The sequence below is a fragment of the Achromobacter sp. ESBL13 genome, assembly GCF_036668755.1.
GTDB lineage: Bacteria > Pseudomonadota > Gammaproteobacteria > Burkholderiales > Burkholderiaceae_B > Achromobacter.
In genome coordinates this window covers 735,608-1,658,353 of record NZ_JAZEVT010000001.1, presented here as the reverse complement: position 1 = coordinate 1,658,353, position 922,746 = coordinate 735,608, and the positions used below count along the sequence as shown (strand labels likewise).

General features: G+C 64.7%; 785 protein-coding genes, 12 pseudogenes and 1 other annotated feature (2 of these 798 only partly in view). Of the genes and pseudogenes, 405 read left to right on the top strand and 392 right to left on the bottom strand.

All coding sequences use genetic code 11. The features are described from left to right. The 4 genes in view from V6F88_RS07385 to V6F88_RS07370 are tightly spaced (at most 2 nt apart) and all read left to right on the top strand, a layout consistent with a single transcriptional unit that may run on beyond the window. Window positions 1–275 carry the final stretch of an FGGY family carbohydrate kinase gene (locus V6F88_RS07385; protein ID WP_332608656.1) on the top strand. Its footprint begins 1,267 nt before the window's first position, so the window shows 275 of its 1,542 coding nt (coding positions 1,268–1,542); the start codon falls outside the window, past its left edge; its stop codon occupies window positions 273–275. Then, on the top strand, window positions 272–1,951 hold the full coding sequence (locus V6F88_RS07380; RefSeq protein WP_332608655.1) for a glycerol-3-phosphate dehydrogenase/oxidase: 1,680 nt from the start codon (window positions 272–274) through the stop codon (window positions 1,949–1,951). Before V6F88_RS07385 ends, V6F88_RS07380 begins: the two co-directional genes overlap by 4 nt. Then, window positions 1,948–3,510 carry an FAD-binding oxidoreductase gene (locus V6F88_RS07375; RefSeq protein WP_332608654.1) on the top strand — a complete coding sequence of 521 codons (1,563 nt, stop codon included), beginning with the start codon at window positions 1,948–1,950 and terminating at the stop codon, window positions 3,508–3,510. Before V6F88_RS07380 ends, V6F88_RS07375 begins: the two co-directional genes overlap by 4 nt. A gap of 2 nt (window positions 3,511–3,512) precedes the next feature. After that, on the top strand, window positions 3,513–4,097 hold the full coding sequence (locus tag V6F88_RS07370) for a glycerol-3-phosphate responsive antiterminator (protein ID WP_332608653.1): 585 nt from the start codon (window positions 3,513–3,515) through the stop codon (window positions 4,095–4,097). A 27-nt stretch (window positions 4,098–4,124) separates the two neighbouring features. Here the strand turns inward: V6F88_RS07370 and V6F88_RS07365 are convergent, their stop codons facing one another. Continuing rightward, window positions 4,125–5,342, bottom strand: a complete 1,218-nt coding sequence (locus tag V6F88_RS07365) for a hypothetical protein (protein ID WP_332608652.1) — start codon at window positions 5,340–5,342, stop codon at window positions 4,125–4,127. A 176-nt stretch (window positions 5,343–5,518) separates the two neighbouring features. Between V6F88_RS07365 and V6F88_RS07360 the strand changes: the two genes are divergently transcribed. The 3 genes from V6F88_RS07360 (at window position 5,519) to V6F88_RS07350 (ending at window position 7,416) form a co-directional block, all read left to right on the top strand. Further along, on the top strand, window positions 5,519–6,082 hold the full coding sequence (locus tag V6F88_RS07360; protein WP_332608651.1) for a cytochrome b: 564 nt from the start codon (window positions 5,519–5,521) through the stop codon (window positions 6,080–6,082). A 98-nt stretch (window positions 6,083–6,180) separates the two neighbouring features. Continuing rightward, window positions 6,181–7,038 carry a 3-deoxy-8-phosphooctulonate synthase gene (kdsA, locus tag V6F88_RS07355; RefSeq protein WP_332608650.1) on the top strand — a complete coding sequence of 286 codons (858 nt, stop codon included), beginning with the start codon at window positions 6,181–6,183 and terminating at the stop codon, window positions 7,036–7,038. A gap of 69 nt (window positions 7,039–7,107) precedes the next feature. Then, window positions 7,108–7,416: a carbohydrate isomerase gene (locus tag V6F88_RS07350; RefSeq protein ID WP_332608649.1), complete on the top strand. Its 309-nt coding sequence runs from the start codon at window positions 7,108–7,110 to the stop codon at window positions 7,414–7,416. On the opposite strand, the gene V6F88_RS07345 is transcribed toward V6F88_RS07350, so the two are convergent. Beyond that, entirely contained in the window at window positions 7,413–7,907 is a 495-nt protein-coding gene (locus V6F88_RS07345; protein ID WP_332608648.1) for a GNAT family N-acetyltransferase, read from the bottom strand. The two genes, V6F88_RS07350 and V6F88_RS07345, sit on opposite strands and share 4 nt — an antisense overlap. A gap of 98 nt (window positions 7,908–8,005) precedes the next feature. On the opposite strand from V6F88_RS07345, the gene V6F88_RS07340 reads away from it, so the two are divergent. After that, a complete protein-coding gene (locus V6F88_RS07340; protein ID WP_332608647.1) occupies window positions 8,006–9,637 on the top strand; it encodes a PqiB family protein in 1,632 nt (543 codons plus the stop codon). Between the two features lie 109 nt (window positions 9,638–9,746). Next, entirely contained in the window at window positions 9,747–10,004 is a 258-nt protein-coding gene (locus V6F88_RS07335) for a hypothetical protein (protein ID WP_332608646.1), read from the top strand. Window positions 10,005–10,077: 73 nt separating this feature from the next. Here the strand turns inward: V6F88_RS07335 and V6F88_RS07330 are convergent, their stop codons facing one another. The 3 genes from V6F88_RS07330 to V6F88_RS07320 form a co-directional block, all read right to left on the bottom strand. After that, the gene (locus V6F88_RS07330; RefSeq protein WP_332608645.1) at window positions 10,078–10,386 is read right to left on the bottom strand and encodes a hypothetical protein; all 309 of its coding nucleotides are present in this window, start codon (window positions 10,384–10,386) and stop codon (window positions 10,078–10,080) included. Between the two features lie 141 nt (window positions 10,387–10,527). Further along, window positions 10,528–11,973, bottom strand: coding sequence for an MFS transporter (locus V6F88_RS07325; RefSeq protein WP_332608644.1), 1,446 nt, complete (start codon window positions 11,971–11,973; stop codon window positions 10,528–10,530). A 120-nt stretch (window positions 11,974–12,093) separates the two neighbouring features. Beyond that, complete coding sequence (locus tag V6F88_RS07320) at window positions 12,094–12,681, bottom strand: TetR/AcrR family transcriptional regulator (protein ID WP_332608643.1); 588 nt, start codon at window positions 12,679–12,681, stop codon at window positions 12,094–12,096. Between the two features lie 96 nt (window positions 12,682–12,777). Here V6F88_RS07320 and V6F88_RS07315 point away from each other — a divergent pair, with 96 nt between their 5' ends. Together V6F88_RS07315 and V6F88_RS07310 are read left to right on the top strand one after the other, a co-directional pair. Next, window positions 12,778–13,968, top strand: coding sequence for an MFS transporter (locus tag V6F88_RS07315; RefSeq protein ID WP_332608642.1), 1,191 nt, complete (start codon window positions 12,778–12,780; stop codon window positions 13,966–13,968). Between the two features lie 75 nt (window positions 13,969–14,043). After that, a complete protein-coding gene (locus V6F88_RS07310) occupies window positions 14,044–14,442 on the top strand; it encodes a RidA family protein (RefSeq protein ID WP_332608641.1) in 399 nt (132 codons plus the stop codon). A gap of 12 nt (window positions 14,443–14,454) precedes the next feature. Here V6F88_RS07310 and V6F88_RS07305 read toward each other — a convergent pair whose 3' ends face one another. After that, window positions 14,455–15,366, bottom strand: coding sequence for a LysR family transcriptional regulator (locus V6F88_RS07305; protein ID WP_332608640.1), 912 nt, complete (start codon window positions 15,364–15,366; stop codon window positions 14,455–14,457). Window positions 15,367–15,486: 120 nt separating this feature from the next. On the opposite strand from V6F88_RS07305, the gene V6F88_RS07300 reads away from it, so the two are divergent. After that, window positions 15,487–16,641, top strand: coding sequence for a DSD1 family PLP-dependent enzyme (locus V6F88_RS07300; RefSeq protein ID WP_332608639.1), 1,155 nt, complete (start codon window positions 15,487–15,489; stop codon window positions 16,639–16,641). An 85-nt stretch (window positions 16,642–16,726) separates the two neighbouring features. Beyond that, window positions 16,727–16,999 (top strand): hypothetical protein, encoded by a 273-nt coding sequence (locus V6F88_RS07295; protein ID WP_332608638.1) that lies wholly within the window; start codon window positions 16,727–16,729, stop codon window positions 16,997–16,999. 22 nt (window positions 17,000–17,021) lie between these two features. On the opposite strand, the gene V6F88_RS07290 is transcribed toward V6F88_RS07295, so the two are convergent. Next, entirely contained in the window at window positions 17,022–17,324 is a 303-nt protein-coding gene (locus V6F88_RS07290; protein WP_046805836.1) for a DUF2513 domain-containing protein, read from the bottom strand. A 124-nt stretch (window positions 17,325–17,448) separates the two neighbouring features. Between V6F88_RS07290 and V6F88_RS07285 the strand changes: the two genes are divergently transcribed. From V6F88_RS07285 to V6F88_RS07265, 5 genes are all read left to right on the top strand, one after another. Next, complete coding sequence (locus V6F88_RS07285) at window positions 17,449–17,847, top strand: hypothetical protein (RefSeq protein WP_332608637.1); 399 nt, start codon at window positions 17,449–17,451, stop codon at window positions 17,845–17,847. A gap of 95 nt (window positions 17,848–17,942) precedes the next feature. Next, on the top strand, window positions 17,943–18,263 hold the full coding sequence (locus V6F88_RS07280) for a hypothetical protein (protein ID WP_046805804.1): 321 nt from the start codon (window positions 17,943–17,945) through the stop codon (window positions 18,261–18,263). 370 nt (window positions 18,264–18,633) lie between these two features. Continuing rightward, window positions 18,634–18,837: a cold-shock protein gene (locus V6F88_RS07275; protein ID WP_006220190.1), complete on the top strand. Its 204-nt coding sequence runs from the start codon at window positions 18,634–18,636 to the stop codon at window positions 18,835–18,837. Window positions 18,838–18,971: 134 nt separating this feature from the next. Continuing rightward, window positions 18,972–19,535: a DUF924 family protein gene (locus V6F88_RS07270; RefSeq protein WP_332608636.1), complete on the top strand. Its 564-nt coding sequence runs from the start codon at window positions 18,972–18,974 to the stop codon at window positions 19,533–19,535. Between the two features lie 332 nt (window positions 19,536–19,867). Further along, complete coding sequence (locus V6F88_RS07265; RefSeq protein WP_006225311.1) at window positions 19,868–20,074, top strand: cold-shock protein; 207 nt, start codon at window positions 19,868–19,870, stop codon at window positions 20,072–20,074. Between the two features lie 113 nt (window positions 20,075–20,187). On the opposite strand, the gene V6F88_RS07260 is transcribed toward V6F88_RS07265, so the two are convergent. Then, window positions 20,188–20,733, bottom strand: coding sequence for a TIGR00645 family protein (locus tag V6F88_RS07260; RefSeq protein ID WP_332608635.1), 546 nt, complete (start codon window positions 20,731–20,733; stop codon window positions 20,188–20,190). A gap of 263 nt (window positions 20,734–20,996) precedes the next feature. Here V6F88_RS07260 and V6F88_RS07255 point away from each other — a divergent pair, with 263 nt between their 5' ends. From V6F88_RS07255 to lon, 5 genes are all read left to right on the top strand, one after another. Further along, a complete protein-coding gene (locus tag V6F88_RS07255) occupies window positions 20,997–21,752 on the top strand; it encodes a M48 family metalloprotease (RefSeq protein ID WP_006220185.1) in 756 nt (251 codons plus the stop codon). Window positions 21,753–21,916: 164 nt separating this feature from the next. Continuing rightward, window positions 21,917–23,227, top strand: a complete 1,311-nt coding sequence (tig, locus tag V6F88_RS07250; RefSeq protein WP_046805800.1) for a trigger factor — start codon at window positions 21,917–21,919, stop codon at window positions 23,225–23,227. Window positions 23,228–23,231: 4 nt separating this feature from the next. Further along, window positions 23,232–23,885 (top strand): ATP-dependent Clp endopeptidase proteolytic subunit ClpP, encoded by a 654-nt coding sequence (gene clpP / locus V6F88_RS07245; RefSeq protein WP_006220183.1) that lies wholly within the window; start codon window positions 23,232–23,234, stop codon window positions 23,883–23,885. Window positions 23,886–23,986: 101 nt separating this feature from the next. Then, a complete protein-coding gene (gene clpX, locus V6F88_RS07240; RefSeq protein ID WP_046805799.1) occupies window positions 23,987–25,285 on the top strand; it encodes an ATP-dependent Clp protease ATP-binding subunit ClpX in 1,299 nt (432 codons plus the stop codon). 209 nt (window positions 25,286–25,494) lie between these two features. Next, window positions 25,495–27,945: an endopeptidase La gene (gene lon / locus V6F88_RS07235; protein WP_332608634.1), complete on the top strand. Its 2,451-nt coding sequence runs from the start codon at window positions 25,495–25,497 to the stop codon at window positions 27,943–27,945. Between the two features lie 193 nt (window positions 27,946–28,138). Here lon and lexA read toward each other — a convergent pair whose 3' ends face one another. Continuing rightward, window positions 28,139–28,786 (bottom strand): transcriptional repressor LexA, encoded by a 648-nt coding sequence (gene lexA, locus V6F88_RS07230; RefSeq protein ID WP_046805797.1) that lies wholly within the window; start codon window positions 28,784–28,786, stop codon window positions 28,139–28,141. A 159-nt stretch (window positions 28,787–28,945) separates the two neighbouring features. Continuing rightward, the gene (locus V6F88_RS07225; RefSeq protein WP_332608633.1) at window positions 28,946–30,145 is read right to left on the bottom strand and encodes an amino acid aminotransferase; all 1,200 of its coding nucleotides are present in this window, start codon (window positions 30,143–30,145) and stop codon (window positions 28,946–28,948) included. A 76-nt stretch (window positions 30,146–30,221) separates the two neighbouring features. On the opposite strand from V6F88_RS07225, the gene uvrB reads away from it, so the two are divergent. The 11 genes from uvrB to V6F88_RS07170 all read left to right on the top strand — a co-directional run bounded on the left by uvrB (window position 30,222) and on the right by V6F88_RS07170 (window position 39,856). Continuing rightward, the gene (gene uvrB / locus V6F88_RS07220) at window positions 30,222–32,351 is read left to right on the top strand and encodes an excinuclease ABC subunit UvrB (protein ID WP_332608962.1); all 2,130 of its coding nucleotides are present in this window, start codon (window positions 30,222–30,224) and stop codon (window positions 32,349–32,351) included. A gap of 261 nt (window positions 32,352–32,612) precedes the next feature. Next, window positions 32,613–33,104 carry a low molecular weight protein-tyrosine-phosphatase gene (locus V6F88_RS07215; protein ID WP_046805835.1) on the top strand — a complete coding sequence of 164 codons (492 nt, stop codon included), beginning with the start codon at window positions 32,613–32,615 and terminating at the stop codon, window positions 33,102–33,104. Window positions 33,105–33,296: 192 nt separating this feature from the next. Further along, window positions 33,297–33,839, top strand: a complete 543-nt coding sequence (iscR, locus tag V6F88_RS07210; protein WP_050445292.1) for a Fe-S cluster assembly transcriptional regulator IscR — start codon at window positions 33,297–33,299, stop codon at window positions 33,837–33,839. Window positions 33,840–33,860: 21 nt separating this feature from the next. Next, the gene (locus V6F88_RS07205) at window positions 33,861–35,072 is read left to right on the top strand and encodes an IscS subfamily cysteine desulfurase (RefSeq protein WP_046805794.1); all 1,212 of its coding nucleotides are present in this window, start codon (window positions 33,861–33,863) and stop codon (window positions 35,070–35,072) included. A 33-nt stretch (window positions 35,073–35,105) separates the two neighbouring features. Further along, a complete protein-coding gene (iscU, locus tag V6F88_RS07200) occupies window positions 35,106–35,510 on the top strand; it encodes a Fe-S cluster assembly scaffold IscU (RefSeq protein ID WP_006220174.1) in 405 nt (134 codons plus the stop codon). Between the two features lie 2 nt (window positions 35,511–35,512). Continuing rightward, on the top strand, window positions 35,513–35,836 hold the full coding sequence (iscA, locus tag V6F88_RS07195) for an iron-sulfur cluster assembly protein IscA (protein WP_332608632.1): 324 nt from the start codon (window positions 35,513–35,515) through the stop codon (window positions 35,834–35,836). 3 nt (window positions 35,837–35,839) lie between these two features. Further along, a complete protein-coding gene (hscB, locus tag V6F88_RS07190) occupies window positions 35,840–36,352 on the top strand; it encodes a Fe-S protein assembly co-chaperone HscB (RefSeq protein WP_332608631.1) in 513 nt (170 codons plus the stop codon). 72 nt (window positions 36,353–36,424) lie between these two features. After that, the gene (hscA, locus tag V6F88_RS07185) at window positions 36,425–38,287 is read left to right on the top strand and encodes a Fe-S protein assembly chaperone HscA (RefSeq protein WP_332608630.1); all 1,863 of its coding nucleotides are present in this window, start codon (window positions 36,425–36,427) and stop codon (window positions 38,285–38,287) included. Window positions 38,288–38,296: 9 nt separating this feature from the next. Next, window positions 38,297–38,638: an ISC system 2Fe-2S type ferredoxin gene (gene fdx / locus V6F88_RS07180; RefSeq protein WP_046805791.1), complete on the top strand. Its 342-nt coding sequence runs from the start codon at window positions 38,297–38,299 to the stop codon at window positions 38,636–38,638. After that, complete coding sequence (gene iscX, locus V6F88_RS07175) at window positions 38,638–38,832, top strand: Fe-S cluster assembly protein IscX (protein WP_046805790.1); 195 nt, start codon at window positions 38,638–38,640, stop codon at window positions 38,830–38,832. The genes fdx and iscX overlap by 1 nt, the downstream gene beginning before the upstream one ends. 133 nt (window positions 38,833–38,965) lie before the next feature. Further along, entirely contained in the window at window positions 38,966–39,856 is an 891-nt protein-coding gene (locus V6F88_RS07170) for a methylglyoxal synthase (protein ID WP_332608629.1), read from the top strand. Window positions 39,857–39,864: 8 nt separating this feature from the next. On the opposite strand, the gene V6F88_RS07165 is transcribed toward V6F88_RS07170, so the two are convergent. Next, window positions 39,865–40,800, bottom strand: coding sequence for a LysR family transcriptional regulator (locus tag V6F88_RS07165; RefSeq protein WP_332608628.1), 936 nt, complete (start codon window positions 40,798–40,800; stop codon window positions 39,865–39,867). Window positions 40,801–40,927: 127 nt separating this feature from the next. On the opposite strand from V6F88_RS07165, the gene V6F88_RS07160 reads away from it, so the two are divergent. From V6F88_RS07160 to V6F88_RS07150, 3 genes are read left to right on the top strand one after another with little or no spacing between them, the layout of a single operon-like run. Beyond that, a complete protein-coding gene (locus tag V6F88_RS07160) occupies window positions 40,928–41,899 on the top strand; it encodes a Bug family tripartite tricarboxylate transporter substrate binding protein (protein ID WP_332608627.1) in 972 nt (323 codons plus the stop codon). A gap of 23 nt (window positions 41,900–41,922) precedes the next feature. Further along, window positions 41,923–43,164, top strand: coding sequence for a CaiB/BaiF CoA transferase family protein (locus tag V6F88_RS07155; RefSeq protein ID WP_442880255.1), 1,242 nt, complete (start codon window positions 41,923–41,925; stop codon window positions 43,162–43,164). Continuing rightward, on the top strand, window positions 43,161–43,934 hold the full coding sequence (locus V6F88_RS07150; protein ID WP_332608625.1) for an enoyl-CoA hydratase/isomerase family protein: 774 nt from the start codon (window positions 43,161–43,163) through the stop codon (window positions 43,932–43,934). The genes V6F88_RS07155 and V6F88_RS07150 overlap by 4 nt, the downstream gene beginning before the upstream one ends. A 109-nt stretch (window positions 43,935–44,043) precedes the next feature. Here the strand turns inward: V6F88_RS07150 and V6F88_RS07145 are convergent, their stop codons facing one another. Continuing rightward, complete coding sequence (locus tag V6F88_RS07145) at window positions 44,044–44,847, bottom strand: enoyl-CoA hydratase/isomerase family protein (protein ID WP_332608624.1); 804 nt, start codon at window positions 44,845–44,847, stop codon at window positions 44,044–44,046. 281 nt (window positions 44,848–45,128) lie between these two features. On the opposite strand from V6F88_RS07145, the gene V6F88_RS07140 reads away from it, so the two are divergent. From V6F88_RS07140 to V6F88_RS07105, 8 genes are all read left to right on the top strand, one after another. After that, entirely contained in the window at window positions 45,129–45,953 is an 825-nt protein-coding gene (locus tag V6F88_RS07140) for an ABC transporter ATP-binding protein (RefSeq protein WP_332608623.1), read from the top strand. Beyond that, entirely contained in the window at window positions 45,953–46,831 is an 879-nt protein-coding gene (locus V6F88_RS07135) for a branched-chain amino acid ABC transporter permease (protein ID WP_046805786.1), read from the top strand. Before V6F88_RS07140 ends, V6F88_RS07135 begins: the two co-directional genes overlap by 1 nt. A 3-nt stretch (window positions 46,832–46,834) precedes the next feature. Beyond that, the gene (locus V6F88_RS07130; RefSeq protein ID WP_332608622.1) at window positions 46,835–47,872 is read left to right on the top strand and encodes a branched-chain amino acid ABC transporter permease; all 1,038 of its coding nucleotides are present in this window, start codon (window positions 46,835–46,837) and stop codon (window positions 47,870–47,872) included. Between the two features lie 47 nt (window positions 47,873–47,919). Next, the gene (locus V6F88_RS07125) at window positions 47,920–49,101 is read left to right on the top strand and encodes an ABC transporter substrate-binding protein (RefSeq protein WP_332608621.1); all 1,182 of its coding nucleotides are present in this window, start codon (window positions 47,920–47,922) and stop codon (window positions 49,099–49,101) included. Window positions 49,102–49,165: 64 nt separating this feature from the next. Then, entirely contained in the window at window positions 49,166–49,960 is a 795-nt protein-coding gene (locus V6F88_RS07120; RefSeq protein WP_046805831.1) for an ABC transporter ATP-binding protein, read from the top strand. 11 nt (window positions 49,961–49,971) lie between these two features. Continuing rightward, the gene (locus V6F88_RS07115; RefSeq protein ID WP_442880198.1) at window positions 49,972–51,813 is read left to right on the top strand and encodes an AMP-dependent synthetase/ligase; all 1,842 of its coding nucleotides are present in this window, start codon (window positions 49,972–49,974) and stop codon (window positions 51,811–51,813) included. Then, complete coding sequence (locus V6F88_RS07110) at window positions 51,810–52,964, top strand: thiolase family protein (RefSeq protein ID WP_332608619.1); 1,155 nt, start codon at window positions 51,810–51,812, stop codon at window positions 52,962–52,964. The genes V6F88_RS07115 and V6F88_RS07110 overlap by 4 nt, the downstream gene beginning before the upstream one ends. A 6-nt stretch (window positions 52,965–52,970) precedes the next feature. Then, window positions 52,971–53,615, top strand: coding sequence for a TetR/AcrR family transcriptional regulator (locus tag V6F88_RS07105; RefSeq protein ID WP_332608618.1), 645 nt, complete (start codon window positions 52,971–52,973; stop codon window positions 53,613–53,615). Here the strand turns inward: V6F88_RS07105 and V6F88_RS07100 are convergent. From V6F88_RS07100 to V6F88_RS07075, 6 genes are all read right to left on the bottom strand, one after another. Beyond that, window positions 53,612–53,932, bottom strand: coding sequence for a preprotein translocase subunit TatB (locus V6F88_RS07100; protein WP_332608617.1), 321 nt, complete (start codon window positions 53,930–53,932; stop codon window positions 53,612–53,614). The two genes, V6F88_RS07105 and V6F88_RS07100, sit on opposite strands and share 4 nt — an antisense overlap. A gap of 36 nt (window positions 53,933–53,968) precedes the next feature. Continuing rightward, window positions 53,969–55,492, bottom strand: a complete 1,524-nt coding sequence (gene lysS, locus V6F88_RS07095) for a lysine--tRNA ligase (protein WP_046805780.1) — start codon at window positions 55,490–55,492, stop codon at window positions 53,969–53,971. Window positions 55,493–55,502: 10 nt separating this feature from the next. Further along, on the bottom strand, window positions 55,503–56,258 hold the full coding sequence (locus V6F88_RS07090) for an SDR family oxidoreductase (RefSeq protein WP_332608616.1): 756 nt from the start codon (window positions 56,256–56,258) through the stop codon (window positions 55,503–55,505). Between the two features lie 43 nt (window positions 56,259–56,301). Continuing rightward, a protein-coding gene (gene prfB / locus V6F88_RS07085) for a peptide chain release factor 2 (protein WP_100856261.1) occupies window positions 56,302–57,406 on the bottom strand; the annotation gives its coding sequence in 2 pieces (ribosomal slippage) (window positions 56,302–57,324 and window positions 57,326–57,406; 1,104 coding nt in all). 141 nt (window positions 57,407–57,547) lie between these two features. Continuing rightward, window positions 57,548–59,248 carry a single-stranded-DNA-specific exonuclease RecJ gene (gene recJ, locus V6F88_RS07080; RefSeq protein WP_332608615.1) on the bottom strand — a complete coding sequence of 567 codons (1,701 nt, stop codon included), beginning with the start codon at window positions 59,246–59,248 and terminating at the stop codon, window positions 57,548–57,550. Beyond that, the gene (locus tag V6F88_RS07075; protein WP_332608614.1) at window positions 59,230–60,174 is read right to left on the bottom strand and encodes a hypothetical protein; all 945 of its coding nucleotides are present in this window, start codon (window positions 60,172–60,174) and stop codon (window positions 59,230–59,232) included. Before V6F88_RS07075 ends, recJ begins: the two co-directional genes overlap by 19 nt. 178 nt (window positions 60,175–60,352) lie before the next feature. On the opposite strand from V6F88_RS07075, the gene V6F88_RS07070 reads away from it, so the two are divergent. The 4 genes from V6F88_RS07070 to V6F88_RS07055 all read left to right on the top strand — a co-directional run bounded on the left by V6F88_RS07070 (window position 60,353) and on the right by V6F88_RS07055 (window position 65,620). Beyond that, on the top strand, window positions 60,353–61,585 hold the full coding sequence (locus V6F88_RS07070; protein WP_332608961.1) for a lipoprotein-releasing ABC transporter permease subunit: 1,233 nt from the start codon (window positions 60,353–60,355) through the stop codon (window positions 61,583–61,585). Then, window positions 61,578–62,282, top strand: coding sequence for an ABC transporter ATP-binding protein (locus tag V6F88_RS07065; protein WP_046805775.1), 705 nt, complete (start codon window positions 61,578–61,580; stop codon window positions 62,280–62,282). The genes V6F88_RS07070 and V6F88_RS07065 overlap by 8 nt, the downstream gene beginning before the upstream one ends. A 48-nt stretch (window positions 62,283–62,330) precedes the next feature. Next, a complete protein-coding gene (locus V6F88_RS07060) occupies window positions 62,331–63,149 on the top strand; it encodes a TatD family hydrolase (protein ID WP_332608613.1) in 819 nt (272 codons plus the stop codon). A gap of 209 nt (window positions 63,150–63,358) precedes the next feature. Beyond that, window positions 63,359–65,620, top strand: coding sequence for a TonB-dependent receptor domain-containing protein (locus tag V6F88_RS07055; protein WP_332608612.1), 2,262 nt, complete (start codon window positions 63,359–63,361; stop codon window positions 65,618–65,620). On the opposite strand, the gene V6F88_RS07050 is transcribed toward V6F88_RS07055, so the two are convergent. Continuing rightward, complete coding sequence (locus V6F88_RS07050; protein WP_332608611.1) at window positions 65,610–67,064, bottom strand: sensor histidine kinase; 1,455 nt, start codon at window positions 67,062–67,064, stop codon at window positions 65,610–65,612. The genes V6F88_RS07055 and V6F88_RS07050 overlap by 11 nt on opposite strands. Beyond that, complete coding sequence (locus V6F88_RS07045; protein WP_332608610.1) at window positions 67,064–67,777, bottom strand: response regulator transcription factor; 714 nt, start codon at window positions 67,775–67,777, stop codon at window positions 67,064–67,066. Before V6F88_RS07045 ends, V6F88_RS07050 begins: the two co-directional genes overlap by 1 nt. Before the next feature lie 211 nt (window positions 67,778–67,988). Between V6F88_RS07045 and V6F88_RS07040 the strand changes: the two genes are divergently transcribed. Genes V6F88_RS07040 through V6F88_RS07020 form a run of 5 tightly spaced genes read left to right on the top strand, consistent with a single transcriptional unit; the run spans window position 67,989 to window position 73,783 of the window. Then, complete coding sequence (locus tag V6F88_RS07040) at window positions 67,989–70,010, top strand: ligand-gated channel protein (protein ID WP_332608609.1); 2,022 nt, start codon at window positions 67,989–67,991, stop codon at window positions 70,008–70,010. A gap of 58 nt (window positions 70,011–70,068) precedes the next feature. Further along, on the top strand, window positions 70,069–71,019 hold the full coding sequence (locus V6F88_RS07035) for a siderophore ABC transporter substrate-binding protein (RefSeq protein ID WP_332608608.1): 951 nt from the start codon (window positions 70,069–70,071) through the stop codon (window positions 71,017–71,019). A gap of 31 nt (window positions 71,020–71,050) precedes the next feature. Continuing rightward, window positions 71,051–72,043 (top strand): ABC transporter permease, encoded by a 993-nt coding sequence (locus V6F88_RS07030; RefSeq protein ID WP_332608607.1) that lies wholly within the window; start codon window positions 71,051–71,053, stop codon window positions 72,041–72,043. A 25-nt stretch (window positions 72,044–72,068) separates the two neighbouring features. Continuing rightward, complete coding sequence (locus V6F88_RS07025; protein ID WP_332608960.1) at window positions 72,069–73,028, top strand: iron chelate uptake ABC transporter family permease subunit; 960 nt, start codon at window positions 72,069–72,071, stop codon at window positions 73,026–73,028. Next, window positions 73,025–73,783 carry an iron ABC transporter ATP-binding protein gene (locus V6F88_RS07020; RefSeq protein ID WP_332608606.1) on the top strand — a complete coding sequence of 253 codons (759 nt, stop codon included), beginning with the start codon at window positions 73,025–73,027 and terminating at the stop codon, window positions 73,781–73,783. Before V6F88_RS07025 ends, V6F88_RS07020 begins: the two co-directional genes overlap by 4 nt. A gap of 26 nt (window positions 73,784–73,809) precedes the next feature. Here V6F88_RS07020 and V6F88_RS07015 read toward each other — a convergent pair whose 3' ends face one another. The 6 genes from V6F88_RS07015 to V6F88_RS06990 all read right to left on the bottom strand — a co-directional run bounded on the left by V6F88_RS07015 (window position 73,810) and on the right by V6F88_RS06990 (window position 81,428). Next, window positions 73,810–75,027, bottom strand: coding sequence for an MFS transporter (locus tag V6F88_RS07015; protein ID WP_332608605.1), 1,218 nt, complete (start codon window positions 75,025–75,027; stop codon window positions 73,810–73,812). Window positions 75,028–75,127: 100 nt separating this feature from the next. After that, window positions 75,128–77,254, bottom strand: coding sequence for a 5'-nucleotidase C-terminal domain-containing protein (locus tag V6F88_RS07010; RefSeq protein WP_332608604.1), 2,127 nt, complete (start codon window positions 77,252–77,254; stop codon window positions 75,128–75,130). Window positions 77,255–77,350: 96 nt separating this feature from the next. Continuing rightward, window positions 77,351–78,178, bottom strand: a complete 828-nt coding sequence (gene thiM / locus V6F88_RS07005) for a hydroxyethylthiazole kinase (protein WP_332608603.1) — start codon at window positions 78,176–78,178, stop codon at window positions 77,351–77,353. 97 nt (window positions 78,179–78,275) lie between these two features. Beyond that, on the bottom strand, window positions 78,276–78,992 hold the full coding sequence (locus tag V6F88_RS07000; protein WP_046805764.1) for an IclR family transcriptional regulator: 717 nt from the start codon (window positions 78,990–78,992) through the stop codon (window positions 78,276–78,278). 17 nt (window positions 78,993–79,009) lie between these two features. Next, window positions 79,010–79,906 carry an NAD(P)-dependent oxidoreductase gene (locus V6F88_RS06995; protein ID WP_332608602.1) on the bottom strand — a complete coding sequence of 299 codons (897 nt, stop codon included), beginning with the start codon at window positions 79,904–79,906 and terminating at the stop codon, window positions 79,010–79,012. 67 nt (window positions 79,907–79,973) lie between these two features. Continuing rightward, window positions 79,974–81,428: an aldehyde dehydrogenase gene (locus V6F88_RS06990; RefSeq protein WP_442880194.1), complete on the bottom strand. Its 1,455-nt coding sequence runs from the start codon at window positions 81,426–81,428 to the stop codon at window positions 79,974–79,976. A gap of 171 nt (window positions 81,429–81,599) precedes the next feature. Between V6F88_RS06990 and V6F88_RS06985 the strand changes: the two genes are divergently transcribed. From V6F88_RS06985 to V6F88_RS06855, 27 genes are all read left to right on the top strand, one after another. Further along, window positions 81,600–82,568, top strand: coding sequence for a tripartite tricarboxylate transporter substrate binding protein (locus V6F88_RS06985; RefSeq protein WP_332608601.1), 969 nt, complete (start codon window positions 81,600–81,602; stop codon window positions 82,566–82,568). A 100-nt stretch (window positions 82,569–82,668) separates the two neighbouring features. Then, window positions 82,669–83,649, top strand: a complete 981-nt coding sequence (locus tag V6F88_RS06980; RefSeq protein WP_332608600.1) for a Bug family tripartite tricarboxylate transporter substrate binding protein — start codon at window positions 82,669–82,671, stop codon at window positions 83,647–83,649. A gap of 45 nt (window positions 83,650–83,694) precedes the next feature. Next, window positions 83,695–85,242: an acyl-CoA carboxylase subunit beta gene (locus V6F88_RS06975; RefSeq protein ID WP_332608599.1), complete on the top strand. Its 1,548-nt coding sequence runs from the start codon at window positions 83,695–83,697 to the stop codon at window positions 85,240–85,242. 20 nt (window positions 85,243–85,262) lie between these two features. Further along, window positions 85,263–86,624, top strand: a complete 1,362-nt coding sequence (locus tag V6F88_RS06970) for an acetyl-CoA carboxylase biotin carboxylase subunit (protein WP_332608598.1) — start codon at window positions 85,263–85,265, stop codon at window positions 86,622–86,624. A 72-nt stretch (window positions 86,625–86,696) separates the two neighbouring features. Continuing rightward, window positions 86,697–86,909, top strand: coding sequence for an acetyl-CoA carboxylase biotin carboxyl carrier protein subunit (locus V6F88_RS06965; RefSeq protein WP_332608597.1), 213 nt, complete (start codon window positions 86,697–86,699; stop codon window positions 86,907–86,909). Between the two features lie 7 nt (window positions 86,910–86,916). Beyond that, complete coding sequence (locus V6F88_RS06960) at window positions 86,917–89,004, top strand: 3-hydroxyacyl-CoA dehydrogenase NAD-binding domain-containing protein (protein WP_332608596.1); 2,088 nt, start codon at window positions 86,917–86,919, stop codon at window positions 89,002–89,004. Between the two features lie 64 nt (window positions 89,005–89,068). Further along, complete coding sequence (locus V6F88_RS06955) at window positions 89,069–89,467, top strand: Zn-ribbon domain-containing OB-fold protein (protein ID WP_332608595.1); 399 nt, start codon at window positions 89,069–89,071, stop codon at window positions 89,465–89,467. Continuing rightward, window positions 89,467–90,639, top strand: a complete 1,173-nt coding sequence (locus V6F88_RS06950; protein WP_332608958.1) for a thiolase — start codon at window positions 89,467–89,469, stop codon at window positions 90,637–90,639. Before V6F88_RS06955 ends, V6F88_RS06950 begins: the two co-directional genes overlap by 1 nt. Window positions 90,640–90,675: 36 nt before the next feature. Then, a complete protein-coding gene (locus tag V6F88_RS06945) occupies window positions 90,676–91,368 on the top strand; it encodes a 3-oxoacid CoA-transferase subunit A (RefSeq protein ID WP_332608594.1) in 693 nt (230 codons plus the stop codon). Continuing rightward, on the top strand, window positions 91,358–92,029 hold the full coding sequence (locus V6F88_RS06940; protein ID WP_332608593.1) for a 3-oxoacid CoA-transferase subunit B: 672 nt from the start codon (window positions 91,358–91,360) through the stop codon (window positions 92,027–92,029). The genes V6F88_RS06945 and V6F88_RS06940 overlap by 11 nt, the downstream gene beginning before the upstream one ends. Window positions 92,030–92,140: 111 nt before the next feature. Continuing rightward, a complete protein-coding gene (locus V6F88_RS06935) occupies window positions 92,141–92,536 on the top strand; it encodes a hypothetical protein (protein ID WP_332608592.1) in 396 nt (131 codons plus the stop codon). After that, a complete protein-coding gene (locus V6F88_RS06930; protein ID WP_332608591.1) occupies window positions 92,533–93,381 on the top strand; it encodes an alpha/beta fold hydrolase in 849 nt (282 codons plus the stop codon). Before V6F88_RS06935 ends, V6F88_RS06930 begins: the two co-directional genes overlap by 4 nt. Window positions 93,382–93,430: 49 nt before the next feature. Continuing rightward, entirely contained in the window at window positions 93,431–94,603 is a 1,173-nt protein-coding gene (locus V6F88_RS06925; RefSeq protein WP_332608590.1) for an ABC transporter substrate-binding protein, read from the top strand. 18 nt (window positions 94,604–94,621) lie between these two features. Then, complete coding sequence (locus V6F88_RS06920) at window positions 94,622–95,491, top strand: branched-chain amino acid ABC transporter permease (protein WP_332608589.1); 870 nt, start codon at window positions 94,622–94,624, stop codon at window positions 95,489–95,491. Between the two features lie 3 nt (window positions 95,492–95,494). Then, window positions 95,495–96,469 carry a branched-chain amino acid ABC transporter permease gene (locus V6F88_RS06915; protein WP_332608588.1) on the top strand — a complete coding sequence of 325 codons (975 nt, stop codon included), beginning with the start codon at window positions 95,495–95,497 and terminating at the stop codon, window positions 96,467–96,469. Continuing rightward, complete coding sequence (locus V6F88_RS06910; RefSeq protein ID WP_332608587.1) at window positions 96,466–97,248, top strand: ABC transporter ATP-binding protein; 783 nt, start codon at window positions 96,466–96,468, stop codon at window positions 97,246–97,248. Before V6F88_RS06915 ends, V6F88_RS06910 begins: the two co-directional genes overlap by 4 nt. Further along, window positions 97,235–97,948: an ABC transporter ATP-binding protein gene (locus V6F88_RS06905; RefSeq protein ID WP_332608586.1), complete on the top strand. Its 714-nt coding sequence runs from the start codon at window positions 97,235–97,237 to the stop codon at window positions 97,946–97,948. Before V6F88_RS06910 ends, V6F88_RS06905 begins: the two co-directional genes overlap by 14 nt. A 14-nt stretch (window positions 97,949–97,962) precedes the next feature. Further along, a complete protein-coding gene (locus tag V6F88_RS06900; RefSeq protein ID WP_332608585.1) occupies window positions 97,963–98,778 on the top strand; it encodes an N-acyl homoserine lactonase family protein in 816 nt (271 codons plus the stop codon). Window positions 98,779–98,959: 181 nt separating this feature from the next. Further along, entirely contained in the window at window positions 98,960–99,400 is a 441-nt protein-coding gene (locus tag V6F88_RS06895) for an ester cyclase (RefSeq protein WP_332608584.1), read from the top strand. Window positions 99,401–99,523: 123 nt separating this feature from the next. Beyond that, window positions 99,524–100,483, top strand: coding sequence for a Bug family tripartite tricarboxylate transporter substrate binding protein (locus V6F88_RS06890; RefSeq protein WP_332608583.1), 960 nt, complete (start codon window positions 99,524–99,526; stop codon window positions 100,481–100,483). A 60-nt stretch (window positions 100,484–100,543) separates the two neighbouring features. Continuing rightward, complete coding sequence (locus tag V6F88_RS06885; RefSeq protein WP_332608582.1) at window positions 100,544–101,308, top strand: SDR family NAD(P)-dependent oxidoreductase; 765 nt, start codon at window positions 100,544–100,546, stop codon at window positions 101,306–101,308. Window positions 101,309–101,317: 9 nt separating this feature from the next. Continuing rightward, on the top strand, window positions 101,318–101,848 hold the full coding sequence (locus tag V6F88_RS06880) for a VOC family protein (RefSeq protein WP_332608581.1): 531 nt from the start codon (window positions 101,318–101,320) through the stop codon (window positions 101,846–101,848). Window positions 101,849–101,908: 60 nt separating this feature from the next. Continuing rightward, complete coding sequence (locus tag V6F88_RS06875; RefSeq protein WP_332608580.1) at window positions 101,909–102,937, top strand: LacI family DNA-binding transcriptional regulator; 1,029 nt, start codon at window positions 101,909–101,911, stop codon at window positions 102,935–102,937. A 25-nt stretch (window positions 102,938–102,962) separates the two neighbouring features. Further along, window positions 102,963–103,469, top strand: coding sequence for a 2,4'-dihydroxyacetophenone dioxygenase family protein (locus V6F88_RS06870; RefSeq protein ID WP_046805743.1), 507 nt, complete (start codon window positions 102,963–102,965; stop codon window positions 103,467–103,469). 16 nt (window positions 103,470–103,485) lie between these two features. Next, window positions 103,486–104,280 carry an SDR family NAD(P)-dependent oxidoreductase gene (locus V6F88_RS06865; RefSeq protein WP_332608579.1) on the top strand — a complete coding sequence of 265 codons (795 nt, stop codon included), beginning with the start codon at window positions 103,486–103,488 and terminating at the stop codon, window positions 104,278–104,280. Window positions 104,281–104,423: 143 nt separating this feature from the next. After that, the gene (locus tag V6F88_RS06860) at window positions 104,424–105,179 is read left to right on the top strand and encodes a ComEC/Rec2 family competence protein (RefSeq protein ID WP_332608578.1); all 756 of its coding nucleotides are present in this window, start codon (window positions 104,424–104,426) and stop codon (window positions 105,177–105,179) included. A gap of 191 nt (window positions 105,180–105,370) precedes the next feature. Continuing rightward, the gene (locus V6F88_RS06855) at window positions 105,371–106,141 is read left to right on the top strand and encodes a GNAT family N-acetyltransferase (RefSeq protein WP_332608577.1); all 771 of its coding nucleotides are present in this window, start codon (window positions 105,371–105,373) and stop codon (window positions 106,139–106,141) included. A gap of 526 nt (window positions 106,142–106,667) precedes the next feature. Here V6F88_RS06855 and V6F88_RS06850 read toward each other — a convergent pair. Then, entirely contained in the window at window positions 106,668–107,657 is a 990-nt protein-coding gene (locus V6F88_RS06850; RefSeq protein WP_332608576.1) for a hypothetical protein, read from the bottom strand. A gap of 650 nt (window positions 107,658–108,307) precedes the next feature. Between V6F88_RS06850 and V6F88_RS06845 the strand changes: the two genes are divergently transcribed. The 4 genes from V6F88_RS06845 (at window position 108,308) to V6F88_RS06830 (ending at window position 113,773) form a co-directional block, all read left to right on the top strand. Further along, window positions 108,308–108,805: a hypothetical protein gene (locus V6F88_RS06845; protein WP_332608575.1), complete on the top strand. Its 498-nt coding sequence runs from the start codon at window positions 108,308–108,310 to the stop codon at window positions 108,803–108,805. An 888-nt stretch (window positions 108,806–109,693) separates the two neighbouring features. After that, entirely contained in the window at window positions 109,694–111,073 is a 1,380-nt protein-coding gene (locus tag V6F88_RS06840; RefSeq protein ID WP_332608574.1) for a clostripain-related cysteine peptidase, read from the top strand. A gap of 7 nt (window positions 111,074–111,080) precedes the next feature. Beyond that, entirely contained in the window at window positions 111,081–112,922 is a 1,842-nt protein-coding gene (locus V6F88_RS06835; RefSeq protein WP_332608573.1) for a hypothetical protein, read from the top strand. A gap of 41 nt (window positions 112,923–112,963) precedes the next feature. Continuing rightward, a complete protein-coding gene (locus tag V6F88_RS06830) occupies window positions 112,964–113,773 on the top strand; it encodes a hypothetical protein (RefSeq protein ID WP_332608572.1) in 810 nt (269 codons plus the stop codon). 179 nt (window positions 113,774–113,952) lie between these two features. On the opposite strand, the gene V6F88_RS06825 is transcribed toward V6F88_RS06830, so the two are convergent. Then, on the bottom strand, window positions 113,953–114,939 hold the full coding sequence (locus V6F88_RS06825) for a DUF4238 domain-containing protein (RefSeq protein WP_332608571.1): 987 nt from the start codon (window positions 114,937–114,939) through the stop codon (window positions 113,953–113,955). Between the two features lie 732 nt (window positions 114,940–115,671). Here V6F88_RS06825 and V6F88_RS06820 point away from each other — a divergent pair. Beyond that, entirely contained in the window at window positions 115,672–117,063 is a 1,392-nt protein-coding gene (locus V6F88_RS06820; protein WP_332608570.1) for a hypothetical protein, read from the top strand. Window positions 117,064–117,520: 457 nt separating this feature from the next. On the opposite strand, the gene V6F88_RS06815 is transcribed toward V6F88_RS06820, so the two are convergent. The 7 genes and pseudogenes from V6F88_RS06815 to V6F88_RS06790 all read right to left on the bottom strand — a co-directional run. Continuing rightward, the gene (locus tag V6F88_RS06815; RefSeq protein WP_332608569.1) at window positions 117,521–117,991 is read right to left on the bottom strand and encodes a hypothetical protein; all 471 of its coding nucleotides are present in this window, start codon (window positions 117,989–117,991) and stop codon (window positions 117,521–117,523) included. Next, window positions 117,946–118,266 (bottom strand): transposase, encoded by a 321-nt coding sequence (locus V6F88_RS27900; RefSeq protein WP_442880191.1) that lies wholly within the window; start codon window positions 118,264–118,266, stop codon window positions 117,946–117,948. The genes V6F88_RS06815 and V6F88_RS27900 overlap by 46 nt, the downstream gene beginning before the upstream one ends. Window positions 118,267–118,542: 276 nt before the next feature. Then, window positions 118,543–119,523, bottom strand: coding sequence for a phospholipase D-like domain-containing protein (locus V6F88_RS06810; protein WP_332608568.1), 981 nt, complete (start codon window positions 119,521–119,523; stop codon window positions 118,543–118,545). 283 nt (window positions 119,524–119,806) lie between these two features. Further along, window positions 119,807–120,040, bottom strand: coding sequence for an integrase core domain-containing protein (locus V6F88_RS06805; protein ID WP_332608957.1), 234 nt, complete (start codon window positions 120,038–120,040; stop codon window positions 119,807–119,809). Window positions 120,041–120,067: 27 nt separating this feature from the next. Then, window positions 120,068–120,276 (bottom strand): annotated as a pseudogene (locus tag V6F88_RS06800) (integrase catalytic domain-containing protein); the annotation flags it as partial. Between the two features lie 99 nt (window positions 120,277–120,375). After that, a complete protein-coding gene (locus V6F88_RS27895; protein WP_442880254.1) occupies window positions 120,376–120,465 on the bottom strand; it encodes an IS3 family transposase in 90 nt (29 codons plus the stop codon). Window positions 120,466–120,510: 45 nt separating this feature from the next. After that, window positions 120,511–120,884: pseudogene (locus V6F88_RS06790) on the bottom strand (transposase); the annotation flags it as partial. 650 nt (window positions 120,885–121,534) lie between these two features. Between V6F88_RS06790 and repC the strand changes: the two are divergent. Then, window positions 121,535–122,422: a replication protein C, IncQ-type gene (gene repC, locus V6F88_RS06785; RefSeq protein WP_332608565.1), complete on the top strand. Its 888-nt coding sequence runs from the start codon at window positions 121,535–121,537 to the stop codon at window positions 122,420–122,422. Window positions 122,423–123,233: 811 nt separating this feature from the next. Here repC and V6F88_RS06780 read toward each other — a convergent pair. The 4 genes from V6F88_RS06780 to V6F88_RS06765 form a co-directional block, all read right to left on the bottom strand. Beyond that, the gene (locus V6F88_RS06780; RefSeq protein ID WP_332608564.1) at window positions 123,234–124,631 is read right to left on the bottom strand and encodes a hypothetical protein; all 1,398 of its coding nucleotides are present in this window, start codon (window positions 124,629–124,631) and stop codon (window positions 123,234–123,236) included. Window positions 124,632–124,771: 140 nt separating this feature from the next. Beyond that, window positions 124,772–125,002, bottom strand: a complete 231-nt coding sequence (vapB, locus tag V6F88_RS06775) for a type II toxin-antitoxin system VapB family antitoxin (protein WP_332608563.1) — start codon at window positions 125,000–125,002, stop codon at window positions 124,772–124,774. A 137-nt stretch (window positions 125,003–125,139) separates the two neighbouring features. Beyond that, entirely contained in the window at window positions 125,140–125,574 is a 435-nt protein-coding gene (locus V6F88_RS06770) for an NIF family HAD-type phosphatase (protein ID WP_332608562.1), read from the bottom strand. A gap of 248 nt (window positions 125,575–125,822) precedes the next feature. Then, window positions 125,823–126,479 (bottom strand): hypothetical protein, encoded by a 657-nt coding sequence (locus V6F88_RS06765; RefSeq protein WP_332608561.1) that lies wholly within the window; start codon window positions 126,477–126,479, stop codon window positions 125,823–125,825. A 594-nt stretch (window positions 126,480–127,073) separates the two neighbouring features. Here V6F88_RS06765 and V6F88_RS06760 point away from each other — a divergent pair. Further along, window positions 127,074–127,298 carry an antitoxin MazE family protein gene (locus tag V6F88_RS06760; protein ID WP_332608560.1) on the top strand — a complete coding sequence of 75 codons (225 nt, stop codon included), beginning with the start codon at window positions 127,074–127,076 and terminating at the stop codon, window positions 127,296–127,298. 68 nt (window positions 127,299–127,366) lie between these two features. On the opposite strand, the gene V6F88_RS27890 is transcribed toward V6F88_RS06760, so the two are convergent. The 5 genes from V6F88_RS27890 to V6F88_RS06745 form a co-directional block, all read right to left on the bottom strand. Further along, complete coding sequence (locus V6F88_RS27890; RefSeq protein ID WP_442880253.1) at window positions 127,367–127,825, bottom strand: transposase; 459 nt, start codon at window positions 127,823–127,825, stop codon at window positions 127,367–127,369. A gap of 684 nt (window positions 127,826–128,509) precedes the next feature. Beyond that, window positions 128,510–129,649, bottom strand: a complete 1,140-nt coding sequence (locus tag V6F88_RS27885) for a TnsD family Tn7-like transposition protein (protein ID WP_442880189.1) — start codon at window positions 129,647–129,649, stop codon at window positions 128,510–128,512. 1 nt (window position 129,650) lies between these two features. Next, complete coding sequence (locus tag V6F88_RS06755) at window positions 129,651–131,288, bottom strand: ATP-binding protein (protein ID WP_332608559.1); 1,638 nt, start codon at window positions 131,286–131,288, stop codon at window positions 129,651–129,653. Further along, window positions 131,285–133,399: a hypothetical protein gene (locus V6F88_RS06750; protein ID WP_332608558.1), complete on the bottom strand. Its 2,115-nt coding sequence runs from the start codon at window positions 133,397–133,399 to the stop codon at window positions 131,285–131,287. Before V6F88_RS06750 ends, V6F88_RS06755 begins: the two co-directional genes overlap by 4 nt. Beyond that, the gene (locus V6F88_RS06745) at window positions 133,399–134,097 is read right to left on the bottom strand and encodes a TnsA endonuclease N-terminal domain-containing protein (RefSeq protein ID WP_332608557.1); all 699 of its coding nucleotides are present in this window, start codon (window positions 134,095–134,097) and stop codon (window positions 133,399–133,401) included. The genes V6F88_RS06750 and V6F88_RS06745 overlap by 1 nt, the downstream gene beginning before the upstream one ends. Before the next feature lie 344 nt (window positions 134,098–134,441). On the opposite strand from V6F88_RS06745, the gene V6F88_RS06740 reads away from it, so the two are divergent. The 7 genes from V6F88_RS06740 to V6F88_RS06710 all read left to right on the top strand — a co-directional run bounded on the left by V6F88_RS06740 (window position 134,442) and on the right by V6F88_RS06710 (window position 142,750). Further along, on the top strand, window positions 134,442–134,732 hold the full coding sequence (locus tag V6F88_RS06740; RefSeq protein ID WP_332608556.1) for a DUF6471 domain-containing protein: 291 nt from the start codon (window positions 134,442–134,444) through the stop codon (window positions 134,730–134,732). A 65-nt stretch (window positions 134,733–134,797) separates the two neighbouring features. Beyond that, entirely contained in the window at window positions 134,798–135,139 is a 342-nt protein-coding gene (locus V6F88_RS06735) for a hypothetical protein (RefSeq protein WP_332608555.1), read from the top strand. A gap of 505 nt (window positions 135,140–135,644) precedes the next feature. Next, window positions 135,645–136,817 (top strand): hypothetical protein, encoded by a 1,173-nt coding sequence (locus V6F88_RS06730; protein WP_332608554.1) that lies wholly within the window; start codon window positions 135,645–135,647, stop codon window positions 136,815–136,817. An 88-nt stretch (window positions 136,818–136,905) separates the two neighbouring features. Continuing rightward, window positions 136,906–139,056, top strand: a complete 2,151-nt coding sequence (locus tag V6F88_RS06725) for a ThiF family adenylyltransferase (protein WP_332608553.1) — start codon at window positions 136,906–136,908, stop codon at window positions 139,054–139,056. 20 nt (window positions 139,057–139,076) lie between these two features. Continuing rightward, window positions 139,077–139,859 (top strand): hypothetical protein, encoded by a 783-nt coding sequence (locus tag V6F88_RS06720; protein ID WP_332608552.1) that lies wholly within the window; start codon window positions 139,077–139,079, stop codon window positions 139,857–139,859. A 63-nt stretch (window positions 139,860–139,922) separates the two neighbouring features. Next, a complete protein-coding gene (locus V6F88_RS06715; protein WP_332608551.1) occupies window positions 139,923–140,924 on the top strand; it encodes a ComEC/Rec2 family competence protein in 1,002 nt (333 codons plus the stop codon). A gap of 341 nt (window positions 140,925–141,265) precedes the next feature. Beyond that, window positions 141,266–142,750: a hypothetical protein gene (locus V6F88_RS06710; RefSeq protein ID WP_332608550.1), complete on the top strand. Its 1,485-nt coding sequence runs from the start codon at window positions 141,266–141,268 to the stop codon at window positions 142,748–142,750. A gap of 1,137 nt (window positions 142,751–143,887) precedes the next feature. Here V6F88_RS06710 and V6F88_RS06705 read toward each other — a convergent pair. Next, window positions 143,888–144,349 (bottom strand): hypothetical protein, encoded by a 462-nt coding sequence (locus V6F88_RS06705; protein WP_332608549.1) that lies wholly within the window; start codon window positions 144,347–144,349, stop codon window positions 143,888–143,890. An 870-nt stretch (window positions 144,350–145,219) separates the two neighbouring features. On the opposite strand from V6F88_RS06705, the pseudogene V6F88_RS06700 reads away from it, so the two are divergent. Next, window positions 145,220–147,124 (top strand): annotated as a pseudogene (locus tag V6F88_RS06700) (DNA internalization-related competence protein ComEC/Rec2); the annotation flags it as partial. A gap of 76 nt (window positions 147,125–147,200) precedes the next feature. Here the strand turns inward: V6F88_RS06700 and V6F88_RS06695 are convergent. The 5 genes from V6F88_RS06695 to V6F88_RS06675 form a co-directional block, all read right to left on the bottom strand. Further along, window positions 147,201–148,865, bottom strand: a complete 1,665-nt coding sequence (locus tag V6F88_RS06695; RefSeq protein ID WP_332608548.1) for a four-carbon acid sugar kinase family protein — start codon at window positions 148,863–148,865, stop codon at window positions 147,201–147,203. Next, window positions 148,862–150,139 (bottom strand): ribulose-bisphosphate carboxylase large subunit family protein, encoded by a 1,278-nt coding sequence (locus V6F88_RS06690; protein WP_332608547.1) that lies wholly within the window; start codon window positions 150,137–150,139, stop codon window positions 148,862–148,864. The genes V6F88_RS06695 and V6F88_RS06690 overlap by 4 nt, the downstream gene beginning before the upstream one ends. An 80-nt stretch (window positions 150,140–150,219) precedes the next feature. Beyond that, complete coding sequence (locus tag V6F88_RS06685) at window positions 150,220–150,759, bottom strand: VOC family protein (RefSeq protein WP_332608546.1); 540 nt, start codon at window positions 150,757–150,759, stop codon at window positions 150,220–150,222. 72 nt (window positions 150,760–150,831) lie between these two features. Further along, the gene (locus V6F88_RS06680; protein ID WP_332608545.1) at window positions 150,832–152,712 is read right to left on the bottom strand and encodes a TRAP transporter large permease; all 1,881 of its coding nucleotides are present in this window, start codon (window positions 152,710–152,712) and stop codon (window positions 150,832–150,834) included. A gap of 9 nt (window positions 152,713–152,721) precedes the next feature. Then, a complete protein-coding gene (locus V6F88_RS06675) occupies window positions 152,722–153,741 on the bottom strand; it encodes a TRAP transporter substrate-binding protein (RefSeq protein ID WP_332608544.1) in 1,020 nt (339 codons plus the stop codon). Window positions 153,742–153,853: 112 nt separating this feature from the next. Between V6F88_RS06675 and V6F88_RS06670 the strand changes: the two genes are divergently transcribed. The 3 genes from V6F88_RS06670 to V6F88_RS06660 all read left to right on the top strand — a co-directional run bounded on the left by V6F88_RS06670 (window position 153,854) and on the right by V6F88_RS06660 (window position 157,147). Beyond that, window positions 153,854–154,915, top strand: a complete 1,062-nt coding sequence (locus tag V6F88_RS06670) for a LacI family DNA-binding transcriptional regulator (RefSeq protein ID WP_332608543.1) — start codon at window positions 153,854–153,856, stop codon at window positions 154,913–154,915. A gap of 101 nt (window positions 154,916–155,016) precedes the next feature. Next, window positions 155,017–155,478, top strand: a complete 462-nt coding sequence (locus V6F88_RS06665) for a MarR family winged helix-turn-helix transcriptional regulator (protein WP_332608542.1) — start codon at window positions 155,017–155,019, stop codon at window positions 155,476–155,478. 118 nt (window positions 155,479–155,596) lie between these two features. Beyond that, on the top strand, window positions 155,597–157,147 hold the full coding sequence (locus tag V6F88_RS06660; protein ID WP_332608541.1) for an MFS transporter: 1,551 nt from the start codon (window positions 155,597–155,599) through the stop codon (window positions 157,145–157,147). Window positions 157,148–157,237: 90 nt separating this feature from the next. Here the strand turns inward: V6F88_RS06660 and V6F88_RS06655 are convergent, their stop codons facing one another. The 9 genes from V6F88_RS06655 to V6F88_RS06615 all read right to left on the bottom strand — a co-directional run bounded on the left by V6F88_RS06655 (window position 157,238) and on the right by V6F88_RS06615 (window position 167,817). Further along, a complete protein-coding gene (locus tag V6F88_RS06655) occupies window positions 157,238–158,515 on the bottom strand; it encodes a nitrate- and nitrite sensing domain-containing protein (protein ID WP_332608540.1) in 1,278 nt (425 codons plus the stop codon). Between the two features lie 16 nt (window positions 158,516–158,531). After that, window positions 158,532–159,305 carry a uroporphyrinogen-III C-methyltransferase gene (gene cobA / locus V6F88_RS06650; protein WP_332608539.1) on the bottom strand — a complete coding sequence of 258 codons (774 nt, stop codon included), beginning with the start codon at window positions 159,303–159,305 and terminating at the stop codon, window positions 158,532–158,534. A gap of 24 nt (window positions 159,306–159,329) precedes the next feature. Beyond that, entirely contained in the window at window positions 159,330–161,093 is a 1,764-nt protein-coding gene (locus V6F88_RS06645) for a protein kinase domain-containing protein (protein ID WP_332608538.1), read from the bottom strand. A 24-nt stretch (window positions 161,094–161,117) separates the two neighbouring features. Then, window positions 161,118–161,930, bottom strand: a complete 813-nt coding sequence (locus V6F88_RS06640) for a formate/nitrite transporter family protein (RefSeq protein ID WP_332608537.1) — start codon at window positions 161,928–161,930, stop codon at window positions 161,118–161,120. Between the two features lie 47 nt (window positions 161,931–161,977). Then, complete coding sequence (gene nirD, locus V6F88_RS06635) at window positions 161,978–162,340, bottom strand: nitrite reductase small subunit NirD (protein ID WP_332608536.1); 363 nt, start codon at window positions 162,338–162,340, stop codon at window positions 161,978–161,980. Next, window positions 162,340–164,922, bottom strand: a complete 2,583-nt coding sequence (gene nirB / locus V6F88_RS06630; protein ID WP_332608535.1) for a nitrite reductase large subunit NirB — start codon at window positions 164,920–164,922, stop codon at window positions 162,340–162,342. The genes nirD and nirB overlap by 1 nt, the downstream gene beginning before the upstream one ends. 416 nt (window positions 164,923–165,338) lie before the next feature. Next, on the bottom strand, window positions 165,339–166,022 hold the full coding sequence (locus tag V6F88_RS06625) for a photosystem II biosynthesis protein (protein ID WP_442880185.1): 684 nt from the start codon (window positions 166,020–166,022) through the stop codon (window positions 165,339–165,341). A gap of 24 nt (window positions 166,023–166,046) precedes the next feature. Then, window positions 166,047–167,129, bottom strand: a complete 1,083-nt coding sequence (locus V6F88_RS06620) for a flavodoxin family protein (protein ID WP_332608534.1) — start codon at window positions 167,127–167,129, stop codon at window positions 166,047–166,049. 52 nt (window positions 167,130–167,181) lie between these two features. Beyond that, window positions 167,182–167,817, bottom strand: coding sequence for a helix-turn-helix domain-containing protein (locus V6F88_RS06615; RefSeq protein WP_332608533.1), 636 nt, complete (start codon window positions 167,815–167,817; stop codon window positions 167,182–167,184). Between the two features lie 163 nt (window positions 167,818–167,980). Between V6F88_RS06615 and V6F88_RS06610 the strand changes: the two genes are divergently transcribed. Then, window positions 167,981–169,144: an NAD(P)/FAD-dependent oxidoreductase gene (locus V6F88_RS06610; RefSeq protein WP_332608532.1), complete on the top strand. Its 1,164-nt coding sequence runs from the start codon at window positions 167,981–167,983 to the stop codon at window positions 169,142–169,144. 101 nt (window positions 169,145–169,245) lie between these two features. Here V6F88_RS06610 and V6F88_RS06605 read toward each other — a convergent pair whose 3' ends face one another. Continuing rightward, entirely contained in the window at window positions 169,246–170,133 is an 888-nt protein-coding gene (locus tag V6F88_RS06605) for a LysR family transcriptional regulator (RefSeq protein WP_332608531.1), read from the bottom strand. A 187-nt stretch (window positions 170,134–170,320) separates the two neighbouring features. Between V6F88_RS06605 and V6F88_RS06600 the strand changes: the two genes are divergently transcribed. Continuing rightward, window positions 170,321–171,979, top strand: coding sequence for a GMC family oxidoreductase (locus V6F88_RS06600; protein ID WP_332608530.1), 1,659 nt, complete (start codon window positions 170,321–170,323; stop codon window positions 171,977–171,979). A gap of 19 nt (window positions 171,980–171,998) precedes the next feature. Here V6F88_RS06600 and cfa read toward each other — a convergent pair whose 3' ends face one another. Continuing rightward, on the bottom strand, window positions 171,999–173,186 hold the full coding sequence (gene cfa, locus V6F88_RS06595; RefSeq protein ID WP_332608529.1) for a cyclopropane fatty acyl phospholipid synthase: 1,188 nt from the start codon (window positions 173,184–173,186) through the stop codon (window positions 171,999–172,001). A 330-nt stretch (window positions 173,187–173,516) separates the two neighbouring features. Here cfa and V6F88_RS06590 point away from each other — a divergent pair, with 330 nt between their 5' ends. The 3 genes from V6F88_RS06590 (at window position 173,517) to greB (ending at window position 175,998) form a co-directional block, all read left to right on the top strand. Continuing rightward, window positions 173,517–174,452: an alpha/beta fold hydrolase gene (locus V6F88_RS06590; RefSeq protein WP_219990366.1), complete on the top strand. Its 936-nt coding sequence runs from the start codon at window positions 173,517–173,519 to the stop codon at window positions 174,450–174,452. Between the two features lie 70 nt (window positions 174,453–174,522). Further along, window positions 174,523–175,368 carry a 3',5'-nucleoside bisphosphate phosphatase gene (locus V6F88_RS06585; RefSeq protein WP_332608528.1) on the top strand — a complete coding sequence of 282 codons (846 nt, stop codon included), beginning with the start codon at window positions 174,523–174,525 and terminating at the stop codon, window positions 175,366–175,368. 81 nt (window positions 175,369–175,449) lie between these two features. Then, window positions 175,450–175,998 carry a transcription elongation factor GreB gene (gene greB, locus V6F88_RS06580; protein WP_046806947.1) on the top strand — a complete coding sequence of 183 codons (549 nt, stop codon included), beginning with the start codon at window positions 175,450–175,452 and terminating at the stop codon, window positions 175,996–175,998. Window positions 175,999–176,274: 276 nt separating this feature from the next. On the opposite strand, the gene V6F88_RS06575 is transcribed toward greB, so the two are convergent. The 3 genes from V6F88_RS06575 to V6F88_RS06565 all read right to left on the bottom strand — a co-directional run bounded on the left by V6F88_RS06575 (window position 176,275) and on the right by V6F88_RS06565 (window position 179,196). After that, a complete protein-coding gene (locus tag V6F88_RS06575) occupies window positions 176,275–177,303 on the bottom strand; it encodes a DctP family TRAP transporter solute-binding subunit (RefSeq protein ID WP_332608527.1) in 1,029 nt (342 codons plus the stop codon). A gap of 64 nt (window positions 177,304–177,367) precedes the next feature. Next, entirely contained in the window at window positions 177,368–178,666 is a 1,299-nt protein-coding gene (locus V6F88_RS06570; RefSeq protein WP_332608526.1) for a TRAP transporter large permease, read from the bottom strand. Beyond that, window positions 178,663–179,196, bottom strand: a complete 534-nt coding sequence (locus tag V6F88_RS06565; RefSeq protein ID WP_332608525.1) for a TRAP transporter small permease — start codon at window positions 179,194–179,196, stop codon at window positions 178,663–178,665. Before V6F88_RS06565 ends, V6F88_RS06570 begins: the two co-directional genes overlap by 4 nt. A gap of 362 nt (window positions 179,197–179,558) precedes the next feature. Between V6F88_RS06565 and purL the strand changes: the two genes are divergently transcribed. Further along, entirely contained in the window at window positions 179,559–183,608 is a 4,050-nt protein-coding gene (gene purL, locus V6F88_RS06560) for a phosphoribosylformylglycinamidine synthase (protein ID WP_332608524.1), read from the top strand. A gap of 87 nt (window positions 183,609–183,695) precedes the next feature. Here the strand turns inward: purL and V6F88_RS06555 are convergent, their stop codons facing one another. Beyond that, complete coding sequence (locus V6F88_RS06555) at window positions 183,696–184,604, bottom strand: LysR substrate-binding domain-containing protein (RefSeq protein WP_332608523.1); 909 nt, start codon at window positions 184,602–184,604, stop codon at window positions 183,696–183,698. A 284-nt stretch (window positions 184,605–184,888) separates the two neighbouring features. Here V6F88_RS06555 and V6F88_RS06550 point away from each other — a divergent pair, with 284 nt between their 5' ends. Further along, window positions 184,889–186,517 carry a methyl-accepting chemotaxis protein gene (locus V6F88_RS06550; protein WP_332608522.1) on the top strand — a complete coding sequence of 543 codons (1,629 nt, stop codon included), beginning with the start codon at window positions 184,889–184,891 and terminating at the stop codon, window positions 186,515–186,517. 339 nt (window positions 186,518–186,856) lie between these two features. Here V6F88_RS06550 and V6F88_RS06545 read toward each other — a convergent pair whose 3' ends face one another. Both V6F88_RS06545 and V6F88_RS06540 read right to left on the bottom strand, forming a co-directional pair. Next, window positions 186,857–187,843: a Bug family tripartite tricarboxylate transporter substrate binding protein gene (locus V6F88_RS06545; protein ID WP_332608521.1), complete on the bottom strand. Its 987-nt coding sequence runs from the start codon at window positions 187,841–187,843 to the stop codon at window positions 186,857–186,859. Window positions 187,844–187,862: 19 nt separating this feature from the next. Then, window positions 187,863–188,816, bottom strand: a complete 954-nt coding sequence (locus V6F88_RS06540) for an alpha/beta fold hydrolase (protein ID WP_332608520.1) — start codon at window positions 188,814–188,816, stop codon at window positions 187,863–187,865. A gap of 122 nt (window positions 188,817–188,938) precedes the next feature. On the opposite strand from V6F88_RS06540, the gene V6F88_RS06535 reads away from it, so the two are divergent. From V6F88_RS06535 to V6F88_RS06475, 13 genes are all read left to right on the top strand, one after another. Next, complete coding sequence (locus tag V6F88_RS06535) at window positions 188,939–189,856, top strand: LysR family transcriptional regulator (protein ID WP_332608519.1); 918 nt, start codon at window positions 188,939–188,941, stop codon at window positions 189,854–189,856. A gap of 154 nt (window positions 189,857–190,010) precedes the next feature. Beyond that, the gene (locus tag V6F88_RS06530; protein ID WP_046806938.1) at window positions 190,011–191,480 is read left to right on the top strand and encodes a M20 family metallopeptidase; all 1,470 of its coding nucleotides are present in this window, start codon (window positions 190,011–190,013) and stop codon (window positions 191,478–191,480) included. Next, complete coding sequence (locus tag V6F88_RS06525; RefSeq protein WP_332608518.1) at window positions 191,477–192,034, top strand: DUF1415 domain-containing protein; 558 nt, start codon at window positions 191,477–191,479, stop codon at window positions 192,032–192,034. Before V6F88_RS06530 ends, V6F88_RS06525 begins: the two co-directional genes overlap by 4 nt. Before the next feature lie 34 nt (window positions 192,035–192,068). Continuing rightward, window positions 192,069–192,263, top strand: coding sequence for a hypothetical protein (locus V6F88_RS06520; protein WP_332608517.1), 195 nt, complete (start codon window positions 192,069–192,071; stop codon window positions 192,261–192,263). Between the two features lie 166 nt (window positions 192,264–192,429). Further along, a complete protein-coding gene (locus V6F88_RS06515; RefSeq protein WP_332608516.1) occupies window positions 192,430–193,728 on the top strand; it encodes a cyclopropane-fatty-acyl-phospholipid synthase family protein in 1,299 nt (432 codons plus the stop codon). Beyond that, window positions 193,725–194,576, top strand: coding sequence for a DUF1295 domain-containing protein (locus V6F88_RS06510; protein ID WP_332608515.1), 852 nt, complete (start codon window positions 193,725–193,727; stop codon window positions 194,574–194,576). The genes V6F88_RS06515 and V6F88_RS06510 overlap by 4 nt, the downstream gene beginning before the upstream one ends. A 2-nt stretch (window positions 194,577–194,578) precedes the next feature. Beyond that, window positions 194,579–195,664, top strand: coding sequence for an SAM-dependent methyltransferase (locus V6F88_RS06505; RefSeq protein ID WP_332608514.1), 1,086 nt, complete (start codon window positions 194,579–194,581; stop codon window positions 195,662–195,664). 15 nt (window positions 195,665–195,679) lie between these two features. Continuing rightward, on the top strand, window positions 195,680–196,252 hold the full coding sequence (locus V6F88_RS06500) for a lipocalin family protein (protein WP_332608513.1): 573 nt from the start codon (window positions 195,680–195,682) through the stop codon (window positions 196,250–196,252). Between the two features lie 351 nt (window positions 196,253–196,603). Continuing rightward, window positions 196,604–197,698, top strand: coding sequence for a TRAP transporter substrate-binding protein (locus V6F88_RS06495; RefSeq protein WP_046806934.1), 1,095 nt, complete (start codon window positions 196,604–196,606; stop codon window positions 197,696–197,698). Between the two features lie 156 nt (window positions 197,699–197,854). Next, window positions 197,855–198,517 (top strand): TRAP transporter small permease subunit, encoded by a 663-nt coding sequence (locus V6F88_RS06490; protein WP_332608512.1) that lies wholly within the window; start codon window positions 197,855–197,857, stop codon window positions 198,515–198,517. A 2-nt stretch (window positions 198,518–198,519) separates the two neighbouring features. Next, complete coding sequence (locus V6F88_RS06485) at window positions 198,520–200,181, top strand: TRAP transporter large permease (RefSeq protein ID WP_332608511.1); 1,662 nt, start codon at window positions 198,520–198,522, stop codon at window positions 200,179–200,181. Window positions 200,182–200,412: 231 nt separating this feature from the next. Then, on the top strand, window positions 200,413–201,408 hold the full coding sequence (locus V6F88_RS06480; protein ID WP_332608510.1) for a Bug family tripartite tricarboxylate transporter substrate binding protein: 996 nt from the start codon (window positions 200,413–200,415) through the stop codon (window positions 201,406–201,408). A gap of 9 nt (window positions 201,409–201,417) precedes the next feature. Further along, window positions 201,418–202,743 carry an acyl-CoA thioester hydrolase/BAAT C-terminal domain-containing protein gene (locus tag V6F88_RS06475; protein WP_332608509.1) on the top strand — a complete coding sequence of 442 codons (1,326 nt, stop codon included), beginning with the start codon at window positions 201,418–201,420 and terminating at the stop codon, window positions 202,741–202,743. Here the strand turns inward: V6F88_RS06475 and V6F88_RS06470 are convergent. Together V6F88_RS06470 and V6F88_RS06465 are read right to left on the bottom strand one after the other, a co-directional pair. Beyond that, a complete protein-coding gene (locus V6F88_RS06470; protein ID WP_332608508.1) occupies window positions 202,730–204,031 on the bottom strand; it encodes a UDP-N-acetylglucosamine 1-carboxyvinyltransferase in 1,302 nt (433 codons plus the stop codon). The two genes, V6F88_RS06475 and V6F88_RS06470, sit on opposite strands and share 14 nt — an antisense overlap. 123 nt (window positions 204,032–204,154) lie before the next feature. Next, window positions 204,155–205,300, bottom strand: coding sequence for an MFS transporter (locus V6F88_RS06465; RefSeq protein ID WP_332608955.1), 1,146 nt, complete (start codon window positions 205,298–205,300; stop codon window positions 204,155–204,157). Window positions 205,301–205,668: 368 nt separating this feature from the next. On the opposite strand from V6F88_RS06465, the gene V6F88_RS06460 reads away from it, so the two are divergent. Beyond that, complete coding sequence (locus V6F88_RS06460) at window positions 205,669–206,289, top strand: TetR/AcrR family transcriptional regulator (protein WP_332608507.1); 621 nt, start codon at window positions 205,669–205,671, stop codon at window positions 206,287–206,289. Window positions 206,290–206,420: 131 nt separating this feature from the next. On the opposite strand, the gene V6F88_RS06455 is transcribed toward V6F88_RS06460, so the two are convergent. The 4 genes from V6F88_RS06455 to V6F88_RS06440 all read right to left on the bottom strand — a co-directional run bounded on the left by V6F88_RS06455 (window position 206,421) and on the right by V6F88_RS06440 (window position 210,382). Continuing rightward, window positions 206,421–208,523: a DUF4034 domain-containing protein gene (locus tag V6F88_RS06455; protein ID WP_332608506.1), complete on the bottom strand. Its 2,103-nt coding sequence runs from the start codon at window positions 208,521–208,523 to the stop codon at window positions 206,421–206,423. Window positions 208,524–208,636: 113 nt separating this feature from the next. Continuing rightward, on the bottom strand, window positions 208,637–209,104 hold the full coding sequence (locus tag V6F88_RS06450; RefSeq protein ID WP_332608505.1) for a hypothetical protein: 468 nt from the start codon (window positions 209,102–209,104) through the stop codon (window positions 208,637–208,639). A gap of 72 nt (window positions 209,105–209,176) precedes the next feature. Further along, on the bottom strand, window positions 209,177–209,659 hold the full coding sequence (locus V6F88_RS06445) for a nucleoside deaminase (protein WP_332608504.1): 483 nt from the start codon (window positions 209,657–209,659) through the stop codon (window positions 209,177–209,179). Window positions 209,660–209,752: 93 nt separating this feature from the next. Continuing rightward, window positions 209,753–210,382, bottom strand: coding sequence for a hypothetical protein (locus V6F88_RS06440; protein ID WP_332608503.1), 630 nt, complete (start codon window positions 210,380–210,382; stop codon window positions 209,753–209,755). Between the two features lie 283 nt (window positions 210,383–210,665). Here V6F88_RS06440 and V6F88_RS06435 point away from each other — a divergent pair, with 283 nt between their 5' ends. Next, on the top strand, window positions 210,666–211,307 hold the full coding sequence (locus V6F88_RS06435) for a glutathione S-transferase family protein (protein ID WP_332608502.1): 642 nt from the start codon (window positions 210,666–210,668) through the stop codon (window positions 211,305–211,307). 137 nt (window positions 211,308–211,444) lie between these two features. On the opposite strand, the gene V6F88_RS06430 is transcribed toward V6F88_RS06435, so the two are convergent. Beyond that, window positions 211,445–212,038, bottom strand: coding sequence for a BPSL1445 family SYLF domain-containing lipoprotein (locus V6F88_RS06430; RefSeq protein WP_332608501.1), 594 nt, complete (start codon window positions 212,036–212,038; stop codon window positions 211,445–211,447). 145 nt (window positions 212,039–212,183) lie between these two features. Between V6F88_RS06430 and V6F88_RS06425 the strand changes: the two genes are divergently transcribed. After that, a complete protein-coding gene (locus tag V6F88_RS06425) occupies window positions 212,184–212,453 on the top strand; it encodes a hypothetical protein (RefSeq protein ID WP_332608500.1) in 270 nt (89 codons plus the stop codon). Between the two features lie 22 nt (window positions 212,454–212,475). Here V6F88_RS06425 and V6F88_RS06420 read toward each other — a convergent pair whose 3' ends face one another. The 6 genes from V6F88_RS06420 to V6F88_RS06395 all read right to left on the bottom strand — a co-directional run bounded on the left by V6F88_RS06420 (window position 212,476) and on the right by V6F88_RS06395 (window position 219,957). Next, window positions 212,476–213,297 (bottom strand): DUF6708 domain-containing protein, encoded by an 822-nt coding sequence (locus tag V6F88_RS06420; RefSeq protein ID WP_332608499.1) that lies wholly within the window; start codon window positions 213,295–213,297, stop codon window positions 212,476–212,478. Window positions 213,298–213,307: 10 nt separating this feature from the next. Continuing rightward, on the bottom strand, window positions 213,308–216,208 hold the full coding sequence (locus tag V6F88_RS06415; RefSeq protein WP_332608498.1) for a T6SS effector BTH_I2691 family protein: 2,901 nt from the start codon (window positions 216,206–216,208) through the stop codon (window positions 213,308–213,310). A gap of 340 nt (window positions 216,209–216,548) precedes the next feature. Beyond that, window positions 216,549–217,757 carry an MFS transporter gene (locus tag V6F88_RS06410; RefSeq protein ID WP_332608497.1) on the bottom strand — a complete coding sequence of 403 codons (1,209 nt, stop codon included), beginning with the start codon at window positions 217,755–217,757 and terminating at the stop codon, window positions 216,549–216,551. Between the two features lie 107 nt (window positions 217,758–217,864). Then, window positions 217,865–218,839: a SphA family protein gene (locus V6F88_RS06405; protein WP_332608496.1), complete on the bottom strand. Its 975-nt coding sequence runs from the start codon at window positions 218,837–218,839 to the stop codon at window positions 217,865–217,867. A 195-nt stretch (window positions 218,840–219,034) separates the two neighbouring features. Next, window positions 219,035–219,364, bottom strand: coding sequence for a YciI family protein (locus tag V6F88_RS06400; RefSeq protein ID WP_332608495.1), 330 nt, complete (start codon window positions 219,362–219,364; stop codon window positions 219,035–219,037). A 92-nt stretch (window positions 219,365–219,456) separates the two neighbouring features. Continuing rightward, a complete protein-coding gene (locus tag V6F88_RS06395) occupies window positions 219,457–219,957 on the bottom strand; it encodes a hypothetical protein (protein ID WP_332608494.1) in 501 nt (166 codons plus the stop codon). A gap of 272 nt (window positions 219,958–220,229) precedes the next feature. Between V6F88_RS06395 and V6F88_RS06390 the strand changes: the two genes are divergently transcribed. The 3 genes from V6F88_RS06390 (at window position 220,230) to V6F88_RS06380 (ending at window position 222,157) form a co-directional block, all read left to right on the top strand. After that, complete coding sequence (locus V6F88_RS06390) at window positions 220,230–220,817, top strand: TetR/AcrR family transcriptional regulator (protein WP_332608493.1); 588 nt, start codon at window positions 220,230–220,232, stop codon at window positions 220,815–220,817. Between the two features lie 135 nt (window positions 220,818–220,952). Then, a complete protein-coding gene (locus V6F88_RS06385) occupies window positions 220,953–221,468 on the top strand; it encodes a hypothetical protein (protein WP_332608492.1) in 516 nt (171 codons plus the stop codon). A gap of 65 nt (window positions 221,469–221,533) precedes the next feature. Beyond that, a complete protein-coding gene (locus tag V6F88_RS06380) occupies window positions 221,534–222,157 on the top strand; it encodes a hypothetical protein (protein ID WP_332608491.1) in 624 nt (207 codons plus the stop codon). A 23-nt stretch (window positions 222,158–222,180) separates the two neighbouring features. Here the strand turns inward: V6F88_RS06380 and V6F88_RS06375 are convergent, their stop codons facing one another. Beyond that, entirely contained in the window at window positions 222,181–223,080 is a 900-nt protein-coding gene (locus tag V6F88_RS06375) for a LysR family transcriptional regulator (protein ID WP_332608490.1), read from the bottom strand. A 114-nt stretch (window positions 223,081–223,194) separates the two neighbouring features. Between V6F88_RS06375 and V6F88_RS06370 the strand changes: the two genes are divergently transcribed. Beyond that, a complete protein-coding gene (locus V6F88_RS06370) occupies window positions 223,195–224,070 on the top strand; it encodes an aldo/keto reductase family oxidoreductase (protein WP_332608489.1) in 876 nt (291 codons plus the stop codon). Window positions 224,071–224,118: 48 nt separating this feature from the next. Here the strand turns inward: V6F88_RS06370 and V6F88_RS06365 are convergent, their stop codons facing one another. The 6 genes from V6F88_RS06365 to V6F88_RS06340 form a co-directional block, all read right to left on the bottom strand. Then, window positions 224,119–225,693 carry a serine hydrolase gene (locus tag V6F88_RS06365; RefSeq protein WP_332608488.1) on the bottom strand — a complete coding sequence of 525 codons (1,575 nt, stop codon included), beginning with the start codon at window positions 225,691–225,693 and terminating at the stop codon, window positions 224,119–224,121. A 7-nt stretch (window positions 225,694–225,700) separates the two neighbouring features. Beyond that, complete coding sequence (locus tag V6F88_RS06360) at window positions 225,701–226,822, bottom strand: hypothetical protein (RefSeq protein ID WP_332608487.1); 1,122 nt, start codon at window positions 226,820–226,822, stop codon at window positions 225,701–225,703. Window positions 226,823–226,905: 83 nt separating this feature from the next. Further along, entirely contained in the window at window positions 226,906–228,051 is a 1,146-nt protein-coding gene (gene ampH, locus V6F88_RS06355; RefSeq protein ID WP_332608486.1) for a D-alanyl-D-alanine-carboxypeptidase/endopeptidase AmpH, read from the bottom strand. A gap of 150 nt (window positions 228,052–228,201) precedes the next feature. Beyond that, window positions 228,202–229,116, bottom strand: a complete 915-nt coding sequence (locus V6F88_RS06350; RefSeq protein WP_332608485.1) for a GAF domain-containing DNA-binding protein — start codon at window positions 229,114–229,116, stop codon at window positions 228,202–228,204. 136 nt (window positions 229,117–229,252) lie between these two features. Continuing rightward, a complete protein-coding gene (locus V6F88_RS06345) occupies window positions 229,253–230,536 on the bottom strand; it encodes a M20 aminoacylase family protein (protein WP_332608484.1) in 1,284 nt (427 codons plus the stop codon). An 8-nt stretch (window positions 230,537–230,544) separates the two neighbouring features. Continuing rightward, on the bottom strand, window positions 230,545–231,528 hold the full coding sequence (locus tag V6F88_RS06340; protein WP_332608483.1) for a Bug family tripartite tricarboxylate transporter substrate binding protein: 984 nt from the start codon (window positions 231,526–231,528) through the stop codon (window positions 230,545–230,547). 108 nt (window positions 231,529–231,636) lie between these two features. Between V6F88_RS06340 and V6F88_RS06335 the strand changes: the two genes are divergently transcribed. Continuing rightward, window positions 231,637–232,644 carry a LysR family transcriptional regulator gene (locus tag V6F88_RS06335; RefSeq protein WP_332608482.1) on the top strand — a complete coding sequence of 336 codons (1,008 nt, stop codon included), beginning with the start codon at window positions 231,637–231,639 and terminating at the stop codon, window positions 232,642–232,644. A gap of 14 nt (window positions 232,645–232,658) precedes the next feature. Here V6F88_RS06335 and V6F88_RS06330 read toward each other — a convergent pair whose 3' ends face one another. After that, complete coding sequence (locus V6F88_RS06330; RefSeq protein ID WP_332608954.1) at window positions 232,659–233,189, bottom strand: GNAT family N-acetyltransferase; 531 nt, start codon at window positions 233,187–233,189, stop codon at window positions 232,659–232,661. Between the two features lie 262 nt (window positions 233,190–233,451). Here V6F88_RS06330 and V6F88_RS06325 point away from each other — a divergent pair, with 262 nt between their 5' ends. From V6F88_RS06325 to V6F88_RS06315, 3 genes are all read left to right on the top strand, one after another. Then, on the top strand, window positions 233,452–233,703 hold the full coding sequence (locus V6F88_RS06325; protein WP_332608481.1) for a hypothetical protein: 252 nt from the start codon (window positions 233,452–233,454) through the stop codon (window positions 233,701–233,703). Window positions 233,704–233,856: 153 nt separating this feature from the next. Continuing rightward, on the top strand, window positions 233,857–234,285 hold the full coding sequence (locus V6F88_RS06320) for a DUF2231 domain-containing protein (RefSeq protein ID WP_332608480.1): 429 nt from the start codon (window positions 233,857–233,859) through the stop codon (window positions 234,283–234,285). Continuing rightward, window positions 234,282–235,760, top strand: coding sequence for a PQQ-dependent sugar dehydrogenase (locus V6F88_RS06315; RefSeq protein WP_332608479.1), 1,479 nt, complete (start codon window positions 234,282–234,284; stop codon window positions 235,758–235,760). Before V6F88_RS06320 ends, V6F88_RS06315 begins: the two co-directional genes overlap by 4 nt. A gap of 13 nt (window positions 235,761–235,773) precedes the next feature. Here the strand turns inward: V6F88_RS06315 and V6F88_RS06310 are convergent, their stop codons facing one another. After that, window positions 235,774–236,439, bottom strand: a complete 666-nt coding sequence (locus V6F88_RS06310) for a bleomycin resistance protein (protein ID WP_332608478.1) — start codon at window positions 236,437–236,439, stop codon at window positions 235,774–235,776. Here V6F88_RS06310 and V6F88_RS06305 point away from each other — a divergent pair. Next, window positions 236,438–237,460 (top strand): MerR family transcriptional regulator, encoded by a 1,023-nt coding sequence (locus V6F88_RS06305; protein ID WP_332608477.1) that lies wholly within the window; start codon window positions 236,438–236,440, stop codon window positions 237,458–237,460. The genes V6F88_RS06310 and V6F88_RS06305 overlap by 2 nt on opposite strands. 23 nt (window positions 237,461–237,483) lie before the next feature. On the opposite strand, the gene V6F88_RS06300 is transcribed toward V6F88_RS06305, so the two are convergent. Then, entirely contained in the window at window positions 237,484–238,482 is a 999-nt protein-coding gene (locus tag V6F88_RS06300; RefSeq protein WP_332608476.1) for a hypothetical protein, read from the bottom strand. Between the two features lie 597 nt (window positions 238,483–239,079). Between V6F88_RS06300 and V6F88_RS06295 the strand changes: the two genes are divergently transcribed. The 4 genes from V6F88_RS06295 to V6F88_RS06280 all read left to right on the top strand — a co-directional run bounded on the left by V6F88_RS06295 (window position 239,080) and on the right by V6F88_RS06280 (window position 243,469). Further along, window positions 239,080–240,225 (top strand): muconate/chloromuconate family cycloisomerase, encoded by a 1,146-nt coding sequence (locus V6F88_RS06295; RefSeq protein ID WP_332608475.1) that lies wholly within the window; start codon window positions 239,080–239,082, stop codon window positions 240,223–240,225. Between the two features lie 59 nt (window positions 240,226–240,284). After that, window positions 240,285–241,220: a catechol 1,2-dioxygenase gene (gene catA, locus V6F88_RS06290; protein WP_332608474.1), complete on the top strand. Its 936-nt coding sequence runs from the start codon at window positions 240,285–240,287 to the stop codon at window positions 241,218–241,220. Between the two features lie 155 nt (window positions 241,221–241,375). Continuing rightward, entirely contained in the window at window positions 241,376–242,674 is a 1,299-nt protein-coding gene (locus V6F88_RS06285; RefSeq protein WP_332608473.1) for an MFS transporter, read from the top strand. Window positions 242,675–242,689: 15 nt separating this feature from the next. After that, entirely contained in the window at window positions 242,690–243,469 is a 780-nt protein-coding gene (locus V6F88_RS06280; protein WP_332608472.1) for a 1,6-dihydroxycyclohexa-2,4-diene-1-carboxylate dehydrogenase, read from the top strand. A gap of 81 nt (window positions 243,470–243,550) precedes the next feature. On the opposite strand, the gene V6F88_RS06275 is transcribed toward V6F88_RS06280, so the two are convergent. Beyond that, window positions 243,551–244,756, bottom strand: coding sequence for an MFS transporter (locus tag V6F88_RS06275; RefSeq protein ID WP_332608471.1), 1,206 nt, complete (start codon window positions 244,754–244,756; stop codon window positions 243,551–243,553). A 332-nt stretch (window positions 244,757–245,088) separates the two neighbouring features. Between V6F88_RS06275 and V6F88_RS06270 the strand changes: the two genes are divergently transcribed. Together V6F88_RS06270 and V6F88_RS06265 are read left to right on the top strand one after the other, a co-directional pair. Then, window positions 245,089–245,673: a GTP cyclohydrolase II gene (locus V6F88_RS06270; RefSeq protein WP_332608953.1), complete on the top strand. Its 585-nt coding sequence runs from the start codon at window positions 245,089–245,091 to the stop codon at window positions 245,671–245,673. A gap of 40 nt (window positions 245,674–245,713) precedes the next feature. Further along, window positions 245,714–246,268 (top strand): dihydrofolate reductase family protein, encoded by a 555-nt coding sequence (locus V6F88_RS06265; RefSeq protein WP_332608470.1) that lies wholly within the window; start codon window positions 245,714–245,716, stop codon window positions 246,266–246,268. A 100-nt stretch (window positions 246,269–246,368) separates the two neighbouring features. On the opposite strand, the gene V6F88_RS06260 is transcribed toward V6F88_RS06265, so the two are convergent. The 6 genes from V6F88_RS06260 to V6F88_RS06235 form a co-directional block, all read right to left on the bottom strand. After that, window positions 246,369–246,899 (bottom strand): hypothetical protein, encoded by a 531-nt coding sequence (locus V6F88_RS06260; protein WP_332608469.1) that lies wholly within the window; start codon window positions 246,897–246,899, stop codon window positions 246,369–246,371. A 38-nt stretch (window positions 246,900–246,937) separates the two neighbouring features. Continuing rightward, the gene (locus V6F88_RS06255; protein ID WP_332608952.1) at window positions 246,938–247,837 is read right to left on the bottom strand and encodes a YihY/virulence factor BrkB family protein; all 900 of its coding nucleotides are present in this window, start codon (window positions 247,835–247,837) and stop codon (window positions 246,938–246,940) included. Between the two features lie 100 nt (window positions 247,838–247,937). Next, window positions 247,938–249,242, bottom strand: coding sequence for an erythromycin esterase family protein (locus V6F88_RS06250; RefSeq protein WP_332608468.1), 1,305 nt, complete (start codon window positions 249,240–249,242; stop codon window positions 247,938–247,940). Further along, window positions 249,226–249,906, bottom strand: coding sequence for a protein-L-isoaspartate(D-aspartate) O-methyltransferase (locus V6F88_RS06245; protein WP_332608467.1), 681 nt, complete (start codon window positions 249,904–249,906; stop codon window positions 249,226–249,228). Before V6F88_RS06245 ends, V6F88_RS06250 begins: the two co-directional genes overlap by 17 nt. Window positions 249,907–250,702: 796 nt before the next feature. Next, window positions 250,703–251,551 carry a nickel/cobalt efflux transporter gene (locus V6F88_RS06240; protein ID WP_332608466.1) on the bottom strand — a complete coding sequence of 283 codons (849 nt, stop codon included), beginning with the start codon at window positions 251,549–251,551 and terminating at the stop codon, window positions 250,703–250,705. Between the two features lie 9 nt (window positions 251,552–251,560). Then, on the bottom strand, window positions 251,561–251,839 hold the full coding sequence (locus V6F88_RS06235) for a metal-sensing transcriptional repressor (RefSeq protein WP_332608465.1): 279 nt from the start codon (window positions 251,837–251,839) through the stop codon (window positions 251,561–251,563). Window positions 251,840–251,968: 129 nt separating this feature from the next. Between V6F88_RS06235 and V6F88_RS06230 the strand changes: the two genes are divergently transcribed. The 3 genes from V6F88_RS06230 to V6F88_RS06220 are packed head-to-tail and all read left to right on the top strand — an operon-like array spanning window position 251,969 to window position 254,533. Next, on the top strand, window positions 251,969–252,937 hold the full coding sequence (locus V6F88_RS06230) for a chromate resistance protein ChrB domain-containing protein (protein ID WP_332608464.1): 969 nt from the start codon (window positions 251,969–251,971) through the stop codon (window positions 252,935–252,937). A gap of 25 nt (window positions 252,938–252,962) precedes the next feature. Then, window positions 252,963–254,162, top strand: coding sequence for a chromate transporter (locus V6F88_RS06225; RefSeq protein ID WP_332608463.1), 1,200 nt, complete (start codon window positions 252,963–252,965; stop codon window positions 254,160–254,162). 20 nt (window positions 254,163–254,182) lie between these two features. Further along, window positions 254,183–254,533 carry a rhodanese-like domain-containing protein gene (locus V6F88_RS06220; protein ID WP_332608462.1) on the top strand — a complete coding sequence of 117 codons (351 nt, stop codon included), beginning with the start codon at window positions 254,183–254,185 and terminating at the stop codon, window positions 254,531–254,533. A 59-nt stretch (window positions 254,534–254,592) separates the two neighbouring features. Here the strand turns inward: V6F88_RS06220 and V6F88_RS06215 are convergent, their stop codons facing one another. From V6F88_RS06215 to V6F88_RS06185, 7 genes are all read right to left on the bottom strand, one after another. Then, complete coding sequence (locus tag V6F88_RS06215) at window positions 254,593–255,702, bottom strand: NAD(P)/FAD-dependent oxidoreductase (RefSeq protein WP_332608461.1); 1,110 nt, start codon at window positions 255,700–255,702, stop codon at window positions 254,593–254,595. After that, window positions 255,699–257,090, bottom strand: a complete 1,392-nt coding sequence (locus V6F88_RS06210) for an FAD/NAD(P)-dependent oxidoreductase (protein ID WP_332608460.1) — start codon at window positions 257,088–257,090, stop codon at window positions 255,699–255,701. Before V6F88_RS06210 ends, V6F88_RS06215 begins: the two co-directional genes overlap by 4 nt. Continuing rightward, the gene (locus V6F88_RS06205; protein ID WP_332608459.1) at window positions 257,081–257,377 is read right to left on the bottom strand and encodes a (2Fe-2S)-binding protein; all 297 of its coding nucleotides are present in this window, start codon (window positions 257,375–257,377) and stop codon (window positions 257,081–257,083) included. The genes V6F88_RS06210 and V6F88_RS06205 overlap by 10 nt, the downstream gene beginning before the upstream one ends. Beyond that, the gene (locus tag V6F88_RS06200; RefSeq protein ID WP_332608458.1) at window positions 257,374–259,077 is read right to left on the bottom strand and encodes a thiamine pyrophosphate-dependent enzyme; all 1,704 of its coding nucleotides are present in this window, start codon (window positions 259,075–259,077) and stop codon (window positions 257,374–257,376) included. The genes V6F88_RS06205 and V6F88_RS06200 overlap by 4 nt, the downstream gene beginning before the upstream one ends. After that, complete coding sequence (locus tag V6F88_RS06195) at window positions 259,074–260,807, bottom strand: hydantoinase B/oxoprolinase family protein (protein WP_332608457.1); 1,734 nt, start codon at window positions 260,805–260,807, stop codon at window positions 259,074–259,076. Before V6F88_RS06195 ends, V6F88_RS06200 begins: the two co-directional genes overlap by 4 nt. 11 nt (window positions 260,808–260,818) lie before the next feature. Further along, a complete protein-coding gene (locus tag V6F88_RS06190) occupies window positions 260,819–262,894 on the bottom strand; it encodes a hydantoinase/oxoprolinase family protein (protein WP_332608456.1) in 2,076 nt (691 codons plus the stop codon). 129 nt (window positions 262,895–263,023) lie between these two features. Further along, window positions 263,024–263,968: a LysR family transcriptional regulator gene (locus V6F88_RS06185; protein ID WP_332608455.1), complete on the bottom strand. Its 945-nt coding sequence runs from the start codon at window positions 263,966–263,968 to the stop codon at window positions 263,024–263,026. Window positions 263,969–264,098: 130 nt separating this feature from the next. Between V6F88_RS06185 and V6F88_RS06180 the strand changes: the two genes are divergently transcribed. After that, a complete protein-coding gene (locus tag V6F88_RS06180) occupies window positions 264,099–265,070 on the top strand; it encodes a Bug family tripartite tricarboxylate transporter substrate binding protein (protein WP_319301730.1) in 972 nt (323 codons plus the stop codon). Window positions 265,071–265,161: 91 nt separating this feature from the next. Here the strand turns inward: V6F88_RS06180 and V6F88_RS06175 are convergent, their stop codons facing one another. Further along, on the bottom strand, window positions 265,162–266,448 hold the full coding sequence (locus V6F88_RS06175; RefSeq protein ID WP_332608454.1) for an MFS transporter: 1,287 nt from the start codon (window positions 266,446–266,448) through the stop codon (window positions 265,162–265,164). A gap of 60 nt (window positions 266,449–266,508) precedes the next feature. On the opposite strand from V6F88_RS06175, the gene V6F88_RS06170 reads away from it, so the two are divergent. Beyond that, complete coding sequence (locus V6F88_RS06170; protein ID WP_442880251.1) at window positions 266,509–267,498, top strand: AraC family transcriptional regulator; 990 nt, start codon at window positions 266,509–266,511, stop codon at window positions 267,496–267,498. 96 nt (window positions 267,499–267,594) lie between these two features. Here V6F88_RS06170 and V6F88_RS06165 read toward each other — a convergent pair whose 3' ends face one another. Next, a complete protein-coding gene (locus tag V6F88_RS06165; protein WP_332608452.1) occupies window positions 267,595–269,073 on the bottom strand; it encodes an FAD-dependent oxidoreductase in 1,479 nt (492 codons plus the stop codon). Window positions 269,074–269,120: 47 nt separating this feature from the next. Between V6F88_RS06165 and V6F88_RS06160 the strand changes: the two genes are divergently transcribed. Next, window positions 269,121–269,603: a MarR family winged helix-turn-helix transcriptional regulator gene (locus V6F88_RS06160; RefSeq protein WP_332608451.1), complete on the top strand. Its 483-nt coding sequence runs from the start codon at window positions 269,121–269,123 to the stop codon at window positions 269,601–269,603. A 55-nt stretch (window positions 269,604–269,658) separates the two neighbouring features. Here V6F88_RS06160 and V6F88_RS06155 read toward each other — a convergent pair whose 3' ends face one another. Beyond that, on the bottom strand, window positions 269,659–270,402 hold the full coding sequence (locus tag V6F88_RS06155) for an SDR family NAD(P)-dependent oxidoreductase (protein WP_332608450.1): 744 nt from the start codon (window positions 270,400–270,402) through the stop codon (window positions 269,659–269,661). Window positions 270,403–270,521: 119 nt separating this feature from the next. Further along, window positions 270,522–270,914 carry a YkvA family protein gene (locus V6F88_RS06150; RefSeq protein ID WP_332608951.1) on the bottom strand — a complete coding sequence of 131 codons (393 nt, stop codon included), beginning with the start codon at window positions 270,912–270,914 and terminating at the stop codon, window positions 270,522–270,524. A gap of 148 nt (window positions 270,915–271,062) precedes the next feature. Here V6F88_RS06150 and V6F88_RS06145 point away from each other — a divergent pair, with 148 nt between their 5' ends. Beyond that, window positions 271,063–272,691, top strand: a complete 1,629-nt coding sequence (locus tag V6F88_RS06145; protein ID WP_332608449.1) for a PAS domain-containing sensor histidine kinase — start codon at window positions 271,063–271,065, stop codon at window positions 272,689–272,691. Between the two features lie 67 nt (window positions 272,692–272,758). Here the strand turns inward: V6F88_RS06145 and V6F88_RS06140 are convergent, their stop codons facing one another. The 3 genes from V6F88_RS06140 to V6F88_RS06130 all read right to left on the bottom strand — a co-directional run bounded on the left by V6F88_RS06140 (window position 272,759) and on the right by V6F88_RS06130 (window position 278,326). Next, entirely contained in the window at window positions 272,759–275,470 is a 2,712-nt protein-coding gene (locus tag V6F88_RS06140; RefSeq protein ID WP_332608950.1) for an autotransporter family protein, read from the bottom strand. Window positions 275,471–275,687: 217 nt separating this feature from the next. Next, a complete protein-coding gene (locus tag V6F88_RS06135) occupies window positions 275,688–277,661 on the bottom strand; it encodes an alkyl/aryl-sulfatase (protein ID WP_332608448.1) in 1,974 nt (657 codons plus the stop codon). Between the two features lie 326 nt (window positions 277,662–277,987). Continuing rightward, window positions 277,988–278,326 (bottom strand): hypothetical protein, encoded by a 339-nt coding sequence (locus V6F88_RS06130; RefSeq protein WP_332608447.1) that lies wholly within the window; start codon window positions 278,324–278,326, stop codon window positions 277,988–277,990. Between V6F88_RS06130 and V6F88_RS06125 the strand changes: the two genes are divergently transcribed. The 17 genes from V6F88_RS06125 to V6F88_RS06045 all read left to right on the top strand — a co-directional run bounded on the left by V6F88_RS06125 (window position 278,303) and on the right by V6F88_RS06045 (window position 311,326). After that, window positions 278,303–279,268 (top strand): hypothetical protein, encoded by a 966-nt coding sequence (locus tag V6F88_RS06125; protein ID WP_332608446.1) that lies wholly within the window; start codon window positions 278,303–278,305, stop codon window positions 279,266–279,268. The genes V6F88_RS06130 and V6F88_RS06125 overlap by 24 nt on opposite strands. A gap of 150 nt (window positions 279,269–279,418) precedes the next feature. Then, window positions 279,419–280,567, top strand: a complete 1,149-nt coding sequence (locus V6F88_RS06120) for a formylglycine-generating enzyme family protein (protein WP_332608445.1) — start codon at window positions 279,419–279,421, stop codon at window positions 280,565–280,567. Window positions 280,568–280,627: 60 nt separating this feature from the next. Further along, complete coding sequence (locus V6F88_RS06115; protein ID WP_332608444.1) at window positions 280,628–281,608, top strand: AAA family ATPase; 981 nt, start codon at window positions 280,628–280,630, stop codon at window positions 281,606–281,608. 23 nt (window positions 281,609–281,631) lie between these two features. Further along, window positions 281,632–282,597, top strand: coding sequence for a DUF58 domain-containing protein (locus tag V6F88_RS06110; protein ID WP_332608949.1), 966 nt, complete (start codon window positions 281,632–281,634; stop codon window positions 282,595–282,597). Next, complete coding sequence (locus tag V6F88_RS06105) at window positions 282,594–283,094, top strand: DUF4381 domain-containing protein (RefSeq protein ID WP_332608443.1); 501 nt, start codon at window positions 282,594–282,596, stop codon at window positions 283,092–283,094. Before V6F88_RS06110 ends, V6F88_RS06105 begins: the two co-directional genes overlap by 4 nt. Beyond that, window positions 283,081–284,109: a VWA domain-containing protein gene (locus V6F88_RS06100; RefSeq protein WP_332608442.1), complete on the top strand. Its 1,029-nt coding sequence runs from the start codon at window positions 283,081–283,083 to the stop codon at window positions 284,107–284,109. The genes V6F88_RS06105 and V6F88_RS06100 overlap by 14 nt, the downstream gene beginning before the upstream one ends. Further along, window positions 284,094–285,608 (top strand): VWA domain-containing protein, encoded by a 1,515-nt coding sequence (locus V6F88_RS06095; protein ID WP_332608441.1) that lies wholly within the window; start codon window positions 284,094–284,096, stop codon window positions 285,606–285,608. Before V6F88_RS06100 ends, V6F88_RS06095 begins: the two co-directional genes overlap by 16 nt. Then, window positions 285,605–287,074: a hypothetical protein gene (locus V6F88_RS06090; protein ID WP_332608440.1), complete on the top strand. Its 1,470-nt coding sequence runs from the start codon at window positions 285,605–285,607 to the stop codon at window positions 287,072–287,074. Before V6F88_RS06095 ends, V6F88_RS06090 begins: the two co-directional genes overlap by 4 nt. Next, window positions 287,071–288,099, top strand: a complete 1,029-nt coding sequence (locus V6F88_RS06085; protein WP_332608439.1) for an HAD family hydrolase — start codon at window positions 287,071–287,073, stop codon at window positions 288,097–288,099. The genes V6F88_RS06090 and V6F88_RS06085 overlap by 4 nt, the downstream gene beginning before the upstream one ends. Window positions 288,100–288,151: 52 nt before the next feature. After that, the gene (locus V6F88_RS06080; RefSeq protein ID WP_314355844.1) at window positions 288,152–289,786 is read left to right on the top strand and encodes an arylsulfatase; all 1,635 of its coding nucleotides are present in this window, start codon (window positions 288,152–288,154) and stop codon (window positions 289,784–289,786) included. Window positions 289,787–289,860: 74 nt separating this feature from the next. After that, entirely contained in the window at window positions 289,861–292,410 is a 2,550-nt protein-coding gene (locus V6F88_RS06075) for a fused MFS/spermidine synthase (protein ID WP_442880178.1), read from the top strand. 140 nt (window positions 292,411–292,550) lie between these two features. Beyond that, window positions 292,551–303,722: a VCBS domain-containing protein gene (locus V6F88_RS06070; RefSeq protein ID WP_332608438.1), complete on the top strand. Its 11,172-nt coding sequence runs from the start codon at window positions 292,551–292,553 to the stop codon at window positions 303,720–303,722. Window positions 303,723–303,738: 16 nt separating this feature from the next. Further along, the gene (locus V6F88_RS06065; RefSeq protein ID WP_332608437.1) at window positions 303,739–305,262 is read left to right on the top strand and encodes a TolC family protein; all 1,524 of its coding nucleotides are present in this window, start codon (window positions 303,739–303,741) and stop codon (window positions 305,260–305,262) included. A gap of 22 nt (window positions 305,263–305,284) precedes the next feature. Beyond that, window positions 305,285–306,046 (top strand): efflux RND transporter periplasmic adaptor subunit, encoded by a 762-nt coding sequence (locus tag V6F88_RS06060; protein WP_332608436.1) that lies wholly within the window; start codon window positions 305,285–305,287, stop codon window positions 306,044–306,046. A 5-nt stretch (window positions 306,047–306,051) separates the two neighbouring features. Further along, window positions 306,052–307,389: an efflux RND transporter periplasmic adaptor subunit gene (locus V6F88_RS06055; RefSeq protein ID WP_332608435.1), complete on the top strand. Its 1,338-nt coding sequence runs from the start codon at window positions 306,052–306,054 to the stop codon at window positions 307,387–307,389. 18 nt (window positions 307,390–307,407) lie between these two features. Beyond that, window positions 307,408–309,504 (top strand): site-2 protease family protein, encoded by a 2,097-nt coding sequence (locus V6F88_RS06050; protein ID WP_332608434.1) that lies wholly within the window; start codon window positions 307,408–307,410, stop codon window positions 309,502–309,504. A gap of 118 nt (window positions 309,505–309,622) precedes the next feature. Then, on the top strand, window positions 309,623–311,326 hold the full coding sequence (locus tag V6F88_RS06045) for a sensor domain-containing diguanylate cyclase (RefSeq protein ID WP_332608433.1): 1,704 nt from the start codon (window positions 309,623–309,625) through the stop codon (window positions 311,324–311,326). A 33-nt stretch (window positions 311,327–311,359) separates the two neighbouring features. On the opposite strand, the gene V6F88_RS06040 is transcribed toward V6F88_RS06045, so the two are convergent. Beyond that, entirely contained in the window at window positions 311,360–312,277 is a 918-nt protein-coding gene (locus V6F88_RS06040; protein ID WP_332608432.1) for a LysR substrate-binding domain-containing protein, read from the bottom strand. A 174-nt stretch (window positions 312,278–312,451) separates the two neighbouring features. Here V6F88_RS06040 and V6F88_RS06035 point away from each other — a divergent pair. Beyond that, window positions 312,452–312,961, top strand: a pseudogene (locus V6F88_RS06035) (sugar ABC transporter); the annotation flags it as partial. Further along, window positions 312,956–313,807: an MBL fold metallo-hydrolase gene (locus tag V6F88_RS06030; RefSeq protein ID WP_332608947.1), complete on the top strand. Its 852-nt coding sequence runs from the start codon at window positions 312,956–312,958 to the stop codon at window positions 313,805–313,807. The pseudogene V6F88_RS06035 and the gene V6F88_RS06030, both read left to right, overlap by 6 nt. Here the strand turns inward: V6F88_RS06030 and V6F88_RS06025 are convergent. From V6F88_RS06025 to V6F88_RS06015, 3 genes are all read right to left on the bottom strand, one after another. After that, window positions 313,804–314,133: a hypothetical protein gene (locus V6F88_RS06025; RefSeq protein ID WP_332608431.1), complete on the bottom strand. Its 330-nt coding sequence runs from the start codon at window positions 314,131–314,133 to the stop codon at window positions 313,804–313,806. The two genes, V6F88_RS06030 and V6F88_RS06025, sit on opposite strands and share 4 nt — an antisense overlap. A 29-nt stretch (window positions 314,134–314,162) precedes the next feature. After that, window positions 314,163–314,606 (bottom strand): DUF695 domain-containing protein, encoded by a 444-nt coding sequence (locus V6F88_RS06020; protein ID WP_046806342.1) that lies wholly within the window; start codon window positions 314,604–314,606, stop codon window positions 314,163–314,165. Between the two features lie 90 nt (window positions 314,607–314,696). Beyond that, entirely contained in the window at window positions 314,697–315,605 is a 909-nt protein-coding gene (locus V6F88_RS06015) for a LysR family transcriptional regulator (RefSeq protein WP_332608430.1), read from the bottom strand. A gap of 120 nt (window positions 315,606–315,725) precedes the next feature. On the opposite strand from V6F88_RS06015, the gene V6F88_RS06010 reads away from it, so the two are divergent. Both V6F88_RS06010 and V6F88_RS06005 read left to right on the top strand, forming a co-directional pair. Next, the gene (locus tag V6F88_RS06010; protein WP_332608429.1) at window positions 315,726–316,823 is read left to right on the top strand and encodes a mandelate racemase/muconate lactonizing enzyme family protein; all 1,098 of its coding nucleotides are present in this window, start codon (window positions 315,726–315,728) and stop codon (window positions 316,821–316,823) included. Between the two features lie 185 nt (window positions 316,824–317,008). Beyond that, window positions 317,009–318,001, top strand: a complete 993-nt coding sequence (locus V6F88_RS06005) for a Bug family tripartite tricarboxylate transporter substrate binding protein (protein WP_332608428.1) — start codon at window positions 317,009–317,011, stop codon at window positions 317,999–318,001. A 131-nt stretch (window positions 318,002–318,132) separates the two neighbouring features. On the opposite strand, the gene V6F88_RS06000 is transcribed toward V6F88_RS06005, so the two are convergent. Further along, entirely contained in the window at window positions 318,133–319,125 is a 993-nt protein-coding gene (locus V6F88_RS06000; protein WP_332608427.1) for an AraC family transcriptional regulator, read from the bottom strand. 161 nt (window positions 319,126–319,286) lie between these two features. Between V6F88_RS06000 and V6F88_RS05995 the strand changes: the two genes are divergently transcribed. Further along, entirely contained in the window at window positions 319,287–320,042 is a 756-nt protein-coding gene (locus tag V6F88_RS05995; protein WP_332608426.1) for an SDR family NAD(P)-dependent oxidoreductase, read from the top strand. Window positions 320,043–320,054: 12 nt separating this feature from the next. Here V6F88_RS05995 and V6F88_RS05990 read toward each other — a convergent pair. The 3 genes and pseudogenes from V6F88_RS05990 to V6F88_RS05980 form a co-directional block, all read right to left on the bottom strand. Then, window positions 320,055–320,300: pseudogene (locus tag V6F88_RS05990) on the bottom strand (alpha/beta fold hydrolase); the annotation flags it as partial. A 6-nt stretch (window positions 320,301–320,306) separates the two neighbouring features. Further along, on the bottom strand, window positions 320,307–320,699 hold the full coding sequence (locus V6F88_RS05985) for a VOC family protein (RefSeq protein ID WP_332608425.1): 393 nt from the start codon (window positions 320,697–320,699) through the stop codon (window positions 320,307–320,309). Window positions 320,700–320,837: 138 nt separating this feature from the next. Continuing rightward, window positions 320,838–321,221, bottom strand: a complete 384-nt coding sequence (locus V6F88_RS05980) for a cytochrome c (RefSeq protein ID WP_332608424.1) — start codon at window positions 321,219–321,221, stop codon at window positions 320,838–320,840. 231 nt (window positions 321,222–321,452) lie between these two features. Here V6F88_RS05980 and V6F88_RS05975 point away from each other — a divergent pair, with 231 nt between their 5' ends. Beyond that, entirely contained in the window at window positions 321,453–322,187 is a 735-nt protein-coding gene (locus V6F88_RS05975; protein WP_332608423.1) for an SDR family oxidoreductase, read from the top strand. Here V6F88_RS05975 and V6F88_RS05970 read toward each other — a convergent pair. From V6F88_RS05970 to V6F88_RS05960, 3 genes are read right to left on the bottom strand one after another with little or no spacing between them, the layout of a single operon-like run. Further along, window positions 322,122–323,075: a LysR family transcriptional regulator gene (locus V6F88_RS05970; protein WP_332608422.1), complete on the bottom strand. Its 954-nt coding sequence runs from the start codon at window positions 323,073–323,075 to the stop codon at window positions 322,122–322,124. The genes V6F88_RS05975 and V6F88_RS05970 overlap by 66 nt on opposite strands. A 50-nt stretch (window positions 323,076–323,125) precedes the next feature. Then, the gene (locus tag V6F88_RS05965; protein WP_332608421.1) at window positions 323,126–324,829 is read right to left on the bottom strand and encodes a putative bifunctional diguanylate cyclase/phosphodiesterase; all 1,704 of its coding nucleotides are present in this window, start codon (window positions 324,827–324,829) and stop codon (window positions 323,126–323,128) included. Window positions 324,830–324,887: 58 nt separating this feature from the next. Continuing rightward, window positions 324,888–325,463 carry a TetR/AcrR family transcriptional regulator gene (locus V6F88_RS05960; protein WP_332608420.1) on the bottom strand — a complete coding sequence of 192 codons (576 nt, stop codon included), beginning with the start codon at window positions 325,461–325,463 and terminating at the stop codon, window positions 324,888–324,890. 202 nt (window positions 325,464–325,665) lie between these two features. Between V6F88_RS05960 and V6F88_RS05955 the strand changes: the two genes are divergently transcribed. Next, the gene (locus tag V6F88_RS05955; protein ID WP_332608419.1) at window positions 325,666–327,075 is read left to right on the top strand and encodes an amidase; all 1,410 of its coding nucleotides are present in this window, start codon (window positions 325,666–325,668) and stop codon (window positions 327,073–327,075) included. 78 nt (window positions 327,076–327,153) lie between these two features. On the opposite strand, the gene V6F88_RS05950 is transcribed toward V6F88_RS05955, so the two are convergent. Continuing rightward, window positions 327,154–327,939: an SDR family NAD(P)-dependent oxidoreductase gene (locus V6F88_RS05950; protein ID WP_332608418.1), complete on the bottom strand. Its 786-nt coding sequence runs from the start codon at window positions 327,937–327,939 to the stop codon at window positions 327,154–327,156. 9 nt (window positions 327,940–327,948) lie between these two features. Beyond that, complete coding sequence (locus V6F88_RS05945) at window positions 327,949–328,935, bottom strand: Bug family tripartite tricarboxylate transporter substrate binding protein (protein WP_332608417.1); 987 nt, start codon at window positions 328,933–328,935, stop codon at window positions 327,949–327,951. Window positions 328,936–329,200: 265 nt separating this feature from the next. Between V6F88_RS05945 and V6F88_RS05940 the strand changes: the two genes are divergently transcribed. Next, entirely contained in the window at window positions 329,201–330,166 is a 966-nt protein-coding gene (locus V6F88_RS05940; protein WP_332608416.1) for a Bug family tripartite tricarboxylate transporter substrate binding protein, read from the top strand. 260 nt (window positions 330,167–330,426) lie between these two features. Here V6F88_RS05940 and V6F88_RS05935 read toward each other — a convergent pair whose 3' ends face one another. Next, window positions 330,427–331,278, bottom strand: a complete 852-nt coding sequence (locus tag V6F88_RS05935; protein WP_332608415.1) for a class I SAM-dependent methyltransferase — start codon at window positions 331,276–331,278, stop codon at window positions 330,427–330,429. Between the two features lie 119 nt (window positions 331,279–331,397). Between V6F88_RS05935 and V6F88_RS05930 the strand changes: the two genes are divergently transcribed. Continuing rightward, window positions 331,398–333,458, top strand: coding sequence for a transcriptional regulator (locus V6F88_RS05930; protein WP_332608414.1), 2,061 nt, complete (start codon window positions 331,398–331,400; stop codon window positions 333,456–333,458). Between the two features lie 79 nt (window positions 333,459–333,537). On the opposite strand, the gene msrA is transcribed toward V6F88_RS05930, so the two are convergent. From msrA to V6F88_RS05905, 5 genes are all read right to left on the bottom strand, one after another. Then, entirely contained in the window at window positions 333,538–334,245 is a 708-nt protein-coding gene (gene msrA, locus V6F88_RS05925) for a peptide-methionine (S)-S-oxide reductase MsrA (RefSeq protein ID WP_332608413.1), read from the bottom strand. Window positions 334,246–334,281: 36 nt separating this feature from the next. Beyond that, on the bottom strand, window positions 334,282–334,788 hold the full coding sequence (msrB, locus tag V6F88_RS05920; RefSeq protein WP_332608412.1) for a peptide-methionine (R)-S-oxide reductase MsrB: 507 nt from the start codon (window positions 334,786–334,788) through the stop codon (window positions 334,282–334,284). 74 nt (window positions 334,789–334,862) lie between these two features. Then, window positions 334,863–335,219 (bottom strand): pentapeptide MXKDX repeat protein, encoded by a 357-nt coding sequence (locus V6F88_RS05915; RefSeq protein ID WP_332608411.1) that lies wholly within the window; start codon window positions 335,217–335,219, stop codon window positions 334,863–334,865. Window positions 335,220–335,260: 41 nt separating this feature from the next. Then, complete coding sequence (locus tag V6F88_RS05910; RefSeq protein ID WP_332608410.1) at window positions 335,261–336,052, bottom strand: molybdopterin-dependent oxidoreductase; 792 nt, start codon at window positions 336,050–336,052, stop codon at window positions 335,261–335,263. A 10-nt stretch (window positions 336,053–336,062) separates the two neighbouring features. Next, complete coding sequence (locus V6F88_RS05905; protein WP_332608409.1) at window positions 336,063–336,692, bottom strand: cytochrome b/b6 domain-containing protein; 630 nt, start codon at window positions 336,690–336,692, stop codon at window positions 336,063–336,065. Between the two features lie 145 nt (window positions 336,693–336,837). Here V6F88_RS05905 and V6F88_RS05900 point away from each other — a divergent pair, with 145 nt between their 5' ends. Together V6F88_RS05900 and V6F88_RS05895 are read left to right on the top strand one after the other, a co-directional pair. Continuing rightward, window positions 336,838–337,566: a response regulator transcription factor gene (locus V6F88_RS05900; protein ID WP_332608408.1), complete on the top strand. Its 729-nt coding sequence runs from the start codon at window positions 336,838–336,840 to the stop codon at window positions 337,564–337,566. Next, entirely contained in the window at window positions 337,563–339,035 is a 1,473-nt protein-coding gene (locus V6F88_RS05895; RefSeq protein ID WP_332608407.1) for a sensor histidine kinase, read from the top strand. Before V6F88_RS05900 ends, V6F88_RS05895 begins: the two co-directional genes overlap by 4 nt. Window positions 339,036–339,082: 47 nt before the next feature. On the opposite strand, the gene V6F88_RS05890 is transcribed toward V6F88_RS05895, so the two are convergent. Together V6F88_RS05890 and V6F88_RS05885 are read right to left on the bottom strand one after the other, a co-directional pair. Next, window positions 339,083–340,240 (bottom strand): NAD(P)H-dependent flavin oxidoreductase, encoded by a 1,158-nt coding sequence (locus V6F88_RS05890; protein WP_332608406.1) that lies wholly within the window; start codon window positions 340,238–340,240, stop codon window positions 339,083–339,085. A gap of 108 nt (window positions 340,241–340,348) precedes the next feature. Further along, a complete protein-coding gene (locus V6F88_RS05885; protein WP_332608405.1) occupies window positions 340,349–341,077 on the bottom strand; it encodes an IclR family transcriptional regulator in 729 nt (242 codons plus the stop codon). A 255-nt stretch (window positions 341,078–341,332) separates the two neighbouring features. Between V6F88_RS05885 and V6F88_RS05880 the strand changes: the two genes are divergently transcribed. From V6F88_RS05880 to V6F88_RS05860, 5 genes are read left to right on the top strand one after another with little or no spacing between them, the layout of a single operon-like run. Beyond that, window positions 341,333–342,271 carry a hydroxymethylglutaryl-CoA lyase gene (locus V6F88_RS05880; RefSeq protein ID WP_332608404.1) on the top strand — a complete coding sequence of 313 codons (939 nt, stop codon included), beginning with the start codon at window positions 341,333–341,335 and terminating at the stop codon, window positions 342,269–342,271. 42 nt (window positions 342,272–342,313) lie between these two features. Further along, a complete protein-coding gene (locus V6F88_RS05875) occupies window positions 342,314–343,519 on the top strand; it encodes a CaiB/BaiF CoA transferase family protein (protein WP_332608403.1) in 1,206 nt (401 codons plus the stop codon). Further along, window positions 343,516–344,502, top strand: a complete 987-nt coding sequence (locus tag V6F88_RS05870) for a Bug family tripartite tricarboxylate transporter substrate binding protein (protein ID WP_332608402.1) — start codon at window positions 343,516–343,518, stop codon at window positions 344,500–344,502. The genes V6F88_RS05875 and V6F88_RS05870 overlap by 4 nt, the downstream gene beginning before the upstream one ends. 40 nt (window positions 344,503–344,542) lie before the next feature. Then, window positions 344,543–345,541 carry a Bug family tripartite tricarboxylate transporter substrate binding protein gene (locus tag V6F88_RS05865; protein WP_332608401.1) on the top strand — a complete coding sequence of 333 codons (999 nt, stop codon included), beginning with the start codon at window positions 344,543–344,545 and terminating at the stop codon, window positions 345,539–345,541. Window positions 345,542–345,563: 22 nt separating this feature from the next. Then, window positions 345,564–346,463, top strand: coding sequence for an SMP-30/gluconolactonase/LRE family protein (locus V6F88_RS05860; RefSeq protein WP_332608400.1), 900 nt, complete (start codon window positions 345,564–345,566; stop codon window positions 346,461–346,463). A gap of 118 nt (window positions 346,464–346,581) precedes the next feature. Here V6F88_RS05860 and V6F88_RS05855 read toward each other — a convergent pair whose 3' ends face one another. The 3 genes from V6F88_RS05855 to V6F88_RS05845 form a co-directional block, all read right to left on the bottom strand. Then, complete coding sequence (locus V6F88_RS05855; protein WP_332608399.1) at window positions 346,582–347,970, bottom strand: tripartite tricarboxylate transporter permease; 1,389 nt, start codon at window positions 347,968–347,970, stop codon at window positions 346,582–346,584. Further along, a complete protein-coding gene (locus tag V6F88_RS05850) occupies window positions 347,967–348,461 on the bottom strand; it encodes a hypothetical protein (RefSeq protein ID WP_332608398.1) in 495 nt (164 codons plus the stop codon). Before V6F88_RS05850 ends, V6F88_RS05855 begins: the two co-directional genes overlap by 4 nt. A 93-nt stretch (window positions 348,462–348,554) precedes the next feature. Then, a complete protein-coding gene (locus V6F88_RS05845; RefSeq protein WP_332608946.1) occupies window positions 348,555–349,841 on the bottom strand; it encodes a hydroxymethylglutaryl-CoA reductase, degradative in 1,287 nt (428 codons plus the stop codon). A 147-nt stretch (window positions 349,842–349,988) separates the two neighbouring features. Between V6F88_RS05845 and V6F88_RS05840 the strand changes: the two genes are divergently transcribed. Continuing rightward, on the top strand, window positions 349,989–351,392 hold the full coding sequence (locus tag V6F88_RS05840) for an aminotransferase-like domain-containing protein (protein ID WP_442880176.1): 1,404 nt from the start codon (window positions 349,989–349,991) through the stop codon (window positions 351,390–351,392). Between the two features lie 50 nt (window positions 351,393–351,442). On the opposite strand, the gene V6F88_RS05835 is transcribed toward V6F88_RS05840, so the two are convergent. The 5 genes and pseudogenes from V6F88_RS05835 to V6F88_RS05815 all read right to left on the bottom strand — a co-directional run bounded on the left by V6F88_RS05835 (window position 351,443) and on the right by V6F88_RS05815 (window position 356,361). Further along, window positions 351,443–352,237 (bottom strand): anaerobic ribonucleoside-triphosphate reductase activating protein, encoded by a 795-nt coding sequence (locus V6F88_RS05835; RefSeq protein WP_332608396.1) that lies wholly within the window; start codon window positions 352,235–352,237, stop codon window positions 351,443–351,445. After that, on the bottom strand, window positions 352,203–352,403 hold the full coding sequence (gene nrdD, locus V6F88_RS05830) for an anaerobic ribonucleoside-triphosphate reductase (protein WP_332608395.1): 201 nt from the start codon (window positions 352,401–352,403) through the stop codon (window positions 352,203–352,205). Before nrdD ends, V6F88_RS05835 begins: the two co-directional genes overlap by 35 nt. Before the next feature lie 74 nt (window positions 352,404–352,477). Continuing rightward, window positions 352,478–354,187 (bottom strand): annotated as a pseudogene (locus V6F88_RS05825) (ribonucleoside triphosphate reductase); the annotation flags it as partial. Window positions 354,188–354,403: 216 nt separating this feature from the next. Further along, window positions 354,404–354,754: a DUF3325 domain-containing protein gene (locus tag V6F88_RS05820; RefSeq protein ID WP_332608394.1), complete on the bottom strand. Its 351-nt coding sequence runs from the start codon at window positions 354,752–354,754 to the stop codon at window positions 354,404–354,406. Then, the gene (locus V6F88_RS05815; RefSeq protein WP_332608393.1) at window positions 354,751–356,361 is read right to left on the bottom strand and encodes a PepSY-associated TM helix domain-containing protein; all 1,611 of its coding nucleotides are present in this window, start codon (window positions 356,359–356,361) and stop codon (window positions 354,751–354,753) included. Before V6F88_RS05815 ends, V6F88_RS05820 begins: the two co-directional genes overlap by 4 nt. Window positions 356,362–356,597: 236 nt before the next feature. Between V6F88_RS05815 and V6F88_RS05810 the strand changes: the two genes are divergently transcribed. Beyond that, window positions 356,598–357,212: a hypothetical protein gene (locus V6F88_RS05810; protein WP_332608392.1), complete on the top strand. Its 615-nt coding sequence runs from the start codon at window positions 356,598–356,600 to the stop codon at window positions 357,210–357,212. A gap of 10 nt (window positions 357,213–357,222) precedes the next feature. Beyond that, window positions 357,223–359,610, top strand: coding sequence for a catalase (locus V6F88_RS05805; protein ID WP_332608391.1), 2,388 nt, complete (start codon window positions 357,223–357,225; stop codon window positions 359,608–359,610). Window positions 359,611–359,827: 217 nt separating this feature from the next. Here the strand turns inward: V6F88_RS05805 and V6F88_RS05800 are convergent, their stop codons facing one another. Together V6F88_RS05800 and V6F88_RS05795 are read right to left on the bottom strand one after the other, a co-directional pair. Further along, window positions 359,828–360,808 carry a Bug family tripartite tricarboxylate transporter substrate binding protein gene (locus V6F88_RS05800; RefSeq protein ID WP_332608390.1) on the bottom strand — a complete coding sequence of 327 codons (981 nt, stop codon included), beginning with the start codon at window positions 360,806–360,808 and terminating at the stop codon, window positions 359,828–359,830. A 29-nt stretch (window positions 360,809–360,837) separates the two neighbouring features. After that, on the bottom strand, window positions 360,838–362,220 hold the full coding sequence (locus V6F88_RS05795) for a M20 family metallopeptidase (protein ID WP_332608389.1): 1,383 nt from the start codon (window positions 362,218–362,220) through the stop codon (window positions 360,838–360,840). Between the two features lie 111 nt (window positions 362,221–362,331). Between V6F88_RS05795 and V6F88_RS05790 the strand changes: the two genes are divergently transcribed. Both V6F88_RS05790 and V6F88_RS05785 read left to right on the top strand, forming a co-directional pair. Further along, complete coding sequence (locus V6F88_RS05790; RefSeq protein WP_332608388.1) at window positions 362,332–363,240, top strand: LysR family transcriptional regulator; 909 nt, start codon at window positions 362,332–362,334, stop codon at window positions 363,238–363,240. 90 nt (window positions 363,241–363,330) lie between these two features. Continuing rightward, window positions 363,331–363,693, top strand: a complete 363-nt coding sequence (locus V6F88_RS05785; protein WP_332608387.1) for a hypothetical protein — start codon at window positions 363,331–363,333, stop codon at window positions 363,691–363,693. A gap of 143 nt (window positions 363,694–363,836) precedes the next feature. Here V6F88_RS05785 and V6F88_RS05780 read toward each other — a convergent pair whose 3' ends face one another. The 3 genes from V6F88_RS05780 to V6F88_RS05770 are packed head-to-tail and all read right to left on the bottom strand — an operon-like array spanning window position 363,837 to window position 371,201. After that, window positions 363,837–367,001, bottom strand: coding sequence for an efflux RND transporter permease subunit (locus V6F88_RS05780; protein ID WP_332608386.1), 3,165 nt, complete (start codon window positions 366,999–367,001; stop codon window positions 363,837–363,839). Further along, the gene (locus V6F88_RS05775; protein WP_332608385.1) at window positions 366,998–370,069 is read right to left on the bottom strand and encodes a multidrug efflux RND transporter permease subunit; all 3,072 of its coding nucleotides are present in this window, start codon (window positions 370,067–370,069) and stop codon (window positions 366,998–367,000) included. Before V6F88_RS05775 ends, V6F88_RS05780 begins: the two co-directional genes overlap by 4 nt. 7 nt (window positions 370,070–370,076) lie before the next feature. Then, window positions 370,077–371,201, bottom strand: a complete 1,125-nt coding sequence (locus tag V6F88_RS05770; RefSeq protein WP_332608384.1) for an efflux RND transporter periplasmic adaptor subunit — start codon at window positions 371,199–371,201, stop codon at window positions 370,077–370,079. Between the two features lie 282 nt (window positions 371,202–371,483). Between V6F88_RS05770 and V6F88_RS05765 the strand changes: the two genes are divergently transcribed. Further along, window positions 371,484–372,425 carry a molecular chaperone DnaJ gene (locus V6F88_RS05765; protein ID WP_332608383.1) on the top strand — a complete coding sequence of 314 codons (942 nt, stop codon included), beginning with the start codon at window positions 371,484–371,486 and terminating at the stop codon, window positions 372,423–372,425. Between the two features lie 27 nt (window positions 372,426–372,452). Here the strand turns inward: V6F88_RS05765 and V6F88_RS05760 are convergent, their stop codons facing one another. Continuing rightward, window positions 372,453–373,700, bottom strand: coding sequence for an NnrS family protein (locus tag V6F88_RS05760; RefSeq protein WP_332608382.1), 1,248 nt, complete (start codon window positions 373,698–373,700; stop codon window positions 372,453–372,455). Window positions 373,701–373,963: 263 nt separating this feature from the next. On the opposite strand from V6F88_RS05760, the gene V6F88_RS05755 reads away from it, so the two are divergent. The 22 genes and pseudogenes from V6F88_RS05755 (at window position 373,964) to V6F88_RS05650 (ending at window position 405,739) form a co-directional block, all read left to right on the top strand. Then, complete coding sequence (locus tag V6F88_RS05755) at window positions 373,964–375,214, top strand: MFS transporter (protein WP_442880249.1); 1,251 nt, start codon at window positions 373,964–373,966, stop codon at window positions 375,212–375,214. 8 nt (window positions 375,215–375,222) lie between these two features. Then, window positions 375,223–376,608 (top strand): NarK family nitrate/nitrite MFS transporter, encoded by a 1,386-nt coding sequence (locus V6F88_RS05750; RefSeq protein ID WP_332608380.1) that lies wholly within the window; start codon window positions 375,223–375,225, stop codon window positions 376,606–376,608. Between the two features lie 146 nt (window positions 376,609–376,754). Continuing rightward, on the top strand, window positions 376,755–380,516 hold the full coding sequence (locus tag V6F88_RS05745) for a nitrate reductase subunit alpha (RefSeq protein WP_332608379.1): 3,762 nt from the start codon (window positions 376,755–376,757) through the stop codon (window positions 380,514–380,516). Beyond that, entirely contained in the window at window positions 380,513–382,081 is a 1,569-nt protein-coding gene (narH, locus tag V6F88_RS05740) for a nitrate reductase subunit beta (protein WP_332608378.1), read from the top strand. Before V6F88_RS05745 ends, narH begins: the two co-directional genes overlap by 4 nt. Window positions 382,082–382,097: 16 nt before the next feature. Then, window positions 382,098–382,766 (top strand): nitrate reductase molybdenum cofactor assembly chaperone, encoded by a 669-nt coding sequence (gene narJ / locus V6F88_RS05735; protein WP_332608377.1) that lies wholly within the window; start codon window positions 382,098–382,100, stop codon window positions 382,764–382,766. Then, on the top strand, window positions 382,763–383,446 hold the full coding sequence (gene narI, locus V6F88_RS05730; protein WP_332608376.1) for a respiratory nitrate reductase subunit gamma: 684 nt from the start codon (window positions 382,763–382,765) through the stop codon (window positions 383,444–383,446). Before narJ ends, narI begins: the two co-directional genes overlap by 4 nt. Before the next feature lie 24 nt (window positions 383,447–383,470). Continuing rightward, the gene (locus tag V6F88_RS05725) at window positions 383,471–384,268 is read left to right on the top strand and encodes a peptidylprolyl isomerase (RefSeq protein WP_332608375.1); all 798 of its coding nucleotides are present in this window, start codon (window positions 383,471–383,473) and stop codon (window positions 384,266–384,268) included. A 41-nt stretch (window positions 384,269–384,309) separates the two neighbouring features. After that, window positions 384,310–385,359, top strand: a complete 1,050-nt coding sequence (gene moaA, locus V6F88_RS05720; RefSeq protein ID WP_332608945.1) for a GTP 3',8-cyclase MoaA — start codon at window positions 384,310–384,312, stop codon at window positions 385,357–385,359. A 16-nt stretch (window positions 385,360–385,375) separates the two neighbouring features. Beyond that, entirely contained in the window at window positions 385,376–386,035 is a 660-nt protein-coding gene (locus V6F88_RS05715; protein ID WP_332608374.1) for a carbonic anhydrase, read from the top strand. Further along, window positions 386,032–386,529: a molybdopterin-guanine dinucleotide biosynthesis protein B gene (gene mobB, locus V6F88_RS05710; protein WP_332608373.1), complete on the top strand. Its 498-nt coding sequence runs from the start codon at window positions 386,032–386,034 to the stop codon at window positions 386,527–386,529. The genes V6F88_RS05715 and mobB overlap by 4 nt, the downstream gene beginning before the upstream one ends. A 139-nt stretch (window positions 386,530–386,668) precedes the next feature. After that, the gene (locus V6F88_RS05705; RefSeq protein WP_332608372.1) at window positions 386,669–388,681 is read left to right on the top strand and encodes a type IV pili methyl-accepting chemotaxis transducer N-terminal domain-containing protein; all 2,013 of its coding nucleotides are present in this window, start codon (window positions 386,669–386,671) and stop codon (window positions 388,679–388,681) included. A gap of 12 nt (window positions 388,682–388,693) precedes the next feature. Beyond that, a complete protein-coding gene (locus tag V6F88_RS05700) occupies window positions 388,694–389,368 on the top strand; it encodes a response regulator transcription factor (RefSeq protein WP_332608371.1) in 675 nt (224 codons plus the stop codon). Between the two features lie 501 nt (window positions 389,369–389,869). Next, window positions 389,870–390,409: pseudogene (locus V6F88_RS27880) on the top strand (ESPR-type extended signal peptide-containing protein); the annotation flags it as partial. A gap of 63 nt (window positions 390,410–390,472) precedes the next feature. Then, complete coding sequence (locus V6F88_RS05690) at window positions 390,473–399,043, top strand: hypothetical protein (protein ID WP_332608369.1); 8,571 nt, start codon at window positions 390,473–390,475, stop codon at window positions 399,041–399,043. A gap of 104 nt (window positions 399,044–399,147) precedes the next feature. Beyond that, window positions 399,148–399,609 (top strand): DUF4019 domain-containing protein, encoded by a 462-nt coding sequence (locus tag V6F88_RS05685; RefSeq protein ID WP_332608368.1) that lies wholly within the window; start codon window positions 399,148–399,150, stop codon window positions 399,607–399,609. A 90-nt stretch (window positions 399,610–399,699) separates the two neighbouring features. Next, the gene (ubiU, locus tag V6F88_RS05680; protein WP_332608367.1) at window positions 399,700–400,716 is read left to right on the top strand and encodes a ubiquinone anaerobic biosynthesis protein UbiU; all 1,017 of its coding nucleotides are present in this window, start codon (window positions 399,700–399,702) and stop codon (window positions 400,714–400,716) included. Continuing rightward, entirely contained in the window at window positions 400,713–401,606 is an 894-nt protein-coding gene (locus V6F88_RS05675) for a U32 family peptidase (RefSeq protein WP_332608366.1), read from the top strand. Before ubiU ends, V6F88_RS05675 begins: the two co-directional genes overlap by 4 nt. Next, window positions 401,603–402,022: a ubiquinone anaerobic biosynthesis accessory factor UbiT gene (ubiT, locus tag V6F88_RS05670; protein WP_332608365.1), complete on the top strand. Its 420-nt coding sequence runs from the start codon at window positions 401,603–401,605 to the stop codon at window positions 402,020–402,022. Before V6F88_RS05675 ends, ubiT begins: the two co-directional genes overlap by 4 nt. Before the next feature lie 154 nt (window positions 402,023–402,176). Continuing rightward, window positions 402,177–403,526 (top strand): MFS transporter, encoded by a 1,350-nt coding sequence (locus tag V6F88_RS05665; protein ID WP_332608364.1) that lies wholly within the window; start codon window positions 402,177–402,179, stop codon window positions 403,524–403,526. Continuing rightward, window positions 403,523–404,542 (top strand): histone deacetylase family protein, encoded by a 1,020-nt coding sequence (locus tag V6F88_RS05660; RefSeq protein ID WP_332608363.1) that lies wholly within the window; start codon window positions 403,523–403,525, stop codon window positions 404,540–404,542. Before V6F88_RS05665 ends, V6F88_RS05660 begins: the two co-directional genes overlap by 4 nt. 120 nt (window positions 404,543–404,662) lie before the next feature. After that, entirely contained in the window at window positions 404,663–405,580 is a 918-nt protein-coding gene (locus V6F88_RS05655) for a LysR family transcriptional regulator (RefSeq protein ID WP_332608362.1), read from the top strand. Between the two features lie 24 nt (window positions 405,581–405,604). Beyond that, window positions 405,605–405,739, top strand: a complete 135-nt coding sequence (locus V6F88_RS05650; protein ID WP_332608361.1) for a hypothetical protein — start codon at window positions 405,605–405,607, stop codon at window positions 405,737–405,739. Window positions 405,740–405,872: 133 nt separating this feature from the next. Here the strand turns inward: V6F88_RS05650 and V6F88_RS05645 are convergent, their stop codons facing one another. Together V6F88_RS05645 and V6F88_RS05640 are read right to left on the bottom strand one after the other, a co-directional pair. Further along, a complete protein-coding gene (locus V6F88_RS05645) occupies window positions 405,873–408,272 on the bottom strand; it encodes an ABC transporter permease subunit (RefSeq protein WP_332608360.1) in 2,400 nt (799 codons plus the stop codon). A gap of 63 nt (window positions 408,273–408,335) precedes the next feature. Then, complete coding sequence (locus V6F88_RS05640; protein WP_332608359.1) at window positions 408,336–409,361, bottom strand: amino acid ABC transporter substrate-binding protein; 1,026 nt, start codon at window positions 409,359–409,361, stop codon at window positions 408,336–408,338. Window positions 409,362–409,530: 169 nt separating this feature from the next. On the opposite strand from V6F88_RS05640, the gene V6F88_RS05635 reads away from it, so the two are divergent. Then, window positions 409,531–410,670 carry an aminotransferase class V-fold PLP-dependent enzyme gene (locus V6F88_RS05635; RefSeq protein ID WP_332608358.1) on the top strand — a complete coding sequence of 380 codons (1,140 nt, stop codon included), beginning with the start codon at window positions 409,531–409,533 and terminating at the stop codon, window positions 410,668–410,670. 38 nt (window positions 410,671–410,708) lie between these two features. Further along, window positions 410,709–412,004 (top strand): O-acetylhomoserine aminocarboxypropyltransferase/cysteine synthase family protein, encoded by a 1,296-nt coding sequence (locus V6F88_RS05630; RefSeq protein WP_332608357.1) that lies wholly within the window; start codon window positions 410,709–410,711, stop codon window positions 412,002–412,004. Here the strand turns inward: V6F88_RS05630 and V6F88_RS05625 are convergent. After that, complete coding sequence (locus V6F88_RS05625) at window positions 412,001–412,951, bottom strand: AraC family transcriptional regulator (protein WP_332608356.1); 951 nt, start codon at window positions 412,949–412,951, stop codon at window positions 412,001–412,003. The two genes, V6F88_RS05630 and V6F88_RS05625, sit on opposite strands and share 4 nt — an antisense overlap. A gap of 304 nt (window positions 412,952–413,255) precedes the next feature. On the opposite strand from V6F88_RS05625, the gene V6F88_RS05620 reads away from it, so the two are divergent. The 5 genes from V6F88_RS05620 (at window position 413,256) to V6F88_RS05600 (ending at window position 418,105) form a co-directional block, all read left to right on the top strand. Beyond that, window positions 413,256–413,810 (top strand): carboxymuconolactone decarboxylase family protein, encoded by a 555-nt coding sequence (locus V6F88_RS05620; protein WP_332608355.1) that lies wholly within the window; start codon window positions 413,256–413,258, stop codon window positions 413,808–413,810. Beyond that, complete coding sequence (locus V6F88_RS05615) at window positions 413,807–414,943, top strand: acyl-CoA dehydrogenase family protein (protein ID WP_332608354.1); 1,137 nt, start codon at window positions 413,807–413,809, stop codon at window positions 414,941–414,943. The genes V6F88_RS05620 and V6F88_RS05615 overlap by 4 nt, the downstream gene beginning before the upstream one ends. A 50-nt stretch (window positions 414,944–414,993) precedes the next feature. Next, complete coding sequence (locus V6F88_RS05610; protein WP_332608944.1) at window positions 414,994–415,791, top strand: ABC transporter ATP-binding protein; 798 nt, start codon at window positions 414,994–414,996, stop codon at window positions 415,789–415,791. 32 nt (window positions 415,792–415,823) lie between these two features. Further along, window positions 415,824–417,014 (top strand): ABC transporter substrate-binding protein, encoded by a 1,191-nt coding sequence (locus V6F88_RS05605; RefSeq protein WP_332608353.1) that lies wholly within the window; start codon window positions 415,824–415,826, stop codon window positions 417,012–417,014. A 290-nt stretch (window positions 417,015–417,304) separates the two neighbouring features. Beyond that, window positions 417,305–418,105, top strand: coding sequence for an ABC transporter permease (locus V6F88_RS05600; protein ID WP_442880173.1), 801 nt, complete (start codon window positions 417,305–417,307; stop codon window positions 418,103–418,105). A gap of 213 nt (window positions 418,106–418,318) precedes the next feature. Here V6F88_RS05600 and V6F88_RS05595 read toward each other — a convergent pair whose 3' ends face one another. Further along, complete coding sequence (locus tag V6F88_RS05595) at window positions 418,319–418,888, bottom strand: surface-adhesin E family protein (RefSeq protein WP_332608352.1); 570 nt, start codon at window positions 418,886–418,888, stop codon at window positions 418,319–418,321. Window positions 418,889–419,032: 144 nt separating this feature from the next. Between V6F88_RS05595 and V6F88_RS05590 the strand changes: the two genes are divergently transcribed. Next, the gene (locus V6F88_RS05590; RefSeq protein WP_332608351.1) at window positions 419,033–420,355 is read left to right on the top strand and encodes a hypothetical protein; all 1,323 of its coding nucleotides are present in this window, start codon (window positions 419,033–419,035) and stop codon (window positions 420,353–420,355) included. Window positions 420,356–420,428: 73 nt separating this feature from the next. Here the strand turns inward: V6F88_RS05590 and V6F88_RS05585 are convergent, their stop codons facing one another. Further along, complete coding sequence (locus tag V6F88_RS05585; RefSeq protein ID WP_332608350.1) at window positions 420,429–421,118, bottom strand: GntR family transcriptional regulator; 690 nt, start codon at window positions 421,116–421,118, stop codon at window positions 420,429–420,431. A 120-nt stretch (window positions 421,119–421,238) separates the two neighbouring features. On the opposite strand from V6F88_RS05585, the gene araD reads away from it, so the two are divergent. The 3 genes from araD (at window position 421,239) to V6F88_RS05570 (ending at window position 424,887) form a co-directional block, all read left to right on the top strand. Next, the gene (araD, locus tag V6F88_RS05580) at window positions 421,239–422,969 is read left to right on the top strand and encodes an L-arabinonate dehydratase (protein ID WP_332608349.1); all 1,731 of its coding nucleotides are present in this window, start codon (window positions 421,239–421,241) and stop codon (window positions 422,967–422,969) included. Window positions 422,970–423,074: 105 nt separating this feature from the next. Then, window positions 423,075–423,785, top strand: a complete 711-nt coding sequence (locus tag V6F88_RS05575; RefSeq protein ID WP_175129380.1) for a ribonuclease activity regulator RraA — start codon at window positions 423,075–423,077, stop codon at window positions 423,783–423,785. Between the two features lie 112 nt (window positions 423,786–423,897). Further along, a complete protein-coding gene (locus V6F88_RS05570) occupies window positions 423,898–424,887 on the top strand; it encodes a Bug family tripartite tricarboxylate transporter substrate binding protein (RefSeq protein WP_332608348.1) in 990 nt (329 codons plus the stop codon). Between the two features lie 80 nt (window positions 424,888–424,967). Here the strand turns inward: V6F88_RS05570 and V6F88_RS05565 are convergent, their stop codons facing one another. Continuing rightward, window positions 424,968–425,954, bottom strand: a complete 987-nt coding sequence (locus tag V6F88_RS05565) for a Bug family tripartite tricarboxylate transporter substrate binding protein (RefSeq protein WP_332608347.1) — start codon at window positions 425,952–425,954, stop codon at window positions 424,968–424,970. A gap of 204 nt (window positions 425,955–426,158) precedes the next feature. On the opposite strand from V6F88_RS05565, the gene V6F88_RS05560 reads away from it, so the two are divergent. After that, the gene (locus V6F88_RS05560; RefSeq protein WP_332608346.1) at window positions 426,159–427,058 is read left to right on the top strand and encodes a LysR family transcriptional regulator; all 900 of its coding nucleotides are present in this window, start codon (window positions 426,159–426,161) and stop codon (window positions 427,056–427,058) included. 14 nt (window positions 427,059–427,072) lie between these two features. Here the strand turns inward: V6F88_RS05560 and V6F88_RS05555 are convergent, their stop codons facing one another. The 6 genes from V6F88_RS05555 to V6F88_RS05530 form a co-directional block, all read right to left on the bottom strand. Beyond that, window positions 427,073–428,011, bottom strand: a complete 939-nt coding sequence (locus V6F88_RS05555; protein WP_442880247.1) for a hypothetical protein — start codon at window positions 428,009–428,011, stop codon at window positions 427,073–427,075. A 56-nt stretch (window positions 428,012–428,067) separates the two neighbouring features. Then, window positions 428,068–428,859 (bottom strand): bestrophin-like domain, encoded by a 792-nt coding sequence (locus V6F88_RS05550; protein ID WP_332608345.1) that lies wholly within the window; start codon window positions 428,857–428,859, stop codon window positions 428,068–428,070. Continuing rightward, the gene (locus V6F88_RS05545; protein WP_332608941.1) at window positions 428,856–430,433 is read right to left on the bottom strand and encodes a sensor domain-containing diguanylate cyclase; all 1,578 of its coding nucleotides are present in this window, start codon (window positions 430,431–430,433) and stop codon (window positions 428,856–428,858) included. The genes V6F88_RS05550 and V6F88_RS05545 overlap by 4 nt, the downstream gene beginning before the upstream one ends. Window positions 430,434–430,580: 147 nt before the next feature. After that, complete coding sequence (locus V6F88_RS05540) at window positions 430,581–431,075, bottom strand: hypothetical protein (RefSeq protein ID WP_332608344.1); 495 nt, start codon at window positions 431,073–431,075, stop codon at window positions 430,581–430,583. 42 nt (window positions 431,076–431,117) lie between these two features. Then, entirely contained in the window at window positions 431,118–432,305 is a 1,188-nt protein-coding gene (locus V6F88_RS05535; RefSeq protein ID WP_332608343.1) for a hypothetical protein, read from the bottom strand. Window positions 432,306–432,429: 124 nt separating this feature from the next. Further along, window positions 432,430–433,317 (bottom strand): hypothetical protein, encoded by an 888-nt coding sequence (locus V6F88_RS05530; RefSeq protein WP_332608342.1) that lies wholly within the window; start codon window positions 433,315–433,317, stop codon window positions 432,430–432,432. 517 nt (window positions 433,318–433,834) lie between these two features. On the opposite strand from V6F88_RS05530, the gene V6F88_RS05520 reads away from it, so the two are divergent. Then, window positions 433,835–434,227, top strand: a complete 393-nt coding sequence (locus V6F88_RS05520; RefSeq protein WP_332608340.1) for an HVO_A0114 family putative DNA-binding protein — start codon at window positions 433,835–433,837, stop codon at window positions 434,225–434,227. Here the strand turns inward: V6F88_RS05520 and V6F88_RS05515 are convergent. Then, the gene (locus V6F88_RS05515) at window positions 434,203–435,561 is read right to left on the bottom strand and encodes an MFS transporter (protein WP_332608339.1); all 1,359 of its coding nucleotides are present in this window, start codon (window positions 435,559–435,561) and stop codon (window positions 434,203–434,205) included. The genes V6F88_RS05520 and V6F88_RS05515 overlap by 25 nt on opposite strands. Window positions 435,562–435,671: 110 nt before the next feature. Beyond that, on the bottom strand, window positions 435,672–436,562 hold the full coding sequence (locus V6F88_RS05510; RefSeq protein WP_332608338.1) for a LysR family transcriptional regulator: 891 nt from the start codon (window positions 436,560–436,562) through the stop codon (window positions 435,672–435,674). Between the two features lie 101 nt (window positions 436,563–436,663). On the opposite strand from V6F88_RS05510, the gene V6F88_RS05505 reads away from it, so the two are divergent. Further along, window positions 436,664–437,995 (top strand): arylsulfatase, encoded by a 1,332-nt coding sequence (locus V6F88_RS05505; RefSeq protein ID WP_332608337.1) that lies wholly within the window; start codon window positions 436,664–436,666, stop codon window positions 437,993–437,995. A gap of 39 nt (window positions 437,996–438,034) precedes the next feature. After that, window positions 438,035–439,024: a tripartite tricarboxylate transporter substrate binding protein gene (locus V6F88_RS05500; protein ID WP_332608336.1), complete on the top strand. Its 990-nt coding sequence runs from the start codon at window positions 438,035–438,037 to the stop codon at window positions 439,022–439,024. 153 nt (window positions 439,025–439,177) lie between these two features. Here the strand turns inward: V6F88_RS05500 and V6F88_RS05495 are convergent, their stop codons facing one another. From V6F88_RS05495 to V6F88_RS05485, 3 genes are all read right to left on the bottom strand, one after another. Then, complete coding sequence (locus V6F88_RS05495; RefSeq protein ID WP_332608335.1) at window positions 439,178–441,940, bottom strand: decarboxylase; 2,763 nt, start codon at window positions 441,938–441,940, stop codon at window positions 439,178–439,180. A gap of 96 nt (window positions 441,941–442,036) precedes the next feature. Then, window positions 442,037–443,725, bottom strand: a complete 1,689-nt coding sequence (gene aspT, locus V6F88_RS05490) for an aspartate-alanine antiporter (RefSeq protein ID WP_332608334.1) — start codon at window positions 443,723–443,725, stop codon at window positions 442,037–442,039. 230 nt (window positions 443,726–443,955) lie between these two features. Next, on the bottom strand, window positions 443,956–444,522 hold the full coding sequence (locus tag V6F88_RS05485; RefSeq protein ID WP_332608333.1) for a hypothetical protein: 567 nt from the start codon (window positions 444,520–444,522) through the stop codon (window positions 443,956–443,958). Window positions 444,523–444,844: 322 nt separating this feature from the next. On the opposite strand from V6F88_RS05485, the gene V6F88_RS05480 reads away from it, so the two are divergent. Beyond that, window positions 444,845–445,690, top strand: coding sequence for a DUF4189 domain-containing protein (locus V6F88_RS05480; RefSeq protein WP_332608332.1), 846 nt, complete (start codon window positions 444,845–444,847; stop codon window positions 445,688–445,690). Window positions 445,691–445,712: 22 nt separating this feature from the next. On the opposite strand, the gene V6F88_RS05475 is transcribed toward V6F88_RS05480, so the two are convergent. The 3 genes from V6F88_RS05475 to V6F88_RS05465 form a co-directional block, all read right to left on the bottom strand. Beyond that, window positions 445,713–446,714, bottom strand: a complete 1,002-nt coding sequence (locus V6F88_RS05475; RefSeq protein WP_332608331.1) for a Bug family tripartite tricarboxylate transporter substrate binding protein — start codon at window positions 446,712–446,714, stop codon at window positions 445,713–445,715. Between the two features lie 97 nt (window positions 446,715–446,811). Further along, window positions 446,812–447,867: a hydroxyacid dehydrogenase gene (locus V6F88_RS05470; protein WP_332608330.1), complete on the bottom strand. Its 1,056-nt coding sequence runs from the start codon at window positions 447,865–447,867 to the stop codon at window positions 446,812–446,814. A gap of 129 nt (window positions 447,868–447,996) precedes the next feature. Further along, window positions 447,997–448,896, bottom strand: coding sequence for a LysR family transcriptional regulator (locus tag V6F88_RS05465; protein ID WP_332608329.1), 900 nt, complete (start codon window positions 448,894–448,896; stop codon window positions 447,997–447,999). Window positions 448,897–449,079: 183 nt separating this feature from the next. Here V6F88_RS05465 and V6F88_RS05460 point away from each other — a divergent pair, with 183 nt between their 5' ends. The 3 genes from V6F88_RS05460 to V6F88_RS05450 all read left to right on the top strand — a co-directional run bounded on the left by V6F88_RS05460 (window position 449,080) and on the right by V6F88_RS05450 (window position 451,973). After that, window positions 449,080–450,270, top strand: a complete 1,191-nt coding sequence (locus V6F88_RS05460; RefSeq protein WP_332608328.1) for an alpha-hydroxy acid oxidase — start codon at window positions 449,080–449,082, stop codon at window positions 450,268–450,270. Between the two features lie 175 nt (window positions 450,271–450,445). After that, a complete protein-coding gene (locus V6F88_RS05455; protein WP_332608327.1) occupies window positions 450,446–451,294 on the top strand; it encodes a hypothetical protein in 849 nt (282 codons plus the stop codon). Between the two features lies 1 nt (window position 451,295). Next, window positions 451,296–451,973 carry a hypothetical protein gene (locus V6F88_RS05450; RefSeq protein WP_332608326.1) on the top strand — a complete coding sequence of 226 codons (678 nt, stop codon included), beginning with the start codon at window positions 451,296–451,298 and terminating at the stop codon, window positions 451,971–451,973. A 16-nt stretch (window positions 451,974–451,989) separates the two neighbouring features. Here the strand turns inward: V6F88_RS05450 and V6F88_RS05445 are convergent, their stop codons facing one another. Next, window positions 451,990–452,916 (bottom strand): LysR family transcriptional regulator, encoded by a 927-nt coding sequence (locus V6F88_RS05445; protein ID WP_332608325.1) that lies wholly within the window; start codon window positions 452,914–452,916, stop codon window positions 451,990–451,992. A 91-nt stretch (window positions 452,917–453,007) separates the two neighbouring features. Between V6F88_RS05445 and pcp the strand changes: the two genes are divergently transcribed. From pcp to V6F88_RS05380, 13 genes are all read left to right on the top strand, one after another. Next, window positions 453,008–453,655 carry a pyroglutamyl-peptidase I gene (gene pcp / locus V6F88_RS05440; protein ID WP_332608324.1) on the top strand — a complete coding sequence of 216 codons (648 nt, stop codon included), beginning with the start codon at window positions 453,008–453,010 and terminating at the stop codon, window positions 453,653–453,655. A gap of 16 nt (window positions 453,656–453,671) precedes the next feature. Next, window positions 453,672–454,574, top strand: a complete 903-nt coding sequence (locus tag V6F88_RS05435) for an alpha/beta fold hydrolase (protein ID WP_332608323.1) — start codon at window positions 453,672–453,674, stop codon at window positions 454,572–454,574. 88 nt (window positions 454,575–454,662) lie between these two features. Further along, window positions 454,663–455,592, top strand: coding sequence for a TauD/TfdA dioxygenase family protein (locus V6F88_RS05430; RefSeq protein ID WP_332608322.1), 930 nt, complete (start codon window positions 454,663–454,665; stop codon window positions 455,590–455,592). Next, window positions 455,589–456,608 (top strand): Bug family tripartite tricarboxylate transporter substrate binding protein, encoded by a 1,020-nt coding sequence (locus V6F88_RS05425; RefSeq protein ID WP_332608321.1) that lies wholly within the window; start codon window positions 455,589–455,591, stop codon window positions 456,606–456,608. The genes V6F88_RS05430 and V6F88_RS05425 overlap by 4 nt, the downstream gene beginning before the upstream one ends. A 186-nt stretch (window positions 456,609–456,794) precedes the next feature. Further along, the gene (locus tag V6F88_RS05420; RefSeq protein ID WP_332608320.1) at window positions 456,795–457,658 is read left to right on the top strand and encodes a transporter substrate-binding domain-containing protein; all 864 of its coding nucleotides are present in this window, start codon (window positions 456,795–456,797) and stop codon (window positions 457,656–457,658) included. 157 nt (window positions 457,659–457,815) lie between these two features. Then, complete coding sequence (locus tag V6F88_RS05415; protein WP_332608940.1) at window positions 457,816–458,667, top strand: transporter substrate-binding domain-containing protein; 852 nt, start codon at window positions 457,816–457,818, stop codon at window positions 458,665–458,667. A gap of 104 nt (window positions 458,668–458,771) precedes the next feature. After that, window positions 458,772–460,019, top strand: a complete 1,248-nt coding sequence (locus V6F88_RS05410; protein ID WP_332608319.1) for an aminotransferase class I/II-fold pyridoxal phosphate-dependent enzyme — start codon at window positions 458,772–458,774, stop codon at window positions 460,017–460,019. Further along, a complete protein-coding gene (locus V6F88_RS05405) occupies window positions 460,016–460,753 on the top strand; it encodes an amino acid ABC transporter permease (RefSeq protein WP_332608318.1) in 738 nt (245 codons plus the stop codon). Before V6F88_RS05410 ends, V6F88_RS05405 begins: the two co-directional genes overlap by 4 nt. Further along, entirely contained in the window at window positions 460,743–461,621 is an 879-nt protein-coding gene (locus tag V6F88_RS05400; RefSeq protein WP_442880171.1) for an amino acid ABC transporter permease, read from the top strand. Before V6F88_RS05405 ends, V6F88_RS05400 begins: the two co-directional genes overlap by 11 nt. After that, window positions 461,608–462,438 (top strand): amino acid ABC transporter ATP-binding protein, encoded by an 831-nt coding sequence (locus tag V6F88_RS05395; RefSeq protein ID WP_332608317.1) that lies wholly within the window; start codon window positions 461,608–461,610, stop codon window positions 462,436–462,438. Before V6F88_RS05400 ends, V6F88_RS05395 begins: the two co-directional genes overlap by 14 nt. Window positions 462,439–462,503: 65 nt before the next feature. Beyond that, complete coding sequence (gene metC, locus V6F88_RS05390) at window positions 462,504–463,718, top strand: cystathionine beta-lyase (RefSeq protein ID WP_332608316.1); 1,215 nt, start codon at window positions 462,504–462,506, stop codon at window positions 463,716–463,718. 165 nt (window positions 463,719–463,883) lie between these two features. Beyond that, window positions 463,884–464,234, top strand: coding sequence for a VOC family protein (locus V6F88_RS05385; protein WP_332608315.1), 351 nt, complete (start codon window positions 463,884–463,886; stop codon window positions 464,232–464,234). A gap of 9 nt (window positions 464,235–464,243) precedes the next feature. Further along, window positions 464,244–465,173, top strand: coding sequence for a CysB family HTH-type transcriptional regulator (locus tag V6F88_RS05380; RefSeq protein ID WP_332608314.1), 930 nt, complete (start codon window positions 464,244–464,246; stop codon window positions 465,171–465,173). 273 nt (window positions 465,174–465,446) lie between these two features. Here V6F88_RS05380 and V6F88_RS05375 read toward each other — a convergent pair. The 8 genes and pseudogenes from V6F88_RS05375 to V6F88_RS05340 all read right to left on the bottom strand — a co-directional run. Continuing rightward, a pseudogene (locus tag V6F88_RS05375) lies at window positions 465,447–466,256 on the bottom strand (hypothetical protein); the annotation flags it as partial. Between the two features lie 173 nt (window positions 466,257–466,429). Next, the gene (locus V6F88_RS05370) at window positions 466,430–467,263 is read right to left on the bottom strand and encodes a VRR-NUC domain-containing protein (RefSeq protein WP_332608313.1); all 834 of its coding nucleotides are present in this window, start codon (window positions 467,261–467,263) and stop codon (window positions 466,430–466,432) included. 26 nt (window positions 467,264–467,289) lie between these two features. Beyond that, on the bottom strand, window positions 467,290–468,348 hold the full coding sequence (locus V6F88_RS05365; protein ID WP_332608312.1) for a type VI immunity family protein: 1,059 nt from the start codon (window positions 468,346–468,348) through the stop codon (window positions 467,290–467,292). A 357-nt stretch (window positions 468,349–468,705) separates the two neighbouring features. After that, window positions 468,706–470,277: a type VI immunity family protein gene (locus tag V6F88_RS05360; protein WP_332608311.1), complete on the bottom strand. Its 1,572-nt coding sequence runs from the start codon at window positions 470,275–470,277 to the stop codon at window positions 468,706–468,708. Further along, entirely contained in the window at window positions 470,274–471,113 is an 840-nt protein-coding gene (locus V6F88_RS05355) for a VRR-NUC domain-containing protein (RefSeq protein WP_332608310.1), read from the bottom strand. Before V6F88_RS05355 ends, V6F88_RS05360 begins: the two co-directional genes overlap by 4 nt. Before the next feature lie 10 nt (window positions 471,114–471,123). Continuing rightward, window positions 471,124–472,692 carry a type VI immunity family protein gene (locus V6F88_RS05350; RefSeq protein WP_332608309.1) on the bottom strand — a complete coding sequence of 523 codons (1,569 nt, stop codon included), beginning with the start codon at window positions 472,690–472,692 and terminating at the stop codon, window positions 471,124–471,126. After that, on the bottom strand, window positions 472,689–473,522 hold the full coding sequence (locus V6F88_RS05345; protein WP_332608308.1) for a VRR-NUC domain-containing protein: 834 nt from the start codon (window positions 473,520–473,522) through the stop codon (window positions 472,689–472,691). Before V6F88_RS05345 ends, V6F88_RS05350 begins: the two co-directional genes overlap by 4 nt. Beyond that, entirely contained in the window at window positions 473,522–476,224 is a 2,703-nt protein-coding gene (locus V6F88_RS05340) for a type VI secretion system Vgr family protein (RefSeq protein ID WP_332608307.1), read from the bottom strand. Before V6F88_RS05340 ends, V6F88_RS05345 begins: the two co-directional genes overlap by 1 nt. Window positions 476,225–476,446: 222 nt before the next feature. Between V6F88_RS05340 and V6F88_RS05335 the strand changes: the two genes are divergently transcribed. Then, window positions 476,447–478,657, top strand: coding sequence for a rhodanese-like domain-containing protein (locus V6F88_RS05335; protein WP_332608306.1), 2,211 nt, complete (start codon window positions 476,447–476,449; stop codon window positions 478,655–478,657). Between the two features lie 54 nt (window positions 478,658–478,711). Here the strand turns inward: V6F88_RS05335 and V6F88_RS05330 are convergent, their stop codons facing one another. From V6F88_RS05330 to V6F88_RS05300, 7 genes are all read right to left on the bottom strand, one after another. Then, window positions 478,712–479,860 carry a GGDEF domain-containing protein gene (locus tag V6F88_RS05330; RefSeq protein ID WP_332608938.1) on the bottom strand — a complete coding sequence of 383 codons (1,149 nt, stop codon included), beginning with the start codon at window positions 479,858–479,860 and terminating at the stop codon, window positions 478,712–478,714. Window positions 479,861–479,936: 76 nt separating this feature from the next. Beyond that, window positions 479,937–481,496: a 3-deoxy-D-arabino-heptulosonate 7-phosphate synthase gene (locus V6F88_RS05325; protein ID WP_332608305.1), complete on the bottom strand. Its 1,560-nt coding sequence runs from the start codon at window positions 481,494–481,496 to the stop codon at window positions 479,937–479,939. Window positions 481,497–481,751: 255 nt separating this feature from the next. Then, window positions 481,752–482,240: a GlcG/HbpS family heme-binding protein gene (locus V6F88_RS05320; RefSeq protein ID WP_120157497.1), complete on the bottom strand. Its 489-nt coding sequence runs from the start codon at window positions 482,238–482,240 to the stop codon at window positions 481,752–481,754. A 122-nt stretch (window positions 482,241–482,362) separates the two neighbouring features. Continuing rightward, window positions 482,363–482,992, bottom strand: a complete 630-nt coding sequence (locus tag V6F88_RS05315) for a response regulator transcription factor (protein ID WP_332608304.1) — start codon at window positions 482,990–482,992, stop codon at window positions 482,363–482,365. After that, window positions 482,989–484,437: a sensor histidine kinase gene (locus tag V6F88_RS05310; protein ID WP_332608303.1), complete on the bottom strand. Its 1,449-nt coding sequence runs from the start codon at window positions 484,435–484,437 to the stop codon at window positions 482,989–482,991. The genes V6F88_RS05315 and V6F88_RS05310 overlap by 4 nt, the downstream gene beginning before the upstream one ends. Window positions 484,438–484,582: 145 nt before the next feature. Continuing rightward, a complete protein-coding gene (locus tag V6F88_RS05305; protein ID WP_332608302.1) occupies window positions 484,583–485,746 on the bottom strand; it encodes an HPP family protein in 1,164 nt (387 codons plus the stop codon). A gap of 137 nt (window positions 485,747–485,883) precedes the next feature. Further along, on the bottom strand, window positions 485,884–486,330 hold the full coding sequence (locus V6F88_RS05300) for a MarR family winged helix-turn-helix transcriptional regulator (protein ID WP_332608301.1): 447 nt from the start codon (window positions 486,328–486,330) through the stop codon (window positions 485,884–485,886). 246 nt (window positions 486,331–486,576) lie between these two features. On the opposite strand from V6F88_RS05300, the gene V6F88_RS05295 reads away from it, so the two are divergent. Continuing rightward, window positions 486,577–488,280 (top strand): chloride channel protein, encoded by a 1,704-nt coding sequence (locus tag V6F88_RS05295; RefSeq protein WP_442880246.1) that lies wholly within the window; start codon window positions 486,577–486,579, stop codon window positions 488,278–488,280. 129 nt (window positions 488,281–488,409) lie between these two features. Here the strand turns inward: V6F88_RS05295 and V6F88_RS05290 are convergent, their stop codons facing one another. Then, window positions 488,410–489,303, bottom strand: a complete 894-nt coding sequence (locus V6F88_RS05290) for a LysR family transcriptional regulator (RefSeq protein ID WP_332608299.1) — start codon at window positions 489,301–489,303, stop codon at window positions 488,410–488,412. A 137-nt stretch (window positions 489,304–489,440) separates the two neighbouring features. On the opposite strand from V6F88_RS05290, the gene argC reads away from it, so the two are divergent. Then, window positions 489,441–490,373, top strand: a complete 933-nt coding sequence (gene argC / locus V6F88_RS05285) for an N-acetyl-gamma-glutamyl-phosphate reductase (RefSeq protein ID WP_332608298.1) — start codon at window positions 489,441–489,443, stop codon at window positions 490,371–490,373. 153 nt (window positions 490,374–490,526) lie between these two features. On the opposite strand, the gene V6F88_RS05280 is transcribed toward argC, so the two are convergent. Next, entirely contained in the window at window positions 490,527–491,426 is a 900-nt protein-coding gene (locus tag V6F88_RS05280; protein ID WP_332608297.1) for an MBL fold metallo-hydrolase, read from the bottom strand. Between the two features lie 116 nt (window positions 491,427–491,542). Beyond that, complete coding sequence (locus tag V6F88_RS05275; RefSeq protein ID WP_332608296.1) at window positions 491,543–492,454, bottom strand: LysR family transcriptional regulator; 912 nt, start codon at window positions 492,452–492,454, stop codon at window positions 491,543–491,545. A gap of 167 nt (window positions 492,455–492,621) precedes the next feature. Here V6F88_RS05275 and V6F88_RS05270 point away from each other — a divergent pair, with 167 nt between their 5' ends. The 4 genes from V6F88_RS05270 to V6F88_RS05255 are packed head-to-tail and all read left to right on the top strand — an operon-like array spanning window position 492,622 to window position 497,144. After that, window positions 492,622–494,331 (top strand): AMP-binding protein, encoded by a 1,710-nt coding sequence (locus tag V6F88_RS05270; protein WP_332608295.1) that lies wholly within the window; start codon window positions 492,622–492,624, stop codon window positions 494,329–494,331. A gap of 37 nt (window positions 494,332–494,368) precedes the next feature. Further along, window positions 494,369–495,682 (top strand): MFS transporter, encoded by a 1,314-nt coding sequence (locus V6F88_RS05265; protein WP_332608294.1) that lies wholly within the window; start codon window positions 494,369–494,371, stop codon window positions 495,680–495,682. Continuing rightward, complete coding sequence (locus V6F88_RS05260) at window positions 495,679–496,833, top strand: thiolase family protein (RefSeq protein WP_332608293.1); 1,155 nt, start codon at window positions 495,679–495,681, stop codon at window positions 496,831–496,833. The genes V6F88_RS05265 and V6F88_RS05260 overlap by 4 nt, the downstream gene beginning before the upstream one ends. Next, entirely contained in the window at window positions 496,830–497,144 is a 315-nt protein-coding gene (locus tag V6F88_RS05255) for a zinc ribbon domain-containing protein (protein ID WP_332608292.1), read from the top strand. Before V6F88_RS05260 ends, V6F88_RS05255 begins: the two co-directional genes overlap by 4 nt. A gap of 4 nt (window positions 497,145–497,148) precedes the next feature. On the opposite strand, the gene V6F88_RS05250 is transcribed toward V6F88_RS05255, so the two are convergent. Both V6F88_RS05250 and V6F88_RS05245 read right to left on the bottom strand, forming a co-directional pair. Then, entirely contained in the window at window positions 497,149–498,003 is an 855-nt protein-coding gene (locus V6F88_RS05250) for a TlpA disulfide reductase family protein (protein ID WP_332608291.1), read from the bottom strand. After that, the gene (locus V6F88_RS05245) at window positions 498,000–498,389 is read right to left on the bottom strand and encodes a hypothetical protein (protein ID WP_332608290.1); all 390 of its coding nucleotides are present in this window, start codon (window positions 498,387–498,389) and stop codon (window positions 498,000–498,002) included. Before V6F88_RS05245 ends, V6F88_RS05250 begins: the two co-directional genes overlap by 4 nt. Window positions 498,390–498,718: 329 nt before the next feature. On the opposite strand from V6F88_RS05245, the gene V6F88_RS05240 reads away from it, so the two are divergent. The 6 genes from V6F88_RS05240 to V6F88_RS05215 all read left to right on the top strand — a co-directional run bounded on the left by V6F88_RS05240 (window position 498,719) and on the right by V6F88_RS05215 (window position 504,304). After that, window positions 498,719–499,513 (top strand): amino acid ABC transporter substrate-binding protein, encoded by a 795-nt coding sequence (locus V6F88_RS05240; protein WP_332608289.1) that lies wholly within the window; start codon window positions 498,719–498,721, stop codon window positions 499,511–499,513. Window positions 499,514–499,534: 21 nt separating this feature from the next. Next, entirely contained in the window at window positions 499,535–500,188 is a 654-nt protein-coding gene (locus V6F88_RS05235; RefSeq protein ID WP_006219374.1) for an amino acid ABC transporter permease, read from the top strand. A gap of 40 nt (window positions 500,189–500,228) precedes the next feature. After that, window positions 500,229–500,981: an amino acid ABC transporter ATP-binding protein gene (locus V6F88_RS05230; protein ID WP_332608288.1), complete on the top strand. Its 753-nt coding sequence runs from the start codon at window positions 500,229–500,231 to the stop codon at window positions 500,979–500,981. Between the two features lie 49 nt (window positions 500,982–501,030). Continuing rightward, window positions 501,031–501,648, top strand: a complete 618-nt coding sequence (locus V6F88_RS05225; protein ID WP_332608287.1) for an ABC transporter ATP-binding protein — start codon at window positions 501,031–501,033, stop codon at window positions 501,646–501,648. Then, on the top strand, window positions 501,639–502,439 hold the full coding sequence (locus V6F88_RS05220) for an ABC transporter permease (RefSeq protein ID WP_332608286.1): 801 nt from the start codon (window positions 501,639–501,641) through the stop codon (window positions 502,437–502,439). The genes V6F88_RS05225 and V6F88_RS05220 overlap by 10 nt, the downstream gene beginning before the upstream one ends. A gap of 227 nt (window positions 502,440–502,666) precedes the next feature. Further along, window positions 502,667–504,304 carry an ArnT family glycosyltransferase gene (locus tag V6F88_RS05215; protein ID WP_332608285.1) on the top strand — a complete coding sequence of 546 codons (1,638 nt, stop codon included), beginning with the start codon at window positions 502,667–502,669 and terminating at the stop codon, window positions 504,302–504,304. 197 nt (window positions 504,305–504,501) lie between these two features. Here V6F88_RS05215 and V6F88_RS05210 read toward each other — a convergent pair whose 3' ends face one another. Beyond that, entirely contained in the window at window positions 504,502–506,730 is a 2,229-nt protein-coding gene (locus V6F88_RS05210) for an NADP-dependent isocitrate dehydrogenase (protein WP_332608284.1), read from the bottom strand. Between the two features lie 605 nt (window positions 506,731–507,335). Here V6F88_RS05210 and ilvA point away from each other — a divergent pair. Then, entirely contained in the window at window positions 507,336–508,901 is a 1,566-nt protein-coding gene (gene ilvA, locus V6F88_RS05205) for a threonine ammonia-lyase, biosynthetic (RefSeq protein ID WP_332608283.1), read from the top strand. 86 nt (window positions 508,902–508,987) lie between these two features. Here the strand turns inward: ilvA and V6F88_RS05200 are convergent, their stop codons facing one another. The 11 genes from V6F88_RS05200 to kdgD (V6F88_RS05150) form a co-directional block, all read right to left on the bottom strand. Further along, a complete protein-coding gene (locus V6F88_RS05200; protein WP_332608282.1) occupies window positions 508,988–509,974 on the bottom strand; it encodes a hypothetical protein in 987 nt (328 codons plus the stop codon). Between the two features lie 143 nt (window positions 509,975–510,117). Then, window positions 510,118–510,375 carry a PAAR domain-containing protein gene (locus V6F88_RS05195; protein WP_219990216.1) on the bottom strand — a complete coding sequence of 86 codons (258 nt, stop codon included), beginning with the start codon at window positions 510,373–510,375 and terminating at the stop codon, window positions 510,118–510,120. 34 nt (window positions 510,376–510,409) lie between these two features. Beyond that, the gene (locus V6F88_RS05190) at window positions 510,410–511,519 is read right to left on the bottom strand and encodes a hypothetical protein (RefSeq protein WP_332608281.1); all 1,110 of its coding nucleotides are present in this window, start codon (window positions 511,517–511,519) and stop codon (window positions 510,410–510,412) included. Further along, the gene (locus tag V6F88_RS05185) at window positions 511,519–514,236 is read right to left on the bottom strand and encodes a T6SS effector BTH_I2691 family protein (protein ID WP_332608280.1); all 2,718 of its coding nucleotides are present in this window, start codon (window positions 514,234–514,236) and stop codon (window positions 511,519–511,521) included. The genes V6F88_RS05190 and V6F88_RS05185 overlap by 1 nt, the downstream gene beginning before the upstream one ends. A gap of 291 nt (window positions 514,237–514,527) precedes the next feature. Beyond that, the gene (locus V6F88_RS05180; RefSeq protein ID WP_332608279.1) at window positions 514,528–515,268 is read right to left on the bottom strand and encodes an amino acid ABC transporter ATP-binding protein; all 741 of its coding nucleotides are present in this window, start codon (window positions 515,266–515,268) and stop codon (window positions 514,528–514,530) included. Window positions 515,269–515,309: 41 nt separating this feature from the next. Next, window positions 515,310–516,413, bottom strand: coding sequence for an amino acid ABC transporter permease (locus V6F88_RS05175; RefSeq protein ID WP_332608278.1), 1,104 nt, complete (start codon window positions 516,411–516,413; stop codon window positions 515,310–515,312). Window position 516,414: 1 nt separating this feature from the next. After that, window positions 516,415–517,578, bottom strand: a complete 1,164-nt coding sequence (locus V6F88_RS05170; protein ID WP_332608937.1) for an amino acid ABC transporter permease — start codon at window positions 517,576–517,578, stop codon at window positions 516,415–516,417. Window positions 517,579–517,608: 30 nt separating this feature from the next. Further along, window positions 517,609–518,817, bottom strand: coding sequence for an aminotransferase class I/II-fold pyridoxal phosphate-dependent enzyme (locus tag V6F88_RS05165; protein WP_332608277.1), 1,209 nt, complete (start codon window positions 518,815–518,817; stop codon window positions 517,609–517,611). 107 nt (window positions 518,818–518,924) lie between these two features. After that, complete coding sequence (locus V6F88_RS05160; protein WP_332608276.1) at window positions 518,925–519,941, bottom strand: amino acid ABC transporter substrate-binding protein; 1,017 nt, start codon at window positions 519,939–519,941, stop codon at window positions 518,925–518,927. A gap of 442 nt (window positions 519,942–520,383) precedes the next feature. Further along, window positions 520,384–521,112 carry a FadR/GntR family transcriptional regulator gene (locus V6F88_RS05155; RefSeq protein WP_046807055.1) on the bottom strand — a complete coding sequence of 243 codons (729 nt, stop codon included), beginning with the start codon at window positions 521,110–521,112 and terminating at the stop codon, window positions 520,384–520,386. Window positions 521,113–521,406: 294 nt separating this feature from the next. Next, window positions 521,407–522,321 (bottom strand): 5-dehydro-4-deoxyglucarate dehydratase, encoded by a 915-nt coding sequence (gene kdgD, locus V6F88_RS05150; RefSeq protein WP_046807056.1) that lies wholly within the window; start codon window positions 522,319–522,321, stop codon window positions 521,407–521,409. A gap of 274 nt (window positions 522,322–522,595) precedes the next feature. Here kdgD (V6F88_RS05150) and V6F88_RS05145 point away from each other — a divergent pair, with 274 nt between their 5' ends. From V6F88_RS05145 to V6F88_RS05125, 5 genes are all read left to right on the top strand, one after another. Then, window positions 522,596–523,582, top strand: a complete 987-nt coding sequence (locus tag V6F88_RS05145) for a Bug family tripartite tricarboxylate transporter substrate binding protein (protein WP_332608275.1) — start codon at window positions 522,596–522,598, stop codon at window positions 523,580–523,582. A gap of 225 nt (window positions 523,583–523,807) precedes the next feature. Further along, window positions 523,808–527,236 carry a response regulator gene (locus V6F88_RS05140; protein ID WP_332608936.1) on the top strand — a complete coding sequence of 1,143 codons (3,429 nt, stop codon included), beginning with the start codon at window positions 523,808–523,810 and terminating at the stop codon, window positions 527,234–527,236. Window positions 527,237–527,271: 35 nt separating this feature from the next. Further along, window positions 527,272–528,111 (top strand): CheR family methyltransferase, encoded by an 840-nt coding sequence (locus V6F88_RS05135; RefSeq protein ID WP_332608274.1) that lies wholly within the window; start codon window positions 527,272–527,274, stop codon window positions 528,109–528,111. Further along, window positions 528,108–528,734: a chemotaxis protein CheB gene (locus tag V6F88_RS05130; RefSeq protein ID WP_332608273.1), complete on the top strand. Its 627-nt coding sequence runs from the start codon at window positions 528,108–528,110 to the stop codon at window positions 528,732–528,734. The genes V6F88_RS05135 and V6F88_RS05130 overlap by 4 nt, the downstream gene beginning before the upstream one ends. 20 nt (window positions 528,735–528,754) lie before the next feature. Continuing rightward, window positions 528,755–529,903, top strand: coding sequence for a hybrid sensor histidine kinase/response regulator (locus tag V6F88_RS05125; protein WP_332608272.1), 1,149 nt, complete (start codon window positions 528,755–528,757; stop codon window positions 529,901–529,903). A 50-nt stretch (window positions 529,904–529,953) separates the two neighbouring features. Here V6F88_RS05125 and V6F88_RS05120 read toward each other — a convergent pair whose 3' ends face one another. The 5 genes from V6F88_RS05120 to kdgD (V6F88_RS05100) form a co-directional block, all read right to left on the bottom strand. Then, window positions 529,954–532,344 (bottom strand): TonB-dependent receptor, encoded by a 2,391-nt coding sequence (locus tag V6F88_RS05120; protein ID WP_332608271.1) that lies wholly within the window; start codon window positions 532,342–532,344, stop codon window positions 529,954–529,956. A 136-nt stretch (window positions 532,345–532,480) separates the two neighbouring features. Further along, window positions 532,481–533,476: a FecR family protein gene (locus V6F88_RS05115; RefSeq protein ID WP_332608270.1), complete on the bottom strand. Its 996-nt coding sequence runs from the start codon at window positions 533,474–533,476 to the stop codon at window positions 532,481–532,483. Further along, a complete protein-coding gene (locus V6F88_RS05110; protein ID WP_332608935.1) occupies window positions 533,473–534,084 on the bottom strand; it encodes a sigma-70 family RNA polymerase sigma factor in 612 nt (203 codons plus the stop codon). The genes V6F88_RS05115 and V6F88_RS05110 overlap by 4 nt, the downstream gene beginning before the upstream one ends. Before the next feature lie 260 nt (window positions 534,085–534,344). Further along, entirely contained in the window at window positions 534,345–535,928 is a 1,584-nt protein-coding gene (locus tag V6F88_RS05105; protein WP_332608269.1) for an aldehyde dehydrogenase (NADP(+)), read from the bottom strand. A gap of 62 nt (window positions 535,929–535,990) precedes the next feature. Beyond that, complete coding sequence (gene kdgD, locus V6F88_RS05100; RefSeq protein WP_332608268.1) at window positions 535,991–536,905, bottom strand: 5-dehydro-4-deoxyglucarate dehydratase; 915 nt, start codon at window positions 536,903–536,905, stop codon at window positions 535,991–535,993. Window positions 536,906–537,154: 249 nt separating this feature from the next. Here kdgD (V6F88_RS05100) and garD point away from each other — a divergent pair, with 249 nt between their 5' ends. From garD to V6F88_RS05070, 6 genes are all read left to right on the top strand, one after another. Continuing rightward, window positions 537,155–538,738 (top strand): galactarate dehydratase, encoded by a 1,584-nt coding sequence (gene garD, locus V6F88_RS05095; protein ID WP_332608267.1) that lies wholly within the window; start codon window positions 537,155–537,157, stop codon window positions 538,736–538,738. Window positions 538,739–538,818: 80 nt separating this feature from the next. Continuing rightward, complete coding sequence (locus V6F88_RS05090; protein ID WP_332608266.1) at window positions 538,819–539,868, top strand: SMP-30/gluconolactonase/LRE family protein; 1,050 nt, start codon at window positions 538,819–538,821, stop codon at window positions 539,866–539,868. A 120-nt stretch (window positions 539,869–539,988) separates the two neighbouring features. Beyond that, window positions 539,989–540,993 carry a Bug family tripartite tricarboxylate transporter substrate binding protein gene (locus V6F88_RS05085; RefSeq protein ID WP_332608265.1) on the top strand — a complete coding sequence of 335 codons (1,005 nt, stop codon included), beginning with the start codon at window positions 539,989–539,991 and terminating at the stop codon, window positions 540,991–540,993. Between the two features lie 134 nt (window positions 540,994–541,127). Further along, window positions 541,128–541,466 (top strand): hypothetical protein, encoded by a 339-nt coding sequence (locus V6F88_RS05080; protein ID WP_332608264.1) that lies wholly within the window; start codon window positions 541,128–541,130, stop codon window positions 541,464–541,466. Between the two features lie 140 nt (window positions 541,467–541,606). Further along, on the top strand, window positions 541,607–542,572 hold the full coding sequence (locus tag V6F88_RS05075) for a helix-turn-helix transcriptional regulator (RefSeq protein WP_332608263.1): 966 nt from the start codon (window positions 541,607–541,609) through the stop codon (window positions 542,570–542,572). A gap of 133 nt (window positions 542,573–542,705) precedes the next feature. Beyond that, window positions 542,706–543,800, top strand: coding sequence for a cyclic nucleotide-binding domain-containing protein (locus V6F88_RS05070; RefSeq protein WP_332608262.1), 1,095 nt, complete (start codon window positions 542,706–542,708; stop codon window positions 543,798–543,800). 35 nt (window positions 543,801–543,835) lie between these two features. Here V6F88_RS05070 and V6F88_RS05065 read toward each other — a convergent pair whose 3' ends face one another. From V6F88_RS05065 to V6F88_RS05045, 5 genes are read right to left on the bottom strand one after another with little or no spacing between them, the layout of a single operon-like run. Further along, on the bottom strand, window positions 543,836–545,494 hold the full coding sequence (locus V6F88_RS05065) for an MFS transporter (RefSeq protein WP_332608261.1): 1,659 nt from the start codon (window positions 545,492–545,494) through the stop codon (window positions 543,836–543,838). After that, window positions 545,481–545,891 (bottom strand): DoxX family protein, encoded by a 411-nt coding sequence (locus V6F88_RS05060; RefSeq protein WP_332608260.1) that lies wholly within the window; start codon window positions 545,889–545,891, stop codon window positions 545,481–545,483. Before V6F88_RS05060 ends, V6F88_RS05065 begins: the two co-directional genes overlap by 14 nt. Beyond that, window positions 545,888–547,777: an amidohydrolase gene (locus tag V6F88_RS05055; RefSeq protein WP_332608259.1), complete on the bottom strand. Its 1,890-nt coding sequence runs from the start codon at window positions 547,775–547,777 to the stop codon at window positions 545,888–545,890. Before V6F88_RS05055 ends, V6F88_RS05060 begins: the two co-directional genes overlap by 4 nt. Then, complete coding sequence (locus V6F88_RS05050; protein WP_046807071.1) at window positions 547,770–548,066, bottom strand: XapX domain-containing protein; 297 nt, start codon at window positions 548,064–548,066, stop codon at window positions 547,770–547,772. The genes V6F88_RS05055 and V6F88_RS05050 overlap by 8 nt, the downstream gene beginning before the upstream one ends. A 12-nt stretch (window positions 548,067–548,078) precedes the next feature. After that, window positions 548,079–548,732, bottom strand: coding sequence for a hydrolase (locus V6F88_RS05045; RefSeq protein WP_332608258.1), 654 nt, complete (start codon window positions 548,730–548,732; stop codon window positions 548,079–548,081). Between the two features lie 545 nt (window positions 548,733–549,277). Here V6F88_RS05045 and V6F88_RS05040 point away from each other — a divergent pair. From V6F88_RS05040 to V6F88_RS05010, 7 genes are all read left to right on the top strand, one after another. Then, a complete protein-coding gene (locus V6F88_RS05040; RefSeq protein WP_332608257.1) occupies window positions 549,278–550,093 on the top strand; it encodes a transglutaminase family protein in 816 nt (271 codons plus the stop codon). Between the two features lie 85 nt (window positions 550,094–550,178). Next, on the top strand, window positions 550,179–553,472 hold the full coding sequence (locus tag V6F88_RS05035) for a transglutaminase family protein (protein WP_332608256.1): 3,294 nt from the start codon (window positions 550,179–550,181) through the stop codon (window positions 553,470–553,472). 50 nt (window positions 553,473–553,522) lie between these two features. After that, window positions 553,523–556,114, top strand: coding sequence for a circularly permuted type 2 ATP-grasp protein (locus V6F88_RS05030; protein WP_332608255.1), 2,592 nt, complete (start codon window positions 553,523–553,525; stop codon window positions 556,112–556,114). A gap of 18 nt (window positions 556,115–556,132) precedes the next feature. Beyond that, window positions 556,133–557,053, top strand: coding sequence for a transglutaminase family protein (locus V6F88_RS05025; protein WP_332608254.1), 921 nt, complete (start codon window positions 556,133–556,135; stop codon window positions 557,051–557,053). Beyond that, complete coding sequence (locus V6F88_RS05020; RefSeq protein ID WP_332608253.1) at window positions 557,050–558,192, top strand: zinc-binding metallopeptidase family protein; 1,143 nt, start codon at window positions 557,050–557,052, stop codon at window positions 558,190–558,192. Before V6F88_RS05025 ends, V6F88_RS05020 begins: the two co-directional genes overlap by 4 nt. 108 nt (window positions 558,193–558,300) lie before the next feature. Beyond that, the gene (locus tag V6F88_RS05015) at window positions 558,301–558,447 is read left to right on the top strand and encodes a hypothetical protein (RefSeq protein ID WP_332608252.1); all 147 of its coding nucleotides are present in this window, start codon (window positions 558,301–558,303) and stop codon (window positions 558,445–558,447) included. Next, the gene (locus V6F88_RS05010; RefSeq protein ID WP_332608251.1) at window positions 558,444–559,181 is read left to right on the top strand and encodes a 4'-phosphopantetheinyl transferase family protein; all 738 of its coding nucleotides are present in this window, start codon (window positions 558,444–558,446) and stop codon (window positions 559,179–559,181) included. The genes V6F88_RS05015 and V6F88_RS05010 overlap by 4 nt, the downstream gene beginning before the upstream one ends. 44 nt (window positions 559,182–559,225) lie before the next feature. On the opposite strand, the gene V6F88_RS05005 is transcribed toward V6F88_RS05010, so the two are convergent. The 14 genes and pseudogenes from V6F88_RS05005 to V6F88_RS04940 all read right to left on the bottom strand — a co-directional run. Further along, window positions 559,226–560,725, bottom strand: coding sequence for an aldehyde dehydrogenase (locus tag V6F88_RS05005; protein WP_332608250.1), 1,500 nt, complete (start codon window positions 560,723–560,725; stop codon window positions 559,226–559,228). Continuing rightward, on the bottom strand, window positions 560,722–562,017 hold the full coding sequence (locus tag V6F88_RS05000) for a Zn-dependent hydrolase (protein WP_332608249.1): 1,296 nt from the start codon (window positions 562,015–562,017) through the stop codon (window positions 560,722–560,724). Before V6F88_RS05000 ends, V6F88_RS05005 begins: the two co-directional genes overlap by 4 nt. A gap of 14 nt (window positions 562,018–562,031) precedes the next feature. Further along, entirely contained in the window at window positions 562,032–563,771 is a 1,740-nt protein-coding gene (locus tag V6F88_RS04995) for a thiamine pyrophosphate-binding protein (RefSeq protein ID WP_332608248.1), read from the bottom strand. Continuing rightward, window positions 563,768–564,697, bottom strand: a complete 930-nt coding sequence (locus V6F88_RS04990) for an HpcH/HpaI aldolase/citrate lyase family protein (RefSeq protein WP_332608247.1) — start codon at window positions 564,695–564,697, stop codon at window positions 563,768–563,770. Before V6F88_RS04990 ends, V6F88_RS04995 begins: the two co-directional genes overlap by 4 nt. After that, window positions 564,694–565,977 (bottom strand): TRAP transporter large permease, encoded by a 1,284-nt coding sequence (locus tag V6F88_RS04985; protein WP_332608246.1) that lies wholly within the window; start codon window positions 565,975–565,977, stop codon window positions 564,694–564,696. Before V6F88_RS04985 ends, V6F88_RS04990 begins: the two co-directional genes overlap by 4 nt. A gap of 4 nt (window positions 565,978–565,981) precedes the next feature. After that, a complete protein-coding gene (locus V6F88_RS04980) occupies window positions 565,982–566,461 on the bottom strand; it encodes a TRAP transporter small permease (RefSeq protein ID WP_332608245.1) in 480 nt (159 codons plus the stop codon). Then, window positions 566,461–567,402 carry a TRAP transporter substrate-binding protein gene (locus V6F88_RS04975; RefSeq protein ID WP_442880245.1) on the bottom strand — a complete coding sequence of 314 codons (942 nt, stop codon included), beginning with the start codon at window positions 567,400–567,402 and terminating at the stop codon, window positions 566,461–566,463. The genes V6F88_RS04980 and V6F88_RS04975 overlap by 1 nt, the downstream gene beginning before the upstream one ends. 122 nt (window positions 567,403–567,524) lie before the next feature. After that, window positions 567,525–568,778 (bottom strand): lactonase family protein, encoded by a 1,254-nt coding sequence (locus tag V6F88_RS04970; RefSeq protein ID WP_332608243.1) that lies wholly within the window; start codon window positions 568,776–568,778, stop codon window positions 567,525–567,527. Then, on the bottom strand, window positions 568,775–569,596 hold the full coding sequence (locus V6F88_RS04965) for an ATP-binding cassette domain-containing protein (protein ID WP_442880244.1): 822 nt from the start codon (window positions 569,594–569,596) through the stop codon (window positions 568,775–568,777). The genes V6F88_RS04970 and V6F88_RS04965 overlap by 4 nt, the downstream gene beginning before the upstream one ends. Window positions 569,597–569,622: 26 nt before the next feature. After that, a complete protein-coding gene (locus tag V6F88_RS04960) occupies window positions 569,623–570,621 on the bottom strand; it encodes an ABC transporter ATP-binding protein (protein WP_332608241.1) in 999 nt (332 codons plus the stop codon). A gap of 4 nt (window positions 570,622–570,625) precedes the next feature. Beyond that, a complete protein-coding gene (locus V6F88_RS04955; protein ID WP_332608240.1) occupies window positions 570,626–571,504 on the bottom strand; it encodes an ABC transporter permease in 879 nt (292 codons plus the stop codon). After that, the gene (locus V6F88_RS04950) at window positions 571,501–572,418 is read right to left on the bottom strand and encodes an ABC transporter permease (RefSeq protein WP_332608239.1); all 918 of its coding nucleotides are present in this window, start codon (window positions 572,416–572,418) and stop codon (window positions 571,501–571,503) included. The genes V6F88_RS04955 and V6F88_RS04950 overlap by 4 nt, the downstream gene beginning before the upstream one ends. A gap of 173 nt (window positions 572,419–572,591) precedes the next feature. Then, on the bottom strand, window positions 572,592–574,097 hold the full coding sequence (locus V6F88_RS04945) for an ABC transporter substrate-binding protein (protein ID WP_332608238.1): 1,506 nt from the start codon (window positions 574,095–574,097) through the stop codon (window positions 572,592–572,594). A 283-nt stretch (window positions 574,098–574,380) separates the two neighbouring features. After that, window positions 574,381–575,124 (bottom strand): annotated as a pseudogene (locus tag V6F88_RS04940) (FadR/GntR family transcriptional regulator); the annotation flags it as partial. Between the two features lie 379 nt (window positions 575,125–575,503). Here V6F88_RS04940 and V6F88_RS04935 point away from each other — a divergent pair. From V6F88_RS04935 to V6F88_RS04905, 7 genes are all read left to right on the top strand, one after another. After that, a complete protein-coding gene (locus tag V6F88_RS04935) occupies window positions 575,504–577,849 on the top strand; it encodes a molybdopterin-dependent oxidoreductase (protein WP_332608237.1) in 2,346 nt (781 codons plus the stop codon). A 260-nt stretch (window positions 577,850–578,109) separates the two neighbouring features. Then, entirely contained in the window at window positions 578,110–579,609 is a 1,500-nt protein-coding gene (locus tag V6F88_RS04930; RefSeq protein WP_332608236.1) for an ABC transporter substrate-binding protein, read from the top strand. Then, entirely contained in the window at window positions 579,596–580,543 is a 948-nt protein-coding gene (locus V6F88_RS04925; protein ID WP_332608235.1) for an ABC transporter permease, read from the top strand. Before V6F88_RS04930 ends, V6F88_RS04925 begins: the two co-directional genes overlap by 14 nt. Then, window positions 580,540–581,484: an ABC transporter permease gene (locus tag V6F88_RS04920; RefSeq protein WP_332608234.1), complete on the top strand. Its 945-nt coding sequence runs from the start codon at window positions 580,540–580,542 to the stop codon at window positions 581,482–581,484. The genes V6F88_RS04925 and V6F88_RS04920 overlap by 4 nt, the downstream gene beginning before the upstream one ends. Beyond that, window positions 581,481–582,467, top strand: a complete 987-nt coding sequence (locus tag V6F88_RS04915; RefSeq protein ID WP_332608233.1) for an ABC transporter ATP-binding protein — start codon at window positions 581,481–581,483, stop codon at window positions 582,465–582,467. Before V6F88_RS04920 ends, V6F88_RS04915 begins: the two co-directional genes overlap by 4 nt. 167 nt (window positions 582,468–582,634) lie before the next feature. After that, entirely contained in the window at window positions 582,635–583,717 is a 1,083-nt protein-coding gene (locus tag V6F88_RS04910) for an ABC transporter ATP-binding protein (protein ID WP_332608232.1), read from the top strand. 26 nt (window positions 583,718–583,743) lie between these two features. Then, window positions 583,744–584,211 (top strand): YybH family protein, encoded by a 468-nt coding sequence (locus V6F88_RS04905; RefSeq protein ID WP_332608231.1) that lies wholly within the window; start codon window positions 583,744–583,746, stop codon window positions 584,209–584,211. 48 nt (window positions 584,212–584,259) lie between these two features. Here V6F88_RS04905 and V6F88_RS04900 read toward each other — a convergent pair whose 3' ends face one another. The 13 genes from V6F88_RS04900 to V6F88_RS04840 form a co-directional block, all read right to left on the bottom strand. Beyond that, window positions 584,260–585,507: a T6SS immunity protein Tli4 family protein gene (locus V6F88_RS04900; RefSeq protein ID WP_332608230.1), complete on the bottom strand. Its 1,248-nt coding sequence runs from the start codon at window positions 585,505–585,507 to the stop codon at window positions 584,260–584,262. A gap of 139 nt (window positions 585,508–585,646) precedes the next feature. After that, window positions 585,647–586,894, bottom strand: coding sequence for a T6SS immunity protein Tli4 family protein (locus tag V6F88_RS04895; RefSeq protein WP_332608229.1), 1,248 nt, complete (start codon window positions 586,892–586,894; stop codon window positions 585,647–585,649). Then, window positions 586,891–588,711: a PGAP1-like alpha/beta domain-containing protein gene (locus tag V6F88_RS04890; protein ID WP_332608228.1), complete on the bottom strand. Its 1,821-nt coding sequence runs from the start codon at window positions 588,709–588,711 to the stop codon at window positions 586,891–586,893. Before V6F88_RS04890 ends, V6F88_RS04895 begins: the two co-directional genes overlap by 4 nt. Before the next feature lie 80 nt (window positions 588,712–588,791). Then, entirely contained in the window at window positions 588,792–590,039 is a 1,248-nt protein-coding gene (locus V6F88_RS04885) for a T6SS immunity protein Tli4 family protein (protein ID WP_332608227.1), read from the bottom strand. Beyond that, window positions 590,036–591,847 carry an esterase/lipase family protein gene (locus V6F88_RS04880; RefSeq protein ID WP_332608226.1) on the bottom strand — a complete coding sequence of 604 codons (1,812 nt, stop codon included), beginning with the start codon at window positions 591,845–591,847 and terminating at the stop codon, window positions 590,036–590,038. The genes V6F88_RS04885 and V6F88_RS04880 overlap by 4 nt, the downstream gene beginning before the upstream one ends. Continuing rightward, a complete protein-coding gene (locus V6F88_RS04875) occupies window positions 591,844–594,429 on the bottom strand; it encodes a type VI secretion system Vgr family protein (RefSeq protein ID WP_332608225.1) in 2,586 nt (861 codons plus the stop codon). Before V6F88_RS04875 ends, V6F88_RS04880 begins: the two co-directional genes overlap by 4 nt. A gap of 102 nt (window positions 594,430–594,531) precedes the next feature. Then, a complete protein-coding gene (locus tag V6F88_RS04870; RefSeq protein WP_332608224.1) occupies window positions 594,532–595,497 on the bottom strand; it encodes an alpha/beta hydrolase in 966 nt (321 codons plus the stop codon). A 236-nt stretch (window positions 595,498–595,733) separates the two neighbouring features. After that, a complete protein-coding gene (locus V6F88_RS04865) occupies window positions 595,734–597,680 on the bottom strand; it encodes an ABC transporter ATP-binding protein (protein ID WP_332608223.1) in 1,947 nt (648 codons plus the stop codon). After that, complete coding sequence (locus V6F88_RS04860; protein WP_332608222.1) at window positions 597,677–598,579, bottom strand: ABC transporter permease; 903 nt, start codon at window positions 598,577–598,579, stop codon at window positions 597,677–597,679. Before V6F88_RS04860 ends, V6F88_RS04865 begins: the two co-directional genes overlap by 4 nt. Before the next feature lie 124 nt (window positions 598,580–598,703). Next, window positions 598,704–599,687, bottom strand: a complete 984-nt coding sequence (locus V6F88_RS04855) for an ABC transporter permease (protein ID WP_332608221.1) — start codon at window positions 599,685–599,687, stop codon at window positions 598,704–598,706. Further along, window positions 599,684–601,297: an ABC transporter substrate-binding protein gene (locus V6F88_RS04850; RefSeq protein ID WP_442880243.1), complete on the bottom strand. Its 1,614-nt coding sequence runs from the start codon at window positions 601,295–601,297 to the stop codon at window positions 599,684–599,686. Before V6F88_RS04850 ends, V6F88_RS04855 begins: the two co-directional genes overlap by 4 nt. 80 nt (window positions 601,298–601,377) lie before the next feature. Beyond that, window positions 601,378–603,111 (bottom strand): hydantoinase B/oxoprolinase family protein, encoded by a 1,734-nt coding sequence (locus V6F88_RS04845; protein WP_332608219.1) that lies wholly within the window; start codon window positions 603,109–603,111, stop codon window positions 601,378–601,380. Continuing rightward, a complete protein-coding gene (locus tag V6F88_RS04840; RefSeq protein WP_332608218.1) occupies window positions 603,108–605,225 on the bottom strand; it encodes a hydantoinase/oxoprolinase family protein in 2,118 nt (705 codons plus the stop codon). The genes V6F88_RS04845 and V6F88_RS04840 overlap by 4 nt, the downstream gene beginning before the upstream one ends. A gap of 257 nt (window positions 605,226–605,482) precedes the next feature. On the opposite strand from V6F88_RS04840, the gene V6F88_RS04835 reads away from it, so the two are divergent. After that, entirely contained in the window at window positions 605,483–606,064 is a 582-nt protein-coding gene (locus V6F88_RS04835; protein ID WP_332608217.1) for a DUF4202 domain-containing protein, read from the top strand. Window positions 606,065–606,162: 98 nt separating this feature from the next. On the opposite strand, the gene V6F88_RS04830 is transcribed toward V6F88_RS04835, so the two are convergent. Genes V6F88_RS04830 through V6F88_RS04820 form a run of 3 tightly spaced genes read right to left on the bottom strand, consistent with a single transcriptional unit; the run spans window position 606,163 to window position 609,701 of the window. Beyond that, complete coding sequence (locus V6F88_RS04830; protein ID WP_332608216.1) at window positions 606,163–607,005, bottom strand: ProQ/FinO family protein; 843 nt, start codon at window positions 607,003–607,005, stop codon at window positions 606,163–606,165. Between the two features lie 49 nt (window positions 607,006–607,054). Then, complete coding sequence (locus V6F88_RS04825) at window positions 607,055–608,533, bottom strand: hypothetical protein (protein ID WP_332608215.1); 1,479 nt, start codon at window positions 608,531–608,533, stop codon at window positions 607,055–607,057. Between the two features lie 25 nt (window positions 608,534–608,558). Beyond that, window positions 608,559–609,701, bottom strand: a complete 1,143-nt coding sequence (locus V6F88_RS04820) for a metallophosphoesterase (protein WP_332608214.1) — start codon at window positions 609,699–609,701, stop codon at window positions 608,559–608,561. Window positions 609,702–609,901: 200 nt separating this feature from the next. Between V6F88_RS04820 and fhuE the strand changes: the two genes are divergently transcribed. Continuing rightward, window positions 609,902–612,115 (top strand): ferric-rhodotorulic acid/ferric-coprogen receptor FhuE, encoded by a 2,214-nt coding sequence (fhuE, locus tag V6F88_RS04815; RefSeq protein ID WP_332608213.1) that lies wholly within the window; start codon window positions 609,902–609,904, stop codon window positions 612,113–612,115. Between the two features lie 19 nt (window positions 612,116–612,134). Here fhuE and treY read toward each other — a convergent pair whose 3' ends face one another. Genes treY through glgA form a run of 8 tightly spaced genes read right to left on the bottom strand, consistent with a single transcriptional unit; the run spans window position 612,135 to window position 631,537 of the window. Next, window positions 612,135–614,957 (bottom strand): malto-oligosyltrehalose synthase, encoded by a 2,823-nt coding sequence (treY, locus tag V6F88_RS04810; protein WP_332608212.1) that lies wholly within the window; start codon window positions 614,955–614,957, stop codon window positions 612,135–612,137. Next, complete coding sequence (gene malQ, locus V6F88_RS04805) at window positions 614,954–617,215, bottom strand: 4-alpha-glucanotransferase (protein ID WP_332608211.1); 2,262 nt, start codon at window positions 617,213–617,215, stop codon at window positions 614,954–614,956. The genes treY and malQ overlap by 4 nt, the downstream gene beginning before the upstream one ends. Continuing rightward, entirely contained in the window at window positions 617,212–619,011 is a 1,800-nt protein-coding gene (treZ, locus tag V6F88_RS04800; RefSeq protein WP_332608210.1) for a malto-oligosyltrehalose trehalohydrolase, read from the bottom strand. The genes malQ and treZ overlap by 4 nt, the downstream gene beginning before the upstream one ends. Beyond that, on the bottom strand, window positions 619,008–621,119 hold the full coding sequence (gene glgX, locus V6F88_RS04795; protein ID WP_332608209.1) for a glycogen debranching protein GlgX: 2,112 nt from the start codon (window positions 621,117–621,119) through the stop codon (window positions 619,008–619,010). Before glgX ends, treZ begins: the two co-directional genes overlap by 4 nt. Window positions 621,120–621,123: 4 nt before the next feature. After that, window positions 621,124–623,331, bottom strand: coding sequence for a 1,4-alpha-glucan branching protein GlgB (glgB, locus tag V6F88_RS04790; protein ID WP_332608208.1), 2,208 nt, complete (start codon window positions 623,329–623,331; stop codon window positions 621,124–621,126). Continuing rightward, window positions 623,328–626,717: a maltose alpha-D-glucosyltransferase gene (gene treS, locus V6F88_RS04785; protein ID WP_332608207.1), complete on the bottom strand. Its 3,390-nt coding sequence runs from the start codon at window positions 626,715–626,717 to the stop codon at window positions 623,328–623,330. The genes glgB and treS overlap by 4 nt, the downstream gene beginning before the upstream one ends. A gap of 15 nt (window positions 626,718–626,732) precedes the next feature. After that, window positions 626,733–629,951, bottom strand: coding sequence for an alpha-1,4-glucan--maltose-1-phosphate maltosyltransferase (locus tag V6F88_RS04780; protein WP_332608206.1), 3,219 nt, complete (start codon window positions 629,949–629,951; stop codon window positions 626,733–626,735). A 17-nt stretch (window positions 629,952–629,968) separates the two neighbouring features. After that, window positions 629,969–631,537: a glycogen synthase GlgA gene (glgA, locus tag V6F88_RS04775; protein WP_332608205.1), complete on the bottom strand. Its 1,569-nt coding sequence runs from the start codon at window positions 631,535–631,537 to the stop codon at window positions 629,969–629,971. A gap of 333 nt (window positions 631,538–631,870) precedes the next feature. Between glgA and V6F88_RS04770 the strand changes: the two genes are divergently transcribed. Next, complete coding sequence (locus tag V6F88_RS04770) at window positions 631,871–633,640, top strand: thiamine pyrophosphate-requiring protein (protein WP_332608204.1); 1,770 nt, start codon at window positions 631,871–631,873, stop codon at window positions 633,638–633,640. Window positions 633,641–633,806: 166 nt separating this feature from the next. Next, window positions 633,807–634,208, top strand: a complete 402-nt coding sequence (locus V6F88_RS04765) for a PRC-barrel domain-containing protein (protein WP_046805720.1) — start codon at window positions 633,807–633,809, stop codon at window positions 634,206–634,208. A gap of 37 nt (window positions 634,209–634,245) precedes the next feature. On the opposite strand, the gene V6F88_RS04760 is transcribed toward V6F88_RS04765, so the two are convergent. Genes V6F88_RS04760 through V6F88_RS04740 form a run of 5 tightly spaced genes read right to left on the bottom strand, consistent with a single transcriptional unit; the run spans window position 634,246 to window position 639,091 of the window. After that, complete coding sequence (locus V6F88_RS04760; protein ID WP_332608203.1) at window positions 634,246–635,004, bottom strand: alpha/beta hydrolase family protein; 759 nt, start codon at window positions 635,002–635,004, stop codon at window positions 634,246–634,248. Beyond that, the gene (locus V6F88_RS04755; RefSeq protein ID WP_332608202.1) at window positions 634,991–636,127 is read right to left on the bottom strand and encodes a DUF3182 family protein; all 1,137 of its coding nucleotides are present in this window, start codon (window positions 636,125–636,127) and stop codon (window positions 634,991–634,993) included. Before V6F88_RS04755 ends, V6F88_RS04760 begins: the two co-directional genes overlap by 14 nt. Then, the gene (locus V6F88_RS04750; RefSeq protein WP_332608201.1) at window positions 636,124–637,128 is read right to left on the bottom strand and encodes a lysylphosphatidylglycerol synthase domain-containing protein; all 1,005 of its coding nucleotides are present in this window, start codon (window positions 637,126–637,128) and stop codon (window positions 636,124–636,126) included. The genes V6F88_RS04755 and V6F88_RS04750 overlap by 4 nt, the downstream gene beginning before the upstream one ends. After that, window positions 637,125–638,327: a cardiolipin synthase ClsB gene (clsB, locus tag V6F88_RS04745; protein ID WP_332608200.1), complete on the bottom strand. Its 1,203-nt coding sequence runs from the start codon at window positions 638,325–638,327 to the stop codon at window positions 637,125–637,127. The genes V6F88_RS04750 and clsB overlap by 4 nt, the downstream gene beginning before the upstream one ends. Beyond that, on the bottom strand, window positions 638,324–639,091 hold the full coding sequence (locus tag V6F88_RS04740) for an endonuclease/exonuclease/phosphatase family protein (RefSeq protein WP_332608199.1): 768 nt from the start codon (window positions 639,089–639,091) through the stop codon (window positions 638,324–638,326). The genes clsB and V6F88_RS04740 overlap by 4 nt, the downstream gene beginning before the upstream one ends. A 328-nt stretch (window positions 639,092–639,419) precedes the next feature. Here V6F88_RS04740 and V6F88_RS04735 point away from each other — a divergent pair, with 328 nt between their 5' ends. Beyond that, window positions 639,420–640,148: a ribonuclease activity regulator RraA gene (locus V6F88_RS04735; RefSeq protein WP_332608198.1), complete on the top strand. Its 729-nt coding sequence runs from the start codon at window positions 639,420–639,422 to the stop codon at window positions 640,146–640,148. 181 nt (window positions 640,149–640,329) lie between these two features. On the opposite strand, the gene V6F88_RS04730 is transcribed toward V6F88_RS04735, so the two are convergent. Beyond that, window positions 640,330–640,548 (bottom strand): hypothetical protein, encoded by a 219-nt coding sequence (locus V6F88_RS04730; RefSeq protein WP_332608197.1) that lies wholly within the window; start codon window positions 640,546–640,548, stop codon window positions 640,330–640,332. Window positions 640,549–640,558: 10 nt separating this feature from the next. Beyond that, window positions 640,559–640,942 carry a hypothetical protein gene (locus tag V6F88_RS04725; RefSeq protein WP_332608196.1) on the bottom strand — a complete coding sequence of 128 codons (384 nt, stop codon included), beginning with the start codon at window positions 640,940–640,942 and terminating at the stop codon, window positions 640,559–640,561. 233 nt (window positions 640,943–641,175) lie between these two features. Between V6F88_RS04725 and V6F88_RS04720 the strand changes: the two genes are divergently transcribed. After that, entirely contained in the window at window positions 641,176–641,661 is a 486-nt protein-coding gene (locus V6F88_RS04720; protein WP_332608195.1) for a DUF2946 family protein, read from the top strand. A gap of 261 nt (window positions 641,662–641,922) precedes the next feature. Continuing rightward, window positions 641,923–643,488, top strand: a complete 1,566-nt coding sequence (locus V6F88_RS04715; protein ID WP_332608194.1) for a PepSY-associated TM helix domain-containing protein — start codon at window positions 641,923–641,925, stop codon at window positions 643,486–643,488. On the opposite strand, the gene V6F88_RS04710 is transcribed toward V6F88_RS04715, so the two are convergent. Continuing rightward, on the bottom strand, window positions 643,464–644,123 hold the full coding sequence (locus tag V6F88_RS04710) for a GntR family transcriptional regulator (RefSeq protein WP_332608193.1): 660 nt from the start codon (window positions 644,121–644,123) through the stop codon (window positions 643,464–643,466). The genes V6F88_RS04715 and V6F88_RS04710 overlap by 25 nt on opposite strands. 153 nt (window positions 644,124–644,276) lie before the next feature. Here V6F88_RS04710 and V6F88_RS04705 point away from each other — a divergent pair, with 153 nt between their 5' ends. The 7 genes from V6F88_RS04705 (at window position 644,277) to V6F88_RS04675 (ending at window position 651,042) form a co-directional block, all read left to right on the top strand. After that, a complete protein-coding gene (locus V6F88_RS04705; protein ID WP_332608192.1) occupies window positions 644,277–645,059 on the top strand; it encodes a LamB/YcsF family protein in 783 nt (260 codons plus the stop codon). 8 nt (window positions 645,060–645,067) lie between these two features. Beyond that, window positions 645,068–646,765, top strand: a complete 1,698-nt coding sequence (locus V6F88_RS04700) for a 5-oxoprolinase/urea amidolyase family protein (protein WP_332608191.1) — start codon at window positions 645,068–645,070, stop codon at window positions 646,763–646,765. Window positions 646,766–646,780: 15 nt separating this feature from the next. Next, the gene (locus tag V6F88_RS04695; protein ID WP_332608190.1) at window positions 646,781–648,517 is read left to right on the top strand and encodes an acetyl/propionyl/methylcrotonyl-CoA carboxylase subunit alpha; all 1,737 of its coding nucleotides are present in this window, start codon (window positions 646,781–646,783) and stop codon (window positions 648,515–648,517) included. Between the two features lie 180 nt (window positions 648,518–648,697). Continuing rightward, entirely contained in the window at window positions 648,698–649,129 is a 432-nt protein-coding gene (gene arsC / locus V6F88_RS04690) for an arsenate reductase (glutaredoxin) (RefSeq protein WP_332608189.1), read from the top strand. Between the two features lie 417 nt (window positions 649,130–649,546). Next, complete coding sequence (locus V6F88_RS04685) at window positions 649,547–649,744, top strand: hypothetical protein (RefSeq protein WP_442880160.1); 198 nt, start codon at window positions 649,547–649,549, stop codon at window positions 649,742–649,744. Window positions 649,745–649,822: 78 nt separating this feature from the next. After that, complete coding sequence (locus tag V6F88_RS04680) at window positions 649,823–650,356, top strand: DUF421 domain-containing protein (protein ID WP_332608188.1); 534 nt, start codon at window positions 649,823–649,825, stop codon at window positions 650,354–650,356. Between the two features lie 116 nt (window positions 650,357–650,472). Next, complete coding sequence (locus V6F88_RS04675) at window positions 650,473–651,042, top strand: DUF4142 domain-containing protein (protein ID WP_442880159.1); 570 nt, start codon at window positions 650,473–650,475, stop codon at window positions 651,040–651,042. A 37-nt stretch (window positions 651,043–651,079) separates the two neighbouring features. Here V6F88_RS04675 and V6F88_RS04670 read toward each other — a convergent pair whose 3' ends face one another. The 3 genes from V6F88_RS04670 to V6F88_RS04660 are packed head-to-tail and all read right to left on the bottom strand — an operon-like array spanning window position 651,080 to window position 655,063. Next, window positions 651,080–651,448, bottom strand: coding sequence for a hypothetical protein (locus V6F88_RS04670; protein ID WP_332608187.1), 369 nt, complete (start codon window positions 651,446–651,448; stop codon window positions 651,080–651,082). Between the two features lie 4 nt (window positions 651,449–651,452). Then, window positions 651,453–653,972, bottom strand: coding sequence for a cbb3-type cytochrome c oxidase subunit I (locus tag V6F88_RS04665; protein WP_332608933.1), 2,520 nt, complete (start codon window positions 653,970–653,972; stop codon window positions 651,453–651,455). Between the two features lie 59 nt (window positions 653,973–654,031). Continuing rightward, complete coding sequence (locus V6F88_RS04660; RefSeq protein ID WP_332608186.1) at window positions 654,032–655,063, bottom strand: cytochrome c oxidase subunit II; 1,032 nt, start codon at window positions 655,061–655,063, stop codon at window positions 654,032–654,034. Window positions 655,064–655,242: 179 nt separating this feature from the next. Here V6F88_RS04660 and V6F88_RS04655 point away from each other — a divergent pair, with 179 nt between their 5' ends. Together V6F88_RS04655 and V6F88_RS04650 are read left to right on the top strand one after the other, a co-directional pair. Further along, entirely contained in the window at window positions 655,243–655,665 is a 423-nt protein-coding gene (locus V6F88_RS04655) for a c-type cytochrome (protein WP_332608185.1), read from the top strand. Beyond that, window positions 655,662–656,561: a c-type cytochrome gene (locus tag V6F88_RS04650; protein ID WP_332608184.1), complete on the top strand. Its 900-nt coding sequence runs from the start codon at window positions 655,662–655,664 to the stop codon at window positions 656,559–656,561. The genes V6F88_RS04655 and V6F88_RS04650 overlap by 4 nt, the downstream gene beginning before the upstream one ends. 13 nt (window positions 656,562–656,574) lie before the next feature. Here V6F88_RS04650 and V6F88_RS04645 read toward each other — a convergent pair whose 3' ends face one another. The 13 genes from V6F88_RS04645 to ku all read right to left on the bottom strand — a co-directional run bounded on the left by V6F88_RS04645 (window position 656,575) and on the right by ku (window position 671,499). After that, entirely contained in the window at window positions 656,575–657,417 is an 843-nt protein-coding gene (locus V6F88_RS04645; protein WP_332608183.1) for a symmetrical bis(5'-nucleosyl)-tetraphosphatase, read from the bottom strand. A gap of 27 nt (window positions 657,418–657,444) precedes the next feature. Continuing rightward, complete coding sequence (locus tag V6F88_RS04640; protein WP_332608182.1) at window positions 657,445–657,702, bottom strand: DUF1488 family protein; 258 nt, start codon at window positions 657,700–657,702, stop codon at window positions 657,445–657,447. 85 nt (window positions 657,703–657,787) lie between these two features. Further along, on the bottom strand, window positions 657,788–658,423 hold the full coding sequence (locus V6F88_RS04635; RefSeq protein ID WP_332608181.1) for a UdgX family uracil-DNA binding protein: 636 nt from the start codon (window positions 658,421–658,423) through the stop codon (window positions 657,788–657,790). 13 nt (window positions 658,424–658,436) lie between these two features. After that, entirely contained in the window at window positions 658,437–659,279 is an 843-nt protein-coding gene (locus V6F88_RS04630) for a BON domain-containing protein (RefSeq protein ID WP_332608180.1), read from the bottom strand. Between the two features lie 224 nt (window positions 659,280–659,503). Next, the gene (pdeM, locus tag V6F88_RS04625) at window positions 659,504–660,205 is read right to left on the bottom strand and encodes a ligase-associated DNA damage response endonuclease PdeM (protein WP_332608179.1); all 702 of its coding nucleotides are present in this window, start codon (window positions 660,203–660,205) and stop codon (window positions 659,504–659,506) included. Beyond that, window positions 660,186–662,651: a ligase-associated DNA damage response DEXH box helicase gene (locus V6F88_RS04620; protein ID WP_332608178.1), complete on the bottom strand. Its 2,466-nt coding sequence runs from the start codon at window positions 662,649–662,651 to the stop codon at window positions 660,186–660,188. Before V6F88_RS04620 ends, pdeM begins: the two co-directional genes overlap by 20 nt. Then, a complete protein-coding gene (locus V6F88_RS04615; RefSeq protein ID WP_332608177.1) occupies window positions 662,648–664,258 on the bottom strand; it encodes an ATP-dependent DNA ligase in 1,611 nt (536 codons plus the stop codon). Before V6F88_RS04615 ends, V6F88_RS04620 begins: the two co-directional genes overlap by 4 nt. A 36-nt stretch (window positions 664,259–664,294) precedes the next feature. Beyond that, window positions 664,295–665,419, bottom strand: a complete 1,125-nt coding sequence (locus tag V6F88_RS04610) for a DNA ligase-associated DEXH box helicase (protein ID WP_332608176.1) — start codon at window positions 665,417–665,419, stop codon at window positions 664,295–664,297. A gap of 175 nt (window positions 665,420–665,594) precedes the next feature. After that, window positions 665,595–666,272, bottom strand: coding sequence for a glycosyltransferase (locus V6F88_RS04605; protein ID WP_332608175.1), 678 nt, complete (start codon window positions 666,270–666,272; stop codon window positions 665,595–665,597). Then, window positions 666,269–666,868 carry a class I SAM-dependent methyltransferase gene (locus tag V6F88_RS04600; RefSeq protein WP_332608174.1) on the bottom strand — a complete coding sequence of 200 codons (600 nt, stop codon included), beginning with the start codon at window positions 666,866–666,868 and terminating at the stop codon, window positions 666,269–666,271. The genes V6F88_RS04605 and V6F88_RS04600 overlap by 4 nt, the downstream gene beginning before the upstream one ends. Next, complete coding sequence (locus V6F88_RS04595) at window positions 666,856–667,971, bottom strand: acyl-CoA dehydrogenase (RefSeq protein WP_332608173.1); 1,116 nt, start codon at window positions 667,969–667,971, stop codon at window positions 666,856–666,858. Before V6F88_RS04595 ends, V6F88_RS04600 begins: the two co-directional genes overlap by 13 nt. Further along, complete coding sequence (ligD, locus tag V6F88_RS04590) at window positions 667,968–670,514, bottom strand: DNA ligase D (protein WP_332608172.1); 2,547 nt, start codon at window positions 670,512–670,514, stop codon at window positions 667,968–667,970. Before ligD ends, V6F88_RS04595 begins: the two co-directional genes overlap by 4 nt. Window position 670,515: 1 nt before the next feature. Beyond that, a complete protein-coding gene (gene ku, locus V6F88_RS04585; RefSeq protein WP_332608171.1) occupies window positions 670,516–671,499 on the bottom strand; it encodes a non-homologous end joining protein Ku in 984 nt (327 codons plus the stop codon). Between the two features lie 423 nt (window positions 671,500–671,922). Between ku and V6F88_RS04580 the strand changes: the two genes are divergently transcribed. Genes V6F88_RS04580 through V6F88_RS04570 form a run of 3 tightly spaced genes read left to right on the top strand, consistent with a single transcriptional unit; the run spans window position 671,923 to window position 674,752 of the window. Continuing rightward, window positions 671,923–673,272 (top strand): APC family permease, encoded by a 1,350-nt coding sequence (locus tag V6F88_RS04580; RefSeq protein WP_332608170.1) that lies wholly within the window; start codon window positions 671,923–671,925, stop codon window positions 673,270–673,272. Between the two features lie 59 nt (window positions 673,273–673,331). Then, entirely contained in the window at window positions 673,332–674,237 is a 906-nt protein-coding gene (locus tag V6F88_RS04575; RefSeq protein WP_332608169.1) for an SAM-dependent methyltransferase, read from the top strand. Between the two features lie 50 nt (window positions 674,238–674,287). Then, complete coding sequence (locus tag V6F88_RS04570) at window positions 674,288–674,752, top strand: Rrf2 family transcriptional regulator (protein ID WP_332608168.1); 465 nt, start codon at window positions 674,288–674,290, stop codon at window positions 674,750–674,752. Window positions 674,753–674,755: 3 nt separating this feature from the next. On the opposite strand, the gene V6F88_RS04565 is transcribed toward V6F88_RS04570, so the two are convergent. The 5 genes from V6F88_RS04565 to ydiK all read right to left on the bottom strand — a co-directional run bounded on the left by V6F88_RS04565 (window position 674,756) and on the right by ydiK (window position 679,822). Further along, window positions 674,756–676,063: a type II toxin-antitoxin system HipA family toxin gene (locus V6F88_RS04565; RefSeq protein WP_332608167.1), complete on the bottom strand. Its 1,308-nt coding sequence runs from the start codon at window positions 676,061–676,063 to the stop codon at window positions 674,756–674,758. 12 nt (window positions 676,064–676,075) lie between these two features. Then, window positions 676,076–676,420: a helix-turn-helix transcriptional regulator gene (locus tag V6F88_RS04560; RefSeq protein ID WP_332608166.1), complete on the bottom strand. Its 345-nt coding sequence runs from the start codon at window positions 676,418–676,420 to the stop codon at window positions 676,076–676,078. A gap of 136 nt (window positions 676,421–676,556) precedes the next feature. Then, window positions 676,557–677,681 carry a S66 peptidase family protein gene (locus V6F88_RS04555; protein WP_442880155.1) on the bottom strand — a complete coding sequence of 375 codons (1,125 nt, stop codon included), beginning with the start codon at window positions 677,679–677,681 and terminating at the stop codon, window positions 676,557–676,559. A 123-nt stretch (window positions 677,682–677,804) separates the two neighbouring features. Further along, the gene (locus V6F88_RS04550; protein ID WP_104145503.1) at window positions 677,805–678,530 is read right to left on the bottom strand and encodes an RNA pseudouridine synthase; all 726 of its coding nucleotides are present in this window, start codon (window positions 678,528–678,530) and stop codon (window positions 677,805–677,807) included. A 146-nt stretch (window positions 678,531–678,676) separates the two neighbouring features. Further along, window positions 678,677–679,822, bottom strand: a complete 1,146-nt coding sequence (gene ydiK / locus V6F88_RS04545) for an AI-2E family transporter YdiK (RefSeq protein WP_332608165.1) — start codon at window positions 679,820–679,822, stop codon at window positions 678,677–678,679. Between the two features lie 247 nt (window positions 679,823–680,069). On the opposite strand from ydiK, the gene V6F88_RS04540 reads away from it, so the two are divergent. After that, window positions 680,070–680,267 (top strand): hypothetical protein, encoded by a 198-nt coding sequence (locus V6F88_RS04540; protein WP_332608164.1) that lies wholly within the window; start codon window positions 680,070–680,072, stop codon window positions 680,265–680,267. Window positions 680,268–680,434: 167 nt separating this feature from the next. Here V6F88_RS04540 and V6F88_RS04535 read toward each other — a convergent pair whose 3' ends face one another. Beyond that, on the bottom strand, window positions 680,435–681,496 hold the full coding sequence (locus V6F88_RS04535) for a DNA-binding protein (protein ID WP_332608163.1): 1,062 nt from the start codon (window positions 681,494–681,496) through the stop codon (window positions 680,435–680,437). Window positions 681,497–681,777: 281 nt separating this feature from the next. Between V6F88_RS04535 and V6F88_RS04530 the strand changes: the two genes are divergently transcribed. Both V6F88_RS04530 and V6F88_RS04525 read left to right on the top strand, forming a co-directional pair. Beyond that, complete coding sequence (locus V6F88_RS04530) at window positions 681,778–682,857, top strand: site-specific integrase (protein WP_332608162.1); 1,080 nt, start codon at window positions 681,778–681,780, stop codon at window positions 682,855–682,857. Between the two features lie 126 nt (window positions 682,858–682,983). Then, window positions 682,984–684,534, top strand: coding sequence for a sensor domain-containing diguanylate cyclase (locus tag V6F88_RS04525; RefSeq protein WP_332608161.1), 1,551 nt, complete (start codon window positions 682,984–682,986; stop codon window positions 684,532–684,534). Window positions 684,535–684,701: 167 nt separating this feature from the next. Here V6F88_RS04525 and V6F88_RS04520 read toward each other — a convergent pair whose 3' ends face one another. Beyond that, on the bottom strand, window positions 684,702–684,965 hold the full coding sequence (locus tag V6F88_RS04520) for a hypothetical protein (RefSeq protein ID WP_332608160.1): 264 nt from the start codon (window positions 684,963–684,965) through the stop codon (window positions 684,702–684,704). A 9-nt stretch (window positions 684,966–684,974) separates the two neighbouring features. On the opposite strand from V6F88_RS04520, the gene V6F88_RS04515 reads away from it, so the two are divergent. After that, window positions 684,975–686,006 carry a porin gene (locus tag V6F88_RS04515; protein ID WP_332608159.1) on the top strand — a complete coding sequence of 344 codons (1,032 nt, stop codon included), beginning with the start codon at window positions 684,975–684,977 and terminating at the stop codon, window positions 686,004–686,006. Window positions 686,007–686,109: 103 nt separating this feature from the next. Here the strand turns inward: V6F88_RS04515 and V6F88_RS04510 are convergent, their stop codons facing one another. Continuing rightward, window positions 686,110–686,742 (bottom strand): fused MFS/spermidine synthase, encoded by a 633-nt coding sequence (locus tag V6F88_RS04510; protein WP_332608158.1) that lies wholly within the window; start codon window positions 686,740–686,742, stop codon window positions 686,110–686,112. Window positions 686,743–687,053: 311 nt separating this feature from the next. Further along, on the bottom strand, window positions 687,054–687,206 hold the full coding sequence (locus V6F88_RS04505; protein WP_162941212.1) for a hypothetical protein: 153 nt from the start codon (window positions 687,204–687,206) through the stop codon (window positions 687,054–687,056). Window positions 687,207–687,720: 514 nt separating this feature from the next. Here V6F88_RS04505 and V6F88_RS04500 point away from each other — a divergent pair. Both V6F88_RS04500 and V6F88_RS04495 read left to right on the top strand, forming a co-directional pair. Then, window positions 687,721–688,323 carry a TetR/AcrR family transcriptional regulator gene (locus tag V6F88_RS04500; protein WP_332608157.1) on the top strand — a complete coding sequence of 201 codons (603 nt, stop codon included), beginning with the start codon at window positions 687,721–687,723 and terminating at the stop codon, window positions 688,321–688,323. Continuing rightward, window positions 688,320–688,799, top strand: coding sequence for a nuclear transport factor 2 family protein (locus tag V6F88_RS04495; RefSeq protein WP_332608156.1), 480 nt, complete (start codon window positions 688,320–688,322; stop codon window positions 688,797–688,799). Before V6F88_RS04500 ends, V6F88_RS04495 begins: the two co-directional genes overlap by 4 nt. Window positions 688,800–688,896: 97 nt before the next feature. On the opposite strand, the gene V6F88_RS04490 is transcribed toward V6F88_RS04495, so the two are convergent. Then, window positions 688,897–689,382 (bottom strand): MarR family winged helix-turn-helix transcriptional regulator, encoded by a 486-nt coding sequence (locus V6F88_RS04490; RefSeq protein WP_332608155.1) that lies wholly within the window; start codon window positions 689,380–689,382, stop codon window positions 688,897–688,899. 122 nt (window positions 689,383–689,504) lie between these two features. Between V6F88_RS04490 and V6F88_RS04485 the strand changes: the two genes are divergently transcribed. After that, the gene (locus V6F88_RS04485; RefSeq protein ID WP_332608154.1) at window positions 689,505–690,674 is read left to right on the top strand and encodes an MFS transporter; all 1,170 of its coding nucleotides are present in this window, start codon (window positions 689,505–689,507) and stop codon (window positions 690,672–690,674) included. Between the two features lie 42 nt (window positions 690,675–690,716). Here V6F88_RS04485 and V6F88_RS04480 read toward each other — a convergent pair whose 3' ends face one another. Next, window positions 690,717–691,061, bottom strand: coding sequence for a SelT/SelW/SelH family protein (locus V6F88_RS04480; RefSeq protein ID WP_332608153.1), 345 nt, complete (start codon window positions 691,059–691,061; stop codon window positions 690,717–690,719). Window positions 691,062–691,207: 146 nt separating this feature from the next. Between V6F88_RS04480 and V6F88_RS04475 the strand changes: the two genes are divergently transcribed. Both V6F88_RS04475 and V6F88_RS04470 read left to right on the top strand, forming a co-directional pair. Further along, window positions 691,208–692,404 (top strand): multidrug effflux MFS transporter, encoded by a 1,197-nt coding sequence (locus V6F88_RS04475; RefSeq protein ID WP_332608152.1) that lies wholly within the window; start codon window positions 691,208–691,210, stop codon window positions 692,402–692,404. A gap of 54 nt (window positions 692,405–692,458) precedes the next feature. After that, on the top strand, window positions 692,459–693,253 hold the full coding sequence (locus tag V6F88_RS04470) for an enoyl-CoA hydratase (protein ID WP_332608151.1): 795 nt from the start codon (window positions 692,459–692,461) through the stop codon (window positions 693,251–693,253). Here V6F88_RS04470 and chrA read toward each other — a convergent pair. Further along, complete coding sequence (chrA, locus tag V6F88_RS04465) at window positions 693,250–694,506, bottom strand: chromate efflux transporter (RefSeq protein WP_332608150.1); 1,257 nt, start codon at window positions 694,504–694,506, stop codon at window positions 693,250–693,252. The genes V6F88_RS04470 and chrA overlap by 4 nt on opposite strands. A 206-nt stretch (window positions 694,507–694,712) precedes the next feature. On the opposite strand from chrA, the gene V6F88_RS04460 reads away from it, so the two are divergent. Further along, window positions 694,713–695,192, top strand: coding sequence for a carboxymuconolactone decarboxylase family protein (locus V6F88_RS04460; RefSeq protein ID WP_332608149.1), 480 nt, complete (start codon window positions 694,713–694,715; stop codon window positions 695,190–695,192). A gap of 28 nt (window positions 695,193–695,220) precedes the next feature. Here the strand turns inward: V6F88_RS04460 and pdxR are convergent, their stop codons facing one another. After that, entirely contained in the window at window positions 695,221–696,642 is a 1,422-nt protein-coding gene (pdxR, locus tag V6F88_RS04455) for a MocR-like pyridoxine biosynthesis transcription factor PdxR (protein WP_332608148.1), read from the bottom strand. A 116-nt stretch (window positions 696,643–696,758) separates the two neighbouring features. Here pdxR and V6F88_RS04450 point away from each other — a divergent pair, with 116 nt between their 5' ends. The 3 genes from V6F88_RS04450 (at window position 696,759) to V6F88_RS04440 (ending at window position 698,495) form a co-directional block, all read left to right on the top strand. After that, window positions 696,759–697,205: a GNAT family N-acetyltransferase gene (locus V6F88_RS04450; RefSeq protein WP_332608147.1), complete on the top strand. Its 447-nt coding sequence runs from the start codon at window positions 696,759–696,761 to the stop codon at window positions 697,203–697,205. Continuing rightward, complete coding sequence (locus V6F88_RS04445; RefSeq protein ID WP_332608146.1) at window positions 697,202–697,819, top strand: FMN-dependent NADH-azoreductase; 618 nt, start codon at window positions 697,202–697,204, stop codon at window positions 697,817–697,819. The genes V6F88_RS04450 and V6F88_RS04445 overlap by 4 nt, the downstream gene beginning before the upstream one ends. A gap of 265 nt (window positions 697,820–698,084) precedes the next feature. After that, a complete protein-coding gene (locus tag V6F88_RS04440; RefSeq protein ID WP_332608145.1) occupies window positions 698,085–698,495 on the top strand; it encodes a hypothetical protein in 411 nt (136 codons plus the stop codon). Between the two features lie 95 nt (window positions 698,496–698,590). On the opposite strand, the gene V6F88_RS04435 is transcribed toward V6F88_RS04440, so the two are convergent. Together V6F88_RS04435 and V6F88_RS04430 are read right to left on the bottom strand one after the other, a co-directional pair. Further along, window positions 698,591–700,147 carry a TerC family protein gene (locus V6F88_RS04435; RefSeq protein WP_332608144.1) on the bottom strand — a complete coding sequence of 519 codons (1,557 nt, stop codon included), beginning with the start codon at window positions 700,145–700,147 and terminating at the stop codon, window positions 698,591–698,593. A gap of 392 nt (window positions 700,148–700,539) precedes the next feature. Then, window positions 700,540–700,965 (bottom strand): hypothetical protein, encoded by a 426-nt coding sequence (locus tag V6F88_RS04430; protein WP_332608143.1) that lies wholly within the window; start codon window positions 700,963–700,965, stop codon window positions 700,540–700,542. Window positions 700,966–701,080: 115 nt separating this feature from the next. On the opposite strand from V6F88_RS04430, the gene V6F88_RS04425 reads away from it, so the two are divergent. The 4 genes from V6F88_RS04425 to V6F88_RS04410 all read left to right on the top strand — a co-directional run bounded on the left by V6F88_RS04425 (window position 701,081) and on the right by V6F88_RS04410 (window position 706,319). Then, on the top strand, window positions 701,081–701,875 hold the full coding sequence (locus tag V6F88_RS04425) for a gluconate 2-dehydrogenase subunit 3 family protein (RefSeq protein WP_332608142.1): 795 nt from the start codon (window positions 701,081–701,083) through the stop codon (window positions 701,873–701,875). Then, window positions 701,868–703,634, top strand: a complete 1,767-nt coding sequence (locus V6F88_RS04420; protein ID WP_332608141.1) for a GMC family oxidoreductase — start codon at window positions 701,868–701,870, stop codon at window positions 703,632–703,634. Before V6F88_RS04425 ends, V6F88_RS04420 begins: the two co-directional genes overlap by 8 nt. Before the next feature lie 2 nt (window positions 703,635–703,636). Continuing rightward, window positions 703,637–704,566 carry a c-type cytochrome gene (locus tag V6F88_RS04415; RefSeq protein WP_332608140.1) on the top strand — a complete coding sequence of 310 codons (930 nt, stop codon included), beginning with the start codon at window positions 703,637–703,639 and terminating at the stop codon, window positions 704,564–704,566. A 144-nt stretch (window positions 704,567–704,710) separates the two neighbouring features. After that, window positions 704,711–704,763: a sequence feature (sul1 is cis-regulatory element that is thought to sense ions involved in sulfur or methionine metabolism; They are found in Alphaproteobacteria), on the top strand. A 92-nt stretch (window positions 704,764–704,855) separates the two neighbouring features. After that, the gene (locus V6F88_RS04410) at window positions 704,856–706,319 is read left to right on the top strand and encodes a SulP family inorganic anion transporter (protein WP_332608139.1); all 1,464 of its coding nucleotides are present in this window, start codon (window positions 704,856–704,858) and stop codon (window positions 706,317–706,319) included. A gap of 9 nt (window positions 706,320–706,328) precedes the next feature. Here the strand turns inward: V6F88_RS04410 and V6F88_RS04405 are convergent, their stop codons facing one another. After that, a complete protein-coding gene (locus V6F88_RS04405) occupies window positions 706,329–707,420 on the bottom strand; it encodes a DUF748 domain-containing protein (RefSeq protein ID WP_332608138.1) in 1,092 nt (363 codons plus the stop codon). Between the two features lie 98 nt (window positions 707,421–707,518). Between V6F88_RS04405 and V6F88_RS04400 the strand changes: the two genes are divergently transcribed. Next, on the top strand, window positions 707,519–707,929 hold the full coding sequence (locus tag V6F88_RS04400) for a hypothetical protein (protein WP_332608137.1): 411 nt from the start codon (window positions 707,519–707,521) through the stop codon (window positions 707,927–707,929). 73 nt (window positions 707,930–708,002) lie between these two features. Here the strand turns inward: V6F88_RS04400 and V6F88_RS04395 are convergent, their stop codons facing one another. Beyond that, window positions 708,003–708,908 carry an EAL domain-containing protein gene (locus V6F88_RS04395; RefSeq protein ID WP_332608136.1) on the bottom strand — a complete coding sequence of 302 codons (906 nt, stop codon included), beginning with the start codon at window positions 708,906–708,908 and terminating at the stop codon, window positions 708,003–708,005. Window positions 708,909–709,202: 294 nt separating this feature from the next. On the opposite strand from V6F88_RS04395, the gene V6F88_RS04390 reads away from it, so the two are divergent. Together V6F88_RS04390 and V6F88_RS04385 are read left to right on the top strand one after the other, a co-directional pair. Next, entirely contained in the window at window positions 709,203–711,335 is a 2,133-nt protein-coding gene (locus V6F88_RS04390) for an FUSC family protein (protein WP_332608135.1), read from the top strand. 112 nt (window positions 711,336–711,447) lie between these two features. Then, entirely contained in the window at window positions 711,448–712,284 is an 837-nt protein-coding gene (locus tag V6F88_RS04385) for a universal stress protein (protein WP_332608134.1), read from the top strand. A 35-nt stretch (window positions 712,285–712,319) separates the two neighbouring features. Here the strand turns inward: V6F88_RS04385 and V6F88_RS04380 are convergent, their stop codons facing one another. From V6F88_RS04380 to V6F88_RS04370, 3 genes are all read right to left on the bottom strand, one after another. Next, window positions 712,320–713,276, bottom strand: a complete 957-nt coding sequence (locus V6F88_RS04380; RefSeq protein WP_332608133.1) for a 2-hydroxyacid dehydrogenase — start codon at window positions 713,274–713,276, stop codon at window positions 712,320–712,322. 235 nt (window positions 713,277–713,511) lie between these two features. Further along, window positions 713,512–713,664, bottom strand: coding sequence for a DUF3309 domain-containing protein (locus V6F88_RS04375; RefSeq protein ID WP_006219570.1), 153 nt, complete (start codon window positions 713,662–713,664; stop codon window positions 713,512–713,514). Between the two features lie 50 nt (window positions 713,665–713,714). Next, window positions 713,715–713,876 (bottom strand): hypothetical protein, encoded by a 162-nt coding sequence (locus tag V6F88_RS04370; RefSeq protein WP_162941210.1) that lies wholly within the window; start codon window positions 713,874–713,876, stop codon window positions 713,715–713,717. 201 nt (window positions 713,877–714,077) lie between these two features. Between V6F88_RS04370 and V6F88_RS04365 the strand changes: the two genes are divergently transcribed. Further along, complete coding sequence (locus V6F88_RS04365; RefSeq protein ID WP_332608132.1) at window positions 714,078–715,163, top strand: DNA topoisomerase IB; 1,086 nt, start codon at window positions 714,078–714,080, stop codon at window positions 715,161–715,163. Here the strand turns inward: V6F88_RS04365 and V6F88_RS04360 are convergent. Beyond that, window positions 715,149–715,415, bottom strand: a complete 267-nt coding sequence (locus V6F88_RS04360) for a hypothetical protein (protein WP_332608131.1) — start codon at window positions 715,413–715,415, stop codon at window positions 715,149–715,151. The genes V6F88_RS04365 and V6F88_RS04360 overlap by 15 nt on opposite strands. A 148-nt stretch (window positions 715,416–715,563) precedes the next feature. Between V6F88_RS04360 and V6F88_RS04355 the strand changes: the two genes are divergently transcribed. Beyond that, complete coding sequence (locus tag V6F88_RS04355; protein WP_332608130.1) at window positions 715,564–715,896, top strand: four-helix bundle copper-binding protein; 333 nt, start codon at window positions 715,564–715,566, stop codon at window positions 715,894–715,896. Between the two features lie 80 nt (window positions 715,897–715,976). Beyond that, the gene (locus V6F88_RS04350; protein ID WP_046807596.1) at window positions 715,977–716,318 is read left to right on the top strand and encodes a DUF883 family protein; all 342 of its coding nucleotides are present in this window, start codon (window positions 715,977–715,979) and stop codon (window positions 716,316–716,318) included. A 30-nt stretch (window positions 716,319–716,348) separates the two neighbouring features. On the opposite strand, the gene V6F88_RS04345 is transcribed toward V6F88_RS04350, so the two are convergent. Then, the gene (locus tag V6F88_RS04345) at window positions 716,349–716,525 is read right to left on the bottom strand and encodes a CsbD family protein (protein WP_332608129.1); all 177 of its coding nucleotides are present in this window, start codon (window positions 716,523–716,525) and stop codon (window positions 716,349–716,351) included. Window positions 716,526–716,697: 172 nt separating this feature from the next. Between V6F88_RS04345 and V6F88_RS04340 the strand changes: the two genes are divergently transcribed. Then, window positions 716,698–717,588, top strand: coding sequence for an SDR family oxidoreductase (locus tag V6F88_RS04340; protein ID WP_332608128.1), 891 nt, complete (start codon window positions 716,698–716,700; stop codon window positions 717,586–717,588). Between the two features lie 73 nt (window positions 717,589–717,661). Here the strand turns inward: V6F88_RS04340 and V6F88_RS04335 are convergent, their stop codons facing one another. Further along, window positions 717,662–718,252 carry a hypothetical protein gene (locus V6F88_RS04335; RefSeq protein ID WP_332608127.1) on the bottom strand — a complete coding sequence of 197 codons (591 nt, stop codon included), beginning with the start codon at window positions 718,250–718,252 and terminating at the stop codon, window positions 717,662–717,664. A 142-nt stretch (window positions 718,253–718,394) separates the two neighbouring features. Here V6F88_RS04335 and V6F88_RS04330 point away from each other — a divergent pair, with 142 nt between their 5' ends. Together V6F88_RS04330 and V6F88_RS04325 are read left to right on the top strand one after the other, a co-directional pair. Further along, a complete protein-coding gene (locus tag V6F88_RS04330) occupies window positions 718,395–718,664 on the top strand; it encodes a hypothetical protein (RefSeq protein ID WP_332608126.1) in 270 nt (89 codons plus the stop codon). A 61-nt stretch (window positions 718,665–718,725) separates the two neighbouring features. Next, complete coding sequence (locus tag V6F88_RS04325) at window positions 718,726–719,034, top strand: DUF378 domain-containing protein (protein ID WP_332608125.1); 309 nt, start codon at window positions 718,726–718,728, stop codon at window positions 719,032–719,034. A 12-nt stretch (window positions 719,035–719,046) separates the two neighbouring features. Here the strand turns inward: V6F88_RS04325 and V6F88_RS04320 are convergent, their stop codons facing one another. Then, a complete protein-coding gene (locus tag V6F88_RS04320; protein WP_332608124.1) occupies window positions 719,047–719,292 on the bottom strand; it encodes a hypothetical protein in 246 nt (81 codons plus the stop codon). A gap of 132 nt (window positions 719,293–719,424) precedes the next feature. Between V6F88_RS04320 and V6F88_RS04315 the strand changes: the two genes are divergently transcribed. Continuing rightward, window positions 719,425–719,808, top strand: a complete 384-nt coding sequence (locus V6F88_RS04315; protein WP_332608123.1) for a hypothetical protein — start codon at window positions 719,425–719,427, stop codon at window positions 719,806–719,808. Window positions 719,809–719,820: 12 nt separating this feature from the next. Here V6F88_RS04315 and V6F88_RS04310 read toward each other — a convergent pair whose 3' ends face one another. Continuing rightward, a complete protein-coding gene (locus V6F88_RS04310) occupies window positions 719,821–721,203 on the bottom strand; it encodes a sigma-54-dependent transcriptional regulator (protein ID WP_332608122.1) in 1,383 nt (460 codons plus the stop codon). A 261-nt stretch (window positions 721,204–721,464) separates the two neighbouring features. Between V6F88_RS04310 and V6F88_RS04305 the strand changes: the two genes are divergently transcribed. Together V6F88_RS04305 and V6F88_RS04300 are read left to right on the top strand one after the other, a co-directional pair. Then, on the top strand, window positions 721,465–722,409 hold the full coding sequence (locus V6F88_RS04305; RefSeq protein WP_332608931.1) for a sigma-54 interaction domain-containing protein: 945 nt from the start codon (window positions 721,465–721,467) through the stop codon (window positions 722,407–722,409). A 143-nt stretch (window positions 722,410–722,552) separates the two neighbouring features. After that, a complete protein-coding gene (locus V6F88_RS04300; protein ID WP_442880151.1) occupies window positions 722,553–724,007 on the top strand; it encodes an RNA polymerase factor sigma-54 in 1,455 nt (484 codons plus the stop codon). Window positions 724,008–724,228: 221 nt separating this feature from the next. On the opposite strand, the gene V6F88_RS04295 is transcribed toward V6F88_RS04300, so the two are convergent. Together V6F88_RS04295 and V6F88_RS04290 are read right to left on the bottom strand one after the other, a co-directional pair. Beyond that, complete coding sequence (locus V6F88_RS04295) at window positions 724,229–724,585, bottom strand: hypothetical protein (protein WP_332608120.1); 357 nt, start codon at window positions 724,583–724,585, stop codon at window positions 724,229–724,231. A gap of 279 nt (window positions 724,586–724,864) precedes the next feature. Beyond that, on the bottom strand, window positions 724,865–727,870 hold the full coding sequence (locus V6F88_RS04290) for a PAS domain S-box protein (RefSeq protein ID WP_332608119.1): 3,006 nt from the start codon (window positions 727,868–727,870) through the stop codon (window positions 724,865–724,867). Window positions 727,871–728,358: 488 nt separating this feature from the next. Between V6F88_RS04290 and V6F88_RS04285 the strand changes: the two genes are divergently transcribed. The 6 genes from V6F88_RS04285 (at window position 728,359) to V6F88_RS04260 (ending at window position 736,932) form a co-directional block, all read left to right on the top strand. After that, window positions 728,359–728,679: a flagellar transcriptional regulator FlhD gene (locus V6F88_RS04285; RefSeq protein ID WP_332608118.1), complete on the top strand. Its 321-nt coding sequence runs from the start codon at window positions 728,359–728,361 to the stop codon at window positions 728,677–728,679. Between the two features lie 277 nt (window positions 728,680–728,956). Beyond that, window positions 728,957–731,080 carry a type VI secretion system Vgr family protein gene (locus V6F88_RS04280; RefSeq protein WP_332608117.1) on the top strand — a complete coding sequence of 708 codons (2,124 nt, stop codon included), beginning with the start codon at window positions 728,957–728,959 and terminating at the stop codon, window positions 731,078–731,080. Between the two features lie 2 nt (window positions 731,081–731,082). Beyond that, complete coding sequence (locus tag V6F88_RS04275; protein ID WP_332608116.1) at window positions 731,083–732,057, top strand: hypothetical protein; 975 nt, start codon at window positions 731,083–731,085, stop codon at window positions 732,055–732,057. Continuing rightward, complete coding sequence (locus V6F88_RS04270) at window positions 732,054–734,834, top strand: toxin VasX (RefSeq protein WP_332608115.1); 2,781 nt, start codon at window positions 732,054–732,056, stop codon at window positions 734,832–734,834. The genes V6F88_RS04275 and V6F88_RS04270 overlap by 4 nt, the downstream gene beginning before the upstream one ends. Further along, window positions 734,828–735,871, top strand: coding sequence for a hypothetical protein (locus V6F88_RS04265; protein ID WP_332608114.1), 1,044 nt, complete (start codon window positions 734,828–734,830; stop codon window positions 735,869–735,871). The genes V6F88_RS04270 and V6F88_RS04265 overlap by 7 nt, the downstream gene beginning before the upstream one ends. Window positions 735,872–735,882: 11 nt before the next feature. After that, entirely contained in the window at window positions 735,883–736,932 is a 1,050-nt protein-coding gene (locus tag V6F88_RS04260; RefSeq protein WP_332608113.1) for a hypothetical protein, read from the top strand. Here V6F88_RS04260 and V6F88_RS04255 read toward each other — a convergent pair. Next, a complete protein-coding gene (locus V6F88_RS04255; RefSeq protein WP_332608112.1) occupies window positions 736,920–738,188 on the bottom strand; it encodes an MFS transporter in 1,269 nt (422 codons plus the stop codon). The genes V6F88_RS04260 and V6F88_RS04255 overlap by 13 nt on opposite strands. 106 nt (window positions 738,189–738,294) lie before the next feature. Between V6F88_RS04255 and V6F88_RS04250 the strand changes: the two genes are divergently transcribed. Together V6F88_RS04250 and V6F88_RS04245 are read left to right on the top strand one after the other, a co-directional pair. Beyond that, on the top strand, window positions 738,295–739,206 hold the full coding sequence (locus V6F88_RS04250) for a LysR family transcriptional regulator (protein ID WP_332608111.1): 912 nt from the start codon (window positions 738,295–738,297) through the stop codon (window positions 739,204–739,206). Between the two features lie 135 nt (window positions 739,207–739,341). Then, window positions 739,342–740,991 carry a mucoidy inhibitor MuiA family protein gene (locus tag V6F88_RS04245; protein WP_332608110.1) on the top strand — a complete coding sequence of 550 codons (1,650 nt, stop codon included), beginning with the start codon at window positions 739,342–739,344 and terminating at the stop codon, window positions 740,989–740,991. Between the two features lie 31 nt (window positions 740,992–741,022). On the opposite strand, the gene V6F88_RS04240 is transcribed toward V6F88_RS04245, so the two are convergent. Beyond that, complete coding sequence (locus tag V6F88_RS04240; protein WP_332608109.1) at window positions 741,023–742,240, bottom strand: EAL domain-containing response regulator; 1,218 nt, start codon at window positions 742,238–742,240, stop codon at window positions 741,023–741,025. Window positions 742,241–742,555: 315 nt separating this feature from the next. Between V6F88_RS04240 and V6F88_RS04235 the strand changes: the two genes are divergently transcribed. Beyond that, window positions 742,556–743,689, top strand: coding sequence for a 3-deoxy-7-phosphoheptulonate synthase (locus tag V6F88_RS04235; RefSeq protein ID WP_332608108.1), 1,134 nt, complete (start codon window positions 742,556–742,558; stop codon window positions 743,687–743,689). 62 nt (window positions 743,690–743,751) lie between these two features. Here V6F88_RS04235 and V6F88_RS04230 read toward each other — a convergent pair whose 3' ends face one another. Further along, window positions 743,752–744,990 (bottom strand): FAD-dependent oxidoreductase, encoded by a 1,239-nt coding sequence (locus V6F88_RS04230; protein WP_332608107.1) that lies wholly within the window; start codon window positions 744,988–744,990, stop codon window positions 743,752–743,754. A 208-nt stretch (window positions 744,991–745,198) separates the two neighbouring features. On the opposite strand from V6F88_RS04230, the gene V6F88_RS04225 reads away from it, so the two are divergent. The 7 genes from V6F88_RS04225 (at window position 745,199) to V6F88_RS04195 (ending at window position 753,286) form a co-directional block, all read left to right on the top strand. Continuing rightward, on the top strand, window positions 745,199–745,684 hold the full coding sequence (locus V6F88_RS04225; RefSeq protein WP_332608106.1) for a hypothetical protein: 486 nt from the start codon (window positions 745,199–745,201) through the stop codon (window positions 745,682–745,684). Between the two features lie 342 nt (window positions 745,685–746,026). Continuing rightward, on the top strand, window positions 746,027–746,746 hold the full coding sequence (locus V6F88_RS04220; protein WP_332608105.1) for a response regulator transcription factor: 720 nt from the start codon (window positions 746,027–746,029) through the stop codon (window positions 746,744–746,746). Window positions 746,747–746,765: 19 nt separating this feature from the next. Then, window positions 746,766–747,635, top strand: a complete 870-nt coding sequence (locus V6F88_RS04215) for an HpcH/HpaI aldolase/citrate lyase family protein (RefSeq protein ID WP_332608104.1) — start codon at window positions 746,766–746,768, stop codon at window positions 747,633–747,635. A gap of 401 nt (window positions 747,636–748,036) precedes the next feature. After that, window positions 748,037–749,668: an ATP-binding cassette domain-containing protein gene (locus V6F88_RS04210; protein ID WP_120155490.1), complete on the top strand. Its 1,632-nt coding sequence runs from the start codon at window positions 748,037–748,039 to the stop codon at window positions 749,666–749,668. 110 nt (window positions 749,669–749,778) lie between these two features. Continuing rightward, complete coding sequence (asd, locus tag V6F88_RS04205; RefSeq protein ID WP_046806279.1) at window positions 749,779–750,648, top strand: archaetidylserine decarboxylase; 870 nt, start codon at window positions 749,779–749,781, stop codon at window positions 750,646–750,648. A 262-nt stretch (window positions 750,649–750,910) separates the two neighbouring features. Continuing rightward, window positions 750,911–752,065, top strand: coding sequence for an alpha-hydroxy acid oxidase (locus V6F88_RS04200; protein WP_332608930.1), 1,155 nt, complete (start codon window positions 750,911–750,913; stop codon window positions 752,063–752,065). A gap of 51 nt (window positions 752,066–752,116) precedes the next feature. Next, window positions 752,117–753,286, top strand: a complete 1,170-nt coding sequence (locus V6F88_RS04195; RefSeq protein WP_332608103.1) for a metallophosphoesterase — start codon at window positions 752,117–752,119, stop codon at window positions 753,284–753,286. 232 nt (window positions 753,287–753,518) lie between these two features. Here the strand turns inward: V6F88_RS04195 and V6F88_RS04190 are convergent, their stop codons facing one another. Then, complete coding sequence (locus V6F88_RS04190) at window positions 753,519–753,989, bottom strand: Lrp/AsnC family transcriptional regulator (protein WP_332608102.1); 471 nt, start codon at window positions 753,987–753,989, stop codon at window positions 753,519–753,521. A 92-nt stretch (window positions 753,990–754,081) separates the two neighbouring features. On the opposite strand from V6F88_RS04190, the gene V6F88_RS04185 reads away from it, so the two are divergent. Then, window positions 754,082–755,278: an MFS transporter gene (locus V6F88_RS04185; protein WP_332608101.1), complete on the top strand. Its 1,197-nt coding sequence runs from the start codon at window positions 754,082–754,084 to the stop codon at window positions 755,276–755,278. A 24-nt stretch (window positions 755,279–755,302) separates the two neighbouring features. On the opposite strand, the gene V6F88_RS04180 is transcribed toward V6F88_RS04185, so the two are convergent. Continuing rightward, window positions 755,303–756,124, bottom strand: coding sequence for a MetQ/NlpA family ABC transporter substrate-binding protein (locus tag V6F88_RS04180; protein WP_332608100.1), 822 nt, complete (start codon window positions 756,122–756,124; stop codon window positions 755,303–755,305). A 108-nt stretch (window positions 756,125–756,232) separates the two neighbouring features. Between V6F88_RS04180 and rocF the strand changes: the two genes are divergently transcribed. Next, on the top strand, window positions 756,233–757,198 hold the full coding sequence (gene rocF / locus V6F88_RS04175; protein WP_332608099.1) for an arginase: 966 nt from the start codon (window positions 756,233–756,235) through the stop codon (window positions 757,196–757,198). Between the two features lie 124 nt (window positions 757,199–757,322). Here the strand turns inward: rocF and V6F88_RS04170 are convergent, their stop codons facing one another. Beyond that, window positions 757,323–758,063, bottom strand: a complete 741-nt coding sequence (locus tag V6F88_RS04170; protein WP_332608098.1) for an IclR family transcriptional regulator — start codon at window positions 758,061–758,063, stop codon at window positions 757,323–757,325. A gap of 228 nt (window positions 758,064–758,291) precedes the next feature. Here V6F88_RS04170 and V6F88_RS04165 point away from each other — a divergent pair, with 228 nt between their 5' ends. Continuing rightward, a complete protein-coding gene (locus V6F88_RS04165) occupies window positions 758,292–759,500 on the top strand; it encodes an ABC transporter substrate-binding protein (protein ID WP_332608097.1) in 1,209 nt (402 codons plus the stop codon). Window positions 759,501–759,564: 64 nt separating this feature from the next. After that, window positions 759,565–760,626, top strand: a complete 1,062-nt coding sequence (locus tag V6F88_RS04160; protein ID WP_332608096.1) for an alcohol dehydrogenase — start codon at window positions 759,565–759,567, stop codon at window positions 760,624–760,626. A 62-nt stretch (window positions 760,627–760,688) separates the two neighbouring features. Here the strand turns inward: V6F88_RS04160 and V6F88_RS04155 are convergent, their stop codons facing one another. Together V6F88_RS04155 and parS are read right to left on the bottom strand one after the other, a co-directional pair. Next, on the bottom strand, window positions 760,689–761,201 hold the full coding sequence (locus tag V6F88_RS04155; protein ID WP_332608095.1) for an RES family NAD+ phosphorylase: 513 nt from the start codon (window positions 761,199–761,201) through the stop codon (window positions 760,689–760,691). Then, window positions 761,198–761,683: a type II RES/Xre toxin-antitoxin system antitoxin gene (gene parS, locus V6F88_RS04150; RefSeq protein WP_332608094.1), complete on the bottom strand. Its 486-nt coding sequence runs from the start codon at window positions 761,681–761,683 to the stop codon at window positions 761,198–761,200. Before parS ends, V6F88_RS04155 begins: the two co-directional genes overlap by 4 nt. Before the next feature lie 214 nt (window positions 761,684–761,897). On the opposite strand from parS, the gene V6F88_RS04145 reads away from it, so the two are divergent. After that, on the top strand, window positions 761,898–762,275 hold the full coding sequence (locus V6F88_RS04145; RefSeq protein WP_332608093.1) for a DUF423 domain-containing protein: 378 nt from the start codon (window positions 761,898–761,900) through the stop codon (window positions 762,273–762,275). Between the two features lie 105 nt (window positions 762,276–762,380). Then, complete coding sequence (locus V6F88_RS04140) at window positions 762,381–763,289, top strand: DMT family transporter (RefSeq protein WP_332608092.1); 909 nt, start codon at window positions 762,381–762,383, stop codon at window positions 763,287–763,289. 103 nt (window positions 763,290–763,392) lie between these two features. Here the strand turns inward: V6F88_RS04140 and V6F88_RS04135 are convergent, their stop codons facing one another. Continuing rightward, window positions 763,393–764,031 (bottom strand): glutathione S-transferase family protein, encoded by a 639-nt coding sequence (locus V6F88_RS04135; RefSeq protein WP_332608091.1) that lies wholly within the window; start codon window positions 764,029–764,031, stop codon window positions 763,393–763,395. A gap of 3 nt (window positions 764,032–764,034) precedes the next feature. Next, window positions 764,035–765,210 carry a PQQ-dependent sugar dehydrogenase gene (locus V6F88_RS04130; protein ID WP_332608090.1) on the bottom strand — a complete coding sequence of 392 codons (1,176 nt, stop codon included), beginning with the start codon at window positions 765,208–765,210 and terminating at the stop codon, window positions 764,035–764,037. Between the two features lie 137 nt (window positions 765,211–765,347). On the opposite strand from V6F88_RS04130, the gene V6F88_RS04125 reads away from it, so the two are divergent. Then, a complete protein-coding gene (locus V6F88_RS04125) occupies window positions 765,348–765,962 on the top strand; it encodes a glutathione S-transferase family protein (protein ID WP_332608089.1) in 615 nt (204 codons plus the stop codon). A gap of 108 nt (window positions 765,963–766,070) precedes the next feature. On the opposite strand, the gene V6F88_RS04120 is transcribed toward V6F88_RS04125, so the two are convergent. Beyond that, window positions 766,071–767,021, bottom strand: a complete 951-nt coding sequence (locus V6F88_RS04120) for a LysR family transcriptional regulator (RefSeq protein WP_332608088.1) — start codon at window positions 767,019–767,021, stop codon at window positions 766,071–766,073. Between the two features lie 120 nt (window positions 767,022–767,141). On the opposite strand from V6F88_RS04120, the gene V6F88_RS04115 reads away from it, so the two are divergent. Genes V6F88_RS04115 through V6F88_RS04105 form a run of 3 tightly spaced genes read left to right on the top strand, consistent with a single transcriptional unit; the run spans window position 767,142 to window position 770,355 of the window. Further along, window positions 767,142–768,122 (top strand): Bug family tripartite tricarboxylate transporter substrate binding protein, encoded by a 981-nt coding sequence (locus tag V6F88_RS04115; RefSeq protein WP_332608087.1) that lies wholly within the window; start codon window positions 767,142–767,144, stop codon window positions 768,120–768,122. Window positions 768,123–768,128: 6 nt separating this feature from the next. Further along, window positions 768,129–769,610 (top strand): N-acyl-D-amino-acid deacylase family protein, encoded by a 1,482-nt coding sequence (locus tag V6F88_RS04110; RefSeq protein WP_332608086.1) that lies wholly within the window; start codon window positions 768,129–768,131, stop codon window positions 769,608–769,610. A 1-nt stretch (window position 769,611) separates the two neighbouring features. Beyond that, window positions 769,612–770,355, top strand: a complete 744-nt coding sequence (locus V6F88_RS04105) for an aspartate/glutamate racemase family protein (protein ID WP_332608085.1) — start codon at window positions 769,612–769,614, stop codon at window positions 770,353–770,355. 77 nt (window positions 770,356–770,432) lie between these two features. Here V6F88_RS04105 and V6F88_RS04100 read toward each other — a convergent pair whose 3' ends face one another. The 7 genes from V6F88_RS04100 to proC form a co-directional block, all read right to left on the bottom strand. Continuing rightward, on the bottom strand, window positions 770,433–771,134 hold the full coding sequence (locus tag V6F88_RS04100) for an ABC transporter ATP-binding protein (RefSeq protein ID WP_314355651.1): 702 nt from the start codon (window positions 771,132–771,134) through the stop codon (window positions 770,433–770,435). Next, window positions 771,134–771,901: a high-affinity branched-chain amino acid ABC transporter ATP-binding protein LivG gene (gene livG, locus V6F88_RS04095; protein ID WP_332608084.1), complete on the bottom strand. Its 768-nt coding sequence runs from the start codon at window positions 771,899–771,901 to the stop codon at window positions 771,134–771,136. Before livG ends, V6F88_RS04100 begins: the two co-directional genes overlap by 1 nt. Beyond that, a complete protein-coding gene (locus tag V6F88_RS04090) occupies window positions 771,898–773,133 on the bottom strand; it encodes a high-affinity branched-chain amino acid ABC transporter permease LivM (protein ID WP_162941207.1) in 1,236 nt (411 codons plus the stop codon). The genes livG and V6F88_RS04090 overlap by 4 nt, the downstream gene beginning before the upstream one ends. Then, a complete protein-coding gene (gene livH / locus V6F88_RS04085; RefSeq protein ID WP_050728699.1) occupies window positions 773,133–774,059 on the bottom strand; it encodes a high-affinity branched-chain amino acid ABC transporter permease LivH in 927 nt (308 codons plus the stop codon). Before livH ends, V6F88_RS04090 begins: the two co-directional genes overlap by 1 nt. Window positions 774,060–774,249: 190 nt before the next feature. Then, entirely contained in the window at window positions 774,250–775,365 is a 1,116-nt protein-coding gene (locus tag V6F88_RS04080) for a high-affinity branched-chain amino acid ABC transporter substrate-binding protein (RefSeq protein ID WP_332608083.1), read from the bottom strand. Between the two features lie 472 nt (window positions 775,366–775,837). Further along, on the bottom strand, window positions 775,838–776,392 hold the full coding sequence (locus V6F88_RS04075) for a queuosine precursor transporter (RefSeq protein ID WP_332608082.1): 555 nt from the start codon (window positions 776,390–776,392) through the stop codon (window positions 775,838–775,840). Continuing rightward, window positions 776,389–777,222 carry a pyrroline-5-carboxylate reductase gene (gene proC, locus V6F88_RS04070; RefSeq protein ID WP_332608081.1) on the bottom strand — a complete coding sequence of 278 codons (834 nt, stop codon included), beginning with the start codon at window positions 777,220–777,222 and terminating at the stop codon, window positions 776,389–776,391. The genes V6F88_RS04075 and proC overlap by 4 nt, the downstream gene beginning before the upstream one ends. 193 nt (window positions 777,223–777,415) lie before the next feature. Here proC and ugpB point away from each other — a divergent pair, with 193 nt between their 5' ends. From ugpB to V6F88_RS04050, 4 genes are all read left to right on the top strand, one after another. Next, window positions 777,416–778,729 carry a sn-glycerol-3-phosphate ABC transporter substrate-binding protein UgpB gene (gene ugpB / locus V6F88_RS04065; RefSeq protein WP_332608080.1) on the top strand — a complete coding sequence of 438 codons (1,314 nt, stop codon included), beginning with the start codon at window positions 777,416–777,418 and terminating at the stop codon, window positions 778,727–778,729. Between the two features lie 199 nt (window positions 778,730–778,928). Beyond that, window positions 778,929–779,810: a sn-glycerol-3-phosphate ABC transporter permease UgpA gene (gene ugpA / locus V6F88_RS04060; protein WP_046806304.1), complete on the top strand. Its 882-nt coding sequence runs from the start codon at window positions 778,929–778,931 to the stop codon at window positions 779,808–779,810. Between the two features lie 21 nt (window positions 779,811–779,831). After that, the gene (ugpE, locus tag V6F88_RS04055) at window positions 779,832–780,683 is read left to right on the top strand and encodes a sn-glycerol-3-phosphate ABC transporter permease UgpE (protein ID WP_046806305.1); all 852 of its coding nucleotides are present in this window, start codon (window positions 779,832–779,834) and stop codon (window positions 780,681–780,683) included. A gap of 49 nt (window positions 780,684–780,732) precedes the next feature. Further along, on the top strand, window positions 780,733–781,821 hold the full coding sequence (locus tag V6F88_RS04050; RefSeq protein ID WP_332608079.1) for a sn-glycerol-3-phosphate import ATP-binding protein UgpC: 1,089 nt from the start codon (window positions 780,733–780,735) through the stop codon (window positions 781,819–781,821). Window positions 781,822–781,988: 167 nt separating this feature from the next. On the opposite strand, the gene V6F88_RS04045 is transcribed toward V6F88_RS04050, so the two are convergent. Next, the gene (locus tag V6F88_RS04045; protein ID WP_332608078.1) at window positions 781,989–783,116 is read right to left on the bottom strand and encodes a branched-chain amino acid ABC transporter substrate-binding protein; all 1,128 of its coding nucleotides are present in this window, start codon (window positions 783,114–783,116) and stop codon (window positions 781,989–781,991) included. 371 nt (window positions 783,117–783,487) lie between these two features. Here V6F88_RS04045 and V6F88_RS04040 point away from each other — a divergent pair, with 371 nt between their 5' ends. Next, entirely contained in the window at window positions 783,488–784,084 is a 597-nt protein-coding gene (locus V6F88_RS04040) for an RBBP9/YdeN family alpha/beta hydrolase (RefSeq protein WP_120157478.1), read from the top strand. 170 nt (window positions 784,085–784,254) lie between these two features. On the opposite strand, the gene V6F88_RS04035 is transcribed toward V6F88_RS04040, so the two are convergent. The 5 genes from V6F88_RS04035 to V6F88_RS04015 form a co-directional block, all read right to left on the bottom strand. Continuing rightward, window positions 784,255–784,755, bottom strand: a complete 501-nt coding sequence (locus V6F88_RS04035) for a Dps family protein (RefSeq protein WP_046804920.1) — start codon at window positions 784,753–784,755, stop codon at window positions 784,255–784,257. Window positions 784,756–784,965: 210 nt separating this feature from the next. Further along, entirely contained in the window at window positions 784,966–785,916 is a 951-nt protein-coding gene (locus V6F88_RS04030) for a LysR substrate-binding domain-containing protein (RefSeq protein WP_046804921.1), read from the bottom strand. An 81-nt stretch (window positions 785,917–785,997) separates the two neighbouring features. Continuing rightward, entirely contained in the window at window positions 785,998–788,088 is a 2,091-nt protein-coding gene (gene recG, locus V6F88_RS04025; protein ID WP_332608077.1) for an ATP-dependent DNA helicase RecG, read from the bottom strand. Window positions 788,089–788,127: 39 nt separating this feature from the next. Beyond that, window positions 788,128–788,514 carry a Rid family detoxifying hydrolase gene (locus V6F88_RS04020; protein WP_046804923.1) on the bottom strand — a complete coding sequence of 129 codons (387 nt, stop codon included), beginning with the start codon at window positions 788,512–788,514 and terminating at the stop codon, window positions 788,128–788,130. A 109-nt stretch (window positions 788,515–788,623) separates the two neighbouring features. Then, window positions 788,624–789,538, bottom strand: coding sequence for a LysR family transcriptional regulator (locus tag V6F88_RS04015; protein WP_332608076.1), 915 nt, complete (start codon window positions 789,536–789,538; stop codon window positions 788,624–788,626). A 96-nt stretch (window positions 789,539–789,634) separates the two neighbouring features. Between V6F88_RS04015 and V6F88_RS04010 the strand changes: the two genes are divergently transcribed. Genes V6F88_RS04010 through V6F88_RS04000 form a run of 3 tightly spaced genes read left to right on the top strand, consistent with a single transcriptional unit; the run spans window position 789,635 to window position 792,385 of the window. Further along, window positions 789,635–790,993, top strand: coding sequence for an acyclic terpene utilization AtuA family protein (locus V6F88_RS04010; RefSeq protein ID WP_332608075.1), 1,359 nt, complete (start codon window positions 789,635–789,637; stop codon window positions 790,991–790,993). Next, window positions 790,990–791,376 carry an AtuA-related protein gene (locus V6F88_RS04005; RefSeq protein WP_332608074.1) on the top strand — a complete coding sequence of 129 codons (387 nt, stop codon included), beginning with the start codon at window positions 790,990–790,992 and terminating at the stop codon, window positions 791,374–791,376. Before V6F88_RS04010 ends, V6F88_RS04005 begins: the two co-directional genes overlap by 4 nt. Before the next feature lie 43 nt (window positions 791,377–791,419). After that, window positions 791,420–792,385, top strand: a complete 966-nt coding sequence (locus V6F88_RS04000; RefSeq protein WP_332608073.1) for a Bug family tripartite tricarboxylate transporter substrate binding protein — start codon at window positions 791,420–791,422, stop codon at window positions 792,383–792,385. Between the two features lie 79 nt (window positions 792,386–792,464). Here V6F88_RS04000 and V6F88_RS03995 read toward each other — a convergent pair whose 3' ends face one another. Beyond that, window positions 792,465–793,241, bottom strand: a complete 777-nt coding sequence (locus tag V6F88_RS03995) for a ferredoxin--NADP reductase (protein ID WP_006219651.1) — start codon at window positions 793,239–793,241, stop codon at window positions 792,465–792,467. Between the two features lie 263 nt (window positions 793,242–793,504). Between V6F88_RS03995 and V6F88_RS03990 the strand changes: the two genes are divergently transcribed. The 3 genes from V6F88_RS03990 (at window position 793,505) to V6F88_RS03980 (ending at window position 797,114) form a co-directional block, all read left to right on the top strand. Continuing rightward, a complete protein-coding gene (locus V6F88_RS03990) occupies window positions 793,505–794,548 on the top strand; it encodes a Fe(3+) ABC transporter substrate-binding protein (protein ID WP_332608072.1) in 1,044 nt (347 codons plus the stop codon). 113 nt (window positions 794,549–794,661) lie between these two features. Beyond that, window positions 794,662–796,332 (top strand): ABC transporter permease, encoded by a 1,671-nt coding sequence (locus V6F88_RS03985; RefSeq protein ID WP_120155452.1) that lies wholly within the window; start codon window positions 794,662–794,664, stop codon window positions 796,330–796,332. 5 nt (window positions 796,333–796,337) lie between these two features. Continuing rightward, the gene (locus V6F88_RS03980; RefSeq protein ID WP_332608071.1) at window positions 796,338–797,114 is read left to right on the top strand and encodes an ABC transporter ATP-binding protein; all 777 of its coding nucleotides are present in this window, start codon (window positions 796,338–796,340) and stop codon (window positions 797,112–797,114) included. A gap of 87 nt (window positions 797,115–797,201) precedes the next feature. Here V6F88_RS03980 and V6F88_RS03975 read toward each other — a convergent pair whose 3' ends face one another. From V6F88_RS03975 to V6F88_RS03965, 3 genes are all read right to left on the bottom strand, one after another. Next, window positions 797,202–798,179, bottom strand: coding sequence for a Bug family tripartite tricarboxylate transporter substrate binding protein (locus tag V6F88_RS03975; protein WP_332608070.1), 978 nt, complete (start codon window positions 798,177–798,179; stop codon window positions 797,202–797,204). A 178-nt stretch (window positions 798,180–798,357) separates the two neighbouring features. Next, window positions 798,358–799,263, bottom strand: a complete 906-nt coding sequence (locus V6F88_RS03970) for a pirin family protein (protein ID WP_332608069.1) — start codon at window positions 799,261–799,263, stop codon at window positions 798,358–798,360. A 102-nt stretch (window positions 799,264–799,365) separates the two neighbouring features. Beyond that, window positions 799,366–800,064, bottom strand: coding sequence for a pirin family protein (locus V6F88_RS03965; RefSeq protein WP_046804933.1), 699 nt, complete (start codon window positions 800,062–800,064; stop codon window positions 799,366–799,368). A gap of 178 nt (window positions 800,065–800,242) precedes the next feature. Here V6F88_RS03965 and V6F88_RS03960 point away from each other — a divergent pair, with 178 nt between their 5' ends. Beyond that, window positions 800,243–801,157 (top strand): LysR family transcriptional regulator, encoded by a 915-nt coding sequence (locus tag V6F88_RS03960; protein WP_332608068.1) that lies wholly within the window; start codon window positions 800,243–800,245, stop codon window positions 801,155–801,157. A 79-nt stretch (window positions 801,158–801,236) separates the two neighbouring features. Here V6F88_RS03960 and ntrC read toward each other — a convergent pair whose 3' ends face one another. The 5 genes from ntrC to rdgB form a co-directional block, all read right to left on the bottom strand. After that, the gene (gene ntrC / locus V6F88_RS03955) at window positions 801,237–802,739 is read right to left on the bottom strand and encodes a nitrogen regulation protein NR(I) (protein ID WP_332608067.1); all 1,503 of its coding nucleotides are present in this window, start codon (window positions 802,737–802,739) and stop codon (window positions 801,237–801,239) included. Further along, window positions 802,739–803,803, bottom strand: a complete 1,065-nt coding sequence (glnL, locus tag V6F88_RS03950) for a nitrogen regulation protein NR(II) (RefSeq protein WP_046804936.1) — start codon at window positions 803,801–803,803, stop codon at window positions 802,739–802,741. Before glnL ends, ntrC begins: the two co-directional genes overlap by 1 nt. A 191-nt stretch (window positions 803,804–803,994) precedes the next feature. Continuing rightward, the gene (glnA, locus tag V6F88_RS03945) at window positions 803,995–805,407 is read right to left on the bottom strand and encodes a type I glutamate--ammonia ligase (protein ID WP_006219661.1); all 1,413 of its coding nucleotides are present in this window, start codon (window positions 805,405–805,407) and stop codon (window positions 803,995–803,997) included. A gap of 184 nt (window positions 805,408–805,591) precedes the next feature. Then, entirely contained in the window at window positions 805,592–806,812 is a 1,221-nt protein-coding gene (gene hemW, locus V6F88_RS03940) for a radical SAM family heme chaperone HemW (RefSeq protein ID WP_332608066.1), read from the bottom strand. An 18-nt stretch (window positions 806,813–806,830) separates the two neighbouring features. Next, window positions 806,831–807,454: an RdgB/HAM1 family non-canonical purine NTP pyrophosphatase gene (rdgB, locus tag V6F88_RS03935; RefSeq protein WP_332608065.1), complete on the bottom strand. Its 624-nt coding sequence runs from the start codon at window positions 807,452–807,454 to the stop codon at window positions 806,831–806,833. Window positions 807,455–807,657: 203 nt separating this feature from the next. On the opposite strand from rdgB, the gene V6F88_RS03930 reads away from it, so the two are divergent. Further along, on the top strand, window positions 807,658–809,505 hold the full coding sequence (locus V6F88_RS03930) for an EAL domain-containing protein (RefSeq protein WP_332608064.1): 1,848 nt from the start codon (window positions 807,658–807,660) through the stop codon (window positions 809,503–809,505). A gap of 165 nt (window positions 809,506–809,670) precedes the next feature. On the opposite strand, the pseudogene V6F88_RS03925 reads toward V6F88_RS03930, so the two are convergent. After that, window positions 809,671–811,104, bottom strand: a pseudogene (locus tag V6F88_RS03925) (methyl-accepting chemotaxis protein); the annotation flags it as partial. A gap of 239 nt (window positions 811,105–811,343) precedes the next feature. Here V6F88_RS03925 and V6F88_RS03920 point away from each other — a divergent pair. Beyond that, entirely contained in the window at window positions 811,344–812,504 is a 1,161-nt protein-coding gene (locus tag V6F88_RS03920; protein WP_104143913.1) for an acyl-CoA dehydrogenase family protein, read from the top strand. Between the two features lie 29 nt (window positions 812,505–812,533). Further along, complete coding sequence (locus V6F88_RS03915; RefSeq protein WP_332608063.1) at window positions 812,534–813,907, top strand: MmgE/PrpD family protein; 1,374 nt, start codon at window positions 812,534–812,536, stop codon at window positions 813,905–813,907. A gap of 85 nt (window positions 813,908–813,992) precedes the next feature. On the opposite strand, the gene rph is transcribed toward V6F88_RS03915, so the two are convergent. Then, window positions 813,993–814,727 (bottom strand): ribonuclease PH, encoded by a 735-nt coding sequence (rph, locus tag V6F88_RS03910; protein ID WP_046804942.1) that lies wholly within the window; start codon window positions 814,725–814,727, stop codon window positions 813,993–813,995. Between the two features lie 180 nt (window positions 814,728–814,907). On the opposite strand from rph, the gene V6F88_RS03905 reads away from it, so the two are divergent. The 3 genes from V6F88_RS03905 (at window position 814,908) to V6F88_RS03895 (ending at window position 818,173) form a co-directional block, all read left to right on the top strand. Continuing rightward, window positions 814,908–815,840 carry a YicC/YloC family endoribonuclease gene (locus tag V6F88_RS03905; RefSeq protein ID WP_332608062.1) on the top strand — a complete coding sequence of 311 codons (933 nt, stop codon included), beginning with the start codon at window positions 814,908–814,910 and terminating at the stop codon, window positions 815,838–815,840. 149 nt (window positions 815,841–815,989) lie between these two features. After that, complete coding sequence (locus V6F88_RS03900) at window positions 815,990–816,886, top strand: LysR family transcriptional regulator (protein WP_332608061.1); 897 nt, start codon at window positions 815,990–815,992, stop codon at window positions 816,884–816,886. Window positions 816,887–817,006: 120 nt separating this feature from the next. After that, window positions 817,007–818,173 (top strand): NAD(P)/FAD-dependent oxidoreductase, encoded by a 1,167-nt coding sequence (locus tag V6F88_RS03895; RefSeq protein WP_332608060.1) that lies wholly within the window; start codon window positions 817,007–817,009, stop codon window positions 818,171–818,173. Window positions 818,174–818,200: 27 nt separating this feature from the next. On the opposite strand, the gene V6F88_RS03890 is transcribed toward V6F88_RS03895, so the two are convergent. Beyond that, entirely contained in the window at window positions 818,201–819,760 is a 1,560-nt protein-coding gene (locus V6F88_RS03890) for an amino acid permease (RefSeq protein WP_046804946.1), read from the bottom strand. Window positions 819,761–819,892: 132 nt separating this feature from the next. Next, window positions 819,893–821,443, bottom strand: a complete 1,551-nt coding sequence (locus tag V6F88_RS03885; protein WP_442880148.1) for an AMP nucleosidase — start codon at window positions 821,441–821,443, stop codon at window positions 819,893–819,895. 382 nt (window positions 821,444–821,825) lie between these two features. Here V6F88_RS03885 and V6F88_RS03880 point away from each other — a divergent pair, with 382 nt between their 5' ends. Continuing rightward, a complete protein-coding gene (locus V6F88_RS03880) occupies window positions 821,826–822,422 on the top strand; it encodes a C40 family peptidase (protein WP_332608059.1) in 597 nt (198 codons plus the stop codon). Window positions 822,423–822,525: 103 nt separating this feature from the next. Here V6F88_RS03880 and V6F88_RS03875 read toward each other — a convergent pair whose 3' ends face one another. Then, window positions 822,526–823,296, bottom strand: a complete 771-nt coding sequence (locus tag V6F88_RS03875) for an SDR family oxidoreductase (protein WP_332608058.1) — start codon at window positions 823,294–823,296, stop codon at window positions 822,526–822,528. A gap of 227 nt (window positions 823,297–823,523) precedes the next feature. On the opposite strand from V6F88_RS03875, the gene V6F88_RS03870 reads away from it, so the two are divergent. From V6F88_RS03870 to V6F88_RS03850, 5 genes are all read left to right on the top strand, one after another. Then, a complete protein-coding gene (locus V6F88_RS03870; RefSeq protein ID WP_332608057.1) occupies window positions 823,524–824,234 on the top strand; it encodes a c-type cytochrome in 711 nt (236 codons plus the stop codon). Beyond that, window positions 824,231–825,235, top strand: a complete 1,005-nt coding sequence (locus V6F88_RS03865) for a c-type cytochrome (protein WP_442880146.1) — start codon at window positions 824,231–824,233, stop codon at window positions 825,233–825,235. The genes V6F88_RS03870 and V6F88_RS03865 overlap by 4 nt, the downstream gene beginning before the upstream one ends. 114 nt (window positions 825,236–825,349) lie before the next feature. Further along, entirely contained in the window at window positions 825,350–825,982 is a 633-nt protein-coding gene (gmk, locus tag V6F88_RS03860; RefSeq protein WP_332608056.1) for a guanylate kinase, read from the top strand. A gap of 44 nt (window positions 825,983–826,026) precedes the next feature. Continuing rightward, the gene (gene rpoZ, locus V6F88_RS03855; RefSeq protein WP_006219679.1) at window positions 826,027–826,230 is read left to right on the top strand and encodes a DNA-directed RNA polymerase subunit omega; all 204 of its coding nucleotides are present in this window, start codon (window positions 826,027–826,029) and stop codon (window positions 826,228–826,230) included. Between the two features lie 21 nt (window positions 826,231–826,251). Then, a complete protein-coding gene (locus V6F88_RS03850; protein ID WP_046804951.1) occupies window positions 826,252–828,546 on the top strand; it encodes a RelA/SpoT family protein in 2,295 nt (764 codons plus the stop codon). 25 nt (window positions 828,547–828,571) lie between these two features. On the opposite strand, the gene glnQ is transcribed toward V6F88_RS03850, so the two are convergent. The 3 genes from glnQ to glnH form a co-directional block, all read right to left on the bottom strand. After that, window positions 828,572–829,300, bottom strand: a complete 729-nt coding sequence (gene glnQ / locus V6F88_RS03845; RefSeq protein WP_332608055.1) for a glutamine ABC transporter ATP-binding protein GlnQ — start codon at window positions 829,298–829,300, stop codon at window positions 828,572–828,574. Beyond that, on the bottom strand, window positions 829,297–829,953 hold the full coding sequence (glnP, locus tag V6F88_RS03840; protein ID WP_332608054.1) for a glutamine ABC transporter permease GlnP: 657 nt from the start codon (window positions 829,951–829,953) through the stop codon (window positions 829,297–829,299). Before glnP ends, glnQ begins: the two co-directional genes overlap by 4 nt. 91 nt (window positions 829,954–830,044) lie before the next feature. Beyond that, the gene (glnH, locus tag V6F88_RS03835; RefSeq protein ID WP_332608053.1) at window positions 830,045–830,797 is read right to left on the bottom strand and encodes a glutamine ABC transporter substrate-binding protein GlnH; all 753 of its coding nucleotides are present in this window, start codon (window positions 830,795–830,797) and stop codon (window positions 830,045–830,047) included. Between the two features lie 167 nt (window positions 830,798–830,964). Here glnH and V6F88_RS03830 point away from each other — a divergent pair, with 167 nt between their 5' ends. Beyond that, a complete protein-coding gene (locus tag V6F88_RS03830) occupies window positions 830,965–831,999 on the top strand; it encodes a C45 family peptidase (protein WP_332608052.1) in 1,035 nt (344 codons plus the stop codon). Between the two features lie 36 nt (window positions 832,000–832,035). Here V6F88_RS03830 and V6F88_RS03825 read toward each other — a convergent pair whose 3' ends face one another. The 3 genes from V6F88_RS03825 to nudC form a co-directional block, all read right to left on the bottom strand. Beyond that, the gene (locus V6F88_RS03825; RefSeq protein ID WP_332608051.1) at window positions 832,036–835,662 is read right to left on the bottom strand and encodes a hydantoinase B/oxoprolinase family protein; all 3,627 of its coding nucleotides are present in this window, start codon (window positions 835,660–835,662) and stop codon (window positions 832,036–832,038) included. Between the two features lie 80 nt (window positions 835,663–835,742). After that, window positions 835,743–836,252 (bottom strand): winged helix DNA-binding protein, encoded by a 510-nt coding sequence (locus tag V6F88_RS03820; RefSeq protein ID WP_332608050.1) that lies wholly within the window; start codon window positions 836,250–836,252, stop codon window positions 835,743–835,745. 157 nt (window positions 836,253–836,409) lie between these two features. After that, the gene (gene nudC / locus V6F88_RS03815; protein WP_332608049.1) at window positions 836,410–837,180 is read right to left on the bottom strand and encodes an NAD(+) diphosphatase; all 771 of its coding nucleotides are present in this window, start codon (window positions 837,178–837,180) and stop codon (window positions 836,410–836,412) included. A 279-nt stretch (window positions 837,181–837,459) separates the two neighbouring features. On the opposite strand from nudC, the gene V6F88_RS03810 reads away from it, so the two are divergent. From V6F88_RS03810 to V6F88_RS03795, 4 genes are all read left to right on the top strand, one after another. After that, window positions 837,460–838,434 carry a TRAP transporter substrate-binding protein gene (locus tag V6F88_RS03810; protein WP_332608048.1) on the top strand — a complete coding sequence of 325 codons (975 nt, stop codon included), beginning with the start codon at window positions 837,460–837,462 and terminating at the stop codon, window positions 838,432–838,434. Between the two features lie 7 nt (window positions 838,435–838,441). Beyond that, window positions 838,442–838,942: a TRAP transporter small permease gene (locus V6F88_RS03805; RefSeq protein WP_046804960.1), complete on the top strand. Its 501-nt coding sequence runs from the start codon at window positions 838,442–838,444 to the stop codon at window positions 838,940–838,942. Beyond that, complete coding sequence (locus V6F88_RS03800; protein WP_046804961.1) at window positions 838,935–840,236, top strand: TRAP transporter large permease; 1,302 nt, start codon at window positions 838,935–838,937, stop codon at window positions 840,234–840,236. The genes V6F88_RS03805 and V6F88_RS03800 overlap by 8 nt, the downstream gene beginning before the upstream one ends. A 384-nt stretch (window positions 840,237–840,620) precedes the next feature. Then, window positions 840,621–841,691 carry a porin gene (locus V6F88_RS03795; RefSeq protein WP_332608047.1) on the top strand — a complete coding sequence of 357 codons (1,071 nt, stop codon included), beginning with the start codon at window positions 840,621–840,623 and terminating at the stop codon, window positions 841,689–841,691. 96 nt (window positions 841,692–841,787) lie between these two features. Here V6F88_RS03795 and V6F88_RS03790 read toward each other — a convergent pair whose 3' ends face one another. The 7 genes from V6F88_RS03790 to V6F88_RS03760 all read right to left on the bottom strand — a co-directional run bounded on the left by V6F88_RS03790 (window position 841,788) and on the right by V6F88_RS03760 (window position 849,221). Next, entirely contained in the window at window positions 841,788–842,594 is an 807-nt protein-coding gene (locus V6F88_RS03790; RefSeq protein WP_332608046.1) for a putative hydro-lyase, read from the bottom strand. Window positions 842,595–842,632: 38 nt separating this feature from the next. Continuing rightward, window positions 842,633–843,982: an amidase gene (locus V6F88_RS03785; protein ID WP_332608045.1), complete on the bottom strand. Its 1,350-nt coding sequence runs from the start codon at window positions 843,980–843,982 to the stop codon at window positions 842,633–842,635. Between the two features lie 91 nt (window positions 843,983–844,073). Continuing rightward, a complete protein-coding gene (locus tag V6F88_RS03780) occupies window positions 844,074–844,757 on the bottom strand; it encodes a DUF2848 domain-containing protein (protein WP_332608044.1) in 684 nt (227 codons plus the stop codon). A 116-nt stretch (window positions 844,758–844,873) separates the two neighbouring features. After that, window positions 844,874–846,157, bottom strand: a complete 1,284-nt coding sequence (locus V6F88_RS03775; protein ID WP_332608043.1) for a TRAP transporter large permease — start codon at window positions 846,155–846,157, stop codon at window positions 844,874–844,876. Further along, window positions 846,154–846,774 carry a TRAP transporter small permease subunit gene (locus V6F88_RS03770; RefSeq protein ID WP_332608042.1) on the bottom strand — a complete coding sequence of 207 codons (621 nt, stop codon included), beginning with the start codon at window positions 846,772–846,774 and terminating at the stop codon, window positions 846,154–846,156. The genes V6F88_RS03775 and V6F88_RS03770 overlap by 4 nt, the downstream gene beginning before the upstream one ends. Before the next feature lie 82 nt (window positions 846,775–846,856). Continuing rightward, window positions 846,857–847,903, bottom strand: coding sequence for a TRAP transporter substrate-binding protein (locus V6F88_RS03765; protein WP_332608041.1), 1,047 nt, complete (start codon window positions 847,901–847,903; stop codon window positions 846,857–846,859). A gap of 412 nt (window positions 847,904–848,315) precedes the next feature. Next, the gene (locus V6F88_RS03760) at window positions 848,316–849,221 is read right to left on the bottom strand and encodes a LysR family transcriptional regulator (protein WP_046804968.1); all 906 of its coding nucleotides are present in this window, start codon (window positions 849,219–849,221) and stop codon (window positions 848,316–848,318) included. Between the two features lie 67 nt (window positions 849,222–849,288). Here V6F88_RS03760 and V6F88_RS03755 point away from each other — a divergent pair, with 67 nt between their 5' ends. Both V6F88_RS03755 and fabV read left to right on the top strand, forming a co-directional pair. After that, complete coding sequence (locus V6F88_RS03755; RefSeq protein ID WP_332608040.1) at window positions 849,289–850,245, top strand: DMT family transporter; 957 nt, start codon at window positions 849,289–849,291, stop codon at window positions 850,243–850,245. 133 nt (window positions 850,246–850,378) lie between these two features. Further along, entirely contained in the window at window positions 850,379–851,569 is a 1,191-nt protein-coding gene (gene fabV / locus V6F88_RS03750; protein ID WP_332608039.1) for an enoyl-ACP reductase FabV, read from the top strand. Between the two features lie 49 nt (window positions 851,570–851,618). Here the strand turns inward: fabV and V6F88_RS03745 are convergent, their stop codons facing one another. The 3 genes from V6F88_RS03745 to V6F88_RS03735 form a co-directional block, all read right to left on the bottom strand. Beyond that, entirely contained in the window at window positions 851,619–851,924 is a 306-nt protein-coding gene (locus V6F88_RS03745; RefSeq protein ID WP_332608038.1) for a hypothetical protein, read from the bottom strand. Window positions 851,925–852,126: 202 nt separating this feature from the next. Continuing rightward, the gene (serB, locus tag V6F88_RS03740) at window positions 852,127–852,843 is read right to left on the bottom strand and encodes a phosphoserine phosphatase SerB (RefSeq protein WP_332608037.1); all 717 of its coding nucleotides are present in this window, start codon (window positions 852,841–852,843) and stop codon (window positions 852,127–852,129) included. Window positions 852,844–852,855: 12 nt separating this feature from the next. After that, window positions 852,856–853,764: a LysR substrate-binding domain-containing protein gene (locus tag V6F88_RS03735; RefSeq protein WP_332608036.1), complete on the bottom strand. Its 909-nt coding sequence runs from the start codon at window positions 853,762–853,764 to the stop codon at window positions 852,856–852,858. Window positions 853,765–854,009: 245 nt separating this feature from the next. Here V6F88_RS03735 and V6F88_RS03730 point away from each other — a divergent pair, with 245 nt between their 5' ends. From V6F88_RS03730 to V6F88_RS03720, 3 genes are read left to right on the top strand one after another with little or no spacing between them, the layout of a single operon-like run. Continuing rightward, window positions 854,010–855,086: an ABC transporter ATP-binding protein gene (locus V6F88_RS03730; RefSeq protein ID WP_332608035.1), complete on the top strand. Its 1,077-nt coding sequence runs from the start codon at window positions 854,010–854,012 to the stop codon at window positions 855,084–855,086. A 13-nt stretch (window positions 855,087–855,099) separates the two neighbouring features. Beyond that, on the top strand, window positions 855,100–856,746 hold the full coding sequence (locus V6F88_RS03725) for an ABC transporter permease (RefSeq protein ID WP_332608034.1): 1,647 nt from the start codon (window positions 855,100–855,102) through the stop codon (window positions 856,744–856,746). Window positions 856,747–856,771: 25 nt separating this feature from the next. Next, window positions 856,772–857,755 (top strand): ABC transporter substrate-binding protein, encoded by a 984-nt coding sequence (locus V6F88_RS03720; RefSeq protein ID WP_332608033.1) that lies wholly within the window; start codon window positions 856,772–856,774, stop codon window positions 857,753–857,755. Window positions 857,756–857,788: 33 nt separating this feature from the next. On the opposite strand, the gene V6F88_RS03715 is transcribed toward V6F88_RS03720, so the two are convergent. Continuing rightward, window positions 857,789–858,466 carry an ABC transporter ATP-binding protein gene (locus V6F88_RS03715; RefSeq protein ID WP_332608032.1) on the bottom strand — a complete coding sequence of 226 codons (678 nt, stop codon included), beginning with the start codon at window positions 858,464–858,466 and terminating at the stop codon, window positions 857,789–857,791. Here V6F88_RS03715 and V6F88_RS03710 point away from each other — a divergent pair. Then, entirely contained in the window at window positions 858,465–859,115 is a 651-nt protein-coding gene (locus V6F88_RS03710; RefSeq protein ID WP_332608031.1) for an arylesterase, read from the top strand. The two genes, V6F88_RS03715 and V6F88_RS03710, sit on opposite strands and share 2 nt — an antisense overlap. A gap of 53 nt (window positions 859,116–859,168) precedes the next feature. Here V6F88_RS03710 and V6F88_RS03705 read toward each other — a convergent pair whose 3' ends face one another. Further along, a complete protein-coding gene (locus tag V6F88_RS03705) occupies window positions 859,169–861,133 on the bottom strand; it encodes a SurA N-terminal domain-containing protein (protein WP_332608030.1) in 1,965 nt (654 codons plus the stop codon). A 366-nt stretch (window positions 861,134–861,499) separates the two neighbouring features. Here V6F88_RS03705 and V6F88_RS03700 point away from each other — a divergent pair, with 366 nt between their 5' ends. The 3 genes from V6F88_RS03700 to V6F88_RS03690 all read left to right on the top strand — a co-directional run bounded on the left by V6F88_RS03700 (window position 861,500) and on the right by V6F88_RS03690 (window position 864,566). Next, window positions 861,500–862,792: a M20/M25/M40 family metallo-hydrolase gene (locus V6F88_RS03700; RefSeq protein WP_332608029.1), complete on the top strand. Its 1,293-nt coding sequence runs from the start codon at window positions 861,500–861,502 to the stop codon at window positions 862,790–862,792. Between the two features lie 120 nt (window positions 862,793–862,912). After that, a complete protein-coding gene (gene ugpQ / locus V6F88_RS03695) occupies window positions 862,913–863,662 on the top strand; it encodes a glycerophosphodiester phosphodiesterase (protein ID WP_332608028.1) in 750 nt (249 codons plus the stop codon). A 13-nt stretch (window positions 863,663–863,675) separates the two neighbouring features. Further along, window positions 863,676–864,566: a 23S rRNA (adenine(2030)-N(6))-methyltransferase RlmJ gene (locus V6F88_RS03690; RefSeq protein ID WP_046804976.1), complete on the top strand. Its 891-nt coding sequence runs from the start codon at window positions 863,676–863,678 to the stop codon at window positions 864,564–864,566. A 119-nt stretch (window positions 864,567–864,685) separates the two neighbouring features. Here V6F88_RS03690 and V6F88_RS03685 read toward each other — a convergent pair whose 3' ends face one another. The 3 genes from V6F88_RS03685 to V6F88_RS03675 all read right to left on the bottom strand — a co-directional run bounded on the left by V6F88_RS03685 (window position 864,686) and on the right by V6F88_RS03675 (window position 867,479). Further along, window positions 864,686–866,122: a dihydrolipoyl dehydrogenase gene (locus tag V6F88_RS03685; protein WP_332608027.1), complete on the bottom strand. Its 1,437-nt coding sequence runs from the start codon at window positions 866,120–866,122 to the stop codon at window positions 864,686–864,688. A 248-nt stretch (window positions 866,123–866,370) separates the two neighbouring features. Beyond that, window positions 866,371–867,099, bottom strand: a complete 729-nt coding sequence (locus tag V6F88_RS03680; protein ID WP_050730296.1) for a glutathione peroxidase — start codon at window positions 867,097–867,099, stop codon at window positions 866,371–866,373. Between the two features lie 179 nt (window positions 867,100–867,278). Beyond that, window positions 867,279–867,479, bottom strand: coding sequence for a heavy-metal-associated domain-containing protein (locus V6F88_RS03675; RefSeq protein WP_332608026.1), 201 nt, complete (start codon window positions 867,477–867,479; stop codon window positions 867,279–867,281). A gap of 161 nt (window positions 867,480–867,640) precedes the next feature. On the opposite strand from V6F88_RS03675, the gene V6F88_RS03670 reads away from it, so the two are divergent. Continuing rightward, entirely contained in the window at window positions 867,641–869,920 is a 2,280-nt protein-coding gene (locus V6F88_RS03670; RefSeq protein ID WP_332608025.1) for a heavy metal translocating P-type ATPase, read from the top strand. Window positions 869,921–869,936: 16 nt separating this feature from the next. Beyond that, window positions 869,937–870,329: a Cu(I)-responsive transcriptional regulator gene (gene cueR / locus V6F88_RS03665; RefSeq protein WP_332608024.1), complete on the top strand. Its 393-nt coding sequence runs from the start codon at window positions 869,937–869,939 to the stop codon at window positions 870,327–870,329. A gap of 150 nt (window positions 870,330–870,479) precedes the next feature. Here cueR and rlmD read toward each other — a convergent pair whose 3' ends face one another. The 10 genes from rlmD to surE all read right to left on the bottom strand — a co-directional run bounded on the left by rlmD (window position 870,480) and on the right by surE (window position 880,385). Continuing rightward, entirely contained in the window at window positions 870,480–872,054 is a 1,575-nt protein-coding gene (rlmD, locus tag V6F88_RS03660) for a 23S rRNA (uracil(1939)-C(5))-methyltransferase RlmD (protein WP_332608023.1), read from the bottom strand. A gap of 119 nt (window positions 872,055–872,173) precedes the next feature. Then, complete coding sequence (locus V6F88_RS03655) at window positions 872,174–873,430, bottom strand: MFS transporter (protein ID WP_332608022.1); 1,257 nt, start codon at window positions 873,428–873,430, stop codon at window positions 872,174–872,176. Window positions 873,431–873,527: 97 nt separating this feature from the next. Further along, window positions 873,528–874,451, bottom strand: a complete 924-nt coding sequence (locus tag V6F88_RS03650) for a LysR substrate-binding domain-containing protein (RefSeq protein WP_332608021.1) — start codon at window positions 874,449–874,451, stop codon at window positions 873,528–873,530. 59 nt (window positions 874,452–874,510) lie between these two features. After that, a complete protein-coding gene (locus V6F88_RS03645) occupies window positions 874,511–874,858 on the bottom strand; it encodes an Imm51 family immunity protein (protein WP_332608020.1) in 348 nt (115 codons plus the stop codon). 315 nt (window positions 874,859–875,173) lie between these two features. After that, window positions 875,174–875,926, bottom strand: a complete 753-nt coding sequence (locus tag V6F88_RS03640) for a TorF family putative porin (RefSeq protein ID WP_104143884.1) — start codon at window positions 875,924–875,926, stop codon at window positions 875,174–875,176. Between the two features lie 406 nt (window positions 875,927–876,332). Then, window positions 876,333–876,965 (bottom strand): hypothetical protein, encoded by a 633-nt coding sequence (locus V6F88_RS03635; RefSeq protein WP_332608019.1) that lies wholly within the window; start codon window positions 876,963–876,965, stop codon window positions 876,333–876,335. Between the two features lie 198 nt (window positions 876,966–877,163). Continuing rightward, window positions 877,164–877,943 carry a 3'-5' exonuclease gene (locus V6F88_RS03630; protein ID WP_046804987.1) on the bottom strand — a complete coding sequence of 260 codons (780 nt, stop codon included), beginning with the start codon at window positions 877,941–877,943 and terminating at the stop codon, window positions 877,164–877,166. Continuing rightward, the gene (locus V6F88_RS03625) at window positions 877,940–878,800 is read right to left on the bottom strand and encodes a peptidoglycan DD-metalloendopeptidase family protein (protein ID WP_332608018.1); all 861 of its coding nucleotides are present in this window, start codon (window positions 878,798–878,800) and stop codon (window positions 877,940–877,942) included. Before V6F88_RS03625 ends, V6F88_RS03630 begins: the two co-directional genes overlap by 4 nt. 17 nt (window positions 878,801–878,817) lie before the next feature. Continuing rightward, window positions 878,818–879,642, bottom strand: coding sequence for a protein-L-isoaspartate(D-aspartate) O-methyltransferase (locus tag V6F88_RS03620; RefSeq protein ID WP_332608017.1), 825 nt, complete (start codon window positions 879,640–879,642; stop codon window positions 878,818–878,820). Then, the gene (gene surE / locus V6F88_RS03615; RefSeq protein WP_332608016.1) at window positions 879,627–880,385 is read right to left on the bottom strand and encodes a 5'/3'-nucleotidase SurE; all 759 of its coding nucleotides are present in this window, start codon (window positions 880,383–880,385) and stop codon (window positions 879,627–879,629) included. The genes V6F88_RS03620 and surE overlap by 16 nt, the downstream gene beginning before the upstream one ends. 180 nt (window positions 880,386–880,565) lie before the next feature. Between surE and plsY the strand changes: the two genes are divergently transcribed. Next, a complete protein-coding gene (plsY, locus tag V6F88_RS03610) occupies window positions 880,566–881,210 on the top strand; it encodes a glycerol-3-phosphate 1-O-acyltransferase PlsY (RefSeq protein WP_332608015.1) in 645 nt (214 codons plus the stop codon). Here the strand turns inward: plsY and tsaD are convergent, their stop codons facing one another. Continuing rightward, a complete protein-coding gene (tsaD, locus tag V6F88_RS03605) occupies window positions 881,211–882,242 on the bottom strand; it encodes a tRNA (adenosine(37)-N6)-threonylcarbamoyltransferase complex transferase subunit TsaD (RefSeq protein WP_332608014.1) in 1,032 nt (343 codons plus the stop codon). 111 nt (window positions 882,243–882,353) lie between these two features. On the opposite strand from tsaD, the gene V6F88_RS03600 reads away from it, so the two are divergent. Further along, window positions 882,354–883,646, top strand: a complete 1,293-nt coding sequence (locus tag V6F88_RS03600) for an NCS2 family permease (RefSeq protein WP_332608013.1) — start codon at window positions 882,354–882,356, stop codon at window positions 883,644–883,646. Between the two features lie 54 nt (window positions 883,647–883,700). On the opposite strand, the gene V6F88_RS03595 is transcribed toward V6F88_RS03600, so the two are convergent. Then, complete coding sequence (locus tag V6F88_RS03595; RefSeq protein WP_332608012.1) at window positions 883,701–884,960, bottom strand: hypothetical protein; 1,260 nt, start codon at window positions 884,958–884,960, stop codon at window positions 883,701–883,703. Between the two features lie 319 nt (window positions 884,961–885,279). On the opposite strand from V6F88_RS03595, the gene V6F88_RS03590 reads away from it, so the two are divergent. Together V6F88_RS03590 and V6F88_RS03585 are read left to right on the top strand one after the other, a co-directional pair. Continuing rightward, window positions 885,280–886,302: an LLM class flavin-dependent oxidoreductase gene (locus tag V6F88_RS03590; protein ID WP_332608011.1), complete on the top strand. Its 1,023-nt coding sequence runs from the start codon at window positions 885,280–885,282 to the stop codon at window positions 886,300–886,302. Between the two features lie 172 nt (window positions 886,303–886,474). Beyond that, window positions 886,475–886,849 carry a thioredoxin family protein gene (locus V6F88_RS03585; RefSeq protein WP_332608010.1) on the top strand — a complete coding sequence of 125 codons (375 nt, stop codon included), beginning with the start codon at window positions 886,475–886,477 and terminating at the stop codon, window positions 886,847–886,849. Window positions 886,850–886,909: 60 nt separating this feature from the next. Here the strand turns inward: V6F88_RS03585 and V6F88_RS03580 are convergent, their stop codons facing one another. The 17 genes from V6F88_RS03580 to V6F88_RS03500 form a co-directional block, all read right to left on the bottom strand. Continuing rightward, the gene (locus tag V6F88_RS03580) at window positions 886,910–887,497 is read right to left on the bottom strand and encodes an IMPACT family protein (RefSeq protein WP_332608009.1); all 588 of its coding nucleotides are present in this window, start codon (window positions 887,495–887,497) and stop codon (window positions 886,910–886,912) included. Window positions 887,498–887,532: 35 nt separating this feature from the next. Then, window positions 887,533–888,363, bottom strand: coding sequence for an ABC transporter substrate-binding protein (locus V6F88_RS03575; protein WP_442880144.1), 831 nt, complete (start codon window positions 888,361–888,363; stop codon window positions 887,533–887,535). A 101-nt stretch (window positions 888,364–888,464) separates the two neighbouring features. Then, on the bottom strand, window positions 888,465–889,238 hold the full coding sequence (locus tag V6F88_RS03570) for an ABC transporter permease (RefSeq protein ID WP_046804996.1): 774 nt from the start codon (window positions 889,236–889,238) through the stop codon (window positions 888,465–888,467). Then, window positions 889,235–890,233, bottom strand: a complete 999-nt coding sequence (locus V6F88_RS03565) for an ABC transporter substrate-binding protein (RefSeq protein WP_332608008.1) — start codon at window positions 890,231–890,233, stop codon at window positions 889,235–889,237. Before V6F88_RS03565 ends, V6F88_RS03570 begins: the two co-directional genes overlap by 4 nt. A 79-nt stretch (window positions 890,234–890,312) precedes the next feature. After that, the gene (locus tag V6F88_RS03560; RefSeq protein ID WP_332608007.1) at window positions 890,313–891,083 is read right to left on the bottom strand and encodes an ABC transporter ATP-binding protein; all 771 of its coding nucleotides are present in this window, start codon (window positions 891,081–891,083) and stop codon (window positions 890,313–890,315) included. 122 nt (window positions 891,084–891,205) lie between these two features. Beyond that, on the bottom strand, window positions 891,206–892,435 hold the full coding sequence (locus tag V6F88_RS03555; RefSeq protein WP_332608006.1) for an MFS transporter: 1,230 nt from the start codon (window positions 892,433–892,435) through the stop codon (window positions 891,206–891,208). Between the two features lie 238 nt (window positions 892,436–892,673). Then, entirely contained in the window at window positions 892,674–894,278 is a 1,605-nt protein-coding gene (locus tag V6F88_RS03550; RefSeq protein ID WP_332608005.1) for an ABC-F family ATPase, read from the bottom strand. 79 nt (window positions 894,279–894,357) lie between these two features. Then, window positions 894,358–895,398 carry an LD-carboxypeptidase gene (locus tag V6F88_RS03545; RefSeq protein ID WP_332608004.1) on the bottom strand — a complete coding sequence of 347 codons (1,041 nt, stop codon included), beginning with the start codon at window positions 895,396–895,398 and terminating at the stop codon, window positions 894,358–894,360. Continuing rightward, window positions 895,395–895,886, bottom strand: a complete 492-nt coding sequence (gene tadA, locus V6F88_RS03540) for a tRNA adenosine(34) deaminase TadA (RefSeq protein WP_314355684.1) — start codon at window positions 895,884–895,886, stop codon at window positions 895,395–895,397. The genes V6F88_RS03545 and tadA overlap by 4 nt, the downstream gene beginning before the upstream one ends. Before the next feature lie 10 nt (window positions 895,887–895,896). Beyond that, window positions 895,897–896,745: an HAD family hydrolase gene (locus tag V6F88_RS03535; protein WP_332608003.1), complete on the bottom strand. Its 849-nt coding sequence runs from the start codon at window positions 896,743–896,745 to the stop codon at window positions 895,897–895,899. 147 nt (window positions 896,746–896,892) lie between these two features. Beyond that, window positions 896,893–897,405 (bottom strand): hypothetical protein, encoded by a 513-nt coding sequence (locus V6F88_RS03530; RefSeq protein ID WP_332608002.1) that lies wholly within the window; start codon window positions 897,403–897,405, stop codon window positions 896,893–896,895. A gap of 279 nt (window positions 897,406–897,684) precedes the next feature. Continuing rightward, window positions 897,685–898,026 (bottom strand): monovalent cation/H(+) antiporter subunit G, encoded by a 342-nt coding sequence (gene mnhG / locus V6F88_RS03525; RefSeq protein ID WP_332608001.1) that lies wholly within the window; start codon window positions 898,024–898,026, stop codon window positions 897,685–897,687. After that, window positions 898,023–898,310: a K+/H+ antiporter subunit F gene (locus V6F88_RS03520; RefSeq protein WP_332608000.1), complete on the bottom strand. Its 288-nt coding sequence runs from the start codon at window positions 898,308–898,310 to the stop codon at window positions 898,023–898,025. Before V6F88_RS03520 ends, mnhG begins: the two co-directional genes overlap by 4 nt. After that, the gene (locus V6F88_RS03515) at window positions 898,307–898,789 is read right to left on the bottom strand and encodes a Na+/H+ antiporter subunit E (RefSeq protein WP_332607999.1); all 483 of its coding nucleotides are present in this window, start codon (window positions 898,787–898,789) and stop codon (window positions 898,307–898,309) included. The genes V6F88_RS03520 and V6F88_RS03515 overlap by 4 nt, the downstream gene beginning before the upstream one ends. Continuing rightward, window positions 898,789–900,420 (bottom strand): monovalent cation/H+ antiporter subunit D, encoded by a 1,632-nt coding sequence (locus V6F88_RS03510; RefSeq protein ID WP_332607998.1) that lies wholly within the window; start codon window positions 900,418–900,420, stop codon window positions 898,789–898,791. Before V6F88_RS03510 ends, V6F88_RS03515 begins: the two co-directional genes overlap by 1 nt. Beyond that, window positions 900,417–900,761: a Na+/H+ antiporter subunit C gene (locus tag V6F88_RS03505; protein ID WP_332607997.1), complete on the bottom strand. Its 345-nt coding sequence runs from the start codon at window positions 900,759–900,761 to the stop codon at window positions 900,417–900,419. Before V6F88_RS03505 ends, V6F88_RS03510 begins: the two co-directional genes overlap by 4 nt. Then, window positions 900,761–903,676 (bottom strand): monovalent cation/H+ antiporter subunit A, encoded by a 2,916-nt coding sequence (locus tag V6F88_RS03500; protein ID WP_332607996.1) that lies wholly within the window; start codon window positions 903,674–903,676, stop codon window positions 900,761–900,763. The genes V6F88_RS03505 and V6F88_RS03500 overlap by 1 nt, the downstream gene beginning before the upstream one ends. 556 nt (window positions 903,677–904,232) lie before the next feature. Between V6F88_RS03500 and V6F88_RS03495 the strand changes: the two genes are divergently transcribed. Further along, window positions 904,233–905,219 (top strand): Bug family tripartite tricarboxylate transporter substrate binding protein, encoded by a 987-nt coding sequence (locus V6F88_RS03495; protein WP_332607995.1) that lies wholly within the window; start codon window positions 904,233–904,235, stop codon window positions 905,217–905,219. Between the two features lie 399 nt (window positions 905,220–905,618). Then, window positions 905,619–906,485 (top strand): annotated as a pseudogene (locus tag V6F88_RS03490) (hypothetical protein); the annotation flags it as partial. Between the two features lie 202 nt (window positions 906,486–906,687). On the opposite strand, the gene V6F88_RS03485 reads toward V6F88_RS03490, so the two are convergent. After that, on the bottom strand, window positions 906,688–907,569 hold the full coding sequence (locus tag V6F88_RS03485; protein WP_332607994.1) for a DMT family transporter: 882 nt from the start codon (window positions 907,567–907,569) through the stop codon (window positions 906,688–906,690). Between the two features lie 237 nt (window positions 907,570–907,806). On the opposite strand from V6F88_RS03485, the gene V6F88_RS03480 reads away from it, so the two are divergent. Continuing rightward, window positions 907,807–908,508, top strand: coding sequence for a hypothetical protein (locus V6F88_RS03480; RefSeq protein ID WP_332607993.1), 702 nt, complete (start codon window positions 907,807–907,809; stop codon window positions 908,506–908,508). Here the strand turns inward: V6F88_RS03480 and V6F88_RS03475 are convergent. The 3 genes from V6F88_RS03475 to V6F88_RS03465 all read right to left on the bottom strand — a co-directional run bounded on the left by V6F88_RS03475 (window position 908,447) and on the right by V6F88_RS03465 (window position 913,629). Continuing rightward, window positions 908,447–911,074: an AAA family ATPase gene (locus V6F88_RS03475; RefSeq protein WP_332607992.1), complete on the bottom strand. Its 2,628-nt coding sequence runs from the start codon at window positions 911,072–911,074 to the stop codon at window positions 908,447–908,449. The two genes, V6F88_RS03480 and V6F88_RS03475, sit on opposite strands and share 62 nt — an antisense overlap. Next, on the bottom strand, window positions 911,071–912,195 hold the full coding sequence (locus V6F88_RS03470) for a metallophosphoesterase family protein (protein WP_332607990.1): 1,125 nt from the start codon (window positions 912,193–912,195) through the stop codon (window positions 911,071–911,073). Before V6F88_RS03470 ends, V6F88_RS03475 begins: the two co-directional genes overlap by 4 nt. A 132-nt stretch (window positions 912,196–912,327) precedes the next feature. Continuing rightward, window positions 912,328–913,629: a D-amino acid dehydrogenase gene (locus tag V6F88_RS03465; RefSeq protein ID WP_332607988.1), complete on the bottom strand. Its 1,302-nt coding sequence runs from the start codon at window positions 913,627–913,629 to the stop codon at window positions 912,328–912,330. 134 nt (window positions 913,630–913,763) lie between these two features. Here V6F88_RS03465 and V6F88_RS03460 point away from each other — a divergent pair, with 134 nt between their 5' ends. From V6F88_RS03460 to V6F88_RS03435, 6 genes and pseudogenes are all read left to right on the top strand, one after another. Continuing rightward, complete coding sequence (locus V6F88_RS03460; RefSeq protein WP_046805042.1) at window positions 913,764–914,231, top strand: winged helix-turn-helix transcriptional regulator; 468 nt, start codon at window positions 913,764–913,766, stop codon at window positions 914,229–914,231. A 182-nt stretch (window positions 914,232–914,413) separates the two neighbouring features. Further along, window positions 914,414–915,109: pseudogene (locus V6F88_RS03455) on the top strand (DUF502 domain-containing protein); the annotation flags it as partial. 149 nt (window positions 915,110–915,258) lie between these two features. Further along, on the top strand, window positions 915,259–915,504 hold the full coding sequence (locus tag V6F88_RS03450; RefSeq protein WP_046805016.1) for an RNA-binding S4 domain-containing protein: 246 nt from the start codon (window positions 915,259–915,261) through the stop codon (window positions 915,502–915,504). A gap of 41 nt (window positions 915,505–915,545) precedes the next feature. Beyond that, window positions 915,546–916,121 carry a restriction endonuclease gene (locus V6F88_RS03445; protein ID WP_332607985.1) on the top strand — a complete coding sequence of 192 codons (576 nt, stop codon included), beginning with the start codon at window positions 915,546–915,548 and terminating at the stop codon, window positions 916,119–916,121. Window positions 916,122–916,158: 37 nt separating this feature from the next. Continuing rightward, window positions 916,159–916,536, top strand: coding sequence for a DUF2784 domain-containing protein (locus tag V6F88_RS03440; RefSeq protein ID WP_332607983.1), 378 nt, complete (start codon window positions 916,159–916,161; stop codon window positions 916,534–916,536). Between the two features lie 26 nt (window positions 916,537–916,562). Further along, window positions 916,563–917,528, top strand: a complete 966-nt coding sequence (locus V6F88_RS03435; protein ID WP_332607981.1) for a tetratricopeptide repeat protein — start codon at window positions 916,563–916,565, stop codon at window positions 917,526–917,528. A gap of 144 nt (window positions 917,529–917,672) precedes the next feature. Here the strand turns inward: V6F88_RS03435 and V6F88_RS03430 are convergent, their stop codons facing one another. Beyond that, on the bottom strand, window positions 917,673–918,800 hold the full coding sequence (locus V6F88_RS03430) for an acyl-CoA dehydrogenase family protein (protein WP_332607979.1): 1,128 nt from the start codon (window positions 918,798–918,800) through the stop codon (window positions 917,673–917,675). 246 nt (window positions 918,801–919,046) lie between these two features. Between V6F88_RS03430 and V6F88_RS03425 the strand changes: the two genes are divergently transcribed. Continuing rightward, window positions 919,047–919,943 carry an NAD(P)/FAD-dependent oxidoreductase gene (locus tag V6F88_RS03425; protein ID WP_332607977.1) on the top strand — a complete coding sequence of 299 codons (897 nt, stop codon included), beginning with the start codon at window positions 919,047–919,049 and terminating at the stop codon, window positions 919,941–919,943. Between the two features lie 359 nt (window positions 919,944–920,302). After that, window positions 920,303–920,965 (top strand): arylsulfatase, encoded by a 663-nt coding sequence (locus V6F88_RS03420; protein WP_332607975.1) that lies wholly within the window; start codon window positions 920,303–920,305, stop codon window positions 920,963–920,965. A 118-nt stretch (window positions 920,966–921,083) separates the two neighbouring features. Here the strand turns inward: V6F88_RS03420 and V6F88_RS03415 are convergent, their stop codons facing one another. Further along, a protein-coding gene (locus tag V6F88_RS03415) for an ABC transporter substrate-binding protein (protein WP_046805022.1) crosses the window boundary here: on the bottom strand, window positions 921,084–922,746 show its 3' portion. The gene runs 68 nt beyond the window's last position; only the last 1,663 of its 1,731 coding nucleotides appear in the window; the start codon falls outside the window, past its right edge; the stop codon is at window positions 921,084–921,086.

Here is a 922,746-nt window from a genome sequence, read left to right as displayed (position 1 = left end):
TTCAAGCGGACTTGATCGGCATTCCCATACGCCGCATGCAGGAGGCCGACCGCGCCAGCCTGCGCGGCATCGCGTACCTGGCGGGCTCGTCCGGCCTGTTGTGGCCTTCATTGCACGAGGCGTGCAAAACCATCGTGACCGACGCCGTGTTTCAGCCTGCCGTTGACGCCGACGAACGCCGCCGCCGCCGCGCCCTGTGGCACGCCCGAGTGGGCTCGGAATTGGGCCACGTCAAACAGTTCAAGCAAGACAACCAGGAGGCATTGCACAAATGATCGGGTGGCTATCCAGAAAGCCCAGGAAGGACCGGGCCGACATGACCAGCACCGAACCCCTGCGCCTGAACCGGCACGAACAGCTGGATCGCTTGGGCAGCGAGCAGTTCGACATCCTGATCGTGGGGGGCGGCATCACCGGCGCCTATGCCGCGCTGGACGCCGCCTTGCGCGGCTATCGCGTGGCGTTGATCGAAAAGGATGATTTTGCTTCGGGCACCTCGTCCAAATCCTCGAAGATGGTGCATGGGGGCTTGCGCTATATCGAACAGGGCAACCTGGGTTTGGTGCGGCATTCCCTGCATGAACGCCAACGGCTGCGGCGCAACGCGCGGCATCTGGTGCAGCGGCTGCCGTTTCTTTTTCCCATCCTGGAACGCGACGGGGTTTTCGACAAGCGCTTGTCCAAGGCGTTTGAAAGCCTGCTGTGGACGTATGACGTGGCCGGCGGATGGCGCGAAGGCATCCTGCACCAGAAGCTGACGGCGGCCGAAGTGCTGTCGCATTGCCCCACGTTCAAGGAAGACGGCCTGCTGGGTGGTTTCCTGTATTACGACGCCCGCGTTGACGATGCGCGCCTGACGCTGACGGTGGCGCGCACCGCCGCCTTTCACGGCGCGGCGGTGGCCAATCATGCCAAGGCGGTCGAGGTCACGCGTGACACGCACGGCAAGGTAGATGGCGCGATCATCCACGCGGATAACAAAGAAATCCGCGCGCGCGCCCGAGTCGTCATCATGGCGACGGGCGTTTGGCTACGCGACTGGACCGGCGCGAAAAAGGGCGATGAACCCGTCCTGCACGTGCGCCCGGCCAAGGGTGTGCACGTGGCGGTGCCCTGGATAAAGGTCCGCAACGACTGCACGGTGACCATTCCCGTGCCGGGTCGCAGCCGTCGCGCCACGATCACGCGCTGGGGCGACGTGTCATACCTGGGTACCACCGACGAAGACTACGAAGGAAACCTCGACGACGTGTACTGCACGCGGCGCGAACTGGACTTCCTGCTGGAAGGCGCGCGCTCGGCGCTCAAAACCGATCTGCAAGCCGAAGACGTGGTGGGCAGCATCGCCGGCTGTCGCCCGCTGGTGGCGCCGCCCGGGGGCAAAACGCTGGAGATCAAGCGCAACCACGAAATTCGCGTGTCCGGCGACGGGCTGGTGACGATCGTGGGCGGCAAACTGACCACGTCGCGGCATATGGCGGAACAGACCATTGACGCCGCGCAACAGGTGCTGGGGCAGCGCAATGCCTGCCAGACCAAGAAGGCCTATCTGCTGGGCGCCGCCGGCTACGACCCGCAAGCCATCGTGGCCTCTGGCGGCCTGTCGGCGCATCTGGGTGAACGCTATGGCACCGAGGCGCGTTTTGTCAGCGACTTGATGCAGGCGTCGCCGGCTTTGGTGACGCCGATTGTCGACGGCTTGCCCTATACCGAAGCCGAGGTGCTTTACGCGGTGCGTCACGAAATGGCCGGCACCGTTGAAGACGTGTTGGCCAGGCGCATGCGCACGCGCCTGATGGCGCGCGACGCGTCCGCGCTTGCCGCCGGCCGTGTCGGACAGATCTTGCAGGCGGAACTCGGTTTGCCGCCCGCCACCATCGCGCAGCAGGTGAACGACTACCTGGCTGCCATCAAGCACGAAAAATCCATACTCATGGGAGACGAACAATGATCAGCAAAGAAGCCATCAAGCGCGGCTACAACCGTGGTAATTACGTCGTGGGCGCACACACGCCGCCTGCCTATGCCGCCACCTTGACGGACGCAGGCGCCGGCACCGAACCCGGCCTGCAAAGCGACCCCGTGCGCGTCACCGAAGCGCAGGTCGATGCCCTGCGGCATGTCGCCGACAACGTCATGACGGCCACGGCCGACGTCGTGGCCTGGACGCGCGATTGGTGGGCGGGGTCCATGGTGTCCGAAACCGGCGGCAAGCCCGCGACGCCGCAGGCGGTGATCGTGACGGTGTCGTCGGTGCAGCAGGTGCAGGCGGTCATGCGTTACGCCAACGCCGAGGCCATCCCGGTCACGGTGTCGGCGGGGCGCAGCAATGTCACGGGGGCCGCCTTGCCCGTGCGCGGGGGCATCGTGCTGGACGTATGCCAGTTGAACAAGCTGATCGGCGTGGACCGCGAAAGCCAGATCGTGGAAGTCGAAGCGGGCATGTTCGGCGACGTCTTTGAACAGACCATCCAGAATGAATACGGGCTGACGATGGGCCATTGGCCGTCGTCGTTCGGCATCAGCACGGTGGGAGGCTGGGCGGCTTGCCGGGGGGCAGGGCAGCTGTCCACGCGCTACGGCAAGATCGAAGACATGGTGTTCGGCATGGACGTCGTGCTGGCCGACGGCAGCCTGATCACGGTGGGCGGCTATTCCCGCGCGGCGGTGGGCTCGGACCTGCAGCAGCTTTTCATCGGCTCTGAAGGCACGCTGGGCGTAATCGTGCGGTTGCGACTCAAGCTGCATCGCTTGCCTGACTATGGCCGCGCCATCGCGTACGGTTTCAAAACGTTTGCCATCGGCCTGGACGCGTGCCGCGAGATCATGCAGCGCGGCGCCAACCCTGCCGCCTTGCGCCTGTATGACGAGCTGGAAAGCGGGGTGCAGTTCAATCGACCCGACCTGAACGTGCTGCTGGTGGCAGACGAGGGCGCGCGCCAGATCGTGGACGCCGTCATGCAGATCAGCGAAGGCGTCTGCGTAGAACTGGGCGAAAAGCTGGACGGCGATGCCATCTTTGAACGCTGGCTGGAAACGCGCTATCTGACCGGCAAAAGCGCCGAGGGCTTCAAGCGCAGCCCGGGCTTCGTGGCGGACACGCTTGAGATGTCGGGCCGCTGGAGCGACCTGTCCGCCATTTACAGCGAGGTGGTGGCGGCGGTGAACGCGGTGCCCGGCACGCTGGCGGGCTCCGCGCACCAGTCGCATGCTTACGTCGACGGGGCCTGCCTGTATTTTTCGCTGCGTGGCGACGTCGAGGTGGAGCGGCGCGCCCAGTGGTATCGCGCCGCATGGGATGCGGCCAACGCCGTGCTGATTAAATACAATGCGGCGCTCAGCCATCATCACGGCGTGGGCCTGCTGCGGGCGCCTTACATGCAGGAATCGTTGGGTAGCGCTTTCAACGTGCTGCTTGCGGTCAAGCGCCAGCTGGACCCGCAGAACATACTTAATCCCGGCAAGCTGGGCTTGAGCGATCAACGCCATTACGGTCAGGAAAGTCGATAACCATGGATAGGTCATTTGGGGCATGCCTGGCGCGTCATCCGGTCATTGCGACGCTTTATGGGCTTGAGCAAATCAACACGTTCGTGGGCAGCGTGGCCGAGATCGGCATCGTGGCCAACGTTGAATTGCGCAAGCTGGCGCCGGTCATCGCCACCTTGAACCGCGCGGGCAAATTCGCAATCGTCAATATCGACAGTTGCGAAGGCCTGTCGCAGGACAAGGGCGGGGTGGAATACCTGGCCGACATCGGTGTGGCCAGCCTGGTTTCAACCCGCGTGGCTACCATTCAGCGCGCCAACCGGGCGGGTATGGTCACGATGCAAAAGGTGTTCGTGACCGACCGTTCCACCTGGCCGCGCAGCGTCAAGGCGCTGGAACAAAGCGACCCCAACCTGGTGCAATTGATGCCTGCGCCGATGCTGGCGCACATGGCCGCCCAAGACCTCAAAGCCCTGCCGCCCATCGTGGCGTCGGGCTTTGTCTGCAACCAGGCGGATATCGCGTCGGCGATGAAGCATGGCGCGGTAGGGGTGTCGACCAGCGATCCACAGTTGTGGAGCCTGGAGGGCCGGCAGCTCAAGAGCTGAAAAAGCGGGTCATGCACCCTACCGACCCTACGGCACTTCGTCCAGCTGCGCGATTTGCGCGTCTTCCGGGAAGCCCTGCGTGCGGTAGCGCGCCGGGTAGCCCTCTTCACGCGCCAGCAGCGGTTCCAGCAGGTGCGCGGCCTGTTCCCATGACACGACGCGCACGTCGCCCATGTTGTCCTCGGCGTCCGGGCGCACCAGCGCAAGGCGGTCTACCTTGGGCAGCGACGTATCCACGCCGCGCGTCCACGACGCCAGCGAAAACGACATGACAGGCTCGTCGTCGCTGGTGAACAGGTTGTAGTTCGCCACGAAAATGTCCTTGCCCTGTTCTTCGTGGATATGGTCCAGCGCCGCCTTCTGCGCGTCGTATTCGGCTTTGTCCAGCAGGCGCTCAAGGTGCTCCAGACGTTGCGCCAGCGCGGCGTCGGTCGGCACGTATCGCAGGGCTTGTCGGTCTTCGTAGTGGTACATGTGCGCGCTGACCGATCGGCCTTGCATGAGCGCCTGATGAGCCAGTTCCACCATGTTTGACAAGCCGACTTCGTCGTTGTCGCCGGCCACCAGCAGCACGTCGCGTGTGGGCACCATGAATACCGGCCGGCCCCGCACCGGCACGCGTTCAATCATGTCGGGCAGCAGCGCGCGGCTGATGTCGTAGCCGTCTGCCCAGGCGCCCCGATAGACGCCGGCAGCAGTCTCGACAAAGTCGTCGGGCGCGTCGCGCAGGTTGTCGATGGCAACCGCCAGGGCCTGGTCGAACGTTAATTGCCACGCGGCCTCGGGGCCGTTGGTCAGAGTGGAAATGGCGTCCGGGTGGTCCAGCGCCAACAGCACCACGCAATCCTCGCCAAAGGGCAGGTAGGCAGGATGGAACGCGGAATCGTCGCCTTCGGTGCGCACATGGTGCAGGCGTACGTCTTCCAGGGCGGTGCGGCTGCGGATAACGGCCCGCAGCATGGGGCGCGCCACCGTAGCCTGTTGCGGCGTCGACTGCTTGCTGCTGGCCAGGGCCGAGACAAAACCCTGCAACGCTCGCTGCTGCTGCGCGCCCCGGGTGTTGTAGTAAACGTGATAAGCGTTGTGCAGGTTGAAGAACGAACCTTCGCCCAGCAGCAGGCGGAATTCATCGGCCTTGTAGGTCAGGTCGCCCTCGAAGCCTTGCTTGCGAGCCGCCGCCACGAACAGTTTGGCGAATTGATCCGGCGTAGGCCTGCGCCGGAACAGCGTGTCTAAAAAACCCATGTGCCCGCCCTGAGTCAGATGCCGGACGACGCTTTAGCCGTCCACGACGGGTCATTGTGGCCACGGTTCCGGGTTGCGTCCAGTGATAACGCTGCATCGTGGGGCGTGCATGCTCAGGACACCGTAAGTCGGAAGTCAATACGCTCGCGGGTTACCTTCAGACTCAAATCCCTACGATGACGACGTCCCCCTTGCAGGCGAATTACTCCGGCCGATCTCACTATGACCGCACCTCGATCGCATTGCATTGGCTGACGGCGTTGCTGGTCGTGGGCCTGTTCGCGCTGGCCGAGATCTGGAGCTTTCTGCCGCGCGGCACCCCGACCCGTCGCCTGCTGCAATCGCTGCACCTATCGTTCGGCTTGCTGTTTACCGCCGTATTCGTGCTACGTGTGGTGTGGCGTTCGACCGGCGGCCGGCGCCTGGCGCCCGCTGCCACCGGCTTGATGGGCCTGGCTAGTACAGGCGTACACGGGCTGTTGTACCTGTTGATGGCGGCGCAGATCGTGCTGGGCTTTCTGTTCCGTTGGGCACAGGGCGAACCGTTTGCTTTCTTTGGATTGTTCGACGTGCCCCGGTGGATTGCGATCGACCGCGATCAGCGCCACTTCATCGGGGGGCTGCACGACACGGTAGCGTGGACGATCATCGTGTTGGCCTTGGTGCATGCGCTGGCGGCGTTGGTTCACCATTACGCCTTGCATGACGGGGTGTTGCGCCGGATGCTGCGCAGCCGCTGAGCGCGGCGGGAAAAAACGGGCGGTCAGGTGAAATCGAGGCGGGGCAGGTTGTACATTACGCACTGTCACCTGCCTTATTTCTACAGGATTTTCCCATCATGACCGCCCCAGAAGTCGTAATTTCCTCGTCGATCCACTGCGCCAATGACCGCCCCTTTGTGCTGTTTGGCGGCATCAACGTGCTGGAATCCCTGGATCTGGCGCTGCGCGCGTGCGAAGAATATCAACGCGTGACCCAAAAGCTGGGCATACCGTACGTGTTCAAAGCGTCATTCGACAAGGCCAACCGGTCTTCCATCCATTCCTACCGGGGCCCCGGCCTGGAAGAGGGCATGAAGATCTTCGAAGCCGTCAAGAAAGAGTTCGGCGTGCCGGTCATTACCGACGTGCACGAACCCTGGCAGGCGGCGCCCGTTGCTGAAGTGGCGGACATCCTGCAATTGCCGGCCTTCCTGGCGCGGCAGACGGATCTGGTGGTTGCCCTGGCCAAGACGCAACGCATCGTCAATATCAAGAAGCCGCAGTTTCTCAGCCCGACCCAGATGCTGAACATTGTTGAAAAGTTCACGGAAGCGGGTAACGACAAGCTGATCCTGTGCGATCGCGGCACCAGCTTCGGCTACGACAACCTGGTGGTCGACATGCTGGGTTTCGGGGTGATGAAAAAAGTGTCGGGCAATCGCCCCTTGATTTTCGATGTGACGCATGCGTTGCAGCAGCGCTCCGCGCTGGATGCCGCATCGGGCGGGCGCCGGGAGCAGGTGGCCGAACTGGCGCGCGCCGGCATGGCGGTCGGCCTGGCCGGGCTATTCCTGGAAGCGCACCCCGACCCGAAAAACGCCAAATGCGATGGTCCCAGCGCGTTGCCGCTGGACAAGCTTGAACCCTTCCTGACCCAGCTCAAGCAGCTGGACGATCTGGTGAAATCCTTTGCGGACATCGACATCGAACCCTGACGTGGGCGGGCATGCCGTCAACGCCAACTTGCTATACGATCCTGGCCACACCATTTCAGGGAGGCCCGGATGTCTTTTTACGTAATCGTCGCTGTTCGAAAAGAGCCCATCAGCGGGCACATCGCCTATGTGCGCTGGGGCCAGGCTGAACGCGGCGTGCCGGGCTGGGTCACCGAGCCGGTCACGGCGTCGGCGTCCGAGGTGATCGACGTGATCAAGGATGGGGCGGACGTGGAAACCGCCTTCAGCGTGGACGGCACCAGCGTTGCGCTGCGCCCCGTCCGAGTGCTGACCACCGACGACGGCCATGAGCTGCTGGCGTCCGTGCCGGTGCCCAGTTCCACCCTGCACACGCTGTTCGACCTGCCTGAGTTCTAGGCGGGCTGGCGCCGGCCTTCGGCGAAGCTTTTCAGCGCGTCGTCCGTCAGGCGGTAACGCACCCACTCATCCAGCGGCACCGCGCCGATCGATACATAAAAGTCGATCGCGGGCTTGTTCCAGTCCAGCACGCTCCATTCCAGCCGCCCACACCCGTTGGCCACCGCTTCTTGCGCCAGGTGACGCAGCAGGTCGCGCCCGGCGCCGATGCCGCGATGTTCAGGGGTGATGTACAGGTCTTCCAAGTAAATACCGTTCTTGCCGAGCCAGGTGGAATAGCTGTAGAAATAGACCGCGTACCCGATCGGTTTACCGTCCGCCAGGCACATCAGCGCCTTGGCGGGCGCCTGCGGGGCAAAAAGGGTACGGGCGACGTCGTCCGCGCTGGCAATCACTTCGTGCGCGGCGCGTTCGTACACGGCCAGTTCAGTGATGAAGGCATAGATCTGGGCCGCGTCCGAGGGCATGGCGGGGCGGATGGCGATATTCACGTTGACTTCCTCCAAATAGGAGGGCCATGCTACCCGCTATTCCAGGCGCTTGCTGACGGGCGATCGGGTCTGACGCGTACACGAAGGAGACATCCTCGATGGCTGAGTCTGGTTCTGCCGCAGCTAGCACGCCGCCGCGCAAGGGGCGCCGCGTTTCCTGGATCTGGCTGGTTCCGGTGGTGGCCGTCATCGGCGGATTGCTGCTGGTGGTGCAGGCCTGGTTGAATGCGGGGCCTACGGCTACCGTCCACTTCCAGACCGCCGAAGGACTGGAAGCGGGCAAGACGCAGGTCCGATACAAGGAAGTCAACGTCGGCCTGGTTGAACGCGTCAACCTGAACGAGGACCGCACGGGCGTAGTGGTCACGATTCGCGTGGACAAGGACGCCGCCAACCTGTTGCGCGACGGCACGGTGTTCTGGGTGGTGCGCCCGCGGCTGACGCTTAGCGGGGTGTCGGGCCTGGGGACGCTGTTGTCCGGCTCGTATATTGGCCTGGACCCGGCCGGCGGCCACGGCAAGGACGGCGCGCGCGGCGAGCGTAAAAGCGAATTCACCGGCCTGGAAGTGCCGCCCGAGGTCGCGCAGGACCGGGCGGGAAAGCGCTTCACGCTGCACGCGAACGACCTGGGCTCGCTGGATGTCGGCTCACCCGTGTACTACCGCCGAATCGCCGTGGGGCAGGTGGTGAATTACCGGCTGGCCAAGAACGGCGATGGGGTCGATGTGCAGGTGTTCGTCGACGCGCCGAACGATGCCTACGTCAATGAGAGCACGCGCTTCTGGAATGCCAGCGGCGTCGACTTCAGTGTGGACGCGCGTGGTTTGCAGATGCGGTCGCAATCGCTGGTGTCGGTGATTATCGGTGGCGTGGCGTTCGATACATTGGACCAACAGGTACGCCAACCCGCATCGGCGGGGGCCGCCTTTCCACTGTTCTCAAGCGAGGAGTCGGCCCGCGCGCAGCCCGATGGCGCGCCGCTGCGCGTACGGATGCGTTTCGATCAGTCCGTGCGCGGCCTGGTGGTGGGGGCGCCGATCGACGCGTATGGCGTCACGGTGGGCAAGGTGGACGCCATCGACCTGGACTTCGATCAGACGGCCAAGCAGTTCTACGCGCTGGTCTCCGCCACGCTGTACCCCGAGCGCCTTGGCGCGGAGACATTCCATCAGATCAAGAATTTTGCCGGTCCAGACGTGGAACATCCCAGCGGCAGATTGATGACCGCCCTGGTGGCCCGAGGCACGCGGGCGCAGCTGCGCATCGGCAATCTTCTGACCGGCCAGTTATATGTCGCGCTGGCGGAATTTCCTGATGCGCCCCAAGCCACATTCAAGATGGAGGATCGACCCTTCATCCCCACCGTGCCCAACAATCTTGACCAGCTGCAACAGCAGTTGAACAGCATCCTGACCAAAGTCGAAAAGGTGCCGTTTGACGCCATCGGCGCGGAATTGGCTGGAGCGCTTCGGGGGGCGTCGCGGCTGGTCAAAAGGTTGGATACGCATCTGGCCCCAGAGGCGCAGGCCGTGCTGCGTCAGGCAAACCAGTCGCTCGCGGCGGTAGGCGCGTTGCTGGCCCCCGAATCCGCCTTGCCGGTAAATACCGACACAGCGCTGCGCGAGTTGGGCCGCGCGGCGCGTTCGCTGCGGCAGTTGGCGGATTATCTTCAGGCCCATCCCGACGCGCTGCTGCACGGCAGGGCGCCGGATGCGCCGCCCCGTCGGTAGTCAGGACACCGGCGCGGCCTGGCCGTTGGGCATGACACTTGCTGGGGGTCTTGCACGAACGGTTGCAGCATTGCAGCCGTCGGTGCGGTATCCGAGGGGGGACCACCGAATGGATCATAGTGAAATGATGGCCCGCATGATTTCTCAGCCGGTAGCGCCGGACCAGCTGGACGGCTGGGACGGCGTCTTGTCCGCGTATGCGGACTGCCTGTTGCGGGTGCAGGCCAAGCTGACCGACGCGGACGTCAGCCGCTTTCTGGATGTGGGCGCCTTGGTTTTTCGTTCGTGTTGCCAGGACGATGCACGCCTGCGGTGGACGGCCGAGGAATTAGCTTCGTTTCACCGCAAGCCGGAATGCGGCGCGTAGGCCCTGACACCAAAGCGCTGACACCACAGCGCTGACAATCAAGCGCTGAAATCGAACGCTAGGCACAACGCGTTCAGTACAAGCATTGGCTAAGCGCGAATTTACGTCCAAATGCGTGGACTTCGTCACCGTCCACCGACGCCGCCACATCCCAGTGGCCGCCGCGCGTCACCAGAAACGACTGCCCAGTCAGCGCATGCCGTAATGCAAAGCGCCAGAAGGCGGGTTCAGACCCGATAGGTTCCAGGTCATGGGGCCCTATCATCAGCCGGGTGGGTCGGGGGGTGGCGCCCAGCGACCACCGCACCGCAATCGCCAGGAAGGCGAACCGCGCGGACATCGACGACGGTTGAACGCAAAGGACTCGAATCTTGTTGCTCATGGGCGCCACCTTCTGCAGGTGCTTGTGAGCGTAGCAAAGACGCGCGTGACCTTCCATACCGCCTTTGCTGTATTTCGGCTGCAATAGTCCGATGAATGGCGGCATCGCGCGTGTGTGCGTGATGCCGCTGACCCGCCTGCGTCAGGCCGGCGCAGGCGCTGCCTGCCGAGTCACCCGGGGCAGCAGGACCAGCGCCAGGGCGGGCATCAACGCAAACGCCGCGAACAGCCAGCGGGCGGCATGCCGAGCCCCTTCGACACCGCCTGGGTCGGCAAGCCCCGCGCTATTGACAACCACCCCGGCCAGCGCCGCCGTTACCGCCGCCGCGTACAGCTGCACGGTGGTAATCGACGAAGACGTCAGCGTCTCTTCGCCTTTGGGCGCCGCGTTGAAGACTTTGGTCAGCAGATGCGGCCAGGCCAGCCCAATGCCGAATCCCACCCCGGCCAGCGCAACGATGTACGCGCCCAGCCCAACGGGGGACGCCAGCAGCGCCGGCTGCGGCGTCATGATTCCCAGGCCGATCAACGACGCCAGGATCACGATAGGGCTGATGCGGATCAGCCTGTCGGCGGCGCGACCCGCCCGGGTGGCGCTGGGCATGGCGGCCAGCGTCCAGCCGGCGCCCATGGCAGCGGTCAGGTAGCCCGCCTTTAACGGCGACATGCCGTGGATGACCTGCAGGAAGTAGGGCACGAATATCTCGGTGGCGATGGCGGCCACCACCAGGCACATCGTCGCGTACAACGCGCCAAGCGGCGCACGCAAGCTATAAGCGCCGGTGGGAAGCAGCCGATAACGCGCGCGGGCGTCGACGCGGGCGATCAGCAGGGCGACGATGAGCCCCGCCGCAATGCCCGCCACGTTCCACCCAAGCTGCGTCGACAAGCTGGCCAGCGTGACGGCGATCACCGATACGACCAGCAACGCCAGCGTACGCAGCGGCAGCGCCGAGCGCGGCGCGGGAGGTACCGACGCCCGCCCGCCGACCTTGAATGCGACGATCAACGCCAGCAGCGCGGCAACCGGCAACAGCGCCCAGAACGCCAGGCGCCAATTCCCGGCCTGCGCGAATATTCCGCCGATGGCAGGCCCGGACAGCGTGGCAACCCCCCACATGCAAGACACCAGGGCCATGGCGCGCGACCACAGCGGTGCGTCGAACACCAAACGGATCAATGCGTAGCTCAACGCGAAAAGAACGCCGCCGCCCAGCCCCTGCACGCTGCGTCCGGCCAGCAGTACCGGCATGTCGGAAGCCGTTGCGCAGATGACGGCCCCGGCGCTGAACACGGCCACGGCAAACAGGTAGGCGCTACGCGGCCCCAGCGTTTCGATCAGCTTGGCCGACAGCGCGGATCCGATGATGGACGTCACCACGAACAGCGTCGTGTTCCATGCGTAGTACTCCAACCCGCCGATGTCCCGGATCACCGTGGGCAGGATCGTGGTGACGATATAGACGTTGATCGCGTGCAGCGCGACGCCTCCCGCCAGGGCAATCGACCGCAGGGCATTGGCGCCTTGCAACAGATCGGCCCACGAAGCGCTGGGCGCGGCGGGCTCAGGGGTAGGGCGGGTGGGCACAGGTGTTCCGATATATAAACAAGTAAAGGCTTTGATAATACGTGTGTGGCGAGAAAGGCACAACGCGAAACCGGCGCATCCTTGCCGCCTGTGCAGGCGCGGAGCCGAAGCCTGGCCGTATCAACGACGCCGGGGCAAACCGCGCAGGATCAAGTCCAGGGTGTGAAGCGCGTCGTCAAGGCGGTTCGATTCGCCGGCCGCACCGGCGATCCATAACGCGCTGTCGGTCAGTCCGCCATTAATGAAGTTAGCCAAGGCCCAGGGGTCGGCGTGCTCGATCAGACCGTCGTCAATCAGTTGCTGAAGCAACGCCGCCATCGACGCAATGCACTGCGATTGCGCCGCGTTCGGCCCCGCGCCCAGCACCGCCGGGGCGTCTTGCAACACTATCCGCCGAATGGCCGGTTCAGTTGCCATCCGCAGATATGCGCGGCAACGCTCGCGCAGCGCTGTCCATGCGTCGGCGGCCTGACCCGAAATATCGTTCAAGCGGCGGTCCATATCGTCATCAATCTGTTGGACCACCGCTGCAAGCAAACCCTGTTTGTCGTTGAAATGGTGATACAAGGCTCCTCGCGTCAATCCCACCCGGGCGGTCAGATCGTCCATGGACGTTGCGGCATAACCCACGTGTTCAAACGCGTGGCGGGCGGTGGCAAGCAGCTTGGCGCGAGTCGCCTCGATCATTTCCGCGCGGGTGCGGGGCATGTGCGTCTCCCATGACATACGGTGCGCAGGTTAATTGACATACGGAATGTATGTGAATAGCATCCGCCTGTCCACCCAATCAGCAAAAGGTCTTCGGTGTCCAATCCGTATCGTGAGTTATTCAACGCGCCAGGCGCCCTGGGTTTCGTGCTGGCCGGCGCTATCGCCCGCCTGCCTTTGCCGATGATCGGCATCGGCATCATCACGATGCTGTCGGAAGTGCGGGGCGCTTACGGCATGGCGGGCGCCGTTGCCGCCACCTTTGCGTTGGCGACCGCATTGCTGGCCCCGCGCATTTCGCGGCTGGTGGATCGCCATGGGCAAGGGCGTGTGCTGCCGGTTGCAGCGGGCGTATGCGTTGCCGCATTGATTGGATTGTCTGCCTGCGTGCAGTGGAACGCGCCGGATTGGACGCTGTTCCTGTTTGCCGCGCTGGCGGGCTCGTTGCCCAGCATGCCGGCGATGATTCGTGCCCGTTGGACCGAGATCTTTCGCGACCAGCCGCAACTGCGCACCGCCTATGCGCTGGAGTCGGTGGCCGACGAGGTCAGCTTCATCCTGGGCCCGCCCTTGGCCGTGGGCCTTAGCGTGGCCTTGTTTCCGCAAGCGGGGCCGCTGGTGGCCGCGTTGCTGTTGGCGGTGGGAGTGACGGCATTCGTCTTGCAGCGCGCCACGGCGCCCAGCGTGCAGGCCGTCCCGGCGGGGCGGCAGGCCTCGGTATTGCGCATGCCGTCCATGTGGGCGCTGGTGGCCATGATGGCGGCGATGGGCGTCATCGTGGGCACCATCGACGTCCTGAGCGTTGCCTTTGCCCGCGCTCAGGGCGTGCCGGCGGGCGCGAGCCTTGTGCTGTCCGCCTATGCGCTGGGTTCGTGCGTGGCGGGGCTGGTGTTTGGTGTCATGAAATTTCAGATGCCGCTGGCCCGCCTGCTGTCGATCGCGGCGGCCGTGACGGCATTCACAACGTTGCCGTTGCTGCTGGTGAACGACCTTGTGACCTTGGCGCTGGGCGTGTTGCTGGCCGGGCTGTCGTTTGCCCCCACCATGATCATCGCGATGGCGCTGGTGGAAAGCAGCGTGCCGGGCCAACGTCTGACGGAAGGGCTGACCTGGCTGGTCACCGGGCTGGGGGCCGGGGTCGCGGCGGGTGCGGCGATAGCGGGCTGGGTCGTGGATCACCACGGGGTGCAAGCCGGGTTCTGGACGGCTACGGTGGCAGGCGCGATCGTATTGCTTGTGGCATTGCCTGGCGGTCGCCGGCCAGTTGTGGCGGATGTCGCGCTGTAAACCGACGCAAACCGACGCATCGCTAGAATTGGGGCTCCGGTGCGCTGTGGGGGCGCGCCGTTCACAGGAGCACGCATGTCCAGAACCGTTGTTAATCCCGATACCGTTTTCAACACCGTCCAGTACGGATTCAGCCAGGCGGTCATCGTGACCGGGCAACGCAGAATGCTGTTGTCGGGCCAGGTCGGCGTAGACATTAACGAGCGCACCGTCGGCCCCGGGCTGCAAGAACAAACTGAAGCCGCGCTGGACAATATCGAACGTGTGCTGGCCGCCGCGGGCGCCACCCTGGCGCAGGTCATCATGCTGCGCATCTACATCTGCGAAACCGCGCGAGAGGATCAGGAAGTGATCGCCCAGGCGCTGCGCGACCGTTTTCCGAAAGACCCGCCGCCGTCCTCATGGGTCATCGTCAGCGGGCTGTCGCTGCCGGAATGGCTGGTGGAGATCGAAGCGGAAGCCATGCTGGATTGACGTGGGCCGCGGCTAGGGCTTGTCGCGCCAGGGCGTCGCAGCGAAGGCTACGCGCAGATGCGCCAGGAACGCGGCAGTACGAGCAGACTGCTCATGGCGCGACTTGACCAACGCCACGACATTGGCGTCCGGCAAGCTCCAGCCCGCCAGCAGGGGCACCAGCGTACGCGCCTTCAGGTGTTCCGCCACATCCCATTCCGAACGCGCAACGATGCCGTGCCCGGCCAATGCCCACTGCACGGCGGCCGCGCCGGTGTTGCTGGACAGCACGGGCGATACGCGCACGCCCACGGCGGGGCCTCTGCCGCGCTTGAATCGCCATAAGGTCACGTCTTCGTCGTTTTCACGCAGCGCGATGCAGTCATGGTCGCGCAGGTCCTCGGGTTTGGCTGGCGCGCCATGGCGCGCCAGATACGCGGGCGACGCGCACAGGATGCGGCGGTTGGGCGCCAGGGGGTAGGCCACCAGCGTCGAGTCGCGCAGCTCACCGATGTGGATCATGACGTCCCAGTTATCGGCTGCCAGACGCGGAGGGCCGTCAGACAGCGTCAGGCTTGCGGTGATGTTGTCGCTGGTTTTTCGAAATTCAGCCACCAGCGCGGCAACGTAGCGCTGCCCAAAGCCCAGCGGCGCCACAACGCGCAAATGCCCCGCCACCACGCCCCGGCGGCCGGCCAACTCATCGGCCAGATCGCCGAGTTCGCCGCAGATTTGTCCTGCGCGCAACGCCAATAAACGACCTTCGTCGGTCAGTGCGGTGCCTTTGCCGGATCGGTTTACCAGCCGGACGCCCAGACGCTTTTCCAATGCATGCAACCGTTGCGTTACGGCCGGGGGCGTCACGTCCAGCGCCCGGGCGGCCTGCGCAAGCGAGGGCGTGGCCGCAAGGCTCATGAAAAATCGTAAGTCGTCCGTCGTGATCATTCAGTCTCGGCTTAATGAAAAATTAAGCTGTCATTAAACACGCGCGGGCCGGGTCGCGCCATACTCGGTCGACCGATTCAGAATATTCCGGATCGACTACGCCTTTTTCGAGACCCGCTCATGACACCCGCCAGCCTTCCCGTTACCCTCGACAGCCTTGAAACCCCGTGCCTGCTGTTGGATGAAACGCGCATGACGCGCAACATCCAACGGCTGGCCGCGTTGATGGCCAGCCACGGCGTGCGACTGCGCCCACACCTGAAAACGCCCAAGTCCATCGAAGTGGCGCGTCGGGTGATGAGCGGCCCCCACGGGCCGGCCGCTGTCTCGACCTTGCAGGAGGCAGAGCAGTTTGCGGCGGCCGGTGTCACCGATCTGCTCTACGCGGTAGGCGTGTCGCCGGGCAAGCTGCCGCGCGTGCTGGCGCTGCGCCAGCGCGGCGTGGACCTGACGGTGGTTGTCGACAGCCTGGATGCGGCGCGCGCGGTAGCGGCGCAGGCGCAAGCCAGCGGCAGCGGGATACCGGCGTTGATCGAAATCGATTGCGACGGCCACCGGGCTGGGGTGCAGCCCGGCAACGCCGAGCAACTGCTAGCGATTGCGCGGGTGCTGCACGCGGCGGACAGCCTGCGCGGCGTCATGACCCACGCCGGCGAATCCTATGGCTGCCGCAGCGTCGACGCCATCGCTGACATGGCCGAGCAAGAGCGCGCCGCCGCGGTGGGCTGCGCCCGGACGATCCGTGAGGCAGGGCTGCCGTGCCCGGTCGTCAGCGTGGGATCGACGCCCACCGCCCATTTCGCGCGCAACTTGGACGGCGTGACGGAAGTGCGCGCGGGCGTGTATGTGTTTTTCGATCTGGTGATGGCGGGCTTGGGCGTCTGTTCAATGGACGACATCGCCGCATCGGTGCTGACCACGGTGATCGGACACCAGCCCGACAAGGGCTGGATATTGGTCGACGCCGGGTGGATGGCCATGTCGCGCGACCGCGGCACCGCCAAGCAGGCCGTCGACCAGTTGTACGGCGTGGTCTGCGACGTAAACGGAAACGTCTACCCCGATCTGCTGTTGGCCGAAACCAACCAGGAGCAGGGCATCATCAAGTTGCGCACGGCAAGCGATGCCCGCCTGCCGGATCTGCCGCTGGGTACCAAGCTGCGCATCCTGCCTAACCACGCCTGCGCGACATGCGCCCAGCACGACGCCTACGAAGTCGTCCGGCCCGGCGAGCCCGGCGTGGTGGCGCACTGGGAACGGTTTCGCGGCTGGTGAATCGGGGTCCCGGCAGGTGAATCGGCGTCCTATAAGGGGCCGCCTATAATGCGCACGCCTCAACGACTACGGGGGAGACGTTCGCATGCAGTACGAATATTTGTTCTGGTCCATGGCCGCGATGGTGGCGGCCGCGCTGATCGGCGGTTCGCTTTGCGGCCGCCTGCGTTCGGTCAAGCAAGTGCTGCTGGGCGTGCTTGCCCTGGCCTTGGCCATTTGCGTTGCCGTTGTGCTGCTATCGCACCACGGCGGCTTTGGCGACTTGTCGGCGATGCTGTCCATCGCCGCCTTCATGTTCAGCCTGGTGATCGGCACCGCGGCATCCCTGCTCACGCGGCGCATCCTGCAACGCCGCTGAGCCTTTATCTGTAGTCTTTACTTCACTCTTCGGCGTCGAATTCCTCGGCGTCGTCTTCGTCGTCCTCATCCTGCTCCAGCGCGTCGTATCCCTTCCAGGTAATACGCCAGCGCGCGGCACCGGCATTGGCGGCGGTTTCGCTCACTTGCTTGACCAGGCCGGCATCGGCCAACAGGTCCAGGTGATGCGCAATGACTTGCAAGCCCTGTTCTTCAGGGTGCGGCGCCAAGGCGGCATTCTTGATGTCGTGCGTGCTCAAGTTGGGGCCGGGCGCGTCGCGCAGGGCGCCCAGGATCGTGACGACCAAGTCGAAATCGCGTTGCATGATGTTCACCGTAAGAAAAATAGTAGGCTGACAATAGCAGAGTTCCGTGGCGTGGATGCGACGGTGCGCAAGGCCGGGTTACAGTCGATGGTTCTCGACAACCGACACTTACCTACAGAACTTTATGAAGAAACCCGCTGAACGCGATTGCCTTGCGGTGATCCCCGGTTATACGGGCCAGGCCGCCAAGCTCTACCTGACGCGTGGCGAAGACGAGCGCATCGAAGGCGTGACGATTTTCGACCTGCTTGGCCACGTCAAGCAACAAGGCGACGCCGATTCCGCCGCCGCCTGGATCGGCCAATGGCTGGCCCAGGAAGCCGACAACCGCAGGGCGCGCCGCACGCAGCTGCAGGCGCAGATGTTCATCTGCAAGCTCACCGGCGATGACAAGAGCGCGTTCCTGGCCGCTCAGAAGCCGCTCATCCGTGTTCTGACCGATGCCGGGGTGCGCTGCCGTAGCGTAGCGGCTACGTCGGGGGCCGCTCGCCAGTCGCTGGGACCAAATGTCAAAAAACATTAGGCGAAGGCTGTTATAGTCGCGCCTGGGCGTGAGATTGCACCTTCACGGTGCGTGCGTCCAAGCGGGCCCAGCCCGCTGATCAAGGAAGATTGAACATGGAAATAGTAAGTCGGCACCTTGCCGACGTAGAGGGCGGCGTCGAGCTGCTCACGACGCTGGATGGCGAGCCCATCAGCGTCTACGTGGTGGTGGGCGTAACCGATCTCAATGCGATCGCTGACATCGTCCCCATCGAAAAAGTCGAAGCCGGAGCGGATATACACGCTTCAAATGTCGACAATGTTGATAATGCGCAAGAACAAATCGACCAGGTCCTGGAAAATATGAATCCCGGCGACGTGGCGGTTTTCCTTTGCTCGGGATCCGATGCTTTTGGCGCGGCTCTCGATCTGTTGGGTTTACCTATCGACCAGTAAGCCTGACGGCAAACCAAAGTGCTGATCCGAATGACGTATGAAAGACGTATGCGTTAAGACAGCATTTATATAAGCCCCGATTGTTTTTTTATTTTGTATGGGTGTTTACACCTATGCAGGGACAAGTTTTGCCTATGAAAACGTGCAAATTTTCAACGCAGTTTCTCTTTGTTGCATTATTGGCACGTATTTTTTAGGATTATGTTGACTTGTGAGGGGAACATAACGATAGTGTCGGCACACGATCACAAGCGTTGCGATTTTCGTTCAGTGCCGTGCCTTTTCCGGCTCAGCGTTATTGTTCTACTGTCCCCTCCTTGATTGATTCGTGACCTCCGGGCATTTGCCCATTATCTCTAGGAAATACAGTATGGAAACCGGCGTCGTTAAGTGGTTCAATTCGGAAAAAGGCTATGGCTTCATCACCCCGGAAGCGGGTGGTAAGGATCTGTTCGCTCACTTCTCCGAAATCCAGGGTTCTGGCTTCAAGTCTCTGGAAGAGAACCAGCGCGTCAGCTTTGTGACGGCCAATGGCCCCAAGGGCCCGCAAGCCACGAAGATTCAGGTCCTGTAAAGGTCTGAGTTCTCGCAAAAAAGCCCCTTCGGGGGCTTTTTTTGTTTTTGCGGCGCGGTATTCTGCACCTGCTGGTATGGCCACACCCCCCCCGCGCATGCCTGTGCCGCCTCTATGCCCTCAGGACCGTTTCCATGACTGCTTCCTCGCCCGTACCCTTAACTACACAAGCGACCGACGTCGTGGCCTTCTGGGCCGATGCAGGGCCGCAGCAGTGGTATCGGAAAAGCGATGCATTCGACGCCGAGTTCCGGCAGCGCTTCGAGACGGCGCATTGGGCTGCCGCATCGAGGCAGCTTGATGCTTGGCAGGAAGATGCCGATGGCGCGCTGGCCTTGATGATCTTGCTGGACCAGTTTCCACGTAATGCGTATCGCGGTACGGCACATATGTTTGCCACCGACCCGTTGGCGCAGTATTTCGCTGAACGGGCGATCGCGGCAGGGCACGATCTGGCAGTGCAGCCGGCAATGCGGCAGTTCTTTTACATGCCGTTCGAGCATTCGGAAAGCCTGGCCATGCAAAACCGTGGCGTCGCGCTGATGGAGCCGCTGGAGCCGGATACGCTGCGCTGGGCCATCTTGCATCGGGACATCATCAAGCGCTTTGGCCGCTTCCCGCATCGCAATGCCGTGTTGGGACGACAGACCACTCAGGCCGAACATGAATTCCTGGCTGCAGGCGGATTTGCGGGTTGATGGGCGTTAGCGACGCATGCGCTGGCGCGTGGGTATCGGGCATCGGGTATCGGGTATCGGGCATCGGGTATCCGCATGTATCTTTTCATACCAAGGTGAAAATATTCATCTTTATGTGACCGGCGCCTGTGAACTAACACGGCGCCCGCGTCGACCATTCGCATATTTGACGTTTTTCCGGGTTCACCAATACACTGGGTTCAGCGAGATTTTCAAGCGACGCGGTCTGCGTCAACTTGTCGCCGTCAGTGGTGCTGCGGTTGCTTCCTCTCCCATCCTTGATGATCTGGCGCCCCGCGAGAAATCGCATCTTTTAGGTTCAAGGACAATCCATGGCAACCGGCATCGTTAAGTGGTTCAACGCCGAAAAGGGTTACGGCTTCATCATGCCCGACGACGGCAGCAAAGACCTTTTCGCCCATTACTCCGAGATCCGCAGCGAAGGCTATAAATCGCTGCAGGAAAACCAGCGCGTAACCTTCGAGGTCGGTACCGGTCCCAAGGGTCCCAGCGCCAAGAACATCAAGGTCGCGGCCTGACGCTTTGCGGGTAGCGCGCCGGGTGCGCCCGGTGTTCGGCCCATAAAAAAGCCCCCACACGCAACGTGTGGAGGCTTTTTTTTACGACAGCGACAGGCGTTGTCGCCCGTGCCTTAGTGCTTGTGCGCGGCGGGAGTCGACAGCTTGTCGACCAGCGCAATACCCAGCGCCGACAGTATGAACAATGCGTGGATGATGGTTTGCCACATGACGCCGGCTTCGGTGAAGCGCGCGTTCGGCGTGCCAATCGTGCCGGCTTCGATGAACGTGCGCAGCAAGTGGATGGACGAGATGCCGATGATCGCCATCGCCAGTTTCACTTTCAGCACGCTGGCGTTCACATGGCTTAGCCATTCCGGTTGATCCGGGTGGTTCTGCAAGCGCAGCCGCGACACGAAGGTTTCGTATCCGCCAACGATCACCATGACAAGCAGGTTCGAGATCATGACCACGTCGATCAGGCCCAACACCAGCAGCATGATTTCCATTTCGCCAAAGCTGTTGGCGTGGGTGAGCAGGTGCCATAGCTCTTTCAGAAAGAGCATGACGTAGACGCCTTGCGCCACGATGAGCCCAAGGTAGAGCGGCAATTGCAGCCAGCGCGAACTGAAGATCAAACTGGGTAAGAGGCCCAGGCGGGGAGGGGAGGGTTCAATCATGTTGGGTGCGAGCCATTTGTTGTTTGCGATAAAAGCGCGGCGGCAATTCTAACAACGCCAAGACGACGCCGGCAGCAGATTTTTATGACAAAGCCGAGTCGTGTCTTCACGGTCAGCTAGCACTTCTGCGCCCGGTCTGCCCGACTTTTATGTAAGCGAAACTGCCATTTGCGAAACTCTGTGGCGAAACGCTTAGAGCGCTTTGGGCATATATAGAATTGCCGCCTCGCTCGCATAGAGTCAGTCAAGAGGAGTTTGTTCCCATGAAGATCCGCTACACCGTTGCCGCGTTGACCGTCGCGCTTGCCCCTTATTCCGCGTCGCATGCCTTCGACATCGGCGGCCTGGTGGGCGCCGGCAGCAAGGTTGTGCAAGCTGCCACCCTGAGCGACGCCGAAATCAAGACCTTGTCGGACAAGGCGTGCGCGCAAAGCGATTCCCAAGAAAAGATTGCCGCGCCCGGCAGCAAGTACGATGCGCGTCTGCAGAAGATCGCCAAGGCGCTGGGCGGCACCGTCAATGGTCAGAAGGCCAACTACAAGGTCTACATCACCAAGGACGTCAATGCCTGGGCCATGGCCAACGGCTGCATCCGCGTCTATAGCGGCTTGATGGACATGATGACGGACGACGAAGTCATGGGCGTGGTCGGCCACGAAATCGGCCACGTTGCGCTGGGCCATAGCAAGAAGGCCATGCAAACCGCCTACACCGTGTCCGCCGCGCGCGATGCCGCCGGTGCCGCGGGTGGCGCCACGGTCGCAGCCCTGAACTCGTCCCAGCTGGGCGACCTGACCGAAAAGTTCATCAACGCGCAGTTCTCGCAATCGCAGGAAAGCGCTGCGGACGACTATTCGTTCGATCAGTTACAGGCCAAGAAGCTCAACACCCGCGGCCTGGTCACGGCTTTCCAGAAGCTTGCCGAGCTTGATGGCGGCAAGAGCGATATGATGAGCTCGCACCCGTCCTCGGCCAAGCGCGCTCAACACATCGAAGATCGCATCGCCAAGGCCAAATAAGGCGTCAAAGCGACGTTCGCCTTCCCTTTTCGGGCGGAAAACGGGGCGCGAGTATCCGGGCAAATCCGGGGCTCGCGCCCCTTTGCGTCAGGGTTCCGGAAGTTTCCGGTAAAATGGCGCGTTTATCCGCCCGTAATCTCATCTCTCGGAAAATAGGTCTTTTAATGCAGCCTGTGGTTGAAACCCTCTCCGGCCTGGAGCGCCGTGTTGATCTGGCCGTCTCGGTGGCCGACGTCGAAAAGGAAGTCCAGGCGCAATTAAAGCGCGTGGCTCGCACCGCCAAGGTCCCCGGCTTCCGCCCGGGTAAAGCTCCGCTCGCCATGCTCGAGCGTAGCCATGGCCCCAGCATCCGCTACGACGTGATCAATAGCCAAGTTGGCCGTGCCTTCGAACAAGCCATCGACGGCGCCAAGCTGCGCGTCGCTGGCGCCCCGAACCTCGAACCCAAGACTGAAGGCGTTACCGACGATACGCTGGCGTTCACCGCCACGTTCGAGGTCTACCCTGAAGTCGCCGTGCCGGATCTGTCGGCTCTGGCTGTCACCCGCTACGAAACCGCCGTCACCGACGCCGAAGTTCAACAAACCCTGGACGTTCTGCGCAAGCAGCGCGCCACGTTCGAAGCCCGTGAAGGCCGCGCCGCGCAAGATGGCGACCGCGTCACGCTGGACTTCGCCGGCACCATCGACGGCGTGCCGTTCGAAGGCGGCAAGGCCGAAGACTTCCCGTTCGTGCTCGGCCAAGGCCGCATGCTGCCGGAATTCGAAGAAGCCGCTCGCGGCCTGAAGGCTGGCGAAACCAAGGTCTTCGAACTGAAGTTCCCGGATGACTACCAAGGCGTGGAAGTCGCCGGCAAGACCGCCGAATTCACCATTACCGTCAAGGAAGTGGCTGAAGGCGTCCTGCCCGAACTGAACAGCGAATTCGCCAAGTCCCTGGGCCAAGCCGAAGGCGACGTCGAAAAGCTGAAGGCCGACATCCGCAGCAACATCGAGCGCGAAGTCAAGGTCCGTTCGGCTGGCCGCACCAAGTCCAGCGTCATGGACGCCCTGGTCGAAGCCGGCAAGTTCGACGTGCCGAAGGCTCTGGTCGACAACGACGTTCAAGGTCGTGTCGCCGCTGCCCGCGAAGAGCTCAAGCAGCGCGGCATCCCCAACGCCGAGTCCGTGCCGATCCCGGCTGAAGCTTTCTCGACTGAATCCGAACGCCGTGTCCGCCTGGGCCTGCTGGTGTCGGAACTGGTCAAGCAAGCGCAGTTGCAAGCCAAGCCCGAGCAAGTTCGTGCCCGCATCGAAGAATTCGCGGAAAACTACGAACAACCCGCTCAGGTTGTCAGCTATTACCTGGCAGACCGCCAGCGTCGTGCTGAAATCGAGGCTATCGTGCTGGAAGACAATGTCGTCGCGCACGTTCTGGAAAAGGCTAAGGTCACCGAAGAAAAGGTGCCTTTCGATCAGTTGATGGGGATGGCGTAACACTATGCAGAGATTCACCGATTTCTATGCGGCAATGAATGGCGGGTCTTCGGTGACCCCCACCGGCCTGGGCTACATTCCCATGGTTATCGAGCAGTCGGGGCGCGGCGAACGCGCCTACGACATCTATTCGCGTCTGCTCCGCGAACGGCTCATTTTCCTGGTGGGTCCGGTCAATGACGCAACGGCCAACCTGGTTGTGGCGCAGTTGCTGTTCCTGGAATCGGAGAATCCTGACAAGGACATTTCCCTGTACATCAACTCGCCTGGCGGGTCGGTGTATGCGGGAATGGCCATTTTCGACACCATGCAGTTCATCAAGCCGGACGTGTCGACCCTGTGCACCGGCCTGGCGGCCAGCATGGGCGCGTTCCTGCTGGCGGCTGGCAAGAAGGGCAAGCGTTTCACGCTGCCCAACTCCCGGATCATGATCCACCAGCCGTCCGGCGGAGCCCAGGGCCAAGCGTCCGACATTCAGATCCAGGCTCGCGAGATCCTGGACCTGCGCGAACGTCTTAACCGGATCCTGGCCGACAACACCGGCCAGTCGATGGAGCGAATCGGCCTGGACACGGAACGTGACAACTTCATGTCCGCCGAAGATGCGGTATCGTATGGATTGGTGGACAAGGTGATGAGCTCCCGCTCGGAAGGCTGACTTCCAGGCTGATCCGAACCCGCTGCCACCAAGTTTGAGTAAGCGCATGCGCCGGGCCCGTTACCGGTCTGGCGCATCTTTACCTGAGATACGAAACAAATATGCCTGAAAAAAAGGGATCGGCAGACGCAAAAGTGCTGCATTGCTCGTTTTGCAATAAAAGCCAGCATGAAGTCCGCAAGCTGATCGCGGGTCCGTCGGTGTTCATCTGTGATGAATGCATAGATCTGTGCAACGACATCATCCGCGAGGAAGCGCAAGCGACCGCGCGCGCGGCGATTCGTTCCGAACTGCCCACTCCGGCCGAAATCAAAACCTTCCTCGATCAGTACGTCATTGGGCAAAACTCGCCCAAGCGCATGCTGGCCGTGGCGGTTTACAACCATTACAAGCGCATTCGTCACGGCGAGATCAAGGGTGACGAAGTCGAGCTCTCCAAGAGCAACATCATGCTGATCGGGCCCACGGGCTCCGGCAAGACGCTGTTGGCGCAGACGCTTGCGCGCATGCTGAATGTGCCTTTCGTCATGGCTGACGCCACGACGCTGACCGAAGCCGGCTATGTCGGTGAAGACGTCGAGAACATCATCCAGAAGTTGCTGCAGAACTGCAACTACGAAGTCGAGAAAGCGCAGCGCGCCATTATCTACATCGACGAAATCGACAAGATTTCCCGCAAGTCGGACAACCCGTCCATTACGCGCGACGTTTCCGGCGAAGGCGTGCAGCAGGCGCTGCTCAAGCTGATCGAAGGGACGGTTGCTTCGGTGCCCCCGCAAGGCGGGCGCAAGCATCCGAACCAGGACTTCGTGCAAGTGGACACGACCAACATCCTGTTCATCGTGGGCGGCGCCTTCGATGGTTTGGAAAAGGTCATCCGGGACCGTACCGAAAAGTCCGGCATCGGTTTCTCGGCCTCGGTGCGGGCCAAGTCCGAGCGCGGTGTCGGCGAGCTGTTCTCGGAAGTCGAACCCGAAGATCTGATCAAGTTCGGCTTGATCCCGGAACTGGTCGGTCGTCTGCCCGTGGTCGCCACGCTGGACGAGTTGGACGAAGCGGCCTTGGTTCAGATTCTGACCGAACCCAAGAACGCGTTGCTCAAGCAGTTCCAGAAGCTGTTCGCCATGGAAGGTGCCGAGCTTGACCTGCGTCCGGCGGCATTGAAGGCGATCGCCCGCAAGGCGCTGAAGCGTAAGACGGGTGCCCGTGGCTTGCGTTCGATCATCGAACAAACGCTGTTGGACACCATGTACGAGCTGCCTTCTCAGGGCAATGTAAAGCGTGTGGTCGTCGACGAGAACGCAATCGAAGGCGAGGGCAAGCCCTTGCTGATCTACGCGGACGAAGCCGGCGAATCCGACAAGCCGGAACGTGGAGAAGTCCGCGACGCCGCAGCCTGATATTTCAAAAAAGCCCGTTCCTGTAACGGGTTTTTTTGCCGTAGGAGTGCCCTCCGGGGCATTTTTTTTTGCCTTTTGCCTATCCGGCAGCCGGGATCTTGAATTTTCGGCTATTGTTCCCATAACAGACGTAACTGACGCGGATAGCCCGGGTACTCTCTCCCAGGCTCCCCGTCCCCGATACGCCGAGTCATACCGAGGAACCTCCTATGTCTGCCAGCCAGACCCTGCCTTCCGACCCGATCGACCTGCCTTTGCTCCCACTTCGCGACGTCGTGGTGTTCCCGCACATGGTCATCCCGCTGTTCGTCGGCCGTCCGCGCTCTATTCGCGCGCTCGAGGTTGCGATGGAAGCGGGCAAAAGCATCATGCTGGTGGCCCAAAAATCCGCCGGCAAGGATGACCCCACCCCCGAAGACGTCTACGAGATCGGCTGCGTTGCCGGCATCCTCCAGATGCTCAAGTTGCCCGACGGCACCGTTAAGGTTCTGGTCGAAGGCACTCAGCGTGCCCGCATCAACAGCATCGAAGATGCCGATTCGCATTTCACCTGCCAGGTGACGCCGATCGAGCCGGACGCCATGCAGGGCTCCGAAACCGAGGCCCTGCGCCGCGCGATCGTTGCCCAGTTCGAACAGTACGTAAAGCTCAACAAGAAGATCCCCCCGGAGATCCTGACCTCGTTGGCCGGCATCGACGATGCGGGCCGCCTGGCTGACACGATCGCCGCGCATCTTCCGCTGAAGCTCGAGCAGAAGCAAAAAATGCTCGAGATCGTCGGCACGTCTGAGCGCCTTGAAGGTCTGCTTACCCAGCTGGAAACCGAGATCGACATTCTTCAGGTCGAGAAGCGGATTCGCGGCCGCGTGAAGAAGCAGATGGAAAAGAGCCAGCGCGACTACTACCTGAATGAGCAGGTCAAAGCCATTCAGAAGGAGTTGGGCGAAGGCGAAGAGGGCGCGGACATCGAAGAGCTTGAAAAGAAGATCATCGCTGCCCACATGCCCAAAGAGGCGCGCAAGAAGGCCGATGCTGAGCTCAAGAAACTCAAGCTGATGTCGCCCATGTCGGCCGAAGCCACCGTGGTGCGCAACTACATCGATACGCTCATCAACCTCCCCTGGAGGAAGAAGAGCAAGATCAACAACTCGATCGCCAACGCCGAGACGGTGCTGGACAACGACCATTACGGTCTGGAAAAGGTCAAGGAACGCATTCTTGAATATCTTGCCGTGCAGCAGCGCGTTGACAAGGTCAAGGCGCCGATCCTGTGCCTGGTCGGCCCTCCGGGCGTCGGCAAGACCTCGCTGGGGCAGTCCATTGCCAAGGCCACGAACCGCAAGTTCGTGCGTATGGCGCTGGGCGGCGTGCGTGACGAGGCCGAGATCCGTGGCCATCGCCGTACGTACATCGGTTCTATGCCCGGCAAGATCGTGCAGAACATGTCGAAGGTTGGCGTGCGCAATCCCTTGTTCCTGCTTGACGAGATCGACAAGCTGGGCATGGATTTCCGCGGTGACCCCTCGTCGGCGCTGCTTGAAGTGCTGGACCCGGAACAAAACCACACGTTCCAGGACCACTACATCGAGGTCGACTTCGACCTGTCCGACGTCATGTTCGTCGCCACCAGCAACACGCTGAACATCCCGCCGGCCCTGTTGGACCGTATGGAAGTTATCCGCCTGTCCGGTTACACGGAAGAGGAAAAGATCCATATCGCTCGCGACCATTTGCTGCCTAAGCTGATGCAGAACAACGGCGTGAAGGACAACGAGCTGACGGTCGATGACAGTGCGCTGCGCGATATCGTTCGCTACTACACCCGGGAAGCCGGTGTGCGCGCGTTGGAACGTGAAGTGGGCAAGATCTGCCGCAAGGTCATCAAGCAATTGCTGACCCAGAATGATCGCGCCAAGGCCGAAGGCAAGACCCTTGAGGTCAAGCCGGTCAACGTCACGGGCGACAACCTGAGCGACTATCTGGGCGTGCGCCGCTACACCTTCGGGATGGCCGAGAAGGAAAACCAGGTGGGTCAGGTGACCGGTCTGGCTTGGACCGAAGTGGGTGGCGATCTGCTGACGATCGAAGTTGCCGACATGCCGGGTAAGGGCGTGATCCAGCGTACGGGTTCGCTTGGCGACGTGATGAAGGAATCGGTGGAAGCGGCTCGCACGGTAGTGCGGTCCCGCGCTCGCCGCCTGGGCTTTGCCGACAGCGTGTTCGAAAAGCACGACATGCACGTACACGTTCCCGAAGGCGCGACGCCCAAGGACGGCCCGTCCGCGGGTATCGCGATCACGACGGCCATGGTTTCGGCGCTGTCACGCATTCCGGTGCGCGCCGATGTCGCCATGACTGGCGAGATCACGCTGCGCGGCGAAGTGCTGCCTATCGGCGGCCTGAAGGAAAAGCTGCTGGCGGCACACCGTGGTGGTATCAAGACGGTCTTGATTCCCGAGGAAAACGTCAAGGACTTGGCGGAGATCCCCGATAACGTCAAGAACCAACTTGAGATCGTGCCGGTCCGCTGGATCGACAAGGTGTTGGAGCTGGCGCTGGAGCGTCTGCCGGAACCCCTGGCCGAGGAAGAAGCCGTCAAAGACGCGCTTGTGACGAAGCCGGCCGAGCCCGGCTCGACGGATCCGGTTCTGAAGCACTGATCGCCTGTCACGGCAGGGCGCCCGCAATATGTGGCGCCCAAACAAAAACCCCGCCAACATGTGGCGGGGTTTTTTTTGGGTTTCGATGGGGCCTTGGTTTTGGCGATCCCGGTCGCTAGGGCCGGGGCTGTTGCGATGCCAAGGCTATGGCTGGGCTAGGCCGCAGACAGTGCGCGAGACGACCCCTGCTGCGTCAGTGCAATGCGTGCGTACGGATCAAACCGACGGCGATGCCTTCCAGCGCGAACTCCTGGTCTGCTTCAACGATGATGGTCTGAAAGTCCGGGTTTTCCGGCAGCAGTTCGATATGCCCATTGGTGCGTTGCAGGCGCTTGACCGTCACGTCGTCGCCTAAGCGTGCCACGACGATTTGGCCGTTGCGCGCTTCCGAGGCCTTCTTCACCGCAAGCAGGTCACCTTCCAGGATGCCCGCATCCCGCATGCTCATGCCGCGCACCTTCAGCAAATAATCAGGCGCCTGGGCAAACAGGTGTGGGTCGACGCCGACCTCGCGTTCGACGTGTTCGGCCGCAAGGATCGGGCTGCCTGCCGCGACGCGCCCGACCAACGGCAGCAGCAACTGCGCCAATGAAGGTATGGCCAGAGACGTCTGTGACTGGGAGGGCCCATCTTTCAAGCGTATGCCGCGCGAAGCGCCGGCGGTAAGCTCGATAGCACCCTTGCGGGCTAATGCCTTAAGGTGGTCTTCTGCCGCATTCGGTGAACGGAAACCAAGGGCCTGGGCGATTTCGGCGCGCGTCGGCGGAAAGCCGGTGCGCGTGACGGTCTGCCGGATGAGGTCCAGGATTTGTTGCTGGCGATCGGTGAGTTTGCTGGCCATGGCGATGATCCGGTATGAGCGGACTGTACATATATACAGCGCCATTCTGGGGGACGTAGCGCAAAAAAGCAAGCTGGCGCCAGGCCCAAAAAGCAAAACGGAGCCAAAGGGCTCCGTTTCGTCATTGCGGGCCGCTGGCGGCCCGCGCAGGCAAGGGTTTTACAGCACGGCGGCGATGCCAGCAGCGACCTTGTCAATGTTGCCGCTGTTCAGCGCGGCGACGCAGATGCGGCCGCTGGACACCGCGTACACGCCATGCTCTTCCCGCAGACGATCCACTTGAGCCGACGTCAGGCCCGAGTACGAAAACATGCCGCGTTGCTGCAGGACGAAGCTGAAGTCCTGCTTGGCACCATGTTCCTTGATCTTTTCGACCAGTTGCTTGCGCATCAGGCGGATGCGGTCGCGCATGCCGGCAAGCTCTTCTTCCCACATGGCGAAGAGTTCCGGCGTGTTCAAAACTGTCGACACCACCGTGCCGCCGTGCGTCGGCGGGTTGGAATAGTTGGTGCGAATAACGCGCTTGAGCTGGCTCAGGACGCGGCCCGCCGCTTCCTTGCTGCCTGCCACGATCGTCAGGGCGCCGACGCGTTCGCCATACAGCGAGAACGACTTCGAGAACGACGAGCTGATGAACATCGTCATGTCCAAGTCGGCGAACATGCGCACGACAGCGGCGTCCTCGGTCAGGCCCTCGCCAAAGCCCTGGTAGGCGATGTCCAGGAACGGAACCAGGTTGTTTTCCTTCACAACCGCGGCGATCTGCTTCCATTGCTCGGGCGTGGGGTCCACACCGGTCGGGTTGTGGCAGCACGCGTGCAGCACGACGACGGTCTGCGCCGGGGTAGCCTTCAGGTCCGCCAGCATGGCTTCAAAATTCAGGCCGCGAGTGGAGGCGTCGTAGTACGAATACGTGCCCACTTCAAAGCCGGCGCGCTCGAAAAGGGCGCGGTGGTTTTCCCAGCTGGGGTTGCTGATCAACACTTTGGAAGAGGGCAGCAATTGACGCAGGAAGTCGGCCCCGATCTTGAGCGCGCCGGTGCCGCCCAGCGCTTGGGTGGTCAACACGCGACCCGCTGCGGCCAACGCGGAATCCTTACCCAACAACAGGGCTTGAGCACCCTGGTTGTAGCCGGCGATGCCTTCGATGGGCAAATAGCCGCGGGCGGCGGCCGCTTCGATGCGGGCGGTTTCGGCTTTGCGAACGGCGCCCAGCAGGGGGATCCGTCCCTGGTCGTCGTAGTACACGCCCACGCCCAGGTTGACTTTACCCGGACGCGTGTCCGCGTTGAATTGTTCGTTCAGACCAAGAATGGGGTCGCGCGGCGCGAGTTCGACGGAATCGAAAAGGTTGCTCATGGGACTCTGATGAGGATGGGTGGACGCAGTACGAGGTGCTGTGGATAATGGGGGGTTTACCCTGGAACAGTCTAGCATGCCAAACAGTCCAATAGACCCGAGCGGCGCGGGAGATCTGGCCCAGAATCTCGCTGGAAATGCCGTCGTACCAGTATCGGCTGATGCGCCGCCGGTTGCGGGCGCGGAACCGCGCTTTGTCGAGTATCCCGACAGCCCCTTCCAGCTGTTCCAGCCTTATCCTCCAGCCGGCGATCAACCCACCGCGATCGACGGGCTGACCCAGGGTATCGAAGACGGCCTGATGTTTCAGACGCTGCTGGGCGTGACCGGCTCGGGCAAGACCTTCACCATGGCGAACGTCATTGCGCGGCTGGGACGCCCTGCGTTGGTGCTGGCTCCGAACAAGACGCTTGCGGCGCAGCTATATGCCGAAATGCGCGAGTTCTTTCCGAAGAACGCGGTCGAGTATTTCGTTTCGTACTACGACTATTACCAGCCCGAGGCCTATGTCCCAACGCGCGACCTGTTTATTGAAAAGGATTCGTCCATCAATGAGCACATCGAGCAAATGCGTCTGTCGGCCACAAAGAGCCTGCTCGAGCGCCGGGATACCATTATTGTCGGCACGGTGTCTTGCATTTACGGCATCGGCAATCCCGGCGATTATCATGCGATGGTTCTGATTCTGCGTAGCGGGGACCAAATCTCGCGCCGTGAGATCCTGGCGCGTCTGGTTGCCATGCAATACACCCGCAACGATGCCGAGTTCACTCGCGGGGTGTTCCGGGTCCGTGGCGAAACCATCGACATCTTTCCGGCGGAAAGCGCCGAGCTGGCGCTGCGCCTGACGCTTTTTGACGACGAGATCGAGAGCCTTGAGCTGTTTGATCCGCTGACCGGCCGCATTCGGCAAAAGCTGCCCCGGTTTACCGTGTATCCGGGGTCGCATTACGTCACGCCGCGCGATACCGTGCTGCGGGCGATTGAAACGATCAAGGTGGAACTGCGCGAGCGCGTCAAGCGCTTTGTCGACGATGGCCACTTGGTCGAAGCGCAGCGTCTTGAGCAGCGCACGCGGTTCGATCTGGAAATGCTGCAGGAATTGGGCTTTTGCAAGGGCATCGAAAACTATTCCCGCCACCTGTCCGGCGCCGCGCCCGGCGAACCGCCGCCCACGCTGATCGATTACCTGCCGTCCGACGCGCTGATGTTCATCGATGAAAGCCACGTGACCATCGGCCAGCTCAGCGCCATGTATCGCGGCGACCGGTCGCGCAAGGAAACGTTGGTGCAATATGGGTTCCGGTTGCCTTCCGCGATGGATAACCGGCCTCTCAAGCTAGAGGAATTTGAAGCGCGGATGCGCCAATGCGTGTTCGTGTCGGCCACCCCCGCGGCGTACGAGAAAGAACACGCGGACAACGTCGTCGAGCAGGTCGTTCGGCCCACCGGCCTGGTCGATCCGCTGGTCGAGGTTTTGCCAGCCCGCACCCAGGTGGACGATCTGCTGGGCCAGATCAAGACTCGGGTTGCGGTAGGCGAGCGGGTTCTGGTCACCACCTTGACCAAGCGCATGGCCGAAGATTTGACGGACTTCCTTAGCGAACACGGCGTTAAGGTGCGCTACTTGCACTCGGACATCGATACCGTCGAACGAGTGGAAATTCTGCGCGACCTGCGCCTGGGTACGTTTGACGTGCTGGTGGGCATCAACCTGCTGCGCGAGGGCCTGGATATTCCCGAGGTTTCGCTGGTGGCAATTCTTGACGCCGACAAGGAAGGCTTCCTGCGGTCCGAGCGCAGCCTGATCCAGACGATCGGCCGCGCGGCCCGCAACTTGAACGGCCACGCCATCCTCTATGCAGACCGTATTACGGATTCAATGCAGCGCGCGATGGAGGAAACCAGCCGTCGGCGCGCCAAGCAGCTGCAGTTCAATATTGACAACGGCATAACGGCGCGTGGCGTCCGCAAGGCCGTGCGCGAGCTGATCGACGGCATCGTCGCGCCGGTACAGCACGACGCCCTGGAAGCCGCGGTGCCAGCTGAATTCCTGAAGGACGAGAAGGCTTTGGCGCGCGAGCTGAAGCGCTTGGAAAAGCTGATGATGGACCATGCGCGAAACCTGGAATTCGAGCAGGCCGCCGCAGCCCGCGATGCACTGACCGCGCTGAAGCAGCGTGTGCTTCTTGATGGGGCCGTGTAAACGACCGCGCCGCGCAAATTGTCTTGGGATGGCCTGACAGCTAGCTGACACGACGCTGAAAATGGTGCGCGGGGCGATTGATATGCGCGCGCGGTTGGAAAGGGCGCTTGGCGGTCATTGGGAGTAAAGGCCGGGTGTTTAGAATCCGAAGTAACTCGTTGATATAAAGGCAATTTATGAGTGAGAACCTCGCCCTTTGCTCATTTGTTTCTTTGCAAAAAAAGCTTGCCTTATCTCGGGTTTTCCCTCACACTTACTCCCATGATGACCAAGGTACTTTTCGTTTGCATGGGCAATATCTGTCGCTCGCCGAGCGCAGAGGGCGTGTTTCGCCATTTGGTGAATGACGCGGGTTTGAGCGACGTTGTTCGCATCGACTCCGCGGGCACGCATGCGTTTCATATCGGCGAGGCGCCTGATGCCCGGGCGCAGGCTGCGGCGCGTAAACGCGGCTACGAGATCACGCACTGTGAGGCCCGTCAGGTCACCGCGGAAGATTTCCGCGACTTCGATCTTATCCTGGCGATGGATTGGGACAACCTGTCTGCGATGCAGCAGCAGTGCCCCAAGACCTATCAGCACAAATTGATGCTGCTGATGCGCTTCGCCAACGAGTTTGAAGAGGCCACTGTGCCCGATCCTTACTACGGCGGCGCGGATGGTTTTGGGAAGGTTCTCGATTACTTGGAAGACGCCTGCCAAGGTGTCCTGGAATTGGTCCGCAAGCGCGCTACCCAGTACCAAGCGGCCTGACCGCTTTTCCGTAGAGCCGCCCACAGCGCGGCTCTTGGGGTACAGGGCAACGAAAAAACCGCGCAACAGCGCGGTTTTTTCTGGTCAGGAGCCATACCAAATTAGTCGGGAATAGGCTATACTTGACCCAATTACTCGGGTATTGACCGCTGGATTCGCTGGCGGCCATTGCCGAATCACAGGGAACCCACCATGCGGCTAACTACCAAAGGGCGTTTCGCCGTGACTGCCATGATCGATCTCGCCATGCGCCAGCATAGCGGCCCGGTCACTCTTGCGGCCATCAGCCAGCGTCAAAACATCTCGCTTTCCTATCTGGAACAGCTGTTCGGGAAACTGCGTCGCCACGAACTCGTGGACAGTGTGCGCGGCCCGGGTGGCGGTTATTCGCTTGCGCGCCTTGCCCGCAACGTGACCGTCGCGGACATCATCTTTGCAGTGGACGAACCGTTGGACGCCACCAGCTGTGGCGGCAAGCGCGACTGTACGAGCGGCAATGACGGCAAACCCGGCAAGTGCATGACGCACGAGCTCTGGGCGACGTTGAATCGCAAGATGGTCGATTACCTGGATTCGGTGTCCCTGCAAGATCTGGTTGATCAGCAGCGCGTGCGCCAATTGCAGGAAGCCAGCAATCAAGCGCAAGCCTGCGCAGTGCGCGTCAATCGGGTGGGCGGCGCCAATGCCGCTGCCAATTCCCCGACCACGGCCGTCGCGGCTAATGCCACCGTATAAGCAGTATCAGGAGTTGTAGACATGACCACCCGTCCGATTTATTTTGATTATTCGGCCACCACCCCCGTCGACCCGCGTGTCGTGGACAAGATGGTGCCGTGGCTGTACGAGAATTTCGGCAATCCGGCATCCCGCAGCCATGCGTATGGCTGGGACTCGGAAGAAGCCGTCGAACGCGCCCGCGAAGAAGTCGCCAAGCTGGTCAACGCCGATCCGCGCGAGATCGTCTGGACTTCTGGCGCAACCGAATCGAACAACCTTGCCATCAAGGGCGCTGCGAATTTCTACGCGGAACGCGGCAAGCACGTCATCACCGTCAAGACCGAGCACAAAGCGGTGCTTGACACCTGTCGCGAGCTGGAGCGCCAGGGATTCGAAGTCACCTACTTGAACGTGAAGGACGACGGTCTGATCGACCTGGACACGTTCAAAGCCGCACTGCGCCCCGATACGGTGCTGGTCTCGGTGATGATGGTGAACAACGAAATCGGCGTGATCCAGGATATTGAATCGCTTGGCGAAATCTGCCGCGAAAAAGGCATTATTTTCCACGTCGACGCCGCTCAGGCGACAGGCAAGGTGGAAATCGACCTGCAAAAGCTGAAGGTTGATTTGATGTCGTTTTCGGCGCACAAGACGTACGGTCCGAAGGGTATCGGCGCGCTGTATGTGCGTCGCAAGCCGCGCATCCGCATCGAAGCGCAAATGCACGGTGGCGGCCACGAGCGCGGTTTCCGCTCGGGCACGCTGGCCACGCACCAGATTGTTGGCATGGGCGAGGCTTTCCGCTTGGCGCGCGAAGAAATGGGTACCGAGAACGAGCGCATCCGCATGCTGCGCGATCGCTTGTGGAATGGCCTGTCGCAGATCGAAGAGGTCTATCTGAACGGCGACATGGATCAGCGCGTGCCGCACAACTTGAACGTCAGCTTCAATTATGTTGAAGGCGAGTCCCTGATCATGGCGATCAAGGAACTGGCCGTTTCCAGCGGTTCAGCTTGCACGTCGGCTAGCCTGGAACCGTCGTACGTGTTGCGCGCCCTGGGCCGCAATGACGAATTGGCCCACAGTTCCATCCGTTTCACGCTCGGCCGCTTCACGACCGAAAAGGAAGTGGACTACGCCATTGAATTGCTCAAGAGCCGCGTCGGCAAGCTGCGCGATATGTCGCCGCTGTGGGAAATGGCCAAGGAAGGCATTGACTTGAACACCGTGCAGTGGGCCGCGCACTAAGCGCCCGCGCCAAGAAATACGTGGAGAAATAACATGTCTTACAGCACCAAAGTTCTGGATCACTACGAAAACCCGCGCAACGTCGGTTCTTTCGACAAGTCGGACGAATCGGTTGGCACCGGCATGGTCGGCGCACCCGCCTGTGGCGACGTCATGAAGCTGCAGATCAAGGTCAATGAAGCCGGCGTGATCGAAGACGCGCGTTTCAAGACCTACGGCTGCGGTTCCGCCATTGCGTCCAGCTCGCTTGTGACCGAATGGGTTAAGGGCAAGACGCTGGATCAAGCGATGAACATCCGCAACACGCAGATCGCCGAAGAGTTGGCGCTGCCGCCGGTGAAGGTGCACTGCTCCATCCTGGCCGAAGACGCTATCAAGGCCGCGGTGCAGAACTACAAAGAGAAGCATTCGGCTCCGGCCGAAGCGGTGGCAGGCTGATCATGTCCGTTACCCTGACCCAACAGGCTGCCTCCCACATCGGCCGCTACTTGCAAAAGCGCGGAAAGGGTATCGGCTTGCGGCTCGGCGTTAGGACGACGGGCTGTTCCGGCATGGCCTACAAGTTGGAATATGTGGACGACTCGGCGCCGGAAGACGTCGTGTTTGAAAGCTTCGGCGTAAAGGTCTTCATTGACCCCAAAAGCCTGGCTTACCTGGACGGAACCGAGCTCGATTACGCCCGGGAAGGCCTGAACGAAGGCTTCAAGTTCCGCAACCCCAACGAGAAGGCGACCTGCGGCTGCGGCGAGTCGTTCACGGTGTAAGTCTTGGCTGTAGACGACCACTTCAGCCTGTTCGGCTTGCCGGCCCGTTTCGACCTGGATGCGCAAGCACTGGAAACGTCGTGGCGAGGCGTCGCGGCGCAGGTGCATCCCGATCGCTATGCCACCGCCAGCCCCGCCGAACGCCGCGTCGCCATGCAATGGGCGGCGCGCGCCAACGAGGCGTACCGCGTTTTGCGTGATCCGTTGCTGCGCGCCCGCTATCTGTGCGAACAGGCGGGCGTGGATTTGCAGACCGAGAGCAACACGTCCATGGACACCGCCTTCCTCATGCAGCAGATGACGTGGCGCGAGATGCTGGACGACGCGCGTGACGACGCTGACGCGCTGGCGACCCTGAACACGGAGCTGGACGAGGCCCGCGTGTCGATGCGCGCCACGCTCAAGCGCCTGCTGGACGATGAGCACGACCACGCTGCTGCGGGCCTAAAGGTACGCGAATGGATGTTCGTGGAAAAACTGGCGCAAGAGCTGGCGCACGCCCAGCCCGCTGGATAGCCAACGCTGCGTTGTGGCGCCCCTGCTTCGGGCGCCTCTACACCGCCGCCAACTGACCAGAAAAAATAGATCATGGCCTTATTGCAGATATCCGAGCCCGGTGAGTCGCCCGCGCCGCACCAGCGCAAGCTGGCGGTGGGGATCGATCTGGGCACTACCAATTCCCTCGTTGCGGCGGTGCGCAGCAGCGTTGCGGAAGTGCTGCCCGATGCGCAGGGCCATGCCTTGCTGCCGTCGGCGGTGCGCTACCTGCCTGATGGAAAAGTCACCACGGGCCGCGAACCGCTTGCGCAGCAAGCCGAAGACCCTTTGAATACCGTGGTGTCCGTGAAGCGATTCATGGGCCGTTCGCTGGAAGAGGCGCGCGCCACGCGTGCGCCGTATGAATTCGTGGACGCGCCCGGCATGGTGCGCATCCGCACGGTGCAGGGCGATTTGAGCCCCGTCGAAGTGTCGGCGCAGATTCTGGCGGTGCTGCGTCAGCGCGCCGAAGACGTATTGGGCGATGACTTGGTGGGCGCGGTGATTACCGTGCCCGCTTACTTTGACGACGCCCAGCGCCAGGCAACGCGCGACGCCGCGCGGCTTGCCGGGCTGAACGTGCTGCGCCTTCTGAACGAACCGACGGCTGCCGCCATCGCCTATGGCCTGGACCACGCATCGGAAGGCGTTTACGCCGTCTATGACCTGGGCGGCGGTACCTTCGATATTTCCATCTTGCGGCTGACGCAGGGCGTTTTCGAAGTGATCTCCACCGGCGGCGACACGGCGCTGGGTGGCGACGATTTTGATGCGTTGATTGTCGATCACGCCGTGGCCAAGCTGACGGCCGGCGAGTTTTCCGCCGCTGACCGGCGCGGTTTGTTGATGGCTGCGCGCACTGCGCGTGAAGCCTTGTCCAGCGCGGACAGCGCGACGCTGAAGCTGGCGTTGGCCGACGGTCGCAACGTGGATCTGGTACTGACCCGCGCCGAATTTGAAACCTTGGCGCAGCCGCTTATCGAACGCACGCTGGATTGCGCGCGCCGCGCGTTGCGCGACGCATCGCTGAAACCGGCCGACGTGAAAGGCGTGGTGATGGTGGGCGGCGCGACGCGCATGCCTGTCGTGCGAGCCGCGGTGGCGAAGGTGTTTGGCACGGAGCCCCTGACCGACCTGGATCCCGATCAAGTCGTCGCGCTGGGCGCGGCGTTGCAGGCGAATCTGCTGGCCGGAAATCGCGCACCAGGTGAAGACTGGTTGCTGCTGGACGTGATTCCGCTGTCGCTGGGTCTGGAAACCATGGGCGGGCTGGTTGAACGGGTGATCCCGCGCAACAGCACCATTCCCGTGGCGCGCGCCCAGGAGTTCACCACGTTCAAGGACGGCCAGACCGCCATGAGCATTCATGTGGTGCAGGGCGAACGTGATCTGGTGGCGGACTCCCGTTCCCTGGCTCGCTTCGAACTGCGCGGTATTCCGCCGATGGTGGCGGGCGCCGCGCGCATCCGCGTGACGTTCCAGGTGGATGCCGACGGCCTGCTCAGTGTGACGGCGCGCGAGCAAAGCACGGGCGTCGAGGCCGCCGTGTCGGTCAAGCCGTCTTACGGATTAAGCGACGACGAAATTGCCCAGATGCTGGCCGACAGCGTGGCGCAGGCCGATACCGACGCCCGCGCCCGCATGTTGCGCGAGCAGCAGGTCGACGCGCGCCAGTTGGTGGAATCCGTGCAGGCAGCGCTGGCGGTTGACGGCGACTTGCTGGACGCCGACGAGCGCCGCCGCGTTGACGAATGCCTGCAAGCCGCCATCGACGCGCAAGCTGCCGACGATGTGGACACCGTGAAGGGCGCCGTGCAGGCCTTGTCGGCTGCCACCGACGATTTCGCCGCGCGTCGCATGGACCGCAGCATTCGCGCCGCCCTGGCGGGTCGAAAACTTGATGAGATTGCCTGATAAGACGCTATGCCGAAACTGACTGTATTGCCTCATCCCGACTATTGCCCCGAAGGCGCCGTGATCGAGGACGCACCCAAGGGCGTGTCGATCTGCCGCATTTTGCTGGACAACCACATCGACATCGAGCACGCCTGCGAACTGTCGTGCGCCTGCACCACCTGTCATGTGGTCATCAAGCAGGGCTATTCCGCATTGGAAGACGCGACGGACGACGAAGAAGACTTGCTGGACAAGGCCTGGGGCCTGACGCCCACGTCGCGCCTGTCGTGCCAGGCACTGGTGACTGACGCTGATCTGACGGTTGAAATTCCGAAGTACACCATCAACCATGCCAAAGAGGGCCATTGATGAAGTGGACCGATACCTACGACGTTGCCGCGGCCCTGGTCGACGCGCATCCTGACGTGGACCCCAAGACGCTGCGCTTCACGCAGCTGCGCGAATGGGTCATGGCCTTGCCCGGTTTCAACGACGACCCCGCCCACTGTGGCGAAAAAATCCTTGAAGCCATCCAGATGGCCTGGATCGACGAAGCGGACTGACCGCATCAAACAAAAACGCTCCCGGACGGGGGCGTTTTTGTTTGCGCGGCCGTCGTTCCGCCGTGCCGCCGTCAAGCGGCCACGTTATCATCAAGGATCCGTACGTTGTGTTCCACCTTGTCCGAGTCTACTGATGCCCGCTGCTCCATTGCGCTTTGGCCTGGCCGCCAACCGGCTGCACCACGAAACCCCCGATGCCGCATTGTTCACCTGGTTGCGCGCGTGCTCGTCCACGATACGTGAGCTAGGAGTCCAGCTGCACACCGTCGGCCGCACCCATGACGCCATCGTGCGCGAAGGCATGTTGCAAGGCTACAGCGGGCTGATCCGGTATCCCTACGGGCGCGAAGGCGGCCTGATGAAGCTGGTGGCACGCGTGACCGAAGGGCGCGACGGGCAGGCGCCGTTTGACGGCGCCATCTATCTGATTGATCCGGTGGATCCGTCGTCGATTTTCCCCGAAGCGTTGGCGTTGAAGCGTCAGTGCATCACGCATGGCCGGCCCTTTATTTCCACCGTGGCCGGCGCCATCGAATGGATGGAAGTGGAACGCGTGCATGCCGGGTTGGCGCCTGATGCGTCCGTCTCGCGCCTGTTCAACTTCACGGGCCAGACGCTGGCCATGATCGCGCACGATGCGCTCAAAGACGAGATGGTGGCGTTTGCCAGCGAGCATTTCGACGTGTTGTCGCAATTTGCCCGCCGCGTGGCGACGGGCACCACAGGCGGCCGGCTGAACGAATTGGCTTGGTCGCGCGGCTGGCCCAAGGATACGCCGTGGGTGCACCGCTACCTGAGCGGTCCGCTGGGCGGCGATGCGCAGATTGCCGAACTGGTGCTTGAACACCAATGCCAGCGCGTGATCTTTTTCGAAGACCCGCACGTGGCCCGCCAGCACGAGGCCGATATCCAGCTGCTTGAGCGTGCCGTACGCGTGGTAACGGAATCCGCCACTTGCGCAACCTCGCCGACCGTGGCGCGGCGCTGGGCGCAAGCGGTTGAAAAGCGCGTCGGCCTGATCTGACGCGCGTGCTAACCGGGCAAGCCGCCATCGACGATGATCCGGCTTACCCGATCGGCCACGGCGGTGGCGGCCATGGACAGCGGCAGCACATCCGAGCGGCATAGAAATACCGGACGCGTCAGGCGCGGCGTTTTTATCCGGTGCAACGATACCTCCTCGCGCATCGCTTCTTTGCGCACGGCTTCATACGACAGGATGGTGTGCGCCAGCCCGGCTTGAACCAGCTCTATCAATTGCGGTATTGCGTTGGCCTCGGCAATGACGCGAAACGCCGTGCGCTCTTGCTGCTGATACTTGTCCAGCAGCCGGCGCAAACTATGTGGATTGCCGGGCAGAACCAGCGGTAGTTTGGCCAACGCGCTTAGGCCCATCGTCGGTAGCGCGGCCAAGTGCCCGGACCACGCTTTTGCGCCGCCGCGAGTGGCCGGGGGCGACACCACCACCAATTCCTCATCGATCAGATGCTGAAAGCGCAGGTCCACGGCCGCATCGTCGCTGAACGTCAGGCCCAGGTCGGCGTGTCCGGAGCTGACGAAGCCGGGTATGTATCCGGTGCTGGATTCTATGATCTTCAAGTAGACGTCGGGCCAGGCCTGGAGGCTGAATCGCAGCAGGGGCACGGCCACCAGCTTGGCCATGGACATCGACATGGCCAAAGACACCGTGCCGCGCGGGGCGGCCTGATCTTCGCGCACATCGGCGCGCGCTGCGTCGATGCGTCCCAGTATCTCGCGGGCGTGCGACAACAGCCGCGCGCCGGCGGCGGTGGCGGTGACGCCGCGCGATGTACGGTGCAACAGCACCACGCCCAGATCTTCTTCCAGGTTGCGGATCAGCAGGCTAAGCGCGGGCTGGGCAACGTGCAGCGCCGCCGCCGCCCGGCTGATCGAGCCGGTGGACACCACCGCGACAAAGCACTGCATTGCACGAATCGACATCGACATTCAAAGATCCTGGCCGGGGTTATCTATAACAATTTTATGATATCGCGCATATAAAAACGGTATTTCTCATATAACTGCCCGCTTTGCATAATGCAGCCGCCACCATCGAAAAACACAAGGAGACATCATGGCGCTGATGAAAGCACTGGCCACCGCGATTGCCGCGACGGTTCTGGCCGCACCCGCGGTCGCGGATACCTGGCCGTCCAAACCCATTACGTTGCTGGTGCCGTTTTCCGCAGGCGGTCCGACGGACTTCATCGCGCGCCTGGTGGCTGATCCGCTGTCGCGCGAATTGGGCCAGCAAGTCATCGTGCAAAACAAGCCGGGCGCCAGCGGCAATGTCGGTTATCAAAGCGTGCTGAACGGGCCTGCCGACGGCTACACGCTGATGCACAACACCGTTGGCATGCAGGCGATCAACCCGTTGATGTATCCCAGTGCCAAGATGCAGCCGCTGACGGATTATGTGCCCATCGGCACGACCGGCGCCATGCCGAACCTGCTGGTGGCCAACCCCGAGCGCACGCCGGTCAAGACGCTGGCCCATCTGGTCGAGCGTGGGCGCGCGGCGCCTCATGGCCTGAGCTACGCGACGTTTGGGCCGGGCAGTTCGCCGCACGTGTATGGCGCGCTGCTGCAGAAGTTGGCGAAGTTTGACGCAGTGGGCGTGGCGTACAAAGGCAGCGCCAACGCCGTAACCGACGTGATCGGCGGGCAGGTGGATTTCCTGTTCGACAGCATGTCGACCAGCATCGGACAGGTGCAGGCGGGCAGGCTGCGGGCCTTGGCCATCACGTCGGGCGCGCGGTCGCCGCTGTTGCCGGATGTGCCCACGTTGAAAGAGGCCGGCTACGCCGGGCTGGATCTGAAATTCTGGTTCTCGCTGCAAGTGCCGGCAGGCACGCCGCCTGAAGTCGTGACCAAGCTGCGCACCGCCGTGGCCAATGTGGTGGCCAGCGAGGCCTACCGCAAGGCCATGCAGGAACGTGGCGCCGAAGCGTTGTCCGTGTCGCCGGCTGAACTCGACGCCTTCTTCAAGCGTGAAACGGCTCAATGGACCGATGCCGCCCAGGCCGTGGGATTGAAGGCCGAATGATGAATAAGCCATCTGCTACGCGCATGACGCCGCTGAAAGACATTACGGTGCTGGATTTAAGCAAGGTGCTGGCCGGCCCCCTGTGCGGCCAGTATCTGGGCGAGCTGGGCGCGCGCGTCATCAAGGTTGAACCCGTGGGCACCGGCGACGACACGCGTGCCTGGTTGCCGCAGGACGCCGGACAATCCGCCACGTTCCTGGCCGTGAATCACAACAAGCGCAGCCTGGCCGTTGACTTGAAATCCGACGCGGGCAGGGCAGTGGTGCATCGGCTGGCCCAGCAAGCGGATGTGGTGTTGCAGGGCTTCGGCGGCAAGACCGCCGCGCGCCTTGGCGTCGACTACGACACGCTGGCCCAACTGAATCCGACGCTGATCTATTGCGAAATCTCAGGGTATGGCCGTGAAGGCCCGATGGGTGACGAGCCCGGCTATGACGTGATGCTGCAAGCCTTTAGCGGCATGATCAGCACCATGGGCGAGCCGGGGGGCAACTTTGCCCGCGCCAGCTTTTCGCCGGTGGACCTGGGCACCGGATCATTCGCGTTAAGCGGCATTCTCGCGGCGCTGCTCCAGCGTGCGCAGACGGGGCAGGGCCAGTACCTGGACGTGTCGTTGCTGGACACCTCGTTGGGCTTGATGTCGTACATGGCGCAGAACTATTGGCGCACGGGCCAGGTTCCGCGTCGCATGGGCACCGGCCATCCGGCGATGTGCCCGTATCAGGCGTTTCGTGCGGCGGATGGCGACTTGATGCTGGGCGTGGGCAATGACGCGCAGTGGCAGCGCTTTTGCGCCGTTGCCGGCTTGCAGGACAAGGTGAACGATCCCGAATTTGCCAGCAACGCCGCGCGCGTGCGTAACTTCGAGGCGACTGTGGCATTGGTGCAGGCGCGGATTGCGACTCGCACGGTGGCCAACTGGATTGCCGCGCTAAAGCCCGCGGGCATCGCGTGTTCGGCTATCCACACGCTGGATCAGGCGCTGTCGCACCCGCAGGTGGCGGCGCGGGAACTCATCGTCAGCAGCCAGCATCCGGTCCTGGGCACCGTCCATAACGTGGGGCTGCCCGTGCGATTCGGCAGGCAGCCGCGCCATGCCGCCATGCCGGCGCCGCTGCTGGGACAGCACAGCCGCGAGATTCTGGCAGACTTGGGTTACACGCCCGACGACATCGACGCCTTGCTTGCCGCCGGCAGCGTGCAGGAAGCCGCTCGGCAAGCCCCCCAGGCGTCGCCCCACACTGCACCCGGAGAACCAACGTGACCTATCTACGCTACGAAGTGCGCGACCGGATCGCCGAGATTCACCTGTGCCACGCGCCGGTCAACGCGCTGGATGTGGACATGCTGGATGCGTTGATCGCCGCGCTGGAACGCGCCAATGCCGATGCCGATGTGCGCGCGGTACTTCTGGCCAGCGATCTTCCCGGCCGCTTCTGCGCGGGGCTGGACATGAAGAAACTGATGGCCAGTTCAGCCGGCGCAATCCATGCGCTGTTGACCCGGCTGTACGTCAAGCTGTACGACGCGCAATTCAATCTGACCAAGCCGTCGATTTCCGTGGTGTCGGGCGCCGTGCGCGGCGGCGGCATGACGGTGGCCATTTCCAGCGACATGATCGTGGCCGCCGACAACGCCACGTTCGGCTATCCCGAAATTGATGTCGGCGTGCTGCCCGCCATCCACTACGCGCATCTGCCTGCCATCGTGGGCAAGCATCGCGCATTCGATCTGCTCTTTACCGGCCGCACATTCAGTGCGCAGGAAGCGCACGCGCTGGGCCTGGTGGCGCGCGTTGAAGAAGAAGCGCAGTTGCTGGCGCAGGCGCGCCAGTTGGCGCATTCGTTGGCTAGCAAGCCGCCACAGGTGTTGGCCATGGGCCGCCGCGCGTTCGTGTTTGCCAACGACAACGACTACCGCCGCAAGCTGGCCACCGCCGTCGAGGTGTTCTGCAACGCCGCGGCCACGCCGGATGCCGCTGAGGGTCTGTCGGCCTTCGTCGAAAAGCGTGCTCCGGTGTGGAAGCAGGGGTAGGGAACAACAACGGCGCTTAGGCCTCATGTGCGGCGTGTAGACATGCGGGACCTCACGTAGCTGACATGCACGCCGCGCGCCGCGCACCACCCCGAACGTCAAGCCCGAACTATTGCCCCTTGAACTGGGGCGGGCGCTTTTCACGGAACGCGCGTACGCCCTCGGCAAAGTCCCCACGACCCGCCGAATCCAAAAAGCGCGCCGTCTCCTCGGCCAGCTGCGTCTCCAAGGTGGCGTGCTGCGCGCTACGCAACAGATCCTTCGCTCCCGCAATACCATGGGGCGCGTGCCGCGCCAGTTCCTGGGCATAGCGTGCACCGGCCTCGGCCAAATCCGAAGCGGGCACGCTGCGGTTAAGCATGCCCCATGCCAACGCATCGCTTGCCGTGAACGCATCGTGTCGCAACAGCAGGTCCAGCGCACGCCGCGCGCCCAGCACGCGAACCAGCCCATGCGTCATGCCAGCGTCGGGCGTTGCGCCCAGCTTCAGGTACGCGGTCATGAAACGCGTGTCGTTATCGGCGATCGCCAGGTCGCAGGCCAGCACCAGCGACAAGCCCGCGCCCGCCGCGACGCCATGCGCTTGTGCCAACCAGATCTTGTCCATGCGTGCGATGCGCGCGATGAAATCATTCAGCGGCGTGAACAGGTCTTGCAAGGTGGCGCGCACCTGCGCCGCTTCGCCCGTGAACATGCTGATGTCGCCGCCGGCGCAAAACGCCTTGCCCGCCGCGCGCAACCGGACAACGCGGATATCCTTCTGCGTTTCCAGCCACTGCGCCGCCCGTTGCAAGTCGCGCGCCATGGCGACGTCGATGGCGTTAAGCGTGTCGGGTCGGTTCAGCGTGACGGTGGCAAGCGTGCCGTCCGCCTCCAGCAGCAGGGAATCGAACGTGGGAAGTTCCTGGGTCATGGCGTGTCTCCGTTATCGGGTAAGTACCAGCTGTCGATCCAAAAACCGCGATGCTATGGTCTGAACCGAGCGCTTGCTTGGTTTTGTTTTAAGCAGGCCTAGCGTAACGCATAGCACTGCCGCATAGCACTGCCGCATTGAACGATTTTCCGGCGCTGGATTGGCGTAGGTAAAGACAGGTTCGTTGCATCGCCTGCCTGGCGGGTCGCCCGATTCATCGCCCAAAAAAATGTCCGCCACAAGGCGGCAAATAACTTCGCGATCAATCAGCGAGGAGACAAATGGTGGATCAGTCGGAACACGCTCCCTTGCTGGAGGTGGATGGCGTTACCTTGGCGTTTGGCGGCGTAAAAGCGCTGACGGGCGTGGGCTTCCGGGTGGCGCCCGGCACCATCACCACCGTCATCGGCCCCAACGGTGCGGGCAAGACGTCGCTGTTCAACACCATTTCCGGTTTCTATAAACCGGCTGCCGGCCAGATCCGATTTGAAGGCCGCGACATCAGCCGAGTGGCGGCACCCGAGCGCGCGCGCATGGGACTGGCGCGCAGCTTTCAGAACATCGCGTTGTTTCGCGGCATGACCGTGCTGGACAACATCAAGCTGGGCCGTCACGCGCACCTGCGCACCAACGTGCTGGATGCGCTGTTCTACCTGGGCCGCGCACGGCGCGAAGAGATGGCGCTGCGGGCCGACATCGAAGAACGCATCATCGACTTTCTTGAAATCGATCACATCCGCCATGCGCCCGTGGCGGCGTTGTCCTATGGGTTGCAAAAGCGCGTGGAACTGGCGCGCGCGCTGGCCATGCAACCCAAGGTGCTGATGCTGGACGAACCCGTGGCGGGCATGAACCGCGAAGAAACGGATGACATGGCGCGCTTCATCCTGGATGCTCGCACCGAGTGGGGCGTGACGGTGCTGATGGTTGAGCACGACATGGGCATGGTGATGGACCTGTCGGATCACGTCGTGGTGCTGAACTTCGGCCAGGTGATTGCCGACGGCACGCCCGCCGCGGTGCAGGCCAACCCCGAAGTCATCAAAGCCTATCTGGGCGCGGGGGATGTGGGCGACCTGCGCCGCCGCCTGCGGGAGGCCGCGTGATGGATGCGCTGTTCTTCCTTGAGGTAACGCTGGCGGGACTGGGCAGCGGCGGCTTGTACGCACTGGCCGCGCTGGCGTTCGTCATCGTCTACAAGGCCACGCGCGTGGTGAATATCGCCATCGGCGAATTCCTGATGCTGGGCGCCTATGTGTTCTACGCGTTTGCCACCGGCATGCAGTGGCCGATCTGGCTGGCGATTGTGGGCGCGGTTGTGGTGTCAGGCGCCTTGGGCGCGCTGGTGGAACGGCTGACGATACGGCCGATGCTGGGCGAAGCACCCATCTCGGTATTCATGGTGACAGTGGGCCTGGCCTCGATTCTGGTGGGCGTGGTGGAACTGATCTGGACAGCGGATCAACGGCGCTTGCCGGAATTCATGCCGCGTTCTCCCGTGATGATCGGCGAGGCCTTTGTTGCGCCCAAGGTGTTCTACGGATTCTGGGTGGCGGTGGTGCTGGCGCTGTTGGTGCTGGTGGTGTTTCGCTACTGGCGCGGCGGCGTGGCCCTGCGCGCCACGGCGTCCGACCAGGGCGCCGCGTATGCAATGGGCATCAACGTCCCGCGCGTGTTTTCGCTGGCCTGGGTAGCGGCCGGCGCACTGGCCGCGGTGTCGGGCGTGATCGTGGGCGCCATCGGAGGCATCTCTTCGTCGATGGGCGTGTTCGGCCTGTCGGTGCTGGTGGTCGTCATCGTGGGCGGCCTGGACAGCGTGGCGGGGGCGCTGGTGGGCGGCGTCTTCATCGGCTTGCTGGAAGCCTGGGCAGGCGCCTATCTGGGTGGCGAATTCAAGCTGCTGGCCACTTTCATCGTGCTGGTCGTGGTGCTGATGGTCAGGCCCTACGGCTTGTTCGGCACCCGTGAAATCGAGAGGCTCTGACCCATGCGCATCGCGACCGCGAAACAGACATATCTGGCCGACGAAGCCCTGTTCGATACGCGCACCCAGCATGTGTGGCTGGCGTTGCTGGCGGCTTCGCTGGTGTTGTTCCCGTTCGTGGCGGACGCGTACTGGCTGTACCTGGCCTGCCTGGTGGCCATCAATATCGCCAGCGCCACGGGCTTGAATATCCTGACCGGCTACACCGGGCTGGTCAGCCTGGGGCAAGCCGCCTTCATGGGGCTGGGCGCATACACGGTGGCCGTGATGGAATTGCGCCTGGGCACGCCGGTGCTGGTCAATCTGCTGGGCGGCGGCCTGGTCGCCATGCTGGGGGGGCTGCTGGTGGGCATCCCGTCGTTGCGGGTCAAGGGCTTGTACCTGGCCATCGCCACGATCGCCGCGTCGTTCATTGCGCATTTCATCTTTGCCAACTGGCAATTCACCGGCGGCACCACGGGCTTGCAGGTGCCGCCGGCGCGCTTGCTGGGCGTGGACCTGGATACGTCGTTCAAGATCTACTGGCTGATCGTGCCGGTGACGATATTGATGGTGCTGGGCGCCGCAAACCTGTTTCGCACCCGCATCGGCCGCGCCTTCATCGCCATCCGCGACCGCGATATCTCGGCCGAAGTGCTGGGCATCCACCTGCTGCGCTACAAGCTGCTGTCGTTCGGGCTGTCGTCTTTCTATGCGGGTGTGGCAGGCGGCTTGTGGGCGTACTTCTTTCGCGTGGTCACGCCCGAGAGCTTTCCGCTGATCATGTCGATCTTCTTCCTGGCCGCGATCATCGTGGGCGGCATGGGGTCTATCCTGGGCGCCATCCTGGGCGCGGTATTCATGACGATGGTGCCCGAATTGCTCAAGCTGATCGTCGGCTGGCTGCCCGTGGGCGGCGACGCGCTACGTTTGGTATCGCCGGTGCGCACCATTGTTTTTGGCCTGCTGATCGTGGGCTTCCTGATCTTCGAGCCGCATGGGCTCGCGGAAATCTGGCGCCGCGTGCGTCGCTTCTTCCACCTGTGGCCATTCCGGACCTGAACGCGGTTGGCCGTTTGCATGATCCAAAAGACCCAAGGAGACACACCATGAAGCGCATCCGGATAGGCAGCGGTTTATCGAGGTTGTTGGCCCCGCTGGGCCTGGCGGCGGCAATGGCGGCGGCACCCGCCGCGCACGCTGCCGACGACCTGGTGCTGGGCGGGTCAATTCCCTTGAGCGGCGTGTTCGCGTTCGCCGGCCAGGGCATCCACGCGGGCATCACGGACTACGTGAAGATCGTCAACGAACAGGGCGGCATCAAGGGGCGCAAGCTGCGCTACGTGCCGGAAGACACGGCGTACAAGGTCGATGCGTCGGTGGCGGCATTCAAGAAGATCACCAGCCAGAACAAGGTGAATTTCTACTACGGCGATTCCACCGGATTTTCAAAGACCATCAACGCTGAATTGAACCGCACGGGCGACATCCTGATGACGGGCGCGTCGTTCGCCACCGAGCTGAACGACCCCGCCAAGTATCCGGCTCAGTTCATGCTGGGGCCCGACTACACCGAAATGTTCGGCATCCTGCTGCGCTATATCGCCAAGGAAAAGCCGGGCGCGAAAGTGGCGTTTGTGTATTCCGACACCGAGTTCGGCCGCGACCCCATTGTCAGTTCGCGCGCGGTGGCTGAAAAGCTGGGCTTGAAGGTCGCGACTGAAATCATGACGCCGCCGGGCAGTGTGGACGTGTCCACCGAAGTCATCAAGCTGCGCCGCGCCGACCCTGACTTCACGATCTTCCACGGCTACGTGCTGGCGCCCATTCCCGAATTCGTGGGGCAGGGCAAGCGCATGGGCTTGAAGACGCGTTACATGGGCACGTTCTGGACGATGGACAACTCCACCGTGATGCAGATGGGCGAAGACGCCGAGGGCTTCATGGGCGTGATGCCGTATCGCTACTACTACGACACCGAGGGCGATGCGCCGATGCTCAAGAAGATCCGCGAGATGCGCCCGCAGTATCAAAGTACCGGCTACATGCAGGGCTTCCTGGCCGCGATGCTGTTTTCTGAAGTGGCCAAGCGCACGCTGGACGCCGGCAAGGACCTGACGAGCGCCAACATGAAAGCCGCGCTGGACGGCATCAAGGACTTCGACACGGGCGGGCTGATCGGCGTGCCCATCACCATCAAGGGCAATTCCATACCGGTGGGCCGCATCTATCGCGCCGATGTGAAGCAAAAGCAGATGGTGCCCGCGTCTGACTGGATCGTGCTCAAGTGAGGCGCCCGTGACTTTGGCCCCTGACGCGCACACGGCATCGGCCGGCACCGCCACGCCCGCGGCGGTGCTGGACATCAACAATATCGAAGTCGTCTACAACAAGGCGGTGCAGGTGCTGCGCGGCCTGTCCCTGTCGGTGCCGGCCGGCAACATCGTGGCGCTCTTGGGCAGCAATGGCGCGGGCAAGTCCACCACGCTCAAGGCCGTGTCCGGCTTGCTGGACCTGGAAGACGGGGCGCTGGTGCGCGGCCACATCGTGTTCAACGGCGGCGATACCCGGGGCGCCAAGCCGCAAAACCTGGTGCGATCGGGCCTTGCGCACGTGATGGAAGGGCGCCGCGTATTCGAAGACCTGACCGTGGAAGAAAACCTGGTGGCGGCCACTTACGCGCTGACGGGCCGGCCCGGCGCGCGGGTGGACTTCGACCTGGTCTACGGCTACTTTCCGCGCCTGTTCGAGCGGCGGCGCGGGCTGGCTGGCTACTTGTCTGGCGGTGAACAGCAGATGCTGGCCATCGGGCGCGCGTTGATCGCGCAGCCGCGCCTGATGCTATTGGACGAACCCTCGCTGGGCCTGTCGCCGATGCTGGTCGAGAACATTTTTTCCATCATCGCGCGCATCAACGCCGAGCAGGGCGTGTCGATGTTGCTGGTCGAGCAGAACGCATCGGTGGCGTTGGCGGTGGCTCACTACGGCTACATCATGGAAACCGGCAAGGTCGTGATCGACGGCTCGGCCGACAAGCTGGCGGCCGACCCCGACGTGCGCGAATTCTATCTAGGCGTGGGCGGCACGGGCGAGGCGCGTGGGTTTCGCGATATCAAGCACTACAAGCGCCGCAAGCGCTGGCTGTCATGAAGGACAAGGCCATGGTTGCGTTGATCGATCCCGCCGTCTGGCCCGAACTGACCCTGCCGCAGATGTTGCGCGAGCAGGCGCGGCGCAACCCCACGGCCATCGCCATCCGGCAAAAGGACTTTGGCATCTGGAAGCCGCTGTCGTGGTCGGACTACTGGCAGCGCGCCTGCCGGGTGGGCCTGGGGCTGCGCGCCCTGGGCTTGGGGGTGGGCGGGCGAGTTGCCATCGTGTCGGAAAACCGCGTGGAATGGCTGCTGACGCAGCTGGGCGCGGGCGCCGTGGGCGGCGTGGCGGTGGGCGTGTATTCGACCAGCCCGGCCGAGGAAATGGGCTATGTGCTTGAACACGCCGACGTCGAACTGGTGGTGTGCGAAGACCAGGAGCAAACCGACAAGGTGCTGCAAGTGGCCCACCGGCTGCCCTTGCTGCGCCGCATTGTGATGATGGAGACCAAAGGCCTGCGGTCATACCCGCCCGCCGACCGCGCGCGCATCGTGGCCTTTGCCGAGGTCGAAGCCGACGGCGCGCGTCGCGAGGCGGTGGAATTTCCCGCGCTGAACGCCGCGCTGGATGCACAGCGGCTGGATGACACGGGGTTGATGATCTATACGTCGGGCTCTACCGGCAAGCCCAAGGGCGCCATGCTCAGTTACCGCAACATGCGCGGCGTGGCGCCGGGCATCGCGGACCGGTTGTCGATGGATGCGGCCAGCGTGCATCTGTCGTATCTGCCGTTATGCCATGTGGCCGAACAAATGCTGTCTACCTTCGTGCCCCTGTACCTGGGGTCGCAGGTGAACTTTGGCGAATCCATTCGCACCGTGCAGGAAGACCTGCGCGAAGTGGCGCCGACGATCTTCCTGGGCGTGCCGCGCATCTGGGAAAAGTTGCACGCCTCGATCTCGATCAAGATGCAGGAAGCGGGGCGCCTGCAACAGTGGTTGTACCGGCGGGCGCTGGCGCGCTGTTCGCCGTTCCTGGAAAAGTCGCGCGCGCGGTACAGCGCAAGTGAACGGCTGACGCATGCGCTGTGGTACTGGCTGGTGCTGCGCGCCTTGCAGAACTTCATCGGCTTGCGCCGCGTGCGCGTGGCGATGACCGGCGCGGCGCCCATCCCGCCCGACGTGGTGCGCTATTTCCGCACCCTGGGGGTGCCGTTGCTGGAAGTCTATGGCCTGACGGAATCCGCCGGCATGATCTTCGGCCAGCACCCCGATCGCGTAAAAGGAGGCACGGTGGGTGAGCCGATCTTGGGCGTGGAATGGAAGATGGGCGAGGCCGGCGAATTGCTGGTGCGCGGCGACATGGTGTTCCAGGGGTATTACAAGAACCCGGACGCCACTGCCGATACGGTGCGCGACGGCTGGCTGCATACGGGCGACGTGGTGGCGGAACAGGACGGCCGAGTGCGCATCGTGGATCGCCTGAAAGACATCATGATCACGGCGGGCGGCAAGAATCTGACGCCGTCCGAAATCGAAAACGCCGTCAAGGGCAGCCCCTATGTGAAGGAATGCATCGTGATCGCGGATGGGCGCAAGTTCGTGACCGCGCTGATCCAGCTTGAATTCGACACGGTAGGCAAGTGGGCCGAGTCGCGCCGCATTGCGTTCACGCATTTCCGGTCGCTGGCGGAATCGCCCGAGGTGCGCCAGCTGGTGCAGCAGGAAGTGTCGCGCGCCAACGCCGGGCTGGCGCCCGTGTCGCAGATCAAGCGCTTTCACCTCTTGACCAAGGAACTGGATCATGACGACGGCGAGGTCACGGCAACGATGAAAGTGCGCCGGGCCAGCATCTATCGCACGTACGCGAATGAAATCGAAAGGCTCTACGTTGAGGAGACGATGGCATGAATGACGCCGTGATCGTGGAGGCGGTTCGCACGCCGTTTGGTCGGCGTGGCGGATGGTGGGTCGATACGCGGCCCGATACGTTGCTGGCGCAGACGGTGGACGGCCTGCTGGCGCGTGCCGGCTTGCCGGGCGACAAGGTCGAGGACCTGATCGCGGGCTGCGTCAGCCAGGCGGGCGAGCAGGGCGCGAACGTGGGGCGGCTGGCGGCGCTGCTGTCCGGCCTGCCGCAAACCGTGCCGGGCGTGACGTTGAACCGCATGTGCGGCTCCAGCCAGCAGGCGGTGCACATGGGCGCGCAGGCCATCGCGGCGGGCGACATGCGTTACGTCGTCGCCGGCGGTGTTGAAAGCATGAGCCGCGTTCCGATGTTCCTGGACGTCACCTTGGGGCAGGGCGATTTCAAGGGCTTTGAATCATTGAACCCGGCGCTGTTGGAACGCCATGCGCTGATCCACCAGATTGAAAGCGCCGAGCGCATTGCCGATCACTGGAAACTGTCGCAGGCGGACATGGATGATTGGGCGCGAGAAAGCCACGCACGTGCCTGGGCCGCCGCGCGGGCCGGCCTGCATGCGGAATTGTTGGCCGGCCCGCAAGAGGCGGCGCATCGGGACGAAGGCATCCGGGAAAAGACGGACGCGGCCCGCATGGCTGCCATGGCGCCCGCGATGCGGGCCGCTGGCCAGGGCGGCGTCACCGCCGCCAACGCCAGCCAGCTGGCCGATGGGGCCGCGGCAGTGTTGCTGGCGGATCGCGACACCGCGTTGTCCGACGGGCTGCGGCCGCGCGCCCGATTCTTGGCTCGCGTGGTGGTCGGATCCGACCCGGTCATGCAGCTGACCGGCGTGATCCCGGCGGCGCGTCAGGCCTTGGCGCGTGCCGGCTTGGCGCTGGAAGACATCGACTGGATCGAAATCAACGAAGCCTTCGCCAGCGTGGTGCTGGCGTGGCAGCGCGAGGCGGGTGCCAAACCGTCACGCGTGAACCCGTGGGGCGGCGCCATCGCGCATGGCCATCCCCTGGGCGCCACCGGCGCCGGGCTGATGGCCAAGATGCTGGCGGGGCTGGAAGCGACCGAGGGCGAAATCGGCATGCAGCTGATGTGCATCGGCCATGGCATGGCCACGGCCACCATCATCCAAAGGCTGTGATCGGCCATGAACAAGACCGCGGCCGCTGCGCCGCGCGAAGAGGGCGTCGATTCCGAACGCCGCCGTGAACTGGTGCTGACGGCCGGCAGGCTGTTCTGCAAGCACGGCTACGAACGGACGACGGTGCGCGAACTGGCGCGCGCCGTGGGCTTGCAATCGGGCAGCCTGTTCCATCACTTTCGCAGCAAGGAAGAAATTCTGGTGGCGGTGATGAACAACGGCATCCAGGAAGTGATCGACGGGGGCGAGCGCGCGCTGGCGCACTACGACGCGCCGGCGGACCGGCTTGCCGCCCTGTTTCGCGTGCACATGTGGAGCATGTTGCAGGGCGCGGGCGGCGATGCGATGAATGCGCTGGTGTACGAATGGCGCAGCTTGTCCGCGCCCAGCCAGTCGGCGGTCAAGGCCTTAAGCGATCGCTACGAGGCAATGTGGCAGTCGGTGGTGGCAGATGCCGTTCAATCAGGCCTGATCCAGGGCGACGCGCGCGTCATCAAGCGCTGCGTGCTGGGGGCGATGAACCTGACGGTGCAGTGGTACAAGCCTGGCGGCCGTCTGGCGCCGGCGGCTTTCATCGATGCGATGTTGTTGGCGTCGTTGCCGGCGTTGCCGGAAGGCGCAGGCGCGTGGCCGCTGAATGCCGCCGCCTAGCCGCGACGCTTCAGGAATGCCGCCACGGCGCACGCCACCCCCAAGGCCAGCAGGCAACCGGAGACGGGCAGCAGGAAGTCGGCTTCGCCGTGATAGCCGCCGCCAGTGACGCCGCCGGCCACGCCGCCCATCCACAACAGCGCCGTCAAGATCGCGGCCACCACGGAGATCGCGGTGGCGATGCATAGCGCAATGAACACCGGGCGGCGTGGCCGCACAGGCGCGTAAGTCGCGCCCGGCAGGACGCGGCGGGGTTGCTTGATCCAATAGACCAGCCCCGCCACGACCAGCAGCAGCATCAGGATCTTGAAGATCACGACGCCGTCCCGGTGGTTGCCTGCGCGGGCGCGACCTTAGTCTTCACGACGCAGGTGCGGGAACAGGATCACATCGCGGATGCTGGGGCTGTCAGTCAGCAGCATGACCAGGCGGTCGATGCCGATGCCGCAGCCGCCCGTCGGAGGCATGCCGTATTCCAGCGCGCGGATGTAGTCCGCGTCATAGAACATGGCTTCTTCGTCGCCCGCGTCCTTGGCTTCGACTTGCGAGCGGAAGCGCTCGGCCTGGTCTTCGGGGTCGTTCAATTCCGAGAAGCCGTTGGCGATTTCGCGGCCCGTCATGAACAGCTCGAAGCGCTCGGTGATGCCTTCGCGCGTGTCGGAAGCGCGCGCCAGCGGCGACACTTCGACCGGGTAGTCGATGATGTAGGTGGGGTTCCAGAGCTTGGCTTCGGCCGTCTCTTCGAACAGCGCCAGTTGCAGCGCGCCCAGGCCGGCGCGCGACAGCACGGGGCCGTCGGCGTCCGCGCCCAGCTTCTTCAGTTCAGCGCGCACGAAGACCGGGTCATCCAGCTGTGCCTGCGTGTAGCCCGGCGCGTACTTCAGGATGGCTTCGCAGATGGTCAGGCGGTCGAACGGCTTGGACAGGTCCAGCTCGCGTTCCTGATACGTCAGCACGGCGCTGCCCGTGGCCGAGATGGCGGCCTGGCGGATCAGTTCTTCCGTGAAGTCCATCAGCCAGCGGTATTCCGCATAGGCCGCGTAGAACTCCATCATCGTGAATTCAGGGTTGTGACGCGGGCTGACGCCTTCGTTGCGGAAGTTGCGGTTGACTTCGAACACGCGTTCGAAGCCGCCGACAATCAGGCGCTTCAGGTAGAGCTCGGGCGCGATGCGCAGGTACATTTCCATGTCCAGCGCATTGTGGTGCGTGACGAAGGGCTTGGCCGCCGCGCCGCCCGGAATCGGGTGCAGCATCGGCGTTTCCACTTCCAGGAAGCCGGCGTTCAGCATGAACTGGCGGATGCTGCCCACGGCCTTGCTGCGCGCTTCGAACGTGCGGCGCGTGGCGTCCGTCATGATCAGGTCAACATAGCGCTGGCGGTAGCGCAGTTCCTGGTCGGCCACGCCGTGGAACTTGTCGGGCAGCGGGCGCAGCGACTTGGACAGCAGGCGGGCGGTGGCGGCGTGCACCGACAATTCGCCCTTGTTGGTCTTGAAGACCGACCCTTCGATCGCGATGATGTCGCCGATGTCCCATTGCTTGAACGCGGCGTAGTTGTCTTCGCCCAGCGTGCCACGGTCTAGGTAGATCTGGATGCGGCCGGTGCTGTCTTGCAGCGTGGCGAAGCTGGCCTTGCCCATGACGCGCTTGAGCATCATGCGGCCGGCCACCTTGACGGTGACGCCGGCGGCGGCCAGGGCTTCCTGTTCCTCGCCGTCGTACTTGTCGTGCAGCGCGGCGGCGCGGGCGTCCGGAACGAAATCGTTCGGGTACGCAACCCCGGTTTCGCGCAGTTTGGCCAGCTTGGCGCGCCGTTCGGCGATCAAGCGGTTTTCATCCTGGGCGGGTGCCGGAGCGGTCGAGTGGTCGGTCATGGTAAGGGGATCAGTCGTAATTGCGGATGTCGTCGATGTCGGTCGTGCCGAAATCTTCGCGATCCAGGTAGGCAAGGATGCGGGCGGCCACATTGGCGGGCGAAGCGAGCTTGCCCGTGGCGTGGAAGTCCTGGAACTTGGCCAGCGCCGGGAAGCTGTCGGGGTCGCTGGAACGGATGGCGACCTGCATGTCGGTGTCGACGATGCCGGGGGCCAGCGCGACGATGCGCGCGCCGTCGGCGCCTTGTTCCTGCTTGACCACGCGCGTGTACATGTCCAGCGCGGCCTTGGTGGCGCAGTAGACGCCCCAGCCGGCGTTCGGGTTGCGGCCCGCGCCGGACGAAATGTTCAGCACGCGGCGGTCACCGGCAAGGTCTTCGACGGCGGCCAGAAAGCGCGCGGTCAGCAGCATGACGGCGGTGACGTTCAGGTTGAAGGCGGCGGTAATGGCCGCGCTGTCGATCAGGGCGTCGGTGCCGGCCACGGGATGCACCGTGCCCGCATTGTTGATCAGCAGATAGCGCTTGGCATCGCGCGGCAGCGCCGCGCAGATGCGTTCAGCCGAGGCTTCGGCCGCTTTCAAGTCCGAGAGGTCCACGGACAGCTGTTCCAGCTGCACATCCTGCGACCGCGCGTAAGCGGCCAGTTCGGGGTCTTCGCGGCGCGCCAGCGTGATCAGGCGGGTGCCCGGCTTGGCCAGGCCGCGCGCCATGGCGGCGCCGATGCCGCGCGAAGCGCCGGTAAGGATTGCGATGGTGTCAGACATTCGTGGACCTCTGGGTACGGTTAGCGGAAGTATCGCGACAGACTTAAACGCCTTGCTTCAGGCTGGCCTGGATGAAGGGATCCAGGTCGCCGTCCAGCACTTTCTGCGTGTTGGAGATTTCAACGTTCGTGCGCAGGTCCTTGATGCGGCTTTGGTCCAGCACGTACGAACGAATCTGGTGGCCCCAGCCCACATCGGTCTTGGAGTCTTCCAGCTTCTGCTGCTCGGCCATGCGGTTGCGCATTTCCAGTTCGTAGAGCTTGGACTTCAGCATCTGCATGGCTTCGGCGCGGTTGCGATGCTGCGAACGGTCGTTCTGGCACTGCACCACGATGCCCGTCGGGATGTGCGTCAGGCGCACGGCGGAATCGGTCTTGTTGATGTGCTGACCGCCCGCGCCGGACGCGCGGTAGGTGTCCACGCGCAGGTCGGCGGGGTTCACTTCCACTTCAAACGACTCATCGACTTCCGGGTACACGAAGACGCTGGCGAACGACGTGTGGCGACCGCCGGACGAGTCGAACGGGCTCTTGCGGACCAGGCGATGCACGCCGGTTTCGGTGCGCAGGTAGCCGAAGGCGTATTCGCCTTCCATCTTGATGGTGGCCGACTTGATGCCCGCGACGTCGCCTTCGGATTCTTCCAGGACTTCGACCTTGAAGCCCTTGCGCTCGGCGTACTTGAGGTACTGGCGCAGCAGCATCGATGCCCAATCCTGCGCCTCGGTGCCGCCGGCGCCTGCCTGGATGTCCAGGAAGCAATTGAGCGGGTCGGCCGGGTTGGAGAACATGCGGCGAAATTCCAGGTTTTCAAGCTTTTCCTGGAACGCGTCGGCGTCCTTTTCGATGGATTCAAGGGTGGAATCGTCGTCGTCGGCCTCGGCCAGTTCAAACAATTCGTTGGCGTCGGCCAGGCCCGTGCCAAGACCGGTAAGCGTTTCCACCACGTCTTCCAGGGCTTTCTTTTCACGGCCCAGGTCCTGGGCGTGCTTGGGGTCGTTCCAGACCGCCGGGTCTTCGAGCTCGGCGTTTACAACGTGCAGGCGTTCAGCTTTGGCATCGTAGTCAAAGATACCTCCGTAGAGCCTGTTCGCGCTCCGCGTAATCGGCGAGGCGGGCTGCGAGCTGGTTCTGACGTTCGGCTTCCATGATGATCCTGTCCTGATGACTTTTGTGCGAAACCTGGCATTTTACCGTGGTTGCGGCAACTACGCGGACGCGTGTTGCAACAGGGGGGGACGGATCGCCGGTTTGGAAGCGATCGTGCCGGCGTCGGCTTCCCCCCGGGCTTTACCCCGCGTGCTCGATCACCAACTGCACCGACACCATGCCGTTCCACACGTTCTGCTCCAGGCGGTACGCCGCCTGGATGTGTTCAGGCAGCGACTGGTCGTGGCCGAACCAGATCGCGTCAAAGCGCTGGTGGCCGCGTTCCAGGGACAGCTTCAGGTGCTTTTCGCCGACCAGACGCTGGTTGCGTACGGTGAATTCGTCCAGGAACAGGGGGGCGGCAAAGCCCGCGCCCCAGACCTGCTGCTGCAACATGCCGGCGATTTCGGCGTTGGCGTAGCCGGACTCCAGTGACCCGTCGGTTTCAATGACCGGTTCGAAGGTGTCGCGGCCGGTCAGCTCGCGCACGGCGGCGTCGAACGCGGGCGCGAAGGCGGGGAAGTCGGCGCGGCCCAGCGTCAGGCCGGCCGCCATGGCGTGGCCGCCAAACTTGCGGATCAGGTTGGGGTGGCGCTTGGACACAAGGTCCAGCGCGTCGCGCAGATGCACGTCGGGAATGGAGCGGCCCGAGCCGCGGATTTCGTCATCGCCCGCCGGTGCGAAGGCCAGCGTGGGGCGCCAGAACTTTTCTTTCAGGCGCGAGGCCACCAAGCCCACCACGCCCTGGTGCCAGCCGGGGTCGAACACGCAGACCGTGGCGCCCGCCGCCGCATTGGGCGCTTCCATGGCGGCCAGCGCCTGCTCGCGCATTTCGGCTTCGATCGTGCGGCGTTCGCGGTTGATGTTGTCGAGCTCGCGCGCCATTTCCAGCGCTTGCGCTTCGTCGTCCGTCGTCAGGCAGGCAATGCCCAGGCTCATGTCGGCCAGGCGGCCCGCCGCGTTGATGCGCGGGCCCAGCGCAAAGCCCAGGTCGAAACCATTGGCGCTGCGCGGTTCGCGGCCGGCCACGGCAAACAGCGCGCGCAGGCCGGGTTGCAGCCGGCCGCTGCGCATGCGTTGCAAGCCCTGCGTGACCAGCAGGCGGTTGTTGGCGTCCAGCTTGACCACGTCGGCAACGGTGCCCAACGCCACCAGGTCGGACAGCGCATCCAGGCGCGGGCCGCCATCGGGCGGGTAGACGCCACGGCGACGCAGCTCGGCGCGCAGCGCCAGCATCATGTAGAAGATCACGCCCACGCCCGCCAGGTTCTTGGACGGGAAGCCGCAGCCAGGCTGGTTCGGGTTCACGATGGCCAGCGCGTCGGGCAGGGTGTCGCCGGGCAGGTGGTGGTCGGTGATGACCACGCCGATGCCCGCGTCGTTGGCGGCGGCCACGCCGTCCACGCTGGCGATGCCGTTGTCCACGGTGATGATGATGTCGGGCTTGCCGCTGCGGTGGCGCACGGCCAAGTCGACCACGGCGGGCGACAGGCCATAGCCGGTTTCAAAGCGGTTGGGCACCAGGAAGTCGACGTCGGCGCCCATGGCGGACAAGGCGCGCAGCCCGACCGCGCAGGCGGTGGCGCCGTCGCAATCGTAGTCGGCCACGATCAAGAGCTTCTTGCCGGCCTGGATGGCGTCGGCAAGAACACCGGCGGCGTGCGCGGAATGGGTCAGGCCGGCGGGCGGCAACAACGACGGCCACGCCAGCTTGGTCTGATCAGGATGCGTGACGCCGCGGGCGGCCCACAGGCGAGCCAGCAGGGGATGGATGCCCGACGCTTCCAGGATGCGGCAGGCGTCCAGGTCGGCGTGGCGAGTCGTTAAGCGGGGTGAGACCACCAGGCGCTCCAGTTTTTCTTGGGCGCGGGCAGCAAGCCCAGCAGGCCCCCGCGCGGTTTCAGGGTCAGGGCGACTTGGCGGTCGTCGCCCAGCAGCAGCAGTTCGGCGGGCGTGTCAGGCATGCCCTGCTTGCCCGCCAGGGGACGCAAATGCTGCGTATCGAGTTCGGTCAGGGCGTCAAGCCAGGCGGCCCAATCGCCCGCGCGCTGGGGCGCGTCAAGGCCGGTCAGCACGCGTTCGGGGCCGGGCGCGGCCACCGGCCAGGGCGTACCGCCGCCGTAAAGCCATAGCGCATTGACGGGCGGCAGGCCGCGCGCGGCGCGCTCGTCGTTGACGGGGTGTTCGTGCCACGCCATCTGTATTTCATTCAGCAAACGCCGCCACGGCCGCGTTTCCGCGTCCTGGCGCCACCATTCATTCAAGCGATGCCCCGCCACGACCAGTGGCGATGCCGTCCGCGGCCGCAGCCCGTCGGGCAAGGTCAGCCGCCAGCGCTGCGGGGACAGCGGCTGGACGGAAAAGCCGGTGCCGTCGAACAGCGGCTGCGCCGTGTCCAGCAAGGCGGCGGATTCTTCGGGGCGCAGATCCATCTGGCCGGGGTCCAGCAGATTGGCCTGGTCCGCGCCCAGGGCAAGGTGGACCAGCTCGGCCAGCCACACGGCCTGGCCGGCCGGGGCCTGGTCTGCGGCCAGCAACGGACCCAGGCCCGCGCCTTGCAGCAGGCCGGGCTCGGGCCGGTAGCCCGCGCGGGTCAGTTGCCACGATTCAAAGGCCGTGCAGCCGGCGGCACGCACATCAAAGGGGGCGGCGCGGGCGGTGCCGGCCAGCAACCAGCGGTGCAGCGTGGGGGCGCGTTCGGGCAGCAGCTTGGCCAGTTCGGCGGCAACGGGAAGGGCGGGCAGGGCGCCCGGAATGACGATCAGCATGGCCGCGATTGTAGTCCGCCCGGGCGGCGGGAACTAAGCGGCGGTGGCGGCTGCCATAGGTTGACACGGCTGGTCGTGGAACCGCACATCCGCGGCGCGATTTCCAGGCCGTTAATGCCATAATGCGCACGTGCTGAAAATACCCTACGAACTCTGGATAGGCGCCCGCTATGCCGGGATGGCCCGAATCCGCCAGCGACGCGGGCGCCGCGATCGCTTCATCTCCTTCATCGCCGCCAGCTCCATGGCGGGCATCGCGCTGGGCGTTGCCGCCTTGATCGTGGTGCTATCCGTGATGAACGGTTTCCAAAAAGAAGTGCGCGACCGCATGTTGTCGGTGCTGCCGCACATCGAACTCTATATTCCCGGCGCCTTGCCCGAACAGGTGCTTGAGCGCTGGCAGCAGTTCGCCACCGCCGCCGAGCAAAACGCCCAGGTCAAGGCCGGCGCGCCCTTCGTGGCGGCGCAGGGCATGCTGGTGCGGGGGCAGGCGTTGCGCGGTGTGCAGGTGCGGGGTATCGACCCGGCCACCGAAGGCAATGTGTCGGACCTGCCTCGCCAGATGGTGTCGGGCAAGCTGACCGATCTTAAAGCCGGTGGCTTTGGCGTGGTGCTGGGCAACGAACTGGCCGACGGGCTGGGCGTGAAAGTGGGCGACACGCTGTTGATGATGGCGCCGCAAGGCTCGATCAGCCCAGCGGGATTTGCGCCGCGCATGCGCCAGTTCACCGTGGTGGGCGTGTTCTCGTCCGGCCACTATGAATACGATTCGTCGCTGGCGTTTGTCGATAACCAGGACGCTGCCCGCGTGTTCCGTGAAAGCGGCACGGCCGGCGTGCGGCTGCGCATTGCCGACATGCAGAAGGCGCCCGAAGTTGCCAACGAACTGAAGAAGGTGCTGCCGCCCTACGTGATGGCCAGCGACTGGTCGCGCAACAACCGCACCTGGTTCGCCGCCGTGCAAACCGAAAAACGCATGATGTTCCTGATCCTGGCGCTGATCGTGGCGGTGGCCGCGTTCAACCTGCTGTCGTCGCTGGTGATGGCCGTGAAAGACAAGCAGTCCGACATCGCCATCCTGCGCACGCTGGGCGCGGGGCCGGGCGAAGTGGCGCGCATCTTCCTGGTGCAAGGCGCGATGATCGGCGTCATCGGCACCCTGCTGGGCGTGGTGGGCGGCATTGCCATTGCGTACAACGTGGATGTGATCGTGCCGTTCATCGAGCGCATGCTGGGCGTGCATTTCCTGCCGCGCGAAGTCTATTTCATCAGTGCGTTGCCGTCCGACCCGCAAATGGGCGACATCGCCACCATCGGCCTGACGTCGCTGGTGCTGTCGTTGCTGGCGACGCTGTATCCCAGCTGGCGCGCCTCGCGTCTGCAACCGGCACAGGTGCTGCGCCATGATTAAGATTCCAAACGCAGACGCCCTGACGCCCGCGTTGCAGGCCGAGAACATCGTCAAGTACTACGACGAAGGCCCCGCCCGCATCGACGTGCTCAGCAACGTCAGCCTGTCGGTGGCGCGCGGTGAGATGGTTGCCATCGTGGGCGCTTCCGGCTCGGGCAAGAGCACCTTGCTGCACATCCTGGGCTTGCTTGACGTGCCCACCAGTGGCTCGGTGTCCGTTGACGGCAAATTGGCCGTGGGTTTGTCCGAAGCCAAGAAAAGCGCCGTGCGCAACAGCAGCCTGGGCTTTGTCTATCAGTTTCACCATCTGCTGCCGGAATTCTCGGCGCTGGATAACGTGGCCATGCCGCTGATCGTGCGCCGCGAAACCCGCGACAAGGCTCGCGCCGCCGCGCGCGAAGTGCTGGCGCTGGTGGGCCTGGCCGCGCGCGAGGACCATTTCCCGGGCCAGTTGTCGGGCGGCGAACGCCAGCGGGTGGCCCTGGCGCGCGCGCTGGTCACGCGACCTGTTTGCGTGCTGGCCGACGAACCCACCGGCAACCTGGACCGCAACACCGCGCACAAGATGTTCGAACTGTTGACGCGCGTGAACCAGGAATCGGGCACGGCATTCGCCATCGTTACGCATGACCCGGAACTGGCCGCCCGTGCGGACCGCCAACTGCTGATGGAAAACGGCCGGCTGGTGTCGGGGTAGCAGGGCCATGCTGGTGGCGCGCATAATGGCGCCTAGGAGACCCCGCCCATGCTGATCGACACCCACTGCCATCTGGACGCTGCCGAGTTCGACGCCGACCGCCAGCAGGTAGCCGACCACGCATGCGAAGCCGGCGTGGGGTCCATCGTGATCCCCGCCGTCGAACGCGCCAACTTCTCCGTGGTGCAGGCGCTGGCCGGGCAGATCGCCGGGGGCGCTTACGCGTTGGGCATCCACCCGCTGTACGTGCAACGCGCCAACGATGCTGACCTGGACGTTCTGCGCCACACCATCAAGCAATGCCTGGGCGACCCCCGCTTTGTCGCCATCGGCGAAATCGGCCTGGATTTTTTCGTGCCCGAGATTGCCACGGGGGAACCGCGCGAACGCCAGGAACGCTTTTATGCCGCGCAGCTGGCCATGGCCGCCGAGTTCAAGCTGCCGGTGCTGCTGCACGTGCGCCGTTCGCAAGACATCCTGCTCAAGTACCTGCGCCGCCATGGTCCCGTTGGCGGCATCGCGCATGCCTTCAATGGCAGTGCGCAACAGGCGCAAGCATTCATCGACCACGGTTTTGCCTTGGGTATGGGCGGCGCCATGACCTACGAGCGGGCCTTGCAGATTCGTCGCCATGCGGCGGATGTGGACTTGTCCCACCTGGTGCTGGAGACCGACGCGCCCGATATCCCGCCCGCCTGGCTGCACCGGCCGCAGCGCCGCAATCGGCCGGGTGAGCTGCCGCGCATCGCCGCTGTGCTGGCCGAACTGCGCGGCATCACGCCCGCCCAGGTCGCGCACGCCACCACCGCCAACGCCATGCGCGTCCTGCCGCGGCTGCCCGCCGCCATCCTGGCCGGCGACAACTGAACGCGTCCCCGCATGATGCCGCCGGAAGGCGGCATTTTGTCGTCTGGATACATCAAAGATCCAAGAAATTTCTTAAAACTTTCTAAAAACTGAATTAAAGCTGACAAAAAGTTGAATCACATATTGGGAATGCCTATCATTGCCGTTCACTGAAATTCCCAATCAGCGCTCTGCGCGCCACCCGCCTTGGGTGGTTGTCCCGATTCCCCATGTCGACTCAGAAAAGCACTAAAGACTTCGTCGCGTTCCGTCCTTCCCGTCCTTCCACCCGTCCTGGCTTCCGTTTGCTGCCGCTGGCGCTGGCCATCACCGCGTCATGCGCGGCGCACGCGCAAAACACGGCCGGCGCCATGGAAGACACCATGGGCGTGGCACAGCTGGACACCGTGGTGGTAACGGCAGCCGGCTTCGAACAGGAAATCAAGAACGCGCCGGCGTCCATTTCCGTCATCACGCGCGAGCAGCTGGAGACGCGCCCGTTTCATAACCTGGCCGATGCGGTTGCCGACGTCGAAGGCGTGACGGTCGAGCGGGGCGGCAAGGCAGGCGGCATGAACATCAGCATCCGTGGCCTGCCCAGCGACTACACGCTGGTGCTGGTTGACGGCAAGCGCCTGAACCAGAACAGTTCGGGGGCACGTCCCAACGGCTTTGGCGATGTCGACACCAACTTCATCCCGCCGATGGCCGCCATTGAACGCATCGAAGTCGTGCGCGGCCCCATGTCCACGCTGTACGGGTCGGACGCGATGGGCGGCGTCATCAACATCATTACGCGCAAGGTCAGCCAGGACTGGACCGGCCAGATCACGCTGGACGGCACCGCGCAAGGGGACAACACCTACGGCAACAACTATGGCGCGGCCTTCTACCTTAGCGGCCCCATCAAGACCGACAAGCTGGGCCTGACGCTGCGTGGCGGCCACTACCGCCGGCTTAGCGCCAACGGCAGCTACCCGGTCAACCAGGCCGAATACAACAGCGGCAATTACACCGGCGACATCGCCAGCTTTTCCGGCCTGGGCGACAGCACGCAACAGAACGTGGGCCTGCGCCTGGCGCTCACGCCCAACCGCAACCACGACGTGCTGTTCGACGTGGACAGCAACTGGCAAACCTATGACAACGCCAACGGCGAACTGGGCACGCTGAACACCAGCATCGCGCCCAATCGCCAGGGCGGCGGCTACGACCCGGAAATGGAGTTCAACCGCCAGCGTTATGCGCTGACGCACCTGGGCCGCTACAGCGGGTCGGTCAGTTCCGATACCAGCTTCGTCTATGACACGACCGAAACCATCGGCCGCACCAACCCGATGAACGCGCCGCGCCGCCCGACCGATGGCGACAAGCGCGACCTGGAATACGACAACTGGGTGTTCGACACCAAGTGGACGATGCCGCTGTTCAATGAACGCCATAACCTCACGGTGGGCGGCCAATGGCGCGAACAGCATTTCAAGGACACGCTGGTGTCCGCGCCGCTGGACCAGCGCCAGTACCAATGGGCGTTGTTCGCCGAAGACGAATGGCGCATCGTGGACGACCTGGCCCTGACGGCGGGTGCGCGCTACGACCGCAACGAGCAATTCGGCGGCAAGTGGAGTCCGCGCGGCTACCTGGTCTGGAACGCGACGCCGATGTGGACGGTGAAGGGGGGGGTCAGCAAGGGCTACAAGACGCCCGACATCAACCTGATGACCGACGGCATCATCGGCCTGGGCGCGCAAGGCACCATGCCGCTATTGGGCAATTCCCAGCTGAAGCCGGAAAGCAGCACCGCGTCCGAATTGGGCCTGCTGTTTGACGATGGGGAAGGCCTGTCGGGCAACCTGACCGCGTTCCACACCAAGTTCAAAGACAAGATCGACAGCCAGAACGTGCCCAACTGCCTGGCGGTGGGTGGCCCGGCCGCGGGCTGCCTGGACCTGGGCGTGTGGGAACGCAACGGCATCCCGGTGGCCAATTTCTCGCAACGCGTGAACGTCGACACCGCGACAATCCAGGGTTTCGAGCTGGGTGGACGCGTGCCGCTGGGCGGCGGCGTGTCGTTCAACGGCAACTACACCCTCACCGCCAGCGAGGTGACCTCGGGCGCCAAGCAGGGCCAACCGCTGGGCTCGCAACCGCGCCACGCACTTAACCTGGGCCTTAACTGGCGCATCAACGACCAGTTCAACGTGTGGGCGCGCGGCGAATACCGCGCCAAGCAGTTCAACGATATGGATTGGGAAAAAGAACAGGTGTTCTACAACCCGTACTGGCTGGCCAGCACGGGCGGCTCATACGTCGTCAATAAGAACGTGACCTTGTCGGCGTCGGTGTTCAACTTGTTCGACAAGAACTTCGTGAACTACGGCCCGACCCAGGTAGGCGCAACGCCCCCGGCCGCCAACGCCAACTGGACCAATTCCTATCGGCAGGTGCTGGAAGGGCGCCGCTTGTGGGTGTCGGCCAACATCACGTTCTGATCGGGGGCGGGGAGCCAGGCAGCGGAACAGGCAGTGGAACAGGCGCCTGAGCGGGCAGCGGATGCGGCACTTCAATGCGCACCGCCAGCCCGTGCGGCGACACGTTCCGCGCCGCTATCCGGCCCTTGTGCGCGGCCACGGCGGCCTGGGCAATCGACAGGCCCAGGCCCGCTCCGGAGCCCGGCGTCTTGGCGCCCGAGGCCGCGCGAAAGAACGGTTCGAACAACGATTCCAGATCCTCCGGCGACACGCCGGGCCCTCGGTCTTCAATTTCCACGCAGGCGTAATTCGCGTTCTGTATCAGCCGTACGCGGATGGCGCTGTGCGCCGGCGCGAAACGCAGCGCGTTGCGCATGACGTTTTCGATGGCGCTGGACAAGCTGTCGCGCTCGCCGGTGATCAGCACCGGCGGCGGCGGTTCCCAGACGATGCGCACTTGCAGCGTGGTCGCTTCAAAGCGGGCGTCTTCAACCACGGCGCTGACGATATCGCCCAGGTCCAGGGTGTCGTTCGGTTCGGGCAGCGCGCCCAGCCGCGCCAGCCGCAACGTGCTGCCCACCAGCGCGTCCAGCCGTTCGCATTCCCGTTCGATACGGTCCAGCTGCACGTCCTGGCGTTCGTCCTTGCGCCGCGCCAATTCGCTGGCCAGGCGCAGGCGCGCCAGCGGAGATCGCAATTCGTGCGCGATGTTGTGCAGCAGTTGTTCGCGCGTATCCACCACCGCTTTCAAGCGGTCGGCCATGGCGTTGAAGTCGCGCGCCAACAGGCCAAGTTCGTCCTTGCGGCCGGCCAGCTTGGCCGGCGTGTGGGCGCCCAGATGGCCGGCCGCCAGCGCCTGCGTGGTGTGACGCAGCTGCGTCAAGGGCGCCGTCACGTGGCGGGTCAGCGCCCAGCAGAACGGGGCCGTCACCGCCAGGGCGAACAGCAGCAAGGCTAGCGCCACGGGTGACAGGCCCAGGACTTCCCAGTGCGATGAATCGAACGGCAGGAACAGCATCAACAGTTCGGTCCCGTCCGGCAGCACCAGCAGCTGCGGCTGCCACCAAGACACGCGCTGAACAGACGGATCGGGTTGCGTCAGGTCCGCCGGCACGGGCCGGTCGGGCGCCGCGCGGTAAGCGCTTAGCCAGTCATGCATGCGCGCGGGCAGCGTGCGGCCCAGGATTTCACGGTCGTCCGTGTCCAGGATGTAGATCTTCAGCGCGGAATAGCGCTGGTCCATCGCTTGCACCCAGCGTTCCAGGCCGTCTTTGCCATGGATGCGCGCCACCTGGGCGGCGTCGTGCGTCAGACTGCCCGGGTTCAGGCCGTCCAGCGAATTGATGCGATACCAAGCCACGGCCGCCGTGAACAGCATGCCGCACACCAGGATGATGGCCATCGCGGACCAGAAGGTCAGGAACGCGCGCCAGAACAGTGACCGCGTCGGCAATAACCAGCGCATCAGGCCGCGCCCGCCAGCACGTAGCCCAGGCCGCGCAGATTGCGGATCGACAGCGTGCCGTTGGCCTGATCCAGCCGCAGCTTCTTGCGCAGCGCGCTGATGTGCGTGTCGATGCTGCGGTCATAGCGGTCGGGCCGCCGGCCCAGCGCATACATGCCGATCTGTTCGCGGGCCACGACCTGGCCGGGCGCGCGCATCAACAGTTCCAGGATGCGTTGTTCGGCACCGGTCAACAGCACCTCTTCCGCGTCCAGGCAGGCGCGCCCGGAGGCCGGGTCCAGCGACAGCGCGCCCAGCGTCAGGCTGGGCTTGGTGGTTTCAGGCACCTCTTCAAAGCGACGCATCACGGCGGTGATGCGGGCCTTGAGCTCGCGCGGGCTGAAGGGTTTGGCCAGGTAATCGTCGGCGCCGAATTCCAGGCCAAGCACGCGGTCGGTTTCGCCGCCGTGCGCCGTGAACATGATGACGGGGCGGCGCGAGCGCTGCCGATATTGCTTGAGCAGGTCCAGGCCGCTGCCGTCCGGCAGCATCAGGTCCAACAGGATCAGGTCGTAGTCGTCCTGCGCCAGCAGGGCCAGCCCCTGCCTGCCCGTATGCGCCAGGGTCAGCACGCAATGGTTGGGTTCAAGGTATTCACGCAGCATCTGCGCCAGTTCGACGTCGTCGTCGATGAGCAGGATGCGGCGCGCTACCGCTGATTGGGAGAAGAGCATCCGTGGTGTGTTCCGCACCCGGTAGTTTGGCCGATGGCCGCCCGCCGAAGTGTCAAGAAGTCTGAAGAAGATAAAAGTTGCGGAAAGGTGTTTGCCCGGTTCCGAAAGCCTCAATTCTAATATGAGAATAGTTTTCATTAAGAAATAAGAGGCAGCGCCGAGGTCACACGCGGGGTGCGGCAGGGCGCTGGTACGGGAGAAAACAAGCATCATGAGCAGCAACGATCTGGCCTTGGGCGGCCGTGTTTTGACATCGCGCACGCAGCTGGCCGCGGCATTGTGCGCGGCCGGCCTGGGCATGGCGCCGGCCGTTTCGTGGGCGCAGGCCGCCAGTGAAGCCAAGACGCTGGACACCGTGGTGGTCACGGCCAGCGGCTTCGAGCAGCAGATCCAGGACGCGCCGGCTTCCATCAGCGTCATCACCCGCGAAGACCTGGACAAGAAGTTCTACCGCGACGTGAATGACGCACTGATCGACGTGCCGGGCGTGATCGTTACCGGCGGCGGTGACCGCCAGGACATCAGCCTGCGTGGCATGGGCCCGCAGTACACGCTGATCCTGATCGACGGCAAGCGCCAAAGCTCGCGCGAGACCCGCACCAATTCCGACTCCGCCGGGGTCGAAGGCGGCTGGACGCCGCCGCTTGCCGCCATTGAACGCATTGAAGTCGTGCGCGGCCCGATGTCATCGCTGTACGGGTCGGACGCCATGGGCGGCGTCATCAACATCATTACCCGCAAGGTGCCCAAGGAATGGCACGGTGAAATCCGGATGGACACCACCATCCAGGAAAGCAATAAGTCGGGCGATATCTACCAGGGCAACTTCTACCTGGCCGGCCCCATCAAGAGCGACCTGCTAGGCCTGCAAATCTACGGCCAGGCCTCGCAGCGCGACGAAGACAATATCGTTGATGGATTCCGCAAGCGCAATTCCGACAGCGTCACCGCCAAGCTGGCGCTGACGCCCAACCGTGATCACGACATCGTGCTGGAAGCGACCACGATGCGTCAGAAAATCCAGGAAACGCTGGGCAAGACGGTCGCGCCCCTGGCGCCGGGCGAGGCTTGCGCGCGCACCGGTTGCCCCGCCTCGGCGCAGAACGACTACCGCAGCAACAAGTGGGCGCTGTCGCATACCGGCCGCTGGGGTTGGGCGGTGTCGGACAGCTATGTGCAGGAAGAAGAATTCGACAACCGCTCGCGCCAGATGAAGGTCAAGAACCTGAACCTGCAAACCAGCTGGACGCTGCCGCTGGGCTCGCACATGCTGACGCTGGGCGGCACCTACCTGAGCCAGCGCCTGAACGACCAGACCGGCAACCAGCTGTCGGGCGGCCCCAACAAGATCGACCGCTACCAGTGGGCGCTTTTCGCCGAAGACGAATGGCGCCTGACCGAAAAGTTCGCCGTCACCGCCGGCCTGCGCATGGACGAAGACGAGAACTTCGGCACGCACTTCAGCCCGCGTCTGTATGGCGTGTGGCACCTGGCCGACCGCTGGACCCTGAAGGGCGGCGTGTCCACCGGTTTCCGCGCGCCGGACCTGCGCCAGACGGTGGCGGGCTGGGGCCAGGTCAGCCGGGGCGGCAATATGTACGGCAACCCGGACCTGACGCCCGAGAAGTCGGTCACGGAAGAAATCGGCCTGCTGTACGACGATGGCGCAGGCTTTAACGCCGGCGTCACGCTGTTCAACAACGACTTCAAGGACAAGATCACCCGCGTGGCGTGCCCCTTGTCGCAATGCACCGAAGGCCCCAACCAATTCGGCTCCAACCCCACCACCTACATGAACGTGGACAAGGCGGTGTCGCGCGGCGTGGAAGCCAGCATGAAGCTGCCGCTGGCGCGTGACTGGTCGCTGACCAGCAGCTACACGTTCACCAAGTCGGAACAGAAGTCGGGCCAGTACAAGGGCGAGCCGCTGAACCAGCTGCCCAAGCACCTGTTCACCACCACGGTGGACTGGCAGGCGTCCGATGCGCTGCAAGCGTGGGCGCGCGTGAACTATCGCGGCAAGGAAAGCCAGCCGACCACGGGCGCATCGTCGTCATCGGTGGTGGCGCCGTCCTACACCTTCGTGGACATGGGCGCGTCGTACGCGGTGAACAAGACCGTGTCGGTGTATGCCGGCATCTACAACCTGTTCGACAAGCAGGTCACGTATGACGATTACGAATACGTCGAAGACGGCCGCCGTTACTGGCTGGGCGTGGGCGTGAAATTCTGATCGCGATGAATGAACAGGGGGGCGATTCCTGCTTCCCCGCGAAGCCAAAGAGGTACGTATGACGATGCAGCAAAACACCGGCCGTGGCCGACGCCGGCTGATGAAGGCAGGCGCCGCGCTGGCCCTGTCCGCCGCCTTTGGCGCGTGCATGGCGCAAGCCACCGTGCCGGTCAAACACGCACGCGGGCAGACGAGCGTGCCGGCCAAACCCACCAAAACCATCGTGATGGACATGGCGGTGCTGGACACCCTGCACGCGCTGGACGTGGAAGTGGCCGGCGTGCCCACGGCCGCCAAGCTGCCACCGCAGCTGGCGCAATATGCCGACCCGCGCTACCTGAAGGTCGGTTCGCTGTTTGAGCCCAACTATGAGGTGATCCATGCGGCGCAGCCGCAGCTGATTGTCGTGGCCGGCCGCTCCGCGCCCAAGTACGACGAGCTATCCAAGCTGGCGCCCACCATCGACCTGACCGTCGACCCGCGCGACCTGGTGGGCAGCGTGACTCGCAACACCGAAACGCTGGCCGCCATCTACGGCAAACAGGCGCAAGCGCGCCAGAAGCTGGATGCCTTGCGCGCATCGATTTCCGCGCTGCACGGCCAGGCCGCTTCGGCCGGCACGGCGTTGGTCATCCTGACCACGGGTGGCAAGATGAGCGCCTACGGCCCGGGCTCGCGCTTTGGCGTCATTCATGATGCATTCGGCATCAAGCCGGCGGCAAAGGGACTGAACGTGTCCAACCACGGCCAGGCCATCTCGTTCGAATTCATTGCCGAGACGAACCCCGACTGGCTTTTCGTGATTGACCGCGATGCCGCGATCGGCCGCGAAGGCGTGTCGGCCCAGCGCATGCTGGACAACGACCTGGTGCGCGCCACCGCCGCGTGGAAGAACAAGCGCGTGGTGTATCTGAACGGCTTTAACTGGTACCTGCTGGGCAGCGCCGGGCTGACGGCCATGCAGCAGAACGTGGACGACATCGCGGCCGCGCTGGCGCCGCGAAAGTAAGCAGCATGGGTTGGGCAAAGGAAGGGCGCCGATGACCTGGCGGCGCATGATAAGCGGGTGGGGTGGCCTGACGGTGGCGGTGATGGTGCTGTTGGCGCTGTGCGCGGTTAGTGTCGGCCTGGGGGCGGGCACGCTGTCCGTCTCGGCGCTGTGGGGCAGCGGCGAAGAGGCCGAGCGCGCCTGGCGCCTGCTGATGGTCAGCCGCGTGCCCCGCACGCTGGCCCTGCTGCTGGCCGGCATGGCGCTGGCGGTGGCGGGCCTGATCATGCAGATGCTGGTGCGCAATCGCTTTGTGGAGCCCACCACGGCCGGCACCGTCGAATCGGCCACGCTGGGCATCCTGGTTATTACCTTGCTGGCGCCCGACACGCCGGTAATCGGCAAGATGATGGCGGCCACGGCCTTTGCACTGGCCGGCACCTTGCTGTTTTTGGCCTTGCTGCGCCGCGTGCCGCTGCGCACGCCGTTCATCGTGCCGTTGATCGGCCTGATCCTGGGCGGGGTCATCCACGCAGCCACTACCTTCATTGCCTTTCGCTTTGATCTGCTGCAATCGCTGCACGCCTGGACCACCGGTGATTTCTCGGGCGTGCTGCGCGGCCGCTATGAATTGCTGTGGATCGGCTTTGCGCTGGCCTGCGCCGCCTATGCTGCCGCCGACCGCTATACGGTCGCCGGCATGGGCCGCGAATTTGCGTCCAACCTGGGCTTGAACCACGCGCGCCTGACCTTCGTGGGCCTGCTTATCGTGTCCGCCATTTCGGCCGTGGTGGTCGTCACGGCGGGCGGCATACCTTTCCTGGGCCTGATCGTGCCCAATGCCGTCAGCCTGGTGCTGGGCGACAACATGCGTCGCTCCCTCCCATGGGTAGCCTTGCTGGGCGGCGTCTTCGTGCTGGCCTGCGACATCATCGGGCGGCTGGTGATCCACCCTTACGAAATCCCGATCGGCACCGTGGTCGGCGTCGTCGGCAGCATTCTGTTCCTGTGCCTGCTGCGTTTGAAAAGGACTCGTCTTGGCTGATCCGGCTATCTTGCCCGCCGTGCAGATGCGTGCACGCTCACCGCAGCGCGCGCGGCTGCTATGGCTGTCCGCCGTGGCGCTGGCCTGCGTGGTGGCGTACCTGAGCCTGGGCGCCAATGGCCAGTGGTCGTTCGTGATTCCGTTTCGTGGCGGCAAGCTGGTGGCCATGGTGCTGGTGGCGTATGCCGTGGCCGTGTCGTCCGTGCTGTTCCAGACCATCACGCACAACCGCATCCTGACGCCCGCCATCATGGGCTTCGATGCGCTGTACCTCTTGATTCAGGCGGTGGTCGTGTTCGGCTTCGGCCAGGCCGCCACGGCGGCCCATCATCCCGTGGCGGCCTTCATGCTGGAAGTGTGCGCGATGACGGCGTTTGCCTGCCTGCTGTTCCGATGGCTGTTTTCAGACGCGGTGCGCAGCCTGCACCTGATGATGCTGGTGGGCATTGTGTTCGGCCTGCTGTTTCGCAGCCTGTCCAATTTTGTCGTGCGGCTGATCGATCCCAACGAATTCCTGGTGCTGCAAGACCGCATGTTCGCCAGCTTCAATGCCGTGCGCGTGTCGCTTTTGCCGATTGCCATGGCGGCGGTATGCGCGGCCACGCTGGTGATCTGGCGGCTGCGCCACCGCTACGACGTGCTGGCGCTGGGGCGGGACATTGCCGTGAACCTGGGTGTGGACTACCGCCGCAGCCTGCTGCTGACGCTGGGTGCAATCGCGGTGCTGGTTTCGGTGTCCACCGCGCTGGTGGGGCCGGTCACCTTCTTCGGCCTGCTGGTCAGCAACCTGGCGTACCAGGCGATGGGGTCCGACAAGCACCGCTACACCGTGCCGGCGGCAACCTTGCTGGGCGTCATCTTTCTGGTTGGCGGGCAAACGTTGCTGGAACGCGTGCTGGGCTTGAACACCACCGTCAGCGTGGTGATCGAATTTGTGGGCGGCGTGATGTTCCTCGCCCTGATCCTGCGCAAGGGGCGCCGATGATAGAAATAGACAAGGTCAGCAAGCAATACGGCGACAGCGTGGTGGTGGATGACGTCACGCTGCAACTGCCCGCCAACGGCGTCACCGCCATCATCGGTCCCAACGGCGCGGGCAAGTCCACGCTGCTGTCCATGGTGAGCCGCCTGCTGCCCGCATCCGCCGGGCGCATCCACGTGGACGGCCTGGACGTGATGCGCGCGGACAGCCGCGAGCTGGCGCGCCGCCTGTCCATCCTGCGGCAAGACAACCACCTGCCACTGCGCTTGACCGTCCGCGACCTGGTGGCGTTTGGCCGCTATCCGCATACGGGTGGGCGGCTGACGCTAACCGACAAGACCCACATCGACCGCGCCCTGGCGTATCTGAACCTGGAACCCCTGGCGGACCGCTATCTGGATGAAATGTCAGGCGGGCAGCGCCAGCGGGCGTTTGTGGCGATGGTGCTGTGCCAGGACACGCGCTACGTGCTGTTGGACGAACCGCTGAACAGCCTGGACATGATGCACGCGGTGGCCATGATGGGCACGTTGCGCCGCGCCGCCGACGAGCTGGGCAAGACGGTGGTGCTGGTGCTGCACGACATCAATTTCGCGTCCAGCTATGCAGACCGCATCGTCGCCATGCGGCAGGGGCGGGTGGCGTATCAAGGCACCCCGGCCGAACTGATCCGGCCCGAGGTGCTGAGCCCGCTGTATGAATTGCCGATCGACGTGCACGAGATCGGCGGCAAGCGCATCTGCGTGTATTACCGCTAAGGGGCGTTGCGCGGCTCGCAACGACCCTACGCGGATTCCGCGCTGGCGGTAAGCCCGGCCTGCCGCCTGGCGCGATGGCGGCGTTCCAGCATCACGGCCCACAGCCACAAGGGCATGCTGCCGATAGCCAGCAAACTGCCCACCCAACCCGTCGACGTCCAGCCGTAGCCCGCCGCGATGGCCAGGCCGCCCAGGAAAGGCCCCAGCGCATTGGCGGTATTGAAGGCGGAGTGATTCAGCGCGGCGGCCAGGCCCTGGGCATCGCCCGCCACGTCCATCAGGCGCGTCTGCAACACGGTGCCCAGCGCGCCGCCCACGCCCACCAGGAACACGTTCAGCGTGATCAGCCAGACGTTGTGCGCCATCAACGGAAACAGCGCCAGCACCACGGCCGACCACACCAGCAGCAGCCCGGCCGTGCGCATCACGGCGCGGTCGGCAAACACCGGCACCACCATGTTGCCCACCGTCAGCCCCACGCCGAACGCGCTCAGCACGAAAGGCACGGTGGAGGGCGCTACCTGCGTCACAGCGGTCAGCGTGTCGGCCAGGTAGGTGTAGATGGAGAACAAGCCGCCAAAGCCCACCGCACCGATCGCCAGCGTGATCCAGACCTGACCGCGCCCCAGTGCGCTCAGCTCGCGCAGCGGGCTGGCCTTGTGGTCGGCCGGCGTATCCGGCGCGTAGATGGCCACGCTGATCATCGTCAGCACCGCCAGCAGTGACACCAGCCCGAAGCTCCAGCGCCAGCCGATTACCTGACCCAGCCAGTTGGCCAGCGGCACACCAACGATGGTGGCCACCGTCAGCCCCAGGAACACGCGCCCGACGGCCATGGTGCGGCGGTTTGCCGGCACCAGCGAACTGGCCACCAGCGACGCAATGCCAAAGTACGCGCCATGCGGCAGCCCGCTAAGAAAGCGGAAGAACAGCATCCAGTGATAATCCGGCGCAATCGCGCTCAGGCCGTTGCCAACGGCAAACAAGCCCATCAACGCAATCAGCAGGCGGCGGCGCGGCATCCTGGCGCCCAGCACGGCCAGGATCGGCGCGCCAACCACCACGCCCAGCGCATAAGCGCTGATGACGTGGCCGGCCGTGGGCGCGTCGATGCCTAGGGATTGGGAAAAATAGGGCAGCAGGCTCATCGTGGCGAACTCGGTGGTTCCGATGGCGAAGCTGCCCACAGCAAGGGCAAGCAGCACCAGCGCGGGGCGGTGCTGCAAGGAAGCAGGGTGAGACATGGGGATGGCTAGGGGTGAGTCGAGGAATGTTGCAACGCAACAGCCGTATTGTAAGCACCCCTGGCTGTCATCTACATGTCTACGCGGCCCACCGGGTCGTCTACCGCGCCAGATCCACCGCGTAGCGCGACAACTGCGTCGTGGCGTCCGGGGTGGCATCAAACACGCTGACATTGGTAACGCCGTGCGCCGCCGCCATCGGCAGGGTGCCCGGCACCGACCAGAACACCACCGGGCCGGCCAACGCGCTTAGCGGCTTGAAGCGCCAGCTGCGGTCCAGGCCATAGGTGGCCAGGTCCAGCGTCGGATTTTTCTTGATGAAGCTGATCAGCACGTCGCGGCTGGCGTCCGGCGCTTGCAGCACGATGTCCCCCTTGCCGCCCGCCAGGCCGGGAAAATCACCGCCACCGCTGGCGCGGTAGTTGTTGGTGACCACCAGGAACTGCGCGGCCAGATCCAGCGGCGCACCCTGGTAGCTCAGGTTCGAAATACGCGAACCCTTGGGCCGGCTGACATCGATCTCGTACCTCAGCGCATTGCCCGGCGCATAGAGCACATCGAAATTGAAGGTGGGAAACGTCGTGTCGACCAGGTCTTGCGGTGCGACCTGCGCGGGGTCGATCTGCTTGAACTGTTCGGCCGTCTTTTCCAGCCACTGGCGGACCGTGTCGCCCGTAACGCGCACCACCTGCAAGGTGTTCGGGTACAGGTACAGGTCGGCCGCGTTGTTGATGGCCACGTTGCCTTGCTTCACGAAGGTGAAGTCGCCCGGGCCATTGCGCCCGCCCTTGAACGGCGCGGCGGCCGACAGGATGGGCAGGGCGCCGTAAGCCGGATTGTTCTTGGCGATATAGTCCTTCAGGTAATCGATCTGCGCCATGTTCACGATTTGCAGCGCCGATACGTCGCCCGTCAGCGCGTAGTAGGTTGCCATGTCGAACTGGCTTTGGCCGATCGGCGTCTTCACGTAGTCGATGGTGGCGGCATGCTCGTCTTGCACCAGCTGCTGCACGGCGGTGTCCGGCGCCACGTAGGTGGCCGGCGTCGAGCCGCTTTGCGCCGTCAGGCGCGTGGCAATGCGCTGCACCGTGGTCGCGTCCTGTTGCACGCGCCACCCCTTGTCGTACGCCAACTTCAGCGTGATCTGACCCAGGTTGTTGCCCCACTGGCCCGCCTGCACGGCGGGCACGCCGTTGACCAGGCCGCGCACCGGGTCTACGCCCGGCTGGCCGGCAAACGGCGACGTGGCGCTGGCGTCCGGAAACAGCAGATGCTGGTGGCCGGTGATCAGCGCGTCGATGCCAGGCACCTGGCTCAAATAGCCCGCGCCGTTCTCCATGGCCGGGTCGTACGCCGTCTTCATGTCGATGCCGCCGTGCGCCAGCGCCACGATGATGTCCGCGCCCGCCGCCTTCATCTCGGGCACGTAGCGCTGCGCGGTTTCCTTCCAGCCCGTCACCTGCACATGGCCTTCCAGATTGGCCTTGTCCCATTGCAGGATGGGCGGCGGGGCAAACCCGATTACGCCCACCTTGAACGGCACGTCTATCGTCTTGCCGCCCGCGTCCGTCGCCTTGAAAGTCTTGTCCAGCAACACCCAGGGCTTGAAGATGGGTTGCTTGCTGGCGGCCGACACCACGTTGGCCGATACAAAGGGGAAGGCCGGCGCGGCGCAGTTCCTGGCGCCGGTGGGGTTGGTCTTGGCGGTGCCCTTGCCGATGCCCGCCAAGCCGAAGTCCACGTTCGTGATCTGCGACAGATAAGGCAGGCCGTAGTTGAATTCGTGATTGCCCATCGTGCCCGCGTCGTAGGCCAGCAGGTTCATCTGCTTGTAGATCGCGATCATGTCCGAACACTGCACCGGCGCCACCAGCGCCTGATAGTCGGACAGGGCGGTGCCCTGGATGGTGTCGCCGTTGTCGAACAGCAGCGAGTTTGCGTGCTGCTTGCGGGCGTTGGCGATCAGCGTTGCGCTGCGGTCCACGCCATAGCTCTTGTCTTCGGCCAGCTTGTAGTAGTCGTAGCCCAGCACGTTGGCGTGCAGGTCGGTCGTCGCCAGAATCGCCACTTCCAGCGCGGCGCCTTGCGGCACGCTGGCAACGGGCGGCGTGACTACGCCCGCGTCATCGTCATCATCGTCATCGCCGCCGCAGGCGGTCAGGCCCGCCAAGAGCGCAACGCTGGCGGATACCGCGAATAGTTTTCGTACGTGGGGCTTCACCGTCATTCCTCCGTGTCTTGAAGGAATCCGAGTGTGAGGATGGTGTGTGACCTGGGCGTGACACCAAAAGACGCCGGGTATGCAAATCGGGTAAGCAGCGTCCTACCGCAGCGGTGAGGCTCTTGTCAGGCTGTCGGGTTCCAGCGACGCCAGCGCATCCAGGAAGCGCCACGCGAATGAGCCCGGGCCTTCCGCCAGCGCGCCCGCGCGTGCGCCCGCGATGGCAAAGCAAGACAGGGCGGCAACGGCCGCCACGTACGGGTCTTCTTTGGAAACGGCGGCAAAAGCGCCCACCAGCGCCGTCAACGCGCAGCCGGTGGCGGTGACGCGCGGCATCAGCGGCGAGCCGCCCGTGACGTGCACCGAACGTTGCCCATCGGTGACGTAATCCGTTTCGCCCGTCACGGCCACCACGGCGCCATGGGTGATGGCAATGGCACGTGCCGATTGTTCCGCCTGCGCCACGGCGTCGCGCGCGTCCACGCCCTTGCCGGCGCTTTGGCCACCCGCCAACGCGATGATTTCCGACGCGTTGCCGCGCACGATAGTCGGTTGCAAGCCCAGCAATTGCCGCACAGCGTCGCGCCGGAAAGCGGTGGCGTGGTGCGCCACGGGGTCCAGCACCCACGGCACGCCGGCCTGCCGCGCCGCCGCCGCCGTCAACAGCATGCTTTCCAACCACGGCGCGGACAGCGTGCCGATGTTGATGACCACCGCGCCGGCCATGCGCGCGAATTGCGGCGCCTCGTCGGTGGCGTGCACCATGGCGGGCGACGCGCCCATTGCCAGCAGCACATTGGCCGCGATGTTCATGGAAACGAAATTGGTCAGGCATTGCACCAGCGGCGCATCGTGCCGCAGCGCCGTGTACCGGTCTTGGCAGGCGCGTGCCAAGGCGGCGGTGTCGGGGTCGATGGAAGATTCAGCCATGCCTAAAGGTCCTTGCTACGCGTTCCGATGGATCGGCGTGTGTTCTGGCGTTGCCCGGCACGCTGTCAATCGAGTCTCGTCGCGACCGTTCGCCACCTTACTTCGCGGACGGCCAGCGTCCGCCCAGGGCGCGCGTGGCGTCGGCCGCCGCTTCCTGCACCAGCTTGGCCATTTTCTTGACGGCCGCGGGTGAATAACGTTCTTTAGGTCCAGACAAGGAAATCGCGCCGCAGATGTCGCCGTCGGGGCCGAATACCGGGCTGGCCACCGCCGCGCAGTTCGGGTCGCGTTCGCCCATGGACGTCAGCATCAGGCCGACTTCGGCGGGAGACTTGCCGTCGACCAGATAAGCGGTCAGCAGCCTGCCCGCCGCGCCCTTGTCCAGCGGCAGCAGGTCACCGACACGGATACGATCCAGCGTGGAATGGTGCGAGTCCACGCGTAGCACGCAGGCGCGTGAATTGGCGTCGTGGTAGACGTGGAACGACGCGCTTTCAGTGCCCTTATCGACCAGGGCTTGCAGTAGCGGCAGGATGGTTTCGGTCAGCCGGTAAGTGGCCTCGTACGCGCGCCCCAGATGGTGGGCATAGGGGCCCAGCGAATAGCGGCCGTCGGCGCGGCGCACCACCAGCGCCACTTTTTCAAGCGAGGCAATCAGCCGCAACAGGGTGCTTTTGTAGAACCCCGTGGCTCGGGAAAGGTCGGCAAGCGTGATGGGCTCGGTGCGTTGTGCAACGGCCCCGACGATGGTCAGGGCGCGTTCGACGGCGGCGACGCCGTCAGTGGAGTTGTCCTGAGTAGGGGTGCGACTCATTGGAATGGTAGGGATGATTAGGCATGGGTTCCCGACTCCGGATCGATCACCCGGCTGATGACCGGGAAATAGCGGTTGCCATGGCCCTGGGCCAACGCGGCGCTGAACCAGTGGTCAACGTTGCGGGCGCCCAGCGCTTGTACGCCGGTTTGTTCCGCCAACGCCAGCGCGTAGCGCAGGTCTTTGCGGGCATAGTCCACGGGGAAGGCTTTTTCGGGAAATTCACCGGGCAGAATAGCCTTTAAGCCGTGGTTGCGCAACGCGAAGCTATCCGCCGAACCGCGCGTGAAAGTCTCCAGCAATACCTGCGGGTCCACGCCGGAACGCCGTGCAATTGCGCGCGCTTCCGACAACGCCACCACGGTTTCGAACAACACCATATTGTTCAGGATCTTCACCACCTGGCCGCTGCCGACGGGGCCGCAATAGGTGATTTCGTTGGCGAAGGTGGACACCAGCGGCTTGACCTGCTCAAACGTCGATGTCTCGCCGCCGATCATCACGGACAGCGTGCCGGCCTCGGCGGCGGCGCGGGTGCGGGCAACGGGGGCGTCGATAAACGTCGCGCCCTTGGCGGCAAATTCACTGGCCAAGTCACGCGTCACATCAACGGGCGACGTGCTCAGGTCCACGATCAGCTGGCCGCTGCGCGTATTGGCCAGCAGGCCATCGGCCGCGCGCGCCAGCTGTGCCACGACTTCGCCGGACGGCAACGACAGGAACACGACGTCGCAGTCGCGCATGATCTGCTGGGCCGTCGCGCCCTGGACGCCATGCGGGGCCAGCCGCTGCAAGGGCGCGGCATCGGTGTCGCAGCCCAGCACGGGCACCCCGCCCTTGGTGGCCAGGTTGCGGCAGATGGGTTCGCCCATGACACCCAGGCCGATGAAGCCGGCTCGTTGAAATTCAGACATGTGGATGGTCTCCGAAGTAGGGGCCGTCGTCGCGGCCCTGGAAAGAATGCGTACAGGCGCCTTCGGCTTACATGCCGAAGTAGATGCCTTTGGATTGTTGGTACAGACGCAGCCCGCTGACGCCTTTTTCGCGCCCGATGCCGCTTTGCTTGAAGCCGCCGAACGGCGTGGATATCGACAATTGCTTATACGTGTTGATCCACACGCTGCCGGCTTCCAGGCGCCTGGCCACGCGCCACGCGCGCCGGTAGTCCGCCGTCCATACGCCGGATGCCAGGCCGTAGACGCTGTCGTTGGCCTGGTCGATCAAATCGTCTTCGTCCTCGAAGGTCAGCGCGCACAGGACCGGGCCGAAGATTTCTTCGCGCACCACGTGGGCATCGCGCGCCAGCCCGCCCAGGATGGTCGGTTGATAGAACGCGCCCGCTTGCAGCGCGTCGTTGTCCGGCCGCTGCGCGCCTAGCAGCACCTGCGCGCCGTCGCGCTTGGCGGATTCGACCATGCCTTCGATCTTGTCGCGATGGCCGAACGATGCAATCGGGCCCATCTGCGCGCCCGCCGCATCAGGCAGATCGACGTTAAGCCGCGCGGCGCGCGCCACCAGTTTTTCAATGAACGATTCCGCGATGCCGCGCTGCACGTACAGCCGCGAGCCCGCCACGCAAGACTGCCCGCTGCCTTCAAAAATGCCGCCGATCACGCCGTCTATCGCCGCGTCCTGGTCGGCATCGTCGAAGACGATGTGCGGCGACTTGCCGCCCAGTTCCAGCGCCACGGGCATCAGCTTTTCAGCGGCGGCATGGGCAATGGCCCGACCGCTGGCGGTGCCACCGGTGAACGACACCATGCGCACGCCCGGATGTTCCACCAGGCGACGGCCCACGGTGGCGCCCAAGCCGGTGACCACGTTCAGGATGCCGGGCGGCAAGCCGGCTTCCAGCGCGATGCGGCCCAGCGCCAGGGCAGGCGACGAGGTCACTTCGGAAGGCTTCAGGATCACGGCATTGCCGGCGGCCAGCGCGGGCGCAACCTTCTGCGCTTCCATCGTCAGCGGTGAGTTCCACGGCGTGATCGCCACGACCACGCCATACGGCTCGTAATGCGTCATGGACAGGTAGTTGCCGCGCGCCGGCGTGACCTCCGCGCCCAGTGTTTCGCACACGCCCGCGTAGTAGCGGAAGGTGGCCGCCGCGCTGGCGACCTGCGTTTTGCATTCCGCCCAGACCTTGCCGTTTTCAATCATCTGCAAGCGCGCCAGCAGTTCCGAATGCTGTTCGATGCCATCGGCAATGCGGCGCAGGATCGCGGCGCGCTGGTGCGGCAGCATGTCGCGCCAGGCAGCCTGGCGCACTGCCTTCCAGGCGGTATCCACGGCCTGGTCCACCTGCGCGTCCGACGCGGCGCTGACCAAGTAGTTCTGCGCGCCCGTGGCCGGGTTGGTGGACGCGAATGCCGCGTCTTGCCGGGCGATCCATTCACCGCCGATCAGCATGGATTTAAGGGTTTCCGATGATTCGGACATGACGTGATGTTCCTCTCTTGATGGGATTTTCCGGCGCGTCCGATGGCGGCCGGTGTGCATTTATTCGTTGACAGTCGCTGGCCGAAAAAATATAAAATAGAATACGCGTTCTGTCTACAGGAACGGCAAGAATAAACAAACCGTCATTCAAAGACAAGAGGAGACAACTCGATGCACCGCAATGTCTTGTGCGCGCTGGCATGTGCCACGGCGCTGTTTGCGGGAACGGCGCACGCCGATTCCTATCCGTCAAAACCCGTGTCGATGATCGTGCCGTATCCGGCCGGCGGCGCCACCGATGTGGTGGCGCGCGCGGTTGCGGAAAAGCTGACGCAGTCGTGGGGCCAGTCCGTCATCGTTGAAAACCGCGCGGGCGCCGGCACCACCATCGGCGCCAGTTCAGTGGCGCGTGCGCCGGGCGATGGCTACACGCTGTTCATGACCACGTCCGCCCACACGATCAGCGGCCATCTGTACAGCAAGCTGAACTACGACCCGGTCAAGGACTTTGCCCCTATCACGCTGGTCACCAAGGTGCCCCTGGTGCTGGTGGTCAACCCCGCCGTCCCCGCCAAGACATTGCAGGAATTTTTGGCCTACCTGAAGCAGAACAGCGGGTCGGTCAACTTTGCGTCTCCCGGCAACGGCACCGCGCAACACCTTAGCGGTGAGCTCTTCAAGATCGCTACGCAGTCGGGTATCACGCACGTGCCTTACCGGGGTGACGCGCCGGCCTTCACGGACCTGGCCGGCGGTCAGGTGCAGATGATGCTGGCCACGATTACGTCGGCGCTGCCCTTGATCGAATCCGGCAAGCTGCGCGCACTGGCCGTGGCCAACGGCACGCGCGTGCAGGCGCTGCGCAATGTGCCGACCTTTGCCGAAGCGGGCATGCCCGGCTTCGAGGCCGCGACGTGGTTCGGGCTGCTGGCCCCGGCATCGTTGCCGCCGGCCCAGGCGCAACGCATCTATGAGGACGTGTCCAAGATCGTGGCAACGCCCGCGATGCAGGCGCGTATCGAAAGCCTGGGCGGCGAAGTCGTCAACAGCACCCCGCAGGCCTTCGCCGCCTTCATGTCCAGCGAGCAGGACAAGTGGGGCCGCGCCGTCAAGGCGTCCGTCGCCGTCGCCGCGCAGTAACCACAACGCCAGGCACGGAGCCTGGCCCAGCAACGCGTCCGTAGCCACGCGCCGATGCAGCGCAAGGCACGGATTCGGGCAATAACGGAGGAGACCCATCATGACCTTTTCAAAATGGCTGGCAGCAAGCGCGTTCGTGTTGTCCACGGCGGCGCCCCTTGCGGCAAGCGCCGCCGACTACCCCAATGCGCCGGTGAAGTTCGTGGTGGGCTTCAGCCCCGGCAGCACCATCGACACGGTGGCGCGCATTGTCGGCGAAGCCTTGTCCGCGCGAATGAAGCAGACGTTCGTCGTGGACAACAAGACGGGCGCCAACGGCATGATCGCGGCACGCGCCGTCGCGCAGGCCAAGCCGGACGGCTACACCATCCTGGTCAGCAATTCCAGCTCGATCACCGTCAATCCCTTGCTCTACAAGGATCTGCAATACGACCCCTTGAAGGACTTTGCCCCGGTCACCACGGTGATGTCGGTGCCCTTCATCCTGACCATCAACGCCGAGAACCCCCGCGTCGCGGGCGTGACCGACGTCAAATCGCTGGTGGCGCTGGCCAAGCGCAATCCCAATACGGTCAGCTATGGCTCGGCCGGCAACGGCAACCTGATGCATCTGGCGGGCGCGCAGCTTGCCGCCATGTCCAACGTGCAGATGCTGCACGTGCCGTATCGGGGCGCCGCGCCGATGGAAGCCGGCCTGCTGTCCAAAGAGGTCGACTTCGGCTTTGACACCTTGTCCGGCGTGCCGCTTATCAAGTCGGGCAAGTTGCGCGCGCTGGCGGTCTCGTCCGCCGACCGCTGGCACGACCTGCCGGACGTGCCCGCCGTGTCCGAGCTGGGCTATCCCGGTTTCGACATCTCGTTCTGGGTCGGCATCTTTGCGCCGGCGGGCACGCCGCAGACGGTGGTGGACCGGCTCAACCGGGAAATCGCAGCGGTAACCCAGGACCCCGAGGTGCGCGCACGGCTGGCGGCGCAGGGCAATCCGCTGACGCAATCGCCGCAGGCTTTCCGCCAGAAGATCGCCGAAGAACTCACGCAAAACGAAGCGCTGATCAAGCGCGCCAACATCAAGATCGATTGACCGGGCGGCAACCGCCGCCTCGGCAACGGGCAGGGAGGAGCACACGTGTCCTGGGACAAAGAACTGCAAGAATTGGCGCTGCGCAAAGAACTGGCGCAGCGCATGGGGGGCGAGGCCAAGGTGCGCCGGCATCAAGAAGGCGGCAAGCTGCCGGTGCGCGAACGCATTGCGCGCATGGTCGATGCCGAATCGTTTCGCGAGGTGGGCGCGCTGGCGGGCAGCGGGGAATACGACGCCGAAGGCCGCTTGATCGACCTGACGCCATCGAACCTGCTGATCGGCCGCGCCAAGGTCGAAGGCCGGCCGGTGGTGGTGGCGGCCGACGATTTCACGGTGCGCGGGGGCGCCAACGACGGCGCGGTGGGCGACAAGCTGGTCGAGGCCGAGCGCATGGCGCATGACCTGCGGCTGCCGCTATTGCGGCTGGTGGATGGCACGGGCGGCGGCGGGTCGGTGCGCAATATCGAGATCAAAGGCCACACCTTGCTGCCCAAGCTGCGCATGTGGCCGCTGATGGCGCAGAACCTGGCCACGGTGCCGGTGGTGTCGCTGGCCCTGGGGTCGGTGGCGGGCCTGGGCGCGGCGCGCGTGGCTGCCAGCCATTACGCCATCATGGTGCGCGAGACCTCGCAGCTGTTCATCGCCGGGCCGCCGGTGGTGGCGCGCATCGGCCAGACGCTGGACAAGAACGAACTGGGCGGCAGCGACATCCATACCCGCAACGGCGTGGTGGACGACGAAGCCGATTCGGAAGCCGACGCCTTCGCCATGGCCCGGCGCTTCCTGTCTTACCTGCCGCGTTCGGTGCATGAATTGCCGCCGCGCGCGACTGGCAGCGCTATCGCGTCGGCCGGCCAGGACTGGCTGCGCCAGGCCATCCCCGCCGACCCGCGCGCCGTCTACAAGATGCGACCCATCGTGTCGGCCTTGATGGACGAGGGCTCGTTCATGGAGATCGGCAAGCGCTGGGGCAGGGCGGTCATCACGGGGCTGGCGCGCATCGACGGGTGGCCGGTGGCGGTGTTTGCCAGCGACCCCTATCACTACGGCGGCGGCTGGGACGGCCCGGCCGCCGAGAAGTTCACGCGCTTGCTCGACCTGGCCGAAACGTTTCACTTGCCGGTCGTGAACCTGGTGGATGTGCCCGGTTTCCAGATCGGCCTGAACGCCGAGAAGGCCGGCGCCATGCGCTACGGCGTGCGCGCGCTGACGGCGGTGGCGCAGTCCACCGTGCCCTGGTGCTCGATCATTGTGCGCAAGGCCTTTGGCGTAGCGGGCGGCGGCCACCAGAGCGCGGGCCGCTTCAATTTCCGCTATGCATGGCCGTCGGCCCAATGGGGATCGTTGCCGGTCGAAGGCGGCTTGGAAGTGGCCTACAAGGCCGAGATCGAAGCCGCCGCCGACCCCCAGGCCAAGATGCGCGAAATCGAAGCGCGCGTGCGCGGCCTGACCTCGCCGTTTCGCAGCGCCGAAGCTTTCGTCGTGGAAGACATCATCGATCCGGCCACCACGCGGCAGGTGCTGGAAGAGTTCATGGAAGTGGTCGCGCCCCTGCGCGAACCCGGCCCGCGCGCCTTTGGGTATCGGCCATGACGGCGGGCTTGGGGCGCAACATGAAAAGAGTCATCGTCGCCAATCGGGGCGCTGTCGCCCGGCGGGTCATCCGTGCGCTGCGCGCGCTTGGCCTGGAATCGGTTGCCGTGTATTCCGAGGCGGATCGCGATCTTCCTTATCTGCGTGAAGCAGACGTGGCCGTTCCCATCGGGCCGGCGCCCGCCGCGCAAAGCTATCTGAACCGCGACACGCTGCTGCGCGTGGCGCGCGAGACGGGCGCTGATGCACTGCATCCGGGTTATGGCTTCCTGTCCGAAAACGCGGACTTCGCCCAGGCCGTGGAATCGGCCGGCATGATCTTCGTGGGCCCGTCGCCACGCTGGATACGAATGCTGGGGCACAAGACGCGGGCGCGCGATGCGATGCGGGCGCTGGGCATGCCCATGGCCGCCAGCAGTGCCGTATTGGGCGCCGACCCCGGCGCCGTGCGTCATGCGGCCCAGGACCTGGGCTACCCGGTGCTGATCAAGCCGGCCTCCGGTGGTGGCGGCATCGGCATGATTCCGCTGCACGGCGCGCAGGACGTGGAACCCGAATGGGCGCGGGCGCGGCAGATCGCCGAGCGCAGCTTTGGCGGATCGGACCTGTATCTGGAAAAACTGCTGGTCAACCCGCGCCATGTGGAATTCCAGTTTCTGGCGGACCGCCACGGGCAAGTGCGCTGCCTGTATGAACGCGACTGCTCTACGCAGCGGCGGCACCAGAAGGTATTGGAAGAAGCGCCCGCGCCGGGGCTGGACCGAGACTTGGTGGCCGACATGGCCGCAAAGCTGGAGGGCATGTTGTCGACGTTGGGATACGACGTGATCGGCACCGTCGAGATGCTGTACACGCCCGAGTCCGGCTTTTCGTTCCTGGAAATCAACACCCGCCTGCAAGTCGAACACGCTGTGACGGAAGCGGTTACGGGCATCGACATCGTGGCCGCGCAACTGAGGCTGGCGGCGGGCGAGCGCATGGGCAGCGTATTGGCGCGGGTGCCGCCCTTGCAAGGGCATGCGCTGGAGGCGCGCGTCTACGCGGAAGACCCCGTGCGCTTCCTGCCGTCGCCGGGCGTGCTGCGCGCGTTTGCGCCGCCCGCGCTGCCCGGCGTGCGAGTCGAGACGGGCTACGCAGAGGGTTGCCGCGTGTCCAGCCACTACGACCCGATGCTGGCCAAGGTGATCGCGCATGCCGCCACGCGCGACCAGGCGCTGCTGTTGTTAAAGCAGGCGCTGACGCAGTTTCAGGTGGACGGCGTCAAGACCAACATTCCCTTCATCTTGCGCGTGCTGGACGACCCGGGCTTTGGCGCGGGCCAGGTGTCCACCGGCATGGTGGCCCGCATTCTGGACGCGACGCGCGCGGCGCAGGCGGCGTGAACCCCAAGCAGCAGCCAGGGCATTGACCGCTTTGGCAACGTGGACCGAACTGAAGTATTCAAGGAGACAACAATGTTCAAAGTAGAAACCCCCGTGGTGGGCCGAGTGGTTGCCGTCAGCGTGCGTCCCGGGCAGCGCGTGGACGCCGGCGATAGCGTCATCAAGGTGGAGTCGATGAAGATGGAAATTCCCGTCGAGTCCGAACGCGCGGGCATCGTCGCGCGCGTGCTGGTGGGCGAGGGCGACGAGGTCGGCGAAGGCCAGGTTGTGGTCGAGCTGGAGTAACGCCGCCATGCTGATCCATACGGAACGAACCGAGGCGGGCCGGGTCGCGATGCTGCGCTTGTGCAACCCGCCGGTCAACAGCTTGAGCGCGGCCTTGCGCAGCGAATTGCAGGTCGGCATCAACGACGCGCTTCAGGACGCGGAAGTTCGCGCGCTGGTCTTGATCGGGGACGGCGGCTTCTTTTGTTGCGGGGCCGAGATCCGCGAATTCAATACCCCCATGTCGACGCGCGAACCGACACTGCGGTCCCTGATCGCGTTGATCGAAGGGGCATCCAAACCCGTCGTTGCGGCAATACATGGCGCCGCCTTGGGAGGTGGGCTGGAGTTGGCGTTGGGTTGCCATTACCGGATCGCGCTGGAAGGCGCGTCGCTAGGCCTGCCCGAGGTGAAGCTGGGCGTGTTGCCCGGCGCCGGCGGCACGCAGCGGCTGCCCCGTATCGTGGGCGTCGAGCGCGCACTGACGATGATTGCGCAGGGTGACCCTGTCGACACCCGAACCGCCCTGGACTGGGGCCTGCTTGATGCGGTCGTGGCCGACAATCTACCGGAACGCGCCGCTGCCTATGCGCGGACGGCGGCCGACGCGCCCCTGGCGGGGCGCAACGTGGGCGCGCGGCAGGTGCGTGCGCCGCAAGACCCGGGCGTGTACGAGCATGCCCGCGAACAGGCCGCCCGCCGCTATCGTGGCTGCGTGGCGCCGCTGGCGTGCATCGACTGCGTGAAAGCCGCCGCCCACAGCACGCTGGAAGACGGCCTGGCGCTTGAACGCGAGCACTTCCTGACATTGGTCAACGGCAGCCAGTCCCAGGCGCAGCGTCACCTGTTCTTTGCCGAGCGCGCCGCCGTCAAATTGCCGAAGGAGTGGACGGCCACAGCGGGCATCGCCACCGTGGGCGTGGTCGGCGCGGGCACGATGGGCGGCGGCATCGCGATGAGCCTGGCCAACGCCGGGCTGGAGGTCGTGCTGGTCGAACGCGATGCGCAGGCGCTGGAGCGCGGCTGGTCGGCGATCCGCAAGAACTACGCCGCGACGGCCGCCAAGGGCAAGCTGACGGCGGCGCAGGTGGACGAACGGCAGGCGCGCGTCCACCCGTCGCTGGATATGGACGACCTGCGCGATGTCGATCTGGTGATCGAAGCCGCGTTCGAGGACATGGACGTCAAGCGCCAGATCTTTACCGCGCTGGACGCAGTGTGCCAGCCGCGGGCGATTCTGGCGTCGAACACGTCGCGCCTGGATATCGACGAGATTGCCGGCTTTACGCGCCGGCCCGCGCAGGTGCTGGGCATGCACTTTTTCAGCCCGGCCAACGTCATGCGCTTGCTGGAGGTGGTCAACGGCCGCCAGACGGACGGCAACGTCATCGCCACGGTGTTCCGGCTGGCGCGCCGGATGGACAAGCTGCCGGTGCTGGTGGGCGTATGCGACGGCTTCGTCGGCAACCGCATGGTCAGTCCGTACACGCGCGAGGCGCATTTTCTGCTGGAAGAAGGCGCGTCGCCATCGCAGGTTGACGGCGCCTTGCAGCGTTTTGGGTTGGCCATGGGGCCGCTGCGCATGGCGGACATGGCGGGTCTGGACATCAGCTGGGCGTTTCGCAAGCGCACCGCATCGACCCGGCCGGCGCACCTGCGCTATTCGCGCGTGGCCGACAGCCTGTGCGAACAAGGGCGCTTTGGGCAGAAGACGGGCGCCGGCTTTTATCGCTACGCAGCGGGCAGCCGAGAACCTTTGGATGACCCGCGGGTGCTGGCGTTGATCGAGGCATGCGCCCGGCAAGACGGCATCGTGCGACGCGACATTACGGACGAAGAAATCGTGCAACGCACGATGTACGCGCTGGTCAACGAAGGCGCCCGCATCCTGGAAGAGGGCATCGCCCGCCGCGCTTCCGATATCGACGTTATCTACGTCAACGGCTACGGCTTTCCGGCGCATCGGGGCGGCCCGCTGTTTTATGCCGACCAGCAAGGCTTGCCAAATGTGCTGGCCACCATCCGCCGCTTTCACGATCAACACGGCGAACTTTGGCAGCCCGCCCCGTTATTGGAACGCCTGGTGGCGCAGGGCAAGCGCTTTGCGGGCTTGTAAATCGTTGGCCCGCCGCATCGTGATATCGCGCGCGGCGACACAGAACAAATAGAAGGAGACAGCAATGGATACGGAACAAGCCGAAGCCCAGTCGCGGGGGCCGCAGGAACAGTACTTTGCCGCGTTGGCCCAGGGCCGCTTTCAAATTCAGCGCTGCGCGGCATGCAAGCGGCATCAGTTCTTTCCCCGCACCCTATGCGTGCACTGCGGCGCGACCGACCTGGCGTGGACGGACCCCGCCGGCACCGGCACGGTCTATTCGTTCAGCATCGTGCGGCGCAAGCCGGAAGCGGGCGGCGACTACAACGTGGCGCTGATCGATCTGGACGAGGGCGTGCGCATGATGAGCCGGGTGGACGGCGTGCCGTTGGAACGGCTGCGGATCGGCATGCCGGTCAAGGCGCGGGTGTTGCTGGAAGCGGCCCAGCCGCGGGTGGTGTTCGAGCCCGTGGAGGCCGCATGATGACGCTGGAATCACTGCGGGGCCGCGTCGCCATTGCCGGGGTCGGGCACGCGGGCCTGGGCGAAGCACACGGCTACACCGAAATGGAAGTGCTGGCCCAAGCCGCGTCGCGCGCCGTGGCCGATGCGGGCCTGACGATGCAAGACATCGACGGGCTGGCCACATGCAGTTCGTCGGCCACGATGTGGAGCATGCCCGTTGCCGAATACCTGGGCCTGCGTCCGCGCTATATCGAAGCCACGATGCTGGGCGGCTCCAGTTTCGTCTCGCACCTGCTGCCCTCGGTGATGGCATTGGCGTCGGGGCAGTGCAATGCGGTGCTGGTCTGCTATGGCAGCACGCAAAAGACCGCCACGTTCGGCCGCAAGGAAGGCGTCAAGGCGCGCACGTTGCTGGACCCCCAACCCTTCGAACATCCGTATTCGCCGCTACAGCCCGTGACGTCCTACGCATTGGCCGCCGCCCGCCACATGCATCAATACGGCACAACCCGCGAACAGCTGGCCGAAGTGGCCGTCGCGGCGCGCGCTTGGGCGGCGCTGAACCCCGAGGCCGCGATGCGCGACCCCTTATCGATCGACGACGTGCTGCGTTTGCGCCCCGTCTCGGATCCATTGACGGTGCGCGACTGCTGCCTGGTCAGCGATGGCGGCGGCGCCTACGTGATGGTGCGCGCCGACCGCGCCCGCCAGCTGCGGCAGCCGCCCGTGTACGTGTTGGGCAGCGCCACGGCGGTGTGGAACCGGCAGATTTCCTCCATGGAAGACCTGACCGTGACGGCAGCGGCGGAATCCGGCAAGCGCGCGCTGGCCATGGCCGGCTTGAACGTGGCGGACGTGGACGTGGCCGAGCTTTATGACGCCTTCTCGATCAACACGCTGCTGTTCCTGGAAGACCTGGGCTTTTGCAACAAGGGCGAAGGCGGCGCCTTTGTTCAGGGCGGCGGCATTGCGCCCGGTGGGCGTCTGCCGGTGAACACGAACGGCGGCGGCTTGTCGTGCGTGCATCCCGGCATGTACGGCATTTTCCTGGTGATAGAAGCCGTGCGTCAGCTGCGGGCGCAGGCGGGCGAACGACAGGTGGCGGGCGCGGATATCGCGCTGGTGCACGGTAACGGCGGCACCTTGTCCAGCCAGTCCACCGCCATCCTGGGCGGTCCGTCCACGCGCTGACGCCGGCCTTGCGCCATCCTTAGAAAAGGGATTTTCATGCTGGACAAAACAGTGGATACGCTGGCCGCCGCGGTGGCCGGCGTACAAGACGGCGCGGTGATTCTCATCGGCGGCTTTGGCGCCTCGGGCGTACCGACCGAACTGGTCTGCGCGTTGCTTGGGCAAGGCGCGCGCGATCTGACCATCGTCAATAACAACGCCGGCAATGGTGAACATGGCCTTAGCCAATTGGTGCGAGCCGGGCGCGTGCGCAAGATGATCTGCTCTTTCGCGCGTTCGTCGGATCGCAAGAAGCCGAACGCCGCCGCCTTCGCCGAGGCCTACCACGCAGGCAAAATCGAGCTTGAATGCGTGCCACAGGGCACGATGGCCGAACGCATGCGCGCGGCGGGGGCGGGGCTGGGCCCGTTCTTCACGCCCACGGCCTACGGCACGCCGCTGGCCCATGGCAAGGAGACGCGCGTGATAGACGGCGTTGGGTACGTGCTGGAAGCCCCGTTGAAGGGCGACTTTGCTTTCGTCAAGGCGCGCACGGCGGACCGCTGGGGCAATCTGGTGTACCGCTATGCCGGGCGCAACTTCGCGCCGGTGATGTGCATGGCGGCCACCACCACGGTGGCGCAGGTGGACAGCATCGTGGACCTGGGCGCCATCCCGCCCGAACACGTCATGACGCCGGGAATTTTCGTTAAACGAGTGGTGCAGGTGGAGCGCGATCATGGAATATGAAAAGCTGAATCGACGCCAGATTGCGCGCCTGGTGGCGCAGGACATTCCGGATGGCGCCTATGTGAACCTGGGCATCGGCATTCCGACGCTGGTGTCGGCCTTTTTGCCGGCCGACCGCGACGTGATCCTGCACACCGAAAACGGCATCGTCGGCATGGGGCCCGGCGACCCCGACGCGCCGCTGGACCTGGACCTGATCAACGCCAGCAAAGAAGCGGTGACCTTATTGCCGGGTGCATCCATCACCGACCACGTGGTGTCGTTCGCCATGATGCGCGGCGGCCATCTGGACCTGACGGTGCTGGGCGCATTCCAGGTGTCCGCGCGCGGCGACCTGGCCAATTGGGACACCGGTGCGCCGGGCACGATTCCGGCCGTGGGCGGCGCGATGGACCTGGTGGCCGGCGCGCGCCAGGTCTACATCACGATGGACCACGTTACCAAGGACGGCCAGCCCAAGATCGTGCGCGAATGCAGCTATCCGCTGACTGGCGCGGGCGTGGTCGACCGCATCTATACCGACCTGGCCATCATCGATGTGCTGCCGGATGGCATGCGAGTGAACGCGATGGTGGCCGGGCTGCGCTTTGACGCCTTGCAGGAGCTGACGGATTGCCCGCTGACGCTGGCGGACGATTGGCGGGCGCTGTCGCCTGAATAACCTTCGGCTCGTACTTCCCCGTGTTGACACGGGAAGTTTTCGATACTTAGAATGTTCTTATAGAAAGAATACACGTTCTGTACATAAGAACGACCTGAGCGGGAAGAGACAATGGAAAACCACGCCTTGCCAGCGCAACACGCGTCGGACGCGCAGCTTGCGCATCGATTCCGTAGCCGCGCGTTGTCGTTTTCACGGCCGCGCCAGGTCGATATGGACCTGCTGCTGCGTGTGGGCGATGCGCCGCTGCTTGTTCGCATCCGCGACGGCCGGGTTACCAGCGCCGACGCGCCCACCGCGCCGCTGCCTTCCTGCGACGTATCGCTGCGCGCCTCTGCCGCCGCCTGGTCGCGCTTCTGGCAAGCCGTGCCGGATGCGGGCTGGCATGACATCTTTGCGTTGAGCAAACGCGGCGAGCTGTCTATCGAAGGCAAGCTGCAACCCTTGATGGCGCACTTGCAGTTCGTCAAGGATCTGCTGGCAACGGGCCGCGAGGCGCACGCATGAACGCCGCCCTGGAACCCATCGTTGGCCGTTATGTGCACATCGACATCGCCGGCAAGCCTTGCCGTGTTTACTTCGAAGAAGCGGGCGAGGGCATCCCGCTGGTCTGCCTGCACACCGCCGGCGCCGACAGCCGCCAGTACCGCCACATGCTGTGCGATGCGGACATCACGTCGCGTTATCGCGTCATTGCGTTCGACATGCCATGGCATGGCAAGTCGTACCCGCCGGCCGGCTGGCAGGACGAGGAATATCGCTTGTCCACCGAGCGTTACGTGGAAACGGTCATGGCGTTCTGCCAGGCGCTGGCGCTGGATCGCCCGGCGCTGATCGGCTGCTCGATCGGCGGGCGCATTGTGTTGCAGCTGGCGCATCAGCACGCCGAACGTTTTCGCGCGTTGATCGGCGTCGAAGCGGCTGATTTTCAGCAGCCCTGGTACGACACGTCGTGGCTGCATCGCGGCGACGTCCATGGCGGCGAGGTTTGCGCGGCCTTGGTATCGGGCTTGGTGGCGCCGCAGTCACCGGCCGTCTATCGCCACGAAACCTTGTGGCAATACATGCAGGGCGGCCCCGGCGTGTTTCGCGGCGACCTGTATTTCTATCGCGTCGACGGCGATTTGCGGGGTCGGCTGGACGGCATCCGTGCCGATCATTGCCCGCTGTATTTGCTGACGGGGGAATACGACTTTTCGTGCACGCCCGAAGACACCTTGCGCACTGCCGCCGGCATTCCGGGCGCGCAGGTCACCATCATGCGCGAATTGGGGCATTTCCCCATGAGCGAAAACCCACAGCAGTTTCGCGGCTACATCCTGCCGGTGCTGGACGCCATCGCCCGCCTATAGCCCGGCATCAACGACGGGCAGGCACTGCCCGCGACTCACAGGAGGCATCATGCGTTATCCGATCATTCTGGCCGGCATCTTTGCGCTGGCCGCGGTTCCCGCCGTCAAGGCGCAAGAGGCACAGGGCACGCTGAAGCTAGGCGCCTTGGTCACGCTGTCCGGCGCCGGCGCTGCCTGGGGGCAGGGCATGAAGAACGCCGCCGAGATCGCGGCGGACCAGGTGAACGAGGCGGGCGGACTGGACGTGGGCGGCAAGAAGTATCGCGTGCAGGTGGTGGCCTATGACGACAAGTACCAGGCCAACGAAGCCGTTACCGTAGCCAACCGCCTGGTGTTCGAGGACAAGGTGCGCTATGTGATCGGCCCGGTGGGATCGGCGCCCGTGCTGGCGATCCAGCCCATGACGGAAAAGAACAAGGTAATCGTGATGACCCTGGGCTTTACCGCGAAGGCGCTGGCCGCCGACAAACCCTTTACCTTTCGCCCCAACGTGACGACCGCCGAGGTGTCGCAGCCGCAGATCGACTGGCTGGTCAAGTCGCAAGGTTTGCGCAAGGTGGGTGCGCTGTTCCCCAACGACGAAACCGGGCAGCAGATTGCGCTGGACCTGGAAGCTGCCTACAAAAAGGCTGGGGCGGCCTTGTCCGTCAAGGAATTCTTCGAACGCGACCGCGTCGATTTCGTGCCCGTGCTGACGCGCATGATGGCGCGCGGCATCGACGCCATCGAACTGGACGGCAACTCGCCGACCACCGCCGGCTTGATCGTGAAGCAGGCGCGCGAACTGGGCTTTGAAGGACGCATCGTGCGTACTGGCGGCCCGGCCACGCAGGAAATCGTCAACGTGGCCGGCAAGGCGGCTACCGAGGGCATGTTCGTCCATACGCCGATCGATCCCGAGCTGCCCGCTACCAAGGCCTACGCCCAGCGGTATGCCGCCAAGTACAAGCACGCGATGAACGGCTTCAGCCCCGCGTTTTATGACGGCACCAACATGCTGTTCGAAGCCATGCGCCGCGCCGGCACCGTGGAAGATACCGACCGCGTTCGCGTTGAACTGGAAAAGTTGGAAGGTTTTGAGGGATCCCTGGGCAAGCTCAGCTGGACGGGCAAGGCCATGTACGGCATCAACCATCAGTTGAACGCGCCGTTCTACGTGGCCGAGGTCAAGGATGGCCGCGAGGTCATCCGCGCGCGCTGCACCGTCGAGGGATGCCGCTAGCGCGGCGGGGGATGCCACGTGGATTGGAGCATTTTGCTGACGCAGGCCACGATCAACGGTTTGATCGTGGGGTTGCTGTATCTGTTGATGGCGGTGGGCTTCACGCTGGTGTTCGGCGTGATGCGGATGGTGAACTTCGCCCATGGCGAGTTCTACATGCTGGGCGCCTTTGGCGCCTATTACCTGACGACACAGGCGGGTTTCTCGTTCCTGCCCGCCGTGGCGCTGACCTTCGCGTTGGCGGTGGCCGGCGGCGCGGTGCTGGAATGGGGTGTGCTCAAGCCGTTTCGCCGGGATGAGCTGAACGGCATGATCGCCACCATCGGCCTGGCGATGATCCTGCAAAACCTGGCCTTGATGTTCTTCGGCCCCGACCCCTTGTCCATGCCCGCCGTCGCCCAGGGCACGGCCCGCATGGGCAAGCTGGTCGTGCCCTTGTCGCGCGTGTACGTGGTGGTGTTCGCCTTGCTGGCGCTGGCCTTGCTGTATGGCTTCCTGCGTCACTCGCGGCCGGGCCGCGCGCTGCGCGCCGTGGTCGAGGACTTTGAGATTGCCGGCATCCAAGGCATCCGCTCGCGCATCTATTACCCGCTGGGCTTTGGCCTTGGGGTAGGGCTGGCGGCGGTGGCGGGCGCGCTGATGGCGCCATTGTTCTCGGTGTCGCCATTCGTGGGCGCCACGCCGCTGCTCAAGGCGTTCATCGTGGTGATCCTGGGTGGGCTGGGCAGCATCCCCGGCGCGGCTTTCGCGGGCCTGGCGCTGGGCCTGGCGGAAAGCTATGGCAGCCTGCTGTTCGACAGCAGCACGGCGGACATGCTGATTTTCGCCGTCGTGATCGTGATGTTGGTCGTGCGGCCCAAGGGCTTGCTGGGCCGGGGGGAGGCATAAACCATGACGGACCTTTCACTTGATGCAGCCGTGACGCGGCCCGCGCCATTACGCTGGCTGTTGTGGGCGGCGTTGGCCGTGGCCGCGTGCACGCCGTGGTTTGCCGGGCCGTTCGCGCAACATCTGGCGGTGCTGACCTGCCTAAATGTACTGATCGTCAACGGCTTGGCGCTGATTGCGCGTTGCGGGCAGTTGTCCTTGGGGCACGCGGCCTTCGTGGCGGTGGGCGCGTACGGTTCGGTGCTGGCCGCGCGCCACCTGGGGTGGAGCTTTCTGCCGTCCACCTTGGTGGGCGTGGCGTTGACGGCGGGCGTGGCGCTGATATTGGGCGCGATCATCCTGCGCTTGAAGGGCGTTTATTTTGTACTGGTGACATTTGCGTTCGGGGAGCTGGTGCGGCTGATCTTGCTGGACGGCTCGTCCTGGTCGGGTGGCGCGAACGGTGTCGCCAGCATCCCGCCGGCCGCGCTGGCCGGTATCGTGTTCGATACGCGGGCCAGTTTTTACGGCCTGGCGCTGTGCGTGGCCCTGGGCTCCGTCGCGCTGTTGAGCGCGGTGGCAAGGCAGCCATTCGGCCACGCCATCGACGCCGTGGCCGAAAACCCGGCCCTGGCCGAATCCACCGGCCTTAGCGTGCACCGGATTCAGCTGTGCGCTTTTGTGGCCGGTTGCGCGCTGGCGGCGGTGGGCGGCGCCTTGCAGGCGCGTTACGTGGGCTACGTGTCGCCCGAGTCATTCAACGCCAGCATATCCATCGGCTTCATCATCATGCTGGTCATCGGCGGCCGCCGCTCAGTATGGGGCGGGCTGATCGGCGCCATGGTGCTGACGCCGCTGCCCGAGCTGTTTCGCGGGGCGGTGCAAACGCAGCACATTTTTTACGGCGCGGCGCTGATCCTGATCCTGCGTTTTCTGCCGGCGGGCCTGGCCGGCTTGCCGGGGCCGTGGCAATCGCGTCGGCACAAGGAGTTTCCATGAACCCACCTTTATTGCAGGTGCAGGGCTTGTCGCGCAGCTTTGGCGGCTTGGCGGCCTTGCGCAACGTCAGCTTCGCCATCGCGCCGGGCGAAATCGTGGGCTTGATCGGCCCCAACGGCGCGGGCAAGACAACGGCCTTCAACGTCATCAGCGGCACGATGCCGCCGTCATCGGGCTCGGTGCATTTTGACGGCCGTGACATTTCGGGCGGCCCGCCCAGCCGCGTGGTGGTGAGGGGGCTGGCCCGCACGTTTCAATCCACCTCGACCTATCCCGAGGCCACCGTGGCCGATAACATCCGGCGCGGCATGCTGTCGCGCATTCAACATTCCTGGCTGCGTCGCCTGGCCGGGCGTAACCAGGACTTGTTGCCCGCGTCGGAGGTGGCGCGGGAAGTGGACCGGCTTCTGGTCCTGCTTGAGCTGCAAGAGTGGCGCGACGCGGCGGCCGGATCGCTCGCCTACGGCTTGCAGAAAAAACTGGGCATCGCCGTTGCGCTGGCCTGCCGGCCGCGCATGTTGTTGTTGGACGAGCCGGCGGCGGGGCTGAACCATGAAGAATGCAACGAGCTGGGGCGGTTGCTGCGCCGCCTGCAATCCGAGGAAGGGTTGACGATGCTGCTGGTGGAACATCACATGGCGCTGGTCATGGAACTTTGCCATCGCATCGTGGTGCTGGTGCAGGGAGAAAAAATCGCCGAAGGCACGCCTCAAGCCATCCGCGACAACCCCGCCGTGATCGAGGCCTATCTGGGAGCCCCCGACTATGCCCATGCTTGACGTCCAGGAACTGAAGGTGCGCTACGGGCCGCTGGAGGCGGTGCGCGGCATCAGCTTCACAGTTGAACCCGGCCAGATCGTTGCGTTGGTCGGCTCGAACGGCGCGGGCAAAAGCTCTACCTTGAAGGCACTGATCGGCTTGGCGCCTGCCTCGGGCGGACGCATTGTGTTTGACGGGAAAGACATCGCGCGGCAGGGTTCGGCGGCGCGGGTATCGGCCGGCTTGTCCTTGTCGCCGGAGGGGCGGCGCTTGTTCGGCCGCATGACCGTGCTGGATAACCTGATGGCCGGCGCGCATGGGGTCAGGTCGCGCAGCCGCGTCCGCGCGCGGCTGGAAGAGATCTACGCGCTGTTCCCGCGTGTGCAGGAACGGCGTGCACAGTTGGCGGGATCGTTGTCGGGTGGCGAGCAGCAGATGGTGGCCATTGGCCGCGCGCTGATGGCGCAACCACGCTTGCTGATGCTGGACGAACCATCGTTGGGCATCGCGCCCAAGGTTGTGGCCGAAATCGCGGACGCCATTCAGCGCATCAACCGCGACAGCGGCATCGCCATCGTCCTGGTCGAGCAAAACGCGCGGCTGGCGCTGCGCCTGGCGCATCATGCCTATGCGTTCGAACATGGCGAGGTGGTGCGCAGCGGCAAGGGCGCCGAACTGCTGGCCGACCCCTTTGTGCAGAAAGCCTATCTGGGCATATGAAGAGAGCCTTGGCGATGCAGAACGTTCTTCCTGAATACGAAATCCACGCCATCCGCTACGCCCGGATGCCGCGCCAGAGGCGCGACAACTTCCTGGGTGGCGATCCGCACGACGGCGACATGCCCATGGACTTCTACGTGTGGCTGATACGCGGCGCGGGCCGGGTTGTGCTGGTAGACACGGGGTTCAATGCCGACATGGCGCGCCTGCGCCGGCGCGAATTGATCCAATGCCCCATCGCGGCCCTGGCGCCGCTGGGCGTGCAGCCCGAAGACGTGCAGCACGTGGTGCTGACCCACCTGCATTACGACCACGCGGGCAATCTGGATCTGCTGCCGCGGGCGCGCTTTCATGTGCAGGACGACGAGCTTGACTATGCCACCGGCCGCTGCATGTGCTTTGAACCGCTGCGGCATGCCTACGCGGTGGAAGACGTGGTCGCGCTGGTGCGGCGGGTGTATGACGGCCGGGTGCAGTTTCATGACGGCGACAGTACGTTGTTGCCGGGGATTGAACTACTGCATATCGGCGGCCACACGAAGGGCCTGCAAGCGGTGCGCGTGCATACGGCACGCGGCTGGGTGGTGCTGGCGTCCGACGCCAGCCATTACTACGAAAACATGGGGCAGGGCAGGCCGTTTCCCATCGTCTACAACACGGCCCAGATGCTGTCGGGATACGGCAAGCTGTTTGGCGCGGCGCAATCCGAGCAGCATGTGGTGCCCGGGCATGACCCGTTGGTGCTGGATCGGTATCCGAAGTGGCAGGGGTCGGCGCACGTGGTGATGCTGCATTGCCAAGCTCTGCCTGGGGTAGCGCAGCAGCCGTAACAACGTTCGACGCCACGGCCCCAACCGTTCAAGCCATCCCTTGCGCGCAGCCCGGTTCCTAGCATCGCCTCGTCGAAGCAGGCTGCGTTATCGTTTCCACTAATTATCGTAATCCCTAGCTTTTTATGGGCGAACACCCCGTCCATAATTTGCGGAAACGTTTCCACAAAAAGGGACTTCCATGAGTACCGAGTTGCAGGCTGCACGCGTCAAGACCGTCGTTGACCACATGGCGCTGGAATGCGTTCAAGAATGGGACAAGGTCATCGACACCTTCGAACACCCCCGATACGAGATGCACTCCAGCGGTGCGGTCTTTGACGGCCACAGCGAGGTCATGGGGTATTTCGAGTCGTCGCGCGCCTCGTTTCCCGACTTGAAGAACGAGATCATCGCGGTGGCCGCCGCCGACGGCACGGACATTGTCCTGGTGGAATTCTGGCTTTCCGGCACGCATGCCGGGCCGTTCACCGTTGACGGCAAGACGTACGAGCCGACGGGACGCCAGTTTCGCGTTCGCATGGCGGCCACCTTCGAATTCGCGCCTAATTCGGCCAAGGTGATCTGCGAGCGTCCGTACACCTGTCAGAACGCCAAGCTGCGTTCCCTTGGGTTGCTGTAGCGGTAGCAGTAGCGGTTGCGCCGTTCAGGAGGCGGGCAACCTGGTAAGGCCAATGCGTTCTACAGAAAAAACCGGGCAGGCCGGTCAGGCGCTGCACCCGGGGATAAATCCGAGGAGACAACAATGAAGAAGCTGTCCGTTGCAGCCGCGCTGCTGACCGTGCTGGGCATGGGCGCCGCCCATGCCGACGACTACCCCAATCGCCCGATCCGCATGCTGTTGCCGTTCTCGGCCGGCGGCGGCGGCGACACCTTGGGCCGGATCCTGGCAGAGCGGTTTTCAGCAGAACTGAAGCAGCCCGTCATCGTCGAGAACAAGCCCGGTGCCGGTGGCACGATAGGCATCGCCGCCGTGGCCCGCTCGGCGCCGGACGGCTACACGATCACCATTGGGGGGATGACGACGCACATCCTGTCTCCGTCGGTCTACAAGGACCTGCCGTACGACCCGATCAAGAGCTTTACGTCGCTGGGCGCCATCGGCAATTCGGCCATCATGGTGGTCGCGAACAACAACTTTCCGGCCAACGATATTGACGGGCTGAAGAAACTGGCGGAATCCCGCAAGGACCCCATCCAATACGCAAGCTGGGGCATCGGCTCAACGGGTCACTTCTGTGGCGAGGTCATGGTGCAGAAGGGCAACCTGAAGATGCAGCACGTGCCCTACAAGGGCACCACGCAGATCATGACGGACATCATGGGCGGGCATATCGACCTGGGTTTCGTCGACATGGCCACCGCCACGCCGATGGTCACGCAGCACAAGGTCAAGGGGCTGGCCGTCTGTACCAAACGTTCGCCCAGCGTGCCCGAAGTCCGCAGCTACAAGGAACAGGGCATCGACTTTGATCGCGATTTGAATTGGGCGATGTACGTGCCCGCCGGCACGCCCCAGCCCATCGTCGACCGACTGTCCGGGACCTTGGAAAAGGTGCTGAAAGAACAGGAAGTGATCGACAAACTGCTGGGGCTTGGCATTTCGGCCCAGTACGTTGCCGGACCCGCCCACCAGAAGGCAAACATGGCCGACATCGAAGCCTGGCGCGTGGTGGCGAAAGAAGCCGGCATTACGCCGCAATAGACGGTTCCTTGGCTGTGGCAACGAGCCATCGCGTTGCCCCCTTACCTGCACGAGACATTCATGAAACTGCTTCAAGACCGCGTGGCCGTCATCTCGGGGGCCGCGCACCCCAAAGGCATCGGTAAAGCCACCGCAAAGCTCTTTCTTGAACATGGCGCACGCGTGGCAATCCTGGACGTTGACGAGGCACGCATACAGGAAAGCGCGGCGGACCTGGGCGGCCCGGCGGCTAAGTTGCTTGCGCTGGCTTGCGACGTGGGTAGCGACGAGCAATGTCGCGCCGCCATCGACAAGGTGGCCGCCTGGTCCGGCGGGGTGATCGACGTGCTGGTGAACAACGCGGCAATCACGCAGAAAGCCACGTTCCGCGACATCACCCCCACCGACTTCGAACGCATCCTGCGGGTCAACCTGATGGGCGTGTTCAACCTGAGCCAAGCGGTCATCCCCTTCATGGTTCAGCGCGCCGGGGGAAGCATCATTTCCATTTCGTCGCTGTCGGCACAGAACGGCGGCGGCATCTTCGGTGGTGCCCATTACTGCGCCGCCAAGGCGGGGGTGCAGGGCATTACCCGCGCCATGGCCAAGGAATTCGGCGAACACAAGATCCGCGCCAACGCGATTGCGCCGGGCCTGATCACAACGGACTTTTCGCGCACCGGACGCTCGGATGAAAGCAAGGACGACGCCGCGCAAGTGTGGCCGCTGCGTCGCGCCGGACGCCCACACGAAATCGCGGGCGGCTGCCTGTTCCTGGCCAGCGAGCTTTCCAGCTACATCACCGGCACGACGTTGGATATCAACGGCGGCGCCCACATGAATTAAGGAACATCAATGAGCAAGCTTTTTGGCGGCGTCCGGCAAGTGGGCTATGTGGTCCGCGACATTGAAAAGGCCATGCGCCACTGGTCCGAGGTGCTGGGCGTCGGGCCCTGGTTCTACAAGGAAGAGGTCGGGACTACTGAATTCCGATATCGCGGCCAGGTCTCGCAACCACCGCGCCTGTCGATTGCATTGGCCAATTCCGGCGACCTGCAAATCGAGCTGATCCAGCAACGAGACGAGGCGCCATCGCTTTATCTGGATTCCCTGCGTGCAAACGGGGAATGCGCGCAGCACGTGGCGTTCTGGACGCTGGACAACTTCGACGAGTTTTGCGACCGGCTGCGTGGCGGTGGCTACGAAGAAGGGCACGGCGGAAGGATGGGCCTGCGCGGCCGCTTCGCGTACTTCGTGCATCCTGATTTGCCCAGCGGCATGATCGAAGTGTCTGAAATGAAAGGCGGCAAGGGCGAATATTTCGACGAGATCAGAAGGGCGGGAGAAACCTGGGATGGGTCCGCGCCGATACGCCCGCGCACCTAGCCAGCCCAGCGCCGAAGACGGTGTATGTTAGCCACTTCCGGCACAGACAAAACCAACATCATGAAAGACCGAAGCACCCGAATCACCATACGCGACGTCGCCAAGAAAGCGGGGGTATCCCTGGGCACGGCATCGCGCGCGCTGAACCGCACAGGCCGTGTCAGCGAAGCCGCCATCGTGGCGGTCGAGCAGGCGGTACGCAGCCTGGACTATCGCCCGGACGCCGTGGCCAGAAGCCTGCGCACGAAGTCCTCGGGCGTGATCGGGCTGCTGGTGTCCGACCTGGCCAACCCGCTGTACGCCCGCATCATCACCGCAACCGAGACCGCGCTACAGGCCGAAGGCTATTCGTTGCTGGTGGCCAGCACGCATAACGAAAGGCGTCGCGAAGCGTCGCTGATCGACATCTTTCGCGGCCGGCGTGTTGACGCGTTGATTTTGGGCCCGTGCGAAAAAGAATCCGCCGACCTGATCGACAAGCTGTCTCAAGAAGTTCCCGTTGTGGCGCTGGACCGGGAGTTTGGCGACGTGTCCGTCGGTATCCATGTGGATCATGCAACGGGGGCGTTCCAGGCGACCCAGTATCTGCTGAACCTGGGCCACACACGGATTGCGCTGCTGACGCCGGGTACGGATTTGCGCACCGGCAAAGAGCGTATCGCGGGCTTTCGCCAAGCATTCAAAGAGCGCGGCATGGTTGCTGACCCGGCGCTGATCCGGGCGGAACAGTCCGCCATGCAGTTTGCGTTTTCCGAGGCGATGTCGCTGTTATCGCACGCGAATCGACCCACCGCGTTTGTATGCCTGGGAACCAGAATTTTGTCCGGCGTGCTGCAAGCACTGCGCCATACCGGAGACGCGGTGCCCAACGATATCAGCGTGATCAGTATTGGCGACACCGATCTGTCTCAGCTGTTCAGCCCGGCCATCACCTCGCTTAGTTGGGACCTTGAGGCGGTGGGCACTTGCGCGGCACAACTGGTCCTAAAGCAACTTGATCGCCAGAGCGCGCCCGCGCAAGGCGATCGCATCGTTATCAAGACGCAGCTGATATTGCGCGAATCGTGCGCGCCCGCAGCGCCGTCTTGACCCTACACCCTAATCAGGAACGCTCATGACACTACCGTACACCGTCACCCATCAAGATCGCCTGCTGACCGTCAACATCGAAGACGGCGTCCAGCTGCCAGGCGCCGCCCCGGGCTCGTCGATCATTCCGTTGTTCCTGGATCGGGAAAACGGCGTGTGGGTGCTGTACGGCAAGTTCGCGCCGGGCACCCGCCTGCCCACGCACTTTCATACCGGCGTCGTTCACTTCTACACCACCAAGGGGCAGTGGAACTATCTGGAATATCCCAACGACGTGCAGACCGCCGGCAGCTATCTGTACGAGCCGGGCGGCTCCGTTCACACCTTTTCAGTACCCGAGGACGCCAAGGAGCCGGCCGAAGGATTCATGGTCGTTTTCGGCGCCAACATCAACTTCATCGACGGCCAGTTCGCCAACATCCGCGATGCCGGCGCCATCGAGGATTCGATTATCGACGCGGCCAAGAAGGCCGGCTTGCCCATCCCTCGCTATATCCGCCCCAAGGGCGGCGCCGAGTTCACGCGCGACTGATCGGAGGGGGCGGGTCATGCGATTGGCATCAAAAGTGGCGCTGGTAGCCGGCGCCGGAACGTTAAGAAACTCGTTTTCCACCGCCGATCAGGTGGGCAATGGCGCAGCCTGTGCGATTCGCTTCGCCCGCGAAGGCGCGACGGTCATCTGCACCGACCGGTCCTTGGCCGCCGCGCAAGAGACCGCCCAGCAAATTCGATCGGAAGGCGGTGTGGCGGAAGCCATCGAGCTTGACGTCACGGATTCGACGCAAATCGCGCGGGTGGCGCAAGACGTGGCATCGCGCTTTGGCGGCATCGATATCCTGCACAACAATGTCGGCATCGAGATCCAGGGCGACCTGCTCGCCGTGCAAGACGACGAGTGGGACCGCGTCATGACAGTCAACGTGCGCGGCTCCATGGCGATGGCGCGCGCCTTTCTGCCGCAAATGAAGGCGCGCGGCGGCGGGGCCATCATCAACGTGTCGTCAACGGCAAGCCTGAAATGGAGCCCGATGCAATTCCTGTCGTACAGCACGGCAAAAGCGGCCGTCAACCACATGACGCGGGTCATCGCCCGTCAGTACGCGGCGGATCAGGTGCGGTGCAACTGCATCATCCCCGGCATGATCCGCACGCCGCATGCGGACGCGCTGTATGCAAGCAGCGAGGCGGCGCAAGAAGGGCATAAGGCTCGGGACGCCAGGTGCCCGATGGGGCGCCAGGGCAGCCCGTGGGATATTGCAAACGCGGCGCTGTTTCTGGCGTCTGACGAGTCGGCTTATGTCACAGGGTGTTTGATGGTGGTGGATGGGGGGTCAAGTTTGTGAGCGGCTTGCGTGGCAGGGCGCCCGCTTGCGGCAAACCGAGGCGGATAAAAACGTTCATTCGGTGATTGGCTTGCGGCCGGCTTGTCCTACGCTTCTGGTTTCAGGAGGCGGACATCACCGGTCGTTCTTTTTGCCTGGCGTTCGTGGGCGGCGCGGCGTGGGTGCAGTGCTTCCCGGTATTGCCCGGCGCCTTCGTTCTGTCGCTGATAGGCGTTGCTGCCGTCGTTGTGGCCGTCGTTTCGGCCGTCGTTTCGGCCGGCGTTGCGGCTGCGGATCGCCTGCGATGCCGCGCCGGTTCTTTGCGCGTTGTCTGTGCTCTTGTGCTGGGCCTTTGCGCCGGCACGCTTAACGCGTGCCTTCAAGCGCACCTGCGCCTTGACGATTCACTGGCGGACTTGCATCAGGACCAAGTCTCCCGCCTGACCTTGCGCGTAGCCGAGCTGCCGGACGGCGATGACCGGCATCATCGCTTCATCGCCGAACGAGCCGAGCCCGCGCGCCCGGGCATTCCGTCTCGCATCCAGGTCACATGGCAAGCGCCGCCGGGGGCGACGGCCCCGCTGCCCGCACTGCTGCCCGGCCAGGTCTGGCGCATGGCGCTTGTGTTGCGGCGACCGCATGGCGTACTGAACCCGGCAGGGCCGGACGCGGAAGGGCGCATGTTCGCTCGGGGTTTGCGGGCGGTGGGCACGGTGCGTGGGCGGCCGCAGTTGTTGGATGACAAGCCTTGGGCGTCGGCGGGGGTGGCCATCGAACGGGCGCGACACCACGTGCGCGTGGGTCTGCGGCAAGCCTTGGGGCAACACCGTTACGCACCGGTGTTGATCGCACTGGCCATTGGCGACCAAGCGGGCGTGGCGCTGGTAACGGACATTAAAGTCCTGCGCCGGGGACTCTAGTTAAATCAATCACTTGTGAAATTTTGCTTCTCATAGATGACAATAACGTTCTGCGCTGAGAGCGTTCGCCAACGCACAATAAAGTTCTGCGATGGAAGGGAACTGGCAGATTGCTGTCGGCCGGAACGGCAACGCGTGATCAGATGGAGTGTGTTAGAAGAAGGCTGGTGCCTTGTTGCTCGGAGCTGCAAATGAACTCACGAATACACGGGATGATCAGGTCGGCTACGGACCAGGATATGGAGTTGATTGGGCGGTGGTTGCTGGAGGCAAGCCGCTCCGGCGTAGATTCGCTCTGGCCGAACTGGAGACTGACGCAAAAGGTCCATGCGAAAGAGAAAGACGTTCGAGTCTTCGTCGAAGGCGAAACGGGGGAGCCTGTAGCTTATTTTTGGGGCTCGCTTAATACTTCCGATAGCATCCTTGATGTGAGGCCATCGCATCGAGGAAGGGGAGTTGGACGTCTCGTCGTGGACCACCTGATAGAAGAGTCTAGATCACTAAGGGAGCCCCTGCTGCATATAACATGCTCGCCTGAATCGTCAGAGCATTTCTGGAATAAGATGGGGTTCACCACCGAACATGCTGGCGGCTCTATCTGGGCTTCGCGTGTTATCGAGATTCCAATTAAGCTTCCGGAAGCGGGCAAGCAGCGCGATATCACTGTGCGATTCTTCGATGATGCCGGCGCTTACGGAGATGCGCGTGCGCTCTCTGAGTACGCAGTTCGCGGGTTGGAGGATGAGGCCGGGACGATCCATCTACCCCGCATTCTGGCCTGCTATGAGCCTAGGGGTTCCAGCGCGCTTTACGTGGAGATATCCATGAGACGTCCCGACGAGTTGCTTATCTTGCACAAGAGTAAGTGCAGGAATCAAGCGGCGGTCACGCTAGGCGTCGAAGATTGTCTCAATGGCTACTGTGTGGCTCAAATCCGGCTGGGATCGAATTTCATCAGTTAGCAGTGCATTGTAGGTTGGTATGTTCCGCAGCCTCCAGCATCCTCTGGAGTGTGTTATTGCTGCTTGAGCGCGCCGCCGTCTGCCAGATTGCATATAGTTAGGGCCACTCGAGGTTTAACCGCGGCATAGCTGATGCACAAGCCGCCGCGCTCCCTAGCCAGGCGGGCGGACCATGGTCACGCTCAGCGCGCCAGTGGGGTGGTAGTTGTCATCCTAGTGCTGGCATGATCCGTCGTTCAAGGCCCAGGGCTCACAGCAGGATGGTGGCTCTTTACATGTGTCAACGCCATAGACAGCGGCTCAGTACCAATCTGAGTCTCAGAGCTAACGTCAATCTGACCGAAAAATGAAGAAAGCCACTCCTAAGAGTGGCTTTCAGATAAAGCAGATCAGTAGGCTGTTACACCGTCGCGATGGCCGTTACTGTCCGGATGTTCCATCACCGTACCGACAAAGTATAGAGCAGCGGGGAGCAATTAGCAACCTTCTTCTCGTCGGCTAAGGATCTCTGTTGAGAGACGAAGGACTACGAGCTCCCGTAGACGGTCACGTACTCATCTCTAAGCAGATCAAACTTCTGGCCAATTTGCTCTGAGTACTCCTTCGCCATTTGCTCATACGCACTGAAGTACGTTGCTTGGGACTGCATCATTGACACCTGTTGTCTTAGCTGAGCAAGCTCCCACTCCTGTTTTTTTAGGTCTTCACGGGCTGCTAAGAGGTTAGCCGTGTCCCTCAAGCGAGGTTCCGAATTCACCCCATGCATGAGTGCTGATAATAGATTAGCCCTATCCTTATGCTCGAGACGAGTGCGAAAACCGGTATCGCGGCCGATCGCCTTGTTATTCCATTGGACGAGTGGAGCGATGATCCGCGTAGGGGCGATTGTTTCGATCATGCTCGTAACCGCCCAGCTTTGCTTATTGTAGTGAACCATTGATGCTAGAGAGCCGGTGACCTCCACAGACGAGTTGTCACCGGGTCTTGGGGATACAGATGAAATTGGAATAGCCTGGATTACAGGATTCATCCCGTACGAACTGACTCGGTTAATTATAGCCAGTCGTCGTTTAGGCATGCTGCCGTATTGCAAGGAGTCCGCGTACCGCTTATTGGTACGAATGTCGCTGTTGATCTTGCCGACGGCGAGAGGATGGCCATACTCAACTTCGACAAGGGCGTATCTGTGTAGAACATTTGATATCGTCTTGCCCGGTGTCTTCAGGATATTGCTCAGGTACTCTCCACGAAGCAACTGTGGGCTAGGTTCGACGAAAACCTCAAAGGTCTGTGAGCTTCCTGGGCTTGGTTGGCCAACGACCACTCGAACAACCTTCCAGCGATACTCGGCGTGCGCCAAGAACTTTTTCGTGATGAAAATAGGTGAGTTTGCGTCTGGATTCCTGGGAATTAGCACCTCTCCTATATGCTCGTGCGTCTCCTTGCCCAGCACTTCGGCCGCATGTGTGTCCGTCACGTGATCGTAGGTTTTTCTCTTGTACAGGACGATAATCATTTGGTACCGGTTGCAGTAGCGTTCTAGTTGTGCAAGCTCTAAGTGAAGAAATCACGTTTAGAGTGAACCATAATGATATTGCACAATTCGCGAATTGTGCGCGTCGAGCCGAGCCAGGCGCTACAAGGCACGTCAGTTGGCTGCTGTCGCGGCGTTTGAAGAAGCGGTTTCGCGTATTGCGCATGGCGGCATCGCATAAGCTCCCCCCCTTCAGGTAGGCACCGGCCGAAAGAATTTCGGAACCCCCATGAGTCAGAGACGCCTTTGAAGAAAAGCAGATTTGCAGAGTGCCAGAATGTTGCCATGTTGAAGGAGAGCGATGCCGCATGCCGGTCGCCGAACTGTGCCGCAAACATGGCTCCGGCAACGCCACGTACTATCTGTGGAACAGCAAGTATTCGGGTGTCCGGCGTTGCAGCGGCCTCGAGAGCTGAAGGCCGAGAACGCCATGCTCAAGCGTATGTTTGCAGACTTGGCGTTGCAGAATGCGGCCATCAAGGGCATCCTAAGCCGAAAATCCTGATACCGCCGGAGAAGCGCGAGGTGGTGCAAGAGCGAGTGCAAGCCAGGCGTGTTACACGCGCGCTGGTCACATTGCCGGCCCTTCGCAGGCCGCGCACTACAAAACGCCGACTCGGGAATCTAACGAGATGCTGAAGTCACTGATGCCCTCATTGCCACTGTCATTCGGCATGGACGCTGTAGATTCCGGAAGTGCTTTACAGGCTGCGGCTGGACGGTCGCTGCAAAAAAAAGCGCGTTCATCGGATGTGCTGCGATATGGGCTTGAACTTGCCTCCGTGCAGCAAGAAGCGTATTCGAGCGGTCTCAACAGCCTTTGGATCCGACCGCGGGACGAGGCGAATTGGGAATGCTTGGCCTTCGAGGTTCGCATGTACATCCCTTCCGCTCCTGATGTGCGTCTTGAGCAGCTTGATCGATTGCTATGGGCCTATCCTGACGCAGTACGCATGGACAACGGCCCGGAGATGAATCCCCGACGCCTTTACCGAATGGGCCCGCTGCCAAAGTCATTTCGATCCGCCATATCCTATCTGGCAAGCCGAAACAATAAGCCTTTATCGAGCGCTTCAACCGCACATATCGCACCAGAGTGCGCGATGCAAGCTCGCAGCGAACTAAGTTAAGAACTAAAAATGACACCTACGTAACAGCAAATATTCCGCTATGCCAAACCCATCGGGCGGCCATCTTAGGCGGCATTCCCGATTGCATCTTAATTCGTCTTGGTCCCGAAGACCGCGCATTGCCCGGGCAGTGGGAAGGTGACCTTATTTCGGGAGCAAATCAGCGCCTCATTGTTATGATCGACACCACAAGCACCCAGTTCACCATGCGTTGCAGGATCGAGGGCAAGGGGGCCGAAATCGTCACTCGATCCCTTGTTGAGCATATGCGCCTGCTTCCTCTGCTCAACTAAGAAAAGTTTAACCTGGGAGCGCGGGGTTGGGTTGTCAGCGCACAGGCACTATTGCTACAAATATGGTCGTTTACTTCTACGATCCGGGCAGCCCCTGGCAGCGAGGCGTCATTGAAAATACGAATGGCCTTGACTCTTGTACTTTCCAAAAGGAACAGGCGTGGAAGTTTTACGAGTGCCAGCTTGATGAAATTGGTGCCAAGCTAAACTCCTGCCCCAGAAAAAAGTTTGGGTTCAAGAACCCAGTTCAACCGCTGGGCACAATGTTGCGCTGGCCGTCTCAATCCAAAATTATTAAAAACGGCGGATTGAAAACGGGGCGATACATTATCTATATTTTCGCCAAAGACACCCTGTCTAGGCGACTAGAAATCCTGTCAATGTTCTTCACCCAGAGAGATCCTACGCCACCGCGTATATGGATCTCTTAGTGAGCATATCGATTTTAGACCTACACGTTAAGCGTAGTAATTTCCATACCCAATTTCGGGTATGCGCATCACGTCCAAGGTGTTTAAACTTGCCATCAGGATAATTAAAACGACGCTAAAAAAATAATAGGTAAGTCCGCGCAGAGTTCATAAAGGTGGAGCAGATGAATTCTTCCTCAGTGCGAAATTTGCGGTGTATCCTCTTTGGAGTGACGCTAGGGCTTGGTTTGGGCGGTTGTGCTGCTCAACCAAGTCTTGAAAGAGAGTGGACCGTCATGGTCTATATGAATGCGAAGAATAACCTTGAACCCTACTCGTTACCAAATTTCTACAGCATGGCAGCGGTAGGAAGCACGCAGCAGGTTAGCGTACTCGCGCAGTTGGGCAGACCATCGTCTAAAAAATACACAAATGTGGATGGGAACTGGTCTGGCGTATTGCGATTTCTTGTCAAGAAGGGCAGCAGACCTATACCGGAGCAGGCACTGGTCGACGTGGCTAAGGTTGGTGAATCGACTGACATGGGGGAACCACTCGCATTAACACAATTCATCCAATGGTCGAAGAAGACGCATCCGGCCAAGCGTTATATGCTTGTCATCTGGAATCACGGACAAGGATGGCGATTTCAGCTTGCAGCCGACGAAGCATTAAAGCAGCTTTCTTCGCGCAGCCAGCCATCTCAACAGCAAATAAATCTGGTCGCGCCGGATACCCCTGCGGTCGGTGGCTACCGTGCGGTTTCTAGTGACGACGACACCGGCAATATTCTGTTTAATCGTGAGGTTCAGGATGTAATCGCTTCAGAGTTCGCTGATTCAAAGCTCGATGTTCTAGGCTACGACGCGTGCCTAATGGCTATGATAGAGACAGCATACGGAGTGGTGCCTTCAGTGAATGTAATGATCGGAAGTGAGGAGCTTGAACCCGGCACTGGTTGGCGCTATTCAACATGGCTTAACAAGCTTGTAGCTAAGCCCGGCATGAATGCGGAAGAACTGTCGAAGGCCGTTGTCGAGTCCTATCGGCAGGAATATCGGGATGAACACCTCACAACTCTGTCTGCCATTCGTCTCTCTGCGGTTCCCGTGCTCGCGGAGAGCCTCAGCGACTTCTCTAACGCCGTTCGGACGGCAGGCAAGGTCGAGTTGCAAGCGCTTCGTGAAGCGAGGGCCGACATTGAGTCCTATGGGATGTCCATTACCCCTCCACTACGGACTTCCGTAGACCTCGCGGCGCTCTTGAAAGCTTACGAAAGTAAAACCAAAAATGGGCTTCTAATAGAAAAGTCCGAAAGGGTCCGCGCCCTTTTGGCCGAGGCTGTTGTCAGCAACTACGCAAGCGCACGAAGCCAGTACCCAACAGAAAAAGGCGAAAAGCCTTACGGATCAGAAGGCTTGGCCATCTACTACCCGGAATCGTCATCCGCCTTTTATGAAGATTTCTTTCATACAGGATACTTAAAACAAAACAAAGACAGACCGGTGGATTTTGTTCAGCACGAAACTTGGGCAGATTTGTTGTATGAACTGCTAGGTATATAGGAAAAAAATGGCTTTCTGCGCACGCGCCGTTATTCATGCCCTCATGGCAATGGGTGCGCTTTCAGATTTAACATTTGCGCAAACTGCCACTCCTGTTTCTGCCGATAAGTTCCGAGACTTAACTATGCCGTTCGATGATCGGCTGGTGAATTATTTCTTTGGCGCTGCCAAGCCCCCAACCGGCGAGACGGTCGAGTTGAGGGCCAAAGGTCCAATTTTGCTGCATATAGGCCGTTTTAATAGGCTCCCCACTGGAGCTCGAGTAACACTGCGAGTCAAAACTTTAAACGGATTAGAACTCGCCCGTTGGGTAACAGAAATGGATCCAGAGCGCTGGTACATCCGTCAGATCGATCTTCCAGATAAAGCACATTTGCTCGAGATAACCATCGTGGACTGGGCCGAAGGAGGGCCCACTGAGCGCCACCCTTTCACGCTCATCCTAGAGGCTTGGCCGCTCTCGGGCAACTCCATCCTAGAGTTGCCAATGCAGAATGATTCACGGGAAAGTACAGATCCGCAATTTTTGACCTCCCTCCCGCCGACCTGCAAGATGGTTTCAGTCTCATCAAAGCGTGTCGACTATATCGAGAGATTTTCCGAAGCGACGCTTTCTGGGCTCCCTGTCGGTGTGCCGGTGCAAAGGATCTTCTCGGCAGGAGGCTATTTACTCATATCTCCACCAATCGGTATGGCGGCGGACAATAAATTGACCATTCGCCTCAGTGTGAAACACCCGGATGACGGGCCATACGTGGAGGTCTGCCCTGCGACAGAGTTTTTCGGAGGATCTATTGAGTCCCTTGAGGCTGCGCTGCCAACCCACGGACCCAATTCGCTTTGGCGGGTAGAGTTAACAATCGCCAAACCCCTGCCTGCGGCTGAAAAGACGAAAATCTGGCTAACTCGCGAACGCACTTTTTCTCTCTTTCCAGATGAGCCTGGCTGGGATGATGTGTTCGGTTTAACCTGCTTTGACAGAAGAACCAACTTTGTTGGGGTGTCACAAACAACCAATCCGTTCGGTGGGCGGACCAAACTGAAAGTCCTGGTGCCCGCCGTCGGCTCAGTTCCAATCGGCATCGACGAGCGTGCGGCTGCGGAAATAGCCATTTTACAGGCAGCCTCCTTGTGGGTCTACTCTTGCGTTGCGTGCCGAAATGACAACCTCGCTGTCATTTCGATCAATGACAAAACCTATGTATCCTCAAATCTCTACACGGCGGTCGGTCCGCCTCGAGGTACTGAAGATTCCCCGTTCGAGCCGCTCGATAGGGAAGAATCACTCAAAAACTTCCTCGGTAATTCCCGAATTGGGGTCGGGACTTGGAGCTTACAGTACCTTCATGTGAAGAATCCTAATAAGGAATTCGCCCAGCTTTGTTCCGCTAATACAAGCGACAAGACACCTACGCTTAAGCGCGTGCAGGAGGCTATATGTACCGACACAGTTCGGCCTGATAATACCGCCAACATCCGAATTAACTTTAAAATGCGAGAGACCGCATGTGGAAATGATCCTAACATCGTCGGCTGCCGAGCGGACCATGAGCTCACGCAATACAACGTCCGCGATTATCGATTCATTTCGCAGCGGAGCGGCGTCAGCATTGGGTCTGGGCCAACTGAAATAGACCTTTTACAGGCAGTACTTCATGAAATGGGACACTGGATTGGCATTGACCATCTGACGGGAGGGGAGTCCATCATGACGTCATCGCTCGAGCAGGCTCGATGCATCGATTTCCAAACGGTAAAGGTTTTGGCCGAGCAGGTTTACGACAATAATGGGCCTCCCAAGGTGGTTTTGCCACAGGCGCTCACCTTACGCAAGAAGCCTTCGAAGTAATGAGTCGGAGGGAGGCGCGGCCCGAACCAAGGATCTCGACAATGAAGCGATCAATCTTCACGCCAACTTGCCTCTCAGTGCTACTTGGGCTTCTAGGGGGATGCGGTAGCCACATCCCTCCAAAATACTCGGATGGACGGTATGTCCCACCGCCGAGCAAACGGGCACTTCAAATTGATCTAACGATTTCGCCCTGCAACGCGGAACAGGTTTCTAAGTCTGCAATCGCTACAGCCTTGGTGGCAACGCTAGCCGGCGCAGTGATAAATCAGACCTATGACACATTCGTCAATTGGTTTGATGAGAAAAAGGCAAACATGTCCGTATCCTCCACTGGAGTGGCGACAACCAGTCTCCTCGACAATAGCCGCCTCAAACGGTGTCTGGTGCTAACTCGAGCAAATTCTATGCAAGCGATGTTTTCCATAGACCCGACAACGTCAGGCGGGTATTGGCATATGACACCTTACTCTCTCAAGTTTTCAAGTTCCGAAGCCAAGGAAGAGCCCGAGGGAGAAAAGTCAATCGTGGCGGACATTCAGTTCGCTACGCCAGGCACTGACGGGACCATGATGACATTCTTCCAGGGAACGTTCGACTTGGGTATACGAACGGCTAGCCCGCAAGTGCTGATGGTAGAGGCATTTGTGGGACAAGACAGCGGCCCATTTGGGCTGCCAAAAGTGCCGGCGAGTGACAGTGATGTGACGATCAAGATTACGGCGTCTCTGGCGGAGTTGGGAGAGGGGCGAGACTGGATTCGAGGTGTGACCGATTCACTCCGCGAAAAGGAAAACCGCGAGAAGATTCTGAAGCCGATCCTAGACGCATTGGAAAAAAAGACGCCATAGCTTCGATCACGGCACGCCGAGTGGGAGATACAAAGCTTGGGCCTATCCGTAATTTTGTGTGCGATGCGTATCATGAGGACTACGTAAGCAGCCCTGCAAGTTGCGTCGGCTGATAGACGATCGGAGCAAGTGACTACTCTCAGGTAGATGATTAGCCCAGTTACTAGAGTAGTCAAGCTTCAAGAGACTTTGAAGCTTGACGTCCATGCGCGAGTTCTTGCTCCGGTCGCTTCAACCAGACTAGATATCAGAGCCCGACTTCGCCCGAGGATGAATTCCTGAGCATCAGACGCGATCTTCAAATTAATACGTCGGACCATGTCACGATCCGCTGGGCGTCGCCTAATCCCCTCTCCCAAGCCGTCAGCGACGAGACAAACTTCACAACTCAGCGGCATTACTTTAGCCGTGTGAGGTTTTCCGAATCCGGTTGGGCCAGGCTTATCGAGTGACATCAGCACCACTGGATTGTCTCCTGTGACGAAGGACTTTCCTTCTGGTGCGCGCAACGCCGTTATCCGGGAGTCCCACAATATCTGGCAGATGCGTGGCATCAAACGTAGCAGGGCGGGCAATACCGAGTGGGTTTCATACACGATATCATAATCGTCCGAATGTACCCGCTCGAATAGTTCTTCCGCGGAGACGTCTTGAATCTCGATTAGTTCGGCCTCTAACCAACGCCGGGTTTCTTCAAGCGATGAATACTTGCGTCGGAGTTCTCTGATCTTAAGATCGCCTGCGAGCGCCCGATAAGAGCGAATCAGATCATGGGACCGACAGAACGCAGCGCCCCAGAAGAAGCATATCCAGAAGCGTTCCTCTTCTTTGATGTCCTCACCGCGAAGTAATTTTTCGATGGCGGGGGCTGACTTGTCCTCGACCACCCCGAAGAAGTGCTCCACCTTGTAATCAAGATTTCCATGTGCGCCGGGAAGGGTGTAGAGGTTTTCCAAGTATCCGACCCTGCCAGGATCAGATTTATGGATGCGATTGGTCCGGAGTAGGTATGCCCAAAAAAGTCCGTCATCTCCGCGGAACCGTGCTTGATAGCTCGTGGGAACAAAGTGCTGTTTAACAGGCTTCTGTGGATTGCGGTCTTTGCGCTCTACAAGCTGCTGGATGGTCTCTTCCACCCGGGAAAAGAAAGCATGTCGTGGGTCCATTAACTCTCCGGGCGGTCGGCTCAGTGGAGGTAATTCTTTGCTCTGTGCGGCCTAAGGATATCTTAAGGATTGGATTCTCCTGATGTGTTTGGCCACATGGCTTCGGGGCCGGGCCTGCTTAAGGGGAGGCGTCGTACTCCATGCGGGTATCTGCCCTGTCCTCCCCGATTCACGGGCAGAGGTGCAATACAGATGAAACATCCCCGGCAGACCAATGCTTTGTTCAATTCAGCAGTAGAGCGGTGGGCTAATTGCCCAGCCGCTCTCTTAGCCGCTCAACTAACTTCGGTGGGTTGTCGTTCCTGGCATAATATCGGCATAATTAGTTACTTGTCTTTGAGTTCCGGGAGCCTACGATGGTTGAACTGACGACAGCCCATATTGCTCACGCTGCGCCCGCAATCATTGCGTTCGTTGTGGGTATGGCAGTTATTATTGCTGCCTTTCGGCCCGTAAAATCAATTTTTGGATACCACCTGCGGCCAATTGAAGTGGCTTTGGCTCTTGAGAGTCGTGAAACGACGCTGGCGAAAATTCCATTTCGGTCATGTGGGCGGTACCGCTTCCTGCGGGACTTTTCGGCTGTTCGTGTGCCTTGGGCGCCTAACTATGGTCGAGGCAGGTGGTTGGGGAAAATATCAAGGGGTGATCGAGCTGGCTATAAGATGATCAAGCGCAGGGGATGATTTCGCTGCGACTGATTTTTGGTTAAACGCAACGCCTGGATATTTAATGTCGGAAAACAAGAAGAATGCGTTTGTGACTGAGGTCCAGTTCATTATGGACGAATGCATGCGTCTGGGCCCGAAAGTGTCGAGCTCCAGCAACCTCAAACAGATTCCTAGAGATGATTACCTGTTCACACTTCCGCATCCAGCTGGCCGTGGAGAGATGATCTGCGGCAAAGCGGCGGCGCAAGCTGTTGGAAGGCTCGCAGACGAGGCAGCTCGACGAAGCGGTATTACGGGCCAGGTCGACCGAGATACGATTCGAAAACCGCTTGAAAGGTTGTTAGTTTCCCGGTTTTTTAACGAAAATCGGGCGGTCGACGTTATGCAGGTGGATCGAATTTTGGCCAGCGCCGCGAAACAGGCGAAATCCAATCTTGCGACGATTGTGCACCTGATCCCATGCCATTTAATGCGCGGAGGTGAACCCGATGAGCTTGTCTTTGGGCCAGTAAAGTTCATGAACAGGTCTGGCTTCAGAAAGCTGATTTTGGATGCGCAGAAAATCACACGAAATAGTGCTAGGACTGAACTTGAACTTAGGCGGCGCGAGTTGCTGCCGAGAGCAATTCGCTACTACCGCCATTTTGAGTGGGTGGCGCAGGTCGAAGTCACTGGTTGTGACGTGCAGACCTCCGCAGATGTCGCAACTAACGCTGTCGTTGCTGCACTAGATTGCCTGCACGTTCTGCTCGGACCGGAAAATACCGACAGAATGCAAGTAGGAGGGGTAGGCTTAAGCAGGGATATCCGCGCGAAATTAACAATTTCGGGGGCAGGTGCTATTGAGCCTTCCTTGTCGTATGCACCTTTTGGTCACGTTGAATATCAAGAGGGCTGGTCAGATATTCTGAAGTCTGATCATATTATAGAGATGATGCGATTATGTGGTATTGCGCTAGAGGCTGCAACCACCCCAAATCTACAGAGGCCTTTGAGTCGAAGGTTTCTGGACGCAGTGCAATGGTTTGGCGAAGGTTGTCGCGATGACAGCCCCTCGACTCGTACCATCAAGTTCATGACTTCGGTAGAGCGGCTTCTGACCACGGGTGAGCATGACGACATTGCAGGGACGCTCGCTGAGCGAACTGCAAACTTGTGCTTTTCTCAAGATGAAAGCCGCGATCAATGGCGGGAAAAGACTGCGCGCGCGTACGATTACCGCTCGCGACTAGTGCATGGCTCGATGTCGCCTCGGCATCCCGATATTTGGCGTGGAGCCCACCTCTCCGGCGAGGTATCGTTAGCGGTTCTTCGGAACGCACTGCGGCACTTTGGGGAAGCGGGATTTACATCGACAAAGTTGACCGAAAAGCGGCTGGCCCAGTGGTTTGGAGACGTCGCGGAATGGGCGCAGCGGTGCGAGTCATCATTTCCCTCAGAACTAGGTCAATGATCATGCGTTTCCCCTTCGCTCTGCATCATCCTCCTCCGGTCGGCGCACAAAGACGCTGTGGTAATGCGGCCGTATCGTACTCGCAGAGAGGAGCCGGCACTGTCTATCCGAACATCGTGAGCAGCAGCACCCAGTCTCCTAGCTTCGGATAGTGGCTGCACATCAAACCAATCAGGAAGGGACCCGCATAGTGTCAAAGGAAAAGGGGTGATTAGCGGGGCTGTCGTCGGCCCGCCCCGCGGTCTCTAATGCCAAAAATGCAGCGGTCAGTGGTTCGAATAGGCCTTTTTCCGCTTGGTCGGGCTAGAGCGGTTTTCAGGTGAGATCATAGAGGAGGGTCACGTATCTATGGCTGGTCCTCTACCCGATTGTGGATGTTCCGGGTTTTTCGGGGAAAATCTCGGACTAACCGACTGACTGACTGACGGTCGAGCCGAGGCCTTGCCGCTCGCGGTGGCTACACCTGCTTCTCTCCCGCTTTACCTTTGCTGGGATGTTCCACGAAGCAGACCTGCGCGCCCAGTGTTTTCATCGTTTCTGCCAAATTTCGGTCACCGGTTAGTAAAACCAAACCGTTCTTCAACGCGTGCTCACCAATTAAGGCATCCTCGACATTGTTTGCCTTTGGTTTGGTCGCATTCATGGCGGTTAGTATCGCCTGAAACGTCTTGCCGTCGGACCACCTCCACCGTCCAAATCCAAGCCCCTTCGCGCCAAAAACGAAGCTTTCAGCTGGCTGAATCTCGTCAACCCAAACTTGAACCAGGTTGTGTAGCTCCGCATTTCGCTCGACGTCCTTGCTAGCTTGTAGCTCCGCTGCTTGAACCGGCGAAATGAAGAACTTCGCAGGTTGGAACGCTGAAAGATCAAACCCAAAGTTCCTTATCCAGTTAAACACCTGCGTATCGATTGCATACGCCTTTTCCATGACCTCTCCTCGCATATTTCCTCACCGGTTTTTGCTAGCTCCTCCGTCACTATCTCGGCCTTGAGGTTCTCCCCGACGTACATCCTGCACAGCCGTTCGTTATCGGCCTTCAGTTCCTTCATGAGCGTCAACTGCGATATGTCCGTCGCTTCGCACTTTGAACTCCACTTGTAGAACGTGGCTGAACTGATGCTCAGCTCAGGATTGGCAAAGCTAGCCTCCGCGCGCTTAATGGCTTCATTGATCTGGCGATCCGTAAATCTCGACTTTGCCACCCGGTAGAACTCCTCAACTAGAAAGTTCTACGTCTGACTACATGGATTTTAATGGGGGATTATCCCCTACAGACAAGCGCCAATGATTAGAACTCTATTCGTTGAAGGATGTGGCTAGCCACGGTGGGTGCAGGCTGTGGCCTCTCCAGATCCCTTCATGACTCGAATCGCGCATATGCTATGAGAGTTTTTTGTCAGGTCGGCTTCGATGTGCCCTACAACGCATTAAATCAGGTGGCGCGGTACGCGTCACCTGCGTTCTGTACTTATATTTAATCAACGATGATTTCTAATGATTGAGTTTATAAATCCGTAGTCATCATCGTAGATGATGTCGGGAATGACTTTTCGATAATACATGTCTCGCCAAAATATATTTATCCCGAACTCTTGTTGTTCATCCCACTCAAGATGCTCATTTGCATTTAACAATGATACGGAGCCAATGGCATGAATTGGATGTTTGCTTCTGGATATAAAGTGATTTTTTATTTGGGCTGTTTTTTCAAATTCTTGAGTAACTTCTGAAAGCATTGTTTGTTTGTCGTAAATGATGTCCTGATCATAATCAGACTCGTATTTCAATCCTAAGTAGCTGTGGAGATGATTTTCATGGTGTTCACCTAAAAGAGTGCCGTGATCATGGGTCAGGCAAATATTCCATATCTCGATCAAAGAATCATCGTATTTGCCACTTTCGTGCCCTAATATTCCTAAGTTATACGAGGAGGCTCTGCATTGGTTATAATCATAGTTAGATAAACACTGGATTTTATTATTCTGCGCGAATTCGCTGAAATAGTTCTTTAAATCCTGAAATTCAGTTAGAAAGCTTTTGACAAGTCTGAAGTCGTGTTCGATTACTACCAGATTCTCAAAATGTCTTCCTGCATTTCTTGACCAGTTGAAGCTGCCGGTAATTATTTTGGAGTCATCAATAATGCAAAATTTATTGTGCATTAAAGCGCCATGCCTAGCTCTCACAGGATATAAAGTTGTTGAATGAAGTGGTGCCTGAAAATATCTTCTATTTAGATAATCATCGTTATAGATCACTTCAACGCTAATGCCTCTGCGCGTGAGCTGATCAAAAATAGGTGCATACTTTTGCCAGCGAATCCATGCCACGCAAATTTTCACAGATTCTTTAGCCTTCATGAGCTCTTGCTGAATTTGAAAGCCGATATCTTCAAAGTATGCATTAGTGGTGATTGCGCGCATTGATTTATCTGAAATGTAGCTAAATTTAGATGGCATGGAAAATTGTTCGTCGTTCTTTTAAGAATAAATCTAACCACTATGATGAAGGTGAGCAATCGCAAGAATCTTTAGGTAAGCCTAAAGATCTCCAGATATACCCCTTTTGTGAGACGCCAAGTGCCAACGGGGGGAATGTTTGTTTCTGGCCGTAATCGGCTCCCCCGGAATGGACCGCCTCAACCCGTTGACGATTGCTTTCCACTCGCCCGGGGGACAATTATCGGTTCAGAATTCCTGACCTGCCCCCAGACTTAGTATGGCACCGACATAGAGTCCAGGGTTACAAACCGTTGTTGCCGATGCGCCTTGCAAATTGCTCCGGCGTTAAGTATTCCAGCGCGCTATGCGGGCGTTCGGTGTTGTACTCGACGCGCCAGTCTTCGATCAAGGATTTGGCTTGGCGCAGCGACATGATCCAATGCTCATTTAGGCATTCATCGCGGAATTTTCCGTTGAAGCTCTCGATGTATGCATTCTTTACGGGCTTGCCTGGTCTGATGAACGACAGCTTCACGCCGACCTGATAGGCCCAAGCGTCCAAGGCCCTGCCGGCAAACTCCGGGCCGTTGTCCACGGTGACGGATTTGGGCAGCCCACGCAGTTCCGCAAGCCGTTGCAGCACCTGCGCCACCCGCAATTCCGGCAATGATGTTCGACCTCGATGGCAAGACACTCGCGCGTGTAGTCATCGACGATGTTCAAGCACCGGAACCTGCGGCCATAGGCCAGACCGTCGGACACGAAGTCCATCGACCAGCTCTGATTCGGCGCTGTCGCAACGGGCCGAACTACCCGTTTTGCGGGCGCGATACGCTTACGCACGCTCAAGCCTGCCTGGCTGTAAAGCCGCTAGACCCGCTTGTGATTCGTCTGCCAGCCTTCTCGGCGCAGCAGAATATGGATGCGCCGATAACCGTAGCGTCGCTTGAGCGCTGCCATCTCCTTCATGCGCTTGGTCAATGCCACATCGCCCGTACGCTTACTTTCATAAGCGAATAGCGACCGGGAAATGCCTACCAGCCCGCAGGCCCGGGTGATACCCATGCCGCGCTCGGTCATCAACGTTCTGACCGCTTCGCGTTTGGCCTGCGGGCTTGCTACTTTCGGCTCAAAAGATCCTGAAGCGCAGCCTTGTCCAGCATCGATTCAGCCAACAGCTTCTTGAGCTTGTTGTTCTCTTGCTCCAGCTCCTTCAGTCGCTGGGCGTCCGAGACGGTCATTCCGCCGAACTTCGCCTTCCAGTTGTAGTAGATGGCCTCCGAGATCCCGTGCTTGCGGCACAGTTCGGCCACCTTGGCCCCTGCCTCGGCCTCCTTCAGCACCCCGATGATCTGTTCTTCCGTAAATCGTTTCTTCATCGCCGTTCCTTTGTGAACGGACTCTACATCGATTTCGTACTAACCACGGGGAGCAGGTCAGGGCGGGCAAAGGCTGGGGCCGCATCAATGCCAACGTGTAATTGGCCAACGTAGCGTGCTTGCTGACCAACGATCTTGTGTCGTACGTGACGGGGACCGCGATCAGTGTGGACGGGGAGTTGTGTCCTGTACTGTAAGCACCATGTTTGCTTCAGGCACTTTGTCGCGACTTCTCGACCAACCACCAATCTGTGCATGCGCGCCAGATATCCGCTTCATCCTGCTGGCATATTCCTACACTTATATGAGTGCCGGTGGACGGCACTAACCGGATTGGATACGCCGTCTCCGAGTATCCAAAGGGCATTCGCATAGGTAGCAAGGTCATAGCTCCGGGTAACCGTTTGGGACCTAGGATGTCAAATGTACATGCAGCAAAGTGGCTCGCCGCGGCAGAGTGGCTCCACGCTCTTACCGATGCGCCGAGACTGTTGGAATTGGAATTTCGCCACGCCCATTGTGTGGCAAATCCGACCTAGCGCTTTCCACGCCTTTGGATATGTTCCTCAATTGGTTAGCGCTTTCGACACCGTCAAAACGTCCATCAATAGGGGGCGTGCATGACTGCTCGGCCCCTTTCATATGCGCGAATGGCTCAACCCTTCGTCCATGCGCCGCTGTTTCGAAGCTTCGCCAAAGGCGAGCAGGCGCGGTACAAGCTTGATGTTACTTACCAGTACACGTTGCGGGACGGTAGCAGTTCGACGTACCGTTTTTGGGGCCCGGAACCATTGGGAGCAACTGATTTGCTTGTTCTGCAAGGGCTGGTCGCAGTGGCTACCGGGCGTTTATCCATGCCGGGCGGTGTCAAGCAGATGCTGCGAGACGGTCGGTCGCAGCGTGCGCATCTCGTTCTGACCGAGGACGCCTACACCGAACGAACGGTCGCGGCCCGATTCGTTCTATATGGCTTCGCGCTTGCGCTCGGATATTCCAGCCCAAGTGGGTCAACGCTAGAGCGGTTGCGACGTTCCATTGAACGGATGAGCGCAGTCACTGTGCTCGCCGCATCTCCTAAGTTTCGAGGGTCCTTCCACCTTCTCTCTGGGTATGTTGAAGACAGTGCCACTGGAGAAGTAGTCGTTGGACTAAATCCCCACCTTACAGGCTCGGTGCTAGCACGGACGGGGTACCTCAGGGTCAATTTTGACGAGGTACGAAAATTGAAGACCGACGCAGCGCGACTGATCCATAGTCGCCTCCACTGGATAAATCAGGGGGACAGCCGAGTGGTAGGGGTGTCAACCCTGTCTGAGTATGTGTATTGCGGCGCGCCCGCCTCGGGCTCCGCGCTGTCCAATCGCAAGGCAACGATCCACAGGGCCATGCAGGAGTTAGATGAACTTGGTTGGGGTATCAATAGGCTGGATGCGGCGCAATACAAGATTGCTCGACCAGCTCGGAAGTCAACAGCACAGCGCTCGCGCACTCTAGCAGCGACTGGCCGAACGGTGAACTGGTCACTGGCCGAACAGTGAAATTCAACTGGCCGAACGGTGAATTATGACTGGCCGAACGGTGAAGTCCCATTTCCAGAACACTGTCAATTAGAGGGAGTTTTGGGAAGCTCGTAACGCGATCAAAGTTAGTTCAAAGTTCTTTCTATGAACTTTTTTTTGATCAAGAGTGCCGTCGCTCGAGCCCGGTTCCGCGGGTGGTTCGGCACGGTGTATCGCGGCGCTTCTTAGCCTGCGGATGAGTTCTCCGGCTGTCCTGTTCCGATCTATTTGCTTGATCTCCGGCTCGCCAGGGAACCAGTGTTGGCGCGTGACGTGCATTTCATGCGGACAGCGCCGCTCTGCGTGCGCGACGTCGCAACGTACACGATCAAGGTGGCGCTGATGTTCTCCCCTTGGAACGGGAGCCATCTGCCAGGCTACGAAGCTTCGTCATATGCTGCATGTACCACGAGCCCACACGCACTCCGAGGCAATCCGCGTTGTCTCGAAGGCTCGAGCACGTGATCCCGAGGGAAACGGTGTTGTGTCGTGCAAAGCGTGGGCACATTCCTCGTTGGCAAGCATGTTCGATGCGCAAAGGCCGGTTAGCTCGTCACATGTCGCAGGTTGTCACAGCGGTGCCGGATTTGCTGAGACCGGTCGATGCTTACTGTTAGGCCGTAGCGAACCGGCAGATGGGCGGGAGCCGCGGTTACGAGCAGCAGTAGGGCGCCGCTATCCTTTGGTGGAGCAGCAAGCTCGAGATCGCGTGCTCAGAAGCTCCGAGGCGCTCATATGACGAAAAGCACAAGTCAGCTCAGCCGCCCCAGCCTATGAAAAGCCAACCTTTTCACTCTTGCGCCGAGTTGTCGCCATCGCCGGAGTCATCGACCTCATTACGTTGCGCCAGCGGCACGTATCGTTCGAGAGGCGCTTTCCATCCAAGGAAGATATCCAAAGGATTGTGTGTGCCGACGAATTCACGAGCGAGTCCTACCCGGAGAAATACCGCCTGACGATCGGCCTCGGGCAGGGCAGTTGCACGATCCTCGATACCCTGAAAGAACTGCTCCAGACTGAAGGCCCTTACCCAGGCTTGAATGACTTGCTCAAGTTCGTCGCGGCTATCTTTGATGGACTGAGCTTCACGACGCTGGTCTTCCTCTTGCCGGCGACGCTTTTCTGCCGCGAGCCATTCCTGCTGGCGTATTCCCGCCTGCCGTTTCGCTTCCGCCAACTTCTCCGTGACGGTTGCGATCGAGCTCTTGAGAGTTTTGATGATTCGGGGGATATCTGACGCTGGGCTGTGCGTCTTGGTTTCCTGGAATGTCGTTGACCACGAGACGTTCCACTGTGGTGCATAGACAACTAGCCTCAGTCGGCCGGACGGCAGGTCATGGGTGCTCGTCCAAGTATGGTCGACGTGGCGTCTGGATGCTTTGGGCGCTACATACTCTGATTCGCGGACGTACTTACCGTTGACGTACCGCACTGCGACGGACTTGGTCATCTCCACAATGGACAGCCCGAAGGCGAGTGCGTCGATGTAGACGACCGTGGGGCGCTGGGGAGACCAGAGGCGACTATAACCATAAGGATCGTGTTTGTGGCCCTTCCGTGTTGGCTCTTCCTTTTCGTAGACCGATTCGCGGCGAAGCTTCGCATCAGGAGGCGCGATGACCACTCGATAGCCTGCCGATTCCAATGCATTAAACAAGTCGTTTGCGAAGCCGAGAGCCTTGTCGATCCCGGTATTGGACGCGGTGACGTCGACCAGCAACTTCTTATATGGCTTGAGATGTTCGCTTTCTTTCACCTCGCGACCGGCGAGAAAAAGCTCCTTCGCGCCAAGGATCAAGCTGTGGGTGCCAGTGACGCGGTGGATGGGACGTGGAGCGCGGGCTCGAGGTTCGGTTGCCGGATGAGGCTTTGTCGCGGGCGGCGTGGGAAGTCCATCTTTGCGCGACCACGCCATCTGATCACCTGGCCGGGGTTCAGGAAGTGATGGCGCCTTTGCTGCCTTGCCGACCGCCAGCTTCGCCCAGTAACCGCGTTCTGGACGAGGGACGCGTAGCGCAGTGCATACACGCGCCAAGTAACTGCTCGAAACCTGAAACTTGTCGGCGACCTTGGTCATTGGGATTGTCCAGACCAGATCGTAGAGTTCTTCCCGGGTAACCACGCCAGTTTCCACCGTCATCATTCCTAATCTGACCTGCTCCGCGCGTGAGGCGCAGGTACCTTCCATGACCGGCTCCGATTTCCGGGGCGGCGCCTTGGCCGTCTTCACACCGCATTGAGGCAATGGCTAAACGGCCGCTCGAGTTCGTCCCCGCATTAAGCCCATTTGATCGAACGACCAATCGCCAAATTTGGCGCCTCCGGCCTTCAGACCGGGTTTCGCTCTTGGTCTTCAGGTTGGTCACGCTGCGTCATGAAATCGGGAGTCACACCCTCCGCCTCGAACCAGCTATCCCATGATTCGCCAACAGGGCTTATGACCCGGGTCCGACCAATCGCCACGATATTGACAATTTTTACACCCTCCGGAAATGCAACGGTCCTGGGCAGCCATATGGCCTGGCTACCGCTACTTCGAAAAACGATACCCTGCTCCACAGCACAATCCTCGAAAATGACAAACGAAGCTTCCGACGGCGAGTCACCGGACGGGCATGTCACTGGGACCTCCCTGCACGCAGGTAGCGACTCTGACCAATCGGCCCGCGATTGAGACGCCTGGAGCTCATTTGTGGCTACGGCCTTAGCCGTAATTGCAGCTTTTCAAGCACCTTCACAAGTTCAGTATCAGAAGCTTCATATGGATGGGCAAAGTTATCAATGCAAATCCATTGAGCAAGCTGTCCAGGGTGTACGTACGCCTCAAAGTCGTCCACGAGCAGGCACTCTTCAATAGCAGCATCGCGGATCAGCGCCAGATCTTTTGTGGCGCCAGTCCACGACACATACTCAAGTTGGGCAAACCAAGCCGGGGCGGCACGCTCCTGGATAAGCTCGCCGGCTATCGCGCGAAACCGTGGCTCGTTCACCGTGGTGAACATTACGATGCGGGGAAACAGCTCTCGGCAACGCTCTAGAAAGGTGAAAAGGCCAGGACGCGGAATCTGGCTCACCGCGTTCGAGATGAGCGTGCCTTCCAAGTCGAGAGCTAGTACGGAAGGGCGTGGCATTGGGTAGGATAGTCCGGAGCGGGAGACGTTGCGAGAGTTGTTGAGGCAGGGGTGAAGGCTATCGAATCAGGAAGGCCATCGCGAAAAAGAGGAACGCTATTAAGTCGGCGGCCCATAGACAGCGCGTGAGAGGCCAGCGTGATCGATCCGCCGACGCCGCCTTTCTCGGACCCGGGCCGAGTGGTCAGAGTCGCTGTCGGTGTAGACGATCTACATAATGTGGGCCGCCTTGCGCGCTGTCGCTGACATCAACTATCAGAACCTTGAACGTCTGGAAGCTCTGCTCGGATGATAGCGAGAGCCTCCCGCATTTGATCGGCCGCGGACAACAGTCTCAATACGGCGCTCCAATACTCGGCCCCTAAGTCGCCATCCCGGTTGGCTAAGTCGTTGAGCACCCGCTTCGCAAGCGTCAGGTCCACGGGTTCGAGGGACGAAAAGCTCTCTGCACCCTGGTGAGCCGCTCTGCGCTCGAACAGCCAAGACCTAATGGCAGCCTCCGCGATCGTGCTTCCAGTTGCGTGGTGGCCGCCGATATTGCAGGCGTACCCCTCTGGCGTTTGGGCGACGTCAGCCTTGGTGACGTTAACGAGCTCGGCTCCAACTTCTTCAATCATCGCCGCGAGGTCGCGAAGTTGGACCACCTCTGGTCCTTCGCTGATCACATGTACAGTGCCACTATTCAGCTCCACATAGGCGAGCGCTTTGTCTCCGAGGCTGAGAGCAGGGATCCCTCTAGCTTCAAGAGCAGCGAAAAGCAGCGACGCTCCGCTTAACCCGCTGGGCCCTTGAATGGGCTGAACGGCGAGACCGTCTGCTGTGAGCCGCTTGAATGCTGGCCTAGCCGGCACCGCTGTCAGCCCAGCTAGGGTCTCCTGAAGGTCGGCTAAAAATTTCGAGGACACTGGCACACGAAGCCTCATGGATCCGTTAATCAGTCTAGCTTGAGTGTAAATCCGAGCAGGGTAAGTCGCGAAATGCGATTTACCCTGAGTGTCGATGCTTTTGATTTTTTTCGCAGAGCGATGGCCTCTTCGCGGCGCAGCGATTGGGGCTCCTGGCACAGTAGAAGCCAGTCGCCGGGCTAACGCCCCGCCATTTAGCTGGCGCCTCAATGCGGTGCGGGCATGGATTCGGCGTCGCTACGGTAGTGGGAGCCAGTCATGGCAGCGATGTGCGTCTTACACCGCGCGATGAGCTGTCCGAGCAGCAAGCTGCGTTGGTTATCCGGTCTCGCCCAAACGAGGCGGCACATTTTTTCAGGTTGCAGGGCGCTACTGGGGCCACACGCGGACTGCCTTGAAACGACTCTATCAGGCGCTTCATCTCCGCAGCAGCTAGTACGCTCCGAGGGACTCGAGGCCACCTCGCTGTAGGACCGACGAGCCCACGGGAATGGGTTGTCCCTAGTAGGATCGATGTGCTGCTGGAGTCTAGTCGCGTTGCATGTAACGGTACCTCAGCGCAAAATTACAAGTAATGCGACCATGAGGTTGTTCATGAAGACATCGATCATCAACGCCCGAGTGCAAAAGCTCAAGGACGCGCGACGCATGGCAGGCTTGCGGCTCGTGCGGATTTGGGTGCCTGACACCCGGCGACCGGGGTTTGCCGAGGAGTGCCGGCGCCAAAGCCTTGCGATAGCCTTATCTGACAAGGCCGACGCGCAGTTGGAGCGCCTAATGGATGATGCCGCTGCCGAGGTTGATGGCTGGAGGAAATGATGAACACGCCCTGAAGATCGTGCAGGGCGTGACCATTGTGATGGAAAATCCTGTACTGACGCGGCTAGCTAAGCCTCTCCGCGAGCCTTCTGCAAGTAGTCAAGGATCTTCAGCAGTGAACCGTCTGCGCAGAGCTCCCTAAATCGCGTATTGGCAATCGAAAATGGCACGTTAGGCGCTTCGGGAGAGGGATGGCGCCACGCATGCCCATGAGCGATCTTACTCAAGATCGCGTCCAGCACATGGCGAGGGTTGTGCTTCGTTCGCGCATGTGCTCCTTTCCCTTGAAGCAGGGGGAGCACGCGGTCCCATTCTTGATCTGTAAGGCTTGCTAGGCCAGCCCTGTTGATAGGGACGACAAGATCTCGACAAGAAAACTTGGGCGATCCAGTCGCGATGGGTGTGCTCCGGAACCGAAACGTCTTGTCTTTTTCGAGCAAAGTATCTCGCGCACGAGTGTGAACGGCAATCAGTTCTAACCTCGTCACGAACAACGTGCGTCCAATTGCATGTCCTTGCGCACTCATTTGCAGGTCGCCGGCGGGTGGGTCCAGGTCAATTCGACCTTGCATGGCGTACTTGTGGACGCTCTGACAGCAGTCTCTTGCTGAGCGGGATAGTTGGAGCCAGCGAAGCGGTTCGCTTATTAGCGGACCTGCGTCGGTGTCGCTAAGGCTTTTTTGAAGCCCAGCATCATGGACCACGTGGCGTGGTGTCGCCGCAGAGTAATCTACATAACTTAACAGGTCTACGTTGCCGGGGCTGAAGACCGCAGGCAAGACGTGACTGTTAGGTCGAAACATCGCTCGCATCAGTGCCAAAGCCGGAATATAGACAGTCCGACGTTCCATGCGTGCAGCGAACACTTGATGGTTCGATGCGATTGCTGGCTCTAAACTAGCCGCGCCGAAGGCCTCCAAGTATTGGTAAGTTGGCACTCGTTTCCAAGAAGATGGATCGGTCAGAAGCGAACTGCCTTCACTGGCGGGCTTGGAAGGTAGCCCATGTTTTCTCAATGAAGCCAGGTCTGCGAACATGACGTTTCCTGTTCGCTCAATTATCTGCACTCGAAGTCCACCTTCGGTGCTAATGCCACACGCCCATTCCATCTGCTCGCTCCTTGTCATCAGAGCGTATAGGGCGAAACTCAGAAAAAGTGGCCTTAGATCTTCACATTACGATAGCTACGTTTCCCGGCAGGAAGGGATTGATCACCGTATCCGGGGCCGGCGTCCCGTTTGACGGATGGAGTCGGCCGACGCCTTGAACGCCTTTAGCCAAGCAACGAGGCGGGGGAACATCACTTTGTTGTGCTTATATTGAGAAAGCATGCCCGTGGGCTTGAGCAGATCGGCCACAGCCGTTCTCTTTCCCTCGGCCCGATGCTTGGCAAGTTCGTCTGTCATAGTTCTGATTGCCGCAGCCTCGACGGCTTTCCAGTCTCGCAGTTTCGGCCCCTTCATATGGGCAGTCGAACTCCTCAACGATCTCGCCGCGCTCTCAAGGAAGACCGTCAGCAACACGTGTTTAAGTGGTGGGCAGTTCTCGGCAGCTGGCTGCAAGAGGAGAGCGGGCCAAGGCCTTGAACTCGACGGCATACCGCAGCCAACCGAGTGCAAGAACTCCGAACCGTAGAAGCTGGCCAAATCTGCGGAGATCGCCGAGCCAAGCAACTGAGTGCTTGATATGCCGTAACCCAGATCGCGCGCCCGTTGCCTGTAAGCTTGTTTGACTTGAGGCAGGCGTAGGCTTCGATCATTGCACGCAAAGGCCGACAACTCCGCTATCCGACATATGACCTCGAACGGTATTCCCTTCGGAGTTTGAATCTTATGGCAGGGTGCGGCCGCGGGCTCCGGGACGCAAGTTCCAGGACGAACACTAAACGTGCTGCTTCTGAGCATGCACATATGCTTCAAGCAGACGTAGGTGCAGGGCAACTGGTGATGCCTGTGCCAGTATGACAGTCCGAAGTCTCGTAGATCGTCCCGACAGCACCGCGGACACAGTCGCAATTGCGATGTGCCTTGAATAGCGTTCTTCGACAGCGTGGCCAATGATCTGCCTGGCTGCGGACCGGACAAGACGGCGCGCGATACTTTCTCCTTCTGAGCCGGATCCATAAAGCAAATGGTGTACGGAAACAAGGTGTGTAGAAAAAGCAAGGTCTGCATAGACAGTCCGAACGTCTCGGAAACCATGATGTGGTTGGTCATGACGAAGGACTGGTTCGAGATCTTGGCCCCGGTGACGGAGGGCAACAAGCGTTTTAGAGGAATTCCCGTTTCTCTGCATGCCCGATGGATCATGCTGCCGACCACCTCTTCAGGATATGGTCGGAGCAGGTGCATATCAGAGTTCCAGGATGTCTGCTAGGTTTGGAGCCATGCCAAACTCAACAAGCTTGTCCATGACCTTCGTATGCTCTGCCGTAGCATGCGCGACCGCACGTCGGTAGTCATTTGGCCTAGAGTCGAATCGGTCTGCTGCTAGTGTTGCTGCACTCTTGGACAATGATGACTTCCTCGGTGCCTTGCGAGGTTTGATCGCGGCTGCGACGGCTTGTATACCTTGAGCCAAGTTCATTGATGGGTCAGCTTGTGCGACGGACTGGGAAAGTTGCTCTGCCATGTCACCGTCAAGCCCCATGGCGGCCATCCCTGCTGCAAGTCGAGGCGCAAAGGTTGGATCGTCCGCTTTTACCGCGTATAGGGGAGATTTCTTCAATGCCAGGTTCCGGCTTACCTGCTCCAGGTGCGCTTGCAAGTTCAATGGTGCGATGTCGTCGTAGGCCATAAGACTCTCAGGGCTGTCCGATCTCAACGCCTCGATCATGGGGTGCATAAGCTTAAATTCAGACGCGAAGACCTGAAGGATCAACTCTGGTGTGAGCCTCTCGGTGCCGTGCTGAATCGCGCGAGCCTGGGCTGATACAAACAGCTTGATTGCCAAGTCGATGATGCCCTGGGAGCATTCGTAGAGAACATGCTGGAAGTCCTCATCAAGTTGCACCGGGTTTTTCACCCATTGATAGCTCCATAGCACCTCCAAGAAGCCTTCCCAATCGCTAGGCTCCGAAACTGAGCCGCGACGCAGGCGATCCCAAGGGGCAATAGAGTGCCCGCTTGATCGCCGAGCTTGACGGAAATCTTGGGTGAGTACTTTTGCCGCTTTGTTTGTGCCAATGAACAAGATAGGAACGTTCAGGTCGTTGCATGCCGACACCAGCTCAGTCATGACCGTTTGAGCGCCTTTACGAGCGTTCGCCAGGTTTTGGACTTCGTCACAGATCAGAAGCCCCACAAGGTGGATGTTCATCAAGCGTGCCACATTGCGCATGAGGGTGTCGGACCCCGCGCGTCCTTGTTGGCTGTACATCCGGTGGTACTCCGCACCAGGGATGATTTCATCCAGCTTATGCAGAATCCCTTGGGCGAGTCCCTTGATGGACGATCCGTCGCTTGGCATCTCGATATGCAGGTGCGGGACCTGATAAATGTTCAGCTCAGGATGGAAGATGACCTGCGGAATGCCCGCGCACCATCGCCTCACCGTTGTCGTCTTGCCCATGCCAGAGATACCGATCAGCGCGGCAGACCTTTGAGGCGTGATTGAAGTCGTCGTCTGCCTGAAGGTCGCCTGGGCCGGCGCCGCTTGATTGAGTCGGTTGAAGATGTTTGCGTGGCCAGCTGTTCTTGGCGCCCGGCCGACGTAGCCCATGCGCAGAAGCCCATCAAGAGCCCGACAGAGCTCGAGGTGGTTGTTCATTGGCACCATGAAGTTCGCGAGGCCTTCGAGCATCATCAATCGTTCGTGGTTGGCCCATTTCCGCTGCTCTGGATCAAAGTCGGGCCTGAGCATAAGCGCAGCGATGAGTTCATCGTCCGTCATCGACGCGGGCAGCGCTTCGATCAGCGGGTTGCCACGGTACGCGGGGATTCGCTGCTCTTTATAGGTCGCGACTGTGACTCGAGGATCAGAGGTGTTCAATTTTCAGTTCCTGGGTTCAGCTCTGCCATCATCTGGCGGCGAATTTGGGCGATCCTGGTGGCAGTCGGATCTGCCTGGTCCATCTTTGTCTTTGCCAAGGGCACAACGTTGTCGGGCGATTGCGAGAACTGTGTACCGGGTTGGCTATCGGACAAGCGAGCGGTGTCACGGCGTTCGTCAATCCGTTCGATATGCCGAGATTCTTTGGTGTCTGCGCGGCGGTATGTGCGGGACACGGTCCCGATAGCCTTCAACTGCTTCTTTGCAGCCTCGACAGTAGGCTTGGTAACTTTGCGAAAGTTGTAGCTGCTGTGCAGACGGGCTTCAGCGGATTGAGCGTGGACGGCGGCCTTTAGCTTTGTGAAGTACGCCACTTCCGAGAAGCTCATGCCCGTATATTCGGTACTGCGCGCTGTCAATTTTGCGATAACGTGTGGATCCTTGGAGGTAGGGTGCCGGACGTAGATCTCGTCCACGAGCCTGGGATCGGACAAAACGTCGACCACAAATCGGCGTTGACGTGCGTTTTCGAACCACTTTTGGTCGATCGCGGTGCTGCACGTGTAATACAGGTCATTGAACGAGATTCCCTCAGCCGTCACCACAGCTTGCCCTTTGGCCAGCAATGAGCGGCGTACAAACGAGTGCTCATACGTTCTGAGCTGTCCGGCTCGTGTAGCCACGCCGTGATTCCAAAGATCGATAGGGTTGGGGTCGACCCCGTCGATCAACTCATTTGGAGTGAGTTCGTAGCCGCTGATCGCGCGACGGTTGTGATGAACGATGGCATTCAGCATAAGGTTGCCAAAGTCATTCACCGTGAGGCAGGCATCCTTGTCGTACCGCTTTCCGCGCCTTTTGGTCGCATTCGACGGTGGATCATATGCAGGGGCCACAGTCCTGAGTTGGTTATGAGCTTGCCGAAAGCCACACTCGACAAGCGGCTTGTGATCAGGACGCTTGCTAGGAAGGTTGGCAATGGTGCTGTGGACTCCTTCAACGATGCTGTTGCTCGATTGACTGATCATGTCGCCCCTATCAGCAAGAAACGCTGAAGGAAACACTTGATGTGCTGGCCAATCGCTTTCGTTGTATTCAACGCCATAGCGTTGGCATAGCCGACGCTTGTCTTCTGAAATGCTGAGAACCGCTTGCATCGCACCAACCCAAGACGCGTTTTCCAAGCCGAAATAGAAGCCCACGATCAACCGCGACTTCCGATCGACGATCAAGTAGATGGTCGGCTTGCCAATGATGGCCCTTACGTCCTTGCTCGACACCAGGTAGATGTCGCCGATGGTGCTGTCGATTTCGTAGTAGTGCCCAACTCCGAGGCAGTCTTCCAGGACCGTTCCCAGCTTCTTGCGGTGGTCCCGCTCGAAGTCCTTGTCGCCGAGGCGTCCCCGTAAGCGGGTTTCGATGTTATAGGCTTTCTTTACGAAGTGGCTGAGCTGCTTTTGGCTCGGACGTTCTCCAATCGGGTTGATGTGGGTGACCTGGTTCCCGTCGGAGAAGAAATAGTGCTTTTCGAGCAGTGTCATGTAGGCGTCCACCATGGTTACGCGCTGATCCTTAAGATACCGAGACTCAATCACCGACCGGAAATTGGCCAAATCGCTAGAGCACAACTGATACGTATCAATGCCAGATTTCGAGGGACGACCTCGCCGGGAAGTGAGGCCTTCCGTGGAAGACCGCCCCGAGTTTTGATAGTCGGGCAGCAAAGCCATCTTGTTTTGCCCGCGGGTCCAGTAGCGCCGTAAGTCCTTATACAAGGTGCCCTCCGCACATCGTTCCCTCTTGGCGTGATCCTTAATTGCTTGGTTGCGTGAGGAGGGGCAGAAGAGCGAATCGCCGGCAGCATCCAGTAGGCGCATCAGGCGTGCGTAGGCTCGCTCACAACGCTCTCTGCGCGCCGGAGATGCCTCTGCATAAAGCGGAGGGTCTTCCGGCAGCTTTGAAAGGTTCCTGATGTCGCCATGGGCGATTGCAACCGGCCAAGCCGTAGGCGCATCAATGTCAATGCACCAAGCCTCATCGGATCCCTGGCCGATTGTGAGCAGCCGGTACCGATGACCATCGAGCTGAAAGATGTTGTTCGCAAACAGCATTACGCCTTCCTTGCGACGATATGAGAGCGAACTGGCAGGCTTGGACTGAAGTTGGTTACCGGTTCGCGGGCGAGGATGCTGACGTTCAAGTCGGTGCTGAGCATTCGTGCCTGAAGCAGCATTCGGGCCACGCGCAAACCGGCACCGCGGCATTGCCCGTGGGCGTCATCGAACTGAGCGCAGTATTCGGCTAGAGACATAGATCCGACGGCGGGGCGAAGCTGAGAGAGCTCATTGAGCATGGCGTCCTTGAGGGACTCGTACACGCCCGCGCGTTCCTCTACTTGACCCTCGGTTAAGCCACTGTCCCGGATCCATACCAAGTTGTTCACGACGGCCTTGGGGATGTTCGAGCGGTAAACCAAGTGATGATCGATTTCGATCCTCTCGAAGTAGGTTCGCTGGATCTCGAGCTTTTCGATGGATCGAGGATCTTCGGCTTCGTCGTCAGCCTTGGCGTTGATGGCGATGAGCGTACTCGCGTCTTGAGCCGTCGATACCGTCAGCATGAAGTCGACGGTCATGACCGTTGCTACGTGGGTGCCGGGATAGGTCGGATGGGCAATTTGAAGCTCGTGCGCGATACTCTGCGTCACCTCACGGTCCAATGGATATTGCTCACGGATATCCCGCACGTTGGACGACCATTCGGCGGCCAAGAAGATGTCGTGTTCGATATCTGAGAGAAGGTGATGCACTCTGCCAGTCTTGGGGCTCCATACCCGGCGCGATCGGCCCAGGCTACTTACGTCCTTAACCTCAATCCACGGTCGATAGGACGCACCAGTTCCCATGCCGCGCTTTTCAGCGGTCCATCGCTTAATCTTCTCTTCCGTCCACTGGTGCTTCCCCATGGCCCAAACCTCACAGCTAACCTAAGACTGTCGTATAGTTGGGTAGGTACCCCATAAATCGGGGAGCCACTACTCACGAAGAATGTTCATCATATACGATGAATTTCCAGCGTCGACCCCTCGGAGTCGGCTTTGTCGCGTCTACACCCACAGCACAGGTTGTTTGAATGGTTTTGGCCCGGGTAAAAATGGACTGGGAGGATCGTGCGCGTCGTATCCTGCGGATCGAACTCGCCAGGGCTGGCGTCAGTTACAAAGAACTCTCTCGTCGTTTGGAGGCCCTGGGCGTCGATGAGACTCATATGAACCTGTCCAACAAGGTTGCGCGCGGGAGATTCTCATTTGAGTTTTTCCTGAAATGCATGCGCGCGCTAAATGTCCGCAGCGTGGAGCTCAGCGAGATTTATGCGCCCCTCCAGACAAACAGCGGCAATCAATCGTTGGAGCCGGAGGTGTCGGGCCCGCAGATGGATAGTTAGGCTGCTGACCCCATTTCGCGTTGACCCTAGACGAGCCTTCTGTGCTGGTGCGCGTACGACAATGTATGACGACCACCACGGGCAGACCGACACAAGAAGAAGATAAGCTCGACCACGCCCATGCGTGCGCTTATGTAGCGCATGTGAAACCCGAACCGATCAACCCTGGGCTTTGCCAGGCCGCCTGCGCGAAAGGCGTTGGCCGGGCGCAGGACGTCGTCGCATGGCGAAGTTTGCGGTTCCCCGCCCTAGCTTCGGATCCGTTCGCGTTTGTGTGCCGTGGCTTCGCGCTGCGCGCTGTCGACTTCATGCCGCTCGACCCGGTCAGCAGCGTTTGCGCCGAGCCGCCGCTCTTACCCGTGATGAACTCGACTGCCAACCATAGCGACGGGTACTCGCTGCGATGACCTTGCGTGAGGCGAGACGCGCGCTCGTGCGCTTCCTGGGAAATCTTGTTCGCATTGTTCTTGCTCGTGGCTCCCATTCGCTCAAGAGGTATAGCCACCGCAAAACTCGCGGGGATCCGGCACACACGGGTGCCAAACAATCACTGTGGAGAGGCATCGGCTGCCTAAGCGCGTGCAGACGGCCGGCGCAATCCGTCGCCGTTTCAGTGTGAGCGATCCCGTTTACGTCACTCCAGCAGCCTGTCTCGCAATCGAAGAGGACAGATCATCGTAGCCTCGGATTATCCATTTAATGGATCTTTTCATTTATGAAATCCAAAGCTACTGGTTTGATAGTGGTCAGAAGATACTTCGAAATATCACGATCATGGCTGACTTAATCAGTAACTAATTACGCTCATATGATAGTTTCGGAAATTATCTGAAAATCTATATTTAGTGGTTGACTTGGGCTTACACGCTACATATAGTGGTTGAATGTTCTTCACGGCAGACGCACACAGTCATGACTTACAAGCATGTTGTAAAGTTTTATCCTGTTGGTAACGGGGATACATCTCAAATTGTTCTTGAGAACCAACGTCGCATCTTGTTTGATTTCTGTCACCGAGGTGAGTGCGCTGAAGATCCTGATCGGCCAGAAATTAATCTGAAGGCGGTGCTTAAGGATGAGTTGGCGCAGGCTGAGCTCGACTATTTTGATGTGGTTGCCTTTACCCATGCGGATAGGGACCACATACAAGGCAGCACCGAGTTTTTTTGGTTGGAGCATGCAAAGAAGTATCACGGTGAAGGGCGCATCAAGATAAAGCAGCTTTGGGTGCCAGCGGCAATGTTGTTGGAGAAAGCTGACAATGATCACCAAAGTGAAGAGTTCGTCTTGCTTCGCCAGGAAGCGCGCCATCGCCTCTTGGAAGGGGAGGGCATTTTGGTGTTTTCGCAGCCGCAAGAGTTGATGGACTGGCTCGAGCCCCTGTTGGAGGCCCGCGGTGAAGCTCCTAGCGCTCGAGACCATCTGTTTGTGGACGCCGGGACGATCGTTCCGGGCTTTTCGCTGTCCAATGACCAGGTCGAGTTTTTCTGTCACTCACCGTTCATCGAGCACTGCGATACCAAAGACATCATCCGTAATAGCGCTGCCCTTGTGTTCAATGTGCGATTTGACGTCGGACACGGAAGCCGGGTGGATTACCTCGAGGTGGGCGATGCGGATTGGGAAGACCTTGAGAAGATAGTGCGGATCACGCGCTACCACGGCAACGAAGACCGGCTGCGGTGGGATCTGTTTAATATCCCTCATCATTGCAGCTACAAGTCGCTGAGCGATGAGAAAGGGGAGAAGGAAACCACGCCGAAGCCGCTGGTGGAGGATCTCCTGAAGCTTGGCAATGCCGGTGCTTATATCGTCAGTTGCAGCAAACCAGTTCCCGATGAGCGTTCCATGTATTCGGAGAAACAGCCTCCGCACATTCAGGCGCGTAAAGCGTATCAGCGGTACTTGGACGAGGTAGGCGGTAGGCGCTTCTTGGTGACCATGGAAGAGCCTAACGCATCCAAGCCCCAGCCGATCTCTTTCGAAGTAACTAAGCAGGGCGTGGCGATGCTCAGAGCTGCGACCCTTGGGGCACCTGCCATCATCGCCTCGACGGCGCCCAGGGCTGGACGCACTCGTGGCTGATTTTTACGAATTAAGCGCTCTACAGGATGTAGACCCGTCAGGGATTAGTTTGCCGCGATTGGCCAAACTCCTCCCGGTTGTCCGAGCTGTGTCCAACGTCACTTTACTGAAGGTGATGGCAAGTCCAGCGGGGGCGACCGAGCGACACGAGTGTCTAGTCGTTGATATTCGATGCGATGACGTTCCCAATCGCAATGTGCCGGGCATTCGTTATGTAGAGCGCTTGGCGATCATTGAGCCGGAGCAGCCCGATGCACGCCTGGATGTTCGTGTGCTCAGAAAGGATTTCCCTGCCCTGATGCACATGAATCAGACGTTGCCGGGTGAGCCGGGGAGCCTTTGCCTATACAACGAAGATGAAAGGGCGGTCCGTCGCTCCTGGACTCCCCAGAACTTCCTTCGACGGATAGAGTGGTGGCTGAACCAGAGTGCGCGGGAGTCGCTTCATCCTGCTGATCAGCCGGTGGAGCAACTCTTCTTTGTCACGAAGTTCGAGCTCATCGTATCTCCGGACTTCCCTGCGACGCCCGAAGAAGCGCGTGGCAGATACTCGCTGCATAAGCTAGCCGAGCGCAAAGATGGGGCTCAGACCTTTGCTTTGGTGCCTGCCAGCGCCGATGCCGCAGCTAGCTTATTCAACCTAGCCATCACGTTGCCTCCGATCGTTCACGGCATCGTTGAGTTAACTCCGGCTTCGCTTGGAATGCTTGCGGATCTTATGCAAGCTAGAGCCGCGGACCTAGTTACCCCTCTGCGACATGCACTAAGTGAACTCGTACCAGAGGGTAAGGGAATGCGTAGGCCTAAGCAGCGACGCTTAGCTTCGTTGCTACTGACGACTCCCATACTTCGAGCAGAGGGCGAGCAACCGTCCGCTTGCGACTTACGGGCATATATGCTTGACGTCGATGTGTTTGATCTTGCGCTGCAACTAGGCGCTTGCATTGAGCTCAATGGGTCGTTATACAGAGCTACGGGCGTGGAGCCGGATCCCGCATTGGAGCAAAAGTGGCGAGCGCACCATATCTTCCCGTTTGAGGTCTTGCGTAGTCCGTCACGCGATACTTTGCGCGATTTCTCTGGCATTGCTGATGAAGGCCCCAAAGGGACGATAGTTGGTGCGGGCTCCCTGGGCAGTGCGATCCTGCATCTCTGGTCCAGGCAGGGCTGGGGAGAGTGGACCGTGATCGATAACGATCACATTCGTCCCCACAATCTTGCACGCCACATCGCGTATGACGTGAACTGCGGTATCCCGAAGGCCGATGTCGTTGCTAGTTTGCTAAACGGTGCGGTACCCCATGGCGCGCAAGTGACGCCCATTGTGGAAGACATAAATCCGCTGACGGCCGACCGGGCGAAGGGGCTCTTCGGTGAGTCCGAGGTTGTCATCGACGTATCCACGGATCTCGATTTCCCAAGATCTTCCAGCTTTATTGACGGCTTGCCTCGACTCGCCTCGGCGTTCGTCACTCCGGACGGAGCGGCGTCTGTGCTGTTGGTGGAGAGCGCTGATCGCGCCCTACGGCTGCGATCCCTGGAAAGCCAGTATTACAGAGCTCTGCTGGCAGAAGAGTGGGGTTCAAGCCTGTACGGAAATGTCCCTCGTAAGCTGTGGAGTGGTGCGAGCTGCCGCGATATATCACTGGTTTTGTCGTACGCCAAGGTGTCTCTCCACGCTGCGAACTTGGCTGAGCAGATTCCGGCCTGCCTTCAAAATCCTGCCCCCAGGATCTTGATCTGGCAGAGACACCCCGCCGGAGAGATGACGGTGCATGAGATCGCCACGGGCGCAGAAGAAATCAAGCGCATCGGCTCGTACCAAGTAAGCATCGACGCTCAACTGATAGTGCAATTGCGAGCAATGCGAACTGCATGTTTGCCAAATGAGACTGGCGGCATTCTCCTGGGCTATCACGACTTCAATCAAAACATGATCGTGATCGTCCAGGCCCTTCCTGCCCCTCCAGACAGCATCTCGACCCCAAACAGCTTTATTAGAGGCTCAGTCGCCTGCCTCGAAGCTGTCGAGGACGCTGCCAAGCGTACCGCAGGTGTAGTTGTCTACGTTGGCGAGTGGCATAGCCATCCCAAAGGCCATAGTGCAAGACCAAGCCACACCGACATCAATCAGATCACGATCTTGGCACAAAGCATGGCCGAAGACGGCTTGCCCGTGCTCCAACTGATTGTGGGCGATGGTGACTACTCAATTTTGCAGATGCAGATTCAGCACTGAAATTTCGATATGAGAGCCAAATGATGGGGATGATTGATCTGGTCAAGGATCCATACGAGCGCAAAGCACGTGTGATGCCTGGCCTTTTAGTGGTTCTTCCTATTCTTGTTCCACTTGTCAGTGTCTATGGGCCTCGACACGCGATACTTACTGCCGTGCTTGGTGTGCTGGGCGGTTGCGGCGCCATCTATACGCTGGCCAGTGTCGCTCGTATGCGAGGCAAGGACGTCGAAGAGAAGCTTGTCAAGCGTTGGGGAGGGCTTCCCACGACCATATCGCTACGACATCGTGACACCCGCTACGACTCAATTACCAAGGAACGCTATCACCGTCTGGCGGAGTCCAAGCTTGGTATTCCCATTCCGACTGCCGAGGAGGAAGCGATTGAGCCTGCAAAGGCCGATCAGATGTACGCAGGAGTGGCAGTCAAGGTGAGGGAGGATACGCGTAACGACAAGGCGCTGTTACTGAAAGAGAACATCTCATATGGGTTTCACCGAAACTGCCTTGGTATGAGGATGCCAGGTGTCATAACCAGCATCGCCGGCATTGCCTATGGACTGATCGCTGCGGGCGTGCTGACAGTGGAACCATACGCATGGCATCCCGCTCGTCTTGCGGATCCAGGCCTTCCCGGCGGGCTGACCGTTGCCATCTCAGCGGCGCTCCTGTGGGCGTGGCTCTTCCACTTCAATGCCAGGGCGGTTCGACGGGCAGGTGATGTATACGCTGATCGCCTATTCGAGGCGATGTCGCGACTGCCAACAAAGCGCGCTAAGAAAGCGGCCTCGAACGCTGCGTGATCGATCAGGGGCTTGATAGGTCTGGCGACTGACTATCGTCCATTCTAAGAGGAATAAGAAGAAATGGCCCGTGTACACATCCTCAACGTCTCTCCCGGCGACTGCACGCTGATTCAGCACAACTCCGGCCGCGTTACAGGAATCGACGTTTGCGGCGGGAATCTGGAAGTGCGACAGCAAGCTGCGGCCCTAGAAGCCCGGGCAAGTACGATGATCACGGAGGTAGCCCGGCTAGGCAACTACCGCATGTGTGAGCGGCCATCGAATCCAATCAACTACATCCAAACGTACGGAATCGGACGCTTGTTCCGGTTCATACTCAGCCATCCTGATATGGACCACATGGACGGCTTGGCCGCTCTTCAAGAAAAGGTCGGGATTCTAAATTTTTGGGATTCCGGCGCGCGCAGGGCCGCGCCGGACTTCGAAGGGTTCTTCCGATTCAAGAAAGAAGATTGGGACGTGTACGAGAGGATAATTGCTAACGGAGCTTCCGGAGTTCTGACAGCGAAGCGAATCGCAGGCGATAGCTTCGCATTCGCAAATAGAAGTGAGGAAGAAGGCAGCGCGGGGGATGGTCTGTACATACTGGCTCCCAGCAAGGACTTGCTGTGCGATCCCGATGAAAACGACGATGTCAATGAAGCCTCATACGTCATCGAATACCTGAGCGGTGGCAACCGCATGATCTTCCCTGGTGATGCGCACGATGCCTCTTGGGACCACGTCATACGCAACAATGCCAAGTCGAAGGGGCAGTGCTCCTTCATGCTTGCGCCGCATCACGGACGTCATTCTGACCGTTCGTACGACTTCCTCGACTTTTATCGGCCAAAGCTGACTGTACTCGGGTGCTCCCCGAGCAAATTTATTGACTACGATCAGTGGAGGCGTCGCAACTTGGAGATACTCACCAGCAATCAAGCTGGGAACATCGTTTTGGAGATACATGAGGGCTATTACGATGTGTTCATTGAGAACGAGGAATTCGCCCGCGATCATGGTGGGGACGTCGCGCGTTGCAGTAAGGAAGGGTTCCACTTCTACAAGAGCGTTTACTCATAGCCTAGGTTGGCTATGTCGTGGGTCTGTCAGTTCTCCGGGTGGCTGGCTCAATGGGGAAGCTACTTTTCTTTGTGCGACCTAAGGGTATTAGGAATTGGCGTTCGCCTGAGGTGTGTGGGCCACACATCAACGGGGCAAGTCCATCGGCGCAAATTTGTTCCGGCCTAGCATTGCTTTAGAGTTCCGGCTCTCTGCTATGGAGAGGTGTCGTACGACAAACGCGGTTTCTGACTTGAGGCGGTATTTTTGTCCGTTGATTGTGAAATACGCGTTCCTTCTGGCGAGCTATGGTGGCGAATGGACGACTACCGAATAGAGCCCACACAGGGAGCCAGAAATTCATGAGCAAAGAGCGTATTGAGACCAATCCCCACAAGTTCTGGATGACCACGTGTGGGTTGGATACGTATGGTCGCAGCAAGGACCATGCGCGCTTGGATACTCCGTGGAACGCTTTCACCGAGGATAAGACAGGCCTTGTGAACTCAATTTGGGTGGATAGAGTCGTTTCTGTTTTCGACACAGAGAAGGGACATGAACGGCAGTTCGTGATTCTCGGCGCCAAAGTTAGCAGTTGGAAGGGGCTGGCCGTCAAGCATGGGGAAGAGGCGCAGAGGAATCTGGAGATAGCCCGAGCGGCCAGGATTCCGGTCTATGGATTTGAAGTTGAGCCAAAAGATCCATCCTCAGGCCGTGATGACCGCGGCATTAAGCATTTCTGGCTGGATAGAGTGCACCTCCTGCATCCTGTATACGGGATAAGCGGAATGGATCTGAAAGACCGCCTCCAGATCGATTCCGCATTTCGCGAGCACATCCAAAATAGCGATGTGGAAGACATGCTTAGTACTGGACATCTCTTCGAGTTGCTCGAGCCGCGGGGGGATGTGCCGGGAGCGGCACAAGATGGTTTTGAGGAAGACGATCTAGACGCCGAGCCTGAAAGTCTGGGCTGGATAGAGGAGACCGCGCGTAAGATCTTGCCAGTGCTGGTTGAGCATGTGCTGAGGCAGCGCGACGACGTACTTGTGCCCCTTACGTATAAGGAGTTGGCACAAAGGATTGGTCGCTTCGACAAAAACGGTCGTCCTTGGCCCCGTGGTCTAGGCAAAGTACTAGGCAGGGTCACTTCACTGATCAGCGCGGCAGCGGTGAGGATGATGGACAGCCCACCATTCCTTACGACGATTGTGGTGCTCTCCCAAGGCCAATACAAAGGCCTGCCATCCCATGGCATCAAGGGAACGTGGATGGGTTACGACTTGCTCAATGCGGCGGACAAGCGAGCAAAGGTCACGAATGAGTACTCGAAGATTCTTGAGTTTGGAAGTCGTTGGCTCGAGGTACTACGGCTGACTGGTCTTGAGGTCGCGTCTGTCGAGATTGAAGCTAGTGTTGGTAACTCGAGTTCAGGCGGGGGCGGCGGTTGGGGTGGGGGAGAGTCAGCACAACACAAGGCGCTGAAGGAGTACGTGGTAACTCATCCTGAGCAGTTCGGCGCGGGGCCCGATTGGTTTGTTGAGCCGGAACATGATCTACGTTCCGGGGATGTCATCGATGTCGTTTTCAAGTCGGAGCATCTCTGGATCGGCGTCGAGGTGAAATCTCGAATCTCCGATGGCGGCCCAATAGACTACGAACGCGGGGTTTACCAAGCTATCAAGTACGCAGCGGTCTTAGAAGCCCAAGCTCGAGTTGATCATCCAGGGAACCCGCCTGCGGTCCGTATCATTCTTGCGGTGGAGACTGTGTTGCCATTGAAGAGTCGACAGCTCGCTATCGATCTGGGCGTGGAGTACCTCGAGCGCGTTTCATCTGCAAGCTAACGTAGCCGCATGGGTAAAGCGAAGATCCGCAGGTGGGGTACATCTCCGATGGCGCAAGGTGCGTGCGCATTCGTTTATCACTACCTGGCTAGCCCCAGTTAGGGGCTGTTCGGTAGATCTACACGCCTCTGGAGTGCCTCAATGGCCGCAAACAGCCCGGTGTCGGATTCTTCAACTGGTGGGGGCAACGGGAGCATCACCGATCGACTCCGATATCGCATATCATTTCACCGGGCCCGTTCCAGACTCCATGCGGGCAGACATCAACGTAATGTCTATGTGGCGCTGTATGGACAGGGGCGGGTTCGGCCATCCCCTATGTGTAAGGCTACGTAGACCTTCCCGAGAGAGTTTCGAGCGCTTGCGCCACGACGCAGGGGACAAGCAGCGCCGAAGGATGGCCGAGTGATGTTCCCTCCGTTCGTGAACTTCATCGCGAAACCTTCCATCAATTCAGCGTCATAAAATACTTGTGAAGGAGTCCGCGGTCATAGCGAAAATTAAGCACCGCATGGTGCACGCCAGCGTCTCATCGCCAATGCCAGCGATAGGGAAATTGCAACTCAGTAGAATTTCGCAGTTGTCAGGTCACCACGAATCGTAGACGTGCTTCCACTGGCGTCTCTCAGGCGAAATCGGTTTGTGATGTTTGGCCGCAGCATTTGCAGCGCAGGGTGATAAACGCTTTGTTCTTCATCGCAGATCATCTGCCGCCGCCCAGAAACTAATGGGACTTGATTACTATCGGAAGTACCGAAGCGGGTCTTGTGCGGGAGTAGCTATACATAACTACTCTTCAAGGATTCCAACTATGAAAGCCTGCTCACAAAATGCTGATCTGGCGCCGATTGCACACCACTTGGCCCAGATTATCGATGCCTCCGCCGGTGACTATCCTCTGGTTTCAATGTCCGGGCAGGACGATCGAGCCGACTGGACTTGGATGTACGCCAATCTAATGGTCTCAGTGGCGGTTGGCGCCGAACTGCCCGTGCTTCTGACTGTCGTTGACTCAAGTTGCGTTGCCGTTCAAGTCAGAACGTCGGGCCAAGCGATCGCTGTGCTAAGGATGACTGAGAGCATCCGACAAAAGCGCGCGTCGCCGTATATTCAGTTGGAAGAGCGTCCCGTCTCAGGCTAAGAAGGGAACGTGCGGTCCATCGCGGCAATGACATACTTATGCGGTGTGGCATAGGCACCCTCGAGCCAACGGCGGTCTACGTCTACGTAATCGGCTTTGATGAACTCGGTAGGGCCGGGTTCCTTCTTGCGCGCGGGCTTGCGGTAGGTCAGCCGTAGAAAAGTAAAGTCTGGCTCGCTTTCTATCCACAGATCGCGAAGCGTGCGATATCTGTCATCGAATCGAAAACGTAGCCACTCTGGGCGGTGCACCGCTGCGACACCAGTGGGCGGCGGGAAGTCGCAGGTTGCCAGGCAGACGTACGGTAGCTGCCACTCTTCCAGGTTGCGCTGATTCCAGAGCTCCGTCGTGTCAGCTGAGCGAAGAAAGCCGATGAGCGTGTGGATGTCGGCGTAGGGGGCGACATCGCGAATGTAGCCCCAGTGTTTTTGCCAGTTGGCAAAGAAGGACGCCCGCAACGCTGCTCCTTTGGTCGGATCCGGGTGTGTAGGGGAGAGAATTTCATACCTCCCACTTCCTCCGGATTTTATTGGGCAGAACGTTCCGGGGCTGGGGTCGTGCCCCCAAGTGGGCACTACGTTGGGACTATCTTCACCAACTGTGTGAAGCGGCACTTTGCATATAAGACAGCGAAGCTGTGGGCGATTACGAAGCTCTCCATGAGCGTCCCGCTTTGGGCCGTACTCAATCTTGTAGGTGTCCACAGTGAGGTTCTTACGAACCCTAGGGTCGTATGCGTATTCCAATGGTCGTTCCTATTCCTTCTGTGTTCAGCTGGCAGCACCGCGCTGAAATACCCGCCAACTTGGGTAGTCAATGAATGCAAGCGACAACGGTCGCGGGAGCCAGCCGGGGCCAGCTTTGCACACCTAGCACTCGTACCGAAATCACTGCACAGACAGAGTAAGCGAACCGACTAAGCGCTAATTGATGTAGTTAGTGGCTCGAACTGCGCTAATTCAGAGAATTTCGACAACGCGCTGAGTGATCATCGCCCCGCGTGTCCATGGCAGTGAGCGATGGACAATAGGCCGCTTGAGCGCCCAGCGTAGATCTCTATTGTCGATGCGCAAATCCGGCGCAGAACTATTTGTTCGAAACAGGGCTCGCCCCTCTGACCGTGCTCTTAAGACGCAGCATCAGGTTGTGCCTGGTCGCTGACCACGCCTGGAGGAGCGCAAACAACCTGATCGACTTGCTACAGGAGCGCAGATCTTTATTGTTCGGCCTCAAATGCGGATTTGAGGGCTCCAGCGCAGAACTATTTGTCGGAACACCCCCAGCGCAGAACTATTTGTCTGGGCGCAGAACTTTAATGTCTGTGACCAGCGCGCGATGACTGGCGCATCTTCAACCGCAGCGGCATTACGCATCTGGTATCGATCAGTGGCATGCACGTGACGTCTATCGCGGGTATCGCGGGCGTGCTGGTGGCGGCGGGGTGGCGGCGGGCGCGATGGCGTGGGACGGGCTTGCCGGAATTCGTGCCGTCGCGCGTGGCCGGCGGCGCGGCGGCGGCAGTGGTGGCGCTGCTGTATTGCCTGCTGGCGGGATGGGGCGTGCCGGCCCGGCGCACGTTCTTCATGTTGTCGGTGGTGCTGGCGGCGGTGATGTCGCGGCTGCCGCTCACGGCGGGCAGGGTGTTGGCGTGCGCTGGGGCGGGCGTGGTGGCGTTGGACCCGTGGGCGCCGTTGTCGGCGGGGTTCTGGCTGTCTTTCGGCGCGGTGGCGATATTGCTGCGCATTGCCGAGCTGCCGTTTGATGCCGAGGCGGGCTGGCGCCGCCGTTGGGCAAGCCGGTTGGCGCAAGCCACGCGTTTGCAGCTGCTGGTCACACTGGGCTTGACGCCGCTGCTGGCGTTTCTGGTGTATCAGGTATCCGTCGGATCGCCCCTGGCCAATGCCGTGGCAATTCCGTCGGTGACGTTCATCGTCACGCCCTTGGCGTTGCTGTGCGCGGCGCTGTCCGTGTTGCCCGGTGCGCAGGCGGTGGCCGCGTGGGTCGGCCAGGTGGGGTTGGCGGCGTTCGACTACACCATGGCCCCGGTGGCGTGGGTAGGCAATGCTGATTGGGCCAGCTTTGCCGTGGCGGCGGCGCCTTGGCCTTGGCTGCTGGTCGCGGTATCCGGCATGGTATGGGCTTTGCAGGTGCGCGGCTGGCCAGCGCGACACCTTGGCTGGGTCTGCATGCTGCCCCTGCTGTGCTGGCGGCCGGACAAGCCCGATCCCGGCCATTGGCGCATGACGGCCCTGGACGTGGGGCAGGGCAGCGCCATCCTGGTCGAAACGGCAACGCAGACCCTGCTGTTCGATGCCGGCCCGCGCCATTACGGCGGCAGCGACGCGGGCGATCGAGTCGTGGCGCCGTTCATGCAGGCGCGCGGTATCGATGTGCTGGATGTGCTGGTGCTGTCCCACGCCGACCAAGACCACGTCGGCGGCGCGCGAGCGGTGCTGGCGGCGGTACCGGTGCGGCGTAGTTATGCGTCATTTGATGTGGCGGCGTTTGTACGGCGGGATGCCAGTGTGTGGCCGGTGGTGGGGACGGTGGGCGGGACGGTGGGCGGGACGGTAGGTGGGAGGCGGGGCTGGACGGTAGGCGGGGCGGCGGGAGGGACGGTAGGCGGGACGGAGGGTGGGACGGAGGGAGGGACGGCGGCTGGGACGGAGGGTGGGACGGTGGGTGGGACGGCGTCGGGTGCGGCGTCGAGCCAAGCGCCGCCCGGCACGCCGTCCACGCTGCCCGATCGTAGGTTGCGCTGCCGCCGCGACGACTCCTGGGAGACGGACGGCGTGCGCTTCACCTTTCTGCATCCCACCAACGGCGGCAACGGCGAACCGGTGGACCGGAACGCGGACAGCTGCGTGTTGTTCGTACAGGGAGCCAGCCATTCCCTATTGCTGACAGGCGACATCGGCGTGGCGCAGGAACGCGAACTCGTCGCACGCGGGGTGCCTAAAACCGATGTGGTGCTGGCCCCGCACCACGGCTCAGCCTCGTCATCCGGGCGCGACTGGGTACGCGCCGTGCAAGCCACTCATGCCATTGCGCAAGCGGGCCATCTAAACCGTTTCCGCCATCCCGCCCCGGCGGTGGAGCGGCGTTGGCTAGCGGCGGGGGCGGTGTTCTGGCGTAGTGACCGGGACGGCGCGGTGATGGCTCTATCCACTGCAAACGGTCTGTCGGTTTGGTCGCAGCGTGGTGACGGTGCGCGCTACTGGCATGGGCGATGACTGTCGGCTAAGGCGCGATAGGCAAGCGCGTGGGGACGGTTAGACGCGGACCGCAGCCAGTCTAGCCGCCGCTGTGCTACCCCACACCCATCACCAACCGATCAAACAAATCGTCCCCGCCCATCTGTCCGCCCTTAAGCATCAACTCCACACCATCCACCACGGAGTTGTCGCTGCGCGCAACGCTGACGGTGACGCCGGGCGCCAACACACATCGGAACTGCAAACCCCACAAACCCAGCGCCAGCGTGGCTTGGCTTGATGTGTCGCCGCCGGCGATGCCGACCCGTGCAAGCCGGGTTCCCGCTTGCGCGCTGGCGGTGATGATGGCGGCGGCAAGCTGTGCGGTGGCGCGGGCGGCACTGGCGGCCTGGCCGCTGGTAACGGCTTGGTCCGGGCGGTCGGTGTGGACGAGCACGTTGTGTCCTTGCGCCAAGGCTGCGGTCGCCAGGCGGACTTGCTCTGCCACGTAGGTGGGTGATTCCAGCAGCGCTTGTACTTTCAGCGGCTGGTGCGTGTAGCGGGTGCTGGCGGCAATCTGCCGCGCGGTGACGGGTGACAAGCTGCCGGCCATGACAAGCACCGGGCCGGAGGCGGCGGGGAGCGGTGCCTCGCCACTGGGTAAAAAGGCAGCGGCATCGCGGCCGGCAATCTTGCCACGATGCTCTGCCGTCGTTCCATCGGGTCCAGCCAGCCCGTGGTTACGCTGAAACACGCTTGCGTCGCGCTCGAACGCCGCTGCGCGCGCCAGCGCCTGCTGTACGCTGCTTGGGCCAACCGCCAACAATGGCGCACTTGCCGCCGCGCGCCAGATCAGGCGGCCAATCACGGCGAGTTGCTCGTCGTCCGTCACGTCGAACAGGACCGGGCCGTCACTGGTGTTGATCAGGTCGTCGATCCAGGCATCCAGTTGGGCGACGTCGTTCGCACCCATCGCACCCGTCGCACCCATCGCACCCATCGCACCCGTCGCACCCATCGCACCCATCGCACCCATCGCACCGATCGCACCAGGTGCACCAGGCGCACCGGACGCACCCGACGCACCGGCATCCCCAGCACCCCGCAAACGCGGATACGCAATATGCGGCACCGACCGAATCCCCTCCAGCCCTTGCGCGGCCAGATGCCGTCGTAAGTCCGCCTCATGCATCGGCGTGACCGGGTGCTGGCTCATCACCGGATGCCGGTCAATGCGATACACCTCCGGCGCTGCCCCAGCGCGGGCGAACAATTGCGCAAAGCTGCAATAGCGTCCGATGCTGGGTTGCCCGCCCACAATCGGTACCAGCCGGTTCGGCAGGTGTCGCCGCAGTTCGCGGATGGCGACGCCGATGCTGCCGACGTGCGGGGCGCTGTCGAAGGTGGAACAGCACTTGTAATGCAGCACGCGTGCGCCGGTGCCGGCCATGAAGCGGCCGACAGAACGTAGTTCCGTTTCCATATCGGTGGGGGACATGGCGCGCGCGGCGCCCGCGATGCCGATGGCGTCCAGCGGGCCGGCGCGGCGCAGTTGTTCGGGCGTGGGCACGCCCAGGAACAGCAAGCCGCGCAGGCCAGCGCGCGCGACTTCGGCCAGCGTGTCGGTGGCGCCGGTGAAATCGTCGCCGTACCAGCAGATGCTTGGTGCGGTCAGCCTGCCTGCGGCATTTGCGCTGCTCGCGTCATCGGCATGGCCTGGGCCGTCGTGATCTTTGGCGCTGCCCGCCCCACTGCCAGCGCTAACAACCCCCGCAGTCATGCCCGCCCACCAAAAAATTCCAACGCCCGCTTCAACTCGGGCGCGTTCCGCGCAACGTCGTCCAACGCCTGTCCATCCCGCACCGCCTGCCACGCTTGCCGAATGCTCTGCACGCCCGCTGCCGGCCCATCCGGGTGCGCCAGAATTCCACCACCGGACATGAACATCAAATCATCGGTGCGCACGGCCGCCCACGTGGCGGGCACGGTGCCGGCCCATTGGCCGGACGAGAACGCGGGCATGACCGGGTCGTCGATGCCGGGCGTGAGCGAGGCCAGGCAGTCGCGCGCGGATTCCACGACTTCGCTGTCTTCCTGCGCGAACTTGCCTTGCAGGCCGTGCACGTGCATATGGTCCACGCCGGCCAGACGCCACAGGGTTTGATACGCCTGAAAGCCGATGCCCAGCAAGGGCGCGCGTGACAAGGCGCCGAAGCCGTTGCGATGGCCGTGCAAGGCCAGCGGCGTGCTGCGGCGCAGGGTCTGGATGGCGGAAAAGCCGCACCAGTTCAGGCTGGCCATGACGCAGGTGCCGCCCTCGCGTTCGATCAGGTCGGCGTGGCGGCGCATGGCATCGGTTTCGTCGCTGATGTTGAACGCCACCATCACTTGGCGGCCGGTGCGTTCGCGGTGGGCGCGCACTACCGCCATGACGGCGGCGACGCGTTGCGCCAGCGGCGCGTGCGCGGGGTTGGCGCACACCTCGTCGTCCTTGATGAAGTCCACGCCGGCCGCGCACAGCTGGGCGACCAGATGCGCGGTCTGCTCGGGCGACAGGCCCACGTTGGGCTTGATGATGGTGCCTACCAGCGGTCCCGTTGTCACACCCGTCAATTGGCGCGTGCCGGCGATGCCTACTTGCGGCATGTCGAATTGGGCGCGGTAGTTGGCGGGCAGCTCCATGCTTTCCAGGCGCAGGCCGGTGACTTCGCCCAGGTCGTACAGGTTGCCACCGACGGTGGCTGCCAGCGTGGGCAAGTTGGCGCCTACGTTGGCCACGGGAAAGGCGATGCGGACGCGGGCGCGCTGGTACTTGCCCGGCATGCCGCCCGCTTGGCGTGCCAGCCAGGCGTTGGGCAGGCTGGGCGTGTCGGTGGTGTCCAGCAGGTCGATGGATTCAATGCGCGCGCGGGCCCGGGCGCGCAGCTCGTCGGTTTCGCCTTGCACGCGGGTGAAGGTGCCGCAGGACTGCTCGCCCGCCATCACTTCGGCGACCCGTGCGGGGTCCATCGGGGTTTCGATCAGGTAGGTCGCGCTAAAGGACTGGGAATTCATAGGCTTGGGAATTCAAAGGTGGCGGCGGGCGGCAATGTTGGGTCAGCAAGGGACAGCAGGCACCGGCAGGCGTCCGCAGATCAAAGGCGCGACAAATCCGGGAACGGGCGGACCGGGTCCTTGCCGTCCCAGCCGTTGGCGCTTTCTCGGATCAAGTCGAACAATCGGCCCTTGGGGCCAGCCACTTCCGACAGTTCGATGACGGTGCCCGGGTGGTATTCGGTGTCGAAGTAGATGAAGCGGCCTTTCTCGCCGACTTCGCCGCTCATCTTGGGCTTGAAGCCCTGGGCCAGCAGGCGTTCCAGATCGGCGTCGTAGCTTTCGGTCCAGTAGGCCACGTGTTGCAGGCCGGTGCGGCCGGCTTGCAGGAAGTCGCGGTACATCGACGGCACGTCGTTGCGCGTCTGGATCAGTTCAACCTGCACGAAGCCGGAGTTGGCCAGCGCCACGGAATTGTGCGGCTGGTGGCTTTCGCCGTCGTACTGGTAATTGACGATCGGCACGCGCGGGTTGTAGTACCACGGGCCCACACCCAGCGTGTTGCTCCAGTACTCCATGGCGGCTTCGATGTTGTGCACCACATAACCGAGTTGGCGGATTTCGCCCAGGAAACGACTCATGATGGATCTTTATAAAAGGAAAACGAAGAGGGGGGAGGCGGCCCGACGCGGATCTGCGCGGGCCGCGTCGGGTCACAGGAAGCCGATGGAGAACCAGGGGAAGGCCGCCACGATGATCAGGCCGATCAGCAGCGCCGCAACGTAACCCCAGATGGGGCCGATGCCCTCGTTGGGGTCGACGCGGCTGATGGCGCAAGCGCCGTAATAGCCCACGCCGAAGGGCGGCGCGAACAGGCCGATGCCCATGGCGAAGATGACGACCATTGCGTAATGCACTTCGTGCACGCCGGCCTGCACCGCGATCGGGAACAGCAGGGGGCCGAACAGCACGATGGCGGGTATGCCTTCCAGCACGCTGCCCAGGATGATGAACGCCACGATGGACACGGCCAGAAAGCCGTAGCTGCCGCCGGGCATGCCGGCCATCAACTTGGCCAGATCGCCCGAGAAGCCGGACTGCGTCAACGCCCACGCCATGGCCGTGGCGCAACCCACGATCAACATGATGGCGCCGGATAGCGAGGCGGTTTCGATCAGCATGGGGCGCAGGCGCGCCCAGTCGAAGCGGCGGTAGATCAGGATGCCGATCAGCGCGGAATACACGATGCCGATGGTGGACACTTCGGTGGCGGTGGCCACGCCTTCGACCACCGCCGCGCGGATGACAAACGGCAGGGCCACGGCGGGCAGGGCGATCACGAAAAAGCGGCCGATCTCTTTGAAGCTGAAACGTTGCACCAGGCTCAGGTCTTCGCGGCGGTAACGCCACCACACCACCGAGCACAGCGCCAGGCCCAGCACCACGGCCGGCAGCAGGCCGCCCGTGAACAGCGCGGCAATCGACACGCCGGTAACCGAGCCGATGGTGATCAGCACAATCGACGGCGGTATGGTCTCGGTCTGCGCGCCCGTGGCGGACAGCAGCGCCACCAGGTCGCCCGGCTTGGCGCCGCGCTTGCGCATTTCCGGGAACAGCACAGGGGCGATGGCCGCCATGTCGGCGATCTTCGAGCCCGAGATGCCCGACACCAGATACATCGCGCCGATCAGCACGTAGGACAAGCCGCCGCGCACATGGCCCAGCAGGCTGGCCAGGAACTGGATCATGGCGCGCGCCATGCCGGTCATCTCGATCAACGACCCCAGGAAGATGAACAGCGGCACGGCCAGCAGCATCAGGTGCGACATGCCTTCATCCAGCCGGCCCACCATGACTTCCATGGGCGTGTTGGTCGTCAACGCCAGGTACGAAAACGTGGCCAGCGCGAACGAGAACGCAATCGGCACGCCCGAGAACACGGTGGCCGCGACGATGCCCACGAAGAAGATCACCAGGTTCAGCTTGCCCAGGCCCTTGAACATGGGCTGCGCCAACCAGAACAGGGCAACCACCACGGCCACGCCGGCCAACGCCACGAGCACATGGCGCAGCGGCTGCGTGCGCAACAGGCGCAGCAAGGCCACCACGCCCATCAGCGCCATGCCCACGGGAATGGCGGCGGCGCGCCAGGCGTTGGACAGTTCCAGCGCGGGCGTGATGATGAAGTGTTCTTCGTGCGCGTATTCGATCGCGGGCGACAGGATCAGCACCAGGAAGGCTAGCGACGCGGCCAGCGCCGCCGTCTCCAGCTGCGCGCGCCGGGCCGGGCTGACGTTGTTGACCAGCGCCGTCATGCGCATGTGTTCGCCGCGCCGCAGCGCAACCACGGCGCCCAGCATCGACAGCCACAGGAACAGGATGGAAGCCAGTTCGTCGGACCAGACCAAGGGGCTGTGGAAGGCGTAGCGCGCGACGACACCCGCGAACAGCACGCAGATCTCGACCAGCACGATGGCGGCCGCAACGTGCTCGACCACGCCGCCCAGCACGCTGTCCAGCGCGTTGGCGGCGCGCCGCAAGGGGTTGGCCGGCAGCATCGGGGTGGCGGCGTGGGGGGCGGACAAGGAAGACATGGCGCGACCTCAGGCCAGCTTGCCGACGCTTTGTTCCAGCAGCGACCAGGCTTCGTTGCCGAAGCGGCCCTGCCATTCCTTGTAGAAGCCTGCGGTGCGCAGCGCCTGGCGGAAGGTGTCCGGGGCCGGCTGGTTGAATTTCAGGCCCTTGGCTTCCAGGTCGGACTGCACCGACGCGTTCAGCTTCTTGATGTCTTCACGCTGTGCCAGGCCGGCTTCGTTGATGCCGCGCGCAACGATGGTCTTCAGGTCTTGCGGCAGGCCTTCCCACATGCGGCCGTTGGCGATGAACCAGTAGCCGTCCCAGATGTGGTTGGTCAGCGAACAATACTTCTGCACTTCGTAAAGCTTGGCCACCTGGATGATGGGCAGGGGGTTTTCCTGCGCGTCAACCACCTTGGTCTGCAACGACGAATACACCTCGCTGAACTGCAAGCTGGCGGGCGCGGCGCCCAGGCCCTTGAACATCGAGATGGGCAGCGAGCTGACCGGCACGCGGATCTTCAAGCCGTCCATGTCGGCGGCCGTGGTGACGGGCGCCTTGCTGCTGGTGGTTTGGCGGAAACCGTTGTCCCACATCTTTTCAAACGCGTAGAGCTTGCGCTGCGCGATGGCGGCGCGCACGTGCGCGCCCAGCGGGCCGTCCATGGCACCCCAGACCTGGCTGTAGTCCTTGAACGCGAAGCCCACGGCATTGATGGCGGCCACCGGCACCAGCGTGGCGATGACCAGCGCCGACGGGGTGAAAAAGTCGATGCCACCCGAGCGCACTTGCGCCAGCATGTCGGTATCGCCGCCCAGCTGGTTGTTCGGGAAAATCTTGATGTCGACGCGGCCGTTGCTTTCTTTCAGGATGCGGTCGGCGGCTTCTTGTGCTCGGATGTTCAGCGGGTGCGTTACCGGCAGGTTGTTGCCGTACTTGAGCGTGTAGTCGGCCGCGCGGGCGATCAGCGGGAATCCGCCGGCCAGGGCAACGGCGGGCACCGCGCAAAGGCGGCGCAGAACACTACGGCGTGTCAGCAGCTTCATGGTTGTCTCCAAAATCGGTTTTATGATGTTTTTTGATGTGCCACAAAAGCGCCATAACCATGCGGCAGACTGGACAATAGTGAATTGACGCTATCATCGTCAAACCTTATTCATGATGGTTTTTGATGTGAATAGAATGTCGCCCGACCGCAAGCTAGCCCGTTTGGCCGATGTGGCCGCACGGGCCGGCGTGTCCACCGCCACCGCCGATCGTGTGCTGAATCGCCGGCCCGGCGTGCGCGCCAACACCGCCCAGAAGGTGTTGAAGGCCGCCATGGAACTGGACTATCTGCCCGAACAGGATTTGGCCGCCGCCTTGCCCGCCGAGCCCATGCGGCTGGTATTCCTGCTGCCGCGCGGCAGCAACCGGTACTTGCGCATGCTGGGCGACACCGTCAGCTATGCGCATGAACACTTCGGCCCGCTGAACGCCAAGTGCCAGATCGAATACGTTGAAAGCTTCAACCCCGACGCGCTGGCCCAGGCGCTGGCCAAGCACGGCAAGCGCGCCGACGGCATTGCCTTCATGGCGCTGGAACATCCCGTGGTGCGCGAAGCCGTCAACACGCTGGCGCAGCAGGGCGTGCCCACGGTGACGCTGATTTCGGACCTGGCCAACAGCGCGCGCACGGCTTACGTGGGGCTGGACAATCGCGCCGCCGGGCGCACGGCGGGTTACCTGATTGCGCGCTTTGTCGGCCCGCGCGCGGCGCACGTGGCGCTGATTGCGGGCTCGCGCCATTACCGCGCGCACGAGGAACGCGAAAGCGGCTTCTTGCAGCTGTATGCCGAACAGTTCCAGGCGATGCAGGTGGTGGATCTGCGCGAAGGCTATGACGATGCGCAGCGCAACTACGAGCAGACGCGGCAGTTGCTTGAGCAATATCCCAACCTGGCGGGCATCTACAACATCGGGGGCGCGTCGGACGGCGTGGCGCGCGCGTTGAAAGAGGCCGGCTTGCAGCATCGGGTGGTGTTCATCGGCCACGGGCTGACGCCGGACACGCGCTCGCTGTTGATCGACGGGACCATGGACGCGGTCATTACGCAAAGCCCGATGGAAGCGCTGATGAGCTGCGTGCGCATCTTCGGCAATCTGCGCGACAAGCGCAGCCCGATGAACGGCGTGGAACTGGCGCGCAGCCAGGTGATTTTTCGGGAAAACCTGCCATGAGAAAAGTTTGCTTCAACAGGCTTGCTATTTAACTGCCTAGGCAGATAAAATCCGCTATCGGTAATCGCCATCGCCATCCCCACCCCCGCCCCGAGACAACCATGGCCACCGCTAAACCCGCCGTGCTGGACCGCTTCTACACCGGTGAACTCGGATTCATGATCACGTCCGTGCGCGGCAGCATTCACGATGCGCTGGAGCGCGAGCTGGCGCCCTTTGACCTGACGACCCCGCAGTACGTGGTGCTGAACTGCCTGGCCAAAGGGTGGGGCCGCACGCTTAGCGATTTCTGCCGGGTGCTGGCGTATGACTCGGGCGCGATGACGCGGCTGCTGGATCGGATTGTGGCCAAGGGCTTTATCCGCCGCGTCGAAAACGAATCCGACCGGCGCAGCTACCTGATCGAATTGACCGAACAGGGGCAAGCCGCATTGCCGCAGGCGCTGGCCGCTACGGAAGTCGCCATGCGGCGCCTGTTGGCCGGCTTTTCGGAAGCGGATGCCGAGACGCTGCACAAGCTGTTGTCGCGCGTGTTGATGAATGCGCAGGCGGACGAGGCGTAGGTAGCCCGTACGCAGCGACCCGTACGCCGCGACCCGTAGGCCCTTTTTCCCTTTTCATTTTTTTATCCATTTATCTGCCTAGGCATATACAGCCTGGGCATAAGAATAAACCACAGCCATGCATGCCTTTTCCAGCGACGCGCCATCCAGCCCCCGAATTCCTCCTGCCTTGCTGGCCACCATCGGCGCGCTGACGTTCATCGACTTTCTGCAAAACGGCATGGTCACGTTTGCCGCCACGCCCATCATGGGGGAAATCGGCGCCAGCCCCGAGGAATACACGTCCGTTGCCGTCATCTACGCCTGCGTTGCCGTGGTGATGATTGCGTTGCAAGGCTGGCTGGTGCATCACCTGGGCTTGCGCCGGTATTTGCTGGCGTCGCTGGGCGCGGCGGCGGCGGGGGCCGCGGTGTGCGCGATGTCTCGGGGCGAGGCCGGCTTTCTGCTGGGCCGTGTGCTGATGGCGACCGGGTGCGCGGCCATGCTGACGTCGTCCCGTTTGACGGTAAACCTGATCCCGCCGGGGCCCGCGCGCTTTCATGGCATCAAGGCCCTGGCCACGGGCCTGTGCACCGGCACGGCGCTGGGGCCGTTGCTGGCATCGGCGGCGGTGGACCATGATGGCTGGCCGCTGATGTTCTGGCTGGTGGCCGGCCTGTCGCTGCTGGCGATGTGGCCGGTGGCGCGCGCCATGCCGGGCAAACAGGCCGGCGCCACGGTGGCGGGGCAGGCGCGCTTGGTGCCGATTGCGGCGTTGGGCGTGGGCGGCTTTCTGCTGCTGCATGCGTTGCAGCGGTCCTACTACGACTTTTTCAGCGACCGCCATCGGCTGGTGCTGTTCGCCCTGGGCGGCCTGCTGGCACTGGCGTATTTCGTCCGCGCCGAGACGCGCAACGGCGCGCCGCTGCTCAAGTTGGGCGGCATGAAAGAGGTACGCTTTCTGTGCGGCCTGGCGCTCTTCATGTTCTGTTATCTGATGTTGGGCGCCAACGGCTACCTGGTGCCGCAGATGCTGCAACGCGCGCTGGGCCTGTCGTGGGCCAACACGGGCATGTTCTTCGCGATGGGCCTGGGGGCGGGCGTGCTGACCTTTGCGGTCATGGCGCAACTGCTGCCGCGTTGGCCGTCGCCGCGCAAATTCTTCGTGGCCGGTTTTGTCGCGCTGGCGGCGTTCAGTGTGCTGATGTCGCGGCTGACGCCAACGGCTGATCCCTGGGCCGATGTGCTGCCGGCGCTGGCTTGCTATGGCGTCTTCATCATGATCTTGATGCCCGCCACCGCCATGAACACGTTCACCGGGCTGACGCACGACCCAGCGGTGTTCGCGCATGCGCAGCAGGTCAAGAACATGCTGGCGCAAGTGGGGCAGGCGCTGGGCATCATGGCGGCCACCGTCGGGCAACAGTGGTTGACCTCGAAGCACTACAACGTCCTGGAAGCGAGCGTGGCGGCCGGTAACGCCAATTTCGAAGCGGCCAAGACGGCGTTAAGCAGCGTGTACGGCGCGGTGGCAGATCCGGCGCAGGCGCAGCGTATGGCGCTGGCGCGCATCGCGCAATTGGTGGATCAGCAATCGACGCTGCTGGCTAATCTGGATCACTTCCGGGCCCTGGCCGTGTTGGCGGTAGCCGGCGTGCTGATCAGCTGGACGCAGCGGGTGTTCCGATAACGCGGCTGTTCCGATAACGCGGGTGTTCCGATAACGCGGCCGTTCCGGTAGCGCGCCTGTTTCGGCAGCACAGCCGTTCCGACCCGGCCGTCAGTTCGACCCCAGCTGCCCGATCACCTGCCGCGCGACATCGGCCAGGGACAGGCCGCCGTCCATGGCTGCGCGTTGCAGGCGTTCATGGGCGGCCTGCTCGGTCAGGCCGTATTGGTTGATCAGCAGACGCTTGGCGCGGTCGATGCGCTTTCTTTCTTCCAGCGCGCCGCGCACGGAGTTCAAGGCGTCGTCAGTGCGCTGCATGTGCAGCGTCTGCTCGCGCATCATTTCAAGAATGGATCGCTCCAGCACGCTGCCCACGCCATCGGCGGGCGGCGTGTCCAGCGGCCGGCTTTGCACGCTGAACACCATGCTGGGGGCGCGACCGCTGGCGTGGTCGGCGTAGCGCGACAGCAGCAGTTGTCGGTCGTCCAGTTCCTGGCGGGTTTCAACGATGCGGCGTTCGCATTGCCGCGCCAGCGCCTGCGCCAACAGGCTTTCTACGTCGCGCATGGCATCGATGCGCGCGGTGCACAGTTCAAACCACAGCTCGGCCAGCGTGCCATCCACGCGCTGGTCGGCGGACGTGCGCTGCGCCATGTCGCGCAGGCGCTCGACCGGCTGGCCCTGCTGCTGGATGCTTTCCCAGCGTTGCAGCGCCGCCGCTTCGGCATATTGCGCGTAGATGTCGAAGCTGCGCGCCTGGTGCGCGGCCAGTCCCAGCATGCGGGCCTTCTGCGGGTCGGTGAAGAAACCGTTGGTAAAGCCGATGACCCCGGCGGCCCGTTCCTGGCCGCTAAGTTCCTTGCCCTGCATGAAGTTAAGCAGCGCCACCAAAAGCCGCGTCACGCCCGGGTCCAGCGCCGAGTCCGCGGCTTCGAACACCACGGCCAGCAGGCTGCTGATGATCTGCGTGTAGCGGGCGTCGGCGTCGTCGGCGGGTAGCGACACGTCGCGCACCTGGCGGCGCAGCGCCGGCAATTCGTCCAGCCGAAACAGCGCGAAGGCGATGCAGTTAAGCAGGCGCGCCTTGTCGCCGGCGTGGGGCGCGGTGGCGGCCGGCCCGTCTAGAAAACGGCGCACGTCCGTTTCGACGCGGGCGGCCTCCTGCACCAGCCCGGTCAGCGTCCGGGCCTTGCCGTCCCGCGGCACGCCGTTCTTTGCGCTACACAGCGTCAGGTTGGAATAGCCGCGTTCTTTTTGCAGCGCGTGCACCAGCGCGCTGACGTGCACCGCCAGCTCGCACGTGATGGCCAGGCTTTCCAGGCCGTGCAGTTCACTGCGACGCGCGGCAAGCAGGAAACGCAGCGGGGGTGGGATGTGGCGTTCAACCATAAGGGCAAGGGGGTGATCAGGCGCAGCGGCGCATCGGCGGTTCGGCGGCTTGCGGCAGGGGGGTATCAACCACATCAAGCACGTGGCATGCCGCGACGTGGCCGATGACCAGCACGGCGGGGCTGCGCAGCTCAAAGGCCGTGGCGTCGGACGTCATGCTGGACAGTGTCGAGCGGCATTCACGTTGATCCGACAACGACGCGCGTTCGATCATCGCCACGGGCGTGTCGGGCGCCATGCCGGCTGCCAGCAACTGGCTGCTCATGTCGTGCAATTTGGCTACCCCCATATAGACCACCAGCGTCGTGCCGCTTTGCGCCAGCCCCGTCCAGTCAGGCGTGGCGCCGTCCTGGGAATGGGCGGTGATCAGTGTAACGCCCTGGGCCATGCCGCGTTGGGTCACTGGGATGCCGCAAGCGGTGGCGGCGGCCAGCCCGGCCGTGATGCCGTTGACGATTTCACAGGCCACGCCATGGTCGCTAAGCCATTGGGCTTCTTCGCCGCCGCGACCGAAAATGCAAGGGTCTCCGCCCTTTAGCCGCGCTACGCGCAGCCCTTGGCGGGCATAGCGCAGCATCAGGCGCTGGATGAATTCCTGCGGGGTCGAACGGCAGCCGCCGCGCTTGCCCACATAGACCAGCCGCGCCTGCGGGCAGTAGTCCAGCACTTGCGGGTTGACCAGGTCATCGACCAGGACGACGTCGGCTTGCCCCAACGCCCGCACGGCTTTGATCGTAAGCAGTTCGGGGTCGCCGGGGCCGGCGCCGATCAGCCAGACGGAAGGATTCATGATGGGCTCCAGGGGATGCAGGATTCAGCGATCAAGCAAAAGAAAAATAACGACGACGAACTGGACCAGGCACAGGCCTTTCCAGAACGCCAAAGGGTTGCGTTCCAGCAGCGGCAGCCGTTCGCCCCGGCGCGCGGCATCGGGGGGATGGCGCAGCGCATGCGTGAATTCCGATAGCTCGGACGTACGCAGCGCGGGGTCGGGGTGCAGCGCCCGGCTTAGCACGCCGTCGATCCAGGCGGGCAGTTCGCGGTCACGGTCCAGCACCGATACATACGTCAGCCGCATCTGTGCGGCGCGGCTGCGCGCGCGCGCCACGTCGGCGCCATAGGGCAGCCGGCCGGACAGCATCTGGTAGAGCATGGCGGCCAGGGAATACAGGTCGGATCGCGGCGTGCCCGCCTCGCCCAAAAAGTACTCAGGCGCGGCGTATTGGGCGGTGCCCAGCATGGCGGGCGGGTCTTCGCCCTGCGCGGCGGCATCCCACAGCCCCGCCGCCTGGGTCGAGCCCAGGTCGATGATGCGCGCCACGCCGTCGTCACCGATCAGCACGTTGTCGGGCCGCAGGTCCTGGTGCACGATGTCCAGCCGATGAAACGATTGCAGGCCACGGGCAACCTGTTCAATCAGCGTCACCGCCTGCGCCAGCGTGGGGCGCGGGTTTTCGGCCATCCAGCGCGTCAGCGTGCGCCCGGGCAGGTATTCGCTGACCGTATACAGCGTGCGGCGCTCGCGCGGCATGGCCCAGGCGCGCACGACGTGGCGGCTGTCAATGCGGCGGGCAATCCATTCCTCGGTCAGCAGGCGTTCCAGATACGCCGGGTCATGCCGCAAGTCCAGCGACGGAACCTTGATAACCACCGCGTCGCCGCTGTCGATGTCGTGTGCCAGATAGACGTGGCTGCGGTGGCTGGCGTGCAGCTCGTCCTGGATGCGAAAGCCCTCGAATTCCATGCCGGCCGCCAGCAGCGGCGGGCAGGGCAGGTTCAGGCTGTATCTCGCCAGTGCAAAGGCGCGGCGTGGGGGCAGGGCGTCGATGCGGACGATCTGCGCGGTCAGGTTGTCGGTGCTGCCGCGTTCCAGCGCCCGTTGCGCCAGGCGGCGCGCCGCCGCGTCCAATGCGTCGGGGTGCGCCGCGATGGCCTGGGCCACGTCGTCCGCATTGATATGTTCGTAGACGCCGTCGGTGGCCAGCAGAAAGACGTCGCCGGCTTCCAGCGGCTGCGTGTGGTAGTCCACTTCCAAGTGCGGCGCCAGGCCCAGCGCGCGGCCCAGATAGCTTTTGTCTTGCGATATCCACACGCGATGGTCGTCGGTCAGCTGCTCCATCACGCCCGCGCGCAAACGGTAGATGCGCGCGTCGCCAATGTGCAGGATGTGCGCGGTGGTGGCTTTCAGCACCATTACCGTCATGGTGCAGACATAGCCGCGATCCGCGTCGCGCGGCTGGTCGGCGTGATGGCGTTGGCGCGTTTGCCCGTGCAGCCAGCTGTTGGCCGCGCTTAATACCTTGTGCGCCGACTTTTTCACCGACCAGGTTTCCGGCGTGCAGTAATAGTCTTCCAGAAAGCTCGCCACCGCCGTTTCGCTGGCGATGTGGCTGACCTGGCTGCTGCTGATGCCGTCGGCCAGCGCAATGGCGACGCCCTTGGTGTGCAGCAAGGGCTCGCCCGGCACGCACAGGCCGTGAAAATCCTGGTTGACGGGTTTGACGCCCGGCTCGGTGTGCTGGCCCACCGCCACCTGCAACGTAGCGGCGGTGCTTGGGCCGGGTTCGCGGCGGTCCATTACGGTGGGCGTCCCGCGGCGCAATCAGTTGAAGCGGCGCTTGGGCGCGGTCTTCATGTGCGTGGTGTACAGCGTCAGGCCGGTCAGCGACAGGCCGCCGATCAAGTTGCCCAGCACCACGGGGATTTCGTTCCAGATCATGTAGTCCATGATGGAAAAATTGCCGCCCATGATCATCGCCGACGGGAACAGGAACATGTTGACGATGGAGTGTTCGAAGCCCATCGCAAAGAACAGCATCACGGGCATCCACATGGCGATGACCTTGCCGCTGACCGACGTCGAAATCATGGCGCCGACCACGCCCAGCGACACCATCCAGTTGCACAGCACGCCCCGGATGAAGATCGTCAACATGCCGCCGGCGCCGTATTCCTTGTAGCCCAGCGTGCGGTTTTCGCCGATGTGCGCAATGACTTCGCCGACCTTGTTGGGCGGCACGGAAAAGCCGTAGGTAAACACAATCGACATCAACACAGCCACCGTCAGCGCGCCCAGGAAATTGCCGACAAAGACAACGCCCCAGTGCTTGAGGATGGCCTTCGCGGTCACGCCAGGGCGCTTGTCGAACAGTGCCAGCGGCGTCAGCACAAACACGCCGGTCAACAGGTCAAAGCCCATCAGGTACAGGATGCAGAAGCCCACGGGAAACAGCGCCGCGCCCAGAATGGGGGAACCGGTCTGCACCGTGACGGTCACCGCGAACACGGCGGCAATGGCCAGGATGGCGCCCGCCATGAAGGCGCGGATCAGGACGTCGCGCGTCGCCATGTAGATTTTCGATTCGCCGGCGTCCACCATCTTGGTGACGAATTCGGAAGGGACCAGGTAGGACATGATTTACCTATTGCGTTGATGACATGAAAAAAGAAGCGGGGGCGGCGTCAGGCGATTTCAACGGTGTCGCCGTTGAACCGGGCCTGCCAGGTGCGCAATTGCTGTTCGGGGTATTGCACGCAGCTGCCGTCAATCAGCCGGAAGTGCTGCTTGTAGAGCGGCGAGGCCACAACCAGGCTGCCGCCCAGATGCGCGACCAGCCCGCGCCCGATGACGTTCGCGCCCGACTTGGGATCGCGGTTTTCAATGGCGTATAAATCCGGGCCGTCGGCATCGGGCAGGTAGAACAAGGCAATCTGCCGGCCGTCCAGCAAGACGACCACGCCGGAGTCGGCAACCAGGTCATCGCGGGTGCAGACCGCGCGCCAGGCCGGTGCTTGGGGGGCGGGGGCGGGGGCTAGGGCGTTCATCAGACGATCTCCTCGGCGATGGGGATGACGCGCGCCGCCGGGCGTGTGGGCAAGGACGCCGAGGCGGCCGGCGCGGGGCGGGGTTGGCCGCGTTCTTGAACGAATTGAATGTCGGGGTCGCCGCCGCGCTCATTGACGAAGGTGCGGAAGCGCTTGAGTTTTTCGGGGCTGCTGACGGTGTCGGCCCATTCGCATTCGTAGCGGTCCACCACCAGCTGCATCTGCGCTTCCAGCTCGGCGCCCAGGCCCAGGCTGTCGTTCAGCACCACGTCCTTCAGATAGTCCAGCCCACCTTCCAGCGACTCGCGCCAGACGGACGTGCGTTGCAGCTTGTCGGCGGTACGGATGTAGAACATCAGCACGCGGTCGATCATGCGGATCAGCGTGGCGTCGTCCAGGTCGGTGGCGAACAGTTCGGCGTGGCGCGGACGCATGCCGCCGTTGCCGCACACGTACAGGTTCCAGCCGTTTTCCGTGGCGATGACGCCGATGTCCTTGCTTTGCGCCTCGGCGCATTCGCGGGTGCAGCCCGACACGGCGAACTTCAGCTTGTGCGGCGAACGCAGGCCCTTGTAGCGGTGTTCGATGTCCAGCGCCATGCGCACGCTGTCCTGCACGCCGTAACGGCACCACGTGCTGCCCACGCAGGACTTCACCGTGCGGGTGGACTTGCCGTAGGCGTGGCCGGTTTCGAAGCCGGCGGCGATCAGTTCGCTCCAGATGTCCGGCAGCTCGTGCAGCTGCGCGCCGAACAGGTCGATACGCTGGCCGCCCGTGATCTTGGTGTACAGCTTGTATTTCTTGGCGACGGCGCCGATGGCGATCAGGCCGTCGGGCGTGATCTCGCCGGCCGGTATGCGCGGCACCACCGAATAGGTGCCGTTCTTCTGCATGTTGGCCATGAAGGTATCGTTGGTGTCTTGCAGCGGCACCAGGCGCGGTTCCTGGATGGGGCGGTTCCAGCACGACGCCAGAATCGACCCCACGGCGGGCTTGCAGATGTCGCAACCGACGTGCCCCTTGCCGTGGCTGGCCAACAGTTCTTCAAACGTTTCGATGCCGCCGACCCGCACGATGGCGTAGAGCTCCTGGCGGGTATAGGCAAAGTGTTCGCACAGGCTCTTGTCGACGGTGACGCCTCGACCGGCCAGTTCGTGTTCCACCACTTGCTTGAGCAGCGCGGCGCAACCGCCGCAGCCCGAGGCCGCCTTGGTGCAGCTTTTGACGCCGGCCAGGTCGGTGCAGCCGCCGTCGATGGCGGCGCTGACGGCACCCTTGCTGACGTTGTGACAGGAGCAGATCGTGGCGGTGGCGGGCAGCGCATCCACGCCCAGGGCCGGCACGGCGCTGCTGGCGGGCAGGATCAGGCTGGCCGGGTCGGGGGGCGGCGCGATGCCGTTCTGCGCGTATTGCAGCAGCGTGTCGTAGTAGCGGTTGTCGCCCACCAGCACCGCGCCCAACACGCGCTTGCCGTCGGCTGAAACCACCAGCCGGCGATAGCTGGCGCCGGCTTCGTCGATGTAGCGGTAGCTGCGTGCGCCGGGCGTGGCGCCATGGGCATCGCCGATGGAACCGACGTCCACGCCCAGCAGCTTGAGCTTGGTGGACATGTCGGCGCCGGTGAAGGGCTGTTCCGGCGCGCCGCACAACTCGGCGGCGGCGATGCGCGCCATCTGGTAACCCGGCGCCACCAGCCCGAACACGCTGCCGTTCCAGGCGGCGCATTCGCCGATGGCGTAGATGTTTTCATCGCTGCTGCGGCAATGGTCGTCTATGGCCACGCCGCCGCGTTCGGCCAGCGCCAGGCCGGCGCGGCGCGCCAGCGACACCTGCGGGCGGATGCCGGCCGAAAACACAATCAGGTCGGTTTCCAGCGGCGCGCCTTCAGCAAAGCGCATGCGATACCGATACTGCGTGCCGGGCTTGATGTCTTGCGTGGCGCGCGACAGGTGCACGCCCACGCCCAGCGCTTCAATGCGCGCCTTGAGCGCCGCGCCGCCTTCCTCGTCCAGCTGCACCGGCATCAGCCGCGGCGCGAACTCCACCACGTGCGCTTCCAGGTTCAGCGACTTCAAGGCGTTGGCCGCCTCCAACCCCAGCAGGCCGCCGCCCACCACCACGCCGCGACGCGCCCCTTGGGCGGCCGCGCGGATCAGGTCCAGGTCGTCGATGCTGCGATACACCAGGCGCGACGCGCCCTCGGCGCCGGCAATGGGCGGCACGAACGGATAAGAGCCCGTGGCCAATACCAGCTTGTCGTAGCCGACCCGCCCATTGGCCGTGACCACTTCGCGCGCGTGGCGGTCGATGTCCAGCACCGGTTCGCCCAGGTGCAGCGTCAGCCCGTCGCGCTCATAAAAGGCGGCCTCGCTCATCGACATGGATTCGGCGTCGCGCCCATTCAGGTATTCGGACAGATGCACGCGGTCGTAGGCGCGGCGCGTTTCCTCGCCATAGACGTGGATGCGATAGCGCTCCAGCGCGCCGCGCGCAATCAACTGTTCGACGCAATGGTGGCCCACCATGCCGTTGCCGATGACAACCAAGGTCTGCAAGGATGCGGGAGTGGCCGTTGCTTTCATGATTTCCCCAGGCTTGTGGTTTGGGTTTCAAAAGACAAAAAGCGCCCTGGACCTGTCGGTCGGGGCGCCTTTGCCGGTACTGCTTAAATTGTGTCGCGGGCCTTTTGGGGCCTGCATGGACACTTAAGCAAAGACCATGCCAGGATGGAAAAGAATGGCCGCGCGCGGCGTGATTGCGCGTTGTGTCATAGGGGAAAAGGGCGTGGAAGCGCGGGCGCACGGGCGGGTCGGGCGATACGCGCTTCGTCGCGCCGGGCCGCGCGGTGCGTCAAAGCGGTGCAAGCTGTTGTGCACCGCGCACTGCTTTGGCGCGGCGCAGCATGCTTGGGCAGCGGTGCTGCCCGGCCAGCAGGGGGGGCAGTGGTCGTCAGTGGCCATCGGTGACTATCAGCGGCGTCGGTCGCGGCCAGTGACGGTCAGTGGCCGGCGTCTTTACCGGCGCGCAATGCGCCGCGCCGTACGCGCAGGCTGCCACGCACGGTGGTCTTCGCGCCCCTGACGGACTTCGACCGGCGCGACTTGGTTCCCTTGGGGCGGTCGCTGCGTGCCTTGGCGCGCGCGCGTGCCGTGCACGCCGCCGCCAATGCCAGCAGCTTGTCTTCGTCCAATTGTTCGGCGTCCACCAGTTGTTCGTCCGCGCCCTTCAAGGCAATCAGCAGTTCGTCCAGCTTCAGGTGCAGCGCGCGGCCGTCCTTGTTCTGGCTTTGCTGGATCAGGAACACCATCAGGAACGTAACGATGGTGGTGCCGGTGTTGATGACCAGCTGCCAGGTTTCGGAATAGCCGAAGACCGGGCCGGTAACCGCCCAGACGATCACGGCGCACAACGCCATCCCGAACGCCATGGGCGAGCCCGCCCAATGCGTGACGCGCGCGGCAAAATGATCGAAGAATTTCGAGAAGGCGCTCGACTTCGGCACGGGTTGGGGCTGCTTTCCCGGCTTGTCGCTTTGCTTATCGCTTTGCTTATCGCTTTGCTTATCGCTTTGCTTGTCGCTTTGCTTATCGCTTTGCTTATCGCTTTGTTGTCGTCCCGTCTTCTTCGTTTGCACATCGTTCTGCATGAGCATCACCTGCGAGTCCTCATCCTCTGAATTCATCTACGAAACATTTACCGCGGGCGCCTACTTCGGCCGCGGGTCGTGCAGCCCCGTATCGGGCGGGGTCAATTCACCGGCGCGCAGCCGCGGCAGGCAATGCGCCATGGCCCGCGCAACGTTGCGCACTTCTTCCTGCACCGCCGTGTCCTTGTCCAGGTCGGCGTGGCTGGTGGCGTAGGGCTCGTAATAGCCGATGTACCGGTCCAGCCGGGCCATCGAGCCCGCATCGACCAGGCCCATCCAGTCCAGCCAATCGCTCAAGGCGCGGCGCTGGCCTTCGATGCCCGCCACGTCGCCGTGGACCACCAGGCCATAAGCCCGGCCCGCCAGGTGTTTTGGATAAGGCCAGCCGGCCAGTTCAATGGCCTTGGCCTTGGCCGCGTCCTTGCCGGACGTCGTGGTGGGATCGGGGTTGCCGCCGTCGGCGCACACCAGCCGGTCGATCATCAGCTTGAGCGGGCTGGGGGACTGATACCAGTACGTGGGCGCCAACAGAATCACGCCGTGCGCCGCCACCCACTGTTCGTAGATGTCGTTCATGGCGTCGTTGTCCTGGCCCAGCGAATGGTTGGGATAGCAGCTGCACGGCCAGTGACACAGCGGCATGGCGGTAGACACGCAGCCTTTGCACGGGTGGATCTGATATTGGTATTCGGACGTCAGCCGGCTCAGGTCCAGCAGGTCGGCCTGGACGTGGGCGGCCTTCAGCTCGGCGCAGACGATCTGCGCCAGACGCCACGTTTTGGACACCTCGCCCGGACAGGTGCCGTCATTGCGCGATGCGCCCACCACCACCAGCACGCGCGACGGCGTGTCCGGGCGGCGCTGCTTTTGTGCGGCTTGCGCGAGGCGGTCGCGGGCGTCTTTCCATTCCACCGACAGGTCGTAGTCGGGGTCGGCATAAGCCGCGCCGGCTTTAACCGTGATGGGCGCCTTGCGGCCGCTCTGATAGGCGTCCCACGCAATGGCTTCCAGCCGGTCCAGCGCCGCTTGCTCGGGCTGGAAGGCGGGGTCATAGAAGCGGCGCATGAAGCGCAGCCGAAAGGTGTCGCGCGAAAGGCGGCCGGTGTATTGACCGGTGCGCACATCGGGCTTGGGTGCGGTCATGAAACTCTGCCTGCGTACAGTGACGCATGGCGAGCAGCAAGCCGCGTGCCTGTCAGAGGCCGGGCGTCATCACCACCATGATCTCGGCCGGCCGGGCGCTGCGCGTTAAATAGACGTGCCCCACGCCGCTGTCGAAATAGGCCGTGTCGTGCTTGGCCAACACCAGCGATTCCCCATTTTCAAAGCGAATTTCGATTTCGCCTTCCAGCACCACCAGGAATTCCTGGCCGGCATGGCGCATGTAGTCATCGAATTCCGACGCGTCGCGCGCGAGGATGCGGCCGTACATGGGCGTCATGCTGCGCTGGGGATACTGGCCGGCCAGCAGTTTGTAGTCGTAGGCGCCGGTCATGTAACCGGGCGATTCGGCCAGGGTGCAGCGCAGGGCGGAAGGCGCGGGGCGGCCTTCTTCGGCAGGGGTGACGGGCCCGAACAACTGGGCGATATCGACTTCCAGCGCGCGCGCCACGGCGGCGAACTTGGCGTAGCTGATCGACACCTGCCCCAGTTCCATCTTCGACAGGGTGGACAAGGCCACGCCGGTCAAGGCCGATAGTTCCTTCAACGTCATCGAACGCGCCCGGCGCAAGCCCCTCAGCCGGACGCCCAGGCTGGTGCGATCGGCCAGGATATTGCTGGCGGGCGAGGCGGCAGGGGGCGCGGAGGCGGGCGGGGGGATGAGGGGCATGTCGGTGCTTTCCCTAGGCGTCAGGGCCAAGCGCGAGGCTGGCCGGTTTTTTTCGTTGACGGATATTTTGTCATATCCGAGAATTCTCAAATCTGAGAAATATCTGATTCGTACATTGATTCGTACATTGACTCGTACATTGACTCGTACGTGGGGACTGCAAGTGGAACACGCATCGAAGGCCCGGCAATTTGACGTGGTGATTGTAGGCGCGGGCATTGCCGGCGCATCGTTGGCGTATCGGCTGACCGCCGAAAAACCGGGGCAGACGCGGGTCATCCTGCTGGAGCGCGAGCCGCAGCCCGGCTACCACTCCACCGGCCGCTCGGCCGCGATGTTCATGGAAACCTACGGCACGGCGCAGATCCAGGCACTGACGCGCGCCAGCCGTGCGTTTTACGAGAACCCTCCGGCGGGCTTCACCGAACATGCTTTGCTGCAAGAACGCGGCTGCCTGTACATCGCCGATGCCGAGCAGCGCGACACGCTGATGCAGGGCTATGAGGCAGCCACGGCACAGGCGGGCAACGTGCAGTTGCTGGATGCCGCAGCCGCCATGGCGCGCGTGCCGTGTATCCGCCCCGAAGCGGTGGCGGGCGGCGCCCTGTTCGAAGCCGACGCGCGCGACCTGGATGTGCATGCGCTGCACCAGGGCTTTCTGGCAGGGGCGCGGCGGCAGGGCGCGGTACTGCATTGCAATGCCGAGGTGGAATCCGGCCAGCGGTCGGATGACGGTGTGTGGACGTTGCACCTGACGGACGGCTCTACGTTGGAGGCAGGCGTGGTCGTCAATGCGGCGGGCGCGTGGGCCGATGACCTGGCCAGGCGCTGCGGCGTGGCGCCTGTGGGCTTGCAGCCATGCCGGCGCAGCGCCTTCATTTTTGCGCCACCTGAGGGCGTGGATTGCAGCGCGTGGCCTGCCGTGGTGGGCATCGACGAAAGTTTCTACTTCAAGCCGGACGCGGGGCAGTTGCTGGGGTCGCCCGCCAACGCGGACCCGGTCGCCCCGCACGATGTGGTCGCCGAAGAACTGGACGTGGCCACCGGCATCTATCACATCGAATCGGCCACCACGCTGACGATCCGGCGGCCGTCCCATGTGTGGGCCGGGCTGCGTTCGTTCGTGCCGGACGGCGACATGGTGGTGGGCTATGACGTGAACCGGCCCGGGTTTTTCTGGCTGGCGGCGCAAGGCGGTTACGGCATCCAATCGGCGGCGGGCGTGTCGGCGATGGCGGCGGCGTTGCTCGCCCGCCAGCCGCTGCCCACGTGGCTGGTGGACGAAGGCGTTGCGCCGTCGTTGATGGCGCCGGGCAGGCTGCGCTAGCGCGGCCGGGGGTGCGGCCGGGAGTTGTGGCCGGGGCGCGGCCGGGAGTTGCGGCCGGCGTTGCGGCCGGCGTTGCGGCTGGGCGGCCGCTTTGCGACCGACTACCCGAACGCGGCCCTGACTGCCGTGAAAGCCGCCGCCACCAGCGGATCGGCGCGGCGGGTGGCTTGCGTGATGAATGACAGTTCCGCCTGGATCGCCAGGCCGGACAGCAACAGCAGCCCGTTCGCCTGGGATTCGCGCAGCGCGATGGAATCGCGCACCAGCGACAGCCCCACGCCCGAGCGCACCAAGTCCAGCATCGACGCTTCCTGATCCACCTGCGCGACGGCGTTCGGCGTAACGCCCAGCGCATCGAACCTGGCGGCCAGCAGGCGATGGTGAACGGAATCGGGCGGCGTCCAGATCCACGGCAGCGCGGCAATGTCCTGCCATCCACGCCCCGCCACCTGCGCGCCCCATCCCTTGGGCGCCACCACGTAGTAGGTGAAGGTGGCCAGCGGCAACACGTCCAGCAGCGGTGGGCCGCCCGTGGCCCCGGCCGGCCCCAGAAAAAACCCCACATCCAATTCGCCCGCGCGCACTTGGCGGCCGACCGACCCGGACATGCCGTGGCGCAGCGTGGGGCGGATTTTTGGATAGTGCTCCATCAGGTATTGCAGCGTGGCCCCCAGCCGCAGGAACTCCGGGTCCAGAATCGTGCCCATGCGCAGTTCGCCTTGCACGGTATCGCGCAGGGCGCCGATGGCGCGCTGGAAGTCTTCCATGGCGTCCAGCACGCGCTGCGCCGCGGGCAGCAGCGCGCGCCCGTCGGCATTGGGCGCCAGCCCCTGGGCGCTGCGCGCAAACAGCGTCAGGTCCAGCGATTCCTGAAAGTTCTTCAGTTGCAGGCTTAGCGCCGGTTGCGTCAGGTGCAGGTGTTCGGCCGCGCGGGTCAGATTGCCTTCGCGCGCCACGGCGGCAAAGGTGCGTAGATGCTTGAGGTCCATGGCGCCGTCCGAAATGGGATGAGCATTATTAAAGTTGCTTATAAACCGAATTTCAACATTTCATTGGACAGCGGCGGGCGGCTGCGCCAGAGTCTCGCCAGATGCCCGGCGTGCGTGGCAACGCCGAAGCCGGGTCGGCTCAATGTGGCGGCAGGCGCAAACCCCGCCAAGCAGATAAGAAGAGCTTATGGAGACATACGACATCGTCATCGTGGGCGCGGGCTCGGCCGGCTGCGTGCTGGCCAACCGGCTCAGCCAGGACCCCGGCACCCGCGTGCTGCTGCTGGAAGCCGGTGGCCGCGACAACTATCACTGGATCCATATCCCGGTGGGCTATCTGTATTGCATCGGCAACCCGCGCACCGACTGGATGTACCGCACGGTAAAAGAGCCGGGCCTGGGCGGCCGGTCCCTGATCTACCCGCGCGGCCGGGTGTTGGGCGGGTGCTCGTCCATCAACGGCATGATCTACATGCGCGGCCAGCGTGAAGATTACGAGGACTGGGCCGCGCTGTCGGGCGACCCGGCCTGGGGCTGGGACCAGGTGTTGCCGGTGTTCAAGCGCAGCGAAGACCACCACCGGGGCGCCAATGAATTTCACGGCGCGGGGGGCGAATGGCGGGTCGAGGCGCAGCGCTTGCGGTGGGACATCCTGGAAGCCTTCGCCCACGCGGCTGAACAGGAAGGCATCCCGCGCGTGCAGGACTTCAACCGGGGCGACAACTTTGGCAGCGGCTATTTTGAAGTGAACCAGCGCAGCGGCTGGCGCTGGAATACGGCCAAGGCGTTTTTGCGCCCGATTCGAAAGCGGCCCAATCTGCATGTGATGACGGGGGCGCAGGCCGAGCAGCTGGTGTTTGAAGGCAAGCGCTGCGTGGGCGTGCAGGTGCGCGTCCAAAGCCAGGGGCAGGGCAAAGGGCAGGGCAAGGGCGAGCCGCGCCTTATTACCGTGCGCGCGCGGCGCGAGGTGGTGATGGCGGCCGGCGCGGTCAACACGCCGCATCTGCTTGAACTGTCCGGCATCGGCGAACCCGCGCGCCTGCGCGAAAGCGGCATCGCGCTGCGCCATGCCTTGCCGGGCGTGGGCGAAAACCTGCAAGACCATCTGCAATTGCGCGTCATTCTGAAGGTGAATGGCGTGAAGACGCTGAACCGCATCGCCGGCTCGTGGCTGGGCAAGGCGGGTATCGGCCTGGAATACCTGCTGCGCCGTAGCGGGCCGATGAGCATGGCACCGTCGCAGCTGGGCGCGTTCGCCAAGTCAGACCCGGGCCAGGCGCGCGCCAACGTGGAATTTCATGTGCAACCCTTGTCGCTGGGCGCATTTGGCGAACCGCTGCACGCCTTCGACGCCTTCACGGCCAGTGTTTGCAACCTGCGGCCGACCTCGCGCGGCAGCGTGCACGCGCAGGGCGCGGCGGGCACGCCGGGGGCGGCGGCGCCTGTCATTGCCGCCAACTACCTCAGCACCGAGGCCGACGTCCAGGTGGCGGCCGATTCCATCCGATTGGTCCGCCGCATTGCCGCCGCGCCGGCATTGCAGCGCTATCGACCCGAAGAATGGCTGCCGGGGCCGGACTACCAAACGGACGCGCAACTGCGCGAGGCGGCCGGCAAGATCGGCACCACGATCTTTCACCCGGTGGGCACGTGCGCAATGGGCAAGAACGCGGACAGCGGCGCGGTGGTGGATGCGCGCCTGCGCGTGTTCGGCCTGGAGGGGTTGCGCATTGCCGATGCATCGGTGATGCCGCTGATCACCTCGGGCAACACCAATTCGCCCACCATCATGATCGCGGAGCGCGCCGCCGACATGATCCGCGAGGACGCCGACATGTGGCGCTAGGTGGGCGAATGGCGCCGCGTCAGCGCAGCGAGCGATACACGTCCTGGCGCTGCGGGTGCGTCAGGATCACTTGCCACAGCTGCCCTTCGCGCGACCGGAAGAACCCGGCGCAACACATCAAATAGTATTTCCACATGCGGTAGAAGCGCGTGCCGTAACGCGATTGCAGCGACGGCCAGGCGCGTTCAAAGCGGTCCCACCAGGCCATCAGCGTGCGGTCGTAGTCGGTGCCGAAGTTGTGCCAGTCTTCAACAATGAAGCGGTGTTCGACGGCGCTGGCGATTTCGCGCGCGGACGGCAGCTTGCCGTTCGGGAACACATAGCGGTCGATCCACGGGTCGGTGCTTTGGCTGGTGGCCGCGATGCCGATGGTGTGCAGCAGGAAGATGCCCTCTGGCGACATCAAGCGCTGCACGTTGCTGAAGTACGTGTCGTAGTTCTTGGGCCCCACGTGTTCGAACATGCCCACCGATACGACCTTGTCGAAGTTGCCTTGCAGGTCGCGGTAGTCTTGCAGCAGCAGCTGCACCGGCAGGCCCTTGACGCGTTCCTGCGCCAGCGCCAGCTGCTCTTTCGATACCGTTACGCCGGTGACCGACACGCCGTAGTTCTCGGCCGCGAACTTGGCCAACCCGCCCCAGCCGCAGCCGATATCCAGCAGCGTTTCGCCGGGCTTCAATTGCAGCTTGCGGCAGATCATGTCCAGCTTGGCCAGTTGCGCGTCTTCCAGCGTCTGGGCGTTTTCCCAGTAGGCGCAGGAATAGATCATGCGGCTGTCCAGCATGGCTTCGAACACGTCGTTGCCGGCGTCGTAATGCTGTTCGCCCACTTCAAAGGCGCGGTGCTTGGATTGCAGGTTGAACAGCTTGTGCCGCAGGTGTTCGGCAATCAGCTTGATGCGCGCGACGCCTAACGCGGCCGAGCCCATGTCGGCGCGCAGCAGGCGGGTGAATAGCTCGTCGAGCCGTTCGCAGTCCCATTCGCCATCCATATAGGATTCGCCCAGCCCCAGCGACCAGCTGGCGAAGACGCGTTCGTACATATGTTTGTCATGTACCTGGATGTCCCACGGGCGCGTGCCGTTGATCTGCACGTCGGCGCGGGACAACACGTCTTGAAGCACTTTGGGGGGTTCGGGGGGCGGGGGGCTGACGTCGGGCGAAGTATGGTCGGCGGTCAGCGGAGAGACAGGACTGCTTTGCTGCATACGGACTCCATATCAATTTTGGGATGACTGATCTGGCAATGCCTGAAGCTCATAACTCTGGCCCCAACGGGCGGCCGGTTCCAATTGAATGAATGGATCGGCTTGATAGCCAACGGCACTCCGTGCCGTGAAAACCGGGGGGCACCAATGAGAATGGGGTGATCGTAGCGAGGCGCGGGCGCAGTGTCCAGCGTGCGGCACCCGGTCAAATCCCGAGTGGGCGGCGGCGCAACTGTCGTGCGTTTGTCCGCTTGGCGCGATTACACTAGTGCGCCTTGGTGAACCGCCGTTTCGGCGCGCGCCGATTCGTTCGATACGTGGAGCCTTTACATGGTGGACGCCAGCCTGCAACCCCGTTTGGAATTCGTCACCTGCGCCAGCCCGGCGGGCTTGCACCGGATGGCCTATTGGGAATGGGGCGACCCCGCCAATGACCAGGTGCTGGTCTGCGTGCACGGCCTGACGCGTAGCGGCCGGGATTTTGACGTGCTGGCCCGCCGCCTGGCGTCACGCTACCGCGTCGTGTGCCCCGACGTGGTGGGCCGTGGCCGGTCGGACTGGCTGGCCAACCCCGCCTTCTACACCGTGCCGCAGTACGTGTCCGACATGGTCACGCTGCTTGCGCGGCTGGCGCCGGCCCGGCTGGCCTGGGTGGGCACGTCGATGGGCGGCTTGATCGGGTTGGCATTGTCGGGCGCCGCCGTATTCGCCGGCGCCATGCAGGCGATGCGGCCGCACGCGGGCATGCTGCCGCCCGGCCAGGGCATCCAGCTGGACAAGCTGGTATTGAACGATGTGGGCCCGCGCCTGGAAACGGGCGCCTTGTCGCGTATCGGCCAATACGTCGGTCAGCCGGGCGAATTCGCCACGTTTGAAGAAGCGGTGGCCACCATGCGCGCCAATTCCGAAACCTTCGGCCCGCACACCGACGCGCAATGGACCGAGCTGGCCCGGTTCCTTTACCCGGAGTTCGGTGGCAAATGGGTCAAGCACTACGACTTGGCGCTGGCCCAGGCGCTGGCCGCGCAAACGCCTGACGAATTGGCCGCCGGCGAACAGATCCTTTGGCGCTCGTATGACGCCACGCCGTGCCCGATCCTGATCGTGCGGGGTGAAAAGTCCGATCTGCTGACCCGTGCCACGGTTGACGAAATGCTGAAACGCAATCCGCGCGCACAAGCGCTGGAAGTGCCGGGCGTGGGGCACGCGCCCACCTTGATCGCCGATAGCCAGGTAGAGCCGGTGGCGGCGTTCCTTCTGGCTTGAACGTCCGCCGTGCGATTACGGGGACGGCACGGCGCTATTCAGCGCGCCGGGCCTTCTCTACAATAGCCCGATGACATCGCCCACCCTGAACATCGATCTGCACTGCCATTCCACCGTGTCCGACGGCGCGCTGGCGCCTTGCGACGTGGCGCAGCGCGCGCACGCCAACGGCGTCGACGTCTGGGCGTTGACGGATCACGACGAGGTAGGCGGGCTGGCCGAAGCCGCCAGGGCGGCCCAGGACCTGGGCATGCGGTTTTCCACCGGCGTTGAAATTTCGGTCACGTGGGCGGGGCTGACGGTGCACATCGTGGGCTTGCAGTTCGACCCGAACAACGCCGACCTGATCGCCGGACTGCGCCAGACCCGCTCGGGCCGCGCCGAACGCGCCAAGCGCATCGGCGACAGGCTGGCCGACATGGGCATGCCGGGCGCTTACGAAGGCGCGCTGCCATTCGCCGGCAACCCCGAACTGATCAGCCGCACCCACTTTGCGCGCTACCTGGTTGAAGCGGGCTACTGCCCGGACGTGCAAACCGTATTCACCAAGCACCTGGGCGACGACCGCCCCGGCCATGTGCCCATGCAATGGGCCACGCTGGCCGAAGCCGTGGGCTGGATCCGCGGCGCGGGCGGACGCGCGGTCATTGCGCACCCGGGCCGCTATAAGTACACGCCGCTGCAATTCGCCGCGCTGTTCGACGAATTCTTGCAGTTGGGCGGCGAGGGCATCGAAGTCACCACCGGCAGCCACACCGTCGAAGAAGCGCGCCAGTATGCCGAGGTCGCGCGCCGATACGGCTTCCTGGCATCGCGTGGGTCTGACTTTCACAGCCCCAAGGAAAGCCGGATCGACCTTGGCCGCCTGCCGTCGCTGCCGTCCGACCTGAAGCCGGTCTGGCACGATTGGTTTTGACGGGGGCGGCCGACGCCGCCCCGTCTGCCAGCCCCCACTAATGTGATTGCGCCATCACGGCGCCAGTGCTTGAGCATCGCCATGAATAAAGCCTTTGTTAAAGAGTCCGATAACGAGGACGACGACGACCTGCCGCAAGCCCAGGCTTTGCCCGTGGGCACCAAGAACTACATGACCCCCGAGGGCTACGAACGCCTGCGCGCCGAACTGACGCACCTGATGAACGTCGAGCGTCCGTCGGTGGTGCAAGTGGTGTCGTGGGCAGCGTCCAACGGCGACCGCTCTGAAAACGGCGACTATCTCTACGGCAAGAAGCGACTGCGCGAAATCGACCGCCGCATGCGCTTTTTGACCAAGCGGCTGGACATCGCCGAAGTGGTCGACCCGGCCTTGCAGCCCAACCGCGACCAGGTCTTCTTCGGCGCCACGGTGCTGTATAGCGACAAGGCCGGCGAAGACCACACCGTCACCATCGTGGGTGTGGACGAGGCCGAGCCGCTGGCCGGCAAGATCAGCTGGATTTCGCCGGTGGCGCGCGCGCTGATCAAGGCCAGGGAAGGCGACACGGTGGTGCTGCGCACGCCCGGTGGCATCGAAGAGCTGGATATTCTGGAAGTGCGCTACCCGTAGGCGCGACGGGCCGAAAAAGGAAAAAGCGGGGAAAGGGCAGAAGGGCAAAAGGGCAGAAGGGCAAAAGGGCAGAAGGGCAAAAGGGCAACAGGGTCCGCGCGCAAACCCGAACATTGCCCGCCGCCCAAAAAGGAAACAGGCGCCAGCTTTTGACTGGCGCCTGTTTGGTTGGGAGGGCTCTGACGTCCCTGCCTCGGTTTGGCGGCTTGCGCCGCCGTTCCCCTGGGGCTTGCTGCTTAAATCGATGCGTTGGCGTTGGCTTTAGCCAGGTGCGCCTTACTTCTTACGCGCGGTAATGGACTTTTCGGCCATGTTGACCAGGTCTTCGCCGATCTGTTTCTTCCACTTGTCGTACACGGGTTGCGTGACCTTGGCGAAGGCGTCGTGTTCGGCCTTGGACAAGGACGTCACGGTCACGCCGTGGCCTTCAATTTCCTTCAGCAGCGACGGGTCTTCCGGCGTGACGCCCTTGCGCGCGATCACGATCTGCTGCTTGCCGGCGTCCAGCGCGGCCTGGCGCACGATGTCGCGGTCCTTTTCCGACCACGAATTCCACACTTCGCGGTTCACCACGAAAATCAACGGATCCGCCACGTAGTTCCACAGCGTCAGGTACTTCTGGCCCACCGTGTACAGCTTGGAACCCGTGTAGATCGACAGCGGATTTTCCTGCCCATCGACCGCGCCGCTGGCCAGCGCCGGCTGCGCGTCGGCCCAGCTCATCTGGGTGGGGTTGGCGCCCAGCGCGGTGAACGTGTCGATGTACAGCGGCGAACCCACCACGCGCAGCTTCATGCCCTTCATGTCTTCCGGCTTCTTGATGTCGCGCTTGGAATTGCTGAGCTGGCGGTAGCCGTTTTCGCCCCAGGCCAGCGGCACGACGCCGGCCTTTTCAATCAGCTTGAACATCTCGCGGCCCACGTCGCCTTGCACCAGCGCGTCGATGGCGGCGTAGTCGGGCATCAGGAAGGGCAGCGAGAACAGGTTCAGCTGCTTGACCTGCGGCGACCAGTTGATAGTGGAGCCCACGGCCATGTCGATCACGCCCTGGCGGATGGCGGTGAATTCGCGCGTCTGGTCGCCCTGAACCAGCGACGTGCCCGGGTACACCTTGATGTTGATGCGGCCATCGGTGCGCTCGCGCACCAGCTTGGACCAGATCTCGGCGCCCTGGCCCCACGGGAAGGTCGTGCCCACCACGATGGACAGCTTGTATTCGGGCTTGTAGTTCTGCGCGTGCGCCGGCGTTATGCCGACCACGGCGGCGGCGCACAGCGCGGCGCCGATCAGGTTGCGTAATTTCATGGGGTGTCTCCTCTCTTTGCGAGTGTGTTTGTTGTTTGTTGATCGTTGTGCTGCAACCTGCTCTTCAATAGCCCAGCTTTTTCGGCAACCACAGCGCCAGTTGCGGAAACACCAGCACCGCCACCAGCACCAGGAACATCGCGCCCAATAGCCACACCACCCAGCGCACCGTGGACTCCATCGGCACGCGCGCAATGCGGCACGACACCATCAGGTTCACGGCAAGCGGCGGGGTGAACTGGCCCAGCGCCACCTTCAAGGTCAGGATCACGCCGAACCACACCGGGTCCCAGCCGTAAGCGTTGGCAATCGGCATCAGCAACGGCACGAAGATCAGGAAGATGGAAATGCCGTCCAGGAACATGCCCACCGTCATCAGCAGCAAGATCAGCAATGACAGCACGCCCCATTCGCCCAAGCCGGAATTGACGATGGCGTTGGTGATCGGGTCGATCACGCTAAGCGTGGACAAGGCCCACGCAAAGATGCCGGCCAGCGTCACCACCAGCATGATCACGGCAGACAGCTCGGCCGCCTCGCGCAAGATGGTGTACAGGTCGCGCAGCTTGATGGTGCGGTGGATGAAGCCGCCCACGAACAAGCCGTAGAACACCGCCACGACCGCCGCCTCGGTGGGCGTGAACCAGCCCAGGCGCATGCCGCCCAAAATCAGCACCGGCGCGGCCAGGCCCCATGACGCTTCACGCAGGCTGGCCCAGAACGGCGGGCGCGGCAAGTGTGCTTCCAGCGCGCCCATCTTGTATTTGCGCGACAGCCAGACGGCCGGAATGATTAGCGCGAAACCCGCCAGAATGCCGGGAATCATGCCCGCCGCGAACAGGGCCGGCACCGACGCGCCGGGCACCAGCACGGAATAGATGATGAAGGCGACGGACGGCGGAATCAGGATGTCGGTGGCGGCCCCGGCGGCCACCACCGCCGCCGAGAACGAGCCCGGGTAGCCGGCGCGCGACATGGCCGTAATCATCACCGCGCCCACCGCCGCCGCGCACGCCGGGCCTGAACCCGAAATGCCGCCCAGGAACATGGCCACCGCAATCGACACCAGCGGCAGCATGCCCGGGCCCCGGCCCACGATGGCAATCGCAAAGTCCACCAGCCGCTTGGCCACGCCCGAACGGTCGAAGATGGACCCGACCAGCACGAACATGGGGATGGCCAGCAGCGGGTATTTGGCCAGCCCGGCGTAGAAGTTCTGGGGCACGGTCAGCAGGCCATACCAGGGCGTGTCCAGGTTGGACAGCACGATGGCGACGGTGCCGCCGATGCCCAGCGCCACGCCCACGGGCACGCCGATCAGCATCAGCACAATGAAGACAACGAACAGCAGGGTGGCGATCATTTCGTGTCGGCGCCCCGGGCAATGCGGCGCAGGGTGCCCAGCGTGCGCAACGATATCGCCGCGGCCATCACGGGCAGCCAGATCGAATACCACCAGGTGGGCACGCCGATGGCTGGCGATGTTTCTTCGTAGATGAATTCGTCGGACACCAGCTTGACCGACAGCACCGTCAGCAGCACGAAAAAGGCCAGCACGCAGCCGTTGGAAATCAGCGCCATGATGCGCTGGCGCCGGGGCGAGCCGCTGTCCGCCAGGATTTCAATGCGGATGTGGTGGTTGCGCACGAACGCCACGCTGCCGCCCGCCATGGTCAGCACGATCAACAGGAACACGGAGATTTCCTCGGTCCACGCGAATGACTGGTCGGTGAAGTAGCGCACCAGCACATTGGCGAAGGTGATCAGCGCCAGCGCCGCCAGCAGGATGACGGCCAGCCAGTCTTCGATGGCAAGCGGCACCTTGACGGCGGGATCGGATTCAACGGGGATGATCGGTTCGACGGGTTCGGCGGGGGCTTCAGGGCGGGACATGGGTGCGGCGACGGCAGGGCGCTTGGCGCGTTCTAGTCATGGGGTCGCTGCATCCTACCGTCGGCCCGCGGGCGCCGGTCTTCGTGTTTTCCCGTGGTGCGGGGCCGCAACAACATGCTGCGTTGCGTCAGAGCCGCCCACCACTTGCGCCCGCGCGCCACGTGTCGCCATCGATAAGGCGCGATGACAAGCAGGCTTTACCGCGATATTGCCATGCACCATTTTTGTGCCAAGACGTCGGAATTCTTTTGTAACATCGGGCGAAATGTCCGCTTGGCAAGCTTCTTGAACAACAGCTCCGGGAAAACCCCCTAAACAGGTAAAATCACTTTTTGCACCCATCCTTATACGGCGCCCGCATCGTGTCCCTAGTTCAGCATCTGCCTGGTTCCTCCGTCCTGTCCTCCTTTCGTCGCGATCGCCTGTTGGCGCAATTGAAGGAAGCCGGCCTGCCGGTGGCCGACATCTCCGCTCGCTACGAGCACTTCGTCAGCACCGACGCCGCCTTGACGGCCAAACAGCAGCAACACCTGACCCAACTGCTGGATTACGGCACCCCCAGCACAGCCGACGCCCCGGCCAAGAGCCTGTCGCTGCTGGTCATTCCGCGCCTGGGCACCATTTCCCCGTGGGCCAGCAAGGCCACCGATATCGCCCACAATTGCGGCCTGTCGTCGGTGCACCGCATTGAACGCGGCGTGCGCTATGTCATCACCCCCGAACGCGGCCTGCTTGGCACCAAGTCGTTTGACGACGCCATGCTGGCGCGCGCGGCCGACTGCCTGCACGACCGCATGACCGAAACCGTGGTCGACGCCAACTTCGACGGCCAGGCGCTGTTCCAGACGCTGGCCGGCAAGCCGATGCGCACGGTGGGCGTGCAGGCTGATGGCGTCAAGGCGCTGGCCGAAGCCAACGTGTCCTTGGGCCTGGCCCTGTCGGAAGACGAAATCGAATACCTGGCCAAGTCCTTCACCGACCTGGGGCGCGACCCCACCGACGTGGAACTCATGATGTTCGCGCAGGCCAACAGCGAACACTGCCGCCACAAGATCTTCAACGCCGAATGGGTCATCGACGGCCAGTCGCAACCGAACACGCTGTTCGGCATGATCCGCGCCACGCACAAGGCGCAGCCGGAAGGCACGGTCGTGGCGTATTCGGACAACGCCGCCATCATGGAAGGCGGCCCCGCGCAGCGCTTCCAGGCCGGCGTGCCCGGCGTCACGGGGCAGGGCGCTGACGGCGCCAGGTACATCCGCCGCGACACCACCGTGCACACCTTGATGAAGGTGGAAACGCACAACCACCCGACCGCGATTGCCCCGTTCCCGGGCGCATCCACCGGCGCGGGCGGCGAGATCCGCGACGAAGGCGCCACCGGCCGGGGCTCCAAGCCCAAGGCCGGGCTGACCGGCTTTACCGTGTCGCACCTGCGTTTCGACGACGCGCTGCAACCCTGGGAAGCCGACCACCACGGCCTGCCCGAGCGCATCGCCTCGCCCTTGTCCATCATGATCGACGGCCCCATCGGCGGCGCCGCGTTCAACAACGAATTCGGCCGCCCGAACCTGCTGGGCTATTTCCGCTCGTTCGAGCAGACGGCGGGCGGCACGCGCTGGGGCTATCACAAGCCCATCATGATCGCGGGCGGCCTGGGCAGCATCGATGCCGGCCTGACCCACAAAGACGTGATTCCCCCCGGCGCGCTGCTGATCCAGCTGGGCGGCCCGGGCTTCCGTATCGGCATGGGCGGCGGCGCCGCGTCCAGCATCAGCATGGGCAGCAACTCGGCCGAACTGGACTTTGATTCCGTCCAGCGCGGCAACCCGGAAATCGAACGTCGCGCGCAGGAAGTCATCGACCGCTGCTGGCAGCAGGCCGAAAACAACCCCATCATCGCCATCCACGACGTGGGCGCGGGCGGCTTGTCCAATGCCTTCCCGGAATTGGTCAACGACGCCGGCCGTGGTGCCATCTTCGACTTGAAGCGCGTGCCGCTGGAAGAATCAGGCCTGTCGCCCGCCGAAGTCTGGAGCAACGAATCGCAGGAACGCTACGTCCTGTCGATCCTGCCGAAAGACCTGGAACGCTTTGACGCCATCGCCCGCCGCGAACGCTGCCCGTACGCGGTGGTGGGCGTGGCCACTGAAGAACGCCAGCTGCGCGTGGTGGACGGCGAGGGCCTGCCCGGCCTGGACACGATCCGCCCGCAAGGCGAAGCCGAAGTGCGCCCCGTGGATGTGCCGATTGACGTCATCCTGGGCAAGCCGCCGCGCATGACGCGCGACGTGCGCCGCCTGCCGGGCGTGTCCGCGCCGCTGGATCTGGCCGGCATCGACCTGACCGAAGCCGCTTACCGCGTGCTGCGTCACCCGACGGTCGCCAACAAGTCCTTCCTGATCACCATTGGCGATCGCACCGTGGGCGGGCTGTCCAGCCGTGACCAGATGGTCGGCCCGTGGCAAGTGCCGGTGGCTGACTGCGCCGTGACGCTGGCCGATTACGAAGGCTTCCGTGGCGAAGCCATGTCGATGGGCGAACGCACCCCCATCGCCATGCTGGACGCCCCGGCGTCCGGCCGCATGGCGGTTGCCGAAGCCCTGACCAACCTGGCCGCCGCCGACGTGGCGCGCCTGGAAGACATCAAGCTGTCCGCCAACTGGATGGCCGCTTGCGGCGTGGACGGCCAGGACGCCGCGCTGTATGACACCGTGTCCGCCGTCAGCGAACTGTGCCAGGCCACCGGCCTGTCCATCCCCGTGGGCAAGGATTCCCTGTCCATGAAAACGTCCTGGGAACAGGACGGCGAGCAGCGCCAGGTGGTGGCGCCGGTGTCGCTGGTGGTCACGGCGTTTGCGCCCGTTGCCGACGTGCGCGCCAGCCTGACCCCGCAGCTGCGTACCGATGCCGGTGACAGCGTGCTGATCCTGATCGACCTGGGCCGTGGCCGTCACCGCATGGGTGGATCGATCCTGGCGCAGACGTACAACCAGATCGGCGAAACCGTGCCGGACATCGACGCGCCGCAGGACCTGCGCGCGTTCTTCATCACCATCCGCACGCTGGCCGAAGCCGGCACCATCCTGGCCTACCACGACCGTTCCGACGGCGGCCTGTTCGCCACGCTGACCGAAATGGCCTTCGCCGGCCGCACCGGTATTTCCGTGAACCTGGACATGCTGACGTTCGATCCGCAATCGGCGGATTGGGGCGACTACAAGATTCGCCCCGACCAGGTGAAGGTGCAACGCGAAGAACTGACGCTGAAGGCGCTGTTCTCGGAAGAAGCCGGCGCCGTCATCCAGGTGCCCGCCGCACAACGCGACGCGGTCATGCAAGTGCTGCGCGGCGCGGGCCTGTCGGCCCACTCGCACGTCATCGGCGGCCTGAACGGCGCCGACGAAGTCGAGTTCTACCGCGACGGCAAGAAGGTCTGGGGCCAGCCGCGTGCCGAGCTGGGCCGCGCCTGGAGCGAAGTGTCCTACCGCATCATGGCCCGCCGCGACAACCCGGCTTGCGCGCAAGCCGAGCTGGACGTCTGGAACGATACGACCGACCCCGGCATGAGCCCGAACGTGTCGTTCGACCCGCAAGAAGACATCGCCGCGCCCTTCATCAATACCGGCAAGCGTCCGCGCGTGGCCATCCTGCGCGAGCAGGGTTGCAACAGCCAGGTGGAAATGGCCTGGGCGTTCGACACCTCGGGCTTCGAAGCCATCGACGTCCACATGACCGACCTGCTGGCCGGCCGCGTGGACCTGGCGCAGATGCAAGGCCTGGTGGCCGTGGGCGGTTTCAGCTACGGCGACGTGCTGGGCGCCGGCGAAGGCTGGGCGCGCACCATCCGCTTCAACAGCCAGTTGTCGGATCAGTTCGCCGCGTACTTCGCGCGTCCGGATACGTTTGCGCTGGGCGTGTGCAACGGCTGCCAGATGATGGCGGCGTTGGCCCCGATGATTCCGGGCGCCGAGCACTGGCCGCGCTTCACGCGCAACCAGTCGGAAAAGTACGAAGCACGCCTGTCGATGGTGGAACTGGCCAAGTCGCCGTCCATCTTCTTTGCCGGCATGGAAGGCGCGCGCATTCCTGTCGCGGTTGCGCACGGCGAAGGCTTTGCCGACTTCTCGCAGCAGGGCGATGCCAGCCGTGTGCTGACCGCCGCGCGCTACATCGACAACCGTGGACTCGCTACCGAAGCCTACCCGTTCAACCCGAACGGCAGCCCCGGCGGCCTGACTTCCGTCACCACGGCTGATGGCCGCTTCACGGTGATGATGCCGCACCCGGAACGCGTGACCCGCAACGTCATGATGTCGTGGGCGCCCGAGAAATGGGGCAATGCTGATCAGGGCGGTACGTACAGCCCATGGATGCGCATCTTCCGTAATGCGCGCGTCTGGCTGAAGTAAGCCGGGGCGGCGGCGCCGCCGCCACCACGCGATGACAAGGACGGGCCATGGCCCGTCCTTTTTGCTGGGCCAAGCCCGCAGTGGCGCTCAGGACGCAGCGGCCCGCAGGGTGACCGCTTCGCGTTCAAACTGGCTGGCCAGCTCTTCCGCCGCGGGCGTCAACGGCTGCGATGTGCGTTGCAAGAGCCCGATCACGTAGTCGGGCAACGGGTCGGTGATGGGCACGATATCCAGTTGTTCGCGCAGCATCCCGGTGGCGATCAACGTGGTCGGCAGCAGCGCCATACGGTCGCTGTTGGCCACCAGCGCCGCCGTGTCGATCACCCCATCCGTATGCATGTCCACGCGCGGCGTACCCAGGCCCGCCCGCGAGAAAACGTCATACACGGACGCGCCGGGTTGGCCGGGCGGCCCCGCCACCGCGAACACCACGTCGCGCAGTTCCTGCATCGCCCGGGCTTGCCGCAAGGGATGGTTGCGGCGCGCCGCGACCACCAAGGGGCAGGTCAGCAAGGCGCGCGCGGTCAGGTTTGGATCGGCTTGGTCGGTATTGACGGGGCAGATGGCGAAATCCAGTTGCCCGTCGCGCAGCAGCGGCATCAGGGAATGGTAAAGGCCGCTGCGGCAGTGCAGTTCCACCTCGGGGTAGCGCTGCCGAAAGCGTTGAATCGCCGACGGCGCCAGCAGCACCGAGGCGGCCGCCGAAATGCCGTATTGAACGGTACCCAGCCGTTCGCCCCGCATCTGGGCCATGGTGTCGCGGGCGCGCTTGGTCTCGTGAACCAGGTATTGCGCGTGGGGCAAGAAGCGCTTGCCGTAGTCATTGGGCCGCATCCCCTTGGCATGCCGGTCGAATAATGACAAGCCCAGCGTGCGTTCAAGACGCCGCAGGGACTTGGTCATTGCCGGTTGGGTTTGTCCGGTGGCGCGGGCTGCCGCGTGCACGCTGCCATGTTGCGTGACGGCAAGAAAATCGAATACCTGCTGCAACTTCATGTTGATGCCCCCCTATTGCTCAGTCGAGCTTGCTGAAAGGTCCCCGGCTACTCATCCAAAGTGCTGACCGACCGTAGTTCATTAGCTGTCAAGGTAGCAAGCAAGAGCGCGGTCTGGGGTGGGGCGGGACCCATGCGGATCCAACGGGGGCGCGGCCTGCGGGGCAATCGAGGCCCGCGTGGCATTCCCCTTTGACAATCTTTTGTAACGTAATGAGATATTTAACTTTTCGTTGCAACCTGCCGTAAACCCGTAGAGCGTAATGCAACCCGGAGTGGCTTTTCATGTTCAAGAACCTAAGTATTCGCGCAATCCTGACGACCGCATTGGGCGTCTTTTTCGCGCTTTTCCTGTTGACCGGCGTGGCCGTCTATCAACAATTGACGTCCAACCGCACGTCTATCGAAGTGCTGCTGGACACCAACCTGGTACGCGCCAACGCGGTGGATGGCGCGGGCGCCGAACTGCTGCGCGCCCGCCTGGTGCTGCTGGCCGCGCAGAGCGCACTGCTGGAAGGCAAGTCCATCGACAACATGGCAAGCATGCAGCGCCTGGATGGCTATACCAAGAAGGCGTCTGATTTGATCGACGCCGCTCGCAAGCTTCCAGAAACCACGGAAGTGGGTAAGCCGCTATTCGACGGCGCGCTGGCCGCGTACGACGTCTATGTGCGTGACGCGATTGCGCCGATGGTGGCGGCCATTCGCGCGGGCAAGCCGCAAGACGCCAGCCGCCTGAACCTGGAAAAGGTCACGCCGCTGGGCATCCTGTTCACCCAGGCCATCCAGAAGTACGTGGACTACGCCGACGACGTGGGCCAGCGTGTGGCGCGCGAGGCGTCCACGCGCATCAATGGCGCGATCGTGGTGCTGATCTGTCTGCTGGTGGTGGTGGCAGTGCTGGTGGTCAGCTTGTACGCGATCTTTGCGCGTTCGGTGTTCCGTCCGCTGCACGAGGCCGGCCGCTTGTTCGACCGCATTGCGGGCGGTGACCTCAGCAACCGTATCGAGCAGCGGGGCAATAACGAAATCGGCGTGCTGTATGCCGCCGTCAAGCGCATGCAGGACAGCTTGTCGCGCACCGTGTCGGCCGTGCGGCTGGGCGTGGAAGAAATCCACACCGGTTCGCGCGAGATCGCGGCGGGCAACATCGACCTGTCGTCCCGCACCGAGCAGCAGGCCGCGTCGCTGGAAGAAACGGCCGCCAGCATGGACGAGCTGTCGTCCACGGTGAAGAACAACGCCGACAGCTCGCGCAGCGCATCGCAATTGGCGTCGGCGGCCTCGGAAGTGGCCACGCGCGGCGGCAAGGCCGTGGGCGACGTGGTGGGCACGATGCGCGGCATCGCGGACAGCTCCAAGCGTATCGCCGACATCGTGGGCGTGATCGACGGCATCGCCTTCCAGACCAATATCCTGGCGCTGAACGCGGCGGTGGAAGCGGCGCGCGCGGGCGAACAGGGCAAGGGTTTTGCGGTGGTGGCCAGCGAAGTGCGCGCGTTGGCGCAGCGCAGCGGCCAGGCCGCCAAGGAAATCAAGGGCTTGATCGACGAGTCGGTGCAGAAGGTGTCGATCGGTTCGGACCAGGTGGAAGCCGCGGGCGCCACCATGCAGGAGATCGTGACGTCGGTGCGCCGCGTCACGGACATCATCAACGAAATCTCCAGCGCGTCCGAAGAGCAGTCGCAAGGCATTCAGCAGGTGAACCAGGCGGTGTCGCAGATGGACAGCGTGACGCAGCAGAACGCGGCGCTGGTCGAGCAGGCGGCGGCATCCGCCGCGTCGCTGGAAGCCCAGGCGCAACGCCTGCGTGAAGCGGTGGCGGTGTTCAAGCTGCAATCCGGCGGGCAGGTGATCGATGCGGACGCCGCTGCGTTGGGCCGCAATGGAGAACCGGCGCTGCTGGGCGCCTGAGCTGCGGGGGGTATTTGGGAGGGGGGCGCCTAGCCGGGGCGCCTAGCCGGGGGCGCCTAGCCGGGGGCGCCTAGCCGGGGCGCCTAGCCGGGGCGCCTAGCCGGCGTCGCCTAGCCGGGGGCGCCTAGCCGGCGTCGCCGAGCCGGGGGCGCCAAGCCGGGGCGCCTAGCCGGGGCGCCTAGCCGGGGGCGCCTAGCCGGGGGCGCCTAGCCGGGGGCGCCGAGCCCGGGGCGCCGAGCCCGGAGCGCCGAGCCGGGGCGCCGACCCGGAGAGGCCGACGGCGACACCGCCGTCGGCCAATAAGAAAAGCGCCCCTCGGGGCGCTTTTCTCATTTCGTCTTACTGATCCAGCTGAATATTGGCGTCCGCCGCGACGTTCTTCCACTTCTTCACGTCGCTGGCGATCACTTGCTGGAACGCGTCCGACGAACCCGCCACCACCGTGCCGCCCAGGCTGGCCAGCTTGGCCTTCACTTCCGGCGTGTTCAGCGCCTTGACCGAGGCGTCGTGCAGCGCCTTCTTCACATCATCCGGCAGGCCCTTGGGCGCCAGCAAACCGTTCCAGGCGTTGGCTTCGTAGCGCGGCAGGCCGGCTTCCTTGAAGGTCGGCGTGTCGGGCAGTTCGGGCGAACGCACGTCGGCCGCGATGGCGATGGGCCGGATCTGCCCGCCCTTGATGTACGGCAACGACGCCGGCACCGGTTCCCAGATCATCGACACCTGGCCGCTGATCACGTCGGTGAACGCCGGGCCCGCGCCACGGTAGGCGATGTGCATCAGCTTGGCGCCGGTCATCGACTTCATCAGTTCCATGGCCAAATTGCCCAGGCCGCCCGCGCCGGACGAGGCGTAGGTGAACTTGTCGGGGCTGGCCTTGGACGCGGCGATCAGCGCGTTCAGGTCGGTGGCGGGAAAGTCCTTGGTGACGCTCAGCACGCCGGGCACCGTCACCAGCTGCGTGATGGCGGTGAAGTCCTGCACGGCGTCATACGTCAGCGACTTGTACACGGCCGGGTTGGTGCCGTGGGTGCTGGACGACGCCAGCAGCAGGATGTAGCCGTCCGGCGCGGAGTCTGCCACGAAGCGCGTGCCGATCGAACCGCCCGCGCCGGCCTTGTTTTCAACGACCACGGTGGCGCCCAGTTCGGTACCCAGCTGCGCGGCGAACACGCGGCCGATGATGTCGGCGGTGCCGCCCGGTGCAAACGGCACGATCAGGCGCACGGGCTTGGCGGGGTAGGCGGCTTGTTGGGCCGACGCGGCGCCGGCGGCCAGCGTGGCGCCGGTCAGCAATGCAAGCGCGATGGTGGTTTTCTTGAAAGTCATCAGTGTCTCCAGGCGAAGGTTAGTCGAGGCTGCGAGCGAGCCAATCGACGATCAATTCGGCGATCTGGTCGCTATTGCGGTCCAGCATGCAGAAATGGGAATTGCCGGCGATGCCGGTGGCGGGCAGGTCCAGCACGTCGGCGCGCTGGCCGGCCGCGCGCAGCGCCGCCCAGTACGCGTCGGTTTGCGCGCGGTAGCGCTGCCAGGTGTCGTCGGCGCCGAAGTGGTCGCCCCACACCAGCAGTTGCGGGGGCAGGCCGGGGGCGGCGGCGGCGGGCGTGCCGGTGGGTTCAAGGGCCACCACGGCGCGTACCGTGCTGGCGTATTCCTGGGCCAACTGCGTGGCGTATCCACCGCCCTGGCTGTGGCCGACCACGATGCACGGGCCGGTAAGGTCCAGCAGGGCGCGGTAGGCGTCCAGCGCCATCTCGCCATGCGTCAGCCAGCGCGGCACGAACTGCTTGGCGAAAGTGTCGAAAGCATCAACCGGGAATTGCTGCGCGGGATACGCGCGGCGCGGCTGGCCGGCCGGCGCATAGCCGGCTTCCGAGCCGATGCGGAACAGACGCCACGCCTCTTCCTTGGACCGAAAGATGGGCGCGCTGTCGTACACCTGCGGGTACATGGCCCAGGACGCGCGGCCCCGTTCGGGCGCATCGGACACGAACACGTCATAGCCCGATTGCAGCAGCCGCCACAGCCAGCCCTGGCGTCCGTCCGGCGTGCTTTCCCATTGCGCGCCCGTCATGCCGCCGCCGTGCCAAAGCAGCACGGGGTAGGGATGGCGCGGCTGGGCCAGCCGGTATTCCTGCACGTACAGCTGGCCGACGGGGTAGCCGCCGTTCATGTCGATCAGGCGGGGCGCGTTGTCGACGACCTGCAATTGCTGCATGGGCACGCCGCCGGCCACGGCCTCGGCGCCGCCCACGAAATGGCTGCGGATGGACTTGAGCAAGACGGGGGAGTCGGGCATCAGGGTTTTCCAGAAGTCGATGCCGGGATGTTAGTTGCCAGATGTTTCTGCCTTGTGCAAAATGCGCAACGCCTGTGCCGAATCGGCACAGATGAATCACCGCTTGCCCGGAGAAGAACCCGATGGACACCAAATGGCTGGAAGACTTCGTGGCGCTGTCGAAGTCGCGCAATATGTTCCAGGCCGCCGAGGCGCGCAGCGTGACGCACCCGGCGTTCGGGCGCCGTATCAAGGCGCTGGAGGAATGGGCGGGCGTGCCGCTGGTGGAACGCGGCCATCAGGTGTCGACGCTGAACGCGGCCGGGCGCAGCATGCTGGCGGCGGCGATTGATGTGCTGGACATCCTGCGCGACACGCGCCAGGCGCTGCAAAAGCCCGAGCAGGAACGCAATCGGAAAATCACCATCGCGTCGGGCAAGACGCTGGCGCATTCGGTGCTGCCCGGCGTGATGGCCCGCGTGCAGCAGGGCATGGCCGCGTTTCAGCTCAAGGTGGTCACCACCACGCTGAACTACGGGGTGGACATGCTGGCCGACGGCGAAGTGGACTTTCTGCTGTGCCATGCGCACGAGCCGCTGTACGCAAAGATCGACAACCCCGGCTACCGCTGGCGCCGAGTGGGCGCCGACAAGCTGGTCGCCGTCAGCGCGCCGGTGGCGGCGGGCGGCCGGCACCCGCGCTATGCCGTGCCCAAGCTGCCGTCCGATCCGCCCGTGCCATTTTTGGCCTATGCCGACAGCATGTCGTTGGGACGCATCCTGGATGATCGGCTGCGGGGGCTGTGTTTGATCGGGCAGTTGCAGACGATGTACGAATCGGACCTGGCCGACGCGCTACACGCCATGGCGCGCCAAGGCTTCGGGCTGGCCTGGCTACCGCACACGTTGATCGAATCGGACCTGCGCGCCGGGACGCTGGTGCGCGCGGATAGCGCCCGCAATGACATCCATATGGAAATCCGAATTTATCAATCGGTAGACAATGCCAAATCCCTGGCGCGCGATGTGTGGGGGCGTATCGAGGCGTACGCGGCACGATGACGGGCTTGGGGCGGGGCGACGCCGGGTGGGCTGCAATAAATGAGGGCGAGCCGGGGCCGCCTTCGCCTCGCCCGCGCCCCGCGATGCCGGCCGCGGGCATAAAATACCGGATTACCCCCATCCCGCACCCACGCACCCTACAGGATTCCGCGCCATGAACGCCCGTATCCCCGACGACGCACTGCCGCCCACCCTTGATCCCGACGCCCTCCAGGCGTTTGTCGACGACAAATGGGACAACGAGATCATCCCCGCGCTGACCGACTACATCGCCATCCCGGCCAAGAGCCCGGCGTTTGATGCCGACTGGGAAAAGAACGCGTTCATCGAGCGCGTGGTGCGCGATGCCGCCGCCTGGGTCGAAGCGCAGAAGGTCTCTGGCCTGAAGCTGGAAGTGGTGCGCCTGCCGGGCCGCACCCCCGTCATCTTTTTTGACGCGCCCGCCACGCGCAGCGACAACGGCGACACCGTGTTGCTGTACGGCCACCTGGACAAGCAGCCGGAATTTTCGGGCTGGCGCGCGGGCCTGGGCCCATGGACGCCCAAGTACGAAGACGGCAAGCTTTACGGCCGTGGCGGCGCGGACGACGGCTACGCCGTGTACGCCTCGCTGACCGCCATCATGGCGCTGGACAAGCAAGGCATTCCGCGCCCGCGTTGCGTCGGCATCGTGGAAACCTGTGAGGAATCGGGCAGCTACGACCTGCTGCCCTACGTGGACGCGCTGCGCGACCGCCTGGGCAACGTCGCCCTGGTGGTGTGCCTGGATTCGGGCGCGGGCAACTACGACCAGCTCTGGATGACCACGTCGCTGCGCGGCATGGTGTCGGGCACGCTGGAAGTGCAGGTGCTGGACGAAGGCGTGCATTCGGGCGATTCCAGCGGCGTGGTGCCGTCGTCGTTCCGCATCCTGCGCCATCTGCTGGACCGCCTGGAAGACAGCGCCACCGGCCGCCTGCTGCCGCAAAGCCTGCATTGCGAAATTCCCGCCGAACGCGTGGAACAGGTGGCGGCCACCGCCCGCATTCTGGGCGACGAAGTGTGGCGCCGTTTCCCCTGGAGCTGCGGTGCCGAGGGCGGCTTTGTGCTGCCGATGACGACCGAGCCCGAACAAGCGTTGCTGAACCGCACGTGGCGCCCGACCTTGTCGGTGACCGGCGCCGAAGGCCTGCCGCCGCTGTCCAGCGCCGGCAACGTGCTGCGCCCGCGCACCGCGTTCAAGCTGTCGCTGCGCCTGCCGCCGCTGATCGACGCCGTGGCCGCCTCGCAGGAAATCAAGGAACTGCTGGAAGCCGACGCGCCTTACAACGCCAAGGTCATCTTCAAGGCCAACGAAGGCGCCGCCACCGGTTGGAACGCCCCGGCGTCCGTGCCGTGGTTGACGCAGGCGCTGGACGCCGCCTCGCAGCAGTACTACGGCCAGCCTTGCGGCTATATCGGCCAGGGCGGCACGATTCCGCTGATGAGCATCCTGCAAAAGGGCTTCCCGAAGGCGCAGTTCATGGTGTGTGGCGTGTTGGGGCCCAAGTCCAACGCGCACGGCCCCAATGAATTCCTGCACGTGCCCTATGGCAAGAAGCTGACGGCCGCCGTTGCGCAAACCATGGCGGCCATGCCGGCATGATTTCGACTTCCGACGCTTATGCCAACGTGGTGGCTGAAACCCGCCACTGGCTGACGCAGGCCGTGATCGGCCTGAACCTATGCCCGTTCGCCAAGGCGGTTCAGGTCAAGGACCAGATCCGCTTTGCCGTCAGCGACGCCACCGACGCCGAAGGGGTGCTGACCGACTTGCAGGACGAGCTTGCCCTGCTGGCCGAGACCGACCCCGAGAAGATCGACACCACCTTGTTGATCATTCCCGACGCGTTGGACGACTTCCTGGATTTCAACGATTTCGAGGACCTGTCCGACCGCCTGCTCAAGCGCATGCGCCTGGTGGGCGAATTGCAGGTGGCCACGTTCCACCCGCAGTTTCAGTTTGCCGACACCAAGCCCGACGATATCGAGAACTACACCAACCGCGCGCCGTACCCGATCCTGCACCTGCTGCGGGAAGACAGCATCGACCGCGCGGTGGAGTCGTTTCCGGACGCCTCGGAAATCTATGAAAAGAACATCGACACGATGAATAAGCTCGGCCTGGAAGGCTGGAAAAAGTTGATGAGCAAAGCCTAGGCATCCCTTTCGCCCCGACAACGCCGGCCGCATCGTGGCCGACGTGGCCTATGGCGCCGATGCGCGCCAGCGCCTGGATATCTACGCGCCACCCGGCGTGCGGAACCGCCCGTCGCGGTCTTCTTCTATGGCGGCGGACACCACGGTCAACCCCCATCGCAATACCGAAGGCCTGTCCGCCGCCTTGCAGGCCGCCCGGGTGCCCGTGACGCTGCGGGCGGCCCCATAGCGCGGTCAAGTAGCGCAGGGGGCGCATTCCCGCCAGCTGCTGCGGGTTTTCCCCGATGAATCCAATGCGTCCTGGCCTACGTATATACGGCATCCACGCACGCAGCCGGGAATTGCGACGCCCACCGAAACCCCTGCGTTTAACCCTCCGAACCAGGAGAAGACCGATGAGATCCCCCTCTGACTCCGAGCGCCTGGCGCTGGACAAGGCTTGCGCGCCGCAGGCCGCGCAGCCCTTGTCGCTGACCGAGCGCCTGTTGCGTCGGCGCTTGCTGGGCCAACTGGGGCCATTGCAAGACGGGCGACTGGTGATTGACGACGCAATGGGCAGCGTCGAACTGGGCGGGCAGGGCGCCTGGGCGGGCCGCCCGTTGCGCCTGCGCGTGCGCGATCCGGCGTTCTACCGCGCCATCGCCGCCAACGGCAGCGTGGGCGGAGGCCAATCGTATGGCGACGGCCATTGGCAATGCGACGACCTGACCGGCCTGATCCGCCTGTTGGTGCGCAACCGCGGCCTGCTCGACGGCATGGAGCGTGGCGTGGCGCGGTTGGGCGGCGTGGCGATGCGGGCCTTGCACGCGTGCCGGCGCAACACGCGCGCCGGCAGCCGCCGCAACATTGCCGCCCACTACGATCTGGGCAACGACTTTTTCAGCCTGTTCCTGTCGCACGACATGATGTATTCGTCAGCCATGTGGGCGGGCGAGGACGACACGCTGGAGCAGGCGTCCACCCGCAAACTGGACGTGATCTGCCGCAAATTGGACCTGCAACCCGGCCAGCATGTGGTCGAGATCGGCACGGGGTGGGGCGGTTTTGCGCTGCACGCGGCGCGCCACTACGGCTGCCGCGTCACCACCACGACGATCTCGCGCGAGCAGCACGCGCTGGCCACCGAACGCATCCGCCGCGCCGGCCTGCAATACCGCGTGGACGTGCTGCTGCAAGACTATCGCGACCTGCACGGCCAGTTCGACAAGCTGGTGTCCATTGAAATGATCGAAGCGATCGGGGCCGACTACTTGCCCGCCTACTTCGGCAAGGTGGGGCAACTGCTCAGGCCCGATGGCGTGGCGCTGATCCAGGCCATCACCATCGAAGACCACCGCTATGCGCAGGCGCTCAAGGCGGTGGACTACATCAAGCGGCATATCTTCCCGGGCAGCTTCATGCCGTCCATCCAGGCAATGCTGCAAGCCAAGACGCGCGCCAGCGACCTTAGCCTGGTGCATCTGGAAGACTTTGGCCTGTCTTACGCGCGCACGCTGAAAGCGTGGCGCGAGCGCTTCATGGGCAACCTGGATGCGGTGCGGGGGCAGGGCTTTGACGACCGCTTCATCCGCCTGTGGGAGTTCTATCTGGCCTACTGCGAAGGCGGCTTCCGCGAACGCGCCATCGGCGTGTCGCACCTGCTGTTGGCCCGGCCCGGGGCCACGCCGGCATCGGCGCGGTGGACGGCGCCATGACTTCCGGCATGCTTTCCGCCATGCCGTTCGCCATGCTTGCCCTCATGCAAGCCCTCATGGTGGCCGCCGTGGCCGTGCTGCTGATGGCCGGCGGCTGGCTGTGGCAGCGGCGCCATGACAACGCGGGCATTGTTGACGCGATGTGGGCATCCGGCATGGCCGCGGCCGCCGTCCTGCTGGCCTTGACCGGCCCCGGCGCAGCCACCCCGCGCGTGCTGCTGGCCGTGTTGGGCGGCATCTGGGCGGGACGGCTGGCGCTGCACATCTGGAAGCGCGTGCGCCATGGCGAAGAAGACGGCCGCTACCGCGCCCTGCGCGCCCACTGGCACGGCAGCCAGGGCAAGTTCGCGCTGTTCTTCCTGGCGCAGGCGGGTCTGGTCGTCTTCATGTCCTTGCCCTTCATCGCGGTGGCCGCCAACCCCGTGCCCGGCATGACGCCCTGGGCGTGGCTGGGCGTGCTGGTGTGGGCGGTGTCGGTGGCGGGCGAAACCGTGGCCGACCGCCAATTGGACGCCTTTCGCGCCGACCCGGCCAACCGTGGCCGCACCTGCCGTGTCGGCCTGTGGCGCGTATCGCGGCACCCCAACTACTTCTTTGAATGGTTGCACTGGTTCAGCTACGTGGCGTTGGCGGCGGGCAGCAGCCTGGCATGGCTGGCGTGGGTGGGCCCCGTCGCCATGTACCTCTTCCTGCGCTGGATCAGCGGCATTCCGTACACCGAGGCGCAAGCGCTGCGCAGCCGGGGCGAAGACTATCGCCGGTACCAACGCACCACGCCGATGCTGTTTCCGTGGTTTCCGAAGCGCGATTGCGCCGCGCATCACCGCACACCGACTCCAGGGGAATAATCATGAACGCCGCCGCTTTGACTGAATCCCGCCTGGCTTCCGACCGGGCCGCGCCCGGACTGCTGGGCCTGGCTGAACGCGGCCTGGTGCCCGATGCGCTTTTGCGCCTGGGCATCCGGCGCCTGTGCACGCAGCGCCTGCGCGACGAAACCGCCGGGGGCCCCGCCGCCCAGGCGCGGCGCTATCACCAGCTGATCGATGAACTGCGCGCCAGCCCCGTGGCCATTCACACCGACGAAGCCAACGCCCAGCACTACGAATTGCCCGCGGAATTCTTCACGCTGTGCCTGGGCCGGCAGTTGAAGTATTCCGGCTGCTACTACGCCACGGGCCGCGAAACGCTGGACCAGGCCGAAGCCGCCATGCTGGAGCTCTATGGGCTGCGCGCCGAACTGGCGGACGGCCAGCGCATCCTGGAACTGGGGTGCGGCTGGGGTTCGCTGACCCTGTGGATGGCCGAACGCTACCCGACGGCGCGCATCACCGCCGTGTCGAACTCCGCCTCGCAGCGCCAGCACATCCACGCGCAATGCCGCGCGCGCGGGCTGGACAACGTGGATGTCATCACCTGCGACGTCAACACCTTGCAACTGCATCCCCAGACCTTCGACCGCTGCGTGTCCGTGGAAATGTTCGAGCACATGCGTAACTACCAGGCTCTGCTGGCGCGCATCGCGTCATGGCTGCGTCCGGGCGGCAAGCTATTTGTCCACCTGTTTGCGCACCGCACCCTGATGTACCCGTTTGAGACCGAAGGCGACGACAACTGGATGGGCCGGCATTTCTTCACGGGCGGCATCATGCCGTCGGCCGACACCTTGCTGTGGTTCCAGGGCGACCTGCGCATTGAAGCGCGCTGGCTGGTTGACGGCAGCCACTACCAGCGCACCGCGAACCACTGGCTGGCCAACCAGGACGCCCATCGCGCCGACGTGCTGACCGTGCTGGAAAAGGCTTACGGCGCGCCGCTGGCTCGCCTGTGGTTCCACCGCTGGCGCATGTTCTGGATGGCGTGCGCCGAATTGTTCGGCTATCAGAACGGGCAGGCCTGGATGGTGGCCCACTACCGCTTTGCGCGGCCAGACTGAAGGAGGGCACCGCCCATGCGCAAGACCTTATGTGTTGCCGGGATGGCGGCGCTTGCCGCCTTGACGGGCTGCGGCAGCCCCACGCCGATGCCGCCCGTGGCGCAGGTGGACATCGCGCGCTTCATGGGCGACTGGTACGTGATCGCCGGCATTCCGACCTGGCCCGAGCGCGCGTCGTTCAACGCGGTGGAAACCTATGCCTTGCGGCCCGACGGCGGTATCCAGACTACGTTCCGGTATCGCCACGGCGGCTTTGACGCCAAGGTGAAGACGATGCGGCCCGAAGGCACCGTCCAGCCCGGCACCGGCAACGCCGTGTGGGGCATGCAATTCATTTGGCCGATCCAGGCGGAATACGTCATTGCCTATGTGGACGATGCCTACCAGCAGACGATCATCGGCCGCAGCAAGCGCGACTACGTCTGGATCATGGCGCGCACGCCCACCTTGCCGGATGCCGACTATGCGCGCCTGGTCGACAAGGTGCGCAAGCTGGGCTACGACCCGGCACTGCTGCGCCGCGTGCCGCAGCAATGGCCGGAGCCGGGGCCCGAGCCCCGCACGTATCCCGATGCCGGCAAGGGTTAGGGCGCGGCTGCGGAAGGCGTGCCCCGCTAAATATTTTTTGGTTATATAAACCGGCTGTTTTATTTGCCGCCCGCGTGCGCCGCCGGGCATCTGATCCGGTCCTCATACCCGTGCAGAAGGCGACGGCATGGGCCGCAAAGCCGTGCTGGTCATACCAGTGATGCGTCGCATAAAAATTTCACGAAACTTACGGCAAGGGTTTTCCCGCTACGTCCCGGGATTATTTTTCCCATAGCATCGCACCCAAAATCAAAAGCGCGACCATTTGTTACCCATGGGATCGCGCCCACGGGGCTCCACCAATTCGCCCCAGGATCCGGAAAAGAACTTTATCCAAGTTGGGAGACTTGCATGCAACGCCGTTCGTTTTTGAAGAAAGCCACCTTGGGAGCCGCTGCCGGCGGCGCCACCCTGGCGGTGCCCGCCATCGCGCAGGAAGCCCCCACGCTGAACTGGCGCCTGGCGTCCAGCTTTCCCCGCAGTGCCGACGCCATTTTCTCGGGCGGGGAAAGCGTCGCCAAGTATGTGTCGGAAGCCACGGGCGGCAAGTTTTCCATCCGCGTGTTCCCGGCCGGTGAAATCGTGCCCGCGCTGCAAGTGCTGGACGGCGTGCAAAACGGCACGATCGAATGCGGCCACAGCGCGTCGTACTACTACTACGGCAAGGATCCGGTCCTGAGCTTTGACGCCGCCGTGCCGTTCGGCCTGAACACCCGCCAGATGAATTCGTGGATGCGCCACGGCGACGGCCTGTCGCTGCTGCGCGACGTCTTCAAGACCTACAACATCGTCAACTTCCCCTGCGGCTATACGGGTACGCAGATGGGCGGCTGGTTCCGCAAGGAGATCAAGACGGTGGATGACCTGAAGGGCCTGAAGTTCCGCGTCAGCGCGTTCGCGGGCGCGGTGCTGTCGCGCCTGGGCGTGGTGCCGCAGCAGATCGCCGGCGGCGACATTTACCCGGCGCTGGAAAAGGGCACCATCGACGCGGCCGAATGGATCGGCCCCTATGACGATGAAAAGCTGGGCTTCAACAAGGTGGCCCCGCATTACTACTACCCGGGCTGGTGGGAAGGCACGCTGCAAGTGTCGCTGTACGTCAACCAGGACGCCTACAACAAGCTGCCCAAGCACTACCAGGCCATCCTGGCGCAGGCATCGGCCGCGGCGACCAACGACATGATCGCCAAGTACGACGCCGAGAACCCGGCCGCCCTGCGCCGCCTGATCGCCCAGGGCGCCAAGCTGCAATCGTTCCCCAAGCCCGTCATGGACGCGTGCTTTGCGGAATCGGTCAAGCTGTACGACGAAATGAGCGCCAAGAACCCGGTGTTCAAGAAAGTCTACGAAAGCATGAAGAACTTCCGCGACAACGAACTGCCCTGGTTCCGTGTTGCCGAAGGCAGCTATGACAGCTACATGGGCACGATCAACCGCGGCAAGTAAGCCCCGGCCGCTTGCGCCCAAGGCGCGCGGGGATGTGCCGCATCCCCGCGCGCTTGCCGGATTTTTGCCTCTGTACTTTCGCCCCTGTCCCTGTCTGTCTCTCCTCAAGTTGCACATTGACCGCGCGTAATTCCCGCGCCGGTCCGGATATCCAACATGAATGCCCTATTAGCCCTATCCCGTTTGATCGATGCGATCAACACGGTGGTCGGCCGGTGCGTGACGTGGTTGACGCTGGTCGTCGTCCTGGTCAGCGCCGGCAACGCCGTCGTGCGCAAGGTCTTCCAGATCAGCTCCAACGCCTGGCTGGAAATGCAGTGGTACCTGTTCGGCGCCATCTTCCTGCTGGCCGCCGGCTACACGCTGCTGCGCAACGAACACGTGCGCGTGGACGTGCTGTCCTCGCGCCTGTCGCGCCGCAAGCAGATCTACATCGACATCTTCGGCGTCATCTTCTTCCTGATGCCGGCCTGCCTGCTCATCACCTACCTGTCGTGGCCGGTGTTCATGGATTCGTTCGTAACGAATGAACAGTCGTCCAATACCGGCGGCCTGATTCGCTGGCCGGTCAAGCTGCTGATTCCCGTCGGCTTCGCCTTGCTGGTGTTGGCGGGCCTGTCGCACCTGATCAAGTGCGTGGGTTTTTTGATGGGCAAGTGTCCGGACCCCGGCGCGCGCGCCAGCGAGATTTCCGCTGAAGAAGCCCTGGCGCTGGAAATTGCCGAAGAAGCGCGCGTGCGTGAAGAACGCGCGTTGGCGGCGCAAGCCGGGCAGGCGCCAGGCGGCGCCCGCGACCAACACGGACAGGACGGACGCTGACCATGGAATTCTTGACTGCAAACATGGCCCCCATCATGTTCGCCACCCTGGTGGTGTTCCTGTTGATGGGCTTTCCCGTGGCTTTCGCGCTGGCGGCCAACGGCATTCTTTTTGCGTTGATCGGCATTGAACTGGGCCTTTTGAACGCGGCGTTGTTCCAGGCCTTGCCGCAACGCATCTTCGGCATCATCTCCAACGACACCTTGCTGGCGGTGCCATTCTTTACCCTGATGGGCCTGGTGCTTGAACGATCAGGCATGGCCGAGGACCTGCTGGAAACCATCGGCCAGCTGTTCGGCACCGTGCGCGGGGGCCTGGCCATCGCGGTGGTGTTCGTGGGCGCGATGCTGGCGGCCACCACGGGCGTGGTGTCGGCTTCGGTGATTTCGATGGGGCTGATCTCCTTGCCCATCATGCTGCGCTATGGCTACGACCGCAGGCTGGCCAGCGGCATCATCGCCGCGTCCGGCACGCTGTCGCAGATCATCCCGCCGTCGCTGGTGCTGATCATCCTGGCCGACCAGCTGGGCCGCTCCATCGGCGACATGTACCGTGGCGCCATCGTTCCGGGCTTCCTGCTGGCCGGCACCTACGTGGTGTTCGTCATCATCAAGTCGTACCTGCAGCCCGATTCGGCGCCGGCGCTGCCGGAGGAAGCGCGGTCCTTTCACGAAGCCAACGGCACGCGCGGCGGCCGTTCGCTGCTGGTGCTGATGGTGATCTCGGCGTTGTCCGCGTACTTTGTCGGCCAATACATCGAAGCCGATACGGCGCCGGTGGACGAGCAGATCGTGCTGTCGCTGCTGATCTGGGGGCTGACCGCCTTCATCATTGCCGGCGTCAACAAAGTCTTCAAGCTCGGCATGCTGTCGGCACTGGCCGAACGGGTCACCTTCGTGATGATCCCGCCGCTGTTCCTGATCTTCCTGGTGCTGGGCACGATCTTCATCGGCGTGGCCACGCCGACCGAAGGCGGCGCCATGGGCGCGGTGGGCGCCATCATCATGGCGATGATTCGTGGCCGCCTGACGCTGAACCTGATGAAGCAGGCCATGGACACCACCACCAAGCTGTCCACCTTCGTGGTGTTCATCCTGGTGGGTTCGACGGTGTTCGGCCTGACCTTCCGGGGCGTCAATGGCGATTTGTGGGTGGAACACCTGCTGATCAGCCTGCCGGGCGGTGAGCTGGGCTTCCTGATTGCCGTCAGCGTGCTGACCTTCGTGCTGGCCTTCTTCCTGGACTTCTTCGAACTGGCCTTCATCATCGTGCCGCTGCTGGGGCCAGTGGCCGACAAGCTGGGCATCGACCTGATCTGGTTCGGCGTGCTGCTGGCCGTCAACATGCAGACCTCGTTCATGCATCCGCCGTTTGGGTTTGCGCTGTTCTACCTGAGGTCGGTGGCGCCCAAGGATAGGTACAAGGACAAGGTCACGGGGCGCATGATCGAACCCGTCACCACGGGCCAGATCTATCGCGGTTCCATCCCGTTCATCGTGATTCAGCTGGCGATGGTGGCGGCCGTGATGGCGTTCCCTGGTCTGGTTATGCACTACAAGAGCGACGAGGCGCAGGTGGATTCCAGCAAGGTGAAGATCGAGGTGGATACGTCCTACGGCACCAGCACCTATGGGGGTGACGATCCGGGGGCGGATTTCAAGTAGCGGATCAGAATGCCGGCAGCGATGCCGGCATTTTTCTTTTGGGGATATCCCTAAATGGCGGTCCAAAGGTATTGCATACAAGATACCGTCATTGTGACCGCCGCCGTTCGGCGCGCGGCCTGTGCGCCTTTCCCCGTTTCCTGTGTCCGGCCACGCGGCGTCTTGTCGACGCGCGCGCGGACGGTGCTGCATTGCCTTGTCTTTGGCCCTTGCCCCCCGCTGGAGAGTCGTATGAATGTGTCCCGCCGCCATGCCCTGGCCGCGCTTGCCGCGCTGCCCCTGATGTCGCTGACCTCGCGCCATGCGTGGGCCCAGACCGCGTTTCCGACGCGCCCCGTGCGCCTGCTGGTGGGCTTTGCGCCCGGCGGCCTGACGGACATTGCCGCCCGCGCGCTGGCCGAGCGCATGGGCAAGACCCTGAAGCAGAACGTGGTCGTGGAAAACCGGCCGGGCGGGCAGGCAATCATCGCCACCGTGGCGGTGGCGCGCGCCGAACCCGACGGCTACACGCTGGGCTTTGCCGGCACCAACGGCATGATCCTGAACCCCTTGCTGTACAACAACCTGCCGTACCAGCAGTCGGATTTCAAGCAGCTGGGGTCAATGGGCAAATCGCCCATGCTGTTGATCGTGCACCCCGACCTGGGCGTGAATACCGTGCAGGAATTCATTGCGCTGGCCAAGAAAAAGCCCGGTGACATTACCTGCGCCCATGCCGGGCGAGGGGTCATCAACCACCTGGCGTTGCTGCACTTCCAGTCCAAGACCGGCACGCAGTTTCAAGACGTGCCGTACAAGGGCAGCGGCCCCGCGCTGCTGGACCTGATGGCCGGCACGGTGCAGAGCACGTTCGACTTTCCCACGTCGGCCTTGGCCAACATCAAGTCAGGCAAGCTGAAGGTGCTGGCCGTGACCGCCGACAAGCGCCTGTCCAGCCTGCCCGATGTGCCCACCATGAAAGAGGCGGGCGTTGACGGCTTCGAGCTGTACACGCGCATGATGATTTCCGGCCCCGCCGCCATGCCCGCGGACGTGGTCAAGGTGCTTGAGAACGCCGTGCGCGAAGGCACGCGCGACCCCGGCCTGATCCAGCAATTCGCCGAGCAGGGCGTGGCCGTGGAGTTCACCTCGTCGGCGGACCTGGACAAGGTCATTGCCGATGAATCCGCCATGTGGGCCCAGGTCATCAAGGCCAACGGCGTGCCCAAGACCGATCTGAAAGCGTAAGGACGCACCGTGACCGACCAAGCCCGCATTACCGTCAGCCCCGAAATTGCCCTGATCGACGTCGCCCGCGACATCCGCATCGAGGGCTTTCCGGCCTATGCCTTCATCACCGTCCGCGCCAGCATGCAGATGTGCGGCGCGCCGTGGCGGTCGCAAGCCGTGTTCGTGGCCGGCCACGACGGCAGCCTGGACCTGGGGCGCGACAGCCCCGTGTCGGGCAGCTACGCCGAGCCGTCCGCCATGGGCCTGGTGTGGTCCATGGTGTGCGAAGACATGAGTCGCGTGGTGTTTCCGCCGGATCGCACCGAGCCGCTGGTCATCCAGATCGACGCCACCGACGGGACGCACCATGCATCGGCGCAGCTGGTGCAGGACTTTCTGGAAGAGGGCGTCACGCACCGCGCGGTGCGCGAGCAGGTGGGCGGCATGACCGTTTCCGGCGAACTGTATACGCCGGCGGGGCCGGGCCCGCACCCGCTGGTCATCTACATGAACGGGTCGTCGGGCGGCGTGAACGCCCCGCGCGCCGCGTTGTTTGCCGCGCGCGGCTTCCAGTGCCTGGCGCTGGCCATCTTCAACTACGACGGCCGGCCGAAGTATCTGAACGACATGCCGCTGGAATATTTTGAACACGCGCTGCGTTGGGCGCATGCCGAACTGGCGCCGCGCGACGGCTTCGTGGCGTTATCGGGCATCAGCCGTGGCGGCGAGACCTCGCTGCTGGTGGCCTCGCACTATCCCGATTTGGTCAGCGCGGTGGCCGCCTATGTGCCGTCGCCGGTCATGCACGGCGTGGTCAGCGCGGGCTCGCCCGGCACGGGCCGCAATGCGCAGGTGTGGACCAAAAACGGCGAACCGCTGCCGCATCTGTGGCAGGACAACGCCAGCGCCGATTGGGAAGCCGCCTACGCGTCCGAGCCGCCGTATCGGCAAACCCACGCCTTTCTAAGCGCCACGCGCGATGCGGCGGCGGTCGAACGGGCGCGCATTCCGGTCGAGAACTATCCCGGCCCGGTCATGCTGATCAGCGCGTCCGACGACGGTTTCTGGCCCAGCACGGCGTATTCCGAAATGGTGATGCGCCAGCGCCAGGCGCACGGTCTGCCCACGTTCCACCACGTGTGCATGGGGGCGGGGCACCATGTGCATTACCCGTACCTGCCGGCCACGCTGATCAGCAAGCCGCATGCGATGTCGGGCCTGCTGCTGGACGCGGGCGGCACGCCGGCCGCGAATGCGGCGGGCAACGAGGGGTCTTACCTGGCGGTGCTGGAATTTCTGAACCGCGCGGCGGGCACGCCCACCGACGGTACAGGGGCCACTATTCCTCGGTAGCCCATTCCACCTGCACGCCCAGGCTGCGCAGGTTTTCCACGAACCGCGGATGCGCGCGACGAATCGGCGTCGCGTTGCGGATCTCGGAACGCCCCTCGATGCTGCTGGCGACCATGAACAGCGCGATCGCCACGCGGATGATGTAGGGGCTTTCCACCACGGCCGGCGTCAGCGGCATGCCGCCGAACGTCACCACGCGATGCGGGTCCGATGAAAACACGTGCGCGCCGAATTTGGACAGTTCGCCCGTCCAGCCCAACGCGCCGTCGTAGACCTTGTTCCAGAACATGGCGTTGCCTTCGGCGCACACGCCCAGCGCGATGAAGATGGGCAGCAGGTCCACCGGAAAATACGGCCACGGCGCGGCTTCCACCTTGGTCAGCACGTTGCTGGTGAAGGGCGTTTGCACCTTCAGCGGCCCGCTGCGCAGCGCGCGCGACCAGCCGTCCTTGTGCTCGATCGTGACGCCGAACTTGGCGAAGGTGCGGTCGATCAGCGGGAAGTTGCCCGGCGTGCGGTTGCGCACCACGACGTCGCCGCCCGTGATCGCGCCCAGCGCAAGGAACGTGGTGATCTCGTGGAAGTCTTCTTCAAAGGTGAACTCGCCGCCGCCCAGCGTCGCGCCACCGCGCACGGTCAGGCGCGACGTGCCGATGCCGTCGATATCGGCGCCCATCATCACCATGAAGCGGCAGAATTCCTGCACGTGCGGTTCGGACGCGGCGTTGGTCAGCGTGGATTCGCCTTGCGCGGCGGCCGCGCACAGCACGAAGTTCTCGGTGGTGGTGACCGATGCGTAATCCAGCCAGTGGTGCGTGGCCGTCAACGGCCCGCTGCTGCGCACCAGCAACGACCCGCTGGCGCGTTCGACTTCACCGCCGAACGAACGGAAGATGTCCACGTGCGGATCGATTTCGCGTACGCCCAGCGTGCAGCCCTTGACGTTGTCTTCCAGCCGCGCCACGCCAAAGCGCGCCAGCAGCGGCGGCACCAGCATGATCGACGAGCGCATTTCTTCGGGCAGACGATGTGACGTGGCGTCGAACGTGGTGTGGTGGTGATGCAGGCGCAGCGTGCGGGTGCTTTCGTCCAGCGCCACTTCGCTGCCCAGCGTGCGAAAGATGTCCAGGATCTTGCGCACATCGGTAATGTCCGGCACGCCATGCAGCGTCAAGGGCTGGTCGGTCAACAGCGTGGCGCACAGAATCGGCAGCACCGCGTTCTTGTTGGCCGAAGGAATGACGCGGCCGCGCAGGGGCGTGCCGCCGTGGACGATAAGGTTGGACATGGGGAGAGGGCGGCCGGAGAGCGGACGAAAAGCAAGAAGTGGCGGGAATTGTACTGGTACGCCCCGACGTGGGCCCGCCCGCCGGGAGATCAAACGTATCAAACTGCAATCGGCATGGCGCGGCTAGTGCCCCGCCACCAACGCGCCCGACGTCCGCAATCCGGGCCGGAACGCATGGGCGTGCGCGCCCCGCGCAATCAAGAAAGCGATGCCGATCAAGGCCACCAGCGCCCACGGGAACGCGGCAACACCCCAGGCGCCAAGCAGCAAGCCGCCCACGACGCCGGCCGAGGCAATTGCCCCGTTCCAGGCCACCACGTTCATGGACAGGGCCACATCCGCGCCGTTGCCCGCCGCATCGGCCAGCGCCGTTTGCAACAGGGTGGCGGCGCCGCCGAAGCTTACGCCCCACACCGCAACGCCCAGGTAAACAATGGCCGGGGTGGCAGGCGCCACGCCAAACACCAGCGCGGTCACGCCGAACGCGGCCAGGCTGGCCAACACGGTGGCGCGCAAATGGCGGTCCACCAGTTTGCCGGTGAGCCAGATGCCGGCCAGCGCCGCCGTGCCGAACACCAGCAACACCAGGTCCACGCGCTTGCCCAGCCCGGCGGCCGCGACAAATGGCGCGATGTAGGTATAGAGAATGTTGTGCGCCAGCATCCACGCGATCACCACGGCCAGCACCGGCCGCACGCCCGGCGTCAGGAACACGCGGCGCAGCGGCATCCGTTCGTGGGACGCCTGGCCGGGGTAGTCGGGCACCTTGGCCAGCACCCAGGCAATAAGCACCAGGGTCAGCGCGGACATGATCCAGAACGCCATCCGCCACCCCACCGTGGACCCTAGCAAGGTGCCCAGCGGCACCCCGAGAGACAGCGCGATCGGCGTGCCGACCATCGCCAATGCCAATGCGCGCCCCTGTTGCCACGGGGCCACCATGCGGCGCGCGTAGCCCGCGATCAGGCTCCATGCCAGCCCGGCCGCCACGCCGGCGAAGAACCGCGCGATTAGCGTCAGCCAATAGTCGGTGGACAGCGCGGTGGCGGAGTTGAAGGCCAGGAAGCCGATGATGGTCATCAGCAGCACGGTGCGGCGGCGCCAGCCGCGCGTGGCGATCGTCAGCGGGATGGCGGCCAGCAGTGATCCCAATGCGTAGGCGGTCACCATCTGTCCGGCCCATGCCTGGCTTACGCCCAGCCCGGCGCTGATCTGGGGCAGCAGCCCGGCGGGCAGGGTTTCGGTGACGATGCAGATAAAGCCGGTCATGGCCAGGGCCAGCAGCCCCGCGACGGGCAGGCGGTCGGGCGCGGTCGGCGCGGGCGTTAGGGTCGGGGAGGTCACACGAAAGTCCTTTTCTTGGCCGGGCAGGCAGGCCCGGCGGTCGTTGTTCGGGAGGGGGGCGTCGGGTCAACGGCGCAGCGGAAGCGATCGATATATATGTACCGATTGATATAAATGTAGAGGCACCGCTTTCGCGTTGTCAACGACTTTTGTATCGATTAGTATTGATGTCGCGTATTTCGAGTGGCGTATTTCAGGTCGCGTATTTCGAGTGGCGTATTACAAGTGGCGTATTTCAAGTGGCGTATTTCAAGTGGCGTTCTACGCACGTCGCTATCAATGGAGGCACCGGCATGGCGCAAATGGGCAGGCCACGCGCGTTCGACCGCGAGCAGGCGGTGGATCAGGCGCTGCATTTATTTTGGGAACAGGGCTATGAATCAACGTCGCTGAGCCAGCTGAAAGCGGGCATCGGCGGCGGCATTTCCGCGCCCAGCTTCTATGCGGCGTTCGGCTCGAAAGAGGCGCTGTACCAAGAGGCGGTTCAGCGCTACCTGGATACGTACGCGCGCGTCACGGAGAGCCTGTGGGATGACACGCTGGCTCCGGCCCAGGCCATTGAACTGGCGCTGCGCCGCTCGACCAAAATGCAGTGCGAACGCCACCATCCCAAAGGCTGCATGGTGGCGCTGGGCGTCATGAGCGCGCCCACGCCCGAGCACGCCGCCGTAACGCTGCCGTTGACGCAGTCGCGCCAGCGCACGTACGCGGGCTTTGTCCGATGCGTGGAACGCGGCATCGCCAGCGGCGAGCTAGACCCCGCCACGGACGCCAAGGCGCTGGCCACGGTGTTCAACAGCTTTCTGTTGGGCGTGTCGATCGCGGCGCGCGACGGCGTGCGCCACGCGGTGTTTGACGCCGCCATCACGCAGCTGATGCGGCAGTGGGACGTGGCGCGTGCGCAGGCGGTCTGAGCCGAGTGAAGCGGTCCGGGGCGACATCCACAGATCCCAGGCGACACCAAGAGATCTGAAGCGAGCTTAAGCAACCTCAAGCAACCTGGACGCAAGACGATGCGCCCATCTCAGACCATCGCGTTTGTCGTCTAGCCGGGGAGGCCGCCACCATCGCCGTCATCGCCGGCAAACGTCAGCTTGCGGGAACGGTCGTCCATGCCGGCGCGGTCGCGGGCCAGGCGGCGGCGCAAGCGCCATCCCCCAAACCAGCCGCTGTCGTCGTTGATCTCGGCGCTAAGGCGTTGCAGGTATTCGTCATCGGGCGACAAGGCCAGCGCACGCGCGATCCACACGTGCGCCAGATAGCCGTTGGCCTCGCAGCCACGGCCTTCCAGGAAGGCGACGGCGTAGCTGCGGGCGGCGGTTTCGCGGTCGCCGTCGTGGTCCTGGTTCCACATCCAGGGCAGCACGCTGTCCAGCGCGGCGCGCTGGTCTTCATCCGAACCGCTGTGCATCAGCATCAGCCAGCTAAGGTTGCGGGCCGCCATGGCTTCCATGCGCGAGCCCCGATCGGCCACGCGCCAATTGTTTTCCAGCCAGCCGCGGTACGTCTGGTATTCGTGCGCCGCAATGTCGCGGCCTTCGTCGATGGCGGCGTAAGCCAGGTTGTTGCGCGCGATCCGGTCGCCCGCTTCGGCGGCCTGCGTCAGGAAATTCCTTGCGGCGGCTTTATCGATGCCCGGGTAGTCGGGGTCGATCTTGCCCGCATACAGCTCGCTAAGCGACATCAGAGCGTCGGCGCGCTGGCGCCGGGCGCCTTCCTGCCACAGGAACAGCGCGGCCTCGGGCGACACGTCGCCCCACAGGTTGCGGCCCAGTTGCGCCAGGTTGAAGGCCCGGTCCTTGCCGTCCAGCGCAAAGCCGCGTTCCAGCAGCGCCTGGGTGTTCAGTTCGTCCACCTGCAAGCCAAACAGGCCGAACTTGCTGCCTGCCGCCGCCAGCAAGACGGCTTCCACGTCGTCGCCCCAGTGCGCGCCACGCGTCAGAACCAGCGGGAACAGGCGCTGCGCGTCCGGCATGCCCTGAAACCACACGCAGGCCTGCAAGGTGAACAGCACGCCGGGATAGGCGTCGTCCGCCAGATCGATTTTGGCGGGCGCCACGGCGCATGCGCGCGTCAACAGCGCATACGCGTGCTGCAATAACCCCGCATTCCAGTGCACGTCGCCGTTGTCGTCTTCGCGGCGCGCGCGTGCCGTCTGGAAGTTGGCGTAGTGGCACAGCGCGCGGCTTTGCAATTCGGCGGACACGTCCAGCGTCAACCATTGTTCGAAGGCGTCGCAAAAGGCCGCGTTGCGTTCGTCGTCATCGACTTCCGGGTAGAAGGCGGGGTAGCCCAGATAATCCAGTTCTTTGTAAAACCGCAGCTCTTCGCGCTGTGCGTCGGTCAGGCCGGCGCAGACCGGGCCGTCGATGAACGCCTGCATATCGGCGTGGCTGCCGTTCCATCGCGGGTACAGAAAGTACAGGTAGCTGATCAGCGCGCTAAGGTCGTTCGGGCGCAGCGCCAGCGACGTGCGCAGCCAATAGGTCTTGGGGTCGTCCTTGTCCTGGGGTGCGCGCGGGGGCAGGCCCTGGGGCAGCGTGGCCGGCAGTTCGGCCAGCCCCATGCCGCTGTGTTCTTCCAGCAGGCGCAGCGCCTGTTCCCAAACGTCGGGCGCCCAGCTTGCCTGCAAGCCCGCGTGGGACGCCGCCGCGTTGCTTTCCAGCAGGTCGGCCAGCCAGTCCGGCTCGCCCAGGTACGCGCACACCCGCATGGTGCGCTGCACGGCCACGACCGGGCGCTCGTGCAAGGCCATGGCGTGCAGGAATGCCGCCACGGCGTGGTCGCGCGCCATCATTGCGCCGGCCCACTGCTGATCGTTCACATAGTCGGCGGTGTTGCTGCCGCGTATGACGCCGGCGATGCTTTCCCATTGATTGCCGTAGGCCAGATGGGCGTGATACGACGCCGGTCGCGCGTCGCGCCAGGCGCGCACGCGGGCCAGGTTGTCGGCGGGCGCGCGTTGCGGATCGCTGATGACGTCCAACATCCACCGATACCCATGGCTTTCGCCGTCGCTGTCCAGCCAGCGCAAGGCGGCGGCTTCCAGTAGGGCGTCCAATTCGTCGTACTGGCCGGCGTCAAGCCATTCGCGCAGTTGCGCGCGGCGCGCAAGCAGGGTGTCGATCGTGTCGTTGGATGGGGTCATTCGCTACGGCAGAGTGGGTTCAGGAAATGGCGAACCCGGCGCGGCCGCGCGGAGGGCATGGCGCTTCGGGCCGCTGTCTTTGACAACGTAACAACGGCACCTTGGCCGGATAGTTAAATGGTGGGCGCGGCGGGAGGCGGGTTTCTGCGGATCAGCATCGTGCCCAGGATGGTCAGCGCCAGGCCGCCGCCGACATAGGGCAGCCCAAATATCAGGGCCCAGAAAAACAGCGCGGTGTTGGCGTCGTTGGCCGCTTGTGCGCCGGCGGTGGCCGCCTGGTGCGCGCCGAAGTCCATGGTCAGCAACGTGGCGGGAATGGTCAGCATCAACGCCACGCCAAGCACCACGAAGCCCCAGCCGATCAGACGGCGCAGGTCGGCAATGCGGGCCAGCAACACCGCCGCCACCACGGTGATCAGCAGCCAGGCCGCAGTGCCGACGTACATCATTGTGTCGCTGTCGGCCGCGTTCGGATCGGGCAAGCCGGCCAGCAAAAGGGGCAGCAGGACGCCATAACTGACCTTGCCGATCAGCAGTCCCAAGACGATGCTGACGATCCATTTAACGCTGTTGGCGGGCATGCGGGATTCCTTCGGTTTCGGTGTGGGCGCGCGTGTTGTTGCGCCCGCTGTGCAGCGCCGGGTGCCGCGCTACTACGCGCGGCGGCGCAGCTTTTCCTGATGCAGCTGCCTGACCTGTTCGGCGAATTCGGCAACGGGGCCATCGACCGCGACGCCGTCAATGACCTCTTGGATCGCCAGGGGCCTCACGCGCGACGGCGCCACGCCCCATTCCTGCATCCACTGCCGATATTGCTGCGACGAGCTGGCATAGACGATGCGGCCCAGCCCCACCCAGCCATGCGCGGCCGAACACATCGGGCAATGTTCGCCCGACGTGTAGACAGTGCAGGATGCGCGTTCCGCCGCCGGCACATTATTGGCGGCCCAGCGCGCGATCTCGAATTCGGGATGCTGCGTGTGGTCGCCGCCTGCAACGTGGTTGTGGTCTTCAAACAGCACCTGGCCTTGGGCGGACACCAGTACCGAGCCAAAGGGCTCGTCGCCCGATTCCAGCGCCTGCCGCGCCAGCGCCACGCAACGCGCCAGATGCTGCTTGTCGTGTTCATCGATCATGCGAAACCTCTTTGGTGTGCGGTGCAGGGGGTGGAAGACGCCGGAATGTCGGGGCGCGCTGACGCCTCAATGGCGTCGATGCCGTCCATGGCGTCAATAGTAGATATCAACGTAATCGGTCAGGCGGCCGCAGCTTTCCATCTGCTGCAAGCGCCAGTACTTGCGCTTGCCGGTGGCGCGAAATTCATAGTCGCCCGTGCGCTCGCAGCGGCGGCCTTTCTCGGGGGCGTCCAGGATCAGGATGGTGCCGCGAAAGACAAAGCGGTCGCTGTCGATGGACACGATCTCGCCATTGATCTTCAAGGTGCCTTCGAAGTTGGCCTGCGTGCCGTCGATGCGCACGACGTCATTGACGTCCTTGGCGCTGAGCTGGCCGCGATCAGCCGACCACAGCCATTGCACGGTGACGCCGCTGTTGTTCAGCAGGCGCTCGTAGGCGGTCTGGTTGCGAATTTCCGTCTTGGTGACCGGCGCCAGGGCCGTCGCGCTGTTTTGCTGCGCGGGCGCCGGTGCTCGCGCCGGGGTCTGGATCCGTGTCTGGGGCTGGGCCGCCGCACCGTTTTGCTGCGCCGGCGAATGGGCGCGCACCGCGTCGCCTTGCGCCGCGATCATCGGCGATGCCGTGGCCAAGGCCAGGCCGAACGCCAGCGGCAGGATGCGGGACAGGCGTTGAGTGCGCTTGGCGGGGTTCATATCGCAAGCAGGCGTCTTATGCATGTTCATGAAAAGTAGGGGCCTCAGGACGGTCGCCACGGACGTGGGCGGCCACGGGCGCCTAAATTAGCACGCTGCTTGCATCTGGTAATTGCTGATCGTGCAGGTTGTGTATCTATCCGTTAGCAGGATGCGCGAAAGGTGTATGCGGTGGCGCAGGGGGGGGGCGCGGGCTGGCGTGGGTTGGTGTGGGTTGGCGTCTCGGCGCGTGGACGCTGGCGCTGTCGATACCGGCAAAGCGGCGTAGAGTGGCAACGTTGCTTTTCGGCGCTACCCTTTCTAAAGGACTTTCATGCTGACCGTGCACCATCTGGGTAAATCGCAGTCCGAACGTATCGTGTGGCTGTGCGAAGAACTTGCCATGCCCTACAACCTGAAGGTCTACGACCGGGACGCCAACACGCGCCTGGCGCCGCCCGAATACAAGGCCTTGCACCCGCTGGGCACCGCCCCGATCATCACCGATGGCGACACCGTGCTGGCCGAGTCCACGGCTATCGTCGAATACATCCTGGCCCGGTATGGCGACGGCCAACTTACCGTGCCGCCCAGCGACCCGGCCTATGCCGACTACCTGTACTGGTTCCACTTCGCCAACGGCTCGCTGCAACCGGCGCTGATGCGCAACATGGTGCTGGCCCGCGCCGAGGTGCCCGCCGACAAACCCGTGGCGCAGTTTGCCGACGCACGCCGCCAACAGGCGCTGGCGCTGATCGACAAGCAATTGGGCAAAACGCACTACCTGGCGGGCAATGTGCTGACGGCCGCCGACATCGTCGCGGTGTTTTCGCTGACCACGATGCGGCTGTTCTATCCCTACGACCTGTCGCCGTATCCAAACATCCTGGCGTACCTACAGCGCATCGGCGCGCGGGACGCGTACCGCCACGCCATGAAAAAGGGCGATCCGGACATGGAGCCGATGTTGGCTTGATCGGCTTGGTCGGCTTGATAAGGGAAAGGCGATGGCGACGGGCACCCAGGCCAGGCGCCGTGCCATCGCAGGTCAGCAGATGAGTGGACCCTGGCCACCATGCCGTTTACCGCAGCGGCAGGCGGCCAGTCATGCGATTACAGGGTCAACGGCGATATCTTGCTGCCGTCGATTGACACGCCCGCCATCAGCCCGCCATTGTTCAGCACAAAGCCAACGATGGGCTGCTGGGCGGTGTACGAATCAATTGCCCCGTTGGCGCCGATGTTGGCCACGGCAACGGTGGCGTCCGCCCCGATCGTCCAGCCGCTGCTGGCGCGGAACTTGGCCAGTGCGTCATCCGTCATGAAAAGCAGCACCATGGCCTTGGACTGCGCGCCCGCCTGAAAGCCGATCGAGCCGCCTGTGATGCTGTAGTAGTTGGTGTCCTGGCCATTCACGCGCAGAACGCCCGAGCCGTGTTCCGCACCCACGATGAAGCTGGCGCTGAGCACCGCGGGAAACACCAGCACGCCACGCGCGCGTTGTACCAACTGCTTGGACTGCGGGGACGCCGCGTACAGCTGGGTCAGTGTGGCGGTGGCGGCCGTATTGAGTTCTTGCCGTTTTTCGGCGGCAGTGGCGGTCGCCTTGGGGCCATTCGTCGTGCACCCCGCGAACAGCACGCTTGCCACGCCCAGCGTTACCGCCGCCAGCGTGGTCCTACGCCATGTTGAAGAGATCTTGTTCATATGCGCTTCCTTTTTAGGTTGCAGACGGGTTTGCAGACGAGTTTGCCAACGCGCTGCAAGGTTCCTGACGAACTTCTGACCACTCACATCGGGATGTCTCCCTGGCAGCAGATTACTCTCGTTAGGCGCGGTTTAACATCGCGATATGTTCCTGCTTATTCTTCTTTGGGTCGTGCTGGCGGTGGTGGTGGGCGTCATGGCGGCCGGCCGTGGCCGTCGCGGCATCGGCTGGACGGTGCTGGCCGTCCTGATCAGCCCGCCGTTGGCGGGTGCTTTTCTGCTGACCCTGCCAGACCGTTCACCCCGTGCGCGTGTACCGGTGGCGCCGACGCATATCGATTGCCCGCGCTGCTCGGGGCGCATTCTTCGCGACGCACGGGTGTGCCGGCATTGCGGGGGAAGTGTGGGGGGATAGGGCTGGCGGGGCAGGCCGGTTTTCAGGTCCGCGATTCCGCATCCATGTCGGCCGGCCATTGCACTATTGGCGCCAAGCGCAGGGCCAGATTCAACGGCGGCACTCTGTTCGGGTCGTTGAATGTTACGACGGCGGGCAAAGCGCCGGGTCCGTGCTGCATATAGGCGCGGACATAATCCCACGAGCTGCCTTCGTCCTGGCCAACGCTTAAGGGAAACCGGTCAATCACCTGGTTAGTGCCCGGCTTGACGACCGCGATCGACACGCCCCACGTAATGATCAGGCCGCCTTGCCCGGTGGCGCCACGTTGCCGCCAAACTTCGGCGCGCAGGTCGGCCCAGTGATACGAATTTGTGGTGACGTACCAGCGGGCGAAAGGGTTCCACCAGAGGTAATGGAAGCGGTAGACGTATATCTTGCGGCGCAAGCGATTGAAGCGGATGGGCTCGTCGCGGGGGATGGAGATATCGACCCGAATCATGGTCATGGTCCACCACAACATCGCGATGGCGGTGGCCGCAATTTCCAGCGGAAATCCCATTTCAGACGTCGCCAGGATGTATAGAGAGAAGGCCAGCCACGTAATACCCAGTGGGGACAAGGCCAACAGCAGCCCCCGCATTTTGTGCGTCTTGCGGCTTAGCTCCAGGCAAGTGCCGTTCATAGAATTAATGACGGGAATTTCATTGGCGCGGATCGGTGTTGATGAGTCTTCATCGGGTCCGCTCAGGTCATGGAGCCATCCGCGATGCGGGGGGGCAAGAGCGGGCCTATTTACGTCATGAATCCCGTTTCGTTTTAGCAATACCGACTCCGGCAAGAAATAACGTTTGTGTGTTGGCATTTATTTGCCGTTAGCGCTGCGCAGTGGCTGTGATTTCGCCGTAGAGGCTGGCATCGGCTGTGTCGGGCCAGTACCTGATTTTGAGCGTCGCGGATTCAATGTCTGCGTCGTCCAGGTCTAGTAGGATTGTCCCGCCAATTAGCGGCAGCGCCGCGGTGGGGCGGTGAGTGGCGGCCTCGTCGACGTGGTATCCCGGTGGCTTGGAGACGGGGGATACTTGTCCAAGTGACGGAGCCCTGTGCTGCTCTGCAATAACGACTTCTTCAGGGGTGTGCCTTTTCAAACCCAGCAACATGGCATATCCAGACCGTTCTGCGAACCAGACAGGGAGGGTGATCCGGTAATCAAGCGCCGTTCCCCAGTGCATTCCGCTACCGATCACCAGCGCGGTCGACAGTCTGGGCTTGAGATGAAATCCAAAGCTTGTTTCTACTCCCAGCAAAGCCGCGTTCAGAGCGCCGATTGCAGTATCTTTGTCTGCGTCGGCCAGCACGCCTTTGTCGATTGCAACCTGTGGATCAGAGTAGGCGAGAACGGAAGCGCCGGTTCTCGCAGCGTTCCACCATACGGCCGGGTTCTCGTCATGGTTGCCAAAATAGCAACGGCGCGCCCATTGTTCGATGGAAGTGGACCTATTTCTTTTCGCATTTTCCGAAGCGGCGTAGGCGAGCAGACCCAAGACGATCGCCCATCCCAACGGACCAAGGAGCGATGACGCCCCGGCTAGTGCTGCGTACGCTGCGACCCATCCGGAAAGTATGGCGAGCCCGCTGGCAAAGAAGTAACGGTTGCGGGCGATGACATCGCCGGATCGCCCCGCTCGTAAAGCGGCAGAACCGAACTGCAGCCCTTCCACGACGCCCGACAGTGCACTCGTCACCCCACCAAACCGAATCAGTCCCTTGCCCAGCGTCAACGCGTTCGTAGCGCGTGCTTCGGCGATGGCGGCCTTTTCCATCGCCTGCACCACGCTTCGTATTCCCATGCCCGTCGCCTCAATGGCCACGCCCATTGCGCCCATCGCGCTTGCCGCAACGCCCGCGACGGCTTCCGGGTATTGGTCACCCAATGCGAGCTCCAGCTCTTGCAGGCTGCTTTTCAGCGCATCCTGCTGGAAGAACAACGCGCCCATGGACAACGCCACATCCAGGTTCGCCATTCCGCGCATACCCACGAAGGCCCCATGTGCTCGGAGCTTTGCATCGGCTGTCGTGGTGCGTAATTGCCCGGCTATCGCCTGCGCCTTTGGTTCCAGTCCGCCCACGCTTACCAGCACGCTGCGCCAGCCGGCTTCCATGGCGTTTGCACCGGCTTCGGACACCGCGGTCAATTTCTCTTTTAGCCCTTCCGCCGTGTCCGCAATCCAGAACGTGGCTTTGAATACCTGGTGCTGCGCCGGTCCAGGCAGGGTCAGCATGCCGCTGAATATCAGCGCCCGAGCCTTCTTGCCGGCTTCCTGCGCGGCCTTGTCGTATTCCTGGCGCATCTGGTGGGTAAGCAATTCCTGATATTCCCCAAGCGTCAGTTCAATCTCCACGCGGAGCATTTGGGTGCGCTCATACAGCAGCAATGCGGCTTGATGAACGGTGGAGGCCACGGGCGAAAACTGCTCTTGCGTCCGTGCGTCCATCGTCAACACGGCGTTGATCATCGCGCCTTGCAGTTGGCCCGCCGCGTCCCTTACGGTGCTGCGTAGATACATCTCACCTTCCTGCGAGGCCATCACGTCTTTGATGGCGGCATATAGCTTGCCGGAATCATTGGCCTTGAAGCCTTCCGTAAAAGTGGGACGCAGGCCTTCAAGCAGGCGGGCGTTCTTGGCTAGTAGCGCCTGGTACAGAATGCTGTCGGGGTTTTCCAGCAAGGCCTTCCACAGCTGCTGCGTGGGGCCAAGATCTCCGCCATCAACCGGGGGCGCTTCGCTGGGGCCGCCGTCCAGGCATGCCGCCACCATCTTGGTGTACGCCGCCGCCGAGTGCGGATCGGTAGCCGAGTAGTCGTACCGTGCGATGCGCAGCCAAGCCAGAGATTGCAGCCATGCGACATAGCGGGCCGCCATCGTATCTATCAATCCTTGCCGACGCTGCCATTCCTTATCGTGCATGTCCTGAAACTGCTTGCGACGCGGCTCGCTGTAGCGTTGTTCCAGGCGTTGGTGATAATCAGCCGTGATGCGCCTGGCCGCGATTTCCGTTTCGCGTGGGACATCCACCGGCGGCAAATGGGAACGCGTGCCCAGAACCGGATGGTCATTGTGTTGTCGGCGGTATTCGATCTCTTTTTCGACTTCCTGTACCGCTTGCGTCTGTGCCCAGGTCTTCTCCAACTCTCTGATCTGCACCAGCGCCGCCGATGTGAACAGTAGATACTGCCGTTCGGCATTGCCCGCCCATGCGAGCCGGTCGTTAGTCAACAAATGGCGTTGTTGATTGAATTCCAACACCGCGCCCACCGGATCGGGCAACGCCAATACCGGCACACCTTGCGGCAGCGCCTGCGCCTTGGCGATGCCGTCCACATAGTCATTCAGCGGCACGAATCTGGGGGTACGTGTGCGCACCGCATGCCGGCTGCCGAAATCCTCGCCGTCGTAACGGTATTCCCACACGTGATCGGTCAGAAACCCATCCGCGTCGGCGGTGACTTGATACGCGTGCCAGATTTCCTGATCCAGCAGCACATACACAAACCCTTCGCGCAGTACGCGATAGTTGCCCGGCTGCATATCGATGCGTACGCGGTCTTGTTCGGGATCGAAGGGGGACGGCCCCTGCGGCAATGCCGCCTCGCGCAGCAACAGAATCGGCATCCCGCTGCGCTCGCACGCGCGGCAAGTACCGACCGGCACCGCCATGGTTTCCAATACCGCCAGCCGCGCCTGATAGGCGAACGAACCCGCATGCGAACCCATGATGCAACTTCCCTGGTTGGCCTAACGCGAACACTCGGGCGTCGATCGGCACTGCCGTCAAACGCCCGCGCCGGCTGCCGGCGATTGTTCATGAAGCCATGCGCCGGGCCAGTTCAATACCGGGGTAATGCAATAACCGTGCCACGGGAGTGGGGGTAAGAAGATAGACCCGCTTTATCAACGGCTTACGCGAAAAATGGTGCTCCGCGTCTAAGGCAAAATCCGCCGCCGCCCAGAAAAACCCCAGTTTTCCACAACAAAGCGAGCCAGATACGACCCGATCCCAAAGAATCCTCGTCTTATCAACGGCTTACTGCGGGCCAAATTTGGCCCGATCGGGTCAGATGTGGCCCGGCCGTACGTTTCGCCGCAAGCGCTCCGCATACACGACAAGCGGAATTGCGCACGCTGCGCACGCTGCCATGACCATGAAGCCGCCGGGCGCATAACCGCGATACAGCGCGCCGCCCAATTGGATGCTGGCGAACATGAATACCCCGCCGGACAACAGCGTGTACAGGGCGATGGCCGACGTTTTGCGCGCGGCGGGCACGTGTCGCGTGATGTACCACATGATGGCTGCGTTGTTGCCGGCCAGCGTGAAGCACTGCAACAGTTGCAAGGCGCCGATCAGGGTGGGGTCCGTCGTGATGGACAGGCCCGCCCAGCGGATGGCGGACATGACGGCTGACGCCAGGATCAGCCACTGTGCCCCGGTGCGCGCCAGGATCTTGGGCGCCAGGAAGAAGAACAGCACTTCGCTGCCGACGCCAAGCACCCACAGCAACGAGATCAGCGCGGTCGACAGGCCGCTGGCCGTCCAGTAGAGCGTGGAATAGGAATACAGGAACCCATTGCTGGCCTGCACCAGCGAGGCGGCGGCGATACACATCAGCAACGGTCGATCGCGCACGACTTCCAGCATGGGCAGGCGCGCGCGTGGCGCCGCCCCGACGTTCGCCGTGGCTACGTTAGCGTCGGGCCCAGGCTGCGCCGCCTGCGGCAACAGCCGGACACAAGCCAGGCACGCCACGATCAGCAGAATCGACAGCCACATCACCCAGTTGGCATCGAAGGTCTTGATCAGATATCCACCTGCCACCGTCACCGTCGCAAAACCCAGCGATCCGCACGCCCGCATGATGGTGTACGAATTGCCCTGCGCGCGGCCGCTGGCGATGGCCATGCGGTCCATCAGCGGCAGCACCGCCGGAAACACCGCGTTCAAGAGCAGGGTGACGCCCAGCAGCCAGCCCGGCGCGTGCATGAACGGATAGCTGATGAACAGCAGCAGCGACGCCGCCAACGCGGATGCCATCAAGGCGTGCGCGCGGCCCGTCTGGTCGGCCACGTGCGCGACCACCGGCGTGGACAAAATCTTGGGCAGGAACGACGTGGCGACGATCAGGCCAATCATTGCCGGGTCCAGGCCACGGCCGGCTAGCCAAAGGGGAAGGAAGGGGATGCTGACGCCCTGCAAGCCGTAATACAGGAAATAGAATCCGTGCAACGCGATGGCGCCTTGTCTGGCGTCGGGATTGCCGCGCATAGCGATGGGTGAGTCTGATAGGGACGAAGCGGCGTAGCATACTCCTGCGGATCCGTCGTGCAAGGACCCGGCCGACTGGGTCCATGCGCCGGCGTTGCCAGCAAGTTTCAGAACACCAAGGTCGCGGTGGCCATGGCCGTGCTATTGCTGTCCAGCCTGTTTTTGCTGCTGATGGTGGGCACCCAGCGCAGGCTCAGCGACAGGGATCGCTTGTCCGCCAGCTTCCTGTCGTACGTAACGATGGGCCCCAGCGCCCAATCGTGGCCCTTGAAACCGTTGAGCCGGTCGGCCGTTGGCCCGGTGTCGTTGCCTAGTTGTTGCTGGGTCCCCAACACCAGCCCAGCGCTGATGCCGTTGCTGAAGGTCTTGCGGCCCATGACGTCCCAGCTGAAGACGGGCGCGTTCTGGTAGTCCGTGGCGTTGTTGCGGGTGTAGAACTGCACGGCGGCGACGGTATCCAGCTGATAGCCGGATTCCGGAAAGATCTTGGTGTAGGCCACCTGGGGAATGAACGTCCAGTTGTTCAGACTGGGGTTGGCCATGTCCTTGGCGTTGTATTTGCCGGTAGGGGCCCAGATGTTCAGACTTAGCGCCATGTGCGAGGTTTGCGAGAAATGGTAGCCCGCGATAACCGGCGTGAAATACAGGTCGAACAGGCCCGAGGCTGTGTCGGTCTCGCCTATGGACCTGCCACCCGCGCCGGTCACCTTGGAATTGACCTTTGTCCAGACGTACGGCAGCGTGAAGCTGGACGCGAAGTTCCAGCGGCCCGGCCCCGTGTCCCAGGTCTTGAGCACGGTGGCCAGCGTGAACGCGACCTTGGCATCCAACCCTAACGAGGTGCGTCCGCTTACCGGCACCTCGCGGCTGCCGCCGATGGTGCCGTCCAGGTACAGCTGCGACAGGTTGACGGCCCAGATGGGTTCGGGTGACACGATGCCCGCATTGGGCTGCACATTGGTGCCCGTGACCTGACGGCCCAGCGCGCCTTCGGTGGCAAAAGCCGCGCCGGGCAGGGCCAGCAGCACCACCACGGCAGAAGCCACCGCATTGCGAGCAACCCATGTTGCGGCATGATCCATGTTGCTGTGCTCCGTTAAGAATTACCCAGACCGCAAAGACATGCCCCGAACGGCTGCAATAACCCGGGCGATGGCCGATAGTAATATGCGCAAATTGTCGGGGGAAGTAGAGATAATCCGGCCCGGTCTGATCTGGTCCGTGGCGGCTGGCAAGAAGCCGTTGCCGCGAACCCGCCCAGCGTGGCAGGTGATGCGCTAGGCCGGTTCCAGCGGCCAGACTTCGACCACGCCGTGCGCCACCGCGCACGGTGTTTGCGACACGATGGCGATGGCCTCGGCCAGGTCCGCGGCTTCGATGATGGCAAAGCCCGCCAGGGGCAAGGGCGACTGCAAGTACGGGCCGTTCGTGATTTCTACCCCGGCCGCGCCGGTGTTGCGCACCTGCACCGGCGCGCCCGCTATGCCCATCAGCACGCCTTCTTTCTGCAATCGCGCGTCGTGTGCGTGCGCGGCGTCTCGCAAGGCGACCGGAGTGCGGTCGTAACCCGCTTGATCGCCATATCCTATCGTCACGAATTTAGGCATCAGAAGTCCTTTACGGATGGGGTATGAAACGCCGAACGGGGATGCCGAAATGCACCGCTAATCGCCGATACGCCGACTGCGGGAACGCTCCATCAGCCCTGTTTGCCGAAGCCGCCACTGGCCCATTCGGATGCGCGCTGCACGGTCAGTTTGTACGTCGGCGGCACGTTGACCTGGGCCAGTTGTTCGCCGGATTCATCGTACGCGCTTAGCACGGCGTAAGGCTCGTCTTCGTCGGGCACGATGTCCAGCTTGACCGTCAGGCGGCCCGCCTCGGCGTCGATCTTCACGCTTTTGTGCAACGTGGCATGCAACTGCTGCTCATGGCGGCGCAGCACTTCGTTGGCGGTCTTGACCAGGGTGATGAAGGCGGGCGAGTCAAGCGGCTTGGGGTTTTTCTTGTCGCGGCCCATGGTCCACGGCCCGACCAAGGCCGGCTCGGATTGGCCGTCCATCGTCATTTCGACGGCCCAGCCGTCGTCTTCTTCATTCTTGATGACCCGGGCGGTCCAGCCGTCATCGCGCCAAAGCCTGGGCTCCTGTTCCTTGCGGTCTTCGGGGCTGTCCGGGTCGGGTAGGCGGGTGTCGTTCACTGCGGTGTTTCTCCAGGATTTCTGGGCGCGACGTCCAAAATTTTGTCGGCCCCCCGGCACTGTAGCCTAACGAACGCGTGCGGTCCTGGGGGCGGGATGTTCGAAGCACGCCGGGCAAGAGCGGGTGCGCGCGGCGCCCGATCGCCTGTTGACACGAGTGTATCGGCACGAAATTGTTGACTCCCAACCGACCAACTAGTAGATTGGCAGCCATACGTGCCCCTGGTGAGTATTCCAGTAGCGGCCTACCCGTAAACCGAATTTGGAAGTCCATGAGTTTGGAACTCTCGCCCAAGGCCCTTGAAATCGTCGAGCAGACGCGACTGCTGCTGGCCGCCGGCGGCTATCACGGCTTCAGCTATGCCGATGTGTCCGCACGCGTCCACATCGGCAAACCCAGCATCCACCATCATTTCCCCACCAAGGAACACTTGGTCCTGAGCGTGGTGATGGTGCATCGCGAACAGGCGCGCCAGGGGCTGGCCAAGCTTGACCAGCATGTTGAAGACCCGCAAGCGCGCTTGACGGCCTACACGGAATACTGGGCCAAGTGCATCCGCGAGGGCACGATGCCCATGTGCATATGCGCCATGTTGGCCGCCGAGGCGCCCTTGATTCCCAGCGCCGTCGCCGCTGAAGTCCGCGCCTATTTTGCCGAGCTGGCAGCCTGGATCGGCTCGGTGCTGGCCAGTGGGGCGGCAAAGGGCCAGTTCCACTTGCGCGACAAGGTCGAGGCCGAAGCGCAGGCTTTCATGTCGATGGTGCATGGCGCGATGTTGACGGCGCGTGCCTTCGGCGACCCCAAGGTATTCGAATCGATTGCACGCGCGGCCATCAAGCAGTTGAGCGCGGCGGCCTGACGGTGGGATAAGCGCACCTCGGGGTGCGCGCCGTTGACCGTCAACCCCCGCATTCGCAGTGCCGCTTTATCCCGCTTTTTTTTGCACTGATTGCCGACCAACTAGTCGGTTTGTTTCCTGTCTGGAGTTCTTGCCATGCCACATCCTATTTCCACCTTGGGCGCCGCCCACACCCTCATCAGCCTTGTCCCCGCCGTTGGAGGCCTGTACAGCTTTGCGCGGTATCAAGGCATCGACCCCGCAACGCGCACGGGCAAGCTTTATCTGGGCGGGCTGGTATTGGCGGTGCTGACGTCGTTCGGGCTGTCCAGCTCTGGTGGCTTCAACGCCGGGCACGCGTTGGGAATCCTGGCGTTGCTGGCCGTGTCGGGGGCGTTGCTGGCGCCGCGATTGTCCTGGCTGGCGCGGTCGCGTCCCTATCTGTCGCAACTGGGGTTTTCGTTCAGCTTTTTCTTGATGTGGGTGCCCGGAATCGCCGAAACGCTGACGCGCCTGCCCGTTTCGCATCCGCTTGCCGAAGGCCCGCAATCGCCCCTGGTGCGCGGCGCGTTGGGGGTGTGGTTGGCGATTTTCGTGGTGGGCTCGGCGGCGCAGTTGCTGTGGATGGCAGCCCAACGCCGCATGCCCGCCAAAGCCGCCGGGCGACCGTAGCGCTGCAACCTAAGACGACATTGCCGGGCACGACCCGTCGCCCACGCATCCCCAAGGAGGCTGCCATGATTGCCCGTGCTATTGATCCGACCGGCCAGGTCCGTATTGCCGATACTCAGCGTCCATACGTTCAAAACCGCGACATTGTGGACCCTTACCGCAGCGAACGCCTGCGGGCGCAAACGCGTGCCGCGCCTCCGACGCAACCGCCTCTGTCGCCCTACGCGCGGATTCAAGCCGTGCAGGGATCGGCTGCGATGGCGGCTGGGGCGCCCCTCGCGCGCGCCGCCCATCGACCCGCCAGCGTTGATGCCGCTCGGCCCACCGCGTCCGTCGACGCGATGCGGGATCAATACACTGCCCATTGCCTTAAAAACGCCATCCAGGCCTACCACGATCAGCAAGCCCGGCTGGATGCGCGTTCCGTCGCGGCCAATCGCAAGCTGCGCGACGAGCAAACCGCCTTGCAAGCGCGGGCTGACGCGGCGCATGACTTGGGCACGATCCAGGGCCTGCTGCCGTACCAGGCCTATCGGTTCGCCGCTGGCGTGATGGCGGTGTTGCCGCCGCCTTTTACCGTGGCAGCGGGCATGCCGCTGTTAATGGTCGGGCCGGTCGGTACCGCCGCAAAACCGCGCCACAGTACCGACGACGCGTCCGGGGGCGCGGCTCCCTATCCAAGTTCGTGAGGGGTGCTCATTGCAGGTTTCCGCTACCAACGCACGGTTTGGACGAAGTCGACGAAAGCGCGCAACGGCGCCGGTAGATAGCGGCGCCCCGGGAAGTAGAGCGACGGGCCGTTGAAGCTGGGCCACCAGCGTTCCAGCACGGGCGCGAGCTCGCCACGATCGATGTAGGGTTGCAGCCATTCCTCAAAAAGGTAAACCACGCCGGTGCCCGCAACGGCCGCATCCACGGCAAGGTCCGCCGCCGCGCCCAGGCCCACGATCAAGGGGCCGGTCACGTCCACCGTGACGGTTTTGCCCTGTTGCTCGAAGTCCCACGAGGGCATGGCGCCACTGGAAAAACGCCCGCGCAGGCAGATGTGCTTGCGCAGATCTTCAGGGCGACGCGGGCGCCCATGGTTGGCCAGATACGCGGGCGACGCCGCGACGGCCATGCGCTGGCGCTTGGGGCCGATCGGAATGGCCACCATGTCCTGGTCCATGCTTTCTTCGTAGCGAATACCCGCATCGCAATCCGATTGCAGCAGGTCCACAAAGCGGTCCTCGACAACGACCTCAAGGCAGATCTCCGGGTAGGCGGCCAAGAATGGCGGCACGATGCGCGGCAGCACCAGCTTGGATGCCGCCAGCGGCACATTCAGCCGCAGCCTGCCCGCCGGCCGATCACGAAAGTGGTTGGCCACGTCCAGCGCCGATTCCACCGCGTTGAGCGCGGGCGTCAGCTGTTCCAGCAAGCGCTGTCCGGCAACCGTCAGCGCCACGCTGCGCGTCGTTCGGTTAAGCAGCCGCAGACCCAGCCGCGTTTCCAGCCGGCGCACCGCCTCGCTCAATTGCGATGCGCTGGCCCCGGTCATGCGCGCGGCGCCACGAAAGCCGCCATGCGTGGCAACGGCAACAAAGGCGCTGATGTCTTGAAGGTCGACCACGGCGTTTCTCGATTGTTCGGATTTCCGCACAAGCTGTGCGATTGTGCCCGATTGTCGCACGGCCAATCCAGGCCTAGACTGGCTGCATTCACCCCCCGTTCAAGGAATACCCCCATGACCCAAGCCCAACAAGCCGGCACCTATCGCCTGGCCGAATTCAACGTCAACCGCCTTGGCTACGGCGCCATGCAACTGGCCGGCCCACACGTGTACGGTCCGCCCAAGGACAAACAACAAGCCATTGCCGTCCTGAAGGAAACCGTGGAACTTGGCATCAACCACCTGGATACCAGCGATTTCTACGGGCCGCATATCACGAATCAACTGATCCGCGAAGCACTGCATCCGTATCGCGACGACCTGGTCATCGTGACGAAAGTGGGGGCGCGACGCGGCGCCGATGCGTCCTGGATTCCCGCCTTCTCTGCCGCTGAACTGGAATCGGCCGTGCACGACAACCTGCGCAATCTGGGGCGGGACGTGATGGACGTCGTTAACCTGCGCTTGATGTTCGACGTGGCGGGCCCGGCGGAAGGGGACATCGAAGCATCCATGACCACGATGGCCGAACTGCAACGCAAGGGACTGGTGCGTCACATCGGCCTTAGCAACGCCACCGCGCGGCAAGTGGAGCAGGCGCGCGGCATTGCCGACATCGTTTGCGTGCAGAACCAATACAACCTGGCCCATCGCGGCGACGGCGCGCTGATCGATGCACTGGCCCGCGACGGCATTGCCTACGTGCCGTTCTTCCCGCTGGGTGGTTTCTCGCCGCTACAGTCGGCGGTGTTGTCGGACGTGGCGAACAAGGTGCAAGCCACGCCGATGCAGGTGGCGCTGGCCTGGTTGCTACAGCGTTCGCCCAACATCTTGTTGATTCCGGGTACGTCGTCGGTGAAGCACCTGCGCGAAAACGTCGATGCCGCCGCGTTGCGCCTGAGCGACGATGACATCCGGGCGCTGGATGCCATCGCGCCGGAACCGCGCTGATGGGCGGATGCGCGGCATTGATGCCAGCCCAGGCACCCAGCCCGCGCGCTATTGACGGGTCCAGCGGCCCAATCCGGCATCGTCATAGAACTTGATGGCGAAGCCGGCGGCACGGCCCTGGTCCATCTGGAACACCAGCGACGCCCGCGAAGCGACCAGTTCCGCTTCGCCCACGGGCGAAAAAGCATAAGTGTCGCCATCCCAGTGCGTGAGCGGAAAGCGCATTGCGCGCGGGCCTAGAACCAGCGTCAGGCCATCGTCGGCCTGTTCGATCCGCGCCGCGCCGTAGTACGGATTGTCAAAGCCGCCGGCGTAGGCGGCCACGGCTTGTGCGGGTGTCGGCTTGGCCGGTTCAACCTTGCCGGAAAGGTCCGCCTGCGGTTCAAAAAAGCCCTTCATCGCCCCGTGATAGGCCGCGTACCAGTCCCGTGTCGGCTTGCCGTAAAGCGCCGTATCGGTAAACGCCGCCGCTACGGATTCGGCCGCGCCGATGGGCGCGCCATTGGTCAGCACCACAATGCCGATGCCCGCCGACGGCACGATCTTGAAGGTCGTGCCCGTGCCCATCAGGAAGGCACCCGAATGCCCCATCGACGGCCGGCCGCCCAGTTCGGTGTTGACGTTGAAGCCATAGCCATAGAAGCCTGAACGCGAATTCAGATCGTGGGCACGCGCGGAAAACGCCTGGGCGGTCAGGGCGGGCAGCAGCGCGCCGGGGGCGATAAGCCTCTTGCCCTGATATTGGCCGTCGGCCAGCAGCAGCTTCAGCCACTCGGCCATGTCCATGACGGTGGACGACGCGCCGCCGGCGGGCGCCTGCTGGTCCGCATTGCGCTGGCCCAGCGGCACGAACTTGCCCTGTTGGTAGCCATGCAGAACCGCGTGATTGGCGTGCGCCATGAAGTCGTCGAAGCGATAACTGGTGGCCTGCATGCCCAAGGGCTTGAACAGCCGTTCGTCAGCCAGCTTGTCCCACGGGCGGCCCGCTGCCCTGGCCACGGCGTTGGCGCCGATAGTCGTGCTGAAGTTGGCGTAGTGATAGGACGTGCGAAAGGGATCCAGTGGCAATTGCCGCAAGCGCGTGATGACGTCGGCCTGCTTGTACCCCAGGTCTTCCAGGTCGTCACCCGCAGTGCCCGGCAGCCCCGACCGGTGCGCAAAGAAGTCGCCGATGGTGGCGTGCCGGGACACATAGGCGTCTTGCAGGCGGAAGTCCGGCAGGTATCGGGCCACGGGGTCGGCCCACGCCACGGTGCCCTGGGACACCTCGATCGCGGCCACCGTTGCCGACAGTGACTTGGAGATGGATGCGATCTGGAACACCGTGCTTGCGTCCACGGGCGCGTTCTTGCCGACCTCGCGCGTGCCCCAGCCGCGTACCAGCACCGTCTTGCCGTCCACCACCACGGCCACGGCCATGCCCGGCACCCCGCTGCGCGTCATGATGTCTTGCACGATGCCCGGAAGCGCCTGGACGGCGTGTTGCACGCTGCCTGAGGGAATGGCCACGACGTCCGCCGGCGGGCTGGCCGCGCTGTCGATCGGTACGGGCTGCGCCCACGCCCCGGAACCGCCAAGCGCCAAGGCGCATGCCCAGGCCGGAAATAGTGTTTTGCTTGTCATGGTGCCCTCAGAATCCCGCCTGGTAAGCGATGCGAAAAACGCCTTGGTTGATACGAATGGCCTGGTCGCGCTGGTGCGTCAACCCCGCCTGCACAATGAAGCCCAAGGGCGTCACGTAGGTCAGGGCGCCCGATAGCGCCCAATCGACGTCGTCCTTGAGCCCGTAGCGCGCTAGTTTTTGTTCGCTGCCCGATAGCCCGCGCACGGCGGCTGTGGCGGTCAGTTGCCAGCGGTCGCGCGACAGCGACACCGACGTCACGCCGTTGCCGTTTGCCACCGGCGCGCCTCGAAAGGCGGTGGCATAGGTGGCCTCGTTGAACCAGCCCAGGCTCCACGCGTTGCCCAGCGGCGTGTCATAGCGCAGGCGGGCCGACACGGTGTTGGCGCTTTTTCCCTGGGACGGGTCCATGTACAGCCTGCCCGCATCCACGCCGCCCGACAGGCGCTCCAAACCCGGCAGGTCGCGGAAGTCATAGGACACGATGAAGGACTTCATCTGGTCGCTGAAGGCGGGCGGTGCGTCCGTGCGGATGAAGCCATCGTCCAGGCTCAGGCGGCGGTTCAGCGCCGTGTCGTCACGCTTGAACAGCACCGCCGCCACGGAATGCGCGCCTTGGCCAGGCGTGTCCAACGTGTAGCGTCCGCCCAAGCCGATCGATCCGCGAAACTCCGAGTTGTCGTTAAAGCCGGTGTACACGCCGTCGATGACATGCCAGGCATCCCCGAAGCCCAGGTCCATCTTGCCGGCATACAGCGCATAGTGATCGGCCGTATAGGCGGCGAACAGGTTGTCCATATCGACGCCCAGGTCGGAAAACGCGTTGTCCTTTGTTTCGTTGTCGGCCGAGTTGAACGTGGCCTTGGTTCGGATGGAAAATTCGCGCGTCAGTTGCAAGACCAGGGCAGCCTCGGCGGTGGGCTGCACGCTGCTCCAATGGGATCGCGGGATCTGGCCGCTGTCGTCCTTGATGCCGAAAAAGCCGGTGTAGCCGGTCATCAGTAGAAAGCGGCCGTTCAGTTGCGGGTACTGACTGTCGCCATCGCCCAATTCGCTATAGGGCGTCAAGAAAATCTCGGTCTTGAAGATGTCTCTGGCATCTTGCGCCGACGCCGTGTGCGCGACCAGCATGGCAAGCATCCCGAATAACCCAGACAACCCGCACACCGCGGCGTGGATCGGCGGCACGGCGGGCTGCACCGACTTCAACCCGATCACCGCGCCAACTCGGCCGCCAATGTGCGTACTTGCGAATGGATGTTCTCGAACATGGCGAAGTTGACGCGGCTGGCCACCACGAAAATGCCCAGATCCCGGTTCGGCGACAGCACCGCATAGCTCATGAAGCCCCCCAGCCCGCCGCTTTTGCCCAGCAGCAACGGCGCTCCATTGCGCGGCAACGTCGCCACCCAGCCCAAGCCCATGCCGTCGGCGTCGGTCACTTCGGTGCCCACCACTGACTTCAGCCCGTCATACGGCAGCCACATCAGGTGGTCCAGCGCGAACGCTTCTTTGGCCTGCCTGGCGCCGTCCAGGTGCCAGCGCATCCATCGCGCCATATCGCTGGCCGACGAATAAATGCCCGCGCTGGCATACATCACGTCGGGCACCGTTGCGTTCGCGTCAGGCTTGCCGAACGGGTCCAACCCCGTCATCAACCGCTTCTTTTGCGCATCGTTAAGCACGTTGGTGGTATCCACCAAGCCCGCCGGTCGGGTCACTTCGTTGGCCAGCACCGTTGAATAGTCCGTGCCCGCCGCCTTGGCCAACGCGTCGCCCAGCAAGCCGAAACCCAGGTTGGAATACAGCGTGGTGGTGCCGGGTACATAGGCCGGCTTGTTGGCGCTCATCCATTTCCAGTAATAGGCGCGGTCAAACGCGGCGTAGGGGTTGTCTGACGGCTTGGCGTCCGGGTTGGGCAATTCGCGCGGCAGCCCGCCAGAATGCGTGGCCAGATCCAACAGGGTGATCGGACGGCCGTGGGATTGAAGGTGGGTGCCGTCCGGTGCGTACTTGGCCAGCGGGTCCGTCAGTTTGAGTTTGCCCTTGGCGGCCAAGGACGCCAGCACATCGGTGGCGAAAACCTTCGAGACGGACGCGATCCGGAAGACGGAATGTTCGTCGGGTTCGACCCCGTTGCCCGGCGCCGTCTCGCCATAGCCCTGGATCACGACATCGTCGCCGCGTACCACCGCGATGATGACGGCGGGGGCGCCCGAATTCAGATAGAGCTGCATGCCGGCCATCGACACGGCGTCCTGTAGCGCGGGGTCGGCGGCGTTGGCTGGGGCGGTGCCCAGCGCGCACGCGACGGAAAACGCCAGGGAGGTGAAGCGCGAAACAAAGCGGGACGCCAGCATGCCGATCCTGTAGAAAAAGCGGCGGGGAACGGGGGTTCCTCCGCATGCCGAGATAATCCCAAGAACTTGGCGAACGGTCTTCTGTGTCAGGACGAAACAACATGCCGGCATGACGAACGACATCCGCCGGTGCACGGCAGGGGCGGGCTTTCAGATCCCCATGCGCTCGCGCAGCAGCTTGCGGTACGACCGGGATACCGGCCAGTGGCTGTCTACCGACCGCATGCGGATCAGCCACTTGTCGACGCTTCTGCGGTCCACGTCCATGACATGTAGCGCGTTGGCAATGGCGGTGCGGTGCACACGAAAGAAGGTCTTGTCCGGCAGCAGGGTGCACCACATGCCCAGCGCGCGGGAATCCAGCACCATCGAGCCGTCGTCCAGCCAGATCTCGCTGTAATTGCCGGCCGAGCGCACGCCCACGATGGCGTCGGGCTGTACGCCTCGGACCACGCCGCGCATGGTCAGATAGATGACGGCGGTCGTGCCGTCGTAGAGGGCGCGCCGGTCATCGCGGCGGTTGGCGTACTTGGCTTGCCCGATCAGGTTGGCGCATTGATATACGGCCCGAACTTCTTGCGGGGACCACGTCCTGTGCTGCACGGTGGTGTCGAAACCGATGATGCCGTAGAGCTTTCCGTCATGAAAGACCGGCACGCTGAGCACGCTTTTATTACCCTGACGCTGGAATTCCATCTGGATCGGCCGCGCGGTACGCGGCAGGTCGTTGATGTCATGAATGGCCACGGCCAAGCCTTTCACCATGAACCGGTGCAACCAGGCGATCAGGGTCGTCGGCACATCCTGCAATTGCTCAACGAAGGGCTGCGTCTGGCCGCGGCACCATTCGTGCGTGTTGCGCAGGCGTAGCAGGTCGGGGCGGTATTCGATCATCCAGGCGCGGTCTGCGTCCGAGGTCTCGCCCATGAAGGCCAGCAGATCCGCGATGGCGTCATTGACGGGGCGCTTGAGCAGGGCCATCGCGCATTGGTACAACCAGTCCGAGGGCGGATAGCCGTCGAGATACGTAGCATTGTGCGTTGCGTACTGACCAGCATCTTTCACACGCAGTTCCCCCGGCGGCCGGATCGCCTGTCCTCGCGCTGGCTGCGCCGCGCGCCCTGGGGCGATTTTCACCTTGCCCGCCGGGAATGACAAGAGAGCGGGGCACGCGTAACGTGCCCAAGCCCCCGGCCGGCTTCTAGCCCGTGTTCCGCGCCAGGAACCGCTGCGCCAGGCGCACGAAATACGCGGCCCCCAGCGGGATCGCTTCATCGTTGAAGTCATACGACGGGTTGTGCAAGCGGCAAGGCCCGGGCCCATGCCCTGCGTCCCGATGCGCACCCGCGCCGTTGCCCAGCAGCACGTAGCAGCCCGGCCGCTCGTTCAACATGAAAGAGAAATCCTCGGACCCCATCAGCCGCGCAAGGTCATCCGACACGCAGTCATCGCCCGCGACTTCGCGCATGACCTCGACCGCAAAGCGCGTCTGTTCGGGGTCGTTCACCAGCGAGGGATAGCAGCGTTCGAACGTCAGCGTGGCCGTGCAGCCGAACGTGGTGGCGGCGCCGCCGGTGATTTCTTCGATGCGCCGCTGGATCATGTCCAGCGTGTCGTCGCGGTGCGTGCGCACCGTGCCGCCCAGCCACGCCGCTTGTGGGATGACGTTGACCGCGTCGCCGCCGTGGATCTGCGTGACGGATAGCACCGCCGGTTCGTCGGGTGCGCGGTTGCGCGAGATCACGGTTTGCAGCGCCAACAGGATGTGGCCGGCGCAGACTAACGGGTCGACGCCCAGTTCCGGCTGCGAGGCGTGCGCGCCCTTGCCGGTGATGTCGATGCGAAAGCGGTTGCTGGACCCCATGAAAGGCCCGGCGCGCACGCCGAAGCTGCCCACGGGCAGGTCGGGCCAGTTGTGCAGCGCGAATACGGCATCGCAGGGAAAACGTTCGAACAGGCCGTCTTCGATCATGGCGCGCGCGCCGGCCTGGCCGCCTTCTTCGGCGGGCTGGAAGATGCAGTGGATGGTGCCGTCGAACTGCGCGTGCCGCGCCAGGTACCAGGCCGTGGCCAGCAGGATGGCGGTATGGCCGTCGTGACCGCAGGCGTGCATGCGGTTGTCGTGTTGCGACTTGTGCGCGAAGGTGTTGGCTTCGGGCATTGCCAGGGCGTCCATGTCGGCGCGCAGGCCGATGCGGCGCGCGCCCGTGCCGCGCGTCAGCGTGCCGACCACGCCGGTGCCGCCGATGCCCGTCGAAACCTGCCAGCCCCAGGCGGCCAGTTCGCGGGCGACAAGCGATGCGGTGCGGTGTTCTTCAAAGCCGATTTCCGGATGCGCGTGCACATCGCGGCGGATGGCGCGAAACGCCGGGTTGGCGGTAATGGTTGCAAGTATCTTGGCGGTGTCGGCGGTGTCGGCGGTGTCGGCGCTGTCGGCAATGCCGGTGTTGCGGTGGCCGGCGCCAGGGTCTTGGTGCGTGGTCATGCGGTTCCTCAAGGCTGCGTCGGAAGGTTCAGGGCGCGCAACGCGGTGACGTCGTCACGGATGCGGGCATCGAAGCTGGCTTTGTCGTAGGCGGTTGCCGATTCCATGCCCATGGCCAGTACGCGTTCTCGCACCTCGGGCTTGTCCATCACGGCGGCAAGCGCGTCGCGCACGCGTTGCAGGCGCTCGGGCGGCACGCCCCTGGGGGCCAGCACGCCCACCCAGCCGACCATCTCCATGCCCTTGACCGTCTGGCTTTCGTTGATGGTGGCCAGGTCGGGGTAGGCCGCCAGCCGCTGGCGGCTGATCACGCCCAGCGATTTGATGCGGCCTTGTTGCAGATGCGGCAGCGCGGTGGGCGGCGCCATGACGGCCAGGTCGATCTGGCCGCCCAGCAGGTCATTGATCAGCGGCGACGCGCCCTTGTACGGCACATGCAGCATCTTGGTGTCGGTGCGGCGTTGCAGGTCTTCAACCACCACCTGCTGGAACGTGCCCTGGCCCGGGCTGCCGTAGCTAAGGCTTTCCGGCGCGGCACGCAGCGCCTGCACGACCTGGTCGATATTTGATTGGGGAAGATCCTTGCGGGCCACCAGGATCAGCGGCGACGTAAACACCAGCGAAACCGGGTCGAAATTGTCGGTGCCATACCGCAGGTTGCGATTGACCAGCGGCTGCAAGACCACGTCGTTGATGCTGCCGGCCAGCAGCGTCGTGCCGTCGGGCTTGGCCTGCGCGACGCGGCCGGCGCCAATCGCGCCGCTGGCGCCGCCCACGTTCTCAATGACCACGGTCTGGCCCAGGCGTTCGCTCAGTTGCGGGGAAATCGCCCGCATCACGGCGTCAATCGACCCGCCGGCGGGGAAGGGGATGACGATGGTGAGCGGCTTGTCGGGCCAGGTTTGCGCTTGCGCGGGGGCAAACGTGGCTGCCGCGACCAAGGCGGCGGACAGCGCGGCGCGAACCCGCGCGCGACGGAAAAAGTGCAGCATTTCGAACCCCTTGTTTTGTTGGTGTCAGGCCGCTATTGCGCCTTGAATAGCTATACTTGAAAAGTGAAATATCAATGAAAGATATGCCGTTTAGGAATAGCTAAACCCATGCGTACCGCTACCGCCACCGCCACCGCCACCGCCACCGCTACCGCCACCGCCACCCTCGGCAGCCCGTCCTCCGCGGCCACGCTGTTTAATCGCCTGATCGCGCGCACCCGGCTGCGGCATTTGCAGCTGATCGTGTTGGTGGCTGAATTGGGCAGCGTGCAGCACGCTGCCGCGCAGATCGGCCTGACCCAATCGGCCGCCACGAAGATGGTGCTGGAAGTAGAGCGCGTGCTGGAAGCGCGCCTGTTCGAGCGGCACGCGCGCGGCATGCGGCCCACCTTTGCCTGCCGGGACTTGCTGCCTTTGCTGCGCAATGTGATGAACAGCCTGACCGGTTGCGCAGAGTCCTTGGCGGCGGCGGGCGCGGGCTTTGAAGGGACCGTGCGCGTGGGCGCAATCACTGCCGGCGTCAGCGGCGTCATCAACCCCGCGCTGCCCGAATTCTTTGCCAGGCAGCCGCAGGTTCGTCTGGAATTGTTCGAAGACGCGCTGCCGGTATTGCTGGGTCGTTATGCAGATGGCGAACTGGACTTTCTGGTCGCGCGTGAACCCGCGCAGCTGGCGCCCGATTCCCAGTTCCAGGCGTTGCTGGCCGACATCTGCGTGGTGGCCTCGGGCCCCGGGCACCCGCTGCTGGGCCGCCGCAATCTGCAACCCGCCGACCTGCTGGCCTACCCGTGGGCCAGCCCGCCGCTGGATAGCCAGACCTACCGCGCGTTCGAGGCGCTGTTTGCCGAATGCGGGGAACTGCCGCCCCTGCAACCGCTCAGCACGCGTTCATTTGCCACCATGGTGCATTACCTGCGCGCCAGCCAGGCACTGATGATGGGCCCCTTGAGCTTCGTGCGCGAAGGCCTGGATTCCGGCGCGCTGGCGCGGCTGGACTGCACGCTTGCCGACACCTTGCCGCCGCTGGGCCTGGTCAGCCGTACCGAACCGCGCAACCGCAGCGTGGCGGCTTTCCAGGCGCATCTGCTTGAGGCGCATGCGGCCCGCCGCCCCTGATTGCCGCGCGTTTGCTACGGGATAACCGAGTAAATGGACGCGGGCACCGGCCCCCCATGCAGTTGCAGCCGATTGCGCGCGGTGCATTCGTACTGCGCGCCCACCTTGCGCGCCACCGCCTCGCTTGCCGCGTTGCCCTCTGCAATCACGATCTCGACACGGTGCATGCCCAGGGTGTCAAAGGCGTAGGGCAGCATCGCCAGCACCGTGCGATGCGCAACGCCTTGCCGTTGGGCGGACTGCCGAACCCAGTAGCCCAGATTGCAGAACAGGTTTTGCTGATTGATCGCGTTCAGCCCCACGCCGCCCAGCAACTGACCAGTGTCTTCAGAGAACACGCCGAACTCATATCCCGTGTGCGCGTCACGGCTGCCACGGCACATCGCAAACCAGTCCAGGGCGTTTTGCTTGGAAAACGAAGCCGTGCACCACGGCATCCAGCGGCCGACCGTATCGACGGATTCCCGCGCGGCTTCCGCGAAATCGCGGGCGTCGGTATCGTGGAATTCACGCAAGAGTAGGCCTTGGAAAACGACGGGCTGCATGATCATCAGGGCGGGGCGATTGAATGGATGGGGCATTATCGCCGGATGATTGCGGTTTGCGATTGCGGCTCGCGATTGCCGTTTGCGATTGCGGCTTGCGGGGCGCCGTCGGCGACCGCTGTCCGCTGACGCAGGCGGGCATTGCGAGTAAGGTAGCGGTTAGCGCGCTTTCATACGCCGCGCTTTCCCACGCCACGCTCTTACACTTTAAGGCCCGATTGCCCGGCACGTCACCTGTGCCGCCAGCAGGAAACCGATCATCATGAAGATTCTTCGTTTAGCAGCACGGCCCGCCATTGCCGCGTTTTGTGTCGCGGCAATGGCCGCTTGTACGAGTCAGCCTGCGCGGCAAAGCGATATGGATTATCGCAGCCGGCCGTCTTCCACGACGAAGGCCGCGAATGGCAACCCGGGTTCGTCGGGCCAGCGCCTGACCATACAGTCCGGTGAAGGCGAAAGGTTGAGTCTGCCCTGGTTCATCCAGGACACGCAGGACTGGGTCAACAGCAATTGACCGCCCCGGGGCCGCTACGACGCGCGGCGCACCACCCATTTCTGAACAAGCCCAGCCCCACGCTGGGCTTTTTGTTGTAGGGCCAGGAACGGCAATTGCTGCCGCCGTCGATGTTTCCGCGCGCGAGTCCGCTACTTCAAGAGGCGATCAGACGTGACCCAATTTATCGAAAACAGATATGCCCTGACCGTGCACCCCGTGCCGGCAGTCTTCCTGGCGGGCATGTTCCCGTGGTTTCTAGGCGCTGCGCTGGCTGATGCGGCCTATGCGCAATCTTTTCACATCCAGTGGAATAATTTCGCGTCGTGGCTGCTGATCGGCGGCCTGGTGTTCGGCGGCATCGCGCTGCTGTTCGCCATCGTGGATCTTTTCCGGGCCTATCAGCGCGCACGCGGCATTGTTCCGTACACCGTCGTGCTGTTGGCGACCTGGGTGCTGGGCATTATCAACGCCTTGATCCACGCCCGCGACGCCTGGGCGAGCATGCCGCTGGGCTTGATCCTGTCGGTGATCGTGGCGGTGCTTGCGTGCGCCGCGATCTGGCTGGGCTTTCGCACGCCGCACATCAGAGGGGCCAAATGAAACACGCCAGCTTGCTTGCCGTTATCCCGCTTGCCGCCGCAGCCGGAATCTGCCTGGCCCAGGGGCCGTCGTCCCAGGTGGGCCCCACGCCAGACCTGCCCAAGCCCGAGCAGGGGCTGCTGCCTGAAATGGTTATCGCCAAACCCGCCGACTGGGGCGACAAGACGCCCACGGTGCCCGAAGGCTACAAGATCACCGCCATCGCCAAGGACCTGAAGATACCGCGCCAGACGCTGGTATTGCCCAACGGCGACATCCTGGTGGCGGAGGGCAGGGGCGGCAATGCGCCCAAACTCAAGCCCAAGGACATCATTGCCGGCATCATCAAGGCCCGTGGCACCACCCCGGTAAAGGGCGGCAACCGCTTGACTTTGCTGCGCGATGCCGATGGTGACGGCACCTACTCGGCTTCAACGTTCGCGGAAAACCTGGATGCGCCCTATGGGCTGGCATTGATCGACAACAAGCTTTATGTCGCCAACCAGGGCGCCCTGGTGCGCTTTGACTACCAGCCAGGCCAGACCCGGGCCAGCGGCCCGCCTGAAACCGTGACCGAATTGCCCTCCGAGATCAACCACCACTGGACCAAATCCCTGGCCGCCAGCGCGGACGGCCAGCATCTGTATGTGGGCATCGGCTCTAACAGCAACATCACGGAACGCGGCATGGACGCGGAAGCGGACCGCGCCCGCATCTGGCAAATCAATGCCCGCACGGGCGAACGCAAGGTGTACGCCACCGGGCTGCGCAATCCCACCGCGTTGACGATTGAGCCGGGCTCCGGGCAGTTGTGGGCGGTGGTGAACGAGCGCGACGAGATCGGTCCCAACCTGGTTCCCGACTATCTGACCGCCGTGCAGGCAGGCGCTTTCTACGGCTGGCCGTATAGCTACTGGGGGCAGAATATCGACGACCGCGTCCGCCCACAAAACCCGGAAAAGGTGGCGGCCGCCATCAAGCCGGACTACGCCTTAGGGTCGCATGTGGCGGCCCTGGGCGTGGATTTCTCGTCCGAGGCGATGGGCGCAAAATTCGCGAATGGCGTGTTCGTCGGCGAACACGGCAGCTGGAACCGCAGCGACCCGGTAGGCTACAAGGTGGTCTTCGTGCCGTTCCGCGACGGGCGTCCGTCCGGCCCGCCGGAGGATTTTGTGGCGGGGTTTCGCGATAGCGACGGCACCACACGCGGCCGCCCCGTGGGCGTGACGGTAGACCCGAAGGGCGCGCTGATCGTGGCTGATGACCTGGCAAACATGATCTGGCGGATCACGCCGACGTCCGGAGCAGGGGCGGGTTCGGCCGCAGGCAAAGGCGCGGGCGCAGGCGCAGGCGCAGGACCAGGCGCAAGCCCCAGCCCCAACCCCAGCCCCAGCCCAAGCCCAAGCCCAAGCCCCAGCCCAAGCCCAAGCCCAAGCCCAAGCCCAAGCCCAAGCCCAAGCCCAAGCTCTTCGCAGCCACCCGCCGCGCCGCAATAAGGCCGGCGTCAGGTCAAGCCGCCGCCGCTACAGATGGCGCGTCAGTCGCCACCGGCCGGTCGCCTATCCACTCGGAAAAACGCAGCAGATAGCCATCGGGGTCCTGCACCAGGAATTGCTGGACCCCGATTTCGATCTGTCCGTTTCGATACCAGCGTTGCTGCATCGTCCGGTACATCCGCCAGTCCGCCGCCAGCAGCCGTTCGTATAACGGCCCGATGGACTTCACCTTGATCTCAAAATTCACGCCCCGGCCCAAAGGCGCTTGCAGCGGCGCGGTGATCCATCCATCCTCTCCCCGGATCTCGTCCAGCATGAATTGCGCGCCGTCCCGATCCAGAAAAACAAAACCTTCTTCTTCGCGCTGGTAGACGACCTCGAATCCACACAGGTCGATCCAGAAACGCCGGCTTTGCGCCATGTCCCGAACCATCAGCTCCGGGACCAGGCGCGCTCGGTACGATTTATCTTCCATCGTCTCTCCTGCCGTCTTTATTCGTTGGGCGCCCATGATATCGCCCGGCGGCGTTGCGGGGTCGGCCCCGGTGTGTCGTATCCGGCACGCTTCTGCGTCCGGCAGCACATAACACCCATGTCGCCACAGGACTTGCGGCGCCGCTTGACCCTCACGTAACGTGATGGCCCAGAGTTTGGCCTGCGCATTCGAAGGAGGAAACATGCAGCTGACCGTAGGAGAACTGGCAAAGCGTAGCGGGCTGACCGTGCGCACGCTTCACCACTATCACGCGATTGGTTTGCTGATGCCTTCAGCGCGCGCCGACAACGGCTATCGCCTGTACGGTCGCGACGAAATTGCCCGTCTGCATCAGATTCAGGCATTGCGTCGCTTCGGATTGGCGTTGGCGGAAATCGGCGCCTACCTGGACCAGCCCGGCGCTCCCTTGGCGGACGTGATCTCTCGGCAGATTGCCATGCTGGACCGTCAGATGCAGCAGGCCGCGTGCTTGCGCGAACGCTTGGCGCAACTGCACGGGCAGTTGACGGACGGCACGGAGCCCGAGCTGGCCGATTGGCTAAAAACTCTGGAAATGATGACTATGTACGATAAATATTTTTCGCCTGAAGAACTGGCGCGCCTGCCCCTGTACACGCGTGGGCCGGACGGCGACCCGGACTGGCTTGCGTTGGTTCAGGAAGTGCGGCAGCAGATGGAGCAGGGCGTGGCGCCCGAGGACGCCAAGCCACGCGAGCTTGCCCGGCGCTGGATGGAACTGCTGCTGCGCGATACCAACGGCGATCCGCGCTTGTTGGTGAAGCTCAATCGCATGCACGAGCAGGAACCCGGCATGCAGACGCACGTCGGCATTTCCAAAGCCATGCGCGACTATGTGCTGCGCGCCTTCTCGGAAAGCAAACTGCTGATCTACGAAAAAAACCTGACGCCGGATGAAGCCCGGTTCATGCGCGAACATTACGGCGACCGGATTTCGGAATGGCCGTCGCTGATCGCGGAGGTCCGAAACGCCATCGATGCGGGCGTGGCGCCCGATTCGGAAACCGGCCAGGCTCTGGCGCGGCAGTGGCTGGAACTGTTCAGTTCGTACGCGGGCAAGGACCCGGCCACACACGCCAAGTTCCGGCAGGCGTTGATGACCGAGCCCGAGTTGACCGCCGGCACCTGGGCCGACGACGCGACGCTGGCGTTCATGCGGCAGGCGATGGGGGCGCTGGCCAAGTAAGCCAAGCCCCAGCCGTTCCGGTGCTAGCCCGGCGGGCGCGGTGTTACCAGCTTGATCTCGTCGATCTGGCTGGCATAGCTGGCGCCTTGCAGCAGCAGCACCGTTTGCGGGTTGCCCTGGCGCCGGTCGATCCATTGCGATTGGGTCCCCGGCGTCTTTTTGCGGAACTGGATGTCGTAATCGGCGGCGGCGTTGTCGTAGGGCAGGCGCACGTCGATCCAGCTTTCGCCCAGCAGGCGGTTGACCGTGCGACGGCTATCGCCGATTTTCAGGCCGACGATGCTGCCCGTGAACGGCGCGCGCACGGTGATGGTGTCCACCTTGCCGGCAAAGTCGAACAGCAGTTCCAGGCCGCGATCCGGAAAGTCCAGCTTGGTTTTGCCGGACTTGCCCGCGGGCACCGGCATGGCTGTGGTGCCAAAGGCCGTTTGCACCTGGCTGATCGAATCGCCCAGCCACACGCCCAGGCCAGTCGTGGCCAGCGTATCGTCGCCCGCGCCTGCCGGTTTGTCGCCAAAGCGTTCGCGATAGGCGGCGGTTTGCACGGCCAGGTTGGCGCGGTCGCGCAGAACGTCGCCGGCCAGCCAGTTGCTCATGAAGTCACGCATCGGCTCGCCTTGGCAGTCAAAGCGGTCCGACGCGTTGCGCGCCGCCAGTTGCTGCGCCTTGTCGACGTAGCGCTTGTCCTTATCGGTCAGCAGCGCCGGGATCTCGTCCGGCACGAAGCGTTTGCCGGGGTTATTGCACTTTTCCGCATACAGGTTGTAAAGCGTGGCGTTGGCATGGATACGCGCCAGCGACGTGGCGATGTCATCGCGCAGCAGCACCTGGCTGACCGTGGCCGCGCGCTGTTCCGTGCGCGCCCGCACGTCCTTATCCAGCTCGCCGGCCAGGGATTTCGGGCGCGGCTCGCTGGGGCCGAACAGCCGGCTTTGCAGGTTTTCAATCGACTGGCCGACGTTGACGTTGTACAGGCCGGCGCTTTGGCCGATCTGGAAAATGCACAGCAGACCCGCCGCCACGCACAGCACCGTGCGCGGCCACCCGCGCGCGGGCTCGCCGTACGAGCCGTCGTTTTCAGCATCTTTGCCGCCATCACCAAACCGGCAATAGCCAGGATCAGGCCCAGGAAATTGAAACGGGTGTCCTGCACCACCATGCCGTTCACCGATGCCTGCTGGGTCGTCCCCATGAACAGCCAGAAAGGCAGCATGCCCAGAATCAGCGCGAAGATCGGGCGCCGCAATCGATGCCAAAGGCCGGGGGTGTTCTGACTCATATCGCAGGGTCTCTCTGTCTTGGTTTCGAGGACCCGCATTATCAACTGGATCGGCGTCACCGTTTTTTTCTCCAACGTCAGCGGTGTGGTTTGGCATATCAAAAAGGTATGGGGCGCCAGGGCGGGGCACGTAGGAATCTTGCGTTCAAGCCCGCATTTTTGCTGATGGTAAACCCGCATGGGCAGGGTAGTGCCGTCGCTGCGATGAAGGCGGTGCACCAGAGGTATTCCGCCATATATACCGGCAGGGTATCAATGTGGACATTCAAAGTATTGGACGCAAAAAGCACGTCGGCCCTATAAATCCCCATCCCCACCCTTAACCATTCCTGTGCCGAACATGTCCGCAGCAACTATCGAACGCATCGAAACGTCTCTCGTCGACCTTCCGACCATACGCCCGCACAAGCTGTCCGTGGCCACGATGTACGGGCAGACGCTGATGCTTGTTCGCGTGGTGTGCAGCGATGGCGTGGTGGGTATCGGTGAAGGCACCACCATTGCCGGCATGGCGTACGGGCCGGAAAGCCCCGAGGCCATGAAACTGGCGATCGACGCCTATTTCGCGCCCGCCATGATCGGCCAGGACGCCACCCGCATTCAGACGCTGATGGCGCACGTGGGCAAGCTGGTCAAGGTGAACCACTTTGCCAAGAGCGCGCTGGAAACCGCGTTGCTGGACGCCCACGGCAAGCGCCTGGGAGTGCCCGTCAGCGAATTGCTGGGCGGGCGCCGCCGTGACCGCCTGCCGGTGGCCTGGGCGCTGGCCTCGGGGGATACCGCCCGCGACATCGCCGAAGCCGAGCAGATGCTGGACACGCGGCGCCATCGAAATTTCAAGCTCAAGATCGGCAGCCGGGACCCGAAGGTCGACATCCAGCACGTGGCCGATATCAAGAGCGCGCTGGGCGACCGGGCCTCGGTGCGGGTAGACGTCAACATGGCATGGAGCGAGACGCAGGCCGCGTGGGCCATCCCCGCGCTGGCGCAAGTGGGCTGCGAACTGGTCGAGCAGCCCGTGGCCAGCGCCGTGTCGCTGGCGCGGTTGATGCGCCGCTTTCCCGTGGCGTTGATGGCGGACGAAGTGCTGCAAGGCCCCGAAAGCGCTTTCGAGATCGCGCGCGGGCACGGCGCGGATGTGTTCGCCATCAAGATCGAGCAGAACGGCGGCCTGTTTGCCGCCCAGCGCGTGGCCGCGATTGCCGATGCCGCGGGCATTGAGCTGTACGGCGGCACGATGCTGGAAGGCGCCGTCAGCACGATTGCCGCCGCGCACCTGTTCACCACCTTTGCGCAATTGCAATGGGGCACGGAATTGTTCGGCCCCTTGCTCATCACCGAAGAGATCCTGACGCAGCCGCTGGATTACAGCGACTTTGAGCTGACCGTGCCCAACGGCCCCGGCCTGGGCATTGAGCTGGACGAAGCGCGCATCAAGCGGTTTACGCGTGACGGGCTGATCAAGGTGACCGACAAACGACATTGAGCGCGGGCGTTGTTCGCCGCGTGCAGCGATACCAAGCAATACCAAACGGAGACAAAACCATGAGCCTCAACATCTTTAACAGCAAGGAAGTCCAGGACCTGCTGACCGCCGCCTCGAACGTGGAAGGCGCCGAAGGCACCCCGCGTTTCAAGCAGATCGTGCACCGCCTGTTAAGCGATCTGTTCAAGGCCATCGACGATCTGGACATCACACCGGACGAGGTCTGGGCGGGCGTGAACTACCTGAACAAGCTGGGCCGTGACGGCGAAGCCGCGTTGCTGGCGGCCGGCTTGGGCCTGGAAAAGTACCTGGACATCCGCATGGACGAAGAGGACAAGCGGGCGGGCCTGGACGGCGGCACGCCGCGCACCATCGAAGGCCCGCTGTACGTAGCCGGTGCGCCGCTGCGCGACGGTGTGTCGCGCATAGATCTGGACCCGGACGCCGCCGCCGGCCCGCTGGTGATCCGAGGCGTGGTTACCGACACCAACGGCGCGCCACTGGCCAATGCGGTCGTGGAATGCTGGCACGCCAATTCCAACGGCTTCTATTCGCACTTTGATCCCACCGGCGCGCAAACCGATTTCAACCTGCGCGGCGCCGTCAAGACCGGCCCCAATGGCGAATACGAATTCCGCACCTTGATGCCGGTCGGCTACGGCTGTCCGCCGCAGGGCGCCACGCAACAACTGCTGGACTCGCTGGGCCGCCACGGCAACCGCCCCGCGCACGTGCACTTCTTTGTCAGCGCCGACCAGCACCGTAAGCTGACCACGCAATTCAACATCGAAGGCGACCCGCTCATCTGGGATGACTTTGCCTATGCCACGCGTGAAGGCCTGATTCCGCCCGTGGTGGAAAAGACCGGCGGCGACAAGCTGGGCCTGAAGGCCGATTCCTACAAGGAAATCGAATTCAACTTTGCATTGACCAGCCTGTTGCAAGGCAAGGACAACCAGATCGTCAACCGCCTGCGCGCCAGCGCTCAGGCGTAATCGCCAGGCCTCACGCGGCGACGCGCGAGGCCTTTTTCACCGCATTGCAGTCTTGACCACATACCAATAACGCATAACGCATCAAGCGAAATCACGAGGGGACTTTCATGTCGGCAGCTACGTTATCCATACCCAGTTTGATCGATAAGAATCGAATGAGCGCCTTTCAATGGCGCGTCTTGATTCTGTGTTTTTTGATTGCCTTGTTCGACGGCTTTGACACCCAGGCCATGGCCTTTACCGGCCCCGCCATTCTGGTGGCCTTCAAGCTTCAGTCGGGCGAACTGGCGCCGATTCTTACCGCCGGCATCGTGGGCATGACCGTGGGCGCCATGCTGCTGGGCCTGGTGGGCGACCGCATCGGCCGACGGCCGGCCGCCCTGGTGGGTGTCGCCGTGTTTGGTGTGGCAACGCTGCTGACCGCGGGCGCCACTGAAACGTGGCAGATCCTGGCGCTGCGCTTCATCGCCGGTTTGGGCATGGGCGGCTGCACCCCCATCGTGCTGGCGCTGGCCGCCGAGTATGCCCCGGCGCGCTTGCGCGGCACCGTCATCACCGGCGTGCTGCTGGGGCTGCCGGCCGGCGCCATGCTGGGCGGCCTGCTGGCCGCGCGCATGCTGCCCGTGATCGGCTGGCAAGGCATCTTCATCGTCGGCGGCGTTGCGCCGTTGCTGTTGCTGCTTGCGCTGTTTGTGCTGCTGCCCGAATCGCTGCAATTCAAGGCCATGCGCGGCGATGCCGCCGGCCAAAGCTATGTGGCCCGCATCCTGGCCAGGATTTCCGGCCAGCCGCTGCCTGCCGGCACGCGCTTCACCGTGCCGGAAGACGCCACGATCCGCGCCAGCGTCAAGGCGTTGTTCGCCGATGGCTATGCGCGCAAGACCATCGCGATCTGGTCCATCTATCTGCTGAACTGGGTGGCGTGGTTCATGCTGCTGTCGTGGTTGCCCACCGTGCTGAAGGCCGCCGGCCTGCCCGCCGACCAGGCGCCCATGGGCACGTTCACCGTGAACCTGGTGTTCATCGTCTGCGCGATTCCCTTGTCCTACCTGATGCCGCGCGTGCCGACGCGTTCGTTGCTGATCGCCATGTTCGTGCTGGGTATCGCGGTGTCGTTGGGCCTGGGCTACGCGGGCACCGACTGGACGATGGTCTTCATTCTGGTGGGGGCTGCCGGCCTGGGCATCGGCGGTCAGCAACTGGCGCTGAACTACCTGGTGATTGGCGCTTATCCCACCGCGCTGCGCGCCACGGCCACGGGCTGGTCCATCGGCGTCGGCCGCGCCGGCGCCATCATCGGCTCGGCCATCGGCGGCAGCTTCCTGGGCTGGTTTGGCCCGTCGGGCTTCTTCCTGGCGCTGGCCGTTCCGTTGGCGGGCGCCTTGCTGGCCGTGCTGCTGGTCGACACGAAAACGTCGCGGCCGGTGCCAGGCGAACTGTCGCGCGCTCACTAAATAAAAAGGCGTTTCATGAACCGTTTTGAAGATCAGATTGCATTGGTGACCGGCGCCGCCCAGGGTGTGGGGCGCGCGACGGCGCGGCGACTTGCCGCCGAGGGCGCCAGCGTGGTTCTTGTTGACCGCGCCGCCGACCTGGGCGCGGCCGTGGCCCGCGAGATCCGCGAGGCGGGCGGCTGCGCGTCCTTCATCAGCGCCGACCTGGAAACCCATGCCGGTGCGCAGGCAATGGTGGAGTACACGCTGGACACCCACGGCCGCATCGACGTGTCGGTGCACAACGTGGGCGGCACCATCTGGATGAAACCGTTTTGGGAATACACGCCCGACGAGATGCAGCGCGAGGTCAACCGTTCGCTGTGGCCCACGCTGTGGTCGTGCCGTGAGGTGATCCCGGTGATGCGCAAGCAGGGCCGGGGCGCCATCGTCAACGTAGGCTCGAACGCCACGCGCGGCATCTATCGCGTGCCGTATTCGGCGTCCAAGGGCGGCGTGCACGCCGCCACGGTTTGCATGGCGCTGGAGCTTGCTGAAAGCGGCGTCCGCGTTAACTGCGTGTCGCCCGGCGCACTGGACAACGGCGTGCGCGCCATCCCGCGCAACACCGAGCCGCCGTCGGAACAGGACCAGGCGTGGCAACGCGAGATGTACACGGACTGCCTGGCGACCACCCCGATGCACCGCATGGGCAGCATGGAAGAAGTTGCCGCCGCCATCTGCTTCATGGCGGCCCCGGAAGCGTCGTACATCACGGGGCAAGTCATGTACGTGGCGGGCGGGCATATCGGGTAGGGCGGTCAACGCGGCGGCATTGCTTGTCGCCGGTCGGGTACCGGATACGACGCGTGGCAAAGGGGCGGGGAATTGCTTCTGCTATTTTTCCGGCTTCCTCGGCATGACCGGTATGAAGCCAGGCCAAAAGCAGGCCAAACCCAATAGCGGGCCCGGCAGCAGATACCAGGCGACGTTGACGCCCAGGCTTGGAAAGCTGTGCGTCACCAGCGTGATTGAGAACACGGTAATCAAAAACCCGATGCTGTTTTGTATCGCCAGTGCTCCGCCCACCAGCTCCGGCGGGCAAGCGCGTGCCGATATCGCAGAGAACTGCGCGGAATCGGAGACGACCGTCAAGCCCCACAGCAGCAGCATCGGAAGGCAAAGTGCCATGCCGAAGGGCCTGGCAAAGGGATAGGCCAGGCACATCAAGCCGGATATGCCTAACGACGCCGCCGCCACAAGCGGGCTACCTACGCGCTGGCTCAACCTGCCGCCGATGATGCTGCCCAATGCGCCGATACCAATAATGGAAAACGACAGCGCGGGCGCCAGCGCCCGGCTTGAATCGGCCGCGGCATCCGACGTGCGGATCAGGTCCTGCACAAAAAAGGGAACCAGGGTCCAAAACGCGTACAGCTCCCACATGTGCCCGAAGTAGCCCAACGCCGACGCACGAAACTGCCTGCCCTTGAAGGCGTTAAGGGCCGCGCCCCATCCGATGCGCGACGCTTTCGCACGGGGCAGATACGGTCCGTCGCCCAAGGCCTGAACCAACGCGCCGCCCGCGATGGCCAGCAGACTGGACGCCAGCACCACCTCGTGCCAAGACAGGGCGCCGCCGGCCCGCACGGCCTGGGGCAGGGCGGTGCCCAGCGTCAGCATGCCCACCAGTAGTCCCAATGTTGACCCGGCGGCGGTCTGGGTCCAGCTGATAACCATTTTCATGCCCAGGGGATAGATGCCCGCCAGGCAGACGCCAACCGCAAAGCGTAGCGCCAGGCCTTGGCTGAAATCCGACGCGACCAGGGCAAAGCAGGCGTTCAGGATGGCGCCCAGATAACAGGCGCCGGCGAACAGTCGGCTGGCCGGGTAGCGGTCCGCCACGCCGCTGGCAGCCAGGAACAGTGTGCCCAGGATAAAACCGACCTGGGTTGCGCCCGTCAGTTGGCCGAACTGGGCGGTGCTAAGCGCCCATTCGGCCGAAAGGCTGTCCGCCGCGCTATTCGGGCTGAACCACAACGACGTACCGCATAGTTCGGCCACGACGATCAGCGCAAGCGGGTAGCGAAGCAACACGTTCATGGAAGCTCCCGCTTTCGGTGCGGACCCGGGTCAGGGACAGGGCTGGGGTAGGGGTCAGGGGTCGGGCCAAGGCCGACGCCCGGGTCGGGTTACGGTAAGAATCTACGCCGATCCCGCCCTGAACGTGAATAAAAATCCCCTGATCGCCCCACCGCCCGCCGCGCCGTCCGGTGCCGCCTGGCTTTGCGCGCCGGCTTTTGGGGGAAGGCGGCGGGTATACAATCGTCGCCAACCCTTTAACACGTGAGTTCCCCGTAGTGAGCGACACATCAAATTCCCCCACCGCCGCCTTGCTGGATGGGGCCACAGTGCGGACGGAGGTGTGCTTGCCGATGCGGCTGCTGGACGGGCGGGACGTCGAGGCGCAGGTTTACACCTTTCATGGTCTTGCCGACGGCAAAGAGCACATCGCCCTGAAGTTCGGCAAACCGGGCGCCACGCCCCTGGTGCGGCTGCATTCCGAGTGCCTGACCGGCGACGTGTTCGGTTCCCTGCGCTGTGATTGCGGCCCGCAGCTGCACGAAGCCCTGCGCCTGCTGAACAACGAAGGCGGCTACCTGCTGTACCTGCGCCAGGAAGGGCGCGGCATCGGCCTGTATTCCAAGCTTGATGCGTACCGCCTGCAAGAGCAGGGGCGCGATACCTACGCCGCCGACCGCGAGCTGGGCCACGGCACGGACGCCCGCGACTACACGGCCGCCGCGCAGATGCTGCGTGCCTTGGGGCTTGGCCGTATCGAACTGCTTAGCAACAATCCCGACAAGTCGTCGCAACTGGAGCAGCACGGCATTCAGGTGGAAAGCCGGCTGACGGGCGTCCACGCCAACCCCCATAACGTCGGCTACCTGCGCGCCAAGGCCACGCAGACGCATCACGTGCTGGCGACGATCCTGCCGAATTTTCCGGTCGGCGCTTAACGCTTAACGCTTAACGCTTAACGCCAGAACCGAAGTGGGAATGCTGACCTTCGCTTTCAACCTCACCCTTGACGGCTGCGTGGACCACCGAGAAGGCATCGTCAACGACGACACGCACGCCTTCTTCACCCGGCTGATGGACGAGTGCGGGGCGATGCTGTGGGGCCGCGTTACCTACGAAATGATGGAAGCCTACTGGCCGGCGGTCGCCCGTGGCGACGTGGACGCAACACCGGCGATGCGCGAGTGGGCCATCAAGCTACAGGCCAAGCCGAAATACGTGGCGTCCCTAACGCGAAAAGACTACCCGTGGGCCAACAGCCACCACATCGCGGAAGACATGCAAACCGGCATACAGAAGCTGAAGAACGCAACGCCCGACGGCGTACTGCTGGGCAGCGGGCAACTGGCGGCAGAGCTGGACCGGCTGAACCTGATCGACGAATATCGATTCCTGGTGCACCCGGTAATCGCGGGGCACGGCCCCACCCTGTTCCAGCGCGGGCTGCCCGGTTCGCGACGGCTTGAGTTGATCTCGGCCAAGCCGCTACATGGCGGCGCGGTCGCCATGCACTACCGGCGCGCGCTGACGTAGAACGCGCGGCGTAGCGGCCTGCACCCGTGCCATGCCGCCGTCAACGAAAAGCTCGGTGCCATTAACGAAGCTCATGCCAAACATCGCTTGCGCGTGTTGGTTAACTGGCTGATGGAGCATCTTCCGGCGCGGTTGCGGCAATAAACCCGGCCTGCTGTAGCCGCCACTTTGGAATCTGGTATTCAAAGCCGGCGGCCTCCAGCGTTTGATACTGCCCGAACCAAGGCGCCACATACCGCTCGATATTGTCCGGCAGCGCGTCCAGCCATACGCGTAGATCGCCAGGCTCGCACAGCGCCACCGGCGCGCCACTGGCAAACGTGTCTTCCGAGACCAGGCCCTTTCCGGGAACCAGATAGGCGCGGCGATATAGGCGACCCTTGTCCCAGACCTCGGGCGGCACATAGACCGGCCAGCCACCGTCATGCGGCACGGAAACGTAAACGCCAAGGGAGACCAGCTGCCGATTCTCGAACGAATCTTTGTAGCGGTTCAGGGTCAATCCCTGTTCCACCTCGCTCACCATGTGCCACAGGCAACGCTTACGCTTCTTGCGCCAACCCGCGAACGCGGGAAGAGGGCGCAACACATCCATGAATCCGTCTTCAATCAGAGCGAAATCGAGCGGCATTGGTAGGGTTCGGTTGAGGGGCGGTAAGGCCGCATATCCTAGCCGATTCGATCTTCGCGCGCCTGTCGACCGGCGGGCGTGGCAGGAATGTGATCTCGGCGGGATCCATGGGTTTCGGCATAAACGCGGGTAAATTCCGCGCCCAGTAGAAATACCTGCGCCGCGTAATAAACCCAGATCAGCACGATCACCAGCGACCCCGCCGCAGCGTACGACGAGGCGACGGATGCCTTGGCCATGTAAAGGCCGATCAGGAACTTCCCGATTTCGAACATCACGGCGGTGACGAACGCGCCTGCCCATACGTCTCGCCACGCGACCGAGACCTGGGGCATAAACCGGTAGATCATCGCAAAAAGCAGGGTAAGTATGCCCAACGTGATTGCCTCGTTGACCACTTGAAGAAGCACCCCCCAACCCGGGATGCCGCCGCCCACCCAACTGCCCAGTGCTGCCAGCAATGTGCTGACGACAAGCGACACGAGCAATAGAAACGCCAATGTCAAAATCAGGCCAAATGAAAGCAGACGCGCGCGGATCAACGCCCAAATGCCGGACTGCTTCTTGGCGTTGACCTTCCAGATGCGGTCCAGCGCGCTTTGCAGTTCCGAAAATACCGTCGTCGCCCCAATTACCAACATCACGACGCTGATCACGGTAGCCGCAATGCCTTGGGCGGGTTCTTGCGCGCCCAATACGACGCTTTCCACCGCCTTGCCGCCCTCGGCGCCGACCATGGCGCTGACTTGGTCCAACAACTGTCCCTGCGCGGCTTCGCGGCCCCAAAAGAACCCGGCGATACCGATAACGATAATAAGCAGTGGCGCCAGCGAGAACACCGTGTAGAACGCGATAGCGGCGCCCATGCTGGGTGCATAGTCATCCAGCCAGTTCGTCACCGTTTGCTTAACTAACGCATAGAACCGTTTGATAGCCATTTTTTGCACTCCCAGCACATGCCGCAGCGTGTAGCAAGTGGCGTGCCGGTCTTGTATCAAGTGCACCTTTGCCTGAATCCGGGATCCCAGAGGGCGGTCCTTAGCCGGACGCGGGCCCTGCCTGGCCCAGCGGCCCTGGCAGCGGTTCGACCGCGCGCGTCTGGTCCATCCATAGGTACGCGTCGAACTGCTGGGGCAATGCAGCCAACGCGTAATGGCTTTGCCGCTCGGTCTGGGGTCGGTAGATGACACCGATGAAGCGTTCCAGACGGGGTGTCTCCAAGGTTTCGCGCAGATCTGCGTTCGCATTGCGCAAGTCCAGCATGAACCTTGGGATGGCGGTCTGATGCATCCGGCGTTCATAGCTTTCCGCCAGCGACGGCCGCACGCTCATCACTTCCATCGGGCCGTCCCAGTCGTTGGCCGCTGCCACGGTGCCGGTGTGTGTGCCCATCCCGATCGAGATGGCCGCGTCGCCAAAGCGTTCGCGGCATAGTTGGCCGATGTTGATTTCCGCCCGGTCCCACCCCATTTCCGTGGCCGCCGCGATGCCGATGTGAGAGTTGTGCGCCCACACGATGGCGCGCGAGCGGGGGCCGTGTACGCGCAGCGCGTTCTCCAGGGTTTCGAACATATGGGTATCGCGCAGGTTCCAGCTTTGGGCCGATCCGTAATACATGGCGCGGTAATAGCGTTCTGCCGAGGCGACCAGCCGGGCGTTCTGCTCCGCGTCAAAGAACCGCGCGCTGTCGCGTCCGGCGTAGTCCAGGCGCTTTTCCAATAACTCGCGTAGTTGCGACAGAACGGCCTTTTCGCAGTCTTCGTGCCGGCGCGTCAGCACCGCCATGCCATAGGCGGCCGGGTCCTGTTGCCACGGGTCCAGGCAGCTGTAGCGCTGGCGGGCGATGTGCGCGGCTTCGCGGTCGGTGTTGTCCAGGTAGGTCAGCACGGCGGCCATGGACTGCGCCAGGCTGTAGATGTCCAGCCCGTAGAAGCGGGTTTGCCGCGCGGGCGGCAGGCTGGCGTTGTGCTCGGCCAGCCATCGCACAAAATCGGCCACGTCCGTATTGCGCCACATCCAGGTGGGAAAGCGTTCAAAGGCAGGGTGGGGCGTGCCCACGGACCCCTGGCCGCCGACCATCCGGTCTACCGCCGCCGCGTCCGGCCAGTCGGCCTCTACCGCCACGATGTCGAAGCCATGTTCGCGGATCAGGTGCCGCGTGATCGCAGCCCGTGTCCGGTAAAAGTCCGACGTGCCGTGGCTTGCCTCGCCCAGCAGCACGACGCGAGCATCGGCGTACTTGTCGAACTGGCGCAGAAACTCCGGGTTGTCCGCATCCGTCCACGGCAGTGCCGCCGCGCGCAACTGGCCCAACATGGCTTCATCATCAGGGGTTTGGCGCATGGTCGTTGTCTCCTTCTGAATGCCAGGCCTGCTTACCGATCAGCGGCACGAAGGCAACCATTCCAAGGGACTGTTCCCGATAGTCCGTGTCGGCTTCGCGCCACAGGCGGATAAGGTGCTGCGGGCCGGAAGAGGGGCCGACCGGCATGATCAGCCGGCCGCCGATGGCCAGCTGTTCACGCCAGGCCGGGGGTACGTAAGGGCCGGATGCCGCCGCAACGATGGCATCAAAAGGCGCGCGGGACGGCAGGCCCAACGTGCCGTCGTCCACGTGCACGATGACGTTGTCGCAGCCAAGCCGTTGCAGTTGCTCGCGCGCCTTCAGCGCCAGGCGTTCGTGCCGTTCGACGGTGTGGACGACCTGCACTATGCGCGCCATCACGGCCGCGGCATAGCCGGATCCCGTGCCAATCTCCAGCACGCGGTCACTCGGCCGCAGCATCGCCGACTGCAACATCAACGCCACGATGTAGGGCTGCGAAATGGTTTGCCCGCACTCGATGGGCAGCGCGCCATCGTCGTAAGCCAACGCGCGCGTGTTGTCCGGCACGAAGGCGTGGCGCGGTACCCGGCGCATGGCGGCCAGCACGGCGGGGTCGTGCACGCCACGGTCGATGAGTTGGCGCTGCACCATGTTTTCACGCAGGTCTTCATAGTCTTGCATGACGCCCGTCCCTAACGCGGGCAGGCGCTATGCGCTGCCCCATCAACGGTCAGCAAAGCCCGTGCCGACAAAATCCGGCCCACGCCGGGGCACGCCGTTTGCTGCGGCGCCGTTGCCAGGCGGGGCCCACGCAGACCGGGCCCGCCGTGGCGCCCCTGGCGGCAAATACACCGCAGCAAGCACAAGGAGAACGACATGCCCAAATCACCTACGACGTCCGACTCGTCCACGTTTGAATCGTCCACGTCCAACTCACCCCGGCGCCCATCCCCGCAGGGCGACAACAGCGCGGGGCTCCCGCCGGAGGCCGACTCACAAGGCTACGAGCACGTGCATTCCGGACGACGCGCGGCGGGACATGGCGGCGGGGCGCTGGACGGCAGCGAGGACGGGGGCCTCAACCCCGGCAAGCCGGCGGACGCCTACAGCGGCGGCGGGAGCGGCCACGAGTCCCAGGCGTCTCAGCAGCGGGAAGCAAACGAAGAGCTTGAGAGCCGCAACGGCCCGGATGTGCGTAAGGGATGATTGAAGAAGGGCGGCGAAGGCCGACCGATTTTTTCAAAGGACGGTAAATTGAGCCCGGGCGCCGTTGACGGCTTTCGACTTGATACAAGGCCGGGCCGCAAAAGGCCGAAGCGCTGCGCCGGGTTTTCTCTTTGACGAGCGACGCCCTTGGTACGTGCCAATAAGCGGAGCTGATGTTATTCGGAATGCTGGCGCGACTGCGTTTTCCCGCGCCCGGCATCTTCCGGCCCAAAGCGAATTCTGTTGGACGCCGCGGCTCCGGACGAGGCCCCTATCCCCGGATGCCCAGCCATCCAGTCATCCCCACATAAACGCCCACGGCAATGATCAGCAGGCTGGACAGATAGGGTGCGCGTTGGGCAACCGCGTTGAACCACGGCGCACGTTTGTTGACTTGGCGAACGCTTAACGCCGCCACCGCTCCGACCGTCACCAGCGTGATGGCCAGGCCGATCGAGAAGCACAGCACCAGCACGGCGCCCAGCGTGAACTCCTTGAGTTGCAGGCACAACAAAAGCACGGTGATTGCCGCCGGGCATGGGATCAGCCCGCCGGTCAGGCCGAACAGGGCGATTTGCCAGTTGGTGACGTTCCGGTTCGTGAAGCGCCGCCGAATGTCATTGGCATGCGCAAGCTGGTGAGCATCCTGGTATCCCTCGTTCGCCACCTCCAGGCCTGGCGGAGGTTCGTGATCATGGTGGTGGTCGTGATCATGGTGGTGGTCGTGATCATGATGATGGTCGTGATCATGATGATGCCCATGGCCGCCACCATGCTGGTCGCGCCAGGTTCGCCAGAACATCCATGCCGCGATCAGCACGATGATTATTCCGGATGCCAGCTGGAAATACGGCTCCAGTTCGTCGGCCGCCACGCCACGCCAGAGATACATGCCGCCCAGGCCGATCCCCCACACGATCGCCGTGTGCGAGAGGGTCGCGGTGATGCCCAGCAGCACCGCCTGCGACACCGATCCCCGGATCGCGACGATGAAAGCCGCCATCATCGTCTTGGAATGGCCGGGCTCCAGCCCGTGCAGGGCGCCCAGCAGGATGGCGCTGGGAATGAACAGCCAGGCGTGCGATGCACCCTGGGCGATCAGATCGGAAAACGACAGCATGGGTCGTCCTTAGAGGTACTTGGTGATTTCTTTGAACTCGTCGATCGCGCGCTGCCGGTCCGCGTCAAGCTCGCCCACCGCGTCCTGCAGACAGTGGTCGATGTGGTCTTGAATGAGGACTTTCTTGGCCTGGGAAATGGCGCGCTCGACCGCGTGCAGCTGCTGCGCAAGCTCCAGGCAGGGACGGTGTTCTTCCATCATCGACAAAATGCTGCGCAAATGGCCTTCCGCCCGCTTGAGGCGTTTGGCCACGGCATCGTGATGATGGTGGGGATCGGGATTTTTCATGCGCGAATCATATCCCCCCCGGGAGGATGCTTCGGCAGAAACCCTGTCGCAATCAGGGCAAACAAAAAAACCGTTGTAGCGATCTCTACATGATTGCAGAGATCGCAACGTCTTCTTATTCTGCTTCCCATGGACACCGCGCTTGCATCCTCTTGGCTTCTGCTTATCGTCAGCCTGCCCACCGGCGGCGCCACGGCGCGCATGCGCATCTGGCGCAAGCTCAAGGCCCTGGGCTGCACCGCCTTGCGCGACGGCGCCTATCTGCTGCCGGCGCATGCCCAGCAAGCCGCGGAATTGGCCCACCTGGCCACCGAGACGAATGAAGAAGGCGGCCAGGCCTGGCTGCTGCGGGTCCAGCCCCGGGACAACGACGAATCCGCCTCGTTCCAGCAGCTGTTCGACCGCTCGGCCGACTACGACGCCTGGCTGGCGGAACTGGCCCAGGCGCGCCAAACGCTGGCGGGTTTGAATGCGGCGCAACTGAACCGCCTGTTGCGCCGTCACGAACGCAGCTACCTGGCGTTGCGCCAGATCGATTTTTTCCCGGCCGACGCCTCGCTACGCGCCCAGGCGCGGCAGCGTGATTTCGCCAACGCCATCGAATCCCTTCTGTCGCCCGGCGAACCTCATGTTGCTCAACAGGGAAGCATCGCGCGCCGCGATCCCGTGCATTACCAGGGCCGGCTTTGGGCGACCCGGCGTCATGTCTGGGTGGACCGGGTCGCCAGTGCCTGGCTGATCCAGCGCTTCATCGACCCGTCCGCGCGCTTTCTTTGGATCGAGACCCCGGCCGACTGTCCGCCTGATGCCCTGGGTTTTGACTTTGACGGCGCTACCTTCACACACGCGGGCGATAAGGTGTCGTTCCAGGTGCTGCTTGCCAGCTTTGGACTGGAAGACAACCGGGGCCTTGCACGTCTGGGCGCATTGGTGCATGGGCTTGACGTCGGTGGCGCCGCCGCGCCGGAAGCCGCCGGTTTCGAGGCCATGCTGGCCGGCGCGCGCAAGCGCCTGCCCCACGACGATGCCGTGTTAGCCGAAGTCGGCACCGTACTGGATTCCCTGTACGCCCATTTCTCCGGTGGGCGTCAGACATGACCGACCCTTGTCCAAGAGCGCGACCGTGAATCCCTCTGAAGAATCCGCCCGCGACCTTGCCGCGACGTTTGTCTCGCAGCCCAGCTATACCCTTTGGCAACTAGCCTGCTATTTCGTCCGACTGGGGACCGTGGGTTTCGGCGGGCCTGTTGCCTTGGCCGGCTACATGCACCGCGATTTGGTCCAGGCCAGGGGCTGGATCACGGACGGGGATTACAAGGAAGGTTTAGCGCTTGCCCAATTGGCGCCCGGTCCGCTGGCCGCGCAGCTTGCCATCTACCTCGGCTACGTGCATTACCGCATTCTTGGCGCCACGCTGGTGGGCATCGCCTTCGTCCTGCCGTCGTTCGTCATGGTCGTTGCGCTGGGCTGGGCATACGTGCGGTTCGGTGGCCTGGCCTGGATGCAAGCGGTGTTCTACGGCGTGAGCGCAGCCGTGATCGGCATCATTGCCATCAGCGGCTACAAACTGACAACCAAGAGCGTGGGCCGGGACAGGCTGTTGTGGGCCATCTATCTGGTGCTGGCTGTCGTCACCGTTATCACCGAGTCCGAAATAGCCTGGCTGTTCCTGGCGGCCGGCCTGCTCGTCTGGTTCAGGCGCGCGCCGCCCCAGTGGCTGAAGTCCGGTCACCTGTCGGCAGCGGCCGGCATGTTCGGGCCAGCGGGCACGGCGCTAGCGACGCTGGATTGGCCGCTGCTCTGGCAGATCGGATTGTTCTTTGCCAAGGCGGGCGCTTTCGTTTTTGGTTCCGGCCTGGCCATCGTGCCGTTTCTCTATGGCGGCGTGGTCACCGACTTTCACTGGCTTGACGACAAGCAGTTCGTCGATGCCGTAGCGGTGGCCATGATCACGCCTGGCCCCGTTGTCATCACGGTGGGTTTCATCGGCTATCTGGTTGCCGGTTTTCCCGGCGCTTGCGTGGCGGCGCTGGCCACTTTTCTGCCTTGTTATTTGTTCACCATCGTCCCAGCACTTTATTTTAAAAAGTACGGAAAGCTGCCCGGTGTCCGCGCGTTCGTCGATGGCGTGACGGCCGCGGCCATCGGCGCGATCGCGGGCGCAGTCATCGTTATCGCCCGACGCACGATCGTCGATATGCCGACACTGATGTTGGCGCTGGCCGCGATGCTGTTGCTGTTGCGGTTCAAAAAACTGTCCGAACCGATGATCGTGACGGGCGCGGCGCTGATCGGCCTGGCGATTTATCCGCTGATGCATTAAGCCCGCTCAAGGAGCCCATCATGCAAAGCATATCCATCCCCGAACTTGCGCTCTGGCGCAACGCCGGATTTCCCCATACGTTGATAGACGTGCGACGCAGGCCCAGGCGCAACGCCGATGGGGTGGCGATCCCGGACGGCCAATGGCTTGACCCCGCTTTGTGGCTGGACTGGAAAGACACGATAGCAAGCACGCAGGCCGTGGTCATCTATTGCGCCGAAGGTCACGAACTTAGCCAAGGGCTGGCGGCCACCCTTCGGGCGATGGGCATCGACGCCAGATATTTACTGGGCGGGATACAGGCTTGGCGTGCTGCCGGACAGCGCGTGGAATCGATCGAATTTCACGACCAGCACGCCAGTAGCGCGTGACCATCGTTCCTGTGCGCGAACAGCGCCGCGTCGCGCCAGACCGCGCCTTTGCACTTGTTCTAGCGCGTCCATCTGGCCGGGGAAAAGCGATCCGCCATCAAAAGGCCGCCTCGGTCCAAAGCCATGTCGGCAAGGACCTCGCCCACGGCGGGCGCGATTTGGAATCCTCCGCCCGAGAACCCAAAACCGTGCAGAAGCCGCGGCACTGTGGCGCTGAAGCCGATGACGGGATTCTTGTCGGGAAAGTATCCTTCGATGCCGGACCAGCAGCGGATGATGCTGGCGCGGGCAAGAGCCGGCAGGATAGCCGGGGCGGTGCGGCCGAGCTCGGCCAGGGCGGCAGGGCCAGGGCGGCTGCGGTCGCCGGGCAGGGCGTGCCCGTAGCCGCCACCCATGACGAAATTGCCGCGCGCCACTTGCCTTGCGTAAAAGCCCCCGCCTTCAACGCCCAGCGAAACGCCGATCTGTCGCGTAAGCGGTTCGGTGACGAGCATGGTGGGATATTTGACCTGCAAGGGTAAGACGTCGCCGAACCAGCCGGCAACGACGGCGCCCCAAGCGCCGGCTGCATTGATCACCGTGCCGGCTCGGATCTGGCGGCCATCCGCCGCGGTCAGCAGGAAGTCGCCGGCCTGCGTGTCCGCATGGGCTATGGCGCACTGCTCCAGCAGCAGGGCGCCGGCACGCGCGGCGGCGTGGGCGAAGGCGGGCGCGACCAGGCGGGGGTTGGCCTGGCCGTCCTCGGGGCACAGCGAGCCGCCGACGACGTCAGGCGCAAGCGCCGGAAAATGCCGGCGCAGCGCCGCGCGATCCAGGACGTCAAGGCCCAGGTCGAAGTCACGGACCTTGTCGCGATACGCGACCAACTTGTCCAGGTCGGCCTGCGAGCGGGCAAGCTTGAGATGTCCGGTGCGCACATATTCCGCGTCGGTGCCGATCAATTCGGGCAACCTTGCCCAGATGCCGTGCGCGCGCTGGGCAAGGTAGAGCTGTTCGATGTTGCGGCCCTGGCGGCGCACGCCGCCGAAGTTGACGCCGCTGGCGCGCGCGCCGCACAGGCCGCGTTCGATCAGGACGGTGGCGACGCCGGCGCGCCGCAAGGCAAGAGCGGCGCTGGCGCCGACCAGGCCGGCGCCGATGACGGCGACGTCGGTGTGCAACCGGGTCATGACGGGTCCTTGCCCAAGACGGCGAACGGCAGCGGCTTGACGGGCGCCTGTCCTCGCATCCGGCCAACGGCCGACAGCGGAATCCGCCGGCACTCCGCCAGCAGTTCGGCGGCGCCGCCCTGGCACATGCGGCCCTGGCACAGGCCCATGCCGATGCGGGTCAGGGCCTTGAGGCGGTTGAGATCATCGACGGCGTATTGCCGGGCGGCAGCGCGCAGTTCGCCGGCGCGCACTTCCTCGCAGCGGCAGACGATGACGCTGTCATCGCAGCCGGCGCCCGTGCCCGACAACGGGAAGGCGCGGTTCAGCCCTTGCCGGAAGCGTGCCAATGCGGCCTGCTTGCGGGCAAGCCAGCGCAGTCTTGCGGCATCCACGCGCATGCCGCTGTCGGCCAGCATGGCAAGCGCGCCGCGCTCGCCGGAAAGCTCCGCCAGCATGGCGCCGCCGATGCTCGCGCCGTCGCCGGCCAGGTAGACGCCGGATACCGTGCTGCGGCCGTCGGCGTCGCGCCGGGGCAGCCACACGCGCTGGGCCGCGTCGAAGTCGAAGGCGCAGTCAAGCAGGTCCGCCAGCTGGGTTTCGGGGCGCAGGCCGTGGCCGACCGCCAGCGCGTCGCACGCGAAGTCGCGCTCGGCGCCGCCGATGCGCGCGCGCACGCCCTCGACGCGGGTCATGCCTTGCGCGGCGAGCAGGCTGGCGGAATGGTGCACGGGTACGCCGTGTGCGCGCAGCCAGCCCAGGTAGTACAGGCCCTTGGCCAGCGTGCCGGGCTGGTTCAGCAGCGCGGGCAGGGCGCTTGCCTGCGCGGCCAGGGGCGCGCTGTCCAGCACGGCCCGCACCTGCCCGCCGGCGCGCGCGTACTGATAGGCAACGAGATACAGCAGCGGGCCGGTGCCCGCGAACACGATGCGCGGCCCCAGCAGGCAATGCTGACCTTTAAGCGCGATCTGGGCGCCGCCCAGCGAGAAGACGCCGGGCAGGGTCCAGCCGGGAAAGGGCAGGACGCGGTCGGTGGCGCCGGTGGCGATAAGTAGGTGCGAGTAGCGCAGCCCATCAAGTTCGCCGTCACGCACCAGATCCAGGTGCCCGGGCGTGGCGTTCCAGACGGCCGTCCGGGCGCGGTAATCGGCCTGCCCGCGCAGTTGGGCGCCGGCCGCGTGGATGGCGGCGGCGCGCTTGTGTTCAAAGCCATAGCGTTGGCGCGCGCTGCCGCGCGGCACCAGGTTCTGGCGGTAGATCTGGCCGCCGGGCAAGGGCGCCTCGTCAATGATGACGGGCCGCACGCCATGATGCAGTAGCGTTTGCGCGGCGCGCACGCCGGCCGGCCCGGCGCCCACCACCACCATCCGCGGCGGGGTGCTAGCCGAAGATAACGGGTTCATGGGCATGCTCCGGGCAGGGTGTCCACCAGTGCCATGCCATCCTCGGCGAAGGTGGAACAGGCGCGCACGCGCTGGCCGCTGGAGAGATGCACCCAGCAGTCCTGGCAGGCGCCCATCAGGCAGAAGCCCGCGCGCGGCGCGCCCGCGCCCAAGGTGGTGCGCAACCGGTCGCCGGCCAGCAGCAGCGCGGTCAGCACGGTGTCACCGGGCTGTGCGGCTATCGGCTGGCCGTTCCAGGTCAGGCGCAGGGCGGGCCCGGCCAGCGGCGCGACGCGGCGCAGCAGGGCAGTCATGCGCGTGGCTCCGTGGCGCCCGCCTTCACGGCCCGCATCTGCGACAGGGTGCGGTCGGGCAGGATGATGTCGGCGTCGTACACCAGATCCAGGATGGCCGGCAGCCGGCGCTCGCGGGCGTAGGCCAGCGCGGCGTCGTAGGCCGGTGCAAAATCCTTGGTGGACGCGACCCGGCGGCCGAAGGCGCCATAGCTTTGCGCCAGCAGGGCGAAGTCGGGATTGATCAGGGTCGTGGCCAATGCGCGGCCAGGGTAGGCCCGTTCCTGGTGCAGCCGGATGGTGCCGTAGAGCCCGTTGTTGAACACCAGGATGACGATGCCCAGCTGATGCTGCACGGCGGTGGCCACTTCCTGCACGGTCATCTGAAAGCAGCCGTCGCCGGCAAAGCAGATGACCGCGGCGTCGCGGTCATGCAGCTTGGCGGCAATGGCCGCCGGCAGGCCGTAGCCCATGGCGCCCACGGCTGGGGCCAGCTGACTGCGCAAGCCCTTGAAGGCGATGTGCCGATGGGCATAGAGCGCGTAATTGCCCGCGCCCACGGTGACGCAGGCGCGGGCCGGCAGCGAGGCCGCGACATGGCGGGCGGCTGCGTTCAGGTCGAGCGGACCGGGGGTGGGCGGCAGCGCCGGCGCCGGGGCCGCGGCATGCAAGCCGCGACGACGCGCCTGCCAGCCGGGCGTGGGCGCGAGTTCCAAGGCGGCCTGGGCAAAGCCGTCGATGCTGGCGGCAATGCCCAGCGCCGGCGTGCTCAGCCGGCCGATCTCGTTGGCGTCGGGGTGGATGTGCACCAGGGTCTGGCGTGGCGTGGGCGAGGCGATCCATTCGTAGTTCAGCGTGGTCGGTTCGCACAAGCGCGTACCCAGCGCGATGACAAGGTCGCTGTCCATGACCACGCGTTTCTGGTGCGCGGGCATGCTGGCGCTGACCTGTCCGACAAAGTTGGGATGGTCGTTGTCAAACAGCTCCAGCCGTCTCCAGGCGGTGGCGACCGGCAGGTCAAAGCGCAGGGCGAAGTCGCGTATTGCCGTGCGCGCCGCGTCCGACCAGCGCGAGCCGCCCAGCAGCAACAAGGGTTTGGCTGCGGCCTCTATCATCTGCCGCAGCCGCTGCATGTCGGTGGGCGTGGGGCAGGCCTGCGGCGTCGCGGGCGGCGCGGCCAGCGGCACGCTGGTCAGGCAGGCCAGCATGTCCTCGGGCAGCGCCAGCGCCACGGGGCCAGGCCGCCCGCTGGTGGCAACGGCCCACGCGCGCGCCAGGTATTCCGGGACCCGGTCGGCGCGCTCGATCTGCGCCACCCATTTGGCCAGCGGCGCGTACATGGCGCGATAGTCCACTTCCTGGAAGCACTGGCGGTCGGCGGTATCGCCACCGACCTGGCCGATGAACAGGATCATGGGCGTGGAGTCTTCACGGGCGGTGTGCACGCCGATGGCCGCGTTGGTGGCGCCGGGTCCGCGCGAAACGAAGCAGATGCCGGGTTGGCCCGTCAGCTTGCCGTGCGCCTCTGCCATATAGGCCGCGCCGCCTTCCTGGCGGCAGACTATGGACTCGATCGCGTCGCGCCGCGCGTACAGGGCATCGATGCAGGGCAGGAAGCTCTCGCCGGGCACCATGAAAACCCGGCGTACGCCAAAGGCCTGCAATTGCGCGATCAGGGCTTCGCCGCCGCTGCGCGGCGCGGCTTGTGCAGGGCAGGTCATGCGTTTTCCTGTTCCAGGGCGCGGGCCACGCGTTCGGTCCCGTAGTCGCGCTCGGCGGCGGCGCGGCTGACCTTGCCACCCACGATGTCGCGGCGGATATCCGCCAGGCTTCGCTCGGCCGGCACGCCATAACCGCCGCCGCCTGGCGTTTCCAGACGCACCGAGACCCCCGCCGGCAGGGCGTGGCCCGAGATCTTGTTTGGCAGGCGTTGTTCGTCGGCGCGGCCCGGGTTCTGGATCAGGCGCGATGTGCCGCCGGTCAGGCCGCCATCCAGCCCGGCCGCGCCGAACAGCGCCGCGTCGCAACGGATGGTGCAGGCCAGTTGGTCGTGCAGCGAGCGGATCTGGCGCGCGATGCCCATGCCGCCGCGGTACTTGCCCGCGCCGCCCGTGTCGTTGACCAGCGCGTATTCGTCGACCAGCAGGGGGTACTCGATCTCCAGGGCCTCGGCGGGCAAATTGGACGTGTTCGTGACGTTGACCTGGATGCCGTCCATGCCGTCGCCACGTGCGCGCCCGCCCGCGCCGCCGCCCAGCGTTTCAAGATAGACGAAGGTGCCCTTGCCGTCGCGCATGGGGCCCGAGAACAGCATCGACGGCATGACGTCGTTGGACGAGGCCATGCCACGACCGGGCGGCAGCAACTGGCCCAGGGCGCCGATCACGGTGCCGGCCACGCGTTGCGCGGTGGTCACGCGCGCGCCCACCGCGGCGGGAAACACGGGGTTGGTGATCGTGCCCTCGGGTGCGCTGATGGTGATGGGCTGGAACAGGCCATTGTTGGGCATCAGCTCGGGGTCAAGCATGGCCTTGACGGCAAAATACACGCTGGCGTTAAGCGCGCTGGCCGGCAGGTTGAAAGCGCCGCGCGCCTGCTTGCCGGTGCCGGTAAAGTCCACGTGCAACTGGCCGCCCCGCGCGTGTACGTTGGCCTGGATCACCACCGGGTCACCGCCCATGCCGTCGTCGTCCATGCGTTCGGTAAAGGACGCGCTGCCTTCGGGCAACTGGGCGATGCGGTTGCGCAGCCGTCGCTCGGTGTAGCGCAGGATGCCATCGATGGCGGACAACACCGTCTCCAGTCCGGACTGCCGTACCAGTTCCAGCATCAGCCGCGCGCCCTTGTCATTGGTGGCAATCTGCGCGCGGATATCATGCATGCGGTTGTCCGGCTCGCGCGTGTTGTGCGCGATCATTTCCAGCAGGTCCAGGTCCAGTTCCCCTTGCCGCACGATACGCATGGCCGGCAGGCGGATGCCTTCCTCCCACACGGTCTTCAGGTGATGCGAGGTCGAGCCCGGCACGGCCCCGCCCACGTCCGTGTGATGGCCGATGTTGGCGGCAAAGAAACGCAGCACGCCGTCGCAGAAAATGGGCGATACGACGGTGATGTCCGGCGCGTGGGTGCCTCCGGCCAGATAGGCGTCATTGCACAGGAAGGCGTCGCCGGGGCGGATGCCGGCGACGCCGTAGCGGCGCAGCACGGCGTCGATGCCGCCTGACAGCGAGCCCAGGTGCACCGGCACGTGGGCGGCCTGGGCCACCAGTCGGCCGGCGGCGTCGAACAGCGCCACGGAGCAGTCTTTGCGCTCTTTGATGTTGCTGGAAAAGGACGAGCGGATCAGCGTGTTGCCCATCTCTTCCGTGATGGACAGCAGGCGGTTGCTGAAGACCTCCATCTCGATGGGGTCGAAGGCGTCGGTATCGGCGGCAGTCGGTGCGGTGGTCATGTCGGTTTGCCTTAGGGGTTGAGAGTGACGACAAGGTTGCCGTAGTCGTCGGCGCGCGCTTGCTGGCCGGGCAGGATCACGGTGGTCGAACTCATTTCCTCGATGACGGCCGGCCCGTCGACAGGCGCGCCCGTCGGAAGCAGGGCGCGGCGGTAGATGGGCGTGTCGGCCCAGCCGGCGTTTTCGAAGTACACGGCGCGGCGCTCCTTGACCGCGCCCGCCAGGCTGGCGCCGCCGGCCACGTGGGCGATCGGCGCGCGCGGCACCAGGCCCACCGCGCGCACGCGGCAGTTGACGATCTCGACCGAGCGGCCGGTGGCGTCGTAGCCATACTCGCGGATGTGGGCCGCGCTGAAGGCGAGCACAAAATCGGCCAGCGGCAACAGTCGCATGCCCTCCAGCGGCACCGGGATCTCAAAATTCTGGCCCTGGTAGCGCGCATCGATGACGGCCGTCAGGCGCTGGGCGGAACCGCCCACGCCTTCGCCCGCCAGCCACGCCCGAGCCTTGCCGGCCAAGCTGTCCAGCGCCTGCTGCACCGCCTGCCAGCCCGCGTCGTTGGCGCTGGCCATCAGCGTCTGGACGAAGTCCATGGAAATGTCCGACAGAAGAATGCCGCGCGCGCACATGGTGCCGGGCTCCTGCGGGATCAACAGGGTGCCGATGCCACAGTCGCGCGCCAGCTCGGCCGCGTGCAGGCCGCCGGCGCCGCCAAAGGCGCACAGCGCAAACTTGCGGATGTCGTGGCCACGCTCGGTCGACACCGCGCGCACCGCCCGGGCCATGTTCGAGTTGGCGATGCGCAGGATGCCGTAGGCCGCCTCTTCCAGGCTGATGCCCAGCGGGCCGGCCACTTGTTCCTGAAGCGCGGCGCGCGCGCGTTCGGCATGCACGGCCATCCGGCCCTCAAGCAGCGCCACGGGATTCAGGCGCCCCAGCACGACGTGCGCATCCGTCAGCGTGACCGCCGTGCCCCCGCGGTTGTAGGCAATCGGCCCGGGCACGGCCCCGGCGCTTTGCGGGCCCACCTTCAGCGCGCCCGCATCGTCGATGCGCGCGATGCTGCCGCCGCCGGCGCCGATGACATGCACGTCGACCATCAACGTCTTCACCGGATAGTCGGCCACCAGGCGGCTGGAGGTGAACAGCGGCTGCAATTCGGCCACCAGCGACACGTCGGTGCTGGTGCCGCCTACGTCGAACGTGATCAGGTTGTGAAAACCGGCCGCCCGTCCAAGCTCGGCCGCGCCGATCACACCGGCGGCGGGCCCGGACACGCAGGTCCGCACCGGCGCGGTCAGCACCGATTCCACCGACATCAAACCGCCGTTGGAATGCACTGTCGTCGGAGCCACTTTCACACCCATGCCTTGCACCGAGTCGACCAGGTTGCGCATGTAGGCGGCCATGCGTGGGCCAACGTAGGCGTTCAGCGCCGTGGTCGACATGCGCTCGTACTCCCGAAACTCCGGCAGGATTTCGCTGGATACGCTGAGGTACACGCCCGGCAGGTGTTCGGCCAGAATCTCACGCGTGCGGCGCTCGTGGGCATCATTGCGGTAGCTGTGCATGAAGCAGATGGCGACCGCTTCCACTTGCGCGGCGGCGAGCTGGCGCGCAACCGAGACAACCTCGTCCTCGTCCAGCGCCTGTAGCACGCTGCCGTCGGCGGCCATGCGCTCGCCGATTTCGAAGCGCCACTCGCGCGGCGCCAGCGGCTCGGGTTTGATGACGTTGTAGTCATACAGGTGCGGACGGGTCTGCCGGCCGATCTCCAGCACGTCGCGAAAGCCGCGCGTGGTCACCAGCGCGCAGCGTGAGCCGCGGCGTTCGATCACCATATTGGTGGCTACGGTCGTGCCGTGGCCCACATGCGCCAGCTCGTCGCCCGAGATCCCGTGTTCGCGCATCAGGTGCGCCAGGCCGGTCTGGATGGCCTCGGACGGGTCATGCGGCGTCGAGGGCACCTTGAAGTACGAGAGCTCGCCGCTATGCTCGGCCAACAGGGTGAAATCAGTGAAGGTTCCGCCCACGTCGAAGCCGACGCGGAAACGGCGCTCGCCGGGAAGGGATGCAGTCTGGGTCAACGCTGGTCTCCAGGAAGCCGGCGCGGACGCGCGCCGATGCTAGGGTGACCCGAATCTTATCGACGCTGCATCATTCCTTCTAATCAAAGATTTGCATTGATAATCATCACATCGGTGAATGACGTCGAATCAGTAAGCGTGCGACTCGGCGCCCTGCGCCGGATCGAACAACATCCCTTGCGCCTTGCATACCTTCAGGATTTCTTCGCGCAGCCAGCGGTGCGAAGGCAGGTTGTCGGAACGCTCGTGCCAGATCAGGTTGACCGTGCGCGGAATGAACGGGAAGGGCGCTTCGATGGCTTCAAGCTGGTGGCTGTGCGGGCTGTTGCGCACGGCGTTGACCGGCACTACGCAGATCAGGTCGGTCTCGGCGAGCAGGCGCGGGGCCAGCGCGAATTGATTGATTGTCAGCACCGCATTGCGCTTGTAGCCATGGGCGGCCAGTTCGTGGTCGACCAGCGCCGAGGTGCCCAGCAAGCTGACGACCAGATGGCGGGCGCGCAGGAAGTCGTCCAGCGTGAAACGTGGCAAGGACAACAGCGGGTGTCCCTTGCGCATCGCGCACACATAGGTCAGCGTCTCAAGGGGCAGGGTACGCAGCGACGAGCCGAAGTTCGAGTACACGCCGGCGGCCATATCGACTTCGCCCTTGTCCAGCAGCGTGGCGGTGTTGTCCAGCGAATAGGGGTGCAGGTGAATGCGGATGTTTGGCGCCACCATCTGTTGTTCAACGAACAGCGGCCGGATGACCTGATCGGCCACGTAATCGGACATGGCCAGCCGAAACACCGCCTCGGAACTTGCAGGGTCGAATTCGTTGCGCTCCAGGGTCTCGGCGATGCGGGCGAGCGCGTCCCGTATGGGAGGCCACAGCAATTCGGCGCGCTGCGTAGGCAGCACGCCGCCCTGCACCTTGATGAACAACGGGTCTTTCAATGTCAGGCGCAGCCGGTTGATGGCGTTGCTTACCGCCGGCTGCGTCATGTGCAAGGCGAAGGCCGCCCGCGTGACGTTGCGCTCGGTCATGACGGCGTCGAAAATGCGCAGCAGGTTCAGGTCGATGGCGTCGAGCACGGTATCCCCACATCGTTATCAGTAATGTTGATGACGTTTTATTTTAATTGTTGATTGGTCATATAACACCGTACCGCTTAACCTTGCCCGAGTTCCTGCGCAGTTCACATGCAACTTGGGTAATCAATCGATGATAAAGAACCTGAAGTTTCTGACCGCCGCCTGTGTGGCAGCCCTGGCTGCCTCGTTTCCGGCCGCTGCGGACAACTATCCCAGCAAGCCCATCACCATCATCCTGCCGTATGCCACCGGCGGTTCCGCCGACATGCTGGCGCGTTTTGCCGCCCAGGCCGTCCAAAGCGAGCTGGGGCAGCCCGTCATCGTTGAAGCCAAGCCGGGTGCCGGCGGCGTGCTGGGCACCGAGCATGTGGCCAGGGCAGAGCCCGACGGCTACACATTGGCCCTGACCGCCAGCGGCACGATGGCAGTCAACCCCTACGTCTACAAGCTGCGCTACAAGCCCCTGGAAGATTTCAAGCAGATCACGGTGCTGGTGGACCTGCCTTTCGTCGTGGTGACGAACAACGCGTTTCCCGCGAAGACGCTCCAGGAATTTATCGATTACGGCCGTCGCAATCCCAACAAGATCACGTTCGGAAATGCCGGCCTGGGCACCCAGCAGCATCTGACACAGCTGATGTTCGCCCGCGCGGCGGGCATCCAGATCAACATCGTGCCCTACAAGGGAAGCAGCCCGGCGATGAACGACCTGCTGGGCGGCCACATCGACGCGGTCCTGGACAATACCGGCGTGCAGACCCCGTTCATCAAGGCCGGCAAGGTGCGGCCGCTGTTCGTCACGAACCCCGAGCGCGTAGCGGCGCTGCCTGACGTGCCTACCGCGCCGGAAGCCGGGATGCCGGGCTTTTCCGCCGTGGCCTGGTTCGGCCTGGCGGCGCCCAAGGGCACCCCGGACGCCATCGTTGAAAAGATTCAGGCCGCGATCGCGCGGGAGTTCGCCAAGCCCGAGATGAAGCAGCGCCTTTTGGACCTGGCCATGATCCCTCGCGCTTCCACGCCCGCCGATACCAGCCAACGCGTCAAGGCGGACCTGGAGGCATTCGGCAAGATTGCCAAGGAAGTGGATTTAAAGCCGATGTGAGTTCAGCGCGCAATGCGCGCGCGGGCGCATTGAGGTGCGGATCAGTAACCCAAAGCCGCGTCCGCGCAACCGCGAGCAAAGGGGGCAAGGATCAGGCCGCGGTGTCGGGCCCATGCGACGCATGCGGCCTATGTGACCCATGCGATCCATGCGGCCCATTCGACCCGTGCGGATAGGCCCCTCTTACGCGCATCCAGATGAACAGGCCGGCCAGCAGCATGAGACAGCCTCCCGCAATGAAAACGCCCTCGATGCCTGTCAGGCTGAACATTGCACCGCCTGCCGCGGCGCCCATGGCGATGGAGGACTGCACCGACGCTACGACCATCCCGCCGGCACTTTCAGCCTGATCCGGCACGGCGCGCGCGACCCAGTTTGACCATGCAACCGGCACGCCACCGAACGCGAGACCCCATGCCGCAACCAGCGCTGCCTGACCCGATATGGACGCAGGAAAAAGCGCCATCGCCAAGGCACTGCAACCGACCAGGGCCGGCATGAGGGCCAAGGTCACAGATAAGCTGCGCTGCATCAGCCAGCCTGCGAGCATGGTGCCTACGAAATTCGCAACGCCAAAGCCAAGTAGCATCAGCGCCAGGCCGTTCGTTCCCACGCCGGTAGTGCTTTCCACGAACGGCCGGATATAGGTGAAGAGGGCGAAATGGCCCGTATGCGCCAGAATGCAGCCGAACATGCCTAGCGCGATTCCGGGCCGCAACAGAACGTCCAAAATCGTTCTGAGCCGGGCGGGACGGCGCGGCGCCATCCTCGGTAACGTGAACCATTGGAATGCCAGGGTCAATACCCCCACCGCCGCGGCGGCGAGAAAAGCGCTGCGCCATCCAAACTGGCCACCAAGATAGCTACCCAACGGTACGGCGACCACGGTCCCCACGGCAATGCCGCTGAAGATGATGGATAACGCACGCGGCAAGAGTGCCGTCGGTACCAATCGCATGGCGACAGCCGCCGCCATGCTCCAGAACCCTCCTAAGGCGACGCCAAGCAGAACGCGCATCAAAAGCAGCACCCACATGTCCGAGGACGCCGCGACCAGCAGGTTAGACACGATCATTAAAGTGGAAAAGCCCAGCAGCACGGTACGGCGATCCAGGCCGCGGGTAAGACCAGGCACGAGCAAGCCCGCGAAAAGCGCCACCACCGCAGTGACCGTCACAGCCTGTCCCGCCATAGCCTCCGATACGTGCAGAGCGGCTGCCATGGGCGTCAGGAGGCTTGCCGGCAGATACTCCGCGGTCAAAAGGCCGAATACACCCATCGCCAGCGAGAACACCGCTGTCCATGCGGCTGACACCGGCTCAATGTCCACCGGGCTGGCTGCCCCTTCGGGGTTGGAAACATCAACAACACGACGCATTGCATTCATCCTAGAAAATCAGTGAGTGCAGTCTAGGACTTGTACTTGGGATGATCTATGATGCTGCGTACTGAGTTTTTGATAGAAAATCCGATGTTGACCTCGCAGGATTACGCCCTTCCTCCGCACTTGATCAGTGAGTTGCTTGCCGGAATGCGTCTGCGCGGGGTGCGTTACCGGCGGGTGCAGACAGGGCCTAGTTTTGGACTGAGCGTTGACGCGATGGCCGGCCACGGTTTCTTCTATTACCTGGCGGTGGGCTCGGCCGTACTACGTACCGCCGAGGGCGGCTTGCAGGAATTGAGTGCCGGCAATGCGGTGTTTCTGCCTCATGGGCAAGCTCATCAATGGCTTTCCGCCGAAGGCGCGGACTTGCAGGATATCGATACGCTGGAAGCCGCCTTGATCGGCAATTCCGTCACCGACGTGGATGCGTGTCCCAGTACCAGCAGCGTACCCAGCGCAATCTTCTTTTATGGTTGCATGGAGTTCGACCTTGGCGGCATGCGGGCCTTGGGGCAACTGATGCCGGATGTCATGTGCGTGAACGCCGACAGCGACCGCTTTCCCGGCATGGTCCCAATCCTGTCCGCGATGAAAGGCGAGATCTGTTCCAGACGCGTGGGGTTCGCGGACATTCTGGCGCGACTCGCCGAAGTGGTCGCCGCGATGATTGTCCGGGGATGGATCGAGTGCGGTTGCGACAATGCCTCCGGCCTGGCCGCAGCGTTGCGGGATCCACGGCTTGCGCGGGCCATCCTTGCCTTGCATCGCCAACCCGCCCGGGATTGGAAATTGGCTGAGTTGGCGGGCGAGTGCAATATTTCTCGTTCTGTTTTTGCCGAGCGATTTCATGCCACGGTCGGAACGCCACCGTTGCGCTATGCCAACGAGTTGAAGATGCGTCTTGCCAGGCAATGGCTGACGCACGACAGGATGCCGATCGACACGGTAGCCGAGCGCCTGGGCTATACGTCGCAGGCAGCATTCAGCCGTGCGTTCAAGCGTGTTACCGGTCTGCCCCCGGGCGCTAGCCGAGACGCGCGCTGAACTTCCATGAACTTCCCCCCGAGGCGGGGGCGCGGTGTCCTGCCCGGCGCGGCCCGGCAGCCTGTCCGCCTTGCCGGCACGACGCCAGAGTCCCTGTCACCGAGATTTGCAGTACCCATCCAAGTGCGCTTGCAGTGCGGCGGCGCTATCCCTGGCAAAGACACCGGCCAGATATCCGTCCGGCCTGACCAGCGCGGCGGCGCCCTTGGCCAGACCGTAGAAGCGGGCGAACTGGTCCAGAGAATCTTCCATTTCCAAGCCGGGTCCGATGCCGTGGATGTGCAAGCCGGCGCGCGGCGGAAAGGCCGAGGGCCCGTTGACCAGCAAGGTCCAGTGCGTGCCCTTGAACAGCTTGAACAGACGCGTTGGGCTGCCGCCCGCGCCGCGCACAACGGCATCGGGCGCGCGACTGCCCGGCTCAAGTCGGCTGTCGGCTAGCAACGGAAGCGAAAGCGGCGACGTTGGATAACCGATGTCCAGCTGCTGCACTTCACGGGTCCGCCTGTTGTCCCCGGTCTTGAAACCCGCAAGCAGCCGTGTGGACAGGCCAAGCACGTCCGCCGCCACGGGACGGCGTTCGGCTTCGTAGGTTTCCAGCAGCGCCTCGGGCGCGCCGGCGATCACGGCCGCCAGCTTCCAGCCCAGGTTGTAGGCGTCTTGCACGCTGGTGTTCAAGCCTTGCCCGCCGGTGGGCGGATGGACATGCGCCGCATCGCCGACGAGGAACACGGGGCCATCCCGGTAATGATCTGCCAGCCTGGCATTCATGTTGTAGGTCGAAGACCAGGCAACGGAATGGACGGTGATGTCCGTGCGCGCGGTGTGCAGGGCAACGCGTTTTGTCAGCGCGGCAGCGGACAGATCGACATCGCCCTCAAGAGGGACCGGGGCCTGGATCTGGAACAGGTCGGTGCCTGCAAGCGGGCAGATGGCCAGGGGGCCCGCGCCATTACCGTTGAACTGGTGCCACCTATCGCGCGACAAGCCTTCCAGCACGACATCGGCCACGATGGCGCGCACCCCTAACGTCTTGCCCGGAAAGCCGATGCCCAGGTGGCTGCGTACCGCGCTGCGCCCGCCGTCGGCGCCCACCAGATAGCGGGCGTGTAGCCTCTGTTGCCCGTCCGGGGTGGCCAGCACGGCTTCGATGCCGTCGGCGTTGACCTCCATCCCGACCAGCTCAACACCAAACTCGGGCGCATGGCCCAGTTCCACCAGCCGCTCTCGCATGATCGCTTCGGTCTTGAACTGCGGAACCATCAACGGAAGCGGATAGGGCTCGGCGGGCGTAGGATCGGCAACCGTTGTCACTGCCTGGTCCACATGGCTGCCGTCGGCCGAGTATTTGCGAATCGTGGGGTAGATGCCACCGGCGGCCATGGCCCGGTCCAGGACGCCCAGGTCTTCAAAGACCTCCTGGGTGCGCGGTTGAATGCCCTTGCCGCGCGAGCCTGGAAACGGGGAAGGCAGTTTTTCGATAAGGGCAAAGCGCACGCCGCGCCGCGCCAGTTCTATTGCCAAGGTCAGGCCGGCAGCGCCGGCACCGCAGATCAGGACGTCAACGGGGTTACGCATGTCGCTCTCCAAGTATGTGTAATATGCACACATTAAGAGGACAGTCTATGGTCACCAAAAAGAAAGTGCAAGATACACATATCTCGGCGCAGCTGAAGGATTTGCATCGGTCCTTGATCACGATCGTGAGCGTGATGAACCGCCCCAGGAACGACGAACGGCTGATCGCGGAAGCCGGCGTGCAGCTGGACCAGGCGCTGTTTCGCCTCTTGGTGGTGATTGAACGGGTGGGACCGATCGGCGTGGTGGATCTGGCGGACCGCCTTGGCAGGGACTACACGACGATTAGCCGCCAGGTCGCCAAGCTGGAACGCATGGGGATGGTGATTCGGCACGAGAACCCGGACGACCGCCGAATGCGCGAAACGGTAGTGTCATCCGAGGGCAAGGCCGTGACCGACAAGCTTGATCAGGCGCGCGAGCGTCTGGCACGGGACATCTTTCAGGACTGGGCGGCCGAAGACATCACGGACTTGGTGCGTCTGATGCGCAAGTTCGCAGAGGCGCTGGAACGGGGTACAGAGGGTTGAGGTGGCGAGCAGTTAAGGCATGAAGGGCGTCATGCGTCCCCCACGCCACGCCACATCACGTCAGATTCAACCCGCCATCCGACAGCAGAATTTCCCCAGTCAGATAGTTCGACTCAATCAGCATCGACACCGCCTGCGCAATATCCTCCGGCTGCGCGGCGCGTTGCATCGGTGCGCGTTCGCGCCATAACTGCTGGGCTGCGGTCCAGTCGGCGGTCAAGGGCGTATCGACCAAGCCCGGCGCGATCGCGTTCACGCGTATATCCGGGGCGAGCGAGACCGCCAGCAAGCGCGTGACGTGGTTTAGCGCCGCTTTCGTTGCGGCGTAGGGGATAGACGCTCCTTTGGGACGAACGCCTGCATGCGAGCTGACGTTGACCACGCAGGCCGGTGTGCCGGTTGCGGCGGACGCGCGCAGTGCGGCCTCGGCCAGCGCGATGATACGGAACGGCGCGATGACATTGACTTCGTGCAACTCGCGCCAGATGTCGGGGGTTGCTGCTGCCATATCCGCATGCGGCACCACGTGGCTGATGCCCGCGTTGTTCACGACGACATCCAGGCGGCCCCATTGCGCCACGGCTTCATGCACCAGGCGAATCCGGTCCGCGTCTTGGGCAAGATCGGCTTGCACATAAGCCGCCAAACCCAGTTCGCGCGCCATGGAGATGCCAACGTCCACCGAGCTGCGCGAGTGCAGAACGACGGCGTAGCCGTCTTTGGACAGCCGGCGCGCAATGGCGGCGCCGATGCCTGACGTTGAGCCGGTGACAAGAGCAACACGTTGTGCGGTGGGCATAGAGAAGTCAAACGAAAGGGAGGACTGGAGTTTACATACCACTGCGGTGGCTTACGCCGGGACTGCGCTATCGGCTATGCCGAGCTCACGGCCACCCTGGTCCTCACGCAGCCACTGCATTAATGCCGATGGCTGAAAAACTGCCACGCTGCCACGCCCGCGATCAACCAGATGACCACTATCAACGTGGCTCCGACCCAACTGCTTGGTTTCGCCTTCTTTGCCAGTAACCACGCTTCTGCCTGGCTTCTGCATTCCAACAACACGTCGGTCGGCAATAGCTTGATGCTCAACCAAATGAAGGCGGGCAGTAATAAAAGATCATCGACATACCCCAGCACCGGGATGAAGTCGGGTATCAGGTCGATAGGGCTTAGCGCATAGGCCACGACAAACAGCGCCAGTGCCTTCGCATACCAGGGGGTGCGGGGATGCTTGCCGGCAAACCAGAGCGTGATGCCGTCTCGTCGAATCCGCTTGGCCCAGATCTTCAGGCGATCAGTCACGTTCATAAGGCGGGTTTGAATTGCGTTGAAATGGGCGTCGGGGTTGTCCCCGTTTTCGATAGTGCGGACAGCGCGTACGATCACGAAACTACAGCGCTAAGACGGCGTCCCCGCGCGGGAATGCCGTCAAATTTACGATCATTTTTAAACCAGCATGAAACAGTCACCCTCAGACTTTCCCGAACAAGACCGCTATCGGCTTCTGGTGGATGCCGTAATGGACTACGCGATATATCTCCTGGACGCAAAGGGGCGGGTCAGCAGTTGGAACCCTGGCGCCGAGCGTTTCAAGGGCTATATAGAAGAGGAAATCATCGGTCAGCATTTCTCCGTCTTTTACACCGAAGAAGACCGCGCCGCCGGGGTGCCCGAACGGGCGCTGGAGACGGCTAGAAAAGAAGGACGTTTCGAGGCGGAAGGCTGGCGCGTACGAAAAGACAGGACTCGCTTCTGGTGCAGCGTTGTCATCGACCCGGTTCATGATGACAATGGCCGGCACGTGGGCTATGCAAAGATCACGCGCGACGTTACCGAGCAGAAGAGACATCGGGAAGAACTTCAAGCCGCCCGCGATGCCATGCATCACGCACATCGCATGGAGGCAATTGGGCGTCTGACCGGCGGCGTTGCGCACGACTTCAATAACTTCTTGACCGCGATCCGGTTCTCGGCCGAATTCCTGAAAAGATCGCGCGAGATGCCCGCATCCCTGATGCGTTATGTCGGGATCATTTCCGACACGACCGAGAAGGCCGCGCAACTCACGCGCCAACTCTTGGCATACGGAAAAAAGCAGCCGCTCAAACCGCACGTGTTTGACGTGCGTGACAGCTTGTCATCGCTTCGGCAGTTGGTTGAAGCGTCTGTAGGGTCGTCCATCGCCTTGTCCTACGAGATAGGCCCGGGAAACACCACCGTCTATGCCGACCCGGCACAGTTTGAATCGGCGCTGTTGAATCTGGTGATCAACGCGCGAGACGCGATGGCCGCGGGCGGTCGTCTGACTATTTCCGTGTGCGAGGCAGATCGGGGGCCGGCGCCGGGCCGAAGTCCGAATGCAAACGCGGAACACGCAACACACGCTACACACGCCCCACACGCGGCGCACGTTGCAGTGGCGGTCAAGGACACTGGCATCGGAATCGATGACGAGGTCGCTAAACATATATTCGAACCGTTTTTCTCGACCAAAGGCCAACACGAGAATTCGGGTCTGGGCCTTAGCCAGGTACAGGGGTTTGTGCAGCAGTCCGGCGGCGATGTCGAGGTCCGCAGCCGCGTGGGGCAGGGGACCACGTTTACGCTTTATCTGCCGGCCGTCGAGCCCACTGCAAAAACCGAATACGACAGCCATCAGCAGGGCCACGACCCGCAGGTTCGGAATCGGATCTTGCTGGTCGAAGACAACCGCATGGTGGGCGAGGTGGTGCACAGGATGTTGAAGGACATGGGTCAGGACGCGACCTGGGTCCTTGATGCGGAAGCCGCGCTGTCGCACCTGGCGCAGCACGGGGCCTCCTGTGATATCGCGATTCTGGACGTGGTCCTTCCTGGAATGAACGGCGTTGAGCTGGGGCGCCGTGTTCGAGAGCAATGGCCCGATATACGGATCGTGCTTGCCAGCGGATACAGCGACGCCATCTGCGGGCAAGCGGTCGCCCCGTTTCCCGTCATGCAAAAGCCGTACTCAATCGAAACGCTGACGCGCGTCCTGCATGCGAAAGACCTTGATAGCGTAGGACGTGCCGACGCAAGAAGCGTTATCTTGCCAAGCGGTTCCTGATGCGCCGCGCCTTTTTTACGGGCGCCAGCGCATCGGCCGTCGCGTCCATTGCGCCAAGGGTCAATGGCTAGAACGTCATTCTGAATCCCGCGGTGGCGGTGACGATGTAGCTGCCCGAGAAATCCGCGTCGGCGTCTAGCTGGCCGTAGATGGCATAGCGGTCGCCCCAACCGTAATTTGCGCCGGCTCCCAGGCCGCCCCAGGTTCGCGCCATGCGGCTGGTCGCGGGCACGCCGGCCACGCCCACACGGGTGCCGTCCAGGAATTCGTGTTTTACGTTGACGATGCCATAGACGCTGGATTCCCGATTCACGCCGCCCGTTTGCCAATTGCTTTGGTAGTCCAGTGCGATACCAAGGCGGGCGAGCAGGCTGTCGCCCTTTTCGCTTTCAACGCGCGCGCCGAACTTGTCGTTGAAGCGATTGAAGCGAGTCGATGCGTAGGTCAACTGTGCCTGCGGGACCAGGGCCAGTCGTTCGTTCAAACCGAATGCCTTGCCCGCTTCCACACCCAGCCCGTAGCTGTTCGCCTGGCTGCCCCCCTTGAGCTTGCCGGCCAGCCGTGAATTCAAATCGCTGTCGAACCAGGTGGCCTGGGCCTGGGCGTCGATATACAGGCCGTCCTTGCCGTACCACGTCAACGTGGGTGTCAGTCCATAGGCGGTGGTGTCGATCGTGCCGTTGCCAACCGCCGAGGACACATGCGTGTCGGCCTTGCCGTAGTTAAAGGCGATGCCGCCCACCAAACGGGCGCCCTGATCCTGGCCGGCCAGGATACGGTCGACACCGAACTGCGCCTTCCAGCTGTCGATATCCTGGCGTGCGTCCGTGGTGGACGTGGAAGGCTTGAGTCTGCTGGTGGTGCTTTCCACGCGGCTCCATACGCCGTTGCGACCCACGTCCGCCGAGTCGTAAAGGCGATTGCCGACCCGTTGGCGCAGCGTAGGCATCCGGCTCAAATTAAGCAGCGTGTTGGCATAGGCTTCATAGACGGGCACGCCGGGCTGATAAAGCAGGGGAGGGGCAATGCCCGGCGATCCGCCGCCGACCGGAGGCGTGCCGGGGGCGGTGGCGGGTGTGCCGGGGCCGATGGGGGGAATTGCGGGATCGCTCAGCGACGACCGCAGATACCACCCGCCGTCGCCGGCGTCCTGTTGCAGCACATAGCCATAGGCGCCGGCCACCAGGGCAGGGCGTCCCTGAATGACGTAGTCGCCATTAGCCAGGTTGAACTGCCCCGCCGAGATGCCATTGACCTGCACCACCTGTATGCCTCGTTGAGTTGCCGCGCCAGTGCCTCCCATGTTCTGCACGGTGACCGGTGTCGCGCCCGCCGTGTCGCCGGTGATCACCAGCTTGTCGGTTGGCGAGCTATCGCCACCAAGCTGCGTGCGCACCTCCAGGTTGCCGCCCTGCGCAATGTAGTTGCCGGCGATGGTCAGGACGCCGAAGCCGCTGCGCGGCCCCGGGGCGATGGTGCCCTGGTTGGTCGTCGCGCCCACGCGTCCCGTGCCGGTCAGCCGCGCCGCCGTCAGCACGTTCACCGGGCCGCCCAGCACACCATCGACTTGCAGCGTGCCGGCCCGGACATCGGTGATGCCTGTGAAGGCGCTGCTATCGCCCGACAACGTAAGCCTGCCGGCGCCCAGCTTGTTCAGGCTGGACGTTCCGGAGAACGCGGTCATCACGCCCACCTGGTAGCCGTTGGTGTCGAAAGAGGCGCCTTCGATTCCGATTGCCTGCGTCAGGAATCCATTCAGGAAGTTGGCCTTGTCACGCCGCGCGCGCAGGACGCCGCCATCCAGGTTGAACGTGGCGCTGCCCGCACCCTTGACGACCGAGCCGGTTTCAAGCACGCCGCGGCCGCTGGCATCGCCGATGAGGTTCAGCGTACCGGTGGCGGTGCCCGCGACGGTCAGCCACGTATCGCTGGCGGCGACGGCCAGACCGCCCTTTTCGATGGTCAGTGTTCCTGTGCCTGCCGAACCGATTTCGATACGGTCGCTTGCGGTCAGCGTCGAGATATTGGCCGTTGTGCTGGATACGGTCACGGTTCCGACGCCGCTCGCGCCCGTGCCGATGTAAACCGTTGCGGCGGCGCCGGGGGAAGACGAACCGACGGTGCGCACGGTCGCGCCCTCAAGAACGCGTAGCTCGCCAACGCTGTCCAGCCCCACATAGATATTGTTGGAAGGGTCCCAGACGGATGTCGGCCCCGATACCGTCACGCTGCCCTCGCTACCGGCGATCCAGCCGATCACCCCTTGGCCGCTATGCACGGCGCCGCCATTGTCGATACGCAAGGTGCCTTTGCCGGACGCGCCGATCAGGAGCGGGCTGCTTGCGGGAATGTCCCACGTCGAACCCGGCCCGGACACCAGCACATTGCCCACGCTGCCGTTTTGCCCGCCGATAGTGCCTGAAAGGCTTTGCGCGGTGCCCCCGTTCAGAATGTTCAATGTGCCATTGCTGCCGGAATCCGAGCCGATGTATACGTCACCCAGGCTGGTCCAGGTGGATGCAGCGCCACTGCCGTCCCGGCCTGTCACGGTCAGGGTACCCACGCCACCGTTGACGTTGCCAATAAAGGCCCAATCGTTCAGCACGGAGCCGCCATCGCTGATGGTCAACGTTCCGGCAAGGGCATCGCCAACAAATAGATCACCTCCGACGACCCAGTTCGGCGTCTGGACCGTGCCGGGTTGCACATCGCCGGTGCCGGATACCGATTGAGCGTACGCGGGGGTCCCGAAGGTGGACGCGCACGCGACCAGGACGATCCATTTTCCGCGTGCGGTGCCATTGCATTTCTTGTCGACCAAGATGACTCCTTCAGGTGGGTACGAATGACACGCTGTGGCAACGGCAAGCGGGCCGCTGGACTTAATAGGTATTTACCCACCCACATACGGGTGCGATGCGAAGGCCCAGGCCGTCGGCAAAAACAAAGAGGCCGACGCAGGTATGCGTCGGCCTCTTCATCCCGTTGTCGGGGACTTACGGCGTCACAATGTTGAACCAGAATTCAAAGTCGTCCAGCGACCCGAACACATCGTTCAGCTTCGCCTGATCGCCCGTAACCTTGACGTCGCCCTTGGCAAGCGCGTCCTTCAGCGTGGTCTGCTTGAGCATGATGTCGTTCAGCGTATTGCGGGTCAGCGACACGCTGGCGCTGGGTTCCTTGGCCAGCTTGCCTTCGGTGTGGTTCAGCACGCTATTGACCATCTCAAGCGTGTACTGCTGCTTGGTGTCGGTGAAGTCCACATTCAGCACGACATGTTTGCCGTCGGCTTTTTCACGATTCAAGCGGACCGCGAAATAGTCGAACAACATGTCCAGCGTCATGGCGCGCACGGTGTCGGGGCTGGCGGTGTCGGGCACGGGCAGCTTCTTCACGCCTTCGCGCAATTCCTTGGCGCCGGTCAGATAAAAATTGCGCCACGGGCCGCTTTCCGCCTGGTATCCCATCTGTTCCAACGCGTCGGCTTGCAGGTCGCGTGCCGCCTGGTTTTTCGGGTCGGCAAACACCGCGTAGTTCACCACCTCGGCCACCCAGCGGTAGTCGCCCTTGGCGTAATACTCGCGGGCCTTCTTCAGCAGCGCGTCCGTGCCGCCCATCATGTCGACATAGCGCTTTGCGCCTTCTTCGATGGGTAGCGTGTGCAGCGTGGCGGGGTTGCCGTTGAACCAGCCCAGGTACAGCACGTAGGTGGCGCGCACGTTGTGGTTCAACGAGCCGTAATAGCCCCGGTTGGAGAACTTATCGGCGATAGCCTTGGGCAGCTTGACCTGTTCGGCGATTTCTTCCTTGTTGTAGCCCATGTTGGCCAGCCGCAAGGTCTCGTCGTTGATGTACCGGTACATGTCGCGCTGCGTGGCCAACTGTTCCTGCACGTCTTTCTTGCCCCACACCGGCCAGTGATGCATGGCGTACATGACTTCCACGTCGTCGCCCCACATGGCCAAGGCTTCGTTCAAATACTTGGACCACGCCAGCGGGTCACGAATCTTGGCGCCGCGCAGCGAATACGTGTTGTGCAGGGTGTGGGTGGAATCCTCTGCCGTATTCAGCGCCTTTTTTTCCTTGATGTAATACAGCATTTCGGCGGGCGCCTCGCTGCCCGGCGCGTACAGGAACTGATACGTCAGGCCGTCGATGGTGCGCGTTTCGCCCGTCTTTTCAATGATGTCGGTGGGAGGAATCAAGGTCACCGTACCCGCCGACGTGGTGGTGCCCAGACCGGCGCCCACCTGGCCCGTTGTGCTGGGCGGCAGCAGGTTGCCATACATGTAGCTGGCGCGCCGGCTCATGGCGGTGCCGGCCATCACGTTCTCGGCCACGGCATGTTCCAGAAAGCCCAGCGGGGCATAGATCTTGACCTTGCCGGCCTTCACGTCGGCTTCATCCACAACGCCGCGCACGCCGCCATAGTGGTCGACGTGGCTGTGGGTGTAGATCACCGCGACCACGGGTTTTTTCGGGCGATGCTGGTAATACAGATCAAGTGCCGCCTTGGCCGTCTCGGTGGAAATCAGCGGGTCCATGATCGTCAGGCCGTCTTTGCCTTCGACGATCGTCATGTTGGACAAGTCCAGGTTGCGCACCTGATAGATGCCGTCCGTCACCTGGAACAACCCCGAAATGTTCAGCAGCTGCGATTGCCTCCACAGGCTGGGGTTGACGGTATCGGGCGCGTCGGAGCCTTCCTTGATGAAGTTGTACTTGGTCGGGTCCCACACCACATTGCCCTGGGCGCCTTTGATCATGGCCTGGGGCAGCGGGGCGATGAAGCCCTTGTGCGCCAGTTCAAAAGACGTCTTGTCCGAAAACGGCAGCGCTTTCAGAAGCGCGGCATTGGCTTGTTTGGTGGCGTCTTCGGCGGGTTTTGGGGCCTGTTGTGTCCAGGCAGACGTGGAGGTGGCAAGAAATAATGTCGTCAACGCGGCTGAAGCCAGGCGACTGCCCTTCATTTGCTTCTTTGGGGGGTAATGGGCCGACGACGGGGCATTCGCAGTGCTAGTGAGCTTCATGATGACGACATCTCCATACATTCAAATGGGCGAACCGGCGTACAACACGGGGTTCTGTCAGGCAACAAGGTCACGCAACTTCGTAAGGCAGCGATCTAGCCTACACAAAAAACAGTAAGGAAAAAACTAAATTCTCATTTCCCGCGCGACCCGGCCACGCATAGCAACGCCTTGCAATTGCGGCGTCGTGCGTGCGATATTCACGCGAAGCCTCGGGCAGTATTTGGGCGATTCATTTTTACTCGCAGGGCCGAACGTTGCTGTAATCAACGACGCGTTTCACGGGTCGACGCCGCAGTCAGTGTTTTACGGGAGTCGGAATGGATCGGCAGCCAATGGATCAGCGCAAAACGGATCAGGGCGGAATGGATCAGCGGAAGGCGGCCGGCGCGCTTGATCGGTTTTCCCTTGTGCGTGACGACTTCTTCTATCGCCTTCAACGCAGATTGGGCTTGATCCCCGCCAGCGGCGATGGCTTCATGAGGCGCGCCGTTGCCTATGCGTTGATCGCGTGGCTTCCCCTGGCGATCGCCGCTTGGCTCGCGGGCACCGCCATTGAACCGCTGGGAAATAATGAGCCCTTGCTTGGCCACATCGGCATCCATGTACGCTGCCTGGTTGCCATCCCGTTGCTGGTGCTGGCCGAGGGCATTGCGCAAAAATTGATTCCACTGGGCTTGCGTGAGTTCAAGCAGTCCGGGCTGGTTGACGGTGAACTGGCCGCCAGATTCGATCACGTGCTGCTGGGCGTGCTGAACCTGCGAAATAGAATTTCGCCCTGGATCGTCATTGCCGTGTTCGTCGCCACCTGGGTGATCGTGTTGTTTTTTTCGCCCGACGGCGACGAAATCCGCTGGGCGGATTCCGGTAGCCCCAGCCTGAATTTTGGCGTCTGGTGGCTGCTGCTGGTGACTCGGCCTATTTTCTCGATCTTGTTGCTGGCCTGGGTCTGGCGGCTGATGCTGCTGGGCTTGCTTCTGTACCGGATCGCGGCCCTGCCATTGAAGCTGGTTCCCAGCCATCCGGATCGCCTGGGTGGTCTGGGCTTTCTGACTCGGCTTCCGGTGGTTTACGGCCCTTTTCTGCTGTCGGTCTCGGCGGTGGTGGCGGGTGTCTGGGCGCATCAGGTCCTTTATCACGGCGTGACGGTTCCTTCGCTTTACGGGCAGATCGCGGCGTTGCTGGTGGTGCTGACGGTCATCGGCCTTGCGCCGCTGCTGGTGTTCACGCCGTTGTTGCTACGCGTCAAAAGGCAGGCCCTTCTGGACTATGGCGCGTTTGTGACACGACACGGGCGGGCGGTTCACGAAAAGTGGATCGAGAAGAAAAATGTGCCTGACCATCCCATGCTGGACGCGCCTGAACTGGGCCCGGTGGCCGACGTGCAAGCCATATACCAGGCCGTCGCGTCGATGCGGGGCGCGATTATCAATAAGTCGGTCTTGATAAAGATTCTGGCGCCCGCGGCGTTGCCCATGTTGATGCTGATTTCGATGCAATGGCCGCTGAAAAGCACACTGACGAAATTGCTATTCACATTGCTGTAGTCATCGTGGGTTACCGAGCGATGCGCTCACTTTTTGTATCAATCATCTGGTGTTTTCCCTTTGGTGAAATTATCGACATCAGGCAAAAGATCGTGGAGTATTGAGTAATTCCGCACCCGCATTTCGTATCCATAGCAGTACGGAGGGCACGTGAAGCCGCAACTGAAAGTCGGATTGACAATGGCCGGTGTCCTCCTTGGCGCCAGTGCCCTGGGCGCCTATGTCGCGGGTGTAGGCGTCACGCCAAAGCCGGCGGCCGTGGTTGCCACGCTGGGTGACGGCAAGCAGGGGCCGGCCGGCATGGCCTGGATTCCACCCGCCCAATTCCTCATGGGCAACGACCACAAGCTGTCGCAGCCGAACGAGGTTCCTCCGCATAGCGTTCGGGTAAGCGGCTTCTGGATGGACGCCCATGACGTCACCAACGCGGAATTTCGCCGATTCGTCCAGGCCACCGGCTACGTGACGACGGCCGAGCAAAAGCCCAAATGGGAAGACCTGAAGGTCCAGCTGCCCCCTGGCACGCCGCGCCCGGATGACAGCCAGCTTGTGCCGGGCGCCATGGTGTTTGTGGGAACCGAGGCCGAAGTCTCGTTGCGTGATTACAGCCGCTGGTGGCGCTTCGTGCCCGGCGCCAGCTGGCGCCAACCGCAAGGCCCGGGCAGCAACATCGACGGCAAGGACGACCACCCGGTGGTCCAGGTGTCGTACGAGGACGCGCAGGCGTATGCCAAGTGGGCCGGCAAACGCCTGCCCACCGAGGCGGAATGGGAGTTCGCCGCGCGCGGCGGCCTGGAGCAGGCCACCTATGCCTGGGGCGACGAACTAAGTCCCAAGGGCAAACCCATGGCCAACATCTGGGACACGCAGCAACAGCAGCCATTCCCGGTCGTCAAGGATGAAAAGATCCAGGTTGGCACGACGCCGGTGGGCTCGTTCCCGCCCAACGCATACGGCCTTTATGACATGGCGGGGAACGTCTGGCAGTGGACGGCCGACTGGTATCGGGCCGACGCATTCCGCATCCAGGCGCAATACCGGCAGCCACCGCAAGATCCCGCCGGACCCGCCGACAGCTTCGACCCCGACGACGGCAACGTCCCGGCCTCCGCGCCAAAGCGCGTCACGCGCGGCGGCTCTTTTCTGTGCAGCGATACGTACTGCATCAGCTACCGGGCCAGCGCGCGCCGTGGCAACGACCCCATGAACGGGATGTCGCACCTGGGCTTTCGCACGGTGATGTCCGTCGAACAATGGAAGCAGGCGCAAAGCCGACCGGGACAAGTCGCCAGCCGTTGAACCCTTGCCAGGGCAGTCCCGGCAAGCCGTACCCGTTTGCATTTGACGATAGGGACAAGCATGGCGCAGCGCGATGGAATTTTGGCGTTGGAAGCGGCGATTTCTCGGGAGGTCTTGGGGCAGGCAGCGGTAATACGCCAGATGTTGATCGCGTTGGTGGCCGACGGCCATGTGTTGCTTGAAAGCCTGCCCGGGCTGGCGAAGACGCGCATGGTCAAGGCCTTGGCCGCCCATCTGGCGGCGGACATGAGCCGCATCCAGTTCACGCCGGACTTGCTGCCGTCGGACATTACGGGTGCCGATGTGCTGCAACAGGACGCCGAAGGGCGCAATCACATCGCCTTCCAGGCCGGGCCGCTGTTCGGCAACCTTATCCTGGCCGACGAAATCAACCGCGCGCCGGCAAAGGTGCAATCCGCGCTGCTCGAAGCGATGGAAGAACGGCAGATCACCGTCGGCGGCAACACGCGGAAAATGCCCGCGCTGTTCATGGTGCTGGCCACGCAAAATCCGATTGAGCAAGAGGGTACGTACCCGTTACCCGAGGCGCAGATGGACCGCTTTCTGATGAAGATCAAGCTGGACTATCCCGGCGCCGAGGATGAAATGGCGATGCTGGCACTGCTGCGCGGCACGCCCGGGGACATCGTTGAAAGCGAGGGCAGCGACACCGCCCGCATTTCCCAGGAAACGTTGTTCGTCTGCCGGGCAGAGGCGGCCGCGGTACACGTGCCCCCGGCGGTGGACCGATATACGGTGGACCTGGTGAACGCCACGCGGCGCCCGGCCGACTACGACGCGGATCTGGGCCGCTGGCTTCAAGTCGGCGCCAGCCCGCGCGGCGCCATTGCCCTGGACCGGGCCGCGCGCGTGCATGCGTGGCTGGAAAATGCCGACTTCAGTACGCCGGACGACGTGCGCGCGGTGGCCCACGCGGTGCTGCGCCATCGCTTGCATCTGTCGTACGACGCGGTGGCGGACGGGGTTACCGCTGACCACGCTATCGACCGCGTCCTGGACGTTGTTGCCGTGCCGGCATAAAGGTCGCCATGAACCCGGTCGCCATGAACCGCGCGCCCCATCCGGTCTATCCGCCCTTGTCCGAGCTGATCGCGCTTGAGGCGGCGGCAAGCGGATTGTCGTTCGGGGCTAACCAGCCGATCAGCAGCGTGCTTGCCGGCCCGCACGGGTCGCGGTTGCGGGGCAGGGGGCTGGATTTTGCCGAGCTGCGCCGCTACGTCGCCGGCGACGACATGCGGCGCCTGGACCTGCGCGCATCGCTGCGCTACGGCAAACCCTTCGTACGCTCGTATTCCGAAGAGCGGGACCGCCCGGCGATCGTCGTCGTCGATCAACGCATGAGCATGTACTTCGGATCGGTGCGTGCCTTCAAGTGCGCCGTGGCGGCGCGGCTTGCGGCCATCGCGGCATGGATCGCCTATCGGGCGGGGGACCGTGTCGGCGGCCTGGTGTTCGACGACGCCGGGGTCAGGGCATTCAAACCCTTGCGCAGCCGAGACCGGGTTTGTGCATTGCTTGCCGAAGTCGCGCGGGCGAATGCCGACCTGTCCGCGTCGCGTCCCGATGCGCCCGCCACCGAAGGCTTGAACCGCGCGTTGCGCGGTGCGTTGCTGACCGCGCCGCACGATTGCCTGGTGTGCGTCATCAGTGATTTCGCCGGCGCCGACGAGCAGACGCTGCGCACGCTGCGCCTGCTGGCTGCGCACAATGACGTGCTGGCCATGCTGGTGTTCGACCCGATGGCGCAGCAGCTGCCACAGCGCGGACGGATGGTGGTTACGCAAGGCGAACTTCAGTTGGAAGTCGCGGTGGGCAGCCAGCGCCAACGCGAGCCGCTGGCGCATTTCTTCAGCGACCGGCTTCGTCAGGTAGCCGACCTGCTGCGCCGCAGCCGCGTGCCATTGCTGTCCATCGACACGGCGCAAGAAGAACTGCCGCAGCTGCGTCGCGAACTAGGCAAACAGGCCACGATGCAGGCCGCGCCGCCGCGACAAGGAGCGCCAGGATGAGCGACGCGCTGCCAGGCTTGGACCAGTTGCGCGAGCTGCCCTTGCCGGCAGCCGTGTCCTACTGGCCTCAGACGTGGGGATGGGCCGTGCTGGCCGTCTTGGCCCTGCTGGGCGGGGCATGGGCGGCAGCGGCTGTCTGGCGCGACCGTCGCCGCAATCTGTACCGCCGACAGGCGCTGCAAGCGCTGCGGCGGCTTGAGCAAGAGGCCGCGAACAATCCCTTGGCGGCGCGCGGCCTGCCTGCGCTGCTTAAGCGCACGGCGCTGGCCGCCCAGCCGCCGGCAGCGCGCGCCGCCGTGGCCTCGCTTGGCGGCGACGCCTGGCTGGCCTACCTGGAACGCGCCGTGCCGCGCGCGTTTCCCGAGGGCTCGCCGGAACTGATGCGCGTATTGGCGTACGCGCCGGACGAGACGGTGCGCCGACTGGACAGCGCAACGCTTGCGCAGCTGATCCGCGCAAGCCGCCAGTGGATGGTGAAGCATCATGTGGCGGCTTGAATATCCGTGGTTGCTTGCGGCCGCGCCGTTGGCGCTGGCCGCCTATCGCTGGTTGCCCGCCTATGTGCAGCAGCGCAACGCGCTGCGCGTGCCGTTCTTCGATTCCGTCGCCAGCATTACAGGGCAGTCCCCAACGCGGCCGGGTGTGCGGGCCAGCGGGGGCCAGCTCTGGCTGAATGTGGCGGTGTGGTTGCTGATGGTGTTGGCGCTGGCGCGTCCGCAATGGGTTGAACCGCCGCTGACGCATACCGAAGCAGTGCGCGATGTCTTGCTGGCCGTGGACATTTCGCAGTCGATGGACACGGCGGATTTCCGCAACGCCCAGGGCCAACCGGAATCCAGGTGGAAAGCCGTGAAAACGGTGGTGGCGGACTTCATCGCCAAACGGCCGGACGACAGGCTGGGGCTGATCGTCTTCGGCACCAGCGCCTATCCGCAGGCGCCGCTGACGGGCGACCACATTGCACTCAGTCTGTTGCTGGACCGGACGGCCGTGGGCATGGCCGGCCCCAACACGGCCATTGGCGATGCCATCGGTCTGGGCATACGGATGCTGGATGCCGCGAAGGAACGCGACAAGGTGTTGATCCTGCTGACCGACGGCAATGACACCGGCAGCGCCGTACCGCCCGCGCGCGCGGCCGCATTGGCGGCCCGGCACCAGATCATCGTGCATACCATCGGCATCGGCGATCCCGCCGCGACAGGCGAAGACCGGGTTGACTTCGGCGTGCTGGAATCCATTGCCCGCGCCACCGGCGGGCAGTTCTTCAAGGCCCAAGACCTGGCCAGCCTGCAATCGGTGTACGACACCCTGGACCGCATCACACCGCAAGAGGTCAAGACGTTGCGGCATCAGCCCAAACGCGATTATTTCTGGCTGCCGCTGGGGCTGGCGCTTTGCCTGTTGATGATCTGGCACGGCGTGGCCGCCCTGTCCGGATGGCGCTTGCAACGCGCGCAGGCCCCGCCGCAAGGGCAGGCGGGAACGGGGGGCGCATGGACATCGACTTAAGCGCTTTCCATTTCCTGCGGCCTTGGTGGCTGCTTGGCTTGCTGGCGGCGGCGTTGGCGTGGTGGCTGCGGCGCGGCGAAGGGGATGCCGCCGGGCGCGCAAGCCGGATTTCACCCGAGCTGTTGCCGTATCTGATCGTGCGGTCACCGGGCAGCCGGGGCCCGCGCCCAATCGATGCGTTGGCGTTGATTCTGGCCATCGGTTCGGTCGCGGCCGCGGGCCCCGCGTGGCATCGCGACCAACCGGAGTTTCTGGACAATGTGGCGCCGCTGATCGTGGCCGTTGCCTTGGGGCCATCCATGGACGGCGCGGATGTGCCGCCCACGCGGCTGGAAGCCGCCAAGCTTCTGATTCGCGATCTTGCCGCCCGCCGCGCCGGCGCCAAAACGGGTCTGATCGCCTACTCGGGCACCAGCCATCTTGTGCTGCCGCCCACGGACGACACGAACCTGCTGGACCTGTTTACCCAGGCGTTGGCCTCCGACCTGATTGGCGCGCCAGGGCGCGACGCGGCAGGCACGATCGCCCTGGCCGCGCAGGTGCTGAAGGCCGAACGGGCAGGGGGCACATTGCTGTTGCTGACCGACAGCGCGGACGCCGGCAGCGTGGATGCGGTACGCCAGCGCGCCCAGGCAGCGTCCGACTTGCAGGTGCTGGTGATGGCGGTGGGGCAATCGGGCTTGGACAAGGACGCGTTGCAAGCCTTGGCGCGCGCGGCGGGCGCGCCGCTTGGGAGTCTGTCCGCCACGCCGGACGACCTGGACTGGATCACGCTGCACGCCCAGCAGCATTTCCAGGCGGTGCAAGACGCGCAGTCTGGCGCCATTCACTGGAAGGATGCCGGCTATTGGCTCTGCTGGCCACTGGCGCTGCTGGCGTTGCTGGCGGTGCGGCGCGGTTGGAACGTGGCGTGGACGGCCGCCGTCCTCATTGCCGTCTCGGTGGGGCTGCCGGCCGAATCGCGCGCCAGTCCATTGGCCGACGCTTTCCTGACGGCGGACCAGCAGGGGCGGCTGGCATTCGACAACGGCCGTTATGAAGAGGCCGCCGCGCTATTCCAGGATCCGTACTGGAAGGGGCGGGCCGCCTACCAGGCGGGTAGGTACGCCGACGCACTGGCCGCTTTTTCCAAGCTGGAAACGCCCGAAGGCGCCTTCTACGTGGCCAATACCCAGACACGCCTTCGGCAATATGACGCCGCGCTGGACGCCTACGACCGTGCCCTGCAATTGCGCCCCGGGTGGGAGGCCGCCATGGTCAACCGGGGCATCGTCCAGCGGCTGCTGGCGGCGATGGGCCAGGAACAGCAGGGCCAACAGGCCGAGCCGCCGGATCAGACCGTTGCCGACAAGACGGCAAAGGCCGGCAAGATGGTCGACGCACCCACCGCACGGGCCGCGTCCGAAGACGTGTGGTTACGCAACCTGAGTTTGTCGCCGACGCGTTTCCTGCGTGGCCGGTTTGCCGTCGAAGACGCGGCGGCGGGTGGGCGCCCATGAGCAGCGTGCACCGGATCCTAACGTTGCTGGCGGGGTCTGCCACCCGCTGGTTTGGCCTGCCTGGCGTGTCGATGTCCGGCCTGCTGGGATTCGTCGGCCTGATAGGCCTGATGGGCCTGATGGGGCTGATGGGGCTGCCGGGCGTCGCGGCCGCGCAAGACACGCCGGCCTTGCGCGTCAGCGCCACCTTGCAAGCGCCCGCCGACGTGCGCGTGGGCGCGACGTTGCGCTTGCAGCTTGAAGTGCTGACGCCAACCTGGTTTACGCAACCGCCGGTATTGCCCGCGCTGGATATCCCGGGCGCCCTGGTGACGGCTCCGCAAGGCGAGGGCGAACTGGTCCGCGATACCGTCGGCGGCGTGTCCTATAGCGGCCTGCGCTATACGTATGTGATCAGCCCAACGGCGCCGGGCGCCATGCAAGTACCCGCCTTGTCGGTAACGGCCAAGGTCGGTCCAGGCGGCCAGGTGGCATCCGGGGTAAGCAAACCCGTTTCCTTTTCCGTGCAGGCGCGGACGGCGAGCGCCGGTCAGGCGGTGGCGGCGGGAAAAATGGACGTGACGCAGGCGTTCTCGCTGGCCCCCGACCCGCTGATCGTGGGCGGACGGATCACGCGGGCCGTGACTCAGCGGGCCGAAGGCGTGCAGGCGATGTTGCTGCCCGCCGTCGCCCTGCCGGACATACCCGGCTTCAAGCGCTACCCGCGCGAGCCGGAAGTAACCACCTTGGACGACGGCCGTGGCGGCTTTGTCGGCGGCCAGCGGATCGACCGCGCCGATTACGTCGCGCAGCAGGCAGGCGCGTTCCGGCTGCCGCCGCTGACCGTCAGATGGCGCGACGGCGCAACGGGGCAACTCGCCAAATCCGAACTGCCCGGGCGGGATGTCACGGTGGCGTCAGCGCCCACCGTCACGCCGCCGTTTTCGCTGGCCGAAGATCTGGCCCGATTGCGCCATGGGCTGCGCTGGGTGATTCCCAGCGCGTGGCTGGCATGGTCGGCGGGGCTGCTGGCGGCCTTGGTCGGGCTTAGTCTTACGTGGCCCTGGTGGCAGCGCCTTGCCGTCGCCTTGCGCGCCCGTGCCGCGCGCGCGGCCGCCGCGCGCCGCGCAAGCGAAGCCTGGCATTGGCGGGCATGGCGGCGTGAAGCGCGCACGCAGTCGCCCGAGCTTGGCGCTTTCTATCGATGGCTGCGCGTGGCTGCCGGCGCGCGCGACCTGCGCGCGGCGGTGGCGCCCCTGGGCGCGGGCGCGCGGCAGACGGCAGCGACCGTGCTGCAAGACGTTTATGGCGCGCCGCAAGCCGTGCCGGCATGGCGCGGTCTGCTGGCCAAGTCATCGCTTCAGTGGAGAAAAGCTTGGCGGGGCAGGCAAAAGCCAGCCCCGGCGCATGGCTTACCCCAGGAGTTGAACCCGGCCCATGCAGGGCGAACAGCAACTGCGCAAGATGCGCAAGGACGCGAACGATGAAGCAATCAACTGAAAAACGGCAGGGCTGGGCGACATGGCTGGCGGTTGCGACCCTTGCGCTGTTGACGGCATGCGCCTCGCCACAGAAGGCGTCGCCGCCGCAAGCCGAGCTGCCTTCATGGAGCGACGGACCGTCGCGCACCGCTATCGTGGACTTTGTGCAGGCGGTGACGAAGCCGGGCAGCCCGGACTTTGTCGAGGCCGAGGAACGCATCGCGGTGTTCGATAACGACGGCACGTTGTGGTCCGAACAGCCCTTGTACTTCGAGGTGCTGTTTGCGCTGGACCGGGTCAAGGAAATGGCGCCCGCGCACCCGGAATGGGCCAAGCGCCAGCCGTTCAAGGCGGCAATCGAAGGCGACAAAGCGGCCTTGGCCAAAGCGGGGCAGTCGGGCTTGCTGAAGATCGTGGGGGCAACGCACACCGGCATGACGGTGGAGGACTTCACAAAAAGCGTGACCCAGTGGACGGCAACGGCGCGGCATCCGCGCTTTGAGCAGCCCTATACCTCGATGACGTTCCTGCCGATGCGCGAACTGCTGGAATACCTGCGCGCAAATGGCTTCAAGACCTACATCGTGTCGGGTGGCGAAACCGAGTTCATGCGTCCTTGGGCACAGGCCGCCTACGGCGTGCCGCCGGAACAGGTCATTGGCAGCGGCTTTGCCACCACCTTCGAAATGCGCGGCGACAAGCCGGTGCTGTGGCGTCAAGGCAAGCTTGATTTCAACGACGATGGCCCGGGCAAGCCGGTAGCCATCCAACGCTACATCGGCCGCCGCCCGCTACTGGCCTTCGGCAACTCCGATGGCGATCTTCAAATGTTGCAGTGGACCACCGCCGGCGCGGGCAAACGCTTTGCCGGCATCGTCCACCATACCGACGCGCAGCGCGAGTGGGCCTACGACAGGGACTCCAGCATCGGGCGCCTGGACCGCGCGCTGGACGAAGCCCAGCGCAGCGGATGGACGGTGGTTGACATGAAGACGGAGTGGAAACGGATATACGACTTTGAAAAGCCTTGAGCAAGCGTGACCTGGGAGCACATGGCCCTGTTGGGCAAGGAGAGCAGTCATGATGAAAGCAAGACGATGGTTGGGCGCGGCGCTGGTGGCCGCGAGCGGGCTTGCGGTGATGGGCGGCGCTTATGCGCAGTCCCAGAATACGCAGTCGACCTCGCAGGGCCAGGCGTCCGGTAAAAAGCCGAACATCCTGGTCATCTTCGGGGATGACGTGGGGCAGGCCAACATCAGTGCCTATACAAGAGGGGTGGTCGGCTACAGGACGCCGAATATCGACCGCATTGCCAACGAAGGCGCGATCTTCACCGACTACTACGCCGAGAACAGTTGCACGGCGGGGCGGTCAACGTTCATCACCGGCCAATCGGCCCGGCGCACGGGCTTGTCGAAGGTGGGCATCCCCGGCGCGCCCGTGGGCTTGCAGGACCGCGACATCACGATTGCGCAAGCTTTGAAGGGCCAGGGCTACAACACCGCGCAATTCGGCAAGAACCACCTGGGTGACCGCGACGAATACCTGCCGACCAAGCACGGCTTCGACGAATTCTTCGGCAATCTGTATCACCTGAACGCGGAAGAAGAACCCGAGCGCCCGTACTTCCCGAAAAATCCCACGGACCCGGTGATCAAAAGCTACATGCCGCGTGGCGTGATCAAAGCGTCAGCCGACGGCAAGATCGAGGATACCGGCGCATTGACCACCAAGCGCATGGAAACCATTGATGACGAAACCGTCGGTGCGGCGCTGGATTACCTGGACAAGCATGGCAAGGCCGACAAGCCGTTTTTCGTGTGGATGAACACCACCCGCATGCACCTGTTCACGCACATTCGGGATGCACACAAGGGCAAGAGCGGCATGCCGGGCAACGACTATGCCGATGGCATGTGGGAGCATGACCAGGACGTTGGCAAACTGCTGAAAAAGCTGGATGACCTGGGCATCGCCAAGGACACCATCGTGATCTACACGACGGACAACGGGCCCAACCAATTCAGTTGGCCCGACGCCGCTACCACCCCGTTCCGCAGTGAAAAGGACACCAACTGGGAAGGTGCCTTCCGCGTTCCGGCGATGATCCGCTGGCCGGGCCATATCGAGCCCGGCACGGTCAAGAACGACATCGTCTCGGGGCTGGACTGGTTCCCGACGCTGTTGGCCGCCGCCGGCAACGAGGGCGTCAAGGATCAGCTGCTGAAAGGCTGGCGTCCCAACGGCGCCAACCGCGACTTCAAGGTGCACCTGGACGGCTATAACCAATTGGCCTACCTGACGGGCAAGAGCGACAAGAGCGCGCGCGAAGACTTCTATTACTTCAACGATGACGGCCTGTTGGTTGCCATGCGGTTCGAAAACTGGAAGGTCGTTTTCTGCGAACAGAAGTCGCCGGGTGGCTTTGCCGTGTGGAAGGAGCCGTTTGTGTGCCTGCGCGTGCCCAAGGTGTTCAACCTGCGCATGGACCCGTACGAACGCGCCGACGTCGTTTCCGATCAGTACAACGATTGGCTCACGAAGAACGCGTATCTGGCATTTATCGGGTCCGCCAAGGCAGGGGAATTCCTGCAAACCTTCATTGACTGGCCGCCCAGCCAGAATCCGCCCAGCTTCAGTACCGATCAGGTGCAGAAGGAAGTGGACAAGAAAATCGAGGAGTACTTCGAGCAGCAAGCGAAAAAGCAGGGCAAGTAAACGCTGAGGGTCGGGCGCGGTGTTATCGCCGCGCCCGACGCCGGCATTGGGTGGATTGACTTGAGGACATCACAATGAATGCATCCGCGCGCCCCATGGCGGCGATTCCCGCGGCAGGCGCGGCGTTGCTTGCCCGGACGACCCTGTGGCCCGCGGCCTTGCTATTAGCCTTGTCCGGCGTGGCGTCATTGATTTTCCAGATTCTGTGGATCAAACAACTGTCACTGATCGTCGGCGTGGAGGTGCACGCCATCGCGGCTGCGGTTGGCGCGTTCTTCTTGGGGCTGGCGGCGGGCAGTTGGGTGCTGGGACGACGGGCCGATCGGTCCGCGCGCCCGTTCCTGATGTATGCGGGCATTGAAGCCGCCATTGCGGCGCTGGGCGTGGGGGTCACCATCACACTTGGGATGGGGGCGCCGGCCTTTGCGCACGTTGAAGCCTTCAGCCCCTTGCTGGCCTGGGTGGCCGTCGTGTTCGTTGTAGGCATTACGCCGTTTTTCATGGGCGGCACCTTGCCGGTCCTGCTGCGTGCGACAGGCGCCGGAAGAATCAGCCGGGCGGGTGCCACGCTCTATGCCGCGAATACGGGCGGCGCAATCGTCGGGGCATTGCTTCCGGCTTTTTTCCTGATTCCCGCAATGGGCGTGCAAGGCGCGTCCTGGGCGGCCGCCGGCCTGAACCTGCTTGCCGCGCTAGGGGCGTGCGCGCTGCACCGGAAAGCCCCGCTGCCCGCCGCCGATGCTGCGCCGCCCGTCGTGAGCGCGCCGGCGCCTGCCATGCCTCGCGACGCGCGCGTGGCCTTGGGGCTGTATGCGGTCGCGGGGGCGGTGGCCATGGGCTACGAAGTGCTTTGGTCGCAGATGGCGGTGCCGTTCATGAGCACGCGCGCATTCGCGTTTTCAATCGTGCTGGCCGTCTATCTTGTGGGCTTGGCGGCAGGCTCGGCGCTGTACGCGCGCTGCGAACGGTGGGTGGGTGACCCGTGGCGGGTCTTCGGACTGCTGGTGGCGGGCGCCGGCCTGATTGCCCTGGTCGAACTGGCGCTGCTGGGCCGCTGGCTGGTCAGCGCGCAAAGCGTGGCCGAATCGACCGTCCTGCGCTGGACCGAAAGCAATATGGCCGGCATGGCCGCCCGGTTCGCGGTGGCGGCAAGCGCGCTGGTCCTCTTGCCGACGCTGCTGCTGGGCGCGGCATTTCCCGCCGTGTTGCGCATTGCCGTGCCCGCCGAACGCCGCGGGCAGGGCGCGGGGGCGGTACTGGCCTGGAACACGCTGGGCGGCATCGCGGGCACGGCATTGACCGGGTTTCTGCTGCTGCCCTACCTGGGCACCGTGCGCAGTCTGGCGCTGCTGACGGCCGTTGCCTGCTGCGTTGGCGCCACGGCGATATGGCGCGCGCCATCCTCGTCGCCGATGGTAAGGGGCCTGAGCGCGGCATTCGTGGGCGCCGCCATGATCCTGGGCGTGGCGATGCCGGTTGACCATCTGGCACGTCTGCTGCCGGGGGCACAAGGCGCGGAACTGGTCTTTTACGAAGAGAGCCACGGCGGCACCGTCGCGGTGGTAGAGCAAGGCAAGGGCGATCGGCGCTTCCGCCGCTTGTACATCCAGGGCGTGTCCAATTCCGGCGACGCGATGCCGTCGCTGCGCTATATGCGATTGCAGGCGCTCTTGCCGTTGATCGTGCATGCCGGCGAGCCCCGTTCCGCGCTGGTGATCGGCTACGGCACCGGCATCACGGCGGGCGCGCTGTCTCGCTATCCCGGCCTGGACCGCAGAGTGGTCGCCGAGTTGCTTCCCGGCGTGCTGCACGCCGCGCCGCTGTTCCAGGGCAGCTATGGCGCCTCGACCGATCCCGGCCTGGAAATACGCCTGAACGATGGGCGGCGCGAACTGTTGCGCAATACCGAACGCTACGACCTCATCACGCTTGAACCGCCTCCGCCATCGGCGGCGGGCGTGGTCAATCTGTACTCGCAGGATTTCTACACGCTGGCGGCGGCGCGGCTGAACCCGCGTGGCATCGTGGCGCAATGGCTGCCGCTCCCCACGCAGAATCTGGACGACACCCGCGCGCTGGTCGCAAGCTTCATCAATGTATTTCCGCACGCCTCGCTTTGGACGACGGAGTTTCATGAAATGCTGATGGTGGGTTCGATGGAGCCGTTGCCGTTGGACGCCGCGCGGATTGCCGAACGCTTTGCCCAACCGAAAGTGAAGGCGGCGCTGGCGGAAGTCGGGGTCGCGTCGCCGGCAGCGCTGCTTGCCACCTGGGTAACGGACCGCGCTGGCCTGGTCAACTTCGCGGGCTCAACGCCCGCCGTCACCGATGACCGGCCGGCAATCGAATACGCGACCTGGGTGCGGCCAAGAGAGGTCATTCACACGTTGCCCGCCTTGCTTGCCCAACGAACACCGCCTTCGCTGGTAGCGGCCGATGCCGAAGTAACGCGGGCGATCGACCGCGAGCGCGGCGCATTGGACCTGTTCTACGCAAGCGCCTTAGCGGCCTACCAAGGTGATCGCGAGGGCTGGGCCCGCAGCGACGCGGAGCTGGCGGCGGCAAGCGAAGGCAACGCCTATTTGCGCTGGTTTACCGGTGCGAAAGCGGGGCGGGTTCGATGATATTTCTTGACACGAATATTGGGGGCGAGAGTATTCTGAATTGCTACAGAACGAGTACGCATCCGATGTTCGTGTCCCGCCCGATGGCGCGACGCAGGTGACCGCGCCGCTAAGCACCCCGATCTTGAGGGAGACAGAGCATGCAACAGGAAGACCGTCCGGCGTTCTATCCGACCTCAAGAAGCTTGGCGCTTGAGCCTCGCTTGTTGTTCGACGCAGCGGGTGCAGTGGCGGCAGAACAACAGCACAATGCCCAGCCCGACGCGTCTCATGCCGACGCGGCTTCCACCGATACACCCGCCGCCAAAAGCGTGCTTGTTATCGACGCACGCGTAAGCGGCGCGCAGGCGCTTGCCGACAGCGCCACGCCGGGCACAAAAGTCGTGGTAGTGGACGCCGCGCGCGACGGCGTCGCCGCGGTGCAGGCCGCGCTGGATGCCCTGGGGCAAGTGGACTCCATCCAGATCCTGGGGCACGGCACGCCCGGCCAGATGATGCTGGGCAGCAGCGTGCTGTCGGCACAGTCGGCCGATACGCTGCGCACCGCCGGCTGGGGCTCCCATTTAAGTGCCAACGCCGACATCCTGCTCTATGGGTGCGACACGGGCCAGGGCCAGGCGGGCGCGGCGCTGATGACCACCATGGCGACCATGACGGGAGCCGATATCGCGGCGTCCACCAACGACACCGGCAGCGGCATGCAGGGCGGCGACTGGCTGCTGGAGACGTCAACCGGTCCCATCGAAAGCCGATTGGCCGTCGACGCCGCCGCGCTGGCCGCCTATCAAGGGTTGATGGCCAACGCCGACCCGACATCGACCGTCAACGGATCGTCCGCCGACATCCTCTTGGGTAGCGACGCACTGATCCAAGTGACGATGACCAATCCGTCGACCCAAACCGGGTATGCGCCGTTCATCGATGTGTTGCTGCCCACGACGGGTTTCGACGGTGACGATGGCGTCAGCTTCGTGTCCGCCAGTGCGCTGGGCATCAATCTTGTCAGCCACGTTGTGACCTTCGGCGCGGACGGCACGGCCTTGCATCCGCTGGCGCGCGATGCCAACGGCAATGCGCTGGTGATCCGGGCGTCAGACTACGGCTACCGCGCCGGCGATCAACTCGTGGTGCTGGAGCTGCCCTTTGCGGGCTTCGGCAAGGACCAGCCCGCCATTGTGGTCGACATCAAGTTGCACATGAGCGACCTGGCCGACGTAAACAAAGACCACATTGTCAGCCTGCGCAGCGGCTTTCAATATGGCAACGACGCGCTGGACAACCCGCAGCAAGACCCTTCCATCCTGGAGGCGTCGTTTGACACCTACGCGCTGCGCTCCACGCCGCTGACCGTGACGCAGACGCTGGACATGGTGGAAGGCGAAACCGTTACCGGCCAGAATTTTCCGCACACGTTGACCGTGACGGCCACCCCCGCACCGGGCCAAACGGTGCAGAACCTGGTGTTGAATCAGACGCTGCCCGATACGATCCGCGTGCAGAGCATCACCCCGGATGCGGGGGGCGTCATTACGCGCCTGGTGCTGGCGGACGGCACCGAGCTGACGTCACAGTTTGCCATCACGGCGGCCTTGTCGACATCGCCCTATCTGAGGGCCTATACGGTCAGCTACGCCAGCCTGTCCGCCCCGGCCGACACCCTGGTGAAGTTCTACGTGGCCCAGACGGATGCCGCCGGCGTTGCGGTGCTGGACCCGCTATCGGGCGATAACCGCACGATCGACATCGGAAGTCCCACCGTGGCCGGCGGATGGCATCCCCTGGACCCGCGCGACGTGCCTGCGCCGCTGCCGCTGCTGCCCGTCGTGGACATCGGCGACCCGGCAAGCTTCGTCGCCAAATCCATCACCCTGCACAAGACTGCGGGCATCGCGGTGGACCAGGGCATTGCCGGCCTGTCGCCGGGCGATACGCTGGGCTTTCGGTACGACATTGCGCTGTCCGATTACTTTGCCTTTGGCAAGACCGTGTTGGGGCAGGGGCAGCTTTCCGTGACCGACATGCTGGGCAACGGCATGACCTTTTCCGGCCAGCCGGTGCTGACCTTCACGCAAGACGGGCAGGTCTATTCCGTGGCGCTGGTCTACACGCTGGGCGCGAAGACGGCCGCCGGCACGCCAATCACGTTCGACATTGCCGCGTCGCTGCGCAATGCGGGCCTGCCGCTGGAAATCCTGGCGGGCGATATCGCCAGCAACGGCACGCAGCAGGGCGCGACGCGCGCCACGGTCAACTATCAGGCGCGGGTCGATCAGGCATACCAAGGGACCTATCCGCAGGCCGAAATCAACGAGGGCGATTCGTTGGGGAACAGCGCGGTGCTGGAGGGCACCGTCGTGCAGAATCGCGTGAACCTGGGCGGTAGCGAGAGCGATGGGTCCGATGTGACACTGACCATTCCCACCGGTGCCGTCGATATCGGCGTGTTCCAGGTCAACGGCAACATCGTGTCGCCGTCCTACGAGCTCAAGCCGGGCGACGTGGTGACCTTCCGCCTTAGCTACGACCTGCAAACCGGCGACTACGAAAACCTGAAGTTGACCGCATACCTGCCCTTGCCGCTGTTCAACACAAGTGGCGCGTGGTCCCAAGGCATCGGGGACCACAACTGGTCATATGGTTTGAATGACAGCCACCCGGGCACCGTGCAATCGGTCACGGCCGCGGCGGGCGATTCGCTTGTGTTCGACTTTGGCAACTACGCCATGCAGGCCGACCCCACGGGCCAGAATCGTATCGAAGTCCTGTTCACCTTACGCGTGACGGACCAGCCGTTTGCCGACCAGCGCTCCATTACCGTGCTGGGCCAATCGAACCAGCTGACGACGATCGGTCAGCAGCAGCTGGTCAGCAGCGATACCGTATTGATTCAATCCGTGGCCGAGCCCGTGTTGTCGATCACGCACGGCGTGGTTGCGTCCACGGGCGGCACCGTCACCGGCACGACGGGCACGTGGTCGAACGCGGGGTCGGGGGGGCCGGCCTTCACGGGTTCGGTCACGGACCTGACGGCGCTTGAAGGCACCGTGGCCGGCATGGACGCCGGTGACGTCGTACGCCTGGCGACCGGCATCGAGAACACCGGCGGCGGCGGGGCATTCGACGTCGGTACGACGGTGCAACTGCCGGCGGGTTTGGGCTTTCTGGGGGGCAGCCTGGCTGGCGCCAACCTGCTCGTGGCGCGAGGCGACGGTACCGTGTTGCAGCTGAATGTGGACTATGTCGTCAACGGCAACGCCATCACGTTTCTGGATGCCGGCGGGCAAGCGTCGCTGCTGGCGGGCCGCAACGGCTCGGCGGCGGATACGGCGGGCAGCAATATCGTGGTCATCACCTATGACACCGTCGCCAGCGCGTCGGTGGCCGCCAGCCAGAACCTGCGCAGCACCGCCGTGCTGACCCGCTACGCCAGCACCAACAACGGCGCCGACTTCACGCCCACCGACCTGGCGGACACGGCCGACGCCGCCGTTGCCGCGCCCACCGTGGAAAAGGTCTTTGCGGGCGGCAGCCTGGACCCCACCGATTCCAGCGCGCCGCACACCAGCGGCAGCGATCTGGTGGTGGGTGAACGCATGCTGTACGACATCATCGTGACCTTGCCCGAAGGTCAAACCCAGAATCTGCGGCTGGACGACCTGATTCCGGCCGGGATGGCGCTGGATACGAGCTTCGGCACGGGCGGCTACCTGCTGATCACGTCGCGGTCCGGCAGCACGGCGCTTAGCGCGGACTTTGCCGGCGTGGTGGCGGTGGCCAGCGTGGGCGGCATTGGGGGCACGGCTGGCACGGACGGTACCGATGTGCGCATGTCCTTCAGCGCCAGTTCCGCCGCCGGCAACAACAACGCGGCCGACAACCGCTTTGTGATTCGCGTGGCGCTGCTTGCGGTGAACGCGCCATCCAATCAAGCGGGCACGCTGCTGATCAACGACGCGCGGCTGACTTACACCGACCCGGATGGCGACACGCCCAATGGCGTCACGCCCGCCGATCGCAACGTGGCGGCGCAGGGCGCTTTGCCCACCGTCACCATTGTTGAACCGACGCTAAGCGTGACCCAAACGGCGGTCAGCACCGGGTCAAGCGTCGGGGTGGACCGCGGCGACACGCTGACCTATACGATCACTATCAGCAATGGCACGGCGGCAAGCGATGTCGACGCGTTTGACGTGACCTTGCGCGACGTGCTGCCCACCGAGCTGAGCGACGCGCAGATCATCGGCGTAACGCTGTATACCGGCGCCACCATCACGGGTTCCGGCGATTTCATCATCCAGAACGGCGAACTGCGCACGGCGGACGGCAGCAAGCTGGATATCCCGAAAGGCGGCGCGGTGGTGTTGCGCGTTACCGGCACCCTTAATGCGCTGACCGGCACCCAGGGCTCGGTCGACAACCAGGTCAGTGTGCAGTGGACCAGCTTGAATGGCGCGGCGGCCGGAGAGCGCACGGGCGTTGACGGCGTGGTTGCCAGCGGCGTGCTGAACGACTATCAGCTGAGCAACACCTTGTCCGAGCGGGTCGCGGCCGACGCCACCATCAGCCACGTGGGCGGGCTGACGGACACCGCCGCCGGCACGCCTTCCACCGCCGACCCGCAAGACGTGGCGGTGGGCGAGATCATCCATTACCGGGTCGCCTTCGTGGTGCCGGAAGGCACGGACCCCGCCGCCGCCATACGCGTGCTGCTGCCGCAAGGCCTGACGTTCATGAACGACGGCACGGCCACGCTGGGCTTCATTGCCGACAGCGTGGGCGGCGTGGCGGGATTGCAATCGACGCTGGCTGGATTGATTGCGTCCGGCAGCGTCGCCATTAACGGCGGCCTTACCGACGAAAGCCAAAGCCTGCTGGCGCCCGACCTGTCCGGCACCCGCGCGACCGGTGTCATCAATCAGGCCAACATCAACACCAGTGACCCGCGCGCCGTCGTGCTGCAACTGGGCACACTGGTCAACGCCAACAACGACGCCGATTTCGAGGTGATTTATTTCGAGTTCAACGTGCGCGTGGATAACGCCTCGGGCGTGGCGGCGGGCCAGCAGTTGGCCGTCAAGGCCGATTTCCTGAGTGGCGGCGAAGTGCGCACCAGCACGGATTCCGCTGTCGAACGCGTGGTGGAACCCAAGATCGACAATCTGGATAAAACGGTCACCGCGTTCGATCCGGGCGTGGCCGGCGCCACGGGCCGAGCCTCCTACGCCGTCACCTTCGGCAATACGGGCAGCGCCGTCGCCTATGACGTCGCGTTGACCGATACCTTGCCCTCGGGCGGATCGAATCTGACGGTGCAGGGCTTGACGATCGACGGCGTCGTGTACGCGCCCGGTGCGTATCCGGCCGGGGTAACCGTGACGGTGGCGGGCGATACCGTCACCGTCACGATGGACCGGCTGGCCGTCGGCCAGACCGTCAGCCTGGTCTATACCGCGGACTTGCCCAACAACGTGCTGTTGGCCGACACGCAGGCGCGCGTGGCTTACACCAGCTTGCCCGACAGTTTTCAAAGCTATGCGGGCACGTCGGTTGGCGTGGCCGGCACGACCGGCGGCGAACGCACCGGCGCAGGGGCCGCGCCGAACACCTATCTGGACAGCGACGCCGCCGGGGTCAGCCTTATCAGCGGCGTGTTGTGGAACGACACCGATAGCGCTACCGGCAGCACCACGCCGGACGGTCCGGGCTTGCAAGGCCAGGCCGTCACCTTGACCTGGGGCGGCGCGGACAACGACCTGGCCACCGCCGCCGACAACCGCGCGTGGACGGTCACCACCGATGCCAACGGTTACTACCATTTCGGCGTGTTGGGCGCCGGCGTCTTCCGCGTGGACGCCGCCCCTGGCATTACCTTGGCGCCGCCCGTGGGGCAATTGAATGTCCGTATCGATAGCGATGGCGGCACGCCTTTGGCGCAGGTAAGCGCACAGTTTGGTGACTTGGGCGCAAGCACCGCCGGCAACATCGGCTATGTGGAACGCAACGACGCGCCCACGGTGACGCCGGCCGCCGCGCAGGCCGTGGACGAAGACACCACGCTGCTGATCCCGGGCGTCAGCGTGGACGACCCGGATTCCGGAACGGGCCTGATCCGCGTGACGTTGACCGTGGGGCAGGGCGGATTGAACCTGGCCCTGGGCGGTGCAACGGTGGTGGCCGGGGCCTTGAACAGCCGCACGGTTACCTTGCAAGGCACCAAGGGCGACTTGAACTCGGCGCTGGCCACCTTGGCCTATACGCCGTCCGCGAACTACAACGGCGACGACACGCTGGTGATCCGGGTAGACGACCAGGGCCAGCGCGGCGACGTGGATGGCGATGGGGTGCCCTTCGAAACGGGCGACGACAACCTGAGCGCAGCGGCGACGGTAGCCATCACCATCAACCCGGTGAACGACGCGCCGCAGGGCGTGAATGACACCGCTGAGGCCGTCGAGGCGGGCGGGGCCGCGAACGGCACACCGGGGGTGGACCCGCGCGGCAATGTGCTGTCCAACGACACCGATGTCGATATCCAGACGAACCAGGACGTGCTGGCCGTCACGTCCATCTCGCAGGGCGGTTCGACGGAAACCGTTGCCGCTGGCACCACGGCCGTGCTGGTTGGCGTGTACGGCGAACTGCACATGGATGCACTGGGCGGCTACCAGTATGTGCTGAACAACGACAGCGCGGCGGTTCAGCAACTGCTGGCCTCCAGCGCGCCGCTGACCGAGAGCTTCAGCTATACCTTGCGCGATATCGGCGGCCTGACGTCATCCGCCAGCCTGACCATAACGATTCGCGGCGCGAACGACGCCCCGGATGCGCAGCCCGACACCGCCGCCATCACGGAAAAGGGCGGCACGAATAACGACAGCGGCGGCGGCCCGGTAAGTGGCGAAGTGCTGTCGAACGATTCGGACGTGGATCTGGGCGATACGCGTACCGTGACGCTTGCGCGCCCGCTGCTGTCCACCGGTTTCGGGGCCTTGGTCACGGTGGCGCCCGGCACCACGCGCGACGATGCGGCGCCGGTGACAGGCCGCTACGGCACCCTGACGCTGGGCGCGGACGGCACATACGCGTATGTGCTGGATGACGCCAATCCGCAAGTCCAGGCCTTGAACGCGGGCCAGACGCTGACCGAGGTGTTCCAGTACGCCGTGACCGACGCGGGCGGCTTGAACGCGGTAGCGACCCTTACCATCACCATCAACGGCGCCAACGACAACCCGGTCGCGCGCGACAACGTGGCCGACGGCTACACGGCTCGCGTGGATACGGCCAACGGCACCGTCATTGGCACGCCCGTGAACCCGGCGGGCAATGTCATTCTGGATGAACGCGACGCCGGAACAAGCGGTGAGGTCGATAGCGATGTCGATAACGACGTTGCCGGCGACACCGTCAGCCAGATCCGCCTGTCGGGCGGCGTCGACCAGGACCTGACCGGCCCCGGCCAGGTGCAGGTGATTGGCCAGTACGGCACCTTGTTCATCGGCCCGGACGGCACGTATCGCTACGAAATCAACAGCCTGAGTCCGGCCCTGATCGCGCTGAATCCCGGCGAGACGGCCACCGAGAATTTCATCTACACCTTGCAGGATGCCCAGGGCGGCAAGTCGTCAGCCACCCTGGCTATCGTGATCCATGGGGTGCAGGATCAGCCGGTAGCCAGCGACATCATCGGTGTGGCCGTCGAAGCGGGCGGTGTGACAAACGGCCAACCCGGCCTGGACGCATCGGGCGACGTCACGCGTAACGACACGGACCCGGATGGCGATACGCTGACCGTAGTCGGTATCCGTACCGGCCGGGAGGCAGCGGGTGGCGGCGGCACCGGCACCATTGGCCAGGAACTGACGGGCTTGTACGGCAAGCTGGTCCTGGGCGCGGACGGCCGCTACACCTATGAACTGAATAACGACGACCCCGCCGTGCAGGCCCTGCGCACGGCGGGCGACACCCTGGTCGACTATTTCACCTATACCGTCAGCGACGGCACGCTGTCCGACACCGCCGAACTGCGCATCCGCATCGTCGGCCGCAACGACGCGCCGGACGTCAGGAACCAGACGGGCGAGGCAGTGGAAGCGGGCGGCACGAACAACACCAGTGGCGGCCAGGAGGCGTCCGGCAACGTGCTGGACGATGCCGAAGACGTGGACAGCGGCGACACCCTAACCGTCACCGGCGCGCGCACCGGCGCGGCCGGCCCGCCGGTGGTCGACGGCCCCGGTGGCGTGATGACCGTCGTGGGCGCCTATGGCACCCTGACGTTGCGGCCTGACGGCAGCTATGCCTATGCGGTCGACAACAACAATCCGCTGGTACAGGCCCTGGCCCCCGGCCAGAGCTTGAGCGAGACCTTCAGCTATCAGGCGACCGACGCCGGCGGCCTGTCCGACGTGGCCGAACTGACCATCACGATCCGCGGTGCGAATGACGCCCCGACGTCCGACAACGAAACCGCCTTTGCCCAAGAGAAGGGCGGCACGGCCAACGGCACCGGCGGGCTCGACCCCACCGGCAACCTGCTGGATGCGGGCGACACCGACCCCGACGACGGCGACGCCTTGCGCATCAGCGGCTTTCGCACCGGTGCGCTGTCCGACGGCGGCGCGATGAGCAACGCCGCCGGTAGCGAGCTGGTCGGCTTGTACGGCACCTTGCGCGTGAACGCAGACGGCAGCTACACCTATACCGTCAACAATGATCTGACCGCCGTGCAGCAATTGCGTTTAAGCACGCAAACGTTGATCGACACCTTTACCTTTCGCGTGTCGGACACGGGCGGGCTGTTCAGTGACTCGCAACTGACCGTGACCCTTCGCGGCGCGAACGATGCACCTGTCGCCACGCCGGATACCGGTTCGGCCCAGGAAGCAGGCGGGGTGAACAACGGCACCGGCGGGCAGGCGGCCAGCGGCAATGTGCTGGGCAACGACAAGGATGTGGACGCGGGCGACACGCTGAGCGTGGCGGCGGTCGTCAACAGCAGCAACGCAGCGGGCGTGATCGGCGGGGATTCGGCCGGTTTGTACGGCACGCTGCGCCTGGGGGCCGATGGCACGTACACCTACGCGGTCAACGATTCGCTGGCCGCCGTGCAGCAACTGCGCGCCGGGCAATCGCTGCAAGAGACCTACACCTACACCGTGCAGGACGCGGGCGGCTTGACCCACACGGCCGTGCTGACCATCACCATTGCCGGCCGCTACGACACTCCCCAGGCGGTTAACGACACCGACACGGCCACGGCGGGTTCGTCGGTGGTGGCGCCCATTGACGCAACCGGCGAAGTTCTGGGTAACGACCTGGACGTGGATGCGGGCGACACCAAGGCCGTGAACGGCATCCGTGCCGGCACGGAAAGCCCGATGCGTCCGCTGGTCAGCGTGGGCGGTGCGCCCGTGCGCGTGAACGGTCAGTACGGCTGGTTGGAGATCGGCGCCGATGGCCGCTACACCTACCACGTGGATTCCAGCAACGAGCAGGTCGCGGCGCTGGCGGCGGGCGAGCAGCTCGTGGACGCGTTCACCTACCGTGTTGTCGACGGTGGCGGCCTGACGGATCTGGCGCAGCTGGACATCACCGTTATCGGCGTGAATGACCCGCCCGTGGCGGCGCCCATCGTGGGAGTCGCCGTTGAACAAGGCGACGTGACGGGCCGATCCGGCGGGCGCGACGCCAGCGGCGACCTCACGCGTAACGACGTGGATGTCGAAGGCCGGACGCTGACGATTACGGAAATACGCACGGGGCTCGCGGGTGGCGCGGGCACGGCAGGAATCGTCGGCGTGCCCTTGCAAGGCAGATACGGCACCTTGCTGGTATTGGCGGACGGTACATACCGGTACACGCTGGACAACAGCCTGCCCGAGGTCCAGGCGCTGCGGACCTTGCGCGACACGCTGATCGACACCTTCACCTACACCTTGACCGACGACCAGGGCGCAAGCGACCAGGCGTCGATCGGCATCCTGATCCTGGGCCAGAACGACAAGCCGGTGGCGCTGCCCGATCAAGCCATTGCCATCGAGGCGGGCGGCCGCGACAACGGCGCCGCGGGGCTGGATCCCACGGGTAACGTGTTTGCCAATGACACGGACGTGGACGCAGGCGACACCCAGACGGTCTCCGCCGTTCGCACCGGTGGCCTGGGCGACCCGGGCGTGCCGGGGCAGGTGGGTGGAATCACGGCCGGCCTGTACGGCACGTTGACGCTGGCCGCCGACGGCACTTACCGCTATGTCGTGGATAACAACAACGCGCGCGTCCAGGCGCTACGCACAAACGGCGAAACGCTGACAGAGGTGTACACCTACACGCTGACGGACACCGCCGGCGCGTCGGTGCAGGCCACATTGACCATCACCCTGCGTGGCCAGGACGACACGCCGGTTGCGCGCGACGACACCGCCAGCGTCAATGATGTAAGCGGGCCCCCCGTCACGCAGGGCAACGTGCTGGCCAATGACAGCGATGTCGATGCCAACGAGCAACTGACGGTGGTAGGAGTGCGCACGGCGGGCGAGGGCGGCTCTGCCGTTGTCGCCGGACAGATCGGTCAACGGCTGGCGGGCCGGTACGGTTTCCTGACCTTGAACGCCGACGGCAGCTACACCTATGAAATCGATCTGAGCAACCCCGACGTGGAAGCCGCGCGCGGACAGGGGCCGCTCTTGCGCGACGTCTTCGTCTATACCGTGAGCGACCGGGGCGGTCAGACGGATTCGGCGCTGTTGACTATTACGCTGGACATGGACGCCATCTACGTCGCCAGCGCCGACCCGCATGCGCTGATTCGCGAGTACGGCCCGCCCGGGCCGTTGTCCGACCTGACGCTGGACCCGGCGGTCTACGTCACCCCTGCTGTGCGCGACGCCTTGCTGCTGCACCAATGGCTGGATGCGCTGGTGCGCGGCGAGCGTCCGGGGATGGCGCTGCCGCCCGAGATATCGCTGGAATCATTGGCGGACGGCCTGGCGCAAGACGGCGTGCCGCTGTCGCTGACCGGCACCATCGAAGCCTTGCAACGCTTGTCGCGCTACGAGGACGCGCGGATGCAGGCGCGTCACGGCGCGGTTTCGCTGTCCGCGGATGGCTTGTTGCCGGACGTGTCGGTGTTTGCCCGCAAAGAACTGGAAATGCAGCGGCTGCACAAGCCCGTTCCGCAGGACAAGGCACCGGCACAACAAGAGGCGCCGGCACAAAAAGAGACCCCGAATTCGGGCTCGTTCAGTGATCAGATCAACCGGCTGGTGTTGCGGCAGACGTTGAACGCCACACCGACCACGCCGCAACGGTGAAGACGGAGCACGCGGGATGAAACTGAAGCAGAACCGACGTTACTCAGGCGCTATCGCCACTATTGCCATCCTGGGTCTGACGGCGTGCTCGTCGCCGCAGACGCCGCAGGCCTTCAGCCGCGACGAAGTCCGCCAGCGCGTGGAAGACGATCGCAAGCAGATGTACGCCGATCAGGAACCCATCACACGGCCGCTTACGTTCTATGATGCCGCCGCCCGTGCACTGAAATACAACCTGGACTACCGGCTCAAGCTCATGGAGACGGCGTTGTCGCGCAACCTGGTCGATGTGACGCGGCACGAGATGCTGCCCCGGCTGGTGGCGTCCGCCGGCTACACGTCGCGGTCAAATGATTCGGGCGGCACGTCCGTGGGGATCGAAGACGGTGAGGTCAGCCTGCGCCCCTCGACGTCGGAACAGCGCTATCACCGGTTGGCCGACCTGGAGCTGACGTGGAGCACCCTGGATTTTTTCGTCGCCTATGAACGCACGCAGCAAAAGGCGGATCAGGTGCTGATGGCTGAAGAGCGCCGCCGCAAGGTGATCCAGAACGTTCTGCAAGATGTGCGCAACGCTTACTGGCGCGCGTTGGGCGCGCAGCGCCTGATCGCCGCGGTGGACACCTTGACCGTACAGGCGCGCAACGGCATCAAGTCTGCTCAGGAAGCCGAGACGCGGGGGTTGTTGCCACGTCAGCAGGCGCTAGCCTATCAGCGCGCGCTGCTGGACGCGGTGGGCCTGCTGGCCACGCGCCGGCAAGACCTGGAGCTGGCGCGCGCCGAGTTGGCGGCGCTGATGTCGTTGCCGCCCGGCACCGAATTCCAGGTGGCGGACGACGCCGAGGAGAAGATTCCCCCGCCCAGTTTCGATATCGCCGCCCTGGAGCGCCTGGCGCTTGAGAACCGCCCGGAAATCATGGAGGAGTGGTATCGCAAGCGCGTCACGGATAACGACATCAAAATCGCCAAGGCGGAACTCTGGCCCAACCTGAGCCTGACCTTGGGCACGCATTACGATTCCAACGACTATCTGTACAACAACAGCTGGTCGTCGGTGGGGCTGCGCATCTCGTGGAACCTGCTGAACATCCTGAAGGCGCCCGCCTTGCAGGCTGCCGGCGAAAACCAGAGCAAGGTGGCCGACCTGCGCCGCATGGCCTTGTCGATGGCGGTTCTGACCCAGGTGCGGGTCGCGGCCCAGCGCTATTACCTGGCGCGCGAACAGCTGGACTTTGCGGATCAGAGCATGCAGGTGGATGGCCGCCTGCGCGACTACGCCAAGGCCAGCGCCAGTATTTCAGCCGACTCAAAACTGGAATTCCTGCGCGCGGACGCGCGGTGGCTGTTGTCGCAGTACCAGCGCTATGCGGCCTATTCGGATGCGCAGGCGGCATGGGGTCGCTTGTACAACTCGGTGGGCCTGGACGTGATGCCGGAAACCATCGCCAGCCACGATCTCAGCACGCTTGCCACGCAAATCGAACAGACCATGCAAGGCTGGCAACGATCAGCGCTGCAAGCCATGAGCACGCCTCAATGAATGCACCCCAGAAGATGCACCCATGAAGATGTCCCATGCAAGTTGTAGCGCCGTGGCCGCGGTGCTGTTGATGTCGTGCGCATCGGCGCAACCCCTTCCCCCCATCGCGGGCCAGAACGACCCAAACGCCATTCGGGTGCTGCTCACGGCCAATCCTGAAAGCACGATTTCCGCCCCGATGACGGGTCGCCTGGAAACCCTGGACGCGTCGCTGGGCCAGACGGTGGCCAAGGACGCGGTGCTGGTCCAGCTGGAATGCGCGGAACCCAAGGCCCGGCTGCGCATGGCGAACGCGGAATTGGCGGGCGCGCGGGAATCGCTGAAAGCCAAAGTGGGCTTGCGCAAGCTGGATGCGGCGGGAGACACCGAAGTCAACCTGGCCCGCGCCGCAACCGACCGCGCGGCCGCCGCTACCGCGCTGGCGCAGGCGCAAGTGGACTATTGCGTGGTGGGCGCGCCCTATTCCGGCCGGGTCGCCAAGGTATACGTGCGTCCGCACGAAAGCGTGGCGGCGGGCGCGCCGCTGGTCGACCTGGTGGGGGACGGCCCGTTGAAGGTGCGCCTGAACCTGCCTTCGCGATCCTTGCGCGACGTCAAGATCGGCACCGAATTCCAGATCGACGTCAGTGAGACCGGCAAAACGTACCGCGCGCTTGTCTCCGCGATCAACGCGCGCGTGGACGCCGTGGCGCAGTCGATCGAGCTGGAGGCACAGGTGCGCGACCCCGCCGGCGAACTCCTGCCCGGCATGAGCGGCATCGCCGATTTTTCGTTGCCGCGCTGAACACGATGCAGAACGATCTATTGCTGTTGCTGCAACTGGCGGAAGTGGAGGGGCTGGCGCGTCAGGCGGATAGCGTGCAACAGTTGAGCTTTCATATCGCCAATGACGCGCATCCGCTGCTGGCTTACCGGCAGGCGCTGGTCTATGCGGACGACGGGCACGACTGGAAACTGCTGAACATATCGGCGCTGGTTTCCGCGGATGAGCAATCCCCCTACATCGTCTGGCTCGCCGCCGCGCGCAAATGGCTGCGCCAGCGTACGGCGGGCGGGCAGGCGCAATGGATCGAGGCGCCCGCCGAGGGCGAGGCCAGCACGCTGATCCGCGATGGCTGGCGCGAATGGTGGCCGGCCGGTGTGTGGGCCTTGCCGCTGAAAACGCGTAACGGTGCGGTATTGGGTTGGGCGCTGTATCTGATGGAGCAGGCGCCCAGCGCCGGGCAAAGCACGGTCATGAGCCGGTTGTGCCAAACCTGGGCCTATAGCTGGGAATTGCTGGAGCGCGGTCGACGGCCCATGCGTCGGCCCTGGAAGCGGCGGCTACGCTACGGGGTCGCGCTGTTGCTGTTGGGCCTGTGCCTGATGCCCGTCAGGCAAAGCGCGTTGGCGCCGGCCGAAATTACCTCGTTGGATCTGCAAGTGATCAGCGCGCCGCTGGACGGCGTGGTCAAGACCGTGCACGTCAGCCCCAACCAAGCCGTCAAGGCAGGGCAGCCGCTGTTTTCACTGGACGACACCACGCTGCGCAACCGGCTTGACGTGGCGACCCAGGCGGTCGGCGTGGCGGATGCGGAGCTGATGGCGGCGCGGCAGACGGCGTTTCGCAGCGAAGACAGTCGAGCCCGCGTGACCACGCTGCTTAGCCGGGCCGAAGAAAGACGCGCGGAATTGGAATCCGTTCGATCGCAATTGCAACGGCTGGACGTGACGGCGCCGCGCGACGGCATTGCGGTCTTCGCCGACATCAACGATTGGCTGGGCAAGCCCGTGGTAACCGGCGAACGCATCATGCAATTGGCCGACCCGCGCCAGCCCGCCATGCTGATTCAGCTACCCGTGGCGGATGCCTTGTCGCTGGAAGTCGGCGCGCCCGTGACGCTATTCCTGACCGTGAAGCCGTTGGACCCGCTGGCCGGCAAGATTATCGAAACCAGCTACCAGTCCGCGCTGACGCCCGAGGGTGTGCCCAGCTATCGGCTGCGCGCCAGCATTGACGCGGCCGACGCGCAAGACGCGCGCATCGGGCTGAAAGGCACCGCACGCATTCGCGGCGGCCACTCGTTTTTGGGCTACGAGGCGATCCGCCGGCCGCTGGCGGCGCTGCGCGCCTTCACGGGTCTGTAGCGCGGGCCAGGGCGCAACATGGATGATCCCCTCGCCCAGCCGCTTGCGCCCCTGCGGCAAGACTTGCGGCTATTCGCGGGTGCACCGTATCCGGATGGCAGCCCGGCGTGGATTATTGAAGATCCGGTACGCAACCGGCATTTCAGGATCGGCTGGCTGGAATTCGAATGTCTGGCGCGCTGGCATCTGCTTCCGGCCGACATGCTGGAAGACATCCGCAAGCAAACGCCCTTGCAGCCCGACGGCGCGCAGGTCCTGCAATTTGCCGGCTTTCTGCATCACAACCAGTTGCTGCGCCCGCATCCCGGCCGCAGCCAGGCCATGGCCGCCGCCGCGCCTGGCCGCGAATGGCTGACAGCCAACTGGTGGTTGCACCATTACCTGTTCTTTCGGATCCCGCTGGTGCGCCCCATGTATCTGTTGCAGCGTCTGTACCCCTATCTGCGCTGGCTGTTGCGGCCGGCAACGGCATGGACGATAGGGGCGCTGACACTGCTGGGCCTGTTCCTGACCGTGCGGCAGTGGGACACGTTCCGCCACACGCTCTTTGAATCGGTTTCGTGGGAAGGGGCGCTGGGCTTTGCCTGCGCGCTGGCGGTCGCCAAGACGCTGCATGAACTGGGCCACGCTTTGATGGCGACTCACCTGGGGGTGCGCGTCGGGCACATGGGCGTGGCGTTCCTGGTGATGTGGCCGATGCTGTACACGGACACCAGCGAATCATGGCGCCTGGCCGACCCGCGCAAACGCCTGATGATCGCCAGCGCCGGCATCATCACCGAGCTTGCCATCGCGGGGCTGGCGACCTTGGGCTGGGCGCTGCTGCCGCCCGGCGTGCCGCGCCAAGCTTGCTTTTATCTGGCCACCACCAGTTGGATATTGTCGTTGGCGTTGAATGCCAGCCCCTTCATGCGCTTCGACGGCTACTTCATCCTGTCAGACTGGCTGGACATGCCCAACCTGCACGAACGCGCCAGCGCCCTGACGCGCACCGCAATCCGGCGCCGGCTTTGGGGCTGGCAAGACCCGTGGCCGGAGGCCTTGCCGGCCCCGGTCCGGCGCAGGCTGATCCTGTTTGCATGCGTCACGTGGGTGTATCGCCTGATCGTTTACTTCGGTATTGCGCTGGCCGTATATCACTTGTTTTTCAAGGCATTGGGGCTATTCCTGTTTGCCGTGGAAATCGCCTATTTCATCGTGCTGCCGTGCTGGCGGGAGGTCAGGGTGTGGATGCAACGACGGCAGGACATCAAGCGTTCGCGACGGTGGCTGGTGCCGCTGGGGTTGCTTCTTGTGCTGGCGTGGCTGGCCATACCGTGGCCTACCGGGGTCCGCGCGGCGGCCTTGGCTCGAAGCATCACGTTATGGACGGCGTATGCGCCGGCGCCCGCTGTCATCAAAGCGGACCATCCGCCGGGTACCGTCAAGGCCGGCACGCCATTGGTGGTGCTGGACCGCCCGGAACTTGCCAGTGAAGCGCGGGCGGCGCAGGCAGGTGTGGCGGGGCAGTCGGCGCGCTTGACCGGGTTGTTGGGTCAAAGCACCGGGCTGGACCAGCGGGCGGCCGCCATTGAAGCACTGGCTCAGAACCGGGCCACCGTACGCGCCGTGGCCGCCGAGCAAGACAAGCTGATGCTCGCCGCGCCCATGGACGGGCTGTGGGTGGATACCCCGGCAGAACTGCGGGCCGGCACCTGGGTCGGCACCAAGCAAGCATTGGGCCGGCTGGTGGACCCCACACGCTGGGTGGTGGACGCCTACGTGGGCGAGTCCGACATCCATCTGCTTTCCGTGGGCGGCCCCGGCTGCTTTTATCTTGAGGACACGCCAACGCGCTACTGCGGCCATATCCGCACGATTGCTCCCGCGCGCACGCAGCAACTTAATGCGCCGATGCTGGCCACGCCGCATGGCGGGCCGATACCGTCGGTGCAAAAACAGGGGGCATTGATGGCGGAAGACGCGTTGTACCGCGTCATTCTTGAGATAGATGGGCCGATGCCGGCCGTGATGGAACGGCGCGGCAAAACGTACTTTGAAGGCGCCGAACGCAGCCGGCTGCTGCACTGGATGCGGCTGCTGGCCAGTCTGGCCGTCAGGGAAAGCGGGCTATAGCGCGACCATTTGCGGTGCACGGCGGGCCGACCGATGCAAATCCGGCGCGGGTTGTGACAAAATGTCAGGCACGCGGACCCGGCTGTACCGGGATATCCCATCCTGACCAGGCTCAGAAATGCCAGTTATCGGTGATTCGACATCAGCCCGACCCCCTGGCGATGGCACGAGCCGGACGCAGCGCGAACCCGAGCGCTCGCTGGACCGGCTGACGCGCCTGGCCCGGCGCTTGTTCAATGTCGACATGGTGGTGATGGCATGGGCCGGGGCCGACGCCGACGCGGCCGCTGCCGGCGGCTGGCGGGCGGTGGACGGCGCGCTCTTCGGAGATGTGCAGCGTTGGTCTGTCGAGTGGCCCGTGCATGCCGCCGACGGGCGCACGCTGGGTGTATTGCGGCTGCTGCACGGACAGGCGCGCGATTTTTCCGACCAAGACAAGCGCGCCTTGAATGACCTGGCCGGCCTGGCGGCCACGGCCATCGAACAGCACGACGCATTGCCTGGCGACCGCGCCGATGAAGGCACTTGGCGCGAAGAAGCCCGCAAGCTGTCGCTGGCCATCGCCGGCAGTGGCACCGGCGTCTGGGACCGCAACGTGATCACCGGCGACATCACCTATTCGCCCGGCTGGAAGGCGTTGCTGGGCTATAGCGAGTCGGAACTCTCCACGCGCATCGAGGACGCCTACACCCGTCTGCACCCCGACGACCTGGACTACGTGCGCGCCGCCATGCAGGACCATTTCGACGGCAAGACCGACAGCTACGAAGTCGAGCACCGCATCCGCTGCAAAGACGGCAGCTACAAGTGGATTTGCAGCCGGGGCAAAGTGATCAGCCGCGACGAGACGGGCAGGGCGCTGCGCATGATGGGCACGACCACGGACATCAGCGCGGTGCGCGCCATGTCCGACCGGCTCAAGCGAACGGCGGACCTGGTCGTCAACCTTACCGACGCCGTGCCCGGCCTGGTCTTCCAGTGTCGTCCGGCGGCCGAGGGCGGCGCGTGGTTTTCCTATGTCAGCGCGGGTATCCGGGATATGTTCGAGCTGACCGCCGATGACGTCCTTGCCAGCTCCACCGCCATCGAACAACGCATCCATCCCGACGACCTGGCCGCCTATCGCGCGTCGCTGCACAACGCCGCCGCCGCGCTGACGCCATGGCATCTGGAGTTTCGCGTCTGTCTGCCGCGACAGGGCGTGCGGTGGCGGCAAGGCGACGCCAGCCCGCGCCCGGACGTCGACAACGGCGTGGTGTGGCACGGCTTTGTCACGGACATCACCGACCGCAAGCGCGCCGAATTCGAACTGCGCGAGCTTGCCGCCACGGACGCGCTGACGACCCTGCCCAACCGCCGCCATTTCATGTCGCGTATCGCCGCCGAGCTGACCCGGATCAAGGGCCACGGCGGCCTGGGTTCAGCGGTGCTGATGTGCGACCTGGATCACTTCAAACACATCAACGACACCTGGGGCCACGCCATCGGCGATGGCGTGCTTCAGCATTTTGCGAACATGCTGCGCGGCCAGCTGCGCGACACCGACCTGGTGGGGCGCATCGGCGGCGAGGAATTCGCCGTTGTCCTGCCCGATACCGACATCGACAGCGCGCACCGTTTCGCGCAACGCGTCCAGCGCCGGATCGCCGACGTGCCGTATTCAACAGGCGGGCGCGATATACCGTTGACGGTCAGCATAGGCATATCCGCGCTGCATACGAAGGACGACGATGCCGAGCTGGCGCTCAGCCGCAGCGACCGCGCGCTGTATTACGCCAAGCAACGCGGGCGCAATCGAATTGAATCGGTGTTGTTCCGGTAGGACAAGGGATAGCAGCGGGATGACGCGCTGCGATTACGATGCCAGGCCCTGCGCTTCCTGAACCAGCCATGTCGCGAATGCCTGGACTGGCCCTGCGCTTAATTCGACCGGCTCGGGCAGTACCAGGCAGAAGGTCTTGGCGACCGCTTTGCTCTCGGGCCAAGGCGCGACCAGTTGGCCTTGTTCCAGTTCTGCCTCGATGTATAGGCGGGGCACCAGTGCAACCCCCAGACCGGCGATGGCCGCCGCGATCAGCATGGCATGCAGGTCGTAGCGCGCGCCCACTGCGGAATTGGTTAACTCGATGCCGGCCTCTTGAGCATACCGCTGCCAGGCGTCCGGATTCTGCCGCCGATGCAGGCGTGGCAGATCATTCAATGACAAGTGCGCGCCGGTGTTCATGCTGGCGCCCATACCCGCATCCGCGAGCAGGGCCGGGCTGCACACGGGCAACAGCACTTCTTCCAGCAAGGGATGCAAATGCATACCGGCCCAGGCGGGATGCTCGAAATGGATGGCGGCGTCGAAACCGCTGCCGGCAAGAATGAAGGGGTCCAACCGTTCGGCAATATGCACGGTTATGTCGGGATGGCTATTTTGGAAACGCTTTAGCCGAGGAATAAGCCAGCGCGTGGCGAATGTGGGGCTGGCGGCAATATCAATCGTCCCACCCTGCACGGGCTGCCCCATCAAATAAAGGCTGTCCCGTTCCAGCCGATCCAGCGTCTGGCGAACTTGCACGGCGTATCGCACGCCATTGGGCGCAAGCCGAACCCGGTTTCCCACGCGCTCAAACAGGGCAACGTTTAAAAACGCTTCCAGCCGGGCGATCTGCCGACTGATTGCGCCTTCGGTCAGCGCTAATTCCTGGGCCGCCCGGGCAAAGCTGCCATGGCGCGCGGCCGCCTCGAAAGCAAGTAGCGCGGAGTTGCTTGGAATCTTGCGTCGCATGAATGTGTCTTGCTTTGGGCTGTCGTTCTAGGTGCTGCAATCAGCTTGATGAAAAGTCAATGAAGACTGACTTTATATCGCTATATGCGCGGTAAATGGCAGCTTAGCATTACGTCCATGCAATGAAACGGCCGGCTTGCCGCAGCGGCCCCGTCTGTCATGAAGGACATTCTGATGATCTATACCGTGGAGTGCAGCTTTGCCGATCCCCACAGCGAAGCCGAGTGGAACCGCTTCTACAGCGTCGATAAACTGCCCGCGCTTATTTCGGTGGCCGGCTTTCACACGTCGCAGCGCTTCAAGGCAATAAGCCGGGGGTGCCCCGTCTATCTGGCCTTGCACACGATCGACGGGCTGGAGGTGCTGACGGGAGACGAGTATCGCCAGAAGGGCGGCGGCAATTTCGCGAAGTGGCAGCAGCACATCACCGATTGGCACCGCAATCTGTACGACGGTATCGGCGTTGCACCGGCCGTCAATAAAGACGAACTGCTTGTGCTGTGTGCAACCGGCGCCGAGCCCTTGATACAGATGGGCCTGACCCCGTCGGCCATGCACGCAGTGGCGCTGGAGAAGTTTCCGCAGCACCGCTGGATGGCCACGATGCCTGCGCGAAAGGCGCCGCCCGTCGAGTGCCTGGCTGAAGGGGTTTACCTGTACTCGCCGATCACAGAACAACTGACCGGTTCGCGGGCCGTTTGCCCCTTTCCAAGCCAGCAAGCCGGGGCGTACACGGTCACCGCAATCAGCGACGGCTACCTGAGCGCCAGCCTGAGCCTGCTGTCCAATATCGACGCCGGCGAAGCCGACAAAATGCAGCACGATGCTGGCGCCACGGACCCTGCCGCCGTGCATATCAACTGCTATCTGGTACGCGGCGCCGGCCGCACCATTCTTATCGACGGTGGCGCGGGGGGCATTAAACAATGGGGCGGCCGGCTGCACGCCAATTTGCGGCTGGCGGGCGTTGAACCGGGCAGCGTCGACACCATTCTGCTTACCCACGCCCATCCCGATCATGTGGGCGGCCTGGTGGACGCCGAAGGGCAAATTGCATTTCCCAATGCGCAAGTGCTGGTCCATCAGCAAGAGCTTGCATTCTGGCAGGACGACGCAAACCTAAGTCGCGCCACTGAGCGCGCGCGCGGCAACGTTCTGATTGCGCGTCAAGTGTTCGACGGCTATCGCGAGACGCTAAGCACGTTCAAAGACGGGCAGGTGTTGCCGGGGATTCGCGCGATGCCGTTACCCGGCCACACGGATGGGCATACCGGATATCTGTTTGAATCCGCGAACCAAAGCCTGCTGGTTTGGGGAGACATTGTCCATTTCCCTCATATCCAGATTGAACGGCCGGACGTGTCGATTGCGTTCGATCAGGATCCTACGCTGGCCGCCGCCACGCGCTCGCGGCTGCTGGACATGGTCAGCTCAGAAGAACTGTTGATCGCCGGGATGCACTTGGGGGAATTGGGCTTTGCGCGCATACGGCAAAGCCGCGGACGCTACGGCCTGGATTATGAAACTTAAAGCATGACGCGGACGACAAAGCGGTTGCTGTTGTCCATCCACGCCTTGCCTGTCAGCCATCGCTGCCAACCCAGCTTGCATTGACGTCGTTGTAGGTCTTGGCGCGTTTGCCCGTCAGCATGCTCATTTGTGAAGCCGTACATCCGGCAAGCAGCGCGGGCAGAACAACAAGCAATGCAAGTTTTTTCATTTTGACCGGTACCCGACAGTTCGGTTATTGACGTTGATGGCTCTACAGCTTCGACGTGATAGTTCGACGTGATATTGAATTCGCGCGTCAAGTTATCAGAAAGCTTGCCGCCTTGCCGTAAAACAGGCAAACGCAAGGGCATATGCTGCCCAGGCGGCCGGACGATCAGTGAATCTGGTCCGAGCCTTGCGGCTGCAATTGCGACAGCCCCTTCCAATCAGGATCCTTGAACACGCGCAGATTGATGGGATAGGCCGGATGCCCGGCCAGGCATTCATTGAACGCCTGCATAAACGCGTCGACGTCATTCGTGTAGTAACGCCACTCTTTCGCGTGATTGCCGGTCAAGCACGCCACCGGCACACCGACGCTGGAATTCTCGAATCCGTTTTCGACGGCTTCTTCAAAATTACTGGTCGACTTCTTGTCTTCGTCATTAGGCATGCCGGATTCAATGCCCGTATACGGCCAGGAGATAATGATCAGGTTGTCGTTGACCTGGCGATCAGGCGCCGGCGGCAGGCCCGTTCGGAATCGCACGACGATTGACAAACCATTGATGCGGGATTCACCCACTGCCCACTGATCGCCTGGAAAAATGCTGCTCATTAAATGAATTCCTGTGCTGGGATCGAACTGATTTGTTCGACACTTCAAGCCCGGAAGTCTATCGCAAGCTGTTTATTGCGGCTGCCGTCACTAGGCCCCGCTACCCGCCAAACGGCTTTGGGCCTGCTGCGCCAAACCGTCTCGCAGCACCTGCGCCGGCCCGCTCATGTCGCGGTCGCGCGACCACACCACGGCAAGCACCGGATCTTCCAGTGACAGCAACCGGCGGGTGACCAGGCCCTGGCGTTCAGCGTAGTGCGCGCCCAGGCTTTCAACGATGGCCACGCCCAGGCCCTCTGCCGCCAAAGCGCAGGCGGCCGACGATTGCGCCACCTCGATAATCGGCCGATAGGGAAGTCCGCGCGACTCCAGCGCATGGCGCGTGGCGCGGCCGGCGGGCAGGGCGGGTGCCAGCACAATGGGGCCGGCGGCGGCTACGTCTTCCAGCGCCATAACCGGCCGACGCGCCCAAGCATGGTTCTTGGGCATGACCGCATGCAAGGCCAAGGGTGCCAGCCGCAGGCTGCTGACGCGGGCGATGTCCGACGGCGCGCCGATGATGATGCCCAGATCGATGCGGTGGTCCACGGCCATTTCGATGATCTCCAGGGCGGTGCCCGCGCGAATGGTCACCGCCACGGCGGGATGTGCGCGGCGCATGCCTGCCATGGCCGCCGGCAGCAGGCTGGACGCGGCAATGGCCACCGCGCCCACGTCCAGCCGCGCCAGCGCGCCTTGCCGAATGTCCACGGCCAAGCGGTCGACGGCCTCGATGCCGGCCAGGGCGTTGAGCACTTCGGGGATCAGTGCGCGCCCCTGGCTGGTGAGGTGCAGGCGGCGGTTCTCGCGGCTGAACAGTGCAAAGCCCAGCCGCGTTTCCATGTCGCGCAACAGCGCGCTGGCGGCAGGCTGCGTCATGTTGACCGAGGCGGCCGCGGCGGTGACGGTGTCGTGCCGATACATGGCGCGCAGCAGCAGCAATTCTCGCCGGTGGAACATATGAATTTCATATGGAAATAGTCAATTCATCTATTTGACCATATGAAGAAGCCGCCGCCAGAATAGCCGGATCGTCTCCCGCCGTGTACCCATTGCGGTTCATTCATCACTATGCCGACCATGCCCGCTAACACCATTGTCTCTGTCGACTGCATTCCGCTACGCCTGCCGTTTCATCACTGGAGCCCGTCGCCGTTGTTCGCCGGCCGTCCGCGCGACAAGCTGGACAGCGCGCTGGTGCGTGTGCAAACCGAGGACGGCACGGTGGCCTGGGGCGAATCGTATTGCGTGGAACCGCGCGCCTTGACGGCGATTTTCCAGACCCTGATCGCCCCGCTGGCCTGCGGGCGCGATGCGGATGACGACACCTTGCTGCCCGGCATGCAACGCACGCTGCACAACCTGGGTCGGTCCGGCCCCGTGGTGCACGCGCTGGCCGGCCTGGACATTGCGCTGTGGGACCTGCGTGCCAAGCGCGCCGGCGTGCCGCTGCACCAATTACTGGGCGGCAAGCGCCGCGAACGCGTGCGCGTCTATGCGTCATTGCTTCAGTACTACGGCAACGCTGAACGGCTGGATGCCGTCACGACGCGCGCCTTGAACGAGGGCTATACCGAGATCAAGTTGCATGAGCGCACCGCCGATGCGCTGGCTGCCGTGCGCCGCAGCGCGGGGCCGGCCGTGCCGATCATGGTGGACACAAACTGCGCGTGGCTGCCGGACGAGGCCGAGTCCGCCATTGCCGCCATGCTTGCGCATGATCCGTTCTGGATCGAAGAGCCGCTTTGGCCGCCGGAAGATGACCATGCGCTGGCTCGCTTGAAGCACGCCTGCAATGTGCCGCTGGCCGTGGGCGAGAACGCCGCCAGCGCCATGGACCTGGAACGCGTCGCGGACAACGAGGCCGCGCAGTATGTGCAGCCCAGCGTCATCAAGCTGGGCCTGACCGCCGCGTGGCGCATCGCGCAGAAGTGCGCGCAAACGAGCGTCGTCTGCGCACCGCAGGTGGCGTTCTTTGGTCCGGGCTTTCTGGCCAGCCTGCATGTGATCGCCGCGCAGCAGACCGAGGTATCGCTGGAACGGCTGTACGTGGAACTTGCCCACGTGCCCTATGCGCACAGCGTGCCCATTGCCGATGGTTGGGTCCACGTGCCGGACGGGCCGGGGCTGGGCGCGGACCCGGAAGCGGCACTCGCCGAAGGACGGTACAGCGCCTGACACGACGTGCGTGATACGGCGCCCCTGATACGAAGCTCCTGATACGAAGCCCCTGATACGAAGCCCCTGATACGAAGCTCCTGATACGAAGCCTCTGATACGAATCCCGTGATACGCATCCCCTGATACGACGATAAGGCGGGCCCAAAGAGGCCGCCTCGAACATATTCCTGGAGACAAACCCCATGCACCCCTCGCGCAGAGCGTTCCTGATCAACGGCATGGCCATGGCAACGGGCGCGGCAGTCCTGCCGTGGACGTTCGCGGCGCGCGCCGCGCAGTATCCCGACAAGCCGGCCCGCCTGATCATCCCGTACCCGCCGGGCGCCGCCACCGACACCCTGGGCCGCATGGCGGGGCAGGTATTCGCGGACGCACTGGGCCAACCCTTCGTCGTGGAAAACCGGGGCGGGGGCGGCACTACGATCGGCACGCGCGCGGTAGCGGTCTCCGCGCCGGACGGCTACACCATCGGCATGGTCGACTCCACATTCACCATCAACCCCGGGCTACTGGGCGACCGCCAGCCCTACGACGCCATCAAGGATTTTGCACCGGTCTCGCTGATGGCGACCGCGCCGTTCGTCATGGTGGTGCATCCGTCCGTCAAAGCGACCGACGTCGCATCCTTTGTCGCGTTGGCCAAGGCGCAGCCGGGCACGCTGTCATTCGGATCGGCGGGCGTGGGCAGCGGCCCGCACCTGGCGGGCGAGCAGCTGCGCCAGCAGGCCGGCGTGGACGTGCTGCACGTGCCGTACCGTGGCGGCGGCACCATCATCACGGACCTGCTGGGCGGCCAGGTGCAGTTCGCCTTCGCCACCGTTCCCACGCTGCTGGAACACATCAAAGGCGGGCGCCTGAGAGCCCTGGCCGTCACCAGCCCCCAGCGCGCCAGCCAGCTACCCGACGTGCCCACGTTCACCGAGGCTGGGCTGCCGGGCGTGGACATTTCGCCATTGTTCGGCGTCATTGCACCGGCCGGCGTGCCGGAACCGATCATCCAGCGTCTGTCTGCAACACTGGCCGAATCCGTGCGCAACGGCGCGCTGCGTGACAAGCTGGCGGGGCTGGGCTTTCAGCCGGTGGGCAGCACGCCGGCGGAATTCGCGCAGCGAATCCGCGACGATGTGGCGAAGTGGACGGCGGTGATCCAGCGGGGCGGGATCAAGGCAGAGTAGGGGGGACGTGGGCATTGCGCTTGATGTTGCGGCGATGCATGCGCCTGTCGGCGCTCAGTTGATGAATCCCTAAGACGGTACGGGCCTGCCCAAGCGCTTCCTATGTGGCTGGCCCCCGCCTGAAAAGCCATTCAACCACTGCCGGCCGCAATGCCGGGCTGGGCGGTATCCACCTGCGCGCGGGCCTCGCGGATACTGCGTCCCGGCGGCTGACCGAACATACGCGCGTACTCTCGCGTGAACTGGTTCACGCTTTCGTAGCCGACGGCATAGGCCGTGGTGCTGATCGCGGCGCCTTGCGCAAGCAGGCGTCGGCGTGCTTCCAGCAGGCGTAGCTGCTTCTGAAATTGCAGCGGGGTCAGCGTGGTGATGCTGCGAAAATGCGTATGAAACGCCGACAGGCTCATGCCGGCGGCATGGGCGAGCGTTTCAACGGGCAAGGGCTCCGTGTATCTCTTGCGCAGGATTTCCACGGCGCGCGCAATTCTGTGGGCGTGGCTGTCGGTGACACCCAGCGCGCGAATCGCGCCGCCATGTCGCCCGACCAGTAGCCAGTAGTGCAATTCGCGCACCAACTGGCGGCCCAGCACGGCGATGGGGCCGGGCCGGTCCAGCAATCTAAGCAGGCGTAGCGCTGCCTCGGCCACATCGGCTTCGGTCGTGTCCACGCGCACGGGGTGCTGCGGCTCGGTCGGCAGCGCGTTCATGTCGCTGAGCAGATCCGTGATCACGCCCGCGTCCAATTCCATGACCAAAGCGTAGTAAGGCGCGGCCGCACTGGCTGCGGTGATCTGGCTGATGGTTGGCACGTCCATCGTGATCAGCAAGGATTCGCCCGCGCCAAATTCATAAGTTCGGGCGCCCATCGTCACCCGCTTGCGCCCTTGCAGCACCAGCGCAACCAGCGGTTTGGTGATGGCGTAGTCAAGCGGGGAAGGGGTGGCTTCGCGCAGGATGACCACACCTGCAACGGGCGTGGCCGCGATGCCTTCGCTGTTGACGTGGGCATCGGCATAGCGCGCTGCCACGTGCCGCAAGGCTTCTGTCACGCCGGCATGCCCGGATGCGTCGGCCGCGCGCACGCCAGGTCCGGCAGATTGGGTGGATTGGGCAATCGAGTCCATGGTTCAGGCAAGAACGCGTAGGGGATGCTGTCGGGAAATTGTATGCCCGGACATCAACGTTTTTCTACGAAAACAGAATCAGGCAAGTCGTCAACATGATCGAGCAACCCGTTTCGGGCAGCAACTTCTACGCTGGGGCTTCAACCATTCAGGGGCACTTCATGACGACTATTTCTCTGGTTACCGGCGCCAGCCGAGGGCTGGGCCGCAATACCGCACTCAGCATCGCCCGCCACGGCGGCGACGTCATCATCACTTATCGCGGCGACAAGGCAGCCGCCGACGCGGTGGTTGCCGACATCGCAGCGCTTGGTCGCAAGGCCGTCGCGCTGCAATTGGACACGAGCCAGGTGTCGTCCTTTACTGCCTTCGCAGCCGCCGTGCGCACGGCGTTGGACGGCATCTGGGGCCGCGACAGTCTCGATCACCTGATCAACAACGCCGGCCACGGCGAGATGGCGGACTTTGCGTCCACCACCGAAGCGCAGTTCGACGCGCTTTTTGCGGTGCACGTCAAGGGCGTGTTCTTTCTTACCCAGGCCTTGCTGCCGGTGCTGGCGGACGGCGGGCGCATCGTCAACTTGTCGTCGGGCCTGACCCGCGTATCGTTCCCCGGTTTTTCAGCCTATGCCGCCGCCAAGGGCGCCGTGGAAACGCTGACGGTGTACATGGCCAAGGAACTGGGCAGCCTTGGCATCACCGCCAATGCCGTTGCCCCAGGCGCGATCGAAACCGATTTTCTAGGCGGCGCGGTGCGCGACATGCCCGACTACAACAACGCCTTCGCCAATATGACCGCGCTGGGCCGGGTAGGTCTGCCCGACGACATCGGCCCGATGATCGCCAGCCTGTTGGGGCCTGACAACCGTTGGGTTAACGGCCAGCGCATCGAGGTATCGGGCGGACAATCGATTTAAACCCCTGCGCCGCTACTGCGACGTCGTCAGGAAGCCGCCAATCAAGCCGACCGTGGCGTCGGGGCTCGCTTCCATCAGCCAGTGCCCGGCCCCGGGCACGACTTCCCCGCGCACGTTGGTCGCCGCATTGCGCATGACGATCGCCATGTTGTCGCCAAAGGATTTTTCTCCGCCGATGGCCAGTACCGGCATGGCCAGCTTGGTTTTCGACAACGCGACGTTGTCGGCGACGTCGTGCTTGGCGATGGCGTTGAACTGGCGGTCTCAGCCTTGCACAGGCGTACACAACTCGACCAACATGCCGTCGGGGCAGCGCAGGTAAGACACCACCTGACCCCAAGGTTTGGCGGTCGGGGCGCTTAGCTCTGTTGCGCCCCGCGACAAGGCCCGGGCATGGGCGGCGGCCACGTCATCCGTCACAAACGCCACCTCCATGCCCAGCGGCTTGGCCGACGCCGACGCTTCGACGTGCCCGGTGGCGAAGTTCATTGCCCCCAATTCATGCGCCGCGAACGCCAGCGTGGTGGCGCCCGTATCAAGCTCACCGTAGGTTTTTGACTCGTGCAGGAACCGCACCGGAAAACCGAACGCGCCTTCAAAGAACGACAGGGATGCCGCCACGTCAGGCACATAGATGATGGTGTAGCCAAACTTCATGAGGTGTGTCCTTGAAAGCGCTGGGCTAGGGGGGGCGAGCATACTGGAACAGAATAGGCAGTGCTGCTTTCAGACGGGTATTCGACGGAAGACCGCCCGTACTCGATGTCGAGTAATGACGCCGACGTCAACGCACTGTTAACGGCTTTTCGAAATCACGCCCGTCATGTATTTATTCAAATCGCGAAAGTCCTGAACCGTCCAGGCGTGCGGTGCAATTTTTACCCCGTTCTCTCGCAGCGTCCTCGGAATCAAGTCGCCATTTGGCCGCAAGATCACCGATGAAACGATGACGCCCGGATATTCTTGAAGACGTTTTTTGAACGCCGCAGTGGTCAGGTCGGGGGTGGGGGGATTACTTTTCTGGGCCAATGGCCCGGTGCCCTTGATATCGGCCCCGTGGCACATGGCGCATCGCTGCGTGAAAAGGTTCTTGCCATTGACGTTCTGTGCCATGGAAAGTGGTGCTTGAGTCAGCGCTGCAACGGCTAGCGCAGCAATGCAGATTGCCTTGGATGTCATGTGATCTTGGTGTGGGGGCAGTGCAGATTCGGAAGGCGCCGGATATCTAGAGCGGCCGCGCGTCATGGCGGGCTGCCGTGGCGGGCGGCATTATCGCAGACGGCATGGATTAAAGCGTGTGCCGCGTCCACATAGAACAGCCGATACCCCCATCGGACATTCCTGCTGGCCCGCCGCGCGGTATGACGAGAACATCGTTCATTTCCAAACCTTTACTCAAAGGAAATGAGCATGACCAACCCTCTTGCAGGACAACGCATCGTGGTCGTCGGCGGCGGCTCGGGCATGGGCCTGGCCCTAAGCGCCCGGCTGCTGAGCATGCATTGCGACGTCGTGATCGTGGGCCGATCGCGCGACAAACTGGACGCCGCGGCCACGCAGTTGCAAGCGTTTGGCGAGCCGCGCGTGTGTCAGGCGGACGTGACCCGCGAAGCGCAGGTGCAGCGGCTGTTCGAAGACATCGGCCACGTGGACCACCTGGTCTGCACCGCCGCCGACATCCGGGGCGCCTACGAGCTGCTGCCCGACCTGGCCCTGGACGCGCTGGACCGGGCGATCCGCTCGAAAGTCGTCGCGCCCATCTTGCTGGCCAAGCATGGCGCCGCACGGATGCCGGCGCACGGTTCAATCACGCTGACCTCCGGTATCGCCGCCTATCGACCCCGGCCCAAGGGCGTGGCCGTGGCGGCGATCAATGCCGCCTTGGAAGGGGTGGTGCGCGCGATGGCGGTCGAGCTGGCGCCGTTGCGCGTCAACGCGGTGTCACCGGGATGGGTCCGCACGCCGATCTGGAACGATGTGGCGGGCGCCGACAGTGACGCGTTGCTGGCGTCGATGGCCGAGCGGCTGCCGGTGGGGCGGGTGGGCACCGGCGACGATATCGCCGACGCCATCCTCTTCCTACTTGGCAACGGCTACACGACCGGCACCGTGCTGCACGTCGATGGCGGGCATCGGCTGGTCTGAGCCCAGGGTCGCAAGCCCGATCATCTGGATGAAGGCGGCAGTCTGGCGCGTGGGTTCGCGGTGCAGGGTAAGCAGGCAGATGGGCAGGCCTGCTCCCTGTGTGGCCAACGGCCGCCATACCGGCTGCGACGCCGTGACGGCCGCGCCCAAGGCCATCCTGGGCAGGATCGATATTCCCAGGCCGGCGGACACCATCTGCATCAAGGCCGGTACGCTGTCGGCCTCGCCCCGAACGCGGGGCCGCATGGGGGCGTCCTGCAACAGGGCCTCCAGGTATTCCCGATACCGGCAGCCCTGCATCGTGACGATCAGCGGGTAGTCGGCAAGCGCGTGCGGGGGGATTTCGGTTGCGTGCGCCAAGGGATGGCCGGGCGGCAACACGACGCCCGGCCTGTCCCGGGCTATGGTCTCCACGCGGAGCCTGGCGTTGTCGGCCGGCCAGCCGTGCACCAGCCCCAGGTCGGCCGTTGCGTCCAGCACCGCCTGCGCGGTGTCCGAGGAATTTCTTTCCTGGACCGCAACCTGGGTGGCGGGATACAGCTCGGCAAGCTCCAGCAGTTGCGGAACCAGCACGCTGGTGCACAAGGTTTGCGGCGCGGCCACGCGGATAGTGCCCCCCGGATCATCGACGTTGTCGCGAACCTGCCGGAACGCTTCATCGGCCAACGCAAGCAGCTCGCGGGCGCGCGAGGCCAGCCTTTCCCCCGCCGCCGTCAGTTGCAAGCGGTTGTTCTGGCGAATGAACAGCGCGTGACCCACGCTGTCTTCCAGTGCGCGCACCTGCTCCGTCACGCTGGGCTGCGACAGGTGCACGCGTTTGGCGGCTTGCGTGAAGTTCAACGTCTCTGCTGCGGCAATGAAAATCTTCAGCTGTCGTAGTTGGAACATGGGGTGGTCGCGGAGGGATAGGGGAAGGGGGCGGCGGCGCGTCGGCGGTGTCACGCGCGCCGCATGAATTCCAGGAAAGCCTCGGCGGTCAGCGGTCGGCTGATCAGATAGCCTTGAATGCAGTCACAGCCCGCGTCTTTAAGCGCATCGGCCTGGTGTTGGTGTTCCACGCCTTCGGCGATGGTCTTCATGCCCAGCGCGCGGGCAAGGCCGACAATGCTTCGGATGACCGCAGACGCTTTCTCTGACGCCAGCAATTCCCGCACGAACGATCTGTCGATCTTTAGCGCGTCCACGGGAAGGCGGACCAGGTAGCTAAGGCTGGAGTAACCGGCGCCAAAGTCATCCAGCGATGTGGATATGCCGGCGCCTTTCAGCGTAGCCAGCACCGATGTGGCCATATCGATATCGCCCAGCAGGCCATCTTCCGTGATTTCGATATCCAGCAGGGCGGGGCAGACGCGGTGCCGCCGGGCGGCATCAAGAATGCGATCTGCCAGGCCGGCGTCCAGCAGTTGCCGGGGCGACACGTTCAGGCTGGTCCTGGGCACGGTTACGCCCAACTGTTGCCATACGGCGATATGGCGGCAGACGGCATCGAACAGCCAATCGGCCAGCTGGCCCTCGTAGGAAGAATCAAGCAGCAACGCCAGAAACGCGTCCGGCGTCAGCAAGCCGCGTTGGGGATGACGCCAACGAAGCAGCGCCTCGACGCCGGCCAGGGAGCCGTCGGTCAAGGCAATCTGCGGCTGGAAATGCAGTTCGAACTGGTTGCTTGAAAATGCGGCACGAAACTCCGAGCGCAGTACCACGCGCTCGCGCATGCCCCGGTCCAATGCCGCGTCATACATGCGAACGTGCAGCCCGCCGGAGGACTTTGCGGCGTACATGGCGGTATCCGCCTGGCTCAGCAATGCCTCGGCGGATTCAGGTTTTTCTCCAAGCAGCGCGATACCAATGCTGGCAGAAAGCAATAGCGATCGGCCGCCCGTTTCAAACGGCGCCGCAAGCGTGTCCAGCACTGCCTGCGCACAGGCGTGCGCCGCGTTTTCGGTGGTGTTGCGCAACACCAGAACAAACTCGTCACCGCCTACCCGCGCGGCAAAACAAGTGGGCTCGACCAGGGTGTTCAGCCTGTGGGCAAATGCGCGCAGCATCGCATCGCCGACGGCATGGCCGAATGCGTCGTTGACGTCTTTCATGTGGTCCAGATCGATAAACAGCACCGCTACGCGAGCGCTATTCCGGGCGCCTTTCAACGTGGCGTCGGCGACCGCGCCGGATAGCGTTTCCATGCATTTGCGCCGATTCGGTAAACCGGTCAGATAGTCGTGACCGGCTTCGAATTCCAGTTGTGCCGCCTGCTCTTGTTCGCGCGTGACGTCGCGAAACAGCACCGTGATGCCTTCATCGTGGCGAAACGATCGCGCTTCGAACCAGGTGCGCAGCGGGGCGTAATAAGCGGTGTGGCGACCGGGGACGCCCGTGGCCGCCGTCTGCTGGTAGATCCGGTAATAGCCCGAGTCCACCAGGTCCGGGTAACACTGCCATATGTCGCGCCCCAGCAGGTTGTGCCTATCCTGCTGCAAGTAGCGTTCGGCGGTGTCGTTCAGGTAGGTAAAACGCCACGACTTGTCTATCGACATGAAGCCGTCGCTTAGGCTGTCCAGCATTTCCGCCAGATGTTCCGGCGCGGGCTGGCGCGCGTCGGCGGTGGGCGGTTGGGCGGGGTGTGGGGCGGGGCGTCGTGCCATTGTTGGACCTTCGTTCGCGTCGGACTAGCCAATCATTCCTGTTTCGCAAACCACATCGTCATGCCGGCAACAGCCCGGCCGACCGATAGCTGGCAATCAGCGCATCAAACAGCGCAATGTCGGCGCGACCGCGCGCCATCAGCTGGGCGCCGGCGACTGCCGCGTAAATGGCGCGCGCCCGTCCTTCGGCCTCGTTGGCGGGCACGATGCGCGCCGCTGACAGGCCCTGGGCCAGCCAGTCGACGTTGACGTCCGCAAACGCCTGGACCTCTTTCTTTACCGCTTCGGGCAAGTCGTCGTATTCGGCGGCCATGAAACTGCTCAGGCACATGCGGTTGTCGCTTTCGAGCGACTTGCGGAAGGTTTCGGGATAACGGCGCAGGCAATCGAGCGGATTGTCGCAGGTGGCGGACAGCGCTTGCAGGGCCTCGGCTGAATCCTGCCAGTACCGTCGTGCCACGGCCGCCGCAAGATCGGCCTTGCTGGGGAAGTGGTGGTAGATGCTGGCCCCCTTCATGCCCACGTCCTGCGCCAGGTCGCGCATGTTGAGCCCGCCATAGCCATGCGCCTGGACGATTTTGGTGGCGGCGGCGACAAGCCTGTCGCTGGAGCTTGCGCCTGCGGGATTCTTCAAAGTGACTGCCTCAACGAAGTTTAGGGTTGACGATACAAATTATGCCGCTTAAAGTCCAACCTAACAAACGTTAGGTAGCGCAACGCTTGTTGTAGCCCATCCACGGATCCATCACGCCCGGGCCAACTAACAATCGTTCGTTAGGCTTTCCGCCGATGACGGCAATCCTGTCTTTCATTCCCACTTTCAACCAGGAACACGCATGAACTCGGAACTTCTTGAAAACGACGCAACAGGGCTGGCCGCCCTGACTCGCAACCGCCAGGTATCGCCCGTTGAAGTGATGCAGGCGCACCTTGATCGCATCGATGCCGTGGATAAAAAGGTGAACGCTGTCGTCACGCTGGCGGGCGATGCGCTCAAGCAGGCCAAGGCCGCCGAAGCCGCCGTGCTGGCAGGCCGGCCGCTGGGCCCGCTGCATGGCGTGCCGTTTACCGCCAAGGATTCGATTGACACCGCCGGAGTCATGACGCAACGGGGTTCGCCCATTTTCCGGGGGCGGCTGCCGAAGACCGACGCAACCAGTGTGGCGCGCCTGAAAAGCGCGGGCGGCATTCTGCTGGCGAAAACGAATCTGCCTGAATTTTCATACTGGATTGAAAGCGACAACCTGCTAAGCGGTCGTTCCAACAACCCCTGGGATCTTGAACGCACCCCAGGCGGTTCAAGCGGGGGGGAATCCGCGGCGATTGCCGCGGGCATGTCGCCGCTGGGCTTGGGCACCGACCTGGCCATCTCGGTACGGGGGCCCGCCGCCCAGACCGGCATCGTGTCCTTGAAGGCGACGCACGGCCGCGTGCCCATGACGGGCATCTGGCCGCGAGCCCCGCGCCGCTTCTGGCACGTGGGACCCATGGCGCGCAGCATCCGCGACCTGGCGTTGGCATTTTCGCAATTGTCCGGGCCGGACGGGATGGACGCCTTCTCAAGTAGCGCCGCTCCATTTGATGCGGGCCTCGGCGCATCGCCCGGCCGCGCACTGCGGGTCGGCTGGATGGTGGGCCCGGGTTTCGGCCCCGTCGACCCCGAGGTCGCGGGCACCGTCCGCGCGGCGGCCGAAGCGCTCAAGGACGCGGGTTGTGTGGTGGAACCGGTGGGCATTCCCGCCCTTGAACGCGACTTTGCGCTAGACGTGTTCAACCGCCTTCACGTCATGGAAATGAAACCGGCATTCGCAGAGGCCACCGCGGGGCGTGGCTTGGACGAGGTGTACAAGATGGCCAGGACGATGCTTGCGCTGCCCGATACGTCGATGCAGGACTATATCGATGCCGAGCAGGCCGCCGAGCGCTTGCGCGACGGATACGCCGAGTACTTCACGAAGTACGACGCGCTTATCACGCACGTGTTGCCCATTCCCGCGCACAAGCATGGTGTGGATACGTTCACCATCGACGGCCAGACCGTGGACGCCACGTATCTTCAGGGCGCAACCGTCCCGCTCAATGTCACGGGCCTGCCCGGCGTCTCGATGCGGTTTGGGACCAGCAAGGAGGGGATGCCGATCAACGTGCAGCTGGTTGGCAGCTGGCACGCCGAGTCGACCATTCTTCATCTGGCGGCGCAGCTGGAATCGCTTAGCCCGGTTCGTGGCCTGCGTCCCGCCCTCTAAGCCGGCACGGCGCTGAACGCGCGCCAGGCAAGCTCGTGGGGGCGACGTGCCGTTGGCTGCCCGCCGCCACGCCGACGCTCAGCCCGCATACAGATTCGTCAGCGATGCTTTAAGAAAGCCGCCGTCCACCACGATGTCCTGCCCATTCACATAGTGCGATGCGTCGCTGGCCAGAAAGGCCACGGCGCCCGCGATGTCCGAGGGAAGGCCGATGCGTCGCGCGGGGATGTGGGCAACGCGTTTTTGCAGCACGGCGTCGTCGCGGTAGTGCGGTTCCGACAGCGGGGTACGGATCATGCCCGGGCTGATGGCGTTGGCGCGTATGCCCAGGGGGCCCCATTCCACGGCCATCTGCCGGGTCAGCGCTTGCAGGGCGGATTTGGTCGAGCCGTAGGCGCCGACTCGCGTGGGCGTGTGGGCAGAGATTGACGCCACATTGATGATGCTGCCCGCCTGTTGATCGCGCATCAGCGGAAACAGCTGCTGTGCGCACAACAACGCGCCGCGCAGGTTGACGCGAAAGATGCGGTCCCATAAATCGATCGGGAACGCCTCCAGCCCCACGGGCGCGGCGCTGATGGCCGCGTTGTTGACCAGTATGTCGCAGCGCCCGAAGCGCTGCGCCACCTGCGCGGCCATCTCCGCCACCGCGTCCGGCTCTGAAATATCACAGCGCACGTTCAGCAGCCCGTCCGCCCGGGCGTCGGCGTGGCCCGCGTTGACGTCCACCTGCACGACGGCCGCGCCCATCGATTGCAGTTGCCGGCAGATGGCCAGGCCGATGCCGCCGCTGGCGCCTGTGACCACGGCCACGCGGCCTTGCAAGGCGTCGACCGCAAAAGGCGTATTGAAAGAGGTGTCCATGCGCGCCGCCTACTTGTTCTTCAGGTCGGCCACTTGCGCCAGGCCTTGCCAGATGACCGCGTCGCGCTTGATCGATGCCGCGAATTCCTTGGCGGAAATGTCCGCGGGAATGATCATGTTCTGGCCTTCGATTTTTTCGCGGACGTCGGCAGTGTGCTGTGCGCGATAGATCTCTGTGTTAAGCCGGTCGATGATCCGCGGCGGCGTGCCCGCCGGCGCAAAAACGCCGTACCAACCGTCGGCTTCAAATTTGTAGCCTTGCTCGGCCAGCGTCGGCACATCCATCGTGGCGGGCCAGCGGCGCGAACCCGTCTGGCCCAGGGCGACCAACTTGCCGCTGCGCATGAACGGAATCGGCGAGGCGATATCCATGAACCCGACGCTGATGGTGTTGGCGATCAGGTCGGTGCTTTCCGTGACCAGTTGCTTGTAAGGAACATGCGGCATGTCCAGGCCGTAGTGGGCCTTGATGCCTTCCATGGCCAGGTTGCCGGATGAACCCGTGCCCCACGAACCGTACGCCAGCTTGCCGGGGTTGGCCTTGGCATAGGCAACCATGTCGGCCAGGTTCTTGAAGCCGGTGCTGGGGTTGGCGACCAGCAGGATGCCCGCCGCGCCGACCTGCGCAATCGGCAGCAGGTCTTTGTCCGGGTCGTAAGGCAGCGAGGGAAGCACCACCGGGTTCAGCAAAATGGCGGACGAGGGCGCCAGCAGCAAGGTGTAGCCGTCGGGCGCCGCCTTGGCTACCGTGTCGCACGCAATCATGCCGTTGGCGCCGGGCTTGGATTCCACGACGATGGGCTGGTTAAGCGCCTTGGACAACGGGGCGGCGATCAAGCGGGCAAAAATGTCGCCGCCGGCGCCGGGGGACCCGGCGACTACCAGACGGATAGGGCGGTCGGGCCAATCGCTGGCGGCGGCCAGGGCGTTGACGCCCAGGCCCATCAGCACGCCGCCCAGCAGGATGGCTCGCCGTGTGGGAAGGGGGTGGGTCATGGCTAGTCTCCGGAATATTGGAATTGATGTTTTCAATTCACTTTGATTTGTCAGGAGCTCTAAATTCTAGGTAGCTGCACCGGCTTGGCTATAGCTGAAGCCGCAGATCTGAACTGCATGAATCGGAGGAGTCGCGGGCATGGCCGATGGCGGCGCGCGGTGCCGGCGTGCTGCGTTTTTTGCAGAAGACATCTTCGAATTCTGACGGAATGGATGGGGGGGGGCTGGATACACTTTCACGGGGACAACTGAAGAAGAGCAAGCCATGCCTTTCACGATTCGCCGCCGTCTGCTGCTGGCAGGCGCGGTGTGCAGCGCACTGTTTTCCTTTGCGGCCGCCGCGCAAACGGCGTATCCGGACAAGCCCGTGCGGCTTGTGGTCCCGTATCCGCCGGGGGCCGCTACCGACGCCATCTCGCGCGCGTTCGCCCAGCAGCTTGGGGCAATCATGGGGCAGCCGGTGGTGGTGGAAAACCGGCCGGGCGCCGGCTCGGCCATCGGCATCATGGCCGTCAAGAACCGGCCCGCCGACGGCTACACCCTGCTGGTGCATGCCGAGGGTTTTTACAGCGCAAAGTTGACGACGCCCGGCGCGAGCTACGAGTTTTCGGACTTCGACATCCTGGCCCCGCTGGCCCAAAGCAGCTACGCCTTCATCGTGCCGGCCGATCGCGGCTGGAACACCTTGCAGGACCTGAAAGGGACGAAGCGCGAAATGGACATCGGCATTGCGGACCTGGGCATCGGCACCTATTCCACCTTGGCGGCCAGGCTGGCAGCAAGCCTGGGCACGCAATACCGCCCGATTCCCTTCAAGGGCGGGGCCGAAGGGCTGACGGCAATTCTGGGCGGTCAGATCGACGGCTACTTCACCACGATCGGCACCACGCAAACCGTCAAGGACAATCCCCACGTGAAGGTGCTGGCCTACACCGGGCGGCCGGGCAGCGCGAGCCATCTGGCGGGGGTGAAGACGTTTTCCGAGCTTGGTGTGCCCGACATGGTGTTTCACAGCAGCTATAGCGTGGCGGTGCGCAGCGGCATCCCCGAGCCCGTGCGTACGCAGTTGGCCCGCTTCGTCAGGCAGGCCGCGACGTCAACGGCGATGGACAAGGCGCGGCAGGATCTGTATCTGGACGGCTACAGCGGCAGCCTGGACGACTACAAGCAAGAGCAACTGCGCTTGTCGGCGGAGTTCGAGGCCAGCGCGAAAGCGCGCAAGCGCGACTGATCGCGCCGGCACATCTTTGCCGGATAACAGCGGGCACATAGACCCAGCAGGCGCGCGGGCAGGCGTATGATTTCAGGCGGAGGACCAGCACCGGCCTGGCGGCGGGCGTCAAGCCCGCGCGCCAGCTTTGCATGCCACATGCTTCGCATCGCCCCGTCTGCCCGCCACGCGGATGGGAAGGAAGGCGTCGCGCCATGGACCATCTGCTTGCTGTCCGCCCGGCTAGTCCCTGCGCCACGGGGCTTCGGGCAGTGTCCCCGTCACTGACGGGTGATCACGATTTCCAGGTATTCACTGGGCACCACCACCCCGGCGTCGCCAGAGCGATTGAACCGGTCTATTTGCGCTATCAGGTCGCTTTCCAGGGCGGCTTGCGCGGCGGGCTCCAGCATGGAGAACGCCTTGAGGACCGGTCCGTAATAGCTTTTGAAGACTTGCAGCCAGTGCGCCGGCGAGCGATATCGGAAAACGAAGTGTCGCGGTTCCGCCTGGATCGCCTTGGCATGTGCGCCGAACATCTCGTCGATACGCGCGCGGGTGCCCCACAGCGCGGGCGATTTGACGCCGGCCGGCGGGGGGACGTGCTTGCCGATCGTCTTGAAAATCTGTCCCACGAAGCCCTCCGGCGTCCAGTTGGCCATGCCGATCTTGCCGCCTGCACGGCAGACACGGACCAATTCGGCGGCGGCCCTGTCCTGGTCGGCCGTGAACATCACGCCGAAGGTGGACATGACGGCGTCGAAGCTGCCGGGCGCGAAAGGCAGGGCTTCGGCGTCGGCTTCCTGAAACTCGATCTTCAGCCGTTCGGCGGCGGCGCGTTCGCGAGCTCGGCTCAACAGCGCGGGCACATAGTCGGTGGCGACGACCTCGCACCAACGCCGCGCCGCTGCCAGCGACGCATTGCCGTTACCGGCCGCCACATCCAGCACTTTTTGCCCGGCGCGCACATCCATGGCCTCGCACAGTTGTTCGCCGACGATCTGAAGCGTGGTGCCGACCACGGCATAGTCGCCGGAGGACCAGGTGGCTTGCTGGCGGGTTTTCACGGCCGCCAGATCGGGCGGCGCGGCTGCCGGCGCAAGAGGAACGGCGGCAATATCGGTTGGGGACATAGCTTGACTCCATTGACACAAGGTGAAGGCGCGGGCGGATATCGCCGACGCGGTGCCGAGGCGCGGGCGAAAGGCTGTTCGGGTAGCGCGCGATCGGGACTCAACCGTAGAGCGGGCGCGTGGAGGCCAACGTGGTAGCCAGCGTGGAATTCGAGGCGACCGGGGGGGAGGGTATTCCCCAGAGCGGCGCCATTCATATACAACTGCTGGGGCCGATGGCGATCCGCCGCGCGGGCGTGGCCCTGCCGCTGCCGCCATCGCGCAAGCTGCGCGCGCTGGTGGCATACCTGGCGCTGGCCACGCACCCGGTGTCCCGGGCATATCTTTGCGAACTGCTCTGGGACCTGCCGAACGATCCGCGCGGCGAGCTTCGTGGGTGCCTCAGCAAGGCGCGCGCGTTGCTGGACGACGCGGACCAACGCCGCGTGCAGGCCGCGCAAGACAGCGTGATGCTGAACCTGCGCGACTGCCACGTGGATGTGGTCGACATTGAAGGGGCGATGCGGCAGGGCATCGGCAACGTGGGCGTGGAACCGTTGCGCGCGATGGCAGCGCTGTTCGTCGGGGAATTCCTGGAGGGGCTGCACATCCGGTCCTGCCCGATGTTCGATAGCTGGCTGGTGGCGCAGCGGCGGCGGTTCCGGTCATGCCAGGCCGCGGTGTTGGAACATTTGGCGGCGCTGCTGCCGGACGGCTCTGAAGAGCGCTACGACTGCCTGGACAAATGGTTGCGCCTGGCGCCGTTCGATCGCCACGCGCACATGCTGATGCTGCAATCGCTCAGCGCGCGAAACCAGCTTCGCGAAGGCGAAGAGCACGTGGCCGCCGCGATTCGCGCGTTTGAAGACGAAGGGCTGGACTGGCGACCGTTGCGCGATGCGTGGGGCCAATTGAGGCGGCAATTGGGGCGGACGCCATCCGACCCGCCTGAACCGCCGGCTGGCTTGCGCAGGGCGGTGCTTGCCGAGCAGGCAGAAAGCAGCAAGGATCACACCGGTCGTGCCTCGATTGCCGTGATGCCGTTCGCGGACGCGTCCGCACCTGGCGGGGTGCGGGGCGGCCTGGGCGATGGCCTGGCTTACGACATCATCACGCGATTGGCAAAGCTGCGTAGCCTGTTCGTCATTGCGCAGGGAACCGTGTTTGCCCTGGATCAGCGCAGCGTGGGGCCGGAAGAGGCCGGCCGAACGCTGAATGTGGACTTCGTGGTCAGCGGCTTGCTGCGACGGCACGCCAATCGCATCATTGTTGACGTGGCGCTGGTCGAGGCGCGCACCGCGCGTATCGTTTGGGCGGAAACGTTCGATCACGCGATGGACGACGCCTTTGTGGCGCTGGACGACATCGGCAACCGGATCGTCGCCTCGGTCGACATCGAAATTGAATCCGCCGAGCGCGAGCGCGCCATCCTTACGCCGCCGAATTCGCTGGACGCCTGGTCGGCCCATCATCGCGGCCTGTGGCACATGTACCGGTTCAACCAGGCGGATAACGCGCGGGCAAGGCATTTCTTCGAGTTGGCGCTGCGGCTGGATCCCACGTATTCGCGGGCGTACGCTGGGCTGTCGTTCACGCATTGGCAGGACGCATTCCAACGTTGGGGCGACCAGAATTCGGCGGTCGACCTGGCGTACCAAGCCGCGGGCCAGAGCCTGATTGCCGACGACCGGGACCCCGCGGCGCATTGGGCCATGGGTCGGGCGCTGTGGCTGCGCGGGAGCCAGGAGCCATCACTGTCGGAATTGCAGCGCGCCGTGGACCTGAGCCCGAACTTTGCGTTGGGCCACTACACCTTGGGTTTTGTCCATTGCCAATCGGGCGACGCGCAGGCGGCGATTGGCTCTGCCGATCATTCGCGCCATCTGAGCCCCTTCGATCCCTTGATGTTCGGCATGCTGGCGGTTCGCGCGCTGGCTTTGGTGCGGTTGGGCCGGGTCGCCGAGGCCGCCGACTGGGCGGTCAAGGCGGCCATGCGTCCCAACGCCCACGTGCACATCCTTGCTATCGCCGCGCATTGCCTGGCACTGGCCGACAGGCAGGACGAGGCGCGGGCGTTTGTGGCGACGATACACAAGGCGAACCCCGCTTACGGCATTTCAAATTTTCTGGACGCGTTCCGCCTGACGCCCGACACGCAAGCCCTGTTCAAGAATGCCGCCAGGCGAATCGGCTTCGAGTGACGCACGCAGAATGCACGCGGGCCTGCGCGCCACCATCGGACATTGGCAGCGCGCGGGCGCCCGAATCTTCGGCCCGGGCTTACTTCCCGTTCGCGCCCACCAGCACCGGCTTGTCCCGATACTTCTGGGGGAAGGTCTTCGCCAGATTTTCCACCTTGGGCACGTCGTTCAACACGATGTACATGCTGTTGGGATTGCGCACCAGGTAATCCTGGTGATAGCCCTCGGCCGGGTAGAACGCTTGCAACGGTTCCACGGTGGTGGCCAGCGGCTTGGAATACACGCCGGTCTTGTTCAGCTGCGCGATATACGCTTCGGCCACCTTGCGCTGCCCGTCATTCGCCGGGAACACCGTGGAACGATATTGCGTGCCACGGTCGGGGCCCTGGCGGTTCAGTTGCGTGGGGTCGTGCGCGACGGAAAAATAGATTTGCAGGAGTTGCCCGTAGCTGACCTGCTTGGGGTCATAGGTAACTTCCACCGCTTCGGCGTGGCCCGAGCGGCCGCTGCTGACGGTGTCGTAGTTGGCCGTGTCGGCCTTGCCGCCGGCGTAGCCCGAGACGGCGTTGCTGACGCCTTTGACATGTTGGAACACGGCCTGCACGCCCCAGAAGCAGCCGCCGGCGATGACGGCTTTTTCTTGCGTGGCGGCGGCGGGCGCTTCGTCGACAGACGGGGCGGGGATGATGAACGCGGTTTCGGCGGCGCGGGACGCGCCCGCGCCCGCCGCCAGCAGGCCGCAGGCGGCGGCAAGGGCGGCGCAGAATTTTTTGGCTTGGAAGTTCATGGTCAGAGGGTTCCTGGAAAGGGGAGCCGGCGCGCCTCAACCCTGTGCGGCAAAGGTCATGGCGACGCCGTTCATGCAATAGCGCAAGCCGGTGGGGCGGGGGCCGTCGTCGAAGACGTGGCCCAGGTGCCCACCGCAGTTGGCGCAGTGCACGGCGGTGCGGACCATGCCAAAGCCGGTGTCGCGGGTTTCGCCCACGGCGTTGGGCAGCGGCTGCCAGAAGCTGGGCCAGCCGGTGCGGCTGTCGAATTTGGTGCTGGACGAGAACAGGTGCTGCTCGCAGCCGGCGCACGAAAACGTGCCGGTGCGGTGTTCGTCGTTCAGCGGGCTGGTGTAAGGGCGTTCGGTGCCTTCGCGGCGCAACACCTGGTATTGCGCGGGCGTCAGCCGGGCGCGCCATTGCGCGTCGGTCAACGCATAGGGAAAGGACGCGGCGGTGCTTGGGCCGGCCGAGGCGTTGCGCGGGGTCAGCCAGGGGGCAAGACCCGCGGCAAGCGCGGCGGCGCCGCCCAGCGTCAGGAAGTGTCTGCGGTTCAAAGTCATGGCGTGGCTCCGTCAAAAATGCGGCATGCCGGGCGCGGGCCTATTCGGCGGCCCGCGCGCGCGGCCTGCTGCGCTTACTTGCTCATTCCGTCCTTGGACATCGAATCCTTCTTCATGCCGTCGTGCGACATGCCGTACTTGGACATGCCGCCTTTGGACATGCCGTCCTTCGCCATGCCGTCCTTGGCCATCCCGTCCTTGGCCATCCCGTCCTTGGCCATGCCGTCTTTCGCCATGCCGTCCTTGGCCATCCCATCCTTTGCCATGCCATCCTTGGCCATGCCGTCCTTGGACATCGAGCTCTTGCTCATGCCGTCTTTGCTCATGCCGTCTTTGCTCATGCTGTCCTTGCCCATGGTGTCGGCGGCGTGCGCGGCGACGGCGCCGAATGCCAGGCACAGGGAGAAAGCGGCGGTGGTGATTTTCTTCATGATGCGTTCCTTTGATGGAGGGGGTAAGACAGGAATTTCACCTAGCTTCCGCCGAACCAGTTATAGCCCTGGTCCTCCCAGTAACCGCCTGGGTAGGTGTTGGTGACAAAAATGGCCTGTATGTGCTTGGGGTTCTTGTAGCCAAGCTTGGTAGGCATGCGCAGCTTCACGGGGAAGCCGTACTCGGGGGGCAGCGTCTTGCCGTCGTAGGTCAGCGCCAGGATGGTCTGCGGGTGCAGCGCCGTGGGCATGTCGATGCTGGTGTAGTAGTCGTCCGAACACTTGAAGCCCACGTACTTGGCGGTCAGGTCCGCGCCCACGCGTTTCAGAAAGGTGGAGAAGGGCACGCCGCCCCATTTGCCGATGGCGCTCCAGCCTTCCACGCAAATGTGCCGCGTGACCTGGTCGACCTGGGCCATGGCGCGCAGTTCTTCCAGGCGCCATTGGCGCTTGTCGGCCACCATGCCGGTCACTTCCAGGCGGAACGATTCCTCGTCCACGTGGCGCACTTCGTCAATGCCGTAATACGCGTTGAAGGGAAACGGCCGGGTAATCATGGATTCCGGATAGGTGGGCGCGAGCTTGTTCGGGTCGAACAGCCAGCCTTGCACGCGGTCGTTAAAGCGCGAGACCGACGTCAAGGCCTTTTCCACGTTTTCATCATCGGACAGCGAACACCCGGACAACATCGCCACGCCACCCAGCGTCAGGCTGTTGCGCAGGAAGGCGCGGCGCGACGGCTGCTCGACGCGTCGGGCAAGCAGGTTCCTGGCTTCTTTCAGAATGGCCGCGCCGTCCAGGCCCAGCAGAGACAAGCGTCTTTTTTGGCTCACGTCGGGCTCCTTATTTGCCGCGGATCATGGCGATCAGGCTACGGGGCACCAGCGCCACCATCACCAGGTGCACGGCCACGAACGCCACCAGCAGCGCCATCGCAAAAAAGTGGATGCGGCGGGCGAATTCATAGCCGCCCATCAGGTCGCGCAGCACGCTAAATTGCACCGACTTCCACAGCACCAGGCCCGACAGCACCAGCACCACAATGTCAACCATGACGAACAGGTAGGCCAGCTTCTGCACCTGGTTGTAGTGGCGCAGGTCGTTGTGCGACAGCTTGCCGTGCAGCGCGGCGCTCAGGTCCGTGGCCACGCCACGCGGGCTGACGGGGAAGAATTTGCGCCGCAACCGGCCGGTGGCCAGGTTCAGCGTCAGGTACAGCAGGCCATTGACAAACAGCAGCCACATGCCGGCAAAGTGCCATTGCAGCGCGCCGCCCAGCCAGCCGCCCAGGGTGATGTTGTTGGGAAAGGCAAAGTCGAAGAACGGGGCGGCGTTATAAATGCGCCATCCGCTCATCACCATCAGCACCACCGCCAGCGCGTTCAGCCAGTGCATCACGCGCAGCCAGCCGGGGTGGATGACGCCGGGTGGCCGGGCGGCGGGGGAAATGTGGGGGGCGGGGCTTGCCAACATGGCGGGTCTCCGGGGCGGGGTGCTGTCGTTGGAGCCATTCTTGTCCCTGGCCGATATCGAAGTCCTCACGCAAACTTAAAAAAATTGTGATAACTGGCCGCCGTGGATTGGCGACAATGGCGATATTCCTACCCCCGAGCCGCCCATGGACACGCCCCGCCGCGTTTTGATTGTCGAAGACGACGCCCACATCGCCGAATTGCTGCGCCTGCACCTGCGCGACGAAGGCTACGAGGTGGAACACGCCGCCGACGGCAACGACGGCATGCGCCGCCTGGAAGAGGGCAATTGGGACGCGCTGGTGCTCGACCTGATGCTGCCCGGCATCGACGGCCTGGAAATCTGCAAGCGCGCGCGGGCCATGGCGCGCTACACCCCCATCATCATCACCAGCGCCCGGTCGTCCGAAGTGCATCGCATCCTGGGCCTGGAACTGGGCGCCGACGACTATCTGGCCAAGCCGTTTTCGATGCTGGAACTGGTGGCGCGCGTGCGGGCCTTGCTGCGCCGAAGCAGCGCCATCGAACGCAATGCGCGCATCGACGCCGGCAGCCTGGCGGTGCACGGCGTGTCCATCGACCCCATCGCGCGCACGGTTGACGTCGATGACCGCCGCCTGGATCTGACGCCGCGCGAATTCGACCTGCTGCATTTTTTTGCGCGCCACCCCGACAAGGTGTTTTCCAGGATGGATCTGCTGAATCACGTCTGGGGGTATCAGCACGAAGGCTACGAACACACCGTCAACACGCATATCAACCGGCTGCGCACCAAGATCGAAGCCGACCCGTCCGACCCGCGCCGCATTTTGACGGTGTGGGGCAGGGGCTATAAATTCGCCGCGGGACCGGGCGCTGCCGGAGGCCCGACATGAAACGATTCACCCTGACCCAACGCCTGTCCGCCGTGTTTGCGTTGCTGCTGCTGGCGTGCTGCGGCGCGTCGGCGTGGTTGCAGATCGCCGCCAATTCCCGCTACGAACAAGAGGTGGTGCAGCGCCTGTCCAGCGGCTTGGCGCAGCACATCGCGGGCACCACGGAATTGATGGATGCCAACGGCTGGAAGCCCGACGCCGTGCGTTCGCTGTTTGACATGCTGATGGCGGTGAACCCGGCCGTGGAGGTCTATCTGCTGTCCAACGACGGGCGCATCGTGGGCGATGCCGCGCCGGCGGGCCTGATCAAGCGCGCGCAGGTGGACCTGGCCCCGGTCAAGCATTTGCTGGCGGGCGGCATGCTGCCGATTGTGGGCGACGACCCGCGCAGCCAGGACGGCCAAAAGGTGTTCAGCGCCGCGCCCGTGCGCGTAGGCGGGCAGGAAAAGGGCTACGTATACGTGGTGCTGCAAGGGCAGGCGCACGACGCGCTGGCCATGTCGGTATCGCGTAGTTCCGTGTTGCGCACCACGCTATGGTCGATTGCGCTGGTGGCGTTGTTGGGGCTGGTGGCGGGCTTGACGGCGTTTGCGCTGATCACGCGGCCGCTGCGCGAATTGACGCGGGCGGTGCGCGCGTTTGAAGGCGACGATGGCAAGGCGCTGGCCGCGCTGGCACGGCCGGGCGATGACACCGACACCAGTCAGGACGAGATCTCGGTGTTGCGCCGCAGCTTCGTGCAGATGGGCCGCCGCATTTCCGACCAATGGCGCGAACTGACGCGGCAGGACCAGCAACGGCGCGATCTGGTGGCCAATATCTCGCACGACCTGCGCACACCGCTGACGTCGCTGCATGGCTATCTGGAAACGCTGCGCCTGAAGGACGAGACGCTGAACATCAGCGAACGCCGCCGCTATCTGGACATCGCGCTGGGGCAAAGCCGCAAGGTGGGGCGTCTGGCGCAAGAGCTATTCGAACTGGCGCGGCTGGAGTCGGGGCTGGTAAGGCTTGAGCCTGAAACGTTTTCGCTGCCGGAACTGGTGCAAGACGTCATGCAGAAGTTCGAGCTTGCCGCCGAAGCGCGCCAGCAACAGCTAAGCACCGACATTCCGCAGGCGCTGCCGCTGGTGCGGGCGGACCTGGGCCTGATCGAACGCGTGCTGACGAACCTGCTGGACAACGCCATCCGGCACAGCCCGCCCGGCAGCCGCATCGACTTGCAACTGGGCGTGGCGCAGAACCGGGTGCAGGTGCAGGTCAGCGATACGGGCACGGGCATTCCGCAAGAGTTGCGCACGGGCTTGTTCACGCGCGCGTCGGCGTTGAACCGGGGGCCGCGCGATGGCGGGGGCTTGGGGCTGGTGATCGTGCAGCGCATCCTGCAACTGCACCAAAGCGAGATCCGGCTGGTGGAACGCCCGGAGCCGGGCGCGGTGTTCCAGTTTGATCTGTCGGCGGCGCGATAGGGCGCACGTCCCGCTGCCCCTTGACGCCTCGCCATTCAATCGGCGGCCTACGCCGCTGCCGGCATCTGCCCATGCAGCAGGTAGTCCATCAGCTCGCGCACCGAACGCATCGCGCTGCCGAACGGCAGCTTGGACGCACCCCTGAAAAACAACCCCCGGCTGACTTCGCCGCGTAGCGCCGCGGCCAGCTTCAGGTCAATGCAGAACTGCCCAAAGCGTGACAGGCCATCGCGCAGGCCGCATTGCGTCAGGCAGTCCATGCGCTGGCTGCAACGGCGCGGATCGCAGCGCGTGCCGGCTTGCAGCGTCTTTTCCTGGCGCAGATAGCGTGTCAGCCACGGCGTGGCGACGGCGCGCGCGGGCAGCCCGGCCACGCTGGTGAATTCGGCCAGCTCGGCCGGGTCGGCATCAATCAGCACCCGCTTGAAATTCTCATGCGCATCGCCCTCCTGCGTGACGGCGAACGCGGTGCCTACCTGCACGCCGTCGGCACCATGCGCCAGCCAATGCCGCACCTGGTCGTGGCTGCCCACGCCGCCGGCCACGATCAGCTTGGGCGCGTCTTGACCCAGTTGCAGTTCACCGAACAGCGTGTGGCATTCAGCCAGTACGCGCTGGAAATCAAAGCGTTCGTGGTGGAGGTCGTCCAGCCGCGCCGCGCCCAAGTGGCCGCCCGCATAGCCGGGATGCTCGATCACCACGGCGTCGGCCATGCGGCCTTTCTTCATCCATTTTTTCAGCACGACGGCCACGCCGCGCGCCTCCGACAGAATCGGCACCAAGGCCACGTTCGGAAAATCGGCCGTCATTTCCGGCAGGTCCATGGGCAGGCCCGCGCCCATCACGATGGCCTGCGCGCCGCTTTCGCAGGCCTGCCGCACCAGCGCCGGATGGCCGCGCACGGCCTTCATGACGTTCACCGCCACCAGGCCCCGGCCTGCCGCCGTATCCAGCGCGGCGCGCACTTCGCGGTCCAGTGCAAGCAGGTTGACGCGGTCGATCAGGTCGCGGTCATTGCACTTGTCTGTCTGCTCAAGCAGGTCGGGATGGTGATGGCGCAAATCGATGCTGGCGATGGTGCCCACCGCATTCTGGCTGGCGACGGCTCCCGCCAGCCGATGCGCGGACACGCCGACGCCCATGCCGCCCTGCACGATGGGCAGCAGTTCGCGGCCGGCGAGTTTGAGTGATTTGAACCACGTCATGTTTAAAGCCTTTCCTCTGGTCAAGTGGACAGAGGCTAGAGCAAGGCATGACGGGTCGCCTTGCGCAGGATCAAGCGGCGGGCAATGGCGCCCGTGGCGCGGTGGGGATCACCCCACGCGGCCCGTCAGGCGGCGCGCGGCGTTCAGCACGTGGCTTAGGTGGTCAGGGTTGTAGCGGTGCGCGGGCGCGGTCAGCGTCACGGCCGCTGCGATGCCGCCCGACAGCAGGAACACTGGCGCCGAAATGCCCGCCACTTCGTTCAGGCGGTCGCCCATTGCCGCGAAATAACCGTCCTGGCGGATGCGCGCGTATAGCGCTTGTTCCGGGCCGGGCGCGTTGCCCAGGATATCGTCGAACGCCGTCAACACGCGCCCGCCGCTGCCGCGTTCCAGCGGCAGCAGATCGCCCGCGCGGATGTGGTCGCGCACCGGGTGAGGCGAATCCACGCGATACAGGCACAGGCGCGCATCGCCTTGGCGCACGTGATACGCCGCGCTTTCGCCGGTGGCCGCAACCAGGTCGCGCAACACCGGCACCACCACATGTTCAAGGGAAAACGACGCGGAATAGATCCCATGCAAACGGGCCACCTCGGGGCCCAGCGCATAGCGGCCGTCGTCCAGCCGCTGGATCCATTGCGCGTGCTCCAGCGAGGCCAGCAGACGCAGCACGGTGCTTTTGTACAGGCGGGTCCGTTCGGCAAGTTCGCCCAGGGACAGCGTGCGATCGCTGGGCGTGAACACGGCCATCAGGCTCAGCGCGCGGTCGACGGCCGCCACGCCGCCGGCGGCGGCATCGGCATCGGCAACGGATTCGGTTGCGGCTTTACGTGGCATGGCGAACCTGCGCGGTGATGGCCGGGCAACGCGCCAAGGCAAAGGGAAGGGCGATCGGCATATTCCATCCTTTAGAACGACAGGCGCCGCCATTGTAGGCACAGCGCGGTGCGGCAACGTGCCTCCTTCCCGGGCCCCCGCCGTAATTTCCACCAGGCAACACGCTTGACAGCACTTTTCGCATCGTCTTTAATTCCACAAGAAAGAACAACATTCTATAAGATAGAACTTATAAAACCATAAGGAGACATCGTCATGACGGACCCCAGCCACAACGACGCGCAGGTGCTGATCAGCGAAGTCGGCCCGCGAGACGGCTTGCAGTCCGTGTCGGCCACGATGGCGACCGAGGACAAATTCCGGTGGATCGACGCGCTGGTCGCAGCCGGCGTGCGTGAAATCGAAGTGGCTTCTTTCGTGCCCGCGCGCTTGTTGCCGCAAATGGCCGACGCCGCCGAAGTCGTGGCCTATGCCGCGCGTATTCCGGGGCTGACGGTGATGGCGCTGGTGCCCAACCTGCGCGGCGCCGAGGCCGCGCTGCGGGCCGGCGTGCACAAGCTGACCATGCCGGTTTCGGCCAGCCGCGCGCATTCCCTGGCCAACGTGCGCAAGACCCCTGAAGACATGGTCGAACAGGTGCGCGCCATTGCCGCGCTGCGCGACGAACTTGCGCCCGCCGTCAAGCTTGAAGCCGGCATCTCGACCGCGTTCGGTTGCACCCTGCAAGGCCTGGTGCCGGAAGACGAGGTCATCCGGCTGGCCGCGATGTGCGTGGCGGCGGGCGCCGATGAATCGGGCTTGTCGGACACCGTTGGCCATGCCAACCCGGCGCAGGTGCGCCGTTTGTTCCGCCGCTTGCGCGCGGAACTTGGCGCCCAGGCCGGCGCCGCGCACATGCACAACACGCGGGGCCTGGGCCTGGCCAATTGCCTGGCCGCCTGGGACGAAGGCGTGCGCACGTTCGACAGTTCGCTGGGTGGCTTGGGCGGCTGCCCCTACGCGCCCGGCGCGTCGGGCAATGTCGTCACGGAAGACCTCGTCTTCATGTTCGAGGCCATGGGCGTGCGCACCGGCATCGACCTGGAAAAGATCATCGCGGCGCGCCAGCCGCTGGCCGCCGGCCTGCCCGGCGAACCGCTTTACGGCATGACGCCCGACGCGGGCTTGCCCCTGGGCTTTGTTCAGGCGCGCTAACGCCATCCGTTCATCCATTTTTGTAATCAAGGTGCATCACCCATGACTAGCCGTGCAATGTCCCGCCTTCCGTATGAAGGCATCCGCGTCGTCGAATTCACCCACATGGTGATGGGGCCGACCTGCGGCATGCTGCTGGCGGACCTGGGCGCGGAAGTGATCAAGGTCGAGCCGATAGGCGGCGACACCACGCGCCGCCTGCTGGGCTCGGGCGCGGGCTTCTTTCCCATGTTCAACCGCAACAAGAAAAGCATTGCGCTGGACCTGAAGCAGCCCGAAGGGGTAGAAGCCGCCTTGCGCCTGATCGACACCGCCGACATCGTCAGCGAGAACTTCAAATCTGGCGTGATGCAGAAGCTGGGCCTGGACTACGCCACGCTGAAGGCGCGCAACCCCCGGCTGATCTACGTCAGCCACAAGGGCTTCTTGCCCGGCCCCTACGACAACCGCACCGCGCTGGACGAAGTGGTGCAGATGATGGGCGGGCTGGCCTACATGACCGGTCGCGCCGGCGACCCGCTGCGCGCGGGCTCCAGCGTGAACGACATCATGGGCGGCATGTTCGGCGCAATGGGCGCCATGGCCGCGCTGGCCCAGCGCGAGCACACCGGCGTGGGCACCGAAGTACAGGCCTCGCTGTTTGAGAACAACGTGTTCCTGGTGGGCCAGCACATGATGCAGTACGCCATGACGGGCCGCGCGCCCGCGCCGATGCCCACCCGCATTTCCGCGTGGGCGGTGTACGACGTGTTCACCGTCAAGGACGGCGAGCAGATCTTCCTGGCCGTGGTCAGCGACAAGCAGTGGGACATTTTCTGCCGCGCCTTCGGCCTGGAGCAATGGCTGTCGGACCCGCGTCTAGCCACCAATAACGACCGGGTACGCGCGCGGGAATGGCTGATGCCGCTGCTGCGTTCGCACCTGGCGGGCCATAGCGCGGCGGCGCTGGCCGCGCGCTTTGAAGAAGAAGGCTTGCCCTTTGCGCCCATCACCCGGCCCGAGCAGCTGTTTGACGACCCGCATCTGAACGCCACCGGCGGGCTGGCGCCCATCACGCTGCCCGACGGGCGCGAGAGCTTCGTGCCGCTGGCCCCCCTGACGCTGGACGGGCAGCAACCCCCCATCCGCTTGCAGCCGCCGGCTGTGGGCGAACACACCGACGCGCTGTTGCGGGCGGTGGGCTATCGCGACGACGAGATCGCGGCCTTGAAGGCAAGGCGCATAACAGAAGGAGACCAACCATCATGATCGCTCTGACCCGACGCTCGTTTTTGGGCGCAACGCTTTGCGCGGCCGCGCTGCCGCTGCGGCTGCATGCCGCGTCCGCCTATCCCGACGGCCGGCCCATCCGGCTGATCGTTCCGTACACGCCGGGCGGCGGCACCGATTCCGTGGCGCGCGCTATCGCGGCCAAGATCACGGGGGCAGCCGGTTGGTCCGTGGTGGTGGAAAACCGCCCCGGCGCGGGCGGCAATATCGGCATGGACTACGTGGCCAAGACGCGCCCCGACGGCTTCATGCTGGGCCTGGGGCAAACCGCCAACCTGGCGATCAATCCGGCGCTGATGCCCAAGATGCCCTTCGATGCCGCCAAGGATTTCGCGGCCGTCGCGATGGTGGCGTCGTTGCCGGTGGTGCTGGTCGTGAAGGCCAACGCGCGCTGGAACACGCTGGCCGACCTGGTCAAGGAAGCCCGCGCGCAACCGGGCGCCATCAAGCAGGCGCTGGCCGGCTCGGGCACCGTGGGCCATCTGGCGGGCGAGCTGTTGGCGTATCAAGCCAAATTCCAGGTGCTGAACGTGCCGTACCGGGGCGCGGCGCCGGCGCTGAACGACCTGTTGGGCGAGAACACCGACTACATGTTCGCCACGCCCCAAGCCGCGCAGGAAATGCTGAAAGGCAAGGTGCTGCGCCCCTTGGCCGTCACGTCGCGCGAACGCCTGTCGATCCTGCCCGACGTGCCCACTGTGGCGGAATCCGGCTTCGACGGCTTCGAGGCCGTGGACTGGAAGGCGCTGGTGGCCCCCGCCGGCACACCGCCCGAGATCATTGCCCAGGTCAACGGCGTCGTGGAAAAGGTGCTGGCCGACCCGGCCACCATCGCCATGTTCACGGCGGAAGGCAGCAAGCCGATGGGCGGGTCACCCCAGTCCGCGCAGCAATACATCTTGAATGAACAACAGAAGTGGGCGCGCTTGATCCGCGAAGCCAACATCCAGACCGCGGCGTAATACGGACGCGGGGCCACAGGAGCCAACAGGAGACAACATCATGACTACGCTTTTCACGCGTGGCGCCGCCTTGCGCCGCGTGCTGCTTGCCGTTACGGCGGCGCTGGCCTGGGTGCCGGCGCACGCGGCCGACGACGCGGCCAACTGGCCCGACAAACCCGTGCGCCTGGTCGTTCCGTATTCCCCCGGCGGCACGACGGATTACGCCGCGCGGCAAGTGGCGCAAAAGCTATCCGAGGCCACCGGAAAAACCTTTATCGTGGACAACAAGACCGGGGCGTCGGGAACCATCGCCACGCAGGAAGTGGCGCGGTCCGCGCCCGACGGCAGCACGTTCCTGGTCACCGACACCACTTACACGATGCTGCCGCTGTTGTTTTCCAAGCTGCCTTGGGATTATCAGAACGACCTGATCCACGTCAGTGAAATCATCGAAACGCCCTTGGTGCTGCTGGTTCCCGAGAAGTCCCCGTACAAGACGATGGACGCGTTGATCGCGCAGGCCCGCAAGGCGCCCGGCACGCTCAATTTCGGGTCGGGCGGGCAGGCCAGCTCAACGCACCTGGCCGCCGAGATGTTCAAGAGCGAAGCGAAGGTGTCGTTGACCCATATTCCGTATCGCGGCGCGGGCGCGGCGTTGTCCGACCTGATGGCCGGGCAGATCGACCTGTTGATCACAGCCGCGCCCACCGCCATCCCCCCGGTGCAGGGCGGGCGGGTGCGGGCGCTGGCCGTCACTGGCGCGACCCGGCTTGCCGCATTGCCGGATGTGCCGACCTTCGCGCAGGCGGGGCTGCCGTCGTATCAGGTGTTGAACTGGTTTGGCCTGGCCGCGCCCAAGGGCACGCCGCCGGCCATCGTCAACAAGATGAACCAGCTGGTGACACAGGTAATGAGCGAGCCCGCCATGCAGGAAAACATGGCGCGGCAGGGGGCGCGCCATCGGTCCCTGCCCGTGGCGCAGTTTGGCGCCTATGTGCAGGACCAGGTGCGCCTGTGGGCTGACGTGGGCAAACGCGTGGGCATCAAGCCCGAGTAACACGGACAGGAGAGAAGTCACCATGTGGAATATGAACTTCGCGCCGCCGGAGGTGATTGAAGCGCGCGTCATCGCCGCCATGCCCGGCGCGTTACGGCTCCCTCGGCGCAGCGCCTGGGCCGACGCCAACAAGGCGGGGCATATCGTGGATTGCTTTCTTGAGGGCCCGGTGTTTGACGCCGACGGCGCGTTGTACGTAACGGACATTCCGCATGGCCGCATCCTGCGCGTGGACGGCGACAACGACTGGTGCGTGGTGGCCGAAACGGGCGGCTGGCCCAACGGCCTGGCGCGCCATCGCGATGGCAGCCTGTGGGTGGCCGATTACCGGCTTGGCATTTTGCGATGCGACCCGGTCACGGGCCAGGTCGATACCGTGCTGGGTGAGCGCAACAGCGAATCCTTCAAGGGCGTGAACGATCTGGTGTTCGACCGCGCGGGTCGGCTGTACTTCACGGACCAGGGGCAGACCGGGCTGCACGATCCCCATGGCCGCGTGTATCGCTATGAACCGGCCAGCGGCCGCCTGGACCTGCTGCTGGCCAATGCGCCCAGCCCGAACGGGATTGCGCTGGACGCGAATGAACAGGTGCTGTTCGTGGCCGTGACCCGTGCCAACCAGGTGTGGCGCGGCCCGTTGATGCGCGACGGCTCGCTGTCGAAGATGGGGGCGTTTCGCACCTTCTTCGGCACCAGCGGGCCGGACGGGCTGGCCAGCACGCCGTCGGGCGGTTTGCTGGTGGCGCATGCCAGCCTGGGCGGCGTCTTCGTGCTGAACGCGGGGGGCGAAGTCAGCCACTTTTTGAAAAGCCCGATTGCCGGCAGCACGGTGACCAATGTGGCGATACGCCCCGATGGCGGCGCCGTCGTCATGACGGAATCCGCAACCGGGGCGATTCTTGAAGCGCCGTTGCCGGCGTAACGGGATTGGCGGCAACGCGATGGCGGGATCGGGGGATCAGGGAATCAGCCTCTCAGTCTCTCAGCCGATCCTTCGATCCCCGCAAACACGCCATGCCCAGAATTACGCCACCCCACCATCACGCCATCAACTTCACGATGGCCGGCACCGACAGCACCGCCGTGTAATAGCCCATGAACTGCACGCCGGTGTTGAACCCGAACAGGCGCGACAGCAGGCCGCCGAACAGGCCCATCGTCAGGATAACCAGCAGGCCCAGGAACTGGCCTTCCCAGATGCTGATCACGATGATCAAGCCCACGAACGTGGCGATGATGGCTTCGTGGCTGACGCGGCGCGACACGAACAGCGCGGCGCGGCGCGCGAAGTTCATGGCAAACGGGTAAGACACCACGGCCGCCAGCAGCACGGCCAGCATGCCGTAGCCCAGGAATTCCCAGTGGTTCAGCAGGTTGTGCAGGTTGTGCGTCTGGCCGGTAGCCGCGTCCACCGTGAAGCGGGGCGGGGCGTTGAACAGCGGCGCGGCCGGTCCCGCCGCCACGGGGCTGAGCGGCAAGCCAAAGGCAATCAGCGGAATCAGCGCTTCGGCGATGTAGGTGGCTTCGGTGACGCCGTTGCGGGCGGACAGCACGGTGGTCAGCCGGTGGTACGCGTGCTTGATGCGCGAGCCCACCAGCTCGCCCAGCACCACCGTCATGGCGACGGGGCTGAACACGAACGTGGCGCTGGAGATGGCGGCGGTGGCCAGCGTCCAGCGGGTCTGCGTGCGGTCCATGACCTTGAGCGGGTTGGGGAAATAGCCCGACCAGCCCTTGACGTCGGGCGCCAGCGAAAACGTGCGCACCTTGTCGCGCATCATCTTTGCGCGGCCCATCGGTGAAATCACGGTGAACAGGTCGGCAATCAGCGGGCCGATGGCAATGCCCAGGAAGTAGCTGATGCTGAGCTTGACGCCGTACTTGGCCGTCAGGCTTTGCAGGGCGATGATCACCACCACGAAGGGCACCAGCAGTGCCACCGCCGCCCAGCGCCCGGCCGAGAAATAGGCGATCAACACGGCGGCGGCCAGAAAGATCCACGGCGCCGACTTGGTGATGGCCGCGCCGAACGGCGCCAGCAACACGGCGAACAGCACGGCCAGCGGCACGGCCACGAAGGCGGCCACGATGGCGCCGGACACCATCTTGCGCAGCGCAATGTGCGGCACGCCCAGCTTGCGCAGCATGTTCGCGTCTTGCAGCAAGGGTGTCGCCAGCGTGTCGCCCGGGATGCCCAGCAGCGCGGTGGGCACGGCATGCGTCATGTGCTTGGCCACGGCGCCTGCCAGAAAGAAGGTGAACACGCCGGCGGGCGGCACGCCGAGCAGCACCACCAGCAAGGTCAGCGGGGCAAGCGTGGTGGTTTCGTCGGTGCCGGACACCAGGCCGATGGCGGCGAACACCACCGCGCCCAACAGGCCCATGGCGGCCGCCACCATGATTTGTTCAAGCAGGATCGGGTCGCTCATGCCAGCGCCTCCTTGGAAGCGCCTTGCGGCAAGGCCGTGGCGGGGGCCGTGGTGGGGTCGGTGGCGGACGCGGGCGGAAGTTCGGTGAACAGGTCGTACAGACCCAGCTCTTTCAGTTCGCGGACCACGGGTTCGGGCAGGTCGGCCAGCGAGCCCAGCCCGCCCGGCTGGTCCGCCAGTTCGGCCAGCACTTCGGCGCGCCAGGCCGGGTCGTGCGTCGAGGTGTGCTCGATGACTTCACGCTTGGGCGGGAACAGGCGCGCGCAGATCACGCCCGCGATCACGCAGCCGGCCAGCCCGGCCAGCATGGCGTAGGCGTGCGCCAGTTCGGGCGACGCCACGATGCCGCGTAGCCAGCGGCTGGCGGCAAAAAATCCGGTGACGCTGATGGCGATGCCGATGCCGATGGCCCACGCCAATTGGCGCAGGTCGACGGTGTCGCTCCATACCTCTGCCAGGCGCCAGGATGGCGCGGGCGAATTTGGTTCCATGTCTCTCTCCGTTGAGGGGCGGGCGGCGCGGTCGGGGCCGCGCACGCCTCTGTTCTTATTGCTCTGTGCGGCTTACTGCTTGCTGCTTGCTGCTTACTGCTTGCGCAATTCCTCCAGCAAGGCCAGCGCGCGGTCGGTGCGCACGTCTTTTTCCTGCGCCATGCGCTTGGCCACGGCGTCGATCTCGGCACCCACGGCGCCCGCCACCAAAGCGATGTTGCGCGCATGCAGCGCCATGTGGCCGCGCTGAATGCCTTCGGTGGCCAAGGCGCGCAGCGCGCCCAGATTCTGCGCCAAGCCCACGGCCACCGCCACCTGGCCCAGCTCATCCGCCGAGCGCACGTCCATGATCTTCAACGCCAGGCGGGCCAGCGGATGCGTCTTGGTCGCGCCGCCCACCAAACCCACCGGCATGGGCATTTCGATGGTGCCAACCAAGGCGCCGGACGTGTCTTTCTCCCATTGCGTCAGGGAGGTATAGCGGCCCGAACGCGCGGCATAGGCGTGCGCGCCGGCTTCCACCGCGCGCCAGTCATTGCCGGTGGCGACGATGACGGGGTCGATGCCGTTCATGATTCCCTTGTTGTGCGTTGCGGCGCGGTACGGGTCCACGGCGGCAAACGTGTAGGCGTCCAGCACGCCTTCGATGATCTCGGCGCCGCTGCGTTCCTTGGTGTCCAGCACCTGGGGCGTCAAGCGCACGCGGGCGCGTGCCAGCCGCAGGTCAGCCAGGTTGGACAGGATGCGCAAGCGCACCGAACCGCCGGTGATCGTTTCCACCAGCGGGGCCACGGCTTCGGCCATGGTGTTGACGGTGTTGGCGCCCATGGCGTCGCGCACGTCCACGATCAGGTGCAGCACGATCATTGGGCCGCGCGGCGTATCGGGGAACACATGCACGTCTATGTCCTGGCAGCCGCCGCCCAGTTCGATCAGCACCTTGTCGCGGCTGTTGGCCAGGGTCAGGATGCGCTCGCGTTCGCGCAGCAGCGCCAGCCGCGCGCCATGCGGGTCGGTCAGGCCCAGCACCTGCACCTGGGCCCGCATCAACGGGCGGGTGCTGGACGTTTCAAAGCCGCCGCTCTCGCGCGCCAGCTTGGCCATGTAGGACGCCGCCGCCACCACCGACGGCTCTTCCACCGCCATGGGCACCAGCACGTCGCGCCCATTGATCTGGAAGTTGCCGGCCACGCCCATCGGCAGTTCAAACGTGCCGATGACGTTTTCGATCATGCCGTCGGCGCGGTCCAGCGCCAGCGCGCCGGGCCGGGCCAGCAGTTGCTGTTCTTCGGGCGTCAGCGAAGCGGCTTTGGCGATGGCGCCAAGGCGCTCGGCGGGGGTCAGTGCGCGGAAGTTGGGTAGGCGTGAATCGGCCACGATGGCAGGTCTCCGTATTGGTGTTAGGTGGCCTGATTCTAGGTAAACTGTACCGCTATTGAGAGGTACAGTTTTGCCAAACAGTACCATCGCACTGCACCAATTTTGGGCGGCGCCGGACGCAAGAATGCACCTATGGAAGATTCAGGCATGACCGGAAGACGGCCGCGCGCGGCGCCCATCGCCGAGAGCTTGGCCAAGCTGATCGGGCAGCAGATTGCCGATGGCGTGTACCGGCCCGGCGACAAGCTGCCGTCGCTGCGCGAGCTATCGCAGCTGCATCGCTACGCCAAGAACACGGTGGTGGTGGCGTTTGAAATGCTGGTGGCGCGCGGCTTGGTGGAACCGCGCCGCGGCTCCGGTTTTTTCGTGCTGGACGGCGACTACGCGCGCAAGGCGGCGGATGAAGAACCGGGCCAGCTAAGCCGCGCCATGGACATCGTCTGGCTGATGCGCGAACAGCTCAAGACGCAGCCCGATGCGGTGCAGGCGGGCGACGGCTTTCCGCCCGTGGAATGGCTGGCCGACATGCGCATGGACCGCTATCACCAGAAGGTGGTGCGCACCGGTCTGGGCGCCTTGTTCCGCTATGGCAGCCGCTTTGGCTATGCGCCGCTGCGCGAAAGCCTGGTGCGCAAGCTGGGCGACGTGGGGGTGAACGTGGCGCCGTCGCAGTTGGTGCTGACGCATGGCGCGAACGAGGCCATGGACCTGGTGATCCGCTACTTCGTGCCGCCGGGCGGCACGGTATTGGTCGACAACCCGGGCTATTACCCGTTGTTCGGCAAGCTGAAGCTGGCGGGCGTGCGCATGCTGGGCGTGCCCCGCTTGCCGGACGGCCCCGACGTGGCCGCGCTGGAAGCCTTGTTGCAGCGCGAGAAGCCGCGCCTGTTCTTCACGCAATCGCTGGCGCACAACCCAACCGGTTCCGATATTTCTTTGGCCAAGGCGTACAAGGTGCTGCAACTGGCCGAGCGCCATAACCTGATGATCGTCGAGAACGACGCGCTGGCGGACTTCAAGCCCACCTCGGCCGTGCGGCTGTCGGCGCTGGACCAGCTGGAACGCACGATCTACATCGGCAGCTTTTCAAAGTCGTTTTCGGCGGCGTTGCGGGTGGGCTTTATCGGCTGCAACGCGGCCTTGGCCAGCGACCTGGCCGACCTGAAAGCCCTGGTGCACGTCAGCAGTTCGGAATATTGCGAACGCATGGTGGACGTGATGCTGCGCGAGGGGCATTACGAACGGCATCTTGCGCGCTTGCGCCAGCGGCTGGAAGCGGCCACGGGCAACGCCTTGCAGGTGCTGGATTCGCTGGGCGCGCAGGTCTTTGCGCGGCCGTCGCGGTCGATGTACCTGTGGGCGGCGTTTCCCGGCGTGGATGATTCCCTGACGCTGGCCGCAGAGCTGATGCCGGAGAAGGTCATCATGGCGCCGGGCCGCGTGTTCAGCGTGGACCCCACGGCGGTGTCGCCGTGGTCGCGATGCAATGTGGGCGCGATCGGGTCACCGCGCTTTCACGCGACGTTGGCGGCGGCGTTGGCGCGGCGGTGATGGGGGGCGCGGTGGCGGCGAGGCAAAGGTGATATGGCGGCGATGTGGCGTCAGCGATACGCAAAGCCCTCAAACAGCTGCCCCATGCGCGCCTGCGCCCGAGTCGTCAGCGCCCGCGCCGGCGGCGTGCCCGGCGAACTGCGCGCGGCCTGCACGGCAAAGCGCCGCACGCCACGGCGGGCCAACGCATCGGCCAGTGCCAGCAGCCGCGTTTCGTCCAGCCAGTCCGGATGCCAGGTAATCCGGCATTCAAATGCTTTGCCGGCCGACAGCAACTGCGTCAGGCACGCCATCGCGGGGCGTTGCGAATCCCGCCGACCGGTGATGTCGTCGTACCCTTGCGCGTCGGCCTTGATGTCCAGGCCTACCCAATCCAGATGGCGCAAGACGTCTGCCAGACGCAGCGGGTAAATGCCCGCCGTATGCAGCCCGACCCGATAACCCATGCGACGCACATCGCGGATCAATGACGGCAGGCGCGGTTCGGATAGCGGCTCGCCGCCCGAGAACACCACCGCATCCAACAAGCCCGCACGACTTTCCAGGAACGACCGGGCATCGCGCCAGTCGTAGCGGGCCGTGCGGGTTTGCAGTTCGGTGTTGTGGCAGTAATGGCAACGCCACGGGCAGCCGGAAATGAAGACGACCGCCGCCAGTTGCCCCGGCCAGTCCACGCTGGAAAACGGTACCAGGCCGCCGATGGCGGGCGCGTGCCGGGGCAGCGCTTCGGCCACCGGCCGCGGCGGCGCGCAGTAGGCGGGCCGGACGGCCAGCCTGCGCGTGCCGGGCGGCGTTTGTGCCGGTGCGCCCTCAGGCGCGTTGCTCGACGAAGAAGCGGCGTTCATTGAATTCGCCTTGTTTGCCGGTGTTGAAGGAAGCAACGGGGCGGTGATACCCCATTACGCGGGTCCAGACTTCGCAGCGCACGCGCCGGCTGTCGTCCAGCGACAAGGCGGGGCCATCGTCAGCGGTGGCCGCGGGGGCGCGGGGGGGCAGGGTCAAGGTTTGCATCAGGAAACTCCTTGCATCGGTAAAAGGTTGAAGATCAACGCTTGCGATCAAGCATCGAGGTCAAGCATCAAGCATCACGTCGCCGCGCAGCATGCGGCCTGTTTGGCCAGCAGTTCGGCATCGCACTTGGGACAAAACTCGTGGTGCCCGGCCAGATAGCCGTGGTTGGGGCAGATGGAAAACGTGGGCGTGACGGTGATGTACGGCAGCCGGAAATTCGACAGCGCGCGGCGCACCAGCTGCTTGCACGCCTGCGCCGACGAGACGGCCTCGTTCATGTACAAGTGCAGCACGGTGCCTCCGGTGTATTTGCCTTGCAGCGTTTCCTGCAATTGCAGCGCGTGAAACGGGTCGTCGGTATGGCCCACCGGCAGCTGGCTGGAATTGGTGTAGTACGGCTGCGCGTCGGTGCCTGCCTGCAAGATGCCGGCAAAGCGCTTGCGGTCTTCGCGCGCGAAACGGTACGTGGTGCCTTCGGCGGGCGTGGCCTCCAGGTTGTACAGGTGCCCTGTCTGTTCCTGGAATTCGGTCATGCGGGCGCGCACGCGGTCCAGCAATCGCACCGCCAGCGCGTGGCCGGCCGGTGTGGTGACATCGTCGGCATCGTTCGTGAAGTTGCGGATCATCTCGTTGATGCCGTTCACGCCCAAGGTGCTGAAGTGGTTGCGCAGCGTGCCCAGGTAGCGGCGCGTGTACGGGTACAGGCCTTCGTCGATATAGCGTTGCACCACGGCGCGCTTGGTTTCCAGGACGTCACGGCCCAAGTCCAGCAGGGTGTCCAGGCGCTGCATCAAGCGGCCTTCGTCGCCCTGGCAGGTGTAGCCCAGCCGCGCGCAATTGACCGTCACCACGCCGACGGAACCGGTCTGCTCGGCGGAACCGAACAGGCCGTTGCCGCGCTTGAGCAATTCGCGCAGGTCCAGTTGCAGGCGGCAGCACATCGACCGCACCATGTGCGGCTCCAGATCGGAATTCAGGAAATTCTGGAAGTACGGCAGGCCGTAGCGCGCCGTCATTTCGAACAGGCGGTCGGTGTTGGGATGGTCCCAATCGAAATCCGGCGTGATGTTGTAGGTGGGAATCGGGAAGGTGAACACGCGCCCCTTGGCGTCGCCGGCCATCATCACTTCGATGTAGGCGCGGTTGATCATGTCCATTTCGTGTTGCAGGTCGCCGTAGGAAAACGGCATTTCCTCGCCGCCCACATAGGGCACTTGTTCTTGCAGGTCGGCCGGGCAAGTCCAGTCGAAGGTCAGGTTGGTGAAGGGCGTTTGTGTGCCCCAGCGGCTGGGCACGTTCAAGTTGAAGATCAGTTCCTGCATGGCCTGCTTGACGTCGGCGTAGGTCATGGCGTCGCGCCGGATGAAGGGCGCCATGTAGGTGTCGAATGAACTGAACGCCTGCGCGCCGGCCCATTCGTTTTGCAGCGTGCCCAGAAAGTTGACGATCTGGCCGATGGCCGCCGACATATGCTTGGGCGGCGTGGATTCCACCTTGCCGGGTACGCCGTTGAAGCCTTCGGTCAGCAACTGGCGCAACGACCAGCCGGCGCAATAGCCGCTAAGCATGTCCAGGTCGTGAATGTGGAAGTCGCCATCGCGATGCGCCTGGCCGGCCTCGGGCGTGAAGACGTGCGAAAGCCAGTAGTTGGCCGTGACCTTGCCGGCCACGTTCAGGATCAGGCCGCCCAGGCTGTAGCCCTGATTGGCGTTGGCGTTGACCCGCCAGTCGCGCCGATCCAGGTATTCCTCCATGGCGCTTTCCACGTCCACGAGCTTGGCGCGGTCGAAGGCCACGGGGGGGACGTCGCGAGGAAGAGGGGGCTGAAGAAGCATTGCTGACACCATATGTAGTAGGGTGTCAAAACTCTATCACCACATATGGTGGGCAAAGCGGTTTTTTGCGCTGGACGGCGGCGCGATGTCAGGCCGGCTTGATACGGGTCAAATGCACGGGCGGCAACGGGCAAATCGCAATGTTGCCGTGTCGGGCGCGGGGCCTCAGAAGCCGATGCCGATACCCACCAGTGAAATCGCCATCGCCAGCGCGGCGGTGCGGGCGGCGGGGCGCGGCGCCCAAGACAGCATGCCGACCCATAGCAACGCACCGGCGGACAGCCAACCCAGCCACGCCACGACGCCCACCGTGTTGCCCCACAGGCCCACGCAAGGCAGCAGGGCCAGGGCCAACAGCAGCGCGCCGGCGCCACGCAGCACGCGGGTGTGACCGGCCGACGGGTCGCGTCCCCACACCTGGTCATAGTGACGCGGCATGGCCAGGCTTAGGCACGCCATGCCGGAATAGGTCAACAGCAATGCCATCGCAATGCCGAATAGGTCGTTCGTGTTCATGCCGCGGCCTTGTGATTCGCGCGAGGGGTGCGCTGGGCAGGCGCGGATTGCGGCTTCTTCCACAACCGGATCGCCGCCCACGCGGATAGTACGCCAAAGGCGACGGCGGTCAGCTCAACGCCCGCGCTTTCCCAATCGCCACGGCCGATCTGCGCCACGGCGTGGTCGCCCAACGTGGCGAACGACACCAGCGGCAGCAGCAGGCACAGGGCAGACAGCAAGCCTAGCTGCGTGATCCACGCGGCGCGCGGGCGAGTCAGCCACGCGTGCGCCAACATCAACGCCCACAAGCCGAAAAAGCAGCGCAGTTCCCACAGCGCGCGGTTTTCCAGTGCAACAGGCAATAGCCGATTGGCCCAGAAAAAGCCGATGCACGCCACCGCCAGTCCGGCCAACGCGGCCACGTTCAAGCCTTCAAACAGCCGGTATATGCGCGCCGTGGCGGCGCCGAATTCATCGCCCGCCTTGGCGCGCCGTTTCGCCATGAACAGCACGGCGCCCGTGCCCATCATCGCGGCGCCGGCCAGGCCGCACACGAAGTACAGCCACTTCATGGCCGGCCCGCCAAATGGCGCCATGTGCAGGTCATTCATCACCTGGCGCACCACCGCCGGCGCGCCGCCGTTGACGCCGCCTGCCGGGCGCATGCGCAGCACCTGGCCGGTGGTGCCCTGGAATTCGACCATGCCGGTTGTGGCGCTGATGTTGCGCTGTGCGTCGCCGGCTTCGTTCCAGCCGTAAACGGCGATGCGCATCGAGGTGTCTTCGGGGTTCTGGATGACGACGGCGCGGGCGCTTTGGCCGATCATGGCTTCGGCGCGCGCCACCATCGGTTCCAGCGGCGGCATGGCCATGGCCTGGCCCGAGCGCAGCGGTTTTTCCTCGCCCTGCATTTCGGCCAGATACAGGCGCATGGCATCCATGCCGGCGCCGTAATGGGCGGCGACCGGCGCGGGCATCAGCTGCGCGCTGGATATCACGATGCCGGTATAGGCAATCATGAATTGAAAGGGCAGCGTCAATACGGCCACCGCGTTGTGCGCATCCAGCCACGACCGCTGGCCCTTCTTGGGGCGGAAGGTGAAAAAGTCCTTGAAGATGCGTTTGTGCGTGACCACGCCGGACACCAGCGCCACCAGCATCGCCATCGTGGCAAACGCCACCACCCACAGGCCGAAGCGGCTTTCATGCAGCATGTAGTGGAAGTTCACGAAGTGCGTGCCGCCCAGCGTGGCGCGGCCTTCGTCGTCGTGGTGATCGGCAAGCTCGGCGCCCGTCACCGGGTCCAGTTCGGCCTCGGCGTACATGCCGTTCTCGTCAAACCAGTAAACCGACAAGCCGTTGTCATGGCCCCGGTTAACCGGCCAGAACTCCCACATGCCCGCGCCCGCGTGGTGTTTGGCCATGTAGTCCACCGCCAGGTCCAGCCGGCGCGCGCGGTCCACCGGCGTGCTGGCCTGGGACGCCGACGCGGCTTCGGCGGCCTGGTGCTCGGGCGTCATCCAGTGGGTGATGGGTTCGGCGAAAAGGGCAAGCGAACCGGTCAGGAACACCGTGTACAGCAGCCACGAAAACCATAGGCCGACCCAGGTGTGCAACCAGGCCATTGACAGGCGGAAACCGGATTTCAGAGGGGGCCTCTTGTTGTGGATTGCCGCCACGAGCGGGCTGGCAAGGATCTTGTATTGAGAATGGTTCCAATTCTAAGCGAATCGGGGACGTTGTTGTGGTGCGTTATGGCGTCGGATGGGCACGACGCTTGCTGAAGGACCGTTTCATGCTGGCAGGTGCGCGCTCGCGGGCCAGAGCCGGCATTGATCCCCATGGACACAAGGAGCCCCTGATGAAACGCAAAGCGGCAGACGCCAAACAAATCAATGAATTGCTTTACCAGGCCCTGGAAACCGAGATCGGCGGCTTGACGGTGTATGAGACCGCCGTGTCCTGTGCCGTGAATGAAGACCTGAAGAAAGAGTGGAAGGAATACCTGGAAGAAACGCGGACGCACCAACGTGTGCTTTTGACCGTGTTTGAACAACTGGGACTTGACCCCGCGCAGCAGACGCCGGGCCGCGAGGTGGTGCGCCACCTGGGGGAATCGCTGGTCAAGGCCATGAAGATGGCCATCAACGCCGGCGACCCTGACGCCGCGCAACTGGTGGCGACCGAATGCGTGGTGCTGGCCGAAACCAAGGACCATTCCAACTGGTCGCTGATCGGGCTGCTGGCCGACCAGCATTCCGGCAAGGAAGCCGCCATCTTGAAGCAGGCCTATGACGCGGTGGCGCTGGACGAAGAGCATCACCTGTATCACACGCAGGGCTGGTCGCGCGAACTGTGGGTGGAATCGTTGGGCCTGCCCGCCGTGCTGCCGCCGCCTGAAGAAGTCAAACAAGTGAAATCCGCCATTGGCGCGTCGCGCGCCGAGCAGGCCCGCGGCGAAATGCTCAAACACTAGGAGAGCCTTGATGGCAAGCAAGAAACCCGTAAACAAGGGCGCGGCCGGCGCCGTCGACACCGCCTATATGAATACCGACAGCGGCCCGGCCGCCGGCCCCGCGGGCAAACCGGTACACCCGGCGCTAAAGCGCGCGGCCGCCGTGGGCGCCACGGTTGCATCCCTGCCGCACAACGCCAACAAGGCCGCCGAGTACGGCGAGGAAGGCGCGCGCTGCCCCTATGCCGGCGCGCACACGACGCCGCCGGACCCGTCCGTGGGCGCCAGTTCGTTGTCGGAATCGGAAGCCAACGCCAAGACGGGCGATGCCGCCGAACCCGGCGTCAACGCGGTGGATGGCCGCCTGGGTCGCGTGCGCGCCGATGGCAGCGGCCAGGTGCTGACGACCAACCAGGGCGTGCCGATTGCCGACAACCAGCATTCGCTGAAAGCCGGCCTGCGCGGCCCCGCCTTGTTGAAAGACTTCATCCTGCGTGAAAAGATTACGCACTTCGATCACGAGCGCATTCCTGAACGCATCGTGCACGCGCGCGGTTCAGCGGCGCACGGCTACTTCGAATGCTATCGGCCGTTGACTGACCTGACCGCCGCGTCGCTGTTCGCTGAAAAGGGCAAGCGCACGCCGGTGTTCGTGCGCTTTTCCACGGTAGCCGGCGAACGCGGTTCCAAGGACACGGCGCGAGACGTGCGCGGCTTTGCCGTCAAGTTCTATACCGACGAAGGCAACTGGGACCTGGTGGGCAACAACATGCCGGTGTTCTTCATCCAGGACGCGATGAAGTTCCCTGACCTGGTGCACGCCGTCAAGCCGGAGCCGCATCACGGCATGCCCCAGGCCGCGTCGGCGCACGACACGTTTTGGGACTTTGTGTCCCTGATGCCGGAATCGACCCACATGCTGATGTGGCTGATGTCCGACCGCGCCATTCCGCGCAGCTACCGGATGATGCAGGGTTTTGGCGTGCACACGTTCCGCTTCGTGAACGCGCGCGGCGAATCGCGGCTGGTGAAATTCCACTGGACGCCGATCCTGGGTACGCATTCGCAAGTTTGGGACGAGGCGGTCAAGGTGTCCGGCGCCGACCCGGACTTCCACCGCCGCGACCTGTGGGAAGCCATCGACGCGGGCAAGGGCCCTGAGTGGGAACTGGGCGTGCAGATCTTCACGGAAGAACAAGCCGACAGCTTCAGCTTCGATGTGCTGGACGCCACCAAGATCGTGCCGGAAGAACTGGTGCCCATCGTGCCGATCGGCCGCATGGTGCTGGACCGCAACCCGGACAACTTCTTTGCCGAGACCGAGCAGGTGGCATTCTGCACGGCGCACGTGGTACCGGGCGTGGACTTCACCAACGACCCGCTGCTGGCCGGACGCATCCATTCCTATGTGGATACGCAGATCTCGCGGCTGGGCGGCCCGAACTTCCACGAAATTCCCATCAACGCGCCCGTGGCGCCGGTGCACAACAACCAGCGCGATGGCATGCACCGCCAGGCGATTCATCGCGGTCGCGTGGCGTACGAGCCGAACTCGTTGGCGGGCGGGTGTCCGTTCCAGGCCGGCATGGAAGGCTATGTGCCGTTTCCCGAGCCGATCGCGGGCGACGAATTGCGCGGCCATCCCGAAAAGTTCGCCGAGCACTACAACCAGGCCACGCTGTTCTACAACAGCCAGACCGAATGGGAAAAGCGCCACATCGTGCACGCGTTCTCGTTTGAACTGAGCAAGGTGACGGTGCCCGCCATTCGCCAGCGCATGGTGGCGTCGCTGCGTAACGTGTCTGATGAATTGGCGCAGGGTGTGGCCGATCAGCTGGGCATGGTCTTGCCCGACCCGCTGCCGCGCGCCATTGCACAGCCCCCCAAGCCGGAGGTCGAGGTGTCGCCCGCGCTGTCGTTGACGGCAAGGCCGGGTGACGGCAACGTGGCCACGCGCAAGGTGGCGATTCTGGTGGCCGAGGGCGTGGACGAAGGCGCCGTGTCGGCCGTGGCCGACGCGCTGATCCAGGCCGGCGTGGTGGTGCGCTTGGTAGGCCAGCGCATCGGGCCGGTGCAGTCCGAAGGTGGCGGCATGCTGGATGCCGACGCGTCGCTGGACAACCACCCGTCCACGCTGTTTGACGGCGCCGTGGTGCCCGGGGGCGACGCCGCCGTAGCGCGCTTGCAAGCGGACGGCCGCGCGCTGGAATTCCTGCGCGATGCCTTCCGGCATGGCAAGACGTTGTTGGGGTTGGGGCGCGGCGGGCAGCTGTTCGGCTCGGCGGGGATCGCGCCCGATGAGGCCGACGAAGGGTTGTTGATGGGCGGCGGCGCACCCGCGAAAAGCGCAACGGCGTTCATCAAGGCGCTGGCCAAGCATCGGCACCCCGAACGGGAAACGATGCCGCCCATGGTCTGACGCCGACTGTTTTGCAGGCCGCGTGTGCGGCCTGCATCGGCGCCTGGTCATGCACGCTTCGCTGCGTGCATGATCAGGCGTTTTTTTTGCGGTCGTGGTTTGTGGTGTCAGCCTTGGCGTGGCGTGGCGTGGCGTGGCCGGCGTGGCGAGGCGTCCTGGTGCGGTGCGTTGCGGTGCGGCTCTGATGTTGTCGCCTTGCCGCCCGGTGTCTTGTCGTCTATTCCAGCTTGATATCGGCGCGCCTGGCCACGGCGCTGAATGTCTGCACTTCTTCTTGAATCCGGTCCTTGAACGCTGGTCCCGGCAGGAACACCGGTTCCAGCGCCAGGTCCGACACCGCCTTCTTCACCTGCGGGTCCTGCATGATCTGCGCGACCGCGCGGCTCAACGTGTCGATCACGGGCGCGGGGGTATGGGCGGGCGCCGCCAGCGCGTACCAGCCCACGAACGACACTTGGGGAATCCCGGCTTCCGCGAAAGTCGGCACGTCCGGCATTTGCGGCACGCGGTGTTCGCCCGTGACGGCCAGCGCCCGCACCTTGCCCGCGCGCACCTGCGGCGCGGCGGATGACACCGTGTCCACGCCCAAGGACACTTCGCCGCCAATCATCGCGGTGATCAATTGCGCGCTGCCCTTGTAGGGCACCGGCACCATCTTCGCGCCGGCGGCCTCGGCAAACATTTCGCCCGCCAGATGCGGCGCCGAGCCCGGCCCGAACGTGCCGTACATCAGCCCGCCCTTGCTGCTTTGCTGCTTGGCCAGCGCCGCCGCTTCCTGCACGGTGTTGGCCGCCAGGCCGTTTTGCGCCAGCAGCACCACGGGCGCCATGGCGACGATGCCCACGTGCTCGAAGCTGCGAATGGGGTCGTAGGGCAGCGACGGTTTCAGCGCGGGCAGGACGGTGTACGTGGTGCTGCCCGACAGCAGCAACGTGTAGCCATCGGGCTGGGCGCGCGCCACGACGTCCGCCCCGATCACCGTGGACGCGCCGGGCCGGTTTTCCACGATCACCGACTGGCCCAGGCTGCCCGACAGCTTGTTGGCAAGCAGCCGCGCCACGGCATCGGTCGCGCCGCCGGGCGTGAACGGCACCACGATCTTGATCGGCTGCTCGGGGTAGGCGGCATGGGCGCCGCCCGCATAAGCGGCGGCGGCAAGGTTGAACGCCATCACGGCGGCACAGAATCTAGCGGTCATGGCAACGCTCTCGGTAATGAAACGGTCGGTCAGGCAGGAACGGCTTCGCCCAGGTCCCAGTACAGGCCGGCCATGATGGCCAGCCCTTCGCGCGCCACGCTACCCAGCAAGTGCTCATTCGGGGCATGCTGCGCGCACGCGGGGTACGAATGCGGCACCCACAATGTGGGCAGGCCCAGCAGGTCGGCGAAGATCTCGTTGGGCAGCGAACCGCCCAGGTTCGGCAGCAGCGCGGGGCGCTTGCCGGTTGTGCGTTCCAGCGATGCCGCCGCCCAGCGCACCCACGCGTTGTCGGGCGACAAACGCGTGGCGCCGCCTTGCATGCCCACGCGCACCTGCACGTCTTCAAAGCCGCCTTGGCGCAGGTGCTGGCGCACATGCGTTTCCAGGGCGCGCCAATCGGTGCCTACCACGAAGCGCAACTGGCACCACGCCACGGCCTCCGGGGGAATCGCGTTCACGGGCTTGGCGGGGTCGCCCGCGCCAAAGGTCAGCACGTCCAGGCTGTTCCAGCCGAATACTTTTTCAGGCGCGGTCAGCCCGGGCTCGCCCCACCAGGCGTTGATGTCGGGGTCGTCTTCGCCACCGCCTACCTCAAGATCCGCCAACGCCTCGCGCACGGCCTGGGGGATGGCGGGCGGACGCAGCGCCGGCACGGTAATGCGGCCACGCGCGTCCACCAGGGTGCCGATGGCGTGCATCAGGACGATGGCGGGGTTGGCCAGCAAGCCGCCCCAATTGCCGGAGTGGTAGCCACGCTCACGCGTGCGCAGCTTCAATTCAAAATTGACCGCCCCGCGTGATCCCATGAAAAGGGTGGGGCGCGACGCATGCAGACGCGGGCCGTCGCTGGCGATGAACACGTCGGCCGCCAAGGTGTCGCGCTGCGCGTCGCAGAACGCGGCCAGGCCGGGCGAACCGGCTTCTTCGCCGGTCTCGATCAGCCAGGTGACGTTGAACCCCAGCTTGCCGCCGCGCGCGGCGATCACCTGCCGCAGCGCTTCCAGATTGATGCTGTGCTGGCCTTTGTTATCGGCCGTGCCCCGGCCATACCAGCGGTCGCCGTCCACTTGCAACTGCCAGGGGTCGCGGCCCGCTTCCCACTTGGCCGCATTGCCGCGCACCACGTCGCCATGGCCGTACATCAGCACGGTGGGCAGCCCGGGCGCCTCAACGCGGCGCGCCACCAGAATGGGCAGGTCCACGCCGTCGGGGTTGGGATGCACTTCACAGGTAAAGCCCATGCGGTTAAGCACCGGAATCAGATCCTGATTCAGATAGGCGTGCTGCATCGGCGCCTGCTCCGGCACCTCGCTTTCCGTGGCATAGGCGACGCGACGCGCCAGGGCGGCTTCAAGGGTGCCATTGTCAAAGGCTTCAACGGCTTGCTGGACGGCTTGTTCGCGGTTCACGACGGCACTCGAGACGAAGGAGGCACAAAGTTATTACGCATCGGTACATGCCACAATCAGATAATTAGCATCTTTGCATTGCCTTTTTGGCATGCATCGCACGGAGGCGGGATGATTTCGTTGGGGCTGCGGTACTTTCTTGAGGTCGCGCGTAGCGGCTCGATCGCCGGCGCGGCGGCGTCGCAGCACGTGGCGGCATCGGCGGTCAGCCGTCAGATCGCCAAGCTGGAAGATGCCTTGGGTGTTGCGCTGTTCGAACGTCAGGCGCGCGGCATGGAACTTAGCGAGGCCGGCCGCCAACTGGCCGCGTACGCCAACGCTGCCGCGCTGGAAGCCGAGCGCGTCACGTCCGAGATCCGCCAGCGCGGTCATGTCGGAGACGTCACGATCCGCCTGGCCTGCACCGAAGGCTTCGCCCATCACTTCCTGCCCCTGTGCATGGCGCAATTCAAGCGCGAGCGGCCCGAAGCGCGCTTTCATCTATACGTGGAGCGCCCCGAAGAAGTCAGCCGCCACATTCTTGAAGGCTTGGCACAGATGGCGCTGCGCTACACCACCGCGCAAGACGACCGCTTGAAAACCGAGTTGCTGACCCGCGCACCCGTCTACGCCGTAATGTGCCGCCAGCACCCGCTGGCCGGCCGCCGCAGCATCGGCATGCGTGACCTGGTCCACTATCCGCTATCGGTGGGCGACCACGGCACCACCGTGCGCCAGCTGTTCGACGCCGCCTGCGCCAACGCGGGCCTGCACATCGAACCGGCCTACGTCTCAAACCACTCCGCCGCCTTCCTGCCAATGCTGCCCGGCAGCCAGATCGTCGCCTTGTCCGGCTACCTGACGCTGATGGGTCAATTGGGCGAAGGCGGCCTCGTCGCCGTGCCCTTCACCAACCCCGAAATGCGCCAACGCAGCATCCAGGTGCTGACCCTGCAAGGCAGGACGCTACCGCAACTGGCCCGCGAATTCCTGGCCTTCATGTCCGACCGCCTGACCGCCGCGCCACGGTGGCCGGAGTAGTGGGTTGTTTGAATGGGGAAATGTGTTTGGCGATTAGCTGCCCAGCTAAACAACGCAAACAAGCTAAAGCGCGCCCGGATTCCAATGGTCGTGGCCGACACGTTAAGCCCCGGGGCAAAAGCCATGCTGCGCGAGCGGCGCATCGGCTACTTCGAACCGGACGGATGCCTTTACTTCCGATGGCGTACGTGGCTTGTGAATATCGAACGCCCGAAACGCGTGCCGTCCCGGACGCGGGCGATGCCGCTGTTTAGCGGATCGCGCGAGAACGTCGTACACGCATTGCTCATGTCGCGGGGTAGCTGGATCGCGGGCCAGGAATCGCTTTACGGCGCATTCGGCAGTCTGAAGTCATCGTTGCGACTGGTCGGCGGACTGGTGCCGCGCTATTTGACCCCGGCTTCGCCTCCCGAAGTCCCGCAACATGCCGGCACTTCGGCGTCGCGCCGTTAGTGGCGATGGCGAGCGCGTGTCGGCACTGACGGTCAAATACGCGAATGTCCTCCGAACGCGTCCGCTTTGCGGACGTGCCGGCCTTTGTCGCCATCGGGCAACCGATGCAGTAAGACCCGCTGCGGCCTCGGCGCATGTTGCCGTCAGGTGGTGCGCTTTCGCCCCGCACCCCCCAGCTTCACCCGCAGCCGTTCCAATGCCAGATACACGATCGGGGTCGTATACAGCGTCAGGAACTGGCTGATCATCAGGCCGCCGACGATGGCGATGCCCAGGGGGCGGCGCAGTTCCGCGCCTTCGCCCATGCCCAGCACCAGGGGCAGGGCGCCCAGCAGGCCGGCCAGGTTGGTCATCACGATGGGGCGCAGGCGCAGCATGGCGGCGCGGTGGATGGCGGCGCGGGGAGTCAGGCCTTCGCGGCGTTCCAGGCTGAGGGCGAAGTCGATCATCAGGATGGCGTTTTTCATGACGATGCCGACCAGCAGGAACAGGCCCAGCAACGCGATCAAGGTGAATTCGATGTTGGCGATGCGCAGCGCCAGCAGCGCGCCCACGCCGGCGGACGGCAGGGTGGACAAGATGGTCAGCGGGTGCAGGGGGCTTTCGTACAGGATACCCAGCACCAGGTAGATGGCGACCAGCACGGCCAGGATCAGCCAGGGCTGGTCTTGCAGGCTTTGCTGGAAGTTACGGGCGTCGCCGCCCAGGCGTGTCTGGATGGTGGACGGCACCATCAGCTTGGCCATGGCGGCGTCGATGGCGGCCAGGCCTTGTTCCAGCGACACCCCGGGCGCCAGCGAAAAGCCCACGCCGACGGCCGCGAACAGGCCGTCGTGGTAGACGCGGTCGTTGACCAGCCCGTTGTCGTAGGTGGCGAAGGCGGTCAGCGGGATGCGCGTGCCGTCGGCCGCCACCACCTGCACCTGCTCCAGCACTTCGGGGTCTTCGGTGTAGCGCGGGTCCAGCTCCAGCACCACGCGGTATTGGTTCATGGCGTCGTACAGGGTGGCGACCTGGCGTTGGCTGAACGAATTGCTGAGCACGCTGCTGATCGTGTCCATATCCACGCCCAGCCGTTGCGCGGCGGCGCGGTCGATGTTGATGACGACCTGCTGCGTGGCGCCGTCGCCTTGGGCGTCCACGTCGCGCAGTTCGGGAATGTCCTGCATGGCCTTGGAGATCTTGCGCGCCCAGTCGCGCAGCGCGGGCACGTCGCTGGCCATGATGGCCAATTCGTGGTCGCCGGAATTGCCGAAGCCGCCGGGCATGCGCAGGTCCTGGTCGACGTTCAGGAAGAACATGCCGCCGGGCACGGGGGGCGCGTGGGTACGCAGCCAGTTGATGACGTCGGTGGACGATACGCCGCGCTCGGCGGCGGGCTTCAGGCGAATAAGGAAGAGTGAATTGCTGATGCCCAGGCTGCCGCCGTTGTAGCCGATGACGTCCTGCACAGCCGGATGCTTAAGCACCAGCTGGCGGTATTGGTCAATCTTGGGTTGCATGACCTGGAACGAAAAGCCATCGTCGCCGCGCACGAATCCCACCAGTTGGCCGGTGTCTTGCACGGGCAGAAAACCCTTGGGAGCTTCGACGTACAGATACACGTTCAAGCCGACCACGGCGGCTAGCAACAACAGGGTCAAGCGCGCATGCCCCAGCACGCGAGCAAGGGACCGGCCGTAGGCATCATGCGCGCGGGCGAAGGCCGATTGCAGGCGCGACGGGCGCGACTGGGGCGATCTGGACGACTGGGGCGATGGGGCCGAATGGGCCGTTTGGGCCGTTTGGGCCGATTGGGCCGATTGGGCCAATTGGCCCGGTTGGCCCGAGGGTTGATCCGCGCGCAGCCAGCGCGCGCACAAGGCCGGGATGATCGCCACGGACACCACCAGCGAAATCACCGTGGCGGCCACCAGCGTGATCGAAAATTCCCGGAACAGGCGTTCGACCAGTCCGCCCATGAACAGGATCGACACGAACACCACGCTTAGCGCCACCGTCATGGCGACCAGCGTGAAGCCCACTTCGCGCACCCCGCGCAACGCCGCCTTGCGCGGCGACAGGCCGCGTTCAAGGTGCCGCGAGATGTTCTCCAGCACGACGATGGCGTCATCCACCACCAGGCCGGCCGCGACGATCAGCGCCATCAGCGACAGGTTGTTCAGCGAAAAGCCCCACGCGTGCATGACGGCGAAAGTGGCGATCAGGCACACGGGTATCGCCACGCTGGGTATCGCCGCCGCGCGCGCATTGCCCAGGAACAGCCACACCACCAGGATGACCAGCGCGGTCGCCAGGCCCAGCGTGACGTGGGCCTCGCGCAAGGTGGCGTTGATGCCGGGCGAGCGGTCCAGCGCCACCGTCAGGTCCACGTCGGCCGGCATCAACGCGCGCAGGCCGGGCAGGGCGGCGTTGATGGCGCCGATGGTCTCGATGATGTTCGCGCCCGTCTGGCGGCTGATGGTCAGCACGACGGCCGGGTTGTGGTTGTGAAAGCCGCTGCTGTAGCGGTTTTCGACGGAATCGCTGACGCGCGCCACTTGCGCCAGCCTGATCACCGCGCCATCCGCGTGGCGCACGATCAGGCGGCCGTATTCATCCGCGCGGCGCGGCTGCTCGGGCGTGCCGACTTCCCAGCGCTGGCCGGCCGCGTCCAGCTGGCCTAGCGGGCGCATGGGCGCGGCGTTGGCGATGGCGTTGCGCACGTCGTCCAGCGCCACGCCGTAATGGGCCAGCGCGTTGGGGTTCACCTGCACGCGCACGGCGGGCAGCGAACTGCCGCCCAGCGTGACTTCGCCCACGCCGTTGATCTGCGACAGTTTTTGCGCCAGCACCGTCGAACCCAGGTCATACAGCTGGCCGGCCGGGCGCGTGGCGGAACTCAGGGCCAGCGCCATGATGGGCGCCTGTGACGGGTTGACCTTGCGGTAGCTGGGGCTTTGCGGCATGCCCGCGGGCAGTTCGCCGCGCGCGGCGTTCAGCGCGGCCTGCACGTCGCGGGCGGCTTCGTTGATGTCGCGGTCCAGCTCGAACTGCAACTGCACGCGCGTGGCGCCCTGGTTGCTGGACGAGGTCATGGCGCTGACGCCCGCGATGCTGCCCAGCGCGCGCTCCAGCGGCGCGGCCACCGTGCTGGCCATGCTTTCCGGGCTGGCGCCGGGCAGCTCGGCGCGCACCTCGATGGTGGGAAAATCCACCTGGGGCAAGGGCGCCACGGGCAACAGCCGCCACGCCACCGCGCCCAGCAGCGTTAACGCCAGCGCCAGGAACAGGCAGGCGACGGGGCGATGCAGCAACGCGCGGATCATGCGTTACGCCCGTCGGGGCTCACATCGACCCGGCGCCGCTGCCCCAGCCGGTGAAAGAACAGATAGACCGCAGGCGTGGTGAACAGCGTCAGCACCTGGCTGACCAGCAGGCCGCCCACCATGACCCAGCCCAGGGGCTGGCGCAGTTCGGCGCCCGACCCGGTGGCCAGCATCAGCGGCAGCGCGCCGAACAGCGCGGCCAGCGTCGTCATCAAGATTGGTCGCAAGCGCAGCAGCGCGGCTTCGCGGATGGCGTCCCGCGGCGTCAGCCCGCGCGTGCGCTCGGCTTCCAGCGCAAAGTCCACCATCATGATGCCGTTCTTCTTGACCAGCCCGATCAGCAGGATGATCCCGATGACCGCAATCAGGTCCAGTGGCCGGCCGGTGATCAGCAGCGCCAGCAAGGCGCCCACGGTGGCCGACGGCAGGGTGGACAGGATGGTGACGGGGTGGATGGCGCTTTCATACAGCATGCCCAGCACCAGGTACATCGTGACCACCGCCGCCAGCATCAGCCACAGCGTATTGGACAAGGACGCCTGGAACGCCGAGGCCGCGCCTTGCAGCCGCAGTTCCACGCTGGGCGGCAGGGCGATGTCGGCCTTGGCGGATTCAATGGCGGCAATGGCGTCGCCCAACGACCCGCCCGGTGGCAGGTTGAACGACAGGTTCACCGCCGGAAATTGCGACAGATGGTTGATCGCCAGCGGCACCGCGCGTTCGCTGACCGTGGCCAGCGCCGACAGCGGAATTGCCTGCCCGTCCTCGGTTTGCAGGTGGATGCGTTCCAGTGCCTCGGGCCCCAGCGCCAGGCTGCGGTCCACTTCCAGCACCACGCGGTATTGGTTCGACTGCGTGAACAGCGTGGCCACCTGGCGCTGGCCGAACGCGTTGTACAGGGCCTGCACCACGTCGTCCATCGTGACGCCCAGGCGCGCGGCCGTATCGCGCGACACTTCCAGGTAGGCCTGACGGCCGTTGCCTTGCAGGTCGGACGACACCTCGGCCAACGCGGGCGACTGCGCCAGCCGCTGCGTCATCGCCTGGCTCCATTGCGCCAGCAGCGCGCTGTCTGGCGAGGTCAGGCTGAATTGGTATTGCCCCCGGCTGACACGGTCTTCGATATTCAGTTCCTGCACCGGCTGCAAGAACAGCGAGATACCGTGCACGTCGCGGGCTCTGGCGTCCAGCCGCGCCATGATGTCCGCCAGCGGCGCGCTGCGTTGCGCCCAGGGCTTCAGGTTGATCAGCAGGCGGCCCGTGTTCAGCGTGGCGTTCATGCCGTCGATGCCGATGAAGGACGACAGGCTTTGCACATCGGGATCGGCCAGCAGCGCCCGAGCCACGGCTTGCTGGCGGCGCGACATGGCGTCAAACGAGGTGCTTTGCGTGGACTGCGTCACGCCTTGCAGCACGCCGCCGTCCTGCACCGGGAAGAAACCCTTAGGTACCGCCAGGTACAGCAGGCCAGTCAAGGCCACGGTGCCAAGCATCACCATCAACGTCGGGCGCTGGTGGCGCAGCGTGACGTCCAGCCAGCCCGCGTAGCGCGCCTGGACGCGGTCCAGCAGGCCGGGGCGCGATTGCACGTGCGCCGGCAGCAGCCGCGCGCACATCATGGGCGTGAGCGTCAGCGATACGGCCAGCGATATCAGGATGGCCACGGCCAGGGTGATGGCGAATTCACGGAACAGCCGGCCCACCACGTCTTCCATGAACAGCAGCGGGATCAGCACGGCAATCAGTGACAAGGTCAGCGACACCAGGGTGAAGCCGATCTGCCCGGCGCCTTTCAGCGCGGCCGACATCGGGCTGTGCCCCTGTTCCCGATACCGCGCAATGTTCTCCAGCATGACGATGGCGTCATCCACCACGAAGCCCGCGCCGATGGTCAGCGCCATCAGCGTCAGGTTGTTGGTGGAAAAGCCCGCCAGGTGCATGAAGCCGAAAGTGCCGATCAGCGATAGCGGCACGGCCAGGCTGGGGATCAGGGTGGCGGGCAGGTTGGAGAGGAACAGGAACGTGACCAGCACCACCAGCCCCACGGCAAACACCAGTTCCCATTGCACGCCGCGCACCGACGCACGGATGCTTTCGGTGCGGTCGGTCAGGATGCGCACCTGCGCGGCGGCGGGCAGGCTGGCCGTCAGTTGGGGCAGCAGCGCCTTGACCTGGTCGGCCACGGCAATCACGTTGGCGCCCGGCTGGCGTTGGATATTGACCAGCACGGCCGGCTGCTTGTCGACCCAGGCGGCCAGGTAGCGGTCTTCGGCGCCGTCTTCAATGGTGGCGACCTGGCCCAGCCGCACCGGTGCGCCGTTCTTCCAGGCCACGATCAGTTCGCGGTATTCGGCGGCGCTTTGCAGCTGGTCGTTCGCGTCCATGATGACGGAGCGCACCGGCCCGTCGAAGCTGCCCTTGGGCTGATTGGAATTTGCCTTGGCGATGGCTTCCTGCACGTCGGACAGTTGCAGCCCGCGCGCCGCCAGCGCCATCGGGTTGACCTGCACGCGCACGGCCGGCCGCTGGCCGCCGGCCAGGCTGACCATGCCCACGCCCGACAGCTGCGACAAGCGCTGCGTCATGCGCGTGTCGACCAGGTCATACACGGTGGGCAAGGGCAGGGAATCCGAGGTGACCGCCAGCGTCAGGATGGGCACGTCGGCCGGGTTGACCTTGCGGTAAACAGGCGGCGTGGGCAAATCGCCCGGCAGCAGCGAACCGCTGGCGCTGATGGCCGCCTGCACCTCTTGTTCCGCCACGCCCAGCGACACGTCCAGCGAAAACTGCAATGTGATGACCGAAATGCCGCTGCCGCTGGTGGACGACATCTGCTTTAAGCCCGGTATCTGCCCAAAGCGGCGTTCCAGCGGCGCGGTCACGGCGCGCGCCGTCACGTTCGGGCTGGCCCCCGGGTACGGCGTGGTGACCTGGATGATGGGGTAATCGACCTGCGGCAGCGCGGCCACGGGCAGCATGCGCCACGCCAGGATGCCCGACAGCAGCAGGGCGATCATCAGGAAAGACGTCGCGACCGGACGCAGGATAAAGGGGCGTGACAGGCTCATGCGCGGTTCAAGTCAGGGGTTCTACGATCTGGACGTTGCGGCCATCATGCAGGCGGTCCACGCCTTCGACCACCACGCGCTCGGCCGGCGCCAAACCGGCTTGCACGACGATATGGCCCGCGTTGGCGGGGCCCAGTTGCAACACGCGGCGCGTGGCGCGCGCGTCCTGGCCAATGACGAAGACGAAGGCTCCTTCCGAGCCATACTGCACGGCCGCCGATGGAATGGTGACCACGTTGTCTTGCTGGACCAGCGCCAGCCGGATGTTCACGAATTGATTGGGAAACAGCGATTCGTCGGTGTTGTCGAAACGGGCGCGCAGCCGCACGGTGCCGCTGCCGGTCTGGACGCGGTTGTCCAGGGCTTCAAGCGTGCCTTCGGCCAGCAGCCGGCGGTCGTCGGCATCCCAGGCTTGCACGCGCAACACGTCCGTTCGCGCCTGCGCCTGGCGCAGCAGGTCCAGCCGCGTTTCCGAAATGCTGAACAGCGCCGAAATGGGGGCGGTCTGCACCAGCGTGGTCAGCCCGTCGGCATCGTTGGCAAGCACATGGTTGCCGGCGTCGACGCGGCGCAGGCCGATGCGGCCATCGTGCGGGGCAGTGATGCGCGTCAGCCCCAGCCGCCGCTGTGCCTCGGCCACCTGTGCGCGGTTCAGTTCGCGCTGCGCAATGTAGGCGCGCACCTGCGCCTGGGCGGTGTCCAGTTGCTGCCCCGCCACGGCTTCCTGGCGCGCCAAGGTGCGATAGCGCTGTAGATCGGCCTGGGCGTTATCCAGCAGCGCCTGTGTGCGTGCCCGTTCGCCTTCGGCCGCCGCCAGCGCGGTTTGATAGGGGCGCGGGTCGATCTCGGCCAACAGCTGGCCGCGCACCACGGCCTGACCCTCGGTGTAATGCAGGCGCACCAGTTCGCCGTCCACCTGGCTGCGCAGCACGACGTGGGTCAAGGGCGTGATGGTGCCCAGCGCATGCAGGTCGCGTTGCAGCGGGCCGACGCGGGCCGGCGCCACACTGACCGCAACGGGAATCTGGTTGTATTCGGGTGGACGCGGCGCGGCGGGACCGCTTTGGGTTTTCCACCACATGGCCAGCGCCGCGACCAAGGCAAGTACCAGCACGGTTGCCGTCAGGATCACGCGGCGCCGTGATCGGGCGACGGGTGGAGGAGGGGCGTGGGCGGAGGCGCGCAGGGGGGCAGGGCCCGCGGCGGGGGGCAAAGACATCGGGACTGCCAAATAGAGGTTGCGCTGACGTTGCGAAAGACGTGGCGAAGGGGTTGCGGACGGGGTGTGCCGGACAGCCGAGATTCTATATTAATAATAATGATTAGCGTTATTAACTGAAAAATCCAAGAGGGGTTTGCCCGAATCGTTTAGAGTGGCGGCTACTTTCATTACCCGGTTTGCAAGGAGCAGGTCATGGGCCAACATTCACTGGAAACCCCGCGTCAGTTATTCGAGCGGCTACAGGCACGGCTGGAAACGGAACGCGGCCGCCTTGATCAATGGCAGGCGGTAGAGGCCGAGTACCAGCGCAAGTACACGGAAGGCCTGGCGCCGCTGGAAAAGAAGCTGCACGAATTGCGCATGAAGCTGGTGCTGTGTTTTGACCACGCGCACAAGAACATGGGGCTGTCCAAGGCCGAGCGCGAATTCGTGTCCGAGCTGGTGACCGAGTTCTCGGCCGAATTGCTGCTGCTGGACGCCAAGGGCGAATTGCCGGCCGGTTGCGATGCCGACAAGCTCAAGGCCCTATATAAAAAGCACAGCGGCCTGGACTACGACGAGGCGGCCGCCGACGAATCGGAAGACGCCAAGGCGGAACTGATCGAGGCGCTGGAGCTGGACCCCGACACCGATCTGTCGACCTTCACGCCGACGCAACTGCTGCGCATCATTCAGGACCAGTTCGAAGACGACGAAGCCGAAGACCTGCTGGCCTTGGCCCGCGCCGCCCTGCGCAACACCACGCCCAACGCGGTGGCGTGGCAGGCGATGCAGGACGAAGAAGCGGCGCGGCGCAAGCAGGGCACACCGGATTTGACGCCGCTGGCGGACGTGTCCGACGACGGCCTGCCGCAAGCCAACGCCGCGCTGCAAGCGCAGCTGGACGAAGTGCTGCATCAAGCCAGCTACGCCGAAGAAGGCTTCAAGCTGCGCTACGACCTGGACCCGTTCGCCTCGTTTGACCCCGAGACCGTGCTGGAAGAACTGGACGATGACATCGTCGACATCCAGGACTACATCGGCGAACTGGAACACGAAGTGATGCAGTTCTCGGATCAGGCGCTGCTGAAGGCGTGGCTGAAGGCCATGCGCCGCGAAGTCGAGGCGATCGAACGCCGCGAAGGGCGCGACTAAGCGGGCAGGCGGGGCGGGCCGCCCCGCTTAGACCCGCGGCCGGGCGGCCGGCATCACACGCATCATCGGCGCCGCCGGCTTGGCGGCGTCGGCGCGTGGGCGGATCATCAGCGGGAAGAAGCGCCACAGGTACAGGCCCATCGCCAGTACCCAGGCGCTGGTGGCGGCATGCAGCAGGCCGGTGCTGGCCACGCCGGGCCACAGCGCCGCCAACCGCAGCAGGGCTGCCACGATGACCAGCACGAAGCTGGCTACCATGCAGCGGTCGGTTTGCAAGGGCCTGCCCAGGTGACCCAGCGCGGTGCGCGTCACCATGCCCACGATCAGTACTGAAAAGCCCGCCACGCCGATCACGTGCGCCGGCCACGCCAGCCGGACGACCATGCCCGCCAGTTGCGCCGCGCCCACCAGCAGGCCCGCGCCCAAACCGACATAGCCGGCATACAGAATCCACAGCAGCGGCACGCGCCGCACGGCCCAAGGCTTCCACGACATCCATTGCCATAGCGCGATCAAGCCCGTGGCCGCCAAGGCCACCGCGGCCAGACGCGGCTGCCCGCCCAGCAAACCGGCAATGGCCGCCACGCCCGTGCCCAATTGCCAGTGACCGCTGCGGGTCTGTGCGGGAATATCCAGGCCCGCCACGGCACGCTTGGCGAAGAACGGAATCACCCGACGCGCAATCAGCAGCGTCAGCACCGCCATGCACAGCAGGCCGGCGTTGAAGTAGCGCATTACCGCCAGATAGTCCCCTTGCGCGGCGGCCCATGAATACAGCGCGTTGGTGGCGGCCAAGCCCAGCATCAAGACCGGCACGCCCGCGTTGCGCTGGTTGCGCGTAATCCAGACAGCGCGGCCCAGGGCGGCGGCGCCCCATACGAAAAATCCCAGGTCCGCCACGATGGCAACCACGTACGCGGGCCTGCCGGGCGTGAGGTAGCCCACGCGCGCGACCACCCATAACAGGCACAAGAGCGCCAGCGCGTTGCCGCGCAGCGGGTTCTTGCCCGTCCAGTTGGCGCCGGCCGTCAGCAGAAAGCCCACGGCAATCGTGGCGACGAACCCCCACAGCATTTCATGCGCATGCCAGAACACGCCGGCCATCAGCCCGGTGATGCGGCCCGGCGCATGCACCCACAACCACACCGATATCAACGCCCACAGGCAGCCGGCCAGATACAGCGGCCGGAACCCCATTTCGGTAAAGGCGCGCCACTGCGGGCGAGGGCGGCGGGGTGGCGCGGCGGGTTCATCGATGGTCAGCAACGAGGGCATGGCGGTCTGCGCTTTTTTTGAAGGTGTATTGGTGAAGATGTATTGGCAATACATATTAATCCTGGGGCTGCGCCGGGCATAGGCCAACGCTTGATCCAGCGCAAACGCGCGCGTGGAACCCGGGTGACTAGGCACATCGGCGTGCCCCGAATGGTCGGCCGGCGAATGGTCGCCGGCGCAGCGCGTGCCTAGGCTAGCGCCATGTCTTCGTGAGTAAAGCGAGAGTAACCATGACAGCAGCAACAACCCCGTTCGGCAGGCCGATGCGGGTCCTGATTTCCAGCACGTTCGCCTTCACCATCTGCTTCGCGGTATGGATGATCTTCGCGGTGCTGGGCATACCCATCAAGGCGCAACTTGGCCTTTCCGAAACGCAATTCGGCCTGTTGGCCGCCATGCCGGTGTTGACCGGTTCGCTGGTGCGCGTGCCCCTGGGCATCTGGACCGACCGCTACGGCGGCCGGCCCGTGTTCTTCATCCTGATGCTGTTGGCGGTGGTGCCGATCTGGCTGCTGTCCTACGCCACCGAGTACTGGCAATTCCTGGTGCTGGCGTTGTTCGTTGGCCTGACGGGCGGCTCGTTCTCGGTCGGCACGCCGTATGTGGCGCGCTGGTTTCCGCGCAACAAGCAGGGCCTGGCCATGGGCGTGTTCGGCGCGGGCAACTCCGGATCGGCCATCACCAAATTCGTGGCGCCCGCGTTGATCGCGGCGGCCGGCGGCGCCTGGGTCGTCGTGCCGCAGGTGTACGCGGTGGCGCTGCTGGTCACGGCGGTGCTGTTCTGGATGTTCTCGGCGTCGGACCCGTCGCACCGCGTGACCCAACGCGCCACGCTGTCGGCGCAATTCGCCATGCTGCGCGACCCGCGCGTCTGGCGCTACTGCCAGTACTACTCGGTGGTGTTCGGCGGCTACGTCGCGTTGGCGCTGTGGATGACCAAGTACTACATCGGCGAATACGGCTTCGACATGAAGCTGGCCGCGCTGCTGGCCGCCTGCTTCTCGTTGCCCGGCGGCGTCTTGCGCGCGATGGGCGGGTGGATCTCGGACCGCTACGGCGCCTACAAGACCACGTGGTGGGTGATGTGGGTGTGCTGGGTCGCGTTCTTCCTGCTGAGCTATCCGCAGACCCAGTTCACCGTCATGACCACCGGCGGCCCCCGGCAGTTCGGCATAGCGTTGGGTCCGGTGACCTTCACCGTGCTGCTGTTCGTGGTCGGCATCGCCATGGCCATCGGCAAGGCATCCGTCTTCAAGTTCATCTCGGACGAGTTCGGCGAGAACATCGGCGCGGTGTCCGGCATCGTGGGCCTGGCGGGCGGCATGGGCGGCTTCGTGTTGCCCATCCTGTTTGGCGTGCTGCTGGACCTGACCGGCGTCCGGTCCAGCGCCTTCATGCTGCTGTACGGCACCGTCTGCGTGTCGCTGATCTTCATGCACTTCAGCTTCCGCCCTGAAAGCGCGGCGCTGGGGCGGGCGTCGCTGACGGCCCCGCAACCCATTTCCTCCAAATAGAGGCTCCTATGTCCACACAAGTCCTGACGCGTTGGGAGCCGGAAAACCCCGGCTTCTGGAAGCAGACCGGCGCCCGCGTCGCCAACCGCAATCTTTGGATCTCGATTCCCGCGCTGATGCTGGCGTTCAGCATCTGGATGCTGTGGAGCGTGGTCGTCGTCAACCTGGACCGCGCGGGCTTCATGTTGTCCAAGAACCAATTGTTCTGGCTGACGGCGCTGCCCGCGCTGTCGGGCGCCACCTTGCGCATCTTCTATTCGTTCCTGGTGCCCGTGTTCGGCGGACGCAAGTGGACGGCGATCTCGACGGCGTCCTTGCTGGTGCCCGCGTTGGGCATGGGCTTTGCGCTGCGCGATCCGACCACGTCGTTCCCGACGCTGCTGATCCTGGCGCTGTTGTGCGGGCTGGGCGGCGGCAACTTCAGTTCCAGCATGGCAAACATCAGCTTCTTTTTCCCCAAGGAAAAGAAGGGCCTGGCGACGGGGCTTAACGCCGGCATCGGCAACCTGGGCGTGTCGCTGGCGCAGTTCGTCGTGCCCGTGGTGATTTCGGTGGGTGTCTTTGGCGTAGCCGGCGGCGCACCGCGGGAAATCACCGTCAATGGCGCGTCGCAGAACCTGTGGCTGCAAAACGCCGGCTTTATCTGGGTGGTGCCGATCGCCATTGCGGCCATCGCGGCATGGTTCGGCATGAACGACATCGCCGACGCGCGTGCGTCCTTCGCCGACCAGGCGGTGATATTCAAGCGCAAGCACAACTGGTTGATGTGCTGGCTGTACGTGGGCACGTTCGGCTCGTTCATCGGGTTTTCGGCGGGCTTTGCCATGCTGACCAAGACGCTGTTTCCCGACGTCAACCCCATGGCGTACGCGTTCCTCGGGCCGCTGGTGGGTTCGTTGACGCGGCCCGTTGGCGGCTGGGTGTCGGACAAGCTGGGCGGCGCGCGCGTCACGCTGGTCACCTTTGCCGGGATGATCGCTGCGGTGCTTGGCGTGATGCTCTTCCTGCCCATGGCGGGCCAGGGCGGCAACTTCAACGGCTTTCTGGCGATGTTCATCGTGCTGTTCGCGCTGACGGGCGTGGGCAACGGCTCGACGTTCCGGATGATCCCCGTGATCTTCCTGCGCGAACGCACGCAGGCGGCAGCCGGCAAAGGCCCCGAGGCGCATAAGCGCGCACTGGGCGAAGCGGCCAAGGAATCGGCGGCGGTGTTGGGCTTTTCCGGGGCCATCGGCGCCTACGGCGGCTTTTTCATCCCGCGCAGTTTCGGCACGTCGCTGGAAATGACGGGCAGCGTGCAGGCGGCGCTGTTTTGCTTCATCGGCTTTTACGCCACGTGCATGGTGATTACGTGGTGGTTCTATGCGCGCAGGAACGCGCCGGTGCCTTGCTGAACCAGACGCGCGGCGCGTGACTAGTCACTCTGCCGCGCCCGGGTTGGCCCTCTGGCGAATGGTCGGGGGACGGACCCCGCCCTACAGTGAAACCAGCGCAACGATTGCAGTACGCGCCGCCGACGCGGCGCTCTTGGAGAAACACAATGAGTCACTTCCTGGACCGGTTGAAGTTCATGTCCCGCGTTAAATCCACCTTTGCCGACGGCCACGGCGAAACGGTCAATGAAGACCGCAAGTGGGAAAACGCCTACCGCGCCCGCTGGCAGCACGACAAGGTGGTGCGGTCTACCCACGGCGTGAACTGCACGGGCTCGTGCTCGTGGAAGGTCTATGTCAAGAATGGCCTGATCACCTGGGAAACGCAGCAGACCGACTACCCGCGCACGCGGCCCGACCTGCCCAACCACGAGCCGCGCGGCTGTCCGCGTGGCGCCTCGTACAGCTGGTACGTCTATTCGGCACAGCGCGTGAAGTACCCGATGATCCGCGGCCGCCTGATGCAGATGTGGCGCGAAGCCCGCAAGACGATGGACCCGATTGCTGCCTGGGAGTGGATCAGCCAGGACCCGGTGCGCGCCAAGCGCTACAAGTCCATCCGCGGCCTGGGCGGCTTTGTGCGCGCCGATTGGGACACCGCCACCGAGATCATTGCCGCCGCCAACGCGCTGACCATCAAGAAATTCGGCCCCGACCGTGTGATCGGCTTTTCGCCGATTCCCGCCATGTCCATGGTCAGCTACGCCGCCGGCGCGCGTTACCTGAGCCTGCTGGGCGGCGCATGCCTGAGCTTCTACGACTGGTACTGCGACCTGCCGCCCGCCAGCCCCCAGATCTGGGGCGAACAGACCGACGTGCCGGAATCGGCGGATTGGTACAACTCCACCTACCTGATGGTGTGGGGCTCGAACGTGCCGCAGACCCGCACCCCCGATGCGCACTTCTACACCGAAGTCCGCTACAAGGGCACCAAGACCGTGGCCGTGTCCAGCGACTTCGGTGAAATGGTCAAGTTCGGCGACATCTGGCTGGCGCCCAAGCAAGGCACCGATGCCGCGCTGGCCATGGCGATGGGCCACGTCATCTTGAAAGAATTCCACCTGTCGGCCAACCCGTCGCCGTACTTTCGCGACTACGTGCGCCGCTACACCGACATGCCCATGCTGGTGTTGCTGAAGCCGCGCGAGGGGTTTTACGCACCCGACCACTTCCTGCGCGCCTCGCACCTTGACGGCGCGTTGGGCGAACAGAACAACCCCGACTGGAAGACGCTGGTGCTGGACGCGCACAGCGGCAGCCTGGTGGCGCCTAACGGCAGCATCGGCTTTCGGTGGGGCGAGGGCGCGGTCAACGACGGTGAAAAGGTCGGCCGCTGGAATCTGGAATCCCGCAATGGCGGCAACGGCCAGGCCATCGAACCCACCCTGAGCCTGCTGGACCAAGGCGCGGAAACGGTCGGCGTGGGTTTTCCGTACTTTGGTGGCGAGCACGACGACGTGCTGGTGCGCAACGTGCCGGCCCGCCGCATCCGCCTGGCCGATGGCACGGACGCGCTGGTCGCCACGGTGTATGACCTGCAAATGGCCAACTACGGGCTGGACCGTGGGCTGGGTGGCGCCAACGTCGCCACGTCCTACGACGATGACGTGGCCTACACGCCCGCCTGGCAGGAAAAGCACACCGGCGTGCCGCGCGCGCAGGTCATCCAGGTTGCGCGCGAATTCGCGCAGAACGCGCACGACACCGAAGGCAAGTCGATGGTGATCGTGGGCGCCGGCCTGAATCACTGGTACCACATGGACATGATCTACCGCGGCATCATCAACATGCTGATGATGTGCGGTTGCGTGGGCAAAAGCGGCGGCGGCTGGGCGCATTACGTGGGCCAGGAAAAGCTGCGCCCGCAGTTCGGCTGGGCCCCGCTGGCCTTTGCGTCCGACTGGGTGCGCCCGCCCCGCCAGATGAACGGTACGTCGTTCTTCTACGCGCACACCAGCCAGTGGCGTCATGAAAAGCTGAACGTGCAGGAAGTGCTTGGCCCCACCGCCGACCGCGCCAAGTACGGCGACCTGTCGATGATCGACCTGAACGCGCGCGCCGAACGCATGGGCTGGCTGCCGTCGGCCCCGCAGCTGCGCACCAACCCGCTGGACCTGGTGGCCCAGGCCGACGCCGCCGGCAAGGACCCCATTGCGCACGCCGTGGAACAACTGAAGTCCGGCGCGCTGCGCATGTCGTGCGAAGACCCGGACGACCCGGCCAACTTTCCGCGCAACATGTTCGTGTGGCGCTCCAACATCCTGGGTTCCAGCGGCAAGGGCCACGAGTATTTCCTGAAATACCTGCTGGGCACGCAAAACGCCGTGTTTGGCGACGAAGCCGCCGCCATCAAGCCCACCGAGGTCACCTATCAGGAAGACGCCGCCGAAGGCAAGCTGGACTTGCTGACGGTGCTGGATTTCCGCATGAGCACCACCTGCCTGTACGGCGACATCGTGCTGCCCACGGCCACCTGGTACGAAAAGGACGACCTGAACACGTCCGACATGCACCCCTTCATCCACCCCTTGAGCGAAGCCGTGCAGCCGCTGTGGGAAAGCAAGACCGATTGGGAAATCTACAAGCTGCTGGCCAAGAAGTTCAGCGAGATCGGTGGCCCCTACCTGGGCAAGCGCCGCGATCTGGTGCTGACCCCGCTGATGCACGACACGCCGGGAGAGCTGGGCCAGGCCTTTGAACCGCGCGACTGGAAGCTGGGCGAGTGCGATCTGGTGCCGGGCAAGACCGCGCCGTCGATGACGGTGGTTGAGCGCGACTACAACGACATCTATCGCAAGTTCACGTCGGTGGGCCCCTTGCTGGACAAGCTGGGCAACGGCGGCAAGGGCATCAACTGGAACACCGAGCACGAAGTGCACGAGCTGGCCGGCATCAATGCCAGCGTGGGCGAGGCCGGCGTCAGCCAGGGCCGCCCGCGCCTGGACACCGCCATCGACGCGGCGGAAATGATCCTGACCTTTGCGCCCGAAACCAACGGCCACGTGTCGGTGAAGGCCTGGCAAGCGCTGGGCAAGATCACCGGACGCGACCACACCCACCTGGCCGTGGGCCGCGAGCACGACAAGATCCGTTTCCGGGACATTCAGGCGCAACCGCGCAAGATCATTTCGGCGCCGACGTGGTCGGGCCTGGAAAGCGAAGAGGTCAGCTACAACGCGGGCTACACCAATGTGCACGAACTGATTCCGTGGCGCACGCTGACCGGCCGCCAGCAGTTCTACCAGGACCACCGCTGGATGCTGGACTTTGGCGAAGGCTCGTGCGTGTACAAGCCCGCCATCGACACCAAGACGGTGGCGCCCATGCTGGGCAAATATCCCAACGGCGAAAAGGAACTGGTGCTGAACTGGCTGACCCCGCACCAGAAGTGGGGCATTCACAGCACCTATTCCGACAACCTGCGCATGCTGACCTTAAGCCGTGGCGGCCCCCACGTGTGGGTGTCGGAAACCGAGGCCAAGCAGGCCGGGCTGGTGGACAACGACTGGGTTGAAGTCTTCAACGTGAACGGCACGCTGACCGCGCGCGTCGTGGTCAGCCAGCGCGTGCCCGTGGGCATGTGCCTGATGTACCACGCGCAGGAAAAGATCGTGAACGTGCCCGGCGCGGAAACCAGCGGCAAGCGCGGCGGCATCCATAACTCGGTCACGCGCACGGTGCTCAAGCCCACGCACATGATCGGCGGCTACGCGCAGCAGGCCTACGGCTTCAACTACTACGGCACCGTGGGTGCCAACCGCGACGAATTCGTGGTGCTGCGCAAGATGAAGAAGGTGGACTGGCTGGAAGGCCCGCTGGTCGAGGATCCGGCTGAACAAGCCACGCAACAAGAAGAGAAGCAATCATGAGGATACGCGCCCAAATCGGCATGGTGCTGAACCTGGACAAGTGCATCGGCTGCCACACGTGTTCGGTCACCTGCAAGAACGTCTGGACCAGCCGCGACGGCGTCGAATACGCCTGGTTCAACAACGTGGAAACCAAGCCCGGCATCGGCTACCCCAAGGAATGGGAAAACCAGGACAAGTGGAAGGGCGGCTGGAAACGCACCGCCGCCGGCAAGCTGGAACCGCGCCAGGGCGGCAAGCTGCGCATCCTGGCCAACCTGTTCGCCAACCCGAATCTGCCGGCCATCGACGACTACTACGAACCCTTCACCTTCGACTACGAACACCTGCAGAACGCGCCGCTGTCGCAAACGCCGCCCACCGCGCGCCCCGTGTCGGTGCTGACCGGAAAGAAGATGGACAAGATCCATTGGGGGCCGAATTGGGAAGATGACCTGGGCGGCGAATTCAGCGCGCGCAGCCGCGATGCGTTGTTCGAAGGCGTGCAGAAAGAGATGTACTCGACGTTCGAGAACACCTTCATGATGTACCTGCCGCGCCTGTGCGAACACTGCCTGAATCCCGCCTGCGTGGCCAGCTGCCCGTCGGGCTCGATCTACAAGCGCGAAGACGACGGCATCGTGCTGGTGGATCAGGACAAATGCCGGGGCTGGCGCATGTGCATCTCGGGCTGCCCGTACAAGAAGATCTACTACAACTGGAGCAGCGGCAAGGCCGAGAAGTGCACGTTCTGCTATCCGCGCATTGAAGCCGGCCAGCCGACCGTGTGCTCGGAAACCTGCGTGGGCCGCATCCGCTACCTGGGCGTCATGCTGTACGACGCCGACCAGATCGAACGCGCCGCCGCCACCGCCAACGAACAGGACCTTTATGAATCGCAGCTGGACCTGTTCCTGGACCCGCATTCCCCAGAGGTGATCGCCGCCGCGCGTGAACAGGGCATACCCGAATCGTGGCTGGAAGCCGCGCGGCAGTCGCCCGTCTACAAGATGGCCGTGCAGTGGCGCGTGGCGTTCCCGCTGCATCCGGAATACCGCACCTTGCCGATGGTCTGGTATATCCCCCCGCTGTCGCCCATCCAGACGGCGGCCGAAGCGGGCCAGATGCCGCAGCGCACCGTGGGCAAGAGCGCGATGATCCCGGACGTGTCCAGTCTGCGCATTCCCGTGCGCTACCTGGCCAACCTGCTGACGGCGGGCAAGGAAGCGCCCGTGTTGCAGGCGCTGGAACGCATGTTGGCGATGCGCGCCTACAAGCGCTCGGAAACCGTGCATGGCGAACGCGATACGGCGCTGCTGGAACAGGTGGGGCTGTCCGAGGAAACGGTGCAGGACATGTACCAGATCATGGCCATTGCCAACTACGAAGACCGCTTCGTCGTGCCCAGCAGCCACAAGGAAATCGTGGAAGACAGCTTCAACGAAAAAGGCAGCTGCGGTTTTACCTTCGGCAACGGCTGCTCGGGCGGCGTGTCCGAAGGCACCTTGTTTGGCCGCAAGCCGCAGGGCAGCGAAATCTTTATCGAAATGCCCAAATCCCGCAAGAAGGCCGCCCAGGCGCGCTAGGACAGGAGAGAACACCATGACGCACTACCGCTTGCTTTCCGCCTTGCTCAGCTACCCCGAGCCCGACTTGCTTGACGCGCTGGGCGAGGTCGAGGCCGCGTTGGCCGACGACCCCGACGCCGAAGAGGCCCTGCAACCGCTGGTCGCCTATCTGGCCACCAACGACCTGATCACCGTGCAGGAAAACTACGTTGCCACCTTCGACCGCAACCGCTCGCATTCGCTGCACCTGTTCGAACACATGCATGGCGAAAGCCGTGACCGCGGGCAGGCCATGGTTGACCTGCTGGATACCTACCGGCAGCACGGCTTTGAGCCGGTTGTGTCCGAGCTGCCCGACCATGTGCCGCTGTTCCTGGAATTCCTGGGCGTGATCGATCCGGCCGATGCGCAAGACCTGCTGGACGAGGCCATCCACGTGCTGGCGGCGATCGGTGCGCGGCTGGCTCGTGGCGACAGCCCGTACGCGGGCATCTTTCAAGTGCTGCGCGCGGCCGCCCGCGTGGTGCCGCGCGAGCAGACCGACGCGCCCGTGCGCGACATGGACGAAGCCATGGAAACGTTTGGCGTCAGCGCGGACGGCGTGGAACCGTTGCTGCGGCCGTTCGCGGGCGATGGCGCACAAGCCGTGCGCTTCTATCCCCGCGCCAACCCCCCCATTCGTGCTCAGGACGACGCATCATGAATACCCTGAATCAATTCCTTTTCGGTATCTATCCCTACATCGCGCTGACCGTCTTCCTGCTGGGCAGCCTGGCGCGTTTCGAGCGCGAGCAATACACCTGGAAAACCGATAGTTCGCAGCTGCTGCATCGCGGCCAGCTGCGGCTGGGCAACATCCTTTTCCACGTCGGCATCCTGGGCTTGTTCTTCGGCCATCTGGCCGGCCTGCTGACGCCGGTGGCGGTGTGGGACACGCTGGGGGTGTCGCATACGCTCAAGCAAACGGTGGCCATGGTGGCGGGCGGCGTGATGGGCGGGCTGTGCCTGATCGGCCTGCTGATCCTGATCCATCGCCGCCTGACCGACCCGCGCATCGCTCGCACCACGCGGCCGGGTGACAAGCTGCTGCTGCTTTGGATACTGGTGACCTTGCTGCTGGGCCTGTCGACCATCGCGTTGTCCGCCGGTCACATGGACGGCGAAATGATGGTGCGCCTGATGACCTGGGCCCAGCACATCGTGACGTTCCAGGGCGACGCCGCCAGCCACATCGCCGGCGTGCCGCTGCTGTTCAAGGCGCATCTGTTCATGGGGCTGACGCTGTTCGTGATCTTCCCGTTTACCCGGCTTGTCCACGTCTGGAGCGGCTTTGCCTCGCTGGGCTATCTGGGCCGCGCCTGGCAACTGGTGCGCCCACGCTGAAACCGTCTGAACCAGGAGCCCAACATGCCTGTCATCGTCAATGGCGTCGAACTGAACGACGCCGATCTGGAACGTGAACTGCCGCTGCATGCCGACACCAGCAACCCCATGCGGCACGCCATCACGGCGCTGGTCCTGCGCCGGGTGTTGCTGGACGAGGCGCGGCGGCTGGACGTCAACAACGCCGATTTCGATGACGCCGGCGACAGCGCCATCGGCGACAACGAAGACGCCATCATCACCGCCTTGCTGGCCCGCCGGGCCGCCTCGCCCGTGGCGGACGACGCCGCCTGCCGGCGGTTCTATCACGCCAATCCGCAGCGCTTCATGGTCGGGGAGCTGGTCGAAGCCGATCACATCCTTTTCCAGGTGACACCCGACGTCAACCTGGACATGCTGCGCGCGCATGCCAACGCGGTGCTGCAAGATTTGCTGGCCGATCCGTCAAGCTTTGCCCAGGTGGCGCGCGAGCAGTCCAACTGCCCGTCGGCGGCCGTGGGCGGCAGCCTGGGCCAACTGGGCCGGGGCGACACCGTGCCCGAGTTCGAACGCGCCGTGTTCGCGCTGCCGTCGGGCGGCTTGTTGCCGCAACTGCTGCACACGCGGCACGGCTTGCACATCGTGCGGGTCACGCGCCGTATCGAAGGCCGCATGCTGCCCTACGAACACGTGGCGCAGCAGATCGCGGCGGCGCTGTCGGCCATGAGCCAGGACACGGCCTGGCGGCAATACACCAAGCTGCTGGTGGATAAGGCGGACGTGCAGGGCATCGACCTGCAAGGCAGCGAGGCGGATCGCGTGGTCGGCGAGAGAGCCGCGTGATGGTGATGGACGGCCCCACGGTAATGGACGACTCCGCGGCAATGGACGACCCCGCCGCCGTCCGCGACTTGCGCGCGCTGACCGACGGCTTTGGCCGACGCATCGACTACCTGCGCGTGTCCGTCACCGATCGCTGCGACCTGCGTTGCAGCTACTGCCTGCCCAAGGATTTCAAGGGCTTTGAAACGCCAGCCAACTGGCTCACCCACGCCGAGATGGCGCGGCTGATCGGGCTGTTCGTTGCGCTGGGCGTCGGCAAGGTCCGGTTGACGGGCGGCGAGCCGCTGCTGCGTCGGGGCGTGGCGGACCTGGCCGCCGCCATCGGCGCCATGCCCGGGGTGTCCGACCTGTCGGTGTCCACCAATGGCACGCAGCTGGCGCGTCATGCGCGGGCGCTGCGCGCGGCGGGCGTGACGCGGCTGAACGTCAGCCTGGACACGCTGGATGCAGACGCCTTCAGCAGGATCACCGGGCGCGACTGCCTGACGGACGTGCTGGCCGGCCTTGCGGCGGCGCGCGACGCAGGCTTTGCGCCCATCAAGCTCAATAGCGTCGTGCACGCGGCCACGCCGCAAGCGCACGTGCGGCGGCTGCTGGATTACGCCGTGGCGCAGGGCTTCGTGCTGCGCCTGATCGAGCCGATGCCGATGGGTACGTGCGGGCAAGGCATGCGGCATACGGACTTGAACGCGCTGGGCGCCACGCTGGCCGCCGAGGCAGGGCTCATCCCGGCCATGCCGGTAGCGGGCGGGGCGTCGGGGCAGGGCTCAGTCAGGCAGGCGGGCTCCGGCCCCGGCCCCGCCCGTTACTGGACAGCCGGCCATGGCGCGCCGGTGCTGGGCGTCATTACCCCGATGTCGCGCCATTTCTGCGCGGCCTGCAACCGCGTCCGCCTGGGTGTGGACGGCACCTTGTATCTGTGCCTGGGTCAAGAGGACCAAGTGCCCTTGGGCCGCATGCTGCGCGCCGGCGCGACCGACGCCGAGCTGACGCGCGCCATCCTGGCCGGCATCGCCAGCAAACCAGAACGCCACGACTTCCAGGAAAAGCCGGAACGCATCGTGCGCTTCATGGCGCAGACGGGCGGCTGAAGGGCGAGGAACAACCATGCGCGACATCGAACGATTCATCGACGGCTTCCAACGCTTTCAACAGCAGTACTACGAAGACGCGCCCGCGCTGTGCCGCCACCTGCGCGACGGGCAGCACCCCAGCACCTTGCTGATCGGTTGCTGCGATTCCCGCGTCGACCCGGCCATGTTGCTGGGCTGCGACCCTGGCGACATCTTCGCCGTGCGCAACGTGGCCAACCTGGTGCCGCCCGCCAGCGCGGATCGCGGCCTGCAAGGCGTGCTGGCCGCGATTCAATTCGCGGTTGAACAGTTACGAGTCAGCCGCATCATCGTGCTGGGCCATGCACATTGCGGCGGCATCCGGGCGCTGATGGAACAGCGCACCCGCAGCGACGGCGAAACTGATTACCTGGAACGGTGGATGGATATCGCCGAGCCGGCCCGCGACCGGGTGCTGCGGCAGATGCCCGCCGCCACCGACGCCGAACGGCGGCGCGCGTGCGAGCAGGCGTCCATTCTGATTTCGCTGCGCAACCTGGACGACCTGCCTTTTGTGCGGCGCGCGGTGGCGGCGGGCAGCCTGACGCTGCACGGCTGGTACTTCGATCTGGTGGCCGGGGCATTGCTGGCATACTCGCCCCGGGCGGATGCGTTTCTGCCCATTGTCTGTCCCTTGTTTTCGGAGCACGCATGAGCCCAGTTTTCGGTATCGCCGGCCGGTCCGGCAGCGGCAAGACCACTCTTATCGAGGCGATGCTGCCGCTGTTGGCGGCGCGCGGCCTGCGCGTGAACGTCATCAAGCACAGTCATCACGACTTTCAGATGGAGCCGCCCGGCAAGGACAGCGCGCGCTTTCGATCGGCCGGCGCGCAGGAAGTGATGGTGGCCTCGCCATATCGCTACGCCATCGTGCATGAATTGCGCGACACGCCCGAGCCCACGCTGGACGAGCAACTGGCGCGGTTGTCGCCCGCCGACCTGGTGCTGGTCGAAGGCTTCAAGCAGGCCGCGATTGCGCGCATCGAAGTCTATCGGCCCGCCCTGGGAAAGCCACCGTTGCATGCGGAAGACGGCGGTTTTCTGGCGGTTGCCACCGACGCTGCCCTGGATACCGCCTTGCCATGCCTGCCGCTGAACGACCCCGCGCGGGTGGTGGACTTCCTTTGCGACCAACTGGGCCTGCCCTGAAGGCGAATACACTAGCGACCGCGCGGGACGCACGGCAGGCATTGCAGGCATCGCAAGTCCCGCATCGCAAGTCCCGCATCGCAAGTCCCGCATTGCAAGTCCCGCATCGCAAGTCCTGCATCGCCCTGATCCGATCACCATGACGACTTCTCCGTCCACCGCCGGTACCGCCACCTCGACGGACAGTGGCGCCAACGCCCGCACTGCCGCCAACGCCCGCACTGCCTCCCCGGACGCCGACGCCGACGGCCTGCCGTCCCCCCGGCACCGGCTGTCCACGCGCATCGTCGCCAGTTCGCTGGCCGCGCTGGTGGTCGTGCTGTCGATGATCGGTTGGACGCTGTGGCTGTCCTGGCAGCTGGAAGGCGCGGGCGCCGCCATCAACGACACCGGCAGCCTGCGCATGCGCGCCAACCGCGTTGCGGTCGAGCTGATGCGCCCGCAAGCCGGCCGCGAAGCGCGCAGCCAGGAACAGATGGCCGAAATGGACGACACCATTTCCCGCCTGGCGCGCGGCAACCCGGCGCGCCCGCTCTTCATCCCCAATAACGAAGCGATCCGCACGCAATGGCATGACGTGGCCAACTATTGGCACGACGTGATGAAGCCCGCGGCATTGCGGGCGCTGGCGCAGCCGGATGCGGCCATCTATTTACAGACGCTGCCGGAATTCGTGACGCGCGCCGACACGCTGGTGCGCATGATCGAGCAGGACAACGCCGGCAAGACCACGGCGTTGCGGCTGTCGCAAGGCGTGCTGGCCGCGATTGCCTGCGCCGGCACGCTGGCGATGATCTATCTGCTGTACCTGTGGATCATCGCGCCGGTGCTGCGCTTGCGCGATGGTCTGCAACGCATGGCCGACCGCGATTTCAGCACCCGCCTGCCCGTGGAAAGCGAAGACGAATTCGGTGTGCTGGCGCGCGGCTACAACCGCATGGCCGACCAGCTGCAAGACCTGTACACCGGGCTGGAAACGCGCGTTGAACAAAAGACGGCGCAATTGGCCGCGCAAAACCGCGACATCGGCGCGCTGTACGACATGGCCGCTTTCCTGAACCAGCCCAACGACATCGAAGCCATGTGCGACGGCTTCCTGCGCCGCGTCATGTTGCAATTCGACGCCGACGGCGGCAGCATCCGCGCGCTGGACCCCGACAATGAAAAGCTGAACCTGGTGGTGTCGGTGGGCCTGTCCGACGCGCTGGTGGAATCCGAACACTGCATGAAGGTGGACGACTGCTATTGCGGCGTGGCCACGCGCCAGGCGGGCGTCGTCGTCATCCAGGATTTTCGGCATTCCCCCCCCGACATGGATTTGAACTGTGTGCGCGATGGCTTTGCCAGCGTGGCGGTCTTTCGCATCGTGACGCGCGACGAAGTGCTGGGCTCGTACTCGCTGCATTTCCGCCAACAGCGCCGGCTGGCGCCGTCCGATTCGCAGCTGCTTGAAACGCTGGGCCAGCATCTGGGCGTGGCGCTGGACAACCGCCGCCTTAGTGCGCAGGCCCGGCAACTGGCCGTGGTTCAGGAACGCGGGCTGGTCGCGCAAGGGCTGCACGACAGCCTGGCGCAAGGGCTGAATTTCCTGAATCTGCAATTGCAGATGCTGGACGCGGCCGTCAAGCGCGGCGACGAAGACGAGGTGGCTGAAATCTTGCCGCTGCTGCGCACCGGCGTCGACGAAAGCTATCAGGACGTGCGCGAACTGCTGAACAACTTCCGCACCAAGCTGGGGCAGGGCGACCTGCAAGCCGCTATCGAAAGCACCGTGGATCGTTTTCGCCGGCAGACCGGCATCGACACCGCGTTGCGCGTTGAGCGCGGCGAAGGCGCGCCCTTGCCGCCCGACCAGCAACTGCAAGTGCTGTTCATCCTGCAAGAAGCGCTGTCCAACGTGCGCAAGCATTCCGAGGCCAGCCGCGTGGACGTCACGGTGGGCAACGACCGCGACTTCAGCCTGCACATCGTCGATAACGGCCAGGGCTTCGACCCCGCCGACGTGGCGGCGCGCGGCGACGCGCACGTGGGCCTGCACATCATGCAAGAGCGCGCGGCCCGCATGCGCGCCGTGATAAAACTCGAATCGCAGCCCGGCGCCGGTACGCGCGTCATGCTGACCTTGCCCGGCAGTGAACGCCAGGCCGCCTGACCTTTATTGACCATGCCCATCCGTATTCTGCTTGTCGATGACCACACCCTGTTCCGTTCCGGCGTGCGCCTGCTGCTGCAACGCCAGCCCGACTTTGAAGTCGTGGCCGAAGCGGGCGACGGCGTGGAAGGCATCAAGCGCGCCAAGGAATTGCAGCCCGATGTGATACTGCTGGACTTAAACCTGCCCGGCTTGTCCGGCCTTGAAACGCTGCAACTGCTGACGCAGGATCTGCCGTCTTGCGCCGTCATCATCCTGACCGTGTCTGAAGAAGCCGACGAACTGGGGCAGGCCTTGCGCGATGGCGCGCGGGGCTATCTGGTCAAGAACATCGACGCCGACGTGCTGACATCCGCCATTCGGCGCGCGGCGCGGGGCGAATCGGTCATCGCCGAGAGCATGACGGCCAAGTTGGTCGATCAATTTCGCGGCCAGGCCACGCAAGCGGCGCAGGCCGCGCAAGGCAAGGGCGTGGCCGAGCGCCACCGCCTGACCGCTCGCGAAACGCAGATCGTGCAATGCCTGGCGCGCGGCGCCAGCAACAAGGTCATCGCGCGCGAGCTGGACGTCAGCGAAAGCACGGTAAAGATCCACGTGCAGAACGTGTTGAAGAAATTGAACCTGACCAGCCGGGTGCAAGTGGCCGTCTATGCGGTGGAACACGGCCTGTATTCCGAAGAAGAATGACGGCAGCGTCACTAAACAATGACGGCCCTGAAATATTGAATCTAAGACGAGATTCAATACTAGTACGACGGGATTATCCCGATTCCTCCCAGTTCATATAAATAAGATCTCAAGGGGCTGGCATACCGAATCCGATTCGGTATCGCCGGGTGGCCCGTCCATTTTTTCATCGTTCCGCCATGCCCGTCCGGGGCATCGTCAACGGGCAGAACACTTTCCCGATATTGCCTCTATTGCTGCGTGCTGCTGAACCGGTGCGAGGCGAATCATTTGCGCGCGGTTGCTTTTCGAGCAATTCGTTTTTGCCATCTGATTATTCAGATCGAATTTATACGAGGTTTCACGCGCTAGCGACAAAACACAAGTCGGATTAATTCCTTTCACTAGGATTCGTGACAGAAATGTCTGAATTTGCTGGGAAAAATCCTCTGATTCTTACTAGAAGAATCAGCGTCGCATTTACTGCTGGCGAATCGCGAAATTCGTCAATGGAGATTGGCCGTGAACAAAATCTATAGCCTCGTTTGGAACCGTGTGACCGGTGCATGGGTCGTCGTGTCGGAATTGACGAAATCCCGTGGGAAATCCAATCGGGGCGCCCGTCAGGCCGCCTTGCGCAGGGCGGGGGGCATTGCGGCGCCATTGATACTCGCGGCGGCAATGGGAGGCTCGGTCTGGGCAGGCACCGCCGTCCAGGGCATGGCTGTTAACCCCATCACAACGGGCGGACTTACGCCCGCCTCGGTCGATGCGAACTCCATTGCCATCGGCGGCGGGTCCGGGGCAACCGCAACGAACGTCAGTATCGCCATCGGCGACGTGTCGATTGCCACGGGGTCCAACTCCATTGCGATAGGGCGCCTTTCCTCAACGACCGGCAACAATGCGACGGGTGTGGGCTCGCAGTCCTCCGCCACCGGCATCGGCGCGACGGCATTCGGGTCCAGCGCGAACGCGGGGGCGAACAACACCTTGGCGGTGGGTGCGGGGTCCACCGCTTCCAATACCGGCGCGACGGCCTTGGGGCAAGGCTCGACGGCGTCGGGCAACAGTTCCCTGGCGGTGGGCACGGGGTCGACAGCGCTTGGCGCAGGCTCGGTATCCATGGGGCTGAATACAACGGCAAGTGGCAATAGCACCGTCGCCCTGGGCCAATTGGCCAGCACCGGCGCGGGCAATGCCGTATCCATCGGCGTGTCGTCGACCGCAACCGCGACCGGCGCGGTGGCGTTGGGCGCGGGCGCCGCCTCTAGCGGCATCGGCTCGATTGCCACCGGCGTCAATGCGCAGGCGTTAAATCAGAATTCACTGGCGATCGGGTCCAGCGCGGTTGCAGGCGCGACCGTTGGTGGCCCGATCAACGACACGGCAATCGGCAACAACGCGCAAGCCAGCGGCGGCAGTTCCCTGGCCGCGGGCAATGGCGCGCGTGCCACCGCCGCGGGCGCGGTCGCGCTGGGCGGCAACGCCACGACCGGCGCTTCTTCAGCCGCCATCAACGGCATCGCTATCGGCGGGCAGTCTTCGGTGACTGCCGTGGCAACGTCGGGCATCGCGGTGGGCCGTGATGCACGCGCAATCGGAGCATTCGGCATTGCCATAGGCGATGGAGCCAGGTCCAACGCCACCGGCCAGAACGTGGCGATCGGGTCGGCGGGCACCTCGGCCAACGCCGCCACGGTGAGCGGCGGCGCGGTGGCCATCGGACGTCAGCAAAGCGCGACGGGCGACGGCGCCGTGGCAATCGGAGACCCGAACACGGCCACCGGCACGGGCGCGGTCGCCGTCGGCGCTGACAACAGTGCGACCGCAATCGGCGCGCTGGCGATCGGCAACGCAAACTCGGCGGTCACGCCGGGGGCGGTGGCGCTGGGGGCGGGATCGCAGGCGCACGGCGGCAACGGCGCATTCGGCGCGGGTTTCTCGTCCAATGCCTCGGGACGCGGCGCGGTCGCCATCGGCAACACCAACCCGGCAACGGGGCAAGGCGCAGTCGCCATCGGCGACTTGAACGTGGCAACGGGGCTGGCATCCATCGCCATGGGTTCGGGTTCGCTTGCCACATCAGCCAGCACCATCGCGCTGGGCTATCAGGCCGCCGCGACATCGGGCCAGGCCGTCGCCATCGGCTATCAAACCGTGACGGCGGGCGCCAACAGCGTCACGGTCGGCTATCAAAGCAGTGCGGCCGGGTCGAATTCGGTGGCGTTGGGCGCCAATGCCTTCGCCACGGGCACCTCGTCGGTCGCGATCGGCCGGGGCGCCATTGCCCAAGGGCTGGAAGACACCTTCATCGGCGTAGGCGCGGGCACGGGAACCCTGGCCAGCCGTGGGCAGAACACCGCCATCGGCGCGTACGCGGGATCGCTGGCTACGGGCGAGGGCACCACCGCCATCGGGCAGGACGCAGGCCAAAGCGTGTCGGGCGACGACAACCTGGCAGCCGGCCGGGGCGCGGGCAGCAACGTCACGGTGGACCGCACGGTGGCGCTGGGATATCTGGCCAACACCAACATCGCAAACTCCGTGGCCCTGGGCAGCAATGCGTCCACCACGGCGGCACTGTCCACCAGCACGGCCGGCATGACGTCTTACGGCAGTAGCACGATCAGCGGCAACACCTACAGTTTCGGGGGGGGCCAGGGTTCGCCCACCGGGGTGGTCAGCGTGGGCGATGCGGGCTCTGTGCGCCGCATTCAGCGCGTGGCGACGGGCCTGCTCAGTTCAAACAGTACCGACGCGGTCAACGGCTCGCAGCTGTACGCCGTGGCGCAGCAAATCTCCGCCGGTGCGCCCACCCCTACCAACTACTTCAACGCCAACTCCACGGTGACGGGCGCGGGCAGCAATACGCGCGCTAACTCGGGCGCGACCGGTACGGACGCCGTGGCCGTGGGCGCCAGCGCCGCCGCCACCGGGGTGAACGACATGGCGTTCGGCAAGACGGCCACGGCGGGGGCGGGCAACGCCATCGCCATCGGCGTGGGCGCGCAGGCGACGGGCATCGCCTCGATTGCGTTGGGCGCGGGTGCGACATCGGCAGTGCCGGGCGGGGTTGCGCTGGGCACGAACGCGGTGGGCTCGTCCAACGTGCAGACAAGCGGCCTGGTGTCGCCCAGCACGGCGGGGCCCATCGCGGGTATCGCGTTCGACAACACCTCCAACATGGGTGCGGGTGCCATTTCCGTCGGCACGGCCACGGGCAAGCGTCAGATCAAGAACCTGGCGGATGGCTCGGACCTGACGGACGCCGTCACGGTGCGGCAGATGACGGCCGTGACCAGCGCGGCCAACACGGGCATGAACAACGTGGGCACCAGCGTGGCCACGAACCTGGGCGGGGGGGCGACCTACACCCCGGCGTCCGGCACCATCGGCCCGCCGACCTACAACGTGCAGGGCACGTCCTACACCAACGTCGGCACCGCGATAGGCGGGCTGAACACGGCCGCGACCAACCTGGCCACCGGCAAGATCGGCCCCTTTGTGGCGGACAACAGTGTGACGACCGTGCAGGCGGTATCCTCCGGCGCCAGCGCGGCGGCGGGCGGCTTTGGCGCGTCGGCCACCGGCGCGGCCTCTACCGTGGTGGGCAGCCAGTCGACCGATAACGCGGTGGCCAACTCCGCCATCCTGGGCCAAGGCGCGTCGGTTACGGCGGGCCTGACCGGCAAGAACGTGGCGCTGGGCCAAGGTTCGACGGCGACGATCGGGTTGCAAGCCGGCTATTCCTCGTTCGGGCTGGCGGCGGCGCAGAACTCCGCCGGCGAAGTGTCGGTGGGCACGGCGGGCAGCCGTCGAAAGATCACCAACGTGGCGGCCGGCAGCGCATTGACCGACGCCGTGAACGTGGGCCAGCTGAGCGGCGCGGCCTCCAACGTAGGCACCAGCGTGGCCACCGGCCTGGGCGGCGGTGCCACCTACAACAGCACGGCGGGCACGGTCAGCGCGCCCGGCTACACGGTGCAGGGCACGGCGTACACAAACGTGGGCGCGGCATTGGCCGGTGCGAACACCGCGCTGACCGGCCTGGTAACCGGCAAGACCGGTGGGCTTGTCTCGGACAACAGCGTGACGGCGGTTCAATCGCTCGCCTCGGGCGGGAACAGCAGCGCAGCGGGCTTCGGTGCGTCGGCCACCGGGGCGGCGTCCACCGTTGTGGGCAATTCGGCCACGGATAACGCGGTTGCGAATTCCACGGTGCTGGGTCAGGGCGCTTCGATCACGACGGGGCTGAGCGGATCGAACGTGGCGTTGGGTCAAGGTTCCGTGGCAACGACCGGATCCGAAACGGGCTATACGGCAATTGGTTTGGCGGCCACGCAAAACTCCAGCGGCGAAGTGTCCTTGGGCACGTCGGGTGCCGAACGCAAGATCACGAATCTTGCAGCCGGCAGCGCCGCCACGGACGCCGTGAACGTCGGGCAACTGACGGGCGTATCGAACGCGGCAACCTCAGGGCTGAACACGCTTGGCACCAGCTTGGCGTCCAACCTGGGTGGCGGATCGGCATTCGATGCGACAAGCGGTACCGTGACCGCGCCAAGCTATGGCGTGCAGGGCACTACGTACGCCAACCTGGGCGGCGCCATTGGCGGGCTGGACACCGCGGTCACCGGACTGGACTCCGCAGTTACCGGCCTGGACTCCGCAGTTTCCGGGCTGGACTCGGCGGTTACCGGCCTCGACTCCGCAGTGGCGGGGCTGAGCAGCGGCAACATCGGGCCCTTTGTGTCGGACAACAGCGTGACGACGACGCAAGCCGTCGCGTCGGGCGTTGATGCGTCGGCGGGTGGGTTTGGGGCGTCGGCGACCGGCGCCGCGTCAACGGTCTTGGGCAATTCCGCGACGGATAACGCGGTGGCCGATTCCACCGTCCTGGGGCAAGGCGCGTCGATTACTGCGGGCTTGACGGGTTCCAACGTGGCGTTGGGTCAAGGTTCCGTGGCAACGACCGGATCCGAAACGGGCTATACGGCAATTGGTTTGGCGGCAGCGCAAAGCTCCAGCGGCGAAGTGTCCTTGGGCACGTCGGGCGCGGAACGCAAGGTCACGAATCTTGCAGCCGGCAGCGCCGCCACGGACGCCGTGAACGTCGGGCAACTGACGGGTGTATCGAACGCGGCAACCTCAGGGCTGAACACGCTTGGCACCAGCTTGGCGTCCGGCCTTGGCGGCGGATCGGCATTCGATGCGACAAGCGGTACCGTGACCGCGCCAAGCTACGGCGTGCAGGGCACTACGTACGCCAACCTGGGCGGCGCCATTGGTGGGCTGGACACTGCGGTCACCGGACTGGATTCCGCGGTTACCGGCCTGGACTCGGCAGTTTCCGGGCTGGACTCGGCAGTGGCCGGCCTGGACTCCGCAGTGGCGGGGCTGAGCAGCGGCAACATCGGGCCCTTTGTGTCGGACAACAGTGTGACGACGACGCAAGCCGTCGCGTCGGGCGCTGATGCGTCGGCGGGTGGGTTTGGGGCGTCGGCGACCGGCGCCGCGTCAACGGTCTTGGGCAATTCCGCGACGGATAACGCGGTGGCCGGTTCCACCGTCCTGGGGCAAGGCGCGTCGATCACGGCGGGCTTGACGGGTTCCAACGTGGCGCTGGGTCAAGGCTCGACGGCAACGAACGGATCCGAAACCGGCTACACCGCAATCGGATTGACGGCCACGCAAAGCTCCAGCGGCGAAGTGTCCTTGGGCACGTCGGGCGCGGAACGCAAGGTCACGAATCTTGCAGCCGGCAGCGCCGCCACCGATGCCGTGAACGTCGGGCAACTGACGGGCGTATCGAACGCGGCAACCTCAGGGCTGAACACGCTTGGCACCAGCCTGGCGTCCGGCCTTGGCGGCGGATCGGCGTTCGACCCGACAAGCGGTACCGTGACCGCGCCAAGCTACGGCGTGCAGGGCGCTACGTACGCCAACCTGGGCGGCGCCATTGGTGGGCTGGACACCGCGGTCACCGGCCTCGGCTCGGCGGTCACCAGCCTGGACTCGGCGGTTACCGGCCTGGACTCGGCGGTTACCGACCTGGACTCCGCAGTTACCGGCCTGGACTCGGCAGTTTCCGGCCTCGACTCCGCAGTGGCGGGGCTGAGCAGCGGCAACATCGGGCCCTTTGTGTCGGACAACAGCGTGACGACGACGCAAGCCGTCGCGTCGGGCGTTGATGCGTCGGCGGGTGGGTTTGGGGCGTCGGCGACCGGCGCCGCGTCAACGGTCTTGGGCAATTCCGCGACGGATAACGCGGTGGGCGGTTCCACCGTCCTGGGGCAAGGCGCGTCGATTACTGCGGGCTTGACGGGTTCCAACGTGGCGCTGGGTCAAGGCTCGACGGCAACGATCGGATCCGAAACCGGCTACACCGCAATCGGACTGACGGCCACGCAAAGCTCCAGCGGCGAAGTGTCCTTGGGCACGTCGGGTGCGGAACGCAAGATCACGAATCTTGCAGCCGGCAGCGCCGCCACGGACGCCGTGAACGTCGGGCAACTGACGGGTGTATCGAACGCGGCAACCTCAGGGCTGAACACGCTTGGCACCAGCTTGGCGTCCGGCCTTGGCGGCGGATCGGCATTCGATCCAACGACCGGCACAGTCAGCGCGTCGACTTACGGCGTGCAAGGCAACACGTACTCCGACCTGGGCAGCGCCATCGGCGGGCTGGATTCGGCGGTCAGCACGATCGGCAGCGGCAAGGGCGGGCCGTTCGTATCCGACAACAGCGTCACCACCGTCCAGGCCTTGGCGTCGGGCGCGGACAGCGCAGCGGGCGGGTTCGGCGCGTCGGCAACGGGGGATGCGTCCACCGTCATCGGCAACCAATCCACCGACAACGGCGTCGCGGCATCCACCATCCTGGGTAACGGCGCCAGTGTTACGACGGGAATCACGGGTTCCAACGTGGTGTTGGGACAGGCCTCGACGGCAACCCTGGGCGCACAAAGCGGCTACGCGGCGTACGGCTTGAGCAGCCCGCAACGTTCCGTGGGCGAAGTGTCCTTCGGTTCGACAGGCGCCGAGCGCACGCTCACCAACGTGGCGGCGGGCAGCGGCGATACCGATGCCGTCAACGTCGGCCAGTTGAAGGGCTCGGCGGCGTTGCTGGGTGCAAGCGTGGCGACCGGTCTGGGGGGCGGATCGGCCTTTGACCCCGCCACGGGTTCGATCAGTGCGCCCACCTACACCGTGCAGGGCAATACGTACACGACGCTGGGCAACGCGATTGGCGGGCTGGATGCCACCGTGTCCAACATCAGCAGCGGCAAGTCGGGGCCCTTTGTGGCGGATGCGTCGGTCACCACCGCGCAGCCCGTGGCAGCGGGCGCCAACAGCGCGGCGGGCGGCTTGGGCGCACTGGCGGCGGGCGCGGCGTCCGTCGTGCTGGGCAACCAGGCTAGCGACAACGGCGTGGCCAATTCCACTGTGCTGGGCCAGGGCGCAACCATCAATGCCGGCTTGACCGGCGCCAACGTGGCGTTGGGCCAGGGGTCGGTAGTGTCGATGGGCGCGCAGAACGCGTATGTGGCCTTTGGTTTGGCCGGCACGGTCAGCTCGGCGGGTGAAGTCTCGGTGGGCTCGCCCGGCAACCTGCGCAAGCTGACCAACGTGGCGCCGGGCAGCGAGCTGACCGACGCGGTCAACGTGCGCCAATTGCAGACGCTCAACACGCGCCTGGGCCAAGTTAACTACGACGCCCTGATGTGGGACCCCACATCCAATGGCGGCGTGGGCGCGTACACCGCCGCGCACGGCAGCATCGGCGGGCCCAGCATCATCACCAGCGTGGCGCCGGGCGTACTCAGCGCAAGCAGTTGGGACGCCGTGAACGGGGCGCAGCTGTTCGCCACCAACGAAGCCATGATGCAATTGGCCAGCACGGTAAACAACAACGCCGGCTCGCTTGACCCGATCGTCAACGGCCAGGGGTCGCGCTACGAGCGCACTAACGACAACGGCATGGTGCAAGGCAACGCGTATGCGCGGGGGCAGGGCGCCACCGCCATCGGCTACAACGCACAGGCCGACGGCGCGGGCAGCCTGGCCATGGGCGCCAACACGCAGGTGACTGTGGATGGCGGTGTCGCCATCGGCGAAGGCTCCATCTCGGATCGGGCCGCCGTGACACGCGCCGCGACGCGTGCCGTGGCACCGGGGGCGTTCTCGGTGGGCGCGCCGGGCATGCTGCGACAGGTCATCAACGTGGCCGACGGCACCCAGGCCCAGGACGCCGTGACGGTGCGCCAGTTGCAAGGCGCCATCGCATCGGTCGCGGTGACGGGCACCCAGTACTTCCACGCCAACAGCACGCTGGTGGACTCGCTGTCCGTCGGCACGGACGCCATTGCCGTCGGGCCCCAGGCGGTGGTGAACGGGGACGCTGGCATCGGCATCGGCCTGACCGCGGAAGTGGACAGCACCGCCATCAACGGCATCGCGATCGGGTCTTCGGCGCGTTCCTCGCTGGACTCGGCCGTGGCCTTGGGCACATCGGCACTGGCGGGCGGCTCGCGGTCGATGGCCTTGGGTGCATCGGCAAGCGCCGCGGGCGATCGGGGCGTGGCGCTGGGTGCGGCCGCCAGCGCCTCCGGAAATGACTCCCTGGCGCTGGGCTCGGGCGCGCAAGCATTGCAAGCGGGCGACGTGGCGCTGGGTGCGAATGCGGTGGCCGACATGGGCGCGGCACCGGCCTACACGGGCAAGTACTCCGGCGTGTCCAACACCATCGCCGGCACGGTGTCCTTGGGCACGGCGGGCGCCGAACGCACGATCAGCAATGTGGCCGACGCGCAAAACGCCACTGACGCCGTGAACCTGCGGCAACTGGATGGCGCGGTGATACAGGCCAACCAGTACACGGATCAGCAGATCGCCACCGTCAATAGCGGTTTGACGCAAGGCGGCAGCGGCATGTTCCAGGTGAACCAGGCCAGCGCCACACCGGCGCCCACGGCCACCGGCGCGGACGCCACGGCGGCCGGCGCGGGCGCGGTCGCCTCGGGCAGTGGCAGCACCGCATTGGGCAACGGCGCCGAAGCCCGTGGCGCCAACTCGGTGGCGTTGGGGGCGGACAGTACCGATGGCGGACGCGCAAACGTCGTGTCCGTCGGTGCGGCCGGCACGGAACGTCAGGTGACCAACGTGGCGGCTGGTACGGCGCAGACGGACGCGGTCAACGTGCAACAGCTGGACGCCGCCAAGCAGGGGTCTGTGCAGTACGCCACCACGCCGGGCACGGACGCGGTGGATTACTCGCGCGTCACGCTGGGCAACGGCGGTGCGCCGGTCACGCTCGGCAACGTGGCCGATGGCGTGGACAACCACGACGCCGTCAACGTGCAACAGTTGAACGAAGGGCTGGGCGGCGCGTTGCAGCAGTCCAACGCCTACACCGACGGCAAGTTCCAGAACCTGCGCAACGACGTTGACCGCTATCGCCGGGATGCGGCGGGCGGCACGGCCACGGCGTTGGCCGTGGCGGGCCTGGCGCAAGCCTACGCTCCGGGGCGCGGCATGTTCTCCATCGCCGGCAGCACGTATGACGGGCAGCAGGGCTTTGCGATGGGCCTGTCCACCGTGTCGGCCAGCGGCAGCTGGGTCTACAAGCTGTCCGGTTCCACCAACACGCGCGGTACGTATGGCGCGGTGATCGGAGCAGGCTATCAGTGGTAAGGGAACGTCGGCCTGCCGGAACGATTTTCCGGCAAGCCGGTGGGCTTGGGCTCGTGCTGTGTGCTTGTGCCAATGCGGTGTTTATCTTTTTACAGTGAGGACTTATGCGACAACAAACTCTGATTTCTTGCGGCTTGCGCGTCGGCCTGTTCAGCGGCGCCCTGTTGCTGGCGGCGCCTGCCCTGGCGGCCGATCCGTCGCTGGACAGCGCGGTGACGGCGGCCCGGCAATGGGCGTCGATGTCGGATAGCGGCGCCACGGACAAGATGTGGAGCGCCAGCAGCGACATCATGAAAAAGCAAGTGGACAAGCAGGGTTGGTCCGAATACCTGAGCCAGCTGCGCAACCAGGTGGGCCGCCACACGAAGCGCGAATGGCTACAGGTGGTGCGGGTGTCCGACCCGGCCGACCTGCCGCAAGGGCAATACGTGAACGTCATCTTTGAAACCAAGTTCCTTAACATGCCCGCCACCGAAACCGTATCGATGGTGGCAAGCAAGAACCGCTGGGTGCCGATGGGATATGTGGTGCGCAAGATTGCACCGGACGGGCAGACTCCCATGTAAGCCGGCCGCCGCGCCCGTGGCCCGTCCAGCCGGGCCATGTTTTGATTTGCGACAAGGCCCGCGTGTGCGCCGGACTCTAGACTGCCGGGCATGGATACGACTTCCCATCCCCTGGAATTGGTGGCGCCCGCCGGTAGCCTGGCGGCGCTGACCGCCGCATTGGATGCCGGCGCCGATACCGTCTATCTCGGCCTGCGCAACGCCACCAACGCCCGCAATTTCGCCGGGCTGAACTTTTCTGAAAACGACATACGCCAGGGCGTCGAGCTTGCGCATCGGCGCGGACGACAGGTGCTGTTCGCCATCAACACCTTTGCGCAGCCGGGCAGGGCAGGCGAATGGCACGCGGCGGTGGACGCGGCGCACGCCTTGGGCGCCGACGCGGTCATCATGGCCGACCCGGGCCTACTGGCCTACGCCAGCGACCGCTATCCCGACCTGCGCCTGCACTTGTCGGTGCAGGGGTCGGCCACGCACGCCGACGCCATCGAACTGATGAAGGAACAATTCGGCATCCGCCGCGTGGTGTTGCCGCGCGTGCTGACCCTGGCCGAAGTGGCGCGCATCTGCGCCAACGTCAGTGTTGAAGTCGAAGTGTTCGGCTTCGGCAGCCTGTGCGTGATGGCAGAGGGCCGTTGCCTGCTGTCGTCCTACGCCACGGGCGATTCGCCCAACAACAAGGGCGTGTGCTCGCCCGCCCACGCGGTGCGCTGGGTGGAAGAGAACGGCCGCATGGACGCACGCCTGTCGGGCATTTTGATCGACCGCTACGAACCCGGCGAACCAGCCGCGTACCCCACGCTGTGCAAGGGCCGTTTCGAGGTGGACGGCCGCGCCGATCACGCCTTGGAAGAACCCACCAGCCTGAATGCCATCGGCCTGTTGCCACGGTTGGCGCAGATGGGCGTGCGCGCCATCAAGATCGAAGGCCGCCAGCGCAGCCCGGCCTACGTGGCGCAGGTGGTCGCCACGCTGCGCGCCGCGCTGGACAGCGCGCAGGCCGACCCCGCGCGCTATGCCCCGCTGCCCAAGTGGAACGCCTTGCTGGCGCGACACGCGGAAGGATCCCAAGTCACTCAAGGCGCATTTGAACGGCCATGGAAATGAACGCAAAACAATTTCAGATTTCTGTCGGGCCGCTGCTGTACTACTGGCCCCGGCGCGACACGCTGGACTTCTACGCCGCGCTGGCCGACGGGCCGGCCGACATCCTTTATGTTGGCGAAACGGTCTGTAGCCGCCGCCATGAACTGCGCGCGGACGACTGGCGCGACCTGGCCCACGATCTGCGCGCGGCGGGCAAGACGGTGGTGTTGTCGGGTCGCACCCTGATCGAGACCAGCGCCGAAGCCGGCGCGTTGAAGAAGCTGTGCGCCCAGGACGACTTCATGATTGAAGCGGGCGAGCTGGGCGCGGTCCGGCATTTGGCCGGGCGGCCTTTTGTGGCGGGGCCGCACGTCAACGCGTATCACGGCGGCACGCTGCAATGGCTGGCGCAGCAAGGCGCCATCCGCTTCGTGGCGCCGCTGGAGATGGATGGCGAAACGCTGGCCAGGCTGCTGCAAGAGCGGCCCGTGGGGCTGGGCGCGGAAACGCTGGTGTGGGGGCGCATGGCGCTGGCATTTTCGGCACGCTGTTTTACCGCGCGGCACTTTCGCCTGAAGAAAGACGAGTGCGGATTCCGCTGCATTGAACATCCGGACGGTCTGGACATGCGCACCCGGGAATCGCGCGAATTTCTCAGCATCAACGGCATCCAGGTGCAGTCCGCCGCGTGCCTGGATCTACTGGCGCAGGCAGGCGAACTGGCGCGAATGGGGGTGGACGTCTTGCGCGTCAACCCGCAGTCGGCGGGTACGCACGAAGCCATTGCCGCGCTGGATGCCATACGCCATGGCCGCATTGCGCGGAACGTACAGCCGCCCGCCGGTATCGGACGATGCAATGGCTATTACCACGGCCGCTCGGGCATCGAACTGCTGGAGGCAGCGGCATGACGGTGTCGATGCGCATTCCCGCCATGTTCAGCGCGTTGGGCCGCCGCGTGCCGCCACCGCTGGCGTCGCTGCACATGGTGGCGGGGCTGGAACTGGCGCGCCGCTTCAAGTGGCTGGCGCCGCCCGCCGAGCTGGACGGCCGCACGTTTGCGATCACCATCGAGGACCTGGGCGTGCGTGCCGGCTTCTGGGTGCAAGGCGGCGCCTTCCGTCCAACATGGCGGCGCGCGCCAGCCGATCTTGAACTGGGCGCGGCGCTGGCGGACTTCATCAGCATGGCGCGCGGCGACACCGACGCCGATACCTTGTTCTTTCAACGGCGCCTGCGGATATCCGGCGACACCGAACTGGGCCTGATCGTGAAGAACTGGCTGGACGCCGCGCCGCGCCCGGCGTGGATGCGCGCGGCGGTATAAGGCCTTGGGCAGGCTCGTAGACCTGCGAAAACTAAGGGTTTCCACTCATTAGGCAGACTAATTCAGAGGATAAGAAATAAGAATTTTTCTTATGGCGGGGCCGGGGCTATAACGATTGGCTGATAGACCTCAACCTACGTAAGAGAGATAAACCATGAGGGGAAATTCCGTGACGGGCCACCAGCCGGTGCGCGCGTCGACCGCCGCTTTTGTCGGCACCATGATCGAGTGGTACGACTTCTACATCTACGCCACCGCCGCCGCGCTGGTGTTCGGCAAGTTGTTCTTCCCATCGGCCTCGGGCTTTTACGGCACCTTGGCCGCGTTCGGCACGTTTGCCGTGGGCTTTTTTGCGCGGCCGCTGGGCGGCGCCATCTTTGGTCACATCGGCGACAAGATCGGCCGCAAGAAATCCCTGGTGATCACCTTGGTGATGATGGGCTCGGTCACGGTGCTGATCGGCCTGTTGCCCACTCACGCGTCCATCGGCGTCTGGGCGCCCGTGCTTTTGATCCTGCTGCGCATCGTGCAGGGCATTGCCGTGGGCGGTGAATGGGGCGGGGCGGTGCTGATGGCGGGCGAGCATTCGCCCGACAAAAGCAAGCGCACGTTCTTTGCATCGTTTGCCCAACTGGGTAGCCCCGCCGGCCTGATTTTGTCGATGCTGATGTTCAAGCTGGTCACCGGGCTGGATGACGAGGCGTTCCTCAGCTGGGGCTGGCGCGTGCCGTTCCTGTTCTCGGCCGTGTTGCTGGTGGTGGGATTCGTGATTCGGCTTAGCGTGAACGAATCGCCCGACTTCGTGGCCGAACAGGCCGCGCAGGCCACGCGCGCCAAGTCCGCCGCGCTTGCAGGCGCCCAGCCCGCGCAGGCGCCGCTGACGCAAGTGCTGCGCGGCGCGCCGGGCTTGCTGGCACTGGCCGTGGGCGCCAATGTGCTGGGCATTGCCGGCTTCTATTTCACCAACACGTTCATGATTGCCTACACCACGCAGTACGTGGGCCTGAACCGCGCGGTGATCCTGGACTGCCTGCTGGTGGTGTCGATCATGCAGTTCTTCATCACGCCGCTGTCGGCGTACATCGCCAGCCGCGTGGGCAACCTGCGCTTTCTGGGCGCCATGGCGTTTGCGTCGATCTTCACGCCCTATGCGATGTTCAACCTGGTCGACCAGGGCTCGCTTACCAGTATTACGCTGGGGGTTGGCGTGGCGGTACTCTTCATGGGCGCCTATTACGCCGTGATCGCCGGCTACGTCAGCGACAGCTTTCCCACCCGCATCCGCTACACCGGCATTTCGATGGCGTATCAGTTGTCGGGCGCCATCTTCGGCGGTTTGACGCCGTTGCTGGGCACGGTGCTGGCCGAGAATTTCAAGGGCCAGTGGTGGCCGCTGGCGATGCTGTTTTCGGCGATCTCGTTGCTTTCCCTGGTTTCCGTTTTGCTGCTGGGCACTGTCGGCCAGCGCACCCAGAATTTTCAACTGAAGGATCAGCAAGCATGAAGGCATTTTTTCACGACGACCAGAAGCTGCATCATCCCCAGACCTATTTCTCACGCGGCAAGATGCGCACGCCGCAAGAAGTGCCCGCCCGTCTGGACGGCCTGGTGCAGGCGGCGCAAAAGCTGGGCTTTGACGTGCAGGCGCCGGCCGACCATGGCGCGGGCGCCTTGGCGGCGGTGCATTCGCTGGACTACCTGCGCTTTTTGCAAGACGCGCATGCCGACTGGATGAAGCTGCCGGGCGACTGGGGCGGCGAAGTGGTGTCGAACGTGTTCGTGCGCGAACCCAACGCCTTGCGCGGCGTGCTGGCCAAGGCCGGGCGTTACCTGGCGGACGGCAGTTGCCCCGTGGGGCCGCACACCTGGCAGTCGGCCTATTGGGCGGCGCAGTGCGCGGTGGCGGGTGCCGAAGCCTTGCTGGCCGGTGACCAGCATGCTTATGCCATCTGCCGCCCGCCTGGCCACCATGCGCGGCGCGATGCGGCCGGCGGCTTTTGCTATCTGAACAACGCGGCCATCGCGGCGCAGCGGCTGACGTCGAAGTTTTCCCGCGTGGCCATCCTGGACACCGACATGCACCACGGCCAGGGCATTCAGGAAATCTTCTACGAACGCAGCGACGTGTTGTACGTGTCGATCCACGGCGACCCTGAAAACTTCTACCCGGTGGTCGCCGGCTTTGAAGACGAGCGCGGCGCGGGCGAAGGCTACGGCTACAACATCAACCTGCCCATGCCGCACGGTTCCAGCGAATCGGTGTTCTTTGACCGGCTGGCGCAGGCGCGCCGCGCCATCGAACTGTTCCAGCCGGACGCGCTGGTGCTGTCGCTGGGTTTCGACATTTTCGAGAAAGACCCGCAGGCTATGGTCAGCGTTACGGAAGACGGTTTCGAGCGGCTGGGCGGTGAGGTCGGGGCGCTGCGCCTGCCCACGCTGATCGTGCAGGAAGGCGGCTACTATATCGACGGATTGGAATCCAACGCGTCGCGCTTCTTCGCGGGGCTGACCGGCGTCTGAAACACGGGGCATCGGCGGGGCCGGCGTGGATTCCACCCGGCCTTTTTTTGATCTTGCCCCTACGCCATGCCCCAGCCGCCCGCCCGCACTGTCCCGTCACAACCGCTTGCCCCTGAACGCATGGACTGGAACCTGCTGCGCACCTTCATGTTTGTCGTGCAAGAGCGGGGCGTGGGGCGCGCCGCGCAAGCGCTGCACCTGAGCCAACCGGCGGTCAGCCAGGCGCTGAAGCGGCTTGAAGAGGCGGTGGGCGGCTTGCTGCTGCACCGGCGCAATGGCGAATTCCGTCTGACCGGGCTGGGCGATGAAATCTACGCCATTGCCCGCGACATGTACGGCACGATGGCGCGCATTGAAAATGCCGCCACGCAAGACCGCGCGGAAATCGCCGGCACCTTGCGGCTGCTTGTCATGAGCAAAGTGCAAAGCCCCGCTTACGACGATTTTCTGGCGCAGTTTCATCGGCGCTATCCCAAGATTGAATTCCACGTGGACGTGCTGCCCAGCGCCGCCATCCTGGACGCCCTGGCCAAGCGCGTGCCCGCCCTGGGCATCTGCCTGTGCCGTAAGCCGGTTGACGCGCTGGAAAGCCGGTTGTTCCTGCGGCACCACTACGCGGTGGTTTGCGGCCGTCACCATCCGCTGTTTTCCAAGCCGCGCGTCAATCTTGAAGATCTGATGGATCAGAACTTCGTGTGCTTTGCCAGCGACCAGATCGGCGATACGCTATCGCCCTTGACGATCTTTCGCGATCAGCAGGGGTTTACCGGCCGCATCGTAGGCACGTCGCCCAATATCGAAGAGATACGCCGCATGGTGGTGGCGGGCATCGGCCTGAGCTTCCTGCCCGAACACCTGATCCGCCAGGACGTCATGAGCGGCGATCTGCGGCGGCTGCCGCCCGCCGAGTCGGTGGCCGAGATCGATGTGTTCCTGACGTGGCACAAGCAACGCAAGCTGAGCACGGTGGAAGTCGCGTACCTGAGCGCGTTCGACCGTTTCCTGAACCGCATTCCGCTGGATTCGCGCGCGGGGTGAACACGCCGGCAATAAGGAAAGCGCATGACCACGGCAACGTCCGGCCAAAGCGGCCAGGAACCCACCGCATCCGAAAAGATCGATGCGCAAGGCGACACCATCAGCGAGCCGGCATTCAAGGCGCTGATCCTGGCGGCGGCCCCGAAGAACGCGCGCTAGCCCGGGGCTGGCGGCTGCACTGATCCGGGCACCAAACTCGGTACTAAAGCCCGCGCCAAACCCACACCAAACCCGCGCCAAACCCGCACCAAACCCGCACCAGACCCGCACCAAACCCGCACCGAACCCCGTCCTAACCCCCGCGCGTTTCCATGCGCCGCGCCACGCGTGACAGCGCCAGGCTGGCGCCGAAGTACCCCAGCGCCACCGCCAGGTAGACCTCGACGTGATAGGGCCGCCAGTCGGTGCCGGCAACCAACGCCTTGGCCGCTCCCAACACGTCGAAGACGCCGATGATACTGACCAGCGAGGTGTCTTTGACCGCGCCCACGAACACGCCCAGGGCCGCTGGCGCGGCGATGCGGCGAGCTTGCGGCCAGATCACCGTGGCATAGGCGGTGAAGGGCCGCATGCCCAGTGCGCGCGCCGCCATCATCTGGCCGGGTGGAATCGCCTGCAACGCGCCGCGCAGCACTTCGGCCAACAGGCACGCGGTGTGCAAGGTCAGCGCGGCCAGCGCCATGCTGAACTTGGACACGTTGCCGCCCAGCAGCATGGGCAACACGAACGAGGCAAACAACAGTTGCGTCACCAGCGGCACGCCGCGCACCGCTTCGATCAGCCCGGCGGCCGCCAGCGATCCGGCCCGGCTGCCGGACCGGCGCAGCAGGGCCAGGGCAAACGCCAGCGGCACGGCGGCGGCGAGCGCGGCAACGGCCAGTATCAGCGTGACCAGCAAGCCGCCCCACCGTTGCGGCCCGATAGGATTGCCGCCCCAAGGCCAGCCGGACAAGGCGGAAACGGCGATGGCCAGCAACGTCAGAAGTAACCCCGGCAGCAACCCCGGCAGCAACTTCCCCACCAAGTCCGCCAGCCGCCGTGGCTGCGGCCCCCGCAGCAACCTCGGCAGCAAGCCCCGCAGCCACCCGGCCCGAAGGCGCGCGGCCAAGCCCTGTGCGCCCAGCGTCAACGCGATGCCTGCCACCAGTGCCGCGCACGCCACCAGCGCGGCGCCCCGGTCGCCCGGAGCCATCGTTCCGAAGACCAGCAACGGCAGGTTTTCGCGCACGGCTGCCCAGCATGCGCCGGCGGCGCGGGCGCAGGCGGCGGGCTCGCCCTGCCAGGCCGCGCCCAGCACGGCCCAGTCCAGCAATGCCCACACCGCCATCGCAAGCGCCAGGGTGCTTGCCACCGTCATGGAAAGCCGGAATCCGAAGATCAATGCCGCCTGGATTGCCGAGGCGTACGTTGCCCTTGTCGCCAAGTTCAATGGCGCCGTGATTGCCGATGCAGAAGCCTGTGCTGTTGCCCACGCCGCCAGCCCTTTCAGCGTGGCAGCCCCCCGCCTGCCGCGCCGGCGTCGGCCGTCATTGCTGGCGTTCCAACGGGGGCGATCACCCAGGCGCGGCCCGTGTGTGTCGCCCGGCCCATGCCGTGCGTGGCGCGCGTTCCAGGCCGACAGGCCGCCGCCTACCAGCAGCGCCAGGCCCAGGTAAAGGGCCAGCGCCAGCGTAATGCCCTCCAGCGCAAGCCCCGTCTGCGTGATGGCCGTGTTGATGACGGCCATCAATTCCTGGTAGCCGATGGCGATGGCCAGGGTGCTGTTCTTGATCAGCGCCAGGCACTGGTTGGCGTAGGGCGGCAGCGCCACGCGCACGGCATACGGCGCGATCACGCGCTGCATCACGGCGCGCGGCGTCAAGCCCATGGCCTGGCCGGCTTCGACCAGCCCCAGCGGCACCGCGCGCACGGCGGCACGCACGATGTCGGCGATGTAGGCGGCGTGAAAGACCACCAGCCCGATCAGCAGCGCCACGAATTCGATGCTGGGCTGCCAGCCCCCATGCAGCCCCAAGCCGCGCCTGACCGGCAGGTCAATCTGCACGGCGGGCAGCAGCGCCCACGCAAAGAACGCGGCAACCGCTGGCGCCGCATACACCGCGCGCGGGCAGGCGCGGCGTCGCGCCCAGGCGGTCAGCGCCAACGCGGCCAGCCCCACGGCAGCATAGGGCAGCCAGCCGTGCAAGGCAGGCAAGGCCAAGCCGCGATTGGACAGCAGCACGGACGGCAACGGCGCCCAGGCTTGCCTTGCATCCGGCAGCCGCAACAGCAGCCCATACCAGACGAACAATTGCAGCAACACCGGCGTGTTGCGCAGCGGGGCGATGATGGCCGCCGCAGCGCGCGCCGCCCACGGCTTGGCGGATAAGCGCATCAGTCCCAGCACGATGCCCAGCAACGTCGCCAGCGCAATTGCCAGCACTGCCACGGTCAGCGTGTTGCCCAGGCCCGCCGCGATCGACATCCAGTAAGGATCGTCGGGCGTGACGCTCAACAGGCTTTCCGAAATGCGAAAGCCCGACGGCTGAAGCAGGAAGCCGAACCCGCCTTGCACCCCGCGCGCGGCCTGCACGCCTTCGATGTGCGCAAGCAGCACGGCGGCCATGCCGCCCAGCACCAGCGTCCATGCCAGCGTGGGCAGCCAGCGGCGCAGGAAGCCGGGCGGCGGATAGGGAAGTGTGGTTGCAGTCATTGAAGTCTTGCCCATGCAAAAGGCGGGCCCATGGCCCGCCCGCCGCGTTCAGTGGTTAGCGCTTTACTGGAATGGCGGCGAATACAGCAGCCCGCCCTGGTTCCATTGGGCATTCAGGCCACGTTCCAGTTTCAGCGGGGTGGCGGCGCCCAGGTTGCGGTCCCACACTTCGCCGTAGTTGCCCACGGCCTTGATGGCGTTTCGGGCCCAGCCTTCGTCCAGGCCGAAGCTCTTGCCGATGCCCGGGTCCACGCCTAGCAGGCGGCGCACCTGCGCGTCGCTGCTTTGCGATTGGGCGTCGGCATTGGCCGACGTCACGCCCAGTTCTTCGGCGGCCACCAGCGCGTTGACCGTCCACCGCACAATGGCGGCCCAGTTGGGATCGTCCTGCCGCACGAAGGGGCCCAGCGGCGACTTGTTGATGCGTTCGGGCAGGATGACGAAGTCGTCCGGCTTGGCGGCGCGCGCGGCGCGGCTGGCGGCCAGCGTGGACGCGTCCGACAGGTACACGTCGCAGCGCCCGGCGTAGAACGCCTGTTCCAGCTCGACCAGGTTTTCAATCACCACGGGCCGATACGTCAGCTTGTTCTTCTTGAAGTAATCGACCAGGTTCTGTTCATTGACGGTGCCCGGCTGCACGCAGACCTGCGCGCCTTCAAGCTCGGTGGCGCTTTTGACGCCCAGCTTGCGCGGCACCAGAAAGCCCTGGCCGTCGTAGAACACGATGCCGGCCGACGCAATGCCCAGGCCCGCATCGCGGCTGGACGTGATGGTGGTGTTGCGGTTCAGCACGTCGATTTCGCCTGACTGTAGCGCGGGAAAGCGTTGCTGCGAACTCAACGGCACGAAGCGGGTTTTGTTCGCATCGCCCAGCACGGCGGCGGCCAGTGCGCGGCAAAGGTCGGCGTCCAGGCCGGTCCAGCGGCCGTCCTTGTTCGCGATGGACAAGCCGGCCGACCCTTGGCTGACGCCGCATACCAGTTCGCCGCGCTTCTTGATGGTATCGACGGTGCCTGCCTGCGCCACGCCCGCCGCCGCCGCCACCGCCACCGCCACGCCCGCCGTCTTCCAGAGTTGAATCAATCGCATGCCGTTCCCGTATCGTATGTATGCAAGAAGGGCATGAATTCTAGGGGTGCGCCCGCGATATCCGAGCGACTGTATCGTCATATCAATATAAGAACTAAGCCTTATCCAGATGCGCATCGGGTCCCTAGAATTCGGCGACACCACGTTGCAATCCACAGGAAGGCCGCGCATGAGCTGGCAGGACGAATTCAGACAGTTATTTCCCATCACGCGCGACAAGGCCTACGCCAACATCGCCTACACCAGCCCGCTGTCGCCCAAGGTGGCCGCTGCGGTGGCACAGTTCTTTGAGGGCATCACACACGCCCGCAGCGACAAGCCGCAATGGCTGCGCGATGCCGACGCGTTGCGCGTGCGCCTGGCACGGCTGATCGGCGGCGACGCCCGGCGGCTGGCATTCACCAAGAACACCACCGAAGGTTTGAACACCGTGGCGCAGGGCCTGGCGTGGCAGCCCGGCGACAACTTGATCGTGGATGATCAGGAACACCCCACCAATGCCTTGCCGTGGTTGAACCTGCGCCGTCACGGCGTGCAGGTGCGCGTGGCGGCGGCGTCGTCGCATCGCTATACGGTGGACGATTTATGGCAGCACGTGGATGCGCGTACCCGCCTGATCGCGGTGTCATGGGTGCAGTACGGCACCGGCCTGCGTACCGACATTGCCGAGCTGGGCCGGCGCTGCGCACAGCGCGGCATCTGGCTGGTGGTTGATGGCATCCAGGGGGCGGGGCTGCTGCGCGCGCGCGTCGATGAATGGCAGGTGGACGCCTTTGCCTGCGGTGCGCATAAAGGCATGCTGGGGCCGCTGGGCGTGGGCCTCTTGCATGTGTCGGAAAAATTATTGAACGCGCTGGACCCGCTTTACGTGGGGCCATCCGGCGTCACCACCCTGGATAAGTCCGGCCTGCAATGGCAGGTGGGCGTGGCGGATGCGGGCGATGCGCGGCGCCTGGAAACGGGCAACCTCAACTATCCCGGCATCGCGGGTTGGGCGGGTGCGCTGGACCTGATTGAAGGCGCCGGCCCGGACCGCATCGAACCCTGGGTGCTGGAACTGTCGCACGCGCTGCACGACGGACTGCGGGCGCAGGGCGTGGCGGTGGTATCGCCGTCCGACCCCGAATTGCGCAGCACCACCACGGCCCTGCGCGTGGCGGACCCCGCCGCGGCGCTGGCGCATTTGGCGCGCGCCGGTGTGGTGGCCAGCGTGGTGGAGTATGGTTACGTGCGCTTGTCTGTCGGCGCCTATAACAATCACGCGGACATCGACCGTATCCTGAGCGCCACGCGCGCCCTGGCGGCCTGATCCGCAACATCGAATCAACGACATCCCTGGAGAGACACATGACTGACCCGAAGAAGCCCAACTGGCGCCTGGAAACCGTGGCCGTGCATGGCGGCTACCGGCCTGATCCGACCACGCGCGCCGTCGCCGTGCCGATCTATCAAACGGTTGCCTACGCGTTCGACGACACGCAGCATGGCGCCGACCTGTTCGACCTGAAGGTGCCGGGCAACATCTATACCCGCATCATGAACCCCACGACCGACGTGCTGGAGCAGCGCGTGGCGGCCCTGGAAGGCGGCATCGCCGCGCTGGCGCTGGCCTCGGGCCAGTCGGCCGTAACCTACGCCATCCTGACCATCGCGGAAGCGGGCGACAACATCATTTCGTCCAGCACGCTGTATGGCGGCACCTACAACCTGTTCGCGCACACGCTGCCGCAATACGGCATCACCACGCGCTTTGCCAGCCCCGGCGACCTGGCCGCCTTCGAAGCGCAGATCGACGACCGCACCAAGGCCATCTTCGCGGAATCGGTCGGCAACCCGCTGGGCAACATCACCGACATCGCCGCGCTGGCCGACGTCGCGCACCGCCATGGCCTGCCGCTGATCGTGGACAACACCGTGCCGTCGCCATACCTGCTGCGCCCCATCGAACACGGCGCCGACATCGTGGTGCAATCGCTGACCAAGTACCTGGGCGGCCACGGCACCAGCCTGGGCGGCGCCATCATCGACTCGGGCAAATTTCCGTGGGCCGAGCACAAGGCCCGCTTCAAGCGGCTGAACGAGCCGGACGTGAGCTACCACGGCGTGGTCTACACCGAGGCGTTCGGCCCGGCTGCCTACATCGGCCGCGCGCGCGTCGTGCCGCTGCGCAACACGGGCGCGGCGATCTCGCCGTTCAACTCGTTCCAGATTTTGCAAGGCATCGAAACGCTGGCGTTGCGCGTGGATCGCATTGTTGAAAACGCGGTCAAGGTCGCCAACTTCCTGCGTGAGCATCCGAAGGTGGAATGGGTGAACTACGCGGGCCTGCCCGACCACCCCGACCACGCGCTGGCGCAGAAGTACCTGGGCGGCAAGGTGCCGGGCCTGTTCACGTTCGGCGTGAAGGGCGGCCGCGACGCCGGTGCGCGCTTCCAGGATGCGCTGCAACTGTTCACGCGGCTGGTCAATATCGGTGATTCCAAGTCGCTGGCGACGCACCCGGCATCCACCACGCACCGCCAGCTGAATCCCGAAGAGCTGCAAAAGGCGGGCGTGCGCGAAGAAACGGTGCGGTTGTCGATCGGCATCGAACACATCGACGACCTGATCGCCGACCTGGAACAAGCGTTGGCGCAGGTCTAAGCGCCGCCCGGCGGGCGCTTGCGCAGGGCCGAGGGCGCAATGCCCTCGGTGCGCTGAAACACCCGGCTGAACGCGGCCTGCGATTGGTACCCCACACGCTCCGCCGCATCCTGTATGCCCATCCCCTGGCTCAGATAGCGACGCGCCACGCGCATGCGCAGCAATTGCAGCAGTTGCGCGGGCGTGGTGCCGCTTTGCAGCGTGAAGCGCCGGTGGAACGTGGCCTTGGACATATGCAGACGGTCGGCCATGTCCTGCATGCTCCAGGGCGCGGCCGGTTGCGCCAGAATGGCTTGCAGCAGGCTGGCCATGGCAGGGTCGCGCGCCAGCACGAACAGCCCATAGGCTTGGCGGTCGTGCAAGGCCAGATGGCGCAGCATGAAGAAGATCAGCAGATCGGTCAGGCGTTCAAGCACCACGGGCGAGCCGCCGGGCGTGGGTGCGCTGGCGGCGGTTTCGGCCAGGATCAGGTCGAACACGCCGCGCGCGGTGCGAAAGCGCTCGTCTTGGGCACGCAGCACCAGGTAATCGGGCAGCGTGTCGGCCAACAAGTCGGCCAGCCCGGGCCGGAATTGGAAGAAGCCGCAAGCAAGACCCGTGCCGTCGGCCTGCCGGGGCAGCAGCGGTTCCATGGCGCGGCACAGCGCCGCGCCGGGCCCGGGCGCGTCAAGCGGCGTCAGCGCATGCGGAATATCCCGCAGGAAAAATATGCCGTCGCCGGCGGCAAGCGTCAGCCTGTCCAGCTCGGCGCCTTGGCCGTCATGCACGGCAACCCGGCAGCGGCCATGCAAAATCAAATGAAAGCTGGCGCGCGCGCGGCCGCTGGTGCTGGCCGACCAATTGCCGCAATACTGGCCCAGGTGATACAAGCTGGATTGCACTTCCAGGCTGGACAGAAGCAGCGCGTCGACAGCGGCTTGATCGGTGGGGGAGGCGTCGTTGGGCAAGATGGGCAGGCGTGGCGGTGGGGGGGTGACTATGGCGGTGCCTGTGGGGCAAGCGGGATCTGATCCGGTTCGGTGACCGTCGCAGTTTCGGCGGATGATGTCGGCTTGGAATCGACACGGTAACCGGACTGCAAGCGGGAGCCGCGTCGGACGCGAACGCGGGTGCGGGTTTGGTTATAAGCGCATAGCTGAAAGTCGATAAGATCTAGCATCAAGTTGCGATCTTCGCGCATTGTCGCTTGTGGCCGGGCGCCCGCACAATACTGTTTTCAACGTTGTCTTGAACGACACCCAGGAGATCTACATGGCCCGTTTGCCCGTCCATACCGCGCAAAGCGCTCCCGAACCCACGCGCGCCGCGCTGGCCGCCGCGGAGCAGGGCGCGGGATACCTGTCCAATCTGCTGGGCGTGCTGGCCAATGCGCCGGTGGCGCTGGAAGCCTATCAAACCCTGTCGCAACTGAACGCGCGCGCCGGCCTTACCTTGCAGGAACGCGAAGTGGTGCAACTGGTGGCGGGCACGCGTCACGGCTGCACGTTTTGCGTGGCGGGCCACACCGCCATCGCCCGCAACAAGGCGCGCCTGTCGCCCGAAGTTGTCGATGCGCTGCGCGCGCAAGGCGTCCTGCCCGACGAACGCCTGCAAGCGCTGGCGGCGTTCACCGAAGCGGTGATCGAAACGCGTGGGCGTGTCAGCGACGACGCACTACAAGCGCTGCGCGATGCCGGTTATACGGACGGCAACGCGCTGGAAGTCATTGTTGGCGTGGGGCTGGCCACCATCTGCAACTTTGGCAATAACCTGGCGCAGACCCCGCTGAACGAGCAGCTGCGCGACTACGCCTGGAGCGGCGCATGACGGCGGCGCAAGCCTTCAGCAACAACGCAGGCCAGCGCGTGCCGGACGATCTGGCCGCGTGGCTGGCCGAACATGCCGACGCCCTGGACGACGGCACCCAGGACGCCGCCAGCGTGTTGCCCAAGCTGGCGCAGGCCGGCATCTTTCGTATCGGCGTGCCGCAAGCGCAGGGCGGGCTGGCCGGCACGGACATCGGTGACGCCATCGAAGCCGTGTCGCAAGTGGCCGAATATTCGGTCGCCAGCGCCTTCGTGGCGTGGGGCCAGCGCGTCTTTATCGAATACCTGTTGCGCAGCCCGAACGAGGGGCTGGCGCAACGCTGGTTGCCCGCGCTGTTGTCGGGCGAACAAGCCGGCGCCACCGCGCTGTCGAACGCGATGAAGTTCTTGTCGGGCATTGAATCGCTGCAAATCAGCGCGCGCGAAGACGATGGCGCCTGGGTGCTGGATGGCCGCATGCCGTGGGTAACCAATCTGCGGCCCCAGGGCTTTCTGGTGGCGGCCGCCGTCAGCGCGCCCGACGGCACGCCGGCGGTGGTGGCGTTGCCGCACGATATCGCGGGGCTGGTGCGCAGCGCGGACCTTTCCCTGATGGCCTTGCAGTCCAGCAATACGGCGGCGCTGGAGGTGCAGGGCGTGCGTATCAAGCCGGAATGGCTGATCCACCCTGACGCGCGCCAATATCTGCCCGGCGCCCGGCCGGCCTTTGCGGGGCTGCAATGCGGCTTGTCTATCGGCCTGGCGCGGCGCGCCTTGCAGACGGCGGCGCAAAGCGGGCAGGGGCAGGCGTCGCGTGGCATCCTGGGCGAACCGCTGGCGGCGTTGGGCGCGCAGGTAAAAGCACTAAGCGCAAGCCTGATCGACGGGGTGCGCAGCGGGCGCTTCGTGACCGAGCCCTGGGCGTTGTTCGAAATCCGCATCGCACTGGCCGAGGCCGCGCAGCAGGCGGTGCAACTGGAACTGCAAGCCAGCGGCGGCGCGGCGTATCTGAAGCCGGCGGGCGCCGGCTTTGCGCGGCGCTGGCGCGAGGCGGCGTTCCTGCCTATCGTCACGCCCAGCCTGGTGCAGTTGAACACCGAATTGGCCAAGCGCCGGGCCAAGCTGGCGGCCGAAGCGGCCGGGGTTACGGCATGACGGCGGGCGAGCCACGGGTGCACCTGACGGCGGACGCGCTGCCGACGCGCATGACGGCGGATGCGCCGCCGGTGTTGCAGGCGCGCGGCCTGGCCCTGCGTTATCCCGCCGCGCCGGCGGCGGTCTTTGAAGCGGTCGACCTGGACCTGGCGCGCGGCGAAGTGGTGGCGGTGCTGGGCGCCAGCGGCGCGGGCAAGTCCAGCCTGCTGCGCGTGCTGGCGGGCCTGCAAGCGGCCACGGCGGGATCGCTGCTGATGGAAGGCGCGCCGCTGACCGGCGTGCACCCGCGCGTGGCGGTGGCGTTTCAAGACCCCAGCCTGTTGCCGTGGCTGTCCCTGGAACGCAATGTGGCGTTCGGGTTGGACTTCAAGCATCAACCGGCGCTGACGGACGCGCAGCGCCGGGCGCGCGTGGATCAGGCCATCGACGAAGTCGGCCTGTCGCATGCGCGCCATCTGCGTCCCGCGCAGTTGTCCGGTGGCATGGCGCAGCGCACCGCCTTGGCGCGTTGCCTGGCGCGCCAGCCGTCGGTGCTGCTGCTGGACGAGCCGTTCGGGGCGCTTGATGAAGTCACGCGCGGCGACATGCAAGTGCTGCTGCGCAAGGTCGTCGCCGACTTCCAGACCGCCGCCGTCCTGATCACCCACGATATCGACGAAGCCCTGGTGTTGGCTGACCGCATCGTGCTGCTGGGCGGCGCGCCCGGCCGTATCCTGGGCACGTGGCAGGTTGACCTGCCACAGCCGCGCGCCGACCTGTTGCCTGAAATGGGCGCGCTGCGCCTTGAAATCCTGACCCGCTTGCGCAGTGCGCTGCGCGCGGGTCATGTTGCGGCTGTACCGGCCTGACCGGATTCCGATTCCCAAGCAAGGAGTGTTTGATGTGCCTGGAACACATGTCGCGTCGCGACTGGTTGAAACTCTCGGCCCTGCTGACGGCAGGTGGCGCAACGTCCTTGCTATCGGCGTTCAACGCCCGCGCGCAGACCGAGCCGGATGCGCCCGTGCGCATCGGCTACCTGCCCATTACCGACGCCGCGCCGCTGCTGGTGGCGCATAACAATGGCTTGTTCGACAAGGCCGGCGTCAAGGCCGAAAAGCCCACGTTGCTGCGCAGCTGGGCGCAAGTGATCGAAGCGTTTATTTCCGGGCAGGTCAACGTGGTGCATCTGCTGTCGCCGATGACCGTGTGGGCGCGCTTTGGCAGCCAGGTGCCGGCCAAGGTCGTGGCATGGAACCACGTGGGCGGGTCGGGCCTGACCGTGGCGCCCGCCGTCAATAGCGTCAAGGAACTGGGCGGCAAGACCGTCGCCATTCCGTTCTGGTATTCCATCCACAACGTCATGCTGCAATACCTGCTGCGCGAAAACGGCCTGACGCCGGTGGCGCGCAAGGACGGGTCGGTGGGCGCCAATGAGGTCAACCTGGTCGTCATGGCGCCGGCCGACATGCCGCCCGCGCTGGCGCAGAACCGCATCGCCGGCTACATCGTGGCCGAGCCGTTCAATGCGCTGGCCGAAACGCTGGGCGTGGGCAAGGTATTGCGCTTTACCGGCGACGTCTGGCGCAACCACGCGTGCTGCGTGGTGTTCATGCACGAGCGCGACCTGGAACAGCGGCCGGCGTGGTCGCAGAAGGTGGTGGACGCCATCGTGCAGGCGCAGCTGTGGATTCGCGATCATCGCGCCGAAACCGCGCAACTGCTGTCCAAGGAAGGCATCAACCGCTACACGCCGCACGCCTTGCCAGCGCTGACGAAGGTGCTGGCGCCGCCCGCGTCCGACCGCGAGCAGTACCTGGCCAGCGGCGCTATCCGCCATGCCGATTGGGATGAGCGGCGCATCGACTTCCAGCCGTATCCGTTTCCCAGCTACACCGAAGAACTGGTGCGCCGCCTGCGCGACACGGTGATCGAGGCCGACCGGGGCTTTCTTGCCGACCTGGACCCGGCGCGCGCGGCGCGCGAGCTGGTGGACGACCGCTACGTCAAGCGCGCCATTGAATCCGTGGGCGGCCTGAGCCGCTTCGGCTTTCCCGACGCCTACAGCCGGACTGAAATGGTGCAGGCGTGACGGCACGGGAATCGCTTGCCGGCGGGGCGGTGGACGGTATGGCAAAAACGGCACAACCGGCACAAGCGGCGCAAGCGGCACAACCGGCACAAGCGGCACAAGCGGCACAAGCGGCACAACCGGCTCAACCGGCTCAACCGGCTCAACCGGCTCAACCGGCACAAGCGGCACAAGCGGCACAAGCGGCACAACCGACACAAGCGGCACAAACCGGGCACACCGGGCACACCGGGCACACCGGGCACACCGGGCACACCGGGCACACCGGGCAAGCGCCACAACCGCCGTCCGTGACGTCCACGACGCGGGCCGCGCGGACGGGTCGCGCCGGCGCGACGGCCCTAGGCCTGGGCGCGCGATGCGCGCTGGGCCTGGGGGGCCTGGCGGCGCTGCTGGCGCTGTGGTGGTTGGGCACGGACGTGCTGTCGCCGGCCGGCGGCATGGCGCGGCGTTTTTCGCCCGGCGCCACGTTCATCAGCCTGGCCGAATTGCTGACGGCGTCCGACCTGCCGATGCACATCCTGGTCAGCCTGCGGCGCATCGGCGTGGGCCTGGGGTTTGCGCTGGCCATCGGCGTGCCGCTGGGCCTGGCAATCGGCAGTTGGCGCCGCCTGGAAGCCACGGTGTCGCCCGCCATGCAGTTCTTGCGGATGATCTCGCCCTTGTCGTGGATGCCGATTGCCGTGATGGTGTTCGGCGTGGGCGACGATCCGGTGTATTTCCTGCTGACCTTCGCTGCCGTCTGGCCCATCGTGCTGAACACGGCGGCCGGCGTGCAGCAGTTGGACCCGCGCTGGTTACAGCTGGCGCAAAGCGTGGCGGCCACGCGTTGGGAGACCTTGCGCAGCGTGATCCTGCCGGGCGTGCTGGGCCACATCCTGACGGGCGTGCGCCTGGCCATCGGCATTTTGTGGATCGTGCTGGTGCCGTGCGAGATGCTGGGCGTGTCGGCGGGGATGGGGTATTTCATCCTGGACACGCGTGACCGGCTGGCCTATTCCGAGCTGATGGCGATGGTGCTGATGATAGGCGTGCTGGGTTTTCTGCTGGACGCGGCGGCGCGCGGCTTGTATCGCTACTGGCGCGGCTAGGGCCGGCTAGGGCGCAAGCCGGGCGCAGGAAGGGCGCAAGCCGGGCGCAGGTAGGGCGCAGGTAGGGCGCAGGTAGGGCGCAGGTAGGGCGCAGGTAGGGCGCAAGCCGGGCGCAGGTAGGGCGCAAGCCGGGCGCAGGTAGGGCGCAGATAGGGCGCGAGCAGAGCGAAGTTCGTGATGCCGCTGCGCGGCAAGTTCGGCGCTCGGCGCCCGTCACTTGCGCGCGTTCTTGCCCGGCGTCGGGCAGACCACGCCGCGCAGCTTGCGTTGCACCGGGTCGCGCGCGACCGGTGCATTGTGGATGCCCGCCACGGGTATCGATTCCACCAGCGCGCCGGTGGCGTTGTTGCCGGCGTAATGCTGGGTCTGCGTCACGGTGTAGGTGTTGGCGCTGCAATTCAAGATGATGGGTTGCGAGACCGACGCGTACGGCTGGCCGTTGGTCTCCGACACGCGCGGCTGCGCGTAGAACCAGGCCACGGTCACCGCCATCACCACCGGCCGGTCGGACATGGGCGCGATGGATGCGCTGTCGTAGAACACACCGGGCATGGCTTGCGGATCCAGCGGCGTCCAGACCGGGTCGCCGCCAAAGGTCATGCCGGATACGCCCAGGTCGCGCGGCACGATGTTGACGGCGCAGGCGTCGGCGGGGATGGGATCGCCTTCGCGTACCGTCACCGCCGCGCAGACATCGGGCGCGAGGGCCTGTGCGGGCTGCCCCCAGGCCGCTGCCCCGAAAACAAGCAGCGCGAGGGTAAACGGGGCAAGCCTTGCAATCATGTGCGGGTTCCGTGTATGGCCGGTGCGGCGTAAGAGTATGTCACGCCAGTATAGAGAACGTTGCGCAACGCGCTATAGTTTCGCCCATTCTCTAAATACCCCTGACCAAATGGTTGGTCTTCATCCCCAGTATGTGTTGTCGCCATGAACCTTAGACTGCTTGCCGGCGGCGCCGCGATCGCCGTCGCGGCGGTCCTGGGCTATGGCATCTATCAGCTGGTGCCGATGGGCCAGCCGCTGACCCGCAGCGAAGTCATCGGCGAGTTGAACGGCTTGCCGCTAGCCGCGTCCTCGCGCGTGACGCTGCAACGGTTCGGTGAACGCCAACTATTGATTGGCCAGCGCCTGGTCGGCGCCAAAGACCTTGCCAGCCTGGAACGCGCGCCGCTGCTGGACGCGCAACTGCCCGGCTACGACGCGCGCCAGCCGCCGCCGTGGCAGTTGGCCGACACGCGTAATCTGATCTATGGCGGGCAGGGCACCGGCGTGTTCGAGCTGCTGGGGTCGGTTCGCGGGGATACCGGCGTCAGCGTGATCGGGGCGCCGGGTGGCGGCACGCTGTATCTGGTCACCGCCGCGCCGGCTTTGACCGGGCGGGGCGACCCCCCGGCCGGTTGGGACACGCTGCGTTCAGATGATCTGGGCAAGAGCTGGACATACGCACCCGACATCATTCTGGGCGGCAGCCGGCAGTACACCGTATTCCTGACCAGCCAGCGCGTCATCGCGCTGGAACGCCACGAGTCCGGGCAGCGCCTGCTGGTCAGCGAAGACGGCGCCCGCCACTGGGCAGCCACGCGGCTGGACGAACAAGTCTGGCCCGACGCCAGCGCGTTTGATCGCGCCTTTCGCGAAGCGGCCGAACGCCCCGGCAACCCGCGCGCGGACGACCAACTGGCTTATGACTGGTCCCTTTATCCGCTGGACGATAAGCACGCCGTGGGCTGGAGTTGGCGCACGCGGGTCAGCCTGAACGCGTCCAACAGCAATGAAGTGCTGGAAACGCGGCGCTTTGAAGTGGAATTCCAGGACGGCGCGCCGCCCGGCTTTCGCGTCACGCAGGGCGTACCGCCCGTGCCCGCGCCAGCCCCGGACGACCTCTACACGCGCGACCAGGCCGTGTTTGAAACCCAGGGCGACGCCATTTATGAACTGGACAAAGCCGACCGGTCATGGCGGCGCCGGGCCGAATCGCCCAGCGTGCAAGGCACGCCAAGCTGGATCGGCGACGCCTGGTTCGGCCCCAACGCCTGGGTCATCAAGACCTACGCCGACCATTTGCTGTCGTTCAACGAATACACCAAGACGTATTTCTACACGCGCGACCAAGGCAAGACCTGGCGCCCGTTTCAAATGCCGCAGGACGTGGAAACCGGTCTGATCGGGCTGGACTTGTCCGGCGACGGCCTGTTGTCACTGGCCGAGCGCGACGGCAAGACGGTGATCCGGCGGTATCCGCTGGACTAGGCGCCGGCCCCGCCGCGTTGGCAATCGGGCCGCGGCACCGGCGCCGCTGCGCTACCGCCTTGCGCCCGTGTCGTTATTGCTCCAGCACGTATTCCGGATACCGCTTGCATATCTCGGCCACCTGACTCAGCGTGCCGGACAGATGCTCGCGCAGCACGCGCTGCGCGCCGGCCGGGTCCTGCGCCACGATGGCGTCCAGCAGGCGTTGATGGTCGTCCATGATGCGTTCCGCCTTGCCCGCCTCGGGCAGGTGCAGGCGGCGCAGACGGTCCAGGTGCCCGCTGTAGCGCTGTTCCAGTTCCCACAGGTTGTGCACGCCCGCGGCCGTATGCATGTCGCGGTGAAACGCCTGATCGGCGTTGATGAATTGCTGGTATTGCCCGCTGGCGTGGCTGGCGTGCTGCAAGTCGATGCTGGCTTGCAGGCGCTGGTGCAGGATGGGGTCGGGCCGCTGCGCCAGCAAGTACACGATTTCAAGCTCCAGCGACTGGCGTAGAAAATGCGCCTGGCGGGCAGCCGGAATATCGATGCGGCTGACCACCGTGGTGTGCTGCGGATAGATTTCCACCAGCGCTTCTTCGGCCAGCCGCATCAGCGCGTCGCGAATCGGCGTCTGGCTCAGGCCATACGTTTCCGCCAGCGTCACGCGGGACAGGGGCGCGCCGGGGGCGAGTTCCAGCGACACGATCTGTTCGCGTAGATGTTCGAAGACCTGGGGCGCCGCGTGGCGCGAACGGTCCAGTCTTAGCTTGGGGGTTTGCATCGCGGATCTGGCGGGGTACGGGGTAAAGCCCGCAGTGTAGCGGGTTTCCACCTAGCTGACGCACTAATGTATTAGTGTTTAAATGGCCCCATCCCCACCACGCCTTTCTTTTATTCGCCCATGAAACGTACCTACGAAAGTCTGCGCAGCGCCGCCTGGATGGCCAAGGACGACCTGCGTTCGTTCGGCCACCGTTCACGCATGATGCAGATGGGCTACGGCCCCGATGACTGGGTCGGCCGGCCCATCATTGCCATCATCAACACCTGGTCGGACCTGAACCCCTGTCACAGCCACTTCAAGCAGCGCGTCGAAGACGTCAAGCGCGGCGTGTTCCAGGCGGGCGGCTTTCCGGTCGAGCTGCCGGCGATTTCGGTGTCGGAATCGTTCGTCAAACCCACCACCATGCTGTATCGCAACTTCCTGGCCATGGAAACCGAAGAGCTGCTGCGCAGCCACCCGGTCGATGGCGCGGTGCTGATGGGCGGCTGCGACAAGACCACCCCGGGCCTGTTGATGGGCGCCATTAGCGCCGGTCTGCCGTGTGTGTACGTGCCCGCCGGCCCCATGCTGCGCGGCAACTGGAAGGGCAAGATCCTGGGCTCGGGCTCGGACGCCTGGAAGCTCTGGGACGAACGCCGCGCCGGTAAGATCACGCAAGAACAATGGACCGAGGTGGAAGGCGGCATCGCGCGCAGCTACGGCACCTGCATGACGATGGGCACGGCCAGCACCATGACGGCCATTGCGGAAGCCATCGGCATGACGCTGCCCGGCGCCTCGTCGATTCCGGCGGCCGACGTCAACCACATGCGCATGTCGTCCGAATGCGGCCGCCGCGTGGTCGAGATGGTGTGGGACGACCTGACCCCGCAGCGCATCCTGAACATGGCCTCGTTCAAGAACGCCATCAACGTGGCCATGGCCATGGGCTGCTCGACCAACGCCATCATCCACCTGGTGGCCATGTCGCGGCGCGCGGGCCACGCCGTCGGGCTGGAAGACTTTGACGCCGCCAGCCGCAAGGTGCCCGTCATCGCCAACATCCGGCCCAGCGGCGACACCTACCTGATGGAAGACTTTTATTACGCCGGCGGCCTGCCCGCGTTGATGACGCGCCTGGAAGGGCACCTGGACCTGTCGGCCATGACGGTCACGGGCAAGACGCTGGGCGAGAACATCGCGGGCGCCGAGGTCTACAACGACGACGTGATCCGCAAGCTGGACACCGCTATCTACGACGAAGGCGCGCTGGCGGTCTTGCGCGGCAACATCGCGCCGGACGGCTGCGTCATCAAGCCCAGCGCCTGCGCCCCGCAGTTCTTGCAGCACACCGGCCCCGCGCTGGTGTTCGACGACTACCCCAGCATGAAGGCGGCGGTCGATGACGAGAACCTGGACGTCACGCCCGAACACATCATGATCCTGCGCAACGCCGGCCCGCAAGGCGGCCCGGGCATGCCGGAATGGGGCATGCTGCCGATCCCGACCAAGCTGGTCAAGCAGGGCGTGCGCGACATGCTGCGCCTGTCGGACGCTCGCATGAGCGGCACGAGCTACGGCGCCTGCATCCTGCACGCGGCGCCCGAGTCCTACGTGGGCGGCCCGCTGGCGTTCGTCAAGACGGGTGACCTGATCACCGTCGACGTGCCGGCGCGCAGCATCCACCTGAACATCAGCGACGAAGAATTGGCCGCGCGCCGCGCCGCCTGGACGCCGCCGCCCAAGCGCTATGAACGCGGCTACGGCTGGATGTATTCCAAGCACATCCTGCAAGCCAACGACGGCTGCGATTTTGATTTCCTGGAAACCGAGTTCGGCGCACCCGTGCCCGAACCCGAAATCTTCTAAGCGCAACGGCGGGCCTTTGCCCGCCGCGTAGTGCCTTGTTCCGCCACGCCTTTTCGTCTTCGTTTTTTGTTGTCCGCATTTTGACCCGGAGCCATCGTGTCCCAAATGAATCCCGAAACCCGTGCCCGCCTGTCCGGCATCAGCACGGCCACCTTGTGCACGGCGCTGTTCAAGCGCGGCCTGCGCAACCAGTTCATCCAGGATGTGCGTCCGCTGAACGCCAACCTGCCCAACATGGTCGGCCCGGCGTTCACGCTGCGCTACATCCCGGCCCGTGAAGACCTGAACACCATCAAGGTGTTCGAAGACCGCTCGCACCCGCAGCGCGTGGCCGTTGAGACCTGCCCGGAAGGCGCGGTGCTGGTCATGGACAGCCGCAAGGACGCGCGCGCCGCGTCCGCCGGCTCCATCCTGGTGACGCGGCTGATGAAGCGCGGCGTGGCCGGCGTGGTGACCGACGGCGGCTTTCGGGATTCACCGGAGATCGCCGAGCTGGGCTTTGCCGCGTATCACCAGCGCCCCTCGGCACCCACCAACCTGACCTTGCACCAGGCGCTGGACATCAACGCGCCCATCGGTTGTGGCGACGTGGCTGTGTGGCCGGGCGATATCGTCGTGGGCGACCGCGAGGGCGTGGTGGTGATCCCCGCGCATCTGGCCGATGAAATCTCGATTGAAGCCGTGGAAATGACCGCGTTCGAAGACTTCGTAACCAGCCAGGTGCAACAGGGCGCGTCCATCCTGGGCCTGTACCCGCCCACCGACCCGGGCACGAAAGACAAATTCGCCGCGTGGCGCAAAGAGCAGGGTCGGTAACGCGACAGGCCGACAAGCCGAACCATCAAGTCAAGGCCACCGAGCCTTGCCGCCGGCCACGCGGCCGGCGACCCCATACCTATAAGCAATAAGTCAAGGCAGGAGACAAACCATGAACATGCAACGACGCAGTGCGTTGGCCGCGCTGCTGGCGGGCGCCGTCCTCGGCACGCTGGCCGCACCGGCAAGCGCCGCCGACTGGCCCGCGCAAAAGCCGATTTCCTATGTGGTGCCCTTCACCGTGGGCGGGTCCACCGACGTGGTCGGCCGCGTGCTGGCCCAGAAGCTGGGCGACCGCCTGCACCAGAACGTGATCGTCGAAAACAAACCCGGCGCGGCCGGCGGCATCGGCGCCACATATGTGGCCAAGGCGGCGCCCGACGGCTACACCTTGTTCGGCGGCACCATCAGCACGCACGCCATCAACGCCAGCCTGTACAAGAACTTGAAGTACGACCCGGTCAAGGATTTCGAACCCGTTTCGCTGATCGCGTACCTGCCCAACGTGTTGCTGGTGGACCCGAACCTGGGCGTGAATTCGGTGGCCGATTTGATCGCGCTGCTCAAGCGCGACCCCGCCAAGCGCACGTTCGCCTCGTCCGGCGCGGGCACGTCCACCCACCTGGCGGGCGAATTGTTTTCCAGCATGATCGGCGTGCCGCTGACGCACGTGCCGTACAAGGGCACGCCGCCGGCCATGGTCGATGTGTCGTCGGGCGCCGTGACCTTCATGTTCGACCAGATGACCGCCGCGCTGCCGCTCTTGCAAACGGGCAAGCTCAAGCTGCTGGCCGTCACCACCAAGGACCGCATTTCGCTGGCGCCCAACGTGCCAACCATGCAGGAAGCCGGCGTGCCGGGCTTCCAGATGGCGTCCTGGCAGGCGGTCTACGCGCCCAAGGGCACGCCCAAGCCGATCCTGGACAAGCTGGCGGCCGAGATTGCCATCATCCTGAAAGAGCCCGACGTGCAGGAAAAGCTGGGCAAGACCATGGGCATGGAACTGGTCGGCAGCACGCCTGACCAGCTGCGCGCCTTGATGGCCACCGAGATTCCGCGCTGGGCGGAAGTGGTGAAAAAATCCGGAGCGACGGTGGAATAAGCCATTTGCTCGGATGGCAAAACGCCCACGGACGCGACAAGCGGCGTGGGCGTTTTGTTTTGGGCGGGACGCGGCCCCGTTCAGTTGATCTTGATATTGCGTTCCTTCACCAACGTCTTCCACTGCGCCGTTTCCTTGGCCAGGTGGTCGCGCAACGCGTCCGGGGTGCTGCCGATCGACTCCGCGCCGATGGAATCCAGGGTCGCCTTCACCTTCGGTTCAGCCAGCGCGTGGCGCATGGCTTCGTTCAATTTCGCCACCACCTCGGGCGTGGTGCCGGCCGGCGCAAAAGCCGCAAACCACGGCATCAGTTCATAGCCCGCCACGCCCGCCTCTTGCAGCGTGGGCACATCGGGCAGGGCGGCCGAGCGCTTGGCGGTCGTGACGCCCAGCGCGCGCAGCTTGCCGCTGGCAATGTGCGGCTTGGCCGACGTGATGCTGTCGAACATATAGTCCACCTGGCCGCCCAGCAAGTCGGCAACGGCGGGGCCGCTGCCCTTGTACGGCACGTGCAGCATGTCCACGCCGGTCATCGACACGAACAGTTCCCCCGCCAGGTGAATCGATGTGCCGACCCCCGCCGAGGCGTAGGTGTAGTGGTTGGGCTGCGCGCGGGCTTTCGTGATGACGTCCTGCACGCTGGTCGCGCCCGTGCGCGCCGGGTTGGTCACCAACACGTTGGGCACGACCGCCAGCAACGAGATCGGCGCAAAGTCCTTGATGGGGTCGTAGTTCAGGTCCGCGTACAGCGCGGGGTTGACCGCCATGCCGTTGGCCACGATCAGGATCGTGTAACCGTCCGGTTTGGCGCGCGCCACGCCGGCCGCACCGATGTTGCCGCCCGCGCCCGCGCGGTTTTCCACGATGACCGAGGTATTGAGCTGCTTGCTCATCGATTCGCCCAGCGTGCGCGCGATGCTGTCCATGGCGCCGCCGGGCGGGAACGGCACCACCCACTTGATGGGATGGTCGGGGTAGCTGTCAGCCAGCGCGGCGGACGCGCCGCCCATCAGCGACAGGGCCACGACGGCGCGGGCTAAGGGTTTGATCACATGGCGCAGGCGCATGGTTGTCTCCGTGATGCTTGGTTTATTCAGGACGCGCTCTTGTCCGGTGGCGCGGCTTTGGTTTCGTGTGGGGCAATGCCCCGTGTGCTGGATTCATACTTTTCCAGCCGAAGGGCCAGCAATTTGCGCAGTATGGCTTGTGCTTTTCCTTGGCGTCCAAGACTATATGGGTTTCCATTCATACCTTTCCAGTCTAGGTGTCCCATGCAGCTCAGGCACTTGCGTTATTTCCAGGCCGTGGCCGAAGAGGGCAGCTTCACGCGCGCCGCCGCGCGATTGCATATCGCCCAACCGCCCCTTAGTCGGCAGATCCGCCAGTTTGAAGACGAGCTGGGCGTGGTGCTGTTCGAACGCACCACGCGCGCGCTGCGCTTGACCGAAGCCGGCCGGTTCTTGCTGGAACAGTCACGGCTGTTGACGGCGCGCCTGGAAGAAGTGCTGGAAGGCACGCGCCGCCTGGGCCAGACCCAGCGCCGCTGGTTCGGCATCGGGTTTGTGCCGTCGACGCTGTATGGCTTTGTGCCGGAACTGATCCGCCAGTTGCGCAGCGCCGACCCCCAAGTGGAAGTGGGCCTGACCGAGATGACCAGCCTGCCGCAGATCGAAGCGCTGAAGGCGGGGCGGATCGACCTGGGCATCGGCCGCATCCTGCTGGACGACCCGGCCATCGAACGCCGGGTGCTGATGACCGAACCGCTGATGGCCGCCGTGCCCTTGCATCACCCGCTGGCCGGCCTGACCAGCGTATCCGTTGACCGCCTGGCGCAAGAGCCCTTCGTGCTGTATCCCGCGCGCCCACGCCCCAACTTCGCCGATCACGTGCTGGGCCTGTTTCGCGCGGGCGGCCACGCGCTGCAAGTCGTGCAAGAGGCCAACGAATTGCAGACGGCGATCGGCCTGGTGGCGGCGGGCCTGGGCGTGTCCGTGGTGCCGGCGTCGGTTCAGCGTTTGCAGCGTCAGGACGTGGTGCACGTGCGCATCGAGGGCGATGGCTTTGTGTCGCCCGTGATCGCCAGCTATCGCAAGGACGACGGGTCGGAGTTCCTGGCGCATGCGCTTGAATTGGCGCAGTCGTTGGCCCTGGATAGCGTGGCGGCTGCGTAGCCGCCTTGCGCGCGTCAGAAGCTGACCGCCAGCCCGACGGAGAACCCCGACACGTTGGTGCCGAACACATAACGGCCTACCAGACGGGTGCGGGTGATGATGACGTCGTACGCGCTGGAGTCCAGCTCCAGCCCGGCGCCCACCGACGTCAGCCGGTCAAACCCCAGCACCCCGCGCTGGTCGCCCAGGAATTCCGAGTGCGTCAGCTCCAGCACATAGCGCAGCGGGCGTTGCAGCATGGTGAGGCCCGTGGGCGCCCGGTAGCGCGCCCACAGGTTGGCGGATTGCGCGATGGCGTTGCCTTGGACGGCGGCCGAACTGGCAAAGCTCTTCAGGCGGATGTCCGAATAGCGCAACTCCACGTCCACTTCGTAGCCCGGCCGGTAATGTTCGTAGTCCAGCATCAAGGATCCGCCCAGGCCGTAGGCGTTCAGCGATCCGCGATCCAGGAAGGTGACGTCCTTGTCCGTCTGGCGGCCCACGTACCAGCTTGCCGCGCGCAGGTCGCTGGTGACGTTGCCCAGCGCGATGTTGAAGATCGGCCGCAGCTTCAGCTCATCGGTCAGCTTGAAGTCCCAACCGATGCCGCCGGTGGCCGACAGGCTGTTCCATTTGGTGGGGATATTGCGCGTTTCGGTGCCCTGGGTGGCCACAAAGGTGGGGTCGTAGCGGCTGCCGGCCAGCACGCCTTCCAGATAGATCGGCACGGAATCGGAAATGGTGTCGCCGCCACCCAGCTGCGTCATGAAGAATTCGGTGGACCCGGACGTCGAGCCGCCTTTGCTGCCAATAGACAGCGAACTGGTGGTGATGTCGGGCACGATGGAAAACGACATCAGGGCCAGCACCCCGTTGGCGCGTTTTTGCAGGTCGTCCTGGCTCAGGCGCAGTGTTTGCGCGGCGGCGTCCGGCGCGGCCCCGCAGCTGGCCGCCGCAACGACGCAGGCCGACACGCCGGCACGCAAGCGCGGCGCGCGAATCTTGGGCGCGCGAATGACGGTCGCGCGAATCACGGGCGCGCTCCGGATGGCTCGCCGCCCATCGCCTGGCGCTGCGCCATCAACAGAACGTCGCTTTGGTCGATGCGTATCACGCCGATGCGCGGAAATTCAAAGTCGACAATGATGTACAGCGCCGCCGTCATGACCAGCGCATAGATGATCTGGTGCAGCAGCGTGTCGCGATGCGCGGTGGCCAGGTTCAGACCGATCAGGCAGGCGCACACCAGTGCCAGGAACCCCAGGAACACATACGTCATCGCGGGCGGATGCACCTTTTGCGCCACCGTTTGCGCGGTGGACACGTCGAACATGTCGTTGACCGCGCCGATGTACGACGCCGCGAACGGCGGCACCGCGTTCCTGGCGGCCGACATCGACGTCTTCCATATTTCGTTCTGCAAGGCGGACGCCTTGGCCGCGATGGCGTCGCGCTGATTCAGGTCGGCCACGTGCCGGTAGTAGTTGATGCGCTCGTCCACATAGCGGCGAAACTGGTCGCGCAGCGGCGGCTGGTCGGGCGCGTTCAGCATGTCGATGCGCAGCCAGGCGGTGCCGATGGCGTTGACCTCTTGCACCAGCAGGTTGCGGCGATCGGCCATGCGCTGGGCCGCGCCCGAAAACGTGAAGGCGATCAGCAAGCCCAGCAGCGCGAATACCGACGCTTCGATCGCCGCCGACCCGGCACGGCTTTTCTCGTCCATGTCGTGCCGATGGCCCAGGTAGCGGCCGACGCGGATCGCGCCAAGCAGAAGAAAGAAAAATACGGCTGCACACAATGCAAGAATCAATGAATAGCTCACGTTGCCACCTTGCCTTCGGGGTTGGTTGTCTGGACGTGCCGGGTATTCCATCGGGTAACGCGGTTGCGCCCGTTTTGTTTGGACGCGTACAAAGCCTGGTCGGCGCAGGTAACGGCGGCTTGGGCCGATGGCGCGTCTTGCGGCCACAAGGCCAGCCCCACGGACACCGTCACCTGGCCCACGCCGGGCGGCATGTCGGTGCGCGCAACGCCGGCGCGGATGCGCTCGGCCGCGGCCAGGGCCACGGCCTCGGTGGCGTCCGGAACGATCACCACGAATTCCTCGCCGCCCACCCGAAACGGCCGGTCTTGCTGGCGCACGCTGGCGCTCAAGGTGCGCGCCAGCGCGATCAGGACCCGGTCGCCAGTGGGGTGGCCGTGGGTGTCGTTGATCTGCTTGAAATGATCGACGTCCAGCGCAATGATCGCGAAAGCGGTGCCGGCGGCCACCCGTTCATCCAGCCGCAACCGCATGGCGCGGCGGTTCATCAGACCCGTCATCGGGTCCGTCAGCGATTCGGTATTCAGCCTGCCCACTTCGTGCCGGTGCTGCGCCAGCCTGTCCGCCAGCGCGGTGCGCAAGGCATCCGCCTCGGCGTACCAGGCGCGTGGCCCGTTGGACGTCAGCCCCGGGGAGTCGGCCGCGACGGGGGTGGCCAGCGCGCGGGTCAGGCGAGTCAGCGGGCGGGCGATGGCGTAGGCCAGGGCGCTGACCGCGATCAGGGTCAGCAACACGGTCGGGATGGCCAGCCGCAACGATTCGTAGAGCAGCGCCTTCAATGGCGACAGCGCGTGGTCCAACGGCCGCTGCACGACCACCGCCCATTTGCCTTTGCCCAGAGGCGCATAGCCGGTCAACAGGACATGGCCGTCCGCGTCTGTCACCTGGGCCGAGCCGGGCGCCGTCATGGTCGGCGTGCCGGCGGGCGTATTGCCGGGCACGATGGCCAGCGGCGTGTTGGCGTCGCGGCTGTAAAGCGCCTGGCCCGCGCTGTTCACCAGATACACCTGTGTGCCGTCGTCGTATGGATGCTGGCCGATTAGCTTGTCGATCTGGCTGCCGCGTTCCAGGATCACCACGGCCGCAAGCGCGCCACCATCGGGAAGGGGATTCACCAGCGTCAGCGTCGCGTGCCCGCCGTCGGGCTGGCAGCAGGGCCGGACCCATTCCCCGATGCGACGTTCCGTAACGCGCAGATCGTCCAGGCTATGGATGGCGGCCAGCGCGTTGGGGCTGTTGGCGCCGCGCGCCGTAACCGTGCCCTGCGCGTCGGCCAGCAGTATGGTGGAAACCCCTTCGATTCTTGAGGCCAGGCGGGCAAGTTCGGTTTGCCGGGCCGCCCCGGACAGGTCGCCGGCGGTAAACGCGTCGGCGCCCACGTCCAGCTGGCGGTGGACGGCGGCAAGGTACAGGGTGATGACTTCGGAAAGTTTCTGGGCGTACGCCCGGTTCGATTCCAGCGCGTTGCGCACGGCTTGCGCCTTCTGGACCTGATAACCGGCGACCAACGCGTTGGCGAAGCCCACCGCTACGCTGAGCACGGCCAGCGCAATCAAGACCGCCAGCAAGCTCACTTTCCTTTGTGTCGCCATGTCGTTGGACAGTCCTGGTCTGCTGCCGCAGGATTCGGGTGCGCCGCCGTTCTGCTGAACGACGGTGCGGGCGGATTAGTGAAATCCGCGAATGCAGAATAACGAAGTCTCTTTGGTTTTTCCAGGCTTTCAGTTTGTGGCCGGTGCTTTTTTCGGGCGCACGCCTAAAAACAGAACGGAACCCACAACGGCCGCCACCAGGCCGGGCAGGGCGCCGATCTGCAAGGAATCACCGATGGAACGCAGCCGGTCCACGCCGGTAAGCTGCAACATGAACACGAAGCCGTACAGCGCGCCGGCGCCGCATACGGCCGCGAACACCGGCCAGCTGGGCGCTGACCGTTTCAGCGCGCCCGCCGTCATGCCGCAACACAGGGCGGGCAGGCCGCCCAACAAATACGCCGCTTGAACGCCTTCCAGATTTTGCAGGCTGTCCGGAATTTTGACGACCAGCGGCACGACGGCCAAGCCAATCAGCGGCCCGATCGCGGCATACAGCACCGCACCGGTCAACACGCGTAATCCAAGCACGCGATACGCCTCGGCCGGACGCGGGCGCGCGACCCGATAAACGAGGATGGCCGCCGTCATTACGGCCGGAAAACCGAGCAGGAAAAGATTCATCGCGCGATTGTTGCACGCGCCGTTTGGATCCGACCAGGGCCTTCAGGCGGCGATGGCCCAGGAGGTGTCGGGGCCGGGGCATTCCGGCAGCGCGATGTCGCTATGGCCCGGCCGCACCCAGCGCACCCGCTCGCGCGTTGCATCAATGCAGCCGCCGTCGGCATACACGCCTTGCGGGTCGCGGATGCGCGCCATGCGCGACATGACGGCGGCGGTGGCGGCGGGGTCCGCCAGGGTCTGCCGGACTCGGTCGCGTACGATCTCTTCGTCCATGCGGGGGGTGCCGGCCTCATCACGGAACAGGCCGTGACGCCAGTGAAAAATCTCCACGCACTTGGAGGTCAGGGTGTAGGGGCGGCCGCGTTCCCAGAAATTGTTGAACAGGCCGTTGCCCAGATAAAACACCCACGACCCTTCAAAGCCTTCCACGTCGGACGATGCCGCGTCGGGGTTGCGGAACCACAGGCGGTCGCCGGGAACATAGAAGCGTTGCGGCAGCGGCGCGTCCATCGACCCGTACTCGTGCAGGAACGCCTCATGAAAGCGCCCCGACATGACGGCGCGCGTTTCCCATTGGCGCTGAAGCCGGCGCCCAAGTTCAGGGTTGGCCTGCTGTAGCTCCTGCGCAATGCCCAGCACGGTCACGTATTCCGTCGCGCGATAGCAGGAAAACGCGTACCGCTGACCCGACGCATCCGGCTGTGTAGCCTTCAGCAGGCCTTGGATCAAGGATCGCCCGGGCAGCACGGTAAAGCCGCGCGCTTCATCGTAGGTCCAGTAATCGTCCGGGCGCTCGGCATGCTCGGTATCGAAGGCCAGCGCGGTCTTGCGCGCGGCCTGCACGATGTAGCGGCGGATGCGCACCGCCGACTGCAATTCGGCCACATCGGGAAAGGTGAACGCCACCGGGCTGGCCAGCATGGCCAGCAGGATTTCGCAGTCCAGGTCGGCGTCGTGGGTCTCGGTGCGCAGGCCCAACTGCCGCGCGAACTGCGTGGTGTCGTCGTTCGGGGCGTATGCCCGGGCAAAGGCATGGTGCAACCAGGCGTGGGCGCCGGGCCAGGCGCCGGTCAAACCCGCACAGTTCGCTGCATGGCGCAGGCCCGCTTGCGTCAGGAACTGCGTCAGCTCATGCAGCGCTGTTCCTGCGTGGTGAAAATCCGGGGATTCAATGCGTATTCCGCCCCGCTGCTGGGAAACCAAAGCCTGCTGCAAAAACCGCATGAACATCCAACCCGAAAAGCGGAATAAATTCCATGCGGAAATTGTAGGCAGGCGGGCTTAATACCACCTGTACGAAAGCTGTATTGCAGCTGTATTGCGGCGGGGTTGCCCGGGGCGCAGGGGGGCGCCCTTACTTGACGACGTACGCCTTGGTGGCCGGGTTGAAGACATAGGCCGTGATGTCGGACGCGCCCAGCTGCCGGGTCTTGTTCGGGCCCGAAATCGTGGTGCCGCTGGGTCTGACGGTAACGGTGGGCATGTCCTGCTTGCCATCGTTGGAGAACACCAGCTCGCCCTTGCTGGACGTGCACGGCATGACGTCGCCGTCGGCGCAGGCCGCGCTGTTGTCCTCGCCGGTCAGCAAGCTGCCCACGTAGGTCCAGACGTGGCCGTCCACGTCTTCCTTGAGCCGCTGGGGGTTGAAGACCAGCAGCGCGTAGCCGGTGCTGGTGATGCCATTGTCGAAACTGGTGGTGGGCACGGCCAGCAGCAGCCTGCCGGCGGGCGTGCGGAATTCCAGCGGCTTGCGGCGCGTGTCCACGTCTTCACCGCGCTCGTACGCGCCGAATTCACCGATGGTGGGCTCCATGCCGCGAAACTTCCACGGGCGTTCAGCGGCGGGGTCTGTCAGTACGAATGTCACTTCGGTCAGGTTGACCCGGGTGCCCGGGCCGACATCGTCTTCGCCCGGCTTGCCGTAACGGTCCGCCGTGTCCCACGCAAAGCCGGTGTAGTAATGCGTACCCTCGGATTCGAAGGCGTGCCCGAACCAATAGGTCGCGACGCTGCCGTTGGCCACTTCGTAAGTCGTCTCACCCTTGCCGTCAACGTCGTAGATGGCGTAGAGCATCGTGGGCACATCCGGCGGCGCCACCTTGGCCGCGGCGGCTTCGGATATCGGGGCGGGCGCGTCGTTCGCGGCCAAGGCGGGCGACGCCGCCAAGGCCACGCTGGCGGCGGCAAGCAGGCTTGCCAGGATGCCGCGAACGGGCAAATTGGCCTTCGAAGAGGGTGTCATAAAGGTCGCGCTTTCCTTTTGTGTTCTTGGAATGCAAAGGCGGGATGGGCAGACGGGTTACCCACGCGGCAAGCCGGAAACCCCCATGCCCCACCGCGTGCGCTGGCGAGTATAAGGGCACGCGTTTACCCCTAGGCTTCACGATATTTCAGGTATTTCTTATAAGTTACAACTCGGTCGGGCATCTGTTGGCAAAGTAGCCAACGGCGGGTATGTTGTCTGAATTGCCAACACGACGGGCCGGTATGCCTTATGAAAGCTCAACTCATCATCAGCGACAAGAGCATTGATGAAGACTTTGGGATCTTGCAGATCGTTATTTGGAAGGTGCCCGACCCCGTCCCGCCCACGACACACGGCAAGTATCGCCTTGCCTATATCCGCGAAGGAAACGCGTCGTCGGTTTTGACGACGAGCGTGGCAAAGGCGATCACAAGCATGTCGGAGACCTGGAGCCTGCCTATCGGTTTACGACCATCGAGCAGTTGCTGGAAGACTTTTCTAAGGAAGTCGAGAAATGGAGGGAATGACAATGGACCGGACTTTAACCATCACGATCGACCAGGATTGGCGGGCGTTTCTGGCAGATGCGGGGCGCCGTGCCAAGCAGGGTCTGGCGGCCGGGGGCTACCAGGGCGAACGGCTCAACTTCGAATCGCCAGCGGCATTTTTCGGCCAACTTACGGAGTTGCGTTGGAATATCGTCAGGGAAATGCTGGGCGCGGGACAGGTCGGCATCCGCGAACTGGCGCGGCGTTTAGGGCGCGATGTCCGGCGTGTCCACGGGGACACCAAGGCGCTGGTTGACTTGGGTCTGCTGGAAAAAGCCGACGACGGTTCCGTGATCTGTCCGTTCGCCGACATCCATATCGACATGCACCTGACTCAGAACTTCCCCGCCGCGGCTTGAGCCGGGGCAACGTAGGGATCGGGGGTGGCGGATAGCACCGGTTCGGCGGCGTCGGTGCCTGGGACGACGTTGGTCAGGTCCTCGGTCATTTCGTGGTCCAGCGCGCCTTGCACCAGGTCTTCGGTGACGCGCATTTCCACGCCGGCCGGGGACATCTGCGCGGCGGCGGCGAAGGGGGCGACGGGGGCGGGGGCGGGGCGCTCGCCGCGTCGCCACACAAAGAAGGCCAGCAGGCCCAGGTTCAGGGCCGTAAAGCACCAGAACAGGCCGGCGGCGCCAAACCTGTCCATGACCTGTGCGATCGCCAGCGGGCTCAGGGCGGAGCCCAGGGAATTGATCAGCAGCAGGCCCTGGATCATGCGCACCAGCGCGTCGGCGGGCGCGCGGTCGGCGGCGTGGCTGACGGCTACCGGATAGATCGCGAACACGCCGCCGCCCAGCAGGAACAGCAGCACCATCAGCAGCGGCGACCCGGCCGGCAGCAGCAGGATCAGCAGGCTCAGAATCGTGCAGAACACCGCCAGGGCGATCAGCACCACCTGGCGGTCGCGCAGGTCGGACCAACGGCCCACGGGATATTGCAACACCATCGCGCCCAGGATTACCGCGCCCATCATCTTGCCCACCTCGGCCACGTCCAGGCCGATGCGTTGCAGGTATAGCGGCAGCAGCGTGTACACGGCGGCGATCGCCACGCCGGATCCAAAGCAACCCATCACGCCCGTCGGCGTCATGCGGATCAGATGCTGCGGCATCAGCGGTTCAACGCGTTCCACCAACGGTGAGATGCGCGGAATGATCACCATCGGCATGACGGACAACGACGCCAGCAGGCCCGCGATCATGAAGGGCGCCATGTCGCCTAGCTGCGTGATGGCGCCCAGTTGTACCTGCCCCAGCATGCCCGAGCCATACAGCGCAATCATGTACAGCGCCAGCAGGCGGCCGCGCATCTTGGGGTCGCCGCCCAGCAGCAACCAGCTTTCCACCACCAGGAACACGCCCACGCAGGCCCAGCCATTGATCAGGCGCAGCACGAACCAGGCGGTGGGGCCGTAGATCAGGCCCTGCAACAAGACGGTGACGGCGATCAGCGAGGCAAAGCTGCTGTAGGCGCGGATGTGGCCGATACGCACGATCAGGCGGTCGTTGAAGATCGCGCCCAAGGTCAGGCCGATGAAGTACGACGACGAGACCAGGCCGATGACGGTGGCCGATTCGCCGGCTGCGTCCAGGCGCAGGGAGGTCAGGGAGGAAATGAACGCGTTGCCGATACAGACAACGAACAAACCGAGTAGCGGCCCAAGGACCAGGGCCAACAACTGCCGAAACATGAAATTCTCAAGGCGGGAAGCTAAGCGATGCGGCGCAACGGCCGAAGGCAAGGAGGGGGGGCGGGGCGATTGTAGCGATATCGCCGCCCATGCGCTTGCCAGCCGCTACATCAGGCCCCCGCCAGCACCGCCCGGCGAAATTCTTCCATCAGCGGAGACCAGGTGGTGCCGCGCCGTGAGATCAGGGCAATGCTGCGCCGTAACGGCGGGCCCAGCGCCACCGGCAGCGCCACCACGTCGGCGCTTGCGGCCAGTGCGCTTTGCGGCAGGACGGCCAGCAGCTCGGCGTCCGCCAAAATCTTCAGCGAACCCTCGGAAAAATGTTCCACTTCCAGGACCGCCGCCGGCAACGCCAGGCCGGCCTCCGCGAAACGCGCGTCCAACATCTGCCGTGCAACCGAGGTCGGGCGCGGCAGGATCCAGCGTTGACCCGCCAGTTCGCGCAGCGGGACGCGGGCCTTCGCGGCCAGGGGATGGCGGCTGCCTGCCGCCACGCACAGCGGGTCTTCGAACATGATTTCGTGGTGCAGGGTCGGCGGGCCGTCGGCGTAGATCGGCGTCACGGCCAAGTCCAGCTTGCCGCTTTCCACTTGCGCGTTCAGATCATCCGACAGACCTTGCACCAGTTGCACGCGCAGCGCGGGCCGGCGCGGCAGCACGCGCTTCAGGACGGGCATGACCACGCTGTCCACCGTGGCGCCGGTGGCGCCCACGCGCAGCAAGCCGGCTTCGCCCACGCGCAGTTCCATGGCGTGGCGCACCGCGTCGCGGTATTCGGCCCACAGCCGCTTGGCGTGCTGCAAGAAAACCGTGCCTTCGGAACTAAGCGCCAACCCCCGGCCGTGCCGCTGCATCAAGGCCAGCCCGGTGTCGGCTTCCAGCCGCCGCAACGACTTGGACAGCGCAGGCTGGCTGACGCCGCACGCCGCCGCCGCGCGTTCCAAATGGCCGTGCTCGACGGCAGCCAGGAAATATTCGATATCACGCAGGGATAGATTCATGAACGTCAGGAATGCCAGAACACACTTTCTGGAATATTACGCGGGGCGGCCAACCCTAGAATCCGGACATACCCCAGACCGATACATAGAGAGCCGCGCGTATGCCGAACCGCCCCAACATCGTTTTGATCGTCGCCGACAACCTCGGTTGGGGCGAGCTGGGTTGCTACGGGGGCGGTGCACTGCGTGGCGCGCCCACACCCAACATCGACCGCCTGGCCACCCAGGGCCTGCTGCTGCACAACTTCAACGTTGAAAGCGACTGCGTGCCAACGCGGTCGGCGTTGATGAGCGGGCGGCACCCGATCCGCACCGGCTGCCTGCAATCGGTGCCGCCGGGCTTGCCGCAAGGGCTGACCCGCGACGAGATCACGCTGGCGCAGCAACTGTCCGGCCAAGGCTATGCCACCGCCCATTACGGCAAATGGCACCTGGGCGATATCCCGGGGCGCTACCCGTCGGATCGCGGCTTCGACCACTGGTATGGCATCCCACGCACCACCGACGAAAGCCAGTTCACGTCATCCATCGGTTTTGATCCCAGCGTGGCCGAGCTGCCCTACATCATGGAAGGCCGCGCCGGGCAGCCGTCCAGCAATGTGAAGCTGTATGACCTGGACAGCCGCCGTGGCATCGACGCGGATCTGGTGCAGCACGCGCAGGCGTTCATGCGCGACAACGCGCGCGATGGCCGCCCATTCTTCCTGTACCTGCCGCTGGTGCACCTGCACTTTCCCACGCTGCCGCACCCGGACTTCGCGGGCCGCACCGGCGCGGGCGACTTCGCCGATTCCATGGTGGAAATGGATCATCGCGTGGGCCAGATCATGGACGAAGCCGACCAGCTTGGCCTGGCCGACAACACCGTCTTCATCTTTTGCAGCGACAACGGCCCGGAATATCGCCGGCCCTATCGCGGCACCGCCGGCCCCTGGAGCGGCACCTATCACACCGCCATGGAAGGCAGCCTGCGCGTGCCGTTCGTCATCCGCTGGCCGGGCAAGGTCAAGCCGGGCCAAGTGTCGAACGAGATCGTGCACGTGACGGACCTGTACACGACCTTGTCGCGCATCGGTGGGGCCACGGTGCCGACCGACCGGCCGATCGACGGCATCGACCAGACCGATTTTTTCACCGGCGAGCGCCCGGACTCGGCGCGGCAAGGCTTTCTGTTCTACATCAAGAACGAATTGCGCGCGGTGAAATGGCGCGACTGGAAGCTGCACTTTTATTGGGAGCCCGAGGTCAACGAAGGCAAGGGCAAGCTGGAATCTCCGTATCTGTTCAACCTGAAGCAAGACCCCAAGGAAGAAAGCGATATCTTGATTTTCAATACGTGGGTGCTCGGGCCGATGCTCAAGATGGTGCAAGCCTTCAACGCGTCTTGCGCGCAGCACCCCAACACCACCCCCGGTCGGGCTGACGGGGAATGAACGGCCCGCGATAGACGGCGCCAAGCACAAGGGGAAGTCATGAAGTTCGTCAATCGTTGCGCCATCATTCATCGCGCCATCGCGGCGGCCGGCCTGGCCGGCGCCGCTGCCTTTTCCGGGGCCGCGTCCGCCCAAGCCACGCTGCCCTGGCCGGCCAAACAGATCAACTGGATCGTGGGCTTCGTTCCCGGCGGCACGGCAGACGTGCTGACGCGGGTGGCCGCGCAAGACCTGACGCAGCGCACGGGCCTTACGGTCGTGGTCGAGAACAAGCCCGGCGCTTCCGGCGCGATCGCGCTTCAGATGGTGGCCCGAAGCAAACCCGGCGACGGCTATCTGATTACCGTGCCCGGCCCGCTGATCTATCCCACCCCGCAGCCGGCCATCGGCAAGGAACTGGCGCCGGTGATGTTGATGGCGCAGGGGCCGATGGTGGTCGTGGGCCCGGCGCAGCGCGCCTTGCCGGGCTTGGCCGACGTGCTGGCCGATGCGCGCCGGCATCCCGAAAAGTGGAGCTACGGCAGTTCCGGCAACGGCACATCGCAGCATCTGGCGGGCGAATTGCTGAATCAGTACGCGGGCACGCACATTGTGCATGTGCCGTACAAGGGCGGCGGCCAGGCCGTGTCGGATGTGGCGGGCGGGCAGATTCCGCTGGCCATTCTTGGGTCGTCGCCGGTATTGCCGCAAATCAAGGCCGGCACGCTCAAGGCCTACGCCGTGACCACGCGCGCGCGGCTGGATGCCTTGCCCGATGTGCCCACCGTGGCGGAATCCGGCTTTGCGGGATACGAAGCCAGTCAGTGGTTTTCGGTGGCCGCCTCGCCCGGTATCGACAAGGCGGTGCTGGATCAGTTGAACGCCGCCTTACAGCAAACCGTGCAGTCCGACGCGTTCAAGACGGCGGTCGAGAACGCGGGCATGATCGCGGCGGGCGGCTCGCGCGCGGACTTGCAGCAGTTCATCGCAAACGACAGCGCCAAGTGGCAGAAGCTGCTGGACAGCGGTGCGATCAAGCTGGCGAACTGAGGCCATTCGCCGTGCCACAAGCGGGCGCGGGGAAGCGCCCGGTTGCGATTGGTGCTGCCATTGCTGCCGTCATTGCTGCTGCCATTGCTGCTGTCATTGCGACTGTCATTGGCGCTGCCCCCGCCACGTCCGCTACGTTGCCACTACCACCGCTTAACGCTGGCCTGCGCCCGTGCGCGGGTTGATGGCCGACAGGCGGATCAGCTTGATACCGCGCGCCGCGTGATAGCCGTGGATTTCCTTCACATCCAGCTTGCGCATGAACTCGATGGTGCTTGAATCGATGACCTGTCCCGGCACCATGATGGGAAACCCCGGCGGATACGGGATGACGAAGTTCGCGGATACCAACTCCGGGCCGTTGGCCAGCCGCTCGTCCAGGGCGGGGCTGGTCAAGGGCAGGTACTCGCATTCCGCTTCGTCGTAGGCGGCGAAAAACGCGGTGCGCATGTCGCCTTCCGCCGTTCTGCTGGCGGGATTGTCGCGATAGCCGTCATGAAACCGGCTGAAGTTGGGCAGGCTGGGAACGTCATGCATCAGGGCTTTGACCCGGGCGTCGAACTCCGGCCTGCCGGCCCCGTTGTCGGCGCCGAGGCGGGCATCGACCTCCTCTGAAATTTCAAGCAGCACCTTGATCAGCGCGGCGACATCGCTGCGGGTGTTGTTGATATTGCTTTGCAGCAGCACGCTGTTGCGCGAGGTCTTGTTCAACTGGATGTTGTATTTGGACGCCAGCAGATTCTTAAACGCCGTGCCGTCGAACCCCGCCGTGCCGCACACCAGCGTCAGGCGGGTCGGGTCCAGGCAGAATTCGTCATCCTTCAAGGCTTTCACGGCGGTCAGCCAATTGGCTCCGGGTTGCAGGTAGTCGACAAAGCCGGATGCGCGGAACCCGTCCGGGATCATTTTGTCGGCGCCCAGCACGCTGAAGTAACGGGAAATCAGCGGATGGCTGGCGACTTCGCGGCGGATGGCCAACGCGACCTCGATTGCGCGCATCACCAGTTCATAGCCTTCCAGCTCCATCTGGCGGCGAGCGACGTCCAGCGACGCAATGATCTGTGCATTGGGCGAAGTCGATGCATGGATGAACACGGCTTCGTGAAAGGCGGAAATATGATGTTCGTAGTCTTCGTCGCGGACCGCCACGATGGACCCTTGCCGCAGGCTGGACATCGATTTGTGTACCGAGTCCGTTTCGTACACGCGTATCCGCATGGTTTCCGGGTTGGGCACCAGTTCGCGTTCCAGCAGACGCGGGTCCTTGGGGTCCAGCTCGTCGCCCAGCTCTCGCACCTGCGCCTGCCAGGCGGCTGTGGCTGCCGGGTCGTCGCGCCATTGTTGCAGGGCGGCCGCCGCGCCCATGGCCGTGCGCGGGCGCAGAAAGGGCGACCACCGGGCAAAGCCGAACCAGGCTTCGTCCCACAAAAAGATCAGGTCCGGCTTGATGGCCAGGCATTCGGCCATGACCCGGCGCGTGTTGTAGATATGTCCGTCGAACGTGCAATTGGTCAGCGTCACCATGGCGACTTTGTGCAGCCGCCCCTCGGCCTTCAGGTCCAGCAAAGCCTGTTTGATGGTGCGCAGCGGCACCGCCCCATACATCGAATATTCCGTCATGGGAAAGGCTTCGACGTACAGCGGTTGCGCGCCGGACAGCACCATGCCGTAGTGGTGCGACTTGTGGCAGTTGCGGTCCACGATGACGATGTCGCCCGGCTTGGTCACCGCCTGATAAACCATCTTGTTGGACGTCGACGTGCCGTTGGTCACGAAGTACACGTGGTCCGCGCCCACGGCGCGCGCGAACTTCTCCTGCGCCACCTTGATGTTGCCCGTGGGCTCCAGCATGCTGTCCAGCCCCCCGGTGGTCGCCGACGTTTCAGCCAGGAACAGGTTCAGCCCGTAGAACTCGCCAAAGTCGCGGATCCAGTTGGATTTGATGATGGACTTGCCGCGCGCGATGGGCAGGGCGTGGAACGTGCTGATGGGGCGGTTCGCATAGCGTTTCAGATTGTCGAAATGCGGGGTGGCCTGGCGGTCGCGCACGCCTTCCAGAATGTTCAGGTGCACTTCCATGGGCTCTTCGGCCTCATAGAACACCCGGCGGATGCAGTCGGCGGCCGGGTCGCCGGCAAGTTGTTCGACCTTGCGATCCGTCAGCAGGTAGATATCCAACTCGGGCCGGATGTTGGCAATGAAGCGGGCCAGCTTGACGCCCGCTTGCCGCGTGTCGTCCGGCTGCGTATCCAGATGCTGGTAGGCCGCCAGAAAATCGCGCAGCAGCGGGGCTTCGTGGGTGGATGCAAAAGGCACGCCTTCGTAGATCACCACGGCTTCGATCTTGCCGTTCATGATCGTGGCAAGCAGGGCGTCTTCCACGCTGCCGACTAGAACGGGCTCATAGATCAGGCCATCGTCGGGTCGACGGAACTGGCGAATCTCTTGGCAAATGGCCGCCGTTCGCGACGCTGACATCGGCGTCACGAACAGGGTTTCGAAATAGGGCTGACGCCCGCCGTTCTCGCCCAGCCCCGCCGGTAGGCGGTCGGGGGCGTCGTACGAGGCGTCTTCGGCTACGTTCCACTCCGCGGCGTCATAGCGGTAGCTGCCCGACAGCATCGCGTTGCTCATGCGCAGTATCAGGCGCGCCGCGCCCATGGCGTCGCCCTCGGCCAGGCGCTCATCCAGCGCGCGCAGCAGCTGCGCGCCGGGATAGGCAAAGTAGGTCTCCATCGGGCGCAACGCGGCCAACGCCTCTTGCACGGCCGTGGCCGCGCTGCGCCCGTTGCCGCCACGCGCTTGCGCCGCCCAGGCCTGCGCCTTGGCGTTCATGTCGCGCCACCGATCCATGCGCGCGGCCGAATTCGAAAACAGATGGTCCAGATCGCTGCCGTTGGTTTCACGGTTCATCATGGTGTACCCCTGGCGTTGCAAGGCGCGAAGCGCCCCGCGAATACGCAGAAAACGAAGAAGGCGGACAAAGAGTGGGCGTCGGGATGGGCGGCTTTTTCAGGAAAGCAGCATGATCACGATCATTCCCCAGATGGTCAGCAAGGTGTTGCCGACTGCGTAGGTGACCGTATAGCCCAGCCCCGGGACCTGGCTCTTGGCGGCTTCGCACACCATGCCGAGCGCGGCGGTGGTGGTGCGCGCGCCGGCGCAGATGCCCAGGATCAGCGCCGGATGAAAGCGAAACACAAACTTGGCCAACAACATGCCGACGACCAGCGGCACGGCCGTGGCGAAAATGCCCCACAGGAACAGGCTGATGCCCAGTTTCTGCAGGCCCGCCACAAAACCCGGCCCGGCGGATATGCCGACCACGGCAATGAACACGTTCAGGCCCACCGAATTCATGAACCACAGTGTCGGTTCCGGTATGCGTCCAAAGGTGGGATGAACGGCGCGAAACCAGCCGAACACAATGCCCGCGATCAACGCGCCACCCGCGGTGGAAAGCGTCAGCGGAATGCCGCCGACATCGATCACGATCGCGCCAATCAACGCGCCGGCGGTGATGGCCAGCGATACAAACGCCACGTCCGTCACTGTCGTGGGCCGATCCACATAGCCCAGTTCCTTGGCGGTGATATTGATGTCTTGCGTGCGCCCGACCACGGTGATGACGTCGCCCCGGTAGAGCTGCGTTTTGGGCAACACGGGAATCTGCGTTTCGGTGGGGCCGCGCCGGATCTTTTTAAGAAACACGCCGCGCGCGCCCGGCCACCGCGCCAATTCCTCCAGCCGTTTGCCGTCCACCTTTTTGTTCGAGACGTAGATGTCCACGCCTTCGGTCTTGATGTTGAGCAGCTCGGGGTCTTCGACTTCGCGCCCGCTGGGGCCCAGGCGCAGAATCATCTGATCGCGCTTGCCGCCGATGACCACCACGTCGCCCGCCTGGATAAGCGTGGCCTGGTCCACTTCCATGATGTCGCCGTCACGCCGTATGCGCTCGATGAATGCGCGCACGCCTTCGCGGGTGCCGGCTTCAAGCTCACCGACTGATTTACCGATGAACGGACTTTCGGGCGCCACGGAATAGGCCCGCATCTCGAATTCGTGCCACTCGGTGGCGCCTTGCGCGGCGTTGCCCGCACCCAGCATTTTTTCGTATTCCTGACAGGCCGCCACCAGATCGATGCCCAACAGTTTCGGGCCGATCTGCGCCAGGATGATGGCCGAGCCCACGGTGCCGAAGATGTAGGTCACCGCGTAGGCAATGGGCATGGCGTCCAGCAAGGCCTGGGTTTCTTCAGGCGACCGGCCCAGGCGGTTGATCGCGTCGGTAGCCAGCCCCATCGACGCCGAGATGGTCTGCGAGCCGGCCAGCAAGCCGGCGGCCGAGCCCAGGTCATATCCGGCAATGATCGCGGCGACGGCCGCAGAGCCTAATGAAAGCAGCGCCATGACCACGGCGAAGATGGCCTGCGGCAGGCCGTCCTTGGCGATGCCCCGCACAAACTGCGGGCCGACCCCGTAGCCGACCGCGAACAGGAACATCAGGAAGAACACCGATTTGACGTTGGGCGAGATCTTCACGCCCAGGATGCCGATGACGATGGCGACCAGCAAGGTCGCGGTCACAGCCCCAAGGCTGAATCCCTTGAAGCTCTTTCCCCCGATCCAGTAACCGATTCCCAGCGCCAGGAATATGGCGATTTCCGGATAAGCCTTAAGCGTAGAAACGAACCAGTCCATGGTCTTCTCCTCGAAGGGGCCACTAGATGATCTTGCTTCGTACAAACGCGGGCATACTGGCCTGCTGCGCTGCAACGGACGCGGCGGCGGGCATATCCGGCAAATCTAATCGCGGAAAAAAACGCGCGCCATACTCAGTCTTGGGTATGGCGCGGGCTGGGCGCGGGGCGCCTCGTTGCGGGGAGAGTCGGCGCAGGCGGCCGCCGGCAAGGCGGGCAGGCGCTTGCGGCTTACTTCACCACGTAGTTGTTCGCTTCCGCTTCACCCGACCACTTGCGCAGCGCCGCGATGAATTCCGGGCACACGTTGCCGTCTACGCTGGTGCTGGTGATGATGCTGTTTTCCATGCGCATCAGCACGGTGCATTCATACACGCGGGTGCGGTTTTGATAGTGGCCCGTGCTGTTGGTCTGAAAAACAGGCGTGGCGGCGGAGGTGTTGGTGGCGGGAATCATGCCCACCACTTGCTGGCTTGTGCCCGTGGTGACCCACTCGGTGTAGGGCGCCGCCTGGTAGTCGGACCATTCCAGTTCCATGGTGTTGCCCACCGCGCGCTTCTTGGATGGCTCGCCCAAGGCGGCGATGGCGTCGTTGATGGACCGGCCTTCCATGTTCTTGGCCACGTTCACGCTGGGCGAGAACGACAGGCCGGACTTGAACACATTGCCTAGCGACGGCAAACCCGAGCTACCGCCGTCAGGCATGGGCGCGCAGCCCGACAAGCCCAGGGCGGCGGCGATCAGGGTGGCCGGCAACAGCATTTTGCGGCGGGTCGAACAATGCAAGGGCGACGTCATGGTGGGCGGTCGGTGTTCCGTGGCAAGGGTCCGGTCGGCGTTTGCGGCCGGCGGGGAGTCGGGGATAACGCAGTCTGATTGTTTCTCTTCGTGACAGGCGGCCGGGGGGTGCGGGCAAGGCATCTGGCCGTCGGCGCGGGGCGGAGCGCCGATATGCGTAAGAAAAGTTCGACATTTTTACCGGAAAACGGGGCCAGCAATCTCATCACGGCATGTGAAATTTGTTACTCAATATGCCTGGAAGGCGGCAAATCTGGGGGACGGAGCCCGGCCGCTCTTTGCTAACATCGTCCCCGCTTCGCTCCCGGATTCCTTTCTTTCATTGACCACGACGATGATGCCTGCCCGCTTTCACCGATTGATCCGCGCTGCATTCGCCGCTATCGCGTTGCTGGCCGGTTTGGCTACAAGCCCCGCGTACGCCGACAAGCAGTTTGGCGGCGTCGCCACCGATGGCAATCACGACAAAACGTACTGGACCCTGCCCGAAGCGTCGCAAAAGGACGCCGAGGCCTCGTCGCTGGCCGAGTGCCGGCGCCAGGGCGGCAAGGACTGCAAGAAGTTGAACTGGTTTTCGGACAGCTGCCTGGCCTATGCGCGCAACTCGCGCCAGGATCTGTTTCCGGGCAACAGCGTGTCGTCCGAACTAGCCGCCAAGAAAGCCATGCGCCGCTGCACCGCGGGCAGCCCCGACGGCAAGTGCCGCCTGGTGACGCTGCCGTATTGTGTGGGCCCGGGCTACAGCGCCGCCGACCTGCAAGGCGCCAAGCGCGCCAAGCCCGCCGATGTGGAAGCGTTGTCCGCCAAGGTAAATGACCGCCAATACTGGGGCGCCGTGGCCGAAGGGGCCGACGGCGGCCTGGTCTATTCGGACGGCTACCCGAAAGAAGACGATGCCGTCTCGACGCTGCTGAAGTGGGAAGAATGCAAGGACTGCCGCAAGGTGCTGACCTATAAGGACACCTGCGTCGGCATGGCCTGGGTGAAGGGCAGCGAAGGGCGTGGCACGCGCTTCACGGCGCTGAACCCCGACCCCGTTGCCGCGCGCGAGCAAGCTCGCACGGCATGCTCGGCCAAGACCGGCGCACCGGCCTGCGTGGCAATGCTGCGCTGCTCGGGTCGCGCCTACATCGACGGCTACCCCGGCGAGGACGTGAAGCCCAAGTAAGCAGTCGGGGCGAAGCAAGACATCACTTATCCAGCCACGGCGCTTCCTTCCACAGCTTCTGGAATTCCGCCTCGCCGTTCGTCAATTCGCCGGCGTAGTCCGCGGGCGGCAGGTAGCGCAAGGGGGCGAACATCTCTTTCGCCTTGGCCTGGAACGCCGGATCATCGACCGTGCGCTTGACGGCATCCGTCAGCTTTGCCCGCACCTCGGGCGGCAAGCCCTTAGGCGCCGCCAGGCCGCGCAGCGACGCCAGTTCAAAGTCATACCCCTGTTCCTTGAAGGTCGGCACGTCAGGCAGCGCGGCGGATCGCGTCTTGCCCATCTGCCCCAGGAAACGCAGCGGCGTGCCGCCTTTCTGATACTGCAACGCCTCGCCCACATTGATGGCGCCAATGGTGATTTCGCCACTGGCCAACGCGCCACGCACTTCGCCCGCGCCCTTGTACGGAATGTGGCTCAGCTTCGTGCCCGACGCGCGCTCAAAACGCAGCATGGCCAAGTGGTCGTCGGACCCCGTGCCGGTCGTGCCCACGGTGACCTTGCCCGGGTTTTTCCTGGCGTAGGCCAACAGGTCGGCCAACGTCTTCAGTTCGTTATCGTTGCGCACCGTAAAGGCACCCGGGTCATCGATCAGGTTTCCCAACAGGTCGTAGCTTTGCCACGTGAAGTTGGACTTGCGTTCGATCGGGATGGTCAGCAGATTTGGCGTGTTGATGAAGCCGATGGTGTAGCCGTCCGGTTGCGCGCGGGCCAGTTCGGTAAAGCCGATGGCGCCGCCCGCGCCGGGGCGGTTCAGCACCACGATGCGCGCATCGTTGCCCAGGTACTTTTGCAAGAAGGGCGCCATCATGCGCGCCACCAGGTCCGTGCCGCCGCCGGGGCCGTACGACACGATCAGGTTGATGGGGTGTTCGGGGTAGCCGGCCGCTTGCGCGTTGCCCGCGAACAGGGTGGCGCCGGACAGCAGGGCGATGGACGCCGCCAGTGCGCGCAAGGTGCGGCGCTTGTTGTGGGGGGTTTGCATGGTGTCTCCTCTTGGGGTGGGTTGGCGGCTTGATGCCGCACTGTGTTTTTTCAGGTGCCGCGCACGGTATTTTTCAGAGGACGTGCACGGCGGGGCGCTACGACTGCAAGGCGGCAATGCGCGCCGCCGCTATCGGCCAGACCTCGGGGTTGACCAGTTGCGGCGGGCGCTCGCCGCGCAGCATGGCCGTCAATTGCTGCGCGGATGACCGCGCCACATTGCGACGGGCCTCATGCGTGACGCCGGCGGTATGAAAGGTGGCGACCACGTTCGGCAGCGCCAGCAGCGGCGCATCGCGCGGGGGCGGCTCTTGCTGCCAGACGTCCAGGCCCGCGCCGCGCAGGTGGCCGCCGCGCAGCGCGTCGTACAGCGCGGCCTCGTCATGGATGCCGCCGCGCGCGGTGGATACGAACACCGCGTCGGGCTTCATGGCGGCAAAGGCGCGGGCATCGATCATGCCGCGTGTCGAGGCGTCCAGCGGACAGTGCAGCGACACCACATCGGCCTGCGCCAGCAGGTCGGGCAAGGACACCGGTTCCGCGCCGCGCGCACGAATGGTGTCGGCGTCCAGCAGCGGATCATGCGCAATGACGCGCATCCCGAATCCTTGCGCAATGCGCGCCACCCGCGAGCCGATCTGGCCGATACCCACCAGGCCGATCACCGTGCCGTGAATTTCATGGCCCATCAGATCCTCGCGCGAGAAGCCGGTGTCGTGGCGCAGGCGCTGGTGGGATTCGACCACGCGGCGCTGCACGGCCAGCAGCAGCGCATAGGTATGCTCGGCCACCGACGCGGCGTTGCCGCCCGCCTGGTTCAACACCGCAATTCCCGCTGCCGTGCAGGCGGGCACGTCCACCGTGTCGTAGCCCGCGCCGCCAGACGACACGCAGACCAGATCGGGGCATTGCGCAATCAGCGCCGCGTTGACGAACCACTGGCGCGGCAGTTCGTCCTTGGCGGCCGACACGTGGTAGGCGTGGGCCGAACGCAGCCCGGCCAGCGTGCGCGCGTCATCGCCGTGCGCGGGCAGCACGGACAAGGCAATGCCGGATTCGGCGCCGATGATCTCGTCGAAAATCGGGTTCAGCCACAGGTCAAGGCGGCACAGGCGTTTAGGAAAGTCTTGCAAGGGGGAACCGATATGCGGCATTGCACCTAGTCTCCGGTGGGCGGTCATCGTTTGAGGCGACTCTACGCGTGCGGACACCGGAGATAAAGCGAATAATTTTCTATTTCGTGGGAGACTTTTTCGAAACAGTGGCGGTGCGGGGGAAGCGTGCTACAGCATTCCGGCGGGCGCGCCGAAGTCCAGCGCGTCCTGCGCCAGCGCCCTCAGGTTGGCCAGCATGGGTCGCGTGTCGTCGCGCCGCCATTGGAAGGTATAGGGCAGGGGGCGCAAAGGCGGCAGGCCGGGCAGCGCGTGCAGGTCACCGCGTTGGATCATGATGCGCGCCCATGCCGTGGGCAGAAAGCCCAGGCCCAGCCCCTGCCGCAACATCCCCGCGATGGCGCCCCAGCTGTTGCAGCACTGGGTGCGGCCGGGCGAGACGCCTTGTTCGGTCAGCCAGTCGTCCAGCATGCGGATCACGCCGGAACTTTGCGGTTGCGTAATCAGCGTCAGCCCGGGCAGGTCGGCCACGGCCAGCGCGGCGGGGTCCGGCACGGCGCGCGGGGCGGCTACCCATTCGAAGGACGCGCTGCCGATCAGGTGCGAGGCTATGGACGCGCGCGAAGACGGCCCCGCGATCACGGCAAAATCCAGGTCGCCTTCTTCCAGGCCACGTTCAACCAGTTCGCCCACGCCTACATAGGGTTCGACCAGCAGGTTGGGATGCGCGCGCTGGATGTCGTCGATCAAGCGGGGCATCCATGTCATGGACGTCAGCTCGCCCGCGCCAAAGCGGCAGCGGCCGGAATAGGTCAGGTTGTTGCTGGCCTGCTGCATGAACTGGTCGGCGTTGCGCAGCAGGTCCTTGGCATGGGGAACCAGCTGTTCGCCCAAGGCCGTCAGGGTTGCGCTGCGGGCGCTGCGGCTGAACAGATCGGCGCCGATGGACGCTTCCAGTTCACCGATGCGTTTGGACAAAGACGACACCGAGATATTGAGCCGGTTGGCGGCAATGGCAAAGTTCTTGCAGGTGGCGGCCCAGTAAAAGGCTTCGAGTTGCTTGAGGGTCATGGCGGGGTCCGGGGTGGGGCCTGGAAAGGGCCCGGGCAGCTTCAGGGCGAAGAAAAGTGTAATAAGCAATATCGATAAAGTCACTTTATTCAAACAAGTGACGGGCCTATAGTCGTGCGCCATCGCCAAAACCACCGCGCGCAGGCCCTCGTATCAGGGGCCCGCCGCCGCCAGGAGACCGCCATGCCCGACCCGTTGCGCCATCTGCTCTGCCTTCAAGATTTCCAGGCGGCCGCAAAGAAGCGCCTGCCTGAACCGATCTACGCCTATGTGTCGGGCGCGGTGGAAGACGGGCAGTCCGAACGCGGCAACCGGCAGGCCTTTGCACACTACGGCTTTCGGCCCAAGGTGCTGGTGGACGTTTCCCAGCGAACCACTCGCGCCACCGTGCTGGGCCGAGACTACGCCGCGCCGGTCGGCGTGGCGCCCATGGGCATCGCGGCGTTGTCGAGTTATCGCGGCGACATTGTGCTGGCGCGCGCCGCCGCTGCCGCCGACGTGCCTTGCATCATGAGCGGGTCGTCGCTGATCCGCTTGGAAGAAGTGATGCAGGCCGCGCCGGGCACCTGGTTCCAGGCATACCTGCCGGGCGATGACGCGCAGATCAGCGCCTTGATCGATCGCGTTGCCGCCGCCGGCGTCACCACACTGGTGCTGACGGTGGACACCCCGGTGGCCGCCAATCGCGAGAACAACGTGCGCGCCGGCTTCTCAACGCCGCTGCGGCCCAGCGTGGGGTTGGCCTGGCAGGGCCTGACGCATCCGCGCTGGCTGTTCGGTACGTTTCTTCGCACGCTGTGGCGCCACGGCATGCCGCATTTTGAAAACAACTACGCCACGCGCGGCGCGCCGATTCTATCGGCCAACGTGCTGCGGGATTTTTCGGATCGTGGCCATCTCGACTGGCGCCACGTGGCGGCCATCCGCCGTCGTTGGAAAGGGCAAATGGTCATCAAGGGCATCCTGCATCCCGACGATGCGCGCACCGCAAAGGCCCATGGCATGGACGGCGTGATCGTGTCGAACCACGGCGGCCGTCAACTGGATGGCAGCGTGTCGCCGCTGTTGGCCCTGCCCGCTGTGGTGGACGCCGCGGGCGGCATGGACGTGATGCTGGACAGCGGCGTGCGGCGCGGGTCCGACGTGCTCAAAGCCATCGCGCTGGGCGCGCGCTGCGTATTCGTGGGGCGGCCGTTCAACTACGCGGCGACGGTGGCGGGGCAGCGCGGCGTGTCGCACGCCATCAAGCTGATCGTGGAAGAAATCAGGCGCAACATGGGCATGCTGGGCGTGGTGCAGTTGCGGGAAGTGACGCGCGACGCGCTGGTGCGTTTGCCGCCGGGGCTGGACGGCGAGGGCGGCGGGGGCAGCTAGGGCGGCGACGGTGGCGATGGCGGCCGGCGCGCCGGGACGGCAAAGGCGGCCGGGGCAGCTTGGGCAGCGGCGGCGCCATGATGTCTTAGCCTAGAATGCCGGCACCCTGACTTTACGCGGCTTCGTCCGCACCGCCACTGTGTTCCGTTCTTCCTGCGTTCTGGCGTGGCCTTGTTTGAAAATCTGGCGTCGCCGCGTGCTGGCCGGCGCCGTGGCAATGTGCGCCGTGATGCCGGCCATCGTGGCCGCACAACCCGCGGCCGGCAACACCGATCACCTGAAGGCCGTCGAGCCCCTCGGCGGCGATTTCGCGCTGGAAGGCTATCCAAGGTCGAACCTGCGCACCATCCTGTATCGCGGCAAGATTTACCGGCCCTTGAACGCCTATGAGTTCGTGCACGTCAAGCCTCTGGGGCCCACGCAAGGCGGCCAGCCGATGCTGCTGGCGGTGTCCAACGACATGATGGGCGTGGGCACGATCTTGATCGCGGTGCAAAACGGCACGCCGCTGGCGCGCGTGCTCAGTCCCACGGTGGACCTGCGCGACCCGGACCTGGGTATGTCGCAGCCCGGCCGGCAAGACGTGCTGCTTTTCACCGCGGGCTCGCGTGCGCTGGTGACCTCGACCGGGCAGGTGTTGTGGTTCGAACACAAGCGCCCGAAGGAATACATCTCTTCCATCCCGCTGTTGGTGTCGGTGTCGCCGGACAACAAGCAGGGTGCGTTGTTGTTGGACAACCAGATCCGGCTGGCGCGCGTCGATGATGGCCCTTATGCCAGTGTGCCGTTCACCAAGGACCGGCAGGCCAAAGCGTTCGCCGGTTTGTGGGACGAGAGCTCGCAAGCGGCCAAAAAGGCCCTGGACGCGGGACAGCGCATCGATCAACGGCGGCTATACAACAACTTGAAGGCGGCATGGATCAATCGGCATTTTGCATGGCGGCAGGGCAAGGACGGCTGGCAGTTCACGGGGCTGGACCTGACGTCCGCGCCCCTGCCGGCACTGAGCGCGCGGGAGAATTGACATGACGCACCTTGCAAAGCGATTGCCGCTTAAAGGCGTGGGCTTGCTTGGCGTAATGCTGTTGGCGGGATGCGCGGGCAGTGCCGCCATCTACGAAGAGCACGTGCGCACCGATGACGCTAAGCCCCAGGACGTCGTGCTGACGCTGGACGTGACGTTTGCGCGCGCGCCAGATTTCGACCCGAAGCAGGACACCCGGGCAGGGCCGCCACCGCACGTGGAATATTCCGGCGGCCCCAGCCTGGACGTGCCGTTCTATCAAAAGGGCATCGGCTTTGACCTGGGCGTAGTGGGCGATCCGCGCGCCTTGCTGGCCTTGCCGTATCCGTCGCCCGCCACGCGCACCACGTCGGCCAAACTGAAGATCTTTGGTGAACGACGCGATGCCAGGCGGTACCGCTTTGTCGTGCTGCCCCGCGCCGGCTGGAACAGCTACAACAGCTTCCAGGTCTCTTTCGCCATCAATGGCCGTCAAGAGGGCATGACGTTTGCCTACAGCACCAAGGCGGTGTGCGACAACACGTTCGACGTGACGACGCCCACCTATGGGTTCGGCATGTCGGTGTCTGCCATATTGCCCGACGGCAAACCCGCTTGCTTGATGGCGTGCGACGCGCGGCCCGGCTACCCGGGATATTGCGCGTTCGGCGCCGACGTGGAGTCCATGCTGGTCCGCTGATGGCGGGCTGGGGCGGTCAGCCGCCCATGTCGTTCACCGCCCGTTGGATCAGCCCTTGCAACCACGCCAGCGCCGCGTCGGTCGGCGCGCGTCGGCTGCTGATCAGGTCAACGGCAAATGGGCCGGGGTCGACTTCAGGCGGCAAGGGCCGCAGGCTGAGGCTTTGCCCGGCCAGGCGCTGCGCCGCGCGGCGCGCCAACGTGGCGATCAGGTCCGTACCGGCCACGGCATGGGGCAGGGCGACGATGTGTGCAAACGTGCACGCCACGCGGCGCTTGCGGCCCAGGCGTGCCAGGCCGGCGTCCACCACCCCGCGCGCGGAGCCATCGTCGCTGGGCACGAACAGCGCGTGCGGCAAGGCGACGTAGCGTTCCAGGGTCAGCTTGCGGCCCCGCAGGCCGGGATGCTGCTTGTCGGCAATGCAGATAAAGGTCTCTTCGTATAGCCGCGTGGCGCGCATGCGCTTGGGCGGGCTCAGGTGGCCGCCGATGGCGATGTCCACGGTGCCGTTATCCAGCTGTTCGTAAATGGCGGCGCGGTCCAGGCGCGCAACGCGCAAGTCCGCCGCGGGCGCTTCACGGCGCAAGCGCGCCACGATGTGCGGCACCAGCACCACGTCGGCATAGTCGCTGGCGGCCAGCGTAAAACGCCGCCCCTGCGCCGCACCGGGGTCAAACCCCACCCCTTGCGCCAGCGCGCGCCGGATCTGATCCAGCGCACCGCTTACGGCGGGCATCAGCGCGATTGCATGGTCGGTGGGCTGCATGCCGTCGGCGGTGCGCACGAACAGCTCGTCGTTGAACAGACGCCGCAAGCGGCCCAGCGCGCTGCTTACCGAAGGCTGCGCGCGATGGATGCGCTGCCCGGCCAACGTCACGTTGCGCGTTTCGTACAGGGCTTCAAACGCCACCAACAGGTTCAGGTCCACGGCAGATAGATTCATACCGTCAATAGTATGTATAGCGAATATCGATTTCAACAATTAGCGCTGTCGCTTCTACCATGGTCGGCATCGACACAAAAAGGAAGCTGGCATGGCAACCGTATTGATTACCGGCATTGAACCGTTCGATGGCGAAACGCTTAACCCCTCGTGGGAGGCCGCGCGCCGCCTGGACGGGCAGGCCGTGGCGGGCGCGCACTTGGTTGCGCGCCAACTGCCCTGCGTCATCGGCAAGGTGGTGGATCGCTTGCGCCAGGCAATCGATGACGTGCAGCCGGACGTGGTGATCTGCCTGGGGCAGGCGGGCGGTCGGGTGGACGTGTCGGTCGAGCGCGTGGCGATCAACGTGATCGATGCGCGCATTCCCGACAACGAGGGCCGCCAGCCCGTCGACGAGCCCATCGTGGCGGGCGGCCCGGCGGCCTATTTTTCCACCTTGCCCATCAAGGCCGTCGTCCGCGACCTGCGCGCTGCCGGCATTCCCGCTTCGGTGTCGTCCACGGCGGGCACCTACAACTGCAACACCATCTTCTACGGCCTGGCGCATCTGATCGCCACGCAGCGGCCCGCGTTGCGCGGTGGCTTCGTGCACGTGCCTTACCTGCCCGAGATGGCCACGCGCCATCCCGGCGCGCCCAGCCTGGCGCTGGACGTGCTGGTGCTGGGCGTCAAGATCATGGTGGCCACGACGCTGGCGGTGTCGCAAGACATCAAGCTGGGCGCGGGCGCGTTGCACTGAACCGGCGGGCATCAACATGAATACAACATTGGCAAACGCCGACACTTTTGCGCTGGACGGCACGCCGTTCCAGCATCGCCGCGTGGTGGTGGACGGCTTGGGATACCACGTGGTGGAAGGGGGCGCGGGGCCCGCGCTGATCTTGTTGGCGGGCTTTCCGCAGAGCTGGTACGCGTGGCGGCGCGTGATGCCGCTGCTGGCGCCGCACTTTCGCGTGTTCGCGGTAGACCTGCCTGGGCAGGGCGATTCCGACAAGCCACTGGATGGCTACGACACGCGCACCGCCGGCGAACGCCTGCATGCTTTGTTCCACGCGATGGGCCTGACGCGCTATGCGCTGGCGGGCCACGATATCGGCGCGTGGATCGCGTACCCCTACGCCGCGCGCTATGCGCACGAGGTCGATCACGTGGTGCTGCTGGACGCGAACATTCCCGGCGTCACCCTGCCGCCCGCCATCGAGCTTGGCGCGGATAACTGGCGCAGCTGGCACTTCCTGTTCAACAGCGTGCCCGACCTGCCCGAAGCCTTGCTGGCCGGGCGCGAGCGCATCCTGATCGAATGGTTCTTCTCACGCAAGACGGCCAACAAGCCGGGCGTGTTCAGCCGTGCCGACATCGACGAATACGAACGCGTGTACCAGACCTTGGGCGGCCTGCGCGGCATGCTGGGCTACTACCGCGCCGAACCCGAAGACCGCGAGCAGAACCGCGCGCTACGCGATACGCCATTGACCGTGCCGGTGCTGGCGCTGGGCGGAGAGCAGGGCAGCGCGCCCGGCCTGCACCAAGCGCTTAAACCCCTGGCGCGCGATCTTCAAGGCGGCGTGTTGTCCGATTGCGGCCACTATCTGCCCGAGGAACAACCGCGAGAATTGGCGCGGCGCATGTTGGCGTTCTTGACGGACAAGCGCGCCTAGCCGGGCTATTTTCACATTGCGTATCGGTATTTGTTGCGCGCCGGCGCCGCCCCTATCCTGAATTTTTGCAAACACACAGGGGCGGCAAATGAGCACACTGGAACACACGCGGCTGGACATCCGGCCGCTGTCGGTTTTTACGGGCGCCGAGATTCACGGCGTGGACCTGACGCAAGCGCTGACCGACGACGAGGTCGAGCAGATCCGCACGGCGCTGCTGCGCTGGAAGGTCGTTTTCTTTCGTGACCAACACATCGACCACGCCCAGCACCTGGCTTTTGCGCGGCGCTTTGGACGCCCGACGTCGGCGCATCCTTACGACGCGAATCCACCCGAGGGCTATCCCCAGATCCGCACGATTTCATCGCGGTCCACTACCGGGCGGCGCGGTGAACGCTGGCACACCGACGTAACGGGCGTGGTCAATCCGCCCGCCGGGTCCATTCTGCGCGCGGGCCGGCAAGTGCCCGCGTATGGCGGCGACACGATCTTCACCAATCTGGTGGCGGCTTATGAGCATTTATCGCCCGCGCTGCGCGCGCTGGCAGACGGCCTGTGGGCGCGTCACCAGTTTGGCGGCTACAACGGCGACTTCGACAACCAGACGGTGTATGCCCAACGGGTGCAGGCCAGCCCGCTGGTGTCCGAACACCCGGTGGTGCGCGTGTTGCCCGAGACGGGCGAGCGCGCGCTGTTCGTGAACCCCGGCTTCACGCGGCGGATCAAGGACGTCAATGAAGAGGAAAGCCGCCATCTGCTGAACCTGTTCTTTGAAGAAATCACTCGGCCCGAGTACACCGCGCGCTTCCGTTGGGAGCCCGGCAGCATTGCGTTCTGGGACAACCGTGCGACGGCCCACCAGGGGCCTGGTGACTTTGCTTATCTGGACACCGAGCGCGTGCTGTACCGCATCACCCTGGAGGGCGACGTGCCCGTGGGGGTGGACGGCCGGCATTCATCGGCCGTGCTGGGCAAGCCGTTCAGCGCGTTCGGCGCGGACACGGGAGCGACGGCATGAGCAGCAAACGCAAATCCGCATGGCGGCTGGGCCTGGGCCTGGCGGCGGGCGTGGTGGTGGGCGCCGGCTTGTTGAGCAACTTTGCCGGGTCGGCACCGGTGGCCTCGGAAGACGCCAACCGCTACCCGAACCGACCCGTCAAGATTGTGGTGCCGGTTGCGGCGGGCGGCAGCGCCGACAAGCTGGCCCGCACCCTGGCGCAAAAGCTGGGCGAGAAATGGCGCCAGAGCGTCGTCGTCGAAAACCAGCCGGGCGCCAGCAGCGCCATCGGCAACGCGGCCGTGGCGCATGCGCGCGGCGATGGCTACACGCTGCTACTGGCCGGCGACGCCTTGTCGCTGAACGCCTTGCAGGCCAGCGTGCCGTACGACCCGGTCAGGGACTTGCAGGGCGTGACCAAAGCCGTGGTGAATCCGCAGCTGCTGGTGGTGCGCCCCGGCCTGGGCGTGAAGACCTTTCAGGAGTTCGTGGCGCTGGTCAGGCAACGACCCGGCGAGATTTCGCTGGCCTTGCCGGGCGGCACGGGCAGCTTGCAGCACCTGGCGGTGGAACTCTTGAACGAGCGCATCGGTGCCAAGACCAATCAGATTCCCTACCCGGGCGGCGGGCCGGCCACGTTGGACGTGCTGGGCGGGCACGTGGACGCGATGTTGATCACCTTGGCGGCTGCCACCGAAAACGTGCGCAGCGGCAAGCTGGTGGCCTTGGCCGTGACCACGCCGACGCGCTCCAGTGCGTTGCCCGACGTGCCCACCATGCAAGAGGCGGGGCTGCCCGACTACGCGGTGGAAAGCTGGCAGGGATTTTCCGTACCGGCTTCGACGCCCCGCGCGGTGGTGGACCGGATCAACCGTGACGTCGTGGCGGTGCTGCGCGAGCCGGACACGGCGGCGTTGCTGGAAAACCTGGGCTTCACCATCGCGGCGACGGCGCCCGACGCGGTGGACCAGACGGTGCGCGACGACATCGCGACGTACCGCCGCATCATCGCGTCAGCGGACGTGAAGCTGAAGTAGCACGCAGCCGCGCCGGACGCCCGGACGCCCGGATGCCGACGCCCGGACGCCGCCGCACGGATGCGCCGCCCGGCTGCCGTCCCGGCCCGGGCCTTCCGCATATTGATATCTGAAAGTCTTCTTTGTCTTGCCGGCCCGGCGCCCGCAGCATGGACGCACGTTCACATCAACCGACAACACAACACCATGACGATACGCAAAGCAGCCGCCCACCAGGCCGTCGGCATCGCCGGCGGCTACATCAGCCTCACCCTTACCCTGGCGCTGGCGCTTGCCGCCGGTGCGGCCCACGCCGACGCCACGCTGGACAAGATCAAGCAGCGGGGCACGGTCACCATCGGCGTGCTGGCCAACGGCGGCGTGTTCGGCTCGCTGGACCCGGCCACGCAGCAGCTGGTGGGCTGGAACCCCGAGCTGGCGCGTGAGCTTGCCAAGGGCCTGGGCGTGAAAGCCGAACTGGTGCAGGTGCAAACCGCGACCCGCACGCAATTCCTGATTTCGGGCAAGGTGGATCTGCTGATCGCCTCGATGGAACTGAACCCGGAACGCGCCGAGATCCTGGGCTATGCGCCTACGCCGTTCTTTCGCGTGGGCGGCGCGGCGGCCACGCTAAAGACCAGCGGCATCGCCAAATGGGAAGACCTGCGCGGCAAGCCGGTGTGCGTGTCGCAAGGCAGCAGCTTCGCCAAGCCCTTGTCGTCGGACTATGGCGCGGTGGTCAAGGGCTACAAGAGCTCTTCCGATTCACTGTTGGCGCTGCGTGGCGGCCAGTGCGTGGCGGCGGTGCACGACTCTACGTTGATCCATCCGCTGCTGCGCAACAACGCGGAATGGGCCGACTACCACGCACCCATCGCGACCGAGGTGCTGCCCGCCAATTCCGTGGTGTGGACGCGCAAGGGCGAAGCCGACACGATTGCCGCCGTCGACAAGGTGGTGCAGGACTGGCACCGCACGGGTTGGCTGATTGCCACCGAAAAGCGCCTGGGCATCGAGCCCGCCCAACCCTTGTTGCAGGAACTGCACGCCAAAGCCAGGCAGGGCGGCTGAGCACGCCTGAATACGGATCGGACATACGAAGATGAAGCATCTGGGCAAGAGCAATTCGGGCAGGAACAATTCAGGCAACGCGGGCTCGGCTAGGGATCCCCGTGTGCTCACCAACGGTGATGCCGGCAAACCAATCGCGCTGCCGTCACGCGCCGCCATGGCGGTCGCGCTGGTCGCCGGTTTGGCGACCTTGGGCGCGGCCGGCATCGCGCACGCCGACGCCACGCTGGACAAGATCAAGCAGCGCGGCAAGCTGGTGGTTGGCGTGGACGGCGCCAGCCCGCCGTTCGGCATTCTGGACCCGGCCACCGGCAAGGTCGGCGGCTTTCAAACCGACCTGGGCGCGGACATCGCCAAGCGGCTGGGCGTCACGCTGGAAACGGTGCCGGTCACCGCCTCCACGCGCGTGCAGTTCCTGCAAGCCGGCAAGGTGGATCTGCTGATCGCCAACATCCAATGGACCCAGGAACGCAGCGAAATTCTCAGCTATGCGCCCACGCCCTACAACCTGGTGGGCGGGGCGGCCATGGTGTCCAAGAAAAGCGGCATCAAGCGTTGGGAAGACTTGAAAGGCAAGGTGGCGTGCGTGTCGCAGGGCAGCAACTTCGCCAAGCCCTTGCAGGACACCTATGGCGCCGTGGTCAAGGGCTTGCGCAATATTCCGGAATCGTTGCTGGCGTTGAAGGGCGGCAGCTGCGACGCGTCGGTGCACATTCAGCCGGCGCTTTACGAAACGCTGCATGGACCCGGCGCCGGGCAATGGAGCGACTTTGAACTGGCCACGCAGGACCCATTGATTCCGTCGCCCACGGTGATCTGGACGCGCCGTAACGAGGCCGACACGCGCGCCTTTGTGGACGGGGTCATCCGCGACTGGTTGACCACGGGCCTGCTGGTGCAAGAGGCGGAACGCCATGGCGTTCCGGCCGACTACCTGAAGCAGGCGAGCGCCCAGGCGCGTGCCGGCCGGTTCGACAGCGCACCGCCCGAGGCCAACGCCAAGCCCTGACCCCGACGCCGACCCTTGACCCCGACCCTTGACCCCGACTCTTGACCCCGGCCCTTGACCGCAAATCACGATGCCACGGGTCCATCGACCGCAAAGGAAGTGACATGACCACCACCCTGTTCCCCAACGCGCTGTCGCGCCGCGCCCGCAGCGCGCAGCTGTCGCCCATTGCCGCCGCCGGCGCACGGGCGGCGCGGCTGGCGGCCGAGGGCCGTTCCATCATCGTGCTGACCTCGGGCGAACCCGACTTCGACACGCCCGATGCCATCAAGCAGGCGGCCCGCGACGCGCTGGAACAGGGCCAGACCAGGTACACGCCCACCGCGGGCACGGCGGCATTGCGCCGCGCGGTGGCGCAGGGCTACCGCCAGCGTGACGGGGTGGACGTGGATCCCTCCAACGTCATCGTTTCCAACGGCGGCAAGCAGGTGATCTACCTGGCGCTGAACGCCACGCTGGACGAGGGCGACGAGGTGATCGTGCCCGCCCCGTACTGGCCCACGTTTCCAGACGCGGTGCGCATCAACGGCGGCCAGCCGGTGGTGGTGCCCACGCGCGCCGAACAGGGCTTCAAGCTGACGCCGCAGAGCCTGCGGCAAGCGATTACGCCGCGCACCAAATGGCTAATCCTGAATTCGCCCGGCAACCCCTCGGGCGCCGTCTATACCGCTGACGAGCTGGCCGCGCTGGCCGCCGTGCTGCGCGACGCCCCGCACGTGCTGGTGCTGTGGGACGAGATGTACGAAACGATCTGGTTCTTGCAGCCGCCCGTGTCCCTGCTGCGCGTGGCGCCCGATCTTGTCGACCGCACGCTGTTGGTCAACGGCGTGTCCAAGGCGTACGCCATGACGGGCTGGCGCATTGGTTGGGGCACGGGCCCCAAGCCGCTGATTCATGCGCTGGAAGCCGTGCAGTCGCAGGTGTCGTCCGGCCCCAGCTCGTTGGGGCAGGCAGCGGCCTTGGCCGCATTGCAAGGGGCGGCGGACGACTTTGTGTTGAACGCGCGGCAAGCGTACGCCGCGCGTGCGCAACGCGTGGTGGACGGCTTGGGCGCGGTGCCGGGCTTGCAGGTGCACGCGCCGCAGGGCTCGTTTTTTGCATGGATCGGCGTGGCGGGCCTGATCGGCGCGCTGCGCCCGGACGCGCGCCGCATCGAGCACGATGGTGACGTGGTGGACTGGTTGCTGGAGTCGGCAGGCGTGGCCGTGGTGCAGGGCAGCGCCTATGGATTGTCGCCGTATGTGCGGCTGTCGTTCGCCGCTTCCGACGCGAATATCGACGCGGCCATCGTACGCATCGGCCAAGCCGTCGCTACGTTGGCGCCCTTGGCATCGCTGGAGGCCGCTGCATGATGGACAAGGTGTTGCACGCCTGGGTCGATGTCTTCAAGCCGCTGGGCTTGAACTACAGCTTTGTGCTGGACCCGGGCGAGCTGTCGGCGTTCGGGCATGGCCTGCTGGTGACGCTGCAACTATGCGCATGGACCATCCCCGTCAGCCTGTTGTTCGGCGTGCTGATCGCGGCGGGGCTGACCAGTGGCCGTCGGTGGTTGGCGGCACCCTTGCAGGCCTTTGTGGAAGTCACGCGCAACACGCCCACGCTGGTGCAGCTGTATTGCGCCTTCCTGGTGTTGAACATGCTGATCACGCAGAAGCTGGGCGGCGGCAATCCCATCACGCCCTTTGCCTGGGTGGTGATTGTGGTGGCGCTGCACAAGGGCGTGTTCCATGCGGAAGCGCTACGCGCCGGCATCCAGGCCGTGCCGTCGGTGACGATGGAGGCCGCGCGGTCGCTGGCGTTTACAAGGCGCCAGATCCTGACTCAGGTGCAACTGCCGCTGGCCGTGCGCTTTGCCTTGCCGGCGCTGGTCAACAACCTGGTGGATTTGGTGAAGATGACCGCCATCGCGTCTGCCATTGCGGTGGGTGACGTCACGTATGAATCGATCATGATCTGGTCGCATCGGGACAACGTGCTGGAACTGCTGCTGTTGATCCTGCTGTACTTCAGCCTGCTGACCTGGCTGGTGAGCGTGGTGGGCCGTAGTCTGGAAGACCGCCTGAGGATGCCCGGCTATGGCCAATGATCTTGCCTTCAAGGGCGCCGACGCCCAAGCTCCCGGCCGCGGCGGGGATCAAGACGGTCGGCCCGCGGCCGCCGGGTTTCTACCCACGTTCCTGTCCTCGTTGTTGCCCGCCTTGCTGCGCGACCCGTGGTTCGTGCTACTGCTGGGGCTGGTGGCGCTGGGCATGACCTGGGGCGTCACCGGCACCACGCCTGAAGCCGTGGCGGCGTTATGGCACTGGTCGCCCGCCTTGCTGCGTGGCCTGGGCGTGAACGTCCAGATCAGCGTGCTGGCGATGGCGCTGGGCACGCTGGTGGGGCTGGTGGTGGGCGCGCTGTCGCTGTCGCCTTCATGGCTGCTGCGCCGGTGCACGCGCGCCTACGTGCTGCTGTTTCGCAACGCGCCGATTCTGGTGCTGGTGTATTTCACCACCTACGTCTTCCCATTCGAATTGAATTTGGGCGGCTGGTATGTGCCGTTTCCCGATTGGATCAAGGTGGTGATCGGCCTGGGGCTGCCCGCCAGCGCCAACGTGGCCGAGATCTTCCGGGGCGCCATCCAGTCGATCCCCAGCGCGCAGTGGGAAGCAGCGCAGTCGCTGGCCTTCAGGCGTACCCAGATCTTTCGCATGGTGGTGTTGCCGCAGTGCGTGCGGCGCATGTTGCCGTCGTGGATGAACCTGATGGCCAGCATCACGATGAGCACGTCGCTGGCGTCGCTGGTGGGCGTGCACGACCTGGTGGATACCGCCACCGTCGCCAGCAACACCGTTGCGCGCAGCGACTTCACCATTCTTGTTTATTTCACGCTGTTGGCGCTGTTTTTCGCCTATTGCTATCCCATCGCGCGTTGGACGCGGTACCTGGAACGACGCCATGAACATCATTGAACTGAATCCGCTGGTCAGCCTGCGCGACGTGCACCTGGCGTTTGGCGACACCGAGGTGTTGCGCGGCATCGACGTCGAGGTCAAGCAAGGGCAGGCGGTATCGATCATCGGCCCGTCGGGCTCGGGCAAGTCCACCATCCTGCGTTGCATCACCGGCCTGTTGCGTCCGCAGCGCGGCGCGATCCAGGTGGGCGGCGTGCGGGTGGACGGGCTGAAAACAGAATCCGACTTCATCGCCTTGAGAAAGCGCGTGGGCTTCGTGTTCCAGCAATACAACCTGTTCCCGCACCTGAGCGTGCTGGAAAACCTGGTGATCTCGCCCGTGAAGGTGGCCGGGCTGCCGCGCGTTCAGGCCGAAGCCCGCGCGCGTGAATTGCTGGCCAAGGTGCGCATGGAACACAAAGAAAACGCGTATCCCGGCGAGCTGTCCGGCGGGCAGCAGCAGCGGGTGGCAATCGCCCGAGCGCTGGCCCTGCAACCTGAATTGATCTTGTTCGACGAGGTGACCTCGGCGCTGGACCCTGAAATGGTCGGCGAAGTGCTGACCGTAATCCGCGATCTGGTCCAGGACGGCATGACGTGCGTGCTGGTCACCCATGAAATGCGCTTTGCGCAAGAGGTAAGCGACACGGTGTATTTCACCGAGGCCGGCCGCATCGTGGAATCCGGCTCGCCCACGCGCATTTTCGGCACGCCTGACAGCGACCGTACCCGCGCCTTCTTGCAGCGTTCGCTGGGCGCATCGCCCGCCCGCCGGTCCACGTCCGATCCGATCGCGAACGCGCTGTCTTTCGACCCGCTGCGCCTGGCGGTGTAACCCACAAGGAATCCCATGATGACTTTCCCCTCCGCAGTGTCGGCAGCCTTACAAGAGGTGCGCGCATGAGCCTGGATCACGCCCACGTTCAAACCCGGCTGGTGCACGCCGGTTCCCCGGCATTGACGCAGGGCGCGGGCCCGGTCAACGTGCCCGTCGTTCGCACCAGCACCGTGCGTTTCGCCGACACCGCCACGCAGGCGGCGCTTAACCAGCAACGCGCGGCAGGCGACCGCGTTGCCACGTACGGCCGCCATGGCCTGGACACGCATCAGGCGCTTGAAGAGGCGGTGGCTTTGCTTGAAGGCGGCTATCGAACGGTGCTGGCGCCCTCCGGTCTGGCCGCGATCACGCTGGTGCTGCTGGCGACGCTTGCGCCGGGCGACCACGCGTTGGTGGCCGATAGCGTGTATTCGCCGGTGCGCAAGGTCGATAAGTCTTTGCTGGCGCGCTATGGCATCGAGGTGGAATATTTTTCACCGGGGCAAGATGCGCTGGAACCGTTGATCCGGCCCAGCACGCGGCTGTTGTACCTGGAGTCGCCCAGTTCGCTGCTGTTCGAGGTGCTGGACTTGCCCGCGCTGGCAGCCACCGCGCGCCGTCATGGCCTATGGGTGGCGGCGGACAACACCTGGAGCGGCGGCCTGTACTACCAGCCGTTGGCGCTGGGCGCGCACATCTCCATCCAGGCCGCCACCAAATACCTGGCCGGCCACTCGGATGTGATGATGGGCGTGGTGACCGTGGACAGCGCCGAACTGGCGCAGCGGATCGGCGCCACGTACGACGCGCTGGGCTTGTCGGTGGGCGCGGACGATGCCTATCTGACGCTGCGCGGCCTGCGCACGCTGGATGTGCGGCTGGCGCGCCATCAGGTCAATGCGCTGGCCGTGGCGCAATACCTGGCCACGCACCCGGACGTGTCGCGCGTGTTTCATCCCGCTTTGCCTGATGACCCCGGCCACGCGTTGTGGCGGCGCGATTTCAGCGGTGCAAGCGGCTTGGTCTCTTTCGCCTTCGACCATCCGGACCGGACGGCGGCGTCGCGCTTCATCGACGCATTGCGGTACTTTTCGATCGGCGCGTCCTGGGGCGGTTATGAAAGCCTGGCGCTTGAAGCCGCGCCGCAACGGCTGGCGGAACACAGTCTGTGGAAGCAGGTGCCTGGGCAGCAATCCGTGGTGCGGCTGCATATCGGCCTGGAGAGTCCGCAAGACTTGGTCGGCGACCTTGAGCGTGCCTTCAGCAGCACGCGGGAGGCTTTGCGACGCAGCGCCTGAAGTGTCTCGTAAACCTCAGCGCAACCATAAAAAGACACGCGCGCGTATTTGCTAATAAGCGGCGCGCTTTAAGGTTTCTGGCTATGTAGAAGCAATTACAACCTCTTTGTCCGGTTGTGCCTTCGGGTACTAAGATTTGCCCTGTTCCATGGCTGGCAGCAGGGCATGACTTCACTTCTTTCGATCGATTCGGTACAGCTTCCATTTCTGTCGCGCCGGCTTCATGCCGTGCGCGAGTTCTATCACCGTGTCATCGGTCTGGACGAGATGCCCACGCAAGGCGACCAGCGTCTGCTGTTCTCGCTGGGTGACGCGACGTTATCGCTATCGCCTGTCCATGAGCTGAGCGGTGGCGTCAAGCCGGACTACCTGGCGCTGAAGACGCGCGCCTACGACGAGATCCTGGCGCGGTTGCGTCAGGCCGGCCATTTTCCGGTCTGTTCCAAGCCCGACGCATCACCGCGCGTGATGTACGTGAAGGATCCGTCCGGCAACCAACTTGCCTTCCTGGGCTGAGGGCGCGCGATGAACTTCCAGCAATTGCGTTCCGTGCGCGAAGCCGTGCGCCAGGATTTCAACCTGACCGACGTTTCGGAAAGTCTGCATACGTCGCAACCCGGTGTCAGCCGGCAGATTCGCGAGCTTGAGGAAGAAGTGGGCGTGGACATCTTCGTGCGCTCGGGCAAGCGGCTGATCGGCCTGACGCCGCCCGGCGCGCTGATCTTGCCCTTGGTCGAGCAAATCCTGCAATGCGCGGACAACATCCGGCACGCGGGCGCCGAATACGCCGACAGCCGCCAGGGCGTGCTGTCAATCGCGGCCACGCATTCGCAGGCGCGCTACGCCTTGCCGCCGGTGGTCAAGGAATTTCGCCAGCGCTATCCCGAGGTGGTGCTGCACCTGCATCAGGGCTCGCCCAAGCAGGTGTCCGAAATGCTGCTGGAAGGCGAAGCCGATATCGGCGTGGCAACCGAAGCCGTCGCCAACTATCCCGGTCTGGTGAACCTGCCGTGCTACCGCTGGAGCCACAGCATCATCGTGCCGCGCGGCCATCCGCTGGAAGGCCGGCACGACGGCATCAGCCTGTCGCAATTGTCCCGCTATCCCATCATCACCTATGGCCAGGGCTACACCGGCCGCGCCCACATTGACGAGGCCTTCGCCCGCGCCGGCATCACCCCGGACATCGTCATGACGGCCATGGACGCCGACGTGATCAAGACCTACGTGGAACTGGAACTGGGCGTGGGCATCGTGGCCGCCGTGGCCTGGGACCCCGAGCGCGACACCCGGCTATGCGCCATTGACGCCCGCCACCTGTTCGAAATCAACCTGACCCGCCTGGCCATCCGCCGCGGCGCCTGGCTGCGCGGCTACGCGTTCCACTTCATCGAAATGTTCGTCCCGACGCTGACGCGGGAAGTGGTGGAACGGGAGTTGAAGGCGGAGGGGTGAGGGGCTGTGCGGCCGGCGTTTCGGCCTGGCAACGACGCCGCGCTGCCAGATCACGCGGCCATGCGATGGGCTTTGTGAGATCGACGGAGCCGCTTCCCCAGCCTTGAAATAGCGCCGCGAACCGGTTTTTGCAAGGGTGTACCACCAGCCGTCCGACGGGATGTCTTCGCCGACGAGGATATGTGTGGGCGTGGGTTCGTTCGGCGCGGCCCCGGGTGTCCGGCCTCGAATTTCAGGCGTGGGCCAATCACTGCCGTCATCGAACCGGCCAAGCCAACGCTGCGTGTCGGAGCGATTGAAACGCTCATTCGGATCGCCATCCCATTCGCCAAAGCCCACCAGGTCCAGCAGGGGATGGCGGATACGGCGAAGCAAACGGTTGGCCAACACGGGGAGCTCTGGCACGCCGTTTTCGACGGGGTAGAGTTCCGGTTGCGGGCCAAGTTCGATCCACTGGCCGCAGTGCACCGAGTCGATGCGGACGCGGGGGTCGGCAAGGTGCGCGGCAACGTCGTCGCGCGATATCCCAAGCTTTTCGCGCCAGATGTCGGACAGGAAAAAGCCCCAGGTGGGGGGGCGGATGCCGGAGGGTAGATCTGGGCTGAACATCATGCCGAAGGGATAATCCGTATCCAGGCCGTAAAAATGGTTGGCCAACGCGCGGTCCCAAGTGGCCACTTCGGCGCGCATGCCGAATTCCAACGGGTTGCCCATTGCAAACCCACTGTAGACCTGTGCCGGCTTCAGAAGCTCGATCGTTTCAATCACAAATCTCCGCCAGATATCTCGGTTATCCAGCCACCATTGCCAACGGTAATAGAACTGAACAGAGGAATAGCATTGCTGACGCTCACCAAGCGTCGGCTCTCGCCACAGATAGGCCGAGTGCGTCGGCGAGCTTTTGTAGTTCTTTTCGTCGGTGAACTTGACCGCGAACGCTTGATCGAGCGGGGTTTTTCTGGCCCATTCGCGCAGGTCGCCCAGACGTTTAGAGCCGTAGGGGTGCGGGCGCTCGGAGTCCGGATGAGTGGCGATCAGATACGGGTGACCCAGGGCGTTTTCAAATGATCCGTGGACGTCCATCATGTCCAGAGTCGCCGCAAGATAGTGCTCTGGATCGTAGTTGAAGTAGAACGTTAGATATGGCGTTGACGCGAGTTCGAAATCGCCGTGGTCCACTGCGGTATTAGGCCATCGTTTCAGGTCGGCGATCATGCCGGAAATGTCGTCTTGGTTTATCAGACTATCGCTGGCGCTCATCTGCCTCTCCTTGGTTTTCCCTGTTGATCCGACTTGGCATTCGCGACGGACCGGTATCCGGTGCAATCCTCGGGAACCCGTAGCAGGGCCACTTTGGATTTGTCTTCGTTCATGAGCCGTACGTAAGCGCCCATTTGCCTGTCCCTGACCCAGTCATCGGGAAACTTGATTTCCACAGCGGCAAATACGTTGCCGACTTCAAAGGGCTGCTGCCTATATTCGACGATGACGAGGTCGGGCGCTAAGCTTCCCCTCGGCCGTGGCCAGAACGGAAAAAACTCGCTAATGCGCTTTGGGCGCGTGGATGGATTGCCGAGATAGGCGGCGTTGGATTTTCCGTCATAGTTCGGCTCCGCCTTCAACGGGCTTTGCCATCCCAGTAAATCGTCCACGACTTCAAACACCAGCGACGCGGTCGTTTGCTTCAACGCCACATCAATCGTGGTTTCGATGATCTCTCCGGGAATTTTCTTGCGTATTCGGCGCGGCACGGTCAGCGGAGATTTCAGCGCCCACTGGCATACCGTGCTGATCGCCGGCCGAAACGGAATTTTTCGCTCGATATATTGTCGGTACGTGACGTTCTCGCTGCGTCCGCGCGATACCGTGCTGTTACCACCCGTCCGCACGAACGTCGAACTCTTGATGTCGATTTCATCCTTCATCCCCTGAATCACGTCTTTCAAGATCGATTGCACTTCTTTTTTCCGCTGACCGATCTGCGCCAGGGTCTCGGCGGCTTCAATAGCGGTTTGTGCGGTCTCATAGGCGGCATAGGCGCGATAAGCGCGGTAGCCCCAGATGAGAGCGGCGGCGACAGGGGCGGCCATTGGGTTCTCCTGATGTGGGGATGCGGCTAATAACCCGCGGGCGTCCCGATGATGGACTTGCGGGTCGGCCAATCGCTGTCGTCATCGAACCGGGCCAGCCAACGCCGGGTGTCGCGGCTATCGAAGTGCTTGCCGGGTTCTACGTCCCGAGGGCAGGAGCCAAGCAGATCCAGTTGCGAATGTCGGATATTGCGCAGCAGGCGGTTGAGCACAGCGGGCAGTCTGGGCAGGCCCTGTTGAACGGGATAGAGCTCCGGCCGGGGTCCCAGTTCGATCCATAGTCCGCAATCCAGGGATTCGATACGGATCAGCGGGTCGGCAAGGTGGGCCACCACATCGCGGCGGGAGGTGCCGAGCTTTTCGCGCCAAATGTCAGACAGAAAGAAGCCCCAAGTGGGCGGCCGTATGCCGGACGGCAGTTCGGCTGCGCGCATCATGCCCGGCGGGTGGTCGATGTCCAGGCCGTAGAAATGCGCTGCAAGCGCCCGATTCAGGATGGCCGCTTGTGAACGCATGCCAGGTCCCAAAGGGTTCGCGACCGCAAAGCCGCTATAGACCTGCGCGGGCGTCAGATACGCAATGCTCTCCAGCACAAACTGCCTCCACTCGTGCTGGTGGTCCAGCCACCACTGCCAACAAAAGTAAAACTGTAGAGACGAGTAATACGGTTCTTTCCCCGCGATGGCGGGTGCGCGGCGCAAATATGCAGAATGCCCGGGTGAAATCTGGTGGTTTTCCTGGTCCGTGAAGTTGACCGTAAACACTTGGTCAACCGGGCAACTGCGGGCCCACTCGTGTAGTTCCTCCAAGCGAATCGAGCCATATCCAAGCAGCCGCTCGGAACGGGGGTGGGTAGCTATCGTGTAAGGGTGTCCTAGAAGTCGCGCGAACGCATCTTGTACGTCGAGCATATCCAAGGTGGCCCGCAAGCTCTGGCCGGGCAAGTAATGAAGGTAGAAGGTGAGAAAGAAGCGAGGCCAAAGGGGAAATGAACCGTTATCAATGGCGATACCAGGCCACGGTTTCAACGCATCAACCCCGCACGTCAGATCGTTATCGTTGAGGAAAGGAGGGCGTGTATTCATTTTTCGCTCCTGCGTGAATGTTGGGCCTTGGTGCTTGATGCGTACGCCGGCCCGTGTCGATGACTACGCCGGGAATCTGCCGGCGTGTTCGTAGCCAACATGGGAAGCAGTCGCCGATGGGTTTGCGGGGTGCGGCGGAATCTCGAAGCATCGCCCGATCGGCGGTTCCGTTGTGGTTCGGTTCCGACTTCAATGGCCTTTTCCACGACAACAAGTTAGCGGTAGCGTCGGTAGATGGGCGGTATAGGTGATGTAGGCGATATAGGCGGGATATCCGGGATAGGCGGGATTGGTGGGATACAGCGGTAGCCCCAGACGAGGGCGGCTGCGGTAACGGGGGCGGCCATGGCTTGTCTCCTAACGCAAGAAAGAAACCAGTGCCCACGTCACGTCCTGCCCGTTCACTTGTGGCAGGGGGGCTTGATAAGCGAAGGATTGCGGACCCGTAGGGTGTTCTTCGCAGGTCCACGTGCCGGGATAGGGGCATGGCTGACCGGACCGCACGCGGACAGCGGCGCTTTGGGCGGTGTCGTGCATCCAGTGCCAGGTAAGGGACCGGCCTTGATATGGCGGCAGCGCCTCATGTTTCGCGACCACGCACAGGACTTCGCCTTTTTTGTCGCCACGCCATTGACCACCCCGTGGGGCCGGCTGGCCGGTTTCGGCCTGGCGTGCCGCTTCGGCTTCGGGTGGGCGTTGATCGATGTCGCGTTGCCAGATGACGCGGCCGCGCGATGGGCCTTGATGGATGGCTGGCGCCGGCTGTCCCGCCTTGAAGTATTGGCGCGAACCTGTCTTTGCCAGCGTGTACCACCAGCCGTCCGACGGGATGTCTTCGCCGACGACGACGTGGGTGGGGGTGGGTTCGGCAGGCGCCGGGCTCGGGGTGCGGCCCCGGATCTCAGGGGTCGGCCAGTCGCTGTCATCATCGAACCGGCAAAGCCAACGCTGCGTGTCGCGGCGATCGAAGCGCTCGTTCGGGTCGCCGTCCCATTCGCCGGCGCCCACGAGATCTAATTGCGGGTGCCGGATGCGGCGCAGCAGGTGGTTGAGCATGACGGGTAGTTCCGGCACGCCTTCTTCGACGGGATAGAGTTCCGGTTGCGGACCGAGTTCTATCCATTGGCCGCAACTTAACGTATCTATGCGGATACGCGGATCGGCTAGGTGGGCGACAACATCGTCGCGCGAGATCGCCAGCTTCTCGCGCCAAATGTCGGACAGAAAGAAGCCCCAGGTAGGCGGGCGTATGCCGGAGCCCAACTGAGCGGGGATATCCATCGCAAATGGATAGTCCGTGTCCAGTCCAAAGAAATGAGGCGTCAGGGCCCTGTCCCAAACCGCAACTTCGGAACGCATGCCAAATTCCAAAGGATTGGCCATAGCGAAGCCGCTATAAACCTGCGCGGGCATCAGGCGAGCGATGCTGTCGAGCACGAATTTTCGCCAGTCATCCCTGTTGTCCAGCCACCATTGCCATCGGAAGTAGAACTGAATCGACGAGTAATACTGGAGTTGGTCCCCAATGGTGGGTTCCCGCCACAGGTATGCCGAATGCGTGGGCGAGCTCTGGTGGTTCGCCTGGTCAGTGAAGTTCGCCGTGAAGGCCTTATCCAGTGGCGTCTTTCTTGCCCAGTCGCGCAAGTCGCCCAAGCGAACCGATCCGTACCGATGTGGTCTTTCTGAACTTGGGTGGGTGGCTATCGTGAAAGGCCGGCCGACCAGTCTTTCGAATGCCTCGTATACGTCCACCATGTCCAGCGTCGCGCGCAAATAGTGCGCGGGGTCGTAATGGAAATAAAAGGTAAGAAACGGGCTGGTCGACAGCTCGAATGACCCATTGTCGATGGCGGTATTGGGCCAGCGTTGCAGGTCTTCGATCATGCCCGCCAGATCTTCGTCGCTGATGAGTGGATGGATGGTGCTCATTTGCCGCTCCTGGGTGAATGACCGGCCTTTCCACGCGAGCTGCCCCGGTCTGGTCGATGCCCCGTGCAGTCCTCTGGTACGCGAAGGAGCGCGACCTTGTGGGTGTGGCCGTCCATCAGCCTGACGTAGTCTTTCATTTGGGCGGGCTTCGCCCAGTCGCTGGGAAACTTGATTTCGACCGCCGCGAATACGTTCTCCACGTCGAATGGCTGCTGCCGGTATTCCACAATGACCAGATCAGGCGCCAGGCTTCCTCTAGGGCGCGGCCAGAAGGGGAAGTACTGGCTGATGCGCTTCGGACGTGTCGAAGGCTCACCCAACATCGCCTTGTACGACGTGCCGTCGTAATTCGGCTCTGCCTTCAGCGGGCTTTGCCAGGCCAACAAGTCATCAACCACTTCAAACACCAACGACGCGGTGGTTTGTTTCAGTGCGATATCTATCGTGGTCTCAATAACATCGCCCGGGATCTTCTTGCGCAGACGCCTGGGAACCGTCAACGGCGACTTCAGCGCCCATTGGCATACCGTGCTGATCACTGGCCGAAAGGGGATCTTGCGTTCGATGTACTGCCGGTAGGTCACGTTTTCGCTACGTCCGCGCGACACGGTGCTGTTGCCGCCAGTGCGCACAAAGGTCGAGCTTTTGATATCGATTTCCTCTTTCATGCTCTGAATCACGTCCTTGAGAATGGCTTGGACTTCCTTCTTGCGGTCACCGATCTGCGCCAGGGTTTCGGCGGCTTCGATGGCGGTTTGCGCCGCTTCGTGGGCGGCGTAGGCGCGATAGGCGCGGTAGCCCCAGACGAGGGCGGCGGCGGCGGCGGGGGCGGCCATGGCTTGTCTCCTAACGCAAGAAAGAAACCAGTGCCCACGTCACGTCCTGCCCGTTCACTTGTGGCAGGGGGGCTTGATAAGCGAAGGATTGCGGACCCGTAGGGTGTTCTTCGCAGGTCCACGTGCCGGGATAGGGGCATGGCTGCCCGGACCGCACGCGGACAGCGGCGCTTTGGGCGGTGTCGTGCATCCAGTGCCAGGTAAGGGACCGGCCTTGATATGGCGGCAGCGCCTCATGTTTCGCGACCACGCACAGGACTTCGCCTTTTTCGTCGCCACGCCATTGACCACCCCGTGGGGCCGGCTGGCCGGTTTCGGCCTGGCGTTCCGCTTCGGCTTCGGGTGGGCGTTGATCGATGTCGCGTTGCCAGATGACGCGGCCGCGCGATGGGCCTTGATGGATGGCTGGCGCCGGCTGTCCCGCCTTGAAGTATTGGCGCGAACCTGTCATTGCCAGCGTGTACCACCAGCCGTCCGACGGGATGTCTTCGCCGACGACGACGTGGGTGGGGGTGGGTTCGGCAGGCGCCGGGCTTGGGGTGCGGCCTCGGATCTCAGGGGTCGGCCAGTCGCTGTCGTCATCGAACCGGCAAAGCCAACGCTGCGTGTCGCGGCGATCGAAGCGCTCGTTCGGGTCGCCGTCCCATTCGCCGGCGCCCACGAGATCTAGTTGCGGGTGCCGGATGCGGCGCAGCAGGTGGTTGAGCATGACGGGTAGTTCCGGCACGCCTTCTTCGACGGGATAGAGTTCCGGTTGCGGACCGAGTTCTATCCATTGGCCGAAACTTAACGTATCTATGCGGATACGCGGATCGGCTAGGTGGGCGACAACATCGTCGCGCGAGATCGCCAGCTTCTCGCGCCAAATGTCGGACAGAAAGAAGCCCCAGGTGGGCGGGCGTATGCCCGAAGGCAGCTCGGGCATGAACGCCATGCTGAACGTATCGTCGGTGTCCAGTCCATAAAAGTGCGGAGCCAGCGCCCGGTGCCAGACCGCGATTTCGGATTGCATGCCGAACGCTAACGGCGTACCCCACGCAAAACCGCTATAGACCTGCGCCGGGCGCAAGCGCTCGATGGTATCCAGAAGAAATTTTCGCCACGCATCCTTGTTGTCCAGCCACCATTGCCAACGGTAGTAGAACTGGAGGGAAGAGAAATCTACTTCGGCTCCTCTGTCCCGTTTCCTCCAGAGGTACGCGGCTTGGGTGGGACTGCTTTGGGAGTTTTTTTCGTCAGTAAAGCCAACCGTAAACGACTTGTCGGCACGGATTTTTCGGGCCCACTCGCGAATATCTCCCAGCCTTTTTGAGCCGTACGGATGAGGCCGTTCGGAGTCGGGGTGCGTTGCGACGGTGTAGGGGCGGCCAAGAAGCACTTCGAAGGCTTCGTGTATATCGACCATATCAAGCGTTGTTTGAAGCAGGTGCCGGGGGTCGTAAGTGAAATAGAAGGTCAGGTATGGCGTGACAGCAAGCTCGTAGTCCCCGAGGTTGACTGCGGTATTGGGCCATCGCTTCAGGTCTGTCGCCATGCCAAACACGTCGTCGTCGTTCAACAAATGCTCGTTGGTGCTCATCTGGTTCTCCTTTGATGGCTGCCACGCCCCGATTTGCCGGCGGAAGGCCTGTATCCCGGGCAGTCTTCCGGTACGCGAAGCAAGGCCACTTTTCTGTTGTTGCGACCCATCAGCACGACATAGTCTTCGATCTGATCCCGCTTCACCCAGTCGTTCGGGAACTTGATCTCCACAGCTGCAAATACGTTCTCGACATCAAATGGCTGCTGCCTGTACTCGACGATTACAAGGTCCGGCGCCAAGCTGCCTTTTGGTCGTGGCCAGAAAGGAAAGAACTCGCTGATTCGCCTTGGGCGGGTTGTCGGGTCACCCAGTATGGCCGCGCGCGAGGCCTTGTCGTAATTCGGCTCTGCCTTCAGCGGGCTTTGCCAGGCCAACAAGTCATCAACCACTTCAAACACCAACGACGCGGTGGTTTGTTTCAGTGCGATATCTATCGTGGTCTCAATAACATTGCCCGGGATCTTCTTGCGCAGACGCCTGGGAACCGTCAACGGCGACTTCAGCGCCCATTGGCATACCGTGCTGATCACTGGCCGAAAGGGGATCTTGCGTTCGATGTACTGCCGGTAGGTCACGTTTTCGCTGCGTCCGCGCGACACGGTGCTGTTGCCGCCAGTGCGCACAAAGGTCGAGCTTTTGATATCGATTTCCTCTTTCATGCTCTGAATCACGTCCTTGAGAATGGCTTGGACTTCCTTCTTGCGGTCACCGATCTGCGCCAGGGTTTCGGCGGCTTCGATGGCGGTTTGCGCCGCTTCGTGGGCGGCGTAGGCGCGATAGGCGCGGTAGCCCCAGACGAGGGCGGCGGCGGCGGCGGGTGCGGCCATCAGGTGTCTCCTTCAATGTGGGAATCCAGAAAGGCTTGGTCCATCGGCCCGTGCTCGGCGTGATGCGGATTGATGTCGTCCACGCGTTCCGCGAGCTGGCCGGGGTCGTCTGGGATCTTCTGGTCCTCGCGCATGATCGTCTTGTAGGTCTGCACGTCGCGGGCGCGCGGGGTGTCCAGAAAATCCGTCGCGCCGTCGTTGTCGGTGGTGCCTTCCAGGAGCAGCGTGGCGCCTGTCATGACGCGGTACCGATAACGTTCGAACAGGCGGGTGTCGGTCTTGTGCAGGCGGAACCGGCCGGCGTAGTCGCCGGCGGCGACGTCGGGGGATTTGAAGGCGGGCAGGGTGGCGCTTTGGCCGCCTGGGCCTGAGAAATTGTGCGAGGCGGCCTTCACCGTAAACGTGCCCGGCATGCCCAGTTCGATATTGCCGTCGGCGATCTTGATCGTCGCCCCGCCGCACAACAGCGTGATGTGTTTGTCGGCGGCGACCAGCACGTGTTGTTGGCTGGACGTGATTTCCGCGCTTTGATCGGCCTGGATGCGAATGGCGTTGTGCTGCGCCTGTAGCAGCATTTCGCCTTGATGCGCGATCTGGCGCAGGGCACCGCCTTGCGAGAACAGGCCCAGGTCACCGCTCGCGTTCAGCACGATCTTGTCGCCCGCGCTGACCTGCTGATGCTGCTGCGCGACGCTGTCCACATTGCCACCGGCCGACATCACGATGCCTGCCGGGGTGGCGGCGGCGATGCCGGCTGGGGCGCTTAGCGCGATGGCGCCAGCGTCGCCTTGGCCCGCGTCGTCCGACTGGTTATTGGCGCCGTGGCCCAGGTCGCGCACCGCATCCGACAGGGATTGCTGCGGCCGGGCGTCGTGGGCAACGCCCTCGTGCTTTTCGGCGTAATCCCCCAGGTTGCGGGCGAGTTCCAGCGCCGCTTGCAATGCCGCGACGATATCGGACCGGTCCAACTGCCCGCCCTTGGCGCGCAGTTGCGTCTCGGCCGTCAACAACAACCCCTTCGCCGCCCGCAGCGCTCCGTGTTCATCCGTGCGCAGTTCGAACCCTTCACCGCGAGCTTGCCCACCGCTTGGACGCGGGTGCGTCAAATAGCCCAGATGCAGCTGCGTGTCGCCGTGTTCACTCATCAACGCCGCGCTGATCTGCGCGGACGTGTCATCCAGCCGCAATTCGTTCGCGCGATCGCCCCTGAATTCCTTGCTCTTGATGGTGTTCAGGACGTTGTGCCGTGGCAGTTCATACGGTGGCAGATTGGTCGCCCGGAAAGTTCTGCCGATTATCAGCGGCTGGTCCGGGTCGCCGTTTGCGAATTGCACGATGACCTCTTGTCCGATGCGAGGTATCGCCATGTGACCCCACTGCGCACCGGCCCAGTTCTGCGATACGCGAATCCAGCACGAGCTATGTTCGTCGTGCTCGCCCAAGCGATCCCACGGGAATTGGACTTTGACGCGGCCCCATTCGTCGCAATAGATCTCTTCATTGGGCGGGCCGACCACTGTCGCCATCTGGTGGCCGTCGATGCGGGGTTTGGGTAAGGGCTCGGGTTTCCAATCGACCTTGTCGGGCACCAGTTCAGCGGTGTAGCGGTATTGTGTGCCGTGCTCCGGGCGATATTCCGAGCGGTGCATCGGGCCATGATCCAGCCCGCCTTGCTGACCGTTTTCGGCTCCGAACCCGTCTTCTTCCTGGCTGGCAGGCTGCACGCCCCGATGTTGCATCCGCACGGGTCGCCAACCATGGTTCCAGTCTTCACGAGGATGGCCCGCGAGATCGAACGCCACGCCAGGAACCAGGCGCGCGTCGTCCCCTTCGACCAGCGCCACGCGCGCATCGCGGCGGCGGCCCAGCAAGCGCGTCTGGGTAAACGGTTGACCCGCCTCGTCGCGTTTGTAGCGACCGGGATAGTCGTAGCGTTCGTACCGGGCATCCTGATGAGAAAGATCCGATGCAACCGGCGAATGTTCCTGGCTATAGCGCGGATGCGTGTAGGTGTAATCGCGTTGCGTCTGCACGGCGGTGCGCACGCGCTCTGCATAAGACAACCGATGCAACGCGGGTTCCGCCTGATCACCGCCCGGCATTGGGTTGTAAACCACCGGCCCGCCCGCGATCTCGCCGTGGATGTAAATCCGGTCGCCATGAATCAAGCGGTGCCCATGCGCGGAATGCGCGTAGCGATAGAAATAGCCTTCCTCTGCCGCTAGCCTGTCGATAAACGCCAAGTCCGTGTCGCCTGCCTGCACGCAATATTCGCGCGGCAGGTGGGCATCGGTAGTGATCTGCTCGTAGTCGGTAATGCCTTGGCGCTTGATCACGTCCGCCATGATCTCCGGCACGCAAAGATGCTGATAGATTCGCCAGTCCGAACACAGCGCGGCACGCGCCAAAGACGGTTCCAGCACCAGCCGATACCGCGTGCGCCGAAAGCCCGTGTCGCCTTGAACGAATTCAGTGACGACGCCGTGTACGTGGCGCACCGGCAGCGCCCCGCGCCATATCGTGAACAGGGCCGGCTGATCCAGCAGCGCGCCGAAATCCACCGCGGGATCAAAGCTGGACAATTCCACGCATAGCCGATACGTCTCGGACAGCGCCTCGTCCAGCGTGAATTCAATGACGTCAAACGCCGCGCCGCTGGCGGGCGTAAAACTAAAACGAAAATCGTTCGCGTGCGATGACACAGGCGCCTCCGGACGAGTCAGGTTGACTGATCATCTTGCGCAGGCGGCGACTCGGCCGTCTATAGAACTTCTCTGATATTTCCCGCCTGGCGATTCCCCTTAGGGCCCGCCTGAACCCTTGCGACAACGGTTCGCATATCCATAGACGCATTTCTACGTTGTCGGCGGCGCGCGGGGCACGTAGCCTGAGCCGTTCCCTTATCCGACACCGCGGGTCACCTCATGAGCAATTCCTACCAAGCGGCCAGCCCGGCCACCGGCAAGCACACCGAGCGCGCGCAGGCCGTGCGCGAATTCATCGCCGACGTGCGCAAGCGCGTTCCAGACGCGGCGCGCGCCTCGCCCCAGCAGTTGGCCGAGGCCGCCGCGCTGTTGCAGGCTTTGGGCAGCCGGCGCGACTTGTTTCCGGCCGAGGAATTTCCGTTGGTGCCGGGCCGTCCCGGCACGCTTTACCGCCTGGCGGAAGACGTGGACGGCAGCTATGCGCTGTACCTGTCGCTGGGCGAGGCGGGCAAGGCCCAGCCGCCGCACGACCACACCACCTGGGCCATCATTGCCGGCGTGCGCGGCAACGAGCGCAACGAGGTCTATACCCGCGCGCCCACCGCCGACCCTTTGCGTGACACGCTGACCCACGTGCGCCGCGTGGACGTGGGGCCGGGCAGCTCCATCGTGCTGGGGCCGAACGATGTACACACCATTGAACTGATCGGCGACGAGGCGGGCGCCCACCTGCATTTCTACGGCCTGGCGCTGGACCGGCTGCACGGCCGGGTGGTCTTTGAAAGCACGACGGGCGGCACGTACCGCACGTTCTCGCCGCCGGCCGCCATCTTCCACGCGCGCGTGTCGCCCGACGCCTTGCAAGAGGCGTTGCGCGGCGACGCCGAGATCGCGGTGCTGGACGTACGCGAGGCGGGCCGCTATGCCCGTCGCCATCTGCTGTATGCCGTGCCTGCGCCGCTCTGGCGGCTTGAAGTGTTGGCCGACCGGCTGGTGCCGCGGCGAGACACCCGCGTCGTGCTGGTGGACGAAGACGAATCCCAGGCTCACCTGGCGGCCGCGAAGCTGACGCGCCTGGGCTGGTCGGACGTGTCCGTCCTGGCCGGCGGCACCGACGGCTGGGCGCGTGCCGGGCGGGAGGTGTTTACGGGGACCAACGTGCCCAGCAAGGCGTTCGGCGAAGTCATCGAACATGAAAAGCAGACGCCCTGGATTGATGTGGACGAGCTGCACGAACGCATCTCGCGCGGTGACGATATCGTCGTGGTCGATAGCCGCACACCCGAGGAATTCCATCACTTCACGCTGCCGTTCTCGCACAGCCTGCCGGGGGCTGAACTGGTCTATCGTATTCGCGAGCTGGCGCCGGACCCGAACACTTTTGTGGTCGTCAATTGCGCCGGGCGCACCCGCAGTATCGTGGGCGCGCAGACGCTGATCGACGCGGGCATTCCGAACCGGGTGGCCTCGTTGCGTAATGGCACGATGCAGTGGTTGCTGTCTGGGCGCGAACTGGCCTATGGGCGCCACGCGGCCTTGCCCGAGCCGGGCGATGCCGCGCGGGAGGCGGCGCGGCAGCAGGCGCGTGACGTCGCGCAGCGCGCCGGCATCGGCTATGTGGATGCGGCAACCTTGCACGCCTTTGAGGCCGAGCAGGACACGCGCACGCTGTACAAATTCGATGTGCGCACGCGCGAGGAATACGAGACGGGGCATCTGGAGGGCTGGCGCTGGGCGCCGGGCGGCCAACTGGTGCAGGCCACCGACGACTATCTGGCGACCCGCCGCGCGCGCGTGGTGCTGGCGGATTGGGATGGTGTGCGGGCGTTGACGACGGGCGCATGGTTGGCGCAGCTGGGCGCCGTGGAGGTCTATCTGTATCAGCCGCCGGCGTGGGCCGCGCTGCAAAGCGGTCCCGAGCCGCGCCGCGTGTTGCGCCATCGGCCCGAGGCGGCCAGCGTGCGGCCGCAGGGGCTGCGGGCGGCGCTGGATGCGGACGAGGTGATCGTGTTTGACGTGGAATCGCGCGTGGCCTACGAGCGCGGCCATGTGCCGGGCGCGCGCTTTGCGGCGCCGGACAGGCTGTCGCAATTCCTGTCGCCTGACGATCATCGCACCGTGGTGCTGACGTCGTCCGATGGCGTGTTGGCCAGCGTGGTGGCCGCCGAATTGGCCTGGCGCGGCAAGCATGCCGTGCAGTATCTACTGGGCGGAACCCGGGCCTGGAAGGCGCAGGGCCTGGCTCTGGACACCGGCGCTGCCGGGGTGCTGACCGCTGACGACGATCAAAGCATCAGCCCGTATCTTTTTGAAGACCTGTCGGCGCGCGACGAAGGATTTCGGGAGTACCTGGATTGGGAGCTGGGGTTGGTGGCGCAACTGGAGCGCGACGGCAGCGAACACATCCGCTTGATTCCTGCTGCGCGATAAGGAGGGGGGCGAGCGAGGCAGCGCTACGCCCGCTATCTTTACGGGCCGCGGGCGCTACGCCAGCTCCAGCCGATTGCCGCCCATCGCCTTGGCGCGGTACAGCGCGCGATCGGCCGCCGCCAGGCTGTCGGGCAGCGGCGGCACGTCGCGTTCGTAATACGCCAGACCGATGCTGACCGTGGCGCTTATTGCGCTGCTGTCGCCCGGTGCGGACGTGGATTCGGCGAAGCGCCGCGCCACGGCTTCGCCTAGCGCTTGCGCGCGGCGCGCGTCGTCTGCCAACAGCAAGGCGGCAAATTCCTCGCCACCGATACGGGCCAGCAGCACTCCCGCGCCGGCCACGCCCTGGGCGATATCGGCAAACGTCTTCAGCACCTGATCGCCGGCCTGATGGCCGTGCCGGTCGTTGATGGACTTGAAGTGGTCCAGGTCAAAGGCCAGCACCGCCGCCGGCTGCTGCGGGCCCTTGGCGCGCAGCAGCCGCGCGCCTTCCTCGAAAAACCAGCGGCGGTTGCCCAGGCGGGTCAGGTAGTCCGTTTGCGATTCAAGCAGCAGTTGGCCATGCGCTTCTTCGCGCACCAGCTTGAGCAACGCCATGGGCAGCAACACGGAATACAGCACGCCTTCGTACATCGTGATGCTGCTGGCCGCACTCTGCACGGACGCGCCATGGTGGGCAACGAGCCACGGCAGGATCAGCGCCCGAAAGGCATAGAACAACGCGTGGATGCCGGTGATGGCGACGACAAAGCGCCGTGGCGTCAGCGCCTTCATGGGTGCGCACCGCCACATTTCCCAGGCGGTCAACCCGGCCACGATGGCAATGGGGGCCGCGCTGACGTAGGCCCACACGACGCCTTGCCAACGCGTGCCGGCAATGGCCCAGATCAACGCCATGACGATCAGTAACGCCAGCGATCCGCCCCGATAGCGCCGGCCGTTGAATGCGGCCACGCCTTGCAGCACCAGCAGATAGCCGCCAAGGATGACCAGGTTGCTTAAGGCCGGGCCCAGCCAGGCGGGCAGATAGCCGCGTAGCAGGACCCCGGTGCAGCCGGCGGCGATGGTGGCAAAGCCCGTGGCCAGCAAGCGCAGTTGCTTGCCGCGCTTGACGTTGCTGCGGTGTTCCCAATAGGTCATGCCGGCGCTGGCAAGCAGCGTTCCGATGACCAGGAAATAAAGGGTGTAGAGATCGACGTGCATCACGGCGGGTATCAGCGTAGTGCCGACACGTGTTGCCGACTGCGGGATTTTACGGGGAAAAAAGCAGCGCCGACGGTTACATCGCCGCCTGTTGCGCGGCCGCCAACAGGTCATCGGCATGCACCATCAGCTCGCGCACCAGGTACAGCTGCGGGTACTGATTCAACACGCCCGCCCACTGGGGCGATGTCAGCAAGGACTGCCAGACAGCGTCCAGCTCGCGTGTGTCGGCGGGCCGGCCCCGGGCAAGCTCGCTGGCGTACGCCACGCTTGCGGGCGCGGATAGCAGCTGCATGCGGCAGGCGGCGTTTAGCAGGCGCGGCGCGGGGTCCGCCGGCGCGTCGCTGCAATAGAGCACGGCGCCGGACAGGTCCGTTTCGCCGGTGGGCAGGGCGGCCAGGGACGCGCCGCGTATCGGCACGGCGCCTTGGTGGCTGTGGAACGGGTAGGTCATGCCTGATTCAGCCTGTGCCAGGCGCGCAAGGCCACGCAAGAGCCGGGCGAAGTCGGTGCTGGCGGCGTCCACGGACGCCTTGGCCTCGACCAGCAGGCAGACGTCCCAGGCGGCGGGCTGGGCGGCGGGCGCGACGGGCGCGTTCGGCACGCTGGGCGCATCCACACGGCGCAGCAGCGCAGCGTCCCATTCGCTTTTGGCGCGGTCGGCATCGCCGGGCAGTGTGGGCGGCACGCGCATTGACGTCACCACGCGATAGGCGGCGTTGCCCTCCGGCGCCGCGTTGAGTCGGTCCGCCAGGGCTTGCAGCGCCTGCGAGGCGCGCGCTTCGACTGCCGCGCCGCGCTGCTGCGCCGCCACGCCTTGTGCCACGGCCCCGGGGCTGCCCGAGCGGGGGCCGTTGCGGTTCCATAACGCCTGATAGCGCCGTACCCAAGGATCCAGGGCCAGCTCGTCCAGGCGTTGCAAGCGTTCCAATGCGGCGCCGTCGCGCAAGCGGGACAGGCTGCGCGCCAGCGCGGGGTCGTTGGCGGGGTCGTGGTCTGGGGCGTTGGCCGAGGCGTTGTCAGGGGCGTTGTCAGGGGCGTTGTCGGGGGCGTCAACTGCGGCGTTGTCAGGGGCATTGGCCGGGCCGTCGGCAAGGTCTTTGCCTGGGCCGCTAGCGGCACCCCCCAGCGATTCCAGTTGCGGCACCGCAGCCGCCAGCGCGGGCCAGGACGCGGCCGAGGCAGCCGCCTGAAGCCGGGCCAACACGGTGCGCAGCGGGCCGGGGGGCATGCGTTCCAGCTTGGCGGGGTGGGCGATGGCGTTGACGGCGGCGACTACGTCGCGTCGGTCAGCCTCGGCCCCAGCGGATAAGGACGCGTATTCGCGGACCTGTGGCGCCTGGTGGCGCAGCACCATCGCCTGGATGGCGGGGTCGCCCTGGTCAGGGCGCATGGCTTCGTGGATCAGTTGCGCCAGCGCGTCGATAAAGCACTGCTTGACCGAGGCCGGCGGGGTGGTGGCGCGGGCCAAGGCCTGGCGGGCCTGGTCAATGGCCACGGCCAGGCGGGTCGCGCAAGGGCGCTGGGACAACACGGATGGGTCCGTGTCGCCGGCCAGGGTGGCCGGCACCCGATAACGTCGGGCGACGATGCGTAGCGTTTTGTCCAGCAAGGCGGGGCGCGGCGGCAAGGGCATGGGAGGCTAGGGCGATCAGGGCGTTTTTCTGATGGGGCGCCCGTAAGCCTAGCCTGTTGACGCCGTGCGCGCCAATCGCAAACCCGGAAACCCGCGATCCCACGAACCCGCGACCCCACGAACCCGAAACCCGAAATCCGAGATCCGAGATCCGAAATCCGAAATCCGATATCCGAAATCCGAAATCCGAAACCCAAAATCCGAAACCCAAAATCCGAAACGCGGGCGGGTCGCCTGGACCGCGCCCGCCGTCGATCACTTGAACAGCGCGGCGTTCTCTTCCAGCACGGTGTCGGCGCATTGCGCATCCAGGTTGCCGCCGGGTGCGCCGGCCACGCCGATGGCGCCGATCACGTTGCTGCCTGCCTTGACCGGCACGCCGCCGCCCAACAGCAGAAAGCCCGGGATGTCGGTCAGATTGGCGGCGCCGGGGTTCTTTTGCGCGTTTTCCATCATCGTCAGCGTGGGCGTCTTGGCCGACACCGCCGTGAAGGCCTTGGCGCGGCTGGCTTCGATCGTGTGCGGGCCGGCGTTGTCGGCGCGGGCAAAGGCCTTGAGCAGCCCGGCGCGGTCCACGACCGAAGCGCTAACGTTGTAGCCCTTGGCCTGGCAGGCGGCGACCGTGGCGGTGGCCAGTTTTTGCGCGTCGGCCATCGACAGGTTGCTTTCGGTCAGCACGGCGGCGTGGGCGGCGCCGGCAAAGGCCAGGGTGGACAACAGGGTGGCAAGCGTGACACGGTTCATGGTCTGCATCCTTTGATTTCAGAGGGTTCGGTAGGAGCAGTCAGTGTGGCCAAAACCGGCGTTGCGCGGTATACGCCCGACTACGCGCGCGCCTCCGTAGCGTTACGGAGGCGCGGCGCGCGCTAGTCGAGCAGGGTGGCGTATTGGCGGATCAGCTGCGCCAGCGAGTCGGCTTCGAGCTTGGCGAAGACGTTGGCGCGATACGTTTCGACGGTGCGCGGCGACAAGTCGAATTCGCGCGCGATTTCTTTGTTGCTCATGCCACGCACGATGCGTTCCAGCACCTCGTGTTCGCGGCCGGACAGGCGCGCCAGCCGGTCGGCGGCTGCCTGCGTCACGGCCAGCCTTTCGCGGCTGGCCACGTGCGTGCGCACGGCAGCCTGCACCGCGTCCAGAAACACGTCGTCGTCCACCGGCTTTTGCAGGAACTCCATGGCGCCGCCCTTGAAGGCACGGCGGCACAGGTCCACATTCGCGTGGCCGGTCAACATGACGACGGGCAGGTCGGATTGGTCGGCCAGGCGGTTCAGCACGTCCAGGCCGCTGATGCCGGGCATGCGGATGTCCAGCACGACGCAACCGATTGCGCTGGCCGGCAGCTCCGACAAAAACGCCTGCGGGTCGGCATAGCCGCTGCTGGCCAGGCCCACGCTGCGCAGCAGCAGCGCCAGCGCGTCGCGCACCGCGTCGTCGTCGTCCACCAGGTACACCCGGGGCGACTGTTCGGGCGTGCGGTTGGGGCCAGGGTTCATGCGGGGCTCTTGTTGCAAGGCAGGCTGACGGTAAAACACGCGCCCGAGGGTTTGAGGTTGTGCGCGGCAACGCTGCCGTCCATCGAGCCGGCCAACGTTTCGCACAAGGCCAGCCCCAGGCCCATGCCTTGCGCGCGCGTGGTGTAGAACGGCGTGAACAGGCGCGGCAGCGCGTCGGCGGCGATGCCTGGGCCGTTGTCGCTGATGCTGAAGCGGTAGACGTCGCCGGAGGCGCGGCTGTCCACCCGGCCTTCCAGCTGGATCACGCGGGCGCCGTCGGTTCCGGCCAGCGCGTCGGCGGCGTTTTGCACCAGGTTGTGCAGGATCTGTTCCAACGCCACGCGGTCACCCAGCGGCCGCGCGCCGGGGCTGGCGTTGTGCCAGACAAGGCGGATGCCCTGCCGGGCGAGCTCGCTTTCCCGTAGAAAGCGCAGCGCGGCCACCAGCGCGTCCGGGTCCAGCGCTTCGCGCCGCGCGGGCGAACGGGGTTGGACCAGCGCGCGCATGCGGCTGATGATGTCGGCCGCGCGCTTGGCCTGCTCGGCGCTGGCCAAGAGCGCGTGGCGCACGGCGGGGCGCTCGTCCTCGTCGTCCAGCAGACGCTGGGCGGCGCGCGTCTGCGCCAGGATGGCGGTCAGCGGCTGGTTCAATTCATGCGCGATGCCGGCGGCCATTTCGCCCAGCGCGCCCAGACGCGCCATGGCGGCCAGCCGCGCCTGTTCCTGTTGGCGACGGGCCTCGGCGCGGGAACGCTGCCACGCGGCGGCGCCGGCCACCAGCAGTGCGCTGGCAAGCGCCCACGCGGTCCATGCCGTCCACGGCCAATATGCCGGCGTCAGGATGCGGCTGCTGCGCATCTGAAACGGTTGGCTGGCCGCGCCCAGGGGCTTTTGCAGCGTCATGGGCAGGCCGCGCGCGTCCTCGGGCTGTTTGTCCAGCAGCGCAAGCGGGCGCTGATCCACCAGCAGGCTCAGGTTGCTGAGATTGGGCGGGAAGTCGGCGGGGGGCACCAGTTGGCGGGCGTCGATCAACAGGCTCCAACTGGACGGCGCGATCAGCCAGTAGCGCGCGGCGTCCAGCGGCAAGGTCACCGGGCGGCCCAGCCGCGCGGCGCGGGCCACGGCCGCGGACAGATCGGGCGGCGGCGGCAGGCTGCCGGCCCACGCGCCGTCGGCCAGATAGCCCAAGCCCAGCAACTGCGGCATGGCAGGGTGCAGGCTGGGGTACAGACGTTCGGGCGTGGGGGGATGCGACAGGGCCGTCAGCGTGGCCAGCACGGCCTCGTGCTGCACGGTCTTCTGGCTGAGCATGCGCTGGGCGATGCTGGTGCCTTGAAAGAAGCGGTCGTGCTGGTCCAGGTATTCCTGGCGGGCGATCCAGGCGGCGCCCAGCAAGAACAAAACCAACCAACAGAGGAGGGCGCGGATGCGCGATAGGGGATTCACGCGTGAAATTATGCCTTGCGGCAAGCGCGCCCCGACATCCGTAGGGTTACGGAGGCGGGGGGGGCGAAGGCGCGGGTAACGAAGGCGGCGGTTTTGGGACGATGGCTTCGGGGCGATGGCTTCGCGGGCGATGGCTTCGGAGGCGTCAGGCCGCGCGCTGGGGGGCATGGTCGCCGGATTCGGCCTGCGAACTGGCCGACACCGCTATTTGATACAGCGCCGCCACCAGGTCCGACTGCGTCACCAGCCCCTGCAAGTTGCGCGAGCCGTCCAGCACCGGCACGCAGTGCACGCTGTCCGACATCGGGCGGGCCAGCTCAATTACGGGCAGGCCGGGCGTGGCGAAGGGCACTTCGCTGCGCATGCAATCGGCTACCAGCAATTCTTGAGGCGGCGTGCCGTCCGGCATGGCGGCCAGCGGACGCGTCTTGCGCGCCAGCACATCGGCCTGCGCCACCATGCCCGCGTAACGACCGGCGGCGTCCAGCACCGGCAAGGCTTGCAGCCGGTGCTTGTCGAACAAGCGCACGGCGTGGTCAAGCGGGGCGTGCTCTTGCACGGTGACGACATCGCGCGACATGATGTCCGCGCAGGAAACGTCGCCAAAGCGGCGCACGCTGGCGCGCAGCTCGGCGGCCAGCACGATGTCTTCCAGGTCTTCCTTGCTGATGTCCAGCAATTCGCCGCGCTGCGCCAGGGCCTCGTCCAGGTCGGCGCGGGAAAAGCCCAGGCGGGTGCTGGGCGCGGCATCGCGCGTGTGATGGCTTTGCGCGGGGTCGGCGTGGCGGCGCGGGTAGTTGCGCTTGAAGGCGCCGTTGAACGCCACGGCGATGCACAGCAGGATCAGTGAATTCAAGCCCACGGGCCACAGGGCAAAACCATAGCCCAGGCTGGCCACCGACGGCCCGCCCAGCACGGCCGTCAACGCCACCGCCCCGCTGGGCGGATGCAGGCAGCGCAGGCTGAACATGGCGCCGATGGACAAGGCCACCGCCACGGCGGCCGCCACGCCCGGCACGGGGATCATCTGTGCGCAGAACACGCCGATCAGCGCCGACACCAGGTTGCCCGCCATGATGGACCAGGGCTGCGCCAGCGGGCTGGCCGGCGCGGCAAACAGCAGCACGGCCGATGCGCCCATGGGGGCGATGAACCAGGGGCTGGCCGCGCCCAGCGCATGCCGCCCCACCCATTCCGTGCAGAACAGTCCGACCAGCGCGCCCAGCACGCCCACCAGCTTTTCGCGCCCGTTAACGCCTACCGGCGCTGGCGCGAATGCGCTCAGCCAGCGCTTTAATGCCACACCCAAAACGATCTCCTCGCGTGCTTGAAATATGTCGCGGGACGACAATTTATCACGCGGCGCGGTGTGGGTCGGTTATGAACTTATGCGGGGGCGGAGGGGCCCGGGGCGGCGCAGGATGCGCGCTCGTCCCAAGGCACCCCTCAGGCCGTGTCGTCGCCGATGCGCGCCAGCAGGCGACCCAGCAAGGGCCGCATCGCGCGCAATTCTTCCAGATGCGAGGCCGACAGGCTTTCCAGCACGCGTTCGGCCTTGGGCGTCAGAACCACTTCTACCCGGCGGCCGTCTTCGGGGTCGGCCTCGCGGCTGACCAGGTCCAGACGCGCCAGGCGGCCGACCAGCTCGGCCGCCGTGTGCGGCCGGATCAACAGCCGATCGGCGATCTCGCCGACATACAGGCCGCGCCGGTCGGGCGCGCTTTTGCGCGTGCCCTTGATGGCCAGCAGGGTTTGGTGCTGCTGCGGCGTCAGCGCCAATTCGGCGGCGGCGCTTTCGCTGAACGCGGCGAACGTGCGCAGCGCGTAGCGAAAGTCAGCCAACAGCTCGTAGTCGGCGGGGGACAGCGGAGTGGGGGACGGAGACGTTTTCACAAGGGCAATTCTAATATATGTCGTGATACGATATAAATAAGCAAATCAAACCGTCCTGGCAATCCCATGTCTTCAACGCCTGTTTCCCCATTGTCCGAGTCCCCCGCATCGCGCACGTCCGCCACATCGCCCACGGCCTCGCTATCCCCGGCATTGCCTGCGTCCCCGTCGTCTATCCGGTCAAAATCCGGCGCATCCCCCCACGCTCATCGGCTGGGCGACTTCACCACCGACCGTCGCGTGGTGATGCTGATGGCGTTGGCCGTGCCCGTGGGCCTGGCCAGCGTGTTGGCCGCCTGGGCCTTGCTGCGGCTGATCGCGCTGTGTACCAACCTGGCCTACCACGGCCAGTTTTCCTTTGTTGACCAGCCCATCACGACCGGTGCGCTGGGATGGGCGTCCGTTGCCATCCCGGTCGTGGGCTGCCTGATCATCGGCTTGATGGCGCGGTACGGCTCCGAGAAGATCCGCGGCCACGGCATTCCCGAGGCGATGGAAGCCATATTGATCGGCAAGAGCCGCATCCAGCCCAAGGTGGCGGTGCTGAAACCGGTGTCGTCGGCCGTGTCGATCGGTACCGGCGGGCCGTTCGGCGCGGAAGGGCCCATCATCATGACGGGCGGCGCCATCGGGTCGCTGCTGGCGCAAACGATCCACCTGGACGACGGCGAGCGCAAGACCTTGCTGGTGGCGGGCGCCGCCGCCGGCATGACGGCCATCTTCGCCACGCCGCTGGCCGCCATTCTGTTGGCGGTGGAATTGCTGCTGTTCGAGTGGAAGCCGCGCAGCTTCCTGCCCGTGGCGGTGGCGGCGCTGGTGGCCGCCGCCGCGCGCGCCTTCATCCTGGATGCCGGGCCCATTTTCGCGTATGCCGGCGCCTTGTCCTTTACGCCGGGTCACCTGTTGGCGTGCGCGGCGGTGGGGGTGCTGGCCGGCCTGGGCTCGGGCGTGCTGACGTCCTTGGTGTACGCGGCCGAGGACCTGTTTGAAAAACTGCCCTTGCATTGGATGTGGTGGCCCGCGTTTGGCGGGCTGGCCATCGGCATCGGTGGCCTGATCGACCCGGCGGCGCTGGGCGTGGGCTATGACAACATCCGCCACCTGCTGGCGGGCGATCTGGCGTTGCAGGCCGTGCTGGTGCTGCTGGTGGTCAAGGTGGCGATCTGGTCCATCGCGCTGGGGTCGGGCACCTCGGGCGGGGTGCTGGCGCCCTTGCTGATTTTTGGTGGGGCGCTGGGGGCGCTGGCCACGCCGTGGCTGCCCCAGGCCGATCCCGGCTTCTGGGCGCTGGTGGGCATGGCGGCCATGATGGGCGGCACCATGCGCGCACCGCTGACCGCGACGCTGTTCGCCGTCGAACTTACCGGCAACCTGAGCGCGCTGCTGCCCGTGCTGGCAGCCTGCGTGTTCGCCTACGGCATGACGGTGCTGCTGTTGAAGCGGTCCATCCTGACCGAGAAAATCGCGCGGCGCGGGCATCACGTCAGCCGTGAATACCATGTGGATCCCTTCGAACTGCTGCGTGCCGAAGCGGTGATGACGCATCCCGTTGAGTCCTTCGCGGCAAGCATGACGGTGGCGCAGGCCATTGCCCATTTCACGACGCTGGGACACGTGCATACCAGCTACCCGGTGGTGGACGACGAGGGCGTGGTGGTGGGCACGGCGACTCGCGCGGATTCGCTGGCGTGGGCGCTGGGTGAAACGGAGGACACGCGCACGCTGGCGCAAGCGCTGGCTGGCCGCGAACCGGTGCTGGGCTATCCCGACGAACTGGCCAGCCGCATCGCCGACCGCATGGCGCTGTCCGGGGTTGGGCGTGTGCCGATCGTCGACCGCGCCAGCCATCGCTTGCTGGGCTTGGTGGGCCGGCGCGACCTGTTCCGCGCGCGGGCTCAACGGCTGCGCGATGAAACGCAGCGAACGGCATATTTCCGCCGTGCTTCCTGACCGCCGCCGTGCTTCCTGCTTTCCGATGCGTTTCCGGTTTTCAGACCCGCTTCTTGAAGACGCGCGCGTCCTGCTTTCAGACCCGCTTTCTGAAGACGCGCGCGTCGTGCCTTCAGACACGTTTCTTCGCTACCCGCCGTCAGCCGCCCGCAGCTGCCACAGCACGTCCAGCACATGCTGGGTCGACCGTTCCACTTTTTCGGCCCGGTGCGCAATGCCCAGCGGCCGCCACAATGCCGGGCGCAACGCGCGCATGATGATGCGCGCGTCTGACTGCGGCGCGGTGGCTTCGTGCGGCAGCAGCGTTGCGCCATAGCCTGCCGCCACCAGGCTCTTGATGGCGTCGTTGTAATTAAGCTGGATGCGCGCGCGCGGGTTCAGCCCGGCCGCGGCAAACCATTCACCCGTCTGGCGCGATAGCCGCGTGGTCGCGTCGTTCAGGATCAGCGGGCGGTTGGCCAGCCAGGCTGGGGTGACCCGTGCCGGCGCGGCCCAGCCGGCCGGCAGAAACGCCATGACGGGATCACGCCGCCACGGCTTGATCACCAAGCCGTCGATAGGCGGTTGCGGCAAGGCCACCAGGCCCACGTCCAGGCTGCCATCGTTTAAACGCTGCAAGGTTTCCTGCGACGTCAGCACCGCCACCTGCACGTCGATGCCGGGGTGGTGCTTGCCCAGGGTTTCCAGCGCTTGCGGCAGCAGATGCGCGATGGCGCCGGTGGACGCGCCCAGCCGCACGCGGCCGGACAAGCCCTGCACCTGGCGCTGCACGTCATCCAGTGCCTGATCGGCTTCGGCCAGCAGGCGGCGCGCGCGTTCCAGCAGCGTGTCGCCGATGGCGGTGGCGCGCACCTGGCCGCGCTTGCGCGTCAGCAGCGGCGCGCCCACGCGGGCTTCCAGGTCGGCCACGTGCAGGCTGACGGTGGGCGGCGCCAGGTGCAACGCACGCGCCGCCTCGGCGAAGGAACCCAGGTCGGCGATGGCAACCAGGGTGCGCAGGCGGTCAAGGCTGATTTCACGCATGGGGCAGTCATCCGGGAAAAGGATCATTCAGAAAAGATGAATTTGACGGTCATGATATTCGACTTTTCTTATGCACTGCGCGGGTCGATGATACGGCTTGCATCCAGACCCCCATTCCTTTTCCTGACGGAGCAGCCATGACCCAACCCCTGGTCTTTATCGATGGCGACCAAGGCACGACCGGCCTGCAAATCCATGAACGCTTGAATGGCCGCACCGATCTGCGCCTGCTGACGTTGCCGGCCGCCGAGCGCAAAGACGCTGCCCGCCGCGCCGAAGCCATCAACGCCAGCGACGTGGCCATCCTGTGCCTGCCGGACGAGCCGGCGCGCCAGGCGGCGGCGTCCGTGGTGAACCCCGCCGTGCGCATCATCGACGCCAGTTCGGCGCATCGCACGACGCCGGGCTGGGTCTATGGCTTTCCGGAAATGGCCGCGGGGCAGGCCGACGCCATCGCGCGGGCCAAGCGGGTCAGCAACCCCGGGTGCTATCCCACGGGCGCCATCGCCTTGCTGCGGCCGCTGATCCAGGCGGGGTTGGTGCCTGCCGACTATCCGGCGGTGGTGCACGCCGTGTCGGGCTATTCGGGCGGCGGCCGCGCCAGTGTGGAGGCGTACGAAGGCGCCGATGCGGCGTCGCAGCCCGCATTCCAGCTGTACGGCCTGGGGCTGGCGCACAAGCACACGCCCGAAATCGAAGCGCATGCCGGGCTGACGCAGCGGCCCGTGTTCGTGCCCGCTTATGGCGCGTTCCGCCAGGGCATAGTGCTGACGATTCCGCTGCAACTACGGATGCTGCCGGCCCGCGTCACCATCGCCCAGCTGCATGACGCCCTGCAACAGCACTACGCGGGCACGACGCACGTGCAAGTGGTGGCGCCGCAAGACGCCGCCACCCATACGAATCTGGATCCGCAAGCGCTGAACGGCACCAACGACCTGCGGCTGGCCGTCTATGGCAACGCGCAGCATGGGCAGGTGTTGTTGACCGCCGTGTTCGACAACCTGGGCAAGGGCGCGTCCGGCGCGGCGGTGCAGAACCTGGACTTGATGCTGGCGGCGATGGGCTGAGGCCCGCTGCGCGGGATGGGGGCACGGGTTTTGCAGCCACTTTCAGTGACTGCGTAGCCTGGGCTTCGTCGCCGTGGCCACGCGGTTGGGGCAATGCCGCGGTGGCGACGCTTCTGCCGCGTCGTCACCGCGGGCTGCTTGCCTTGCGCCCGCCTACCATTTCATTTCGCCCTTGGCGACCTTGGCGCTCAGTTCCAGCGACGCCGCGCCGCCCGCTTGCGGGTATTGCGCCTTCATCGCCGCGATCAGCGCCGCGCTGTCGGCGGCCTTGGCGGTTTGCGTGTCAAAGGCGCGGATATAGCCCTGCGTGTACTGCGCCGATTTCACCGTCAGCGGCGCGCCGGGGGCGTAGTGGCCGGGAATGACCGTGACCGGCTTCAACGCTTCGATGTGTTGCAGCGTGGCCAGCCAGTCTTTATGCGACTGCGGCGTCTGCGTGTCGGCCATCCACACGTGCAGATTGCCGAACACCACCACGCCGCCCACCACTGCCTTTAGCGACGGAATCCACACATAGCTGCGGTCAGGCTGTGCGCCGTCCAGGCCGGTGATTTCAAGCTGATGGCCTTCCAGCGTGAGTGAGTTGCCGGCCAGCACCTGCGGGATCACGGCCTTGGCCGGCGCATCCGCGCCCAGCTTGGGACCCCAGAACGCCAATTTGCCGTCAACGGTTTCCTTGATGTGCCGCACGGTCGGCTCAGTGGCGACCACGCGCACGCCCGGAAAGGCAGCCAACACGGTGTCCAGGCCAAAGTAGAAGTCAGGATCCCCGTGGCTGATGTAGATGGTGGTCAGCGTCTTGCCGCTGTCACGCACCATTGCGACGACCTTTTCCGCTTGCGACTTGCCAAATTGCGCATCAATCAAAATGGCATCGCGCTGGCCGGCGACCAGCACGGAAGACACCGGAAAGATGGCGTCGTTGCCGGGGTTGAAATGGGTCAACGTCAAGTCGGTGCCGGCCGCGCGGGCGGGGGCGTTCAGCACAGGGGCGATCAACAGCGCCAGCGCGGCGGTCTGTAGCAGGCGGCGTGCGAAAGGGAAGAGGGTCATTGCGGCTCGCAGGGTGGGGTAAGGAAGCGGCCAGTCTAGTGGCGTGAATCCTGTCGATCTATCCCCGTCCTTGCCAGAGTCTGTTGCGCACTTCGAGCAGATCAGGCGCGGCCTCTCTAGGCAGCGTTCGGCGACGCATCCGCCAGCGTGGCCTCGACCTGCCGGCGCAGCCACATGGTGCCCGGGTCGCTCTCGAAGCGCGCATGCCAGTGCACGGTGACCGACAAGGGCGGCAGCGCGATGGGCAGCGGCCGGATCTCAAACGCCTTGTCGCGGTTGAACCACAGCGCGGCGCGATGCGGCAGCGTCACGGTCAGATCGGTGCGTCGCACGATCTCGGCGGCGGCCGAGAAATGCGGCAGCGTCAGGTATGGCTGGCGTTGCAGGCCGGCTTCGCCCAGCACGTCATCCAGCAGCCGGTGCGCACTGGCGCGCGAGGCCACCAGGATGTGATCCAGCCGCTTGAACTGCCCGCGCGTCAAGCCCACCGACAGCACGGGATGGCCGCGCCGCCCCATGCAGGCATAACGTTCACTGAACAGGTCGGCGTGACAGGTATGGCGCGCCAACCCGGCCAGGTTGCCAATGGCCAAGTCCACCTGGCCTTCCTTCAGTGCCTGCGGCAATTGTTCCAGCGGAACCTCAAGCACCTCGACCCGCAGGCGGGGCGCCAAGGCGTGCACGCGTTCCATCAGCGGCGGCAAAAACACCATTTCACCGATGTCCGACATCGACAGCCGAAACCGTCGCGTACTGGTGGCGGGGGTGAACTGCTGGCGCAGGCTGACCGCCTCGGCAAAGCTGTTCATGCCGCGTTCGATGGGGTCGGCCAACGCAAACGCCACCGGCGTGGGTTGCATGCCGGTGGCGGTGCGCACGAATAGCGGGTCGTCAAACTGTTCGCGCAATCGGGCCAGCGCGTAGCTGACCGCGGGCTGTGTCAGGTTCAGCCGTTGCGCCGCGCGGGTGACGCTGCGCTCGTGCAGCACGGTCAGGAAAACCCGCATGAGATTCAAGTCGAAGTCCACGCATGCCCCTGATATCAGTCGTATTTATAAGATAAATAATACTCATAAATTTGACACATAAATAGTTGATTCCTAGACTAATTTCACGCTACACACCGGCCGCGATGTGCTTACAAGCCTTATGCGGCCGCTACACGACACAAGACTGCAACCGGGGAAACGTCGTCATGCATGCGTTGACATTACCGTCGTTGTTGATGGAACAGGCGGCCCGCCTGGGAGACCGCCTGTGGGTGCAGGCGCCGGGCGGTGCGTTGCGGTTTGGCGATGCGCCGGCGCATGCGGCAAGCTGGGCCGCGCGGCTGGCTGCCGCGGGTGTCAAGCGCGGCGATCGCGTGGGGCTCATGGCCGGCAACCGTCATGAATTCCTGTCGGTGGTGCTGGGTTGCGGCTGGCTGGGTGCGGTGGTGGTGCCCATCAACACCGCGTCGCGCGGCATGCAGTTGCGGCACATGCTGAGCAACAGCGCTTGCGTGTTGTTGGTGGCGGACGCGGCATCCTGTCCGGCCGTGGCGGCGCTGGCGTCGCTGTCGCACGCAGGGCAGCCGGCGCAACCCGTGCAACCCGTGCAACCCGAGCAACCGGTGCAACCGGTGCAATCAAGGCACGACGCGCATCCACCGCAGGACACGCCGGCCGGGCAGCCAGCCTCGCACCATGCGCCGCCGGCCCTGCGCGCGATCTGGTTGCTGGACCCGGCCGACCCGGATTGCCAATTGCCCGTACCCGCCAGCGCGCCGCCGCCGGCCCCGCACGCCGACGCGCCGCCATTGCCCGCCGCTGCCATCCAGCCGGGCGACATGCTGGCCATTCTGTACACCTCGGGTACGTCCGGGCCGTCCAAGGGCGTGTGCTGCCCGCACGCGCAGTTCTATTGGTGGGGCAAGATCGCCGCGCGCAACCTGGAAATCTCGGACGCCGACTTGCTCTACACCAGCCTGCCGCTGTTTCACACCAACGCCCTTAACGCCTGCTTCCAGGCGCTGGTGACCGGGGCATCCATCATCTGCGACGAACGGTTTTCGGCCAGCCGCTATTTCGACCGCCTGCAAGCCACGGGCGCCACCGTCACGTATCTGTTGGGCGCGATGGTGCCGATGTTGCTGGCGCAAGAATCCCGCCCGTCCGAACGCGGGCACCGCACGCGCATTGCCTTGGCGCCTGGCGTACCCGAACGTTTTCATGCCGTATTCGCCCAGCGCACCGGGATGGCGCTGCTGGAAGGCTACGGGTCCACGGAAACCAACTTTGCGTTGGGCGGCGTGTTGGCCGATCAACGCCCGGGCACGATGGGCCGCGTGGCGCCTGAGTTCGACGCCATCGTCGCCGATGAACACGACGCGCCGGTGCCGGACGGCGAACCTGGCGAACTGCTGCTGCGCGCGCGTCCGCCATTTGCGATTGCCACCGGCTATTTCGGCATGCCCGACAAGACGGTCGAGGCCTGGCGCAACCTGTGGTTTCACACGGGCGATCGTGTCGTGCGCGATGCCGATGGCTATTTCCGCTTTCTTGATCGCATGAAAGACGCCATCCGCCGCCGGGGCGAGAACATTTCGTCGTACGAAGTGGAACAGGTGCTGCTGTCGCATCCCGCCGTGGCCACGGCGGCGGTGTATGCGGTGCGTTCCGAACTGGCCGAGGACGAAGTGATGGCCGCGCTGGTCTACAAGACCGGCCACGCGCCCACGCCCCAAGGCCTGCTTGATTTCTGCCAGCCCCGCATGCCGTATTTCGCCGTACCGCGCTACCTGCGCGTGCTGGACGATCTGCCGCGCACCGAGAACGGCAAGGTCCGCAAGTTCCGTTTGCGGGAAGAAGGTATTACCGGCGACACCTGGGACAGGGACGCGGCCGGTTATCGCGTGGCGCGCTGACGCGCCATCCCTCCATTCAAAAATCCAAGGGGCGGCAATGACAATGGCATACAAGGGGGCGGCGCTGTCCGCCGACGACGAAGCAAAGCGCAAGCGAACCCGGCGCGTCGTGGCGGCATCCGTCGCGGGCAACGCGATGGAGTGGTACGACTTTTTCATCTACGGCACAGCCGCCGCGCTGGTGTTCGGCGACCTGTTCTTCCCCAAGGGCACCGACCCCTTGCTGGGCACCATGGGCGCGTTCGCAGGTTTTGCGGTGGGCTTTCTGGCCCGCCCGTTGGGCGGCGTGATCTTCGGCCACATCGGCGACCGCTACGGCCGCAAGCTGGCGTTGGAATGGACGCTGGGCCTGATGGGCGCGGCCACGTTCCTGATCGGCCTGCTGCCCACGTACGAGCAGATCGGCTTCTGGGCGCCGGTGGCGATGGTGGTGCTGCGCGTGTTGCAGGGCGCGGCGGCGGGCGGCGAATGGGGCGGCGGCGTGCTGCTCATCAGCGAAGCCGTGGGCGGCAAGCGGCGCGGCTACTTTTCATCGTTCAGCCAATTGGGCGTGGCCGGCGGCTTCGTGCTGTCGTCGGGCATTTTCATGCTGGCTCAGCAATTGCCCAAGGACATGTTCATGAGCTGGGGCTGGCGCTTGCCGTTCCTGCTTAGCGTGCTGATCTTTGGCGTAGGGCTGTACATCCGCAAGCACATTCCGGAAAGCGAGGAATTTGTGCAGGCCAAAAAAACGGCCAAGCGCGGCATGCCGGCCGTGGAGGTGTTTCGCCGCTATCCGCGTCAAGTGCTGACGGCGATGGGTCTGCGCGTGGCGGAAAACGGCGGTTCGTATATTTTCCTGGCTTTTGCGCTGGCCTATGGCAAGTTTCTGGGCATATCGAATGACGTAATGCTGGGGGGCGTGCTGGCGTCCATGTTCATCGAACTGGGCACGCTGGTGTGGTTCGGTCATCTGTCCGACAGCATCGGGCGGCGCGCGGTGTACCTGATCGGGTCCGTCGGCCTGGTGCTGGTGGCGTTTCCCTTCTTCTGGATGGTGCAAACCAAAGAGCCGCTGTGGATTTTCCTGGCGTTCTTCCTGGGCAACACGGTGTGCCACGCTGCCATGATCGGCACGCAGCCCGCGTATTTTGCCGAGCTGTTTCCGGCGGAAGTGCGCTACACCGGGCTGGCGCTGGGGCATGAGCTGGCGTCGGTGTTTGCCGGCGGCCTGTCGCCGTTAATTGCCATGGCGCTGCTGCGCAAGTATGAATCGGCCACCCCGGTCGCGTGGTTCCTGGTGGGCATGGCGGCCATTACGGTAGTGACCTTGCTGTTGACCCGTAATCCCCCGAAGCAGGACACGGAATGAACCCGGTTCGTTCGGCCGGCCCCGGCATTGTCGCGGTCGGTGAAACCCCGGCGTTGCGCCATCCCGAGCCGGGCTGCACCACGGCGGGCTTGATGGCGCAGGCCATCGGTCAGGCTCTGCGCCACGCGGGCCTGACGCCCGCGCAGGTGGACGGCCTGGGCGTGGCGTCGTTCACACTGCGGCCCGACCGCGCCATCGACCTGGCTTGGCAGCTGGGGCTACGGCTTAACTGGTGCATGCAGGACGAACTGGGCGGCGCCAGCGCCATCAACCTGCTGCGGCAGGCGTGGCTGGCACTGCAAGCGGGGCAGGCGCAAACCATCGTGTTGGTGTCCGGTGACCACTTCACCGGCGCGGACTTCGCGCAGTTGGTGCGCGGATATAACCGCAGCGCGCAGGACTATCTCAGCCCGCTGGGTTGCCAGGGTCCGAATCCCTTGTTCGCAATGCTGACCCAGCGGCAGATGGCCCAAACGGGGCTGCGCCGCGAAGACTACGGCGCGCTGTGCGTCGCGCAGCGCGCCTGGGCCGCCGACAACCTCAACGCTGCCTATCGCGCGCCGTTGACGCTGGCGCAGTACCTGGATGCGCCGATGGTGGCGCCACCGTTGGGCCGGCTGGATTGCGTGCCGGTTGTCAGCGGGGCCAACGCCCTGGTCTTGCAGGCGCGGCCGACGGGTGTACATGTGCGGCTGCTGTCCAGCGGGGCGCGCTACAACCACGACCAGCAGGAAGGCGACGGCCTGCAAACCGGCGTGGCCGAGCTGGCCGACTGGCTGTGGCAAGAGGCGGGAATGGGCCCCGAAGACATGGACGTGGTCAGCGTGTACGACGACTATCCGGCGATGGCCGTGGCGCAGCTTTGCGACCTGGGTTATGCCGACGCAAACGACTTGCCCGGGTTCATCACCCGCCGTATCGCCACGCGCGGGCTACCCGTGAACACGGCGGGCGGGCAGTTATCGGCCGGGCAGGCCGGCACGGCGGGCGGCATGCACGGCGTGGTTGAAGTGGCGCGGCAACTGCTGGGCCAGGCGGGCGCACGCCAATTGCCGGGCGCACGGCATGGCGTCGTCACCGGCTACGGCATGGTGCAGCTGCGCTACGGCATGTGCGCCAACGCCGCCGTGTTGAGCCGGGAGGAATCATGAGCCTGTATGTGTACGAATGCCGCGCTTGCGGCCATCGCGTCTATCCCGCCCGCCTGTGGTGCCCGGCGTGCGGTCACGACGGCGCGCGGGCGGTGGCGGTGGAAGAGGGCCAGCTGCTGGCCTGGACGACGTTGCCAAGCGCCGGGCAGGGCGCGGACACGGGTGTCACTCTCATCGGGACGGCGCGTGCGTTGCCCGACGGGCCGGTGTTGGTGCTGCGCCTGCAAGACAGCCCGACGCATATCGGCCAGCGTCTGCGGCTGTTCGAGCGCACGACAGCCGGACGCGCGCTGCCCTGGGGGGCGCTGTAGGCATTTAGTCCCCCGCGCCAGGCACATCGGCGGCTTGCGCGCTTGCGGCCCGCGTCGCCTCTACCCGCTGCGCCAGTGATGCGGCCGACAGCTCGCCCACGCGCACATCGATCACGCGCCCCTGGGCGTCCACGAACAGGGTGGCGGGCAGCCCGCGGTTGCTGAATTCGCGCGCCGCGTGGGCGCCGGGGTCGATCAGCACGTTACGCAACGCCGGCGCATGGTCCTTCAAGAACTGCGTCACCTCTGGCTTGGCCTCGGCCTGGTTCAGAAAGACGAAGTTGATGTCTGGATTGGCGGCTTGCGCGGCGGCAAAGGCGGGCATCTCGCGCCGGCAGGGCGGGCACCAGCTGGCCCACAGGTTGATCACGGTAGGCTTGCCGCGAAAGTCGGACAAGTCGGCCATCGCGCCGTGCATGTTATGGACGAAGATATCGGTCAGTTCCGGATACGCTTGCGGCGTGGGCGCCAGCCAGCGGCTGCCGCCGACCCAGGTTGCGCTGGCCAGCGCCAACGCGCCCAGCAACGCCGCGCGCGGGGCGTGCCCGCGCAGCACCACGGCCGCCGCGTAGACCCAGGCCGCCGCCAGCCCGGCCATGCCGTTCCAGCCGCCGTCGCGGATGTCCAGGATGTTGATGGGGTCGGGCAGATAGCTGTTGCGGTAGCGCCAGACGAAAGCCAGCCGGGCGACCAGCAGCCCGATGATCAGCGCGCGCCACAAGACCGTGGACAGGCGCGCGGCTTCGTCTTGCCGGCGGTTGATCAAACGCGCCGCCACTATCGCGACAAGGCCGGCGACGATCAACACCGCCAGTTCGGTGGGAAATACCAGGGGGCCGATACGGATGGCGGGGCTCATCCGTCGGCCTTGGCGGTCAGCGGGTGTTGCAAGGTAAAGCGGATTCGGTCGCCCGCGATGCGTAGCGCCTGGACGGCAGTGGTGCCGGGCAGCGGCATCGGGCCTTGCGCCACGAAGCCGTGGCCATCGATATCGCGCTGAAGGCGGTCGGCTGCGTCATTCATACCGGAGGATGGCGCCGAGTCAGCCGGGTTGGCCGAGTCAGCCCGGTCGGCCGAGTCAGCCCCGGGCGCGTTCTGCGCCTCTTCGCGGGCGGCGAACAATGCCGCGTAGGGCGCGAAGTCGGGCATGGGCGTAAAGCTGCCTTCCATCACGGCGCCCGTGCCCGTGCTCACCTTTGCCACGCCGATGAGGCGACCGCCGTTGTCCTTGATGTTCAGTTGCATGCCTGTCCTCCGTGTGTATACCGTGGGCTCCGGGTGTTCCGGGTGTTCCGGGTGTTCCGGGTGTTCCGGGTGTTCCGAGTGTTCCCCGCGTTCCCCGCGTTCCCCGCAGCCCAGCCGCTCCAAGCGGCCAAAGCCTAGCATGGCTTGCATTCCTTCCCGGCCCGCGTTGCCGCCTTGACATCTCGTTCCCACACCAATCCTGGCCGCCCCGGGCGCTTTCCGGCACGGTCTTGCAGTAACGCTAAAATGGCGGCTCGCGGCTGACCGGCCAGCCATTCCGGCATTCTTATTCCGGCATTCTTATTCTTACGCTTCGCACACCTGAACCCATGAAAAAACTGACTGCTGTTTTCCTCGTGTCCGCAACCACGATGCTGACCGCCTGCGGCCCCGGCGATGACGCCAAGCCGACCGCGGGCGCCCAAACGCCGGCCGTCGCCAAGAAGGTCGTGGTGGGCCTGGATGACAACTTTCCGCCCATGGGCTTTCGCGACGCCAGCAACCAGATCGTCGGTTTTGACATCGACATGGCCAAGGAAGCCAGCAAGCGCCTGGGCATCGAAGTCGAATTCAAGCCCATCGACTGGAGCGCCAAGGAAGCCGAGTTGAACGGCAAGCGCGTCGACGTCCTCTGGAACGGCCTGACCATCACCGAAGAACGCAAGAAGAACATCAGCTTTACCGCGCCGTACATGGCCAACCACCAGATCATCATCGTGGGCACCGCCTCGCCCATCAAGGTCAAGAACGACCTGGCCGGCAAGACGGTCGGCGCGCAGGACGGCAGCAGCGCCACGGACGCCATCGCCAAGGACCCGGTTGCCGCGCAGATCAAGGACGTGAAGAAGTTCGGCGACAACGTCACCGCGCTGATGGACCTGGCCGCCGGCCGCCTGGATGCCATCGTGGTGGACGAAGTGGTGGGCCGCTATCTGATCAGCAAGCGCGCGGGCGAATACCGCGTGCTGGAAGAGAACTTCGGCACCGAAGACTACGGCGTCGGCGTGCGCAAGGACGACACCGAGCTGCTGGGCAAGCTGGACAAGACGCTGGATTCGATGAAGCAGGACGGCACCGCCGGCCGCATCGCCACCCAGTGGTTCGGCGCCAACATCATCAAGTAAGCGGCGCGCGAACTCTCTTAAATGGACTACGTTCTCTCTCTGTTGGGGCCGATGGCGGAAGGCGCGAAAGTGACCTTGACGCTGTTTTTCATCACCTTGGCCCTGGCAGTGCCGTTGGGATTGGTGCTGGCCCTGGCGCGCATTTCGAAGTGGCCGCTGCTCAGCAACCTGGTCAACGGCTACATCTGGCTCATGCGCGGCACGCCGCTCATGCTGCAAATGCTGTTCATCTACTTCGCGCTGCCGTTCGTGCCGGTGGTGGGCGTGCGGCTGCCCGACTTTCCGGCGGCCGTGGTGGCGTTTGCGCTGAACTACGCCGCGTACTTTGCCGAGATCTTCCGCGCGGGCATCCAGTCGGTGGACCGGGGCCAGTACGAAGGCAGCAAGGTGCTGGGCATGACCTATCTGCAAACGCTGCGCCGCATTGTGTTGCCGCAGATGGTGCAGCGCGTGCTGCCCCCCATGAGCAACGAAACCATCACGCTGGTCAAGGACACGTCCCTGATCTACGTGCTGGCGTTGAACGATATCCTGCGCACCGCGCGCGGCATCGTGCAGCGTGATTTCACCACCACGCCGTTCCTCGTGGCCGCCGCCTTTTATCTGCTCATGACGCTTGTCCTGACGTGGTTCTTCCAGCACATGGAAAAGCGCTATGCCAAATATGACCAGTAATCCGCCGCTTGCCGCCGGCGCGCCCGGAGCCAGGCCCGTCATGATTCAGGCCACCCACATCACCAAGTCCTTCGGCGCGAACCGCGTGCTGGACAAGGTTTCGTTGACGCTGGGCCAGGGCGAGGTCGTGGCGGTGATCGGCCCGTCCGGCTCCGGCAAGAGCACCTTCCTGCGCTGCCTGAACCACCTTGAAACCATCGACGAAGGCAGTATCGAAGTCGAAGGCGAAGTGATGGCGCGCGCCGTTGACGGCGGCCGCAGCCATTACGCCAGCGACGCCGAGGTGCGGCGCATCTGCCGCAAGATGGGCATGGTGTTCCAGTCGTTCAACCTGTTCCCGCACATGACGGTGCTGCAAAACATCATTGAGGCGCCGATCACCGTCAAGGGCATGACCAAGGCGCAGATCATCCCCAAGGCAGAAGAACTGCTGCGCAAGGTCGGCCTGCTGAACAAGCGCGACAACTATCCCACACGCCTGTCGGGCGGCCAGAAGCAGCGCGTGGCGATCGCCCGCGCGCTGGCGATGGAGCCCGACATCATGCTGTTCGACGAACCGACCTCGGCGCTGGACCCGGAACTGACGGGCGAAGTGCTGCGCACCATGAAGCAGCTGGCCGACGAACGCATGACCATGCTGGTCGTCACGCACGAAATGGGTTTTGCGCGCGAAGTGGCGCATCGCGTCATCTTCATGGACGAAGGCCGCATTGTTGAAGAAGCGCCGTCGGCCGCATTCTTCAGCGCGCCGCAACACGCCCGCAGCCGGGAATTCCTGGCCCACATGCTGTAAGCAAAGCCGGTGCGGGCAGCGCCCCGCGCACCGGTACCGGGAGGGGGGGATGCGTTCCGACATCATGCCGATGCTGCGATTGCGTGGCGTGTATAGCCAACGCCTTGCCCCGGTCAGCCTGGATCTTGCCCGCGGCGAGTGCGGCGCGATTGTGGGCCCGTCGGGTTCAGGCAAGTCGCTGCTGCTGCGCCAGGTCGCGGACCTGGACCCGGGCCATGGCGAGGTCGAACTGGAAGGCAGGCCCCGTTTCAGGATGCGCGGCCATGAATGGCGGCGCCAGGTTGTCTATTGCCAGGCCGAGGCGGGGTGGTGGGACGATCACGTCGCGCCGCATTTCACCGACCGCGCGCAGGCGCAAAGCCTGATGCAGCCTCTGGGCCTGGGGCCAGAGAAGCTGGACGCCCTGGTCCACGAGCTATCCACCGGCGAGCGGCAGCGCCTGGCGCTGGTGCGTGCGTTGGCGCTACAGCCGCGCGTGCTGCTGCTGGATGAGCCCACGGCGGCGCTGGACCGGGCCGCCACCGCAACCGTGGAATCCGCGCTGCAACAGTTTCTGGACAATGGCGGCGCCATTCTGATGGTCACGCACAATGCCGAGCAGGCCCGCCGGTTGGCCCGCCGGACCTGGTGCATGACCAATGGCCAGCTGGAGCCGCTATGGACGTAATCCAACTGCAAGCGCTGGACCTGGTCATCGCCTCGTTGTTGGTGCTGCTGTGCGCGGCAATCTCGTTCGCCCTGCGGCTGAACCTGCAACGGCAGGTTTTGTGGGCGGCGGTCCGTACCGTGGTGCAGCTGTTGCTGGTCGGCCATATCCTGCGTGTGGTGTTCGCGCATGCCACGCCGGCGCTGACGGCGCTGGTGGTGGCGGTGATGATGGCCCTGGCCGCGCGCGAAGTGGCCGCACGCCCCAAGGCGCGGCTGACCGGGCATGGCAACGGCTGGGTGGGCACGCTGGCGGTGGCGTCCACCACATTGATCACGGCCATGTTCATTTTGAACACGGCGTTGCGGCCGGACCCCTGGTTCGATCCGCGCTATGCCATCGCGCTGGTCGGCATCGTGCTGGGCAGCGTGCTTAACGCCGCCAGCCTGGCGCTGGACGGCATTCTTTCCGGCGTGCGCCGCGAAAAGCTGGCCATCGAGGCGCGGCTGGCCTTGGGCGCCACGCCGCATCAGGCGTTTTCGACGCTGCTGCGCGAATCGGTCCGGCGCGGCATCGTCCCCAGCGTCAACCAGATGTCGGCGGCCGGCATCATCACCTTGCCCGGCATCATGACCGGGCAGATTATCGCGGGCATGGACCCCATCGACGCCGCCAAGTACCAGATTTTGCTGATGTTCCTGCTGTGCGGCGCCAGTGGCATGGCGGCCATGGGCGCCGCCTACGGCGCCATGCGGCGCTTGACCGACGAGCGCGGGCGGCTGCGCCTGGACCGGCTGGTCGCATCAAAGTAAAGCGGGGCAGGGCAGGCTGGACGCGCCGGGCGGCTTGGGGGCCCCGCGCTAAGGCCCAGGGGATGCCTTCGGCAGTAAATAGGGTCGTGTCCGGCCCGGAATTTCATGAGAAATTGACGCACCGGTTTTCATAATGACGGCGATGCGGATTTTTCCGTGCCAGCGTTGGAACGGATTTTCCACCTGTGTCACCCCCCTCGGTCTCATTTCCTGCCGCCCCACATTCCATGCCTGTAGAGCTTCCCCTTGCCGACCCGCGCCACGCCGGGCTGCCCCCGTCTGCCCTGGCGAACGCCGACGCTGCCGTCTTGCGCCAGGGCGCCGCTGCCCAGCGCCGCGCCTTGCCGGGCTGGCTGGTATTGCTGGCACTGGCCGGGTGGCTGGCCGCGTTGGCGTGGGCGCGCTGGCTGACCTTGCCCGACGAAGGCCGCTACGCCGGCGTCGCCTGGGAAATGCTGCGCAGCCATTCGCCCATGGTGCCGTTGCTGGACGGCATGCCGTATTTTCACAAGCCGCCGTTGTATTACTGGCTGGCGCAGATCAGCTACGGCCTGTTCGGGGTCAATGAATTCAGTGCGCGCGTGCCGTCGTTGCTGGGCGCCTGGAGCGCGGGCGCGGGGCTGTATGCGTTCGTGACGCGCTATCGCAATGTGGCGCAGGCGCGCTGGGCCGTCGTGATCCTGGGCTTGATGCCGTTGTTTTTCGGCGCGGCGCAGTTCGCCAACATGGACATGCTGGTCGCCAGCATGATCACGCTGTGCGTGCTGGCCGCTGCCGACACCGCCTTGCGGCGCGCCGACGGCCGGCCCTTTCGCGGCATGTCCATCGCAACCGGTGTGCTGGCCGCGCTGGCCGTGTTGGCCAAGGGGCTGATCGGGCTGGCGCTGCCCGGCGCAATCGTGCTGGCCTGGCTGCTGCTGCGGCGCGACTGGCGGGGCATGCGCGCCTTGCTATGGGTGCCGGCCTTGCTGGCGTTCGCCGTCGTTGCCGTGCCGTGGTTTGCGTTGATGCAGATGAAATTTCCCGGCTTCTACCATTACTTTTTCGTCTACCAGCACTTTGAACGCTTCGCGCAAAGCGGCTTCAACAACGCGCAGCCGATCTGGTTTTATGTGCCGATCGTGGTGGGCCTTGCCTTGCCATGGTCCATCTGGGGCGCGGCGATTTTCACGCGTGCGTTCTGGCGTGACGCCGATTCGCATGGGCTGCGCCGGCTGATGGCGATCTGGATCGCGGTCGTGATGGTGTTCTTTTCCATCCCGCAATCGAAGCTGATCGGCTATGTGCTGCCGGTATTTCCGCCGCTGGCATTCTTGATCAGTGAACGCATCGCGCCCGCCTGGGCGGCAGGCAAGCGGCGGGGCGCGGGCATTGCCATCTTGGTGGCGGCGGTGATCTGCCTGGGCGCGATCATCGCGGCATCCAACAACCCGCGCGGCAGCGCCGGCCCCACCATGACAGACCTGCGCGGCGAAATGCGGCCGCAAGACACGCAAGTCGCCTTGCACGCCTTGCCGTTCGATCTGGGGTTCTACACGAAGGCGTCCGACGCTTCCTGGATTGTCGATAACTGGAACGACCCCGAGATTCCCACGCGCGACAACTGGCGCAAGGAACTGTACGACGCCGCGCAGTTCGACCCCGTTGTCGGCAAGCGCGTATTGATTCAGAACGAAGATTTGACCGCGCGGCTTTGCGGGTCGGCTGACGGCACGCGTTTCTGGATCTGGGGCCGCGACGACGACGCCGGTCGCTATCCCGCGCTGGGCGGCGTTGCGCCGCGCCTGCCGGGTGCTACGCGCGCGGTGTGGCGGCTGGATATCGATACCGCTTTCCGCCAACGGATGTGCGGCGGCGCGCGCTGATCCGATACGCGCGATAGGCGCGATACGCCCGATAGCCCCGATAGCCCCGATACGCCGGATACGCCCGATACGTCCGATACGCCCGATACGTCCGATACGCCCGATACGACAGCCTTTCGCCCATAAAAAAAGCCGGCAGCCTTTCAAGGGCTGCCGGCTTTTTTGCGCCGGCGGCAAGCGCCGCCGGGCGGTGACGCTTAGCCGATCGAGGCCAGCACCTGGTTCAGCGTGGCGCTGGGGCGCATGGCCTGGCTGGCCAGCGCTTCGTTGGGCTGGTAATAGCCGCCGATATCCACCGGCTTGCCCTGCGCAGCCTTCAGTTCTTCGACGATCTTGCCTTCGTTTTCAGCAAAGGCGCCCGCCGCGCCGGCGAACTGCGCGGCCAGCGCGCGGTCGTCGGTTTGCGCGGCCACGGCCTGGGCCCAGTACATGGCCAGGTAGAAGTGGCTGCCACGGTTGTCCAGGCCGCCGACCTTGCGGTCCGGCGACTTGTTTTCGTCCAGGAACTTGGCGGTTGCCTGATCCAGCGTCTTGGCCAGGATCTGGGCAGTCGGGTTCTTGTACGCGCGGCCCAGGTGGTCCAGGGATTCAGCCAGGGCCATGAATTCGCCCAGCGAATCCCAGCGCAGGAAGCCTTCTTCCAGGAACTGTTGCACGTGCTTGGGAGCCGAGCCGCCCGCGCCCGTTTCGAACAGGCCGCCACCGGCAACCAGCGGAACGATCGACAGCATCTTGGCGCTGGTGCCCAGCTCCATGATGGGGAAGAGGTCGGTCAGGTAGTCGCGCAGCACGTTGCCGGTGACCGAGATGGTGTCCAGGCCTTCGCGGATGCGCTTGACCGAGAACTTGGTCGCTTCCACCGGGTTCAGGATGCGCAGGTCCAGGCCGCTGGTGTCGTGATCGTTCAGGTACTGCTTGACCTTGGCGATGACCTGGGCGTCGTGGGCGCGCTTTTCGTCCAGCCAGAAAACGGCCGGCGTCTTGCTGGCGCGGGCACGGGTAACGGCCAGCTTGACCCAGTCCTGAATGGCGGCGTCCTTGGTCTGGCACATGCGCCACAGATCGCCCGCTTCAACGGCTTGTTCCAGCAACACCTTGCCCGACGCGTCGGTGACGCGCACGGTGCCCGATGCCGGGACCACGAAGGTCTTGTTGTGCGAACCGTATTCTTCGGCGGCTTGCGCCATCAGGCCGACGTTGGGCACGCTGCCCATCGTGACCGGATTGAAGGCGCCGTTCTTTTTGCAGTCGTCGATGACGGCTTGGTAGACGCCCGCGTAGCTGCGGTCGGGAATGACGGCCTTGGTGTCTTGCAGTTGCCCTTCGGCGTTCCACATCTTGCCCGAGTCGCGGATCATGGCCGGCATGGACGCATCGACGATGACGTCGCTGGGAACGTGCAGGTTGGTGATGCCCTTGTCGGAATTGACCATCGCCAGTTGCGGCAGGGTCTTGTAGGCGGCGTCGATGTCGGCGGTGATCGCGGCTTGCTGGTCAGCGGGCAGCGATTGGATCTTGGCGTACAGGTCGCCAATGCCGTTGTTGGGGTCGAAACCGGCTTGCTTGAGCACGGCGGCGTGCTTGGCCAGCACGTCTTTGTAGAACACGGACACCACGTGGCCGAAGATGACCGGGTCGGACACCTTCATCATCGTGGCCTTCAGGTGCACCGAGAACAGCACGCCGGTGGCCTTGGCGTCGTCGATCTGGGCTTGCAGGAACGACTTGAGCTTGGCGGTCGACAGCACGGCGGCGTCGATGATCTCGCCGGCCTTGACCGGGGTCTTTTCCTTCAGGACCGTCTTGGTGCCGTCAGCGGCGGTCAGTTCGATCTTGACGTCGCCGGCGTCGGCGATCAGCGCCGACTTTTCGGTGCCGTAGAAGTCGCCGTCGGACATGTGGGCCACGTGCGACTTCGAATCAGCCGACCAGGCACCCATCTTGTGCGGGTGCTTGCGGGCGTAGTTCTTCACCGACAGGGGGGCGCGGCGGTCGGAATTGCCTTCGCGCAGCACCGGGTTCACGGCGCTGCCCTTGACCTTGTCGTAGCGCGCTTTCACGTCGCGTTCGGTGTCGTTGGCGGGAGCGTCCGGGTAGTCGGGCAGCTTGTAGCCCTGGTCTTGCAATTCCTTGATGGCCGCTTTCAGCTGGGGCATCGAGGCGCTGATGTTGGGCAGCTTGATGATGTTGGCTTCGGGCTTGACGGCCAGCGCGCCCAGTTCGGCCAGGGCGTCCGACAGCTTCTGGCTGTCTTCCAGGTAATCCGGGAACAGGGCGATGATGCGGCCGGCCAGGGAGATGTCGCGCGTTTCCACCGTGACGCCCGCGGGCTTGGCGAATGCCTGGACGATGGGCAGCAGCGAACGGGTTGCAAGCGCCGGCGCTTCATCGGTGAGGGTATAGATAATCTTCGGAGTAAGAGACATGATCCTTGAATCTGTTCGGCGCATAGCGCTTTCGGCGCAAACCCGAACATGCTAAGCGGCGTACGCCGGTAGATGTTGTCGAGAGTGGGTTCGTATGGGCAGATGCGAAGCAGGCTCCGGATCCGCGCAAATTGGCGGTTGCCCGTCCTTTATTAATGAGCCGGTTTGACCGGTCATTCTGGAAGGTGCGAACTGCCACGAAGCCGGTATTGTAATACCGCGACACGCTTGACGCGCAGGGAAATCACCGATAAAGCCCGCGTTATGGGCTCGATATCGCACCAATACGGCCAGGATATGGCGCAAGGGCGCCGGGCCGGCAAACCACCAGGCGGGCAATGACGCGAACGAGAGGGGCTCGGTGGCCCGCAGCACAAACCCCATATCGCCGTCAGGCCGCCGCGCCCGATTTGACAAATTCGCGCGCCCGGCGCAAGCTTTGCGCCATGAATTTCCCCGCCGTCCGCATTGCGCTGATTATTACCATCATTCCGAAAATGGTGGGTTAGCGCGCGACCGCAACAGTCACAGCCACCCGCCCCACGAGGCGGGTTTTTTGTGGCCGCCTCTGCCGGGCAAGTCTTCCCCCAAAGCAGAGAACCCCCATGCAAACCGCTACCCCCGACACCGCATTCCAGCACGGCAACGCCTCGCCCATGGAATACCTGCGCCAGATTCTGACGGCTCGGGTGTACGACATTGCCCGCGAGACCGAGCTGGACCTGGCGCGCGGCCTGTCGACGCGGCTGAACAATACGGTCTACCTGAAGCGCGAAGACAACCAGCCGGTTTTTTCCTTCAAGGTGCGCGGCGCCTACAACAAGATGCGCAACACGCCGCAGGCCGCGCTGGACCGGGGCGTGATCACCGCGTCCGCCGGCAACCATGCGCAGGGCGTGGCCATTTCGGCGGCGCGACTGGGCGTGCGCGCCATCATCGTGGTGCCGCAAACCGCGCCCCAGGTGAAAGTGGACGCGGTGCGCGCGCACGGCGGGCCGACCGTCACGGTGGTGCAGGCCGGCGATTCCTATAGCGACGCCTACGCCCACGCCCAGACGCTGGCGCAGCAGCACGACATGACTTTCGTGCCCGCGTTTGACGACCCCTATGTCATCGCCGGGCAGGGCACCGTCGGCATGGAAATCCTGCGCCAGCACGCCGGCCCGCTGCACGCGGTGTTTGTCCCCATTGGCGGCGGCAGCCTGGCGGCGGGCGTGTCGGCCTATGTGAAGGCAGTGGACCCGTCGGTCAAGGTGATCGGCGTGCAGACCGAGGATTCCTGCGCGATGGCGCAGTCCATCAAGGCCGGCGAACGCGTCAACCTGGCTGAAGTCGGCCTGTTTTCCGACGGCACGGCGGTCAAGCTGGTGGGCGAGGAAACCTTCCGCCTGTGCCGCCAATACCTGGACGAAATCATCCTGGTGAACACCGACGCGGTGTGCGCCGCGATCAAGGACGTGTTCCTGGATACGCGCAGCGTGCTGGAGCCGGCGGGCGCGCTGGCGGTGGCGGGGCTGAAGCAATACGTTGAACGCGAAAACGCGCAGGGGCTGTCGATGGTGGCCGTGACGTCGGGCGCCAACATGAACTTCGACCGCATGCGCTTCGTGGCCGACCGCGCCGAAGTCGGCGAGGCGCGCGAAGCCGTGTTTGCCGTGACCGTGCCCGAGGAACGCGGCAGCTTCCGCCGGTTCTGCCGCGTGTTGGGGCAGCGCAGCGTCACGGAATTCAACTACCGGATCGCCGACGCGCACACCGCGCACATCTTTGTCAGCATGCAGATCACGCGGCGCGGCGATGCCGCCGACATCATGGCTGCGTTGCAAGAGCAGGGGTTTTCGGTCAGTGACCTGACGCACAACGAAGTGTCCAAGCAGCACATCCGCTACATGGTCGGCGGCCGTTCGCCGTTGGCGGGCGGCGAGCGGTTGTTCCGATTCGAATTTCCGGAACGTCCCGGCGCGCTGATGAAGTTCCTGTCCGAGATGGCGCCCAACTGGAATATCAGCCTGTTCCACTATCGCAACCAGGGCGCGGATTTCAGTTCTGCGCTGGTAGGCATCCAGGCCCCGCTGGCCGACAGCGCGGCGCTGGACGCCTTTCTGCTGCAACTGGGCTATGCGCATTTTGAGGAAACGGACAACGAGGCGTATCGGCAGTTTTTGATCTGAGGCGGCTAGGGCACGCGGCAGGTGCGAAGCGCTGCCGGGCCACCCTTCACGGCAACAGGGGCCGGGCCTTTGGCCACGCGGCGGCATCAACCCCGTTTGCAGTTCGGCTTGGTCGGCAAGGTCACGCCGGGTTTCAGCTGCAACGTGGCGCGGCCCCCCGTCTGCGTCAATTGCAGCGTGGCCGCGCGCCAGGCGGGCACGTCGTCAAACAGAACGTCGCGCTTGGTCGAGGACGGATATAGCGGATCCGGCTGATTGAATTCGATGGCGGGCAGGGCGGCGCACGAGTCCTTCACATCCAGGCGCGCCAGCTCCTGGCCGGTGGACAAACGCACCGCGCGAAACGCCAGCGGCGTGTCCACGAATTTGACGACTTCCGGCACGATACGCATGTCGCCCTGTGCGTCCTTGATGCGCATTGCCGGCTTCACCACCACCACATCGCGGCCGGGCGGAATGGCCAGGTAGACCACGTCGCCATCCACGTCCAGCAGCTTGCCCGCGCCCAGGTTGATGACCCCGGGGCGCGTCGCTCCCGCTCCCGTTGCACCGGGCGCGGACCCGCCGGGCTTGACCAAGCGTTGCGCAGGCGCGAGCGAGGCGTGCCGGATCATCACCGTTTCGGCCCACGCGGTTTCCACGCGCGTCCAGCCCGGCAGGCGCGCGTCTTCAAAGCGCGTGCCACTGGGTTTGTCGCGATCAGGCTGGCGGGACAAGGCCAGCCGGTTCACCCGCAGCGCACCGTTGACCACTTGCAAGTGCGCCAGCGCCGCATCGGCGCTGGAGCTGGTGAAGTAGGCCAGCACCGCGTCCGTTTCCAACGCTCGCGCGCTGGCCGCGCAGAAGAACGCGTTGGCGGCCATGTTGCGGCCGTCGGGGTAAAGCAGCTTGCCGACGTCTTTGCCGCACAGCTTGTTGCCCTGGAACGAAATGGTGGTGCTGCGCGTGTTCTGGCGCTGGCCGGTGTTCCAGTCCCGCTGGCCGCCGGTAGTGATGTCGACGACCAGGCCATGGTTGTCGTAGATCACGGCGGCGCCGGCCGGCGCGGCAAGCAGGCTGAAAAAAAACGCCATGATGCGGCTTCTCGTCATTCGGCAGGTTCCCTGGATGGCGTGCATGGTGACGCGTACCGGGGTGACTATATACCGCCTTCGATCCGGCGCCCGCGATCCCTGCCCCGGGTTTGCCACCTTCAGCCCGGCATCGTCCCGGCCGCTTACGCCGACAGCCAGCTGCCGTCGCCTTCGATCAGCGTGCCGCCGTGGCTGGTGGTATCGCCTTGGCGAGCCACCGGCTGTCCTTCCACTTTGGCCACTGCCGACCCGGTGACGATCACCGCCCCGCAACTGATGCGATCCCCCACCCGCGCGATCGGCCGGCCATTGACGGCGGCGCTGGACGCTCCGCTGACAATGGTGCCCGGGCCATGGATGGGGCAGGAATGTGCGTGGCCGACTAGGGCGATGGGAGTCATGAATATTCCAGGTGGAAATCGATAAAGGGCGCAGTCAAACGGGGTCGCGGGGAGTTACCCGGGGCCGTTTGCGGCGGGCCAATGAAAACTTGGGCCGTGGCGGCGGCGAACCGGGCTGCACAACCCATCGATGCGTGTTTTCCAGCAACGCCGCACGAACGTCCGGCGGGTAGTCGTCGATGGTGGTCAACGGCGGGGTCGGCTTGCCGGGCAAGCCGGCTTCCCGAATGAATTTTGGCCAACGCGGACGCCAGCACAATATGAGCGACACCCAATGCCCCAGGCCGATAACCAGCAGGGCCGGAGAGATCAATAGCATTCCAAGCCACGTCAACGGGCCGCTGTGACGCAGGTACGGGCCCAACGCCTCGAACTGCGCCGCGAAGGCGGCCCAAGGCAAGGGCAGGTGCGAACTCAGGCGCGGCGGGGATACCGCATCCAGACCGCCTTCATCCATGTAGCGGCGGATGTACTCCCATTCGGCTTTCATATCGAATTCGCTGACGCTCTTCTTGCCGACGAAAACCATGTTGGGAAAAGGCAGCGGGGAATAGGGCGGGTACCAGCCAACGACAAGGTTCACGCCGGGGACTGCATCGTGATGAATGTCATCCCAGGGCAGTACGGCGATACCGCCGCAACTGGGTGGGCGGTGCAGGTAGACCTGGCGGGTGATGCGGTTGAATCGGATGAGCAGGTGGCGGGACGTGAAGGATTCCAGGCGGGTGAAGCGGAAGAGGTATTTGAAATAGATGTAGAGCAGACCGACTCCCTGCACGGCAACCAGCATCAAATGCAGCGTGCGCGCAATGCCCCAGGGATTTTTGCCAAAGTCGGACAAGAGTGTCGGAAGGTATACAAATGCCTCCACCGCACCCCCGAATATGAACATAGATATCATCGTGATAAATCCGCGCTTTTCTTCCATGCCACCGCAGCGCATTTCGAGGATGGTGTTATTGCAGGCGTAGACCGGGCTTTGAATTTTTGAGTTGGTAAAACGCTGAGCATGGACTCGATTTTGCTCTGATCGCGCCGGCTCCTCATAGATTGGAGGCGCCTCGTAAGGCGTGTCGGTATGAGCATTAATCCAGGCGTCTGACTTAATGTTGCCCAGCCATGTAAGCCATTCGATCAAAAACACTACAGCACCTCTAGCAACGCGCCATACAGAGCGGACAACTCGTCAGCGGAGTCGCGGAAGGGCGTGTTCCCGGCATAATCTTCGCCACGATAAAGGCAACGTTGGCACCATTTTTCGAGCGAGTCGTCATCGAAAATGCAAATTGCCAGGGTGGCGACCAATCCGACCAACGAACTGCGCAGCAGAACGTTTCGCATGAATAGCAGTACCGCTCGCCTTCCGAGCACCCCAGAAAGTGCTGCGGCCAGCGAGAGCGCTCCTTGGACGCCCGTTCTTTCCGCCGACCGCTCCGCGAGAATCTTCAGCATCGGACCGGCGGCGGCGAAAGCAAGACTCGACTGGCTGCCGACCATTGCTAACACCGCCCCAGCGCGTACTCGGTATGCAAGAGCCAATTCCGTTTTTCCGTCGAGCATTGCGGCTTGATCGTCCTTCCAGTCATACCCCATCAACACCACCCCACCCACCGCCGCCAACGCGCCACCTACCAGCTTCAACTGCCCCAGAAAGACCGTCGCTCCCGTACCGGTGACGCTGGCGGCGCTGTAATGCTGCAATACCAACTCCGTCCCGGCCGCCAGTATTTCCGTCCCCGCAGCACCTGCAAGCAACCCATGGGCGATCAACTCCCCCGCGCCGCGTTCATCGTCCGGCATATCCCGCACCCGCATTGCAATCAACGCCGCTTCAAAGAACAGCAACCAGCTGCTGGCGCGCAGCTTGTAAAAGTCGCTGCGATGGGCGTCCACAAGTTCGGTGGCAAATGCGAATCTGGTGTTCCGGCCAATCTGTGCGCGCAATTGCTTGGGATCCGCGCTACGCCCTAGTTTGGTCAGTTCGTCGATACGAAAGTTCGTGGCCCGCTTGCTGACGCTGGCCGCCAGCCAGCTTCGGGTGATGCCATGGAAGGCCCATTCCTTGCCCGTCGAGCCGTAGCGCAGGGATTGGCGGCCCAGGCTGGAGTACCAGGCCAGGGCGCCACCCGCCAGGTTCGTTTCGCCAGCCGCCGACAAGGCTTCGAACAATCCGTTCGCCTTGTCGAATAGATCGGCCAGATGTTGAACGGCGACGAACCCGGCCTGAACCTGCTGGATCATCCTGTCGTTAGACAGAATAAGATCACGCGCCTGGGTTTGCGCGTGAAGGCGCGCCGCGTCCAGCGTGCGTTGCAATTCCGCCTGAATCTCTGTTTGGTTCAGCGCAAAGCCGCGCATCGCCAGGTTGGCGCGGTCGGTCGGGTTTCCCGTCCACCATTGTTCGATCAGATCCGCCGTGCTTGCGCACCCGTCCGCGCCCAGCACGCATAAGCCCGTCTGGCCCGCAAAGCGCCAGCCGCTTGTCAGATCCCGGTCGTCGTAGACGTCCAGCGCGCTCAGCAGTTGTTCGCTGGTGAGCCATCGTTCGTGATCCTTGGCGCGCTTGGCGCCGACGTTTTCGGCGGCCGCCGACACGGCGTCGAACGTCGTTAACTCCACGTCCATGTCTGCCACGCGCACCGCCTGCCCCGGTTTTGCCGGAGACAGATATTTGCTGTCGAACCTGCGCCGGTACTCACCGCTGTCCAGCTTCGCCTGCATCTTGGCGCGCATCGCGTCTTCGAACTGGGTGATGTATTGGTCTGCTGCGCTGTCCCAGCGTTCACGCTCGTCGTCGTTCAAGACCCAGTTGCGGCCCACCGCCATGCCGGGGTCGTAAACCCTGGCGCGCTCGATATCGATGAAATGTTGGGCTTCCAGCGCCGCCGTGCGGGTTTCGAACTGCTGCTTGACGTCGATAAATGCCTGGGCCACCAAGACCTTGCGCTGGTTCTCAACGCCTTTGCCGTCCTTCTTGTCCAAGTACCGCTGCACGGCTTCATAGGCGTCATTGCGCCAGCTATTGAGCTGCTGCGTGATCCCGATGGCGTCGTGCAGCACGATGCCAAAGCCGCGAGCACGGCGTGCGCTTTCCTTCAGATCCAGGGCGACGATTTGGCGCGCGTAGCGGTTCTCGGGATCGGAATAAAGCTGGCCCGCCAGGACGGACGCGGTGTCAGGCTGATCTTGCGCGATGGCGTCCGCCAGCGTGTCGTCGATGATGTTGGGGTCCAGCACGTCCGGCGTACGCGAGCACGACATCAGCAGCTTTCGGATATCGAAGTTCTGTAGTTGATTGCGTAGCGGGCTGAAGCTGGATATCAAGTCCAGCATGCGCTTGGTCAAGGGATCGGGCGTGAACAGGGCGCGAAGTTCTTCAATGTCTTCGGGGGCTTTCAGGCACACGGTCCAGGCACCGGGGCCGCTTTCGGCCGGGCCGTGCAGATCGTGCACACGGGCTCTGGGTTCATGGATCGGCTCAAGAGCGTGGTGCTGGGGCGCATAGGGAAAGACACGCTTGAACAGACCGGTGTCATAGGTGCGATAGGCACTTTCGCAGAACCAGTCCTTCATGTAGCGCTTCGTGAACAGGTACAGATAGCCTCTGCGCATCGTGCGTACGGCATAGCGCGCGTGCTTGCCCTGTAGCGGCGGAAAATCGGCGCCAAGGTGGGGCGGTAGCGCAGGCGCCAAGGTATCCAGGCCCGGGCCGGCGTCGGTCACAACGGCATAGCGCAGGGGCAAGATGGCGACTTCGCTCTTGCACGCGACCACGGCGCTGGGGCCCGCGTCGCAGCGCGTCTGATCAGCGATGCGGAGAATTTCCGGCACCAGGGATTCCAGACTGGGTTCGGTCGTCATGGTCGAAGCGGAAACACCCGCTACAGGAAGGCGTAAAACCCACCATGTTCCCTTGCTTGCAGGCGTGTATCTATAGGAGGGTTACGAAATCGTGGCCAATCAGTGCTACGCGGCCCCTTCGCGATTTTTCCAGCCTCCCCATCGCCCGATTCGCGCGATTCGCCCTTGCAACCTACTTGCACCGTTCGCGGCGAGGCCACGTACCCGCCCTAAAAAAAATGCCGCCCTTCATCAAGGACGGCATTTCATGTCAGACGCGCACCGACGCCAGTCACGCTGATGAGAGGCGCCTCAGTGCAATATCTGGCTCAGGAACAGCTGTGTCCGCTCGTTCCGCGGGTTATCGAAGAACGCATCCGGGTTGTTCTGCTCGATGATTTCCCCGCGGTCCATGAAGATAACTCGGTTGGCGACCTTGCGCGCAAAGCCCATTTCGTGCGTCACGCAGATCATCGTCATGCCGCTTTCCTGGGCCAGCGTCACCATCACGTCCAGCACTTCCTTGACCATTTCCGGGTCCAGCGCCGACGTGGGCTCGTCGAACAACATGACTTTCGGGTTCATGCACAAGGACCGCGCAATCGCCACGCGCTGCTGCTGGCCGCCGGACAGCTGGCCCGGAAACTTTCTGGCCTGATCCGGAATGCGTACGCGTTCCAGGTACTTCATCGCCGTGGCTTCGGCCTGCGCGCGCGGCTGTTTCAGCACCCACATGGGTCCCAGCGTCAGGTTTTCCAGCACGGTCAGGTGCGGGAACAGGTTGAAATGCTGGAACACCATGCCCACTTCTCGGCGGATGGTCTCGATGTGCTTCAAGTCGTTGGTCAGTTCGGTGCCGTCCACAATGATCTGCCCCTGCTGGTGTTCTTCCAGCCGGTTGATGCAGCGGATCATGGTGGACTTGCCCGAGCCCGACGGGCCGCACACCACGATGCGTTCACCGGGTGCCACGTCCAGGTTGATGTTGCGCAGCACGTGGAACTGGCCGTACCACTTGTTCACGCCCTGCAATCGAATAATGGAATCCGACATGCTTGGTCTCCGTAAGGTTTACCGGTATCGACGCGGCGCCATCAGCGCGCGTGCCCGGTGGCCAGGCGCTTTTCCAGCGCTTGACTGTATTTGGACATGGAATAGCAAAAGACGAAGTAGATCAGCGAGATAAAGAGGTAAGCCTCTACCCCGAACCCCCGCCATGCCGCGTCGGACAAGGCCGCCTTGGCCGCCAGCGTCAAATCGAAAATGCCGATGATGACAACCAGCGACGTGTCCTTGAACAGGCTGATGAAGATGCCGACCAGGGGCGGAATCACGATCTTCAGCGCTTGCGGCAGGATGATCTTGCGCATCTGCTGCCAGTAATTCAGGCCCAGCGAATCGGCGCCTTCATACTGCCCCTTCGGGATTGCCTGCAAGCCGCCGCGCACCGTTTCCGCGATGTAGGCGGCGGCGAACATGATGATGGCGATCTGCGCGCGCAACAGCTTGTCGATGGTGAAGCCTTCGGGCAGGAACAGGGGCAGCATCACCGACGACATGAACAACAAACTGATCAGCGGCACGCCCCGTATCAGTTCGATGTACACGACGCACAGCGCCTTGATGGCGGGCATTTTCGAACGCCGACCCAGCGCCAGCATCACGCCGATGGGAAAGGCAAACGCAATGCCGAACGTGGCCAGGATCAGCGTCAGCGGCAGGCCGCCCCAGCGCGAGTTCTCGACATAGGTCAGGCCGAACACGCCGCCCCACATCAACAGTGCCACGGCCGTCAGGCCACCCGTCCAGATCAGCGCCAGCTTGCCGTTCCAGAAACGCCGCATGCCGCTGCACGCGATCACGCCAACCAGGATCAGCGTCGCGATCAGCGGCCGCCATTGCTCGTCGAACGGATAGGTGCCGAACAGAATCAGCCGATGCTTCTCAGCGATGAACGCCCAGCAGGCGCCGCCGACGGAAGCGCGGCACTCCATGGCGTTGGTGGCGGTGAAGTTGGCTTTCAGAAAAGCCCATTCCACCAGCGCCGGCAGCGACATCAGCAAAAACCACGCCAGCAGTACCGTGATCAGGATGTTCAGCGGCGACGAAAACAGGCGCGACCGTACCCAGGCCCATGCGCCCACCTGGGTGCTGGGCGGGGGCAGGGCGTCGGTGAAGGAATGCGTAGTGCTGCTCATATCAACGCTCCACCAGCGCGATGCGCTTGTTGTACCAATTCATGAATATCGAAATCGACAGGCTGACCGTCAGGTAGGCGCCCATGATGATGAGGATGCCTTCGATGGCCTGGCCCGTCTGGTTCAGCGTGGTGTTCACGACCGACACGATGTCCGGATAGCCGATCGCGACCGCCAGCGAACTGTTCTTCAGCAGGTTCAGGTATTGGCTGGTCATTGGCGGAATGATCACGCGCAAGGCCTGCGGCAGCACGACCAGCCGCAGCACTTTCGCGCGTGGCAAGCCCAGCGAACCGGCCGCTTCCCACTGGCCGTTGTTGACCGCCTGGATGCCAGAACGCACCACTTCGGCGATGAACGCCGAGGTGTAGACGGTCAGGCCCAGGAACAGGGCGACGAATTCCGGCGACAGCGTCAGCCCGCCAACGAAGTTGAAGCCCTTCAATGCCGGCATGTCCAACGTCAGCGATGCACCGCCCGCCAGCCAACCCGCCAAGGGCAATCCGATCAGCAAGCCGATGGCGGCGCGGCCTAGCGGAAACGCGCGCCCCGTGGCCTCCTGGCGCTTGGTGGCCCAGTGGCCCAGGAACAAAATCGCCACGATCGCCAGCGCCAGGCCGCCCAGCACCCAGTCCAGCGACGTGCCTTCCAGGCCGGGCACTTTCAGGCCCCGGTTGGAAATGAACACGCCCGGCAAGGGGTTGTGCGCCTGGCGCGGGCCGGGCATGTTTTCGGTGATCAGCGCGTACCAGAAGAACAGTTGCAGCAAGAGCGGCACGTTGCGCATTACCTCGACATACACCGAGGTGATTTTCTTGACGAGCCAGTTCTTCGACAGGCGGCCGACGCCGATGAAAACGCCCAGTATCGTCGCGGCGACCAAAGCCAGCAGGCCCACGCGCAGCGTGTTCAACACGCCCACGAAGATGGCGCGGCCATAGGTGTCCGCCGGGCCGTAGGCAATGACGGATTCGCCAATCGCAAAGCCCGCCTCGCGGTCCAGGAAGCCGAAGCCCGTGGCGATGTTGCGCAACGACAGGTTGTGCAGCGTGTTGTGCACCAGGAACCAAACGCCGGCCCCGACCAGCGTCAGGGCCAGCACCTGGTAGACCAGCGCGCGCGTGGCCGGGTCGTTCCAGGAAACCCGGTGCGCGGGCCGCGGCACCGGGGACTGCGCAAAGTGCTTGGCCACGACTTAGTCCGCCATCAAGACTTTGACGGCCGCTTCCAAGCGGTCCATGCCTTGTTCGATGACTTCGGTGGACGTCGCGAACGAGAAGCGCACGTAGGGCGACAAGCCGTACGAACCGCCGTCGATGACGGCGACGCCGGCTTCGCGCAGGAAGAACAGGCTGACGTCCAGGTCCGTCTTCAGTTCGCCGGCCGGGCCGGTGCGGCCGATCAGGCCCTGCACGTTGGCGTACACGTAGAAGGCGCCGTCGGGCATCGCGCACGAGATGCCGGGAATGGCGTTCAGGCGGCGCACGATCAGGTCGCGGCGTGCCTTGAAGATGTCCACCATCTGCGTCACGCTGGATTGGTCGCCTTCCAGGGCGGCCTGCGCGGCCACTTGCGAGATCGCGCTGGGGCAGGACGTGCTTTGCGACATGACGGTGCTCATGGCCTTGATCAACTCGGCCGGGCCGGCGCCGTAGCCGACACGCCAGCCCGTCATGGCGTAGGACTTGGACATCCCGTTGACGATCAGCGTGCGCGGAATCAGGCGCGGCTCGACCTGCACGGGCGAGGCATGCGCCTGGCCGCTATAGCAGAAGGGCGCGTAGATTTCGTCGCTAAGAATCCAGACGCGCGGATGGCGCACCAGCACGTCGGTCAGCGCGCGCAGTTCGGCGGCGCTGTAGACGGCGCCGCTGGGGTTGCTGGGCGAATTCAGGATCAACCAGCGCGTGCGCGGCGTGATGGCGGCTTCCAGCGTGGCGGCGTCCAGCTTGAAGCCTTGCGATTCCGGGCCGGTCACAACCACGGGCTTGCCTTCGTTCAGCAGCACCATGTCCGGGTAAGACACCCAGTACGGCGCGCACACGATCACTTCGTCGCCCGGTTCCAGGCTGGCCGTCAACGCGGCGCCGATGATCTGCTTGGCGCCCGCGCCCACAGTGATCTGGTCCATGCCGTAGGACACCCCCAAGCCCAGTTGCAGGCTGTTGGCGATGGCGCGGCGCAGGCCCACGGTGCCGTTCGGGCTGGTGTAGCGGATGTCGCCGCTGGCAATGGCGTCCTGGCCGGCGCGCGCGATGTGGGCGGGCGTGGGCATGTCGGGCTCACCCAAGGTGAAGTCGGCGATCTCGCGGCCCTGGCGGCGCAGTTCGTCGACGACAATCTTGGCGGCCATGCTGGGCGAGGGTTTGATCTGTTTCAGGCGGGCGTTGACGATGCTGTTCATGTTTACAACGTAAAAAGGGCAAACTAGGCCGTGCGATGGCCGGGCTTGCGGGTAAAGAGAAAAGCGGCTTCGCACCGGGGCGAAGCCGCGCACAGGGAAGGCCGGGCTTAACGCACCGGCCAGCCGTACATCAGGCCGCCCTGGGTCCACTGCTTGTTCAGGCCGCGTTCCAGTTTCAGCGGGCTGTCCTTGCCCATGGCGCGGTCATAGCTTTCGCCGTAGTTGCCCACCTGCTTGATGATGTTGTAGGCCCACTTGTCGTCCAGCCCCAGGTTCTTGCCCATGCCCGGCGTCACGCCCAGGATGCGCTGCACGTTCGGGTTGGTGCTCTTGAGCATGTCGTCCACGTTCTTGGACGTGATGCCGTATTCCTCGGCTTCCAGCATCGCGTTCAGCGACCAGCGCACCACGTTGAACCATTGTTCGTCGCCTTGGCGAACCATCGGGCCCAAGGGTTCCTTGGACAGGTTTTCGGTCAGGATTTCCCAGTCTTCCGGCTTGGCCAGGCGCGTGCGCATGTTGGCGGCGGTGTTGGACTTGTCGTTGGTGTAGGCGTCGCAACGGCCCGATTCCAGCAGACGGAAGTTCTCGTCGTAGTTCTCGACCAGCACGGGCTTGAACGTCAGGCCACGGCTGCGGAAGTAATCGGCCAGGTTCAGTTCGGTGGTGGTGCCGGGCTGCACGCAGATCGTCGCGCCGTCCAGTTCCTTCACGCTCTTGACGTTCATGGACTTCTTGACGATCAGGCCCTGCGCGTCATAGAAGTTCACGCCCACGCCGATCAGCCCCAGCGTGGTGTCGCGGGTCAGCGTCTGCGTGGTGTTGCGCGACAGCATGTCGATTTCGCCGGACTGCAAGGCGGTGAACTTCGCTTGCGCGGTCAACACATTGCCCTTGACCTTGGACGCGTCGCCGAACATGGCGGCGGCCACGGCGCGGCACATGTCCACGTCCAGCCCCGTCCATTCGCCCTTGCTGTCCAACACCGAGAAGCCGGGAATGCCGGCAAAGCCGCACTGCAAGAAACCCTTTTTCTTGACGGCATCGAACGTCACGCCGGCTTGCGCGCCAGAGGCGGCGCACAGCAAAGTCGCCGCAACGGCGGTGGTCAGAAACTTACGCATGGAGAATGCTCCTGGGGAGGGGGTCGAAAACGCTTGGAATAAGCGACAGGGAAAGCGGCGTCCGTCGCGCACGCGCAGCCGATCGCCGGCTAAGGCCGGGGTGGGGCGCGCGAAGGCGAGGGGCAGGAAGTGGGCCCGGGAAAACGGGCGCGAGTTGACCGGCTCAGGCGGTCAGGGGGTATGCCGATGGATACGCGTCGTGTAGCGCTGGAACGTCGTGCGTAGAGATAGGATCGGACTCATCGGCGGTACTTGTACAACGAGGGTCATAACGAAAGTCATGCTTGGGCGGGCGCTTTGGCCGGTAACCCGGCATGAGCTCAATCCCTCAAGTCATGAGACGTATGATGGCAGCTGTCATACAAGCTAGCAAGTAAGGGGATTCCCGTAATTCCGCGCCGGGCGGTGACGAATCCGGCACGGTTTCCCCTGGCAAGCCGGCTTATTGGGCGGGCGCCTGCGACAGCAGCTTGCGGTATCGGGCGATGCTGTCGCCCAGATGGCGGGCCATGGCGGCGCGCGCGGCGCCGGGGTCGCGGCGCATGATGGCGGTGAGGATGGCCTCGTGTTCGCGCACGTTGCGGGTTTCGTAGGTTTCCAGTTCTTCGGGGGTCTTGCCGCCGTGCTTGATGTTCAAGTCCAGCATGACGTCGCGCACCGCTGCGCGCAGCAGCGCGGGAAAGTGCGGGTTGTTGGACGCCTTGGCAATGGACAGGTGGAATTCGTAGTCGGCCTTGACGGCGGCTTCCATGTCGCGCGTGGCGCGGTTGAACGCGTCGAACGCTTCCACGATGCCGCTCAGGTCCGAGGCGCTGCGGCGCTCGGCCGCCAGGCCACAGGCTTCAACCTCAAGCCCGGCGCGCAACTCCATGATATGCAGTGCCCAGCGCGGGTCGGTAGCCGGTTCGATGACGAAGTCGATGGGCTTTTCGCGATCTTCCGTGACGAACACGCCGATCCCCGGCTTGCTGACCAGCCGACCACTCAGGCGCATCGACGCGACCGCCTCGCGGATGACCGTGCGGCTGACGTTGAATTCGTCGCACAGCGCATGTTCCGACGGCAGCTTGTCGCCGGCGCGATAGGTGCGGGCGTCCAGGCGCTTGTTCAGTTCCTGGATAACCACGTCTGTCAGGCGCGAACGCTGGCGGGGCCGGGCGGGAGTTTCCATCGTCTCTCTTATAGGGGTGGGGCGGTTGCTGCGGGCTTTATGCCCGCGTCCGGAGCCGCAAGTGTACGCTTTCCGGGCATCGCGCCGGCTTGTACAAAGACGCGATCAAGGCGCGAAATAAGGCGCTTCCACGGCAACGCCATGGCCGTACCTTCATTCAAAAGCCCGCCTGTATGACAACATACAGGCCCAGCAAACGGCAATGCATCTTTGCGAGGTAGGCGTAAGCAAAAAAAACGCCCTCGAACCAGAGGGCGTTCTGCTCAGCCAAGCGGCTGGAATTTTGCTGCGCGTTTACTGCGGGCCAAGCTTCTTGATCAGGGCGTTGAGCATTTCCAGCTCTTCGCCGGTCAGGTCAGTCAGCGGGGCGCGCACGGGGCCGGCGTCGTGGCCGACCAGCTTGGCGCCGGCCTTGACGATGCTGACGGCGTAGCCGGCCTTGCGGTTGCGGATTTCAAGGTAAGGCAGGAAGAAGTCATCCAGCAAGCGGTTGGTGGTGTCCGAGTCGCCGGCGGCAATGGCGCGGTAGAAATCCATGGCGGTCTTGGGCACGAAGTTGAAGACGGCCGACGAATACACCGGCACGCCCAGCGCGCGGTAGGCGGCGGCATAGACTTCGGCGGTGGGCAGCCCGCCCAGGTACGAAAAGCGGTCGCCCATCTTGCGGCGGATGCGCACCATGGCTTCGATGTCGCCAATGCCGTCCTTGAAACCGACCAGGTTGGGGCAGCGTTCGGCCAGGCGTTCCAGGCTGTCGGCCGACAGGCGGGATTGGGCGCGGTTGTAGACGATGACGCCGATCTTGATGGACTTGCAGACTTCTTCCACGTGCGCGGCGATGCCGTCTTGCGAGGCTTCGGTCAGGTAGTGGGGCAGCAGCAGGATGCCCTTGGCGCCCTGGCGCTCGGCTTCTTGTGCGTAGGCGATGGCGGTGCGGGTGGGGCCACCGGCGCCGGCCAGGATCGGCACCTTGCCGGCGCAGGTTTGCACGGCGGTGCGGATGACATCGGAATATTCCTGGGGCGCCAGGGAGAAGAACTCGCCGGTGCCGCCCGCGGCAAACAGCGCGGTGGCGCCGTACGGGGCCAGCCATTCCAGGCGCGCGGCATAGGTCTTGGCGTTGAAATCGCCGTTCTGGTCAAAGTCCGTCACGGGGAAGGACAGCAAACCTTCCGATACGATTTCTTTGAGTTCCTGGGGAGTCGTCATGCCTGTCATCCAATAAAAAGGAGGGGAGTAGAACCGTGGGACGGCCTGGAAAAATCCCTGGCCTGGAGTAGATGTATGTCATCGTACAACATATAACCGGTTTAATGCAACGGCAGCATGGATTCGACGTCGCCCCTATGAAACACCGCCCGGCAAGGCGCAACGAATTCGGAATTACCCTAGATTGAAACCCGGTCCGCCGTCGAAGTATTCTCCTTTTTCCATAAGTCGTACGACAACGTACAAGACTAGACGACCCCTAAGGAGACAAGCTTTGAAGGCAATTCCCCTGCTGCGCCGCACGTTCGCCGCTTTGGCGCTGACCACCCTGGCCGCCGCGTCAGCCCATGCCGCCGACGATTGGCCACGCGCCAAGCCGATCACCCTGGTGGTGCCGTTTGCAGCGGGTGGCACGTCGGACATTCTTGGCCGTTTGATCGCGCAGGAACTGGGCGCCAGCCTGAGCCAGACCGTACTGGTGGAAAACAAGGGTGGCGCGGGCGGTGTATTAGGGGCCGACGCCGTGGCCCGCGCCAAGCCGGACGGCTACACGCTGCTGCTGGGCACCATCGCCACGCACGCCATCAACCCGTCGCTGTTGCCGGGCATCAACTACAACGCCGCCCGCGATTTTGCCCCGGTGATTTTGTTGGGCAGCATTTCCAACGTGCTGCTTGTGGGGGCGAACCAACCGTACAAGACCGTGCAGGACGTCGTGGCGGCGGGCAAGGCCAACCCCGACACCATCGCTTTCGGCTCGGCCGGGCAGGGCACGTCGCAGCATCTGTCCGGCGAAGTCTTCAAGCAGTTGACGGGCGCGCACCTGACGCACGTGCCGTACCGGGGCAGCGCGCCGGCCATTCAGGATTTGATCGGCGGTCAGATTCCCAGCTCGTTCGAAACCGCGCTGGTTGCCTTGCCCTATGTCCAAAGCGGCAAGGTACGCGCGCTGGCCGTCACGTCCGCCAAGCGCACCGAGGTCATGCCCGATGTGCCGACCATGCAGGAGGCGGGTGTCGCGGGCTTTGACGTAAGCAGCTGGCAGGCGATCTACGCGCCCGCCAACACGCCGCCCGCTGTGGTTGACCGGTTGAACCAGACCATTGCCGGCATCATCGCCAAGCCCGAAGTCAGCGCCAAGATGAAGGCCCTGGGCCTGGCCTACACGCCCAACACGCCCGCGCAGTTCACCGCTTTCCAGAGCGGCGAACAGGCCAAATGGGCCAAGATCATCGCCGACGGCAAGCTGCGGGTTCAGTAAGGGAATCCGGCGGCAAAGCGGTGACGCGGGGCGTAGTGGCGGCCCGCGTTTTGCCGCGCGGGCAGGCTGGACGGTTTCAGCACTGTTCCACATTTTGAGACGCGTTCAAAACAGGTATAGTCCAGCGCTTAAGGCCGTTAGCCACGACCGCGCCTCGTTCATGATCTGGGGCCGCCGCGTCGTCGGGCAGCGGCGCTCGCCCCTACCTTGAACCGCCCCGCTACCATGCCGAAATCGTCGTCGCAGCCTGCCAACCGTTCTGCCTTTCCCCGGACTTTGTTGGTCGGATTCCTGACGGCCGCGCTTGCCACTTTGGTCATCGCCTTCGTCAATGTGCGGTCGACCGACAGCCGCACCGAAGCCGTCAAGGCGATGGACCGCAGCACGGAAACGTTGCGCCAGCTCAGCCTGTTCAATTCGGCGGTCAAGGATGCCGAGATCGGCCAGCGCGGTTATCTGCTTACGGGCGAACTGCCTTACCTGCAACCGTATTTGCGCGCGCTGCCGCTAATTGAACAGCGGCTGGCCGTGATCAAGGCCGCCACCTCCGACGACCCGGCGCAGCGCCGCATCGTCAACGATATCGAAGGCATCACCCGCCAGAAGCTTGAAGAGCTAAGCGAAACCATCGACATGCGAAAGGCCGGCAACACGGAAGGCGCCATGGCCCTGGTGCGCACCGACGCGGGCAAGGAAGCGATGGACCGCCTGCGCGACCTGGTCAGCGATCTGTACGCGCGGCAGATGGAAGATCTGGCCGGCGGGCGGGACGCCTGGGCAACGGCCGCGGCCACGTCGGCCTACTACTCGTGGGGCGGTTCGATCCTGCTGTTGTTCCTGATCGCGTTGTCCGCCGGCATGACGGTGCGCGAGTATCAGGCCAAGGCGCGGCAGTCATGGGTCACTACCGGCTTGTCGGGTCTCAGCGTGCGTTTGCAGGGCGACCTGCGCCTGGATGAAATCGGCAAGCGTTCGCTGGATTACCTGGCCGAATACCTGGGCGCCGAGGTGGGCGCGGGCTACGTGCTGGATCGCGCTACCGGTGAACTTGAACTGTTCGGCGGGTTCGCCTTGCCGCCCGAGCGGCTGGCGCGCAAGATCCTGCCGGCCGAAGGGCTGGCCGGCCAGGCCGCCATGTCGCGCCGCCTGCTGCACGTGCGCGACGTGCCGGCGGGCCACCTGGAAGTCGCGTCCGCCGTGGGCCGGTCCAACCCGGCCGAGCTGGTGCTGGCGCCCGCCATGATGAATGGCCGTGTCTACGCGGTGATCGAACTGGGCTTTAACCATCCGGTGGGTGAAGATGAACGCGGCCTGCTGGAAGGCGCGTCGGAAATGCTGGCCTCGGCGATCCGTTCCGGCCAGGACCGTACCCGCCTGGAAGCGCTGCTGGAAGAAACCCAGCGCCAGGCCGAAGAGTTGCAAACCCAGCAGGAAGAACTGCGCGTCAGCAACGAAGAACTTGAACAGCAAAGCCGCATCCTGCAAGAGTCGCAGGCACGCATGGAATTGCAGCAGACCGAGCTCGAGCAAACCAATACCAACCTGGAAGCGCAAACCGAACAGCTGCTGCGGGTGCAGGGCGCGCTGACCGAGAAGGCCCGCCAGCTGACGCAGGCCAGCCAATTCAAGAGCGAATTCCTGGCCAACATGAGCCACGAGCTGCGCACGCCGCTTAATTCCACGCTGATCCTGGCCAAGCTGCTGTCGGACAACAAGCCCGGTAACCTCAGCACCGAACAGGTCAAGTACGCGCAAACCATCTACGCCGCCGGCAGCGACCTGCTGACGCTGATCAACGACATCCTGGACCTGGCCAAGATCGAGGCCGGGCAGGCCACGATGGAAGTCGAGCCGGTCACCATCGCCTCAACGCTGCAACGCTTGATGGAACCCCTGCGGCCGATGGCGCTGGAAAAGGGCCTGGCGCTGGAACTGGATATCGAGCCCGCCGTGCCGCAGTCGATGCACACCGACCCCAAGCGTCTGGGCCAGGTGCTGAAGAACCTGTTGTCGAACGCGCTGAAATTCACCGAGCGCGGCACGGTGGCGTTGCGCGTCTCGCGCACGGCACGCGACCGCCTGCTTTTTGCGGTGCACGACACCGGCATCGGCGTGCCGGCCGAGCAGCAGGAACTGATCTTCGAGGCGTTCCGGCAGGCGGACGGCAGCACGCACCGCAAGTACGGCGGTACGGGCCTGGGGCTGTCGATCTCGCGCGATCTGGCCGAACTGCTGGGCGGCAAACTGACCGTGGCCAGCACGCCGGGGCAGGGCAGCGTGTTCACGCTGGAAGTGCCCGTGCGCCTGGAAAACGCGCCGCCGCCCGCGCCAACGCGTAGCAGCGTGGCGCCGTTTCCGCGCGTCGCCAAACCGGTGTATGCCGCGGTCGAAACGCGGCAGTCGCAGCCGACCGCCAAGACGCCCGATGCGCCGGCGCCCGCCCGCGACGGCGGCGACGCCGAGCCGGAACGCAGCATTCTGGTCATCGAGGACGACGAGCGCTTTGCCGGCATTCTTGCCGACCTGGCGCGCGAAATGGGCTTTGGTTGCCTGACGGCGCATACCGCCGCCGATGGCCTGGAACTGGCAACGCAAAAGCGGCCCAACGCCATCGTGCTGGACGTGAACCTGCCTGATTTTTCTGGCCTGGGCGTGCTGGACCAACTGAAACGCAACCCGCAGACGCGTCACATCCCCGTGCATGTGGTGTCGGTGGCGGACTACGCGCAGGAAGCCATGGGGCGCGGCGCGGTCGGCTATGCCCTGAAGCCCGTCAAGCGCGAAGAGCTGGTTGAAGCCTTGCGCCGCCTGGAAGCCAAGTTCACGCAACACGTGCGCCGTGTGCTGGTGGTGGAAGACGACGACCGCCAGCGCGAAAGCGTGCGTCAGTTGCTGGCGCGCAACGATGTTGAGATCGTGCCCGCCGCCACCGCCGCCGCTGCCCTGGAACTGCTGCGCGCCACCACGTTCGATTGCGTGGTGATGGACTTGAACCTGCCCGACATCAGCGGCTATGAATTGCTGGAGCAGATGGCCGAGCAGGAAAGCGTGTCGTTTCCGCCGGTCATCGTGTACACGGGCCGTGCGCTGTCGCGCGATGAAGAGCAGCACCTGCGCCGCTTCTCCAAGTCGATCATCATCAAGGATGCGCGTTCGCCCGAGCGCCTGCTGGACGAAGTGACGCTGTTCCTGCATCAGGTTGAAGCCGAACTGCCGCCCGAGCATCGCCAGATGCTGGAGCTGGCCCGCAGCCGCGATTCCACGCTGGAGGGCCGCACGGTGCTGGTCGTGGAAGATGACGTGCGCAACGTGTTCGCGCTGTCCAGCATTCTTGAGCCCACCGGCCTGCGCGTGGAAATCGCCCGCAACGGCCGCGAGGCGCTGGACGTGCTGGAGCGCGCCGGCACGGACGGCATCGCCGCGATTGACCTGGTGCTGATGGACATCATGATGCCGGAAATGGATGGGTACACGGCGATGCGCCACATCCGCAACCGGCCGGAATGGCGGCGCCTGCCGATCATTGCGTTGACCGCCAAGGCCATGAAGGACGACCAGGAGAAATGCCTGGCGGCCGGCGCCAACGACTACATCGCCAAGCCCCTGGATGTTGAACGCTTGCTGTCCCTGGTGCGCGTCTGGATGCGCAGCTAACGCCGCGTCCGCGCTTTTTTACGCTGAACACCACCATGCCTGCCTCTGCCAAAGCGCGTATTGCCGACATCGAGCAGCGTCTGCTGCTTGATGCGATCTACCATCATTACCACTATGATTTTCGCGAGTACGCGCAGGCGTCCCTGAAGCGGCGGCTGCACACTGCGCTGACGCAGTTCGGTTGCAAAACGCTATCGCAGTTGCAAGACCGCGTGCTGCATGAACCGGCGGTTTTCACCGCGCTGTTGCAGTTCCTGACCGTGCAGGTCAGCGACATGTTTCGCGATCCGGGCTATTTTCAGGCGCTGCGCACCGAGGTCATTCCCATCCTGCGCACCTATCCGTCGATCAAGGTGTGGGTGGCCGGATGCAGCGCCGGCGAAGAAGTCTATTCGCTGGCCATCCTGTTGGCCGAAGAGGGGCTGCTGGACCGCGCGCTGATCTACGCCACCGACATCAACCCGCATGCGTTGCGCGCCGCCGAGCAAGGCGTGTTCGACCTGGACCGCGTGGCGGCGTTTTCCAGCAACCACGCACGCTCGGGCGGGCTGAGCTCGTTGTCTGACTACTACACGGCTCGATACGGGCGGGTAGTGTTCGACAAGCGCCTGCGCGAGCACATGGTGTTTTCCGATCACAGCCTGGCCACCGACAGCGTCTTTGCCGAGGTGCACTTGATATCGTGTCGCAACGTGCTTATTTACTTCGAGCGCGACCTGCAAAACCGCGCACTGGGCCTGTTCCACGAAGCCCTAGTGCACCGCGGCTTTCTCGGCCTGGGCTCGCGCGAATCCCTGCGGTTCACGGGGCAGGCCGACAACTTTGACGACTTTGTGCTTGAAGAACGCATCTATCGTAAAAAGGCCGGGCTGTGAGCGGGGACGCGCCGACCCAGCCGGCAACGGTGGCGAATGCGTCCGCGGGCCCGTGGGACGCCATCGTCATCGGCGGTTCGTCCGGCGCCATTGACGCGCTGAGCGTACTGATTCCGGCTTTGCCTGCGCGCCTGTGCGCGGCCGTGATCGTTGTGCTGCATCTGCCGCGCGACCGTCGCAGCCTGCTGGTGGATATTTTTCGTGAACGCTGCGCCTTGCCCGTGCTGGAGGCGGAAGATCAGCTTTGGATCCAGCCGGGTCATCTGTACTTCGCGGCGCCGGATTACCACCTGCTGGTGGACCAGGGGCCGCGATTGGCGTTGTCGGTAGGCGCGCCCGTGTATTTTTCACGGCCGTCGATTGACGTCTTGTTTGAATCGGCTGCTGACTGCTATGGCGACCGGCTGATGGGCATCCTGCTTTCCGGCGCGAACGAAGACGGCGCGCAGGGCCTTGCTGCCATCCAAGCCGCCGGCGGACGCACCGTGGTGCAGTTGCCGTCGTCCGCCTCGATGCCCACCATGCCGCAAGCGGCGTTGGCCAGGCTGGCGGTGGACGAGCCGCTGGCCCCCGACGAGATCGCCGCCATGCTTGCCCGATTGCCGACGCAGCGCGTGCTGTAACCCTAAACCGCTTTGACACCATGTTCCTGACATCTGCCAAACCGCAAGAAGAAAGAACCAAATGCCTGCTCGTCGACGACGTTCCCGAAAACCTGATCGCGCTGGAAGCGCTGCTGCAAAATGAAAAGATCCAGGTGCTCAAGGCCCAATCCGGCCCCGAAGCGCTTGAACTGCTGCTGAACCACGGTGACGTGGCGCTGGCGCTGCTGGACGTGCAGATGCCCGACATGAACGGCTTCGAGCTGGCCGAACTGATCCGGGGCAGCGAACGTACCCGCCATATTCCGCTGATCTTCATCACCGCCGGTTCGCGGGAACAAAACTGGCAGTTTCGCGGCTACGAAAGCGGCGCCGTGGACTTTCTGTACAAGCCCGTCGACCCGCACATGCTGCGCATGAAGGCAAACGTGTTCTTTGAACTGCACGAGCGCAAGCGCGCGCTGGCGCAGCAGCTGGAAGAACGCACCGAAGCCTTGCGCATCAACGAGATGTTCATGGCCGTGTTAAGCCATGACCTGCGCACGCCCTTGCAGTCGATCGTGATGGGCGCGTCCTTGCTACAGCGGCAAAACGACCCCGGCCGCGTCAGCGGCCTGGCCCAGCGCATGTTGCAAAGCAGCGAACGCATGGCGCGGCTGATCGAGGACCTGCTTGACGTTACCCGCATCCGGCAGGCGGGCGGCTTGACGCTGGCCTTGGCGCAACAGCGCATGGATACGCTGGTGCGCCGCACGGTGGACGAAGCGCAGACCGGCCGGCCCGACCGGCAGATCGAATGCGAATGCGTGGGCGACATGGCGGGCGTCTGGGACGGCGACCGCCTGTGCCAGGTGTTTGCCAACCTGATCGGCAACGCCCTGCATCATGGCGACCGCGACATCCCGGTGCATGTGCACGCCGATGGCACGGTGGCCGACCGGCTCACGGTCACGGTCAGCAACGGCGGCACCATAGCGCCGGCTTTGCTGCCGCATTTGTTCAACCCGTTTCGCAGCGGCGAGCGTCGGGCCGACAGCCACAACGGCCTGGGCCTGGGCTTGTTCATCGCGCAGCAGATCGTGCTGAGCCATCACGGCCGCATCGGCGCCGAATCGCGCAACGGCGTGACGCGCTTCCGGGTGGATCTGCCGCGCGATAGCCGGCGCGAGGCGCTGGCGAACCCGGCGTAGATCAAACCCGGCGTAGATCGAACCCGGCGTGGGTCAGGTCCCGGCGCAGATCAGAACTCGGCCGAGACCGACAGCAGCACCGTGCGCGGTGCGCCCACGGTCAGGCCTTCCCGAGCGGCCGACTGCCAGTAGTTCTTGTTGAACACGTTCTCCACCGTTGCCCGCACCACCATCGGCGTGCCGCTGGCGTTGAACGCGTAGCGCGCGCCCAGATCAAAGCGCGTCCACCCCGGGATAGTCTGCGTGTTGCCCACGTCGACATACTGCTGGCTGGTGCGCAACATGCGCGCCGTGACGGTCAGGCCGGGCAGGAAAGGCGTGTCCCATTCCGCTGCCGCGTTGAACTGAAAGCGCGGCACGGCGGGCGCCCAGTTGCCGTCATTGGCGCCGCCTTCGGTGCGCGTCAGGCGCGCGTCGGTATAGGCCACGCCGCCCAGCAATCGGACGCCCGGCGCGGCGTCGCCTTGCACCAACCATTCCAGCCCGCGATTGCGCTGCTGGCCGTTGGATACGTAGCGGCGGGTGCCGGGGTCCAGGAAACTGCTGGGCTTCTCGATCTGGAATGCGCTTAGTGTCGTGGAGAATTCGCCGAAGTCGTATTTGCCGCCCACTTCGATCTGCTTGGCAATTTCCGGGTCAAACATTTCACCCGCATTGACCGCGCCTTCGGGCGCGGTGCCGCCCTGGCTCAAGCCTTCGATGTAGTTGCCGTACAGCGACAGCCGCTGGGTGGGGCGCACGGTCAGCGCGAAGGCGGGTGTGAGGGCCGACTTGGCGTATTCAGACGTGCTGCGCCCGGTGGCGGCGTCAAAGTTGGTGGATTCGATACGCTGGTGCCGAAAGCCGGCAATGACCTGCACGCGGTCATCCAGGAACGAGATCTTGTCCGCCAACGCCACGCTGTACAGGCGCGACTCGCTGGTCTTGGGCAAGTCGCCCGGCCGCGCGATGTCGGGCTTGGGCAGGTCAGCCGGGTCGTACAGGTTTGAAAACACCGTGCGCGAACGGATGCGGGCCGATGAGTAATCGATGTCCAGCGCGCTGGCGCTGATGGATGGTTCATGCTTGATGGCGCCAGTGTTGAAGCGCCCGCGCAGACCCACTTCGCCCGTCTTGCTAAGCAGGTTTTCGTTCAGCCGTGCAGGCACGGCGCCGATGTCGCCGTTACCGTCCAGCATCAACCAGCTGGTTTGCAGGCTTTCAAAGTCGTGCTTGCGCGCGCCGATGGCGCCATACACCGTCCAGTCGGGCGTCAGGTCGTATTCGGCGCGCAGTGCGCCCGACCATTCCTTGGTCTTCCAATAGGTCCACGACGGAAAAAAGTTGCGGCGTGCGTCGGGCGCCGGGCCGATGCCCACGCCGGTCGACGGTGGGAACAGCAAGCCGCTGCGCGCGTCGGTGGTGCGGTTCTGGTAGTTGATGTCGCCGTCCAGCCGGAAGCGTTCGCCCTGGTAATCCAGGCCCAGCGCTACCGCGCCCAGGTTTTCCTTGGAGCCGTCTTGCGGCAGGTCGCCACCGCTGCCGGCCACGTTCAGGCGAACGCCGAATTGCTGGGTGTCGCCATAGCGGCGCGCCAGGTCGGCGTGCGCGCCGAACTGCGAGTCGCCGATGTAGTTGACGGTGTAGCGGTTAAGCGGCTCGGGGCCGGCGCGTTTGGGCACCAGGTTGATCGCGCCGCCCACCGAACCGTAAGGCGCCATGCCGTTAAGCAAGGCGTTGGGGCCGCGCAGCACTTCCACGCGCTCCACCCCGATCAGCGAACTGGCGTTGCGCGGCGACACGCCGTACAAGCCGTTAAACGACACGTCGTAGTTGAACAGGGTGAAGCCGCGAATGTTGAACTCATCGCGCCCGGCGCCGCGTGAATAGGTGTTGCGCACAGACGGGTCGTTGACCAGTACGTCGCCGATGTTCTGCGCCTGCTGGTCCTCGATCAGCTTGGACGTGTATTGCGTGGCGCTGAACGGGGTGTCCATGTCGCTCATGTTGCCCAGCAGGCCGACGCGGCCGCCGCTTGCCACCTGGCCGCCTGCGTAGGCGGGGGGCAGGCCGGTGTCCAGCGCGCTGCCGGTCACGGTGACGGCTTCCAGTGTGGTGGCGCCGGCCGCGGGCAACGCGGACAGCCGGAACTGGTTGGGCGCCTCGCGCGTGGCGCGCAGGCCGGTGCCCGCCAGGGCCTGGTCCAACGCATCGCCGCGCGTGTAGCGGCCGTGCACGCCGCCGCTCTGGCGGCCGGCCAGCAGGTCTGGCGGCGCCGCCAGCAAGATGCCGGTTTCGTTGGCCAGCCGGGTCAGCACCTGGCCCACCGGCGCGGCGGGGATGTCGAAGGACAGCAAGTCAGTGGCGGGCGCGGACTGCGCATGCAGGCTTGGCGCCCAGGGAGCGAAGACGGCGGCGATGGCCAGCGCCAGCGTGGGCGCGGAAGGAAAGCGGTGGGACATGACGGAAACCTGTGCGCTCGTGCGAAGGATCAATAAAGGAAGCGGGTGGACGGGCAACGAAACGGACGTTGCCAGAACCCTTGCTTCCTAAATCGAACGACGCATCGAAATGCGGAACCGCTTGGCAAGATATTCTTCAGGCATCGCGCGCTTCGATGCTGATCCACCAGGGCAGTGGGCGTTGCAGGCGGATGGGCAGCACCGAGGCCAGCATGGTCAGCGCCCGGTCCACATCGTTCAACGGATAGCTGCCGAAGACGGGCAGGTGGCCCAGCACGGGCGACAGGCCCAGGTGGCCCGGGTGGTAGCGGCGCAGTTCGGCCACCACGTCGGACAGCGGCGTGCCGTTGGCCAGCAGCAGGCCCTGGCGCCAGCTTTCGCGGGCGGGGTCGGCGGGCATCAACGGCTGTATGGCGTCGGCCGTAAAACGTGCCTGCTGGCCTGCGTTGACGACCTCGCAGGCGTCCGAGCGCAACAGGTTGACGCGCACCGCGCCGTCATACACCGCGACCAGCGTGCCCGCATCGCCCTGGCTGACCGAGAAGCGCGTGCCCAGGGCTTGCAAGCGGCCTTGGCCAGTTTCCACGAAGAAGGGCCTGAGCGGGTCCTTGGCGGTATCGATCAGAATTTCGCCGGCCGCCAGTTGCAGACGTCGTTCGGTGTTGTTGTACGCCACGTTGAACGCGCTTAGCGCATTGATCCAGACCGTGGTGCCGTCCGCCAGTGTCACCCGCCGGGTTACGCCCACGCCCGCCTGGTAGTCGTTGCCCCATAGCGTGGCCAACGCGGACAAGGGCGTCCGGCGCCAGGCGGTCCAACCGATCCACGACAGCCCCAGCGTGCCGGCGAGACCCAGCAGGACCTGGCGGCGACGGCGCGGCGCATCGGTGCGCGCCTGGCGAAACGCCGATACGGCAGCGTGGCGGTCAGGGCTGGATTGCAAGGGGGTGAAACGGCGGTCGATACGTTCAACATAGCTCCACGCTTGCCGCTGTTCAGCGCCCCGTTCCATCCATTGCCGCCATTGCTGCTGCTCGGCGGCCGACGCCTGCCCGGTGCGCAGCCGCGCGTACCATTCGGCGGCTTCTTCCATGACGCGGTGCGACGGTTCGACGGATGCCACGGCCGTCATGGTGCTGTGCGTGTTGCGAGTGCTGCGGGTGTTGCGGGTGCTGCGGGTGCTGTGCGTGTTGCGGGCGCCGCGGCGGGGGCAGGGGCCGCAGCGCCCTCATCCGGTAGCCCGGCGGCCAGGCGCGCTTCCAGCTTCATGCAGCACAGCATGGCGCGCGCCACGTACTTGCGCACCATGCGCGGCGACACGTTCAGCGTTGCCGCGACTTCGTTGTCGGTCATTTCACACGCCACCGCCATGACGAACGCGTGCGCGACCTTGGGCGGCAGTTCACGCAGCATGGTGTCGATTTCGCCCAGCGCCTCCAGGACCATGGCCTGGTCTTCGGCGGACGAAACGGTGGGTTCGGGTTGGGTGGCCAGCGCGTCCAGCCACGCTTGTTCCAGACTGCGGCGGCGCCACAGGTCCACGCACATGCCGTTGGCCATCTTGCGCAGATAGCTGCGTGCTTGCTGCGGGCTGTCGAAGTGGCAGGGGCGGGTCAACAGGCGCACGAAGGCGTCGTGAGCCAGGTCGGCCGCATCGGCCGCGTTGCCCAGACGCCAGTTCACCCAGGCCAGCAACCAGTGATGATGGTTGCCGTACAGGTGTTCGAAGTCCGTGGACAAAGGGGGTGCAGCGCTCAAGGATCCCGCCCGCTCGCGACAGGTGCCTGCATTAATGCTAATGCGAACACTTATCAATTATTTACCGAGCGCAGATTATTGCGCGGCGCCGGGCGGCTTGGCAACTCGGGCAAAAACCAGTGTGGCGCGGGGGCGTCATGGCCCCGCTATTGAACCCCGATCACCGGCCCGGACCTGCGGCCCGGACCCGCGGCAACCCGCGCGCCGCGTTGCGCGGGCGCGGGCTGCCGTTCTTTGCTTGCTCAAGCCGGCGTCAGCACCCCGTCGACCATGCGAGCGATCGACAAGGGGTTGGCGCGCTTGACGCCGTCGGGCAGCAGCGCGTCGGGCAGGTCCTGATAGCAGACCGGGCGCAGGAAGCGGCGGATTGCCGTGGCGCCCACCGACGTGGAAGACGGATTGGACGTGGCTGGGAACGGGCCGCCGTGCACCATGGCGTGGCTGACTTCGACGCCGGTGGGATAGCCGTTGGCCAGGATGCGGCCGGCCTTGCGTTCCAGCACGGGCAACAAGGACTTGGCCTGAGACACGTCGGCATCGTCCACGAACAGCGTCGCGGTCAACTGACCTTCCAGGTGCTCGGCCACGGCCGTCATCTGGGCGACGTCGCGGCAGCCCACCACCAGCGAGGCGGGGCCGAACACTTCGGCTTCCAGTTCGCGCGATGCCAGGAAGCGGTCGGCTTCGGTGCCGAATACCACCGCGCCCGCCGCGTTGGAGGCCGGCTTGGACGCTTCGCCCCGGCCCAGGGTGGCCACGTTGGCGTGCTTGGCCAGCGCATCGGCGCCTTCCTGGTAAGCCGCGAAGATGCCCGGGGTCAACATGGTGGCCGCGCCTTTGGCGGTGACCGCCTCGGCGGCCGCCTTGCGGAAGCGGTCCAGCGCCGGGCCTTCCACGCCCACGACCAGGCCGGGGTTGGTGCAGAACTGGCCCACGCCCATGGCCAGCGAATCCACGAAGCCCTTGGCGATGGCTTCGGCGCGCGCTTCCAAAGCGGCCGGCATCAGGAACACGGGGTTGATGCTGGACATTTCGGCGTACACGGGAATCGGCACGGGGCGGGCGTTGGCGGCGGCGACCAGCGCCAGGCCACCACGGCGCGAGCCCGTGAAGCCGACGGCGGCAATGGCCGGGTGCGACACCAACGCGGTGCCGATTTCGCTGCCGGCGCCAAACAGCAACGAGAACGTGCCTTCGGGCAAACCGTGCTTGGCGACGGCGGCCTGGATCACTCGGCCCACCATTTCCGAGGCGCCGGGGTGCGCGTTGTGCGCCTTGACGATGACGGGGCAGCCGGCTGCCAGCGCCGAAGCGGTGTCGCCGCCCGCTACCGAGAAGGCCAGCGGGAAGTTGCTGGCGCCGAACACGGCGACGGGACCCAGGGCCACGTTGGCCAGGCGCAAGTCGGCGCGCGGCAGCGGCTGGCGTTCGGGTTGTGCGGGGTCGATCGTGGCGTCCAGGAAGTAGCCGTCGCGCACGACTCGCGCAAACAGGCGCAACTGGCCCACGGTGCGGCCACGTTCGCCTTGCAGGCGGGCCACGGGCAGGCCGGTTTCCAGGTGCGTGCGTTCAATCAGTGCGTCGCCCAGCGCCAGGATGCCTTCGGCGATGCTTTCCAGAAACTGCGCGCGGGTTTCCAGCGGGGCGGCACGGTAAGGGTCAAAGGCGGCGCGGGCCAGCTCGGCGGCGCGCGCGACGTCGTCGGACGAGCCGGCAGGGAAGGCCGGTTCCAGGCGTTCGCCCGTGGCCGGGTTGATGGCGTATTGCGCGGCGCCCGCGCCCAGGACGGGGGTCGAGCCGATCAGCATTTGGCCGGTCAGTGTCATGAGGAATTCTCCGAAAAAAACGCCCCCGAATCCGGGGGCTGATTGCAGTTCAGTGCGGCCGTTTACTGCGGGCCAAGCTTCTTGATCAGGGCGTTGAGCATTTCCAGCTCATCGCCGGTCAGGTCGGTCAGCGGCGCGCGCACGGGGCCAGCGTCGTGGCCGACCAGCTTGGCGCCGGCCTTGACGATGCTGACCGCGTAGCCGGCCTTGCGGTTGCGGATTTCAAGGTAAGGCAGGAAGAAGTCATCCAGCAAACGGTTGGTGGTGTCCGAGTCGCCGGCGGCAATGGCGCGGTAGAAATCCATGGCGGTCTTGGGCACGAAGTTGAAGACGGCCGACGAATACACCGGCACGCCCAGCGCGCGGTAGGCGGCGGCATAGACTTCGGCGGTGGGCAGCCCGCCCAGGTACGAAAAGCGGTCGCCCATCTTGCGGCGGATGCGCACCATGGCTTCGATGTCGCCAATGCCGTCCTTGAAACCGACCAGGTTGGGGCAGCGTTCGGCCAGGCGTTCCAGGCTGTCGGCCGACAGGCGGGACTGGGCGCGGTTGTAGACGATGACGCCGATCTTGATGGACTTGCAGACTTGTTCCACGTGCGCGGCGATGCCGTCCTGCGACGCTTCGGTCAGGTAGTGCGGCAACAGCAAAATGCCCTTGGCGCCCTGGCGCTCGGCTTCTTGCGCGTAGGCGATGGCGGTGCGGGTGGGGCCGCCTGCGCCGGCCAGGATCGGCACCTTGCCGGCGCAGGTCTGCACGGCGGTGCGGATGACGTCGGAATATTCCTGGGGCGCCAGGGAGAAGAACTCGCCGGTGCCGCCCGCGGCAAACAGCGCGGTGGCGCCGTACGGGGCCAGCCATTCCAGGCGCGCGGCATAGGTCTTGGCGTTGAAATCGCCGTTCTGGTCAAAGTCCGTCACGGGGAAGGACAGCAAACCTTCCGAAACAATTTCCTTGAGTTCCTGCGGGGTGGTCATAGCGCGGTCGTCCGGTGGGGTCGCGGCAGCGTGCTAAAGCGGGCTTGCCACGAGGGGGCGGTGGTGAAAAGGTAAGTCATCGTACAACACGTTTTCAGCCGATTCAAGGGCGCCCGCTCTATGGTTTCACTTGTAGACAAGGGGAAACCCGAAATTTATTTTTGACCGTGTTCAAGGATATTCTCACGGTTGTACGATAACGTTTCTGGATGCCGGGCCCGCCTGCATCCCCATGCAAAAGGACTTTTCATGCAGGTTGCGCAACCCCAGGCGCCCGTGCTCATCAAGATACACGCGGATGACAACGTGGCCATCGTCGCCAATGAAGGCGGCTTGCCCGCCGGCACGGTGCTGCCCGATGGATTGCAGTTGGTGGACGCCGTGCCGCAAGGGCACAAGGTCGCGTTGCGCGATCTGGCCGAGGGCGATGCCGTGGTCCGCTACAACGTGGTGGTCGGTTACGCGGCCAAGCCCTTGCCGCGCGGCAGTTGGGTGAATGAACGCGTGACCACCATGCCGTCGGCGCGCACCTTGGAAGACCTGCCGGTGGGCACGCGCGTTACACCGCTGCCGCCGCTGGAAGGCTATACGTTCGAAGGCTATCGCAATGCCGACGGCACTGTCGGCACGCGCAACATCCTGGCCATCAGCACCACCGTGCAATGCGTGCAGGGCGTGGTCGAACACGCCGTGGCGCGCATCCGCCAGGAACTGCTGCCGCGCTATCCCAATGTGGACGACGTGGTCGGCATTGAACACACCTACGGTTGCGGCGTGGCCATTGACGCGCCGGGCGCCGCCATTCCCATCCGCACGCTGCACAACATTGCACGCAACCCCAACTTTGGCGGCACGTCCATGGTGGTCAGCCTGGGTTGCGAAAAGCTGCAACCGGAACGCTTGCTGGCGCCCAACGCCATCCCCATTCGCGCGGGCGAGGGCATGGGCAAAAGCGGCGATGACGCCGAACGCGTGGACACCATCGTCTTGCAAGACGAGGAAAACGTGGGCTTTCAGTCGATGATCGACTTGATCATGCGCACGGCCGAACGCCACTTGCAAAAGCTGAACGCGCGCCGCCGCGAAACCTGCCCCGTGTCGGACCTGACGGTGGGCGTGCAGTGTGGCGGCAGCGACGCGTTCTCGGGCGTTACGGCCAACCCCGCCGTGGGCTTCGCCACCGACCTGCTGGTGCGCGCGGGCGGCACCGTGATGTTCTCGGAGAACACCGAAGTGCGCGACGGCATCGACCAGCTGACCGCGCGCGCCGCCACGCCGGAAGTGGCCGACGCGCTGGTGCGCGAGATGGCCTGGTACGACGACTACCTGCAACGTGGCATGGCGGATCGCAGCGCCAACACCAGCCCGGGCAACAAGAAAGGCGGCTTGTCGAACATCGTGGAAAAGGCGATGGGGTCCATTGTGAAGTCGGGCTCGTCGCCGATTCATGGCGTGCTGTCGCCCGGCAACCGCCTGACGCAAAAGGGCCTGATCTTTGCCGCCACGCCCGCCAGCGATTTCATCTGCGGCACGCTGCAACTGGCCGCCGGCATGAACCTGCATATCTTCACCACCGGGCGCGGCACGCCTTACGGCCTGGCGCAAGTGCCGGTGATCAAGGTGGCCACGCGCGACAGCCTGGCGCGGCGCTGGCATGACCTGATGGACGTCAACGCGGGCCGCATCGCCACCGGCCAGGCCACGATTGAAGACGTGGGTTGGGAACTGTTCCGCCTGATGCTGGACGTGGCCAGCGGCCGCCAGCAGACCTGTGCGGAAAAGCTCAAGCTGCATAACGCCCTGGCGTTGTTCAACCCTGGGCCCGTGACATGACGCGTCGCTGATCCGGGTTAGCGCCGGATCATCCACTGGACCGCATTGCCATCGCACTACACCGACAAGAGGAGACACCGATGGAGCATGCCCCCTTGGCCCAACCCGGCCGCCGCCGACTGCTGGGCGCCGCATTGGCGTTGGGACCGGCCGCGCTGGCCCAGGCGCAGTCGTTCAACTTCACGCCGCAGCAGCGTTACCCCGACCCGTCAGTGCGCATCCTGGACCCGGAGTTTTCCAAATACCGCATTTACAGCAGCAGCGTCGAGCAACTGGCCAGCGGCTTCCGTTGGCTGGAAGGCCCCGTCTGGGTGGGCGATGGCCGCTATCTGCTGGTGTCCGACATCCCGAATGACCGCATCCTGCGCTGGGACGAAACCACCGGCGCGATCAGCGTGTTTCGCCAACCGGCCAATTTCAGCAACGGATTGGCGCGTGACCGCCAGGGCCGCCTGCTGGCCTGCGAGCACCTGACGCGCCGCGTCACGCGCACCGAATACGACGGGTCCATCACCGTGCTGGCCGATGGCTATGACGGCAAGCGGCTGAATTCGCCCAACGACATCGTCTGCCAGCGCAACGGCGTCATCTGGTTTACCGATCCGCCGTTCGGTATCGGCGGGCATTGGGAAGGCGACAAGGCAAAGCCGGAACTGCCGCACGGCGTTTACCGCATCGACCCGGCCAATGGCCGTGTGACGCGCGCGCTGGACGACCTGGCCGGCCCCAATGGCCTGTGCTTTTCGCCGGACGAAAAGATACTGTACGTGGTCGAGTCGCGCCATCAACCGAACCGCGTCGTGTGGGCCTTTGACGTGGGCGCGGACGGTGCGCTGTCGGGCAAGCGCGTCCATATCGACGCGCAAGGCCCCGGCGCCATCGACGGCATCAAGTGCGACGAAGACGGCAACCTGTGGTGCGGCTGGGGCAGCAATGGCGCGCCCAATGCCAAATCGGAAGAGTTGGACGGCGTGATGGTGTTCAACCCCGCCGGCAAGCCCATCGGCCATATCCGGCTGCCCGAACGCTGCGCCAACCTGTGCTTTGGCGGCGCCAAGCGCAACCGCCTGTTCATGGCCAGCAGCCATTCGTTGTACGCCCTGTACGTGGAAACGCGCGGGGCGGCCTGAGGACAGCGGGCCTGATCGCAGGCCAATGAAAGCAGGCCACTTTGATCTTCGTGCGCGGCGACGCAAGCGGGGCGCCGCGCCAGTTTTACCCAAGAACACCTCAAACAGTGTGGAGACAGCATGAACGTAAGCAAGAGACATTTCCTGGGCGGCGCCGCGGCGCTATGCCTGTCGCCGCTGGTGCCGGCATGGGCGCAGCAAGCCGGCGCCGCTGCCGGCGGCAATGCGGCGAACTGGCCCACGCGGCCGGTGCGCATCATCGTGCCTTACCCGCCCGGGGGGTCGTCGGACATCATCGCGCGCATCCTGGCGCCGCGCCTGTCCGACGCGCTCAAGCAGACGGTGGTCGTTGAAAACAAGCCCGGCGCCAACGGCAACCTGGGCGCGGGCCTGGTGGTGCAATCGGCGGCCGAAGGGCACACCGTGTTGCTGTGCGATGTGGGCGCGCTGGCGATCAGCCCGTCCGTGTACACGAAGCTGTCGTTCGACCCGTCCAAGGACCTGCGCGCCGTCAGCATGCTGGCGTATTCGCCGCACGTGCTGGCCGTGCATCCCGACGTGCCGGCCAAGACGGTTCAGGAACTGGTGGACCTGTCGAAAAAGCAGCGCCTGAACTTTGCCGTGACGGCGATCGGCAGCGCGCCGCACCTGGCGGCCGTCGCCGTGCAGCAAGCCACCGGGGCGCAATGGGAATACGTGCCGTACAAGGGCGGCTCGCAGGCGGTCACCGACACCATCGGCGGCCAGACCCAGATCATCATGAACGGCCTGTTGGCCACGTTGCCGCACATCAAGGCCGGCAAGCTGCGCCCCATCGCCATTTCCAAGGGCGAACGCATGCAGCTCGTGCCCGATATCCCGACCATTTCCGAACAGGGCGTGAAGGGCTTTGAATCGGGCACGTGGCAAGGCGTGATGGCGCCCGTGACCACCACGGACCCGGTGGCCGAACGCCTGGCCGTGCTGCTGGCGCAGATCGTCAACCAGCCCGACGTGAAGGCGCAATTGAACGAGCAGGGCGCCGAGATCGTGACGCGCAACCCCGCCGAGCTGACGCAGTTCTTCAACAGCGAACGCGCGCGTTGGGCCAAGGTCGTGAAAAGCGCGGACATCCGCCTGGATTGATGCGGGGGCAGGCGCGGGCTGGGCAGACGTGCGCGCTGCACGGACTGCACCGATCCCACGTGTTGCGAAGGCGGGGCGGATGGGCGCACACTCGTGCCAGGCTTGCCCCGAATTCGTCATCCTCTGGAGCCGCGATGAAAGCCCTGATCCTGGCCGCGTCCCTGGCGCTGGCGGCTGGCCCCGCGTCGGCGCGGGACGGCGTGCCCAGCGTCCCGCAACCGCCCGCGTCCGCGCGCACCTTGCCCGATACGTGCCTGGGCACGTCATGCCCGAAGACGGTGGACCCGAACCGCAGCGGGCAACCCTGCCTGGGCACGTCTTGTGGCGGCACCCGCTACCCACAACCCGGCTCACGCACGACTCCCGCCAACCCGCCGTGGAGCGGTCCGGCGCAGCCGAAATTGCCGCCGATGCCGTCGCGTTCCGGCCAGCCCGTGGGGCCATTGACGCCCGGCCCCGTGTTACCGCGTTAGTGTCGATGACACACGCGGTGCCACCATGTTGAAAAAATGCGTGACGATACTTGTTGCGCGGCAACATGGCCTGTTATCTTCCCGCCGATAACAAGATTGTTGCGTTTCTTTGCACCGGTCGCGACCCTGGGGAACCATCCATGCCTGCCCGCCAACGCCTTATGTCCGCGCCCGCCCCAGGGCCTGAACCCTTCCTGCTGGCAGCCGCCGCGCCCATTCCCGCGCCGTCCACCGACGCCCTGGGATGTTTGGCCAGCAAGCTGGTCATCAACCAGCATTTCGAAGGCGGCGGGCTGACGTTCTATCGCAAACGCACCAACAACGACCGCTTTGGCACCGTGGAGACGCCCGCGTCCGACCGGGGTTTTCTGGTGGGCGTGGCGATGCAGGGTGGCCACCGCCGCCGCATCCTGCAAGGCCCGCACGCCGCCGCCCACGATTTCGACATCGGCTCGGTCTACATCCGCGATTTCAACGATGACTACCGCGCGGATCTGTCCGGCGGTTTTGATTTCGTGCTGATCGAATTGCCACGCGCCTTCATTGAACGCGTCAATGATGAAAAAGGCGGCCCGCGTGTCAGCAGCCTGCTGCCGCGTACCGGCAAGGGCGACCCCGTGCTGGCAAATCTGTCGCAAGTATTGACGACGGTGCTGGCGCAGCCCGCGCCGGCCAACAGCTTGTTTGTGGAGCACCTGAGCCTGACGATCGGCGCGCACCTGTTGTCGCACTACGGCGCCGGCGCCACCACCGGCTGGGCGCCCGCGGGGGGCACGCGCGTGCTCTCGCGCAAGCTGGAAGCGCGCGCCAAGGACATGCTGCTTTCGACCTTGCGCGAAGACCTGTCCATGACGGATATCGCCGAAGCCTGCAACCTGTCGCGCAGCTACTTCATCAAGGCCTTCCGCCAGACGGTGGGCACCACGCCGCACCGCTGGCTGCTGGAACAACGCGTGCAAAAGGCACAGGAATTGCTGCGTGTGCCGGGTCAGTCGATTACCGACGTGGCGCTGCTGTGCGGTTTTGCGGACCAGGCCCATATGACGCGCGTGTTCACCAGTGTGGTGGGCGTGTCGCCCGGCGCCTGGCGCAAGGTGCACGCCTAGGGCGCTTGCCCCTTGTGCGATCATTGCTCTTTCGTACAAAGCAACACCCAAGTACGCAAGACCCACCGGCAGCCCGAAGCTATCTTGATAGCGTATCTTGCCGCTTTCTTCGGACTTCCCGGACGTGAACCTCATGAATCGCCCAGCCATCGATCTTGCCTGCCGTCCGCCGGACTTGCCGGCCTTGCATGCGCAGGCGTTTCCCATGCTGACCGCCGACCAGATCGCGCGCGCCGCGCCGTACGGCCAGCCCATGTGGGCGCCGTGCGGCAGCGTGCTGCTGCAAAGCGGCAGCCAGGAGGCCGCCTTTCACATTCTGCTGCAAGGCACGGTTGAAGTGCTTGAGTGCGAGCCCGATGGCGCCATGCAAAGCCTGCTGGTGCATCGCGATGGCGAATTCACCGGCAGCCTGGACCTGTTCACCGACCGCCCCAATGCGGTCACGGCGCGCGCCGCGTCGGACAGCCGGCTGCTGCGCCTGTCGCGCGAAGCCCTGGCGCGGCTGCTGTTGGCCGAACCGGCGCTGGCCGACATCGTGCTGCGGGCGTTCATGCTGCGTCGTATCAGCTATTTGCGCCAACGCCCGTATGGCGGCGCGATCCTGCGGTCGGCCATGGGGGTGGGGCGGGTGGACCCGGTGCTGGATCTGGCGGTTATCGGTGGTGGTCCGGCCGGCTTGGCGGCTGCGGCCTATGCGGCGTCAGAGGGGCTGCACACGCTGCTGGTGGGCGGTTCCCTGTGCGGGGCGCAAGCGCCCGGCGCCTACGCCTTGCCCGCCTTTCCGGGCACCATCACGGGCCTGTGCGACGGCGGGTTGCTGCGCCGCGCCGAAACGCAAAGCCGCCATTTTGGGTCGCACGTCATGCCGCAACGCCTGGCCACGGCGTTCGACAGCGCCAGCTATCCCTACCGCGTGTGGCTGGATGACCGCCAGGTAATCGAGGCGCGCAGCCTGATCGTGGCGACGGGCCTGGCCGAAGATGGATCGGGTCTGGGCAACACCGACTGGCTGGAAGGCTGCCTGGACACCGATGGCCGGGGCCGTATCCACACCGGCCGCGCCGCCGCCGGGTCCATGCAGGCGCGCGCCTATGAAAGCTCGCAGCCCGGCGTGTTCGCGGCCGGCGCGGTGCGCGCCGGCTGTGTCCCGCAAGTGCTGGCGGGCATCGCCGAGGGCGCGGCCGCGGTGCGTGTCGTGCACCGCTTCCTGGACGCCTCGGCGCATTGAACCGGCGGGTCGGCCGGCTGCGGCTTGCGCCGGCCTTATCCGGCTTCCGTACTGCCCCCGGCTTCCGACGCGCCCCCTGACTTACCCTGCCGCAAGTCCAGCGCCAGGAAGTGATGCACCACCGGCTTTTCCGGACCGATATGAAAGCGCTGGGCTTCGCCTTGCAAGTCGGCATCGGCCTGCGACACGCGTTGATGCTGGCGCAGATGTTCCGCCCACGATTCCACCAGGAACCATTCCTGCACACGTTCGGGTTCGCCCGTGTGCTCGGCCACGCCCCAGGCATAGGCGCCATCGCGCCGCCTTTCTTCGGCTACCGACTTGAGCGCGGCCAGGAACGCGGGGCGATCCTGCACGCGGATGCGGTATTCGATCTGCACCATGACCGGTCCGCGGTCGTGTTCCACCGGGGTGTCCAGCAGGGGCTCGGGCCAATGGTTGGACGGGTCCAGATTGGCTTCGCCCTGCGGCAGGCGCATGCGGTGCAGCAGCACGCCCGCCACCAGCAGACCCGCGGCGCCAGCCAGCAAGGTCGCCGGCACGCCGATCTCTTGCGCCAACAAACCCCAACCCAGGCTGCCCGCCGCCATCGCGCCGTTAAAGACCATCAGGTAGATGGCCAACCCACGGCCGCGCACCCAGTTGGGCAGGATGGCCTGTGCCACGCCGTTGAACGTCGTCAGCGCCACGATCCAGCCCATGCCCAGCAGCAACAGCAGCAGCACGGCGGCCCATTGCGGCGGCGCGAACGACAGCGCCGCCATCACGGCGGCGGCCACGACGGCGGCTGCCAGCACCAGGCCGTCCGTGTTCAGGCGCGCGCGCAGGCGCGGCAACACCACGGCGCCCAGAATCGCGCCCACGCCCACCGCGCCCAGCAGCACGCCATAAAAGCCGGCGCTGCCGCCCAACATGCGGCGCGCCACCAGCGGCAGCAACGCCCACACTGAACTAGCAAAGATGAAGAACACGGCCGCGCGCAGCAACACCACGTGCAGCTCGCGGCTGGCGCGCGCAAAGCGCACGCCCGCGCGGAAGGCGCCGAAGAACTGCTCCGACAAGCCGTCGTCCACTTTCTTGGGCCGCTTCCACCAGATCAGTGCACCGATCACGAACACGTAGCTCAACACGTCCGCGCCATAGGCGGCGGCCGCGCCGAACGCGGCCAGCAGCAAGCCGCCCACGGCCGGGCCCAACGCGCGGGCGATGTTGATGCCCAGCGAGTTCAAGCCCACGGCGGTTTTCAGTTCGGCCTTGGGCACCAGTTCCGGCACGATGGCCTGCCAGGTGGGCCCCATCAGTGCCGTGCCCACGCCGCCCAGAAAGGTCAGGGCGATCAAGGTTTCGACGGTCAGCGTGTTGGTCTTGGCCATCATCAGCAGGGTGAAGCTGACGCAGGCCAGCAGCACCTGGATGATGATCAGGAAGCGCCGCCGGTCCAGGATGTCGGACAGCACGCCGGCCGGAATGGCCAGCAGGAACACCGGCAAGGTGGCCGCCGTCTGCATCATGGCGACGGCGGCGGGGTTGGTGGACAGGTCGGTGACCAGCCAGGCGCTGGCCACGTCGCGCATGAAGCTGCCGATGTTGCCCAGGATGGTGGCGCCCCACAGCACGGCGAACAGCGTGTGCTTCAAGGGCGCCATGCCGCCCACGGCGGCGGCGGGCGGGGTGATGCGGTCAGGTCCGGCCATGCAGGCGCTCCGTCAGGTCGTGCCAGGCGACCAGGACGAATGCCCCGGCCAGCCCCAAGTGTTCATAGAACGCGTTCATTGTCATGAAGCGCGCGTCGGCGGGGGCTTCCCAGTAGCGGTTGGCCATCAGCGCCGCCACGGCGGTGAACAGCGCCAGCGCCAGCGCGCCCAGCCAGCGCAGCCGCCCGGACAGGATCAGGGCGCTGGCGCCCAGTTCCAGCACGATAACGGCGACGGCGGCCGGCGCGGCGGGTTGCAGGCCAAAATGCGCCATCTCGGCCTGCGCGCCCGCAAAGTCCAGCAGCTTGACCAGGCCGCCCTGGATATAGGCGCCGCAAAGCGCCAGCAGGGCCAGCCAGCGCACCGCCTTCGAGGTCAGCGGACGGGGCACGGTCATACCGCCCAGCACGCGCAACCCAGCGCGCCCCAGAAGCCTTTCAGGTCCGACACGGGCAGCTTGCTGGCCCAGGCGCCCGCATGCTGGTGGCCGTGCACATTGCAGTCGTTCGCGCAGGCGCAGCCGGCGGCCGCTTCGCGCAGCGAGGTCTGCAAGGGCTTGCCTTCGGTGTCTGCCCAGGCGCCGTAGCCGCCGAACAGACGCGTGGGCGACCAGTCGGGCATGGCGGGCGGGGGCGCCGCGTCGTCATGGGCCGAGAATTCGCCCGCGCCCCACACCACCTTGCCGCCCACCACGGTAAGCAGGCTGCTGGTGTCGGCGATATCGGATTCCGGGCACGCGAAGAAGTCGCGGTCGGGCACCACCAGATCGGCCAATTGGCCCACGGCGATGCGGCCTTTCTTGCCTTGTTCGTTCGAGAACCAGGTGACGTTCTCCGTCCACATGCGCAGCGCGGCGTCGCGGTCCAGGCAGTTGCGTTGCGGCGTCAGGCGCATGCCGCCCACGGTCTTGCCGGTGATCAGCCAGGACAGCGACACCCACGGGTTGTAGGACGCGACGCGCGTGGCGTCCGTGCCGGCCGACACGTTGACGCCTTTCTCCAGCATGCGCTTGACGGGCGGGGTGGCCTCGGCCGCGCCGGCGCCGTAGCGTTCAACAAAGTACTCGCCCTGGTAGGCCATGCGATGCTGCACGGCCACGCCGCCGCCCAGCGCCGCGATGCGGTCGATGGACTTTTCGGAAATGGTTTCCGCGTGGTCAAAGAACCAGTTCAGCCCGGCCAGCGGCACGTCGCGGTTGACGCGTTCAAACACGTCCAGCGATCGGCTGATGGTTTCGTCATAGGTGGCGTGCATGCGCCACGGCCAGCGGTTCTGCGCCAGGATGCGCACCACTTCTTCCAATTCGCCTTCCATCTCGGGCCCCATCTCGGGGCGCGGCTGGCGGAAGTCTTCGAAGTCGGCGGCCGAGAACACCAGCATTTCGCCCGCGCCGTTGTGGCGGAAGTAGTCGGTGCCTTGCTTGTATTGCGACGTGGCCGTCCAGTTCAGGAAGTCTTCTTTTTCCTGCTTGGGCTTTTGCGTGAACAGGTTGTAGGCCAGGCGGATCGTCAGCTGGTTGGCGTCGGCCAGTTGCTGGATGACCTGGTAGTCCTCGGGGTAGTTCTGAAAACCGCCGCCCGCGTCGATGGCGCCGGTGACGCCCAGGCGGTTCAGTTCGCGCATGAAGTGGCGGGTGGAGTTGACCTGGTATTCCAGCGGCAGCTTGGGGCCCTTGGCCAAGGTGGCGTACAGGATCGACGCGTTGGGCTTGGCCAGCAGCAGGCCGGTGGGGTTGCCGGCGGCATCGCGGACGATTTCGCCGCCCGGCGGGGCGGGCGTGGTCTTGTCGTAGCCCACCGCGCGCAAGGCAGCGGCGTTCAGCAGCGCGCGGTCGTACAGATGCAGAATGAACACGGGCGTATCGGGCGCCACGGCGTTCAGTTCGTCGATGGTGGGCAAGCGCTTTTCGGCGAACTGGTGCTCGGTGAAGCCGCCCACCACGCGCACCCACTGCGGGGCGGGGGTAATGGCGACCTGGCGGCGCAGCATGGCCATGGCGTCGGACAGGCTGCGTACGCCGTCCCAGCGCAATTCCATGTTGTAGTTCAGGCCACCGCGGATGATGTGCAGGTGGTTGTCGATCAGGCCCGGCAGCACGCCGCGTCCGTTCAGCGCGATCACCCGGGTTGCGGGGCCGGCCAGCGGCAGGATGTCGGCGGCGGCGCCCACGCGCGTGAAGCGGCCTTCGCGGATGGCGACGGCGTCGGCCACGGGGTTGGCGGGGTCCAGCGTGGTGAAGCGACCCTGGTGCAGGATCAGGTCGGGGGCTTGGGTGTCAACCATGGCGCTTGTCTCCACATGCATCGGCGGTTGTTTCAGAGGGGGCGGACGCCTTGGGGCAGCTGGGCAGTTCGCCGAACATATGCGGCTTGACCTGCTCGTGCAGCCAGGACGTGCGCGTGGCCGGTTCGGCCATCATGCGCTTGACCAGCGGGGGAATCTGTTCGCCCGCCAGAATGCCCAGAAGGCCTACCAATGCAATGACCGGTGGCGCGGGCGAGCGCACGTTGAACAGCGCGTAGATCACGCCGACCAAAAGGCCAAGCGCCAGCGAAACAAGGTAGACCTTCATGGGCGGCTCCTATCAGGCTTCGTGCGCGTTGAACATGGACTTGGCGTAGAGGATGCCCAGGCCATAGGCGCCGCCAAACTTCTTGGCGATGCCGGTGGTCATTTCGTAGCTGTCGGTGCGGGCCCAGTCACGCTGCATTTCCAGCAGGTATTGCAACGCGGTGATCGGCTGGCCGCCGGCTTGCACGATGCGTTCGATGGCGCGGTTGTGCGCTTCCACGGACACGTCGCCGCAGGCGTCGGTGATCACATAGACTTCAAAGCCCTGGTCCAGCGCCGACAGGGCCGGGCCGACGATGCACACGCTGGTCCACAAGCCGGCCAGCACGATGCGCTTCTTGCCGATTTCGTTGACCTGCTTGATGACGGCGGCGTCTTCCCAGGTGTTCATGGACGTGCGGTCCAGCAGGGCCTGGCCGGGGAACGGCGCGGTGACTTCGTCGAACATCGGGCCCGAAAAGCTCTTTTCGGCAACGGTGGTCAGGATGGTGGACGCCTTGAAACCGGCGGCGGCGTGCGCCACCAGCGCGGCGTTGTTGCGCAGCGTGACGGCGTCGATGGAATGGGTGGCAAATGCCATTTGCGACTGGAAGTCGATCATGATCAACGTGTGGTCCTGCGGGGACAACAGCTTGGCGCCGGGTTTGGCGAAGGCGGTAACGGACATGGTGTGGCTCCTTGGATGCCGTTTGGAAACCCCCGCAATGTGCCTGCGTCATGTGGCGATGTATTGAACGATTGTCCGGCGCTTTGAAGATTGTGACTGCCCATGCCCCGGCGTTCCGGCGTCCCCACGCCTTGGCGCTCCGGTACCCGTGCCTTGTTGTGCGCGGAACAATTTTGCAATGGCTTGTAAAAAAGACGCGCGGGGTCGCAGCGGTCATCGCACTGGTTTGGTGCCCGGTGCCGGATATCGGGCATGGCCGCGCGTCATTGCGTGCGCCGTGGCCGGCTGCGGGCAGGATTTCACGGGCGTCATCCCGTTGCCCGGGCGCGCGCAACGCGGCTGTCCCGCTGGCACACATGTTGCTTGGTCATTGCATGGTTATGGCTTTTTCATGGCTTGCGCATGGCCTGTTCATCGCTTGCGTATTGCTGATTTATTTCATTGGCTTGTTGCTACGATCGACCGTCGTGCCCCGCCGGTAAACAGCATACGGGCAGGGTGCGCCGCCCGGACGAGACCAGCGTGACCGCAGTGTGGAGATTTTCATGAAGCATCTCATCAAGCACGTGACCCGCTATCGCTATGCCGCCCCGGTCAACTACACCATCCAGACGCTGCGGCTGACGCCCCGGCGCGACGACCACCAACATGCCTTGCGATGGCAGATCCAGACGCCGGGCGAAATCCAGCCGCAGGTGGACGCGTACGGCAACGTCACGCACACGTTGACGCTGCACCGCACCCATAGCGAAATCGAGATTCATGCGGTGGGGCAGGTCGACATCCATCCGCTGGCGCAGGGCCGCGTGGGCGATGAAGACGAACGCCTGCCGGTCTACATCTACGGCGTGCCCACCGCGCTGACCCAATGCGACGATTCCATCCGCGCGTTCTGCCGGCGCGTGCTGCCGCGCGGCGTGCACAGCGCCGACGACGTGCTGATGCTTAGCGCCGCGATCCGCGAACACGTGGCGGTTCAGCCCGGGCTGGGCGGCCCTGCCATGACGGCCCCGCAGGTGCTGGCGGCGCGGCGCGGCGGCAGCCAGGACCAGACCCATCTGCTGTTGGCCTGCGTGCGCGCCATGGGCACGCCGGGCCGCTTTGTCAGCGGCTATTGGCACGAAGCCGGCGACGACGCCGCCAGCCATGGCTGGGCCGATGTCTGGCTGGCCGGGCACGGCTGGGTCAGCGTGGACGTCAGCCACGCGGCGTTTGCCTCCGACGGCCATTGCCGCCTGGCGGTTGGGCGCGATTACGAATCTGCCTCGCCCGTGCGCTGGTTGCACGGCACGGCGGCTACGCTGTCGATGGACGTATCGGTACAGGTGCAGGTGCAGGTGCAGGTGCAGTCAAGCCACTGATTCTTTCAATTTTCCATTTGCTACCCCGCGTTTGCCACCCGCGCCCCCATAATCCAAGACGGCCACCGCCGACCCGGAGAAGGCTTTGACGATCCACGTAGCGCTCAAGCACGTCACGCAATACAACTATGACCGTCTGGTCAGCCTTTCCGCCCAGGTGCTGCGCCTGCGACCCGCCCCGCATAGCCGCACGCCCATCCTGTCGTACTCGCTGACGGTGGAGCCCGCCGAGCACTTCCTGAACTGGCAGCAGGACCCGTTCGCCAACTACCTGGCGCGGCTGAATTTTCCGAACAAGACGCGCGAATTCAAGATCACTGTGGACCTGGTTGCCGAAATGGCGGTCTACAACCCCTTTGATTTCTTTCTGGAACCCGACGCCGAGGAATTTCCCTTCACCTACGACGATGGGCTGGCGCGCGAACTGGCGCCGTACCTGATCCGCGACGAGGCCACGCCCCGATTCGCGGAATTCCTGTCGCGAGTCGATGTGCGGCGGCAACGCACGGTGGACTTCCTGGTGGCGCTGAACCAGCAGGTGCACAAGGAAATCAGCTACCTGATCCGCATGGAACCCGGCGTGCAGACGCCCGAGGAAACGCTGGCGCGGGCGGCGGGATCGTGCCGCGATTCGGGCTGGCTGCTGGTGCAGGCGCTGCGCCACCTGGGGCTGGCGGCGCGTTTCGTGTCGGGCTACCTGATCCAGCTCAAGCCGGACGTGCGCGCGCTGGACGGCCCCAGCGGCGCGCAGACCGACTTCACGGATCTGCATGCGTGGTGCGAAGTCTATCTGCCGGGCGCCGGCTGGATCGGGCTGGATCCTACCTCCGGGCTGCTGGCCGGCGAAGGCCACATTCCGCTGGCCGCCACGCCCGAACCCGGCAGCGCCGCTCCCGTGACGGGCGCGGTCGACGAGGCCGAGGTGGAATTCACGCACACCATGTCCGTCACGCGCGTGTTCGAATCGCCGCGCGTCACCAAGCCATATAGCGACGAGCAATGGCGCGCCATCCTGGACCTGGGCGACAAGATCGACGACCGGCTGGACCAGATGGACGTGCGCCTGACGATGGGGGGCGAGCCCACCTTCGTCTCGGTGTCCGACCGCGAGGGCGCGGAATGGAACACCGCCGCGCTCGGCCCCACCAAGCGCGGCTATGCGCTGGAACTCTTGAACCGCTTGCGCACGCGCTACGGCGGCAACGGCTTTGTGCACCTGGGGCAGGGCAAATGGTATCCGGGCGAACAATTGCCGCGCTGGGCGCTGTCGATCTATTGGCGCGCCGATGGGCAAGCATGCTGGGACGACCCGACGCTGTTCGCCGACGAGCGCCAGCGCAGCGCGTACACGGTGGCGGACGCCAAGCGCTTCGTCACGCGGCTGTGCGAGCGGCTGGAAGTGGACGCACGCCACGTCGTGCCGGGCTACGAGGACGTCTTCTACTACCTGTGGCGCGAACGGCGGCTGCCGGCCAACGTGGACCCGTTCGATTCCCGGTTGGACGATGAAATGGAACGCGCGCGCCTGCGCCGCGTGTTCGAGCAGAAGCTGGACAGCATCGTCGGCTATGCGCTGCCGATCCAGGCGGGCGAGGGCGGGCCGTGGGTGTCCGGCCCCTGGTTCCTGCGCGACGAACGCATGTACCTGTTTCCCGGCGATTCGCCGATGGGCTTGCGCCTGCCGCTGGACTCGCTGCCCTGGGCGGCCGAGGCCGATGCACCGGTGGTCACGGAACGCGACCCCTTCGATACCCGCCGTTCGCTGCCGGGGCCGACGCAGTTGGTGGCGCAGAGTCAGCGTAATGGCGCGTCCGCGGCACCGGGCGCGCACCCGCCCGCCAAGTTCGAATCCGCCGCCAACCTGACCCGCACCGCCATGTGCGTGGAAACGCGCAGCGGCATCCTGTATGTGTTCATGCCGCCCTTGCCGCGCCTGGAAGACTATCTGGCGCTGGTGGCGCAGGTGGAGGGCACGGCGCGCGATCTGGGCGTGAAGATTGTGCTGGAAGGCTACCCGCCGCCGCGCGATCCCCGCTTGAAGGTGCTGGCGGTTACGCCGGACCCCGGCGTCATCGAGGTCAACATCCACCCGGCCGCCAATTGGGCCGAACTGGTGGACCACACCGAATTCCTGTACGAAACCGCCTTCGAGACGCGGCTGTCCACCGAAAAATTCATGGCCGACGGGCGCCACACCGGCACCGGCGGCGGCAACCACTTCGTGCTGGGCGGCGCCACGCCGGCCGACAGCCCGTTCCTGCGCCGCCCCGACGTGCTGGCCAGCCTGTTGGCGTACTGGGTCAATCATCCGTCGTTGTCGTACCTGTTTTCCGGGCTGTTCATCGGCCCCACCAGCCAGGCGCCCCGCATCGACGAGGCGCGCAACGATCAGGTCTACGAGCTTGAACTGGCATTTCAGGAAATCCACCGGCGCTGCGCCGAACAGGGCGAACAGGTGCCGCCCTGGATGATCGACCGCGCGCTGCGCAACATCCTGGTCGACGTGACGGGCAACACGCACCGCTCGGAATTCTGCATCGACAAGCTGTATTCGCCCGACAGCGCCACCGGCCGGCTGGGTTTGCTGGAACTGCGCGCCTTTGAAATGCCGCCGCATGCGCGCATGAGCCTGGCGCAGCAGCTGCTGCTGCGCGGCCTGGTGGCCCATTTCTGGAAATCGCCCTATACCGCGCGCCTGACACGCTGGGGCACCGAGCTGCATGACCGCTTCCTGCTGCCTACCTTTGTGAAAATGGACTTCGAGGACGTGCTGTCCGATCTGAACGAGGCGGGGTACGGGTTTGACGCCGCATGGTTCGCGCCGCATTTCGAGTTCCGCTTTCCGCTGTTCGGCGACGTGGCGGCGCGCGGCATCCACCTGGAACTGCGCGGCGCGCTGGAACCCTGGCACGTGATGGGCGAAGAGGGCTCGTCCGCGGGCACGGTGCGCTACGTGGATTCGTCGTTGGAACGGGTGGAAATCCGGGTATCGGGCTTGAACGACAACCGCTATGTTGTCACGGTCAATGGCCGCGCGCTGCCCTTGCAGCCGACCGGCCGGGTAGGCGAGTACGTGGCGGGCGTGCGCTACAAGGCATGGTCGCCGCCGTCGGCGCTGCATCCGACGATACCGGTGCATGTGCCTTTGACGGTGGATATTGTCGATACCTGGAATCAACGCTCATTAGGGGGCTGCAAATACCATGTCGCGCATCCGGGCGGGCTGAATCCGGAATCGTTCCCGGTCAATTCCTACGAGGCCGAGAGCCGGCGCCTGGCCCGTTTCGAGAAAATCGGGCACACGCCGGGCCGCATGGACGTGGCGCCGGCGCAAGTGGGCCGTGAATTTCCGTTCTCGCTGGATTTAAGGCACGATTGACCCCTTGTTGGAATTTGAACCCCGGCGCCCCCGTCGCCTTTTGAAGCCCCATGCCGCAATTTCTTTTTCAGACCGATCCGTCGCAGGATGTCGCATCCCTGGCGGTTCATGCGGCGCTGCCCGCGCGGCCTGGGCACTATGACGAACTGCGCGCGCCGCCCGATGCGTCGGGCGCGACGCGGCTGCGCGAACCGTGGCCCCAATTCTTCGAGCTTCTGGGCACCAGCGGCTTTGCCGACCTGGACCGGCGCGTGGACGTGGTGGCGCGGCAAATCCGCGAAAACGGCATCACCTACAACATCTACGCCGAAGCCAATGGGTCGGCGCGGCCGTGGTCGCTGGACCTTTTGCCCTTTGTCATCAACGACACCGACTGGGCGGCCATCGAACAGGGGGTATGCCAACGCGCCGGCCTGTTGAACCGCGTGCTTGCCGACGTCTACGGCCCGCAAACCCTGCTGGCCGACAAGCTGATACCGCCCGCGCTGGTGTTCGGCCATCCGGGTTATCTGCGGCCCTTGCGCGGCTACCAGCCGCCAGGCGGCACCTACCTGCACATCGCCGCGTTCGATCTGGCGCGCGCCGCCGATGGCGGCTGGTGGGTGGTGTCGCAACGCACACAGGCGCCATCCGGGTTGGGGTATCTGCTGGAAAACCGGCTGACCATTTCGGGCATGTTCCCCGAGGCGTTCAAGCAGTTGCGCGTGCAGCATCTGGCCACCAGCTACCGGCGGCTGATGGACATGCTGTACAAGCTGAGCCCGGGCGGGCTGCCGGCGCATACGCCGCCGCGCATCGTGCTGCTGACCCCGGGGCCGTACAACGAAACCTATTTCGAACAGACGTATCTGGCGCGCTATCTGGGCGTGACGCTGGTCGAAGGCGGCGACCTGGTCGTGCGCGACAAGATGCTTTACCTGAAAACGCTGCACGGGCTGGAACGCGTGCACGCGGTGCTGCGCCGCCTGGACGACGATTTTTGCGACCCGCTTGAGCTGCGGTCGGATTCCACGCTGGGCGTGCCGGGGCTGTTGCAGGTGATGCGCGCGGGCAATGTGCTGGTGGCCAATTCGCTGGGCGCGAGCTTTCTGGAGTCGCCCGCGATCAACGGCTTTTTGCCCGCCATCAGCCGCCGCCTGTTCGATGCCGATCTGCTGTTGCCGTCGTTGCCTTCGTGGTGGTGCGGCGAGGCCGCCGCGCGCGAACAGGCGTTGGCGAATCTGCCGGGCATGGTCATCAAATCCACCTACCCCAGCAATATGCGGGGGGGCTTCGAACCCGTCATCGGCGGCGCCGTGCCGCCGTCCGACACCGCCGCGCTGCATGCGCGCATCGCCGACAACCCCGACGCCTATACCGTTCAAGAATATCTGCCGCTGTCACAGGCGCCCAGCTGGAGCGCGGGCCACATCGTGCCGCGCGCGGCGATGCTGCGCGTGTTCGTCATCGCCGATGGCGAGGGCGGTTGGAACGTGCTGCCGGGCGGCCTGACGCGCATCGCCAGCCGCGAACAGCAGATTGTGTCGATGCAGCGCGGCGGCAGCAGCATGGACACCTGGGTCACCACGCGCGGCGCGGTCGATATGTTCTCGATGCTGCCCGTGCAATTGCGGCTGGAGGACATTGCCCCCGCGCATCGCCCCGTGTCCAGCCGCGCCGCCGAAAACCTGTTCTGGATGGGCCGCTACACCGAACGCGCGGAAAACGATGTGCGCCTGGCCACGGTGGCGCTGACCTGGCTGAACAGCGATGAAGACAATGCCGGCGAACTGTTCGCCGCCGTCGACACGCTGTGCCGTCGCAGCGGGCTGGTGCCCGCCGCGCCCACCTTGTCGGCGCGCATGTTTGAATCCACGCTGGTGGCCCATCTGGTCAGCGACGACGCGCAGGGCGGCGTGGCGCGCAACCTTGGGGCGCTGGCCTTTGCCGCCGGCCAGATCCGTGACCGCCTTTCGCCCGAGCATTGGCGGCTGGTGGTGACGGCGCATGAATGGTTCATGCGCATGGCGTCGGCGGGCAAGGGGCGCGATACCGCCGCGGCGGTGCCCGCGCCCGTTTCCGCGCCGGACGTGCTGCGCGGCTTGCGCAACCTGGGCATGCAGCTGTCGGCAATCACGGGTTCGCAAACCGACCGCATGACGCGCGACGACGGCTGGCGCCTGTTGACTATCGGCCGGCAGATCGAACGCCTGGCCGCCATGGCCGGTTTGCTGGGCGAACTGTTCCGCCGCAACGCGGTGCTGGGCGATAGCGGCTTGAACATGCTGCTGGACCTGTTCGACAGCAAGATCACATATCGCGCCTATTACCCTGGCCGCCAGGAAGTGCCCGCGTTGCTGAACCTGCTGGTGCAAGAGCCCGCCAACCCGCGTTCGCTGACCTGTGTGCTGAGCGTGTTGCGCAAAGAGCTGGCGCGGCTGCCCGATACCGTGGCGGGGCCGGGCAGGGATCTGGTGAACCTGCTGCCGGCGGAAGGCGTGGGCGTGTCGTTGGCGGATTTATGCCAACAGACCCAGGGCCTGTACGCGGGCGTGCTGACGTTGTGCACGCAACTGGAACTGGCCGCCAGCGCCTTGTCCAACGAGATCAGCCTGCGGTATTTCAGCCATGCGGCCGGCCATGACCAAACGCTTACCGCGTAACTTGCGAGGCATGCCGACATGAACGGGGTGACGCTGATCGTCGACCACGAAACCGCGTATCGCTACGATTCGCCGGTGGAACTGGCCCACCATTTGGGCTATCTGCGCCCCTTGAACGATGCGTGGCAGGTGCTTGAGGCTTACGCGCTGGAGGTCACGCCCGTGCCGCCCGGCATCACCGAGGCGGTGGATGGCTTTGGCAACACGCGCTGCACCTTCGCGCTGTACGCGCCGCACGAGGCGCTGACGGTGCGCGCCACCAGCCGCGTTACGGTCCATCCGCGCTTGCATGCGCTGGACGCAGCGCTGGGTTTGCCCTGGGAGGCCGCCGCCCAGCGCCTGCGTTACGACCCGGCCTTGCCCTACGCGCCCGAGGTCGAATTCACCTTCGCGTCTCCCTATATACCGATGCATGCCGAGCTTCGGGCATACGGCTTGCTGTCGTTCACCCCGGGCCGCCCGGTGGCCGAGGCCGCGCTGGACCTGATGCACCGCATCCACGCGGATTTCACCTACCGGCCCGCGCACACTCAGGTGTCCACGCCGGTGCTTGATGCGTTCCAGGAACGTATCGGCGTATGCCAGGATTTTGCGCATGTGATGATCGGCTGCCTGCGCGCGCTGGGTTTGCCGGCGCGTTATGTCAGTGGCTACCTGATGTCGCAACCGCCGCCCGGCAAACCGCGCCTGATCGGCGCCGACGCCTCGCACGCCTGGGTGTCGGTGCACTGCGCGGGGGTGGACATCAATGGGGGCTGGATCGACCTGGACCCCACCAACGACGTGGTGCCGGGCACGGCGCACGTGGTGCTGGCGCATGGCCGCGACTACGGCGACGTCACTCCCTTGCGCGGCGTGATCCGGGGCGGCGGCCATGAATTGAATGTGCGCGTAACCGTCGCGCCCATAGACGAGTTTCCGACAGGGACTGATGCATGAGCTATTTCTTCGACGCGATCAACCGCCAACTGCGCGCCCCGAAACGCCAGCGCGTGCGGCATGCGCGCGCGAAGGCCTTTCAGTGCGTGTGCGGGCAGCCCGTTTTCTTCAGCAATACCGAATGCCTGAACTGCCACCGACAGCTGGGGTTTGACCCGAAGCGCGGCCACGTGATCGCGCTGGACGACGCGCCGGGCGGCATCCTGCGTGAATCGGGCAAGGTGCGCGGCAAAACGTACAAGCGCTGCGGCAACTTCAGCCTGCCGGCGCTGTGCAACTGGCTGGTGCCCGCGCAGTCGCCCGACACGCTGTGCCTGGCCTGTAACCTGAACCGCACCATCCCGGATCTTTCCGTACCGGAAAACGGCCCGCTGTGGTTCAAGGTTGAGGCCGCCAAGCGCCAGATGATTGCGCAGATCATGACGCTGGGCCTGCCGATCCGGCGCTCGGTGGCCCCTGACGACGGCGGCCTGGCGTTCGACCTGCTGGCGCCCGTTGACGATGGCACCCCCTTGCTGACCGGCCACGCGCAAGGGCTTATCACCATCAACATCCGCGAGGCCGACGACGCCTACCGGGTGAAAGTGCGTGAAGACATGCACGAGCCGTACCGCACCCTGCTGGGCCACTTTCGCCACGAGATTGGCCACTATTACTGGGACCAGCTGATTTCGCCCGGCCCGTGGCTGGAACCGTTCCGGCAGGTCTTCGGCGACGAGCGCGCCGACTACGGCGAGGCCCTGCAACGCAACTACGAACAAGGCCCGCCCGCCGATTGGGAACTGCACTACATCAGCACCTATGCGTCGTGCCACCCATGGGAAGACTGGGCCGAAACCTGGGCGCACTACCTGCACATGATGGACACGCTGGACACCGCGATCAGCTTCGGCGTCACGCGTACCGCCGTCGAACAGTCCTACGAGCCCTTCACCAAAGAAGCCCTGTATGACCCCGAAGACCCGGACGGCCAGGCGTTCCTGGACCTGGTCAACGCCTGGGTCGCCCTGACCGGCGTCCTGAACGAGCTGGCCCGCAGCATGGGCCAACGCGACTTCTACCCCTTCGTCCTGCCCGCCGAGGTGATCGGCAAGCTTCAGTTCGTGCACCGGGTGGTGAAGGGCGCTTCGGCGGGGTGAGAGGGCGGTGGGCGCGGAAAGTAAGAGGCAAACGAAGCGGAAAACGAAGCGGAAAATGAAGCGGAAAATGAAGCGGCAAATGAAGCGGCAAATGAAGCGGCAAAAAACATGGCCCGCATGCTGGCTCTGGACTCGATGAAAGCGAAGATCAGCGCGGTCGTGCAGGTGGAAACCGCGCATGGCCGTTTGCGGAAAGAAGCCGCCTTGCCGATCTTGCTGCCCGCCCTGTATGGCGGGGTGGATGACGCTCCGTGACCGGACTGCACCAAGCGCTACGCCTGCCCGACTGGGTGTGCATGGCGTCCATGCCCGTTGCCCAGGCGGCGGAGCACCTGCTTGCCGCCGTGGGCGATGAGGCCTTGGCGTGGCGCCAGGCAACCTTGGCGATGAGCCCCGGGCGGCGCGCCGAGTTCGTGGCGGGTCGGGTGTGTGCGTGGCGGGCGTTGCAAGAGGCGGGGGCGAAGAGGGTGGGGGCGAAGAAGGCGGGGGCGACGGATCAGGGGCCGGTGTTGCCGGTGGACCAGCGTTTGCCGGTGTGGCCGGCGGGGTGGTTGGGCAGCATCAGCCATAGCGGGGCGTGGGCGGTTGCGGCGGTGGCTTCGGCAGCGCGGTGCCAGGCGCTGGGGCTGGACTTGCAGGACTTGATTGCCCCGCAAACCGTGGTGGACGTGCAGCCACTGGTGGCAACCGAGCGCGAACTTGCCCGCATGGCGGCGCACTTGGATCGCGGGCATGCGCTGACCTTGTTGTTTTCCGCCAAGGAAGCGCTGTACAAGGCGCTGTATCCGCGCCTGCGCAGGTTCCAGGATTTCGATGCCGCCGAACTCACGGCGATGCGCGCGAGCAGGGCAGAAGTGACGCTGACCCTGACCCGCGATTGGGATGACGCGGAGTGGCGGGCCGGGCAGGCGCTAAGCGTGCGCTACGCCTGGGTGGCCGACGGCGTGCTGACAGCCTGCTGCGTGGCGGCGCGTGGGGCCGGCGCCTAGGGCTGAGTGCCCGCGACGACCTCAGCCCGGCCCCGACCCGCCATTCACACCGTCAGACTGATCCAGGTCGTCTTCAAGTCCGAATACTTGTCCAGCGCGTGCAGGGACTTGTCCCGGCCCGACCCCGATTGCTTGACTCCGCCGAACGGCACCGTGATGTCGCCATCGGCGTAGCAGTTGACCCAGACCAGGCCGGCGCGCAGGCGGCGCGACAAGCGATGCGCGCGCGACAGGTTGGCCGTCCACAAGCCCGCTCCCAGTCCATAGACCGAGTCGTTGGCCAGCGCAATCGCTTCGTCTTCGGTGCCGAAACGTTGCGCCGCCAGCACCGGGCCGAAGATCTCTTCGCGGACCAAGGCGGAATCCTGGCGCGCGCAATCGAAGATGGTCGGTTCGATGTAGTAGCCGCCCGTGTCGCTGCGCGCCTGCTTGCCGCCGATGCGCAAGGTGGCGCCTTCGGACTGGCCGGCGGCGATGCGGGCCAGCACCCCCTGCATCTGGCGTTCGTCCACCATGGCGCCCATGGCGGTGGCCGGGTCCAGCGGGTCGCCCGGCTGCAAGGTGGCCGCAAAGGCGGCGACTTTGTCCATGAAGGCGTCGTAGATGCCGTCCTGCACGTACAGGCGCGAGCCGGCGATGCACACTTCGCCCTGGTTCGAGAAGATGGCCAGCGCGGCGGCTTGCGCGGCGCGGTCCAGGTCGGGGCAGTCGTCAAACACGATGTGGGGCGACTTGCCGCCACATTCCAGCCATACGCGCTTCAAATTCGATTCGCCCGCATAGCTCATGAAGCGCTTGCCCGTGGCGGTGGACCCGGTGAACGCCACGCAGTCCACGTCCGGGTGGCGGCCCAGCGCCTGCCCGGCCACCGCGCCCAGCCCCGGCACCACGTTGAAGACGCCGGCGGGAATGCCGGCTTGTTCCGCCAGCGCCGCCAGCCGGATGGCCGACAGCGAGGCCTGTTCGGCCGGCTTCAGGATGACGCTGTTGCCCGCCGCCAACGCGGGCGCGACCTTCCAGGCGGCCATCATCAGCGGGTAGTTCCACGGCACCACGGCGGCGACCACGCCCAGCGCTTCGCGCGTGATGGTGGCTAGCGCGTCCGGGCCGGTCGGGGCGATCTCGTCATAGATTTTGTCGATGGCTTCGGCGTACCACGCATAGCAGCGCGCGGTTTCCGGCACGTCGAAAGCCAGCGCGTCGCGGATGGGCTTGCCCATGTCCAGCGTTTCCAGCAGCGCCAGTTCTTCGGTGTGTTCGTCGATCAGGCGGGCCAGGCGCAGCAGGCGTTCCTTGCGTTGGCGCGGGGCCAGCTGGCTCCAGACGCCGGCTTCGAAGGCGCGGCGCGCGGCGGCCACGGCGCGGTCCACGTCGGCCTGGCCGCAGGCGGCCACGTCGGCCAGGCGGCGGCCATCGATGGGGCTGGAGGCGGCAAACGTGGCGCCGTCGGCGGCGTCGCAGTAGGCGCCGTCGATGTAAGCGCGGCCGTCGATGCGCAGCGTGGCGGCGCGGTCATGCCAATAGGCGCGATCGTGTTGGCTCATGCGGGTTCTCCGGAATGAAGGCGGTGCGGGGTGGTGGAGGCGGGGGCCGTATCGGTGTGCGCGTTGGCGCGCGCGACCATGGCGTCCAGCAGCACGTTGCAGCCCGCTTCCAGGTCGGCGGGCTTGGCGTCTTCGATTTCGTTGTGGCTTACGCCGTCCTTGCAGGGCACGAAGATCATGGCGGTGGGCGTGACGCCGGCCATGTAGACGGCGTCGTGACCGGCGCCGGTGACGATATCCATGGCGGCCAGGCCACGGCGCGTGGCGCCGTCGCGCACCTTGGCGACCAGGTCCGGGTCGAAGGGGGTGGGCGGGAAATACTGCACCTGCTTCACGTCCACGGTGACGCCATGGCGTTCGGCGACGTCGGTGCAGGCGGCCAGCCAGCGCGCGTCCATCTGCGTCAGCGTGGCTTCGTCTTCATGGCGCAGGTCCACGGTGAAGCGCACCTGGCCGGGGATGACATTGCGCGAGCCCGGATGCGCGTGGATCTCGCCAACCGTGCCGCGCCCATGCGGCTGGTTGTCGTTGGCGATGCCGATCACCGCCTGCAACAGAAAGGTGGCCGCGTACAGTGCGTCGCGGCGGATGGGCATGGGCGTGGGGCCCGCGTGCATTTCCATGCCGGTGATCACCACGTCGTACCAGCGCACGCCCAGCGACCCGGTCACCACGCCGACCACTTTGTCTTCATGTTCCAGGATGGGGCCTTGTTCGATGTGCGCCTCGAAGTACGCGCCGACCGGTCGGCCACCCACGGGGTCCGCGCCCGCGTAGCCGATGGCGGCCAGTTCGTCGGCCACGGACTTGCCGTCGTGGTCGCGCGCATTCAGCGCCACTTCCAGTGGGAATTTTCCGGCGAACACGCCGGAGCCCATCATCACGGGCAGAAAGCGCGAGCCTTCTTCGTTGGTCCAGATGGCCACTTCCAGCGGGGCCTCGGTGATGACGCCATGGTCGTTCAGGCTGCGCATGACTTCCAGCCCGGCCAGCACGCCGTAGCAGCCGTCGAACTTGCCGCCGGTGGGCTGCGTGTCGATGTGGCTGCCGGTCATGACCGGCGGCAGGTCATTGTTGCGGCCGGCGCGGCGGGCAAAGATGTTGCCCACCTGGTCCACACGCAGCGTCATGCCGGCCTCGCGCATCCAGCCGGTGACCAGGTCGCGGCCCTGGCCGTCCAGCGCGGTCAGCGCCAGCCGGCAGTTGCCGCCCTTGGGGGTGGCGCCGATCCGCGCCAGGTCCATCAGCGACTGCCACAGCCGCTGTCCGTTGATCGAAATCGTGCTTGTCATGGGTTCACGTCCTGTCAATGATCGTTATTGGCGGGGTTGGCGGGGGCGTTGCCGCGCGCGATGCGGGCTTGCGCGGCTTCGCGGATGCCCATCAGCGTTTCGCCCGGGGCAATGCCGTTGGCGTCGTAGCGGATTTCCAGCAGCGCGGGCAGGCTTTCCTTGTCGGCAAAGGCCAGCGCGCGTTCGAACGCGGGTCCGAAATCTTCCGTGGTCTCCACGGCTTCCCCGTAGCCGCCATAGCCCCGGATGATCTGCGTGAAGTCGGGGTTTTCAAAGCCCAGCGCAATCGTGCGGGCGGGGAATTCGCGTTCCTGGTGGGCGCGGATGGTGCCCCAGATGCTGTTGTTGAACACCAGCACGACCACGCCCAGCTTGTACTGCAAGGCCACGCCCAGTTCCTGCATGTTCATCTGAAAGCAGCCGTCGCCCGCATAGCACACCACGGTGCGAGCGCGGTCTTCCAGCTTGGCCGAAATAGCGGCGGGCAAGCCATAGCCCATCGACCCGACCGTGGGCGTCAGGCTGGTGCCCGGGCCGGTGTAGCGGCGATAGCGGTGCGGATACAGCGCGTAGTTGCCCGCGCCCACGGTGATGCAGGCGTTGGGGGGCAGGTGCGCGTCCACATAGGCGGCGGCCGCGTCCAGGCTCATCGGGCCGGGCGCGGGCAGCGGGGTCAGGCTGTCCACCAGTTGCTGATGCGCGATGCGCACGGCGTCGCCGCGCGGCTTGGTATGGCCGGGCGCCCGGTCCGCCACGCTGGCGGCAAAGCTGGCCACATCGGCCACGATGGCCTGCGTGGGCGAAAACACGCGACCCAGTTCGGCGGCGTCGGGGTAGACGTGGATCAGCTTCTGGCGAGGCAGCGGGCTTTCGATGACGCTATAGCCTTCGGTCGTTGCTTCGCCCAGGCGCGTGCCCACGGCCAGCACCAGGTCGGCGTCCTTCAGGCGCTGGCGCAGTTCGGGCGTCATGGCCCAGCCGACGTGGCCGGCGGCGTTGGGGTGGCGCTGGTCAAAGCACTCCAGGCGGCGCCACGCCGTGCCCACGGGCAACTCGAAGCGTTCGGCAAAGCCGGCAATCTGGTCGATGGCGGTCTGGTGCCATCCGTTGCCGCCCAGCAGCAGGAAGGGGCGTTGGGCGGCGTTCAGCAATTCGGTCATGCGCGCCAGGTCGGCGGCGCCCGGGTGGCTGTGCACGCGCGGGTAGCGTGGCAGGTCCGCCACGCGCGCCGTGCCCCACAGCGTGTCTTCGGGCAGTGCCAGCACCACGGGTCCGGGCCGGCCGCTGGTGGCCACGGCGAAGGCGCGCGAAATGAATTCGGGGATGCGGTCGGTGCGGTCGATCTGCGCCACCCACTTGGCCATTTGCCCGAACATGCGGCGGTAATCGATTTCCTGGAAGGCTTCGCGTTCCATGAAGTCGTTGCCGACCTGACCCACGAACAGGATCATTGGCGTGGAGTCCTGGTAGGCGGTGTGCACGCCGATGCTGGCGTTGGTGGCGCCCGGGCCGCGCGTGACGAAGCAGATGCCGGGTTCGCCCGTCAGCTTGCCATAGGCTTCGGCCATGTACGCCGCGCCGCTTTCCTGGCGGCAGACCACGGGCTCGATGGCGTCGGTGTGTTCGTTCAGCGCGTCGATGCACGGCAGGTAGCTTTCGCCGGGAATCATGAACACGCGGCGCGCGCCATGGATGCGCAGCTGCTGCATCAGGATCTGGCCGCCGTTGCGTTCGGGAAGTGCGGATGACGTCATGCAAGGTCTCCTTGTTGTGGGACGGCCTGCGCGCGGCGCTCGGCGGCCCATCGTTCGAATTGGTCATGGCGCGCCAACAGGCGGCGCGCGGTGTTGTAGGTGGGCGGGTCGATGCGTTCGGCGTCGTGGCGGCCGGCGCGTTGGGCCTCGAAGCGGGCCACGCAGTCGCGCGCGGTGTCCACGTCCGGCGCAGCGGGAGTGAACACCTCGTGGATCAGGGGGACCTGTTCGGCCACCGTGGCGCATTTGGATTTCAGGCCCAGGCGACGCGCCCAGCGCAGGTCCGCTTCCAACGCGGGCAGGTCGCGGTAATTGAACGGGCAGTCGATCGGCACGCAGCCGGCGGCGGTGCAGTCCACCAGGAAGCGGGCGCGCACGGCGTGCAGTTCGATGCCGTCCTTGCCGCGCTCGGCGCCCAGGCTGGCCGTCAGGTCTTCGGCGGCCAGCAGGCAGGCGGACACGCGCGGGCTGGCGGTCAGGATGTCGTAGGCGCGCACCAGCCCCAGCGCCGATTCCAGCGTGGGCACGATCTCGGTGCTGCCGGCGGGCAGGCCCAGTTCGGCTTCCAGCGCCGTGATCGCCTGATCCAGCGCAATGATCTGCGCGGCGCTTTCGGCGTGCGGCAGGAATACCGCAACCGGCGCACCGGGCATCACGCCACGCAGGTCGGCCAGCCCGTCGTCTTCCAGCTTGTTGATGCGCACGGCCGCCACCACGCCTTGCGCGCGGCACGTGGCAAACAAGGCGGCAATGCGCGGCCGGGCAGCGGGCCGTTCGACGGGCGCCGTGAATTCTTCCAGGTCGGCCACCAGCGCGTCCGTGCCGCTTGCCAGGCCCGCGGCCTGCGCGGCGGCGTCCATGCCGGGCACGAACATCCAGCTGCGGCGCAGCGCGGCGGGGCGGCGGAGATATGGGGAAGTAGTCATTGCACGTGCCTCGGCAGGAACAGCACCAGTTCAGGAACAAACGTCAGCAGCAACATCACGGCGGTCATGGCCAGCATCATCCAGGACAGCGGGCGCAGCGTTTGCATCATATTGATGCCGCCGATCTTGCAGGCGGCCATCAGGTCGACCCCGACCGGGGGCGTATTGGCGCCGATGGCCATGTTGATGGACAGCAGGATGCCGAAATGCACCGGGTCGATGTTGTAGTGTGCCAGCACCGGCATCACCACGGGGGCCACGATGATGATGACGGGGATGGCTTCCATGAAGGTGCCCAGCAGCAGCAATACCACCGTCAGCACCAGCAGCACGGCCGTCTTGCTGTCGGTCCAGTCCACCAGCAGCGTGGACAGGGCCTGCGGCACCTGTTCGGCCACCAGCACCCAGGCGAAGAGGCCCGAGGCGCCGATGATCAGCAGGATCGACGCGCTGCTTTCACCGGTGGACTTCAGGTTGTCCCACAGCGATTTCAGGCTAAGCGTGCGGTACCAGAAAAAGCCGATCAGCAGGGCGTAGACAATCGCGCTGGAGGCCGCTTCGGTGGCGGTGAAGATGCCGAAACGGATGCCGCCGATGATCAGCACCGGCACCATCAGCGCGGGCAGCGCATCGATGGCGGCCGCGCGCAGTTCGCCCCAGGAAAACGGCTGGCCGCCCGCCCAGTTGTGCTTGCGCGACTGCCAGATGGCCACGCCGATCAAGGACAGGCCCAGCAGGATGCCGGGGATGATGCCCGCCACGAACAGCTTGCCCACCGACGTGTCGGTGATGGTGCCGTAGACGATCAGCACGATGCTGGGCGGGATGATGGTGGACGTGGCACCCGCGCTGCCCACCAGCGCGCAAGAAAAACCCTTGTCGTAGCCGCTGCGCGCCATGGCGGGCAACAGCAGGCTGCCGATGGCGACCACGTCGGCCACGCCCGAGCCCGATAGCGCGCCGAACATCAGGCAGGCCAGCACGGCCACCACGGCCAGGCCGCCCTTGATGTCGCCGACGATGGCGGCGCACAGGCGCACGATGCGTTGCGTCAGGCCGGCACCGTTCATTAGTTGCGCGGCCAGGATGAATAGCGGGATCGCCAGCAGGGTGAAGCTGTCCAGCCCCACCACGTACTGCTGCGCCGCGACCATCATGGGCGCCGAGTCATACACGGCCAGGTAGGCCAGGCACGACAGCACCAGGCCGAATGCAATGGGCATGTCGATCAACACCGTGATCGTGAACACGCCCATCAAAAAGAGAGCACCCGAAGACATCTTGTTATTCCTTTGCCGTGGCGGGGGTGGGCGCGAACAGCTGCGCCAGATGGACGACGATGGTGACCGCGCACGCAAACGGCAACGCCAGGTAGACCGTGCCGGCGGACACGTCCAGCGCGGGCAGCGTCTGGTCGCCCGTAAGCTCGGCCAGCTGCCAGCCCGCGTAGCCCAGCGCGGCCAAGCCCACGATGACCAGCACTTGGTTCAAGCGCTCGAAGGCATTGAGCACGCGCGGGCTGCGCACCACGAAGGGCAGCAGCCCGGCCATCAGATGCGAGCGTTCGTAGCTGCACGCCACGCCACCGATGAAGGCCGACCACACCAGCACCAGGCGCGGCAATTCCTCGGCCCAGTGCGGCGTGGTGTGCATGACGAAGCGCGAGAACACCACGTAAGAGATCAGGATCGCCAGCAAGGCCACCGCCAGGGCGGCAAAGGCCTTGCTGATGCCCGACAGGATGGCGGACAGTCGGTTAAGCATTACTTGGCCTCGCGGTACTTCTGCACAATCGCCATCAGCTCGGGGCCGTAGGTGACCGAGTAGGTCTTCCATACGGGCTGCACGGCGGCGGCAAAGGCGGCCTTGTCGACCTCGTTGACCTGCATGCCTTTTTCTTTCAGCTGGGCCACGAACTGCTGGTCGCCGTCGGTGATCATCTTGCGCTGGGCGTCGCGCCATTTGTCGGCGGCGGCCTGCACCACCTTCTTGTCATCGGCGGAAATTCGGTTCCAGACCGGCTTGGAAATGATCAGGTTGGCCGGGCCCCAGACGTGACCCGTCAGCGACAGGTACTTTTGCACTTCGAAGAACGACGAGGTGTAGATGATGGACAAGGGGTTTTCTTGCGCGTCAAACACCTTTTGCTGCAAGGCGGAGTACAGCTCGCCAAAGGCCAGCGGGGCCGGGTTGGCGCCCAGCGCGGTAAAGGTGTCCAGACGCATCTTGTCAGGCGTGACGCGGGTTTTCAGGCCGGCCAGATCGGCGGGCTTGTTCACGGGGCCGCGATTGTTGGTCACGTGGCGAAAGCCGTTTTCCCACCACGAAATGATCGTCAGGTTCTTCTTGTCGGCCAGCTTGGCCAGCGCCTCGCCCAGCTCGCCGTCATAGGCCTTGTACGCTTGTTGCGACGTGGACCACGTGTACGGCAGTTCGACCACGCCGAACTTCGGTTCAATCGGCTGCAACGAACCCGAGCCGATGATGGCCGCGCCCTGGCTGCCGATCTGCAAGCCTTCCAGCATGGTCTTTTCGTTGCCCAGCTGGCCGCTGGGAAACAGCACGAAGTTGACGCGGCCGGCGGTCTTTTCCTTGACCTCGGCGGCAAAACCCTCGGCCGCCTTGTTCCAGCTGTGGCTGGGGGCCAGCACGTGGCCCAGCTTGATGTCCATCGCATGGGCCGACAGCGGCGCAAAGCCGGCCATCGCGACAAGGGCGCCGCCGATCAGGGCGCGAAACGTTTGGGGTGCTTGGGTCATGGGGTAACTCCAGATACGAAAGAGAAGTAGGGGTGGTGGGTTCAACACGCGGCGGGGTGCGGCCCCGCTCAGTAGGATTGCGCCCGCATGGATGCGGGGTGGCCGGGCAGGGAAATACACGTACCGGTATCGGTCAGGCCGTTGTCTTCCACGGCCAGCACCTGCATGGTTGCGTCCAGAAAATTGCCGACGTACAGGTAGCGGCTGTCGGGGCTGAAGGCGATGCCTTCGGGCAAGGCGCCCACGCCGATGGCGCCCGCGCGGGTGACGCGCCGGCCGTCGATGCGCAACAGCACGATCTGGCCGTGCGGGTGATGGAACCAGTCGGACGAGGGGTTGTTGGAGCCTTGCACGATGGCCACGGCGGCGTGGCGGCCATCGAGGCTGATGGCGATGCCTTCGGGGCCGTCTTCCACCATGACCCGGTCGATGACGCGCGGCGGGTTGCTAAGCAGATCCACCACGCTGATGGAATCCGCATGGCCGTCGGACGCCGTGGGGCTGCCCATGTCCACCACCAGGGCTAGCGCGCCGTCGGGCGACACGACCAGGTTGAACGGCACCAGGCCGGTGGTCAGATCTTCGGACGAATCGTGCGTGACGCGGGGCGTGGGGCCGGTGTCGTCGATGCGCAGCACGGCCAGGCGATGCGTATCGGTCTTGACGGCATAGGCGCGGCGGCCATCTGCCGAGAACGACACGGCGACCACGGGCGTGCCCAGATCGACTTCGGCGCAGACGGCCACGCGGCCATCGCGGATGCTTAGCACCGATATCGAGTGGCCCGCCTTGTTGGCGACGAGGGCCATGGTGCCCGCGCGGTTGATCGACAGGCCGGACGGTTGCAGGCCCACTTGCAGCGTCTGCACGATGGCCGGCGGGGTGGCGGCCAGGTCCACCACATACAGGTCACGGCCCGGGGTGGGCTGCCAGCCCTTGCTGTCGGCGCGTTCGGGCCACGCCATGGAATCGGCGATCAAGGCCAGACGCTGGTCCGGCGTCACGGCCAGGTTGACAGGCGGGCCGAACAACGAGTTGGGTAGCGGCAGCGTGGCTACGAGGACAGGCGCGGCGGGGTTGGCAGCGGCGTCGAAGATACTGAGCGAATCGCGGCCGGGCGCCAGGAAGCGGATCCGGCCGTCGTCCCAGGTGACTTTCTCGTCGTTGCCGACCAGCAGGTAATGCGGCGCGAGGGTAGGCGGGTGTGCCTCTGGCATCGGTGCGGTGCCGGGGGTGGGGGGCAGGGGCGTCGTCGCGGGGCTGGTTGCCACAGGGCTGGTCGTCACCGGGCTGGTCGTCACTGCGGTCGGGTGTGCTGTCATGCGGCCAGCTCCCGCGCTTCGGGCACGGCCAGCGTCGCGCCGATCAGTTGCCGGGTGTACGGGTGCTTGGGCGAAAAGTAAACCTGATCCGCCGCGCCACGCTCGACCACGCGGCCGCCTTGCAGCACGACAATCTCGTCCGCAATGTGCTGCACCACCGCCAGGTTGTGGCTGATGAACAGATAGCCCAGGCCGCGTTCGCGTTGCAATTCCATCAGCAGATTCAGGATCTGCGCCTGCACGGAGACGTCCAGCGCGGAAGTCGGCTCATCGCAAATCAGCAGCTGGGGCTCCAGCATCAGCGCGCGGGCAATCGCCACGCGCTGGCGCTGGCCGCCCGACAGTTCACGCGGGTAGCGGGCGGCAAACGCGGGCACCAGCCCCACGGCGTCCATCATGCGGCGCACCGCGGCCGCTTGCGACGCGGTGTTGCCGATGCCATGCACGCGCAGCGGCGCGGTCAGGATCTCGTTGATGGTGCGGCGCGGGTTCAGCGACGAATACGGGTCCTGGAACACCATCTGGATGCGGCGTGCGCGGGCGCGGGCCGGCATGGCGGTCAGCGGCTTGTCGTCCAGCAGCGCCTGCCCTTGTGTGGGCGCCAGCAGGCCCAGCATCAGCTTGGCGATGGTGGACTTGCCGCTGCCGGATTCGCCAACCAGCCCGATGGTCCGGCCAGCGGGCACGCGCAGGTTGATGTCATGCAGGATGCGCGGTGCGGGGCGGCGCGAGAACAGGCTGGCACGGCCGTATTGAAACGACAGCGCGTCCAGGCGGATGCTGCCGGGCGGGGGGGGGGATGGGGTGGCCGACGGCATTGCGGTGGTTTTGTTCAGGGATGCAGTCATGCCAGCGCTCCTGCGCGCAGCGCGCCGGGTTTCACACACAGGCAGCGGTGTTCGCCCTGCACGCGCGGGGCGATCGGCTGCGCGCAACGAGGTTCCGCCACCGGGCAACGGTCGCGGAACGCGCAACCCCGGATGGCGGTATCCAGCGACGGTACGGCCCCGGCGATGGTGGGCAAGTCGGTATGCGGCGCGGTGCGGCCGGGTTGGGGGATGCAGTTCAACAGCATGGCGGTGTACGGATGGCGCGGGTCCGCGAGCACCTCGGCCACGCTGCCGCCTTCCACGATGTCGCCTGCGTACATGACGATGACGTGGTCGGCGATGCGGGCCACCAGCCCCATATCGTGCGAGATGAACACCATGCCCAGGCCGAACTCGGCCTGGATGTCGCGCAGCAGGTCCAGCAGTTCGGCCTGCACGGTAACGTCCAGCGCGGTGGTGGGCTCGTCGGCAATCAGCAGTTCCGGGCCGCACATCAGCGCCATGGCGATCATCACGCGTTGGCGCAAGCCGCCCGACAGTTCAAACGGATACTGGCGCATGCGTTCTTCGGGGTTGGTGATGCCGACGCGGCGCAGCAGGTATTGCGCGCGTTCCGCGGCCTGGCGGCGGCTGACGCGCTGGTGCCGGCGCATGACGTCGATCAACTGCGTGCCGATCTGAAACACCGGGTTCAGCGACGTCATCGGATCCTGGAAGATCATGGCGATGCGCGCGCCGCGCAGCTCGGCCAGCTGGCGCGGCGTCAGCGTGGACAAGTCCTGCCCGGCGAATTCCAGCCGCGTCATGCGGCGGCGCGCGGCGGCGGGCAGCAGGTCCAGCAGCGCCAACGCCGTCAGCGATTTGCCGCAGCCGGATTCGCCAACGATGCACAGCGTCTTGCCGCGTTCAAGTGTGAAGTCCACCGCGCGCACCACATGCTTGGTGTGCGTGGCGGTGTGGATGTCGATATGCAGGTTTTCAACCCGCAGCAGCGGGTGGGACGTCGCGGTCATGGCCTCAACCCTTTTTCATCTGGATGGCGCGCAGCGTTTCGCCCGCGCGATTCACGCACAGCACGAGCACGAACAGCACGATGCTGGGGATGACCACCAATGACGGCTGGAACAACATGTTTTCCTTGCCCTCGGCAATCATCAGCCCCAACGACGGCATTGGTGCGGGCACGCCCAGCCCCAGGAACGACAACGAGGCTTCCAGCGTGATGGCCATGGCCGCGTCCACCGTGCCGATAATGAGCAGGTTGCCCACCAGGTTCGGCAGAATGTCGCGCCAGATGATTTGCAGATGCGTACAACCTTGCAGCCGCGACGCGGTGACGAATTCGGCATTGCGCAGGCCGGCGGCCATGGTGCGCGCCACCAGTGCGTAGCGTTCCCACAGCAGCAGGCCCAGCACCAGCACCACCACGGTCAGCGACGCGCCCACCACGGACACGACGGCCAGCGCCACCAGGATGATGGGCAGCGCCAGACGGGCGGTGATCAGAAAGGACACGGCGCGGTCCACGGCGCCGCCGAAGTAGCCGGCGACCACACCCAGGGTGGTGCCGATCAGCCCGCCCATCAGCGCGACCGACAAGCCGATCAACGCCGAAACGCGCACGCCGTAGAGCGCGCGCGCCAACACGTCCCGGCCCAGTTGGTCGGTGCCCAGGATATGGTTCCAATCGCCGCCTTCGGCCCACACGGGTTCTTGCAGGCGCGCCAGCAGGTCTTGCGAATACGGGTCGTGGGAAATCAGGTACGGGCCGATCAGGCCGGCCAGCACCAGCAGCGCCAGCACGGCAAGGCCAAGCATGCGGCCGGCACGGGCCAGACGGTCGCCGCGCCGTGGCGCGGGCAGGGAAGTCGCATTAGCGGTAACAGCGGTATTCATGAGGCGGCTCGCACGCGGGGGTCTAGCCAACCGTTGACCAGGTCGGCAAGCAGGGTGAGCACGATGTAGATCAGCGCAAAGATCAGGATCAGCGCCTGCATCGTGGGAAAGTCGCCACGCAGGATGGACGTCCAGGCCAGCAGGCCGGCGCCGTTGATGGCGAACACGGTTTCGATGACGACGGAGCCGGCCAGCAAGGTGCCCATCTGCGCGGCCGCCAGGGACACCAGGGGCCGCAGCGCGTTGCGCAGCGCGTACTTCAACACCACGCTGGCGCCGCCCAGCCCCATCGCACGCGCGGTGCGGATGTAGTCGGTGGCCAGCACGGTTTCCATTTCGGACTTCATCAGCCGCAGCATCGCGGGCATGGCGAACAGGCCCAGCGCCACCACCGGCATCACGTAGTGCTTCCACGTGTCAAAGCCCGAGGCGGGCAGCCATTGGTTGCGCACGCTGAACACGATGATGAGCAAAAACGCCAGGCAGAACGGCGGCATGGCCTGTGCGCAGGCGGACAGCAGCATGGTGGCGCGGTCGATCAAGGACCCTTTGCGCAAGCCGGCCAGCACGCCCAGCGGTATCGCCAGCAGTAATGCAAAGGCCATCGCGGCCAGGCCCAGCTTGGCGGTGGCGGGGAAATGCTGGCCCAGCAATTCCGCCACGGGGCGGCTGAAGTAAAGGCTGTCGCCAAAATCACCGCGCACCACGCCGGTAAGCCAGCGGCCGTATTGCACCAGGATGGGGTCGTCAAAGCCGTGCTGTTGCGATAAGCGGGCGGCGTCGGCCGCGCTGCCTTCGCCGGCCAGGCGCGCGGCCGGATTGCCGGACGCAAACACCAGCGAAAAACTGATCAGCGATACGAACACCACCAGCAAGGCGGCGACCATCAAGCGGCGAAACAGGAATGCAATCATGGGTCAACCTATATGGCTTGCGTCGGCTGGCATCGGCGCGCACCGACAAGCACCGACAAGCATCGACATGCTGCGGCTTGCATTGGCGCGCGCCGTTCCGCCCAGGCCCATCAAGCGCATGGATCGGACGGGCACAACGGTTGGAATATCACCTGGGCGCAACGCCCCTCGGATCAGTTCCAGGAGGCCTTGTAGAAGCGCGGGAACTCGTCGCCGTCCACCGAGAAGTTCAGGCCTTTGGCCTGCACGGCATTCAGCGAGTGATTCCACAACGGCACCCAGTACGCCTGCTCGGCCACGATCTTCTGCGCGGCGGCGTAGTTCTTGGCGCGCAGGTCGCGGTCTACCGATGTGTCGGCGGCTTCGAGGTACTTGATGACCTCGGGGTTGCGCGCCTGGTCGTCCGGGCCGCCACGGAAGAAGTTGCTGGTGGACAGCGCCGCGTCGGCAATGCCGTACGAGCCCCAGTTGGACGCCAGCATGGCGGTTTTGCCGTCGCGCCAGTTGGTCATGGCGGCGCCGTATTGCTGTTCCACCAGGTTCACCTTGATGCCGGCCTGCGCCATTTGCGCGGCGGCGGCGTCCAGGATGCTGCGCGGCGGGGCAGAGATCACCAGGTCCAGCGTGATGCCGTTGGGGTAGCCGGCCTGGGCCAGCAATTGCTTGGCGCGGGCGGGGTCGAACTTGTAGGCGTGCACATCGGCCGAGCAACCGAACTGCGCCGGGTTGCACGCCGCGTTGATGACCTTGGACGCGCCGCCCACCAGTGCCTTGCGGATGGCCTCGCGGTCGATCGCATGGTTGATGGCCTGGCGCACTTCCTGCTTGGCCAGCGGCGATTTGCCGTCGTCAAAGCGCGGGTTCAGCGAGATATAGCTGATGCGCATGATGCTGCTGCTTTTCACGGCCACCGACGGCGTTTTCTCCATGCGCTTGGCCACGTCGGGCGGCACGCGCCAGATCCAGTCCAGCCCGCCGGACAGCAGCTCGGCGTACTGCGTGTTGGCGTCGGGCAGCACGCGCACCACCAGTTTCTGCACGGCGGGCTTGGCGCCGAAGTAGTCGTCAAAGCGTTCGTACACGTAGCGGCTGCCGGGCTGGCTGTCGGTCAGGCGGTAGGGGCCGGTGCCGATGGGCTTGGCGCCCATGTCGGACTGGTTGGCCTCGTAGTACTTGCGCGGATAGATCGGCAGGTTTTCCGACAGCATTTCCAGCGCCAGCGGGTAGGGCGTCTTCATCTTGATGCGCACGGTGTCGTCGCCGACTTTTTCCGCGCGGGCAATCCAGGCCACCTGGTTCTGAAAGCGCGCCTTGTACGTGTCGGATGACACCAGGTTCAGCGTGTACAGCACGTCGTCGATGGTCAGCAGCGAACCGTCGTGAAACTTCACGTCGCGGCGGATCGGCAGGTCGATCGTGGTGTCGTCCACGAACTTATAGCCGGTGGCGATGGACGGGCCGAATTCCCCCGTGTCCTGGTTTTTTTGCAGCAGGCCCGAAAACACCATGCGCGCCAGCGCCAGGCCGGGGCGGTCTGATTCCTTGTAGGCGTCCAGCGTGGCGGGCGCCGCGTCGAACGCGATGTTGAGGGAATTGTCGGCCTTGTTGGCCTGGGCGGCATGAGCGCCTAGCGCCAATAGCGCCGCGCTTATCACCTTCACGGTACGGGTCAGCTGCATGTTTTTCACCTTGAACTGTTTTTATGTGTTGGAACTACGGGTGCTGCGGGGACTGCGAATTCACGTTTCAACGGACAAGCCGATCCCCTTGCCGCGGGCGGCGCAATCTGCGCCGGCGGTGCTTGCACGGTCGGTAAGGGAAAAGGCCGGGGCGTCAGGCCAGGGCGGGTTAGCGGGTTATGAGGTCATGGGCTCATCGAATCCCAACGTTGCCGAAATCTTCCCGCAGACGCGCCAGGATGCCGACCAGGTGGTCATGCATGGCGTGGCGCGCGCGGATGGGATTGCCGAAATCTTCCCGCAGACGCGCCAGGATGCCGACCAGGTGGTCATGCATGGCGTGGCGCGCGCGGATGGGATCGCGGTCGACGATGGCCGCGAGGATGCGTTCGTGTTCTTTCTGCGCTTCGATCCACACCTTGGTGGTCACGAAGTGTTCTTCCAGGCGGTGGAACACCGGGCTTAACGTGCTCAGGTGCCAGATGTGCGAAATGGCGGCCGCCAACGCGGCATTGCCGCACGCCGCGCCGATGGCGCTATGGAAGGCGCGGTCATGCACGCTGGGCGATTCGGTCAGCGACATGCCGTCGTGCGCGGCGCGGATGGCGGCAATCTGTGCGGGCGACGCTTTCTGTGCGGCCAGCGCCGCGCATTCCGGCTCGATCAGCAGGCGGGTTTCCAACAGGTCGAAGGGGCCGATGTCGGTGGCTTCAACATTGCCCTGCGCGCTGTCGGCGGTCGCTGCGGGCGGCGTGGCCGTGTCACGTGCATCGTGATATTGGCCGTCTTCGCGCGGGGCGCAGACGAACACGCCCGTGCCCACGCGCACATCCACATAGCCTTCGATTTCCAGGGCGATCAGCGCCTCGCGCACCGACGCCCGGCTCACTTGCAGTTGCTCGGCCAATTCACGCTCGGCCGGCAGGCGGCCGCCAACCGGAAAGTGGCCCGCCTTGATGCGCGCGGCGATCTGGTCGGCAATCATGCGGTAAAGGCGGGTGGGGGCAACGGCCTGAAGGGAATTCATCGTGGCGTGAGAGTGGGTTCCGGGGGGTAGAGCGTAATAGGTCTGGGGCGGATGTGTCTTGGATAACGTTCTGACCGGGCCGGGCCTTGGGTGCGGAGCCCTGTGGAAATCAACCCGCTCTGTACAGCTGCCTGATGGTCCGGTGGTCAGGCCACTGGACGAAATGTACCGGAGCCGGGCCCGGTTGGGAATCGGGGCGGGCGCCTATTTGCCGGTTTTCAGGGAAAACCACTAGCAGCGCCACATCGTTTATGCTTCGCGAAAATCTCCTTGAACCGCCCATTAACAGGTCGATCAATCCGCCGATGGCCCTGCGGGTTGGCTTGCCGATTGACCTGACGATCAACCCGCCGATCAACCCGCCGATCCTCCCGCCTTCATGACTGATTCCCGCTATCCCTCGCTTGCGCACTGGGGCGCGTTCACCGCCGTAGTGAAAGACGGGCGAGTCGTCGGCTGCGAGCCCTTTCATGCCGACGCCGCGCCGTCGCCCATGTTGGACTCCATCGCCGAAATGCAGCATTCGCCGTTGCGCGTGCAGCGGCCGGCCGTGCGCCGGGGCTGGTTGGCGGGCAATCGCCAGCGCGAAGGCGATGACTACGTTGAAGTGGAATGGGACCACGCACTGGACCTGGTGGCGGGCGAACTGGCCCGGGTGCGCGCGCAGCACGGGCCCGGCGGCATCTTTGGCGGCTCGTATGGCTGGTCGTCGGCGGGCCGCGTCCACCACGCACGCAGCTTGATCCGACGGTTCCTGTTTCAAGGCGGCGGCTGCGTCGATCAGGTGGGTAACTACAGCTGGGGCGCGGCGCAATTTCTATTGCCGCACGTCATCGGCACCTTCAGCCCGGTCAGCGGCGACGTCACCGACTGGGACAGCGTGCTGGCCAACACGCGCGTCATCGTGGCCTTTGGCGGCATTCCCGCCAAGAACAGCCAGGTGACATCGGGCGGGGCGGGGCTGCACAACCTGCCGGCCTGGTTGGCCCGCGCGCAAGCGGCCGGCATCCGCCTGGTGGTGCTCAGCCCCACGCGCGCTGATGTGCCGGACGGCATCGCCGCCGAGTGGATTCCGATTCGACCCAACACCGATACCGCGCTGATGCTGGCCATGGCGCACACCTTGCTGGCCGAAGGGCGGCACGACGCGTCGTTTCTGGCCAGCCACTGTGTGGGCGCCGATACCTGGGCCGACTACCTGAAGGGCGTGTCCGACGGTCGGCCCAAGGACGCGCAATGGGCGGCCGGCATCTGCGGTGTGCCGGCGCCCACCATCGCCGCGCTGGCTCGCGCCATCGTGGCGCAACGCAGCCTGTTGACGGCGGCGTGGTCGTTGCAACGGGCGCAACATGGCGAACAGCCGTACTGGGCATTGATCGGGCTGGCCGCGCTGGCCGGTCAGATCGGCTTGCCGGGCGGGGGCTTTGCCTTCGGCCACGCGTCCTTGAACGGCATAGGCCAGCCGCGCCGGCGGGTGCCCGGCCCCGAAGTGCCGGTGCCGAAGAACCCGGCACAGCTTGCCATCCCCGCCGCGCGCATCGCCGACATGCTGCTGGCGCCCGGCCAGCCGTATGACTTCAACGGCGCGCGCCACACGTATCCGGACATCAAGCTGATCTATTGGGCGGGCGGCAACCCGTTCCATCACCATCAGGACCAGAACCGTTTGCGGCAGGCGTGGACCAAGCCCGATACCGTGATCGTGCATGAATCGTGGTGGACGCCGTTGGCGCGCCGCGCCGACATCGTTCTGCCCGCCACCACGTCGCTTGAACGTTGCGACGTGGGCGGGTCGTCGCGCGACCCCTACGTGTTTGCCATGCACCGCGCGGTGGCGCCGCAAGGGCAGGCGCGCAATGACTTCGACATCTTTGCCGACCTGGCGCGGCGCGCGGGCTTTCACGACGCCTACACGGCGGGGCGCGACGACATGGGCTGGTGCCGCCACGTGTACGACGGCATGCGGGGGGGCTGCGCCGAACGCGGCGTAACGTTGCCGCCGTTCGATGAATTTTGGGCGCGCGGCTACGCCGAGGTGCCCGCGCCCGATTCGCCGTACGTGCTGTTCGAGGACTTCCGCCGCGATGCGCAAGCGCATCCGCTGCGCACGCCCAGTGGCAAGATCGAACTGGCCTCCGACGTGGTGGCGAGCTTTGGCTATGCCGATTGCCCGGGGCATCCCGTGTGGCTGGCGCCATCGGAATGGCTGGGCGCGCCCGTTGCCGACACGTGGCCACTGCATCTGCTGACGAACCAGCCGCGCCATCGTCTGCACAGCCAGTTGGATCCGGCCGCGTTGTCGCGGTCAAGCAAGGTCCAGGGCTGCGAACCCATCTCGATGCACCCGGACGACGCGGGCGCGCGGGGCATCGCCGACGGCGACCGCGTGCGTGTGTTCAATGCGCGCGGGGCCTGCCTGGCCGGCGTGCGGCTGGATGCCGGCATGATGCCGGGCGTGGTGCAGATGTCCACGGGCGCGTGGTCCGACCCGGATGGCGATCTGGACCGGCACGGCAATCCCAATACGCTGACGGCGGACATCGGCACGTCGCGGCTGACGCAGGGGTCCAGTGCGCAGACGGCGCTGGTGCAGGTGGAGCCTGCCCCGGTCCCGGCCCTGAATCCTGCCCTGAATACCGACCCGAAGCCCGACCCGAAGCCCGACCCGAGCCCGACCGCTGCGCATAAGGCTTGGCAATTGCCCAATATTTCGCCGGCGGCATAGGGGCGCGCGATGGCTCTGATTTCGATCCCCACGAGTCTTAGGCCCCTATGACCCTTATGCCCGACCCTTATGCCCCGATGACCCTTATGCCCCGATGACCCTTATGACTTGAAGCGGCAGTGCCCCCCGCGTCAAGGATTTCCCGGGCATATCATTACAACGGCACGTTCTGATTTCTAGCGGCAAACTCCGGATTCCTTATTTACCGACCTGCGACATCGTGCCCCGCACTCGCATGTCTTTCTGATCCGGAGTGCACAATGAGCCGTCACCGCTACCTGGGCCTGGCCCTGGCCCTGTCAGCGTCCGTGCTGTCTACGTCCGTGATGTCGGCGGCGCAGGCGGCCGACATCACGTTGGCGCTGGGCACCGAGCCGTCCACGCTGGACCCGCAAACCGCCCAGGACGGTTCCGAGCGCGCGGTGTCGCGCAATATCTTCGAAACCCTGATCACCCGCACCGCCAAGGGCGAGCTGGTGCCGCAACTGGCCACCGAGCTGCCGCGCCAGACCGGCGCGGACACGTGGGAAGTGACCCTGCGCCCCAAGCTGACATTCAGCGACGGCAAGCCGCTGGACGCGGCCGCCGTGGCCGCCAGCATCAACCGCATCGTCGACCCCAAGACCGCGTCGCGCCAGCGGCCGTTCTTTCTGGGCATCAAGCGTGCCGAGGCGGTCGACGCCCTGACGGTGCGCGTGTTCACCAATGGCGCCGACCCCGCCTTGCCCGCGCGCCTGTCGTGGCTGACCATCGTGTCGCCCGCGGCCGCCGCCGACGGCAGCCTGGGCCAGAAGCCGGTGGGCAGCGGCCCGTACGTGTTGACGGAATGGGCCAAGGGCAACCGCATCGTGCTGTCCCGCAACCCGAACTACTGGAACCCGCAAGCGGTGGGCAATGTCGACCGCGCCACCTACCGTTTCGTGGCCGAGCCGGGCACGCGCCTGTCTGGCCTGCGCGCCGGCGACTTCGACTTCATCACCAACGTGTTGCCCGAGGACACCAAGCGCGTCGCCCGCGCCGTGACCTTGCAAGGCACCGACCTGCCGTTCGTGTCGCTGAACGCGCTGAAGGGGTTGACCCGCGATGTGCGCGTGCGCCAGGCCTTGAACTACGCGGTGGACAAAGAAGCGCTGGCCAAGGACCTGTACGGCGGCTATGCGGCCGTGTCGCGGGGACAGCTGCTGGCGCCTGGCTGGTTCGGCTACGACGCCAGCATCCAGCCGTATCCGTATGACCCCGCGCGCGCCACCGAGCTGCTCAAGGCCGCGGGCGCCTACGGCAAGTCCATCGACCTGTACGCGCCGTCCGGCCGCTGGCTGAAAGACAAGGAACTGGCCGAAACCATCGCGGCCTACTGGGAGGCAGCCGGCCTGAAAGTGAATTTCCGCGTGCTGGCCTGGGCCGAATACCTGGAAGCCATCAACAAGAACCGCGTGCCCACCGAAGCGCAGATCAGCAGCAGCCATTCCAACCAGTTGTTGGACGCCGACCGCACCCTTAGCGCCTACTACGCCGATGGCGGCGTGGCCGCCGCCAACGATAACGCCGAGCTCAAGGGCCTGATCGACGCCGCCCGCCAGGAGGCCGACCCGGTCAAGCGCCAGGCGCTGTATACGCGTGCGCTGAAGATTGGCCGCGACGAAGCGTATCTGGTGTTCCTGTTGGAAGGCGGCGAAATCTTCGGCTTGTCCAAGCGCATAGATTTCGCGCCGCGCGTGGACGGCCTGATTCCGCTGAAGGACATCCGTGTCACCCAGTAATCGCAGCGGGCGCGGCTTGCCGCGCTTCTTGTTGGGCCGCTTCACGCAGGGCTTGCTGGTAGTGTTCGGCGTAACCACGATCGTGTTCATCGTGACGCGGCTGGTGGGCGACCCCGTCCAGGCAATGTTGCCGGTGGACGCGTCCGCCGCCGACCGGGCCGTGCTGGCGCGCGCCCTGGGCATGGACGGGCCGATCTGGGCGCAGTATCTGCACTACCTGCGCGACATCGCCTCGTTCGACTTCGGCAATTCCATCTGGCAGCAGCGGCCCGCCATGGACATCGTGCTGGAACGCCTGCCCAACACGCTAACGCTATGCCTGGGTGCGCTGGGACTGTCCATCGTGGCCGGGGTGCCGCTGGGCATCGTGGCCGCGCTGCGCCCCGGGCAGTGGGCCGACCGCATTTCCGTGGTGTTGAGCCTGGGCGGCCTGTCATTGCCGCAGTTCTGGCTGGGGCTGCTGCTGATCCTGCTGTTCGCGGTGACCTTGAACTGGTTGCCGTCATCGGGCGCCGAGGCGCCGGGCAGCGCCATCCTGCCCATGCTGACGCTGGCCTTGCCCGCGCTGGGCCGCATCGCCATGATGCTGCGTTCCGCCCTGATCGACGAATTGAATTCCCTGTACGTGCGTACCGCCCGCGCCAAGGGGTTGCGGTCCGGCCGCATCGTACTGGTGCACGCGCTGCGCAATGCCGCCGTGCCCACCGTGGCCCTGCTGGGATGGGAATTTGCCGGCATGCTGGCCGGGCACACCGTCGTCGTTGAAACCGTGTTCGCGTGGCCCGGCCTGGGCCAGACCGCCATCCAGGCCATCGAGCGCCAGGACCTGGTCCTGTTGCAAGCCGTGGTCTTTTTCATTGCGTTCCTGATCGTGCTTATCAACTTCTGCCTGGACATTGCGTACCGGCTGCTAGACCCCAGGATTGCGGTATGAGCAGCGTTCCCGCCTGGATGGGCGATGTGCGGCCCACGCCCGACGCGCCGCGCGCACGCGGCCGGCAGGCGCTGTCCGATCGGCAGCGTGGTTGGGTGCTGGCGGCGGTGCTGCTGCTACTGCTGGCGCTGGTGGCCATCGTGCTGCCCTGGCTGGCGCCGTATGACCCCGCGGCCATCAAGCTGTCGGCGCGCCTGCGGCCCCCTGTGTGGGAAGCGCGCGGCACGGCCGCCAATTTGTTGGGCACCGACAACCTGGGCCGCGACGTCCTTAGCCGGATTCTGCACGGCGCACGGCTGTCTATCCTGATCGGCGCGGCGGTGGTGGCGGTATCCGCAAGCTTCGGCGTGCTGGTCGGCCTGGTTGCCGGGTTTGCAGGGGGCCGAGTGGACGCCGCCTTAATGCGCTGGGTCGATGTGCACGTGGCGTTTCCGGGCTTGCTGCTGTCGCTGGTGATACTGGTGATCCTCGGCCCCGGGCCGGGCACCGTGATCCTGGCGCTGGCCTTGAACGGCTGGATGGTCTACGCGCGCCAGATCCGCAGCGTGGTGCTGTCCGTGCGTCAGCTGCCCTATATCGAAAGCGCCGAGATGATCGGCGCGCGCGCGGGCCGCATCCTGCTGCGCCACATCCTGCCCAACCTGGCCGCGCCGCTGATCACCTTGATGGTGCTGGAGTTTGCACGCGTGGTGCTGGCGGAAGCGGCGCTGTCGTTTTTGGGCGTCGGGGTGCAGCCGCCCGCGGTGTCGTGGGGCCTGGACGTGGCCAACGGCCGCAACTACCTGACCAGCGCGTGGTGGCTGGCTACGTTCCCTGGCCTTTCGATCGCGCTGACCGTGTTGATCGTGAACCTGGCCGCCAGCCGCTTGCGGCTGGCGCTGGACCCGCGCGAACGAGAAAAGGACTTTGCCCGCCGCCTGATCGCGAAGGTGCGTCGATGAACGCGCCGCCCCTGCTGCGCGTGCGCGACCTGCACGTGCAATTCCTGACCAGGCATGGCACCGTGAACGCCGTGGACGGCGTGTCGTTCGACCTGCATGCCGGGGAAACCTTGGCGCTGGTCGGAGAAAGCGGTTCCGGTAAAAGCGCCTGTGCGCTGGCCTTGATGGGCTTGACCACCTTGCCGGGCCGCGTGGCCGGCGGGCAGGTGTGGTTCGACGACATCGACCTGCTGGCTGCGCCGCCCCGGGTGTTGCAAGACCTGCGCGGCAACCGCATCGCCATGGTGTTTCAGGACCCTATGAGCGCGCTGAACCCGCTATTGACCATCGGCACGCAGATCGACGAGGTGTTGCGGCGTCACACCAAGCTGGATGCCAGCCGCCGGCGCGCGCGCATCGTCGAACTGCTGGTGCAGGTGGGCATACCCAAGCCGGCCGAGCGCCTGGGTCGGCTGCCGCACGAGTTCTCGGGGGGGCAGCGCCAGCGCATCCTGATTGCGATGGCGCTGGCTTGCGAACCCCGGATTCTGATCGCGGATGAGCCGACGACGGCGCTGGACGTCACCATCCAGGCGCAGATCCTGGAGCTGCTGGCCACGCTCAAGCAGCGGCTGGGGCTGGCGCTGTTGCTGGTCACGCACGATCTGGGTGTGGTGGCCAAGGTGGCCGACCGCGTCGCCGTCATGTATGCCGGCCGCCTGGTGGAACTGGCGGACGCCGACGCGCTGTACGCCGCGCCGGCGCATCCCTACACAGCGGGCCTGCTGCGCGCCACGCCGCGTCTGGACGACACGCGCCACCGCATGATCGCCATCGAAGGCGTGCCGCCGGACCTGCGCCAGCGTACCCAGCACTGCGACTTTGCGCCGCGTTGCCCAGCGGCAGACGCCGCATGCGCGCGCCGCCCACCGCTGCAAGAGGCCGGCCAGGGGCGCTTGGCCGCCTGCGTGCGCCCGTACACGCCCGTTTGGGTAAAGGCGTAATGAATGCCGCCTTATGAACACCGCCCGATGAACACCGGCCGATGAACACCGGCCGATGAACACCGCCCGATGAATACCGCCCGATGAATACCGCCCGATGAATACCGCCCCGTGAATACCGCCCCATGAATACCGCCTCATGATCACCGCCTTTTGAACGCCGCCCCATGAATACCGACCGGATGACCGACCCCAACGTATTGCTACGGGCGCGCGACCTGCGCGTGCACTTTCCGGTGCGATCGGCCGGCTGGTTCGGCAAGCCCGTGCTGGCGCGTGCGGTCGATGGCGTGTCGCTGGATCTGGCGCGCGGCGAGACGCTGGGCCTGGTCGGCGAGTCCGGTTCCGGCAAGACCACGCTAGGTAGGGCCGTGCTGCGGCGCGCACCGCTGGCCTCGGGCTCATTGCATTTCCGGGGCGAAGACATCACGCACGCCCGCAACGCGCAGCTGCGCCAAATGCGGCGGCACATGCAGTTGGTGTTCCAGGACCCGTCCACCAGCCTGAACCCGCGCCACACCGTATTCGACGCCATTGCCGAACCGCTGATCGTCCACGGATGGAGCGGCGGGGGAGACGCCTTGCGCCGCCGCGTTGCCCAGCTGATCGACCAGGTGGGCCTGCCCGCCGACGCCGCGCAGCGCTATCCGCACGCGTTCTCGGGCGGCCAGCGACAGCGCGTGGGCATCGCGCGCGCCCTGGCCGTGCAGCCCGACCTGATCGTGGCGGACGAACCCGTGTCCGCGCTGGACGTATCGGTGCGCGCCCAGATCATCAACCTGTTTCAGGACCTGCAACAGGAACTGGGCCTGTCCTTGCTGCTGATCGCGCACGACCTGGCCGTGGTGCGCCATGTGTCGCATCGCATCGCCATCATGTACGCGGGGCAGGTCGTCGAGACGGGCCCGCGCGACGATATCTATCAACGCCCCAGGCACCCCTACACCCGAGCGCTGCTGGCCGCCGTGCCCGAGCCGCGACGCGGGGCGGACGCACAGCGCGCGCCCTATCGGGTCGCCCCGGGCGAGCCCCCCAGCCCAATGTCGCCACCTTCAGGCTGCCGCTATCACCCGCGCTGCCCGCTGGCGACAGAACGCTGCCGGCAAGAGGCCCCGCCGTTGGTGACGGGGGCGTCCGGCGCGCCTGCTAAACCTTCGATTCCGGCCGCGCTGGCCGCGCCCCATCCGCCCGTCGCGCCCACCCACGCCGTGGCGTGCTGGTTCGCCGATCAGATTCCTGCTACACCCTGATTCATTACTTTATTGGAGCGATATTCATGTCCGTGCAAGCTCTGGCCCCCGTTGACGCCGCCGATGCCGCCGCCGTGCGCGCCTGGTTCAAAGAACTATCCGACCACGTGCAAGCGGTGGATTACGCGGCCGCGCGCCACCTGTTCGCCGAAGACTTCGTCGCCTTCGGCACCTACACCAACTTCGTCACCGGCCGCGACCACGCCGAAAAGACTCAGTGGCGCAACGTCTGGTTCACCATCGACGACTTCATCTGGCGCCTGGACGACGTGCAAACGTTCGTGTCGCCCGACCGCCTGTTCGCCGTCGGCATGGCTGTATGGGATTCCACCGGCTACCACCCCGACGGCAAACCCTTCGACCGCGTCGGCCGCGCAACCGTGTCGTTTGCGCGCGTCGCCGTGGGCGACCCATGGGTTGCCACCCACACGCATATGTCCTTGTTCCGCGACACGCCCAGCGTCTCGCACGGCAACAAGCCGGCACGCAGCTGACGCGAGGATGCCGCGCGGGCCGGCGCCTGCGCCCGCGCATCAGATGTTTCACCGCGCCGGCGGGTCGTCATCGGCAGGCGGCGTCCAGGGCCGTCCGTCTTCATCAGTGCTAAGAAACTCATCCAGCGCCTTTTGATCGGCAGCGGCTTTTTCCGGATTGCCCTGGTCAAAAGCGGAAGGCGGCTTGGGCGCGACGGCCAGGTAACGCAGCCGCACCGACGCCACGATCGCGTCCCACAACTTGCCGGCTTCTTTGTCGCTTAAGGTGGCATCCACGCGGGGCGGGGAAGGCGGCCGCTTCCAAAGGGGAATCTCGTGCTTGTCCGGTACGAAGCGGGGCAGGGACCAACGGACAAGGTCGGGTTGATAGTCAGGGCTTTGGACCTTCATGATGGTGCCGCCGCCCCGCAATCGCATGTTGATGGACGGCCAGGCAAACCCGGGATTGTCGCGATAGCTTTGCACGACAAACAGAAAAGCGTGGTGATCCCCGTTCCGGTAGCTGAAGCCGCTTTGCTCGGACTCCATGCCGGCAAAGGTCGGCGCGCCGGAACGCAAGGAGTTGTAGCGGATGCCAGCAAGCGTTTGCTTTTCCTGTTCCTTCATGTTGATTCTTTCTTGCTCCTGGATCGCGCTTGTCGCGGCGTCCAGTTCGAGGTTTGTCCCGGGCGCGCGAAACTTCAACATCCCGATTTCCTGATCGTGGTGGTCGCGGATGATGACGGGCCCCAGCCCGAAGCCGGGGCCGGCGGTTTGTGGGTCGGTGATTTTTGTGATGGTTTTGGCCAGCGCCTGGATGCGAGCCTCTACGGGGGCCATGACGTTCTTGTAGGAGTGGGCTTTGATCAGGACGTAGACGTCGCCGACCAAGAGATGCAGTTCATGGGTGTGGTAGTTTTTCTGCTCTGGGTTGCGAAAAAAACGCAGCAGCGTTCTTGTCGGATCCAGGGCAATATGGGCAAGCAGCATTGATCCGCCCGAATCATGCGCAACCTGCTGAATCTGTGAAGATCTATCGTTTATCGCTTCGATGTAGCGACCAGGCGAAACGTCGATACCCAGCACACGAACTTCGACGGTATTGAAATCCGTACCCAACCCGTAGTACAGCGTGACAAAGCTGCCGGTGCCGTAAAGCCAGTCCGAGGGCAAGTCGATCAGATGGCGCCCGAACATCCAAGTGCGTTTGCTGGAAGAGAATGTGGTCACTGTCGGGTCCTTGTCCTGGAACAGAAAGAAGCTGCTACCTATCAGGCTGGCGATCGCAATCGCGGCGATGGTAATGGTCCTTTTCATGATGGCTTTCTCGCTTGTGCGGCTATTTTTAGAATCCATTGAAGCGTGATCAATTGAACTTGCTCGTTCCGGAACGGACCTTCTTGTTAGCCCGCGTTCCTTTATGCGGTCGCCTGAAGACGCTGACCGCGCAAGAGGATTACCGCGCCGGCACGTCGTCATCGGCAGGCGGGGTCCAGGGCCGGCCGTCTTCATCAGTGCTAAGAAAATCATCCAGCGCCTTTTGATCGGCAGCGGCTTTTTCCGGGTTGCCCTGGTCAAAAGCGGAAGGCGGCTTGGGCGCGACGGCCAGGTAGCGCAATCGAACCGACGCCACGATCGCGTCCCACAACTTGCCGGCTTCTTTGTCGCTTAAGGTGGCATCCACGCGGGGCGGGGGAGACGGCCGCTTCCAAAGGGGAATCTCGTGCTTGTCCGGTACGAAGCGGGGAAGGGTCCAACGGACAAGGTCCGGATGGTCATCCGGAGCGGCCGGCGGGGTAAGGGTGCCACCGCCGCTCATCCGCATGTGAATAGACGGTTGAGTGAATGCGCGCTTGTCGCGATAGGTTTCGGCCAGGAATAGAAACGCGTGGTGATTGGGTTCGGTGAAGCCGAAGGCAAATTGTTCTCCTTGCATGGAGGCAAGAGTCAGCTTTCCCGCCCGCAAGGTGTTGTAGGCCATACCAGCCAGCTGTTGTTTTGCGCGTGCCTGAAGGCCGGTAGATGGACTGGGCTGCAAGGCCGTAATGCGCGTCTCCAAGCTGACATTGGAACCGTCGATGAAAAATTCGATCACTCCGACCTCTTGATCGTGGTGCTCGCGGATGATGATGGGCCCAAGGCCAAAGCCAGGACCGGCGCTGAGTGGGTCGGAGATTTTGGTGATCGTTTTGGCCAGCGCCTGGATGCGGGCTTCTACGGGGGCCATGACGTTTTTGAAGGAGTCAGCCCTGATCAAGACATAGACGTCACCAACCAGAAGGTGAAGCTCATGGGTGTGGTAATTCTTCAGTTCGGGACTGTGAAAGAAGCGTAGCAATATTTGCGTTTCGCTCAACTGCATCTTGGCAAGCATCATCGAGCCGCCCGAATCATGATCGACGAGCGCGATCTGCGATGCCCTGTCGTTGACTGCATCCGCAAATCGGCCAGCGGACACTTCGGTGCCCAGAACCCTGACTTGGGCGGTTTTGAAATCGGTATCCAATCCGTAATACAGCGTCACGTAGCTGCTGGTGCTGTAAAGCCAGTTCGAAGGAAAATCAATCAAATGCCTGCCGAACACCCAGGTTTGAATGTCTGCGGTATCTGGAGTCACTGTTGTGTCCTTGCGAAGAAATAAATCATTGCTGCTTCCTATGATCCCGACGATCAGGAGTCCGGCAAAAAAGAAGCGCGATTTCATGACGGCTTCTTCGCCTGCGCAGCAATTTTCAGGACCCACTGAAGCGTGACAAGCTGAACCCGCTCGTCGTGGAATGGGCCTTCATGGTCAAAGCCTTGCATTTTCAGTTGTTCTCGAACTTCGCCACGTTCGACCTGATCGATCGGAGCACGGCCCGAACTCGTGGGTACTGTCCCGTCGCCGACGCCATCCTGCATGCCGCAGTGAAGTTCCCAATCGCTATATATCCGCGGTCCCGGGTCATGTGGCGTGGACGTATCTCCGACGAACTTTACTGAGGCGCGCCCAAGGGCACTATGCGGACCCACGCGGACTATTGTGCGACCGCGGTGCTGAACTTCGGTGTGCCGTGCCGTAATGAGCGATTCGATCGGAGCTGGTGCGCTTACGGTACCGGGCGACCGCAACCCTGGCCGTATGTTCCATCGGATGGTTTCGAAGCTTGGAAACTTAGCATCGGACCCATAGAGAACATAAGTGTTGGGATGGAAATACGTATTCAACTCGGCGTGGAATTCGCGGGCAAATTCGATAGCACGTTCGTAGAGGGTCCATTCAATAGCCGTGCCACCTTCCGGCGCCAGCCATTCCTCTTTTACCAAGCCCCACCACCGATGCCTTTCTAGGTAAATGGAGTCATACGGGCATTGATCAAGCGCTGGCATCGCGGACAGGGCGCGAGATTGGTTCTCGCGCAGCAGTTTCAACCATCCCGGTGCGTATCGCGTGGTCGGCAGTAACTGCAACGCTCCGGGCGACTGGGCAAAAACCGCTGTTACTTGCTGACCGTTGCTGCCAATAACCAGCGAGGCACCGAAGCTCTCGTCTCGCATACCGACCTTGCACCGGCGGTAGGCCACCGGTGCGCCATTAGTCGGCATGACGCCGTGCACGATGCCGCAAATCGCGGACTCCATGCCGGGCAGGGTTGCGCACATTCTGGCAATCAAACCGCCCATTGAATGCGTCACCAGCAAGACCTGTTTGCAGCGGGATCCATACTGTTCCAGCAGGGTTTCAATGCGCTGCCTGAGTTTCTTGGCCGAATCGGTGTTCGACGCCAACCAGTTATATCCAAACGCGTGCACCGGCATATTGAATCGAACCCCGGCCAGCAGATCGTCCGTTGTCAAGGGCTTGGTGCCTTCGGTTTCGTCATCGATACGATCCATTCCGTTCAAGCCCGGCATAAAAACATCCACGCCAGGTTTCAATCGTCGATATGCGGCTTGCGGGTCTTGCCAGTGCTTGTCCTCCAGTTCAAGCGTGTAGTTCAGGTGGCGAGGAACCGTGGGAGAATTCAGCACATGTTCCAGCCAGATCAAGAAGCGTTCGTAGCTGGCCTGTCCGACCTCGCCCCAGCCCCGCTCGCGATATCGCTTCATCAGGGCGGTCTTGCGTTCAGCGGGCAGCATTTGCTGGTTCTCTTGCACCATCCCCCACGGCACATTGGGAACCCCACCCTGGTCATCGACCTCTACGCGGTCGGGGTGCAAGGTGGTCTGTCGGAAGCCGGCGTCTTTGGCTACCCATTGGGAGGCCAAGGGAGTCCGTAACCCCGCGAATCCATAATCAAGGGTCCAGACCTGTCGGGAATCCTGTCCGATGCGTTCGGGCACCGACTTCAAATTACTGCCCATCACCCCGGGAATAAAAATCACCGGCAGGATCAGATCCGGGCCGATACGCAGTTGCACGGGGTCGGTAATGTCGCAGTCGGTCAAAGTCCAGGTGAAGCACTGCTGTCCCCTTGCGTTGTAATGAAACGGTGCCACGCGTTCCTCTGGTGGGCCGGTGGCGGGTTGGTTGTCGGTCACTTTTTTCCTCCATTCGATTTGCCTTTCTTTGAGCGCGGGCCTATACGCGGTCGCCTGAAGAGGCTGACCGCGCAAGAGGATTACCGCGCCGGCACGTCGTCATCAGTGGGCGGGGTCCAGGGCAGGCCGTCTTCATCAGTGCTAAGAAATTCATCCAGTGCCTTCTGGTCGGCAGCGGCTTTTTCCGGATTGCCCTGGTCAAAAGCGGAAGGCGGCTTGGGCGCGACGGCCGCGTGGCGCAGGCGCACCGACGCCACGATCGCGTCCCACAACTTGCCGGCTTCTTTGTCGCTTAGGGTGGCATCCACGCGGGGCGGGGAAGGCGGCCGCTTCCAAAGGGGAATCTCGTGCTTGTCCGGTACGAAGCGGGGCAGGGACCAACGAACGAGGTCGGGTTGATAGTCAGGGCTTTGGACCTTCGTGATGGTGCCGCCGCCCTGGAATCGCATGTTGATGGACGGCCATGCAAACCCGGGGTTGTCACGATAGCTTTGTACGACGAACAGAAAGGCATGGTGATCCCCGTTCCGATAGCTAAAGCCGCTTTGCTCGGACTCCATACCGGCAAAGGGCGGCGCGCCGGAACGCAAGGAGTTGTAGCGGATGCCCGCAAGCGCTTGCTTTTCCTGTTCCTTCATGTTGATTCTTTCTTGCTCCTGGATCGCGCTTGTCGCGGCGTCCAGTTCGAGGTTTGTCCCGGGCGCGTAAAAATTCAACATCCCGATTTCCTGTTCGTGGTGGTCGCGGATGATGACGGGCCCCAGCCCGAATCCAGGGCCGGCGGTTTGTGGGTCGGAGATTTTTGTGATGGTTTTGGCCAGCGCCTGGATGCGAGCCTCTACGGGGGCCATGACGTTCTTGTAGGAGTGGGCTTTGATCAGGACGTAGACGTCGCCGACCAAGAGATGCAGTTCATGGGTGTGGTAGTTTTTCTGCTGTCGGTTTCGAAAAAAACGCAGCAAAGTCGCTGTCGGGTCTACGTCGATTTTGGCGAGCAGCATTGAACTGCCTGAGTCATGCGCAACCTGCTGAATCTGTAAAGATCTGTCGTTTATCGCTTCGATGTAGCGACCAGGCGAAACGTCGATACCCAGCACACGAACTTCGACGGTATTGAAATCCGTACCCAACCCGTAGTACAGCGTGACAAAGCTGCCGGTGCCGTAAAGCCAGTCCGAGGGCAAGTCGATCAGATGGCGCCCGAACATCCAAGTGCGTTTGCTGGAAGAGAATGTGGTCACTGTCGGGTCCTTGTCCTGGAACAGAAAGAAGCTGCTACCTATCAGGCTGGCGATCGCAATCGCGGCGATGGTAATGGTCCTTTTCATGATGGCTTTCTCGCTTGTGCGGCTATTTTTAGAATCCATTGAAGCGTGATCAATTGAACTTGCTCGTTCCGGAACGGACCTTCATGGTCGAACCCGCGCATTTTGAGTTGTTCTTGAACTTGGCCGTGTTCGGCTTGGTCGATGGGTGCGCGACCAGAGCTTGTAGGTACTGTGCCGTCTCCCACGCCGTCCTGCATTTCGCAGTGCAGCTCCCAATCGCTGTACGGCAATTTCTCAGACGCCGAGCTGCCGTCGATGTACTTAACGGAGGGATGACTCATGCCGCTATGGCCGCGTACATAGAGGGGAGTCCTGCCGCCTTGGTGCACGTCCGAATTCCGCGTTTGGAAAAGAGAATCGATGGGCACCGGCGGGATCGTGGAACCCGCTGGCCGCAAGCCCGGACGTATCCTCCATCGGATGGATTCGAAGCTTGCAAAATTGGTATCCGAACCGTAGAAGACGTAAGTCTTGGGGTGGAAATATGTGTTTAATGCGCTATGGAAATCACGGGCGTTTCCAATAGCATGCTGGTAGTCCTTCCACTCAATCGCCGTCCCACCTTTGGGCGCCAGCCATTCCTCCTTTACCAAGCCCCACCACCGATACCTCTCAAGATAAATCGCGTCATACGGGCATTGATCGAGCGCGGGCATCGCGGACAGGGTGCGAGATTGGTTCTCGCGCAGCAGTTTCAACCATCCCGGTGCGTATCGCGTGGTCGGCAGTAACTGCAACGCTCCGGGCGACTGGGCAAAAACCGCTGTTACTTCCTGACCGTTGCTGCCAATAACCAGCGAGGTACCGAAGCTCTCGTCCCGCATACCGACCTTGCATCGGCGGTAGGCCACCGGGGCTCCGTTTGTCGGCATGACGCCGTGCACGATGCCGCAAATGGCGGCTTCCATTCCAGGCAGTTTCGCGCACATGCGGGCTATCAGACCGCCCATCGAATGGGTCACAAGAACCACTTGTTGGCAGCGCTTTCCATACTGCTCGCGGATCGTTTCTATCCTGAGCTTTAGTTTCTCGGCTGACTCCGCGTTCGTCTCCAACCAGTTATATCCAAACGCATGCACCGGCATATTGAATCGAACCCCGGCCAGCAGATCGTCCGTTGCCAAGGGCTTGACGCCTTCGGTTTCGTCATCGATACGATCCATTCCGTTCAAGGCCGGCATAAAAACATCCACGCCAGGTTTCAATCGTCGATATGCGGCTGTCGGGTCTTCCCAGTGCCTGTCCTCCAGTTCAAGCGTGTAGTTCAGGTGGCGGGGAACCGTCGGGGAATTCAGCACATGTTCCAACCACATCAGATAGCGTTCGTAGCTGGTCTGTCCGACTTCGCCCCAACCCCGTTCCCGATATCGCCTCATCAGGGCGGCCTTGCGCTGAGCGGGTAGCAGCTGTTGGTCATCCTGCACCATCCCGCGTGGCACGTTGGGTACACCGCCCTCGTCATCCACTTGCACTCGGTCGGGATGCAGAAGGCTCTGCCGTATCCCTGCCTTCTGGCCGACCCATTGGCCCAGCAACGGAGTTGGGATGCCCGCAAAACCATAATCCAGTCGCCACACAGATCTGGTTTTTTCGTCGTCCCGACGCGGTACCGACTTCAAATTACTGCCCATCACCCCGGGAATAAAAATCACCGGCAAGATCAGATCCGGGCCGATACGCAGTTGCACGGGGTCGGTAATGTCGCAGTCGGTCAAAGTCCAGGTGAAGCACTGCTGTCCCCTGGCGTTGTAATGAAACGGCGCCGCGCGTTCCTCCGGCGGGCCGGTGGCGGGTCTGGTCTCGGTCATTCTTCGGCCTCTGTCCATTCGATACGGACGCCGTCGCGGCGCATGTCGCGTTGCAGCGTCAGGTAGCCTTCGCTGTCCGTGCGGCCGGTGATGCGCGAGCCGTCGTTGCGGATCAGGGTGTAGGCAAGGTTGCAAGCGCGGGAACCGTCTGCCAGCGTGGCTTGAAAGCGGTCGTCGAAGGGGGTGGCATCCCAGGTGTTGAATGTCATCGAGGCGCTGCTTGGCCCGGTGAAGTTGTGCCCCGCGGCCTTTACCGTCAGCTTGCCGGGCATGGAGAACTCGATATTCCCATCGGCGATCTTGATGGCCGCGCCGCCACACAGCAACGTGATGTGCTTGTCGGCGGCCAGCAGCACGTGTTGTTGGCTGGAAGTGATTTCGGCGCTTTGATCGGCCTGGATGCGGATGGCGTTGTGCTGCGCCTGTAGCAGCATCGGGCCTTGGTGGGCGATGAGGCGCATGGCGCCGCCTTGCGCGAACAAGCCCAGGTCGCCGCCCGCGTTCAGCACGATCTTGCCGCCCGCGCTGACCTGCTGATGCTGCTGCGCGACGCTGTCCAGGTTTTCGCCGGCGGACATCACGATGCTTGCCGGCGTGGCGGCGGCGATGCCGGCCGGGGCGCTTAGGGCGATGGCGCCGGCATCGCCTTGGCCCGGGCCGTCCGACTGGTTGTTGGCGCCGTGGCCCAGGTCGCGCACCGCATCCGACAGGGATTGCTGCGGCTGAGCGTCGTGGGTAACGCCTTCGTGTTTCGCTGCGTAATCCCCCAGGTTTCGAGCAAGTTCCAGCGCCGCTTGCAATGCCGCGACGATATCGGACCGGTCCAACTGCCCGGCCTGGGCCCGCAGTTGGGCGTCGGCCGTTAACAACAATCCCTTCGCCGCGCGCAAGGCACCGTGTTCGTCCGTGCGCAACTCAAACCCTTCACCGCGAGGCTGCCCGCCACCCGGACGTGGGTGCGTCAGATACCCCAGATGCAGCTGCGTGTCGCCGTGTTCGCTCATCAACGCTGCGCTGATCTGCGCGGACGTGTCATCCAGCCGCAATTCGTTCGCGCGATCGCCCCTGAATTCCTTGCTCTTGATCGTGTTCAGCACGTTGTGGCGCGGCAGTTCGTACGGCGGAAGATTGGTCGCCCGGAAAGTCCTGCCGGTTATCAGCGGCTGGTCCGGGTCGCCATTTGCGAATTGCACGATGACCTCTTGCCCGATGCGCGGGACCGCCATGTGGCCCCATTGCGCACCGGCCCAGTTCTGCGACACGCGAATCCAGCATGAGCTATGTTCGTCGTGCTGCCCCAAGCGATCCCACGGGAATTGGACTTTGACGCGGCCCCACTCGTCGCAAAAGATCTCTTCATTAGGCGGGCCGGCCACCGTAGCCATCTGGTGGCCGTCGATACGCGGCTTGGGTAAAGGCTCGGGTTTCCAATCGACCTTGTCGGGCACCAGTTCAGCGGTGTAGCGGTACTGTGTGCCGTGCTCCGGGCGATATTCCGAGCGGTGCATCCGGCCATGATCCCGTCCGCCATGCTGACCGTATTCGGCGCTGGCCCCGTCTTCTTCCTGGCTGGAAGGCTGCACGCCCCAATGGTGCATGCGCACCGGTCGCCAGCCGTGGTTCCAATCTTCGCGAGGATGGCCGACCAGATCGAATGCCACGCCAGGAACCAGGCGCGCGTCATCCCCTTCGACCAGTGCCACGCGCGCATCGCGGCGGCGGCCCAGTAAGCGCGTCTGGGTAAACGGCTGGCCCGCCTCGTCGCGTTTGTAGCGGCCGGGATAGTCGTAGCGTTCGTAGCGGGCGTCCTGATGAGAAAGATCCGATGCAACCGGCGAATGTTCCTGGCTATAGCGCGGATGCGTGTACGTGTAGTCGCGCTGCGTCTGCACGGCGGTGCGCACGCGCTCCGCATAAGAAAACCGATGCAACGCGGGCTCCGCCTGATCGCCGCCCGGCATCGGGTTGTAAATGACCGGACCGCCGGCGATCTGTCCGTGGATATAAATCCGGTCGCCATGAATCAAGCGGTGCCCATGCTCCGAGTGCGTATAGCGATAGAAATAGCCTTCCTCTGCCGCCAGCCTGTCCAGAAACGCCAAGTCCGTGTCGCCTGCCTGCACGCAATATTCGCGCGGCAGGTGTTCCTGCGTCGTCACCTGTTCGTAATCGGTAATCCCCTGCCGCTTGATGACGTCGGCCAGGATCTCGGGCACGGACAGTTGCTGATAGATGCGCCAATCGGAACACAGCGCGGCGCGCGCCAATGACGGCTCAAGCACTACGCGGTAGCGCGTGCGCCGAAAGCCCGTGTCGCCCTGGACCAATTCAGTGATGATGCCGTGCACATGGCGCACCGGCAGCGCCCCGCGCCATATCGTGAAGAGCGCGGGCTGATCCAGCAGCGCGCCGAAATCCACCGCAGGATCAAAGCTGGACAAGTCCACGCATAGCCGATAGGGCTCGGACAGGGCCTCGTCAAGCGTGAATTCAATAACGTCGAACGCCGCGCCGCTGGCGGGCGTGAACGAGAATCTGAACGTGGATGCGAACGTGGGGCGCGGGTCGGACAGCCGTGGCACGGCGGTGCTCCTTTTCTGTCGGGCAAGATCGGATCCAGCATCTTGCCCAGCCACGAAAGGCGCTGTCCATGAGACGACTACGAAACTTAAGCTAACGCTCTGCTAGGCGGCCAGGTTGCGTTTGAGCGCGTGGACCAGGTCGGCGCGGGCTTCTTGCGCCTGGGGAAGCAGGCGCGTCATGCCGATAAAGCTGTGGGGCACGCCGGAATAGACCACCAGCATAGGCGCGGCGCCGCTGGCGAACAGCTGGTTGGCCAGGTCCAGCGTGTCGTCCAGCAGGGGGTCCAGCGCGGCGGCTTGCAGGATCAGCGGCGGCAGTCCGGCAACGTCGGCATGCAGCGGAGCCACGCCGGGGTCCGTCAATTGGGCAGCGTCGGCAACGTATTGGTCCCAGAACCAATCCAGTTTTTCCGTGGACAACCCGAAGCGGCCGTCGCCAAACGATTCCTGCGACGGCGTATCGCGGCGGGCGGACAGCATGCCGTAGATGACCACGCCGGTCTTGATGAAGGCGTCGCCCTCATCGCGCAGGCGTTGCAGCGCGGCCAGCGTCAGGTTGCCGCCCGCCGATTCGCCGCCTACGGCCAGGCGCTGCGCGTCCAGGCCCAGTGCCGGCGCTTCGTCGCGCAACCAGCGCAACGCGCCCAGCACCTGTTCCAGGGCCACGGGGTAGCGGGCTTCGGGGGACAAGGCGTAGGACAGGCCGGCCGTGACGATGCCCGCGTCGGCCGCGATTTCGCGCTTCCAGCGGTCCAGCGTGTCCAGGTCGCCGTGCGCGAAGCCGCCACCGTGCAGATGCAGATACAAAGGCAGCGGCTTGTCGTGGGCGCCTTCGGGGTAATACAGGCGCAGCGTGGCGGGCACCGGCAGATGGTCCAGCCGATGTTCCACCACGCGTCCGACCGGCGGTGCGGGCTGGCTCAGCCAGTGTTGATAGGCGCGGCTTTTTTCGCGGGTTTCGGCGATGGGCGTGGTCAGCACGTTCGGCGTGCCGACGCCGTGTTGCTTGGCCAGGGCTTGCGCCGCCAGCACGTCGGGCGCCAGGGTGGGGATAGGGGAGGAGCTCATGCGGTTACCAGTCAGGGTTGGGCGGTGTCGCTTACCCGTGAAGGATACCAACGCCAGGAACCCGCCAGTATGACGCGGCTTGGCGGGCGCGGCTAAATACGCCTTCGGCATAAGGATCCAACGTGACCGTGGGCCGCGCGCCGCCCGGACAATCCCTTCCGAAGTGGCAGACGTGCAAGGCCAGGTTCTCTGGGGCGGGCGCGCAGTGTCGGGCTCGAAGTGTGCCGCGCACAGTATCAGGCGTAGCGCGCGACCGGGCGCATTTCGGCGGGCGCGTGGGCCAGATCTGGACCGGCCGGCGCCACGTGGCCCGCCGTTGCGGCCGGCACGGCGGCCAACAGCGTGCGCGTGTAGGGGTGCGCGGGGCGGCGCCAAATGGCTTCCGGCGTGCCTTGCTCCACGATGCGGCCCTGGTTCATGACCATGACCCGGTCGCATAGATAGCGCACCACGGCCAGATCGTGGGAAATGAACAGGTAGGACAGGCCCAGTTCGTTCTTCAAATCCACCAACAGATTCAATATCTGCGCCTGCACCGACACGTCCAGCGCCGACACGGGTTCGTCCAGCACCACCAGCGACGGGCGCGTGATCAGCGCGCGGGCGATGCCGATGCGTTGGCGCTGTCCGCCCGAGAACTCGTTGGGATAGCGCCTGGCCGCGTCGGCCGGCAAACCCACGTTGTCAAGAATTTGCGCCACACGCCGACCCCGTTCGGCGCGGTCGCGCACGCCGTGCACCTTCAGCACGGCGGCCAGGATGTCGTGCACCGTATGGCGTGGGTTCAACGAGGCGTAGGGGTCCTGGAACACCATCTGTATATGGCGCCGGGTTGCTTTCAGCGCACGTTCGGGCAGGGTCAGCAGATCGGCGCCACGCAGCAGTGCCTGGCCGGCATGCGCCGGCGTCAGCCGCAGCAACGTGCGCGACAAGCTGGATTTGCCGCTGCCTGATTCGCCCACCAAGCCCAGCGTTTCGCCGTGGGCAATATCGAAGGACACGTCATCGACCGCAAGCACGTCGACGCCCCGGCGACCCGCGTAGCGGGTGATCAGGCCTCGCACGCTGAGCAGCGGCGCGACGCTGTCCAGCCCGGTCGCACCGTGCTCACCCGCACCATGCCCGGTCGCACCATGCCCGGCCGCGGGATGCCCAGTCGCGGGATGCCCGGTCACGCCGTGCAGGGCCGCGGCATCGCCCTCGCGGGCGTGCCCGGGCAGGCGGGCGTCGCTACCGCCCTGCGCCATGGGCAATGGACGGGGCGCTTCGCCACCGCCCTTGGTCGTGCGCAATGTGAAATGCGGTTCGCCATGGCCAGGGCCACGACTGACCAGGATCTCCGGCAGACGCGCCTGACGGTAGTGCAGCCCGTCGCGTGCGTGCAGCGATGCGCCCAGCAGCCCCTGGGTATAGGGATGCGACGGCGCGGCGAACAGTTGGGCGGCGGGCGCCTCTTCCAGCTTGTTGCCACCGTGCATGACCAGCACGCGGTCAGCCCATTGCCGCACCACGCCCAGGTCGTGCGTGATCAGCAGCACGCTCATGCCCAGGTCGCGCCGCAGCTCGTCCAGCAATTGCAGGATCTGCGCCTGGATGGTGACGTCAAGCGCGGTGGTGGGCTCATCAGCGATCAGCAGTTTGGGCCGGCAGGCGATGGCCATGGCAATCATCACGCGCTGGCGTTGTCCGCCCGACAGCTGCATCGGGTAGTCGTCAATCCGGCGTTCGGGGTCGGGGATGCGAACGCGCGCCAGCAGCTCCAGCGTGCGCTGGCGCAATGCCGCGCGTCCGATGTCCTCGTGGCAACGGATGGCTTCGGCGATTTGGCGGCCGATGGTCAGCACCGGGTTCAGTGACGTCATGGGCTCCTGGAAGATCATGGCGATATCGCGGCCGCGCACCTGGCGCAGTTGCCGGTCGGGCAGGGCGGCCAGGTCCACGCCATTGAACAGGATGCGGCCCCGCACCCGGCTGCCGGGCGCCAGCAGACGCAGCACGGCCAGCGCGGTGGTCGACTTGCCGCAGCCGGATTCACCCACCAGCGCCAGGGTTTCCCCGACCGCAAGCTCGAAGCTCAGGCCATTGACCGCGCGGCGTGGGCCGTCGTCAGCGCGAAAGGAAACGGTCAGGTCTTGCACGCTTAAGAGCGCACGGGTGTCGGGGGGGTGGGACGTGAGCGTCATGCGGACAGCCTCGGGTTGAAGGCATCGTTCAAGGCGTCGCCTAACAGGTTCAGCGACAACACGGTCAGCACGATGGACAGGCCGGGCAGGGCGGCCAGGTACCACGCGGTGCGCAGCATCTCGCGCGCGTCGCCGATCATGCTGCCCCATGACACGGCGTTGGGGTCGCCCATGTGCATGAACGACAAGGCGGATTCCATGAGGATGGCGTTGGCCACCAGCACCGAGGTCGTCACGATGACAGGCGGCAGCGCGTTGGGCAGGATTTCCAGCAGGGCGATGCGGGCGTGGCCAAAGCCGTTGCTGCGCGCGGCCAGCACGAATTCGGTTTCGCGCAGGGTCCGGAACTCAGCCCGGACCAGGCGCGCCACCACGGGCCACGAGGCCGCGCCGATGGATAGCGCGATGACGCTGACCGACGGCCGCCCGATGGCCACGATCACCACCACCAGCAAGAACGAAGGAATCGTTTGCAGCAATTCGGTGACGCGCATCAGCACCACGTCCACCCAGCCGCCGAAGTAGCCGGCCGACGCGCCCACGGCAATGCCGATCGCCAAACTGAGTAGCGCGGCGGTCACGCCGACCGTCAACGACACGCGCGCGCCGTGCGCCAGGCCGGCGGCGATGTCGCGGCCCATCGTGTCGGTGCCCAACCAGAACTCCGGGTCTTGACCGGGCCACTGAATCGGCGGACCGACCATGTCGAGCGGGTCGTGCGGAAACACCCAGGGCGCGGTGACGGCGGCGCACAGAATCAGCAGCAACAGCACGCCGCCGACCACCGCGCCGGGGTTGGCCCACAGCCGGCGCAGCGTGCGCGCGCGGCGTGGCGTGCTCCTGGCCTGGACCGAAGGCGCGGGCGGCGGCAAAGAAGGGGACGAGAAGTCAGGCAGCATGAAATGAAGTGAAGGAATAGCGGAACAAGGAACAAGGAACAAGGAACAAGGAACAAGGAACAAGGAACAAGGAACAAGGCCAAGCCATGCGGAATGGCCAGGCGGCCGGGCGGCCGGGACACCATCAACCGGCGCGTATACGCGGGTCCAGCATCGTCTGCAACAGGTCGACCAGAATATTGGCCACGATTACCAGCAGCGACGACAGCACCAGGATGCCCAGCAGCACCACGTAGTCGCGCGCCATCACCGATTCATAGGCCAACCGGCCCAGCCCGGGCCAGCTGAAGACCGTCTCGACCACGACCGCGCCGCCCAGCAGGGTGCCGAAATTCAAGCCGGCAACGGTGGTGACCGGAATCAGCGCATTGCGCAGCACGTGGCGCAACGCCACGGCCGCGGGCGCCACGCCCTTGGCATGCGCGGTGCGCACGAAGTCCTGCCGGCTGACCTCCAGCATGGCTGCGCGGGTCAGCCGGGCGAAGATGGCCACGTAGAAGCCCGCCAAGGCCAACGTCGGCAGCACCAGATGGCGCGCCACGTCCAGCGCGTGCGCCAGGCCGGTGGCGGGCGAGCCGATCGTGGACACGCCGCCGGGCGGCAGCCAACCCAGCTGCACGGACAGCAGGATGATGGCCATCAAACCCAGCCAGAAGCCCGGCGTGGAATACAACAGCAGCGCCGCCAACGACAGCAGGCGGTCGGGCCAGCGGCCCACAAAGCTGGCCATGACCGCGCCCAGCGCAATGCCGGCGGCCAGTGCGCAGCCCAACGCGCTGAACATCAGCAGCACCGTGTTGCCCAGCCGGCTGAAGATCAGGTCGGACACCGGCAGGTTGTAGCGCGGCGATACGCCCAGGTTCAGGGTGGCCAGCTTGCCCAGATAGGCGCCAAGTTGCTGCAACACCGGGCGGTCCAGCCCGAACTGGCTGCGCATGGCCGCCATGCCGGCTTCGGTGGCCGACCCGGACTCGGCCGCGATCACGTCGGCGGCGTCGCCCGGCACGGCTTGCAGCAGGAAAAAACTCAGCAGAATGACCCCGATGACGGTCGGAATCGCCTGGACCAGGGATAAGCCCAGCGTGCGGGCGGCGCGTCGCGCGTTCATTGCAGGTAGACGTCCGCCAGGTTGGATTCCACGCCGTCGGCCGTCAACGAATGGTCGTGCACGCGCTGGTTGGCGATGGTGATGAATTCCGGTTGATACAGGTTCAGGTCGGGCACCTCGCGGGCGACGATCTGCTGAAAGTCCTTGAACAGCTGGACGCGGCGCGCGGGGTCGTTTTCAACGGCGGCGGCTTCCAGCAAGGCATCGACCCGCGGGTTCTGGTAATGCGTGCCGTTGGAAAACGGCACGCCCTTGATGAAGTTCCTGGACCAGTACAGCCGCTGCACGCCCACCGTGGGGTCGAACAGATTGCTGGCGCCGTTGGTGGTGAAGGCAAAGTCGCGGTCGGTATAGACGCGCTTGATGAAGGCCGAGGCGTCTTGCGAGCGCACCGTCACGGCGATGCCGGTGCGCGCCAGCGTCGTGCGCAGATAGTCGGCCAGGCGCGCGCCGTCCGAGCCGATCGGGTTGTAGTCCAGCGGCACCCGAAAGCGCACGCCGTCCGGGCCCTTGGGGTAGCCGGCTTCGTCCAGCAGCGCGTTGGCGCGCTTGAGGTCGAAGGCGTAGGGCGACGGCGTGGGGTCGTTATAGGTTTTCAGGCCGGGCGCAATCGGCGAATACGCCACCTGGCCCACGCCGTAGTTCACGACTTTCAGGATGACGTTGCGGTCGATGGCGTGTGCCACCGCCTGGCGCACTTTCTCGTTCTTGAAATGCGCTTCGTCCAGGTTGAATTCCAGCCGCGTCACGTTGTACGAATAGCTGTTGCCGCGCGTTTCGAACCGCAGTGACGGCACGGCTTTCAGACGCGCCAGGTCGGCCAGTGGCACGGGCGTACGGTAGCCCAGGTCCACGGTGCCGGTTTCGAATGCGATGGCGGCGGCGGCCGGGTCGGCCACCACGCGCACGATCAGGCGGTCGATATAGGGCTTGGGCTTGTCCCAGTAATCGGGGTTGCGTTCATACACGATGTGGCTGCCGCGCACCCATTCCTTGAACTTGTACGGGCCGGTGCCGATGGGCGCCGAGATTGCGGGGTTGGTCAGCGGGTCGGCGCCGTCGAAGATGTGCTTGGGGATGATGGGGGTTTCGGTGGCGACGAAGGCGCGGATCAAGTAAGGCGCGGGCTTGGCCAGGCGCAGCACCACGGTGTGATCGTCCGGCGTTTCAATGGCGGTGACATTGGCGAACGTGTTGCGCCCGCGCGGGTGGATCTTCTTGAGCAGTTCGATCGAAAACGCCACGTCGGCGGCGGTGAACGGTTTGCCGTCATGCCACTTGACGCCTTGGCGCAGCGTGAAGGTGTACACCGTGCCGTCGGGGCTGACGTGCCAGGCGGTGGCCAGTTGCGGCTGCGGGTTCAGGTCGTAGTCGTACTTGAGCAGGCCTTCGGTGACCTTGGCGCTGACGCTGAGGATGGGCGTGGCGACGTTGCCCACCGTCACCAGCGCGGTGGGTTCGGAAGGCAAAAGCAAGGTCAGCGTACCGCCCCGGGTGGGCTCGGCGTGCAGGCCGGGCGCAAAGCAAAGCAGGGCGGCGGCCAGCAGCAGGCCTAGGCGGGCACGTCGCGTCGGCGCGGCGGTTGAAGTCCGGGCCGGGGTCGGGGTCAAGGTCGAAGTCAAAATCGGGGTCCGGGGCAAGGTGGGTTTCAAAGTCAACGCAAGGCAGACGCGTGGGATGGCGGGCGGCATCATGCGGGTTGCTGCTGTTGGTACGCAGTGCGAGCCTGGTCCAGGCTGACCAGGCCGTCGCGCACATCGCGATCAATGCGCTCGGCGTCGCGGCCGGCAGGGTCGCCCAAGCCGCCGCCGCCGGGGGTTTGCACGACCAGCCTTTCGCCGGGGGGAATCAACTGTCGCCCCTTGGCGCGCAGCGTGGCCCCGCCGGCCAGGCCCAGTTGGCCGCCCGCGCCGGCGTGGCCGCCCAGGGCGCCGCGCGCGGGATGCACCACGCGGTCAAATGCGGCGGCAATGATCATGGCGGCTTGCGGGTCTGCGTGGCGCACGACGATGGTCTGGCCCAGCCCCCCGCGCTGCGTGCCAGGGCCGCCTGAATCGGGCCGGTATTCCTTTTGTTCGAAGACCAGCGGGTTGGCGCTTTCCAGTATTTCCAGCGACACGTTGCGCACGCCGCTGGGGTAGGACGTGACGGACAGGCCGTCCTTGCCGGGCCGCGCACCGGTGCCACCGGTGGAAAAGCTGACGGCGTTAAAGCGCGGGCCGGCCAGCAGGGCTTCCTGCTGTTCGGGCGTGGCGCCCGCCAGGGGCTCACCGCCCACCAGGTGCAGGTTCCACAGCGACGACGCGCCCTCGGCCGGCACTTGGTCGGCGCGGGCCTGGCGTAGCGCGCCGAACACCACGTCGGGCAGCATCTGCCCGATGATGTGGCGCGCCGTGACGGCAGCGGGAAAACGCGCGTTCAGGATGGAGCCCTCGGGCGCCGCGACCTCGACGCACGACAGGGACCCCGCGTTGTTGGGCACGTCGGCGCCGATCAGGCAGCGCACACCAAAAGAGGTATAGGCGTCGGTATAGGCCTTCACCACGTTGATGCCGCGCGCCACGCTGGGCGAAGTGCCGGTGAAGTCGATGCGGACCTTGTCGTTCGCAATGCTCACGCCGGCTTGCAAGGTGATGGGCGCGTCGTACCCGTCGATCACTAGCGTGTTATGCCACGTGCCTTGCGGCCATTGGGCGATGGCCTGGCGCATGGCGTGTTCGGACTGCTCGATGATGTAGCCGCCCAGGGCGTCCAGCCCGCCCAGTTCGAATTCGGTCAACAACGATTTCAGGCGGCGCCCGCCGATCGCGTTGCAGGCCACCAACGCGAACAGGTCGCCTTCCACCTGTTCGGGCTCGCGCACGTTGGCGCGAATGATGGCCAGCACGCCCGGGTCCACTTCGTGTTGACGGAAGAAGCGCAGGATGGGCAGGAACAGGCCTTCGTGATAGATCTCCAGGCCGTCGGCGCTGCTGCCGATGCCGCCGATATCGATCACGTGCAGGGTGGACGCAAACAGCGCCACCAGCGCGCCGTCGTGAAACACGGGCGTCACCATCGTCATGTCGAACAGGTGGCCGGTGCCTTTCCAGGGGTCGTTGGTCAGCAGCACGTCGCCATCCTTCAACGATTCGGGCGGAAAGACGCGCAGAAAGTGTTTGACCGATTCGGCCATGGCGTTGACGTGTCCGGGCGTGCCGGTGACGGCCTGGGCAATCATGCGGCCATCGGGCAGGAAGACGCCGGCCGACAGGTCGCCTGCTTCGCGCGTGGCGGTGCCGAAGGCCGACCGGATCAACACCTGCGCCTGCTCTTCCACGACGGACAGCAGGCGGTTCCAGGCCAGTTGAAAACGGATGCGCTCTTGTGCCAGGGGCGCCGCGGCGGCGGAGGTCGGGCGGGAGAGGTCGGCGGGGGTGCTCATGATGTGTGGTCCTTGTCGGCCGCGTCGGCCTGGTGGCGCCGGGCGGCGCGGGCATCGTCCAGCACCAGCGAGCCCAGGCGGCTGCGGCGCGCCACGAAGCCGGGCGGTACGAAGGTGGTGGTTTCGTCTTCGACGACCAACGCGGGGCCGGTCAGCGTCTGTTCGGGGTCCAGCGATTGGCGTTCGTAGACAGGGATGTCGATGCGGCGCCCCTGCGCGGCGTCGTACACCGGGCGCGTGCCTGTCACGCGCGCCGCCGTGCCCTGGCCGGCGGCAATGTGGTCGTGCGGCCGTGCGCGGCGCTGGCCGGCTTGCGCGGCCACGGACCAGCTCACGGCTTCGGGCGCCACATGCGGCAGGCTGCGTCCATACAGCTCGGCGTAGCGCTGGGCGAAGGCGGCGCTTAGGCGGGCGCTGGCCGCCTGGTCAAACGGGCCGTCTGGCAGGTCGACCGCAATCTCGTGCCCCTGGCCGCTATAGCGCATGTACACGACCCGTTTGTGCGTCAAGGCGGTGTCCGGGGCGGCTCGGCGAACCACGGCGTCGACGCCGGCCGTCAGCTCGTCCAGCAGGTGTTGCACGGCGGCGTGGTCGATGCCGTCGATGCGCTGGTGAAAGCTGCGGATCGCCTGATAGGCGATGGGCGCCCACAGGAAGCCCACCGCCGAGCCCACGCCGGCGGATTCCGGGATGATGACGCGGCCGATGCCCAGCTTGCGCGCCAACGTGGCGGCATGCAGCGGCGCCGCGCCGCCAAAGGCGATCAGCGTGTGTTCTTCGGCGGCCTTGCCCAGTTCCGAGGCATGCACGCGCGCCGCGTTGGCCATGTTCTCGGTGACGACATCGATGATGGCTTGCGCGGCTTGCGGCGCATCCAGTTCGGCGGGCGCGGCCAGATGCGCGTCGATGGCGCGCCGCGCCAACTCCGGTTGCAGCGTGACCTTGCCCACGGCGAAGCGCTCGGGCGTTACGTTGCCGATCACGGCATGGGCATCGGTCACCGTGGGCAGTTCACCGCCGTTGCCGTAGGCTGCGGGGCCGGGCGCGGAACCGGCGCTGTCCGGGCCGACCTGCACCACGCCCAGGTGGTTGATGCGGGCGATGGACCCGCCGCCGGCGCCGATTTCCACCATCTCGATGACGGGTATGCGGATAGGCAGGCCAGAGCCTTTCAGGTGCCGGTGCACGCGGCCGAATTCAAAGCTGCGGCTGACCTGGGGTTCAAAGTCGTCGATGTAGCAGATCTTGGCGGTGGTGCCGCCCATGTCGAACGAGAGTGCGCGCGCGGAGCCCGTCTGCTCGGCGATATGCTGGGCCAGGATGGCGCCGCCCGCCGGGCCGGACTCCACCAGGCGCACGGGTTCTTCCACCCCGGTTTGCAGGGTGGCGATGGCGCCGCCCGAGGTCATCAGAAAGGGTTCGTCGCGCAAGCCGCGTTCGCGGGCCGCGTCGTTCAGCCGACGCAGATAGCCGGACACCTGCGGCTGCACATAGGCGTTGGCGCTGACGGTGGACAGGCGCGGATACTCGCGGATCTCGGCGCAGATGTCGGATGACAGCGACACCCACAGGCCGGGCGCATGGGTGTGCAACAGCTCGCGGATGCGGCGTTCGTGGGCGGGATAGGCGTAGCTGTGCAGCAGGCAGACCGCCACGCTTTCAATACGCGCGGCGACCAATTCATGGGCCAGCGCGATGACCTGCGATTCGTCCAGCGGCGTCAGCACCTGCCCGCGCGCGTCGACCCGTTCGGTGATGCCATGGCGCCAGGGGCGAGGCACCAGCGGCTGGGGCTTGTCCAGAAAAATGTCGTACTGCGCGAAGCGGTCTTCCAGGCCGATTTCGACCAGATCCCGAAAGCCCGCCGTGGTCAGCAAGGCGGTGCGCGCGCCCTTGCGTTCAATCAGCGCATTGGTGGCCAGCGTGGTGCCCAGGATCAGCAAGCTGACATCGGGCCAGCGCAAGCCGGCTTCGCCCAGCAGCTCTTCAATGCCTTGCAGTACGGCCGTTTCGGGCGTGTCGGGCGTGGTCAGCAGCTTGGCGGACCAGCGGCGGGCGTCGCGTTCCAGAACAATGTCGGTAAAGGTACCGCCCACGTCGACGGCGACGCGCACGGGTGGGGCCTGGGGCTCCCGAAGGGAAATATCTGGCATGGGGCGATAAGCAGGGCGCACGGTGCGCCATCGGGCGTTAGGAAGAACCCCAGATCCTAAGCAGTCACCGCGCCCACATGAACGATGATTTTCGAGTTTCGATATGCGGTTTGCGCGACGCGGACGCCTCTGGCGGCCGGCTTGGCGCTATGATCGTTGCGTCTTTGGCCGCCTTGGCGCCCGACCAGGAAATGCAACGCACGCAGGAAACTCACCGCATGAATGATCGTCTACACCAGACGCTGCTTCGGTTTGACCAGTACAACGGCACCGATCCCAATCTGTTCGCCTGGCAGGGCGAGACCTGTCCGCAGGAGCTATTCCTGGCGCAAAAGCTGCATGAATGGGTGTTGAAGCTGGCGCCGGATGCGTCTGAACCGCTGGTGCTGGCCTCGCGCTGCCAGCACATCGGGCGCTGGGAAATCACCCGCAAGAGCTATCCCGACGGGCGCGTGGGTTACCTGACGTGGCGCAAGGCGCTGGCGCGGCATCATGCCGCCATCGCGGAAGGCATCCTGCGCGACGCGGGCTACGCCGACGACGTGCTCGACCGCGTGAGAACCATCGTGATGAAGCAGGGCATCAAGCAGGATGCCGATGTGCAGACCATGGAAAACGCCTTGTGCCTGGTGTTTTTGCAATACCAGTACGAAGCGTTTCATCCCGCGCACGGGGAGAAGATCGTCGAGATACTGCGAAAGTCATTGCAGAAGATGGACGCGGCGGGTCACCAGTGGGCGCTGACGCTGCCGTACAGCCCGACGGGGATGCGGTATCTGGAACAGGCGCTGGCTGCCTGAGGCAAGCATGCACGAATGCAAAAGCCCGGCCCGCGACGGATCGTTGCGGGCCGGGCTTTTTGGCGTCACCGGGCGGGGTGGCCCGATGGCGGTATGACTCAGGACTGCGCGGGCTTGTCGGCGGACGAATCAGCGGACGAATCAGCGGACGAATCAGCGGACGGCGAGGTCGGCTCGGCGGACGGAGCTTCAGCAGACGGTGCCGACGCGTCAGCGGCCGGCGCTTGCGGGGCTGTTTGCACCGGCGCCGCAACGTCGGCCGTCACGGGCGCCGTCACCGCGGCGTCACCGGTAGCGGCCGTAGCGGCTGCTGCCGTATCGGCGCCAGCTGCCGTATCCGCAGCGGCGGCTTCGGCCTTCTTGGCCTTGTTGCGCGCGGCGGCGTTCTTGGATGCGCTGCGCGACGCCATGCGCTTGGCATGCTTGGCTTCGTTGGCCGTCACGACGCCCGAGGGTTCGCCGTTCAGGTCCACGCGCGGGGCGTCCTCGATCATGCTGGCCCAATAGCGGCGGCCATCACACCAGGTCTTGACCGCTTCCTTGATCTGGGCTTCGTCCAGTTGCAGCGTCTGGGCATGTTGCACCAGGTCCGCCAGCACGCCCAGCTTCAGCGGCAGCTTCGGCGCGGGATTCTTGGGGAAGGCCTTGGGAAACTGGCGTTGCAAGCGCGAGATAGCGACCACGACCGGATCCACGGGCGATTCGCGCCGGTCGGCGCGCTGCGGCCGCTGGCCCTTGTCGCCGCCCTGGGAACGGGCGTTCTTGTCGCCGCCTTGCGGGCGTGCTCCCTTGTCGCCTTGCGGACGCGGGCCTTTGCCGCCGCCGGGTGGGCGGGGGCCTTTGCCTGCGCCTTGCGGGCGCGCTTCTTTCTTGGGGGTCGGCTCTTCAGGCGCCTGCTTGATGATCAAGGCCCGGATCGCGGCTAACTGTTCTAGTCCCATGTGCTACACAAAAAAAAGGTTGAGGCCGTGAGCATCAGCGCTCGGGCGGCTATCCCGACAGCACGACAAGCAGTGCCAGGAATAAAAGAATGCCGAACGCGGCCAGGGCAAACGGCAGTAGTAGAACATACACGCTGCGTTCTTGCCCCTGTCCGTGGGCCAAACCCGCCGCAATTGACATCCTGACGGGTGAAAAAAACCCCATCGACGTGCCCGAAACGTGTAACAGCGCTGCCGCTGCCGGCACGTTCAGACCCGCGTGCAGCGCTAATGATAGCTGGGACGGCATGAACAGGCTGTTCGGCGCGTTGCCGCTGTTGGCCAAAATGCCGAAGGCGCCGGCCAGCAAGGGCGTGATCAGGATGGTCCCGTCCTGCAAGGCGGCGAACAGGCCATCGGCATAGGCTTGCGAGATGCCGGCGCCGGCCAGCACTTCGGCCATCATGGCGAACAGGAATACGGACATGACGGCGTGGCGGCCGGTGCGCCAGGCGGCGCGCGCCTGCACGGCCAACGCGCCCGGTTGGCGCCACCAGGCCGCCATGGCCAACGCCCCTGCCACCAGCCAGCTGCCGGCATGCAGGAACGGCATCCAGGCGGGCAGGTCGGCAAACGGACGGATGTCGGCCCAGGCACCCAGCGCGCGATTCAGCGTGGGCATCAGGCGCGTGGCCACCAGGCAGGCAATCACCAGGATGTAGGGCAACGCGCGCCGTGCGGCCGTCAGCGCCTGGGCGCGATCCGGCCTGCGGACCAGCAAGAAGCGCAGCACGATCAAGGGGCCGTAGGCGGCCAGCAGCGCCGTTTCCGGGCCCAGCAGGGCTGTGGCGGCCCAAAGCAAGGCCAGGCCGGTGACGATCCAGCCGGCTTCCCTGACATGCTCGGCGGCGCCGGCGTTCAGCCCCGCAACGCGCGCCGTGCGCCAGTACAGTGCCATCCAGACGGCCATCAGCAAGGCCACCGCCACCATGCTGTACAGCGCCAGCTGCGGGGCGGGGACGCGCGCGTAGGCAGATGCCAGCAAGGTGCCGCTGCCCATCGCGCCCCATGGGATCAGCGTCTGGCTCAACAGGGCAAAGATCATGATGTCGCGGGGCTTCAAGCCCAGCGGACGAATCAGCAGCACGGTGCCCAGCATGCCCACGCCAAAACCCGTGGCGGATTCCGCGAATGGGCCGATCAGGAAACAGGCAAAGAACAAGCGCCGCCGACGCGCCAGCGGGTCATTCAGTTCCGCGGGGTGAACGCCGGGGGGGTGAACGCCGGCCCCCACCGGCTGCGTGGGCGAGGCCATCTGCCAGAACAGCAAGCCGCCCAGGATGTAGGGCGTGATGATCCAGCCGATCCACGCGCCGCGTTCCAGCGTCACCGCCAGCTGTGCGCCGGTGAAAGCGCCGGGCGCGGCGCTTAGCGCAACCGCAATGGCGGTGAACAGGCCCAGCACGGCCGCCATCGTTGTGTTGACTCGCCCGCTGGCGATGGCAACGATCACGGTCAGTGCGGGCAGGGACCACAGCAGGTAGGTCATGGAAACGTGGGCGGGCGTAGGCAGCCTACGGCGCGGCCACCCGGGCCGGCGCGCGCAGCACGATCTGCGTGATTTCGGAAGGCCGGCCCAGGCGGATCGGAAAGCCCGGCCACAGCCCGGTGCCGTTACTGACATACAACTTCATGCCGTTCACCTGGTATAGGCCGGACACATAGCCTTCGTTGGCCAGCTGCGTCAGCAGGTGCGGTCCCAGGATCTGGCCACCATGCGTATGCCCGGACAGTTGCAGCCCGGCCCCGGCCTGGGCGTTCAGCGCGGCGCCCGGGGGGCGATGGCTCAGCAGGATGACCGGGTCGGTCTTGGGCACGCCCTGCAACGCCCGTGCCACGTCCGGCACGGGCTGGTCGTAGGCGGCGGCCATCTTGTCGGTAACGCCGGCCAGCACCAGGCGCTGCCCCTTGGGCGTCAGCGTGACGTGGTCATTGAGCAGCAGGCGCAGCCCCAGCTTTTCGAAGGCCGGCAGCCAGCGCTGGTATTCGGCGTAGTACTCGTGGTTGCCGGGGATGGCATAGACGCCCTGCGGCGCGCGCAGGGCTTGCAGCGGCAGCACATCGGCCGCGCGCGCATCGGTGGTGCCGTCAACCAGGTCCCCAGTGATGACGATCAGGTCCGGGTTCAAAGCGTTGGTTTTCTTGACCACCGCTTCCATCCACGGCGCTTCCAGAAGGCGGCTGGCGTGCAGGTCGGTCAGTTGCACCAGCCGAAAGCCGTCCAGTTCGGGCGGCAGCTTGGGCAGGGCGATTTCCAGCGTCTTGACATCGGGCACGCGCACCGCCTGCCACACGCCGATGGCCGACAGCAGCGCGGCCGCCACCGCCGCCCCTTGGCCCCAGCGGCGCGCGGCCAGCACACCGTGTCCCCGCACGCGCGAGAACGCATAGATCACCACGCCCACCACGTCGCGCAGCAACAGCAGCATGGCCAGCAGCAGCAGGGCGCCAAATGCCCAGCCCAGTGCCATCAGCAAGGTGGCGGGCACCTCGGGCGAGGCCATCGAACCAAAAAAATTGCGCGTCACCAGATGGTGCTCGGCCACGCCCAGCAGCAACAGGGCCAACACCGCCTTGGCAGGGCGGGACAACGACAGAGGCAGGACGAAACGCCAGATGACGTAAAGACTGATCAGTCCGGTAAAGACATGGAACACGAAAGGAATTCCTACGGAAAGCGACTGGAATGGGGGCCGAGGCCAGCGACATTATGCCGATCCGCCGGGCAGGGCGTTGGCTACACCCATGGCGCGTAGGGACAAATCAGTCGTAATTTCACAACAGCAAATCGATATGCGAATCAGTCGCATTACACTTCGTTCCCATAATGCAACCCGTAGAAGGAAAGGAACGCAGCATGCACGAGCAAAGGCCGCTGGGCGGCAGACCCCGTATTCACCCTTCTGGTCGCTTCGCGTGGCGGCTGGGGCCCACGTCGGCCCTGGTGCTGATGGCGCTGGCGTCCACCGGCGCGGCGGCCCAGGCGCAGGACAGCGCCGTGGCCACCTTGCCCAGCGTGCAGGTGGTGGGCGACGGCGATCCCACCACCACGGAAGGGACGGGATCCTACACGCCCCGAGCCACGGCGGCCGGTACGGGCATGCCCCTGACGCTGCGCGAGACGCCGCAGTCGGTCACCGTGGTGACGCGCCAGCGCATGGAAGACGAAGACATGCGTTCGCTGGCCGACGTCATGGCCGGCACGCCGGGCATCGCGGTTCAGAACTACGACAGCGAGCGCTATTCGTTCAGTTCGCGCGGATTCGCCATCAGCAACTACCTGTACGACGGCGTACCCACCGGCTTCGATAGCGGCTATGCCGCGGGCGAATCGTCAATGGACACCATCATCTACGACCGCGTGGAAGTCGTGCGCGGCGCCACCGGGCTGCTGACCGGCGCGGGCAATCCGTCGGCGTCCATCAACCTGGTGCGCAAGCACGCCATCAGCCGCGAATTCAAGGCCGACATCAGCGTCAGCGCCGGCAGCTGGGACACCTATCGCGGCACGCTGGACCTGTCCACGCCGCTGAACAAGGACGGTAGCGTGCGCGGCCGCATCGTGTCCGCCTACCAGGACAACCACTCTTATCTGGACGACTACAAGAGCCAGAAAAAGGTGTTCTACGGCGTGGTGGACGCCGACCTGACCTCGCGCACCACCTTCAGCGCGGGCTTGAACTATCAGGACAACGAGCCCAGGGGCAGCAGTTGGGGCGGCTTTCCGCTGTGGTACGCGGACGGCGGCCGCACGGATTGGAAGCGGTCGCTGAACACCGGCGCCGACTGGAGTTCCTGGGCCAGCACCACGACCGGCGGTTTCGCCAGCCTGGAACATCGCTTTGACAATGATTGGCGCGTGCAGGCGGTGGCATCTCATTCCAAGCACGAAATGGATGGCAAGCTGCTCTATCTGTACGGCTGGCCCGACCGCGAAACCGGCTTGGGCGTAAACGGATCGCCGTCGTGGTACCTGGGCGACCGCAAGCAGAACAGCCTGGACGTGAAGGCCACCGGCCCGTTCACCGCCTTTGGACGCCGCCACGAAGCCGTGGTGGGCGCCAGCTTCACCCGCCAGTACGCCGACTTTGATTACCGCGCAGGCTTGAACGCCGCGCCGGTGGGCAACTTCTTTGACTGGAACGGTTCGTATCCGGAACCCGACTGGAGCGACACGGCGGTGACGGCCAGCCGCTACACCACCAAGCAGACGGGCTGGTACGGTGCGCTGCGCTTGAACCTGGCTGACCCATTGAAGCTGATCGTGGGCGGCCGCTACAGCACCTGGAAGACGGATTCGGTCGGCTTTGGCGGCGGCGACCACACCGCGTTCGACAAGAACGCGTTCACGCCCTACGCCGGGCTGCTGTACGACATCAACGACAACTACACCGCCTACGTCAGCTACACCGGCATCTTCAATCCGCAAAGCTACCAGGACCGCAACGGCGGCTGGCTGGACCCGCTGGAAGGCAAATCCTACGAGGCCGGCGTCAAGGGCGAATTCCTGGAAGGCCGCCTGAACGCCAGCGCGGCGGTGTTCCAGGTCGAGCAGGACAACGTGGCGCAAACCGACCCGGGTTACCTGGTGCCGGGTTCCATCAACCAGGCTTATCGGGCCGCACAAGGAACGCGCAGCCGGGGCTTTGACCTGGAAGTGTCCGGAGAAGTCACGCCGGGCTGGAACCTGGCGGCGGGCTGGTCGCATTGGACGGCGCGCGACGGCGACGGCGCGGCCATCCAGACGGACCAGCCGCGCACGCTGGTGCGCGTCTTCACCACCTACCAGCTGCCGGGCGACTGGAACCGGCTGACGGTGGGCGGTGGGGTGAACTGGCAAAGCGGCGTCTACACCATCGCCAGCGGCCCCAATGGCGACGAACGCGTGGGGCAGGGCAGCTACGCCATCACCAACCTGATGGCCCGCTACCGCTTCAACCGCAACTTGTCGGCACAGCTGAACGTGAACAACCTGTTTGACCGCAAGTACTACAGCCAGGTCGGTTTCTACAGCCAGGGCGCGTGGGGGGCTGGGCGCAGCGCCATGGTGACGATGCGATACCAGTACTAAGCGTGGACGCGCTGGGACGCTACTCCGTCGCCAGCAGCGCCACCGGCCCGTCTCGCAGCAGTTGGTCCAGCGCAAGTTCACCGGCCGTGTTCACGCTGGGACGGCGGCCGAAGAGCACGTCGCGCAAGGCGTCCAGGTCCGCGTCCACGTCGGCTGGTAGCACCACGCGCGTGCCCGCCCAAAAATCCGCCGCTTGCGCTGGTTTGCCCTGGGCGTATCCCGCCAAGGCCATGGCGCACAGCCTGGGCGCCACGACCAGCACGCAGCGGCCGTCATGGCGGCGCAGGTAGGCAATGACGTGAGCCGCGCGCGGGCCGTGCGCGGCAAGGGGCGTGTAGTCGCCCACGCGGAAGACGTCGGGGTAGCGTGCCCGCAGCGCCAGCGCACGTTGGATGAGCGACTGCTTGATGGCGCCGCTGCGCCATGCCCGAGCGTCGGTGGGGATGGGCGTGTCAACGTCCCCCGCCTGGACGCTCGTGGCCGCGTGGTCCCGCAACGGCGTGGTGGCGTCCGTTGCATCGCGGTCCGAGGCGCCGGACGGATCGGATTCGGCCAGCAAGGCCGCCCGCTCTGCGTAGTCCACGGGGCGGCGGTTGTCGGGGTCGACCAGGCTGAAGTCCCACAGGTCCGCGCCTTGGTAAAGATCGGGCACGCCGGGCACTGTGTTGCGCAGCACCGTCTGGGTCAGGCTGTTCACCAGGCCCGCCGGCGCGATTTTCAGCGCCCAACTGCCGATGTCTCGCAGCAACGCCTGGCCGTCGCCGGGCTGTTGCAAGGCCTCGATGCATTGCCGGGCAGCGCGCTCGTAGTCGGCGTTCGGGTCAGTCCAGCTGGTGTGCAGCTTGGCTTCGCGCAGGGATTTTTCCTGCCACTGCGCGATGCGGCCTAGAAACTCCGCCACGGCCTCGGGCTGTTCGCTTAGCCGGTCGGGCGACAACGATAGCGGCCACGCGCCCACCAGGCTTTGCAAAAGCAGGTAGCGGTCGGCGGGCGTAGGCGCCCCGGGCGGGGCCAGCCGCGCAATCCAGCCGTCCGCGGTGCGGCGCCAGTCCTCGGGGATTTCAGACAGCACGGCCAGCCGGGCGCGCGTGTCTTCGCCACGCTTGTGGTCGTGGGTGGCGGTGGCCAGCATGGCATGCGGATGCGTGCCCGCACGCGCCGCGCATAGCGCATGGAACTCTTCAAGCGGCAACGTGAACCGCGTTGGGCTGGAGCCCACTTCGTTGCGGGACAACAGCGGGCCGCGTCGGTAGAACAGCGTGTCTTCCAGGGCTTTGGCGGCCAGCGGGGGCGTCAGTTGCTGGAAGCGGCGCAAGGCCAGCGTGCGCGCCTCGGCTTCCTGGGAGTCGGCAGTGTCCGTCGAATCGGCGCCGGGGTTTGCGGCCGTTGGGGCCGTCGTGGAGCCGGACGGCGGCGTGCCACCGCCCAACCATTGGTCCAACTGGTCCAGCAGGCGCAGGTCGGCCGACGCGTCGCCCAGCGCCAAGCGCGCCTGGTCCAGCGCGATGCGGCACCAGTGCGTATCGGCGGGGCTGCGGCCGCCGTCCTCTGCATAGGTGCGGTACACCGGGAATGCCGCCAGTAACGCCGTCAGGACGCGGTCGATGGCGGGCTGGGTCCAATCGCGGGTACGCGCGTCCCTGTGTGCGATGCGTGCCAGCGCCGCCACCAGCGCCTGGCGCTCGCTGGGGAAGTGGCGGGCCAGCATGCGGTGGCGGGCGTCGCGCAGTTGGGCCGGGGCGTCGCGCGGGTCGCGGCTCAGGCTGGCCCAGAACTGTTCCAGCGGCGCCTGGGCCTGGGGCGCATGCAGCAGCGCGCCCACCTGATCCATGAAGTCGTAGCCCGTGGTGCCGTGGGTGGGCCAATGCGGTTCCAGCGCTTCGTCGTCCGCCAGGATCTTTTCAATGACCAGATAGCCTTCGCCGGGCAGGCCGGCCTGGCTGCGGGCGTCGTCCGCCTCGCGCATGGCGCGGCGCAAGCGGCGCAGATACGCGCCGGGGCTGGCCAGACCGTCGATATGGTCGATGCGCAAGCCGTCAAGCACGCCTTCGCGGTACAAGCGCAGCACCAGCGCATGCACGGCGTTGAACACGGCCTCGTCTTCCACGCGCACACCCACCAGCTCGCTGATCTCAAAGAAGCGGCGCCAGTTGATGAGGTCGGGCGCGGTGCGCCACCAGGCCAGCCGGTAATGCTGGCGTTCCAGCAAGGCGTGCAGGCGCGCCTGGCCCGCCGCGGTGTCGGGGTCGCAGGCGGCGCACAAGGTGGCCGGGTCGCCGGTGGCCGAGCCGGGCGCCAAGGGCAGTTGCTGGCCGCCGGCTTCGATATGGCTGGTGCCCGATTGCGCATCGTGCACCAGCCGGATGCCGCCCGCCGCCAAGGTTTCGCTGTACGGCTCGGGCAGCACGGGCAGCAGCACCTTGCCGCGCAGCAGGGGGTCGGGCGCGTCCCAGTTGATGTCGAAGGTGCCGGCGTGCGTGCTTTGCCGGCCCAGCCGCAACATGTCGGCCCACCAGGCGTTGGACGCATGCGCGGCCATGTGGTTGGGCACGATATCGGCAATCAGGCCCATGCCGTGGGCGCGCGCCGCGTCGGCGAGTTCGCGCAGCGCGCTTTCACCGCCCAGGTCGGCGCTGACACGCTCGTGGTCGATAACGTCATAGCCGTGGGTCGAGCCCGCCTTGGCCTGGGTGATGGGCGACAGGTACAGGTGGCTGACCCCCAACGCGGCGTAGTAGGGAAGCTGCCGGCGGGCGTCGTCCAACGTGAAGTCGGCGTGCAATTGCAGGCGGGCGGTGGCGCGGGGAATGCTGGGGGCGATGGGCGGGGCGACGGGCTTCATGAGCGGCCCCGCAGTGCGCGCACCGGGCGCAGCCGCGCCTGGCTGGTGTGCGCCGTCAGGCAATCGTTGACCGACAACGGCGCCCGCTGGCGCCAGTTGGGATGCTGGTCGATGGTGCCGGGCAGGTTGGGCTGATCCAGCTGACCGGTCAGGTCTTCCAGCGTAACCAGCATCAGCGGGCAGGGCGTGGCGGCCACAAAACCCAGCAGTTCCGCGCTGGGCGTCTGGCGGGGCAGGGGCCGCGTCGAGGCCGTGGGCGACGAGGCCTGCACCGAACGCCACAGCGTGGCGCGTTCTTCCAGGCGGTCGGCTCGTTGGGCGGCTTCTTCCTGGCCGGGGCCTAGCAGATTCAAGCGGGAACGCCACAGGATGTCCTGGGCGTGCCACCAGCCTTCCAGCGTGGGCAAATCATGAGTCGTGGTCATGGCAACAGCGTGTTTGGGCCATTCCGTAGGGGACAGGAAGGCCGGGGGTTCAGAGGGGGGGCTGGGCGTGTCGGAACCGGCGGCAGCGTCCGAACCGGCGGACGTTGCGGAAGCGGCGGCCGGGTCGGGACTATCCGCCGTGGCAGAGGCGCGCATGAACCACAGTACGTCCATGCCGAGCACGCCGTGTTCTTCCAGCAGCGCGTCAAAGCCTTCCGGCACCGTGCCCAGGTTCTCGCCCACGATCAGCGCGCGATGCAGCCACGCTTCCAGGGCCGTCAAGCGCAGCAGCTGGCGCAGCGGATAGCGCACGTAGCCACCATCTTGCGGACCGGCGCCATCCGGGATCAGCCACATCCGGGCCATGCCCAGGATGTGGTCGATGCGCAGGCCGCCCGCGTGCGACAGACTGGCCCGCAGCATCGCCAGGAAGGCTGAATAGCCGGATTCCTGCAAGGCGGCAGGGGACAGCGCGGTCAGCCCCCAGCCCTGGCCCAGCGGGTTGTAGATATCGGGCGGCGCGCCCACGCTGGCGCGCTTGACCAGGTCGGCCTGGCGGCTCCATGCGTGGCTGCCCAGCGGGCTTGCGCCCACCGCCAGGTCCGCCACGATGCCCACGCGCATGCCCGCGTCGCGGCCGGCACGCTGCGCCTGCTTCAGGCTGGCCGAGGCCAGCCACTGGGCGAACGCATGCGCGTCCACCTCTTGGGCGTGCTGCGCGGCGAACTGCTGCGCGGCCGATGAGCGCGGGTCGCGCAGAGCGGCGGGCCATTGCGTCCACGGCACGGGCGTGCCCGCCTCCAGACTGTGCGCCGCGTGCAGCGCTTCAAACAGCGCGTGGTCGCGCAGGTCCTGCCCGCCGGCGTTACGGAAGGCGTCGTAGGCGCGGCGCTGCTCGTCGCCCGCCGCCACGGCGAAACGGTCATGCAGGCGGCGCAGCAGCTGTTGCCGGAAACCGGCGGCCGCGGGCCAATCGATCAAGGGCTGGGCATCCAGCGAGCGCAAGCGCGTGTGCGTCATCCCCGCCAGGGCATCACGTACGGCGTCGGCGCCCAGGACGGCGGCGGGATCGGCGTACAAGGCGTTCAAGAACAGGCGGCTGGACGGCGAATACGGGCTGCACTGTGCCGGGTCGGCGGCAAACATGGCGTGCACCGGGCTGATCGCCAGCGCGTCCGCACCCGCATTGCCGGCTGCCTGAGCCAGGTCGCGCAGGGCGCCAAAGTCGCCAAAGCCGTGCGTGGCCTGCGTGGGGTCCGGGTTGGGCCGGCGCAGGCTGTAGACCTGCACCGCCAGGCCCCAGGCGCGGGCGTCTTTCTCTTGCAGCAGCTCGTTCAGCCCGGGCGCTCGGCGGGGCGCGACGGCAAGCGTCGTCACGCCGCCGGCCGTGTGCAGCGTGTAGTAACCCGGGGTCGAGGGGGCGCGCAACATCGGCGCGGTGCCGCCAGCCTGCGTAGGTTGGCCTGCGCGTTGGCCTGTGCGTGGGTCCGCGCGTTGCGCGGTGTTCTGGTCGGTTGTCTGGCCGGTGATGGCGGGCCCCGCTGGCGGCTCGATCCGATACGCGCCCGCGCAGTCGCGGGGCAGGAACACCGCTTCCTCGGTAACGGCGATCAGCATCGCGGGCAGGCGTGACCGCGCTTGCATGTCGGCCAACCGTTGCCGGCTGACGCGGATGTCAGCCTCTGATTCGGCGGGCAGGTCCATGGCGGCCAGCAGGGCGCGCAGCGTGTCGGCCGACACGCGTTGCGGGCGCTTGTCCGCGTCCGTCCAGTGTTCCGCGATACCGGCGTCGGCCGCCAACTCCGATAGCCCGGCGGGGGCGTCGGCGCTCATGCGGGTTCCTCCAGCAGCCACACCGTGCTTTCCGAGCACAGGTTGCCCTGGCACAACGCGTCGAACGCGCCCGCGCGCGACTCAAATAGCAGCGCCGAGAACAAGGGCGCGGCCGACGCTTGTTGACGCGGCAGCGCCTCCGGCACGGGGCCGAGGTTGACGTACGCGGACAGCAGCGCGCCGTCGGCAAGACGCCACTTGGCATGCACGCTGTGCTCGCCGACGGCACGCGCGAACACGGTCTTGGCGCCGTCCAGGCGCGGTGCGATCACGCGCTGGCGCATGTCCAGCAGCGCGCGGTACAGATCGCGCCACTGCTGCGCGTCGGGGCTGGCCTGTGCGCTCCAGGGGTTGCTCTGGTCCCAGGTGGTTTCGGCGTTGGGGTCCGGCACGGCGTCGCTGTTTGCGCCCGAAAACTCGGGAAACGCGGCGAATTCCCGCTGGCGGCCTTCGCGTACCGCCGTGGCCAGGGCCGGGTCGGTATGGCTGGTGAAGTACAGGAACGGGGCGCGGCTGCCGGCTTCTTCGCCCATGAACACCAGCGGAATCTGCGGGGCCAGCAGTTGCAGCACGACGCCGGCGCGCAGCCGTTCCGTGGTTTCGGCCAAAAGGGTCAGCCGTTCACCGCGCGCGCGGTTGCCGGTCTGGTCATGGTTTTGCAGGAACAGCACGAAAGACGTGGGCGACAGGTGGCCGCTGGGTTCGCCCCGGGCGGCGCCCTGGCGGTAGGGCGACGGCTGGCCCTGGTAGACCCAGCCTTCGCCCAGGCAGCGCGCCAAGGCCTGGGCCGGGCGGTTTGCGTAGTCGGCGTAGTAGCCGCGCGATTCCCCCGTCAGCAGGTGGTGCAGCACGTGATGCGCGTCGTCGTTCCACTGGGCGTCGTAGCCGTCGGTCAGCAGGCTGGCGCGGTTGTCGTCGTTTTCCAGCACCAGATGGATGTGGCGCTGCGCGGGAATCTGGCCCCGAACAAAGCGCGCCAGTTCCACCAGCCATTCCGGGTCGGGGATGGCGTGCACCGCGTCCAGGCGCAGGCCGTCAAAGCGGTATTCCGTCAGCCAGTACAACGCGTTTTCTTCGAAGTAGCGGCGCACGGGGGGCTGGCGAAAATCGATGGCCGAGCCCCAGGGGGTGGCCACGTCATCCCGAAAGAACGGGGCGGCGTACTGGGACAGGTAATTGCCGTCCGGGCCGAAGTGGTTGTAGACCACGTCCAGCATCACGCACAGCCCCAGCCCGTGCGCCGTGTCGATCAGCTGCTTCAGGTCGTCCGGCGTGCCGTAAGCGGTGTCCGGCGCATACGGCAGCACGCCGTCGTAGCCCCAGTTGCGCGGACCGGGAAAGTCGGCAATCGGCATCAGCTCAATCACCGTGAAGCCCACGTCGGCCAGCTCGGGCAGCTTTTTTGTCAGCCCCGCAAAGCCGCCCGCCAGGCCGGCGTGTGCTTCGTAGATAACGGCTTCGCGCCACGGCCGACCCATCCATGAGGGGTGCTGCCACGGATAGGTGTCCGCGCCCACCACCACGCTGGCGTCGTGCACGTCGCCGTCTTGCAGGCGCGAAGCCGGGTCGGGCGCCAGCAAGCCTTCGCCCAGGCCGTATTGATAGCGCGTTCCCGCCGCGCAATCGACGTCGACCTGCACAAAGCCATCGGCCTCGGGGTGCAAGGGGATGGGATCACGGCCGGAAATGACCAGCGCCAGGTCGGGCGGGGCGGATGGTGCCCACAGGCGAAAGCGCGTGCGGCCATCGGGCAGCGGCAGCGCGCCGTGGGTATACGGTTCGGGCAACACGGTCATGATGCATTTCCGGAGATGCAGGTGGCAGACAGCAGGACAAGGCTGTGCGCCTGTACGGTGATTTCGTTTTCGGTAACGGGCGCGGCGGGCACTTGCGTGGCCGAATCCAGCTCCCGCAGCCACGCCTGGCCAGGTTCGGGCAGGGCGAAGGTGGCGGGTTCGGCACCGGGGTTCATCAACAGCAAGGTGATGTCCGCGCTGCCGTCCTCGCGCAGCGCCGCGCGCCGCAGCGCCATCGTGCGTTGTTGCGGGTCGTCCCAGGCCCCCTGGTCGATGGGGCCGCCATGCGTGTCGAACCAGCCAATGGCGCTGACGCCGGGGCACACTTCGCGGGCCGCGTCGCCAAAGCGGGCGGCGCGCAGGCTGGGGTGGTCGCGTCGCAATGCGACCGCGCGGGCGACGAACGTGCTTAACGCACGGCCTTCGTCGCTTTGCGCCTGCGTCCAGTCCAGCCACGACACGGGGTTGTCCTGGCAATAGGCGTTGTTGTTGCCGTCCTGGCTGTTGCCGAATTCGTCGCCGGCCAACATCATCGGCGTGCCGTCCGACAGGAACAGCGTCGCCAGCAGCGCGCGTTGCACGCGGCTGCGGGTTTCCAGGATGGCGGCGTCATCGGTCGGGCCTTCGGCGCCCCAGTTGTGGCTGTAGTTTTCCGAATGGCCGTCGTTGCCGCCTTCGCCGTTGCCTTCGTTGTGGCTGCCGTCGTAGCTGACGACATCCTGCGTGGTGAAGCCGTCGTGCGATGCGATGAAGTTGACGCTGGCCCAGGGACGGCGGTGGCGGCGGTCGAAGATATCGCGCGAGCCGCACAGGCGCGCGGCCATGTCGCCGCGCATGCCTTCGTCGCCGCGCCAATAGCGGCGCACGGTGTCGCGGTAGCGGTCGTTCCATTCCGCCATGCCGGGCGGGTGGCTGCCCAGTTGATAGCCGTCGGGGCCGATGTCCCAGGGCTCCGAAATGAGCTTGACGCCGGCCAGCACCGGGTCCTGCAACAGGGCGTCAAAAAAGCCGGAGCCCGGGTCAAAGCCCGTGCCCTCGCGGCCCAGCGTCACGCCCAGGTCGAAGCGAAAGCCGTCCACGCCATAGGATTGCGTCCAGTAGCGCAGTGAATCGGTGACCATCTGAAGCACGCGCGGGTGCGACAGGTTGACGGTGTTGCCGCAGCCCGTATCGTTGATGTAGTAGCGTTCTTCGCCCGGCATCAGGCGGTAGTAGCTGGCGTTATCCAGGCCGCGCCACGACAGGGTGGGGCCCAGTTCGCTGCCTTCGCAGGTGTGGTTGTAGACCACGTCCAGTATCACCTCCAACCCGGCCGCATGCAGGCGCCGCACGGCCTGGCGCAAGTCGTTGGGGCCGCGTTGCAGGTAGGTGGGTTCCGGCGCGAAGAACGACAGCGTGTTGTAGCCCCAGTAGTTGCGCAGGCCGCGTTCCAGCAGGAAGCGGTCTTGCAGGAAGGCGTGCACGGGCAGCAGTTCGACGGCGGTGACGCCCAGGCGGTGCAGGTGTTCAATAAAGCGCGGGTCCGCCAGCGCGGCGCAGGTGCCGCGCAGCGGCGGGCGCAGGTCCTCGCGCTGCATCGACACGCCGCGCAGATGCACTTCGTAGATCGTGGTGTCGGTCCACGGCGTGTCGGGCGCCTTGCTGTTGCCCCAGTTAAAGGGCACGTCTTCGGTCACCACCGCCTTGGCCATGGCCGGCGCGCTGTCGCGGCGGTCCATCGACAAGTCGCCGCGCGCGTGGTTCAGGCGGTATCCGAACAGCGCATCGCTCCAGCTGACGGGGCCGGTCAGTTGGCGGGCGTAGGGGTCCAGCAGCAGCTTGTGCGGGTTGAAGCGGTGGCCGTTGCGCGGGTCGTACGGCCCATGGGCGCGATAGCCGTAGATCAAACCGGGCTGGGCGTCGGGCAGGTAGCCGTGCCAGATTTCGTCGGTACATTCCGGCAGGTCGAAGCGTCGTAGTTCTTTGCGGCCGCGCGCATCGAACACGCACAGTTCGATGCGGGTGGCGTTGGCCGAGAACACGGCGAAATTCACGCCCAAGCCGTCGCTGACGGCGCCCAGCGGATACGGCTTGCCGGAGGTAAGGCGGGTGAACTGAGTGGGGTCCATGGATTCAGCCTTCGTGCGTGAAGAACAAGGTGGCAAGAGGAGGTAGCGTCAGCGACAGGGATTGCGCGTGGCCGTGAGCGGGCTGGTCGGCGGACTGCGCCGCGCCCTGGTTGCCTTGGCCCGAGCCGCCATACCAACCGGCGTCGGTGTTCAGCGTTTCGGCCCAGCGCCCCGCCAGCGGCACGCCGACGCGGTAGCCGTGGCGGGTGACGGGGGTGAAATTGCAGATGGCCAGCATGGTCGACGTGCCGCTGCGGCGCAGGAACGCGGCCACGCTGTTGTCGGCGTCGTCCATGACCAGCCAGGCGAAGCCTTCGGGCCGGGCGTCCATTTCGTGCAGCGCGGGCGAATCGCGGTACACCCGGTTCAAGTCGGCCACCAGGCGCTGCACGCCTTTGTGGCCGGCGTCGTCCAGCAGGCTCCAGTTGATGGTGGCGTCGTGATTCCATTCGGCCGGTTGCGCCAGTTCGCCGCCCATGAACAGCAGCTTCTTGCCGGGATGCGCCCACATAAAGCCCAGGTAGGCGCGCAGGTTGGCCAGCTTGGTGCCGTGGTCGCCCGGCATCTTGTTCAGCAGCGAACCCTTGCCGTGCACCACTTCGTCATGCGATAGCGGCAGGATGAAACGTTCGGAATAGGCGTAGGCCATGCCGAAAGTGATGTCGTGGTGGTGGTACTTGCGATAGACGGGGTCTTCCTGCATGTAGCGCAGCGTGTCGTGCATCCACCCCATATTCCATTTGTAGTGAAAGCCCAGGCCGCCTTCGGACACCGGCGCGGTCACGCCGGGCCACGCGGTGGACTCTTCGGCCACCACGATGGCGTCCGGCGCTTCCTGGCGCACGGTCGTGTTCAAGTCGCGCAGGAAGGCCACGGCTTCCAGGTTCTCGCGGCCGCCATACACGTTGGGGATCCACTCGCCGGGCTGGCGGCTGTAGTCTCGGTACAGCATCGATGCCACGGCGTCCACGCGCAGGCCGTCGATATGGAATTGGCGCAGCCAGTGCACCGCGCTGGCAATCATGAAGGCTTTGACTTCGGTGCGGCCCAGGTTGTAGACCAGCGTGTTCCAGTCGGGGTGATAGCCTTCGCGCGGGTCGGCGTATTCGTACAGCGGCGTGCCGTCAAAGCGCGCCAGCCCGTGCGCATCGTTCGGGAAGTGCGCGGGCACCCAGTCCAGGATCACCCCGACGCCCACGGCGTGGCAGCGGTCCACGAAGCGGGCGAAAGCGGCGGGCGGGCCGAAGCGCGCCGACGGCGCGAACATGCCCAGCGGCTGGTAACCCCAGGACCCGCCGAACGGATATTCCATGATGGGCATCAGCTCGACATGGGTGAAGCCCATGGCGTGCGCGTAGGCGGGCAGCTTGTCGGCAAGCTGGTCCCATACGCAGCGCTCGTTGTCGGCGGCCACCCACGAGCCGGCCTGCACTTCGTAAATCGAAATGGGCGCGTCGGGCTGCTGACGCGCGCCGCGCGATTGCATCCAGCCTTCGTCTGTCCAGACGTGGGGCGTGGGGTCGTCCACCACCGAGGCGGTCGCGGGTGCCGCCTGGGCCCGCCGCGCCATGGGGTCGGCCTTGAACACGATGGCGCCCGCGGTATCGGTGATGGCGAACTTGTAGCAATCGCCCGCGCACACGCCGGGAATGAACAGTTCCCACACGCCCGCGGCGTGGCGCAGGCGCATGGGGTGCCGGCGGCTGTCCCAACTATTGAAATCGCCCACCACCGCGACGCGGCGTGCGTTGGGCGCCCAGACCGCGCAGCGCAGGCCGGGCACGCCGTTCATTTCCACCAGGCGCGCGCCCAGCAGGTCCAACGCCGCGCGCCAGTCTCCGCTGGACAAGGCGCCCAGGTCGGCGTCCGATAGCACCGGTCCGAAGGCATACGGGTCCGCCGTCACCTGTTCCGTGCCTGGCCACTGGATGGCCAACTGATACGAAGCCGGGTCGCCGGGTCGGGCGCCGGGTGCGGCGCCGGTATACAGGCCATGTGCCTGTTCTTGCAGCGGTGTGCGGGTGCCGTCGGCGCTGATTACAGCCACCGCGCCGGCGCCGGGCAACAGCGCGCGTACGGCGCCGTCATGCGGCCCCAGCACGGCGAACGGGTCGGCGTGCTGGCCCCCGGCCAAGGCTTGTAACGTGGCCGCGTCAACCCGGCCGGCGGGGGTGGAAGACGGCGGCAAGCCGCCGTTGTCAGGAACGCTCATCGTGTTTTTTCCTCGGCGCTGATCGCCGCATCTTGCAAGAGTTCTCGTGCCAGACCCGTCAGGGCGCACAGCGGAATAGAAATCCAGTCCGGCCGGTGCGCCGCTTCGTAGCTGACCTCGTAGGCGGCTTTTTCCAGCTGTGCCAGCTTGAGCAGGGTGTCTTCCTGCGCGCCGGGCAAAGCAATGGCGGTGGACGCGGCTTCCTGGTAGCCCTGCAAGAAGGCCTCGGCCGCGCGCGATCCGAAGCGCGCCAGCAACGTGTCACGCAGATCCTGCGGCACGCCGGGCGCGGCGGGCGAATCGGCGGCCCCGGCGTTGGCGTCGGTGGGCGCGCCGCCCATCGGGTCAGATCGCGCCACGGACGCGGCGGCGTAATCGAACGAACGCAGCATGCCGGCCACGTCCTTGTACGGCGTGGTGATGTTGCGCCGGGCTTCCAGCGTCTGGATCGGTTCGCCTTCGAAGTCGATCAGGTAGGCGTCGGTCTGCGCCACCAGCACCTGACCCAGGTGGAAGTCGCCATGCACGCGAATCAGCGGCGCGCCCACCAAAGCCTGCGCCATCGTGTCCACCTGTTTGCGCAGCCGGTCGCGATGTTCAAACAGCCATTGCGCGCAAGCGTGCGACGGCGCCTCCAGGCGGTCCATCACCGCGCGCAGGTCCTCGTCGGCGCGGTCCAGCTGCGCGGCGATGCGCGTGGCGTGCGCCTGGGCATCGTCGGCGGTGGCCGTCTGCACCGGAAAGGCCGGGTCATCCGTGGCTTGCGCCAGCGCGTTGTGCAGCTCGGCCAGACGGCGGCCGATGGTGCCGGCCATGACCGTGTAGCCCTCCAGGCTGGCCTCGAATTCCTCGGGGCTGTTGCCGCCCAGCATGGCGGCGCCCAGGGTCCGCTTCAGGTAGTCCAGGGTCCACGTCCAGGCGTCGCCCTCGTTGTTGACGAAGGCATGCATGACCGCCAGCGTGTGCGGCACGCCGTCGGCGTCCACCCGCACCACTTCACCCAGCAATGCCGGAATGTTGGCGTAGCCGGCGCGCGTCAGATGGCGCGACACCTCGACTTCTGGCGACACGCCGGGCTTCACATTGCGGATCAGCTTCAGGATGGCCTGGCTGCCCACGATCACCGAGCTATTGGATTGCTCGGCGCGGATCCACTGCAATTCGGGTTCCGTGCCAAAGTCGACATCGCCCAGCCCGGGCTCGGGCAGGTAGCGGATGACGCCCGGCTTGTCGCCCGGCTTGCCGCCGTCGCGTCCGTCCAGTTCCTGCTTGGCGCGCAGCGCGTCGATCACGCCCAGCACGAAGCCGGGTTGCAGGAAGGCGTCGGCCAGCGTGCCCACTTCCGGGCCGCGCCGCACCCGCGCGATGGGGTATTGCACCTGGGCGGTCTCGTCCCACACCAGCACGAACGGGGCTTGCACGCGCAGGCCGTCGTCAATGCCGTCTTCGGGTTCCACTTCGGCCCAGTAGTACTCGCCGCCCGCGCTGCTGCCGGCGCGCGTGCCGGCGCTGGTGGCGGCAAAGGGCGTGGCGTAGGCCAGGCGCGCGCGCGACGGCGCCTTCGACCCCGGGAACCAACGCTGGCGCGCCAGGTACTCGGGCAGTACTTCGTTTTCCAGCACATTGCGCGACGAGTCCGTCAACGCGGCGCCACCGCGCGACTTCAACACCAGCGTCGTCAGCTCGGGCATCTGGGCCGGGCCGCTGGCGTGCCATCCCGGCGGCGCGGCGTCCATGCTCAGGTCCATCCAGTAAAAGCCGTAGGGCGGCAAGGTCAGCAGGTAGGGCAATTCACCGATGGCTGGAAACGGCGTGCCGCCCAGCATTTCCACCGGCACGCGGCCGTTGAATTCCTGCAACGGCAGTTCCACGGGCTGCGCCGCGTTCGACAGGTTGGCCACGCACAGGATGGTGGTGTCGTTCCACTGCCGCAGGTAAGCCAGGATCTTGCGGTTGCCGGCCTGGATGAAGCGCAGCGTGCCCCGGCCAAACGCGTGCGTCTGGCGGCGCTGCGCCAACATGCGGCGCGTCCAGTTCAGCAGCGAATGCGGGTCGCGTTGCTGGGCTTCGACGTTGACCGCTTCGTAGCCGTACAGCGGCCCCATCAAGACGGGCAGGGGCAGGCGCTCGGGATCGGCGCGCGAAAAGCCGCCGTTGCGGTCCGGCGACCACTGCATCGGCGTGCGTACGCCGTCGCGGTCGCCCAGGTGCACGTTGTCGCCCATGCCCAACTCGTCGCCGTAGTACAGCACCGGCGTGCCGGGCATGGACAAGAGCAGGCTGTTCATCAGTTCGACGCGGCGGCGGTCGCGTTCCAGCAGGGGCGCCAGCCGGCGGCGGATGCCCAGGTTGATGCGCGCGCGCGGATCGGCGGCGTACACGCTCCACAGGTAATCGCGTTCGCGGCTGGTCACCATTTCCAGCGTCAGCTCGTCATGGTTGCGCAGGAAAATGGCCCATTGGCAGGTGTCCGGAATATCCGGCGTCTGGCGGATGATGTCGGTGATCGGAAAGCGGTCTTCCTGCGCGATGGCCATGTACATGCGCGGCATCAGCGGAAAGTGGAACGACATATGGCATTCGTCGCCCGCGCCAAAATATTCCTGCGCGTCTTCCGGCCACTGGTTCGCTTCGGCCAACAACAGCCGGCCCGGGTATTCCTGGTCGATCACGGCGCGTATCTGTTTCAGCACCTGATGCGTTTCTGGCAGGTTTTCGTTGTTGGTGCCTTCGCGTTCCACCAGGTACGGCACGGCATCCAGCCGCAACCCGTCCACGCCCATGTCCAGCCAGTAGCGCATGACGGACAGCACTTCCTTGAGCACCTGCGGGTTGTCGTAGTTCAGGTCGGGCTGATGGGAATAGAAGCGATGCCAGAAGTAGGCGTTGGCCTCGGGGTCCCACGTCCAGTTGGACTTTTCCGTGTCGCAGAAGATGATGCGCGTGCCGGCATAGGCCTTGTCGTTGTCGGACCATACGTAGAAGTTGCGCGCCGCCGATCCCGGGCGCGAGGTGCGCGCCCGCTGAAACCAGCGGTGCTGGTCCGACGTGTGGTTGACCACCAGTTCGGTAATGACGCGCAGCCCCCGCGCGTGGGCTTCCCGGATCAGCTTGCGCACATCGGCCACCGTGCCGTAGTCGGGATGCACGCCGCGATAGTCCGCGATGTCGTAGCCGTCGTCGCGCCGGGGCGACGGGTAGAACGGCAGCAGCCAGATCGTGTTCACGCCCAGGCTGGCGATGTAATCCAACTTCATGATCAGGCCGGGCACGTCTCCCACCCCGTCGTCATTCGAGTCGAAGAACGACTTCACATGCAGCTGATAGATAACGGCGTCCTTGTACCAAAGGCCGTCATCCTTGATGGGATTGGTTTCACTGATCATCGTGGGCTCCGGGCGTCAACCATGCAGGGACAGCCGCCAGACGCGATAGGGTTGGTCGGGGGACAGCGTCACGGTGCGCGTCGCGTCGCGCCAGGTCTCGTGGGTGTCCGTCAACAGGTCTTCGACTTCAAGATGGGCGGGCCTGGCGTCGCCGAACAACCAGAACGGCACCTCCAGATAGGACGTCTGCGGTTGGAAGGGGTCCAGGCTGACGACGGTCAGCACCACGTTGCCCAGCCCGGGCGTGGCTTTGACGAAGGCCAGGACGCGGTCGTTGCCGCTGCGCAACGCGGTCAGCCCGCGATGCGTCTGCAAGGCCGGGTTGGCCCGGCGGATCTGGTTCAGGCGCGCGATCTCGGCGCGGATGTTGCCGGGCTGGCGCCAGTCGCGCGGACGCAGCTCGTACTTCTCGGAATCCAGGTATTCCTCTTTGCCGGGCACGGGCGCGGACTCGCACAGCTCGAAGCCGCTGTACACGCCCCACAGCCCCGACCCCATGGCGGCCAGCGCGGCACGTATCAGGAAACCCGGGCGCCCCGACGTCTGTAGAAACACCGGGTTGATATCCGGCGTGTTCACAAAGAAGTGCGGGCGGAAAAAGTCGGCCGGCGGCGGGCTGGAAATCTCTTCCAGATACGCTTGCAATTCGGCCCGATCGTTACGCCACGTGAAGTACGTGTACGACTGCGTGAAGCCCACCTTGGCCAGCCGATACATCATCTTGGGCCGGGTAAAGGCTTCGGACAGGAACAGCACGTCAGGGTGCTGGCCGTGCACCTCGGCAATCAGCCATTGCCAGAAGGGCAGCGGCTTGGTGTGCGGGTTGTCCACGCGGAAGATCCGCACGCCCTTGTCCACCCAGAACAGCACCACGTCGCGCAGCGCGCGCCACAGCGCAAGCTTGCGCGCGCGGCGTGGCGGCGAACCGTAGAACGACACATTGACGATGTCCTGGTACTTCTTGGGCGGGTTCTCGGCGTAGCGGATGGACCCGTCGGGGCGCCATGAGAACCAATCGGGATGCGACTTCAGCCAGGGGTGGTCGGGCGAACACTGGATGGCAAAGTCCAGCGCCATCTCCATGCCGTGCTCGCGCGCGGCGGTGACCAGACGCAGAAAGTCATCCAGCGATCCCAGCTTGGGCTCGATGGCATCGTGGCCGCCGTCGGCCGACCCGATGGCGTACGGGCTGCCCACATCGTCCGGCCCGGCGTTCAGGGTATTGTTCGGCCCCTTGCGATTGCGCAGGCCGATGGGGTGTATCGGCGGCAGATACAGCACGTCGAAGCCCATTTCCTGAATGTCGGGCAGGCGCGCGATGACGTCGTCAAACGTGCCATGGCGGCCGGGCTCGCGCGCCTGTGAACGCGGAAACAGTTCGTACCAGGCGCTGTGGCAGGCCTCGGGGCGGTCCACCCACACGGGATACGGTTCGGGCGTGACGGTTTCGAAGGGGCGCGCGTCCAGTTCCCGCATCGCCTGCGCCAGCTCCGCGCCCAGCAGCAGCGCAATGTGCGCGTCAGTGGGCGCGATGTCGGCCTTGGGACCGGGCAGGGCTTTCAGCGCGGCCTTGACCACCGCCACGCTGTTGGCCGGATACGCGTGCTGGCTGGCGCGCTTGTCGGCTTCGCGCAGCAGCAAGATGCCCTCAACCACTTCCAGGTGCACGTCCACCCCGGCCGCGTGTTTAACCTCCAGGTCATGGCGGTAGGTTTCCCATACGTCGAACCACGCCGCCACCTGATATTCGTGCGGGCCGATGCGGCGCGGCCGGAAGCTGGCTTGCCAGCGGTCGTTGGACAGCAGCTTGAGCGGCGCGCGCCGCCAGTTGGCTTCGTCGGCCGCGCGCCAGCGGACTTCGCCCGCGATGCGGTCGTGGCCGTCCATCAGCAAGTCGGCCTGGACGGTGATGCGTTCGTGCACCGTGCACTTGATGGGATGCGCGCCGTCGTCAACGGCCGGCGCTACGCTTTCGATGGCGATGCGCAGGGCCGCGCCGCCTTCGGTGCGCGGTCCGGGATGGCGCGAAGCTTCGCGTACGGGTGGCATCGGCGTCACGGCCATCAGGGCGCAGCCGCCCGCGGGCAGGGTGTCGCCCGCCAGCAGCGGCGCGTCGGTCATGCGTTGGGGCAGGATGTCGCCGGGCGGCAGGCTGGATGCCACCGCGTCCCAATCGATGCGCGCCGGAGCGGCTTGGTTCGGGTTCAACGCCAATACCGCCGTGGCGCCGTCGGCCTCGTCGCGCAGCACCAGCGTGGCGCGGCCATCGCGCCCGCCCAGCACGCGCGGCGTCCCGGCGGGCGCGTCGCGCAGGCTGAGCCACTGGTTGATGTCCTGCATTTGCGGCGACGCGTCGATCTCGGCTTCCGCTGCCATCCACCCGTTGGCGGTAAAGGCGGCGGCCCACGCCAGGCGCGCGTCGGCGTGAGGCTTGTTCGGCGCGTCGCCGTGCAGCGGCGTCGTGCTGGCCAGCACCGTGGCCACACGCTGCAAGCGCGAGGCTTCCTCGGCCAGCCAGGCCGATTTGTAATCCCACCACGGCAAGGAAGAAAACACGCCGTCAAAACCGGCGTCGCGCAGCGCGTCCACCTGATGCGCCGTCAGACCCGGCGTCCAGGCCAGGCATTGCGGGGCGGTGGCGTGTTGGCGCAGCGGGCCCAGCACGTTGCGCCAATTGTCGGCGGGTACGCGCTGCGGCGCTTCGAATACAAAGCCGGCCACGCCGGCTTGCGCCCAACGCGCCAGCCGCGCGGACCAGGCCTGCGCGAACTCTGGCGGGGGCTTGCCGGCCAGGGCCATGACGCCCCAGGTGCTGACGGGCAGGCGCGGGTCGCGCGCCGGGTCGTCGGGCGGTGGCTGATACCAGCCGGGCGGCGCGGTGGCGGCGGTGGCGTCCACCGACACGCGGTCCAGTACCACATGCAGCATCAGGCTCAAGCCATGCGCGGCGGCGGCGCGCGACAGCCGGGCCAGCCGTTCCGTGATGGGCTCGGTGCCCTCGCCAGCCGGGCTGGCGTCGGCGTCAATGGGCGCCAACGTCTGCGCGTTGGCGGGTCGTATCCAGGGCGGCGGAATCAACACGGCGTTGAATCCGGCGCGCTGAATACGGGCCAGCCGGGCATCCAGCGCGGCATCGGCCGTTGCCGCCGGGGCGCCGTCCGGCAAACCCTGTGGCGCGTGGCAGATGCGCAGCGCGGTGGGCGGGGAGGGGACGGGCTTGGGGGCAGCGGCCATGCGTGTGCGCCTTGTGGTCAGATGGGCATCGGCATGGAGCCACGGGCTTGCCGGGTCCGCCGTTGGCGAGTGTCGGCCGAGCGGGCCGGCGCGGGTTCCGCAACCGCCTGCTCTTCAACCTGCGAGCGGCCGGTCAGGGATTGCAGCAATTCTTCGTACGCGCCCACGGCGCGCTGCCAGCTGAAATCGGTGCTCATGGCGTTGCGCTGCATCGCGCGCCACAGCATCGGGTGCTGGCGCAGGTGCATCGCGCGCGCCAGCGCATCGGCCATGGCGTCGGGGTGGTCGCCGTCGAACAGCAGGCCGTTGGCAAACGCCATCGCGGTCAAGGGCGAGTCCGAACCGGGGTCTTCAATGGTGTCGGCCATGCCGCCCACGCGCGAGCCGATCGGCACGGTGCCGTAACGCATGGCGTACAGCGGCGTCAGGCCGAAGGGTTCGAACCGGCTGCCGTGCAGCAGGATGTCGCCGCCGGCATGCAGCCGATGCGCGCCCGCTTCGTTGTAGCCGATGCGCGTGGCGCAACGTTGCGGGTAACGGTCGGCCAGCGCCTTCAAAGCTGTTTCCAGGCGGCGGTCGCCCTGACCCAGGATGGCCACCTGCATTTCGGGGTGGGCTTCCAGGGCGCGCGGCAGGGCTTCGGCGGCAACGTCGGCCATCTTCTGGTCGGTCAGGCGGCTGCCCATCACGACCAGCGTGGCTTGCGCATCAGGCGTCAGGCCGAATTCACGTTGCAGCACCGTCTTGCACAGGCGCTTGTTGGCCAGGTCGCCGGCGGTGTAGCGCAACGGGCCCAGATGCGGGTCGCGCGACGGGTCCCACAGGGCGGTGTCGATGCCGTTCGGAATGGCGATCAGGTCGTTGGCGCGTTCGCGCAGCAGGCCGTCCAGGCCGCAGCCAAACGCCGGCGTCAGGATTTCGCGCGCATAGGTGTGGCTGACGGTGGTGACGCGGTCGGCATGGGCGATGCCGGCTTTCATGAAGTTCAGCTTGTTCCAGGCAACGGCGGCGTGCTCGCCCCGGTAGGCGGGCGGGATGCCATAGGCGGCGGCGTCCTCTAGCGGGAACTGGCCTTGGAAAGCCATGTTGTGGATGGTCAGCACGGTTTTTACGTCCTGGATGCCGGCCTCGCGCATCAGCATGGGCGTCAAGGCTGCGTGCCAATCGTGCGCGTGCACCACATCGGGGCGCGCCAGCCCCGGCAAGCCGCGCGCAATGCGCACCGCAGCGTGCGACAAGGCGGCGTAGCGCAGACCGTTGTCGGGATGCTCCTGGCCGTCCTCATCCACATACAGGCCGGCGCGGTCGTATAGCGCGTCGTTCTCAAGCAGCAGGAAGGGCAGTTCGGATGTCGGGCACACGCCGGCCAGCAGGCGCGCGTCGCCGCCCGGCAAGTCTTCCAGCCGCGCCACTTCACGCAAGCCGTCCAACTGCTTGGCCGCGCCTCGGTAGGCGGGCAGCAGGACAGTGGCGGGGATGCCTCGCTGGACCATCGCCCGCGTCATGCCGGTGATTGCATCGCCCAAGCCGCCCGTCTTTGCGAGCGGGAATGCTTCGGCAGCCACTATGAGAATTGTCGTCGCCATGCTTGTTGCTCCGGGGAAAGTCGGAGGGCCGCTGAAAAAGTGGGCCCGGTTCCGTAAGGCCGTCATATGCGCAAGTGGCGTGCCCAAGGGTGGGCCGTACAGGGAAAAGGCGGGCTTACCCTGGGGTGCGAGTCGTTGTTGCTGACGTTTGTAAATTTGGGAGCGGCGCAACAAACGCCGTCTTTACAGTCGCCGGGGCGGGCGGTCGGGGACGGAGCCGGCGGGTCATCCAGGCATGGCGATTGCGGCGCGCGCAGGTTCTGGTTTTTTGATGAAACAGTGAACCGACTGAACCCGATTCAACCGACTGAACCGACCATAAGGAGCGTCAACTTGAAAACCGTTTCCGATTTTGTCCTCGCCCGCCTGGGCGAATGGGGCGTGCAGCGCGTGTTCGGATATCCCGGCGATGGGATCAACGGCCTGATTGGCGCGTTTGGAAGGAACAGCGAACTGGAATTCGTCCAGGCGCGCCACGAAGAAGGCGCCGCGTTCATGGCCTGCGCCCATGCCAAATTCACCGGCCAGGTGGGGGTGTGCATGGCCACGTCGGGGCCCGGCGCCATTCACCTGCTTAACGGCCTGTACGACGCCAAGATGGACCACCAGCCGGTGGTGGCCATCGTGGGCCAGCAAGCCCGCAGTTCGTTGGGTGGCGATTACCAGCAAGAAGTGGATCTGGTCAGCCTGTACAAGGATGTGGCTCACGACTTCGTGCACATGGTGACCTCGCCCGTGCAGGCGCGCCACATGATCGACCGCGCCATGCGCATCGCCATGGAGCGGCGCGGCGTCACCTGCCTGATCTTTCCCAACGATGTGCAAGACCTGGAAGCCGTGGAAACACCGCCGCGCGAGCACGGCACCGTGCATACCGGCATTGGCCTGACCGCGCACGCCGCCGTGGCGCCCGAGGCCGCGCTGGATAACGCCGCGTCCATTTTGAACAGCGGCGAACGCGTGGCGATGCTGGTGGGCGCCGGCGCGCTGGACGCGGGCGACGAGGTGCGCGCCGTAGCCGAGCGGCTGGGCGCCGGCGTGGCCAAGGCGTTGCTGGGCAAGGCGGTGGTGCCGGACGAGCTGCCGTACGTGACGGGCGCCATCGGGCTGCTTGGCACGCAGCCCAGCTGGGAAATGATGAACGAATGCGACACCCTGTTGATGGTGGGCACGTCGTTTCCCTATGCCGAATTCCTGCCCAAGGAAGGGCAGGCGCGCGCCGTGCAGATCGACCTGGACGGGCGCAAGCTCAGTCTGCGGTATCCGGTGGAAGTGGGGCTGGTGGGCGATGCCCGCCTGACCTTGCAGGCGCTGCTGCCCAAGTTGCAGCCCAAGGCGTCGGACCGGTGGACCAAGAGCATTGAAAAGAAGGTGGCGCGGTGGCGCGAAACGGTGGTGTCGCGCGCCATGGTCGAAGCCAAGGGCGTGAACCCGCAGCGCCCGTTCCTGGAGCTGTCCAGCCGCTTGCCGCCGCGTTGCATCGTCACCTGCGATTCCGGGTCCGCTGCCAACTGGTATGCGCGCGACGTGCATCTGCGTGAAGGCATGATGGGCTCGGTATCCGGCGGGCTGGCCAGCATGGGCTGCGGCGTGCCCTATGCCGTGGCCGCCAAGCTGGCGCATCCCGGACGGCCCGTGGTGGCGCTGGTGGGCGACGGCGCCATGCAGATGTTGGGCATCAACGAACTGATCACCATCGCGCACCGCTGGAAAGACTGGTCCGACCCGACGCTGGTGGTGCTGGTGCTGAACAACGGCGACTTGAACCTGGTCACCTGGGAACAGCGCGTCATGGGCGCCGACCCGCGCTTCGGGGATTCGCAATGGCTGCCGCATTTTTCCTATGCGGATTACGGCCGCATGCTGGGGCTGGAGGGCATACGCGTGACGGACCCGGAGGAAGTCGGCCCCGCGTGGGACCGCGCGCTGTCCGCCGGCCGCCCGGCGGTGCTGGAGGTGGTGACCGACCCCGAGGTGCCGCCGATGCCGCCGCACATTTCGGCCAAGCAGTTCAAGGCGTACATGACGGCGCTGCGCAAGGAAGACCCCGCCACCGGCGCCGCCGCGCTGCGCGCCACCATCAAGCAGTGGTGGGCCAGCTGAACGCCGTGTCGCGTATCGAGCATCGCGCAATGGATGCCGGGTATCGAAATCGGATATCAAAATCGGGACCCGTCGCCGTGTCCGGGCACCTTGGGCACGGCGCTTGCGGAGTTGCCTGTCCCTACCACCAGTACGCAGGGCGCAAGCCCCGCAAAGGAGATAGATGATGGAACAACATCAAACCAATATCGTCGGCGGCCCCAAGAGCAGCCCCGGCGGCCCCGGCCCGGAAGTCATGGCCGCCGGCACGCTGGAAGGCAATGACGTCTACAACTCGGCCGGCGAAGATCTCGGGTCCATCAAGGACATCATGATTGACGTGCCGCGTGGCCGGGTGGCGTACGCGGTGCTGTCGCGCGGTGGGGTGCTGGGCATCGGCGACAAGCTGTTTGCCATTCCGTGGGCGGCCTTGACGCTGGATACCGACCGCAAGTGCTTTGTGCTGGACATCGACGAAGAAACCTTGAAGAACGCCCCGGGCTTTGACAAGGACAACTGGCCCAGCATGGCCGACGAAACGTGGGCCCGCAATCTACACACGTACTACAAGCAGGACATCTACTGGTAAGGCGCTTGGCCGGGCACCGTGGCCCGGCCCGTGTGCATCATGGCACCGGCCGCGGGTCTCCCATCCGCGCGCCGGTGACCATTTCAGTCACCCAGTTCACCAGGATCGCCGTGTAGGCGCGTTGGGCGGATTTTTCGGTCAGCGCATGGTCGGCGCCATCAATGATGCGATGCGTCAGCGAGTGCGAGCGCCGGAACGCCGACCGGTAACTCATGATGGTGGAGTGCGGGATGAAGGTGTCGTGTTCCGCTTCGACGATCAGCACGTCGCCGGCAAATTCGGCGCAGGCCTTCAGCGCCCGGTTCGATTCGGGCGCCACGTAGCTGTTGCGATACGCGCGCAGTGTCTCGCGGTTCAGCTGGTTTTTCGGCAGCAACCATTCTTCGTCGCGATACAGCGCCGGCACGTGCAGCGCCAGCCAGCGCACGCGGCGCAAGCCGCTGAGCAGCGCCGCCAGATAGCCGCCATAGCTGCTGCCCACCACCGCCACGGACCCCGAATCCAGAGACGGGTGCGACGCCAGCCGGTCGTAGGCCGCCATGACGTCGCGCAGGTTATCTTCGCGCGTCACTTGCAATTGCTGTTCACGCGTGGCGGCGTGGCCGCGCAGGTCGAACGTCAGGCACACGCAACCCAGCGCGGCGATGCCCTTGGCGCGCGCCAGGTCAAACTGCTGGCTGCCGCCCCAACCGTGGATGAACAACACGCCCGGCACCTTGTCTTCCGGTGTCAGAAACGTGCCGTCCAGTTGCTGCCCGTCAACCGACAAGGCGATGGGATCACTATGCGCCGCCATCGGCGTCCTCCTCCAGCACGCCCGCCCACTTGCTGATGTGGCCCACGGCCGAGTCAACGCCGTGATAGACCAAGTGCTGCGGGATGGGGCGAGGTTCTTGTTCGCCATAGCGCTCGCGGGTGGCGGCGCGCACCGACATCAGCGACGGCGACAGCGCAAACGCCTGCATGGCCGCCAGTTCGGCCAAGCTGGCGCCACCCGCGCGCCAGGATTGTTCCAGCACGCCCGCGCGCGGCTGTCCGGACGGGCTCTGCCCGAACGCCACGTCGTAATTGCGGCGCGATGCCAGCAATTGCGGGTAGGCGGTGGACACGGCGGTGTCGTACTGGCAGGCCAGGGCCACGGCCTGGCGCTCGAGTTCGTTCAGGTCCAGCGCGCGCAGGTCGTCGAACCCGCCACGCGCCACGCGCAGTACCGAGCCGCCGTAAACCTTTATGCCCTGGTTGTCGGGCGTGAGCGACTGCGTGCCTACATACGAAATTTCCATCTTGCCCACGCGCGACCAGCCCACGCTGTAGGTCGCCACGTCTTGCAGGTCTTCTTCCAGCACCAAGCCCAGCCGCCGCATGACCAACGGCTCTTGCTGGGCCAGTGCCGCGCGCAGTTCGTCGGCGTTGCGCACCACCACCTGGCCGCGTCCGGCCGTGGCGTCAACGGGCTTCAGGCGCAGCGGGCCGTGGCGCAGCAGCTGCAAGCCGGCGGCTTCGGCGTCGGCCACGGTGAACGCGGTGTAGCCGTTCAACACTACGTCGCGCAGGGTGTCGCCAAGCGCGTGCGCCCAGGCTTTGGGGGCACGCGCCTGGGCGTTGACCAGACCGTGGGTAATGGCTTTGCCCGCCACGAAAGAATGCGGGGCGACGCCGCCGTACAGATCGGCGGGTCGCGTGATGCCCAGGCGCGCCGCTCGGATCGCGCCGATGATGGTGCGGTCGGGCACGTAGTACGGAGGCGGCTCGTCGCGGTGCCGGCTGGGTCGGAAGTGGGGGTCGAAGCGCCTGCCCAGCAGGGACGCCAGGCGGGCGGCCATGGCTTCTTGTGAAGCAATCTCGTGTTCGGACGCGGTGGCGCGGCGCGGGTAAGCCACCACCAGATCGGACTCTATCGGGGACGGATTTTTCTTCATGGGCGCGGGTGCAGCAAGTCTTGTTCCCGGTTGGCCGGCGCATGCTTCTTGCGCCAGGCGATGCGCGCTTCAAACATCGGAAACGCGGCCAGCGCCAGGCACATCGGCGCCAGTGCATAGCAGGCGCGGTAAGCCAGCGCCGCGCCCAGCACTTCGGAGTACGGCAGGCCGGGCGCCAGCACCGCCACGAAGATGGCCTCGGTGGTGCCCAAGCCACCCGGCACCCGCGTCAGCACCGCCGCGAAACTGGAGCACAGCAAAATGCCCAACACCACGGGGTAGGGCGCCTTGCCCTGCAACAGCACATAGGCGACCGCGCCCATGAACATCCAGGACAGTCCCGCGAACACGCATTGCAAGACGGCCATGCGCGCGCGCGGCAGCGTCACGCGTTGCCCCATCCACGTGGCCGAGCGGCGTCGCGCACGGACGCAGGCCCACACGTAGGCGGCGGCGCCCAGCAGCATCACCGCGCCCAATAGGCGCAGCACGCCGCTGCCCACGTCCCAACCCTTGGGCACGGGCAACGCGCCGCTGACGAACACCGCGCCGGCCACCCAGGCATAGCCGATCCAGTTCGACGCGGCCGAGAACACCGCCACGCGCGTGGCCACCGCCTTGCGGCAACCCAGCCGGGCGTACAGGCGCAGACGCGCGCCCAGGCCACCCACCAGCACGCCAAGGCTAAGGTTTAGCGCGTAGCTGACCATGGCCACGCCCAGCACCGTGGGCCAGCCTAGTTTGTGGCCGGTGTAGCGCTTGCCCAGCAGGTCCAGCGCGGCGTAGCTCAGATACCCCAGCACCACCAGGCCGCTGGCCATCAGGATGGCGTCGCGCGGTATGCGGCGCATGGCCTGCCACACCTGCGGCCAGTCCACCGACCGGCCGAAATAAAACAGCAGCGCGGCGACCACCGCCAGGATCAGCCAGGGCAGCACTTTCTTGATGCGCGGCCAGCGGTGGCGCAACGTGCGCATGAATGTCGTTCGATATACCCTCATGCGGTCTCACCTTCGTCGGGCGTGGGCGGCTTGATGGTTTGCAGGCGCGGCTTGTGGGCGGGCAGGGAACCCGCCCACGCCGGAAAGCGCCGCAAAAAGTGGAACACCACCACGCCTACCCAGAAGCGGCGCAGCGCCCGGGTGGATTTGGGGCCGCTGGGCACGGGCTTGCAGTCCTGGGCGATCAGGCGGTCCAGGCTTTCGCGCAGCGCGGCGTTCAGCGAGCGGTCGCGCACCACGACGTTGGCTTCCAGGTTCAAGGCCAGGCTTAGCGGGTCCAGGTTGCTGGAGCCCACGGTGGACCAGTCGTCGTCCACGCACGCCACCTTGCCATGCAGCGGGCGCTTGCAATATTCGTAGATTTCAACGCCCGCGTTCTTCAGATAGTCGTACAGCATGGTCGCCGCCAGCCGTGCCACCAGCATGTCGGGTTCGCCTTGAAGCAGCAGGCGCACGCGCACGCCACGGCGCGCGGCTTTGGTCAGGTCGCGCAGCAGGTGGTACCCGGGAAAGAAGTAGGCGTTGGCGATCAGCACGTCGCGCTTGGCGGCGCGCAGGCCCGCGCGGTAGTAGCGTTCGATATCGGTCGTGTGGCCGTCGTTGTCGCGCACCACCAGGCGGCCGCCGCCGTCGCCCTCGGGCACCGAGGCGGCGGCCGGCCGGCGCCAGCGGCGTGGCCGCTTGCGGTTCAGCGCCGAGCGGGCGTAGTCGGCAATGTCCGCCGCCAGCGGGCCGTCGATGCGCACGGCATAGTCCTGCTTGGCCTCGGGGCCGAAGTCGGCCAGGTGGTCCGCCGAAAAATTGATGCCCCCGATCATTGCGCACACGCCGTCGATGGCCACGATCTTGCGGTGCATGCGGCGGAACACGTTGGTGCGGATGCCCAGCAGGCGAGGCCGGGGGTCGAAGATATGCAGGCGTACACCGGCTTCGGTCATTTCGCCGATGAATTCGGGCGTCAGCACGTCCGAGCCGTAGCCGTCCACCAGCAGGTCCACGCTGACGCCGCGCTTGGCGGCCGCGATCAGGGTCTGCTGCAATTGCCGCCCCACCTTGTCTTCAAACAAGATGAAGGTTTCGACCAGGACTTCGCGCTGGGCGGCGTCGATGGCCTCGAACGCGGCCGGAAAATAAGCCTCGCCGTTTTCCAGCAAGGTGTAGCGGTTGCCTTCCCGCCATCCCAGTTCACCGGCACTCATAACGCAATCTCCGCGGATAGGGGTACGTGGTCGGATAGCCGCGACCACACGCGCGAGGCCAGCGGCACGGGCCGCCAGTCGCGCACATTACGAACATAGATGCGGTCAAGCCGCAGCAGCGGCCAACGCGCGGGAAAGGTGCGGGCGGGGCGGCCCAGGCGGCTGGTGAACACTTCCTGTGTGCCGCAGCCGGCCATCTGCCGGTTGGCCTTGCCGCGCCAATCGTTGAAGTCGCCGGCGATCAACAGGGGTTCGCCTTCGGGCACGTCGCGCGCCACCAGTTCGCACAGGCGGTTCATCTGCTGGCCGCGGTGCTTTTCCAGCAGGCCCAGGTGCACGCAGATGGCATGCACGGGGGCATCGCCCGGCACGCGCAGCACGCAGTGCAGCAGGCCGCGGCCTTCATGGCCGTCCACGCTGACATCGTGATTCTCATAGCGTTCGATGGGGTAGCGGGACAGGATCGCGTTGCCGTGGTGGCCGGCCGGGTAGACGGCGTTGCGCCCGTAGGCGTAGTCCGACCACAGCGTGTCGGCCAGGAATTCGTACTGGGACAATGCCGGCCAGGCCTCTTGGTGCCGCTCGGCGTGCGCCTGGTGTTCGCCCAGGACTTCCTGCAAGAACACCACATCGGGCGCGGCCAGCCGTAAGGCCTCGCGCAGGTCGTGCAGCATGAAACGCCGGTTGAAACTGGTGAATCCCTTATGGGTATTGACGGTCAGCACCGTCAGGCTCCGGCGGGATTCGTCGGTCGGGGCGGGCATGGACTCTCCGGAGGTGGTAGATCCTTACCCCTGCGCAAGTTTCGTGCCTGAGCCCGGGGGCAGGGGTATTTTCATTGGGAAAACACGTCCGGCGGCTTCCTGTTCCGGTGGCACGGCGGACGCGCAATTGTCCGCACCGGTCAAAATTGCCCTGGCCCGAGGCAGGCGGAAAGTGGCTGGCCCGACCGTACGCACGGCCAGGCCGGGCAGGCATAAAAAGCGGATTCAGAATCTGTAAAAACAGGGTTGTGCCTGCTTTTGGCCGGCGTCACAATCGACATCCCCAACCCTGGATACCCGCCAAGAAGGCGCAAGGAGACCCCGCACCATGACGATTGCCCCTCAGCCCCTGGACGCGCGCGTCGTCACGGCCCTGTCCCGCATCACGACGGCCACGCTGACGACCGTGCTGTTGAAGAAAGGCCTGCGCAACGTATGGGTGCGCGGCGCGCGGCCGCTTGCGCCGGGCGCCACGCGTATTGTGGGGCGCGCCTTCACGCTGCGTTTCGTGCCCGCGCGCGAAGACCTGGCCACGCCGGCATCGTGGGCTTCCCCCATTTCGACGCGCGCCGCCATTGAAGACATGCCGGAAGGTTGCATCGCCGTGGTCGACGCCATGGGTGTGACGGACGCCGGCATTTTCGGAGACATCCTGTGCGCCCGCATGCAAAAGCGCGGCGTGGCGGCCTTGGTGACGGACGGCGTGGTGCGCGACCTGGAAGGCGTTGAGGGCACCGGGCTGCCCGTCTGGTGCGCCGGCGCGGCGGCGCCGCCTTCGGTGGCGGGGCTGACGTTTGTCGGCTGGCAGGAGCCGGTGGGCTGCGGCGGCGTGGCGGTGTTTCCCAACGACGTCATCGTGCTGGACCGCGACGGTGCGGTGCTGATCCCGGCCGCCTTGCTGGACGAGGTGGTCGACATTGCCATCGAGCAGGAGCGGCTGGAAGGCTGGATCATGCAGCAGGTGGAGGCGGGCGAAAAGCTGCCCGGGCTGTATCCGCCGAATCAGGAAAACCAGGCGAAGTATCAGGCGTGGCGGGCGCAGCAGGGCGAAAAGTAGCCGGCAGCGGAGTGCTACGGCGCTTCACTTCCCGGGGTGCGTCAGGCGAGTTCGGGCGGGCTTCGGTTGAATCGCAGTCCAGGTTCGGGCGGCTTCAGGCTTATCAAAAAAGCCCGGAACGCGGCGGCTCTCGCCGTGCGTTTCGGGCCTGACGTGCCAGTGTGCAAGTCGCGGCGGCGTTCTAGTTGCCGCCGCGGATATTGCCCGCGACACCACCGGCGATGCCGCCGATGGCCGCCCCGGTCCAGGCGCTGCCGCCCGCGATGGCGGCAATGCCCGCGCCCGCCGCCGCGCCTATCGCCGCGCCGGACATGGTCCCTTGCTGCTTGGACGACATATTGGTGCAGGCCGCCAGGGCGCTGATCGCGACGCACACAAGTATCGATCGGATGACTTTCATGACGGCTCCTTCAAGGCTTGCGCTTGGCGCCAGGAACGACGATCTCGAACCACAGGGTTTCGATCACCGGCCGGTCCAGCCGCGACGGGTTCGCGGCGTACCAGCTATCCAGCCCCTCGCGCACGGAATCCAGCGTGTGGGTTTGCAGCCCCTTGGCAAAGCGGGGCACCAGCGTTTGGTTGTCGGGTGGCGCTCGGCGTTCCTGGTACGCGCGTTCCACTTGCAGCAGGTTGGCGATTCCCAATAGGTAGGCTTTCTTGATGTTGGGATCGGACTCCGACCAGTGCTTGCCTGTGACCATCGGGGCGGGGTCGGCGGATTGCGCCATGCTGGGCGCGGTGCACAGCGTAGACAGCGCGAAGGCTGCCGGACCTAACAGGTGTTTCACTTTCATCGCATCGCTCCTCGCGGGCTTAAAAGATCAAAAACAACCTTTGGACGCCGTCCGCAAAACAGAGCCGCAGCGGGCCTTGAGCGGAAAACGGCAACATCGAATTTATGCCCGAAGCCAGGCGGCGGCAAGCAACGTTTGCAGGCGGGCTGGCGGGGCGGGTGTCGCGCAATCCGAAGACGGCGCGTAAAATTCCGCCAAGACGCCGGCGCCCGCCGGCGTTGTGGATTGGACGCATGCGCACCGGATTGCCCCGTCGTTTACCCCGTTACCCGCGTTTTGCCACGGCCGCCGATTACGGGCGGCTGTTGCTGCTGCTGTTGCTGGTGGCGCGGGCGTGGGTGCCGACCGGGTACATGCCCGACGCCCAGGCGCTGCGCCAAGGCCGTCTGACCTTGGGCTTTTGCACGGCGGGCGGCAACGCGCTGGCCGCGTTGCAGGCGATGTCGTTACGGCAGGCGTCCGCCGATGGCCATCACGAGATGCACGGCCATCATGACCACCACGGTAGCGGGCAGGGCGATGATCGTGGCGCCGGCCAGGAATGTCCGTTTGGCCTTAGCGCGCATCAAATCCTGAACCTGCCGCCCTTGGCGGCGTTGACGCCGGTGCTGCTGCACTGGCTGGTACAGCCGCCGCTGAACGTGGACGGCCCGCGCCCGCCCATGCCGGCCACCGGCCCCCCGCTGGGCCCACGGGCGCCACCCTCGATAGACGGATGACCCTGCACGCATGCGCGTTGTGCGCATGCCTGTGGCCGCTATTTTGGTCGCGGATGTGGTCCTGGGTTTGGTGCGGATTCGGTGCGGATTGGGTGCGGATTGGGTCGGTTTTTTTCGGCCCGGTTTTTGCGGCCTGATTTTTCGACCTGATTTTTCGACCCGATTTTTCGACCCGATTTTTCGACCCGATTTCGCGACATGATATTGCGGCTTGTCTCGGCCGCCCGCCTGTGGCGGCCCCCGTTCCCATTCGAGAATCCCATGTCCACACAAACCCTGGATACCGCCGCCGCGCCCGCGCGCTCGCGAAGCGCGGCCCCCAGCGCTTTCCTGGCGCTGATCACGCGCCTGCATTTCTATATCGGGTTGTTCGTCGGCCCCTTCATCCTGGTGGCGGCCGTTACCGGCACGCTGTTCGTCCTGACCCCGCAGATCGAAAACCTGCTGTACGCGGACCAGTTGCGCACCCCCTCCACCGGCCCGGCGCAGCCCCTGGCCAAACAGGTTGAAGCGGCGCAGGCACACATCGGCGCGGGCGGCCCCCGCTTGTTCGCCGTGCGCCCCGCGCCCACGCCCGGGGAAACCACCCGCGTCATGTTCACGCAAGCCGGCATGGGGGATTCGGAAAGCCGCGCGCTGTTCGTCGACCCCGTCACGCTGGCCATCAAGGGCGACATGATGGTCTACGGCACCAGCGGCTCGTTGCCGTTTCGCACCACGCTGGATTATCTGCATCGCAACCTGATGCTGGGCGACCTGGGGCGCAACTACAGCGAACTGGCCGCGTCCTGGATGTGGCTGGCCACGCTGGGCGGGCTGGCGCTGTGGTGGACGGGGCGCCGCCGCGCGACCGCGACCCGTGCGCGCAGCCCGCGTCTGCGGACGCGGCGCTGGCACACCTTGCTGGGCTTGTGGCTGGCGCTGGGGCTGATATTTTTGTCCGCCACGGGCTTGACGTGGTCGAACTGGGCGGGCGGACGCGTCGATCAGCTGCGCGCGCAACTGGGATGGATCACGCCGGCGATTTCGCTGAAGCTACCGGGGGCAGGGCAGGCAGCCGGGACGGGGTCTGGGGCAGGGGGGCCATCGGGGCAGGCTGCCGGCGGGGATGAACATGCGCATCATCACGGCGGCATGCAGATGGCAGGGGCGATGTCGCACAACGGTGCGTCCGCCGCGATGAATGCGCCGATGAATTCGCCGATGAATGCGCCGATGAATGGGTCAGCGAATGCGCCAACGAATGCGCCCGCCAATGCCTCCATGAACGCGTCATCGGATGTCGCCATGCAGTTTGACCGCATTCTGCAAACGGCCCGCCAAGGCGGCATCGACAGTACCCAGCTTGAAATCCGCCCGCCGCGCGGCGCCGGCCAGGCGTGGATGGTGCGTGAAGTGGACCGGTCCTGGCCCACGCAGGTGGATACCATCGCCATCGACCCCGCCACCTACGCCATCACCAGCCGTGCCGATTTCGACACCTTTCCGCTGATCGCCAAGCTGATCCGCTGGGGCGTTGACATGCACATGGGCATTCTGTTCGGCTGGCCCAACCAGCTGTTGATGGGCGCCATCGGCTTGGCGCTATCAACCATGATCGTGCTGGGTTATCGCATGTGGTGGCTGCGGCGGCCGGCAGCCGGCGCGCATGGGCAGACGCTGACGCAGGCCTGGGCCGCGTTGGGCTGGCCGGCGCGGCTGGGCGCGCTGGCCGTGGCCGCAGTGCTGGGGTGGTGCCTGCCGGTAATGGGCGTCAGCCTGCTGGTATTCCTGGTGATCGACGCGCTGCGATCGTGGCGCTTTCAGTTGGCCACGCGGCGCGCATAACTGGCCAGGACGATGCGCTCGGACTGCGCCAGGTAGTCCTTCAGCGCATCGGCCGCCTTGCCGAAATCCCCGGCTTCCACGCGCTGCAAGATCTGCTGGTTCATGTCCGCGTACGGCGCGTGCAGGAATTCGGGGTCTTGCAGCAGGCCGAATACCAGCCGCAATTCGGCCAACAGCAAGGCGAACATTGCATTGAGCCGTTCGCTGTCCGCCAGTTCAACAATAGCCATGTGAAAAGCCATGTTTGCCGTACCCACGCCCGCCCAGTCCTGCCGCTCGCGACACGCCAGCGCGTCGTCCACGGCCTGCCGCATGCGCTGGCGGGCCGGGTGGTGTGGATAGGCCTGGGCCAGCGCCTGGCATTCGATCATGCGCCGCACGCGGTAGATGTCGATAATGGACGCCATGCTGGGCACCGCCACTGCCACGCCACGGTTGGGCGCATAAGTCAGCAAGCCTTCCTTGGTCAGGTTGCGAAAGGCTTCGCGCAAGGTGTTGCGCGACACGTCCAGCGATTGCGTCAGGGTTGCTTCCGATAGCCGCTGGCCGGGCATGAATTCACCATTGATCAAGCGGCGGCGTATCTGCTCGGTGACTTTGTCGGTCAGGGTCTGGTGCGCGTCGGATGTGGTCATAGGCGGTTGGGGCAATTACCGATAGCCGCTTGGGCAAGTTTGATCTACCATACTAACCAATTTGTAGAACAATTGTGTAACTATCGTTCCACACTATAAGCGGGGCACGCTGCGTAAACCACCTGCCCCGCGTCCGTGGACTAAGGATAAGACATGGCTGGGATCGATTTGAACAGCGACCTGGGCGAAAGCCTGGGCGCATGGCGCATGGGCGACGACGCCGCGATGTTGGCGGTGGTGTCCAGCGCAAACGTGGCGTGCGGCTTCCATGCGGGCGACCCCGCGGGCATTCTGGCCACCTTGAAGTCCGCGCGCGAGAACGGCGTGACGGTTGGCGCGCACGTGTCCTATCCCGATCTGTCCGGCTTTGGCCGCCGCAATATGGATGTGGCCAGCGCCGACTTGATCGCTGATGTCATCTACCAGATCGGTGCCTTGAAGGGGCTGGCCGCCGCCGCCGGCACCGACGTACGCTACGTCAAGCCGCACGGTGCGCTTTACAACACCATCGCGCACGACGCCCGCCAGGGTGACGACGTGATCGCCGCCATTCTTGAAATCGACCCGACGCTGGTGCTGGTGGGCCTGGCCGGCTCGCCGCTGCTGACGCGCGCCCGTGAACGCGGGCTGCGCGTGGTGGCCGAAGCCTTTGCCGACCGCGCCTACACGCCCAAGGGCGAGCTGGTATCGCGCCGCGAAAAGGGCGCCGTGCTGCACGACCCGCAAGCCGTGGCCGCGCGCATGCTGCGGCTGGTTCAAGAGGGCGTCATCGAAGCCATTGACGGCAGCCTGACGCGCGTGCAAGCCGATTCCATCTGCGTGCATGGCGACAGCCCGGGCGCGGTGGACATGGCGCGCGAACTGCGGCGCCAGCTTGAGCAATCGGGCGTTGCCATCCGCTCTTTCATTGACGCTGCCCCGGCACAATCCGCCTAGGAGGCCGCGTGCGTTTCCTGCCTGTAAACACCGACGCGCTACTGGTCGAGCTGGACGATCTTGAACAGACGCTGGCGCTGTTCGCCGCGTTGCAAAACCGGCCCATCGCCGGCGTCACCGAAATGGTTCCCGCCGCGCGCACGGTGCTGGTCATCTTCGAACCCGGCCTGGTGTCGCGCGATGCGCTGATTGCCGGCATCGGCGCCCGCGACACCACGGCTCACGTGGCGCGCGATGGCAAGCTGATCGAAATCCCCGTTCATTACAACGGCGAAGACCTGGACGAAGTCGCCCAGTTGCTGGGCATCACGCCGGACGAAGTCATCCGCCGCCACACCGGCGGCACGTACAGCGTGGCCTTCACCGGCTTCGCACCCGGCTTCGCGTATCTTAGCGGCGGCGACCCCACGCTGGACGTACCGCGCCGCAAGACCCCGCGCACCCGCATTCCGGCGGGCGCCGTGGCGTTGGCCGGCACATTCAGCGGCGTCTATCCGCAAGCCAGCCCCGGCGGCTGGCAGATCCTGGGCGTGACGCCGGTACCCATGTGGGACCTGGCGCGCGAGACGCCGGCGTTGCTGCAACCGGGGTATCGGGTGCGGTTCATTGATGCCGGGGCTGCGGCGGGCGAAGCCGCGACGCAGGGTGCTTCTTCCGGAACATCGGCCGGAACCTCGGCCGAGGCTTCGGTCGGGACTGCGGCCAGAACCTCGGCCGATGTGTCGGCCTTTGCTTGCGCTCGCGGCAACGCATCCGCCGTCAATTCCCACCCCACACCCGCGCTGGAAGTCGTGTCGCCCGGGTTGCAGGCGGTGTTTGAAGACTTGGGCCGGGCAGGGCAGGCGCGTCAAGGCGTGGCCGCTTCCGGCGCCATGGACCGTGGCGCGCTGCGCGCCGCCAACCGGCTCGTGGGCAACGCGCCCGCCGAAGCCGCCATTGAAATCGTCTACGGCGGATTCCAGGTGCGGGCGCACGGCCCCAGCGTGGTGGCCGTGACCGGCGCGCGTGGCGACGTCACGCTGCGCAGCGCGGCGGGCAGCACGTGGGCGGCCGACACGTATCAAGCCATCGCGCTTGACGATGGCGACACGCTGACCTTGGGCCAACCGTCCGCCGGTATCCGCTATTACCTGGCCGCGCGCGGCGGCTTCGACGTGCGGCCGGTGCTGGGCAGTTGCTCCACCGACACCTTGGCCCGCGTCGGCCCCGAGCCCTTGGCGTCGGGCGACCGCATCGGCATCCGGCCAGCCGGGCAGGGCGCCATCGTGGGGGCACCCGAAGTTGCGCCGGCGCATCTACCAACCACCAACACCGAGGTGGTGCTGGACGTGGTGTTGGGCCCGCGCACGGATTGGTGCGACGCCGAGGCGGTTGCGCTCTTGTCGCGCCAGGCCTGGACGGTGACGCCGCAGTCCAACCGCGTCGGCATCCGCCTGAACGGCGACGCGCCGCTGCAACGCGCCAACCACGCCGAACTGCCCAGCGAAGGCACCCGCAAAGGCTCCATCCAGGTGCCCGCCAGCGGCCAGCCCGTTCTGTTCCTGGCCGACCATCCCTTGACCGGCGGCTACCCCGTCATTGGTTCGGTCGCGCCGTGGCATCTGGACCGCGCCGCCCAAATTCCGATCGGCGCTCGCGTGCGCTTCAATCCCATTTCCGACTTCGTTCCGGTTGATGTTCCGGCCGTGCCCGTCAACCCGACCTAACTGAATCTGCCTGCCATGAAGAAAGTTCTGATTGCCAACCGTGGCGAGATCGCCGTCCGCATCATCCGCGCCTGCGCCGACTACGGCGTCAAATCCGTTGCGGTCTACGCCGACGCCGATTTCGACGCGCTGCACGCGCGCATGGCCGACGAGGCGTACGGGCTGGACGGCGACCGTCCCGCCGATTCCTATCTGAATATCGACAAGCTGCTGGACGTGGCACGCCGCAGTGGCGCCGACGCCGTGCATCCCGGTTACGGCTTCCTGTCTGAAAGCCCCGCCTTCGCCCGCGCCGTCATCGACGCCGGCTTGACCTGGATCGGCCCGTCGCCGGAAACCATCGAGCGCCTGGGCGACAAGGTCCAGGCGCGCAAGATCGCATTGGCCGTCGGAGCCCCGCTGGTCGCTGGCACGGCAGACCCGGTCAACGGCGCCGAAGACGTGCTGGCCTTCGCCAACGAACATGGCCTGCCGATTGCCGTCAAGGCGGCGTTTGGCGGGGGAGGCCGGGGCCTGAAAGTGGTGTGGCGCATGGAAGACGTGGCCGACCTGTACGAGTCGGCCGTGCGCGAAGCGGTCACCGCGTTCGGTCGCGGCGAATGCTATGTGGAACAGTTCCTGGACCGGCCGCGCCACGTCGAAGCGCAAGTGGTGGCCGACAAGCACGGCAACGTCGTCGTGCTGGGCACGCGCGATTGCTCGCTGCAACGGCGCAATCAGAAGCTGGTGGAAGAAGCGCCCGCGCCGTTCCTGACGGACGACCAGCGCCAACGCATCCACGCGTCTGCCCGCGATATCTGCGCCCATGCCGGTTATGTCGGCGCCGGCACCGTTGAATTCCTGCTGAGTGCATCGGGCGCGATTTCGTTCCTGGAGGTCAACACGCGCCTGCAAGTCGAACACCCGGTCACCGAGGAAACCTGCGGGCTGGACCTGGTTGTTGAACAATTGCGCATCGCAGACGGTTTGCCGCTGTCGTTCACCACGGCGCCCGCGCCGCGCTGCCACGCCATCGAATTCCGTATCAACGCCGAAGACGTCGGCCGGGGCTTCCTGCCGTCGCCGGGCCGCATCGACCAGTTCGCGCCACCGTCCGGACCGGGCGTGCGCGTGGACAGCGGCGTGGAGTCGGGTTCGACCATACCCGGCGCCTTCGATTCGCTGTTGGCCAAGCTGATCGTCACCGGCGCCACCCGCGAACAGGCCATTGCGCGCGCCCGCCGCGCGCTGGCCGAATTCCGCATAGAAGGCGTGGCCACCGTGCTGCCGTTCCATCGCGCGGTCCTGGCGCATGACGACTTCCTGGGCGACGACACCGGCTTCAAGGTCCACACGCGCTGGATCGAAACCGACTTTGCCCATGATCTGGAAGCGGCAGTGCGGCCCACGCCATTGGGCACGGTGACACTGCACCGGACCGCAGTCGAAATCGACGGCCGCCGCGTATCTCTGGGCCTGCCGGCCGAACTGCTGCGCGGCTTGCAATCCGCCGGCGCGGCGGCAACGACGGACGCAGGGCAGCCTGCCGGGAACCTCGCCAGCGCCGACAGCGTGCCGGCACCGATCGCGGGCACCATCCAGGCCTGGAAGGTGGAAGACGGCGCCACCGTCAAACAAGGCGAACTGATCGCCACGATGGAAGCCATGAAGATGGAAATGCAGGTGCTGGCACATCGAGACGGCGTGCTCAAACAGGAAGCAGCGCCGGGCAAATCGGTGGCAGCCGGGGCGACGATCGGGCGGATCGAGTAAGGGGAAAACGGGTGTTTACAAAGAGAGGCTGGGACGCCGTCCGACGCCTCTTCTTTCACTTAGGTGTATTACGCATAATGTGTATTATGTAAAGTACGAATTTGACGTGGTTGGGCATTGCCCTCGTAAACTCCCACCGCCACCCTCACGATTCCAACACTTCAACAAACCCAGGACACCATGAGCCCCGTCATCATCTATCACAACCCTAAGTGCGGCACGTCGCGTAATACCTTGGCGCTGATTCGCAACGCCGGCATCGAGCCGCAAGTGATCGAATATTTGAAGACGCCGCTTGACCGCGCAACGCTGGTCGATCTGATCTCGCGCGCCGGCCTGTCCGTGCGCGACGCCATCCGCCAGAAAGAATCGGCGTATCAAGCGCTGGGCCTGAATGACGAATCGCTGTCCGATGACGCGCTGATCGATGCCATGCTTGAGAACCCCATCCTTATCAACCGGCCCTTTGTGGTCACAGCCGCCGGTGTGCGCCTGTGCCGCCCGTCGGAATTTGTGCTGGACATTCTTGAAGAGCCGCAGCGCGGCGCGTTCACTAAAGAAGATGGCGAAGTCGTGATCGACGACAGCGGACGGCGCGTGGGCCAGGGCTAGAGCCCGATCAGCGCCAGGCCGTCGCCGCCACCCGTACTTGCCTCCTGCCCTTCCCCATCTGGGGCGAAGGGCTTGATCTTTGTCCAAGACGTTCGCCGGATGCAGCACGATATTCATCGAACAATTCGGTGACAGAGAGGGTCGCGGTATCCCGTCACCGCACAGGCATCTTGATGGCCCGTCCCATCAACCACGTCGACAGCGCTTGCCAGGACCCTGGCGCGCGTTGAACTCGCAGGAGCAAGATGCGCGCGATCAGGCTGACATTGGTTTTTTTCCTGCTGCTGGTCGCGCTGTTGTGGGCGCTGGCCGATTCCCGGTTGTGGGGCGCCTCAAGCCCTTACATAGGGCGGGCCGCGCTGATAGACGCCGCTGGCAGGCCCCGCCGCGCAGACGCTGCCGTCGACCCCGTCGCTGTTGGAAACGCCATTCGTGCTGCGCGCGCAAGCCGACCACGAAGATCTGTTGCGCGCCATTTCGCGGCGCGAAGCGGTGCGCGCTGAAAACCTGATGCGCGAACACGCATACCGCAGCCGAGAGAACAAGCGCGTGTTGCTGGGATCCTTGCGCGGTGCATTGCCGGCGCAGCCGCTGCTGGCCGACGGCAGCGCGTAGCCACCGCAGTCACCGCGGGCACGACATTTGCTGCTTGCCACGCACCGTCGCCCCCGTGCGGCTTACGTGTGGCTCACCATGTCGGATATCGCTGAAATTTTTGCGCTTCAAGCCGGGTTCGTGGAAATGTTCGTCCGCGGTACGACCATGTATTGGGTGTTGTACGCCCTGCTTCGTATTTCGGGCCGCCGCGACATGGGGTCATTGGGCGTGGCAGACATGCTGGTGTTGGTGCTGGTGGCCGACGCGGCGGGCAACGCGATGTCGGGCGATTCTTATTCCATGGGCGACGGCATCATCGTTGTCACGACGATTGTCGGCTGGAGCTACCTGCTGGACCGCCTGTGTTATCACATCCCCGTGTTGCGGCGCGTGCTGGAGCCGCAGCGGATCTGCCTGGTGCGCGATGGCCGGATCCAGGTCGCGGGCTTGAAGCGCGAACACATCAGCCGGGGCGAACTCATGGAGCAACTGCGGCTGAAAGGCGTGGGCGACGTCAGTCGCGTCAAGCGCGCATACCTGGAATCCACTGGTGAATTCAGCGTGATCGACCAGGTGGAAAAGCCCGTCGAGGAAACCTCCACGCTGGAAGAATCGACGAACAAGTCGTGAACGGCGGCTTGGCGAACGCCCCGCTGACGGCAAACACAGGCAGGAACGCGGTTTGCTGTAAAGCGCAAGGGTAGTTCTTATCAACGGCGCGCCGCGCCACCCCTTGGGAGACGTACATGAAAACTCGCACCCTTACCGCCGCCCTGCTTTCGGTTGCCGCGCTTGGTGTCGGCACCGCTGCTGTTGCGCAGCAGACTTCGCCCACCGCGCCCGCCGCGCCGATGGCCGCCGATTCCAAGCTGGACAGCAAAGACCGCGATTTTCTCGAAAATGCCGCACAGTCGGGTCATATGGAAGTGGAAGGCAGCAAGCTGGCCTTGCAGAAGTCGCAAAACGCTGAAATCAAGAGCTTTGCGCAGAAGATGATCGATGACCACGGCAAGGTGGGGCAGCAACTGACCAGCCTGGCAAAAAGCAAGGGCTACGACGCGCCCACCGAGCCGTCGTTGATGCAGCAAGCCAAGCTGAAGACGCTGGGCATGCGCGACGACGGGTTTGACAAGGCCTATGCCGAAGGCGTGGGCGTGTCCGCGCACGAAGATGCGGTCAAGCTGTTTGAAGACGCGTCGAAGAATGCCAAGGATCCGGAAATCAAACAGTTCGCCATGGAAACCTTGCCCGCCTTGCAGCAGCATCTGCAAATGGCGAAGACGCTGGAACAAAGCGTACAGACCGTCAAGAAATAGCCCTGATGCCAGGCGGGGGGCACGGGCAGCCGGCCCCCTAGCCGCACGCAGCCACCAGGAAAATCGGCACGGTCTGCCAGGCCACGGCCAATGCCGACAATACGCACAACGCCCCGGTCAGCCAAACGCGAAAGCGCGCGGCGTCCGGGGCGTCTTCATGTCGAGCCGAGCGGATCGCGATACGGATCGTTAGCCCCATGGCCAGCAAGGCCGCGGCGCTGCCCGCAAGAATCACCCACGACGACACCGGCATTCCCCTCGCATGCATCGCCAGCGCGGAATCCGGCCGCGCGCACGCAATGGCATTGACGATGTAGATGCCCAGAAAGTGCACCATCCAGATCATCGGGCCGGCGATCAGCAGCAGCGGGTTGCGTCCGAAGGCGGTGAGCACGGGCGTCTTCATCGCGCTACCCCGCCATGCGCGGAAAGGCATGCACAAGCGCTAGGCCCACCAAGCCCTGCGCCACGGTGTAGTACCACATCACCATCGTGCAGTGATGGCAGGCGCGGCGCGTGTACGACAGCCTGCCGGCCATGGAACGCGCGACGGTAAACGCTGCCATCGTGACCGCCAGCAAGGCGAACACTGCCTGCAAGCCGGCAACCGCGTACACGGCCGCCGCGTAAGCCGACGCTTGCGGTCGCAGCCCGTGCGTCCAGTGGCCGTGCAGGTCCAGCGCGGATGCCAGCGCCAGCAACACGGCGCCGGCGGCCATGCCCGTTCTGAGCAGATCGTGCCGGTTCAGGCGCAGCCAGCGCCCGCAGCACGCCATCAACACGGCGGCGTCCATCAGCAGCCACGCGGAAAGCAAAGGGCGAACCGGGCCAGCCAAGTCGGCGCCGCGTGGCCAGGCGCCCGGCGAGGTGGTCCACAGGAACAGATACGCAAAGCACAACGAGCCGAAGATGCTGGCGCAGACGACCACCAACAGCGTCATGGCCCAGCCGTAATGCGACGCCGCGCCGGAACACATCATCGGCACCCGCTCGCCCGCTCCGATGTGCACCGGCGCGTAGTCCGGCCCGGTGTCGGCGTCCCACAGCCAACGCCACAACGAGGCCACCGCCAGCACGGCGCAGGCCGCCGCCAACGCATGCATCTTGAACGTAAGCAACAAGAAAAAGCCCGCCGTGCCCAAAGCCGCCAACAGCGGCAGCCAGCCCGGCCCGGGCAGCGGCAACACGTAATCGGGCTGCGCGTCCACGGCGCTGGTCACCAGCGTTGAGCGCGTTCCCGATGGCGCCGAGGGCAGGAAATATCGGCCGGCGGCCACATCGCGCGCAAGGCCGGGCTGGTCCCACAGGGGCTCGCGCGAGGTCACGCTTGGAATGCTGCGCACGCCGTAGATATCGCTGGGCAGCCATTCCAGGGTGCCCGCGTTCCAGACGTTGCCGGCGTTGCGGCCCAGGGTCGGGCGGAAGTTGCGCGCCAGGTCCCACAGGAACACCAGCACGCCCGCCGCAATCAGGTAGGCGCCCACGGTAGACACCATGTTCAGCAAGCCCCAGCCTTGGCTTTCGGCGTAGGTGTAGACGCGCCGCGGCATGCCGGCCAGGCCCGTGAAATGCATGGGAAAGAACGTGACGTTAAAGCCCACGAACATCAGCCAGAACGCCCAGCGCCCCAGCCGTTCGGATAAGGCGCGCCTGCTGACCACCGGCGTCCAGTAATAGAACGCCGCGAACAGCGGGAACACCATCCCGCCGAACAACACATAGTGCAGATGCGCCACGACGAAATACGAGTCGTGCGCTTGCAGGTCGAACGGAATCACGGCCACCATCACGCCGGTCAGGCCGCCCAGCACGAAGATGAAGAAGAAACCCAGGATGAACAGCATCGGCGTCTTCAAGGGTCGCAAGCGCAGCGCCGCCGCGATCGTTGCGATCCATGCGAATACCTGTATGGCGGTGGGCACCGACACGGCCATGCTTGCCGCCGACGCAAAACTGAGCGATAGCGCCGGGATGCCGGTGGCGAACATGTGGTGCACCCACAGGCCAAAGCTGAGAAAGCCGGTGCCCACCACGGCCATGACCACCCAGCGGTAGCCCACCAGCGGCACGCCCGTCATGGCGGGCACGATCATCGAGACCATGCCGGCGGCGGGCAGGAAGATGATGTAGACCTCGGGGTGGCCAAAGAACCAGAACAGGTGCTGCCACAACAAGGGGTCGCCGCCGCGTTGCGTGATGAAGAACGGCATGTCGAAGGCGCGCTCCAGTTCCAGCAGCGCCGTGGCGACGATGACGGCCGGAAACGCGATGATGACCATGCCGCAGAACACCAGCATCACCCACGCAAAGATCGGCATCTTGTCCAGGCCCATGCCAGGGGCGCGCGTGCGCAGGATGCCCACGGCCAGCTCGATGGCCCCCGCGATGGCCGAGATTTCGATGAAGCCGATGCCCAGCAACCACAGGTCCGCGTTCATGGCGGGTGAATATTGCGAGCCGGTCAGCGGCGGGTACATGAACCAACCACCGTCCGGCGCCAGGCCGAAAAAGATGCTGCAAAAGAACACCAGCCCGCCCACCGCGTAAGCCCAATACGCATAGGCCGACAGCCGGGGAAACGGCAGGTCGCGCGCGCCCAGCATGTTGGGCAACAGCAATACCGCGATGGCTTCCACGGCGGGCACGGCAAACAGGAACATCATCACCGTGCCGTGCATGGTGAACAGCTGGTTGTAGAGCGCGTGCCCGATCAGGTGGCTGTCGGGCGCGGCCAATTGCGTGCGCATCAACAGCGCCAGCACGCCGGCCAACAGGAAGAACAGAAAGGCCGTGCCGATATAAAGCAGCCCGACCGATGCGTTGTCCACCACCGTAACAAGCCGCCAGCCACTGGGCCGCCACCACGCCCGCAACAGCGCGCCCTCTTCTTCCGGTGGGCGCGGTGAAGAATTGGGAAGCTTGGGCGTCAACAAGGCGCCGACGGACGGAGCTTGCGGCGTGGCGGTCGCGGGGGGTTGGGCGGTATCGCTCACTTCAGGCCTTCCAGGTAGCGGGCCACGGCGCGCAGATCTTCACCGGGCAGTTGGTTGAAGGACGGCATGGGGTTGCCGGGCTTGATGTGTTGGCTGCCGGCGATCCAGCCGGCCAGTGCACCCACGTTGTTGGGCAATACGCCTGCCGCGAGCGACAGGCGACTGCCCACGTGGGTCAAGTCCGGGCCCAGCGTGCCCCGGGCGTCGGTGCCGCGCACGGTGTGGCACTGCGCGCACGCTTGCAGGAAGACCTGCTCGCCCCGGCGCAGCGTGGGCTCGGACGGCGGGGCCGGCTGGGCCTCAGCCGGCCGCGCCTCAGCCGGCCGCGCCTGGGCCTCTTGCCATGCGCGGTACGCGTCGGGTTCCAACGCGACGACGTGGAACTTCATGTTGGCGTGTTGCGCGCCGCAGTATTCGGCGCATTGCCCGGTGAACGTGCCCGCCGTTTGCGCGCGCACCCGCATGCGGTTGACGCGCCCGGGAATCATGTCCAGCTTGCCCCCCAGTTCGGGTACCCAGAAGCTGTGAATGACGTTGTCGGAGGTCAACTCGAATTCAACCCACGCCCCGACAGGTATGCGGATGTCGTTGGCGGTGTCGAACAAGGCGGCGCCGGACGCGTCCAGGTAGCGCACCCGCCACCACCAGAGTTCGCCCTTGACGGCGATGCGGACCGTGGGCGCGGCCCCGTCGCCCGCCATGGAAGACCCCGCGCTTAGTACGTAGACCAGCAAGGCGGTCAGCGCCACGACCGGGAAAGCGATGCCCGCGCCAACGATCAGCGCGGGGCTGGCCAGGCGTCGGCGCGCGCTGGCGGGGCCGAACAGCGCCACGGCCACCAACGCCATTACCACCACGAAAATTGCCGTGGCGCCGATGAACAGGATTTGACTGATGTCAGCAATGACCCCGGCGCCATCGCCGGCCGCCCCGCCCGTCGGCGCGCTGGGCAAGCGCGGTAGAGCGGCACCCGCCGGCGCGGTGGCAAGCACGTAGGAAAGGATGGCGGCCATGCCGCGCGTCAGCATGTACCGTGCCCAGCGGCTTGGATGCGGCCACACGGGTGGGAACACGGGTGGGAACACGGGTGCGGACACGGGTGCGAACACGGGTTCGAACGCGCGCTGAAATATGCAGCGGAATTCGTCCGAGGAACAGGACTTGCTGGTGCCCGGCGGGTATCTCAGCCGAAGGACGTCACCCCCTCTTGCGCCCTACCGCCCGCCCTCCCCTCATCCTGCTTGGCGCCGCCGCGCTGTCGTTGCTGGCGGCGTGTGGGGACGAGCGTCCGCCCTTGGCGCAGAACGTGTCCGCTGATGCCTTGCCCCGTAGCGCCGACGCCGCGCGCGGACGCCAGTTGGTGGCAAACCACGGTTGCCTGGCCTGCCACGCCGTGCCTACCGTGCGCGGTCCGGCGTCCGCCGTAGGGCCGCCCTTGGGAAATGTGGGCCGTCAAGCCTATCTGACCGGGCTCCTGCCGAATACGCCCGCCAACCTCGTCCGCTGGCTGATGGACCCGCCCGCCATCAATCCCCGCACCGCCATGCCCAATGTCGGCTTGAGCCGGGCCGAAGCCGAGGACATTGCCGCGTTCCTGCTAAGCCTGCCCAAAGGCCAGGAGGCGCGATGAGACGATGGCCCCGTATCGCCGCCTGGTGTGTCGCCGCGTTGGTGCTTGCGGGCGCGGCGCTGGGCAGCGCCACCGTCTACTTCGGCTGGTATGACGTCAGCGCCACCGGTCCGCACACCGTGCCTGTGTACGCTTTGCTGGACGTGGCGTCCACGCGGTCGGTGAAGCTGCGGTCGGCGGATATCGACGTGCCCGACCTGGACAGCCCGGATCGCATACGGCGCGGCGATGCGCTGTACCGGGCGCAATGCGCGCAATGCCATGGCGGCCCGGGCCAGGCGCCCGAGCCCTACGCGCTGGGGCTGAATCCCGCGCCCCCGCCGCTGGTGACCAGCGCACGGGAGCGACCGGCGGCCGAGGTGTTCTGGATCATCCGGCACGGCATCAAGATGACCGGCATGCCCGCCTGGCAGTACCGCATGACGGACGAGCAAATCTGGGACGTGGTGGGCTACATGCGGGTGCTGCCGACGCTGTCGCCACAGCAGTATCGCGATGGCGCACCGTCAGGCGGGCCTGCTTCGAGCTTGGCATCCGCATCGACTTCGCCCTCTTCGTCCGCTACCGCAACGCCGCCGGGCGACATGCGCGTAGGCGACATGCGCGTAGGCGACGCCAAGGCCGGGCGCGCCGCGTTGCAGCAGTATCTGTGCGTGACCTGCCACGCCATTCCGGGCGTGCCGGGCGCGCGCCACTATGTGGGCCCGTCGCTGGACGGCATGGCGGACCGGTCGCGCATTGCCGGCGTCGTGCCGAATTCGCCCGACTACATGCAGCGTTGGTTGATGGATCCGCAAGGCATCAAGCCGGGCACGGCCATGCCCGCGCTGGGGTTGCGCGAGCAGGATGCGCGCGACATCGCGGCGTTTTTGCAGACGCTGTCAAATTTTGAATAGCAGATTGCCGCCGTCACGCCAGCAAGGCCTCGGCCCCCACCTGCAACAGCTTTCGGTCGCCTACGCGCAACGCCGTCAGCACGCCGCCCGTCACGCAGCCGGTGTCCAGGCAGGTAACGTCACGCCGTACCAACAAGCCCAGCGTGGCCCAGTGGCCAAACAGGATGGGCGTGTCGGCGCAGGCCCGCTCCGGCACATCGAACCACGGCAAGCTGCCTGACGGCCAATGGCCGGGGGTGGCCTTGGCGCCCAGCGCCATGGCGCCATCGCGCGTGCACAGCCGCATGCGCGTGAACGCCCCCACGATGAATCGAAGCCGGGCGTCGCCGTGCAATTTTTGCGTCCAGGCGCGCGGCGAGCCGCCGTGCAAGGCGTGCATCGCATCGCGCCAGCGATCACCGCGCAGCGGCACCTGTGCCTCGTCGGCCAGCGCCTGCGCGGTGCGCATGTCCCAGCTGGGGTAGATGCCGGCATGCACCAGCACGTGGCCGGCTTCCACGTGCATCAGCGGACGGTGCCGCAGCCAGTGCAGTAACTCGCCCGCGTCGGGCGCCGCAAGCAGTTCGTCCAGCGTGTCGCGCCGCCCGGGCCGGATGCAGCCGGCCGCGATTCCCAACGCGCGCAGATCGTGATTGCCCAGTACCACCGTCGCCCGTGCACCCAGCGCCATGACGCGTCGCAGCGTGGCGGCGGAATCCGGGCCCCGGTTGATCAGGTCGCCCACGAACCACAACCGGCATTGCGGATCGTCGGCGATTTCGGGGCGTGCCAGCAAGGCGTCCAAGGAATCCACGCAGCCGTGCACATCGCCGATCACCCAGATCGACGGCGGGTTGGGTGACGCCTGCGTGTCCATGTTTGCCCCGCCGTCGCCGAGAGTCCGTCAGGCGAAATCGCCCTCGCCCAACTGGATGGGGCCGTCGGCGGGCACCCCCTGTGCGCGTTGGGCGGCGTCTTGCAGCGCTTGGGCAGCGTTTTCGAATGCATGCAGCAGTTCAGTGGCGGTGTCGTCCGCCGCGCCGAAGCGGCGCCGCAATACGTCGCCCGAAATTTCAAATTGCCGCGTGACGCCGCCTGTTTCCATGTTGAACAGGACAGCATCGCCTTGCGTGTGCGCACCGGTGGCTTTGGTGAATTTCATGGGATCGTTCCTCCTTGATTGTTAAGGCTCGGCAGGTTGTCTGGCGCTTGATGCTTGGGTGACCGCTGCTGGAGCGACCGCGGCTTCACCCGCCTTCATCGGCCAGGCGCTTGGCGCGGGCCAGCGCCTGGACAATGGCGTGGTAAGCGGCGTCCCGGCTTTCGTGGCTGGGGCTGCGCAACGCAAATGACGGGTGGTAGGTGGCCAGCACCCGGGTGTCGCCGCGCTTCATCACGTGGCCCATGGCGTCTTTCAGCGTCCGCTTGGCGTCCTGCATCACGGCGCCCAGGGCGGTGGCGCCCAGCGCCACGATGACGCTGGGCCGGATGTCGTCCAGCTCTTGATCCAGCCAGTACGAGCAGGCGCGAATCTCGACCTGGGCGGGCGACTTGTGCATACGGCGCTTGCCGCGCAGCTGCCACTTGAAGTGCTTCACGGCGTTGGTCACATAGACCGCCTGGCGCTCTACGCCGGCCTCGGCCAAGGCCTTGTCCAGCAGCGCGCCGGCCGGGCCGACGAAAGGCAGCCCGGCCAGGTCTTCCTTATCGCCGGGCTGCTCGCCGACCAGCATGATGCTTGCGCGGCGTCCGCCTTCGCCCCCCACCGCCTGGGTGGCGTTCCGCCACAAACCGCAGCGCCGGCAGTCGTCCAGCTTGCGGGGCTGCTGATCGGGGTCGATGTCCCCGTCAGCGCCGTCGGTGGGTGTGGCATTGGCGTTCATGGCTTGCGCGCGGTTATTCCCGACCGCCGCCGATGGCGGTGTCGCCAGTGGCGGTGGATTCCCCCGCGCCGCCCTTGCCCGCGATACGGATGCGGTTGTCAACGTCTTGCACGCCCGCGCAGGCGTCGGTGCAGTCTTCAATGCGGTGCTTGGTGCGGCGATCCGGCGCGGTGCCTTCCAGCGTTACGCGGCCATCGGTCACGCTGACGGACACGTCGCTGACGTCCAGCCCGCTATGCGCCAGGTATTCGCAAACGTTTTCCCGCACGCGCTCGTCGGACCGGGTGTAGCCCTTGGGGTCGGTTCGGAACGAGCCCCGGTCGCGCCAGGCGGTGGGGCCGCGGTTGTAGCCGCCCCGTTCGGCGGTTTCGAACGACACGCCGGTCTCGTCGCCCCCGCGCGGACGGTCACCGTAGTAGCCGCCTTCTTCGTCGCCGTAGGACGTGGGGCCGGAGTAGGACGGGTTGCGCGACCCATACACCTGCTCGCGCTGGAAGGACGGGTCTTCATTGCGAAAGCCGCCGTAGCTGCTTTGGCCGGGGTCGGCGCTGCGGCTGCGCAATCCGCCGCGCGACTCGCGCGCGCCGGGTGCGGGCCGATTGCCGTCGCCCTGGTAGCCGTACGAGGGCGCGGGGTCGTGCCAGGGTTCCTGATCACCGGCGCCACGGTTGCCGCGCCCTTGACCTTGCGAGCCGGGATGGCGATAGGGGTCCCGATTGGGATCGCGATACGGATCGCCTTGGGAGCGGCCGCGCTGGTGGGCCTGCCGGTACGGATCACCCCGCCCGGCGTCGGCGCCCGGATCGCGTTCGAAGTCATCGTCATACCGGGGCGTGTACCTGGGGTCACGGTTCATTGTGAGTCTCCTGTGAAGGTGGGTCCTGCCTCGCACGAACCGGGGTGTGGCCCGTGCGGGCGCCTGCCGGGTACGCAGCAAGTGGTGTGCCGCACGGCTGGAAGGACGCGTTGCGCGGTGCGTCGGGTCCTTTTGCCTGCCGCGGCCAGGCCGGTTTGTGGTGGAGCCACCTGCCCGGCACTTCTTACAACGGCGGTAATAAGTGCCGGGTCGGCCAGGCGAGGCTATGCGCCTGACGGCGGCCAGCCGATCGGCACCACGTTGCCGTCGACGCAAGCCGCCAACCGCTGCCCAACCTGCCCCGCCTGTCCTGCTTGCACGGTCACGGTGTAGCCGCCCGTGAAGTCCGAGAACGCCGGCAGAACGGTGATACCCGTTTGCAGCCAGAACGCCGGCCAATGGCGGGGCACGCCGGGCAAGCGGGTCTTGGGATGTACGTGGCCAGCGATGACGTGGCGGCCTTGCGGGTCGGCCTTGGGGATATGCCGGAACAAAAACGGGCCGTCGGCCTGCTCATCCCCCAGCTGCCGCATGCCCAATGCAGCGCCTTCCAGCGCGCGGTCGTGATTGCCGATCAGCACCGCCACGTCAAGTTCGGCATGGGCGCGGCGCCACTGCGCCCAGTCATCGCGCCACTCGGCCTGCGACATCGGCCCATGCAGCACATCCCCCACAATCCACAACTGCTGCGCGCCGGTGTCGTGAACCAGCCGCGTCAGCCGGTCCAGGTCGGCCTGCGTGGCGCCGCGCGGCACGGCGATGCCGGCCTGACGGAACACGTGGCCCTTGCCCAGATGCAGGTCGGCGATGACCAGGCGCGCGCGGGCCGGCCAGTACAGCGCGCGTTCGCCCAGCAGCAGCACGGGTTCGCCGGCCAGCGTCATGGGCAAGGCGTGCGCCGACGGATCATCCTGCAATTCGGGCATAGCGTTTCTCTAGTTGGGCGGCGGCGCGCTTGACCCGGGCCTGCCAGCTTTCGGTACTGAGCTGCCCGCGCAGGCTTTCGGTCCACAGCGGAAACGACAGCGGCGTCAGCGCGCGGGGCGTGCACAGGTCCAGCGCGCGCATCTGGCAATCTTCCAACGCCGCCATCAGCCGGGGCGCTTCCAGCTGGTTGTCGAACACTTCGCGTTCGGCCTGCGCCAGCAAAAGGTGGTCGGGATCGTAGCGGCGCAGCACGTCGTACAGCAGGCCGCTGGACGCCTGCACCTGGCGCAGCGAACGTGTAGCCCTGCCGGGCAACGACGGGGTCAACAAGCCGGCCACTCGGGCAATCTCGCGGAACTGCCGCCGCGCCAGTTCGCCCAGGTTCACCCCATCGCGCAGATCGGCGGCCATGTCATGGGGGCTGAGCAGTTGGCGCAGCAAGGCTTCGTCCAGCGTTGCGGGCTCGGCCAGCGTCAACATCAGGCCGTAGTCATTGACCGTATAGGAAAAGGTGTTGGCATGGCGCCGGCCCCAGCGCAGCGCCATCATGGCGGCCATGCCTTCGTGCACGGCACGGCCCGCGAACGGAAACAGGAACAGATGCATGCCGCGCCGCGTAGAGATCTGTTCGGCCAGCAGGCGACCCGGGGCCGGCAGCGCGCTGGCCTGGCGCTGGATGCGCAGCAGCGGCTCAACGGCGCGCATCTCGGGGTGATCGCCGGGATCGGCATACAGGCGTTGCACTTCGCGCGCCAACTGAGTGGACAGCGGCATGCGCCCACCCTGCCACGTGGCCACCGGCCCATCGCCGCCCTTGGCGCGCCGTACGTAGGCCGTCATGCCTTCCAGCCGCGCAAGCTCCAGCGTGCGGCCAGCGAATTGAAAGCGGTCGCCCGGGCGCAGCCGGGCCAGAAAGCCCTCTTCCACCGACCCCAGGCTGCCGCCGCGCAGGTACTTCACCGACACCGCGCCGTCGGCCGTGATGGTGCCGATGGACAGCCGATGGCGCAACGCGATGCGGCGGTCGTGGACGCGGTAGCAGCCGTCGTCATCCTTTTCAACGCGGCGAAATTCCGGGTAGTTGGACAAGGCGCGACCGCCCTGCACGATGAAGTCCAGCACGGCCTGCCAGGTGGGCGCGTCCAGCGCGGCATAGGCGTGCGTGCCGCGCACTTCCTCGTACAGCGCGTCCGCCTCGAAGCCGCCGCCCAATGCCAACGTGACGGCGTGCTGCGCCAGCACGTCCAGGCTGCCACGCGGCGGTGGCCGCGATTCGATATCGCCGCGCGCGATGGCCTGACGGGCGGCGGCGTATTCCACCAGTTCCAGCGCCTGCGCCGGCACGCACACCACATGGCCGGACTCGCCGGGCCGGTGCTTGGCGCGGCCGGCCCGTTGCAGCAGCCGGGCCACGCCTTTGGGGCTGCCTACCTGCAACACCTGATCCACCGCCGGAAAGTCCACGCCCAGGTCCAGGCTGGAGGTGGCCACCACGCAGCGGATGCTGCCGTCGCGCAGGCCCTGTTCCGCGCGGGTGCGCAGCTTGGGGTCCAGTGAGCCGTGGTGCAGCGCCAGCGTGGCGGGGTCTTCGGGCCAGATGGATTCCAACGCGCGATGCCATAGCTCGGCCTGCGCGCGAGTGTTGGTAAACAGCAAGGTGGCGCGCACGTCGAACAGCCGCTTGTACACGCGCGCCAGTTGCGACAGGCCCAGGTGCCCCGCCCACGGCAGCGCGGCGCTGCGCTCGGGCAGCAAGGTGGACAGCGTCACCTTGCGCGGCCGCGCGCCGGACACCACCGCACTGTTCGGCTGATGCGGCAACAACACGTCGCGGGCTTCATCCAGATTGCCCAGCGTGGCGGACAGGCCCCACATGCGCACGTCGGGCGACAGGCGGCGCAGCCGTGCCAGACACAGCTGCAACAACACGCCGCGCTTGTTGCCCAGCAGTTCGTGCCATTCGTCCACCACGATGCAACGCAGCGCCCGAAAGCGCGACGACGCGTCCGCGTACGACAACAGCAGCGCCAGGGATTCCGGGGTGATGACCAGCACATCGGCCTTGCCCTGGCGCGCCAGCCGTTTGTCGCGGGCGCTGGCGTCGCCGGTGCGCAAGGCCACCGTCCAGCCCAGAGCCAGGTCCGCCACCGTGTCGGCCAGGGCGCGCGCCGTGTCGGTGGCCAGCGCCCGCAGCGGCGTCACCCACAGCACGCGCGGCCCCGCGCCCGTCGTGGGTGTGGCGCCGGCAGGATCGGCCAGCGCTTGCAGCATCGGCCCGCCAAACGCCGCCAGCGTCTTGCCGCTGCCGGTGGGGGTATGCAGCAGGCCGGATTCGCCGGCCAGGTAACGCTTCCAGGTCTCTTTCTGAAAAGCCGCCGGGCGCCAGCCGCGCGCGTTGAACCAGGCCGACAGCGGCGCTTCCCAGCCGCGCGGGGGTGCCGTCATCGCGCCAGCGCCTTCAGCGTGTCCAGCTGGTCGGCCTGGTCGGCGGGCTTGTCGCGCCGCCATCGCAGGATGCGCGGAAAGCGCACCGCCACGCCCGATTTATGGCGCTTGGACAAGTTGACGCCTTCAAACCCAAGCTCAAACACCTGCACCGGGTCCACCGAGCGCACCGGGCCGAAGCGTTCACGCGTGTGCGCGCGCAGCCAGCGGTCCAGCTCCAGGATTTCCTTGTCGTCCAGGCCCGAGTAGGCCTTGGCGATGGGCACCAGGGCATCGCCCTGCCACAGGCCGAAGGTGTAGTCGGTGTATAGCGTGCTGCGCCGGCCGTGGCCGGATTGGGCATAGAGCAGGACGGCGTCGATGGTCAGCGGGTCGATCTTCCACTTCCACCAATCGCCGCGCCGCCGCCCGCTTTGGTACGGGGCCGAGGCGCGCTTCAGCATGAAGCCTTCGACATCGCGTTCGCGCGATTCCAGGCGCAAGGCGGCGGCGGCTTCCCAACTGTCGGGCGATACCGCCGGCGATAAGGACAGGCGCGGGTCGGGGTGTTGCCGCAGCAGCGTTTCCAGCATGGCGCGGCGTTCAGACTGGGGCCGGTCGCGCAGGTCGGCGCCGTCAAGCTCAAGCAGGTCATAAGCCAGCATGCGCACGGGGGCTTGCGCCAGCCACTTGGGGCCGGGCTTGAGCCGCTGGATGCGGGTTTGCAACGCGGAAAACGGCATCGGGCCGCCGGCGTCTTCCTGCCAGGCCAGCAGTTCGCCGTCCAGTACGCAGTCCACCTGCAAAGCGTGGGCGGCGGTCTCCACTTCAGGGAATCGTCCGTCCAGCCGCTCTTCCCCGCGCGACCACAGCGCCACTTCGCCATGGCGGCGGATGAGCTGGGCGCGGATGCCGTCCCACTTCCATTCGATCAGCCAGTCGTCGATGGGGCCGAGCATGGCCGGGTCCGCTTCCAGGGGCGAGGCCAGGAAGAACGGGTACGGCTGCTGGCGGTCGCCGGGCAGCGCCTCGGCGCTGAGCAGATCGCGCAGGAAGGCCGGGCTGGGCGTCCACGTGCCCAGCATGCGCTGCGCGATCCGGGCGATGGGCACGCCCGACATGTCGGCCAGCGCCTGCTGCACCATGCGTTGCGAGACGCCGACCCGCAGCGCGCCCGTCAGCATTTTGTTGAACACCAGCCTTTCCGCCAGCGCCATGCCGCGCCAGGCGGCCACGATGATGTCGCGGCGTTCGGACTCGTCGCGGTTGGCAATGGGCAGCAGCACTTCTTCGATCCAGTCGGCCAGGCCGCGTTCAGGGTCGGCGTGGGCGGAGTCCGGGTCGGGCATCAACAGGGCCAGGGTCTCCGCCAGGTCGCCGACCTGGTCGTAGCTGGCGTCCACCAGCCACGCCGGGGTATCCGAGGCGGCGGAAATCCACGCGCGCAATTCGGCCGACCCGGCGATCTTGCGGCGTGCGCTGGTGATCTTGCCGCCCGCCAGCAGATACAGCGCCCACACGGCGTCGCGCGGCGGCGCGTCGCGAAAATACGCCACCAGCGCCGCTCGCTTGTCCAAGGTGGCGGTGCTACGGTCCAGTTCCTGATACAGCGCTGCAAATCGCTTCATGCCGGGGTGGGCCTCCTGTGGGTTGCCTTGGCCGTGTTAATCGTCTTCGCCGTACTGGGTGGCCAGGGTTTCGGCCGCCGTGCCGGTTTCGTTCAGGATGCGGACCAGCGCGTCCGTGTCGCCATGGGTGGCGATGACGCGGCGCGCGCCGGTCTCGCGGATGGTGCGCAGCAAGGCCGGCCAGTCGGCGTGGTCCGACACGACAAAGCCCCGGTCCATGTTGCGGCGCCGACGGTTGCCGCGCAGCCGCATCCAGCCGGACGCAAAGCCATGCTGCGCCTTGCGAAAGCGCCGCAACCAGCTGCTGCCGGCGGCGGACGGCGGCGCCAGGATCAGTTCACCGGCAAAGCCGGCTTTGGCGACGGCGGCCGCGTCGGCAAGCGCGGCGGCAGCGGCCGCCGCGGCAGCGGCCGCCGCGGGATCGCCCGCCGCGGGGTCGCCCGCCGCGGGATCGCCCGTCGCCGGACCGCCCGCCGCAGCCCCCGCCCGCGTACCGCTTGTGTCAATCACCAGGCGGGTGTCGGCCATGGCGATGCCGGCTTGGCGGTACACGTCCACCCCGGCCGCGATGGCGCCGTGCAGGTAGACGGGCCGGTCAATCCATGGGGCCAGTTCCGCCAACACGCGCTGCGCCTTGCCCAGCGCGTAGCAATAGAGGATGGCGGCCTCGCCACGGGCTGCGCAATGATCGCGCCATTGGACGATGTCGCGCGCCACGTCCGACGTGTCGGGCCAGCGGTAGATGGGCAAGCCGAAGGTGGCTTCGGTGATGAAGGTGTCGCAGGGCACGACTTCAAACGGGGCGCAGGTGGGATCCGGCTGGCGCTTGTAGTCGCCCGACACCACCCACACCTGGCCGTCGACTTCGATGCGCACCTGGGCGGACCCCAGCACGTGCCCCGCCGAATGCAAGGACACGCGCGCATTGCCCAACGTGAAGGATTCGCCGTATTCATGCACCCGGTAATCCTGCTGCCCCAGCCGCCATTGCAGAATCGGCAAGCCTTGCGCGCTGGTGTGATAACAGCCCATGCCCGCGCGGGCGTGGTCGCCATGGCCGTGCGTCAACACGGCCGTGGCGACCGGCCGCCAGGGGTCGATGTAAAACCGGCCGGCCGGGCAGTACAGGCCTTCAGGCCGCAATTGCACGACATCCTGCATCGATCGCCTCCGGGCATGAGTTGTGCTGATAACGAGGTTGCCTGTCTTAGTCACGATACTTCAAGAGGTCTTATGCGCACGAAGCACATTCTGCTGTTCCTGGTACTGGTTGTCGTTCTGTCCGTGGCGATGTCGATGGCGCCATGGTGAGGTAATACGCGGTGCGCGCGGGGCGCTAGCCGGTGCTGTCGCCCGCGCCCCAGCCGCCGCGCAGCGCGCTGGCAAAGCCGCCTTCCACGCGCGAATGCGGGCGCGCACTGGTCAGGACGCGCGGCAGGTTCGACCAGGCAATGCGCGCCCCGCCCTGCTGCAACCTATTTACCAGCGCCTGGTCCTCGCTGCATGGCAGCGCATCAAAGCCGCCAATGCGGCGATACGCGTGCGCGGCCACGCCCAGGTTGGCCCCGTGCACATGGCGGTGCCCGTCCTTATCCTGATAAGCCCTTTCAAATGCCTGCCGCGCGCGCTGCGCGTGCACGCCGTGCTCGCTCCAGCCCGACACGCCGACGGTGCCGCACACGACCTCGGCATTCAATGACAGCTGATCCACCAGCCAGCGTCGCGACACGCGGGTATCCGCGTCGGTAAACGCCAGCCATCGCGCGCCCGCGCGCAACAGGTGGCGGGCGCCTTGGGCACGCGCGACGCCGACGTTACGCGCTTGAATGGCCAGGCATTGCACCGGATGGTGGCGCAGCCGTTCGGCCGTGCCGTCCTCGCAATGGTCCAGCACCACGACGATGCGCACGGCCTCGGCGCGCAGTTCCGGGTGGTGCGCCGCGCGCAGCACGGCGCGCAGGCAGGCGTCGATATGCTGTTCTTCGTTATGCGCGGGAATACAGATACCGATCATGCGTCATCCTTCCGCTGTCGTTGCCAGCCGTTCAGCAGGAAAACGTCTTCCCGGTATTCGAACAGCAGGGTCATGCCGGGCAAAGAGCCCAGCGCGTCATGCAAGGCGTCGGTGGCCTGTTGGCGGTCGTCGAAATCGGGCCGCAGATGGCAGGCAACCAGTTCCCCGCCGGCGGCCAGGCAGCCGTCGATGCCTTGCAAAAACGCCGTCAGGGCGGTGTCGTCAAGGTAGTACCCCAGCTCGGACACGATGATGAGGTCAAAGCCGCCATCGGGCACGGGGGGCCATTCGCGGGGCAGCTCCAGCGCCAACGCCTCGACATGGGCCATGCCCTGCTCGTGGAGACGCGCGCGGCAGCGGTCGATGGCGGTGCCGGCAAAATCCACGGCGCATACGTGCCGGCATCGGGCTGCCAGCGGCAGCGTCAGGTCGCCGTTGCCACAGCCCGGCTCGAACGCGTGCGCGTATTCCTCGCGCGCCAGCGAGGCCAGCAACAAAGCGCGCTTGCGTCGCTCGTACCAGGCGCTGGCGATGCGCCAAGGGTCGGGATGCTGCCGGTACAGGGCCTCGAAATGGTCCACGCCTACAGTTGCCATGGGGTTTGCTCCGTGCGAACGATGAGACCCAGCGCGGCCTGGTCGCGTTCGGCGTGGCTTTGCCGGATGAACACCGGCAGGTCGGCCATTACCTGGGCAAAGCCGGCATTGCGGCACAACGGCCCCGCGCCCAAGGCGCGCCCCGCCCGCGCAATGACATCGGTGGCGGCGGCTTCCACCGCCAGCCGCGCGCGGGCGCAGGCCAGCGCGCAGGTGTCTTGGGGATTGGCGTCGATGGCGGCGGCGGTCTCGCGCAGGACGGCGCGTGCCTGGTCCAACGCCACGTCGATCGCGCCCATATGCGCCAGACGGTGCGGGTCGACAGAGTGCGCCGGTATGGCCGCCTGGACGGCAGCGGCGATCCGCGTCAGCGCGCCGTACCAGCACGCCGCCACGCCCACGCCGCCGCGCAGGAAGCCGGGCCGGTCCACGTAAGCGCCGGGTGCGCCCACCGGCATACAGACGGCGTCGTTGAACACCACGTTCACGCTGGCCGACGCCCGCATTCCTACGGCGTGCCAGCCCTCGTCGGTAACGGTAACGCCCGGTTGGTGCATCGCCACGGCGGCCAGACACGGCCTGCCGGCCTCGTCCCACGCGCTGACCAAGGCGTGGCTGACCGTGGCCGCGCCGGAACACCAGGCTTTCACGCCACGCAGGCGCGCGGTGGGGTGTGGAGCGGGCTCGTGCGTGGCATTCGCGCCAGGGGGCCGCAGGCCGTTTTTGCCTTCCTCTATGCCCGCCTCTTTGCCACTCTCTTTGCCACAAAGCAGGCTGACACGGAAGTCCGGCGGTTCGGCGCACCACACGCCCCAGATACTGCCCGGTGCGGCGTAGTTTGCGAGGGGCGTGGCGGCGTGCATTTCGGCCAGGATTGCCAACGCGTCCGTGTGTCCTTCATAAAGCTTGACCAGGCTCAGGTCGATGGCGGCCACCGCGGCCAAAACCTGCCACCGGGCCAGCGTGGCGCCGCCACCGGGCAGCGGCAATTGGTCATATCCAACCTGCACCAGCTGGCGCAGGGCCGCCCCGGGGTCGATCGGGGCGGCAAGTTCGCCCAGCAATCGGGTAATTTGCGACGGCAATCCGGCGGCGCCCGTCATGAGGCCCCGCGCTCAAAGCCAAGCGCGTCCATCGCAGGCCCCACCGCTTGCGGCGCATAGTCGTCCCACGGGGTGTTGGCCGAATCCAGCCGTTCGTGAATGTTGCTGATGGTCCAGTGCGCACCGCTGGACAGCTTGTCCAGTTCATCCCACGTGACGGGCACCGATACGCCCAGGCCGGGCCGTGCCCGCGCCGACCACGCCGACACGGTGGTGGCGCCAAAGCCGTTGCGCAGATAGTCCACAAAGATTTTGCCCACGCGGTTCTTCGGACCGCTCTTGGACACGAATATCTGCGGCAGGGTGCGGGCCAGATGCACCACCACGGCTTGGGCGAACGACTTGATGGTGTCCCAATCGTATTGGCGGCGCAGCGGCACCACGACGTGCAGGCCCTTGCCGCCGCTGGTTTTCAGCCAGCTTTGCAGGCCCAGTTCGTCCAGCATGGTGTGCACCAGCCGCGCGGCCTGCTGCATCGTCGCCCACTTGACCCCTTCGCCCGGGTCCAGGTCGAACAGCACGCGATCGGGCTTGTCGATGGCCGTCTTCACGGCATTCCAGGTATGGAATTCCACCACGTTCATCTGCACGGCCGACATGATGGCTTCGGGCGTGGGCACCTCCAGCAACGGCGGATGATCCGGGTCCAGCCGGTTGGGTAAAGACTTGACGCCCGGCATCGCGGCTTCCAGGTGCTTCTGGAAAAACAATTGCCCGTCGATGCCGGCGGGCGCGCGCAGGAATGACACCGGGCGGCCCTTCAAATGTTCGACCATCAGGGGCGCAACCAGGCCGTAGAAGCGAGCCAGGTCCAGCTTGGTCAGCTTGGTGGACGGGTCGATCACGCGGTCCGGGTTGGTCAGCCGGGCCGGCTTGGCGCGCGCGGGGGCGGTGGGCTTGGGGCGGTCTGGCTGGGCACCGGCAGCCGTCTTTGTCTTCGTGTTCGTCTTGCGCGCCGGCGCTTTGCTGGAATCGGACGCCGGGTCCGCCTCGGGCGGGGGCGACGGCCGTTCGCGAGTGATCTGGCGCGCGGGCTTGTCTTGCCGTAAGCCCCGGAAGACGGAATGCCGGATATGCCCGCCGCTGGTCCATTCGCTGAACGAGACCTCGGCTACCAATTCCGGCTTGACCCACTGCACGCCTTTGGCCTGCGCGCCGCTGACGGACTTTTTGTCGGTCTGGATGGCGGCAAGCTGCTTGTGCAAGGCAAGCAGCCCCTGGGTGTCAAAGCCGGTGCCGACCTTGCCCGCATAGCGCAGCGAGCCATCGTCTTCGTGCACCGCCAGCAACAGCGCGCCCAACCCTTCCCTGCTGCCCTGCGGCGCGGTGTACCCCACGATGACAAATTCCTGCCGCTGGGCGCACTTGATCTTCAGCCAGCTATCCGTGCGCCGCGACACATAGGGCGCCGACGGCCGCTTGGCCATAATGCCTTCCAGCCCCATCTTGCAAGCCGAGGCCACCAGGTTGGACGGCGCTTCCTTGAAGGCCGCGCTAAAGCGCACGTGGTCGTCGTCGGAGGTTTCCATCAGCTGCGCCAGCAAGTCGCGGCGCACGGTCAGGGGTTCGTCGCGCAGGTCCCGCAAGCCGATATAGGGCAGGTCGAAGGCGTAAAACACGATGTCGCCGGTGCGGTCGTTGTCGAAGGCGTTTTGCAGCGCCTGAAAGCTGGGCACGCCCTGCTCGTTCAGCACCACCACTTCGCCATCCACCCATGCCCATTTGGCGGGAAGCCGGGCAAAAGCCTGGACGATGTGGGGCAGCTTGGCGCTCCAGTCGTGGCCGTTGCGGGTGTACAGCTTGACCGAATCGCCTTCGATGCGCGCCAGCAGGCGGTAGCCGTCAAACTTCAATTCGTAGAGCCATTCGTCGGGGTTCGGCGGCATCCCTTCGACCAGCGTGGCCAATTGGGGCTTGAAGGTATCGGGCAGGTCGGACGGGCGGCCCGGCAACCGGGCGTCGCCGGCGGTATCGGCATCGGAGCCCTCGTTGTCCCGCAGCGGCACCACGCTGTCCGGCATTTCATCGACCACGCTGAATTCGCGTTCCGGGCGGGCATGGGCGTCTCGGTCCTTGATCAGCAGCCACGGCGGCTGTTTGTCGTTTTCCTTGCCCTTCATGCGCACCAGCGCCCAGCGCCCCTGCATCTTTTTGCCTTGCAGGTCGAACTTCAGGTGGCCTTCGCGATAGCCCTTGCGCGCATCACCCACGGGGGTCCACACGCCCTCGTCCCAGATGATGACCTTGCCCGCGCCGTACTGCCCTTCCGGAATCTGGCCTTCAAACTGGTTGTAGGCAATGGGGTGGTCTTCCACCTGCACCGCCATGCGTTTGACCGACGGATCAAAGCACGGCCCCTTGGGCACCGCCCAGCTTTTCATGGCGCCGTCCAGCTCCAGCCGAAAGTCATAATGCAGCCGGCTGGCCCAGTGCTTCTGGATGACAAACGCGCGCGCCTCCTCATTGGCCTGCCCGCCCTCCATCGGCTCGGAGGTCACTTGGAAGTTGCGCTTCTGGCGATAGGTTTTAAGACTGTCGGCCATATCACGCCGCCTTGCGCGACCTGGTCGAGGTCTTTGCGCTCTTGGTGGTGGTCTTCTTCGAGGCCGACTTGGTGGGCGTCTTGGCGGAGGATTTGGCAGAGGTCTTGGACGCTGTCGTGCCCGACGCCGATTTCTTCGCGGCGGGCTTTTCCTTGCTGCCGCCCTTGGCCGCATCGCCGGACTTCTTCGCCCCGCCCTTCAAGCTGCGTTGCAGCAACTCCGTCAGGTCGATGACGTTATCGGCGTACGCGGGCGCTTCCTCTTGCGGCTCGATCACGGTTTCGGTCTTGCCGGCCTTCACCTTCTTGTCCACGAGTTCCATGACAGCGGCCTTGAACTCGTCCTTGTACTGTTCGGGGTCCCATTCGCCCGCCATATCCTCGACCAGCATCTGGGCCATTTTCAGCTCGCCGGCGCTGGGCGTCATGGCCTTGGAGCCCGCCTTGGGCAAGTCCAGGTCGTCCATGGACTTGACCTCGTCGCCCCACCGCATCAGGTTCAGCACCAGCGCATCGCCAGACGGAATCAGCGCGGCCAGATGCTGCTTGGTCTGGATGACTACCTTGGCGATGCCGATCTTGCCGGTCTTGGTCAGCGTGTCGCGCAGCAAGGCGTACACCTTCTGCCCTTTGTTGATGGGAGCGATGTAGTAGGGGCGCTCCAGATACACGAACGGCACGTCGCCGGCATCGACAAATTGCTGGATCTCGATGGTCTGCGTGGTGCGCGGGTAGGCGTCGTTGATTTCCTCGGGCGACAGGATCACGTACTGGCCGTCTTCGTATTCCACGCCCTTGACGATGTTGTCCTTGTCGATTTCCTTGCCGGTGCGCTTGTTGATGCGCTTGTAGCCGACCGGGTCCATCGAGCGCTTGTCGAGCCAGTCGAAGTCCACGCCGGAGTCGGTGGTGGCGGTGTGCAGGCCAACCGGTATATGGACGAGGCCAAACGAAATTGCCCCTTTCCAGATGGTTCTAGTTGCCATGATCAGCTCCTCTTTTTTACGCGCATCCCAGCAAGTGCCATGCCTGGGCCTGAACGTAAACAAAAGAAAAAAACCAGGGATTGCCGGACGGGTCCGCCGGGGCAGACCCAAGAATTTACTTTAACTATTTGACTTTAACGATGGGTTTTTCAGCTAGGTATTCAACGACTTAGCGCATGTTTATGATGTTGATTCCAACTGTGCGAAATGCACCACCGCGCGTACGCGGAGTTGGGAAAGGGAAAACCCGCAGAAACTTTTTCTGCTGCCGTCCAGTCGCAATTTGTTCTTGTTCAGGCAACTGTCAGACTGGCCCGCGTGGCTGGCTTCCGACCCTTTCCGCGAGGTTCCGATGACCCTGCCCTGCCCGCGCGTCGCCCCGCCGCGTTCGTCAACATTCAGCCACGCACCCGGGGCCCGGCCATGACCGGCGCCGCCAAGACAATCGACGGCGCCACCCCCGCCGGCTTGTCCGTCATGGATGCCACCGTGGTGCTGGTCGGGGTGGTTGTGGGGATCGGCATCTTCGGTTTTCCACCGCTGGTGGCGCAGCACGCGACTTCTGACGCGATGTATATCGCGCTGTGGTGCGCGGGTGGGCTGGTGATGCTGGTCGGCGCGCTTTGCTACGCGGAACTGGGGTCGGCCTACCCTGGCGCGGGCGGCGAATACCTGTACCTGACCCGGGCTTGGGGCGCGCGCGTAGGCTTGATGTTCGCCTGGGCGCGATGCACGGTGATCCAGACGGGCGCCATTGCGGTGGTGGCCTACATCTATGGTGACTACGCCCAACGCCTGATGCCGCTGGGCGCGCACGGGCCGGCCTTGCACGCGGCGATATCGGTGGTGGCGTTGACGGCGCTGAACGTGGTGGGTACCCGCTATTCCAAACGGCTGCAATGGGTATTTACGGTCTTGACGCTGCTGGCGCTGTGCGCGGTGCTGGTGGCCAGCCTGTCGGCATCGGCTGGCGACACGGCCGTCGTGGCCACCCCGGCGGCGCTGACGGGCAGCCCGGCCGGGTTGATGGGCATGGGCATGGTGTTTGTGTTGCTGACCTACGGCGGCTGGAACGAAGCCGCTTATCTCAGTGGCGAACTGCGCGATCCGGGGCGCAACATGAGCCGGGTATTGCTGATCGGCACCGCCGTGGTGACGGGCGCCTACGTGCTGACAAACCTGGCGTTGCTGGAGATCTTCGGCTTGCAGGGGCTGCGCGATACCCCCGCGCTGGGCGCCGACGTGATGCAGCTGGCCGCCGGCCCCTACGCCGCGGCGCTGCTCAGCCTGACGATCTGCGCCACGGCGCTAAGCACCATCAACGGCACCATCATTACCGGGGCACGCGTGTATTACGCGCTGGGCCGCGACGTGCCCAAGCTGCATGCGTTATCCGGCTGGAGCGCACGCAACGAAACGCCGGTGGCCGCGCTGCTGGTACAGGGCGCCATCACGCTGGCGCTGGTGAGCCTGGGCGCGTTCAGCCAGAACAGCGTGCAGACCTTGGTGGCCTATACGGCGCCGGTGTTTTGGCTGTTCATGCTGCTGGTGGCGGCATCCGTGTGGCGGCTGCGCCAGCGCGATCCGCAACGGCCCCGGCCGTTCCGCGTGCCGCTCTACCCCCTTCCCCCGTTGCTGCTGGGCCTGACCTGCGCCGGCCTCGTGGTGTCCAGCGCCGTGTATGCGGGCGCCGGGGCGCTGATCGGCCTGGCGGTGCTGGCGGCCGGCGTGCCCTTGCTGCATTTTTTGAAGCCGGCCCGCCTGCCGGGTTGATTGATGACTTACGCCGTCTGACCGCTGACCTTCCGCCATCCGATCCACAAGGAGCCATCATGCAAGCCTCACCCCGCCCAGCCGTTTCCATCCGCCGCCTGCCCGCCGCCGATGCCCAGGCCCGGTCAAGATTCCGCCTGATTGCCACCGCCACTGCCATGGCGCTGTCCCTCGCTTTCGTGGCGTCGGCGCTGGCGCAGCCCGCCGCCAAGTCCGCCGGCCAGAACGCGTCGCAGAGCGCGTCCAAGGATGACTATGTGCCGGACGTGGGTCAGGACGGCAAGGACGTCATCTGGGTGCCCACCCCGCAGTCGCTGGTGGACAAGATGCTGGACATGGCCAAGGTCACGCCGCAGGACCGCTTGATGGACCTGGGCTCGGGCGATGGCCGCACCGTCATCACGGCGGCGCAGCGTGGGCTGACCGCGCAAGGCATCGAATACAACCCCGACCTGGTGGAACTGTCGCGCCGCAATGCGCAGCGCGCCGGCGTGGCTGACCGCGCCACGTTTGTGGCGGCGGACCTGTTCCAGACGGACCTGTCCAAAGCCGACGTCATCACCATGTTCCTGCTGTCCACGATCAATGAAAAGCTGCGCCCCACGCTGTTGCAACTGAAGCCGGGCACGCGTGTGGTGTCCAACACGTTCCGCATGGGCGACTGGGAGCCGGACGCTTCCGAGACGGTCACCAAGGACTGCTCGACCTATTGCACGGCGCTACTGTGGATCGTGCCGGCCAAGGTGGAAGGTAAATGGGAAGTTGACGGACAGACGCTGCGCCTGACCCAGCGCTACCAGATGCTGTCCGGCAAGCTGGGTGCAAGCGACATTTCGGACGCGCGGCTGGACGGCAACGCCATCTCGTTCACTGTCAACGGGGTGCGCTACAACGGCCAGGTCAACGGTAAGACGATGAGCGGCACGGCTGCCGGCAAGGGTGCATGGACGGCCACGCGGGCATGATTGCCGCGCGGGTTTGACCCCGCGCCTTCTCATGCAATAGCATCCGTTGCATGAGAAGAGACAGCAAACTTTCCGGCGTGCTTCACGTCCTGCTTCATATGGCCGAGGCGCCCGGCCCGATGACGTCCGAAGACCTGGGTCGGGTGATGCAGACCAACCCGGTCGTCATCCGCCGCATCATGGCGGGGCTGCGCGACCAGCAGCTGGTCAGCTCTGAAAAAGGCCACGGCGGCGGCTGGACGCTGTCATGCGACTTCAACGCCGTGACCCTGCGTGACATCTATGAAGCGTTGGGCGCGCCGGAGATCTTCGCCATGGGCAACCGCAGCGAATCGCCGGGCTGCCTGGTGGAAGCTGCCGTGAACAAGGCGCTGGACGGGGCGTTTGAAGAAGCCGAAGCCTTGTTGATGGCGCGTTTTGGCGGCGTCACGCTGGCCGCGCTAAGCCGGGATTTTCATGAAGGCATGGTCAAGGACGGGCGGCAGGTGGATTGGCATGGGCCAACGGCGGGCTGAGACTTACTGCCCGGCGCGCCACGCCGCCAAGGTGGATTCCACCAGCGCGATCTCTGTCGGCGCCATGCCGGCGGCCTCGTAGTACCGGTGCCGCTGGGCCACCACGCTGCGCACCGCGTCCACGATGGACTGCGCGGCGGCCTCTGACCGCAGGCCGAAGCGCCGATACTGCGTCAGGCAATTCTGAAACGTACTGTCGCGCCCATCCGTGCCGATATGCAGGTAATGGCGCGCCGAGCCTTCCTGCGTCACGACGTCGAACAGCGGCGAAAGGCGATAGGTGTGCGCGTTCTTGTCCTTCAGGAAGCCTACGTTTTTCAGGTGGTCGTCCGTGTTGTGCACGGCCACGTTCAGCACCATGCGGGCATATAGCTCTTTCAGGTCTTGCACGGGGTTGGACGAAATGCGGCGCGTCACGTCAGCCAGCCGCGCATAGGCATAGGTGGCCCTGCCCTCCGGGCCATCCAGGTCCCGTTTGCCGATGCGCACGGGCGGGCTGATCAGCGATGCGCCGCTAAGAAAATGGCGGCGCGCGACAACGGGCGTCGCGCCTGGCGCCGCCGGCAGCAGTTCGCGGTCAAAGCGGTGAGTGAGCAGTACCGCACCCAGGTGCGTCTCCGTCAGCCGGATTTCGGGTACGGTCAGCCCGATGGCCCGCGCCATTTGCAGGTTGGCGAATTCGATGCGCTGGCGGTCGTAGGAATCGCCCCGGCGCGGAAACTTCGCGATCCACATTTCGCCGGCTTCGTCGCGCACGATGGTCTTGGGGCGTGCCCCGCCGATGTCCCACGAACTACCCAGGATGTCGCGGTACAAGCCTTTGGGCTTGACGCCCTGATCGATGTCGGTCAACAGATCGGCCAAGGATTCCAATTGGCTGACTTCGGGCAAGCGGTAGGTTTTGCGCATGTTGGGCGTCAACAGGCGCGCGCTGAAGAACAACGCCCCGACGCCCATGCCCCGGCCGCGTAGCAGCACTTCGTCTTCCGTGACGCGGGCGCCGGCCTTGTCCACCCGCATGACGTTACGGCCCCAGGCGTCGGGCGCGGCATCGAAGATGGCGCCCAGCGTTTCATAGCGGCTTTCGGTGCGAAACGTGGTCTTGGCGTCGATCAGCGGCAGGTTCAAGGGGTCCAGCGCGAAGGCGCGGGGGTCGTTCACATACGACTGCACATAGGTGAATTCAGCAAAGAACAGCGATTCAGACGAGTCGTCCAGCGTCAGCACGCCGGCCAGCACCGCTTCGCCACGTATGTCGACGTAGACGAACAGTTCGCTTTCCACCGATTTGAGCTTGCGGGCACGTGCCATGCCGGATGCGTCCTAGAGCTTGGACGGATCGGCGCGATGCGTGTGCAGCGCGCCGCCGCTGCCCCGGCTTGGCCGCCGCAGTGCGTCCAGGCGTTTGCCCACGCCGTCCTGCTCGGGGTCGCCCAACGCAAATACCTGTTCGCCATAGCCGTATTGCAGCAGCGCTTCAACGGCCAGGGCCAGCGAGACGCCGCCGTCGCCGCGTTCCAGGCGCGCGATGGTAGCGCGCGAGACGCCCAGGCGGTCGGCCAGGACGCTTTCGGATTCCGCGCGCCGCAAGCGGGCGGTGCGGATGTTGGCGCCCAGGCGTACTAGCGCCTCGGCGGCATCGAAACTGGGGGCGAGCTTCTTTTTCATGACGCAATAATAGAGCCGCGCGAACGGAAATGCACGATTAATGCGTCATCTATCATGGATATATGAATCGTTAATAGCGCAAAGATACGGTATTTATACGATTAATGGTGCATTTTATAAGGACAAAACCCAGTCCTTACACCACCACCGCCTGGTCCAGCCGCAACGCGCCTCGCGCCGTGTCCAACGTCACCTGCGCACCCAGCGGCAGCGTCAGGTTGGGGTCGCCATGACCGCTGGGCCATGCCCCCAGGATCGGTATGTTGCGCGCCCGAAACTGTTCCAGAATCAGCGGGTACAGCAGCCCCTGCGCTTGATCGTCGTCCATGCGCACCCCCAGCCGAGTGAAATTGCCGACCAGCAAACCCTTTACCCCGTCGAACTTGCCCGCCGCCGCCAGCTGCGCCAGCAGCCGGTCCACGCGGGGGATGGCTTCATTGACGTCTTCGATGAACAGGATGGCGTCGCGCGTGTCGATGTCGTTGCGGGTGCCGGTCAGCGCCGCGATCAGCGCCAGGTTGCCGCCCACCAGCCGGCCGCTGGCCACGCCCGGCACCAGTTCGGTGGGTAACGAATCCTGCGGGGGCGCAATCCACGAGCCCGGCCCCATCTGCCCGCCGACCATCGCCCACACATTGGATTCCGTGGGCTCGCGTTTGCCGGCCAAGAGGTCCTGCGCCAGCATCGGCCCGTGAAACGTCACAAAGCCGGCATGGCGCTGGATGGCCAGGTGCAGCGCGGTGATGTCGCTATACCCGATGAGCGGCTTGGCGTGCCGACGCAGCAGGCCGTAATCCAGATGATTCAGCAGGCGCCATGAGCCAAATCCGCCTTGCAGGCACCACACGGCGCCCACGCCGGGGTCGGCGAAGGCCGCGTGCAAGTCCGCCAGCCGGTCGGCATCGCTGCCGGCCAGATATTCGTAGGGAGGGTCCAGGCGGCCACGGCTGGCGGGCATGACCTGGGCGACATAGCCTCTGGCTTCCAGCCATTCAGCGGCATCGTCACTGGCATTGGTGGCGGCCGACGCGGGCGCCACGATCGCCACGCGCGCGCCGGGCCGCAAAGCGGGCACGGGCGACGCGCCCTTGCCGTTCGGGGGCGGTGGCGGCGTGGGCCGTTGCAAGGCGGGGTTGGCCGGCGTGTGATGGCCGGTGGGCGCGCGGCCGGCGCAACCGGCCAGCGCCAACGCCGACAGGCACAGGGCCCCGCCCTGTTTCAAAAATCCGCGGCGCCCGGAATCGGCAGGGAACGGGGGCATGCCAGGCAGGGTCATGGTTGCGGTTCGCTTGTGCTGAGGCTGGCTGGGGCTTGCTGTGCGTGCTGTGCTTTTAGTGCTTTCAGTGCTTTCAGTGCTTTCAGTGCTTTCAGTGCTTGCCGCGGCTTAAAACCGCTCGTAATCCAGCCGATAACGCCACTGGCCCGCCGCCATGCCCGCCAGGGGCAGGCGGCCGATGCGGATGCGGCGTAGCTGCTGCAACTGCAAGCCGGCGGTATCGCACACGTACTCGATAAAGCCCAGCGGCGGCGTCTTCAGCGCAAAGCGCAGATGGGTTTCGTTCTGCCAGCTGACCTTCATGGGCGTGGCGGCGCGGCCTTCAAAAGCCATACCGCGTTGCAGGCGGGCCAGGTCGCTGTCGCTGAGTTTGCCCGTGACTTGCGCCACGTATTCCTGCTCGACCAACTTGCCCTCTTCCATCAGCTTGCGCGACACCGCGTATTCCTGCGTGTAGACGACCAGGCCGCTGGCCGCGCGCTCCAGCGGCGTGACCAGTTTCAGGCCGTTGAACATGCGTTTCAGATAGCGCCGGCCCGAGCGGTCGCCGGGCATCAGGTTCTTGGGAATGATCAGGTCCAGCGCGGACCCGGGCTCGTTGTCGGCATAGGTGCCGGCCGGCTTGTGCACCAGCACCGTCACGGGCTTAATGTCTTCCAGCTTGGCGCCGGGCAGCAGCGCAACGGTCTGGCCAGGAGCCACGCGCGCGCCGGGTTCTTCAACCGTCTTGCCATCCACGGCCACCCACCCGCCTTCGATATACCGTTCGGCGTCGCCGCGCGAGCAAGACAGATCCGCGGCCAGTCGCTTGGCCAAGCGTACGCTTTCGGTCATTGTCGCGGCCCCTGGGCGGCGGGCGTGGCCGGGGTTTGAAGAAGGTGAAAGGTGCCTGTGTGGGGCAGAAACGGGTGCATCGTCATGGGGTATTGCGCGGGGCGTTGCAAAAAAGCGGGCTATGCGCCCGCCGTGTCAGGCAGATGTTACGCCTTTTCGCCGACCGACCCCGCGCGCGCCAGCACGTCGCCCGGGGCGGCGACAGCGGACGCGTCGGGAAGGTCGATGGGCGTGGCGGGCGGCGGCACTTCGTCGATCCAGGCCTTAAGCAAGGTCGACGTCACCGCCAGGATCACCGGGCCGATGAACAGGCCCACAATGCCAAACGCAAACATGCCTCCCAGCACACCGGACAGGATCAGCAGCAAAGACAAATTCACGCCGCGCTTGATCAGCATGGGCCGCAGCAGGTTGTCCAGCATGGCCACCAGCACCGCCCAGATCAACAGCAAAATGGCGGCCAGCCTCATGTCGTTCTGAAACAGCCAGAGCACCCCGCCCAGCATCGGCAAAAACGGGCCCAGTTGCGCCAGGCACAGCATCACCATCAGCGCGGTCAGGATGCCGGCGGCCGGCACCCCGGCAATCCACAGCCCTACCCCGCCCAGCACGGATTGCACCACCGCCGTCACCACGATACCCAGCGCCACGGCGCGCACGGCGGCGCCGGCCAGCCGTACCGCCGCAACGCCGCGCTCACCGGCCAGCCGGTTTGAGAAGCGCTTGACGAATTCTGCCGCCGCATCGCCCCGGCTATAAAGAATGCCGGCGATGACGATCGTGATCAGCATGTGCATGACGAACACGCCGACGATGGCCGCATGGCTCAACAGCCAGCGGGCCGCCATGGTCAGATAGGGTTCCAGTCGCGCCAGCAGACCGCCTGCACCGGCATCGGACAAGGTCTGCCATTCCTGCGCCAGCCTGGGGCCGGCGACCGGCACACTGCTGATCCAGCTTGGTGGCGCCAGCAAGGTGTAGTCGGGCAGGCTCTTGACGGCTGCCATGATGGCGCCGCTATGCTCGGCCAGCGTCGCAATTACCTGATACAGCGGCAGGACGATGACGAACAGCAGAATCAGCAACATGACGACCGTGGCCGCCCACCGGCGCCCGCCGCAGCGCACCTGCACCGCGCGCAGCACCGGCCACGTCGCCACCACGATGGTGGTCGCCCAGATCAGCCCCGGCAGGAACGGGCTAAGCACATAAAGGCTGCCGATCATCAAGGCGGAAAGAATGACAATCAGAAGCAGAATGCGGGCCAGATCAACTGTAGGACGTGGATTCACCCGATGCTCCTGGCAAGGCGGCCAATGCGCCCCGCATGACGACGCATCGCTACGAATGGGCGGATGCCCGTGAGGCATCGTGGACACGTCTATCGGAATTTATCGCAAATTCAGGCCGACTTACAGGGGCAATCGCACGGGTGGGAATGCAGCTTGCTAGGCAGCCGTTTGCCGCCGACGTGGGGTGGCGACGGCCCCGGACTGTCTGGCGGCCGCACCCGTGGCGGCATCTCTTTGGAGGTATGCCATGAGGTCCTTGACCCTTTTTGCCGTCATCCCCGCCGCGCTGCTGGCCGTGACGCTGACCGGCTGCACCGCACCCAGTTCCTACAGCTCGACCCAGCAAGGCGCGCCGGCCATGCAGCGGGATCACGCCAACTACCATTCGGAGAACTTCGGCGAACCGGACAACACGCCGTTCCAGGGGAATTACCCCGGGCGTTAACGGCGGTAAGTTAGCAGTCGGACGTCAGCAGTCGGGCGTTCAGCAGTCGGGCGTCAGCAGTTGGGCGTTCAGCAGTCGGGCGCCAGCAGTTGGGCGTTCAGCAGTCGGGCGTTAACAGTCGGGCGTTAACAGTCGGGCGTTGATAGTCGGGCGTTGATAGCCCACCGTCACGAGCGGGAGGCCGGGCGCTTGAGCTGGGCGGCGTCGGCCATCAGATGGCGGGTCAATTCGGCCAGCTGCTCGTCCTTTTGTTGCAACTGGGCCAGCAGCGCTGCCGCCTGCGCGTCCGCTGCCGCCAGGCGCGCCAAAAGCGCCTGCTCGTTCTGCCGCGCCGTGGCCAAAGCATCCTGAGCGGAGGCCAGCGCGTTCTGGATGGCCGTTTGGGCGGCTTGGCCGGCAGCCTGAGCGCTGGCGTGCCGCGCCTGTTGCGCCATGTTTTCCGCCCGCGATTCTTCCACCGCTTTCTCGGCGGTGCGCCGGGCGTCCTGCGCCTGACGCAATGCCGCCAGGTGCTGTTCGGCCTGTTTCTGCGCCGCCGACTGAGCGTCGTCCAGGCGGGATTGCAGCTTCTTTGCCGCTTCGCGTTCCGCATCCAATTCGTTTAGCCAGCGCCTTTCGTGCGCTGCATGACGGGCTTGCAACGCGTCCACCGCCTGCGCATGCACGCCCCGCATCTTTTCGGCTTCGGTCAGCAGCGTCTGTACCGCGCTTTGTGCGTCTTGCAATTGCCCCCGCGCCTGCTTCAGTTGCTCGTCGCGCTGACGCACGGCTCGCTCTGCCGCCTGTAGCCGCTCTTCCGTGGCCGCCAGTTGTGCCGTAGCCACACGCAGGCCCTCTTCCAGGTCTTTTTCGCGATTCGCCAATTGGGCGTCGCGCTGCTGCAATTGTTCGGCTTGCTGGGCCAGCCGCTCGCCTTCGTCGGCCAGCTCCTTCCAGCGTTCACGGTACGCGTCGGCCTGTTGCGCGCGGGCTTCGGCCAAAGCGGCTTCCCAGAAGTGGGTGGCGGCTTGGGCAATGGGATCGGGCACAGCGGGTGGCGCGGCAAACGCGCCCGGGTCCTTGATGCGGGCGCCCAAGGCGCGAAACCAGGTTTCCAGGTGCGGGCTGACGGTATTGGGCGAGCCACGGCCGATTTTCTGCCGCACACGCTCGATGGTGGGGCGCGCCCCTTCCAGCAATAGCGCATCCGCGGCGGTCCAAACGTCGTTCTGGGTGATTCCTGTGGCCATTGCCAGTTCCTTGTCATCGCCGCATTTCGCGCGCGTTTTAAGCTGAATTAGTCACGATAATGGAACCTTATCGCGACTTACTCGGTGTCTCTGTTTGATATCATACAGTGTACGTATGTCTTAATACACATTATGTTTTGCGGTCGGCATCCGTCGGGATAGGTGCAAAAAAGCCGCAAAAACGACTGCTCCGCGCTTGTCCGGTCCCAAGCCATGCCCGAAACCCGGCTGCTTCCGTATAGTGCTGAAGTCTTTCCCGTTTGCTGCCCGTGCCCGTTCCGATGTCGTTGAAACTGCTGGCTTCGCTGCCCTTGCTTGATCCGCACGCCCTGGATACCCAGGCGGACGCCGCTGTCCGCGGGCTGATGCGCGAAGGCAGTTCGGCCAACACGGCGGCCAGTTACCGAGCCGCGATCCGGTACTGGAGCGCCTGGTTCGAACTGCGCTACGGCCAGCGCTTCGCCCTGCCCTTGCCCGAGGCTGCCGTCATCCAGTTCGTGGTGGACCACGCACAGCGCGCCACGGAGCAAGGCTTGAAATGGGAAATGCCCTTGGCGCTGGACCAGGAGCTGGTGCGCTTGAAGGCCAAAGGCCGGCTAGGGCCGCCCAGCTTGAACACGCTGCTGCAACGCCTGTCGGTACTGTCGAAGGCGCACGAGCTGCATGGCCGTCCCAACCCTTGCCGCGCGCCTTCCGTACGCGAATTGCTGGCCAAGACGCGCCGCGCCTACGCCCGCCGGGGCATGGCGCCCGCCAAGAAAGCCGCCCTGACGCGTGAACCCCTGCAAGCCATGTTGGCCACCTGCGATGCGTCGCTGCGGGGATTGCGCGACCGCGCGCTGTTGCTGTTCGCCTGGGCCAGCGGCGGCCGCCGCCGATCCGAGGTGGTGCGGGCCACGATTGAGAACGTGGTACGCACCGCAGACGGCTATCTATATAGCCTGGCCCAATCCAAGACCAACCAGGCTGGCGCCCGCCGAGCCGACGACCAAAAACCCATTACCGGGTCCGCCGCCAAGGCGCTGGACGCCTGGCTTGCCGCCAGCGGTATCGACCAGGGCCCGATTTTTCGGCGGGTACGGCGCGGCGACGTCGTGGGTGAACCACTGGCGGCTGCCGCCGTGCGCGACATCGTGCTGGAACGCTGCAAGCTGGCCGGCCTGGATGGGGACTTTTCCGCGCACAGCCTGCGGTCCGGCTTTGTCACCGAAGCGGGTCGACAGAACGTGCCGCTGGGCGACACCATGGCGATGACCGGTCATGCCAGCGTGGCGACGGTCATGGGGTACTTCCGGGCCGGCGCCGCGGCCCATTCGCCGGCCGCCCGCCTGTTGGACGAACCCGACCGCGACGCCCTATAGATGCCCACGCCTTTTGCCGTAAACCTGGGGCCGCGCCGCCGCCTGCTCCGCATCGCGCGCCACTGCCGCGCCGGCGTTGCCCTGTCGTCCATTGTCCTTACCTGATTCCCGCCCAACTAAAACTCCATGCGAATCAATCTACGCGGGCTTGTGCTTGCGCTTACCGTTCTTAGCGCCATCGCGGCCACTGCCAATGCCCTGTACGCCAGCTATCTGGTGCAGCGCGACCAGCTCATCACCAACACGCTGGAATCGAACCGGGTCTACGCGGCCAAGCTGGCCGAAAGCACCACGAATTTTCTGAAGTCGGCGCAACAGCAACTGGCCTACAGCGCGCGCCACCTGGCTACGCAGGTTGACGCGCCCGATGTGCTGGCCGCCGAAGTCGCGCGTTTGCAGGAACAGGCCAACGACTTCAACTCGGTCGGCGTCATCAGCGCGGACGGCATCCTACTGGCCACGACGCAGACGTTCCGCAATTTTTTGGGCACGCGGCTGGACAGCCCCGGAAGCCGTGCCGCGTTGCGCGCACGGCAGCCGTTGATCAGCAAGCCGTATGTGTCGATCGCGGGCAACATGCTGGTCAACCTGTCGCACCCCATCTATTCCAATGACGGCAAATACCTGGGCTACATCGCGGGCACCATCTATCTGCGCAATGACAGCGCGCTGCAACAACTGCTGGGCAAGCACCATTATCTGGATGGTTCTTACCTGTTCGTAGTGGATAGCGACGGCCACCTGATCTATCACGTCGACTCGACGCGGGTCGGTGAAAACGTAATGCGCAACCCGGTCGTCGCGGCCGTCACCCAAGGTCAGGCGGGCTCGCAACGCGTCATCAACACCAAGGGCGTGGACATGCTGGCCGGTTACGCGCCCGAGCCACTAAGCGGATGGGGCATCATCGCGCAGCGGCCGGCGCACGTGACGCTGGAACCCATCTACGAATTGATCTGGGCATTGATCGGCTACGCGGCGCCCCTGGCCGTGGCGTTCCTGCTGGCCATCTGGTGGTGCGCGCGCCTGATATCCCTGCCCCTGTCGCAGCTGGCCACCAATGTTGAACACCACGATGTGGGCGTGGCCATGCAGCGCGTGCAGTCGGTCAAGGCCTGGTACTTCGAGGCGGAACGGCTCAAGCGCGCCGTGATGGCCAGCATCTCAAGCTTGCAGGACAAAATCGGCAAGCTGAACCAGGCCAGCATGACGGACCCACTGACCGCGCTGCGCAACCGGCGCGGCATGCAGGATGCGGTTGACCATCTGCAAACGGCCGGCACGCCGTTCACGGTGGTGGCGCTGGACATCGACCACTTCAAGCGTGTGAACGACACCTACGGCCACCCCAAGGGCGACGAGGTGATACGCGGGATGGCCGACCTGATGCGGCAATGTTCGCGTCCGTCGGATGTGCTTTGCCGCAGTGGCGGCGAAGAATTCTTGATGCTGCTGCCCAATGTGGGCGTGAAAGAAGCGGCCAACGTGGCCGAACGCCTGCGCAAGCACACGGCGGGCCAGCCGGTGTCCGGCGTGGGCGGCATTACCGTGTCGGCCGGCGTGGCGCAATGGCGCACGTCGGTCGGCGATATCGCGCAGGTTTTCCAGGCGGCCGACGCGGCGCTGTATGCGGCGAAGGCGGAAGGACGGAACCGGGTGGTGGTGCACGGCGCGTGAGGCGCCGGCCTGTGCCGGAGGCTATCCACACCGGACCCAGGATGCGCAATGCATCCTGATTTGACGACCGCGCCCCGCACGGCCGTCGTTTTCTTGCGGTGATTTCGTCCTGCTTAGGGCTATGACGACATTCACGCTGCTCCCTGACACTCATATTCGTAGTCGTCTTATTTGATTACGCGGCGACGCTCACCATAATGCGCCATGGTCATTGCGATGTTAATGACTAGCCGCTGACGGGCAATCGCGTTTCGGGTTTTTTCGCCTTCGCCGTCGTGTTCACGCGGCTTCCCGGTTTCGGCTTCACGTCCGGCTGCCGTTCTTTTCGCGTTCTTTTCGCGCTCTTTCCACGCGCTTTCCACGTCCTTAGCGACCCGCCTTTTGGCCGGCCGCCAGGGAGCCTTTTGTCCAACGCAACACAACATCAACATGGGGTACTCATGAAAGCAGCAAGCATGAAGCGCGGTGCGCTGGCCGTCGCATTGGCCGCCTTGACGGGCGGCATGGCACACGCGTCCACCACCAGCGTCACGCTGTATGGCGTCATCGACCTGGGCCTGGCCTTCGAACGCAGGCATGACAACGCCGACACCTCGTCGCGCTCGCATGTGGGCATGCGCGACGGCACGCAATCCGGGTCGCGCTGGGGCCTGCGCGGCGTCGAAGACCTGGGCAACGGCTACAGCGCCTTCTTCCGCTTGGAAAGCGGGTTTCACGCGTCGGACGGCACGCAGGGGCAAGGCCGACTGTTCGGACGCTGGGCCTATCTGGGCCTGCGGGGGGATTTTGGGGAAGTGCGCGCGGGACGCCAGCAGGTCCTCAGCGATAGTTGGGGCGGCGTCGCCTCGCCGTTCGGCACCTCGTGGGGCGGCGCGTCGGCATCCGTCACGTCCGGCTACAACGACGGCGACTTCGGCACTGGCGGCCGCGTCAACAACGCGTTCATCTACCGCACGCCCGTCTGGGCGGGATGGCAGGCAGGCGTGGGCTACAGCTTCGAGGCACACGAGAACGATCAATTCGCCACCGCCGACCACGACCGCGTCTGGACCGCCGGCCTGCGCTATCGCGACGGGCCCTTGTCCACCGCGCTGACCTATGAACACTTGAATCCCGACGCCAGCGTGCCGGGCAAGCTGAACTCGCGCAACGTACAACTGGCGGCCGCCTACGACTTCGATTGGATGAAGTTGCATGCCGGCTACGGCAACCTGCGCAATCCGAACGTGGGGCCGTCGGCGGGCGTACGCCGCGTCAATACCTTTGTGGGCGGCGTCAGCGTGCCGGTCAGCGGCAGCAGTAAGGTGTTGGCCGCCTACCAGCGGGCGACCAGTTCGCGCATCAAGGGCTGGGGCTTGGGCTACGAGCATGACCTGTCCAAGCGCACCAACTTCTATGCTTTGCTGGACCGCGTGGATCGCCGGCAATCCCATACCTTGCAATCGGTGGTGGGCCTGCGCCACCACTTCTAAGCCCTGCCCTGCCCGGCAGCTTGCCGGGCTTGCTTAAAAACGCTGCCCCAGCCGCGAAAGTGGCTAGGGCAGCGGGCTGAAGCGCGGCCGACAAGCGCAGACGCTAGACCAGCATCGGCCAGTACGTAGGCGACAGGCATAGCCACATGTCGGCGCTCATGCCGTCAGGCTTGCGCTTGGGCAAACCCGTGCGCCGTTTAAGGGTGTCGCCCCGGCAGGCGAAGACGATGCTGTGCGCGCAAGACGTATCGCTAACCTCGATGACCGAGCCCAGGAACTGTTTCTTGATACGCCCCAGGTACGTGCTGAACTGAAAGTTCGAGGCATGAAAGTTGCACACCATCATGCCGTCTGGCGCCAGGGCGTTGAAGCAGGCTTCATAGAAGGCGTCGGTCGTCAGCTGGGTCGGCAGGCCATTGATGTCATAGCCATCGACCAGCACCGCGTCATATTCGTTCTGATATTGCTGGATCAATTCGGCGCCATCGCCTTGCAGGACCGCAAAGCGGTCGTCGTCGCGCGGCACATGGAAGGAATCGCGCAACGCGATTACATGCGGGTTGATTTCGTAGACGTCGATGCGCGCGGACGGCAGATGCTGATAGCAGAACTTGGCCAGCGATCCGCCTCCCAGCCCGACCATCGCGATACGGCGCGGGTTTGGGTTGAACAGCAAGAACGCCATCATGATGCGGGTGTATTCCAGATTGAGCGCCGCCGGGTCTTTCGTCCACATGCGGCTTTGGATCTCAGAGTGCGAAAACATCAATGACCGTGACGTCGAGGTGGCGTAAACGAAGGGTCGGACTTGATGATTGCTCGAAGTGTTTTCAGGCATTCCAGGCTCACTGGCAAAGAGGTGATGCTGCGTGCGACGCTTGCACCCAAGCGAAAAGCCGCCGACGCGACAAGGCGTTGACGGAATTCGAGCAAAAAGGGGAAAGAGGAAGTCGCGCGCTACACGTTCAAACGGCGCACACAAGGCGCGCCGTCTGGGTGTTTGCTAGGCAAGAACTACGCCCGCATGGGCGGGCGCAGCTAGAAGAACTACTTGGATGACCGCGACGTATCGCTGTCTTCAGAGGTTTCGGAATCCGCGTCGATGGAATCGATTTCGGATTCCTTGTTCGCGTCAGGGGCCGTCCAGTTCAGGGGCGGAACCTCGAAGCGCCACTTTTTACCAACCAGTTGATGCGACATGAGCGTTCTCCTATGCGTGGGTGCGTGGCTTTCCCGCCAAAGCAATGCACCACGGGTTCAAGCGTGCCAAGAATGCCCGGTAATTGCGGGGGGTGCGCAAGGTATTGCGTAGTCTTGCGCGGGGGTACTGCGCGGGGTATTGCGCGGTACTAAGGGGTTACTACTGGATGGCTTGGGCGAAAACTGCTGCTTCAGCCGGGGCATTCAAAAGGGGGCAATGCAAAACAAAAAGCAAACTGAGTTTGCCGGCCAAAAGCCCTTGCCGGTTTTATTCTTATTCTTTCAGACGTGTCTTTATAGACGTTGCCGTTATAGCCGCTGCCTTTATAGACGTTGCCTTTATAGGCGCTGGCTTTATTTTGGCTGGCAATTAAAAGATCTTAACATATTTATCGGTGAAAAAGCAAGCAGATAATGGCTTAAGCCCTATAGCTTGACGACCGAGAATGACCGTTCTACGATGCTCGCATTACATGCAGAATGATCGTTCTCTCCGATGAGTTCCAGTTTGGACATGCCCTCCTCGACCTCCCCCGCCTTCGCCTTTGAACCCATGACGCAGACACAGGAACGGCTGCTGCGCGCCACGGAACATTTGATTTACCAAGGCGGCATCCACGCCACCGGCATGGATCTCATCGTGAAGACCTCGGGCGTGGCACGCAAAACGCTGTACAAGCACTATCCCAATAAAGACGCGCTGGTGGCGGCGGCGCTGGCCGCGCGTGACGAACGCTGGATGCAGTGGTTCGTCCACGCCACCACGCGGGCCGACGCGCCGCGCGACCGCTTGTTGTCCATATTCGATGCGCTGCAAGAATGGTTTGAATCCGACGGCTTTCGCGGCTGCGCCTTTATCAACGCGGCAGGCGAGATCAGCGATCCGGCCAACCCCATCCGCCAGGTATCGCGCCTGCACAAGGCACGCCTGCTGGACCACGTGCGCGGCCTGACGCAAGCGGCCGCCCTGGCCGACCCGGACGAAGCCGCGCGACAACTGCTGGTGCTGATCGACGGCGCTATCGCCGTGGCGCTGGTCACGGGCGATGTGTCCGTTACCGCCACCGCGCAACGCGCCGCCGCCGCCCTTTTTCCCCCACAAGAGGTTCGCCCATGACATCCCAACCGAACGTCCGCCCACCCCTGCCGCCTTTCACCCACCAGAGCGCCGTGCAAAAAGTGCGGCTGGCTGAAGACGGCTGGAACAGCCGCGACCCCGACAAGGTGGCGCTGGCCTATAGCCTGGACACGCAGTGGCGCAACCGCGCGGAATTCGTCAAGAACCGGGACGAGGCCCGCGCATTTTTGGCACGCAAATGGGCGAAGGAACTGGACTACCGCCTGATCAAGGAACTTTGGACCTACGCCGGCAATCGCATCGCCGTGCGCTACGCCTACGAATGGCATGACGATTCCGGCAACTGGTTCCGCTCGTACGGCAATGAAAATTGGGAGTTCGGCGAAGACGGGCTGATGATCCATCGTTACGCCTGCATCAACGACTTGCCGATCAATGAAGCCGACCGAAAATTCCGCTGGCCGCTGGGCCGCCGTCCGGACGACCACCCCGGCTTATCCGAATTGGGGCTGTGACAAGATCATTGCGGGCGGGGCACCGGTGCAGCTTTTCCACGGGCGCCATCCGCCACCCGCCCGCGCCCCCCTGCTCCATCGCAATCATTCATCGCAATCACTCATACGCCTTCAGCAGCTTGCCCAGCAGCCGGCTCAGCTGTTCCTGTTCAGCCTGAGTCAACGGCGCCAGCACGTCCGCCTGATTTTTCAGGTGGGCCAACAGTGCCTCGTCGATCAGCTTGATGCCGGCGCGCGTCAGCATCACCAGGGTGGCGCGGCCATCGTGGGGGCTGGGTGTGCGGGCCACCAGGCCCGCCTTTTCCAAACGGTCGATGCGGTTCGTCATGCTGCCCGACGAGATCATGGCGTCTTCGTAAAGCGCCGTCGGGGTCAGCGCGTACGGCTTGCCACTACGGCGCAACGTGGCCAACACGTCGAATTCACCCGGCTGTAGGCCAAATTCCGCAAATAGCGGGTTGATGCGGTCGCGCGTGATCACCAGCGCGCATTCGCCCAAACGCCCCAGCACGCGCATTGTGGATACGTCCAGCTCGGGGCGTTCGCGGTTCCATTGCTCGACGGCACGGCTTGCTCTGTCCACGGTTCTCTCTCTCCGTTTATCTTGACGTCAAGATACAATCCAAATATCTTGACGCCAAGATACTTTACCGGACGGCATTGCAGCAACCCCCAGCCACGCGTGCCGCCGGCCACGGAGCTGTTGTGTCATCGACTTATTTGAACGCCTGGCGCATTGCCGCCATCATCCTCGTGGGCTTGAACCTGCGCCCCGTCCTGGCTTCCATTCCCCCTTTGCTGGACCAACTTCAAGCCGCCATTGCGCTGTCCGACAGCGCGGCGGGACTGTTGACAGCACTGCCCGTGTTCGTGATGGGACTGGGCGCATTAAGCGTGGCGCCGCTGCGCCGCAGGATGCGCGAACATCACGGCATCGCCGTCGGCGTAGCGCTGGTGATGGCGGCCACCGCGTGCCGTCTGTGGGCCAGTGACGCCAACCTGATGTTGCTGACGGGCGTTATCGCCGGGCTGGGCATCGCGGTCACGCAGGCACTGCTGCCCTACTTCATCAAGGCGCAATTCTCGTCCGGTGTCAGCGCCATCATGGGCCTGTATTCCACCGCCATCATGGGCGGCGCCGCCTTGGCCAGCGTAGCGTCGCCCGTTCTGGCTCAGCGCGTCGGCTGGCCGCAAGCCCTGGCCGCTTGGGCCATGCCCGCGGCCGCGGCGTTGCTGTGCTGGCTGGCGGTGAACCGGGTTGGCGCTGTGGCCCCCTTGATTGCAAACGCGGCGGGCCATGCGCACACCGCGCGTTCGCGTCGCTGGTTGCTGGCCGTGTTCTTTGGTTTGGGCACCGGCGCCTACACGCTGGTGCTGGCCTGGCTGCCGCCCTATTACACGGCCTTGGGCTGGACGCCGGCGGCGGCCGGGCAATTGCTGGGCGCCGTTACGGTGGCCGAGATCGGGGCGGGCTTGCTGGTGTCGGTGGCGATCGGCCGCTTGCACGACCGCCGGATGGCGCTGTTCATGGCCATCGGTTTGCTGCTGCTGGGTTTGCTGGGACTGCTCTTCGCGCCCCTCTTGCTGGCATGGCCCGCCGCCGTGTTGGCCGGGCTGGGCATCGGCGCGCTGTTTCCGCTGTCGCTGATCGTCACGATGGACCACGCGGCCACGCCCGCGCAGGCCGGCAGCCTTGCCTCTTTCGTGCAGGGTGTGGGCTACCTGATCGCCGCGCTGTTTCCCTTTGCGGCGGGCGTGATACGCCAGCATCTTTCCGGGCTGCGGCCGGCATGGATGCTGATGGCCGGTATCTGCCTGATCTTGTTCGTTCTCGCCGTGCGACTACGCGTTCCACATGCGTACGGCAAGCCATGACAATGTGTGCGCGGCACCATGCAACGGGCGTGACGCGATGGATCAGTCGTCAGGCGTGATGGCGGGGTCGGCCAACGGGCCAGCCAGCCCGCCGCCGGTATGGCCGTCAATATGGCCCAGCGGGCGGGTGGGATCCAGCCGGTCGCGTACGCGTTGCTTCAGGATCTTGGCGTCTGGAAAGCCCCCGTCGCCCTTTCTATCCCAGATCAGGTCGCCGTTGTAGGTGATCTGAAATATGCCACCCGTGCCTGGCTGCAAGACGACTTCGCCCAAATCGGTGGAAAACGTCGACAACAGCTCTTGCGCCATCCAGGCGGCACGCAGCAGCCATTGGCATTGGGTGCAGTAAAGGATGACGATGCGGGGTCGGAAGGCAGGTGTGCTCATGGCGAAATATTCTATGCCCGGCCTGGCAAAGCCGCCAGATATGCACGCAATGGACACCCAAGCGCAAAACAGGCACACCTGTCCCCTGCGGCATTCATGGATAATGTCGGGTTTTCCCGGGTGCGCATTGCCCCCAGAGTCTTGACATGAAGTCTGCTGCATCTTCCTCTAGCCAACGCTGGCTGATCGGCCTGTTGATGGGCCTGGTCACGCTGACGCCGATGGGCATCGATATCTACCTGCCTTCGCTGCCCGCCATGGCCGCCGGATTTGGTGAACCCGTCAGCGCGTTGCAGGCCAGCATCACGCTGTTCATCTTCGCGGTGGGCCTGGGCCAGATGCTGATCGGCCCCCTGGCCGACCGCTATGGACGGCGACCGGTCGCACTGGGCGGCGCCTTGGCGTATCTGGCCGGCTCGGCGCTGGGCGCGGCCGCAACATCCCTTGATGTGTTTTACGTTGCCCGTGTGGTCCAGGGCCTGGGCGCGTGCTCGGCATCGCTGGTGGCTTTTGCCGCGGTGCGTGACCGTTTCAGCCCTGCCGTGGGCGCGCGCGTGTACAGCTATCTGAACGGCGCACTGTGTTCCGTGCCGGCGTTGGCGCCCATGCTGGGCGGTGCGCTGGCGGTGCATGCGGGCTGGCGCAGCACGTTTGTCTTCATGGTGCTGTTTGCGCTTAGCCTGATGGTGCTGTTGGCCCGACGCTTTGAAGAAACACGCGTGCCGCCCAGCGGCCCGCGCGGCGCGCTCTACAGCTTGCGGCGGTACCTGCCGATCGTGTCCAGCGGGCGTTTCCTGTACTTCGCCATGTTCGGCATGGCGGGCATGGCGATGATCCTGGTGTTCGTGTCGGCCGCGCCCGTGGTGCTGGTGCAGCAGTTGGGCTATTCCGAGCTGGGCTTCTCGGCCTGGTTCGGCGGCAACGCCGCCATCAACATTGCCGCGTTCTTCCTTGCGCCTACGTTCATTGCGCGCTTTGGGCGCCACACGATGGTGCGGGTCGGCATGGTGGCGCTGTTGCTGGCATCGGCCATGCACGCTGCCGCATGGTGGTGGATACCGCAAGCGGCCTGGGTGTTCATGCTGCCGGTTGCCGTGTTGACGGTGGGCTTTTCGCTGGCATTGGGGTCGGGCTTGAGCTTGGCGCTGGAGCCCTTCGCCGAACGCGCCGGCACGGCCGCCGCCGTGTATGGCCTGTTCCAGATGAGCGGGTCGGCCATCGTGGCCACTGTGTTGCTGGATGCGGGCGTGGCGCCGCAAGCGGCGATGGCCCTGATCGGCGCGGTCATCGTCCTGCCCTTGCTCTCGCTGTCTCCGGCCATCGCGCGGCGGTTACGCAGCTGAACCGACGCGCGGGGCTTGCGCTAGTATCCAGGAATCGACCTTCCTGGAAACGACATGGCCCCCGATTTCCCCAACAACGACGCCCTGCTGTTGCGCACCTCGACCGACGGCGTGGTGACGCTGCGCCTGAACCGCCCCGCGCAATTCAACGCCTTGTCCGAAGGCTTGCTGACCGCCCTGCAGGAACAGATCGACGCCTTGGCCGGCGACGCCACCGTGCGTTGCGTGGTGCTGGAATCCGCGGGCCGGGCGTTTTGCGCGGGGCACGATTTGCGCGAAATGCGCAGCCAGCCCAGCCTGGATTACTACCGCGCGCTGTTCCGCCAATGCAGCCGCGTCATGCAGGGTTTGCAGGCCTTGCCCGTGCCCGTCGTTGCCAAGGTGCAAGGCATTGCGACGGCGGCCGGTTGCCAGCTGGTCGCCAGTTGCGACCTGGCGGTGGCGGCCGACTCGGCGCGATTTGCCGTGTCCGGCATCAACGTGGGTCTGTTTTGTTCAACGCCGGCGGTGGCGCTCAGCCGCAATGTGTCGGCCAAGCGCGCCTTTGAAATGCTGGTCACTGCCCGCTTCATCGATGCCGCGCAGGCCAAAGACTGGGGCTTGATCAACGACGCCGTGCCCGAGGCCGAGCTGGACGCGCGCGTCAACGCCCTGGCGGCCGACATCCTGGCCAAAAGCCCCAGCGCCATCCGCTACGGCAAACAGATGTTCTACAAGCAGCGCCAGATGGCCTTGGCCGACGCCTACGATTACGCGGGCGACGTCATGGCGCGCAACATGATGGACGCGGACGCGTCCGAGGGCATCGACGCCTTCCTGCAAAAGCGCGCGCCGCGCTGGCAGGCTTAGGACAGAAAGGCCAGCGCCCAACCGCCCCCCGCCGCCAGCAATACCACCCACACGGCAGACCAGCGGGCATACACCAGCAACGCAAACAGCAGCAAGGCAAGGCCGAAATCGGCCTTGTTCAAAATGGCGCTGGTCCACACCGGGTCATACAGCGCGGCCAGCAAGATGCCGACAACGCTGGCGTTCACGCCGGCCAGCATGTTGCGCACCCCGGGGCGCCGCCGCAGGCTTTCCCAGAACGGCAAGGCCCCCACCACCAGCAAGGCGCCCGGCAGGAAAATGGCGGCCAATAGCACCAGGCCGCCCACCCAGCCCGTCAGCGGACCGGTGGACAATGCGCCTAAAAACGCAGCGAAACCGAACAGCGGCCCGGGCATGGCCTGCGCCGCGCCGTACCCGGCCAGGAAGTCCGCGCTGGAAACCATGCCGCCGGACACCGCCGTCGATTCCAGCAGCGGCAGCACGACGTGGCCCCCGCCAAAGACCAATGCCCCCGCCCGATAGAAGCCGGCAAGCTGCGCGGCCATGGCCGAATCCGACATGGCCGCCCATATCGGCAAGCCCGCCAGCAATGCCACGAACAGGGTCAACGCCACATAGGCGGCCCGGCGCGACACGGCGTCAGCCGGGTTGGACAGGATGGGCCGGGGCGGCAATTGCAGCACGGCTACCCCAACGACAACGCCCAGCAAAATGGCGCCGATCTGGCCCCAGGCGTTGGGCAGTACCACGGTAATCAAGGCGGCGGCCACGGCCAGCCCGGCGCGCGCGCGGTCGGGACACAAGGTGCGGCCCATGCCCCACACGGCCTGCGCCACGATGGCCACCGCCGCGATCTTCAGGCCGTGTATGACGGCTGACCCCGACAGCCATCCAAAATGCGCCAGCCCCATCGCAAAGCCGATCAGAGCAAGCGCCGTGGGCAGCGTGAACGCCAGCCACGCGGCCAGCATGCCCGTCCAGCCCGCGCGGCGCAGGCCGATTGCCATGCCGACCTGGCTGCTTGCCGGCCCCGGCAGGAATTGGCACAAGGCGACCAGATCGGAATAGGCGTAGTCGTCCAGCCAATGGCGGCGGTCGACAAATTCCGTACGAAAGTAAGCCAGGTGCGCAACGGGGCCGCCAAACGAAGTCAGGCCCAGGCGCAGGAACACCAGGAACACTTCCAGACAGGACCCGCGCGCCGCCTCCGCGCGCTCGTGCGTGGCGGGCTTGTTGGCGACGTGTTCGTCGTGGGATGGGGGGTGCGGCATGAGGTGGCTTCTAAGTCGGTCAGGGCGCCGGGTTTCCGCCCCTGGATCAAGCTTATAGCCGGGGCGCGCGTGCGTATCAAGCACCAGTCTTGCCGCCCGCATGGCCTAGAACTAAACATCATTTATGGCACTTTCTGCCTGGGCCAATCTACCGCATCCTACGGTTTCCTGATTGTCTTCCCCACAGCAACTTAAAAGGTAGGTCTATGAGCCAGCGGTTGAATTACTTCCAGGTGTCCGCGGAACTGTCCAGGAAGTACATGGAATTCAGTGCGGCAATGAAAAAAGTGCCTGTGATTGAGGAATTTGGCGATCTGGTCGATATCCGCGCCTCGCAGATCAATGGCTGCGGCTTTTGCCTGGACATGCACGTCAAGCAGGCCAAGCTTCACGGCGAACGCGAACTGCGTTTGCACCACGTGGCCATCTGGCGCGAATCCACATTGTTCTCGGCACGCGAGCGGGCGGCGCTGGCATGGACCGAAGCGCTGACCACCCTGCCCTCGCACGGCGTGCCTGACGAGGTGTACAGCCTTGTGCGCGAGCAATTATCGGAATCCGAAATTTCGGACCTGACTTTCCGTATCGTGGCCATCAACGGCTGGAACCGCCTGAACGTGGCGTTTCGTACCGTGCCCGGCTCGGCCGATGCGGCATTCGGGCTGGACAAGGCCGGGCTGCATTGAGGGCTAGGCTTGGTCCGCAAAAATCCCGCTACATCAGTGCGCGAATTTGCAGGCCATAGTCGTACGCCTGGCTTTCCGAAACGATATTCGTAAAGCCCAGCAGCAAACCCGGCTGGGGATCCGGCAGCGTCGACCATCTGGACAGCGGGTGCGCGTACAGCCCCTGTTCCAACATGCGGGCGGCCAGCGGCTGATCGCGCTGCCCGCCTTCCATGCGCGCCACCAGATGCATGCCCCCCGGCTGCGGTTCAATCCGCATGCGCGGGCCCAGCGCCGCGCTCAGGCCCCGCGCGGTGGCCGCGCGCCGTTCGCTGTATAGCCGCCGCATGCGCTGGATATGGCGGCCAAAATGCCCCTCGTTAATGAAGGCCGTCAAGATCGCCTGGTTGAACGCCGCCGCGCCGCCCGATAGCAGGCGGCTGATGCGGTCAAAGCGCGGCACCTGCGCCTGGGGCACCACCAGGTAGGCCAGCCGCATCCCGGGAAACAGCACCTTGCTGAACGACCCCGCGTACAGCACCCGCCCTTGCACATCCAGGCTTTTCAGCGCAGGCAGCGGGCGGCTGACGTAGCGGTATTCCCCGTCGTAATCGTCTTCCACGATCCAGGCCTGACGACGTTCGGCCCAGTCCAGCAACGCTTGCCGCCGTGGCAATGACAGGGACATCGACAGCGGACTCTGGTGGGCGGGCGTGACCACCGCAGCCTGGGCCTGTTCCGCGCGCGCCAGCCCTTCCGCCACCACCAGGCCGTCGGCGTCCACCGGTATCGGCACGGCTTCCAGCCCCGCCTGCGCCAACAACGCCCGCGTGGGGGGATAGCCCGGGTCTTCCACCCACACGCGGTCGCCGGTTGTCAGCAGCGCCTGGATGATGAGTTGCATCGTGAAGTTGTAGCCGGACGTGATGTACACCTGAGCCGGCTGGCAATGTATGCCGCGCGCCACGCGCAGGTACGCGGCAAGCGCCGTACGCAGGCTTTCCAGCCCGTCGGCGGGGGGATACGACAGGTCTGGCGCTTGCAGGCTGCGCAATTCGCGCGCGCCCAAGCGCGCCCACAGCTTGCGCGGAAACGCGTCCAACGCCGGGATGCCCATCTGAAACGGCAGGATGCGCGCCGGCCGATGCCAGCCGTGGTCGTCGTCGGCGGCCTGGACCGGCGGCACGACGGCGGGCGCGGTGGCAAGGGGTTGCAGGTCGGGCGCGACGATTGTGCCGGCTTGGCCGCGCGCCTGGATATAGCCCTGGGCGCTCAGCAGCGAATACGCGACTTCGATGGTGCCGCGCGCCACGCCCATTTCCTTGGCCAGCGCGCGGGCCGACGGAATGCGGTCGCCGGGCTTGAGCGTGCCTTCGGAGATGGCGCCGCGAAACCGCTCATAGATCTGCCGATACAGCGGGTCGGGGTTGCCGGCGGGTAGCGGCGGCAAGGCGTCGGGGCGGCTGATCATGGCATAGTCCAAAGTTCAATTTATGGCTCTTCAAATTATGGCATGGGCTTTCTACGATGACGGCTGAAGTTTGATGGCTTCTTTTCCTGACACGACTTTTACCGCTCACCCATTCCATGACCGACCCAGACTTGAATCACATCGACACCGACGCCGGCCTGCGCGCCTGCCTGCCATTGATGCGCCAGCTGCGCCCACACCTTGCCCACGCAGACGACTTTGTCGCCCGCATCGCCCGCATGCGCGGCCAGGGCTATCGGCTACTGGCCGGTATCGACGCGGGTCAGGCGGTGGCGCTGGCGGGCTACCGCTACCAGGAAAACCTGATCTACGGGCGTTTCGTCTACGTGGATGACCTGATCGTGGATGACACACGCCGTGGCGGCCGCTGGGGCGCGCGCCTGTTGAACGCCCTGGACGACATCGCCCGCCAGGCCGGTTGCGCCAAGCTGGTGCTGGATACCGGCCTGGCCAATTCCCTGGCCCAACGGTTTTACTTTCGCCAGGGTCTGCTAAGCACCGCCCTGCACTTTTCCAAAAACCTGGACGCCGCCACCGCATGACCATTCTCCACATTCATTGCAGCCCGCGCGGTCGGGCGTCCGAAAGCCACCGCTTGTCGCAACACATCATCCAGCGGCTGGTCGGTGCGCACGGAAACGCCACGCCCGCCATCATCAATATCGACGCTACCCGCCTGCCTAACGTCGATGACGATTACGCCGCCGCGTTGGCCTCGCCCATGGACCCCGCCGACGACGTGCTGGCGCGCGGCGCGTTGCGCCAGTCCAGCGAACTGATCGACGCGTTGCACCAGGCCACCCACATCGTCATCGCCACCCCCATGCACAACTTCACGGTGTCGGCGGCGTTGAAAGTCTGGATCGATCACGTGGTGCGTGTGCGCAGCACGTTTCGCATCACGCCCGAGGGCAAGATCGGCAACTTGCCGGATCGCCCGGTGTATGTGGCGGTGTCGTCCGGCGGAGAATTTTCCGGCGAGGCCGCGCGCCAGCCCGACTTTCTGACGCCGTACCTGACGCATGTGCTGGGCACGATAGGCTTGAAGAACGTGACGTTTTTCTCGGTGCAGGGCACGGCGCGCGGCGACGCGGCATTGCAGGCCGCGCGCGCGTCGGCCGAAGCCGCCATTGCCGCGCATCCGATGGCGGCCTAGTCCGTTCGGCCCATTGCCGGATCAGGTGCACCAGGCGGCCCGGCGCGACGTGGTGATTCTTCATAATTGCTTGTTTACCAAGCCCTTTGGCCACGTCCGCGTATTTAATCGGGTCGCATTGACAGCGCGGAAACGGCAGCACTACGCTAGGCCGCAAGTAAAAACCGCCCCATGCCCGCACCCTCGCCTTGGCCACCGAATCCGCCACCGGATCATCGGGCGCAAGACGTAGTATCCCCTCCGCTGTTCCCTGCTGGAGATGCGTATGACCTGGCGCCAGCCCTTGTTTCGGGCATTGATCGTGCTTGCTCTTTTCGCTGGATTTTCGGCGCCGTCCCAGGCCGCATGCAGCGACAAGAAAATACTGTCACTGTCCGACGAGGGAAAGTCGGTCAAGGCAATTGCCAAGACCTGCAACATGACGGCGGCGAAGGTGCGCGCCGTGGTGGACGCCGACGACAATGCCGCCGAAGACGTGGCGGCCGCTACGCCTGTAGACGTGCCCGGCAAGCTGCCTTCGGGCGCGGGGCTGGCCAGCTGCGATTGCCAGGGCACGGTGCCGTACGGCGACAAGGCGCCTGAACAACGCTGCCAAAGCGGCACGTCGATCGCTACCCCGTGCGCCGGCTACTGCCCGCCACGCGGCATTGCCCCGTGGCGCCGCGTGTGCAGTTAGCGGCAATGCTTGCCGCCGGTACGCCGGTACGCCGGTCCGCCGGTACGAGCAGTCCGCGCTGTCCGCGTTGCGACCTTCATCGCCGGCGTCTGAATTCACAGGTCGGGGCGCGCATGCACCTGATGTATGCGCAGGCCGTCGCGGCGGGCGACTTCGAACGTCCATTCATGCATGCGGATCGTGTCGCCGGCATCTGGCAGGCGGCCCGCCACACGCAGCAGGCATCCCGCCAAGGTGGCATCGGGGTAGGCGTCACCCAGGCCCGGTGTGTTGAGCAGGCGCGCGGCCTCGCCCACCGACAGGCCGCCTTCCAGCAACCAGGATCCGTCGGACAACTGCAACGCCTCCGGCGGGTCTTCGCTGTGCTCGGGCAGTTCGCCGCCCACGGCGGTCAACACGTCCATCGGCGTCACCAGGCCTTCGCATACGCCGTGCTCGTCCACCACGATCAACATGTGATCGCGCGAGGCGCGCAGCTCTTCAAGAATCTTCAACACCGGCGTGGTTTCCATGACGTAGCGCGGCTCGCGCGCCAGCTCCACCAGGTCGATCGGCCCCGGGTTGCGCAGCAGCGGCATCACGTCCTTGAAATGCAGCACGCCCAACACATTGGACGCGTCGCCCGCGCATAGGGGCAGACGCGAATGGCCGGTGCTGAACTTGCGCACTACGGCCTCGGGCGTGTCGGCCACATCCAGCCACGTCATGTCGCCGCGCGGCACCATGATGGAACGCACGTCGTGCGCGCCCACCGACAGCACCCGTTCAATCATGGAGCTTTCCTCGGGCGCGAAGGCGGGCTCGTCGCCCACGCCATCAACCAGCGCCGCCATATCGTCCGCCTGCTGGCCGGGCTGGCCGCCGCGGCCGGCGCGCAGCAGGCGCAGAACCGCTTGCGCGGTGCGTTGCCGACGGCCCAGCGCATGGGTGCCCTTGACGCGATTGCGGCGGGCCAACTGGTTGCACAGCTCGATCAAGATCGAAAAGCCGATCGCCGCGTACAGATAGCCCTTGGGCACGTGGAAGTTCAAGCCTTCGGCGACCAGGCTGAAACCGATCATCAGCAACAGGCCCAGGCACAGGATGACCACGGTGGGGTGGCGGCCCACGAACGCCATCAACGGGCGGCTGGCCACCATCATCACGGCCATCGCCACAACCACGGCGATCATCATGATGCTCAGTTCCTGCACCATGCCCACGGCGGTAATCACCGAGTCCAGCGAGAACACGGCGTCCAGCACCACGATTTGCAGAATTACCTGCCAGAAGATGGCGTGCTGCGGCTTCTGGCCGGACTCATGGCCCGCACTGCCCTCGACGCGTTCATGCAGTTCCATCGTGCCCTTGAACAGCAGGAACAGACCGCCCAGGATCAGGATCAGGTCGCGCCCGGATATCTCGCTGCCCAGCACGATGAACAGCGGCTCGGTCAGCGTCACGACCCATGCGATGCTGGCCAGCAGGCCCAGCCGCATCACCAGCGCCAGGCTTAGCCCGATCAGGCGCGCGCGGTTGCGCTGCTCGGGCGGCAGCTTGTCGGCCAGGATGGCGATAAACACCAGGTTGTCGATGCCCAGAACAATTTCAAGTACCACCAGCGTCGCCAGGCCAAGCCAGGCGGTGGGGTCGTTCATCCAGTCAAAAATCATTGTTGATCCGCAAGTGTCGGGCGGGCGCGCGCGATGGCGCCGCCCTGGAAAGGGAACGCGTGGTCAATCAAGGGGGGATGGTTGCGACCCGGCGGTGCGCGGCACGCTATTTGCGGCGTGGCGCGCGCGGTGCAAGCCTGCTGAACGCGCCAAAGAAATCGGGCGGCAGGTTTTGCGACAGGAAGAAAAGGCGGGCGCCAAGGCGCCCTGCTAGGAGGTGGGTCTTCAGTCATAAGAGGCCGCGTCCGCGAGGCTGCTTGGGCAAGCCTTGGCCGCGTACACCGCCGAACTCTCGTTCTTACAGGAAGCTGAATGATACCTGAAAGTTGGATTTCCTCAGACAGCAGGCGCGACGACGCCGGGGCGGCGCCGCGTAACCCCTGTCGACTGGTTCAGCGGGTGTCCGCGCCGCCGCCCGAGCCGGACGTGGCGCCGGAGCCCGGCATGCCCGCGTTGTCGGGCGCGCCCGCCTTGCCACCGGGCACCTGCTTGCCACTGTGGGTGCCCGATGCGGGCGTCTTCTGGCGTGAATCCGATTCGCCCTTGGGCGGCGCATTCGAATCCTTGGCGCCGCGTTGGGGCTTCTGCGTCGTTTCTTCAGTGGACGGCATTTTTTTCTGGTCCTCGGATTGTGCGCCCGGCACCGGCTTGCCGATGGCATTGGCCGGTGCTGTCTTTTCGTCAGCGGTCGGCATGGGCATGGAAGGTGGCGGCGCCGCCTGCGCAACCAGCGTGGTTTGCGACGTTTGGGCGGTGGTGGCCTGCCAGGGCAGCGTCGCCAACATGGCGCACAGCAGTAGCAGTTTGTGGCTTTTCATCGTTGTCTCCCAGTTGAAAACAGTGACAAACTACGCGCCAGCGGATAACGATTTTGTACGGATCTCTTTGAATTCATGGGCAAGTAGCGTGCCTGCCCTGACACTGGAGTGATGCATGGACGATCAATCCCCTAAGGATTTACCCGCGGACGATCAGCCGGTTGCCGGTCGGCGCGGCTTGCTCAAGGCCTTGGCCGTGGGCGTGCCCGGAGCGGCGTGGGCCGCCAAGGCGGTAGGCGCCCCAACCGCGCCCGCCCCGGCGGCGGGCAACCCCGAAGGCCAGGCGGCCATCGCGCCGTCCGCGCCGCGCACCCTGCAATTTTTCAACGCAGACGAAGCCAAAACGATGGACGCCATCGCGGCGCGCCTGATCCCCGCCGACGAGCTGGGGCCGGGCGCCAAGGAAGCCGGCGTTACGTTCTTCATCGACGGACAACTGGCCGGAGCCTGGGGCGCGGGCAGCCAGTTCTACCGCCAGGGTCCCTTTGAAAAAGGTACGCCCGAACAGGGCTACCAGTTGTCGTTCACGCCCGCCGAAATGTTCCGGCGCGGACTGGCGGCGTTGGACGCCGCCGCCCGCAAAAAAGACGGCAAACCTTTCGCGGAACTAGACGAAGCCAGGCAGGACGCCTGGCTTCACGATTTGCAGGGCGGCAAGGCGGATTTTTCACCCTTGCCGTCCGACGTATTTTTCCAGGCCGTGCTGGACGCCACCATTGAAGGCTTTTTTTCCGATCCGCTATACGGCGGCAACGCCGACATGGTCGGGTGGAAACTGGTCGGGTTTCCCGGCGCCTATGCCTCGTTTTCCAACGACATCGAACGTCACGGCGTGATCTGGGCGGGCAAGCCCGTATCCATCGCGAACGCACGCGGACACACGATGAAACCGGGAGACCAGCATGGCTAAAACCTTACCTCCCGTGGACGTTGCCATCATCGGCGGCGGCTGGACGGGGTCGATCATCGGCAAGGAACTGGCCGCCGCAAAACAAAAAGTGGTGGTGCTGGAACGGGGGCAGGCGCGCTGGCCGTCGCCCGACTTCCAGGGGCCCAACGTTCACGATGAACTCAAGTACACGCGCCGCCACGAACTGCACCAGGACGCGGCCACTGAAACCTTCACCTTCCGCAACAACACCGACCAGAAGGCGCTGCCGATGCGGCGCTGGCAGTTCGCCTACCCGGGCACGCACCTGGGCGGCGCGGGCAACCACTGGTCGGGCGCGTATTACCGCTTCGACCCCACCGACTTTCGCATCCGCAGCCACTACACCGAACGGTATGGCGCGAAGATCTTCGACAAGGAACTGACCTGTCAGGACTGGCCGGTCAGCTACGACGAACTGGAGCCCTACTTCGACCGCTATGACTACCTGATCGGTGCGTCGGGCCAGGCGGGCAACATCAAGGGGCAGAAACAGGAAGGCGGCAACCCGTTCGAGCCGTGGCGCTCGCGCCCCTACCCCAACCCGCCGATGAAAGTGCCCTACGCCCCGGCGCTGTTCGGCGAAGCCGCGCGCGGGCTGGGCTATCACCCTTACGTGCAGCCCTCGGCCCTCTGCACCCGCCCCTACGTCAATTCCGAAGGGCTGCACATGAGCGCGTGCGTGTACTGCGGCTTCTGCTCAAACTTCGGCTGCGAACATTTTGCCAAGGCCTCGCCCCAGGTCTGCATTCTGCCGGTGGCGATGAAGATGGAGAACTTCGAAATCCGCACCGGCGCGCACGTGCTGCGCGTAGAGCTCACGCCAGACAAAAAGCGCGCGCGCGGCGTGACCTATGTGGACGCGGCGGGTGAAGAAGTGTTCCAGCCCGCCGAAATCGTGGTCATGTGCGCCTTCGGCATCAACAACGTGCGGCTGTTGCTGTTGTCCGGCATCGGCAAGCCTTATGACCCGGTCACCGACACGGGGGTGGTGGGCCGCAATTACACGCACCAGACCACGTCGGGCGTGAACCTGTTTTTTGACGAAGCCACCAACATCAACCCGTTCATGGGCGCGGGCGCGGTCGCCGTCACCATGGACGATTTCAGCGCCGACAATTTCGACCACGGGCCGCATGGATTCGTGGGCGGCGGCTACTTGCAGATCCAGGTGGTCAGCGGCGCGCCCATCGGCTACCACCCCACGCCCAAGGGCACGCCGGCCTGGGGCGCCGACTGGAAGAAGGCCGTCAAGCGCTACTACAACCATTCCGCGTCCATCACCATCACGGGGTCGGCCCAACCGTGGCGCGGCGGCTACCTCAGCCTGGATCCCACCTACAAGGACGCCTGGGGCCTGCCGCTGTTGCGGGTGACGTACGATTTTCCGGACAACGACATCCGCATGTCGGCATTCCTGACGGCCAAGGGCGATGAAATCGGCCGTGCCATGAAGGGCATCGTGCGCACCGAGCCGGGCCCGCGCAAGCGGCCGTTCTCGGCCACCGCCTACCAGTCCACCCACCTGACCGGTGGCGCGGCCATGGGCGACAACCCGGAAACCAGCGTGGTCAACCGTTACGGGCAAAGCTGGGACGTGCCCAATGTGTTCGTGACCGGCGCGGCGTTGTTTCCGCAAAACTCGGGCTACAACCCGACGGGCACCGTGGGCGCCACCGCCTACTGGATCGTGGAAAAAATCAAGGCGGACTATCTGCGTTCGCCGGGACGGCTGGTGTGATCATGATTGAACATCGCAAAGGCATTTCCATCGCCGTCCTGCTGATCATGGCGCCGCCGTTGGTCACGTTGATTGCCACGGCCCACCAGATGATCGGCACCGGCGGCGACGGGCTGATCCGCGCCAAGGCGGTGACGGCATCGGCGCCGACCGCCACGCAGGCGCCCGCCACCGCACCGGCCGCCTCAGGCGCACCGGGCGCCACACCGACCGCCACACCTGGCGCCACGCCCGGCACTGCACCCGCGCCCACCGCCGCGGCGGCCCCGCCCAAGCCCCCGGCGCCCGTGCCAGGACGCAGCGCGCTGGACTTCAGCGCATCGCGCCCCGCATGGGAGACCTTTCTGCACGATGCCGACCCGGCTGCGGGCAAGCAATTGGCCGCCAACGGCAAACCCGCCGCCGGCGTGCAAGCCTGCGTGGCCTGCCACGGCCAGGCCGGCATCACGCCGTCAGGCGGCATCTTTCCCAACCTGGCCGGGTTAAGCAGCGAATACCTGGCCAAGCAATTGGCCGACTTCCGCAGCGGCGCGCGAGTACAGCCCTTGATGAATACCGTGGCGCGCGCGTTGTCCGAGCAGGAAATCGGCCAAGTGGCGGCGTACTACGGCACGCTGGCCGGGCCGCCCATGCATGTGGGCGAGTTTGGCGGTGACGCCGCCCGCAAGCTGGACGTGCAAGGTGACGGCGCACGCGCCTTGCCCGCCTGCGCCAATTGCCACGGCCTGCGCGGCATGGGCGAAGGGCCGCTGATCCCCAGGCTTGCCGGCCAATCACGCGAGTACTTCACCGACCAGATGAACGCGTTTCGCAACGGCTCGCGCCAAAACGATGACGTCGGGGTAATGCGCGCCTTCTCGCAACGCCTGACCGACGCCGAGATACAGGCGTTGGCGGCCTACTACGCGGGGCCGGCGCCTCAGCAAAGGTAAGCGCCGCAGCTTGCCTCTCGCGGCGCCGGGTTGCGGCTGGTTGCGGCGGCCCCTTTGGCCGCCGCAACGCCCTTCAAGCCCGTCCATGTACAATCGCCACCGCCGTTTCTGCAATGGACGCGGCGATCGCGTTACCGCGATCCTGGTGGACCCGGCTTGCCGGGTGGCTCGGCCGGGCGCCTATCCCCCGGACAACTTCAAGCGACTTTGGGTGCGTGTCCCAGATCTGCCGCATCGCCCCTGGGCTCGATGACGACTCGCCGCTTGCTGACTTCAGGCTAGCTGAACCATGTTTTCGTTTTCCACGCTGCGCCGCGATTGGCTGTCCAATTGCCGCGCCGATATTCTTGCGGGCGTGCTCGTAGCACTGGCCCTTATCCCCGAGGCCATCGGCTTTTCCATCATTGCCGGCGTCGATCCCAGCGTGGGCTTGTACGCATCGTTTTCGATCGCCCTGATCATCGCCTTTGCCGGTGGCCGCCCCGCCATGATTTCGGCCGCCACCGCGGCCATCGCCGTGCTGGTCGTGCCGCTGGTGCGCGACCATGGCATTGCGTATCTGTTCGCGGCCTCGGTGCTGATGGGCGTGTTGCAGATCCTGGCGGGCCTGCTGCGTCTGGACCTGCTGATGCAGTACGTATCGCGCTCGGTGGTCACCGGCTTCGTCAACGCGCTGGCCATCCTGATCTTCATGGCGCAGCTGCCGCAACTGACCAACGTGACCTGGGTTGCGTATGCGATGGTGGCGGCCTCGCTGGCAATCATCTATGTGCTGCCGCGATTCACCAAGGTGATACCTTCACCGCTCGTGGCCATCATCGCCATGACCGCGGTGGCCATCTATCTGGGGCTGGACGTCAACACGGTGGGCGACATGGGCAAGCTGCCTTCCGCCCTGCCCTCGTTCGCGCTGCCGGACGTGCCGTTCACGCTGGACACGCTGCGCATCATCCTGCCGTATTCGCTGACGATGGCCGCCGTGGGCTTGCTGGAATCGATGATGACGGCGCAGATCGTGGACGACATGACGGACACGTCCAGCGACAAGCGCCGCGAATGCAAGGGCCAGGGCATGGCCAACATCGTCACGGGCTTTCTGGGCGGCATGGGCGGTTGCGCAATGATCGGGCAGTCGGTCATCAACGTGCGTTCGGGCGGACGCACCCGTTTGTCGACTTTCGTGGCGGCAACGTTCCTGCTGTTCCTGATCGTGGTGCTGGGGCCGCTGGTGGCACGCATTCCGATGCCGGCGCTGGTCGCGGTGATGATCATGGTGTCCATCGGCACGTTCAACTGGCGTTCGCTGCGCAACCTGAAGTCGCATCCCTGGCAATCGTCCGTGGTCATGCTGGCCACCGTTCTGGTGGTGGTATGGACGCACGACCTGGCGCGCGGCGTGCTGACCGGCGTGGTCTTGAGCGGGCTGTTCTTCGCCGGCAAGGTCAAGGGTTTGCTGACGGTGACGTCACGGCGGGCAGACGACCGGGACGCCCGCGTCTACCGCTATCAGGGCCAGGTGTTTTTTGCGTCGACGGGCCGTTTCGCGGACGCCATCGATTTCAACGATGACGCGCCGGCGGTCATCATCGACCTTGGCGACGCGCATTTCTGGGACATTTCGGCCGTGGATGCGCTGGAAAAAACCGTGGCCAAGTTGCGGCGAGCAGGCAAGACGGTCGAGGTGATCGGCCTGAACCAGGCCAGCGCCACGATGGTCGGTAAATACGCAACCCCGGCCCAGGGCACGCACTGATCGACTGGCTTAAGGGCTAAGCAGATCCGACAAGGCGTCGCCCAGCTCCTTGACGGCGCCCGTCACGCCTTCGGCGGCGCCTTCCGCGCCCACGCCGATAGCCCGGCCGAAGCCGCGCGCCACTTGCGCGGCAAATCCGCGCGTGACCGAGAACTTCGGGTTGTCCAGGCTGCCGCGCAACGCGAATTCAAACCGCAACGCGCCCGTCTTGTCTTTCATGGCAGCCAGCACCGCCTTGCGCGGCAAAGAAAACACGGACCCGTCGCCCGTGAACTTCAAGTCGCGCAGCGCCACCGTGCCGGACGCCCGCAGGTCACGCTTGGCGATGGCCGTGGTCATGTCCAGGTCCATCGCACCACCGGCCAGCGTGCCCGCGCCGTTCTCGGACAGGTACGGGGCGGCATGGCGAACGTCCATATTTCGCACCGCCACTTTCATGTTGGAATCCGTACTGCCCAGGGCCACCCAGCCCTGCGCGCGCACGGTGGATTCGCCGTTGCGGTTGTCTTGCACCACGCCACTGAATTCCAGGTCGCTATGCGAGCCGTCTCCCGGGATGGCGATCGGGTTCAAGCGCGCCTGAACATTCTTGAAGGCGATGCGGTGCGGCGGTTTGGAGACGACCGCATCCAGAAAATCCAGGCGCCCATCGCGCAAGACCAGATCCGCGATGCGTATCGGCATCGGCCCGCGCGTGCGGCTTTCGCCCGAATGCAAGGCCGTCTGCAAGGCCGGCGCAATCTGCATATCGTCACCGCTGCGCACCACCGCAAAGTCAAAGCCTTCGACCTCCACGGTATGGAATACCGCTTCATGGCGCAGAAAGGCCGTCCACTCCGGTTCCAGCGTCACGCGCGTGGCGCTGGCCTTGTTCTGGCCGGCCGCGCCCGGCACCACTACGTCGGTCAATACCACCTGCCGCAACCCCACGCTGATATCGCCCACCTGGCTGCGCGGGCCCAGCAGGCTGTAGATGCGCTGCTCGACCATGCGGGTTGCGGCAAACGCCAGTATCGCCACCAGGGCGACAAGCATCAGCAACACGGCCAGCGTGGTTCCCAAGGCCGATCGCCGGCGCGCAGCTGGGGCGGGAATACTCATGAAGGATCCTGTGTGGGCAAACGGGAGTGCGCGCGAACGCGGGCACGCAACCAAGGCATGGTCAAAGATACGGCGACATTATTCAATGGTCGAAATGGATGATGGCAGCAATCCCGGGTGCCAAGCAAATGGCCCCGGCCGCGCCGTTGTCGCTGGCGGGGCCGGGGCCGTCGGGAGTCGCGCTTGCCGTACTGGGTAATCAAGGCGCGGTCGAGACGCTAGCGCTGCGTCTTGTTTTGCTGTCCGGGATTCTGGCCTTGCTGGCTCTGGCCCTTGTCAATTTGCTGACCGGGCTGTTGACCCGATTGCTGGCCCGGCTGTTGACCCGGCTGCTGCTTGTCACGCGAATTTTCCTGGGCCTGTTGCTTCTGCGGCTGCTTCTGCTGGTCGGGCTGGTTCTGATTGGACATTTGCGTGTCTCCTTTAGGGCGGAACGATTCCGCAATACAGGACTAGCAACTAGCGTGCCCAAGCAAGACCCCGCGCCGAGCCCGGACGAAGATTTTTGATGACCCTGATTGATTTGCACGCGCCTGGGCAGGCGCAGCCACGGCTTCGGTAAGAATTACCGTCCGCGAAGGCTCATTGCGTGGTGACGCGCGCAAGAGCGGAGGGTTCGGCATCGGCGCCGTCAAAGGCTTCGATCCACGACGACGCGTAGCTGGCGGATGCGGCCAGCGGAGAGATCCCGTCGCGCTGGGTGCGCAGGCGCACCATCAGCTCGTCCAGCACCATGGGGCGGCCCAGCGCAAAGCCCTGGCCATAACGGCAGCCCGCCGCGCGCAAGGCCGGGATGTCCGCCACGTTCTCGACGCCTTCGGCCACCACGCGCCAACCCATGCGCGTGGCAAGCTCGGCGGCGGTGCGCAGCACCTCAAAGGCCACCGCGCTACGGCGCATGCGGGTCACGAAATACTGATCGATCTTGACTTCGGATAGCGGTATGGCGGACAGCAGCTTGAGCGACGCGTGGCCGGTGCCGAAATCGTCCAGGCTGACTTCGCAGCCGGCATCCTCAAGCTTCATCAATGACGCGCGCAGCACGTCCAGTTCCTTGATGGGCTGGTCTTCGGTAAGCTCGACCCGCACCAGCGAGGCCGGCAATTCTGCGGCCTGGATGCGGTTCAGAAGAAAGTCCACGCAGCGCTCGTCCGACAAGGTCGTGGCCGGCGCGTTGATCGCCAAGGGCACGGCAACGCCCATTCTGCGCATGGTCAGCAGCACATCGATGACGCGCAGGCACACGCGTTCGAACAGCTGCTTGTCCAGGCCCATGCGATTGACGGCGGGGATGAATTCGGCGGGCATGACGACGCCCAGCCGCGGATGTTGCCACCGCGCCAGCGCCTCGGCTGACACGATCTTGCCGGTCAGCAAATCCACCTGGGGCTGCAACAGCACGCGCAGCCCGTCCTTACCCGCAATCATGGCCGCGATTTCGTCATCGCTGACCACCGAGCCTGTGGAAGCCTCGTGATTCGGTGTCATGTCTATGCTCCTGGCGTGTTCCTGGATACCGCCTGCGCTGTCCGGGCGCAGATAGAACACATTGGGACATGAGTATTCACTGTTGGCTTGCCGCAATCGGGCGCGTTAAATTCCGCAGCGCGATCGCAACTGTTTTTTTATGCCATTTTGCGCAATTGTTCCAGGCAAATTTGCGACTATCTGGCATCCAATTCACATTTATGTAACCGTCCGTGTATGCCCGGGCCCTTGTCGACATGCTAGGGTTTGCATCCTTGGCCGGTTTGCCTTCCCCCTGCTGCGACTTCCCTTAGCGTGACAAAACTGCTTTCCCGTTGGCGCGCCTCGCTGCGCAATGTCCTGTGGCTGGACGCCCTGCAAGCCGCTGCGATCAGCGCGGCGCCCGTCATTCTTGCCGTGCTGGCGCACGAGCCCCGCCTGGGCTGGACGGCCATCGCCGCCTTCTGGGCCTGCTTCGGCGACCCCGGTGGCCCGCTGCGCCAGCGCGCCGGCTCGATGCTGGCCCTGGGGTTGGTCGGCGCCCTGTTCTGTTTTCTGGCCAGCGCCAGCGCGGGGCATCTGTGGCTGCTGCTGCCGCTGACCTTCCTGTGCTGCACGCTGGGCGGACTGTTGCGGGTGCTGGGGCCCGCCGCCGCCATCGTGGGCACCCTGTTATCGGCCGGCTTCGTGGTCGCGGCCGAACTGCCCGCGCCCACGCTGGCCGAAAGCCTGTCGTACACCCTGTTCTTCCTGGTCGGCGCCGTCTGGGCAATCTTGATGACGGCGCTGGTATGGCGGCGGCGTCCCTGGAAAGACGCAACGCACGCCGTCGCCCATTGCTATCGCGGCCTGGCCGACTTTGCCGATGCCCTGGCGCGCATGTATTCCGGCCTGACGCCCGCCGGCGGCCCGCAAGCCTGGACGGCCGTCACCAAGCCGCAACGCAGCGCGCAACGCGCTGCGCTGGAGGCCGCGCGCGTCCGCATACGCGAAGTGCAGGACGCGCGGCCCTCACGCCGTGCTCGCGCGCATCAACTGACGTATCTGCTGGACAGCGCCGAAGACAGCTTTATCGCGCTGGTGGCCGCCGCCGACCTGCTGGAATCCCACGCGCCCCGCTGGCTGGGGCGTAGCGCGGGCGCGCACCTGTCGCACGCCCTGCACCGCTACGCCAGCGTCTGCAACGCCATCGCCAGCACGTCCGATGTCAGCGACGCCAAGCAGGCCGAATGCCTGCGCGAACGCCTGGCGCATTTCGCGGGCGGCTTGCATGACCTGCGGGGCGGCGCCATGGCGTATGCGCCGGACCTGGCCTCCGTCGTCCCGGTGCTGGACCGCATGCTGCATACGGCCCAGTCCGTCATGCAGGCCATGTTCGACCAGGGCGATGCGCCCGCCGCGCCCGTTTCGTCACCCGGCATGGGCAGCCGGGCGCGCCAGGCCCTGCGTACGCTGCGCCAGAACATCGGCGTGGAATCGGACGCCTTTCGCCACGCCTGCCGGGTGGGCGTGGGCGCCACCATCGCGGTGGCCTTGTCCAAGACGTTTGCCGTCAATCACGGCTACTGGATGTCGTTGACGCTGGTTTTCATCCTGCAACCCTATTTCGCCACCACCTGGCAGCGCACGGTGGAACGGGTGATCGGCAGCGTGGCCGGCGCCATCGGCGCGTCGTTGCTGGGTTTGCTGCTCAGCACGCCGCTGTCCGTGGCCTTGGCCGTGCTGCCGATTGCGCTAGGCACGTTTGCTGCCCGCACCATCCATTACGCGCTGTTCACCTTCTTTTTGACGTCGCAATTCGTCCTGGTCAGCCATATTCAGCAGCCCGAAATCTACGAACCCATGCTGGCCGCGCTGCGCGCATTCAATAGTGTGCTGGGAGGCGTGCTGGCGCTGCTGGTGGGCTTTTTGGTGTGGCCGGAAAAAGAGCCGCGCCAGTTGGCCGATGCGCTGACACGCGCGCTGGAGCGGCACGCGGCGTACGCGCTGGCGCTGCTGCGCCAAAAAAGCAACGCGCCGTCGGCGCCCGCGCAGGCGGACATCGTGGGGCTGCGGCGCCTGGCCTGCCTGTCGGCCGACAACGCCGAAGCGTCGTTGCAGCGCTTGCAACAGAACCCGGTGCATCGGGACCGCAAGGTCGACACCGCCGTGAACCTGTTGAACGCCATGCGCCGCATCACGGCCGCCGGCACCGTATTGGAAATTCAAGCTGCCCTGCCCCGTGACGCGCCGGCAGCCGCCTCGGCGCTGCAAGACTATGCGCGCGTCCTGGCGCACGCCTTGCATCCGCAGGACGAAGCGCCGGGCGTGACCCCCCGCCAACTCGCGGTGCCTGCCGCCATCACGGCGGCGGACCCCGCGCTGGCCGGCCCGCTGGACCGCATCGCGCAGCAAGCGCGCCAGGTGCGCCAGCTGCGCGATCGCATCGAAAAGGAATCAACGGCGTGACGCCCGCTTGCGTCGAAGGCGGAAGACTGCCCACGGCTTGATGCACGTCAATAGCAAGGCGGCAAGAAAGCGCAACCATGAAGACATGGGACGCTTATCAAGGAGACCCGCCATGTATCGCCGCATTTCTGTTCACCTGGACCACGGTTTCGACTGCAAACGCCGCACCGACCTGGCGCTGTCGCTGGCGCGCCGCCACCAGGCGGAGCTGGTGGGTATTTATGCCAGCGCCGCGCCGCCGCAGTATTACTACGGCGAATCGGTGCTGATGTCTCGCACGCTGGACGTCATGAAGCAGTTGCAGGCGCAGAATCGCGACGTGGTGGAAAGCGCCTTCCTGGCCAGCGCTGCCGCGTCGGATGTTGCCGCCGTCGTCCGCGCGGGCGATGCCGCGCCCAGCGCAACCGTCGCGTTGCATGCGCGCACCAGCGACCTGGTCATCGTCAGCCAATTCAACCCTGACGATATCGAAGCCGCGCACGAAACCGAGTTCGTCGAACAGATGTTGCTGACCACGGGCCGACCCGTGCTGGTGCTGCCCTCAAGCGGGGAATTCAGCGCCGTCGGCAAGCGCGTGCTGGTTTGCTGGGACGGCAGCCGCGAAGCGGCGCGCGCCTTGGCCGACGCCACGCCCATCTTGCGCCAGGCGGCCAGCCTGGTGGTGCTGACCATGGACGAAGGCACGGCGCCGTCCAAGGCCGGTGTCGTTGATTTCAACGACCTGGCCACCTACTGCGTGGCGCACGGCATGCCGGCACCCAGCCACGTGCGCCGCGATATCAAGGGCGTAGGCGTGGGCAGCACCATCCTGAACGCCGCCGCCGACCACAGCGCCGACCTGATCGTGATGGGCGCCTACGGCCACAGCAAGTTCCGCGAATGGGCCATGGGCGGCGCCACCGCCTCAATCCTCAAGAGCATGACCGTGCCCATCATGTTCTCGCACTAGGCGCGGACCGCGGCAAGCGCAGACCGCAAAGACGCTCAGGCCGCTTGGGCTTGCGCGTCCAGGACGGGCGTCAGCACGGGCTGACCGGCAAAATGCGCCGTGGCGTTTTTCAGGAACAGCGCCACGGTGGCCGCCACCGCTTCGGGCGACCGCCCGGCGCTGTGCGGCGTCAGCACCACGTTATCCAGCTTCAACAGCGCCGGTGGGACTTGCGGCTCGCCGTCCACCACGTCCAGCCCCGCTCCCGCGATGCCGCCGTCGGACAGCGCCGAGATCAGCGCGTTCGTGTCCACAACGCTGCCACGCGCGATATTGATCAGGTAGCCATTCGGCCCCAGGGCTTGCAGCACTTGCGCGTCCACCAGGTGCCGCGTGCCGACTCCGCCGGGCGTGGCGATGACCAGGAAGTCGGACGCCGCCGCCAGGTCGCGCGGGTTATCGAAATAGGTGTAGCCCGTTTCCGGACGCGCGCGCCGGTTGAAATAGGCGACCCGCATCCCAAAGCCGTTCGCGCCGCGCCGCGCGATTTCCAGGCCGATGGTGCCCAAGCCCAGGATGCCCAGGCGCTTGCCCGTCACTTGCGGGCCCATGAAGCCGCTCCAGTGACCTTGACGCACCCACGCGTCGGCCTGTGGCAGGTGGCGCGCCACGCCCAGCAGCAGCGCCATGGCGTGGTCGGCCACCGACACGGCGTTGGCGCCGGGGCCATTGGTCACGATGATGCCGCGCGCATGGGCGGCGGCCAAATCAATATTTTCATAGCCGACCCCCAGCGAGCAGACCAGTTCCAGCGTGGGCATGGCCGCCATTTCGTCGGCCCGCAAACCCGTGGCGCCCCGTGTCAGGACGACGCGAATGTCCTGGCCGTGTTGGGCGATGGCGTCAGCGCGCGTCTGCGCGGTGGGGGCATAGACGGGCTGAAAGCCGCGCGCCTGGATCTCGGGCAGGTAGTCCTGCACGCTGTCGATCAAAATAAGCAAGGGGATGGTCATGTTGGCAATGCCGGGTGGCGAGGTCTTGGAGGGACAGGCATAGAAAGGCGGGCAAATCTTACGCCTCGCGTTGCGCTCGCGCCACCCGCCGTCCAGCCCTTGGCCACGCTGAAACGCAATGGCCCGGGGCAGCGATGCCGCCCCGGGCCACGTTGCAAGACCGTCATGTCCGAAGGCTTACCTTCGGCCGCGTCCAGCCCGGGCCTTGAAAGCCCGTAGCGTCAGGTTCGGACCGTTATATCCGTCCCATCAACAGCATCACGATCAGCACGATCACGACAATGCCGAGCAGGCCGCTGGGGTAATAGCCCCAGCTTCGGCTGTGCGGCCACGCGGGCACGGCACCGATAAGCAGCAAGATCAGAATGATCAGCAGGATGGTCGACATAATGACTCCTCGTCGTTATTGATTTGCGTTGTTCTGGGGGGCAACCGGCATCAGCGCTGGGGCGGCTCGATTTCTTTGACGGGCGGCGACAGCGGCGGCAAGTCGACCTCCGGCTGATCGGTGTCGGGGTCCACCGGCAAGTCTCCCGGCGGCGACCCGGGCGGAATGGGCTCCGGCTTGGGCGGCACGTGTAGATGCTGTGTGGCTTGCATGGCACTCTCCTGTAGGGACCGCTGCGCCACGCGCTTTGCTGCGCGCTGTGCAACGATCGATTCGCAGACGGTTGTCGCTGGCCCCTGTTCAGCAAGCGCCGTGCCCAAACCGCAACATGGCCGCAAGATGGCGGCTTGATGGCCGCTTGATCGGCGGGCACGGCATTTGCTCGGGGACGCGCGTAAGGTTCCGGAGACAGCATGGACACCCGCAGCAATACGCTTGCCGAGCCGGCCCCCGGCGCCGGCGATCCCCCCTTGATCTACGTGGACGACACCCAGCCCGGCTACCGGCGGGTACGCGTTAACGGCAGCACCTTTCATTACCTTGATACCGACGGCAAGCGCATCACGGATGAGGCCGAGATAAAGCGCATCCACAAGCTGGTGATTCCGCCCGCATACGAGGATGTGTGGATTTGCCCCCTGCCCCATGGGCACTTGCAGGCCACCGGGCGCGATGCCCGCGGCCGCAAGCAGTACCGCTATCACCCCTCTTGGGCGGCGCTGCGCGATGCGGGCAAATACCAGAACCTGCTTGCCTTCGGCCAGGCGCTGCCGCGCATCCGCCGACGCGTGGCGCGCGACATGAAGGAACGCGGCCTGACGCAGAACAAGGTCATCGCCACCTTGGTGCGTTTGTTGGAAACCACGCTGATACGCATCGGCGCCCGGGAATACGCGCGGTCAAACAAGTCTTATGGCTTGACCACGCTGACACGCCGCCACGCTACCGTGGCTGGCAGCAGCTTTCGTTTTCGATTCGTGGGTAAAAGCGGCGTGCCGCACGACGTGACGGTACGCGACCGCCGCGTGGCGCGCATCATCAAGCGCTGCATGGAGATTCCTGGCCAGCAGCTGTTCCAGTATCTGGATGAGGACGGGGCCAAGCACCCCGTGGATTCCGGCGCGGTGAATGCGTATCTGCGCCAAGCGGGCGAAGGCGACTTTACCGCCAAGCACTACCGAACATGGGCGGGGTCCGCGATGGCCTACGCGGCCTTGCAGGCGCACCCTTTCGACACGGCGACGCAGGCGCGGCAAACAGTTGCCGAGGTCATCAAGCAGGTATCGAAGCGGCTGGCCAACACGCCCGCCGTGTGCCGCGCCTGCTACGTGCACCCTGCGTTACTTGAGGCCTATCTGGAAGGCCGGCTGCCGCCCAAGTCGCGCGCACCCGACGGGCCGCGTGGGCTGCATGCGGATGAGCGGCGCCTGCTGGAATTCTTGCGCAAGCTGCCGCCCATCGACGCGCCCGCGCCGCCCATGCCTTCAGAAGAGGTGTGAGCGTGCGTTCTTCGCGCGCGGTTGCGGGGCGTCGCCATCCGCCCAGTTGGACTCGGTCTGGTTATCGACCACGGCACGCTTGTCGCGAGCGGCCTCGTCAGGCGTCGAGGCGTCTGGTTTCACCGGTTGTTTCGGCACATCGACGGGTCCGCGCGGCGGCAGTATCTTTGCGGTGTCCTGGGGGGCGTCCGCCTTGCGCGCAGAAGGGCCGGACGCCGCGGTTGCGGGTTTCGAAACGGATCGGGATTTCATGACTTCCTCCTGTCTGGGTTCGAGCTTTCATGCTACGGCCGCGCGCCGCCAGAAGGCACTGACAGTATCTTCAAATTGCAAGCGGATGTGCCCGGGCGGGCGCGACCGCGCCTTTGTCAACCGCCACGGGCACTCACAAGGAGATGCAATGCGAGACCCAAACTTCGAGCAATGTGTGCAAGCCTGCTATGAATGCGCGGTGGCTTGCGACCAGTGCGCCGCGGCCAGCCTGGAGACCAATGCCACGCGCATGAAGCGCTGCATCGCTCTGGCAACCGACTGCGCCGGGGTGTGTCGCTTGTGCGCCGCGATGCTGGCGCGCAACGGCGAATTTTCTACCGCGCTTTGTACGTTGTGCGCTTTGGTTTGCGACGCTTGCGCCCGCGCATGCGCGCCTTACCAAGACATGGAGCACTGCCAGATCTGCGCCGGCGCCTGCCTGGCGTGCACGCTGGCTTGTCAGGACATGCTCGAAGCTTGACGGCTTTGACACGCCACGGGGCCGCACGGGCAGGCCTCGGAACCGGCGCCCTTTTTTGCCCGACCGCAAGGAGCTTTTCGATGGCCTCTACGAATACCCCTTTGCCTTCCGATTTTCCCGAGAACGGCCCGGACGATCGTGGAACGCGCAGACGCGCGCGCCATCCGGAAAGTTGGATCGACGAAATCGAAGCCACCTTGCGCGACGCCGACCCGGGCGATCTGGACGCGCTGAAGGCGCGCCTGTCGGATCAGCTGAACGCCACGCGACGCAGCCTGCGCGATGCCTCGGATAATGCGGGGGATTTGATGCGGGAAACGCTGGACTGCACGGAAGAATATATCCACGCGCGCCCGTGGCAAGCCATCGGGCTGGTGGCTGGCGCGGCGTTCCTTTTCGGCGTCATTGTGGGACGCCAGTAACCGCCGCGCCAACAGGGCTCAGGCCGGGCATCAGCCCGGCTTTTGGGCCTTGTCCTTGGCGTCGCCGTAAGCGGCCTGCGTCTTGCCGGCCACCTTTTGCGCCGTGCCTTTGAGCTCGGTGGACGTGCTGCCGGTCGCTTTTCCAGCCACTTCCTTTACCTTGCCGGTGGCCTCTTCGACTCTGCCCTTTACCTGGTCCTTGTTCATGGCTCTCTCGCTTTCATCATGTTGATGGATGCCCGACGCCACGGTTGACATCGGTGCCTGTTTCTACGCAAGCGCCGTGCCCAAACGGTTGGGCGCAGCAACAGGAACAGGGTTTGCTCCTGCTGGGGCCAGGCGTGGATTTTCGCGCCGACACCCTGACAGGAGCCCAGCCATGAGCAAACCCTCGACCCCGCCCCAAACGGGCGACCGCCCGCACCCCACACCGCCCATGCCGGGCCAGCATCTGGAAAAGCCCGGCAATGAAGCCGACATGGTGCTCAAGCCCCAATATCAGGCGCCCGGTTACGAAGGCAGCGGCAAACTCAAAGACATGGTCGCCCTTGTCACGGGCGGCGACTCCGGCATCGGCCGAGCCGTGTGCGTGCTATTCGCGCGCGAAGGCGCGGACGTGGCTGTGGTGTATCTGGATGAACACGAAGATGCAGAGGAAACCCGGCGCGTCGTCGAAGCCGAAGGCCGGCGTTGCGTATTGATTCCGGGCGACGTGAAGGACGGCGGCTTTTGCAAAAGCGCCGTGGAGCAGACCGTGAAGGAATTCGGCAAGCTCGACATCCTGGTCAACAACGCGGCGTATCAGCAGCACATTGCATCGCTGACCGACATCAGCGACGAGCAATGGGAAAAAACGCTGACCACCAATATCACCGGCTATTTCCGCATGGCGCGGGCGGCGCTGCCACATCTGAAGACCGGCGCGTCGATCATCAACACGGGTTCCGTGACCGGCTTGCAAGGCAGCGCCAAGCTACTGGATTATTCGTCAACCAAGGGCGCCATCCACGCCTTTACGCGGTCGCTGGCCGCCAACCTGGCTTCCCAGGGCATCCGCGTGAACGCCGTGGCACCCGGCCCGGTATGGACGCCGCTGAACCCGGCGGACCAGAGCCCCGAGGCCATCAAGGAGTTTGGCCAGAAGACTGATCTTGGCCGCCCGGCGCAGCCCGAGGAAATTGCGCCGGCCTATGTGTTCCTGGCGGCGCCCGTGTGCGCCAGCTACATCACCGGCATCGTGCTGCCCATAACGGGCAGCGCCGGCGACTGAAACGGGGCTCGGGCAAATGCCGCGGGCTGCCCTGGGGCGGCCCGCGGCGTCTGGGTCCAAGTACAGAGAAACATCACGGCGTGGGCGACGGCGCCTCGACGGTTTGCGGCGGCGTGAGCGGGTCGAAGTCCTGCCATTTGCCGTCGCGCCACCGGCCCTGAGCGCGCTCGATATCCTGCCCACCGGACTCGCGCAGCACCCGACGCGCCACCGATTCCTTTTCAGCGGTCACATGCAACGCCAGCATCACACCGGCCATCCGCACCACCGGATGCGATTCCTGCACGACAGGCGTGCTGGGCGTCTTGCGGCGGCCCCGGCCAACGATCCACATGGCGCCAGCCAGCGCGCCGATATAAGCGCCGACACCGGCCGCCGCGATGATGATCAGCACCGGCGCGGACATCTGCGCGGCGATCATGCCACCCACCAGGGCAAACACCAGCCCCAGCGCCGATGCGCCGGCCATCGCGCCCAGGTGGCCTCCCTTGGCGTCGGGGTCGGCCGCCCGGTCCCCGCCAAGCGGATAGCGCGAATGGCCGCCTGCGGAATTGATATAGAACGTATGGACGTCGTCTTCCGTAAAGCCTTCTTTGAAGAGGTTCTGCGTGGCGACGGAGGCTTGGTCAAAGGTCTGGAATCTGGCGGCAACGATCAAGGACATAGCGTTCTCCCGTATGCGTACGCCGCTTGCCCAGCAACTGGCATACCCGACGCGGTCCGGCACGGCACTTGCGGGGTCGCCCGAAGCGCGGCGTTGCCACGCGGCTTCGCTATCGCTTGTTCAAGACCTACCGGAGACCGTCATGCCCCCTACCCCTGACATCCAATACCCCGACAATAGCGGCCGCCCCAACGTCGGACCCAGCGACACCTCGGACTCTGCCAGCGACGTGCCGCCGGGCCTGGCGCAAACCGATAGCGACTCGCAATCGACCGGCGACCGCGAAAGCGTGGACCCGGACTTGCTGGACGATGATGTGGACGGCGATGACATCGCGCCGGATCACGTGACCGACGCCGACGACGCGGGCGTTTCGCGCTCGCCACCCGACCCGGTCCGCAACGGAGGTTGACCTCGGGGCAGCATCCACGCGCTGCGGGCGGCCTTTGCCCGCAGCCTTCCCTTACCGGAGCATGCGCACCATGGATATGTCGGGCCAGAGTGAAGATATTTCCGCAGGTGAAGAAGAAATTGCCGCGCGACCCGCAGGGCGGCAGCGCGACTTGTCGCTGCTGGATTGGGCAGCGCTGATCGCAGTGGTGGCCGGCGGATTGAACTGCGGCCTGATCGCGGCGGTGAACCTGGATGTGATCGCCCGCGTCATTCCCAACGCCGCCGTTACGCGGGGCATTCAAGGCATCATCGGACTGGCCGCGCTGCATTGCGTGGTGATGCTGTTCCGCTGGGGCGACGAAGCGGGCGAGCCTGGAGAGCCGGGCTAAGCCCGGCTTTTTTCAGTTGCCGGGCGGACGCTGGCCCGGGTACTGGCCCCCTTCCTCGAATTCCGCGCCCTTGGTGTTGGGCTTCTTGTCGGCCGGCCGCTTGGCGGGCTGACGCTCTTTGCCAAAGCCCGGCTTATCCGCACCGAATTGACCGCTGTCGTGGGCGGCTTCGGTATTGTCCTTGGGCTGGTTGGCCTGGGATTTTCCGGTGTCCGAGCCGGCGGCCGGGTTGTCCTGCTTCATGTTGTTGTTCGTCATTTGTTTCTCCGCTATGACATGGGGGATATCGCCAGCCCCCGCGCAAGTGGCGTGCCTGGCAGGCCGGGAACGGCACTTGCTCTAGGGTCCGTAGGTCCGCCAAGTGTGGACCCTTACCCAAAGGAGTCAGTCATGAATCTGTCCAGAACCGTTTGCCCCGCTATCGCCTTGTGCCTGTCCGCCGTCGCCTTCCAGGCCTCCGCGCAAACCACCCAAGGCAGCTCTGCGCCCTTGCGCACGAACGATCAGATCGACAGCCAATACAAGATGGACAAAAAGGCTTGCGACGCGATGAAGGGCAACCAGAAGGACGTATGCGAGAAGCAGGCGGAAGCCAACCGCGACAAGGCCCGCGCCGACGCCAAGGCCGGCAAGGAAAAGGCCGAGGCCAACCATGATGCGGCAAAGGCCAAGAGCGACGCCGATTACAAGGTGGGCAAGGAAAAATGCGATGCCATGTCGGGCAACGCCAAGGACGCTTGCATGGCGGATCTGAAGACCCGCCACAACAAGTAAACCGCTAGTCGGTCAGGCTGCGTCCCTGGAATCGCGCTGGCCGGCGTTTTCGCCGGGCAGCGCGAAACCGGCCGCGGCATATTCTTCAAGCCGGTTGTAAAGCGTCTTGGGGCTGATGCCCAGCATCATCGCGGCTTGCTTCTTGACGCCGTTGCAGCGTTCAAGCGTCGCGAGGATCAGGCGGCGATCCGCCTCGGCCAGCGTTTCGCCCACGGGCACGCTGACTTCTCCGCCCACGGGTTCACCCGCCGGCGACACGTGCGGGGCCAGCATGTCCACCCCCAGCACATCCCCATCAGCCATGATGAAAGCACGGCGCACGAAGTTCTTCAGCTCGCGCACGTTGCCGGGCCATTCATACTGTTTGAGTATTTCGGACGCCTCGGGCGAGAAGTATTTGTTCCTGCCGGACTCCTGGTTCTGCGCTTGCAGAAAGCGGCGGGCCAGCAGCAGGATGTCGTCGCCCCGCTCGCGCAGCGGCGGTAGTTCGATCGGGAATACGCTAAGCCGGTAATACAAGTCTTCGCGCAGCTTGCCTTCTTGCACCGCCTGTTCGGGATTGCGGTTCGTGGCCGCAACGATGCGGATGTCGCAACTGATCTCGCGGTTGGTGCCCACGCGCATGAACTGCCCGGTCTCAAGCACGCGTAGCAGCTTGACTTGAAGGTCCAGCGGCATTTCCGTCACTTCGTCCAGGAACAGCGTGCCGCCGTCGGCCCGTTCGAAATAACCCTTGTGCTGGCGGTCGGCGCCGGTAAAGCTGCCGCGCTCGTGGCCGAACATTTCGCTTTCGATCAGGTTGGGCGAAATCGCCCCACAGTTCACCGCAATGAAGGGGCGCTGGCGGCGCGCGCTGAGTTCGTGGATGGCGTGCGCGGCCAGCTCTTTGCCGGTGCCGCTTTCGCCGATCAGCAGCGTCGTCACGTTGGTGGGCGCGACCCGGCCAATCTGATGGTATAGCTGCACCATGCGTTCCGACTCGCCGTACAGCTTGCCGAACCGGCCGGGCTCTTCGAACGGCATGCCGGGCAATTCGCCACCCGCGTTCGTAACCACCCGCGTCAGAATTTCGTTCAGCCGTTCCATGCAGATCGGCTTGACGAGAAAATCGCTGGCGCCCAGGCGCAATGCCTGGACCGCGTAATCCACCGTGCCGTGCCCCGTCATCACGACGACTTCGGCGCTGGCCACGGCCGCATTCTTAAAGATGTCCATGCCATTGCCACCGGGCAAGCGGACATCGGTCAACACCAGATCCGGCGCTTGCCGTTCGAGCTGTATCAGCGCATCTTTCACGCTTCCTGCCACTGCCACCGAAAAGCCGCTGTCGCGACCCATTTCGGCCAGTGTTTCCCGTATCGCGTCGTCGTCATCGACGACAAGCAGATGAGGCATGAGTTCTCCTGTTGCCAGTGCGCGGTCTATCCATCAGTGCGCGCGTTTATCACTGTGAGGATAGACACTCTGGAGCCATAATGCGTAAATAATAGATACTGTCCACTAAAGTTTTCGAATACTTGCAACTGGTCGCAGTCGGGCTACAAACGTACCACTACGATTGTGCTGTCGCGTTAGGCCCCGGCGGCCCGAGGTATCAGTATGGCAAATCGCACCACCGCGCGGCGCGACACTGCGCCCGCGTCTTCGGTCGTCCCCATGGACGTCACCGGCATGTCTGCTGTCATGCAGAAATTGGCAACCCAGTTGCAGCTGGCGGCGGCGACCGACGCCAGCGTTTTCATCGTGGGCGAAAGCGGCGCGGGCAAGGAAATCATTGCCCGAGCCATCCATGATGCAAGTGAACGGCGCGCCGCGCCTTTTGTCGCCGTGAACTGCGGCGCGATCAGCGGCACGCTGGCCCACGCCGAATTGTTCGGCCACGAGAAAGGCAGTTTTACAGGCGCGGTGGCGCAGAACGCCGGCTATTTCGAATACGCCAGCGGCGGCACCTTGTTCCTGGACGAAGTCACCGAAATGCCGCCCGACATGCAAGTGCATTTCTTGCGTGTGCTGGAAGCCGGCACCTATCAGCGCGTGGGCGGCACGGACCTGCTGCGCGCCAACGTGCGCATCATCTGCGCCAGCAACCGCGACCCCGCAGCCTCGGTGGCCGATGGCAGGCTGCGCCAGGACTTCCTGCATCGCCTGCTGGTCATCCCCCTTCGGGTTCCCCCGCTGCGCGAACGCGGCGACGATGCGCTGATCCTGGCGCAGCGCTTCCTGGACAACCTGAACGCGCAATACCAGACCCAGAAAACCTTTTCGAAGCGCATGCTGGACGCCATCGCCCAGCATGACTGGCCAGGCAACGTACGCGAGCTGCGTAACGTCGTGCAGCGCGCCTTCATCCTGTCGGATACCCAACTGGACACCAACCTGCTGGCGCGCCCTGCCACCAGCCAACACGCCGAGATGCGCGAAGGCGCGATGAACTTCCCGGTGGGGATGCCGTTAGGCCAGGCGCAGCGCGCCTTCATCCTGGCAACCCTGGCCCACCACGGCGGCGACAAGCGCTTGGCGGCCGACACCTTGGGCGTCAGCCTGAAGACCCTGTACAACCGACTGGACGTCTACGAAAAAGAAGGTTTGTCGGGAAGCTGAGCAGTTCTTACCGTCGGCTTGTAATACGGTCGCTGCCATAGGGCCGAAAGCTTCTTGCATACGCCCGAAAATCGACCTGGCACGGATCTTGCATGTGTCTAAGGATGCGCCGCCCTCCGGCGGCTTTCATCCAGGAGACTCGATTGGGCCACCCCTCGCAAGAATTGCGCCTGCGCCAGCAAATGACGCTTGCGCCGCGCTTGCAGCAGTCTGTCAAGCTGCTGCAGATGTCGGCGCTTGAATTCACGACCGCGGTGGAACACGCGCTTGCCACCAACCCCTTTCTTGAGGATGGCGACGAGCAGGACACCGAACCGCTGCCAAACGGCGATTCCATCAAACCCGGCAGTTACGGAGACGAGCCCTCGGCCATGGCCGATGCCGCCCCGCCCTCGGCCTCCGAGGCCGACGAGCCCTTGCCTGACGCCCCTTCCTATTCCGGCGACTATCCGACCCAACTGACGGGCGGCGGCGACGGCAAGGACATGGGCCAATGGGTCTGCGCATCGGTGTCGATGCGCGAGCGCCTGTCGGCTGATCTGGGCAACTACCACCTTGAACCGCGCGACCGGCTGCTGGCCGAATTCATCATCGACGCGTTGGACGACGACGGCTATCTGCGTGTGCCGCTGATGAGCCTGTGTGACCCCGAGCACGCCGGCTTCAGCCCGCCGCCGGACGAAGGCGAATGGACCGCCGCGCTGCGCCTGGTGCAGCAGCTGGACGCCCCGGGCCTGGCGGCGCGCGATCTGACCGAATGCCTGTCGCTGCAATTGGCGGCGGCGCAGTCCGTGGACCCCCACGTGCGTGACCTGGCCTTGCGCATCGTGCGCGAGCATCTGGACCGCCTGGGCAAGAATGATTGTGTCGGGCTGCGCCGTTTGCTGGGCTGCACCGATGAGCAAGTGCGCGAAGCGTGTGCGCTGATCCGCAGCCTGGACCCCAAGCCGGGGTCGCGCTATAGCGCCGAGGCGCCTGTGTATGTGGTGCCGGACGTGTTCGTGGACAAATGGCATTCGCGCTGGCGCGTGCTGCCCAACCGTCACGCCATGCCGCAGGCGCGGTTGCATCGCACCTATGCCGACCTGTTCCGCCGCGCGCGGCTGGATGACCGCAGCCCCATGGCGCAAGAGCTTCAGGAAGCGCGCTGGCTGGTGCGCAACGTGGAACAGCGCTACACGACCATCCAGCGCGTGGCCGAAGCCATCGTGAAGCGTCAGCAGACGTTTTTCGAGTACGGGGAAGTGGCGTTACGGCCGCTGATGCTGCGCGAGGTGGCCGACGATCTGGACATGCACGAATCCACCGTGTCACGCGCCACCGTCGGCAAGTACATGGTGACCCCGCGCGGCGTCTTTGAGTTTCGCCACTTTTTCTCGCGCGAGCTGGCCACGGAATCCGGCGGGTCGTGCTCGGCCGCGGCGGTGCGTGCGCTGATCAAGGAAATGGTGGACGCCGAGGACCCGACCATGCCGCTGTCAGACGTCGCCCTGACGCAGCAGTTGGCCGCCAGCGGGATCTTGCTGGCGCGCCGGACGGTGTCCAAGTACCGCGGGCAACTACGCGTACCGCCAGCGGAATTGCGCCGTCAGCACTAAGGAAAGGTCACCACGCGGCAGGCCGCCCGAGTGGCGGCCGGCGCCTGCATCGAAGTACGCACAATATGCCGGCCACGCTTTTTAAAAGCCGTGGCCGGTTTGCTGAAACAGCCGTGTTCGATTCGCCAAAAAAGAAGGCTTCCCGTGGGAAGCCTTCTGCTCGAATGGCGCGACGGCGGGACGTAGCTTTTACCGCTAATTCCCGCCATCGACTCCAGCCCTTACTTCGAGCCGCCCGTGTTGGGATAGCCCGGAGGCGGCGTGGCGCCTGCGCCCGGCGTGCGGGGCACGTTGTCGTTGGCTTCACGCTGGCGCTTCGGCGTTTCGTCGGAATGCTTCTTGCCCGACGACATGGTGCCGCTTTGGTGGGTGGCGGGCGGTGTCGTCCCGGTCGAAGGCGTCGCGGTGGGCGCCGGAGCCATCTGGCCCGGAGGCTGTGCCCGGTTCGGCTGCGCGGCGGTGGCGTCATTCGGCGTGGAAGACGGCGTGGTCGGGTTGGCCGATTGGGCCATTACCGCGCCGGCGGACGTCAAACCGGCTGCCAATACGAAAGCGCAAGTCAAAGCACGAGATTTCATAGTCAGACTCCTTTGTAGAAAAGCCCAGACCTATGAGCAAGCCCCGTTCCCAGACCGCTTTCCCACCCTGCTTTTCCCGCTTGCGTCCTGCCGTGCCCACTTATCCGCCTGAATTGTTGCCCATCCGGGTATTTTTTACCGGCGATTGCAGTGGGGACGCGCAGTGGGGACGTGCAGTGAGGACGTGCAGTGAGGACGTGCAGCGCGGACATGCAGGGGAAAATACGCAGTGAAAAGTGTAGCCCGGTGGCGTGCTTGCCCACGCCACCGGGGTGATGACTACACCGGCCGCGCGTTCTCGGCGTCTGCCCGGGACTCATCAAGCATCCGTTGCACGCGCTGGCCCAGCACCTCAAGCGAAAACGGTTTCACGATGAGCTCGATGCCGTGCTCCAGAAAGCCCCCGCCCCGCGCCGCGCTTTCGGCGTAGCCGGTCATCAGCAGCACCTTCAGCCCGGGATGCGCGGCGCGCGCGGCGTCGGCCAACTGGCGGCCGTTCAAGGCGGGCAGCCCCACATCCGTCACCAACAAGTCCATATCGTTCGTGTGCAGGACGAGTTCCAGGCCGGCCTCGCCGTCAGCGGCGGTCAATACGTGCATGCCAAGTTCGGCCAGGCATTCGCGCACCATCTCGCGCACATTGGCGTCGTCTTCCACCACGACCACCACCGACGGATTGGCGGCGTCCTGTGTGCCGTGCGCAGCGGGCTCATGGCGCATGGCCGCGTCAGGCGCGCCTTCGTAGCGCGGCAACAGCAGCCGGACGGTTGTGCCCTGGCCTACGCTGCTTTCCAGGGTTGCCGTGCCGCCCGCCTGCTTGGCAAAGCCATAGATCATGGACAGCCCCAGGCCGGTGCCCTCGCCCAGCGGCTTGGTGGTGAAGAACGGATCGAACGCGTGGGCCAATACGTCGGGCGGCATGCCCACGCCTACGTCGCTGACCGACACTTCCACGAATTGCCCTGGGCTGATCCCGGGAAACGGGCGCAGCGCGGCCTCGTCCAACTGCGTATTGGTGGCGGCCACCGTCAGCGTGCCGCCATTGGGCATGGCGTCGCAGGCATTGATGACGAGATTGAGCAACGCGTTCTCAAACTGGTTCCGATCGCAACTGACCGTCCACAGATCGGTTTGCAGATTGAATTGCAGCTGCACCCGTTCCCCCGTGTAGCGATGGAACAGGTCGGCCATCGATTGCAACGTGGGCGCCACGCTAAAGGGCTTGGGGTCAATGGGCTGACGACGCGAAAACGTCAACAGCCGCTGGGTCAGATGCGCGGCCCGGTTCGCGGAATCCATCGCCACGGTGATGAAGCGCTGGGCCTGCTCGGGCGTGCCGGCGGCCAGCTTGCGCTGGATGAGGTACAAGGCGCCCGTGATGCCTTGAAGCATGTTGTTGAAGTCGTGGGCGATGCCGCCGGTCAGGCGGCCCACGGCTTCCATTTTTTGCGATTGCCGCAGCGCCTGTTCGGTATCGCGCAGCGTTTCCGCCTGCACCTTCAGGTCGGTGTCGTCGCGCCCGGTCATGTACAGGCTGTCTTGCGACCACGACATGCTCCAGGTGATCCACCGGTACGTCCCCTCACGGGTCAGTAGACGGTTTTCCATATGGCGCACGGCCTGGGTCGGATTGCCCTGCGCGGCTTGCGCTATCGCCGCGCGCGTGGCGGCCTGGTCGTCCGGGTGGATCAGTTCGGTCAGCCCCATGGACAGGAATTGTTCCGGCGTCCAGCCCAGGATAGGCCGCACGGCCGGGTTGACGCTGACGAAGCGGTCCTGACTATCCACCACCGCCAGCAGCTCGGGCGACAAGCGCCAGATCCGGTCGCGTTCCGCGATGGCGTCTTCCACGCGCTGCTCCAGCGTGCGGGCATACTGCGAACGCTCGACCGCGTCGCACAACCGTTCGGATACCTCTTCAATGAAGGCAATGTCGCCGGCCTTGAGCCGGCTGCCGGCCTGCGGGCGTACCCACAGAGCACCGTCCTGACGACCCCAACGGCGCATGGGCACCACGATGGCGGATGGCCGGACCTCACCATTCTGTTGGGCAACCAAGGGTTGCAAATGCGCCGTGCGCCCTTTGCGCATCGCCGCCTGGAACTCTTCGCCCAATTGATCGGGCGCCAGGGCTTCGCGCGTTGCAAAGTCGGATTCCGACCGCCAACAGGCGGACAGCGTTGCCGGCTCGTTCTCGCCGGGCCAGTCCACCACGGCGACCAACCCCAGGGCCAGGTGCTGGCCCAGCCCCGCGCAGGCCGCATGTTCGATCTCTGCCTGATGGTGCAGTTCGCGCATGCGGTCCACCAGCGACAACAAAAAATTCCTGCGATGCTGGCCTTCCCAAAGTTCGGTTTCGGCGGCTTTGCGGGCCGTCACATCCAGGAACAACGCCATCATGCAATCATCGCCGTCCTTGCGGGCGCGCGCCTCGTACCAGGCCTCTTTGGGGCCGGGCACGGCGAATTCGAATTGCGTCGGCTGCCCGGTCTCCACGACCTGGGCAAAGGCGTCCATGATCTGACCCGGCACGCCGGGGATCATTTCGCGCAGAGTATGGCCCAGCGTGTCGCCTTCTTTCATGCCGCTTTGGCGTTCAAAGGCCGGGTTGACCTCTAGAAAGCGGAAGTCCACGATGCGGCCGGTTTCGTCACGCAGGGCTTCACTAAGGAAGAACGCTTCTTGCATGCCGTCGAACATGGCGCGCCAGCGCTCACCGCTGGCGCGCAGCGCGGCTTCGGTCAGGTGCCTTTCGATGGCCAGCGCGGCACTGCGCGTCACCAGCGCAATGGCGTCGATGTCATGGGCGGACGGCGAACGCGCCACCCCGTAGTAATTCGAAAACACGCCCAGCAAGCGTCCGTCCGGGGCCTTGATCGGCGTGGACCAGCAGGCTCGCAGGCCGTGCTCCAAGGCCAGCTCGCGCCAGGGTTCCCAATCCGGGTGTGACGCAATATCCTCGGCGTAGACCGGGTTGCCGGAACACGCCGCAGCGCCCCAAGAGGCCATGTGAGGGCCAATGGCGGTGCGCTGCACCGCCAGACTGAATTCGGGCGGCAAGCTCGGAGCGGCGGTGTGCACCAGATATTTCCCGGTGTCGTCCACCAGCGCGATGGCGGCCCGCAGTTGCACGCTGGACTGGGCCTCGATGGCGTGCAATACGTGTTCCAACACGTGCGCAAGCGGCATGCCGGCCGCAATGCGCTGCAACATAATCCGTTCATCCTCCAGACGGGCGAGCGTATCGGTCCATGGGTGGGATACGCGATCCTGCTTCTTCAACATTTCTGCCCCTTTACCAGCCAGTACTGTATTGCGGGGGCCCGCCGCGATGCCGAAACGCAAGGTAACGCGACGCTACCGATCCTGCCCCGCCTCCAACCGTAAGACGCCCAGCGCCCAAGGTTTGTCCACCTGACGCACTGATAGCCGTGCGCGGGTAATGCGTGTCCCGCACCCGCCAGTATGCGCCGTCGCGGGCGCATCCGGCTTGGCCAGTGGAGGATACGCGGCGCTCAGACGGTCATCAAACCGCTGAAACGAGACGTCTTGTCTGTTACGGACCCCTGAGGAACGTCGGGAACGTCGGCGAACCGCACCGGCGGCAAGGGAAATCCATTACTGACGCATTCCGATGGCTTAAATATCATCCACAGACCATATCGGCACGGCAGCCCGTCCCGGGTCTGCAATAGACGTTCGCCTTAGAACGCCGCGCGCCTTTCGCTCTCCGGTCGCGGCTGGCCAGCGAACTCTAGAAGGTGGGGCGTCCGATGCCGAATTCGACCGAACTTCTGCGCGATATCCACGAAACCAACCTGATGTACCTCCTGCTGCTGCAACGCATGGCGCGCACCTGCGACGCCACGGCGCTGGCGGGCATGCAGATGTCTCCGCGCGCCTGTCAGTGGTTGGCCGAACTGGAGCCACACGCGCTGACCCGGCTGGCGCGCAGCAGCGTGCTGCTGGCACAGCTGAACGTAGCGCCACACCTGCTGTTATCGGCGCTGAGCCGCGGCATGGATGCGACGCTTGGCGCTCGGGGTGAGACGGCGGCCGCCTCGCCACAAGCGGTGTTCAAGGCCGAGGCCTGACGGCGCGGCGCGGGCCGTGCGCGGCCAGCTGAAGTCGCCGCTGGGCCAGAATTGACCCGATTGGGCCAGATTTGTCTCGATCTAAGTCGTTGATTCGCAAGCGCTAATTTTTTATCAGGCCAGATTTGGCCTGATTCGGGGGAAAAACAGGGGAATGTAGGCCCGGTCCGCCTGTGTGCGCCCGTTATAAGACGCCTGGTTTTTACACAAGCCAATGATATAAAAGGCTTTATTTTATTGGCGTTTGGTCTGGCACGGATGTTGCATCAGGCCTGCCATGGCCCATTCATCCGACCTGCGTTTTACCTTCGTGCCCGCCGCCCGTGGCGTGGCGTTCGACGTTATTGAATTCACGCTGGACGAGGCCCTGTCCGAGACCTATCGGCTGGAGCTTGATTTATCCAGCTTCGACCCCGCCATCGACTTTGGCGCGCTGCTGGATCAAACAGCGCTGTTCACGCTATGGCGGCGCGATGTGCCCGTGCGCCACGTGCACGGCATCGTCACCGCCTTCGAGCAAGGCGACACCGGCTTTCGGCGCACGCGCTACCGCGCCGTGGTCGAACCGTCGCTGGCGCGCGCGGCGCTGTGTTCGGACTGGCGCATCTACCAGCAACTGTCCGTGCCGGAAATCCTGGCCGATGTATTCAAGCGCCATGGCATTACCGACTACGAACAGGTCACTACCCACAACCATCTGGTGCGCGAATACTGCGTGCAAGCCGGCGAAACCGATCTGGATTTCGTGGTGCGCCTGGCCGCTGAAGAAGGCTACTTCCACCGCTACGCCCATACCGAAAATTCCCACCGCCTGATTCACGGCGATCGCATCTACATCCATGGCGAGATCGCAGGCGGGCCGGTCATCTATAACCCCACGCCGGGCGGCGACCAACACCAGCCCGCATTGCGCCGCTTCATCTACACCGAACAACTACGCACCGCCCGCCAGACGCAACGCGACTACACCTACACACACCCGCAGTACGACCAGGAACACACGCACGTCGCCGCCGACCTGCAACATCAGGACACCCGCTACGAACGCTACGACTACCCCGGCCGCTACAAGCGCGACGAGGCAGGCAAACCCTTCACGCAAAGCCGGCTGCTAGGCTTGCGCCGGGACGCGCGCATGGCACAGGTGCACGGCGACGACGCGCGCCTGATTCCCGGCGTGGCGTTCGACCTGACCGGCCACCCGCGTGATGACTGGAACCACGGTTGGCGCCCGGTGCGCATGCGCCACCATGGCATCCAGCACACCAGCCAGGAAGAAGACGGCGCGGGCGCTGAACAAGGCACGCGCTATGGCTATACCGCCGACATCGTGCCCGACAAGGTCGATTGGAAACCCGAGCCCAGCCGAAAGCCGCTAGTGGACGGCCCGCAGATCGCTAGCGTGGTCGGCCCGCCCAATGAAGAAATCTACTGCGACGAATTCGGCCGCATCAAGGTGCAATTTCCGTGGGACCGGCTGGGGCAGAACAACGAGCACAGCTCGTGCTGGATTCGCGTGTCGCAGAATTGGGCCGGCGCGGGCTGGGGCCACATGGCCATCCCGCGCATTGGCCAGGAAGTCATCGTCAGCTTTCTGGACGGCGATAGCTCGCAGCCGATCGTCACGGGCAGAACGCACCGATCGATCAACCCGCCGCCGTACGAGCTGCCGCGCCACAAAACGCGCATGACCATCAAAAGCCAGACACACAAGGGCGATGGCTATAACGAGCTGCGCTTTGAAGACGAACGGGACCAGGAAGAGATCTACGTCCACGCGCAAAAAGACCAGAACATCCACGTCAATCACAACGAGACCACCTTCGTCGGCAACGACCGAAGCGAACAGGTCGAGCATGACGAAACCATCACCATCGGCCACGACCGCGGTGAATCGGTGGGCAGCGATGAACAGGTCCACATCGGCCAGGACCGCCGCCACACCATCGGCCAGGACGACTTCCTGACCATCGACCGCAACCACACCATCGCCACCGGTCGGGATCGCACGGAAGACGTGGGCAACAACCGGCGCGACAAGACGACGGCCAATCACTGGATTGAAACGGGCGGCCATGTGGAACATAAGGTGCAGGGGCATTTCCAGGTGCATGCGGGCGAGCGGATCGAGGGCAAGACGGTGACGCTGGAGTTGCAGGCCGCGCAAAGCGTGGTGATCAAGGGGCCGGGCGGCACGATCAACATTGACGATTCGGGCATCACGCTGGACGCGGGCGCCCTGGTATTCAAGGGGCCCATCAATCAGCAATCCGGCGCGGCCAGCGGCCCGTCGATGGCGGGCGCCGCTACCCCAGGGCTTGCCATGGACTTGCTTTGCGCATTGCGCGCCGACGGCACCTGCCCGCGCGTGCCCTGCCCTTGCGGCATGCAAGGAGCCTGACGATGACTGCCCTTGAACAGGCCGGCTGGCCGCGTCAAATCGTGCGCGTCGTGCAAGCCCCCAGCATGGACAGCCTGGCCGACGATCGCGCGAGCGCGGATACGAATTCTTGCCCTGGCTACGGCTCTGCCTCTGCCTGGCTTTGGTTGGATGGCGCACGGTCTGCCACGCTGGAACACGAGGTGTCGTCATTGCAGTCCGGCGTGGATCGTCACTGGTTATGGCGCGGCACCGATTGGGAATACCAGCCGCCGGGATATCGCCATGGTCCGTTGCTGACGCCCGTCACCGCGCCGCTGCTGCAAGCCTTTATTGACGATTGGGCACCCCGGCAAATGGGTGTGCTGTTGTTTGCCGGCGATGACGCGCCGGCAAGTGCACACCTGAAGCACCTGCGTCTGATGCGGGCGCCCGATGGCTTGCCCATGCGATTCAATCTGACGGCCACGCGCCAATTGGAAGAGCTTTGCGAAGGTTTGCCTGCCGATCGTCTCGCAGAACTGCTGGGCCCGATACAAAGGCTGATCTGGCTCACGGCGAACGACACAGGTGCGCAATGGCTGCAAGCGGATATTCCCGAGCCGAATGAAAGCGCGCCAGACCCCAGGGGCTTTGCGTTGTCGGCGGCTGACGAAGAGGCTGTCAACCGCGCCAGTTTTGCCTACTTCATGCGCGAGGCGGTGCGCCGCCACGTGCCGGCCGATCTGGCGGCAAGCCACCCGGTTACCCATGCCAAGCTATTGCATCAGATCGCGCTGTTTACCGACGAAGCCGGGCTGATCAACCTGCATCTCGAACGCGACATTCACCACTACATCGAACTGCGGCTGCACTTTCCCCAGTTGCCGTTCGAGAAAGATGCCGAGTTGCGCGCCAACCTGGCCCGCCGCGACGAATCCGGGCTGCTGCGCCTGAACCACGCGGAACACCGCTTGAACACGATCACCGCCGCGATGGCATCAGGAAAGCAATCATGATTCATCTGCAATGTCCCAAGGCGCTGCAACCGCCCCACCCCAGCGCCAAGATACTGGGTAAGGCGATATCCCCGCCGCCTTGCCGGCGCGGCATCCCCTTGTATCCCCTGCGCTATGGCATCACCGATGAACCCTTTGATGCCGAGGTGTTCAGTACCTTGAGTACCGTCGGCTATCCGGCGCTGAGCGACGGCAAAGCCTACGGCTTGCGGGTACTGCGGCCACGCAGCTATGTCTACCTGTTCGTGCGCCAGAGCGGACGCATGTGGACGATCCACTATCAGGTCACCGACAACATCCGCTTCGCGCCTATCTGGTGGACCGAAGCCGACTACAAAGGCGACGTGCCGGGCCGCGCGACCGTACCGGACGAAACGGGCGCAGCGCGCTACCTGCTTGCGCCTCCTGACCTGCAAGACGAGACCGCGCATGTCATGGTCAGCGACACGCTACTGAGCCACGCCGCGCTATGGGACATTGAAAACAACAAAGAAAGTTGGCGCAGCCTGCTGGCCACCCCCGTAAAAATTGCGGGCGGCGAGCAAGCGCACGTGTTTCCCGCTACCTTGCTGCCAGAAGTCCGCGAGCTGTCCCAGACCGTGCTGCGCCAGTATCCCTGGAGTGAAAGCCGGCCACACACCGACGACATCCTGTCTACCCAGAACGCCATGACGGCCGCGACGCGGCCCCGCACGGACATCCAACCCCAAGCCGTTGTCGTGCAAGATCTGGCGGGCATGCTAAGCGAATTGAACATGCTGGTGGGCAGCAGGCTGGCGGATTTGCAGACCTACGGCGCCGACGCGGCTCACAAGCTGCGGGTGTCCCAGATGATCGATCAGTTGGGCAATCTGGCCGGCGCAGAGGCCGGAGACCGAACGCTACGAAATGACCCTATCGGCAGCGCCATGGGGCCGGGCGTCACCGGCCCGGACGTTCTGGCGGCCAACGAACGCGCCAACCAGGCGCGCCTGGCCGCGCACCGCAAGCGTACCGTCCATGCTCGAAATGCCGCACGCGCCCACTTCGCCGAACACCATCCCAAGCAGCTGCAAGCGCACGCTGACGACGTCGTCCGTGCGGCCGCCGATCTTTGGGCGGTCTTCAACAGCCAGCGCAAGACCTACGACGCCATCGTCGACGTACACACGCCCGACACCCAGGGCTATCTAGACTTGCGCTGCCTTGCGGGGCATACCCTGCCGGCCTTGATCCACTGCACAGCCGGCAAGCACTTCTTGCTGGCGCAAGTCGAACCCGACGGCCCGGTGGGCTTATTGGAAAAAGCCGTGCTGGGCGCGCCGGAAGTTATCAGCTACGCCAAGCTGGCCAGCGGCACCGTCCGCCAGGCAACGGTCAATGCGTCCTTGGCCGCGCTGCAAAAAGTGCTGGAGACGCTACCGGCGGACGGCGCATCCAATCAGCTGAGCGTGATGCTGGGCGCCTTGGTCGCGCACGGCCAATTGAAATCGCCCGGCGCATTCTGGACCAGTGTGTACCGCCCGATCATGGAAGTGCTGGACGGCACCCTGGCGCGCGCCCACGACGTACCGCTTCCCGAAGTGGGCAATTGGGTGCGAAACAGCATGGGGCTCACGGGCGTCAATGGCTTTCGTCCACAGACCGTCGACCGCGCCGTGCAGACCCTTGTCACCTTGTATGACACCGAGGACGTGCAGGAGCGGCTGGAGCAATGCCGAAAATTGCCCGGGCGCTTGCGCTTCTGGCACAACGCCCGCCTGGCGCTAGGCGGCGTCGCGGCGTTCGCCACGGTGTACAGCGCGGGAGAAGCGTTCAAGGCGCTGGGGCGTGAGGACGGATTGACTTTGGGGAATGCGCTGAATGCGACTGGCAAGGTGCTGGGCGTGGGCGCGGCTGGGGCGACGATGACGAGGTTTTGGTTTGAGAAACAGCGGGACTTGGCGAAGGTGCGGGGGGAGACGGGGGTGGCTGCTGCGTTTGACGGGGCGGCCACGAAGTGGGAATTGCGGGCGATTGGGGTGGCTGCTGTGGCCGCGATCGCGATTGGCGCAAAGGACTGGTGGCAGGCCGCCACGCAAGAGAGCGGCCAAGTCGCGACAATCAGCTTCGTCAGTGGCTCAGTGCAATTTGCCGCTGGGGGGATTGGCTTCTTGCACCTGTGGGGAAAACTACGCCCTTGGGAGGTGGCTAGGGCGGCCATTTCAAGCTCATTACTGTTGAAAGGCACAACTGGAGTGGCTCGACTTAACTCCGGCACGATCGGGTGGATCCTTCTTGGAATCGAAGCGCTTTATCTCGGCCTTCGCCACCTCCACCAAACCACGGTCGACGAGGCGAGGGTCGAGACATGGATCCGACGTAGCGTATGGGGCATGCCAGGCGGGCTTGAGCCCTTTGCTAGCGATGAAGAAGAGCTGCAAGAATTCCATCGCTTGTTCCAGGCGCCCAGCATGCAAAACGACATCGACGTAATGAAGGTCTTGGCTCCTTCCCTGAAGTCGAGGCTAGCGACGGTATTAGGAGTGCCGGACGACGTCCGTTCGGTTTCCGTCTTCTTGCCAGGATGGCGGTCGCAAATCAGCCAGTACTCGATCAGCCAGCAGCAGGCCCCGCGCCTGGGCGAGTTCTCAGGCCGCGAGGTGCGTTACGACGACCCGGATCGAGTGACCGTGATAAACGGTGTCGGCGTCGTCAAAATTGCCACGAACGCCCTGTTCGGCACGACGACGGTGAACTATCGCCCCAATGGTTTCACGGATGCCGACTACGAGATGGAGGCCAGCTCGTCATGGTGAAAAAGCTTCGCGCCATCGACCCCGCCACCATCCCGGACGCCGCAGTCGAATTCAAGCGTCAATGCGCACGTCTCGACGAAAGCTTGTATTTCGCCGCCCTGCCCGACATTCGCTACGCCATGGATCCCGAGCAGCTATGGCTGACCGAAGACGTGTCCGATCCAGAGCAGTTCAACGAGCAATATATTGAGCCGCGTACGGAAGGGCAGCTTACGTTTTTGCTGCAACTGTCGACGCTCGGCGTGTCCATGTCCGTGACCATCGTGTTCATTCTGGCCCCCCTGTTCGGGGAGTACCAGCACAAGGGCGCCCTCATCTGTATTCCTTTTTTACTGATGGCGGCGGCGGGTTTATGGTTAGTAACCAATTCTGCCATGTCGCGCATCCGATTTAATCGGCAAGCGCAATTGGTGCACGTCTCTTATGGCGATACGGTGCTGCACTTGCCGTGGCGCGATGTGCGCCCCTACACCGAATTCGGGCACGGCTACACGCTACGCTTATGTTTCCCGCGGCCTTATCTGGAGACGATGCAAATGCCGTCCCAGGATCCTGACAGCATCAGAAAGAGTAAAACGCCGTTTATCGTTGGAGGCGACTTTGACGTGCATGACCAGACGTTCTTCGACAAGAACCTTCACCGGCTCGAGTTCATCCGCCGCTATATGGAGCACGGGCTGAAGGCAATTCAAGCCGACCCAAAGTTTGTCGAGCAAGGCCTTGTCCGTAAACCCACCGGTGACAACAACGTCACCAGAACGGGCGGATGGAGCGATATCTTCAATGTCTACGACATCCTCTTCAATCTCTTCACCCTCAAGCCCCTGCTCGACCGCTGGATCAAGCACAAAGCCAGCACCTTCCGCTGGCCGGAAGAAGTCGAACGCCTATGCACCCCGGGCGCTGATCTATCCGCCTACGACACGCGCCCCGTCAAGTCCAGCGCCCGCTACTTCTATCGCTACGCTGGAATGGACAAGGGACTGATCTTTGTGGATCACAAAGGCAGACAAGTTCATTTGCGTCGCTCGGAGTAGTAAGAGAAGACATGGCAAGCAAACAGCTCCGCATCATCGATCCCGCCACCATCCCGGATGCCGCAGTCGAATTCAAGCGTCAATGCGCACGTCTCGACGAAAGCTTGTATTTCGCCGCCCTGCCCGACATTCGCTACGCCATGGATCCCGAGCAGCTATGGCTGACCGAAGACGTGTCCGATCCAGAGCAGTTCAACGAGCAATATATTGAGCCGCGTACGGAAGGGCAGCTTACGTTTTTGCTGCAACTGTCGACGCTTGGCGTGCCCATGTCCGTGACCTTCGTATTCATTCTGGCCCCCCTGTTCGGGGAGTACCAGCACAAGGGCGCCCTCATCTGTATTCCTTTTTTACTGATGGCGGCGGCGGGTTTATGGTTAGTAACCAATTCTGCCATGTCGCGCATCCGATTTAATCGGCAAGCGCAATTGGTGCACGTCTGTTATGGGAATACGGTGCTACACCTACCATGGCGCGATGTGCGGCCCTACACAGAATTCGGGCACGGATACGCGCTACGTTTATGTTTCCCTAGGCCCTACCTAGAAATGATGCAACTGCCGTCCCAGGATCCCGAGAGCATTAGAAAAAGCAAAAGGCCGTTGATCGTTGAAGGCGACTTTGACCTGCATGACCAGACGTTCTTCGACAACAACCTTCACCGGCTGGAGTTCATCCGCCGCTATATGGAGCACGGGCTGAAGGCAATTCAAGCCGACCCAAAGTTTGTCGAGCAAGGCCTGGTTCGCAAGCCGACCGGCGACGACAAGTTGGAATGGTTGAACGGGCTGAACAATATCGCAGTCGTCTTCCTTTTCTTCTTCAACCTCTTCACCCTCAAACCCCTGCTCGACCGCTGGATCAAGCACAAAGCCAGCACGTTTCGCTGGCCGGAAGAAGTCGAACGCCTATGCACCCCGGGCGCTGATCTATCCGCCTACGACACGCGCCCCGTCAAGTCCAGCGCCCGCTACTTCTATCGCTACGCTGGAATGGACAAGGGCTTGATTTTTGTCGACCACAAGGGGCGGCAGGTTCAGCCGCGCAATCAAGCGGGTTGACCGGCGTTTGCGCGACGTGAGCCGCTGGTGCGCCAGGCCAGGCCGGCGCTGATGGCTAATGCCAATGCCAACAAACCGCCTGCCATCGCGGCAACGCCGGGCCATTGCCGGGCGGCCCAGAAATGGCCGCCCCAGGCGCCCAGCACGCTGGACCCCACGTAATACACCAGCAGGTACAGCGATGCGGCCAGTGCCTTGTAGCCTCGGGCCATCTGGCCCACCCAGCCGCTGGCGACCGCGTGCGCCGCGAAAAAGCCGAAAGTAAACACCACGATCCCGGCGATCAAGATGGGCAAGGAGTCCGACAAGGTCAGCAGCAACCCGGCCAAGGCCAGACCCGTCGCGGCGGACAGCATGGCGCCCCGGCCGTGGCGGTCGGCAAGGCGGCCGAAAAACGTCGAGGCAAAGATGCCGACCAGATACACAACGAAGATGAAGCCGATGAACGTCTGGCTAAGCGAAAACGGCGGCAGCAGCAGGCGGAAGCCTACGTAGTTGTAGACCGTGACAAACGCGCCCATCAGCAAGCCGCCCATGGCGAACAATGCGCATAACGGTCCGTTCTTCAAGTGCGCGCCGACGCCCGCCCGCACATCGCCCAGCACACCGGCCCACCCACGCCCGCGCTGCGGCGTGAAGCGGCGCGAGGCGGGAAGCAGCCACATGAACAACGCGGCGGCCGCGATGCCCACGACCCCCAGCGTACCCATCGCGGCGCGCCAGCCAAAGTGATCCGAAACCAGCCCGGTGATGACGCGGCCTGACAGCCCGCCAAACGCGCTTCCGCTGATATACAGGCCCATCACGAAGCCTAGCGTGTCGGGTTCGACTTCCTCGGCCAGGTAGGCCATGGCGACGGCGGGGACGCCGCCCATCGCCACGCCTTGCAGCGCGCGCAGCGCCAGCAGGCTTTGCCAGTCGGGCGCCACGGCCGCGATCGTGCCCAGCGCGGCGGAAGCCAGCAACGACCAGGCCATGACGCGCTTGCGCGGCAGTGCTTGAGAGAACAGGCCCACAAAAAAGATCGCAATCGCCAGCAAGCCCGTGCACAAGGACAGGACCAGGCTGCTTTGCGCGGGCGACACGCCAAAGGCGCCGGTGAACAGCGGCATCAACGGCTGCACGCAATACAACAGCGAAAACGTGGAGAAGCCCGCGGCGAACAAGGCCCATTGCGCGCGATGCAGCTCTGGCGTGCCGCGCGCCAGATAAGGGGCGGACGTGGGGGGGCAGGAACTGGCGCTGGGGGCAGACATGGAAATCTCTGAAAGACTAGCGAGCGACGCGCCCGCAGATCAAAAGTAGACTTTTCGTCTTCATATGTCCAATATATGAAACCCCTACCGCCCATATTTTAAAACGATGGAACTACGCCATTTGCGCTATTTCACGGCCGTGGCCGAAGAATTGCATTTCACGCGGGCGGCGGCGCGTCTGGGGATTGGCCAGCCGCCCTTGAGCCAGCAGATCCAGCAGCTGGAACGCGAAATCGGCACACCGCTATTTCTCCGTCTGCCCCGAGGCATCGAGATGACCGAAGCCGGCGCCCAGTTCCTGGAAGACGCGCGCGCCATCCTGGCCAGCGCCGACCGCGCGATCGACACGGCCCGGCGGCTGGGACGCGGCGAGCGCGGCGCGATCACCGTGGGCTTCACGGCATCGGCCGTCTTCCACCCCTATCTGCCTCGCGCCATTCGCGCTTATCGCGACCGCTATCCCGACGTGCGCATCACCTTGACGGAAAGCAATACCATTTCACTGCTGCGCGGGCTGCGGCTGGGCGAGGTAGACATCGCCTTTGTGCGGCCGCCCTACCTGCTGGACGCGGAATTCGAATCCGAACGCGTCCTGGACGAACCCATGCTGGTCGCCCTGCCCCCCGATCACGCCTTAAGCCGCCGCCGCAGCGTACCGATTGCGGCGCTGGCCGGTGAGGACTTCGTGTTGTACCCCCGCCCCATCGGCGCCGGCCTGTACGACGCCATCCAGTCCGCCTGCCAGCGCGCGGGGTTCGCGCCGCGCGTGATTCAAGAGGCGCCGCAAATGGCGTCCATCGTCAGCCTGGTGGCCGCCGGCGTTGGCATTTCCATCGTGCCCGCCGCCATGCGGCACATGGGCGCGCAGGGCATCGAATATCGCCCGATCAAGGGCGACGCGCCGCACGCCTTGCTGGACATGGCCTACCGCCGCCATGACCGGTCCATGGCCGCAGGCAACGCCGTATCGTTGCTGCGCCAACTGGCGCACCCGGAGCGCGCGCAGCCGTCCACCTAATGCCCGTAGTGCCCTGTCGCGTTTGTCATCTTCTGTAAAACCCGCGCCTTGGACACCAGAGTAAATTGCGCTACCGCTGATCCGTCCCTAAGCCGGGACGCAGCTTCAGATATCAACCTTTTCAAAGGTGAACCCGTGCGACGTACTCTCTTGGCCTTGGCCCTTGCAACGATTCCCGGCTTGGGCGCTGCCGCCGCGCTGACCTCCGCCATCGGCGCGGTGACGGTCTATCAGGACCGCGCGGTTGTCACGCGTTCGGCCACCAGCGAGTTGGCGGCGGGCGAGCATGAGCTGACCCTGGAAAATCTGCCGGCATCGTTGCAGGAGAATTCCCTGCAAGTGTCGGCCAAAAGCACGGGCCAGGCCTCGTTGCTGGACGTCAAGGTGCGCGACGCCTTTAACGCCGACACGGCCAACGAACGCGTCCGCGCCTTGCAAGACCAGGTGCGCAAGCTGGAAGACCAGATGGCCCAGCTGGATGACGAGGCTGCGGTGCTGGACAACCAGCGCGAATTGGTCTTGATGATGCAGCGCGGCGCCACCGAGCCCTCCAAGGACAGCGCCCGCCTGACCCTGGACGAACTCAAGGCCATCCAGACGCTTAGCGCGGACAGCCTGGCCAAGACCCTGGCCGGCCTGCGTCAGGTCGCGACACGCAAAGAGGCGCTGGAACGCGAGCTTGCGGCGCTGCAAAACCAGCTGAACGTGGTGCAAGGCCAGATGAGCCGCCGCACCAAGACCGTTACGTTGCGGGTCAACCTGGCGCGTGCGGGCAAGGTCGATCTGGCGGTGTCGTACGCCGTCGCCGGCGCGCGCTGGACGCCCGCCTATGACGCCCGCCTGCGTCCCGCCGACCGCAGCGTGGACTTGGGTTACTTCGGCGTCATTCGCCAGAACTCGGGTGAAGACTGGAACAACGTCAAGCTGACGCTGTCCACTGCCCGCCCCGCCTTGGGCGGTGGCGCGCCGACCTTGCAACCGTGGATCATTGATGTGGCCGCCCCGCCGCCGCCGCCGCCGCGCCCCATCGCCGCGCCCGCGCCTGCCGTATCCAGCGAAATGGCCATGAAGCGCGCGCCGCGCGGTGCCAGCCAGGCCTATGCCGAGAGCGCACAGGCCGACGCCATGCCGGAACCGATCGACGTGCGCACCGCGCAGGTGCAAAACGAGGCCACCAGCGCCTCTTTCCAGATTCAGAACCCGGCGACGCTGCCCTCGGACAACTCTACCCAGCGCGTGGCAATCGCAACCGCCAAGCTGCCGGCCACGCTGCAATACCAGTCCACGCCCGCACTGCGCGAAGCGGTATTCCTGACGGCGCAGGCCAGCAACAATACCGAGTTCCCGTTCCTGGCCGGCCCGCTCAATACCTTCCTGGACGACGCTTTCGTCGCGTCCAGCGCCATGAAAGCGGTGATGCCCGGCGAAAAGGTCGAACTGGCGATGGGCGCCGACGACGGTATCTCGATCAAGCGCCAGCTGGTCAATCGCTACACCGAAAGCACGGGTTTCTCTGGTAGCGGCAAGCGGGTGACGTACGAATACAAGATCACGGTAAAGAACAACAAGGCCACCAAGGAACAGGTGTCGTTCAAGGACCGCCTGCCGGTCTCGCGCAACGAGAAAATCGTGGTCAAGCTGCTGTCGCCCGCAGACCGCGACATCAAGCGCGAAGAAGACGGCAAACTGGTCTGGAACTGGGACCTTGAACCGGGCAAATCCCGCGAGACCGTTCTGAAGTTCTCGATCGACTATCCCGGAGACATCGACGTGTCCGGCATCTGATTGCGCCGCCTGCCGCCTGCCGCCGGCTGCTTCAGTGCTGGCGGCAGAATTCGATGAACGCTTCCGGCTCCAGGGGGATGGACAGGCCATAGCCCTGGGCCACGTCGCAACCCAGTTCGCGCAGCAATTGCAGGTCGCGTTCCTGCTCGACCCCTTCGGCCACCACGCGCCGGCCCAGCACCCGGCCCATTTCGATGGCCGCGGCCACCACCGCCCGCGACGCCGCTTCGCGGTGCATGTGGACGATAAAGTCCCGGTCGATCTTGAGTTCTGTAAAGGGCATGGCGGAAAACAGCCGCATCGAGGCGATGCCCGCGCCGAAGTCGTCCATGGCCAGTTCAAAGCCGCGCACGCGCAGCAGGTTCAACGCGGACGACAGGGCCAGCCAGTCGTTGACGGGCTCGTCCTCGGTCAGTTCAATCTTGATCAAGCGCGCCGGCAGTCCCGCCTGCGCCACGCGCTTTTCCAACACTGCGGGCATATCGCGCGAACACAGCGTGGACGCCGACGCGTTGATGGCAATGGGCACGGCGATGCCTTCGGCGTGCAGCGTTTGCTGCACCTCCAGCACGCGATCCGTCACGCGCAGAAACAGCATGCGATCCATGCCGAGCCGATGCGCGGCCGGCACGAAGTCCACGGCCGATATGGCGCCCAGTTCGGGATGATCCCAGCGCGACAGCGCTTCGGCGGCCAGCACTTTGCCGGTGGACAGGCTCATCTGCGGTTGCAACACCACGCTCATGCCCACACCGGTGATCAAGGCCCGGCCCAATTCGGCTTCGACCACTTCGCGGCGGATGGATTGTTGCTGGGGCGTCGTCACGTCCTCGGCGGCCAGCCCGACCTTGATGGCCTGTTGCATGGCCGTGCGGGACACCGGCTTGGACAGCGCCTGTGCCGACGGGCAGCCGGCTTGCAGCGCCAGGCGTACGTGCGACTGCAACAGCTCTTCGCTAAGGCTGCTGATCCAGATGATGGGAGGCATGCTCTTTAGCCGGCCGACATCCACCAGGCGCCGCAATTCGTTGGGCATGTGGGTGCCGTCGCCGTCGCTCATGACGATGTCGCTGATCACCAGGTCGTAGTACTGCCGGCTTAACGCGCTGACCGCTTCCGTGCTGTTGCCCAGACCGGCAACCCGTCGATATCCCAACGCCAGCAGCATGTTCTGCAAATAAGCGCGTTCAACGGGGTGGTCTTCAACGAGAAGAATTCGTCGAGCGGCTCCGGCGTCGGTTTTTGGCATTCGTTCCGTCCTAGCTGATAGGGCGGGCCCAGGCAGGCGGCCGCGGGTTCTGTTCGGGGGTCCGTTCGGGTTTCCATGCTACGGCATTCGCTTGGGATCTGTCGCCGCCGGCAAAGGGCTAAGGCAATTTCCGGGCCGATAGGCGTAGGTTTAAGAAGACCCTGGCCGCAATTGCCTCCCCCCGTTGTCCAGGCGCAACGCGCGGGCTCGTCCAGACGGACGCAGCCCTGGTGCCGGGCGCTGGGCGCGCGGGTGCGATAATGGCCGCCTTTACGCATCTTGCGCAGCTTGCGCATCCACGGCACGGAGCTTCCCTTGACCCGCATTGACGACCCCCAGCACGACCGCGAGGTCGGCACGGCCGACTCGACCCAGGACAACACGCGCACCGACGACACCCGCATCAGCGCCGTTCGTCCTTTGATTTCGCCCGCGCTACTGCAGGACGAACTGCCCGTATCCCCCGCCATCCAGACGCTGGTCGAAGAAAGCCGCACGCAGATCGCCAACGTGCTGCATGGCCGCGACGACCGCCTGCTGATTGTCGTGGGCCCCTGCTCCATCCACGACCATGGCCAGGCCATGGACTATGCGCGCCAGCTGCGCGCCGCCGTCGACCAGCACAAGAAAGACCTGCTGATCGTCATGCGTGTGTATTTTGAAAAGCCGCGCACCACGGTGGGCTGGAAGGGTTACATCAACGATCCGCGCCTGGACGGCAGCTTCCGCATCAACGAAGGCCTGCGTCGCGCGCGCGAACTGTTGCTGGACATCAGCGGCCTGGGCCTGCCGATTGCCACCGAATTCCTGGACCTGCTCAGCCCGCAGTACATCGCGGACCTGATCGCCTGGGGCGCCATCGGCGCGCGCACCACTGAAAGCCCCAGCCACCGGCAGCTGAGCTCGGGCCTGAGCTGCCCGCTGGGCTTCAAGAACGGAACGGACGGCGGCGTGCAGATCGCGGCCGACGCCATGGTTGCCGCCAGCGCCAAGCACGCTTTCATGGGCATGACGAAGATGGGCATGGCCGCCATTTTCGAAACGCGCGGCAATCAGGACACGCATGTGATCCTGCGCGGCGGCAAGCAAGGCCCCAACTACGATGCGGCCAGCGTCGACGCCTGTTGTGCCGCCTTGCGCGCCGCCGGCCAGCGCGAACAGGTCATGATCGACTGCTCGCACGCCAACTCCAACAAGTCGCACCTGCGCCAGATCGACGTGGCCAACGACATCGCCGCGCAGCTGGCCCAAGGCGATGCGCGCATTACCGGCGTCATGATCGAAAGCCATCTGGAAGAAGGCCGCCAGGACCTGAAGCCCGGTCAGCCGCTGCGCCGTGGGGTGTCGATCACCGACGCCTGCCTGGGCTGGAGCCAGACCGAACCGGTGCTGGAAACGCTGGCACAGGCGGTGCGCCAGCGCCGCGTGAAAGTAGGCGGCGCCGCGTAAGCGCACGCCCACGGGGGCCGTCACCGCGACCGCCCCGCCCCGCCGCCATGCGTGCTGCTTGCTTAGCGGCGCAGTGCGTAAGGCGCCGGGTCCATGTCCGGCGTCTGGCCGGTGATCAGGCTGGCAAGCAGCTTGCCGGTCACCGGGCCCAACGTGAAGCCATGGTGCGCATGGCCAAACGCCATCCATAGCCCCTTGTGCCCCGGCGCGGGGCCGATCACCGGCCGCATGTCCGGCATGCAGGGCCGGCATCCCATCCACGGTTCCTGCTCCACGGCTGCCCCCAGCGGCAGCAATTGCCCCGCCAGTGCGCGCGTGCGTTGTATCTGGACGGGCGACGGCGGCGCATCGCGGTGGGCAAATTCAGCGCCGGTCGTCAGCCGCACGCCTCGCGTCATCGGCGTCACCACGAAGCCGCTATCGATGTCGGCCACCGGATGCGACAACGTCGCGCCTGCGTCCAGCCCAAAGTGCTGGTGATAGCCGCGCTTGACCGCCATGGGAATGCGGTAGCCCAACGGCCGCAAGATATCCAGCGACCACGGGCCCATCGCCACCACCACATCACGCGCCTCGATCCGGCCGGCGTCTGACTGCACCTGCCACCGCCCGTCCGCGGAAGCCTGAAGCGTGCGGGCATCGCCCCGCACCAGTTGCCCGCCACGTTGCTGGAACAGCGCCGCGTAGCCGCGCGTGACGGCGCCGGGGTCCGACACGTTGACCGGGTCCAGCCAATGCACCGCGCCCACGACACGGTCTGACAAGGATGGCTCCAGCGCCCTCAGCGATTGCCGGTCCAGCACTCGGTAGTTCAAGGCATACGGCGCCAGCGCCTCAGCGTCGGCAACTGCCCGCGCCAGCCCGGCCTCGGTACGCGCGGCGTCAATCCACCCGTTACGGCGAAAGAGGGGCGTCAGATTCGCATCGTCTTTCAGCGCGTCGTGCTCGGCCACGCTGCGTTCGATAAGCGGCAACATCGCCTCGGCCGCACGCGCCAGCCGCGTTGGCGACGAATGCCACCAATAACGCAGGAGCCATGGCGCAATGCGTGGCAGAAAGCGCACGTGGTAGCTGACGTCGGGCGTGTTGTTGCGGGCATAGCGCCACAGGCTGCGCCAATCCCGGGGAAAGGCGTACGGAATCACGCTGGCCAGTTCGATCAGGCCCGCGTTGCCATAGCTGGTTTCTTCCCCCGGCCCCTTTCGGTCCAGCAGCACCACCGAACGGCCGCGCGCTAAAAGATGCAGGGCCGTACTGACGCCGACAATGCCCGCGCCCAGAACCACAACGTCTGTTTTCATGCGCCGAATTCTGCGCTTGCGCCCCATGTTCGGCAAGCGGCGCGCGGCGTAGAATCGCGCAGCTCGCCATCACGCCAACTTCGCGCAGCGTGGGCACACCATTGAAACAATTGGTATCATGCGCGTCGGCATGGCTGCGTTGACTGTATGCGCCAGGCTGTTTTGATTGCCGGACGCCGTTGTCCGGGCCGCTACTTTCAAGTCAGGTATGGACAGCTCTCCCCTTATTCCCGCCGCCCTTTCCGTGTCGCGCCACAGCGTTTTCATCTACACCGAGGAACAGCGCGGCAACCAGTTGGTTGAATCGCCGGTCATCGGCATGCTGTCGGATATTTCCGGTTCCGAAAAACTGCTGGTGGTGCAAGATCCGCACAGCGGCTTGAAGTTCATCTACCGCGTCGATCACGAAAGCAGCAACCTGGACGCCGCGGCGATCACCGAACACGAACCCGCGGCGTTCGACGGCAAGACGTCGGTGCAGATCAACGCCATGTCCTATCGTCTGGGCAGCGCCGAGAACGCGATGAAATTGCTGCGGGGCAAAACGCAATGGATCCAGGACAAGGGATCGGTGTTGTCGGTGTTGCTGCAAAACGCCGCCGCCCGCAAGACCCGTTTCGCCTCGGCGCGCATCGAGCGCGACCGCATGCGCAAGGTGCCGGCAGGCGTACCGATTGAATATCTGCCTACATAAATCGGATGGCGCCAGCCCGTGGCTCCTTATCCACAATTTCTGTGGATAAGGCTAACGCGCAAGCAAGATGGCCGGCCGTTTGAGGGATGCGCAACGGGCTGCGCAAAGTTTGATCAGGCACGGTTTTGGCGCCGCCCGGATGCCATCCGGCAAGTTTGCCGCGCCGCCGCAACGTCGTTGGTGATATTCTCCGCAAGCGCCACGATACGAAACGTATCCAGCCGGCCACGTGTCCGCGCAAACGGACTCTTTTTCAAAACCAGATAGCCACCGCATGTCAGCAGCCACCCGCGTGCTTGCCCTTGGATCGCGTCACGTGCGAACGCCGGCGCGTACCCCGCCGTGACCATCATCGTTGTGGACGATCACGGTGACTGGCGCGACACCATCGTCGAGACCATCCAGGACCTGGGGCTGGACAAAGCCATCCTCACGGCCGGATCGCTTGCCGAACTGGACAAGCTGCTGCTGAACGTCACGCCCGGCATCCTCGTGCTGGACGCCATGCTGCCCGACGGCGACGCCTTCACCCGCATCGCGCATCTGCGCACCTGCTATCCGTCGATGGGCATCATCATGCTGACCGGCCGCCTGCTCAGCGAAGACAAGGTGTCCGGCCTGAGCCTGGGCGCCGACCATTACCTGACCAAGCCCGTCAACCTGGCTGAGCTGGGCGCGACCCTGGTGTCGTTGTCGCGGCGCCTGCGCGTGGTGCCCGCGACAGGCATGGACGACGCGGAATCCGATGCGTGGCGTTTCGATCCCTCGCGCCGCACGCTGGTCTCGCCCGAGCGCGTCTGCGTAGACATCACCGATACCGAAAGCCGCTTGATCGGCGCGCTGATCCAGGCCGCGCCGCTGCCGCTGTCACGCGGGCGGCTGGTCGAAGCGCTGGGCGCCAGCGTCGACGCTTACGACACCCACAGGCTGGACGCCCACATGCATCGCCTGCGCCGCAAGCTGCGCGCGCTGGCGGGCGGCGACATGGGCATCCGCACCGTGTACGGCGTAGGCTATGTCTGCACCACGCCCGTGCAGGTCGTTGGCAATTCCAAACCCTGAGCCGCTTCTTACTGATTTCATGACGCCTGCCTTCCGCCCCCGCCGTTCCGTCCTCTACATGCCCGGCGCCAACGCGCGCGCGCTGGACAAGGCTCGCAGCCTGGACGCCGACGCGCTGATTCTTGACCTGGAAGACGCCGTCGCGCCCGATACCAAGGCCCGGGCGCGCATGCAGGTGGCTGCGGCGCTGACGGCGGGCGGCTATGGCCGGCGCGAGTGCATCGTGCGCATCAACGCGCTGGACACGCCCTGGGGGCTGGACGATGTTGTCGCCATTGCGCAGGCCGGCGCTGACGCCGTGCTGCTGCCAAAGGTGCAATCCCCCGCGCAGTTGCAAGCCCTGGCCGACGCGCTGGATGCCGCCGGCGCGCCGCCGGATTTGCCCCTATGGGCCATGGCTGAGACGCCACTGGGCTTTCTGCGCCTGGACGCCATTGCAGGCGGCCACCCCAGGTTGGCCGCCATCGTGGTCGGCACGTCGGACCTGGTCAAGGACCTGCACGCGCGCCATACCCCCGGCCGGGAAGAAACATTGCTGGCGCGGTCAATGGCCGTCATGGCAGCGCGGGCCCATGGCCTTGCGGTGCTGGACGGTGTGCATCTGGACTTGCAGGACGACGCCGGTTACGCCGCCACCTGCCACCAGGGGCGCGACCAGGGGTTCGACGGCAAAACGCTGATTCATCCCAAGCAGATCGCGGCCGCCAACGCGGCCTTTGCCCCCACCGACGATGAACTGGCGCTTGCCCGCAAACGCCTGGACGCATGGCGCGCTGCCCAGGCCGAAGGCTTGGGCGTGGCCGTGGTGGACGGGGCGCTGGTTGAAAACCTGCACGCGCAAGAGGCCGAGCGCATTTTGGCGTTGGCCGCCGCTATCGCGGGCGCGTAGCGCGCTTCTGATGGCCGAAGCCGGCAGCCGGCAGCCGGCAGCCGGGCAATATGCCGCCGTTTTGCCCGAATAAACAGACCAAAACACGTCTGAAGCAGCCCAGGATCCCACTCGAATCCTGCTCACGACACGCCGCCGGCTGCGTCAGAACGCGCGGCCCGGTACAATAGCGCCCACAATTGGACGACGCCCCTTCCCTGGGGCGTGTCTTTTTTCTATTCGCGCCCGCTGTCCTGCCGCTGTTTGGTTATTGTTTTGCCGATGTTTTGTCGCTGCCTTGGGCCGCGGCGCCGGCCACCAGGCATTTGCGCGCGAACTCGCCCGGTTCCCTATTTTTGCGCCGCCCCTTGTGGCGGGAGCCACGCCGCGCGCTTGCCGCGCCACCCCCTGCCCCAAGATTCATGATCCGCTTCCAACAAGTTTCACTCATGCGCGGCGTCAAACCCTTGCTCGACAAGGTCGACCTGCTCTTGAACCCCGGCGACAAAATCGGCCTGATCGGTGCCAACGGCGCTGGCAAATCCAGCCTGTTCGGCCTGTTGCGCGGCACGCTGCACGCCGACCAGGGCGACCTGGATTACCCCTCCAGCTGGCGCATGGCCTATGTGGCGCAGGAAACCCCCGCGCTGGACCGCCCCGCGATCGAATACGCGATTGACGGCGACGTCACCTTGCGCAAGCTGGAAGCCGAACTTGCCGCCTTGGAAGCCGAACCGGAAAGCGCCGAAAACGGCCTGCGCATGGGCGACATCTACGCCGCGCTGGCCGACGCCGACGCCTACACCGTGCACTCGCGCGCCGAACAACTGCTGACCGGCCTGGGCTTCACGCAAGAGCAGATGCACCTGCCGCTGACCAGCTTTTCCGGCGGCTGGCGCATGCGCCTGAACCTGGCACAAGCGCTGATGTGCCCGTCCGACCTGCTGCTGCTGGACGAGCCCACCAACCACTTGGACCTGGACGCCATCATCTGGCTGGAAGACTGGCTCAAGCGCTATGCCGGCACGCTGATCGTCATCTCGCACGATCGCGACTTCCTGGATGGCGTGGTCAACGTCATCGTCCATATCGACGAACGCAAGCTCCGCCGATACTCGGGCAACTATTCGTCGTTTGAACGCCAGCGCGCCGCGCAACTGGAACTGGCGCAAGGCATGATGGAAAAGCAGATGCGCCAACGCTCGCATCTGCAGTCCTTTATCGACCGCTTCAAGGCCCAGGCCAGCAAGGCGCGTCAGGCGCAAAGCCGCATCAAGGCGCTGGCGCGCATGGAAGAAATGGCGCCCTTGCGTGCCGCCGCCGAATTCTCGTTTGAATTCCGCGAGCCGCTGCGCGCGCCCAACCCCTTGCTGACCATGGACAAGGTCAGCGCGGGCTACCGCGTGGAATGCGAAGATACGCAGGCCGTGTCCGACAAGATCATCGTGTCAGGCATCAACTTTTCGCTGCAAGCGGGGCAACGCATCGGCTTGCTGGGCATCAACGGCGCGGGCAAATCCACGTTCATCAAAACCATCGCGGGCGACCTGACCACGCTGGCTGGCGACACGCAATTCAACAAGGGCCTGTCGATCGGCTACTTTGCCCAGCACCAGGTCGAGATGCTGCGCCACGACGAATCGCCGTTGTGGCACATGACAAAGCTGGCGCCCACCGTGCGCGAACAGGAATTGCGCAATTTCCTGGGCAGCTTCAACTTCAACGGCAACATGGCCACCAGCTCGATCGCGCCGTTCTCGGGCGGCGAAAAGGCGCGCCTGGCATTGGCGCTGATTGTCTGGCAGCGCCCCAACCTCTTGCTGCTTGACGAGCCCACCAACCACCTGGACCTGGAAACGCGTGAAGCGCTGACCACCGCGCTGGCGCAATTCGAAGGCACCTTGATGCTGGTCTCGCACGACCGCCACCTGCTGCGCGCCACCACCGACGAGTTCATCATCGTGGCCGACGGCGCCGTGCGACCGTTTGACGGCGACCTGGACGACTACAAGGATTGGCTCTACAAAACCAAACTGGCCGCCAAAGCCGCCTGATCGCGATACAATCCCGCGAATTGCCCGCACGCGTCCTTGATGCGTCGTTTGCGAGGCGGCCTTCAACCACGTCCCGCTGTCCGCGGGACGCGTTTTTTCAGCGCTCGTAGATGACGATCAAAGACCAACTATTTCTCGCCAGCCAGTATCTTGCGCCCCATCACCTGGTGTCGCGCTTCTTTGGATACGCCTCAGACTGCCGGGAACCCGCGGTCAAGAACTGGATGATTTCGCGCTTTGTCCGCAAGTACGGCGTGGATATGCGCGAAGCGCTGCAAGAAGACCCGTTGGCCTACGACTGCTTCAATGATTTCTTCACGCGCGCGTTGAAAGACGACGCACGCCCGCTGGACGACGAACCGGGCTCGGTGCTCTGTCCGGCCGACGGCGCGATCAGCCAGTTGGGCGCCATCGAACAAGGCCGCATCTTCCAGGCCAAGGGCCACAGCTACGGGCTGGTGGATCTGCTGGGCGGCGACGTAGAACGCGCCGCGCCGTTCCAGGGTGGCGAATTTGCCACGGTCTACCTATCGCCCAAGGACTATCACCGCGTGCACATGCCGGTGGCCGGCACGCTGCGCGAAATGATCCACGTGCCGGGCCGCTTGTTCTCGGTCAACCCGCTGACCGCGCGCAACGTGCCGCGCCTGTTCGCGCGCAACGAACGCGTGGTCTGCATTTTTGATACCGAGCATGGGCCGATGGCGCTGGTGCTGGTGGGCGCGATGATCGTAGCGTCGATCGAAACCGTGTGGGCCGGCCTGGTCACGCCCTACAAGCGCCGTGTCAAAGCGGTGCGCTATGACGCCGCCGCGCGCGCGCCGATCCATCTGGAAAAAGGCGCCGAAATGGGCCGGTTCAAGCTGGGTTCGACCGCCATCGTGTTGTTCGGCCCGGACCAGATCCGTTGGGCCGACACGCCGTCGGTGCTGGGTCCGGTGCGCATGGGTGAATTGCTGGCCCTGCCCAAGCATCGTTGAATGGGCTGACCCCAGGCGGGTATTTCAATAAAAGCGAATAAGCTCATCGCGTTTTATTCGCTTTTCGCGGTCAGGCCGCGTCGGTAGATTACGGACTTTTCCAGGTCCAGTCTTTTTTCCGACGCCCTCTGCCATGACGACATCCACGCTGAACACGACGCCTGCCGACACCTCGGCGGGCAACGCAGCCACGACCTCGGCCGCTCCGCCCGCCCCATCGGCGGCTACTGCCGCACAGCCGCTGCCGCGCGCGCTGGCCCGAATGCTGTCGTTGGACGATTTTGAAGCCGCTGCGCGCCGACGCCTGCCCCGCCCCATCTTCGGCTACGTGGCGGGCGCGGCGGAAGACAACCAATCCCTGCAAGACAACCGACGGGCATTCGCGCAATACGGCTTTGCGCCGCGTGTGTTGGTCGACGTGTCGCAACGCACGCAGCGCACCGAGCTTTTCGGGCGCGGCTACGCGTCTCCTTTTGGTATTGCGCCGATGGGCATCAGCGCGTTGTCGGCCTATCGCGGCGACGTGGTGCTAGCCCGCGCCGCGCGCGCTGCGGGCATTCCGGCCATCCTTAGCGGCACCTCGCTGATCCCCTTGGAAGAGGTCATCCAGCAAGCGCCGGGCACCTGGTTCCAGGCCTATCTTCCCGGTGATCCGGCCAAGATCGACGCGCTGGTCGAACGCGCCCGGCGGGCCGGCTACGAGACCTTGGTGCTGACCGTGGACATTCCGGTGTCCGCCAATCGCGAGAACAATGTCCGCACCGGTTTCTCTACGCCGCTCAAGCCCAGCCTGCGATTGGTGTGGGACGGCCTGACCCGGCCGCGCTGGCTGGCGGGCACGTTCCTGCGCACGCTGATGGCGCACGGCATGCCGCACTTTGAAAACTCGTTCGCCACGCGCGGCGCGCCGATCGTATCCGCGTCGGTGTTGCGCGACTTTACCGCGCGCGATCACCTCAGCTGGCAACACGTGGCGCGCATCCGTCGGCAATGGCCGGGCACCTTGATTATCAAGGGCATCCTGCATCCGCAAGACGCCGCGCTGGCCCGGCAACATGGCGTGGACGGCGTGATCGTGTCCAACCATGGCGGACGCCAGCTGGATGGCGCGATCTCGCCGCTGCGCGCGCTGCCCGGCGTGGTGGATGCCGCGGGTGGCATGACCGTGATGATGGACAGCGGCGTGCGGCGCGGCGGCGATGTGCTCAAGGCCCTGGCGTTGGGCGCGCGTTTTGTCTTCGTTGGCCGGCCATTCAATTACGCGGCGGCCGTGGGCGGCCAGGCCGGTGTTGCCCATGCCATCAATCTTTTGCATGCCGAGGTGGACCGCAACATGGCGATGCTGGGCATCAATACCGTGCAGGAGATGAACGCGGGCTTGCTGTGGCGCGATGGCGCGGTCGCCCCCGCGTCTTAAGCGCGCGGCCCGGCATAGAATGGCGTTTCCCTTGCCCGCCCCACGCCCGCCGTGTCCCTACGCCAATCCTCGTTCTTCCTGCGCTTTCTGACCCTGGGCGCCCTGGCCCACGTCTATGTGGGCGCACGCCTGATTCCCGACGCGCAACTGGCCGCAGCCGGCGCCACCGCTGCCATCGTCGGCTTGCTGCTGTCATGCATTTTGATTCCGCTGGGCATGCTGGCCCGCTCTTCCATCAACCCGCCCTGGGGCGACCGCATTGCGTGGGTCGGCCTCTTGGCGATGGGGCTGTTTTCGTCCCTGTTCGTGCTGACCGTCATTCGCGACGCAGCGTTGCTGGTCACCTGGGGCGTGGCGTGGCTGGCCAACGCCGACCTGCCCTGGCCCGACGTGCGGCGCTACAGTGCGTGGGGGGTGGCCGGGCTGGCGTTGGCGGGCACGCTTGTCGGCTTCTACAACGCCCGCAGCCGGGCGCGCGTCGTCGATGTTGACGTGCCGATCGAGGGGCTGCCGCAAGACCTGGACGGTTTCACCATCGTACAGATCAGCGATGTGCATGTCGGGCCCACGATCAAGAAACGCTACGTGCAGGCCATCGTGGATGGCGTCAACGAATTGCTGCCCGACATGGTCGCCATCACTGGCGATGTTGTCGATGGCAGCGTCGAGCATCTGTCCGACCAGGCCAGCCCGCTAGGAACCTTGCGCGCCCCTTACGGCGTATACCTGGTGACCGGAAACCATGAATATTATTCAGGCGCCACGGCTTGGATTGCCGAATTCCGCCGCATGGGCTTGCGCGTGTTGTTGAATGAGCATGCCGTCATTCACCCGTCGGGCCTGCCCGTGGTGGTGGCGGGCGTGACGGATTACAGCGCGGGCGCATTCGATCCGCAGCAGCGCAGCAACCCCAAGGCCGCGCTGGCCGGCGCGCCGCCCGATGCCTGCGCCCGTATCCTGCTGGCGCATCAACCGCGCAGCGCGGCGGCCGCGCAGCCGCTGGGCTATCACTTGCAGTTGTCCGGCCATACCCATGGCGGCCAGTTCTTTCCGTGGGGTTTTTTCGTGCGCTTTCAACAGCCCTACACCGCCGGCCTGCATCGCCTGGGCAAGATGTGGGTGTACACCAGCCGTGGCACGGGGTATTGGGGCCCGCCCAAGCGGCTGGGCGCGCCGTCCGAAATCACGCGGCTGCGGCTGCGCGTGGCGCGGTCCGCGTAGCTGGCCTTCGCCGTCAATCTCCGCCGTCAGATTCGGCCTTCTGGTTCGGCCTTCTGGTTCGGCCTTCAGGTTCGGCGTTCAGATTCGGCCTTCTGGTTCGGCCTTCTGGTTCGGCCTTCTGGTTCGGCCTTCTGGTTCGGCGTTCAGGTTCGGTCGTCACGTCCGTCATCACGTTCGGCCGATCCGCCGGTCCACCCGCGTGCGGCAAACCCGCCCTCCACGCCCTGCCCGCCTAGTCCGCCACATCCGGCGCGTTGTCGGGCAGCGGCCCGCGTTCCAGATAGCTGGTCAGTGCGATATCGCTGGTGGTGTTGGTAATGCCGTCAATCTGATGGATGCGCGCCAGCAACAGCTCTAGCGCCTGCGTATCGCGTACGCGCACCTTGAGCAGCATGGCGCTCTTGCCGGTAATGGTGTGGATTTCTTCCACCTCGGTGAGCTCCGCCAGGCCCAGCACCTGTTGCGTGATGCTCCAGTTGGCGGTGTCTACATGCACGAAGGCCAACAGCGGCCGGCCAATACGCGCGCCGTCCAGTCGTGCCGCGATGCCTTTGATCAACCCGTCGCGCTTCAAGCGCTTGACGCGTTCGTGCACGGCCGGGGCGGAAAGATTCAATAATTTTCCCAGTTCGGCGTAACTGGGGGTAGCGTCGCCAGCCAGCAGCGTTAATAGTTTTCGGTCGCGATCGTCTAGGTCTGGCATCGGAATCAAGTTCTGCCTTACGGCATTCGAACTTTTATGGAATAAGGAAATATCGGCGTAAACCCTTATTTTATTCCAATAAAATTCGGCGCATGCAAAATCCTGGCAATCAAACCTCGAAGCAGGCGTCGTCCGTACCCGCGCTGATGTTCGCCGTCAGCGTGGTCGGGTCCAACGGCCTGGCGCTCAGTCCGATACTGACCGATGTGGCGCAGTCCTTTTCGACCTCGGCGTTAACCATCAGCACCGCCATCTCGGCCTACGGCGCGGCCACTGCCGCCAGCGCCTTTTTTCTGGCGGGCCGCATTGACCGCATCGGCATCCGCCGTTCGCTGCTGGGCGCGATGCTGGTATTGATCGCCGCGCTGCTGCTGTCCGCCACGGCGCCGCACTGGCTGGTGTTGACCGCCGCGCAAGCCTTGGCCGGCGCCGCCGCCGGGGTGATTCTGCCCGCGGCCTACGGGTCGGCGTCCATGGTGGCGCCCGCGGGCCAGGAGGCTCGCACCTTGGGGCGCGTGATTGCGGGATGGTCGGTGTCGCTGGTGGCCGGGGTGCCCTTGTCCGCGCTGATCTCGGATGCCGTCGGCTGGCGCGCCACCTATGGCACCTTGGCGCTGTGCGCCACGATTGCGCTGCTTGGCTTGTGCAAGCTACCCGAGCGCCGCGCGCAGAACGCCCCGCCGCTGCGCTTGTCGCGGCTGCTGGCGCCGCTGTCCTATCGCGATGTGCCCGTGCTGTTGCTGGCCTGCCTGGCGTTCTCGTCGGCGTTCTATGGCGTGTACGCGTTTCTGGCCGACCATGTCCGTGCGTTGCTGGCGCTGTCGGCGGGTCAGGTCGGCTTCATCGCGTTTGCCTATGGCGCGGGCTTCATGCTGGCGGGGTTCGCGGGCGCGCCGCTGATCGAAAGGCTGGGACCGCGCCGCGCTTTGCCGCTGGCCCTTGCCACCATCGCCGTGGTCTATCTGGTGCTGCTGCCTGCCGCCCATGCGCTGGCGGCGGTGTTGGCGCTTGCCGTGCTGTGGGGTGCGGCGTCGCAGATCAGCCTGAACCTGCTGGTGTTGCTGTTGTCCCGTGCACGGCCCGACGAACGCGGCGCCGTGCTGGGCTTGAACACCTGCACCACCTACCTGGGCGCCAGCGTGGGGACGGCGGTGGCCGGCACGCTGTACACGCATATGGGCTTTGAAGCGCTGGGCCTGTGCGCAGCGGCCGCCGTGGGCGTGGCCGCGCTGGGTTTGCACTGGCGCTTGAACGGGCGGCGCGCAGGTCGGCGCGAGGCCACGGCGTAGGCGCAACCTGCCACGCAAATTGCCTTACCAGGGGAAGCTGATCAGGTCGCCGTACAAGCGCTTCAGGGTGGTTTTGACCTCGGGCGAGTTCTGGTAGATCGAAATGAACTTCAACAGGCGCGGGTCCTGCGCCTTGTCGGGCGTGGTCACCCAGCGTATGGCGTAACGGCGGATGCTGGCCGGATCGGTGTTGTCGAACGCCAGCCCGTCCTTTTCGTTCAGCCCGGCCTGCTTGGCAAACGTGGTGTACGTAACCGACGCCGTCACGTCATCAAAGGTGCGGGCTGACTGCGAGCCCTCGATCTGCACGAACTTCAAGCGCTTGGGGTTGGCCACCACGTCTTGCAACGTGGCCTGATGCGCCACGCCGGGGGTCAGCTTGATCAGCCCGATCGATTCCAGCAGCAACAAGGCGCGGCCGGTATTGACGGGGTCGTTGGGCACGGCAATGGTCGCGCCGTCGGGCACCGTGTCGCCCTTTTTCAGCTTCTTCGAGAACAGGCCGATGGTGGTCGAATAGCCATAGGCAATCGGCGTCAGGTTGGCGCCCCGGCGCTGGTTGAACAGTTGCAGGAACGGCTCGTGCTGAAAGAAGTTTGCATCCACCGAGCCGTCGGCCACGGCAATGTTGGGCAGCACCCAATCATTGAATTCCACCAGCTTCACGTCCAGGCCTTCTTTCTTGGCCTGCGCAATGGCAATTTCAGTGGCTTCGTTGGCCACACTGGGGATCACGCCGATGCGCAAAGGCTTTTCCTGGGCGGCGGCGGTGGCGCACAGCACCACGGACAAGGCCGCCACGGTGGCGCCGCGCGTCAACGTTGAAAACAAGGAGTGCAAAAACATGAGAGCCATCCAGAAGTCAGGAAAAAACGGCCGGCATGGTCGGTATCGACGTGACGGCGCAGGCGCTATTGTGCAGCAGCCGGCCAAGGTGCGCGTTACTATCCGCCCATGATGAACCCCACCGGAGTCCACCACTTGCAAACCCCCGCCAGCTTGCCCACCCAAATCACCCTGATCGGCGCTCCCACCGACATCGGCGCGGGCGCACGCGGCGCGTCGATGGGCCCCGAAGCCCTGCGGGTTGCCAATCTGGGCCCCGTGATCGAGGCTCAGGGTTTTGAAGTGATCGATCGCGGCAACCTTTACGGCCCGGCCAACCCGTGGCTGCCTCCGGAAAACGGCTATCGGCATCTGGAGGAAGTGGCGGCCTGGAACCAGGCGGTGCACGATGCCGTCTATGCCGAACTGACACTGAACCGCCTGCCGATCCTGCTAGGCGGCGATCATTGCCTGGGCATCGGCTCCATCAGCGCCGTGGCCCGCCATTGCCGTCAGTCCGGCAAAAAGCTGCGCGTTTTATGGCTGGACGCGCATGCGGATTTCAACACCCATGCGCTGACGCCCACGGGCAATATTCACGGCATGCCGGTGGCGTGCCTGTGTGGGTACGGACCCGTCCAGATCACGGGCATGTCCGGCCAAACGCCCGATATCGAGCCCGGCTGGGTGCGCCAGATCGGCATCCGCAGCGTGGACCAAGGCGAAAAGCGGCTGGTGCACGAAGCGGGCCTGGAAGTGTTCGACATGCGCTACCTGGACGAAATGGGCATGCGCGCCACCATGGAAACCGCGCTGGCCGGGTTGGATGCCGACACCCATCTGCACGTGAGCTTTGATGTGGATTTTCTTGACCCCGACATCGCGCCCGGCGTGGGCACCACGGTGCCCGGTGGCCCCACCTACCGTGAAGCGCAGCTGTGCATGGAAATGATTGCCGACACCGGCCTGATGCGGTCGCTGGACGTCGTGGAACTGAACCCCGCGCTGGACGTGCGCAACAAGACGGCCGAAGTCGCGGTGGACTTGATCGAAAGCCTGTTCGGCAAATCGACGTTGATGCGCCGGGGCAGCTAAGGCCCGCCGCCTGACGCCACCCTGCCGGGGCGCCCGCTGCTGCCGCCGCCGCTGCTGCCGCCGCCGCTGCTGCCACCGCCGATGCTGACACCGCCGATGCTGACACCCCCGCGGTTAGCGCCCCCTACCCCGCGCGCGCCTGCCTGATGGCGTCGGCCGCGTCGGTCAGATAAGCCAGGTTCTGCTCCCGCCGTTCCCACACGCGCGGGGTCGGGCCGGCCATGCACAGCGCATACCATTCCCCGCCCAGGTCCAGCGCCACGGCAAGGCCGGTCAGATCAGCCACGCTTTCGCCGACGTTTGCCGCCCAACCGCGTGCCTGCACTTGCAGAATGTCCGCCAGCAAGGCTTCGCGCGTAGTCAACGTTCGATCGGTATGACGGGCGTAGCTGGCGCTGGCCAAAACGCTGTCGCGCTCGGCGGGCGGCAGGCGTGCCAGCACCGCCTTGGCCACCGCGCTGGTGTGCAGCGGCCGGCGCTCGCCAGGGCGCGCGGCGTAATGGACCGGCTGCGTGGATTCCACCACTTCCAGGAACACCACGGCGCCGTCCTGAATTTTGCCCAGCATGACCGTCTCATTGGCGGCGTCGCGCAATGCCAGCAGATGCGGACGGACTTGTTCCAGCCAGGGATCACCGGCTTGTATCAGCGCGCTCATGGCTTGCAACCGCGCCGTCGGGTAATAGCCGCCACGACGCCGCACCTCGTACAGATAGCCACGCGCCACCAGCGTGCGCACCAGCGCCAGGCAACTGGACATGGGCGCGCCCAGCCCTTGCGCCAATTCCGTCAGCGGCATGGGCCGGCGCGCCTGCGCAAAAAGCTCGATCAAGTCCAACGTGCGGGCAACAAGCTTCACTTCCATGGTGGTGATCCCTGTGCGGATTTACCGTCGCAAAAAGTCCAAATCTGCTAGGTATTCCACTATGTTGACTTTTCATATGGGCGAACCTAAATTCTTGCACAGGAATTATCTTTCACCAATAGGAATTCCTTTTCTGCCGGCCACAGGTCCGGCCGCCCGTCAGCGGTACCGCGTCAACACCAAAAACTCAAACCATACGGCCCGCCATCGGGTCGGGGAGACAGATAGATGCGTATCAAACCCCTGTTGGCGGCCCTGGCCGCCACAATGGCCGTGTGCTCGGCCCATGCCCAGTCCGATGTCGTGCGCCTGGGCGTGTCCAATGACCGCTCGGGCATTTACTCGGACCTGGGTGGGCTGGGTTCCGAAATGGCCGTGCGCATGGCCGTCGAGGATTTCAACGGCAAGGTCGCCGGCAAGACCGTCGAGGTGGTGGGCGCGGATAACCAGAACAAGGCCGATGTGGCCTCGGCGCTGGTACGGCGCTGGTTTGACACCCAGGGCCTGGTCGCCGTGGTGGACGGCGGCGCCAGCTCGGCGGGCCTGGCGGCCCAGGGGGTGGCGCGCGAAAAAGGCGGCACGGCGCTGATCAGCGGCGGGTTCGCCGGAGACTTCAGCGGCAAGCAGTGCAGCAACCTCAGCACGCAATGGGCACCGGACACCTATGCGCTGGCCAACGCCGTAGTCAAAAGCGTGGTCGAGGGCGGCGGTAAATCCTGGTACTTCATCACCACCGACTACGTCTTCGGCAAGTCTTTGGAAAGCAACGCCAGCCGCTTCGTGCAGGACGCGGGCGGCAAGGTGCTGGGCAGCACCCGTCACCCCCTGGGCGCGATGGATTTTGCGTCGTTCCTGGTGCAGGCGCAGGCATCGAAGGCGGACGTCGTGGGGCTGGCCAGCGCGGGCGGCGACCTGGTCAACCTGATCAAGCAGGCGCAGGAATTCGGGCTGACCGGCGGCAAGCCGCGCTTGTTGACCTTCCTGACCTTCATCAACGATGTGCAGGCGATGGGCCTGCCCGTGGCGCAAGGGTTGACCTTTCCCACGGGCTTTTACTGGGATGCCGACGATGACACGCGGGCCTGGACGCAGCGCTGGCAGAAGAAGATGGGCGTGACGCGTCCGCCTTCCATCGTGCAGGCGCTGAGCTACGTGGCCACCACCCACTACCTGCAAGCCGCCCAGGCCGCGGGCACCTTCGAAGGCGCCGCGGTCAACAAGAAGATGCGCGAACTGCCCATCACCACCAAGCTCATCAAAAATGCCCGCATCCGCCCCGAAGACGGGCGCGTCATCATGGACCTGTATCTGGTCGAAGTGAAAAAGCCCGCCGAATCCAAGTACCCCGGCGACTTCTATCGCATCTTGTCCACCGTGCCGGGCGACAAGGTATTCGTGTCGCTGGCCGACAGCGAATGCCCCCTGGTAAAAAAGTGAATATCGTTCCCCCGCGCCCGGGTGTAGGCTGCTGGCTATAAAAAACCACGAAGGAGACCTTTCCATGAAGTGCTATTGCGTTGTGAACTTCCGCGAACCCTTGCAGGAAATGGACGCGCCCACGCCTACCCCGCAAGGCACACAGGTGCTGTTGAAGGTGCGTGCCGCGGGGGTGTGCCACAGCGATATCCACTTGTGGGAAGGCGGCTACGACCTGGGCCAGGGGCGCACCCTGGCGCTGAAAGATCGCGGCGTGTCGCTGCCGCTGACCATGGGCCATGAAACCGTGGGCAGCGTGGCGGCCGCCGGCCCCGACGCGCAGGGCCTGTCCGCCGACAAGAATTACCTGGTGTACCCGTGGATCGGCTGCGGAAAATGCGCACCGTGCCAGGCGGGCATGGAAAACCATTGCAGCGCGCCGGCCTGCCTGGGCGTGCATCGCGCCGGCGGCTACGCCGATCACATCCTGGTGCCGCACCCTAAATACCTGATCGACATCGGCGACCTGGAACCCGCGCAGATCGCCCCCTACGCCTGCTCGGGCCTGACCACTTATTCCGCACTGAAGAAGATCGGGGCGGACGTATACCGCGAGCATCCCGTGGTGATCTTCGGCGCGGGCGGCCTGGGCTTGATGAGCCTGACGCTGATCAAGGCCCTGGGCGGTGCGGGCGCCATCGTGGTCGATATCGACCCGGCCAAGCGCCAGGCGGCCCTGGACGCCGGCGCGCTGGCCGCCATCGATGGCGCCGCGCCCGACGCCGCGCAGCAGATCATCAAGGCCGCCGGCGGCAAGCCGGTGCAGGCTGCTATCGATTTGGTCGGCGCGCCCGCCACGACGTCATTGGCGTTCGACTTCCTGACCAAAGGCGGCAAACTGATCATCGTGGGCCTGTTCGGCGGGGCATCGTCGTGGCCCATCGCGCTGATCCCGATGAAGGCCATGTCGATCATCGGCAGCTACGTCGGCAACCTGGCCGAATTGCAAGAGCTGATGGAACTGGTGCGCGCGGCCAAGGTACCGCCGATGCCGGTGCACCGCCACGCACTGGCCGAGGCCGACAGCGTGCTGGCCGCCCTGCGGGCCGGCAAGGTGGTCGGCCGCGCGGTGTTGACCAACGACTGACTGGCGGCCGCGTTATGAAAAAGGGAGCCTTGGGGCTCCCTTTTTTTGCGGCTTGGCACCATTCATGCGGCTTTCAAGCGTGGGTCATAAACGAACCGTTCGCGCCGCACCACCACAATGTTCTCGGCATCCGGATGCGCCGGGTTGATCAGCAGATTGCAGTCGGGCACGCCGCGATACGGCACGATTGCGCTGGGCAATTCCAACAGTGCCGACACGCCGGAGGCGACCCAGTTGTCACCCACCGTCTGCGAGGCCTCGGCAAACGGCACCGCTTCCCAGAACGGATAGTTGCGCTGCAATTGGTCCACGGTCAGCACCTGACGCGCGTCATGCACGGCGCGGGGCACCGCCACTTCAATCAGATAACGGTTGGCCTGTTCGGATGCGCGCGCGGCAAAATGCACCACGGTTTCCAGCACTGCCAGCGCCACGCTGGCCGACGTGTAGACCACTGCCGTGCCGGGGCTGTTGTAGCGCCCGCCCACCGCCGCCGCGCCCGCGCCGCTGAGGTCGTCGGCGCGGTATTTTCCTGCCGTGGTGCCGATACGCCACAGCGAAATGAAGTCGCTCATGCGTACACGCCGGCCGCCGCCCGGGCCAGGGTGTCCTCCACAATCCGGCTGCTGGCGTCCGACGTCAGCAGCGACAAGGGCTTGACGTTGCCCAGCGCGGGCACCGGCGTGTTCAGCCACTGCACCGCTTCTTCATCGCTACCCAGCACCTGTCGCGCCACGCGCGCCACCCGGGCCACGCGTGCCAGGCGGTCGGATTCCCCCAGCGGCAACATCTGCCCTTCGCGCGTCCATCGCGACAGCGACGCCGCCTTGACCTCGGTGATGGCCATGATTTCCGACTTGGGCACCTGAAGGAAATCCGCCGCGTCGTCGACCATCTGCGCCGGCAAGCCACGCCGCACATCGCGCGCGATATCGCTAAGCGGGCTATCCACCAGTTCCTGGAACAACTGCTTGGCGCGCGGCAAGGCGCGGCGCGGCGGCCGGGCGGACGCGGCGTCACGCTTTTCGGCGGATTTTCCGGTAATGGACAGGGTCATGATGCGCTCCGGGTAACGGCTGGGCGGACAGCGGGCGTCTGTTGAGAACCAGACGCGGGCTGACGGCCCGGCAAAGACGTTCCAAACAGAATTTATAATATCCCATTTGGAATTCGCGCTGCAAGGGCCAAATGCGCCGCTGTTCCGGCCGGCATGCACCGTATTTGGGCATATCATAGGCGGCGTTACACACGAACAACGATAAGGACGGGCAATGACGGACCGGCAGCTGACGATACTTGCGGCGCTTAATCTGATGGTGGCGGTGGGCGCGGGCGCGTTTGGCGCGCATGGTCTGAAGCGGATGCTGACGCCCGAGCTGCTGTCCGTCTGGCAGACCGGGGTGCTGTATCACCTGGTCCATGCGCTGGGTTTGTTCGTTATCGCACTGCTGGGCGCACGCTTTGGCTCGCCGCTGCTGTCCGCCGCCGGGGTGGTGATGTTCGTGGGCATCGTGCTGTTTTCTGGCAGCCTGTACACGCTGTCACTGACGGGCATCCATTGGTTAGGCGCCGTCACGCCTTTGGGCGGCACCGCCTTCCTGGCCGCGTGGGGCATGGTCGCGCTGGCCGCCTATCGCGGCCAGGGCTGAACGCCAAGTCTTTCCGCTTCGCATTCCACGCCGGTTTTTTGCCCCCGTCTTTTACCCCGCTTCTTACTTAACGGCGGCAGGAACCGCCGCCTTTGCAGGTTTCCGATGTCTTCCTCGACCGTATTGCCCGCCGCCCGGGAACATTCCGCTTTCGCAGGCATCGCCTGCGTGGTGGGCGGCATCTTCTTTCTGACGCTCAGCGACGCTAACGCCAAATGGCTGGGCGCTCACTACAACCCGCTTCAGATCCTGTTCCTGCGCGCGCTGATCGCGCTGCCCTTTGTCACGGGGCTGGCCCTGTGGCTGGGAGGGCGCCGCGTCATGCGCACCGCGCATCCCGGCCTGCATTTGCTGCGCGGCGCGATCAACGTCGTGTCGGCCTGTTGCTTCTACCTGGGCTTGCGCGCGCTGCCGCTGGCCGAGGCCACCGCCATCGCGTTTGCCGCGCCGTTGTTCGTGACGGCGCTGTCCGTGCTGATCCTGAAAGAGCGCGTGGACGGCAAGCGCTGGTTGGCGGTGCTGGCGGGCTTCGCGGGCGTGCTGATCGTGGTGCGCCCGGGCTCGGACGCCTTCCAGGCGGCCACGCTCTATCCGCTGACCACGGCCTTGCTGTACGCGGTGATGATGATTACCGCGCGCGGCATCAGCCGTGCCGAAGGCATGTTGACGACCACCTTCTATATCGTGCTGGGGCAATTGATCTGTAGCGCGGTGGGTTTGCCGTGGGTGTGGCAGACGCCGGCAGCCGAACACCTGCCCTACTTCGCCGGCATCGCACTTTTCAGCACATTGGGGCTGGCCTTGATCACGCAGGGTTTCCGGATCGGCCCGGCGTCGGTGGTGGCGCCGTTCGACTACACCGGCCTGATCTGGGCCACGATCCTGGGCTGGATCTTCTGGCGGGAAGCACCCGACGCCTACGCTTATCTGGGCGCGCTGATCATCGCCGGCAGCGGCGTGTACATCGCTGTGCGGGAAGCCCGCGCCAAGAGCCGGCGGCGCGGCAAGGGCTGAAAGGCCTTCCGCCTCGCGACTCTGGGCCGCGTTCGGCCACGCGTTCGGCCACGCGTATCGGCGGCCTGCCGCCCCCCCGCCGCCGACCAAGCGATGCGACGCGCTATTCGGTCGGCGCCGGGAAATGCCGCCGCAGGACCCGCGCCACATTGGGCTCCTGCGCGGCCTGTCGCGCCACGGCCGTCAGCGCCGGGCATTCAGCCTGAAACCATGCCTGCCCCGGCCGCCAGTGCGTCATGACCGTCACATACAGGTCCAGCGCCGAGAAGCGTCGCCCCAGCATGTGCGGCGCACCGGCCTGCTGCTCAAGCTCTTTCCATAACTCCGCGCGCCGCGTATGGATGCGTTCCCGCAGCAGGTCGGCCCCCGCGCCCTCGCCCGCCCATTGCGCGGGTATGTCGCCATAGGTAAACGTCGGGTACACCGCCGCGACCAGCCGCAACAGCAGGTTCAAGAAGTGCGCCCGCTCGGGCTTGTCGGCCGCCGGCGCCAGGCCCGCTTGCGGCGCCACATCGTGCAGATGCAGGATCATTGCGGCGCTTTCCGTCATGACCTCGCCTTCGGGCGTGATCAGCGTGGGCACCTGCCCCAGCGGGTTCAAAGCCAGCAAGCGGTCGCGCTCGGGACCCGGCTTCAAGTAGGGCACGTCCGTCAGCGTGTGAGGCACATTGGCCAGCACCAGCGCCATTTCAACAATTGCCGACCCGCAACCGGCTGACCCGATCAACTCGTACGTCTTCATTGCTTAACCTCCTGATTGCGCTGGCGCTATCCGCAGCAACTGCCCCGGCGATGCGTCCGTCAACACATACACGTACCCGTCCGGCCCTTGCCGCACGTCGCGTATGCGGCTCTTGCGATCCACCAGCAACCATTCCTGGCCCACGACGCGGCTGCCGTCCAGCGTCAGGCGGATCAAATTCTGATTGCCCAGCGCGCCGATAAAGACGGAATGCTTCCAGGCCGGAAAGCGGTCGGCGTCGTAGAACGCCATGCCGCTGATGGCGGGCGACTTGGCCCACCAGAACAGCGGCGGCTCGGTGCCCGGCGCGGTCTCGCCCTTGGCTTCGGGGATGGGCTGGCCCGAATAATTGATGCCGTAAGTCGCCAGCGGCCAGCCATAGTTCTTGCCCGGCTGCACCAGATTGATTTCATCGCCGCCGCGCGGCCCGTGTTCGTTTTCCCAAAGCTCGCCGGTCCAGGGGTTCATCGCCATGCCTTGGGGGTTGCGATGCCCGTATGACCAGATTTCAGGTCGTGCACCGGTCTTGCCGACAAAGGGGTTGTCGTCCGGCACCGAACCGTCCAGCTTCAGGCGCACGATCTTGCCTTGCAGCTTGTCCAGGTCCTGGGCCGTGGGGCGCTGGTTGTTTTCACCCAGCGAGATGAACAGGTGGCCTTTGCCGTCAAACACCAGGCGCGACCCGAAATGCAGGCCCGACGATAGCTTGGGCGCCTGGCGGAACAGCACCTTGAAGTCTTCCAGCGCGGTCGCATCGTCGGACAGCCGCCCACGGCCTACGGCAGTGCCGCTTTTATCACCGTCGGACTCGGCATACGACAGGTACACGTAGCGGTCTTTTGCGAAGCTTGGCGACAGCGCCACATCCAGCAAACCACCCTGCCCGCGCACCGCCACTTTGGGCACGCCCGCCAGCGGCTTGGACAACCCGCCCGGCGTGCGCAACAAACGCAGATTGCCGGGCCGTTCTGTAATCAACACGCCACCGCCATCGGGCAGGAAAGCCAGCGCCCACGGATGATCCAGCCCACCGACAACCGCCGTAACGTTCGCCGGCACCGACGGGGGCTCCTGCGCGGCGCGCGCCGGCGTTGCCGCCCAGAGGGCGCCGGCCAGTATCAACGTAGAGCAAGCAAAAAAGGGAATCGCGCGCGGGCTTGCGGCGGTGCGTGACTGCATGGACATCTCCGGCGGCAACGGGTGGGAATGCGGGCGCGGGTGGCATGACAAGGTGGCGCCAAGCGCGCCGGGGGTGGCGTACCATAGCGCCCAAGGACGGGGGCCTGCCCGTTCTTTCGTTCAGGAGACCCGATCACATGAAACTTTACTACATGCCCGGCGCGTGTTCGCTCGCTTCCCATATCGTTCTGGAGTGGGTGGGCAAGCCCTATGAAACGCACCAACTGAGCCGCGAAGCGCTGAAAGGCCCGGAGTTTTTGAAGGTGAATCCCCTGGGCGCCGTGCCCGCATTGAGCGTCGGTGACTGGACCCTTACGCAGAACGTGGCCATCCTGGAATACATCGCCGAGCAGGCGCCGCAAGCCCAGCTGCTGGGCGACGGCAGCGCGCGCTCGCGCGCCGATGTCCGCCGCTGGCTGGGCTTCATCAATTCCGACATCCACAAGACATTTTCGATGATCTTCGGTGCGTCGCGCTTCCTGGGTGATGAAGCCGCCCAGAAAGAGCTGGCGGGGTCGGCGTCCAAACTGCTGACCAAGCTGTTCTCGCAGCTGGATGCGCAATTGGCCGGAAAGCCGTATCTGGCGGGCGACGCGCCTTCCATTGCCGACGCCTATCTGTACGTGGTGCTGCGCTGGGCGCACGCCAAGGAAATCGACCTGGCCGGCCAGGACAATCTGGCCGCATTCTTCAAGCGCATGGAAGCCGACAAGGGCGTGCAGGCCGCGTTGAAGGCCGAAGGGCTGGCGTAATCCCAAGTCCGGCGTCCGGGGTCCTGCGTCGTGCCTGCCGCGCCCTGCTCGCCCCGCCGCGCGCCGGAAACTCCGCGCCTGCTCTGACCCCGCCGACAACGGACGCCGTCACGCCGTGTCGGCGGCGCCTTCCAGCTCCAGCGTCTTTTTCACCGCCGCCAGAAACCGGCGCGCCAGCAGCGGCGGCGCGCTCAGGTTCGAATGCGTGGCCCAGATTTCAACGCTGGATTCCGGCGCGATCGGCCGCAGCTCCATGTGCGCGGACTGCTCGGGCGATACGCACCACGTGTCCACCAGTGCCGGCCCCAAACCCTGCTGCACGAACGAACACGCCGTCACCGGCGAATGCACTTCTATGGCGGCGGCATGCCGTGGCCCATCGCCAAAAAACGTGACCAGCGCCCGACCCAGCGGCGTGTCGCTCGGATAACCGATCCACGCGGCGGATGAGAAATCCTCGGGGTGCACGACCTTGTGGCTGGCCAGCGGATGCGCGGCGGGCATCACGCACACCACCGGCACGCGAGCCAGCCGCACCGACGTCAAATTGGGATGATCGGGCGGTTGCATGGAGATGCCGATATCCGCCTGGCCCGACAAAAAGTACGCCGCCAGTTCGTCGAACGTGACGCTGCGGTAATCGACCCGCGCGTCCGCATTACGCCCCCGAAAGCGCTCAAGCGCCATCGGAATCAGCCGCTGCCCGAAGCTGGCGCTAGCCACTATCTTCAACATGCCCGCGCCGGATTGGCCCAGGCTGGCCGCCAGGTCGTTCACGCGCTGGATGCCGCCATACACCTGCTCTACTTCCGCATACAGCCGCCGTGCTTCGGCCGTGGGGGACAAACGGCTTTTGACGCGTTCAAACAGGCGATAGCCCAGCCGGCTTTCCGTCAGCGCCAGCACGCGGCTGACGGCCGGTTGCGACACGTGCAGCATGCGGCCCGCGCCGCTGATCGAGCCGGCCATCATGATTGCCCGAAAAACCTCGATCTGACGCAGGTTCAGCGGCCGCCCCGCGCTGGGTCCGACCTCGTCCGCATAGCCTTCCGCATCCATTTTTCCTTCCCCTTATCGATAACGGCGGATTATAGGATTGCCACATTTTTCGATGATGCAGCGCCGCAACGCGGGTGTAATCTGCGCCCGTCACCACAACAAAACAAGGGGAATACCACCATGCATCGTCAATTTATCCGCGGCCTGTCGGCGCTGGCCGTCAGCGCCACACTGGTCGCCACCGCATCGGCCGCCAACGCCTATCCCGACAAGCCCATCACGTTCGTGGTGCCGTCCGCCGCCGGCGGATCGCCCGACGTGCTGTCGCGCCTGATCACCACCCAGATCGCCAAGGACACGGGCGCCACGATGGTGATCGAGAACCGACCCGGCGCGGCTGGCAACATCGGCATTGCGCTGGTCAAGCGCGCCGCTCCGGACGGCTACACGGTGGGTTACGGCAACATCAACACGCTGGCGGTCAACCGTTCGCTGTTCAAGCGCCTGCCCTACGACGTGGATCAGGACCTGACGCCGGTCGCCCATATGTTCGACCTGTACAACGCGCTGATCGTGCCGGCAGAATCGCCCGTCAAAAGCGTGCAAGACCTGATCGACCGCGCGCGCAAGGAACCCGGCCGCCTGTCGTATGGCGCGTCGGGCGTGGGCACGACCGGCCACATGGGTGGCGAACTGTTCAAGAGCATGGCCAAGCTGGATGTCATGTTCATCCCGTATAACGGCGGCCCCGCCGCCATTCAGGACCTGCTGGGCGGCCGCCTGGACTACCTGTTCGTCAACACGTCCGAAGCCGCACCGCTGGTCAAAAGCGGCAAGGTCCGCGCCATTGGCGTCAGCAGCCTGAAGCGCCTGGCGCTGATGCCCGACGTGCCGACGTTGGACGAGTCCGGCCTGAAGGGCTATGAAACGGTGGCCTGGGGTGGCGTGGTCGCGCCCAAGGGCACGCCGGCCGACGTCGTTACCAAGCTGAATGCCGCCATCCAGAAAGCCCTGGCCGCGCCCGAAGTACGCACCGGCCTGGCCACGCTGGGCGCCGAACCGGCAACCGGCTCGCCGGAAGACTTCAAGCAACTGATCGATCGTGAAACCGCCAAGTGGCAGAAGATCATCGACACCGCCGGCATCGAGAAACTGGACTAAGCCTTCATGACGCAGCACACCTTGCAGGCAGACTTCATCGTGGCCGGCGCCACGCTTATCGACGGTTCGGGCGGGCCCGCCCGCCAGGGCGACGTGGCCGTGCTGGGCGAACGCATCGTGGCCGTGGGCAGCTTTGCCCACCCCGCGGGCGTGCCGGTGATTGACGGCCGGGGCCAGGTGCTGGCGCCGGGCTTCATCGATTCCCACACCCACGATGACGGCTACTTGCTGGCGCACCCCGACATGCTGCCCAAGGTGTCGCAGGGCATCACCACGGTGGTGACCGGCAACTGCGGCATCAGCCTGGCGCCGCTTGAACGCCACAACATTCCCCAGCCGCTGGACCTGCTGGGGCCGCCAGAGCTGTTCCGCTTTGGCACGTTTCGCGCGTGGATGGACGCATTGCGCGACACGCCCGCCGCCGTGAACGTCATTGCGCTGGTGGGCCACACGACCTTGCGCGTGGCCGTGATGGACGACACCACGCGCGCCGCTGACGATGCTGAACGCGCCGCCATGCGCGCCCTGGTGCAAGAAGCGCTGGATGCAGGCGCCTTCGGCGTGTCAACTGGAACGTTCTATCCGCCCGCCAGCGCCGCCCCCACCGACGAAATCATCGACGTTTGCCGGCCACTGAAGCCGGCAAACGGCGCCGGCCGTCGTGGCCTGTACGCCACTCACCTGCGCGACGAGGCCGACCATATCGTGCCCGCCATGGAAGAGGCGCTGCTGATCGGACGTGAACTGGACTGCCGCGTGGTCTTCTCGCACCACAAGCTGGCCGGCGAGCGCAACCATGGCCGCACGCGGGAAACGCTGGACCTGATCAACCGCGCCGCCGCCAAGCAGCCCGTCTGCCTGGACTGCCACCCCTACCCGGCCACGTCCACGATGCTGCGCCTGGACCGCGCGCGGCTGGCCAGCCGCACGATGATCACGTGGTCCAAGGGTTACCCGGAAGCCACGGGCCGCGACTTCAGCGACGTGATGCAAGAGCTGGGCCTGGACGATGAGGCCGCCGTGGCGCGCCTGGCCCCCGCCGGCGCCATCTACTTTTTGATGGACCCGGCCGACGTCAACCGCATCTTTGCGCATCCGCTGACGATGGTCGGTTCGGACGGCCTGCCGTTCGATCCGCACCCCCACCCGCGCCAATGGGGCACATTCACCAATGTGCTGCGCACGATGGTGCGCGAGCAGCAGCTGCTGTCGCTGGAAGCCGCCATCCACAAGATGACCGGCCTGGCGGCTGACCAATATGGCATCGCTGAACGCGGTCTGCTGCGCCAGGGGTATCATGCTGACCTGGTGCTGTTCGATCCTGCCACGGTAACGGATGTGGCCACTTTTTCAGCTCCCATTCAGGCAAGCCAGGGCATCCACGCGGTGTGGGTCAATGGCCGCCAGGTGTGGGATGGGGAACGGACCACCACGCAACGCCCGGGCCAGGTTTTGACGCCCGGTGATGCATTAGCCCGGAGTGTATAAAGTGAAGACGTTTTCCCAGGGCTGCTACCTGGGTGTATTGGGCGGTATGGGTCCCATGGCCGGCGCGGCCTTTGCCCTACGCCTGGCGGCGCTGACGCCCGCCGCGATTGACCAGCAGCACATCCCCACGCTGCTGCGCAACGATCCCCGCATTCCCGACCGGTCCAGCGCCTACATGGCCGGCGGCGAAAGCCCCCTGCCCCATATGGTCGAAGGCGTGCGCTTTCTGGAACAGGCCGGCGCGCAGCTGATCGCCATCCCCTGCAACACGGCGCACCTCTGGTATCACGACATCGCGGCCGCTACCGGCGTGCCCGTGCTGCATATCATCCAGGCCGTCATCGACGACCTGCACCGCCTGGGCTTGCCCGGCGGGCGTATCGGCCTGATGGGCACGGCCGCCACCTTGAAGCTGGGCCTGTACCAGAAGCACTTGCTGGCGCAAGGCTACGAGTGCATCGTGCCGGATGACGACGAGGTCGAACGCTATTGCATGGGATCGATCCGCGCCGTCAAAGGCAACCGCCTGGAAGACGCGTTCGCGCCCGCCGCGGAATGCATCGCCCGCCTGAAAGCGCGCGGCGCCGACGCCGTGGTGTTGGGCTGCACCGAGCTGCCGCTGGCCGTACCGCACGCGCTGCGCGCCAGTCTGGGCGTGACGCTGACGGACTCCATCGACGCGTTGGCGCGCGCCGCCATCGCGCACTACGAAGCCGATCTGGCCAAACAGCTGATCGCGGCCTGATCGGAACGCGTGCAAAAAAAGGCGCATCTTTCGATGCGCCCGAATTTCCCTTCGCGGGGAATACGTCAACGTGATGGTTATCCGCCCAGGTATGCCTTGCGGACTTGATCGTTGACCAGCAAATTGGCGCCCGTGTCTTGCAACACGACGCGGCCGTTTTCAAGCACATAACCGCGATCGGCCACGCCCAGCGCCTTGTTCGCGTTCTGTTCCACCAGGAATACCGTCACGCCCTGCTCGCGGATTTCGCGGATGATGTCGAAAATCTGCGCAATCACCAGCGGCGCCAACCCCAGCGTGGGCTCGTCCAGCAGCAGCAGGCGCGGACGCGTCATCAGTGCGCGGCCGATTGCCAGCATCTGTTGTTCGCCGCCTGACATCAGCCCGGCGCGCTGGGCCGAACGCTCTTTCAAGCGCGGAAACAGGCCGTAGACGTGGTCGATGCCTTCCTCGATTTCGGCGCGCTTCGAAAAGAAGCCGCCCATCATCAGGTTTTCAGCAACGGTCAGGTCCTTGAACACGCGTCGGCCTTCAGGCGAAATGGCGATCCCATTGCGCATGATGTGATGCGTATCCTTGCGGGTGATGTCCTCGCCTTCGAACGTGATCTTGCCTTCACGCGCGCGCGGGTTGCCGCAGACCGTCATCAACAGCGTCGTCTTGCCCGCGCCGTTGGCGCCGATCAAGGTCACGATTTCGCCTTTGTTGACCTCTACCGACACGCCGTTCAACGCCTGGATGGCCCCGTAAAAGGTGTGTATGTTTTCCAGCTTAAGCATCATTCCTCCCCCAGGTACGCTTTGATGACGCGCGCGTCGTTGCGCACCTGCTCGGGGGTGCCGGTGGTGATCGGCTTGCCGTGTTCCATGACCAGGATACGGTCGGAAATGCCCATGATCAGGCTCATGTCGTGCTCGATCAGCAGCACCGCCACGCCGAACTCGCGCCGCAGCTGGTCGATCAGCGATTGCAGATCCCGCTTTTCCTGAGGGTTCAGGCCGGCCGCCGGTTCATCCAGCATCAGCAGACGGGGCTTGGTGATCATGCAACGTGCAATTTCCAGACGGCGCTGGTGGCCATAGGCCAGGTTGCCCGCCTCGCGGTTGGCGAATTCGCGCAAGCCCATGAAGTCCAGCCACTGCGCCGCGCGCGACAGCGCCTCGGCTTCCGATTGTCGATAGCCCTTGAGCTTTAACAGGCCCGGCAGCAGCCGTGATTCCACTTGCGTGTGCTGCGCCACCAGCAGGTTTTCCAGCACGGTCAACTGCTTGAACAGGCGCACGTTCTGGAACGTGCGCACCAGGCCATGGCGCGCCACCTTGTGGCTGGGCAAACCGGTAATCGGCTTGCCGTCCATGATGATGTCGCCGGCCGTGGGCGCATAGAAGCCGCCCACGCAGTTGAACACGGTGGTCTTGCCGGCCCCGTTGGGGCCGATGATGGCGAAGACCTCGTCGGACTGGACTTCGAACCCCACGCTGTCCACGGCCAACAGGCCGCCGAACCGCATGGTAAGTCCGGATACTTTCAGCAATGCCTCGCTCATTTAGACAGCTCCACGTGGGGACGCTTCATGGGCAACAACCCCTGCGGACGCCACATCATCATCAACACCATCACCAAGCCGAACATCAGCATCCGGTACTCGGCGAACTCGCGCGCCAGTTCAGGCAGCACGGTCAGCAGGATGGCCGCCAGAATCACGCCCACCTGCGAGCCCATGCCGCCCAGCACCACAATGGCCAGGATCAACGCGGATTCGATGAAGGTGAAGGATTCCGGGTTCACCATGCCTTGGCGCGCCGCGAAGAACGCGCCGCCAAACCCGGCGAACGTTGCCCCCAGCGTGAATGCCGACAGCTTGATGCGCGTGGGGTTGAGCCCCAGCGAGCGGCACGCGATTTCATCTTCGCGCAGCGCTTCCCAGGCGCGTCCGACCGGCATGCGGATCAGACGCGTGGAGACAAACAATGTAATCAGGGCCAGCAGCAGCGCCATCATGTACAGATAGATGACCATGTGCTGGTTCTGGAACGTCAGGCCGAAAAAGTCGTGGAACGTGGTGCCGCCTTCGGTGCTGGCGCGACGCGTCATTTCCAAGCCGAATACCGTGGGCTTCGGAATGCCGGAAATGCCGTCCGGGCCACCCGTCAGCGTGTTCAGGTTGATGAGCAGCAGGCGAATCATTTCGCCGAAGCCCAGCGTCACGATGGCCAGGTAATCGCCCCGCAAGCGCAGCACCGGAAACCCCAGCACGAAGCCGAACAAGGCCGCCATCGCACCCGAGAACGGCAGTGCTTCCCAGAAGCTCCAGCCGCCCCAGTGATACAGCAAGGCGTACGTGTAGGCGCCCACCGCATAAAAGCCGACGAAGCCCAGGTCCAGCAGCCCGGCAAAACCCACCACGATGTTCAGGCCCAGGCCCAACATCACGTAGATCAGCACCAGGGTCGCGATGTCGACCGAGCTGCGTCCCGCGAAGAACGGCCAGATAACGGCGATGGCAAGCAGCAGCAGCGCCAGCCCCTTGTGGCTTTTGGCGGGCGCCGACGGCAACGTCGGCAGGCCCGTCTTGAGCTTCTGGAAGGGAATGGCGATCCACGGGCGCAGCATCTGGAATACAAACACCACGGCGGCGGCAAGCGCCACCAGGCCCCAGTGCGACTCCATCGACGTGCGCGCGCCCTGACGAATCAGTTGCAAGCCAAACACCGGCGTAACGATGACCGCCGTCAGCACGGCCGCCATCGTGGCGTTTTTAATATTGTTTTTCGACATCAGACTTTTTCCACCTCAGGTTTGCCCAGCAGCCCGGTGGGACGGAACAGCAGAATCAGGACCAGCAGCGAGAACGCCACGATGTCCTTGTACTGTGACGAGATATAGGCAGCCGCGAAGGTCTCGGCCAGGCCCAGCAACACGCCGCCCAGCATGGCGCCGGGGATGCTGCCGATGCCGCCCAGCACCGCCGCCGTAAAGGCCTTGATGCCGGCCAGAAAGCCGATGAACGGGTTGAGCTTGCCGATGGTGATGGCGATCAGCACACCGCCCACCGCCGCCAGGATCGCGCCCATCACGAACGTGAACGAGATCACGCGGTTGGTGTCGATGCCCAGCAGGTTGGCCATGTGCATGTCTTGCGAGCAGGCGCGCGAAGCGCGGCCCATGCGGGAATACTTGATGAACAGCGTCAGGCCGATCATCAGCACCACCGTCACCACGATGATCATGATGCGCGAATACGGCACCGTCACGTCGAAGTCGGATCCCATGTGGAACTGCACGGCGCCGGACACCAGCGACGGCACGGCCATGTCGCGCGCGCCTTGGCCCAGGGCCACCCAGTTCTGCAAGAAGATCGACATCCCGATTGCCGAAATCAGCGCCACCAGGCGGGGGCTGCCTCGTACGGGGCGGTACGCCACGCGTTCGACCGAGAAGCCGTAGATGCCGGTCACGGTAATGGCCACAAGCAGCATGGCGGCGATGATGAACGGCACCGGCAGACCGCTATTGGTGCCGATGGACGTCAAGGTGACCAGGCCGACATAGGCGCCGATCATATAGATTTCGCCGTGGGCGAAGTTGATCATACCGATGATGCCGTAGACCATTGTGTAGCCGATGGCAATCAACGCGTAGATCGCGCCCAGAGACAATCCGTTGAAGAATTGCTGGGTAAGTTGGGGTATGAGGTCAGACATTATTCTCTTGCTCCAAATGGTTCCGGCCCCGGTGAGAAGACCCGGAGCCGGAAACCTGGGCGTATTTTATAAGGGCCTGTGATCACCGCTTGCCGGCCGCACAGCGCTTTTGGCGCATCGCTACGCGGATTACGGCACAACGAAGACGACAGGCCCTACACGCCGGCACCGTGCCGGCGGGATCGCGAGTTTACAGCTGGGTCTTCTTTCCGTCCTTGTCCCACTTGTAGACGGCGAATTCGAAGTTCTTCAAATCGCCCTTGGCGTCGTATTCGACCTTGCCGATGCCGGTATTGAACGTGGTCTTGTGCATGTAGTCCGCGACCTTGGCGGGGTCTTCGCCCACGGCGTTGATGCTGTCGGCCAGGATCTGCACGGCGGCGTACGCGGGCATCTGGAAGGCGCCGTCCGGATCGCGCTTAGCGTCCTTGAAGGCCTTCACGATGCTTTCGTTGCCGGGCAGCTTGGTGAAGTCGGCCGGCAGCGTGACCAGCAAGCCGTCGATGGCCGGGCCGGCAATGGCCACCAGGTCCTGGTTGGCGGTGCCTTCCGGACCCATGTACTGAACCTTCAGGCCTTGTTCGCGCGACTGGCGCAGCAGCAGGCCCAGTTCAGGGTGGTAGCCGCCGAAGTAGACCAGGTCCACGCCCGCCGACTTCAGCTTGGTGATGATGGCCGAGTAGTCGCTGTCGCCAACGTTGATGCCTTCAAACAGCGCCACGTTGACGTTCTGCTTGGTCAGCGCGTCCTTGACCTGTGTGGCCACGCCAGAGCCGTACGTTTGCTTGTCGTGCAGCACGGCAACCTTTTGCGGCTTCAGCGTCTTGGCAATGTACGCGGCGGCGTACGGGCCTTGCTGGTCGTCGCGGCCAATCGTGCGGAAGAAGAAATGCGGCTTGATGGTGTCGGTGACCAGCGGCGACGTGGCGCCCGGGGTGATGCCGACAATGCCCTCTTCCTCGTAGACCTTCACGGCGGCCACGGTCACGCCCGAGCAAGCGTGGGCCACGGCGAACTTGGCACCGGAGTTGACCACGCGGTTGGCGGCCGGAACGGCCTGCTTGGGTTCGCAACCGTCGTCGATCAGGATGGGTTCAAGCTTCTTGCCCTTGACCCCGCCCTTGGCGTTGATGGTTTCAATGGCGGTCAAAGCGCCGGCCTGGATCTGGTCACCGTATTGGGTGTTGGGGCCGGTCATAGGCTGGGGAATGCCAATCTTGATCGTGTCGGCGGCGTGCGCGGCGCCAGCCAAGGCAAGTGCCCCAAGCGCCATGGCAACCGGGGTAAGGCGATTCAGAAACTTCATGCGGAGTTCTCCAGCGAGGTTTTGAGCGGCTCTGATCGAAACGGTTAGTCGGGTGGATACCCCGCAATCCGTATCGCGCGTCGCCGGCTTCTTGGGCAAAAACACGGTGTGGGCGGTATTCTGGAAGCAAGCCGCCATACTGTCACTGCGTGTAATCCCCAATATTTAGCGCCAAACGTTTAATCGTGACGGATCAGCTTTGCAACCTCATGAAATTGTTGGGGAAATCGCGAAATTTGCAGGCGGGATATAGGCTGCTTCGCGCCAACGCTGCCACCGCCGATATATGAATAATCATTAATACAGCGTTCGAATCAAGCGCGGTCTCGCATTTAAATACACTGCTTACGCCGGACTTACGAATAATGATTATCCGGTTAATAAAAAAGCGCGTATGGCAAGCGGGGGAACCGCCATCCATACGCGCTTTTTTTAAAGCGTCGTGCCGACGCTGAGATCCAGGCCGCCGCCGTCAGGCGTTGGCCGGCCGGGCCAGGTTCCACATCAGCGCACGGAACGGCGCCAACATGCTGATATTGACCACCAGCTTGATGGCCAGATCGCCCATCAGCCAGGTCGTCCAGGGCGCACCCGTGGCGGCGAACGCCACGCTGAAGAACACCACCGTATCCAGAATGGCACCCAGCACGCCCGACACCAGCGGCGCGCGCCACCAACGCTGGTCGCGCAAACGGTCAAACACCTGGATGTCAATCAGCTGCGCGCAGATGTAGGCCAGCCCGGACGCCAGCGCAATACGCGGCGACGCCACCCAGAACGAGACCACCAGGGCCGCCGCAAAGCCGAACCAGACCACGCGCCGCGCGGCACCGGGGCCAAAGCGGCGGTTCAGCACGTCGGTCACCAGGAAGGCGATGGGGTACGACAGCCCGCCCCACGTCAACCAGTCGTTAAGCGGCACCTGCACCAGAATGTTGGAGCCCACCACCACCAGCAGCATGCACAACACGGCGATGCCGAATTGCGTGCGGCTCATGGCGGGAAAGCCCCGGCTTGCCTTGCTCATTTCCCGAATTCCTCTGCCAGCTCGCCCGACCGCCGGGCCGCGGCGGCCATGGCGTCTTCGACGATGCCGGTGAAGCCGGCCGCACCGAATGCCGCCAGCGCCGCCGCCGTGGTGCCGCCCTTGGACGTGACGCGTTCGCGCAGTACCGATAAGGGTTCGTCAGATTCCGCCGCAAGCTGGGTCGCGCCGGCCAGCGTGCCCAAGGCCAACTGCTTGGCTTGCGCTTCGGTCAGGCCGACCTTCAAGCCGCCAGCCACCAGCGCTTCCAGAAACAGGAATACATAGGCCGGCCCGCTGCCCGACAAGGCGGTCACGCCGTCCAGCGCGGCGTCGTCGGCCACCCACACCACCTGGCCCACGCTGGAGAGCAACTGCGCAGCCAGTTCGCGGTCGGCCTCACCCACGCCGTCCAGCGCGGCCAGGCCCGTCATGCCGGCGCCCACCAGCGCGGGCGTATTCGGCATGCAGCGCACCAGCCGCTTGAACGGCGCGTCGGGCGTGCCCAGCCAGCCGGCCAGCGTGTCCGCGCGAATGCCGGCGGCCACGCTTACCACCAAGGTGTCGTCCCGAAGCCACTGACGTGTGGAAGCCACAACATCTTTCATGTTCTGTGGCTTGACCGCGAACACCCAAACGCGGCACCGCGCCAGGGCCTCGTCGGGAGCCACCGCGGTGGTCATGCCGCGCGCCTGCCACGCCGCGTGGCTATCCTTATTAATGTCAATGACATGGATGTTCCCGGCGGGGCATACTTTGCCAGCCAGACCCGAGGCCAAAGCGGCCGCCATATTGCCGCCGCCAATGAACGCAATCGAAAGTTCGTTTTTCATAGCGCAGCATTGTAATCGGTCAACTCCGTTGGGGAGAAAAAAGAAAATGTTCGTTCGCGCCTCAAACGCGCAATTTGACAGGCGTTTGGAGTGATGTGAAAGTCACGGTTTTGTCACAAACAATTCATAAGGTGTCGTGTTTTCCGTGTCCGGACAACCCGGTCACAACACGCCCATCAGGAGGAACTTCACCATGCGATCACACCGTATTGCTTTAACCTTCGCTGCCGTCATGGCCGCGTTCGCGGGCGCGTCCGCGCATGCCGCCACCGAGATCCAGTTCTGGCACTCGATGGAAGGCGCCCTGGGCGACCGCGTCAACGGTCTGGTTGACGAGTTCAACAAGAAGAACCCTGACTACCAGGTCAAGGCGATCTACAAGGGCAACTACGGCGAATCCATGAATGCCGGCATCGCCGCGTTCCGCGCCGGCAATGCGCCGGACATCCTGCAAGTGTTCGAAGTCGGCACCGCCACGATGATGTACGCCAAGGGCGCCATCAAGCCGGTCCAGCAGATGTCGGAAGAAGTCGGCAACCCGATCGATCCGAAGGAATTCATCGGCGCCGTGGCCGGCTACTACTCGTCGGCCGACGGCAAGCTGGTGTCGATGCCCTTCAACAGCTCGACTGTTGTCTTCTACTACAACAAGGACGCCTTCAAGAAGGCCGGCCTGGACGCCGACAAGCCGCCCAAGACCTGGGAAGAGCTGGCCGCCGCCGGTCAGAAGCTGAAGGCCGCCGGCCAGGAATGCGGCTACACCACGTCGTGGCCCTCGTGGGTCCAGCTGGAAACGTTCTCGGCCTGGCATAACGTGCCGTACGCCACCAAGGACAACGGCTTCGGTGGCCTGGACGCCCGCATCGCGATCAACACCCCGCTGCACGTGCGCCATCTGGAAAACCTGGCCAAGCTGGGCAAGGAAGGCATCTTCATGTACGGCGGCCGCGGCGACGAGCCGAACTCGCTGTTCATCAGCGGCAAGTGCGCCATGATCACCGGTTCGTCCGGCCTGCGCGCCAACATCGCCAAGAACGCCAAGTTCGAATTCGGCACCTCCACCGTGCCTTACTACGCCGACGTGCAAGGCGCCCCGCAGAACACCATCATCGGCGGCGCTTCGCTGTGGGTCTTCGCCAACAAGAAGCCGGAAACCTACAAGGGCGTGACCGCGTTCTTCAAGTTCCTGGCCAGCCCGGAAATCGCCGCTCGCTGGCACCAGCAGACCGGCTACGTGCCGGTCACCAAGGCCGCCTACGAACTGACCAAGAAAGACGGCTTCTATGACAAGAATCCGGGCACCGAAGTCGGCGTGAAGCAGCTGAACGTTGAAACCACCGCGCAATCGCGTGGCCTGCGCCTGGGCTTCCTGCCGCAGATCCGTGAAATCGAAGACGCTGAAATCGAACGCATCGTGTCCGGCAAGGTTGCGGCCAAGGACGGCGCCGAGAACATCGTCAAGCGCGGCAACGAGTTGCTGGAAAAGTTCGAGAAGAGTGTAAAGTAGCGCCCTTTCCGGGATTCCGTCAGGCGATTGCCTTCGCGCATTTCTCAAGCGTGACAATGACTTAACGGCCAATCCGGATACGAGCGCAAGGCTTAAAGCCCTGGTTTTTTTAGGGCTTTAAGCCTATCGTATTTTTATGAAAGCGGTTTCAAGCGGCGGTTAATCCAACCGCCGCTTTTCTGTACCTTGGGTACCCCCTATGGAAAAACGCGTTGTATTCGGGCATAAGACCCTGCCCTATCTGCTGCTTCTGCCGCAGTTGATCATTACCGTGGTCTTCTTTTTCCTGCCCGCCGGACAAGCCATGTGGCAATCCATGCGGTTGGAAGACGCCTTCGGTTTGTCGTCCGAGTTCGTCGGCCTCGACAACTTCATGGAACTGTTCTCGCAACAGGCCTACCTTGATTCCTTCCGTGTCACCGCCGTGTTCTCGGTGCTGGTGGCCGTTGTGGGTCTGGGCGTGTCCCTGCTGCTGGCCGTCATGGCCGACCGCGTGATTCGCGGCGCGGGACTCTACAAGACCCTTCTGATCTGGCCCTACGCCGTGGCGCCCGCCGTGGTCGGCGTGCTGTGGCTGTTCATGTTTTCGCCTTCCGTGGGCATTCTGGCTGTCGCGCTGCGCAAGTCCGGCGTGGACTGGAACCCGCGCCTGGATGGCAACCAGGCCATGATGCTGGTGCTTGTCGCCGCCGTCTGGAAACAGATCTCGTACAACTTCCTGTTTTTCCTGGCAGGCCTGCAATCGATTCCGCGCTCGCTCATCGAAGCCGCCGCGATCGACGGCGCCAGCCCGGCGCGCCGCTTCTGGAGCATCGTGTTCCCGCTGCTGTCGCCCACCACGTTCTTCCTGCTGGTGGTCAACATCATCTATGCCTTCTTCGACACCTTCGCCGTTGTGGACACCACGACGCAAGGCGGTCCGGGCACGTCGACCTCGATCCTGGTCTACAAGGTGTACAGCGACGGCTTCCGTGGCCTGGACCTGGGGTCGTCCGCTGCCCAGTCGGTCATCTTGATGTTCATTGTGGTTGCCTTGACGGTCGTACAGTTCCGCTACGTCGACCGCAAAGTGCAGTATTGATTTTGTTCGAGGCTAATAACAATGGTTGAACGCCGTCCCTGGCTGGATATTCTGGCCCACTTCATTCTGCTCTGCGGCGTGGCGATGGTGGCATTCCCGCTTTACATCACTTTCGTGGCGTCTACGCAGACTGCCCAGGAAGTGGCGCAAGCGCCGATGTCCCTGATTCCCGGCCCGCACTTCGTCGATAACTACATGCAGGCGCTGTTTGGCGGCTCGTCCGGCGGTTCGTCGGGCGCGCCCGTCGGCCGCATGATGTACGTCAGCCTGATCATGGCGCTGTCGATTTCCATCGGCAAGATCGCGATCTCGCTGCTGTCGGCATTCGCGGTCGTGTACTTTCGCTTCCCCGGCCGCATGTTCTTTTTCTGGATGATCTTCGTCACGCTGATGCTGCCCGTCGAAGTCCGGATCGCACCCACCTATAAAGTCGTGGCCGACCTGGGTCTGCTGAACAGCTACGCCGGCCTGACGCTGCCGCTGATCGCCTCGGCCACCGCCACCTTCCTGTTCCGCCAGTTCTTCCTGACGGTGCCGGACGAGCTCATCGAAGCCGCGCGCATCGATGGCGCGGGCCCCGTGCGGTTTTTCTTCGACGTCCTGCTGCCGCTGTCCAAGACCAGCATCGCCGCCCTGTTCGTGATCCAGTTCATCTACGGCTGGAACCAATACCTGTGGCCGCTGCTCATCACCACGCAGGAAGACATGTACCCCGTCGTCATCGGCATCAAGCGGATGATCAGCGGCGGCGACAGCGTGACCGAATGGAACATCACCATGGCCACCGCCATGCTGGCCATGATTCCGCCGGCGCTCGTCGTCATCCTGATGCAGAAATGGTTCGTCAAGGGTCTGGTCGACACTGAAAAGTGACGCTTGCCCGCCCTCGCCTACCCGAACACGACTCCGAACACGAATAAACATGGCTACTCTCAGCTTCCGTAACGTCAAGAAAACCTATGCCGGCAACGTGCCGGTCATCCATGGCATCGACATGGATGTCAAAGATGGCGAATTCATCGTCATCGTCGGCCCGTCCGGCTGCGGCAAATCCACGCTGATGCGCATGGTTGCCGGCCTGGAAACCGTGACCAGCGGCGACATCATCATCGACGACAAGGTCGTCAACAACCTGGAACCCGCCGAACGCGACATCGCGATGGTGTTCCAGAACTACGCGCTCTACCCGCACATGACCGTGTTTGAAAACATGGCCTATGGCTTGAAGATCCGTAAATTCTCCAAGGACGAGATCAAGAAGCGCGTGGACATCGCCGCGCAGATTCTTGAACTGGGCCACCTGCTGGACCGCCGCCCCCGTGCGCTGTCCGGCGGCCAGCGCCAGCGCGTTGCCATGGGCCGCGCCATCGTGCGTGAACCCAAGGTCTTCCTTTTTGACGAACCGCTGTCGAACCTGGACGCCAAGCTGCGCGTGGCGATGCGCCTTGAAATCATGAAGCTGCACCGCCGCCTGGGCACGACCAGCCTGTACGTGACGCACGATCAGGTCGAAGCCATGACCCTGGCGCACCGCATGATCGTCATGTACCAAGGCGTGCCCGAGCAGATCGGCACGCCGATGGAAGTGTTCGAAAAGCCCGCCTCGACGTTTGTGGCCGGCTTCATCGGCTCGCCCCCGATGAACTTGATGGAAGTACAGGTGGCAGGCGACGGTACCGTGCAGACGGCCGACGGCACGCCGCTGGAGATCTCGCCGTTGCAAGTGCCGGCGCAGGTGCGCGGCCGCAAGATCATCATGGGCATGCGTCCGGAACACATGCTGCTGAATACGCAAGGCGTGCCGGCCGAAGTTGAGATGGTCGAAACGCTAGGTTCGGAACAGCTGGTGCATTGCCGCTGCGGCAAGAGCACGCTGGTCGTGCGCTGCACGACGCGCCAATTGTCCGAGTCGTCCGCCAAGGTGGGTAACCGCGTCAACGTCGGCCCGGACGGCCGCCACCCGCTGCACTGGTTCGAAGCCGACACCGGTCGCCGCGTACAAGGGCTGTAAGCCTATCGGCGGGCGCGCCCCCCCGGCCGGCCATCCGGCCGCCGCGTCCACCGCCTGCCCGGCAATAAAAAACGGACCGCACGCCTTATGGCTTGCGGTCCGTTTTCTTATGCAGCGGCGGGCTTGCGCCCGCCCGCGCATGACTGCCCGGTATTACTTGCCGGGTATTACTTATAGACGGTCTTGGAACCGTCCTTGTGCCAGGTGAAGACCTCGAACTGGAAGTTCGTCAGGTCGCCCTGCTTGTTCCACGACACCTTGCCGATCGGCGTGTCGAAGGAATTGGCGTGCAGGTACTTGGCAACCTTGGTCGGGTCGTCGCTGCCGGCGCCCTTGATGCCGTCCGCAATGACCTGGGTCGCGGTGTAGGCCGTCATCTGGAACGCGCCACCGGCGTTGCGCTTCTTGGCTTCAAACGCCTTCACGATGTCCGCGTTGGCGGCATTCTGGGTGAAGTCGGCCGGCAAGGTCAGCAACATGCCTTCGACGGCATCGCCGGCAATGGCGTTGATGTCCGGGTTGCCCGCGCCTTCCGGACCCATCCACTTGGCCTTCACGCCTTGCTCGGCGGCCTGGCGCAGCAACAGCCCCATTTCCGGGTGGTAGCCGCCGTAGTAGACGAAGTCCACGCCTTGGGCCTTAAGCTTGGTGATGACGGCCGAGTAGTCGCTGTCGCCGGCATTGACGCCTTCAAAAATCGCGACGGGCACGCCGCCCTTTTCCAGGTCGTTCTTGACGGCGGTGGCAATGCCCTGGCCATACGACTGCTTGTCGTGCAGCACGGCGGCCTTTTTCGGCTTGATTTTTTCCAGCACGAACTTCGCGGCGGCGGGACCTTGCTGGTCATCGCGGCCGATGGTGCGGAAGATGAACTCGTAGTTCTTGCCGTCAGTGACCGCGGGCGCCGTGGCCGACGGCGTCACCATGACCACGCCTTCGTTGTTATAGACGTCAGCCGCGGCGATGGTCGCGCCCGAGCACACGTGACCGACCACGAAGCCGATCTTGCTGTTCACGACGCGGTTCGCGGCAACCGGACCCTGCTTGGGCTCGCAGCCGTCGTCGATCACCACCGCTTCCAGCTTCTTGCCGTTGACGCCGCCCGCGGCGTTGATGCGTTCAATGGCGGTATCCACCCCTTCGCGGACCATGTCGCCATATTGCGTAACGGCGCCCGTGGTGGGGCCGACCACGCCAATCTTGATGGTTTGCGCGTGCGCTCCCGCGGCAAACGTCAGGCCAGCGGCGACTCCCAGCGCCGCGATGACCGGGGTCAGACGAAATACTGGCTTCATGAGTGGACTCCTTTAATCGCTTTAATCATTGGTTTTCGTAGCGGGCGGACGCCGGATACCGATAAGTTCACGCCCCGCCACGGTGCTTTTGCACGGCAAGCATACACCGAAAAAATGCGGCTTTTATGCCCATCTGGCCCGACTTCCGGCGGGGTTCGGGCGCAATGGTGCCGCATCGTGCAAAGCCTTCTTCGATACGCGGCGCCGGCTCCGGCCCGGGCTACGTTTGATAGGAAGGGCTGCCTTCCGGTAGGTCTACGTCGGACAGGCAGGCCGCATTCCGGGCTGGCCTGGCCTTATACCCGGTGCGGTATATGCAAAAGACGATTTATTCGTTTGAGTTACAAGCGCCGCGCGGCAAGATGGCCGCCATGAGACTCCAACCGATCATCGTCCCCGGATGGAAAAACTCCGGACCCGAGCACTGGCAATCCCGCTGGGCAGCCACGCTGCCCCACGCCGTGCGCATCGAACAACGCGACTGGGAAAACCCGTCGCCCGCCGAATGGGTGTCCACGCTGGCCGCCGAAGTCGACCGCGCGCGCAGCCCCGTCCTGCTGGTCGCCCACAGCCTGGGCTGCCTGATCAGCGCCTCCCTGCCCATCCCCCTACGCGCCAAAGTCGCCGGCGCGCTGCTGGTCGCCCCCGCCGACGTCGAACGCCCCGACGCCCCCGCCTGCCTGCGCGCCTTCGCACCTATCCCCCGCCAACCCCTGCCCTTTCAGAGCGTGGTTGTGGCCAGCGACGACGATCCCTACTGCCGATTGGAACGCGCGCGCAAGTTTGCCGAGGATTGGGGCAGCCGGGTCGTGGTGCTTTCAGGTGCGGGGCATATCAACGCGGAAAGCGGCCTGGAGGAATGGCCGCAGGGGCTGAAGATTTTTGGGGCGCTGAGACGCCGGGCGTCCTGGAGGATCCCGACGCCGGCGAAGAGAATCCCGCCGGTGCCAGCGTGTGGGATATTTTGAATTTGCCCTTTGTGGACGTAGGTGGTGCGCCGAAAAGCCACGTAACCAAGCAGCACAGAATGGACACGGCCGCCACGAGGCGGCCGTTTCTGGTCCCGATTCGGCTCTTGTCGGATTCGCTGGACGGCTGTGTCCGTCCGATCAAATCCCCAAGAGATCCGATGTGGAGCTTACTGCAGCAAGCTCCGCAGCATCCATGCATTCTTTTCATGCACATCAAGACGCTGCGTCAGCAGATCCGCCGTGGGCTGGTCGTTAGCCGCGTCGGCCTTCTCAAACGCCGAACGTGCCGTCTTGGCGACCGACTCATTGCCGCTAACCAAAAGGCGCACCATTTCCAGCGCTTCCGGCACGGTTTCCGGTTCGGCAATCGACGACAGCTTCGAATATTCGCGGTACGTGCCCGGCGCGTAGTGGCCCAGGGCGCGGATGCGTTCAGCGATGCTGTCCAGCGCGGTCCACTCTTCCGTGTACTGCGTCATGAACATCTGGTGCAGCGTGTTGAACATGGGCCCCGTGACGTTCCAGTGGAAGTTGTGCGTCATCAGGTACAGCGTGTACGAGTCGGCCAGCAGCTTGGACAATTCGCCGGCGACGGCCGCGCGGTCCTTGTCCGAAATGCCGATGTTGATGCGCGGAACGCTCGGGGTCTTCTTGGGGGACTTGGCCATTGCTAGCTCCTATTAGGAAAAGTACGAAAGAAGGATACCACTGCAAAGATGATGAATTGGCGGGCAACCCGCATAAAACAAGGGCTTGCGGGCCGCCGCTTTGACCCTGCGCAAACGTGCCGCAAGAGGCCGCGGAAGGCGCTACGGCGCTACGGCGCTACGGCGGTAAGGCGGTAACGCGGCGACGCGGGCACGGCGCCAGACAAAAGATCAGTCCTGCACCGCCGCCGCTTCGTCAGACAGCATCTTGACGCCCGGCAACTCGCATTCGTACACCGCTTGCGCCAAGGCTTCGATGGCGGCCAGGCGCGGGAAGCTGCGGCGCCATGCCAGGACGACGCGGCGTTCGGGCACATGGCCGTCGAACGGAAGATAGCGCAGCAGGCTGTTGCTGGGCGGATGCTCGGGGACGGCGGTGATCGGCAACACGGTCACGCCGATGCCTGCGGCCACCATGTGGCGGATCGTCTCCAGCGACGAGCCCTCGAAGGTGCGCTGGATGCCATCGCTGGCCGCCGAGAACCGTGACAGTTCCGGACAGACCTCCAGCACCTGGTCGCGAAAGCAATGGCCGCTGCCCAGCAGCAGCATGGTCTGCTGCTTCAGGTCCTGCGCGTCGATGGATTTTCTTTGCGCCAGTTCGTGGTCATTGGGTACCGCGACGATGAAGGGTTCGTCGTACAACGGCTGCATGACCAACCCGGCCTCGGGCAGCGGCAGCGCCATGATGGCGCAGTCGATTTCGCCCTGGCGCAGCAGTTCCACCAGACGCACGGTGAAGTTCTCTTGCAGCAGCAAAGGCATCTGCGGCGTGCGGCCGATTTGCACGGGGACGAGCTTGGGCAGTAAATACGGGCCGATGGTATGGATGACGCCGACGCGCAACGGCCCGGCCAGCGGGTCGTGGCCTTGCCGCGCGATCTCTTTGATGCTGGCGCTTTCTTCCAGTACTTTCTGCGCCTGCGCGACGATGCGTTGGCCGATGGGGGTAACACCGACTTCGGCGCCGCCGCGTTCGAACAGCGTCACGCCCAGCTCGTCTTCCAGCTTGCGTATCGCAACCGACAGCGTCGGCTGGCTGACGAAACAGGCTTCGGCGGCCCGCCCGAAATGGCGTTCACGCGCAACGGCGACGATGTACTTGAGTTCGGTGAGAGTCATGGTGGACTGCGCCCCCGGAGTTACGCGCGGGCCTTAGGGCCGGCGCTTGAATGAGTCAGGTATAGGACGGGCCGCATCGCATCAGGTCCGCAGGAAGTCTTCGCGGCCGCGCATCCAGCGGGCCAGGTGCGCCTGGACGGCACCGGGATGCTCGGCGCGCAACCACACCGCGGCCTCACGCGCGTCTTCCGCGATAGAGGCATCGGTTTCCAGGTCGGCAAAGCGCAGCAGCGCCATGCCCGATTGGCGCGTGCCCAGGAATTCGCCGGGGCCGCGCTGTTCCAGGTCGCGTCGGGCAATTTCAAAGCCGTCGGACGTCTCGAACATGGCACGCAGACGTTCGCGCGCAACCTGGGACAACGGGGTCTGGTACAGCAGCACACAGACCGATTCAGCGGTGCCGCGCCCTACCCGCCCGCGCAGCTGGTGCAGCTGCGCCAGCCCGAAACGTTCGGCGTGTTCAATGACCATCAACGAGGCGTTGGGCACGTCCACGCCCACTTCGATGACGGTGGTGGCGACAAGCAGGTCCACTTCGCCTTCGCGAAATGCCTGCATGACGGCGGCCTTTTCCGCTTGCGGCAAGCGGCCGTGAACCAGGCCGATGCGCAAGTCGGGAAGGTCGACCCGCATGCCTTCGTAGGTGTCCACGGCGGTTTGCAATTCCAGCGCTTCGCTTTCTTCAACCAGCGGACACACCCAATACACTTGCTGGCCGCCGCGAGCCGCCTGGGCGACGTGGGCGATGACTTCTTCGCGCCGCGCGTCCGACACCAGCTTGGTCAACACGGGGGTGCGGCCGGGGGGAAGTTCGTCGATGACGGACACGTCCAGGTCTGCAAAGAACGTCATGGCCAGCGTGCGCGGAATGGGCGTGGCGCTCATGTTGAGCTGGTGCGGCACGATGCGGCCGCGCACGGTTTCGCCCTTTTTGGTCAGGGCCAGGCGTTGCCCCACGCCAAAGCGATGCTGCTCGTCAACGATAGATAGACCCAGCCGATGAAATTCAACGTGGTCTTGAATAATGGCCTGGGTGCCGACGACCAGTTGCACGCTGCCGTCAGCCGCGGCGGCGGCGGCTTCGCGGCGCGCCTTGGCCGTAAGGCTGCCACTAAGCCACGCGACGTTCACCCCCAACGGCTGCAACCACGACACCAGCTTGTGGAAGTGCTGCTCGGCCAGGATTTCTGTGGGGGCCATCAGCGCAACCTGCGCCCCGCCCGCGATGGCCTGCGCGGCGGCAATGGCGGCGACGACGGTTTTGCCGCTGCCCACGTCGCCTTGCAGCAGGCGGTGCATGGGATAGGGCTTGGCCAGATCGGCCGAAATTTCCTGCACCACGCGCTCTTGGGCGGCGGTCAGTTTGAAAGGCAGATTCGCGTACAGCTTGGCGACCAGGCCGCCCGGCTCATTGCGCACGGGCAGCGATTCCGCTTCTTTGATGCGGCGGGCCGCGCGCGCGGCGGCCAGCGACAGCTGCTGCGCCAGCAGTTCATCGAACTTGATGCGCCGCCACGCGGGATGCACGCGGTCCAGCAGCGCCTGTTCCGATTCGCCTTGCGCGGGGGTGTGCAGCGCACGAATGGCGGGCTCGAACGGCGGCAGGTCGTAGCGTTCAAGCGCTTCGGGCGGCAAGGTGTCGGACAGGTCGGCGCGGTCCAGCGCCTGGGCGATGGCGCGACGCAACGTCAGTTGCGGCAGGCCTTCGGTGGTGGGATACACGGGCGTCAGTGCCGTGGGCAACGGCGCGTCGGCATTGGTCATGCGCGGGTGCACCATCTGGCGCCCGAACAGATTGCTGCGCACTTCGCCCCGGGCGCGCAGGCGCTTGCCCACGCTGATCTGCTTTTGCTGGCTGGGGTAGAAGTTCAGCCAGCGCAATTGAATTTCGCCAGTCTCGTCCGCCAGCGTGGCGGTAAGTTGGCGCCGAGGCCGGTACTGGACCTCGGACTTGGTGATCTCGCCTTCAACCTGCCCGGCATAACCGGGCCGCAAGGCGCTGATGGGGACAACCCGGGTTTCGTCTTCGTAGCGCAGTGGCAGATGCAGCACGAAGTCCTCGGGCAGCACCAAACCCAGATTCCGAAGCTTGCGTTCGGTATCCGTCATCGGTTTGCCGGCGCCGTTTTTATCGGCGCCGGTTCGCTTGGAAGCCACGGCCGCGGCCGGCATCAAGAAACGAACCCCTGGGATGCAGCGTACGGGTGCGCCTTACAGAACCATGATGGCTTCGACTTCAAACTGCGCGCCCTTGGGCAGGCTGGCCACGCCAATGGTCGAGCGTGCCGGGAACGGCTGCGGAATGATCTCGGCCATGATGGAATTGGCGGCGGTGAATTTGCCCAGGTCGGTCAGGAACAAGGTCAGCTTGACGACGTTGTCCAGCGTACCGCCGGCCTCGGTGATGACGGCCTGCATGTTGGCAAAGGCCTGACGCACTTGCGCGTCGAAGTTCTCAGAGACCAGATCGCCCGTGCCCGGCTCCAGGCCGATCTGGCCCGACAAGTAGACAGTCTTGGTGCCGGTAACGGCAACCGCTTGCGAGTAAGGGCCAACGGCGGCGGGCGCTGCGTCGGTATGGATGATTTGCTTGCTCATGGGCGGAATCCTTCGGTTGACGGATAGAAAGCTACAACTATCGAAGTTTATCCAGCAATAGACATTTGCGAAAGTGGCCGGATGACGCAGGCAGGGACGAAATCCGGTTTCATGCGGACGGCTGATGGCCCGCCCCGCCGATATCGCCTCGATGCGCGATGAGCAAGTCGGCTAGCGCTTGCGCCGCAACCGACAGGCTGCGGCCGCGGCGCTGCACCAGGTACAGCGGCCGGGTCAACGCGCGACCGGCCAGCGGCACCACGCGCAAGTCATTGCTGGCAAAGTGAAAAAGCGTCATGGCCGGCACAACGGATACGCCCAGGCCGGCGCGCACCAGGCCGGTCACGGTGGCCAGATGCTCCACTTCAAACACCGGCAAGGGCGCGTCGGCACCGAACGCTTCGTCCAGATGTTTGCGCACACTGCTGCCGCGTGCAAGCTGGATGACGGGAAATTTTGCGATATCCCGCAGCCGGACACGGGGCTGGGCCGCCAGCGGGTGGTCTGCCCGGCACACCAAAAAGTAGCGATCGGCATGCAGGAATTCGCTGTCCAGATCGGTCATGTCGGCACGCCGCGACGCCAGGGCGAAATCCACCTGCCCGCTTTGCACCATGTCCAGGCACGGGTCCAGCAAGGCATCGCGCAGATCCACCACGATACCGGGGTGCGCTTGCCCAAAACGCGCCAGCAAGCCCGGCAACCAGCCCGCCGCCAGCGACGGCAGCGCGGCCAACGCCACCCGGCCGCGTCGACGCGCGGCATGGTCGCGCATGTCTTCCATGACCAGGTCCATGTCCGCCAGCAGGCGGCGGGCAGAAGCGTCCAGCACCCGCCCTTCGGCGGTCAATTCAACGTGGCGGGTATTGCGGTCGAACAGCCGCAGGCCGGCGCTGTCTTCCAGCTGCCGGATCAGGGCGCTGAACGCCGGCTGCGTCAGGTGGCAGCGCTGGGCTGCGCGCGTGAAATGGCGTTCGTCGGCCAAGGCGACAAACGCGCGCAGCTGGCGGGCAGATAGATTCATGGGCTTTCTCTATCAATTGATCCGATTTTTCTATTTTACTGATGATGGGCGCATGCCTATAGTGGCTTGAAATCGCAAGGCCCGACTGGACCCCCTATGCCTCAATCTCCCCTGCTTATCGGCTGCGCCTCTGGCTTTTCCGGTGACCGCAGCGACGGCGCCGCCGCCGTTGTGCGCACGCTGGCCGCCCAGGGCGGCGGCACACTGATCTTCGAAACGCTGGCCGAGCGCACGCTGGCGCTGGCGCAACTGGCGCGCAATGACGACCCGAATCGCGGCTACGAGCCGCTGCTGGACGAACTGGTGTCGCCCGTGTTGGCCGACTGCCTGCGCCACGGCATCAACATCGTCAGCAACTTTGGCGCGGCCAACCCGGAAGCCGCTGCCCGGCGCATTGCCACCATTGCGCGCGAACAGGGCCTGCCCACGCCGCGCATCGCGGTCGTCTACGGCGATGCGTTGAACACGCCGGAACAACGTGCGGTGCTGCAAGAACGGTTGGGCGACGCGCTGGCGGGACACGATGTCGTCAGCGCCACCGCCTATCTGGGCGCCACCGAAATCGCCCAAGCGTTGGTGGCCGGGGCCCAGATCGTCGTGGCGGGCCGCGTGGCGGACCCTTCGTTGACGCTGGGCCCCGCCCTGGCCCACTTCGGCTGGGACGCGGCGGACTGGCCCCGGCTGGGTCGCGCCACCATGGCCGGCCACATGCTGGAATGCGGCTTGCAAGTGACGGGCGGCTATTTCTGCGTGCCCGGTCTGAAAGAAGTGCCCGACGTGCACGCGGCGGGCTTTCCGATTGCCCAGATCCATGCCGACGGCGAATTCGTCATCAGCAAGGCGGACGGCACGGGCGGAGCGGTGGACGCCCGCACGGTAAAGGAACAACTGCTGTACGAAGTTCACGACCCGGCGCGTTACCTGACGCCTGATGTGGTGGCGGACTTGAGTCAGGCACGCGTTGTGGAACTGGGGGGCAACCGCGTCGCCGTGCAAGGTATTACCGGGCACGCCCGCCCGGACGAGCTCAAGGTCAACGTCTGCTACCGAGGCGGCTGGTTGGCCGAAGCCGAGATTTCCTACGCGGGCGTGCAAGCGGAAGCGCGCGCGCGCCTGGCTGCGGACATCGTGCAGAAACGGCTTGGATCCGGCTTTACGCTGCGCGCCGACCTGATCGGCGCAATCAGCATCCTGGGCGATGACGCCGGTGAAATGCGGCGCTCGCTGCCCGATTCGCACGCGCGCGACGTGCGCCTGCGCCTGGCCGGCGAACACGCCGATCGCGCCCAAGCCGAACGCATCCTGCGCGAAGTGACCGCGCTGTACACCTGCGGCCCGGCCGGCGGCGGCGGGGTGCGCACCGCGTTGCGTCCGCGTCTGAACATGGTGTCTTGCACCATTGCCCGCGATGCCGTGCACAGCGGCTGGACATTTCTGGAGGCCATCGCGCCATGACCACATCCCCCATGCAGGCCGTGCCGCTGTACCGCCTGGCCCATAGCCGTTCGGGCGACAAGGGCGACATCTCAAACCTGAGCCTGATCGCCTGGGACCCGGAATGCTACGACGTGCTGGTGTCCCAGGTGACCGACGCGCGCGTGGCCGAGTGGTTTGCGTATCGCCACCCCGCCCGCGTCACGCGCTATCTGCTGCCGACACTGCACGCCATGAATTTCGTGCTGGAAGGCGTGCTGGACGGCGGTGTAAACGATGCCCTGAACCTGGACACGCACGGCAAGAGCCTGTCTTTTCGATTACTGGACCTGACGGTGGAGGTCAGCCCTGAACTGGCACGCCGGCTGCCAGACGTACCCGGTGACCGCCCCGCGGCCGCCTGATTTTTCCATCCCTTATAAAAAAAAGCACCCCAGGAGACACAACATGCGAATTTCATCGAAGGGCCGTCTGGCCTTGTTGCTGGCCGCCGCCCTGCCCTTGACCGCGCTGGCCCAGTCGTTCCCCACCAAGCCGATCACGTTCATCGTGCCCTTCGCGGCCGGCAGCGCCACGGACCAGATCGGCCGTGCAATCGGCCAGGGTGTCACCGAGCAGACCGGTCAGGCGGTCGTCATTGAAAACAAGCCGGGCGCCAGCGCTATGATTGGCGCCGCGGCGGGCGCGCGGGCCGCGCCTGACGGCTATACGGTGCTGATCACCACCAACACCACCCACGCCGCCAACGAACACCTGTACAAATCGCTGACCTACCAGCCGGTCAAGGACTTTGCCCCGATCTCGTTGTTAGGCAAAGGCGGCCAGATCATGGTGGTGAACCCGAATTCGCAGGCCAAGACCGTGGCCGACTTCCTGGCGCAAGCGAAGAAGTCGCCGGGCAAGCTGAGTTTCGGCAGCGGCAGCTCCAGCAGCCGGATCGCGGGCGAACTGTTGCAGCAAATGGCGGGCGTGCAGCTGCTGCATGTGCCGTACAAGAGCAACCCGCTGGCGGTCACTGACCTGCTGGGCGGCCAGATCGACATGATGATCACCGACACCGCTACCGGCCTGCCGCAGGTCAAGTCGGGTAAATTGCGCGCCCTGGGCGTGACGGGCACCGCGCGTTCGCCGCTGGCGCCCGACGTGCCGACGATTGCCGAAGCCGGTGTGCCGGGTTACGAAATGGGCTATTGGTTCGCCGCCTATGCGCCGGCGGGCACGCCGCCCGATGTCGTCAAGCGTCTGAATGAACTGCTGGTCAAGGCCACCAAGACCAAGCCGGCGCAGCAGTTCTACGCGCAGACGGGCACGGACGCCGCCACGTCCACGCCGGACGAACTGGCCACGTTCCAGCAAGCCGAATCGAAGAAATGGGGCGACATCATCAAGAAGGCCGGCATTCAGCCGGAATGATCCCCGCCGTTTCCGCCCGACGAGCATAAAAAAGCCCCATCGCATGCGATGGGGCTTTTTACTACCGCAAGACGGTGACTTATTTGTCCACGAATGCGCGTTCGACTACGTAGTCGCCCGGCTGGCCCACGCCCGGCGACACGGTGAAGCCGCGCTTGTCCAGCATGGCGCTGATGTCGGCCAACATATGCGGGCTACCGCAGATCATGGCGCGATCGGTTTCCGGGTTGATCTGGGGGATGCCGATGTCATCGCACAGTTTGCCGTTTTCCATCAGTTCGGTGATGCGGCCCTGGTTGCGGAACGGCTCGCGCGTAACGGTGGGGTAGTACACCAGCTTTTCGCGCACGACATCGCCGAAGAATTCATTGTTCGGCAGTTCTTTCTCGATGAAGTCGGCGTAGGCCAGTTCACTGACCCAACGCACGCCATGCACCAGGATGACCTTGTCGAAGCGTTCGTAGATGTCGGGGTCTTTGATGATGCTCATGAACGGCGCCAGGCCGGTGCCCGTACCAAACAGGAACAGATGCTTGCCGGGCTTCAGGTCGTCGACGACCAGCGTGCCAACCGGCTTGCGGCTGACCAGGATGGTGTCGCCTTCTTTCAGATGCTGCAGCCGCGAAGTCAGCGGGCCGTTTTGAACCTTGATACTGAGAAATTCCAGGTTTTCTTCGTAGTTGGCGCTGGCGATACTGTAGGCACGCAGCAGCGGCTTGCCTTCAACTTCCAGGCCGATCATGACGAAGTGGCCGTTGTGGAACCGCAAGGCCGCGTCACGCGTGGTAGTGAAGGAGAACAGGGTGTCGTTCCAGTGGTGCACGCTAAGTACGCGCTCTGTGTTGAAAGCAGCCATGTCGGAATTCGCTTATTAGGGTTGACCCTATTCTACAGGTCTTATTGGGAACTTGTCTCATTATTCCGTAATACGCTTATGACGTATTGATAGGAATCAAGGCTGGAACAGTGGCCGCTTACGAAAAGTTGAACGCGTCTTTGCTTCCTGTTATTGTCGCGTTCTCAGTTGATAATCATTTTCGTTAGCAGACTGTTTTAAGCAGCGGAAAGGCTTGCAAGACCCTGCCCTTTCCGTTGCAGCCCTAGCCGGAGTTTCCCGACATGACCAAGCGTCCCCAATTGAATTCGCTGCTGCGCGCCCTGGCGCTGGCCGGCGCCGCCGCCTTCACCGTATCGGCCAACGCCGCGGAAGAAGTCAGCTTGTATACCACCCGGGAACCCAAGCTGATCCAACCGTTGCTGGACGCCTTTACCAAGGAAAGCGGCATCAAGGTCAACACGGTATTCGTCAAGGACGGCCTGCTGGAACGCGTCAAGGCTGAAGGCGCCAAGTCGCCCGCCGACGTACTGATGACCGTGGACATCGGCAACCTGCTGGACCTGGTTGATGGCGGCGTGACGCAGGCCGTCAAGTCGCAGACGCTGGAGTCGGTGATCCCCGCTAACCTGCGCGGCGCCGACGGCAAATGGTACGCCCTGTCGCTGCGCGACCGCGTGCTGTACGTGGAAAAGGACCTGAAGCTGGAATCCTTCCGCTACGAAGATCTGGCCGACCCGAAGTGGAAGGGCAAAGTCTGCATCCGTTCGGGCCAGCACCCCTACAACACCGCCATGGTCGCTTCCATGATCGCGCATGACGGAGCCGAAGCCACTGAAAAATGGCTGCGTGGCGTCAAGGCCAACCTGGCCCGCAAGGCGGCCGGCGGCGACCGCGACGTGGCGCGCGACATCCTGGGCGGCATTTGCGATATCGGCCTGGCCAACGCCTACTACGTCGGCCACATGAAGAATGCCGAGCCCGGCACCGACGCCCGCAAATGGGGCGACGCCATCAAGGTCATCCGCCCCACGTTCGCCAACGAAAAAAGCGGTGGCACGCACGTGAACGTCAGCGGCGCAGCCGTGGCCGCGCACGCGCCCAACAAGGCCAACGCCATCAAGCTGCTGGACTTCCTGGTTTCCGAACCCGCCCAGGCGCTGTATGCCCAGGCCAACTATGAATACCCCGTGCGCAAGGGCGTGAAGCTGGACCCGGTCATCGCCAGCTTTGGCGAATTGAAGGTGGATCCCCTGCCCCTGACCGAAATTGCCAAGCATCGCAAGCAAGCCAGCGAATTGGTCGACAAGGTCGGCTTCGACAACTGATCCCTTGATGGCCGCATGACGCCACAAGCGTCCGGCGACCATCGAACAGTATTGGGCCTGTTCCCTTTTTTGAAGGGAACAGGCCTTGCCATTGATGCCATCAACGTTGAAGCATGCACACTGAATCTTTGCCCCGGCCGATGCGTCTGCGCTGGACTGAACGCGGCGCCGGCTGGCTGGCGGGCGCCGGCCTGATCGCCCTGGCCGTGCTGGCCCCCGTGCTGACGCTGGGCTGGTGGGCGCTGGGTGGGGAACTTTCGCACTGGCAGCATCTGGCCAGCTACGTGCTGCCGCAGGCGCTTGCCAACACGGCCATTCTGCTTGCCGGGGTGGGCGTGGTCGTTACGCTGTTGGGCACCGGCGCCGCCTGGCTGGTGACCGCTTACGACTTTCCCACGCGCCGCGTCCTGACCTGGGCGCTGCTGCTGCCGCTGGCGGTGCCTACCTACATCATCGCGTTCGCCTACCTGGATCTGCTGCATCCCATCGGCCCCATCCAGACTGCCATCCGCGCGCTGCTGGGCTATGACAGCCCGCGCCAGTTTCGGCTGCCCGACCTGCGTTCCATCTATGGCGCGATTTTCGTGCTGGGCTTCGTGCTGTACCCCTACGTCTACCTCAGCACCCGCGTGATGTTCATGACGCAGGCGGCCAGCCTGCTGGAGGCCGCGCGCACCCTGGGCGCCGGCCGCATCGCCGTCTTCTGCCGCGTGGCCTTGCCGCTGGCGCGCCCCGCCATCGTGGTGGGCGTGAGCCTGGCGCTGCTGGAAACGCTGAACGACATCGGCGCCTCGGAATTCCTGGGTGTGCAAACTTTGACCGTCTCGGTCTACACCACCTGGGTCACCCGTTCCGACCTGGCCGGCGCGGCGCAGATCGCGCTGACCATGCTGGCCATCGTGATCGGCCTGATCCTGCTGGAACGACACGGCCGCAAGCGCCAGCGTTATGCCAACACGCAGCGCATGCGCCCGATGCAACCGCGCCGCCTGCGCGGCCCGGCCGCCGCCGTGGCCACGCTGCTGGGGTGGATACCCGTGGTGCTGGGTTTTGTTGCGCCTGCGCTTTACCTGATCGTGGAAACCTACAAGCGCCTGGACCAGGTTGGCGGCGTATCGGACCAGCTCATTAACGGCCTGTCGAACACGCTGATCGTGGCGTTCAGCGCCACCATCGTCACGTTGCTATGCGGCTTGATCGTGGCTTGGGCGGGGCGCACCCTGCGCGAAAGCGCCGGGTTCAACCCCGGCCGCGCCTGCGCGCGCATTGCCAGCCTGGGCTACGCCGTACCAGGCACCGTGCTGGCCATTGGCCTGCTGACGCCGTTCGTCTGGATCGACACGGCGGTGGCCAAGGTATTTGGTGGAACGGGCCTGTTCCTGATGGGGTCCATGGCCGCGCTGGTGTGCGCGTACGTGATCCGCTTCCTGGCCATTTCCACCGGCGCGCTGGAAGCGGGACTTGCCCGCATTCCGCCTTCGCTGGAACAGGCCTCGCGCCTGTTGGGCGAGACATCCGGGGGCACGCTGCGCCGCGTGCACTTGCCGCTGCTGCGCCCCGCGCTGGCGGCCAGTGCGCTGCTGGTGTTCGTGGACGCCATGAAAGAGCTGCCCGCCACCCTGCTGCTGCGCCCCATGAATTTCGACACGCTGGCCACCTGGCTCTACGCCGAAGCCGCCCGTGGCACGTACGAGGAAGGCGCCGTCGCGGCGCTGGCGATCGTGCTGGCCGGCCTTCTGCCCGTCATCCTGCTGGCGCGCACCAATCTGAAAATGGGACATTGATCATCGTGCCCGATCTGCTAGAAATCGAACATCTTTCCCTGGCCTACGACACGCCCAAGGGCCTGAAACCCGTGGTGCAAGACCTGTCGCTGGGCCTGCCTGTGGGGCATATCGGCTGCCTGCTGGGTGAATCGGGTTGCGGCAAGACGACCGTGCTGCGCGCCATTGCCGGGTTTGAGCCGGTGCGCGCGGGGCGCATTCTGCTGGACGGCACGGTGATTTCTTCGGCCGCCGAACAGGTTGCGCCCGAGCACCGGCGCGTGGGCATGATGTTCCAGGATTACGCCCTGTTCCCACATCTGACGGTCGCGCTGAATGTGGCGTTCGGCCTGCGCAAGCTGCCGCGAGCCGAGCGCGCGCGACGCGTCGAGGAAATGCTGGAACTGGTGGGCCTGGCGCACGCCGCCGCCAGCTACCCGCATGAAATCTCGGGCGGGCAGCAGCAGCGCGTGGCGCTGGCGCGCGCGCTGGCGCCCTCGCCCGACCTGCTGCTGCTGGACGAGCCATTTTCAAACCTGGATGTGGATACGCGCGAACGCCTGGCGTTTGAAGTGCGCGACATCCTGAAAACGACCGGCCACACGGCCATCCTCGTCACACACAACCAGGCCGAAGCCTTCGCTATTGCCGACCGCATCGGTGTCATGACCCAGGGCAGCATCGCGCAATGGGACACCCCATATAACCTGCACCATCAGCCCCGCAACGACTTCGTGCGCGACTTCATCCGCCGCGAAGCGTTGGAAGAACAGCGCGAGCAGGCTTTCGCCCGCGGGCGCTGATTTCCATTCCGCAATTCCATCCAGCATTTCCATCGCGCATTGCCATCGCGCATGCAGCGCGGCAGTGCTGGCCCCACCCGCCGGCGGTCAGTCCGCCGACAGCTTCACCTTTTGCGACAGCGCCTTGAACGATTCGTACTGGCTGGCGGTCAGGCGTTGCACTTCTTCCGGCGTGGATCCATAGGGCATGAATCCGGCCTGCTCAAGCTTGTCCTTCACTTCGGGCAAGGCCAGCGCCCACTGAAAGGCTTCGCTAAGCGCGCGCGTGGCTTCCGGCGACATGTTCGCCGGGCCGTACACCGCAAACCAGGGGTCAACCACCGCACCGGAATAACCGAGTTCGGCCAGCGTCGGCACGTCCGGCAACGCCGGCGCGCGCTTGCTGCCCGTGACCGCCAACGGGCGCACCTTGCCCGACTTGATGTGCGGCAACGACGCCGGAAGGTTGTCGAACATCACAGGCAAGTGCCCGCCCAGCAAATCGTTCAGCGCCTGCGCGCTGCCCTTGTACGGAATGTGCTGCATGCCCGCGCCGGTCAGCTGGTCGAACATCACACCGGCCAGATGCATGGACGTGCCCGTGCCCGGCGTGCCGAACGACGTGCCGGGATGTTGCTTGGCGTAGGCGACCAGATCCTTCACGCTGTCGACCTTCAAGGCGGGGCCGGTTTCCAGCACCACCGACGACGCGCCCAACATGCTGACGCCCGTGAAATCCTTGGTGGGATCGAACGGCATCTTCGGGTAGACGAAGGGGTTTAACGCGTTGGTGGAAATGGCGCCGAAACCGATCGTGTAGCCGTCGGGCGCGGCCTTGGCAACCGCGTCCATGCCGATATTGCCGCCCGCGCCGGGGCGGTTTTCAACAATGACGGGTTGCCCCAGTTTTTCGGCCACCTTCTGGCCCGCCGTGCGCGCCACCAAGTCGGTAGTGCCGCCGGCCGTGTACGGCACGATGAAGGTGATGGGCTTGGTCGGGTAGCCCGCGGCCAGCGCCACGGACGCGCCGTGCACCAGCGCCAGCGCGGCCACGCCGCGCACCAGATTGAATGTATGGCGATGCATGTGTCTCCATCCTGTTGTTATCAAAGATTGGAGGCGCATCATACTGCCGCGCAGGGCTTGCGCGGCAGGGGGGGCACGTCTATATGCGGCGTCTATTTTCGGCGTCTATTTTCGGCGTCTATTCACGACAACGATTCGCGACAACGATTCGCGACGACCATTCCCGACGGCCATACGCTCAGGCTCGCGGTTCCGGCAGCGGGATGAATTCCGTCTCGTCGCCAGGCACCACTTGGTCGAAACGGGTGCGCTGCCAGTCCTGCTTGGCTTGCTCGATCCGGTCCTTGCTGCTGGAGACGAAGTTCCACCAGACATAGCGCGGACCATCCAGCGGTTCGCCGCCGATGACGGCAAAGCGGGCAGCCGTGATGGCGCGGATCTGCACCGGCCGGCCCGGCGCGAACACCACCAGCCGTCCGCTTTCAAACACCTGCCCGTCTACCTCGACCGTGCCTTGCGCCAGGTACGCCGCACGCTCTTCGTATTCGGCCGGCAGCACCGTCGTGGCGCCCGCCTGCAATTGCAGGTCGCCGTAGAACAGCGGCGACAGGGTCTTGACCGACGACGTCTTGCCAAACAGCGAGCCCGCCACCACTTGCGCACGCACGCCCTCGCCTTCGATCACGGGCTGGGCATCCAGGCCGTAGTGCGTGAACCCGGGGTCCGTTTCTTCGTACTTGGTGGGCAGGCCCACCCAGATCTGAAGGCCACAGAGGCGCTGCGGCGCCAGGCGCGCTTCGGGCGACGAACGCTCCGAGTGCACGATGCCGCGCCCTGCCGTCATCCAGTTCACTTCGCCAGGAAGAATGGTCTTGGTATTGCCCGCGCCGTCGCGGTGCACCATCGAGCCTTCATACAGATAGGTAACGGTAGACAAGCCAATATGCGGATGCGGCCGCACATCAATGCCCGAACCCACGTCGAAGTCGGCGGGACCCATATGGTCCAGGAAAACAAACGGGCCAACCGTGCGACGCTGCGCCGACGGGATGGCGCGGCGAACGGAAAAACCGCCCAGATCAGAGGTGCGCGGCACGACGACGGTTTCGATCTGGCTTTCGCCGGCTTCAGACAAGGTGGACATGGTGCAGTACTCCGCATGAATAGGCCAAGGGCCATGTTAAGGCCCAGCGGCCTCGTCAAAACAATCGCCGGGCGGAATTCGTTTCCGCCCGGCGCTCTAGGCTTACGCCAGGTCAAACACCAGCACTTCGGCGTTCTTGCCGCCCGACAGCTCGACACGGGTTTCGTCCGTGATCGCCACGGCGTCGCCGCCCGACAGTTCAACGCCGTTGACCGTCACGCTGCCACGGGCCACGTGCACCCAGGCACGGCGGCCGGCCGCCAGTGTCAGCGTGGCCGATTCGTCGCCATCGAACAGGCCGCCGTAAAGGCGCGCGTCTTGATGGATCTTCATCGACCCGTCATCACCATCCGGCGACACCAGGGCTTGGAGGCGGCCACGCTTTTGCGCATCGCTGAACTCGCGCTCTTCATATTCCGGCGCAATGCCGGTGACGTTGGGCTCGATCCAGATTTGCAACATGTGCGTTTCGGCATCCGACAGCGGGTTGAACTCCGAGTGCATCACGCCACGCCCGGCGCTCATGCGCTGCACATTGCCCGGCTTGATGGTCGAGCCGCTGCCCATGCTGTCCTTGTGGGCGATGGCGCCGTCCAGCACATAGGTAATGATCTCCATGTCGCGATGCCCGTGGGTGCCAAAGCCGCGAGCGGCGGCGATGCGGTCATCGTTGATCACGCGCAGCGAGCCGAAGCCCATGTGGGCGGGATCGTAGTAGTTGGCGAAGGAAAAGGTGTGAAACGAATCCAGCCATCCGTGGTTGGCATGACCCCGTTCGTTAGCGCGGCGAATCGTAAGCATTGTGGACTCCTGTTTCAATAATATGAATGGTTGTAGGAATGCGGGCCTGGCTTCTTGCTGTTGCCTGTGTGCTGCATCCCTGGCATGAGTGATATTCTGCGCGCGCTGGAACCGCCGTTTGGCGCTATATTTTGACGAGATCATTCAACTTTTTTGAACGCCCCTGGCGATGCCCCCCATGCAACCCATCACCCCCGAATTGCTCATCCTGGTGGACGCTATTGCGCGTCACGGCAGCTTTGCCAAGGCGGCCCGCGAACTGGGCAAGGTGCCCTCGGCCGTCACCTATTCCATCCGCAAGCTGGAAGACGGGCTTGATGTGTTGCTGTTCGATCGTTCGGGGCACCGCGCGCTGCTGACGCCGGCCGGCGAGACGCTGCTGAAAGATGGCCGGCACGTGTTGCAGTCGCTTGATGACCTGGCGTGCCGCGTCAAACGCATTGCCACCGGTTGGGAAGTGGAACTGCGGATTGCGGTCAGCGCCGTGCTGCCCTGGCGGCCTTTGTATGACTTGATCGAGGAATTCCAGACGCTGGAAAGCGCGACGACGCTGCGTTTCTCAAGCGAGGTGCTAAGTGGAAACTGGGACGCCTTGACGTCGGGGCGCGCCGACCTGGTGATAGGCGCCGGCGCCAATGCCGAGCCCACCGGGCCGTATCGCTCGCAAGCCATCGGCACCACGCAGTTTGCGTTCTGCGTGGCCGCGCATCACCCGCTGGCGTCGTTGCCGCAGCCGCTTAGCCGCGCCGACATCACGCGATACTGCGCCGTGGTGGTTGCCGATACGTCGCGCAATCTGCCGCCGCAATCGCGCGGCATTCTGGCCGACCAACCCACGCTGGTGATGCCGTCGATGCAAGCCAAGATCGACGCGCAGGTGCGGGGGCTGGGTTGCGGCTACCTGCCGATGACGATGGCCGCGCCGTACCTGTCGCAAGGCTTGCTGGTGGTGTGCGACACCGATGAAGGGATGTCGCTGACCGAGCACGTGGCGTACGCCTGGCGCGCGGAAGCGCCGGGGGAAGCGCTGAAGTGGTGGTTGCAGAAGCTGAAGTCGCCGCGACTGTGCGAAAGCCTGCTGGGGCTGGGATAGCGGGTGAAGGGGTGAAGGGGTGAAGGGCAGGCGTCCACGCCAGACCACGCCACCTCACGCCCCGCCACGCCCCATCACATCACTCGTCTTCTATCCCCAACTCGCGCAGTTTGCGGGTGATGGTGTTGCGGCCAATCCCCAGCCGCGAGGCCGCTTCCACGCGACGGCCACGGCTGGCGTCCAGCGCGCTTTGCAGCAGGATCTTTTCAAATTGGCGCGTCAGCGTCGCCATCACAGCGGGCTCGCCGCGCTCCAGGCGGTACTGCGCATCGCGCAGCAAGGAATCCTGCCAATTGCGCGGCGCGCCGTCGTCCGCGCCCTGCCCCTGGCCGGCCTGCACCACGGTGCCGATACCCGAGATGGGCGCGGCGGGACGCAACGGCGCCATCGCAGGTTGATGCTGCTGATGTTCCAGCGCGCGGATTTCCGGCGGAAGATCTTGCCGATCCACCGTCTGCCCCGGCGCCATCACGGTCAACCAATGGCAAAAGTTCTCTAGCTGGCGCACGTTGCCGGGAAAGTCGAACTTGGTCAGCACGGCCAAGGCGTCCGGCGTCAGACGCTTGACCGGCACGCCCAGCGTGCGGGCACTGGCGGTCAGGAAATGCTGGGCCAGCGCGGGGATGTCCTCCACGCGCTCGCGCAAAGGCGGCAGACGCAGGCGAATCACGTTCAGACGGTGAAACAAGTCTTCGCGGAACAAGCCCTGCTCAACCCGCTGCTCCAGCGGCTGGTGGGTCGCCGCCACGATACGCACGTCCACACGCACCGGCTGCGCGCCGCCCACGCGATAGAAACTGCCTTCGGCCAACACACGCAGCAATCGCGTCTGCAATTCGATCGGCATGTCGCCGATTTCATCCAGGAACAGCGTGCCGCCATGCGCTTCTTCAAAGCGGCCACGACGCAGATTGTTGGCGCCCGTGAAGGCGCCGCGCTCGTGCCCGAATAGTTCGGCTTCCAGCAGATCGCGCGGAATGGCCGCCGCGTTCAGCGCCACGAAGGGGCCGCTGGCGCGCACGCCGTGGCCATGCAGTGCACGCGCCACCAATTCCTTGCCCGTGCCCGACTCGCCGGTGATCAAGACCGTGACCTTGGACTGGGCCAGCCGGCCAATGGCGCGAAACACTTCCTGCATCGCGGTAGACGACGACTGCGTCATCATCCAGCGTTCGTTGTTCTGCGCGGACTCGCCCTGCCCTTCGGGCGTTTCGGGCTGCGCGGATTCCTGCATGGCGCGTTGAATCAGCGCCACCGCCTCGTTCACGTCGAACGGCTTGGCCAGGTAGTCAAACGCGCCGCCCTGGAAGGCGGACACGGTACTGTCCAGGTCGGCAAACGCGGTCATCACAATGACCGGCAGGCCGGGATGGCGTTCCTTCAGTTGGCGCAACAGCTCCAGGCCATTGCCGCCCGGCATGCGGATATCGGACACCAATGCGACGGGCGTTTCGCGCGACAGCGCTTCCAGCACGTCGGCCGATTGGGAAAAACTACGGGTGGGGACACCAGCGCGGGCCAGGGCCTTTTCAAGGACCCAGCGGATGGCCTGGTCGTCGTCGACGATCCATACGGGTTTCATCAGTGTGCGGGCTCCATCGGTAGGACCAGGCGAAACTCGGTACGCCCCGGTCGGGATTCAAATTCGATGATGCCGCCGTGCTGTTGCACGAAGTCCTGGGCCAGGCTCAAGCCCAGCCCGGTACCGCCGGCCCTGGCCGTGACCAGCGGGTGGAAAATGCGGTCACGGATGTGGTCCGGCACGCCGGGACCGTTGTCGATAATGGACAGCACCAACGCCAGCCGGTGCTGCCGATGGGCCAGCATGACCTGGCGGGCGACGCGAGTGCGCAGCGTGACCACGCCCGGCTCCGTCTGTGGCCCTTGCGGGCGGGCGACCAGCTCTTGTGCGGCATTGCGGGCCACGTTCAGCACCGCCTGCATCAAGCGGGCCGCATCGCCTTTCAAATCGGGCACCGACGCGTCGTAGTCACGCAGGATCGTCACGTCGTTGCGGAATTCAGCCTGGATCAGGGCGCAGACGCGCTCGCAGATTTCGTGGATGTTCACCGGCCGCGCATTAAGCGGCACACGCTGCGGGCCGCTCAAGCGGTCCACCAGCGCCTGCAAGCGGTCGGCTTCGGAAATGATGACTTGGGTGTATTCGGCCAGTGCCGCGCTAGGCAGCTCGGCTTCGAGCAGTTGCGCGGCGCCGCGCAAACCGCCCAGGGGGTTTTTCACTTCATGTGCCAGGTTGCGCAGCAGTTCACGATGCGCTTCGATTTCGTCAACCAGGCGATGGTTGCGGTCGGCCAGCACGCGCTGCTCGATCTCGCGCGTTTCAATCAATACCGGCCAGCGTTGGCCGGTCAGCCCCACCGTGGTGACGGCAACTTCGACGGATTCGGCGGCGCGGCGCAACGAGGCCAATTGCCTGACGTCGGCGTACCTGCCGGCGGCGGCGCGGTCGATGGAGGACTGGATGTTCTCTGGGGTGTCGAACAGCGTGGCGGCGGAGTGCCCGCATAGTTGCTTGCGCGAGCGGCCGAACAAATCTTCGGCGGCGGCGTTGGCATACTCAATGTGACCGCGCTCGTTGACCAGGAAAACGGACGTGGCAAGCAGATCGAGAGCTTCTACATTCATTTTTCAACGTACCCGAATGACAGGGGAAAAGCGGAACGCGCCCGCGACGGCGGCGCCGGAACCCGGCGCCCTGCCCGCCAGGCGTGATGCCTGGCGGACAAACCGTCGAGCCGCGACCTGGTGGTGCGCGTGGTGTGGGCCCTGGTTTCTGCCACCATCATCGCGCTCCCCCCGCCACAGCCTCTAAACGATCAGAGGCTGTAGTACATGTCGAATTCGACCGGGTGCGTGGTCATGCGCAGACGGTTCACATCGCCCATCTTCAGGTCGATGTAGGCGTTGAGCATGTCGTTGCTGAACACGCCACCACGGGTCAGGAATTCGCGATCGGCGTCCAGGGCTTCCAGCGCTTGTTCCAGCGAGGAGCACACGGTCGGGATCTTTGCGTCTTCTTCCGGCGGCAGGTCGTACAGGTTCTTGTCGGCCGGATCGCCCGGGTGGATCTTGTTCTGGACACCGTCCAGGCCGGCCATCATCAGGGCCGAGAAAGCCAGGTACGGGTTGGCCAGCGGGTCCGGGAAACGCGCTTCGACGCGGCGGCCCTTCGGGTTGCCGACGTACGGAATGCGGATCGAAGCCGAGCGGTTGCGGGCCGAGTAAGCCAGCTTGACCGGGGCTTCGTAGTGCGGAACCAGACGCTTGTACGAGTTCGTGCCCGGGTTGGTGATGGCGTTCAGGGCGCGGGCGTGCTTGATGATGCCGCCGATGTAGTACAGGGCGAATTCCGACAGGCCGGCGTAGCCGTTACCCGCGAACAGGTTTTGGCCATCCTTCCAGATCGATTGGTGCACGTGCATGCCGGAACCGTTGTCGCCAACGATGGGCTTGGGCATGAACGTGGCGGTCTTGCCATAGGCGTGCGCAACGTTGTGCACCACGTACTTGACGATCTGGGTCCAGTCGGCGCGCTGAACCAGCGTGCTGAACTTGGTGCCGATTTCCAGCTGGCCGGCGCCGGCCACTTCATGGTGGTGCACTTCAACCGGCACGCCCATTTGTTCCATCAGCAGGCACATTTCCGAACGCATGTCCTGGAACGAATCAACCGGGGGCACGGGGAAGTAGCCGCCCTTGACGGCGGGACGATGGCCGGTGTTGCCGCCTTCGAATTCCAGGCCGGTCGACCACGAGGCTTCTTCGGATTTGATCTTGACGAAGGTGCCCGACATGTCGGTGTTCCACGTCACGCCGTCGAACACGAAGAATTCGGGTTCCGGACCAAAGTAGGCGGTGTCGCCCAGGCCGGAGGACTTCAGGTAGGCTTCGGCGCGCTTGGCCAGCGAACGCGGGTCGCGGTCATAGCCCTTCAGGTCCGACGGCTCGACGACGTCGCACGACAGGATCAGCGTCGGCTCTTCGCGGAACGGGTCCAGGTTGCCGGTGGCGCAATCGGGGATGAGCAGCATGTCGGAAGCTTCAATACCCTTCCAACCCGGGATCGACGAACCGTCGAAAGCCTGGCCGCTTTCCAGCTTGTCTTCGTCGATCTGGCTGGTGGGCACGGACACGTGGTGCTCACGGCCAACCGTATCGGTAAAGCGGAAATCCACGAATTTGACTTCGTTATCGGCGATCTGTTTCAGGACGTCTTTCGGGCTTGCCATGTCATCTCCATTAGATAAAAGGGTCGAGGGCTTTGCCGCTCGACTGGCATAAAGAGGGAAGCAATAAGCGTGCCAGGTTTTACCCCAGAGATTCCCAGGGGAAAGCTGCACGGTTACGGAAAAAGATAGCACCGGTGTGGTGCAAAGCGTGGGGCATGATTGCCCCGTTTTGGTGCAAAAGCAACTACAGGAACATTTCCTGCAAATCGTTCAAAAAGCGCCAGCCCAAGGGCGTAGCCTTCAAACGCGTCGGGTCCGCGTCCAGCAAGCCCCGTTTCGAGGCTGCCTCCAATTGGTGCGCGATGGCGGCAAGCGACAAACCGGTGCGTTCATTGAACGTTGTGGTCGGCACGCCGTCTTTCAGGCGCAGGGCGTTAAGCATGAATTCAAAGGGCAGCTCGTCCGGCCCGACCTGGCGGCTTTCAGCCAGATGGCTGCCGTCGCGCGCCATTGCCGCTTGCATCCACGAATCAGGATTGCGCAGCCGCGCCTCGCGCACGATACGGTCATGAAATGACAGCTTGCCGTGCGCGCCCGGGCCTATGCCCAGGTAATCGCCAAATTCCCAGTAGTTCACGTTGTGGCGGCAACGCGCGCCCGGCCGCGCATAGGCCGACACTTCGTACCGGGCCAACCCCGCCGCCGCCAGCTCGGCTTCAACGGCGTCCTGCATGGCGGCGCTGGTGTCGTCGTCGGGCAATTCGGCGGGCGGGAATTTGGCGAAGACGGTGTTCGGCTCCATCGTCAGGTGGTACAGCGACAGGTGTTCGGTGCCAAACGATATGGCGTGGCGCAGGTCGGTCACACAGGCGTCCAGCGTCTGGCCCGGCAAGGCGAACATCATGTCCAGGTTCACGCGCGAGACGGCGCGCTGCGCCATGTCGATTGCCGCGCGGGCCTGCGCGGCGTCGTGGATACGGCCCAGCTTCTTCAGCTGCGCGTCGTCAAAGCTCTGGATGCCCAACGAAAAACGCGTGACGCCGCTGGCGGCATAGTCGCGAAACCGGCTGGCTTCGGCCGTGCCGGGGTTGGCTTCCATGGTGATTTCGGCGTCGGGCCAAAGATTCAGGCAGGCGCGCAACATGGCCAGCAATTCGTCCAAACCCGCCGACGACAGCAGGCTGGGCGTGCCGCCCCCGATGAAGACGGACACGACTTGGCGGCCCCAGATGGAAGGCAACGCCTGTTCCAGGTCGCTGCGCAAGGCGTCCAGATAGGCGCGTTCCGGAATTTCTCCGGGCGCGGCGTGGGAATTGAAGTCGCAATACGGGCATTTGCGCACGCACCAGGGCACGTGCACATAAAGGGAAAGCGGCGGCAGGCTGGTCAGCGTGGCGCCGGCCGGGACACGAACGCGCGACGGCGACGCGCCCATGTCGTTGCGGATGGGAATGGTGATGGACATGCGGTTTCGCTTAAGCGCTTATACGTGGCTAAGCTTGCTCAACAATTCGCGCAGCGCGCGGGCGCGGTGGCTGACGCGGTTCTTTTCCTCGGGGTCCAGCGACGCCGCGGTCAGCGCCATATCGGGCAGATAGAAGTGCGGATCGTAGCCAAAGCCGTTGGCCCCTTCGGGCACGTCGATGATTTCGCCATGCCACAGCCCTTCTCCGATGATCGGGCAAGGGTCGTTCTCCGAACGCACCAAGGCCAGCACGGCCACATACCAGGCGCGGCGGTCGGTGACCCCCGCCAGGTTCTGCACCAGCAGCGCGTTGTTCGCCTGGTCCGACTTTTCGCCCCCGTGCATCTTGGCGTAGCGGGCCGAATACACGCCGGGCGCGGCGCCCAAGGCGGCGACACACAGGCCGGAATCGTCGGCCAACGCCGGCAGCCCGGTCAGGCGGCTGGCATGCCGCGCCTTGGCCAGCGCGTTCTCAACAAAGGTGACATGGGGTTCTTCGGCTTCGGGCACGCCCAGGTCGCCTTGGGGCACTAGTTCAATACCAAGCGGTGCGAACAAGGCGGAAAATTCGCGCAGCTTGCCGGCGTTGTTGGACGCCAGCACGATGCGGCGCAGGGATTCGGGAATCTTGGGGGAAGTCATAGCGCAAATTGTATAGGGCGCACGCGGTGCGCGGCGCCAGCCGGCACTGCGCCGCGTCCGCAAGCGAAGCAAGGGCAAATCTCGGTTGACAGCTATGTAACAGCGCCTGAATATGGCGCGTCGCTGGTAGCGGCAACAACGCAGACATATTTTGTTGTCAACATGACGAATCTTGTCACTGAACGTATCTGACGCCCCCGGCGATGACTTCCCTACAAGCTATGCCACGGCAGGCCACGGCCCGCGCGCCCCACTCCATACCGGGCGATGCGCCCGCACCCGTCGGCCTGGCCGGCATTTTGCGCGACCGTCTGCTGCGGCCGCGCTATCAACCGGTAGTGGATCTGTCCCACAGCCGCATCTATGGGCATGAAAGCCTGATCCGCGGCCCCGCCGACACCGCCCTGCACTTTCCCGATGCCCTGTTCGCCGAAGCGCGCCGCCGCGGCTTGCACCCGCAGCTGGAACTGGCCAGCTTTCGGGCGGGCGCGCAGGGTTTTCAGGACGCCCCCGGCAAACTGTTCCTGAACCTGTCGGGCTCGGCGCTGATCCACTTCTGGACGCTGTGGGGCGCAGACCTGCCAGAGCGGCTGCTGAAAGATTGCGCCCTGCCGGCTTCCAGCATCATCGTCGAACTGACGGAACAGGACCCGCTGTCGGACCACATGGGCGAACTGGGCAACGCGTTTGCCTGCTTGCGCGAACACGGCATGCGCATCGCGCTGGACGACTACGGCGTGGGCAATTCCAATTTGCAGCTGTGGTCGGAAATGCAGCCGGACCTGGTCAAGATCGACCGCTATTTCTTTGACGGCATCGGCCACGACGACCGCAAGCAAAGCATGGTCCGCGCCATTCTGAAAGTGGCGCAGCACCTGGGCACCGCGATCGTCGCCGAAGGGATTGAAACCGCCGAAGACCTGGCCATGGTGCGCGAGCTGGATATCCGCTATGCGCAAGGCTGGTTCCTGGGCCGCCCCGAAGAAACGTTGTTGACCGAACTGACGCCGCCGCTGCGCGACTCATTGCGCGTGCGCAGCTCGGCGCCCCTGTCGCAACGGGCGGCGGGCGGCACCGCGGCCAGCCTGCGCGTGGAAGCGCCGGCCGCGCTGCTGGACAAGCACACGAACGATGACGTGCACCGGCTGTTTATCGAACACAAGACCATGCATGCCGTGGCGGTGGTGGACGCCGAAAATCGCCCCGTCGGCATTATCAACCGCCGCGATTTTTCCGAACACTATGCGCAGCGCTACACACGCGAGCTGTTCGGCCGCGACCGTTGCTCTACCTTCATGAACGCCGAGCCGGTGCTGGTCGACCTGAATGTATCCATCGACCAGCTCAGCCACGTGCTGATCTCGGAAGACCAGCGCTACCTGATGGATGGCCTGATCATCACGCGCGACGGCCGCTATGACGGCCTGGCTACCGGCGAAACCCTGGTGCGTTCCGTGACCGAAATGCGGATCGAGGCGGCGCGCTACGCCAACCCCTTGACCTCGCTGCCGGGCAACATCCCCATCAGCCGCCACATCGCCACCTTGCTGGAAGACGCCGCGGACTTCACCGTCTGCTATGGCGACCTGAACAACTTCAAGCCGTTCAACGACGTCTACGGCTATTGGCGCGGCGACGACATGATCATGCTGACCGCCGAAGTCATCAAGCAGCATTGCGACCCGCTGCGCGACTTCGTCGGCCACGTGGGCGGCGACGATTTCGTGGTGCTGTTTCGCAGCGCCGATTGGGCCGAACGCGTCCAGCGGATCATCGCCGAATTCAACGAACAGGCCACGGCGCTGTACGACGACCAAGGCCGCCGGAACGGCGGCATCGAGGCCGAGGACCGCTACGGCGTGCCGCGCTTCTTCCCGTTCGTGACCCTGGGTGTGGGCGCGCTGACCGTTACGCCGTCGCTATGCGAGCGCATCCGCCCGGAAGACATCGCGTCGGCCGCCGCGCACGTCAAGCACAAGGTCAAGCATGGGAACCTGTCGCTGGTGATCGAGCGCTACAGCGGCGGCATCCTGTCCCAGCTGTCCGATTAATCCGCCCACGGATGCCTGAACGGCGGCGGCGTTGCGCGCCGCCTGTTCGATCTGGAACACGGCCACCGCGCGGCGCAGGCCTTGCGCCTGGGCTTCCAGGGCGGCTGCCGCGGCCGCCGTCTGTTCGACCATGGCGGCGTTTTCCTGCGTAGACCGTTCAATGTCCGCCACCGCGTCGTTCACCGAGGCGATGCCGGCGGCCTGCTCGGCCGTCGCGCTGGAAATTTCGGCGACGATCTGGGTTACCCGATCCACCGACACCACCATGTCGCGCATGGTGTCGCCCGCCAGATTCACCTGCCGCACGCCGGCCTCCACGCGCAGGGCGGAGTCGTCGATCAAGCCCTTGATCTCTTTGGCGGCCTGAGCGCTACGTTGCGCCAGTGAACGCACTTCGCCCGCAACCACCGCGAACCCTTTGCCCTGCTCGCCCGCGCGCGCGGCCTCAACCGCCGCATTCAACGCCAGGATGTTGGTCTGAAAGGCGATGCTGTCGACGACGCCCACAATTTCGCCAATGCGGCGCGCGCTGTCCGCAATGCCCTGCATGCTTTGCACCACTTCATCCACCGCGCGGCCGCCCTGCTTGGCCAACTGCGTGGCGCTTTGCGCTTGCCGGCTGGCCAGGTCGGCGTTGCCTGCCGTGACCTGCACGGTGTGCGCCAACTGCGTCATATTGGCGGCGGCCTCTTGCAACGAGCCGGCCTGGCGCGCGGTGCGGTCGGACATATCGGCGCCACCCGCCGCGATCTCGCCCGAGCCGGTATGGATTTCCTCGACGCCCCGGCGCACGGAGGCGACCGCCGCCGACAGCCCCGTCTGCATGCGACGCATCGCCGAATACAACACGCCGATCTCGTTGTCGCCGCGCATGGCAATGTCGCCCGTCAGGTCGCCGTCGGCGATGCGATCAAAATGCGCGCCCGCCTCGTTCAGCGGCCGCAGGATGCCGCGCCGGAACGCCAAGCGGATCAGCGCGGCCAGCAGCAGCACCACCGCCAGCACGGTGGCGGCCACCACGCTTACCCGTTCCAGCGTGCGGCTGGCATCGGCCACGGCGGCCTGGCCCTGCTCGCGCGCATAGCGCTGGTAGCCGTCCGCCTGCTTCACGTAGGCCGCGCCGCTGGCGGGCAGGACCTTGTCCACCAACCGATTCACCTCGATGCCGTTCCAGCCCTGGATAGCGCTGAGCATGGGCGCCAAGGTCTGGTCGGCGAAGGCGGCATGGGCGGCCAGCATCTGGTCGAACAGTGCACCGCCTTGCGCGCTGGTGTCCGGGTTGGCACGTAGCCGCGCCAGGCTGGCGCCGGCCTGCTTGAGCAGCGCGTCCGCCTGCGCCAGCGACGCGTTACGGGCGTCTTCAAGCCCGCCTTCCATGCTGGTCTTGGCGTCGGTCAACGCCGCGCGCGCCTGGAACAGCCGGCTGGTCAGTTCGGCCAGGTCGCTGGCGCGTTCCACGCTGCCCCGGCCCAAGGCTTCGATATCCGCCCGGTTCTCGCGCAGGACGGCGATGCCGGCTCCGGCCGCTATGGCAAACAGCAGTACGAACAACGCCAGAATGGCCGATACCGCCGTGGTGACCCTGAGATTTTTACGCATATCCATCCGTCTATAACCAGGCGCCCGGAGGCGCAGTGCCACGGATTATGGACACCCAGTTTGGCAATTTCTTGACACAACTGACGGCGCCGCCGCCCGATGGTGGAACGCACGCTCGTCATGAACGCGCTTTTGCGAACAGGAACCCCGTATTAAGCAATTGTGAATTGGCAGCACGGCGCCCATGCGGCACATTCGATGCTGAACCGAACCCTCCTTTTGCCTATCACAGCAACCCTATGCCCCACGCCTCACACGACTATCAGGACATCCGCGAAGCCGTGCGCGACCTTTGCGCGCAATTTCCGTCAGAGTATTTCCGCAAGATCGATGAAGAACGCGGCTACCCCGAGGACTTTGTCCGCGCACTGACCGAGGCCGGCTGGCTGGCCGCGCTGATCCCTCAGGAGTACGGCGGCTCGGGCCTTGGGCTGACCGAAGCGTCGGTCATCATGGAAGAAATCAACCGCAGCGGCGGCAACTCCGGCGCCTGCCACGGCCAGATGTACAACATGGGCACCTTGCTGCGCCACGGGTCCGAAGCGCAGAAGCGCGAGTACCTGCCGCGCATCGCCGCCGGCGAGCTGCGCCTGCAATCGATGGGCGTTACCGAACCCACCACCGGCACCGATACCACCAAGATCAAGACCACCGCCGTGCGCCGTGGCGATCGCTACGTCATCAACGGCCAGAAGGTCTGGATCTCGCGCGTGCAGCATTCCGACCTGATGATCCTGCTGGCACGCACCACGCCGCTGGACCAGGTCACCCGCAAGTCCGAAGGCATGTCGATCTTCCTGGTGGACCTGCATCATGCCGTCAAGCACGGCATGACGATCCGGCCCATTCCGAACATGGTCAATCACGAGACCAATGAACTGTTTTTCGACAACCTGGAAATCCCCGTCGAAAACCTGATCGGCGAAGAAGGCAAGGGCTTCAAGTACATCCTGGATGGCCTGAACGCCGAACGCACGCTGATCGCCGCCGAATGCATCGGCGACGGCTATTGGTTCGTGGACAAGGTCACCGCCTACGCCAAGGAACGCATGGTGTTCGGCCGCCCCATTGGCCAGAACCAGGGCGTGCAGTTTCCCATCGCGCGCGCCCACATCAACGTCGAAGCCGCCAGCCTGATGCGCTATGAAGCCTGCCGCCTGTTCGACGCGCACCAACCCTGCGGCGCGCAGGCCAACATGGCCAAGCTGCTGGCCGCCGACGCGTCGTGGGAAGCGGCCAACGCCTGCCTGCAATTTCACGGCGGTTTCGGCTTTGCCACCGAGTACGACGTAGAACGCAAATTCCGCGAGACGCGGCTGTACCAGGTGGCGCCGATATCGACGAACCTGATCCTGTCCTACGTCGCCGAACACATCCTGGGTCTGCCCCGCTCGTTCTGACCCGACGCCAACACCAACTGCCCCGGACCATGACCGCCGCCAACGACACGCCCCACCTGAGCGCCGAGCTTGCCGCCTTTGCGGCCAACCTGCGTTACGAAGACATCCCCGCGCCCGTATTGCGCCGCGCCGAAGACCTGCTGCTGGATTGCCTGGCGTCGATACTTGCCGGCGCCTCGGCGCGCGCGGTGCAAGCCATCGACCGCTACGCAGCCGCCATGGGTCCGGCCGACGGCCCCAGCGAAGTGCTGATCACGCGGCGCCGCACCACGCCGCTGTTCGCCGCCATGGTGAACGCGGCCGCCGCCCACGTGGTGGAGCAGGACGACGTGCACAACGGCTCGGTGTTCCACCCTGCCGCCGTGGTATTCCCGCCCGCCTTGGCCGTGGCCCAGGCTCTGGGCAGTTCGGGCCGCGACGTGCTGGTCGCCGCCGTGGCCGGCTACGAAGTCGGCATCCGCGTGGGGGAATTTCTAGGACGTTCGCACTACAAGATTTTTCACACGACGGGCACGGCGGGCACGCTGGCCGCCGCCGTCACCACCGGCCGCCTGCTGAAGTTGACGCCCGAACAGATGCTGCACGCATTGGGTTCGGCGGGCACGCAGGCCGCCGGGCTGTGGGAATTTCTGCGCGATGCCGCCGACTCCAAGCAGTTGCACACGGCCAAGGCGGCGGCGGACGGCATCACCGCCGCGTATCTGGCGCGCGAAGGCTTCACAGGCGCGCGCCACATCCTGGAAGGTCCGCAAGGCATGGCGGCCGGCATGTCGTCCGACGCGGACCCGTCCAAGCTGTGCGACCGCCTGGGCGAACGCTGGGCGCTGGCCGAGACCTCGTTCAAGTTCCATGCATCGTGCCGTCATACGCACCCGGCGGCGGATGCGCTGCAACAAGTGCTGCGCGAGCACAAGTTGGCCGAATCCGACGTGGCGCGCGTGGTGGCGCATGTGCATCAGGGCGCCATCGACGTGCTGGGACCCGTCGTCAACCCGCAGACGGTGCATCAGTCCAAGTTTTCGATGGGAACGGTGCTAGGGCTGATCGCCCGCCAGGGGCGCGCAGGGCTGGCTGAATTTGATGCCGGCTTAGACGACCCGGCCGTGGCGGCGTTCCGGGGCAAGGTCGAAATGGTGCTGGACGATGAAGTGGACAAGGCTTATCCGCAACGCTGGATCGGCAAGGTCACCGTGACCACGCAAGATGGCCGCACGCTGCAAGGCCGCGTCGATGAGCCGAAGGGCGACCCGGGCAATACCTTGAGCCGCGCGGAAATCGAAGACAAGACGCTAAGCCTGGGCCGCTACGCCGGCGCGGCAACGGAAGCGGAGCTGCGCACGCTGATCGCGTCAATCTGGGGCTTGGAGAAAATCGACAAGCTGGGCGCGTTGCTGCCCGGCTGATACGGGCAAAAACCGGTACCGGTATGCCCGCATACGTTATGGGATCCGCGCAGACGTTGCCCGGATCCCTTTTCATGCCTGCCGCTTACACCAGCGCGGCCCGCTGGGCGCGGACCAGGCTGGCGATGCCGTTTTCGGCCAGCACCAGCATGGTGTCCAGTTCGGCGCGGGTAAACGTGGCGCCTTCGCCGGTGCCCTGCACTTCAACAAAAGCCCCGCTGCCCGTCATGATGACGTTGACGTCGGCGTCGCAGGCGGAATCTTCCTGGTAGTCCAGGTCCAGCACCGAACGCCCTTGCACCAAGCCCACCGACACGGCGGCCACCGCGTCGCGGATCGGGTTGACGGCCAGGTCGCCACGCTTCATCAGCAAGGCCACGGCATCGGCCGCCGCCACCCACGCGCCCGTAATGCTGGCGCAGCGCGTGCCGCCGTCGGCCTGCAACACGTCGCAATCCAGATGTAGCGTGCGTTCGCCCAGTGCGCGCATGTCGAACACGGCGCGCAGGCTGCGACCGATCAGGCGTTGAATTTCCTGCGTACGGCCACTTTGCTTGCCACGGGCGGCTTCACGATCGCCACGCGTGTGGGTGGCGCGCGGCAGCATGCCGTATTCCGCCGTGACCCAGCCTTCGCCTTTACCCTTCAGAAACGGCGGCACTTTCTCCAACACGCTGGCGGTGCACAGCACGTGTGTGTCGCCGGCCTTGACCAGCACCGAGCCTTCGGCATAGCGCGTAAAGCCGCGTTCCAGGCTGAACGGCCGCAGTTCGTCTACAGCGCGGCCGGACGGACGGGCGATGGTGGGCGTAGTGGTCACAGGCAAACTCCAGTCTAGATATTGGTTCGCGGCATTGTACGGGCAGGCGCCGCAGGAAATTCCCGCTTGGAGTATCCTGCCGCGATATATCCGGTTGAATACACAGACCCGCCCCCTTTTCCGGGGCACCGCGGGCCCCGGCGCAACCGGCTCTTACCCCAGCTTTACCAGGACACGACCATGATTCGCAGCATGACCGCATTCGGCAACGCCCGAGCAGACCTAGAACAAGGCACGCTTGCCATTGAACTGCGCAGCGTCAACAGCCGCTTCCTTGATTTGTATTTCCGGTTGCCCGACGAGTTGCGGCATGTTGAAACGCCGCTGCGCGAGCTGCTGACCGCCAATCTGGCGCGCGGCAAGGTCGAGATCCGGGTGTCATTCACGCGCAACGCCAGCACCGACCTGTCCAAGCTGGATCCGACGTGGCTGGAAAGCCTGGCGGAACAATTGCAGGCCGCGCGCCGCATCGTTCCTGACATCGCGCCGCCCCGGCTGGTGGAATTGTTCAACTGGCCCGGCCAACGCGGCAACGACGCGCTGGACCCGCAGGTGTGGGGCGCGGCCTGCCTGCAAGCCGCGCAGCAGGCCTTGACCCAACTGCAAGAGGGCCGCGCGCGCGAAGGCGAACGCCTGGCGGGCATGATGCGTGAATGCGCCGACGGCGTCGCCGGCGTGGTCGATATCGTGCAGGCTCATCTGCCGCAACTGCTGTCCGACCACCGCGACAAGCTGGCCGCCAAACTGCGCGAAAGTGTGGAATCGGCCTTTCCCGGCGGCTTCACACACATCTCGGGCACGGAGCTGTCCGAACGCCTGTCGCAGGAAGCCAATCTGTTTGCGCTGCGTATCGACGTTGCCGAAGAACTGTCGCGCCTGCGTTCTCATCTGGAAGAATTGCGCCACCTGCTGACCGACGGCGGCGGCAAATCCGCCTCGGGTAAGAAAAACGCCGGCAGTGCCGGCAAGCGCCTGGATTTCCTGTTTCAGGAAATGAACCGCGAAGCCAATACGCTGGGTTCCAAGGCAGGCAGCATGGAAGTCACGCGCGCCGCCATGGACCTGAAGCTGCTCATCGAGCAGATGCGCGAACAGGCGCAGAACATCGAATAAGCGGTAGCGGCTTGATGAGAAATCGGGAGGCCGCGCGAGCGGCCTCTTTGCATTCCAGACTTTTCCTATAGGGTCGCTGGCAAGGCCGTGTTGTCATGGGGGGTTTACGTCAAGGCTGTATCCCAAGGCTGTCTCCATTAGGAAGCCCCATGTTCCGCAAGACCTTTCTGCCGCCCGTCGCCAACCTGCTGGCCTTCGAAGCAGTCGCCCGGCGCAACAGCGTGTCGCGCGCGGCGGACGAGCTTCACCTGACCCAAAGCGCCGTATCGCGCCAGATCCACCAACTTGAAACCCAGCTGGGCGTAACGATGTTCCACCGCGTGCGCCAGCGGGTGGTCTTAAGCGATGCTGGCCGCGCCTACGCGTCCGAGGTGCGCATCCTGCTGCACCAACTGTCCGAAGCCACCCGCCGCACCATGGCCTGCACCCGCCGCGACCAGCTCAACCTGGCGGTGCTGCCCACGTTGGGCACCCGCTGGCTGATTCCGCGCCTGGGTGACTTCATGGCGCGCAAGCCCGACGTCACCATCAACTTCACGTCGCGCACCCTGCCCTTCGAGTTCTCGCAAGAGCCTTTTGACGCGGCCATCCATTTCGGTGCGCCTTACTGGGCCGGCGCCGTGTGCGAGTACCTGATGCACGAAGAGGTCATCGCCGTCAGCAGCCCCCGCTATCAACGCCTGCACGGTATCCGGCACATCGCGGACTTGTCCAACGTCGTGCTGCTGCACCAGACATCCCGCCCCGCACAATGGGCGTCGTGGTTTGACCAACACGGCGCCAGCGCGGCGCGCGCGATGCAGGGCCCTCAGTTCGAGCAGGCGTCCATGCTGGCGCAAGCGGCCGCCTCCAGCCTGGGTGCGGCCCTGCTGCCCCGCTTTCTGGTGGAACGCGAACTGGACACCGGCGAACTGATTCAGCTGTTTCCCCAAGCGCTCAGCAGCGCCGACGCCTACTACTTCGTCTATCCCCACACCCAGGCCGAATCGCCGCTGGTGCGCGAATTCGGCGCCTGGATGCTGGAGCAATGTCGCGTGTCGCCGTAAGCGCCGCCCCGCCCGACGGGCTTCTTGGCCCCGCACACGCAAGGGCTTGCGCCGCTGCAAAGAAGGCGTCAAGCTGCTGCTACACCGAGTCGGCCCTGGACACCAACGGGACTAAAAGCCTTGCAGCGCGTCGTCATCATTGGCGGAGGAGCCGTTGGCAGCTCTATCGCTTACTTTCTAAGCCAAACCCCACACGATTTCGACGTTACCGTGCTTGAACGTGACCCGACGTACGCGCGGGCTTCGTCCGCGCTCTCGGCCAGTTCCATTCGCCAGCAGTTTTCGACGCCCGTCAATATCGGCATGTCTCAAATGGGCATTGCGTTCTTGCGCGAACTGGCCACGACGTTGTTTGTAGAAGACCCGGCGCCCGATATCGGCTTGACCGAGCCCGGCTATCTTTACCTGGCCAGCGCCGCCGGCTGCGACACGCTGCAAAGCAACTACACCACGCAGCGCGCGCACGGCGTTGACGTCGCCTTGCTTGAGCCGGTTCAATTGCAAGCGCGATTCCCCTGGCTGAACACCGCGGACCTGGCGCTGGGCGCGCTGGGGCTATCGGGCGAAGGCTGGTTCGATGGCTACGGGCTGATGCAGGCGCTACGCCAGAAGGCGATAGCGCAAGGCGCGACGTACCGGCGTGCGCAAGCCGTGGGCCTGCTGCGCGAAGGCGCGCGTGTGAACGGGGTCTGGACCAGCCACGGTGCCGCCCTGCCCTGCGATGTGGCCATCAACGCCGCGGGCCCGTGGGCGGCACGCGTGGCCCAATGGGCCGGCATAGACCTGCCCGTGCGCGCCCGGCGGCGTACCGTGTTCAGCTTCAGCTGCCCGCAAACCTTGCCGCTCTGCCCCTTGCTGATTGACCCGTCGGGCATCTGGTTTCGTCCGGACGGCGACAAATTTCTATGCGGTTATTCGCCCGACGCGGCGGATGACGCCGACGACATGCCGCTTGACGCCCAACTTGAAGCGTTCGACAGCCACGTCTGGCCGGCGCTTGCCGCCCGGGTGCCCGCGTTCGAGGCCGTGCGCGTGCGCAGCGCCTGGGCCGGCTATTACGAAATGAACGTGTTCGACCACAACGCCATCATCGGCGCCCATCCCGATTGCCCCAACCTGTACTTCGCCAACGGCTTTTCGGGCCACGGGCTTCAGCAGGCGCCCGCCACCGGGCGCGGTATCGCAGAGCTGCTACGGTTCGGCGCCTACCGCAGCCTGGACTTGTCCGCCCTGTCTTTTCAGCGCGTTTTGGACAACCGCCCCCTGCTTGAAAAGAACATTATCTAAGGGCGGTTGTCATGGGGCGACGAACGGCTAGCGCGCCTCGCCAGCTGCCGGTTCGCCCCGCAGGGCGGAATCCAGATATTCGCTGCGCGCCCGCGCATCCGGGAAACGCATGTCGCGGTAGCTGATGAAACGCGAGCCGCGCGTCACGCGATAACCCAGCCAGATCAACAGGAACAGCGGGATGCCGATATACGTGGCCACCACGCCGCCCCAATCAATGCGGTCTTGCAGGAACGCCTGATAGTTCTGGCCCAGCGTGATGATCAGGCACAGTACAAAGGCAAAAATCGGACCAAAGGGGAAGAACGGCGACACATACGGCAGATCGGCCAGGCTGTGACCTTGTTTGACGTAGCCGCGCCGGAACCGGTAATGGCTGATGGCGATGCCCAGCCACGCGATGAAACCCGTCATGCCCGAGGTGTTCAACAGCCAGATGTACACCGCGTTCGGGCTGAAGATAAACGTGAAGAAGCACAGGGCGGCAACGACGGTGGTCGCCAGCAGCGCCCACAACGGCACGCCATTGCGCGAAATGCGGCCAAAAATGCGCGGCGCCTTGCCCTCGCGGGCCAGGCTGTAAAGCATGCGCGTGGCGGCGTACATGCCCGAATTGCCGGCGGACAGCACCGAAGTCAGCACCACGGCGTTCATGACGGACGCCGCGCCCAGCAGGCCGGCGCGTTCAAAGATCAGCGCGAACGGACTGACGCTGATGTCTTCGACATCGTTGCGCAGCAGGTGCGGATCGGTGTACGGGATCAGCAGGCCGATCACCAGGATGGCCATGACGTAGAACAGCAGGATGCGCCAGAACACCTGGCGTACGGCACGCGGCAGGTTGCGCGCGGGGTCCTTGGATTCGCCCGCGGCAATGCCGATCAATTCGGTGCCCTGGAACGAAAAGCCCACCACCATCGCCACGCCGATCAGCGCGGCAAAGCCACCGGCGAAGGGCGCGTCGCCCACCGTCCAATTTGCCAACCCGCCCGTTTCGCCGCCACGGATGATGCCCAGCAGCATCATCACGCCCATTGCCACAAAACCCAGCACCGCCACGACCTTGATCAGCGCGAACCAGAATTCCGCTTCGCCAAAACCGCGCGCCGACATCGCGTTCAGGCCGAAGGTGATGGCCAGGAACAAGGCGCTCCAGTAGAAGCCGGGCACGTCGGGAAACCAGTAGGCCATGACGAGCTGCGCCGCCACCAGGTCCACGGCCACCGTCACCGCCCAGTTGTACCAATAGTTCCAGCCCAGCGCGAAGCCGAAACCGTCTTCGACGTAGCGCGCGCCGTACGTGGAGAATGAGCCCGACACGGGCATGGCGGCGGCCAGTTCGCCCAGGCTGGTCATCAGAAAATAGACCATCACGCCGATCAGCACATAGCCCAGCAGCGCGCCGCCCGGGCCCGCGCGAGCAATGGTGGCGCCGGACGCCACGAACAGGCCGGTGCCGATGGACCCGCCCACCGCGATCATTGTCAGATGGCGTGCGGACAAGGTGCGCCGCAGCTCGGAAGGCGGGTTTGCCTTCGCTGCGCGCGTGCCGCCGGAGCGGCGATCATCGTGTTCCGATGGAGCCAAAATTCATTCCTTCACGTCTTGAAGGCGTCCGCGCGGAGATCTCGCGAAAGCCTGGGATTACCGAGCAACGCGCGAGAATAGCGCAAACGGACCCGCCTCGAAAATTGGCGGCCGTTTGGGGACGGATCGCGCCTACTGGAAGGCCGTTTCCATGAAGGTGCGCAGCTTGCGGGAATGCAACCGTTCCGGCGGCATGTCCCGCAGGCGCTCCAGGGCGCGGATGCCAATTTCTAGATGCTGATTGACCTGCCTGCGATAGAACACGCTGGCCATGCCTGGCAGTTTCAGTTCGCCATGCAGAGGCTTGTCTGACACGCACAGTAACGTGCCGTACGGCACCCGGAAGCGGAAACCGTTGGCGGCAATGGTGGCCGATTCCATGTCCAGCGCAATCGCGCGCGACTGCGCAAAACGCTCGACCAGTTCAACGTGGTCGCGCAGTTCCCAGTTGCGGTTGTCAATGGTGGCCACGGTGCCCGTGCGCATGATGCGCTTCAAATCCCAGCCCGACAGCCCCGCCACTTCCTGCACGGCCTGTTCCAGCGCTACCTGCACTTCGGCCAGCGCGGGCACGGGCACCCACGTGGGCAGGTCGGCATCCAGCACGTGGTCTTCACGAACATAGCCGTGAGCCAGCACGTAGTCGCCCAAGCGCTGGGAATCCCGCAGGCCGGCGCAATGGCCCAGCATCAGCCAGGCATGCGGACGCAGCACGGCGATGTGGTCGGTGATGGTCTTGGCGTTGGACGGGCCCACGCCGATATTGACCAACGTGATGCCGGAATGGTCGCCGCGCACGAGGTGATAGGCGGGCATTTGCGGCAGGCGCACCCCCTGGCCTTCGTCGCCCGGGCCGTTTTCGCCGCGTCGGGTGATGCGGTTGCCCGGCTCGACCAGCATCTCGTAGTCTTCGTTGCCGCTGGCCATCAGCGCACGGGCGCGGGCGCAGAACTCGTCAACGTAGAACTGGTAATTGGTGAACAGCACAAAGTTCTGAAAATGCGCCGGCGCCGTCGACGTGTAGTGCTGCAAGCGATGCAGCGAATAGTCGACGCGCTGGGCGGTGAACGGGGCAAGCGGCTTGGGTTCGCCGTCCTTGCCGCGCCAGGAACCGTTGACAATGGCGTCATCGGTGACGGCCAGGTCGGGCACGTCGAACAGGTCGCGCAGCGGGCGCTTCAGCGCTTCAAGGTGCTCGCCCTCGACATACGCGCCTTCAGGGAAGGCGAAATGCAGCGGGATGGGCGAATCGGACTCGCCGACCTCGACCGCCACGCGATGGTTTTGCAGCAACTGGCCGACCTGCTCGATCAGGTAGTCGCGAAACAGCTCGGGCTGGGTGATGGTGGTCTGGTAGATGCCGGGCTCGGCCACGTGGCCGTACGACAGGCGGGTGTCGATGGGGTCGTAGGTTTCGACCACGATACGGATCGCCGGGTAGTAGGCCCGCGCACGCTCGGGTGCGCTACCGCTGCCTTCCTTCGCGCCGTCCTCTGCGCCTTCCTTTGCGTGTTCCTTCGCCCCTTCCTTCAGCACGTCGCGAAAAGCCGCACGCAGGAATGCCGTGTTGCGCGCGTAGATTTCGGCCAGCCGGGCGACGGCGGCACGGGCGTCCTGAAAGGGTTCAAAGGGCAAGGCATCGGGCCGGTTCATGGAAGACACGGGGTGTACTGCATTCATCATTGAGCTCTACTCCGCTTCTTATCTGTCTTATCGGTTTGCTCGGCGCCCTGGGTAACTCGGGCCCACAACTCAGGCCCACAAGCGCCGATGCGGTCGATTATGCCCGAGCCGATCCCGCATGAAGCGTCATATTTGCCACTGCCCCGCCGCAGCCCCGCTCGTTGCGCCAGTCCCGAATTTGCTGCGCCCGTTACATCGTCTCCCCGGGCGGCAGTAACGATGGAACGCTGATAATGCTGCATTGCACTACAAATGTAATGAAACTTTATTCCATTATAATTCAACGGCTTCCGTGGCTTGCGTGGCCCGGAACGCCCCCTTTCCGCCGGCTTGCCCCCTTAGGCAAAGCCATGCCGCCTACTCCGATTTTTGAAGTGACGTAATGACTCCGCCCACGCGAAAAGTCCGATTTGCCAATTTCCGCATTCCCGTTTTCCTGTCAGCCCCCCTTTTTGCACTGACCCTCTCGTGGCTTCCCAACGCCGCGCAGGCGTCGCTGCCCGCCGCACAAGCCCGCCCGACGCTCAGCGGCCTGCGCCTGGCGCAAGAGCCCACCGTTCCCACCTTGAGTGAACGCGTCGTGCAAGCCGGCCTGGACGCCATCGGCACGCCGTACAGCTGGGGTGGCGACGACGCCGAAGGTTTTGATTGCAGCGGCCTGGTGCTGTACGTTTTCCGCGAAATCGCCGGTCTGGAACTGCCCCGCACGGCGCGTGCCCAGCGCAGCGAGGGAAAATCCGTCGCCAACAAAAAAGAACTGCGTCCCGGTGACCTGGTATTTTTTGCCACGCGCGGTCGCGGCGTCACCTCGCACGTCGGCATCTATATTGGCCAGAACAAGTTCGTTCATGCTCCCCGCCGTGGCACGAAGGTGCGCGTTGACGAGATGAAGAACCCTTACTGGACCAAGCGCTACGTCGGCGCACGACGTTATCTGGACACCACCCAGGGCCAGATGCTGGCCCAAGCGTCGCGATAGGTCGCCTCAAGACACGGGCGAAAAAAAGGCGCCTGCCTGGCGCCTGACGATCAGGGGTAAGTAACCAGCCTGTCGAGAAATTTTCCGGCAGGCTGTGCCGCATTCAGCCCCGCCCCACGAATGGCATGTTGGTGGCCATGATGGTCATGAACTGCACGTTGGCGTCCAGCGGCAGGCGCGCCATGGCGGCAACTGCCTGCGCCACGTGCGCGACGTCCATGCGCGGCTCGACCTTGGTGCTGCCGTCGGCCTGCAAGATACCGTTTGCCATGCGCTCGGTCATGTCGGTAGCCGCATTGCCGATGTCGATCTGCCCGCAGGCAATGCCATACGGCCGGCAATCCAGCGAAATCGATTTGGTCAGCCCGGTCACGGCGTGCTTGGTCGCCGTGTAGGCGATCGAGAACGGACGCGGCGCGTGCGCCGAAATCGACCCGTTGTTGATAATGCGGCCGCCCTGCGGCGTCTGTGCCTTCATCACACGGATAGCCGCTTGCGCGCACAGGAACATGCCGGTCAGGTTGGTGTCGACGACTTCGCGCCACACCGACACGGGCAGTTCTTCGATGGGCATGGCGGGTGCCCCGCGCCCCGCGTTATTAAAGAGCACATCCAGCCGGCCATATTCGCGCTGCGTCGTGTCGAAAAGATCACGCACCGCATGCTCGTCCGATACATCGGTCGGCACCACCAGCGCTCGCACGCCGTCTTCGCCCGCTGCCGTGCGGGTTGCTTCCAGCGGGTCGCGGCGGCGTCCCGCCAGCACGACCCGATAGCCCTGCGCCAGGAATTCCAGCGCCACAGCGCGGCCAATTCCCGTCCCTGCACCGGTTACCAGAGCCACGCGTGGTGGTTCGATCTCGTTTGCGTGCATCGGATTCTCCTTGTTATCAATCGGCGAGATGCTACCGCAATCATTAGCGCGATGCTGCAAGCAAAGTTTCCAAACCAGACACAGTTCCGGCTCGCTTCCTACGAGAGGAAGCGAGTGGAGCACGCGCGCGAAATCAGACAAATGCGCAGATATGTCACAAGTCTTTATATAATCTGAGGTAATTAGCTTATTACCCATAGTCAATAACAATATCGGAGCAGGCAACCATGACCCCACGGTCCTTACCCGCCGCGTTGCTCTTGAGCTTGGCGGGCGTTGCTGCCGCACAGGCGCAGGGCGCGGCTGGCCCCGACGGCAAGCAAATCAGCATGCAAGGCGCGAATGGCGCGCCGGCCTGTGTGACCTGTCACGGCGCACGCGGTGAAGGCAATCCCGCTGCGGGTTTCCCGCAGTTGGCGGGCATCGGCGCCAAGTATCTGACCGAGCAACTGCAAGCGATGGCCAACGGGTCGCGAGTGAGCCCGGTTATGGCGGCGACCGCGAAGGCGCTGGATCCCGAGCAACAAGCGGCGGTGGCACGCTATTACGCGTCGTTGCCGTCGCCGTTGAACATTGACCGCCTGGCCGCCACGGCCATGCATCCCGTCACGCCCGCCGACACGGGCGCGTGGTTGGCCACGCGCGGAGCGTGGGACAAAAACGTCCCGGCCTGTAATCAGTGCCACGGCCCTGGCGGCATCGGCGTGGGCGAGAATTTCCCCGGTTTGGCTGGCCAACCGGCCGCATACATTGCCGGCCAACTGCGCGCCTGGCGCCAAGGGCAACGTCCGCCGGGGCCGCTTGCGTTGATGCCGGCGGTGGCGACACGGCTGACCGATGCCGAGATCGACGCCGTTTCCGGCTATTACGCCGGCCTGCCCAAGGCCGCCGATTTGCTGGCGGCTCAAGCGCCGGCCGCACCGGGAGCTCGCCCATGATGTTTGTACCCGCCCGGACCGCCATGTCCTCCGATGCGCGCCAAGCCGCCATCGACCCCGGCTCGGACATATCGTCCGCCCCCCTCCGCCGTGCCGTGCTTCTGGGCGCCATCGCCCTAGGACTGTTCGCTGCTGCGAATGCGCAGGCCGCCGAACCGCGCCCTGCCTTCACACCGCCCTCGGCATCGTCGCTGCCCGACACCGAATTTGGCAAGATCGTGCGCCAGGGCGAGCAGATTTTCCTGCACACCCCGCAAATGGCAGGCAAATTTGTGGGCAACGACCTGACCTGCGCCAGCTGCCATCTGGACGCCGGCCGCCGCCCGGATTCAGCGCCGATGTGGGCCGCGTACGTGTTGTACCCGGCCTATCGCGCCAAGAACGAACACGTCAACACCCTGGCGGAACGGCTACAGGGCTGTTTTCGTTTCAGCATGAACGGCAAGGCCCCGGCGGCGGACGATTCCACGCTGGTCGCGTTGCAAAGCTATATGTTCTGGCTGGCCAGCAAGGCACCCACCGGCGTAGTGCTGGAAGGCCAGGGATATCGCAAACTGCCCGCGCCCGCGCAAAAGGCCGACTACGTGCGCGGAAGCGAGGTCTATGGGCAGTACTGCGCGGTGTGCCACGGAGCGCAAGGCCAGGGCCAGAAGAACGGCAAACACTGGGTGTTCCCCGCGTTGTGGGGCGCCGATTCGTTCAACTGGGGCGCCGGTATGCACCAGATCGGCAACGCGGCGGGCTTCATCAAGGCCAACATGCCGCTGGGTCAAGCCGGCATGCTGAGCGACCAGGAAGCCTGGGACGTGGCCTATTTCATGAATGCGCACGAACGGCCGCAAGACCCGCGTTACAAGGATTCGGTTGCAGCCACCCGCGCCAAATACCATGACTCCGACGACTCGCTTTACGGCATTGAAGTCAACGGGCACCTGTTGGGCAGCGATTCCCCGGCACCGGGGGGCAAGTTGATCCAAGCGGCGGCCAAACCGGCCGGCTAGCCTGGCCCGGGCGCTACCGCAACGGCGATCAGACGGCGTGACAGCGGGTTTTCCCCTGCCCCGCCGTCTGATTTGCTAGACTTCCGGTCTTAGCATCACACGCCGGTCTTATTCATGTACGCCAATCCCGGAAACGTCTTCATGGTCGTCGCTCCCAGCGGCGCGGGCAAATCCAGCCTGGTGAAGGCCTTGCTTGCGCAAGACCCTTCCATCGAACTTTCCATCTCCTGCACCACCCGCGCGCCCCGCCCCGGCGAAGAAGACGGCCGCGAATATCGCTTTGTTTCGACCGACAATTTCAAAGAGATGCGCGACGCGCAAAACCTGCTGGAATGGGCCGAAGTGCATGGCAATTTCTACGGTACGCCGCGCGACCGTATCGACACCGCAACGCGTGAAGGCCGTGATGTCCTGCTGGAAATCGATTGGCAAGGCGCGCGTCAGGTAAAGCAGCGTTTTCCGGGCGCGATCGGCATTTTCGTGTTGCCGCCGTCTATCGAAGAACTGGAAAGCCGGTTGAAGGCGCGGGGTCAGGATGCGCCGCAAGTGATCGCTCGGCGACTCATGGCAGCGGGCGGCGAAATCGCCCACGCGCCTGAATGCGAATATGTTATTATTAATCAAGAATTTAGCGTAGCCTTGTCGGAACTGATACAAATCGTCAGTGCCGCAAGGCTGCGTTTTTCGTCTCAGGCCGCCCGGCACGCTCAGTTGTTCTCGCAACTTGGCATCCCTGCCGAGCATTGAGCCGACTGCATTCTCCCTATCATCCATCAGCACCAGGTGTCCTAATGGCTCGCATCACTGTCGAAGACTGTCTGAATCAAATCCCCAATCGTTTCAAGCTCACGCTGGCCGCGACGTATCGCGCCCGCGAGTTGGCGCAAGGCCATGCCCCGCGCCTGGACAGCAAAGACAAGCCCACGGTCACTGCACTGCGCGAAATCGCGGGCGGCCTAACCGGCGTGGAAATGCTGCGTAAAGTTCCCACCTGATAGTCTCGGGGGGCGGCAAGTATGGCTTTTCCCGGGCTGAAGTACGCTTCATCTGGTCTGCTTGCCGCGCTACGTGCCGGCTCCCGTCTTGGGCGCCGCACGGGTAAGAAAGGCAAAAACCCCGCTACGCCACCGTCCGTCGCCGCGCAAGAAGCGGCGGACGCGACCGCCTCGCCGGTCGCTTCGCTGGCACCGCTGACCGAAATCATCGGCAGCTATCTCGATCCCAAAGATGTAGAGCGCGTGCGCGAAGCCTATCGCTTCGCGGACCAGGCGCACCTGGGCCAATTCCGCGCCAGCGGTTCGCCCTACATCTCGCATCCCATCGCCGTCACTGAAATCTGCGCAGGCTGGAAGCTCGACGTCAACGCGTTGTCCGCTGCCTTGCTGCATGACGTGATGGAAGACCAGGGCATCGCCAAGCACGAGCTTGCCGAAAAATTTGGCCCTGAAGTCGCCGAACTGGTCGATGGGCTGTCCAAGCTGGACCGGCTGGACTTTGCCACCAAGGCCGAGCAGCAGGCCGAGAGCTTTCGCAAGATGCTGCTGGCGATGGCGCGCGATGTGCGCGTCATCCTCATCAAGTTGGCCGACCGCCTGCACAACATGCGTACGCTGGACGCGGTCAACCCCGAGAAGCGCCGGCGCATCGCACGCGAAACGCTGGATATTTACGCGCCCATCGCCCATCGACTGGGCTTGAACCTGCTGTTCCGTGAATTGCAGGACCTGTGCTTCGCGGCGATGTACCCGAACCGCTATCAGGTGCTGTACAAGGCCGTGCTGGCGGCGCGTGGCAACCGGCGCGAAGTCATCACCAAAATTGCCGATTCGGTGCGGGCGTCGCTGCCCGCCGCCGGTATCGAAGCCGAAGTCACCGGCCGCGAGAAAACGCTTTATGGCATCTACCGCAAGATGGTGGACCAGAAAAAGTCGTTTTCCGACGTGCTCGATATTTATGGCTTTCGCGTGATCGTGCACACGCTGCCCGAATGCTATCTGGCGCTGGGCACGCTGCATCAGCTGTATCGCCCGGTGCCCGGCAAGTTCAAGGACTACATCGCCATTCCGAAGGTGAACGGCTATCAGTCCCTGCACACCACGCTGGTCGGCCCCTATGGCACGCCGGTGGAATTTCAGTTCCGCACGCGCGACATGCATCACGTGGCCGAAGAAGGCGTGGCCTCGCACTGGTTGTACAAGGGCGCCGACCTGACGCTGAACGACCTGCAAAAGCGCACGCACCAATGGCTGCAATCGCTGCTGGACATTCAAAGCCAGACGGGCGATTCCGGCGAATTTCTTGAGCACGTCAAAGTTGACCTGTTCCCGGACGCAGTCTATGTGTTCACGCCGCGCGGCAAGATCATTTCCCTGCCCCGTGGCGCGACGCCGGTGGACTTTGCCTACGCCATCCACACGGACATCGGCAACCAGGCCGTGGCGGCCAAGGTCAACGGCGAATTCGTGCCGCTGCGCACTGAACTGAACAGCGGCGACACGGTGGAAATCGTGACCTCGCCCGCCTCGCGCCCCAACGCACAGTGGCTCAACTACGTACGTACCGGCCGCGCCCGTTCCGAAATCCGCCACTACCTGCGTACCGTCAAGTACGAGGAATCGGTAGCGTTCGGCGAACGGCTGCTGAGCCAGGCCCTGCAAGAACTGCACATGCCGATGCCGGCAACCGACGACCCGGCCTGGCAAAAGCTGGCGCGCAGCACGGGCGCGAGCTCGCGCGAAGAGATCCTGGCCGATATCGGGCTGGGCAAGCGACTGGCCGCCGTTGTGGCCCGCCGCTTTGCGCCCGAACATCAGCTGGTTGCCACCACGGCGGCAGCGGTTGACGAACTGACCTCGGCGCGCAGCGCTCCCATCCTGATCCAGGGCAACGAAGGCCAGGCCGTGCAGTTGGCGCCTTGCTGCGGTCCGCTGCCTGGCGACCCCATCGTGGCCGGCATGCGCATGGGCCACGGGCTGGTGGTGCATACCGCCGACTGCCCGGTTGCCATGCGCCAGCGCCTGCGCGAACCCGAACGCTGGATCAATGTGGCGTGGGACGCGCACACGGCCAAGCACCTGGCCACGCGCCTGGACATCATCACCCGCAACGAACGCGGCGTGCTTGGCCGGCTGGCGGCGGAAGTCACCGCCGCCGACGCCAACATCATGCACGTGACGATGCACGATGACGCGGTGTCCACGGTGTCGCTGCACCTGACCATCCAGGTCGACAGCCGCAAGCATCTGGCTCAAGTCATCCGCGCCATCCGACACGTTCCGCAGGTGCAGAAGATTGTCCGGGTCAAGGGCTGAAGCCGGACTAACGCCCACACCGCGATCAAGCCACGTGTTGCAAAAAGTCCTTTAACCGCTGGCTGGGCGGGTTGCTCAGCAATTCAGCCGGCGGGCCGTCGTGCGCGATTTTGCCGGCGTCGATGAAGATCAACCGGCTGCCTACCTTGCGGGCAAATTCCATTTCGTGCGTGACGACCACCATCGTCATGCCCTCTTCCGCCAGATCGCGCATCACCTTCAGCACTTCGTGACGCAGTTCGGGATCCAACGCCGAGGTGGGCTCGTCGAACAGCATCAGCTTGGGTTTGATGGCCAATGCGCGCGCGATCGCCACGCGCTGCTGCTGCCCACCGGACAGCTCGGACGGAAAGTGGTTCATGCGTTCGGCCAACCCCACCTTGTCCAGCAAGCCCATCGCCAGCTCGCGCGCTTCGTCGCGACTTTGGCCGCGCGTGTGCACGGGGCCGAACATCACGTTTTGCAACGCGGTCATCTGCGGGAAAAGGTTGAACTGCTGAAACACCATGCCCGCTTCACGGCGAATTTCGCGCACCTGCGCGGCGTCGCCCTTGACGCTCAGGCCATCGACCAGAAGATCGCCATCGTTAATGCTTTCCAGTACGTTGATGCACCGCAGGAACGTGGACTTGCCGGAACCCGACGGCCCCACCACCACCACAACCTCGCCTGCATCGATGTTCAGCGAGATGCCGTTCAGCACCATGGATTCGCCAAAACTCTTGGTGACGTTATGAAATTCAACCATGCTCATAATATGCGCATCCTTCTTTCCACCATGTGCAGCGTCAGCGCCATCAAGCCGGTCAAGATCAAGTAGACGATCGCCACGGCGGACCAGATTTCGACGGCGCGGAAGTTGCTGGCCATGATCTCCTGGCCTTGGCGCGTCAGTTCAGCCACGCCGATCACGATGAACAGCGAGGAATCCTTCAAGCTGATGATGCACTGGTTGCCCAGCGGCGGGATCATGCGGCGAAACGCCACCGGTCCGATGATGTGGAACAAGATCTTGTGAAACGGCAGGCCCATCGCCTGCCCCGCTTCCTTCAGTCCCTTGTGTACCGACAACAGCGCCCCGCGTACGATTTCGGAAATGTAGGCGCCCGAGTTGATGATCAATGTGACGATGGCCGCCCATTCCGCATCCACCCGGATATCGGCAAGCAGCGGCAAGGCGAAGTAGATGAACATCACCTGCACGACAATCGGCGTGCCGCGAATGACCGCCACATAAACCTGCGCGATGGCCGACAGGACGATATTGCCGTATGCACGCGTCACGCCAGACAGCGCGCCCAGCAGAAAACCACCGAACAATCCCCAGAACGTGATCTTGATGGTCATCAGCGTACCCTCAAGCAGATTGGGTAACGCGCTCTCGATTACAGTCCAGTCGAACTCCACGATATTCCCCCCAAAGCGCCAACGGGCGCCGCATCATGGCGGCGCCGCGCGCGGGCAGTACCCACAGGCGGCGCCAAAAACAGCTATCTGCTTACGGCTTCTTGCCGAACCACTTTTCGTAGATGGCGTCGTACTGGCCATTGGCCTTCAGCGCGGCCAGCGCCTTGTTCACTTGCGGCACCAGTTCGCTGCCCTTGGGGAAGGCGATGCCGTAGAAGTCACCGCTCTTGACCGAGCCCACGACCTTCACGCGGCCCTTTCCGGCCGAATTGGCGTAGTACTGCACGTTGGGCGTGTCGTGCACCGCGGCATCGACGCGGCCGGTGGCCAGTTCAAGGTAGGCGTTGTCGATGTTGGGGAACAGTTTCAGCTTGGCGTCCGGCACCTGCGCTTTCAGGAAGTCAACGGTGGCGGTGCCGGTCTTGACGGCGACGGTCTTGCCGGCCAGGGACTTGGCGTCCTTGATGTCGGTGTTCTTTTCGCTGACCAGAATGGCCAGGCCGCTTTCATAGTAGGGGTCCGAGAAGTCGATGACTTTCTTGCGGTCGTCGCGGATCGTAATGCCCGCCAGGGCGGCGTCGATATTCTTGGTTTGCAGGCCCGGGATGATGCCGTTGAAATCCATCGGCTGAAGCTTGTACTTCAGGTTGAGTTCCTTGGCGATGGCGGCCCACAGGTCTACGTCAAAGCCCACGTAGGTATTGCCCTGCTTGAACTCGAACGGCACGAAAGCGGTATCGGTGGCCACCACCAGTTCCTTGCCTTGGGCTTGCGCGCCAGAGGCAGCGCCGAACATGGCCACGGACAGGCCGACCAAGGCGGCGGCGACTTTACGTTTGATCATGAAACTCTCCTCTTGGGGACCGTCGGCACCCCGGGGTTGTTGTAGGGGCATGATTCCTGAGCGGCGCCGGGGTGTCCGGCGCGGCTTATCGGCGATCTTAACGCATCCGTCCCCACCCGGCAGAGCTTAGAAAAATTACAATCCGCATGACACCCCGGAGAATCCCCATGCCCTACAAATATGTACGCATTGCCGGAAACCGGCGTCAGGTGGGCCTGGCGCTGGGCAAGTTGGCCCGCCCGCTGATGTCGGTGTATCTGGCGCAAAGCAGCACCTGGGAAGCGCTGCGGCGCTGGCGCGATCATGCTTATGTAGACGAACTGGCCCAGCATGCGCAGGCCGCGCTACCCGCGATATGGGAAGAGTTGGAAGGCATGGCCGAAGGGCTGCGCATGCCGGTCAAGGACGTGCTGCTTTGGAATTGCCGTGGCGACCTGCTGCACAGCACGAACGACGGCTGCACGACCGTCGCGCTCAAAGGCGCGGACGGCGCACGCTGGATCGGGCACAACGAAGACGGCGACCCGTATCTATATGGACGCTGCCATCTGGTCGACGTGGCGCTGGACGACGCGCCCGGTTACGTCAGCTTCTATTACCCGGGATCCTTGCCCGGCCACACCTTCGGCGCCAACCGCGCAGGCCTCGTCCAGACCATCAACAACCTGCGCACCCGCCAACGCCAACCCGGCGTGCCGCGCATGTTCCTGGCGCGCGCCGTGCTCGACTGCGCCACCTTGGACGATGCCATCGCGCTGTTGCGCGACCTTCCCCATTCCGGCGGGTTTCATCACACGCTGGGCAGCGCCACCGACCCGCGCCTGATCAGCGCCGAAGTGACGCCGGGTGCGGTATCGGTATTGGACATCGGCACGCGCTACGGCCATGCCAACCACATGGTTCACGCCAAGACCCGCGCGCAACCCCAGGTGGTGACCGAATCATCGCGCGACCGGCAGAACAGAATCGAAGGCATCGTGGACGGCTGGTCGCCGCGGACCGGCAGCGCGGACCTGTTGGCCGCGCTGCACGATACGCTGGGCGCCCTGCCCATCCTGCGCACGGACGCCGCGGACCCGGACGGGGAAAACACGCTGGCCACCGCCGTGTTCGAAATCCGCGACGATGACGTGACGCTGCGCGTCTATGACCGCCGCGCGATGGCGGACATTGCATTGGATGTGATGTCAGAGCCGGAATGATCCGGCTCGTTCACCACATCATCACACCCACCGCCGTCACACCGCGCCGTAGCCTCCGCCCCCGGGGGTTTCAACGACAAAGATGTCGCCCGGATGCAGCTGGGCGCTATCTTGCGGACCCAGCTCTTCAATCGTGCCGTCCACCCGTTCAATCGAGTTCCGGCCCATTGCGCCCGGCTGCCCACCCGCCAGGCCAAACGGCGCGTAGCGACGGTTGTTGGACAAGATCGCCGCCGTCATGTCTTCCAGGAAACGGATCCGACGCACGCCACCCTCGCCGCCCCGATAGCGCCCCGCACCGCCCGAACCCTTGCGGATTTCGTACGATTCAAGCCGCACCGGGAAACGGAATTCCAGCACTTCCGGGTCCGTCAGGCGCGAGTTGGTCATGTGCGCCTGCACCACCGACGTGCCGGCAAACCCTTCGTCATGCGGGCCCGCCGCGTCGATGCGCACCGGCCCCGCGCCGGTGCCGCCCGAGATGGTCTCGTAGTACTGATGGCGCGCGTTGCCGAAGGTGAAGTTGTTCATCGTGCCTTGGCTGGCCGCCAGCACCCCCAGCGCACCATACAGCGCGTTGACGATGCACATCGACGTTTCCACGTTGCCCGCCACCACCGATGCGGGCGGGTTCGGGCGCAGCATCGAACCTTCCGGCAAGATGATCGACAGCGGCGCAAGGCAGCCATCGTTCAGCGGAATGTCGTCGTTGACCATCGTGCGGAACACATACAGCACCGCCGCCACGGCGATTGCGCCGGGTGCGTTGAAGTTGTTGTCCAGCTGCGGCGATGTGCCGGTGAAATCGACCACCGCGCTGCGTGCCTGCGTGTCCACCTTCACGGCCACGCGGATCACCGCGCCGTTGTCCAGCGGGTATTCGTAGCTGCCGTCTTTCAGCACCGAAATCACCCGGCGCACCGCTTCTTCGGCGTTGTCCTGCACGTGGCCCATATAGGCGCGCACCACGTCCAGCCCGAAGTGGTCGCACATGCGCAGCAGTTCTTGCACGCCCTTTTCGTTGGCGGCGATCTGCGCGTGCATGTCGGCAATGTTCTGATCCGGATTGCGCGCGGGCCAGCGGCCCGAGCCCAGGATGTCGCGTGCGGCCTGATCGCGGAATTCGCCGTTCTTGACCAGCTGGAAATTAGTGAACAGCACGCCCTCGTCTTCCACCGTCTTCGAATCCGGCGGCATGGAGCCCGGCGTGGTCCCGCCGATATCCGCGTGGTGGCCACGCGAACCGACGTAGAACAGGATTTCGCGGCCGGCGTGATCGAACACGGGTGTGATAACGGTCACGTCCGGCAAGTGCGTGCCGCCATGGTAAGGATCGTTCACCACATAGGCATCGCCCGGCATCATGCGCCCGGCGTTGGCGTTCATCACCGTGCGCACCGACTCGCCCATCGACCCCAGGTGCACCGGCATGTGCGGCGCGTTGGCGATCAGGCGGGCCTGCGAATCGAAAATCGCGCAGGAAAAGTCCAGGCGCTCTTTGATGTTCACCGAGTACGCCGTGTTCTGCAGGCGGTAGCCCATCTGCTCGGCAATCGACATGAACAGGTTGTTGAACACCTCCAGCATGACTGGATCGGCCTGCGTGCCGATGCTGCGACGATCCGCGCGCGCTTCGATGCGGCGGATCACGAAATGGTCTTGCGACGTCAATTCCGCTTGCCAGCCCGGTTCCACCACGGTGGTCTGGTTGGGCTCGGAAATGATGGCGGGGCCCGTCACCACGTCACCGCCCGCCATGTCTTCGCGCACGTACAGCGGCGTGTCGCGCCACTCGCCCGCGCTGTACATGCTGACCACGCGGCGGGCCGCCAAAGCGCCGTCGCGGGTACGCGGCACGGCCGCTTCGCCAACCCGTTCGCCGCCACCCGTGGCTTCCACCGAAATGGTTTCCACGACCAGTTCGCGGTGGGGCATCAAGAAGGAATAGCGCTGGCGATAGGCGGCCTCGAAGTCGCTGCGCGCCTGCTCCAGAGTGGAAAACGCCACTTCCAGCGCGGTGTCGGTGCCGCGATATTTCAGATGCAAACGACGCTGCACGGAGATGTCGCCGTCCGGCACATGCTGGCGGCGCAGTTCGCCCACCGCTTGCCCGGCCAGCACGTCCAGTTCGATCTGAAGCTCGCCCATCAGGCCGGCGTCCAGCACCTTTTCCACCGTTTTCTGGCGCATGTCGGTCTGGTCGGCCAAACCCATGCCATAGGCGGACAACACACCGCCCAGCGGATGCGCGAACACCGTCGTCATGCCCAAGGCGTCAGCCACCAGGCAAGCGTGCTGGCCGCCCGCGCCGCCGAACACCGTCAAGGCGTATTCCGTCACGTCGTGGCCGCGCTGCACCGAAATGCGCTTGATGGCTTCCGCCATGTTGCCCACGGCGATTTCCAGGAAGCCTTCCGCCAGCTGTTCCGGCGTCATCTCGCGGCCGGTGGCCGTGCGCACTTCGTCGGCCATCGCGGTGAAACGTTCGACCACGGCGTCGCGGTCCAACGCTTCATTCGCGTCGGGGCCGAACACATTGGGGAAGAAGTCGGGCTGGATCTTGCCCAACAGCACGTTGCAGTCCGTCACGGCCAGGGGGCCGCCACGGCGATAGCAGGCAGGGCCGGGGTTGGCGCCCGCCGAATCTGGTCCGACGCGCAGGCGCGCGCCGTCGAAATGCAGAATGGACCCGCCACCTGCCGCCACCGTGTGGATGCTCATCATGGGCGCGCGCATGCGCACGCCGGCCACCTGGGTTTCGAATTCGCGTTCGAATTCGCCCGCGTAGTGCGACACGTCGGTGGACGTGCCGCCCATGTCGAACCCGATAACCTTCGGGAACCCGGCGATTTCGCTGGTGCGCACCATGCCGACAATGCCGCCGGCGGGGCCGGACAGAATGGCGTCCTTGCCCCGGAAGCGGTGCGCATCCGTCAGGCCGCCGCTGGATTGCATGAACATCAGGCGGATGCCGGGCAATTCGCCCGCCACCTGATCCACATAGCGCTTGAGGATGGGCGACAGATACGCGTCAACCACCGTCGTGTCGCCGCGCGACACAAATTTGATCAACGGGCTGACCTCGTGCGAGGCCGACACCTGCGTGAAGCCCACTTCGCGAGCGATGCGCGCCGCGCGCTGCTCGTGGTCGGTGGCGTGCCAGGCGTGCATGAACACGATGGCAACCGCGCGTATGCCGCTGTCGTACGCGGCCTGCATGCCCGCCCGCAAGCCCTCTTCGTCCAGATCGCGAATGACGGCGCCGTCGGCGGCCACGCGCTCATCGGCTTCCACGACGGATTCGTACAGCATTTCGGGCAGCACGACATTGCGGTCGAACAGGCGGGGCCGGTTCTGATACGCAATGCGCAGCGCATCGCGGAACCCGCGCGTGGTCACCAGCAGCGTGCGTTCGCCCTTGCGTTCCAGCAAGGCGTTGGTGGCCACCGTCGTGCCCATCTTCACGCATTCAACCTGGTCCACGGGCACCGGCTGCCCGGGCGCCACGCCCAGCAGCTTGCGGATGCCGGCCACGGCTGCGTCGCGATACTGCTCGGGGTTTTCCGACAGCATCTTTGCCGTGGTGGTCGTGCCGTCGGGGCGGCGCGCCACGATATCGGTGAAGGTACCCCCACGATCGATCCAGAATTGCCACTTCTTCATGCGTAATCCTTGAAAACAGACGGCCACGGCGGGTGCCGCCGCGGTCGGGTTGCGGTGTGCCGGGCCAGGCCCGATCAGGTTCAGAGTGAGGTTGCCGCCCTGGCGGCCTGGTCGTACAGGCCGGATAGCGAGCGCAAGGCGTGCGCCAATTGGCGGCTGAAATCCAGCCCGCCCCCGCCCGGCCCATCCAGGCCGGACGTCAGGCATTGTTCGCGGATGTCGCCGTAGCGCTTGAGGATGTCAGCGCCTTCGGGCGTCACGCTGTAGAAGACTTCCTTGCTGTTGCGTTCGCCCTTGACCACGCCCAGCCGCTCCAGCTTCTTCAGTGCATAGCTGACGATGTGCGTGTCTTCGACATTGAGCGTGAAGCAGATATCGGCAAGCTTCTTGGCGCGCTGGCGATGGTAGACATGGTGAAACACCATCACGTCGGTGGGCGTCAGGTCCGGCAGGCCGGCGGCTGCCATGCAGCGCACCGTCCAGCGGTCAAAGGCGTGGCTGGCGATCATCAGGCCGAATTCGACTTCGGACAGGTCCGGCGCGCTGCCGCCGGCCAGATGGGCTGACGACGCGATCAACGTAGGGCTCATGGAACGTTCAAGCCAAGTTTATATGGATGAAATACTAATAATTTATGTGTATTTCATCCATAAAAAATAAAGCCCGAACGGCCGAAAACGCCCATTTCAAGGGAAATCCCCTAGCGCTACAGGCGTTCCGGGCGTTCCCTAGACGGGAACGCCGGCGTCAAGGCGCCGTCCAGCCCGCCGGCAGATTGGCCCGAATCAGCCAGCCGGCGATCGAAATTCGCGGCGCGATGTCCGGCATGGGGTCGCCGGGGCCGAACCAGCGCGCATCGGCAATCTCGTCTTCCTGCACGCTAATGTCGCCCGACACGTAATCGGCCGTGAATGCCACCATCAGCGAATGCGGAAATGGCCAGGGCTGGCTGCCGAAGTACCGCAGGTTGCCGACCTTCAGGCCGACTTCTTCGAAGACTTCGCGGTGCACGGTTTCTTCGATGCTTTCGCCCGGTTCGACAAAGCCGGCCAGTGCCGTATAGCGCGAGGTGGCGGTCGTAGTGTGCCGCGCCAGCAGGATGCTGTCGCCTTTGCGGATCAGCACCATCATGGCGGGGGAAATGCGCGGGTACGCCGAAAAGCCGCAAGCGGGGCAGCGCAGGCAGAACTCGTGCGGCACGCGCTCGGCGGGGGTGCCGCAGGCGCCGCAGAACCGGTGCGTGCGCGCCCATTCGGCGATTTGATACGCGCGGCCGGCCAGCGCCATGCGTTCATCGTCCAGCACGCCGAACAGCGAACGCAGCTTCTTGAACGCGTAACCCTCGGGCGCTTCAAGAGCGGGGTCCACGTGCGCCGTGCGATACGGCGAATCGGGTACGGACCAGATGGCTTGCAAGGCCGGCGAGGACAGGCCGATGCGTTCGCACAACGCCAAATCCGGCAACACGCTGGACGCTTCTTCGACCAGCAATTCATCACGGCGGAAAACGAAATTCACTTGAGCCTCTGCAGCACGCTTCGATCCCGCAATCTTAGAAGAAAAATAGGCGCGCGAAGGGGTGTCCCACCGCCCGCGCGCAAAGTTTTAGCCTTCAAGGATGTGTCGCGTCCGAGCCCTAGGATTAACCCGTAAAACCGCATTTTTTGTGCGCGTTGTTGCCGCGCAGCACCATAGAATGGCACGGCTTTCAGGCCGCGCGACATCCGCGCAGCAGTCTCTTTCCAGAATGCCTATCGGGCAAAACCCGTCTTCACCATTCGCACAGAAGGACCTTCCATGTACAAGAAAATCTCATTGCTGGCCGGCAGCATCGTCCTGGCGTTCAGCGCGGGCGCACAGGCCCAAACCAAATGGGACCTGCCCAGCGCCTACCCCGCCAGTAACTTCCACGTTGAAAACCTGACCACCTTCATCAAGGACGTGGACACGCTGTCGCAGGGCAAGCTGAAGATCCAGCTGCACAACAACGCCTCGCTGTACAAGGCGCCGGAAATCAAGCGCGCGGTGCAAGGCAATCAGGCACAGATCGGCGAAATCCTGCTGACCAACTTCGCCAACGAAGACCCGATCTACGAACTGGACGGCCTGCCCTTCCTGGCCACCGGCTACGACGCCTCGTTCAAGCTGTACCAGGCGCAAAAGCCCTTTCTGGAAAAGAAGCTGGCCTCGCAAGGCATGACGCTGCTGTACGCCGTGGCGTGGCCGCCCCAAGGCATCTTCGCCAACAAGGACATCAAGCAGATCAACGACATGAAGGGCCTGAAGTGGCGTGCCTACAGCCCCGTCACCGCCAAGATCGCCGAACTGGTCGGCGCGCAGCCGGTCACGGTGCAACAGGCCGAACTGGCGCAAGCGCTGGCCACGGGCGTGATCGATTCGTACATGTCGTCGGCGTCCACCGGCTACGACACCAAGACGTACGAGTACATCAAGAAGTTCTACGACACGCAGGCCTGGCTGCCCAAGAACGCCATCATCGTGAACAAGAAGGCGTTTGACGCGCTGGACCCGGCTACACAAGACGCCCTGAAGAAGGCCGGCGCGCAGGCCGAGGAACGCGGCTGGAAGCTGTCGCAGGAAAAGAACAAGTGGTACCAGGAAGAGCTGGCCAAGAACGGCATGGAAACCATCAAGCCGACCGTGGAACTCAAGGAAGGCCTGTCGGTGATCGGCAAGCGCATGCTGGAAGATTGGCTGAAGAAGGCAGGTGCCGACGGCCAGGCCATGATCGACGCCTACAAGAAGCAGTGATCTTTTTATGCGCCGCTTTTTAGATGGTCTTTACGGCGCGGCCGGCCTGTTGGCCGGCCTGTGCACGATCGGCGTTCTGGTTTCGGTGCTGGCGGCGATCATCGCCCGCCAGCTCAGCCTGAACATTCCTGGCACCGATGCGTATGCAGGCTACTTCATGGCCGCGGCGGGTTTCCTGGCGTTATCCAGCACGTTCAAGCACGGCGAACACATCCGGGTCACGCTGTTGCTCAATTCGTTGGCGCCGGCAGGCAGCCGCCGACTGGACATTTTTGCGCTGGCCGTGGGTTCGCTGCTGGCGTCGGCCTTTGCCTTTTTCAGCATCAAGCTGACGTACGACTCCTGGCTGTACAACGACATCTCCACGTCCAACGACGCCACGCCGCTCTGGATTCCCCAGATCAGCATGGCGGTGGGCACGGTGTTGTTCCTGGTCGCCCTAGTCGACGAATTGATTCGTCGTTCACGCGGCGTGGCCGCCGCTACTTCGCAGCAAACCCATGAATGAACTTCTTGTCATCACCCTACTGGTCGTTTCCATCTTCGCGCTGTTGGGCTGCGGGGTCTGGGTCGGCCTGACGCTGGCGGGCACGGCATGGATCGGCATGGAGATCTTCTCCAGCCGTCCGGCCGGCGACGCCATGGCCGTCACCATTTGGGGCGCTTCGTCCAGCTGGACGCTGACCGCCCTACCCTTGTTCCTGTGGATGGGCGAAATCCTGTTTCGCACGCGCTTGTCCGAAGACCTGTTCAAGGGTCTGGCGCCGTGGCTGAACCGCTTGCCGGGTCGGCTGCTGCACACGAACGTGATCGGTTGCGCGATTTTCGCGGCGGTGTCGGGCTCCAGCGCGGCGACGTGCGCGACCGTCGGCAAGATGACCATTCCCGAACTGACACGCCGCGGCTACCCCGAAGACAAGATCCTGGGCACGCTGTCTGGCGCGGGCACGCTGGGCCTGTTGATTCCGCCTTCGATCATCATGATCGTGTACGGCGTGGCGGCCGATGTGTCGATCGCCAAGCTGTTCATCGCGGGCATCTTCCCCGGCATCGTGCTTGCGCTGTTGTTCATGGGCTATATCGGCTGGTGGGCCATCCGCAACCCCGGGCAGGTGCCGGCGGCGGACCCCGGCATGTCGTTCATGCAGAAGCTGTCGCAATCGCGCCACCTGATTCCGGTCATGGTGCTGATCGGCGCGGTGCTTGGCTCCATCTACAGCGGCATCGCCACCGCCACGGAAGCGGCGGCGGTGGGCGTGGTGGGCGCATTGCTGTTGTCGGCGCTGCAAGGCTCGCTGAACCGCTCGACCTTCATGCAGTCGCTGCTGGGCGCCACCCGGCTGTACTGCATGATTGCGTTGATTCTGGCGGGCGCGCAGTTCCTGACGCTGGCGATGGGCTATATCGGCCTGCCGCGCGCGTTGGCGGAATGGATCGGCGGGCTGGGCTTGTCGCAGTTCGGGCTGATCATGGCGCTGATGGTTTTCTTTGTGGTGCTGGGCTGCTTCCTGGACGGCATTTCCATCGTGGTGCTGACCATGGGCGTGCTGTTGCCGACGGTGCAAGCTGCCGGCATCGACCTGATCTGGTTCGGCATCTTCATCGTTTTCGTGGTGGAAATGGCACAAATCACCCCGCCGGTGGGCTTCAACCTGTTCGTGCTGTCCGGCATGAGCGGGCGTGAATTGCCTTATATCGCGCGGGCGTCGCTGCCCATGTTCTTCCTGATGATCGTGGCGGTGCTGCTGCTGTATTTCATTCCGGGCATTGCGACGTGGCTACCGCTGCACATGACGCTATGACGGTATGACGCCGTGATGTCGCTACCGGGACGCCCGGGCAGCGACGTCCAAGAACCCCGGTTCCTGACCGGGGTTTTTTTTTGAACAAGCGCGGCATTGCCCCACCCCCCAACTATTTTTCAGATCTGTAAACCAGGGAAAACGCCAAAAACATTTTGGCCCTGCACATCCCGTAACTTTTTTAGAATCCCCTGGCGCTGCCCCCCTTGCACCACTATGGCGCAATGCCGGGGCAGCCAACCTATTGGGCCAATGCTCCGGACCCGCGCTGCCATCCAGCAGCGTCGGTGCAACGGCCCGACGTCGGACGATCCGCCCGGCGCGGTCAACCCGGCCACAAGCCAGGTCACACACTACAAAACAGCTACACAGGAGGAGTCCTCAGTGAAACGCATCACTCTTACGCTCGCCGCCGCAGGCCTGGGCCTGGCCGCGGGCGCCGCATCGGCGGAAACCAGCGTCACCCTGTACGGCATCGCCGACGTCAGCATCCGCTACCTGAGCACCAGCGCCGGCAGCGTTGGCGAAGACGGCAGCCGCGTGTCGATGGAAAACGGCGCCATCTCGAACAGCCGCTGGGGCCTGCGCGGCTCGGAAGACCTGGGCAACGGCAACCGTGCCTTCTTCCGCCTGGAAAACGGCTTCAACATGCAGAACGGCAATTCGTCGGCCACGGGCAAGACGTTTGGCCGCCTGGCCTACGTGGGCCTGGACGGCGGCAACATCGGCCAGCTGACGCTGGGTCTGCAAAACACGCCGATGTTCGACCTGCTGGCCGACTACTTCGACCCGCTGACCGTGGGCAACTACGACCAGAACGCCTGGTTGCCCGCCGCGATGTCGCGCGTGCGCACCAACAACATGACCAAGTATTCCAACACCATCGGCGACCTGTCCTTGGCGTTGTCGTGGGCCAACGGCGAAAGCTGGGAAGACCACAAGGCGGGCCAGCAGTACGGCGCCAGCCTGCGCTACATGATCGGCAAGCTGGGTCTGGGCGCGGCCTACCAGCAGACGTACGACGGCCTGGATTCCGACCTGCGCCAGCGCGTCTGGAACCTGAACGCGTCCTACCAGTTTGAAACCACCAAGGTGTTCGCCGGCTACTTCAATGGCCGCGACGAAACGGGCTGGGTCAACGCCGTCATGGGCGGCACCACCACCGCCAACCTGAACCGCAAGGACAACGGCTATTTCGTGGGCGCCACCTGGCAGGCCACGCCGCGTTGGGCCATTACCGGCGCCGGTTATTACGACCAAAGCAAGAACGTGGTCGAAGACGGCGACAAGGGCAAGCGCTACGCGCTGGTCGCGGTGGCCGAGTATTCACTGTCCAAGCGTTCGCAGGTGTACGGCACGGTGGACTGGAACAAGGTCAGCAACGCCGCCACCGACGAAATCGCCGGCAAGAACCACCAGATCGGCGCCGCCGTGGGCTTCCGCCACATTTTCTAAGCGACGCAGTGCATCGGGCGTTTTCGAAACGCCCGATGCAAAAAACCAAACCCCAAAACCCCATCGCCGCGCAACGGCTGCGATGGGGTTTTTTGTTTACAGCATCGCCATCCGGCTGTTGACCAGATCGGTCACCAGCATATGCCCCGGCGCGTGCGTGATGCAGAACTCCGGCCGCACCGACGACACCACCGATTGCGGCGTGACGCCGCAAGCCCAGAACACGGGCATTTCGCCCGGCCGGATCTCGACCGCATCGCCGTAGTCAGGCTGGTCGATATCCGCAATGCCGATCAGCGACGGGTCGCCAATATGCACGGGCGCCCCGTGCACCGACGGAAAGCGCGACGTGACCTGAATGGCACGGATGGCATCCGCCGCCTTCAAGGGGCGCATGGACACCACCAGCGGGCCGCTGAAGGCCCCTGCCGGATGCGTCGGGATGTTGGTGCGGTACATCGGCACGTTGCAGCCCTGCTCGATATGGCGCACTGGCAAGCCGTTATCCAGCATGGCTTCTTCGAACGAGAACGAGCAGCCAATCAGGAACGACACCAGATCGTCGCGCCAGATATCACGCACGTCGGTGGGTTCGGCCACCAGCTCGCCGTTCTTCCAGACGCGGTAGCGCGGGATGTCGGTGCGGATGTCGATGTCTTCACCCAGCTCCGGCAGCGCCGGGCTGCCGGGTTCGGACATGGCCAGCAAGGGGCAAGGCTTGGGGTTGCGCTGGCAGAAATGCAGGAAGTCCGCCGCCAGCGCGCGCGGCAGGATGGCCAGGTTGGCCTGGACGTGCCCCGGCGCCAGGTTGGCCGTGGGGCCGGTCAGGCGTCCGCTGCGGGCGTCCAGACGCGCCTGGCGAGCCAGTTGGACACTATTGCGTAAGGCGTCGACGGGCGACATGAAAAATCCTCTTGATGCGGTTGTGAAGCACCGGGCGATCAGTGCCCGGCAAACAGCGCCTCGATGGCCAGGCCGACGGCCAGGATGCGGCGGTCGGCGCCGTTGCTGCCGGCGATCATCAAGCCCACGGGGGCTGTGTCGGGCGCATGGCAAGGCAGCGACAGCGCGCAGCCATCCAGGAAGTTGATCAGCGTGGGGTTGCGCAGGATAAGGCCGTTGGCCGCGTAATAGGCTTCGTCGGAAGCGACCAGGTCGGCCACCGCCGGCGCCACGATGGGCGTGGTCGGCATGATGAGGGCGTCGTAGCCCGCAATGCGGTGATCCACCGCCGCCACCCACGCTTCGCGCGCATCCAGCAAATCGATGTAATCCGCGGCGCTCATGTCCTGGCCACGCATGATGCGCGAGACCACGCGCGGGTCGTAGCGCTTGCCGGCGCGCGCGATCAAATCGCGGTGCCAGGCCCAGGCTTCGGCCGCCGTGAAGCCGCCCTTGCTGTTAATGCCACCAACCTCGGCGAATTCGGGGATGGCGATTTCATCCACCTGCGCGCCCGCTTCCTTCAGCCGGGCCACGGCCGCCGCGAAGCTGTCGGCCACGTGCTTGTCCATGGCGTCCAGCGCCAGCGTGGTGGGCACGGCAAGGCGCAAGCCGCGCAGCGCCATGGCTTCGGGCACGGGGCCGCCGTCGCCCGACAGAATGGCGTCCAGCTCGGCGCAGCAACGCACGCTGGCGGCGATGGGGCCGATGGAATCCAGGTTGGCCGACAGGGGCAGCACGCCCTGCATCGACACGCGCCAGGCGCTGGGCTTGAAGCCCGTCAGGCCGCACAGCGCGGCCGGAATGCGCACTGAGCCACCGGTGTCGGAACCGATGCCGGCCACGGCCATGCCGTCCGCCACGGACACTGCCGCGCCCGAGGACGACCCGCCCGGAATGCGGCCGGTGGCGCGGTCATACGGGTTCAGCGGCGTGCCGTAGTGCGGGTTGATGCCCAGGCCCGAATACGCGAATTCGGTCATGTTGGTGCGGCCAATGATGACGGCGCCGGCCGCGATCAGGCGCTGCACGACGTCGGCGTTGGCGTCAGCCGCCGGCTCGCCTTCGCGCGCGACCGAGCCGGCCATGGTGGTTTCGCCTTCGATGTCGAACAGGTCCTTGATGCTGATCGGCAGCCCTTCCACCGCCGAACGTACGAAGCCCGCCGCCCGCAGGGTGTCGGATGCGCGCGCCTGCGCCAGCGCCGACTCGGCATACAGCTTGGTGAAAACGCGGGCGCCCTCGCCCGCTGCATCCTGCGCGCGCGCCAGCGCCAGTTCGGTTAGCGCCACCGAGGTGGTACGGCCCTCGTTCAGGGCCAAGGTCAGATCATTCAAGGTCGAAACCATCATTGTCCTCGTGCCGCCTAGCGGCGTAAAAGTGCGAACAGGCGCAACCTGAAAAGGCGCGCCTGGCGTTCAATGCCATGCAGAAACGGAATCAGGCCACCACGGGCAGCGATTCGACATGATAGCGATGGCTGATCGTGCGCTGGCGGCGCGGATCGAACAATTCCATGGTGAAGTCGGCCGCGGCGCGGATGCCGCCGATGGCGCCCACGGTGCCGCAGGTCATGCCCGCGCCTTGCGGCAGCACGGCGGCGCCGCCGGTGTAGCCGGCAATCAGGTCCTGCGGGGTGCGCAGCGTGGACAGCGGGCCTTCCTGGTACAGCACCTTTTCACCGTTCTCGACGATGTACGAGCGGATGACCAATTCGTCCCAGTAGTCGGCCACGTCGGCCAGGCGCCAGGCTTCGGTTGCCACCGGCTTCACGCAGACCTGCTTGGACATGGCGACGCTGACGGTTTCCAGCTTGCGGTCGGTATGGTCCGACGCGATGCTGACGTACATCTCGCCGTCCACGGCGAACACGAACGTTTCGACTTCGCCCGACGAATCCTCGCCCACGGCCTGCACTTGCGTGGCCTGGGTCAGCTGGTTGTCGGCGATGCGGTAGTACAGCGGCACGCTGGTCGGGCGCGGCACGCCGATGGCGGCCAGCTCTTCGATGTGGTGCTCGATGGCGGCCATGTCGCGACCGGCCCAGCCGGCAACGATCAGGGTGTTGAAATCCACTTCCACTTGGCGGGGATTGGCGTCGTCAATCTTGAATACGGCTTTCATATCAGTCCTGCGGAAATAACGGGTGGGAAACGGTGTGGCCGCTGTGGGCCGCACCCGGTTCAAACAAACAGTCTTTTCATTCGATCAATCGATCGATCAATCAATCAATCGATCCATCAACCAAACGCGCGCGGCAACCACAGCGCGATGTCGGGCCAGAACGCCAGCAACCCCAGCATCACGAACATGGCGGCCACGAACGGCAGGCTGCCGATGATCACGGCGCTCATTGAGCCGCTTTTGCGCAGGCTTTGCACCACGAACAGGTTCAGGCCCACGGGCGGCGTGATCAGGGCGGCTTCAACCAGGATGATGATGACGATGCCCAGCCAGATCGGGTCGTAGCCCAGCGCGATCATGATGGGCGCCACGATCGGAATCGTCGTGATCATCATGGACAGCGTTTCCATGAAGCAGCCCAGCACCAGGTAGAAGATCACCACGATCAGCAGCATCCACCCCGGCGACAAGCCCAGGCCGGTGATCGACTTGGTCAGCGCGTCGGTCAGGCCGGTGGCCGACATGATGAAGTTCAGGAAGCTGGCCGCGATGACGATCAGCATGATCATCGCCGTGGATCGCATCGTGCCTTCCATCACTTCGCGCAGCATTGTCCAGGACAGGCGGCGAAACCAGGCGGCAAGGATGAAGGCGCCCAGCACGCCCAGCGCGGCGGCTTCCGTCGGCGTGGCAAGCCCGGCGTAGATGGAACCGACCACCAGGAAGAAGATGCCCATCGGCGGCGCCAGGTGCACCAGGCTGGCAAGGCGCTGGCCCCACGTTGCATGGATCTTCTTGCCGCCCCAGGACGGCTTGGCCACGCAGGCCACCACCACCGTCAGCATGAACAGCGCGGCCATCGCAAAGCCGGGGATGATGCCGGCCAGGTACAGCTTGGGCACGGACGAATTCGTCAGCACGCCGTAGATGACCAGGTTGATGGATGGCGGAATCAAAATGCCCAACGTGCCGCCCGCGGCCAGGCTGCCCAGGAACAACGGCTCGTTGTAGCCATACTTTCGGATCTGCGGAATGGCCACGGTGCCGACCGTGGCGGCGGTCGCCACGCTGGAACCCGACGTTGCCGAGAACAAGGTGGACGCGCCGATGTTGGCGTGCATCAAGCCGCCCGGCAACCACGACAGCCACAGGCTCATCGCGCTGTACATGCGTTCGGCAAAGCCCGCGCGCAGCAGCACTTCGCCCAGCATGATGAACAGCGGAATCGCCACCAGCAGGAACTCGTTGTTCGAGCTCCAGGAAATTTCACCGATGGCGCGCGACAGCGGCAGCATCGAAAAGAGCGGGTCCAGGATCAGACCCAACACGCCAAGCGCCGCGCCCACGGGAATGGACAGGCCGATCAGCACCAGCAACAACGTCAATGCGGTGGAAATCATGCTGCGTCTCCCTTGACCATGCGCTCGCCGGCGGCGGCTTCTTCTTCAGCTTCTTCTTGCGCGGAACGCACACCGCAGATCTGCTTGACCAGTTCGATGTCGCCCGTGACCAACGCGGCCGAGGCGCGCGCCAGCATCAAAGCGACCGTGATGCACATCCAGGCCAGCCCCAATAGCCACAAGCCTTGCGGTACCCACAGCGGCGTGGCCAGCGGGGTGTTGGCGGCGGACTTTTGCGCCCATGAGGTCTGCACCACGTCGTAGGCGTAGTACGTCAGGAACACCATGAAGACGGCCAGCGACACCATGGAAATCCAGTCGAGCACGGCCGACAGGCGCACCGGCAGGTATTGATAAAGCACGTCCACACGCACGTTGGCGCGTTGCAGCGTGGCGAACGCCAGCGCCCACGACGTGCTGATGGCGAAGGCATAGCTGGACAATTCGTCGGCGCCACCGGTGGTGAACCCCAGGAATTTGCGGGCCAGCACGTCGAACGAGATCAGCAGCACGCTGGCCACCGTCAACGCGCCGCCGGCCCACACGGCCAGGCGCGAGAATGTCTCGGCGCGCCGCAACAGGCCGCCCAGCAGGCGGAAGTGTTCGGTTTGGGTCATGGATAGAACCTCTGCGGGCAAACGCCCGGTATGACTTGCGGAAAAGCGCGCCGCCGCGCGATGCGGCGGCGCTGTCCAGCGCTTACTTGCTGGCGGTCAGGCCCAGCGTCTTGCCGATGGTGGCGTTGAAGTCCTTCACGCACTGTGCCGAGCAACGGGCGGCCCACTTGGGCAACACGGCTTCTTGCGCAACCTTCTTGAGCAGCGCGCGGTCGGCATCCGACGGCTGCACCAGAACCATCTTGCCCTTGACCGGGAACGGGCAAGCGGCGGCGCCGGTGTTGCAGTCATAGCCTTCCTGCGTCTGGCGGGCAGCGGCTTCCCAGATGTTGTCCACCAGCGTCTTCACGTTGGTTTGCAGGAACGTGCGCACGGCGGGGTCCAGCTTGTCCCAGGCCTTTTGGTTGACGGCGTGGATCTGCTGGTTCCAGTTGATCGGCAGCGCAACCAGGTGGGTGGACACTTCGTACCACTTGGCCGAATAGCCCGACAGCGAACCGGTGATGGCGCAGTCGACCACCTTGTTTTGCAGCGCCGGCACCACTTCACCGAAGGCCATCGTCACGCTGGAACCGCCCAGTGCTTCAACGAACTCAGCCGTGGTGCGGCTGCTGGTGCGAACCTTCTTGCCCTTGATGTCGGCCAGGCTCTTGATTTCTGCGTTGCAGAACAGCACCTGGGCGGGATAGGTCGAGATGCCCAGCAGCTTGACGTTGTTGCCTTCGCCGTAGAGCTTGGCGTAGACGGGTTCGAACGCGTCGGTCACGGCGCGCGCGGTCTTGACGTCGGGCGCCAGGCCGGCCAGGTCGATGGCTTCGTTGATGGGGTTGTCGCTGGCGAAGTACGACAGCGTGGCGGTGCCGAATTCAATCACGCCTTGCGACATCAAACGCAGCAACTCGGGGCCTTTCAGGCCCATTTCGTTGAAGCCTTTGATTTCGGCCGTGACCTGGCCCTTGGACAGCTCGGGAATGGTCTTCGTCCAGAACGGCTTTTCGTAGTCGTTATAGGCGGTCAGGTTGGACAGGCCTCCCACGACCTTCAACTGGGTTTTGGGCAGGTCCTGTGCGTGGACGGCGCCGGCAAGCATGCTGGCGGCGACGGCGGCGAAAACAAGAGACTTCTTCATGGACAAAACTCCTGGCTGGCGGGATGGTCTGTCGCGCGCGGGATCCCGTTACCCCTGTCGCGCGCGCTTAGGTTCAGGTAATCAGGCGCGAAGATCGCGTGCGAGGCGCGGCCGATGGGCGGGCGCCAGGGTCCGGAATAGGCTCGAAAGATGGTTCATGCTTTTCCCCCGCACTGTGTATCCAGGCGTTGCATTTTTGCTGTTTCGCCATTGCATCGCCCGGGGCGCCAAGCGTCCAATCGTATGTTGCGATGTGGGGGTATAAATATTTCTTGGGTCTCGCCGGATCGGCGTGGCGCCGTTTTCGCAAACGACGGCCTGGCGCGGCTTTTCAGGCGATTGGGTGGGCGGGGATGGGTGTTTGGCTGCCCGGAATGCGGGATGGCTCCCCGCCCCCTCTGGGGGAAAACACCTAGGCCGGAATTCCGTCCCCGGCCTGCGCCGCGACCTTTTGCGCCATCTGCGCAATCACCCTGACCGCGTGGCTATCCGGCCCTTGCACCCAGGTTGCGGTAAAGCTCAATTCAGGCAAGGGGTCGGCCTGCACACGCAGAATGCGCAGTTCGCCGCGCGCCAGCTCCTTGCCCAGAAACACAGGCGCGATCACGCTGGTGCCGATGCCGTCCTGCGTCATGCGCACCACCATGGACATGGACGCGCTGCCATACATGCGCGGTGACGCCACGCCGGCGCGCGTCAGCATGTCGCGCACGACGCGGTACGGCGAGCTGTTGGACGGATACGTGATGATGGGCAGCTTGCCGATGCGTTCGAGCGTCAGCGGCTCGGGGCCAAGGTCCAGCGTGGGGCTGGCCACCCAGGCCAGCGGGTAGCTGCACAGCGGCAGGTTCTCGACACGGGCTTCAAGCACCGGCCCCATCAGGAACGCCAGGTCGATCTGGCGCGACATCAGGTGCGGGCGCAACACGTGGGTGGTGTCCACCTCGATCTCCAGCACCAGCGCCGGATAGGTGGAATGGATCAGTTCGATCAGCGTGGGCAGCCAGGTCTGCACAATGGTTTCGGCCACGCCGATGCGCACCGTGCCGGTCATGACGTTCTGTTCGCGCGCCGCCTCGAACATATCGCGCCGCACTTGCAGCATGCGTTCGGCGTGCGACAGCAGTTCGTGGCCCTTGGCGGTCAGCTTGACGCCGCGCGCGTCGCGCTCGAACAGCCGCACGCCCAGGTCGGCCTCCAGCGAGGCGATGCGTTGCGACACGGCAGGTTGCGTGGTGTTGAGCTTGTCGGACGCGGCGCGAAAGCTGCCCAGCGTGGCGACCCAAAAAAAAGTTTCGACGTTGCGTAGTTCGATCATTGGCCTGTTCCCCCGGCGCGATGAGCGTATCATGGCAGCCGCCCATTTCCCCATCAGGAGCCCCTCCATGACCCCGGCCCACCAAGGTCGCCCGCCAGCCCCGGCGCCCGCCGCGCGCGGCCCGCTAGTCGGGATCTTGCTATTGGTGTTGTCGATGTGGACGCTGTCCTGCCTGGACGCCAGCGGCAAATGGGTCATGAACGCGGGCGTGCCGCTGCTGGTGCTGTCGTGGTTCCGCTACGTGGTCCACCTGATCCTGGTGCTGGCGCTGGTGCTGCCGACGCGCGGCGTCCGGGTGCTGCGCAGCACGCGGCCACGAGAGCAACTGATCCGGGGCGGGTCCATGTTCCTGGCCACGCTGATGTTCTTCACGACCCTTAGCTACATTCCACAGGCCGAGGCCACGGCCATCAACTTCCTGGCGCCCCTGCTGGTGCTGTCGCTGGCGCCGTGGATCCTGAAAGAACCCGCTCGCCTGTCGCGCTTCGTGGCGGCGGGCATTGCCTTTATCGGCGTCATCATCGTGATCCGCCCTGGCGGCGGCCTGCATCCCATCGGCACTATCTTTGGTTTGCTGACGGCGTGCTGCTTTGCCGCACAGTTCATTGCCACGCGGCGCGTGGCGGGCGACGACCCGTTCACATCCTTGATCTGGAGCGGCGCGGTGGGCACCGCCTGCCTGACGCTGACCTTGCCCTTCGTGCTGCCGGCCGCCCTGCCCGTTCTGCAATCGCTATCCACATTCGACTGGTTCTTGCTGATCTCGACCGGCCTGACCGGCGGGGTTGGACATCTATTCCAGATTGCCGCGTACCGCCGGGCCCCGGCATCTACGCTGGCGCCCTTCATCTACCTGCAAATCATCAGCGCCACGTCCGTGGGCTGGCTCGTCTGGGGCCACTTTCCCGACCCGCTTACGTGGTTGGGGATTGCGATCATCTGCGCCAGCGGCATCGGCATCGGCCTGATCGAATGGCGCCGCGGCATGGCAATCAGCGCCGCGGCCCGGGCCGTCGCCCGCTGAATCGGCGGCTTGTTCACCCCGCCGGCCGGTCGCGCCGGCGAATGCGCAGCCGCTCCCGTACAATGCTCGACGCTTTTTGCGCTTTGGCGCATCGGCTTTCCCGGCATCCGGCATTTCCCCGAACGAGGTCTTCATGATCATCAAGCCCCGCGTGCGCGGCTTTATCTGCGTTACCACCCACCCCGTTGGCTGCGAGGCCAACGTCAATAAGCAGATCGACTACGCCCGGGCGCAAGGACCCATCGCCGGGGGCCCCAAGCGCGTGCTGGTGCTGGGCGCATCCACCGGCTATGGCCTGGCGGCGCGCATCAGCGCGGCCTTCGGCTGTGGCGCGCAAACGCTGGGCGTGTTCTTCGAACGCCCGGCAGAGGCCGCCAAGGCCGGCACGCCGGGCTGGTACAACACCGCCGCGTTTCACAAGGCGGCCGAGGCGCACGGCCTGCCGGCGCAAAGCATCAACGGCGACGCGTTCTCGGACGAGATCAAGCAAAAGACCATTGCCGCCATCAAGGCCGGCATGGGCCAGGTGGACCAGGTCATCTACAGCCTGGCGGCCCCGCGCCGCACGCACCCCAAGACGGGCCAGGTGTTCAATTCGACGCTGAAACCCATCGGCCACGCCGTGAACCTGCGCGGCCTGGATACCGACCGCGAAGTCGTCAAGGAATCCGTGCTGGAGCCGGCCACGCAAGCCGAGATCGACGCCACGGTGGCCGTGATGGGTGGCGAAGACTGGCAGATGTGGATCGACGCACTGCTTGAAGCCGGCGTGCTGGCCGAAGGCGCCACGACCACCGCGTTCACCTACCTGGGCGAAAAGATCACGCACGACATCTATTGGAACGGCTCGATTGGCGCTGCCAAGAAAGACCTGGACGACAAGGTGCTGGACATCCGCGCCAAGCTGGCCGCGCGCGGCGGCGATGCCCGGGTATCGGTGCTGAAAGCGGTGGTCACGCAGGCCAGCTCGGCCATTCCCATGATGCCGCTGTACCTGTCGCTGCTGTTCAAGACCATGAAAGAGCAAGGCACGCACGAGGGCTGCATCGAACAGGTGTATGGCCTGTACCGCGACAGCCTGTGCAGCGACACGCCCATCCTGGACGCCCAGGGCCGCCTGCGCGCCGACTACAAGGAGCTGGACCCCAAGGTCCAAGAGGCCGTGCAGGCGCTGTGGAACCAGGTCACCAGCGACAACATCTATCAACTGACCGACTTTGCCGGCTACAAGCAGGAGTTCCTGCGCCTGTTCGGTTTCGAGATTGACGGCGTGGACTACGAGGCGGATGTCGACCCGGCCGTGGAAATACGCGGCCTGATCTGATCAAGCGGCCTCAGTGCGCGCGGGCCCCGAGGCCGGCGCGCACCCGGCATCAAAGGTAGTCCAACGTGACCAGCCGGTGCGGTACATCGCGCGCACCGCTCCTGCCGGGCAAGGGCTGCAATGCCTTCGTGCTGACCTTGACGACGCTGTCGGCCGAAGCGGCCGGGCGGCCGGCGGCGGCAACACAGCTGACCCGTGGCACGGTCTGCCTGGCGTCGCGCGGCGGGCTGACCTGACAACGCGTCGGTTCGACGATTGCACCCGAGAACCGGATGATGCCACCGGCGGCGCTGGCCGCCATCGGGACGAGCGTGGCGGCTGCAAACACAACAAACGCTGAACAACGAATCATCATGGCGACTCCAGAGCGTTGGCAACGTCTGGCAGGCGTGCTTGCCTGCCAGAAGGCACTCCCCAGACATCACCTTGGTTTCACCTTGGCATCGCGGCGCGTATGAAACTGCGCCGCTTTCAATAACATGTCCCGGTTGTCAATCAGACTACTCTGAAGATTTTTTCGTATCAATTTGGATTAAGTCTAAAAACGCCGCTTACTTCTACTTTTTCGTCAGGATCTCCAGCAAGCGGTCCAAACCGCCTTCGTCAATGGCCACATTCACCACCTGGCGCACGGCGGGCTTGGCCCGGTAGCCCACCGACAGGCCGGCGGCGCGCATCATTGGCAGATCATTCGCGCCGTCTCCCACGGCAATCGCGCGGTCCAGCCCTACCCCGCGCTGCGCGCAAACCTGCTCCAGCTTGCGGCGCTTTTCCTCGCCGTCGCAGATATCGCCCCACGGCTGCGCAAGCAACTTGCCGGTCAGTTTTCCGTCGACTACTTCCAGCACGTTGGCGCGCACATCGTCCAACCCGAGCCTGGCGCGCAGGCGGTCGGTGAAACACGTGAAGCCGCCCGTGACCAGCAGGCAGGTCAGCCCCGCCGCCTTGCAAGACGCGATCAGGGTTTCCACGCCGGGATTCAGGCGCACACGTTCGTCATAGACCTTGTCCAGCCAGGCTTGCGGCATGCCGGCCAGCAAGGCCACGCGATCGCGCAGGCTTTGCTTGTAATCAACAAGGTCGCCGCGCATGGCGGCTTCGGTCAGCGCCGCCACCTGAGCTTTCTTGCCCATCAGATCCGCCATTTCATCCAGCGTTTCGATGGAAATGAGCGTGGAATCCATGTCGAACGCAATGACCTGGTAGTCGGACAGGGACAAGGGCGGCGTGATGCCGCGCCAATGCAGGCCGGGTACGGCGGACGATTCAAACATGGGTGTCTCGGTTCAGGTGGGGTTAGGCAGGCTGGGCGACTGCGCGCACAGCCACGCGATGAACAACTGCGCGGCGGCGGCGGCCGGGCCGTCCTGGCGGTACAGCGCGTGGATGCCGGCGTTGGGCAGATGGGGCTGCTCAAACAAGGGGCGCAATCGGTCGGCGCGAATATCGTCTTCAAGCAGGCACCACGGCGCCAAGGCAATGCCCAGGTCGTTCATGGCCGCCTGCATGCACAGGAATTGATGGTCGAACACGGGCCCGGGCAGCTGCGGCGGCACGTCCACCTTTGCCAGCGCGAACCAGCGGGGCCAATGGTCCATGCCGCCCGATATCTTCAAGAGCGGATGGCCGAGGCAATCGGCAGGCGCGCGCAAGCGGTTTCGCTCGATAAAACGCGGCGAGGCCACGGGCACGTGAAAGTCGTCCAGGCAATGCACGCACGCCAGATCGGAATGCGCCATGAAGCCATGCCGGATCAATACGTCGCTGCCCGTGTCGCCTCCCCGGTCCAGAAAAGGACGGGCCTGCGTCGTCAGTTGCACGTCGATGCCGGGGTGCTGCCCCTGGAAGGTGGACAGGCGCGGGATCAGCCATTTCATGGTCAGCGAGGGAGTGGCGCACACGCGCAACACGCCGCCATAGGCCGGCGCCTTGAATTTGGCCGTGGCGGCGGCGATGCGTTCCAGGCTGGCCTGCACTTCAGGGAAATACGCCTGCGCCCCGGGCAGCAACGCCACACCGCGCGCCTCGCGGGCGAACAGCGGCTGCCCCAGGTAGTCTTCAAGCACGCGTATCTGCTGGCTGACCGCGCTGTGCGTGATGCTGAGTTCATCGGCAGCGGCCGTGAAGCTGCGCAGCCGTGCCGCGGCTTCGAACACGCGCAGGGCTTTCAACGGCGGCAGGATCGGCCCCGCCATTTCAACGGGCGCCCGCCCGCACGCCCGCCGGGCGCCAGTGTGTGCTGCTCTTTCCCACGTTTACCCTTGTCGTCTAATTATTGGCGGCGCGGCAGGGCCACGCCCGTCCCGTTCTGTTCTGCCGCATTCTATGGGATACCGGCCCGGCCGACCTCTTAGAAAATCTAACGCCATGCCTTAAAAAACACTGCTGGTCGTGCCTGGACCGCGTTCCTATGATGCCGGGAACCCAAGCAGGAACTGACATGGCATCGATTACGGTAGACGGCATCGCCAAGACATTTGGCGGACAGCAAGTGTTGCGCAATTTGTCACTGCACATACCCGACGGCGCGTTCTACACGCTGTTGGGGCCCAGCGGCTGCGGCAAAACCACCTTGCTGCGCTGCATTGCGGGCTTTTATGCGCCCGATGGCGGCCGCCTGCTGTTCGACCAGGACGATGTGACGCACGTGTCCGCCCACCGCCGCGACATCGGCATGGTGTTTCAGGACTACGCGCTGTTCCCGGACAAGACCGCGTTTGACAACGTGGCGTACGGGCTGCGCGCCCGGGGCGTTGCCCGCGCCGACATCACGCGGCGCGCGAACGAAGCGCTGGACAACGTCGGCCTGCTGGCACTGGCTGACCGCTACCCCGCCCAGATGAGCGGCGGCCAGCGCCAGCGGGTAGCGCTGGCCCGCGCGCTGGTGATCCGGCCGCGCGTGCTGCTGATGGATGAACCGCTGTCCAACCTGGACGCCAAGATGCGCTTGCAGATGCGGGACGTGATCCTGGACCTGGTGCGGGAAGCGGGTATCACCACCGTATTTGTCACGCACGACCAGGAAGAGGCGCTGGCGATGTCGGACCGCATCGCCATCATGGACCACGGCAACATCGCGCAATTGGGCACGCCTGAAGACCTGTACGGCACGCCCGTCAACGCGTACGTGGCGGACTTCATCGGGTCGGCCAACGTCATTCCGGTACCCGCGCAAACCGGGTTGGCGGGGGCACCGCAAGGGCACGTGCGTTATGAACTGTGCGGGCTGGGCTTTGATGGGGTGCAAGGCAGCGCGCGGCTGGACGCCAGCGGCGTGCTGATCGCGCGCCCGGAAGAACTGGCGCTGATGGCCCCCACGCCCTACGTGCCCAATACGCTGCCCGGCAAGGTGCTGCGCCGCCAATACCTGGGCTTCAAGACGGCCTACCGCATCGCGCTGGACAACGGCACGGAGATCCGCGTCGAACTGCATGCCGGCAACATGGTGGCGCAGTTCCAGCCCGGCGAATCGGTGCAGGTGCTGATCCCCGCCGACAGCCGCGTCGTCAACGCCTGAGGACGCGCGCGCCATGAAAATCAAATGGTGGCCCTGGGGCATCCTGACCGCGATCAGCCTGGTCCTGCTTCTGTTCTTTGTGCTGTATCCGCTAGGGGTGCTGTTCGGCAACAGCATCACGGGCCAGGACGGCGGCTTCACGCTGGACGGCTTCAAGGCGTTGCTGGCCGACTCGCAATACCTGGAGGCGTTCGGCAACACCCTGCTCCTGGGCCTGGCCGTCACCACCTGCACCGTGCTGGTGGGCGTGCCGTTTGCGTACCTGGTGGCGCGCTACGACTTTCCGCTGAAGAACCTGGTCGCGATTCTGCCGGTGTTGACCATCGTGATCCCTGAGATCATCGTGGGCCAGTCCTGGCTGCTGCTGTTGGGCAATAACGGCCTGTTGACCAATCTGCTGGGCGACGTGGGTATTTCGTTGCCGTCGTTCTACGGCTGGACGGGCATGGTGTTTTCCATGACGCTCGTCTACTACACCTACATTTACCTGGGCGTGCTGGCCGCGCTGCGCGGGTTTGACGGCCAGCTTGAAGAAGCGGGCCTTAGCCTGGGCACGCCGCCGTTGCTGACGCGGCTGCGCGTACTGGTGCCGGTGCTGCTGCCCGCCGTGCTGGTGAACGCGCTGGTGGTGTTTACGTTGGTGGTGGGCAACTTTGCGTTGGCGATGCTTTTGGGCAGCCGCGTGCCGCTTTTGTCCGTCATGACGTACAACACCTTCGTCAGTGAAATGGGCGGCAGCCCCACGTTGCAAAGCGCCATGTCGGTCGTGTCGATCGCCATCGTGGCCATCGTGCTGTTCTTTCAGAAGCGCGTGGTGGAACGCAAGGTCTACACCATGACGCAGGGCCGCGCACCGGCCGCCGTGCGGGTGCGTTCCTGGACGGCGGTGCTGTATGCGAGTGGCGTCGGCCTGGTGATCCTGGTGTCGATGCTGCCGCTGATCATCGTGTTCATCGCCGCCTTCACCAAGACCAGCGGGCCCGTCATGCAATGGGGCCAATGGTCATTGGCCAGCATGCAGCGCGCGCTGCACGGGGCGCCCGAACCGATCCTGAATTCGCTGAAATTCGCTTCGATGGCCACGGTGCTCGGCGTGGCCTTCGCGGTGCTGGTCAGCTATCTGACGATCAAGAAGCGCAGTGCCTTCACGCAAGTGCTGGACTACATCGTGCTGCTGCCGCTGACGATTTCCGGCACGGTGCTGGGCATTGCGCTGGTGCAGACGTTCAACACGGGCTGGCTGGTGCTGGCCGGCACCGCCGGCATCATGGTGCTGTGCTACACGGTGCGCCGCCTGCCATTCGCGGTACGCAACGCATCGTCGGTGCTGTTCAATATTCCCGATTCCATTGAAGAAGCGTCGATCAGCCTGGGCGTGTCGCCGCTGATGACGTTTTTCAAAGTGATCCTGCCCGCCATGAAGGCGTCGATCATTTCCGCCGCGATCCTGATGTGGCTGACGACCATCTCGGAGCTGTCGGCGTCCATCGTGGCCTACAGCGGCGGCCTGGAAACCATGCCGATCGCCATCTTCCGCCAGGTTGACGGCGGCAGGCTGGGCATGGCGTCGGCCTACGGCGCGGCGCTGGTCACGGTGATCGTTCTGCCCATCATCGTGTCGGTCAAGGCATTTCGCATCAAGCTGTTCTCCGGCAAATAACCCCCTAAAGTTCGAAAGGTTACCCATGCAAATCAAGCACTTGATCCAAACCAGCCTGTTGGCCACCACCCTGGCCGCCGGCGCGGCGCACGCCCAGAACGTCGTGCTGTATTCGTCGAACAACACGGAAACCATCGAGACCGCCTTGGACGCGGTGAAAAAGAAGAGCCCCAAGCTGAACGTGCAGCCCGTCACGGGCGGCACGGGCACGATGATGAAGCGCATCGAAGCTGAATCGCAGAACCCCCGCGGCGATCTTTTCTGGAGCGGCGGTTTTGGCACGCTGGGCGCGTATCGCCAGCAGTTGCAGCCCTACCGCTCGGCCGACCTGGACAAGATTCCGGCCGAATTCCGTGGCCCGGATGACCTGTGGGTGGGCACGAACGTGCACGTGATGGTGATGATGGTCAACGAACGCCAGTTGAAGGGCCTGCCCGCGCCCGCCACCTGGTCGGACCTGATGCAGCCGCAGTGGAAGAACAAGTTCGCGATCACCGACCCGTCGAAAAGCGGCACGGCGTACATGCTGGTGTACGGGCTGTACAAGCAATTCGGTCAGCCCGGGCTGGACAAGATCGCCGCCAACGCCGTCGTTACCGCGTCGTCAGGCACGACCTACAAGGGCGTGGCGGCCGGCGAATATGCGGTCGGCATGACGCTGGAATACGCGGCGCAGGAATACGTGGCGGGCGGGCAAAAAGAGATCAAGCTGGTCTACCCGACCGAGGGCAGCTACCTGGCGCCTGAAGGCATGTTCATCATCAAGGGCGCCAAGAACCTGGATGCGGCCAAGGCGCTGTACGACGGCTTGCTCAGCAAGGAATCGCAGGAAGCGCAATTGGTGAAGAACTTTCGCCGCCCGACCCGCACTGACGTGGCCGTGGCCAGCCTGACCCCCCTGCCCGATCTGGCGTCGATCAAGATCTTCCCGGTCAGCCAGGAAGCGGCCGCCACCGATTATGAAGCGGTGGTTACGGCGTGGAACCAGGCCGTGGCGAAGGCCAAATAAGGCCAAGGCTAAGGCCGGAAACGCCCGGGCGCGTCAGTCGCCCTGGACCATCCGGCCGGCCGCCAACACCAGTTGGCGTGCACAGCGCGCGGCCAGTTGCGGGTCGTGCGTGACCAGCACCAGCGTGGTGCCGTGTTCGCGGTGCAGGTCAAACATCAGATCGATAACAGTGACGCCCGTGGCGGCGTCCAGGCTGCCGGTGGGCTCGTCGGCAAACAGCAGGTCGGGCTCCACCACGAAGGCGCGCGCCAGCGACACGCGCTGTTGCTCGCCACCCGACAGCGTGCGCGGGTAATGGTGCAAGCGCGCGCCCAGGCCCACGCGTTCCAGCATGGCCTGGGCCGGTTCGCGCGCGGGTAGGCCCGCCAGCTCCAACGGCAGCATCACGTTTTCCAGCGCCGTCAGGTTCGGCAACAGCTGGAATGACTGAAAGACAAAGCCCACATGGTTGGCCCGCAAGCGCGCGCGGCCGTCTTCGTCCAGGGCGAACAGGTCCTGTCCGGCCAGGTGCACGCTGCCCACGCTGGGAACATCCAGCCCGGCCAATAGTCCCAGCAACGTAGACTTGCCCGAGCCGGAACTTCCGGTGATCGCCACGGCGCTACCCGCCTGGACCGTAAAATCAATGCCTTCCAGGATAGAAAGCGTCCCGCCGGCATCGGCGACCCGCTTGCCCAGCCCTTTCACTTCGATCGAATTCTTGCTATCCATGCGCCTATTTTCCCTTCTGCGTCTTACGTCCGCCCTGAGTCTCGCCGCCATGGCGCTTCCCGCCCACGCTCAGACCGCCGTGGCGGCCCAGGGTTCCGCGCCTAGGGCCGTGCTGGTGGTGGGCGACAGCCTGGCCGCCGAATACGGCATCAAGCGCGGCACGGGCTGGGTACCGCTGCTGGCGGCGCGGGTTTCCGAACAATACCCTAAGTACCAGGTCGTCAATGCCAGCATCAGCGGCGACACCACCAGCGGTGGCGTGGCGCGCCTGCCGGCGCTGCTGCGTCAGCATGCGCCGGCCGTGGTGGTGCTGGAACTGGGGTCGAACGATGCGCTGCGCGGATTGTCGCTGACCATGACCGAACAAAACTTGCGCACGATGGCGCAGGCTGCCAAGCAAGCCGACGCCAAGGTCGTGATCGTGGGCATGCAGATCCCGCCCAACTACGGACGGGACTACTCGCAACGTTTCGCGCAGCTGTTTTCCACGGTCGCCAAAAACGAAAACGCCCGGCTGGTGCCATTCCTGATGGAGGGAATGGCAACAAACCGGGCGATGTTCCAGGCTGACGGCATCCACCCTAACGAGGATGCCCAGCCCCAATTGCTGGACAACGTGTGGCCGACGTTGCAGCCACTGTTGAACTAACTAATAGTCCAAGGACCGGGGCCCTTACCCGCAAGGCCCCGGGTGCTGACGGATCAGCCCGCTGCCTGCGGCTGATCGCCGCGAATGACGTCGGCGGCGCTGGGCAGCACCTGAACCTTGTATTGCTCGCGCAGCATCTTGAGCAGCGCTTCGATTTCAGCCTGGCCCAGGCCGCCCGACAGTTGCTGCGTCAGACGGTCCTTGGCGGTGGCGTCGACCGAACCGGCCTCAACCTTTTCCAGGCGCACCAGCGTGTAGTCCGCACCCGACTGCACACCGGTGTAACCCGGCAGCGGCGAGGACGGCAGGCGCATCGCGGCATCCACCACGGGCTGCGGCAAGTTCTTGGGGTCCTGGCGCGAAATCGTCACAGCGGGCGAGAAGCCTTCCGGCGCGGCGGCCGGGTTGGCCTTGTCGGCCGCCAACGCGGCTTCGCCGGCCTTCTTGGCGGCTTCGGCCGAACGCTCTTGCAGCAGACGGGCGCGGATGGAATCGCTGACCTTGTCCAACACAGGCACGTGGGCCGGTTCGATGTTGGCCACGCGCACCGCCATCATGATGGCGGGCGACAATTCGATCACACCGGAATTCTGCTTTTCACGCATCACTTCGGCCGAGAACAGCGCTTGGCGTACGCGCGGGTTGTCCAGCAGCTCGGCATCCGGGCTGTCCGCGGCGGAACCGGGGCCGGCCTTGTCGGCGGGCAGCAAGCCTTCGCGGGTAACGCCCGAGGCGGTGCGCAGCTTCAAGCCCACCGCGTCGGCGGCCGGTTGCAGGCTGTCGCGCTGGTCGTAGACCTGCTTGTTCAGCTGGCTGGCCATTTCCGAAAAGTGGACGGCGGCCAGTTGCTTGCGCACCTCACCGGTGATCTGGTCCTTGACCTCGGCCAGCGGCTTGATGGCGGCGGGCTGGATCTCGGTGACCTTGACGATGTGCAAGCCGGCCGGGCTTTCAACCACGCCGGACACCTGGTCCTTGGTTTGGCTGAAAATGGCCTTTTCCAGCGGGCCCGACAACATGCCCGGCGCCAGCCAGCCCAGGTCACCGCCCTTGGCGGCGGAACCGGCATCCTGCGAATTCTTGGTTGCCAGTTCGGCAAACTTGGCCGGATCGGCGGCGGCTTGCTTGGCCAGGTCTTCGGCCTTGGCGCGGGCAGCCTTGCGGGCATCTTCCGAGGCGCCCGGAGCCAGCTCGATCATGATGTGGCTGGCGCGGCGGCGTTCGGGCTGACCAAAGCGGTTCTTGTTTTGCTCGTAATAGGCCGTCAGGTCTTCGTCCTTGACCTGGATGCCCTGCGTGGCGGCAGCTTCGTCCAGCACCAGATATTGCACCTGGACCTGTTCGGGAATTTGCAGTTGCTGCTTGTTGGCGTCGTACCAGGCCTGGATATCGGCCGGCGTCACGGTCACTTGCGAGCGATAGTCCTCGGCGGCGAAGCGGCGCAATTGCACGGTGCGCTGCTGCGTCAGGGCCGATTCCAGCGAGGCGACCACTTCGGCGGGCGCGCGGGCCGATTGGCCCACCGGGTCCAGCACGCGGCCTACGGCCAGATCGCGACGCAGGCCGGCTTCGAACGAGGTCGGCGACATGCCCTGCGCGGCCAGTACCTGGCGATAACGCTCGGGCGAGAAGCGGCCGTTGTCCTGTACTTCGGGAATCGCGGCGATGGTGTTGCGCAGCGTTTCATCCGACACGTTGAAGCGGTTGTCCACCGCGACGTTGGCCAGCAGACGCTGATTGATCAGCTGGTTCAGCAGGCCTTCGCGCAAGGCGGGCGTGTCGGAGACGGCCGGGTCAAAGCGGGCGCCCTGACGCTGACGCATCTGCTCAAGCTGGTTGCGGTGCGCCTGGTCAAACTCGGCGCGAGAAATCGGCTGGCCAGCGACCGTCGCCAGCTCCGGCTCTTTGCGCATGAAGCTGTCATAGCCTTGAATTCCGACCAGGAAGAAGGACGGCACAATCAGAAGCAGCAGGATGAGCTGCATCCAGCGCCGATGGCTGCGAATAAATTCGAACATGGAATCCCTGTTGCCGCGCTTCGGGGGTGTCCACCCAAAGCCGCACGAAAACGCAAAAGAAAACGCAAAAAAAAGGGCGAACTTGATTCGCCCTATTCCCATACCGGTTATTACCGGATCAGCGGGCGGATTTTAGCATTTCTCACTTGCATCGGGCCTTTAGATTCTCTTCAGGTTTATCCCGGGCGGGCGCAGACGGGGCGCTTCCCACCGAAGCGTTGCACCGTCAACCCGGGAAATTCCCGTTTCCGGTCCCCGTAGCCACCCGTATCTTGGCCCGTGGGGCCGGCCGATCACCGTGCCGCGCCCCGACGCCGGCCGTTCGCCGACGCCCTTTCCTGTGCAACTTTATAAAGGGTTCCATCAATGCCGCTTACCTCTTTCCGCCAGCACGTCCTGCCCGCCTGCCTGGCTCTTGCCTTCCTGGGCGGGGCGCACGGGGCGCTGGCCGCGCCGGTGGCCGCCGTGCACGACGCCGCCAAAGCCCAGCAACAAGCCATGCTGGACACCATGCGCGACCTGGTCAACATTGAATCCGGCAGCAAGGACGTGGAAGGCGTCGAACGCATCGCGGACTTGATCCGCGACCGCCTGAAGGCGCTGGGTGGCACGGTCGAGATCATCCCCGCCACCGATGTGTTCCGACTGGACGACACGCCGGAAAAGGTTGGCCCGATGGTGCACGCCGAGTTCAAGGGCACCGGCACCAAGAAGATCATGCTGATCGCCCACATGGACACCGTCTACCGCAACGGCATGCTGAAAGACCAGCCGTTCCGCGTTGACGGCGACAAGGCCTACGGGCTGGGCATTGCCGACGACAAGCACGGCGTGGCGACGATCATCCACACCCTGACGCTGCTGCAAAAGCTGGGATTCAAAGATTTCGGCACGCTGACCGTGCTGATCAACGGCGACGAAGAGATCAGTTCGCCGGGCGCGCGCAGCACCATCACGCGGCTGGGCGCGGACCAGGACGCGGTGTTTTCCTTTGAAGGCGGCGGCACCGAACCCCGCCTGACCCTGGCCACCAGCGGCATCGGCGCGGCGTACCTGACGGTGCAAGGCAAGACCTCGCACGCGGGCGCCCGCCCTGAAGGCGGCGTCAATGCGCTGTATGAACTGGCGCACCAGTTGCTGCAACTGGACAAGCTTTCCAAGCCGGAAGATGGCCTGAAGCTGAACTGGACGGTGGCGCAGGCGGGCACCAATCGCAATGTGATCCCCGGCCAGGCCACCGCGCAGGCTGACGCGCGCGCCTTGCGCGTGTCCGACTTTGACGCCCTGGCGAAAACGCTGGAAGAACGCGTGCAGAAAAAACTGCTGCCCGAATCGAAGGTCAGCGTGAAGTTCGAGGTGCGCCGCCCGCCGCTGGAAGCCACCGATGCCTCGCGCGCGCTGGCCCAGCATGGCGTCAAGATCTACCAGGAACTGGACCTGCCGTTGAAGGTGGTGGACCGGGCCAGCGGCGGCGGCACGGACGCGGCGTTCGCGGCCTTGAAGGCGCGCGGCCCCGTTGTTGAAGGCATGGGTTTGAGCGGCTTCGGTGCGCACTCGAATGACGCGGAATACATTCAGATCAACAGCATCGTGCCGCGCCTGTACCTGGCCAGCCGGATGATCATGGATGTGTCCCAGGGCAAAGTGGCGCCCAAGTAAAAAGGGGCCACCCCGCCGCCGCACCTGGCTGGCGCCCAGCGGCGGGGTCCAGCGCCGAATCGCCCCCCAAGAAGGAGTATCCTTGCAACCCTGTCCCCAAGAACCCCAAGCATCACCAACATGACCGCAAATCTTCCCTCCTGGCCCTATTCCCGTTACATCGCCCACCGTGGCGGCGGTCGTTTGGCGCCGGAGAACACCTTGGCCGCGATGCGCGTGGGCGCCGAGCACGGTTTCACGATGTTCGAATACGACGTCAAACTGAGCCGCGACAACGTGCTGGTGCTGATGCACGACGACGACGTCGACCGCACCTCGAACGGCACCGGCCCGGCCGCCGCCAAGACCTACAGCGAACTGGCACAACTGGATTTCGGCAGCTGGCACTCGGCCGCTTACGCGGGCGAACCCCTGCCCACCTTCGCCGCCGTGGCCCGCTACACCGTGGCCAATGGCATTGCCAGCAACGTTGAAATCAAGCCGTGCCCGGGTCGCGAGGCCGAAACCGGCGCCGCCGTGGCGCTGGCCTGCAAGCAGCTGTGGCAAGGCGCAAGCACGCCCCCGCTGCTGTCTTCGTTTGCCGAAGAAGCCTTGCAAGCGGCGCTGGAAGCCGCCCCCGAACTGCCGCGCGCCCTGCTGGTGGAAAAGGTGCCCGCCGACTGGCGCGAACGCCTTGCCAAGTACCAGTGCGTGGCGCTGAACATCAACCAAAAAGACGCAACCCGCGAATTGATCGACGCCGTGCACGCCGCCGGCTATCGAATCGCGGCCTGGACCGTCAATGACCCCGAACGCGCCCGCTTGCTGCTGGACTGGGGCATCGACGGCATTTTCACCGACGAGTTGGCCGCGATCCGGCCGGCCGACTGAGGCAGAACGCCCCGTGTTCAGTTACCGCCACGCCTTTCACGCCGGCAACCACGCCGACGTGCTCAAGCACGCCATCCTGGTCCACACCCTGGACTACTTCAACAAAAAAGACGCGCCCTACTGGGTCGTGGACACCCACGCCGGCGCAGGCCTGTACAACCTGGAAAGCGACTGGGCAAACAAGACCTCGGAATTCGAGGAAGGCATTGGCCGCCTGTGGGAAGCCAAGGACCTGCCGCCGCTGCTGGCCGACTACGTCGCGCGCATTCGCGACTACAACACCAATGGCCGCTTGAAGCGCTACCCCGGCTCGCCGTGGTTGGCGCTGGACGTGATGCGCCCGTCCGACCGCCTGCGCCTGTTTGAAATGCACCCGACCGAGATCGACACGCTGGTCGTCAACCTGGAACACCAGGGCCGCACGGCGCAACGCCAGACCACGATCTATGGCGATGACGGCTTCGAAGGCGTGAAGGCCCTGCTGCCGCCGCCCACGCGGCGCGGCATGGTGCTGATCGACCCGTCGTACGAAGACAAGCACGACTATCGCCGCACGTTGATCACCGTGAAGGAATGCATCAAGCGCTTTGCCACCGGCACGATCGCCGTCTGGTATCCGCTGGTGCAGCGTCGCGAAGCCAGCGAAATGGCGCGCCACTTTGAAAACCTGAAGGTCAAGAGCTGGCTGCATGCCACGCTGACGGTCAAGAAGGCCACCATTGACGGCTATGGCCTGCATGGCAGCGGCATGTTCCTGATCAACCCGCCGTGGACGCTGCACGAAGGCCTGAAGCAAGCCATGCCCTACCTTGCCCGCGAGCTTGGCCAGGACGAACGCGCCGGCTTCACCTTGCAGTACCGCGAGAACCCGTTCCCGGTGCCGAAGAAGCAATCGGACGACTAAGACGACCCTGGTGACAGAGTCGGCTACATCGACCAGCTCATTGGCGATCAGAAAAAAAGGCCCGATCCTGATGGATCGGGCCTTTCCCGTTCAGGGGCCGCCGCCCCTGCTTCACACGGTCAAACCGTTTCTTGTTCCTGCGTTTCGCTGCACACGGATTCGCGGGCGGCAGCCAGCTTGGCGGCAGCGTCGCGCAACGCCGTGCGCAGGCCCTCTTCAATGACGGGGTGGTAGAACGGCATTTCCAGCATGCGCGCCACCGTCAATTCCTGCTGCACCGCCCAGGCCAGCAAGTGGCCAATGTGCTCGGCGCTGGGGCCGACCATTTCAGCGCCCAGGAAACGGCCCGTGGCAATGTCTGCGTAAACGTGCAGCAGGCCCTTGTTCTTGAGCATCACGCGCGAACGGCCCTGGTCGCTGAAGTCCACCTCGCCGACAACGAACGTGCCGGGAATAAGGCGGCCATAGCCCTGCCCCGCCAACGCGATCTGCGGGTCCGAGAACACCACCGCCAGCGGCGCGCGGCGCAGCCCGTTTTGCAGGTCGGGGAAGCGCGCGGCGTTCTCGCCGGCGATGCGGCCTTCGTCGGCGGCTTCGTGCAGCAACGGCGCATCGGCGTTGGCGTCACCCGCGATGAAGATGGCGGAATCGCCTGCCTGCATCGTTTCGCGGTTGAATACCGGCACGCCGTGCACGTTCAATTCCAGCGACGTGTTTTCCAGGCCCAGCCCGTCCACGTTGGCGCGGCGGCCGGTGGCGACCAGCGCGTAGTCAAAGCGTTCGATGCGTTCGGCGTTATCCAGCGTCACGTAGCGCACTTCCACTTCGTCGCCCACTCGCGTGGTCTCCAGCACCCGGGCATCCGGATCCAGATAGAACTCACGTTGGAAGATCTTCCGGGCACTTTGGCGAACTTGCGGGTCGCTGATGCCACCCAGGCTGCCGCTGACGCCGAACACGCGCACATCAACGCCCAGCCGCGCCAACGCCTGGCCCAGCTCCAGCCCGATCACGCCGGGGCCGAACACCGCCACGCGGCGCGGCAGGTCGTCCCACGCAAAGACGTCGTCGTTCACCACCAGGCGGTCGCCCAGCGCGCGGAAAGGCGGCGGAACCGACGGCCGCGAACCCGTGGCGATGACCACGCGCGAGGCATGCACTTCGGTGTGATCGTCGATCTGCAACACGGTGTCCGACACAAACCGGGCATAGCCGCGCAGCTTGTCTTCGGCAGGAATGTTCTCAACGCCGTCCAGCACAAAGCCCACGAAGCGACCGCGTTCGCGCTTGACGCGATCCATGACTTCCGCGCCGTCCACCGTGATTTCGCCGCCCACGTGCACGCCAAAGGCGTCGGTGTGCGCGGCGTTGTGGGCCGCTTCCGCAGCGGCGATCAACAGCTTGGACGGCATGCAGCCCACGCGGGCGCAGGTCGTGCCGTAGGGGCCGCCTTCGATAAGCAGGGCACGCTTGCCCGCCGCCTTCGCGGCGCGATAAGCGGCCAGACCGGCCGTGCCGGCTCCAATGATGGCGATATCGGTATGCAGAGTTTTCATGACTGTGGTTCCCCTGTTGCGGGTAGCAAGGTTTCTAAAGGCGAGTTCCGCCTTGTTGCGCATCCTCGGGACGAACACCGTCCGGCGACGCCGCTGGGGGTCGCACAAGGAATGCAGTAAGGGTGCGTAAAAAGGGAAGCTCGGGCCGGCGCGGGCAAGGCGGTCTTGCTGCTACCGCCTGCCGGCACCGGCCGGGCGCGGGGGCTGGCCCCCTGCCCGGCTGTTTGGGGCAACTGCCCCGTATGCCCTTAGGCGAAGTGCGCCTTCAGGTCTTCCAGGCCGCCAATCAGCGTGCCGTTGATGAACACTTGCGGGGCAGTGCCCTTGCCGGACACGGCGCCGATCACGCGACCACGCACCTTGTTTTCCAGCGGGATTTCGATCGGGGCGTAGCCCTTTTCGTCCAGCAGTGCCTTGGCTTCCACGCAGAACGGGCAGCCCGGCTTGGAGAACACGACGACTTGGTCGGGCTTCTTGGCCGTCGGGGCGATGTGCGCCAGCATGGTGTCGGCGTCCGACACTTCAAACGGGTCGCCTTCCTTTTCCGGTTCGATGAACATCTTTTGCACGACGCCGTCCTTGACCAGCATCGAATAGCGCCAGCTGCGCTTGCCGAAGCCCAGGTCGCTCTTGTCGACCAGCATGCCCATGCCTTCGGTGAAAGCGCCGTTGCCGTCAGGCAGCAACGTGATGTTGGCCGATTCCTGGTCCTTGGCCCATTCGTTCATGACGAAGGTATCGTTGACCGACACGCACACAATGCTGTCGACGCCGGCGTTAAAGAACGCGGGGGCCAGTTCGTTGTAGCGCGGCAAGTGGGTGGACGAGCAGGTCGGCGTGAAAGCGCCGGGAAGCGAGAAGACGACAACCGTCTTGTTCTTGAACAGATCGTCGGTCGTGACCTTCTTCCACGTGTTGTCCTCACGGACGGGGAACGTTACGTTCGGAACACGTTGGCCTTCGCGGTTTTGCAGCATTCAAATCTCTCCTTGGGTAGTGGGTAGCGGGGTTCGTTTGACCACCATGGAAAGAATGATAAATGCCGGCTATCAATTAATCAAATTTAATAAAGTAAATTGATCGATAGTTTTTTACGATCAAGGAAGGAAGATCGAAAAGCGGTTTCTATCATAACCGCCCTTCGATGGCGACGCGGTTAGACCCGGGCGGGCTCGTAGCCGGCGTCGCGGATGGCGGCTTCAACCTTGTCGGCCTGATCCGTACCGGACACCGTGACGCGGTGCGTCGGCAGGTCTACGGTTACCGTGGCGCCGGGTGCGACGTCGGTGACCGCGCCGGTGATCGTCTTGACGCAGTGGCCGCAGGTCATATCAGGGACTTGGAATTCGATGCTCATGGTGTTCTCCATAAAGTCAGGGGCAGCGCGCAGTGGTTTCGCACGCCATGATCCGCAGCTTAAACATTCCCATAATGGCAAGGTCAAGCATAAAATCCGTCTTGACCTTCCCACCATGGGAAGGATGAAACTGCAAGCTCCCGTCCACTTAGAGAACAGCCATGAGCGTTGCCAGCCCCTCCTCCACCCAGTTGGAACTTGCCATTGAAGGCATGACGTGCGCCTCGTGCGTCAAACGCGTGGAAAAGGCCCTGACCCAGGTGCCCGGCGTGGCCCAGGCGCAGGTCAACCTGGCCACCGAACGCGCACTGGTGTCGTTTGACCCCGCCGCCGCGCAACCGCAGGCCTTGGTGGATGCCGTTGTGAAGATGGGCTACGAAGCTCGGCCCATCGCCGCGCAGGACGACCATGCCGAACGCCAATCGCAAGCGCGCGATGCCGAAGCTCAGCGCCTGCAACGCGCATTCACCGTGGCGCTGGTGCTGACGTTGCCGGTCTTCCTGCTGGAAATGGGTTCGCACCTGATTCCCGCCATGCACCATTGGGTGCTGGGCACGATCGGCCAGCAAAATAGCTGGCTGATGCAGTTTGTGCTGACGACGGTCGTGCTGGTCTGGCCCGGTCGCCACTTCTTCACCAAGGGCTTCACGGCGCTGTGGCGGCGCGCGCCCGAGATGAATTCGCTGGTGGCGTTGGGTGCGGGCGCTGCCTGGGGCTATTCCGTGGTGGCTACTTTCGCGCCCGGCTGGTTGCCCGAGGCGGCACGCAACGTGTATTTCGAAGCGGCGGCGGTCATCGTCACATTGATCTTGCTGGGCCGCATGCTGGAGGCGCGCGCCAAGGGCAAGACGGGCGCGGCCATCAAGCGTTTGATCGGCTTGCAGCCGCGCACCGCGCGCGTCATGCGTGACGGGCAGGCGTTTGATGTCGAGATCGAAAAGGTCAAGAAGGGCGACGTCGTCATCGTGCGCCCGGGCGAAAAAATCCCGCTGGACGGCGACATCATCGAAGGCAATTCGTATGTGGACGAATCGATGCTGACGGGCGAGCCCGTCCCGGTCGAAAAGCAGCCCGGCATGCAAGCCACCGGCGGCACCTTGAACACGTCGGGCAGCTTTACCCTGCGCGTGACGCACACCGGCGCCGACACGATGCTGGCCCGCATTATTCGCATGGTGGAAGCCGCCCAGGGCGCGCGCCTGCCCATCCAGGCGCTGGTCGACCAGGTTACCGCGTGGTTCGTGCCGGCCGTGATGGCGGCCGCCCTGCTCACCTTCCTGACCTGGTTCTTTCTTGGCCCGACGCCCGCGCTGTCGCACGCGCTGGTCAACGCGGTGGCGGTGCTGATCATCGCCTGCCCTTGCGCGATGGGGCTGGCCACGCCCACGTCCATCATGGTGGGCACCGGGCGCGCGGCCGACATGGGCGTGCTGTTCCGCCAGGGCGACGCCTTGCAGACGCTGCGCGACGTCAACGTGGTGGCCTTCGACAAGACCGGCACGCTGACGCTGGGCAAGCCGACGCTGACCGAATTGGCGCCGGCCCCCGGTTACGACGAGCAAGACGTCCTGCAATGGGTGGCGTCGGTTCAGGCGCGTTCCGAGCACCCCATCGCGCTGGCCATTGTGGCGGCCGCCGAGACGCGCAAGATCGCGCTGCTGCCCGCCGATGGCTTTGCCGCTATCACCGGCGCAGGCGTGGAAGCTTCCGTGGCGGGCCGCAAGATGTTGGCGGGCGCGGCACGGCTGATGGCAGAACGCGGCGTGGACGTCAGCGGCTTTGGCGCGCAAGCCACCGATTGGGGCAACGAAGGCAAGACGCCTATCTACGTGGCGGTCGATGGCAAGGCCGCAGCCATGATGGCCGTGACCGACCCGATCAAGCCGTCCGCCGTATCAGCCATTGCCGCGCTGCATGCCCAGGGCTTGAAGACGGCCATGATCACCGGCGACAACCGCTACACGGCGGCCGCCGTCGCGCGTCAATTGGGCATTGACGAAGTGCGCGCCGAAGTGCTGCCGGACGGCAAGGTGCAGGCGATTGAAACGCTGCGCGAAGGCGGCCGCAAGGTGGCCTTCGTGGGTGACGGCATCAACGACGCGCCGGCCCTTGCCGCCGCCGATACCGGCATTGCCATCGGCACGGGCACCGATGTGGCCATCGAGGCCGCTTCGGTCGTGTTGATGGCCGACGACCTGCACGGCGTGCCCAACGCCATCGCGCTCAGCCGTGCCACGCTGGCCAATATCCGCCAGAACCTGTTCTGGGCCTTCGCCTACAACGCCGCCTTGATCCCGCTGGCGGCCGGTGCGTTGTACCCCGCCTTCGGCCTGTCCCTGTCGCCCATCTTTGCCGCGGGCGCAATGGCCTTGTCCAGCGTCTTCGTGCTGGGCAACGCGCTGCGCTTGAAGGCGTTCCGGCCGCGCACCGCGCACGCTTGATACCAGGAGTCTGACCATGAATATCGGCGAAGCCGCAAAAAGCTCGGGCATCTCGGCCAAGATGATCCGGTACTACGAAAGCATCGGCCTGATCGGGCCGGCGGTCCGCACGGATTCCGGCTACCGGGTCTACAGCGACCACGACTTGCACACGCTGCGCTTCGTGCGCCGCGCGCGCGACCTGGGATTTTCCGTTGAGCAGATGAACGAATTGCTGGCGCTATGGAAGGACCGCAGCCGCGCCAGCGCGGACGTCAAGCGCATTGCGCTGGAGCATGTGCAGGAGCTGGAGCGCAAGGCCGAAGCGCTGCGCGACATGGCCGCCACGCTCAAGCATCTGGCGCAGAACTGCCATGGCGACGATCGGCCCGATTGCCCGATTCTGGAAACGCTGGGGCGCTCGCACTAAAGGCTGTGCCAGTACCGGCCCTGGCACAGCACGGGCCTTGGCCAGGCTAGCGCGGTTCCGGCAGCGTAGTTCGACGGCACTGGCCATGTACGCGGCCACGCTGAACGGCACGAACGCCAAGCCAACCGCGGCCAGCCGGCGCTGGGGCGATCAGTCTTTTGCAGGCGCGACCGGTTCCGCGACGGCGTCGATGTCGGCTTGCGCCACCCCGGCTTCGATGGCTTCGGCGGCAACGCCCGCTTCGGCAGCTTCAGCAGCAACGCGCGCATGGTAGGCATCAGTGGCCGCCTGCTTCGCAGCCGCTTTTTCAGCGGCGGCAAGCGCCTTGGCCTCTTCTGCCGCGATGGCGTCGGCCTCGGCCTGGATGGCGCGCTGGCGTGCGCGTTCCTTGACCTCGGCCACAGCCTCGGCGTCCAACGATTCGAACACCGCAATCGATTCCACATGGCCCGTGTGCGGGAACATGTTGATGACGCCGGCGCTCTTCAATTCGTACCCACCTTCATGCACCAGAATGGCCGCGTCGCGCGCCAACGTGGCCGGGTTACAGGACACGTAGACGATGCGGCGCGGGCGCTCTTGCACCGACAATTCGGCCAGCGCCTGCGACACCGCATGCGCGCCTTCGCGCGGCGGGTCGATCAGCATGCGGTCGAAATAGCCCAGGCTGCGCAGCCAATGCGCGTCCACCTCGAACAGGTTCAAGGTGGCAAAGCTGGTGCGCTCGGCCAGGCCATGGCGCGCCGCCGCGTCAAACGCGCGGTCGGTCAGGGCCTTGCTGCCTTCCACGCCCACGGCTTCGCGGCCCTGCGTTGCCAGCGGCAAGGTGAAGTTGCCCAGGCCACAGAACAGGTCAGCGACGCGGTCGGTGGGCTGCACATCCAGCAGCTTCAACGCGCGCGACACCATTGCGCGGTTGATGGCGTGGTTGACCTGCGTGAAATCGGTGGGCCGATACGGCATGCGCAGGCCGAATTCGGGCATGGTGTACGACAGCGTGTCTGCATGTTCGCGCTCTAGCGGGTGCACCGTTTCCGGGCCCTTGGCCTGCAACCACCACTGCACGTTGTGCTTGGCGGCAAAGGCACGCAGGATGGCGATGTCGCCGTCGGTCAGGGGCAGCAGGTGGCGCAGCACCAGGGCTGTCACGCCATCGCCCAACGACACTTCAATTTGCGGCATGCGGTCAGGCGCCGACATCGAACCGATCATCTCGCGCAGCGGCAACAGCAGGTCGCTGACGTGGCGCGGCAGCACATGGCATTCGCGCATGTCGGCCACATAGCTGCTTTTACGTTCGTGAAAACCTACCAGCACCCCGCCCTTCTTCGGCACGACGCGCACCGACAGGCGCGCGCGGTAGCGGTAGCCCCAGGTGGGGCCTTGCAGCGGCGGCAGGATGAGCGCGGGGCGCAGCTTGCCGACGTGCCAGAAGGTGTCTTCCAGCGACCGTTGCTTGATGGCCACTTGCGTGCTGGGTTCCAGATGCTGCATGGCACAGCCGCCACAGACCCCAAAGTGCGGGCAGCGCGGCTGGACGCGTTGCGACGACGGGCGCATGACCTCGTCCACGCGAGCAATCTCGTAGGAAGGCTTGCGGCGCAGCGTCACGGTGGTGACCCGTTCGCCCGGCAGCGCGCCTTCCACGAACACGACTTTGCCGTCGCGGCGGGCGATCCCCCTGGCTTCCAGATCCAGGGACTCAATACTCAAAACGTCTGACATCTCACGCAGTCCAGAATTACACGCAACCCATGATTGTAGAAGGACTGCGCCGATTCCCGGAAATGGTCTTTGACGGGGCCGGAAGGCCGGGGGGACGGCCCGCCTGCCAGGCAGCGCCGTCAAGCCATTCGCGTGCTGCCGGCGCCGCCCGATTGCCGCCACAACGCGATCATGGCGACCAACGCCGCCACCGCTCCGGCCAGGGGCAGCACGGGCAGTCCCACCCAGGCGATGGTCAGGCTGCCCAGCCCGCCGCCCACGGCGGTGCCCAGGTTGAAAGACGCGATGTTCAAGCCCGCCGCAACGGCCGTGAACGCCGGCACGTAGTGTTGGGCCTGTTTCAGCAGCCGCAGCGTCAGCACGGTCACAATGCAGAAAAACACCAGCCCCAGCGCCCCCGCCAGCACCAGCACGGCCCAAGACGACGCGCGCAATGGGTACAGGGCCAGCAAGGTTGCCACCAGGGCCGCCAACGCCAGCATGGCGGCGCGGTCGGGGTCCATGCGGTCCACGAGATACCCGCCCAGCAGATTGCCGCCAATCGAAAACACCCCGAACAGCAGCATGGCCGTGCTCAACTGCCGCACGCTTACCCCCGTGACTTGCAACAGGTAGGGCGACACGTAGGTGAAAAAGCAGAACGTCGCCACGCTGACCAGCGCACCGACGCCGGCCGTCGTCAACATGCGCGGATGGGCGATGGCCCGCAACCCTGCGGCCATGCCGGAGCCGGCTTGGGGTCGCGGCGGGACGCTGCCCCGTCGGCTTGGCCCCTGGCCTGCCAATGGCCCCGCCTGTGAGCCCGACTGTGTGTCCGGCTGCGGCCGATTGGACCGACCCGGCATGCAGCACAGCAGCCCGCCCAGCCCCACCAAGGCCAACACACCAATGGCCAGGAACACCACCCGCCAGGACCACACGCTGCCCAGGAACGTGCCCAGCGGCACGCCCAGTGCCAGAGCCAAGGTCAGGCCGATCCACACGACGGCGACGGCGCGGCCCGCGCGCGTCGGGTCCACCAGCCGAGTCGCCGCGTCGGACGCCACGGCCATGAAGACGCCATGCGCCAGGCCGACGGCAAAGCGCACGCCCAGCAAGATGGGCAACGTTGCGGACAAGCTCATCAACACGCTGCCCACCGCCAATATCGCCATGGCGCACGCAAGGATGCGGCGGTCGCGCCAGTGCGCCACCAACGCAGTCAGGATGGGTGCGCCAATGGCGGCGCCGAAAGCATAGGCCGCGATCGCCGTGCCCACCGCTTCAATGCGGGCGTGCAGGCTGTCGGCCATCGCCGACACCAAGCCCGCGACAACAAACTCCGACAAGCCAAAGGCAAAGGTGCAAACAGAGAAGATATAGACGGCGGTGGGCATGAGGCTTCCGGGCTCGACAAAGACAGTTGCCGAGCTTAGGGCGCCACCCCACATCCGTAAAATATCTTATTCATGCTGGAATAAGACCTTTTACGTCTTATGTGATTTGCTCGCCGTGCACGTCTTGCCGGGCTGAACGGATCGCGTCCAGGAGCCGATCCCGGACCGGAGAATCCCGCGACGGATTCCACGCCATCAACAAGTCCACCCGCAACAAGGCAGGCGGCGCATCGGCCGCCAGCGGCCGGAACACCACGTCGGCGCGCCCCGCCTGGGCCACCGATGCCGGCAGCAGCGCCACGCCAAAGCCTGCCGCCACCAGCGCCGCCACGGTCTGCAACTGGCGCGCTTCCTGCGCCACCCGGGGAACAAAGCCGGCGGTCTGGCAAAGCTGGATCAATTGATCGTGAAAGCCCTGGCCCAACCGTCGGGGCGACGCCACAAAGGCCTCGTCTTTCAATGCCGCCAGATCGACCACCGCCCGCGTATGCAGGGGATGCCCGGCGGGCAAGGCCACCTGGATGGGTTCTTGCAGCAGCGATTCAAATCGCAGGCTGGGTGTTGTGGCGCCGGGAGACCGCATGAAGCCGATATCGGCCTGGCCGGCCTCAAGCGCCAGCACCTGCTCTTGCGTGGTGGCCTCTTGCAGCGTGAAGGCCACGGCGGGATGCGCGCCACGGAAGTCCCGCAACGCGCGCAATAACGCGGCGTACGGCGCAATGTTGATGAAGGTCAGAGTCAGGTGGCCGTCCATGCCCTGGGCGACGCGCCGCGTGTGGGCGACGCCGTCGTCCAGCGCATCCAGAATGTGGCGTGCCGATTGCAGGAAAGCCGCGCCGGCCGGCGTCAGCGCCACGCTGCGATTGGTGCGTTCAAACAAGGGCGCGCCAATCTCTGCTTCCAGCCGGCGAATAGCCTGACTGAGCGGCGGCTGCGCCATGTGCAGGCGCTGCGCCGCGCGATTGAAATGCAGAGTTTCCGCCACGGCGACAAACTGCCGCAACAAACGGGTTTCGATCATCAAGACGCCCAGGATATTGTTCTGACGCCGCCAGTATATTTTTTATCCTGGGCGGGTGATCAGTCCAGTTCGGCGCGCGAAAACAGGTCTTGAATCAGCTTTTTGTCTTCGCAAGCGGCCTTGAACGCCAGGGCAAAGGCCTTAAGCGCTTCGCTATCGGACGAATAAGCGCAGAACGTATCGGCTTCCGGGTCGAAATCGATCGACTCATCCAGGTCCGGCTGTTTCTCGGTCAGAAAAACGACCGCCAGCGAGGTCCAGTCGTAGCCCGTCCCCAGGAAACCCTCTTCCCTTCTGCGGCGGAAAACTTCTTCCTTGTATTCCCCGACATTCAGGCTTACCGAGAAGTTGCCTTCGTATTCCATCCAGGAAAAAGGCTTGATTGCTTCTTCGAAATCGATAGTCACTGCGCTCAAAGCTCCTTGAATCCCCGGCCACCGACAATAGCGGCCAGGGTGATGCGCGGAAAGTGCCCCGTCGCATCTTGTGCGCGCCCATTAGAGGCAATTATTGCGATGTGTGCAACGCGCGCGGTTTTTTACCCCGCCTGAGCAAGCATGTGGCGCGCGTGCCGACCCGCGTCACAGACCCGCCACCGCCGCTCATCAGCGCACCGCCCACGAACAAAAAAAGGGGGAATTGAAGGGGACGGCCCCATCAGGCCGTCTCCATCAATCCCCCCAAACGCCGGCGCCCATCAAAGCGCCGCCACGGATTCAGGTTTAGAACGTGCGAGCCACCGAGAACACCGCGCCCAGTCGGCCGGACGGGTGCCCGTACTTGGTGGGCAGCCAGTTGTCCTTGGTGGCGCCCACTGCCGCCAGGCCCAACACCCAGCCCTTGATGTCCTTGGTCACGCCCAGCTTGTAGTCCACGTAATGCCCGATGGAGTCGCCGTCCATGTTTGTTTGGTTCTTCAGCTTTTGGTAGCCCAGGTGCCCCAGCAAGCCCCAGCCATCGCCCAGGTCGAACGTCGCGGTGCCATCCAGGTACCACGTGCCCTTGCTGTCGGGCGTGCTGAAGAAGTCGCTCGGCGTGTAGGAATACTTCAGCGAGTAGTTGCCGTAGGACGCGCCCAGATAGAGGTCGGTGTTGTTGTAGTTGCCGCCCTTGGGCGAGCTTGAGCCGGGGTAGTAGTAATGCAGCACACCAGCGTCCAGCGTGAAGCCGCCGCCCACGTCGCCCTTCCAGCCGCCGTAGAAATCCATTTCCAGGTTGCCGTCGGTAAACACGAAGTCAGAGACGTTGGAGTTCCAGTTGCCCAGATAGAAGCCCGAGCTGTGGGTCAGGTCGATGCCAACTTGCACGGCGGGGCGGAAGTCGGTCTGGGAATAGCCACGAAACCGATAGTCGCTGGCGATGGTGGCGTTACCGCTAAGTGAAAAACCGCCTCCAAGATCGGTGGGTTCGGCCTGGGCCGTCGAGGCGAAACAAGCGGCAAGCGCAAAAGGCAAGGCTAGCAACGTCTTCTTCATGGTGCGGAGTCCTGATCGGATTTAACGAGGAGGAGGACGGCCGTTGGCGCATCCATCTGGCCGGCTTTGCTGCGGTAGGCGCCGGCTCTATTCCCTTCAAGCAATGTCCGTGCCAGGTTTTATGCCGATGAAAAACGGGAAGGCAAACGGCTGGCTGCAAGCTGATAGACAGGCTGGTGCGCACGCGCGGGGCGGCTTGCGCTGCCTGGGATGGTTCAAGATGGCGCAGCGTGTGCACTACAAGCGGGCATGCGCCGACAGGGCGAAGACGCGCCGTGCATCAAGTTGGGGCGCGGGGACTAAAGCGCAATTCAGGCCCGATGCAAAAAACCCCGGCACGCCGCGTGGCGTGCCGGGGTTGGGTCTTCACGCGTCCGCCCCCACAAGGCGGCGGACGAGCCCGGACTTAGTTAGCCGCCGGTGCGGGCGGCGGAGGCGCATCCGCACCGGCCGGGGGAGCCGGCGGCGTGCCCGGCTTGCCCTTGCCGTGGCGCCCTTCCATCTTGGCGTGGCGTTCCTGCATCTTGGCTTCGCGGTCCTTGACCATCTTGGTCACCTGGCCGCGCTGCGTGTCGTTCAGGCTGTCCCACACGGCCAGCCATTGGTCACGCACCTGCTTGGCTTGCGGGCCGAACGCATCGTGCGACTGCTCGGACTGCGCCGCCAAAGCGCGGGGGTCCAGCTTGCCGCTATCCAGTTGCGACTTCAGCAGATCGTGGCGCTTGGCGCCGGCGGCGCGCATCGCCTCGTGCAGGCTGCGTTGGCCGTCCTGCGCGGTCTTGAACAGCACTTGCTGCTTGTCGTCCAACTTCAGCTGCTCAACCTGAGCCTTGGAAACCGGACCCAGGCCGGGGATGAACAAGCCGTCGCGCATGCCCTTGTGGAACTCGCCACCACGCGGGCCTTGGTGATGCATGGCGGCCGGGCCACCATCGGCCGGGGCCGAAGGTGCGGCCATGGCGGAGCCAGCCACCAGACCGCCCGTCGCGGCGACAAAAGCAAGAGCGGCCAAATTGGAGCGAATAGCGAATCGGGACATGTGTGTCTCCTGAAAGTGAAGAAAGCGAGGCCATTGTGCGGTTGTGGTGGTTTCAACCGGGTTTCGCCTACGCGTTCCATGTTTCAGTCGATTGCGTGCGCGCCAGACGTGAAAACGGGGCCTTGCGAGGCCCCGTTCTGGTCCTGGTCCACCACGCCGAAGCTGGCGCCGGGTGGCGTCGGATAGCGTGGGGTGACGTCAGGTAGCGTCCCAAGCCGCCATGTATTCCTTCCAGTGCGGCGCGTCGCTGGCGGACAGCGTGTCGCGCACCAAGGCGATCTCGGCGTCGTAGGCCGTGCGGTCCAGCTCGCCACGCAGAAAGCGAAAGCGGCAGTACACCAGCCAGGTGTTGACGACGTCGGTTTCGCAATAGGCGCGGACCTCGTCGGCGCGGCCGGTGTGCCACGCTTCCCAGACCTTGCTGCCGTCCATGCCCAACTTGCCGGGAAAGCCACACAGCTTGGCCAGGTCGTCCAGCGGCGCGTTGGCGCGGCCGTTGTACTTGGCCAGCACGTCCATCAAGTCCAGATGCCGCGTGTGATAGCGGGCAATGTAGTTGTTGAACTTGAAATCGCGGTCTTCTTCGCCCATGTCCCAGTAGCGGGGTGCGGGCACGCCCAGAATCAGGCTGCGGTAGTGCAGCACGGGCAGGTCAAAGCCCGACCCGTTCCAGCTGATGAGCTTGGGCGTGTAGCGTTCGATGGTCTTGAAGAAGCCGGCCAGCAAGGCGGCTTCCGGGTCGTCGGCCTGGCCCAGCGTCTTGACGCGAAAGCCCTGGTCGTCGCGGAACACGCAGCCCACCACCGCGACCTTGTGCAGATGCAGCGGCAGGAAATCGTGCCCCACGGCTTCGCGCCGCGCGGCCAGCGCGCGTTCCACCACTTCCAGGTCCGAGACCTCTTGGCCCCAGCCGTTGAGCTTGCGCAGCCCATCGGCATCGGGGATGGTTTCCAGGTCGAATACCAGGGTGGGCGTCATCGCGTGGGCAGGTACTGCATCGGGTCGACCGGCGTGCCCTGGCGACGGATTTCAAAGTGCAGGCGCGGCGACGTGGTGTCGCTTTGGCCAAGTTCGGCGATCTTGGCGCCGCGCTTGACGTTCTGGCCCGTCTTCACCAACAGCGCGCGGTTGTGCGCGTAGGCGGTGATGAAACCGTTCTGGTGTTCAACGATGATCAGGTTGCCCAAGCCCCGCACGCCGTTGCCGCTGTACTTGACCAAGCCATCCGCCGCGGCGGTGATCGGGTCACCCAGCGCGCCCGAAATGTCGATGCCCTTGCTGCTGGCGTTGAAGGTCTGCACGATGGCGCCGCTGGCGGGCCATGCCCAGTTGATGACGCTTGCATCCGCCGCGCGCGGCGTGGGCTTGACGTCGACGGGCGCCGGCGCGGGCGTTGCTTCGGGCGGCGGCGTGGTGGTCGTGGCAGCCGGGGTTTCCGGCTGGTCAAGCGGGCGAGGTTGCGGCTTGACGCTGGCGATCGGCGCGGGTTGCGCGCCCGTGCCGGAGCCGCCGGACATCTTCAGCACCTGGCCGACCGAGATCTGGTTGGGGTCGCTGAGGTTATTCCAGCGCTTGACGCTTTCGATGTCCACGTTGTTGGCGCGGGCGATCTTGTAAAGCGTGTCGCCCGGCTTGACCACATAGCTGCCACCGGGCTGAGCCGTTGACGCTGGTTGTCCGGCGGTCATGTCGACCACCGGAGCGCGAGTTCCTTTTGATGCGCAGCCGGCCAAAATAGCCAGGCTGAGTGCCCCCACGATAAAGAGCGGGCGGCGCAGGCGCGTCATGGACGCGCCCATAGTCATATCGGTCAGTTGCGACTGCCCGTTGAGCATACGTTTCTCCTGTTTGCTCAAGATTGTATTCCGGCGCGTAGCGGCACAAAGCGCACGGCCTCTAATTCAGTGCGTTTCCAGCTGGCCGCGCCGGTGCGTTCGATCAGCACCAAGCGCTGGTTCGTGCCCCCTTCGGGAGCGATAAGGCGTCCGCCTGGTGCAAGCTGCGTAAGCAGCGCTTGCGGAATGGCCAGGCCAGCGGCAGCCACAACGATAGCATCGAACGGCGCCACGCCGGGCAGGCCCAGCGTGCCGTCGCCGTAGATCAAGCGGATGCGCGTGGTCAGCCGCAAGGCGCGTAAATGCTCGCGCGCAAGCTCGTAAAGACCACGGATGCGTTCGATGGAATGGACCTCGCGCACGAACTGCGCGAGCACTGCCGCTTGATAGCCACAGCCCGCGCCCACTTCCAAAACGCGGGTCGGCGCGCGGTCTTCGCAAGCCGCCGCGATCATGCGCGCGACCACCCACGGTTGCGAGATGGTTTGCGAATGGCCGATGGGCAGCGCGGCGTCTTCGTACGCGCGGCTGGCCAGCGCTTCGTCCACAAACAGATGACGTGGCACGGCAGCCATGGCGTTCAAGACGCGTTCGTCGGAGATGCCCTGGCCACGCAGGCGTTGCACCATCGCCTGGCGCAGCCGGTCGGAATTCAAGCCAAGATTGTTTCCCGCCGCTGGCGCGGGCGCCTGGGTCTGGCGGGGCAGCGTGGCGGCCGAAATGCGGGTGTTGCTATTGGTGGCCGTGACGCCCGGGCTTAGGCGACCCGAGTCGTAGCGGACGGGGCTGGGCCGGCCGGGCACGGCCTGCGAGACATCGGGTTGGCTTACGCGTTTGCGCATAACGGCTCCGCCCAGGTTCTGATTTCGTCAAGCTGGCTGTGCTGGGTCAGGTCCAGCCGCAAGGGCGTGACCGATACCGTGCCCTGCTCCACCGCATGGAAATCGGTGCCGGGCGTGGCGTCGGCGGCCAGGCCGACCGGGCCGATCCAGTACACCGTGTCGCCATAAGGCGTGGTGGTGCGCACGACGGGCTGCGAGGGATGCCGCTTGCCCAAACGCGTGACCGCGAAGCCGTGGAGGTCTTCAAAGCGGCGATTCGGGATATTGACGTTAAGCAGCACGGGCGCGGCCAGCGGCTGGGCCAGATGGCGTTCCACCACCTGGCGGGCGGCGCGCGCGGCGGAGTCGATGTGTTCCCAGCCCTTTTCAGCCAACGAAAACGCGATGGCGGGGATGCCGAACAGATAGCCTTCGCTGGCGGCGGCCACCGTGCCGGAATACAAGGTGTCGTCGCCCATGTTGGCGCCGTTGTTGATGCCGGAGACGACCAGGTCGGGCCGGGCGTCCATCAAACCGGTCAGCGCCACGTGCACGCAATCGGACGGCGTGCCATTGACGGCAATGAAGCCGTTCGAGGCCGTGCGCACGGACAAGGGGCGGTTCAACGTCAGGGAATTGGAGGCGCCGCTGTGGTTGGTCTCGGGCGCAACGACGGTGAGATCGCCCAGGCCTTGCAGCGCCGCTACCAGCGCTTCGAGCCCAGGGGCCGAATAACCATCATCGTTCGAAACCAGAATTCGCATTGTGCATCCGAAAGAAAATAAAACGCGGAAGGACGTGTCGGATTGTACCGTCCGCCGTCCCGCCCTGTATGACTGCGTGCAACCACGGGGCTTGCACGCCACGCTCGATAACCCGTAGCCAGGGGCTGCGCGCGGCGCGGTAGAATCCGCGCCATTACGACAACAACGGACTCCCTTTCCATGGCGATTACCGAACCCTCCCTGGCGTTCACCGCCGCGCTCGTCCTGCTGGCCTACCTGATCGGCTCCGTGCCGTTCGCCGTGGTCGTCAGCAAGCTGATGGGGTTGCAGGACCCTCGCAGCTACGGGTCCAAGAACCCGGGCGCGACCAATGTGCTGCGCACCGGCAACAAGACCGCCGCCGCGCTGACCTTGCTGGGCGACGCGGCCAAGGGCTGGTTCGCCATCTGGCTGGCCGAAAAACTGGCCCCCGGCATCGCGCCGACCGGTCTGGCGCTGGTGGCGCTGGCCGCTTTCGTGGGCCACCTGTACCCGGTTTTCCTTGGATTCAAGGGCGGCAAGGGCGTGGCAACGGCGCTGGGCGTGTTGGTCGCGATCCAGCCCTGGCTGGCCGTGGCCACCGCCGCCACCTGGCTGATCATTGCCGTCTTCTTCCGCTATTCCTCGCTGGCCTCGCTGGTGGCGGCCTTCTTCGCGCCGGTGTACTACGTGTTCGGCTCGGGCCTGGCCTGGTATGCGCAGCCGGCCATGGGCGTGGCGCTGGCCGTGATCGGCGTGCTGCTGTTCTACCGTCACCGCGCCAACATCACGCGTCTGGTCCAGGGCACCGAAAGCAAGATCGGCGGCAAGAAAAAGCCGGGTTGATCAGGCAATATCGGCAAGATCCCAGCGGGGTTTGACCGTGAAGCTGTGCGCATCGGCGTCCAGTTTCACCAGCCCGGCCTTGACCCTTTCGGCTGCCGCGAAGGCGATCATCGCGCCGTTATCGGTGCATAGTTCCAAGGGCGGAAAATACGCCTGGGCCCGCAAGGGCTTGAGCGCCGCGGCCAATTTGGCTCGCAACAGCTGGTTGGCGCCCACGCCGCCGGCCACCACCAGGCGGCGCAATCCCGTCTGCTTCAACGCCTTGATTGACTTGGCGGCCAATACATCGACGATCGCGCCTTGGGTAGCCGCCGCCAGGTCAGCCCGCGTCTGCTCGTCCAGCCCACCCGCCTTTTCCGCCGCCTTTACACGGGTCAGCACGGCGGTTTTCAGCCCACTGAAACTGAAGTCCAGGTCACCGCTGTGCAACATGGGGCGCGGCAGGTCGAAACGGCTGGCGTCGCCCTGCCCGGCCAGCTTGGCCAGCGCCGGGCCGCCGGGATAGCCCAGGCCCATCAGCTTGGCCGATTTGTCGAAGGCTTCGCCCGCGGCGTCGTCCAGCGTTTCGCCCAGCAGTTCGTAGCGTCCCACGCCGTCCACCCGCATCAGCTGCGTATGGCCGCCGGACACCAGCAACGCCACAAAAGGAAAGTCGGGGCGCGGGTCGGCCAACATGGGCGACAGCAAGTGGCCTTCCAGGTGATGGATGCCGATGGCCGGCAAATGCCGTGACCACGCAAAGGACTGCGCCACGCTGGCGCCTACCAGCAAGGCGCCCGCCAAGCCCGGGCCGGCCGTATAGGCCACCGCGCCAATGTCCGACATTTGCAGGCCCGCGTCTTGCAGCACCTGGCGTGTCAAGGGAACCACGCGCCGGATATGGTCGCGCGAGGCAAGTTCGGGCACCACGCCACCATATTCCTGGTGCATGGCGATCTGGGTATGCAAGGCGTGCGCCAGCAGACCGCGTTCCGTACAGACGGCTGCGACACCGGTTTCGTCGCAGGAGCTTTCAAAGCCGAGGATAATCATGGCGGCAGAGTTTACAACTGATGCGAAAATACGCGAGTTTTGAAATGGTGCGGCGCCTGTCTGGCCCCGCCGACAACAACCTACAAGCCTGCAAACACACTGGGGACTGGAATGCTGGAGAAGTTATTCAAGCTGCGTGAACACGGCACGAACGCGCGCACCGAGATCGTGGCCGGTCTGACGACGTTCCTGACGATGTCCTACATCATCTTCGTCAACCCGGACATCCTGTCGTCCACCGGCATGGACCGCGACGCCGTTTTCGTGGCGACCTGCCTGGCGGCCGCGCTGGGGTCGCTGGTGATGGCATTGATCGCCAACTGGCCGATCGGCATGGCGCCCGGCATGGGCCTGAACGCCTTCTTCGCGTTCACCGTCGTCAAGACCATGGGCTACACCTGGGAACAAGCGCTGGGCGCCGTGTTCATTTCGGGCGTGATCTTCTTGATCCTGACGATATCGGGCATCCGCGTCTGGCTGGTCAAGGGCATTCCGCATTCCCTGCGCAGCGCGATTGCGGCGGGCATCGGGCTGTTCCTGGCGATTATCGCGCTGTCCAGCGCCGGCATCGTGGTTGCCCACCCGGCCACCAAGGTTTCCCTGGGCAACTTGACCACCCACGGCCCGCTGTTCGCCATCCTGGGCTTTTTCATCATTGCGTCGCTGGATGCGTTGCGCGTGCGCGGCGCCATCCTGATCGGCATCATCGTGGTCACCGTGCTGTCGATGGCGCTGGGCTACAACGAATTCAAGGGCATTTTCTCTGCCCCGCCCAGCTTGGCGCCCACCTTCCTGAAGCTGGACGTCATGGGCGCGCTGCACAGCGGTTTCGTGCACGTGATCCTGGTGTTCGTGCTGGTGGAAGTGTTCGACGCCACCGGTACGCTGGTGGGTGTGGCCAAGCGCGCGGGCCTGGTCCCCGAAGGCCGCCCCAACCGCCTGGGCCGCGCGCTGTTCGCGGACAGCACCGCCATCGTCGCTGGTTCGGCCCTGGGCACCAGCAGCACCACGGCCTTCGTGGAAAGCGCATCGGGGGTACAAGCGGGCGGCCGAACCGGCATGACCGCATTGGTTGTGGCGCTGCTGTTCCTGGCCGCATTGTTCATCTCGCCGCTGGCCGGCGCCGTCCCTGCCTACGCCACCGCCCCCGCCCTGCTCTACGTGGCCGGCCTGATGATGCGCGAACTGATCGAGATCGACTGGAACGAAGTCACCGAAGCCACCCCGGCCGCGCTGACCGCACTGGTCATGCCGTTCACGTACTCGATCGCCAACGGCATCGCCTTCGGCTTCATCAGCTATGTGGTCCTGAAGACCGCCACGGGCAAGGTCCGCGACGTGCACCCGGCCACGTGGCTGGTGGCCGTGCTGTTCGTGATCCGGTACGCGTTCTTTCCGGAATAGCCGGACCCACAAATGGCTTCTGTAAGCCGCCCGGCGACCGCCGCGGCGGCTTTTTTAATTGCCGCCTTGCGCCGCACCAACTTCTTTGCGCGTGCGGTCAGCCACCGCGTGTACCAACAGAACGGCCGCCAGCACAGCCGCCACAACGTTGCCAATCAGCAAACCGTTAAAGACGGGACCAAGTTCCGCAGGATCAAACCAGCTTAGAGATAGGGGGACGCCCACCACAATCAACGAAAGGCGTAGCAACGGCGGGATCGCCCTCCAATCAAGCAACCTAAGCAACGTAATGAACAGCATCGCCAATCCATCAAATGCCACGATCCATATCGCAAGAAAGAAAATACTGAGCAATTGCGTGGAAATAGTCCCGAGATAAAGCCATGAAAGCAACGGGGACGCAACGTGTAGCCCCACACTGCTTATGGCGACATAAGCCAACCCGAATATCGCAAGCCCCTTCATATCCCCGAGAATGCTGGCCGAACGTTCGGACGCAACGTTCCCCACGGCGCGCGTCATCCCGACATAGATAACCGAGGCAATGTTCAGGAAATTGATTCCAATGGCGAGCAGGGCTACCAGCTGTTCGTGCCCCCGCGAATTGACATAAGCGAACAGCAACGACATGCCCCCGGTGAATATCAAGCCCACCAGGGCCTCGGATCGTCCGTAGCTAAACAGGTTTTTCCATTCTGGGAGATCGAGATTTGGCCAGATCGCGATTCGATGCCGAACCAGACAGCCATACACGACGAAGCCCAATAGCAGAATTCTGACTAGCGTGGTCGCGCAGGCCACCGCCACAGCAGGTGAGGACCAGCCAAGATTGATCAGGAACACGTCAAGAATGACGTTTACAACCGCTGCCCCAGCGGTAAGCCTGAATACCCACCCAGCACCTCCTGATGCCTCAATTAGCGCGCAAAGCGCGATGTATATCGTCACGGGAATGATCCCGACAGCAAGCGCGTAATAACTGTCACGCGCATTTACCGAGACCTGCATGACGACTCCCATTGCCATCGACATCAGGAAGAGTAGAGAACCGACCAGCAATGCATAGCCAACAACTGACCCTGGGATGGAGCTGGAAGACGACTTTTTCATGTTGAACGCAATATTCACCCCTACCGTCAGCCCGAGCCCAAGAACGATATAGACCTGGGAAAACTGCACTGCAAGCGCAAAGTCCGCGGTTTCTGCCAGAGAGAGTCTGCCCAGAATCATCAAGTCCAGCGACACCATCGACAGGGCCACCAACCGGGACCCGGAAATAGTCAAGGATTGGCGGGTCAAGGCCCAATAATTCACTCTTCCTCCCTCCGCGACCGAAGGGTGCGCGAAAAGCCGTTCGTCTTCGGGCGTCCCGGGGCGCAAGGGAGCCCTCTTTGGCAGAAAGGTAGCAGACAGATTTTGAAATTCATGCCCTGGCCACAAATTCGTAGTTTTACGAACTGCCGGCCCCGCGTGGCAGATACAACCCGCCCGCCCGCAAGGTTGCTGCCTTCTCCGGTTGAATTCGTCGATACACTCCCCATGTATCCCGTATGGAGTTCACCTTGCGCCCTACCCGCCTTGTCCCCGTGTTGCCGTCCTGTCGTGCCGTTGCCTTGAATAAGGAGACGTCCGCATGAGCGCCCTAGCCCGCATCCCGTTTTCGGTCTTGGATCTGGCCCCGATTGTTCAGGGCCGTGATGCCGCGGACGCGTTTCGCAACACCGTGGCGGTGGCCCAGCACGTTGAGAAGCTGGGATACAACCGCTTCTGGTTGGCCGAGCACCACAACATCAACGGCATCGCCTCCAGTGCGACGGCCGTGCTGATCGGCCATGTGGCCGGGCACACGAGCACGCTGCGCGTGGGGTCCGGCGGCATCATGTTGCCCAACCACGCGCCCTTGATCATTGCCGAGCAGTTCGGCACTCTTGAAACCCTGTACCCCGGCCGCATCGACTTGGGCCTGGGCCGCGCGCCCGGCAGTGATGGCGCCACGCAGCACGCGCTGCGCCGGGGGCCCCGCAGCGGTCTGGAATTTCCCGCGCTGGTTGAAGAATTGCGGGGCTTCCTGGCGGCGTCCCGTCCCGGGCAGCCCGTGCGCGCCATACCGGGCGAAGGGTTGGACATTCCGATCTGGCTGCTGGGTTCCAGCGATTTCAGCGCCCGCCTGGCTGCCGAATTGGGCCTGCCGTTTTCGTTTGCGGGGCATTTCTCGCCCGAAGGCATGGCGGCCATGCGCCTGTACCGGCACCTGTTCAAGCCGTCGGCCACGCTGTCGCGCCCTTACGCAATGATCGGCGTGCCGGTGGTGGCGGCCGAAACCGACGAGGCGGCCCGGCGTCAGGCGACCACGCAGCAGCTTAAATTTCTGTCTTTGGTACGCGGCCACCGCCTGCAATTGCAGCCCCCCGTCGACAGCATGGAAGGTTTGTGGAACGAATGGGAGCGTGAAGCGGTCAATCAAAGATTGGGCGCTTCCATCGTGGGCGGGCCGGACACCGTCAAGCGGCGGCTGGAGGCCCTGGTGGCCGAAACCGAGGCCGACGAAGTCATGATCGTGTCCGACTTCTTCGATATCGCGGATCGCCTGCGCTCTTTCGAGATCGTCGCGTCGTTGAAGAACGACGCCGGCGCCTCTACAAAAACCGCGGTCTAAGCACCGCTGACTGCGCTCTCCACAGCGCCAACCATTGCGACGCTGCCATCGCCCGCTCTACTATTACGCCAGAGCGCGTGGCACATAAAGCGTCGCCGAATCAGGCCGGGGCAGGCACACCCCGGATCTCGACCCCGACTTTTTGCGCCGCGCTCCGCGGCAAGGATCCAAAATGAGTATTGTTGAACTCACCAAAGAAAGCTTCCAGGACGCCATCACGCCGGACGGTACCCTGATCGTCGACTTCTGGGCTCCGTGGTGTGGCCCGTGCCGTGGCTTTGCTCCTGTTTTTGAGCAAGCCGCAGCCGAGCACACCGATGTCACGTTCGCCAAGGTGAACACCGACGTCGAGCAGGAACTGGCTGGCGCCCTGGGAATCCGGTCGATTCCCACGCTGATGGTCTTCCGTGAGAAAGTCCTGCTGTTCTCGCAACCCGGTGCCTTGTCGGGCGGGCAACTCAATGAGCTGCTGGCCAAGATCAAGGAGGTGGACATGGAAAAGGTCCACCAGGAAATCGCCGCGGCGCAAGACAGCCAGAACGCGTAAATAACCAGGGGCCCGACATCGGGCCCCTTTCCATTGCAGCGTGCGGTCTGGTCGGCGGGCTCAGGACACGAGCTCCCACGCCGAGCGTCCGCGCGTGATGTTGGCGACGGTGACTTCCAGGTCACCCACCGCGGCGCGTGGCACGACGAAGCACAGCGATACGCCGTCTTCGTTGAAGTCTTCCTGCTGCACCACCGCCCCGGCTTGCCCCAGGCGCGACTTCAACAGCGCCAATTCCGCAAAACCACAGGTGCATGTCACGGTGGCCAGGTCCACGATTTCGGTGCGCTGCCCCAGGCGCAGGCAATTGGCGGCGCAACCGCCATAGGCCCGCACCAGCCCGCCCGCGCCCAATTTGATGCCGCCATACCAGCGCACCACCAGCACTGCCACGCGGTCCATGTCCTGCCCTTCGATGGCTTGCAGGATGGGGCGGCCGGCCGTGCCGCCGGGCTCGCCATCGTCATTGAACCGGTATTCCTGACCGATGCGATAGGCCCAGCAATTGTGGGTGGCTTCGGGGTCGCTGTGCTGGGCAAAGAAACGCATCGCCTCGTCCACGGTGGCAACCGGGGCGGCGTAGGCGACAAAGCGGCTTTTCTTGATGTCTTCCTGATAAGAGCAGGAAGCGGTCAGCGTGTGCGTCATGCCCGGCATTGTAAGTGTTGGGCGGGGGCTTGCCGCTAGCCGTGGCAGTCGGGCACTTCCTGGTCCAGATAGACGTCGAACGCCACATCGCGCGCCCATTTCGCGGTCATCGCCTTCCAGGCGCCGGCCTGGCTCCAGGTGCGCATCTCGTTTGCCATCCAGGCCCGATCGGCCGCGCCCGAGGCGGGCAGCAGCCACACCCGTTCGCGGGTGTCGCCGTCGGCGGCCAATGTTGACGAGAACTTCTTCCACTCTGGAAAGCGCACCAGCGGTTCCCAGACCGCGTCGTCCACCAGGCCGACGTCGCAAACGCCCTCGCGCACCGCAACCAGCGCATCGGATGGCACGCGGTACGTCCGCACCGCCGCGCCCCAACTTGCCGCCAGCGCGCGCGCGTGGGTGTCGGCTTCCGCCATGCAGACGGTGTGCCCTTTTGCGTCGGCCGGCTTGCGCAGGCGGGTGTCGCTGCGTATCACCGCCTTGGGGCGCGCACGGTAACCAGTGGGTTGCACCGCCAACGTTGCCGGGGCCGGCTGGACGTCGGCGTCATCGGCCAGCACCACGTCCACTTTCCCGGCCGCCAGGGCCGCGCCCGCCTCATCCGCCGTGACCTGTTGCAAGCGTACGGGCAGTTTCAGGCTGGCGCCCAGGCGTTCGGCCATGTTCGCGTCGAGCCCGTCTGGCGTGCGGATCTTGGCTCCTGCCACGGGTGGCGGCGCCAGATACGGCACGCCCACCACCAGTTCGCCGCGCTCACGGGCGGCCGCAAAGGGCGGCGGCTCGGCATGCACCGCGCTTGTGCCTAGCAGCAGCATGCCTGCTGTGATCAGCGCAAGGCGGCGCAACGGTCGCGTGGTTTCAGACATGGACTTGAACTCGGACTTGAGGCTGGACTGCGACTTTGGAGTCGGGCTGGAACGACCACGCGGGCTGACTGGCGACCTTGAATGCGGGCGTCGACCCGCCGTCAAACGTACTGATACCGAAGCAACCGGTGCTTCAGGTTTTCAAGCACAAACTGGTCGATCAGCGCGGCCAGCACGGCGATGACGAGGATGTTGGTCATCACGCCCGTCATGTCGGCGATTTCGCCCGAGTACGCCAGCGAACGACCCAGGCCCTTGCCGAAACCGATCAGCATTTCAGCCGAGATCAGCGCGCGCCAGGCGTTGCCGAAAGCCAGCTGCGCGCCGGTGATCAGTTCGGGCATGACGGCGGGCAGGTACACCCGCTTGACCAGGCCCCACCGCGTTGCGCCCATCACGCGCGCGGCCGACACGTGCACGCGCTGCACGGATTCGGTGGCGTTCATAACACTGAGCGCGGCGGGAAAAAACGCCGACAGCGCCACGACGACGATGATGGGCGTGTTGCCAAAGCCCATCACGATCAGGAACAGCGGCACCCACGCAATGGATGGAATCGATTGCAGAATGACGATGGCGCTACGCAGCACTTCTCGGAAGAAGAACAGCACGGCGGCCACCAGGCCAAAGCCGATGCCGGCCACCAGCGCCAGGCCGTACCCCGCGCCCAGCCGGCCCAACGTGCCCATCAGGCTTTGATGAAACGACTGTTTGCCCAGGTCTTCGAACAGGCGCTGGACCACGGCCGGCACGCCCGGCATCAGGAAATCAGGCAAGGCGAACGCCGCCAGCTGCCACAACAACAGAATGAACAGGACGCCCAAAACGCCCGCAAGATGCTTGCGGGCGCCGGTCACTCGGGTAGACGAGCTCAAAGTTTGCGCGCCTCTTGCCAGGACAGATCAACGATGCTGGACACGTCGTACGGCCTGCCGTCGCGCGTTTTCAGCGAACCTTGGGCTTGCAGGATATCGGCGATTTCCTGCATGCGCGCCGTGTCTTTCTGCGTGAGCTTGGGCGTGAACACCTGCGTGCTGATGGCCTCGGCGATCACCGTTTCGCGCGGCAGTTCGCCCCGCGACAGGGTCTTGAGCGTGGGCTCGGCGATGAAGTACGACGCGATCAGCTTGGACGCCTGCGCCGGTTCCTTCTGCAGCAGCGTGATGGCCTGGTTCTGCGCGTCCAGCGCCTTCCATACGTCGTCCTTGCGCTTGGCCAGCGTCTCACCGGAGGTGATCACCACCATGCACGGGAACGGCCACGCCTGGCCAACTTCGTAGATCTGCTTGACCGGCGCTACGAGTTGCGCGATGCGGTCATAGGGCTCGAACAGGAAGGCCGCGTCCACGCGCTTGCCCACCAGCGACTGCACGGCAACGGCCGGGCTGACGCCCATGACGTTGACGTCGTCGGCGCCAAGGTTGCCCTGCTTGAGGACCACGCCCTTCAACACCACGTCCGCCGTGCTGCCTTCGGCTTGCGAGGCCAGCGTCTTGCCCTTCAGGCCGGCGATGTCCTTGATACCGGAATCGTCGCGCACGATCAGCGAGTGATAGCCCTGCTGCGCGCCGCCCACCACTTTCAGGTCGGCGCCCTTGGAGGCCCACGCGACGGCGTTGGTGAAGCCCAGCACGCCGATGTCCAGCTGGCCGCCTACGATGGCCTTGATGAGATCGGTGCCCGACTTGAATTCGATCAGCTCGGAATCCAGCCCCGCGTTCTTGTAGAAACCGCCCTCTTGCGCGACGATTGCTTGCGCATCGTCCATGACGCGCAGATAGCCCACGCGGAATTTTTCGGCGGCCATCGCGGGGGCCGCGGCCAACAGCGCGGCCGCTAGCGGCAGGGACAGCCATTGCTTCAATTTCATGGGTAAAGCTCCAGGGAATTCAACGGTGGCGGCGCGAAAACGCCGCGACGGATAAGGATGGGGTCAGGCCAGGATGGGGTCAGGCGGCCAGCGCCATGTCGGCATGAGCATGCGAGCCGTCCACGGCGATGCCAAGCAGGCGCAGGATCTCGCGCTTTTCAGCGGCCAGATCGGACAGGTCGTGCGTCTTGGCACGATGCGCCAGGTTGAATTCGCGCAGCACACGGGCCGGACGCGGGCTGAAGACCACAATGCGATCGGCCAGGAACAGCGCTTCGTCAACATCGTGCGTGACGAGCAGCACGGTGGGCTTTTCCTGGGCGATCAGTTGGCGCAGCACGTCTTGCAGGCTAAGGCGGGTCAGCGCGTCAAGCGCGCCGAACGGCTCGTCCATCAGCATGGTCTGGGGCTGGGCGATGAAGGCACGCGCCAGCGCAGCGCGTTGCCGCATGCCGCCGGACACCTGGTGCGGATAGTAGTGTTCGAAGCCGGCAAGGCTGACGCGCGCCAGCCATTGGCGAGCGCCCTCGCGGGCGCGCTTCTTGGGAATGTTCTGAAATTCCAGCGCCAGCGCCACGTTGTCTTCCAGCGTCAACCACGGGTACAGCGCGTGTTCCTGAAATACCAGCGTGCGGCTGGGGTGCGGACCGGCCACGGGCTTGCCGTCGGCCAGGACGCGGCCCTGCGTGGGCTGTTCCAGGCCTGCCGCCAGGTGCAGCAACGTGGACTTGCCGCAGCCCGAGGGGCCGACCAAGGCGACGAGTTCACCGGGCTTGATGTCGCTGGTGAAGTCGTCCACCACGGGCAGGTCGCCAAAGTGTTTGTGGACGTGATCGAAGGTCAGGTTCATGGAACGAATCGTAGGCGCGCGTGAAGACGAGGCCTAAATCTAACAACTCGTTATATGAATTCAAACGATCAATATTGAATGTCTTTAAAGCTTCTCGTTATATGAATAACGACACCTAGGCATTAGCGGGTGGCGGCCTGCGCGACGGCTTGCCGGCCGGCGTGACGTTGCAGTCCAAACGCGATCACAAACCCGATCACCACCGCCAGCGCGGCGGACAGAAAGATGGGCGGATAGCCATAACCGCTGGAGATATAGCCGGCGACAGGCCCGGTTACGCCCAGCGCCAGGTCCAGAAATGCCGAATAGGCACCCAGCGCCGCGCCTCGGCTGCCCGCCGGCACGCGCGCCACGGCTTCGACGCCGATGGCAGGGAAAATCAACGCGAACCCGCATCCCGTCAACGCGGCGCCCAGCAGCGCGGCGGTGGGATTGGGCGCCAGCCACAGCATCAGCAGGCCCGCCGCTTCCACCAGAAAGGAAACCTGCGCCACGCGAAAACCGCCATAACGCGTAATCGTGCCGGCAAACAGCAGCCGCACGCCGATGAACGCGCAACCGAAAGCGCTGAGCGCATGCGCCGCGCCTTCCCAGGACATGCTGGTGTAGTAAAGCGCCACGAAGGCAGCCAGGGTGCCAAAGCCCACCGACCCCAGCCCCAACGCCATGCCGTGCGGAAAGACGCGCAGCACCACGCTCTTGAACGCCATCCGGTGGCCGCCGACGATGGACACCGCCGCGCGGCTGATGGCCAGCCCCAGGCCGGCCAGACCCAGCAGCAACACCGCCCCGCCTAGCGCGCCCATGCTCCATTCCCGCTCAAGCGTCACGCCCAACGGCGCGCCCAGCGCCAAGCCGCCATACGTGCAGATGCCGTTCCACGAGATGACGCGCGCCGTGTGCAGCGGCCCGACCCGCGCGATGGCCCAGGTGGCCGACCCCGTGCCCACCCAGCTTTCCCCGAACCCCAACGCCAGCCGGCTGACGATGATTGCCGTCATGCTCAACCACGCGCTGCGTTCGAAGGCATAGGCCAGCAACAGGAAAACGCCGCTGGCCGCGCAGGCGACCATGCCGATCACGACGGTTTGCTTCGGGCCCACCGTGTCCGCCATGCGTCCGGCGTGCGAGCGGCTGAGCAACGTGGCCACGTACTGCACGCTGATCGCCAGCCCGGCCAGTACCGTGCCATAGCCCAGCTTGTCGTGCACATAGCCGGGCAACACCGCCAGCGGCAAGCCGATGGCCAGGTAGCAGATGAAGGTAAAGAAGGCGATAGCGACGATGCGAAACGTCAGCGCGTACGTGCTGATCGGCGCGCCGTCCGGCGTGCTGTGCGGTGTGGGGGACATTGGTCTGGAAAAAAAAATGCCTGGCCGAGCGGCTCAGGGTAAACCCGATGATAGCGCAATCAATATTGCAGCTTGCTGAACAGCGGTATGGCTTAAAAAACGCGGCGCGCCCCGAGAGGCGCGCCGTGAGAGACGGGATGGGTTGCGGACACGCCGGCCGAGCCGGACAGGTGCCGCAGTCAGGACCACATCAAGCCAACGTCAGGCCGACATCATGCCGACATCACACCCAGCGGGCTCAGGCTTCGATGCCGCGCGATTCCAGATAGTCTTCGTAGCCGCCGCGGTAATCGATGATCTCGCCCGAGGGCAGGATTTCGATCACGCGAGTGGCCAGGCCGGACACGAATTCGCGGTCATGGGACACGAACACCAGCGTGCCCTCGTACTTTTCCAACGCGAACTGAAGCGATTCGATCGATTCCATGTCCAAGTGGTTGGTGGGCTCGTCCAGCAGCATGACGTTGTGCCGGCCCAGCATCAGGCGGCCGAAGGTCATGCGGTTCTTTTCGCCGCCGGACAGCACCTTGGGCGCCTTGGGCAGGTCGTCCGCCGAGAACAGCAGGCGGCCCAGCACGGAACGGATCGACTGGTCGTCGTCGCCCGGCTGGCGGTGGTCGCCCATCCAGTCCAGCAAGTTGATGTCGGTTTGCAGGAATTGGTCGGACACGTCCTGGGCCATGTAGCCCAAGTCGGCGTTATCGGACCATTTCACCGAGCCCGAATCCGGTTGCAGTTCCGTGGCCAGCAAGCGCAGCAAGGTGGTCTTGCCCACGCCGTTGGCGCCGATGATGGCGATTTTTTCGCCGGCGTCGACCATCGCCGAGAAATTGGTGATGACCGGCGCGTCGTAAGCCTTGGTCAGGTTTTCAACCGTGACCGCCAGGCGGTGCATGACCTTGGTTTGTTCAAAACGGATGTATGGGTTCTGGCGCGACGACGGCTTGACCACGACCTGGTCCGCCTTGATGCGATCGATCTGCTTCAAGCGCGAGGTGGCCTGGCGCGACTTGGACTTGTTGGCGGCAAAGCGGCGCACGAAGTCTTGCAGTTCGGCGACGCGTTCCTTGGCCTTGGCGTTGTTGGACACCAGGCGCTCGCGAGCCTGGGTGGAAGCCAGCATGTAGTCGTCGTAGTTGCCCGCGTAGATGCGGATTTCGCCGTAGTCCACGTCGGCCATGTGCGTGCACACCTGGTTCAGGAAGTGGCGGTCATGGCTGATGATGATCATCGTGCTCTGGTAGCTGTTGAGCACGTTTTCCAACCAGCGGATGGTGTTGATATCCAGGTTGTTGGTGGGCTCGTCCAGCAGCAGGACGTCGGGGTTCGAGAACAGCGCCTGCGCCAGCAGCACGCGCAGCTTCCAGCCCGGCGCCACTTCGCGCATGGGCAGGTTGTGCTGGTCCACGGCGATTTCCAGGCCCAGCAGCAGTTCACCGGCGCGCGCTTCAGCGGTGTAGCCGTCGTATTCGGCGAACTTGGCTTCCAGATCGGCCGCGCGCATGTAGTCGTCTTCGGTGGCTTCCGGGTTGGCGTAGATGGCGTCGCGCTCGGACATGGCGGCCCACATTTCGGTGTGGCCCATCATGACGACGTCCAGCACGCGCAGGTCTTCGAACGCGAACTGGTCCTGGCGCAGCTTGCCCAGGCGCACGCCCGGTTCCAGCGACACGTTGCCGCCGGATGCTTCGAGGTCGCCGCCGATGATCTTCATGAACGTCGACTTACCGGACCCATTGGCCCCGATCAGCCCGTACCGGTTGCCTTCTCCGAACTTGACGCTGACGTTCTCGAAAAGGGGCTTGGGACCGAACTGGATGGTGAGATTGGCTGTGGATATCACGGTATTTTGAGTCTGTAGGCGTCCGAGGACGCATGCGAGGAAACCCGATAGTGTATCAAACGGGGCTCGCCCCGCCCGATCAGTGGTGGTGTTCGTCCAGCACCAGATGGGCCAGGCCCTTCTCGGTGGCGATGCCGACCTTCTGGCCGATGGGCAGCGTGGCCTTGGTGGCCACATGGCCGTACGGCAGGCCCGTAATCACCGGCACCTTGACCGTCTTGCGCAGCCACGCCACCACTTCATGCAGGTCGTAACCCTGGTCGTGCGGGGCCAGCTTGTAGTCGGTGAAACGGCCCAGCACGATGGCCTTTTGCTTGGCCAGCACACCGGCCTGCGCCAGCTGGATCAGCATGCGTTCGACACGATACGGATGCTCGGCCACATCTTCCAGGAACAGGATGCCACCGCGCACCTTCGGGAAATACGGGGTGCCCACCAACGACGCCACCATGGCCAGGTTGCCGCCCCACAGGATGCCGCGGGCATCCACCGGGTCGGCGTCCTGGGTTTCGAAGCTAAGGATTTCAAGCTCGCCGCGCATGACTTCGCCGAACAGGGCTTCGGTCAGGTCATCGACCTTTTTGCCGCCAAAGTCAGCCACGGCGGTGGCGCCGGTGTAGCTGACGGCGCCCGTCTTCGCCAGCAGCGCCAGGTTGAAGGCGGTGAAGTCGCTCATGCCGACAAAGCGCTTGCCGCTGTCGGCCATGGCCGTCCAGTCGATCTGGTCCAGCAGGCGGCCCATGCCGTAGCCGCCGCGCGTCACCATGACGATGGGCAACTTTTGCTTGGTGGCACGAACCAGGCTGGCGGCGCGCTGCGCGTCGGTGCCGGCAAAACGCTGGTGCACGGCGTAGGCGCTGCGGTCCAGCGCCGTCTTGAAGCCTTGCTGTTGCAGGCGTTCACGCGCCAGTTCAACCGTGGCGGGGTCGCGCACGGCGGATGACGGCGAGATCAGATAAATGCCGCGAGCGTCGGGCATGACTTGCCCGTCAGCATGGTCGTGGCTGTGGTCGTGACCGCAGTCCTCGCCGCAGGCGAGCCCATGGTCATGATCGTGGGCGGCGGCCGCCGAGGTAGCCGCCTTTTTCGAGGCGGATTTGGCGGGTTTGCGGGTGCTCATGCGATGGATTCCTTGGCGCGGCGTTCACGGAAGAACCGGCGCAGCAAATCGCCGCAAGGTTCCGCCAGCACGCCGCCGGTGACTGAAGTGTGATGGTTGAGTTTCGGCACCGAGCCCACGTCCAGCACGCTGCCGCAGGCGCCGGTCTTGGGGTCGTAGGCGCCGAAAACGACGCGAGCCAGTCGCGCGTGCAGCATGGCGCCGATGCACATTACGCAGGGTTCCAGCGTGACGTACACGGTGATGCCGGGCAAACGGTAATTTTCCAGGCGCCGCGCGGCGTTGCGCAGCGCCACGATTTCGGCGTGGGCGGTGGGATCGTGGTCGATGATGGTGCGGTTGTAGCCGCGTCCCAGGATTTCGCCTTGCGCGGAAACCACCAGCGCGCCAACGGGCACTTCGCCGATGTCATAAGCGGCCTGGGCTTCTTGCAGCGCCAATTCGATGTAACGCGCGTCTTCGGCCGTCCAGGCGGGCACTGCCGCCAGCGGGCCGGCCTCAACCACGGTACACCCGCGACTTCAGGGCAATGCGGCCGGCCAGGCTGGTCACGGCCTCTTCAAGCCATTGATACAGCTCGGCTTCTTCGTCGTAGCGGGCCTGGTTCAGGTTGGACACGCGGCCTTCTTCGATGAAGCCCCAGGCGCGGCTGCGCTTGTCGCGGTGCTTGGGGTCCCACACGCCGAAGGCGAAGCCGCCCGCGCGACGGATCAGCGAGAAGCACGGGATGTCGGTATAGCCGTCGCCCACGAACACCATCTGGTCGAACGGCACGCGCAGCCGGTCTTCGGGCACCTTGCGGTTGACCTCGAAGGGCTTGTTGCGAAAGTCGCGGCCGATGATGCCCTTCTGGATGTGGAACAGGTAGCGCGTCTTGTCGGTAAAGCTGACGATGCGGCGCGGGAACGTGATGCCGCCGTCTTCGCCGTAGACAAATTCCGAGGCCCAGATCTCGGTGAACTCATGCGCAATGGGGGTCGAGCGGACAACGTCGCCAATGCCGCTTGAGATCAGGTAGAACTCCAGCTGCACCTGCGGCTGTTCGGCGCGAACCGCCGCGCGCAGGCGCGAAAACAGCGTGGGCACCCCATCATGCAGATCCAGCCGGGCGCCCCACTCTTTCAGGCGCTGCTGCGTGATCAGCCCGTGCGTGCCGGCCTGCGACAGCTGAATCATCTTGTAGAGATAGGCGGGCACCGGGTCCCAGTCTTGCTTGGACAGCAAGGGGTCGACCTCATCCTTCCAGAACGAGGCCGTGTCCACGCCGATACTTTCCAGGAAACCGGACGTGCTGTCCGAGGCCAGCGTGTCGTCGAAGTCGAAAATCAGGGCAATGACGTCGGACATGGGTGCGTGATGGAGGCAAACGTAAACAGCGCGCAAGGCGCAACAGCCGTCATTTTGCCTGAATGTGACGGCGGTTGCGCCCGTGCCGCCCCAAACGCAAAGCGGCGCCCTGCCGGGCGCCGCGTCGCTCATTTACCGCATGGAGTTTCACTGGCGCATCGGCGCGCCCGTGGTGGCAGGCGGCGGCGCCATCCCCGGGGACGTGGCCGGCGGCATCGCGCCCGTCGAGGGCATGGTGCCGGCAGGCGGCGGCACGGTACCGGCCGGGACCTGGATCACCGTTTCACGCAGCACGCCGCCGCCCTGCACGCTGCCGCGCACGTTGGTCGGCGAACTCATCTGCGTCAAGCAATCCTGTCGGGAGCCCGCGGGCAAGCGGTTGCAGCGGTCCACCATGTTTTGCTGAAGCTGGTCGGACGAACCTTCCTTCAAGTTCTGGCGTTGGGCCTCGTCGCGCGCCGCGCCGGCTTCGCGCATGCAGGTGGCGCGGTCCTGGTTGGTCTTGCCACTTTTGCAGTTCGCCACGTCCTGCTCGTATTGGGACTGGATGGCAGCGCGGCCGATCGCATCTGCCGCGTGGACCGCCCCCGCAGCCAGCATCAAGCCCGCCGCGCAAAGGGATGCCGCAAGGCGTTTCGTATGCATGGGTCGTACGTTCATGGCCAGCTCCTTACTAGAATTGAACCGAGATTGAACCGAAAGCGGCACCGTCTGTAGTACCGCTGCGCCGCTTGTTGAAACCACTATCCCACGACTGCGCGCCGCGCACATGACCAGCGACGTGATTTCGTAAGGCTACGTTTCAAGCCCGTGCCAGGGGCCCACTTGCCCCTGCTGTCACCACATAAAGAAAAACAGGGGCGGTTGGCCCCTGTCAGTCATATTGCCGCGTTGCAGCATGGATTTCGGCGTTCACATGCCGTGTCGCTTGTTACAGGCTTATCGCGCATCCTGGTCGGCATCGGCTCTAGTCAGACGATGACGATAGGTGGCCGCCCGCATCAGCAACATGGCCGTTACGGGCGAAGAAACCACCAACAACAAGGTGATGATGACCTCGTGAAAAACCGGTCGCGCGGACCACGCGGAAAACACCAGGATGGACGACAGCAGCACGCAGGCGCAGCCCAGCGTGTTACCCAACGTGGGCGCATGGATGCGGGCGTAAAAGCTGCGAAAACGTAGCAGCCCGGCAGAGCCCGTCAGCGCCAACAGCCCGCCCAGCACCAGCAGGACGCAGGCGGGAATGCCCGCCCACAAGGGAATGGCGGCGTCCATCATGGCTCGATGACCTCGCCGCGGAGCAGGAAGCGCGCCATGGCCGTGGACCCGACGAATCCGAACAGCGCGATCAGCAGCGCAATGTCGAAATACAACGAGGAACCGGACCGGATGCCGAAAACCAGCATCATCAGCATGCCGTTGATATACAGCGTATCCAGCGCCAGCACGCGGTCTTGGGCGGTGGGGCCGCGCAACAGGCGGATGGTGGCGCACAGCATGCCCAGCGCAAAGCACACCAGGGCGAAGGATGCCGCCCAATACAGTGCGGTATTTATCGTCATTCAAACATCTCCATCAACGGGCGCTCGTAGCGCTGCTGGACCAGATCCACCCAGTGCTGCTCGTTCTGCAGGTCCAGCACGTGTAATTTCAGCTCGTGATCGGCCGTCAGGTCCACCCAGACCGTGCCCGGCGTGTAGGTCACGATGCACGCCAGCATCGCCAGCCCGTGCGGGTCGCGCATGGTCAGTGGAATCATGATGAAGCCGGGTGAAAATTCGTTGCGGCGAGGGCTCAGGATCAGCTTGGCCACGGCGATGTTGGACCGGATGATGTCCGCCGACACGTGCAGGAAAAGCGGCACGGCCTTCCACAGCCGGCGCGGGCGCGCGTGCAGCGGGCGCAGGCGCGAGGCCGCCCACGTAAACCACAAGGCCAGCGCCGCGCCCAGCGCAATCTGGCCGGCCGACAGGCTTTCGTTCAGCACCAGCCACAACACAAACAGGAAGACGGGCAGGAACAGGAAGTAAACGCGGCGCATCAGCTTCCCCCTTTCAGGCCGCGCACGGTCTGCGCGGACATGACGGCGTCAATGTAGGACTTGGGTTGGTCCAGGGACCGCGCCGCGTCGTCCAGATAGGCCGACACCGGGCCGGCGCCCGCCGCCAGGCCCACGCACAACAGCAACAGCACGGCAACCGGGCCTGCTTCGATCACGCGCAAGCGGGGCGTGCTGCGGTCGTCGCTGGCCCAGAAGACGCGGATGCCGGTGCGCCCCAGCCCGACCAGGCCGGCCAGGCCCGACACCAGCACGGCGGCCACGAGGATCCATGCGTCCATCGGCGGCGCCGATTCCGTGGCGGCGGACACGGCCGCCGACAACAGCGAGAACTTGGCCACGAACCCCGACAGCGGCGGCAAGCCGGTAACCAGCAAGGCGCAGCAGATGAACGCCAGCCCCAGGAAGGCCATGGCCGCCGGAATGGCCACGCCGACCACATCGTCGGAGCGGTTGACCGACGTGGGATCGTCCAGATCGAACGCGTCCAGCGTCACGGCCAGCACGTTGGCGCCAAAGCTGCGGGTGCGTTCAATCAATTCGGCCAAGAGGAAGAACGCGCCGGTCGTCAGCACGGAACTCAGCAGGTAGAACAGCGCGGGGCCGGTCAGCGTGACGCCGGGCATGCCCAGCGCGGTCAACAAGGTGCCGGCCGAGACAATCACGCAATAGCCCACGATCTTCTCCAGCTGCTGGGTGGCCAGCAGCCCCAGCGCGCCGAACAGCAGCGTGGCCAAGCCGGCCGCGAACATCCAGTCCAGGCTGAACGCGGCGGGTGCGCCCGACGGCAGCAGCAGCGACCCGATGCGCAGCAGCGCATAGATGCCGACCTTGGTCATGATGGAGAACATGGCGGCGATGGGCGCGCTGGCCGATCCGTAACCCTTGACCAGCCAGAAGTTCAGGGGCCAGGCGCCGGCCTTGACCAAAAAAGCGATGCCCAGGATGGCCGCCCCGGCTTCGAACAGCATGCGTTCGGCGCCCGTCAGGTTGCCGGCGCGCAGGGCCAGGTCCGCCATGTTCAGCGTGCCGGTCACACCATAGATCAGCGCAATGCTGATCAACAGCAGGAAGGAGGCCACCAGGTTCACGGCAATGTATTGCAGGCCGGCGCTGACGCGCGCCACGCCCGAGCCATGCAGCAGCAAGCCATAGGACGCGGCCAGCAGCACCTCGAAGAAGACGAACAGGTTGAACAGATCGCCCGTCAGGAAGGCGCCGTTCAGGCCCATCAGCAGGAACTGGAACAGCGAATGGAAATGCACTCCGGCGCGGTCCCAGCGGGCCAGCGAATAGGTCAGCGTGGCCAGGCCCAGCACGGCCGTCAGCGTCAGCATCACCGCCGCCAACCGGTCTACCACCAGCACAATGCCGAAGGGCGCGGGCCAGTCGCCCACCAGATAAACGCCCACGCCTTGCGGCCAGACGCCCGGTACGCCGCCGCCCGCAACCACCAGCAAGGCGATGGCGGCCGCCAGCTGGGCCAACGTGGAGGCCATGGAAATTGCCCCGCGCGCATAGCGGCTGGTGTCGGCCAGCAGCAGCATGGCCGCGCCGGCAAACAGCGGCACGATGATGGGCAGGACAGGAAGATGTTGCAGCCAGAAACTCAAGATTGGGACTCCCGTCCATCGACGTGGTCGGTGCCCGTCAAGCCGCGCGAGGCCAACAGCACCACCAGGAACAGCGCGGTGGTGGCAAAGCCGATCACAATGGCCGTCAGCACCAGCGCCTGCGGCAGCGGGTCGGCGTACCAGGATGGGTCATGCGCCATGGCCGGGTCGATGACCGGCGGACGCGCCGACGTCAGACGGCCCATGCCGAAAATGAACAGGTTGACCGCGTAGGACACCAGCGACAGGCCCATGATGAACTGGAAGGTACGCGGCCGCAGCAGCAGCCAGACCCCCGAGCCCGCCAACACGCCAATCGCGACGGCATAAATCAATTCCATCAGGCTTCCCCTGTTTGTATGGCGGCCGCCTGCATCTCGGCGGCGGCCTTGCGTTGCGCGCGCAGCGATTGGTGGGCCAGCGCCACCAGCACCAGCACGGTGGAGCCCACCACCAGCATGTACACGCCCAGGTCGAACAGCAACACGCTGGAAAGATGCACATGACCGATAAGCGGCAGCGCCACGTCCCAGGCCAGCGCGGCCAGGAACGGCTTGTAGGCCAGCCATGCGGTAACGGCGGCGACGCCAGCGGCCAACAGGCCGATGCCGATCCAGTTCTGGGGATTCAGGCGGCTGCGCGATTCCACCCAGTACACCCCGCCCACCATGTATTGCAGGATGACGGCGGTGGCGAAAATCAGGCCACCCACGAAACCGCCGCCCGGCTGGTTGTGGCCGCGCAGCAGGAAGTAAACGGAGATCAGCGCGGCGGTGGGCAGCAGCAGGCGCACCAGCACGGTAGGCACCATCATCGAGCCGCTGGGCACCAGCGATTTGATGTCGGGCGCGGCGGGCACACCGCCGTCCTGCTCTTGCTGTTGACGTGGCAGGTCCGCGCTTTCGGCGGCGGGACGGAAGCGGCGCAGCAGTGCGTAGACCGTCAGCGCCACGATGCCCAGCACCGTGATTTCGCCAAAGGTATCAAACCCACGGAAGTCCACCAGAATGACGTTCACCACGTTGGTGCCGCCGCCGTCGGGCAGCGCGCGGTCAACGAAGAACGACGAAATCGTGTCGCCTTGCGGGCGCACCAGCACTGCGTACGCCAACGCGGCCATGCCGGTGCCGGCGGCCGTGGCCAACAGCAGATCCCGGAAACGGCGGCCGCGAGCCAGCAGCGTCGCCTTCAGGGGTTCTTCGTCGTCTTTCGCGATCCGGCGCGGCAGCCAGCGCAGGCCCAGCAGCAACAGCACCACGGTGACGACTTCCACTGACAGCTGCGTCAGCGCCAGGTCGGGCGCGGAAAACCACACGAACGTCAGGCAGGTGATCAGGCCCGCGCCGCCCGCCAGCGCCAGGGACGCCAGACGGTGGTACTTGGCCTGGTACGCCGCGCCCAGTGCGCAGGCGCCACCGACCAGCCACAGCAAAGCAAAAGCCGGGTCCACGGGCGTCATGCGGCCGGTGCCTTCCAGCCACCCACCCGCGCGCAGCGGCAGCCAGGCCACGAACAACGAGCCCAGCACAATCAACAGCATCTGCACTTGCAGGCGCGACGAGGCCACCCACCGCAGCAGCCACGCGGCCGCCACGCTGGAGCCGTCCAGCAGCGCTTCGAACGTGCGACGCCCGTCCAGCCGGTAAATGAAGGGAACGCGGCCTGGATTGGCGCGCTGGTGCGCGCGCAGAACCAGATACAACAGCACGCCCGCCGTCGTCGCCACCAGGCTCATCACCAGCGGCAGGTTCACGCCGTGCCAGACGGCCAGACTGTATTCGGGCATGTTTGCGCCCAGGATGCTTTGCGCGGCGGTTGCCAGGAAGGGGCCGACCGTCAGGCTGGGAACAACACCCACCAGCAAGCACATGAACACCAGCAAGGCGCTGGGGAACAACATCCAGCCCGGCGGCTCGTGCGGGGCGCGGGGCAGGTCCGTGGCGGGCGGGCCGAAAAATACCTGGAGGATGAACCGCAGCGAATACGCCACGCTGAACGCGCCGGCGATCGTGGCCAGCAACGGCAGGCCGATCTGGGTCCAGCGGTCGCCGCTGACGAAGGTGGTTTCCGCGAAGAACATTTCCTTGGACAGGAAGCCGTTCAACAACGGCACGCCCGCCATCGACGCCGCCGCCACCATGGCCAGCGTGGCGGTGATCGGCATGGCCTTGTACAAGCCGGACAGCCTGCTGAGGTCGCGCGTGCCGGTTTCGTGGTCCACCACCCCGGCCGCCATGAACAGCGACGCCTTGAAGGTGGCGTGGTTGATCATGTGGAAAATGGCGGCCACCAGGGCCAATTCACTGTTCAGGCCCAGCAACAACGTAATCAGGCCCAGATGGCTGATGGTGGAATACGCCAGCACGCCCTTCATGTCCTGCTGAAAGATGGCCGCGTAGGCGCCCAGCACCAAGGTGATCAGCCCTGCCCCGCCGATCACCCAGAACCACTGGTCGGTGCCGGCCAGCACCGGCCAGAAGCGTGCCAACAGGAATACGCCGGCCTTCACCATGGTGGCCGAATGCAGGTAGGCCGACACGGGCGTCGGCGCCGCCATGGCATTGGGCAGCCAGAAATGGAAAGGGAACTGGGCGCTTTTGGTCAGCGCGCCCAAGGCCACCAGGACCAGCACGGCGGGATACCAGGGGTCGGCGCGGACCAGATCGCCGGAGGCCAGCACGCGGTCCATGTCGTAGCTGCCTACGATATGGCCCAGGATCAGCACGCCGGCCAACAGGCACAGGCCGCCCGCGCCCGTCACCGTCAACGCCATGCGCGCGCCGCGGCGGGCGTCCAGGCGGTGGTGCCAATAGGCGATCAGCATGAAGGAAGCCAGGCTGGTCATTTCCCAGAACATGACCAGCTGGATCAGGTTGCCGGACAGCACCACGCCCAGCATGGCCGCCATGAACGCCAGGAAAAACGAGAAGAAGCGCGGCACCGGGTCTTCCGGCGACATGTAGTAGCGCGCATACAGCACGACCAGTGCGCCCATGCCGGAAACGATCAGGGCGAACAGCCAGGCGTAACCGTCCATCCGTAATGTGAATTGCAGGCCCAGGGCGGGCGCCCAGGGCATGTCGACCCGGACCACGCCGCCGTTGGCGACTTCCGGGTAAAGGCTGGCTATCAGGATCACACAGGCCAGCGCGATAAGGCCGGCCAGCCACGCCTCGGCATTGCGGGCGTTGGAAGGCAGCAGCGCGGCGCACAGGCTGCCGGCAAACGGCAGAGCGAGGATCAGGATCAGCGACATGGCGTTCCGAGAATGTCCGGGCCCCCTCCCGCCAGCACGTGGCAGCGAAAGACGAAACAGACCGGGGATTGAAAGACGGACGGAACCCTGGCCCGGTGCGTCGCTGCACTACACGTTGCCCCGCGGGGACATCAACCAACGCCCCATTGAACGGCGCAGACAGAAACAAACGCAATAGCTTTCTTGCAAGACCGGCCAAGAATCTCCCCCGAAAAATATCAGATTCTTGTAAGTTATGCAGAACTTTATGCATTTACCCAGCTGATGACGGCACGATGACTGCGCAATCATTGCGCATCGAAAATCGCCCGGAAAACGTTCATGTCGTTGTCAGGCCTGGGATTTTCGCCGATCTGCCGGCATATTCCGGCAACGTCCAGAGGCCCAAAAAAAGTTATCCCGGCCTACAGGGTGAATCCTGAGTTGACCGTAGGGGGATTCCTGTGTGGAATTGCGCCCACGAAGCGTCGACCAAGCCAGCACCCGGGCAAGGCGCGCTTCACCGACGCCGGCCCATGAAGCCGGTCGGCTCGGAACAACAATATGGAGAAGACTCTTGACCGTGCTGTCTCATGCCAAGGCCGTCCTGGCCGCCGCCATCGCAGGCGTCTGCTTTAGTTCGTCGGCCCTGGCCGCCGACCCCTACCCCAACAAGCCCATCCGCCTGATCGTGCCTTTCGCCGCCGGCGGCACCACCGACATCGTGGCGCGCATCGTCGCCGAAGGGCTGGGCCGGGAACTGGGCCAGGCTGTCGTCGTGGAAAACCGAGGCGGCGGCGGCGGCTCGATCGGCGCCGACGCGCTGGTGCGTTCCGCGCCGGACGGTTACACGCTGGGCGTAGCCACCGTCAGCACCATGGCCACCAACCCGGCCACCAACCCGAAAAACCCCTACAACCCGCTCAAGGACTTCACCCCGATCACCAACCTGGTGAACGTGCCGAACGTGCTGACGGTGAACCCGGCCGTGCCCGCCAAGACGCTGGCCGAATTCATCACCCTGCTCAAGGCCAACCCGGGCAAGTACAGCTACGCGTCATCCGGCGCGGGCGGCATCGGCCACCTGGATGGCGAACTGTTCAAGTCGCTGACCAAGACCGACATGGTGCACGTGCCCTATCGCGGTTCGGGTCCGGCGCTGAACGACGTGATCGCCGGCCAGGTCAATGCCCAGTTCGACAACCTGCCGTCTTCGATGCCGCACATCCAGGCCGGCAAGCTGCGCGCCCTGGCCGTGGCCGCGCCCAAGCGCCTGCCCACGCTGCCCGATGTGCCCACGTTCAAGGAAGGCGGCCTGCCGGAAATGGACAACATGGCCTGGTACGGGCTGGTGGCCCCGGCCGGCACGCCGCCGGCCGTGGTCGAACGCGTGCACGCGGCGGCCGTGAAGGCGCTGCAAGACCCGAAGATCGTCCAGCGCCTGGCCGATGGCGGTTCGTTGGTGGACGGCAATACGCCGGCCCAATACGCCGACCAGATCAAGCGTGAACTGGAGTTGCGCCAGCGCATCGCCAAGGAGCGCAATATCGTTTCGACGAACTGATCGCCCCCCGAGGCAAGCCGTACCCGAATTGGGGACGGCTTGCCGACTTGACTAGCGATGCCCGGGTGTTAGCATCTGGCCCCGTGCGATCCAATTTTTCTCCCCTCCCTCCCGCTGCCTGCGTTCTCTGCGCCCTGCGCTCGACTTTGTTGAGCTCGCAGGAAGTCGCCGCGCGTTCCGCCTACGCGCGCTCCAAGCCCGGCTGATCCTCCGGCTTTCCCGCTTCCCCCGTTTTTGATTCCGGCCTGCCGCCGGCGGCTTACGCACATCCGTGCCAATGTCGTGGCGTGCGCCGGCGTACGCCCTGCCGCGTGGCCGGGCGCAGCGCTCGTCCCATGAATCTTCGTCGCTTGCCTCGTGGCAGGCGGCCTGGCCACGCATTGATCTTCATCCAGCGCCATGCAACTCACCAAAAAATTCGTCAAAGCCAAGAACCCCTGCGCGGGCGGCTACAAGTGGTTTATCCGCGATCACAACGGCCAGGGGGATTACCAGGCCGTGCTTGACGCCCTGGTCGCCGATGGCCGCATCAGCGACGCCAACTGGCTGCTGGATCAGTTTGGCCCGACCGATGCCGTGCTCCGGCTGGACTCACTTGACGCCAATGCCATCGTCTTCGCGGGCACGCTGGAAATTCGCATGGGCATCAATGTGGACACGGTGGTGCGCGCCGGGCGCAGCATCATCACGGGCGGCGGCATCCGTGCCGGAGAAACCATCATGGCGGGCGAAAACATCACGGCCGCCGCCAACATCGCATGCGGCGGCGAGATCCATGCGGGCGGCGACATCAGCGCGGACTGGGGCATCGAATCCGCCTCGCGCCTGGAGTGCCGGGGCAACGTGCGCGCCAAATGGGACATCTGCGCGGGTCAGGATCTGGCCGTCACCGGCCACCTGCATGCCGGCCAGGACGTGCGCGCCCAAGGCGCCATCCAATGCGGTCAGGGCATCAAGGCGGGCGGCGATGTCCGCGCCGACCACGCCATCAACGCCACCTCGGGCATTCAGGCGGGCGGCGCCATTCACTGCGGCGACCACCTGGCCTCGGGCTGGGGCATGATCGCCGGGGGAGACATCCGCGCCGACGGCTCCATTCGCGCCGGTGAAGGCGTGCGCGCGGACGGCGTCATCCAGGCCGGCGACGGCCACGGGGTCTACGCGGGCCTGAGCGTCCGACTGGATGCCTGGTCGGTATGCGCCCGCGTCGTGGCCAAGGAGCGGCCCGCGCAGTTGGTCAGCGGGTACTGGGCGGGGCAGGACGCGGGGTGCGGCGTGGACGAGGCAGAGGGGGTCGCCAGCGCGGGCGGCAATGGCGCTCTGGGGTCTATTGCGGGATCGGCCTCGCATTCCGTTGCGGGGACGGTGGCAGGTGCCGCTGCAAATTCCGTTGCGGGGACGGTGGCAGGTGCCGCTGCAAATTCCGTTGCGGGGACCGTCGGTTCCGGCCCTGCCCGCCCCCGCCCGCTTAGCGTCGCGCTGGCTTGATGCCCGGGGCGGGATGCCGCAGCACCAGCATCAGCCCCAACAGAATTGCCCCCATGCCGGCCAGGCTTAACGTCGACAGGCGGTTGCCCAGCACCAGGTAGTCCAGCGCCGCCGTACCCGCCGGCACCAGGTAGAACAGGCTGGTGACGTTGACCAGGTTGCCGGCCTGGATCAGGCGATAGAACAGTAGCGTGGCGCCCACCGATATCACCAGGCCCATCCACAGCAGCGGCAGAATCAGCCCGATGCTCCATTGCGCCGTCACCGACTGAAACGGGGCAAACAGCAGGCACAGAGCCAGGCTCACCGCGTACTGCAACGGCATGACGTCCAGCGGCGGTTGATCGATGCGCTTTTGCAGCATCGCGCCCACCGTCATGCTGACCAGCGCCGCGAACGCGAAGCCCATGCCCGCCATTGAAAAGCGCGCCATGCCGATGCTCTGGTACACCACCATCACCAGCCCCGCCAAGGCCAGCAGCAGCCCGGCGATGCGGGCCTTGTCAAAGCGCCGCTCCATGACCGCCAAGGTCAGGATGGGTTGCGCGCCCAGCAATGTGGCCAGCACCCCCGGCGTGATGCCGTGATCCAGCGCCAGCAGATAGCAGATGGAATAAACGCCGATCAGCAGCAGGCCCGTTACCGCGACGCCGGCGCGCGTGCCCGGCGCGGGCAACCATCGCCTGCGCCGCCACGCCACCAGCCCCAACACGGATAAGGCCAGCACAAAGCGCAGCAGCAGAAAGGCAAAGGGCGACGCGTGCGACAGGCCCCATTTGGCAAAGATCGCACCGCCGCTCCACAGCAGCACGAACAAGGTTGTTGAGCCGAATGCGGCCCAGGTATTTCGATTTAAATGCATCGTTGCACCTGTCAAGGTAAGCACAGGCTCCAGACCGACAGTCCTTCCGTGGATCGCTTTGGCGATGGCGGTGCGACGGCGAAGGCGATGGCGTGGATGGCGATGCCATGGCATCGCCTCTCACGATCGCGATCGATATCGCTACGGCCGTCTGCTTGGCAGAATCGGCCGCGCGCGAATCAGACGCGACGCACGCGTTCGACTCGCGCACGCATCAAGCGCGCGGATGGACTGACGATGATTAAGGACTGGAGCCGGGAATGGCGGATCGGCAATCAGCCGAACACGACCACGGCTGGCGGGTTCGCGGCCCGGACCACGCCGACGGGCGGCGAGGCAGGCGGGAATACCGGCGGCGAAACTACCGCGCGAACGACCGCTGAGACGACCGGCGAAATGACAGCCGAAATGACAGCCGAAATGACAGCCGAAATGACGCCCGAAATGACAGGAGGAACGACGGGGGAAATGACGGAAGAAAAGAGAGGAAAAGCGGTCGCCGAAGTAGCAGGCGACGAAATAGCGGACGACGAAACAGCCGGCGACGAGACAGCCGGCGACGAAGCAGCCAGCGACGAAGCAGCCGGCGACGAAGCAGCCAGCGACGAAGCAGCCAGCGACGAGACAGCCGGCGACGATACGGGAAACCGCGCGCGGCAATATCCGCGGCGTGCCCCATGCTTCCTACGCCAATGCGTGCTGGCGTGCGCGACGGCAGCGGCAGTCGCCACGGCAGAGGCACCGACAAGGGTTTCGAAGGACGGCTGGGAAGCAGGCATTCGCGCAGGCTACCGACCGTTGCTTTTGCCGTCAATAGGGACGCGCAACGCCAGCCGCTCTCAATACCGCACCGATGCAGGTTCCGGGCTCGCCAACTTCACGCACCGATGCGCCGCTGCTCCACCCCCATGTCGCGCCAAGCGTCGCCGTGGCAGGTGAACATCAGGATCTGATGGCGCGTGGCCGCATCGAACAAGGCGCGCTTCATGAAGTCGCGGCGGGCATCGTCGGTGTGCACCAGCGCGTCATCCAGCAACAGCAAGGTGGGCCGCCCGGCTTCGCGCAGCAGGTCCGCATAGGCGAATCTGGCCAGAATGCCCAGCTGCTCGCGCGTGCCGAAACTTAGCGCATCCAGCAGGTCTTCGCTCTGGTCTCGGCGTAGCGCCGTGGGCAGCAACGCGTCGTCCAAGCGCAGCGCAGCGTCCGGAAACAGCAGAGCCAAGTAGTGATTCAGGCGGCGAGCCAGCGGCGCCTGCAAACGTTGGGTGGCGGCCGCGCGCTTGTCGGTCAGCAGCTTTTGCAGCAGGTCCAGCGCGGCGGCACGGCGCGACAGTTCATCACGCCGACGCGCCAGCCGCTCGCACGCGGCAGTGGCTTCCAACAGGCGTTCGCCCAGCCCCTGCGCGCCCGCCTGATCCAGCTTGCCCTGCAATTGAAGGATGTCGCCGTGACGCTTGTGCTGCGCCTCGCGCTCGATGGCCGCCGATTTTTCATAGCGTTGCACGTCCTGCTCGGCCAGCTCGGGCCGGTGGTCCGCCAAGGCGGCCTGTGCCTCGCGCACCCGGCGGTCCAGGTCGTCGTGCGTGCTGCGGGCTTCCGCCAGACGCCCGGCACGGGCCTGGCGCTGTTCGGCGCGCTCGGCCGACTGCATATCGGCGGCGCGCGCGGCCGCCTGCCCTTCCAGCAATTGCGCCCGTGCCTGATCGGCGTCCAGCGCGCGCTGCGCCGCCGCCAACGACGCATCCGCCTGCGCGCCAACGGCCGTGGCTTCGCGCAGCGCCTGGGTCGCGGCAGGCAGATCATCCAGCCCGGTGTCCGCCACCGCCGGCAACTTGGCCAGCCGCTCTTGCAACGCCACACGGCGGGCCAGGGCCTCGTCACGCTGCCCACGCAATACATCCAGCCCCTTGGGCGCGTGGATGGCCAGCGTTTTACGCATGCCGTCAAGCTCGCGCTGCAACGCCGTATAGCGCGCGTGGCGCTGTTCGGCATCGGCCAGCGTTGCCACGCCCAGGCGTTCCAGCAAACCATTCCAGGCAGATTGCAGCCCGCCAAGCTCACGCTGAAGCGTGGGCAGATTCTGGCCCCCGGGTTCGATACGGAAACTGCCCACGCCGGGCAGCTCAATGTCGGCGGCAGCCGTCAGCAGCACCTGCCCCGCACCGCTTATCGCGCGGCCATCCATGCTTGCCTCACGCCCGGCTTCCAGCTGGTATGACAAGCGCGTGGCCACTGCTTGCTGGCGCAGTTGCAGGTTGGCCAGTTCACGTTCGGCTTTGCGCAGCGCATCGATATCGCCATCGGCAATCTCAATGCGCAACGCCTCGGTTTTCAGTGTCGAGCCTTGTTCGATCAGGGTGGTTACGGCACGCAGCGCGTCGTCCAGTCGTTCAATTTCGGCGTTCAACTGGGCTAGCTGATGTTCCAGGTCGTGCCGGTCAGACACGGCCTGAACCGCCGTCACGCGCAAGCGGGCTGCATCCAGCGCGGCGGCGTGCGCCTGCTGTTGCTGCTGCGCCCGCGCAAGCGGCGCCTGGGCGGCATCGACACGGGCACGCGCGCCCTGGGCCTCCTTGATCAGTGCGTGATAGTCGGCCTCGTCTTGTTGGTCGCGCCGCACCTGGTCTTGCAGCAAGGCCAATGTTTGCACCGCCTGGGCCTGCTCGCGGCGCAGGCCTTCCAGGGCGTCGCGCTGTTTTGCCGCCGCGGCCAGCCGCGCGCGCGCATCAGCGGCACGCGCTTCGAAGTCCTTCCAGGGTTCAGTGGCCTGGGCGCGTTCGTGATCGCGGCGCAGGCTGGCCAGACGGTCGACATCCGCATTCAGCTGAGCCATGGCCTGGGCGCAATCGTCGCGCTCGGACGTGGCGCGCGCCAAGGCGTCCTCGGCCTCTTTGTAGATGCCCTTGGGGCGGCCGTTGCGCGCATCCAGCAAGGCGGCGCGTTCCGCCGACACGCGGTCAAACAGGCGGTCGCCATCGGTGGCCGTCAGCTCGCCTGACAGTTGCGTCAGTGCGTCGCGCAGATGCGTGCCGGCGTAAGACGCGGCGGCTTGCAGGTTGTGGCCGTCTCCTTGCTGTATCCACAGCAGGCCGGGGATGCCGGCCAGATCCGGCTTGCTTTGCCCCCTGCCCGGCAGCTCGAAACCCAGCAAGGAAGCCAAGGCGTTTTCGGCTTCTTCGCCGTCCAGGCGCTGGGCCCCACCGTCGATCAGCAATTCACAACGCGCCCGCGACAGGAACTGTTTTTTCAGCACGTACTGATGGCCGCCATGCGCGAACGACAGTTCCACGGTGGGCCGCGCGCCGGACTCGCCATGCGGCGCCAGGTCGGCAACCTTGCTGGTGCTGTAGCGTTCCAGGAACGCGGCCCGAATGGCCGCCGCCACCGTGCTTTTGCCGGCCTCGTTTGCGCCCACGAACAGGTTCAAGCCGTCTTGCAGGCCATCCAGAACCAGGGGCTGGCGGAACTTGCGAAATTCTTCCAGCGCGATACGGGACAGCTTCATTTGGCAGCCCCCGTCGCGCTTTCACGTTGAAATCTAAGTAGTAGCCGCAGGGCCTCGGCAGCGATGGCGGCTTGTTCGCCGTCCGCCTGCAAGGCCTGTAGCTGCGCGGCCACTTCGCCCACGTAGCCGCTTGCGCCAAGCTCGGCCAGATCGGCCTGATCTGGCTCCAGCCGCAAGCCGGACAGGTCGGGCAGCAGCGCGCGCACCTGGGCAGCCGCCTGATCCATGGCGCGTTGCAGTGCGTCCCAGGTTTCCATGTTGACGTGCCCATGTACATCCAGCCGAAGCACGTCTTCAGCGCGCAAGGCGGACAGTTTTTCAGCCAGCGCCCGCGCGTCGGACGGCACGCTGATGGTCTCGACCCACGCCGACCAGCGGTATTTGCCGATAGCCACGCGTTCGACCACGGGGGTGGCGCCCGCTGCATCGATGCGCACGTCCAGCACGTAGCCGGGCTCGTTGTTGCGGAAGCGGTCTTGTTCGGGCGTGCCGGCATACCAGGTGCGCGCGTCGATAGCCAGGCAACCGTGCCAGTCGCCCAGGGCCAGGTAGTCGAGTCGGGCGCGCGCGGCGCGGTCGGGTGCGATTGGGTTGGTGGCGTCGATGGTGTCGGGCAAGCGGCCGGCGACGCTGCCATGCGCCAAGCCCACACGCACGCGCCCGGGCTCGGTATCCAGTGAATCGAACGCCTGGGTGACGTCGTCGTAGGTATGGCGCTGGGTCAGCGGCGCGGCCAGCACGGCCACGTTGATGTCGGGCAGATCAACCACGCCGATTTGCGTGGGTACATGCACGTTCGCGGGGATGCAGTCCAGTTGCGCCGCGCGGCTCCAGACGCTGTCGGCCAAGGCCGCGTCGTGGTTGCCGGCGATCATGACCCAGGGGCCGGCATAGGCCGCCATGGCGGCAAACAGGCGGCGGATGGTGCGGTCGGAAACGCCTTGCGTATCGAAGACGTCGCCCGCGACCAGCACGGCATCCACGCCGCGTTCGGTGCCCAGCGCGGCGATGCGCTGCACCACGTCGAAACGCGCTTCGGCCAGCAAGGCGGCGTCGTCGGTTTCAAACTGGCCGTATTGACGGCCGATCTGCCAATCGGCGGTATGCAGGAAATGAGTCATGCGGCGATTTTGGCATAAGCCGGCGCGCATCAAAAAAAACAGAATGCCAAATTGGTCACGCTGCATGACCACATCACCGCGCGCCCGCCCGACGATTCCCGCGACCGCCTGTTCGCCTGGGCCGAGCGGCGCTCAGGCGCCCTTGCCGCCCAACACCAACGACGGGTTGGACGACGCGCCGCGCTCGTAGCGCGACAGGCCCAGCCCGTCGGTGCTGATGGCGGGCCGCTGGCCCATGACCTGGTCGGCCACCAGCTTGCCGGAGCCGCAAGCCATGGTCCAGCCCAGCGTGCCGTGGCCGGTGTTCAGGAACAGGTTGCTGTAGCGCGTCGGCCCGACGATGGGGGTGCTGTCCGGCGTCATCGGGCGCAAGCCCGTCCAGAATTCCGCCTGCGCCACATGGCCGCTGTCGGGGAACAGGTCGTTGACGACCAACTCCAGCGTCTTGCGGCGCGCGTCTTTCAGGCGCAGGTCAAAGCCGGACAATTCCGCCATGCCGCCCACACGGATGCGGTCGTCGAAACGGGTCACGGCGATCTTGTAGGTTTCGTCCAGAATGGTGGACACCGGCGCGGCGGCGTCGTCCTTCATGGGAATGGTCAGCGAATAGCCCTTGACCGGGTAGACCGGAAGGTCCAGGCCCAGCGGTTCAAGCACGCCGCGTGTGTAGCTGCCGAAGGCGGCCACGTAGCGGTCGGCCGTCAGCACGTCGTTGCCCACGCGCACGCCGGTAATCTGGCCGCCCGCCACGTTCAGGCCGGAAACGGTCTGGTTGTAGCGAAAGTCCACGCCCAGCGCCGCGGCCATCTCGGCCAGGCGCGTGGTGAACAGGCGGCAGTCCCCGGTTTCGTCGTTGGGCAGACGCAAGCCGCCGGCCAATTTATGGATCGAACGCGCCAGGGCGGGCTCGGCCGTGACCAGGCGATTGCGGTCCAGCAGTTCGTAGGGCACGCCCACTTCTTCCAGCACGGCGATGTCGCGGCGGGCGGCTTCCAGCTGGGCGTCGGTGCGGAACAGCTGCAACGTGCCACGGGTGCGCTCTTCGTAATGGATGCCGGTGGACGCGCGCAATTCGCGCAGGCAGTCGCGGCTGTATTCGGCCAGGCGCAGCATGCGCTCTTTGTTGACGGAATAGCGGTCGGCCGAACAGTTGGCCAGCATGGCCGCCATCCACTTCAGCTGATACAGGCTGCCGTCCAGGCGGATGGCCAGCGGCGCATGCTTCTTGAACAGCCACTTGATGGCTTTCAGCGGAATGCCGGGCGCCGCCCAGGGCGTGGAATAGCCCGGTGACACCTGGCCGGCGTTGGCGTAGCTGGTTTCCTGGGCGGCGGCGGGCTGGCGGTCCAGGACCGTTACCCGGGCGCCCTGACGGGCCAGGTAATACGCGGTGGTGGTGCCGATTACGCCACTGCCTAGGACGATCACATGCATGATTCTTTCCGTATTTGGATTTGCTCAGTAATTTCGGTAGTCTATGAGCCTCCTCGCAGTGAAAAGCACTGATTATTTTGCTTTGACAGAGCTTTTTCTCGGGCGCCCCCTCTTTTTTGACCGCCAAAAGTGAAATGCGCGAGCTCGATAGAATTGACCTGAAAATCCTGGAAATCCTGCAACGCGAAGGCCGCATTTCCGTCACGGATCTGGCCGAGCGGGTCAGCCTGTCGGCCACGCCCTGTTCAGACCGGGTAAAACGGATGGAGCGCGAAGGCGTCATCACGGGTTACCATGCGCGCGTCAATCCGGCGGCGCTGGGCAAGAACCTGCTGGTCTTCCTGGAAATCAAGCTGTCGGCCAAGTCGGGCGACGTGTTCGACAAGGTCAAGAAAGAACTGCTGTACGTGCCGGAAGTGATGGAATGCCATCTGGTGTCCGGCGATTTCGATTACCTGGTCAAGGCGCGGCTGACGGAAATGAACGAGTACCGCCGTCTGCTGGGCGAGATCCTGAAACGCCTGCCGGCGTCGGCCGAATCGCGCAGCTACGTCGTCATGGAAGAAATCAAGGAAACCTTGTATCTGCCCGTGGACCGCTAGCCGTGCGGCGCGGTGAATTCCAGTAGTGAATACCGGCGTGGCGTGACTGGTGCGGTGCTGGCCTGCTTCGCCCCGGCGGGCACGCGGTTTGTTACGGGCGTATGCGTCGGCGGCTGCTATGCTGGCGGCCCTCTGACCCGCGCCGCTGGCCTTGTCCGACCCCAATTCTTAAGTCCCTGCCTATGACTCGTCTCTACAAATACTTCTTCCGTGGCCTGATCACCGTTCTGCCGCTGGCCCTGACCATCTACCTGCTGTACATCTTCCTGGCCTGGACCGAAGCCGTGGCGCTGACGTTCCTGCGCCCCTTCATCGGCGGCTTTTATGTGCCGGGCATGGGTTTGGCCCTGGGCATCCTGGGGATTCTGGCGATCGGCTATCTGGTGTCCAAGCAGCGCGTGCAGCGGTTCTTGACCGTGGTGGAAATGCCCTTCACCAACCTGCCGGTGGTCAAGAGCATTTATTCGTCGCTAAAGAGCTTTGCCGATTATTTTTCGCCCAGCTCCAAGAACACCGCGCAACAGGTGGTGATTTTGCGCTTGCCGGGGCAACAACTGGAATTAGTGGGTCTGGTGACCCGCCGCAGCATGGAAGGCCTGCCCGAAGGGTTTACGCAAGGTGACCGCGTAGCCGTTTATTTGCCGATGGGCTACATGATCGGCGGCTACACGGTGTTTGTGCCGCAAGATTGGGTGCAGCCCATCGATATGTCGGTGGAAGAAGCCATGCGTTCGTCGCTGATCGCCTGGATGGCGCGCGCCGAACACCCCCGCCCCGCTGCGCCTACGGTCGTCGAGCCCACCGACGCGCCGGACGCTACTGAAGCGCCTGCCCCGCCCCACGCGTCGGCTACACCCGCGGCCGGTGCGCCGGGCGCCGGGACGCCGGGCGCCGGGACGCCGGCCGCCGGGACGCCGGCCGCCGGGACGCCGGCCGCCCATACGCAGGCTGCCCGTACGCCAGCCGCCGACACGCCTCCGGCTGGCGGACCGCTCTGAATCGCCCTACTTCCTGATACGCGCACTCCATGCCCTTGATCGAATTCACGCTTGCCGAAGGCAGCCCCTATATTGAAATCAACCAGCTCTTGAAAGCCACCGGCGTTTGCGACAGCGGCGGCGCGGGCAAGATGATGGTGGCCGACGGCCACGTCAGCGTGGGCGGCGTGGTTGAAACGCGCAAGACCGCGAAGATTCGTGGCGGCCAGATCGTCACCATTGGCGACATCCGCATCGTGGTGCGCGCCCCGCAAGCCCCCGCGCCGGACGCCTGAGCCGCGCCCTTTCCCCTACCCCCGCAACACCGCGAGCCCTCATGAAATTCAAGATGTCCCAGAACTCCATCTTCGCCGTTCTGCTGCGTTCGCCGTGGTGGATGAGCGCGGGGGTGGCGTTGGTGTTAAGCGCGGGTGGCTTTGCGGCCTTGCCGCTGGAATATGCCGCGATGGGCGTCTTTGCGGCGGTGCCATTCGCGGTGATCGCCATCATGGCCGCTTACAAGCAATTGCGCGCGCCGTCGGGCACGCGTGTGCAGGCCGTAGCCGAAGCCGCGGCCGCCATGACCTGGGCCGACTTTGCCAACACCGTTGAAGCCGGGTTCAAGCGCGACGGTTGCGAGGTCCAGCGCCTGCAAACGCCGGGTGCGGACTTTGCGCTAAGCAAGGACGGCCACGTGGCCATTGTCAGCGCCAAGCGCTGGAAGGCCGCACGCGTGGGCGTCGAACCGCTGCGCGAGCTGCAAGCCGCGCGTGAAAAGCGCGGTGCGCGTGAAGCCATCTACATCGCCTTGGGCGACGTGTCGGACAACGCCTGGGCCTACGCCAAGGCGCAGAACGTGTCGCTGATGACGGCGCCCGAACTGACCAAGCTGCTGCGCGACTTGAAAACCTGAGCCCGCTCACACCTTTTATTCCCATCGGCACCTGTCAATGATCTACCGCATCCTGGCCGACCTGGTCCTTGTCGTGCACGGGCTTTTTGTCGCCTTCGTGGTGTTTGGCGGCCTGCTGGCCTTATGGCGGCCGCGCATGGCCTACTGGCACCTGCCCGCCCTGGCCTGGGGCGCGGTGGTGGTCGGCATGGGGCTGATCTGCCCGTTGACACCGCTGGAGGTGTCGCTGCGCCAGCAAGCCGGGCAGGAAGGCTACGCGGGCGGCTTCATCGAACACTACCTGCTTGGCGTCATCTACCCAGAAGGCATCACGCGTGAAACGCAGATGGGGCTGGCGGCCGTGCTGATCGTTGGCAACCTTGTGATCTACACGCTTTGGGCGCGCCGGCGCCGCCGCGCCGCCGCGCGCGCATGACTGCCTGCGCGCGTGCATGAACCCGCATGACCGAGCCTATCGACATGAATTCCACGCCCCCTTCCGACAACGCCCCCGCCGACCCTTCCCACTTGATCCGCGCCTTTGACGCCACCGGGCAGGAAGTGCTGATCACGCGCGATCAATGGCGTGACAACGTACTGCCCGGCGCCATCGAACAGCGCTGGAACGATGCCGACGCGTTGGCGGCGTTGATCATCCAATCCCTGAACGACGACTTCATCGACGACATGGTCGGCCCCGCCGAACGGCTGGTGCAGTTGGACCAGAACCTTGAGCGCGCCGTCGTGTTGCAAGCCATCGTCTACCTGAAGCAAGGCCGGCTGGACGACAGTGAGCGCGCGTTGACTGACTTCTGCGCGCGGCACGGCGAAACCGGCATCGTGCTGACCAACCTGGCGAAGGTGCACGCCGAACGTGGCGACGACGACAAGACGCTGGACACCTTGTGGCGCGCGCTGCAACGGGACCCCAACCAGGACAACGGCCTGGGCTGGTACGAAGCCATTCATCGCGACGTGGGCGGCGACGCGGCCGGTGTAGGCGCCATGCAGCGGGTTGCGGCACTGCCCGGCAGTTGGCGCGCGCGCTTGTGGCTGGCGCGCGGCGAATTGGGCGCGCACAACTATGCAGGCGCCCTGGCGCTGTATCGCCAAGCCTTGTCGCAAGCCGGCGACCCGGTGCCCGGCGACCTGCTCATGCAGATGACGGGCGACCTGGGCAATGCGGGGCGCATCCCCGATATTCTGCAACTGGCCGCCCCGCACTTTCATGCCGCCCTGCACGGCCCCCAGGTGGGCAATAACCTGATCAAAGCCTATTTGCTGCTGGGCCAGCCAGACCCCGCCCGCCACATTCTGGACGCGCTGCACGCGTTGGGGCAGCCCGAATGGAAGGAACACCTGGCGTACTGGGAAGCGGAACTGGCCCGATTGCAAGCGCAGCGCGGCGCAGCCGGCAGCGCCGCTTAGTGGTGTCTTGACGTCGTCTTGACGTCGTCTTGACGTCGTCTTGACGGTGTCCTGCCGGCGTCTTGGCGGCTTTTGCCAGTGTCTTGGCAGCTTTTCCCGGACGCGGCTGGCCGCGTTGGCACCACCCATGCGCGCCCGTCTACCCTACAGACCGCGCGCGATCACCAGACGCTGGATGTCGCTGGTGCCTTCGTAGATCTGGCAGACGCGCACATCGCGGTAGATGCGCTCCACCGGAAAGTCCTTCAGATAGCCGTATCCGCCCAGCGTTTGAATGGCCGCCGAACATACTTTTTCGGCCATCTCCGACGCAAACAATTTCGCCATCGACGCTTCCATCAGCGCGGGCCTGCCGGCTTCGCGCAGCGCCGCCGCGTGCAACACCATCTGGCGCGCCGCGTGCAGTTGCGTCGCCATGTCCGCCAGCCGGAACGACACCGCCTGATGTTCGAAAATCGGTTTGCCGAAGGCCTGGCGCTCGCGTGCGTAATCGCGCGCGTATTCGAACGCGGCGCGCGCCATGCCCACTGACTGCGATGCAATGCCGATGCGGCCGCCTTCCAGATTGGCCAGCGCGATCTTGTAGCCCTCGCCTTCCGCGCCCAGGCGGTACGCGGCCGGAATGCGCATGTCTTCAAACGCGATGTGGCAGGTGTCCGACGCATGCTGGCCCAGTTTGTCTTCCACGCGCAGCACCTGATATCCCGGCGTATCGGTGGGCACGATGAACGCGGATATGCCGCGCTTGCCCGCCTCCGGATCCGTCACCGCGAACACGATCACCGTCTGCCCGCTTTTGCCCGACGTGATGAATTGCTTGGCGCCGTTCAGGATGTAGTCGTCGCCATCGCGGCGGGCGCGCGTACGCAGGCTGCTGGCGTCTGATCCGGCTTGCGGCTCGGTCAGCGCAAAGCCGCCGATGTGTTCGCCGCTTGCCAACGGGCGCAGGAACTGGTCCTTCTGCGCATCGGTGCCGAACTTAAGAATGGGCATGCACGCCACGGAATTGTGCACGCTCATGATGGTGGAACACGCGCCGCTGCCCGCCGCGATTTCTTCCAGCGCCACCGCATAGGACACGTAGCCGCTGGCGTTGCCGTCCCAGTCTTCCGGCACCAGCATGCCGAAGAATCCCAGCTGCGCCATTTCCTGGATGGCATCGGCGGGATAGTGGTGATCGCGGTCCCAGCGCTCGGCATTGGGCGCCAGGCGTTCTTGCGCAAAGCGGCGCGCCATATCCTGAATACTGAGCTGCTCTTCGTTCAACAACATGTTTTGTCTCCGGGGGTGGCGATGGCACGCGGGCGCCTGATGGGCGCCGAGCACCTTCTTTTTTTCGCACCGCGCGGGGTTGGGACGCGGCACGGAATCGAGAATACACCGTGCGCTGGCGCCTGCGTGGACCGCACGGTCCGTGAATTCGGCATCAAAGAACATTTCAGATTGCGTGAAAACCAATTGCCGCATTATCATGCAACTTACGAAGTATCTTGATAGCCAACGATAAGGAACCAGCCGATGAATTACGACGTCATCATCGTGGGCGGCAGCTTTGCCGGCCTGTCCGCCGCCATGCAATTGGCACGCGCCAGAAGACGCATTCTGCTGATCGACGGCGGCCAGCCCCGCAACCGTTTCGCCGCGCATTCCCACGGCTTTCTGGGCCAGGACGGCAGGGCCCCGCACGACATCGTGCAACTAGCCCGCGAACAGCTGGCGCGATATCCCAGCGTAAGTTTTTTGGACGGTGACGCGGTCAACGCCAGCGGCGAATTTGGTCGCTTTGAAGTTCGAATGGCGGATGGCCAGCAGCTGCGGGCCAAGCGCCTGATCCTGGCCACCGGCTTGCGCGACGAATTGCCCGCCGTGCCCGGCTTGCAAGAACGCTGGGGGCAGACAGTGCTGCATTGCCCTTATTGCCACGGCTATGAAACGGCCGGCCGGCCGTTGGGCGTGATGGCAGCGCATCCCATGTCGGCGCATCAGGCCGTGCTGCTGCCCGACTGGGGCCCCACCACGTACTTCACGCAAGGCCAGTTTGAACCGGACGCAGAACAGGCCGCCTTGATGGCCAAGCGCGGCGTGCGCATCGAACGCAGCCCCATCGTCGAATTGATGGGCGCGTCACCCTGCCTGGACGCCGTGAAGCTGGCCGACGGCCGGCGCATGGCCATCCACGCCCTGTTCGTCGCCAGCAAGACGCACATGGCCAGCCCACTGGCCGCGCAACTGGGATGTGCGTTTACCGACGGCCCGCTGGGCCCGTTGATTCGTGCGGACGATCTGCGGCAAACCAGCGTGGAAGGTGTCTTTGCCGCGGGCGACGCTGCCATCCCCATGAGCAACGCCACGCTTGCCAGTGCATCGGGGGTGATGGCGGGCGTGTGCGCGCACCATTCGCTGGTGATGGAATAAGCGGGTGTGGGCCGCGCATCAATCCACGCATCAATCCACGCATCATCCACGCTTCATCCGCGCTTCATCCGCGCATAAATACGCGCAGAAATTCGCGCACCAATCCGCCCATCAATCAGCGCGAGGCTCACTGCCGCGCCTTGAAGCACGCCGCCACGCTGGCATTCCAGTCTTGATGGAATTGCCGACGGTCGAAACCCGGCGCTTCCTGGCAGATCGCCGGTCCCGCCCGAAACATGGTCGAAAAGGTATGGAGAAAAAAGCCGGGTACAGGCAATACCGGTATTCGGACTTGCCTTGTTACCGCGTCGGTAAGGCAGAACAATGCGCGCACACCATGAATATCAGGATGGCTTCAAATGCGTATTTCGTTCTTGCACACCATTGATGGCAACCGGGCCGTATTTGAGCATGCGGCCGCCCAGGCGGGCGTGAATGCCGCGCAGCTGCGCCACGACGTGCGCCCGGACTTTCGGCAAGCCATAGACCAAGGACCGACGACGGATGACGCGTTGCACGATCGCATCAATGACGCCGTACAAAGCCTGGCCATCGATGCGGACGCCGTCATCGTGACCTGCGCCACGCTGGGCCCCGTGATTGACCAGATGCCCCAATTTCCCGTGCCGGTGATCCGCGCCGACGTGGCGCTGGCCATGGCGGCCACCCACGCGGGCGGATGTATCGTCGTGCTTTGCGCGGCGCCCTCCGCCGTGGACGCCAACCGGATGCTGTTCGAACACCATGCCAAGGCCAGCGGGGCAACGGTGGCCGTGCACCTGGTACCGGACGCGTGGGCGTTGTTCCAGGCCGGCGATATGCCCGCCTGCCTGCAAGCCTGCGCAAACGCGGCGCAAGAGGCCTATGACCGAGGCGCCGACGTGGTGGCGTTTGCACATCCTTGGATGGCCGACGCCGGGGCGATGGTGCAGGGACAACGGCGGCCCCTGGACGCAGCGCGGGCGGGTTTGCAGGCCGCTTTGCAACTGCCCATCCGCTCAAGCAACATCGTCCACGGATGACGGCTACGGCCATCCGTGGACGATGCTTGCGGTGGCGGGATCGGCGGCGTGGGCCTAGGTTGCTGCCTTCAATGCCCTCAGTGCCTGCATTGCGTGCACTGCCTGCGCCGTCCTGCCCTTACCGGACCTTGCCCTCCTTCCAGGCCGCCAGCAGCTTTTCATACGGGATGGTTTCGCCCTTGGGCTTTTCGTTGGCCAGCTTTTTCCACGGCGCATGCTGGTCCGACAGCCACTTGGATGGGTCGCTCTTGGCGTTCAGCTTGGGCGCGCATTGCGCCATGCCTGCCCGCTCCAGGCGCGCCATCACCTGATCCATCTCGTTGGCCAGGTTGTCCATGGCGGCCTGCGGCGTTTTTTCGCCGGTGACCGCCGTGGCCACGTTCTTCCACCACAACTGCGCCAGCTTGGGGTAGTCGGGCACGTTGTTGCCGGTGGGCGTCCATGCCACACGTGCCGGGCTGCGATAGAACTCGATCAGCCCGCCGTAGTTGGGCGCGTTCTTGGTGAAGAACTCGCTGTGGATGTCGCTGTCGCGGATGAAGGTCAGGCCCGTGATGGATTTCTTCAAGGACACCGATTTCGACGTGACGAACTGCGCGTACAGCCAGGCCGCGGCCATCTTGTCGGGGTTGGTGGACTTGAAGAACGTCCACGAGCCCACGTCCTGATAGCCGTTCTGCATGCCATCCTTCCAGTACGGGCCATAGGGCGACGGCGCCATGCGCCACTTCGGCGTGCCGTCCTCGTTCACGACCGGCAACCCCTTCTTGGTCATGTCGGCGGTAAAGGCCGTGTACCAGAAGATCTGCTGGGCGATCTGGCCCTGGGCGGGCACCGGGCCGGACTCTGAAAACGTCATGCCCATGGCTTGCTGCGGCGCGTACTTTTTCATCCAGTCGATGTACTTGGTCAGCGCGTAGACGGCGGCCGGGCTGTTGGTGGCGCCGCCCCGCGAGACCGATGCGCCCACCGGCGTGCACTTGTCGTCGGCCACGCGGATGCCCCATTCGTCCACCGGCATGCCGTTGGGCAGGCCCTTGTCGGCCGCGCCCGCCATCGATAACCACGCATCGGTAAAGCGCCAACCCAGCGACGGGTCTTTCTTGCCGTAGTCCATGTGCCCATAGACCTTCTTGCCGTCGATTTCCTTGACGTCGTTCGAGAAGAAATCGGCAATGTCTTCGTAGGCCGACCAGTTGGTGGGCACGCCCAGGTCGTAGCCATACTTGGCCTTGAACTTGTCCTTCAAGTCCTGCCGGGCGAACCAGTCGGCGCGAAACCAATAGACGTTGGCAAACTGTTGGTCGGGCAATTGGTACAGCTTGCCGTCGGGCGCGGTGGTGAACTTGGTGCCGATGAAGTCCTTGATGTCCAGGTCGGGGTTGGTCCATTCCTTGCCCGCGCCGGCCATGTAGTCCGACAGCGGCAGGATGGCGCCGTAGCGGTAGTGGGTGCCGATCAGGTCCGAATCCGAAATCCAGCCGTCGTAGATGGATTTGCCCGACTGCATCGACGTCTGCAATTTTTCGACAACGTCGCCCTCCTGGATCAGGTCGTGGTTGACCTTGATGCCGGTGATTTCACTGAACGCCTTGGCCAGCGTCTTGGATTCGTACTCGTGCGTGGTGATGGTTTCCGACACCACGCTGATTTCGTTGACGCCCTTGGCACGCAGCTTGGCCGCCGCGTCCATGAACCATTTCATTTCGGCCATCTGCTGGTCTTTGGACAGCGTGGAAGGCTGGAACTCGGAATCCACCCACTTCTTCGCTTCCGGCTCG

Bases quoted from the DNA above. Each gene is read 5' to 3' on its own strand.
- V6F88_RS06740 (WP_332608556.1), top strand. From the start codon at position 134,442: ATGGACTGGGAGGATCGTGCGCGTCGTATCCTGCGGATCGAACTCGCC.
- V6F88_RS04635 (WP_332608181.1), bottom strand. From the start codon at position 658,423: ATGAACGCCAATGCCACACCCACCGACGGCGCTGACGGGGACATCGAC.
- V6F88_RS03450 (WP_046805016.1), top strand. From the start codon at position 915,259: ATGCCCTTGATCGAATTCACGCTTGCCGAAGGCAGCCCCTATATTGAA.
- V6F88_RS06080 (WP_314355844.1), top strand. From the start codon at position 288,152: ATGAAAGCAAGACGATGGTTGGGCGCGGCGCTGGTGGCCGCGAGCGGG.
- V6F88_RS05850 (WP_332608398.1), bottom strand. From the start codon at position 348,461: ATGGAACCAAATTCGCCCGCGCCATCCTGGCGCCTGGCAGAGGTATGG.
- V6F88_RS04645 (WP_332608183.1), bottom strand. From the start codon at position 657,417: ATGGACACGCAGGCGTCACCCAACCCGCCGTCGATCTGGGTGATCGGC.
- V6F88_RS06950 (WP_332608958.1), top strand. From the start codon at position 89,467: ATGACGCTGGAATCACTGCGGGGCCGCGTCGCCATTGCCGGGGTCGGG.
- V6F88_RS04600 (WP_332608174.1), bottom strand. From the start codon at position 666,868: ATGGCAACTGTAGGCGTGGACCATTTCGAGGCCCTGTACCGGCAGCAT.
- V6F88_RS07165 (WP_332608628.1), bottom strand. From the start codon at position 40,800: ATGTCGATGTCGATTCGTGCAATGCAGTGCTTTGTCGCGGTGGTGTCC.
- V6F88_RS03725 (WP_332608034.1), top strand. From the start codon at position 855,100: ATGAAAATCAAATGGTGGCCCTGGGGCATCCTGACCGCGATCAGCCTG.
- catA (WP_332608474.1), top strand. From the start codon at position 240,285: ATGAGCCTCAACATCTTTAACAGCAAGGAAGTCCAGGACCTGCTGACC.
- V6F88_RS04825 (WP_332608215.1), bottom strand. From the start codon at position 608,533: ATGACCTACCTGCTGTGGTCCCTGCCCGCACTGACCGTGATCGTTGCC.
- V6F88_RS06930 (WP_332608591.1), top strand. From the start codon at position 92,533: ATGAACGCCGCCCTGGAACCCATCGTTGGCCGTTATGTGCACATCGAC.
- V6F88_RS06200 (WP_332608458.1), bottom strand. From the start codon at position 259,077: ATGACCTGCCCTGCACAAGCCGCGCCGCGCAGCGGCGGCGAAGCCCTG.
- V6F88_RS05675 (WP_332608366.1), top strand. From the start codon at position 400,713: ATGAACGCAAAACAATTTCAGATTTCTGTCGGGCCGCTGCTGTACTAC.
- V6F88_RS04325 (WP_332608125.1), top strand. From the start codon at position 718,726: ATGCGCACCATGGATATGTCGGGCCAGAGTGAAGATATTTCCGCAGGT.
- V6F88_RS07300 (WP_332608639.1), top strand. From the start codon at position 15,487: ATGACACCCGCCAGCCTTCCCGTTACCCTCGACAGCCTTGAAACCCCG.
- V6F88_RS04740 (WP_332608199.1), bottom strand. From the start codon at position 639,091: ATGCCCGCCCCGACCGACGAATCCCGCCGGAGCCTGACGGTGCTGACC.
- V6F88_RS05840 (WP_442880176.1), top strand. From the start codon at position 349,989: ATGACCGGAAGACGGCCGCGCGCGGCGCCCATCGCCGAGAGCTTGGCC.
- glnH (WP_332608053.1), bottom strand. From the start codon at position 830,797: ATGATCAAACGTAAAGTCGCCGCCGCCTTGGTCGGCCTGTCCGTGGCC.
- V6F88_RS06915 (WP_332608588.1), top strand. From the start codon at position 95,495: ATGACGGACCTTTCACTTGATGCAGCCGTGACGCGGCCCGCGCCATTA.
- kdgD (WP_332608268.1), bottom strand. From the start codon at position 536,905: ATGACCACCCCGCAGGAACTCAAGGAAATTGTTTCGGAAGGTTTGCTG.
- V6F88_RS05760 (WP_332608382.1), bottom strand. From the start codon at position 373,700: ATGCCCTCGTTGCTGACCATCGATGAACCCGCCGCGCCACCCCGCCGC.
- V6F88_RS03480 (WP_332607993.1), top strand. From the start codon at position 907,807: ATGATTAAGGACTGGAGCCGGGAATGGCGGATCGGCAATCAGCCGAAC.
- V6F88_RS03545 (WP_332608004.1), bottom strand. From the start codon at position 895,398: ATGAGCACCCGCAAACCCGCCAAATCCGCCTCGAAAAAGGCGGCTACC.
- V6F88_RS05160 (WP_332608276.1), bottom strand. From the start codon at position 519,941: ATGCGTAAGTTTCTGACCACCGCCGTTGCGGCGACTTTGCTGTGCGCC.
- V6F88_RS06310 (WP_332608478.1), bottom strand. From the start codon at position 236,439: ATGTTTCCTCCTTCGAATGCGCAGGCCAAACTCTGGGCCATCACGTTA.
- V6F88_RS06910 (WP_332608587.1), top strand. From the start codon at position 96,466: ATGAACCCACCTTTATTGCAGGTGCAGGGCTTGTCGCGCAGCTTTGGC.
- V6F88_RS06850 (WP_332608576.1), bottom strand. From the start codon at position 107,657: ATGATTATCGTCCTGTACAAGAGAAAAACCTACGATCACGTGACGGAC.
- V6F88_RS03705 (WP_332608030.1), bottom strand. From the start codon at position 861,133: ATGTTCGAATTTATTCGCAGCCATCGGCGCTGGATGCAGCTCATCCTG.
- V6F88_RS06055 (WP_332608435.1), top strand. From the start codon at position 306,052: ATGCAGAACGATCTATTGCTGTTGCTGCAACTGGCGGAAGTGGAGGGG.
- V6F88_RS04505 (WP_162941212.1), bottom strand. From the start codon at position 687,206: ATGTCGCATCAACTGGTTGGTAAAAAGTGGCGCTTCGAGGTTCCGCCC.
- V6F88_RS05945 (WP_332608417.1), bottom strand. From the start codon at position 328,935: ATGACCCACCCCCTTCCCACACGGCGAGCCATCCTGCTGGGCGGCGTG.
- V6F88_RS03475 (WP_332607992.1), bottom strand. From the start codon at position 911,074: ATGAAGCTGTCCCGTATCGCGCTGGAAGAATTTCGCAAGTTCCGCCAG.
- rpoZ (WP_006219679.1), top strand. From the start codon at position 826,027: ATGGCTCGCATCACTGTCGAAGACTGTCTGAATCAAATCCCCAATCGT.
- V6F88_RS04960 (WP_332608241.1), bottom strand. From the start codon at position 570,621: ATGACCGCGACGTCCCACCCGCTGCTGCGGGTTGAAAACCTGCATATC.
- V6F88_RS05380 (WP_332608314.1), top strand. From the start codon at position 464,244: ATGAACTTCCAGCAATTGCGTTCCGTGCGCGAAGCCGTGCGCCAGGAT.
- V6F88_RS03825 (WP_332608051.1), bottom strand. From the start codon at position 835,662: ATGAAGAAGTGGCAATTCTGGATCGATCGTGGGGGTACCTTCACCGAT.
- kdgD (WP_046807056.1), bottom strand. From the start codon at position 522,321: ATGACGACTCCCCAGGAACTCAAAGAAATCGTATCGGAAGGTTTGCTG.
- V6F88_RS07295 (WP_332608638.1), top strand. From the start codon at position 16,727: ATGCAGTACGAATATTTGTTCTGGTCCATGGCCGCGATGGTGGCGGCC.
- recG (WP_332608077.1), bottom strand. From the start codon at position 788,088: ATGCCGGCCGCGGCCGTGGCTTCCAAGCGAACCGGCGCCGATAAAAAC.
- parS (WP_332608094.1), bottom strand. From the start codon at position 761,683: ATGACCCTGTCCATTACCGGAAAATCCGCCGAAAAGCGTGACGCCGCG.
- aspT (WP_332608334.1), bottom strand. From the start codon at position 443,725: ATGGACTGGTTCGTTTCTACGCTTAAGGCTTATCCGGAAATCGCCATA.
- ku (WP_332608171.1), bottom strand. From the start codon at position 671,499: ATGGCAACTAGAACCATCTGGAAAGGGGCAATTTCGTTTGGCCTCGTC.
- V6F88_RS05410 (WP_332608319.1), top strand. From the start codon at position 458,772: ATGACCACCACCCTGTTCCCCAACGCGCTGTCGCGCCGCGCCCGCAGC.
- V6F88_RS06980 (WP_332608600.1), top strand. From the start codon at position 82,669: ATGACCTTTTCAAAATGGCTGGCAGCAAGCGCGTTCGTGTTGTCCACG.
- V6F88_RS04000 (WP_332608073.1), top strand. From the start codon at position 791,420: ATGCGAATTTCATCGAAGGGCCGTCTGGCCTTGTTGCTGGCCGCCGCC.
- V6F88_RS05685 (WP_332608368.1), top strand. From the start codon at position 399,148: ATGCGACAACAAACTCTGATTTCTTGCGGCTTGCGCGTCGGCCTGTTC.
- V6F88_RS06195 (WP_332608457.1), bottom strand. From the start codon at position 260,807: ATGACCACCGCACCGACTGCCGCCGATACCGACGCCTTCGACCCCATC.
- V6F88_RS04500 (WP_332608157.1), top strand. From the start codon at position 687,721: ATGCCCTCCTCGACCTCCCCCGCCTTCGCCTTTGAACCCATGACGCAG.
- repC (WP_332608565.1), top strand. From the start codon at position 121,535: ATGGCTCAACCCTTCGTCCATGCGCCGCTGTTTCGAAGCTTCGCCAAA.
- V6F88_RS04420 (WP_332608141.1), top strand. From the start codon at position 701,868: ATGGCTAAAACCTTACCTCCCGTGGACGTTGCCATCATCGGCGGCGGC.
- V6F88_RS04835 (WP_332608217.1), top strand. From the start codon at position 605,483: ATGAATGATCGTCTACACCAGACGCTGCTTCGGTTTGACCAGTACAAC.
- V6F88_RS06735 (WP_332608555.1), top strand. From the start codon at position 134,798: ATGACGACCACCACGGGCAGACCGACACAAGAAGAAGATAAGCTCGAC.
- V6F88_RS04765 (WP_046805720.1), top strand. From the start codon at position 633,807: ATGGAACAACATCAAACCAATATCGTCGGCGGCCCCAAGAGCAGCCCC.
- V6F88_RS04160 (WP_332608096.1), top strand. From the start codon at position 759,565: ATGAAGTGCTATTGCGTTGTGAACTTCCGCGAACCCTTGCAGGAAATG.
- rdgB (WP_332608065.1), bottom strand. From the start codon at position 807,454: ATGACTTCCCCCAAGATTCCCGAATCCCTGCGCCGCATCGTGCTGGCG.
- V6F88_RS04230 (WP_332608107.1), bottom strand. From the start codon at position 744,990: ATGAAAACAGACGTTGTGGTTCTGGGCGCGGGCATTGTCGGCGTCAGT.
- V6F88_RS05595 (WP_332608352.1), bottom strand. From the start codon at position 418,888: ATGATTGCAAGGCTTGCCCCGTTTACCCTCGCGCTGCTTGTTTTCGGG.
- V6F88_RS04315 (WP_332608123.1), top strand. From the start codon at position 719,425: ATGAATCTGTCCAGAACCGTTTGCCCCGCTATCGCCTTGTGCCTGTCC.
- V6F88_RS04950 (WP_332608239.1), bottom strand. From the start codon at position 572,418: ATGATTGCATTCCTGTTTCGCCGCTTGATGGTCGCCGCCTTGCTGGTG.
- V6F88_RS05690 (WP_332608369.1), top strand. From the start codon at position 390,473: ATGGGGCTGAATACAACGGCAAGTGGCAATAGCACCGTCGCCCTGGGC.
- V6F88_RS04525 (WP_332608161.1), top strand. From the start codon at position 682,984: ATGCGAATCAATCTACGCGGGCTTGTGCTTGCGCTTACCGTTCTTAGC.
- V6F88_RS03470 (WP_332607990.1), bottom strand. From the start codon at position 912,195: ATGACTCATTTCCTGCATACCGCCGATTGGCAGATCGGCCGTCAATAC.
- V6F88_RS04215 (WP_332608104.1), top strand. From the start codon at position 746,766: ATGACGCCTGCCTTCCGCCCCCGCCGTTCCGTCCTCTACATGCCCGGC.
- V6F88_RS04595 (WP_332608173.1), bottom strand. From the start codon at position 667,971: ATGACGGGCGCCGCCGGATTGCCGTCGCAAATTACCCGATTGCTGGGC.
- V6F88_RS04895 (WP_332608229.1), bottom strand. From the start codon at position 586,894: ATGAAATCGCGCTTCTTTTTTGCCGGACTCCTGATCGTCGGGATCATA.
- V6F88_RS04100 (WP_314355651.1), bottom strand. From the start codon at position 771,134: ATGCTTAAGCTGGAAAACATACACACCTTTTACGGGGCCATCCAGGCG.
- V6F88_RS07260 (WP_332608635.1), bottom strand. From the start codon at position 20,733: ATGATTGAACCCTCCCCTCCCCGCCTGGGCCTCTTACCCAGTTTGATC.
- V6F88_RS07370 (WP_332608653.1), top strand. From the start codon at position 3,513: ATGGATAGGTCATTTGGGGCATGCCTGGCGCGTCATCCGGTCATTGCG.
- V6F88_RS04445 (WP_332608146.1), top strand. From the start codon at position 697,202: ATGACCATTCTCCACATTCATTGCAGCCCGCGCGGTCGGGCGTCCGAA.
- V6F88_RS03715 (WP_332608032.1), bottom strand. From the start codon at position 858,466: ATGGATAGCAAGAATTCGATCGAAGTGAAAGGGCTGGGCAAGCGGGTC.
- V6F88_RS04830 (WP_332608216.1), bottom strand. From the start codon at position 607,005: ATGGGACTAGAACAGTTAGCCGCGATCCGGGCCTTGATCATCAAGCAG.
- V6F88_RS03505 (WP_332607997.1), bottom strand. From the start codon at position 900,761: ATGGAATTGATTTATGCCGTCGCGATTGGCGTGTTGGCGGGCTCGGGG.
- V6F88_RS05420 (WP_332608320.1), top strand. From the start codon at position 456,795: ATGACGATACGCAAAGCAGCCGCCCACCAGGCCGTCGGCATCGCCGGC.
- V6F88_RS04610 (WP_332608176.1), bottom strand. From the start codon at position 665,419: ATGCAGGATGTCGTGCAATTGCGGCCTGAAGGCCTGTACTGCCCGGCC.
- V6F88_RS05040 (WP_332608257.1), top strand. From the start codon at position 549,278: ATGAAGCATCTCATCAAGCACGTGACCCGCTATCGCTATGCCGCCCCG.
- fhuE (WP_332608213.1), top strand. From the start codon at position 609,902: ATGCACGAGCAAAGGCCGCTGGGCGGCAGACCCCGTATTCACCCTTCT.
- V6F88_RS06470 (WP_332608508.1), bottom strand. From the start codon at position 204,031: ATGTCCAACCTTATCGTCCACGGCGGCACGCCCCTGCGCGGCCGCGTC.
- V6F88_RS06890 (WP_332608583.1), top strand. From the start codon at position 99,524: ATGAAGAAGCTGTCCGTTGCAGCCGCGCTGCTGACCGTGCTGGGCATG.
- V6F88_RS04735 (WP_332608198.1), top strand. From the start codon at position 639,420: ATGACGATTGCCCCTCAGCCCCTGGACGCGCGCGTCGTCACGGCCCTG.
- V6F88_RS04035 (WP_046804920.1), bottom strand. From the start codon at position 784,755: ATGGCCAAGTCCCCCAAGAAGACCCCGAGCGTTCCGCGCATCAACATC.
- V6F88_RS07305 (WP_332608640.1), bottom strand. From the start codon at position 15,366: ATGATCACGACGGACGACTTACGATTTTTCATGAGCCTTGCGGCCACG.
- V6F88_RS03700 (WP_332608029.1), top strand. From the start codon at position 861,500: ATGCCGCTTACCTCTTTCCGCCAGCACGTCCTGCCCGCCTGCCTGGCT.
- V6F88_RS05115 (WP_332608270.1), bottom strand. From the start codon at position 533,476: ATGACGGCCGTGGCATCCGTCGAACCGTCGCACCGCGTCATGGAAGAA.
- V6F88_RS04760 (WP_332608203.1), bottom strand. From the start codon at position 635,004: ATGGCGGCGCATAGTGATCCCATCGCCTTGTCGGTTGACGGGCAGCAA.
- V6F88_RS06495 (WP_046806934.1), top strand. From the start codon at position 196,604: ATGCAACGCCGTTCGTTTTTGAAGAAAGCCACCTTGGGAGCCGCTGCC.
- V6F88_RS07000 (WP_046805764.1), bottom strand. From the start codon at position 78,992: ATGAGTCGCACCCCTACTCAGGACAACTCCACTGACGGCGTCGCCGCC.
- V6F88_RS06900 (WP_332608585.1), top strand. From the start codon at position 97,963: ATGCAGAACGTTCTTCCTGAATACGAAATCCACGCCATCCGCTACGCC.
- kdsA (WP_332608650.1), top strand. From the start codon at position 6,181: ATGACCGCCCCAGAAGTCGTAATTTCCTCGTCGATCCACTGCGCCAAT.
- V6F88_RS07310 (WP_332608641.1), top strand. From the start codon at position 14,044: ATGTCCAGAACCGTTGTTAATCCCGATACCGTTTTCAACACCGTCCAG.
- V6F88_RS06230 (WP_332608464.1), top strand. From the start codon at position 251,969: ATGGACACCGCGCTTGCATCCTCTTGGCTTCTGCTTATCGTCAGCCTG.
- V6F88_RS05210 (WP_332608284.1), bottom strand. From the start codon at position 506,730: ATGTCTCTTACTCCGAAGATTATCTATACCCTCACCGATGAAGCGCCG.
- clpP (WP_006220183.1), top strand. From the start codon at position 23,232: ATGCAGAGATTCACCGATTTCTATGCGGCAATGAATGGCGGGTCTTCG.
- V6F88_RS03965 (WP_046804933.1), bottom strand. From the start codon at position 800,064: ATGCTTACGATTCGCCGCGCTAACGAACGGGGTCATGCCAACCACGGA.
- V6F88_RS05635 (WP_332608358.1), top strand. From the start codon at position 409,531: ATGAGCTGGCAGGACGAATTCAGACAGTTATTTCCCATCACGCGCGAC.
- V6F88_RS05015 (WP_332608252.1), top strand. From the start codon at position 558,301: ATGGCCCGCATGCTGGCTCTGGACTCGATGAAAGCGAAGATCAGCGCG.
- nrdD (WP_332608395.1), bottom strand. From the start codon at position 352,403: ATGCAAACCTTGACCCTGCCCCCCCGCGCCCCCGCGGCCACCGCTGAC.
- V6F88_RS04355 (WP_332608130.1), top strand. From the start codon at position 715,564: ATGCGAGACCCAAACTTCGAGCAATGTGTGCAAGCCTGCTATGAATGC.
- ugpA (WP_046806304.1), top strand. From the start codon at position 778,929: ATGGAAAAACGCGTTGTATTCGGGCATAAGACCCTGCCCTATCTGCTG.
- V6F88_RS05565 (WP_332608347.1), bottom strand. From the start codon at position 425,954: ATGCGCCTGCGCCATGTGATCAAACCCTTAGCCCGCGCCGTCGTGGCC.
- V6F88_RS04170 (WP_332608098.1), bottom strand. From the start codon at position 758,063: ATGGAAGTGAAGCTTGTTGCCCGCACGTTGGACTTGATCGAGCTTTTT.
- V6F88_RS04660 (WP_332608186.1), bottom strand. From the start codon at position 655,063: ATGCTGACGCGCGGCATGGCCGCCATCCTTTCCTACGTGCTTGCCACC.
- V6F88_RS04450 (WP_332608147.1), top strand. From the start codon at position 696,759: ATGACCGACCCAGACTTGAATCACATCGACACCGACGCCGGCCTGCGC.
- V6F88_RS03625 (WP_332608018.1), bottom strand. From the start codon at position 878,800: ATGCTCAACGGGCAGTCGCAACTGACCGATATGACTATGGGCGCGTCC.
- V6F88_RS06335 (WP_332608482.1), top strand. From the start codon at position 231,637: ATGCGTACCGCTACCGCCACCGCCACCGCCACCGCCACCGCTACCGCC.
- V6F88_RS05175 (WP_332608278.1), bottom strand. From the start codon at position 516,413: ATGAGCAGCACTACGCATTCCTTCACCGACGCCCTGCCCCCGCCCAGC.
- araD (WP_332608349.1), top strand. From the start codon at position 421,239: ATGAAACGTACCTACGAAAGTCTGCGCAGCGCCGCCTGGATGGCCAAG.
- V6F88_RS03735 (WP_332608036.1), bottom strand. From the start codon at position 853,764: ATGGCGGGGCCGATCCTGCCGCCGTTGAAAGCCCTGCGCGTGTTCGAA.
- garD (WP_332608267.1), top strand. From the start codon at position 537,155: ATGCAGGTTGCGCAACCCCAGGCGCCCGTGCTCATCAAGATACACGCG.
- metC (WP_332608316.1), top strand. From the start codon at position 462,504: ATGAGCCTGGATCACGCCCACGTTCAAACCCGGCTGGTGCACGCCGGT.
- V6F88_RS05855 (WP_332608399.1), bottom strand. From the start codon at position 347,970: ATGAGCGACCCGATCCTGCTTGAACAAATCATGGTGGCGGCCGCCATG.
- chrA (WP_332608150.1), bottom strand. From the start codon at position 694,506: ATGCCGCACCCCCCATCCCACGACGAACACGTCGCCAACAAGCCCGCC.
- V6F88_RS06510 (WP_332608515.1), top strand. From the start codon at position 193,725: ATGACTTCCGGCATGCTTTCCGCCATGCCGTTCGCCATGCTTGCCCTC.
- V6F88_RS04005 (WP_332608074.1), top strand. From the start codon at position 790,990: ATGACCACATCCCCCATGCAGGCCGTGCCGCTGTACCGCCTGGCCCAT.
- V6F88_RS05000 (WP_332608249.1), bottom strand. From the start codon at position 562,017: ATGACAAGCACGATTTCGATCAACGGACAGCGGCTGTGGCAGTCGCTG.
- ligD (WP_332608172.1), bottom strand. From the start codon at position 670,514: ATGGCCGACAGTCTTAAAACCTATCGCCAGAAGCGCAACTTCCAAGTG.
- V6F88_RS05220 (WP_332608286.1), top strand. From the start codon at position 501,639: ATGGACGTAATCCAACTGCAAGCGCTGGACCTGGTCATCGCCTCGTTG.
- V6F88_RS05755 (WP_442880249.1), top strand. From the start codon at position 373,964: ATGCGGGTCCTGATTTCCAGCACGTTCGCCTTCACCATCTGCTTCGCG.
- V6F88_RS04265 (WP_332608114.1), top strand. From the start codon at position 734,828: ATGGTGAAAAAGCTTCGCGCCATCGACCCCGCCACCATCCCGGACGCC.
- V6F88_RS05935 (WP_332608415.1), bottom strand. From the start codon at position 331,278: ATGTCCCCAACCGATATTGCCGCCGTTCCTCTTGCGCCGGCAGCCGCG.
- V6F88_RS06820 (WP_332608570.1), top strand. From the start codon at position 115,672: ATGTCGGAAAACAAGAAGAATGCGTTTGTGACTGAGGTCCAGTTCATT.
- V6F88_RS03680 (WP_050730296.1), bottom strand. From the start codon at position 867,099: ATGCTGCAAAACCGCGAAGGCCAACGTGTTCCGAACGTAACGTTCCCC.
- mnhG (WP_332608001.1), bottom strand. From the start codon at position 898,026: ATGATGGACGCCGCCATTCCCTTGTGGGCGGGCATTCCCGCCTGCGTC.
- narI (WP_332608376.1), top strand. From the start codon at position 382,763: ATGAATACCCTGAATCAATTCCTTTTCGGTATCTATCCCTACATCGCG.
- V6F88_RS05060 (WP_332608260.1), bottom strand. From the start codon at position 545,891: ATGACCGTGCCCCGTCCGCTGACCTCGAAGGCGGTGCGCTGGCTGGCC.
- V6F88_RS06880 (WP_332608581.1), top strand. From the start codon at position 101,318: ATGAGCAAGCTTTTTGGCGGCGTCCGGCAAGTGGGCTATGTGGTCCGC.
- V6F88_RS04255 (WP_332608112.1), bottom strand. From the start codon at position 738,188: ATGTCTGCCCCCAGCGCCAGTTCCTGCCCCCCCACGTCCGCCCCTTAT.
- V6F88_RS04855 (WP_332608221.1), bottom strand. From the start codon at position 599,687: ATGAACGCGCGACGCGCCGCCCGCACGCTGGGCTTATCCCTGGTCCAG.
- V6F88_RS05450 (WP_332608326.1), top strand. From the start codon at position 451,296: ATGACGCACCTTGCAAAGCGATTGCCGCTTAAAGGCGTGGGCTTGCTT.
- V6F88_RS27890 (WP_442880253.1), bottom strand. From the start codon at position 127,825: ATGAGTGCGCAAGGACATGCAATTGGACGCACGTTGTTCGTGACGAGG.
- V6F88_RS06145 (WP_332608449.1), top strand. From the start codon at position 271,063: ATGAAACAGTCACCCTCAGACTTTCCCGAACAAGACCGCTATCGGCTT.
- V6F88_RS06990 (WP_442880194.1), bottom strand. From the start codon at position 81,428: ATGTCCGAATCATCGGAAACCCTTAAATCCATGCTGATCGGCGGTGAA.
- V6F88_RS05345 (WP_332608308.1), bottom strand. From the start codon at position 473,522: ATGGCCGCACCCGCCGCCGCCGCCGCCCTCGTCTGGGGCTACCGCGCC.
- glgA (WP_332608205.1), bottom strand. From the start codon at position 631,537: ATGGCGACGACAATTCTCATAGTGGCTGCCGAAGCATTCCCGCTCGCA.
- V6F88_RS04575 (WP_332608169.1), top strand. From the start codon at position 673,332: ATGCAAGCCTCACCCCGCCCAGCCGTTTCCATCCGCCGCCTGCCCGCC.
- V6F88_RS05230 (WP_332608288.1), top strand. From the start codon at position 500,229: ATGATTCAGGCCACCCACATCACCAAGTCCTTCGGCGCGAACCGCGTG.
- moaA (WP_332608945.1), top strand. From the start codon at position 384,310: ATGGACGACCCCGCCGCCGTCCGCGACTTGCGCGCGCTGACCGACGGC.
- V6F88_RS06810 (WP_332608568.1), bottom strand. From the start codon at position 119,523: ATGCCATCTAAATTTAGCTACATTTCAGATAAATCAATGCGCGCAATC.
- V6F88_RS05435 (WP_332608323.1), top strand. From the start codon at position 453,672: ATGAATACAACATTGGCAAACGCCGACACTTTTGCGCTGGACGGCACG.
- hemW (WP_332608066.1), bottom strand. From the start codon at position 806,812: ATGTCCATCACCATTCCCATCCGCAACGACATGGGCGCGTCGCCGTCG.
- V6F88_RS04415 (WP_332608140.1), top strand. From the start codon at position 703,637: ATGATTGAACATCGCAAAGGCATTTCCATCGCCGTCCTGCTGATCATG.
- V6F88_RS05460 (WP_332608328.1), top strand. From the start codon at position 449,080: ATGCCCGACCCGTTGCGCCATCTGCTCTGCCTTCAAGATTTCCAGGCG.
- V6F88_RS03970 (WP_332608069.1), bottom strand. From the start codon at position 799,263: ATGTCCACCTTGTCTGAAGCCGGCGAAAGCCAGATCGAAACCGTCGTC.
- V6F88_RS05835 (WP_332608396.1), bottom strand. From the start codon at position 352,237: ATGAACGCCGCTTCTTCGTCGAGCAACGCGCCTGAGGGCGCACCGGCA.
- V6F88_RS04425 (WP_332608142.1), top strand. From the start codon at position 701,081: ATGGACGATCAATCCCCTAAGGATTTACCCGCGGACGATCAGCCGGTT.
- glgB (WP_332608208.1), bottom strand. From the start codon at position 623,331: ATGAGCGTTCCTGACAACGGCGGCTTGCCGCCGTCTTCCACCCCCGCC.
- V6F88_RS04680 (WP_332608188.1), top strand. From the start codon at position 649,823: ATGTCGGATATCGCTGAAATTTTTGCGCTTCAAGCCGGGTTCGTGGAA.
- V6F88_RS07045 (WP_332608610.1), bottom strand. From the start codon at position 67,777: ATGCTCTTCTCCCAATCAGCGGTAGCGCGCCGCATCCTGCTCATCGAC.
- V6F88_RS04345 (WP_332608129.1), bottom strand. From the start codon at position 716,525: ATGAACAAGGACCAGGTAAAGGGCAGAGTCGAAGAGGCCACCGGCAAG.
- V6F88_RS07090 (WP_332608616.1), bottom strand. From the start codon at position 56,258: ATGTCTGACACCATCGCAATCCTTACCGGCGCTTCGCGCGGCATCGGC.
- V6F88_RS06460 (WP_332608507.1), top strand. From the start codon at position 205,669: ATGGCGCAAATGGGCAGGCCACGCGCGTTCGACCGCGAGCAGGCGGTG.
- treS (WP_332608207.1), bottom strand. From the start codon at position 626,717: ATGATCAGTGAAACCAATCCCATCAAGGATGACGGCCTTTGGTACAAG.
- V6F88_RS04240 (WP_332608109.1), bottom strand. From the start codon at position 742,240: ATGCCAAAAACCGACGCCGGAGCCGCTCGACGAATTCTTCTCGTTGAA.
- lon (WP_332608634.1), top strand. From the start codon at position 25,495: ATGTCTGCCAGCCAGACCCTGCCTTCCGACCCGATCGACCTGCCTTTG.
- V6F88_RS04130 (WP_332608090.1), bottom strand. From the start codon at position 765,210: ATGCAGTCACGCACCGCCGCAAGCCCGCGCGCGATTCCCTTTTTTGCT.
- V6F88_RS06485 (WP_332608511.1), top strand. From the start codon at position 198,520: ATGGAATTCTTGACTGCAAACATGGCCCCCATCATGTTCGCCACCCTG.
- V6F88_RS07155 (WP_442880255.1), top strand. From the start codon at position 41,923: ATGACGCCGCTGAAAGACATTACGGTGCTGGATTTAAGCAAGGTGCTG.
- V6F88_RS06170 (WP_442880251.1), top strand. From the start codon at position 266,509: ATGCTGCGTACTGAGTTTTTGATAGAAAATCCGATGTTGACCTCGCAG.
- V6F88_RS04710 (WP_332608193.1), bottom strand. From the start codon at position 644,123: ATGACCACATCCGACGCGCACCAGACCCTGACCGACAAAGTCACCGAG.
- V6F88_RS06845 (WP_332608575.1), top strand. From the start codon at position 108,308: ATGCTGAAGTCACTGATGCCCTCATTGCCACTGTCATTCGGCATGGAC.
- V6F88_RS05270 (WP_332608295.1), top strand. From the start codon at position 492,622: ATGCATGCGTTGACATTACCGTCGTTGTTGATGGAACAGGCGGCCCGC.
- V6F88_RS05995 (WP_332608426.1), top strand. From the start codon at position 319,287: ATGACGACTATTTCTCTGGTTACCGGCGCCAGCCGAGGGCTGGGCCGC.
- V6F88_RS05575 (WP_175129380.1), top strand. From the start codon at position 423,075: ATGAATCCCGAAACCCGTGCCCGCCTGTCCGGCATCAGCACGGCCACC.
- V6F88_RS04320 (WP_332608124.1), bottom strand. From the start codon at position 719,292: ATGACGAACAACAACATGAAGCAGGACAACCCGGCCGCCGGCTCGGAC.
- cueR (WP_332608024.1), top strand. From the start codon at position 869,937: ATGAATATCGGCGAAGCCGCAAAAAGCTCGGGCATCTCGGCCAAGATG.
- V6F88_RS06455 (WP_332608506.1), bottom strand. From the start codon at position 208,523: ATGACCCCATCCAACGACACGATCGACACCCTGCTTGCGCGCCGCGCG.
- V6F88_RS05295 (WP_442880246.1), top strand. From the start codon at position 486,577: ATGCTGATGGCGTTGGCCGTGCCCGTGGGCCTGGCCAGCGTGTTGGCC.
- V6F88_RS04945 (WP_332608238.1), bottom strand. From the start codon at position 574,097: ATGCAGCTGACCCGTACCGTGAAGGTGATAAGCGCGGCGCTATTGGCG.
- V6F88_RS05700 (WP_332608371.1), top strand. From the start codon at position 388,694: ATGCCCATCCGTATTCTGCTTGTCGATGACCACACCCTGTTCCGTTCC.
- V6F88_RS05400 (WP_442880171.1), top strand. From the start codon at position 460,743: ATGGCCAATGATCTTGCCTTCAAGGGCGCCGACGCCCAAGCTCCCGGC.
- V6F88_RS06370 (WP_332608489.1), top strand. From the start codon at position 223,195: ATGACCCAAGCCCAACAAGCCGGCACCTATCGCCTGGCCGAATTCAAC.
- V6F88_RS03790 (WP_332608046.1), bottom strand. From the start codon at position 842,594: ATGTCGCCCGTCGACGCCTTACGCAATAGTGTCCAACTGGCTCGCCAG.
- V6F88_RS06430 (WP_332608501.1), bottom strand. From the start codon at position 212,038: ATGAACAAGATCTCTTCAACATGGCGTAGGACCACGCTGGCGGCGGTA.
- V6F88_RS06110 (WP_332608949.1), top strand. From the start codon at position 281,632: ATGAACCGCGCGCCCCATCCGGTCTATCCGCCCTTGTCCGAGCTGATC.
- V6F88_RS04520 (WP_332608160.1), bottom strand. From the start codon at position 684,965: ATGTTGATGTTGTGTTGCGTTGGACAAAAGGCTCCCTGGCGGCCGGCC.
- V6F88_RS04395 (WP_332608136.1), bottom strand. From the start codon at position 708,908: ATGACACCGAATCACGAGGCTTCCACAGGCTCGGTGGTCAGCGATGAC.
- V6F88_RS07380 (WP_332608655.1), top strand. From the start codon at position 272: ATGATCGGGTGGCTATCCAGAAAGCCCAGGAAGGACCGGGCCGACATG.
- V6F88_RS04630 (WP_332608180.1), bottom strand. From the start codon at position 659,279: ATGAACCGTGACCCCAGGTACACGCCCCGGTATGACGATGACTTCGAA.
- V6F88_RS06365 (WP_332608488.1), bottom strand. From the start codon at position 225,693: ATGACAAGCAAAACACTATTTCCGGCCTGGGCATGCGCCTTGGCGCTT.
- V6F88_RS05940 (WP_332608416.1), top strand. From the start codon at position 329,201: ATGCCTTTCACGATTCGCCGCCGTCTGCTGCTGGCAGGCGCGGTGTGC.
- V6F88_RS06720 (WP_332608552.1), top strand. From the start codon at position 139,077: ATGATGGGGATGATTGATCTGGTCAAGGATCCATACGAGCGCAAAGCA.
- V6F88_RS05125 (WP_332608272.1), top strand. From the start codon at position 528,755: ATGTTCCTGACATCTGCCAAACCGCAAGAAGAAAGAACCAAATGCCTG.
- V6F88_RS06380 (WP_332608491.1), top strand. From the start codon at position 221,534: ATGATTGCCCGTGCTATTGATCCGACCGGCCAGGTCCGTATTGCCGAT.
- V6F88_RS04185 (WP_332608101.1), top strand. From the start codon at position 754,082: ATGCAAAATCCTGGCAATCAAACCTCGAAGCAGGCGTCGTCCGTACCC.
- V6F88_RS05465 (WP_332608329.1), bottom strand. From the start codon at position 448,896: ATGACCCTCAAGCAACTCGAAGCCTTTTACTGGGCCGCCACCTGCAAG.
- V6F88_RS06685 (WP_332608546.1), bottom strand. From the start codon at position 150,759: ATGAGTCGTTTCCTGGGCGAAATCCGCCAACTCGGTTATGTGGTGCAC.
- serB (WP_332608037.1), bottom strand. From the start codon at position 852,843: ATGTTTGAATCGTCCGCCGTACCCGGCCTGCATTGGCGCGGCATCACG.
- asd (WP_046806279.1), top strand. From the start codon at position 749,779: ATGACGATCAAAGACCAACTATTTCTCGCCAGCCAGTATCTTGCGCCC.
- V6F88_RS06150 (WP_332608951.1), bottom strand. From the start codon at position 270,914: ATGAACGTGACTGATCGCCTGAAGATCTGGGCCAAGCGGATTCGACGA.
- V6F88_RS06155 (WP_332608450.1), bottom strand. From the start codon at position 270,402: ATGCCCACCGCACAACGTGTTGCTCTTGTCACCGGCTCAACGTCAGGC.
- rocF (WP_332608099.1), top strand. From the start codon at position 756,233: ATGATGAACCCCACCGGAGTCCACCACTTGCAAACCCCCGCCAGCTTG.
- V6F88_RS06465 (WP_332608955.1), bottom strand. From the start codon at position 205,300: ATGACCGGCTTTATCTGCATCGTCACCGAAACCCTGCCCGCCGGGCTG.
- V6F88_RS06215 (WP_332608461.1), bottom strand. From the start codon at position 255,702: ATGACCCGGTTGCACACCGACGTCGCCGTCATCGGCGCCGGCCTGGTC.
- V6F88_RS04340 (WP_332608128.1), top strand. From the start codon at position 716,698: ATGAGCAAACCCTCGACCCCGCCCCAAACGGGCGACCGCCCGCACCCC.
- V6F88_RS06625 (WP_442880185.1), bottom strand. From the start codon at position 166,022: ATGAATTCAGAGGATGAGGACTCGCAGGTGATGCTCATGCAGAACGAT.
- V6F88_RS03560 (WP_332608007.1), bottom strand. From the start codon at position 891,083: ATGAACCTGACCTTCGATCACGTCCACAAACACTTTGGCGACCTGCCC.
- V6F88_RS06555 (WP_332608523.1), bottom strand. From the start codon at position 184,604: ATGAAGTTGCAGCAGGTATTCGATTTTCTTGCCGTCACGCAACATGGC.
- V6F88_RS03655 (WP_332608022.1), bottom strand. From the start codon at position 873,430: ATGCCCACCGCCGTCTATATCTTCTCTGTTTGCACCTTTGCCTTTGGC.
- V6F88_RS05590 (WP_332608351.1), top strand. From the start codon at position 419,033: ATGAACCTTAGACTGCTTGCCGGCGGCGCCGCGATCGCCGTCGCGGCG.
- V6F88_RS03520 (WP_332608000.1), bottom strand. From the start codon at position 898,310: ATGACGATAAATACCGCACTGTATTGGGCGGCATCCTTCGCCCTGGTG.
- V6F88_RS04480 (WP_332608153.1), bottom strand. From the start codon at position 691,061: ATGAGCACACCTGCCTTCCGACCCCGCATCGTCATCCTTTACTGCACC.
- V6F88_RS06715 (WP_332608551.1), top strand. From the start codon at position 139,923: ATGGCCCGTGTACACATCCTCAACGTCTCTCCCGGCGACTGCACGCTG.
- V6F88_RS03640 (WP_104143884.1), bottom strand. From the start codon at position 875,926: ATGAAGAAGACGTTGCTAGCCTTGCCTTTTGCGCTTGCCGCTTGTTTC.
- V6F88_RS06330 (WP_332608954.1), bottom strand. From the start codon at position 233,189: ATGCAGCCCGTCGTTTTCCAAGGCCTACTCTTGCGTGAATTCCACGAT.
- glnL (WP_046804936.1), bottom strand. From the start codon at position 803,803: ATGAATGTAGAAGCTCTCGATCTGCTTGCCACGTCCGTTTTCCTGGTC.
- V6F88_RS04155 (WP_332608095.1), bottom strand. From the start codon at position 761,201: ATGAGCGACTTCATTTCGCTGTGGCGTATCGGCACCACGGCAGGAAAA.
- V6F88_RS06640 (WP_332608537.1), bottom strand. From the start codon at position 161,930: ATGTCCTACCTGGTCCCTTCCGAATTCGTCACCAAGATGGTGGACGCC.
- V6F88_RS07160 (WP_332608627.1), top strand. From the start codon at position 40,928: ATGGCGCTGATGAAAGCACTGGCCACCGCGATTGCCGCGACGGTTCTG.
- V6F88_RS06015 (WP_332608430.1), bottom strand. From the start codon at position 315,605: ATGTTCCACCGGCGAGAATTGCTGCTGCTGCGCGCCATGTATCGGCAC.
- V6F88_RS06750 (WP_332608558.1), bottom strand. From the start codon at position 133,399: ATGCTGTTTGCGAACAACATCTTTCAGCTCGATGGTCATCGGTACCGG.
- V6F88_RS05980 (WP_332608424.1), bottom strand. From the start codon at position 321,221: ATGACATCCAAGGCAATCTGCATTGCTGCGCTAGCCGTTGCAGCGCTG.
- V6F88_RS06265 (WP_332608470.1), top strand. From the start codon at position 245,714: ATGCTGACCTTCGCTTTCAACCTCACCCTTGACGGCTGCGTGGACCAC.
- ugpQ (WP_332608028.1), top strand. From the start codon at position 862,913: ATGACCGCAAATCTTCCCTCCTGGCCCTATTCCCGTTACATCGCCCAC.
- V6F88_RS04910 (WP_332608232.1), top strand. From the start codon at position 582,635: ATGAATACCGACCGGATGACCGACCCCAACGTATTGCTACGGGCGCGC.
- V6F88_RS03885 (WP_442880148.1), bottom strand. From the start codon at position 821,443: ATGATGAATGCAGTACACCCCGTGTCTTCCATGAACCGGCCCGATGCC.
- V6F88_RS05355 (WP_332608310.1), bottom strand. From the start codon at position 471,113: ATGGCCGCCCCCGCCGCCGCCGCCGCCCTCGTCTGGGGCTACCGCGCC.
- V6F88_RS06410 (WP_332608497.1), bottom strand. From the start codon at position 217,757: ATGCGCGGCAATCCCGACGCCAGACAAGGCGCCATCGCGTTGCACGGA.
- V6F88_RS03535 (WP_332608003.1), bottom strand. From the start codon at position 896,745: ATGTCCGACGTCATTGCCCTGATTTTCGACTTCGACGACACGCTGGCC.
- V6F88_RS07025 (WP_332608960.1), top strand. From the start codon at position 72,069: ATGCGTGCACGCTCACCGCAGCGCGCGCGGCTGCTATGGCTGTCCGCC.
- V6F88_RS05885 (WP_332608405.1), bottom strand. From the start codon at position 341,077: ATGCCACGTAAAGCCGCAACCGAATCCGTTGCCGATGCCGATGCCGCC.
- V6F88_RS07270 (WP_332608636.1), top strand. From the start codon at position 18,972: ATGACTGCTTCCTCGCCCGTACCCTTAACTACACAAGCGACCGACGTC.
- V6F88_RS07360 (WP_332608651.1), top strand. From the start codon at position 5,519: ATGACGACGTCCCCCTTGCAGGCGAATTACTCCGGCCGATCTCACTAT.
- V6F88_RS04350 (WP_046807596.1), top strand. From the start codon at position 715,977: ATGGCCTCTACGAATACCCCTTTGCCTTCCGATTTTCCCGAGAACGGC.
- V6F88_RS06135 (WP_332608448.1), bottom strand. From the start codon at position 277,661: ATGAAGGGCAGTCGCCTGGCTTCAGCCGCGTTGACGACATTATTTCTT.
- ubiT (WP_332608365.1), top strand. From the start codon at position 401,603: ATGACGGTGTCGATGCGCATTCCCGCCATGTTCAGCGCGTTGGGCCGC.
- V6F88_RS06325 (WP_332608481.1), top strand. From the start codon at position 233,452: ATGAAGATTCTTCGTTTAGCAGCACGGCCCGCCATTGCCGCGTTTTGT.
- ugpB (WP_332608080.1), top strand. From the start codon at position 777,416: ATGCGATCACACCGTATTGCTTTAACCTTCGCTGCCGTCATGGCCGCG.
- V6F88_RS06835 (WP_332608573.1), top strand. From the start codon at position 111,081: ATGGCTTTCTGCGCACGCGCCGTTATTCATGCCCTCATGGCAATGGGT.
- V6F88_RS04695 (WP_332608190.1), top strand. From the start codon at position 646,781: ATGAAGAAAGTTCTGATTGCCAACCGTGGCGAGATCGCCGTCCGCATC.
- V6F88_RS03975 (WP_332608070.1), bottom strand. From the start codon at position 798,179: ATGCATCGCCATACATTCAATCTGGTGCGCGGCGTGGCCGCGCTGGCG.
- V6F88_RS04845 (WP_332608219.1), bottom strand. From the start codon at position 603,111: ATGAGCACCCCCGCCGACCTCTCCCGCCCGACCTCCGCCGCCGCGGCG.
- V6F88_RS03800 (WP_046804961.1), top strand. From the start codon at position 838,935: ATGAATGAACTTCTTGTCATCACCCTACTGGTCGTTTCCATCTTCGCG.
- msrB (WP_332608412.1), bottom strand. From the start codon at position 334,788: ATGACTTTGAACCGCAGACACTTCCTGACGCTGGGCGGCGCCGCCGCG.
- V6F88_RS06010 (WP_332608429.1), top strand. From the start codon at position 315,726: ATGCCCGCTAACACCATTGTCTCTGTCGACTGCATTCCGCTACGCCTG.
- V6F88_RS03960 (WP_332608068.1), top strand. From the start codon at position 800,243: ATGCAACCCATCACCCCCGAATTGCTCATCCTGGTGGACGCTATTGCG.
- V6F88_RS06180 (WP_319301730.1), top strand. From the start codon at position 264,099: ATGATAAAGAACCTGAAGTTTCTGACCGCCGCCTGTGTGGCAGCCCTG.
- V6F88_RS05750 (WP_332608380.1), top strand. From the start codon at position 375,223: ATGTCCACACAAGTCCTGACGCGTTGGGAGCCGGAAAACCCCGGCTTC.
- V6F88_RS04295 (WP_332608120.1), bottom strand. From the start codon at position 724,585: ATGAAATCTCGTGCTTTGACTTGCGCTTTCGTATTGGCAGCCGGTTTG.
- V6F88_RS04120 (WP_332608088.1), bottom strand. From the start codon at position 767,021: ATGGATGCGGAAGGCTATGCGGACGAGGTCGGACCCAGCGCGGGGCGG.
- fabV (WP_332608039.1), top strand. From the start codon at position 850,379: ATGATCATCAAGCCCCGCGTGCGCGGCTTTATCTGCGTTACCACCCAC.
- V6F88_RS07330 (WP_332608645.1), bottom strand. From the start codon at position 10,386: ATGAGCAACAAGATTCGAGTCCTTTGCGTTCAACCGTCGTCGATGTCC.
- V6F88_RS03870 (WP_332608057.1), top strand. From the start codon at position 823,524: ATGACCCCACGGTCCTTACCCGCCGCGTTGCTCTTGAGCTTGGCGGGC.
- V6F88_RS03465 (WP_332607988.1), bottom strand. From the start codon at position 913,629: ATGCATGTGATCGTCCTAGGCAGTGGCGTAATCGGCACCACCACCGCG.
- V6F88_RS05570 (WP_332608348.1), top strand. From the start codon at position 423,898: ATGAACATGCAACGACGCAGTGCGTTGGCCGCGCTGCTGGCGGGCGCC.
- V6F88_RS06895 (WP_332608584.1), top strand. From the start codon at position 98,960: ATGAGTACCGAGTTGCAGGCTGCACGCGTCAAGACCGTCGTTGACCAC.
- V6F88_RS05370 (WP_332608313.1), bottom strand. From the start codon at position 467,263: ATGGCCGCCCCTGTCGCCGCCGCTCTCATCTGGGGCTACCGCGCTTAT.
- proC (WP_332608081.1), bottom strand. From the start codon at position 777,222: ATGAAAAACGAACTTTCGATTGCGTTCATTGGCGGCGGCAATATGGCG.
- V6F88_RS05080 (WP_332608264.1), top strand. From the start codon at position 541,128: ATGAAAGCCCTGATCCTGGCCGCGTCCCTGGCGCTGGCGGCTGGCCCC.
- V6F88_RS07170 (WP_332608629.1), top strand. From the start codon at position 38,966: ATGCCCGCTGCTCCATTGCGCTTTGGCCTGGCCGCCAACCGGCTGCAC.
- V6F88_RS03565 (WP_332608008.1), bottom strand. From the start codon at position 890,233: ATGAAATTGAAGCAATGGCTGTCCCTGCCGCTAGCGGCCGCGCTGTTG.
- V6F88_RS05120 (WP_332608271.1), bottom strand. From the start codon at position 532,344: ATGTCCCACCGCTTTCCTTCCGCGCCCACGCTGGCGCTGGCCATCGCC.
- msrA (WP_332608413.1), bottom strand. From the start codon at position 334,245: ATGAACTTCCAAGCCAAAAAATTCTGCGCCGCCCTTGCCGCCGCCTGC.
- V6F88_RS05330 (WP_332608938.1), bottom strand. From the start codon at position 479,860: ATGCACGTCGATCTCTACACCCTTTATTTCCTGGTCATCGGAACGCTG.
- V6F88_RS05415 (WP_332608940.1), top strand. From the start codon at position 457,816: ATGGCGGTCGCGCTGGTCGCCGGTTTGGCGACCTTGGGCGCGGCCGGC.
- V6F88_RS03580 (WP_332608009.1), bottom strand. From the start codon at position 887,497: ATGACGCACACGCTGACCGCTTCCTGCTCTTATCAGGAAGACATCAAG.
- V6F88_RS04435 (WP_332608144.1), bottom strand. From the start codon at position 700,147: ATGATTTTTGACTGGATGAACGACCCCACCGCCTGGCTTGGCCTGGCG.
- V6F88_RS04880 (WP_332608226.1), bottom strand. From the start codon at position 591,847: ATGACCGAGACCAGACCCGCCACCGGCCCGCCGGAGGAACGCGCGGCG.
- V6F88_RS04165 (WP_332608097.1), top strand. From the start codon at position 758,292: ATGCGTATCAAACCCCTGTTGGCGGCCCTGGCCGCCACAATGGCCGTG.
- nirD (WP_332608536.1), bottom strand. From the start codon at position 162,340: ATGAACGCCCTAGCCCCCGCCCCCGCCCCCCAAGCACCGGCCTGGCGC.
- hscA (WP_332608630.1), top strand. From the start codon at position 36,425: ATGGCCTTATTGCAGATATCCGAGCCCGGTGAGTCGCCCGCGCCGCAC.
- V6F88_RS03555 (WP_332608006.1), bottom strand. From the start codon at position 892,435: ATGTCCCCCACACCGCACAGCACGCCGGACGGCGCGCCGATCAGCACG.
- V6F88_RS05540 (WP_332608344.1), bottom strand. From the start codon at position 431,075: ATGAATCTTTTCCTGCTCGGTTTTCCGGCCGTAATGACGGCGGCCATC.
- V6F88_RS07215 (WP_046805835.1), top strand. From the start codon at position 32,613: ATGATGACCAAGGTACTTTTCGTTTGCATGGGCAATATCTGTCGCTCG.
- V6F88_RS05875 (WP_332608403.1), top strand. From the start codon at position 342,314: ATGACTAGCCGTGCAATGTCCCGCCTTCCGTATGAAGGCATCCGCGTC.
- V6F88_RS05470 (WP_332608330.1), bottom strand. From the start codon at position 447,867: ATGCCGCATATCGGTTCCCCCTTGCAAGACTTTCCTAAACGCCTGTGC.
- V6F88_RS07020 (WP_332608606.1), top strand. From the start codon at position 73,025: ATGATAGAAATAGACAAGGTCAGCAAGCAATACGGCGACAGCGTGGTG.
- V6F88_RS06645 (WP_332608538.1), bottom strand. From the start codon at position 161,093: ATGGACCGCCGCGAACCCGGCCCAAGCACCGCCGCTACGTTGCAGGTG.
- V6F88_RS06000 (WP_332608427.1), bottom strand. From the start codon at position 319,125: ATGGACTCGATTGCCCAATCCACCCAATCTGCCGGACCTGGCGTGCGC.
- V6F88_RS06085 (WP_332608439.1), top strand. From the start codon at position 287,071: ATGAAGCAATCAACTGAAAAACGGCAGGGCTGGGCGACATGGCTGGCG.
- V6F88_RS05815 (WP_332608393.1), bottom strand. From the start codon at position 356,361: ATGGCCTGGTTGCACACCTGGGTCGGCCTATGGTTTTCGTGGCTGCTG.
- V6F88_RS06620 (WP_332608534.1), bottom strand. From the start codon at position 167,129: ATGACCGCACCCAAGCCCGATGTGCGCACCGGTCAATACACCGGCCGC.
- V6F88_RS04080 (WP_332608083.1), bottom strand. From the start codon at position 775,365: ATGAAGTTTCTGAATCGCCTTACCCCGGTTGCCATGGCGCTTGGGGCA.
- V6F88_RS04045 (WP_332608078.1), bottom strand. From the start codon at position 783,116: ATGAAGCCAGTATTTCGTCTGACCCCGGTCATCGCGGCGCTGGGAGTC.
- iscX (WP_046805790.1), top strand. From the start codon at position 38,638: ATGAAGTGGACCGATACCTACGACGTTGCCGCGGCCCTGGTCGACGCG.
- V6F88_RS27895 (WP_442880254.1), bottom strand. From the start codon at position 120,465: ATGGCAGCGCTCAAGCGACGCTACGGTTATCGGCGCATCCATATTCTG.
- V6F88_RS03900 (WP_332608061.1), top strand. From the start codon at position 815,990: ATGTTCCGCAAGACCTTTCTGCCGCCCGTCGCCAACCTGCTGGCCTTC.
- V6F88_RS03760 (WP_046804968.1), bottom strand. From the start codon at position 849,221: ATGATCGAACTACGCAACGTCGAAACTTTTTTTTGGGTCGCCACGCTG.
- V6F88_RS03575 (WP_442880144.1), bottom strand. From the start codon at position 888,363: ATGTCTGAAACCACGCGACCGTTGCGCCGCCTTGCGCTGATCACAGCA.
- ntrC (WP_332608067.1), bottom strand. From the start codon at position 802,739: ATGAAACCCGTATGGATCGTCGACGACGACCAGGCCATCCGCTGGGTC.
- V6F88_RS04860 (WP_332608222.1), bottom strand. From the start codon at position 598,579: ATGCTGCCTGACTTCTCGTCCCCTTCTTTGCCGCCGCCCGCGCCTTCG.
- V6F88_RS05050 (WP_046807071.1), bottom strand. From the start codon at position 548,066: ATGAAGGTCTACCTTGTTTCGCTGGCGCTTGGCCTTTTGGTCGGCGTG.
- gmk (WP_332608056.1), top strand. From the start codon at position 825,350: ATGTACGCCAATCCCGGAAACGTCTTCATGGTCGTCGCTCCCAGCGGC.
- V6F88_RS04180 (WP_332608100.1), bottom strand. From the start codon at position 756,124: ATGTTTTTGCACTCCTTGTTTTCAACGTTGACGCGCGGCGCCACCGTG.
- V6F88_RS05185 (WP_332608280.1), bottom strand. From the start codon at position 514,236: ATGACGACCGAACCCAGTCTGGAATCCCTGGTGCCGGAAATTCTCCGC.
- V6F88_RS04210 (WP_120155490.1), top strand. From the start codon at position 748,037: ATGATCCGCTTCCAACAAGTTTCACTCATGCGCGGCGTCAAACCCTTG.
- V6F88_RS04705 (WP_332608192.1), top strand. From the start codon at position 644,277: ATGGCTGGGATCGATTTGAACAGCGACCTGGGCGAAAGCCTGGGCGCA.
- V6F88_RS04730 (WP_332608197.1), bottom strand. From the start codon at position 640,548: ATGAAAGTCATCCGATCGATACTTGTGTGCGTCGCGATCAGCGCCCTG.
- V6F88_RS06295 (WP_332608475.1), top strand. From the start codon at position 239,080: ATGTCCGCAGCAACTATCGAACGCATCGAAACGTCTCTCGTCGACCTT.
- V6F88_RS04030 (WP_046804921.1), bottom strand. From the start codon at position 785,916: ATGACTCTCACCGAACTCAAGTACATCGTCGCCGTTGCGCGTGAACGC.
- V6F88_RS06415 (WP_332608498.1), bottom strand. From the start codon at position 216,208: ATGGGTTCGCATGCGGGTTCGTTCGCCTATCAGGCGCGGCTGGCGGTA.
- V6F88_RS03990 (WP_332608072.1), top strand. From the start codon at position 793,505: ATGACCAAGCGTCCCCAATTGAATTCGCTGCTGCGCGCCCTGGCGCTG.
- V6F88_RS06060 (WP_332608436.1), top strand. From the start codon at position 305,285: ATGAAGATGTCCCATGCAAGTTGTAGCGCCGTGGCCGCGGTGCTGTTG.
- V6F88_RS04040 (WP_120157478.1), top strand. From the start codon at position 783,488: ATGAGACTCCAACCGATCATCGTCCCCGGATGGAAAAACTCCGGACCC.
- V6F88_RS05320 (WP_120157497.1), bottom strand. From the start codon at position 482,240: ATGAACCGTGTCACGCTTGCCACCCTGTTGTCCACCCTGGCCTTTGCC.
- V6F88_RS05005 (WP_332608250.1), bottom strand. From the start codon at position 560,725: ATGAGCCAACACGATCGCGCCTATTGGCATGACCGCGCCGCCACGCTG.
- V6F88_RS03440 (WP_332607983.1), top strand. From the start codon at position 916,159: ATGATCTACCGCATCCTGGCCGACCTGGTCCTTGTCGTGCACGGGCTT.
- V6F88_RS05820 (WP_332608394.1), bottom strand. From the start codon at position 354,754: ATGAACACGAACGACCTATTCGGCATTGCGATGGCATTGCTGTTGACC.
- V6F88_RS06285 (WP_332608473.1), top strand. From the start codon at position 241,376: ATGAGCGCCTTTCAATGGCGCGTCTTGATTCTGTGTTTTTTGATTGCC.
- V6F88_RS06925 (WP_332608590.1), top strand. From the start codon at position 93,431: ATGCGTTATCCGATCATTCTGGCCGGCATCTTTGCGCTGGCCGCGGTT.
- V6F88_RS04360 (WP_332608131.1), bottom strand. From the start codon at position 715,415: ATGAAATCCCGATCCGTTTCGAAACCCGCAACCGCGGCGTCCGGCCCT.
- V6F88_RS06500 (WP_332608513.1), top strand. From the start codon at position 195,680: ATGCGCAAGACCTTATGTGTTGCCGGGATGGCGGCGCTTGCCGCCTTG.
- V6F88_RS04010 (WP_332608075.1), top strand. From the start codon at position 789,635: ATGCCTCAATCTCCCCTGCTTATCGGCTGCGCCTCTGGCTTTTCCGGT.
- pcp (WP_332608324.1), top strand. From the start codon at position 453,008: ATGGCAACCGTATTGATTACCGGCATTGAACCGTTCGATGGCGAAACG.
- V6F88_RS06040 (WP_332608432.1), bottom strand. From the start codon at position 312,277: ATGCGACGCAAGATTCCAAGCAACTCCGCGCTACTTGCTTTCGAGGCG.
- V6F88_RS03780 (WP_332608044.1), bottom strand. From the start codon at position 844,757: ATGAAAGCCGTATTCAAGATTGACGACGCCAATCCCCGCCAAGTGGAA.
- V6F88_RS03930 (WP_332608064.1), top strand. From the start codon at position 807,658: ATGACTTCCCTACAAGCTATGCCACGGCAGGCCACGGCCCGCGCGCCC.
- V6F88_RS05535 (WP_332608343.1), bottom strand. From the start codon at position 432,305: ATGTTCATGCGGTTTTTGCAGCAGGCTTTGGTTTCCCAGCAGCGGGGC.
- V6F88_RS04305 (WP_332608931.1), top strand. From the start codon at position 721,465: ATGGACGTCACCGGCATGTCTGCTGTCATGCAGAAATTGGCAACCCAG.
- V6F88_RS05090 (WP_332608266.1), top strand. From the start codon at position 538,819: ATGGAGCATGCCCCCTTGGCCCAACCCGGCCGCCGCCGACTGCTGGGC.
- V6F88_RS06710 (WP_332608550.1), top strand. From the start codon at position 141,266: ATGAGCAAAGAGCGTATTGAGACCAATCCCCACAAGTTCTGGATGACC.
- V6F88_RS05640 (WP_332608359.1), bottom strand. From the start codon at position 409,361: ATGCGATTGATTCAACTCTGGAAGACGGCGGGCGTGGCGGTGGCGGTG.
- V6F88_RS06940 (WP_332608593.1), top strand. From the start codon at position 91,358: ATGGAATATGAAAAGCTGAATCGACGCCAGATTGCGCGCCTGGTGGCG.
- pdeM (WP_332608179.1), bottom strand. From the start codon at position 660,205: ATGCCCGAATTGCAGGATGATCCGTCGGCGCACGCCTTGCCCATGACG.
- V6F88_RS05765 (WP_332608383.1), top strand. From the start codon at position 371,484: ATGGGCCAACATTCACTGGAAACCCCGCGTCAGTTATTCGAGCGGCTA.
- V6F88_RS04410 (WP_332608139.1), top strand. From the start codon at position 704,856: ATGTTTTCGTTTTCCACGCTGCGCCGCGATTGGCTGTCCAATTGCCGC.
- V6F88_RS04905 (WP_332608231.1), top strand. From the start codon at position 583,744: ATGTCCGTGCAAGCTCTGGCCCCCGTTGACGCCGCCGATGCCGCCGCC.
- V6F88_RS05510 (WP_332608338.1), bottom strand. From the start codon at position 436,562: ATGAATCTATCCCTGCGTGATATCGAATATTTCCTGGCTGCCGTCGAG.
- V6F88_RS05605 (WP_332608353.1), top strand. From the start codon at position 415,824: ATGTGCCTGGAACACATGTCGCGTCGCGACTGGTTGAAACTCTCGGCC.
- V6F88_RS04020 (WP_046804923.1), bottom strand. From the start codon at position 788,514: ATGAGCAAGCAAATCATCCATACCGACGCAGCGCCCGCCGCCGTTGGC.
- V6F88_RS03685 (WP_332608027.1), bottom strand. From the start codon at position 866,122: ATGAAAACTCTGCATACCGATATCGCCATCATTGGAGCCGGCACGGCC.
- V6F88_RS05405 (WP_332608318.1), top strand. From the start codon at position 460,016: ATGATGGACAAGGTGTTGCACGCCTGGGTCGATGTCTTCAAGCCGCTG.
- V6F88_RS04995 (WP_332608248.1), bottom strand. From the start codon at position 563,771: ATGACGTCATCCGCACTTCCCGAACGCAACGGCGGCCAGATCCTGATG.
- V6F88_RS06545 (WP_332608521.1), bottom strand. From the start codon at position 187,843: ATGACTTTCAAGAAAACCACCATCGCGCTTGCATTGCTGACCGGCGCC.
- V6F88_RS07105 (WP_332608618.1), top strand. From the start codon at position 52,971: ATGAACAAGACCGCGGCCGCTGCGCCGCGCGAAGAGGGCGTCGATTCC.
- V6F88_RS06660 (WP_332608541.1), top strand. From the start codon at position 155,597: ATGCATGCCTTTTCCAGCGACGCGCCATCCAGCCCCCGAATTCCTCCT.
- V6F88_RS06760 (WP_332608560.1), top strand. From the start codon at position 127,074: ATGAAGACATCGATCATCAACGCCCGAGTGCAAAAGCTCAAGGACGCG.
- V6F88_RS05085 (WP_332608265.1), top strand. From the start codon at position 539,989: ATGAACGTAAGCAAGAGACATTTCCTGGGCGGCGCCGCGGCGCTATGC.
- V6F88_RS05280 (WP_332608297.1), bottom strand. From the start codon at position 491,426: ATGACCCTCTTCCCTTTCGCACGCCGCCTGCTACAGACCGCCGCGCTG.
- V6F88_RS05030 (WP_332608255.1), top strand. From the start codon at position 553,523: ATGCCGCAATTTCTTTTTCAGACCGATCCGTCGCAGGATGTCGCATCC.
- V6F88_RS06175 (WP_332608454.1), bottom strand. From the start codon at position 266,448: ATGCGTCGTGTTGTTGATGTTTCCAACCCCGAAGGGGCAGCCAGCCCG.
- V6F88_RS05655 (WP_332608362.1), top strand. From the start codon at position 404,663: ATGGACTGGAACCTGCTGCGCACCTTCATGTTTGTCGTGCAAGAGCGG.
- V6F88_RS04580 (WP_332608170.1), top strand. From the start codon at position 671,923: ATGACCGGCGCCGCCAAGACAATCGACGGCGCCACCCCCGCCGGCTTG.
- V6F88_RS04310 (WP_332608122.1), bottom strand. From the start codon at position 721,203: ATGCCTCATCTGCTTGTCGTCGATGACGACGACGCGATACGGGAAACA.
- V6F88_RS04370 (WP_162941210.1), bottom strand. From the start codon at position 713,876: ATGCAAGCCACACAGCATCTACACGTGCCGCCCAAGCCGGAGCCCATT.
- V6F88_RS27885 (WP_442880189.1), bottom strand. From the start codon at position 129,649: ATGCACCTGCTCCGACCATATCCTGAAGAGGTGGTCGGCAGCATGATC.
- V6F88_RS04190 (WP_332608102.1), bottom strand. From the start codon at position 753,989: ATGCCAGACCTAGACGATCGCGACCGAAAACTATTAACGCTGCTGGCT.
- V6F88_RS05975 (WP_332608423.1), top strand. From the start codon at position 321,453: ATGACCAACCCTCTTGCAGGACAACGCATCGTGGTCGTCGGCGGCGGC.
- clsB (WP_332608200.1), bottom strand. From the start codon at position 638,327: ATGAGTGCCGGTGAACTGGGATGGCGGGAAGGCAACCGCTACACCTTG.
- V6F88_RS03810 (WP_332608048.1), top strand. From the start codon at position 837,460: ATGTACAAGAAAATCTCATTGCTGGCCGGCAGCATCGTCCTGGCGTTC.
- V6F88_RS07125 (WP_332608621.1), top strand. From the start codon at position 47,920: ATGAAGCGCATCCGGATAGGCAGCGGTTTATCGAGGTTGTTGGCCCCG.
- V6F88_RS05265 (WP_332608294.1), top strand. From the start codon at position 494,369: ATGACAATGGCATACAAGGGGGCGGCGCTGTCCGCCGACGACGAAGCA.
- V6F88_RS06905 (WP_332608586.1), top strand. From the start codon at position 97,235: ATGCCCATGCTTGACGTCCAGGAACTGAAGGTGCGCTACGGGCCGCTG.
- V6F88_RS06955 (WP_332608595.1), top strand. From the start codon at position 89,069: ATGGATACGGAACAAGCCGAAGCCCAGTCGCGGGGGCCGCAGGAACAG.
- V6F88_RS04920 (WP_332608234.1), top strand. From the start codon at position 580,540: ATGAGCAGCGTTCCCGCCTGGATGGGCGATGTGCGGCCCACGCCCGAC.
- V6F88_RS04985 (WP_332608246.1), bottom strand. From the start codon at position 565,977: ATGTCTTCGGGTGCTCTCTTTTTGATGGGCGTGTTCACGATCACGGTG.
- malQ (WP_332608211.1), bottom strand. From the start codon at position 617,215: ATGAGCGCCGACGCCCCCGCCGGGCTATCGGAGTTGGCGGCCGACGCC.
- V6F88_RS03720 (WP_332608033.1), top strand. From the start codon at position 856,772: ATGCAAATCAAGCACTTGATCCAAACCAGCCTGTTGGCCACCACCCTG.
- V6F88_RS07050 (WP_332608611.1), bottom strand. From the start codon at position 67,064: ATGCGCTGGTTATTGCCGACGCGGTCACTGTTCTGGCGCGCGTTCCTG.
- V6F88_RS03850 (WP_046804951.1), top strand. From the start codon at position 826,252: ATGGCTTTTCCCGGGCTGAAGTACGCTTCATCTGGTCTGCTTGCCGCG.
- V6F88_RS06935 (WP_332608592.1), top strand. From the start codon at position 92,141: ATGGAAAACCACGCCTTGCCAGCGCAACACGCGTCGGACGCGCAGCTT.
- V6F88_RS06875 (WP_332608580.1), top strand. From the start codon at position 101,909: ATGAAAGACCGAAGCACCCGAATCACCATACGCGACGTCGCCAAGAAA.
- cfa (WP_332608529.1), bottom strand. From the start codon at position 173,186: ATGCAGCAAAGCAGTCCTGTCTCTCCGCTGACCGCCGACCATACTTCG.
- V6F88_RS07115 (WP_442880198.1), top strand. From the start codon at position 49,972: ATGGTTGCGTTGATCGATCCCGCCGTCTGGCCCGAACTGACCCTGCCG.
- V6F88_RS06605 (WP_332608531.1), bottom strand. From the start codon at position 170,133: ATGGACCTCAAGCATCTACGCACCTTTGCCGCCGTGGCGCGCGAAGGC.
- V6F88_RS05255 (WP_332608292.1), top strand. From the start codon at position 496,830: ATGAGCCTGTATGTGTACGAATGCCGCGCTTGCGGCCATCGCGTCTAT.
- V6F88_RS04330 (WP_332608126.1), top strand. From the start codon at position 718,395: ATGCCCCCTACCCCTGACATCCAATACCCCGACAATAGCGGCCGCCCC.
- V6F88_RS06245 (WP_332608467.1), bottom strand. From the start codon at position 249,906: ATGCAAGACTATGAAGACCTGCGTGAAAACATGGTGCAGCGCCAACTC.
- V6F88_RS04715 (WP_332608194.1), top strand. From the start codon at position 641,923: ATGTCCACACAAACCCTGGATACCGCCGCCGCGCCCGCGCGCTCGCGA.
- V6F88_RS04615 (WP_332608177.1), bottom strand. From the start codon at position 664,258: ATGAAGCGATTTGCAGCGCTGTATCAGGAACTGGACCGTAGCACCGCC.
- clpX (WP_046805799.1), top strand. From the start codon at position 23,987: ATGCCTGAAAAAAAGGGATCGGCAGACGCAAAAGTGCTGCATTGCTCG.
- V6F88_RS04495 (WP_332608156.1), top strand. From the start codon at position 688,320: ATGACATCCCAACCGAACGTCCGCCCACCCCTGCCGCCTTTCACCCAC.
- V6F88_RS06360 (WP_332608487.1), bottom strand. From the start codon at position 226,822: ATGCTGGTCGCGCACACGGCGTCGGCGCAAGATGCCAGAGACATCTTC.
- iscU (WP_006220174.1), top strand. From the start codon at position 35,106: ATGTCTTACAGCACCAAAGTTCTGGATCACTACGAAAACCCGCGCAAC.
- V6F88_RS04380 (WP_332608133.1), bottom strand. From the start codon at position 713,276: ATGACCATCCCCTTGCTTATTTTGATCGACAGCGTGCAGGACTACCTG.
- V6F88_RS05485 (WP_332608333.1), bottom strand. From the start codon at position 444,522: ATGACGTCGCCCTTGCATTGTTCGACCCGCCGCAAAATGCTGTTGCCG.
- V6F88_RS04970 (WP_332608243.1), bottom strand. From the start codon at position 568,778: ATGACAGCACACCCGACCGCAGTGACGACCAGCCCGGTGACGACCAGC.
- V6F88_RS06590 (WP_219990366.1), top strand. From the start codon at position 173,517: ATGGTGGACGCCAGCCTGCAACCCCGTTTGGAATTCGTCACCTGCGCC.
- V6F88_RS03875 (WP_332608058.1), bottom strand. From the start codon at position 823,296: ATGCACGCAAACGAGATCGAACCACCACGCGTGGCTCTGGTAACCGGT.
- V6F88_RS05165 (WP_332608277.1), bottom strand. From the start codon at position 518,817: ATGAACAGCATCGTCAACGCCCGCCTGAAACAGATCAAACCCTCGCCC.
- V6F88_RS04260 (WP_332608113.1), top strand. From the start codon at position 735,883: ATGGCAAGCAAACAGCTCCGCATCATCGATCCCGCCACCATCCCGGAT.
- ugpE (WP_046806305.1), top strand. From the start codon at position 779,832: ATGGTTGAACGCCGTCCCTGGCTGGATATTCTGGCCCACTTCATTCTG.
- V6F88_RS06840 (WP_332608574.1), top strand. From the start codon at position 109,694: ATGAATTCTTCCTCAGTGCGAAATTTGCGGTGTATCCTCTTTGGAGTG.
- V6F88_RS04980 (WP_332608245.1), bottom strand. From the start codon at position 566,461: ATGCTTAACCGACTGTCCGCCATCCTGTCGGGCATCAGCAAGGCCTTT.
- V6F88_RS03770 (WP_332608042.1), bottom strand. From the start codon at position 846,774: ATGACCCAAACCGAACACTTCCGCCTGCTGGGCGGCCTGTTGCGGCGC.
- V6F88_RS06690 (WP_332608547.1), bottom strand. From the start codon at position 150,139: ATGAATTCCCAGTCCTTTAGCGCGACCTACCTGATCGAAACCCCGATG.
- V6F88_RS03820 (WP_332608050.1), bottom strand. From the start codon at position 836,252: ATGAGCCCTACGTTGATCGCGTCGTCAGCCCATCTGGCCGGCGGCAGC.
- V6F88_RS04075 (WP_332608082.1), bottom strand. From the start codon at position 776,392: ATGAGCAAGGCAAGCCGGGGCTTTCCCGCCATGAGCCGCACGCAATTC.
- V6F88_RS06770 (WP_332608562.1), bottom strand. From the start codon at position 125,574: ATGCCACGCCCTTCCGTACTAGCTCTCGACTTGGAAGGCACGCTCATC.
- V6F88_RS03880 (WP_332608059.1), top strand. From the start codon at position 821,826: ATGACTCCGCCCACGCGAAAAGTCCGATTTGCCAATTTCCGCATTCCC.
- V6F88_RS06315 (WP_332608479.1), top strand. From the start codon at position 234,282: ATGAAACACGCCAGCTTGCTTGCCGTTATCCCGCTTGCCGCCGCAGCC.
- V6F88_RS03710 (WP_332608031.1), top strand. From the start codon at position 858,465: ATGCGCCTATTTTCCCTTCTGCGTCTTACGTCCGCCCTGAGTCTCGCC.
- V6F88_RS06680 (WP_332608545.1), bottom strand. From the start codon at position 152,712: ATGTCTTCCTTGTCCGCCCCCCACGCCGCCACCCCGATGCTGCCGGCC.
- V6F88_RS03805 (WP_046804960.1), top strand. From the start codon at position 838,442: ATGCGCCGCTTTTTAGATGGTCTTTACGGCGCGGCCGGCCTGTTGGCC.
- V6F88_RS05515 (WP_332608339.1), bottom strand. From the start codon at position 435,561: ATGTTTCGGCAGTTGTTGGCCCTGGTCCTTGGGCCGCTACTCGGTTTG.
- iscR (WP_050445292.1), top strand. From the start codon at position 33,297: ATGCGGCTAACTACCAAAGGGCGTTTCGCCGTGACTGCCATGATCGAT.
- V6F88_RS06305 (WP_332608477.1), top strand. From the start codon at position 236,438: ATGCAGCTGACCGTAGGAGAACTGGCAAAGCGTAGCGGGCTGACCGTG.
- V6F88_RS05020 (WP_332608253.1), top strand. From the start codon at position 557,050: ATGAGCTATTTCTTCGACGCGATCAACCGCCAACTGCGCGCCCCGAAA.
- V6F88_RS05135 (WP_332608274.1), top strand. From the start codon at position 527,272: ATGCCTGCCTCTGCCAAAGCGCGTATTGCCGACATCGAGCAGCGTCTG.
- V6F88_RS04975 (WP_442880245.1), bottom strand. From the start codon at position 567,402: ATGGCCGGCTTTGCGCCGCTGTCGGCCCATGCGATGGACATCAAGCTG.
- V6F88_RS04570 (WP_332608168.1), top strand. From the start codon at position 674,288: ATGAGAAGAGACAGCAAACTTTCCGGCGTGCTTCACGTCCTGCTTCAT.
- V6F88_RS03590 (WP_332608011.1), top strand. From the start codon at position 885,280: ATGAGCGCCCTAGCCCGCATCCCGTTTTCGGTCTTGGATCTGGCCCCG.
- V6F88_RS05790 (WP_332608388.1), top strand. From the start codon at position 362,332: ATGATTTCGTTGGGGCTGCGGTACTTTCTTGAGGTCGCGCGTAGCGGC.
- V6F88_RS06670 (WP_332608543.1), top strand. From the start codon at position 153,854: ATGATGGTTTTTGATGTGAATAGAATGTCGCCCGACCGCAAGCTAGCC.
- V6F88_RS07265 (WP_006225311.1), top strand. From the start codon at position 19,868: ATGGCAACCGGCATCGTTAAGTGGTTCAACGCCGAAAAGGGTTACGGC.
- V6F88_RS06695 (WP_332608548.1), bottom strand. From the start codon at position 148,865: ATGACTGCGGGGGTTGTTAGCGCTGGCAGTGGGGCGGGCAGCGCCAAA.
- V6F88_RS07135 (WP_046805786.1), top strand. From the start codon at position 45,953: ATGGATGCGCTGTTCTTCCTTGAGGTAACGCTGGCGGGACTGGGCAGC.
- V6F88_RS04405 (WP_332608138.1), bottom strand. From the start codon at position 707,420: ATGAGTATTCCCGCCCCAGCTGCGCGCCGGCGATCGGCCTTGGGAACC.
- V6F88_RS03670 (WP_332608025.1), top strand. From the start codon at position 867,641: ATGAGCGTTGCCAGCCCCTCCTCCACCCAGTTGGAACTTGCCATTGAA.
- V6F88_RS05805 (WP_332608391.1), top strand. From the start codon at position 357,223: ATGGCAAGCAAGAAACCCGTAAACAAGGGCGCGGCCGGCGCCGTCGAC.
- V6F88_RS06730 (WP_332608554.1), top strand. From the start codon at position 135,645: ATGACTTACAAGCATGTTGTAAAGTTTTATCCTGTTGGTAACGGGGAT.
- V6F88_RS03865 (WP_442880146.1), top strand. From the start codon at position 824,231: ATGATGTTTGTACCCGCCCGGACCGCCATGTCCTCCGATGCGCGCCAA.
- V6F88_RS05425 (WP_332608321.1), top strand. From the start codon at position 455,589: ATGAGCAGCAAACGCAAATCCGCATGGCGGCTGGGCCTGGGCCTGGCG.
- V6F88_RS06345 (WP_332608484.1), bottom strand. From the start codon at position 230,536: ATGACCACGCACCAAGACCCTGGCGCCGGCCACCGCAACACCGGCATT.
- V6F88_RS04515 (WP_332608159.1), top strand. From the start codon at position 684,975: ATGAAAGCAGCAAGCATGAAGCGCGGTGCGCTGGCCGTCGCATTGGCC.
- V6F88_RS03500 (WP_332607996.1), bottom strand. From the start codon at position 903,676: ATGTCGCTGATCCTGATCCTCGCTCTGCCGTTTGCCGGCAGCCTGTGC.
- V6F88_RS04145 (WP_332608093.1), top strand. From the start codon at position 761,898: ATGACGGACCGGCAGCTGACGATACTTGCGGCGCTTAATCTGATGGTG.
- V6F88_RS05705 (WP_332608372.1), top strand. From the start codon at position 386,669: ATGACGACTTCTCCGTCCACCGCCGGTACCGCCACCTCGACGGACAGT.
- V6F88_RS03755 (WP_332608040.1), top strand. From the start codon at position 849,289: ATGACCCCGGCCCACCAAGGTCGCCCGCCAGCCCCGGCGCCCGCCGCG.
- V6F88_RS06065 (WP_332608437.1), top strand. From the start codon at position 303,739: ATGAAACTGAAGCAGAACCGACGTTACTCAGGCGCTATCGCCACTATT.
- V6F88_RS04870 (WP_332608224.1), bottom strand. From the start codon at position 595,497: ATGAGCTCCTCCCCTATCCCCACCCTGGCGCCCGACGTGCTGGCGGCG.
- ilvA (WP_332608283.1), top strand. From the start codon at position 507,336: ATGCAAACCGCTACCCCCGACACCGCATTCCAGCACGGCAACGCCTCG.
- V6F88_RS03430 (WP_332607979.1), bottom strand. From the start codon at position 918,800: ATGTTGTTGAACGAAGAGCAGCTCAGTATTCAGGATATGGCGCGCCGC.
- mobB (WP_332608373.1), top strand. From the start codon at position 386,032: ATGAGCCCAGTTTTCGGTATCGCCGGCCGGTCCGGCAGCGGCAAGACC.
- V6F88_RS06020 (WP_046806342.1), bottom strand. From the start codon at position 314,606: ATGAGCAGCATTTTTCCAGGCGATCAGTGGGCAGTGGGTGAATCCCGC.
- V6F88_RS04285 (WP_332608118.1), top strand. From the start codon at position 728,359: ATGCCGAATTCGACCGAACTTCTGCGCGATATCCACGAAACCAACCTG.
- V6F88_RS04990 (WP_332608247.1), bottom strand. From the start codon at position 564,697: ATGACTACTTCCCCATATCTCCGCCGCCCCGCCGCGCTGCGCCGCAGC.
- livH (WP_050728699.1), bottom strand. From the start codon at position 774,059: ATGTCTGACCTCATACCCCAACTTACCCAGCAATTCTTCAACGGATTG.
- V6F88_RS07040 (WP_332608609.1), top strand. From the start codon at position 67,989: ATGAGCAGCAACGATCTGGCCTTGGGCGGCCGTGTTTTGACATCGCGC.
- V6F88_RS05780 (WP_332608386.1), bottom strand. From the start codon at position 367,001: ATGATCCGCGCGTTGCTGCATCGCCCCGTCGCCTGCCTGTTCCTGGCG.
- V6F88_RS07035 (WP_332608608.1), top strand. From the start codon at position 70,069: ATGACGATGCAGCAAAACACCGGCCGTGGCCGACGCCGGCTGATGAAG.
- V6F88_RS07255 (WP_006220185.1), top strand. From the start codon at position 20,997: ATGAAGATCCGCTACACCGTTGCCGCGTTGACCGTCGCGCTTGCCCCT.
- V6F88_RS04335 (WP_332608127.1), bottom strand. From the start codon at position 718,252: ATGTCCTTGATCGTTGCCGCCAGATTCCAGACCTTTGACCAAGCCTCC.
- V6F88_RS05895 (WP_332608407.1), top strand. From the start codon at position 337,563: ATGAAACGATTCACCCTGACCCAACGCCTGTCCGCCGTGTTTGCGTTG.
- V6F88_RS06220 (WP_332608462.1), top strand. From the start codon at position 254,183: ATGCAAAGCATATCCATCCCCGAACTTGCGCTCTGGCGCAACGCCGGA.
- V6F88_RS04375 (WP_006219570.1), bottom strand. From the start codon at position 713,664: ATGTCGACCATCCTGCTGATCATTCTGATCTTGCTGCTTATCGGTGCC.
- V6F88_RS06425 (WP_332608500.1), top strand. From the start codon at position 212,184: ATGTTCCTGCTTATTCTTCTTTGGGTCGTGCTGGCGGTGGTGGTGGGC.
- V6F88_RS06235 (WP_332608465.1), bottom strand. From the start codon at position 251,839: ATGAAAAATCCCGATCCCCACCATCATCACGATGCCGTGGCCAAACGC.
- glnA (WP_006219661.1), bottom strand. From the start codon at position 805,407: ATGGCAAGCCCGAAAGACGTCCTGAAACAGATCGCCGATAACGAAGTC.
- V6F88_RS03435 (WP_332607981.1), top strand. From the start codon at position 916,563: ATGACCGAGCCTATCGACATGAATTCCACGCCCCCTTCCGACAACGCC.
- V6F88_RS04460 (WP_332608149.1), top strand. From the start codon at position 694,713: ATGAGCCAGCGGTTGAATTACTTCCAGGTGTCCGCGGAACTGTCCAGG.
- V6F88_RS03445 (WP_332607985.1), top strand. From the start codon at position 915,546: ATGAAATTCAAGATGTCCCAGAACTCCATCTTCGCCGTTCTGCTGCGT.
- V6F88_RS05350 (WP_332608309.1), bottom strand. From the start codon at position 472,692: ATGAGCACCAACGAGCATTTGTTGAACGACGACGACGTGTTTGGCATG.
- V6F88_RS05950 (WP_332608418.1), bottom strand. From the start codon at position 327,939: ATGGACACCTCTTTCAATACGCCTTTTGCGGTCGACGCCTTGCAAGGC.
- V6F88_RS04780 (WP_332608206.1), bottom strand. From the start codon at position 629,951: ATGGCCGCTGCCCCCAAGCCCGTCCCCTCCCCGCCCACCGCGCTGCGC.
- V6F88_RS07285 (WP_332608637.1), top strand. From the start codon at position 17,449: ATGAAGAAACCCGCTGAACGCGATTGCCTTGCGGTGATCCCCGGTTAT.
- V6F88_RS04290 (WP_332608119.1), bottom strand. From the start codon at position 727,870: ATGTTGAAGAAGCAGGATCGCGTATCCCACCCATGGACCGATACGCTC.
- V6F88_RS04755 (WP_332608202.1), bottom strand. From the start codon at position 636,127: ATGAAGAAAAATCCGTCCCCGATAGAGTCCGATCTGGTGGTGGCTTAC.
- V6F88_RS06270 (WP_332608953.1), top strand. From the start codon at position 245,089: ATGCGGCTGCTGGACGGGCGGGACGTCGAGGCGCAGGTTTACACCTTT.
- V6F88_RS03730 (WP_332608035.1), top strand. From the start codon at position 854,010: ATGGCATCGATTACGGTAGACGGCATCGCCAAGACATTTGGCGGACAG.
- V6F88_RS04200 (WP_332608930.1), top strand. From the start codon at position 750,911: ATGCTGTCGTTGGACGATTTTGAAGCCGCTGCGCGCCGACGCCTGCCC.
- V6F88_RS06570 (WP_332608526.1), bottom strand. From the start codon at position 178,666: ATGATCGCCACCCTGCTGTTCGTTGTCTTCATTGTGCTGATGCTGATC.
- arsC (WP_332608189.1), top strand. From the start codon at position 648,698: ATGAGCCCCGTCATCATCTATCACAACCCTAAGTGCGGCACGTCGCGT.
- V6F88_RS03775 (WP_332608043.1), bottom strand. From the start codon at position 846,157: ATGATTTCCACCGCATTGACGTTGTTGCTGGTGCTGATCGGCCTGTCC.
- V6F88_RS05105 (WP_332608269.1), bottom strand. From the start codon at position 535,928: ATGACACTGACCGGCCAAATGCTGATCGGCTCGACCCCCGTCCTGGGC.
- fdx (WP_046805791.1), top strand. From the start codon at position 38,297: ATGCCGAAACTGACTGTATTGCCTCATCCCGACTATTGCCCCGAAGGC.
- V6F88_RS03650 (WP_332608021.1), bottom strand. From the start codon at position 874,451: ATGATCGAAACCCGTTTGTTGCGGCAGTTTGTCGCCGTGGCGGAAACT.
- V6F88_RS06945 (WP_332608594.1), top strand. From the start codon at position 90,676: ATGCTGGACAAAACAGTGGATACGCTGGCCGCCGCGGTGGCCGGCGTA.
- V6F88_RS03915 (WP_332608063.1), top strand. From the start codon at position 812,534: ATGACCGCCGCCAACGACACGCCCCACCTGAGCGCCGAGCTTGCCGCC.
- V6F88_RS07110 (WP_332608619.1), top strand. From the start codon at position 51,810: ATGAATGACGCCGTGATCGTGGAGGCGGTTCGCACGCCGTTTGGTCGG.
- V6F88_RS06995 (WP_332608602.1), bottom strand. From the start codon at position 79,906: ATGTCTGAATTTCAACGAGCCGGCTTCATCGGCCTGGGTGTCATGGGC.
- V6F88_RS06865 (WP_332608579.1), top strand. From the start codon at position 103,486: ATGCGATTGGCATCAAAAGTGGCGCTGGTAGCCGGCGCCGGAACGTTA.
- V6F88_RS05505 (WP_332608337.1), top strand. From the start codon at position 436,664: ATGCCGAACCGCCCCAACATCGTTTTGATCGTCGCCGACAACCTCGGT.
- V6F88_RS06665 (WP_332608542.1), top strand. From the start codon at position 155,017: ATGGCCACCGCTAAACCCGCCGTGCTGGACCGCTTCTACACCGGTGAA.
- V6F88_RS07225 (WP_332608633.1), bottom strand. From the start codon at position 30,145: ATGAGCAACCTTTTCGATTCCGTCGAACTCGCGCCGCGCGACCCCATT.
- V6F88_RS04930 (WP_332608236.1), top strand. From the start codon at position 578,110: ATGAGCCGTCACCGCTACCTGGGCCTGGCCCTGGCCCTGTCAGCGTCC.
- V6F88_RS05325 (WP_332608305.1), bottom strand. From the start codon at position 481,496: ATGCCCTTGCCGCCGCGCCCCGCCTTGCTGGACAAAACGCTACGCATC.
- V6F88_RS06600 (WP_332608530.1), top strand. From the start codon at position 170,321: ATGGAGACATACGACATCGTCATCGTGGGCGCGGGCTCGGCCGGCTGC.
- V6F88_RS05075 (WP_332608263.1), top strand. From the start codon at position 541,607: ATGCCTGCCCGCCAACGCCTTATGTCCGCGCCCGCCCCAGGGCCTGAA.
- V6F88_RS05645 (WP_332608360.1), bottom strand. From the start codon at position 408,272: ATGACTGCAACCACACTTCCCTATCCGCCGCCCGGCTTCCTGCGCCGC.
- V6F88_RS07280 (WP_046805804.1), top strand. From the start codon at position 17,943: ATGGAAATAGTAAGTCGGCACCTTGCCGACGTAGAGGGCGGCGTCGAG.
- V6F88_RS06340 (WP_332608483.1), bottom strand. From the start codon at position 231,528: ATGCTGCACTTTTTCCGTCGCGCGCGGGTTCGCGCCGCGCTGTCCGCC.
- ubiU (WP_332608367.1), top strand. From the start codon at position 399,700: ATGGATACGACTTCCCATCCCCTGGAATTGGTGGCGCCCGCCGGTAGC.
- cobA (WP_332608539.1), bottom strand. From the start codon at position 159,305: ATGAATCCTTCCGTCTGGCTGATCGGCGCCGGCCCCGGCGACCCCGAA.
- V6F88_RS03420 (WP_332607975.1), top strand. From the start codon at position 920,303: ATGCGTATTTCGTTCTTGCACACCATTGATGGCAACCGGGCCGTATTT.
- treY (WP_332608212.1), bottom strand. From the start codon at position 614,957: ATGAAGCCCGTCGCCCCGCCCATCGCCCCCAGCATTCCCCGCGCCACC.
- V6F88_RS05560 (WP_332608346.1), top strand. From the start codon at position 426,159: ATGCAGCTCAGGCACTTGCGTTATTTCCAGGCCGTGGCCGAAGAGGGC.
- iscA (WP_332608632.1), top strand. From the start codon at position 35,513: ATGTCCGTTACCCTGACCCAACAGGCTGCCTCCCACATCGGCCGCTAC.
- V6F88_RS06420 (WP_332608499.1), bottom strand. From the start codon at position 213,297: ATGCCAACACACAAACGTTATTTCTTGCCGGAGTCGGTATTGCTAAAA.
- V6F88_RS03460 (WP_046805042.1), top strand. From the start codon at position 913,764: ATGCGCGAGCTCGATAGAATTGACCTGAAAATCCTGGAAATCCTGCAA.
- V6F88_RS04280 (WP_332608117.1), top strand. From the start codon at position 728,957: ATGGCCCATTCATCCGACCTGCGTTTTACCTTCGTGCCCGCCGCCCGT.
- livG (WP_332608084.1), bottom strand. From the start codon at position 771,901: ATGAGCGAGGCATTGCTGAAAGTATCCGGACTTACCATGCGGTTCGGC.
- V6F88_RS07010 (WP_332608604.1), bottom strand. From the start codon at position 77,254: ATGACGGTGAAGCCCCACGTACGAAAACTATTCGCGGTATCCGCCAGC.
- V6F88_RS06240 (WP_332608466.1), bottom strand. From the start codon at position 251,551: ATGCTGTCGTTTTCCGATCTGATCGCCCAGGGTGCATCGCACGCCTGG.
- V6F88_RS04565 (WP_332608167.1), bottom strand. From the start codon at position 676,063: ATGGCACGTGCCCGCAAGCTCAAATCGGTGGAAAGCGAACTGTTCGTC.
- V6F88_RS05290 (WP_332608299.1), bottom strand. From the start codon at position 489,303: ATGCGTGAAATCAGCCTTGACCGCCTGCGCACCCTGGTTGCCATCGCC.
- V6F88_RS06565 (WP_332608525.1), bottom strand. From the start codon at position 179,196: ATGTCCCGCCCTGAAGCCCCCGCCGAACCCGTCGAACCGATCATCCCC.
- V6F88_RS06815 (WP_332608569.1), bottom strand. From the start codon at position 117,991: ATGGAAAAGGCGTATGCAATCGATACGCAGGTGTTTAACTGGATAAGG.
- V6F88_RS03765 (WP_332608041.1), bottom strand. From the start codon at position 847,903: ATGAAGAAGTCTCTTGTTTTCGCCGCCGTCGCCGCCAGCATGCTTGCC.
- rlmD (WP_332608023.1), bottom strand. From the start codon at position 872,054: ATGTCAGACGTTTTGAGTATTGAGTCCCTGGATCTGGAAGCCAGGGGG.
- V6F88_RS05475 (WP_332608331.1), bottom strand. From the start codon at position 446,714: ATGCAAACCCCCCACAACAAGCGCCGCACCTTGCGCGCACTGGCGGCG.
- V6F88_RS06280 (WP_332608472.1), top strand. From the start codon at position 242,690: ATGAACCGTTTTGAAGATCAGATTGCATTGGTGACCGGCGCCGCCCAG.
- V6F88_RS04750 (WP_332608201.1), bottom strand. From the start codon at position 637,128: ATGAGGGTATATCGAACGACATTCATGCGCACGTTGCGCCACCGCTGG.
- V6F88_RS07055 (WP_332608612.1), top strand. From the start codon at position 63,359: ATGTCGACTCAGAAAAGCACTAAAGACTTCGTCGCGTTCCGTCCTTCC.
- V6F88_RS07335 (WP_332608646.1), top strand. From the start codon at position 9,747: ATGGATCATAGTGAAATGATGGCCCGCATGATTTCTCAGCCGGTAGCG.
- V6F88_RS06090 (WP_332608440.1), top strand. From the start codon at position 285,605: ATGAGCAGCGTGCACCGGATCCTAACGTTGCTGGCGGGGTCTGCCACC.
- plsY (WP_332608015.1), top strand. From the start codon at position 880,566: ATGGCGATTACCGAACCCTCCCTGGCGTTCACCGCCGCGCTCGTCCTG.
- V6F88_RS07340 (WP_332608647.1), top strand. From the start codon at position 8,006: ATGGCTGAGTCTGGTTCTGCCGCAGCTAGCACGCCGCCGCGCAAGGGG.
- V6F88_RS06105 (WP_332608443.1), top strand. From the start codon at position 282,594: ATGAGCGACGCGCTGCCAGGCTTGGACCAGTTGCGCGAGCTGCCCTTG.
- V6F88_RS07350 (WP_332608649.1), top strand. From the start codon at position 7,108: ATGTCTTTTTACGTAATCGTCGCTGTTCGAAAAGAGCCCATCAGCGGG.
- V6F88_RS04955 (WP_332608240.1), bottom strand. From the start codon at position 571,504: ATGAATACCGCTGTTACCGCTAATGCGACTTCCCTGCCCGCGCCACGG.
- V6F88_RS06435 (WP_332608502.1), top strand. From the start codon at position 210,666: ATGCTGACCGTGCACCATCTGGGTAAATCGCAGTCCGAACGTATCGTG.
- V6F88_RS04620 (WP_332608178.1), bottom strand. From the start codon at position 662,651: ATGACGGCACCCCCGCGCGGCTGGGAAGCGCCGCTGTCGGCCTGGTTC.
- narJ (WP_332608377.1), top strand. From the start codon at position 382,098: ATGACGCACTACCGCTTGCTTTCCGCCTTGCTCAGCTACCCCGAGCCC.
- V6F88_RS06050 (WP_332608434.1), top strand. From the start codon at position 307,408: ATGGATGATCCCCTCGCCCAGCCGCTTGCGCCCCTGCGGCAAGACTTG.
- V6F88_RS06830 (WP_332608572.1), top strand. From the start codon at position 112,964: ATGAAGCGATCAATCTTCACGCCAACTTGCCTCTCAGTGCTACTTGGG.
- V6F88_RS04720 (WP_332608195.1), top strand. From the start codon at position 641,176: ATGCGCACCGGATTGCCCCGTCGTTTACCCCGTTACCCGCGTTTTGCC.
- V6F88_RS06655 (WP_332608540.1), bottom strand. From the start codon at position 158,515: ATGGTTGAACGCCACATCCCACCCCCGCTGCGTTTCCTGCTTGCCGCG.
- V6F88_RS03515 (WP_332607999.1), bottom strand. From the start codon at position 898,789: ATGCGCCGCGTTTACTTCCTGTTCCTGCCCGTCTTCCTGTTTGTGTTG.
- V6F88_RS06440 (WP_332608503.1), bottom strand. From the start codon at position 210,382: ATGAACATGCATAAGACGCCTGCTTGCGATATGAACCCCGCCAAGCGC.
- V6F88_RS07140 (WP_332608623.1), top strand. From the start codon at position 45,129: ATGGTGGATCAGTCGGAACACGCTCCCTTGCTGGAGGTGGATGGCGTT.
- V6F88_RS05430 (WP_332608322.1), top strand. From the start codon at position 454,663: ATGAGCACACTGGAACACACGCGGCTGGACATCCGGCCGCTGTCGGTT.
- V6F88_RS04475 (WP_332608152.1), top strand. From the start codon at position 691,208: ATGAAGTCTGCTGCATCTTCCTCTAGCCAACGCTGGCTGATCGGCCTG.
- V6F88_RS06450 (WP_332608505.1), bottom strand. From the start codon at position 209,104: ATGCCCGCCAACAGCGTTAAATGGATCGTCAGCATCGTCTTGGGACTG.
- V6F88_RS04270 (WP_332608115.1), top strand. From the start codon at position 732,054: ATGATTCATCTGCAATGTCCCAAGGCGCTGCAACCGCCCCACCCCAGC.
- tig (WP_046805800.1), top strand. From the start codon at position 21,917: ATGCAGCCTGTGGTTGAAACCCTCTCCGGCCTGGAGCGCCGTGTTGAT.
- V6F88_RS05905 (WP_332608409.1), bottom strand. From the start codon at position 336,692: ATGTTGGCAAGCCCCGCCCCCCACATTTCCCCCGCCGCCCGGCCACCC.
- V6F88_RS05810 (WP_332608392.1), top strand. From the start codon at position 356,598: ATGAAACGCAAAGCGGCAGACGCCAAACAAATCAATGAATTGCTTTAC.
- V6F88_RS04540 (WP_332608164.1), top strand. From the start codon at position 680,070: ATGAGGTCCTTGACCCTTTTTGCCGTCATCCCCGCCGCGCTGCTGGCC.
- V6F88_RS06160 (WP_332608451.1), top strand. From the start codon at position 269,121: ATGGTCACCAAAAAGAAAGTGCAAGATACACATATCTCGGCGCAGCTG.
- V6F88_RS03985 (WP_120155452.1), top strand. From the start codon at position 794,662: ATGCACACTGAATCTTTGCCCCGGCCGATGCGTCTGCGCTGGACTGAA.
- V6F88_RS05140 (WP_332608936.1), top strand. From the start codon at position 523,808: ATGCCGAAATCGTCGTCGCAGCCTGCCAACCGTTCTGCCTTTCCCCGG.
- V6F88_RS06260 (WP_332608469.1), bottom strand. From the start codon at position 246,899: ATGCCGCTCGATTTCGCTCTGATTGAAGACGGATTCATGGATGTGTTG.
- V6F88_RS06100 (WP_332608442.1), top strand. From the start codon at position 283,081: ATGTGGCGGCTTGAATATCCGTGGTTGCTTGCGGCCGCGCCGTTGGCG.
- V6F88_RS05610 (WP_332608944.1), top strand. From the start codon at position 414,994: ATGACGGCGGATGCGCCGCCGGTGTTGCAGGCGCGCGGCCTGGCCCTG.
- V6F88_RS05315 (WP_332608304.1), bottom strand. From the start codon at position 482,992: ATGAACCCTGGCCCCAACCGCACGCCCGAACAGTCGCCCCGGGTGTAC.
- V6F88_RS06505 (WP_332608514.1), top strand. From the start codon at position 194,579: ATGAACGCCGCCGCTTTGACTGAATCCCGCCTGGCTTCCGACCGGGCC.
- V6F88_RS04555 (WP_442880155.1), bottom strand. From the start codon at position 677,681: ATGCCCCCGTTCCCTGCCGATTCCGGGCGCCGCGGATTTTTGAAACAG.
- V6F88_RS04510 (WP_332608158.1), bottom strand. From the start codon at position 686,742: ATGTGGACGAAAGACCCGGCGGCGCTCAATCTGGAATACACCCGCATC.
- V6F88_RS06675 (WP_332608544.1), bottom strand. From the start codon at position 153,741: ATGAAGCTGCTGACACGCCGTAGTGTTCTGCGCCGCCTTTGCGCGGTG.
- V6F88_RS04560 (WP_332608166.1), bottom strand. From the start codon at position 676,420: ATGAAAAAGAAGCTCGCCCCCAGTTTCGATGCCGCCGAGGCGCTAGTA.
- V6F88_RS06970 (WP_332608598.1), top strand. From the start codon at position 85,263: ATGAAAAGAGTCATCGTCGCCAATCGGGGCGCTGTCGCCCGGCGGGTC.
- V6F88_RS03585 (WP_332608010.1), top strand. From the start codon at position 886,475: ATGAGTATTGTTGAACTCACCAAAGAAAGCTTCCAGGACGCCATCACG.
- V6F88_RS05065 (WP_332608261.1), bottom strand. From the start codon at position 545,494: ATGGCCGGACCTGACCGCATCACCCCGCCCGCCGCCGCCGTGGGCGGC.
- V6F88_RS07320 (WP_332608643.1), bottom strand. From the start codon at position 12,681: ATGCCCCGCACCCGCGCGGAAATGATCGAGGCGACTCGCGCCAAGCTG.
- V6F88_RS05725 (WP_332608375.1), top strand. From the start codon at position 383,471: ATGCCTGTCATCGTCAATGGCGTCGAACTGAACGACGCCGATCTGGAA.
- V6F88_RS05530 (WP_332608342.1), bottom strand. From the start codon at position 433,317: ATGACACCCTCTTCGAAGGCCAATTTGCCCGTTCGCGGCATCCTGGCA.
- V6F88_RS05890 (WP_332608406.1), bottom strand. From the start codon at position 340,240: ATGACGTGGTTCAAATCACTCAAACTCGCCGGCCGCGAACTGCTGCCC.
- V6F88_RS04125 (WP_332608089.1), top strand. From the start codon at position 765,348: ATGAAACTTTACTACATGCCCGGCGCGTGTTCGCTCGCTTCCCATATC.
- V6F88_RS07365 (WP_332608652.1), bottom strand. From the start codon at position 5,342: ATGGGTTTTTTAGACACGCTGTTCCGGCGCAGGCCTACGCCGGATCAA.
- V6F88_RS05225 (WP_332608287.1), top strand. From the start codon at position 501,031: ATGCGTTCCGACATCATGCCGATGCTGCGATTGCGTGGCGTGTATAGC.
- V6F88_RS04225 (WP_332608106.1), top strand. From the start codon at position 745,199: ATGGACAGCTCTCCCCTTATTCCCGCCGCCCTTTCCGTGTCGCGCCAC.
- V6F88_RS05235 (WP_006219374.1), top strand. From the start codon at position 499,535: ATGGACTACGTTCTCTCTCTGTTGGGGCCGATGGCGGAAGGCGCGAAA.
- V6F88_RS06205 (WP_332608459.1), bottom strand. From the start codon at position 257,377: ATGACTGCCCTGCTGCGCCGCGTCGCGCCGCTGGCCGGGCCCGCCCTG.
- V6F88_RS05915 (WP_332608411.1), bottom strand. From the start codon at position 335,219: ATGAAGAAAATCACCACCGCCGCTTTCTCCCTGTGCCTGGCATTCGGC.
- V6F88_RS07145 (WP_332608624.1), bottom strand. From the start codon at position 44,847: ATGACCCAGGAACTTCCCACGTTCGATTCCCTGCTGCTGGAGGCGGAC.
- V6F88_RS05195 (WP_219990216.1), bottom strand. From the start codon at position 510,375: ATGACTCCCATCGCCCTAGTCGGCCACGCACATTCCTGCCCCATCCAT.
- V6F88_RS04110 (WP_332608086.1), top strand. From the start codon at position 768,129: ATGACGCAGCACACCTTGCAGGCAGACTTCATCGTGGCCGGCGCCACG.
- V6F88_RS06575 (WP_332608527.1), bottom strand. From the start codon at position 177,303: ATGAAATTACGCAACCTGATCGGCGCCGCGCTGTGCGCCGCCGCCGTG.
- V6F88_RS04535 (WP_332608163.1), bottom strand. From the start codon at position 681,496: ATGGCCACAGGAATCACCCAGAACGACGTTTGGACCGCCGCGGATGCG.
- V6F88_RS07375 (WP_332608654.1), top strand. From the start codon at position 1,948: ATGATCAGCAAAGAAGCCATCAAGCGCGGCTACAACCGTGGTAATTAC.
- V6F88_RS07060 (WP_332608613.1), top strand. From the start codon at position 62,331: ATGCTGATCGACACCCACTGCCATCTGGACGCTGCCGAGTTCGACGCC.
- V6F88_RS06515 (WP_332608516.1), top strand. From the start codon at position 192,430: ATGAGATCCCCCTCTGACTCCGAGCGCCTGGCGCTGGACAAGGCTTGC.
- V6F88_RS03905 (WP_332608062.1), top strand. From the start codon at position 814,908: ATGATTCGCAGCATGACCGCATTCGGCAACGCCCGAGCAGACCTAGAA.
- V6F88_RS03620 (WP_332608017.1), bottom strand. From the start codon at position 879,642: ATGCGCAAACGCGTAAGCCAACCCGATGTCTCGCAGGCCGTGCCCGGC.
- V6F88_RS06780 (WP_332608564.1), bottom strand. From the start codon at position 124,631: ATGGAAGGTACCTGCGCCTCACGCGCGGAGCAGGTCAGATTAGGAATG.
- V6F88_RS04650 (WP_332608184.1), top strand. From the start codon at position 655,662: ATGAGACGATGGCCCCGTATCGCCGCCTGGTGTGTCGCCGCGTTGGTG.
- V6F88_RS05665 (WP_332608364.1), top strand. From the start codon at position 402,177: ATGAGGGGAAATTCCGTGACGGGCCACCAGCCGGTGCGCGCGTCGACC.
- V6F88_RS06075 (WP_442880178.1), top strand. From the start codon at position 289,861: ATGAATGCATCCGCGCGCCCCATGGCGGCGATTCCCGCGGCAGGCGCG.
- V6F88_RS03675 (WP_332608026.1), bottom strand. From the start codon at position 867,479: ATGAGCATCGAATTCCAAGTCCCTGATATGACCTGCGGCCACTGCGTC.
- V6F88_RS06525 (WP_332608518.1), top strand. From the start codon at position 191,477: ATGATTTCGACTTCCGACGCTTATGCCAACGTGGTGGCTGAAACCCGC.
- V6F88_RS06095 (WP_332608441.1), top strand. From the start codon at position 284,094: ATGGACATCGACTTAAGCGCTTTCCATTTCCTGCGGCCTTGGTGGCTG.
- V6F88_RS05955 (WP_332608419.1), top strand. From the start codon at position 325,666: ATGAACTCGGAACTTCTTGAAAACGACGCAACAGGGCTGGCCGCCCTG.
- V6F88_RS05215 (WP_332608285.1), top strand. From the start codon at position 502,667: ATGCCTGTAGAGCTTCCCCTTGCCGACCCGCGCCACGCCGGGCTGCCC.
- V6F88_RS05970 (WP_332608422.1), bottom strand. From the start codon at position 323,075: ATGTTCCAACTACGACAGCTGAAGATTTTCATTGCCGCAGCAGAGACG.
- V6F88_RS03425 (WP_332607977.1), top strand. From the start codon at position 919,047: ATGAATTACGACGTCATCATCGTGGGCGGCAGCTTTGCCGGCCTGTCC.
- V6F88_RS05620 (WP_332608355.1), top strand. From the start codon at position 413,256: ATGGCCCGTTTGCCCGTCCATACCGCGCAAAGCGCTCCCGAACCCACG.
- V6F88_RS05155 (WP_046807055.1), bottom strand. From the start codon at position 521,112: ATGGAAACTCCCGCCCGGCCCCGCCAGCGTTCGCGCCTGACAGACGTG.
- V6F88_RS04400 (WP_332608137.1), top strand. From the start codon at position 707,519: ATGATGGCAGCAATCCCGGGTGCCAAGCAAATGGCCCCGGCCGCGCCG.
- V6F88_RS04050 (WP_332608079.1), top strand. From the start codon at position 780,733: ATGGCTACTCTCAGCTTCCGTAACGTCAAGAAAACCTATGCCGGCAAC.
- argC (WP_332608298.1), top strand. From the start codon at position 489,441: ATGACCCAACCCCTGGTCTTTATCGATGGCGACCAAGGCACGACCGGC.
- lexA (WP_046805797.1), bottom strand. From the start codon at position 28,786: ATGGCCAGCAAACTCACCGATCGCCAGCAACAAATCCTGGACCTCATC.
- V6F88_RS05025 (WP_332608254.1), top strand. From the start codon at position 556,133: ATGAACGGGGTGACGCTGATCGTCGACCACGAAACCGCGTATCGCTAC.
- V6F88_RS04550 (WP_104145503.1), bottom strand. From the start codon at position 678,530: ATGACCGAAAGCGTACGCTTGGCCAAGCGACTGGCCGCGGATCTGTCT.
- V6F88_RS04965 (WP_442880244.1), bottom strand. From the start codon at position 569,596: ATGCCGTCGGCCACCCCATCCCCCCCCCCGCCCGGCAGCATCCGCCTG.
- V6F88_RS06255 (WP_332608952.1), bottom strand. From the start codon at position 247,837: ATGGCTATCAAACGGTTCTATGCGTTAGTTAAGCAAACGGTGACGAAC.
- V6F88_RS04140 (WP_332608092.1), top strand. From the start codon at position 762,381: ATGTCTTCCTCGACCGTATTGCCCGCCGCCCGGGAACATTCCGCTTTC.
- V6F88_RS06535 (WP_332608519.1), top strand. From the start codon at position 188,939: ATGGACACCAAATGGCTGGAAGACTTCGTGGCGCTGTCGAAGTCGCGC.
- V6F88_RS07015 (WP_332608605.1), bottom strand. From the start codon at position 75,027: ATGTCTCACCCTGCTTCCTTGCAGCACCGCCCCGCGCTGGTGCTGCTT.
- V6F88_RS05865 (WP_332608401.1), top strand. From the start codon at position 344,543: ATGACTACGCTTTTCACGCGTGGCGCCGCCTTGCGCCGCGTGCTGCTT.
- V6F88_RS07030 (WP_332608607.1), top strand. From the start codon at position 71,051: ATGACCTGGCGGCGCATGATAAGCGGGTGGGGTGGCCTGACGGTGGCG.
- V6F88_RS06165 (WP_332608452.1), bottom strand. From the start codon at position 269,073: ATGCGTAACCCCGTTGACGTCCTGATCTGCGGTGCCGGCGCTGCCGGC.
- V6F88_RS04865 (WP_332608223.1), bottom strand. From the start codon at position 597,680: ATGACGCTCACGTCCCACCCCCCCGACACCCGTGCGCTCTTAAGCGTG.
- V6F88_RS05395 (WP_332608317.1), top strand. From the start codon at position 461,608: ATGAACATCATTGAACTGAATCCGCTGGTCAGCCTGCGCGACGTGCAC.
- V6F88_RS05800 (WP_332608390.1), bottom strand. From the start codon at position 360,808: ATGACCGCTAGATTCTGTGCCGCCGTGATGGCGTTCAACCTTGCCGCC.
- V6F88_RS04365 (WP_332608132.1), top strand. From the start codon at position 714,078: ATGGACACCCGCAGCAATACGCTTGCCGAGCCGGCCCCCGGCGCCGGC.
- V6F88_RS05200 (WP_332608282.1), bottom strand. From the start codon at position 509,974: ATGGCGTTTTTTTTCAGCCTGCTTGCCGCGCCGGCCGGCGCCGCCGTG.
- V6F88_RS04640 (WP_332608182.1), bottom strand. From the start codon at position 657,702: ATGAAATTCACCAAAGCCACCGGTGCGCACACGCAAGGCGATGCTGTC.
- V6F88_RS06480 (WP_332608510.1), top strand. From the start codon at position 200,413: ATGAATGTGTCCCGCCGCCATGCCCTGGCCGCGCTTGCCGCGCTGCCC.
- V6F88_RS05250 (WP_332608291.1), bottom strand. From the start codon at position 498,003: ATGAGCCCCGCCATCCGTATCGGCCCCCTGGTATTTCCCACCGAACTG.
- V6F88_RS06405 (WP_332608496.1), bottom strand. From the start codon at position 218,839: ATGGATCATGCCGCAACATGGGTTGCTCGCAATGCGGTGGCTTCTGCC.
- V6F88_RS03635 (WP_332608019.1), bottom strand. From the start codon at position 876,965: ATGTCCCGATTCGCTATTCGCTCCAATTTGGCCGCTCTTGCTTTTGTC.
- V6F88_RS06210 (WP_332608460.1), bottom strand. From the start codon at position 257,090: ATGCCCATGAACCCGTTATCTTCGGCTAGCACCCCGCCGCGGATGGTG.
- V6F88_RS05520 (WP_332608340.1), top strand. From the start codon at position 433,835: ATGGAGGGAATGACAATGGACCGGACTTTAACCATCACGATCGACCAG.
- V6F88_RS05180 (WP_332608279.1), bottom strand. From the start codon at position 515,268: ATGTCGGATTCCATTATTCGATTGCAGGGCGTGAACAAGTGGTACGGC.
- V6F88_RS05585 (WP_332608350.1), bottom strand. From the start codon at position 421,118: ATGCAAACCCCCAAGCTAAGACTGGACCGTTCGCGCCACGCGGCGCCC.
- V6F88_RS04275 (WP_332608116.1), top strand. From the start codon at position 731,083: ATGACTGCCCTTGAACAGGCCGGCTGGCCGCGTCAAATCGTGCGCGTC.
- V6F88_RS05260 (WP_332608293.1), top strand. From the start codon at position 495,679: ATGAACCCGGTTCGTTCGGCCGGCCCCGGCATTGTCGCGGTCGGTGAA.
- V6F88_RS05335 (WP_332608306.1), top strand. From the start codon at position 476,447: ATGAGCAATTCCTACCAAGCGGCCAGCCCGGCCACCGGCAAGCACACC.
- V6F88_RS05500 (WP_332608336.1), top strand. From the start codon at position 438,035: ATGAAGTTCGTCAATCGTTGCGCCATCATTCATCGCGCCATCGCGGCG.
- V6F88_RS06540 (WP_332608520.1), bottom strand. From the start codon at position 188,816: ATGCCCGACTCCCCCGTCTTGCTCAAGTCCATCCGCAGCCATTTCGTG.
- V6F88_RS06855 (WP_332608577.1), top strand. From the start codon at position 105,371: ATGAACTCACGAATACACGGGATGATCAGGTCGGCTACGGACCAGGAT.
- V6F88_RS03920 (WP_104143913.1), top strand. From the start codon at position 811,344: ATGCCCCACGCCTCACACGACTATCAGGACATCCGCGAAGCCGTGCGC.
- V6F88_RS05245 (WP_332608290.1), bottom strand. From the start codon at position 498,389: ATGCAACTGAACATCAAGGACAACGGCGGTCGCCTCATCGGCGTGGCA.
- V6F88_RS05055 (WP_332608259.1), bottom strand. From the start codon at position 547,777: ATGGTTGACACCCAAGCCCCCGACCTGATCCTGCACCAGGGTCGCTTC.
- V6F88_RS03630 (WP_046804987.1), bottom strand. From the start codon at position 877,943: ATGACGCCCACCCTGGTATTCGACCTGGAAACCATCCCCGATGCCGAT.
- lysS (WP_046805780.1), bottom strand. From the start codon at position 55,492: ATGACCGACCACTCGACCGCTCCGGCACCCGCCCAGGATGAAAACCGC.
- V6F88_RS04675 (WP_442880159.1), top strand. From the start codon at position 650,473: ATGAAAACTCGCACCCTTACCGCCGCCCTGCTTTCGGTTGCCGCGCTT.
- V6F88_RS07070 (WP_332608961.1), top strand. From the start codon at position 60,353: ATGGCCCGAATCCGCCAGCGACGCGGGCGCCGCGATCGCTTCATCTCC.
- narH (WP_332608378.1), top strand. From the start codon at position 380,513: ATGAGGATACGCGCCCAAATCGGCATGGTGCTGAACCTGGACAAGTGC.
- V6F88_RS03600 (WP_332608013.1), top strand. From the start codon at position 882,354: ATGCTGGAGAAGTTATTCAAGCTGCGTGAACACGGCACGAACGCGCGC.
- V6F88_RS05070 (WP_332608262.1), top strand. From the start codon at position 542,706: ATGAATCGCCCAGCCATCGATCTTGCCTGCCGTCCGCCGGACTTGCCG.
- V6F88_RS05360 (WP_332608311.1), bottom strand. From the start codon at position 470,277: ATGAGCACCATCCATCCACTCATCAGCGACGAAGATCTGGCGGGCATG.
- glnQ (WP_332608055.1), bottom strand. From the start codon at position 829,300: ATGAGCATGGTTGAATTTCATAACGTCACCAAGAGTTTTGGCGAATCC.
- V6F88_RS06615 (WP_332608533.1), bottom strand. From the start codon at position 167,817: ATGCCCCTCATCCCCCCGCCCGCCTCCGCGCCCCCTGCCGCCTCGCCC.
- V6F88_RS04250 (WP_332608111.1), top strand. From the start codon at position 738,295: ATGGAACTACGCCATTTGCGCTATTTCACGGCCGTGGCCGAAGAATTG.
- V6F88_RS04605 (WP_332608175.1), bottom strand. From the start codon at position 666,272: ATGATCGGTATCTGTATTCCCGCGCATAACGAAGAACAGCATATCGAC.
- V6F88_RS05985 (WP_332608425.1), bottom strand. From the start codon at position 320,699: ATGAAGTTTGGCTACACCATCATCTATGTGCCTGACGTGGCGGCATCC.
- V6F88_RS05660 (WP_332608363.1), top strand. From the start codon at position 403,523: ATGAAGGCATTTTTTCACGACGACCAGAAGCTGCATCATCCCCAGACC.
- V6F88_RS06045 (WP_332608433.1), top strand. From the start codon at position 309,623: ATGCCAGTTATCGGTGATTCGACATCAGCCCGACCCCCTGGCGATGGC.
- V6F88_RS05965 (WP_332608421.1), bottom strand. From the start codon at position 324,829: ATGGCACGACGCCCCGCCCCACACCCCGCCCAACCGCCCACCGCCGAC.
- V6F88_RS05495 (WP_332608335.1), bottom strand. From the start codon at position 441,940: ATGATGAACCGTGAAACCAACGGCAGCGATCTGGACCATCTGTTTTCG.
- V6F88_RS03785 (WP_332608045.1), bottom strand. From the start codon at position 843,982: ATGGTTTCGACCTTGAATGATCTGACCTTGGCCCTGAACGAGGGCCGT.
- surE (WP_332608016.1), bottom strand. From the start codon at position 880,385: ATGCGAATTCTGGTTTCGAACGATGATGGTTATTCGGCCCCTGGGCTC.
- V6F88_RS06250 (WP_332608468.1), bottom strand. From the start codon at position 249,242: ATGCGCCAAACCCCTGATGATGAAGCCATGTTGGGCCAGTTGCGCGCG.
- V6F88_RS06070 (WP_332608438.1), top strand. From the start codon at position 292,551: ATGCAACAGGAAGACCGTCCGGCGTTCTATCCGACCTCAAGAAGCTTG.
- V6F88_RS06400 (WP_332608495.1), bottom strand. From the start codon at position 219,364: ATGCCTAAATTCGTGACGATAGGATATGGCGATCAAGCGGGTTACGAC.
- V6F88_RS06530 (WP_046806938.1), top strand. From the start codon at position 190,011: ATGAACGCCCGTATCCCCGACGACGCACTGCCGCCCACCCTTGATCCC.
- V6F88_RS05775 (WP_332608385.1), bottom strand. From the start codon at position 370,069: ATGAGCCTGTCACGCCCCTTTATCCTGCGTCCGGTCGCGACGTCTTTC.
- V6F88_RS04470 (WP_332608151.1), top strand. From the start codon at position 692,459: ATGGCCCCCGATTTCCCCAACAACGACGCCCTGCTGTTGCGCACCTCG.
- V6F88_RS04385 (WP_332608134.1), top strand. From the start codon at position 711,448: ATGTATCGCCGCATTTCTGTTCACCTGGACCACGGTTTCGACTGCAAA.
- V6F88_RS05240 (WP_332608289.1), top strand. From the start codon at position 498,719: ATGAAAAAACTGACTGCTGTTTTCCTCGTGTCCGCAACCACGATGCTG.
- V6F88_RS03745 (WP_332608038.1), bottom strand. From the start codon at position 851,924: ATGATGATTCGTTGTTCAGCGTTTGTTGTGTTTGCAGCCGCCACGCTC.
- V6F88_RS03995 (WP_006219651.1), bottom strand. From the start codon at position 793,241: ATGGCTGCTTTCAACACAGAGCGCGTACTTAGCGTGCACCACTGGAAC.
- V6F88_RS04115 (WP_332608087.1), top strand. From the start codon at position 767,142: ATGCATCGTCAATTTATCCGCGGCCTGTCGGCGCTGGCCGTCAGCGCC.
- thiM (WP_332608603.1), bottom strand. From the start codon at position 78,178: ATGGCTGAATCTTCCATCGACCCCGACACCGCCGCCTTGGCACGCGCC.
- V6F88_RS06385 (WP_332608492.1), top strand. From the start codon at position 220,953: ATGCCACATCCTATTTCCACCTTGGGCGCCGCCCACACCCTCATCAGC.
- V6F88_RS07075 (WP_332608614.1), bottom strand. From the start codon at position 60,174: ATGCTGATCGTCATTCCGGGCGCCCTGCCCGCCCTTCCCGTTGCCGCC.
- V6F88_RS05615 (WP_332608354.1), top strand. From the start codon at position 413,807: ATGACGGCGGCGCAAGCCTTCAGCAACAACGCAGGCCAGCGCGTGCCG.
- V6F88_RS05385 (WP_332608315.1), top strand. From the start codon at position 463,884: ATGACTTCACTTCTTTCGATCGATTCGGTACAGCTTCCATTTCTGTCG.
- V6F88_RS05045 (WP_332608258.1), bottom strand. From the start codon at position 548,732: ATGTCCGTTACCGCCTTCGCCAAACCCGGCGCCAAGCTGTTGTCCCCG.
- V6F88_RS05630 (WP_332608357.1), top strand. From the start codon at position 410,709: ATGACTGACCCGAAGAAGCCCAACTGGCGCCTGGAAACCGTGGCCGTG.
- V6F88_RS06115 (WP_332608444.1), top strand. From the start codon at position 280,628: ATGGCGCAGCGCGATGGAATTTTGGCGTTGGAAGCGGCGATTTCTCGG.
- V6F88_RS05900 (WP_332608408.1), top strand. From the start codon at position 336,838: ATGGACACGCCCCGCCGCGTTTTGATTGTCGAAGACGACGCCCACATC.
- V6F88_RS07130 (WP_332608622.1), top strand. From the start codon at position 46,835: ATGCGCATCGCGACCGCGAAACAGACATATCTGGCCGACGAAGCCCTG.
- V6F88_RS07205 (WP_046805794.1), top strand. From the start codon at position 33,861: ATGACCACCCGTCCGATTTATTTTGATTATTCGGCCACCACCCCCGTC.
- V6F88_RS03530 (WP_332608002.1), bottom strand. From the start codon at position 897,405: ATGAACGTACGACCCATGCATACGAAACGCCTTGCGGCATCCCTTTGC.
- V6F88_RS04015 (WP_332608076.1), bottom strand. From the start codon at position 789,538: ATGAATCTATCTGCCCGCCAGCTGCGCGCGTTTGTCGCCTTGGCCGAC.
- V6F88_RS06885 (WP_332608582.1), top strand. From the start codon at position 100,544: ATGAAACTGCTTCAAGACCGCGTGGCCGTCATCTCGGGGGCCGCGCAC.
- V6F88_RS05445 (WP_332608325.1), bottom strand. From the start codon at position 452,916: ATGAATCTATCTGCCGTGGACCTGAACCTGTTGGTGGCGTTTGAAGCC.
- ampH (WP_332608486.1), bottom strand. From the start codon at position 228,051: ATGCTGGCGTCCCGCTTTGTTTCGCGCTTCACCTCCCTGGCGTTTTCC.
- V6F88_RS04670 (WP_332608187.1), bottom strand. From the start codon at position 651,448: ATGAAGACGCCCGTGCTCACCGCCTTCGGACGCAACCCGCTGCTGCTG.
- V6F88_RS06985 (WP_332608601.1), top strand. From the start codon at position 81,600: ATGCACCGCAATGTCTTGTGCGCGCTGGCATGTGCCACGGCGCTGTTT.
- V6F88_RS04440 (WP_332608145.1), top strand. From the start codon at position 698,085: ATGACCTGGCGCCAGCCCTTGTTTCGGGCATTGATCGTGCTTGCTCTT.
- V6F88_RS06005 (WP_332608428.1), top strand. From the start codon at position 317,009: ATGCACCCCTCGCGCAGAGCGTTCCTGATCAACGGCATGGCCATGGCA.
- V6F88_RS04915 (WP_332608233.1), top strand. From the start codon at position 581,481: ATGAACGCGCCGCCCCTGCTGCGCGTGCGCGACCTGCACGTGCAATTC.
- V6F88_RS04530 (WP_332608162.1), top strand. From the start codon at position 681,778: ATGTCGTTGAAACTGCTGGCTTCGCTGCCCTTGCTTGATCCGCACGCC.
- V6F88_RS04900 (WP_332608230.1), bottom strand. From the start codon at position 585,507: ATGAAAAGGACCATTACCATCGCCGCGATTGCGATCGCCAGCCTGATA.
- V6F88_RS07275 (WP_006220190.1), top strand. From the start codon at position 18,634: ATGGAAACCGGCGTCGTTAAGTGGTTCAATTCGGAAAAAGGCTATGGC.
- greB (WP_046806947.1), top strand. From the start codon at position 175,450: ATGAATAAAGCCTTTGTTAAAGAGTCCGATAACGAGGACGACGACGAC.
- V6F88_RS05860 (WP_332608400.1), top strand. From the start codon at position 345,564: ATGTGGAATATGAACTTCGCGCCGCCGGAGGTGATTGAAGCGCGCGTC.
- V6F88_RS04885 (WP_332608227.1), bottom strand. From the start codon at position 590,039: ATGAAAAGGACCATTACCATCGCCGCGATTGCGATCGCCAGCCTGATA.
- V6F88_RS07065 (WP_046805775.1), top strand. From the start codon at position 61,578: ATGATTAAGATTCCAAACGCAGACGCCCTGACGCCCGCGTTGCAGGCC.
- V6F88_RS06275 (WP_332608471.1), bottom strand. From the start codon at position 244,756: ATGAACGTGTTGCTTCGCTACCCGCTTGCGCTGATCGTCGTGGCCGAA.
- V6F88_RS06870 (WP_046805743.1), top strand. From the start codon at position 102,963: ATGACACTACCGTACACCGTCACCCATCAAGATCGCCTGCTGACCGTC.
- V6F88_RS06585 (WP_332608528.1), top strand. From the start codon at position 174,523: ATGACATCGCCCACCCTGAACATCGATCTGCACTGCCATTCCACCGTG.
- V6F88_RS06550 (WP_332608522.1), top strand. From the start codon at position 184,889: ATGTTCAAGAACCTAAGTATTCGCGCAATCCTGACGACCGCATTGGGC.
- treZ (WP_332608210.1), bottom strand. From the start codon at position 619,011: ATGACCGTGTTGCCCGAACCGTATACCCACGGCGCGCTGCCGCTGCCC.
- tsaD (WP_332608014.1), bottom strand. From the start codon at position 882,242: ATGATTATCCTCGGCTTTGAAAGCTCCTGCGACGAAACCGGTGTCGCA.
- pdxR (WP_332608148.1), bottom strand. From the start codon at position 696,642: ATGATCAGCCGCCCCGACGCCTTGCCGCCGCTACCCGCCGGCAACCCC.
- V6F88_RS06445 (WP_332608504.1), bottom strand. From the start codon at position 209,659: ATGATCGATGAACACGACAAGCAGCATCTGGCGCGTTGCGTGGCGCTG.
- V6F88_RS06130 (WP_332608447.1), bottom strand. From the start codon at position 278,326: ATGGATGCCGATGTGGCCAAGCAAGGGCTCATTATTTCCCAGCGGTTC.
- V6F88_RS03830 (WP_332608052.1), top strand. From the start codon at position 830,965: ATGCCCTACAAATATGTACGCATTGCCGGAAACCGGCGTCAGGTGGGC.
- V6F88_RS06965 (WP_332608597.1), top strand. From the start codon at position 86,697: ATGTTCAAAGTAGAAACCCCCGTGGTGGGCCGAGTGGTTGCCGTCAGC.
- V6F88_RS05650 (WP_332608361.1), top strand. From the start codon at position 405,605: ATGACCACGGCAACGTCCGGCCAAAGCGGCCAGGAACCCACCGCATCC.
- V6F88_RS04725 (WP_332608196.1), bottom strand. From the start codon at position 640,942: ATGAAAGTGAAACACCTGTTAGGTCCGGCAGCCTTCGCGCTGTCTACG.
- V6F88_RS05715 (WP_332608374.1), top strand. From the start codon at position 385,376: ATGCGCGACATCGAACGATTCATCGACGGCTTCCAACGCTTTCAACAG.
- V6F88_RS06825 (WP_332608571.1), bottom strand. From the start codon at position 114,939: ATGGACCCACGACATGCTTTCTTTTCCCGGGTGGAAGAGACCATCCAG.
- V6F88_RS06960 (WP_332608596.1), top strand. From the start codon at position 86,917: ATGCTGATCCATACGGAACGAACCGAGGCGGGCCGGGTCGCGATGCTG.
- V6F88_RS04935 (WP_332608237.1), top strand. From the start codon at position 575,504: ATGACTGATTCCCGCTATCCCTCGCTTGCGCACTGGGGCGCGTTCACC.
- V6F88_RS05365 (WP_332608312.1), bottom strand. From the start codon at position 468,348: ATGAATACACGCCCTCCTTTCCTCAACGATAACGATCTGACGTGCGGG.
- nirB (WP_332608535.1), bottom strand. From the start codon at position 164,922: ATGAAAGCAACGGCCACTCCCGCATCCTTGCAGACCTTGGTTGTCATC.
- V6F88_RS06490 (WP_332608512.1), top strand. From the start codon at position 197,855: ATGAATGCCCTATTAGCCCTATCCCGTTTGATCGATGCGATCAACACG.
- V6F88_RS05870 (WP_332608402.1), top strand. From the start codon at position 343,516: ATGATCGCTCTGACCCGACGCTCGTTTTTGGGCGCAACGCTTTGCGCG.
- V6F88_RS04430 (WP_332608143.1), bottom strand. From the start codon at position 700,965: ATGAAAAGCCACAAACTGCTACTGCTGTGCGCCATGTTGGCGACGCTG.
- V6F88_RS06390 (WP_332608493.1), top strand. From the start codon at position 220,230: ATGAGTTTGGAACTCTCGCCCAAGGCCCTTGAAATCGTCGAGCAGACG.
- V6F88_RS05745 (WP_332608379.1), top strand. From the start codon at position 376,755: ATGAGTCACTTCCTGGACCGGTTGAAGTTCATGTCCCGCGTTAAATCC.
- V6F88_RS03485 (WP_332607994.1), bottom strand. From the start codon at position 907,569: ATGCATTTAAATCGAAATACCTGGGCCGCATTCGGCTCAACAACCTTG.
- uvrB (WP_332608962.1), top strand. From the start codon at position 30,222: ATGCCAAACAGTCCAATAGACCCGAGCGGCGCGGGAGATCTGGCCCAG.
- V6F88_RS07290 (WP_046805836.1), bottom strand. From the start codon at position 17,324: ATGCAACGCGATTTCGACTTGGTCGTCACGATCCTGGGCGCCCTGCGC.
- V6F88_RS04090 (WP_162941207.1), bottom strand. From the start codon at position 773,133: ATGTCGAAAAACAATATTAAAAACGCCACGATGGCGGCCGTGCTGACG.
- V6F88_RS05880 (WP_332608404.1), top strand. From the start codon at position 341,333: ATGACGGACCCCAGCCACAACGACGCGCAGGTGCTGATCAGCGAAGTC.
- glgX (WP_332608209.1), bottom strand. From the start codon at position 621,119: ATGGACCCCACTCAGTTCACCCGCCTTACCTCCGGCAAGCCGTATCCG.
- V6F88_RS04135 (WP_332608091.1), bottom strand. From the start codon at position 764,031: ATGAAGACGTACGAGTTGATCGGGTCAGCCGGTTGCGGGTCGGCAATT.